This window comes from Stenotrophomonas sp. LM091, assembly GCF_001806305.1.
In the GTDB taxonomy this organism is placed as follows: domain Bacteria; phylum Pseudomonadota; class Gammaproteobacteria; order Xanthomonadales; family Xanthomonadaceae; genus Stenotrophomonas; species Stenotrophomonas bentonitica_A.
Genome location: NZ_CP017483.1, coordinates 2,834,528 through 3,733,552 on the forward strand (window position 1 = coordinate 2,834,528; position 899,025 = coordinate 3,733,552).

832 protein-coding genes, 29 tRNA genes, 2 other RNA genes, 15 pseudogenes and 1 riboswitch (2 of these 879 only partly in view) are annotated in these 899,025 nt (G+C 66.5%); of the genes and pseudogenes, 518 read left to right on the forward strand and 360 right to left on the reverse strand.

Annotated elements, in window-relative coordinates:
• Positions 1–789: the 5' portion of a penicillin-binding protein activator gene (locus BIZ42_RS12305; RefSeq protein ID WP_070427532.1), read on the reverse strand. The gene continues 933 nt to the left of window position 1, outside the view; the window shows 789 of its 1,722 coding nt (coding positions 1–789); it begins with the start codon at positions 787–789; its stop codon lies beyond the left edge, outside the window.
• 79 nt (positions 790–868) lie between these two features.
• On the opposite strand from BIZ42_RS12305, the gene rsmI reads away from it, so the two are divergent.
• The gene (gene rsmI, locus BIZ42_RS12310) at positions 869–1,690 is read left to right on the forward strand and encodes a 16S rRNA (cytidine(1402)-2'-O)-methyltransferase (protein WP_070426616.1); all 822 of its coding nucleotides are present in this window, start codon (positions 869–871) and stop codon (positions 1,688–1,690) included.
• Between the two features lie 276 nt (positions 1,691–1,966).
• Here rsmI and rnpB read toward each other — a convergent pair.
• Positions 1,967–2,317, reverse strand: an RNA gene (gene rnpB / locus BIZ42_RS12315) — RNase P RNA component class A.
• A 26-nt stretch (positions 2,318–2,343) separates the two neighbouring features.
• Entirely contained in the window at positions 2,344–3,120 is a 777-nt protein-coding gene (locus tag BIZ42_RS12320) for an NRDE family protein (RefSeq protein WP_070426617.1), read from the reverse strand.
• 324 nt (positions 3,121–3,444) lie between these two features.
• On the opposite strand from BIZ42_RS12320, the gene mraZ reads away from it, so the two are divergent.
• From mraZ to lpxC, 15 genes are all read left to right on the forward strand, one after another.
• Positions 3,445–3,891, forward strand: coding sequence for a division/cell wall cluster transcriptional repressor MraZ (mraZ, locus tag BIZ42_RS12325; RefSeq protein ID WP_019182494.1), 447 nt, complete (start codon positions 3,445–3,447; stop codon positions 3,889–3,891).
• Positions 3,892–3,905: 14 nt separating this feature from the next.
• On the forward strand, positions 3,906–4,874 hold the full coding sequence (rsmH, locus tag BIZ42_RS12330) for a 16S rRNA (cytosine(1402)-N(4))-methyltransferase RsmH (RefSeq protein WP_070426618.1): 969 nt from the start codon (positions 3,906–3,908) through the stop codon (positions 4,872–4,874).
• On the forward strand, positions 4,871–5,134 hold the full coding sequence (ftsL, locus tag BIZ42_RS12335) for a cell division protein FtsL (protein WP_019182492.1): 264 nt from the start codon (positions 4,871–4,873) through the stop codon (positions 5,132–5,134). Before rsmH ends, ftsL begins: the two co-directional genes overlap by 4 nt.
• Positions 5,131–6,975, forward strand: coding sequence for a penicillin-binding transpeptidase domain-containing protein (locus BIZ42_RS12340; protein ID WP_070426619.1), 1,845 nt, complete (start codon positions 5,131–5,133; stop codon positions 6,973–6,975). Before ftsL ends, BIZ42_RS12340 begins: the two co-directional genes overlap by 4 nt.
• Positions 6,972–8,474: a UDP-N-acetylmuramoyl-L-alanyl-D-glutamate--2,6-diaminopimelate ligase gene (locus BIZ42_RS12345; protein ID WP_070426620.1), complete on the forward strand. Its 1,503-nt coding sequence runs from the start codon at positions 6,972–6,974 to the stop codon at positions 8,472–8,474. Before BIZ42_RS12340 ends, BIZ42_RS12345 begins: the two co-directional genes overlap by 4 nt.
• A complete protein-coding gene (gene murF, locus BIZ42_RS12350; protein WP_070426621.1) occupies positions 8,471–9,865 on the forward strand; it encodes a UDP-N-acetylmuramoyl-tripeptide--D-alanyl-D-alanine ligase in 1,395 nt (464 codons plus the stop codon). The genes BIZ42_RS12345 and murF overlap by 4 nt, the downstream gene beginning before the upstream one ends.
• The gene (gene mraY / locus BIZ42_RS12355) at positions 9,855–10,940 is read left to right on the forward strand and encodes a phospho-N-acetylmuramoyl-pentapeptide-transferase (RefSeq protein ID WP_019182488.1); all 1,086 of its coding nucleotides are present in this window, start codon (positions 9,855–9,857) and stop codon (positions 10,938–10,940) included. The genes murF and mraY overlap by 11 nt, the downstream gene beginning before the upstream one ends.
• The gene (gene ftsW / locus BIZ42_RS12360) at positions 10,940–12,268 is read left to right on the forward strand and encodes a putative lipid II flippase FtsW (protein ID WP_070426622.1); all 1,329 of its coding nucleotides are present in this window, start codon (positions 10,940–10,942) and stop codon (positions 12,266–12,268) included. The genes mraY and ftsW overlap by 1 nt, the downstream gene beginning before the upstream one ends.
• A complete protein-coding gene (gene murG, locus BIZ42_RS12365; RefSeq protein WP_070426623.1) occupies positions 12,265–13,359 on the forward strand; it encodes an undecaprenyldiphospho-muramoylpentapeptide beta-N-acetylglucosaminyltransferase in 1,095 nt (364 codons plus the stop codon). Before ftsW ends, murG begins: the two co-directional genes overlap by 4 nt.
• Positions 13,360–13,396: 37 nt before the next feature.
• A complete protein-coding gene (murC, locus tag BIZ42_RS12370; protein WP_019182485.1) occupies positions 13,397–14,833 on the forward strand; it encodes a UDP-N-acetylmuramate--L-alanine ligase in 1,437 nt (478 codons plus the stop codon).
• Positions 14,830–15,813: a D-alanine--D-alanine ligase gene (locus tag BIZ42_RS12375; protein ID WP_019182484.1), complete on the forward strand. Its 984-nt coding sequence runs from the start codon at positions 14,830–14,832 to the stop codon at positions 15,811–15,813. The genes murC and BIZ42_RS12375 overlap by 4 nt, the downstream gene beginning before the upstream one ends.
• Positions 15,810–16,571, forward strand: coding sequence for a cell division protein FtsQ/DivIB (locus BIZ42_RS12380; protein WP_070426624.1), 762 nt, complete (start codon positions 15,810–15,812; stop codon positions 16,569–16,571). The genes BIZ42_RS12375 and BIZ42_RS12380 overlap by 4 nt, the downstream gene beginning before the upstream one ends.
• Positions 16,568–17,803 carry a cell division protein FtsA gene (gene ftsA / locus BIZ42_RS12385; protein ID WP_017355446.1) on the forward strand — a complete coding sequence of 412 codons (1,236 nt, stop codon included), beginning with the start codon at positions 16,568–16,570 and terminating at the stop codon, positions 17,801–17,803. The genes BIZ42_RS12380 and ftsA overlap by 4 nt, the downstream gene beginning before the upstream one ends.
• A gap of 280 nt (positions 17,804–18,083) precedes the next feature.
• Positions 18,084–19,316, forward strand: coding sequence for a cell division protein FtsZ (ftsZ, locus tag BIZ42_RS12390; protein ID WP_019182482.1), 1,233 nt, complete (start codon positions 18,084–18,086; stop codon positions 19,314–19,316).
• 216 nt (positions 19,317–19,532) lie between these two features.
• Positions 19,533–20,444: a UDP-3-O-acyl-N-acetylglucosamine deacetylase gene (gene lpxC / locus BIZ42_RS12395; protein WP_070426625.1), complete on the forward strand. Its 912-nt coding sequence runs from the start codon at positions 19,533–19,535 to the stop codon at positions 20,442–20,444.
• 295 nt (positions 20,445–20,739) lie between these two features.
• Here lpxC and BIZ42_RS19320 read toward each other — a convergent pair whose 3' ends face one another.
• The gene (locus BIZ42_RS19320) at positions 20,740–21,180 is read right to left on the reverse strand and encodes a DUF721 domain-containing protein (RefSeq protein ID WP_083279853.1); all 441 of its coding nucleotides are present in this window, start codon (positions 21,178–21,180) and stop codon (positions 20,740–20,742) included.
• A 12-nt stretch (positions 21,181–21,192) separates the two neighbouring features.
• On the opposite strand from BIZ42_RS19320, the gene BIZ42_RS12400 reads away from it, so the two are divergent.
• The 3 genes from BIZ42_RS12400 (at position 21,193) to BIZ42_RS12410 (ending at position 26,424) form a co-directional block, all read left to right on the forward strand.
• Positions 21,193–22,143: a M23 family metallopeptidase gene (locus BIZ42_RS12400; RefSeq protein ID WP_019182479.1), complete on the forward strand. Its 951-nt coding sequence runs from the start codon at positions 21,193–21,195 to the stop codon at positions 22,141–22,143.
• A gap of 168 nt (positions 22,144–22,311) precedes the next feature.
• Positions 22,312–25,044, forward strand: coding sequence for a preprotein translocase subunit SecA (gene secA / locus BIZ42_RS12405; RefSeq protein ID WP_019182478.1), 2,733 nt, complete (start codon positions 22,312–22,314; stop codon positions 25,042–25,044).
• 420 nt (positions 25,045–25,464) lie between these two features.
• On the forward strand, positions 25,465–26,424 hold the full coding sequence (locus BIZ42_RS12410) for a Nudix family hydrolase (RefSeq protein WP_070426626.1): 960 nt from the start codon (positions 25,465–25,467) through the stop codon (positions 26,422–26,424).
• Here BIZ42_RS12410 and BIZ42_RS12415 read toward each other — a convergent pair.
• Entirely contained in the window at positions 26,414–26,980 is a 567-nt protein-coding gene (locus BIZ42_RS12415; RefSeq protein ID WP_070426627.1) for a hypothetical protein, read from the reverse strand. The genes BIZ42_RS12410 and BIZ42_RS12415 overlap by 11 nt on opposite strands.
• A gap of 50 nt (positions 26,981–27,030) precedes the next feature.
• Entirely contained in the window at positions 27,031–27,858 is an 828-nt protein-coding gene (metF, locus tag BIZ42_RS12420) for a methylenetetrahydrofolate reductase [NAD(P)H] (RefSeq protein WP_019182475.1), read from the reverse strand.
• A gap of 124 nt (positions 27,859–27,982) precedes the next feature.
• Between metF and BIZ42_RS12425 the strand changes: the two genes are divergently transcribed.
• The 5 genes from BIZ42_RS12425 to BIZ42_RS12445 all read left to right on the forward strand — a co-directional run bounded on the left by BIZ42_RS12425 (position 27,983) and on the right by BIZ42_RS12445 (position 32,354).
• A complete protein-coding gene (locus BIZ42_RS12425; protein ID WP_070426628.1) occupies positions 27,983–28,873 on the forward strand; it encodes a TIGR01777 family oxidoreductase in 891 nt (296 codons plus the stop codon).
• 120 nt (positions 28,874–28,993) lie between these two features.
• Positions 28,994–29,914 carry an alpha/beta hydrolase gene (locus tag BIZ42_RS12430; RefSeq protein ID WP_070426629.1) on the forward strand — a complete coding sequence of 307 codons (921 nt, stop codon included), beginning with the start codon at positions 28,994–28,996 and terminating at the stop codon, positions 29,912–29,914.
• A 20-nt stretch (positions 29,915–29,934) separates the two neighbouring features.
• Positions 29,935–31,005 (forward strand): histidine kinase, encoded by a 1,071-nt coding sequence (locus BIZ42_RS12435; RefSeq protein ID WP_237393506.1) that lies wholly within the window; start codon positions 29,935–29,937, stop codon positions 31,003–31,005.
• The gene (locus BIZ42_RS12440; RefSeq protein WP_070426630.1) at positions 31,002–31,742 is read left to right on the forward strand and encodes a LytTR family DNA-binding domain-containing protein; all 741 of its coding nucleotides are present in this window, start codon (positions 31,002–31,004) and stop codon (positions 31,740–31,742) included. The genes BIZ42_RS12435 and BIZ42_RS12440 overlap by 4 nt, the downstream gene beginning before the upstream one ends.
• A 54-nt stretch (positions 31,743–31,796) precedes the next feature.
• On the forward strand, positions 31,797–32,354 hold the full coding sequence (locus BIZ42_RS12445) for a DUF3228 family protein (protein WP_070426631.1): 558 nt from the start codon (positions 31,797–31,799) through the stop codon (positions 32,352–32,354).
• Between the two features lie 171 nt (positions 32,355–32,525).
• On the opposite strand, the gene BIZ42_RS12450 is transcribed toward BIZ42_RS12445, so the two are convergent.
• Both BIZ42_RS12450 and ybaK read right to left on the reverse strand, forming a co-directional pair.
• A complete protein-coding gene (locus BIZ42_RS12450; RefSeq protein WP_070426632.1) occupies positions 32,526–33,041 on the reverse strand; it encodes a hypothetical protein in 516 nt (171 codons plus the stop codon).
• Positions 33,041–33,514, reverse strand: coding sequence for a Cys-tRNA(Pro) deacylase (gene ybaK, locus BIZ42_RS12455; protein WP_070426633.1), 474 nt, complete (start codon positions 33,512–33,514; stop codon positions 33,041–33,043). The genes BIZ42_RS12450 and ybaK overlap by 1 nt, the downstream gene beginning before the upstream one ends.
• 17 nt (positions 33,515–33,531) lie before the next feature.
• Between ybaK and BIZ42_RS12460 the strand changes: the two genes are divergently transcribed.
• The gene (locus BIZ42_RS12460; RefSeq protein ID WP_156785738.1) at positions 33,532–34,434 is read left to right on the forward strand and encodes a hypothetical protein; all 903 of its coding nucleotides are present in this window, start codon (positions 33,532–33,534) and stop codon (positions 34,432–34,434) included.
• A gap of 73 nt (positions 34,435–34,507) precedes the next feature.
• On the opposite strand, the gene ahcY is transcribed toward BIZ42_RS12460, so the two are convergent.
• Positions 34,508–35,953 carry an adenosylhomocysteinase gene (ahcY, locus tag BIZ42_RS12465; protein WP_046273657.1) on the reverse strand — a complete coding sequence of 482 codons (1,446 nt, stop codon included), beginning with the start codon at positions 35,951–35,953 and terminating at the stop codon, positions 34,508–34,510.
• A gap of 35 nt (positions 35,954–35,988) precedes the next feature.
• Positions 35,989–36,077: riboswitch (S-adenosyl-L-homocysteine riboswitch) on the reverse strand.
• Between the two features lie 126 nt (positions 36,078–36,203).
• Here ahcY and BIZ42_RS12470 point away from each other — a divergent pair.
• Both BIZ42_RS12470 and ppc read left to right on the forward strand, forming a co-directional pair.
• Entirely contained in the window at positions 36,204–38,738 is a 2,535-nt protein-coding gene (locus tag BIZ42_RS12470) for a prolyl oligopeptidase family serine peptidase (protein ID WP_070426635.1), read from the forward strand.
• 219 nt (positions 38,739–38,957) lie between these two features.
• Positions 38,958–41,669, forward strand: coding sequence for a phosphoenolpyruvate carboxylase (gene ppc, locus BIZ42_RS12475; RefSeq protein ID WP_070426636.1), 2,712 nt, complete (start codon positions 38,958–38,960; stop codon positions 41,667–41,669).
• A gap of 41 nt (positions 41,670–41,710) precedes the next feature.
• Here the strand turns inward: ppc and BIZ42_RS12480 are convergent, their stop codons facing one another.
• Together BIZ42_RS12480 and metK are read right to left on the reverse strand one after the other, a co-directional pair.
• Complete coding sequence (locus tag BIZ42_RS12480; RefSeq protein WP_026069660.1) at positions 41,711–42,229, reverse strand: acyl-CoA thioesterase; 519 nt, start codon at positions 42,227–42,229, stop codon at positions 41,711–41,713.
• A 213-nt stretch (positions 42,230–42,442) separates the two neighbouring features.
• Positions 42,443–43,654: a methionine adenosyltransferase gene (gene metK, locus BIZ42_RS12485; RefSeq protein WP_019182462.1), complete on the reverse strand. Its 1,212-nt coding sequence runs from the start codon at positions 43,652–43,654 to the stop codon at positions 42,443–42,445.
• A 358-nt stretch (positions 43,655–44,012) separates the two neighbouring features.
• Between metK and BIZ42_RS12490 the strand changes: the two genes are divergently transcribed.
• Genes BIZ42_RS12490 through BIZ42_RS12500 form a run of 3 tightly spaced genes read left to right on the forward strand, consistent with a single transcriptional unit; the run spans position 44,013 to position 46,417 of the window.
• Positions 44,013–44,855: a UDP-2,3-diacylglucosamine diphosphatase gene (locus BIZ42_RS12490; RefSeq protein ID WP_070426637.1), complete on the forward strand. Its 843-nt coding sequence runs from the start codon at positions 44,013–44,015 to the stop codon at positions 44,853–44,855.
• A gap of 48 nt (positions 44,856–44,903) precedes the next feature.
• Positions 44,904–45,980 (forward strand): metal-dependent hydrolase, encoded by a 1,077-nt coding sequence (locus BIZ42_RS12495; RefSeq protein WP_070426638.1) that lies wholly within the window; start codon positions 44,904–44,906, stop codon positions 45,978–45,980.
• Positions 45,977–46,417, forward strand: a complete 441-nt coding sequence (locus BIZ42_RS12500; RefSeq protein ID WP_083279855.1) for a hypothetical protein — start codon at positions 45,977–45,979, stop codon at positions 46,415–46,417. Before BIZ42_RS12495 ends, BIZ42_RS12500 begins: the two co-directional genes overlap by 4 nt.
• Before the next feature lie 13 nt (positions 46,418–46,430).
• On the opposite strand, the gene BIZ42_RS12505 is transcribed toward BIZ42_RS12500, so the two are convergent.
• The 6 genes from BIZ42_RS12505 to BIZ42_RS12530 form a co-directional block, all read right to left on the reverse strand.
• Positions 46,431–47,258, reverse strand: a complete 828-nt coding sequence (locus BIZ42_RS12505; RefSeq protein ID WP_046273661.1) for a methyltransferase domain-containing protein — start codon at positions 47,256–47,258, stop codon at positions 46,431–46,433.
• 10 nt (positions 47,259–47,268) lie between these two features.
• Positions 47,269–48,261: a tRNA dihydrouridine synthase DusB gene (gene dusB, locus BIZ42_RS12510; protein ID WP_070427536.1), complete on the reverse strand. Its 993-nt coding sequence runs from the start codon at positions 48,259–48,261 to the stop codon at positions 47,269–47,271.
• Between the two features lie 220 nt (positions 48,262–48,481).
• Positions 48,482–49,228: a SagB/ThcOx family dehydrogenase gene (locus tag BIZ42_RS12515; protein ID WP_070426639.1), complete on the reverse strand. Its 747-nt coding sequence runs from the start codon at positions 49,226–49,228 to the stop codon at positions 48,482–48,484.
• Positions 49,229–49,242: 14 nt separating this feature from the next.
• Positions 49,243–50,580: a YcaO-like family protein gene (locus BIZ42_RS12520; RefSeq protein WP_070426640.1), complete on the reverse strand. Its 1,338-nt coding sequence runs from the start codon at positions 50,578–50,580 to the stop codon at positions 49,243–49,245.
• Complete coding sequence (locus BIZ42_RS12525; RefSeq protein ID WP_070426641.1) at positions 50,577–51,155, reverse strand: hypothetical protein; 579 nt, start codon at positions 51,153–51,155, stop codon at positions 50,577–50,579. The genes BIZ42_RS12520 and BIZ42_RS12525 overlap by 4 nt, the downstream gene beginning before the upstream one ends.
• Positions 51,156–51,206: 51 nt before the next feature.
• The gene (locus BIZ42_RS12530; protein WP_070426642.1) at positions 51,207–52,064 is read right to left on the reverse strand and encodes a hypothetical protein; all 858 of its coding nucleotides are present in this window, start codon (positions 52,062–52,064) and stop codon (positions 51,207–51,209) included.
• 133 nt (positions 52,065–52,197) lie between these two features.
• On the opposite strand from BIZ42_RS12530, the gene BIZ42_RS12535 reads away from it, so the two are divergent.
• The gene (locus BIZ42_RS12535) at positions 52,198–52,782 is read left to right on the forward strand and encodes a phosphatase PAP2 family protein (RefSeq protein ID WP_070426643.1); all 585 of its coding nucleotides are present in this window, start codon (positions 52,198–52,200) and stop codon (positions 52,780–52,782) included.
• Between the two features lie 382 nt (positions 52,783–53,164).
• Here the strand turns inward: BIZ42_RS12535 and BIZ42_RS12540 are convergent, their stop codons facing one another.
• Positions 53,165–54,130, reverse strand: coding sequence for a ribokinase (locus tag BIZ42_RS12540; protein WP_019182451.1), 966 nt, complete (start codon positions 54,128–54,130; stop codon positions 53,165–53,167).
• 26 nt (positions 54,131–54,156) lie between these two features.
• Positions 54,157–55,455 (reverse strand): nucleoside transporter C-terminal domain-containing protein, encoded by a 1,299-nt coding sequence (locus tag BIZ42_RS12545; protein ID WP_019182450.1) that lies wholly within the window; start codon positions 55,453–55,455, stop codon positions 54,157–54,159.
• Between the two features lie 248 nt (positions 55,456–55,703).
• Here BIZ42_RS12545 and BIZ42_RS12550 point away from each other — a divergent pair, with 248 nt between their 5' ends.
• From BIZ42_RS12550 to BIZ42_RS12560, 3 genes are all read left to right on the forward strand, one after another.
• On the forward strand, positions 55,704–56,672 hold the full coding sequence (locus BIZ42_RS12550; RefSeq protein ID WP_019182449.1) for an aldo/keto reductase: 969 nt from the start codon (positions 55,704–55,706) through the stop codon (positions 56,670–56,672).
• Between the two features lie 269 nt (positions 56,673–56,941).
• Positions 56,942–57,139 (forward strand): hemin uptake protein HemP, encoded by a 198-nt coding sequence (locus tag BIZ42_RS12555; RefSeq protein WP_019182448.1) that lies wholly within the window; start codon positions 56,942–56,944, stop codon positions 57,137–57,139.
• 172 nt (positions 57,140–57,311) lie between these two features.
• Complete coding sequence (locus BIZ42_RS12560) at positions 57,312–57,902, forward strand: Hemin transport protein (protein ID WP_070426644.1); 591 nt, start codon at positions 57,312–57,314, stop codon at positions 57,900–57,902.
• A 92-nt stretch (positions 57,903–57,994) separates the two neighbouring features.
• Here the strand turns inward: BIZ42_RS12560 and BIZ42_RS12565 are convergent, their stop codons facing one another.
• The 3 genes from BIZ42_RS12565 to BIZ42_RS12575 form a co-directional block, all read right to left on the reverse strand.
• Positions 57,995–58,348, reverse strand: coding sequence for a DMT family protein (locus BIZ42_RS12565; protein ID WP_019182446.1), 354 nt, complete (start codon positions 58,346–58,348; stop codon positions 57,995–57,997).
• A 72-nt stretch (positions 58,349–58,420) separates the two neighbouring features.
• A complete protein-coding gene (locus BIZ42_RS12570) occupies positions 58,421–60,907 on the reverse strand; it encodes an FtsX-like permease family protein (RefSeq protein ID WP_070426645.1) in 2,487 nt (828 codons plus the stop codon).
• The gene (locus BIZ42_RS12575) at positions 60,904–61,506 is read right to left on the reverse strand and encodes an ATP-binding cassette domain-containing protein (protein WP_070426646.1); all 603 of its coding nucleotides are present in this window, start codon (positions 61,504–61,506) and stop codon (positions 60,904–60,906) included. The genes BIZ42_RS12570 and BIZ42_RS12575 overlap by 4 nt, the downstream gene beginning before the upstream one ends.
• 119 nt (positions 61,507–61,625) lie before the next feature.
• Here BIZ42_RS12575 and BIZ42_RS12580 point away from each other — a divergent pair, with 119 nt between their 5' ends.
• The 3 genes from BIZ42_RS12580 to BIZ42_RS12590 all read left to right on the forward strand — a co-directional run bounded on the left by BIZ42_RS12580 (position 61,626) and on the right by BIZ42_RS12590 (position 64,505).
• On the forward strand, positions 61,626–62,276 hold the full coding sequence (locus BIZ42_RS12580; protein WP_070426647.1) for an arylesterase: 651 nt from the start codon (positions 61,626–61,628) through the stop codon (positions 62,274–62,276).
• 77 nt (positions 62,277–62,353) lie between these two features.
• A complete protein-coding gene (locus BIZ42_RS12585; RefSeq protein ID WP_019182442.1) occupies positions 62,354–63,067 on the forward strand; it encodes a response regulator transcription factor in 714 nt (237 codons plus the stop codon).
• A gap of 166 nt (positions 63,068–63,233) precedes the next feature.
• Positions 63,234–64,505: a HAMP domain-containing sensor histidine kinase gene (locus tag BIZ42_RS12590; protein ID WP_070426648.1), complete on the forward strand. Its 1,272-nt coding sequence runs from the start codon at positions 63,234–63,236 to the stop codon at positions 64,503–64,505.
• A 31-nt stretch (positions 64,506–64,536) separates the two neighbouring features.
• On the opposite strand, the gene BIZ42_RS12595 is transcribed toward BIZ42_RS12590, so the two are convergent.
• On the reverse strand, positions 64,537–65,244 hold the full coding sequence (locus tag BIZ42_RS12595; RefSeq protein WP_070426649.1) for an SGNH/GDSL hydrolase family protein: 708 nt from the start codon (positions 65,242–65,244) through the stop codon (positions 64,537–64,539).
• A gap of 230 nt (positions 65,245–65,474) precedes the next feature.
• On the opposite strand from BIZ42_RS12595, the gene BIZ42_RS12600 reads away from it, so the two are divergent.
• The 8 genes and pseudogenes from BIZ42_RS12600 (at position 65,475) to BIZ42_RS12635 (ending at position 71,051) form a co-directional block, all read left to right on the forward strand.
• Positions 65,475–65,855 (forward strand): diacylglycerol kinase, encoded by a 381-nt coding sequence (locus tag BIZ42_RS12600; protein WP_019182439.1) that lies wholly within the window; start codon positions 65,475–65,477, stop codon positions 65,853–65,855.
• Between the two features lie 42 nt (positions 65,856–65,897).
• The gene (locus BIZ42_RS12605) at positions 65,898–66,647 is read left to right on the forward strand and encodes a TerC family protein (RefSeq protein ID WP_046273668.1); all 750 of its coding nucleotides are present in this window, start codon (positions 65,898–65,900) and stop codon (positions 66,645–66,647) included.
• 103 nt (positions 66,648–66,750) lie between these two features.
• Positions 66,751–67,398 carry a LemA family protein gene (locus BIZ42_RS12610; protein ID WP_070426650.1) on the forward strand — a complete coding sequence of 216 codons (648 nt, stop codon included), beginning with the start codon at positions 66,751–66,753 and terminating at the stop codon, positions 67,396–67,398.
• A 4-nt stretch (positions 67,399–67,402) separates the two neighbouring features.
• Positions 67,403–68,294: pseudogene (locus BIZ42_RS12615) on the forward strand (TPM domain-containing protein).
• Complete coding sequence (locus tag BIZ42_RS12620) at positions 68,294–68,782, forward strand: TPM domain-containing protein (RefSeq protein WP_070426651.1); 489 nt, start codon at positions 68,294–68,296, stop codon at positions 68,780–68,782. Before BIZ42_RS12615 ends, BIZ42_RS12620 begins: the two are co-directional and overlap by 1 nt.
• Positions 68,783–68,866: 84 nt before the next feature.
• Positions 68,867–69,757 (forward strand): prolipoprotein diacylglyceryl transferase, encoded by an 891-nt coding sequence (gene lgt, locus BIZ42_RS12625; RefSeq protein ID WP_070426652.1) that lies wholly within the window; start codon positions 68,867–68,869, stop codon positions 69,755–69,757.
• Positions 69,754–70,548, forward strand: a complete 795-nt coding sequence (locus BIZ42_RS12630; RefSeq protein ID WP_019182433.1) for a thymidylate synthase — start codon at positions 69,754–69,756, stop codon at positions 70,546–70,548. Before lgt ends, BIZ42_RS12630 begins: the two co-directional genes overlap by 4 nt.
• 11 nt (positions 70,549–70,559) lie before the next feature.
• A complete protein-coding gene (locus BIZ42_RS12635) occupies positions 70,560–71,051 on the forward strand; it encodes a dihydrofolate reductase (protein ID WP_070426653.1) in 492 nt (163 codons plus the stop codon).
• A gap of 43 nt (positions 71,052–71,094) precedes the next feature.
• On the opposite strand, the pseudogene BIZ42_RS12640 reads toward BIZ42_RS12635, so the two are convergent.
• The 9 genes and pseudogenes from BIZ42_RS12640 to BIZ42_RS12680 form a co-directional block, all read right to left on the reverse strand.
• Positions 71,095–72,119 (reverse strand): annotated as a pseudogene (locus tag BIZ42_RS12640) (symmetrical bis(5'-nucleosyl)-tetraphosphatase).
• Between the two features lie 13 nt (positions 72,120–72,132).
• Positions 72,133–72,516 carry a Co2+/Mg2+ efflux protein ApaG gene (apaG, locus tag BIZ42_RS12645; RefSeq protein ID WP_046272001.1) on the reverse strand — a complete coding sequence of 128 codons (384 nt, stop codon included), beginning with the start codon at positions 72,514–72,516 and terminating at the stop codon, positions 72,133–72,135.
• A gap of 120 nt (positions 72,517–72,636) precedes the next feature.
• Complete coding sequence (gene rsmA, locus BIZ42_RS12650) at positions 72,637–73,473, reverse strand: 16S rRNA (adenine(1518)-N(6)/adenine(1519)-N(6))-dimethyltransferase RsmA (RefSeq protein ID WP_019182429.1); 837 nt, start codon at positions 73,471–73,473, stop codon at positions 72,637–72,639.
• Complete coding sequence (pdxA, locus tag BIZ42_RS12655) at positions 73,470–74,450, reverse strand: 4-hydroxythreonine-4-phosphate dehydrogenase PdxA (RefSeq protein ID WP_070426654.1); 981 nt, start codon at positions 74,448–74,450, stop codon at positions 73,470–73,472. The genes rsmA and pdxA overlap by 4 nt, the downstream gene beginning before the upstream one ends.
• A gap of 3 nt (positions 74,451–74,453) precedes the next feature.
• On the reverse strand, positions 74,454–75,800 hold the full coding sequence (locus BIZ42_RS12660; RefSeq protein WP_019182427.1) for a peptidylprolyl isomerase: 1,347 nt from the start codon (positions 75,798–75,800) through the stop codon (positions 74,454–74,456).
• Positions 75,797–78,244, reverse strand: coding sequence for an LPS-assembly protein LptD (gene lptD, locus BIZ42_RS12665; RefSeq protein WP_070426655.1), 2,448 nt, complete (start codon positions 78,242–78,244; stop codon positions 75,797–75,799). Before lptD ends, BIZ42_RS12660 begins: the two co-directional genes overlap by 4 nt.
• A 116-nt stretch (positions 78,245–78,360) precedes the next feature.
• Positions 78,361–79,272 carry a histone deacetylase family protein gene (locus BIZ42_RS12670; protein WP_019182425.1) on the reverse strand — a complete coding sequence of 304 codons (912 nt, stop codon included), beginning with the start codon at positions 79,270–79,272 and terminating at the stop codon, positions 78,361–78,363.
• Between the two features lie 34 nt (positions 79,273–79,306).
• Positions 79,307–79,861, reverse strand: a complete 555-nt coding sequence (locus BIZ42_RS12675) for a cob(I)yrinic acid a,c-diamide adenosyltransferase (protein WP_070426656.1) — start codon at positions 79,859–79,861, stop codon at positions 79,307–79,309.
• 18 nt (positions 79,862–79,879) lie between these two features.
• Positions 79,880–80,464, reverse strand: coding sequence for a hypothetical protein (locus tag BIZ42_RS12680; RefSeq protein ID WP_070426657.1), 585 nt, complete (start codon positions 80,462–80,464; stop codon positions 79,880–79,882).
• A gap of 94 nt (positions 80,465–80,558) precedes the next feature.
• Between BIZ42_RS12680 and ubiH the strand changes: the two genes are divergently transcribed.
• Both ubiH and BIZ42_RS12690 read left to right on the forward strand, forming a co-directional pair.
• Entirely contained in the window at positions 80,559–81,764 is a 1,206-nt protein-coding gene (ubiH, locus tag BIZ42_RS12685; RefSeq protein ID WP_026069654.1) for a 2-octaprenyl-6-methoxyphenyl hydroxylase, read from the forward strand.
• Positions 81,761–82,936, forward strand: a complete 1,176-nt coding sequence (locus BIZ42_RS12690) for a UbiH/UbiF family hydroxylase (RefSeq protein ID WP_070426658.1) — start codon at positions 81,761–81,763, stop codon at positions 82,934–82,936. Before ubiH ends, BIZ42_RS12690 begins: the two co-directional genes overlap by 4 nt.
• A 9-nt stretch (positions 82,937–82,945) precedes the next feature.
• On the opposite strand, the gene BIZ42_RS12695 is transcribed toward BIZ42_RS12690, so the two are convergent.
• The 4 genes from BIZ42_RS12695 to BIZ42_RS12710 all read right to left on the reverse strand — a co-directional run bounded on the left by BIZ42_RS12695 (position 82,946) and on the right by BIZ42_RS12710 (position 87,036).
• A complete protein-coding gene (locus BIZ42_RS12695) occupies positions 82,946–83,341 on the reverse strand; it encodes a hypothetical protein (protein ID WP_070426659.1) in 396 nt (131 codons plus the stop codon).
• A 113-nt stretch (positions 83,342–83,454) separates the two neighbouring features.
• On the reverse strand, positions 83,455–84,501 hold the full coding sequence (rlmM, locus tag BIZ42_RS12700; protein WP_070426660.1) for a 23S rRNA (cytidine(2498)-2'-O)-methyltransferase RlmM: 1,047 nt from the start codon (positions 84,499–84,501) through the stop codon (positions 83,455–83,457).
• A gap of 24 nt (positions 84,502–84,525) precedes the next feature.
• Positions 84,526–85,086, reverse strand: a complete 561-nt coding sequence (locus BIZ42_RS12705; protein ID WP_019182418.1) for a nucleoside deaminase — start codon at positions 85,084–85,086, stop codon at positions 84,526–84,528.
• Positions 85,087–85,287: 201 nt separating this feature from the next.
• Complete coding sequence (locus BIZ42_RS12710; protein WP_070426661.1) at positions 85,288–87,036, reverse strand: glutamine--tRNA ligase/YqeY domain fusion protein; 1,749 nt, start codon at positions 87,034–87,036, stop codon at positions 85,288–85,290.
• 395 nt (positions 87,037–87,431) lie between these two features.
• Here BIZ42_RS12710 and BIZ42_RS12715 point away from each other — a divergent pair, with 395 nt between their 5' ends.
• Entirely contained in the window at positions 87,432–87,698 is a 267-nt protein-coding gene (locus tag BIZ42_RS12715) for a DUF2007 domain-containing protein (protein WP_019182416.1), read from the forward strand.
• Between the two features lie 30 nt (positions 87,699–87,728).
• Positions 87,729–88,382 carry a peptide-methionine (S)-S-oxide reductase MsrA gene (gene msrA / locus BIZ42_RS12720; protein WP_070427537.1) on the forward strand — a complete coding sequence of 218 codons (654 nt, stop codon included), beginning with the start codon at positions 87,729–87,731 and terminating at the stop codon, positions 88,380–88,382.
• A 253-nt stretch (positions 88,383–88,635) separates the two neighbouring features.
• On the opposite strand, the gene BIZ42_RS12725 is transcribed toward msrA, so the two are convergent.
• The 5 genes from BIZ42_RS12725 to ahpC form a co-directional block, all read right to left on the reverse strand.
• Positions 88,636–89,598, reverse strand: a complete 963-nt coding sequence (locus tag BIZ42_RS12725; RefSeq protein WP_070426662.1) for a transaldolase — start codon at positions 89,596–89,598, stop codon at positions 88,636–88,638.
• A gap of 53 nt (positions 89,599–89,651) precedes the next feature.
• Positions 89,652–90,059 carry a nucleoside diphosphate kinase regulator gene (gene rnk, locus BIZ42_RS12730; protein ID WP_019182413.1) on the reverse strand — a complete coding sequence of 136 codons (408 nt, stop codon included), beginning with the start codon at positions 90,057–90,059 and terminating at the stop codon, positions 89,652–89,654.
• A gap of 138 nt (positions 90,060–90,197) precedes the next feature.
• A complete protein-coding gene (gene oxyR, locus BIZ42_RS12735) occupies positions 90,198–91,154 on the reverse strand; it encodes a DNA-binding transcriptional regulator OxyR (RefSeq protein WP_019182412.1) in 957 nt (318 codons plus the stop codon).
• Positions 91,155–91,245: 91 nt separating this feature from the next.
• A complete protein-coding gene (gene ahpF, locus BIZ42_RS12740) occupies positions 91,246–92,838 on the reverse strand; it encodes an alkyl hydroperoxide reductase subunit F (RefSeq protein ID WP_070426663.1) in 1,593 nt (530 codons plus the stop codon).
• A 151-nt stretch (positions 92,839–92,989) separates the two neighbouring features.
• A complete protein-coding gene (gene ahpC / locus BIZ42_RS12745; protein ID WP_019182410.1) occupies positions 92,990–93,553 on the reverse strand; it encodes an alkyl hydroperoxide reductase subunit C in 564 nt (187 codons plus the stop codon).
• 426 nt (positions 93,554–93,979) lie between these two features.
• Between ahpC and prmC the strand changes: the two genes are divergently transcribed.
• The gene (gene prmC, locus BIZ42_RS12750; RefSeq protein WP_070426664.1) at positions 93,980–94,828 is read left to right on the forward strand and encodes a peptide chain release factor N(5)-glutamine methyltransferase; all 849 of its coding nucleotides are present in this window, start codon (positions 93,980–93,982) and stop codon (positions 94,826–94,828) included.
• Positions 94,829–94,930: 102 nt separating this feature from the next.
• Positions 94,931–95,875, forward strand: a complete 945-nt coding sequence (gene pip / locus BIZ42_RS12755; protein ID WP_070426665.1) for a prolyl aminopeptidase — start codon at positions 94,931–94,933, stop codon at positions 95,873–95,875.
• Between the two features lie 138 nt (positions 95,876–96,013).
• On the opposite strand, the gene BIZ42_RS12760 is transcribed toward pip, so the two are convergent.
• Positions 96,014–96,901 carry a LysR family transcriptional regulator gene (locus tag BIZ42_RS12760; RefSeq protein WP_070426666.1) on the reverse strand — a complete coding sequence of 296 codons (888 nt, stop codon included), beginning with the start codon at positions 96,899–96,901 and terminating at the stop codon, positions 96,014–96,016.
• 110 nt (positions 96,902–97,011) lie between these two features.
• On the opposite strand from BIZ42_RS12760, the gene BIZ42_RS12765 reads away from it, so the two are divergent.
• On the forward strand, positions 97,012–98,457 hold the full coding sequence (locus BIZ42_RS12765; protein ID WP_070426667.1) for an MFS transporter: 1,446 nt from the start codon (positions 97,012–97,014) through the stop codon (positions 98,455–98,457).
• 15 nt (positions 98,458–98,472) lie between these two features.
• On the opposite strand, the gene BIZ42_RS12770 is transcribed toward BIZ42_RS12765, so the two are convergent.
• Genes BIZ42_RS12770 through BIZ42_RS12785 form a run of 4 tightly spaced genes read right to left on the reverse strand, consistent with a single transcriptional unit; the run spans position 98,473 to position 101,365 of the window.
• Entirely contained in the window at positions 98,473–99,282 is an 810-nt protein-coding gene (locus tag BIZ42_RS12770) for an N-formylglutamate amidohydrolase (RefSeq protein WP_070426668.1), read from the reverse strand.
• Positions 99,275–99,826 carry an NUDIX hydrolase gene (locus BIZ42_RS12775; protein ID WP_019182404.1) on the reverse strand — a complete coding sequence of 184 codons (552 nt, stop codon included), beginning with the start codon at positions 99,824–99,826 and terminating at the stop codon, positions 99,275–99,277. Before BIZ42_RS12775 ends, BIZ42_RS12770 begins: the two co-directional genes overlap by 8 nt.
• Positions 99,823–100,788 (reverse strand): 5'-3' exonuclease H3TH domain-containing protein, encoded by a 966-nt coding sequence (locus BIZ42_RS12780; protein WP_237393507.1) that lies wholly within the window; start codon positions 100,786–100,788, stop codon positions 99,823–99,825. The genes BIZ42_RS12775 and BIZ42_RS12780 overlap by 4 nt, the downstream gene beginning before the upstream one ends.
• 1 nt (position 100,789) lies before the next feature.
• A complete protein-coding gene (locus BIZ42_RS12785) occupies positions 100,790–101,365 on the reverse strand; it encodes a nitroreductase (protein WP_070426669.1) in 576 nt (191 codons plus the stop codon).
• Between the two features lie 331 nt (positions 101,366–101,696).
• Between BIZ42_RS12785 and BIZ42_RS12790 the strand changes: the two genes are divergently transcribed.
• Positions 101,697–104,018 (forward strand): DUF1631 domain-containing protein, encoded by a 2,322-nt coding sequence (locus BIZ42_RS12790; protein ID WP_070426670.1) that lies wholly within the window; start codon positions 101,697–101,699, stop codon positions 104,016–104,018.
• 72 nt (positions 104,019–104,090) lie between these two features.
• Positions 104,091–105,173 carry an NAD(P) transhydrogenase subunit alpha gene (locus BIZ42_RS12795; RefSeq protein ID WP_070426671.1) on the forward strand — a complete coding sequence of 361 codons (1,083 nt, stop codon included), beginning with the start codon at positions 104,091–104,093 and terminating at the stop codon, positions 105,171–105,173.
• Positions 105,174–105,254: 81 nt separating this feature from the next.
• Here the strand turns inward: BIZ42_RS12795 and BIZ42_RS12800 are convergent, their stop codons facing one another.
• The 3 genes from BIZ42_RS12800 to BIZ42_RS12810 are packed head-to-tail and all read right to left on the reverse strand — an operon-like array spanning position 105,255 to position 106,590.
• A complete protein-coding gene (locus tag BIZ42_RS12800; RefSeq protein WP_152663641.1) occupies positions 105,255–105,680 on the reverse strand; it encodes a DUF3106 domain-containing protein in 426 nt (141 codons plus the stop codon).
• A gap of 2 nt (positions 105,681–105,682) precedes the next feature.
• A complete protein-coding gene (locus BIZ42_RS12805) occupies positions 105,683–105,994 on the reverse strand; it encodes a hypothetical protein (protein ID WP_070426672.1) in 312 nt (103 codons plus the stop codon).
• 20 nt (positions 105,995–106,014) lie between these two features.
• Positions 106,015–106,590 carry an RNA polymerase sigma factor gene (locus tag BIZ42_RS12810; RefSeq protein WP_070426673.1) on the reverse strand — a complete coding sequence of 192 codons (576 nt, stop codon included), beginning with the start codon at positions 106,588–106,590 and terminating at the stop codon, positions 106,015–106,017.
• A gap of 130 nt (positions 106,591–106,720) precedes the next feature.
• Here BIZ42_RS12810 and BIZ42_RS12815 point away from each other — a divergent pair, with 130 nt between their 5' ends.
• Together BIZ42_RS12815 and BIZ42_RS12820 are read left to right on the forward strand one after the other, a co-directional pair.
• A complete protein-coding gene (locus BIZ42_RS12815; protein ID WP_019182396.1) occupies positions 106,721–107,029 on the forward strand; it encodes an NAD(P) transhydrogenase subunit alpha in 309 nt (102 codons plus the stop codon).
• Positions 107,026–108,477, forward strand: a complete 1,452-nt coding sequence (locus tag BIZ42_RS12820; protein WP_070426674.1) for an NAD(P)(+) transhydrogenase (Re/Si-specific) subunit beta — start codon at positions 107,026–107,028, stop codon at positions 108,475–108,477. The genes BIZ42_RS12815 and BIZ42_RS12820 overlap by 4 nt, the downstream gene beginning before the upstream one ends.
• 147 nt (positions 108,478–108,624) lie before the next feature.
• Here BIZ42_RS12820 and BIZ42_RS12825 read toward each other — a convergent pair whose 3' ends face one another.
• The gene (locus BIZ42_RS12825; RefSeq protein WP_070426675.1) at positions 108,625–109,044 is read right to left on the reverse strand and encodes a hypothetical protein; all 420 of its coding nucleotides are present in this window, start codon (positions 109,042–109,044) and stop codon (positions 108,625–108,627) included.
• A 118-nt stretch (positions 109,045–109,162) separates the two neighbouring features.
• On the opposite strand from BIZ42_RS12825, the gene sufT reads away from it, so the two are divergent.
• The 3 genes from sufT to BIZ42_RS12840 all read left to right on the forward strand — a co-directional run bounded on the left by sufT (position 109,163) and on the right by BIZ42_RS12840 (position 113,191).
• A complete protein-coding gene (sufT, locus tag BIZ42_RS12830; protein ID WP_019182393.1) occupies positions 109,163–109,714 on the forward strand; it encodes a putative Fe-S cluster assembly protein SufT in 552 nt (183 codons plus the stop codon).
• Between the two features lie 57 nt (positions 109,715–109,771).
• Complete coding sequence (locus tag BIZ42_RS12835) at positions 109,772–110,869, forward strand: branched-chain amino acid aminotransferase (protein ID WP_019182392.1); 1,098 nt, start codon at positions 109,772–109,774, stop codon at positions 110,867–110,869.
• Between the two features lie 576 nt (positions 110,870–111,445).
• Positions 111,446–113,191 carry a S8 family peptidase gene (locus BIZ42_RS12840; protein WP_070426676.1) on the forward strand — a complete coding sequence of 582 codons (1,746 nt, stop codon included), beginning with the start codon at positions 111,446–111,448 and terminating at the stop codon, positions 113,189–113,191.
• A gap of 76 nt (positions 113,192–113,267) precedes the next feature.
• Here BIZ42_RS12840 and BIZ42_RS12845 read toward each other — a convergent pair whose 3' ends face one another.
• From BIZ42_RS12845 to wrbA, 3 genes are all read right to left on the reverse strand, one after another.
• Positions 113,268–113,753 (reverse strand): asparaginase domain-containing protein, encoded by a 486-nt coding sequence (locus BIZ42_RS12845; protein WP_026070231.1) that lies wholly within the window; start codon positions 113,751–113,753, stop codon positions 113,268–113,270.
• A gap of 103 nt (positions 113,754–113,856) precedes the next feature.
• Positions 113,857–114,204, reverse strand: coding sequence for a DUF2069 domain-containing protein (locus tag BIZ42_RS12850; protein ID WP_070426677.1), 348 nt, complete (start codon positions 114,202–114,204; stop codon positions 113,857–113,859).
• Complete coding sequence (gene wrbA, locus BIZ42_RS12855; protein WP_019186096.1) at positions 114,201–114,791, reverse strand: NAD(P)H:quinone oxidoreductase; 591 nt, start codon at positions 114,789–114,791, stop codon at positions 114,201–114,203. The genes BIZ42_RS12850 and wrbA overlap by 4 nt, the downstream gene beginning before the upstream one ends.
• 132 nt (positions 114,792–114,923) lie before the next feature.
• Here wrbA and BIZ42_RS12860 point away from each other — a divergent pair, with 132 nt between their 5' ends.
• Positions 114,924–116,198: a YihY family inner membrane protein gene (locus tag BIZ42_RS12860; RefSeq protein WP_046271981.1), complete on the forward strand. Its 1,275-nt coding sequence runs from the start codon at positions 114,924–114,926 to the stop codon at positions 116,196–116,198.
• Complete coding sequence (locus tag BIZ42_RS12865; RefSeq protein WP_019186098.1) at positions 116,195–116,758, forward strand: TlpA disulfide reductase family protein; 564 nt, start codon at positions 116,195–116,197, stop codon at positions 116,756–116,758. The genes BIZ42_RS12860 and BIZ42_RS12865 overlap by 4 nt, the downstream gene beginning before the upstream one ends.
• Positions 116,759–116,844: 86 nt before the next feature.
• Here BIZ42_RS12865 and ppk2 read toward each other — a convergent pair whose 3' ends face one another.
• Genes ppk2 through hemA form a run of 4 tightly spaced genes read right to left on the reverse strand, consistent with a single transcriptional unit; the run spans position 116,845 to position 121,771 of the window.
• Positions 116,845–117,624, reverse strand: coding sequence for a polyphosphate kinase 2 (ppk2, locus tag BIZ42_RS12870; RefSeq protein WP_070426678.1), 780 nt, complete (start codon positions 117,622–117,624; stop codon positions 116,845–116,847).
• A gap of 50 nt (positions 117,625–117,674) precedes the next feature.
• Entirely contained in the window at positions 117,675–119,384 is a 1,710-nt protein-coding gene (locus BIZ42_RS12875) for a tetratricopeptide repeat protein (protein ID WP_070426679.1), read from the reverse strand.
• Positions 119,385–119,409: 25 nt separating this feature from the next.
• A complete protein-coding gene (prfA, locus tag BIZ42_RS12880) occupies positions 119,410–120,495 on the reverse strand; it encodes a peptide chain release factor 1 (RefSeq protein WP_019186101.1) in 1,086 nt (361 codons plus the stop codon).
• Positions 120,473–121,771, reverse strand: a complete 1,299-nt coding sequence (gene hemA, locus BIZ42_RS12885) for a glutamyl-tRNA reductase (RefSeq protein WP_070426680.1) — start codon at positions 121,769–121,771, stop codon at positions 120,473–120,475. The genes prfA and hemA overlap by 23 nt, the downstream gene beginning before the upstream one ends.
• A 65-nt stretch (positions 121,772–121,836) precedes the next feature.
• On the opposite strand from hemA, the gene BIZ42_RS12890 reads away from it, so the two are divergent.
• The 8 genes from BIZ42_RS12890 (at position 121,837) to ychF (ending at position 128,754) form a co-directional block, all read left to right on the forward strand.
• Positions 121,837–123,525, forward strand: coding sequence for a tetratricopeptide repeat protein (locus BIZ42_RS12890; protein WP_172838050.1), 1,689 nt, complete (start codon positions 121,837–121,839; stop codon positions 123,523–123,525).
• A complete protein-coding gene (gene lolB / locus BIZ42_RS12895) occupies positions 123,522–124,181 on the forward strand; it encodes a lipoprotein insertase outer membrane protein LolB (RefSeq protein WP_070426682.1) in 660 nt (219 codons plus the stop codon). The genes BIZ42_RS12890 and lolB overlap by 4 nt, the downstream gene beginning before the upstream one ends.
• Entirely contained in the window at positions 124,178–125,047 is an 870-nt protein-coding gene (gene ispE / locus BIZ42_RS12900) for a 4-(cytidine 5'-diphospho)-2-C-methyl-D-erythritol kinase (RefSeq protein ID WP_070426683.1), read from the forward strand. Before lolB ends, ispE begins: the two co-directional genes overlap by 4 nt.
• A 9-nt stretch (positions 125,048–125,056) precedes the next feature.
• Positions 125,057–125,133, forward strand: a tRNA-Gln gene (locus BIZ42_RS12905).
• Between the two features lie 136 nt (positions 125,134–125,269).
• Positions 125,270–126,229 carry a ribose-phosphate diphosphokinase gene (locus BIZ42_RS12910; protein WP_026070235.1) on the forward strand — a complete coding sequence of 320 codons (960 nt, stop codon included), beginning with the start codon at positions 125,270–125,272 and terminating at the stop codon, positions 126,227–126,229.
• 106 nt (positions 126,230–126,335) lie between these two features.
• Positions 126,336–126,950 (forward strand): 50S ribosomal protein L25/general stress protein Ctc, encoded by a 615-nt coding sequence (locus tag BIZ42_RS12915; RefSeq protein WP_070426684.1) that lies wholly within the window; start codon positions 126,336–126,338, stop codon positions 126,948–126,950.
• An 80-nt stretch (positions 126,951–127,030) separates the two neighbouring features.
• Positions 127,031–127,609 carry an aminoacyl-tRNA hydrolase gene (gene pth / locus BIZ42_RS12920; RefSeq protein ID WP_019186108.1) on the forward strand — a complete coding sequence of 193 codons (579 nt, stop codon included), beginning with the start codon at positions 127,031–127,033 and terminating at the stop codon, positions 127,607–127,609.
• A 53-nt stretch (positions 127,610–127,662) separates the two neighbouring features.
• Positions 127,663–128,754, forward strand: a complete 1,092-nt coding sequence (gene ychF, locus BIZ42_RS12925; protein WP_019186109.1) for a redox-regulated ATPase YchF — start codon at positions 127,663–127,665, stop codon at positions 128,752–128,754.
• 489 nt (positions 128,755–129,243) lie between these two features.
• Here the strand turns inward: ychF and BIZ42_RS12930 are convergent, their stop codons facing one another.
• The gene (locus BIZ42_RS12930; protein WP_070426685.1) at positions 129,244–131,991 is read right to left on the reverse strand and encodes a TonB-dependent receptor; all 2,748 of its coding nucleotides are present in this window, start codon (positions 131,989–131,991) and stop codon (positions 129,244–129,246) included.
• A gap of 228 nt (positions 131,992–132,219) precedes the next feature.
• On the opposite strand from BIZ42_RS12930, the gene BIZ42_RS12935 reads away from it, so the two are divergent.
• From BIZ42_RS12935 to BIZ42_RS13165, 47 genes are all read left to right on the forward strand, one after another.
• A complete protein-coding gene (locus BIZ42_RS12935) occupies positions 132,220–133,176 on the forward strand; it encodes a cyanophycinase (RefSeq protein WP_237393599.1) in 957 nt (318 codons plus the stop codon).
• 109 nt (positions 133,177–133,285) lie between these two features.
• Complete coding sequence (locus tag BIZ42_RS12940; RefSeq protein WP_070426687.1) at positions 133,286–134,296, forward strand: isoaspartyl peptidase/L-asparaginase; 1,011 nt, start codon at positions 133,286–133,288, stop codon at positions 134,294–134,296.
• A 138-nt stretch (positions 134,297–134,434) separates the two neighbouring features.
• Positions 134,435–134,520 (forward strand) — tRNA-Tyr (locus BIZ42_RS12945).
• Between the two features lie 28 nt (positions 134,521–134,548).
• Positions 134,549–134,622 (forward strand) — tRNA-Gly (locus tag BIZ42_RS12950).
• Between the two features lie 47 nt (positions 134,623–134,669).
• Positions 134,670–134,745 (forward strand) — tRNA-Thr (locus BIZ42_RS12955).
• Between the two features lie 41 nt (positions 134,746–134,786).
• The gene (gene tuf, locus BIZ42_RS12960; protein WP_019186113.1) at positions 134,787–135,977 is read left to right on the forward strand and encodes an elongation factor Tu; all 1,191 of its coding nucleotides are present in this window, start codon (positions 134,787–134,789) and stop codon (positions 135,975–135,977) included.
• Positions 135,978–136,079: 102 nt separating this feature from the next.
• Positions 136,080–136,155, forward strand: a tRNA-Trp gene (locus BIZ42_RS12965).
• Between the two features lie 44 nt (positions 136,156–136,199).
• Positions 136,200–136,607 carry a preprotein translocase subunit SecE gene (gene secE, locus BIZ42_RS12970; RefSeq protein ID WP_019186114.1) on the forward strand — a complete coding sequence of 136 codons (408 nt, stop codon included), beginning with the start codon at positions 136,200–136,202 and terminating at the stop codon, positions 136,605–136,607.
• Between the two features lie 10 nt (positions 136,608–136,617).
• A complete protein-coding gene (nusG, locus tag BIZ42_RS12975; RefSeq protein WP_019186115.1) occupies positions 136,618–137,178 on the forward strand; it encodes a transcription termination/antitermination protein NusG in 561 nt (186 codons plus the stop codon).
• 243 nt (positions 137,179–137,421) lie between these two features.
• Positions 137,422–137,850, forward strand: coding sequence for a 50S ribosomal protein L11 (gene rplK, locus BIZ42_RS12980; RefSeq protein WP_019186116.1), 429 nt, complete (start codon positions 137,422–137,424; stop codon positions 137,848–137,850).
• A gap of 4 nt (positions 137,851–137,854) precedes the next feature.
• On the forward strand, positions 137,855–138,553 hold the full coding sequence (rplA, locus tag BIZ42_RS12985) for a 50S ribosomal protein L1 (protein ID WP_019186117.1): 699 nt from the start codon (positions 137,855–137,857) through the stop codon (positions 138,551–138,553).
• Between the two features lie 387 nt (positions 138,554–138,940).
• Complete coding sequence (gene rplJ / locus BIZ42_RS12990; protein ID WP_019186118.1) at positions 138,941–139,474, forward strand: 50S ribosomal protein L10; 534 nt, start codon at positions 138,941–138,943, stop codon at positions 139,472–139,474.
• 62 nt (positions 139,475–139,536) lie between these two features.
• Complete coding sequence (gene rplL, locus BIZ42_RS12995; RefSeq protein ID WP_019186119.1) at positions 139,537–139,905, forward strand: 50S ribosomal protein L7/L12; 369 nt, start codon at positions 139,537–139,539, stop codon at positions 139,903–139,905.
• Positions 139,906–140,201: 296 nt separating this feature from the next.
• Positions 140,202–144,356, forward strand: a complete 4,155-nt coding sequence (gene rpoB / locus BIZ42_RS13000; protein WP_019186120.1) for a DNA-directed RNA polymerase subunit beta — start codon at positions 140,202–140,204, stop codon at positions 144,354–144,356.
• An 89-nt stretch (positions 144,357–144,445) separates the two neighbouring features.
• Positions 144,446–148,693 (forward strand): DNA-directed RNA polymerase subunit beta', encoded by a 4,248-nt coding sequence (rpoC, locus tag BIZ42_RS13005; protein ID WP_070426688.1) that lies wholly within the window; start codon positions 144,446–144,448, stop codon positions 148,691–148,693.
• Positions 148,694–149,039: 346 nt separating this feature from the next.
• A complete protein-coding gene (rpsL, locus tag BIZ42_RS13010; protein ID WP_017356008.1) occupies positions 149,040–149,414 on the forward strand; it encodes a 30S ribosomal protein S12 in 375 nt (124 codons plus the stop codon).
• 12 nt (positions 149,415–149,426) lie between these two features.
• Positions 149,427–149,894 carry a 30S ribosomal protein S7 gene (gene rpsG / locus BIZ42_RS13015; RefSeq protein WP_019186122.1) on the forward strand — a complete coding sequence of 156 codons (468 nt, stop codon included), beginning with the start codon at positions 149,427–149,429 and terminating at the stop codon, positions 149,892–149,894.
• A gap of 136 nt (positions 149,895–150,030) precedes the next feature.
• Positions 150,031–152,172 (forward strand): elongation factor G, encoded by a 2,142-nt coding sequence (gene fusA / locus BIZ42_RS13020; protein ID WP_019186123.1) that lies wholly within the window; start codon positions 150,031–150,033, stop codon positions 152,170–152,172.
• 53 nt (positions 152,173–152,225) lie between these two features.
• Positions 152,226–153,416 carry an elongation factor Tu gene (gene tuf / locus BIZ42_RS13025; RefSeq protein WP_019186113.1) on the forward strand — a complete coding sequence of 397 codons (1,191 nt, stop codon included), beginning with the start codon at positions 152,226–152,228 and terminating at the stop codon, positions 153,414–153,416.
• 333 nt (positions 153,417–153,749) lie between these two features.
• Positions 153,750–154,061, forward strand: coding sequence for a 30S ribosomal protein S10 (rpsJ, locus tag BIZ42_RS13030; RefSeq protein ID WP_010341589.1), 312 nt, complete (start codon positions 153,750–153,752; stop codon positions 154,059–154,061).
• Positions 154,062–154,072: 11 nt separating this feature from the next.
• Positions 154,073–154,723 (forward strand): 50S ribosomal protein L3, encoded by a 651-nt coding sequence (gene rplC, locus BIZ42_RS13035; protein WP_019186145.1) that lies wholly within the window; start codon positions 154,073–154,075, stop codon positions 154,721–154,723.
• Positions 154,724–154,735: 12 nt separating this feature from the next.
• Positions 154,736–155,341 carry a 50S ribosomal protein L4 gene (gene rplD / locus BIZ42_RS13040; RefSeq protein ID WP_019186146.1) on the forward strand — a complete coding sequence of 202 codons (606 nt, stop codon included), beginning with the start codon at positions 154,736–154,738 and terminating at the stop codon, positions 155,339–155,341.
• Positions 155,338–155,637 carry a 50S ribosomal protein L23 gene (gene rplW, locus BIZ42_RS13045; protein WP_019186147.1) on the forward strand — a complete coding sequence of 100 codons (300 nt, stop codon included), beginning with the start codon at positions 155,338–155,340 and terminating at the stop codon, positions 155,635–155,637. Before rplD ends, rplW begins: the two co-directional genes overlap by 4 nt.
• A gap of 10 nt (positions 155,638–155,647) precedes the next feature.
• Entirely contained in the window at positions 155,648–156,475 is an 828-nt protein-coding gene (gene rplB, locus BIZ42_RS13050) for a 50S ribosomal protein L2 (RefSeq protein ID WP_017355408.1), read from the forward strand.
• Positions 156,476–156,481: 6 nt separating this feature from the next.
• Positions 156,482–156,751, forward strand: a complete 270-nt coding sequence (gene rpsS, locus BIZ42_RS13055) for a 30S ribosomal protein S19 (RefSeq protein ID WP_019186148.1) — start codon at positions 156,482–156,484, stop codon at positions 156,749–156,751.
• 12 nt (positions 156,752–156,763) lie between these two features.
• Positions 156,764–157,099 carry a 50S ribosomal protein L22 gene (gene rplV, locus BIZ42_RS13060; RefSeq protein WP_017355410.1) on the forward strand — a complete coding sequence of 112 codons (336 nt, stop codon included), beginning with the start codon at positions 156,764–156,766 and terminating at the stop codon, positions 157,097–157,099.
• A gap of 17 nt (positions 157,100–157,116) precedes the next feature.
• The gene (gene rpsC / locus BIZ42_RS13065) at positions 157,117–157,851 is read left to right on the forward strand and encodes a 30S ribosomal protein S3 (protein ID WP_019186149.1); all 735 of its coding nucleotides are present in this window, start codon (positions 157,117–157,119) and stop codon (positions 157,849–157,851) included.
• Positions 157,852–157,856: 5 nt separating this feature from the next.
• Positions 157,857–158,270: a 50S ribosomal protein L16 gene (gene rplP, locus BIZ42_RS13070; protein ID WP_019186150.1), complete on the forward strand. Its 414-nt coding sequence runs from the start codon at positions 157,857–157,859 to the stop codon at positions 158,268–158,270.
• On the forward strand, positions 158,270–158,455 hold the full coding sequence (rpmC, locus tag BIZ42_RS13075) for a 50S ribosomal protein L29 (RefSeq protein ID WP_019186151.1): 186 nt from the start codon (positions 158,270–158,272) through the stop codon (positions 158,453–158,455). Before rplP ends, rpmC begins: the two co-directional genes overlap by 1 nt.
• Positions 158,456–158,466: 11 nt before the next feature.
• The gene (gene rpsQ / locus BIZ42_RS13080) at positions 158,467–158,736 is read left to right on the forward strand and encodes a 30S ribosomal protein S17 (RefSeq protein ID WP_019186152.1); all 270 of its coding nucleotides are present in this window, start codon (positions 158,467–158,469) and stop codon (positions 158,734–158,736) included.
• Positions 158,737–158,749: 13 nt separating this feature from the next.
• A complete protein-coding gene (rplN, locus tag BIZ42_RS13085; RefSeq protein WP_019186153.1) occupies positions 158,750–159,118 on the forward strand; it encodes a 50S ribosomal protein L14 in 369 nt (122 codons plus the stop codon).
• 16 nt (positions 159,119–159,134) lie between these two features.
• Entirely contained in the window at positions 159,135–159,452 is a 318-nt protein-coding gene (gene rplX, locus BIZ42_RS13090; protein ID WP_017355416.1) for a 50S ribosomal protein L24, read from the forward strand.
• An 11-nt stretch (positions 159,453–159,463) separates the two neighbouring features.
• Positions 159,464–160,006 carry a 50S ribosomal protein L5 gene (rplE, locus tag BIZ42_RS13095; protein ID WP_019186154.1) on the forward strand — a complete coding sequence of 181 codons (543 nt, stop codon included), beginning with the start codon at positions 159,464–159,466 and terminating at the stop codon, positions 160,004–160,006.
• 18 nt (positions 160,007–160,024) lie between these two features.
• Complete coding sequence (gene rpsN, locus BIZ42_RS13100) at positions 160,025–160,330, forward strand: 30S ribosomal protein S14 (RefSeq protein ID WP_019186155.1); 306 nt, start codon at positions 160,025–160,027, stop codon at positions 160,328–160,330.
• Positions 160,331–160,593: 263 nt separating this feature from the next.
• Positions 160,594–160,992, forward strand: a complete 399-nt coding sequence (rpsH, locus tag BIZ42_RS13105) for a 30S ribosomal protein S8 (RefSeq protein ID WP_019186156.1) — start codon at positions 160,594–160,596, stop codon at positions 160,990–160,992.
• 18 nt (positions 160,993–161,010) lie between these two features.
• A complete protein-coding gene (gene rplF, locus BIZ42_RS13110; RefSeq protein WP_070426689.1) occupies positions 161,011–161,538 on the forward strand; it encodes a 50S ribosomal protein L6 in 528 nt (175 codons plus the stop codon).
• Positions 161,539–161,569: 31 nt separating this feature from the next.
• Positions 161,570–161,923, forward strand: coding sequence for a 50S ribosomal protein L18 (gene rplR, locus BIZ42_RS13115; protein ID WP_019186158.1), 354 nt, complete (start codon positions 161,570–161,572; stop codon positions 161,921–161,923).
• 158 nt (positions 161,924–162,081) lie between these two features.
• Positions 162,082–162,621, forward strand: coding sequence for a 30S ribosomal protein S5 (gene rpsE, locus BIZ42_RS13120; RefSeq protein WP_019186159.1), 540 nt, complete (start codon positions 162,082–162,084; stop codon positions 162,619–162,621).
• A complete protein-coding gene (gene rpmD, locus BIZ42_RS13125; RefSeq protein ID WP_019186160.1) occupies positions 162,614–162,805 on the forward strand; it encodes a 50S ribosomal protein L30 in 192 nt (63 codons plus the stop codon). The genes rpsE and rpmD overlap by 8 nt, the downstream gene beginning before the upstream one ends.
• 4 nt (positions 162,806–162,809) lie before the next feature.
• Positions 162,810–163,253 (forward strand): 50S ribosomal protein L15, encoded by a 444-nt coding sequence (rplO, locus tag BIZ42_RS13130; RefSeq protein WP_019186161.1) that lies wholly within the window; start codon positions 162,810–162,812, stop codon positions 163,251–163,253.
• A 3-nt stretch (positions 163,254–163,256) separates the two neighbouring features.
• The gene (gene secY, locus BIZ42_RS13135; RefSeq protein ID WP_019186162.1) at positions 163,257–164,612 is read left to right on the forward strand and encodes a preprotein translocase subunit SecY; all 1,356 of its coding nucleotides are present in this window, start codon (positions 163,257–163,259) and stop codon (positions 164,610–164,612) included.
• A gap of 345 nt (positions 164,613–164,957) precedes the next feature.
• Positions 164,958–165,314: a 30S ribosomal protein S13 gene (rpsM, locus tag BIZ42_RS13140; protein ID WP_019186163.1), complete on the forward strand. Its 357-nt coding sequence runs from the start codon at positions 164,958–164,960 to the stop codon at positions 165,312–165,314.
• 12 nt (positions 165,315–165,326) lie between these two features.
• Positions 165,327–165,716, forward strand: a complete 390-nt coding sequence (rpsK, locus tag BIZ42_RS13145) for a 30S ribosomal protein S11 (RefSeq protein ID WP_017355427.1) — start codon at positions 165,327–165,329, stop codon at positions 165,714–165,716.
• A 14-nt stretch (positions 165,717–165,730) separates the two neighbouring features.
• Positions 165,731–166,360 (forward strand): 30S ribosomal protein S4, encoded by a 630-nt coding sequence (rpsD, locus tag BIZ42_RS13150; protein WP_019186164.1) that lies wholly within the window; start codon positions 165,731–165,733, stop codon positions 166,358–166,360.
• Between the two features lie 54 nt (positions 166,361–166,414).
• On the forward strand, positions 166,415–167,413 hold the full coding sequence (gene rpoA, locus BIZ42_RS13155) for a DNA-directed RNA polymerase subunit alpha (protein ID WP_019186165.1): 999 nt from the start codon (positions 166,415–166,417) through the stop codon (positions 167,411–167,413).
• A 201-nt stretch (positions 167,414–167,614) separates the two neighbouring features.
• Positions 167,615–168,001: a 50S ribosomal protein L17 gene (gene rplQ / locus BIZ42_RS13160; protein WP_019186166.1), complete on the forward strand. Its 387-nt coding sequence runs from the start codon at positions 167,615–167,617 to the stop codon at positions 167,999–168,001.
• A gap of 411 nt (positions 168,002–168,412) precedes the next feature.
• Positions 168,413–168,922 (forward strand): disulfide bond formation protein B, encoded by a 510-nt coding sequence (locus tag BIZ42_RS13165; protein WP_070426690.1) that lies wholly within the window; start codon positions 168,413–168,415, stop codon positions 168,920–168,922.
• A 114-nt stretch (positions 168,923–169,036) separates the two neighbouring features.
• Here the strand turns inward: BIZ42_RS13165 and BIZ42_RS13170 are convergent, their stop codons facing one another.
• The gene (locus tag BIZ42_RS13170) at positions 169,037–171,163 is read right to left on the reverse strand and encodes a TonB-dependent receptor (RefSeq protein WP_070426691.1); all 2,127 of its coding nucleotides are present in this window, start codon (positions 171,161–171,163) and stop codon (positions 169,037–169,039) included.
• 263 nt (positions 171,164–171,426) lie between these two features.
• Between BIZ42_RS13170 and BIZ42_RS13175 the strand changes: the two are divergent.
• Together BIZ42_RS13175 and BIZ42_RS13180 are read left to right on the forward strand one after the other, a co-directional pair.
• Positions 171,427–172,767 (forward strand): annotated as a pseudogene (locus BIZ42_RS13175) (3-deoxy-7-phosphoheptulonate synthase class II); the annotation flags it as partial.
• A 110-nt stretch (positions 172,768–172,877) separates the two neighbouring features.
• On the forward strand, positions 172,878–174,017 hold the full coding sequence (locus tag BIZ42_RS13180; protein ID WP_046272405.1) for a mechanosensitive ion channel domain-containing protein: 1,140 nt from the start codon (positions 172,878–172,880) through the stop codon (positions 174,015–174,017).
• An 86-nt stretch (positions 174,018–174,103) separates the two neighbouring features.
• Here the strand turns inward: BIZ42_RS13180 and BIZ42_RS13185 are convergent, their stop codons facing one another.
• From BIZ42_RS13185 to typA, 3 genes are read right to left on the reverse strand one after another with little or no spacing between them, the layout of a single operon-like run.
• Positions 174,104–175,726: an amidase gene (locus BIZ42_RS13185; RefSeq protein WP_070426692.1), complete on the reverse strand. Its 1,623-nt coding sequence runs from the start codon at positions 175,724–175,726 to the stop codon at positions 174,104–174,106.
• A gap of 55 nt (positions 175,727–175,781) precedes the next feature.
• Positions 175,782–176,267: a DUF2127 domain-containing protein gene (locus tag BIZ42_RS13190; RefSeq protein WP_019186172.1), complete on the reverse strand. Its 486-nt coding sequence runs from the start codon at positions 176,265–176,267 to the stop codon at positions 175,782–175,784.
• Positions 176,268–176,279: 12 nt separating this feature from the next.
• Entirely contained in the window at positions 176,280–178,127 is a 1,848-nt protein-coding gene (gene typA, locus BIZ42_RS13195) for a translational GTPase TypA (protein WP_070426693.1), read from the reverse strand.
• 340 nt (positions 178,128–178,467) lie between these two features.
• Here typA and BIZ42_RS13200 point away from each other — a divergent pair, with 340 nt between their 5' ends.
• The 5 genes from BIZ42_RS13200 to BIZ42_RS13220 all read left to right on the forward strand — a co-directional run bounded on the left by BIZ42_RS13200 (position 178,468) and on the right by BIZ42_RS13220 (position 184,171).
• On the forward strand, positions 178,468–178,962 hold the full coding sequence (locus BIZ42_RS13200; protein WP_019186174.1) for a peptidylprolyl isomerase: 495 nt from the start codon (positions 178,468–178,470) through the stop codon (positions 178,960–178,962).
• Positions 178,963–179,025: 63 nt separating this feature from the next.
• A complete protein-coding gene (locus tag BIZ42_RS13205) occupies positions 179,026–180,012 on the forward strand; it encodes a malate dehydrogenase (protein ID WP_019186175.1) in 987 nt (328 codons plus the stop codon).
• 349 nt (positions 180,013–180,361) lie between these two features.
• Complete coding sequence (prpE, locus tag BIZ42_RS13210) at positions 180,362–182,239, forward strand: propionate--CoA ligase (protein ID WP_070426694.1); 1,878 nt, start codon at positions 180,362–180,364, stop codon at positions 182,237–182,239.
• Between the two features lie 303 nt (positions 182,240–182,542).
• Complete coding sequence (locus tag BIZ42_RS13215) at positions 182,543–183,037, forward strand: hypothetical protein (protein WP_070427538.1); 495 nt, start codon at positions 182,543–182,545, stop codon at positions 183,035–183,037.
• Positions 183,038–183,109: 72 nt separating this feature from the next.
• Positions 183,110–184,171 carry a suppressor of fused domain protein gene (locus BIZ42_RS13220; RefSeq protein WP_070426695.1) on the forward strand — a complete coding sequence of 354 codons (1,062 nt, stop codon included), beginning with the start codon at positions 183,110–183,112 and terminating at the stop codon, positions 184,169–184,171.
• Positions 184,172–184,251: 80 nt separating this feature from the next.
• On the opposite strand, the gene BIZ42_RS13225 is transcribed toward BIZ42_RS13220, so the two are convergent.
• The 5 genes from BIZ42_RS13225 to BIZ42_RS13245 all read right to left on the reverse strand — a co-directional run bounded on the left by BIZ42_RS13225 (position 184,252) and on the right by BIZ42_RS13245 (position 189,601).
• Positions 184,252–184,863 (reverse strand): glutathione S-transferase N-terminal domain-containing protein, encoded by a 612-nt coding sequence (locus BIZ42_RS13225; RefSeq protein ID WP_070426696.1) that lies wholly within the window; start codon positions 184,861–184,863, stop codon positions 184,252–184,254.
• A gap of 89 nt (positions 184,864–184,952) precedes the next feature.
• On the reverse strand, positions 184,953–185,411 hold the full coding sequence (locus BIZ42_RS13230) for a cell wall hydrolase (protein ID WP_019185842.1): 459 nt from the start codon (positions 185,409–185,411) through the stop codon (positions 184,953–184,955).
• Positions 185,412–185,726: 315 nt separating this feature from the next.
• On the reverse strand, positions 185,727–187,760 hold the full coding sequence (locus BIZ42_RS13235) for an NADPH-dependent 2,4-dienoyl-CoA reductase (RefSeq protein WP_070426697.1): 2,034 nt from the start codon (positions 187,758–187,760) through the stop codon (positions 185,727–185,729).
• Between the two features lie 105 nt (positions 187,761–187,865).
• Positions 187,866–188,477: a membrane protein gene (locus tag BIZ42_RS13240; protein WP_019185840.1), complete on the reverse strand. Its 612-nt coding sequence runs from the start codon at positions 188,475–188,477 to the stop codon at positions 187,866–187,868.
• Between the two features lie 98 nt (positions 188,478–188,575).
• Entirely contained in the window at positions 188,576–189,601 is a 1,026-nt protein-coding gene (locus tag BIZ42_RS13245; protein ID WP_070426698.1) for a zinc-binding alcohol dehydrogenase family protein, read from the reverse strand.
• A gap of 373 nt (positions 189,602–189,974) precedes the next feature.
• On the opposite strand from BIZ42_RS13245, the gene BIZ42_RS13250 reads away from it, so the two are divergent.
• From BIZ42_RS13250 to BIZ42_RS13265, 4 genes are all read left to right on the forward strand, one after another.
• Positions 189,975–191,066, forward strand: coding sequence for an OmpA family protein (locus tag BIZ42_RS13250; RefSeq protein WP_019185837.1), 1,092 nt, complete (start codon positions 189,975–189,977; stop codon positions 191,064–191,066).
• A gap of 191 nt (positions 191,067–191,257) precedes the next feature.
• Positions 191,258–191,767 carry a hypothetical protein gene (locus BIZ42_RS13255; protein ID WP_046272397.1) on the forward strand — a complete coding sequence of 170 codons (510 nt, stop codon included), beginning with the start codon at positions 191,258–191,260 and terminating at the stop codon, positions 191,765–191,767.
• A 19-nt stretch (positions 191,768–191,786) separates the two neighbouring features.
• A complete protein-coding gene (locus tag BIZ42_RS13260) occupies positions 191,787–192,638 on the forward strand; it encodes a pseudouridine synthase (RefSeq protein WP_070426699.1) in 852 nt (283 codons plus the stop codon).
• 91 nt (positions 192,639–192,729) lie between these two features.
• Positions 192,730–193,074 carry a hypothetical protein gene (locus BIZ42_RS13265; RefSeq protein WP_046272395.1) on the forward strand — a complete coding sequence of 115 codons (345 nt, stop codon included), beginning with the start codon at positions 192,730–192,732 and terminating at the stop codon, positions 193,072–193,074.
• 247 nt (positions 193,075–193,321) lie between these two features.
• Here BIZ42_RS13265 and kbl read toward each other — a convergent pair whose 3' ends face one another.
• Positions 193,322–194,533, reverse strand: coding sequence for a glycine C-acetyltransferase (kbl, locus tag BIZ42_RS13270; protein ID WP_070426700.1), 1,212 nt, complete (start codon positions 194,531–194,533; stop codon positions 193,322–193,324).
• Between the two features lie 193 nt (positions 194,534–194,726).
• Between kbl and BIZ42_RS13275 the strand changes: the two genes are divergently transcribed.
• On the forward strand, positions 194,727–195,428 hold the full coding sequence (locus tag BIZ42_RS13275) for a TorF family putative porin (RefSeq protein WP_070426701.1): 702 nt from the start codon (positions 194,727–194,729) through the stop codon (positions 195,426–195,428).
• A 187-nt stretch (positions 195,429–195,615) separates the two neighbouring features.
• Here the strand turns inward: BIZ42_RS13275 and tdh are convergent, their stop codons facing one another.
• The gene (gene tdh, locus BIZ42_RS13280; protein ID WP_026070190.1) at positions 195,616–196,638 is read right to left on the reverse strand and encodes an L-threonine 3-dehydrogenase; all 1,023 of its coding nucleotides are present in this window, start codon (positions 196,636–196,638) and stop codon (positions 195,616–195,618) included.
• A 257-nt stretch (positions 196,639–196,895) separates the two neighbouring features.
• On the opposite strand from tdh, the gene BIZ42_RS13285 reads away from it, so the two are divergent.
• From BIZ42_RS13285 to BIZ42_RS13315, 7 genes are all read left to right on the forward strand, one after another.
• The gene (locus tag BIZ42_RS13285) at positions 196,896–199,058 is read left to right on the forward strand and encodes a S46 family peptidase (protein ID WP_070426702.1); all 2,163 of its coding nucleotides are present in this window, start codon (positions 196,896–196,898) and stop codon (positions 199,056–199,058) included.
• A gap of 276 nt (positions 199,059–199,334) precedes the next feature.
• Complete coding sequence (locus BIZ42_RS13290) at positions 199,335–199,979, forward strand: histidine phosphatase family protein (protein ID WP_019185829.1); 645 nt, start codon at positions 199,335–199,337, stop codon at positions 199,977–199,979.
• Between the two features lie 51 nt (positions 199,980–200,030).
• Entirely contained in the window at positions 200,031–201,308 is a 1,278-nt protein-coding gene (gene folC / locus BIZ42_RS13295) for a bifunctional tetrahydrofolate synthase/dihydrofolate synthase (protein WP_070426703.1), read from the forward strand.
• A 98-nt stretch (positions 201,309–201,406) separates the two neighbouring features.
• Positions 201,407–202,435: an SPOR domain-containing protein gene (locus BIZ42_RS13300; protein WP_070426704.1), complete on the forward strand. Its 1,029-nt coding sequence runs from the start codon at positions 201,407–201,409 to the stop codon at positions 202,433–202,435.
• A gap of 58 nt (positions 202,436–202,493) precedes the next feature.
• Complete coding sequence (locus BIZ42_RS13305) at positions 202,494–203,225, forward strand: CvpA family protein (protein WP_070426705.1); 732 nt, start codon at positions 202,494–202,496, stop codon at positions 203,223–203,225.
• A gap of 30 nt (positions 203,226–203,255) precedes the next feature.
• Complete coding sequence (gene purF / locus BIZ42_RS13310; protein ID WP_019185825.1) at positions 203,256–204,722, forward strand: amidophosphoribosyltransferase; 1,467 nt, start codon at positions 203,256–203,258, stop codon at positions 204,720–204,722.
• A gap of 9 nt (positions 204,723–204,731) precedes the next feature.
• Positions 204,732–205,592 carry a ferritin-like domain-containing protein gene (locus tag BIZ42_RS13315; protein ID WP_070426706.1) on the forward strand — a complete coding sequence of 287 codons (861 nt, stop codon included), beginning with the start codon at positions 204,732–204,734 and terminating at the stop codon, positions 205,590–205,592.
• Here BIZ42_RS13315 and BIZ42_RS13320 read toward each other — a convergent pair.
• From BIZ42_RS13320 to BIZ42_RS13365, 10 genes are all read right to left on the reverse strand, one after another.
• Positions 205,565–207,013: a DUF2235 domain-containing protein gene (locus tag BIZ42_RS13320; protein ID WP_237393508.1), complete on the reverse strand. Its 1,449-nt coding sequence runs from the start codon at positions 207,011–207,013 to the stop codon at positions 205,565–205,567. The genes BIZ42_RS13315 and BIZ42_RS13320 overlap by 28 nt on opposite strands.
• A 126-nt stretch (positions 207,014–207,139) precedes the next feature.
• Positions 207,140–207,883 carry a UDP-2,3-diacylglucosamine diphosphatase gene (lpxH, locus tag BIZ42_RS13325; protein WP_019185822.1) on the reverse strand — a complete coding sequence of 248 codons (744 nt, stop codon included), beginning with the start codon at positions 207,881–207,883 and terminating at the stop codon, positions 207,140–207,142.
• 85 nt (positions 207,884–207,968) lie between these two features.
• Positions 207,969–208,502: a phosphatase PAP2 family protein gene (locus BIZ42_RS13330; protein ID WP_019185821.1), complete on the reverse strand. Its 534-nt coding sequence runs from the start codon at positions 208,500–208,502 to the stop codon at positions 207,969–207,971.
• Positions 208,483–209,622 (reverse strand): glycosyltransferase family 1 protein, encoded by a 1,140-nt coding sequence (locus BIZ42_RS13335; protein ID WP_070426708.1) that lies wholly within the window; start codon positions 209,620–209,622, stop codon positions 208,483–208,485. The genes BIZ42_RS13330 and BIZ42_RS13335 overlap by 20 nt, the downstream gene beginning before the upstream one ends.
• A 147-nt stretch (positions 209,623–209,769) precedes the next feature.
• Positions 209,770–212,679 (reverse strand): TonB-dependent receptor, encoded by a 2,910-nt coding sequence (locus BIZ42_RS13340; protein ID WP_070426709.1) that lies wholly within the window; start codon positions 212,677–212,679, stop codon positions 209,770–209,772.
• 230 nt (positions 212,680–212,909) lie between these two features.
• The gene (gene ppx / locus BIZ42_RS13345) at positions 212,910–214,436 is read right to left on the reverse strand and encodes an exopolyphosphatase (protein ID WP_019185818.1); all 1,527 of its coding nucleotides are present in this window, start codon (positions 214,434–214,436) and stop codon (positions 212,910–212,912) included.
• A gap of 122 nt (positions 214,437–214,558) precedes the next feature.
• Complete coding sequence (gene ppk1, locus BIZ42_RS13350; protein ID WP_046272386.1) at positions 214,559–216,640, reverse strand: polyphosphate kinase 1; 2,082 nt, start codon at positions 216,638–216,640, stop codon at positions 214,559–214,561.
• On the reverse strand, positions 216,637–217,977 hold the full coding sequence (gene phoR, locus BIZ42_RS13355; protein ID WP_019185816.1) for a phosphate regulon sensor histidine kinase PhoR: 1,341 nt from the start codon (positions 217,975–217,977) through the stop codon (positions 216,637–216,639). Before phoR ends, ppk1 begins: the two co-directional genes overlap by 4 nt.
• A 98-nt stretch (positions 217,978–218,075) precedes the next feature.
• Positions 218,076–218,765 (reverse strand): phosphate regulon transcriptional regulator PhoB, encoded by a 690-nt coding sequence (phoB, locus tag BIZ42_RS13360; RefSeq protein ID WP_019185815.1) that lies wholly within the window; start codon positions 218,763–218,765, stop codon positions 218,076–218,078.
• A 132-nt stretch (positions 218,766–218,897) separates the two neighbouring features.
• Complete coding sequence (locus BIZ42_RS13365) at positions 218,898–220,538, reverse strand: M48 family metalloprotease (protein ID WP_070426710.1); 1,641 nt, start codon at positions 220,536–220,538, stop codon at positions 218,898–218,900.
• 141 nt (positions 220,539–220,679) lie between these two features.
• On the opposite strand from BIZ42_RS13365, the gene grxC reads away from it, so the two are divergent.
• From grxC to BIZ42_RS13395, 6 genes are all read left to right on the forward strand, one after another.
• Entirely contained in the window at positions 220,680–220,979 is a 300-nt protein-coding gene (gene grxC / locus BIZ42_RS13370; RefSeq protein WP_019185813.1) for a glutaredoxin 3, read from the forward strand.
• Positions 220,976–221,368 carry a carboxymuconolactone decarboxylase family protein gene (locus tag BIZ42_RS13375; RefSeq protein ID WP_019185812.1) on the forward strand — a complete coding sequence of 131 codons (393 nt, stop codon included), beginning with the start codon at positions 220,976–220,978 and terminating at the stop codon, positions 221,366–221,368. The genes grxC and BIZ42_RS13375 overlap by 4 nt, the downstream gene beginning before the upstream one ends.
• Before the next feature lie 403 nt (positions 221,369–221,771).
• Entirely contained in the window at positions 221,772–222,779 is a 1,008-nt protein-coding gene (locus BIZ42_RS13380; RefSeq protein WP_019185811.1) for an isocitrate dehydrogenase, read from the forward strand.
• Between the two features lie 132 nt (positions 222,780–222,911).
• A complete protein-coding gene (locus tag BIZ42_RS13385; protein ID WP_156785740.1) occupies positions 222,912–223,340 on the forward strand; it encodes a hypothetical protein in 429 nt (142 codons plus the stop codon).
• 159 nt (positions 223,341–223,499) lie between these two features.
• The gene (locus tag BIZ42_RS13390; RefSeq protein WP_070426712.1) at positions 223,500–224,243 is read left to right on the forward strand and encodes a cysteine hydrolase; all 744 of its coding nucleotides are present in this window, start codon (positions 223,500–223,502) and stop codon (positions 224,241–224,243) included.
• 57 nt (positions 224,244–224,300) lie between these two features.
• Positions 224,301–225,209: a LysR family transcriptional regulator gene (locus BIZ42_RS13395; RefSeq protein ID WP_070426713.1), complete on the forward strand. Its 909-nt coding sequence runs from the start codon at positions 224,301–224,303 to the stop codon at positions 225,207–225,209.
• Between the two features lie 99 nt (positions 225,210–225,308).
• Here the strand turns inward: BIZ42_RS13395 and BIZ42_RS13400 are convergent, their stop codons facing one another.
• Positions 225,309–226,067: a Bax inhibitor-1/YccA family protein gene (locus BIZ42_RS13400; RefSeq protein ID WP_070426714.1), complete on the reverse strand. Its 759-nt coding sequence runs from the start codon at positions 226,065–226,067 to the stop codon at positions 225,309–225,311.
• A 178-nt stretch (positions 226,068–226,245) separates the two neighbouring features.
• Here BIZ42_RS13400 and BIZ42_RS13405 point away from each other — a divergent pair.
• The 17 genes from BIZ42_RS13405 to BIZ42_RS13485 all read left to right on the forward strand — a co-directional run bounded on the left by BIZ42_RS13405 (position 226,246) and on the right by BIZ42_RS13485 (position 237,052).
• Positions 226,246–226,322 (forward strand) — tRNA-Pro (locus tag BIZ42_RS13405).
• 45 nt (positions 226,323–226,367) lie between these two features.
• Positions 226,368–226,444, forward strand: a tRNA-Arg gene (locus BIZ42_RS13410).
• A gap of 35 nt (positions 226,445–226,479) precedes the next feature.
• Positions 226,480–226,556 (forward strand) — tRNA-His (locus BIZ42_RS13415).
• Positions 226,557–226,637: 81 nt separating this feature from the next.
• Positions 226,638–226,713 (forward strand) — tRNA-Lys (locus BIZ42_RS13420).
• A gap of 158 nt (positions 226,714–226,871) precedes the next feature.
• Positions 226,872–226,947: transfer RNA gene (locus BIZ42_RS13425), tRNA-Lys, on the forward strand.
• Between the two features lie 189 nt (positions 226,948–227,136).
• Positions 227,137–227,403, forward strand: coding sequence for a hypothetical protein (locus BIZ42_RS13430; RefSeq protein ID WP_156785741.1), 267 nt, complete (start codon positions 227,137–227,139; stop codon positions 227,401–227,403).
• Positions 227,404–227,509: 106 nt separating this feature from the next.
• Positions 227,510–227,594 (forward strand) — tRNA-Leu (locus tag BIZ42_RS13435).
• A gap of 234 nt (positions 227,595–227,828) precedes the next feature.
• Positions 227,829–229,121, forward strand: a complete 1,293-nt coding sequence (tig, locus tag BIZ42_RS13440; protein WP_019185805.1) for a trigger factor — start codon at positions 227,829–227,831, stop codon at positions 229,119–229,121.
• A 65-nt stretch (positions 229,122–229,186) separates the two neighbouring features.
• Positions 229,187–229,813, forward strand: a complete 627-nt coding sequence (gene clpP / locus BIZ42_RS13445) for an ATP-dependent Clp endopeptidase proteolytic subunit ClpP (protein ID WP_019185804.1) — start codon at positions 229,187–229,189, stop codon at positions 229,811–229,813.
• A 126-nt stretch (positions 229,814–229,939) separates the two neighbouring features.
• Positions 229,940–231,229, forward strand: coding sequence for an ATP-dependent Clp protease ATP-binding subunit ClpX (gene clpX, locus BIZ42_RS13450; protein WP_019185803.1), 1,290 nt, complete (start codon positions 229,940–229,942; stop codon positions 231,227–231,229).
• A gap of 142 nt (positions 231,230–231,371) precedes the next feature.
• A complete protein-coding gene (lon, locus tag BIZ42_RS13455) occupies positions 231,372–233,846 on the forward strand; it encodes an endopeptidase La (RefSeq protein ID WP_070426716.1) in 2,475 nt (824 codons plus the stop codon).
• A gap of 207 nt (positions 233,847–234,053) precedes the next feature.
• Complete coding sequence (locus BIZ42_RS13460; protein ID WP_019185801.1) at positions 234,054–234,326, forward strand: HU family DNA-binding protein; 273 nt, start codon at positions 234,054–234,056, stop codon at positions 234,324–234,326.
• 11 nt (positions 234,327–234,337) lie between these two features.
• Positions 234,338–234,412, forward strand: a tRNA-Val gene (locus BIZ42_RS13465).
• Between the two features lie 28 nt (positions 234,413–234,440).
• Positions 234,441–234,517 (forward strand) — tRNA-Asp (locus tag BIZ42_RS13470).
• 107 nt (positions 234,518–234,624) lie between these two features.
• Positions 234,625–234,701 (forward strand) — tRNA-Asp (locus BIZ42_RS13475).
• 90 nt (positions 234,702–234,791) lie between these two features.
• Positions 234,792–234,868 (forward strand) — tRNA-Asp (locus tag BIZ42_RS13480).
• Between the two features lie 210 nt (positions 234,869–235,078).
• Positions 235,079–237,052: a peptidyl-prolyl cis-trans isomerase gene (locus BIZ42_RS13485; protein ID WP_070426717.1), complete on the forward strand. Its 1,974-nt coding sequence runs from the start codon at positions 235,079–235,081 to the stop codon at positions 237,050–237,052.
• A 71-nt stretch (positions 237,053–237,123) separates the two neighbouring features.
• Here BIZ42_RS13485 and BIZ42_RS13490 read toward each other — a convergent pair whose 3' ends face one another.
• Both BIZ42_RS13490 and gloB read right to left on the reverse strand, forming a co-directional pair.
• Complete coding sequence (locus BIZ42_RS13490; RefSeq protein ID WP_070426718.1) at positions 237,124–238,338, reverse strand: lytic transglycosylase domain-containing protein; 1,215 nt, start codon at positions 238,336–238,338, stop codon at positions 237,124–237,126.
• A complete protein-coding gene (gene gloB, locus BIZ42_RS13495; protein WP_070426719.1) occupies positions 238,335–239,102 on the reverse strand; it encodes a hydroxyacylglutathione hydrolase in 768 nt (255 codons plus the stop codon). Before gloB ends, BIZ42_RS13490 begins: the two co-directional genes overlap by 4 nt.
• A gap of 11 nt (positions 239,103–239,113) precedes the next feature.
• Here gloB and BIZ42_RS13500 point away from each other — a divergent pair, with 11 nt between their 5' ends.
• From BIZ42_RS13500 to dnaQ, 3 genes are read left to right on the forward strand one after another with little or no spacing between them, the layout of a single operon-like run.
• The gene (locus tag BIZ42_RS13500; protein ID WP_070426720.1) at positions 239,114–239,758 is read left to right on the forward strand and encodes a methyltransferase domain-containing protein; all 645 of its coding nucleotides are present in this window, start codon (positions 239,114–239,116) and stop codon (positions 239,756–239,758) included.
• Between the two features lie 11 nt (positions 239,759–239,769).
• Positions 239,770–240,222, forward strand: a complete 453-nt coding sequence (gene rnhA, locus BIZ42_RS13505) for a ribonuclease HI (protein WP_019185795.1) — start codon at positions 239,770–239,772, stop codon at positions 240,220–240,222.
• A 4-nt stretch (positions 240,223–240,226) separates the two neighbouring features.
• The gene (gene dnaQ / locus BIZ42_RS13510; protein WP_070426721.1) at positions 240,227–240,958 is read left to right on the forward strand and encodes a DNA polymerase III subunit epsilon; all 732 of its coding nucleotides are present in this window, start codon (positions 240,227–240,229) and stop codon (positions 240,956–240,958) included.
• 48 nt (positions 240,959–241,006) lie between these two features.
• Here dnaQ and BIZ42_RS13515 read toward each other — a convergent pair whose 3' ends face one another.
• On the reverse strand, positions 241,007–241,711 hold the full coding sequence (locus BIZ42_RS13515) for a protein phosphatase 2C domain-containing protein (RefSeq protein ID WP_019185793.1): 705 nt from the start codon (positions 241,709–241,711) through the stop codon (positions 241,007–241,009).
• A 165-nt stretch (positions 241,712–241,876) separates the two neighbouring features.
• On the opposite strand from BIZ42_RS13515, the gene BIZ42_RS13520 reads away from it, so the two are divergent.
• The 17 genes from BIZ42_RS13520 to BIZ42_RS13600 all read left to right on the forward strand — a co-directional run bounded on the left by BIZ42_RS13520 (position 241,877) and on the right by BIZ42_RS13600 (position 265,926).
• Positions 241,877–241,967, forward strand: a tRNA-Ser gene (locus BIZ42_RS13520).
• Between the two features lie 388 nt (positions 241,968–242,355).
• Positions 242,356–243,270 carry a WYL domain-containing protein gene (locus BIZ42_RS13525; RefSeq protein WP_004146413.1) on the forward strand — a complete coding sequence of 305 codons (915 nt, stop codon included), beginning with the start codon at positions 242,356–242,358 and terminating at the stop codon, positions 243,268–243,270.
• 62 nt (positions 243,271–243,332) lie between these two features.
• Positions 243,333–243,833, forward strand: coding sequence for a BrxE family protein (locus tag BIZ42_RS13530; RefSeq protein ID WP_032968954.1), 501 nt, complete (start codon positions 243,333–243,335; stop codon positions 243,831–243,833).
• 2 nt (positions 243,834–243,835) lie between these two features.
• A complete protein-coding gene (locus tag BIZ42_RS13535) occupies positions 243,836–244,624 on the forward strand; it encodes a DUF1819 family protein (protein ID WP_049450114.1) in 789 nt (262 codons plus the stop codon).
• A complete protein-coding gene (locus BIZ42_RS13540) occupies positions 244,605–245,180 on the forward strand; it encodes a BREX protein BrxB domain-containing protein (RefSeq protein WP_049450111.1) in 576 nt (191 codons plus the stop codon). Before BIZ42_RS13535 ends, BIZ42_RS13540 begins: the two co-directional genes overlap by 20 nt.
• Before the next feature lie 28 nt (positions 245,181–245,208).
• Positions 245,209–248,838, forward strand: a complete 3,630-nt coding sequence (gene brxC, locus BIZ42_RS13545; RefSeq protein WP_070426722.1) for a BREX system P-loop protein BrxC — start codon at positions 245,209–245,211, stop codon at positions 248,836–248,838.
• A gap of 5 nt (positions 248,839–248,843) precedes the next feature.
• Positions 248,844–250,946: a DEAD/DEAH box helicase gene (locus tag BIZ42_RS13550; RefSeq protein WP_049450108.1), complete on the forward strand. Its 2,103-nt coding sequence runs from the start codon at positions 248,844–248,846 to the stop codon at positions 250,944–250,946.
• Positions 250,943–252,382, forward strand: a complete 1,440-nt coding sequence (locus BIZ42_RS13555) for a hypothetical protein (protein WP_070426724.1) — start codon at positions 250,943–250,945, stop codon at positions 252,380–252,382. Before BIZ42_RS13550 ends, BIZ42_RS13555 begins: the two co-directional genes overlap by 4 nt.
• A gap of 13 nt (positions 252,383–252,395) precedes the next feature.
• A complete protein-coding gene (locus tag BIZ42_RS13560; RefSeq protein WP_070426725.1) occupies positions 252,396–254,288 on the forward strand; it encodes a hypothetical protein in 1,893 nt (630 codons plus the stop codon).
• A 353-nt stretch (positions 254,289–254,641) separates the two neighbouring features.
• A complete protein-coding gene (locus tag BIZ42_RS13565; protein WP_197653666.1) occupies positions 254,642–256,216 on the forward strand; it encodes a type II restriction endonuclease subunit M in 1,575 nt (524 codons plus the stop codon).
• Positions 256,213–258,021 (forward strand): DUF262 domain-containing protein, encoded by a 1,809-nt coding sequence (locus tag BIZ42_RS13570; RefSeq protein WP_070426726.1) that lies wholly within the window; start codon positions 256,213–256,215, stop codon positions 258,019–258,021. Before BIZ42_RS13565 ends, BIZ42_RS13570 begins: the two co-directional genes overlap by 4 nt.
• Entirely contained in the window at positions 258,018–260,543 is a 2,526-nt protein-coding gene (locus BIZ42_RS13575; RefSeq protein ID WP_070426727.1) for a PglZ domain-containing protein, read from the forward strand. The genes BIZ42_RS13570 and BIZ42_RS13575 overlap by 4 nt, the downstream gene beginning before the upstream one ends.
• A 5-nt stretch (positions 260,544–260,548) precedes the next feature.
• Positions 260,549–262,657 carry a BREX system Lon protease-like protein BrxL gene (gene brxL, locus BIZ42_RS13580; protein ID WP_070426728.1) on the forward strand — a complete coding sequence of 703 codons (2,109 nt, stop codon included), beginning with the start codon at positions 260,549–260,551 and terminating at the stop codon, positions 262,655–262,657.
• 341 nt (positions 262,658–262,998) lie between these two features.
• Positions 262,999–263,955: a DUF932 domain-containing protein gene (locus BIZ42_RS13585; RefSeq protein ID WP_070426729.1), complete on the forward strand. Its 957-nt coding sequence runs from the start codon at positions 262,999–263,001 to the stop codon at positions 263,953–263,955.
• Entirely contained in the window at positions 263,955–264,464 is a 510-nt protein-coding gene (locus tag BIZ42_RS13590; protein ID WP_004146430.1) for a JAB domain-containing protein, read from the forward strand. The genes BIZ42_RS13585 and BIZ42_RS13590 overlap by 1 nt, the downstream gene beginning before the upstream one ends.
• A gap of 122 nt (positions 264,465–264,586) precedes the next feature.
• On the forward strand, positions 264,587–265,576 hold the full coding sequence (locus BIZ42_RS13595) for a lambda-exonuclease family protein (protein WP_049450097.1): 990 nt from the start codon (positions 264,587–264,589) through the stop codon (positions 265,574–265,576).
• On the forward strand, positions 265,570–265,926 hold the full coding sequence (locus tag BIZ42_RS13600; protein WP_237393509.1) for a hypothetical protein: 357 nt from the start codon (positions 265,570–265,572) through the stop codon (positions 265,924–265,926). The genes BIZ42_RS13595 and BIZ42_RS13600 overlap by 7 nt, the downstream gene beginning before the upstream one ends.
• Positions 265,927–266,038: 112 nt before the next feature.
• Here BIZ42_RS13600 and BIZ42_RS13605 read toward each other — a convergent pair.
• From BIZ42_RS13605 to BIZ42_RS13615, 3 genes and pseudogenes are all read right to left on the reverse strand, one after another.
• Positions 266,039–267,019: pseudogene (locus tag BIZ42_RS13605) on the reverse strand (DUF4158 domain-containing protein); the annotation flags it as partial.
• A 4-nt stretch (positions 267,020–267,023) separates the two neighbouring features.
• On the reverse strand, positions 267,024–267,608 hold the full coding sequence (locus tag BIZ42_RS13610) for a recombinase family protein (RefSeq protein ID WP_070427539.1): 585 nt from the start codon (positions 267,606–267,608) through the stop codon (positions 267,024–267,026).
• 258 nt (positions 267,609–267,866) lie between these two features.
• On the reverse strand, positions 267,867–269,378 hold the full coding sequence (locus tag BIZ42_RS13615) for an alginate export family protein (RefSeq protein WP_216636691.1): 1,512 nt from the start codon (positions 269,376–269,378) through the stop codon (positions 267,867–267,869).
• Between the two features lie 191 nt (positions 269,379–269,569).
• Between BIZ42_RS13615 and BIZ42_RS13620 the strand changes: the two genes are divergently transcribed.
• Entirely contained in the window at positions 269,570–269,905 is a 336-nt protein-coding gene (locus BIZ42_RS13620; RefSeq protein ID WP_335743727.1) for a LysR substrate-binding domain-containing protein, read from the forward strand.
• 52 nt (positions 269,906–269,957) lie between these two features.
• Here BIZ42_RS13620 and BIZ42_RS19335 read toward each other — a convergent pair.
• From BIZ42_RS19335 to BIZ42_RS13635, 4 genes and pseudogenes are all read right to left on the reverse strand, one after another.
• Positions 269,958–270,107 (reverse strand): annotated as a pseudogene (locus tag BIZ42_RS19335) (IS5/IS1182 family transposase); the annotation flags it as partial.
• A 198-nt stretch (positions 270,108–270,305) separates the two neighbouring features.
• Positions 270,306–271,055 (reverse strand): uracil-DNA glycosylase family protein, encoded by a 750-nt coding sequence (locus tag BIZ42_RS13625; protein ID WP_070426732.1) that lies wholly within the window; start codon positions 271,053–271,055, stop codon positions 270,306–270,308.
• Positions 271,056–271,127: 72 nt separating this feature from the next.
• Positions 271,128–271,430, reverse strand: a complete 303-nt coding sequence (locus BIZ42_RS13630) for a cytochrome P460 family protein (protein WP_003830782.1) — start codon at positions 271,428–271,430, stop codon at positions 271,128–271,130.
• 140 nt (positions 271,431–271,570) lie between these two features.
• Positions 271,571–272,104 carry a carboxymuconolactone decarboxylase family protein gene (locus tag BIZ42_RS13635; RefSeq protein WP_032437899.1) on the reverse strand — a complete coding sequence of 178 codons (534 nt, stop codon included), beginning with the start codon at positions 272,102–272,104 and terminating at the stop codon, positions 271,571–271,573.
• 117 nt (positions 272,105–272,221) lie between these two features.
• Here BIZ42_RS13635 and BIZ42_RS13640 point away from each other — a divergent pair, with 117 nt between their 5' ends.
• The 5 genes from BIZ42_RS13640 to BIZ42_RS13660 all read left to right on the forward strand — a co-directional run bounded on the left by BIZ42_RS13640 (position 272,222) and on the right by BIZ42_RS13660 (position 276,418).
• On the forward strand, positions 272,222–273,064 hold the full coding sequence (locus BIZ42_RS13640; RefSeq protein WP_003830784.1) for an AraC family transcriptional regulator: 843 nt from the start codon (positions 272,222–272,224) through the stop codon (positions 273,062–273,064).
• Positions 273,065–273,440: 376 nt separating this feature from the next.
• Positions 273,441–273,995 (forward strand): hypothetical protein, encoded by a 555-nt coding sequence (locus BIZ42_RS13645; protein ID WP_070426733.1) that lies wholly within the window; start codon positions 273,441–273,443, stop codon positions 273,993–273,995.
• Between the two features lie 319 nt (positions 273,996–274,314).
• The gene (locus BIZ42_RS19700) at positions 274,315–274,620 is read left to right on the forward strand and encodes an AlpA family phage regulatory protein (RefSeq protein WP_004146436.1); all 306 of its coding nucleotides are present in this window, start codon (positions 274,315–274,317) and stop codon (positions 274,618–274,620) included.
• Between the two features lie 2 nt (positions 274,621–274,622).
• Positions 274,623–274,964, forward strand: coding sequence for a hypothetical protein (locus tag BIZ42_RS13655; protein ID WP_156785744.1), 342 nt, complete (start codon positions 274,623–274,625; stop codon positions 274,962–274,964).
• Positions 274,961–276,418 (forward strand): YfjI family protein, encoded by a 1,458-nt coding sequence (locus tag BIZ42_RS13660; RefSeq protein ID WP_083279857.1) that lies wholly within the window; start codon positions 274,961–274,963, stop codon positions 276,416–276,418. The genes BIZ42_RS13655 and BIZ42_RS13660 overlap by 4 nt, the downstream gene beginning before the upstream one ends.
• 102 nt (positions 276,419–276,520) lie before the next feature.
• Here BIZ42_RS13660 and BIZ42_RS19345 read toward each other — a convergent pair whose 3' ends face one another.
• Positions 276,521–277,270: a MobA/MobL family protein gene (locus BIZ42_RS19345; RefSeq protein ID WP_083279858.1), complete on the reverse strand. Its 750-nt coding sequence runs from the start codon at positions 277,268–277,270 to the stop codon at positions 276,521–276,523.
• A gap of 255 nt (positions 277,271–277,525) precedes the next feature.
• The gene (locus BIZ42_RS19565) at positions 277,526–279,232 is read right to left on the reverse strand and encodes a DUF4113 domain-containing protein (protein ID WP_145983832.1); all 1,707 of its coding nucleotides are present in this window, start codon (positions 279,230–279,232) and stop codon (positions 277,526–277,528) included.
• 68 nt (positions 279,233–279,300) lie between these two features.
• Between BIZ42_RS19565 and BIZ42_RS13675 the strand changes: the two genes are divergently transcribed.
• Positions 279,301–281,523 (forward strand): AAA family ATPase, encoded by a 2,223-nt coding sequence (locus BIZ42_RS13675; RefSeq protein WP_070426737.1) that lies wholly within the window; start codon positions 279,301–279,303, stop codon positions 281,521–281,523.
• Between the two features lie 348 nt (positions 281,524–281,871).
• Here BIZ42_RS13675 and BIZ42_RS13680 read toward each other — a convergent pair whose 3' ends face one another.
• Positions 281,872–283,011, reverse strand: coding sequence for a hypothetical protein (locus tag BIZ42_RS13680; RefSeq protein ID WP_070426738.1), 1,140 nt, complete (start codon positions 283,009–283,011; stop codon positions 281,872–281,874).
• A gap of 8 nt (positions 283,012–283,019) precedes the next feature.
• Positions 283,020–284,255 (reverse strand): site-specific integrase, encoded by a 1,236-nt coding sequence (locus BIZ42_RS13685; protein WP_231914951.1) that lies wholly within the window; start codon positions 284,253–284,255, stop codon positions 283,020–283,022.
• An 832-nt stretch (positions 284,256–285,087) separates the two neighbouring features.
• Between BIZ42_RS13685 and BIZ42_RS13690 the strand changes: the two genes are divergently transcribed.
• Positions 285,088–285,495 (forward strand): DUF6165 family protein, encoded by a 408-nt coding sequence (locus tag BIZ42_RS13690; protein WP_019185792.1) that lies wholly within the window; start codon positions 285,088–285,090, stop codon positions 285,493–285,495.
• On the opposite strand, the gene BIZ42_RS13695 is transcribed toward BIZ42_RS13690, so the two are convergent.
• Positions 285,474–286,529, reverse strand: coding sequence for a glycosyltransferase family 9 protein (locus BIZ42_RS13695; protein ID WP_070426739.1), 1,056 nt, complete (start codon positions 286,527–286,529; stop codon positions 285,474–285,476). The two genes, BIZ42_RS13690 and BIZ42_RS13695, sit on opposite strands and share 22 nt — an antisense overlap.
• Before the next feature lie 21 nt (positions 286,530–286,550).
• Here BIZ42_RS13695 and BIZ42_RS13700 point away from each other — a divergent pair, with 21 nt between their 5' ends.
• The 3 genes from BIZ42_RS13700 to BIZ42_RS13710 are packed head-to-tail and all read left to right on the forward strand — an operon-like array spanning position 286,551 to position 288,438.
• Positions 286,551–287,300 (forward strand): 3-deoxy-D-manno-octulosonic acid kinase, encoded by a 750-nt coding sequence (locus BIZ42_RS13700; protein WP_019185790.1) that lies wholly within the window; start codon positions 286,551–286,553, stop codon positions 287,298–287,300.
• Positions 287,300–288,067: an MBL fold metallo-hydrolase gene (locus BIZ42_RS13705; protein WP_070426740.1), complete on the forward strand. Its 768-nt coding sequence runs from the start codon at positions 287,300–287,302 to the stop codon at positions 288,065–288,067. The genes BIZ42_RS13700 and BIZ42_RS13705 overlap by 1 nt, the downstream gene beginning before the upstream one ends.
• A gap of 2 nt (positions 288,068–288,069) precedes the next feature.
• Positions 288,070–288,438 carry a DUF4440 domain-containing protein gene (locus tag BIZ42_RS13710; RefSeq protein WP_070426741.1) on the forward strand — a complete coding sequence of 123 codons (369 nt, stop codon included), beginning with the start codon at positions 288,070–288,072 and terminating at the stop codon, positions 288,436–288,438.
• A 44-nt stretch (positions 288,439–288,482) separates the two neighbouring features.
• On the opposite strand, the gene ffs is transcribed toward BIZ42_RS13710, so the two are convergent.
• Positions 288,483–288,579: signal recognition particle sRNA small type (ffs, locus tag BIZ42_RS13715), an RNA gene on the reverse strand.
• A gap of 278 nt (positions 288,580–288,857) precedes the next feature.
• Between ffs and sugE the strand changes: the two genes are divergently transcribed.
• Positions 288,858–289,175, forward strand: a complete 318-nt coding sequence (gene sugE / locus BIZ42_RS13720) for a quaternary ammonium compound efflux SMR transporter SugE (protein ID WP_019185787.1) — start codon at positions 288,858–288,860, stop codon at positions 289,173–289,175.
• 90 nt (positions 289,176–289,265) lie between these two features.
• Here sugE and BIZ42_RS13725 read toward each other — a convergent pair whose 3' ends face one another.
• The gene (locus tag BIZ42_RS13725; RefSeq protein ID WP_070426742.1) at positions 289,266–289,718 is read right to left on the reverse strand and encodes a GNAT family N-acetyltransferase; all 453 of its coding nucleotides are present in this window, start codon (positions 289,716–289,718) and stop codon (positions 289,266–289,268) included.
• A 404-nt stretch (positions 289,719–290,122) separates the two neighbouring features.
• Positions 290,123–290,215: transfer RNA gene (locus BIZ42_RS13730), tRNA-Ser, on the reverse strand.
• A 137-nt stretch (positions 290,216–290,352) separates the two neighbouring features.
• Between BIZ42_RS13730 and dnaX the strand changes: the two genes are divergently transcribed.
• The 4 genes and pseudogenes from dnaX to BIZ42_RS13750 all read left to right on the forward strand — a co-directional run bounded on the left by dnaX (position 290,353) and on the right by BIZ42_RS13750 (position 293,840).
• On the forward strand, positions 290,353–292,377 hold the full coding sequence (gene dnaX, locus BIZ42_RS13735; protein ID WP_070426743.1) for a DNA polymerase III subunit gamma/tau: 2,025 nt from the start codon (positions 290,353–290,355) through the stop codon (positions 292,375–292,377).
• A gap of 6 nt (positions 292,378–292,383) precedes the next feature.
• Positions 292,384–292,703: pseudogene (locus BIZ42_RS13740) on the forward strand (YbaB/EbfC family nucleoid-associated protein).
• A gap of 96 nt (positions 292,704–292,799) precedes the next feature.
• Positions 292,800–293,399, forward strand: a complete 600-nt coding sequence (gene recR, locus BIZ42_RS13745; protein WP_019185336.1) for a recombination mediator RecR — start codon at positions 292,800–292,802, stop codon at positions 293,397–293,399.
• A gap of 81 nt (positions 293,400–293,480) precedes the next feature.
• Positions 293,481–293,840 (forward strand): histidine triad nucleotide-binding protein, encoded by a 360-nt coding sequence (locus BIZ42_RS13750; RefSeq protein WP_019185337.1) that lies wholly within the window; start codon positions 293,481–293,483, stop codon positions 293,838–293,840.
• A gap of 88 nt (positions 293,841–293,928) precedes the next feature.
• Here the strand turns inward: BIZ42_RS13750 and BIZ42_RS13755 are convergent, their stop codons facing one another.
• Genes BIZ42_RS13755 through BIZ42_RS13770 form a run of 4 tightly spaced genes read right to left on the reverse strand, consistent with a single transcriptional unit; the run spans position 293,929 to position 298,306 of the window.
• Entirely contained in the window at positions 293,929–294,453 is a 525-nt protein-coding gene (locus tag BIZ42_RS13755; RefSeq protein ID WP_019185338.1) for a Slp family lipoprotein, read from the reverse strand.
• Positions 294,450–296,402 (reverse strand): DUF3488 and transglutaminase-like domain-containing protein, encoded by a 1,953-nt coding sequence (locus tag BIZ42_RS13760; RefSeq protein ID WP_070426744.1) that lies wholly within the window; start codon positions 296,400–296,402, stop codon positions 294,450–294,452. The genes BIZ42_RS13755 and BIZ42_RS13760 overlap by 4 nt, the downstream gene beginning before the upstream one ends.
• Positions 296,395–297,351, reverse strand: coding sequence for a DUF58 domain-containing protein (locus BIZ42_RS13765; protein WP_070426745.1), 957 nt, complete (start codon positions 297,349–297,351; stop codon positions 296,395–296,397). The genes BIZ42_RS13760 and BIZ42_RS13765 overlap by 8 nt, the downstream gene beginning before the upstream one ends.
• Before the next feature lies 1 nt (position 297,352).
• Positions 297,353–298,306, reverse strand: coding sequence for a MoxR family ATPase (locus BIZ42_RS13770; protein WP_046273892.1), 954 nt, complete (start codon positions 298,304–298,306; stop codon positions 297,353–297,355).
• 40 nt (positions 298,307–298,346) lie between these two features.
• Between BIZ42_RS13770 and BIZ42_RS13775 the strand changes: the two genes are divergently transcribed.
• A complete protein-coding gene (locus BIZ42_RS13775; RefSeq protein WP_070426746.1) occupies positions 298,347–300,188 on the forward strand; it encodes a glycosyltransferase family 39 protein in 1,842 nt (613 codons plus the stop codon).
• 16 nt (positions 300,189–300,204) lie between these two features.
• Positions 300,205–301,914: a hypothetical protein gene (locus BIZ42_RS13780; protein ID WP_156785745.1), complete on the forward strand. Its 1,710-nt coding sequence runs from the start codon at positions 300,205–300,207 to the stop codon at positions 301,912–301,914.
• A gap of 3 nt (positions 301,915–301,917) precedes the next feature.
• On the opposite strand, the gene BIZ42_RS13785 is transcribed toward BIZ42_RS13780, so the two are convergent.
• A complete protein-coding gene (locus BIZ42_RS13785; protein WP_070426747.1) occupies positions 301,918–302,490 on the reverse strand; it encodes a Maf family nucleotide pyrophosphatase in 573 nt (190 codons plus the stop codon).
• A gap of 113 nt (positions 302,491–302,603) precedes the next feature.
• Between BIZ42_RS13785 and BIZ42_RS13790 the strand changes: the two genes are divergently transcribed.
• The 14 genes from BIZ42_RS13790 (at position 302,604) to BIZ42_RS13855 (ending at position 313,665) form a co-directional block, all read left to right on the forward strand.
• Entirely contained in the window at positions 302,604–303,113 is a 510-nt protein-coding gene (locus BIZ42_RS13790; RefSeq protein ID WP_019185345.1) for a YceD family protein, read from the forward strand.
• Between the two features lie 108 nt (positions 303,114–303,221).
• Positions 303,222–303,419 carry a 50S ribosomal protein L32 gene (gene rpmF / locus BIZ42_RS13795; RefSeq protein WP_017357626.1) on the forward strand — a complete coding sequence of 66 codons (198 nt, stop codon included), beginning with the start codon at positions 303,222–303,224 and terminating at the stop codon, positions 303,417–303,419.
• 88 nt (positions 303,420–303,507) lie between these two features.
• Complete coding sequence (locus BIZ42_RS13800) at positions 303,508–304,485, forward strand: beta-ketoacyl-ACP synthase III (protein ID WP_019185346.1); 978 nt, start codon at positions 303,508–303,510, stop codon at positions 304,483–304,485.
• Positions 304,486–304,560: 75 nt separating this feature from the next.
• Positions 304,561–305,343, forward strand: coding sequence for a serine/threonine protein kinase (locus BIZ42_RS13805; RefSeq protein ID WP_019185347.1), 783 nt, complete (start codon positions 304,561–304,563; stop codon positions 305,341–305,343).
• 81 nt (positions 305,344–305,424) lie between these two features.
• On the forward strand, positions 305,425–306,369 hold the full coding sequence (gene fabD, locus BIZ42_RS13810) for an ACP S-malonyltransferase (RefSeq protein ID WP_070427544.1): 945 nt from the start codon (positions 305,425–305,427) through the stop codon (positions 306,367–306,369).
• 74 nt (positions 306,370–306,443) lie between these two features.
• Positions 306,444–307,187, forward strand: a complete 744-nt coding sequence (fabG, locus tag BIZ42_RS13815) for a 3-oxoacyl-ACP reductase FabG (protein ID WP_070426748.1) — start codon at positions 306,444–306,446, stop codon at positions 307,185–307,187.
• 153 nt (positions 307,188–307,340) lie between these two features.
• Positions 307,341–307,580, forward strand: a complete 240-nt coding sequence (gene acpP, locus BIZ42_RS13820; protein WP_017357544.1) for an acyl carrier protein — start codon at positions 307,341–307,343, stop codon at positions 307,578–307,580.
• A gap of 136 nt (positions 307,581–307,716) precedes the next feature.
• Positions 307,717–308,979, forward strand: a complete 1,263-nt coding sequence (fabF, locus tag BIZ42_RS13825; protein WP_070426749.1) for a beta-ketoacyl-ACP synthase II — start codon at positions 307,717–307,719, stop codon at positions 308,977–308,979.
• Positions 308,980–309,074: 95 nt separating this feature from the next.
• Entirely contained in the window at positions 309,075–310,430 is a 1,356-nt protein-coding gene (locus BIZ42_RS13830) for an aminodeoxychorismate synthase component I (protein WP_070426750.1), read from the forward strand.
• Positions 310,431–310,496: 66 nt separating this feature from the next.
• Positions 310,497–311,558 carry an endolytic transglycosylase MltG gene (mltG, locus tag BIZ42_RS13835; RefSeq protein ID WP_070427545.1) on the forward strand — a complete coding sequence of 354 codons (1,062 nt, stop codon included), beginning with the start codon at positions 310,497–310,499 and terminating at the stop codon, positions 311,556–311,558.
• Entirely contained in the window at positions 311,555–312,223 is a 669-nt protein-coding gene (gene tmk / locus BIZ42_RS13840; RefSeq protein WP_070426751.1) for a dTMP kinase, read from the forward strand. Before mltG ends, tmk begins: the two co-directional genes overlap by 4 nt.
• Positions 312,216–313,175 carry a DNA polymerase III subunit delta' gene (locus BIZ42_RS13845; protein WP_070426752.1) on the forward strand — a complete coding sequence of 320 codons (960 nt, stop codon included), beginning with the start codon at positions 312,216–312,218 and terminating at the stop codon, positions 313,173–313,175. The genes tmk and BIZ42_RS13845 overlap by 8 nt, the downstream gene beginning before the upstream one ends.
• Positions 313,172–313,525: a PilZ domain-containing protein gene (locus BIZ42_RS13850; RefSeq protein ID WP_019185355.1), complete on the forward strand. Its 354-nt coding sequence runs from the start codon at positions 313,172–313,174 to the stop codon at positions 313,523–313,525. The genes BIZ42_RS13845 and BIZ42_RS13850 overlap by 4 nt, the downstream gene beginning before the upstream one ends.
• A 65-nt stretch (positions 313,526–313,590) precedes the next feature.
• A tRNA-Val gene (locus tag BIZ42_RS13855) sits at positions 313,591–313,665 on the forward strand.
• 120 nt (positions 313,666–313,785) lie between these two features.
• On the opposite strand, the gene BIZ42_RS13860 is transcribed toward BIZ42_RS13855, so the two are convergent.
• Positions 313,786–315,477: a hypothetical protein gene (locus BIZ42_RS13860; RefSeq protein ID WP_156785746.1), complete on the reverse strand. Its 1,692-nt coding sequence runs from the start codon at positions 315,475–315,477 to the stop codon at positions 313,786–313,788.
• A gap of 400 nt (positions 315,478–315,877) precedes the next feature.
• Between BIZ42_RS13860 and BIZ42_RS13865 the strand changes: the two genes are divergently transcribed.
• The 4 genes from BIZ42_RS13865 (at position 315,878) to BIZ42_RS13880 (ending at position 320,567) form a co-directional block, all read left to right on the forward strand.
• Positions 315,878–316,972 (forward strand): alpha/beta fold hydrolase, encoded by a 1,095-nt coding sequence (locus tag BIZ42_RS13865; RefSeq protein ID WP_083279859.1) that lies wholly within the window; start codon positions 315,878–315,880, stop codon positions 316,970–316,972.
• Between the two features lie 219 nt (positions 316,973–317,191).
• The gene (locus BIZ42_RS13870; protein WP_070426754.1) at positions 317,192–318,250 is read left to right on the forward strand and encodes an alpha/beta hydrolase; all 1,059 of its coding nucleotides are present in this window, start codon (positions 317,192–317,194) and stop codon (positions 318,248–318,250) included.
• Positions 318,247–319,401: a carboxymuconolactone decarboxylase family protein gene (locus BIZ42_RS19895; protein ID WP_070426755.1), complete on the forward strand. Its 1,155-nt coding sequence runs from the start codon at positions 318,247–318,249 to the stop codon at positions 319,399–319,401. The genes BIZ42_RS13870 and BIZ42_RS19895 overlap by 4 nt, the downstream gene beginning before the upstream one ends.
• A gap of 23 nt (positions 319,402–319,424) precedes the next feature.
• Positions 319,425–320,567, forward strand: a complete 1,143-nt coding sequence (locus BIZ42_RS13880; RefSeq protein ID WP_070427547.1) for an aldo/keto reductase — start codon at positions 319,425–319,427, stop codon at positions 320,565–320,567.
• Between the two features lie 3 nt (positions 320,568–320,570).
• On the opposite strand, the gene BIZ42_RS13885 is transcribed toward BIZ42_RS13880, so the two are convergent.
• Complete coding sequence (locus tag BIZ42_RS13885; RefSeq protein ID WP_070426756.1) at positions 320,571–321,464, reverse strand: LysR family transcriptional regulator; 894 nt, start codon at positions 321,462–321,464, stop codon at positions 320,571–320,573.
• A 74-nt stretch (positions 321,465–321,538) separates the two neighbouring features.
• Between BIZ42_RS13885 and BIZ42_RS13890 the strand changes: the two genes are divergently transcribed.
• Both BIZ42_RS13890 and BIZ42_RS13895 read left to right on the forward strand, forming a co-directional pair.
• Entirely contained in the window at positions 321,539–322,135 is a 597-nt protein-coding gene (locus tag BIZ42_RS13890; protein WP_070426757.1) for a flavodoxin, read from the forward strand.
• A gap of 10 nt (positions 322,136–322,145) precedes the next feature.
• Positions 322,146–323,138, forward strand: a complete 993-nt coding sequence (locus BIZ42_RS13895; protein WP_070426758.1) for an aldo/keto reductase — start codon at positions 322,146–322,148, stop codon at positions 323,136–323,138.
• Positions 323,139–323,158: 20 nt separating this feature from the next.
• Here BIZ42_RS13895 and BIZ42_RS13900 read toward each other — a convergent pair whose 3' ends face one another.
• Positions 323,159–323,860, reverse strand: a complete 702-nt coding sequence (locus BIZ42_RS13900; RefSeq protein WP_070426759.1) for a LytTR family DNA-binding domain-containing protein — start codon at positions 323,858–323,860, stop codon at positions 323,159–323,161.
• Positions 323,848–325,557 carry a sensor histidine kinase gene (locus BIZ42_RS13905; protein WP_070426760.1) on the reverse strand — a complete coding sequence of 570 codons (1,710 nt, stop codon included), beginning with the start codon at positions 325,555–325,557 and terminating at the stop codon, positions 323,848–323,850. Before BIZ42_RS13905 ends, BIZ42_RS13900 begins: the two co-directional genes overlap by 13 nt.
• Before the next feature lie 159 nt (positions 325,558–325,716).
• Between BIZ42_RS13905 and BIZ42_RS13910 the strand changes: the two genes are divergently transcribed.
• The 4 genes from BIZ42_RS13910 (at position 325,717) to BIZ42_RS13925 (ending at position 329,099) form a co-directional block, all read left to right on the forward strand.
• The gene (locus BIZ42_RS13910) at positions 325,717–327,234 is read left to right on the forward strand and encodes an alpha/beta fold hydrolase (RefSeq protein ID WP_237393510.1); all 1,518 of its coding nucleotides are present in this window, start codon (positions 325,717–325,719) and stop codon (positions 327,232–327,234) included.
• A 97-nt stretch (positions 327,235–327,331) separates the two neighbouring features.
• The gene (locus BIZ42_RS13915) at positions 327,332–327,628 is read left to right on the forward strand and encodes a hypothetical protein (protein ID WP_046274036.1); all 297 of its coding nucleotides are present in this window, start codon (positions 327,332–327,334) and stop codon (positions 327,626–327,628) included.
• Between the two features lie 122 nt (positions 327,629–327,750).
• Entirely contained in the window at positions 327,751–328,134 is a 384-nt protein-coding gene (locus BIZ42_RS13920; RefSeq protein ID WP_019185367.1) for a YbjQ family protein, read from the forward strand.
• Between the two features lie 86 nt (positions 328,135–328,220).
• Positions 328,221–329,099, forward strand: coding sequence for an SDR family NAD(P)-dependent oxidoreductase (locus BIZ42_RS13925; RefSeq protein WP_070427549.1), 879 nt, complete (start codon positions 328,221–328,223; stop codon positions 329,097–329,099).
• A 73-nt stretch (positions 329,100–329,172) separates the two neighbouring features.
• On the opposite strand, the gene BIZ42_RS13930 is transcribed toward BIZ42_RS13925, so the two are convergent.
• The 5 genes from BIZ42_RS13930 to BIZ42_RS13945 all read right to left on the reverse strand — a co-directional run bounded on the left by BIZ42_RS13930 (position 329,173) and on the right by BIZ42_RS13945 (position 333,572).
• Positions 329,173–329,985, reverse strand: coding sequence for a sugar phosphate isomerase/epimerase family protein (locus BIZ42_RS13930; RefSeq protein WP_070426761.1), 813 nt, complete (start codon positions 329,983–329,985; stop codon positions 329,173–329,175).
• A gap of 88 nt (positions 329,986–330,073) precedes the next feature.
• Positions 330,074–330,256 (reverse strand): hypothetical protein, encoded by a 183-nt coding sequence (locus BIZ42_RS19570; protein ID WP_152663795.1) that lies wholly within the window; start codon positions 330,254–330,256, stop codon positions 330,074–330,076.
• Complete coding sequence (locus BIZ42_RS13935) at positions 330,253–331,389, reverse strand: PepSY-associated TM helix domain-containing protein (protein WP_070426762.1); 1,137 nt, start codon at positions 331,387–331,389, stop codon at positions 330,253–330,255. Before BIZ42_RS13935 ends, BIZ42_RS19570 begins: the two co-directional genes overlap by 4 nt.
• Before the next feature lie 136 nt (positions 331,390–331,525).
• Positions 331,526–332,896, reverse strand: coding sequence for an ATP-binding protein (locus BIZ42_RS13940; protein WP_156785747.1), 1,371 nt, complete (start codon positions 332,894–332,896; stop codon positions 331,526–331,528).
• Positions 332,889–333,572, reverse strand: a complete 684-nt coding sequence (locus BIZ42_RS13945) for a response regulator transcription factor (protein WP_070426764.1) — start codon at positions 333,570–333,572, stop codon at positions 332,889–332,891. Before BIZ42_RS13945 ends, BIZ42_RS13940 begins: the two co-directional genes overlap by 8 nt.
• A 260-nt stretch (positions 333,573–333,832) precedes the next feature.
• Here BIZ42_RS13945 and BIZ42_RS13950 point away from each other — a divergent pair, with 260 nt between their 5' ends.
• The 3 genes from BIZ42_RS13950 to BIZ42_RS13960 all read left to right on the forward strand — a co-directional run bounded on the left by BIZ42_RS13950 (position 333,833) and on the right by BIZ42_RS13960 (position 338,406).
• On the forward strand, positions 333,833–334,954 hold the full coding sequence (locus BIZ42_RS13950) for an efflux RND transporter periplasmic adaptor subunit (RefSeq protein WP_237393601.1): 1,122 nt from the start codon (positions 333,833–333,835) through the stop codon (positions 334,952–334,954).
• A gap of 7 nt (positions 334,955–334,961) precedes the next feature.
• A complete protein-coding gene (locus tag BIZ42_RS13955; RefSeq protein WP_070426766.1) occupies positions 334,962–338,075 on the forward strand; it encodes an efflux RND transporter permease subunit in 3,114 nt (1,037 codons plus the stop codon).
• 112 nt (positions 338,076–338,187) lie between these two features.
• Positions 338,188–338,406 (forward strand): hypothetical protein, encoded by a 219-nt coding sequence (locus tag BIZ42_RS13960; protein WP_235319017.1) that lies wholly within the window; start codon positions 338,188–338,190, stop codon positions 338,404–338,406.
• On the opposite strand, the gene BIZ42_RS13965 is transcribed toward BIZ42_RS13960, so the two are convergent.
• Positions 338,403–338,786: a GFA family protein gene (locus BIZ42_RS13965; RefSeq protein WP_070426767.1), complete on the reverse strand. Its 384-nt coding sequence runs from the start codon at positions 338,784–338,786 to the stop codon at positions 338,403–338,405. The genes BIZ42_RS13960 and BIZ42_RS13965 overlap by 4 nt on opposite strands.
• Positions 338,787–339,023: 237 nt before the next feature.
• Here BIZ42_RS13965 and BIZ42_RS13970 point away from each other — a divergent pair, with 237 nt between their 5' ends.
• Positions 339,024–340,001, forward strand: a complete 978-nt coding sequence (locus BIZ42_RS13970) for a DUF4105 domain-containing protein (protein WP_019185378.1) — start codon at positions 339,024–339,026, stop codon at positions 339,999–340,001.
• Entirely contained in the window at positions 339,998–341,947 is a 1,950-nt protein-coding gene (locus tag BIZ42_RS13975; RefSeq protein WP_070426768.1) for an alpha/beta hydrolase, read from the forward strand. The genes BIZ42_RS13970 and BIZ42_RS13975 overlap by 4 nt, the downstream gene beginning before the upstream one ends.
• A gap of 21 nt (positions 341,948–341,968) precedes the next feature.
• Here the strand turns inward: BIZ42_RS13975 and BIZ42_RS13980 are convergent, their stop codons facing one another.
• Positions 341,969–343,342 carry an MFS transporter gene (locus BIZ42_RS13980; RefSeq protein ID WP_070426769.1) on the reverse strand — a complete coding sequence of 458 codons (1,374 nt, stop codon included), beginning with the start codon at positions 343,340–343,342 and terminating at the stop codon, positions 341,969–341,971.
• Positions 343,343–343,432: 90 nt separating this feature from the next.
• Between BIZ42_RS13980 and soxR the strand changes: the two genes are divergently transcribed.
• A complete protein-coding gene (soxR, locus tag BIZ42_RS13985; RefSeq protein ID WP_172838051.1) occupies positions 343,433–343,867 on the forward strand; it encodes a redox-sensitive transcriptional activator SoxR in 435 nt (144 codons plus the stop codon).
• Positions 343,868–343,931: 64 nt separating this feature from the next.
• Here soxR and BIZ42_RS13990 read toward each other — a convergent pair whose 3' ends face one another.
• The 3 genes from BIZ42_RS13990 to BIZ42_RS14000 all read right to left on the reverse strand — a co-directional run bounded on the left by BIZ42_RS13990 (position 343,932) and on the right by BIZ42_RS14000 (position 346,214).
• Positions 343,932–344,534: a short chain dehydrogenase gene (locus BIZ42_RS13990; protein WP_019185382.1), complete on the reverse strand. Its 603-nt coding sequence runs from the start codon at positions 344,532–344,534 to the stop codon at positions 343,932–343,934.
• A gap of 150 nt (positions 344,535–344,684) precedes the next feature.
• Complete coding sequence (gene proC, locus BIZ42_RS13995; protein WP_070426770.1) at positions 344,685–345,506, reverse strand: pyrroline-5-carboxylate reductase; 822 nt, start codon at positions 345,504–345,506, stop codon at positions 344,685–344,687.
• 27 nt (positions 345,507–345,533) lie between these two features.
• Positions 345,534–346,214: a YggS family pyridoxal phosphate-dependent enzyme gene (locus BIZ42_RS14000; RefSeq protein ID WP_070426771.1), complete on the reverse strand. Its 681-nt coding sequence runs from the start codon at positions 346,212–346,214 to the stop codon at positions 345,534–345,536.
• A 108-nt stretch (positions 346,215–346,322) separates the two neighbouring features.
• On the opposite strand from BIZ42_RS14000, the gene BIZ42_RS14005 reads away from it, so the two are divergent.
• The 4 genes and pseudogenes from BIZ42_RS14005 (at position 346,323) to BIZ42_RS14020 (ending at position 350,483) form a co-directional block, all read left to right on the forward strand.
• Positions 346,323–347,360 (forward strand): type IV pilus twitching motility protein PilT, encoded by a 1,038-nt coding sequence (locus BIZ42_RS14005; protein WP_019185385.1) that lies wholly within the window; start codon positions 346,323–346,325, stop codon positions 347,358–347,360.
• Positions 347,361–347,411: 51 nt separating this feature from the next.
• Positions 347,412–348,548 carry a PilT/PilU family type 4a pilus ATPase gene (locus BIZ42_RS14010; protein WP_019185386.1) on the forward strand — a complete coding sequence of 379 codons (1,137 nt, stop codon included), beginning with the start codon at positions 347,412–347,414 and terminating at the stop codon, positions 348,546–348,548.
• Between the two features lie 111 nt (positions 348,549–348,659).
• The gene (locus tag BIZ42_RS14015) at positions 348,660–349,223 is read left to right on the forward strand and encodes a hypothetical protein (RefSeq protein ID WP_070426772.1); all 564 of its coding nucleotides are present in this window, start codon (positions 348,660–348,662) and stop codon (positions 349,221–349,223) included.
• A 277-nt stretch (positions 349,224–349,500) separates the two neighbouring features.
• A pseudogene (locus BIZ42_RS14020) lies at positions 349,501–350,483 on the forward strand (aldo/keto reductase).
• A gap of 103 nt (positions 350,484–350,586) precedes the next feature.
• Here BIZ42_RS14020 and BIZ42_RS14025 read toward each other — a convergent pair.
• A complete protein-coding gene (locus BIZ42_RS14025; protein WP_070426773.1) occupies positions 350,587–351,408 on the reverse strand; it encodes an alpha/beta hydrolase in 822 nt (273 codons plus the stop codon).
• A 204-nt stretch (positions 351,409–351,612) separates the two neighbouring features.
• Here BIZ42_RS14025 and BIZ42_RS14030 point away from each other — a divergent pair.
• A pseudogene (locus BIZ42_RS14030) lies at positions 351,613–352,319 on the forward strand (YitT family protein).
• Between the two features lie 10 nt (positions 352,320–352,329).
• Here BIZ42_RS14030 and BIZ42_RS14035 read toward each other — a convergent pair.
• Both BIZ42_RS14035 and BIZ42_RS14040 read right to left on the reverse strand, forming a co-directional pair.
• Positions 352,330–352,581 carry a hypothetical protein gene (locus tag BIZ42_RS14035; protein WP_156785748.1) on the reverse strand — a complete coding sequence of 84 codons (252 nt, stop codon included), beginning with the start codon at positions 352,579–352,581 and terminating at the stop codon, positions 352,330–352,332.
• A gap of 171 nt (positions 352,582–352,752) precedes the next feature.
• The gene (locus BIZ42_RS14040; RefSeq protein ID WP_019185392.1) at positions 352,753–353,289 is read right to left on the reverse strand and encodes a DNA-3-methyladenine glycosylase I; all 537 of its coding nucleotides are present in this window, start codon (positions 353,287–353,289) and stop codon (positions 352,753–352,755) included.
• A 110-nt stretch (positions 353,290–353,399) separates the two neighbouring features.
• On the opposite strand from BIZ42_RS14040, the gene BIZ42_RS14045 reads away from it, so the two are divergent.
• The 3 genes from BIZ42_RS14045 to BIZ42_RS14055 are packed head-to-tail and all read left to right on the forward strand — an operon-like array spanning position 353,400 to position 355,423.
• Positions 353,400–353,966: a YqgE/AlgH family protein gene (locus BIZ42_RS14045; protein WP_019185393.1), complete on the forward strand. Its 567-nt coding sequence runs from the start codon at positions 353,400–353,402 to the stop codon at positions 353,964–353,966.
• The gene (ruvX, locus tag BIZ42_RS14050) at positions 353,959–354,456 is read left to right on the forward strand and encodes a Holliday junction resolvase RuvX (RefSeq protein ID WP_019185394.1); all 498 of its coding nucleotides are present in this window, start codon (positions 353,959–353,961) and stop codon (positions 354,454–354,456) included. The genes BIZ42_RS14045 and ruvX overlap by 8 nt, the downstream gene beginning before the upstream one ends.
• A gap of 16 nt (positions 354,457–354,472) precedes the next feature.
• The gene (locus BIZ42_RS14055; protein ID WP_019185395.1) at positions 354,473–355,423 is read left to right on the forward strand and encodes an aspartate carbamoyltransferase catalytic subunit; all 951 of its coding nucleotides are present in this window, start codon (positions 354,473–354,475) and stop codon (positions 355,421–355,423) included.
• Between the two features lie 25 nt (positions 355,424–355,448).
• On the opposite strand, the gene BIZ42_RS14060 is transcribed toward BIZ42_RS14055, so the two are convergent.
• The 16 genes from BIZ42_RS14060 to BIZ42_RS14135 form a co-directional block, all read right to left on the reverse strand.
• Complete coding sequence (locus BIZ42_RS14060; RefSeq protein ID WP_070426775.1) at positions 355,449–356,249, reverse strand: prolyl oligopeptidase family serine peptidase; 801 nt, start codon at positions 356,247–356,249, stop codon at positions 355,449–355,451.
• Positions 356,250–356,316: 67 nt separating this feature from the next.
• A complete protein-coding gene (locus BIZ42_RS14065; RefSeq protein WP_046274053.1) occupies positions 356,317–356,583 on the reverse strand; it encodes a hypothetical protein in 267 nt (88 codons plus the stop codon).
• A gap of 13 nt (positions 356,584–356,596) precedes the next feature.
• Entirely contained in the window at positions 356,597–357,958 is a 1,362-nt protein-coding gene (gene mgtE / locus BIZ42_RS14070; RefSeq protein ID WP_019185398.1) for a magnesium transporter, read from the reverse strand.
• Between the two features lie 174 nt (positions 357,959–358,132).
• A complete protein-coding gene (gene ptsP, locus BIZ42_RS14075) occupies positions 358,133–359,851 on the reverse strand; it encodes a phosphoenolpyruvate--protein phosphotransferase (RefSeq protein WP_070426776.1) in 1,719 nt (572 codons plus the stop codon).
• A 59-nt stretch (positions 359,852–359,910) separates the two neighbouring features.
• The gene (locus BIZ42_RS14080; RefSeq protein WP_019185400.1) at positions 359,911–360,180 is read right to left on the reverse strand and encodes an HPr family phosphocarrier protein; all 270 of its coding nucleotides are present in this window, start codon (positions 360,178–360,180) and stop codon (positions 359,911–359,913) included.
• On the reverse strand, positions 360,173–360,565 hold the full coding sequence (locus BIZ42_RS14085) for a PTS sugar transporter subunit IIA (RefSeq protein ID WP_019185401.1): 393 nt from the start codon (positions 360,563–360,565) through the stop codon (positions 360,173–360,175). The genes BIZ42_RS14080 and BIZ42_RS14085 overlap by 8 nt, the downstream gene beginning before the upstream one ends.
• 197 nt (positions 360,566–360,762) lie before the next feature.
• Positions 360,763–361,659 carry an RNase adapter RapZ gene (rapZ, locus tag BIZ42_RS14090; RefSeq protein WP_019185402.1) on the reverse strand — a complete coding sequence of 299 codons (897 nt, stop codon included), beginning with the start codon at positions 361,657–361,659 and terminating at the stop codon, positions 360,763–360,765.
• Positions 361,656–362,606 (reverse strand): HPr(Ser) kinase/phosphatase, encoded by a 951-nt coding sequence (gene hprK / locus BIZ42_RS14095; protein ID WP_070426777.1) that lies wholly within the window; start codon positions 362,604–362,606, stop codon positions 361,656–361,658. Before hprK ends, rapZ begins: the two co-directional genes overlap by 4 nt.
• A complete protein-coding gene (locus BIZ42_RS14100) occupies positions 362,603–363,055 on the reverse strand; it encodes a PTS sugar transporter subunit IIA (protein WP_019185404.1) in 453 nt (150 codons plus the stop codon). The genes hprK and BIZ42_RS14100 overlap by 4 nt, the downstream gene beginning before the upstream one ends.
• 21 nt (positions 363,056–363,076) lie before the next feature.
• Positions 363,077–363,403, reverse strand: coding sequence for a ribosome-associated translation inhibitor RaiA (gene raiA / locus BIZ42_RS14105; protein WP_046274055.1), 327 nt, complete (start codon positions 363,401–363,403; stop codon positions 363,077–363,079).
• 58 nt (positions 363,404–363,461) lie between these two features.
• Positions 363,462–364,901, reverse strand: a complete 1,440-nt coding sequence (locus tag BIZ42_RS14110; RefSeq protein ID WP_019185406.1) for an RNA polymerase factor sigma-54 — start codon at positions 364,899–364,901, stop codon at positions 363,462–363,464.
• Between the two features lie 42 nt (positions 364,902–364,943).
• Positions 364,944–365,663, reverse strand: coding sequence for an LPS export ABC transporter ATP-binding protein (lptB, locus tag BIZ42_RS14115; RefSeq protein ID WP_019185407.1), 720 nt, complete (start codon positions 365,661–365,663; stop codon positions 364,944–364,946).
• Positions 365,663–366,238, reverse strand: a complete 576-nt coding sequence (lptA, locus tag BIZ42_RS14120) for a lipopolysaccharide transport periplasmic protein LptA (protein WP_070426778.1) — start codon at positions 366,236–366,238, stop codon at positions 365,663–365,665. Before lptA ends, lptB begins: the two co-directional genes overlap by 1 nt.
• Entirely contained in the window at positions 366,216–366,782 is a 567-nt protein-coding gene (gene lptC / locus BIZ42_RS14125) for an LPS export ABC transporter periplasmic protein LptC (protein ID WP_019185409.1), read from the reverse strand. Before lptC ends, lptA begins: the two co-directional genes overlap by 23 nt.
• Entirely contained in the window at positions 366,779–367,327 is a 549-nt protein-coding gene (locus tag BIZ42_RS14130) for an HAD hydrolase family protein (RefSeq protein WP_070426779.1), read from the reverse strand. The genes lptC and BIZ42_RS14130 overlap by 4 nt, the downstream gene beginning before the upstream one ends.
• Positions 367,328–367,370: 43 nt before the next feature.
• Positions 367,371–368,372, reverse strand: a complete 1,002-nt coding sequence (locus BIZ42_RS14135) for a KpsF/GutQ family sugar-phosphate isomerase (RefSeq protein ID WP_070426780.1) — start codon at positions 368,370–368,372, stop codon at positions 367,371–367,373.
• Between the two features lie 53 nt (positions 368,373–368,425).
• Here BIZ42_RS14135 and BIZ42_RS14140 point away from each other — a divergent pair, with 53 nt between their 5' ends.
• The 3 genes from BIZ42_RS14140 to BIZ42_RS14150 all read left to right on the forward strand — a co-directional run bounded on the left by BIZ42_RS14140 (position 368,426) and on the right by BIZ42_RS14150 (position 370,343).
• A complete protein-coding gene (locus BIZ42_RS14140; RefSeq protein ID WP_019185412.1) occupies positions 368,426–368,659 on the forward strand; it encodes a BolA family protein in 234 nt (77 codons plus the stop codon).
• Positions 368,660–368,763: 104 nt separating this feature from the next.
• Positions 368,764–370,038 carry a UDP-N-acetylglucosamine 1-carboxyvinyltransferase gene (gene murA / locus BIZ42_RS14145; RefSeq protein ID WP_019185413.1) on the forward strand — a complete coding sequence of 425 codons (1,275 nt, stop codon included), beginning with the start codon at positions 368,764–368,766 and terminating at the stop codon, positions 370,036–370,038.
• The gene (locus tag BIZ42_RS14150) at positions 370,035–370,343 is read left to right on the forward strand and encodes a hypothetical protein (protein WP_019185414.1); all 309 of its coding nucleotides are present in this window, start codon (positions 370,035–370,037) and stop codon (positions 370,341–370,343) included. Before murA ends, BIZ42_RS14150 begins: the two co-directional genes overlap by 4 nt.
• 33 nt (positions 370,344–370,376) lie before the next feature.
• Here the strand turns inward: BIZ42_RS14150 and BIZ42_RS14155 are convergent, their stop codons facing one another.
• From BIZ42_RS14155 to purM, 5 genes are all read right to left on the reverse strand, one after another.
• The gene (locus BIZ42_RS14155; RefSeq protein ID WP_019185415.1) at positions 370,377–371,060 is read right to left on the reverse strand and encodes a DUF3108 domain-containing protein; all 684 of its coding nucleotides are present in this window, start codon (positions 371,058–371,060) and stop codon (positions 370,377–370,379) included.
• 2 nt (positions 371,061–371,062) lie between these two features.
• On the reverse strand, positions 371,063–371,806 hold the full coding sequence (locus tag BIZ42_RS14160) for a DUF3108 domain-containing protein (RefSeq protein WP_237393602.1): 744 nt from the start codon (positions 371,804–371,806) through the stop codon (positions 371,063–371,065).
• 100 nt (positions 371,807–371,906) lie between these two features.
• Positions 371,907–372,560 (reverse strand): phosphoribosylglycinamide formyltransferase, encoded by a 654-nt coding sequence (purN, locus tag BIZ42_RS14165; protein ID WP_019185417.1) that lies wholly within the window; start codon positions 372,558–372,560, stop codon positions 371,907–371,909.
• Positions 372,557–373,039 (reverse strand): hypothetical protein, encoded by a 483-nt coding sequence (locus tag BIZ42_RS14170; RefSeq protein WP_019185418.1) that lies wholly within the window; start codon positions 373,037–373,039, stop codon positions 372,557–372,559. Before BIZ42_RS14170 ends, purN begins: the two co-directional genes overlap by 4 nt.
• 8 nt (positions 373,040–373,047) lie before the next feature.
• Positions 373,048–374,073 carry a phosphoribosylformylglycinamidine cyclo-ligase gene (purM, locus tag BIZ42_RS14175; RefSeq protein WP_172838080.1) on the reverse strand — a complete coding sequence of 342 codons (1,026 nt, stop codon included), beginning with the start codon at positions 374,071–374,073 and terminating at the stop codon, positions 373,048–373,050.
• 138 nt (positions 374,074–374,211) lie between these two features.
• On the opposite strand from purM, the gene BIZ42_RS14180 reads away from it, so the two are divergent.
• Genes BIZ42_RS14180 through hda form a run of 3 tightly spaced genes read left to right on the forward strand, consistent with a single transcriptional unit; the run spans position 374,212 to position 377,212 of the window.
• Complete coding sequence (locus tag BIZ42_RS14180; protein ID WP_237393511.1) at positions 374,212–375,336, forward strand: DUF2066 domain-containing protein; 1,125 nt, start codon at positions 374,212–374,214, stop codon at positions 375,334–375,336.
• A complete protein-coding gene (locus BIZ42_RS14185; RefSeq protein ID WP_046274061.1) occupies positions 375,333–376,505 on the forward strand; it encodes an AI-2E family transporter in 1,173 nt (390 codons plus the stop codon). The genes BIZ42_RS14180 and BIZ42_RS14185 overlap by 4 nt, the downstream gene beginning before the upstream one ends.
• A complete protein-coding gene (hda, locus tag BIZ42_RS14190; protein WP_019185422.1) occupies positions 376,502–377,212 on the forward strand; it encodes a DnaA regulatory inactivator Hda in 711 nt (236 codons plus the stop codon). Before BIZ42_RS14185 ends, hda begins: the two co-directional genes overlap by 4 nt.
• A gap of 264 nt (positions 377,213–377,476) precedes the next feature.
• Here the strand turns inward: hda and murU are convergent, their stop codons facing one another.
• The 4 genes from murU to BIZ42_RS14210 are packed head-to-tail and all read right to left on the reverse strand — an operon-like array spanning position 377,477 to position 381,093.
• Entirely contained in the window at positions 377,477–378,190 is a 714-nt protein-coding gene (gene murU, locus BIZ42_RS14195) for an N-acetylmuramate alpha-1-phosphate uridylyltransferase MurU (RefSeq protein ID WP_070426783.1), read from the reverse strand.
• Positions 378,187–379,212: a phosphotransferase gene (locus BIZ42_RS14200; protein WP_070426784.1), complete on the reverse strand. Its 1,026-nt coding sequence runs from the start codon at positions 379,210–379,212 to the stop codon at positions 378,187–378,189. The genes murU and BIZ42_RS14200 overlap by 4 nt, the downstream gene beginning before the upstream one ends.
• A gap of 58 nt (positions 379,213–379,270) precedes the next feature.
• Complete coding sequence (locus tag BIZ42_RS14205) at positions 379,271–379,540, reverse strand: GlsB/YeaQ/YmgE family stress response membrane protein (protein ID WP_019185648.1); 270 nt, start codon at positions 379,538–379,540, stop codon at positions 379,271–379,273.
• A gap of 59 nt (positions 379,541–379,599) precedes the next feature.
• Positions 379,600–381,093, reverse strand: a complete 1,494-nt coding sequence (locus tag BIZ42_RS14210) for a M20 family metallopeptidase (RefSeq protein ID WP_070426785.1) — start codon at positions 381,091–381,093, stop codon at positions 379,600–379,602.
• Between the two features lie 253 nt (positions 381,094–381,346).
• Here BIZ42_RS14210 and BIZ42_RS14215 point away from each other — a divergent pair, with 253 nt between their 5' ends.
• The 4 genes from BIZ42_RS14215 to BIZ42_RS14230 all read left to right on the forward strand — a co-directional run bounded on the left by BIZ42_RS14215 (position 381,347) and on the right by BIZ42_RS14230 (position 384,461).
• A complete protein-coding gene (locus BIZ42_RS14215) occupies positions 381,347–381,622 on the forward strand; it encodes a ComEA family DNA-binding protein (protein WP_019185650.1) in 276 nt (91 codons plus the stop codon).
• A 394-nt stretch (positions 381,623–382,016) separates the two neighbouring features.
• Complete coding sequence (locus BIZ42_RS14220) at positions 382,017–383,078, forward strand: L,D-transpeptidase (protein ID WP_070426786.1); 1,062 nt, start codon at positions 382,017–382,019, stop codon at positions 383,076–383,078.
• A gap of 27 nt (positions 383,079–383,105) precedes the next feature.
• Positions 383,106–383,813: a murein L,D-transpeptidase catalytic domain family protein gene (locus tag BIZ42_RS14225; protein ID WP_070426787.1), complete on the forward strand. Its 708-nt coding sequence runs from the start codon at positions 383,106–383,108 to the stop codon at positions 383,811–383,813.
• A 36-nt stretch (positions 383,814–383,849) separates the two neighbouring features.
• Complete coding sequence (locus tag BIZ42_RS14230; protein WP_070426788.1) at positions 383,850–384,461, forward strand: HutD family protein; 612 nt, start codon at positions 383,850–383,852, stop codon at positions 384,459–384,461.
• Between the two features lie 17 nt (positions 384,462–384,478).
• Here the strand turns inward: BIZ42_RS14230 and BIZ42_RS14235 are convergent, their stop codons facing one another.
• The 19 genes from BIZ42_RS14235 to BIZ42_RS14325 form a co-directional block, all read right to left on the reverse strand.
• A complete protein-coding gene (locus BIZ42_RS14235) occupies positions 384,479–386,092 on the reverse strand; it encodes a sulfite reductase subunit alpha (RefSeq protein WP_070426789.1) in 1,614 nt (537 codons plus the stop codon).
• The gene (locus tag BIZ42_RS14240) at positions 386,089–387,069 is read right to left on the reverse strand and encodes an FAD:protein FMN transferase (protein WP_070426790.1); all 981 of its coding nucleotides are present in this window, start codon (positions 387,067–387,069) and stop codon (positions 386,089–386,091) included. The genes BIZ42_RS14235 and BIZ42_RS14240 overlap by 4 nt, the downstream gene beginning before the upstream one ends.
• Positions 387,070–387,189: 120 nt before the next feature.
• Positions 387,190–387,996 carry a DUF4198 domain-containing protein gene (locus BIZ42_RS14245; RefSeq protein ID WP_070426791.1) on the reverse strand — a complete coding sequence of 269 codons (807 nt, stop codon included), beginning with the start codon at positions 387,994–387,996 and terminating at the stop codon, positions 387,190–387,192.
• A 25-nt stretch (positions 387,997–388,021) separates the two neighbouring features.
• On the reverse strand, positions 388,022–388,540 hold the full coding sequence (locus BIZ42_RS14250) for a DUF2271 domain-containing protein (protein WP_070426792.1): 519 nt from the start codon (positions 388,538–388,540) through the stop codon (positions 388,022–388,024).
• A gap of 23 nt (positions 388,541–388,563) precedes the next feature.
• Entirely contained in the window at positions 388,564–389,202 is a 639-nt protein-coding gene (locus BIZ42_RS14255) for a PepSY-associated TM helix domain-containing protein (RefSeq protein ID WP_070426793.1), read from the reverse strand.
• A 150-nt stretch (positions 389,203–389,352) separates the two neighbouring features.
• A complete protein-coding gene (locus tag BIZ42_RS14260; RefSeq protein ID WP_070426794.1) occupies positions 389,353–391,776 on the reverse strand; it encodes a TonB-dependent receptor in 2,424 nt (807 codons plus the stop codon).
• Positions 391,777–391,916: 140 nt separating this feature from the next.
• Positions 391,917–392,351 (reverse strand): hypothetical protein, encoded by a 435-nt coding sequence (locus BIZ42_RS14265; RefSeq protein WP_237393513.1) that lies wholly within the window; start codon positions 392,349–392,351, stop codon positions 391,917–391,919.
• Between the two features lie 129 nt (positions 392,352–392,480).
• Positions 392,481–393,194, reverse strand: a complete 714-nt coding sequence (locus BIZ42_RS14270; protein WP_070426796.1) for a tetratricopeptide repeat protein — start codon at positions 393,192–393,194, stop codon at positions 392,481–392,483.
• A complete protein-coding gene (locus BIZ42_RS14275) occupies positions 393,187–393,876 on the reverse strand; it encodes a Fe2+-dependent dioxygenase (protein ID WP_070426797.1) in 690 nt (229 codons plus the stop codon). The genes BIZ42_RS14270 and BIZ42_RS14275 overlap by 8 nt, the downstream gene beginning before the upstream one ends.
• Positions 393,877–393,925: 49 nt before the next feature.
• Positions 393,926–396,208, reverse strand: a complete 2,283-nt coding sequence (locus BIZ42_RS14280; protein WP_070426798.1) for a TonB-dependent siderophore receptor — start codon at positions 396,206–396,208, stop codon at positions 393,926–393,928.
• A gap of 147 nt (positions 396,209–396,355) precedes the next feature.
• Positions 396,356–396,742, reverse strand: a complete 387-nt coding sequence (locus BIZ42_RS14285) for a hypothetical protein (RefSeq protein WP_083279861.1) — start codon at positions 396,740–396,742, stop codon at positions 396,356–396,358.
• Between the two features lie 89 nt (positions 396,743–396,831).
• Positions 396,832–397,164: a non-heme iron oxygenase ferredoxin subunit gene (locus BIZ42_RS14290; protein WP_019185665.1), complete on the reverse strand. Its 333-nt coding sequence runs from the start codon at positions 397,162–397,164 to the stop codon at positions 396,832–396,834.
• Positions 397,161–397,697: a GNAT family N-acetyltransferase gene (locus tag BIZ42_RS14295; RefSeq protein ID WP_019185666.1), complete on the reverse strand. Its 537-nt coding sequence runs from the start codon at positions 397,695–397,697 to the stop codon at positions 397,161–397,163. The genes BIZ42_RS14290 and BIZ42_RS14295 overlap by 4 nt, the downstream gene beginning before the upstream one ends.
• 107 nt (positions 397,698–397,804) lie before the next feature.
• On the reverse strand, positions 397,805–399,061 hold the full coding sequence (locus tag BIZ42_RS14300; RefSeq protein ID WP_070426799.1) for a cysteine desulfurase: 1,257 nt from the start codon (positions 399,059–399,061) through the stop codon (positions 397,805–397,807).
• Entirely contained in the window at positions 399,058–400,320 is a 1,263-nt protein-coding gene (gene sufD, locus BIZ42_RS14305; protein ID WP_070426800.1) for a Fe-S cluster assembly protein SufD, read from the reverse strand. Before sufD ends, BIZ42_RS14300 begins: the two co-directional genes overlap by 4 nt.
• Complete coding sequence (gene sufC, locus BIZ42_RS14310; RefSeq protein WP_019185669.1) at positions 400,320–401,084, reverse strand: Fe-S cluster assembly ATPase SufC; 765 nt, start codon at positions 401,082–401,084, stop codon at positions 400,320–400,322. The genes sufD and sufC overlap by 1 nt, the downstream gene beginning before the upstream one ends.
• Positions 401,085–401,129: 45 nt before the next feature.
• Positions 401,130–401,534, reverse strand: a complete 405-nt coding sequence (locus BIZ42_RS14315) for a lysozyme inhibitor LprI family protein (RefSeq protein WP_019185670.1) — start codon at positions 401,532–401,534, stop codon at positions 401,130–401,132.
• Positions 401,531–403,006, reverse strand: a complete 1,476-nt coding sequence (sufB, locus tag BIZ42_RS14320) for a Fe-S cluster assembly protein SufB (RefSeq protein WP_070426801.1) — start codon at positions 403,004–403,006, stop codon at positions 401,531–401,533. The genes BIZ42_RS14315 and sufB overlap by 4 nt, the downstream gene beginning before the upstream one ends.
• 13 nt (positions 403,007–403,019) lie before the next feature.
• Entirely contained in the window at positions 403,020–403,472 is a 453-nt protein-coding gene (locus tag BIZ42_RS14325) for an SUF system Fe-S cluster assembly regulator (RefSeq protein WP_026070170.1), read from the reverse strand.
• A gap of 172 nt (positions 403,473–403,644) precedes the next feature.
• Between BIZ42_RS14325 and BIZ42_RS14330 the strand changes: the two genes are divergently transcribed.
• Complete coding sequence (locus tag BIZ42_RS14330; protein ID WP_019185673.1) at positions 403,645–404,112, forward strand: SET domain-containing protein-lysine N-methyltransferase; 468 nt, start codon at positions 403,645–403,647, stop codon at positions 404,110–404,112.
• Positions 404,113–404,235: 123 nt separating this feature from the next.
• Entirely contained in the window at positions 404,236–404,778 is a 543-nt protein-coding gene (locus tag BIZ42_RS14335) for a type 1 glutamine amidotransferase domain-containing protein (protein ID WP_019185674.1), read from the forward strand.
• A 39-nt stretch (positions 404,779–404,817) separates the two neighbouring features.
• Here BIZ42_RS14335 and BIZ42_RS14340 read toward each other — a convergent pair whose 3' ends face one another.
• The 3 genes from BIZ42_RS14340 to BIZ42_RS14350 form a co-directional block, all read right to left on the reverse strand.
• The gene (locus BIZ42_RS14340) at positions 404,818–405,414 is read right to left on the reverse strand and encodes a DUF1439 domain-containing protein (RefSeq protein WP_019185675.1); all 597 of its coding nucleotides are present in this window, start codon (positions 405,412–405,414) and stop codon (positions 404,818–404,820) included.
• 80 nt (positions 405,415–405,494) lie between these two features.
• Positions 405,495–405,806, reverse strand: coding sequence for a DUF3861 family protein (locus BIZ42_RS14345; RefSeq protein WP_026070171.1), 312 nt, complete (start codon positions 405,804–405,806; stop codon positions 405,495–405,497).
• Positions 405,807–406,095: 289 nt separating this feature from the next.
• Positions 406,096–406,494 (reverse strand): HU family DNA-binding protein, encoded by a 399-nt coding sequence (locus BIZ42_RS14350; protein WP_019185677.1) that lies wholly within the window; start codon positions 406,492–406,494, stop codon positions 406,096–406,098.
• Positions 406,495–406,858: 364 nt separating this feature from the next.
• Here BIZ42_RS14350 and BIZ42_RS14355 point away from each other — a divergent pair, with 364 nt between their 5' ends.
• Positions 406,859–407,293, forward strand: a complete 435-nt coding sequence (locus tag BIZ42_RS14355; RefSeq protein ID WP_070426802.1) for an OsmC family protein — start codon at positions 406,859–406,861, stop codon at positions 407,291–407,293.
• Positions 407,294–407,376: 83 nt separating this feature from the next.
• Positions 407,377–409,050, forward strand: a complete 1,674-nt coding sequence (locus BIZ42_RS14360; RefSeq protein ID WP_237393514.1) for an amidohydrolase — start codon at positions 407,377–407,379, stop codon at positions 409,048–409,050.
• A 15-nt stretch (positions 409,051–409,065) separates the two neighbouring features.
• Here the strand turns inward: BIZ42_RS14360 and BIZ42_RS14365 are convergent, their stop codons facing one another.
• Positions 409,066–409,941 carry a PhzF family phenazine biosynthesis protein gene (locus BIZ42_RS14365; protein WP_070426804.1) on the reverse strand — a complete coding sequence of 292 codons (876 nt, stop codon included), beginning with the start codon at positions 409,939–409,941 and terminating at the stop codon, positions 409,066–409,068.
• A 205-nt stretch (positions 409,942–410,146) separates the two neighbouring features.
• On the opposite strand from BIZ42_RS14365, the gene BIZ42_RS14370 reads away from it, so the two are divergent.
• From BIZ42_RS14370 to murD, 3 genes are read left to right on the forward strand one after another with little or no spacing between them, the layout of a single operon-like run.
• Positions 410,147–412,750 (forward strand): bifunctional aspartate kinase/diaminopimelate decarboxylase, encoded by a 2,604-nt coding sequence (locus tag BIZ42_RS14370; protein WP_070426805.1) that lies wholly within the window; start codon positions 410,147–410,149, stop codon positions 412,748–412,750.
• 33 nt (positions 412,751–412,783) lie between these two features.
• Entirely contained in the window at positions 412,784–414,136 is a 1,353-nt protein-coding gene (gene murL, locus BIZ42_RS14375; RefSeq protein ID WP_070426806.1) for a UDP-N-acetyl-alpha-D-muramoyl-L-alanyl-L-glutamate epimerase, read from the forward strand.
• Positions 414,117–415,526, forward strand: coding sequence for a UDP-N-acetylmuramoyl-L-alanine--D-glutamate ligase (murD, locus tag BIZ42_RS14380; RefSeq protein WP_070426807.1), 1,410 nt, complete (start codon positions 414,117–414,119; stop codon positions 415,524–415,526). The genes murL and murD overlap by 20 nt, the downstream gene beginning before the upstream one ends.
• Before the next feature lie 48 nt (positions 415,527–415,574).
• Here the strand turns inward: murD and BIZ42_RS14385 are convergent, their stop codons facing one another.
• Positions 415,575–416,171: an SMI1/KNR4 family protein gene (locus BIZ42_RS14385; RefSeq protein WP_070426808.1), complete on the reverse strand. Its 597-nt coding sequence runs from the start codon at positions 416,169–416,171 to the stop codon at positions 415,575–415,577.
• A gap of 206 nt (positions 416,172–416,377) precedes the next feature.
• Between BIZ42_RS14385 and BIZ42_RS14390 the strand changes: the two genes are divergently transcribed.
• Complete coding sequence (locus BIZ42_RS14390; protein ID WP_070426809.1) at positions 416,378–417,178, forward strand: dienelactone hydrolase family protein; 801 nt, start codon at positions 416,378–416,380, stop codon at positions 417,176–417,178.
• A 180-nt stretch (positions 417,179–417,358) separates the two neighbouring features.
• Here BIZ42_RS14390 and BIZ42_RS14395 read toward each other — a convergent pair whose 3' ends face one another.
• Positions 417,359–418,357 carry a polyprenyl synthetase family protein gene (locus BIZ42_RS14395; RefSeq protein ID WP_070426810.1) on the reverse strand — a complete coding sequence of 333 codons (999 nt, stop codon included), beginning with the start codon at positions 418,355–418,357 and terminating at the stop codon, positions 417,359–417,361.
• 315 nt (positions 418,358–418,672) lie between these two features.
• Between BIZ42_RS14395 and BIZ42_RS14400 the strand changes: the two genes are divergently transcribed.
• Positions 418,673–420,286 (forward strand): alpha-glucosidase family protein, encoded by a 1,614-nt coding sequence (locus tag BIZ42_RS14400; protein ID WP_070426811.1) that lies wholly within the window; start codon positions 418,673–418,675, stop codon positions 420,284–420,286.
• A 235-nt stretch (positions 420,287–420,521) separates the two neighbouring features.
• Here BIZ42_RS14400 and BIZ42_RS19575 read toward each other — a convergent pair whose 3' ends face one another.
• The 3 genes from BIZ42_RS19575 to BIZ42_RS14410 form a co-directional block, all read right to left on the reverse strand.
• On the reverse strand, positions 420,522–420,749 hold the full coding sequence (locus BIZ42_RS19575; protein ID WP_156785749.1) for a hypothetical protein: 228 nt from the start codon (positions 420,747–420,749) through the stop codon (positions 420,522–420,524).
• 400 nt (positions 420,750–421,149) lie between these two features.
• A complete protein-coding gene (locus tag BIZ42_RS14405) occupies positions 421,150–423,909 on the reverse strand; it encodes a TonB-dependent receptor (protein ID WP_070426812.1) in 2,760 nt (919 codons plus the stop codon).
• A gap of 258 nt (positions 423,910–424,167) precedes the next feature.
• Positions 424,168–426,234 carry a glycoside hydrolase family 97 protein gene (locus BIZ42_RS14410; RefSeq protein ID WP_070426813.1) on the reverse strand — a complete coding sequence of 689 codons (2,067 nt, stop codon included), beginning with the start codon at positions 426,232–426,234 and terminating at the stop codon, positions 424,168–424,170.
• Between the two features lie 233 nt (positions 426,235–426,467).
• Here BIZ42_RS14410 and BIZ42_RS14415 point away from each other — a divergent pair, with 233 nt between their 5' ends.
• The 5 genes from BIZ42_RS14415 (at position 426,468) to BIZ42_RS14435 (ending at position 432,926) form a co-directional block, all read left to right on the forward strand.
• Positions 426,468–428,669, forward strand: coding sequence for a Six-hairpin glycosidase-like protein (locus BIZ42_RS14415; RefSeq protein ID WP_070426814.1), 2,202 nt, complete (start codon positions 426,468–426,470; stop codon positions 428,667–428,669).
• Positions 428,666–430,153 carry an MFS transporter gene (locus BIZ42_RS14420; protein ID WP_070426815.1) on the forward strand — a complete coding sequence of 496 codons (1,488 nt, stop codon included), beginning with the start codon at positions 428,666–428,668 and terminating at the stop codon, positions 430,151–430,153. Before BIZ42_RS14415 ends, BIZ42_RS14420 begins: the two co-directional genes overlap by 4 nt.
• Positions 430,153–431,874 (forward strand): alpha-amylase family glycosyl hydrolase, encoded by a 1,722-nt coding sequence (locus BIZ42_RS14425; RefSeq protein ID WP_070426816.1) that lies wholly within the window; start codon positions 430,153–430,155, stop codon positions 431,872–431,874. The genes BIZ42_RS14420 and BIZ42_RS14425 overlap by 1 nt, the downstream gene beginning before the upstream one ends.
• A 91-nt stretch (positions 431,875–431,965) precedes the next feature.
• A complete protein-coding gene (locus BIZ42_RS14430; protein WP_070426817.1) occupies positions 431,966–432,463 on the forward strand; it encodes a GNAT family N-acetyltransferase in 498 nt (165 codons plus the stop codon).
• Positions 432,464–432,533: 70 nt separating this feature from the next.
• On the forward strand, positions 432,534–432,926 hold the full coding sequence (locus tag BIZ42_RS14435; protein WP_070426818.1) for an SseB family protein: 393 nt from the start codon (positions 432,534–432,536) through the stop codon (positions 432,924–432,926).
• A 9-nt stretch (positions 432,927–432,935) separates the two neighbouring features.
• Here BIZ42_RS14435 and BIZ42_RS14440 read toward each other — a convergent pair.
• The 4 genes and pseudogenes from BIZ42_RS14440 to BIZ42_RS14455 all read right to left on the reverse strand — a co-directional run bounded on the left by BIZ42_RS14440 (position 432,936) and on the right by BIZ42_RS14455 (position 438,507).
• Positions 432,936–436,519: pseudogene (locus tag BIZ42_RS14440) on the reverse strand (M1 family aminopeptidase).
• Between the two features lie 13 nt (positions 436,520–436,532).
• Positions 436,533–437,426 carry an ABC transporter ATP-binding protein gene (locus BIZ42_RS14445; protein ID WP_070426819.1) on the reverse strand — a complete coding sequence of 298 codons (894 nt, stop codon included), beginning with the start codon at positions 437,424–437,426 and terminating at the stop codon, positions 436,533–436,535.
• A gap of 68 nt (positions 437,427–437,494) precedes the next feature.
• A complete protein-coding gene (locus BIZ42_RS14450; RefSeq protein WP_070426820.1) occupies positions 437,495–437,911 on the reverse strand; it encodes a hypothetical protein in 417 nt (138 codons plus the stop codon).
• The gene (locus BIZ42_RS14455) at positions 437,908–438,507 is read right to left on the reverse strand and encodes a sigma-70 family RNA polymerase sigma factor (protein ID WP_070426821.1); all 600 of its coding nucleotides are present in this window, start codon (positions 438,505–438,507) and stop codon (positions 437,908–437,910) included. Before BIZ42_RS14455 ends, BIZ42_RS14450 begins: the two co-directional genes overlap by 4 nt.
• Positions 438,508–438,620: 113 nt before the next feature.
• On the opposite strand from BIZ42_RS14455, the gene BIZ42_RS14460 reads away from it, so the two are divergent.
• The gene (locus tag BIZ42_RS14460) at positions 438,621–438,947 is read left to right on the forward strand and encodes a hypothetical protein (protein ID WP_019185699.1); all 327 of its coding nucleotides are present in this window, start codon (positions 438,621–438,623) and stop codon (positions 438,945–438,947) included.
• A gap of 140 nt (positions 438,948–439,087) precedes the next feature.
• Positions 439,088–440,584: a serine hydrolase domain-containing protein gene (locus BIZ42_RS14465; protein ID WP_070426822.1), complete on the forward strand. Its 1,497-nt coding sequence runs from the start codon at positions 439,088–439,090 to the stop codon at positions 440,582–440,584.
• A gap of 6 nt (positions 440,585–440,590) precedes the next feature.
• Here BIZ42_RS14465 and BIZ42_RS14470 read toward each other — a convergent pair whose 3' ends face one another.
• Positions 440,591–441,622 carry a LacI family DNA-binding transcriptional regulator gene (locus tag BIZ42_RS14470; RefSeq protein WP_019185701.1) on the reverse strand — a complete coding sequence of 344 codons (1,032 nt, stop codon included), beginning with the start codon at positions 441,620–441,622 and terminating at the stop codon, positions 440,591–440,593.
• Between the two features lie 313 nt (positions 441,623–441,935).
• On the opposite strand from BIZ42_RS14470, the gene BIZ42_RS14475 reads away from it, so the two are divergent.
• The 5 genes from BIZ42_RS14475 (at position 441,936) to BIZ42_RS14495 (ending at position 446,842) form a co-directional block, all read left to right on the forward strand.
• Positions 441,936–442,475, forward strand: a complete 540-nt coding sequence (locus BIZ42_RS14475; RefSeq protein WP_019185702.1) for a single-stranded DNA-binding protein — start codon at positions 441,936–441,938, stop codon at positions 442,473–442,475.
• Positions 442,476–442,894: 419 nt separating this feature from the next.
• Positions 442,895–443,797 carry a TIM barrel protein gene (locus BIZ42_RS14480; protein ID WP_172838081.1) on the forward strand — a complete coding sequence of 301 codons (903 nt, stop codon included), beginning with the start codon at positions 442,895–442,897 and terminating at the stop codon, positions 443,795–443,797.
• Between the two features lie 26 nt (positions 443,798–443,823).
• Positions 443,824–445,509 carry a GMC family oxidoreductase gene (locus BIZ42_RS14485; protein WP_070426823.1) on the forward strand — a complete coding sequence of 562 codons (1,686 nt, stop codon included), beginning with the start codon at positions 443,824–443,826 and terminating at the stop codon, positions 445,507–445,509.
• A complete protein-coding gene (locus BIZ42_RS14490; RefSeq protein ID WP_070426824.1) occupies positions 445,509–446,084 on the forward strand; it encodes a gluconate 2-dehydrogenase subunit 3 family protein in 576 nt (191 codons plus the stop codon). Before BIZ42_RS14485 ends, BIZ42_RS14490 begins: the two co-directional genes overlap by 1 nt.
• A complete protein-coding gene (locus BIZ42_RS14495; RefSeq protein ID WP_083279942.1) occupies positions 446,084–446,842 on the forward strand; it encodes a DUF1080 domain-containing protein in 759 nt (252 codons plus the stop codon). The genes BIZ42_RS14490 and BIZ42_RS14495 overlap by 1 nt, the downstream gene beginning before the upstream one ends.
• 30 nt (positions 446,843–446,872) lie before the next feature.
• Here BIZ42_RS14495 and BIZ42_RS14500 read toward each other — a convergent pair whose 3' ends face one another.
• The 5 genes from BIZ42_RS14500 to BIZ42_RS14520 are packed head-to-tail and all read right to left on the reverse strand — an operon-like array spanning position 446,873 to position 451,508.
• Positions 446,873–447,169, reverse strand: a complete 297-nt coding sequence (locus BIZ42_RS14500) for a cytochrome c (protein WP_070426826.1) — start codon at positions 447,167–447,169, stop codon at positions 446,873–446,875.
• A gap of 19 nt (positions 447,170–447,188) precedes the next feature.
• The gene (locus BIZ42_RS14505) at positions 447,189–448,055 is read right to left on the reverse strand and encodes a sugar phosphate isomerase/epimerase (RefSeq protein ID WP_070426827.1); all 867 of its coding nucleotides are present in this window, start codon (positions 448,053–448,055) and stop codon (positions 447,189–447,191) included.
• Between the two features lie 19 nt (positions 448,056–448,074).
• Positions 448,075–449,199 carry a Gfo/Idh/MocA family oxidoreductase gene (locus tag BIZ42_RS14510; RefSeq protein ID WP_070426828.1) on the reverse strand — a complete coding sequence of 375 codons (1,125 nt, stop codon included), beginning with the start codon at positions 449,197–449,199 and terminating at the stop codon, positions 448,075–448,077.
• A gap of 12 nt (positions 449,200–449,211) precedes the next feature.
• Entirely contained in the window at positions 449,212–450,429 is a 1,218-nt protein-coding gene (locus BIZ42_RS14515) for a nucleoside permease (RefSeq protein WP_070426829.1), read from the reverse strand.
• A 26-nt stretch (positions 450,430–450,455) separates the two neighbouring features.
• A complete protein-coding gene (locus BIZ42_RS14520) occupies positions 450,456–451,508 on the reverse strand; it encodes a sugar phosphate isomerase/epimerase family protein (RefSeq protein ID WP_070426830.1) in 1,053 nt (350 codons plus the stop codon).
• Between the two features lie 95 nt (positions 451,509–451,603).
• Here BIZ42_RS14520 and BIZ42_RS14525 point away from each other — a divergent pair, with 95 nt between their 5' ends.
• Positions 451,604–452,656 carry a LacI family DNA-binding transcriptional regulator gene (locus BIZ42_RS14525; RefSeq protein ID WP_070426831.1) on the forward strand — a complete coding sequence of 351 codons (1,053 nt, stop codon included), beginning with the start codon at positions 451,604–451,606 and terminating at the stop codon, positions 452,654–452,656.
• Entirely contained in the window at positions 452,644–453,669 is a 1,026-nt protein-coding gene (locus tag BIZ42_RS14530; protein ID WP_070426832.1) for an AI-2E family transporter, read from the forward strand. The genes BIZ42_RS14525 and BIZ42_RS14530 overlap by 13 nt, the downstream gene beginning before the upstream one ends.
• 13 nt (positions 453,670–453,682) lie before the next feature.
• Here the strand turns inward: BIZ42_RS14530 and BIZ42_RS14535 are convergent, their stop codons facing one another.
• Positions 453,683–455,728 (reverse strand): TonB-dependent receptor, encoded by a 2,046-nt coding sequence (locus BIZ42_RS14535; protein ID WP_070426833.1) that lies wholly within the window; start codon positions 455,726–455,728, stop codon positions 453,683–453,685.
• 216 nt (positions 455,729–455,944) lie between these two features.
• Here BIZ42_RS14535 and BIZ42_RS14540 point away from each other — a divergent pair, with 216 nt between their 5' ends.
• From BIZ42_RS14540 to BIZ42_RS14575, 8 genes are all read left to right on the forward strand, one after another.
• Positions 455,945–456,406 carry a DUF1801 domain-containing protein gene (locus tag BIZ42_RS14540; protein WP_070427552.1) on the forward strand — a complete coding sequence of 154 codons (462 nt, stop codon included), beginning with the start codon at positions 455,945–455,947 and terminating at the stop codon, positions 456,404–456,406.
• A gap of 87 nt (positions 456,407–456,493) precedes the next feature.
• Positions 456,494–457,618, forward strand: a complete 1,125-nt coding sequence (locus tag BIZ42_RS14545; RefSeq protein WP_070426834.1) for a metallophosphoesterase — start codon at positions 456,494–456,496, stop codon at positions 457,616–457,618.
• Positions 457,618–458,469: an alpha/beta hydrolase-fold protein gene (locus BIZ42_RS14550; RefSeq protein ID WP_237393515.1), complete on the forward strand. Its 852-nt coding sequence runs from the start codon at positions 457,618–457,620 to the stop codon at positions 458,467–458,469. Before BIZ42_RS14545 ends, BIZ42_RS14550 begins: the two co-directional genes overlap by 1 nt.
• 83 nt (positions 458,470–458,552) lie before the next feature.
• On the forward strand, positions 458,553–458,987 hold the full coding sequence (locus BIZ42_RS14555; protein ID WP_019186208.1) for a pyridoxamine 5'-phosphate oxidase family protein: 435 nt from the start codon (positions 458,553–458,555) through the stop codon (positions 458,985–458,987).
• Between the two features lie 3 nt (positions 458,988–458,990).
• A complete protein-coding gene (locus BIZ42_RS14560) occupies positions 458,991–459,746 on the forward strand; it encodes a DUF72 domain-containing protein (RefSeq protein ID WP_070426836.1) in 756 nt (251 codons plus the stop codon).
• Positions 459,739–460,575 (forward strand): DNA-formamidopyrimidine glycosylase family protein, encoded by an 837-nt coding sequence (locus BIZ42_RS14565; RefSeq protein WP_070426837.1) that lies wholly within the window; start codon positions 459,739–459,741, stop codon positions 460,573–460,575. Before BIZ42_RS14560 ends, BIZ42_RS14565 begins: the two co-directional genes overlap by 8 nt.
• 121 nt (positions 460,576–460,696) lie before the next feature.
• Entirely contained in the window at positions 460,697–461,374 is a 678-nt protein-coding gene (locus tag BIZ42_RS14570; RefSeq protein ID WP_070426838.1) for a methyltransferase domain-containing protein, read from the forward strand.
• Positions 461,375–461,589: 215 nt separating this feature from the next.
• Complete coding sequence (locus BIZ42_RS14575; protein WP_070426839.1) at positions 461,590–462,816, forward strand: MFS transporter; 1,227 nt, start codon at positions 461,590–461,592, stop codon at positions 462,814–462,816.
• Positions 462,817–462,962: 146 nt separating this feature from the next.
• Here the strand turns inward: BIZ42_RS14575 and BIZ42_RS14580 are convergent, their stop codons facing one another.
• The 4 genes from BIZ42_RS14580 to BIZ42_RS14595 all read right to left on the reverse strand — a co-directional run bounded on the left by BIZ42_RS14580 (position 462,963) and on the right by BIZ42_RS14595 (position 468,945).
• Positions 462,963–465,161, reverse strand: coding sequence for a TonB-dependent siderophore receptor (locus tag BIZ42_RS14580; protein ID WP_070426840.1), 2,199 nt, complete (start codon positions 465,159–465,161; stop codon positions 462,963–462,965).
• A 331-nt stretch (positions 465,162–465,492) separates the two neighbouring features.
• Positions 465,493–467,184, reverse strand: coding sequence for a malate dehydrogenase (quinone) (gene mqo / locus BIZ42_RS14585; protein ID WP_070426841.1), 1,692 nt, complete (start codon positions 467,182–467,184; stop codon positions 465,493–465,495).
• Positions 467,185–467,336: 152 nt separating this feature from the next.
• Positions 467,337–467,921, reverse strand: a complete 585-nt coding sequence (locus BIZ42_RS14590; RefSeq protein ID WP_070427553.1) for a hypothetical protein — start codon at positions 467,919–467,921, stop codon at positions 467,337–467,339.
• 118 nt (positions 467,922–468,039) lie between these two features.
• The gene (locus BIZ42_RS14595; RefSeq protein ID WP_046272993.1) at positions 468,040–468,945 is read right to left on the reverse strand and encodes a LysR family transcriptional regulator ArgP; all 906 of its coding nucleotides are present in this window, start codon (positions 468,943–468,945) and stop codon (positions 468,040–468,042) included.
• 134 nt (positions 468,946–469,079) lie between these two features.
• Here BIZ42_RS14595 and BIZ42_RS14600 point away from each other — a divergent pair, with 134 nt between their 5' ends.
• The 3 genes from BIZ42_RS14600 (at position 469,080) to BIZ42_RS14610 (ending at position 473,430) form a co-directional block, all read left to right on the forward strand.
• Positions 469,080–469,715: a LysE family transporter gene (locus BIZ42_RS14600; protein ID WP_019184554.1), complete on the forward strand. Its 636-nt coding sequence runs from the start codon at positions 469,080–469,082 to the stop codon at positions 469,713–469,715.
• A 150-nt stretch (positions 469,716–469,865) separates the two neighbouring features.
• Complete coding sequence (locus BIZ42_RS14605; protein WP_070426842.1) at positions 469,866–471,833, forward strand: S9 family peptidase; 1,968 nt, start codon at positions 469,866–469,868, stop codon at positions 471,831–471,833.
• A 154-nt stretch (positions 471,834–471,987) separates the two neighbouring features.
• Positions 471,988–473,430 carry a hypothetical protein gene (locus tag BIZ42_RS14610; RefSeq protein ID WP_156785751.1) on the forward strand — a complete coding sequence of 481 codons (1,443 nt, stop codon included), beginning with the start codon at positions 471,988–471,990 and terminating at the stop codon, positions 473,428–473,430.
• Between the two features lie 37 nt (positions 473,431–473,467).
• Here the strand turns inward: BIZ42_RS14610 and BIZ42_RS14615 are convergent, their stop codons facing one another.
• Positions 473,468–475,243: an oligopeptide:H+ symporter gene (locus BIZ42_RS14615; RefSeq protein ID WP_070426844.1), complete on the reverse strand. Its 1,776-nt coding sequence runs from the start codon at positions 475,241–475,243 to the stop codon at positions 473,468–473,470.
• Between the two features lie 105 nt (positions 475,244–475,348).
• Positions 475,349–476,500 (reverse strand): heparan-alpha-glucosaminide N-acetyltransferase domain-containing protein, encoded by a 1,152-nt coding sequence (locus BIZ42_RS14620; protein ID WP_070426845.1) that lies wholly within the window; start codon positions 476,498–476,500, stop codon positions 475,349–475,351.
• 223 nt (positions 476,501–476,723) lie between these two features.
• Between BIZ42_RS14620 and BIZ42_RS14625 the strand changes: the two genes are divergently transcribed.
• The 3 genes from BIZ42_RS14625 to BIZ42_RS14635 all read left to right on the forward strand — a co-directional run bounded on the left by BIZ42_RS14625 (position 476,724) and on the right by BIZ42_RS14635 (position 482,431).
• A complete protein-coding gene (locus BIZ42_RS14625) occupies positions 476,724–478,694 on the forward strand; it encodes an oligopeptide transporter, OPT family (RefSeq protein ID WP_019184547.1) in 1,971 nt (656 codons plus the stop codon).
• A 154-nt stretch (positions 478,695–478,848) separates the two neighbouring features.
• A complete protein-coding gene (locus tag BIZ42_RS14630; protein WP_019184546.1) occupies positions 478,849–480,912 on the forward strand; it encodes a S9 family peptidase in 2,064 nt (687 codons plus the stop codon).
• A 280-nt stretch (positions 480,913–481,192) separates the two neighbouring features.
• Positions 481,193–482,431 (forward strand): DUF819 family protein, encoded by a 1,239-nt coding sequence (locus tag BIZ42_RS14635; protein ID WP_172838052.1) that lies wholly within the window; start codon positions 481,193–481,195, stop codon positions 482,429–482,431.
• A gap of 204 nt (positions 482,432–482,635) precedes the next feature.
• Here the strand turns inward: BIZ42_RS14635 and BIZ42_RS14640 are convergent, their stop codons facing one another.
• From BIZ42_RS14640 to BIZ42_RS14660, 5 genes are read right to left on the reverse strand one after another with little or no spacing between them, the layout of a single operon-like run.
• Positions 482,636–483,121, reverse strand: coding sequence for a hypothetical protein (locus BIZ42_RS14640; protein ID WP_070426846.1), 486 nt, complete (start codon positions 483,119–483,121; stop codon positions 482,636–482,638).
• Positions 483,122–483,168: 47 nt separating this feature from the next.
• Complete coding sequence (gene minE, locus BIZ42_RS14645) at positions 483,169–483,429, reverse strand: cell division topological specificity factor MinE (RefSeq protein WP_017355894.1); 261 nt, start codon at positions 483,427–483,429, stop codon at positions 483,169–483,171.
• A gap of 2 nt (positions 483,430–483,431) precedes the next feature.
• Complete coding sequence (gene minD / locus BIZ42_RS14650) at positions 483,432–484,241, reverse strand: septum site-determining protein MinD (protein WP_019184543.1); 810 nt, start codon at positions 484,239–484,241, stop codon at positions 483,432–483,434.
• 35 nt (positions 484,242–484,276) lie between these two features.
• Complete coding sequence (gene minC / locus BIZ42_RS14655; protein WP_070426847.1) at positions 484,277–485,062, reverse strand: septum site-determining protein MinC; 786 nt, start codon at positions 485,060–485,062, stop codon at positions 484,277–484,279.
• A gap of 15 nt (positions 485,063–485,077) precedes the next feature.
• Positions 485,078–485,674 carry a GNAT family N-acetyltransferase gene (locus BIZ42_RS14660; RefSeq protein WP_019184541.1) on the reverse strand — a complete coding sequence of 199 codons (597 nt, stop codon included), beginning with the start codon at positions 485,672–485,674 and terminating at the stop codon, positions 485,078–485,080.
• 138 nt (positions 485,675–485,812) lie between these two features.
• On the opposite strand from BIZ42_RS14660, the gene BIZ42_RS14665 reads away from it, so the two are divergent.
• The 5 genes from BIZ42_RS14665 (at position 485,813) to BIZ42_RS14685 (ending at position 490,194) form a co-directional block, all read left to right on the forward strand.
• Complete coding sequence (locus BIZ42_RS14665) at positions 485,813–487,009, forward strand: sensor histidine kinase (RefSeq protein ID WP_019184540.1); 1,197 nt, start codon at positions 485,813–485,815, stop codon at positions 487,007–487,009.
• On the forward strand, positions 487,009–487,650 hold the full coding sequence (locus BIZ42_RS14670; RefSeq protein ID WP_019184539.1) for a response regulator transcription factor: 642 nt from the start codon (positions 487,009–487,011) through the stop codon (positions 487,648–487,650). The genes BIZ42_RS14665 and BIZ42_RS14670 overlap by 1 nt, the downstream gene beginning before the upstream one ends.
• 313 nt (positions 487,651–487,963) lie before the next feature.
• Entirely contained in the window at positions 487,964–489,043 is a 1,080-nt protein-coding gene (locus BIZ42_RS14675; RefSeq protein ID WP_019184538.1) for an SRPBCC family protein, read from the forward strand.
• Between the two features lie 103 nt (positions 489,044–489,146).
• A complete protein-coding gene (locus BIZ42_RS14680) occupies positions 489,147–489,518 on the forward strand; it encodes a DUF423 domain-containing protein (RefSeq protein ID WP_019184537.1) in 372 nt (123 codons plus the stop codon).
• Position 489,519: 1 nt separating this feature from the next.
• A complete protein-coding gene (locus BIZ42_RS14685) occupies positions 489,520–490,194 on the forward strand; it encodes a DNA-3-methyladenine glycosylase (RefSeq protein ID WP_070426848.1) in 675 nt (224 codons plus the stop codon).
• 31 nt (positions 490,195–490,225) lie between these two features.
• Here the strand turns inward: BIZ42_RS14685 and BIZ42_RS14690 are convergent, their stop codons facing one another.
• The 5 genes from BIZ42_RS14690 to BIZ42_RS14710 form a co-directional block, all read right to left on the reverse strand.
• Entirely contained in the window at positions 490,226–491,035 is an 810-nt protein-coding gene (locus BIZ42_RS14690; RefSeq protein WP_070426849.1) for a M15 family metallopeptidase, read from the reverse strand.
• Between the two features lie 9 nt (positions 491,036–491,044).
• A complete protein-coding gene (locus BIZ42_RS14695; RefSeq protein ID WP_070426850.1) occupies positions 491,045–491,587 on the reverse strand; it encodes a PH domain-containing protein in 543 nt (180 codons plus the stop codon).
• A gap of 1 nt (position 491,588) precedes the next feature.
• The gene (locus BIZ42_RS14700; RefSeq protein ID WP_070426851.1) at positions 491,589–491,777 is read right to left on the reverse strand and encodes a DUF4177 domain-containing protein; all 189 of its coding nucleotides are present in this window, start codon (positions 491,775–491,777) and stop codon (positions 491,589–491,591) included.
• A complete protein-coding gene (locus BIZ42_RS14705; RefSeq protein WP_046272204.1) occupies positions 491,774–491,953 on the reverse strand; it encodes a hypothetical protein in 180 nt (59 codons plus the stop codon). The genes BIZ42_RS14700 and BIZ42_RS14705 overlap by 4 nt, the downstream gene beginning before the upstream one ends.
• 87 nt (positions 491,954–492,040) lie before the next feature.
• The gene (locus BIZ42_RS14710) at positions 492,041–492,910 is read right to left on the reverse strand and encodes an SPFH domain-containing protein (protein ID WP_070426852.1); all 870 of its coding nucleotides are present in this window, start codon (positions 492,908–492,910) and stop codon (positions 492,041–492,043) included.
• Positions 492,911–493,041: 131 nt separating this feature from the next.
• Between BIZ42_RS14710 and purT the strand changes: the two genes are divergently transcribed.
• Entirely contained in the window at positions 493,042–494,229 is a 1,188-nt protein-coding gene (gene purT, locus BIZ42_RS14715; RefSeq protein WP_070426853.1) for a formate-dependent phosphoribosylglycinamide formyltransferase, read from the forward strand.
• Between the two features lie 149 nt (positions 494,230–494,378).
• Here purT and BIZ42_RS14720 read toward each other — a convergent pair whose 3' ends face one another.
• On the reverse strand, positions 494,379–495,584 hold the full coding sequence (locus BIZ42_RS14720) for an endonuclease/exonuclease/phosphatase family protein (RefSeq protein ID WP_070426854.1): 1,206 nt from the start codon (positions 495,582–495,584) through the stop codon (positions 494,379–494,381).
• Between the two features lie 37 nt (positions 495,585–495,621).
• The gene (locus BIZ42_RS14725; RefSeq protein WP_070426855.1) at positions 495,622–496,377 is read right to left on the reverse strand and encodes an arginyltransferase; all 756 of its coding nucleotides are present in this window, start codon (positions 496,375–496,377) and stop codon (positions 495,622–495,624) included.
• Positions 496,378–496,531: 154 nt separating this feature from the next.
• Between BIZ42_RS14725 and BIZ42_RS14730 the strand changes: the two genes are divergently transcribed.
• Positions 496,532–497,137: an EF-hand domain-containing protein gene (locus tag BIZ42_RS14730; protein ID WP_070426856.1), complete on the forward strand. Its 606-nt coding sequence runs from the start codon at positions 496,532–496,534 to the stop codon at positions 497,135–497,137.
• A gap of 57 nt (positions 497,138–497,194) precedes the next feature.
• On the opposite strand, the gene BIZ42_RS14735 is transcribed toward BIZ42_RS14730, so the two are convergent.
• The 4 genes from BIZ42_RS14735 to BIZ42_RS14750 form a co-directional block, all read right to left on the reverse strand.
• A complete protein-coding gene (locus BIZ42_RS14735; protein ID WP_070426857.1) occupies positions 497,195–498,403 on the reverse strand; it encodes an RNA polymerase sigma factor in 1,209 nt (402 codons plus the stop codon).
• A gap of 84 nt (positions 498,404–498,487) precedes the next feature.
• A complete protein-coding gene (locus BIZ42_RS14740; RefSeq protein ID WP_070426858.1) occupies positions 498,488–498,997 on the reverse strand; it encodes a DUF2007 domain-containing protein in 510 nt (169 codons plus the stop codon).
• 1 nt (position 498,998) lies between these two features.
• On the reverse strand, positions 498,999–499,907 hold the full coding sequence (tesB, locus tag BIZ42_RS14745; protein ID WP_026069994.1) for an acyl-CoA thioesterase II: 909 nt from the start codon (positions 499,905–499,907) through the stop codon (positions 498,999–499,001).
• 147 nt (positions 499,908–500,054) lie between these two features.
• Positions 500,055–500,834, reverse strand: a complete 780-nt coding sequence (locus BIZ42_RS14750; RefSeq protein ID WP_070426859.1) for an enoyl-CoA hydratase/isomerase family protein — start codon at positions 500,832–500,834, stop codon at positions 500,055–500,057.
• 34 nt (positions 500,835–500,868) lie between these two features.
• Here BIZ42_RS14750 and BIZ42_RS14755 point away from each other — a divergent pair, with 34 nt between their 5' ends.
• Positions 500,869–501,318, forward strand: coding sequence for a copper chaperone PCu(A)C (locus BIZ42_RS14755; protein WP_070426860.1), 450 nt, complete (start codon positions 500,869–500,871; stop codon positions 501,316–501,318).
• A gap of 97 nt (positions 501,319–501,415) precedes the next feature.
• Here BIZ42_RS14755 and BIZ42_RS14760 read toward each other — a convergent pair whose 3' ends face one another.
• Complete coding sequence (locus BIZ42_RS14760; protein WP_019184520.1) at positions 501,416–501,823, reverse strand: thioesterase family protein; 408 nt, start codon at positions 501,821–501,823, stop codon at positions 501,416–501,418.
• On the reverse strand, positions 501,823–504,828 hold the full coding sequence (gene uvrA / locus BIZ42_RS14765; protein WP_070426861.1) for an excinuclease ABC subunit UvrA: 3,006 nt from the start codon (positions 504,826–504,828) through the stop codon (positions 501,823–501,825). Before uvrA ends, BIZ42_RS14760 begins: the two co-directional genes overlap by 1 nt.
• Before the next feature lie 295 nt (positions 504,829–505,123).
• On the opposite strand from uvrA, the gene rplU reads away from it, so the two are divergent.
• The 3 genes from rplU (at position 505,124) to obgE (ending at position 506,964) form a co-directional block, all read left to right on the forward strand.
• Positions 505,124–505,441, forward strand: coding sequence for a 50S ribosomal protein L21 (gene rplU, locus BIZ42_RS14770; RefSeq protein WP_019184518.1), 318 nt, complete (start codon positions 505,124–505,126; stop codon positions 505,439–505,441).
• 15 nt (positions 505,442–505,456) lie between these two features.
• Complete coding sequence (gene rpmA / locus BIZ42_RS14775; protein ID WP_019184517.1) at positions 505,457–505,717, forward strand: 50S ribosomal protein L27; 261 nt, start codon at positions 505,457–505,459, stop codon at positions 505,715–505,717.
• A 194-nt stretch (positions 505,718–505,911) separates the two neighbouring features.
• Positions 505,912–506,964 (forward strand): GTPase ObgE, encoded by a 1,053-nt coding sequence (gene obgE / locus BIZ42_RS14780; protein WP_046272194.1) that lies wholly within the window; start codon positions 505,912–505,914, stop codon positions 506,962–506,964.
• A gap of 184 nt (positions 506,965–507,148) precedes the next feature.
• Here obgE and rpsT read toward each other — a convergent pair whose 3' ends face one another.
• Entirely contained in the window at positions 507,149–507,418 is a 270-nt protein-coding gene (gene rpsT, locus BIZ42_RS14785; protein ID WP_019184515.1) for a 30S ribosomal protein S20, read from the reverse strand.
• A gap of 116 nt (positions 507,419–507,534) precedes the next feature.
• Here rpsT and murJ point away from each other — a divergent pair, with 116 nt between their 5' ends.
• The 6 genes from murJ (at position 507,535) to BIZ42_RS14815 (ending at position 516,600) form a co-directional block, all read left to right on the forward strand.
• A complete protein-coding gene (murJ, locus tag BIZ42_RS14790; protein WP_070426862.1) occupies positions 507,535–509,139 on the forward strand; it encodes a murein biosynthesis integral membrane protein MurJ in 1,605 nt (534 codons plus the stop codon).
• 75 nt (positions 509,140–509,214) lie between these two features.
• Positions 509,215–510,162 carry a bifunctional riboflavin kinase/FAD synthetase gene (locus BIZ42_RS14795; RefSeq protein WP_019184513.1) on the forward strand — a complete coding sequence of 316 codons (948 nt, stop codon included), beginning with the start codon at positions 509,215–509,217 and terminating at the stop codon, positions 510,160–510,162.
• Positions 510,159–512,990: an isoleucine--tRNA ligase gene (gene ileS, locus BIZ42_RS14800; protein WP_070426863.1), complete on the forward strand. Its 2,832-nt coding sequence runs from the start codon at positions 510,159–510,161 to the stop codon at positions 512,988–512,990. The genes BIZ42_RS14795 and ileS overlap by 4 nt, the downstream gene beginning before the upstream one ends.
• Positions 512,990–513,496 carry a signal peptidase II gene (gene lspA, locus BIZ42_RS14805; protein WP_070426864.1) on the forward strand — a complete coding sequence of 169 codons (507 nt, stop codon included), beginning with the start codon at positions 512,990–512,992 and terminating at the stop codon, positions 513,494–513,496. The genes ileS and lspA overlap by 1 nt, the downstream gene beginning before the upstream one ends.
• Positions 513,497–513,549: 53 nt before the next feature.
• Entirely contained in the window at positions 513,550–514,500 is a 951-nt protein-coding gene (gene ispH, locus BIZ42_RS14810; RefSeq protein ID WP_070426865.1) for a 4-hydroxy-3-methylbut-2-enyl diphosphate reductase, read from the forward strand.
• A gap of 219 nt (positions 514,501–514,719) precedes the next feature.
• Entirely contained in the window at positions 514,720–516,600 is a 1,881-nt protein-coding gene (locus BIZ42_RS14815) for a M61 family metallopeptidase (protein ID WP_070426866.1), read from the forward strand.
• 24 nt (positions 516,601–516,624) lie between these two features.
• Here BIZ42_RS14815 and treA read toward each other — a convergent pair whose 3' ends face one another.
• A complete protein-coding gene (gene treA / locus BIZ42_RS14820; protein ID WP_070426867.1) occupies positions 516,625–518,253 on the reverse strand; it encodes an alpha,alpha-trehalase TreA in 1,629 nt (542 codons plus the stop codon).
• A gap of 162 nt (positions 518,254–518,415) precedes the next feature.
• Between treA and BIZ42_RS14825 the strand changes: the two genes are divergently transcribed.
• The 5 genes from BIZ42_RS14825 (at position 518,416) to BIZ42_RS14845 (ending at position 527,141) form a co-directional block, all read left to right on the forward strand.
• Positions 518,416–518,491: transfer RNA gene (locus BIZ42_RS14825), tRNA-Thr, on the forward strand.
• 263 nt (positions 518,492–518,754) lie between these two features.
• Entirely contained in the window at positions 518,755–519,150 is a 396-nt protein-coding gene (locus BIZ42_RS19790) for a hypothetical protein (RefSeq protein WP_216636692.1), read from the forward strand.
• A 1,046-nt stretch (positions 519,151–520,196) separates the two neighbouring features.
• Positions 520,197–522,803: a hypothetical protein gene (locus BIZ42_RS14835; protein WP_070426869.1), complete on the forward strand. Its 2,607-nt coding sequence runs from the start codon at positions 520,197–520,199 to the stop codon at positions 522,801–522,803.
• A gap of 209 nt (positions 522,804–523,012) precedes the next feature.
• Positions 523,013–526,573, forward strand: coding sequence for an Ig-like domain-containing protein (locus tag BIZ42_RS19350; RefSeq protein ID WP_172838053.1), 3,561 nt, complete (start codon positions 523,013–523,015; stop codon positions 526,571–526,573).
• The gene (locus tag BIZ42_RS14845; RefSeq protein WP_156785752.1) at positions 526,563–527,141 is read left to right on the forward strand and encodes a hypothetical protein; all 579 of its coding nucleotides are present in this window, start codon (positions 526,563–526,565) and stop codon (positions 527,139–527,141) included. Before BIZ42_RS19350 ends, BIZ42_RS14845 begins: the two co-directional genes overlap by 11 nt.
• Before the next feature lie 234 nt (positions 527,142–527,375).
• Here BIZ42_RS14845 and BIZ42_RS14850 read toward each other — a convergent pair whose 3' ends face one another.
• The 6 genes from BIZ42_RS14850 to BIZ42_RS14875 form a co-directional block, all read right to left on the reverse strand.
• Positions 527,376–530,456: an efflux RND transporter permease subunit gene (locus tag BIZ42_RS14850; RefSeq protein ID WP_070426872.1), complete on the reverse strand. Its 3,081-nt coding sequence runs from the start codon at positions 530,454–530,456 to the stop codon at positions 527,376–527,378.
• Positions 530,453–531,553, reverse strand: a complete 1,101-nt coding sequence (locus BIZ42_RS14855; RefSeq protein ID WP_019184506.1) for an efflux RND transporter periplasmic adaptor subunit — start codon at positions 531,551–531,553, stop codon at positions 530,453–530,455. The genes BIZ42_RS14850 and BIZ42_RS14855 overlap by 4 nt, the downstream gene beginning before the upstream one ends.
• 49 nt (positions 531,554–531,602) lie before the next feature.
• Positions 531,603–532,235 (reverse strand): TetR/AcrR family transcriptional regulator C-terminal domain-containing protein, encoded by a 633-nt coding sequence (locus BIZ42_RS14860; RefSeq protein ID WP_070426873.1) that lies wholly within the window; start codon positions 532,233–532,235, stop codon positions 531,603–531,605.
• 155 nt (positions 532,236–532,390) lie between these two features.
• The gene (locus BIZ42_RS14865; RefSeq protein ID WP_070426874.1) at positions 532,391–533,725 is read right to left on the reverse strand and encodes a sensor domain-containing diguanylate cyclase; all 1,335 of its coding nucleotides are present in this window, start codon (positions 533,723–533,725) and stop codon (positions 532,391–532,393) included.
• On the reverse strand, positions 533,722–534,528 hold the full coding sequence (locus tag BIZ42_RS14870) for an alpha/beta hydrolase (protein WP_083279867.1): 807 nt from the start codon (positions 534,526–534,528) through the stop codon (positions 533,722–533,724). The genes BIZ42_RS14865 and BIZ42_RS14870 overlap by 4 nt, the downstream gene beginning before the upstream one ends.
• Positions 534,529–534,563: 35 nt before the next feature.
• Positions 534,564–534,908 carry a hypothetical protein gene (locus tag BIZ42_RS14875; RefSeq protein ID WP_046272185.1) on the reverse strand — a complete coding sequence of 115 codons (345 nt, stop codon included), beginning with the start codon at positions 534,906–534,908 and terminating at the stop codon, positions 534,564–534,566.
• A gap of 69 nt (positions 534,909–534,977) precedes the next feature.
• Here BIZ42_RS14875 and BIZ42_RS14880 point away from each other — a divergent pair, with 69 nt between their 5' ends.
• The 5 genes from BIZ42_RS14880 (at position 534,978) to cyoD (ending at position 540,425) form a co-directional block, all read left to right on the forward strand.
• Positions 534,978–535,982: a 2-hydroxyacid dehydrogenase gene (locus BIZ42_RS14880; RefSeq protein WP_070426875.1), complete on the forward strand. Its 1,005-nt coding sequence runs from the start codon at positions 534,978–534,980 to the stop codon at positions 535,980–535,982.
• Positions 535,983–536,357: 375 nt separating this feature from the next.
• Complete coding sequence (gene cyoA, locus BIZ42_RS14885) at positions 536,358–537,431, forward strand: ubiquinol oxidase subunit II (RefSeq protein WP_019184500.1); 1,074 nt, start codon at positions 536,358–536,360, stop codon at positions 537,429–537,431.
• Between the two features lie 8 nt (positions 537,432–537,439).
• Positions 537,440–539,437 carry a cytochrome o ubiquinol oxidase subunit I gene (gene cyoB, locus BIZ42_RS14890; RefSeq protein ID WP_026069991.1) on the forward strand — a complete coding sequence of 666 codons (1,998 nt, stop codon included), beginning with the start codon at positions 537,440–537,442 and terminating at the stop codon, positions 539,435–539,437.
• Entirely contained in the window at positions 539,434–540,075 is a 642-nt protein-coding gene (gene cyoC, locus BIZ42_RS14895) for a cytochrome o ubiquinol oxidase subunit III (protein ID WP_070426876.1), read from the forward strand. The genes cyoB and cyoC overlap by 4 nt, the downstream gene beginning before the upstream one ends.
• Positions 540,075–540,425, forward strand: a complete 351-nt coding sequence (gene cyoD, locus BIZ42_RS14900; protein WP_019184497.1) for a cytochrome o ubiquinol oxidase subunit IV — start codon at positions 540,075–540,077, stop codon at positions 540,423–540,425. Before cyoC ends, cyoD begins: the two co-directional genes overlap by 1 nt.
• Before the next feature lie 276 nt (positions 540,426–540,701).
• On the opposite strand, the gene BIZ42_RS14905 is transcribed toward cyoD, so the two are convergent.
• Positions 540,702–542,765, reverse strand: a complete 2,064-nt coding sequence (locus BIZ42_RS14905; protein ID WP_070426877.1) for an EAL domain-containing protein — start codon at positions 542,763–542,765, stop codon at positions 540,702–540,704.
• Positions 542,766–542,914: 149 nt separating this feature from the next.
• Between BIZ42_RS14905 and radA the strand changes: the two genes are divergently transcribed.
• The 3 genes and pseudogenes from radA to BIZ42_RS14920 all read left to right on the forward strand — a co-directional run bounded on the left by radA (position 542,915) and on the right by BIZ42_RS14920 (position 548,630).
• Positions 542,915–544,294 (forward strand): DNA repair protein RadA, encoded by a 1,380-nt coding sequence (gene radA / locus BIZ42_RS14910; RefSeq protein WP_070426878.1) that lies wholly within the window; start codon positions 542,915–542,917, stop codon positions 544,292–544,294.
• A gap of 124 nt (positions 544,295–544,418) precedes the next feature.
• A pseudogene (locus BIZ42_RS14915) lies at positions 544,419–546,273 on the forward strand (ATP-binding protein).
• Positions 546,274–546,323: 50 nt separating this feature from the next.
• Positions 546,324–548,630 (forward strand): tetratricopeptide repeat protein, encoded by a 2,307-nt coding sequence (locus BIZ42_RS14920; RefSeq protein WP_070426879.1) that lies wholly within the window; start codon positions 546,324–546,326, stop codon positions 548,628–548,630.
• Positions 548,631–548,752: 122 nt separating this feature from the next.
• On the opposite strand, the gene ccsA is transcribed toward BIZ42_RS14920, so the two are convergent.
• On the reverse strand, positions 548,753–549,547 hold the full coding sequence (ccsA, locus tag BIZ42_RS14925; RefSeq protein WP_019184492.1) for a cytochrome c biogenesis protein CcsA: 795 nt from the start codon (positions 549,545–549,547) through the stop codon (positions 548,753–548,755).
• A gap of 131 nt (positions 549,548–549,678) precedes the next feature.
• Between ccsA and ffh the strand changes: the two genes are divergently transcribed.
• From ffh to BIZ42_RS14965, 8 genes are all read left to right on the forward strand, one after another.
• The gene (gene ffh / locus BIZ42_RS14930) at positions 549,679–551,058 is read left to right on the forward strand and encodes a signal recognition particle protein (protein ID WP_019184491.1); all 1,380 of its coding nucleotides are present in this window, start codon (positions 549,679–549,681) and stop codon (positions 551,056–551,058) included.
• Between the two features lie 76 nt (positions 551,059–551,134).
• Entirely contained in the window at positions 551,135–552,211 is a 1,077-nt protein-coding gene (locus BIZ42_RS14935) for a nitronate monooxygenase (RefSeq protein WP_070426880.1), read from the forward strand.
• Positions 552,208–552,996 (forward strand): aminotransferase class IV family protein, encoded by a 789-nt coding sequence (locus tag BIZ42_RS14940; RefSeq protein WP_070426881.1) that lies wholly within the window; start codon positions 552,208–552,210, stop codon positions 552,994–552,996. Before BIZ42_RS14935 ends, BIZ42_RS14940 begins: the two co-directional genes overlap by 4 nt.
• Positions 552,997–553,123: 127 nt before the next feature.
• On the forward strand, positions 553,124–553,384 hold the full coding sequence (gene rpsP / locus BIZ42_RS14945; protein WP_017356068.1) for a 30S ribosomal protein S16: 261 nt from the start codon (positions 553,124–553,126) through the stop codon (positions 553,382–553,384).
• A 43-nt stretch (positions 553,385–553,427) separates the two neighbouring features.
• Entirely contained in the window at positions 553,428–553,940 is a 513-nt protein-coding gene (rimM, locus tag BIZ42_RS14950; RefSeq protein ID WP_019184488.1) for a ribosome maturation factor RimM, read from the forward strand.
• Positions 553,941–553,945: 5 nt separating this feature from the next.
• A complete protein-coding gene (trmD, locus tag BIZ42_RS14955) occupies positions 553,946–554,704 on the forward strand; it encodes a tRNA (guanosine(37)-N1)-methyltransferase TrmD (RefSeq protein ID WP_019184487.1) in 759 nt (252 codons plus the stop codon).
• Positions 554,705–554,859: 155 nt separating this feature from the next.
• Positions 554,860–555,267, forward strand: coding sequence for a 50S ribosomal protein L19 (gene rplS, locus BIZ42_RS14960; RefSeq protein ID WP_019184486.1), 408 nt, complete (start codon positions 554,860–554,862; stop codon positions 555,265–555,267).
• 85 nt (positions 555,268–555,352) lie between these two features.
• Positions 555,353–555,730 (forward strand): DUF6404 family protein, encoded by a 378-nt coding sequence (locus tag BIZ42_RS14965; RefSeq protein WP_083279868.1) that lies wholly within the window; start codon positions 555,353–555,355, stop codon positions 555,728–555,730.
• On the opposite strand, the gene BIZ42_RS14970 is transcribed toward BIZ42_RS14965, so the two are convergent.
• Entirely contained in the window at positions 555,727–557,211 is a 1,485-nt protein-coding gene (locus tag BIZ42_RS14970) for an MATE family efflux transporter (protein WP_070426883.1), read from the reverse strand. The genes BIZ42_RS14965 and BIZ42_RS14970 overlap by 4 nt on opposite strands.
• A 109-nt stretch (positions 557,212–557,320) precedes the next feature.
• Between BIZ42_RS14970 and BIZ42_RS19995 the strand changes: the two genes are divergently transcribed.
• A complete protein-coding gene (locus tag BIZ42_RS19995; protein ID WP_083279869.1) occupies positions 557,321–557,617 on the forward strand; it encodes a hypothetical protein in 297 nt (98 codons plus the stop codon).
• Positions 557,610–558,014: a S4 domain-containing protein gene (locus BIZ42_RS14975; protein ID WP_070426884.1), complete on the forward strand. Its 405-nt coding sequence runs from the start codon at positions 557,610–557,612 to the stop codon at positions 558,012–558,014. The genes BIZ42_RS19995 and BIZ42_RS14975 overlap by 8 nt, the downstream gene beginning before the upstream one ends.
• Before the next feature lie 69 nt (positions 558,015–558,083).
• Here the strand turns inward: BIZ42_RS14975 and katG are convergent, their stop codons facing one another.
• The 3 genes from katG to mutS form a co-directional block, all read right to left on the reverse strand.
• Complete coding sequence (gene katG, locus BIZ42_RS14980; RefSeq protein ID WP_070426885.1) at positions 558,084–560,318, reverse strand: catalase/peroxidase HPI; 2,235 nt, start codon at positions 560,316–560,318, stop codon at positions 558,084–558,086.
• Between the two features lie 204 nt (positions 560,319–560,522).
• Positions 560,523–561,134 carry a DUF937 domain-containing protein gene (locus BIZ42_RS14985; protein WP_083279870.1) on the reverse strand — a complete coding sequence of 204 codons (612 nt, stop codon included), beginning with the start codon at positions 561,132–561,134 and terminating at the stop codon, positions 560,523–560,525.
• A gap of 157 nt (positions 561,135–561,291) precedes the next feature.
• Complete coding sequence (gene mutS, locus BIZ42_RS14990; RefSeq protein ID WP_070426887.1) at positions 561,292–563,847, reverse strand: DNA mismatch repair protein MutS; 2,556 nt, start codon at positions 563,845–563,847, stop codon at positions 561,292–561,294.
• Between the two features lie 523 nt (positions 563,848–564,370).
• Here mutS and BIZ42_RS14995 point away from each other — a divergent pair.
• Positions 564,371–564,658 carry a hypothetical protein gene (locus tag BIZ42_RS14995; RefSeq protein ID WP_070426888.1) on the forward strand — a complete coding sequence of 96 codons (288 nt, stop codon included), beginning with the start codon at positions 564,371–564,373 and terminating at the stop codon, positions 564,656–564,658.
• Between the two features lie 142 nt (positions 564,659–564,800).
• On the opposite strand, the gene BIZ42_RS15000 is transcribed toward BIZ42_RS14995, so the two are convergent.
• The gene (locus tag BIZ42_RS15000; protein WP_070426889.1) at positions 564,801–565,196 is read right to left on the reverse strand and encodes a barstar family protein; all 396 of its coding nucleotides are present in this window, start codon (positions 565,194–565,196) and stop codon (positions 564,801–564,803) included.
• 390 nt (positions 565,197–565,586) lie between these two features.
• On the opposite strand from BIZ42_RS15000, the gene BIZ42_RS15005 reads away from it, so the two are divergent.
• Complete coding sequence (locus tag BIZ42_RS15005; RefSeq protein WP_019184476.1) at positions 565,587–565,949, forward strand: glycine zipper 2TM domain-containing protein; 363 nt, start codon at positions 565,587–565,589, stop codon at positions 565,947–565,949.
• Between the two features lie 139 nt (positions 565,950–566,088).
• Here the strand turns inward: BIZ42_RS15005 and fabR are convergent, their stop codons facing one another.
• Positions 566,089–566,751 carry an HTH-type transcriptional repressor FabR gene (gene fabR, locus BIZ42_RS15010; protein ID WP_026069985.1) on the reverse strand — a complete coding sequence of 221 codons (663 nt, stop codon included), beginning with the start codon at positions 566,749–566,751 and terminating at the stop codon, positions 566,089–566,091.
• Between the two features lie 93 nt (positions 566,752–566,844).
• Between fabR and BIZ42_RS15015 the strand changes: the two genes are divergently transcribed.
• A complete protein-coding gene (locus BIZ42_RS15015; RefSeq protein WP_070426890.1) occupies positions 566,845–567,918 on the forward strand; it encodes a ferredoxin reductase in 1,074 nt (357 codons plus the stop codon).
• Positions 567,919–567,920: 2 nt separating this feature from the next.
• Positions 567,921–569,054: an acyl-CoA desaturase gene (locus tag BIZ42_RS15020; RefSeq protein ID WP_070426891.1), complete on the forward strand. Its 1,134-nt coding sequence runs from the start codon at positions 567,921–567,923 to the stop codon at positions 569,052–569,054.
• A gap of 6 nt (positions 569,055–569,060) precedes the next feature.
• Here BIZ42_RS15020 and BIZ42_RS15025 read toward each other — a convergent pair whose 3' ends face one another.
• From BIZ42_RS15025 to BIZ42_RS15035, 3 genes are all read right to left on the reverse strand, one after another.
• On the reverse strand, positions 569,061–571,235 hold the full coding sequence (locus BIZ42_RS15025) for a TonB-dependent receptor (protein WP_083279871.1): 2,175 nt from the start codon (positions 571,233–571,235) through the stop codon (positions 569,061–569,063).
• Positions 571,236–571,350: 115 nt separating this feature from the next.
• Positions 571,351–572,853, reverse strand: a complete 1,503-nt coding sequence (locus tag BIZ42_RS15030; protein ID WP_070426892.1) for a M23/M56 family metallopeptidase — start codon at positions 572,851–572,853, stop codon at positions 571,351–571,353.
• The gene (locus tag BIZ42_RS15035; RefSeq protein ID WP_070426893.1) at positions 572,850–573,236 is read right to left on the reverse strand and encodes a BlaI/MecI/CopY family transcriptional regulator; all 387 of its coding nucleotides are present in this window, start codon (positions 573,234–573,236) and stop codon (positions 572,850–572,852) included. The genes BIZ42_RS15030 and BIZ42_RS15035 overlap by 4 nt, the downstream gene beginning before the upstream one ends.
• Positions 573,237–573,458: 222 nt before the next feature.
• Between BIZ42_RS15035 and BIZ42_RS15040 the strand changes: the two genes are divergently transcribed.
• The 4 genes from BIZ42_RS15040 to BIZ42_RS15055 all read left to right on the forward strand — a co-directional run bounded on the left by BIZ42_RS15040 (position 573,459) and on the right by BIZ42_RS15055 (position 579,179).
• Positions 573,459–575,432 carry an oleate hydratase gene (locus BIZ42_RS15040; RefSeq protein WP_070426894.1) on the forward strand — a complete coding sequence of 658 codons (1,974 nt, stop codon included), beginning with the start codon at positions 573,459–573,461 and terminating at the stop codon, positions 575,430–575,432.
• Between the two features lie 112 nt (positions 575,433–575,544).
• Positions 575,545–576,147: an ECF-type sigma factor gene (locus BIZ42_RS15045; RefSeq protein ID WP_070426895.1), complete on the forward strand. Its 603-nt coding sequence runs from the start codon at positions 575,545–575,547 to the stop codon at positions 576,145–576,147.
• On the forward strand, positions 576,144–578,834 hold the full coding sequence (locus BIZ42_RS15050) for a serine/threonine-protein kinase (protein WP_070426896.1): 2,691 nt from the start codon (positions 576,144–576,146) through the stop codon (positions 578,832–578,834). Before BIZ42_RS15045 ends, BIZ42_RS15050 begins: the two co-directional genes overlap by 4 nt.
• Positions 578,835–578,903: 69 nt before the next feature.
• Positions 578,904–579,179, forward strand: coding sequence for a hypothetical protein (locus BIZ42_RS15055; protein WP_046272084.1), 276 nt, complete (start codon positions 578,904–578,906; stop codon positions 579,177–579,179).
• A 32-nt stretch (positions 579,180–579,211) separates the two neighbouring features.
• Here the strand turns inward: BIZ42_RS15055 and BIZ42_RS15060 are convergent, their stop codons facing one another.
• Both BIZ42_RS15060 and BIZ42_RS15065 read right to left on the reverse strand, forming a co-directional pair.
• Complete coding sequence (locus BIZ42_RS15060; RefSeq protein WP_070426897.1) at positions 579,212–580,345, reverse strand: metallophosphoesterase; 1,134 nt, start codon at positions 580,343–580,345, stop codon at positions 579,212–579,214.
• 128 nt (positions 580,346–580,473) lie between these two features.
• The gene (locus tag BIZ42_RS15065) at positions 580,474–581,898 is read right to left on the reverse strand and encodes a diguanylate cyclase (protein ID WP_046272082.1); all 1,425 of its coding nucleotides are present in this window, start codon (positions 581,896–581,898) and stop codon (positions 580,474–580,476) included.
• 143 nt (positions 581,899–582,041) lie between these two features.
• Between BIZ42_RS15065 and BIZ42_RS15070 the strand changes: the two genes are divergently transcribed.
• The 3 genes from BIZ42_RS15070 to BIZ42_RS15080 all read left to right on the forward strand — a co-directional run bounded on the left by BIZ42_RS15070 (position 582,042) and on the right by BIZ42_RS15080 (position 586,238).
• Complete coding sequence (locus BIZ42_RS15070) at positions 582,042–583,088, forward strand: cation diffusion facilitator family transporter (protein WP_070426898.1); 1,047 nt, start codon at positions 582,042–582,044, stop codon at positions 583,086–583,088.
• An 87-nt stretch (positions 583,089–583,175) separates the two neighbouring features.
• Positions 583,176–583,925 (forward strand): 2,3-diphosphoglycerate-dependent phosphoglycerate mutase, encoded by a 750-nt coding sequence (gene gpmA / locus BIZ42_RS15075; RefSeq protein WP_070426899.1) that lies wholly within the window; start codon positions 583,176–583,178, stop codon positions 583,923–583,925.
• A gap of 219 nt (positions 583,926–584,144) precedes the next feature.
• Positions 584,145–586,238: a M13 family metallopeptidase gene (locus tag BIZ42_RS15080; protein WP_046272079.1), complete on the forward strand. Its 2,094-nt coding sequence runs from the start codon at positions 584,145–584,147 to the stop codon at positions 586,236–586,238.
• 86 nt (positions 586,239–586,324) lie between these two features.
• Here the strand turns inward: BIZ42_RS15080 and BIZ42_RS15085 are convergent, their stop codons facing one another.
• The 4 genes from BIZ42_RS15085 to rlmJ form a co-directional block, all read right to left on the reverse strand.
• The gene (locus BIZ42_RS15085) at positions 586,325–586,921 is read right to left on the reverse strand and encodes an HD domain-containing phosphohydrolase (RefSeq protein ID WP_070426900.1); all 597 of its coding nucleotides are present in this window, start codon (positions 586,919–586,921) and stop codon (positions 586,325–586,327) included.
• Positions 586,922–587,027: 106 nt separating this feature from the next.
• Positions 587,028–590,495 carry a transcription-repair coupling factor gene (gene mfd / locus BIZ42_RS15090; protein WP_070426901.1) on the reverse strand — a complete coding sequence of 1,156 codons (3,468 nt, stop codon included), beginning with the start codon at positions 590,493–590,495 and terminating at the stop codon, positions 587,028–587,030.
• A gap of 292 nt (positions 590,496–590,787) precedes the next feature.
• Positions 590,788–591,333 carry a GNAT family N-acetyltransferase gene (locus BIZ42_RS15095; protein WP_019184458.1) on the reverse strand — a complete coding sequence of 182 codons (546 nt, stop codon included), beginning with the start codon at positions 591,331–591,333 and terminating at the stop codon, positions 590,788–590,790.
• A gap of 127 nt (positions 591,334–591,460) precedes the next feature.
• Positions 591,461–592,318 carry a 23S rRNA (adenine(2030)-N(6))-methyltransferase RlmJ gene (gene rlmJ / locus BIZ42_RS15100; RefSeq protein ID WP_019184457.1) on the reverse strand — a complete coding sequence of 286 codons (858 nt, stop codon included), beginning with the start codon at positions 592,316–592,318 and terminating at the stop codon, positions 591,461–591,463.
• 45 nt (positions 592,319–592,363) lie between these two features.
• Between rlmJ and creB the strand changes: the two genes are divergently transcribed.
• The 5 genes from creB (at position 592,364) to BIZ42_RS15125 (ending at position 598,050) form a co-directional block, all read left to right on the forward strand.
• Positions 592,364–593,053: a two-component system response regulator CreB gene (creB, locus tag BIZ42_RS15105; protein ID WP_070426902.1), complete on the forward strand. Its 690-nt coding sequence runs from the start codon at positions 592,364–592,366 to the stop codon at positions 593,051–593,053.
• A 2-nt stretch (positions 593,054–593,055) separates the two neighbouring features.
• Positions 593,056–594,513 (forward strand): two-component system sensor histidine kinase CreC, encoded by a 1,458-nt coding sequence (creC, locus tag BIZ42_RS15110; RefSeq protein WP_070426903.1) that lies wholly within the window; start codon positions 593,056–593,058, stop codon positions 594,511–594,513.
• Positions 594,514–594,602: 89 nt separating this feature from the next.
• Positions 594,603–595,922: a cell envelope integrity protein CreD gene (gene creD, locus BIZ42_RS15115; RefSeq protein WP_019184454.1), complete on the forward strand. Its 1,320-nt coding sequence runs from the start codon at positions 594,603–594,605 to the stop codon at positions 595,920–595,922.
• 9 nt (positions 595,923–595,931) lie between these two features.
• Positions 595,932–596,363 (forward strand): hypothetical protein, encoded by a 432-nt coding sequence (locus tag BIZ42_RS15120; RefSeq protein ID WP_070427557.1) that lies wholly within the window; start codon positions 595,932–595,934, stop codon positions 596,361–596,363.
• 100 nt (positions 596,364–596,463) lie between these two features.
• Positions 596,464–598,050, forward strand: coding sequence for a M20/M25/M40 family metallo-hydrolase (locus BIZ42_RS15125; protein WP_070427558.1), 1,587 nt, complete (start codon positions 596,464–596,466; stop codon positions 598,048–598,050).
• Between the two features lie 8 nt (positions 598,051–598,058).
• Here the strand turns inward: BIZ42_RS15125 and BIZ42_RS19585 are convergent, their stop codons facing one another.
• Positions 598,059–598,526 carry a hypothetical protein gene (locus BIZ42_RS19585; protein ID WP_156785755.1) on the reverse strand — a complete coding sequence of 156 codons (468 nt, stop codon included), beginning with the start codon at positions 598,524–598,526 and terminating at the stop codon, positions 598,059–598,061.
• Positions 598,527–598,896: 370 nt separating this feature from the next.
• Between BIZ42_RS19585 and gltX the strand changes: the two are divergent.
• Together gltX and BIZ42_RS15140 are read left to right on the forward strand one after the other, a co-directional pair.
• Positions 598,897–600,299 (forward strand): annotated as a pseudogene (gene gltX, locus BIZ42_RS15135) (glutamate--tRNA ligase).
• Between the two features lie 16 nt (positions 600,300–600,315).
• Entirely contained in the window at positions 600,316–600,801 is a 486-nt protein-coding gene (locus BIZ42_RS15140) for a Fur family transcriptional regulator (RefSeq protein WP_019184450.1), read from the forward strand.
• Between the two features lie 157 nt (positions 600,802–600,958).
• Here the strand turns inward: BIZ42_RS15140 and BIZ42_RS15145 are convergent, their stop codons facing one another.
• The 7 genes and pseudogenes from BIZ42_RS15145 to BIZ42_RS15175 all read right to left on the reverse strand — a co-directional run bounded on the left by BIZ42_RS15145 (position 600,959) and on the right by BIZ42_RS15175 (position 608,782).
• On the reverse strand, positions 600,959–602,143 hold the full coding sequence (locus BIZ42_RS15145) for an HlyD family secretion protein (protein ID WP_070426905.1): 1,185 nt from the start codon (positions 602,141–602,143) through the stop codon (positions 600,959–600,961).
• Between the two features lie 8 nt (positions 602,144–602,151).
• Complete coding sequence (locus BIZ42_RS15150; protein ID WP_070426906.1) at positions 602,152–603,837, reverse strand: MFS transporter; 1,686 nt, start codon at positions 603,835–603,837, stop codon at positions 602,152–602,154.
• Positions 603,834–604,400 carry a TetR/AcrR family transcriptional regulator gene (locus tag BIZ42_RS15155; RefSeq protein WP_070426907.1) on the reverse strand — a complete coding sequence of 189 codons (567 nt, stop codon included), beginning with the start codon at positions 604,398–604,400 and terminating at the stop codon, positions 603,834–603,836. The genes BIZ42_RS15150 and BIZ42_RS15155 overlap by 4 nt, the downstream gene beginning before the upstream one ends.
• Before the next feature lie 167 nt (positions 604,401–604,567).
• Positions 604,568–605,143, reverse strand: a complete 576-nt coding sequence (locus BIZ42_RS15160) for a DUF4303 domain-containing protein (RefSeq protein ID WP_216636693.1) — start codon at positions 605,141–605,143, stop codon at positions 604,568–604,570.
• Between the two features lie 173 nt (positions 605,144–605,316).
• Positions 605,317–605,969 (reverse strand): annotated as a pseudogene (locus BIZ42_RS19360) (TonB-dependent receptor); the annotation flags it as partial.
• A 5-nt stretch (positions 605,970–605,974) separates the two neighbouring features.
• Positions 605,975–606,412: a hypothetical protein gene (locus BIZ42_RS19590; protein ID WP_156785756.1), complete on the reverse strand. Its 438-nt coding sequence runs from the start codon at positions 606,410–606,412 to the stop codon at positions 605,975–605,977.
• Between the two features lie 168 nt (positions 606,413–606,580).
• Positions 606,581–608,782 carry a TonB-dependent receptor gene (locus BIZ42_RS15175; protein ID WP_070426909.1) on the reverse strand — a complete coding sequence of 734 codons (2,202 nt, stop codon included), beginning with the start codon at positions 608,780–608,782 and terminating at the stop codon, positions 606,581–606,583.
• 157 nt (positions 608,783–608,939) lie between these two features.
• Here BIZ42_RS15175 and BIZ42_RS15180 point away from each other — a divergent pair, with 157 nt between their 5' ends.
• Positions 608,940–609,353, forward strand: a complete 414-nt coding sequence (locus tag BIZ42_RS15180) for a MerC domain-containing protein (protein WP_019184444.1) — start codon at positions 608,940–608,942, stop codon at positions 609,351–609,353.
• Positions 609,354–609,471: 118 nt separating this feature from the next.
• Complete coding sequence (locus BIZ42_RS15185) at positions 609,472–609,654, forward strand: 30S ribosomal protein THX (protein WP_019184443.1); 183 nt, start codon at positions 609,472–609,474, stop codon at positions 609,652–609,654.
• A gap of 72 nt (positions 609,655–609,726) precedes the next feature.
• On the opposite strand, the gene BIZ42_RS15190 is transcribed toward BIZ42_RS15185, so the two are convergent.
• The 3 genes from BIZ42_RS15190 to BIZ42_RS15200 all read right to left on the reverse strand — a co-directional run bounded on the left by BIZ42_RS15190 (position 609,727) and on the right by BIZ42_RS15200 (position 613,020).
• On the reverse strand, positions 609,727–610,989 hold the full coding sequence (locus BIZ42_RS15190; RefSeq protein ID WP_070426910.1) for an ectonucleotide pyrophosphatase/phosphodiesterase: 1,263 nt from the start codon (positions 610,987–610,989) through the stop codon (positions 609,727–609,729).
• 76 nt (positions 610,990–611,065) lie between these two features.
• Positions 611,066–611,557: a methylated-DNA--[protein]-cysteine S-methyltransferase gene (locus BIZ42_RS15195; protein WP_070426911.1), complete on the reverse strand. Its 492-nt coding sequence runs from the start codon at positions 611,555–611,557 to the stop codon at positions 611,066–611,068.
• A complete protein-coding gene (locus BIZ42_RS15200) occupies positions 611,554–613,020 on the reverse strand; it encodes a DNA-3-methyladenine glycosylase 2 (protein ID WP_070426912.1) in 1,467 nt (488 codons plus the stop codon). The genes BIZ42_RS15195 and BIZ42_RS15200 overlap by 4 nt, the downstream gene beginning before the upstream one ends.
• 174 nt (positions 613,021–613,194) lie before the next feature.
• Here BIZ42_RS15200 and BIZ42_RS15205 point away from each other — a divergent pair.
• From BIZ42_RS15205 to ubiM, 4 genes and pseudogenes are all read left to right on the forward strand, one after another.
• A pseudogene (locus BIZ42_RS15205) lies at positions 613,195–614,226 on the forward strand (hypothetical protein); the annotation flags it as partial.
• Positions 614,227–614,399: 173 nt separating this feature from the next.
• Positions 614,400–614,927, forward strand: a complete 528-nt coding sequence (locus BIZ42_RS15210; protein ID WP_070426914.1) for a DUF4019 domain-containing protein — start codon at positions 614,400–614,402, stop codon at positions 614,925–614,927.
• An 18-nt stretch (positions 614,928–614,945) separates the two neighbouring features.
• Positions 614,946–615,335, forward strand: a complete 390-nt coding sequence (locus tag BIZ42_RS15215; RefSeq protein WP_019184437.1) for an MAPEG family protein — start codon at positions 614,946–614,948, stop codon at positions 615,333–615,335.
• Between the two features lie 89 nt (positions 615,336–615,424).
• Positions 615,425–616,597 (forward strand): 5-demethoxyubiquinol-8 5-hydroxylase UbiM, encoded by a 1,173-nt coding sequence (ubiM, locus tag BIZ42_RS15220; protein WP_070426915.1) that lies wholly within the window; start codon positions 615,425–615,427, stop codon positions 616,595–616,597.
• 23 nt (positions 616,598–616,620) lie between these two features.
• Here the strand turns inward: ubiM and BIZ42_RS15225 are convergent, their stop codons facing one another.
• Positions 616,621–616,851, reverse strand: a complete 231-nt coding sequence (locus tag BIZ42_RS15225; protein WP_070426916.1) for an RNA-binding S4 domain-containing protein — start codon at positions 616,849–616,851, stop codon at positions 616,621–616,623.
• 268 nt (positions 616,852–617,119) lie between these two features.
• Between BIZ42_RS15225 and BIZ42_RS15230 the strand changes: the two genes are divergently transcribed.
• The 5 genes from BIZ42_RS15230 (at position 617,120) to BIZ42_RS15250 (ending at position 625,322) form a co-directional block, all read left to right on the forward strand.
• Positions 617,120–619,063: a DEAD/DEAH box helicase gene (locus tag BIZ42_RS15230; RefSeq protein WP_070426917.1), complete on the forward strand. Its 1,944-nt coding sequence runs from the start codon at positions 617,120–617,122 to the stop codon at positions 619,061–619,063.
• 222 nt (positions 619,064–619,285) lie between these two features.
• A complete protein-coding gene (locus tag BIZ42_RS15235) occupies positions 619,286–621,667 on the forward strand; it encodes an EAL domain-containing protein (protein WP_237393517.1) in 2,382 nt (793 codons plus the stop codon).
• Between the two features lie 102 nt (positions 621,668–621,769).
• Entirely contained in the window at positions 621,770–623,404 is a 1,635-nt protein-coding gene (locus BIZ42_RS15240) for a diguanylate cyclase (protein ID WP_070426919.1), read from the forward strand.
• A gap of 56 nt (positions 623,405–623,460) precedes the next feature.
• The gene (locus BIZ42_RS15245) at positions 623,461–624,183 is read left to right on the forward strand and encodes a pseudouridine synthase (RefSeq protein ID WP_019184431.1); all 723 of its coding nucleotides are present in this window, start codon (positions 623,461–623,463) and stop codon (positions 624,181–624,183) included.
• A gap of 68 nt (positions 624,184–624,251) precedes the next feature.
• Positions 624,252–625,322, forward strand: a complete 1,071-nt coding sequence (locus BIZ42_RS15250) for a sensor domain-containing diguanylate cyclase (RefSeq protein WP_070426920.1) — start codon at positions 624,252–624,254, stop codon at positions 625,320–625,322.
• A gap of 48 nt (positions 625,323–625,370) precedes the next feature.
• Here BIZ42_RS15250 and BIZ42_RS15255 read toward each other — a convergent pair whose 3' ends face one another.
• Complete coding sequence (locus BIZ42_RS15255; RefSeq protein ID WP_019184429.1) at positions 625,371–626,318, reverse strand: DMT family transporter; 948 nt, start codon at positions 626,316–626,318, stop codon at positions 625,371–625,373.
• A gap of 77 nt (positions 626,319–626,395) precedes the next feature.
• On the opposite strand from BIZ42_RS15255, the gene BIZ42_RS15260 reads away from it, so the two are divergent.
• Positions 626,396–627,052 carry a Pr6Pr family membrane protein gene (locus BIZ42_RS15260; protein ID WP_070426921.1) on the forward strand — a complete coding sequence of 219 codons (657 nt, stop codon included), beginning with the start codon at positions 626,396–626,398 and terminating at the stop codon, positions 627,050–627,052.
• Positions 627,053–627,056: 4 nt separating this feature from the next.
• Here BIZ42_RS15260 and BIZ42_RS15265 read toward each other — a convergent pair whose 3' ends face one another.
• Complete coding sequence (locus BIZ42_RS15265; protein ID WP_070426922.1) at positions 627,057–627,875, reverse strand: DUF72 domain-containing protein; 819 nt, start codon at positions 627,873–627,875, stop codon at positions 627,057–627,059.
• The gene (locus BIZ42_RS15270) at positions 627,872–628,312 is read right to left on the reverse strand and encodes a VOC family protein (RefSeq protein WP_070426923.1); all 441 of its coding nucleotides are present in this window, start codon (positions 628,310–628,312) and stop codon (positions 627,872–627,874) included. The genes BIZ42_RS15265 and BIZ42_RS15270 overlap by 4 nt, the downstream gene beginning before the upstream one ends.
• 111 nt (positions 628,313–628,423) lie before the next feature.
• Here BIZ42_RS15270 and BIZ42_RS15275 point away from each other — a divergent pair, with 111 nt between their 5' ends.
• Positions 628,424–630,001, forward strand: coding sequence for a serine hydrolase (locus BIZ42_RS15275; RefSeq protein ID WP_070426924.1), 1,578 nt, complete (start codon positions 628,424–628,426; stop codon positions 629,999–630,001).
• Between the two features lie 89 nt (positions 630,002–630,090).
• On the forward strand, positions 630,091–631,923 hold the full coding sequence (gene smrA, locus BIZ42_RS15280) for a multidrug efflux ABC transporter SmrA (protein ID WP_070426925.1): 1,833 nt from the start codon (positions 630,091–630,093) through the stop codon (positions 631,921–631,923).
• A 128-nt stretch (positions 631,924–632,051) separates the two neighbouring features.
• Here smrA and BIZ42_RS15285 read toward each other — a convergent pair whose 3' ends face one another.
• Entirely contained in the window at positions 632,052–633,860 is a 1,809-nt protein-coding gene (locus tag BIZ42_RS15285; RefSeq protein WP_070426926.1) for a DUF885 domain-containing protein, read from the reverse strand.
• A 156-nt stretch (positions 633,861–634,016) separates the two neighbouring features.
• Here BIZ42_RS15285 and BIZ42_RS15290 point away from each other — a divergent pair, with 156 nt between their 5' ends.
• Positions 634,017–634,787 (forward strand): DUF4349 domain-containing protein, encoded by a 771-nt coding sequence (locus tag BIZ42_RS15290; protein ID WP_083279873.1) that lies wholly within the window; start codon positions 634,017–634,019, stop codon positions 634,785–634,787.
• 45 nt (positions 634,788–634,832) lie between these two features.
• Here the strand turns inward: BIZ42_RS15290 and BIZ42_RS15295 are convergent, their stop codons facing one another.
• Together BIZ42_RS15295 and BIZ42_RS15300 are read right to left on the reverse strand one after the other, a co-directional pair.
• Positions 634,833–635,126 (reverse strand): hypothetical protein, encoded by a 294-nt coding sequence (locus tag BIZ42_RS15295; RefSeq protein WP_019184421.1) that lies wholly within the window; start codon positions 635,124–635,126, stop codon positions 634,833–634,835.
• 87 nt (positions 635,127–635,213) lie between these two features.
• A complete protein-coding gene (locus BIZ42_RS15300) occupies positions 635,214–636,164 on the reverse strand; it encodes a LysR substrate-binding domain-containing protein (RefSeq protein ID WP_070427562.1) in 951 nt (316 codons plus the stop codon).
• A 159-nt stretch (positions 636,165–636,323) separates the two neighbouring features.
• Between BIZ42_RS15300 and BIZ42_RS15305 the strand changes: the two genes are divergently transcribed.
• On the forward strand, positions 636,324–637,202 hold the full coding sequence (locus BIZ42_RS15305; RefSeq protein ID WP_070426927.1) for a DMT family transporter: 879 nt from the start codon (positions 636,324–636,326) through the stop codon (positions 637,200–637,202).
• 79 nt (positions 637,203–637,281) lie between these two features.
• Here the strand turns inward: BIZ42_RS15305 and BIZ42_RS15310 are convergent, their stop codons facing one another.
• The gene (locus BIZ42_RS15310) at positions 637,282–638,184 is read right to left on the reverse strand and encodes a peptidylprolyl isomerase (RefSeq protein ID WP_070426928.1); all 903 of its coding nucleotides are present in this window, start codon (positions 638,182–638,184) and stop codon (positions 637,282–637,284) included.
• 111 nt (positions 638,185–638,295) lie between these two features.
• Between BIZ42_RS15310 and BIZ42_RS15315 the strand changes: the two genes are divergently transcribed.
• The 3 genes from BIZ42_RS15315 to BIZ42_RS15325 all read left to right on the forward strand — a co-directional run bounded on the left by BIZ42_RS15315 (position 638,296) and on the right by BIZ42_RS15325 (position 641,364).
• The gene (locus tag BIZ42_RS15315) at positions 638,296–639,792 is read left to right on the forward strand and encodes a HEAT repeat domain-containing protein (protein WP_070426929.1); all 1,497 of its coding nucleotides are present in this window, start codon (positions 638,296–638,298) and stop codon (positions 639,790–639,792) included.
• Between the two features lie 229 nt (positions 639,793–640,021).
• Positions 640,022–640,387 (forward strand): PadR family transcriptional regulator, encoded by a 366-nt coding sequence (locus BIZ42_RS15320; RefSeq protein ID WP_070426930.1) that lies wholly within the window; start codon positions 640,022–640,024, stop codon positions 640,385–640,387.
• Entirely contained in the window at positions 640,384–641,364 is a 981-nt protein-coding gene (locus tag BIZ42_RS15325) for a sensor domain-containing protein (RefSeq protein WP_070426931.1), read from the forward strand. Before BIZ42_RS15320 ends, BIZ42_RS15325 begins: the two co-directional genes overlap by 4 nt.
• A 116-nt stretch (positions 641,365–641,480) precedes the next feature.
• Here the strand turns inward: BIZ42_RS15325 and phaZ are convergent, their stop codons facing one another.
• Positions 641,481–642,836 carry a polyhydroxyalkanoate depolymerase gene (gene phaZ / locus BIZ42_RS15330; RefSeq protein ID WP_172838054.1) on the reverse strand — a complete coding sequence of 452 codons (1,356 nt, stop codon included), beginning with the start codon at positions 642,834–642,836 and terminating at the stop codon, positions 641,481–641,483.
• A gap of 57 nt (positions 642,837–642,893) precedes the next feature.
• Positions 642,894–643,490, reverse strand: coding sequence for a class I SAM-dependent methyltransferase (locus BIZ42_RS15335; RefSeq protein ID WP_070426933.1), 597 nt, complete (start codon positions 643,488–643,490; stop codon positions 642,894–642,896).
• 160 nt (positions 643,491–643,650) lie between these two features.
• Between BIZ42_RS15335 and BIZ42_RS15340 the strand changes: the two genes are divergently transcribed.
• Positions 643,651–644,106, forward strand: coding sequence for a CopD family protein (locus BIZ42_RS15340; RefSeq protein WP_019184413.1), 456 nt, complete (start codon positions 643,651–643,653; stop codon positions 644,104–644,106).
• Between the two features lie 222 nt (positions 644,107–644,328).
• On the opposite strand, the gene BIZ42_RS15345 is transcribed toward BIZ42_RS15340, so the two are convergent.
• From BIZ42_RS15345 to BIZ42_RS15460, 24 genes and pseudogenes are all read right to left on the reverse strand, one after another.
• Complete coding sequence (locus tag BIZ42_RS15345) at positions 644,329–645,288, reverse strand: acetyl-CoA carboxylase carboxyltransferase subunit alpha (RefSeq protein ID WP_019184412.1); 960 nt, start codon at positions 645,286–645,288, stop codon at positions 644,329–644,331.
• Between the two features lie 113 nt (positions 645,289–645,401).
• Positions 645,402–646,253 carry a hypothetical protein gene (locus tag BIZ42_RS15350; protein ID WP_237393604.1) on the reverse strand — a complete coding sequence of 284 codons (852 nt, stop codon included), beginning with the start codon at positions 646,251–646,253 and terminating at the stop codon, positions 645,402–645,404.
• A gap of 55 nt (positions 646,254–646,308) precedes the next feature.
• Entirely contained in the window at positions 646,309–649,890 is a 3,582-nt protein-coding gene (gene dnaE / locus BIZ42_RS15355; RefSeq protein ID WP_070426934.1) for a DNA polymerase III subunit alpha, read from the reverse strand.
• 203 nt (positions 649,891–650,093) lie between these two features.
• A pseudogene (locus BIZ42_RS15360) lies at positions 650,094–650,755 on the reverse strand (ribonuclease HII).
• Entirely contained in the window at positions 650,752–652,032 is a 1,281-nt protein-coding gene (gene lpxB / locus BIZ42_RS15365; RefSeq protein WP_070426935.1) for a lipid-A-disaccharide synthase, read from the reverse strand. Before lpxB ends, BIZ42_RS15360 begins: the two are co-directional and overlap by 4 nt.
• Complete coding sequence (lpxA, locus tag BIZ42_RS15370; RefSeq protein ID WP_046272049.1) at positions 652,029–652,820, reverse strand: acyl-ACP--UDP-N-acetylglucosamine O-acyltransferase; 792 nt, start codon at positions 652,818–652,820, stop codon at positions 652,029–652,031. The genes lpxB and lpxA overlap by 4 nt, the downstream gene beginning before the upstream one ends.
• A gap of 19 nt (positions 652,821–652,839) precedes the next feature.
• Positions 652,840–653,295 (reverse strand): 3-hydroxyacyl-ACP dehydratase FabZ, encoded by a 456-nt coding sequence (fabZ, locus tag BIZ42_RS15375; RefSeq protein ID WP_019184406.1) that lies wholly within the window; start codon positions 653,293–653,295, stop codon positions 652,840–652,842.
• Positions 653,292–654,314, reverse strand: coding sequence for a UDP-3-O-(3-hydroxymyristoyl)glucosamine N-acyltransferase (gene lpxD, locus BIZ42_RS15380; RefSeq protein ID WP_046272048.1), 1,023 nt, complete (start codon positions 654,312–654,314; stop codon positions 653,292–653,294). The genes fabZ and lpxD overlap by 4 nt, the downstream gene beginning before the upstream one ends.
• A gap of 512 nt (positions 654,315–654,826) precedes the next feature.
• Positions 654,827–657,193: an outer membrane protein assembly factor BamA gene (gene bamA, locus BIZ42_RS15385; protein WP_070426936.1), complete on the reverse strand. Its 2,367-nt coding sequence runs from the start codon at positions 657,191–657,193 to the stop codon at positions 654,827–654,829.
• A 73-nt stretch (positions 657,194–657,266) separates the two neighbouring features.
• Complete coding sequence (gene rseP, locus BIZ42_RS15390; protein WP_070427564.1) at positions 657,267–658,625, reverse strand: RIP metalloprotease RseP; 1,359 nt, start codon at positions 658,623–658,625, stop codon at positions 657,267–657,269.
• Positions 658,626–658,659: 34 nt separating this feature from the next.
• Complete coding sequence (locus tag BIZ42_RS15395; protein ID WP_070426937.1) at positions 658,660–659,850, reverse strand: 1-deoxy-D-xylulose-5-phosphate reductoisomerase; 1,191 nt, start codon at positions 659,848–659,850, stop codon at positions 658,660–658,662.
• 2 nt (positions 659,851–659,852) lie between these two features.
• On the reverse strand, positions 659,853–660,677 hold the full coding sequence (locus BIZ42_RS15400; protein WP_070426938.1) for a phosphatidate cytidylyltransferase: 825 nt from the start codon (positions 660,675–660,677) through the stop codon (positions 659,853–659,855).
• A complete protein-coding gene (gene uppS, locus BIZ42_RS15405) occupies positions 660,674–661,408 on the reverse strand; it encodes a polyprenyl diphosphate synthase (RefSeq protein WP_087947514.1) in 735 nt (244 codons plus the stop codon). Before uppS ends, BIZ42_RS15400 begins: the two co-directional genes overlap by 4 nt.
• 41 nt (positions 661,409–661,449) lie before the next feature.
• The gene (frr, locus tag BIZ42_RS15410; RefSeq protein ID WP_019184399.1) at positions 661,450–662,007 is read right to left on the reverse strand and encodes a ribosome recycling factor; all 558 of its coding nucleotides are present in this window, start codon (positions 662,005–662,007) and stop codon (positions 661,450–661,452) included.
• Positions 662,008–662,106: 99 nt separating this feature from the next.
• The gene (gene pyrH / locus BIZ42_RS15415) at positions 662,107–662,835 is read right to left on the reverse strand and encodes a UMP kinase (protein WP_019184398.1); all 729 of its coding nucleotides are present in this window, start codon (positions 662,833–662,835) and stop codon (positions 662,107–662,109) included.
• A gap of 133 nt (positions 662,836–662,968) precedes the next feature.
• Positions 662,969–664,468: a GGDEF domain-containing protein gene (locus BIZ42_RS15420; RefSeq protein WP_070426939.1), complete on the reverse strand. Its 1,500-nt coding sequence runs from the start codon at positions 664,466–664,468 to the stop codon at positions 662,969–662,971.
• A gap of 192 nt (positions 664,469–664,660) precedes the next feature.
• Positions 664,661–665,539 (reverse strand): translation elongation factor Ts, encoded by an 879-nt coding sequence (tsf, locus tag BIZ42_RS15425; protein WP_070426940.1) that lies wholly within the window; start codon positions 665,537–665,539, stop codon positions 664,661–664,663.
• Between the two features lie 126 nt (positions 665,540–665,665).
• Complete coding sequence (gene rpsB, locus BIZ42_RS15430) at positions 665,666–666,490, reverse strand: 30S ribosomal protein S2 (protein WP_019184395.1); 825 nt, start codon at positions 666,488–666,490, stop codon at positions 665,666–665,668.
• 214 nt (positions 666,491–666,704) lie between these two features.
• Entirely contained in the window at positions 666,705–667,415 is a 711-nt protein-coding gene (locus tag BIZ42_RS15435) for a fimbria/pilus periplasmic chaperone (protein WP_070426941.1), read from the reverse strand.
• The gene (locus tag BIZ42_RS15440; protein ID WP_070426942.1) at positions 667,415–667,693 is read right to left on the reverse strand and encodes a hypothetical protein; all 279 of its coding nucleotides are present in this window, start codon (positions 667,691–667,693) and stop codon (positions 667,415–667,417) included. Before BIZ42_RS15440 ends, BIZ42_RS15435 begins: the two co-directional genes overlap by 1 nt.
• Before the next feature lie 75 nt (positions 667,694–667,768).
• Positions 667,769–668,818, reverse strand: coding sequence for a spore coat U domain-containing protein (locus BIZ42_RS15445; RefSeq protein ID WP_070426943.1), 1,050 nt, complete (start codon positions 668,816–668,818; stop codon positions 667,769–667,771).
• Positions 668,815–671,163: a fimbria/pilus outer membrane usher protein gene (locus BIZ42_RS15450; RefSeq protein ID WP_070426944.1), complete on the reverse strand. Its 2,349-nt coding sequence runs from the start codon at positions 671,161–671,163 to the stop codon at positions 668,815–668,817. The genes BIZ42_RS15445 and BIZ42_RS15450 overlap by 4 nt, the downstream gene beginning before the upstream one ends.
• Positions 671,164–671,176: 13 nt before the next feature.
• Positions 671,177–671,923, reverse strand: coding sequence for a molecular chaperone (locus BIZ42_RS15455; protein ID WP_070426945.1), 747 nt, complete (start codon positions 671,921–671,923; stop codon positions 671,177–671,179).
• 8 nt (positions 671,924–671,931) lie between these two features.
• Positions 671,932–672,456, reverse strand: a complete 525-nt coding sequence (locus BIZ42_RS15460) for a spore coat U domain-containing protein (RefSeq protein ID WP_026069973.1) — start codon at positions 672,454–672,456, stop codon at positions 671,932–671,934.
• Between the two features lie 273 nt (positions 672,457–672,729).
• On the opposite strand from BIZ42_RS15460, the gene map reads away from it, so the two are divergent.
• The 6 genes from map to dapE are packed head-to-tail and all read left to right on the forward strand — an operon-like array spanning position 672,730 to position 679,623.
• Positions 672,730–673,503 carry a type I methionyl aminopeptidase gene (map, locus tag BIZ42_RS15465; RefSeq protein ID WP_026069972.1) on the forward strand — a complete coding sequence of 258 codons (774 nt, stop codon included), beginning with the start codon at positions 672,730–672,732 and terminating at the stop codon, positions 673,501–673,503.
• Positions 673,504–673,505: 2 nt separating this feature from the next.
• On the forward strand, positions 673,506–676,145 hold the full coding sequence (locus BIZ42_RS15470; protein WP_070426946.1) for a [protein-PII] uridylyltransferase: 2,640 nt from the start codon (positions 673,506–673,508) through the stop codon (positions 676,143–676,145).
• On the forward strand, positions 676,145–677,224 hold the full coding sequence (gene dapD / locus BIZ42_RS15475) for a 2,3,4,5-tetrahydropyridine-2,6-dicarboxylate N-succinyltransferase (protein ID WP_070426947.1): 1,080 nt from the start codon (positions 676,145–676,147) through the stop codon (positions 677,222–677,224). Before BIZ42_RS15470 ends, dapD begins: the two co-directional genes overlap by 1 nt.
• Positions 677,221–678,093, forward strand: a complete 873-nt coding sequence (locus BIZ42_RS15480; RefSeq protein ID WP_070427565.1) for a hypothetical protein — start codon at positions 677,221–677,223, stop codon at positions 678,091–678,093. Before dapD ends, BIZ42_RS15480 begins: the two co-directional genes overlap by 4 nt.
• A gap of 43 nt (positions 678,094–678,136) precedes the next feature.
• On the forward strand, positions 678,137–678,499 hold the full coding sequence (locus tag BIZ42_RS15485) for an arsenate reductase (RefSeq protein ID WP_019184384.1): 363 nt from the start codon (positions 678,137–678,139) through the stop codon (positions 678,497–678,499).
• The gene (gene dapE, locus BIZ42_RS15490; RefSeq protein WP_070426948.1) at positions 678,496–679,623 is read left to right on the forward strand and encodes a succinyl-diaminopimelate desuccinylase; all 1,128 of its coding nucleotides are present in this window, start codon (positions 678,496–678,498) and stop codon (positions 679,621–679,623) included. Before BIZ42_RS15485 ends, dapE begins: the two co-directional genes overlap by 4 nt.
• Before the next feature lie 200 nt (positions 679,624–679,823).
• On the opposite strand, the gene BIZ42_RS15495 is transcribed toward dapE, so the two are convergent.
• Complete coding sequence (locus tag BIZ42_RS15495; protein ID WP_070426949.1) at positions 679,824–680,507, reverse strand: pentapeptide repeat-containing protein; 684 nt, start codon at positions 680,505–680,507, stop codon at positions 679,824–679,826.
• A gap of 235 nt (positions 680,508–680,742) precedes the next feature.
• Positions 680,743–681,621: a tetratricopeptide repeat protein gene (locus BIZ42_RS15500; RefSeq protein ID WP_070426950.1), complete on the reverse strand. Its 879-nt coding sequence runs from the start codon at positions 681,619–681,621 to the stop codon at positions 680,743–680,745.
• A 368-nt stretch (positions 681,622–681,989) separates the two neighbouring features.
• Between BIZ42_RS15500 and asnB the strand changes: the two genes are divergently transcribed.
• Both asnB and BIZ42_RS15510 read left to right on the forward strand, forming a co-directional pair.
• Positions 681,990–683,681, forward strand: coding sequence for an asparagine synthase B (gene asnB, locus BIZ42_RS15505; protein ID WP_019184380.1), 1,692 nt, complete (start codon positions 681,990–681,992; stop codon positions 683,679–683,681).
• Positions 683,682–683,769: 88 nt separating this feature from the next.
• Entirely contained in the window at positions 683,770–685,149 is a 1,380-nt protein-coding gene (locus BIZ42_RS15510; protein ID WP_070426951.1) for a cation:proton antiporter, read from the forward strand.
• A 30-nt stretch (positions 685,150–685,179) separates the two neighbouring features.
• Here BIZ42_RS15510 and BIZ42_RS15515 read toward each other — a convergent pair whose 3' ends face one another.
• On the reverse strand, positions 685,180–687,528 hold the full coding sequence (locus tag BIZ42_RS15515; protein ID WP_070426952.1) for a penicillin acylase family protein: 2,349 nt from the start codon (positions 687,526–687,528) through the stop codon (positions 685,180–685,182).
• 153 nt (positions 687,529–687,681) lie between these two features.
• Here BIZ42_RS15515 and bfr point away from each other — a divergent pair, with 153 nt between their 5' ends.
• Positions 687,682–688,170: a bacterioferritin gene (gene bfr / locus BIZ42_RS15520; protein WP_019184377.1), complete on the forward strand. Its 489-nt coding sequence runs from the start codon at positions 687,682–687,684 to the stop codon at positions 688,168–688,170.
• A 341-nt stretch (positions 688,171–688,511) separates the two neighbouring features.
• Here bfr and parC read toward each other — a convergent pair whose 3' ends face one another.
• Both parC and BIZ42_RS15530 read right to left on the reverse strand, forming a co-directional pair.
• Positions 688,512–690,755, reverse strand: coding sequence for a DNA topoisomerase IV subunit A (gene parC, locus BIZ42_RS15525; RefSeq protein WP_070426953.1), 2,244 nt, complete (start codon positions 690,753–690,755; stop codon positions 688,512–688,514).
• A gap of 58 nt (positions 690,756–690,813) precedes the next feature.
• Positions 690,814–691,692: a helix-turn-helix transcriptional regulator gene (locus tag BIZ42_RS15530; RefSeq protein ID WP_070426954.1), complete on the reverse strand. Its 879-nt coding sequence runs from the start codon at positions 691,690–691,692 to the stop codon at positions 690,814–690,816.
• A 143-nt stretch (positions 691,693–691,835) separates the two neighbouring features.
• Between BIZ42_RS15530 and BIZ42_RS15535 the strand changes: the two genes are divergently transcribed.
• From BIZ42_RS15535 to BIZ42_RS15550, 4 genes are read left to right on the forward strand one after another with little or no spacing between them, the layout of a single operon-like run.
• On the forward strand, positions 691,836–692,279 hold the full coding sequence (locus tag BIZ42_RS15535; protein WP_019184373.1) for a MarR family transcriptional regulator: 444 nt from the start codon (positions 691,836–691,838) through the stop codon (positions 692,277–692,279).
• Positions 692,280–692,284: 5 nt separating this feature from the next.
• On the forward strand, positions 692,285–693,769 hold the full coding sequence (locus tag BIZ42_RS15540) for an efflux transporter outer membrane subunit (protein ID WP_070426955.1): 1,485 nt from the start codon (positions 692,285–692,287) through the stop codon (positions 693,767–693,769).
• Positions 693,770–693,780: 11 nt separating this feature from the next.
• Positions 693,781–694,962: a multidrug efflux MFS transporter periplasmic adaptor subunit EmrA gene (gene emrA / locus BIZ42_RS15545; protein WP_070426956.1), complete on the forward strand. Its 1,182-nt coding sequence runs from the start codon at positions 693,781–693,783 to the stop codon at positions 694,960–694,962.
• A gap of 7 nt (positions 694,963–694,969) precedes the next feature.
• Positions 694,970–696,541: a DHA2 family efflux MFS transporter permease subunit gene (locus BIZ42_RS15550; protein ID WP_019184370.1), complete on the forward strand. Its 1,572-nt coding sequence runs from the start codon at positions 694,970–694,972 to the stop codon at positions 696,539–696,541.
• A gap of 154 nt (positions 696,542–696,695) precedes the next feature.
• Here the strand turns inward: BIZ42_RS15550 and BIZ42_RS15555 are convergent.
• From BIZ42_RS15555 to BIZ42_RS15565, 3 genes are all read right to left on the reverse strand, one after another.
• Positions 696,696–696,782: transfer RNA gene (locus BIZ42_RS15555), tRNA-Leu, on the reverse strand.
• Positions 696,783–696,990: 208 nt separating this feature from the next.
• Positions 696,991–697,077, reverse strand: a tRNA-Leu gene (locus BIZ42_RS15560).
• Between the two features lie 175 nt (positions 697,078–697,252).
• A tRNA-Leu gene (locus BIZ42_RS15565) sits at positions 697,253–697,339 on the reverse strand.
• A gap of 128 nt (positions 697,340–697,467) precedes the next feature.
• Here BIZ42_RS15565 and rnr point away from each other — a divergent pair.
• The 3 genes from rnr (at position 697,468) to rlmB (ending at position 701,350) form a co-directional block, all read left to right on the forward strand.
• Complete coding sequence (rnr, locus tag BIZ42_RS15570; RefSeq protein ID WP_070426957.1) at positions 697,468–699,936, forward strand: ribonuclease R; 2,469 nt, start codon at positions 697,468–697,470, stop codon at positions 699,934–699,936.
• A 93-nt stretch (positions 699,937–700,029) separates the two neighbouring features.
• Positions 700,030–700,506 carry a GFA family protein gene (locus BIZ42_RS15575; RefSeq protein WP_070426958.1) on the forward strand — a complete coding sequence of 159 codons (477 nt, stop codon included), beginning with the start codon at positions 700,030–700,032 and terminating at the stop codon, positions 700,504–700,506.
• Between the two features lie 97 nt (positions 700,507–700,603).
• Positions 700,604–701,350 (forward strand): 23S rRNA (guanosine(2251)-2'-O)-methyltransferase RlmB, encoded by a 747-nt coding sequence (gene rlmB / locus BIZ42_RS15580; protein ID WP_070426959.1) that lies wholly within the window; start codon positions 700,604–700,606, stop codon positions 701,348–701,350.
• A gap of 164 nt (positions 701,351–701,514) precedes the next feature.
• On the opposite strand, the gene BIZ42_RS15585 is transcribed toward rlmB, so the two are convergent.
• From BIZ42_RS15585 to BIZ42_RS15595, 3 genes are read right to left on the reverse strand one after another with little or no spacing between them, the layout of a single operon-like run.
• On the reverse strand, positions 701,515–702,954 hold the full coding sequence (locus BIZ42_RS15585) for a TolC family protein (RefSeq protein WP_070426960.1): 1,440 nt from the start codon (positions 702,952–702,954) through the stop codon (positions 701,515–701,517).
• Positions 702,951–704,921, reverse strand: coding sequence for a MacB family efflux pump subunit (locus tag BIZ42_RS15590; protein ID WP_019185904.1), 1,971 nt, complete (start codon positions 704,919–704,921; stop codon positions 702,951–702,953). Before BIZ42_RS15590 ends, BIZ42_RS15585 begins: the two co-directional genes overlap by 4 nt.
• A complete protein-coding gene (locus BIZ42_RS15595; protein WP_070427566.1) occupies positions 704,918–706,186 on the reverse strand; it encodes an efflux RND transporter periplasmic adaptor subunit in 1,269 nt (422 codons plus the stop codon). The genes BIZ42_RS15590 and BIZ42_RS15595 overlap by 4 nt, the downstream gene beginning before the upstream one ends.
• 172 nt (positions 706,187–706,358) lie before the next feature.
• Between BIZ42_RS15595 and BIZ42_RS15600 the strand changes: the two genes are divergently transcribed.
• The 3 genes from BIZ42_RS15600 to BIZ42_RS15610 all read left to right on the forward strand — a co-directional run bounded on the left by BIZ42_RS15600 (position 706,359) and on the right by BIZ42_RS15610 (position 711,683).
• A complete protein-coding gene (locus BIZ42_RS15600) occupies positions 706,359–707,087 on the forward strand; it encodes a response regulator transcription factor (RefSeq protein WP_019185902.1) in 729 nt (242 codons plus the stop codon).
• Entirely contained in the window at positions 707,084–708,502 is a 1,419-nt protein-coding gene (locus BIZ42_RS15605) for an ATP-binding protein (RefSeq protein ID WP_070426961.1), read from the forward strand. Before BIZ42_RS15600 ends, BIZ42_RS15605 begins: the two co-directional genes overlap by 4 nt.
• Positions 708,503–708,710: 208 nt before the next feature.
• Positions 708,711–711,683, forward strand: coding sequence for a ligand-binding sensor domain-containing diguanylate cyclase (locus tag BIZ42_RS15610; RefSeq protein WP_070426962.1), 2,973 nt, complete (start codon positions 708,711–708,713; stop codon positions 711,681–711,683).
• A 6-nt stretch (positions 711,684–711,689) separates the two neighbouring features.
• Here BIZ42_RS15610 and rnt read toward each other — a convergent pair whose 3' ends face one another.
• The 10 genes from rnt to pstS (BIZ42_RS15660) form a co-directional block, all read right to left on the reverse strand.
• Positions 711,690–712,277, reverse strand: a complete 588-nt coding sequence (gene rnt / locus BIZ42_RS15615; protein ID WP_070427567.1) for a ribonuclease T — start codon at positions 712,275–712,277, stop codon at positions 711,690–711,692.
• A 112-nt stretch (positions 712,278–712,389) separates the two neighbouring features.
• The gene (locus BIZ42_RS15620; RefSeq protein WP_070427568.1) at positions 712,390–713,157 is read right to left on the reverse strand and encodes a putative DNA-binding domain-containing protein; all 768 of its coding nucleotides are present in this window, start codon (positions 713,155–713,157) and stop codon (positions 712,390–712,392) included.
• Complete coding sequence (locus BIZ42_RS15625) at positions 713,150–714,022, reverse strand: DUF692 domain-containing protein (protein WP_237393518.1); 873 nt, start codon at positions 714,020–714,022, stop codon at positions 713,150–713,152. Before BIZ42_RS15625 ends, BIZ42_RS15620 begins: the two co-directional genes overlap by 8 nt.
• Complete coding sequence (locus BIZ42_RS15630) at positions 714,009–714,383, reverse strand: hypothetical protein (protein WP_070426963.1); 375 nt, start codon at positions 714,381–714,383, stop codon at positions 714,009–714,011. Before BIZ42_RS15630 ends, BIZ42_RS15625 begins: the two co-directional genes overlap by 14 nt.
• A 218-nt stretch (positions 714,384–714,601) precedes the next feature.
• Complete coding sequence (phoU, locus tag BIZ42_RS15635; RefSeq protein WP_019185895.1) at positions 714,602–715,309, reverse strand: phosphate signaling complex protein PhoU; 708 nt, start codon at positions 715,307–715,309, stop codon at positions 714,602–714,604.
• Between the two features lie 65 nt (positions 715,310–715,374).
• Positions 715,375–716,205 (reverse strand): phosphate ABC transporter ATP-binding protein PstB, encoded by an 831-nt coding sequence (gene pstB, locus BIZ42_RS15640; RefSeq protein ID WP_019185894.1) that lies wholly within the window; start codon positions 716,203–716,205, stop codon positions 715,375–715,377.
• Positions 716,206–716,224: 19 nt separating this feature from the next.
• Positions 716,225–717,091, reverse strand: a complete 867-nt coding sequence (gene pstA / locus BIZ42_RS15645; protein ID WP_019185893.1) for a phosphate ABC transporter permease PstA — start codon at positions 717,089–717,091, stop codon at positions 716,225–716,227.
• Positions 717,091–718,059 (reverse strand): phosphate ABC transporter permease subunit PstC, encoded by a 969-nt coding sequence (gene pstC / locus BIZ42_RS15650; RefSeq protein ID WP_019185892.1) that lies wholly within the window; start codon positions 718,057–718,059, stop codon positions 717,091–717,093. The genes pstA and pstC overlap by 1 nt, the downstream gene beginning before the upstream one ends.
• Before the next feature lie 87 nt (positions 718,060–718,146).
• Positions 718,147–719,238 (reverse strand): phosphate ABC transporter substrate-binding protein PstS, encoded by a 1,092-nt coding sequence (gene pstS, locus BIZ42_RS15655; RefSeq protein WP_070426964.1) that lies wholly within the window; start codon positions 719,236–719,238, stop codon positions 718,147–718,149.
• Between the two features lie 302 nt (positions 719,239–719,540).
• Positions 719,541–720,560: a phosphate ABC transporter substrate-binding protein PstS gene (pstS, locus tag BIZ42_RS15660; protein WP_046272026.1), complete on the reverse strand. Its 1,020-nt coding sequence runs from the start codon at positions 720,558–720,560 to the stop codon at positions 719,541–719,543.
• 217 nt (positions 720,561–720,777) lie between these two features.
• Here pstS (BIZ42_RS15660) and BIZ42_RS19365 point away from each other — a divergent pair, with 217 nt between their 5' ends.
• The 4 genes from BIZ42_RS19365 to BIZ42_RS15675 all read left to right on the forward strand — a co-directional run bounded on the left by BIZ42_RS19365 (position 720,778) and on the right by BIZ42_RS15675 (position 722,935).
• Positions 720,778–720,918: a pantocin A family RiPP gene (locus BIZ42_RS19365; RefSeq protein WP_083279876.1), complete on the forward strand. Its 141-nt coding sequence runs from the start codon at positions 720,778–720,780 to the stop codon at positions 720,916–720,918.
• The gene (locus BIZ42_RS19595; protein WP_156785757.1) at positions 720,893–721,582 is read left to right on the forward strand and encodes a ThiF family adenylyltransferase; all 690 of its coding nucleotides are present in this window, start codon (positions 720,893–720,895) and stop codon (positions 721,580–721,582) included. The genes BIZ42_RS19365 and BIZ42_RS19595 overlap by 26 nt, the downstream gene beginning before the upstream one ends.
• Before the next feature lie 82 nt (positions 721,583–721,664).
• A complete protein-coding gene (locus BIZ42_RS15670) occupies positions 721,665–722,042 on the forward strand; it encodes a hypothetical protein (protein WP_156785758.1) in 378 nt (125 codons plus the stop codon).
• On the forward strand, positions 722,039–722,935 hold the full coding sequence (locus BIZ42_RS15675; RefSeq protein ID WP_070426967.1) for a DMT family transporter: 897 nt from the start codon (positions 722,039–722,041) through the stop codon (positions 722,933–722,935). Before BIZ42_RS15670 ends, BIZ42_RS15675 begins: the two co-directional genes overlap by 4 nt.
• A 108-nt stretch (positions 722,936–723,043) precedes the next feature.
• Here BIZ42_RS15675 and BIZ42_RS15680 read toward each other — a convergent pair whose 3' ends face one another.
• From BIZ42_RS15680 to BIZ42_RS15695, 4 genes are all read right to left on the reverse strand, one after another.
• Positions 723,044–724,255, reverse strand: a complete 1,212-nt coding sequence (locus BIZ42_RS15680; protein WP_070426968.1) for an OprO/OprP family phosphate-selective porin — start codon at positions 724,253–724,255, stop codon at positions 723,044–723,046.
• A 180-nt stretch (positions 724,256–724,435) separates the two neighbouring features.
• Entirely contained in the window at positions 724,436–725,110 is a 675-nt protein-coding gene (nth, locus tag BIZ42_RS15685) for an endonuclease III (RefSeq protein ID WP_070426969.1), read from the reverse strand.
• Positions 725,110–725,472, reverse strand: a complete 363-nt coding sequence (locus BIZ42_RS15690; RefSeq protein WP_046272024.1) for a hypothetical protein — start codon at positions 725,470–725,472, stop codon at positions 725,110–725,112. Before BIZ42_RS15690 ends, nth begins: the two co-directional genes overlap by 1 nt.
• Positions 725,473–725,475: 3 nt before the next feature.
• Complete coding sequence (locus tag BIZ42_RS15695) at positions 725,476–726,258, reverse strand: enoyl-CoA hydratase-related protein (RefSeq protein WP_046272023.1); 783 nt, start codon at positions 726,256–726,258, stop codon at positions 725,476–725,478.
• 167 nt (positions 726,259–726,425) lie between these two features.
• On the opposite strand from BIZ42_RS15695, the gene BIZ42_RS15700 reads away from it, so the two are divergent.
• The 3 genes from BIZ42_RS15700 (at position 726,426) to BIZ42_RS15710 (ending at position 728,905) form a co-directional block, all read left to right on the forward strand.
• Complete coding sequence (locus BIZ42_RS15700; protein WP_019185884.1) at positions 726,426–727,127, forward strand: FKBP-type peptidyl-prolyl cis-trans isomerase; 702 nt, start codon at positions 726,426–726,428, stop codon at positions 727,125–727,127.
• Positions 727,128–727,214: 87 nt separating this feature from the next.
• Positions 727,215–728,018 carry a CoA pyrophosphatase gene (locus BIZ42_RS15705; RefSeq protein WP_070426970.1) on the forward strand — a complete coding sequence of 268 codons (804 nt, stop codon included), beginning with the start codon at positions 727,215–727,217 and terminating at the stop codon, positions 728,016–728,018.
• On the forward strand, positions 728,015–728,905 hold the full coding sequence (locus BIZ42_RS15710; protein WP_070426971.1) for a sulfurtransferase: 891 nt from the start codon (positions 728,015–728,017) through the stop codon (positions 728,903–728,905). The genes BIZ42_RS15705 and BIZ42_RS15710 overlap by 4 nt, the downstream gene beginning before the upstream one ends.
• 67 nt (positions 728,906–728,972) lie before the next feature.
• Here the strand turns inward: BIZ42_RS15710 and BIZ42_RS15715 are convergent, their stop codons facing one another.
• Positions 728,973–729,542: an N-acetylmuramoyl-L-alanine amidase gene (locus tag BIZ42_RS15715; protein WP_070426972.1), complete on the reverse strand. Its 570-nt coding sequence runs from the start codon at positions 729,540–729,542 to the stop codon at positions 728,973–728,975.
• A gap of 57 nt (positions 729,543–729,599) precedes the next feature.
• Here BIZ42_RS15715 and BIZ42_RS15720 point away from each other — a divergent pair, with 57 nt between their 5' ends.
• The 3 genes from BIZ42_RS15720 to BIZ42_RS15730 all read left to right on the forward strand — a co-directional run bounded on the left by BIZ42_RS15720 (position 729,600) and on the right by BIZ42_RS15730 (position 732,932).
• The gene (locus BIZ42_RS15720) at positions 729,600–730,127 is read left to right on the forward strand and encodes a hypothetical protein (protein WP_070426973.1); all 528 of its coding nucleotides are present in this window, start codon (positions 729,600–729,602) and stop codon (positions 730,125–730,127) included.
• 108 nt (positions 730,128–730,235) lie between these two features.
• A complete protein-coding gene (gene rlmKL, locus BIZ42_RS15725) occupies positions 730,236–732,380 on the forward strand; it encodes a bifunctional 23S rRNA (guanine(2069)-N(7))-methyltransferase RlmK/23S rRNA (guanine(2445)-N(2))-methyltransferase RlmL (protein WP_070427569.1) in 2,145 nt (714 codons plus the stop codon).
• 15 nt (positions 732,381–732,395) lie between these two features.
• Entirely contained in the window at positions 732,396–732,932 is a 537-nt protein-coding gene (locus tag BIZ42_RS15730; RefSeq protein WP_070426974.1) for a GNAT family protein, read from the forward strand.
• 129 nt (positions 732,933–733,061) lie between these two features.
• Here BIZ42_RS15730 and BIZ42_RS19370 read toward each other — a convergent pair whose 3' ends face one another.
• The 5 genes from BIZ42_RS19370 to BIZ42_RS15755 form a co-directional block, all read right to left on the reverse strand.
• On the reverse strand, positions 733,062–733,511 hold the full coding sequence (locus BIZ42_RS19370; protein ID WP_237393519.1) for a hypothetical protein: 450 nt from the start codon (positions 733,509–733,511) through the stop codon (positions 733,062–733,064).
• A 39-nt stretch (positions 733,512–733,550) separates the two neighbouring features.
• The gene (locus BIZ42_RS15740) at positions 733,551–733,886 is read right to left on the reverse strand and encodes a DUF3325 domain-containing protein (RefSeq protein ID WP_070426976.1); all 336 of its coding nucleotides are present in this window, start codon (positions 733,884–733,886) and stop codon (positions 733,551–733,553) included.
• Complete coding sequence (locus tag BIZ42_RS15745) at positions 733,883–735,529, reverse strand: PepSY-associated TM helix domain-containing protein (protein WP_070426977.1); 1,647 nt, start codon at positions 735,527–735,529, stop codon at positions 733,883–733,885. Before BIZ42_RS15745 ends, BIZ42_RS15740 begins: the two co-directional genes overlap by 4 nt.
• The gene (locus BIZ42_RS15750; protein WP_237393520.1) at positions 735,526–735,885 is read right to left on the reverse strand and encodes a DUF3649 domain-containing protein; all 360 of its coding nucleotides are present in this window, start codon (positions 735,883–735,885) and stop codon (positions 735,526–735,528) included. Before BIZ42_RS15750 ends, BIZ42_RS15745 begins: the two co-directional genes overlap by 4 nt.
• Positions 735,886–735,968: 83 nt before the next feature.
• Positions 735,969–738,200: a TonB-dependent siderophore receptor gene (locus tag BIZ42_RS15755; protein ID WP_070426978.1), complete on the reverse strand. Its 2,232-nt coding sequence runs from the start codon at positions 738,198–738,200 to the stop codon at positions 735,969–735,971.
• A gap of 386 nt (positions 738,201–738,586) precedes the next feature.
• Here BIZ42_RS15755 and BIZ42_RS15760 point away from each other — a divergent pair, with 386 nt between their 5' ends.
• Positions 738,587–740,947 carry a TonB-dependent receptor gene (locus tag BIZ42_RS15760; RefSeq protein ID WP_083279878.1) on the forward strand — a complete coding sequence of 787 codons (2,361 nt, stop codon included), beginning with the start codon at positions 738,587–738,589 and terminating at the stop codon, positions 740,945–740,947.
• The gene (locus tag BIZ42_RS15765; protein ID WP_070426980.1) at positions 740,947–742,242 is read left to right on the forward strand and encodes an aminotransferase class V-fold PLP-dependent enzyme; all 1,296 of its coding nucleotides are present in this window, start codon (positions 740,947–740,949) and stop codon (positions 742,240–742,242) included. The genes BIZ42_RS15760 and BIZ42_RS15765 overlap by 1 nt, the downstream gene beginning before the upstream one ends.
• Before the next feature lie 63 nt (positions 742,243–742,305).
• Here BIZ42_RS15765 and BIZ42_RS15770 read toward each other — a convergent pair whose 3' ends face one another.
• From BIZ42_RS15770 to BIZ42_RS15780, 3 genes are all read right to left on the reverse strand, one after another.
• Positions 742,306–743,598, reverse strand: a complete 1,293-nt coding sequence (locus tag BIZ42_RS15770; RefSeq protein ID WP_070426981.1) for a DUF445 family protein — start codon at positions 743,596–743,598, stop codon at positions 742,306–742,308.
• Between the two features lie 160 nt (positions 743,599–743,758).
• Positions 743,759–744,634: a plasmid replication/partition related protein gene (locus BIZ42_RS15775; RefSeq protein WP_070426982.1), complete on the reverse strand. Its 876-nt coding sequence runs from the start codon at positions 744,632–744,634 to the stop codon at positions 743,759–743,761.
• Positions 744,635–744,713: 79 nt separating this feature from the next.
• Positions 744,714–746,066: an aspartate aminotransferase family protein gene (locus tag BIZ42_RS15780; RefSeq protein ID WP_070426983.1), complete on the reverse strand. Its 1,353-nt coding sequence runs from the start codon at positions 746,064–746,066 to the stop codon at positions 744,714–744,716.
• A gap of 114 nt (positions 746,067–746,180) precedes the next feature.
• On the opposite strand from BIZ42_RS15780, the gene BIZ42_RS15785 reads away from it, so the two are divergent.
• Positions 746,181–747,683: an aldehyde dehydrogenase gene (locus BIZ42_RS15785; protein ID WP_070426984.1), complete on the forward strand. Its 1,503-nt coding sequence runs from the start codon at positions 746,181–746,183 to the stop codon at positions 747,681–747,683.
• A gap of 6 nt (positions 747,684–747,689) precedes the next feature.
• Here the strand turns inward: BIZ42_RS15785 and BIZ42_RS15790 are convergent, their stop codons facing one another.
• Entirely contained in the window at positions 747,690–748,316 is a 627-nt protein-coding gene (locus BIZ42_RS15790; protein ID WP_070426985.1) for a hypothetical protein, read from the reverse strand.
• A 172-nt stretch (positions 748,317–748,488) separates the two neighbouring features.
• On the opposite strand from BIZ42_RS15790, the gene BIZ42_RS15795 reads away from it, so the two are divergent.
• Entirely contained in the window at positions 748,489–749,766 is a 1,278-nt protein-coding gene (locus BIZ42_RS15795; protein WP_070426986.1) for an MFS transporter, read from the forward strand.
• Here the strand turns inward: BIZ42_RS15795 and BIZ42_RS15800 are convergent, their stop codons facing one another.
• The 4 genes from BIZ42_RS15800 to BIZ42_RS15815 form a co-directional block, all read right to left on the reverse strand.
• A complete protein-coding gene (locus BIZ42_RS15800; RefSeq protein ID WP_019185865.1) occupies positions 749,767–750,228 on the reverse strand; it encodes a bacteriohemerythrin in 462 nt (153 codons plus the stop codon).
• Positions 750,229–750,298: 70 nt separating this feature from the next.
• Complete coding sequence (locus BIZ42_RS15805) at positions 750,299–751,645, reverse strand: diguanylate cyclase (protein ID WP_070426987.1); 1,347 nt, start codon at positions 751,643–751,645, stop codon at positions 750,299–750,301.
• A 131-nt stretch (positions 751,646–751,776) separates the two neighbouring features.
• Positions 751,777–753,354: an MASE1 domain-containing protein gene (locus tag BIZ42_RS15810; protein ID WP_070427571.1), complete on the reverse strand. Its 1,578-nt coding sequence runs from the start codon at positions 753,352–753,354 to the stop codon at positions 751,777–751,779.
• A 185-nt stretch (positions 753,355–753,539) separates the two neighbouring features.
• Positions 753,540–754,826 carry an FAD-binding oxidoreductase gene (locus tag BIZ42_RS15815; protein ID WP_070426988.1) on the reverse strand — a complete coding sequence of 429 codons (1,287 nt, stop codon included), beginning with the start codon at positions 754,824–754,826 and terminating at the stop codon, positions 753,540–753,542.
• 207 nt (positions 754,827–755,033) lie between these two features.
• Here BIZ42_RS15815 and BIZ42_RS19375 point away from each other — a divergent pair.
• The 7 genes and pseudogenes from BIZ42_RS19375 to BIZ42_RS15845 form a co-directional block, all read left to right on the forward strand.
• Positions 755,034–755,413 (forward strand): annotated as a pseudogene (locus BIZ42_RS19375) (gamma-glutamyl-gamma-aminobutyrate hydrolase family protein); the annotation flags it as partial.
• The gene (locus tag BIZ42_RS15820) at positions 755,410–756,804 is read left to right on the forward strand and encodes a glutamine synthetase family protein (RefSeq protein WP_019185860.1); all 1,395 of its coding nucleotides are present in this window, start codon (positions 755,410–755,412) and stop codon (positions 756,802–756,804) included. The pseudogene BIZ42_RS19375 and the gene BIZ42_RS15820, both read left to right, overlap by 4 nt.
• Before the next feature lie 133 nt (positions 756,805–756,937).
• The gene (locus tag BIZ42_RS15825) at positions 756,938–758,044 is read left to right on the forward strand and encodes a polyamine ABC transporter substrate-binding protein (protein WP_046272012.1); all 1,107 of its coding nucleotides are present in this window, start codon (positions 756,938–756,940) and stop codon (positions 758,042–758,044) included.
• A 163-nt stretch (positions 758,045–758,207) separates the two neighbouring features.
• The gene (gene potA / locus BIZ42_RS15830; RefSeq protein WP_070426989.1) at positions 758,208–759,341 is read left to right on the forward strand and encodes a polyamine ABC transporter ATP-binding protein; all 1,134 of its coding nucleotides are present in this window, start codon (positions 758,208–758,210) and stop codon (positions 759,339–759,341) included.
• Complete coding sequence (locus tag BIZ42_RS15835; RefSeq protein ID WP_070426990.1) at positions 759,338–760,249, forward strand: ABC transporter permease subunit; 912 nt, start codon at positions 759,338–759,340, stop codon at positions 760,247–760,249. Before potA ends, BIZ42_RS15835 begins: the two co-directional genes overlap by 4 nt.
• The gene (locus BIZ42_RS15840; RefSeq protein WP_070426991.1) at positions 760,246–761,091 is read left to right on the forward strand and encodes an ABC transporter permease subunit; all 846 of its coding nucleotides are present in this window, start codon (positions 760,246–760,248) and stop codon (positions 761,089–761,091) included. Before BIZ42_RS15835 ends, BIZ42_RS15840 begins: the two co-directional genes overlap by 4 nt.
• A gap of 116 nt (positions 761,092–761,207) precedes the next feature.
• Positions 761,208–762,572: an NAD-dependent succinate-semialdehyde dehydrogenase gene (locus tag BIZ42_RS15845; protein ID WP_046272011.1), complete on the forward strand. Its 1,365-nt coding sequence runs from the start codon at positions 761,208–761,210 to the stop codon at positions 762,570–762,572.
• Between the two features lie 185 nt (positions 762,573–762,757).
• Here BIZ42_RS15845 and BIZ42_RS15850 read toward each other — a convergent pair whose 3' ends face one another.
• The 8 genes from BIZ42_RS15850 to miaB form a co-directional block, all read right to left on the reverse strand.
• Positions 762,758–763,756: a magnesium and cobalt transport protein CorA gene (locus BIZ42_RS15850; protein ID WP_019185854.1), complete on the reverse strand. Its 999-nt coding sequence runs from the start codon at positions 763,754–763,756 to the stop codon at positions 762,758–762,760.
• 15 nt (positions 763,757–763,771) lie between these two features.
• Positions 763,772–765,028 carry a DUF4105 domain-containing protein gene (locus BIZ42_RS15855; protein WP_070426992.1) on the reverse strand — a complete coding sequence of 419 codons (1,257 nt, stop codon included), beginning with the start codon at positions 765,026–765,028 and terminating at the stop codon, positions 763,772–763,774.
• An 8-nt stretch (positions 765,029–765,036) separates the two neighbouring features.
• Positions 765,037–765,918, reverse strand: coding sequence for a transporter associated domain-containing protein (locus BIZ42_RS15860; RefSeq protein ID WP_046272009.1), 882 nt, complete (start codon positions 765,916–765,918; stop codon positions 765,037–765,039).
• 64 nt (positions 765,919–765,982) lie between these two features.
• Positions 765,983–766,576, reverse strand: coding sequence for a hypothetical protein (locus BIZ42_RS15865; protein WP_070426993.1), 594 nt, complete (start codon positions 766,574–766,576; stop codon positions 765,983–765,985).
• An 82-nt stretch (positions 766,577–766,658) separates the two neighbouring features.
• Positions 766,659–767,345, reverse strand: coding sequence for a hypothetical protein (locus tag BIZ42_RS15870; RefSeq protein WP_156785759.1), 687 nt, complete (start codon positions 767,343–767,345; stop codon positions 766,659–766,661).
• A gap of 55 nt (positions 767,346–767,400) precedes the next feature.
• Complete coding sequence (gene ybeY / locus BIZ42_RS15875) at positions 767,401–767,886, reverse strand: rRNA maturation RNase YbeY (RefSeq protein ID WP_019185849.1); 486 nt, start codon at positions 767,884–767,886, stop codon at positions 767,401–767,403.
• The gene (locus BIZ42_RS15880; protein ID WP_070426995.1) at positions 767,883–768,869 is read right to left on the reverse strand and encodes a PhoH family protein; all 987 of its coding nucleotides are present in this window, start codon (positions 768,867–768,869) and stop codon (positions 767,883–767,885) included. Before BIZ42_RS15880 ends, ybeY begins: the two co-directional genes overlap by 4 nt.
• A 228-nt stretch (positions 768,870–769,097) precedes the next feature.
• Positions 769,098–770,558, reverse strand: a complete 1,461-nt coding sequence (gene miaB, locus BIZ42_RS15885) for a tRNA (N6-isopentenyl adenosine(37)-C2)-methylthiotransferase MiaB (RefSeq protein ID WP_070426996.1) — start codon at positions 770,556–770,558, stop codon at positions 769,098–769,100.
• Positions 770,559–770,677: 119 nt separating this feature from the next.
• Here miaB and BIZ42_RS15890 point away from each other — a divergent pair, with 119 nt between their 5' ends.
• The 6 genes from BIZ42_RS15890 to BIZ42_RS15915 all read left to right on the forward strand — a co-directional run bounded on the left by BIZ42_RS15890 (position 770,678) and on the right by BIZ42_RS15915 (position 775,819).
• Positions 770,678–771,634 carry a lytic transglycosylase domain-containing protein gene (locus BIZ42_RS15890; protein WP_070426997.1) on the forward strand — a complete coding sequence of 319 codons (957 nt, stop codon included), beginning with the start codon at positions 770,678–770,680 and terminating at the stop codon, positions 771,632–771,634.
• Positions 771,635–771,805: 171 nt separating this feature from the next.
• Entirely contained in the window at positions 771,806–772,426 is a 621-nt protein-coding gene (petA, locus tag BIZ42_RS15895) for a ubiquinol-cytochrome c reductase iron-sulfur subunit (protein WP_070426998.1), read from the forward strand.
• Between the two features lie 2 nt (positions 772,427–772,428).
• Positions 772,429–773,688 (forward strand): cytochrome bc complex cytochrome b subunit, encoded by a 1,260-nt coding sequence (locus BIZ42_RS15900; RefSeq protein WP_019186260.1) that lies wholly within the window; start codon positions 772,429–772,431, stop codon positions 773,686–773,688.
• Complete coding sequence (locus BIZ42_RS15905; protein WP_019186261.1) at positions 773,681–774,427, forward strand: cytochrome c1; 747 nt, start codon at positions 773,681–773,683, stop codon at positions 774,425–774,427. The genes BIZ42_RS15900 and BIZ42_RS15905 overlap by 8 nt, the downstream gene beginning before the upstream one ends.
• A gap of 160 nt (positions 774,428–774,587) precedes the next feature.
• Positions 774,588–775,223: a glutathione S-transferase N-terminal domain-containing protein gene (locus BIZ42_RS15910; RefSeq protein WP_019186262.1), complete on the forward strand. Its 636-nt coding sequence runs from the start codon at positions 774,588–774,590 to the stop codon at positions 775,221–775,223.
• A gap of 152 nt (positions 775,224–775,375) precedes the next feature.
• Complete coding sequence (locus tag BIZ42_RS15915) at positions 775,376–775,819, forward strand: ClpXP protease specificity-enhancing factor (protein WP_019186263.1); 444 nt, start codon at positions 775,376–775,378, stop codon at positions 775,817–775,819.
• Positions 775,820–776,022: 203 nt separating this feature from the next.
• On the opposite strand, the gene BIZ42_RS15920 is transcribed toward BIZ42_RS15915, so the two are convergent.
• The 4 genes from BIZ42_RS15920 to BIZ42_RS15935 form a co-directional block, all read right to left on the reverse strand.
• Positions 776,023–776,379, reverse strand: a complete 357-nt coding sequence (locus BIZ42_RS15920) for a DUF3301 domain-containing protein (RefSeq protein ID WP_019186192.1) — start codon at positions 776,377–776,379, stop codon at positions 776,023–776,025.
• An 84-nt stretch (positions 776,380–776,463) separates the two neighbouring features.
• Positions 776,464–777,513, reverse strand: a complete 1,050-nt coding sequence (locus tag BIZ42_RS15925) for a DUF2272 domain-containing protein (protein WP_070426999.1) — start codon at positions 777,511–777,513, stop codon at positions 776,464–776,466.
• Between the two features lie 95 nt (positions 777,514–777,608).
• Positions 777,609–778,466, reverse strand: coding sequence for a carboxylating nicotinate-nucleotide diphosphorylase (gene nadC, locus BIZ42_RS15930; protein WP_070427000.1), 858 nt, complete (start codon positions 778,464–778,466; stop codon positions 777,609–777,611).
• Positions 778,463–778,732, reverse strand: coding sequence for a Trm112 family protein (locus BIZ42_RS15935; RefSeq protein ID WP_019186189.1), 270 nt, complete (start codon positions 778,730–778,732; stop codon positions 778,463–778,465). The genes nadC and BIZ42_RS15935 overlap by 4 nt, the downstream gene beginning before the upstream one ends.
• Positions 778,733–778,791: 59 nt before the next feature.
• Here BIZ42_RS15935 and purE point away from each other — a divergent pair, with 59 nt between their 5' ends.
• Positions 778,792–779,295, forward strand: coding sequence for a 5-(carboxyamino)imidazole ribonucleotide mutase (gene purE / locus BIZ42_RS15940; RefSeq protein WP_019186188.1), 504 nt, complete (start codon positions 778,792–778,794; stop codon positions 779,293–779,295).
• The gene (locus tag BIZ42_RS15945) at positions 779,292–780,440 is read left to right on the forward strand and encodes a 5-(carboxyamino)imidazole ribonucleotide synthase (RefSeq protein ID WP_070427001.1); all 1,149 of its coding nucleotides are present in this window, start codon (positions 779,292–779,294) and stop codon (positions 780,438–780,440) included. Before purE ends, BIZ42_RS15945 begins: the two co-directional genes overlap by 4 nt.
• Positions 780,441–780,569: 129 nt before the next feature.
• On the opposite strand, the gene BIZ42_RS15950 is transcribed toward BIZ42_RS15945, so the two are convergent.
• Entirely contained in the window at positions 780,570–781,151 is a 582-nt protein-coding gene (locus tag BIZ42_RS15950; protein ID WP_019186186.1) for a Fe-Mn family superoxide dismutase, read from the reverse strand.
• Between the two features lie 162 nt (positions 781,152–781,313).
• On the opposite strand from BIZ42_RS15950, the gene grxD reads away from it, so the two are divergent.
• From grxD to BIZ42_RS16005, 11 genes are all read left to right on the forward strand, one after another.
• Positions 781,314–781,634, forward strand: a complete 321-nt coding sequence (grxD, locus tag BIZ42_RS15955; protein WP_019186185.1) for a Grx4 family monothiol glutaredoxin — start codon at positions 781,314–781,316, stop codon at positions 781,632–781,634.
• Positions 781,631–782,371 carry an SDR family NAD(P)-dependent oxidoreductase gene (locus tag BIZ42_RS15960; RefSeq protein ID WP_070427002.1) on the forward strand — a complete coding sequence of 247 codons (741 nt, stop codon included), beginning with the start codon at positions 781,631–781,633 and terminating at the stop codon, positions 782,369–782,371. The genes grxD and BIZ42_RS15960 overlap by 4 nt, the downstream gene beginning before the upstream one ends.
• Before the next feature lie 405 nt (positions 782,372–782,776).
• Positions 782,777–785,959 carry a TonB-dependent receptor gene (locus BIZ42_RS15965; RefSeq protein WP_172838055.1) on the forward strand — a complete coding sequence of 1,061 codons (3,183 nt, stop codon included), beginning with the start codon at positions 782,777–782,779 and terminating at the stop codon, positions 785,957–785,959.
• 299 nt (positions 785,960–786,258) lie between these two features.
• Positions 786,259–787,647 (forward strand): nucleotide 5'-monophosphate nucleosidase PpnN, encoded by a 1,389-nt coding sequence (ppnN, locus tag BIZ42_RS15970; protein ID WP_026070247.1) that lies wholly within the window; start codon positions 786,259–786,261, stop codon positions 787,645–787,647.
• A 161-nt stretch (positions 787,648–787,808) separates the two neighbouring features.
• Entirely contained in the window at positions 787,809–788,324 is a 516-nt protein-coding gene (locus BIZ42_RS15975) for a GspH/FimT family pseudopilin (protein ID WP_070427572.1), read from the forward strand.
• Complete coding sequence (gene pilV / locus BIZ42_RS15980; RefSeq protein ID WP_070427004.1) at positions 788,321–788,803, forward strand: type IV pilus modification protein PilV; 483 nt, start codon at positions 788,321–788,323, stop codon at positions 788,801–788,803. Before BIZ42_RS15975 ends, pilV begins: the two co-directional genes overlap by 4 nt.
• Positions 788,800–789,969, forward strand: coding sequence for a PilW family protein (locus BIZ42_RS15985; RefSeq protein ID WP_070427005.1), 1,170 nt, complete (start codon positions 788,800–788,802; stop codon positions 789,967–789,969). Before pilV ends, BIZ42_RS15985 begins: the two co-directional genes overlap by 4 nt.
• A gap of 1 nt (position 789,970) precedes the next feature.
• On the forward strand, positions 789,971–790,489 hold the full coding sequence (locus BIZ42_RS15990; RefSeq protein WP_070427006.1) for a PilX N-terminal domain-containing pilus assembly protein: 519 nt from the start codon (positions 789,971–789,973) through the stop codon (positions 790,487–790,489).
• A 9-nt stretch (positions 790,490–790,498) separates the two neighbouring features.
• Complete coding sequence (locus tag BIZ42_RS15995) at positions 790,499–794,314, forward strand: PilC/PilY family type IV pilus protein (protein WP_070427007.1); 3,816 nt, start codon at positions 790,499–790,501, stop codon at positions 794,312–794,314.
• Positions 794,315–794,373: 59 nt separating this feature from the next.
• A complete protein-coding gene (locus BIZ42_RS16000; protein ID WP_070427008.1) occupies positions 794,374–794,766 on the forward strand; it encodes a type IV pilin protein in 393 nt (130 codons plus the stop codon).
• 68 nt (positions 794,767–794,834) lie between these two features.
• Positions 794,835–794,911, forward strand: a tRNA-Asn gene (locus BIZ42_RS16005).
• Between the two features lie 69 nt (positions 794,912–794,980).
• Here BIZ42_RS16005 and BIZ42_RS16010 read toward each other — a convergent pair.
• Positions 794,981–795,463: a GspH/FimT family pseudopilin gene (locus BIZ42_RS16010; protein WP_051010499.1), complete on the reverse strand. Its 483-nt coding sequence runs from the start codon at positions 795,461–795,463 to the stop codon at positions 794,981–794,983.
• 202 nt (positions 795,464–795,665) lie between these two features.
• On the opposite strand from BIZ42_RS16010, the gene uvrB reads away from it, so the two are divergent.
• Together uvrB and BIZ42_RS16020 are read left to right on the forward strand one after the other, a co-directional pair.
• Positions 795,666–797,696, forward strand: a complete 2,031-nt coding sequence (gene uvrB, locus BIZ42_RS16015) for an excinuclease ABC subunit UvrB (RefSeq protein WP_019183381.1) — start codon at positions 795,666–795,668, stop codon at positions 797,694–797,696.
• Positions 797,697–797,803: 107 nt separating this feature from the next.
• A tRNA-Val gene (locus BIZ42_RS16020) sits at positions 797,804–797,878 on the forward strand.
• Between the two features lie 84 nt (positions 797,879–797,962).
• On the opposite strand, the gene BIZ42_RS16025 is transcribed toward BIZ42_RS16020, so the two are convergent.
• The gene (locus BIZ42_RS16025; RefSeq protein WP_083279880.1) at positions 797,963–799,426 is read right to left on the reverse strand and encodes an MASE1 domain-containing protein; all 1,464 of its coding nucleotides are present in this window, start codon (positions 799,424–799,426) and stop codon (positions 797,963–797,965) included.
• 224 nt (positions 799,427–799,650) lie between these two features.
• On the opposite strand from BIZ42_RS16025, the gene BIZ42_RS16030 reads away from it, so the two are divergent.
• The 10 genes from BIZ42_RS16030 to BIZ42_RS16075 all read left to right on the forward strand — a co-directional run bounded on the left by BIZ42_RS16030 (position 799,651) and on the right by BIZ42_RS16075 (position 810,831).
• The gene (locus BIZ42_RS16030; protein ID WP_070427009.1) at positions 799,651–802,059 is read left to right on the forward strand and encodes a DNA internalization-related competence protein ComEC/Rec2; all 2,409 of its coding nucleotides are present in this window, start codon (positions 799,651–799,653) and stop codon (positions 802,057–802,059) included.
• A 3-nt stretch (positions 802,060–802,062) separates the two neighbouring features.
• A complete protein-coding gene (locus tag BIZ42_RS16035) occupies positions 802,063–802,737 on the forward strand; it encodes a MotA/TolQ/ExbB proton channel family protein (RefSeq protein ID WP_070427010.1) in 675 nt (224 codons plus the stop codon).
• Between the two features lie 3 nt (positions 802,738–802,740).
• Entirely contained in the window at positions 802,741–803,163 is a 423-nt protein-coding gene (locus BIZ42_RS16040) for a biopolymer transporter ExbD (RefSeq protein ID WP_019183376.1), read from the forward strand.
• Entirely contained in the window at positions 803,160–804,908 is a 1,749-nt protein-coding gene (gene msbA / locus BIZ42_RS16045; protein ID WP_070427011.1) for a lipid A export permease/ATP-binding protein MsbA, read from the forward strand. Before BIZ42_RS16040 ends, msbA begins: the two co-directional genes overlap by 4 nt.
• Positions 804,908–805,930: a tetraacyldisaccharide 4'-kinase gene (lpxK, locus tag BIZ42_RS16050; protein WP_070427012.1), complete on the forward strand. Its 1,023-nt coding sequence runs from the start codon at positions 804,908–804,910 to the stop codon at positions 805,928–805,930. The genes msbA and lpxK overlap by 1 nt, the downstream gene beginning before the upstream one ends.
• A gap of 66 nt (positions 805,931–805,996) precedes the next feature.
• Positions 805,997–806,770 carry a 3-deoxy-manno-octulosonate cytidylyltransferase gene (gene kdsB / locus BIZ42_RS16055; RefSeq protein ID WP_070427013.1) on the forward strand — a complete coding sequence of 258 codons (774 nt, stop codon included), beginning with the start codon at positions 805,997–805,999 and terminating at the stop codon, positions 806,768–806,770.
• 46 nt (positions 806,771–806,816) lie between these two features.
• A complete protein-coding gene (locus tag BIZ42_RS16060; protein ID WP_070427014.1) occupies positions 806,817–808,232 on the forward strand; it encodes a hypothetical protein in 1,416 nt (471 codons plus the stop codon).
• A complete protein-coding gene (uvrC, locus tag BIZ42_RS16065) occupies positions 808,229–810,076 on the forward strand; it encodes an excinuclease ABC subunit UvrC (RefSeq protein ID WP_070427015.1) in 1,848 nt (615 codons plus the stop codon). Before BIZ42_RS16060 ends, uvrC begins: the two co-directional genes overlap by 4 nt.
• 9 nt (positions 810,077–810,085) lie before the next feature.
• Positions 810,086–810,709 (forward strand): CDP-diacylglycerol--glycerol-3-phosphate 3-phosphatidyltransferase, encoded by a 624-nt coding sequence (gene pgsA, locus BIZ42_RS16070; protein WP_019183370.1) that lies wholly within the window; start codon positions 810,086–810,088, stop codon positions 810,707–810,709.
• A gap of 46 nt (positions 810,710–810,755) precedes the next feature.
• Positions 810,756–810,831, forward strand: a tRNA-Gly gene (locus tag BIZ42_RS16075).
• Positions 810,832–810,920: 89 nt separating this feature from the next.
• On the opposite strand, the gene BIZ42_RS16080 is transcribed toward BIZ42_RS16075, so the two are convergent.
• Positions 810,921–811,265 (reverse strand): hypothetical protein, encoded by a 345-nt coding sequence (locus BIZ42_RS16080; RefSeq protein WP_070427016.1) that lies wholly within the window; start codon positions 811,263–811,265, stop codon positions 810,921–810,923.
• A 207-nt stretch (positions 811,266–811,472) separates the two neighbouring features.
• Here BIZ42_RS16080 and BIZ42_RS16085 point away from each other — a divergent pair.
• From BIZ42_RS16085 to BIZ42_RS16100, 4 genes are all read left to right on the forward strand, one after another.
• A tRNA-Gly gene (locus BIZ42_RS16085) sits at positions 811,473–811,548 on the forward strand.
• 146 nt (positions 811,549–811,694) lie between these two features.
• A tRNA-Gly gene (locus BIZ42_RS16090) sits at positions 811,695–811,770 on the forward strand.
• Between the two features lie 77 nt (positions 811,771–811,847).
• Positions 811,848–811,921, forward strand: a tRNA-Cys gene (locus tag BIZ42_RS16095).
• Positions 811,922–812,074: 153 nt separating this feature from the next.
• Positions 812,075–812,290, forward strand: coding sequence for a hypothetical protein (locus tag BIZ42_RS16100; RefSeq protein WP_070427017.1), 216 nt, complete (start codon positions 812,075–812,077; stop codon positions 812,288–812,290).
• A 9-nt stretch (positions 812,291–812,299) separates the two neighbouring features.
• On the opposite strand, the gene BIZ42_RS16105 is transcribed toward BIZ42_RS16100, so the two are convergent.
• The 14 genes from BIZ42_RS16105 to BIZ42_RS16165 form a co-directional block, all read right to left on the reverse strand.
• Positions 812,300–813,325, reverse strand: coding sequence for a tyrosine-type recombinase/integrase (locus BIZ42_RS16105; protein WP_070427018.1), 1,026 nt, complete (start codon positions 813,323–813,325; stop codon positions 812,300–812,302).
• A gap of 1 nt (position 813,326) precedes the next feature.
• The gene (locus BIZ42_RS16110; protein WP_070427019.1) at positions 813,327–813,539 is read right to left on the reverse strand and encodes a DUF4224 domain-containing protein; all 213 of its coding nucleotides are present in this window, start codon (positions 813,537–813,539) and stop codon (positions 813,327–813,329) included.
• A complete protein-coding gene (locus BIZ42_RS16115; protein ID WP_070427020.1) occupies positions 813,529–813,828 on the reverse strand; it encodes a hypothetical protein in 300 nt (99 codons plus the stop codon). The genes BIZ42_RS16110 and BIZ42_RS16115 overlap by 11 nt, the downstream gene beginning before the upstream one ends.
• On the reverse strand, positions 813,825–814,010 hold the full coding sequence (locus BIZ42_RS16120; protein ID WP_070427021.1) for a hypothetical protein: 186 nt from the start codon (positions 814,008–814,010) through the stop codon (positions 813,825–813,827). The genes BIZ42_RS16115 and BIZ42_RS16120 overlap by 4 nt, the downstream gene beginning before the upstream one ends.
• The gene (locus BIZ42_RS16125; protein ID WP_070427022.1) at positions 814,010–816,019 is read right to left on the reverse strand and encodes a DNA cytosine methyltransferase; all 2,010 of its coding nucleotides are present in this window, start codon (positions 816,017–816,019) and stop codon (positions 814,010–814,012) included. Before BIZ42_RS16125 ends, BIZ42_RS16120 begins: the two co-directional genes overlap by 1 nt.
• Positions 816,020–816,456: 437 nt before the next feature.
• Positions 816,457–817,047: a hypothetical protein gene (locus BIZ42_RS16130; RefSeq protein ID WP_070427023.1), complete on the reverse strand. Its 591-nt coding sequence runs from the start codon at positions 817,045–817,047 to the stop codon at positions 816,457–816,459.
• Complete coding sequence (locus tag BIZ42_RS16135) at positions 817,044–817,760, reverse strand: hypothetical protein (RefSeq protein WP_156785761.1); 717 nt, start codon at positions 817,758–817,760, stop codon at positions 817,044–817,046. The genes BIZ42_RS16130 and BIZ42_RS16135 overlap by 4 nt, the downstream gene beginning before the upstream one ends.
• Positions 817,757–818,296: a hypothetical protein gene (locus tag BIZ42_RS16140; RefSeq protein WP_070427025.1), complete on the reverse strand. Its 540-nt coding sequence runs from the start codon at positions 818,294–818,296 to the stop codon at positions 817,757–817,759. Before BIZ42_RS16140 ends, BIZ42_RS16135 begins: the two co-directional genes overlap by 4 nt.
• A complete protein-coding gene (locus BIZ42_RS16145) occupies positions 818,289–818,471 on the reverse strand; it encodes a hypothetical protein (protein WP_070427026.1) in 183 nt (60 codons plus the stop codon). The genes BIZ42_RS16140 and BIZ42_RS16145 overlap by 8 nt, the downstream gene beginning before the upstream one ends.
• Positions 818,459–818,593 carry a hypothetical protein gene (locus BIZ42_RS19945; RefSeq protein WP_257785231.1) on the reverse strand — a complete coding sequence of 45 codons (135 nt, stop codon included), beginning with the start codon at positions 818,591–818,593 and terminating at the stop codon, positions 818,459–818,461. The genes BIZ42_RS16145 and BIZ42_RS19945 overlap by 13 nt, the downstream gene beginning before the upstream one ends.
• The gene (locus tag BIZ42_RS16150) at positions 818,590–818,826 is read right to left on the reverse strand and encodes a hypothetical protein (RefSeq protein WP_070427027.1); all 237 of its coding nucleotides are present in this window, start codon (positions 818,824–818,826) and stop codon (positions 818,590–818,592) included. The genes BIZ42_RS19945 and BIZ42_RS16150 overlap by 4 nt, the downstream gene beginning before the upstream one ends.
• Positions 818,823–819,062: a hypothetical protein gene (locus BIZ42_RS16155; protein ID WP_070427028.1), complete on the reverse strand. Its 240-nt coding sequence runs from the start codon at positions 819,060–819,062 to the stop codon at positions 818,823–818,825. The genes BIZ42_RS16150 and BIZ42_RS16155 overlap by 4 nt, the downstream gene beginning before the upstream one ends.
• A 196-nt stretch (positions 819,063–819,258) precedes the next feature.
• Positions 819,259–819,780, reverse strand: a complete 522-nt coding sequence (locus tag BIZ42_RS16160; protein WP_172838056.1) for a DUF4468 domain-containing protein — start codon at positions 819,778–819,780, stop codon at positions 819,259–819,261.
• A 12-nt stretch (positions 819,781–819,792) separates the two neighbouring features.
• A complete protein-coding gene (locus tag BIZ42_RS16165; protein ID WP_237393521.1) occupies positions 819,793–820,473 on the reverse strand; it encodes a helix-turn-helix transcriptional regulator in 681 nt (226 codons plus the stop codon).
• Between the two features lie 67 nt (positions 820,474–820,540).
• Between BIZ42_RS16165 and BIZ42_RS19600 the strand changes: the two genes are divergently transcribed.
• The 41 genes from BIZ42_RS19600 to BIZ42_RS19605 all read left to right on the forward strand — a co-directional run bounded on the left by BIZ42_RS19600 (position 820,541) and on the right by BIZ42_RS19605 (position 849,597).
• A complete protein-coding gene (locus BIZ42_RS19600) occupies positions 820,541–821,014 on the forward strand; it encodes a hypothetical protein (protein ID WP_156785762.1) in 474 nt (157 codons plus the stop codon).
• Positions 821,015–821,083: 69 nt separating this feature from the next.
• Entirely contained in the window at positions 821,084–821,665 is a 582-nt protein-coding gene (locus BIZ42_RS16175; protein WP_070427031.1) for a hypothetical protein, read from the forward strand.
• Positions 821,662–821,973, forward strand: coding sequence for a winged helix-turn-helix domain-containing protein (locus BIZ42_RS16180; protein ID WP_070427032.1), 312 nt, complete (start codon positions 821,662–821,664; stop codon positions 821,971–821,973). The genes BIZ42_RS16175 and BIZ42_RS16180 overlap by 4 nt, the downstream gene beginning before the upstream one ends.
• Positions 821,974–821,976: 3 nt before the next feature.
• Complete coding sequence (locus tag BIZ42_RS16185) at positions 821,977–822,864, forward strand: helix-turn-helix domain-containing protein (protein ID WP_070427033.1); 888 nt, start codon at positions 821,977–821,979, stop codon at positions 822,862–822,864.
• A complete protein-coding gene (locus tag BIZ42_RS16190; protein ID WP_070427034.1) occupies positions 822,854–823,507 on the forward strand; it encodes a hypothetical protein in 654 nt (217 codons plus the stop codon). Before BIZ42_RS16185 ends, BIZ42_RS16190 begins: the two co-directional genes overlap by 11 nt.
• Positions 823,507–823,755 (forward strand): hypothetical protein, encoded by a 249-nt coding sequence (locus BIZ42_RS16195; protein ID WP_070427035.1) that lies wholly within the window; start codon positions 823,507–823,509, stop codon positions 823,753–823,755. The genes BIZ42_RS16190 and BIZ42_RS16195 overlap by 1 nt, the downstream gene beginning before the upstream one ends.
• Positions 823,756–823,811: 56 nt before the next feature.
• Positions 823,812–824,654, forward strand: a complete 843-nt coding sequence (locus BIZ42_RS16200; RefSeq protein ID WP_216636694.1) for a DHHA1 domain-containing protein — start codon at positions 823,812–823,814, stop codon at positions 824,652–824,654.
• Positions 824,655–824,663: 9 nt separating this feature from the next.
• On the forward strand, positions 824,664–825,113 hold the full coding sequence (locus tag BIZ42_RS16205) for a hypothetical protein (RefSeq protein ID WP_070427037.1): 450 nt from the start codon (positions 824,664–824,666) through the stop codon (positions 825,111–825,113).
• Positions 825,110–825,343, forward strand: coding sequence for a hypothetical protein (locus BIZ42_RS16210; RefSeq protein ID WP_156785763.1), 234 nt, complete (start codon positions 825,110–825,112; stop codon positions 825,341–825,343). Before BIZ42_RS16205 ends, BIZ42_RS16210 begins: the two co-directional genes overlap by 4 nt.
• Entirely contained in the window at positions 825,343–825,711 is a 369-nt protein-coding gene (locus BIZ42_RS16215; protein ID WP_070427039.1) for a Ref family recombination enhancement nuclease, read from the forward strand. The genes BIZ42_RS16210 and BIZ42_RS16215 overlap by 1 nt, the downstream gene beginning before the upstream one ends.
• A complete protein-coding gene (locus BIZ42_RS16220) occupies positions 825,708–826,208 on the forward strand; it encodes a hypothetical protein (protein ID WP_070427040.1) in 501 nt (166 codons plus the stop codon). The genes BIZ42_RS16215 and BIZ42_RS16220 overlap by 4 nt, the downstream gene beginning before the upstream one ends.
• A complete protein-coding gene (locus BIZ42_RS16225) occupies positions 826,205–826,636 on the forward strand; it encodes an HD domain-containing protein (protein WP_070427041.1) in 432 nt (143 codons plus the stop codon). The genes BIZ42_RS16220 and BIZ42_RS16225 overlap by 4 nt, the downstream gene beginning before the upstream one ends.
• Positions 826,633–827,037, forward strand: a complete 405-nt coding sequence (locus BIZ42_RS16230; RefSeq protein WP_070427042.1) for a hypothetical protein — start codon at positions 826,633–826,635, stop codon at positions 827,035–827,037. The genes BIZ42_RS16225 and BIZ42_RS16230 overlap by 4 nt, the downstream gene beginning before the upstream one ends.
• Entirely contained in the window at positions 827,021–827,716 is a 696-nt protein-coding gene (locus BIZ42_RS16235) for a hypothetical protein (RefSeq protein ID WP_070427043.1), read from the forward strand. The genes BIZ42_RS16230 and BIZ42_RS16235 overlap by 17 nt, the downstream gene beginning before the upstream one ends.
• Positions 827,717–827,779: 63 nt before the next feature.
• Positions 827,780–828,325, forward strand: a complete 546-nt coding sequence (locus BIZ42_RS16240) for a YfbU family protein (protein ID WP_070427044.1) — start codon at positions 827,780–827,782, stop codon at positions 828,323–828,325.
• Positions 828,326–828,475: 150 nt separating this feature from the next.
• On the forward strand, positions 828,476–828,964 hold the full coding sequence (locus BIZ42_RS16245; RefSeq protein WP_070427045.1) for a glycoside hydrolase family 104 protein: 489 nt from the start codon (positions 828,476–828,478) through the stop codon (positions 828,962–828,964).
• The gene (locus BIZ42_RS16250) at positions 828,961–829,278 is read left to right on the forward strand and encodes a hypothetical protein (RefSeq protein WP_070427046.1); all 318 of its coding nucleotides are present in this window, start codon (positions 828,961–828,963) and stop codon (positions 829,276–829,278) included. The genes BIZ42_RS16245 and BIZ42_RS16250 overlap by 4 nt, the downstream gene beginning before the upstream one ends.
• A complete protein-coding gene (locus tag BIZ42_RS16255) occupies positions 829,278–829,748 on the forward strand; it encodes a lysis system i-spanin subunit Rz (protein WP_070427047.1) in 471 nt (156 codons plus the stop codon). The genes BIZ42_RS16250 and BIZ42_RS16255 overlap by 1 nt, the downstream gene beginning before the upstream one ends.
• Positions 829,745–829,969 carry a hypothetical protein gene (locus tag BIZ42_RS16260; protein ID WP_070427048.1) on the forward strand — a complete coding sequence of 75 codons (225 nt, stop codon included), beginning with the start codon at positions 829,745–829,747 and terminating at the stop codon, positions 829,967–829,969. The genes BIZ42_RS16255 and BIZ42_RS16260 overlap by 4 nt, the downstream gene beginning before the upstream one ends.
• Positions 829,969–830,130, forward strand: coding sequence for a hypothetical protein (locus tag BIZ42_RS19705; protein WP_172838057.1), 162 nt, complete (start codon positions 829,969–829,971; stop codon positions 830,128–830,130). The genes BIZ42_RS16260 and BIZ42_RS19705 overlap by 1 nt, the downstream gene beginning before the upstream one ends.
• Positions 830,130–830,486 (forward strand): HNH endonuclease, encoded by a 357-nt coding sequence (locus BIZ42_RS16265; protein WP_070427049.1) that lies wholly within the window; start codon positions 830,130–830,132, stop codon positions 830,484–830,486. The genes BIZ42_RS19705 and BIZ42_RS16265 overlap by 1 nt, the downstream gene beginning before the upstream one ends.
• A 161-nt stretch (positions 830,487–830,647) precedes the next feature.
• Positions 830,648–831,076, forward strand: coding sequence for a hypothetical protein (locus BIZ42_RS16270; RefSeq protein ID WP_070427050.1), 429 nt, complete (start codon positions 830,648–830,650; stop codon positions 831,074–831,076).
• Entirely contained in the window at positions 831,069–832,760 is a 1,692-nt protein-coding gene (locus tag BIZ42_RS16275; protein ID WP_083279881.1) for a terminase TerL endonuclease subunit, read from the forward strand. Before BIZ42_RS16270 ends, BIZ42_RS16275 begins: the two co-directional genes overlap by 8 nt.
• Positions 832,757–834,049, forward strand: a complete 1,293-nt coding sequence (locus tag BIZ42_RS16280) for a phage portal protein (protein ID WP_070427052.1) — start codon at positions 832,757–832,759, stop codon at positions 834,047–834,049. Before BIZ42_RS16275 ends, BIZ42_RS16280 begins: the two co-directional genes overlap by 4 nt.
• Positions 834,050–834,052: 3 nt before the next feature.
• A complete protein-coding gene (locus BIZ42_RS16285) occupies positions 834,053–834,919 on the forward strand; it encodes a head maturation protease, ClpP-related (protein ID WP_070427053.1) in 867 nt (288 codons plus the stop codon).
• A gap of 11 nt (positions 834,920–834,930) precedes the next feature.
• On the forward strand, positions 834,931–836,142 hold the full coding sequence (locus tag BIZ42_RS16290) for a phage major capsid protein (protein ID WP_070427054.1): 1,212 nt from the start codon (positions 834,931–834,933) through the stop codon (positions 836,140–836,142).
• 54 nt (positions 836,143–836,196) lie between these two features.
• Positions 836,197–836,556 carry a hypothetical protein gene (locus tag BIZ42_RS16295; RefSeq protein ID WP_070427055.1) on the forward strand — a complete coding sequence of 120 codons (360 nt, stop codon included), beginning with the start codon at positions 836,197–836,199 and terminating at the stop codon, positions 836,554–836,556.
• Between the two features lie 3 nt (positions 836,557–836,559).
• A complete protein-coding gene (locus tag BIZ42_RS16300; RefSeq protein ID WP_070427056.1) occupies positions 836,560–836,901 on the forward strand; it encodes a head-tail connector protein in 342 nt (113 codons plus the stop codon).
• A 62-nt stretch (positions 836,902–836,963) separates the two neighbouring features.
• Positions 836,964–837,167 carry a hypothetical protein gene (locus BIZ42_RS16305; RefSeq protein ID WP_070427057.1) on the forward strand — a complete coding sequence of 68 codons (204 nt, stop codon included), beginning with the start codon at positions 836,964–836,966 and terminating at the stop codon, positions 837,165–837,167.
• Positions 837,164–837,499 (forward strand): phage head closure protein, encoded by a 336-nt coding sequence (locus tag BIZ42_RS16310; RefSeq protein ID WP_216636695.1) that lies wholly within the window; start codon positions 837,164–837,166, stop codon positions 837,497–837,499. The genes BIZ42_RS16305 and BIZ42_RS16310 overlap by 4 nt, the downstream gene beginning before the upstream one ends.
• Entirely contained in the window at positions 837,492–838,028 is a 537-nt protein-coding gene (locus BIZ42_RS16315; RefSeq protein WP_070427058.1) for an HK97-gp10 family putative phage morphogenesis protein, read from the forward strand. The genes BIZ42_RS16310 and BIZ42_RS16315 overlap by 8 nt, the downstream gene beginning before the upstream one ends.
• Complete coding sequence (locus tag BIZ42_RS16320; protein WP_070427059.1) at positions 838,025–838,390, forward strand: DUF3168 domain-containing protein; 366 nt, start codon at positions 838,025–838,027, stop codon at positions 838,388–838,390. Before BIZ42_RS16315 ends, BIZ42_RS16320 begins: the two co-directional genes overlap by 4 nt.
• Positions 838,391–838,460: 70 nt before the next feature.
• The gene (locus BIZ42_RS16325) at positions 838,461–839,177 is read left to right on the forward strand and encodes a phage tail tube protein (RefSeq protein ID WP_070427060.1); all 717 of its coding nucleotides are present in this window, start codon (positions 838,461–838,463) and stop codon (positions 839,175–839,177) included.
• The gene (locus tag BIZ42_RS16330) at positions 839,174–839,593 is read left to right on the forward strand and encodes a phage tail assembly chaperone family protein, TAC (RefSeq protein WP_083279882.1); all 420 of its coding nucleotides are present in this window, start codon (positions 839,174–839,176) and stop codon (positions 839,591–839,593) included. The genes BIZ42_RS16325 and BIZ42_RS16330 overlap by 4 nt, the downstream gene beginning before the upstream one ends.
• A 29-nt stretch (positions 839,594–839,622) precedes the next feature.
• The gene (locus tag BIZ42_RS16335) at positions 839,623–839,889 is read left to right on the forward strand and encodes a phage tail protein (protein ID WP_070427061.1); all 267 of its coding nucleotides are present in this window, start codon (positions 839,623–839,625) and stop codon (positions 839,887–839,889) included.
• Positions 839,890–839,895: 6 nt separating this feature from the next.
• On the forward strand, positions 839,896–842,394 hold the full coding sequence (locus BIZ42_RS16340) for a phage tail length tape measure family protein (RefSeq protein ID WP_070427062.1): 2,499 nt from the start codon (positions 839,896–839,898) through the stop codon (positions 842,392–842,394).
• Positions 842,394–842,852: a hypothetical protein gene (locus BIZ42_RS19380; RefSeq protein WP_083279883.1), complete on the forward strand. Its 459-nt coding sequence runs from the start codon at positions 842,394–842,396 to the stop codon at positions 842,850–842,852. The genes BIZ42_RS16340 and BIZ42_RS19380 overlap by 1 nt, the downstream gene beginning before the upstream one ends.
• Entirely contained in the window at positions 842,849–843,331 is a 483-nt protein-coding gene (locus BIZ42_RS16345) for a DUF1833 family protein (protein ID WP_070427577.1), read from the forward strand. Before BIZ42_RS19380 ends, BIZ42_RS16345 begins: the two co-directional genes overlap by 4 nt.
• Entirely contained in the window at positions 843,328–843,705 is a 378-nt protein-coding gene (locus BIZ42_RS16350) for a hypothetical protein (protein ID WP_070427063.1), read from the forward strand. Before BIZ42_RS16345 ends, BIZ42_RS16350 begins: the two co-directional genes overlap by 4 nt.
• Positions 843,702–846,629 (forward strand): host specificity factor TipJ family phage tail protein, encoded by a 2,928-nt coding sequence (locus BIZ42_RS16355; RefSeq protein WP_156785764.1) that lies wholly within the window; start codon positions 843,702–843,704, stop codon positions 846,627–846,629. Before BIZ42_RS16350 ends, BIZ42_RS16355 begins: the two co-directional genes overlap by 4 nt.
• A 160-nt stretch (positions 846,630–846,789) precedes the next feature.
• A complete protein-coding gene (locus BIZ42_RS19605; RefSeq protein WP_156785765.1) occupies positions 846,790–849,597 on the forward strand; it encodes a hypothetical protein in 2,808 nt (935 codons plus the stop codon).
• Here the strand turns inward: BIZ42_RS19605 and BIZ42_RS16365 are convergent.
• Both BIZ42_RS16365 and BIZ42_RS16370 read right to left on the reverse strand, forming a co-directional pair.
• On the reverse strand, positions 849,581–850,717 hold the full coding sequence (locus tag BIZ42_RS16365; protein WP_070427065.1) for an acyltransferase: 1,137 nt from the start codon (positions 850,715–850,717) through the stop codon (positions 849,581–849,583). The two genes, BIZ42_RS19605 and BIZ42_RS16365, sit on opposite strands and share 17 nt — an antisense overlap.
• A gap of 66 nt (positions 850,718–850,783) precedes the next feature.
• Positions 850,784–851,449: an SOS response-associated peptidase gene (locus BIZ42_RS16370; RefSeq protein ID WP_070427066.1), complete on the reverse strand. Its 666-nt coding sequence runs from the start codon at positions 851,447–851,449 to the stop codon at positions 850,784–850,786.
• A 107-nt stretch (positions 851,450–851,556) separates the two neighbouring features.
• Here BIZ42_RS16370 and BIZ42_RS16375 point away from each other — a divergent pair, with 107 nt between their 5' ends.
• From BIZ42_RS16375 to BIZ42_RS16410, 7 genes are all read left to right on the forward strand, one after another.
• Positions 851,557–851,907, forward strand: coding sequence for a hypothetical protein (locus BIZ42_RS16375; protein WP_070427067.1), 351 nt, complete (start codon positions 851,557–851,559; stop codon positions 851,905–851,907).
• Between the two features lie 231 nt (positions 851,908–852,138).
• Positions 852,139–852,441 carry a hypothetical protein gene (locus BIZ42_RS16380; RefSeq protein WP_070427068.1) on the forward strand — a complete coding sequence of 101 codons (303 nt, stop codon included), beginning with the start codon at positions 852,139–852,141 and terminating at the stop codon, positions 852,439–852,441.
• Positions 852,442–853,059: 618 nt separating this feature from the next.
• Positions 853,060–853,764, forward strand: coding sequence for a hypothetical protein (locus tag BIZ42_RS16390; RefSeq protein ID WP_156785766.1), 705 nt, complete (start codon positions 853,060–853,062; stop codon positions 853,762–853,764).
• 394 nt (positions 853,765–854,158) lie between these two features.
• Entirely contained in the window at positions 854,159–855,658 is a 1,500-nt protein-coding gene (locus BIZ42_RS16395; protein ID WP_070427071.1) for an ATPase domain-containing protein, read from the forward strand.
• Positions 855,648–857,702 carry a PAS domain-containing sensor histidine kinase gene (locus BIZ42_RS16400; protein ID WP_070427072.1) on the forward strand — a complete coding sequence of 685 codons (2,055 nt, stop codon included), beginning with the start codon at positions 855,648–855,650 and terminating at the stop codon, positions 857,700–857,702. Before BIZ42_RS16395 ends, BIZ42_RS16400 begins: the two co-directional genes overlap by 11 nt.
• Before the next feature lie 151 nt (positions 857,703–857,853).
• The gene (locus BIZ42_RS16405; protein ID WP_070427073.1) at positions 857,854–858,315 is read left to right on the forward strand and encodes a BLUF domain-containing protein; all 462 of its coding nucleotides are present in this window, start codon (positions 857,854–857,856) and stop codon (positions 858,313–858,315) included.
• A gap of 280 nt (positions 858,316–858,595) precedes the next feature.
• Positions 858,596–858,844, forward strand: coding sequence for a hypothetical protein (locus BIZ42_RS16410; protein ID WP_019183363.1), 249 nt, complete (start codon positions 858,596–858,598; stop codon positions 858,842–858,844).
• A gap of 54 nt (positions 858,845–858,898) precedes the next feature.
• Here BIZ42_RS16410 and BIZ42_RS16415 read toward each other — a convergent pair whose 3' ends face one another.
• Positions 858,899–859,984 (reverse strand): 4Fe-4S dicluster domain-containing protein, encoded by a 1,086-nt coding sequence (locus BIZ42_RS16415; RefSeq protein ID WP_237393522.1) that lies wholly within the window; start codon positions 859,982–859,984, stop codon positions 858,899–858,901.
• Between the two features lie 2 nt (positions 859,985–859,986).
• A complete protein-coding gene (locus BIZ42_RS16420; protein WP_070427074.1) occupies positions 859,987–860,280 on the reverse strand; it encodes a hypothetical protein in 294 nt (97 codons plus the stop codon).
• A 188-nt stretch (positions 860,281–860,468) separates the two neighbouring features.
• Here BIZ42_RS16420 and BIZ42_RS16425 point away from each other — a divergent pair, with 188 nt between their 5' ends.
• The 8 genes from BIZ42_RS16425 to BIZ42_RS16460 all read left to right on the forward strand — a co-directional run bounded on the left by BIZ42_RS16425 (position 860,469) and on the right by BIZ42_RS16460 (position 868,038).
• A complete protein-coding gene (locus tag BIZ42_RS16425) occupies positions 860,469–860,906 on the forward strand; it encodes a group III truncated hemoglobin (RefSeq protein WP_037553174.1) in 438 nt (145 codons plus the stop codon).
• Between the two features lie 44 nt (positions 860,907–860,950).
• On the forward strand, positions 860,951–862,360 hold the full coding sequence (hemN, locus tag BIZ42_RS16430; RefSeq protein WP_070427075.1) for an oxygen-independent coproporphyrinogen III oxidase: 1,410 nt from the start codon (positions 860,951–860,953) through the stop codon (positions 862,358–862,360).
• Between the two features lie 66 nt (positions 862,361–862,426).
• A tRNA-Leu gene (locus BIZ42_RS16435) sits at positions 862,427–862,513 on the forward strand.
• Between the two features lie 184 nt (positions 862,514–862,697).
• Positions 862,698–863,753 carry a TraB/GumN family protein gene (locus tag BIZ42_RS16440; RefSeq protein WP_237393523.1) on the forward strand — a complete coding sequence of 352 codons (1,056 nt, stop codon included), beginning with the start codon at positions 862,698–862,700 and terminating at the stop codon, positions 863,751–863,753.
• 109 nt (positions 863,754–863,862) lie between these two features.
• Positions 863,863–864,318 (forward strand): BLUF domain-containing protein, encoded by a 456-nt coding sequence (locus BIZ42_RS16445; protein ID WP_070427077.1) that lies wholly within the window; start codon positions 863,863–863,865, stop codon positions 864,316–864,318.
• Positions 864,319–864,621: 303 nt separating this feature from the next.
• Positions 864,622–865,908, forward strand: coding sequence for a nucleotide sugar dehydrogenase (locus BIZ42_RS16450; protein ID WP_070427078.1), 1,287 nt, complete (start codon positions 864,622–864,624; stop codon positions 865,906–865,908).
• Between the two features lie 31 nt (positions 865,909–865,939).
• A complete protein-coding gene (locus tag BIZ42_RS16455) occupies positions 865,940–867,562 on the forward strand; it encodes an FMN-binding glutamate synthase family protein (RefSeq protein ID WP_019183355.1) in 1,623 nt (540 codons plus the stop codon).
• Positions 867,559–868,038 carry a GNAT family N-acetyltransferase gene (locus tag BIZ42_RS16460; protein WP_156785767.1) on the forward strand — a complete coding sequence of 160 codons (480 nt, stop codon included), beginning with the start codon at positions 867,559–867,561 and terminating at the stop codon, positions 868,036–868,038. Before BIZ42_RS16455 ends, BIZ42_RS16460 begins: the two co-directional genes overlap by 4 nt.
• Before the next feature lie 104 nt (positions 868,039–868,142).
• On the opposite strand, the gene BIZ42_RS16465 is transcribed toward BIZ42_RS16460, so the two are convergent.
• Positions 868,143–869,390 carry a TIGR03862 family flavoprotein gene (locus BIZ42_RS16465; protein WP_070427079.1) on the reverse strand — a complete coding sequence of 416 codons (1,248 nt, stop codon included), beginning with the start codon at positions 869,388–869,390 and terminating at the stop codon, positions 868,143–868,145.
• A gap of 10 nt (positions 869,391–869,400) precedes the next feature.
• Positions 869,401–869,841 (reverse strand): FKBP-type peptidyl-prolyl cis-trans isomerase, encoded by a 441-nt coding sequence (locus tag BIZ42_RS16470; protein WP_019183352.1) that lies wholly within the window; start codon positions 869,839–869,841, stop codon positions 869,401–869,403.
• A 67-nt stretch (positions 869,842–869,908) separates the two neighbouring features.
• On the opposite strand from BIZ42_RS16470, the gene BIZ42_RS16475 reads away from it, so the two are divergent.
• The 4 genes from BIZ42_RS16475 (at position 869,909) to BIZ42_RS16490 (ending at position 872,814) form a co-directional block, all read left to right on the forward strand.
• Complete coding sequence (locus BIZ42_RS16475; protein WP_019183351.1) at positions 869,909–870,274, forward strand: DUF6164 family protein; 366 nt, start codon at positions 869,909–869,911, stop codon at positions 870,272–870,274.
• A gap of 49 nt (positions 870,275–870,323) precedes the next feature.
• Complete coding sequence (locus tag BIZ42_RS16480; RefSeq protein WP_046273691.1) at positions 870,324–871,076, forward strand: sulfurtransferase; 753 nt, start codon at positions 870,324–870,326, stop codon at positions 871,074–871,076.
• Positions 871,077–871,214: 138 nt separating this feature from the next.
• A complete protein-coding gene (locus BIZ42_RS16485; RefSeq protein ID WP_070427080.1) occupies positions 871,215–872,207 on the forward strand; it encodes an LLM class flavin-dependent oxidoreductase in 993 nt (330 codons plus the stop codon).
• Positions 872,208–872,304: 97 nt separating this feature from the next.
• Positions 872,305–872,814 (forward strand): pyridoxamine 5'-phosphate oxidase family protein, encoded by a 510-nt coding sequence (locus BIZ42_RS16490; RefSeq protein WP_070427081.1) that lies wholly within the window; start codon positions 872,305–872,307, stop codon positions 872,812–872,814.
• 98 nt (positions 872,815–872,912) lie between these two features.
• On the opposite strand, the gene BIZ42_RS16495 is transcribed toward BIZ42_RS16490, so the two are convergent.
• Both BIZ42_RS16495 and BIZ42_RS16500 read right to left on the reverse strand, forming a co-directional pair.
• Positions 872,913–873,572, reverse strand: a complete 660-nt coding sequence (locus BIZ42_RS16495) for an exopolysaccharide biosynthesis protein (protein WP_019183347.1) — start codon at positions 873,570–873,572, stop codon at positions 872,913–872,915.
• Positions 873,556–874,866 (reverse strand): hemolysin family protein, encoded by a 1,311-nt coding sequence (locus BIZ42_RS16500; protein WP_026069803.1) that lies wholly within the window; start codon positions 874,864–874,866, stop codon positions 873,556–873,558. Before BIZ42_RS16500 ends, BIZ42_RS16495 begins: the two co-directional genes overlap by 17 nt.
• Before the next feature lie 281 nt (positions 874,867–875,147).
• Here BIZ42_RS16500 and BIZ42_RS16505 point away from each other — a divergent pair, with 281 nt between their 5' ends.
• Positions 875,148–875,774 (forward strand): DUF47 family protein, encoded by a 627-nt coding sequence (locus BIZ42_RS16505; RefSeq protein ID WP_019183345.1) that lies wholly within the window; start codon positions 875,148–875,150, stop codon positions 875,772–875,774.
• Between the two features lie 13 nt (positions 875,775–875,787).
• Positions 875,788–876,909 (forward strand): inorganic phosphate transporter, encoded by a 1,122-nt coding sequence (locus tag BIZ42_RS16510; protein ID WP_019183344.1) that lies wholly within the window; start codon positions 875,788–875,790, stop codon positions 876,907–876,909.
• A gap of 117 nt (positions 876,910–877,026) precedes the next feature.
• Here the strand turns inward: BIZ42_RS16510 and BIZ42_RS16515 are convergent, their stop codons facing one another.
• The gene (locus BIZ42_RS16515) at positions 877,027–877,599 is read right to left on the reverse strand and encodes a GNAT family protein (protein WP_237393524.1); all 573 of its coding nucleotides are present in this window, start codon (positions 877,597–877,599) and stop codon (positions 877,027–877,029) included.
• Positions 877,600–877,722: 123 nt separating this feature from the next.
• A complete protein-coding gene (gene parE, locus BIZ42_RS16520) occupies positions 877,723–879,612 on the reverse strand; it encodes a DNA topoisomerase IV subunit B (RefSeq protein ID WP_046273688.1) in 1,890 nt (629 codons plus the stop codon).
• 163 nt (positions 879,613–879,775) lie between these two features.
• Here parE and BIZ42_RS16525 point away from each other — a divergent pair, with 163 nt between their 5' ends.
• The 10 genes from BIZ42_RS16525 (at position 879,776) to truD (ending at position 887,391) form a co-directional block, all read left to right on the forward strand.
• The gene (locus BIZ42_RS16525) at positions 879,776–880,015 is read left to right on the forward strand and encodes a hypothetical protein (protein ID WP_070427082.1); all 240 of its coding nucleotides are present in this window, start codon (positions 879,776–879,778) and stop codon (positions 880,013–880,015) included.
• Between the two features lie 121 nt (positions 880,016–880,136).
• Complete coding sequence (locus tag BIZ42_RS16530) at positions 880,137–880,397, forward strand: hypothetical protein (RefSeq protein WP_156785768.1); 261 nt, start codon at positions 880,137–880,139, stop codon at positions 880,395–880,397.
• Positions 880,394–882,058 carry a CTP synthase gene (locus tag BIZ42_RS16535; protein ID WP_070427084.1) on the forward strand — a complete coding sequence of 555 codons (1,665 nt, stop codon included), beginning with the start codon at positions 880,394–880,396 and terminating at the stop codon, positions 882,056–882,058. Before BIZ42_RS16530 ends, BIZ42_RS16535 begins: the two co-directional genes overlap by 4 nt.
• Positions 882,059–882,163: 105 nt before the next feature.
• Entirely contained in the window at positions 882,164–882,994 is an 831-nt protein-coding gene (kdsA, locus tag BIZ42_RS16540) for a 3-deoxy-8-phosphooctulonate synthase (RefSeq protein ID WP_019183338.1), read from the forward strand.
• Entirely contained in the window at positions 882,991–883,407 is a 417-nt protein-coding gene (locus BIZ42_RS16545; RefSeq protein ID WP_026069801.1) for a hypothetical protein, read from the forward strand. Before kdsA ends, BIZ42_RS16545 begins: the two co-directional genes overlap by 4 nt.
• Before the next feature lie 69 nt (positions 883,408–883,476).
• Entirely contained in the window at positions 883,477–884,763 is a 1,287-nt protein-coding gene (gene eno, locus BIZ42_RS16550) for a phosphopyruvate hydratase (RefSeq protein WP_070427085.1), read from the forward strand.
• 4 nt (positions 884,764–884,767) lie between these two features.
• Positions 884,768–885,118, forward strand: a complete 351-nt coding sequence (gene ftsB, locus BIZ42_RS16555; RefSeq protein ID WP_019183335.1) for a cell division protein FtsB — start codon at positions 884,768–884,770, stop codon at positions 885,116–885,118.
• Positions 885,115–885,813: a 2-C-methyl-D-erythritol 4-phosphate cytidylyltransferase gene (ispD, locus tag BIZ42_RS16560; protein WP_026069800.1), complete on the forward strand. Its 699-nt coding sequence runs from the start codon at positions 885,115–885,117 to the stop codon at positions 885,811–885,813. The genes ftsB and ispD overlap by 4 nt, the downstream gene beginning before the upstream one ends.
• A gap of 37 nt (positions 885,814–885,850) precedes the next feature.
• Entirely contained in the window at positions 885,851–886,348 is a 498-nt protein-coding gene (gene ispF, locus BIZ42_RS16565; RefSeq protein WP_019183333.1) for a 2-C-methyl-D-erythritol 2,4-cyclodiphosphate synthase, read from the forward strand.
• On the forward strand, positions 886,345–887,391 hold the full coding sequence (gene truD, locus BIZ42_RS16570) for a tRNA pseudouridine(13) synthase TruD (RefSeq protein ID WP_070427086.1): 1,047 nt from the start codon (positions 886,345–886,347) through the stop codon (positions 887,389–887,391). The genes ispF and truD overlap by 4 nt, the downstream gene beginning before the upstream one ends.
• A gap of 138 nt (positions 887,392–887,529) precedes the next feature.
• On the opposite strand, the gene BIZ42_RS16575 is transcribed toward truD, so the two are convergent.
• Complete coding sequence (locus BIZ42_RS16575) at positions 887,530–888,069, reverse strand: Smr/MutS family protein (protein WP_070427087.1); 540 nt, start codon at positions 888,067–888,069, stop codon at positions 887,530–887,532.
• A gap of 186 nt (positions 888,070–888,255) precedes the next feature.
• Here BIZ42_RS16575 and surE point away from each other — a divergent pair, with 186 nt between their 5' ends.
• From surE to BIZ42_RS16595, 4 genes are read left to right on the forward strand one after another with little or no spacing between them, the layout of a single operon-like run.
• Positions 888,256–889,035 (forward strand): 5'/3'-nucleotidase SurE, encoded by a 780-nt coding sequence (gene surE, locus BIZ42_RS16580; RefSeq protein WP_019183330.1) that lies wholly within the window; start codon positions 888,256–888,258, stop codon positions 889,033–889,035.
• On the forward strand, positions 889,032–889,709 hold the full coding sequence (locus BIZ42_RS16585; RefSeq protein WP_070427088.1) for a protein-L-isoaspartate(D-aspartate) O-methyltransferase: 678 nt from the start codon (positions 889,032–889,034) through the stop codon (positions 889,707–889,709). Before surE ends, BIZ42_RS16585 begins: the two co-directional genes overlap by 4 nt.
• Positions 889,710–889,728: 19 nt before the next feature.
• On the forward strand, positions 889,729–890,343 hold the full coding sequence (locus BIZ42_RS16590) for a YqaA family protein (RefSeq protein ID WP_070427089.1): 615 nt from the start codon (positions 889,729–889,731) through the stop codon (positions 890,341–890,343).
• The gene (locus BIZ42_RS16595) at positions 890,340–891,119 is read left to right on the forward strand and encodes a peptidoglycan DD-metalloendopeptidase family protein (protein ID WP_070427090.1); all 780 of its coding nucleotides are present in this window, start codon (positions 890,340–890,342) and stop codon (positions 891,117–891,119) included. The genes BIZ42_RS16590 and BIZ42_RS16595 overlap by 4 nt, the downstream gene beginning before the upstream one ends.
• A 146-nt stretch (positions 891,120–891,265) precedes the next feature.
• Here the strand turns inward: BIZ42_RS16595 and BIZ42_RS16600 are convergent, their stop codons facing one another.
• Positions 891,266–891,640, reverse strand: a complete 375-nt coding sequence (locus BIZ42_RS16600; protein ID WP_019183326.1) for an MTH938/NDUFAF3 family protein — start codon at positions 891,638–891,640, stop codon at positions 891,266–891,268.
• Positions 891,641–891,653: 13 nt separating this feature from the next.
• Positions 891,654–891,959, reverse strand: a complete 306-nt coding sequence (gene yhbY, locus BIZ42_RS16605; RefSeq protein ID WP_019183325.1) for a ribosome assembly RNA-binding protein YhbY — start codon at positions 891,957–891,959, stop codon at positions 891,654–891,656.
• 65 nt (positions 891,960–892,024) lie between these two features.
• On the opposite strand from yhbY, the gene rlmE reads away from it, so the two are divergent.
• From rlmE to hflX, 8 genes are all read left to right on the forward strand, one after another.
• Positions 892,025–892,657 (forward strand): 23S rRNA (uridine(2552)-2'-O)-methyltransferase RlmE, encoded by a 633-nt coding sequence (gene rlmE / locus BIZ42_RS16610; protein ID WP_019183324.1) that lies wholly within the window; start codon positions 892,025–892,027, stop codon positions 892,655–892,657.
• Positions 892,658–892,710: 53 nt separating this feature from the next.
• Positions 892,711–894,651 carry an ATP-dependent zinc metalloprotease FtsH gene (ftsH, locus tag BIZ42_RS16615; protein WP_019183323.1) on the forward strand — a complete coding sequence of 647 codons (1,941 nt, stop codon included), beginning with the start codon at positions 892,711–892,713 and terminating at the stop codon, positions 894,649–894,651.
• Between the two features lie 141 nt (positions 894,652–894,792).
• A complete protein-coding gene (locus BIZ42_RS19710; RefSeq protein WP_172838058.1) occupies positions 894,793–894,936 on the forward strand; it encodes a hypothetical protein in 144 nt (47 codons plus the stop codon).
• A gap of 107 nt (positions 894,937–895,043) precedes the next feature.
• Positions 895,044–895,547, forward strand: coding sequence for a hypothetical protein (locus BIZ42_RS16620; RefSeq protein WP_156785769.1), 504 nt, complete (start codon positions 895,044–895,046; stop codon positions 895,545–895,547).
• 57 nt (positions 895,548–895,604) lie between these two features.
• Positions 895,605–896,504 (forward strand): dihydropteroate synthase, encoded by a 900-nt coding sequence (gene folP, locus BIZ42_RS16625; RefSeq protein WP_070427092.1) that lies wholly within the window; start codon positions 895,605–895,607, stop codon positions 896,502–896,504.
• On the forward strand, positions 896,504–897,457 hold the full coding sequence (gene miaA / locus BIZ42_RS16630) for a tRNA (adenosine(37)-N6)-dimethylallyltransferase MiaA (protein WP_070427581.1): 954 nt from the start codon (positions 896,504–896,506) through the stop codon (positions 897,455–897,457). Before folP ends, miaA begins: the two co-directional genes overlap by 1 nt.
• A 107-nt stretch (positions 897,458–897,564) precedes the next feature.
• The gene (gene hfq, locus BIZ42_RS16635) at positions 897,565–897,846 is read left to right on the forward strand and encodes an RNA chaperone Hfq (protein ID WP_070427093.1); all 282 of its coding nucleotides are present in this window, start codon (positions 897,565–897,567) and stop codon (positions 897,844–897,846) included.
• A gap of 26 nt (positions 897,847–897,872) precedes the next feature.
• Positions 897,873–899,025, forward strand: the 5' portion of a protein-coding gene (gene hflX / locus BIZ42_RS16640) for a ribosome rescue GTPase HflX (protein WP_070427094.1). The gene runs 158 nt beyond the window's last position; 1,153 of the gene's 1,311 nt are visible here — the first part of the coding sequence; its start codon is at positions 897,873–897,875; its stop codon lies beyond the right edge, outside the window.

An 899,025-nucleotide genomic window follows, 5' to 3' on the forward strand; every position in this document is an offset into this window, starting at 1 on the left:
CAGGCGGCCGCTGAGCGGCAGCAGCACGGCCATCTTCACCGGTGGGCGGTAGCCATCGCTCATCGCCGGCGGGCGCTTGCTGGTGTCGAACTGCGAGGCGCCTTCGCGATCGAAGGGACGCGGCAGCGGCAGGCCGCGGGCGATCAGCGCACGGCCGGCGAAGTTGTACAGCGGCTCATTGGCCGGCAGTGCGGCGGCGCGGGCGCGCAGGGTGGCATCGTCCAGCGTGCCGAGCAGGCCGGCGATGGCCTGCTGGTTGTCGCTGCGCGCCTTGCCGGTCAGTGCGGCGTGCGCACGGGCGCGCTCGAGTGCGGCACCGAGGTTGTCACCCGTGGCCTGCAGCGCGTTGGCGCGGGCCAGCTGCCAGCGCGTGCGCAGCGAGGGGGTGACCGCATCGGCCGAATCCTTCAGCGCGGCCAGCGCCTGTGCCGGCTGCTTGTCGGCCAGCGCCAGTTCGGCGGTGGTCAGCTGGTAGCGCTGCAGGCTGGCGCCGCTGAGCTGGCGCGCGGTGACCTGGGCCAGCAGCGTGCGGGCACGGGTGGCATCGCCGGCTTCGTGCCAGGCAAAGGCGGCATCGGCCAGGGCAGCGCTGCGGGCACTGCCGCGCAGGGTGTTGGCCAGCGCTTCAAGCTGGAGCGCCGCATCGCGCGGCTTGCCCTGCTCGATCAAGGCCAGGGCCTGGCTCTGGGCCGGCGATTCCGGCGCGCTGGTGAAGCTGGTCGTGGCGCAGCCGGCAAGCAGCATCAGCGACAACGAAAGGGCGGAGATCCTTACGACGGGCTTGTTCATGATCAGGTCCATTCGATGGGGGCAGCGGCCGTGGCCGGGGAACGGTACGATTCTACCCTTGACCACGGAAGAGCCGCTGATGAGTGCTGTCCCCACGCTGTATGTCGTTGCCACCCCGATCGGCAACCTCGCCGATCTGACCCCGCGGGCACAGGACGTGCTGCGTTCGGTGGCCGCGATCTGCGCCGAGGACACCCGCCGCAGCGGCCAGCTGCTGGCCCACTTCGGCATCCAGCAGCCACTGGTGGCGCTGCACGATCACAATGAGGAAGCGCTGTCGCAGCGGATCGTGGCGCGCCTGCTGGCCGGTGAGTCGCTGGCGCTGGTCAGCGACGCCGGCACCCCGCTGGTGAGCGATCCGGGCTACCGCCTGGTCCGCGCCGCGCGCGAAGCCGGAATCAAGGTCAGCCCGGTGCCCGGCGCCTGCGCGGCGATTGCTGCACTGAGCGTGGCCGGCCTGCCCAGCGACCGCTTCACCTTCGAAGGGTTCCTGCCGGCCAAGGCCTCCGGCCGCCGCGAGCGCCTCAACGCGCTGGCCGGTGAGACCCGCACCCTGGTGTTCTACGAATCCTCGCACCGGATCACCGAATCGCTGGCGGACATGATGGCTGCGTTCGGGCCCGAGCGGCCGGCGGTGCTGGCGCGCGAACTGACCAAACTGTTCGAGACCGTGCTGGACGGCGACCTGGCCTCGCTGCTGCAGCAGGTCGAGGCGGACGACAACCAGCGCAAGGGCGAGTTCGTGGTGATGGTGCAGGGCGCGGCCGACGATGAGGAGGCTCAGTTGGCCGCCGGCCGCCGCATGTACGCCAAGCTCAGCGAACACCTCCCGCCGTCCACCGCAGCCAAGCTCGCCGCCGAACTCACCGGTGCCCCCAGAAAAGCCCTGTACGGCGGTTGATCGGCCGGTCGCGCCACCCACGGGTGGCTGCACGCAGTGCCAAAGAAGGTAGCCACTCCACGGGTGGCTGCACGCGGTGCCAGAACGTGAGGCAGCCACCCATGGGGTGGCTACCGCGCGTGCAGATTGAATGCCGGCCCACGCAAACCGTCTGGATGCACAGCCCCCCTTAGTAAAGGGGGGCGCGGCGACAGCCGCGGGGAATTGGGCGCTGGTGGCCCGGGGCCCAAGGTCTGCGCTGCAAACCTTGGGCTTTTTTCGTCATGACGAAAAAAGCGGCGGAGCCGGCCGATAAGCCGGGTTTTGTCGTGGACAGTCATTCTTCTAGGCGCTGCGTCACCGCAGCGCTCGAGCAACCTACCCGGACCCGACGCGGGCCACGCCATTAGGTCCCTATTTGGTCTTGCTCCAGGTGGGGTTTGCCGTGCCGGTCTGTTACCAGACTCGCGGTGCGCTCTTACCGCACCATTTCACCCTTACCGGCTTCCCGAAGGAAACGTAGGCGGTATCTTTCTGTTGCACTTTCCGTCGGCTCGCGCCGCCCAGGCGTTACCTGGCACCTTGCCCTGTGGAGCCCGGACTTTCCTCGGCATCCGCAAGGGATGACGCGACTGTCTGGCCGACTCCGCCGCGCGCATTGTCCCACATTCACGTCACCTCGGCGCAGACAGCTGCGTGGTCGTCAGCCGGGTCTCGCCGATGCAGTCACCCTCCGCATCGAACCGGCGTTCGGCGATGAAGCCGTGGCCGTTGGCGTCCAGCGCGATGATCGTGCTGGCGCGGGTGCCGTACTCGGGGCTGCGGATGAAGGCGGAGGACAGCCAGCGCTCGCGCGCCAGGCCGATGCCGGTGTCGGGCAGGGCGCGGTCGTCGGCGCGGGTCTCATCGCGCAGGGCGTCCCACAGCGGGGTCAGGTCCTCGCTGGCGGCGTCCACCCACGCGCGCAGCGCTGCGTTCAATGTCACGGTTTTCGGCCACGGCGCGTCCAGCGGCCCGTTGGACACGCCATGGATGCCCGGGGCCAGCGGTTGGCGGTGCAGGGGATGGTTGCCCAGGAACTGGCAGCTGTCGCGGTCGGCCAGCACCAGGTTGAAGGGGGCGAATTCCACCGCGCGCGCGGCGAGCTGGTCGGCGAAGACGGCCGCCGGCGCATCGTCGCGCAGGTAGCCGGCCACCAGGGCGCCGCGCGAGGGGCCGGTCTGCCGGGCCAGCGGGTCGCGGACATTGGTCACCACCGCCATCCGCCCCTGCGCGCCGATCCCGGCCCAGGTCCCACCCGAGCGCAGGTCGCGGCCGGCGGCCACGGCTTCATCCGGCGGAGACCAGCGTGCCAGCGCGGCGGTGGGCCGCGCGTGGAATTCATCGCGGTTGCCGGCCATCACCAGCTGCCAGAGGGGGTGTGTTTTCCATGCGAGGGCGAGCAGACACATGCCTCACATTGTGCCGGTTCTGCGCAGCGGCGAGACGATGCCGACCGCGTCAGGACTGAATACGCGGCGATGTTTCACGCGGTCTCCACAGGCCTGAACTTCGGCGAAATCTCAAAAAATGAGACGAAACAGCAACTTGTGGATAAGCCTTGAACAAGTCTCTAAACATTGCTGCAAGCCCTTGATGTTCAAAGTGATTTCCCCTTCGCAAAGTTGTTGACAACCCGATCGGCACTGCTAAGGTGGGCATCAGAGGGGAAACCGGGTTTTTTGTGGTTTTTCGTGGTTCAATGTTTCACCAGGCGAAGGAAAGGTGAAAACGTCGTGTTTCAAGGCGAGACGGCCATCACTGTTGACGACAAAGGGCGCATGGCGGTTCCGACCGCGCATCGCGACCTTGTCGCGCGTGTGAGCAACAACCGTCTGGTCCTGACCTACAACCCGTTCGAGTCCGGCTGCCTCTGGCTGTACGCCGAACAGGAATGGGAACGCGTCCGTGATGACGTCATGTCCAAGCCCAACACACAGCGCGTCGTGCGCCTCCTGCAACAGAAGCTGGTCGGTTCGGCCGCGCATCTGGAGCTGGACGGCAACGGCCGCATCAGTATTCCCGCCAGCCACCGTGGTGCCGTTGGCATTGAAAAGAAGGCGGTGCTGCTCGGTATGGGCGACAAATTCGAATTGTGGAGCGAGCAGGCTCATCGCGCGTTGATCCAGCAGACGTTGTCTGACGAGGATCTCGGCGATGGGTTGCTCGACCTGAAGTTGTGAGCCGGGGTGCCCGGATGCGCGGAGCAGCGCAGACCGGTCACCTTCCGGTGTCGCAGTCGCCGGCAGGCCACCTGCCGGTCCTGTACACGCAGGTCCTGGATGGCCTGAAGGTGATCGAAAACGGAGTGTATCTCGATGGCACGTTCGGTCGTGGCGGTCACGCCCGCGGCGTGCTCGAGCAACTCGGTCCCGGAGGCCGGCTGCTGGTCATGGACAAGGATCCCGAGGCGATTGCGGTAGCCGAGCGTGATTTCGCGCCGGACCCGCGCGTCTCGATCTTCCGTGGCAGCTTCGCCGATCTGCTGCACTGGGAGGCCACCGCGCAGGGCCTGGATGGCGTGCTGTTCGACCTGGGCGTGTCCTCGCCCCAGCTGGATGTCGCCGAGCGTGGCTTCAGCTTCGGCAAGGATGGCCCGCTGGACATGCGCATGGACCCGGACAGCGGCGAAAGCGCGGCGCAGTGGCTCAACCGTGCCGAAGAGCGCGAGATCGCCGATATCCTGTGGACCTATGGCGAAGAGCGCCAGAGCCGGCGCATCGCCCGCGCGCTGGTGGCCCGCCGCGAGAAGCAGCCGTTCAGCCGCACCGCCGAACTGGCCGATGCCATCGCCGCCGTGATGCCGCGTGGCAAGGACAAGATCAACCCGGCCACGCGCAGCTTCCAGGCGATCCGCATCCACATCAACCGCGAACTGGCCGACCTCGAGGCCGGCCTGGATGCCGCCCTGGCGCGCCTCAAGCCCGGTGGCCGCCTGGCCGTGATCAGCTTCCATTCGCTGGAAGACCGCATCGTCAAGCAGTTCATGAACCGCCATGCCAAGGCCCCGCCGAGCAACCGCCGGTTGCCCGAGGCGCAGCCGTTCGTGCCGACCCTGGTGCTGCACGGCGGCGCCATCAAGGCCGACGATGACGAGCTGGCGGTCAATCCGCGCTCGCGCAGCGCCGTGCTGCGCGTCGCCGAGAAGTGCGAGGTGGCCGGATGAGCCGCCTGCTGTTGATCGTGCTGCTGGCCTGCACCGTCGCCTCGGCGATCGGCGTGGTGTTCATGCGCCATCGCCACCGCCAGACCTTCGTGGAGCTGTCCCGGGTCGAGCGGGCGCGCGATGAGATCAACATCGAGTTCGGTCGCCTGCAGCTCGAGCAGGCCACTCTGGCCGAGGCCACCCGGGTCGACCGCGTCGCCCGCGAGCGCCTGGGCATGAAGTTCCCCGAAGCGGCCGATGTCGTGGTGATCCGGCCATGAACAAGTCCGGGCGCAACCGTGCGCGCAACAGCTTCAACCTCCGCCAGCGCCTGAAGTGGGTGGGGCTGGCGCTCGGCTTGTGCTCGGTCTCGCTGGTCGGTCGCGCCGCCTACGTGCAGATCATCAACAGCGAGTTCTACCAGCGCCAGGGCGAAGCGCGTTACCTGCGCGAACTGCCGATCAACACCTCGCGCGGCATGATCACCGACCGCAATGGCGAACCGGTGGCGGTGTCCACCCCGGTCGCCTCTATCTGGGTCAACCCGCAGGAACTGCTGCGTTCGCCGGACCGCATCCCGGAGCTGGCCACCGCGCTGGGCATGCCGCTGGACGAGCTGACCTCCAAGCTCTCGCAGAAGGCGGACAAGGAATTCATGTACCTGCGCCGCCGGATCAATCCGGACGACGCGGAGAAGGTGGTCGCGCTGAAGATCCCGGGCGTGGCCTCGCAGCGCGAGTTCCGTCGCTTCTACCCGCAGGGTGAGGCGATGGCGCACGTGCTCGGCTTCACCAACATCGACGACCGCGGCCAGGAAGGACTGGAGCTGGCCTTCGACGAATGGCTGCGCGGCAAGGCCGGCGCCAAGCGGGTGATCCGCAACCGCAAGGGCGACACCGTCGAGAGCGATCTGCTGCGCGCCGCCGAGCCGGGCAAGGACCTCACCCTCAGCATCGACCGCCGCATCCAGTTCCTGGCCTTCAAGGAGCTGCGCAACGCGCTGATCGCCAACAAGGCGGCCGGCGGCTCGATGGTGATCATGGACGTGGCCACCGGTGAAGTGCTGGCCATGGTCAACCTGCCGACCTACAACCCCAACGCCGTTGGCGGCGCGGCACCGGACACCCGTCGCAACCGCGCGGTGACCGACCTGGTCGAGCCGGGTTCGACCATGAAGCCGCTGACCATCGCCTCGGCGCTGCAGTCCGGCGTGGTCACCAAGGACACCACGGTGGATACCAACCCGGGCTACATGGCCGTGGGCCGGTTCACCATCAAGGACGTGCCGCGCAACAACGGCGTGCTCAACGTCACCGGCGTGATCACCCGCAGCTCGAACATCGGCGCGGCCAAGATCGCGGCCAAGATGCCGGACCAGGTCTTCTACGACCACGTGCACAGCTTCGGCTACGGCGTGTCGCCGCACAGCGGCTTCCCCGGCGAATCGGCCGGCGTGCTGCCGCGTCCGGCGCGCTGGAGCGGCTCGTCCAAGACCACCATGTCCTACGGCTACGGCCTGAATGTCACCCCGCTGCAGATCGCCACGGCGTACTCGGCGCTGGGCAACGGCGGCAAGCTGATCGCGCCGACCTTCGTCAAGGGCCAGCGCAACGAAGGCAAGCAGATCATCGATGAGAGCATCGCCAAGGAAGTGGTGGCGATGATGGAAACCGTGGTCACCCAGGGCGGCGCCAAGCAGGCCGCGGTGCTGGGCTACCACGTGGCCGGCAAGACCGGTACGGCCCGAAAGGCCGGCCCGGGCGGGTACGAGCGCGGGCATTACAACGCGCTGTTCGCCGGTGTGGTGCCGGCCACCAACCCGCGCTTTGCCACGGTGATCGTCATCAACGACCCGCAGGCCGGCAAGTACTACGGCGGCCTGGTGTCCGCACCGGTGTTCCACAACGTGATGGAAGGCGCCCTGCGCCTGATGGACGTGCCGCCGGACGACATCGAGTCGTGGCTGGCCGCCCAGCAGTCCGGAAAGATGGGCCACTCGGCCTCGGTGCTGCCGATGCCGCCGCCGGAAACGGTGATCGCCCCCGACGCCGCCGCAGAATTCGATGCCGCGCTGCCCAGCGCGCACGCAACGGTGCCGCCCGCGCAGGGAGGCACCCAATGAGCCAGACGATGTTGCTTTCGCAGTTGCTTCCCGATGTGGCACTGAGCCACGATCCGACCCTCACCGGCCTGGTGCTGGACAGCCGCGCAGTGCGCCCGGGCAACGCCTTCGTGGCGATCGCCGGTTTCGGCGCGCACGGGCTGGGGTTTGTCGACCAGGCGCGCGCCAATGGCGCTGCAGCGATCCTGTTCGACCCGCCGGCCCCGGCCGAGCTGCCGGCGCCGGCCGATGCGATCGCCGTGCCGGGTCTGCGCAACCGCATGGGCGCGATGGCCGACCAGTTCCACGGCCATCCCTCGCGCGCGATGACGATGGTCGGGGTGACCGGCACCAACGGCAAGACGTCCACCGTGCAGCTGCTGGCCCAGGCCTGGCACCTGCTCGGCACCGCCAGTGGCAGCATCGGCACGCTGGGCGTGGGTCTGTACGGCAACGTCGTGCCGACCGGGTTCACCACGCCGCTGGTGCTGCAGATGCATGAGGTGCTGGCGCAGCTGCGCGATGCCGGCGCCCAGGCCGTGGCGATGGAAGTCAGCTCGCACGCGCTCGACCAGGGCCGCGTGGACGCCGTGCATTACGACGTGGCGGTGTTCACCAATCTCACCCGCGACCATCTCGACTATCACGGTGACATGGCGCAGTACGGTGCGGCCAAGGCCAGGCTGTTCCACCGCGATGGTCTGAAGGCTGCCGTGGTCAACCTCGATGACAGCTTCGGCAGCGAGCTGCTGCGCACCGTCGGCGCGAGCGTCCGCCCGATCGGCGTCAGCTCGCGCGGTGCCGCACAGGCCACCCTGCGCGCCGATTCGCTCACCCTGGATGGGCGCGGCATCGCCTTCGACCTGGTGGTCGACGGCCAGCGCCATCCGGTGCAGTCGCCGCTGCTCGGTCGTTTCAACGTGGACAACCTGCTGGCCGTAGCCGGTGCGCTGTATGCGCTGGACCACATCCCGGCCGCGATCGCCGCGCTGCTCTCGCAGCTGCAGCCGATTGCCGGCCGCATGAACCGCCTGGGCGGCGAGGGTGGGCTGCCCACCGTGGTGGTCGATTACGCCCACACCCCGGATGCGCTGGAACAGGCCTTGACCAGCGTGCAGGGCCATCTGGCCGGCCGCCTGGTCTGCGTGTTCGGCTGCGGCGGCGAGCGCGATACCGGCAAGCGCCCGCAGATGGCCGCCATCGCCGAACAGCATGCCGACGTGGTGATCGTCACCGACGACAATCCGCGCGGCGAAGACGGCGACGTGATCGTGGCCGACATCCTCAAGGGATTTGACGCACCCGCGGCGGTCACCGTGCAGCGCGACCGTGCCGCCGCGATCGCTGCTGCGATCGGCCAGGCCGGCGCGGGCGACATCGTGCTGATCGCCGGCAAGGGACATGAGCCCTACCAGGAGATCGACGGGGTCAAGCACGCCTTCGACGACACCGAGGTGGCCGGCCGAGTGCTGGCCGCGCGCGTAGACAACGCGGGCACGCTGCGCAGGGAGGCCCCATGAAGCGCACGCCGCTGTCGCTGATCGCCCATTGGGCCGGTGGCGAGATCCATGGCGAAGACACCGCCATCGATGCGATCAGCAATGACACCCGCACGCTTGCCCCGGGCAGCCTGTACGTGGCGCTGCGCGGCGAGCGTTTCGATGGTCATGAATTCGCAGCCGACGCCCTGGCGCGCGGTGCTTCGGCGATGCTGGTCGAGCGCCTGCTGGATGTGGCCCTGCCGCAGATCGTGGTTGCCGACAGCGAGCACGCCCTGGGCCGCATCGCCGCCGGCATGCAGCGCGACCGCGGCACCGAGGTGTTCGCGATCACCGGCAGCAACGGCAAGACCAGCGTCAAGAGCCTGCTGCTGGCGATCCTGGAGCAGGTGGCACGGGACGACCGCAAGGTGGTCTACGCCAACCCGGGCAACCGCAACAATGAGATCGGCCTGCCGCTGGCGGTCCTCGATGCGCCGGAAGATGCCGACTACGCCGTCTACGAGATGGGCGCCGGCAAGCCGGGCGATATCGCCTACCTCACCGAGATCGTGCGCCCGCACTACGCGCTGGTGAACAACATCGCGCCGGCGCATCTGGAGCGCATGGGCAGCCTGCAGGGCGTGGCCACCACCAAGGGTGCGATCTACGCGGCGCTGCCCTCCGATGGCGTGGCCGTGATCAATGCCGATGACGCCTTCGGGATCTGGTTCGAACAGCACATCGTCGGCCAGCCGCCGCGCTGCCGCGTGCTGCGCTATGGCCTGGACCACAGCGCCGATGTCACCGCACGTGCGATCCGTCCGGCCGCGCAGGGCAGCCAGTTCGTGCTGTCCACGCCGCAGGGCGATTCAGAGATCACGCTGGGCCTGCCGGGCCGGCACAACATCAGCAATGCCCTGGCCGCTGCCTCGCTGGCGTTGGCCGCAGGCCTTCCGGTGGCGCAGATCGCCGCCGGCCTGGCCCGCGCCGAGCCGGTCCCGGGCCGCCAGATCGCGCACCAGCTGCCCAACGGCGCGGTGCTGATCGATGACAGTTACAACGCCAACCCCGGCTCGTTGGCCGCGGCCATCGATGCCCTGGCAGGCGCGAAGGAAGAAGGCTGGCTGGTGCTCGGCGACATGCGCGAACTCGGCCCGGACGGCGAGGCGCTGCATGCGCAGGCCGGCCGCCGTGCGCGCGAGGCTGGCCTGGCGCGGCTGTACACGCTCGGTCCGCTGAGCGCCGCCGCCTCGACCGCCTTCGGTGAAGGCGGTCAGCATTTCCAGAGCCACCAGGCCCTGGCCGCCGCGCTCGCCACCGAACTGCATGCCGGCGTGCGCTGCCTGGTCAAGGGCTCGCGTGGCAGCGCCATGGACACGATCGTCAAAGCGCTGCTCGCGCAAGGAGAGGAAACCCCCAATGTTGCTTGAACTGGCCCGATGGCTGCAGCAGTTGGAGAGCCTGTTCGGGCTGTTCGGCTACCTGACCCTGCGCGGCATCCTCGCGGCGCTGACCGCCCTGTTCCTGTCGCTGTGGCTTGGCCCGGCGATGATCCGCAAGCTTGCCCAGTTCAAGGGCGGCCAGCCGATCCGCAAGGACGGGCCGCAGACCCATTTCTCCAAGGCCGGCACGCCGACCATGGGCGGTTCGCTGATCCTGCTGACGATCACGCTGTCGGTGCTGCTGTGGGCCGACCTGCGCAATCGCTACGTCTGGCTGGTGCTGGCGGTGATGCTGTGCTTCGGTGCGATTGGCTGGTACGACGACTGGATCAAGATCGTCCGCCGTGATCCCAACGGCCTGAAGTCGCGCTGGAAGTACCTGCTGCAGTCGATCTTCGGCCTCGCGGCGGGTCTGTTCCTGTTCTACACCGCCGATGTCCCGGCGGCGATGACGTTCTACATCCCGATGTTCAAGTCGATCGCGCTGCCGCTGGCCGGCATCAGCTTCGTGGCCATCGCCTACTTCTGGATCGTCGGCTTCTCCAACGCGGTCAACCTGACCGACGGCCTGGACGGGCTGGCGATCATGCCGACCGTGCTGGTGGCCTGCGCGCTGGGCGTGTTCGCCTACGCCTCGGGCAACGTGGTGTTCTCCAGCTACCTGCAGATCCCGCAGATCCCGGGCGCCGGTGAGCTGGTCATCATCTGCGCGGCGATCGCCGGCGCAGGGCTGGGCTTCCTCTGGTTCAACACCTATCCGGCCATGGTCTTCATGGGCGACATCGGCGCGCTGGCGCTGGGCGCGGTGCTGGGCACGATCGCGGTGATCACCCGCCAGGAACTGGTGCTGGTGGTGATGGGGGGCGTGTTCGTGATCGAGACGCTGTCGGTGATGATCCAGGTCGCCTCATTCAAGCTGACCGGCAAGCGCGTGTTCCGCATGGCGCCGATCCACCACCACTTCGAACTGAAGGGCTGGCCGGAGCCGCGCGTGATCGTGCGCTTCTGGATCATCTCGGTCGTGCTGGTCCTGATCGGCCTGGCCACGTTGAAGGTCCGCTGATGAACGACCTCTCGCGCCAGGCAACCCGCCTTGAAGCCATCGGAGGCCACTTCGACAAGTGGCTGCTGGGCGCGATCATCGCGCTCACCGGGCTGGGCGTGGTGATGGTCGCGTCGAGCTCGATCGCGCTGATGAGCAGCCCGTTCTACTACCTCAACCGCCACCTGATCTTCCTGGCGGTGGGTATCGGCCTGGCGATCATCGCCATGCGTACCGAGCTCAAGAGCATCGAGCAGTACAACCAGATCCTGCTGCTGGGCTGCTTCGCGCTGCTGGTGGTGGTGTTCATCCCGGGCCTGGGCAGCAGCGTCAACGGTGCCCGCCGCTGGATCAACCTGGGCATCTCCAAGTTCCAGACCGTCGAAGCGGTCAAGGTGCTCTACATCGTGTGGTTGTCCAGCTATCTGGTCCGCTTCCGCGATGAGGTCAATGCCACCTGGCCGGCGATGCTCAAGCCGCTCGGCGTGGCCGGCGCGCTGGTGGTGCTGCTGCTGCTGCAGCCGGACTTCGGTTCGTCCACGCTGCTGCTGGCCATCACCGCCGGCATGCTGGTGCTGGGCGGGGTCAACATGCCGCGCATGTCCATGCCGGTGATCATCGGCATGGTCGGCATGAGCGCGCTGGCGATCATCGAGCCGTACCGCATGCGCCGCATCACCTCCTTCCTGGACCCGTGGGCCGACCAGCAGGGCGACGGCTACCAGCTGTCCAACGCGCTGATGGCCGTGGGCCGCGGCGAGTGGACCGGCGTGGGCCTGGGCAACTCGGTGCAGAAGCTCTATTACCTGCCCGAAGCGCATACCGACTTCATCTTCTCGGTCACCGCCGAAGAGCTGGGCTTCCTCGGCACCTGCCTGATCATCGCGCTGTACGCACTGCTGGTTGGCCGCACCTTCTGGCTGGGCATGCGCTGCGTGGAAATGAAGCGCCACTTCTCCGGCTACATCGCCTTCGGCATCGGCCTGTGGATCAGCATGCAGAGCTTCGTCTCGATCGGGGTCAACCTGGGCATCCTGCCGACCAAGGGGCTGACCCTGCCGCTGATTTCCTCGGGCGGCTCGAGCGTGCTGATGACCTGCGTGGCGATGGGCCTGCTGCTGCGCGTCTCCTACGAACTGGATCGCGCCGAGCGCCGCCAGGCCGTGCGCATGGGTGCCGACCAGGAGGGTCCGCTGCCGGGGGATGCGCCCAGGGCGGAGAGCGCCAGTGCGGTCGCCGCCGCGATGCAGGACAGCGGCAACCGCGATGCCGCACCGCGCGACAGCTCCACCCGTGGCACCAGCCGCATGCAACAGCGCATCGAGCCGACGCTGGGGAGGATGGGATGAGCACGCCTCGCCTCGATCCGTCCCGTCGCCCGGTCATGATCATGGCCGGTGGTACCGGGGGGCACATCTTCCCCGGCCTGGCCGTGGCCAAGGTGCTGCGCGAGCGCGGCGTGCCGGTGACCTGGCTGGGTGCCGATGGCGCGATGGAAACGCGCCTGGTGCCGCAGCACGACATCCCCATCGACACGCTGGCCATCGGCGGCCTGCGCGGCAAGGGCAAGCTGGCCCTGCTCGGCGCGCCGTTCCGCCTGCTGCGCGCGGTCCGCGCGGCCGGCTTCCTGATCCGTGATCGCCGGCCGCGTGCCGTGATCGCGTTCGGTGGTTACGCCTCCGGCCCCGGCGCCATCGCCGCGCACCTGCACGGCCTGCCGCTGCTGGTGCACGAACAGAACCGCGCCCCGGGGTTGACCAACCGCGTGCTGTCGCGCGTCGCGCGCCGCGTGCTGGCCGGTTTCCCGGGCAGCTTCGCCAAGCGCGAGGAAGCGGTCGGCAACCCGGTGCGTGCCGAGATCGCCGCGATCACGCCGCCGGATCTGCGCCTGGCCAATCGCCAAGGCCCGTTGCGCCTGCTGGTGCTCGGTGGCAGCCAGGGCGCACGCGTGCTCAACAACGCGGTGCCCAAGGCGCTGGCTGCGCTGGGCGCCGGGATGCCGGTGCAGGTGCGCCACCAGAGCGGCGAGAAGCTGCATGCCGAAGCGCTGCAGGCCTATGCCGATGCCGGCGTGCAGGCAAGCGTGGAACCCTTCATCGCCGATATGGCCGAGGCGTTCGCCTGGGCCGATCTGGTCGTGTGCCGCTCCGGTGCCTCCACCCTGGCCGAGCTCTGCGCGGTCGGCGTGGGCAGTGTGCTGGTGCCGTTCGCGGCGGCCGTCGACGATCACCAGACCCGCAATGCGGAGTATCTGGTCGAGCGCGGCGCGGCCGTGTTGCTGAAGCAGGATGAAACGCTGGCGACGCAGTTGGAAGGCGTGCTGCGCGATCTGTCCGAAAATTCCGCCCGACGCATGCAGATGGCCAACGCCGCGCGTGCCCTGGCCAAGGTCGATGCCGCTGAGCGCATCGCCGACATCATTCTCGAGGAATCCAAATGAACACCGCTACGCGCGCCAGCCTGGCGCGAGGCCGCGCATGATCCGCCGCCTCCACGACACCAACGACCTGGTACGTGCGTTCCCGCGCGTGCACTTCGTCGGCATCGGCGGCACCGGCATGAGCGGCATCGCCGAAGTGATGCTGACGCTGGGCTATGAAGTGTCCGGTTCGGACAACGCCGACAACGCCGCGACCCGTCGCCTGGCCGGCCTGGGTGCGCGCGTGATGCGTGGCCATTCGGCTGCCAACGTGCTCGGCACCGACTGCGTGGTGGTCTCCAGCGCGATCCGCGATGACAACCCCGAGCTGATGGAAGCGCGCAGCCAGCGCATTCCGATCATGCCGCGCGCGGCGATGCTGGCCGAACTGATGCGCTTCCGCCGCGGCATCGCGGTGGCCGGCACGCACGGCAAGACCACCACCACCAGCCTGACGGCCGCGGTGCTGAGCGAAGGCGGGCTGGACCCGACCTTCGTGATCGGCGGCCAGCTGCTCGCTGCCGGTGCCAACGCCAAGCTCGGCAGTGGCCAGTGGCTGGTGGCCGAAGCCGATGAAAGCGATGGCAGCTTCCTGCGCCTGAACCCGCTGGTCTCGGTGATCACCAACATCGATTCGGACCACCTGGAAAACTACGGCAACGATTTCGCCCGGGTCCAGGCTGCGTTCGCCGAGTTCCTGCAGCGCCTGCCGTTCTACGGCCTGGCGGTGCTGTGCATCGATGATCCGGAAGTGGCTGCGCTGGCCGCGCAGACGCCGCGCCATGTCATGAGCTATGGCATGAGCAGCAACGCCGACGTGCGCGCCGAGGATGTGGTCCAGGACGGCCCGCGCATGCGCTTCACCCTGCGCCTGCCCGAAGGCAGCAGCCACCCGGTGACGCTGGCCCTGCCGGGCGCACACAACGTACTCAACGCCCTGGCCGCCGCGGCCGTGGGCTGGCAGCTGGGCGTGGCGCCGGAGGCGATCGCGCGCGCGCTGGAAAGCTTTGCGGGCATCGGCCGCCGCTTCAACGATCTGGGCATCGTCACCACGCACACCGGTGCCAAGGTGCGTGTGATCGATGATTACGGCCACCATCCGCGCGAACTGGCCGCCGTGTTCGCCGCCGCCCGCGGCGGCTGGCCGAGCCAGCGGCTGGTCGTGGCGTTCCAGCCACACCGTTACAGCCGCACCCGCGATCAGTTCGACGCCTTCGCGGCGGTCCTCTCCGAAGTGGACGCACTGGTGCTGAGCGAGGTCTATCCGGCCGGCGAGGCGCCGATTCCGGGGGCCGATTCGCGTTCGCTGGCGCGCGCCATCCGCGCGCGTGGCCGCAGCGAGCCGGTCGTGGTCGGCAACGCCGCCGAACTGGCGCACGTGCTGCCCGACGTCCTGCAGGACGGTGACCTGCTGCTGATGATGGGCGCAGGCGACATCGGCTACATCGCCCAGCAGATCGCCGGCGAAGGCTTCCAGGAGGCCCCGGCGGCATGAACGCGCTGACCTTCCCGCCACTGCGCCTCACCGATCCGGCCATGTTCGGCCGCGTTGCCGTGCTGCTCGGTGGCACCTCCAGCGAGCGCAACGTCTCGCTGGATTCGGGCCGCAACGTGATCGAAGCGCTGCGCGCGCGCGGCGTCGATGCGATCGCCGTCGATGGCATCCCGGCCCTGGCGCTGGCGCTGGTCGAGAAGCGTTTCGACCGCGTCTTCAACATCCTCCACGGCCACAACGGCGGTGGTGAGGACGGCATCGTGCAGGGCCTGATGGAGGCCTTCGGCGTGCCGTACACCGGCTCGGACGTGCTCGGCTCGGCGCTGAGCATGGACAAGATCCGCACCAAGCAGGTGTGGATCTCGCACGGCCTGCCGACCCCGCGCTTCATCGCGCTGGACCAGGCCTCCGATGTCCACGCCGCCGCAGCCGAGCTCGGCCTGCCGGTGGTGGTCAAGCCGGCCAACGAAGGCTCCAGCGTCGGCATCAGCCGCGTGGTGGAAGAGGCCGGCCTGGATGAGGCGGTTGCACTGGCAGTGCGCTATGACGGCCAGCTGCTGATGGAGCAGATGGTGGTCGGCGACGAGTTGACCGTGGCGATCCTGGGCGACCAGGCGCTGCCGTCGATCCGCATCGTGCCCAAGGGCCAGTGGTACGACTACAACGCCAAGTACATCGCCGAGGACACCCAGTACCTGTGCCCGGGGCTGGAAGGCGAGGACGAGATCGAGATCCGCCGCCTTGCACTGGCCGCGTTCCGCGCTGCCGGTTGCCGCGGCTGGGGCCGGGTGGACGTGATGCGTGACCGCAGCACGGGCCGCTTCTACCTGCTGGAAGTGAACACCGCGCCGGGCATGACCAGCCATTCGCTGGTGCCCAAGTCGGCCAGCCAGGCCGGGATCGGCTTTGAAGAGCTGGTCTGGCGCGTACTGGAACAGACCCTGCCGGGTCACGCAGCGCAGGAGAACCGCCACGCATGAACGCGGTGCTGCGCATCTTCGTCTGGTTGCTGGCCCTGTCGGTCGTGGCACTGCCCGTGGTGGCGGTGCTCAACGGCTGGGTCGGTGCCGAGCGGTGGCCGTTGGCCAAGCTGCGTGTGCACGGTGAGTTCAAGCGGGTGCCGGCCGAGCAGCTGCAGCAGGTGGTGCTGCCGTATGCGAAGTCCGGCTTCTTCGCGGTCAAGCTGCAGGATGCACAGGACGCCATCGAAACGCTGCCGTGGGTGGAAAGCGCGCAGGTCCGCAAGCAGTGGCCCGACGTGCTGGAAATCACCCTGGTCGAGCACAAGCCGTTCGCGCGCTGGGGCCATGACCGCCTGCTCTCCGAGCAGGGCAAGCTGTTCGCCACGCCCAAGAAACTGCAGGACCTGGAACTGCCCGACCTGGATGGTCCGGACAGCCAGACCGAAGAAGTGGTGGCGCTCTACAACGATGCGCGCGCGCTGTTCGCGCCGGCCGGGGTGGACGTCAAGCGGGTCACCATGAACGCACGCGGCAGCTGGTCGCTGGTGCTGAGCAACGGCACCGAAGTGGTCGTGGGCCGCGACGATGCCCGCTCGCGCCTGCAGCGCTTCGTGCGCGTGCTGCCGCAGCTGGCCAACCAGGCGGCGCCGATCGAGCGCGCCGACCTCCGATATACCAATGGTTTCACACTGAGCTGGGGTACCCCGGCTCCGGCGACGCCGGCCGCACCGGCCGCGCCGGCCAATGTGGCGCACAGGACGCAGGACAGGACATGAATCGCAAGGGTGACAAATCACTGATCGTCGGTCTGGACATCGGCACCTCCAAGGTGGTGGCGCTGGTCGGCGAGTATTCGCCGGGCAATCCGATCGAGGTCATCGGCATCGGCTCGCACGAATCGCGCGGTCTCAAGCGCGGCGTGGTGGTGGATATCGAATCGACCGTGCAGTCCATCCAGCGTGCGGTCGAAGAGGCCGAGCTGATGGCCGGCTGCGAGATCCGCTCGGTGTACGCCTCGATCTCCGGCAACCACGTGCAGTGCAAGAACTCGCCCGGCATCGTGCCGATCCGCGACGGCGAAGTGACCTGGGGCGACCTGGACCGCGTGCTCGACGCAGCCAAGGCGGTGGCGATCCCGGCCGATCAGAAGATCCTGCATGCGATCCCGCGTGAGTACGTGCTGGATGATTCGCAGGAAGGCATCCGCAATCCGGTCGGCATGACCGGCGTGCGCCTGGAAGTGCACGCCCACCTGGTGGTGTGCGCACAGTCGGCCGCCGCCAACATCTCCAAGTGCGTGCAGCGCTGCGGCCTGCAGGTCGATGACCTGGTGCTGTCCTCGCTGGCCTCCAGCGTGGCCGTGCTGACCGCCGACGAGCGCGAGCTGGGCGTGGTGCTGGTCGACATGGGCGCCGGTACCACCGACCTGGCCGTGTTCGTGCAGGGCGCGATCTGCCACACCGCCTCGCTGCCGATCGCCGGCGACCACGTCACCAACGACATCGCGCACATGCTGCGCACGCCGACCCCGGAAGCCGAGCAGATCAAGGTGCGCTACGCCTGCGCCCTGGCCCAGCTGGCCACCGCCGAGGAAAGCATCCAGGTGCCCAGCGTCGGCGATCGTCCGCCGCGCCGGATGCCGCGCCATGCACTCGCCCAGGCGGTGCAGGGCCGCTACGAAGAAATCTTCGAGATGGTGCAGGCCGAACTGCGCCGCTCCGGTTTCGAGGAACTGGTGCGCGCCGGCATGGTGCTCACCGGCGGCGCTTCGAAGATGGAAGGCGTGGTCGAACTGGCCGAGGAAATGCTGCAGATGCCGGTACGCGTGGGCATCCCGCAGCACGTCACCGGCCTGGGCGAAGTGGTGGGCAACCCGGTGCATGCCACCGGCGTGGGCCTGCTGCTGATGGGCAGCCAGATCGAACACCCGCGTCGCCCGTCGCTGCCGACCGGCCGCGCCGGCAGCATGTTCAAGAAGCTCAAAACCTGGTTCCGCGGCGAGTTCTGATCGCGGCCCGCAACACGCAGTACACATGCAATAAGCGATAAGCAGTTCCCGAAAAATCCACACACCGTCCACGCAACGCCGCAACACCCCGCATCACGACGTACACAGCAAGCGCATTACCCGGCCACCTGGCCGACCATTGAAGCAGGCAACACCGTCGCGGTTGGCTCTATCCAGCCCGGCATACCAACTACAACTCGCCGGCACGACGGTGGGGAGGACAGGAGAAGGATTCTCCGAAGCCCCCGTCCCGCGTAAACGGCAACACGAGGACACGGACATGGCGCATTTCGAACTGATTGAAAAGATGGCACCCAATGCGGTGATCAAGGTGATCGGCGTGGGCGGCGGCGGCGGTAACGCCGTGGCGCACATGGTCAGCACCAGTGTGGACGGCGTGGAATTCATCACCGCCAACACCGATTCGCAGGCCATCAAGAATTGCGGTGCCAAGCTGCAGCTGCAGCTGGGTACCAACGTCACCAAGGGCCTGGGCGCAGGCGCGAACCCGGAAGTCGGCCGCCAGGCCGCGCTGGAAGACCGTGAGCGCATCATGGACGCGCTGCAGGGTGCGGACATGGTGTTCATCACCGCCGGCATGGGCGGCGGCACCGGCACCGGTGCAGCCCCGGTCGTGGCGCAGCTGGCCAAGGAGATGGGCATCCTGACCGTCGCCGTGGTCACCAAGCCGTTCCCGTTCGAAGGCCGTCGCCGCATGCAGGTCGCGCTGAAGGGCATCGAAGAGCTGAGCCAGCATTGCGATTCGCTGATCACGATCCCGAACGAAAAGCTGATCACCGTGCTGGGCCGCAACGCCACCATGATCCAGGCCTTCCGTGCCGCCAACGACGTGCTGCAGGGCGCCGTGCAGGGCATCGCCGATCTGATCGTGCGTCCGGGCCTGATCAACGTCGACTTCGCCGACGTGCGCACCGTCATGTCCGAAATGGGCCTGGCGATGATGGGCACCGGCACCGCGCGTGGCGATGACCGCGCCCAGGCCGCGGCCGAAGCCGCCATCCAGAACCCGCTGCTGGACGATGTGAACCTGGCCGGTGCCAACGGCATCCTGGTCAACATCACCGCCGGCGCCGACTTCACGATGGCCGAGTTCGACGAGATCGGCCGCACCATCGATGGCTTCGCCTCCGAAGATGCCACCGTGGTCGTGGGTACCGTGCTGGACCCGGACATGCAGGACGAAGTCCGCGTGACCGTGGTCGCCACCGGCCTGAACCGTGCCGTCACCGCCAAGACCCAGCGTCCGGGCGAGCGCGCACCGATCAAGCTGGTCCGCAACGCCACCACCGGCCAGCCGGAGTTCGGCGAATTCGACAACGGCGGCGATGCGGTCTCCAAGGCCGTCGGCGGGATGGGCATGGGCATGGGCCTGCGTCGTCCCAGCGCCGACACCGTGGCACCGTCGGCTCCGAGCGCTTCGGGTCCGGCCGCCGCTGAGCTGCCCAACGATTACCTGGACATCCCGGCGTTCCTGCGCCGCCAGGCGGACTGAGTAACGCTGGCCGGGGCCTTGTCCTCCCCGGTAAGCACCTCCATGTCCCATGCTGCCGGGCCAGGATCGGCCCGGCAGTCTGACCGCCGTCGTGCATCGCGCACGTCCGGGCAGTGCTGTCGACGCACCACGGTTCACGGAAGGGACAGCGGTAGTGCGTGTTATTCTTGTTTGTCACAGCCGCGCTGACCGCGCGCTTTCTGGTCCTGCCCCCCGATGATCCCGCAACGCACCCTCAAGAACACGATCCGCGCCACCGGCGTCGGCCTTCACAGCGGTGACAAGGTCTACATGACCCTGCGCCCGGCCCCGGTCAACCATGGCATCGTGTTCCGCCGCGTCGATATGGACCCGGTGGTGGAAGTGCCCGCGCGTGCGGACCTGGTCACCGAAGTCACGCTGTGCACCGGCCTGACCTACCACGAGGCCAAGATCCAGACCGTCGAACACCTGATGTCGGCCCTGGCCGGCCTGGGTGTGGACAACATCATCGTGGAGCTGTCCTCGGCCGAGCTGCCGATCATGGACGGTTCCTCCGGCCCGTTCGTGTTCCTGCTGCAGTCGGCGGGCATCGCCGAACAGGACGCGCCGAAACGCTTCATCCGCATTCTCAAGACGGTGGAAGTCACCGATGGCGACAAGGTCGCCCGCTTCGAGCCGTACGAAGGCTACAAGCTCGGCTTCACCATCCAGTTCAACCACCCGATGATCCCGGCCAAGCAGTCGCGCGCGGAAATCGAGTTCTCGACCCTGGCCTACACCAAGGAAATCTCCCGCGCCCGGACCTTCGGCTTCATGCGGGATCTGGAATACATGCGCGAGCGCAACCTGGGCCTGGGCGGTTCGATGGACAACGCCATCGTGCTCGACGAGTTCCGCGTGCTCAACGACGACGGCCTGCGCTACGCCGACGAGTTCGTGCGCCACAAGATCCTCGACGCGATCGGCGATCTGTACCTGGCCGGTGGCCAGGTGCTCGGCGCTTACGAGGGCTTCAAGTCCGGCCATGCGCTCAACAACAAGCTGGTACGCGCCCTGCTGGCCGATGCCAGCGCGTGGGAGTGGGTCAGCTACGAGTCGCCTGCGGCCGAGGCCCCCGTCGTCTATGGTCTGCCGGCCTACGCCTGAGCCACGTTCTGGCCAACCCATTGATTTTATAGAAAATAGAACGGCGCCCAAGGCGCCGTTTCTGTTTCAGGGGGTCAGGACGGGCTCAACGCCGCGTGATCTTGACGTCAATGAACCGTAGGGGTGCACAGCGCACAGATTTGTGAACCTCATCAAGGTTTGTGCCGAATTTAACGTTAATTTAATAAAACACTAACGACTGGCGGCACCGACGCCGCTACAGTGCAGACCGGCTCCCAGCCAAAGTTCACGTGATCGTGACGCGGCCGGGAAGGGGCGGGATGCCCCGATGGCTTCACGACTTGGAAGAACCCACGTCGCGCAGACAAGCCAACGCGTCGCGTAGCCCTTTGTGCGTGGCGGCTGAAACAGCGTGGGGGCCATTCCTGTTGTCGATCGCTGGGGAGCGTGGGGGAGGGGCGGACGCTGTTTTGACGGTCACCTTGGTGACCTTCAGCCCGATGGACCGGGCCGCGTCGATCAACTGTGCTTCGGCAAGCCGGACCTTGGCGTGCCACACGGGAGATTCGACGAGAAAAACGAGGTGCTCGCCGTTTACATTCGCCAGCCGGCAACGGGTGGCCAGTGCAGGCGGCAAATGGGGGCGCAATTGACGGTCCAGCGCGTCGAGCCACAAGGCACGACGCAGCGGGTTACCGGCTTTGTCCGCCATGACCGCATCCAGCGCCGGCTTCGGCGTGGATGGGGAACGGGCACTGGATTTCGGCTCAGACATGAAAACTCACTGATGGCATTCAAAAAGATCGTAATCAAAACGCGTGAAGGACAGGCCAAGACGCCGCTGGCGCGTTTGCGTTTCTACTTCGAAGATTCCCCCCGTGCCCTGCTGGGCAGTGTGCTGGGGGTGGGCTGCCTGATCGGCTTCGGTGCCGGTATCGGTGGCAGCATGTTCAACGATTCCCGGCTCCACGCCAAGGTCGCACAGCAGGAACGCGAACTGGCGCAGGCCCAGAAGGACGCCCAGACCCAGGTCAACGCGCTGGCAGCGCGGATGGGCGAGCTGCAGGCGCAGGCCACCCGTCTCAACGCCCTGGGCGAACGACTCACCCAGATGGGCAAACTGGAAGACGGCGAATTCGACTTCAACGAGACCCCCGGCCTCGGTGAAGGCGAGCCCGGCCCGACCCAGGACATCCCGGTCAGCGCGGTCAACGCCGACTTACAGGTGCTGGAGCAGCGCTTTGCTGCTTCAGGCCGCCAGCTGTCGGTGATGGAATCGCTGATGTTCGACCACCAGCTCGAACAGAATGCCGTGCCCTCGCGCATGCCGATCCGCAACACCTACATCACCTCCAACTTCGGTACCCGCAGCGATCCGTTCGGTCGCGGTGCGGCCACCCACAAGGGCATGGATTTCCACGCCAAGGTCGGTGACCCGGTGATGTCGGTGGCCGATGGCGTGGTCAGCTTCGCCGGTGTGAAGGGCGGTTACGGCAACGTGGTCGATGTGGACCATGGCAACGGCTATGTGACCCGCTATGCGCACAATTCGCGCCTGGTGGTGAAGCCGGGCGATCTGGTCCGGGCCGGCCAGGAAGTGGCCAAGGCCGGTTCCACGGGCCGTTCCACCGGTGCCCACGTGCACTTCGAGGTCTGGGAACGCGGCCAGGTGGTCAATCCGCGCAAGTTCCTCGGTGATGGCGGCAACACCCCGGTCGGCCGCGTTTCGCGGGGCTGATCACGGTAACGAACTTGAACGGGGGTGCTTGAAACGCCGGACCCCCGTCCCAAGCTACAATGGGTGTTGCCATAGACAGGGCGCGGTGCGCCCTGTTTCGTTTGCGGCGTGCGCATCCCCCGGGGAGAGCGCCGCCGTTGGGGCGTCTCATTCCAACCGGTTCCTTCAATGATCAACAGCCTGCTTACCCGCGTCTTCGGCAGTCGTAATGAACGACAGCTGCGCCAGCTCAACCGCATCGTCGCCAAGGTCAATGCGTTGGAGCCGGAAATCGAAAAGCTCTCCGACGAGCAGCTCAAGGCCAAGACCCCGGAGTTCAAGCAGCGCATCGCTGACGGTGAAGCCCTGGACAAGGTGCTGCCCGAAGCGTTCGCGGTCTGCCGTGAAGCCAGCCGCCGCGTGCTCGGCATGCGCCATTACGACGTCCAGCTGATCGGCGGCATGGTCCTGCACCTGGGCAAGATCGCCGAAATGCGCACCGGTGAAGGCAAGACCCTGGTCGCCACGCTGCCGGTCTACCTCAATGCGCTGGAAGGCAAGGGCGTCCACGTGGTCACCGTGAACGACTACCTGGCCCGCCGTGACTCGGCGCAGATGGGCAAGCTCTACAACTGGCTGGGCCTGAGCGTGGGCGTGGTCTACCCGGGCATGCCGCACGGCGACAAGCGCGAGGCGTACGCCAGCGACATCACCTACGGCACCAACAACGAATTCGGCTTCGATTACCTGCGCGACAACATGGCGCTGTCCCGTGCGGACCGCTACCAGCGCGGCCTGCACTACGCCATCGTCGATGAAGTCGACTCCATCCTGATCGACGAAGCCCGTACCCCGCTGATCATCTCCGGCCCGGCCGATGACTCCCCGGAGCTGTACATCCGCGTCAACCGCGTCGTCCCGCACCTGATCAAGCAGGATGCCGAGGAAGGCGAGGGCGATTTCTGGGTGGACGAGAAGGGCAAGCAGGTCCATCTGTCCGAAGCGGGCATGGAGCATGCCGAGGCGCTGCTGGTCGAAGCCGGCATCCTCAATGCCGAGACCGAAGGCCTGTACGCCGCGCAGAACCTGACCGTGGTGCATCACCTCAATGCCGCCCTGCGCGCGCATGCCATCTACCAGCGCGACGTGGATTACATCGTGCGCGATGGCGAAGTGGTGATCGTCGATGAATTCACCGGCCGTACCCTGGCCGGCCGCCGCTGGTCCGATGGCCTGCACCAGGCGGTGGAAGCGAAGGAAGGCGTGCCGGTCCAGCGTGAGAACCAGACCCTGGCGAGCATCACCTTCCAGAACCTGTTCCGCATGTACAAGAAGCTGTCCGGCATGACCGGTACGGCCGATACGGAAGCCTACGAATTCCAGAGCATCTACAACCTGGAAGTGGTGGTGATCCCGACCAACCGCCCGACCATCCGCAAGGACGGTTCGGACCAGGTGTTCCTCAACCGCAACGGCAAGTTCAATGCCGTGCTGGCCGATATCCAGGCCTGCAACGAGCGCGGCCAGCCGGTGCTGGTGGGTACCACCTCGATCGAAACCTCGGAGATGCTGTCCGAGCACCTGACCAAGGCCGGTGTGCACCACGAAGTGCTCAACGCCAAGCAGCACGACCGCGAAGCGACCATCATCGCCAACGCCGGCATGCCGGGCGCGGTGACCATCGCCACCAACATGGCCGGCCGTGGTACCGATATCGTGCTCGGTGGTTCGCTGGAAGCGCAGCTGCATGAGCTGGGCGAAGACGCCACCGACGAGCAGCGCGCCCAGGTCAAGGCCGAGTGGCAGAAGCGCCACGACGCGGTCAAGGCGGCCGGTGGCCTGCACATCGTCGGTACCGAGCGCCACGAATCGCGCCGTATCGACAACCAGCTGCGTGGCCGTTCGGGCCGCCAGGGCGATCCGGGTTCGTCCCGTTTCTACCTGTCGCTGGAAGACAACCTGATGCGCATCTTTGCCTCGGACTGGGTCCAGAAGGCGATGCGCATGATGGGCATGAAGGAAGACGACGTCATCGAGGATCGTCTGGTCAGCCGCCAGATCGAGAAGGCGCAGCGCAAGGTCGAAGCGCACAACTTCGACATCCGCAAGAACCTGCTGGACTTCGACGACGTCAACAACGATCAGCGCAAGGTGATCTACAGCCAGCGCGACGAACTGCTGGATGCGGAGTCGGTGAAGGAGAACGTCGATGGCATCCGCGGCGACGTGATCTTCGATGTGGTGGCGCGCTTCGTGCCGCCGAACTCGATCGATGAGCAGTGGGACCTGCAGGGTCTGGAAGCGACGCTGGCCTCGGACTTCGGCATCGACATGTCGCTGACCGAGCTGGTCAAGGCTCACGAGGAACTGGACGCCGAAGGCATCGCCGAGAAGGTGCAGGCCAAGGTGGACGAGCACTTCGCCGCGAAGGAAGCCGGCGTGGGCGACGAGACCATGCGCGCGCTGGAAAAGCACGTGATGCTGACCGTGCTGGACCAGAGCTGGAAGGAGCACCTGGCGCGCATGGATTACCTGCGCCAGGGCATCTACCTGCGCGGTTACGCGCAGAAGCAGCCGAAGCAGGAGTACAAGAAGGAAGCCTTCGAGCTGTTCTCGGAAATGCTGGAGAACGTGAAGCGCGAAGTGGTGACGTTGCTGGCGCGCGTGCGCATCCGCAGCGAAGAGGAAGTGGCGGCACTGGAGCAGGCCGAGCGTCAGCAGGCCGAAGCACGCCTGCTGCAGTCGCAGTTCCAGCACCAGGATGCCGGCGGCTACGGTGCCGACGAAGAGGCCGCGCAGGTGGAGGCCGCCCAGAACGGCGTGCCGCAGGTCACCCGCGATGAGCCGAAGGTCGGCCGCAACGATCCGTGCCCGTGCGGCAGCGGCAAGAAGTACAAGCACTGCCATGGTCAGCTGAGCTGATTGGCTGATCCGCTGATCGGAAGTGCTGAAGAAGCCCCGCCTTGTGCGGGGCTTTTTTTTGGTTCTACTCACATCCGCGTGGCAGGCATGCAGCGCGGTCTGACCTGCTCCAGGGCGGCGGTGGCTGGGTCGCGCCCCGCGTATCGAGACTATTGGCGCCCAACAGCTAGGTCCGCTCTTCCGCACTCCTGCCGCGCGCGAGCGCCGTAGCGGCCGATAGGCCCCTGGGCAAAATCAAGGAGGAGGCTGCCGCCACCAGGCGGCGGCCGGGGGACATTTGCCGAGGGGCCTATTGGTCGCTGCGGGGCCCTTACGCTCGCCGCACCCCTGAGCGGAGACACCACGACGATCCACCCTGCGCCTCCACAACGACCCGCAGGGGCATTGCGTCACCGGGGCCGCTTTGGGCATCCTCCGGGTATGTCATCTCCCCTTCGTTCGATCCATGTCGTGGCCGGCGTCATCACCGATGCCCGCGGCCGCATCCTGCTCAACCGTCGTACCGAGAACCGCGACATGGCCGGCCTGTGGGAGTTCCCGGGCGGCAAGCGGGAGCCCGGCGAGACCTCCGAGCAGGCCCTGGTGCGGGAGCTGCGCGAGGAGCTGGGGATCGAGGCGGAGGTCGGTGAGTGGATCATGGACGTGCCGCAGATCTACCCGGACAAGCGGCTCCGCCTGGAGGTGCGCCGGATCAAGGGCTGGAAGGGCTCGCCGCGTGGGCGGGAAGGGCAGGCGATCACCTGGGTGGCCGCGGACAAACTGCACCGGTACTCGATGCCGCCGGCGGACCTGCCGGTGGTGGCGGCGTTGCGCCAGCCGGATCGGTATCTGATCACCCCGGAGCTGGAGGGCGAGGAGGACAGTGTCCACCAGGCATGGCTGGGGCGCCTGGCGCAGGCGCTGGAGAGTGGCGTGCGCCGGGTGCAGCTGCGCACGCCATCCAGTCCGGCGCGGGTGGCGCTGGCCGAGCGCGTGATCCAGCAGCATGGGCCGCGCACGCAGTGGCTGGTGAACCGGGATATCGACCTGGCCGGGCGGCTGGGCGTCGGGGTGCATCTGGGCAGTGAGCAGCTGCTGGCGCTGGGCGAGCGGCCGCTGCCGGCCGGTCAGCTGGTGGCGGCCTCCTGCCACGATCTGGCGCAGCTGCAGGCGGCGCAGCGGCTGGGCTGTGATTTTGCGGTGCTGGGACCGGTGCAGGCGACGGACAGCCATCCCGGCATAGCGCCGCTGGGCTGGGGCGCGTTCGAAGCGCTGCGCGAGCAGGTCTCGCTGCCGCTGTACGCGCTGGGCGGGATGACCCCTGGCGATATCGAGCAGGCGCGCCGCCACGGCGCGCAGGGCATCGCGGCGATCCGCTCGCTGTGGCCGGCTACAGCGTGATCCAGAAGCAGCCGTACTGACGCCGCAGGCCGAACACGGTCCGGGCCGGGGTGGCGGTGCTGCCCAGTGTCTGTTCGATGCGCAGGCCGATGGGGCGGGGGCGCGAAGGCGCCGATTCAGGACCTGCAGCGGCAAGCGCCGGGTCCACCACCACCGGCGCGCTTTCGGGGTAGACCGGGGCGATGTCGACCAGGGGGCGCTGCACCACCGATTCCAGCCGCCCGATGATGTGGTCCGCGGTGGCGTTGGAGACGTTGCTCCACAGGTAGATCGAGGACAACCGGTTCACGTCCTGCGCGCTGACCGCGTCGCGGATCTGGCCGGTCAGCTCGCTGAGTCGGCGCGCGCAGCCGGCGCGATAGATGCCGGTATTGCCCACGCTCGCGGTGCGCGGGGGCAAGCGCGACGTAGCACCCACTGCGTCGCAGCGGCGGTCGGTGAAGACGGTTTCGCCCTGCGCGTTGGTACAGCGGTTCACGCGCTGCGGCGCCTGCGCCAGGACGGGCGGCGAGGGCAGGCACAGCGCACACAGCAGGAGCCACACGAGCGGTTTCATCGCAGCAGCGTAGCGGCGCCGGCGTTATCTGCAAGCGATGCGCAACCGCCTCAGCTGCGCAGCAGTTTCAGCACCTGGGTGGTCGGCTTGGCCAGGTTGAGCGTGTAGAAGTGCAGGCCCGGGGCGCCGCCGGCGACCAGGCGTTCGCACAGGCTGGCCACCACCTCGGCACCGAACGCGCGGACCGATTCGGCATCGTCGCCATAGGCCTGCATGCGTTTGCCGATCCAGCGCGGGATTTCCGCACCGCACTGCTCGGAGAAGCGGCGCAGCTGGCTGAAATTGGAGATCGGCATGATGCCCGGCACGATCGGCACGGTCACGCCCAGCGCGCGCACGGCATCGACGAAGTGGAAGTAGGCGTCGGCGTTGAAGAAGTACTGGGTGATCGCCGCATCGGCGCCCGCGTCGATCTTGGTCTTGAAGTGCTTCAGGTCGAGCAGGGCGTCGCTGGCCTGCGGATGGGTCTCCGGATACGCGCCCACTTCAATGCGGAACGCATCGCCATGCTCGGCACGGATGAAACTGATCAGTTCGGAGGCATAGCGCAGATCGCCCGGATGGCCCATGCCGGAGGGCAGGTCACCGCGCAGGGCGACGATCCGCCGACAGCCGATCGCGCGGTAAAGCTTGAGCAGCTCGCGGATCTCCTCGCGGCTGCCACCGACGCAGGACAGGTGCGGGGCGGCTTCGAAACCATGGTGCTGCTTGAGGTGGCGCACGGTTTCGGAGGTATAGCTGAGGGTGGAGCCGCCGGCACCGAACGTACACGAGACGTACTCCGGCGCGAACGCCTTCAGCTTGGCCGCGGTCCGGTCCAGCTGGGCACGCTGGTCGTCGGTCTTGGGCGGGTAGAACTCGAAGCTGATGGCGGTCATGGGCGGGGCGCGTCGGCGGGTGTGGTTCAATCATATCTCTTCATCGCGATGAATGTGAAGTGCGTCGATGCGCCGTGCACGCCGCGCCGGGTACAGTGAGCGCTGATCTTCCGGAGCAATCGCCATGCAGATTCTCGTGACCGGTGGCACCGGCTTCATCGGCAGCCGCCTGTGCGCGCGCCTGCTGGCCGAGGGCCATGCCCCCATCGTGTTGACCCGCCGGCCCGGGCGGAACCCGCAGCCGGGGATCCGCAGCGTTGCCACGCTGGACGAGGTCGGCCCGGTCCAGGCGGTGGTCAACCTGGCCGGCGAGCCGCTGATGGACGGCCGTTGGAGCGATGCGCGCAAGCAGGCGCTGCGCGACTCCCGGATCGGCACCACCCAGGCGCTGCTCGCCTGGATCGCTGCGCTGCCCGAACGGCCTCGGGTGCTGGTGTCCGGTTCTGCGATCGGCTGGTACGGCCCGCGTGACAGCACACCCCTGGATGAAACCGCCTCGCCCGGGCATGACTTCGCGGCGATGCTGTGCCGGCAATGGGAAGCGGAGGCCCTGAAGGCGGAAGACCTCGGCGTGCGTACCTGCGTGCTGCGAACCGGCATCGTGCTCGACCGGGACGGCGGGGCCCTGCTGAAGATGCTGCCGCCGTTCCGGATGGGCGTGGGCGGCCCGATGGGCGACGGCCGGCAGTGGATGAGCTGGATCCACCGCGAGGACCTGGTCGGCATGATCCTGTGGCTGCTGGGCAACGGGCAGGCGCGCGGTGCTTACAACGGGACCGCGCCGGGTACCGTCACCAACCGCGTGTTCGCCACCACGCTGGGCGAGGCGCTGCATCGTCCTGCGCGGCTGACCACCCCGGCCTTCGCGCTCAAGGTGGCGTTCGGCGAGATGGCCGGGCTGCTGTTGACCGGGCAGAACGTGCAGCCGGTACACGCGCTGGCCGAAGGCTTCACGTTCCAGTACCCCTCGCTGCCGGGCGCCCTGCAGGCCATCGTGGGCGCGCCGGAGCACTGAGGCGGCATTTCCATCCCCGCCTGGCGACCGCTCATGGCCCGCTGCGGCCGCTGCTCATGTCATCGCCCCGGCCGTGCCTGCATGCGGCAGTCTGCAGGCTCACCCCAGCCGGAGCCTGCCATGTCGACCCGCCGCAACCGCCGCATCCACTCCCTTGCGCCATTGGCCGCACTCGCGCTCACCGCCTGGGCCACCTTGGTCAGCCCCGCCCACGCAGCGACCGAAGCGTTTCAGGATCTGCAGGTCGAGGTGATCGGCACCGGCCGGCCGGTGCTGATGATCCCCGGCCTCAACAGCGGCGCGCAGGTCTGGCGCGAGACCTGCGCCGCGCTGCAGCCGCAGGTGCAATGCCACCTGATCCAACTGCCCGGCTTCGCCGGTGCGCCCGCCGTGGCCAGCGATGATTTCCTCAGCGCCATGCGGGACCGCCTGCTGGCCTACAGCGCCGACCGCAAGCTCGATCATCCGGCGGTGATCGGCCACAGCCTCGGCGGCGTCCTGGCCCTGCAGATGGCGATCGCGGCGCCGCAGAAGATCGGCCCACTGGTGATCGTCGATGCCTTGCCCTACTTCGGCGCGGTGCAGAACCCGGCCGCGACACCGGCTACGCTCAAGCCGATGGCCGAGCAGATGCGGGCCGGCATGCTCGCCGCCGACGCCACCCGGTACGCGGCGCAGACCGATGCCGCGGTGGCCGGGATGGCGCATGCACCCGAACGTGTTGCCACGTTGAAGCAATGGGGACGCGACAGTGACCGCGCCACCACCGCCAACGCGATGTATTCGATGACCATGACCGACCTGCGCCAGCCGATCGCCGGCATCACCGCCCCGGTGATGGTGCTCGGTGCCTGGGCGGCCTACCAGCCGTTCGGTGCGACCGAAGCCAGCACGCGCCAGGTGTTCGCGACGCAGTACGCCGCGCTGCCCGGGGTGCGGATCGAGATGAGCCGCGCCGGCTACCACTTCCTGATGTGGGATGATCCGCGCTGGCTGCAGACGCAGATCCGGGACTTCCTCGATCTGCCTGCGGCGCCCTGATCGATAGCGGCATGGAGATGATGAGCACGACGCAGGCAGCACGCAGTTCCGGCTTCTGGTGGCGCAACAGCGCGGTCTGGCTGGTCTACCTTGGGGTGAGCCTGGTGCTCGGGTTTTCCTATGGAGGCCACTGGTCCGGCATCGTCCTGATCTCGCTGATGGTGTCGCTTTGCTTGTGGGTGGGCAGCGCGTTCATTCGCCGCTGGGCGCTTGGCCATGACTGGTTGCAGCGCGATCTGCTTGGGTTGACGTGGCGGCTGCTGCTCGCGGTGATGATCGTGGCAGCGGCTACCCAGGTGCTCACCGCCGCTGTGCTACTACCCGCTTTGGCCTGGGACTGGGTGCAGCTGCCGGGGCAACGTGCGAACTATCGCCCGGCCGCCGTCTTCGGCTACTGGTTCAATACCGCCATCGTCCTGAGCGTGTGGTGCGCACTGTGGACCGGCCGCCGCGCGCTGCAGCGGGCCCGGCACAGTGAGATGGCACAGCTACGCGCCGAAGCACAGCGGGCGACACTGGAGCATCAGGCACTGCGTGCGCGGCTCAATCCCCACTTCGTGTTCAACGCGCTCAACAACCTGCGTGCACTGATCAATGAAGACCCGGCGCGCGCACGCGACATGGTCACCCATCTGTCCAGCACGCTGCGCCACGCCCTGGTGCATACCGATGGCGATTGGGTCACCGTGGCCGAGGAGTGGCGCGTGGTGCAGGACTACCTGGCGGTGGAGGCGATCCACTACGAAGACCGCCTGCGGGTGCGCACCGATATCGACCCCGCCGCGCTGTCCGCACGGCTGCCGCCGATGGCCCTGCAGCTGCTGGTGGAGAACGCGATCAAACACGGCATCGCGGTCCACCCGGGCGGTGGCGAGCTGACGATCCGCGTGCAGCTCGATGGCGGCTGGCTGCGGGTGGAGGTGGACAATCCCGCCCCGCACGACGCCAGTAGCGCAGGCCACGGTATCGGGTTGACGTATCTGCGCACCCAGCTCGGCCTGGACGAGTCGCGTTCCGCATCCGGCCGCGGCACGTTCCTGCTGGAGCGTCAGGGTGAGCGCATGATGGCCCGATTGCAGGTGCGGCAATGAGCCCCTCCCTGCGCGTGCTGATCGTGGACGATGCGCGGCTGGCGCGCAGTGAACTGCGCACGCTGCTGGCGGCGATCCCGTGGGTGGACTGTGTCGGTGAGGCGGACGATGTACCCGCCGCGCGCGATGCGATCCTGCGTGAGCAGCCCGACCTGGTGCTGCTGGATGTACAGATGCCCTCGGGTGAGGGGTTCGATGTGCTGGATGGACTGGAGACCGTGCCGATGGTGGTGTTCGTCACCGCCTACGACCAGTACGCCGTGCGCGCCTTCGACACCAATGCGCTCGATTATCTGGTCAAGCCGGTGGAGGCCGACCGCCTTCGGGCGGCGCTGGAACGCGGCCGGGCGCGCCTCCCGGTGCCAGCCGCCCCCGTTGCGACGAACAGCGGCCGCGATTCGCTGGGCGCCGACGATCAGGTGTTCCTGCGCGATGGCGAGCGCTGCTGGTTCGTGGCACTGGGCGAGATCCGCAAGATCGTGGTCGACGGCAACCATGCCCGGCTCTGGTTCCGTGACCAGAACGCGGTGCTGGCACGCAGCCTCAGTACCCTGGAAGCACGACTGTCGCCGGCGATGTTCTTCCGCGCCAACCGCAACACCCTGGTCAACCTGCGCCGCGTGCGGGCGATCGAACCGTCGCTCGGCGATGGCTACGACCTGACCCTCGACGACGGCAGCCAGGTCGAGGTCTCGCGGCGCCAGGCGCGCGAGCTGCGTGAGCGGTTGGCGCTGTAGGGCACGCGCCGCACACGCTACCCTGTATGGGATCTCCACCGCCTGACTGTGCCCATGTCCATCGTCCTCACTGCATTCGCCCGTTCCCGCCTGTTCCCCCGCGTGCCGCGCGGCAACACCATCCAGGACTGCAGCGCCGAGCAGTTCGAACAGCACCTCAACACGCACGCGCCGTTCAAGGTGCTCGATGGCTACGCGCCGTTCTGCAAGCTGCATGTGTACGAAAACTGGACCTCCACGCGCTGCCTGACCGTGCCGATCACCGAGGCCAACCGTCACCAGCTGCGCAGTGGTTATGAAGCGCGCAACCGCGAGGAGCTGCCGGTGCTGGTGCGCTGGTTCGAAGGCGTGGAATCCCCGCGCGCGAACTACCTGGTGGTGATCCTGTACAGCGCCGAGCAGCTGGCCAAAGAGGGCTCACCCATCGATGCGGAGTGGGGCATCGTGGGCTGCATCTACACCGCCGAGCCGGAGGAAGTGCCGATGGCCCCGATCACCATGATGCGCAATGCGCTGGGCGTGGAAGAAGGCGGCTCGGGTGTGCCGCTGGATCGCGAGGCGTATCAGCGCGCGGTGACGTTCTGGGACCGCAACGCCAACTGGCGGCCCTGAGGCGCCCAGGCTCGCTGCACGCCTCCCCTGTAGAGCCACCCCATGGGTGGCTGCACGCGGACCGGGGCGAACGCAGCCACGCATGGCGTGGCTCTACAGGTCCATGAAGCGTCCGGCTGGATGCCCATGCGCCGAAGCATCGCGCCAGTACGATGTGCAGCGGCGATGCAATCACGCATGCGTTGGGGTTCCCTCCACGGTGGGACGCGTTGGTTTCCACTCCCACCACGGGTAGTGATACTCGCGGTCGGTGGCCAGCCAGTGCGTTGCGCAGTCCACGCAGGTGACGGCATGCGCCTCGCCCCAGCCGTCCTCGGCTTCCCCCACGGCATCGATGACCACATGCCCGCGCGTGGCTTCCCGACGCGGATCGAAGAACGGGTAGTGCGGGTAAAGCGCACACAGGCAGCCGGCCCGGTCCCGCCAGAAGCGCAGCCGGCGCAGGGCGAACTGCAGGTGATGGTTGTTGGCGAACAGGGCGCCACCCAGCGCGATGTCCGCGGTGGCGCGCTCGATCCGTTCGACCCACGGCGAAAGCGCGTCCAGTTCGGCCGGATCACGGAGCTGGGCGATGGCGCAGGCTGCGCTGTAGATGCGGTCAGGCTCGGATGACAGCAGCGCCTGCAGGTGCTGCGCGCCAGGGCCCTCGGTGGGGGCGATTGAGTCCCGGTTGAGAGGCCAGCGCATCAGCGTGCCTTGCCGATGGCGGCATAGCATCCGCCGGTGAGCCGCAGCAGATCGGCCGGTGCCAGCGCCACCTCCAGCCCACGCCTACCCGCACTGACATGCACAGTCGGCAAGGCCTGCGCGCTGGCATCAAGAAAGGTGCGGTGCTTTTTCTTCTGCGCCAGTGGGCTGATCCCGCCGACCAGGTAACCGGTCGCGCGCTGCGCCGCTTCGGCGTTGGCCATTCCGCATTTCCGGCAGCCGGCCGCGGCGGCGAGTGCCTTGAGGTCCAGGGTGCCGCTCACCGGCACGATCGCCACCAGCAGCTCATGTGTCTCGGTGGTTGCCAGCAAGGTCTTGAACACCTGGGCCGGATCCAGCCCGAGCTGCTGCACGGCCTCGCCACCGTAGGAGTCGGCGGCGGCGTCATGGTGATAGGACAGCACGCTGTGCGCGATGCCGGAGGTCTTCAGCAGGTTGATGGCGGGGGTCATGGCGGCATCGTAACCCGGTGCGTACCGGCTGCCTTGACCGAGACTACTGCGGTCGCTGCGATAATGGCGGCGTTCCCGTCTGGAAAGATCCCATGCGCCTCTCTGGCCAATTCAACGCGCTCAGCTTCGACAGTGATGTGGCGCGCGGACCGTATCCCCCTCAGGGGTTTGTATCGATCGCGGAAGGCGCGCTCGGCAACGGCGATTGTTTCGGGCTGTACTGGCCGTTGGGGCGTGAGGGAGATGCGCCCTTCGTCTGCGAGATGTTCCATGACGAGTGGCGTATGGAACTGCGCCATTCCTCGGTGCAGGTGTTTTCGCAGTGGCTGGAACTGAACGAAGGCGAGTATGGCGAGCTTGAGGTCGAAGATCCCGGTTCGCCAACCGGGCAGTTGGAGCAGGCGCGCGCGCAGGTGCTGGCGGGGCAGGTCGAGCAGGCGATTGAACTGCTGCGCGCAGCGTGCACCGCCTTCCCGGAGCTTCAGCAGGGCTGGGCGCTGCTGGCAAGCCAGTACATGCGGCAGGGGCAGCGCGATGCGGCGATCGATGCAGCACGTTCGGCCGTGATTGCCAACTGGGCGTTTGGCATTCCCGAGGCCGGCGTGCTGCGCGTTCTGCGCGCTGCCCCGGCCGGCACTGACCCGGTGATCGCGTTGGTACAGCGGATGGGCTTCGCCTTTGGCGGGGCCAAGACCAATCCGGATTACGCGCTGATGCAGGCCTGCATCGATGACTGCTGGGCGGCCGGTGACGCGCTGACCGCGCTGCGACTGTCGCAGAACCGCTGCTACGTGCTTGCGGGCGAAACGGTGTCTTTCCAGGAACGAGAAGGGTTCACGCTGTCGCGCTGGCAAGCCGAATTCGCCGCGCAGTGCAAGGCCGTCCTGAACGACGACCGCAGGTGTTTCGGCCAGGATTGAAGGGCCTTCCGCCACGAAAACGGGCGCCTTTCGGCGCCCGTCTGTGTTCAACGCAACTGGACCGGCAGGCCGATCAGTAGCGGTAATGCTCCGGCTTGAACGGACCATCCACCGGCACGCCGATGTAGTCGGCCTGTTCCTGGCTCAGGGTGGTCAGCTTCACGCCGATCTTTTCCAGGTGCAGACGCGCCACTTCCTCGTCCAGCTTCTTCGGCAGCAGGTACACCTTCTTCTCGTAGCTGTCCTTGTTCGCCCACAGGTCGATCTGTGCGAGCGTCTGGTTGGCGAACGAGTTGGACATCACGAAGCTCGGGTGGCCGGTGGCGCAGCCCAGGTTCACCAGGCGGCCTTCGGCCAGCAGGAAGATCGCGTTGCCGTTCGGGAAGACGTACTTGTCCACCTGCGGCTTGATGTTGATGTGCTGCACGCCCGGGAAGCCGACCAGCGCATCGACCTGGATCTCGTTGTCGAAGTGGCCGATGTTGCAGACGATGGCCTGGTCCTTCATCGCGCTCAGGTGCTCGATGCGGATGATGTCCTTGTTGCCGGTGGTGGTGACGTACAGGTCGGCACGGCCCAGGGTGGATTCGATGGTGTTGACTTCGAAGCCTTCCATCGCGGCCTGCAGGGCGCAGATCGGGTCGATCTCGGTGACCACCACGCGCGCGCCGTAGGCACGCAGCGAAGCGGCGCAGCCCTTGCCCACGTCACCGTAGCCGCAGACCACGGCGACCTTGCCGGCCAGCATCACGTCCATCGCGCGCTTGAGGCCATCGGCCAGCGACTCGCGGCAGCCGTACAGGTTGTCGAACTTGCTCTTGGTGACGGAGTCGTTGACGTTGATCGCCGGGATCAGCAGGGTGCCGGCCTGGGCCAGCTGGTACAGGCGATGCACGCCGGTGGTGGTCTCTTCGGAGACGCCCTTCCAGTCCTTGACCACGCGGCCCCAGTAACCCGGGCGCTCGGTGGCCACGCGCTTGAGCAGGTTCTTGATGACCTGCTCTTCATGCGAGGCGGCTTTTTCATTGACCCAGTTGCTGCCGTTCTCGAGCTCGTAGCCCTTGTGGATCAGCAGGGTCACGTCGCCGCCATCGTCCACCACCAGCTCCGGGCCGGTCAGGGTGCCGTCGGGCAGGGTGAAGGTCAGTGCATCCAGGGTGCAGTCCCAGTATTCCTCCAGCGACTCACCCTTCCAGGCGAACACCGGGGTGCCGGACTTGGCGATCGCAGCGGCAGCGTGGTCCTGGGTCGAGAAGATGTTGCACGAGGCCCAACGCACGTCGGCGCCGATGTCCTTCAGGGTCTCGATCAGCACCGCGGTCTGGATGGTCATGTGCAGCGAGCCGGTCACGCGCACGCCCTTCAGCGGCAGGGTGGCGGCGTGCTTGCGGCGGATCGACATAAGGCCCGGCATTTCATGCTCGGCGATGTCCAGCTCCTTGCGGCCCCAATCGGCCAGGGAGATATCGGCAATCTTGTAATCGCCTTCGGTGGAGAAGGTCTTGGCAACAGCGTTCATTCAAAGCTCCGGTGTAATGACGAGTCGGTACTCGTGTTCGCCGGGCGCCGTTGGAACCAATCCTGGCCACCGAGCCTGGCCGCCCCCGGAAAGGTCCGGAACGGTCGCAGCGCCCCTCGGTGGAGGGTCGCCCATTATATCGCGGCCCGCTGCGTTGGCATGAATCGGTCCCCGCCCCCAACCATCGGCAGGGGGGCGATCGGCGCCCGGCTGTTAAGGTCGGGGGTTTGTATCAGCATAGGGACGGAACATGACACGCAACCATGGTCGACGCGCACCGCAATGGCGCCATACCTTGATCCTCGGCCTGGCCCTGCTGGCGGTGCCGCCGTTGGCGCTGGCCGCCGCGCCGGCCGCGAAGACCTCCGCGCAGGCCGTGGCCGCCGCCAAGGGTGACCCGAGCGGCTATGAGCTGCCCTCGCCGGCGCTGCAGGCGGTGGTCGACGCGCCGCGTGCCCCGACCCTGAGCCTGTCCCCGCGCCGCGACCTGGCCGCGCTGCTGCAGACCCCGCCGCTGCCGTCGATCAACGACGTCGCCCAGCCCGAACTGAAGCTGGCCGGCCTGCGCATCAACCCGGCCACGCATTCGGCCAGCCGCTTCAGCTTCGCCGACAAGCTGTGGCTGATGAACGTGGCCGATGGCAAGGAGCGCCAGATCAGCGGGCTGCCGCAGCCGTTGTCGATCGCCACCTTTGCGTGGTCGCCGGACCAGAAGTACATCGCCTTCAACCAGGTGCATGCGGCCACCAACACCAATGAACTGTGGATCGTTGATGTGGACGCCGGTTCGGCACGGCGCCTGGTCGGCGATCTGAACACGGTGATGGGCGATGGCTACAGCTGGCAGCCCGACAGCCGGGGCCTGCTGGTGATGCAGCAGCTCAAGGGCCAGGGGCCGGCACCGTCCGCCGGCGGCATTCCGACCGGCCCGGCGATCCAGCAGACCGAGGCCGACGCCGGTGTGCGCACCATCCGCACCTACCAGGACATGCTCAAGAACGAGGCCGATGCCCGCCTCTTCGATTACTACGCCAGCGCGCAGCCGGCCAAGGTCGCGCTCAACGGCGTGACCACGCCGCTCTCCACGGGCGGGGTGTACTGGGACGTCACGCTCTCCCCGGATGGCCGTTACCTGCTCAGCGAACGGGTGGTGCGCCCGTATTCCTATCTGGTGCCGGCCAGCGCATTCGCGCGTCGCATCGAAGTGCTGTCCGCCGTGGACGGCAAGCTGGAGCACACCGTAGCCAACCTGCCGTTGAAGGAAGGCCTGCCGACCGGCAACGATGCGGTGGCCACCGGCGTGCGCCGGATCGACTGGCGCGCCGATGCCCCGGCGACCCTGGTCTGGGCCGAGGCGCAGGATGGTGGCGACCCGAACCGCGAGGCCAAGGTGCGCGATGCGGTGCTGATGCAGGCCGCCCCCTTCGACAAGCCGCCGGTGACCCTGGCGCAGCTGGGCAGCCGCTATGCCGGCATCCAGTGGGGCCGTGGGGATCTGGCGCTGCTCAACGAATCGTGGTGGAAGAACCGCGAGGTCAAGCAGTGGCGGATCGCGCCCGACCAGCCGGAGAAGGCAGCGGAACTGCTGTCCGCACGTTCCTCGCAGGACCGCTACAACGATCCCGGTCGCCCGGGCCTGGTGCGCGACGTCAACGGGCGCGCGCGCCTGCAGGTGAGTGCCGATGGCCGCAGCATCTTCCTCTACGGGCTGGGCGCTTCGCCGGAAGGCGATCGTCCGTTCGTGGACCGCTTCGATCTGGACAGCAAGCAGACCACGCGCCTGTTCCACTCGCAGGCCCCGTCCTATGCCGCGCCGGTGGCGCTGCTCGACCAGGAAGGCACCTCGCTGCTGCTGACCCGTGAATCGCCCGATGAGCCGGCCAACTTCTACGTGCAGTCGCTGGGTGATGCCACGGCTGCACCGAAGGCGCTGACCCACTTCCAGCACCCGCTGCCGCAGCTGCGTGGGGTGAGCAAGGAGCAGATCCGCTACAAGCGCAACGACGGCGTCGACCTGACCGCCACGCTGATGCTGCCGCCGGGTTACAACGCGAAGAAGGATGGTCCGTTGCCGCTGCTGATGTGGGCCTACCCGGGGGAGTTCAAGACCGCCGAAGCCGCCAGCCAGGTCACCGATTCGCCGTACCGCTTCAACGCGATCAGCTACTGGGGTCCGCAGGCGTTTCTGGCCAAGGGCTACGCGGTGCTGGTCAGCCCGTCGATGCCGATCATCGGTGAGGGCGACAAGGAGCCGAACGACACCTACCTGCCGCAGCTGATCGCCAATGCCGAGGCGGCCGTGAATGAAGTGGTGCGGCGTGGCGTGACCGACCGTGAGCACATTGCGATCGGTGGCCACTCCTACGGTGCGTTCATGACCGCCAACCTGCTCGCGCATACCCGCCTGTTCAAGGCCGGCATCGCGCGCAGCGGCGCCTACAACCGCACGCTGACCCCGTTCGGCTTCCAGGCCGAAGAGCGCAACTACTGGCAGGCGCAGGACGTCTACCAGAAGATGTCGCCGTTCAACTACGCCGACAAGATCAAGGACCCGATCCTCTTCATCCATGGCGTGGACGACAACAACTCCGGCACGTTCCCGATCCAGAGCGAGCGCATGTTCGCCGCGGTGAAGGGGCTGGGCGGGACGTCGCGGCTGGTGATGCTGCCCAATGAATCGCACGCTTACCGGGCACGCGAATCGATCATGACCATGCTGGCCGAGAGCGAGCGCTGGCTGGAGCAGACCGTTGGCGAGGGGAAGCCGGTGAAGAAGAAGCGCTGAAACAACCGGTGGGTACCGGCCGTTGGCCGGTGCCGGAAACGATCGCCACCTGCCGGCCGCTGGCCGGCTCCTCGCGATGCCCGCACTGGCACCTGTCAGATCTGCATGGAGCCGGCCAGCGGCCGGCACTACCAGATGTAACTATTTGCGCGACGCAGCAACGACGCGATTGTGGGTTAGGCTTGAGCGGATTCCGTTCCCGAGGCCAGTGCGTCGCAGATGAACGAGTACCGTAGCAGCATCGTTTTTGCCACTCCCGATATTCCCCTGCGCGACGATGTACGCCGACTCGGCGCACTGGTCGGCGACCTGCTCGCCGAGCAGGTCTCCACGCAGTTTTTCGATGATGTGGAACAGGTGCGTACACGCGCCATCGCCCGCCGCGAAAGCGACGCCCCGCTGTCCGATCTCAACGATGCGCTGACCGGCCTGCCACCGGCACGCGCCGAAGCGATGGTGCGTGCGTTCAGTACCTATTTCCAGGTGGTGAACATCGCCGAGCGGGTGCACCGCATCCGCCGCCGCCGCGACTACCAGCGCGCCGGCACCGCCACGCCGCAGCCCGATGGCCTGCAGGACGCACTGGTCAACCTCAAGGCACAGGGCGTCACCCTGGACGAGCTGGCCGAGTGGCTGCCGCGCATCGACATCGAGCCGGTGTTCACCGCGCACCCGACCGAGGCGGTCCGCCGCGCGCTGCTGGAGAAAGAGCAGTTGATGGTGGCCAGCCTGGTCGACAACCTCGACGGCCAGCGCACCCCGGGCGAAGCGGCCGCTGACGCCGCGCGTTTCCGCATGGCGCTGACCGCCTCGTGGCAGACCACCGATTCCTCGCCCGTGCGCCCGACCGTGGAAGACGAGCGCGAGCATGTCGGCTTCTATCTGGTGCAGGTGCTGTACCGGGTGATTCCGGTGCTGTACGAATCGCTGCAGCAGGCACTGCTGGATACCTATGGCCAGGAACTGCCGCTGCCGCGCCTGCTGCGTTTCGGCACGTGGGTAGGCGGCGACATGGATGGCAATCCGAACGTGGATGCCGGCACCATCCGCAACACCCTGGATGCGCAACGCCAGGCCGTGCTCGGCCGCTACCAGAAGGACCTGCTGCAGTTGGCCAGCCTGCTCAGCCAGTCCACCGAGCGCGTGGCGGTCAGTGATGAACTGCAGGCCCGCGTGGACCATTACAAGGCGTTGCTGCCCAAGGTCACCTCGCGCCCGCGTCATGCCGACATGCCCTATCGCCTGCTCAACGACCGCATGCGCGCGCGGGTACAGGCGACGATGGACGATGCGGAAGGCGCCTACGCGTCGCCGCAGGAGCTGACCGACGACATCGAGCTGATCCTGCGCAGCCTGCACGAGAACAAGGGCGACCATGCCGGCGGCTTCGCGGTGCGTCGCCTGCTGTGGCGGGTGCGCACCTTCGGCTTCCATCTGGCGCGCCTGGACGTGCGTCAGGAATCGAGCGTGCATGGTCGCGCGCTGGCCAGCGTGCTGGATGGGCAGGAGGCCTGGGACGCCGCCGATGCGGTCACCCGCGCGGCACGGCTGGCCCCGTTCGCCAGTGGCGAGCAGGCGCTGCCGGTGAGCAACGAAGAAGGCGGTGAGCGCCTGGACGCGGTGTTCGCGGCGCTGGCTGATGCCCATCACCGGCATGGGGCCGATGCACTGGGCAGCTACATCATCTCGATGGCGCATGACCGCAGCGATGTCCTCGCCGTGCTCGCCTTGGCACGTCGTGGCGGCCTGGTGGATGACGCCGGCGCGGTGCCGCTCGACATCGCCCCGCTGTTTGAAACCGTGGACGATCTCAAGCGCGGTACCGACACCCTGCGCGATCTGTTGGCCGATCCGGTCTACCGCACGCACCTGGCCTCGCGCGGCGATGTGCAGATGGTGATGCTCGGCTACTCGGACAGCGGCAAGGATGGGGGCATCGCGGCGTCGCGCTGGGGCCTTCAGCGCGCCCAGGTGGAGCTGTTGGAGGTCGCTGCCGAGAACGACATCCGCCTGACCTTCTTCCACGGCCGCGGCGGCTCGATCAGCCGCGGTGGCGGCAAGACCACGCACGCCGTGGATGCCTCGCCACGTGGCAGCATCGACGGCCGCCTGCGCGTGACCGAGCAGGGCGAAGTGATCCACCGCAAGTACGGCATCCGTGCGCTGGCGCTGCGCTCGCTGGAGCAGTCCACCGGTGCGGTGCTGCGCTCCAGCCTGCGCCCGCGTGCACCGGAACCGCGCGAGGAACAGTGGCGCCCGGTGATGGACCTGATCGCGCAGAAGAGTGCGGATGCCTACCGTGTCTTCGTCGGCCAGAAAGACTTCATGCAGTACTTCCGGCTGGCCGCGCCGATCGACGTGATCGAGCGGATGACCTTGGGCTCACGCCCCTCGCGCCGACTGGGTGAAGATGCCGCGTTGACCAACCTGCGCGCGATTCCGTGGGTGTTCGCCTGGAGCCAGGCGCGTGCCGTGATTCCGGGTTGGTATGGCGTGGGTAGCGGCCTGCAGGCGGCGATCGATGCCGGCCACGAGGACATCCTGAAAGAGATGGCGCGCGACTGGCCGTTCTTCAGCACCTTCCTGGATGACATCGCGATGGTGCTGTCCAAGGGCGACCTGACCATCGCCGAGCAGTTCTCGCAGCTGTCTGGTGCGTTGCATGGCCGTTTCTTCCCGCAGATTCAGCGTGAGCTGGAGCTCACCGCGCAGTGGATCCTTGTGCTGACCGGGCAGGATGCACTGCTCCAGCACGACCAGCGGCTGGCGCTGTCGATCCGCCTGCGCAATCCCTACATCGATCCGATCAGCGTGCTGCAGGTGGATCTGCTGCGCCGCTGGCGTGAAAGCGGTGGCGAAGACGATGACGTGCTGCGCGCGCTGGTGGCCTGCGTGAACGGTGTTTCGCAGGGCGTACAGAACACCGGGTAGGCCATGAAGGGGGAGTGCCGGCCGCTGGCCGGCAGCGCTTCTCAGACCCGCTCGACCAGATCACCTGGTGCAGGCGGATTGGATGCCAGCAGCTCGAGGTGGCGCTGCTCCATCTCCTCGCGCAGTTGGCGGCGGATCAACGCGGCGGCATGCCGGCGGCGTTCGTCGGCGGTCTCCAGCACGAGCGGCGGCACCGGGGTCGGCTTGCCCTCGTCATCCACCGCGACCATGGTGAAGAAGCAGCTGTTGGCGTGGCGCACGCTGCGCTTGAGGATGTCCTCGGCCACCACCTTGACGCCGATCTCCATCGAGGAGGTGCCGGTGTAGTTCACCGAGGCCAGGAAGGTGACCAGCTCGCCGACCGCGATCGGCTGCCGGAACATCACCTGGTCCACCGAAAGGGTGACCACGTAGCTGCCGGCATAGCGGCTGGCGCAGGCATAGGCAACCTGGTCGAGCAGGCGCAGCACCGCACCGCCGTGTACCTTGCCGGAGAAGTTGGCCATGTCCGGCGACATCAGCACCGTCATGGAGAGCTGGTTGGATTTGAATTCGGGCATGACTGGAGTGTAGCGCCGCTTGACCCATTGGTAGAGCCGACCGTTGGTCGGCTGGTCGCGCGCGGCGCGACGATGGGTCAAGGCGCCAAAACGACGACGGGCCGCTTTCGCGGCCCGCCGTTTGTTTCGCCGATCATTGCCGCGCTGCGCGCGGCCAGCCGACCAACGGTCGGCTCTACCCGTAAGAAAAGGGCCGCTTTCGCGGCCCATTTCTTACTTCAACTTCGCATCCGCGCGCAGGGCGGCGGCGCGATCGGTCTTCTCCCAGGAGAAGGCGGTTGCGTTGACCTGTTCGCCAGCACCGTTGGTGTAGCTGAACTCCTTCGCCTTGCGGCCGAAGTGGCCGTAGGCCGCGGTCTGCTGGTACATCGGGTGGATCAGGTCCAGCATCTGGATGATGCCGTACGGGCGCAGGTCGAAATGCTTGCGGATCAGCTTTTCGATCTTGTCATCGCTGATCTTGCCGGTGCCGAAGGTGGTGACCGAGATCGAGGTCGGCTCGGCCACGCCGATGGCGTAGGAGACCTGCACTTCGCAGCGGTCGGCCAGGCCGGCGGCCACGACATTCTTGGCGACGTAACGGGCAGCATAGGCAGCCGAACGGTCGACCTTGGACGGATCCTTGCCCGAGAACGCACCACCACCGTGACGGGCCCAGCCGCCGTAGGTGTCGACGATGATCTTGCGGCCGGTCAGGCCACAGTCGCCCACCGGGCCGCCGATCTCGAACTTGCCGGTCGGGTTGATGTGGAATTTGGTGCCCTTGTGCAGCCACTTGGCCGGCAGCACCGGCTTGATGATCTCTTCGCGGACGGCCTCGATGAGGTCCTTCTGCTTCACGCCCGGGGCGTGCTGGGTCGACAGCACCACCGCGTCGATGGCCGAGACGGCGCCGTTTTCATAGCGCAGGGTGACCTGGCTCTTGGCATCCGGGCGCAGCCAGGACAGCGGCGAGTTCTTCTTCTTGCGGATCTTGGCCTGCTGCTCGACCAGGCGGTGCGACAGGTGGATCGCGGCCGGCATGTAGCTGTCGGTCTCGTTGGTGGCATAGCCGAACATCAGGCCCTGGTCGCCAGCGCCCATTTCTTCGGGCTTCTTGCGGTCCACGCCCTGGGCGATGTGCGGCGACTGCTTGCCGATCAGGTTCAGCACGCCGCAGGTCGCGCCGTCGAAGCCGACGTCGGAGCTGTCGTAGCCGATGTCCAGGATCACCTTGCGGGTCAAGGCTTCCAGGTCGATCCAGGCGCTGGTGGTGATTTCACCGGCGACGATTGCCACGCCAGTCTTGACCATGGTTTCGCAGGCCACGCGCGCACGCTTGTCCTGGGTCAGGATCGCGTCCAGCACCGCATCGGAGATCTGGTCGGCAATCTTGTCCGGATGGCCTTCGGAGACCGATTCGGAGGTGAACAGGTAGCTGGACATCAGGCGTAATATCCTTTGATTCGGATGGAAAGATGGGCGCGAATGATACACGGCAAGTCGCGCGCTTGCATTGTGCGCCAGCGAGGGTTGCCCGTGGTTAAGCCTGCGTGCCCGTCGCAGGGCCCGGTGTGACGGGATTGGGGGCCAGCGTCACCGCCCAGTGTTCCACCAGCGTGACAAACGGCCGCCCGCAGCGGCACCTGCCCGAGAAGCATGCCAGCCGCACGCGCCTCACGAAGGGCGCGACGTGCATCCGAACCCCGCGAGCGTCATCGGCCCGTCGTCAAACCGCCATCGGGCTGTCGTCGCCGCAGGGCAGGCTTCGGCGCATCCGGCCGCCGGACCTGAGGAGCACGCCATGCACGACGTCGAGCAGCGCGACGCGCGGGAGGCCGACAAACGGCCCGTGACCACCCTGGCGCCCCATCGGCGGGCCGTCTTCCTTTCCGATGTCCACCTGGGCTCACGTCACTGCCACGCCGCCGAACTGGCCAGGTTCCTTGCCGGGCTGCGCTGCGAGCGCCTGTATCTGGTGGGCGACATCATCGACCTGTGGTGGATGGCGCACCGCCGGGCCAGTTGGCGGCCGGCCCACAGCGAGGTGATCCAGGCCCTGCACGCGCTGCAGCGGGCCGGCACCCGGATCATCTACATCCCGGGCAACCACGATGCTTCGCTGCGCAAGGTCTGCGGGCTGATGCTGCCGGCCATGCAGGTACGCCGCCGGGCGATCCACGTGACCGCCGATGGACGGCGGCTGCTGGTCGTGCATGGTGACGACTACGACGGCATCACTCATTTCGGTGGCCTGCAGGAGCGCTTCGGCGACTGGCTGTATTACCGCATCCTGACCGGCAACCACCTGCTCAACGCGGTCCGGCGGCGGCTGGGTCAGCGCTACTGGTCTCTCTCTGAATTCCTCAAGAAGCGCAGCGGCGCGGCCGAACGCTACATCGAACGCTTTGTCCAGGCCGGGCTCGAGGATGTGCGGCGGCGTGGGCTGGACGGGATCGTCTGCGGGCACATCCACCGCGCCACACTGGTGGAGCGCGACGGGCTGATCTATGCCAACGACGGCGACTGGGTCGAGAGCCTGACCGCGCTGGCCGAGGATCCGGACGGCAGCCTGCGGCTGCTCGATCACACCGGGCAGACCCTGGCGGCGCTGCCCGGCAACGCCGCACTGGCCAGAGCGGCCTGAGCAGAACGGCATCAACGCAGCGCCAGGCCCGGCTGCTAGCATCGGCCGATGGACTCCCTCACCCAGATCGTACTCGGTGGCGCGGTCGCCGCCGCCATCGCACCGGCCGGCCATCGCCGCGCCGCCCTGTTGGCCGGTGCCGCGCTCGGCACCCTGCCGGACCTGGACGCGCTGCTGCTGGCGTTCACCGCCGCCGATCCGGTGGCGCTGATGGTCGAGCACCGCAGCTACAGCCACTCGCTGCTGGTGCTGCCGTGGGTGGCCGCGCTGATCTGGTGGCTGTTCAAACGCTTTGGTCACGGCCGGGTGGCGCAGGCGCCGGGCCGCTGGTTCTGGGCGATCACGCTGGCGCTGATCACCCATCCGCTGCTGGATGCCTTCACCGTCTACGGTACCCAGCTGTGGTGGCCGTTCACGCCGCACCCGACGATGTGGGCCAGCGTTTTCATCATCGACCCGCTCTACACCGTGTGGCTGCTGATCGCCTGTGCAGTGGCGTGGTTCGCGCGGGCGCGGCCGTTGGCGCAGAAGGCGCTGGTGGCCGGCCTGGTGCTCAGCAGTGGCTACCTGGGCTGGTCGCTGCTGGCCAAGCACAGTGTCGACCGCGAGGCCGACCGCGCCCTGGCCGCGATGGGGCTGGGCGATGCGCCGCGCTTCTCGGTGGCGATGCCGTTCAACACGCTGCTCTGGCAGGTCGTCGCGATGACGCCCAACGGCTACGTGATCGGCGAGCGCTCGCTGATCGCCGACCGCGGCCCGATGACCTTTGAAGGCCATCCCTCCAACGTGCAGGCCCTGCGCCAGGCGGCCACGCTGCCGGCCGTGCAGCGCCTGAACTGGTTCAACCGCGGCTTCATGCGCGCACAGGTGGTCGATGGCGAGCTGCGGCTGAGCGATCTGCGCATGGGCCTGGAGCCGGACTACACCTTCACCTTCGCGGTGGCCCGGGCCGAGGGCGGGGGCTGGGCCGCGATCACGCCGCGGCAGCTGCGCCCGGCGTATGAAGGGGAGCAGGGCAGGGCGATGGTGAAGCGCCGGTTCTCGGCGATGTGGCAACGCATCTGGCATGCACCGGCGAGCACCGAGGTGATCGCACCCAAGGCAGGTTGGACGGAGGCACCGTGACCGAACGGTTTGAAATGGAGATCAATGGCACGCGCTACACCCGGCTGGCCGATGTACCGCCGGAGTACCGCGCACTGTTGCTGGATGTGACCCCGGGTCGCTCCGCCGAGCAGCCGGCGGTGCCATTGCGCGAGATCCTGCACAAGGCCAGGGCGCAGCCGGACCGCGCGCGTCAGCAGCAGGTGCTGCTGGAGGAACTGCACAAGGTCGACCCTGAGCGGGCGCGGCGCATGCAGAACAAGCTCACCGAGCGTAACCAGCGGCCGGCCACCGGCACGCTGGAAGTAGGCCACACGCCCACCGCGCGTCCGCGCGAAGGTGCCCGTCTCACCGCCGGCAGTGCGACGGTCGCCCCGGGTGATCGGGGCGGACTGGGCCTGTGGTTGCTGCTGGCCGCAGCGGTGGTGGTGACCGTGATCGCCTGGGTGACGCGCTAGCGCCGCCCCCCGGTCAATACACCGTCGCGCGCGCCTGCACGAAGGAGAAGAAGAACACCGCGTTGGGGTCGTTCTGGACCAGGCTGAACTCGCGGCGCATCCCGTCCACCGTCTCCTGGTCGACCAGGCCGGCTTCCAGCAGCGGATCGGCCGCCGACAACAGCAGTTGCTCCCAGAACGCGATCATCGTCTTGCGACGCGCCGGCTCGCGGTTGTCCAGGTGGATGGTCTTGATCTCGGTGTGCACGTCGCGGAAGCCGCCAGCCAACAGCAGGTTGCCGAGCTTGGCACCGACGAACGGATCGCCGCCGTGGTCGTACTGGAAATCGTTGAACGCCATCCAGTAGCGCCAGATGTGCGGCGAGTAAGGATCGAGCAGGAACGAGGCGTTCATCACTTCGGTGACATACACCGGCGAACCCGGGACCAGCACGCGTCGCACTTCGTTGAGCACCCGCGCCGGCGAAGGCACATGCTCCAGCACCCAGCACAGGAAGGCCGAATCGAACTCGCGCGCACCGAACGGCAGATTGCCGGCGTCGGCCTGCAGCAGGGTGTAGCGCTCGCGGCACCACGGGGTCTTGGCCAGGTTGGTGGCGGCAGTGGCCAGCTGCGCTTCGCTCAGGTCCACGCCGGTGACGTGCAGGTCCGGGAACCGCCGCAGCAGGATGTCCGTCTGTGCGCCCACGCCGCTGCCGACTTCCAGCAGGCGCGTTGCGCCGCCGTAGTCGATGCCGCTGAAGATGCTCGATTCGAACAGGCGCGACTGGGTGACCAGGCGATGCTGCTCGGTATCGGAAAAGCCGTGGAGATAGGTCGGTGCGGTGATCGGCGGGTTCATGACAGAAGGCTCAGGCAGCGGACGACAACGGCTCGCCGGCGGCGAGGGCGTCGAAATAGTCGGTGGTCAGGGCGACCTGGCTGGCGGCATCCTCGGCGCGGTTGACCACCGCACGGAAGGCGGCGTTCTCCGGCCGGTCCTTGGCGTACCAGCCCAGGTGTTTGCGCGCGATGCGCACCCCCTGCTGCTCGCCATAGAAATCGTGCAGCGCGTGCAGGTGGCCCAGCAGCAGATCGCGGACCTCGGTGACCGAGGGCGGCGCCAGCAGCTCGCCGGTGGCCAGGTAGTGCGCCACCTCGCGGAAGATCCAGGGCCGGCCCTGGGCGGCGCGCCCGATCATCACCGCGTCCACGCCCGTCTGCTTCAAGACCTGCGCCGCTTTCTGCGGTGAATCGATGTCGCCGTTGGCGACCACCGGAATGCGCAGCGCCGCCTTGATCGCGGCGATGGTGTCGTATTCGGCGGTGCCGGTGTAATGCTGGTCGCGGGTACGGCCATGCACGGCCAGCGCGGCGATGCCGCTGTCCTCGGCGATGCGGGCGATCAGCGGGCCATTGCGGTGATCGCAGTCCCAGCCGGTGCGGATCTTCAGCGTGACCGGCACGTCCACCGCGTTGACCACTGCGGTCAGGATGCGCGCGACCAGGTCTTCATCGCGCATCAGCGCCGAGCCGGCCCAGGCGTTGCAGACCTTCTTGGCCGGGCAGCCCATGTTGATGTCGATGATCTGCGCACCGTTGTCCACGTTGTAGCGTGCTGCCTCGGCCAGCTGCTGCGGCTCGGTCCCGGCGATCTGCACGCTGATCGGGTCCGGCTCGCCGGCATGGTCCATGCGGTGGAGCGACTTGCGGGTGTTCCAGAAGCGCGGGTCGGAGATGGTCATCTCCGAGGCGGCCAGGCCCGCGCCCAGCTGTTTGCACAGCAGGCGGAAGGGCTTGTCGGTGACACCGGCCATCGGTGCCAGCACCACGTTGGGCTGGATGTTGTACGGGCCAATCTGCATGTGCGCATTGTAGTGCCGGCCGCTGGCCGCCAACCACGCAGGTACCGCTACCTGTTCAGGCCGATCCGGAAGGGCCTGATGCGCTCCGGTCATGAGCATATGCTTGACGATTGGTTCCGCCGCCCCCAGCGGCGGCGGATGCTGGGTGGTTACCGATCGTGCCGACCGCTGGCCGGAAATCGCATGATCAGGCGGGGCCTGCCGCGATTCCGGCGATCGTTCAGGGCGCCGGACCACACGCATAGGCCAACACCGCCAGATGCCGCCGCGGGTCGAGCCCGAGCAGGGCCAAGAGGGCGGCGTCGTCGAACGAGCCGATCGCGCAGCCGGCGGCGTTCATCGACGCCACCTGCTGCCCCAGCGCCCCCAGCCAGACTCCAGCCTCGATCAACACGAAGCGGCCGCCGCGCTCGCCGTATTTGGCCAGCGTCCCGCCTGGCTCGGCGATCAGGAACAGCACGGCCGCCGGCCGCTCCGGCCAGTCCACGCCCAGCAGCCCGGACAGCGCCGGCCATGCGGGGCAGGGCGCCACCGGTACCAGCGCGTGCTCGAGCGGATCGTACCAATGGATGCCCGGCGCTGATGCGATCGCATCGTCGATGCCGTACAGCGCGGCATAGGCCTGGATCGGGTACTTGGCCCCACCGGATGGCAGACGCCGCGTGTCACTGTCGCCGGGCCGGGCCCGCAGCGGGGCCAGCACGCGCCCCAGTTCCTGCGCGCCCCACTGTGCATCACCGAAGCGGCGGCCACTGCGGCGCTGCGCGAGGGCATCGCCGGGGCGTACCGGGTCCGGCAAGGCGACGCCGGCTGCTGCATGCAATGGCCGTGGCGGCGACCAGGCGCGTGCGGCATCTTCGGCGATGCGCGCGCGCATCACGTCTGCGCGCGCGGGATTGAGCTCGCCGTTGTGCCAGAACAGATGGAACAGCGGGGCATCGTCCCAGGGGGAAGGCGGTGACGGCATGCGGTCCTCGGGGATCAGCCCAATGGATGCGGGAAGGGGTTGGGAAACGCGCCGCCGTGCGGCACGCCGGGATAGCGCCATGCCACGTCCCGGCAGCGGCCACCAAGGAACGGCGCACGTTCGTCGGCATGCAGACCGCTGAGCTGTGGCGACAACACCCGCATCACCCGCAGGCCCGCCGCGGCCACATCGGCGGTGGTCAACTCGCGGTAGTACAGCGCGATGCCGGCACGGCCCAGCCGGCGTCGCAGCTGATCGAGCTCGATGACCGCGCGCGGCGCGGCGGACGGGATCGCCGCGCCTGGTAGTGGCAGCTGCAAGGTACTGTCGCCCGCCTCCCGCAGCAGCGGCAGCTGCGACCACAGCTCCGGGCGCAGGGTGTAGAAGGCGGCATGCTCGTCGAAGCTGCGCAGCGCTGCGGGTTCACGAGGCAGCCGGGCGCTTTCGCGGCCACACAGATGCGCGGCAAAGGTCAGTGCCTGCTGCCATTCCAGCAGCGCCTTGTGCAGTGCCTCGCCCGGATCGGCGCGGCAGGCGATGCCGAGGACGTAGCGGGGGCGGCCTTCGAAGGGAATGCCACCGGCGACCGCGATGACCGGGTGCGGATTCCAGTGCTGGGTCAGGTCGAACGCCTGCAGTTCACCACCGCGCGCGTCCACATGGGCGTGCCATTGCGCCGGCAGCGCGATTCGCCGGCCGGCCACGCCATTGAGCCATGTCACTGCCAGCGCATCGCGCTCCAGCAGTTCCTGGGCCGCGCGCAACAGCGCCAGCCAGGCGCCATCGCGCCCATCCCGCCAGGCCGCCAGACCACTGGACGTCGATGGCAATCGCGCCTGGCCGCTGCGCGGCCCCAGTCCCACCAGCTCTTGCGGCACCCAGGCGACCCGGTTGTCGTCCAGCGCATGCACCGCTGCGAACAGGTCTTCGTCGCGTTCGGGCATCGGCCACGGGAAGTCCGGCATGGCGCGTTGGCTCGCCGAGAACAGCGCGAACGCCGATTCGTCCAGACGTTGTGTGGGCGTCAGCGCATCGCGACGACGCACTTCCAGGCCCGCCTGCGCCGCCGCCAGCCGCTCCAGCGCCTCGGCGACCGCGCCGTCGGCGGCCGCAGCGGCCTCCAGCGCAACCGCGCCCGAGACGCCCTGCCAGGGATTGGCCGGGTCCGCCGGCGTGGCGGCATTGTGTACGCGCCGTCCCTCGAACAAGGGGCCGGTTGCATCGCACGGGTCGGCTTCGATCGGTTGGGCTGGGCGCACCAGGCCACAGCGCGGACGCGCTGCGCCATGCAGCAGGTGCGACGACAGCGTGGGCATATCCGGCTCTGCCGCCTGCACGGCGGCGCGGCTCATTTCATCACGCCCAGCCAGAGCATCATCTCGAGCGCGCCTACGGCGAACAGGCCCAGCAGCAGCCCGATGGCGATGCCGATGCCGCGCCCGAGCGAACGCCCCGCGCGCTCGTAGACCAGGGCATAAATGCCGAGATACAGCCCGACGGCGACGAACAGCCCGAATATCGGGTTGGAGGTGCTGATGAAAATGCCGCCGCCGATCGCGGCCAGCGGCAAGGCGAACAGCCCCAGCAGTATCCGGCTGGTGCGGCTCAGGCCGGCTGCCGGCATCACCGGTGCCGGTGCCGCGGGATGATCCGGAGTGACGGCGCTGGGCGGTTCCTGCGGCAACGCAGGTGGCTGGCCGTGGCGTTCGGTGGGCGTATCGACGGTGACGGGGGGGATGTCTGCGGCGCTGCTGATGGCGGCGGGCGCGACGGGTTCCAGCTTGCCCAGCACCACTGCCGACAGTACCGAGGTGCCGAGCAGGGTGACGACACAGGAACTGCAGGTAGTCGATGTCGAGCCGCCACCTGCCGCGGCAAGGTCCTGGCGCGAGGCACTGGCATCGAACTGGGTCGGCAGGCGATACATGGGGTCACTCCGTTGACCGGGGCGGAAACGCCCGGCGCACGCCCCACATTATCACGGGCGCCCGATGTCCCAGGGCAGCGGCAGCAGTGCAGGCATCGACATCTCACCGCCCTGGCAGGCGGGGCACCATGGCAGCCGCAGCACCCGGTCGCGTTCCCCATGCAGGCGATGCAGGTCGAGCCAGACGCTGCGTTCGAGATAGCCGAGCAACAGGTGGGGCTGATCCAGCAACGGCGCGACCAGCGCCGCGATCCGTGCCGGTTGCGTTGCGACTTCCGGCAGCGCGGGCACCACCGCTTCGCCCCAGCGGCGCAGTACGCGGTTGCCCAGGCAATACACACAGGCAGTCTGGCCGGGCACCACATAGGGTCCAAGCGCGAGGGTGTGGTGATAGCTGAGGTCCAGCAGCAGATGCGGCTGTGCCGGCATATGTGACACGTAGCGGGCCAAGGCCTGTTCCCAGCCGAGCCCGTGGCGGACCAGCACGAGGAGGTCGGCATCGGCGGTGGCATCGACGCGCTGCAGATCCGCGCTGGCATGCTGGTCGAAGGCCTCGGCCAGCCCAGGCAGCGGTTCCCCGAGCCAAACCAGTGCATAGCGGCGCACAGGGCGCACCGCCTGCGACGGCACCAGTACGCCGAGACGCATCAACTGGCGGACCGCCGGGCCACAGTCGGCATCGTCCTGCACAAGCGCCAGTGTGTCGTCCTGCCAATGGCCGAGGATGCGTTCGATGACCGTCGGGGTATCGGCCTCGTCGACCACATACAATTCGTCGGCGCCACCGGACACCAGCAGCAGCGGGCGCTGCGCATGGGTCTGCGAAAACAGGGCCCAGGCCGGATTGCGCGTCCAGCGCGGTGTGTCCGCGTGCGTACCTGCGTGGTGCTGACTGCCTGCTGCTGCCACTGCGTACAGTCCCGGTATCCGCGAAAGCGCAAGGATAGCGGCAAACACGCTTGCCACGTTCTGCTACGGTGCGCGCGTGCCCACCCCGCCTCATGCCCGCGCTCCGCTCCCGCATCCGCCCTGGCGCGAGGCCATGCTGTGGATGCTGCTGCTCGGCGCGATGTTCATCCATGGCTACAGCTGGACCAATCAATGGGCTGCCAGCCAGGCCCATACCTACAGCCTGCACGGTCGCTGGGACGAGGCGATCCCGTTCTGGCCTTGGTCGATCTGGCCGTACCTGGCGCTGAACCTGCTGTACCCGCTGACGTTCTTCCTCTGCCCGACCCGATCCGCCCTGCGCCGCCATGCGATGGCCATCGCGCTGGTGCAGGCCGCCTGCATGCTCGCCTTCGTGTGTTGGCCGACCGGCAACGTGCGTGTTTTGCCGCAGCCGGATGGCGCGAGCGGACTGGTGTTCGCCCAGCTGCGCGCGTTCGAGGCGCCGTTCAACATGGCGCCATCGCTGCATGCCGCGGTACTGGTGGTGGTCTGGCAGGCATGGCGCCGCTGGCTGCTGGCCGATACGGCGGCGTTGCGCTGGCTGTGGCACGGCGCCTGTGGGCTGATCCTGGTCTCGACGCTCACCACCTGGCAACACGATCTGCTGGACGTGCTTGCCGGCCTCCTGGTGGGCGCGCTGGCGCTGTGGATCCCCGCGAGCTCAAGGGCCCCGTAGCGACCGGTAGGCCCCTCGGCAAATGTCCCCCGGCCGCCGCCTCACAGCGACGACCTCCTCCTTGATTTTGCCCAGGGGCCTACCGGCCGCTACGGCGCTCCGGCTCGCGGTAGGCAGAAGAGAAGCCGTGCTTTCCATGCAGCGCCAGTGGTCTGGACACGTGGGGCGCGATGCCCTTGTGGGCGAAATAAAGGAGGAGGGGGCGGCCGCAGGCCGACGCCGGGGGACATTCGCCGGCAAGGGCATCGCGCCCCAGCGCTCGACCTACTCCAGGCCTCGCCCGGAAAGGCTCAGAGGGCGCTTCTTGATTTCACGCAGATGGGAGCAGAACAAAAAAAGGCCAGCGCGAACGCTGGCCTTCCGATATCCACACCGGTGAGGCTTACTTGTTCTCGGCATCACCCGGAGTGAAGTGCGGCATCGCCGCAGCGGCGCCTTCCTTCTCGGTCGAACGACCGGCGAACTGGTTGGCGAACCGCACGTGACGGGCGAAGGCCGCCTCCGGGTCCTGCGCGATCGAGGCAACCAGCGCACCGTTGAACGCATCGCCGGCACCGGTGGTGTCCAGCACCTGCACCTGCTCGGCGCCCACGCGGTAATACGGCTGGGTATCGCCACGCAGGTTCTCTTCGGCGTGCGACACGAACACACCCACCGAACCCAGCGTCACCACCACCGTGCCGTTGCCGACCAGCTTGCGGCACAGCGCATGCAGGCTGGCGCCATCCAGCGCGGCGACATCGTTGGCATCCACGCGCTCGCCGACATGACGGCCGAGCAGGGCGGCGAACTCGGTCTCGTTCGGGGTCAGCACATCGGCCAGCTTGAGCAGGCCGATGCTGGAGGGCGCATCGGCAGGCGCGACGTTGAGCACGGTGGTGGCACCGGCCTCGCGTGCGATGGCCAGGGCCGCCTCGATCGTTTCCACCGGCGATTCCAGCTGCGCCAGCACCACCTTGGCACCGGCCAGCAGCGCGCGCTGCTGATCAACGAAACCCAGGCTCAACGCGGCGTTGGCGCCCGGGCCGATCACGATGGTGTTGCGGCCGCGGCTGTCGACATAGATGCCGCCGGTGCCGGTCGGCTCGCTGCTGGCCTCGGCGGTCAGCGCGAAACCGTCCTGCTCGGCCAGGCCGCGGGCCATCGCACCGCCGGCGTCATCGCCCAGCGCGCACAGGAACGTGGTCGGCGCGCCGGCACGGCGGGCGGCCACGGCCTGGTTGAAGCCCTTGCCGCCGGGACCGGTGCTGTAGCGGCCGGCAATGGTCGCACCCGGGGCCGGGAGCGACTCACAACGCCAGACATGATCCACATTGAAGGAACCGATTACGACGACACTGCTACTCATAAAGACTGTTTCTCAGGGAACGGATATCAGCTGAAATGCGTCAGCACGCCGGCGATGGTCGCCGTCATGAAGGTGGCAATGGTACCGCCCAGCACCGCACGCAGGCCGAACTTGGCCAGATCGTGGCGGCGCTCCGGTGCCAGACCACCAATACCACCGATCTGGATCGCGATGGAGCTGAAGTTGGCAAAACCGCACAGCGCGTAGGTGGCGATCAGGCGGCCCTCGTCGGAGAGCACCATGCCCGGCACCTGGCCGTTGACGATCTTGGACAGCTCCGAGTACGCCACGAACTCGTTGATCACGACCTTCTGGCCGATCAGCGAGCCGACCGTGGTGGCATCGGCCCACGGGGTACCGATCACCCAGGCGATCGGGGCCAGCAGGTAGCCGAACAGGGTGGACAGGTCGGTCGGGCGGCCGATGATCGCGGCCAGGCCGGTCACGTCACCCAGCCAGGTCAGCGGGGCGTTCAGCAGCGCGATCAGCGCGATGAAGGCCAGCAGCATCGCACCGATGTTCAGCGCCAGCTTCAGGCCGTCGCCGGCACCGGCCGCGGCGGCGTCGATGATGTTGCTGGAGGTCTTCTCCACTTCCATCTTGACCGTGCCGCGGGTCAGCGGGGTGCCGGTTTCGGGCACCAGCAGCTTGGCCACCACCAGGGTCGCCGGGGCGGCCATGATGCTCGCCGCCAGCAGGTGCTTGGCGTAGAAGGCCTGCTGGGCCGGGTCGCTGCCACCGAGCATGCCCACGTAGGCGGCCAGCACGCCGCCGGCGATGTGCGCCATGCCGCCGATCATCATCGTGATCAGCTCGGACTGGGTCATCTTGGCGATGTACGGGCGCACCGTCAGCGGTGCTTCGGTCTGGCCGATGAAGACGCTGGCGCAGACGCTGGTGGTTTCCGCACCGGACACGCGCATGATCTTGGTGATCGCCCAGGCCATCGCACGCACGATCGTCTGCATCACGTTGAGGTGGTACATGACCCCCATCAGCGCCGAGAAGAAGATGATGGTCGGCAACACCTGGAAGGCGAAGATGAAACCGAACTGCTCGGTGTTCATCAGGCTGCCGAAGATGAAGCCGGAGCCCTCGTTGACGAAGCTCAGGATCTTGACGAAGCCCTTGCCCAGCGCATCGAACACATCACGGCCACCCGGCACCAGCAGCACCACCGCCGCGAAGGCGATCTGCAGTGCGATACCGGTGACCACCAGGCGCCAGTCGACGGCCCGCTTGTTGTTCGAGAACAACCAGGCAATGCCGATCAGCACTGCCAACCCGAACAGGCCGAAGCCAATCCTGCCCAAACCTTCGACCATGAGACTTCCCTTGGGGCGCCGCGAAAAACGGGAAGCCTAGAGCAGCGGCAAGGGCGGGGCAAGGAAAAGCAGCGTCTGCGAGCCGATCGGTCGTGATCGGGCCTGTATCGACAAGGCATGGCCAGCGTGGCGTGTGGTGTGTCACGGGCCGTGAGATCGCCGCGGCCGGCCTGCGCGCGCTGCGCGCCACCCTCTACACTTACCGGCATCGATCCGGCCCGGTCGCGGGCCCGCAGCAGGAGAATCACATGCTCTATCGCCGTCTAGGCTCCACCGGCCTGAAGCTCTCGGCCCTGTCCTTCGGGGCCTGGGTGACCTTCGGCGACCAGATCGGCCGCGATGAGGCCCGCAAGCTGATCGCCACCGCCTGGGATGCCGGGGTCAACTTCTTCGACAACGCCGAGGGCTATGCCCGCGGCCGCGCCGAGCAGGTGATGGGGGATGTGATCGCCGACCTGCGCCTGCCCCGTGATGGCTTCTGTGTCTCCAGCAAGGTGTTCTTCGGGGCGGTCGACGACCCGCGCCCGACCCAGCAGGGCCTGTCGCGCAAACATGTGACCGACGCCTGCCACGCCGCGCTCAAGCGCCTGCGGGTGGACTATCTGGACCTGTACTACTGCCACCGCCCGGATCCGGACACCCCGATCGCCGAGACCGTGCAGGCCATGGATACCCTGATCCGCCAGGGCAAGGTGCTGTACTGGGGCACCTCGGAATGGTCGGCCGCGCAGATCCAGGAAGCGGTGGATATCGCCCGCGCACGCCACCTGCACGCCCCGTCGATGGAGCAGCCGCAGTACAACCTGCTGCACCGCGAGCGGGTCGAGCGCGAGTACGCGCCGCTGTATGCCGAGGCGGGGCTGGGCACCACGATCTGGTCGCCGCTGGCCTCGGGCCTGCTGACCGGCAAGTACAACGCCGGCGTCGACCCGCAGTCGCGGCTGGGCCAGGAACAGCTGGGCTGGTTGAAGGCGCAGGTGCTCGAGGACGGCAGCGACCGCCTGGAGCGGGTCCGCCGCTATACCGCGCTGGCCGCGCAGCTGGGGGTCTCCCCGGCGCAACTGGCGATCGCCTGGTGCCTGCGCAATCCCAACGTCTCCAGCGTGATCCTAGGCGCGAGCCGGGTCAGCCAGCTGGAAGAGAACCTGGGCGCACTGGCGCTGTTCGAGCAGCTCGATGAAAGCGTCTGGCAGCAGGTGGACGCGGTCTTTGGTTGATCGGCCGGTTGGGTGCAGGGCGCCGGCCAGCGGCCGGCGCTACCGATCCCGTGGCAGGGACATCGAGGTACCCGACTGGAGGAAGGTCGTGCCGGCCGCTGGCCGGCTCCGCAATCCCGTGTAGCGGCACGCGTCCCACTATGCGATTGACGAAACCTATTGATAGATGAAGTTCGATCATTAATGCCATCTATCAAATTGAGAATGGTTGTTGATTGTCAACTGAGAATCATTATCATTTGACTCGCCCCTCGCAACGAGTCCAGACGATGAACACTCAAGCTGCTGTACTGCTGCGCCCCGAAACGCTGACCCTCCGCGACCGTCCGGTCCGCGTGGTCCCGCCCGAAGAAGTGATCGACAGCGAAGCCCTGCTCAAGGGTCGCCGTGAAATCCTGATCCAGCACGGCGACCGCTTCTATCGCCTGCGCCATACCAGCAACGACAAGTTGATCCTGACCAAGTAACGGCGCTGCCTCCCCCGCGGGGAGGCACCGGTGACCGCGTGGCTACGCGATCCGTGCCTTCCCTGGGCAGGCCGTTATCCCAGCTCTCTCCCCCTCGACACTCCGCCGTCGGCTCCGGCCCGCGGCGTGGGTCGAGGGTCTCCCCCGCAACCGCCGATTGCAGGTAGATCCCATGAGCCGCGCCCTTTCCGTCGGCCGCCCACCGGGCCGCCATCCCATCGCCGGCCTGCCATCGGCCGCACAGCTGGCCTCACTGGGCACCGTGCTGTGCCTGTACCGCCCGGACAGCAGTGAACTGGGCGGTTGGAAGCACGCCGTGTCTGCCCACGCCTGCCAGGGCATGGACAGCGAAGGCATCCGCGAAAGCCTGTGCTTCGTCGATGCCCGCGGCCGCTGCTGCTGGCGGCTGTACCTGCTGCCTGACAGCGATTTCCTCGCCTGGGACCGCCTGGTTTCCGCCTTCCCCGCACGCCCCGAGCCGGTCAACGACGCCGGCGTCGCCGAGCGCCTGTGGCGGCGCCTGGCCGTGCGCCTGGGCAACGACGCCTGGCGCATGTGCGCACTGCGCCTGCAGGTCGGCGAAGGCCGCGAACTCGCCGCCAGCCTGGCCTCGTTGTCGGCCCTGGGGGCGACCACCGCACGCCGGATCGGGCACGTCGAAGGGGCCGAAGGCGAGCTCTGGGTCGACGACTGCTGCTGCGCCACCGCCGCTCGCCGCGGTGGACCGTGGGCAGCCGACGGCATGCCGGTGATCCAGCTGTAATCTGAAACAACGGACCAGCCCGGCGTCGATGCCGCGCCATCGCAGCCGTCACCGACGCGAAGCCGGTGGCGGCCCGAATGCGGGCGTCGCCCTCACTCCTTGAACATCAGGAACGCCGCTACCAGGATCAGCCCGAACGCGGCCCAGTGGTTCCACTTCAGCGGCTGATCCAGGTAGAACGCCGAGAAGGCCGCGAACACCACCAGGGTGATCACCTCCTGCATGCCCTTCAACTGCGGCGCCGAATACACCGCACTGCCCAGGCGGTTGCCCGGTACCTGCAGGCAGTACTCGAAAAACGCGATGCCCCAGCTGACCAGGATCACCGTCATCAACGGCGCACTCTTGTACTTCAGATGCCCGTACCAGGCGAAGGTCATGAAAATGTTGCTGCCCAGCAGCAGCAGTACGGGATACAGATAGGCAGTGAACGGGGTGCCGGGCATCCGGGCGATCTCAGGGGGCAGGGGCGTGCAGCATACCGAGGCACGCCCCGTGCCTGTGTCATCGCCGCGTGCTCATGCCTCCCGCAGGGCCAGCGCCGGCGGGGTATGCAGGATCCGCCGCGTGCCCCACCAGCCGGCCAGCATGCTCAACAGCACCCCCAGCCCACCGCCAAGCAGCAACGGCCCCCAGGGCGGGCTGAGCGTCAACTCGAACACCTGCCGCGCCACCACGCTGCCCAGCAGCGCCGCCGTGCCCACCGCCAGCAACGCCGACAACAGGCCCAGCGCCCCGAACTCGACCAGCACCGCGCCCCGCAGCTGGCGGCGCGTGGCCCCCAGCGTGCGCAGCACCGCACTGTCATAGCGGCGCTCGCCGGCCGTGGCCTGCAATGCCGCCAGCAGCACCAGTAGGCCGGCCAGCAGGCTGAAGCCCATGACCAGCTGCACCGCCTGCGTCACCCGGTTGATCACCTCGCGCACGCGCTCGAGGATGCCGTCGATGTCCAGCAGCGAAATGTTGGGGTACGCCCGGGTCAGCCCGGCCAGCGCCGGTGCCTGCGTGCGCGGCAGGTGGAAGGCGGTGATCAGGTTGTAGGGGGCATCGGCCACCGCACCTTCGTTGAGCAGCAGGAAGAAATTGACCCGGAACGAATCCCAGTCCGCCTTGCGGATGCTGGTGACCGTGAAGCTGCGCTCCTGATCGCCCATCTGCAGCGTGACCGTGTCGCCCAGCTTCATCCCGTAACGCTCAGCCCAGCCCTGTTCGATCGAGGCTTCCGCCGCGGTACTGCCGGCCTTCCAGAAGGTTCCGCCGAGCAGCGTGTTGGCCGGCGGGAAATCATGCCGCCACGAGAAGTTGACCGGGCGGTTGGCATCGTCGTCCTCGTTGCTGTTGTCCTCGCGCGCCTGCCGCTGCGGCGGACGCGCGTTGACCGCCAGCAGGCGACCGGTACTGAACGGCTCGATGCCCGGCGAGACCACGCCCAGCCCGGCCAGGGTCGAGAGCACCGCATCGCGCTGCTCCGGCTGGATGTTCATCAGGAAGTAGTTCGGCGTGTCGGTCGGCAGGCGGTCGCGCCACTGCGCCAACAACCCCGGGCCGATCACCGACAGCAGCAGCAGCGAACACAGCGACAGCGACAGGCCGACCAGCTGCATCACCGCCAGCCCGCGCCGCCGCGTCAGCGAGGCCAGGCCCAGTTTCCAGCGCCCGCGCAGGCGCGGTTGCACGCCACGCAGCAGCCACAGCAGCAGCGCACCGAGCGCACCGGCCAGTGCCGCCAGTGCGGCCAGCCCGCCCAGCACCCACGCAGCCAGTTTGACGTCGCCGGTGGCCTGCACCGTGAGCGCGACGGTGGCCGCCAGCGCGGCCGCATAGACCAGCATGGAACTCGGCGGCAACGCCGCGAAGCTGCGGTTGAGCACGCGCATCGGCGGCACGCTGCGCAGGCGCAGCAGCGGCGGCAGGCCGAAGCCGAGCAGCAGCACCAGGCCGATGCCGGCACCACCCAGCGCCGGCGTGGCCTGCGGCAGGGGCAGGCGGTTCGGAATCAATCCACCCAGCGCCTGCACCAGCCCGGCCTGCGCGGCCATGCCCAGGCCGATGCCGACCAGGCAGGCGGGTACGGCCAGCATGACCAGCTGCAGGGCCATCGCCGCGAGAATGTCGCGCTGGCGTGCGCCCAGACAGCGCAGGATCGCGACCTGGTCGATGCGACGCATCGCGAAGCGGTTGGCAGCCAGTGCCGTGGCGACACCGGCCAGCAGCACCGCCAGCAGGGCGGCCAGCGACAGGAAACGGCCGGCCAGATCGAATGCGCCGCGCACCCCGCGCTGGGTATCGTCGATGCCAACGATCCGGTAGCCCTTGGCCTGCGGCGTCAGCCACTCGCGGAAGGCGGCGATCTGCGCCGGCTCGCCGGCGAACATCATCCGGTACGACGCGCGGCTGCCCGGCCCGAGCAGGCCGGCACGGTCCACATCCATGCGATTAACCAGCAGCGGCGGCGACAGCTGCATCAGCTCACCGGAGGTATCCGGCTCGGCCTGCAGCACCCGCGTCACGGTCAACGTGCCTGCGCCGAATTCCAGGGCATCGCCCACCTGCAGGCCAAGCGCCTGCATCAGCCGCGGATCGGCATAGGCCTGGCCGGGCGGCGGCGTGCCCGCGGTCTCGCTGGCGGTGTCATGCAGGGTGCGGCTGACCCGCAGTTCGCCGCGCAGCGGATAGCCGTCGGCGACTGCCTTGATGTTGGCCATCTGGCTGTCATCGCCATGGAACAGCACGCTTGGGAAACTGACCATGCGCGTATGGGCCAGGCCGCGTTCGCGCGCTGCCTCGGCGAAGCTCTGCGGCACATCCTCGCGTCCGCTCAGGCCCAGATCACCGCCAAGCATTTCCGCCGCGCTGCTGGTCAGTGCCAGCGTCACCCGGTTGACCAGCGTGCCCACCGCGGTCATCACCGCCACGCCCAGCACCAGCGCGGCGAACACGGTCAGCAGATCCCCCGCCAGGAACTCGCGGCGCAGCGCACGCGCCGCGTGGCGCACGACGTTCATGCGCCCACGCCGGCAACGGTATCGGCCAGGCGGCCACCGTCGAGCTGGTAGATGCGCTCGCAGCGCTGGGCCAGGCGCAGGTCATGGGTGACCAGCACCAGGGTGGTATCACTGGTGGCATTGAGCGCGAACAGCAGGTCGCTGATCTGCTGCCCGGTGGCCTGGTCCAGGCTGCCGGTGGGCTCATCGGCGAACAGGATGCGCGGCCGTGCCACGAAGGCGCGGGCGAGTGCCACACGCTGCTGCTCGCCACCGGAAAGCTGGCGTGGGTAGTGACGCGCACGGTGGCCCAGGCCGACCTGCTCCAGCACCTGGCGTACCCGCGCGGCATCCTCGCGGCCAGCCAGTTCCAGCGGCAGCGCGATGTTCTCTTCGGCGGTCAGGGCCGGCAGCAGATGGAAACTCTGGAAGACGAAACCCACTTCGCGCGCGCGCAGCTGCGCGCGGGCTTCCTCATCGAGCGTGTTGAGATCGGCACCGGCCAGCGCGATGCTGCCGTGGCTCGGCAGGTCCAGCCCGGCGAGCAGGCCGAGCAGGGTGGTCTTGCCCGAACCTGAAGCGCCGACGATGGCCACGCTCTCGCCTTCATGGACGGTCATGTCAATGTTGTCCAGTATGTGGACTTCACCCTCCGGGCCACGTGCGGACTTGCCCACGTTGTGGGCGGCGATGGCGACGGGCGCGCTGCGGGGGACAGGCTGTCGATGAGGATTCTCCAATGAACCAAGCAAGTGGAAAGGGCCGTGCGGCCCCGATGGGCTGGCTGCTGGCATGGTTGCTGCTGATGCCGATGCTGGCCTGTGCCAAAGGTCCGGACACCCGTGCGGCGGTGCTGGTGGTCGGCGACAGCCTCAGTGCCGCCCACAATATCCCGGCCGCGTCGGGCTGGGTAAACCTGCTTCAGCAGCGGGTCAAACAACAGATCACGCCGCCGCCGGCGATCATCAATGCCAGCATCAGTGGCGAAACCACCGCCGGCGCGCTGACCCGCCTGCCGGGCCTGCTGGAGAAGCACCGCCCTTCGGTGGTGGTGATCGAGCTGGGTGGCAACGATGCGCTGCGCGGGCTCACTCCGGCCCAGCTGCGCGGCAACCTGGAAAAGATGATCGTGGCCAGCCAGAAGGCCGGCGCCAAGGTGCTGCTGCTGGGCATCGACGTGCCGCCCAACTACGGCCCGGCTTACCGCCAGCGCCTGCGCCAGACCTATGCGGAGCTGGCCCGGCAGTACGAGGTACCGCTGCTGCCGTTCCTGCTGGAAGGCGTGGCGCTGAAGCCCAACCTGATGCAGGCCGACGGGCTGCACCCCACCGCAGCTGCGCAGCCGCAGGTGCTGGACAACGTCTGGCCGCTGCTCAAACCCCTGCTTTGATCGGTGTGTGAGGAACTTCACGCCGCGTCCACTGGCGATGCGGCATGTTTCACAAAGCTGAAGAAAGAGGGAATCCCATGCGTCAGACAAAGGAGACCTCCGGCCTGGTGCTGGTGGTCGAAGACAACCGTAATATTTCCGAGATGATCGGCGAGTACCTGGAAGGGCGCGGCTTTGAAGTCGACTACGCCCAGGATGGGCTGGACGGTTATCGTCTGGCGGCCGAGAACAGCTACGACGTGGTCGTGCTGGACCTGATGCTTCCGCGTCTGGACGGCATCGAGGTCTGTCGCCGCCTGCGCAACGACGCCCGCAAGTCGACGCCGGTGCTGATGCTGACCGCGCGCGACACGCTGGACGACAAGCTCACCGGCCTGGGGTTCGGCGCCGATGACTACCTGACCAAGCCGTTCGCGATCCAGGAACTGGAAGCCCGCCTGCGCGCGCTGATCCGCCGCGAGCGTCGCCAGGTCGGCTCGGAAGTGCTCAAGGTCGCCGACCTCGTGCTCGATCCGGTCAGCATGCGCGCCACCCGTGCCGGGACCGAACTGCAGCTCTCGCCGATCGGCCTGCGCCTGCTGACGATCCTCATGCGCGAATCGCCGCGTGTGGTGACCCGCCAGGAAATCGAACGCGAGATCTGGGGCAATGGCCTGCCCGACTCGGATACCCTGCGCAGCCATCTGTACAACCTGCGCAAGATCATCGACAAGCCGTTCGACCGCCCGCTGCTGCACACGGTGCAAAGTGCCGGTTACCGCATTGCCGATATCGCCCAGCCGATGAGCTGACAGGGGATCGATCGCCGCTCGGCCACCTGCCGGTGAGCTGGGCGGCGATCCTCCGGCACCCTCTGGAGCATGACGGCCCGGCGCTTGCCGGGCCGTTGTCATGGTTTGCACGATGGAATCACGGCAAGCTTTCCTATAATCGCCGCGAACCGCCCTGGACCCCGTAATGCCGCACGGTCTGCCGCGCAAGATCCGCATCGTCTTCATCCTCCAAGCCGTGCTCGCCAGCCTGGGCATCCTGCTGGGCGCGTGGCTGGTGTCGTTGGTGATCAAGCACAGCCTGGTCAGCAGCGCGCTGCAGGAAGAGGCCAGCTATTACTGGCAATTGCACGAGGCCTCGCCGGTGCAGCCGCCGCCCAACACCCAGAACATCCGCGGGTATCTTCTCGAGACCGGGCAGTCGCCGCTGAGCCTGCCAGCCAACCTTCGCACGCTCCCTGCCGGCTTCCACGAGCTCAAGGACGACGACCAGCTGGTGCTGGTCGATGCGCGTCCGGAAGGCCGCCTGTACCTCGTGTTCCTGCGCTCGCGCGCGGAGATGCTGGCGTTCTGGTTCGGCGTGGTGCCGGTGCTGCTGACCCTGCTGGCCGTCTATGGCGCCTCCTGGATCACCTACCGCGCCTCCAAACGCCTGGTCTCGCCGGTCAACTGGCTGGCCAGGCGCGTGTCGCGCTGGGATCCCGGGCACCCGGAGGCGGCCGATCTGGCGCCGGCCAAACTGCCGGCCGACATGCAGGGCGAGACCCGCCAGCTGGCCGCCGCGCTGCACTCGTTGGCGACCAAGGTCACCGCGCACGTCGCGCGCGAACGCAACTTCACCCGCGATGCCAGCCACGAGCTGCGCACCCCGCTCACCGTGATCCGCGTGGCCAGCGACATGGCACTGGGCGACCAGGACATGACGCCACGCCTGCGCCGTGGCCTGCAGCGCATCCAGCGCGCCGGGCGTGACATGGAAGCGGTGATCGATGCCTTCCTGATCCTGGCCCGCGAGGCCGATGTCGAGCCGCAGGTCGAGCTGTTCGACGTCAATGAGATCGTCCGCTACGAGGTCGACAACGCCCGCGAACTGATCGCCGGGCGACCGGTCGAGATCCACCTGCACAGCCACGGCCCGGTGATGCTGCACGCCCCGCCGCGGGTACTGCAGGTGGTGGTCAGCAACCTGCTGCGCAACGCCTGCAGTTACACCGACGAAGGCCGGATCGATGTCGATGTCGAAGACGACCGGGTGGTCGTGCGCGATACCGGCATCGGTATGTCGCCCGAAGCGCTCAGCCGCGCGTTCGAGCCGTTCTACCGTGCCGAACCCAGCCGCCCGCAGGGCACCGGGCTGGGGCTGTCGATCGTGCGCCGGCTGTGCGACCGCTTCGGCTGGAAGATCGGCCTGAACAGTGCGCCCGGGCAGGGCACCCAGGCCACGATCCACTACCGTTGAGTCGGGGAGGCGTGGCGCCTCCCCGCCTGGTTCAGTCGCACTGCACCTTCGGCGCCAGCGCCTTGCGCCAGATCGCATAGCCTTCCGGGGTCATGTGCAGCATGTCCTCGCGGAACAGCGCGGCGCGTGGCTGGCCATCGGCACCGAGCATCGGCGTGTAGACATCGGTGTAGCCGGTGTTGGGCAGCGAGGCCAGGGCCTTCTGGATCAAGCCGTTGGCTTCCACCACCGCGGGCAGCAGGTTCGCGCGTGACGGGCTGGGCTTGATCGAGATGATCTCCACCGTCGTACTGGGCAGGTCGCGGTGCACGCGCTGCACGAAGGCCACCACGTCATCGCGGACCTGGGCCGGGCTGCGGCCGCTGTTGAGGTCGTTGTCGCCGGCGTAGAAGAACACCTTGCACGGCGCATACGGGATCACGATGCGGTCGGCATACCAGGTGCTGTCGCGCACTTCCGAGCCGCCGAAGCCGCGGTTGAACACCGGCTGGCCCGGGAAATCGGTGGCCAGGCTCTCCCACATCCGGATCGAGGAGCTGCCGATGAACTCGATGCCGCCGCGCGGCGGCGGGTTGGCCGCGTCCTGGGATGCGAACTGCGCCATGTCGCCGGCCCACGCCACGTTGGAGACCTGGGTCGGCACCTGCGGTGCGACAGGGGCGGGGGAGCGCGCCAGCGCGGGCAGGGCGGCCCCCAGGGCAAGAGCGAGCAGAAGGGGGCGGGCACGACGGTGCAGCATGGACGACTCCTGTGGTGGGCGCCTGGGGCGCCCGGACGGGTAGACGTTCATCATAGAAGTTGCGGCCCGGCCGCGCTTTACCACGGACGGGCGTTGGCCGCCTTCGACAATGCCCCGACCGGCTTATGGCAAAATGAGGGATTGCCTGCCCCATTCAGCGATGCCCATGACTGTCTGCCGTGTGCTGTTCCTGCCGTTCCGGCGTGCGTTGCCGACCGGGGTGCCTGCCCATGGCCGATGAAATCGGCCACCTGCCGCGCGGCCCCAAGCGCATCTTCAAGGCCGCGGTGTGGTCCTGGCAGGGGTTGCGTGCGGCCTGGCTGCACGAGTCCTCGTTCCGGCTGGAGGTCTACCTGCTGATCGTGCTCGCGCCGCTGGCACTCTGGCTCGGCCAGACCCCGGTGGAACGCGCGCTGATGATCGGCTCGGTGCTGCTGGTGCTGGCCATGGAACTGGCCAATTCGGCGATCGAGGCGGTGATCGAGCGCTACGGCGCGGAGTTCCACGAGCTCGCCGGTCGCGCCAAGGACATGGGCTCGGCCGCGGTCTTCGTGCTGATGATGAACGTACTGGTGTGCTGGGTCCTGATCCTGCTGCCGCAAATCTTCTGACGCGGTCCTGCCGCGTCATCCCCCCTGTAAGGATGGAAGTCCATGTTCCTTGAGTTGTTGTCCGACCCCAATGTCTGGTTGACCCTGTTCACGCTGAGCGCGCTGGAAATCGTGCTGGGCATCGACAACCTGGTCTTCATCTCGATCGCGGTGAGCAAGCTGCCCGAAGCGCGCCGCCCGTTCGCGCGCAAACTCGGCATCGCGGTGGCCTGCATCACCCGCATCCTGCTGCTGGTCTCGCTGGCCTACCTGGCCCACATGGAAGCCAACCTGTTCACCATCGCCGGCATGGGCATCTCCATCCGCGATCTGGTGCTGATCCTCGGTGGCCTGTTCCTGATCATCAAGGGCACCATGGAGATCCGCGAGCTGATCACCGGCGGCGAAGACGAAGACCCGACCACCACCAAGGCCTCGGCCGTGTTCGGCATGGTGATCGCGCAGATCGCCGTGATCGACATCGTGTTCTCGCTGGACTCGGTGATCACCGCCGTCGGCATCGCCGACCACATCCCGGTGATGGTCGCCGCGATCCTGCTGTCGGTGGCCGTCATGCTGCTGGCCGCCAACCCGCTGGGCCGCTTCATCGACGCCAACCCGACCGTGAAGATGCTGGCCCTGGCCTTCATCCTGCTGATCGGCGTGGTGCTGATCCTGGATGGCCTGGGCGTGCACGTGCCCAAGCCCTACATCTATGCCGCGATGGGCTTCTCGGTGCTGGTGGAATGGCTGAACCTGCTGATGCGCCGCCGCGCCGTGGCGCACAACGTGCCGGGTGCCGGGAACTGGTAAGGGGCGCGGCAGCCCCCTGACCCAGGGGGCGTGGCTGGTTACGCGGGCTTTACTGCAGACGTGGCATGCTCCGGATCCCGTTCATCGAGATCCGGAGCCGGCCATGCGATCGTTCTCCCGTTTGTTGTGCCTGGCCGTGCTGGCCTCCCTGTTGTCCGGTTGCGGCTACAACGCCATCCAGCAGAAGGATGAGCAGGTCAAGGCGGGCTGGGCCGAGGTGCTCAATCAGTACAAGCGCCGCGCCGATCTGATCCCCAACCTGGTGCAGACCGTGGAAGGCTATGCCAACCAGGAACGCCAGGTCCTGACCGATGTCACCAACGCCCGTGCACGCGTGGGGCAGGTCAACGTCAACGCCGACGATGCCGACTCCCTCAAGCAGTTCCAGCAGGCCCAGGGTGAGTTGAGCGGTGCGCTGTCACGCCTGCTGGTGGTCACCGAGAACTACCCGAACCTGAAGTCCGACCAGGGTTTCCGCGATCTGCAGGCGCAGCTGGAAGGCACCGAGAACCGGATCACCGTGGCGCGCGGCCGCTATATCCAGATGGTGCAGGACTACAACACCTACATCCGCCAGTTCCCGCAGGTGATCACCGCCAAGCTGTTCGGCTATGCGACCAAGCCGAACTTCACGGTGGAGAACGAAGCGCAGATCTCGCAGCCGCCGGCGGTCAAGTTCGGTTCGCAGCAACCGGCCCCCGCGCCGCAGCCGCAGCCGCAGGCCCCGCAGCATCCACAGCCGGCGAACTGAGCCCGTGACCATGCGCCTGCTGCGCTGCCTGTTGCTGCTCTGCCTGGCGCTGGCGCTGCCTGCCTGGGCGCAGACCCAGGCGGCGATCCCGGCGATGTCCTCTCCGGTGGTGGATACCACCGGCACATTGGATGCGGCGCAGATCCAGGCGCTGGAGGCGCAGGCGCTGGCGTTGCAGCAGCGCAAGGGCAGCCAGCTGCAGATCCTGATGGTGCCGAGCACCGCGCCGGAAACCATCGAGCAGTACACCCAGCGTGTGTTCGAGCAGTGGTCCATCGGCCGCAAGGGCGTGGACGACGGCGTGCTGCTGGTGGTGGCCAAGGATGACCGCCGGGTACGCATCGAGCCGGGCTACGGCCTGGAAGGCGCGATTCCGGATGCGATCGCCAACCGGGTGATCCAGGAATACCTGGCCCCGCGGTTCCGCAGCAACGACTACGCCGGTGGCCTCACCGATGCCAGCGCCGCGCTGGTCAAGCTGATCGACGGCGAGACCTTGCCCGCGCCGGTCAGCACGCATCGCGTCCAGGACGCCCCGGCGGGGGGCAACTGGACGATGGCGCTGGGCATCGGCCTGTTTGCCGGCCTGTTCCTGCGCGGCATGCTGGGCTGGCTGCCGCGACCGTTGCGCGCGCTGGCCAGCGGTGCCGGTGCCGGGGTGGCGGCGTTCCTGTTCACCTCGCTGGTGGTCGCCAGTGGCGCGGCCGCCGTGGTGGGCCTGCTGGTCGGCCTGACGTCGGCCGGTCGCGGCGGCGTGTTCGCGCGCAGTGGCGGCTGGGGTGGCGGTGGCTGGGGGGGGGGGCGGGTTCGGTGGCGGCGGTGGCTTCGGCGGCGGTGGCGGCTGGGGCGGTGGTGGTGGGCGTTCGGGAGGCGGTGGCGCCTCGGGAGGCTGGTGATGCGCTGGCTCCGGCACGTGTTTTCTCCTTCGGTGCGGCGCGCCTTCCCACCGGCACATCTGCAGGCGATCACCGATGCGATCAGCGCCGGCGAGCGGCGCCACGGTGGACAGGTGATGTTCGCGGTGGAAGCGGATCTGCCGCTGGCCGCGTTGTGGCAGGGCGTCACGCCCCAACAGCGCGCCGAACATGCCTTCGCCCAACTGCGCACCTGGGATACCGAACACAACAACGGTGTACTGATCTACCTGCTGCTGGCCGACCATGCCATTGAGCTGGTCGCTGACCGCGGCCTGCGCGGGCGCATCGGCGAGGCGCAGTGGCAGGCGATCTGCGCGCACATGCAGCAGCGGCTGCGTGAGGGGGCCCTGCAGGCGGGCGTGTTGCTGGCGATCGAAGAGGTGTCGGACCTGCTGGCCGGGCACTATCCGCCCCTTCCGGGGTCACAGGATGACGGCCTGCCGGACACGCCGCAGATCCTGGGCTGAAGCCTGGCAATCGCACGGTCGGGGCCGCCGCGAGGCCGCTCCCGGGCGGCGCTAGAATATCTGCATCCCTGCAAGGCGCCCTTCATGATCTATTTCCACGACATCGACCCCATCGCCATCTCGCTCGGGCCGATCAAGGTGCATTGGTACGGCATCATGTACCTGCTCGGCTTCACCGCTGCCTGGTGGCTGGGGCGCAAGCGGATCGCCGCCGGTCGCCTGCCCGGGGTCGATGCCAACGGCTTCTCCGATCTGCTGTTCTACGCGATGCTCGGCGTGGTTGTCGGTGGCCGCGTGGGCTACATGCTGTTCTACGCGACCGCCGAATTCCTGCACAACCCGCTGCTGTTGTTCAAAGTGTGGGACGGCGGCATGAGCTTCCATGGCGGCCTGCTCGGCGTGCTGTTCGCCTCGTGGTGGTGGTCGCGCAAGCACCGCCTGCACCTGTTCGACACCCTCGATTTCATGTCCCCGCTGGTGCCGCTGGGCCTGGGCTTCGGCCGCATCGGCAACTTCATCGGTGCCGAGTTGTGGGGCAAGTACACCGACGGCACCTGGGGCGTGGTGTTCCCGAGCGGCCTGCCCGCGCCGTTGAACGGGCTGGACCTGGCCACGCTCAAGGCCGAGTTCGCCACTGGCGCGCTCAACCAGTACGCGCGCCATCCCTCGCAGCTGTATGAAGCGCTGCTGGAAGGCCTGGTGATGTTCGTGGTGCTGTGGGCGGTCTCGGCCAAGCCGCGCCACCGCTACGTGATCGCCGGCCTGTTCGCGCTGATGTACGGCATCTTCCGCTTCGCAGTGGAGTTCGTGCGCATGCCCGACAACGGCGTCTACCTCGCCTTCGACTGGTTCACCCGTGGCCAGCTGCTCAGCCTGCCGCTGGTCGCCTTCGGCCTGGTCCTGCTGGCGCTGTCGCGTCGCGCGCCGGTGCTGCAGCCGGTGGTGCCGGTCGCCCCGGCAGGAGCCAAGGCATGAAGGCCTACCTGGCGCTGCTCGAGCACGTGCTGGAGCACGGCACGGAAAAATCCGACCGCACCGGCACCGGCACGCGCAGCGTGTTCGGCTGGCAGATGCGCTTCAACCTCAATGACGGCTTCCCGCTGGTCACCACCAAGAAACTGCACCTGCGCTCGATCATCCATGAGCTGCTGTGGTTCCTGAAGGGCGATACCAACATCGGGTACCTGAAGGACCACCAGGTGCGGATCTGGGACGAATGGGCCGATGCCAACGGCGACCTCGGCCCGATCTACGGCAAGCAGTGGCGCAGCTGGGGCACTGCCGATGGCGGGGCGATCGACCAGATGCAGTGGCTGGTGGACGAGATCAAGCGCAACCCCGATTCGCGCCGGCTGGTGGTCAGTGCCTGGAACGTGGGCGAGCTGTCGCAGATGGCGTTGATGCCGTGCCACAACCTGTTCCAGTTCTATGTGGTGGACGGCAAGCTCAGCTGCCAGCTCTACCAGCGCAGCGGCGACATCTTCCTGGGCGTGCCGTTCAACATCGCCAGCTACGCGCTGCTGACCCACATGGTGGCGCAGGCCACCGGGCTGGGCGTCGGCGATTTCGTGCACACCCTGGGCGATGCGCACCTGTACTCGAACCATGTCGAGCAGGCCCGCGAACAGCTCGCCCGCGAGCCGCGCGCGCTGCCGACGCTCTGGCTGAACCCCGAGGTGACCGATCTGTTCGGGTTCCAGTTCGAGGACATCCGCATCGACGGTTACGACCCGCACCCGGCGATCAAGGCTCCGGTGGCCGTGTGAGTGGCCCGCGCATGAAGCTCTCGCTGATCGCTGCGCTCGACACCGGGCACGGTATCGGTCGTGACAACGACCTGCCATGGAAGCTGCCGGACGATCTCAAGCGCTTCAAGGCGCTGACCGTCGGCAAGCCGATCCTGATGGGGCGCAGGACCGCGCAGTCGCTCGGTCGCGCCCTGCCGGGCCGCCTGAACCTGGTGCTGACCCGCAGTGGCCAGGTGCCGTTCGAGGGCATGCAGGCGGTGGCTTCGATCGAGCAGGCGCTGCAGGCTGCAGGCGATGCGGGGGCACAAGAGTTGTGCGTCATTGGTGGCGGCGAAATCTATCGCCTGGCCATGGACCAGGCCACCGATCTGCACCTGACCTGGGTGGACACCACCGTGCCGGCTGATACCCATTTCCCTGCCGTCGATCCAGCGCGGTGGGTGGAAGTGGCGCGCGAGCACCACGCGGCCGATGAGCGGCACGCATTCGCATTCGATTTCGTGGATTACCGCCGCGCCTGAGCCGGCGGTGAAGGCAGGCCGGTCGTGTTGACCGGCCTGCGGATCACTCCGCGTCGCTGGTGACGTCGCTGTGCTGCGGCTGCGGTTGTGTGCTTTGTGCGGGCTTGGTGCCGCCACCTTGGCGACCTTGGCCGCCCCGGCCACGGTCGCGCCCCTGGCCTTGGCCCTGCCGCGGCGGGCGCCCGTTCGGCGGCGTGCCTTCGGCGGCCGGCCGGCGTGCCGGCGGACGCGGCGCGGAGACCGGCTTGGGCACGTCGCGGCCCGGCACCTGCACCACGCGCAGCTCGTCGGTATCCAGCTGCAGTGCGGTGAGCTTGCCCCCCAGACCGCGCCGGTATCGATGGCGTGCACGCCCTGGGTGATGGTCAGGCCCAGGGCGGACCAGTGCCCGCAGACGATCTTCAGATCGCGCTCGGCGCGGCCCGGCACTTCGAACCAGGGATACAGCCCCTGTTCCTGCGTACCCGGCGTGCCCTTGTCCTCGATCCCGATCCGGCCACGCGGCGTGCAGTAGCGCATGCGGGTGAACAGATTGATGATCGCGCGGGAGCGGTCGTAACCGGCCAGGCCGGGCGACCAGCTCGGCTTGTCGCCGTACATGTTGCGGAACAGCTTGCGGTAGCCACTGCCATGCAGCTGCTGCTCGACCTCGCGGGCGTGCTTCTCGGCCAGCTGGGTGGTCCATTTCGGGGCCAGCCCGGCGTGGATCATCATCCAGCCCAGCTCACGGTCCACATGGGCCAGCTTCTGCATGCGCAGCCATTCCAGCAGTTCGTCGCGGTCCTCGGCCTGCACGATGCGCAGCAGGTCCGGGTTGACCTTGCGCTGCTCTTCCTCGGTGCGTGCACCGACCGCAAGCAGCGACAGGTCATGGTTGCCCAGCACGATCACGCTGCTCTCGCGCAGCGAATGGACCAGGCGCAGGGTTTCCAGCGACTGCCCACCGCGGTTGACCAGGTCACCGCAGAACCACAGCTTGTCGACCGCGGGGTCGAAGTTGATCTTTTCCAGCAACCGCTGGGTGACGTCGTAGCAGCCCTGCAGGTCGCCGATGGCCCAGACACTCATGCGTGCGCCTCCATCAGTGCAGTGTGCGCGGAACGGTCAGGACGAACGGCGCGATGGGGGCGGCGAACTCGGTGCCATCATCGGCCACCATGTCGTAGTGCCCCTGCATCGTGCCGTGCTCGGTCTCCAGCATGACACCGGAGGTGTAACGGAAGTCTTCACCGGGGCGCAGCCGCGGCTGCTCGCCGATCACCCCGTCGCCGTCGACCCGCTCGGTGCGGCCATTGGCATCGGTGATCCGCCAGTGGCGGGCCACCAGGCGTGCGGCGACGCGCCCCTGGTTGAGGATGCGGATCGTGTAGGCGAACGCGTAGCGCCCGTCCTCCGGCGTGGACTGGTCATCGAGGAAGCGGGGGGCGACCTCGACGGAGATCGCGTAATTTGCAGCGTCGTTCATGCAGGCAGTGTAGTAAAAGTTGTGCACGATGAGATGAGTGCTGCCCGGCTGGCAGCGCCCCGTCATGAAGGTCAGGCGGTTCCACGTGCGCGCGGCGCCCGGGGGCCGCGGGCGAGGCGCTCATCCCTGCGCGGCGTCGTCACCGTCGGTGTACGGCACGTTCGCCAGCGCGATGAACTGCGCCACGTCCAGCTGCTCGGCACGGGCATCGCTGCGCACCCCGGCTGCTTCGAACTGCTCGGGCGTGCATACGTTCTGCAGTGCATTGCGCAGCGTCTTGCGGCGCTGCCCGAAGGCGGCCTTGACCACGTGGGCAAATCGCTTGCGGTCCAGGATGCCGACCGTGGCCGGATCGCGCGGGACCAGCCGCACCACGGCCGAATCGACCTTCGGCGGCGGCCGGAACGCACCCGGCGGCACCACGAACAGCGAGGTCACCTTGCAGAACGCCTGCAGCATCACGCTCAGCCGGCCGTAGACCTTGCTGCCCGGATCGGCGGCCATGCGGTCGACCACTTCCTTCTGCAGCATGAAGTGCATGTCGGTGATCACCGCCGCGTGGTCCAGCGCATGGAACAGGATCGGCGAGGAGATGTTGTAGGGCAGGTTGCCGACCAGGCGGATCGGACTGCCGGCGGCCAGCTCGGTGAAATCCACCTGCAGCACGTCGCGGTGGATGATGGTCATCTCACCCAGCGGTTCGGCGGCGGCGGCCAGCGGCCCGACCAGGTCGCGATCGAACTCGATCACGGTCAGTTTCGGGTGGCGGCGCAGCAGTGGCAGGGTGATGGCGCCCTGGCCGGGGCCGATTTCGACCAGGCGGTCGCCGTCCTTCGGGTTGACCGCCAGGACGATCTTGTCGATGTAGCTGCGGTCGGCGAGGAAGTGCTGGCCGAGCTGCTTCTTGGCGGGGCCGGAGAAACCGGGCGCGCCGGAGGAGGAATACGAAGAAGTCATGGCACCAGTGTACGTTGGCGCGCCAGCCGGGCACACAGCGCGGTGGCAGCGAGGAGGCTGGAGGGGTCGGCGATGCCGCGGCCGGCCAGGTCCAGGGCGGTGCCGTGGTCGACCGCGACGCGCGGGTAGGGCAGGCCCAGGGTGATGTTGACGGCCTGCTCGAAGCCGCTGTACTTGAGCACCGGCAGGCCCTGGTCGTGGTACATGGCCAGCACCGTGTCGAAACCGGCCAGCTTGGCCGGCAGGAACGCGGTATCGGCCGGCAGCGGGCCGACCAGGTCCATGCCCCGGGCGCGCAGGCGCTCCAGCAGCGGGATGATCAGGTCCAGCTCTTCGCGGCCCAGATGGCCGTCTTCGCCGGCATGCGGGTTGAGCCCGAGCACGGCGATGCGCGGCGAGGGCAGGCCGAAATCGCGCTGCAGGGCGTCGTGCACGATCTGCAGGGTCAGGGCCAGGCTCTCGGCGGTGATCGCATCGGCGACCGAGCGCAGCGGCAGGTGGGTGGTCGCCAGGGCGACCCGCACGATCTGGTTGGCCAGCATCATCACCACCGGGGTGCGGGCCTGGTCGGCCAGCAGTTCGGTGGTGCCGCTGTAGGCGATGCCGCCTTCATTGATGACCGCCTTGTGCACCGGGCCGGTGACCACGCCCGCCAGCTCACCGGTCAGGCAGGCCTGGCCGGCCTGGCGCAGGGCGCCGATCACCGCGCCGGCATTGGCCGGGTCGGGAGTGCCGAAACGGGATGGCACCGCATTGGGCACCACCCGCAACGGCAGATCGCCCGGCTGGCGGGCGATCGCGTCTTCAGGCAGGAGCTGCAGCGGCAGCGACAGCGCCGCGGCGGCGGCGTGCAGGGTATCCGGGTCGGCGAAGGCCAGCAGCCGGCAATCGGCGCGCGGCTGCTGGATCAGGCGGAGGCAGAGCTCCGGGCCGATCCCCGCCGGCTCGCCCGGTACCAGCGCGAGCTGCGGGAGCATGGATCAGGACTGCGGCGGCGTGGTCGCCGCGGCACCCGGCGCATAGCCGCGCATGTCCACGTAGGCTTCGCCACGCAGTTCCTGCAGGAAGCGGTTGTACTCTTCCTCCAGCTTGCGGCGGCCGATCGTTTCACGGATCTGGGCACGCTGGTTGTCGGTGGTGGCATCGGTCTGGCGCGTGGCAACGCGCTGGACGATATGCCAGCCGGCATCGGTGCGGAACGGCTGGCTCACGCCGCCGTCGGCCACGCCTTCGACCTGCTTGCCGAAGTCCGGGCCGAATGCATCGACCGGGAACCAGCCCAGATCGCCGCCCTGGCCCTTGCTGTTGTTGTCTTCCGAGGATTCCTTGGCGACCGCGTCGAACTCGGCGCCACCGGCGATGCGGGCGCGCAGCGTGTCGATCTTGGCCTTGGCCGCGGCGTTGTCCTGCTGGTCGGTGATGCGGACCAGGATGTGACGGGCGTGGTACTCGGTGATGGTGTGACCGCCGGCGGCGGCCGCGCTGGCATCACGCACCTCCACCAGCTTCAGCAGCTGGAAGCCGCTGGGGCCACGCAGCGGACCGACCACGTCGCCGGTCTTCATTTCCTTCATCATCTGCGCGAAGGCATTGGGGATCTCATCCAGCGAACGCCAGCCCAGGTCGCCGCCTTCCAGCGCGTTCGGGCTGTCCGAATAACGGACCGCCGCGGCGTTGAAGTCGATCTCACCCTTGTCCAGCAGTGCCTTGACGCCATCGGCCTTCTTCTGGCCGGTGGTGATCTGCTCGGCGGTGGCACCTTCGGGCAGGCCGATCAGGATGTGGGCCAGGTGGTACTGGGTGCCCACGGTGGCCTGCTGCTTGAGCGCGCCATCCACTTCGCCTTCGCTGACGGTGATGCGGCTCTGCGCGAAGCTCTGGCGCAGGCGCTGGACGGTGATCTCGTCACGCACCGAATTGCGGAAATCGTTGAAATCCAGACCGTCGCTGGCCAGACGCTGGCGCAGGGCATCCAGGGTGGAGCCGTTCTGCTGGGCGATGGCGTTGATGGCCTGGTTCAGTTCCTGGTCGCTGACCTTGATGCCGCTGCTCTCGGCACGCGCCACCTGCAGCTTGACCAGGACCAGACGCTCCAGCACCTGGCGGCTGAGCACATCATCGGGCGGCAGCTGGTTTTCGCGACCGGCGTACTGCGCCTTGATGTTCTGGACGGCACGGTCCAGTTCGCTCTGCAGCACGACGTCCTCATCGACGATCGCCGCGATGCGGTCCAGCGGCTGACTCTGCTGGGCCAGCACCTGCAACGGGGCCGTCGCGGAGGAGACCGCCAGCAGGGAGGCGAGGAGTACGGGAAGGGTCTTGGTCATGGGATCTGATTCGGATCGTAGTCGTCGCGGGCTGCACCGGTGTTGCTGGGCGGCACCAGATAGAGGTCGTCTCGGTAGTAGCCGAGAATAGCACGGCGCAGGGTGCGGTCCGTGTTCTGGCCGATGGAGCTCAGGCCCTTGAGCACGAACTCGATCTGGAAGGAGTTGTTGAGTTCACCCTCGCGGTTGCGCACGTAGCGGCGGGCGATGGCGCGAACGGCCAGGCAGCAGCTGTCCCACTGCACACCGCCGATGATTTCCAGCGGGGCGCGGTCCTGGATGGAGTAGTAATAGCGGCCGACCAGGCTCCAGCGCTCATTGAGCGGGTACAGGAAGGACAGGTCGGCCTGCTCCAGCAGGGTCCGGTCGCGGCGGGTCGCCGTGGTCGAGGCCTGCGGATTCAAACGGCTGCGGTAGGTCAGATTGACGATGCCGTCGTTGGACATCAGGTAGCGCGCGCGCACGCTGGCCAGGTCCTCACGCTTGTACTTGGGGTCCCACTGGTAGGTGGCGCCCAGCGTCCAGCGGTCGTTGATCATGTAGTTCGTATCGGCGATCCAGGCCGACTTGCCCTGCTCGACCGGGGTTTCACTGCTGTTGAGCGTGACCCGTGAATCATCGAAATACAGGATCTGGCCGATGCTGCCGGAGAAGCGCTCCTTACCGGTGTCCTGGTCGATGAAACGGGTGCTCACCGCCATGGTCAGCTGGTTGGCATCGTTCTGCCGATCGGCGCCGGAATAGCGCGAATCGCGGAACAGCTGGCCCCAGCTGAAGGTGAAGTCACGCGTATCGAACACCGGCAGATCGCTCTGGTCGCGGTACGGCGTGCGCAGGTAGAACAGGCGCGGTTCCAGGGTATGCAGGAAGCGGGTATCGCCGATTTTGGTCTCGCGATCGAAGAACAGGCCGGCGTCGATGGTGCCGATCGGCAGGCTGCGGCTTGGCGAAGTATTGCCGCGTAGCTGGTCCGGGGTGGCCACCGCCAACTGTTCCGGGGTCAACTGGCTGCGGCGGATACTGTCGGCCAGACCGCGCTCCAGGTCGTACCCGGTGTAGCGGTAGGCCAGGGTCGGGGTGACGTACCAGGCCGCGCCACTGAAGGGCATGGACACATACGGCTTCACGTCCAGGCGCGAGCCGCCGTCCATGCTGCGTGACACGCCGGTGCGCTCGTACTCCTGGTCGGCGCCGAACTTCTCATGCACATCCAGGTGCGTGAAGTTGACGGCTTCGGCGTACACGCCGGTTTCCAGCCAGGGCAGCAGCGGCTTGTCCCAGTTGACGAACAGGCGCGGCTGGCGGGCGTAGGGCAGGGACGCTTCGGTCAGGGTGTAATCGGTGAGCTGCCAGTAATCGGCCATCAGGCCGCCGGTCCAGTTCTCGCCGGTGCCGTAGATGCCGATCTGGCTCTGCAGGTTGGAGGTGGTCACGCCGAGCAGCCGGTTGGAGAAATCCTCCAGATAGCGCTCATCGCTGACCCAGGCCAGGCTGGCACGGGCCTGCCAGTTGGCGTTGATGTTGTGATACCCGCTGAACTCCACGCGGCCGCGATCCTTGTCGCGCAGCTTGTCGTTGGGCAGGTAGGCGGTCAGCAGTTCGCCGCGGCCACCGTCGTAGAGGTAGCGGAATTCGTTGTCGAGCATGAAGCCGCGCTTGCTCATGTAGCGCGGCATCAGGGTGTCGTCGAAGTTCGGCGCCAGGTTCAGATAGATCGGCTGGGTGTAATCGAAGCCGTTGCGCCCGGACAGGCCAACCTGCGGATAGAGGAGGCCGGTCTGGCGGCGATCATCGATCGGGAACTTGAAGTAGGGCGCCCACAGCACCGGCACCTTGCCGATCCGCAGCACCGCGTTGCGTGCGGTGCCGAAACCGGCGTCGTTATCGACCTCGATCTGCGGTGCCGACAGCTTCCATACCGGCTGCGAGGGATCGCAGGTGGTGTAGGTGGAGCGGTGCATCTGGCCGACCGCACCCTGCAGGTCGATCGACTCGGCGCCACCATTGCCGCGGCGGGACACCAGCTGATACTGGATATCGCTGATCTTGTGGGTGTCGCTTTCCTGGTTGCCCTCGGCGCGACGGGCCTTCATCCGGATCGAGGAGTCCTGGTAACGGACATTGCCCTCGGCGATGTAGTTGCCGCTTTCGGTATCGAAGCTCAGGTTGTCGGTGCCCAGGAACTGGTCGCCGCGCTTGAGCGCGACATTGCCCTGGTAGTTGGGCACCACGGAGGTACCGGTCAGTTGGTCGCCTTCGATGTCCGTCGGCTGCTGGTCACGCGTCGCGGCCGCGGCTTTGTCGGCCTTGGGCGCGTCGTCGAACACGGGCAGCACGTCGGTCACCGGGCACAGGCCCCAGTTCACCGGCTTGTCGTCGGCCAGGGCCGGCAGGCAGATGGCGATACTGAGGGGGAGGGGCAGCAGGCGGAGGGCTCGGCGCACGCGGTATCGGATTCGGACGAAAACGGATCGTAGCTTGCCCCATCCCTTGCATAGGGGCAATGAAGGTCCGGCCCAGGCAGGGGGCCGGGTTCATTCGCCGGGCGGCCCCGCGCGGCTCAGCGCAGCTGGCCGACGTGGGCCACGCTGCACTCGGCCAGGGCCTGCAGGTCGTAACCGCCCTCGAGCATGGAGACGATCCGGCCGGCCCCGTGGCGCCGGGCCAGGCCGCGCAGCTCGGTGGTGATCCAGGCGAAATCCTCGGTTTCCAGCATCAGGTCGGCCTGCGGATCGCGCATGTGCGCATCGAAGCCGGCCGAGATCAGCAGCAGTTGCGGGCGGAAATCATCGATGGCCGGCAGCATCTCATCGGCCCAGGTGTTGCGGAAGCGGAAGCCGCCGCTGCCCGGCGGCAGCAGGATGTTCATCAGGTTGCCGGCCCCGCGGTCGCGGCGCAGGCCGGAGTTGGGGAACAGCCCGGCCTGGTGGGTGCTGTAGTAGGCCACGCCGGGATCGGCGATGAAGATGTCCTGGGTGCCGTTGCCGTGGTGCACGTCGAAATCGACGATGGCGATCCGCTCCAGCCCATAGCGGTCACGCGCATAGGCCGCGGCGATGGCGATGTTGTTGAACAGACAGAAGCCCATGGCGGTGCTGGCGCTGGCGTGGTGGCCGGGCGGGCGCACCGCGCAGAAGGCGACCGGGTCGTCGCCGAGCATCACCGCATCCACCGCGGCGACGCCGGCACCGGCTGCATGCAGGGCCGCGCTGGCCGAGCCGGGCGAGGTCATGGTGTCCATGTCGATCAGGCGCAACGGCTCGGTCTGCGGCTTGAGCACCAGGTCGATCAGTTCGCTGTCGTGGACCCGGGCCAGCTCGCCGAGCTTGGCGGGCGGTGCTTCGCGCCAGTCCAGCTGGTCCGGATAGGCCGCCTTCAGCGCATCGAGTACCCCCTGCAGGCGCGCCGGGCATTCGGGATGGCCGCGGCCGGGATCGTGTTGCAGACAGGCGGGGTGGGTGAAAACCAGCATGCGGGCAGGATATCCGGTGGGGCGGCGGGGCCGCTCAGGCGTGGCGGCGCTCGTGGCGCCAGAGCACCTCGCCGTGGCCGTCGGCACGGGCCAGTACGCGCGCGAGCACGAACAGCAGGTCCGACAGGCGGTTGAGGTAATGCAGCGCTTCCGGGCGGACCGTCTCCCGGCGCGCCAGGGTGACGGTCTCGCGCTCGGCGCGGCGCACGATGGTGCGGGCCAGGTGGCAGCGCGCGGCGGCTTCGCCACCGGCGGGCAGGATGAACTCCTTGAGGACCGGCAGATCGGCGTTGTAGTGATCCAGCTGCTGCTCCAGGGCCTGGATGTCGGCCGCGTGGATGGCGGCATGGCCGGGGATGCACAGCTCGCCGCCCAGATCGAACAGCTGATGCTGGATCACCGTCAGCAGGGTGCGCACATCGGCCGGCAGCGGCACCGCAAGCAGCACGCCCAGCGCCGAGTTGGCTTCATCGACGGTGCCGTAGGCGGCCACCCGGGCGTCGTCCTTGGCTACGCGGCTACCATCGCCCAGGCCGGTGCTGCCGTCGTCACCGGTGCGCGTATAGATGCGGGACAAGCGGTTGCCCACGGTCGCCTCCGGCCGCGGTCAGCGCAGCACGTCGCGGCGCGCCTGCAGCAGCTTGCCGACCTGTTCGGTCGCCAGCTGCAGGGCGGCGGCCAGACCGACGTAGACCGCGGCGGTACGCAGGTAGGGCAGGAACCAGTCGCCGTAGTTCTTCGCCCAGCCGCTGAAGGTGGGCGTGGCGACGTTGTCGCTGGTCCAGTAGAAACCGCCCTGGGCGAACAGGTGGCAGACCGCCACCGCCGCGACCAGCAGCAGCGCGCCCTTGCCCAGTGCGGCCCAGCTGGCGCCGTGATAGCCGGCGCGCAGGAGCATGCCGCCGCCCCACATGGCGAAATAGGCCGGCAGCAGCATCCAGTAGCCCGGTGACACGCAGTAGTGCTGCCAGAAGTCCAGGCCGCTGCGGCGGATGACGATCCAGTCCACCAGCACCGCCACCGCCATCAGCAGCGGAAACGCGCCGCGGGTCCACGCGCGCAGGTAGAAGCCGCCGATGAAGAACACCGCCCAGGACGCATCCGGAATCGCCGCGAAATGGTTGACCCGCGTGGCCGCCATCAGCAGCACGAGCACGGACAGGACGAAGGCGCGGTGGGCAGTGGAGGTCATGGCGGTGACGGGTGGGGGCAGGCATTCATTCTAGCGCCTGCTGCGGCACCCCGCCGCACGCCGCCCGAACGGGCGAACCCTTATCATGGCGGGCATGAGTGAACGACATGATGTAGTGATCGTAGGCGGCGGGCTGGTCGGTGCCAGCCTGGCCATCGCCCTGGACCGTGCCGGCCGTGATGTCGGCCTGGTCGAGGCTTCGCCGCTGGGCACGCTGCCGGCAGTGTTCGACCAGCGCAACCTCAGCTTCGCGGCCGCCACCGTCAACGCGCTGACCGCACTGGGCGTGATGCAGAAGCTGGCTACTGCGCCCGGCCCGATCACCCGCATCCATGTCAGCCGCGCAGGCGATTTCGGCCGGGTGCAGATGGCGGCCGCGCAGTACCAGCGCCCGTGGTTCGGCCAGGTCGTGGTCGCCCGCGATTTCGGCCAGGCGCTGGAGGCGCGGCTGGACACGCTGGCCCACCTGACCCGCTATCGCCCGGCCCGGTTCGTGCGCCTGGGCGCCACGGTGGACGGGTATCGCCAGGTCTTCATCGCCGATGACAGCGGTGAGCGCTGCCTGCTGGCGCGCCTGGTGGTCGGTGCCGACGGCACCCGCAGCGGCGTGCGCGAGGCGCTGGGGATCGAGGTGGACGAGCATGATTTCGAGCAGACCCTGTTCGTTTCGCGGGTGCGCGCCGCCCGGGCGCCGGACGGCACCGCGTACGAGCGCTTCACCGACACCGGCCCGACCGCGTTGCTGCCGCGTGGCGACCGCCACTTCGGTGCGGTGCACGGTGTTGCCCGCGACCAGGCCGAAGCGGTGATGGCGCTGGACGATGCCGCCTGGGTGAGCCGGCTGCAGGGGGCCATCGGCTGGCGTGCCGGCCGCCTGCTGGAGAGTGGGCCACGCAGCGCGTACCCCTTGATCCAGGTGCTGTCGCGCGCGCTGGTCGGTGAGCGCACGGTCCTGCTGGGCAATGCCGCGCAGACCATCCATCCGCTGGGCGCACAGGGCTTCAACCTGGGCCTGCGCGATGCGCTGACCCTGGCCGAACTCGTGGCCGACGCCGACGATGCCGGCAGCGATGCGCTGCTGCGCGAACACGTGGCACGGCGTCTTGAAGACCGCGAGCAGACCATCGCCTTCTCCGGTGGGCTGGCGCGCCTGACCAGCAACCCGGCGCCGCTGATGCGGCCGCTGCGGTCGCTCGGCCTGCTGGCGGCACAGGCGACGCCGATGCAGTCGATGCTGGTGGGTGGAGCGATGGGCTTCCGCGGTCAGGTGCCGGCGCTGTGCCGCGGAGCCGGCCTGTGAGCCGGCGCCCGCAGGACGTGGTGGTGGTCGGCGGCGGCGTGGTCGGTGCGGCCTGCGCCCTGGCCTTGGCCGAGGCCGGATTGACGGTGACGCTGGTCGAAGGCCGCGAGCCCGCCGCGTGGCAACCGCAGCAGCCGGACCTGCGCGTGTATGCGTTCGCGCCGGACAATGCGCAGCTGCTGGCCGCGCTCGGCGTGTGGCCGGCGGTGAGCACGGCGCGGGCGTGTGCCTACCGCCGGATGCGGGTCTGGGATGCGGCCGGTGGCGATGAACTGCGCTTCGATGCCGACACGCTCGGCCGTGAACAACTGGGCTGGATCGTGGAGAACGATCTGCTGGTGGACCGCCTGTGGGCGGCGCTGCCGGCGGCCGGCGTGCAGCTGTGCTGCCCGGCGCGGGTGGAAGCCCTGGAGCAGGACGCCAACGGAGTGCGCCTGCGCCTGGATGACGGCCGCAGGCTCGAGGCGTCGCTGGCGATTGCCGCCGACGGGGCCGAATCCACCCTGCGCCGGCTGGCCGGGCTGGAGGTCACGCGCCAGGAGTACGGCCAGCGTGGCGTGGTCGCCTACGTGGATACCGAAAAAGCCAACGAAGCCACAGCGTGGCAGCGCTTCCTGGTGACCGGCCCGCTGGCGGTGCTGCCGATCGGCACGCACCGCAGCTCGATCGTGTGGACCCTGCCCGACGCCGAGGCCGAGCGCGTGCTGGCGCTGGATGATGCGGCGTTCGGTCGCGAGCTGACCAACGCCTTTGCCGGCCGCCTGGGCGCGATGACGCTGGCCTCCAGGCGCGCGGCCTTCCCGCTGCGCCGACAGCTGGCGACCGGTTACGTGGCCGGCCGCGTGCTCGCGCTGGGGGATGCGGCCCACGTGGTGCATCCGCTGGCCGGGCAGGGCGTCAATCTCGGCCTGCGTGATGTGGCTGCGTTGCGGGCAATGGTGCTGGCCGCGCAGCAGCGCCGCCAGGACTGGATGTCACCGCACCGCCTGCAGCGCTGGGCGCGCGAGCGCCGCAGCGAGAACACCGTCGCTGCGTACAGCTTCGATGCGATCAATACGGTGTTCTCCAACGATGAAATGCACCTGACCCTGGCGCGCGGGCGCGCGCTGGGCTGCGCCGGCAAGCTGCCGCCGCTGGTGTCGATGTTCTGGAAGCGCGCCGCGGGGCTGTGACCCGCGCGCTCAGTCGATCAGCCAGCCGGCCAGATCGGCGCGGTCCAGCTTGCCGCGCCGCTTCACGTCCAGCGCGTTGAACTCATCGGCCAGGGTCGGGTTGGCCTGCGCTTCGGCGCGGCTGATGAAGCCGTCGCCGTCGACATCCAGCGCCGCGAACGCGATCCGGTACTGACCGACCACGCTCACCGGCTGCACCGAACGCACCGTTACCGCAGCTTCGCCGGCCGGCGCGGCCAGGGTGACCTGATGGGTCACCTCGCCCTGCGAGAGCGGCTGTGCGCGCACGCTCGCGGGGACCTCGCGCAGCGGTTCGCTGACCGCCGGTGACGGCGGGCGGACCTGGGCCAGGGCAAGCGTGGGCAGCAGCGTCAGCAGCAGGATGAGGTTTGATCGGCGTCGCATGGAATCTCCGTTCGTGACGTGGGGGCGCCGGGCGGCCGGCGCGTGCTTCGATCATTGCCGCGCGTTGCGCGGCCAGCCGGGCCTGGCCCGGCTCTACCGGCGGTGCGCGAGGGTCAGCGCAGCGGCGAGGCCAGCACCGTGATTTCTTCGCGGTCGTGGTACAGCTGCTTGGCGCGTAGATGCAGCGGCTTGCCGGCCTGTTCCTGGAACAGCTCCAGGCACATGCGGGTTTCATCCCAGCGCTTTTTCATCGGCAGCTTGAGGTTGAAGATCGCATGCTTGCACCAGCCCTCGCGGAACCAGGTGGCCATGCGTTCGGCCACGCGGCGGGGCTGTTCGACCATGTCGCAGACCATCCAGTCCAGCGGGGTCTCCGGCTGCCAATGGAAGCCATCGGCGCGCAGATGCTCAACCAGCCCGGTCTCCAACACGTGCTCGCGCAGCGGGCCGTTGTCCACGCTGATCACCTTCAGGTGCTGGCGGGTCAATACCCAGGTCCAGCCGCCCGGTGCAGCGCCCAGGTCGGCCGCGCGCATGCCCGGCTTGACCAGCAGTTCGCGCTCTTCGGGCGTCATCAGGGTGAGCAGGGCTTCATCGAGCTTCAGCGCCGAGCGCGAGGGCGCGTCGGGCAGCAGCTTCAGGCGTGGAATGCCCAGCGGCCAGGGCGCGCTGTCGCGGGTGTCGGCCACGCACACGAAGGCATGACGGCCATCCACGAACACGATGTGCAGGCGCGGCAGGCCGGTGTTCGGCTTGTCGGTCAGCAGGCCGGCCTTGCGCAGCGCCGGGCGCAGCGCATTGCCGAACGCGCGGGCCAGGCCGGCCAGCGGCTTGCCTTCGTCCGAGTCCGGATGTTCGACCCACATGTCGCCGAAGCGTTGCTGCCCCTGCAGGGCGGCGAGGATCGGGGTGATGCGGTCGGCAGCATCCAGCTGCGGCAGTTCGGCCAGCACCTGCAGCTTCTGCCGGGCGAAGATCAGCGAGCGCCAGGACAGGGCCTTGGACAGCGCCGCACCTTCGTCGGTGACGAACACCACGTAACCGTCATTGCGCTGGGTGCGCGCATAGCCGGCCACGTTGGCATAGGCCGCACGCTCGGACAGCTCGGCGGCCAGTTCCGGTTCAAACCCTTGGCGGCACAAACACAGCAGGCCGCTCATCGCATCGCGCCCGAAGCGCGGATATCAGTAATGGGCACCGTTGATCTCTCCGTACTGGCGCAGCACCGCGCGCGCGGCGTCGCGCTCGATGTCGCGCACGACCTCGATGCCACGCTTGTTGAGTTCGCCGATCCAGTCCGCCGGCAGCGGGCCTTCATCGAAGGGGGTCAGTTCTTCCACGTCCTGTGCGCTGGCACCGATCAGCAGCCGATCGATGCCGGCCCAGATGGTGGCGCCGTAGCACTGGCAGCATGGCTGCGAGGAGGTGGCCAGGGTGATCGGTGACAGCACATCGTTCAGGCGCGGGGTCTGCAGGCGCTGCTGCGCCAGCATGTAGGCCATGTTTTCGGCATGCGCCAGCGAGGTCGTATGCGGCACCACGCGGTTCACGCCGGCGGCGATCACGCGATGATCCGGCCCAAACACCACGGCGCCGAACGGGCCGCCGCTCTGTGCCTCGACATTCAGGCGCGACAGTTCAATCGCCAGCGCGACCTTGTCGGCGTCCTCGGGATAGACACGGCCCAGATCGATCTGGTCGTGGATCCAGGCGGGCAGGGTGAGATGGACTTGCGCGTACAGCATCGGGACATGAACCTCTTCAAAGATGGAGCAGCGGCAGTGTATCGGGCCGCGCCCGGGGATGCCGTGCCCGCGCTGAACGCGGCCACGCGCACGCCGGCGCGGGGCGCGCCGGTCGCAGGGAATCTGGAGCGCAGGCCCTGCCGATGCAGGGCCGCGCCGGGGTCACGCGGTGGCCGGTGCCTGGCACCGGCCGGGTGCAGCTTACGCCGACCAGGTATCGCGCAGGGTCACGCTGCGGTTGAACACCGGCTTGGCGGCGGTGTGGTCGCGGCGGTCGGCCACGAAGTAGCCGGTACGCTCGAACTGGAACGACTGTTCCGGCGCGGCGCTGGCCGCGGCCGGCTCGACATAGCCGGTGACGGTGCGGCGCGAGTCCGGATTGAGGTAATCGCGGTAGGTCTTGCCGTCGGTTTCGTCGTCCGGGTTCGGCACCGAGAACAGACGGTCGTACAGGCGGATCTCGGCCGGCACCGCATGCACGGCGCTGACCCAATGGATGGTGCCCTTGACCTTGCGGTTGGCGCCTTCCATGCCCGGGCGCGATTCCGGATCCAGCCAGCCGCGCAGTTCGGTGATGGTGCCGTCGGCGTCCTTGATCACCTCATCGCAGCGGATGATGCCGGCACCGCGCAGGCGCACTTCGCCACCCGGCACCAGGCGCTTCCATCCCTTGGGCGGAACCTCGGCGAAATCCTCGCGCTCGATCCACAGCTCGCGGGCGAACGGCACCTCGCGGGTACCGAAGGCCTCATCCTTGGGATGGTTGGAGAAGGTCAGGGTTTCTTCGTGGCCATCGGGCAGGTTGGTCAGCACCAGCTTGACCGGATCGACCACCGCCATGCGGCGCGCGGCGGCGCTGTCGAGGTCTTCGCGCAGCGCGCCTTCGAGCACGCTGAAATCGATCAGCGAATTCTGCTTGCTGATGCCCACGCGCTCGGCGAACAGGCGCATCGCCGCCGGGGTATAGCCACGGCGACGCAGGCCCTGCAGAGTCGGCATGCGCGGGTCTTCCCAGCCATCCACCAGCTGCTCGGTGACCAGCGCCATCAGCTTGCGCTTGCTCATCACCGTGTAGTTGATGTTCAAACGCGAGAACTCGATCTGGCGCGGCTTGGCCGCCTCACGCGGCAGGCCGCGATCGACCAGCGGCTGGGTCAGCGCGTCGTTGTGGGCGAAATCGACGTTGTCCACGCACCAGTCGTACAGCGGGCGGTGGTCTTCGAACTCCAGCGTGCACAGCGAGTGGGTGATGCCCTCGATGGAATCGCCCAGTGCATGCGCGAAGTCGTACATCGGGTAGATCGGCCATGCATTGCCGGTGTTCTGGTGTTCAACGTGCTTGATCCGGTACAGGGCCGGGTCGCGCAGGTTGATGTTGCCGCTGGCCATGTCGATCTTGGCCCGTACGGTGCGCGCACCATCCGGGAACTCGCCCGCGCGCATGCGGCCGAACAGGTCCAGGTTTTCCTCGACGCTGCGGTCGCGGAACGGCGACGGGCGACCCGGTTCGGTCAGGGTGCCGCGGTAGGCACGCACTTCCTCGGCCGAGAGGTCGCACACGTACGCCTTGCCGTCGCGGATCAGCTTTTCGGCGGCCAGGTAGTACGCATCGAAATAATCCGAGGCATGGCGCAGCTCGTTCCACTCAAAGCCCAGCCAGCGCACATCGTCCTGGATCGCGGCCACGTACTCCGGGTCTTCCTTGGCCGGATTGGTGTCGTCGAAACGCAGGTTGCACACGCCGTTGAACTCGCCGGCGATGCCGAAGTTCAGGCAGATCGACTTGGCGTGGCCGATGTGCAGGTAGCCGTTGGGCTCGGGCGGGAAGCGCGTCTTGATCGCGGCATGCTTGCCGCCGGCCAGGTCCTCACGGACGATCTGACGGATGAAATCCCGTTTTTCCTGGGTTTCCGGAAGGGCGTCGGTGGGGGCGGCGGTAGACTCGGACATGATGCGCGGTCGCAGTTAAAAGGTAGAAAGACCAACAGTTTAGCCTGTCGGGGGACGCGCCACCGCATTCGCGCTGTCGCCCCACGTTTTGCTGCGCAAACCGCGGGCCCCATCTCACCATCACCCAGACCCCGCGCCTTCGGCGCCGCCCCCTGACTCAGGGGGCTTCCCCGCCAGATGCAGTCGGTAGTGCCGGCCGCTGGCCGGCTCCCCATGACCCGCGAAACAAAAGGTAGTGCCGGCCGCTGGCCGGCGCTGCACATTGCCGGCGATATCGGGAGCCGACCAGCGGCCGGCACGACCGGATCCGGCTCCGCCTGGAAGATGACCGCCGTGGGTCGGCACACCTTCAGCCCCCGGGCGTATGCTGGCCCCATGCCCTCCGGAGCCCGCCCATGCACGTGATCTACCAGGCCGACAACCTGTTCGACGCCCATCTGGTCAAACACGCCCTGGAGGATGCGGGAATCCCCGCCTTCGTCTTCGGCGAATCGCTGCTGGGCGGCATGGGCGAACTCCCGTTGTTCGGCGTCCTGCGCGTGTGCGTCCCCGACCTGGCCCGTCCCGAAGCCGAAGACATCGTCGCCCAGCTGGACTTGGGCGCGGCCCCGGACGCCCCCATGTTCGATGGAGACGAAAGCGCCGGCCTGTTGCCGGCCTAGGAGAACGCCATGTTGGGTATTGGAAACGGTCTGTTGGGCATCGGTGCCTTCAAGCAGCGCCTGCCGCGCCCGGAAGAGGCGTTGCCGGGCCGGGAGCACCCGCTGCCACTGCTGCACAACCAGCATTACGTCAACAGCCACCCGCTGAAAGACAGCTTCACCGGCCTGGAGCGCATCCGCTTCGCCATGGGCTGCTTCTGGGGCGCTGAACGCAAATTCTGGACGATCCCCGGCGTCTACTCGACCTCGGTCGGCTACGCCGGCGGCGTCACCCCGAACCCCACCTACGAAGAAGTCTGCTCCGGCCTTACCGGGCACACCGAAATCGTCGAGGTCGTCTACGACCCGGCCATCGTCCCGCTCGAGCGCCTGCTCCAGGTCTTCTGGGAAAGTCACGATCCCACCCAGGGCATGCGCCAGGGCAACGATACCGGCACCCAGTACCGCTCCGCGCTCCACGCCACCACCCAGGCCCAGCTCGACGCCGCCCTGGCCAGCCGTGATGCCTACCAGCAGCGCCTGAACGACAGCGGCTACGGCGCGATCACCACCGATATCGTCTTCCCGGCGCCCGAGTACTACTACGCCGAGGATGACCACCAGCAGTACCTCGCCAAGAACCCCAACGGCTACTGCGGCATCGGTGGCACCGGCGTCAGTTGCCCGATCGGTGTGGGTGCCTGATACCCCAGAGCCGACCAATGGTCGGCTCTACCCGGTCCAATGGACGGCCTTGGGTTCACTGCTGTGCTGCCCACCCGGAAGCACCCGCCATGTGTCGACGGCGCGTCCAGCAATCACGCCCACATCGCGCCAACCCCGACGAAAGTGAGCGGTTGCGGTTGCGGTCGCAGTCGCAGTTGCAGTTGCCGCAAGCGCCAAAAACGAAAGGCCCCGCAGTGCGGGGCCTTTTGCATAGCGAGCCAACGGCCAGCGCTTACAGGCGCTCGCGGATCGTCTGGCGCAACGCCTCCAGATCCTTGGCGAACGCATCGATACCGCTTGCCAGCTTCTCCGTCGCCATCGGGTCGGCCGCCAGATCCGCCGCGAAGCGCGCCGCATCGATCGGTGTCACCTGCACCGACTCGGCCGCACCGGCTACCAGCTTGCGCGGCAGCTCGCCATGATCGGCGTCCAGCTTCTCCAGCAGGTCCGGCGAAATCGTCAGGCGATCGCAGCCGGCCAGCGCCTCGATCTGCGCCGTCGAACGGAAGGAGGCACCCATCACCACCGTCGGCGAACCACGGCGCTTGAACTCGGCATACACGCCGCGCACGAACACCACGCCCGGGTCTTCATCGATGCTTGCCGGCGCCTGCCCGTTGGCCACATACCAATCCAGGATGCGGCCCACGAACGGCGAAATCAGGAACGCACCGGCCTCACTGCAGGCCAGCGCCTGGGTGGGATTGAAGATCAACGTCAGGTTGCAGTCGATCCCTTCGGCCTGCAGCTGGCGCGCTGCCTCCACGCCTGCCCAGGTTGCTGCGATCTTGATCAGCACCTTGCTGCGCGGCACGCCGGCCGCCTCGTACATGGCGATGAACTGGCGCGCTTTGGCGACCGTCGCTGCGGTGTCGTGCGCCTGGTCGGCGTCGACCTCGGTCGAGACCCGGCCCGGCACCAGGGTGCTGAGCAGGGTGCCCACGCCCACGGTCAGGCGATCGGCCACCGCTTGGACAACCGCCTCGCGCTCGCCACCCTGCTCGCGGCCCCAGGCCAGCGCGCTCTCGATGAGCTCGGCGTACACCGGCAGGTCCAGCGCTTTCTTCACCAGGGTGGGATTGGTCGTGCAGTCGACCGGCTTCAAGCGCTTGATCGCCTCGTAATCGCCGGTATCGGCAACCACCACGGACAGATCACGCAGCTGGGAGAGTTTGGACAGCGAAACGGTGCTCATTGCAACTCCTGGGACGAAACGGTGGAACCTGCGCGACGACGCAGCAGGCGGGGTCAGGCGTGGGGCTGGTGGTGGACGGCGGTCACCCGCAGGCGCAGCTTGCGGCCGCCCGGTGCCACCCAATCCATGGTCTGGCCGATCGACAGGCCCAGCAGGGCGGTGCCCACCGGTGCGAGGATCGATACCTTGCCCTGTTCAACATCGGCCTCGCGCGGATAGACCAGCGTCAGAACGTGCTTTTCGTTCTGCAGCTCATCTTCGCACTCCACGCGCGAATGCATCATGACGGTGCCCTCGGGAACCTGGTCCGGCGCCACAACGGTCGCCCGGTTGAGTTCTTCGGCCAGGGCGATCCCGGCGGGGGTCTGGCTGACAGCGGGAGACTCGAGCATGGCGTCCAGGCGGTCCATGTCGTGGCTTGAAACAATGATGGAAGGGGGCAGTCCGCTGGAAGTGGACATGGTGTAGCTCCTTGCGTTTGTGGAAGACCCATGCAAAAAGGCGGCGCCTGCTGGCACCGCCTCGTCCTATTGTGCTGACAATCGTAGACGGATGCGACCCGTCCGGCGTATCGGCCCCGCCGGCCGGTTCAGCCAGGCTCAGCCAGCGCGTTGCAGCGGCGTGGCCGTGGCACCCGGAACGTCGGTGGACTCCAGCGCGAGCAGGCCCTGCGGCAGCCGTTTGAACTGCTGGGCCAGCTGTTCCAGGAACCCGGTCATCGCCGAACTGCGGCGCCAGGCCATCGCGATGCGGCGGCTGGGGCGGTCATCGCCGCTGAAGTCCAGCAGGCGGATGTTGTCCGAGCGCGGCACCGGGGGCTTGACCGACAGCGTCGGCAGCAGGGTGATGCCCACATCGGCAGCCACCATCTGCCGCAGCGTCTCCAGGCTGGTGGCGCGGAACTCCGATTTCTCGTTGGCGCCAAACAACCGGCAGACGGCCAGCGCCTGGTCGCGCAGGCAGTGCCCATCCTCGAGCAGCAGCAGCTTCTGCGACGACAGCTCCTGCACGTCCAGATGCTGGCGGCGGGCCAGCGGGTGCTGCTGGGAAACCGCCAGCAGGAAGGGCTCTTCGAACAGGAACTCGGCGTGCAGCTGGTCATCGTCCAGCGGCAGTGCCAGCAGGGCGGCATCGAGCTTGCCCTCGCGCAGCCGGGTCAGCAGCTCATCGCTCTTTTCCTCGACCAGCAGCAGTTCCAGCTGCGGGAAACGCTCGCGGATGTTGGGGATCACATGCGGCAGCAGATACGGGCCCAGCGTCGGGAAGATGCCGAGCCGGACGGTGCCGGCTTCGGGATCGCGGCTGCGCCGCGCGGCTTCCTTCATCTGCTCCACCTCGGCCACGATGGTGCGCGCGCGCGCGGCCGCTTCCACCCCGGCCGGGGTGAGCATGACCTTGCGCGGGGCACGTTCCACCAACGGCAACCCCAGCTCGTCCTCGAGCTTGCGGATCTGGGTGGACAGGGTGGGCTGGCTGACGAAGCAGGCGGCGGCCGCCTTGCCGAAATGGCGGTGGTCGGCCAGCGCCACCAGATACTTCAAATCACGTAGGTTCATTTCCTTGGACCTCTTGCGGCAATGGACCGGGTGATGGCGTGGCTACCCAGCAGACAGACAAGGTTCCCGGCGAACCGGGAACCGAAACGTTTCAGGCAGCTTCGGCGACAGCGCCGCTGCTCTTGGGAACGGAGGTGCGGATCAGGTGATCAAAGGCGCTCAGTGCCGCAGTGGAACCGGCGCCCATCGCGATGACGATCTGCTTGTACGGAACGGTCGTGCAATCGCCTGCGGCGAAGACACCCGGCACGCTGGTCTGGCCGCGGTCGTCGATCAGGATCTCGCCACGCGGTGACAGCGCCACCGTGTCCTTCAACCATTCGGTATTGGGCAGAAGACCGATCTGCACGAAGATGCCTTCCAGTTCCACCCGGTGCGAATCGCCACCGACGCGGTCCTGGTAGACCAGGCCCGTCACCTTCTGGCCATCGCCCAGCACTTCCTGGGTGAGGGCGCTGGTGATGATGGTGACGTTGCCCAGGCTGCGAAGCTTCTTCTGCAGTACTTCATCGGCGCGCAGTTTGTCATCAAATTCCAGAAGGGTCACATGCGTCACAAGGCCCGCCAGATCGATCGCTGCTTCCACGCCGGAGTTGCCGCCACCGATCACCGCCACGCGCTTGCCCTTGAACAACGGACCGTCGCAATGCGGGCAGTACGCCACGCCCTTGTTGCGGTACTGATCTTCGCCGGGCACGTTCATCTGGCGCCAGCGTGCACCGGTGGAAAGGATCACCGAACGCGATTTCAGCGATGCACCGTTTTCCAGTTTGATTTCGACCAGGCCATCATCGCCGGCGGGCACCAGGGCGGTGGCGCGCTGCAGGTTCATGATGTCCACCTCGTACTCGCGCACGTGCTGTTCCAGCGCGGCGGCCAGCTTCGGACCTTCGGTTTCCTTGACCGAGATGAAGTTCTCGATCGCCATGGTGTCCAGCACCTGGCCACCGAAGCGTTCGGCGGCCACGCCGGTGCGGATGCCCTTGCGTGCGGCGTAGATCGCTGCCGCTGCGCCGGCCGGACCACCCCCCACCACCAGCACGTCGAACGGTGCCTTGGTGCTGAGCTTTTCGGCATCGCGCTTGGCCGCGCCGGTATCGAGCTTGGCCACGATCTGTTCCAGCGTCATGCGGCCCTGGTCGAACACTTCGCCGTTGAGGTACACGGTCGGCACGGACATGATCTGGCGCGCTTCCACCTCGGCCGGGAACAGGCCGCCATCGATCGCCACGTGCTGGATGCGCGGATTCAGCACCGCCGCCAGGTTCAATGCCTGCACCACGTCCGGGCAGTTCTGGCAGGACAGCGAGAAGTAGGTTTCGAAGCGGTACTCGCCTTCCAGGTTGCGCACCTGCTCGATCAGCTCGGCCGTGGCCTTGGACGGGTGGCCGCCGACCTGCAGCAGGGCGAGCACCAGCGAGGTGAACTCATGGCCCATCGGCAGGCCCGCGAACGCCAGATGGATGTCCTGGCCGGGCGTGGTCAGCGCGAAGGAGGGCGTGCGCTCGCTGCTGTCGCGACGCACGTCCAGGCTGATCTGCGCCGACAGCGTGGTCAGCGTGTTCAGCAGCTCGAGCATCTCCTGCGACTTGGCGCCGTCATCCACGTGCGCCGTGATCTGGATCGGACGGGTGACACGTTCCAGATAGGTCTTCAGCTGGGACTGGAGGTTGGCATCCAACATCGAAAAACTCCTTGATTCAGGCAAGGGAACAGCGTCGACGAACCCCGCGGGTGCATCTGCGCGACATGGGGGTGAACCGAAACCGGCGCGTGGGGCACCGGCTTGGGTTCACCCCCATCCCCGGCGGGCGGGGATGGGGATGGGATACGGCTTAGATCTTGCCGACCAGGTCCAGCGACGGGGTCAGGGTCTTCTCGCCTTCCTTCCACTTGGCCGGGCAGACCTGGTTCGGGTTGGCGGCGGTGAACTGGGCAGCCTTCAGCTTGCGCAGGGTCTCGGAGACGTCACGGGCGATCTCGTTGGAGTGGATCTCCAGAGTCTTGATCACGCCTTCCGGGTTGATGATGAAGGTGCCGCGCAGGGCCAGGCCTTCTTCTTCGATGTGCACGCCGAAGGCGCGGGTCAGCTGGTGGGTCGGATCGCCGACCAGCGGGAACTGGGCCTTGCCGACGGCCGGCGAGGTTTCGTGCCACACCTTGTGCGAGAAGTGCGTGTCGGTGGTGACGATGTAGACCTCGGCGCCAGCCTTCTGGAACTCGGCGTAATGGTCGGCGGCGTCTTCAATCTCGGTCGGGCAGTTGAAGGTGAACGCGGCCGGCATGAAGATCAGCACGGACCAGTGACCCTTCAGGGTGCTGTCGGAGACCTTGATGAACTCGCCGTTCTGGTAGGCGTTGGCTTCGAACGGCTGGATCTGGGTGTTGATGAGCGACATCGTTGTTCCTCTTGGTGAAGGGGGGGTGAAGCGACCAACACAGGTTAGCGGCTCCGTTCCCATAAGGACAATCCATTGATTGCATCTATGCGATAGTTATAGGCTATCAAAAAGGTCTGATCCTGCGATGAATGTTGATGGCCATGGCCGTCAAAAGCGTTGCAGCGCAATGACCAGCGGGCGGTGGCGAATGATCGCTTCAATAGCTTCTGCATATGCGCCGCGGTGGGAACCTGAACGGTGCGGGGCGCCGCGGTGCCGGAACGCCCGGTTTTTCGACGGAACTCGATAGCGCCTACGAATCTATATATGTAGTGGCGATGCGTAGTTTCAATCGCGTTGCTGCCGCCGAAGGCCCTTGGCGCACGCCTGGCCGACCGCTGCCGGTGCACTACACTGCGCGCCCCGACGTTGCTCCGATCCGCCATGACTGCCGCCCCGCCAGACGTCCGCCAGCTGCTCGCCGATGCCGCCACCCGCCTGCCGGGTGTGGAAGGCCGGCATGAAGCCGAACTGCTGATGCTGCAGGTGCTGGAGCGTGAGCGCAGCTGGTTGTTCGCCCACGCCACCGATCCGGTCGCGCCCGCGCAGGTGGCCGCGTTCGAGGCCCTGCTCGCCAAGCGCCTGGCCGGCGAACCGGTGGCCTACCTGCTGGGCCGCCGCGGCTTCTGGACCCTGGACCTGGAGGTCAGCCCGGCCACCCTGATCCCGCGCCCGGAGACCGAACTGCTGGTCGAGCTGGCGCTGGCGCGGTTGCCCGCGGATACCCCGCTGCGGGTCGCGGATCTGGGCACCGGCAGCGGCGCGATCGCGCTGGCCCTGGCCAGCGAGCGGCCGTTGGCGCAGGTGATCGCGACCGACCTCAGTGAGGCGGCCCTGGCCGTGGCAGCGCGCAACGCGCAGCGCCACGCACTGGACAATGTCAGCTTCCGGCAGGGGGCGTGGTACGCGCCGCTGGCGGGCGAGCGCGTCGAGCTGATCGCCACCAACCCGCCGTACATCGCCAGCGACGACCCGCACCTGGCGCAGGGCGACCTGCGTTTCGAACCGGCCACCGCGCTGGCCTCCGGCCCCGATGGGCTGGACGACATCCGCCTGATCATCGACGGTGCGGCAGCGCACCTGCTTCCCGGCGGCTGGCTGCTGATCGAACACGGCTGGGACCAGGGCGAGGCGATCCGCGCGTTGTTGCAGCAGGCCGGTTTCCAGTCGGTCGGCACCGAGCGCGACCTGGAGCAGCGCGACCGGGTGAGCCTGGGCTGTCTGGCGGCCTGACCGCGTGCCGGCCCCGCGCCGACCCCGGGGCTAGAATGACCTGTCCACCGGGCCGCCGCGCAGCGTGATGCGGCGACTGTCATTCCACATGGAGTTCCTGTCATGCGTACGCTGTATCCCGCCATCACCCCTTACGACGTCGGCACCCTGAAGGTCGATGACCGCCACACGCTGTATTTCGAGCAGTGCGGCAATCCCGATGGCAAGCCGGTGGTGATGCTGCACGGTGGCCCGGGCGGCGGCTGCAGCGACAAGATGCGCCAGTTCCACGACCCGGCCAAGTACCGGATCATCCTGTTCGACCAGCGCGGTGCCGGCCGTTCCACGCCGCATGCGGACCTGGTCGACAACACCACCTGGGACCTGGTGGCCGACATCGAGACGCTGCGCGAGCACCTCAAGGTGGATCGCTGGCAGGTGTTCGGCGGCAGTTGGGGCTCGACCCTGGCACTGGCCTACGCGCAGACCCACCCGCAGCGCGTGACCGAACTGGTCCTGCGCGGCATCTTCATGCTGCGCCGCTGGGAGCTGGAATGGTTCTACCAGGAAGGCGCCAACCGCCTGTTCCCGGATGCGTGGGAGCACTACCTCGAGCCCATCCCGGCGGTGGAGCGCCACGACCTGATCTCGGCCTTCCATCGCCGCCTGACCAGCGATGACGAGGCCACCCGCCTGGCGGCGGCCAAGGCGTGGAGCGTGTGGGAAGGCGCAACCAGCTTCCTGCACGTGGACGACGACTTCGTGAACAGCCACCAGGACCCGCAGTTCGCGCTGGCCTTCGCCCGCATCGAGAACCACTACTTCGTCAACGGCGGTTTCTTCGAGGTGGAAGACCAGCTGCTGCGCGACGCGCACCGCATCGCCGATATTCCCGGCGTGATCGTGCACGGCCGCTACGACGTGGTCTGCCCGCTGCAGAGTGCGTGGGAACTGCACAAGGCGTGGCCGAAATCGACGCTCGAGATCAGCCCGGCCTCGGGTCATTCCGCGTTTGAAGCGGAGAATGTCGACGCACTGGTGCGTGCGACCGATCGCTTCGCGGGTTGATGGAGACGTGCCGACCAACGGTCGGCACCTGCCGGGTCACCCCCAGACGTCGCGCGGTGGATCACGACCGTTGGTCGTGATCGCCATCGCCCCGTGCACCATGCGGTAGATCACGACCGTTGGTCGTGATGCGGCGGGTTACCAATCACCACCCAACAACGCTTCGGCCAACACCTGCAGCTTCGGTGAGGCCTGCCGCGAGGGTGGATAGACCAGCGACAGGGCCCGGCTGCGGCCCTCGAACGGCTGCAGCACCCGCTGCAGCCGGCCGTCTGCGAGTGCATCGGCTACCGCGAAATCCATCACCTGCACGATGCCGATCCCGGCCAGGGCGCCCTCGACCAGCGGGTCGCCGCTGTCGAACACCATCCGCGCCGGCGGGGTGAACTCGCGCAGCTGGCCCTCGGCCTCGCGGAACTGCCAGTCCACCAGCCGCCCGCTGCGCAGATTGCGCACTGCCAGGCAGGCGTGATCGTGCAGCGCATCCACGGTGGCCGGTTCCCCGTGCTGCGCGAGGTAGGCGGGGGAGGCGACGGTGACCCAGTTCAACGGCCGCAGGGGGCGCGCCACCATGCGCACATCGCTGATCGGCCCGGTGCGCAATGCGGCGTCGAAGCCTTCCTCGACCAGATCGACCAGCCGGTCGTTGAGCACCAGCTCGAACTGCAGTTGCGGGTGTGCCGCCATCAACTGCCCGGCCAGCGGCACCAGCACCTTGCGCCCGAACATCGACGGCGCCGTCAGCTTCAGCACGCCCGACGGCGTGGAGGGGCGATCACCCAGCCGACGCTCGGCATCCTCCAGCCCACTCAGCAGCGGCGCGCAGTGCTCGACGAACTGGCGGCCATCCGGGGTCAGGCTGACGTTGCGGGTGTTGCGGTGAAGCAGGCGCACGCCAAGCGCGCTCTCCAGCCGTCCGATCGCGCGCGACAACCCGGATTGACTGATCCCCAGCTGACCGGCGGCGAGGGTGAAACTGCGCGCCTCCGCCACCTGCACCAGCATGCGCACGGCGTTGAGATCCATGACGTCCTCCGATTCATGCGGATATGCATGACAGATATCGAAGTATCCGGGTTTATTTATGAAGCGTCATCAATGAGACTGCCCACCTTCTTACGCAGTACCGAGTCGGCATGACCTCCCCCCTGTCTCCCGCTGGCGCGCCGGCGCCCGCATTTCCACGCCTCGCCCTGGCTTTGCTGGCGATGGCCCAGCTGATCATCGCGCTGGATTCCACGATCATCTTCGTCGCGCTGCACGAGATGGGCACGCAGCTGCAGATCAATGCCCAGCAGCTGCAGTGGATCGTCAGTGGCTATACGGTGGCCTTCGGCGGCTGCCTGCTGCTTGGCGGCCGCGCGGCCGATCTGCTGGGCCGACGCCGTATCTATCGGCTTGGCATGGCGCTGTTCGCGCTGGCCTCGCTGGTGGGTGGGTTCAGCAGCAGTGCGTGGCTGCTGATCGCCGCCCGCGCGGTGCAGGGCATCGGCGCGGCGCTGCTGTTCCCGGCCACGCTGGCGCTGATCAACACGATCTACGCCGAAGGCGCGCCGCGCAACCGCGCGCTGGCGATCTGGTCGATGGCCAGCGCCGGCGGCCTGGCCTTGGGCACCCTGCTCGGTGGCGTGCTCACCCAGAGCTTCGGGTGGGCCTCGGTACTGCTGGTGATCGTCCCGTTCGCCGGTGGCTGCGCGCTGCTGGGCGGCTGGTGGCTGCCGCGCGATCCCGCGCCGCTGGCGGGCCGCTCGTTCGATCTGGCCGGCTGTGTCACGGTGACCCTCGGCGGCAGCCTGCTGGTGACCACGCTGGTACAGGGCCCGGAGTGGGGCTGGCTGGCGCCGCGCACGCTGATCTGTCTGGTGGTATCGGCGGTGATGCTGGCCGCCTTCGTGCAGATCGAACGCCGCAGCCGCGACCCGCTGATGCAGTTCTCGCTGCTGCGCCTGCGCAGCCTGCGTGCGGCGATGCTGCTGACCATGCTGTTCATGAGCAGCTACGGCGTGCAGTACTACTTCCTGGCGCTGTATTACCAGGATGGCTACGGCTGGAGTGCGCTGCAGGCTGGCCTGGCGTTTCTGCCCCCCACCCTGGTGTGCACCTTCGGCATCCGCATCGCCGAGCGCATGCTCGCGCAGCGTTCGCCGCGCCAGGTGCTGGCGGTGGGCATGCTGGCCGGTGCGATCGGCATCGCCGCGGTCGCCGTTGCGTTGCCGTATGGCGCGACCTACTGGGCGCTGCTGCCGGGCATCGTGGTGCTCAGCCTCGGCCAGGGCATCACCTGGACCTCGATGTGGATCGTGGCCGGCCAAGGCGTGCCGGCCGCGCAGCAGGGCGTGGCCTCGGGCATGGCCGCCACCGCGCAGCAGATCGGCGGTGCGCTGGGCTTGGCGCTGCTGGTGATGGTGGCCAATGCCGGTCGTGGCAGCGCCGGTGCCAGCAGCGACGCGGCCCTGCAGGGCATGATCCACGCGCAGTACGGTGCGGCACTGTTCGCGTTGCTGGGCGTGGGCGTGGCGCTGTGGCTGCGGCCGCAGCAGGACCGTGCAGCGCCCACGCCGGTGTGCGCGGGCGAAGGCTGAATCGATCACCAAGCCTTACGCAGGCGGCAGTGCGTCCAGTTGCGGCTGCAGGGCGGTGAAGATCCGCGCCAGGCGCTGTGCCCACGCCTGCTGGCCAGCGGCATCGGCAATCAGGTCCTGGCGGATCTCCAGCTCCACGTGCACCAGCCCGCGGCCTTCGCCATGCACCGGCACGGCGTAGTCGCTGGTGCTGCTGACGGCGTAGGGCTGGTTGTCGCCCACCACCAGGTCGCCTTCATCGCGCAGCGCCTGCAGCAGGGGAAGCGCGAATCGCGTGTCGCGGTGGTACAGCACCCCGGCATGCCAAGGCCGCGCAGCGTCATTCATCACCGGGGTGAAGCTGTGCATCATCACCAGCACCGTCGGCCGGGCCTGCGCGTGGCGGGTATCGAGCTCGGCATCGATGCGCGCATGGTAGGGCGCGTGGATCGCGTCGATGCGCTGCTGTCGCTGCGCCGCTGTCAGGCGCTGATTGCCGGGAACGACGGTAAGGTCACTGACCGCCGGCATCAGCGTGGGCGAAGCCAACGGCCGGTTGCAGTCGATCACCAGCCGCGAATATGTCTGCGTGATCGCCCAGGCATCCAGCAGCCGTGCCAGTTCCACGGTGACCCCGGCGATGCCGATGTCCCAGCCGATGTGGCGGTCCAGCTCGGCCTGCGGCAGGCCGAGCTCGTCCAATGCGGCCGGCACCTGCTGACCGGCGTGGTCGGCGATCAGCACGAAGGACGAACGGCCCTGCGCCTGATGCACGGTGAACGGCGCCGGGTCGGCCGGCCCGAGCAGTGATGCGCCGGTCTGTGGATGGAACAGCGAATCAGCCACGCGGGGTCCCGTCCAGGTGGTGTTCGATCATCCACAGCCCGGCCCACAGCTTGGCATCCAGCTCGTAGCCCTGGCCCATCTTTTCGACCAGCCACGCCGCGGCGCGGGCGCGGGGAATCTCGTGCACGGTGATGTCTTCGCTGGCATCGCCGCCGCCTTCACCGACCTTGCGCAGGCCGGTGGCACGCACGAAGGCGATCTTCTCGCTGCTGGCACCGGAGGAGGTCGGGCCGATCATCAGCACTTCAGCGTGGTCGGCGGTCCAGCCGGTTTCTTCCTCCAGCTCGCGCACCGCCGAGACTTCGATGGATTCACCGGCATCGATGTCGCCGACCAGGCCGGCGGGCATTTCGATGGTCCTGGCCTGCAGCGGTATGCGGAACTGCTCGACGAACAGCACGGTATCTTCGGGGGTGACCGCAATGATGATCGCGGCCAGGCCACCGGCGTGGGTACGCTCGCTGTACTCCCACGTGCCGCGCACGACCATGCGCTGGTACTTGCCTTCAAAAACGACCTTGGGGGCTTGCGTATCGGGGCTCATGCGAACTCGCTGGCAACGGAAGAGGAATCGGACAGGCCGGCGGCGGCGAACAGGCGGCGCCGGGTCAACGGGCCGAAACGCAGCGCATCGCACAGGCCCTGCAGCATCTGTGCATCGGCCACGCCCCGGCTGAAATCGGCAGCGGCGCCCTCCAGCGGCGCATCCAGCGCGATGGTGGTCAGCTGACGCCACAGCAGCGCATGCTCGCGTTGTTCGCGCAGGCGTACGGCCATCTGCGCGGCACCGCGCAGGCGCAGGAACGGCACTTCATCCAGGCGCTCATACAGCACGTCCAGGCTGCCGAAGTGGGCCAGCAGCACGGCGGCGGACTTGGCACCCACGCCGGTCACGCCGGGGATGTTGTCGACCGCATCGCCGCACAGCGCCAGGTAGTCGGCGATCTGGTGCGCATGCACGCCGTGGCGCGCCTTGACCCCGGCCATGCCCCAGCGCTGGTTGCGTGCGTAGTCCCACTGTTCGTCATGCTCGAACAGCAGCTGCGAAAGATCCTTGTCGGCGGAGATGATCACCCCGCGCATGCCGGCGTCGCGGCGTGCGTGCAGGGCGCTGCCGATCAGGTCATCGGCCTCGTATTCGTGGTGGGCCAGCACCGCCAGGCCCAGCGCGGTGCACAGCGCCTTGCAGTGCGCGAACTGGCGGCGCAGCGCATCGGGGGCGGGATCGCGGTTGGCTTTGTAGGCAGCGTAGATCCGGTGGCGGAAACAGCTGTCCAACGCTTCATCGAAGGCGATGGCGATGTTGGCCGGGCGCTCGCGTTCGAGCAGGTCGAGCAGGAAGCGCGCGAAGCCGTGCACGGCATTGGTCGGCCAGCCCTGCTGGTCCTGGAATTCGTCGGGCATCGAGTGCCACGCGCGGAACACATACAGGCTGGCATCGACCAGATACAGCGGCGCACGCAGCGGCGGCGGGGGCATGCCCGGGCCGGCGGGAAGGGCGGACATCTCAGCCCTCCCAGTCCTGCAGCAGCGCGGCCGGGTCCGGACGCTCACGCTCGGGTACCTCGGTTTTCGGGGTGCCGATATGGATGAAGCCGGCGATCTGCTCGCCCTCGGCCAGGCCCAGGCGGGCATGCACGGCCGGGTCGAACGCCATCCACGCGGTCAGCCACTGCGCCCCGAAGCCCAGCGCCTGGGCGGCCTGCAGCAAGGCAAAGCAGACGCAGCCGGCGGTCATCAGCTGCTCTGCCTCGGGCACCTTGGGGCTCGGGCGCGGGCTGGCGATGACGGTGATGATCAGCGGGGCATGGGAGAAACGCTGGCGATCCTTGTCCAGCTGGGCCGGCGAGACCTGGGGGTCGCGCTGGACGGCGCGCTCGGCCAGGAACGCACCCAGACTGTGACGCGCATCGCCGGCGATCCGCAGGAAGCGGTAAGGCACCAGCTTGCCGTGGTCGGGCACCCGCACGGCCGAGGTCAGCATCCGCAGCAGGGTGGCCGGGTCGGGGCCGGGTTCACCCAGTTGCTTGGCGGGGACCGAACGGCGTGCATCCAGGGCGTGCAGGGCGGAGGGGACGGACATGGGTTCTCAATCAGACTTAACGATGCCCCGATTATAGTCGCGACCGTTTGTGACACGGCCTCGGACGATCTCGGTGCAATTTGCGACAAAACGTGATGAACATCACCTAATCAGCGGACTTCCTTCACGTGGCTGTACTCGCTTCCACGGCCTGCTGCGCTTACGATACAAAGCCTGCCGGGCCACCGGTGATGAGGTTTAAAGTGTCGACTGCTTCACTGTCTTTGATCGGTCGGCCGGCCTACCATCCGAGCGTGGGCGCATGGGGTGCGCCGGCGTTCGTTGTATCCATGTTGTACTCAGTGCCTGCGAGGGTGGGGAGCCTTTTCGCATGATCGCCACGCCCAATGTAGGGGGGCACCCGGGCCGTGACCCGGCGTTGTTGAAGATGGCCCGCGAGGCCGTGCTGCCAGGGCTGGTCGAGTCGTTCTCGACGGTGCTGGCGCGCTTTGACGATGTGTTGTTCGATCGTGCCGGTGACGCCGGCGCGTCGCAGTTGCTGTTCCTGGATGGCATGCGCGAGCTGCGCCGCCGCCGGGACGACATCGTGGCCGGCTTCAGCACCCACCTGGCCCAGGCCTGGGAAGCGCTGGAGCGGGGTGAACCGCTGTCGGCCGAGGCCACCCTGGCCGGGCAGGTCGAGGACGGGCTGAGCCTGGTGCCCGAGCATGTCCTGGAATCCCGGTTGGCGGTGCGCAACTTCGCCACCGTGCTGCTGCGTGACTTCAAGCCGGTGCTGTCGCGGCTGGACCGCCGCCTCGGCCTGATCGCCGGCGCGCTGGAGCTGCAGGCCGATACCAATCCGATCAGCCCCGAGCATCTGGGCGTTGCCATCCATGAGGCCTTCGCCGACTGTGAACTGGCCCCGGAAGTGCGCCTGGTGTTGATCAAGCTGTGCGAGCGCGATCTGCATCAGCCGATCGGCAAGCGTTACGAGTACCTGGATGAACAACTGGCCGCTGCGGGCGTGATGCCGCAGATGGCCGCGCGCCGGCCGGCGCCGCGTGCACCCTCGCCGCCGCCGCGCGACGAGCGCGATGCATTTGATGGGTTCCAAGCCGAGGCCGGCATGGGATCGGCGGGCGAAGAAAGCCAGGCACCGGCCTGGGCGCGTCGCTTCGCCGACCGCTGGGCCGAGAGCCGGGGCCGCCTCCAGGGCGGCGGACAGGCCGGGTACGAAGGGCCGGGCGAGGGCGGTGACAGCCTCGGCGGCAACCAGGGCATGCTGCTTGATGCCCTGCACGAACTGCTGCAGCAGACCCGCCATGTGCGCGAGGACGCCACCTCGGCGGCCAGCGTCGCGGTGGGCCAGCAGCGCCCGTTGAGCCAGCGCGAGATGATGTCGGTGCTGTCGCTGCTGCAGGCCACGCCGAGCGCGACCCTGCGTGCGGCGATCGGCGAAGACGGCGAATCGCTGGCGCAGCGCCTGAAAAGTGAAGTGCTGTCCGGTGCGACCCGGCTGGGGGTCGACCCCGCGCAGGCCCGGCTGGACCCGCAGGACGAGGACGCGATCGATCTGGTCGGCATGCTGTTCGATGTGATGCTCGACGAGCGCGACCTGGAGGGCCGCTCGCGCGAGCTGATCGGCCGGCTGGTGGTGCCCTTCGTCAAGGTCGCCATGCTCGATCGCCGCATGTTCGTGCAGAAGACCCACCCGGCGCGCAAGCTGCTCAACTCGCTGGCCGAAGCCTGCGAGGGCAATACCGGCGAGAGCCAGGCCGAGCGCGTGCTGATGGGCAAGGTCGAAGAAATCATCGAGCGGCTGGTGGCCGAGTTCAATGAGAACCTGGCGATCTTCCTGACCCTTGAAGAAGAATTCCGCGAGTTCCTGACCCAGCATCGTCGCCGGATCGAGATCGCCGAGCGCCGGGCCGCCGAGACCCAGCGCGGCCAGGAAAAGCTGGAGATGGCGCGCCAGCGCGCCACTACCGAACTGGACCGCCGTATTGGCGATACCACGTTGCCGCAGGCCATCGGCGAGTTCCTGCGCCAGCCCTGGCAGCACCACCTGACCCTGACCGTGCTGCGCGAAGGCGAAGACGGGGCGTCGGTCGGTGAGGCGCTGAGCCTGGCCGATGGCATGCTGGAGGAAGTGGCCGAGGCCCGCCGCCATATCGTCGGCAAGCCGTGGCTGCAGGCCTGGCATCCCGCGCTGCGCAAGGTGTTCGCCAGCGTGGGGGTGCACGCCGATGCAGCCACCAGTGCCATCGACGCGCTGCACGACACCCTGCAGGGCATCGCCGAATCGCGCCCGGAGCTTGAGCGCGCGCTGCCCGAACTGCCGCAGGTCGCGCTGCCCTCGCCACCGGCCCAGGAATCGCCATCGGTGGAGCTGGGCAGCAAGGTGGATGTCAGCGATTTCGACAATGCCGATGCCGACCGCTTCCGCGGCCTGGAGATCGGCAGCTGGCTGGATTTCGTCGACAAGGACGGCAAGGTCCAGGCCGGCAAGCTGTCCTGGGTGAGCCCTATTTCCCAGCGCCTGCTGTTCGTCAACCGGCGCGGGGTGCGTTTCTGCGTCGCCTCGCCGGAAGAACTTGCCGTGATGGTGCGCTTGGGTCGCCTGCGGGCGCATATCGACGATGGCGCCTTCGACAGTGCCATGCAGGGCGTGATCGATCGGCTGGATACCAGGAACGCCACCGTGCATTGAGCCCGGAGGGCCACCTTGGCCTGACGATCAGGTTACGATCAGCCCACAATCCGCTGATCGTCGGGGACAGGCATGGCTGTCGAGGTGTTGGTGGTAAAGGAGCACGCGCCGGGGGAACGGCGCGTGGCGATGACGCCGGAAACGGCGCGCAAGCTGATCGCGCTCGGCGCAGCCGTGTCATTCGAACCGGGTGCCGGATTGGCGGCCGGCTTCCCCGATGCGCTGTATCAGGAGGTGGGCGCGCAGCCCGCCGATGACACCCGCCTGGCCCAGGCCGACCTCGTGCTGTGCGTGCAGCCACCCGCCAATGACCGCCTTGCCCGGTTGAAACCGGGCGCCAGCCTGATCGGGATGCTGCATCCGCAGGCCGATGCCGAGCGCGCCGGGCTGATCCAGTCGCGCGGCCTGCAGGCGTTTCCGCTGGAGCGCTTGCCGCGTACCACGCGGGCCCAGTCCATGGACGTGCTCAGTTCGCAGGCCGGCATGGCGGGCTACAAAGCCACCCTCATCGCGGCGCAGCGCGCGCCGCGCTTCTTCCCGATGCTGACCACCGCTGCGGGCACGATCCGCCCCTCGAAGGTACTGGTGGTCGGCGCCGGCGTGGCCGGCCTGCAGGCCATCGCGACCGCCCGCCGTCTCGGCGCGCAGGTGGAAGGTTTCGATGTGCGTCCGGAAACCCGCGAGCAGATCGAATCGCTGGGCGGCAAATTCCTTGATCTGGGTGTGAGCGCGGTCGGCGAAGGTGGTTACGCGCGGCCGCTGACCGATGAGGAACGTGCCGAGCAGCAGCGCCGCCTGGGCGAGCACCTGCGCACGGTGGACGTGGTGATCTGTACCGCCGCCGTGCCCGGCCGGCCCGCGCCGAAAATCGTCAGCACCGCGATGTCGCGTGGCATGAAACCAGGCAGCGTGATCGTCGATCTGGCCGCGGAAACCGGCGGCAACTGCGAAGCCACCCAACCGGGCGAGGTGGTGGACCTGGACGGCGTGCTCATCGACGGCCCGCTCAACCTGGCCAGCCAGGGCGCGGTGCATGCCAGCGAGATGTACGCCCGCAACGTCTACAACTTCGTCGCGCTGTTCCTGAAAGACGGCGCCGTCACCTTCGACTGGGACGACGAACTGCTCGCGAAAACCCGCTGGGTCGCCGCCTGAAAAAACGGGGACGGGGATAGTTGATAACTACCCCCGTCCCCGTTGTTGGTCGTTGCTTCAGTGCTTCAGTGCTTCGGCGCTTCAGCGCTTGGACGGCGGCGCAGCAGGGGCGGGGTTGGCCTTCAGCCACGCCTTGCGTTCGTCCGGCGTCATCCGCGCCCAGCGGTCGCGCAGCTCCTGCCGTTGCGCCGGGCTCATGCTGCGCATCTGACCGAACAATGCGCGCGCCTGCTCGCGCTGCTCCGGCGTCATGTTCTCGAAACGGTGGCGGCCGCGGTGCGCCTGCGCGCGCTGCTCCGGGGTCATGGTCAGCCAGCGCTGGCCGTGCTGCAGCATGCGCTCGCGCTGCGGGGCAGGCGCGTCGTTCCAGCGGTCACGCACGGGCGCGATCAACGCCTCGCGCTGCTGCGGGCTGAGCGCGTCCCAGTCCGGCAGCGGGGCGGTCTGCGCCCAGCCCGCCGCACTCAAGGTCAGCCATACCAGCCCCAGGGACAGTCGCAGTTTCATCATCACTCCATTGCCAGGTCGGTGCCGCCCAGCCACAAATACAGATCGGGATTCTCGTCGAGGACATCGCTGCTGTCATCGGTGGCGCTCGCCATCACCGGTGCCGGCGGGGCGCTCGATTCGCCCAGGAGGAAACTGTAGCCCAAGGCGAGGGCGACCACCGCCGAACAGGCCGTCGCCATCCACCACGACGGCGCATGCCGCTTGGCCGGTGAGGCCGCATGGCGCGCGCTGCGCAGCCGCGCCAGCGTGGTCGGCGAGAGCGTATCCAGCGCCTGCGCATGCAGCTGCCGCAGGGCGGCATCGTCAGGCATCGAAGGGGGCAGGGGGCGGTTCACAGGGCGATCTCCAGAGACTGCTGCAGCGCCTGGCGGGCGCGCGAAAGATGGGTTTTGACCGCGCCTTCGCTGCAGCCCATGGCCTTGGCCGTGGTGGCGCCATCCAGGTCCTGCAGCACGCGCAGGGTGAAGGCCTCACGCTGGCGCGCGGGCAGCTCCCGCAGCGCCTGCACCAGCTGCGCGTACTGGTCGCGCTGCTCATGGGCCTGGGCCGGACCGGGGGCGCTGTCGGCCCAGTCGATATCGTGGTCGCTGCCGGCCTCGTCGCTGCTGCGCCAGAACTTCAGGCGGAAGCCACGGCGGCGCTGCAGGTCGACCACGCGGCGGCGCAGGATGCTCCAGAACAACGGCGCCCATTCGGCGGCGGGTTTGTCGCGATAGCCGAGCATCTTCAACATGCTGTCCTGCACCGCATCCAGCGCGTCCTCGCGCTGGCGCAGGCCCGCTTCGGCGAAGCGGAACGCGCGCGGGCCGATGCCGGCCAGGAAGGCGTCCAGCGACACCGGCAGCGCCACCTCGGGCGTGGCGGGCAGGTCGGCATCCGTCGACGGTAGGGGAGAGCTCACCAGCACAGGGTAGCGTTCCGGCAGGGGGATACCGTGAGAACGCCCCAGGGCGGGCGCGGTTGACCGGCCTGCCCGATTGGTTCAGCGCATGGTTATGATGCAGGGGACGGGATGACCGCCTGGGAGAGTGACTGCAATGAGCGACGGGTTCGTGGCGTTGTATATCTTCATGCTGGCCGCCATTGCCGGCCACGTGATCATTTCGCGGGTGCCGGTGATCCTGCATACCCCCCTGATGTCCGGGTCCAACTTCATCCACGGCATCGTGCTGATCGGCGCGATGGTGGTGCTGGGGCACGCGCAGACGCCGCTGGAGAAGATCATCGGGTTCATCGCGGTGGTCCTGGGCGCCGGCAACGCAGCCGGCGGCTACGTGGTGACCGAACGCATGCTGGACATGTTCAAGCCCAGCGCCAAGCGCGACGCCGGGGAGAAGGCGCCTTGAACGTGACCACCGCGCAGCTGCTGCAATGGCTGGTCCAGGTGAGCTACCTGGTCGCCGCGACCCTGTTCCTGCTTGGCCTGCAGCGCATGGCCTCGCCGATGACCGCGCGCAGCGGCATCCGCTGGGCCGGGCTGGGCATGCTGATCGCCACGGTAGCCACGTTCTTCCTGCCCGAGCTGCACAACATTCCGCTGATCCTGGCGGCGGTGGCGATCGGCACCGGCGTGGCCTGGTGGTCGGCCAAGCGCGTGGCGATCACCGACATGCCGCAGATGGTGGCCCTCTACAACGGCATGGGCGGCGGTTCGGCGGCAGCGATCGGTGCGGTCGAACTGCTGCGTTTCTCCTTCCTGGCCAACCGCGATACCACCCATTGGAGTGAACAGGCGCTGGCCGATCTGGCCGCGCGCCAGCCGTCGGCAACGGTGCTGGCGCTGGCCGTGATCGGCTCGGCGATCGGTGCGGTGTCGCTGTCCGGCTCGATCATCGCCTGGGCCAAGCTCGACGGGCGATTGGACCGCCGCGTCACCTTCCCGGGGCAGCAGGTGTTCAACCTGCTGGTCGCGCTGGCGATGGTGGTGCTGGGCATCTGGGCGGCGGTCACGCTGAGCCCGGTGGCGATCATCAGCTTCTTCGTGGTCGCACTCGCACTGGGCGTGCTGATGACGCTGCCGATCGGCGGCGCCGACATGCCGGTGGTGATCTCGCTGTACAACGCGTTTACCGGCCTGGCGGTGGCGTTCGAAGGGTATGTGCTCGGCAACGAGGCGCTGATCATCGCCGGCATGATGGTTGGCGCGGCGGGCATCCTGCTGACGCGGTTGATGGCCAAGGCGATGAACCGGCCGATCAGCGGCGTGCTGTTCTCCAATTTCGGGGGCGGCGGCGTGGCGCAGGAAATCAGCGGCGCGCAGAAGCCCATCGAGGCCAGCGATGTCGCCGCGATGCTGGCCTTCGCCGAGCGCGTGGTGATCGTGCCCGGCTACGGCATGGCCGTGGCCCAGGCCCAGCACAAGGTGTGGGAACTGGCGCAGCGCCTGATCGATCGCGGCATCAAGGTGAAGTTCGCGATCCACCCGGTGGCCGGGCGCATGCCGGGGCACATGAACGTGCTGCTGGCCGAAGCGGGCGTGCCGTACGACCTGATCGCCGACATGGACGACATCAACCCCGAGTTCCCGAACACCGACGTGGTGCTGGTGATCGGCGCCAACGACGTGGTCAACCCGGTCGCGCGCACGGATCCGGCCAGCCCGATCTACGGCATGCCGATCCTGGACGTGGTCAACGCCCGCAACGTGGTGGTGATCAAGCGCGGCAAGGGCACCGGCTTTGCCGGCATCGAGAATGCGCTGTTCTATGCCGACAACGCCCGGATGCTGTACGGCGATGGCGCCGGTGCGGCGAGCGCGCTGGTCAGCGAACTGAAGGCCCTCGACGGCGGGTAAACGTCATCGCATGCGCGCTGACGTCCCACGTTCTGCTGCGCAAAACGCGGCCCGGTCTCATCAGCACCCAGACCCCCGCGCCTTCGGCGCCGCCCCCTGACTCAGGGGGCTCTCTTTCAGCTGCATTCGGACAGCGTGCAGGGTGCCTTACTTGGCCACCCACCAACCCACGACCAGCGCCACGCCCAGCCACAGCCATTCCACCGCGCCGTTGGCCAGGCCGCTCAGGGTCCAGGCCAGATAGGGCCCCATGCGCAACGCTGATTCCCACGGGGTGAGCCCCATCGAGCCGCCCAGGTAGGCCGAGGCGATCCCCCAGTTGGCCGCCAGCGCCACCAGCACGGTGGCCAGCACGGTCAGCACCACCCGGGGGGCACCGGCGCGCAGGGTGCCCAGGCGCAGCATGAACGCGATCTCCAGCGCGGCTACAACCGCCATCCAGCTGGCCTGGCGGCCGGTGAGCAGGGCGATGAACAACCAGGCCAGCGTGGCCGTGACAACACCAAGCAGAAACAGCGGGGGCCAGAGCCAGTGGCGGCTCCGGACAGGCACGGACGTGGGCGACATGCAATCTTCCTGTAAGTCCCCACAGGATACCGGCTTGCGGGGTGACCGGCGCGTGGGCGGCCACTGGGCTAAAATGGTCGCCTTGCGGGAATTGGCCGCGACCCCCATATCGATCCACATGTATTCCCGTAGCAGTGAACCTGTCCACTTCGAACGCGACTGCGAGGCCGTCATGGTCCCGCAGGGCGAAACGGTCACGCTGCCCGCTGGCAGCTATGGCTATATCACCCAGGCCCTGGGTGGCAGCTATACCGTCTTTGTCGAAGGCAATCTGTTCCGCATCGCCGGCAAGGATGGCGACGCCATCGGCAAGGAAGCGCCCCCGGCGCTGGAACTGCCCGCCGATGCCTCCGACGAGGAGGTCGAAAAACTGGTGTGGCAGCAGCTGCGCACCTGCTTCGATCCGGAGATCCCCTTCAACATCGTCGATCTGGGGCTGGTCTATGAAGTGGACCTCAAGCACCTGGACGATGGCCAGCGCGAGGTCGACATCAAGATGACCCTCACTGCGCCCGGCTGCGGCATGGGCGAGATCCTCGTCGATGACGTGCGCAGCAAGCTGGAAATGATCCCGACGGTGGCCGAGGCCGACGTCGAGCTGGTGTTCGACCCGCCGTGGGGCCGTCACATGATGTCCGAGGCCGCCCGGCTCGAAACCGGCATGCTGTAACCGCCCATCGCCAGCCGGCGTCACGGCGTTCCCCGTAACCAGAACAGGAAATATCCGGTGTCCCAGTCTTCCGTGAGCTTCAACACCACCCGTTCCGCCCAGCCGCGCAGCAGCGAGGAGCGTGAGCGCATCCTGGCCGCCCCCGGTTTTGGTCTGCACTTCACCGACCACATGGTGGAAGTGCGCTGGGACAAGGACACCGGCTGGCACGATGCCGTGGTGCGCCCGTATGGCCCGCTGCAGCTGGACCCGGCCGCCGCGGTGCTGCATTACGGTCAGGAAATCTTCGAGGGCATCAAGGCCTACCGCCACGCCGACGGCTCGATCTGGACCTTCCGCCCGGAGGCCAACGGCCGCCGTCTGCAGCGTTCGGCCCAGCGCCTGGCGCTGCCGGAACTGCCGGTGGAGATCTTCGTCGAATCGCTCAAGCAGCTGATCGCCGTGGACGCGTCGTGGGTGCCCTCGGCCGACGAATCCAGCCTGTACTTCCGTCCCTTCATGATCGGCGATGAAGCCTTCCTCGGCGTGCGCGGCGCGCACAAGGCCGGCTACTACGTCATCGCCAGCCCGGCCGGCCCGTACTTCGCCAAGGGCGTGGCGCCGGTCGCGATCTGGCTGTCCACCGAGTACGCGCGCGCAGGCAAGGGCGGCACCGGCGCGGCCAAGTGCGGTGGCAACTACGCCGCCTCGCTGCTGCCGCAGCAGAAGGCGCAGGCACAGGGCTGCTCGCAGGTCCTGTTCCTGGACCCGGTCGAGGGCAAGTACCTGGAAGAACTGGGCGGCATGAACGTGTTCCTGGTCTACAAGGACGGCACCCTGGTGACCCCGGCGCTGTCGGGCAGCATCCTGGAAGGCATCACCCGTGAAAGCATCCTGCAGCTGGCCCGCGACCGCGGCATGAAGGTCGAAGAGCGCAAGGTCACCCTGGAGGAGTGGAAGGATGGCGTGACCTCCGGCGAGATCGTGGAAGCGTTCGCCTGCGGTACCGCTGCGGTGGTCACCCCGATCGGCCAGCTCAAGGGCGAAGGCTTCTCGGTGGGTGACATCAACGCCCCGGCCGGCGAAGTGACGATGTCGCTGCGCAAGGAACTGACCGACATCCAGTACGGCCGCCTGCCGGACCGTCACGGCTGGCTGGTCCGCCTGGACGCCTGAGTCCTCGGGGTCTGAGCGCAAGCATCGAAAACCCGCCTGGCGACAGGCGGGTTTTTTGTTGCCCGTTCGCCACCGCGCCGGTGGTGCTCCCCCCAAGACAGGCCGCGCAGCGTTCGACATCGGTAGTGCCGGCCGCTGGCCGGCTATGCAGCATTCCGCGGAGCCGGCCGGCGGCCGGCACTACGGGCTGGTCGGGGCCGGCCAGCGGCCGGCACTACTGTCCTGCGGTGGCAGTGGCGTAAGTGATTGATGCGCAAGTGTTGTCCCGGATTTGTCGGCCGCGACAGCCATTTCAGACAATCCGTGGCGCAATCGGCCCACCCGAAAGGCCGATTGCGCCTTCACTTTCACAAACCCTCGACCCGGAAAGTCTCAGATCCGACATTTCATGTCACTGAAGTGCAGCTGAAACATTGTTGATCGACCAGTCAGCCACTAGCGTCGCGATGGGCGGTTTGATTCAGGGGAACCGATCCACTCACCGGGCCGATCCGCGCCATCGATTGCAGCAGCGCCCGGATCGGACCTGGATTCTCAGCCGCGACGACGGCATTCACTGTCTGAAAGGGAAATCCGATGTCTCATGTCTCGCAACACCGTTTGCGTCAGCGTGCATTGGTTGTATTGGGCGCGTCCGTTCTGTCGACCCTGCTGCTGGCCACCCCGGCCTTCGCTGGCGATGTGCAGTTGAGCGGCCTGTCCTCGGCGCCGACCCATCAGCGCTTCATCGTGAAGTACAAGGATGGCAGCACCGAGGTCGCCACCCCGACTGCACTGGCCAGCTCGCTCAAGGCCGCCGCGGCGGCGGTACCGGCCGCCCAGGGCCGCGCGCTGGGGCTGCAGAAGCTGCGCCAGCTGGCGATCGGCCCGACCGTGGTCAAGGCCGACCGGCCGCTGGACCGTGCCGAAGCCGAGCTCCTGATGCGCCGCCTGGCCGCCGATCCGAGCGTGGAATACGTCGAGGTCGATCAGCTGATGCAGGCCACCCTGGTGCCCAATGACACCCGGTTCTCCGAACAGTGGGGCTTTGGCACCAGCAATGCCTCGATCAACGTACGCCCGGCCTGGGACAAGGCCACCGGCGCCGGCGTGGTGGTGGCGGTGATCGACACCGGCATCACCAACCACCCCGATCTGAACGCCAACCTCCTGCCCGGCTACGACTTCATCAGCGACGCGGCGATGGCACGCGACGGCGGTGGCCGCGACAACAACCCCAACGACGAAGGCGACTGGTACGCCGCCAACGAATGCGGCTCGGGCATTCCGGCCTCCAATTCGAGCTGGCACGGGACCCACGTGGCCGGCACCGTCGCGGCGGTGACCAACAACAGCACCGGCGTGGCGGGCACGGCCTTCAATGCCAAGGTCGTGCCGGTGCGCGTGCTCGGCAAGTGCGGCGGCTACACCTCCGACATCGCCGACGCCATCGTCTGGGCCTCCGGCGGCACCGTCAGCGGCGTCCCGGCCAACGCCAACCCGGCCGAAGTGATCAACATGTCCCTCGGTGGCGGTGGCAGCTGCTCCACCACCTACCAGACCGCGATCAACGGCGCCGTCTCGCGCGGCACCACGGTGGTCGTGGCGGCCGGCAACAGCAACACCAACGTCTCCTCCTCGGTACCGGCCAACTGCGCCAACGTCATCGCGGTGGCCGCGACCACCTCGGCCGGCGCCCGCGCCAGCTTCTCCAACTACGGAACCGGCATCGACATCTCCGCGCCGGGGCAGGGCATCCTCTCCACCCTCAACAGCGGCACCACGGTACCGGGCAGTGCGTCCTACGCCTCCTACAACGGCACCTCGATGGCGGCACCGCACGTGGCCGGCGTGGTCGCGCTGATCCAGTCCGTCGCGCCCACCGCGCTGAGCCCGGCCGCCATCGAAAGCCTGCTCAAGAGCACCGCACGGCCGTTGCCGGGCGCCTGCTCCGGCGGTTGCGGCGCGGGGATCGTGGACGCCGATGCGGCGGTGACCGCCGCGCTCAACGGCACCGGCCCGGGCCCGGGTACCGGCACCGTGCTGCAGAACAATGTGCCGGTCACGGGCCTGGGCGCTGCCAGCGGTGCCTCGCTGGCCTACACCGTGGCCGTGCCCTCGGGCAGCAGCCAGTTGAAGGTCACCATCGCCGGCGGCAGTGGCGATGCCGATCTGTATGTCCGCAACGGAAGCGCGCCGACCGATACCGTCTACACCTGCCGCCCGTACCTGAGCGGCAACAACGAAACCTGCACGATCAGCGCCCCCGCAGCCGGCACCTGGCATGTGCGGGTGAAGGCCTACTCGACCTTCTCCGGGGTCACCCTGACCGCGCAATACTGATCGCTTTCCCATCGCACCAACGCAGAACGCCCCGGCATGCCGGGGCGTTCGTTCGATCAACACGCTGCCCCAGGGATTACGCCGCTTCGAACCGGTTCGCGGCGACGTTCTTGCGCACCTGCTCCGGATTCCAGATCCGGCCGTTCATCGCGATGTACACACCGCTCGGCAGCGACTGCACCGCACCGATCGCGCAGCCGATGTTGAACTCCGCATCCGAACCGCGGAACCGTGCCGGGCTCAGCGCGCCGGTCATGACGATGGTCTTGTCGGTAATCGACTTCAGCACCTGGCCCGTCTGCACCATCGAGTCGGTGCCGTGGGTCACCAGCACATGCCGGGTCGGCTGCGCGGCGATCGTCGCCCGGATCAGCTCGCGGTCCTCGTCGGTGATGTGCAGCGAATCCTTGCGCAGGATCGGAATCACGTTGAAACGGAAGGTCACGCCCAGCTCGCGCAGGATCATCCCGATCTGCGGATCACCGATCTGATAGTCCGACTTGTCGTCGAAGTAGATCTTGTCGATCGTGCCACCGGTGGTGATGATCAGTAGTTCTTCCATTGCAAGCATCCTGGGTACCAGACAGAAGGGCACGGAACCGCCGCGCCGACCGGTAGATGATACGGCTGACGCCCGCCCGATGCAGGCTTGCGACGCCACACGGTCAGCCGGTTGTGGTCTTCCGCCCGAAGCGCCGCCGCAGCCCCGGCGTGCTCGCCACCCCGATCACCGCCAGCGCCAGCGCCAGCTCGAGCCACCCCCACAACGCGACCTCCGGGTGGCTCCAGGCGCTCATCACCCCGTGGCTGAACCAGAACAGCGCCAGCACCCCGGCCCAGAACATCGCCTTGCCCCGCCGCACCAGCACACCCAGCGCCAGCAGCAGCGGCGGCAGGGTGAAGACCAGCTGGGTGGCCAGCCAATGCTTGTCCTGCGCGAACCAGACCGCGAACAGCACCGCCAACGCCACCAGCAGCAGGGCCAGCACGATCTCCTGCGCCCGGGTGCTCACGCCAGCCGCCGTGCGATATCGGCCACCCGCCGCCCCAGCGCCCGCGCCAGGATGCTTTCATCCTCGCTCGGCACCGGGTTGTCGTCCGCCCCGGCCACATGGCTGGCGCCATACGGCGTGCCCCCGGTCGTGGTGTGGCTCAGTGCCGGCTCGGTGAAGGGGATGCCCACGATCAGGCAGCCGTGGTGCAGCAGCGGTACCTGCATCGACAGCAGGGTCGACTCCTGCCCACCGTGCAGCGAGGCCGTGGAGGTGAACACCCCGGCCGGCTTGCCGGCCAGGGTGCCGTTGACCCATTCCGCACCCAGCCCGTCCAGGAAGTGCTTCACCGGCGCGGCCATGTTGCCGAACCGGGTCGGGCTGCCCAGCAGCAGCCCCGTGCACTCGGCCAGATCGGCCACGCTCACATACGGCGCACCGTCTTCGGGCACCGGGGGCAGGGCCGTCTGTGTCACCGCGGCCACCGGCGGCACCGTGCGCAGCCGCGCGCTCATGCCCGGCACCTCGCCGATGCCGCGCGCAATCTGGCGGGCAAGCCGTGCCACTGAACCGCCACGGCTGTAATACAGCACCAGGATCTCCGCCATTTCGCTTTCATCTCGTTGCGTCCGATGCAGGCAGTATGGCAACGCAGCCCGCTCAGGGCGAGGTCCGTGGCGGGCCGGCCGCCGTGAGCAGGCGTGCATGCCGCACACCCGTCATCGGGTACCCTTGCGCCGATGGAACCTCTCGATACGATCAACCTGTGGATCGAACGCGTCCGGGACCGCGCGCGCACGATCAGCTTCGGCCGCTTCCTGTGGCGCCGTTTCCTTGATGACCGTCTGTTCCAGGCGGCCGCCTCGCTGGCCTACACCACGGTGTTCGCGCTGGTACCGCTGGCCATCGTGGTGTTCGGGGTGCTCTCCGCGTTCCCGGTGTTCGACCGCTGGAGCGACACCCTCAGCGACTACGTGTTCTCCAACTTCGTGCCCAACGCCGCGCGCGCCGCCGAAGGCTACCTGCGCCAGTTCTCGGCCAGCGCCGGGCAGCTCACTGCCGCCGGCTTCATCGCGCTGGTGGTGTCGCTGCTGATCACCCTCAACAGCGTGGAGGAAACCTTCAACCAGATCTGGCGGGTGAGTTCGACCCGACCGAAGCTGACCCGCTTCCTGGTCTACTGGACCGTGCTCACCCTCGGCGCCATGCTGGCGGCGGCGTCGCTGGCGGTCTCGGCGCGGGTGTTCGCGTTGCCGCTGTTCGGCACCAGCGAAGGCCGCTGGCTGGCCAACGTGTCACTGACCGTCGCCCCGATCCTGATCGAATTCCTCTGCATCATGCTGGTCTACCGCGTGGTGCCGCACCACACGGTCAAATGGCGGCATGCCATTCCCGGCGCGATCCTGGCCGCGATCATGCTCGAGCTGGTGAAGTGGGGCATGGGCGCCTACCTGGGCAGCTTCCAGTCCTACCAGAAGCTCTACGGCACGGTCGCCTTCGTGCCGATCCTGCTGCTGTGGATCTACCTGTGCTGGGTCTCGGTGCTGCTCGGCGCCTCGCTGGCCTCCTCGATCGCCGCGTTCCGCTACCAGCCGGCCGACCTGCGCCTGCCGGTGGGCTACGAGATCTACGGCCTGCTGCGGCTGATCGGCCGCTTCCACCAGGCGCGCGCCGATGGCCGCAGCCTGGATGACGACGAGATCCTGCGGCTGGAGCCGATGCTGACCGACTCGCTGCTGCAGACGCTGCTCTGCGATCTGGAAGCGATCCGCGTGGTCCGCCGCGACGAGCAGGGCGAGTGGCTGCTGGCGCGCGACCTGGACAAACTCACCCTGGCCGACCTGTACGAGACCACGCAGATGCGGATCCCGATCAAGGAAGCCTACCTGCCGTATCGCGACGACAGCCTGGGCACGGCCTCGGTGGCCGCACTGGACACGCTGCGCCTGCCGCTGCGCGAACTGCTCAAACGCCGCGTCAGCGATATCTATTCGACCCCCGGAGACAAACCATGACCGCCAAGCCCCTGCTGCTGGCCCTGGGCCTGCTGACGCTGGCCGCCTGCAACAAGCCCGCTGCACAGAGCGAGGCCACTGCGCCCGCCGCCCCGGCCCCGATCGATGAACCGGCTGTGCCGCCGACGGACGCGGTGCCAGCCACCGAGCGCAGGACCGTCGAACAGCCCACGCTCAAGGCCAAGGCGCTGGATGGCACCGACTACGATCTGGCCGCGCACCGTGGCAAGTGGGTGGTGGTGAACTTCTGGGCGACCTGGTGCGCGCCGTGCCGCAAGGAAATGCCCGAGCTCTCGGCGCTGCACGCGATGCGCAATGAGATTGAAGTGGTCGGGCTGGCCTTCGAGGACATCGAGCCGGCCGAGATGAAGGCCTTCCTGGAGAAGCGGCCGGTCACCTACCCGATCGTGATCGTGGACACCTACAACCCGCCGGAAGACTTCGCGATCCCGCGCGGCCTGCCGATGACCTACCTGATCGCGCCGGACGGCAAGGTCGCCAAGGAATTCCTCGGCCCGGTCACCGCGCATGACATCGAGGCGCGGATCAAGGAAGGCTGAGCCTGACGGGCGTGCCGGTGGATGGTCGGCACGCCTTTGCCCCGTTGCGCGCGGTTGACCCAAAAGCATCCACGCATGGCGTGGATCTACGTGGTGACGAAGGGTTCGATTGGCTTAAGCACCTCGAAGTGCTCCTTGTGCAGCTTGCCCTTCAACGGTGGCAGCGCCAGCACCGGTTCGTCCACGCGGGTATCGGGCAGGCGGTCGAGCAGGTTGCGGATCAGACCCAGCCGCCCGCGCTTCTGGTCATTGAAGTCCACCAGCGTCCACGGCGCATCGTCGTTGTGGGTGGCGCGCAGCATCGCTTCGCGGCTCTCGGTGTAGGCGCTGTACTTGCTGCGCGATTCCAGGTCCACCGGTGAGAGCTTCCAGCCCTTGAGCGGATCGAGGTGGCGTTCGGCGAAACGCTTTTCCTGCTGCGCCTGGTCCACGCTGAGCCAGTATTTGAACAGCACGATGCCGTCATCGATCAGCAGCTTTTCGAACACCGGCGCCTGCGCCAGGAAGCTGCGGTACTGCGCCTCGGTGCAATAGCCCATCACATGCTCGACCCCGGCACGGTTGTACCAGCTGCGGTCCATCAGCACGATCTCACCGGCCGCCGGCAGGTGCGAGACGTAGCGTTGGAAATACCATTGCGTGCTCTCGCGGTCGGTCGGCTTGGGCAGCGCGACCACCTTGCACTGGCGCGGATTGAGATGCTCGGCGATGGCCTGGATCGCGCCGCCCTTGCCGGCGGTGTCGCGGCCTTCGAACAGCACCAGCACGCGCTGCCCGGTGTGCTGCACCCAGCGCGCCATCGCCGCCAGTTCCAGTTGCATCGGTTCCAGCAGGGCCTGGTAGTCCTTGCGCTTGAGCTTGCCCATCAGCGTGCCTCGGTCATCCACAGGAGGCCCGAGCCTAGCGCAGCCGATGCTCAGGCGATGTGTGGGCCCTGCCAACCACGCTCACGTGCGAGCGCCTCGACCACCGCACTGAAATCGCGCGCGAAGCCGGCCATGTCGAACAGCCCGCTGTCCTCACGACGCTGGGCCAGCGTGGCGCGCGCGGCCTGCAGCGCGGCCGGGTCATTGCCCAGGCGCACTGCGGTGGCCACGAACGCGGCATCATCGGCGACGTTGAAATCGTGCATGCCCAGGTGATGATTCAGGCTGCCGGCCACGCGCGAGGCGAACGTCGTGCCGGGGCAGGTCAGTACCGGGCAGCCGGCCCACAGCGCATCCGATGCGGTGGTGTGGGCGTTGTAGGGATGGGTGTCCAGGAACAGGTCGGCGTGCTGATAGCGCGCCAGGTAGTGCGGGTGGGGCAGGCGCGGCATGAACACCAGCCGCGCCGGATCCAGCTGCGCCTGGCGTGCCGCGCTGCGCAGCCGCGCGTCGGCATTGCCCGGGCCGGAGAGCAGCCACAGCACGCTGCCCGGTATGCCCTGCAGCACCGCCAACAGCCGCTGCATGCTGCGCGGGTTGAGCTTGTAGCTGTTGTTGAAGCAGCACAGCACCATGCCCTGCGCCGGCAGGCCGCAGTCCTCGCGCGACGGTGCCGGTTCCAGCACGCGGGTGTTGTCCGAGGGCTGGAACGCGCGCGGCAGGCGCCGCACGTTCTCACTGAAGGCCGGCGCCAGCGCGTCGGGCAGCACGAAGGCATCGGCCAGCACATGATCGATCCACGGCGCGCCGGAGGTGCCCGGGTAGGCGAGCCAGTTGACCTGCACGGGCGCCGGCCGCATCGCCAGCACCTGCGGCGTTCCGCCACCGCCCCAGCCGCGCAGATCGAACAACACATCGATGCCCGCCTCGCGGATGCGTCGGGCGATGTGCTGATGCGGCTGCGCGCTGACATCGTGCAACGTGTTTGCCGCCTGCTGCAGGCGCTGGCGGATGGGGCTGCCGTCGTCCCCGGTGAGCGCGAACAGATGCAGCTCGAGCATGCTCTGCGCGCGCAGCTGTTCGAACAGCGCCACGGTCAACAGGCCGGTGGGATGTGCGCCGAAGCCGTTGGAAAGAAAGCCGACCCGCAACCTGCCCGCGTGGCGCACCCCGGAAGGCGGCAACCGCGCGATTCCCTCGGCCAGCGCCGCCGCACGCTGCCGCGCACAGGCAAGCTGCTCGGCGGCGCTGCTGTCTTCGCTGAGGAAGGCGAACGGCTCGACCACGGCCTGGCCCTGGGCGACGGCCTGGCGCACCCGCGCCGACAGCCGATCCAGGTCGCGCCAGTCGCACAGGCGGCGTTGCCAGTTGAGCAGCTGCGCGGTGATGTAGGGCTCGCTGGGCAGCAGACGGTGCGCATGGCGATACGCATCGGCGGCCGCTTCGGGCTGACCGGCGTCTTCCAGTGCGTGGCCAAGCCACAGCGTGATCCCGGGGTGCTGCGGCGCGCGATCGGCGGCCTGGCGCAGCAGGGTGGCCGCCTCATCATGGCGACCCTGCATCCAACGTGCGCGACCGAGCCGGGCCAGTGCCTCGGGATGGTCGCCGCGCAGCTGCAGCGCGCGCGCTGCAGCCTGCTCGCCGGCACGCACGTCGCCGGCCTCCAGCTCGGCGTCGGCCAGCATCACCCAGGCAATGAAATCCGTCGGTTGGCGCTGGACGGCCTGACGCAGCTGCAGACGCTGCGGATCGGCACTCATCGTGGCCGCTCCGCGGCGGGCATGCTCAGCTGCCTTCCGCGAGCCGGGCCAGCTCGTCGGCCTGGTGTTCGTGGGTCAGGCGGCTGACCAGTGCATCCAGATCGCCGGTCAGGATGTTGGGCAGGTCGTACAGGGTCAGCCCTTCCACGCGGTGGTCGGTGATCCGGCCCTGCGGGAAGCTGTAGGTCCGGATGCGCTGGCTGCGGTCGCCACTGCCGACCTGCAGCCGGCGGCTTTCGGCCTGGGCGGCGGCCTGCTTGCTGCGTTCGGTGTCCAGCAACTGCGCTTTCAGGCGCTTCATCGCCTTGTCGCGGTTGGCGTGCTGGCTGCGCTCGGTCTGGCACTCCACCACCACGCCGGTCGGCAGGTGGGTGATGCGGATCGCCGATTCGGTCTTGTTGACGTGCTGGCCGCCGGCGCCGGAGGAGCGGTAGGTGTCTACGCGCAGGTCGGCCGGGTTGATCACCACGTCCTCCACGTCGTCTGCCTCCGGGATGATCGCCACGGTCGCCGCGGAGGTATGGATGCGCCCCTGCGACTCGGTCGCCGGCACGCGCTGCACGCGGTGCGTGCCCGATTCGAACTTCAGCCGCGAGAATGCCCCCCGGCCGACCACGCGCGCCACGACTTCCTTGTAGCCGCCATGTTCGCCGGGGTTGTCCGATTCGATCTCGACCTTCCAGCCCTGGCGCTCGGCGTAGCGGGCGTACATGCGGAACAGATCGCCGGCGAAGATCGCCGCCTCGTCACCGCCGGTACCGGCGCGCACTTCCAGGAACAGGTTGCCGTCGTCGCGCGGATCGCGCGGGACCAGCAGCAGGGCCAGTTCCTCGTCCAGCTGCTGCAGGCGCTGCTGGGCGGCCGTGATTTCCTCGTCGGCCAGCTCGCGCAGGTCCGGGTCTTCGCGCATCGCTTCGGCGGCGGCGAGATCGGCCTTGGCACGGGCTTCGTCGGCCAGCGCGTTGGCGACCGGCTCCAGCTGCGAAAACTCGCGCGAGAGCGTGCGGAAGCGGTCGTTGTCGCCGACCACGGCCGGGTCGGACAACAGGCGTTCCAGTTCTTCGCGGCGCTCGGCCAGCGCTTCCAGCTTACGGCGCAGGGTCGGCGTCATCATTCCTCGCTACATCGGTACGCACGGCAGGGTGCTGGTAACCCGGCTTGGCCGGGAACAGGCGCTCGGCGGCGCGGGTGAGTTCAGTATCGCCGCTGAGCGCGGCCGCGCGCAGGGCGGCGGTCGGCGGGTGCAGCAGGCGGTTGGTCAGGCCGTGCGCGAGCAGTTCGAGCACTTCCTCGGGTGATTTGCCATGGGCCAGGTGCTGGCGGGCTTTCTCCAGCATCTCCACGCGGGTCGCTTCGCCGTAGGCGCGCAGCTGCCGCAGCGGGGCCTGGTGCACGCTGGCCTGCAGGGTTTCCACGAACCGGGCGACCTGCAGCTCGATGATCGCTTCGGCCTCGGCCGCGGCTTCCCGGCGGCTGCGGCGGTTGTCTTCGACCGCCCGCTCCAGATCGTCCACGGTGTACAGGAAGGCATCGGCCAGTTCACCCACGCCGGCCTCGATATCGCGCGGCACGGCCAGATCGAACAGCAGCATCGGCTTGTGCTTGCGCGTCTTCAACGCGGCAGCGACGTGCGCACGGGTGATCACCGGCTCGCGCGCGGCGGTGGCCGAGAACACCACGTCGGCCTCGCCCAGGTGGCGGTCCAGTTCGCTCAATGGCAGGGCGACGCCGCCATGCCGGCTGGCCAGCTCCTGCGCATGGGCGAGGGTACGGTTGGCGATCAGCAGCCGGCGCACGCGCCCTTCGCTGAGATGGCGTGCGGCCAGTTCGATGGTCTCGCCGGCGCCGACCAGCAGCACGGTGGAATCTTCCAGCCGTGCGAACGAGTTCTGCGCCAACCGCACCGCGGTGGAGGCCACCGAGACCGGGTTGGCACCGACGCGGGTATCGGTGCGGGCGCGCTTGGCCACCGAGAAGGTCTGCTGGAACAGCCGGTCCAGGCGCTGGCCGAGCAGGCCGTGGTCGCGGGCGAGCGCCCAGGCGTCCTTCACCTGGCCCAGGATCTGCGGCTCGCCCAGCACCATGGAATCCAGCCCGGTGGCCACCCGGAACAGGTGGCGCACCGCATCGGCGTCGGCGTGCTGGTAGAGATACCCATGCAAGGTGCCGGCGTGCGACTCCAGCCACTGCGCCAGTGCATCACCGGATTCGGCCACCGCATACAGCTCGGTGCGGTTGCAGGTGGAGAGCAGGACCGCCTCGGCCACCTGCGGGGTATCGCGCAGCGACGCCAATGCCTGGGGCAGGGCGTCGCCGCCAAAGGACGCGCGTTCGCGCAGTTCCACCGGCGCGGTCTGGTGATTCAGTCCGAGCACCCACAGGGTCATTGTTCAGTTGCTTGCGATAAGCTGCTGGCCATTCAAGTCGTCATTTTAAGGCTCAGATGCCCCCGATGCCCGCATTGATTCGCATCTCCAGCGTTCTGCTGCTGTCTTTGTTCACCGCCAACGCCCTGGCCGCCCCCCCGGCAGCCCCGGCCAAAGGCAAGGACAGCACGGCCGAGGCGGTCCCCCTGGCCCCGGTCATGGCGGGCGAATTCGCCCTGCAGGCAGGCAAACTGGGCGACGCCGCGCGCTGGTACCTGCAGGCGGCCGAGGCCAGTGAAGGCGATGCCGGCCTGGCCGAGCGCGCCTCCCGGATCGCCATGCTGGCCAACGATGACAAGCGCGCCGCCCGCGCGCTGGCCCTGTGGGAGCAGCGTGCGCCGCGCTCACTGGCCATGCGCAGCAGCACCGCCGCGCTGGACATGCGCCAGAACAAGGTGAAGGCGGCCCGCACCGAACTGCAGGCCCTGCTCAAGGATCCCGATCCCACCGCCTGGAAGTTCGCGATCGGCGCCCTGATCAGCGGCGGCAGCGATCCCAAGGTGCCGGCCCAGGTGCTGGGCGAGCTGGTCGATGCCAACGCGATCCCCGACCGCCTGGAGGTCTGGCAGGAATTCGGCCGGCTGGCGATGCGCATGGAGCAGCCCGAGCTGGCCCGGCGCATGGTCGACGAGGTGGTCAAGCGCTTCCCCGATGAACCACGCGTGGCCCTGCTGCATGCCAGCCAGCTCAACCAGGCCGGCAAGACCGATGAGGCCCTGGCCCTGCTGAAGGGCGTGGAGCCCAGGACCACCCAGGACCCGGAGCTGCGCAATGCGGTCGCGATCTCCTACGACCTGATGGGCCAGCCCGCCGCCGCTGAGCGCGTGCTGGCGGTCGGCCCGCAGGACGTGCAGACCTACGGCATGCGTGCGTCGCTGCTGGCCAAGCAGAAGGACGACCCGGGCCTGCTGGCCCTGTATACCGACATCTCCCGGCAGGCGACCAAGCCGGACCCGGCCCAGCGCCTGCTGCTGGGCAAGATCGCCGAGTACCTCAAGCGCTACGAGGAAGCGGTCAACTGGTACCACAGCGTGCCCGGTGGCCCGGAGCGCGATGAGTCGCGGCTGCGGGCGGCCAATGCGCAGAACGAACTGGGCCGCACCGACAAGGCGCTGGCCGAAGTGCACGCGATCCAGTCCGATGCCACCGTCGATGACGATGCCCGCCGCGATGCCTATCTGCTCGAGGCCGAGCTGCGCCAGCGCGGCAACGACGATGCCGGTGAACTGGACGCGCTGGCCCGTGGCCTGGCCGCGTATCCGGACGAGAACGCGCTGCTGTATGCCCGCGCCCTGGCCTGGGAGCGTCGCGACGACATCCCGCGCGCCGAGGCCGACCTGCGCAAGGTGCTGATCACCGATCCGGAGAACATCGCCGCGCTCAACGCGCTCGGCTATACCTTGGCCGACCGCACGCAGCGTTATCAGGAAGCCTTGGAACTGATTGACCGCGCGCGCGTGGCCGAGCCGGACAACGCCGCCATCGTCGACAGTTACGGCTGGGTGCTGTATCGCCTGGGCCGCAACGAAGAAGCACTGGTGCAGCTGCGCCGCGCCTGGACGCTGGCCAAGGATGCGGAGATCGCCGCGCATGTGGGCGAAGTGCTGTGGGTGTTGAACAAGAAGGACGAGGCGCGCCATTTCTTTGAAGAGGCGCGCAAGCTGGACCCGGACAACCGCGCCCTGCAGCGCGTGATCGAGAAATACGGCGTATGAATCTGCTGTCCCTGAAAGCCGCGTTTGCCGCGGCCGCGGCGTTGTCGCTCTCCGCCTGTGTATCGCTGGACGAGCGCAAGGCGCCCTCCGCCCCGACCGTGGTCACCACTGTTTCGCCCGCTGCGCAGCAGGCCGAGGCCGAGCGCGTCGCCGCCGTGCGCGCCTCGCCGGCCTGGTCGTTCCAGGGCCGGGTGGCGATCAGCAAGGGCAAGAACGGTGGCAACGGCCGCATCGACTGGCAGCAGCAGGCCCAGGGGTACGTGGTCGAACTCAGTGCCCCGGTCACCCGGCAGAGCTGGAAGCTGACCGGCGACAGCCAGCACCAGGGCGGGCGCCTGGAAGGTCTGGAGGGCGGCACGCGTGAAGGCGAAGACGCCCAGCAGGTTCTGCTGGAGGCCACCGGCTGGGATATCCCGGTCAACCAGCTGCCCGAGTGGGTGCGCGGCCTGGTGGCCGACGCCGCGCCGGCGGGGCTGATCGAGCGCGACGGCGAAGGTCGTCCGCGCCGTGTGCGGCAGCTCGGGTGGGAGATCCAGTATCTGGACTGGTACCCGGCCGACGCCGGTCGTCCGGTGCTGCCGCGGCGCATCGAAGCGGTCAATGGCGACGCCAAGGTCCGTCTGGTGGTCGACAGCTGGGTGCTGGCCAGCCCATGAGTACGTTGGATGCGCGCGAGGGTTGGTCGAACTGGCCAGCCCCGGCCAAGCTGAACCTGTTCCTGCACATCACCGGCCGCCGCCCGGACGGTTACCACGCGCTGCAGACCGTGTTCCGCCTGCTCGACTGGGGTGACCGGATCCGGCTGCGGGTCCGCGATGACGGCCGGATCCGCCGCGAAGGCACCTCGGTGTCGGGGGTGGCCGAAGCCGATGATCTCGCCGTGCGCGCGGGGCTGTTGTTGCAACGTGTCGCGAACGTCGCCCAAGGTGCTGATATCGGCATCGAAAAGCATGTGCCTGCCGGCGGTGGTTTCGGGGGAGGGTCGTCCGATGCCGCCACCGTCCTGGTCGCCTTGAACCGTCTCTGGAACGCCGGCCTGGACGTGGATGCGCTGGTCGCGCTGGGTCTCCAGCTGGGCGCGGACGTGCCGGTCTTCGTGCGCGGGCACAACGCCTGGGCCGAAGGCGTGGGCGAACTGCTCACCCCCATCGCGCTGCCGCCGGCCTGGTTCGTGCTGGTCCACCCGGGCGTTCACGTGCCGACTCCCGCACTTTTCGCATCACCGGATTTGACGCGGGATGCCCCAGTGGCGAAAATAGCGGACTTCGCTTCCGGGTCTTTGCTCGGGAATGCGTTCGAGCCGGTACTGCGCCGCCGCGAGCCTGCCGTAGAGGCAGCGCTTGCAGCGTTGAGCAGTATCGGCCGGGCACGACTCACCGGGTCGGGAAGCGGTTGTTTCGTCGAATTCGCCACGCGCGCTGCTGCAGAGCAGGGCCTGGCGCAATTGCCGAAGGAACTGCAGGCATGGGTGGCTGCGGGCATGGAGCGCTCGCCACTGCTTGATGTACTCGAGCGTTACTGATTTTGATGCAGGGGCGTCGCCAAGAGGCCCAAGGCACCAGGTTTTGATCCTGGCATTCGGAGGTTCGAATCCTCCCGCCCCTGCCACTAGCGGATATCTGCCGCGACTCCATGCGCATGTCTGCGCGGGCGCGGTGCATACGCCGCGGTGTTGTCACCGCAGACACCTCCGGGTGCCAGCGGCCCAGTTCTCCGCCAATCGCTCCCGCCCGAGACCGTCATGATGCAAGAACACCCCAACCTGCTGGTATTTTCCGGCAACGCCAACAAGCGCCTTGCGCAGAGCATCTGCAAGGAACTGGGGGTGCGGCCTGGCAAGGCGTTGGTGTCGCGCTTCTCCGATGGTGAAGTGCAGGTCGAGATCGAGGAAAACGTCCGCAAGCAGGACGTGTTCGTGATCCAGCCGACCTGCGCGCCCAGCGCAGAGAACCTGATGGAACTGCTGGTCCTGATCGATGCGCTCAAGCGCGCCTCGGTCAACAGTGTCACCGCCGTGGTGCCGTATTTCGGCTACTCGCGCCAGGATCGCCGCATGCGTTCCTCGCGCGTGCCGATCACCGCCAAGGTGGCGGCAAAGATGTTCAGCGCTGTCGGGGCTGACCGGGTACTGACGGTGGATCTGCATGCCGACCAGATCCAGGGCTTCTTCGACATGCCGGTGGACAATGTGTACGCCTCGCCGCTGCTGCTCGCCGATATCTGGCGCGCCTACGGCACGGAGAACCTGATCGTGGTGTCCCCGGACGTCGGTGGTGTGGTGCGTGCGCGCGCCGTCGCCAAGCGCCTGGATGATGCCGATCTGGCGATCATCGACAAGCGCCGGCCGCGCGCCAACGTCTCCACCGTGATGAACATCATCGGTGACGTCGAAGGCAAGACCTGTGTGATGGTCGATGACATCGTCGATACCGCCGGCACCCTGTGTGCGGCTGCCGCGGCGCTGAAGGCGCGTGGCGCCCTCAAGGTTGCCGCGTACTGCACCCACGCCGTGCTCTCGGGCCCGGCAGTGGACAACATCAACAACTCCCAGCTCGATGAGCTGGTGGTGACCGACACCATCCCGCTGCGTGAAGAGGCGCGGGTGTGCAGCAAGATCCGCCAGCTCAGCGTGGCGGAAATGCTGGCCGAGACGATGCGCCGCATCGCCTTCGGTGAGTCGGTCAGCTCGCTGTACGTGGATTGATTTTTTCCGCCCGCCGGCAACGGTGGGTGGTTTCCCGGGGGCATCTGGTCGCGGATGTCTCCTCACCGCTTCGCCGCAGGGCGATGCATCAACTGGTAGTAAAACAATGTCCAAGACTCATGAAATCAAGGTCACCGCTCGTGACGTGCAGGGCAAGGGTGCGAGCCGCCGCCTGCGTCACGCCGGCGTGATCCCGGCCGTCGTGTACGGCGGCGACGTCGCTCCGATCAACATCAACCTGGACCACAACCAGATCTGGCTGGCGCAGCAGAACGAGTGGTTCTACTCGTCCATCCTGGACCTGAACCTGGACGGCCAGGTCACCAAGGTGCTGCTGCGTGACATGCAGCGCCACCCGTTCAAGCAGCTGATCATCCACCTGGATTTCCTGCGCGTGAACGAGAACGAAGCACTGACCGCCAGCGTGCCGCTGCACTTCATCAATGAAGACACCTCGGCTGCCGGCAAGGCTGCCGACGTCGTGGTCACCCACGAACTGAAGGAAGTGACCATCACCTGCCTGCCGAAGGACCTGCCGGAATCGATCGACGTCGACCTGGCCGACCTGAAGGCCGGTGACGTGATCTACCTGTCGGACATCAAGCTGCCGAAGGGCGTCGAGATCCCGGCCCTGGCCCAGGGCAAGGACCATGACGACGCGATCGTCACCGCCAAGCTCGGCAAGGAAGAAGCTGCCGACGAAGCGCCGGCTGCAGAGTAAGTGATTGCGGCGCCTGTCCTTCGGGGCAGGCGCCGTTTCTGTATGTACCGGCACAGGGCGGGTACCGACGAAGAAGAGTGATGACAGGATTGCGATTGATCGTTGGCCTGGGCAACCCCGGACCCGAGCACGCCCAGACCCGGCACAATGCCGGGTTTCGTTTCATTGACGCCCTGGTGGAACAGGCCGGCGCGCGCTGGAGCGTGGACAGCAAGTTGTTCGGCGAGACCGCCAAGGTCGACATCGCCGGCCAGCCGGTGTGGCTGCTCAAGCCCGCCACCTTCATGAACCTCAGTGGCAAATCGGTCACCGCCGCGCAGCGCTTCTGGAAGATCGAACCGGAACAAACCCTGCTGGCGCACGACGAGCTGGACCTGCCGCCCGGCGTGGCGCGGCTCAAGTTCGATGGCGGCCACGGCGGCCAGAATGGCCTGCGCGACACCATCCGCCTGCTCGGCCATGGCAGATTCCATCGCCTGCGCATCGGCATCGGCCATCCCGGCCACAAGGACCGCGTGGTCCCGTGGGTACTGGGCCGTGCCGGCAAAGACGATGATGTGCTGATCGGTCGTGCCATCGAAGATGCGATCGACGTGCTGCCGCTGGCGGTATCCGGCGATTACAGTGAGGCGATGAAGCGCCTCCACACCCCGAAATAACCACGGTGTACCGACCAACGGTCGGTACCTACCACCCCCAGAGGTTGTCAAAGATGGGTATCAAATGCGGCATCGTCGGTCTGCCCAATGTCGGCAAATCGACCCTGTTCAATGCGCTGACCAAGGCGGGCATCGCGGCGGCCAACTTCCCGTTCTGCACGATCGAACCGAACGTCGGCATCGTGCCGGTGCCCGATCCCCGTCTGAACGAGCTGGCCGCGATCATCAACCCGCAGAAGGTCATCCCGACCGCAGTGGAGTTCGTGGACATCGCCGGCCTCGTCGCCGGCGCGGCCAGCGGTGAAGGCCTGGGCAACAAGTTCCTGGCCCACATCCGCGAAGTCGATGCGATCACCCATGTGGTGCGCTGCTTCGAGAACGCCGACGTCATCCACGTCAACAACAAGGTCGACCCGCTTTCGGACATCGACACCATCGATACCGAACTGGCCCTGGCCGATCTGGACAGCGTCGAGAAGGCACTGAACCGCGCCGAGCGCGCCGCCAAGGGCGGCGACAAGGATGCGGCCGCCCGCAAGCCGGTGCTGGCCAAGCTGCAGGCCGCACTGGCCGATGGCAAGGCAGGCCGCACCGCCGGCCTGGACGAGGAAGAGAAGGCGCTGGTCCGTGACCTGTTCCTGCTGACCCTCAAGCCGGTGATGTACATCGCCAACGTGCTGGAAGACGGCTTCGAGAACAACCCGCACCTGGATGCCGTGCGCGCCCGTGCCGCCGAAGAAGGTGCGCAGGTGGTGCCGGTGTCGGCGGCGATCGAAGAAGAGCTGTCGCAGCTGGATGACGAAGACCGCGATACCTTCCTGGCCGATCTCGGCCTGACCGAGCCGGGTCTGAACCGCGTGATCAATGCGGCCTACAGCCTGCTCGGCCTGCAGACCTACTTCACTGCCGGTGTGAAGGAAGTCCGCGCATGGACCGTACGCAAGGGCGCCACCGCCCCGCAGGCCGCTGCCGTGATCCACACCGACTTCGAGAAGGGCTTCATCCGCGCCGAAACCATCGCGTATGACGACTTCATCAAGTACAAGGGCGAAGCCGGTGCCAAGGAAGCCGGTCGCCTGCGCCTGGAAGGCAAAGAATACCGCGTCCAGGAAGGCGACATCCTGCACTTCCGCTTCAACGTCTGAGTCGCTCGCACGTTGATGCCCGCAACGCCCCGCCCCGCGCGGGGCGTTTGCGTTTCCGGCGCGCGTGATCCGCGCCTCTGGACGGGCTGGACAAAAAATGACCAGGCCTTGAAACGCTTGCCTGGTATGCCTCCGGCTCACTTGTCCACAACAAACTCCCACGCCTCTCCACGTACCGTGTGGAAAACCCCTGGGCGCTAGTGCCAGCCGCTGGCCGGCACCCCGTCAGACCCGCCCGCAAGCGATGTGGACAATTTCTGACCACCACTGAAAACCGTTGCAGTGCATCGCTCACCCGGGGTTGTCCACAGCAAACCCCCATCGCTTTCCACGGTGTGTGTGGAAAACCGCGATCCGCGGCTGGACAAAATATCGCCACGCTCTGAAGGCGTTGCGCGGCATGGCTCGCATGCACTTGTCCACACCAAACCCCCATGGGTTTCCACGGGGTGTGTGGAGAACACGAAGGGCGTCCCGCAGAAACCGGGCTTACAGCGCCGTACCACCAAACTTGTGCGTGTACTGCAGGTTGATCGTGCGGCCCACCGTGTCGAACCAGGAGACGTCGTAGTACGGATACGGCGTATAGGTCGCGTCCTTCGGCGGCGTCTTGTTGGCGATGTTGACCACCGACAGCGACAGGCGCGAATGATCATCGAAGCGGTACTGCAGCGACACGTTGTAACGGTACGTGGCGCCGATCCACGGGCTGTCGCCGCTGTCCGGATCGAAGCTCTGGTCGTAGCTGTCGTAAGTCGGCAGCCTGCCCAGGCGCGAGCCATACAGCGTGGCCGACCACGCCGCGTTCTCCCAGGTCACGCTCGCGCTGGTCTTGGTGCGCGGGATATCGAAACCGCTGTTGACCGCGAACTGGTCTTCGACCACATCGCCCTCGAACTGCTGGAAATCGTGCGTCTTCACCCAGGTGTGGTTGCCGCTGAAGATGAAGTCGCCGATCCCGGTGCCCAGGCGGTAGCGCAGGCCCACATCGATGCCGCGCGTGGTTTCGCGCGCGATGTTGATCGGGCTCACATGCACGCCGTAGAGGCGGCCATCGCTGGTGCGGGTGACCCGGCTGATCGCATCCACGCAGGTCGGCGATGCCGCATCGGCGCCGCCCAGGCGGCAGGCCGCCTCATCGCGCAGGATCGTGCTCACGTCCATGTCCTGCACCTGGTCGCGCATGTCGATGTCGAACCAGTCCACCGACAGGTCCAGCCCCAGTGCAGGCGACCACACAACGCCGGCACTCCACGAGGTGCTGGTTTCCGGATCCAGCCTGCGGTTGCCCTCGCGCGTGCGGATCAGGTTCTCTTCGTAGTCCGAGCAGTCATCGCCACCGTCCACCGCGCAGGTGTAATAGTCGTTGGCACTGGTTTCGTCGTTGCCCGGGCCGGCATACACGTAATGCAGGTCCGGCGCGCGGAAGGCGGTGCCGTAGGAGCCGCGCACCAGCAGGGTCTCGATCGGGCGCCATTCCAGGCCACCGCTCCAGGTCGCCTTGCCGATCGTGTTGCCCGAGTAGCGGTACTGGTCGAAGCGGCCGGCCACGCTGAGGTTGAACGTGTCGTGCAGCGGCAGGCGCAGCTCGGTCGCGGTCGCCCAGCGGTTGCGGCTGCCGTGGCCGTCCGAGTCCTTCCAGCTGTAGTAGTAGTACTGCGTCGCCAGCGGGTCCGGATTCAGCGCGTAGGACTGGTTGCCGAACTCGGCCGTCGCCGCGAAGCCGGCCTTGCCGCCCGGCAGCTCGAACAGCTCGCCGTTGGTCAGGGTCAGCGCGGCGGTATCGGTGCGCGACTTCGGCGTATAGGTGGTGCGCGCGGCGATCGAGTCGTACTCGCTGCGGCTCAGCGGCCGGTACAGGCGCGCCGGGTCGGCGTTGAACACCGGGAACACGTTGTCATCGTCATCGGTGTACTCGCCCAGCTGCTCGCCCAGGAACAGGGCATTGGCCCTGGCGGCGATGATCTGCGGCCAGCGGATGCGGGACTGGTACTGCGAGTGGCTCAACGAGGCCTCGTATTCCCAGTCCGCGCCGAGCGCGCCCTTGAAGCCAGTGGTCACGCTGAAGGTCTTCTGCGTGCTGCGCACCATGCCGTTGTTGAGCCCGCCCATTTCTTCCGGGGAGAACTGGCGCTGCCAGAACTCCACCTGGTCGGTGGCCTGGTTGTAGAAGTAGCCGTCCTCGTTGCCATCGGCAGCCATGCGGCCCCACTGGGTCACATCGCGCATCAGCGCCAGGTCGTGGTAGCCCATCTGCACATCGGCGAACCATTCGGCGCCATTGTCGAAGGCATAGCGCAGCGAGGCGTAGCCGTTGGCGCCGCGGCGCTTGCTGAGGATCGTGCCGTAGCCGATCGACCGGTCGCTGCCGCAGTAGAAGCCGTAGCGCGCACGCTCGGCGTACCGGGTGCTGCCGTTGTTCTGGCCGGCCAGCGCATCGCAGGTGGCCTGGCCCGGATCGAGGTAGTCGTCGTTGTAGTCGGTGCGCAGGTAGGCGCGGCGCGCGGCGCGGGCGCTCTCGGTGGGCGCGTCGAGGGTGGAATCCTGCTGGCTGCGCTCATACGCCCACAACGGCGTCTGCGACTGCAGTTCCAGGCTGTAGACCGCGCTGAAACGGCCCGCATCGAAACCGCTGGCGATGCTCATGTCGAAGGACTCACCGCCACCTTCGCTGGTGGTGCCCATGCGCATGTCCACCGTGGTGCCATCGACCTGCTTCTTCAGGATGAAGTTGACCACCCCGGCGATCGCGTCCGAGCCGTAGATCGCCGAGGCGCTGCCGGTCAGCACTTCGATGCGCTCGATCATCCCGATCGGGATGTTGGAGACATCGGTGAAGTTGCTGCGGCCCTGGAACGGCATCGGGAAATCGGCGATGCGGCGGCCGTTGACCAGCACCAGCGTGTGGTTGGGGCCGAGGCCGCGCAGGTCGACCTGCTGCGCGCCGGGCGAGAAATCAGCGCCGCTGGAGGACTGCTGGCTCTGGGTCTCACCGCCGTTCTGGGTCATCGACCGCAGCACGTCGGGCACGCTGGTGAAGCCGCTGGCCTGGATCTGCTCGGCGGTGATGACGGTCACGGGCGCCGGCCCTTCTACCTGCGCGCGTGGAATGCGCGAGCCGGTGACCTGCACCGTATCCAGTTGCTGCACCCCGGGGGCGGGCGTCTGGGCACCCGCGGTCGCGGCCACACCCATCAACGCCAGCTGGATCGACCACGCCATCGCCTGTTTACGCATGAGAATTCTCGAGAAGAAAGTGTCGGCCTCGAGGGAGGCCTGTCCCCCATTCACATTTCGCGAATGGACGGCGCGCATTTAACGCCTTTTTTACGGGGTTGACCACTGCCAGTTTCTCTGGCAAAGAGTGGAAGCGCTTACACCCTCGTTTCATTCAGGGAGGTCAACGTGCACAAGGGTTTCCGGCCGCTCCACGCCTTCCTGTCGCTGCTGCTGGCAGCGCTCTCGATGCCCGGCCACGCGCAGGGGGTGCGCAGCCTGCAGGAGCCGGGCTATCGCTATTACGAGATAGGTGCGGTGGGCGCGCCCCGGGCAGCCCGCACCGAGCCGGCGATGATGCTGATGGGCGGCGGCGAGTGGGTGCCCGCCGCCTTCCAATGGTGGCTGGGGCGCGCCGGCCATGGCCGGGTGGTGATCCTGCGCGCTTCCGGCGCCGATGAGTTGCAGAACCGCCTGTACCGGGACGTCGGCGGGGCGGTCTCGGTCCAGACCCTGGTGTTCAACAGCCGGCGTGCAGCCGATGATCCCGCGGTGCTGGGCGTGATCGCCGCCGCCGATGCGATCTTCATCGCCGGCGGCGACCAGTCGCGCTATATCCGTTTCTGGAAAGGCACGGCGGTGAACGAGGCACTCAACGCACATGTACGTGCTGGCCGGCCGATCGCCGGCACCAGCGCCGGGCTCGCCATACTGGGCGGCTACAGCTATGGCGCGCTGGATGGTGGCAGCGTCACCTCCCGTCGTGCCCTGCGCGACCCCATGGGCAGCGCGGTGACCCTGGACAGTGATTTCCTGGCCATGCCGTACCTGGCCAACGTGGTCACCGATACCCATTTCGGCAAGCGCGACCGGCTCGGGCGCCTGATCGTGTTCGTGGCCCGGGCGGCACAGCGCAGCGGGCAGCAGGACATGGTCGGCCTGGGCGTGGACGAGGACACCGCGCTGTGCGTGGAGGCGGACGGCACCGGCCAGGTGTTCAGTCGGGACGGCGGCTACGCCTGGCTGGTGATGCCGCAGCGCGCCGCCGATCGCCTGCGCGGCGGCAGCCCGCTGGAGTTCCGCGCCATTCCGGTGACCGGGGTGGGGGAGGGCAGCCGCCTGCATCTGGATGGCTTCCGGGTGGACGATGCCGCCTTCCGGATGACGGCCGATATCCGGGAAGGCCGCCTGCAGTTGCACCCGTAGATCCACGCACGCCAGGGGCTGTGCGGGCGCTGTCGCGTGGGGGTCACGCGCGCGGGTGATCCGTGGCGCATGCCATGATGCAGGCACCTCCGATCCGAGTGCGTTGCCCATGTCCCGTCCACGCGCATTGCTGCTGTCCCTGTGTCTGCTGAGCCCGTTTGTCCATGCCGCCGAACCGGTGCTGGTCATCCATGGCGGCGCCGGCGTGGAGCGCAGGGATCTCTCGCCGGCCGAGGAAAAGGCGGCGCGCGCGGCCCTGCAGCACGCCCTGGTGAAGGGGCATGCCGCCCTGGCCGCCGGGAAGCCGGCGCTGGAGGCCGTGACCGCGGCGATCACCGTGCTCGAGGACGACCCCACCTTCAATGCAGGCAGGGGCGCGGTGTTCACCCACGATGGCCGCAACGAACTGGATGCCTCGCTGATGGATGGCGCCACCCTCAAGGCCGGCGCGGTGGCCGGCGTGCAGCGCGTGCGCAACCCGATCCTGCTGGCCGAGGCCGTGATGCAGCATTCCCCGCACGTGATGATGGTCGGGCAGGGCGCCGAAGCCTTCGCCACGGGCCAGGGCATTACCCTGGTGGACCCGTCGTACTTCCGCACCGACAAGCGCTGGCAGCAGCTGCAGAAGGCCCTCAAGGAAGAAGCCAGCGGCCAGGCCCATGCGGATCTGGAAACGGCGCGCCACTTCGGCACGGTGGGTGCGGTCGCACTCGACAAGGACGGCAGGCTCGCTGCAGGAACCTCCACCGGGGGCATGACGAACAAGCGCTACGGGCGTGTCGGCGATTCGCCGATCATCGGTGCCGGCACCTATGCCGATGCCGGTTGTGCGGTATCGGGCACGGGCTGGGGCGAGTACTACATCCGCACCGCGGCCGCGCACGATATCTGCGCGCGCATGCGCTACCTCAAGCAGGGCCCGGAGGAGGCGGGACGCGCGGTGATCAACGAGCGCATTCCCGCGCTCGGGGGCGATGGCGGTGCGATCGTGCTCGCGGCCGACGGCCGCGTGGCGACACCGTTCAACACGCAGGGCATGTATCGCGGCTGGATCGGCGCCGATGGCGTGCCGCATGTGGCGATCTTCGCCAGCGAAACCCTGCCGTTACCGGGCCAATAGCCTGTCCCGGCAAGGCAATTCGAAATTCGTGTGAAAAAATTCAAAAAGGTTGTTGACAGAACCCCCGTTTATCCCCAAAATTCACGGCTCTTCCACCCCACACCGAAAACGCTTCGGCGCCACGGGACAGGGTGGTAAGGAGGGATACCCAAGCGGCCAACGGGGGCAGACTGTAAATCTGCTGGCTTACGCCTTCGGTGGTTCGAATCCACCTCCCTCCACCAGTTTCATGTTGTGGCAAGAGCTTCCGATGCGGGAGTAGTTCAATGGTAGAACCTCAGCCTTCCAAGCTGATGGTGCGGGTTCGATCCCCGTCTCCCGCTCCATTGAATGAATTTGAATATATTCAAATTCGTGCCATAATACAAAACTCGCTCACGTAGCTCAGTCGGTAGAGCACCTCCTTGGTAAGGAGGAGGTCGAAGGTTCGATTCCTTTCGTGAGCACCATCTAAGTGCTACCAATTCAGACGATTTCGAGATAAGCAGCCATGGCCAAGGGTAAGTTCGAGCGCACCAAGCCGCACGTCAATGTCGGCACCATCGGTCACGTTGACCACGGCAAGACCACGCTGACCGCCGCACTGACCAAGATCGGTGCCGAGCGCTTTGGCGGTGAGTTCAAGGACTACTCCGCGATCGACGCCGCGCCGGAAGAAAAGGCGCGTGGCATCACGATCTCGACCGCGCACGTCGAATACGAATCCACCGTTCGTCACTACGCCCACGTCGATTGCCCGGGCCATGCTGACTACGTCAAGAACATGATCACCGGTGCTGCCCAGATGGATGGCGCGATCCTGGTCTGCTCCGCTGCTGACGGCCCGATGCCGCAGACCCGCGAGCACATCCTGCTGTCGCGTCAGGTCGGCGTGCCGTACATCGTCGTCTTCCTGAACAAGGCAGACATGGTCGATGACGCCGAGCTGCTGGAACTGGTTGAAATGGAAGTCCGCGAGCTGCTGAGCAAGTACGACTTCCCGGGCGACGACACCCCGATCATCTCGGGTTCGGCCCGCCTGGCGCTGGAAGGCGACCAGAGCGAGATCGGCGTGCCGGCCGTGATCAAGCTGGTCGAAGCTCTCGACAGCTGGATCCCGACCCCGGAGCGTGACGTCGACAAGCCCTTCCTGATGCCGGTGGAAGACGTGTTCTCGATCTCGGGCCGCGGCACCGTGGTGACCGGTCGTATCGAGCGCGGCGTGATCAAGGTCGGCGAAGAAATCGAAATCGTCGGTATCCGTCCGGTCCAGAAGACCACCGTGACCGGCGTGGAAATGTTCCGCAAGCTGCTGGACCAGGGTCAGGCAGGTGACAACGCCGGTCTGCTGCTGCGCGGCACCAAGCGTGACGACGTCGAGCGTGGCCAGGTCCTGGCCAAGCCGGGTTCGATCAAGCCGCACACCAAGTTCGACGCCGAAGTCTACGTCCTGTCCAAGGATGAAGGCGGCCGCCACACCCCGTTCTTCAAGGGCTACCGTCCGCAGTTCTACTTCCGTACCACCGACATCACCGGCGCTTGCGAACTGCCGGAAGGTGTGGAAATGGTGATGCCGGGCGACAACGTGAAGATGGTTGTCACCCTGATCAACCCGGTGGCAATGGACGAAGGCCTGCGCTTCGCCATCCGTGAAGGCGGTCGTACCGTCGGCGCCGGCGTGGTCTCCAAGATCCTCGAGTAACAGCGTTATACCGGCGGTTGCATTGCGCTGCCGGTCTCGCGAGTGGCGGGCCGGGAACCTCGGTCCGCCTTCGCCGTCTTAGGGAAGGCAAGTTTTTTCAGTACGCCAGTAGCTCAATTGGCAGAGCAGCGGTCTCCAAAACCGCAGGTTGGGGGTTCGAGTCCCTCCTGGCGTGCCACTTCTCCCTTCCAGCGGCTATGCCGCCACAGCAGCCAGAGCCGGATGAACAGCAAGATCGAGCATTCCAAAGACAACGCCTCCACTGGAGGTGACATCGTCAAGTACGCCGCCGCAGCGATCCTCGTGCTGGCGGGTCTTTTTGCTTGGTATTGGTTCGGTGCTCCTGAGCACGCCTCACAGAGTGCATGGGCCGGTCCGCTTCGCGGTCTGGCCGTTGTCGTTGGCCTGGTGGCCGGCCTCGGCGTGTTCCTGCTGACCGGCAAGGGTCGCGACACGCGGGAATTCCTTTCCGAATCGCGTTTCGAACTGCGCAAGGTGGTCTGGCCGACGCGCCAGGAAGCCATTCGCATGACCTGGGTGGTGATCGTCGTGGTGATCATCCTCAGCCTGCTGCTGGGCGGATTTGACTTCGTGATTCAGAAATTGACCCAGTGGTTCCTGGGTCGATAAGGAGAAACCAGTGAAGCGTTGGTACGTCGTTCACGCCTATTCGGGCTTCGAAAAGTCGGTGGCGCAGGCTCTGCGCGATCGCATCGTGCGTGACGAGATGCAGGAGCGCTTCGGTGACGTCCTGGTCCCGACCGAGGAAGTGGTTGAAATGCGCGCCGGCCAGAAGCGCCGTTCCGAGCGCAAGTTCTTCCCGGGTTACGTGCTGGTCCAGATCGAGACCCACGAAGAAAACGGCATTCCGCGCATCGACAACGAAAGCTGGCACCTTGTGAAGGATACGTCCAAGGTGATGGGCTTCATCGGCGGCACCGCCGACCGTCCGTTGCCGATCCGTGACGAGGAAGCTGCCGCCATCCTGGACCGCGTTCAGGAAGGTGTCGAAAAGCCGCGTCCGAAGGTGCTGTTCGAGCCGGGCCAGATGGTCCGCGTCACCGAAGGCCCGTTCAACGATTTCAACGGCGTGGTCGAGGAAGTCAACTACGAGAAGAGCCGTCTGCGCGTCTCGGTGCTGATCTTCGGTCGTGCCACCCCGGTCGAGCTCGAGTTCGGCCAGGTCGAAAAGGCCGTCTGAGCCTGAGGGCAGTGGGTTCCGGGCGGCCGCCCGGAACCTGAACAGCCCGGTACCCTCTGCCATGCGGCAGGGGAAGAAAAAACCTGATATAGTGCGCGGCTTCCTGCCAGGAAGCTGGCAAAAAGCAAGGGCCGCCGCAAGGTGGCCTTCTGCGTGAATTCAAAACGCGATGCCGGGACGCGTGATTCCCGGTCCGATGGGGAGCCTGTTGTCGCAAGGCGCTAGCACCCGGAGAGCATACTCATGGCAAAGAAAGTTGTCGGTTATATCAAGCTGCAGGTGAAGGCCGGTCAGGCCAACCCCTCGCCGCCGGTCGGTCCTGCGCTGGGTCAGCGTGGCCTGAACATCATGGAATTCTGCAAGGCCTTCAATGCCGCCACGCAGAAGCTGGAGCCGGGTCTGCCGGTGCCGGTCATCATCACGGCCTACTCGGACCGTACCTTCACCTTCATCACCAAGAGCACCCCGGCTGCCGTGCTGCTCAAGAAGGCTGCAGGCATCTCGTCGGGCTCCAAGCGTCCGAACACCGAGAAGGTGGGCAAGGTGACCCGCAAGCAGCTCGAAGAGATCGCCAAGACCAAGGAAGCAGACCTGACGGCTGCCGATCTGGATGCCGCGGTGCGCACCATCGCCGGTTCTGCCCGTTCCATGGGCCTCGTGGTAGAGGGTTAAGAAGATGGCACAGACCAAGCGTGAGAAGGCCATCAAGGCCGCCGTCGTCCCGGGCAAGGCATATGCCTTCGAGGACGCCATCAAGATCCTGAAGACCGCTACCAAGGCCAAGTTCGTCGAGTCCTTCGACGTTGCTGTGCGCCTGGGCGTGGACGCCAAGAAGTCCGACCAGCAGGTGCGCGGTTCCACCGTGCTGCCGGCCGGTACCGGCAAGAGCGTGCGCGTTGCCGTCTTCGCTCCGGCCGGTGCCAAGGCTGACGAAGCCCTGGCCGCTGGCGCCGAAGCCGTTGGTATGGACGATCTGGCCGAGAAGATGCAGGCCGGCGATCTGAACTACGACGTCGTCATCGCGACCCCGGATGCCATGCGCGTCGTGGGTAAGCTGGGCACCGTGCTCGGCCCGCGCGGCCTGATGCCGAACCCGAAGGTCGGCACCGTCTCGGCCAACCCGGGCGAAGCCGTCAAGAATGCCAAGTCGGGTCAGGTGCGTTACCGCACCGACAAGGCCGGCATCATCCATTGCACCATCGGCAAGGCCGACTTCGCCGAAGACGCGCTGAAGTCGAACCTGCAGGCGCTGCTGATGGACCTGATCAAGGCCAAGCCGGCCACCTCGAAGGGCACCTACCTGCAGAAGGTTTCGGTCAGCTCGACGATGGGCCCGGGCGTCACTGTCGACCAGTCGTCGCTGTCGCTGAAGTAATCGTTTCAAGCGGGTGCCGGGCTCCGGTCCGGTACCCGCGATATTTGAAGGCAATCCGAGTGGGGTCCGCCCCGCGGAGATAGCCGTCAAAGACCGCAGGCGCGGTCAGTACATACCGGCGACGGGCAGGGATGCTCGCATTGGCAGGGAGTCGCCGCCGGCGCAGTACCGAACGCTTAATCGATTCCCCCGGGAATCACCCTGCGTAGATGGTGCCCTTCTGGAGTTTTTCTGGTTTACGCACGTCTGGGTTCTCCCAGGTTGGCCATCCAGGTCTAGAACGGCCCACCCTTGGAACATCACCTGATGTTCCCGGCGTCCAGGACGGATGCCGCCCAGGACCGCACACGGCAGGAGCCGTAAGCGGAGTTCAATTGGAGGAGTGCAATGGCTCTCAATCTGTCCCAGAAGCAAGAAGTAGTCGCCGAGCTGGCAGACGTCGCCGCCAAGGCTCACTCCTTGATCGCAGCCGAATACGCTGGCACCACGGTCTCCCAGATGACCGCGATGCGCAAGCAGGCACGCGAAACCGGCGTTTTCTTGAAAGTTGTCAAGAACACGCTGGCGGCACGTGCAGTGGAAGGTACCGAATACGAATGCGCCAAAGACGCACTCGTCGGTCCGCTGCTGTACGCGTTCTCGCTCGAGGAGCCCGGCGCAGCCGGTCGCCTGATCAAGGATTTTGCCAAGACCAACGACAAGCTGCAGGCAAAAGTCGTGGCCATCGGCGGGGAACTGTTCCCGGCCGGTCATGTCGACGTGCTGGCCTCGCTGCCGACCCGTGATCAGGCCCTGGCCATGCTGGCCCGCGTCCTGTCCGAGCCGGCTGCCATGTTCGCCCGCGCCGTCAAGGCCGTGGCCGACAAGCAGGATGGCGGTGAAACCGCTGACGCTGCCGAGCCGGTCGCCGAAACCGCCTGAGTCGACGTTTCCGTGGTTCCGAACGGAACCTCAACCCAGAAAATTATCCAAAGGTAATCAAAATGTCCCTTACCAACGAACAGATCGTCGACGCCATCGCCGAGAAGTCCCTGATGGAAGTGATGGAGCTGGTCAAGGCCATCGAAGAGAAGTTCGGCGTCTCCGCCGCTGCTCCGGTCGCCGCAGCTGCTGCTGCTGGCCCGGCTGCCGCTGTTGAAGAGCAGACCGAATTCGACGTCATCCTGAAGTCGGCCGGCGACAAGAAGGTCGAAGTCATCAAGGCTGTCCGCGCCATCACCGGCCTGGGCCTGAAGGAAGCGAAGGATCTGGCAGAAGCCGGCGGCATGATCAAGGAAGCCGCTTCGAAGGACGACGCTGCCAAGTTCAAGAAGGACCTGGAAGCTGCTGGCGCGACTGTCGAAGTCAAGTAAGCAGTTCCTTGCCTCGCCATCGAAACACGGCGATGCAGCCAAGGCTGGGGGCGTAAGCCCCCGGCCTTTGGTCGTTTCACGCAACACCCGAAGTACGAGCCCAACACGGGCTGCGGTCATCCCCCGTCACAGCGGCGCACAAGCGCGCGGGCAGGGGAGTGGATGCAGACGAGTTGGCAGTTGGAAGTAGCGGGAGAAGGCGTGCTGGTGCCGGCAATACCAGCGACTTCCAACTGACAATTTCAGTTTCCCCTCGGGTCGTGGACGCACGATCCGCACAGCCAAGGTGATACCTCATGACGTCTTATTCGTTCACCGAAAAGAAGCGTATCCGCAAGGATTTCGGCAAGCAGCGCTCGATCCTCGAAGTGCCGTTCCTGCTTGCCATCCAGGTCGATTCCTACCGTGAATTCCTGCAGGAAAACGTCGATCCGGCCAAGCGCACGGACCACGGCCTGCATGCGGCCCTGAAGTCGGTGTTCCCGATTTCCAGCTACAGCGGCAATGCCGCCCTGGAATACGTCGGCTACAAGCTCGGCGACCCGGTGTTCGACGAGCGCGAGTGCCGCCAGCGTGGCATGAGCTACGGCGCGCCGCTGCGCGTGACCGTGCGCCTGGTGATCTACGACCGCGAGTCGTCGACCAAGGCCATCAAGTACGTGAAGGAGCAGGAAGTCTATCTCGGCGAAATCCCGCTGATGACCGACAACGGCACCTTCATCGTGAACGGTACCGAGCGCGTGATCGTCTCGCAGCTGCACCGTTCGCCGGGCGTGTTCTTCGACCACGACCGTGGCAAGACCCACAGCTCGGGCAAGCTGCTGTACAGCGCCCGCATCATCCCGTACCGCGGCTCCTGGCTGGACTTCGAGTTCGACCCGAAGGACGCCCTGTTCACCCGTATCGATCGTCGCCGCAAGCTGCCGGTGTCGATCCTGCTGCGTGCGCTGGGTTACAGCAACGAAGAGATGCTGGCCGAGTTCTTCGAGATCAACACGTTCCACATCAACCCCGATGAAGGCGTGCAGCTGGAGCTGGTCTCCGAGCGCCTGCGTGGCGAGACCCTGAACTTCGACCTGGCCGACGGTGACAAGGTCATCGTGGAAGCGGGCAAGCGCATCACCGCGCGCCACGTCAAGCAGCTGGAAGCCTCGGGCATCGCTGCCCTGGCCGTGCCGGACGAGTACATGGTCGGCCGCATCCTGTCGCACGACGTGGTCGATGCGAACACCGGCGAACTGCTGGCCCAGGCCAACGACGAAATCACCGACGAGCAGCTGCAGGCCTTCCGCAAGGCCGGCGTGGATGCCGTGGGCACCCTGTGGGTGAACGATCTGGATCGTGGCCCGTACCTGTCCAACACCCTGCGAATCGATCCGACCAAGACCCAGCTCGAAGCCCTGGTCGAGATCTACCGCATGATGCGTCCGGGCGAGCCGCCGACCAAGGACGCCGCGCAGAACCTGTTCCACAACCTGTTCTTCACCTTCGAGCGCTACGACCTGTCCACGGTCGGCCGCATGAAGTTCAACCGTCGTGTCGGCCGCAAGGAAGTCACCGGCGAAGCCGTGCTGTACGACCGCAAGTACTTCGGTGAGCGCAACGACGAAGAGTCCAAGCGCCTGGTCGCCGAGCACGCCGACACCTCCGACATCCTGGACGTGATCAAGGTCCTGACCGAGATCCGCAACGGTCGCGGCGTGGTCGATGACATCGATCACCTGGGCAACCGTCGCGTGCGTTCGGTCGGTGAAATGGCCGAGAACGTGTTCCGCGTGGGCCTGGTCCGCGTCGAGCGCGCGGTCAAGGAACGCCTGTCGATGGCCGAATCCGAAGGCCTGACCCCGCAGGAACTGATCAATGCCAAGCCGGTCGCTGCGGCCATCAAGGAGTTCTTCGGCTCCTCGCAGCTGTCCCAGTTCATGGATCAGAACAACCCGCTGTCGGAAGTGACGCACAAGCGTCGCGTCTCGGCCCTGGGCCCGGGCGGCCTGACCCGCGAACGCGCCGGCTTCGAAGTGCGCGACGTGCACCCGACCCATTACGGCCGCGTCTGCACCATCGAAACGCCGGAAGGCCCGAACATCGGCCTGATCAACTCGCTGGCCGTGTACGCCCGCACCAACCAGTACGGCTTCCTCGAGACCCCGTACCGCAAGGTGGCCGACGGCAAGGTCTCCGACGAGATCGAATTCCTGTCGGCCATCGAAGAAAACGAGTACGTCATCGCCCAGGCCAACGCCCTGACCGATGCCAAGAGCATGCTCACCGAGCAGTTCGTGCCGTGCCGCTTCCAGGGTGAGTCGCTGCTCAAGCCGCCGGCGGAAGTCCACTTCATGGACGTCTCGCCGATGCAGACCGTGTCGATCGCTGCCGCGCTCGTCCCGTTCCTGGAGCACGATGACGCCAACCGCGCACTGATGGGCGCCAACATGCAGCGTCAGGCCGTGCCGACCCTGCGTGCCCAGAAGCCGCTGGTGGGTACCGGTATCGAACGCGCCGTGGCCCGTGACTCGGGTGTGACCGTGAACGCCCGTCGTGGTGGCGAGATCGTGCAGATCGACGCCGGCCGCATCGTGGTCAAGGTCAACGAAGTGGAGATCACCGACGCGACCGACGCCGGCGTGGATATCTACAACCTGATCAAGTACACCCGCTCCAACCAGAACACCTGCATCAACCAGCGTCCGCTGGTGGAAGTGGGCAACGTGGTGGCGCGTGGCGACGTGCTGGCTGACGGTCCGTCCACCGACATCGGCGAACTGGCCCTGGGCCAGAACATGCTGATCGCCTTCATGCCGTGGAACGGCTACAACTTCGAAGACTCCATCCTGCTTTCCGAGCGCGTGGTGGAAGAGGATCGCTACACCACGATCCACATCGAAGAGCTGACCTGCGTTGCGCGTGACACCAAGCTGGGGCCGGAGGAAATCTCCGCCGACATCCCGAACGTCTCCGAGCAGGCCCTGAACCGCCTGGACGAGAGCGGCGTGGTGTACATCGGTGCCGAAGTCCGCGCCGGCGACATCATGGTCGGCAAGGTCACCCCGAAGGGCGAAAGCCAGCTGACCCCGGAAGAGAAGCTGCTGCGCGCGATCTTCGGCGAGAAGGCCTCGGACGTGAAGGACAGCTCGCTGCGCGTGCCGCCGGGCATGGACGGCACCGTCATCGACGTGCAGGTCTTCACCCGCGATGGCATCGAGAAGGACAAGCGCGCCCGTCAGATCGAAGAGTCTGAAATCAAGCGCGTCAAGAAGGACTTCGACGACCAGTTCCGCATCCTGGAAGGCGCCATCTACGCCCGTCTGCGTTCGCAGATCGTGGGCAAGGTGGTCAACGGCGGTGCCAACCTGAAGAAGGGCGACACCGTTACCGACGCCTACCTGGACGGCCTGAAGAAGGCTGACTGGTTCGTGCTGCGCATGAAGGACGAGGACGCCTCCGAAGCCATCGAACGCGCCCAGAAGCAGATCCAGGCGCACGAGAAGGAATTCGAGCGTCGCTTCGCCGACAAGCGCGGCAAGATCACCGCGGGCGACGATCTGGCCCCGGGCGTGCTGAAGATGGTCAAGGTGTTCCTGGCCGTGAAGCGTCGCATCCAGCCGGGTGACAAGATGGCAGGCCGCCACGGCAACAAGGGTGTGGTCTCCAACGTGGTGCCGGTCGAAGACATGCCGTACATGGCCTCGGGCGAAACCGTGGACATCGTGCTGAACCCGCTGGGCGTGCCGTCGCGTATGAACATCGGCCAGATTCTGGAAGTGCATCTGGGCTGGGCCGCCAAGGGCCTGGGTCGCAAGATCCAGGGCATGCTGGAAGCCCAGGCCGCGATCAACGACCTGCGCAAGTTCCTGGACGACGTCTACAACCACGACAAGACCCAGCACGCCAACCACGTCGACCTGACCCAGTTCAGCGACGAGGAGCTGCTGCGCCTGGCCACCAACCTGACCGACGGCGTGCCGATGGCAACGCCGGTGTTCGACGGTGCGACGGAAGCCGAGATCAAGCACATGCTTGCCCTGGCCGACCTGCCGCTGAGCGGCCAGACCCAGCTGTATGACGGCCGCACCGGTGAGGCATTCGATCGCCACACCACCGTGGGCTACATGCACTACCTGAAGCTGAACCACCTGGTCGACGACAAGATGCACGCCCGTTCGACCGGCCCGTACTCGCTCGTCACCCAGCAGCCGCTGGGCGGCAAGGCGCAGTTCGGTGGCCAGCGCTTCGGTGAAATGGAAGTCTGGGCGCTGGAAGCCTACGGCGCGGCCTACACCCTGCAGGAAATGCTGACGGTGAAGTCCGATGACGTGCAGGGCCGCAACCAGATGTACAAGAACATCGTCGACGGTGAGCACGAGATGGTCGCGGGCATGCCGGAATCCTTCAACGTGCTCGTGAAGGAAATCCGCTCGCTGGCCATCAACATGGAACTGGACGGCAACTGATCGCGCAGGCGCGGCTGCCCCGGCAGCCGCGCCGCCACATCTGAACCGACAGCCCCATCGACAAGATTTCCTCCTTTCGGAGAAACACCATGAAAGACTTGCTCAACCTCTTCAACCAGCAGCGTCAGACGCTGGACTTCGACGCGATCAAGATCGCGCTGGCCTCGCCGGACCTGATCCGTTCGTGGTCCTTCGGCGAAGTGAAGAAGCCGGAAACCATCAACTACCGTACGTTCAAGCCGGAACGTGACGGCCTGTTCTGCGCCGCCATCTTCGGACCGGTCAAGGACTACGAGTGCCTGTGCGGCAAGTACAAGCGCATGAAGCACCGCGGCGTGGTCTGCGAAAAGTGCGGCACCGAAGTCACCCTGGCCAAGGTGCGCCGCGAGCGCATGGGTCACATCGACCTGGCCTCGCCGGTCGCGCACATCTGGTTCCTCAAGTCGCTGCCGTCGCGCATCGGCCTGATGCTGGACATGACCCTGCGTGACATCGAGCGCGTGCTGTACTTCGAAGCCTACGTGGTGACCGAGCCGGGCCTGACCGCCCTGGAACGCCGCCAGCTGCTGACCGAAGAACAGTACCTGCAGGCCCGCCAGGAACACGGCGACGACTTCGATGCCGCCATGGGCGCCGAGGCCGTGTACGAACTGCTGCGCACCATCGACCTGCAGTCGGAAATGACCCGCCTGCGCGAAGAAATCGCCAGCACCGGTTCGGAAACCAAGCTCAAGCGACTGACCAAGCGCATCAAGCTGGTCGAGGCCTTCCTCGAGTCGGGCAACCGCCCGGAGTGGATGGTCATGACCGTGCTGCCGGTGCTGCCGCCGGACCTGCGTCCGCTGGTGCCGCTGGACGGTGGCCGCTTCGCGACCTCCGATCTGAACGATCTGTACCGCCGCGTCATCAACCGCAACAACCGCCTGCGCCGCCTGCTCGAGCTGAACGCGCCGGACATCATCGTGCGCAATGAAAAGCGCATGCTGCAGGAATCGGTCGATGCGCTGCTGGACAACGGCCGTCGCGGCCGTGCCATCACCGGCACCAACAAGCGCCCGCTGAAGTCGCTGGCCGACATGATCAAGGGCAAGCAGGGCCGCTTCCGCCAGAACCTGCTGGGCAAGCGCGTGGACTACTCGGGCCGTTCGGTCATCGTGGTCGGTCCGTACCTGCGCCTGCACCAGTGCGGCCTGCCGAAGAAGATGGCACTTGAGCTGTTCAAGCCGTTCGTCTTCGCCAAGCTGCAGCGTCGTGGCCTGGCCACCACCATCAAGGCCGCCAAGAAGCTGGTCGAGCGCGAAGAAGCCGAAGTCTGGGACATCCTGGAAGAGGTCATCCGCGAGCATCCGGTGATGCTGAACCGTGCGCCGACCCTGCACCGTCTGGGCATCCAGGCCTTCGAGCCGGTCCTGATCGAAGGCAAGGCCATCCAGCTGCACCCGCTGGTCTGCACCGCGTTCAACGCCGACTTCGACGGTGACCAGATGGCCGTCCACGTGCCGCTCTCGCTGGAAGCCCAGCTGGAAGCGCGTGCGCTGATGATGTCCACCAACAACATCCTGTCGCCGGCCAACGGCGAGCCGATCATCGTGCCGTCGCAGGACGTCGTGCTGGGTCTGTACTACATGACCCGCTCGCTGGTGAACAAGAAGGGCGAGGGCATGGCCTTCGCCAACATCGCCGAAGTCAAGCGCGCCTACGACAACCGCGTGGTGGAACTGCACGCACGCGTCAAGGTCCGCATCACCGAAGTGGTGACCGACGAGGAAGGCAACAAGCAGAACAAGACCTCGATCGTGGACACCACGATCGGTCGCGCCCTGCTGGCTGAAATCCTGCCGGAAGGCCTGCCGTTCGCGCTGGCCAACACCGAGCTGACCAAGAAGAACATCAGCCGCCTGATCAACTCCAGCTACCGTCAGCTGGGCTTGAAGGACACGGTCGTGTTCGCCGATAAGCTGATGTACACCGGCTTCGCCTACGCAACCCGCGCGGGCGTGTCGATCGGCATCGACGACATGCTGATCCCGGACGAGAAGCGCGGCATCCTCACCGAGGCCGAAGCCGAAGTGCTGGAAATCCAGGAGCAGTACCAGTCGGGCCTGGTCACCGCCGGCGAGCGCTACAACAAGGTGGTCGACATCTGGTCGCGCACCAATGAACGCATCGCCAAGGCGATGATGGACACCATCGGTACCGAGAAGGTGGTCAATGCCGAAGGCGAGACCATCGACCAGAAGTCGATGAACTCGCTGTACATCATGGCCGACTCCGGTGCGCGTGGTTCGCAGGCGCAGATCCGTCAGCTGGCCGGTATGCGCGGCCTGATGGCGCGTCCGGATGGCTCGATCATCGAAACGCCCATCAAGGCGAACTTCCGTGAAGGCCTGAACGTGCAGGAGTACTTCAACTCCACCCACGGTGCCCGTAAGGGTCTGGCCGATACCGCGCTGAAGACGGCGAACTCGGGTTACCTGACCCGCCGTCTGGTCGACGTGGCGCAGGACGTGGTCATCACCGAAGTGGATTGCGGTACCACCGAAGGCCTGACCATGACCCCGATCGTGGAAGGCGGCGACGTCGTGGAGCCGTTGAAGGACCGCGTGCTGGGTCGTGTCGTGGCCGAGGACGTGTTCCTGCCGGGCAACGACGAAGATCCGATCGTGACCCGCAACACCCTGCTCGACGAGCAGTGGGTGGCCAAGCTGGAAGACGCCTCGGTGCAGTCGGTCAAGGTCCGTTCGACCATCAGCTGCGCCTCGCCGTTCGGCGTCTGCGCACACTGCTACGGTCGCGATCTGGCCCGTGGCCACATCGTCAACATCGGCGAAGCGGTCGGCGTCATCGCCGCGCAGTCGATCGGTGAGCCGGGTACCCAGCTGACCATGCGTACGTTCCACATCGGTGGTGCGGCGTCGCGAGCTGCTGCGGTCGACAACATCACCGTCAAGACCACCGGTTCGGTGAAGTTCAACAACCTGAAGTCGGTCGAGCACGCCAGCGGTTCGCTGGTGGCGGTCTCGCGTTCGGGTGAAATGTCGGTGCTCGATGCCCACGGCCGTGAGCGTGAGCGTTACAAGCTGCCGTACGGTGCGACCATCACGTCCAAGGACGGCGATGCGGTCAAGGCTGGCCAGACCGTGGCCAACTGGGACCCGCATAACCACCCGATCGTGTCGGAAGTGGCCGGTTTCATCCGCTTCATCGACTTCATCGACGGCGTCACCGTCATCGAGAAGACCGACGAACTGACCGGCCTGGCATCGCGTGAAATCACCGATCCGAAGCGTCGTGGTTCGCAGGCCAAGGATCTGCGCCCGATCGTCCGCATCGTGGACAAGAACGGCAACGACCTGACCATTCCGAACACGGATCTGCCGGCCCAGTACCTGCTGCCGCCGCGCTCGATCGTCAACCTGCAGGACGGCGCCGCCGTCGGCGTGGGTGACGTGGTCGCCAAGATCCCGCAGGAAGCGTCCAAAACCCGTGACATCACCGGTGGTCTGCCGCGCGTGGCCGATCTGTTCGAAGCGCGCAAGCCGAAGGATCCGGCGATCCTGGCCGAGCGTTCGGGCATCATCAGCTTCGGCAAGGACACCAAGGGCAAGCAGCGCCTGATCATCAAGGACACCGATGGTTCGGAACACGAAGAGCTGATCCCGAAGTACCGTCAGGTGATCGTCTTCGAAGGCGAGCACGTGACCAAGGGCGAAACCATCGTGGACGGCGAGCCGAGCCCGCAGGACATCCTGCGTCTGCTGGGTGTCGAACCGCTGGCGGCCTACCTGGTCAAGGAAATCCAGGACGTGTACCGCCTGCAGGGCGTGAAGATCAACGACAAGCACATCGAGGTGATCACCCGCCAGATGCTGCGCAAGGTCGAGATCACCGACCAGGGCACCAGCAAGTTCCTGAATGGCGAGCAGGCCGAGCGCCAGCGCGTCATCGAGGAAAATGCCCGCCTGGCCGCCCGCAACGAGCTGCCGGCCCGTTTCGATCCGGTCCTGCTGGGTATCACCAAGGCCTCGCTGGCGACCGAATCGTTCATCTCGGCGGCGTCGTTCCAGGAAACCACCCGCGTGCTGACCGAAGCGGCCGTTCGCGGCACCTCGGACAACCTGCGCGGCCTGAAGGAAAACGTCATCGTCGGCCGTCTGATCCCGGCCGGTACGGGCCTGGCTTACCACGCCAACCGTCGTCGCAACGCCTCCGGGCTGACCGACTCGGAAATGCAGACCCTGTCCGGCAGCGCGCCGGCCGTGGCTGAGGTGGCCCCGGTGGCCGCCGTGGCGGTGGAATCGACCGACGCCGACCAGGCGCCGGGCAGCGACGAGTAATACGCAGGCCCGGCTCCGGCCGGGCCCGCGGCAGGGCAGGGCGCCGACTCCGGTCGGTGGCCCTCCCGGCAAATCAGCAGGCAGCGGCCACTGGTCGTCCGCCTGCCGATGAGGTAGGATGCCCGCCGGTCTTTCAACGGACCGGCTTGACAACCTGAACGGGGGGCATGGAAAAGGCTCCCCTGTAACGGCCCGGGATCAGGGCTGGCTTGGCGCGTGCGCATTTGACTGCGTTTTCGCCGGGTTGCTACAATCGTCTGTCTCAGCAGGCCGGTCTTTCGCCTGCTCGCACATTTCCGCATTCATGGCCAGTCTTTTCATTGGCCTCTCTCAGAAGAACATACTGATGGCGACGATCAATCAGCTTGTCCGCAAGCCGCGGCAGGCAACCACTTATAAGAGTGCCTCCCCGGCCCTCGATAAGTGCCCCCAGCGCCGTGGCGTCTGCACGCGCGTGTACACCACCACTCCGAAGAAGCCGAACTCGGCGCTTCGCAAGGTTGCCAAGGTTCGCCTGACCAACCAGGAAGAAGTGATTAGCTACATCGGCGGCGAAGGCCACAACCTGCAGGAGCACTCCGTGGTCCTGATCCGTGGCGGTCGCGTCAAGGATCTGCCGGGTGTGCGTTACCACACCGTGCGTGGCTCGCTGGACGCCTCCGGCGTTGCCAAGCGTCGCCAGGGCCGTTCCAAGTACGGCGCCAAGCGTCCGAAGAGCTAAGGGAAAGTACACATGTCTCGTAAAGGTAATACGCCGCAGCGCTCTGTCCTGCCGGATCCGAAGCACGGAAGTGAAACCATCGCTCGTTTCATCAACATGGTGATGCTGAGCGGCAAGAAGTCGGTCGCTGAAAAGATCGTCTACGGTGCCATGGACGTGATCGGCGAAAAGAACCCGAATTCCGTCGAGCTGGTTCAGAAGGCTCTGGAAAACGTGGCTCCGTCGGTCGAAGTCAAGTCCCGCCGCGTCGGTGGTGCCACCTACCAGGTGCCGGTCGAAGTGCGTTCCTCGCGCAAGATGGCACTGGCGATGCGTTGGCTGATCGACTCGGCGCGCAAGCGTGGTGAGAACACCATGCCGAAGAAGCTGGCTGCCGAACTGCTGGACGCCTCGGAAAATCGTGGTGGCGCCATCAAGAAGCGCGAAGAAACCCACCGCATGGCCGAAGCCAACAAGGCCTTCGCGCACTACCGCTGGTGAGTTTGACGGCCTTGCAAAACAGGCACGGCAGCACCATCTAGGTGCTGCCCCGCGGCACCTGGGGTGCCGCGCCAATCCGAAGGCCGCCGAAAGGCGGCGTTCGGCCATCCGAATTCCAAGAAATTGAGAGGCTCCCGTGGCCCGCACCACTCCCATCGAGCGTTACCGCAATTTCGGCATCATGGCCCACATCGATGCCGGCAAGACCACCACGTCCGAGCGCATCCTGTTCTACACCGGCAAGAGCCACAAGATCGGTGAAGTGCACGACGGCGCTGCCACCATGGACTGGATGGAGCAGGAGCAGGAGCGTGGCATCACGATCCAGTCCGCTGCCACCACCGCGTTCTGGAAGGGCATGGACAAGTCCCTGCCGGAGCACCGCTTCAACATCATCGACACCCCCGGGCACGTCGACTTCACCATCGAAGTGGAGCGCTCGCTGCGCGTGCTCGACGGTGCCGTCTTCGTGCTGTGCGCCGTCGGTGGCGTGCAGCCGCAGTCGGAAACCGTGTGGCGCCAGGCCAACCGTTACAAGGTGCCGCGCATCGCGTTCGTCAACAAGATGGACCGCACCGGCGCGAACTTCACCAAGGTCGTTGGCCAGCTGAAGGCCAAGCTGGGTGCTGTCGCCGTCCCGATGCAGCTGCCGATCGGCGCCGAAGACAACTTCAAGGGCGTGGTCGACCTCATCAAGATGAAGGCCATCCATTGGGATGAAGCCTCGCAGGGCATGAAGTTCGAGTACCTGGAGATCCCGGCGGACATGCAGGCGGAGGCCGAAGAGGCCCGCACCTACATGATCGAAGCTGCGGCTGAAGCCAGCGAAGAGCTGATGGAAAAGTACCTGGGCGGCGAAGAGCTGACCGAGGCCGAAATCGTCGAAGCCCTGCGCGTGCGCACCCTGGCCACCGACATCGTGCCGATGTACTGCGGCTCGGCGTTCAAGAACAAGGGCGTGCAGGCCATGCTGGACGGCGTGGTGCAGCTGCTGCCGTCGCCGATCGACGTGCCGGACGTGACCGGTACCGACGTCGACGATGAAACCGTTGCGCTGAGCCGCAAGTCCGATGACAAGGCGCCGTTCTCGGCCCTGGCCTTCAAGATCATCACCGACCCGTTCGTCGGCGCGCTGACCTTCTTCCGTGTCTACTCGGGCACGCTGAACGCCGGCGACCAGCTGCTGAACTCGGTGAAGGGCAAGAAGGAGCGCATCGGCCGCATCCTGCAGATGCACTCCAACGATCGCGAAGAAATCAAGGAAGTGCTGGCCGGTGACATCGCCGCGGCGGTGGGTCTGAAGGACACCACCACCGGCGACACCCTGTGCTCGCAGGACCATCCGATCATCCTGGAGCGCATGGTGTTCCCGGAGCCGGTGATCTCGATGGCCGTCGAACCGAAGACCAAGTCCGACCAGGAAAAGATGGGTCTGGCCCTGGGCCGTCTGGCGCAGGAAGATCCGTCGTTCCGCGTCAAGACCGACGAAGAATCCGGCCAGACCATCATCTCGGGCATGGGCGAGCTGCACCTGGACATCATCGTTGACCGCATGAAGCGCGAGTTCAACGTTGAAGCCAACGTCGGCAAGCCGCAGGTGGCCTACCGCGAAACCATCCAGGCCGCGGACGTCAAGTCGGACTACAAGCACGCCAAGCAGTCCGGTGGTAAGGGTCAGTACGGTCACGTCGTGATCGAGCTGTCGCCGATCACCGCCGAAGATCGCGCCGACCCGAAGATCGGGCCGCTGATCAAGGACGACTTCCTGTTCATCAACGACATCACCGGTGGCGTGATTCCGAAGGAATTCATTCCGTCGATCGAAAAGGGTCTGCGCGAAACCATCACCAGCGGTCCGCTGGCGGGCTTCCCGGTCGTGGACGTCAAGGTCAAGCTGGTGTTCGGCTCGTACCACGACGTCGACTCCTCGGAAATGGCGTTCAAGCTGGCCGCCTCGATGGCCTTCAAGCAGGGCTTCTCCAAGGCCAAGCCGGTCCTGCTGGAGCCGATCATGAAGGTCGAGATCGTGACCCCGAGCGATTACCAGGGTGACGTGATGGGCGACGTGAGCCGTCGTCGCGGCATGCTGCAGGGTTCGAGCGTGACCGGTGACGGTTCGGCTGAAATCATCAATGCGATGATTCCGCTGGGTGAAATGTTCGGCTACGCGACCTCGCTGCGTTCGCAGACCCAGGGTCGTGCAACGTTCACGATGGAATTCGACCATTACGAGCCGGCTCCGTCGAACATCGCCGAAGCCGTGGTCAAGAAGTCCTGAGCATAAGCTCAGGACTCCACCTCATTCTTTTCTGATATCCAAGGTATACAACAATGGCAAAGGGTAAGTTCGAGCGCACCAAGCCGCACGTCAACGTCGGCACCATCGGTCACGTCGATCACGGCAAGACCACGCTGACCGCTGCACTGACCAAGATCGGTGCCGAGCGCTTCGGTGGCGAATTCAAGGATTACTCCGCGATCGACGCCGCGCCGGAAGAAAAGGCACGTGGCATCACGATCTCGACCGCGCACGTCGAATACGAATCCACCGTTCGTCACTACGCCCACGTCGATTGCCCGGGCCATGCTGACTACGTCAAGAACATGATCACCGGTGCTGCCCAGATGGACGGCGCGATCCTGGTCTGCTCCGCTGCTGACGGCCCGATGCCGCAGACCCGCGAGCACATCCTGCTGTCGCGTCAGGTCGGCGTGCCGTACATCGTCGTCTTCCTGAACAAGGCAGACATGGTCGATGACGCCGAGCTGCTGGAACTGGTCGAAATGGAAGTCCGCGAGCTGCTGAGCAAGTACGACTTCCCGGGCGACGACACCCCGATCATCTCGGGTTCGGCCCGCCTGGCGCTGGAAGGCGACCAGAGCGAGATCGGCGTGCCGGCCGTGATCAAGCTGGTCGAAGCTCTCGACAGCTGGATCCCGACCCCGGAGCGTGACGTCGACAAGCCCTTCCTGATGCCGGTGGAAGACGTGTTCTCGATCTCGGGCCGCGGCACCGTGGTGACCGGTCGTATCGAGCGCGGCGTGATCAAGGTCGGCGAAGAAATCGAAATCGTCGGTATCCGTCCGGTCCAGAAGACCACCGTGACCGGCGTGGAAATGTTCCGCAAGCTGCTGGACCAGGGTCAGGCAGGTGACAACGCCGGTCTGCTGCTGCGCGGCACCAAGCGTGACGACGTCGAGCGTGGCCAGGTCCTGGCCAAGCCGGGTTCGATCAAGCCGCACACCAAGTTCGACGCCGAAGTCTACGTCCTGTCCAAGGACGAAGGCGGCCGCCACACCCCGTTCTTCAAGGGCTACCGTCCGCAGTTCTACTTCCGTACCACCGACATCACCGGCGCTTGCGAACTGCCGGAAGGTGTGGAAATGGTGATGCCGGGCGACAACGTGAAGATGGTTGTCACCCTGATCAACCCGGTGGCCATGGACGAAGGCCTGCGCTTCGCCATCCGTGAAGGCGGTCGTACCGTCGGCGCCGGCGTGGTCTCCAAGATCCTCGAGTAATCTGCTAGAATCTGCGCCCCGATGTTGCCTGGGTAGGGCATCGGGGCGTAATTAAATGGGAAAAGAGGCGCAGGATGCTCCTCGTGTTCCCCAGACCAGGAAGGGTCGCGCCATTCAGGCTTTGTCAACAGTGACCCTGTTGACTGCCAACTTGTATGCGCGCTATACTTTTTGTCTGGGCAGATCGGGAAACCGGTCTGCCTCGATTTTTGAGGTCTACGGAAAGATCTTGTCGCCGCGCAGGAATGTGCGGCGTCTGCATTCAGGATATTCATGGGACAAGGCAACCCAGAGGCCTTGTCCGTCGCTCTTTTAACGAAGGAACCCACCGTCATGGCGGACCAAAAGATCCGGATTCGGCTGAAGGCGTTCGATCATCGTTTGATCGACCGTTCGGCCAGCGAGATCGTAGAAACGGCAAAGCGGACCGGCGCGCAAGTGCGTGGCCCGATCCCCCTGCCGACCAAGATCGAGCGTTACACCATTCTCGTCTCCCCGCACGTCGACAAAGACGCGCGTGACCAGTACGAGACCCGCACGCACAAGCGCGTGCTCGATATCGTTGACCCGAACGACAAGACCGTGGACGCGCTGATGAAGCTCGAACTGGCTGCCGGCGTCGACGTTCAGATCAAGCTGACCTGAGGACTACGACCATGACGAAGAAATATTCGTTGGGCTTCGTGGGCCGCAAGGCTGGCATGAGCCGCGTGTTCACCGAAGATGGCCAGGCCATCCCGGTAACCCTGATTGAAGCCACCCCGAACCGCATCGCGCAGATCAAGACCGTCGAAGCTGACGGCTACAGCGCCGTGCAGGTGACCGTCGGCGCGCGTCGCGCTGCCCTGGTCAACAAGCCGGAAGCCGGTCACTTCGCCAAGGCGAAGGTCGACGCGGGCCGTGGCCTGTGGGAATTCCGCGTTGAAGACGCGCAGCTCGGCGATTTCGCCGTCGGCGGCGAAGTCAAGGCGGACATCTTTGAAGTTGGCCAGAAGGTCGACGTCCAGGGTGTCACCAAGGGTAAGGGCTTCCAGGGCACCATCAAGCGCTACAACTTCCGTATGGGCGATGCAACCCACGGTAACTCGCTGTCGCATCGCGCGCCGGGTTCCTTGGGCCAGCGCCAGACCCCGGGTCGCGTTTTCCCGGGTAAGAAGATGTCCGGCCACATGGGTTCGGTGCAGCAGAGCACCCAGAACCTGGAAGTGGTGAAGGTCGATGTCGAGCGTGGTCTGATCGCGATCCGTGGTGCCGTTCCGGGCGCAGCGGGTGGTGACGTGATCGTTCGTCCGGCTAGCAAGGCATAAGGAGAGATGACGATGGAACTCGTTATCACGGGTAGCAACAACAAGGTCTCGGTCTCCGATGCCGTGTTCGGTCGCGATTTCAGCGAAGATCTGGTTCACCAGGTCGTCGTTGCTTACCGCAACGCCGGTCGCGCCGGCACCAAGGCACAGAAGACTCGCTCTGAAGTGGCTGGTACCACCAAGAAGTCGAAGAAGCAGAAGGGCGGCGGCGCGCGTCATGGCGCACTGACGGCTCCGATCTTCATCGGCGGCGGTGTCACCTTCGCGGCCAAGCCGCGCAGCTTCGAGCAGAAGGTCAACCGTAAGCAGTACCGTGCAGCCATGTGCGCGATCCTGTCCGAGCTGAACCGCCAGGGCCGTCTGACGATCGTGGAGTCCTTCGATGTCGAAGCGACCAACACCAAGTCGTTGATCGCCAAGCTGGCCGGCCTGGAAGTGGGCAAGCGTCCGCTGATCGTCACCGAAGATGCTTCCGAGCACCTGTACCTGTCGGCCCGCAACATTCCCTACGTGGAAGTGCGTGACGTGCAGGGCCTGGACCCGGTGTCGCTGGTCGGTGCCGACACGGTCGTCATCACCGCTGATGCGGTCAAGAAGGTCGAGGAGTGGCTGGCATGAGCAGCAACGAAAAAGTCTTCAGCGTGCTGCGCGCTCCGCGAGTCTCCGAAAAGACCGCGCGCCTGCAGGAACATTCCAACCAGTATGTCTTCGAAGTTTCGAACGAAGCCACCAAGGCCGATGTAAAGGCCGCGGTCGAGCAGCTGTTCGACGTCAAGGTCGAGTCGGTCAACGTGCTGAACGTGAAGGGCAAGAACAAGTCCTTCCGTAACCGCACCGGCCGCCGCGGCGATTGGCGCAAGGCGTACGTGCGTCTCGCCGATGGCCAGTCCATCGATGTAACGGCCAAGGCCTGAGGTCCATCCCATGCCATTGATGAAATTCAAACCCACTTCTCCCGGCCGCCGTTCGGCCGTGCGCGTGGTCACGCCCGATCTGCACAAGGGCGCGCCGCATGCCGCGCTGCTGGAGCCGCAGAGCAAGTCCGGTGGTCGTAACCACCACGGCCGCATCACCACCCGTCACGTGGGTGGTGGTCACAAGCAGCACTACCGTGTCATCGACTTCAAGCGCAACAAGGAAGGCATTCCGGCGCGCGTGGAACGCATCGAATACGATCCGAACCGCACCGCCCATATCGCCCTGCTGTGCTACGTCGACGGCGAACGCCGCTACATCATCGCACCGAAGGGCCTGAAGGCCGGTGACCAGGTGATCGCGGGTTCGGATGCGCCGATCAAGACCGGCAACACCCTGCCGCTGCGCAACATCCCGGTCGGTACCACTGTCCACGGCATCGAACTGAAGCCGGGCAAGGGTGCACAGATCGCGCGTGCCGCCGGCGCTGCCGTGCAGCTCGTCGCTCGTGAAGGCATCTACGCCACCCTGCGCCTGCGCTCGGGTGAAATGCGCAAGGTGCCGGTCGAGTGCCGCGCCACCATCGGTGAAGTCGGTAACGACGAACACAACCTGGAAAAGCTGGGCAAGGCTGGCGCCAAGCGCTGGCGTGGTGTCCGCCCGACCGTTCGTGGTGCTGCCATGAACCCGGTTGACCATCCGCACGGTGGTGGTGAGGCGAAGGCCGGCCAGGGCAACCCGCATCCGGTCACCCCGTGGGGTGTCCCGACCAAGGGTTACAAGACGCGCCATAACAAGCGCACCCAGCAATTCATCGTCCGCGATCGTAGGGGCTAATCGACCATGGCACGTTCACTCAAGAAGGGCCCGTTTGTCGATCACCACCTCATCAAGAAGGTGGAAGCCGCTGCGGGTAGCAAGAAGCCGATCAAGACCTGGTCGCGCCGTTCGATGATCCTGCCGGAAATGGTAGGCGTCACCATCGCCGTTCATAACGGTAAGAACCACGTTCCGGTGCTCGTCAACGAGAACATGGTCGGCCACAAGCTCGGCGAATTTGCCATCACCCGGACCTTCAAGGGTCACGGTGGTGACAAGAAGTCGGGCAAGTAAGGAGAGATGACAATGGAAGCGAAAGCCATCCTGCGCTCCGCGCGCATCTCTGCGCAGAAAGCCCGCCTGGTCGCTGACCAGGTGCGTGGCCTGCCGGCCGAGCGTGCGGTCAACCTGCTGAAGTTCTCGGACAAGAAGGCTGCCCACCTGATCAAGAAGGTGGTGGAGTCGGCTATTGCAAACGCCGAGAACAACCAGGGCGCCGACGTCGACGAGCTGAAGGTACAGACCATCATGGTAGATGAAGGTCCGACCCTGAAGCGTTTCATGGCGCGGGCGAAAGGCCGCGGCACCCGCATCCTCAAGCGCACCAGCCACATCACTGTGGTTGTGGGCGCCGGCAAGTAAGCGGAAAGGAAAACACCATGGGTCATAAAGTTCATCCGATTGGTATCCGCCTCGGCATTTCCAAGGACTGGAACTCCAAGTGGTACGCCAACAAGGCCGAGTTCGCTGGTTATCTGGCAGCCGACCTGAAGGTGCGGGACATGCTGCGCAAGAAGCTTGCGCAGGCCGGCATCAGCAAGATCCTGATCGAGCGTCCGGCAAAGACCGCTCGCGTGACGATCCACACCGCCCGTCCGGGCGTGGTGATCGGCAAGCGCGGTGAGGACATCGAGAAGCTGCGCAAGGAAGTGAGCGAAATGATGGGCGTCCCGGCGCACATCAACGTCACCGAAGTGCGTAAACCCGAGCTGGACGCACAGCTGGTTGCCGAGTCGATCGCGCAGCAGCTGGAGCGTCGCATCATGTTCCGCCGCGCGATGAAGCGCTCGGTCGGCAACGCGATGCGCCTCGGTGCCCTGGGCATCAAGGTCAACGTCGGTGGCCGCTTGAACGGCGCGGAAATCGCCCGTTCGGAGTGGTACCGCGAAGGCCGCGTGCCGCTGCATACGCTGCGTGCCGACATCGACTATGGCTTCGCTGAAGCCAAGACGACCTACGGCATCATCGGCATCAAGGTCTGGATCTACAAGGGCGAAGTCTTCGATTTCTCCCAGGTTGGCCAGGAAAAGCAGGACGACTCCCCGCGCAACGATCGTAACGATCGCGGCGACCGCGGTGACCGTCCGTCGCGCCCGGCTCGTGAAGCGAGGTAACGACAATGTTGCAACCCAAGCGAACCAAATACCGCAAGGTACACAAGGGCCGTAACGATGGTCTGAGCTGGAGCGGCAACGCCGTCAGCTTCGGCGAGTACGGCCTGAAGGCAACCGCTCATGGTCAGCTGACCGCGCGTCAGATCGAAGCGGCCCGCCGCTCGATCAGCCGCTACGTCAAGCGCGGCGGCAAGATGTGGATCCGAGTGTTCCCCGACAAGCCGATCACCAAGAAGCCCATCGAAGTCCGAATGGGTTCTGGTAAGGGCAACGTGGAGTACTGGGTAGCCCAGATCCAGCCCGGCCGCATGATCTATGAAATCGAAGGCGTCGCGGAAGACGTGGCACGTGAGGCGTTCCGCCTGGCTGCCGCCAAGCTCTCCGTGACCACCACTTTCGTGACCCGGACGGTGCTCTGATGGATATCAAACAACTTCGCGAAAAGTCGGCTGACGACCTGAAGAGCCACCTGATCGACCTGCGTAAGGAGCAGTTCTCGCTCCGTATGCAGCAGGTCACTGGCCAGCTGCCGAAGACCCACGAAACCCGCCGGGTTCGTCGCGAGATCGCTCGCGTCAAGACCCTGCTCGGCAGCACCAAGTAAGGATGGCCGCGATGAGCGATAACAACGACAGCAAGACGCTGCGCACGGTCGAAGGCCGTGTCGTCAGCAACAAGATGGACAAGACGGTCACCGTGTTGGTGGAGCGCCTGGTCAAGCACGCCCTGTACGGCAAGTACATCAAGCGTTCGACCAAGCTGCACGCACACGACGCCGACAACACCTGCAACGAAGGTGATGTCGTGCGCGTGGCCGAGATTGCTCCGATGTCCAAGACCAAGAACTGGCGCGTGGTGGAAGTCATCACGCGTGCGGCTGAATAAGGAGATCTGAATCATGATCCAGATGCAGAGCTACCTCGACGCCGCGGACAACTCCGGTGCCAAGGAACTGATGTGCATCAAGGTGCTGGGTGGTTCCAAGCGCCGTTATGCCCACATCGGCGACATCATCAAGGTCACCGTGAAGGACGCAATCCCGCGCGGCAAAGTCAAGAAGGGTGAAGTGTATGACGCCGTCGTGGTGCGTACCCGCAAGGGTGTGCGTCGCGCCGACGGCTCGCTGATCCGTTTCGACGGCAACGCCGCGGTCCTGCTCAACAACAAGCAAGAGCCGATCGGCACCCGCATCTTCGGACCGGTGACCCGTGAACTTCGTTCCGAGAAGTTCATGAAGATCGTCTCGCTCGCTCCCGAAGTTCTGTGAGCGCCAGGAGATAATCATGGCTAACCGTATCAAGAAGGGCGACCAGGTCGTCGTCAACACCGGCAAGGACAAGGGCAAGCAGGGCGAAGTCGTCCGCGTCGACGGCGATCGTGTGATCGTCGCCAACGTGAACATCGTCAAGCGCCACACCAAGCCGAACCCGCAGGCAGGCGTTGCCGGCGGCGTGGTCGAGCGTGAAGCGTCGATCCATATCTCCAACGTGAATGTGCTGAACCCGGCTTCGGGCAAGGGCGAGCGCGTTGGCTTCAAGGTGCTGGAGGATGGACGCAAACTGCGTGTGTTCCGCTCCAGCGGTGAGGCGCTCGACGCCTGAGGAATGAGCTGATGAATTCCCGTCTCGAAAAGTTTTACAAGGAAGAAGTGGTGCCGGCGCTGATGAAGCAGTTCGGCTACACCAATCCGATGCAGGTTCCGAAGCTGGTCAAGGTCACCCTGAACATGGGTGTCGGCGAAGCAGCCACGAACAAGAAGATCCTGGAAAATGCCGTCGCCGATATGGCCAAGGTCTCCGGTCAGAAGCCGATCGTGACCAAGTCCCGCGTCTCGGTGGCATCGTTCAAGATCCGCGATGGTTGGCCGATCGGCTGCAAGACCACGCTGCGTCGTGAAAAGATGTACGAGTTCATGGACCGTCTGATCAACATCTCGTTGCCGCGCGTGCGCGACTTCCGTGGTGTCTCGGGTCGTTCCTTCGACGGTCGCGGCAACTTCAACATGGGTGTGAAGGAACAGATCATCTTCCCGGAAATCGACTTCGACGCTGTCGACGCGATCCGCGGCATGGATATCGCCATCACCACCACCGCCAAGACCGATGCGGAAGCGAAGGCGCTGCTCGCAGCGTTCAAGTTCCCGTTCCGTAACTGATACGTCGAGGAATCCGAAATGGCAAAGACCTCCATGGTCAACCGCGACCTCAAGCGTGCGAAGCTGGCCGTCAAGTACGCCGGCAAGCGTGAAGAGCTGAAGAAGATCATCTCCAGCACGACCGCGTCGTACGACGAAAAGGCCGAGGCCGTCATCAAGCTGCAGAAGCTGCCGCGCGACTCGTCGCCGAGCCGTCACCGCAACCGTTGCGAGCTCTCGGGCCGCCCGCGTGGCGTGTACAGCAAGTTCGGCCTGGGCCGTAACAAGCTGCGTGAAGCCACCATGCGTGGCGACGTGCCGGGCCTGCGCAAGGCCAGCTGGTAAGGGATTCGTCCCTTCCACTGCCGCGCGCCTTCACGGCACGGGGCAGGGGAGAGGGGTCGGTTTTCCGGCCCTGATCCCGGATTAAGGGAGCCCGACGCAAGTCGGGCTCTTTTTGCCGTATACTCCCGCGTCTTGCTCCGTCACGGGGGCTGGCGTAGAGCGGGCCGTTGGTCCGCTGAACAGGCAACAAGGGCCCTGGCCCATCCCAGGTAGACACAAGATTTTCGCGAAAGCGGATATCGGTGCACTCAAAGGTATCGACTATGAGCATGACTGATCCCATCGCCGATCTGCTGGTACGCATCAAGAATGCGGCCGCGGTTGGCAAGCAGACGGTGAAAGCACCGTCGTCCAAGATCAAGGTGGCAATCGCAGAGGTGTTGAAGGCCGAAGGCTACATCACCGATCTGCGCGTGACCAAGATCGAGAACAACAAGGCCGAGCTTGAAATCGTCCTGAAGTATTTCGAAGGCAAGCCGGTCATCGAGACCCTGAAGCGCTTCTCGCGTTCGGGTCTGCGCCAGTACCGTGGCAAGTCCGAGCTGCCGAAGGTCCTCAACGGCCTGGGTATCTCCATCATCTCCACCTCCAAAGGCATCATGACTGATGCGCAGGCGCGCCAGTTGGGCGTCGGCGGCGAAGTCCTGTGCTTCGTGGCCTAAGGCGAGAAGGAAACAACTATGTCCCGCGTAGCCAAGAAGCCAGTCAACCTGCCCAAGGGCGTTGAACTGAACATCCAGCCGGAATCCGTCAGCGTGAAGGGCCCGAAGGGCACCCTGTCGCTTACCAAGGTTGCTGGCGTTGAAATCACTGTCGACAACGGCGTTGCCACCCTGGCCGCCAACGATGCCTCGCTGGTCGCCCTCACCGGCACCGTGCGCGCCATCCTGGCCAACATGGTCCACGGCGTGACCGAAGGCTTCGAGCGCAAGCTCGAGCTGGTCGGCGTCGGTTACCGTGCCGCCATGCAGGGCAAGGACCTGAACCTGTCGCTCGGGTTCTCGCATCCGGTCCTGTTCGTGGCGCCGGAAGGCATCACCATTTCGACCCCGACCCAGACCGAAGTGCTGGTCCAGGGCACCGACAAGCAGCGCGTTGGCGAAGTTGCCGCCAAGATCCGTGGCTTCCGTCCGCCGGAGCCCTACAAGGGCAAGGGTGTGAAGTACGCCGGCGAAGTCATCATTCGTAAGGAAGCCAAGAAGGCGTAACTCACGCCCTCAGCTTTCAAGGAAAAAGATCATGAACAAGAACATCGCTCGTCTGCGTCGTGCCAAGTCGACCCGTGCCCACATCCGTGTGCTCGGCGTGCCGCGTCTGTCGGTGCTGCGCACCGGCCAGCACCTGTACGCCCAGGTCTTCACCGCCGACGGCTCCAAGGTGCTGGCAGCTGCCAACACCACCCAGGCCGACGTCAAGGAAGGCCTGAAGAACGGCAAGAACAGCGACGCCGCCGCCAAGGTTGGCAAGCTGGTCGCCGAGCGCGCCAAGGCTGCGGGCATCGAGAAGGTCGCTTTCGACCGCTCGGGCTACCGCTACCACGGCCGCATCAAGGCACTGGCTGATGCAGCCCGCGAAGGCGGCCTGCAGTTCTAAGGGATAAGGAAGCGGGGCTGGTCCCCGCTTCCGCCTGCCTGCCGGCGCGGGTTGCGCCGGGCGACGTCCTTCTTCTGCAGGGGCGCTCGAATCACCGCTCCATCTCACAGCTATAAGCGGCCCTGAGCCGTACATACTCAATCAATCAAGGAATCAACATGGCAGAAGAACGTCAGCAGCGGGGTCGCGATCGCGATCGCCGCGAAGAGAAAGTCGACGACGGCATGATCGAAAAGCTGGTCGCGGTCAACCGCGTCAGCAAGACCGTCAAGGGCGGCCGCCAGTTCACCTTCACCGCACTGACCGTGGTCGGTGACGGCGCAGGCAAGGTCGGCTTCGGTTACGGCAAGGCGCGTGAAGTGCCGGTCGCGATCCAGAAGTCGATGGAACAGGCTCGCAAGAACCTGGCCACCGTCGATCTGAACAACGGCACCCTGTGGCACCCGGTGAAGTCCGGCCACGGCGCAGCCCGCGTGTTCATGATGCCGGCCTCCGAAGGTACCGGTGTGATTGCCGGTGGTGCCATGCGCGCCGTCCTGGAAGCCGTTGGCGTCAAGAACGTGCTGGCCAAGGCCGTCGGTTCGCGTAACCCGATCAACCTGGTCCGCGCCACGCTGAAGGGTCTGACCGAAATGCAGTCGCCGGTCCGCATCGCGGCCAAGCGCGGCAAGAAGGTGGAGGATCTCAACCATGGCTAATGAAACCGTCAAGACCGTCAAGGTCCGCCTGGTGGCTGGCCTGCGTGGCACCCAGTCGCGTCACCGCCTGTCGGTGCGTGCCCTGGGCCTGAACAAGCTCAACGATGTGCGTGAACTGAAGGACAGCCCGCAGGTTCGCGGCCTGATCAACAAGGTCCACTACCTCGTCAAGGTTGAGGAATAATCCAATGACCATGCATCTGAATGAATTGAGCCCGGCACCGGGCGCTCGTAAAGAGCGCACCCGCGTCGGTCGTGGTATCGGCTCCGGCCTGGGCAAGACCTGCGGCCGCGGCCACAAGGGTTCGTTCGCCCGTAAGGGTGGCGGCAAGATCAAGGCAGGCTTCGAAGGCGGCCAGACCCCCATGCAGCGTCGTCTGCCGAAGGTCGGTTTCCGTTCCAAGATCGCCAAGGACACCGCTGAAGTGCTGTCCTACCAGCTGGAACGCCTGGAAGCCGGCGAGATCGACTTTGCCGCGCTGCGCGCTGCCAAGCTGGTCCCGAGCACCGCCAAGCGTGCCAAGATCGTCATGAAGGGTGACCTGACCAAGGCCTTCACCCTGAAGGGCGTCGCTGCAACGGCCAGTGCCAAGGCCGCGATCGAAGCTGCCGGCGGCAGCGTACAGGAGTAAGACATGGCGCAAGCTGGCATTGGTAACCTCGGCGGCGGGCTCGGCAAGTTCACGGAACTCCGCCAGCGCCTGCTGTTCGTCATCGGGGCATTGATCGTCTATCGCATCGGCTGTTATGTGCCGGTGCCTGGCGTCAATCCCGATGCCATGCTTGCGCTCATGCAGGCGCAGGGCGGCGGCATCGTGGACATGTTCAACATGTTCTCGGGCGGCGCCCTGCACCGTTTCAGCATTTTCGCGCTGAACGTGATGCCGTACATCTCGGCATCCATCGTGATGCAGCTGGCGGTCCACATCTTCCCGGCATTGAAATCGATGCAGAAGGAAGGTGAATCGGGTCGTCGCAAGATCACCCAATATTCCCGCATCGGCGCCGTGTTGCTGGCGGTGGTGCAGGGCGGCAGCATTGCGCTGGCGCTGCAGAACCAGGTCTCCCCGGGCGGTGCCCCGGTCGTCTACGCACCGGGCATGGGCTTCGTGCTCACCGCCATCGTCGCGCTGACCGCCGGTACCATCTTCCTGATGTGGGTCGGTGAGCAGGTCACCGAGCGCGGCATCGGCAACGGTGTGTCGCTGATCATCTTCGCCGGCATCGTGGCCGGCCTGCCGGGCGCGGTCATCCACACCGTGGAAGCCTACCGCGACGGCAACATGAGCTTCATCGCCCTGCTGCTGATCGTGCTGGTGGTGCTGGCCTTCACCTACTTCGTGGTGTTCGTCGAGCGCGGCCAACGCCGCATCACGGTGAACTACGCACGTCGCCAGGGCGGCCGCAACGCGTACATGAACCAGACCTCGTTCCTGCCGCTGAAGCTGAACATGGCGGGCGTGATCCCGGCCATCTTCGCCTCGAGCATCCTGGCGTTCCCGACGACGCTGGCGATGTGGTCCGGCCAGGCCAGCTCGGCCACGTGGCTGCAGAAGGTCGCCAACGCCCTCGGGCCGGGCGAGCCGCTGCACATGATCGTGTTCGCTGCGCTGATCAGTGGCTTTGCGTTCTTCTACACCGCGCTGGTGTTCAACTCGCAGGAAACCGCCGACAACCTGAAGAAGTCGGGCGCGCTGATTCCGGGCATCCGTCCGGGCAAGGCCACCGCCGACTACGTGGATGCCGTGCTGACCCGCCTGACGGCTGCCGGTTCGCTGTACCTGGTGATTGTCTGCCTGCTGCCGGAAATCCTGCGCACCCAGCTGGGCGCCTCGTTCTACTTCGGCGGCACCTCGCTGCTGATCGTGGTGGTGGTGGTGATGGACTTCATCGCCCAGATCCAGGCGCACCTGATGTCGCACCAGTATGAGAGCCTGTTGAAGAAGGCCAACCTGAAGGGCGGCAACCGCGGCGGTTTTGCCCGCGGCTGATTGACCTGTTACACTAGTCTTCTTGTTGTGAAGGCCCTCCGGTTCCCGGACTGGCCTTCCAAATCGAAGGGCGGCCCCTGCAGCGGTTTCGGGTGGGGGTGTGATGTGGTGGTCCCGCGCGGGAGTAGCGCGGGCGGCGGCGAGGGCAACCTCTGCAGTCAACGACATCCGGCGCCGGAGCATGGGCACACTCCCCACGCCGGGTCCATGGAACCTCAAGGTTCCACGGGCTTCCCAGTAAACCGAGACCTTGATAGAATCGCTAGTTCACTTTTTTGATCCATCCTGCCGGATTGGCGCGCCCATGGTGCGCTGTCGGCCATCACTCAGCTGGAGAACCGCGTCATGGCGCGTATTGCAGGCGTCAACCTGCCAGCCCAGAAGCACGTCTGGGTCGGGTTGCAAAGCATTTACGGCATCGGCCGTACCCGTTCGAAGAAGGTCTGCGACGCCGCAGGCGTGACCTCGACCACCAAGATCCGCGATCTGTCGGAGCCGGAAATCGAGCGTCTGCGTCTCGAAGTCGGCAAGTACATCGTGGAAGGCGATCTGCGCCGTGAAATCGGTATCGCGATCAAGCGCCTGATGGACCTGGGCTGCTACCGCGGTCTGCGTCACCGTCGCGGTCTGCCGCTTCGTGGCCAGCGCACCCGTACCAACGCCCGCACCCGCAAGGGCCCGCGCAAGGCGATCAGGAAGTAAGGGACCTAAGAAATGGCTAAGCCCGTCGCTAAGACCAAGAAGAAGATCAAGCGCGTCGTCACTGACGGCGTCGCCCACGTCCATGCTTCTTTCAACAACACCATCGTGACCATCACCGACCGTCAGGGCAACGCTCTGTCGTGGGCGACCTCCGGTGGCGCTGGCTTCCGCGGTTCGCGTAAGTCCACCCCGTTCGCTGCCCAGGTGGCTGCCGAGAAGGCCGGCCGTGCCGCGCTCGACTACGGCGTCAAGTCCCTGGAAGTCCGCATCAAGGGCCCGGGTCCGGGTCGTGAGTCGGCCGTGCGCTCGCTGAACAACGTGGGCTACAAGATCACCAACATCATCGACGTGACGCCAATCCCGCACAACGGGTGCCGTCCGCCGAAGAAGCGTCGCGTCTAAAGGAGCGATAAGAAATGGCTCGTTATATCGGTCCTACCTGTAAGCTCGCCCGCCGCGAAGGCGCCGACCTTTCCCTCAAGAGCCCGGCCCGTGCGCTGGACTCCAAGTGCAAGCTGGAGCAGAAGCCCGGCCAGCACGGCGCCACTGCCCGTAAGGGCAAGCTGTCCGACTACGCTACCCAGCTGCGCGAAAAGCAGAAGGTCAAGCGTATCTACGGTCTGCTGGAGCGTCAGTTCCGCAACTACTACAAGAAGGCCTCGACCAAGAAGGGCAACACCGGCGAGAACCTGCTGCAGTTGCTGGAAACCCGTCTGGACAACGTCGTCTATCGCATGGGCTTCGCTGTGACCCGTCCGGCTGCCCGTCAGCTGGTCTCGCACCGCGGCGTCACCGTGAACGGCAAGTCGGTCAACCTGGCTTCGTACCAGGTCAAGGCTGGCGACGCCGTCGCTCTGTCCGAGAAGGCTGCCAAGCAGCTGCGCGTTCAGGAAGCCCTGACCGTGTCTGCCACGCATGACCTGCGTCCGTCGTGGGTTGAAGTTGATTCCGGCAAGTTCGCCGGCATCTTCAAGGCCGTGCCGGATCGTTCGGACCTGCCTGCGGATATCAACGAAGCGCTGATCGTCGAGTTGTATTCGAAGTAATTCACATTGGAGAACCTCCGGGTCACACCGGAGGTTCGCAGGAGAACCCGCAACATGACGGTTACCGCCAACCAGGTTCTGCGTCCTCGCGGTCCGCAGATCGAACGCCTTACCGATACCCGCGCCAAGGTCGTCATCGAACCCTTGGAGCGTGGTTACGGGCATACGCTGGGCAACGCCCTGCGTCGCGTGCTGCTGTCGTCCATCCCGGGCTTCGCCATCACGGAAGTCGAAATCGATGGCGTACTGCACGAGTACACCACGCTCGAAGGCTTGCAGGAGGACGTGCTGGAAGTCCTGCTCAACCTGAAGGACGTGGCCATCCGCATGCATACCGGTGACAACGCTACGTTGTCGCTGTCCAAGCAGGGTCCGGGTGTCGTGACCGCTGCTGATATCAAGCTGGACCACAACGTCGAAGTCCTCAACAACGACCATATCATTTGCCACCTGACCAAGGACACGGCAATCAATATGCGTCTGAAGATCGAGCGTGGTTTCGGCTACCAGCCGGCGGCCGCGCGTCGTCGTCCGGATGAAGAGACCCGTGCCATCGGCCGTCTGGTCCTGGACGCCTCGTTCTCGCCGGTCCGTCGCGTCGCCTATTCGGTGGAAGCGGCCCGCGTTGAACAGCGTACCGATCTGGACAAGCTGGTGCTGGACATCGAAACCAACGGCACGATCGATGCCGAGGAAGCCGTGCGCACTGCCGCCGACATCCTCAGCGATCAGCTGTCGGTCTTCGGTGACTTCACCCACCGCGACCGCGGTGCGGCCAAGCCGGCCAACAATGGCGTGGATCCGGTGCTGCTGCGCCCGATCGACGACCTGGAACTGACCGTGCGTTCGGCCAACTGCCTCAAGGCAGAGAGCATCTATTACATCGGCGATCTGATCCAGAAGACCGAAGTGGAGCTGCTCAAGACCCCGAACCTCGGCAAGAAGTCGCTGACCGAGATCAAGGAAGTCCTCGCACAGCGCGGCCTTTCGCTCGGCATGAAGCTGGAGAACTGGCCGCCGGCCGGTGTCGCCCAGCACGGCATGCTCGGCTGATCCAGCGCTACGCAAGATGCTTTACCCCGCACCTTCGGGTGCGGGGGCTTCACCGGCAACACCCCGCACCGACAGGTCGATAGCCTGCGGTGACGGCCAGCCAGGACGGCTGGCACCGGACCATCCGCAGTCCAAGCAGCAACGCCAGGATGGCGACAGCGATACCCAACCGATCCAACATTCACTTCAGGAATCACCGTCATGCGTCATATGAAGTCCGGTCGCAAGTTCAACCGCACCAGCGCCCATCGCGAAGCAATGTTCAAGAACATGGCCGCGTCGCTGTTCAAGCACGAGCTGATCAAGACCACCCTGCCCAAGGCCAAGGAACTGCGCCGCGTTGCCGAGCCGCTGATCACCCTGGCCAAGGTCGACTCCGTCGCCAACCGTCGTCTGGCGTTCGCTCGCCTGCGCGACAACGAAGCCGTCGGCAATCTGTTCACCACCCTGGGCCCGCGTTACGCGAACCGTCCGGGCGGTTACCTGCGTCTGCTGAAGTGCGGTTTCCGCGCTGGCGACAATGCGCCGATGGCCTATGTTGAGCTGGTCGATCGTCCGGCTGCTGTGGCTGAAGCCGTCGAAGAGTAATCTTCGAGCTGTACCTGTTATTCGGTGAAGAACCCGGCCTTGTGCCGGGTTTTTCCGTTTCTGCGGGGTTGATAAGGGCCAAGGCCACGGCCAAGGCCACGGCCAAGGCCAAGGCCACGGCCACGGCCACGGCCACGGCAAGAGCATGGCGCTGCGGGCGAGGGTGGGGCGTCGGCGCGGGTGGGTTGGCGGGACACGCCGTAAATCCGTCCATGGAGGCTCATGTCGCGCCATCCATGGCGCTCATGGTCCCGACAACCCACCCGCGCCAACGCCTGCACACATGGTCGGTGCGCATGGGGTAAAGCGGGGGCTGTGCGCGGCGTAGGTAGAGCCGGCCGTTGGGCGGCTGCGTGGCGGCTGGTCGCGGCCCTGTTAATCTTGGCGCCTGGACTTTCACGAGTGTTGGCAATGAATCCATTGCGTTGGAGTTTCCGCGCCCAGTTCCTGTTGGGGTTTCTGGTCTGCGCGGCACTGTTGGGGTATGCGATCTTCCTGCAGTTGAAGATGGGGCTGGAGCCGTGTCCGTTGTGCATTTTCCAGCGGATTGCGTTCGCGGCGCTGGGGCTGTTGTTCCTGATCGGGGCGCTGCATGGTCCGCGGGATCCGGCCGGGCGGAAGACGTATGGGGTGCTGGCCTTCATCGCGGCGGCGGTGGGTATCGGCATTGCCGGTCGCCACGTGTATGTGCAGCTGCTGCCGCAGGACATGGGCTCGAGCTGTGGGCCGCCGCTGAGTTTCCTCAGTGAGACGATGGGGCCGTTCGAGGTGTTCCGCACCGTGCTGACCGGTACCGGCAACTGCGGCAACATCGATTGGCAGTTCCTGGGCCTGACGATGCCGATGTGGAGCCTGGTGTGGTTCGCGGCCTTGGCGGTGTGGGCGCTGGTGACGGCGTTCCGGGCGCGTCGTCGCCACTGAGGCCGGTTTCACGTCAGCTACCCGACCTGGCGCGCGTCTGGCGGCCAGGCCGGGTGCTGCGATCAGGCAGGGATGCTCCTGAGCTGATCAGACGGCAGGGCTTCCTCGCTCAGGTCAGAAGTCCTGCTGCAGGCTGAGGTAGGCGCCGCGGCGGGGACCCCACTGCGGGGCGAAGACGCCGATGCCGCCGCCGTCGCGCAGTTGGTAGCTGCGATCCAGGGCGTTGACCAGCGCGAGCTGTGCGTGCAGCGGGTGGCCGCTATCGGCGTTGAAGTCGTGGCCGGCGCTGAGGTTGAGCTGCAGGTAGGCCGGGAGTTCGCCGCCGTTGGGGATGCCGTCGGCATCCGAGCGCAGGCCGCTTCCGAAGACGTAGTCGGCGCCAAGACGGTTGTGGCCGGCGAAGGCGTAGCTAATACCGCCGGACGAGGTCAGTTTCTGATCGTGGTCCAGATGGATCCAGTTGTTCTGGACGTAGGCCAGTGCCTCGGGATCGAGGTTGTACTGGCCGGTGATGACCTGCTTGCCCATGGCCTTGTTGTAGGCCGCGTTGACGTAGGCGCTGAGCGGGCCATTGCTGTAGTCGGCGCTGAATTCCAACCCGTGGATATGCCCGTAGCGATAGTTGAAGGTCGAGTAGATGTAGGCGGCGCCGAACTGGCCTTCGTCCTGCAGCCGGTCGACCTTGCGGTCATAGGCGTCCAGGCCCAGGGTGAGGTGATCGCCGATCTGCTGGGAGACGCCGATGTCGAAGTAATCGCTGCGCTCGGACAGCGGGATCGTGCTGCCGCCGGCCGGTTGCTGGTTGGTGGTGCCCTCATAGAGGGCGATGTCGCTGCTGGCCACCAGTTCGCTGGCCGGCGGGGTGAAGTAGCGCGAGTAGCCGGCGTGCACGGTGGTGCTGTCGCTGGCGTTCCAGACCACGCCCAGGCGCGGGCTGAGCTGGCCCTCGGTGCCACCGAAGGCCTTGTAGCGGTCGCCGCGCAGGCCGTAGTTGATCGTCCAGTCGTCGCCCAGGCGCCATTCGTCCTGCAGGTAGACAGCCGTGGTGGTGGCGTTGAAGGCGTTGGCGTCGAGGATGCGCAGCGGCGTCGTGCTGGCCTGCTGGCCGTCGGCATCGACCGGGAAGACCCAGGTGTCGCTGCCGGCGCGGGCGCGCTCGGCGTTGACGTACAGGCCATAGCGTAGCGTGTGGTTCTCACCCAGCGGCGTGGAGAAATCGGCCTGCACGCTGTTGGCGCGATTGCTGCGCTCCACCTGCGAGGCCACGCCGTTGAAGATGAGGTCGCCGGCGAGGTCCGGGTCGAAGGACAGGTCGCTGTAGCGCTGGCCGGCCGAGACCTGGTAGGCGGTGTCGCCCACTGTTCCCTGCAGCACCAGCATGCCGAAGCGGGTGGTCTCGCGCTGGTTTTCGTCCAGCGCGGCCGAGTCGGCGTTCACCGTATCCAGGTAGCCGAACTGCGGGCTCTGGCCGGGGTTGACCGGAATCTGGAAGCGGTTGTTGGAGAAGCCGGCGAACAGGCTCAGGCGGGTGGCGTCATTGACCAGGTAGGTCAGGTCGGCGAACGCCTTGCCCTGGTGGGTGTCATCGTGGTCCGGCCGGCGCGAGGCGGTGGGATTTTCCATGCCGACCTGGTCCTGGTCGTAGTTGCCGGTCAGGTACCAGCTCCAGCGGCCCTGGCTGCCCCACCACGAGGCGTTGGGGTTGACCTTGCCGTAGGAGCCGGCGGTGAGGCCGGCGCTGCCGCCATTGCCCAGCTCGGCACCGCTGCGGGTGGTGATGTCGACCACGGCGGCGGTGCGCTCGCCAAACTGTGCCGGCAGGGCGCCATCCATCAGGCGGAGGCTCTTGATCGCGCGGGCGTCCAGGGTCTGGCCGAAGCCGGAGATCGATTCGGGCAGCAGGACGCCGTTGAGGCGGTACTGGAGGTTGGCGTGGTCGCCGCGCACGTGCACGCCGCCGTACGAGTCCTGGACCACGCCCGGTGCCTGCAGCAGCACCTGGTTCAACGGGGTGGAGGCACCCAGCGGCAGGTTCTGGATGTCTTCGGCGGTGATCTGGTACTGGCTGCTGCCGATATCCGGCGACAGGGCGTTGCGCGCCTGGTCGAGCTGGGCGCTGACGGTGACGGCATCCAGATCGGTCACGGCGGGGGTGGTGTTGGCAGGGGCGGCGGCGAGGGCGGGCAGGCCGGTCAAGGCCAGGGAAACAGCAATACCGGTAGCAAGCAGGGAGGGCTTCATGAGGATGGCTTGGCTGGGCAAAGGGGGAGGGGGCCGGCCTGGCAAGTGTTACTCCGTAACAAATCATGCGCCTGTCCGCGGCCGCTGGACCATGCGCGATCTGGCCGATCGCCGCGCCCGTTGACCGGTGTTCAGCCACGCAGGCCGGCCCAGCCCTTTGCGGCGGCGGCGCGCTCTGCGACCATGACCGGCCCCACACCCCGGAAGTCCGTGATGAGCCTGTCCGCCCCCCCGTAGCCGATCCCGCCGCGACCGCCGTCGACGCTGCCTGGTCGCCGGAGAGCTGGCGTGGCAAGCCGGCGCTGCAGATGCCGACCTACCCGGACCCGCTGGCGCTGGATGCCTCGCTGCACGAGCTCAAGCGGCTGCCGCCGCTGGTGACCTCCTGGGAGATCCTGGCGCTCAAGCAGCAGCTGGCCGATGCCCAGGAAGGCAAGCGCTTCCTGCTGCAGGGCGGTGACTGCGCGGAGAACTTCAGCGACTGCGAATCCACCACCATCTCCAACCGGCTCAAGGTGCTGCTGCAGATGAGCCTGGTGCTGGTACACGGCATGCGCAAGCCGGTGATCCGGGTCGGGCGTTTCGCCGGGCAGTACGCCAAGCCGCGCTCGGCCGATACCGAAACCCGCGACGGCGTGACCCTGCCCAGCTACCGCGGCGACGTGATCAATGCGCCGGAATTCACCGAAGCTGCCCGTCTGCCGGACCCGCGCCGGATGCTGCAGGCGCATGCGCATTCGGCGATGACGATGAACTTCGTGCGGGCGCTGATCGATGGCGGCTTCGCCGATCTGCACCACCCCGAGTACTGGAACCTGGAGTGGGTGCGGCATTCGCCGCTGGCCACCGATTACCAGAAGATGGTGTCCTCGATCGGCGACGCGGTGCGCTTCATGGAAACGCTGTCCGGCACGCAGGTGTACAACCTCAACCGGATCGACTTCTACACCTCGCACGAAGCGCTGCTGCTGCCCTACGAGCAGGCGCTGACCCGGCAGGTGCCGCGCCAGCAGGGTTGGTTGAACCTGAGCACGCACTACCCGTGGATCGGCATGCGCACCGCGGCGCTGGATGGCGCGCACGTGGAATACCTGCGTGGCGTGCGCAATCCGATCGCGATCAAGGTCGGCCCGTCGGTGCAGCCGGACCAGCTGCTGCGCCTGATCGATGTGCTCAACCCCGATGACGAACCGGGCCGCCTGAGCTTCATCCACCGGATGGGCGCGGCTCAGATCGCGCAGAAGCTGCCGCCGCTGTTGAATGCGGTCAAGCGCGATGGCCGGCGCGTGCTGTGGGTGTGCGATGCGATGCATGGCAATACCGAGAGCACCAGCAATGGCTACAAGACGCGCCGTTTCGACAACGTGCGTGGCGAGGTCGAGATGTCCTTCGATCTGCATGCCGCGGCCGGCACGCGGTTGGGCGGCGTGCACCTGGAGCTGACCGGGGAGGACGTGACCGAATGCACCGGCGGCGCCCGCGAGCTGACCGAACGCGACCTGGAGCGTGCCTACCGCTCCTCCGTCGATCCGCGCCTGAACTACGAGCAGTCGCTGGAGATCGCGATGGCGATCGTGCGCAAGCAGGCGCATTACGCCGACTGACCCGGGGGCGTGTCCTCGACACGCACCTTACATTCGTCTGATACCCCGGTCATGGTGGTACCGGTATCCTGTGGACTTCCTTGCGAAGAACACAGGAGCGTGCAGTGACCGTGGACTGGCAGCAGGCAGCGCTGTATCTATGGCCGATCTCGATCGCACTGGTGATCGGGATCACGGGCTGGTGGTTGCTGATGGCGTTGACGCGGCGCTTGAAAAACCGCGATTACCGCCGCGCCCGCATCGCGCGCGTGATCAGCCGGCCGCTGGCGTTCGCGCTGCCGCTGCTGCTGCTGATTCCCGCGCTGGAAGCCACGCCGCTGCACGGGCGTTGGCTGGACCAGTCACTGCGCCTGCTGCATATCGGCCTGACCGGCTGCTTCATCTGGCTGCTGGTGCGCGCGGTCGCTGCCGGCGAGCAGGCGATCCTGCGCGACCACCCGATGGAGGTGGCCGACAATCTCGAAGCGCGTCGCATCCAGACCCAGACCCGCGTGCTGAGCCGCGTGCTGATGGGCGCGATCATCCTGGTCGGCGTCTCGCTGATCCTGCTGACCTTCCCGATGGTGCGCCAGATCGGCACCGCGCTGCTGGCCTCGGCCGGCATCATCGGCCTGGTCGCCGGTATCGCGGCCAAGCCGGTGTTCGGCAACCTGATCGCCGGCCTGCAGATCGCCTTGACCCAGCCGATCCGGCTGGACGATGTGGTGATCGTGGAAGGTGAGTGGGGCCGGGTGGAGGAGATCAACAGCAGCTACGTGGTGGTGCGGATCTGGGATGCGCGGCGGATGGTGGTGCCCCTGACGTGGTTCATCGAGCACCCGTTCCAGAACTGGACACGGCGCAGTGCGGACCTGCTCGGCACTGCCTTCCTGTGGCTGGATTACACCGCGCCGATCCCGGCGATCCGCGCTGAACTGGAGCGGATCTGCAAAGGCGAGGCACTGTGGGACGGCCAGGTCTGCGTAACCCAGGTGACCGAAACCAGCGAGCACACCCTGCAGGTGCGCCTGCTGGTGAGCGCGCGCAACTCCGGCGATGCATTCGATCTGCGCTGCATCGTGCGCGAGCGGATGCTCGATTTCCTGGCGCGCGAGCATCCGCAGGCGCTGCCGCGCACCCGTGCCGAGCTCAACCAGGAAGTGACGCCCACGCGCCGGCCGCGCTCGCAGCCGGCCGAGGATGTGCGTTCGCCCGGGGCCGAGGATGGTGAGCCGGCGATCCTGCCGGACCCCGGCGATGCATCCCGGTAGTGCCGGCCGCCGGCCGGCAAACGCATGGACCCTGTGCCGGGCGTACGTTATCGGGTAGGTACCGACCGTTGCTCGGTACACGCCCGTCAGGGCGCGACGCCGTTCGTCAGCAGACTGTCGGTCTGGAAGCGTGGTGGGCGGCGCGCCCGCGTGCGCTGCTCGTAGGCGTAGCCCAGTTCGATCAGGCGCGGTTCGCTCCACGCGGTGCCCATGAACAGCAGGCCCAGCGGCAGGCCATTCACGTGCGCCATCGGAACGGTCAGGCTCGGGTAGCCGGCCACGGCGGCAGCGCTGTAGCTCTCGCCCGGGAAGTCATCGCCACTGCCCGGCCGGATCGGCCAGGCCACGCCGGTGGTCGGGGCCACCAGCGCATCCAGTTTCTGCTCGCGCAGCACCGCATCGATGCCCTCGGGGCCGGCCAGGCGGCGTGCGTCACTGCGTGCGCGGATGTACGCCGGGGTGCCCGGCCCGCCCATGGTGGCGGCGGTTTCCATCAGGTCCTGGTCGAACAGCGCCAGCTCCTTGCCCGCGTGCTGCCGGTTCCAGGCGATCACGTCCTCCAGGCTGCGCACCGGGGCCTGGTAGGTGGTGAAGTAGCGCTGCAGCCCCGCCTTGAACTCGTGCATCAGCACGATGCGTTCGGCGTCCTGCCACTGGCCCTGGGTCGGCAGCTGCACCGGTACCACGGTGGCGCCGGCGTCGCGCAGCACGGCCACGGCATGCTGCAGGGCCGGGGCGATGCCTGGCTTCTGCATCAGGTCGCCATACAGCACGCCGACCCGCGCGCCGCGCAGGCCATCGGCGTTCAGGCGGGAGGTGTAGTCGTAGACCGCGCGCCCGGGCATGGTCGCGGTGGCCGGGTCGGCCTCGTCGCGGCCGGCCATGGCGGTCAGCAGGGCCGCCGCATCGGCGACGCTGCGCGCCATCGGGCCGGCGGTGTCCTGGCTGAAGGAGATAGGGAGGATGCCTTCGCGGCTGACCAGGCCGACGGTCGGTTTCAGCCCGACCACGCCGTTGACGGCGGCCGGGCAGACGATGCTGCCATCGGTTTCCGTGCCGATCGCCGCCACCGCCAGATTGGCCGACACCGCCACCGCACTGCCGCTGCTGGAGCCGCAGGGGCTGTGGCTGAGTCGATACGGGTTGCGGGTCTGTCCGCCACGCGCGCTCCAGCCAGAGACCGATTGGCTGGAGCGGAAGTTGGCCCATTCGCTCAGGTTGGTCTTGCCCAGGATCAGCGCGCCGGCCGCGCGCAGCCGCTTGACCAGGAACGCATCGTCGGGGCGGAAGCCTTCCAGTGCGAGCGAGCCGGCAGTGGTACTCATGGGGCTGGCGCCGATGTTGTCCTTGAGCAGCACCGGGATGCCGTGCAGCGGGCCGCGGAGCTGGCCCCGGCGGCGCTCGGCGTCCAGTTGGGCGGCCTCGCGCAGTGCGTCCGGATTGAGCTCGATGACCGCGCGCAGGCGCGGGCCGGCGCGGTCGAGGCGGGCGATGCGGTCCAGGTAGGCGCGGGCCAGGGTGACGCTGTCCAGCTCGCCGCTGGCCATGCGCGCCTGCAGATCGGCGATGTCGGCTTCGGCGTAGGCGAAGGGAATCGGCGCGCTGGTGGGCGGTGCCGCGGCAGGCGACTCACGGGCGTGCAGGGGCGCCGGGCCCGGGCTGCAGCCGGCCAGTGCGATGAGCATCAGTGATGTCAGTGTCAGGCGCATGCCTGTCCCCCCGAACCGGCCGACAGGCTAACCAGCACGGACGGCGCTTGGCAACTCAAGCCGCGTTGGCGGCCTTGCCATGGCGTTTGCGGATATCGCGGGCGAGCACGCCGACCACGATCAGATTGATCACCAGCACCGACCACGAGGCCCAGCCCGGGTGACGGAGAATGGCGTAGATATCGAACGGCAGGTAGATGCCGGCGGTGACGCAGCCCAGCCAGGAGGCCCAGGCTTTGGCGCGCCAGAGGCCCCAGGCCTCGAAAAGGTGCAGGACGCCATAGGCGACCATCGCAGCAGCCGCCAGATGCACGGCATCGGGGCTGATCATGTTGAGCAACGAGGGCAGGGTGCCGTGATCCGGGTCCAGGCTGAACCGGCGGATCAGGGCATTGACCGCATCGCGCAGGGGCTGCGGGCCGAGCATTTCCAGCCCGGTCGCAGCCAACAGCGCCAAGACCGCCTTGCTGGCTTCCAGCAAGGCGATCAGGTGAAGCCCCGGATGCTTGTGAGGATCCGGGTTGTAGGGCTTGTCGGTCACGACAGGGTCCTATCAGCCGCCGCGCGATGCCTTCTTGCGGTCGCTTTCGGTCAGGCCCTTCTTGCGCAGGCGGATTTCCTTCGGGGTGATCTCGACCAGCTCGTCGTCTTCGATGAAGTCCAGGGCCTGCTCCAGCGAGTACTTGATCGCCGGGGTCAGCTGGATCGCATCGTCCTTGCCCGAAGCGCGCATGTTGGTCAGCGGCTTGGTCTTGATGGCGTTGACGGTCAGGTCGTTGTCCTTGGAGTGGATGCCGACCAGCTGGCCTTCATACACGTTGTCGCCTTCAGCAGCGAACAGCTTGCCGCGTTCCTGCAGCGGCCCCAGGGAGTACGCCGGGGTGGCACCCGGAGCGTTGGCGATCATCACGCCGTTCTGGCGCTTGGCGATGGCGCCCTGTTCCTTCGGACCGTAATGGTCGAACACGTGGAACAGCAGGCCCGAACCCTGGGTCAGGGTCTTGAATTCGTTCTGGAAACCGATCAGGCCACGGGCCGGGATCTGGTATTCCAGGCGCACGCGGCCCTTGCCGTCCGGCTCCATGTTCTTCAGCTGGCCCTTGCGGGTGCCCAGCTTTTCCATCACGCCGCCCTGGTGCTGCTCTTCGATGTCCACCACCAGCTGCTCGATCGGCTCCATGGCCTGGCCGTCGATCTGCTTGATGATCACTTCCGGGCGCGACACGGCCAGCTCGTAGCCTTCACGACGCATGTTCTCGATCAGCACCGACAGGTGCAGTTCGCCACGGCCGGAGACCAGGAACTTGTCGGCGTCTTCCAGCTGTTCCACCTTCAGGGCCACGTTGTGGACCTGTTCGCGGTCCAGGCGGTCCTTGATCTGGCGGCTGGTCAGGAACTTGCCACCGGACAGGTCCTTGTTGCCGGCGAACGGCGAGTTGTTGACCTGGAAGGTCATCGAGATCGTCGGCTCATCGACGGTCAGTGCCGGCAGCGCTTCCGGGGTATCCGGGTGGCACAGGGTGTCGGAGATGGTCAGCTCCGGGATGCCCGAGATGGCGATGATGTCACCGGCCTCGGCGGTATCCTGCTCGATGCGCTCCAGGCCCAGGAAGCCCAGCACCTGCGCGACCTTGCCGTTGCGCTTCTTGCCTTCGCGATCGATGACCGCGACCTGCATGTTCTTCTTCAGGGTGCCGCGCTGCACGCGACCGATGCCGATCACGCCCACGAAGTTGTTGTAGTCCAGCTGGCTGATGCGCATCTGGAAGGGACCTTCCGGGTCCACTTCCGGCTTCGGCGCGTGCTGCATGATCGCTTCGTACAGCGGGGTCATGTCGCCGTCGCGCACGGTGTCTTCCAGGCCGGCGTAGCCGTTCAGGGCCGAGGCGTAGACGATCGGGAAGTCCAGCTGCTCATTGGTGGCGCCGAGCTTGTCGAACAGGTCGAAGACCTGGTCGATCACCCAATCCGGACGCGAGCCCGGACGGTCGACCTTGTTGACCACGACGATCGGCTTGAAGCCCATCGCGAAGGCCTTCTGGGTCACGAAGCGGGTCTGCGGCATCGGGCCGTCCATCGCATCGACGAGGATCAGCACGGTGTCGACCATCGACAGCACGCGCTCCACTTCGCCGCCGAAGTCGGCGTGTCCCGGGGTGTCGACGATGTTGATCCGGTTCTTGATGCCGGTCTTCTTGTCTTCCCAGGTGATGGCCGTGTTCTTGGCCAGGATGGTGATGCCGCGTTCCTTTTCCTGGTCATTGCTGTCCATCACGCGCTCGGCGAGCACGGTGCGCTCGGAGAGGGTGCCGGACTGCTTGAGCAGCTGGTCGACGAGGGTGGTCTTACCGTGGTCGACGTGGGCGACGATGGCGATGTTGCGAAGATTTTCGATAGACATGCGAAAGGGGGCCAGTCGGCGCCGGATTTGGAAAAAGAAGTCCAACATTATACGGCCAAGATGACCAATCGCGAAAAGTGCCTCGCAAGCCTTGCCGGACGGGCATTCAGGTAGCGCCGGCCGCTGGCCGGCGACCCCATGAACCCCGGCAGGTTTTGCCTGGCTGCTGGCCAACGGCCGGCACGGCCGCCGCCCCTGAGGCATTCAGCAAAGCGTATCCGTGCCGGCCCGGAGGTCCCTTGGCGCGTGGCGACGCGTTTGTCCAACAGGCGCCCGTTGGTCAGGGGGCGCGGTGTATCCTATGGGGCTAACGACAAACCCCCGTACCCCAAGGATTTGCATGTCCCTCATCGCCACTTTCGACACCACCCAGGGCCCGATCAAGGTCGAGCTGTTCGCCGACAAGGCCCCGCTGACGGTCGCCAACTTCGTGAACCTGGTCAAGCACGGCTTCTATGACGGCCTGATCTTCCACCGCGTCATCCCCGACTTCATGATCCAGGGCGGCTGCCCGCAGGGTCGTGGCACCGGCGGCCCGGGCTACAAGTTCGAAGATGAAAAGAATGGCGTGAAGCATCAGGTCGGTTCGCTGTCGATGGCCAATGCCGGCCCGAACACCAACGGCAGCCAGTTCTTCATCACCCACATCAAGACCGATTGGCTGGACGGCAAGCACACCGTGTTCGGCCAGGTCCTGGACGGCCAGGCCATCGTGGACTCGGTCAAGCAGGGCGATGTGATCCATTCGATCACCCTGGAAGGCGACACCGACGCCGTGCTGGCCGCCCAGGCCGAGCGCGTGGCGGAGTGGAACAAGCTGATCCCCAGCGCCTGATCCGATCCCGACGGCCCCCTGTGAAGGGGGCCGTTTTTACGATTCTTAGCAGAGGAAATCCCCATGAAAGCACCTGTTCGTGTTGCCGTGACCGGCGCCGCCGGCCAGATCGGCTACGCCCTGCTGTTCCGCATCGCCTCCGGCGACATGCTGGGCAAGGACCAGCCGGTCATCCTGCAGCTGCTCGAGCTGCCGGTCGACAAGGCCCAGGCCGCCCTGCGCGGCGTGATGATGGAACTGGAAGACTGCGCCTTCCCGCTGCTGGCCGGCATGGTCGGTACCGACGACGCCGAAGTGGCCTTCAAGGATGCCGATATCGCCCTGCTGGTCGGCGCGCGTCCGCGCGGCCCGGGCATGGAGCGCAAGGATCTGCTGCTGGAAAACGCGAAGATCTTCACCGCCCAGGGCGCAGCGCTGAACAAGGTCGCCAAGCGTGACGTCAAGGTGCTGGTGGTCGGCAACCCGGCCAACACCAATGCCTACATCGCCATGAAGTCGGCACCGGATCTGAACCCGCGCAACTTCACCGCCATGCTGCGCCTGGACCACAACCGCGCGCTGAGCCAGCTGTCGACCAAGCTCGGCAAGCCGGTCGGTGGCATGGAAAAGCTGATCGTGTGGGGCAACCACAGCCCGACCATGTACCCGGACTACCGTTTCGCCACCGCCGATGGTGCTTCCATCGCCGAGGCGATCAACGACCAGGAATGGAACGCATCGACCTTCATCCCGACCGTGGGCAAGCGCGGCGCGGCGATCATCGAAGCGCGTGGTTCGTCCTCGGCGGCCTCGGCCGCCAATGCCGCCGTCGACCACATCCGTGACTGGGTGCTGGGCAGCAACGGCAAGTGGGTCACCATGGGCGTGCCGTCCGACGGCTCCTACGGCATTCCGGAAGGCGTGATCTTCGGCTTCGCGGTCACCACCGAGAACGGCGAGTACACCCTGGTCAAGGATCTGCCGGTCGACGACTTCAGCCAGAAGTACATCGACAAGACCCTGGCCGAGCTGGAAGAAGAGCGCGCCGGCGTCGCCCACCTGCTGGGCTGATCGCACGCCGCGACAGGTGCTGGCCGTTGGTCGGTGCCTGAGGGAAGAAACGCCGGGCATTGCCCGGCGTTTTTTTTTGGTTCTTCGCCCATCGGCGGTGCAGGTAGAGGCGCGTGCTGAGTCTTTTTCCTGCGCGGCGGTCGGTGGGTCGGGCGCTGGGCCCCCATACCCTTTCCGGCGAATGTCCCCCGGCGTCGGCCTGCGGCCGCCCCCTCCTCCTTTATTTCGCCTACAAGGGTATGGGGGCCCAGCGCCCGACCCACCGATCGGCCCTACGACCAAGGTCGGACGGCTCGCGGTTCACCATCGGACTATGCTCGATCCCATGACTTTGTCTGGGAGGGCTGTCATGCGTTACGAAGATGTCTATCGACGTTCGGTCGATGAACCCGAGGCGTTCTGGGGCGAAGAGGCCCAGCGCATCTACTGGCACACGCCGCCGCAGCAGATCCTCGATTACAGCAACCCGCCGTTCCGGCGCTGGTTCGTGGGCGGGGAAACCAACCTCTGCTACAACGCGGTGGACCGCCATCTGGTCGATCGCCCCGACCAGCTCGCGCTGGTCGCGGTCTCCAGTGAAACCGGCGTCACCCGCGAGATCACCTACCGCGAGCTGCACCGCGAAGTAAATGCCTTCGCCGCCGTGCTGCTGCGGCTGGACGTGCAGCGCGGCGATCGCGTGGTGATCTACATGCCGAACATGGCCGAGGCGGTCTTCGCGATGCTGGCCTGCGCGCGCATCGGTGCCATCCACTCGGTGGTGTTCGGTGGTTTCGCCGCGCACAACCTGGCACTGCGCATCGACGACGCCGAACCCAAGCTGCTGATCGCCGCCGATGCCGGCAAGCGCGGTGGCAAAGTGATTCCCTACAAGGCGATGGTCGATGCCGCCTGCGCCGAAGCCGCTTCGCCGCCGCCGCACGTGCTGATCGTCTCGCGCGGGCTGGACCCGGCCGAGCCGAAGGTGCCCGGCCGCGACGTGGACTACGCCACGTTGCGCGCCGAGGTGGGCGACCAGGATGTGCCGGTGGTGTGGCTGGAATCCAGCGAGCCCAGCTATCTGCTGTATACCTCCGGCACCACGGGCAAGCCCAAGGGCGTGCAGCGCGACGTCGGCGGCTACGCGGTGGCAATGGCGCAGTCGATGGAGACCGTGTTCGATTGCAAACCCGGCCAGGTGATGTTCTCCACCTCGGATGTGGGCTGGGCGGTCGGGCACTCCTACAACGTGTACGGCCCGCTGATCGGCGGTTGCACCTCGCTGCTGTACGAAGGGCTGCCGACCAGTCCCGATCCGGGCATCTGGTGGGCGCTGTGCGAACAGTACGGCGTGCGCACGCTGTTCTCCTCGCCCACGGCGATCCGCGTGCTCAAGAAGCACGATGCCGACTTCATCCGCCGCCACGATCTGGCCTCGCTGAAGTACGTCTTCCTTGCCGGTGAACCGCTCGATGAACCCACCGCGCACTGGATCAACGACGCACTCGGCAAGCCGATCATCGACAACTACTGGCAGACCGAAACCGGCTGGCCCGCGTTGACCCTGCTGCCGGGCGTGGACATGAAGCCGGTCCGCTTCGGTTCGCCTGGTTTCCCGAATCTCGGCTACCGCATGAAGGTCATCGACGAGAACACCGGTGACACCGTCGCGCCGGGGCAGAAGGGCGTGCTGGTGATGATCCCGCCGCTGCCGCCGGGCTGCATGACCACCGTGTGGAAGGACGACGCGCGCTTCATCCAGAGCTACTTCAGCCACTTCAAGGAACTGCTCTACAGCTCGCTCGACTGGGCGATCCAGGACGAGGATGGCTACACCTTCATCCTTGGCCGCACCGACGACGTCATCAACGTGGCCGGCCATCGCCTGGGCACGCGTGAGATCGAAGAGTGCATCGCCGGGCATCCGCTGGTGGCCGAGGCTGCCGTGATCGGGGTCAAGGACGAACTCAAGGGCCAGGTACCGCTGGTGTTCGTCACCCTCAAGCAGGCCCTTCAAGGCGACGGCAGTGCCGTGGTGGCCGAGATGATGCAGCGGGTGAGCGGCACGCTGGGCGCGGTCGCACGGCCGGCGCACATCCATATCGTCAACGCGCTGCCCAAGACGCGCTCGGGCAAGCTGCTGCGGCGCTCGCTGCAGGCACTGGCCGAGGAACGTGACCCGGGCGATCTGTCGACCCTGGACGACCCGGCGGCCCTGGACGAGATCCGGCGCGCGCTGGGCAACTGACCGGCCGTCGTCCTGGCGTGCCCCACGCGTCCCCACGGCCCGCCTTCCCCCGAGGGCGGGCCTTCAACGCCTGCCGTGCCACCGCCCAGGACCATGCTGCAGCGCATTACCGGCAAGCGGAGCGCTCCGGTAAGCTGCGCAGGCGATCGTTGCAGGCCTCACCGGCCCGACGCCGCGCGCTGGGGACACGGCGCGCCACGCGCGGCCCGTGATGCGCATCGGCCTGGAAGATCGCAAGGGGCGCGTACGCATCGGCCAATGGCCGGTGCCACGTGCGGTGATGCACCACGTGAGGGGGAACACATGGCGTATATCCATGCCAAGACGGCCGCTGGCCGTCAGGAAATCGAGGACCGTGCACGGCGCCTGCCGCCGTCGCTGCGCTCCATTCTGCTGATGGTGGATGGTCAGCGCGATGACACCGCGCTGACCGCTCTGTTGCCCGGCCTGCGTGCACCGGAGGACGCGCTCGCGCAGTTGTCCGCGCAGGGCCTGATCGAGATCGTCGGCGGCAGTGTCGCGCCGGTCGTCGCTGCGGCCCTGACCGCCGGGCGCGAGCAGGATCCGGACCTGTACAAGCGACTGTACGACTGGATGAGCGAATCGGTGCGCAGGCATCTCGGTCTGAAGGGCTGTTTCATGCAGTTGAAAGTGGAGCGCTGTACCGATGCCGGCAGCCTCGAGAAGCTGTGGCCGGACATGGCCGCCGCGATCAGCAAGGCGAAAAGCCCGGCGTTGGCCAACCGTTGGCTCGACGAAACGCGCGCGCTGGTGCAGGCCGATCCCGTGGTCGCCTGAGCCGAGGCCTCCACGGCAGTCAGCCAGCGCGGTGTTTAGAATGCGCGCTGATTCTGTGGCTGGAGAGCGGTGATGGTGGACGAGATCGAGGACGACGGCGCGCCTGGCTGGGAGGCCATCGATGCCGCGTTGAAGGCGGTGTATCCCGTGCAGGCGCCACAGCATTACGGTCCCGTGCTGCGCTCGCTGCTGGGCGGTGAGGACCCGTTGGACGGCATCAGCGCGTACTGGAACGATGCGCCGCTGCCGCACTGGCACTTCGTCAGCTACGGCTTCTCCGAACTGTATGAAAAAGAGAGCGATGATCCGGCCACCAGTGGCTACGGGTTCGAGCTGAGCTTCCGGGTGGCCGCCGCAGCGGGCAGCGAACCACCCGCGTGGGCGATGAACTTCCTGCAGAACCTGGCGCGCTACGTGTTCGCCAACGGCAAGGTGTTCCAGCAGGGCCACTACCTCAACGCGGGCGGGCCGATCGCCGCCGATACCGATACGCTGCTGCGGCACGTCGCCTTCATGCGCGACCCGCAGCTGCCCCCGCGCGAGACGCCCAACGGTTCGCTGGAGTTCCTGCAGGTGATCGGGCTGACCGATGACGAGATGGAGGCGGTGAAGCGCTGGTCGACCACCGGCGTGCTCGAGACGCTGCTGCCCAGGATGCCGCTGTGGATCACCGATATCGCGCGTGGCTCGCTGCTGGGCGACCCGGCACTGGCTGCCGCCGTGGCAGAGGGGGCGGCACGCGAGGGCTCGCAGACGGCCTATCTGTTCCTGGAAAAGCTGGCCTGGTCGGTGCAGGGCGAGGGCGCTGGGCAGCAGTTGACCCTGACGCTGGGCGCGCGCCAGGTGGAATCGCTGCTCGCGCTGCTGCCAGCGCGGTTGCTGTTCGGGCAGCCGTTGACGCTGGTCGGCAATGACCGGCAGATCACGCTGTCGCCAGCGGCGGTCAATGCGCTGGTGATCGACGCCGATGCGCTGGACTGCCAGTTGGCCCCGGCCACGGTGCAGGCGCTGGTTGCCACGGTCATGCCACGCCGCGGGACCTATGCGATCCCGGGCTGGCCGGCGCTGCAGGTGGTGGTGGAGCCGAGCGAACTGCGCGATGCCGAGGGCACTGTGGTACGTACGATCGGGTAGAGCCACGCCATGCGTGGCTCCTTGTCCGGCCGGACGCGTCTGTTCTGGCCGGACCGGCTGCAGCCACCCATGGGGTGGCCCTACAGGAGGCCCTCGGCCTTCAGCACCGCCTGCACGCCGGTATCAGCCTCCATGCGCTGCTTGAAGGCGGCGAGGTTGTCCAGGCCGCTCAGGTCGATCTTCGCGCCCGCGGCCCAGCGCAGGGTGATGTAGAAGTAGGGGTCGGCGAAGCTGCGGAACCCGGCCAGCCAGGGGCGATCGGCCAGCTGCGCATCGGCGCGCTCGAACAGGCCACGCAGCCGCTTGCGGGCGGCGGCGCGGAGCGCGTCGTACTGGGTGTCGTCTTCGATGAAGGCGCCCGGCGCGAACAGCGGCTTGAACGCCGGGTGCAGGTCGGAGTTGACGAAGGACAGCCAGCGGGTGGCTTCGGCGCGCTGCTTGGGGCTGCCATCACCGGTCAGGCCGGCCTGCGGGTGGGTATCGGCGATATAGCCCATGATCGCTGCGTTCTGGGTCAGCACGAAATCGCCATCGACCACCACCGGGACCGAACCGGCCGGATTGAGGGCCAGGAACGGCGGTGCCTTCAGGGTGTCCTTGTCGAGCAGTTCCACCTCGAACGGCTGGCCGGTCCACTGCAGGGCGATGTGGTCGGCGGTGGAGCAGGCTCCGGGCTTGCTGTACAGCTTCATGGGAACTCCGTTGCGGATCGGTGGAAGGTGAGCCGCCCACTATTCCAGAGCTGGCCCTTCATCCTCAACGGTATGGCCGTAACAGATCGTTACGACGCGCGCGGCTTGAGTTTCTGCACGCGGTAGAAGGTGTGGTCGCCGATGGTGGCCACCTGGTAGGCGTTGCGCCAGCTCGGGTTGGCGATCGCCATGGCGGCGAAGTGGCTCGCGCCGGGCACGATCTCCTTGCGCTCACCGGCGGGCAGGGCCCAGTTGCGCTCGGCATCGAAGGCCACGGTCATCGCTTCCTGCCAGGCATCGGCGTTGCCGAGCTGGGTGCCGGGCGCGACGATGGTCGGGGCGAACTGCTTGCGCGCGGTCACCACCTGGCACATCGAGTCGCCCCAGAGGCCGCTGTCCAGCCGGCGCAGGGCCACTTCCGCGACGGCTTGCTGGCCGCGCAGGGTCTGGTCACGCGCTTCGAGGTAGACGGTCGTGCTCAGGCACAACGAATCGGCGGCAGGCTGCGGCAACAACTGTGACAGCCAGAGAATCCAGGCCAGTTTCATAAATCTCCTTGCTCCGTGTGGGCCGCACCTGGCTGTTCCATCCGATCGTGCGGACGGGGCGTGGGATACGACTTGGCGTCATGGGGAGGCGGCCATCGGGGCCGCCCGGGGGCGGACCCGAACAAGACGAGGGGTCCGCGCGCTCACTCGAACTGGGTGGTGAGCGGGAAAGTTGGCGCACGATAGGGGGGGATTTCCCAATACATCCTGAACCCGAAAGCTTGACATTCAGGTTGGGAGGTGGGGCTGAATCGGCGGTTCAGCCCCGTATTCAGGTCCGCTTGGACCGGCATCAGACCCTGATCCAATCCCGGCTCAGAGTGCAGCGGCGACCCGGCTGCCCTGATTGATCGCGCGCTTGGCATCGAGTTCGGCGGCGACATCGGCACCGCCGATCAACTGCGCGGTGATGCCGGCGGCCTGCAGCGCGGCGTGCAGATCACGGCGCGGTTCCTGCCCGGCGCAGACCACCACATGGCTCACCGGCAGCAGCTGTTCTTCGCCCTCCACGCGGATACGCAGGCCGCTGTCGTCCACGCCCAGGTACTCCACGCCGCCGAGCATGCTCACGCCCTTGGCCTTGAGCGTGGCCCGGTGGATCCAGCCGGTGGTCTTGCCCAGGCGGGCGCCGGGCTTGCCCGGGCTGCGCTGCAGCAGCCACACCTTGCGCGCGGGGGGCTCCGGCGCCGGCCTGGCCAGCGCGCCACGGCCCTCGAAGCTGGGGTCCACGCCCCATTCGGCCATCCAGCGTGCCGGGTCCAGCGCCGAGGAGGGGCCCTCGTGGACTAGGAACTCGCCGACATCGAAGCCGATCCCGCCGGCGCCGATGATCGCGACCTGCTCGCCCACCCGGACCCGGCCGAGCAGCACGTCCAGGTAGGTGACCACCTTGGGATGGTCGGCGCCGGGGAAATCGACCCGGCGCGGGGTGATGCCGGTGGCGATGACCACCTCGTCGAAGTTGGCCAGCGCGGCCACGTCGGCCACGGTGTCCAGCTTCACATCGACACCGGTCTCGTCCAGTTTGTGGCGGAAGTAGCGCAGCGTCTCGTGGAATTCTTCCTTGCCCGGGATGCGCTTGGCGACGTTGAACTGCCCGCCGATCTCGCTGCCGGCATCGAACAGCGTGACCGCGTGGCCGCGCTCGGCAGCCACGGTCGCGCAGGCCAGCCCGGCCGGGCCGGCACCGACCACGGCAATCCGGCGCGGCGCGGTGGTGGGGCGGTAGACCAGCTCGGTCTCGTGCACGGCGCGCGGGTTGACCAGGCAGCTGGCGGTCTTGTTCTCGAACACGTGGTCCAGGCAGGCCTGGTTGCAGGCGATGCAGGTGTTGATCGCCTCCGGCCGGCCGGCGCGCGACTTGTTGGCCCACTGCGGGTCGGCCAGCAGCGGCCGCGCCAGCGAAACCATGTCGGCACCGCCCGCGGCGAGGATGCGCTCGGCCACGTCGGGCATGTTGATGCGGTTGGTGGCGATCACCGGCACGCGCACATGCGGCTTGAGCTTGGCGGTGACCCCGGCAAAGGCGCCGCGCGGCACCGAGGTGGCGATGGTGGGGATGCGCGCCTCGTGCCAGCCGATGCCGGAGTTGATCAGGGTCGCGCCCACCGCCTCGATGGCCTGGGCCTGCTGCACGATCTCGGCCCAGTTGCTGCCGTCGGGCACCAGGTCCACCAGCGAGAGCCGGTAGATGATGATGAAGTCCGGCCCGCAGGCCTCGCGGATGCGGCGCACGATTTCCACCGCAAAGCGCATGCGCTGCGCCGCGTCGCCGCCCCAGCGGTCGTTGCGCTGGTTCGTGCGTGGCGCGATGAATTCGTTGATCAGATAGCCTTCCGAGCCCATCACCTCGACGCCGTCGTAGCCGGCCTCGCGGGCCAGCCGCGCGCTGCGCGCGTAATCGGCGATGTGCCGGTCCACGCCACGCGCGGACAGCGCCCGCGGGGTGAAGGGATTGATCGGGGCCTTGAGCCTGGAAGGCGCCACCGACAGGGGGTGGTAGGCGTAGCGGCCGGCATGCAGCAGCTGCAGGCAGATCCTGCTGCCGTTGTCGTGCACGGCCCGGGTGACCTGGCGATGCGGTCGCACCTCCCACGGCCAGGAGAGCTTGCCGCCGAACGGCTTGAGCCAGCCGACCACGTTGGGCGCGAAGCCGCCGGTGACGATCAAGCCGACGCCGCCGGCCGCCCGCTCGGCGAAATACGCCGCCAGGCGCGGGAAATCGCGCGCGCGGTCTTCCAGACCGGTGTGCATGGACCCCATCAGGACCCGGTTGCGCAGCTGGGTGAAACCCAGGTCGAGCGGGGCGAACAGATGCGGATAGGCGGCGGATTCAGCGGCTGGCGACATGTGGATACGCTTGCGTACGGAAGCCCGCAGGGTGCCGCGAAAGCCCCTGAAGAGCAAGCGCATGTGTCCTGCCACGTACCGACCGCCGGTCGGTGCGGAGGCCCGTTATGGAGTGACGGTTGCCGGGGCGGGCTTGCGGATGCCGAACAGCGGCAGGGTGATGCCGCACAGCGGGCCGATCAGCAGGGCGAAGGCGAGGGTACCGACACCGACATTGCCGCCCAGCCACCAGCCGATCAGCAGCACGGTGCCTTCGATCGCGCTGCGCACGATCCAGATCGGCCAGCCGGTGCGGGCGTGCAGGCCGGTCATCAGGCCATCGCGCGGGCCCGGGCCGAAGCGCGCGCCGATGTACAGGCCGGTGGCCAGCGCGACCAGCAGCAGGCCACACAGGAACATGGGGATCTGCCAGGCCAGGCCGTGCACCTCCGGCAGCAGCCACAGCCCGAACTGCGCGCTGGGGCCTATCAGCAGCACGTTGAGCACGGTGCCCAGGCCCGGCTTCTGCCGGATCGGCCACCACAGCAGCAGCACCAGCGCGCCGATCACATTGGTGGCCACGCCGAAGGAGAGCGGTGTCTGCAGCGCGATGCCCTGCGAAAGCACATCCCAGGGCGCCACGCCGATCGCGGCGCGGATCATCACCGCCGCGCCGAAGCCATACAGGAACAGACCAAGCAGGAGTTGCAGCAGGCGCAGGGGCAGGGAAGTGGGCATGGCGATGTCACCGGAAGGGCCACTGACTGTAGGCGGCGCCGGGCCGCGCCGACAGATACAGATGACCGCGAATGTGCGCTGACACGTTGCCGCGCCGGTTACGCCCAGCCCGACAGCACCAGCTTGCCGATCACCCCGCCGCCTTCCAGCCGCCGGTGCGCCTCGCGCAGGTTCGCCGCATTGATCGTACCCAGGTGCGTGTGCGCGGTGGTGCGCAGCTCACCGGCGTCGATCAGGCTGGCGGCGCGGCCCAGGATGCAGTGCTGCTCGATCATGTCGGCGGTCTGGAAGCGCGAGCGCGCGAACATGAATTCCCAATGGATGCCAATGCACTTGGCTTTGTAGGGATCGCCGATCCGCAGGGGTCCACGGGGTTCGACGATCAGCCCCACATGCCCCTGCGGGGCCAGCAGTTCGCCCAGCGCGTCCCAGTAGTGGTCGGTGTCGGCCAGGTTCAGCGCGACCTGCACCTGCGTGATGCCCAGCGCCTGCAGCTGCGCCGCCAATGGCTGGCGATGATCGATCACGTGGTCGGCGCCCATCTGCACGCACCACGCACGGCTCTGCTCGCGCGACGCGGTGGCGATCACGGTGAAGCCTGCATGGCGCGCGAGCTGGATCGCCACCGAACCGACGCCGCCGGCACCGCCGATGATCAACAGATGCTGGCCGCGATGGCGGCGATCTTCGAACTGCAGCGGCATGCGCTGGAACAGCAGCTCCCAGGCGGTCAGCGTGGTCAATGGCAACGCCGCGGCTTCGGCGAAATCCAGCGTGGTGGGTTTGCGCCCGACCAGGCGCTCATCCACCCACTGGTACTGCGCATTGCAACCGGGGCGGGTGACATCGCCTGCGTAATACACCTCATCGCCGGGCGCGAAAGCGCTGACTTCCGGGCCGACGGCTTCCACGACACCGGCCGCGTCGTAGCCCAGGATCCGCGGTGGGTTTTCGTGCTGCGCGCGCGGTGCGCGCTGTTTGGTATCCACGGGATTGACGGAAACAGCGTGTACCCGCACCAGCAGGTCGCGCCCCTCTGGCGCGCCGGGGGGCGCCACATTCACGTCCTGCAGCGCGGCGGGGTCTTCAATCGGCAGATACTGGGTCAATCCCACGGCTTTCATGTCGGCTCCGGAAACGGGGGAATCCTCCCCATCATACGGATCAGGCCGTCCCTGTTTTTGCGCTGAATCAAGGCGCCATCGCGATTTGAACCCTAACGTGAAAAATGTGTCGCGACGTCGCCTGAATTAGGCAAAACCCTTGTCATTGCTGGGTCTTGCGGAATTTCATCAACCTGTATAGGGTGCCACCAGCTGGACCCGGTAGAGGTCTGGCGGTCGTCTTCACATGTTACGTGACTGTTAACATCACCTTCACTCGCCTGAGCATAATGTTCGCGGCGGTGGCGTGCTGAATCGGCAGTCTGAAAACGACGCAGTAGTGCTGGCCCATGCCTCTACCGGTTTCATACCCCCGAAATAGGAGCTGTACTCAATGAACAAGAAGATCCTCACTGCCGCGCTGCTGGGCGGTCTGGCTTTCGCCCAGGCTGCATCGGCGCAGGATTTTGACGACCGCTGGTACCTGACCGGTTCGGCCGGCTTCAACTTCCAGGATAGCGACCGTCTGACCAACGACGCTCCGTTCGTTACCCTGGGCCTCGGTAAGTTCATCAGCCCCAACTGGTCGCTGGACGGCGAGCTGAACTACCAGAACCCGAACTTCGATGCCAACCAGGATCTGAACTGGAGCCAGTACGGCGCCTCGCTCGACCTGCGTCGCCACTTCATCCAGGAAGGCCGCGGCTGGAACCCGTACCTGCTGTTCGGCCTGGGCTACCAGAAGTCGGAAGAAGAGTACGCAGCGCTGAACACCAACGGTCCGCGTGAGCGCAAGGACGGCAACTTCGCCGCCAAGCTCGGCGTCGGTCTGCAGACCACCTTCGAAAAGCGCGTCGCCGTGCGTGCCGAAGTGGCCTACCGCGCTGACTTCGACGACCAGAGCGTTGCTGCTCCGAGCGAAGACTGGTTCGGCGACGTGCTGGCTTCGGTCGGCGTCGTGATCCCGCTGGGCCCGGCCCCGGTTGCTGCCGTGCCGGCTCCGGCTCCGGTTGCCCCGAGCTGCGCCGACCTGGATGACGACGGTGACGGCGTCAACAACTGCGACGACAAGTGCCCGAACTCGCAGCCTGGCCAGACCATCGGTCCGGACGGTTGCCCGGTCCCGGTGTCGATCGATCTGAAGGGCGTGAACTTCGACTTCGACAAGTCGAACCTGCGTCCGGACGCGGTTGCGATCCTGAGCGAAGCTTCGGAAATCCTGAAGCGTTACCCGGATCTGCGCGTTGAAGTGGCCGGTCACACCGATTCCAAGGGTACCGACGCTTACAACCAGAAGCTGTCCGAGCGTCGTGCCACCTCGGTGTACAACTACCTGACCCAGAACGGCGTTGACGCTTCGCGTCTGGTCGGTCCGATCGGTTACGGCGAGAGCCGCCCGATTGCGCCGAACACCAACCCGGATGGTTCGGATAACCCGGAAGGTCGCGCCAAGAACCGTCGTACCGAGCTGAACGTCCAGAACTAATCCTTCTGGCAGTACAGTCTCATCAGCAGGGCCCGGCATTGCCGGGCCCTGTTTTTTTTTGCCTCTGGTCGGCCAGAAACAGAGAAATCAACAATAAATCCAACAAGTTGCCGTATTCATTGAAGGTGGCGCTTGAAAGACGTTGTGGCGCTGTTAAACTCGCCGCGTCGACCCCTTCCTGGATGCATCCCATGCAGCGTTTTGCACTGGCCGCCGCGCTTGGCCTGGCCCTGGTTCCCACCGCCCACGCTGCCGTGGACTGTTCGGCACCTGTCAGCGCATCACCGCTGCCGCTGCCGGCCACCGCGATCGCACCGGTGGCCGAAGAGCTGTACATCCGCAACGTGCAGCTGGGCATGCCTGCCGGCGTGCTGACCTCCAACTTCGACCAGGAACAGTCGCTGGACCGCGTGCTGCAGCGCCTGCGCATCGACGGCTGCCAGAACATCGCCAAGGCGATCCCCAGCGCACCGGTGATCAACCCGAACGATCCGGCCGCCTACAAGCCGCAGACCGAGTTCGACAACACGCCGTGGCGCTTTGACATGAGCCAGAACGGCAAGCGCATGACCGCCGAAGAGTTCGACGCCTGGATGAAGGCGCGCGGTGTGCGCGTGGTCAAGGCGCGCCCGGTACCGGCTGCCGTCCCGGCCGCCGCCACCGAAGCCCCGGCTGAGACCAAGCCGGCGGACAAGAAGTAAGCCGCCTGAGCGGAGCACGATGACGACACGCCGGCCACCCGCCGCGAACGCGTCCCGACCACGCCGCCCCGAGCGGCGTGCGAGCCCCGCAACAGGCAGCCGCAGCACCGCCTCCAGCGCCACCCCGACCGCACCGCGCCATGGCCTGGCGCGGGTACTGTCCAAAGCCGGGCTGTGCTCGCGCACGGAAGCGGCGCGCTGGATCGCCGAGGGCCGGGTCACGGTCGATGGCCGTGTCATCAACAACCCCGAATTTCCGATCATCGACGGCCGCCACCAGGTGCGCGTGGATGGTCAGCCGCTGGACGCCCCCAAGCGCGTGTACCTGCTGTTGAACAAGCCGCGCGGCCTGGTCACCACCGCGCAGGACGAGCGCGGCCGCGACACCGTCTACCGCTGCTTCGACGATGCCGGGCTGCCGTGGATTGCGCCGGTCGGGCGCCTGGACAAGGCCAGCGAAGGCCTGCTGCTCTTCAGCAATGATCCGCAGTGGGCCGCGCGCCTGACCGATCCGGCCACCGGTCCGGACAAGACCTATCACGTCCAGATCGATGCCATCCCCGACGCCGCGCAGCTGCAGGCGTTGTGCGCCGGCATCGAGGACGAAGGCGAATGGCTGCGCGCGCGCCGCGCCACGCTGCTGCGCAGCGGAGACAAGACCGCCTGGCTGGAAATCGTGCTGGAGGAGGGCCGCAACCGGCATATCCGCCGGTTGCTGGCCGCCTTGGACATCACCGTGCTGCGCTTGGTACGCGTGGCGATCGGCCAGCTGCCGTTGGGCGAGCTGGGCAAAGGCGCCTGGCGCGAGCTCAGCCAACACGATCTGGATCTGCTTCATGCCGTGGCCGACAGCGCCGCGGCGACACCGTGACCTTGTGGCCTGCCGGCAGGTGGCAGGCCAGTCGACCCGGGCAATGGATGGCCTTCGAAGGGACGTTCCGTTCAACACCGGGAGTAAGACCATGCACGTCAGTACCCTCAACCGTTCCCTGTTCCGTGGCGCCTGCCTGCTGTTGCCGGCCGCGCTGCTGACCGCCTGCGGCGGCCACAAACAGATCGCCAAGCAGGATCCGCCGGTGACCGACAAGGTGGTGGAGATCAAGATTCCCGAGCTCGATGGCCGCGGCAGCTACCGCTTCCTGATGAGCGATGGCGACAAGCGCATGAGCGCCGACGAGTTCGATGCGTGGATGAAGGCCAACGGTATCCGTGTGGCCAAGGGCAACGGCCAGGATGGCCCGGTCGCGGCACCGGTGGTGGTGGCCAGCAAGGAAGAGGCCAAGGACCAGAAGAAAAAGAAGAAGTAACCCGCCGCGCGCGTCACCCCAACGGTAGAGCCGACCGTTGGTCGGCTGGGCACGCAAGGCGAGCCCCCGCATCCGATGTCCACACCCCCCAGCGGTAGAGCCGACCGTTGGTCGGCTGGAGCACGCAAAGCGTGCCCCCATGCCGGAGGTTCATGACCTGCGACGAGAGGCAGCCGACCAACGGTCGGCTCTACCTCCGCAATGCGCGGGTGCTACGGCCGTGCCGACCGGTGGTCGGCTGCGGCCCTCAGCCCTTGATCACGCCCAGCTCGACGCCGATGCGGGTGAACGCATCGATGGCGCGGTCCAGGTGCGCACGCGTGTGCGCGGCGCTGATCTGGGTGCGGATGCGGGCCTGGCCCTTGGGCACCACCGGGAAGAAGAAGCCGATCGCGTAAATGCCTTCTTCCAGCAGGCGCTCGGCAAACTTCTGCGCGAGCGGCGCGTCGTACAGCATCACCGGGCTGATCGGGTGCACGCCCGGCTTCACGTCGAAGCCGGCAGCCGTCATCTTCTCGCGGAAGTAGGCGGTGTTCTCGGCCAGCGTGCTGCGCAGGTCGTCGGCGGCGGCCAGCATTTCAAAGGCCTTGATGCCGGCGGCGACCACGTGCGGCGGCAGCGAGTTGGAGAACAGGTACGGGCGCGAGCGCTGGCGCAGCAGCTCGATCACTTCGGCGCTGGCGCAGGTGAAACCGCCCAGTGCGCCGCCCATGGCCTTGCCCAGGGTGCCGGTGATGATGTCGATCTTCTCCAGCACGCCCTTGACCTCGGCCGAGCCGCGGCCGGTCGCGCCGAGGAAGCCGGTGGCATGGCATTCGTCGATGTGCACCAGCGCGTTGTACTTCTTCGCCAGTGCGGTGATCTCATCCAGCGGGGCGATGAAGCCGTCCATCGAGAACACGCCGTCGGTGGTGATCAGCTTGGTCCTGCAGCCGGCCGCATCGGCGGCCTGCAGCTGGGCTTCCAGATCGGCCATGTCGCAGTTGGCGTAGCGGAAGCGCTTGGCCTTGCACAGGCGCACGCCGTCGATGATCGAGGCGTGGTTGAGCGAATCGGAAATGATCGCATCGTGCTCGCCCAGCAGCGGCTCGAACAGGCCCCCGTTGGCATCGAAGCAGGCCGCGTACAGGATGGTGTCCTGCTTGCCGAAGAACCCGGCGATCTGCTTTTCCAGCTGCTTGTGCAGGTCCTGGGTACCGCAGATGAAGCGCACCGAGGCCATGCCGAAGCCGTGGGTATCCAGCGCGTCCTTGGCCGCCTGGATCAGGTCCGGATGGTCGGCCAGGCCCAGGTAGTTGTTGGCGCAGAAGTTGAGCACGGTGCGGCCGTCGTCGAGGGTGATCTCGGCCGACTGCGGGCTGGTGATGATGCGTTCGGACTTGAACAGGCCCTGGGCGCGGATCGCCTCGAGTTCTTCAACGTAGTGCTGGGTCAGCGAGGCGGTGGTGGCGTCGGTCATGGCAGGCAGTCTTCGGCACGGGAAACCCGGGATTTTACCTGTCGCAGGCGGCCGCCGGGTTGCATGTCCGGTCGATCGCGCCGGGGCCGGCGGGGAACCGTTGCAGACGTGATTGTTGCATCGCAATATCAATCAGGTTAAAAAACTGTAAACCGCACCGTTCCGCCCACCCCCACGTCTGGAGAGACCCCGCATGAACCACGCCACGCGCTGTACCGCCGCCGTTGTGCTCTGCGCCGCCCTGCTTGCCCCGTTTGCCGCCAGTGCCCAGGACGAGGCCGCCTCTCCCTTCAGCTGGAACGTGACGGGCGTATCGGACTACGTGTTCCGCGGTGTCTCCCAGACCGATGAAGATCCGACGATCCAGGCCGGTTTCACCTATACCTCGCCGGTCGGCCTGTACGCCGGTGTCTGGGGCTCGGGCGTGGACTTTGGCGATGGCGGCCCGGACGCCGAGGTCGACTACCTGATCGGCTACGCCTTCGACGTGTCCGACACCGTCAACCTGGACCTGCTGCTGAACCGCTACACCTACCCGGGCTCCAGCGAACTGGCGTACAACGAGTTCATCACCAAGACCACCTTCGCCAAGCAGTACAGCCTGACCGTGACCTACACCAACGACGTGTTCAATTCGGGCACCGATGCGTGGTACTACGCCGTGGGTGGCGAGTGGGCGCTGCCGCAGGACTTCACGCTGAGCGCCAACGTCGGCCGCAGCACCTTCGAAGAAGGCATCTCCAAGGATTACACCGACTGGAACGTCGGCGTCAGCCGCCAGTTCGGCCTGTTCAATCTCGGCCTGGGCTACTACGGCACCGACGGCAACGGCCGCGACAACTCCGGCAAGCTGGCCGACAGCCGCGTGGTGTTCACGGTCGGCATCGGGCAGTAACCGGCGCCCGACACCGCCGACCACCTCGCGAACCAGAAAAGGCGCCCGGATGGGCGCCTTTTCTCTGTGGGTCTCACACCATAACCCCTGCTGGAGCGCCGCCCCCTTCCTGTTCAAGGGGGCGCGCCAACGGCGCGGGAATACGGTGGATTGGACCATTGATCATCTGTGCCGAAGGCGCAGGTGATCAATTCCAGCTCAACACCACCTTGCCGGCCTTGCCCTGTTCCATCAGGTCGAAGCCCTTCTGGAACTCATCGATCGGCAGCTGGTGGGTCATCACCTTGCCCAGCGGGAAGCCGGACAGCACCAGCTGGGTCATCTTGTACCAGGTCTCGTACATCTTGCGGCCGTAGATGCCCTGCACGGTCAGGCCCTTGAAGATGATCTTGTCCCAGTCGCAGCCCGCGCCCTTGGGCATGATGCCGAGCATGGCGATCTTGCCGCCGTGGTACATGCAGTCGAGCATGTCGTTGAACGCGCGCGGGTTGCCGCTCATTTCCAGGCCCACGTCGAAGCCCTCCATGTGCAGCTCCTTCATCACGTCCTTGAGCGAGGTGTTGGATACGTTGACCACGCGGGTGGCGCCCATGTCGGCGGCCAGCTTCAGGCGGAAATCGTTGACGTCGGTGACCACCACGTTGCGCGCGCCGATGTGCTTGCAGATGCCCGCGGCGATGATGCCGATCGGGCCGGCGCCGGTGATCAGCACGTCCTCGCCGATCACGTTGAACTCCAGCGCGCAGTGCGCGGCGTTGCCGTACGGATCGAAGAAGGCGGCCAGCTCGGACGGGATCTGGTCCGGGATCGGCCACAGGTTGCTGGCCGGCATCACCATGTATTCGGCGAAGGCGCCGTTGACGTTGACGCCGATGCCCACGGTGTTCGGGCACAGGTGCTGGCGGCCGCCGCGGCAGTTGCGGCAATGGCCGCAGACGATGTGGCCTTCGGCCGAGACGCGCTGGCCGATTTCATAACCGGTCACGCCCGGGCCGATCTCGGCGATGCGGCCGACGAACTCGTGGCCGATGGTCAGGCCCGGCTTGATCGTGCGCTGGCTCCACTCGTCCCACAGGTAGATGTGCAGGTCGGTGCCGCAGATGGCGGTCTTTTCCAGCTTGATCAGGACCTGGTTCGGGCCGGGGGTGGGGACCGGAACCTCTTCCAGCCAGATGCCCTTGGCGGCTTCGCGTTTGACCAGGGCCTTCATTGTTTGCTGCGCCATCGGGGTGGAACTCATCTGGGGGAAAACGCGGATTATAAAGGGCTGCGCGGAATTCCCATGTTGCGCTGCGGGTGCGCTGGCGGAACGAAAGGCGGGGGTGCATGGGCGTTTCGAACGGCGCCGCTGCGCTCGCCGGGCCATGCCCGGCGGACGGCGGCATGGCCCAGCCCATGACTTCCGGGGATCGGGCCGGGGCAGGGGGCTGGGCTACACTCGGCGGTTCTTTCACCAGGGGCTGCTCAATGCGCTCGAACCTGCTTGCCTTCTCCGTCGTCGCCAGCCTTGGGCTGGTCCAGGTCGCCCATGCCGCTGAAGGCATGTGGGTGCCGCAGCAGCTGCCGGAAATCGCCGGCCCGCTCAAGCAGGCCGGCCTGAAGCTGTCCCCGGAGCAGATCTCCAACCTGACCGGCGACCCGATGGGCGCGGTCGTGGCATTGGGCGGCTGCACCGCCAGCTTCGTCTCCCCGCAGGGCCTGGTGGTCACCAACCACCACTGCGCCTACGGTGCGATCCAGCTGAATTCGACGGCCGAGAAGAACCTGATCAAGGACGGCTTCAACGCCCCGACCCTGAAGGACGAACTGAGCGCCGGCCCGAACGCCCGCGTGTTCGTGCTGGACCAGATCACCGACGTCACCGACCAGGCCAAGGCCGCCATCGCCGCCGCCGGCAAGAACCCGCTGGCCCGCACCCGCGCGCTGGAGGCCTTCGACAAGGCCCAGACCGCCGCCTGTGAAGCCGATGCCGGCTTCCGCTGCCGCCTGTACAGCTTCTCCGGCGGCAACACCTACCGCCTGTTCCGCAATATGGAAATCAAGGACGTGCGCCTGGTCTACGCGCCCCCGGGCAGCGTCGGCAAGTTCGGCGGCGACATCGACAACTGGATGTGGCCGCGCCACACCGGCGATTTCTCGTTCTACCGCGCCTACGTGGGCAAGGACGGCAAGCCGGCCGCCTTCTCGGCCGACAACGTGCCTTACCAGCCCAAGCACTTCCTGAAGTTCGCCGACCAGCCGCTGGGCGCCGACGACTTCGTGATGGTGGCCGGCTACCCGGGGCGCACCAACCGCTACGCCCTGGCCGGCGAGTTCAATGAAACCGCCAGCTGGACCTACCCGACCATCGCGCGCCACTACAACGCGGTGCTGAAGATGATCGACGAGGCCGGCAAGGCCGACCCGGACGTCAAGGTGAAGTACGCCGCCACCGCGGCCAGCATGAACAACGTGGCCAAGAACTACGCGGGCCAGTTGGAAGGCTTCAAGCGCATCGACGCGGCCGGCCAGAAGCAGGCCGAAGAAGCCGCCGTGCTGGCCTGGCTGAAGAAGCGCGGTGCCGCCGGCAAGCCGGCCCTGGCCGCACATGCGCAGCTGATCCAGCACCTGGACACCAGCAAGGCCACGCGTGAGCGCGACCTGTTCGTCAGCCAGTTCAACAGCACCTCCGCAGTGGGCTCGGCGATCACCCTGTACCGCCTGTCGATTGAACGCAGCAAGGCCGATGCCGAGCGTGAGGTCGGCTACCAGGAACGTGACCTGCCCTCGATCGAAGGCGGCCTGAAGCAGATGGACCGCCGTTACGTGCCGCGCATGGACCAGCAGCTGCAGACCTACTGGCTGAGCCAGTACGTGGCCCTGCCGGCCGCGCAGCGCAGCAACGAGGTGCTCAACCAGTGGCTGGCCGGCAGCGACAAGGCCGCCGTGGATGGCCTGGTCGGCAAGCTCTCGGGCACCAAGCTGGGCAGCCTGGATGAGCGCCTGAAGTGGTTCAAGGCCGACCGCGCTGCCTTCGAAGCCAGCACCGACCCGGCGATCCAGTACGCGGTGGCGGTGATGCCGGCGCTGCTGCAGCAGGAAGAGCAGAAGAAGACCCGCGAAGGCGAGTCGCTGGTATCGCGCCCGCTGTACCTGCAGGCCGTGGCCGACTACAAGAAGAGCAAGGGCGAGTTCGTCTATCCGGACGCCAACCTGTCGCTGCGCATCACCTTCGGCAACGTCATGGGCTACGGCAAGGACGGCGTGAACTACACCCCGTTCACCACCCTGGAAGGCGTGGCGGCGAAGGAAACCGGCGAAGACCCGTTCGATTCGCCCAAGGCGCTGCTGGAAGCGGTCAAGGCCAAGCGCTATGGCGGGCTGGAAGACAAGCGCATCGGCTCGGTGCCGGTGAACTTCCTGTCCAACCTGGACATCACCGGTGGCAACTCCGGTTCGCCGGTGCTCGATGCCAACGGCAAGCTGGTCGGCCTGGCCTTCGACGGCAACTGGGAATCGGTGAGCTCGAACTGGGTGTTCGATCCGGTGATGACCCGCATGATTGCCGTGGACAGCCGTTACATGCAGTGGATCATGCAGGAAGTGGCGCCGGCGCCGCAGCTGCTGAAGGAACTGAACCTCAGCAAGTAAGCCGACACGTCGGTTTCGATGACCCCGCAGCGAAATCTGCGGGGTTTTTTTTATGTGCGACGTACAGTCAAGCCCGCGGCGCCTTGTTTTCCCCCGTGGGGGCGCGCCGGCCTGGGCCGGGCAAGGGAGGCCAGCAAGCCAGCATGCCCGCAAGCAACGAAGCGCAAAGCGCCGCACAGCTTCACCGCCGCGACCGGGTATGATCCCTGTTCGGTGTGGTTTCACAGGATGTGAACGAAACGCCGCAACCTCCTCCCCCAAGGACCCCTTGTCCGCATGCGCATCCTGCTTGCCCGTCACGGCGAAACGCCGTGGAATGCCGAAGGCCGCTACCAAGGCCAGATCGATATCCCGTTGTCGCCGATCGGCGAAGCCCAGGCCAAGGCCTTGGGGGAACGCCTCAACTCGGTCGACATCACCCGCGCCGTCGCCTCACCGCTCGTGCGTGCCCAGCTGACCGCCCAGCTCGCCCTCGGCGCCGAGCGTGCCCCGATGCTGCTGACCGAGCCGGACCTGCAGGAAATCGCCCACGGCGAATGGGAAGGCCTGCTGGCCAGCGAAATCCACGAGAAGGATCCCTCCCGCCTGCGCGCCTGGCGCGAAGAGCCGGATACCGTGCTGATGCCCGGCGGCGAATCGCTGCGCCTGGTGCTAGAGCGCAGCTGGCGCGGCCTGGCCCGTGCCGCCGAAGGCCTCGGCGAGCATGACACCCTGCTGGTGGTCGCCCACGACGCCGTCAACCGCGTGATCCTGTGCCGCATCCTCGGCCTGCCGATCTCGCGGCTGTGGACCTTCCGCCAGGCACCGACCACCCTCAACCTGCTCGAAGGGCCCGACCTGGACCAGCTGGAAGTGGTCCGCCTCAACGATTGTGCCCACCACACGCCGTTCTTCGGCGAAGCCAAGCACCGCGCGCTGTAACGCACTGCGTCCCATCCTGCCGTCCGCCCCAACGATTTCGATCCAACGACCATGACCTCCACCGCCCGCCCGCAGACCCTCTCCGACTGGCTCGGCTACATCGAGCAGCAGCACCCCGCCACCATCGACATGGGGCTGGACCGGGTGCGTACCGTGGCGCAGGCGATGGGGCTGGGCGCACCGGCCGAGCGCAGCATCGTGGTCGGGGGCACCAACGGCAAGGGCTCCACGGTTGCCTTCATCGAGGCGATCGCCCGTGCGGCCGGCTGGAAGGTCGGCGCGTACACCTCGCCGCACCTGCTGCGCTACAACGAGCGTGTGCGCATCGATGGGCAGGACGCCAGCGATGACGAACTGATGGCCGCCTTCAACGCCATCGAAGACGCGCGCGGCGATACCACGCTCACCTATTTCGAGTACGGCACCCTGGCCGCGCTGCATCTGTTCGCACAGGCCGGGCTGGATCTGGCCGTGCTTGAAGTCGGCCTCGGCGGGCGCCTGGATGCGGTGAACATCGTCGATGGCGACGTGGCGGTGATCACCACCGTGGACATCGATCACAGCGATTGGCTGGGCGAGGACCGCGAAGCGATCGGCACCGAGAAGGCCGGCATCATCCGGGGCTGGAAGCCGGTCATCCTGGGCGAAATCGATCCGCCCTCGAGCGTGCTCGCGCGTGCCTACCTGCTCGGGGCCAATGCCATCCGCGGCGGCAGCGACTTCTTCGCCGAGGCCATCGATGGCGAACGCTGGCGCTGGCGTGATGTCGGCTTCCGGCTTGAACTGCCGCACCCGGCCCTGCGTGGTCCGATCCAGCGCGCCAATGCCGCCACCGCGATTGCCGCGCTGCGTGCCCTGGATCGCCCGCTGCCGCGCACCGCCTTCATCGAGGGCGTGGCGGCCGCGCGCATCCGTGGCCGCCTGCAATCCTTCGATCGTGATGGTGTGGAGGTGCTGGTCGATGTCGGCCACAACCCGCAGGCTGCCCGTGAGCTGGCGGCGGCGCTGAAGGCCAGTCCCGTCACCGGCAGCACCATCGCCGTGTTCGCTGCCCTGCAGGACAAGGATGCTGCCGGTGTCGTGGATGCCTTGGCCGATCAGGTCCAGCAGTGGCATCTGGCCGGCCTGGAGGGCGCGCGTGCGCAGAGTGCCGCGGAACTGCAGGCACGCCTGGCGGGTACGGCTGCGGCCGCCGCAACGCCGCACGCGACCGTCGTGGAGGCCCTGCAGCATGCCGTGACGCAGGCCAACGCCGGCGACCGCGTGCTGGTGTTCGGCTCCTTCCATACCGCCGCACAGGCGCTGCAGACGCTCGACCCCGGCGCCTGAGGGCGCTTTGCGGTGCCGTTCAGCCGCATCAGCCGCCGCACACGCGCGCACCCGTATAATCGCCGTGGCATTCCGCCGCGCCGCCTGCCTGCCTTCACGTGGATACTCCTCTGAAACAGCGACTGATTGGTGCCATCGTCCTGGTGGCGTTGGCCGTGATTTTCCTGCCCATGCTGGTCAAGGGTCCCGCACCTGACAGTGGTGTCGCCAACGTGCCGATCAGCGCACCGGCCGCGCCATCGGATGGCCAGTTCGAAACCCGCGAGCTGCCGCTGGTCGCCCCCACCGGTGGCGCCACCGGCCTGCAGAGCGGGGCATCGACCACCCAGCCGCTGGCCGACAGCGCTGCCGTCGCCGCCGATCCGGCCCCGGCCGATACCTCGCCGGCCGTGGCCGCCGGCAACTACGCCGTGAGCTTTGGCGCCTACGCCAGCGAAGCCGATGCCGACCGCGTCATCGCCTCGCTGAAGAGTGCCCAGCTGGCGGGCTTCCGCGAGCCGGCCACCATCAACGGCCGCCAGGCCTGGCGCGTGCGTGTCGGCCCCTACGCCGATCGTGCGCTGGCCGAAGCGGGCCGCCTGCAGGCGGTGAAGGTGCGCAACGACGTCAAGGCCGAGGTGATCACCCTCGATGCGCGCGCCGACACCGCGGTTGCCGCGACCCCGGCCGCCACCGCACCGATTCCCTCGGCTGCACCGCCGGCCTCCAGCGCCGCCGCCGCGCCATCGGGCAACACGGTGAAAACCGAATCCCTGCCGGCCGAACCGGTCGCGGCCGCCAAGCCGGAACCGAAGCCGGCCGCGCCCAAGCCCGAACCCAAGCCGGCACCGGCACCCAAGCCCGAAGCTACCGCTGCGGCGCCTGCTGCCCCGGTGGCCCCGGCGGCCAGCAGCGTCGGCTTCGCCGTGCAGCTGGGTGCCTTTGGCCAGGCCACCGAAGCCAACGCGCTGCGCGACAAAGTCCGCGCCGCCGGCTTCAGCGCCTTCGTGGAGCAGGTCCGTACCGACAAGGGCACCCTCAACCGGGTCCGCGTCGGGCCGGTCGCCAACCGCGCCGATGCCGAGAACCTCAAGGCCCAGGTCGCCGCCAAGGTCGGCGTGGCCGGCATGGTCCGCCCGCATCCCTGATGCCTGACCTGCGCCGCCCCGCATCTGCTGGACGGCGCCTGCCGCGCGGCCTGACGGCATGATCGACATCGTCCTGCTGGTCCTGATCGGCGCCTCGGTCCTGCTGGGGCTGATGCGCGGCTTCGTCGGGATCGTGGTTGGCACGCTGTCCTGGCTGCTGGCCGGTTGGGCCGCATTCCTGTTCGGTAACGACGCGGCGCACGGGTGGGCCGCCCCCCTGGAACCGGGCACCGGCCACTATGTTGCCGGCTATCTGGGGGTCTTCCTGATCGTCATGATCGCGGTGGGCCTGATCGGCATGCTGATCAAGGCCGCCGTGAAGGTCACCTGCCTGACGGGCGCCGACCGCATGCTGGGCGGCGCGCTGGGCCTGGTCCGGGGCGCCTTCCTGGGCTGCGTGCTGCTGATGCTGGCCGCCTTCACACCGTTGCCGCAGGAGCCGGCCTGGCAGACCTCGCAGGTGCGTCCGCTGCTGCAGCCGGGCGTGCGCTGGATGCAGGCGCAGCTGCCCGAGATGGCGTTGCCGGAGGTGAATCTGCCGCAACTGCCGACGATGGATTTGGGCAAGCCGCTCGCGACAGGCGATAATGGCGTCCTTGGCGAGGTAGTGGCAGGGCGCGGATGGCCGCGTCCCGTTGACGAGGGGAGGGAGACGGCACCTGCCGACGCTGCGGCGCGCGGGCCGGCTTCCACACTGCCAGTCAATATCGAGCCGGCGCACCCGCGTCCGGACGACACCGCTCCGGCACGGAACGGTACCCCCGGCCAGGCACGGCCACCTTCACTGTAGATGGGCGCAGCCCAGCGGAGAACTCGCACCATGTGTGGCATCGTCGGAATCGTCGGCAACCAGAACGTCGCCGGGCAGTTGTATGACGGCCTGACCGTCCTCCAGCATCGTGGCCAGGACGCGGCCGGCATCGCCACCGCCGATGGCACCCGCCTGCGCGTGCAGAAGGCCAATGGCCTGGTGCGTGATGTGTTCGATGCCAAGCGGATGTCCACGCTGGAAGGCCGCGTCGGCATCGCGCACGTGCGCTATCCCACCGCCGGTTCGGAAGGCATGGACGAGGCGCAGCCGTTCTACGTGAACTCGCCGTACGGCATCGCACTGGCCCACAACGGCAACCTGATCAATACCGAAGCCCTGCGCCAGCAGGTGTTCGAGCAGGACCGCCGCAACGTCAACACCGATTCGGACAGCGAAGTGCTGCTGAACGTGTTCGCCTTCGAACTGGACGCGCAGCGCCAGCTGACCCCGGAAGCGGCGATCCGCGCCGTGGCCGCCGTGCACCGCCGGGTCAAGGGTGGCTATGCAGTAATCAGCGTGGTGCTGGGCCTGGGCCTGGTCGCCTTCCGCGATCCGCATGGCATCCGCCCGCTGGTACTGGGCAAGCGCGCCCACGCCGAAGGCGATGAATACATCGTGGCCTCCGAATCGGCCGCACTGGACGTGCTCGGCTTCCAGCGCGTGCGCGACGTGCGCCCGGGTGAAGCGCTGGTCATCACCGCGCGCGGCGAGCTGTTCTCCGAAGTCTGCGCCGAGCCGGTCGAGCACAGCCCGTGCATCTTCGAGTACGTGTACTTCGCGCGCCCGGATTCGATGATCGACAACGTGTCGGTGCACAAGGCGCGCATGCGCATGGGCATCAAGCTGGGCGAGAAGATCCTGCGCCTGCGCCCGGACCACGACATCGACACCATCATCCCGATCCCGGATACCTCGCGCGATGCCGCGCTGGAGATCTCCAACACCCTCGGGGTGAAGTACCGCGAAGGCTTCATCAAGAACCGCTACATCGGCCGCACCTTCATCATGCCGGGCCAGGGTGAGCGCGTGAAGTCGGTGCGCCGCAAGCTCAACCCGATCCACCTGGAGTTCCGCAACCGCGTGGTGCTGCTGGTGGATGACTCGATCGTGCGCGGCACCACCAGCCAGCAGATCGTGCAGATGGCGCGCGACGCCGGTGCCCGCAAGGTCTACCTGGCCAGCGCCGCGCCGCCGGTGCGCTACCCCAACATCTACGGCATCGACATGCCGGCGGCCGAAGAGCTGGTCGCGCACAATCGCAGCATCGAGGAAATCGAGAAGCACCTGGGCTGCGACTGGCTGATCTACCAGGACATCGAGGACATGGAAGCGGCGGTCAGCGAAGGCAATCCGGAGTTGAAGTCGTTCGATTCCTCATGCTTCAACGGCGTCTACCCGACCGGGATCGAGCCGGGCTACTTCGAGCGCATCCAGCAGCTGCGTTCAGACGATGCCAAGCACAAGCGTCGCGCCTGAGGGCAGGGCATGAATGAGGTGTTGGACAGCGCGGCCGGCGATCTGCTGCAGGCCGCGCAGCAGTGCCTGGCCGAGCCGGATCCGCTGCGCAAGGTCGCATTGACCCAGCACTACGCCGCGCAGTTCCGGGCCGGTCGCCTCAAGGCACCGGCCGATGCGCCGCCACCGGCGCCTATCCGGATGCCGGGGCGCCCGGCCAGGCCGACCCTGGTCCACCCGCGCGATCTGCCGCGGCGTGGCCTGGGCAGCGTGGAGGGGCGTGCCGCGTTCGTGCATGCCATCGCGCATATCGAACTCAATGCGATCGACCTGGCCTGGGATGCGGTGTACCGATTCCGCGGCCTGCCGACGTCGTTCCATGCCGACTGGGTCAGTGTGGCCGATGACGAATCGCGCCACTTCATGCTGCTGCACGATCGGCTGCAGGCCAATGGCTATGCGTACGGCGATTTCGACGCACACAACGGCCTGTGGGAAATGTGCGAGAAGACCGCGCACGACGGGCTGGCGCGCATGGCGCTGGTGCCGCGCGTGCTCGAAGCGCGCGGGCTGGATGTCACCCCGGGGATGATCGTGAAACTGCGTGCCGGGGGCGACCATGCCACCGCCGATGTGCTGGAGATCATCCTGCGCGAAGAAGTGGCGCACGTGGCCGCCGGCTCGCGTTGGTATCGGTGGTACTGCACGCGTGAGAACGTCGAGCCGCGCCCGCGTTTCATGGCGCTGCTGAAGGAATACGCCGGCGGCTTCCTCTATGGCCCGTTCAATCTCGAAGCGCGCCTGCTGGCTGGCTTTGATGAGGAAGAACTGGCCGAGCTGATCGAACAGACCGAGCTGCGCGGTCAGGTGTTGGCCAGCACCACGCGCTGACCGCTCGCGGTCGGCCGGTTGACGTAGAACAGGCCCGGCCCGGGTCGATACGGCAACTCCCGGGTGCCTTCATCGGCGGCGTAGAGCAGCGCGGTATCGCCCAATGCATCGAAGTTCCAATGTGCTGACTGCATCAGGTAGCGCTTGCGCAGCAGCAGCTCCTGCGCGGCGTCCAGCGGCTGGCCGGCCAGCAGTCGCGCTGCGATCGGTTGCAGCTCCATCGGCAACGCCAGCGCAGGCAGTTGGTCGGGCGAGGTCGTCCACGCCACGCCCGCCGCAGCGGCGCGCTGGTGCAGCAGCCGCAACGCGATGAACTGGTAGCGCGCATCGATCTCGCGGCGCAGGACGACCGCCGCGTACCCACGCAGGGTGAGTTGCGGCAGCACGCTGCGGCTGCCGGCGATGCGCTGCTGCTGCCACTGGTGCCAGACATCGACCCAGATCGCGCCATCGCCCAGGCCGAGCGTGCGCTGCCAGCGGCGGCAGGTTGCCTGCGCGGTGCGGTAGACCGTGCTCGCGCGCAGCAGTGCCAGCGGCGGCACCGCGCCTGGCGCCAGCCCGGTACCCCGCAGCAGCTGCCCCTGCGGGCGGCTCAGCAGTTTGGGCCCTTCGATACGCTGGTCGTAGCCGCCGCCAATGTTGGCGTGCACGCCCGGCAGGGCGATCTCTTCGTGCTCGGGTGCCACGCTGGTAAGCGCGAAATGTTCGCGGTGTTCATCGCGGGCGACCAGCTGCACCACCTTGTCCGCACAGCCGGGGCGCAGCGCGAGCGCCGGCATCTCATCGCGGTGCTGGCGGCCGATCGCCACCACGGTATCGAGCAGCCCCACGAAGCGTACCGGCCGCGCGGTGGCGGGGAATCCCGGCGCCAGCGCCCAGCCCGAGCGCACCAGCTGTTCGCGCAGCCACGCGGCACCGGCGGGCGCATTGAGCACGTTCACCACGTCGCGTGCACTGGCCGCGCCACGCGAATAACCGAACAGATCCACCCGCACGCTGCCCAGGGTATGACCGGGCTGCGCGCGGGCCAGCTGGCGCAGCGCCTCCGGCAGCAGCTGCTCCAGCGCGCGCCGTCGTTTGGCGCGTACGCCGGTGCGTCCGATGCCGAACGCCAGCCCCATCAGGTCGTCTTCCTCGCCGGTACGCGTGCCCACGCCTTCGATGTAGATCGACAGCGCGAGGGTGCTTCCGGCCGGCGGCAGCTGCCGATGGTCCGGGTACAAGGCGTGCAGCCGCGCGATGTTGGTCAGGCCGTTGCTGTAACTGCTGGTCAAGCGGCTCTGGTACGGCGAGGCATCATCGGCGACCACCGCAGGTGGGCGCGGCGCAGGCGTGGTGGCACCGGGCGGGCGCGAGGCGCGCTGCAGGTTGTCGGCGTTGTTGCGGGTGCCGTCGAAGAACAGGCCGATGTGCAGCGACACCGTCGGCGCCGTCGTCGGTTGGATAGCTGCCACCGCCATATCGTCCCTGTTCCCCGAGGATGCCCGGCTAAGGTAGCGCGGAAGCCCCGCGCCGGAACAGCACGGCAGGCAGGGCCGCTGCCGGCGTCAGCTCGCCAGCGAATCCAGGGTCCAGCCGTCCGGGGTGACGCGCAGCACCGAGCCCTGTTCGTACCAGTCGCCCAGCACGATGCGCGTGCAATCGCGGCCCCCGGCCTGCAGGGCATGGATGGCGGGGCGGTGGGTATGGCCGTGGATCATGGTGTCCACGCCGTAGCGGCCGAAGGTGGCGTCCACTTCCGCCGGCGCGACATCGGTGACGGTCTCGAACTGGGCACGGTCACCCTGTTTCATTTCCGACTGGCGCGCCTGGCTGGCATCGCGGGCCTTCTGCGCGAAGGCAATGCGCGCGGCCAGCGGCTGCGACAGGAACTGCGCCTGGAACACCGGGTCGCGGGTCTGTGCGCGGAACTGCTGGTAAGCGGTGTCGTCGGTGCACAGCAGGTCGCCATGCTGCAGCAGCACCGGGCGGCCGTACAGATCGATCACACTCGGGTCGGGCAGGATCGTGAATCCCGCGCGGCGCGCATAGTCCTCGCCGACCAGGAAATCGCGGTTGCCACGGATGAAGTACACCGGCACGCCGGCGTCGGCCACGGCATGCAGCGCGACCGCGACCGCATCGGCGGCCGGGGAGGGCGTGTCATCGCCGATCCAGGCTTCGAACAGATCGCCCAGGATGTACAGGGCATCGGCCTGCATCGCTTCATCGCGCAGGAACGCCAGGAACAGGTCGGTGATGGCTGGACGACTCGGGTCCAGGTGCAGATCGGAGATGAACAGCGTGGTCATGCCCGCATTGTAAAACGGGATCACGGGCGAGGCATCGCTGCAGGGTGAAGCGCCTGGCTGCGTCAACGCAGCACGGCCATGGCCGCTACAGCGGCAGCCACTGCAGGCTGGCCGCCGCCAGCAGGGCGGCAATCCCGGTCGCGGCCAGCACATCGCTGGGGTAATGCAGCCCCAGCACGACCCGCGACAGCCCGATCAGCATCGTAAAGGGCACCAGCACCGGGGCCAGCCACGGGTAATAGGCCAGTGCCACGATCGTGAAGGACACCGCGTGCAGGGTGTGCCCGGACGGGAAACTGAACTCGTCCAGCGGCGCCACCCAGGCGCGGATGCGCAGGTCGGCCGCGTAGGGCCGCGGGCGTCGCGTCCAGCGTTTGAGGCCTTTGTACAGCAGCAGGGCCATCAAGCCGGTGGCGGCCATGTGCAGCGAGGCACGCAGGCCGTCCAAGCCATCCAGCAGCACCAGCGCCCCCATCAGTGCGTACCAGAAGGCGCCATCGCCCAGGCGGCTGATCACCGCGAAGGCATGGCGGATCCGGCGGTGCCGGCAATAGTGGTTGGCGCGGCGGCACCAGCGCGTTTCGCGGCCACGCAGGGCGTCAAGCGGCGTGGTCGGCATGTGCCCTCCGGGCGTGGGCCAGTTCAGCGAGCAGCGCATCGAACTCGGCGACCACGTGCTGCGGATGCAGGCGCTTCATCGCCGTGGCGGCGTTACGGCCGAGCCGGTGGCGTAACGTATCGTCGCCGGCCAGCTGCACGGCGGCGGTCACAAACTCGCTGTCGTCATTCACGGCGATGCCGTTCTCATCGGTACGCAGGTATTCGCGGGCGGCGCCGTAGTCGAAGGCGACCGTGGCCAGTCCGCTGGCCATGGCTTCAAGGGTCACGTTGCCGAAGGTCTCGCTGCGGCTGGGGAACAGGAACAGATCGCCGCTGGCGAAATGCCGCGCCAGCGCATCGCCGCGCTGCACGCCGCAGAAGATGAAGTCCGGGTTGTCGTGGGCCAGCCTGGCGCGCGCTGGGCCATCGCCGACGAAGATGAAGCGCGCCTTCGGGCGTACCTGCTGCAGGCGGCGGAACGCTTTGACCGCCAGCCCGAGATTCTTCTCCGGGGCGATGCGGCCGACATGGATCGCCGCGAATCCGTTGCCGTCGATACCCCATTCCTCGCGCAGCGCCGGGTCGCGCCGCTCGGGTTCGAACTGGCTGCTGTCCACCGCGCGCGCCAGCAGACGGACGCGGTCGAAGCCCTGCTCGCCGAGGAACTGCTGCAGCTCCTGGGTCGGCACCAGCGTCGCATCGGCCTGGTTGTGGAAGCGGCGCATCCAGCGCAGCGCGGCGGCCTGCAGCCAGGCCACGCCGTAGTCGGGCAGGTATTCGTCAAAGCGGGTATGGAAGCCGGTCGCGACCGGAATGCCGAGGCGTCGCGCGGTGCGCAGTGCCGACCAGCCCAGTGGGCCTTCCGTGGCGATGTAGATCGCGTCCGGCCGCTGCTGCTGCCACTGGCGGCTCAAACGGGCGGGCGCGGGCAGGCCGAAGCGCAGGCCGGGGTAGCGGGGCAGGTTGGCGCCGGTGACCAGGACGGTGCCTTCGGCGTTGTCCACATCGGACGGTTGCCGGGGCCGGACCAGATCCACCTGGTGGCCGGCGGCACGCAGCCCCAGTTCCAGGCCCTGCACGGTCAGGGCGACGCCGTTGACTTCCGGGGGATAGGTTTCGGTGACGATGGCATAGCGCATGGCGGGCCTCCGGTATGCCACGCATGCTGGGGCCGGGCGATGTAGCCGACATGACCGCCGTATGACGCCGGCATGACGCGCACGCCGGCAGAAAAACACCACGGCCCCGAAGGGCCGTGGTGATCGAGCGAGGTTACCGGGCGGCGATCAGAAACGCTGCTGGTACTTCATGTACAGGAAGCGGCCGATGTCGTAACCGCCGTAGTACGAGAACGTCGAGTTCGGCTGGGTGTACATGATCGGGCCGTACTTCTCGAACACGTTGTTGGCACCGACCGAGACGGTGGCGTCCCACGGCAGGGAGTAGCGGAACTGCACGTCGTGGAAGGTGACCGAGCCGCGCTCGTTGTAGTCACGCGAGCCGGCATACCACGGGGCCTGCACGCCGGGGTCGGAGCACTCGTCCGGTCGGGCTCGTGCGTTGATGCAGCGTTCCTTGACGCCGGAGTAGTAGCGGGCGGTCCAGCTGGCGCCGAAGTTGCCCACGTCCCAGCCCAGGGTCAGGTTGGAGCGCACGCGGAAGCCGCTGCCGATGCCGTTTTTCGTTTCGGGCACCACATCAGCGTCGTTGGTGGTGCGCTCGAGGTAGGAACTGACATAGGTCGTCGTCCACCCGGTGCTCAACTTGCCATGGCGGGTATCCAGGTGGTGGCTCAGCTCCAGGTCGTAACCTTCGGTTTCCAGGAAACCGGAGTTGCGCCTGCCGTACGTCAACTGGTCCACGATGCCGGTGACCGGATCGCGGGTGAAGCCGCTGCAGCGCGAGGTGATGCCCTGCTCATAGCAGTCGCGCAGCATGTCGTTGGGGTGATCGTTGACGATGGTGTTGTCGATGCGGACCTTCCACCAGTCCAGCGCCACGTTGAGGTGGGGCACGAAGGACGGGCTCCAGACCAGGCCCAGCGTGCGGCTGGTCGAGGTTTCCGGCTGCAGGTCGGGGTTGGAGCCGTTGGTGAACGGCACCGGGGTCTGGTCGCTACTGCTGGTGATCGGCACGCCGCCCTGGCGCAGCTGGCGGTAGGCGTCGGCATTGGCGATGTCGGCGGCGCACCGGGCACGCACCTCGGCACTGCTGGCCGAGGCCCCGTAGACGGTGTCGCAGGGGTCACGGTAGCCGGTGGTGAAGGTTTCCGAACCGCCGCCATACAGATCGGAGATGGTCGGCGCGCGGAAGCCCTGCGCCCATGTGCCGCGCACCAGCAACTGCTCGATCGGCTTCCACTTGAAGCCGAACTTGCTGTTGAGGGTGGTGCCGAAGGTGCTGTAGTCCGAGTGGCGGGTGGCGGCGCTCAGGCTCAGCTCGCGCGCACCCGGCAGGTCGGCCAGGATCGGCACGCTCAGCTCCAGGTAGGCCTCATTGACCTTGTAGCCGCCCCCGGTCGGGCCGGCGGCCAGGTTGGTGGTGGCACCGCTCTGGGCCAGCGCATCGGGGATGAACTCACCGGCCTCCTTGCGCGTTTCCACGCCGAAGGCGAAGCCCAGATCACCGGCCGGCAGGGTCATCACCGTACCGGCGATGCTGGCGAACGCATTGCGGGTGGTGGTCTTGCCGCGCGTGATTTCCGGCGGGAACAGATGGTCGATCAGGGCCTGGTTGCCGCTCAGCCCATTGGGGTCGTTGCTGCCATACGGCGCCAGCGGGTTCCACGGCATGCAGCCCGCGATCGGTGCGCCCGGGACGCCACATTCCACCTTGCCGGTGGCCTCGTTGTAATACGACGGGCCGACCGCGTTCTTGACCCGTTCCTTGTGCAGATTGCCGGTCGACCGCTGCAGCAGTTCGCTGCGGTTGTACTGGTAGCCCACTTCCCAATCGAAGTAGCGCTCGCCCACCTCGAAGCTGCCTTCCAGCGCGGCCACGGCGCGCCAGGTGGTCAGCTCGCTGGTGCTGACCCGCGGAACCTCCCAGGCGCGGCGGTTCCAGGCGATGTCGGTGGGGGTGTCATAGCCGTGGTGGTTGCCGAACGGATTGAACCAGCTGTCGGCCGACATCCGCCCGATACCGGCGGTGGCGGACTGCAGCGGATAGCCGGCCACCTGGCGCGTGGAGGTGCGCTCGTTGTAGCCCAGCTGGGTGGTCAGGCGAATGTCATCGGTCAGGTCCAGGCGGCCATCGAGGAACAGCGAATCGCGCTTGAGCGGCGAGATCAGGTGCATCTGCTCCTGTGCGTTGCTGACATCACCGGTGAACGGGGTCAGATCGCTGAGATGGTAGTTGGCCGGGTTGGTCGGGTCGGCGCCGCGATCCAGCGAATAATTGCAGCCCGCCGCGGCGGTGCAGCCCGGGCCCCTCAGGCCAGTGATCTGGCCCCACTGGCTGAGGTGGGTCCAGTTGTCGCCGGGGTGGCGGGTGGTGTTCGGGAATTCGCTGAACCAGCGGTTGCGTGCCCAGACGCCCTTCTCTTCGGTGTGCTCGGCCGAGAAGGTCAGCGAGGCACGGTCGTTGGACCAGCCGGCCACCACATCGACACTGGTGCGCGCGCCATCACCTTGGCTGTACTGGCCCTGGTAGACGTTGGCGGTCACGCCGCTGACGTTGCTGCGGGTGATGATGTTGATCACGCCGGCCATCGCGTCCGAGCCATAGATCGCCGAGGCGCCATCCTTCAGCACCTCCATGCGTTCGATCGCCGAGACCGGCACGCTGGAGATGTCCTGGTAGCCGCCGGTATTGATGCCCAGACGCTTGCCGTTGATCAGCACCAGAGTGCGTTGTGCGCCCAGGTTGCGCATGTCGATGTAGGTGCCGCCGGCGTTTTCGCCGGCAGCGAGCACGTTGGAGCGGCTCAGCGCCGGGCTGCCGACCGCGGTCAGGTTCTGCAGGATGTCGGCAACTGAACTGAAGCCCTGCCGCTCGATGTCGGCGCGGCTGATCGCGAGCACCGGCTGGGCGGACTCGACATCGACCTGGCGGATGCGCGAGCCGGTGATCTCGATGCGGTCCAGGGTGGTCGGGGTAGCGTCCTGGGCGAGGACGGCGGTGGATGCCAGGCCAGCAGTGCCGGCGACCAGGGCCAGGCGGATCGCCTGCCCCAGCGGGGTAGTGGATGAAGACATGATCGACTCTCTCTCTAATCGGAACGACGTCCAAGAAGTCGGCGGACCCAAGTACCGCCTTCTTCAAAAATCCAGCCCAATGAAGGCCGGTGTTCCGAGAGTAGATCGATTCGTTAAGCGTTCATGAAGGACATGTGAGGTCGTTCTCACAAATACGTCATGGGCCGTGCGTTCTGCGAATTCGGTCCACGAATTGCTGCAGACGCACGTTTGGAAGCGGGTGGAAAGCGTCAGGCGACAAAGGGGCGGAACTGCACACCGAGCCCGGCCATGCCTTCGGTTTCCCCGATCAGGTCCGCGCGCAGCAGCGGACGCGCATCGATGTACGCCTGCGGCAGGATCAACGACAGGCGCGCGTCCTCGGCGGTCAGTTCCAGCTTCGGCATCGGCGTGTCTTCGTGCGCGCGGTTGAGCAGCACCGCCAGGCGCAGCAGGGCGGTCATGCGCCGTGCCGGTTGCAGCAGACGCTCGGGCAGCGCATCGAAGGCGGACTTGGAAATATTGCGGCGATGGCTGCGCACGAGCGCGGCGAGCAGCTGCTGTTCCTGCCGCGAGAAGCCGGCGATGTCCGAGTTCTCCAGCACGTAGCTTCCATGCACGTGGTAACCGCTGTGCGCGATCATCAGGCCAAGCTCGTGCAGGCGCGCGGACCAGCCGAGCATGCGCGCATCGTCCGGGTCCAGCTGCCAGCTTTCCTCGACCTGGGCCAGCAGGTTCATCGCGGTGTTCTCCACGCGATCGGCCTGGACGGTATCGATGCCGTAGCGCTGGGTCAGGGCTGCGACCGACTCGTCGCGCAGGTCGTTCTCGCTGGCGCGGCCGAGGATGTCGTACAGGATGCCTTCGCGCATCGCCGCCTTGCTCACCAGCAGCTTCTGCAGCCCCAGCGCCTGGAAGGCCGCCTCGAGCACCAGGATGCCGCCGGCGATGATCGGGCGGCGATCGGCGGACAGCCCCGGCAGATTGATGTCTTCGATGCGTTTGGCCTTGAGCAGCTCATCGCGCAGCTGCGGCAAGGCCTCGGCGGTGATCGCGCCCTTGCTGAGCTTCATGGTGGCGCAGATTTCGCTGATCGCCTTGTGCGTGCCCGACGAGCCCAGCGCTTCGTGCCAGCCGAGCGCGCGGTACTTGTTGGCGAACTGCTGGAACTCCGCGCCGATCTCGGTCAGTGCGTCCTTCCAGCGCTTCTTGCTCAGCTTGCCGCCGGGGAAGAAGCGCCGCGTGCTGGCGATGCAGCCGGCCTGCAGACTTTCGCGCTCCAGGGTCTGCATGCCCTGGCCGATGATGAACTCCGTGGAGCCGCCACCGATGTCGATCACCAGCCGGCGCTGGTCCGGCTTGGGCGGCTGCGCATGGGCCACGCCCAGGTAGATCAGGCGCGCCTCCTCGCGGCCGCTGACCACTTCGATGGCATGCCCGAGCGCGGTTTCGGCCGGCATCAGGAAGGCCTGCGGCGAGCGCAGCTGGCGGACCGTATTGGTGGCCAGGGCGCGGACCCGCACCGAGGGGATCGCGCGGATGCGCTGGCCGAACCGGGCCAGGCATTCCAGCGCGCGCTGGCGGGCTTCGGCGGACAGGCCGCCCTTGCCATCCAGGCCGTCGGCCATCCGCACGGTCTCGCGCAGGCGGTCGACCACCCGCAACTGCCCGAGGGTGTATCGCGCGATGACCATGTGGAAGCTGTTGGATCCCAGGTCGATGGCGGCGAGCAGGTCGCCATCCTGCAGAGCGGGCGGTGTCGTGGAGGTATGCGGCATTTGCGAATGTTAGCCGAACGGTGGGTCGCGAAGTCACCGCGCGCCCTTCACATGGGCAGGCTGCGACGACCGGTCGCATCGAAGGGGCAGGCAATGACCGCGTACCGACCAGCGGTCGGTACCTACAGACCCTGCAGCAGGGCCATCTGCGCCGCATGCGGCGGCTCGTCATGGCCCGGTGTGCACTTGATGTAGCTGCCGTCGGCCTGCAGCTCCCAGGCGTTGAGGTTGTCGTCGAGGTAGTTCTGCAGCACATCGCGGTAGACCTTGCGCGCCAGCTCCGGGTCCAGGATCGGGAAACAGGTCTCGACCCGGCGCAGCAGGTTGCGTTCCAGCCAGTCCGCGCTGGCGCAGAACAGCTCCGAGGCGCCGTCATTGCCAAACCAGTAGACCCGGCTGTGCTCCAGGAAACGGCCGACGATCGAGCGCACCCGGATGTTGTCCGAGACGCCCGGCACCCCGGGGCGCAGGGTGCAGGCGCCGCGCACGATCAGGTCGATCTGCACGCCGGCCTGCGAAGCGGCATACAGCGCGCGGATCATCTGCGGTTCGTTGAGGGCGTTCATCTTGGCGATGATCCGCCCGGGGCGCCCGCTGGCCGCCAGGCGCGTTTCGCGCTCGATCCGCTGCAGCAGGCCCGGGTGCAGGGTGAAGGGCGACTGCAGCAGGCGCTTGAGCTTCATCCGCGGGGCCAGCCCGGACAGCTGCTGGAACAGCAGGTGCACATCGTTGCCGATATCCGCATCGGCGGTGATCAGGCTCAGGTCGGTATACGCGCGTGCGGTGCCGCTGTGGTAGTTGCCGGTGCCCAGGTGGACATAGCGGCGCAGCTTGCGGCCTTCGCGGCGCACGATCAGCAGCATCTTGGCGTGGGTCTTGAACCCGACCACGCCGTAGACGACCTGCACGCCGGCTTCCTGCAGACGGTCGGCGAGGCCGAGGTTGGCCTCCTCATCGAAGCGCGCGCGCAGCTCGACCACCACGGTGACGTCCTTGCCGTTGCGGGCGGCCTGGATCAGCGCGTCCACGATCAGCGAGTCCTTGCCGGTGCGGTACAGGGTCTGCTTGATCGCCAGCACGTTGGGGTCGACGGCGGCCTGCTTGATCACATCCAGCACCGCGGTGAACGCATCGAAGGGATGGTGCAGCAGCACGTCCCGGCGCGCGACGATCTCGAAGATCCCGTCGCTGTCGCGCAGCGTGCGCGGGCTCAGGGCGGGGTACTTCAGTTCCGGCCGCTGGATCACGTCGTACAGCTGGATCACGCGGTTGAGGTTGACCGGGCCGTCGATACGGTAGACCGCGTTTTCGGTCAGCCCGAAGTTCTGCAGCAGGGTGCGCACGATGTCGCGCGGGCAGTCCTGCGCGATCTCCAGCCGGACCGCCGGGCGGTAGCCACGGTCGACCAGTTCATCGCGCAACGCCAGGGCGAGGTTCTCGACCTCTTCCTCGTCCACCACCAGCTCGGAATTACGGGTCACGCGGAACTGGTAGGCCCCCTGGACTTCCATGCCCGGGAACATCTCATCGACGAAGGTCGACAGCACCGAGGACAGGAACACGAAGGTCTGCGGGCCGCCGAGTTGCTCCGGCAGCTGGATGATGCGCGGCAGCGAGCGCGGTGCACGCACGATCGCCAGGTGCCCGGCGCGGCCAAACGCGTCGGTGCCCTTGAGCACCACCACGATGTTCAGCGATTTGTTGAGGATCTTCGGGAACGGGTGCGAGGGATCCAGGCCGAGCGGAGACAGCACCGGCATGATCTCGTTGCGGAAATACGCGCGCAGCCAGCGCTTCTGGCGGTGGTTCCAGGAGTGCCGGCCGAGCACGTCGATGCCCGCCTCGTGCAGCGCCGGGCGCAGCGTTTCGTTCCAGCAGCGGTACTGCTGGTCCACCAGCTGTGCGGCGCGGTCGTGGATCGCATTGAGGATCGCCTGCGGCGTCATGCCGTCCGGCGCCGGCGGCAGGCCGAACTCCTGCGCATGGCGCACGGCGGCGGCGCGGATCTCGAAGAATTCGTCCAGGTTGGTGCAGGAGATGCACATGAAGCGCAGGCGCTCCAGCAGCGGCACCTGCGGGTCCATGGCCTGGGCCAGCACGCGGAAATTGAAATCCAGCTGCGACAGTTCACGGTTGATGTACAGCGCCGGGTCGCGCAGCGGATCGCCGTCCACGGGTACGGCGACGGGAACAGGAGTACTCATGCGGAAAAGTCTTCGGCGGAAGGAAGGGAGGCGACCTCGGTGCGCGCACGCACCTGGTCGGCATCGAAATGGCAGGAGAACGTGCTGCCCTTGCCGACTTCGCTCTGGATGTCCAGGCGGGCATGGTGCAGCCCCAGGATGTGTTTGACGATCGACAGCCCCAGGCCGGTGCCGCCGCTCTCGCGCGAGCGGCTGCTGGACACCCGGTAGAAGCGTTCGGTCAGGCGCGGCAGATGGTTGGCCGGGATGCCGTAGCCGGTGTCACGCACCGACAGCACTACGCCATCTGCTTCGCGGGCGAATTCCACTTCCACGCGGCCACCGGCCGGCGTGTAGCGCACGGCATTGGTGACCAGGTTGGAGAACGCGCTGTGCAGTTCCTTGTTGGAGCCCTGCAGGTCCACCCCAGCCGTATCGATGATGCTGATCTGGTGGCGGCCCTGGCTGTGCGCTTCGGCTTCACGGCGCAGCGTGGCCAGCATCGGCGTCATCGCCACGGCCTCAGCTTCGGTGTGCTCCTGCGATTCCAGCCGCGACAGGGTGAGCAGGTCTTCGACCAGCTGCGCCATGCGCTGGGACTGCTTGCGCATTTCCTCCAGCATCGGGCCGGTGCCGGGGAAGTCCTCCGGGTCCATCATGTCCAGATAGCCGTGCACCACGGTCAGTGGCGTGCGCAGTTCATGCGAAACGTTGGCGACAAAATCGCGGCGGACCTGTTCCAGCCGAAGCAGCTTGCTGACGTCTCGCGCGATCAGCAGCCAGTAGTCCGGCGAGTAGGGAATCAGGCGCAGGTTGAGGCGGATCGCCGGATCGACCGGCGAGGGCACGTCCAGGATGGGTTCGGCATTGCGGCCACCGGCCAGCCAGTGGGCCAGCGGCATCGGCTGCAGGCGTTCGACCAGCGCCTCGCCGAGATCGCCTGGATGATGCAGGCCGAGCAGCGAGGTGGCCGCTTCGTTGAACCACTGCACGCGCTGGCTGTTGCGGTCCACCACCACCACGGCATCGGGCAGTGCCGCGGCGGCGGCGCGATAACTGCGCAGCATGTCGAGCAGGCGGCGCTTGCGTGTGCGCATTTCCCACTGATTGCGGTAGAGCAGGCGGTCCAGCTCGTTCCACACGCCGGTGCCGTCGCCCATGTCCCAGCGATGGCGCGCGGTGAGCCCACGCAGCACCCGGCGCAGACGCCAGTAATGCCAGGCCAGCGCGCCGATGGAGGCCAGCGCGATGCACATCCACACATGTCCCACTGCCAGGCCCAGCAAGCCGGCCGCGAGCAGCAGGGCGGCGAGGGTGGCCAGCGTTTTCAACCAGGCAGAACGGATGTGGCGCGGCATTGCGGTCTCGCAGAAGGTGCGGTCCTCGGACTCGATCCAAGGTTATAGCAGGAGTGGCCGGAACCAGGCATGCGCGCCAGGTTCCGGCCCGACGAGACTCAGGTCGAGGTCGAGAACCGGTAGCCGGCGCCGCGCACGGTCTGCACCATGTTCTCCGCGCCGAACGGCTCCAGCGTCTTGCGCAGGCGGCGGATGTGCACATCGATGGTGCGCTCCTCCACGTACACGCTGCCGCCCCACACGTGATCCAGCAGCTGGGCACGGGTGTACACGCGCTCAGGGTGGGTCATGAAGAAATGCAGCAGCCGGTATTCGGTCGGACCGATCGGCACCGGCTGGTCGCCGGCGAAGACGCGGTGCGCGGCGCCGTCGATGCGGATCGTGCCGACCGCCACGCTGCCGTCTTCGTCATCGTCGCGGGCACGGCGCATGACCGCACGGATGCGGGCCAGCAGTTCGCGCGCCGAGAACGGCTTGACCACGTAGTCGTCGACACCGGCCTCCAGGCCACCGACGCGGTCGTTCTCTTCCCCGCGCGCGGTCAGCATGATGATCGGCACCTCGCGGGTAAGGGCTTCTTTGCGCCAGCGCCGGGCCAGGTCCAGGCCGCTGGTGCCCGGAAGCATCCAGTCCAGCAGGATCAGGTCCGGAACGCGGTCGGCGATGGCGGTCTGCGCCTCGCGGGCGTCGCCGGCATGGATCGGGTCATAGTCGCCCTTGCGCAGGGCAAAGGCGACCATCTCGCGGATCGCGGGTTCGTCATCGACGATCAGGATGCGTTTCTGCACGTGCCCACCGTATTGCTCATCAGATCGGGATTGAGCCCAGTAGACTACGGTTTCATGACAGGTTTGTGACGAGGGGGCCGTTCCCGTCGTTGACCGCCATCCAGCCGTCATCCCGACCCCTTGAACGGCGCCTCAGCGGCGGTCCAGTTCCGGGTCGTCGATGCCTTGGCGGCGCATTTCCAGCACGGTCGGGGTGATGCTCTCGATCCGGGCATCGACCCGGGCCCGGCCCACGTAGTCCAGGTCCGGTTGCCGCTTCAGGGCCTGCAGCTGGATCAGGGCCTGCTCCGGCCGGCCGCTGAGGAAGGCCGCCTCGGCATAGGCCTCGCTGGCCCGGGTGGTATCCCCGGCCAATTCGCTGGCGCGGGCGAAGCGCTGCTGGAAGACCGGATCATTGCCGCTTTGCGACAGCATCGGGCGCAGCATCGCCTGCGCGCGCTGGCCGGCCTCGCGCCCGCCCTGTTCATTGAGGATGGTGGCGTAGGTCAACGCGACCGGGCGGCTGCCGGGGTGCTGGCGCATCAGGGTCTCGAAACGGGCGTTGGCCTGGGCCTGCTGGCCGCTGCGCGACTCCGCCTCGCCCAGCGCCAGTGCCACCCAGACGTTGTCCGGGTGGTCGCGCAGCAGCTCGGCCAGGTCGCGGCTGGCCTGCGCGGCGGCACTGTTGCGCAGCCGGCCCAGGGCCAGCCCGTAGCGCTGTGGTTCGGTCAGCCCGTTCTTCTGCGCGCGCTGCAGGCTCTCGTATTCGCGGATGACATCGCCCGGGGTGTCGGCGCTGAGCACCCGCAGCCGCTCGCGCGCCCATTCGAACTGACCGGTGCTGCCGCGGCTGAGCGAGTTGACCGAAATCTGCATCGAGGCCGGCAGCAACGGGTTGCTCCGCCGCACCAGCGGATCGGACAACGCCGGGTCGGACGGGTTCACCCGTTCCTGGCGGACGCCGCCGGGCACCTCGGTGGTCAGCAGCACCGTGTCTTTCTTCATCTGTTCGGCGCGGGCCTTGGCCTCGCTGATGCGGGTGGTGGTGACCGGGTGGGTCTGCAGGAAGTCCGGGACGCTGTAGCCCCCCTGGTTGCCACGCATCGAGGCGGACATGCGCTCGAAGAAGCCGGCCATGGCATCCACGTCATAGCCGCTGCGGGCCAGGGTGCGGATGCCCAGGCGGTCGGCCTCGGATTCGTTGGAGCGGGTGTAATTGATCTGGCGCTGCTGCATCAGCCCCATGCCCGAGGTGATCGCGGCCATGGTGGCGTCACCGGAGGAGTTGCCGCCGGCCTGCTGCGCGGCCACGATCGCGGCAAGCATGCCGAGCAGGATCGGGATCTGGTCGCGCTGTGCGCGCTCGACGCCGCGCAGCACGTGCTGCTGGGTGACGTGGGCGATTTCGTGGGACAGCACCGCGGCGACCTCGTCTTCGCGCTCGGCGGTCAGTACCAGGCCCGCATTGACCCCGATGTAGCCGCCCAGAGTCGCGAAGGCATTGATCTGCCGGTCCTTGAGCATGAAGAAGGTGTAGGACTGGCGTGGCTGGGCGCTGTTGGAGCCCAGCCGGGCACCCATGGTCTGCAGCCAGTCATCGACCAGCGGGTCATCGAGCAGGTACCCGTAGTTGCGCAGTTCGCGCAGCATCATCCCGCCGTACTCGGCCTGCCGTGCCGGGGTCAGCAGCTCGCCGGCCGAAGAACCGATGTCCGGCAGCTTGCTTTCCTGGGCCCCGGCCAGCGGTACGGCCAGGGCCAGGGTCAAGGCGGCAGAGAGCAGCAGAGGGCGCAAACGGAGCTCCTGGGGGAAGGCGGACGACAGCGTGACAGGGCCAGTGCAACCTGCAGTTAAACCACAGTGTTGCGACGGTGACGTGGAAAATCCAGCGGACCGCTACCATATACAGACCAACGTTCCGCTGTGGAGTTTCCCGTGAGCCAAGATGCTGTTTCCACCCCCGGTGGCGCTCCCGCCATCACCATCTACTCGACCGCGGTGTGCCCGTACTGCGTGGCCGCCAAGAACTTCCTGAAGAGCAAGGGCCGCGACTGGACCGAGGTCCGGATCGACCTGGACCCGGTCGAGCGCGAGAAGATGATGGCCAAGACCCGCCGCACCAGCGTGCCGCAGATCTTCGTCGGCGAGGTCCATGTGGGCGGCTACGACGACATGATGGCGCTGCACCGTGCTGGCAAGCTGGAGCCGTTGCTGGCCGGGCAGGACCCGGCATGAGCGCGGCCGACGACGGCAGCAAGGACCGCATCGCCGAATTCACCGAGTTCCGCCAGCGCATGAACCAGCGCATCCTGGGCGAACCCAACCAGGTCGTGCGCCGCTTCTTCGCGCTGGACACCCAGACCTACCAGGCCGGCGCGCTGGACGTGAAGACCAAGGAGCTGCTGGGCCTGGTCGCCTCGATGGTGCTGCGCTGCGATGACTGCATCAGCTACCACGTGGCCCAGTGCAAGGACGCCGGCGTGACCCGTGAGGAGTTCTTCGAGACCTTCTCGGTCGGCCTGGTGGTCGGCGGCTCGATCGTGATCCCGCACCTGCGCCGCGCGGTCGATTTCCTGGACCAGCTCGAAGGCGGCGCCGAAGCGCCGGCCGTTCACGAGCATTGAGGTCGGGGCCGACCCGGCCCCACCGAGGTAGAGCCGACCGTTGGTCGGCTTCGTTGGTCCCCAGCGCTCTCGGTGCTGCAACGGTCTCCCGTTCATGTTCTGGACTACGTTTCCACCGACCAACGGTCGGTGGCTACCCATCGTTCAGCCCACCCTGGTTGCCGGCCAGCGGCCGGCACTACCGATCGCGTGTCTGGAGCACGGCCCCTTCTGTTGAAGGCGGCGCGCCAACGGCGCGGGGAGAGGGGGAATGCGCGGGCAATGCTGCCTTGCCCGCCTAAGACCAATGGCCCATTTGGGGTCCATCGGGCGGGTAAGGCATAATTGCCGATGAAACTTCCCTTGCGCCCGCGCTTCGCGCACCTCACGGATGGCGCTCCCCCTCGGTTCGGAATACACATCAATGACGCAGAAAATCACGGTCATCCGCGGTGACGGCATCGGCCCGGAGATCATGGACGCTACCCTGTTCGTGCTCGGCAAGCTGGACACCGGCTTTGAATATGAAGACGCCGACGCGGGCCTGGTCGCGCTGGAGAAGCACGGCGATCTGATGCCGGCGGCCACGCTGGAGTCGATCGCACGCAACAAGATCGCGCTGAAGAGCCCGCTGACCACGCCGGTCGGTGGTGGCTTCACCTCGATCAACGTCAGCCTGCGCCGCCACTTCGACCTGTACGCCAACGTGCGTCCGGCGGTGTCCTTCCCGAACACCAAGTCGCGTTTCGGCGACGGCGTGGACCTGATCACCGTCCGTGAGAACACCGAAGGCGCGTACCTGGCCGAAGGCCAGGAAGTGTCGGCCGATGGCGAGACCGCCTTCTCCGGCACCCGCATCACCCGCAAGGGCTCCGAGCGCATCGTGCGCTACGCCTTCGAGCTGGCCCGCAGCACCGGCCGCAAGAAGGTCACCGCCGTGCACAAGGCCAACATCATCAAGTCGACCTCGGGCCTGTTCCTGGCCGTGGCGCGTGAAGTGGCCGCCAAGTACCCGGACATCGAGTTCCAGGAAATGATCGTCGACAACTGCTGCATGCAGCTGGTGATGCGTCCGGAACAGTTCGATGTGATCGTGACCACCAACCTGTTCGGCGACATCATCTCCGACCTGTGTGCCGGTCTGGTCGGCGGCCTGGGCCTGGCCCCGGGCGCCAACATCGGTGAGAACGCGGCGATCTTCGAAGCCGTGCACGGCACCGCGCCGGACATCGCCGGCCAGGGCAAGGCCAATCCGTGCGCGCTGCTGCTGGCCGCGGCACAGATGCTGGACCATGTCGGCCAGGTCGAAAACGCCGAGCGCCTGCGCAAGGCCATCGTGGCCACGCTGGAAGCCAAGGATTCGCTGACCGGCGACCTGGGTGGCACCGGCAACACCATGGGCTTCGCCCAGGCCATCGCCAGCCGCCTGTAAGCGGCCGGCGCTCTTGCTGGATGCTGTCCCAGGCGGTATCCAGGCAACGCTGCGCATTGTTGAAGACGGGCCGTCCTTGTACGGCCCGTCTGCGTTTTCACGTGTGGCTTTTCACCGACAGGGTTTTTGCAGATGCCTGATTCGGCTGTGGGGGTGGTGGCGGCTGTTGCCGTCTATTCGATCGGCGTAGGCATCTACTTTGTCTTCTGCTGGCCCTGGTCCCGTTCCCAGCGCGCGTTGCGTCGCCTGCGCAAGCACGGGGTCTGCATCCGCAACCTGCGGCACAGCGAAGCGCGCGCGCTGCAGTTGATCGAATGTCCGGCGGGGGCGCCGGTGTACCGGCTGGAGGGCGCCTGCGCGGAGTTCATCATCAGGGGCAAGAATGGGGCAGAGCATGTGCAGACCCTCGCAGGGGTGCCGGTGCAGTACCCGGCGGGCCTGGAACGTGCCGTGCGCGCTGGCAGCAACGCTGCCGAAGTGGTGCCCGGGCGAAAGGACGCGGTGATCGTGCGGCTCAATGGCGTCACGCTGGCGTCGTCGAGTCGAACCCTGCGCGGCTGATCGTTTACGGGCGCCCGAACGAAAAGCAGTCGCGCCTGGCGCGACTCCACACGATCGGTCTGTTCGAAATCTGCACAGATCGTGTGTCAATCCATGGCTGGTTCGTGCGCCATCCGACTCGCATCCTGTGCCCACTTTCCATCGCACAGGAGTCGTCCCATGAACCTCACGGCCTTCGGCCTGGCCAGCCTGATCGGCATGGCTGCCACCGCCCCGGTGGTTGCCACTGAACCGTCCCATCCCACCATCCGCCACATGGCGGGTGCCCCGGTGCCCGCCTCGCTCGACGCAGCGAAGACCGCGGTGCTGGTGATCGACTTCCAGAACGAATACTTCGATGCCGGTGCCGCGCCAGGTTTCGCCGGCGGCCGCATGGTCATTCCCGACGGCATCGCCGCACTGCGCCAGACCCGCCGCGTGGTCGACTTCGCCGATGCCCACGGCATCCGCGTCATCCACGTGCAGCATGTGTTGCCGGCGGGCGCGCCGCTGTTCGCGCAGGGGAGTGTCAACGTCGCCTTCCATCGCGACATGCAGCCGCGCAGTGGCGAAACCGTCATCCAGAAGGACAACGTCAGCGTGTTCGCCGGCGCCTCGGCTGCGGCGCTGGACACGGTGCTCAAGCAGGCCGGCATCGACACGTTGATCATCACCGGCCTGCAGACCCATGCCTGCGTCGTCGGGGCCGCCCGCGACGCGGCGGCCGCGCCGCGCGGCTACCGTGTCCTCGTGGCGTCCGATGCCAGCGCCAGTCGCGACCTCGACCTGGCCGACGGCACGCGCATCGGCCACCGCGCACTGCACGAGGCGTCCCTGGCGCAGATCGAGGATGCGTTCGGCGATGTCATGGCCACCGACGCGATCCTGGCCCTGCCGGTCCGCGAGGCGGGCGAGGGCGCTTGATAAGCTGGGCAGGCCCGCATCCGGCGGGTCCTGCCACTCGCCTGGAGCTGACTGCCGATGGATCACTTCGCCGCCCTGCGCGCGCTGCGCGCCATCGTCGAGGCCGGCAGCTTCAGTGCGGCCGCAGAGCGGCAGGGAACCACCCACTCCTCCCTGTCGCGGCAGCTGCGGCAGCTGGAAGAGCACCTGCAGGTCCGGTTGCTCGATCGCACCACCCGGCGGCTGTCGCTGACCGAGGCCGGGCGCGACTATTACCGCGATGCCGTAGCCCTGCTTGAGCGGCTGGAGCTGGCCGACGACCGCGCCCGCGCGGGCCAGGCAGCGCCGAGCGGGCGCCTGCGCATCAGCGTGCCGCAGGTGGTGGCCAGCCAGGAATTGCCGCAGTGGCTGCCGGGGTTCCTGGCCCGCTATCCGCAGGTAAGCCTGGATCTGTCGGCCAACGACCAGCTGGTGGACGTGGTCGGGGGTGGTTTCGACATGGCGCTTCGCATTGCCGCCAGCCTGCCCGACAGCCAATTGGTGGCCCGCGAGCTGGCGTGCTGCCCGCGCATCCTGGTGGCCGCGCCGGCTTACCTGGCCCGGCACGGCCTGCCGCGCCAGGTGGCGGACCTTCCGGCGCACACGCTGCTGGCGTTCCAGCCCGGCGCGGCCAGTACCGCTTGGCACCTGCAGGGCCCGCGGGGCGCGCAGGCCAGCGTGGAGGCCGGCCAACGGCTGCGCGTGGACGCCACGCCCGCCCTCTATGCCGCAGTGCGGGCCGGCATGGGTATCAGCCTGTTCACCGCGTTGACCGTGCAGGACGATCTGCGCGCCGGTCGCCTGATCCATGTGTTGCCCGGCTGGCATGCCGGGCAGCGCCGCTACTTCGCGCTGTATCCGCACGCACGTTCGCTGGCGCCAAAGGTGCGCGCGCTGGTGGAGCATCTGGCCGCGCATTACGCAGGGCAAGCCGGCGCGGCGGCCTAGTACCCTGCCAGGCGCTCCGGCCGGGGCTTGCCGGGGCGCCATGCGGGCGCATGAAAAAGGGCGCCCGAAGGCGCCCCTGATGCTTGCCTGGCCAGTGGCTCAGCGCTGCTGGATCTTGGAGAGCAGGCGCAGGAATTCCACGTACAACCACACCAGCGTGACCATCAGGCCGAACGCGCCGTACCACTCCATGTACTTCGGGGCGTGTGCGGCGGCACCGGTTTCGATGAAGTCGAAATCCAGCACCAGGTTCAGCGCGGCCACCGCCACCACGAACAGGCTGAAGGCGATGCCCAGCAGGCTGGCATCGTGGATCACCGGCACGTTGATGTTGAAGAAGCTCAGCACGAAGGAGGCCAGGTACACCAGCGCGATGCCACCGGTGGCGGCGAAGACGCCCATCTTGAACTTCTCGGTGACCTTGATCACGCCACTGCGGTACAGCATCAGCAGCGCGAACAGGGTGCCGAAGGTCAGCAGCACCGCCTGGAACACGATGCCTGGGAACTTCATGTTGAACACGGCCGAGATCGCACCGAGGAAGAAGCCTTCCACCAGGGCATACATCGGCGCAGTGACGGGCGACCATTCCTTCTTGAACACGGTGACGAGTGCCAGGATCAGCCCGCCCACCGCGCCGCCGATGGTGTACATCATCGCGCTGGAGGACACCTGCCCATAGGCATCGACCGATTGGCTCCACGCGAACGCGGCCGTCAGCACGGTGAGCAGCAACAGGATGCCGGTCTTGTTGACGGTGCCGTTGATGGTCATCGCCTGGTCGGGGCGGGCCACGACCGAGCCGCTGGCCAGGTCGAGGAAGGTCGACTCGGAAAGTGCGGGATTGCCGCTGCGCATTGCCAATCTCCTTGATGGGGTAGGGGGCTGGCCATCCGGCCACTGACCCGAGCATAGCCGAAGCGACCCTCGCCAATGGCGACAGGTGAATTGATGTGTGAAAACCGTTGACAGATGCCACGCCGATTCCCACAATAGGCGGCTCTTTCGGGGGGAACCCCGGAGGGAAACAAACCGCCGGGGTATAGCGCAGTCTGGTAGCGCGCCTGCTTTGGGAGCAGGATGTCGGGGGTTCGAATCCCTCTACCCCGACCAAGCCCGCTGCTCAAACCGGGATTGGAATGCGACAATCCGGATCGAGCGCCCGTAGCTCAACTGGATAGAGCACCGGCCTTCTAAGCCGGCGGTTACAGGTTCGATTCCTGTCGGGCGCGCCATTCGGTGCAAGCGGTAGGAAGCAAAGTTTTCAGTGGTGGCTGTAGCTCAGTTGGTTAGAGTTCCGGATTGTGATTCCGGTGGTCGGGGGTTCGAGTCCCCTCAGCCACCCCACTGATTCAAACTGGTTCATCGAAAGTGAACCAGGGTTGCAAAAGGCAGCACACACGCTACAATGTGCGCCTGAGTTTTTCAGGGCTGTTAGCTCAGTTGGTAGAGCAGTTGACTCTTAATCAATAGGTCCAAGGTTCGAATCCTTGACAGCCCACCAAGACAGAAGCCATCGGGTCCGCCCGGTGGCTTTTTTCTTGTTCGCGACACGTTGAACCGGTAGCGCATTGGCGGTCCACTGCCGCCATTGGCCATCCTTTCAAATAAAACGCTTGCGTCGCGCGCAGGAAACCCTGCATAATTCGCCTCCCGATTTTCGGGCTGTTAGCTCAGTTGGTAGAGCAGTTGACTCTTAATCAATAGGTCCAAGGTTCGAATCCTTGACAGCCCACCAAGACAGAAGCCGCCTGGTCCGCCAGGCGGCTTTTTTCTTTTCCGGGCCTGCATATCTGAAAGCCTCCTGAAACCGGGGTCGAACGCGACACGCATCGTTTCCAAGCTGCGCGACAGCGCACGGATCGCAACCGGCAATCAGGTTCCACTCGACCGACCGCGCTTAGGCGCCCATCGAGGTACTCCCATCATGACTCTCAGGATCCTTGCCGCCGTGGCGTTGACCGCCTGCGCGGCCACGGCCGCCACGGCTGCCGAAACGCCCGCCCACGCATCGTTCGACCCGGTCCTGGCCGGTTATGCCACGACCGTAATCCGCAACACTGTTCCCCCTGGCGGTTTCCAAACGGCCAAGCCACTGGCCCGTGCCTCCATGCAGGGCGCGCCCCAGCGCGAGGAACGCCAGGCGCTGGCGAAAGCGCCACTGCTTCCCGGCGTGGCGCTGCCGGCGCGATAGCCGCCGATCCGCGGGGTGGGGCACGCGCTTCACCCCGTTAAGCGACATGACGACCTTCCGCTTTCCGGCCCCGCCTGCAACAATGTGCGCCTGGGCTTTCAGGCTCGCGAAAGTGGCGGAATTGGTAGACGCCCTGGATTTAGGTTCCAGTGCCGCAAGGCGTGGGGGTTCGAGTCCCCCCTTTCGCACCAGTGCAGGGCGTTTTCGCCGGCACCATGACCATGGGCACGTCCCGGATCGGGGAGACGGCCACATGCTGGGCCCTTGGCGGCCCCCGGACGTTCTCGGCCCGCGCTGGCGGCGCTGGCGTTTATCGGCGAAACTACAGGGCTGCGGCGGGCATGCGCGTCCACGACCCCGCGTCCAAAACCCGTTTCATCCATCACATCGTGCCGGGGCCCATGCCGCCGGTGGCAGGAGTCAACATGCAAGCTTCGATCGAATCCACTGGCAATCTGGAACGCCGCCTGACCTTCTCGCTGCCGGAAGACCGCCTGCAGACGCATATCAGCGGCCGTCTGGGCGAAATCGCCCGTACCACGCGCATCAAGGGCTTCCGCCCGGGCAAGGTGCCGGCCAAGGTGATCGAGCAGCGTTTCGGCCAGCAGGTCCGCAGCGAAGCCGTCGATGGCCTGCTGCGTGAGACCTTCGATGCCGCCCTGCGCGAGCATGAGCTGCGCATCGCCGGCACCCCGCGCATCGACAAGGGCGAGGGTGAGCTGTCCTTCGTGGCCACCGTCGAGCTGGTGCCGGACTTCGGCGACGTGGATGTCAGCAAGCTGACCGTGGTCCGCCACACCGCTGAAATCAACGACGCCGACATCGACCAGATGATCACCAACCTGCGCGAACAGCGCCGCAGCTGGAGCCCGGTCACCCGTGGCGCCCAGGACGGCGATCTGGTCGCGCTGGAAACCTGGTCGCAGGCCGGCGATGAGCGCCTGCCGGCCGAAGGCACCGAAAAGGGCAGCGTGATCGTGGGCCAGGGCATGATGTTCGAGCAGATCGAGCAGGGCCTGGTCGGTCTGACCGCCGGTGAAGAAAAGACCCTGGATGTCGAGTTCCCGGCCGATTGGCGCGTCCCGGCACTGGCCGGCAAGCAGGTCAAGGTCACCGTCAAGGCGGTGGACGTGTCCGCGCCGGTGCTGCCGGAGGTGGATGCCGAGTTCATCAAGAGCTTCGGTGTGAAGGGCGGCGACGTGGAGCAGTTCCGCAAGGACATCCGCGCCAACCTGGAGCGCGAGCTCAAGGGCGCCCTGATGAACCGCCTGCGCCGCGAAGTCGGTGAGCAGCTGATCGCCGCCTACGCCTCGGTGGAAATGCCGCCGCGCCTGGTCGAGAACGAAGCCCGCGCCATGCTGGACCAGCAGCTCGAGCAGATCCGCCGCAGTGGCCGCAACCCGGGTGACGTCCCGGCCGACGCCCACGAAGGCTTCAAGGACGCCGCCGCCAAGCGCGTGCTGGTCGGCCTGCTGGTCGGTGAAGTGGCCCGCAAGAACGACCTGCGCCTGGATCCCAAGCGCCTGAATGAAACCATGCGCCTGATCGCCTCGACCTACGAAGAGCCGGAGCAGGTCATTGAGATGTACCGCAACGACCCCCAGCTGATGAGTGGGCTGCAGAATCGTGTGATGGAAGAGCAGGTGATCGACTGGATCGCCGAGCGCGCCCAGCACACCGAAGAGAAGCTGTCGTTCCAGGACGCGATCCGCCAGTAAGCGGTCGTGTTTTACGCCCCGCGCCCTGGCGCGGGGTCGTTCCCCCCAAAATAGGTGCCTCACTAATGGACAACCGAACCACAGCCCTGAACATGGTTCCGATGGTGGTCGAACAGACCAGCCGCGGCGAGCGCGCCTATGACATCTATTCGCGCCTGTTGAAGGAGCGCCTGATCTTCCTCGTGGGCCCGATCGACGACCACATGGCCAACGTGGTGGTGGCGCAGCTGCTGTTCCTGGAAGCGGACAACCCGGAAAAGGACATCAGCATCTACATCAACTCGCCCGGTGGCGTAGTCACCGCCGGCATGGCGATCTACGACACCATGCAGTACATCAAGCCGGACGTGAGCACCATCTGCGTCGGCCAGGCGGCCTCCATGGGCGCCCTGCTGCTGGCGTCCGGCGCGGCCGGCAAGCGTTACGCGCTGCCGAATTCGCGCGTGATGATCCACCAGCCGCTGGGCGGCTTCCAGGGCCAGGCCACGGACATCGACATTCATGCCCGTGAAATCCTGACCCTGCGTTCGCGCCTGAACGAAGTGCTGGCCAAGCACACCGGCCAGTCGCTGGAGACCATCGCCCGGGATACCGAGCGTGACAACTTCAAGAGCGCGGCCGATGCGGTGGCCTACGGCCTGGTCGACCAGGTCCTGGAGCGTCGTCCGGAAGAGTCGATCCAGCCGGCATAACGTAGTACCAGGCCGGGAAACCGGCCTGTTTCCACCGGGTCGGGCGGGACTGGCGTCCTCCTGACCCTGTGCTATTCTCGAATCGAACCCCCGTTCAGTCGGGTGGGGTAACTGGGTAAGCGAAGCATGAGCGAAGACCGCCAAGGTCGTTCCACGGACACCGGCAAGATCCTCTACTGCTCTTTCTGCGGAAAGAGCCAGCATGAGGTGCGCAAGCTGATTGCGGGTCCGAGCGTGTTCATCTGCGATGAATGCGTCGAGCTGTGCAACGACATCATCCGTGAGGAGCTGGAGGAGAAGGCGCAGTCGGCCCGCAGTTCGCTGCCCAAGCCGCGCGAGATCCTCGAGGTCCTGGACCAGTACGTGATCGGGCAGAACCGCGCCAAGCGGACCCTGGCCGTGGCCGTATACAACCACTACAAGCGCATCGAGAGCCGCCAGAAGAACGACGAGGTCGAACTGGCGAAGTCGAACATCCTGCTGGTCGGTCCGACCGGTTCGGGCAAGACGCTGCTGGCCGAAACCCTGGCCCGCCTGCTCAACGTGCCGTTCACCATGGCCGACGCCACCACGCTGACCGAAGCCGGTTACGTGGGCGAGGACGTGGAGAACATCATCCAGAAGCTGCTGCAGAAGTGCGACTACGACGTCGAAAAGGCACAGCAGGGCATCGTCTACATCGATGAAATCGACAAGATCTCGCGCAAGAGCGAGAACCCGTCGATCACCCGCGATGTGTCCGGCGAAGGCGTCCAGCAGGCCCTGCTGAAGCTGATCGAAGGCACCGTGGCCAGCGTGCCGCCGCAGGGCGGTCGCAAGCATCCGCAGCAGGAATTCCTGCAGGTGGACACCAAGAACATCCTGTTCATCTGTGGCGGTGCGTTTGCCGGCCTGGACAAGGTGATCCAGCAGCGTTCCAACGATTCGGGCGGCATCGGGTTCGGTGCCAAGGTGAAGAGTTCCGAGCGCAAGCAGGAAGTGGGCAAGATCCTGGCCGAAGTCGAGCCGGAAGATCTGATCAAGTTCGGCCTGATTCCGGAGTTCGTCGGCCGCCTGCCGGTCGTGGCGACCCTGGAAGAGCTGGACGAGGCCGCCCTGGTGCGCATCCTCACCGAGCCGAAGAACGCCATCACCAAGCAGTTCAAGAAGCTGTTCGAGATGGAGCACGTCGAGCTGGAGTTCCGTCCGGACGCGCTGGCCGCCATTGCCCGCAAGGCGCTCAAGCGCAAGACCGGTGCCCGCGGCCTGCGTACGATCGTCGAATCGGTCCTGCTGGACACCATGTATGACCTGCCCTCGGCAGAGAATGTCAGCAAGGTGGTGGTGGACGAATCGGTGATCGAACACAAGTCCGAACCGTACCTGATCTACCAGACGCCACCGGCGCCTGAACAGAAGGCGGCTGGCGCTGAATAATCAGTTCAAGTAATTGAATTGAAAGAAATTTTTCAGAACAGCTTGCATCTAGAAGCTGATGGCCCCATAACGAGGCCATCGGCTTTTTTTGTATCCGGGCGAGGCGCCCGGAGGCCATCCCCACTGTTCCACTGGAGCCCACATGGCCCGTTCCCCAACTGAGACTCTCGACCTGCCGGTACTGCCGCTGCGTGACGTGGTGGTGTTCCCGCACATGGTCATTCCGCTGTTCGTCGGCCGTGACAAGTCCATGCATGCGCTGGAGCAGGCGATGGAAGCGGACAAGCGCATCCTGCTGCTCGCGCAGAAGTCCGCCGAGACGGATGATCCGTCCGCCGCCGATCTGTACCAGGTCGGCACGCTCGCCCAGGTCCTGCAGCTGCTGAAGCTGCCCGACGGCACCATCAAGGTGCTGGTCGAAGGCCTGTCGCGCGTCAACGTCACCGACGTGACCGAGCGTGATGGCTCGCTGCACGGCGTGGGCATGGAAATCGAATCGGACGAATCGCGCGAGCCGCGCGAGATCGAGGCGATCGCCCGCTCGCTGATGTCGCTGTTCGAGCAGTACGTCAAAACCAATCGCAAGCTGCCGCCGGAGCTGCTGCAGACCCTGGCCGGCATCGACGAGCCGGCGCGCCTGGCCGATACCATCGCCGCGCATATCAGCGTGCGGCTGGCCGACAAGCAGCGCCTGCTGGAAACGCTGCAGATCGGCGACCGCCTGGAAATGCTGGTCGGCCTGGTCGATGGCGAGATCGACGTGCAGCAGATGGAAAAGCGCATCCGCGGCCGCGTGAAGTCGCAGATGGAAAAGAGCCAGCGCGAGTACTACCTCAACGAGCAGATGAAGGCCATCCAGAAAGAACTGGGTGACCTGGATGACGCGCCCGGCGAGATGGACGAGCTGGCGCGCAAGATCGCCGAGGCGGGCATGCCCAAGCCGGTGGAGACCAAGGCCAAGGCCGAGCTCAACAAGCTCAAGCAGATGTCGCCGATGTCCGCCGAAGCGGCGGTCGTGCGCAATTACCTGGAGTGGCTGCTGGGCGTGCCGTGGAAGAAGCGCACCAAGGTCCGCAAGGATCTCAAGGCCGCGCAGGACACGCTGGACGCCGATCACTTCGGGCTGGACAAGGTCAAGGACCGCATCCTGGAATACCTGGCGGTGCAGTCGCGCGTGAAGCAGATGAAGGGCCCGATCCTGTGCCTGGTCGGCCCGCCCGGCGTGGGCAAGACCTCGCTGGGCCAGTCCATCGCCAAGGCGACCAACCGCAAGTTCGTGCGCATGAGCCTGGGTGGCGTGCGCGACGAGGCCGAGATCCGTGGCCATCGCCGCACCTACGTCGGCTCGATGCCGGGCCGCATCGTGCAAAACCTCAACAAGGTGGGCAGCAAGAACGCGCTGTTCGTGCTCGATGAGATCGACAAGATGTCGATGGACTTTCGTGGCGATCCGTCCTCGGCGCTGCTGGAAGTGCTCGACCCGGAGCAGAACAACGCCTTCAACGATCACTACCTGGAAGTGGACCTGGACCTGTCCGAAGTGATGTTCGTGGCGACGTCCAACTCGCTCAACATTCCCGGCCCACTGCTGGACCGCATGGAAGTGATCCGCATCCCCGGCTACACCGAGGATGAGAAGCTCAACATCGCCATGCGCTACCTGGTGCCTAAGCAGATCAAGGCCAACGGCCTGAAGCCGGAAGAGCTGGAGATCGAGGCCGATGCGATCCAGGACATCGTGCGTTACTACACGCGCGAATCCGGCGTGCGCAACCTCGAGCGCGAAGTGGCCAAGATCTGCCGCAAGGTGGTCAAGGAAATCGCGCTTGCCGGTCCGGTAGCGCCCACCAAGGCGGCCAAGCCGGCCAAGGCCGGCAAGAAGCCCAGCGCGAAGAAGAAGGCGCTGGTGGTGGTCAACGGCAAGAACCTGGACAAGTACCTGGGGGTTCGCCGCGTCGATTTCGGGCGTGCCGAAGAGCAGAACGAAGTGGGCCTGGTCACCGGCCTGGCCTGGACCGAAGTGGGCGGCGATCTGCTGCAGATCGAATCCACCCTGGTGCCGGGCAAGGGCCAGCTGATCCTCACCGGCCAGCTGGGCAACGTGATGAAGGAATCCGCCTCGGCGGCCCTGTCGGTGGTGCGCTCGCGTGCCGAGCGGCTGGGCATCGACAACGAGTTCCTGCAGAAGCACGACGTGCACGTCCACGTGCCCGATGGCGCCACCCCCAAGGATGGCCCGAGTGCGGGTATCGCCATGGTCACCTCGCTGGTGTCCACGCTGACCAAGGTGCCGATCCGGGCCGAAGTGGCGATGACCGGCGAGATCACCCTGCGTGGCCGCGTCACCGCCATCGGCGGCCTCAAGGAGAAGCTGCTGGCGGCGCTGCGCGGCGGCATCACCACGGTCATCATTCCCGAGGAGAACCGCAAGGATCTGGCCGATATCCCCGCCAATGTCACCCGCGATCTGAAGATCGTGCCGGTGAAGTGGATCGAGGAAGTGCTCGACCTGGCCCTGGAGGCCCCGCTGACCGCACCGAAGCCCAAGAAAGATGGGCAACGTGTCACGGTACGCGGCAAGTCCAAGACAGCTTCCACAACGCGCGTCAAGCACTGACGCGTCCTGTGGAAATGCCCGAAACCCGCGTCGTTATTGGCTTTTCAGCTTGCGCGGGTAGGGGGGCACTGGTATAAAAGCACCACTCGCGAGTCAGCGTAAATCTGAATTCGGCGAACAGAGAACTTCACTGGCATCCGACGGCGTATCGTCATCGGGTGTCTCAATGTTGAATCCGCGGAATCCCCGCCAAAGGAGCTGTAGAGAATGAACAAGACCGAATTGATCGACGCCGTTGCTGAAGCTGCCGACCTGACCAAGGCCGAGTCCAGCCGCGCCGTTGATGCCGTCATCGCTTCCGTCACCAAGGCCCTGAAGGGCGGTGACGCGGTGACGCTGGTGGGCTTCGGCACGTTCCAGGTCCGCGACCGCGCTGCCCGTACCGGCCGCAACCCGAAGACCGGCGACACCATCAAGATCGCTGCGTCGAAGAATCCGTCGTTCAAGGCTGGCAAAGCCCTGAAGGATGCCGTAAACTAAGCGGCTTGCTGGGGTGCTTAGCTCAGCGGTAGAGCGTCTCCTTTACACGGAGAGGGTCGGGGGTTCGAAACCCTCAGCACCCACCAGGCACTGCCAGTAAAAGTTTTGAAATGTGGAGCGGTAGTTCAGCTGGTTAGAATGCTGGCCTGTCACGCCGGAGGTCGCGGGTTCAAGTCCCGTCCGCTCCGCCAGTTTCAAGAAGGCCCCTGAGCAATCGGGGGCCTTGTTTTCTCCGCCGACGCAGGTCGCGGTGAAGGCGGTAGAGCCGACCGTTGGTCGGCTGAAAAACTTAAAACATGGAGCGGTAGTTCAGCTGGTTAGAATGCTGGCCTGTCACGCCGGAGGTCGCGGGTTCAAGTCCCGTCCGCTCCGCCAGTTTTAAAAAAACCTCGAAAAAAGCAGCACTTCGGGGTGGGCAATCTGAATATCTTCGGATAGAATGAGCGCCTGCAAAGTTTCAAGTGCGGAGCGGTAGTTCAGCTGGTTAGAATGCTGGCCTGTCACGCCGGAGGTCGCGGGTTCAAGTCCCGTCCGCTCCGCCAATCTTTGAAGAGCCCTTGGTGAAAACCAAGGGCTTTTTTTTGTTTCCAATCCAGCAGATTGCTCGGCAGCGCGGCGCACACCGTTTGCCCGCCGCGATCGGTGGTGCGGCACCGGGCAGATCGCGCGCAGGGGCCGGCGCGGGCACTTTTGGAGCCTGCCGCGAAGCGGGTTACACTGCCGGGCTCGCCAATCAGGCCTTGATTTTTCCCATGCTGCAGAAACTTCGCGACAAGACCTCGGGCTGGATCGTTACCGTGATCCTGGGGCTGCTGATGATTCCGTTCCTGTTCGTGATCGACTCCAGCTACCTCGGTGGCGTCGGCTCGCAGAACGTGGCCAAAGTGGCCGCACCGCCGACCTGGTGGAAGTCCGCCCCGTCGTGGTGGCCGGTCTCGTTCCTGTGGCAGCACCATGAGATCAGCTCCAACGATTTCCGCGTGCGCTTCGAGCAGGCGCGCCAGCAGGCACGCCAGGAGCAGGGCGAGGACTTCGATCCGCGCCAGTTCGAAAGCACGGAGAGCAAGCTGGCCGTGCTCGATCAGATGATCGATGAGCAGGTCGTGCGCCTGGCCGGCGAACAGTCCGGCATCGTGATCGGCGATGCCGCCGTGCGCGAGTACATCGCCTCGATCCCGGCCTTCCTCGGTGCCGACGGCAAGTTCAACCAGGACAACTACCGCATCGCGCTGGCCAGCGGCAATCCGCCGCGCACGCCGACGCAGTTCGAAGCGCTGGTGCGCGAGAGCATCCAGCAGTCGATCATTCCGTCGGCCCTGCAGCGTTCCGGGTTCACCACCCAGAGCGAAGCCGAGCGCCTGATGAAGCTGCTCGGTGAAACGCGTGACGTCGAACTGGCCGCGCTGCCGGAAACCCCGGCCGACACCGCCGAAGTGACCGACGCACAGATCAAGCAGTGGTATGACAGCCACACCAAGGATTTCCGCCAGCCGGAAACCGTGTCGCTGGAATACGTCGAAATCAACGGCGCGAACCTGCCTGCGCCGGCGGCCGCCGACGAAGCCACGCTGCGCAAGCGCTATGACGATGAGAAGGCGCGCTTTGCCACGCCGGAACAGCGTCTGGCCTCGCATATCCTGATCACCGCCGATGGCAGCGATCCGGCCAAGCTCAAGGCGGCTGAAGAGAAGGCAACCCGCCTGGCTGCCGAAGCCAAGGCACCGGGTGCCGACTTCGCCGCACTGGCCAAGGCCAACTCCGAAGATCCCGGTTCCAAGGACACTGGTGGTGACCTGGGCTGGGTGGAACGCGGCGCGATGGTCAAGCCGTTCGAAGATGCCCTGTTCGCCATGAAGGCGGGCGAGGTGACCGGTCCGGTCAAGACCGACTTCGGTTTCCACGTGCTCAAGCTGCGCGAGACCAAGGGCGGCGAAGGCCGTTCCTTCGACGAGGTGCGTGACCAGCTGGCTGCCGAGCAGCTCAAGGCCGACACCGACCGCGTGTTCACCGAGCTGAGCGGCCGCCTGGTCGATCTGGTCTACAAGAACCCGACCTCGCTGGAAGGCCCGGCCAAGGACATGAGCCTGCCGGTGCAGACCATCGGTCCGTTCACCCGCACCACCGCCAGTGGCATCGCCGCCAACCCGGCCGTGCTGCGCGCGGCGTTCTCCGACATCCTGACCCAGGACGGCACGGTCAGCGACCCGATCGAGCTGGGTCCGAACCACAACGTGATGATCCGCGTGACCGAGCACAGCCCGGAACAGGCGCTGCCGCTGGACAAGGCCCGTGAGCAGGTCATCGCCGCGATCCATGCCGACCGCACCCGCCAGGCGTCGGAGAAGGCCGTGGATGCCGTGCTGGCCAAGCTGAAGGCCGGTCAGACCCTGCAGGCGCTGGCGACCAGCGAGAAGCTGCAGATCAGCCCGCTGCCGGGCCTGCCGCGCACCCAGCCGGTGCCGACCCCGGAGATCAACCGTGCCGTGTTCAGCGCGCCGCTGCCCGCCGAAGGCAAGCCGAGCTACGGCAAGGTCGCCGTGCAGGGCCGCTACGTGATCTACGCGGTGACCAAGGTCACCCCGGGCAACGTTGCTGAAGTGGACGCCGCCCAGCAGCAGCAGCTCAAGGAGCAGCTGAGCCAGATCGACGGCATGGCCGCCGCCAAGGCCTACGTGGAAGCGATGCGCAAGCACTTCAAGGTGCAGACCGAAGAAGCCAACCTCTAACCGGGGCGGCTTCTGCTGGACAACAAAAAGCCCGGCGATGCCGGGCTTTTTGCGTTGGGGGTGGGCGCTGCTCAGTCTTCGACGCGCAACACCGCTCCCGGCTTGAGCACACTGCTGCCACTGAGGCCATTGAGCGACAGCAGGGCCTTCAACGGCATCCCGTAACGGCGGGCGATGGTCCAGGGCGATTCGCCATCGCGCACGGTGTGGCGGCGGCTGCGCGGACGATCCGCGCTGGCCACCGTGCGGGTGGCGGCCGGCGCAGGCGCCGTACGGGCGGCCGGGCTATCCACTGGTGCGCTGGGAGCCACCGCAATGGCGGCCACGCTGGCGCTGGCATCCACCGGCGCATGCGCGGTCGGGGCCAGAACCGTCACCTGGCCGGCCGGGCGGCCCTTGCCGCTGGCCAGGGCCGGGTTGAGCCGGGCGATCCGGGCCGGATCCAGGTCGCGCTGCTGGGCCCACTGCTGGACGCTGGTGCCCGCCGGCAGGGTATGCCCCTTCAGCACGGGCACGGTGCGGTCCAGCGAGGCCATCACCGCTGGCTCGGTTTCTGCGTCTTCCAGCACGCAGGCCAGGGCGTGCAGCTTCTCGACATAGGCATAGGTGACCGGCGACAGGCCGGGCAACTCGGCCGGACGCGCGTTCTGCGCGTTCATGCCGGCCTTGCGCAGCGATTGCAGGACCCGGTACTCGCCGGCGTTGTAGGCCATGGTGGCCAGGCGCCAGTCGCCGCCGAACATGCCGTGCAGGGTCTTGAGGTAACGCACCGCGGCCTGGGTGGAATCCACCGCCGAGAGGCGGCCGTCGTAGCCCGGGGTCATCTGCACGCGGTGGTTCTTGGCGGTGGTGGCGATGAACTGCCACAGGCCGGCCGGGCCGCCGCCGTTGCGGGCGTTGGGCCGGTAGCCGCTTTCCACGAAGGGAATCAGCGCAAATTCGGTCGGCAGGTCGGATCTGCGCAGCTCTTCCACCACATAGCCGAACAGCACCAGGGCGTCATCGTCCTGGTTGGCCAGGCGCGAGGGGGCATGCGCGAACTGCTTCTGCCAGCGCGGGCTGGTCGCCTCGGCGTCGCAGGTGGGTTCAGCCAGGCCATCGCGGAAGCTGGCGAAGATGTCCTGCCCGTTGCGCACCGAGGCCGGCGGCAGCGCCGCAGCGGTCAGGGGGAGGGAGGACAGGCCGGCCACGTTCTGCGACATGCCGGCGGTCAACGACTGGGCGCCCGCGCTGCCGGCCACGGCGATCGCCAGGCCCAGCGCGAGCGGCAACAATCGCCGACTCATGTTCGGAATCCGTCTTTCCAGTGTCGCAGCCCTGCGACAACATCGACTTCATCGGTAACGGGACGCCCGAGATGGGCGCTGACGGCCGCCTGGATGGCGGGGGTACTGGTACGCAGGAACGGATTGCATTCCAGCTCGCTTGCCAGTGAAACCGGCAGCGTGGGCAGGTCATCGCGGCGCATGGCCAAGGCCTCCTCATGGCGCTGCGACAGCGCAGCGTTGGTGGGGTCTACATGCCGCGCGAAGACGGCATTGGACAGGGTGTACTCGTGGGCGCAACAGACCATCAGTTGCGCTGGCAGGGACGCCAGCTTCCGCAGGGATGCCAGAAGCTGGGGAGGCGTACCTTCGAACATGCGCCCACAGCCCAGGCTGAACAACGCATCGCCACTGAAAAGGTGTTCAGCGGTGTGAAACGCGATATGGCTCCGGGTGTGCCCGGGCACGGATACTACGTGGAACCCCAGCCCCAATGCCTGAACGCATTCACCTTCAGCGACCCGATGGGCGGCCACCTGGATGCGCGGTTCTTCTGGCGCGTAAACCTCCACCGCCGGAAAACGCGCCTGCAGTTCTGCCACGCCGCCGATGTGATCATCGTGGTGATGGGTCAGCAGAATGCTGTGCGGAACCCATCCCTGCTGCGCTGCGGCAGCCAGAACGGGGGCGGCCTGGCCGGGGTCGATGACCACGGCGCGGCCGTCGTCGGCGACCAGCGCCCAGATGTAATTGTCCGCAAACGCGGGTAGGGCGGTCAGTCGCATAGAATTGGACCATGCCCCCCGCGCCGAGCCCCCGTCAAGCGACAGTCGCATCCTGGTTTGATACTGAACCGGCACACGCCTTGTGCCGTCTGGAATCCGAGCGGTTGCGCAGCCTGCTCGCCGAGCGCCCGGTGAACCCCTGGCTGTGGGTGGCACCGACGCCCGGCTGGCTGGAGCGTGTCGAACTGCCCGGTCGCGGCCTGCGGCTGTTCCGCGACGGAGCGAGCTACGCCGGGGACGTGCACTGCGGGCTGCCGTTGCCGCTGCCGGACGAGAGCGTCAACGCGATCATCCTGCAGCACGTCACCGCGCGCGATGCCGAGCAGCTGATCGACGAGTGCGCGCGGGTGCTGATGCCGGGCGGCCGCCTGTGGTTGTCCACGCTCAACCCGTTCAGCCCGTACCGCCGGCAGTGGCGCCACCACGGGCTGGTGGTGCGCAGCCCGCAGCGGCTGCGCCATACCCTCACGCAGGCCGGTCTGAGCTGCGAAGACCTGCACTACCTCGGCCCGATGTGGCGCGACCGCTCGCCGGCCCGGCGCGACCTCGCTCCACTACGCGCGGCCTGCCTGTTCACCGCTGAAAAACGCACTCTGGCCCTGCCGGGACCGACGCCCGTGGCCCTGCCACGCTGGCACGGGACCGTGGCCACCTGATCTGGAATGGAATGAAGACGATAGAAATCCACACCGACGGTTCCTGCCTCGGCAATCCCGGCCCGGGCGGCTGGGCGGCGTTGCTGCGCTACAACGCGCACGAGCGTGAGCTGAGCGGTGGTGAAGCGCATACCACCAACAACCGCATGGAACTGATGGCGGCCATCTCGGGGCTGGAAGCGCTCACCGAGCCATGCAACATCGTGCTGTACACCGATTCGCAGTACGTACGCCAAGGCCTGACCGAGTGGATGCCCGGCTGGATCCGCAAGAACTGGAAAACCGCGGGCGGCTCGCCGGTCAAGAACCGCGAGCTGTGGGAGCGCCTGCACGCGGCCACGCTCAAGCACACCATCGACTGGCGCTGGGTCAAGGGGCATTCCGGCGATCCGGACAATGAGCGCGTGGACCAGCTGGCGCGCGACGCCGCGATCCGGATCCGTGCCGCCGGCCCGGTACACTGAGCCCATGCGTCAGATCATCCTTGATACCGAAACCACCGGCCTGGAGTGGCGGAAGGGCAACCGCATCGTCGAAATCGGCTGTGTGGAACTGCTCGAGCGCCGCCCCAGTGGCAACAACTACCACCAGTACCTCAAGCCGGACTGCGAGTTCGAGCAGGGCGCGCAGGAAGTCACCGGCCTGACCCTGGAATTCCTGGCCGACAAGCCGGACTTCGGCCAGGTCGTCGACGAGTTCCTGGCCTACATCGACGGCGCCGAGCTGATCATCCACAACGCGGCGTTCGATCTGGGCTTCCTGGACAACGAACTGTCGCTGCTTGGCGACCACTACGGCAAGATCACCGACCGCTGCACGGTGATCGATACGCTGAAGATGGCGCGTGAGCGCTTTCCCGGCCAGCGCAACTCGCTGGACGCGCTGTGCCGACGCCTGGGCGTGGACAACGCCCACCGCCAGCTGCACGGCGGCCTGCTCGATGCCCAGATCCTGGGCGATGTGTACATCGCGCTGACCTCGGGCCAGGAAGAAATCGGCTTCGGCGCGGCCGACGACCGCAAATCCGGCAGCGCCCGCGTGCAGACCTTCGACACCTCGCGCCTGCTGCCACGCCCGCGCGTGGTCGCCACCGCCTCGGAGCTGGAAGCACACGAAGCGCGCCTGGCCAAGCTGCGCAAGAAGGCCGGCCGCGCGATCTGGGATGGTGAGCCTGAAGCGGTGGAAGCGGTCAGCGCCTGATGGCCCGACCCCGGCGGTAGATCCCGACCGTTGGTCGGGATGCCTGCCTCAATGGCACCGCACCAGGATCACGGTGATGTTGTCCGAGCCGCCGCCATCCAGCGCGGCGGCGACCAGGGTATCCACGCATTCCTGCGCACTGGCATCGTCGAAGGCGAGGGTACGGGCAATGCCCTTGTCCTCGACCTCCTCGGTGAGCCCATCACTGCACAGCAGCAACTGCATGCCCGGGCGCAGCTCACCGGTGGTGGTCGCCACATTCAGGTGCGCCGGATCGGTCACGCCCAGCGCCTGGGTCACCACATTGCGGTGCGGGTGCGCACGCGCCTGTTCGGCGGTCAGATTGCCCTGCGCGACCAGTTCCTGGACCACGCTGTGATCCTGACTCAACTGGGCCAGCTTGCCGTCGCGCCACAGGTACGCGCGGCTGTCGCCCACCCACGCCACCTCGTAGCGATTGCCCTGGACCCGCGCGGCCACCACCGTCGTGCCCATCGGCAGGCTGTCATTGCGGCGGCGCGAGGTGCGGATGATTTCCTCATCGGCGATCCGGATCGCATGCGCCAGCGTCGCCCCGCGGCGGATCTCGCGCACGATGGTCTCGCGCGCCAGCGCACTGGCCACCTCGCCACAGGCGTGCCCGCCCATGCCATCGGCGACCAGCCACAGCGCCAGTTCGCCATCGCCGTAATACGTATCCTCATTGAGGTCACGGCGCAGGCCGGGGTGGGTCAGGTGTCCGAATTCGATCATGAAGGCGCGTGCCGGTAAGGATTGCGGGGGATAACGGCATGATCGCGGCCCGCCGGACATCCGGCAAGGCATCCATACAGAAGAAATTCACTTCTTTGCCCGCAATGACTTGTCGCCAGCGCGTCCTACCCGTATCATTCGCGTCCCGGTTCGCCGGGACCATCTGGAGAGGTGGCAGAGCGGTTGAATGTACCTGACTCGAAATCAGGCAGGCGTTTATAGCGCCTCGGGGGTTCGAATCCCCCCCTCTCCGCCAGATAATTGAACTAAGCCCTTGAGTTTCAAGGGCTTTTTTCATTTCTGGCTTAGCTAGTATGCCATCTGGTATGCCATGGGAAGCTGGCTGCTGCTGGACCATTCTGGACATCTTGGAGCCTATAAGCGGCGCGCATCGGCCTTGCTGGTCAAAGCGTTCGCATGCCAGTGCTTATGGCAGCTAATCTTGATACCTGTTGTGGCCTGATGGCCGCTAGTCGAGCTTATTCAGGTAGAGATGGGCTTCGAAGGAAGATGGTTATCAAAATGCAACCCTTGTGCGATCATCATGCTAGTGTCCGGGTAGTTGCTGATGGATAGCAGGCTTTCACCGATGGATCCACAAGGAATTGCTGACCCGGATGTGCGATCTTTCCGGGTGCACACGGATGATGAACGAACGCTTCACAGATTTGACCCAGCCACAGCGCGATCGTCTCGCGTTCGTGGAATTGCGCGTGCGCTTCATCGGGGAGATACGCCGTCAGGACTTGGTCACGCGGTTTGGCATCCAGTCCGCCGCCGCATCCAGGGACTTGGCGCTGTACAAGGAGTTGGCCTCGGGCAACATCGACTACGACTCCAAGGTCAAGTCCTACGTATTGGGGCCGGACTTCCAGCCCATCTTCGACTTCCCTCCGGAGCGGGTGCTGTCGTGGTTGACCCAGGGCTTTGGCGACGGTGAGCCTATGCGGCTCAAGGCATGGGTGATGAGCGAGAGCCCGTCACGGCTCGCGCATCCGGATCTGGACGTGCTAGCGAGCGTGACCCGGGCGATCCACCAGGAGTGTCCGCTCGGCATTGAGTACTGCTCCATCTCCAGTGGTCGCACCGAGCGGGAGATCGTCCCGTTCGCGTTGATCGACAACGGCTTGCGCTGGCTCGTCCGCGCCTTCGACCGCAAATCGCAGGAATTCCGGGATTTCGTCATTAACCGGATCAAGTGCCCCGTGGCGCTTAAGGCGCAGCTAGTGGCGCCCCACGAGATGAGTGATCAGGACATCCAGTGGACCAGGATCGTGGAACTGGAGTTGGTGCCGCACCCCAATCAACCCCGTCCCGAGATCGCGGAGATGGATTACGGCATGACTGGCGGCATGGTGAAGATGAAGCTTCGGGCAGCGACTGCCGGCTACATCCTGCGCAAGTGGAGCGTCGACTGCACCGCAGACCACAGCCTTCGTGGGCCGGAGTACAGACTATGGCTGAAGGACCACTTGGCCTTGTACGGCGTCAAGAACGCCGTGCTGGCACCAGGGTATGCACCCTTGGATGCGGCCCGAGCAGGAGCGGAATGTGACTGAACAATAGCTACCACTGCCGGCGCCGGTCGCGTCGGTAGAACAAACGAATGACGAGAATTGAGATGAAAGAATCCTACCTACCGACATTGCTGCAGATGAGGATGCTTGTCGGCTTCCTTGGCGAGCGTGCTCAGTACGCCTGGTGGCCAACGGCGTTCTATGAGGCATCAAACAAGCTCTTCCTGGAGCCGGTCTTCTCGAAAACGTCTCGCCTCGCTCAGTACCACGGTGTGCTGGAAGCAGCCAGACGATTGCACGACGAGCATTTGAGCGTGGGTAGCTACCACCTGTTCCGGTTGCCCGAAGAGGTCGAGCAAGACCTGCACGCGACCGTGCAAAGTAGCGTGGGAGAAGAACTCGCCAGCCAGGCGCCACAAAGCAAAGAGGCTGCGCTTGATGCGTTGAAGCGATTGGCTGCCACGGGCGGCACTTCCAGCGTGGGTCCAACGGCGGTCGGGGGCATCAAGGATCTCGATTCCACCGACACACTGAAGGCTATCGCTGCGGCCTATCTATCGGCGTTCACACAGAACGCCAAAACTTATCCGTATCTGGTGGGGTGATCGTGGCCGACAACACGCCCTACACGACTCAGTTGCAAGCAGGCCTTGGGCTCGTCAACGAAACCAAGACGCTGCTCGACCTGTGGTCGCCTGGCATGTCGGCGAACCAGTTGCATCAGGTCGCACTGGAATCGGGTCGATTCCCCACCGTTACCGCGCGCCGACTTCGCAACATCGTCGTCGAATGCTTCGCTCCACGCTATCTCGTGGCAGGTGGTGCACCAGCAGCACATCTCAAGCGGCTGTCCGCAACGATATCCACGGCTGACCTGACGCAGCTCATGCTCGTTTTTACGAGTCGGGCCAACCCGATCCTTGGCGACTTCGTGCGCCATGTTTACTGGGCTCGATACGCCGGTGGATACACACAGATCACCAATGAAGACGCGCGGACCTTTGTCGAGCGCGGCATTGATGACGGCAAGACCATCAAGCGCTGGTCGGAAACCACTGTACGGCGTGTCTCCGCCTATCTGACCGGATGCTGCGCCGACTACGGAATGCTCGAACGTGGACTGCGCTCAAGCCGTCGCATCCTGCCGTTCCGTATTTCGCCAGCCGTGGCCGCGTACTTGGCCTACGAACTGCATTTTTCCTGTGTCGGTGATAACGCCCTGCTGACTCACGAAGACTGGCAGTTATTTGGCTTGGCGCGCGAAGACGTGCTGGAAGAAATCAAACGACTCTCGCTGAAGGGTTTGCTCATCGTCCAGGCTGCTGGCGACGTGATCCGCATCAGCTGGAAACAACAAGACATGGAGGCGCTCTGCGATGTCCTCACTCAAGGCTGATTTCGACGAGTTGCGCGAGCGCATCCGGCACGGGCGCGAGCTTGGCCATGCGAGCTTCGAGCCGATTTATTACCTTGTCTTCCCACCAGAGCAGATCCTCGAGGTGAAGCGGCAAACGCCCGCTTGGGTGGCCAAGCTGCACCAGGAAGGCTGGGACGTGCACACGTTCTCCATCGCTGAACAGATCTGGGCCCTACTGAAAGACGACCCGTTCTGGTCGCTGTGCGTGATGGAGGACAAGTCAGCGCCCTTGGATTGGCCACGTACCAACAAGGCGCTGGCGGACATCCTGACGGCGGATAACGGCCTGCTGAAGCGGCTGGAGGATGCCCTGCAGCCGCTCGAAGCCCAGCAGAACGCGCTGCTGTTGGTAACGGATCTTGAGGCACTGCATCCGTTTATGCGCATCGGCGCCATCGAAAGCCAGCTCCAGGGCAAGTTTCACGTACCGACGATTTTTCTGTACCCCGGCGTGCGAACCGGCAAGACACGCCTGAAGTTTCTCGGCTTCTACCCGGAAGACGGCAATTACCGCTCCGTCCACGTCGGCGGCTGAACAGACAAAAGAACCCTGGGACAAACCTATGACCATTCGCTCACTCTTCGATCCAAGCAAGGACATCTACCGGACCATCGAAAAGGTCATCACCTATGGCGCCTCGCAAGAAGGCCGCCTCAAGGCTGAGATCTCTGAATACGTGGTCACCGAGAGTATTGAGGAGCAGTTCCGCAAGCTCCTCGATCGCATGCAGCTTGCGATGGAGTCCGGTGGCGAAAATGAGGTGGGCGTCTGGGTCTCTGGCTTCTACGGCTCCGGTAAGAGCTCGTTCACCAAGTATCTCGGCTTGGCGTTTGATGATCAGCGCACCATCGACGGCACGCCGTTCATCAACTACCTGCAAGACCGCCTGCACAAGCCACAGACCAAGGCGCTCCTCAGCACTGTAGCGAAGCGCTTCCCGGCTGCAGTGGTCATGCTGGACCTCGCCAGTGAAATGCTCGCCGGCGCCACGATGGAAGACGTCTCCACCGTCCTCTACTTCAAGGTACTGCAGTGGGCTGGCTACTCGCGCAACCTGAAGGTTGCCGCTTTTGAGCGCATGGTCGAGAAGGACGGCCGCACGCCCGAACTCCATGAGCGTATCGCCCAGGCGCTGCCAGGTGCCACCTGGGCTCGCGTGCAGAACAACCCACTGGCCATCGACGGCTTGATCCCGAAAATCGCCCATGAGATGTACCCGGCACTCTTCCCGGAGGCCAAGTCATTCTCGTCCAGCACCGAAGGCTTCTTCCAGTTCGAAGACCAGCGCGTGCAAGAGATGATCGACATCGTCCGCGAGAAGAGTGGTAAGCAGAACATCATCTTCATCGTCGACGAAGTCGGCCAGTACGTGGCCTCACGCGACAACCTGATCCTCAACCTTGATGGCCTGGCGAAGAACCTCAAGAGGCTGGGCGACGGCAAGGCCTGGATCATCTCTACCGCGCAGCAGACGCTGACGGAAGACGACCCGCGCGCCGCGCTGAACTCCGACAAGCTCTACAAGCTGAAAGACCGCTTCCCGATTCAGATCGACCTTGAATCGAGCGACATCAAAGAGATTTGCTACCGTCGTCTGCTCGGTAAATCGCCAGCGGGCGAGACCGAGCTTGGCAAGCTTTTCGATGCCCATGGTCAGGCGCTGCGACACAACACCAAGCTGCAGGACGCTAAGTACTACGACGCAGACTTCAGCAAAGAGAGTTTCACCAATCTCTACCCGTTCCTGCCGGCGCACTTCGACATCCTGCTGCACCTACTCGGCGCGCTCGCAAAGTCCACCGGCGGCATCGGTCTACGCTCTGCGATCAAGGTAATTCAGGATGTCCTGAAAGGTGAAGGCGGTTCCAAGGCCATGGCCGATCAGCCCGTGGGCTGGCTGGCCACCACGGTGACGCTGTACGACGAACTGGAAAAGGACATTCGCCGTGCCTTCACGTCCATCCACCAGGCGGTCGGCAAAGTGCAGATTCGCTTCCCGGATTCACAGCTACATCAGGACATCGCCAAGTCCGTCGCCGTGTTGCAGATCCTCGGCAACTTGCCAGTCTCGGTGCAGAACGTCGCCAGCCTGATGCATCCCTCCGTCACGGCACCTTCGCAGCTCGACACGGTCAAGAAAGCCGTCGAAGAGATGCTGAACGATGTGCATGTGCCGCTCGGCGAGAAAGATGGCAACCTCGTGTTCCTCAGCGAGAAGCTGCGGGATATCGAGCAGGAGCGAGGCGCGATTGCGTTGCGCACCGTGGATGTGAAGCGCATTTTCAACGATGCGCTGCGCGAGTCCTTCGATCCGCTGCCTCGCGTCAGCCTCCACGGCACGATGGCCGTCGCAACGGGCCTGAAGGTCCAGGCCGGCAGCGCCATCACCAGCCTGGCCGGTGATCAGAGCACCATCCAAACCGTTGTTGAGTTGGTGCCAGCCAGTGACTACGACACCGCCAAGAACCGGATGCTGGATGATTCCCGCAGCCGGGCGGGTCGAAACGTCATCGGGCTCTTGGCTCGCGCAAATTCCGAACTCGACGATCTGGCGAACGAAATCTATCGCTGTCAGCGCATTGCCGAGCTGCACCGCAACGAGCCCGACCAAGAGGTAAAGGACTACTGCACCGGCCAGCTCGACCGTGCTGCCAAGCTGGCGACCCAGCTCCAGAGCAAGATCAAACAAACTCTGCAAGCCGGCTCGTTTGTGTTCCGCGGCCAGGCCACGGCGGTGTCGGCACTGGATGCTGATTTGCTGGAGGCCGCCAAGAAGCTGCTCTCCGACGTTGCTGACCAGGTGTTCGACCGGTACGTAGAAGCCCCAGTACGTGCCGGAACCGACACCGCCGAGAAATTCCTGAAGGTCGCCAACCCCGCGGCCATCAGCAGCGCGCTGGACCCGCTCGGTTTGGTGCAAACCGTGGCCGGTCGTGCCTCGTTCAAAACCGACCATAAAGCGATGATCAGCATCCGCGACTACATCGACAAGCGCGGCACGGTCGATGGCAAGCGCCTGCTCGACGACTTCAGCAGCGCCCCGTTCGGCTGGTCGCCGGACACCACGCGCTACATCGTCGCGGCCATGCTTATGGCTGGAGAGATCAAGCTCAAGGTCTCGGGACGCGAAGTCACGGCCGCTGGGCAACAGGCCATCGATGCCCTGAAGACCAACAACTCCTTCAAGCAGATCGGCGTGGCCCTGCGCGACGAGCGCCCGTCCATCGAAACGCTCGGTCGGGCGGCAGAGCGGCTCACTGAACTGGTCGGTGACATGGTGATCCCGCTTGAGCAAGAGATCAGCAAGGCGGCGGCCAAGCACTTCACGCGCTTCCAGCACGATTACGGCTCCTTGGCTGAAAAGCTCAGCGGCCTTGGGCTGGCGGGTAGCGAACGCATCCGTACTTTGAACCAGGACATTGCCGATGTTCTGTTTACAGATGCGTCAGATGCTCCACAGCGTCTGGGTGCCGAAACCTCCGCCATTTACGACAATCTCAAGTGGGCGCTGGAAGTGAAGCGAGCGTTCGACAATGGGCTCGACGCTACCTTGCGTGACTTGCAAGCTCATCGTCGCGACATCGAAGCCTTGCCGGACACTGGCGTGCCAGGAGAGCTGCGCCGCGAACTTGCCGAAGACTTGGGAACCCTGTCAGAGCGCTTGGGCAAAGAAGACTTCTACAAACACACCACCGACTTCAATTCGCAGCTAACCCATCTGAAGGGCCGTTTGCGCGATGCGGTCATCACGCTCTCCGATCAGCAAAAGCTGCGTTTGAAGGAAGGGGTCGAGGATCTGCAGCGCATCACTGAGTGGGAAGAACTCACCCAGGAGGAGCGCGGCAACGCCGTGAACCGGTTGGATGGGCTTGCTCTGTCAGCCACCCAGGATCTGGCCGGACTTAAGAAACTGCTGGCTCGCGACTACGACATCAACAGCACCCTCGACGATCTTAAGCGGTCGATCCAGCGGCAGGGCCAGGAACGTCTGCGCCAGCGCATGGAGGAAGAACGCGTCAAAAACGGAGAAGAAGGTCCGGCCAAGCTGACAAAGTCGATCGCGATTCCCGTGACGATGACGTCGGCTGCGGACATTGATGCGCTGATCCAACAGCTACAGGAAATCAAGGCACAGCTTGGCCTTTATGTAGAGGCGGAAATCAACTTTGTGATGCATGGTCAGGGCGCGTGAGCTGCATGGAAATACAATTGACCGGAGAGCAGTCCGCCGCGCTGGATGCCATTAGAACCTTTCTTCTTGATGACACTCGAGATGCTTTTGTCCTGCGTGGCAGTGCAGGCACTGGTAAGACCACACTTGTTGCCCAACTGGTCAAAACTCTAGAGGAGATGAACCTTTCCTGCAGCCTCCTGGCACCGACAGGCCGGGCAGCCCGAATTCTGGGCAACAAGATCAAGCAAATCACTGGAAACTCTGGATACGAAGGGTCGACTATCCATCGGGCGATTTACATGCTTACCAATTTGGAGGTGAATGAAGGGGCCGAGACGGCTAACGACCCGGGGATGCGGATGATCTTCCCGTTGAAGGAGGAAGAACCGGTTGTTTCCTTGTTTGTGATCGACGAATCGTCAATGGTTGGAGATAAGGAGAATCACGGTGATTTCATGCAGTTCGGTTCAGGCCGATTGCTCCTGGATATCGTGACCTTTGCCCGAATGAACAGATCAGGTCGCACAAAGAATCACCTTACCAAGCTGCTTTTCGTCGGCGATCCTGCGCAGCTACCTCCGGTTGGAGAAAATGCGTCACCGGCCTTGTCAGATGCGTATCTGAGTGAGCAATTCAAGTTGAAGGTGGATTCGTTCGATTTGAAAAATGTCATGCGTCAGGCGCAGGGCAGTGCCATTCTCGACCGCGCGACGGAGTTGCGCGACGCGATGCTGGCCGAGCGGTTCAATAAATTTTCACTGCAGCCCAATGGACAGGATATTGAACAGGTAGATGCCCAAAGAGCCGTCGATCTGGTCGTTCAATGGTTGCAGACAAAAACTTCTAACGTCGCAGTCGTGCACTCTAACGCCAATGCGCTGGACTACAACCGTAACATCAGAGATCGTCGTTGGGGCGATGCCAGTCTGCCTATCCAGGTGGGCGAAACGCTGTTAATAAACAAAAACTCAACAACGCACGAACTCAGCAATGGCGATCTGGTCAAGGTCATAGAGGTGGGAGCAGACGCACAACGTGTGCCAGTAAATCTCAAGGGAGGCCACCATGTTGAGTTGTGGTTCCGCAATATCACCGTTGCTTTTCGTGATGCGGATGGCAGCGTCATCCAGACAAACTGCCTGGTACTAGAGAACTTGCTAGATTCGCCTAACCGTGAATTGACCCCGTTGGAGCAGCGGGCGCTTTTGGTAGATTTTCGAAAGCGCCACCCTGACCTGCATCCAAAGTCGGCTGAATTCCGGAAAGTTATCCGTGACGACCCGTACTTCAACGCGCTCCAGGTCAAGTACGGCTATGCCATGACCTGTCACAAGGCGCAGGGCGGGGAATGGAATACTGTCCTTGTTGACTTCGGGTCCGGCAGGGGCTCTCGCAATGCATCGTTCTTTCGTTGGGCTTATACGGCCATCACGCGAGCAGCCAAGAAACTGATCATCGTGAATCCCCCTGACTTCACACCCACCGGTGACATCGCCTGGACTGGCTCATCAGGCGCGTCTGAAAAACCTGAAAAGGCTGGACTTCAGGAGCTCATGACTGATCCAGACTGGCAGAGGCTTTCGTTCACACCCGCTATTGCCCCCTTGATGAAAACCCATCAGCAGTTACGCCTGGTGTGGGGGGCTCAAGGCATCGAAATTGAACAGTTGCAGCACTTGCAGTATTGCGAGCGCTACACCCTTTCGCGCAATGGCAAACGCGCCGTAGTTCAGTATTACTACAATGGCAAATTACAGGTCAGTCGCTCTGGATCTGTTCCTGGCGCCTTATCAGATAGTCAATTGGCGGAGGATGCGCTCACATCGCTTGGTGTGCTGGCTGCCAAATCCAGCACGGAGCAGCCAAGCCAGTTCATACAAGAGTTTCTGGATGGTCTGGATAAAGCTATTGCCGAATCGGGAATTCAACGTATCGGTCAAAAGTCGATGCCGTATCGGCTGCGATTGAGCTTTGCTGATGCTTGTCGCAAAGGTGAGATTGATTTCACTTACGACGGCGCCTTTACTTGGACGGCTGCTCAGGAAGTCGGCGGCCCAGGCAGTAGCCACGGCCTCTATGAGGAAGTACAGCGCTTGATGACGGCGCAAAAAGAGGAAAACCAGTGAGCTCCAGTGAAATCTTTGCACTTCGCAAGCAAAAACGGCATGCAGAAGCCCTGGATTTGGCCAGGTCGGAGTACCCCCAAAACAATGCTGACGTATGGTTTCTTCGAGCATACGCATGGGCGCTGTATGACCATGTAAAAGAAATCGTCGATCGTTACGAGACAAAGCAGCTATCTCCTGCGGCGTTATCTGGCCAACTGTCACCGGACATGCGCGAGTTCTCGCACATGGCTGACGCACTGCGTGGCGATAGTGCTTTTTCACAATTTCTTCGCCTTGCGGGGAAGGCATCCAAGGATTGGTCTGAATTTCTTCTTTTTGCCCGCTGGGTGGGAAACGAAAGTTTTTCAGAAGAGGACAAGAAGCCTTTCGTCAATGAGGCAGGAAAGACTGTAGATAGTTTGTATAAACGCTTCATACGTGCCGTCTGTCGTGAGACAGTGGCTAAGGCTGTCGATCCTCAGTCGGATCCGACGCTGAATGAGTGGGGTCTTGGCGTTTTGGAACAAGCGCTAAAGAATGAGCCAAACGACCAATGGCTCAACTACTACCAGAGCAAACTGCACCTGGCCAACGGCGAGCCAGACCTTGCGATCAAGCGATTGACGCCAGTGTTACGTCGACAGTCGCGCGCGGCTTGGCCATGGGCGCTACTAGGCGAGATCCTGGAAGTTGAGCACCCACAGGATGCGTTGACTTGTTATGCCCATGCAACCCAGCTGGCTCGGGAGGAGCAGGAAGTCGCAAGGGTTCGAATCCATTTGGCACAGCGCCTCGCGCTTGCGGGCCGTTTCAATGAGGCAGCACTACAGGCGAACCTGGCACTGCAGTACAGGGAAAAGCACGCCTATAAGGTGCCCCAGGAACTGCATCAACTGCTTACCAGTGACTGGTATCAAGACGCACTCGCCAATAACTCTCTACAGCCGCTGCCGAAAGCTGAGTCCAGTGCACGTGCATTGCTTCAACAACTGGACCGACAAAACCTTACCTACACTCGCGGTGTCATTGACCACATCAATGCAGAAAAGGGGCTCAGCTATATAGCGACCGGCGCCGCTACCGGCCTCGGGCTTTTGCATAAAAAGTTTCCCACAGTGGCAAGCTTGTTGCCAGGTACTGTAGTGGAGATTGGGCGTGCAGAGGTTGAAGGCCAAGCTCTGGATTGGCGAATATCAGAGGTTCAAACCATTCCTGGCCTGTTTGAAATTTTTAGCGGCACTTTGAATAGGCAGGAGGGAAAAACATTTGCATTCATCAGCACCAGCCGAGATGACGTCTTCGTCGCCCCAGAGATGGCAGAGACCTTTACTCCTGAGGTGCAATACGACGTCACCTGTCAGGCCATTCGGCGTACCAACAAGCAGGGTAAGACCGGCTGGCGTGCTGTGAAATTCATCGAGAAAAAAGAGCAGCAGCTCTCCGCTGACTTCTAAGAGACAGGCATACATGGCCTTCGACCAAACAACAAGAAACCGCCTCCAGCGCTTCGTCAACGATGCGCGCCGGGTGCTGGAAGAGGAATTCACCCGCCAGCTGCAGAACGACTATGGCATGGACCCGAACGCGGGCACCGTGGCGGAGCTAGCCAGCTTGCGCCATATCAACGACGCCCAGCGCGAATCCGCCCGCATCCTGCGCGACACCCTGGCCCACTACACCGCTAGTGGCGACATGAATGCTACCCAGGGGCTGGACCGCATCGTCCGCGAGCAAGCCTTTACCGTGCTCAACCGCCTGGCGGCGCTGCGCATGGCGGAGGCGCGTGGCCTACTGGTTGAGTCGGTCGGCAACGGCTTCCAGGCCAAGGGCTTTCAGCTCTACGCCCGGCTGGCTGGCATCGGCCTGGGCGAAACCGGCGATGCCTATCGCACCTACCTGTTCAGTGTGTTCGATGAGCTGAGCCAGGACTTGCCTGGATTATTCGACCGCTACTCACCGCAGGGTCGCCTGTTCCCGCGCGAAGCCGCGCTGCTGCAGGTGCTCAACCTGATCAACGATGCCGACATCGCCCCGCTATGGAGCGAGGACGAAACCATCGGCTGGATCTACCAGTACTTCAACTCCAAAGAAGAGCGCAAGGCGATGCGCGATGCGTCGCAGGCGCCGCGTAACAGCCGCGAGCTGGCGGTACGCAACCAGTTCTTCACGCCGCGCTACGTGGTCGAGTTCCTGGTGGACAACACCTTGGGTCGGCTGTGGTTCAACGCCACGGGAGGCGATACCGATCTGCGCGAGCATTGTCAGTACCTGCTGGTCAAGCCCGACGAAATGCGCCAGGCCGCTACCAAGCTGCGCGATCCGCGCACGCTGAAGCTGCTGGACCCGGCCTGCGGCTCCATGCACTTTGGTCTGTATGCATTTGACCTGTTCGCTGAGATCTATCGCGAGGCCTGGGCCTGGGAGCAGCAGCACGGCCCCGGCTCGCTGGATGTTTCGACCCAACCCCAGGCTGCACTCAAGCCAATGAGCCAGACCTACGAAGATGAGGCTGCATTTCTGCGAGATGTGCCGCGCCTGATCATCGAACACAACATCTATGGCGTGGATATCGACCCGCGTGCCGCGCAAATCGCTTCATTGGCGTTATGGCTGCGGGCACAGCGTGCTTGGCACGATGCCGGTGTCAAAGCCAAAGACCGCCCGCTGATCGGGCGGGGGCATGTGGTGGCCGCGATTGCACCGCCGGCAGAGCGTGAGTTGCGCCAGCAGTTCGTGACCAACCTCGATCAGCGCGACGCCGAGCTGTTCGAGAAGACCCTGCGACTGCTCAAGGGCCTGCCGGAGCTCGGAGTGCTGCTCCAGGTCGAGCGCGAGTTGCCGCATTTGATTCGGCAGGTCTATGTGGGCAAAGGCACCGGCCTGTTTGCTGTGCAGGAGCAGGAGAACTGGCAGCAAGCGGAGGAGCGACTACGCGAGGCGCTTACTGAGTTTGCCCAGGCGGCAAAGTCGACGTACCAAGGGCGCCTATTTGCGCAGGATGCGCTACAGGGCTTGCGGCTCATCGATCTGTGCCGAGAAGTGTTTGATGTGGTGGTGATGAATCCACCGTTTGGCGCGCTGGCTGCCAAGACCAAGGATCAACTCGCCAAAGCCTATCCGCGCAGCAAGAACGATTTGCTGGCCATTATGGTGGAGCGTGGCCTGGAACTGCTGCGCCCCGGCGGTCGCATCGGCGCCATCACCTCGCGCACTTGTTTCTTCCTCTCCAGTTTCCAGAAGTGGCGTGAGCAGGTGGCCTTGGGTATTGCCAAGCCAGTAGTCATGGCCGACCTGGGGCATGGCGTGATGGACGACGCGATGGTCGAAGCCGCCGCTTACGTATTGGAGAAAGCCGCGTGACGATCTTCTTGAGATTATTGGCAAGCTCTGAAAAGGAGCAAGAGTTGGCCTCAGTAGTCCGGGCAGTGAGAGCTGGCGGCCTAGATGCTAGGGTTTATGTCCGTGACACATCTGTATTCTCGATGGTTCCGAGTTCTCCATTTTCGTATTGGGAGGCTCAGTGTTTCCTAGAGGCATTCGGCCAAACCCCTCCTTTCGAGTCGAATGGTCGGAGAATATTCAAAGGGGCAGCCACTAGCGACAACTTCAGATTTGTCCGTACTTCGTGGGAGTGTAGTGCTGATCAGAGACTCTGGTTTCCCTACGCTAAAGGCGGTGGGTACTCTCCCGTTTACTCGGACGTCCCGCTTCTCGTGAATTGGGCCAATAACGCCGCTGAAATGGAAGCGGAAGTCCTCAAGAAATACCCATATTTGAACGGTGATGCGGACTGGGTTCTTCACCGAGAATCCTATTACTTACAGCCAGGCATTACTTGGCCGGCTCGAACAACAAGTCAACTCGGTATGCGGGCTATGCCTGCTGGTGCTGTTTTCGGTCATAAGGGACCGGCTGCATTCTTGGAAGAGCATAATGACGATGATCTGTTGAGTTTGCTTTCTGTCTGTATATCTGCCCCTTTCTTGCGATTGATAGGTTTGCAGCTTGCAGCGGGGGATGCGGCTGCACGTTCGTACGAAATCGGGACAGTCCAGCGGACGCCGATACCCGATATCTCAACGGATTCGAAGCACTTATTGGCTGTATTGGGGAGGGAGTATTGGCGCTTAAAGCGCACCCTGGACACCATCGAAGAGACGTCTCACGCGTTTGCGCTGCCCGGTGCACTGCGCGCTCGCCTGGGCGATTACGACCCACCAGCCATTGAAGCCGAGCTGGCTCGCATTCAGTCAGAGATCGACGCCATTGCCTTTGATCTCTATGGCTTTAGCGAAGCCGACCGCACTACCGTGCAGGGAAGCCACGTCGAAGCCAACCAGGGCGATGTAGAAGCCAGCAGAGACGAGGAGAGCGAGGACGATGACAGCGCTACGCCAATCGACCAAACGGCTGGCTTACTGAGCTGGGCCGTCGGCGTGGCCTTTGGCCGCTTCGACTGGCGCCTGGCTACGGGTGAGCGCGCTACGCCTGCTGAGCCAGAACCATTCGAACCACTACCGGCGAAAAGCCCCGGCATGCTCCCCGACGGTACCGCACCTTTTCATGCGTATGCGGGCATCCTGGTTGACGACCGAGGGCACCCGCATGACCTCGCGCGCTTGATTGAGGAAATTCTTGTTCGCGTCGAGGTGCCCGTACCGGAAGACGTGCGCCGTTGGCTGCAACGGGATTTTTTCGCCTTTCATCTACAGCGCTACTCCAAGAGTCGCCGCAAAGCGCCCATCTATTGGCCGCTGTCCACGACGTCCGGCAGTTACACCCTGTGGGTCTATTACCCCAGCCTTACCAGCCAGACGCTGTACACCGCCATCAATGACTTCGTTGAGCCCAAGCTCAAACAAGTCGGTGGCGACGTGACGGTGCTGCGCAATATGGGTTCTGCCCGCACTCGTGACGACGAGAAGCAGTTCGAGGCGCTGCAAGCCTTCGAGTTGGAACTGATCGAGCTGCGCGACACCCTGCTCAAGCTGGCGCCCACCTACAACCCCAACCACGACGACGGCGTGCAGATCAGCGCCGCACCGCTGTGGCCGCTGTTCCGGCACAAGCCATGGCAGAAGGTGCTCAAGGACACCTGGGCCAAGCTAGAGAAAGGCGACTACGACTGGGCGCACCTCGCCATGAACTACTGGCCCGATCGTGTTCGAGAGAAGTGCAAGACTGACAAGTCTCTGGCTATCGCGCATGGGCTGGAGGATCTCTACATCGAGCCCGAGGCCAAACCCAAGAAGGCGCGCGGCAAGAAGAAGGCCGGGGGTGATGAATGATTCAGGATGTCAAAGCGCTGCCGGTCAGCTTCTACTTCAGCCCCGATGGGACCACGTCGTTCTTCATTCCCAAGTACCAACGCGAGTATGTATGGGGCGGCAAGAACTGGGACGCGCTGTTCAACGACCTGGAGGAGTCGCCCAGTGGGCACTTTCTGGGCTCCATCATCTGCGTGAACACCCAGCAAGATGGCATGGCCGGCGGCCGACTTGAGCTGATCGACGGCCAGCAGCGGTTTACCACCATCAGCCTGTTGTTCTGTGCGTTCTACGACAAGCTGAATGCCATTCCGAATCCGGATCGCCGTCTGCTGGTGGAGCTGGACAACCTGGAAAGCCGCATCTTCGTCCGCACTTCTGGCCAGTGGCGTCTGGAGCCCAGCGAGCAAGCGCAGAACAAGACAGATTTCCAGAAGGTGCTGAGCGATCTGTTTCCCAAGCAGGTGAAAGCGCCGAAGGGCTTGAGCAATTTCGGAAACCGCCGCATTGCGCGCGCCTACCGCTACTTCTGTGAGCGACTGGAAGGGCTCAGCCAGGACAGCGCACTGGCCCTGCTGGAAAAGCTCAAAGCGGCCATGCTGGTCAAGATCGAGGTGCGTAGCCATTCCGACGCATTCATGTTGTTCGAGTCGATCAACAACCGGGGCATCCCGCTCTCGGCCATCGACATCATCAAGAACAACCTGCTGGCCGAGTTGGACAAGCGCCCGGACTACGGCATTGACCGAGCGTTTGACGAGTGGAAAGACCTGATCGACCAGTTGCCCGACCCGGCGGTGCAGGAGCGCTTTTTGCGTCAGCTGTACAACATGTTCAAGTACCTCAAGCGGGTCGAGGTCAAAGGCTGCACCCGCGCCACGCGCTCGAACCTGATCACCATCTACGACACCCTGCTGCGCAAGCGCCCGGTCTGGCTGTTCGGCGCGCTGCAAGCCAAGGGCAAAACCTACTCGGCACTGCTCAACCCCGCCGTGGCGCGTGCGGAATGGGGCGACGCTGCCGCAGCGGCCTTGCAAGACTTGCAGCGCCTGGGAGCCGCGCCGGCTTACGCATTTTTGCTGTGGGCCAGCCAGGTGGCGCAGAGCCAGAAATGGACTGAGGGTGATGCGGTGAGCCGTCTGGCCGCTTTGCTCACCAAGTGGTTCTTTTGGCGCAACCTCACCGATATGCCGCCCACTCGCGAACTCGACCCGATGTTCATGGAACTGGTCAGCCACTTGCTGACGCAGATTCGCGGTGGCGAGATCACGGCGCTGGACGGCTTCATCCAGCAGAGCAGTAATTGGTTGCTGGGACGGGCAGCCCCACAAGATGTTTGCGAGTCGCGCCTCAAGGGCGATGTGTACCTGGAGAATTACGACGCCACGCGGTTCATGCTCTGCAAGCTGGAAGAGACACACCAAACCCGTGAAAACAAACGCGACCTGTGGGTGCATGACGCCAATGATCGCCCCGTTTTTACCGTCGAACACATCCTGCCGAAGACCGAAAACTTGGGGCCGGGCTGGGTGACGATGCTCGAAGGGAACCAGAAAGGCACTGCGGCTGCCATTCGCGAGCGCTGTGCGCACCAGCTCGGCAACCTGACCCTGAGTGGCTACAACTCCAAGCTCGGCACGATGGAATTCTTGAAGAAGCGCGATCGCAAGAACGATCAGGGTGATTTCATTGGCTACCGCAACGGCTTGTACCTGAATGCCGACTTGGCCAGCCGAGATGATTGGAACGAGGCCGCCATTACGGCGCGAACAGACAAGATGCTCAAGGAGGTGATGTCCATCCTGAGCCTGCGGGAGAACAAATGACGATTGCAGAATTCATTCGAGAAAGCGTGCTGCGGCCGCGCCTTAAGCAAGCGGGTGCCTTGGTGGTGTATGACGCCGACAAGCGCTACCGCGAGCAGTGCTTCGACCTAGCAGCCGAGAAGGTTCGGGTCATCGATGCATCTGAAAGCAGCATCGAAAGTCGCGAGGCTGCGCTGCTGGCACTGCGCGAGGTGGGGCAACCCAAGGCGCCACTGGAAGGTGTGTTGATCTATGTGCCCACCAAGCGCCCAGAAACCGACGAGCAGAAGCAAGCTGATCCATTCGCCGTATACGCAGAATGCGGCGCGGTGTTCCCGCAAGATGATGGGGACGAGTATCTGAGCCTGTGCCTGCGTGCTAAGCCAGATTACGCGACAGAAATTCGAAGCCTATTTGTGCGCGAACCACGACCGCAGTATGCGGTGATTGACGCCATTGGCGGCGGTGTGAGTTGGCCCCAGTTGCGAGCCACATTGCGGGTGGAGTCGGGCCGCGAGATTCTGGCCGCACTGCTGGCCCCGAGTGCCAGTCAATCCGAGGCACTCAAGGGGCAGGAGGGCTGGGTGCAAGAGGCGCTTGATTTCCTCCGAGCCACTCTGGGCCTGAGCGTGAAAACGCGCGGCAAGACCTGGTCCGCCCTGGCGGATGAGCTGTGGCGCTACGTACTGTTCAGCGAGTTCGTGTTTGATTTGCCGGTGGCGTTGCCGGACACCTTGAAGGGGGTGCCGCACGCACCGATGGAAGCCAAACCCATCGTCGAGGATGTGTGCGACCGTCTGCGCAGCGACCCGAAGTCACGCGCGATATACATCGAGCGCGCCGAGACCACCGAGGCGGAGCTCAACCTGACCGATCTGTGCGGTGCGATTGAAGACCTGGGCGAGCGCGACACCTTCCCCTTCGAAGAGCGGACCTTCCTGCGCACTGCGATCAAGGGCATTGTCAGCGGTGACACCGATGCCACGCGCCGTGTGCTGACCCGCCACAAGAGTTCGGTATGGCTCGGCAAGGGCGAAAGCCAGGCCCAGTGGGAGCTGGTGCGGTCTGGCTTGAGCCTGGTTGAGGCCTGCGACGATTTTGAGCGCCAGCTACCGGATCACGCCCGCTCGCAAGCGGAGCTGATTGACTTCTACCTGGGCAGTCTGCGTGAAGCAGATCGCTTGCAGCGCGAGTTTGAGCAAGCCGCAGGCGACTTCCTCGACCAGCACGGCTTGATGCATGAAGTGATCAGCCAGGCTCGAGCGCGCTATCGGCGCCTGGCCGAAAAGGTCCAGGGCGTGTTCGTGAAGCACGTCGAGACTACGGGATGGCCGCCGACTGGGCGCCTGGCCAATGCCGATGCCTTTGATCGGCTGGTAGCTGATCGACTCAAGGAAAGCGGACGCAAAGTGGCCTACCTGATGGTGGACGCCCTGCGTTACGAGTTGGGCGTGGCCCTCGAAAAGCTGCTGGCGGAAGACGGTCCCGTCGAGTTGCAAGCGGCCTACGCACAGCTGCCGACCATCACCCTAGTGGGCATGGCGAGCTTGCTGCCGGGCGCTCGCACGGGTTTGACCCTGGCGCTGGAGAGCGACTCACTCCTGCCCAAGCTGGCGGGGGCGCCGGTGGGCAACGTCCCGCAGCGCATGAATGTGCTGGCCAAGCGGTATGGAGATCGCTTCGCGGAAATGCCGCTTAATGATTTTGTCCGTGGTAAGCCGAAGATCGCGGAGACCGTCGATCTGCTGGTGCTTCGCTCCACGGAAATCGACAGCCAACTGGAAAGCAACCCAGAGACAACGCTCGGGCTGATCCCTGGCACGCTGAAGCTGATCCGCGTGGCACTGCATAAGCTGCGTGGCATGGGCTTCAAAGAGGCGGTCATCGTCACCGACCACGGCTTCTTCCTGAACGCGCAAGCAGAAGCTGGCGATGTGTGCGTGAAACCGCAAGGCAAGTGGCCGGTGAATGCCCATGACCGCATGATGCTGGGCGACGGCACAGCGGATGGTCACAGCTTGGTTGTCAGTGCAGAGAAGGTCGGCATTCGCGGTGATTTCACCCAAGTGGCACTACCGCGCAGCATGGCGCCTTATCGCTCAGGGCACCTGTATTTCCACGGCGGAGCATCCCTGGCCGAGGCCGTTGTGCCGGTGTTGGTGGCCAGGTTGGATACCGCTGCTCATGCGGAACTGCGCAAGGTGGTGGTGGAGTTGAGCTACAAGAACGGCGCCAAACGAATAACTACGCGATTGCCGGTCATCGAAGTGATACTGGTGGCCGACGACATGTTCTCGCAAGACATGAGCGTGGAGATCTTGCTGGAAGCGCAAGACAGCAAGGGCAATGTGGTGGGAGAGCCGCGCCCAGGTGGCGATGTGAACCCCGCGACCAGAACTTTGACCCTGATGCCAGGCCAGCGCAAGCAGATTGCGCTGCGAATGGATGATGAGTTCAGAGGCAAGTTCTCGGTCAAAGCGCTGAACCCAACGACTCTGGCTGCCTACAGCAATCTGGCGCTTGAAACCGACTATACGGAATGAGCCCTATGGACGAACTCGACCAAAAACTAAACGCCACATTCGACGGCAAGGTGCTTCGCAAAGACCTGCTGCATCGAATCAAAAAAGGCACCAACGTCCCGACGTTCGTCCTGGAGTTCCTCCTTGCCAAGTATTGCGCCAGCAATGACCAGGCAGAGATGGATGCTGGCATGGAGGCCGTGCTGTCGTCACTGCAGGAGAACTACGTTAGGCCGGACGAGGCCAACGCCGCGCAGTCCAAGGTCGCCACCAAGGGCAAGCATCGCTTCATCGACAAGGTCCATGTCCGTTACGTCGAAAAAGAAAAGCGCCACTGGGCATCGCTGGAGAACTTCAACTCGCAACGCATCGCGATTGGTGAAAAATTCTACCGCGACAACGACAGGTTGCTGGAAGGTGGCATTTGGGCGGAGGTGACCCTGGCGCACAACGACATAGATGAAGACGACTATGCGTTTTCCATTGAGGATCTGCGGCCGATCCAGCTGACTCGTTTTGACTTCGACCGTTATGCAGAGGGGCGCGGGGCATTCACGCGTGATGAGTGGCTCGCGGCGGTGTTACGCTCTGTGGGACTGGAACCCAGCAAGCTCTCGAAGCGCGTGCAGATGCACTTCATCGCCAGGTTGGCTGCGCTGGTTGAGCCCAACTACAACTACATCGAGCTGGGACCACGCGGCACCGGCAAGTCCTATTTCTTCAGTGAATTCTCGCCCTACGCCACCTTGATCTCGGGCGGCCAAGCGACCAAGGCAACGCTGTTCTACAACAACGCGCGCCGCAAGGTGGGCTTGGTTGGCTTCTGGGACACGGTTGCCTTTGACGAGGTTGGCGGGATCAAAGTGCGCGATCCGGACACCATCCAGATCATGAAGGACTTCATGGCCAACGGGCGCTTTTCGCGCGGGGCTGAGGTTATTGCTGATGCCAGTTTGAGCTTCGTTGGCAACATCGACGTGTCCGTGCAGCAGGTGGTCAACTCTAACGAGCACGATCTTTTCCAGCCGTTGCCGCCAGAGCTCGACTTGGCCGTGATGGACCGTTTCGCCGCGTACATTCCAGGCTGGGAGATGCCGAAGAACAGCAGCGAGTTCCTGACCAGCAACTACGGCTTCATCACTGATTATTTGGCCGAGGCCTTCCACTACCAGTTCAAGCACACGAATCGGTATGAGGAAGTGAGCAAGCGCATTCGGCTCGGTAAATCAATCGAGGGGCGCGACGAGAAAGGTATCAAGAAGACCGTCTGTGCATTCTTGAAGGTGCTGCACCCCAACGGGCCGCCGACGGATGAGGAGTTCGAGGAATACGTGGCCTATGCCACGGAGTGCCGCCGCCGCGTCAAGGAGCAGATGAACAAGCGCAAACCGGATGACGAGTTTGCCCGGATCAATCTGTCTTACTTCAAGGCCAGCGGTGAGGAGGTGGTGGTCTTCTGCCCTGAGTCCAAAGATGCATCGGCAACACAGGAGCCAGCTCGCCGTCGCTTGAATCAGGCGGATGGGCAGCCGACTGAGGCAGTCGAAGTGCAACCCACTGCACAAGCGGCACCTGCTGCACTGGAGACTCCAGCGGGCCCGACCCCGGTATCACCGGCCCCGGCTTCGATTGCGGTTGGGCCGTCACCGATCGAGCTCAAGGAACAGCACTTCACCATCCTCTATGGCGACACCGGGTACAGCTATGAGTCGATCCTCGGCCCCTACCTCCAAGGCGCGAAGTCTGTCGTGATCGAAGATCCGTACATTCGTCTGCAACACCAGATTCAGAATTTCGTGCGCTTCTGCGAAACGGTGCTGAAGGCTGGAACCGTGAAGAAGATCAGCCTGATCACCGGCTACGACGATAAGACCCAGTTGGCCGACATCGCTGAGAAGCTCGATGAGTTGGAGCAGAGCCTGCTGGAATTGGATGTCGAGCTGGAAGTGAAGTTGAACCCGAACATGCACGACCGAGAGATTCGTATCGACAACGGCTGGGTGATCAAGATTGGCCGGGGGTTGGACTTCTTCCAAAAGCCCGGAGGGTGGTTCGAGGTAGGCGTAAATGATCTCAGTTTGCGTAAATGTCTTGAGACCAAGGTTGATATATTCAGGGTTGGAATAAATATTTGACCTGATTTTCCATAAAAGAAATTCAGTTTAATTTTATTAATATGATTGTAAAAAATCTCAAGCACATATCATTTTGATGAGGCTGGCGGCTGCTGGCTTCGCGTGTAGATGCTCCGCGATGATGCATCTGCTTTGGATATGGCTGTATGAAAGAAAGATCCGATTGTCTGTACTGTGTTTTGGTCGTCGCAGCATCCATCATCGCTGCGGTTGCTCGATGTGCTCTGTCTTCGGGCAGTGAAGACATCGACCCTTTTAATTGATACTGCATTGGCATACGCACAAGGCCCGGCATCGTCCGGGCCTTGTGCGTTTGTGCCGTAAGAAGCGAGGAAAATACGATGCATCTGGTTGAAACAATGGCCTATGCCGGTGCTAAGCCGTGGCACGGTCTGGGCAATAAGCTTGAACAGCAACAGCCCATTGAGGTCTGGAAGCGTCAGGCAGGCATGGATTGGCAGATCGAGGACTCCGAGGTCCGCTTCATCACGGGTAGCAATGCCATCGGTGCCATCCACTCCTTCCCGGAGCAGAAAGTGCTCTATCGCTCCGATACCAGGGAGCCGTTGGCAGTCGTCTCCAAGCGGTTCAAGGTGGTCCAGCCGGGAGAGATCCTGGAGTTCTACCGTAATCTGACGCAGCACAGTGGCTTTGAACTGGAGACGGCGGGTGTGCTCAAGGGTGGCAAGAAGTTCTGGGCCATGGCTCGTACGGGCCAGAGCACGTCGCTGAAGGGGCGTGACCGGGTGGATGGCTATCTTTTGCTTGCTACTGCCTGTGACGGCACGTTGGCCACCACGGCGCAGTTCACCTCGGTGCGGGTGGTGTGCAACAACACCTTACAGATCGCTCTGGGAGACAGCAGCGGAGCCATCAAGGTCCCGCACCGCAGTCAGTTCGACCCGGATGCTGTGAAGCGCCAGTTGGGGATCACCGTCTCGACCTGGGACAACTTCGTGTCTCGCATGAAAGCCATCTGTGACCGTCCAGTTGACCCCGATACGGTCGATGGTCTGTTGCGACGGGTGCTTACCTACCAAGGCCAGGGCACCACCGCTGAGGTCGTCAACGAGCAGGCGCTGGCCAGTGTCCGTGCCCTGTATGAGGGCGGCGGTCGAGGCGCGTTGTTGTCTTCCAGCCGTGCAACGGCCTGGGGCGTACTCAACAGCGTCACGGAGTACGTTGACCACCACCGACGAGCTCGTAGCGATGATCACCGCCGTGATGCGGCATGGTTCGGTGCTGGAGCTCAGCTCAAGCAGCGCGCGTGGGATGAAGTGATGAAGTTGGTGGCCTGATGGAAGCGCAGGCCTATCACATGACCACATTAGGGGCCGGATCCAATGAGGAGGAGAGCAGGATCCGGGTACGTGAGGACAGGACGATTGCGAGGGCGCTGCAGATCCTGCAGAAACGGGCATCGTTGCCAGGGGAGGTGCTGGGAGGAGCAACCCAGGGTGCATTGTTCTTCCGGCTACGTCTGGGAGGCGAAAACCGCGAGCATTTCGAGGTTGCCTTTCTCAACACGCAGTTCCAGCTCATCGCAGTTGAGCGGCTTTTCTCAGGGACGATTGATGCAGCCGAGGTCCATCCTCGGATCGTGGTTCAGAGGGCACTTGCCCACAATGCATCGGCGGTACTCATGGCTCACAACCATCCAAGCGGTAGCTTGCAGCCCTCTGCGTCAGATCGGGCAGTCACGGCGCGGCTGAAGGCTGCCTTGGACACCGTGGACGTGAGGCTGTTGGACCATTTCGTTGTCACCAGCCATGAGGTGGTCTCGATGGCCTCTCAAGGCATGGTCTGACAGAGCTGCAGCGATCAGTGCTGTCGCTTCGCCCATTCATCTTGCCCACATCGATAGCTTGAAATGAAAGACCTGACCAAGGCCGCCCATCAAGGCGGCCTTTTCTATTCCGGAGATTGCCAATGAGCAAGCACACCGCGTTGCGTTTGGTTGATACGCGTTCACTGGATCGCCAGCAGTGGCTGGAGGTCCGCAATGGCGGCATCGGTAGTTCGGATGCTGCCACCGCCGTCGGGTTGAACCCCTACAAGAGCCAGCTGGAGCTGTGGCAGGAGAAGACGGGCCGCAAGCCAATGGAAGAGATCCCCCCTGGACAAGAGGATCCCCGCTACTGGGGAACCCTGCTCGAACCCATGGTGGCCACGGCCTACCAGGAGCGCACGGGGAACCGGGTACGTCGGGTCAACGCCGTTCTGCAGCACCCGACCTTTCCGCACATGCTGGCCAACCTCGATCGAGAGGTAATTGGTTCCCCGGGGGTCCAAATCCTTGAGTGCAAGACAGCAGGGGAGTTCGGCTCTCGGTTGTGGAAAGACGGGGTTCCCGAGTACGTGCAGCTGCAGGTACAGCATCAGTTGGCAGTGACGGGGAAGCAGGCAGCAGATGTGGCAGTGCTGCTGTGTGGCCAGGCGCTGAGGATCCACCGCATTGAGCGAGACGAAGAGATCATCAGCCGCTTGGTGGTATTGGAGGTCCGGTTCTGGGAGCACGTCATCAATGACATCGAGCCACCAGCCGATGGCTCGGAGTCAGCGGCCAGGGCGTTGCGGAGCTTGTACCCAGGCAAGGACACCGTTGTCGATTTCAGTCAGGACCCGGAATTGGTCGAGACCTTCACCAACCTTGTCTCGTTCACTGAGGCAGTTGCAGAGCAGGAACAGCAGGTAGAACTGCTCAAGCAGACACTGCAGCAAGCCATGGGGGACGCTTCCATTGCCCGGTTCGGCTCACTGGGAGAAGTCATCTACCGCCGTAGTAAGGATGGCACGTCACTGGATACCAAGCGGCTCGCAGCCGAGCACCCGGAGATCGCTGCGGCCTACACGGCAGTCCGTCCGGGGTCGCGCCGATTCCGGATCAACACCACGATCAAAGAGGTCACATCATGCTGAAGGGACTGGCCATAACGCCGCCCGTGATTGGGCGTATTTCCATCGGCCGGGTAGTAGAGCGCAATGGCAAGCGGCTGCCCGAAAAGGACGACCAGTTCACCCTCACCAGCCAGGTACAGAACCGTGATGGCTGGGTGCTGCACCCGCTGGATGAAGAGCTGCGGAAGGCATCGGAGGGTAACAAGCTGCGATCCATCCCGGTGCGCCTGCTCTTCGACGATCCAACCCTGAACCTCCGGGCTGACTATTCGCTGTTCAATCGCGAGAACGGAAGACCGCTGTGTGTAGGCAATGGAGACACCTGCCGGTGTCGTTTTCAGAAGACGACCGCACCATCTGACTGGATGTAACGCCTGGTGTGCATACGGCTCCTGACAGCCCAATATCAGGAGTCGTCTGCACCAATCTCGACTATGCTCAATACTCGTGTGCACCAAAGCGAGGTTTGGGCATGACATCAGACACTCCACCGATGATGGTGCGCTTGTCGCGTTTCAACGCCGCCTCTTCCCGGCGTTCGGCGCGCCGGAACATCTGTCCGATCAGTCGTTCGAACATTACCACGGCATCGTCGGTCAGGGCCACCTGCGTTTCGATGACGGTGGCGATCAGAACAGCCCGACGACGGATCGGGTTCAGGACGGAAAGATGTTGCGCGGTAAGCCGGACGCCCTGCTGGTTGAGACGGCGCAGCCGCTCGGGATGGACCGGAGCCACGACTTCAGGGGCCAAGCCGATTGCGCGGAGTGCGGACAACCGCTCAAGAATCGCCGCGAAGGAACGGCGCCCAGGCCTGCCGGGCGGTTGGCGAATCCACGCAAGAGTGATGATCCGGCCTTCATCGTGCTGCAGCAACAGCGAATCCAGCAGGCCGCATTGTGCCGAGGTCAGATGGACCGTCAGCAAATCGCCCACTTTCCGCTCGGCGTCGAGCAGGGCCTTGCTCACCATACGTTCCAGGGATGTGATGCCGGGCACGATTATCCGCCGTCTCCGGAATTCCTCGATCAAGATCCGCGCCAGATCGATTCCGCCGGTCATGGTGAGGGCGATCGGCAGGAGCCAGGCCTGCAGTTCAGCCTGGATCGGACGGCTCAATTGGCGAAAACCGAATACCTCGCGCAGCGTGTCGAGTTGCTCGTACCGGGTGGGGCCGCGCGTGGCATAGTCCGCAAGTAGGTCCGGCGCGATGCCGAGCTGATCCCCGACGAACCTGAGAGGAGCATCGGGGATGAATTCGCCGGGCTTCAGCAGCCGGCCGGGATAGCGCAAGGCACAGAGCTGTAGCGCAAAACCGAGACGGTTGTGGGGACGCCTTCGGCTCGTGATGGCGCGCAGATCGTCGACACCGAGCGTCCAGTACCGCACCAGGTCGGCTTCGTTTTCGGGCAAGGCGAACAATTCGGCATGTTGCGCCTCGGTCAGGACAGAACGGCGGGGCATCTAGTTAGGCCTTGGCTGGCCCCGTCCAGCCAATCCGATCGAGCGTGCCGATGAGGGTCGATCGGGGCACCTTGAAGGACCGGCACACTGACGCTTTGCTTGCACCAGCATTGAGTGCGTCCGTGATCTGCTCGATCGTCTCCGCGTCGATGCTCGGCGGTCGACCGCCGCGTCTGCCCCGGCGCTTTGCCGCCGCCAGTCCCGCCATCACCCGCTCGCGCGTAAGCGCGCGTTCATATTGAGCAAGCGCGCCGAAAAGCGAAAACAACAATTCTCCGTGGGGCGTGGTTGTGTCCATCTGCTCCGTCAGCGATTGAAAAGCCACGCCCCGGACTTTCAGGTCGGTGATAATGGTCAGCAGGTTGGCCAAGGATCGCCCAAGGCGGTCGAGCTTCCAAACGATCAGGGTGTCGCCTTCCTTCAGGTATTCCAGACACGTCTTCAGGCCGGAGCGATCATCCCGGGCGCCCGATGCCTTATCGGAATAGAGATGGCGTTCATCGACGCCGGCGGCGAGCAGAGCATCGCGCTGGAGGTCGACCGACTGGCGGTCGTCGACCGATGAGACACGCATGTACCCGATGAGCATGTACGACAAACCCCTGGATCAATGTTGTCGCACAGTAGGTCAAAGCGACAGGGTTTGTCGCGCATAATCAGCCGCGATCATGGAGCTTCAATCCGTTTGCGTCGTCCCCTGTCGGGAAACATGCGGTTTCCGACATGGCAGCATTGCGCCCCAGTTGGTCGCTCCGGACCTAATCCAACCGCTCTAACATGACGAATGGACCACCGCAGTCTATGCCAGTCAGCGGCCGGAGGCGACAGATGGCGATCGGGAAACCCCTCAGAATCTCAAGCTGGTGTAGGCGCCGAAGTAGTTCCCGTATTTGCCGCCAACGCTTTCCAGCGACTTGCTCGGCATGAAATAGCTGTTGGCCACGCCGAATTGCAGGCGCTTGGTGGCCTGCCATGATATGTCGATTTCCATGGCGGTACCGATCCGCCGAGCGGAAGCGGACGCAAACGATGCACCGGCAGGCCCGACGTAAGCGCCGTCTGCAATGCGATGGCGCCAGTAAAGTTGGGCCCCGGTCACAATCGTCACCGATCGCGCCGGCTTCAGCGTAAGCGTTGGGTTGAGGTTCATCAAATTTGAGTAGTTGAACAAAACACCGGCATTGAGCATCTGATAACGAGGCGCAGGCGCGACAAAGGTACCCAGCGTGTCATTACCGGCGTTGCCGTCGCCGCTAAATACATTGGCTCTGAGCCCCAGGCGCGGCTGAAGGGCAACCTTGGGGAAGGTATAACCACCATCCATCATCATCGCCCATGCGCTGATGTCCTTGGTTCCAAAGCGACCGGACTGGTAGGTACCTTCCACGTCGAGATCCCAGGTCGCAGTGCGCTGCCACAGCCTCGCACCCCAGCTGCTACGGTTCTCGGAGGCCCTGCCCTGAGCGTTCAATGCAGTGTCACGCTTCACCTGGAACCAGTACCCGTCGACGCCAAAGCCAGCCACCACGTGCGGAGCGCTGACGTAAACGCCGTGGAATGACTGTGTGTGGTTAGGGGCATTGTTGAATTCGCCGTCCTTAATGTTTACGGGGCGAACGGCGAACGTGTCGACAGAGATCTTGCCGGGAAGGGCATAGGTCGCGCGCAGGCCCTGATAGAGCACACGCTGATTGACACCGTCCCGCAGCGTGACAAGCTTGCCGTTGCCAAGCGGCATTTCGAACCGACCAGGACGCAACGTCAACTTTCCAGCTTTGCCGAGCGGCACCGTCACATCGAGGAACGCCTGCTCGACGTCGAAGGGCCCCCGGTTCGGCGGAGTGACCAGGCTGGAACCGTACTCACGATTGTCGCCCAGTTCCACAAAGGCCCGGACGTGCGGCCCCATGTGCAGATCGGCCAGCAGTCGCAAGCGACGCTGCACCGGGTCATTGGCGTCATTCGCAGTGCGCCCGGCATTCTGATGATCCCAGGCGGTGTAGTATGCGCGCGCCTCACCGCCGAGGGAGAGGTATATGTCATCCGAGCCGATCGGGATGTGCTTGATCCTGTCGATCAATGGCGCATCCTTGCTGACGGGCTGCGACCAGTCCTCCGTCCAGCGGATCGCCTGGGGAAGGTTCGGCGTTCCCGTCTGCCCGCCGGGGACCGCCACGGCAGCGCGGGGCTGCGATCGTGGGGGGCGAACACCGGGTTGCGCCTGGCTGCCCATCGGGCCACCTGCGGACTCGTCCTCGGTGCTGGCCGGAGGCACCGATTGCGCCAGGGCGACAGTCGACCCGGTCATGATCGCTGCTCCCAGCAGACAGCCGCACACGATCGTCTTGGAACCTTTCAACACAGCCTTCTCCCAGACGACGCCCCTGTCTGCCGCAGTCCAGCAGCCCCACAAGCGAGGTCGTTCACATCATTTTGAAGTTCTGTCAATGCCGGGGTAAAATTGTGCAAGATTCCGGTGTAAGAGTGTACCAGTTGGATTGAACAAAAAGCCTCTTGTCGAGGCGGTGCTTTCACGTCGTCTCTCCGGCCGTGAGTACTCGCGTCGAACACGACGTGCGTACCGCGCTCTCCGCCATGCAGGTAGACCTAGATGTGTCCATTCGGTCGACATCGGTCGGGTTCATGCGCGAGTTGTTGCTAACGGGAAATTTCATCTCGGCGATGCCGAAGGTCCTTGTTGCGGGCGACCTGGAAAGAGGGCTGCTTCGCCTCATCCCGATACCGCTTCCGGCCCCGCCGCGCCGCGCGGGCATCATTTACCGCGAAGGTTTGAGCGACGCAGGCAAATTACTTGTAGCGGCCATCGGTCGCGAGGTTGAGCGACTGGCGGCTAGTGGGATCATTGATGCGTTTAACGAGGATTGAGCCGGTCGGCCGGCTGCACAACATAAATGCCTGATTCGGAAGGTCCTAAGGTGTAGCAATACCTCGCAGCTCTGCGGGTGAGCATGCGGATGGATGCGATGGTCGCCGATGCGTTTGATGGTGCAATAGTGGTTTCCCGGTCCTTCGCGATGCGGCGGCATAGGCCAAGCCATGCGAAGATACGTTCGACAGCCCATCGTCGAGAGTACCGAGCCTTTTGATACGTTCAGCATCCAGTTCTAGATCCCCACGTGCTGACGGTTCGCTTCGCTCAATGGCCAGATCGTCAAACTCTGGCGGGATTTTTGCTATTTGCCATGCGGCTCAGCATCACCATCACCCGGCCACCTTCCGCCTCCTCTTGGCTTACCTGACGGCGCTTGTGGTAGAACTTCGCGCATCAGGGGCAAACTTGTTCGTCGTCTTGCTCATCGTAGACCCTCACTCTCAGGAGTTGCGGCCTCGGGCAATCCCGGGGCGGTCCATACCGGTGTTCAGCGTGTTGTAGAACGACCGCAAAATCGTAGGCCACGCATTGGCCGTAGTGTACGAAAAACAGGTGTTTTTCGACACCTGACACCCTTACCGTATATCTGTGCCCGTTTAATGTGACGCCCCCTTGTTGGAACCAGGGGTTGCGCACCAGCCAGCGATTGTTGCGCGGGCTAGGGTGAGGCAGGGGGAACGCTTGCGGCCAGTGCTCGCGCCAGGCTTCGACCACCCGGGTGAGCGGCGTCTTGCCAGTACCGAGGTGGTAGTCCATGGCGTAGCTGCCCAGCACGATGACCAGCGACAGGCGCTCGAAACGCTGCATGAAGGCTTCGCGCCAGGCGGGGGCGCACTCCGGGCGTAGCGGCAGGTCACCGCTTTTGCCGGTGCCCGGATAACAGAAGCCCATGGGCAGAATGGCGATGCGGGTAGGGTCGTAGAAGGTGTCGCGGTCCACGCCCAGCCAGGCGCGCAGACGCGCGCCGCTGGCGTCGTCGAAGGGCACGCCTGAGGCATGGACCCGGGCCCCCGGTGCTTGGCCGGCGATGAGGATGGGCGCACTCGGGTGAAACTGGAAGACCGGCTGCACGCCGTGTGGCAGATGCGGTGCGCAGCGCGTGCAGGCGCGGACGTCGGTCAGAAAGGCGTCGAGTGTCGGCATGGCGCGCTTCGGAAAGGGTGGCTCGCGCAGGACGGAGGTGCCATCCTGCGCGAAGCGTAACCCGGCAGCAAGTCAGTGCTGGGTCAGTGTCGGATAGCCCTGGATGAATACGCGGTCGGTCTTGGCCGCCGGCACATGGCAGCCCATGCAGTCGGCTTCGTAGCTGACGGCGACATTCTTGGCGGGGGCGTCGGCCTTGAACAGCGCCCAGCCCCAGCCGTCGCCCCACAAGGGGTTGCTGGCGAAACGGCCTTTGGCGTCCTTGACCATCACGAACCACACGGCCGCATCGGAACCCCAGACCACAGGGTTGCCAGTGGTCATGGCGCTGGTTTCGAGCTTGCGGATCTCTTTCACCAGCGTGGCGCCGTCCAAGAACTTGCCGGTCTTGCGGTAGTGCTCGGCCGAGGCCTTTAGTCGCCGGCCGTGACGGCCAGTGGCAGGACGAGGGCGCTGGCGAGCAGAGCGCCGGTGAGTGCGATTTTCATCGTGTTCTCCTTATATGCCTATGGAGATCAGACGGCGACCACGGGGAAATCCACCGTGGGGTCGGCGATGTGGTTGGTGTAGTTGGTGAGCGTGTTCAGCGCGACGTTGGCGATCACTTCCAGTATCAGGCCGTCGTCGAGCCCCGCGCGGCGGTAGTTGGCCATGGCGTCGGCCGACACCACGCCGCGTTGCTCGACCAGCGCGCGGGCAAAGCCGGCGATTGCATCGTCAAGTGCGTTGGCCGCCTGGCCGGTGCGGGCCGCGGCGATGGCCTCTGCCGACAGTCCGGCACCTTTGCCGATCAGGGTGTGTGCGCTCAGGCAATACTGGCAGCGATTGGCTTGACCGGCAGCGAGCGCAACGATCTCGCGCTGGGAGGCATTCAGGCGGCCGGTGCCCAGCGTTTCGGACAAGCCGAGGTAGCCATTGAGCGCCGCCGGCGCGTGGGCCAGCGTGGCGAACAGGTTCGGCACCATGCCAAGCTTGGCTTTGACGGCCTTGAGTGTGGCAGCGGTAGCGGCGTCAGCGGTGTCGATGGTCAGGGGGGCGATTTGGGTCATGTCTATCTCCGTAGTGGGTGAGGTGCAAGAGCACGTGGGCATGATCGCCCTTTGTTTGGTACGATATGGCACGTAAAGTATCAAATACGTAACCTATCGTCTTATATGGAGAGTGGAATGGCGGATCGACTGGCCGGCTTGCTCCGGCACTACTCGCTTTCGGCGCGCGTTTTTCACAGCGGCGCCTTCTGTGGGCAGCATCATTACGCGGCGCCGCATGGCTATATCCATCTGGTGCGGCGCGGCCCGATTACGGCGCGTTCGCCCGTGCATGAAGATCTGCTGGTTACCGAGCCGAGCCTGCTGTTTTATCCGCGCGTGGCGTCGCATCGTTTTGTCGCCGCCCCCGGCGATACCGCTGAGCAGTTGTGTGCGGAGGTCGACCTGGGCGCTTCGACGGGCAATCCGTTGGCCATGGCCTTGCCGTCGATGCTGCTGATTCCGTTGGCGGACTTGCCCGGCCTCGGGCCGACGCTAGAGTTGCTGTTTGCCGAAGCCGAGCGCGACCAGTGCGGTCGGCAGGCCGCCATCGACCGCTTGTGCGAGTTGCTACTGATCCAGTTGCTGCGTTATCTGATGGATGGGCGGCTTGGCGCCACCGGACTGCTGGCGGGCCTGGCCGACCCGAAACTCGCGCGCGCCATAACCGCCATGCACGATGCGCCGCAGACCGCGTGGTCGCTCGAGGCGCTGGCGGCGAAGGCGGGCATGTCACGCGCGCGCTTCGCCGCCGCGTTCAAGGACGCGGTGGGCGTCACGCCGGGCGACTATCTGGCCGACTGGCGGATGAACGTCAGTTGCACCCTGCTCAAGCAGGGGCGGCCGGTGGCGGTGGTGGCCGACCGCGTCGGCTACGGCAGCCCGAACGCTCTGGCGCGCGCCTTCCGCGTGCGCATGGGCTGCGCCCCGCGCGACTGGCTGGCGCAGCAGCGCGGTGACGCGGCGCTCAGCGGTTCGTGAGTTTGAGTTCGATTCGCCGGTTCTTGGCGTAGGCGGCGCCGGTGTTGCGCTCGTCGAGCGGGTGAAATTCGCATCACGCCGGAACAACTGGCGGAACTCCAGGTGGCGATCCGTCAACGGCTGGTCAGTCTGTTCGTGCGGCGCGGCCGGCTGGACAAGGCTGAGTCAGTGGCGCAGGTAGCTGGATGACGCTGTCCCGCCCTGAGCCGACGCTCACAGGCGGGGATTTCCAGTGTCGTCATTGTCGGCTATTGGCCGGCAGCAGCCCGTCGTTGCCTGATGGATCCAACCCCTCCGCTGCTATAGTGCAGTCGGCTTCTGACGTTCAGTGCAGCCGTCTTCTGAAAACGACAGCCGGCGTGCTGGGCCTGAAGGCATGGAGACGTTGCCTTGTCCTGGTCCGGATGGGTGTCAGTTTGCCAGTGGGGGCTGCAAAGCCTATGCCCGCTTGAATGTGGTCATTGGGGACGGGGCGGGGGATGTGATGGGTAGCTTTGTTCTGCGCACCACCTCCTACAACACCATCCGCACACTGGCAGCACGGCTGCACTACCTCAGTGCAGTGTCGGGCGGAAGGCTGTCTTGTCTGCCGCTCGAGCTGAAGCTGCGGGGCAAGTCCACGACGATGAGCTACCGATCAGCGATCTACTACGTCGATCTGGTGGTTCGGAGCGGGCTGACGCTCGAACAGGCTGTCGCAGAGGCGGTTGAGCGACACGCAACAAGAGCTGCAGCGGGGATCGACCAAGCTGCACTGGATGAGGCGGCGAGACAGGGCTTCGCTAACGGGGCCTTCGAGGACCTGGACGAAGACGTGCCGGCCGTGGTCGAGGAGTTCTATCCATCAGGCCAGGGTGAAGTTGTGCAGGTATCAGCGAACGGAAGTCTCAAGGACAGACTGAAAGCGCAAGCGTCTCGGTTGGTGTCGTAGGAGAGCCGTACCGGTACGGATCTGTATCAGGTACGGACAAGAGGCAGTTCAGGTCCTGAGCGGACATCGGATGGAACGGACCGGTTTGTGGGCGCAAAGGACGAGACATGCCAGGGAGCGAAAGCTCCCTGGTATGTAAGTGTTTGATTTTTCTTTGATCTGGTCGGTTGTGCGCGTCCCTGGAAAAAACCTGGATTTTTTTTCCCTGTACCCCCAACAGCAGCATATCGACACTGATCACGTCGGAGGCCAATCACCTTCGATAGGAAACCGGCCGGATTCCTTCCTGAAACGTTCAACACAACGAAGGAATCAACAAATGAAGCACATGACGTCCAGTCTGCGCCAGGGCGTAGACAAAAGCATGACTTTGGCCGAAGAGAACAACAGTGCTGGGAAAGCAGGTTGGCCGGATAGTCCGACGCTGCGTCTGAAGGAGCTGATCAAGCTGCTCCGCGTCAGCAGGAGCAAGGCATACGAGCTGATGAAGACCGATCCGGACTTCCCGAAGGGCATTCCGCTCTATGACAGCGAACTGTCCCCGAAGTTCTACTGGACGCATGAGGCAATGGCATGGGTAGAAGGCCGTGCAGTGAAGTTCCGTCGTGCGAAGGAGGAGAAGTGATGATGGCTAATTTTGCAGTCCACTCTTCGCCGCTTGACGCGCTCACGCACGCTTTGAGTGAACAGTCGACCAAGGGGAAGGGCAAGCTGGAGCAGGACTTCAGGCAGGCCTATCCGATCCTGGAACAGCACATCGCAAAGAAGATGAGCAAGAAGATCTTGGTAGAGCAGTTCAATGCTGCGTACAAGCATGATCTGAACCTGATTCAGTTCCGCAAGCTGCTCAAGGAGGAGCGTTTTCGTCGCCATGCGGAGGGCGATGCTGCTCGGTGCCAGAGCTGTGGCCATCTGTTGGTTGAGGTTGAAGAACAGACCGCGGTTGGCTCGACAGAGGAGGATGCATGATGTCAACCAATTGGCAGCGTTATGCCCCCAAATATCCCCTGGAAACCTTTCACCATGTTGCTCGTGAGGCAGGCCTTGAGCTCCTTCGCAACGTTCAAGTTCCCGACGCCATGGTTGGCATGGGTCTTATCAATGCCATTTCGATGGCGTGCCAAGGTCTGATTGATGTCAAGTTGCCGACCGGACAGATCAAGCCTGTAACCCAGAACTTGATGCTTGTGGCTGAGTCTGGTGAGCGCAAGTCCACGGTGTTCGAGCTACTGCAGGCGCCTTTCCGCGATGCAGACACGAAGGAGATGGCTGCGTTCAAGCAGCAGACTGAGGCTTATGAGATCGACTATGGACTCTGGACGGCCAAGATGAAGGGGCTGAGGAGCGCGATCAGTAAAGCAGTTGCTGCTGGCAAGTCTGTCGAAGCACTCGAGGCACAGCTGAAGGAGTTTTCAGAAAAGAAACCTCTGCAGCCCCGCCTGCGTTGCTTCCTGAGGCAGGACATCACGGCCAAGGCCATCATGGAGGCCGTTCAGGGTGATGGTGAGTCCATCGCCATCACGACTGACGAAGGTCATATGCTGTTCAAGAGCGAGGCAATGGCGAATGTGGGCCTGCTCAATCGTCTCTGGGATTCGCCAGGAATGATGCCGTTGGATCGTGCGGAGAACGAGCATCTGATTGCGATGAATCCGCGCGTTTCTGTGAGCATCATGACCCAGTACGAACCGTTCAAGCAGTTCCTCAATAGGCGAGGCTCTGTTGCAAAGGGGAGTGGACACTGGGCACGCTATTTGGTTGCGTGGCCTCGCTCCATGATGGGCTACCGGCGAATCGAGGACGTAGAACCGGTGTGGGAGCATTTGCCGGCATTCCATGAGCGAATCGCGGAGCTGTTGTTCAAGTACAAGGAGCGGTCAGCCTCGGGCGCCATTGCTCGTGAAGTGGTGTCCTTCTCCATCGATGCCAGGGCACGCTGGGTAGAGTTGGCATCAGAAACTGAGTCTTTGCTGCGCGACGGGGAGTACTTGAGTGATATCAATGACTTCGCGGCAAAGATCATGGAGATCGTGGCACGACTCGCTGCATCGATGCAGTACTTCAGTGGAGAGGGAGGTGACATCACCCTCGATACGATCAATCGTGCCTTCGACATCGTTCGGTGGCATGTTGATGAGTACAAGCATCTGTTCTCACCAGCGTTCGTGGTATCGCAGGATCAGGTCGATGCTCAAGCTTTGGATCGGTATCTGTATGCCAAGTGGTGGAAAGGGATTTATTCGGATACGTACGTTCCCAAGAACCAGGTTTTGCGCTATGGACCTGTACGTGACCGAGCAAGGCTGAATGCAGCTATCTCGATTCTTGAAGGTCAGGGAGCAATTCAGGTCTGCAGTGGGTACCGGGACAAGAGGATGTATCTGCGCTTGATGAATCACTACTTTGACCGGAGGGCACTGTAAGTGGTCTTGATGCCAAGGGGGCCCCGGCGATATGCCGGGGCTTTTCTGCTGTGGTCAGTAGGTGCCATTGCGATTCTGCGACTTTGTCGCAGAATCGCTGGGTTAGGCACTTACCTCTCTCAGATTTTTAACTGATGAAGCTGCCTTCACGGCTTTACGACATTGTGCATACTGCGACTTCTCTGCATCTGCCATCTCCTTGACGAAGCGTTGGCCGAGGTGGCGCTCTGGGGGCCTGGCAATGCCTTGATCACGCAAGCTGCGGTGGTCTACGCGGGTTGAATAACCGTTTTCTTCAAGGAACTGATTCTGGGTGTCCGCTACAAGTTTTCGCTGTGCAGTCACCTGCTGCTTCAACTCCATTGGGCTCTTTCCGCCACTATCCTTGCGGCATCCGCCTGCGGAAGGATTCTTGGCGTTGTAGCGGGCGAAGGTCTGTTCAGGTGTACGGGGGATGCCATCAGGCAGTCTGTCCGAGCACATCAGATGGATGTGCGGGTTGGGATCCCCACCGAGTTTTCCTTCAGGTGCATGGAGCGCGTACTGGTAGGGTTTGATCCCTGCGAGATTCTTTGCAAGCCGGTCGGCAAGTTCGACCTGCTGTTCAGTACTGAGCTCACTCGGAAGAGTGATTTCGTGTTCTCGGTACACTGCTCCGTTGGCACGCTCATGCTTGTCAGCAACGCTCCAGAACCGTTTCGGATCATCTCCTGCCCATTCGGGCATGTTCCCATGTCCTGTTTGGATAAGGTCCTTCTTGTCACTATGAGATCCTTTACGATCGATATAGTTGGCGTGCCTGCGTGCGCTGCCTTTCTTTCCACTTTTGATGCTGTAATGGAAGCTTGCCATTGCTGTATCACCCTTTCTCTAAGGAGAATAAAAAAGCCGACAAGAGTGATTCTTGTCGGCTACCGGTAGATACTCATGATCGAAGAGTGTTGTGATTAGATAGAAAGGGTAAGTGCGCGTACCACACCCTGCCTGTAATCTATCGTCAGTTCTATTTGATTTCTATTTCCTTCGATGCCTTTCGTTCTTCGTGTTGCTGCTTCGAAGGACGTGAGTGAGTTTCTACATATGTATAAGGGTGATGCAAGTTAAAAATTACACTGAATGCGAAGTGGCTTGATCTTCGATGTATTGAATAAGGTCTTCGCAAAAAATGTTGATCTTTGTCTCGTATTCGTTGCCTGCTTCAAGATCGAAATGAGAGTGAGCTATGGTCATGTGCTTCAGATATGAGATCTGGAATCTCATAAATGCTTCCATGCGGTTGCTGCGCCCGAAAAGTAATGCGTAGGCGATGCAATATCGATGATAGAGGGTGAGCATCGCACCTTGCGGGATGTAATCCTCTTCATATAGCTCTTCGATGTCTCTTGATGTGTCCAGGTGACTCAGTAGGCGAGATACAGCTTTCTCGCTTGAGCTCTGCCCTTTCCAGTAGGGCGTGTACTTCGTTTTGATCTTCTTTTGTATCTTAATGGCTGAAAGGGCTGCAACGCAGTCGGCCATTGAAATGTTGACGACGTCATGATCTGTTCTGTGCCATTCGTGGAAGACATAGGCATGCAGAACCTTCTGCGTTTCGTCGGCTATGTTTGTGATCTCGCTGGATATCAACTCATAACCAGTGGCTTGGTGAACCAAGCGTGCCAGCTCATTTGCATTGGTTTGCAGGAAGGAGTGAATAGCTGCGAGAGATGTGACAGGTCGCAATAGGGCATCGCACTCCGTCGGTGAGGAGATGGCGTGAGCGAAGAGTGGCTCTATCTTGTATTTGCTCAACTCGTCGTTTTCTGATTCGACAACCTGCTGACACTCTCCAACGAAGTGCAGGAATGGGAGAGTCAGCAAATAGATGTATAGCCTTTCGTGTACGGGGGCGCCTTCTTTGCTGGGTAAGGCATTTGAGGGTTGATAGCTTTCTATTTGATGTGCGCCAAACATAAAGGCGCTTGCAATGGCTTCATCATTGCCGACGAAAGCCATGTAGATAGGTTCTATAAGCTCCTTTATGTGTCTGGCGTAGTATTCAAGGAGTTTCGATGGTGTGAGTCTGTTGATGTGGATGTGCTTAAGTATCTCCTCGTCGATCTCAAGCTCAAGCGTGGACATGAGATAGGAGGCTGCTTTTATGGTCTTTTCATTTCTTGGGGTGTTGCGTTCTGTCCAGTGCTCGAAAGTGGCCTTGATGGTTCCTGGTTTCGAGATTCTTTGGAGTAACTGAGTGTCGCTGGAGTCGTTCTTGAGGTAAAGGAGCTTGATTGTTTTTAGGGTGGAGATTGGAAGTGTGCAGTTCCCGGTAGGAATCTCTTGTCCCAATGTGGAGTTGATGAAGTCAATGACTCCATTAAGTTCCTTGCGGGTTATTGTTTTTCCTGAGGCATTGGAGTGTTCGGCTTCTTTGCCATTTTCTGTGCGCGCCATCTCGTAATTGAGCTCTTGCAAAAGCTCATTGATGGTTCCAGTCTCGGAACGATCTTTGTTGTGATCTTTATCGAAATCGAAGCGCGGTTTGTACTTTCCTGATTCGATGTTGCTTTCTTCCATCTTCAACCGCCATCCTTTTGGTTGTGTATAGTGTTTGATGTTTGCTATTTCAAAGATCTTTGTCAGCGTGCCTGCAGAAGGCTGCTCCACTTCCTTGTATAGCTTGGTGACAAATAATGCAATTTTGCTCGCCATTGGGCGTTGCCATGCACCATGGAGCCTCTCCCCCGGCCTTGCTCCACCAACCCGCCAGCCCGCGCTGTCTACTCCCACAGTGCCTCTGCCGAATTTCGTGTTGATCTGGTCCAGTACGGCCATGGCCCGTTCTGCGTTCTCAACGGACCTGATGCTCTGGTACAAAGAGAGTACATAGGGGGGAAGTGAGCATGATCCGAACAATCACAATCCATCGTCACAAGAGCTTTCATCCCACCAACGCGCATTCGGTCCAGATCCCGAACAAACCTGCGACTTACGTCTACGGTCTCAACGGAGCAGGAAAGTCTTCTATCGGTGAAGTGGTCGACGGGCTGGCACGCAACGATCCCGCCTTTGCGCACTGCAGGATCGAGACAACCGACAATGCGCGCTACCGATACTTGGTCTACAACCACCACTACGTTGAACGCCTGATCGGCCAGCCCATCCAGGGCATCTTCACTGTCGGCGAAGTCGACACTGTCCGCCAGCAACGTATCCAGGACATCGAGACCCGAAACGGCGAGTTGGACGTTCTGATCGCCGACGCCACCACAAGTGTCAAGGCAGCCGAAAGCAACCTTGCCATGGAGCTGGTGCGGGCCAAAGACGAGATCTGGAAGGCCCACGACTGGGGCAAGAAGACGGCACTGGCTTCCTTGCTTGAGGGCTACGGCCGGAACAAGGAAAAATTCTTCACCGACCTGCGCACACATGCCCTGCCCGAGAATGGGCAGCTGGACACGATCGAGCGACTTGAAAGGCGCTGGGCCGATGTCTCTGGCATCGAAAGTGAGCGTGCATTGGTGTCCCTGGATACCAGTGTGCTGAGTCGGATCGAGAATGACCCTATTTGGGGTGAGGTCGTGGAGGTGTCGACCTCGAGTCGCCTAGCACCATTCGTTGCCGAACTGGGCAACGCGGACTGGGTCGCGCGTGGACAGGCTTACACGCATAAGGATCGATGTCCGTTTTGCCAGCAGGGGTTGCCCCACGATTTCCGCGAAGAGTTGGCGAGACTCCTGGAAGGCGAGCGCAAGGCGAAGGTCGACAGGATCTCGCTGCTGGTTCAGAGCTACGCCGTCCAGCTCGACGCGTTAGAGCAGCGTACCCAGGCCATTTTGACCGACCCCGACGCAAGAGAGGCAGGGGTGGAGCTTGCCTGGACCCAAGCTCGGGGGGCATTCCACGACACACTGACGGCGTTGCGTCGGAAAGAAGCGCAGCCGGGGGAGGCGGTGTCCATCTCCCCTGTCAATGTAGACGCATTGGTCGAAGCATTGGCCAAGCTCAACGCTCTGATCGCTGACTTCAATGCGCGCATCCGGGATCGCAGGGGCGAGCGTGAGCGGATCAAGGCCATGTTTTTCCAGGTCATGCATGTCGAGCGTATGGACGCCTACGCGCACCATGATGCGTTACTCGGACCGCTGCAGCAAGCCGAAACACAGGCAAAGGCAGGCCTGCAAGCGAAGAGGCAGGAGCGAGATGGCCTCAACACCGAATTACGTGAGCTGCGCCGGCTTCAGAAAGGCGTTGATGCCTCAATCGATGCGATCAACGATCGACTCCGCAGCTTGGGGATCACGGCGTTTAGCATCGATCGGAAGGTAGACGAGGATCGCGTGTACTGCCTGGCGCGCCCAGGGGTAGCCAGCAGCGAGACCAAGTCATTGAGCGAGGGTGAGAAAACGCTGATCGCGTTTCTCTACTTCATGGAGTCGCTCAAGGGGTCGCAAGATGAAAACGAGAATGTGGATCCTCGCCGCACTATCGCCGTCATCGACGATCCGATCTCCAGCCTGTCCCAGAATTATGTGTATGACATCGCCACGATGATCCACCGCGAGCTGGCCAAGCCAGACGGACGGCCCCAGCTCGTGAAGCAGGTGATCGTCCTGACGCACAACCTGTACTTCTTCCATGAGCTGCTCCGTCAGCACAAGGTGAGTCTGCCCAAGGCGCACAACCACTGCGGATTGCTGCGCGTGGTCAAGAACGTGTATTCGGAAGTCGAAGCGCTGGATCCCACCAAGCTATTAAATGATTACGACGTGTGGTGGCAGATCCTCAGGGATGCCAAGGACGGGAAGATCCCGACCCAGATCGTGCCCAACGCCATGCGTAACATTCTGGAGCAATTCTTCACCTTCACCACCGGGTCTTCTGACTTCCCCGTGGCAGTCCAGCAATTGGCCGACGCAGATACATCCAGTAAGTACGCAGCGCTGGATCGTTTCGTCGATCGAGGTTCCCACCGAGATGCAATCAATGGTCCGCCAATTGACTGGACCGAATACGACGTGTCCTATCTATTGGGCAAGTTCCGCGCGATGTTCAATGCCATCGGCCAAGAGCCACACTACATCATGAAGATAGGTGAGGATGCCTTGGAGCCAGTACATGCCTGATGCACGACTAGCGACGCTTTCCGAGTACTTGGCGATAACGGAGCACAGCTTCACCCATGCTGAGCTTTGAGCCTGGTGAAGCTGGGCAGTCTCACCAGCGCAACTTCCACCTGTGAACTTTCAGGGCTTAATCGGAGCGCGTTAACGTTCAAGCTTTCCTTGCCCCGTGTGGGGGCTAACAAGGAGAGGAACATGGCAAAGGTTAACGGCGGATCGGCTGGGAAGGCAGGTGGTGGCTCGAAGGGCGGCTCGACTGCTGGCGGCGCTCGAGGCCCCGCTGGGTGGCCGTCGACCAAGCCTGGGATGCCGTCTGGCGGCAACCGCACCAACGCCCCTGCGAAGCGCTGATTACGGATCGATCAGCCAAGCTGGGGGCAGTGGGCCTGTCGACGGGGCCTGGGGTGGGTAGCGGTGTCTATGCCGCTCCCACCATCCCAGATATGCCTCCCGCCAGCCCGTGCGGTCCATGTGGCCCGCGGTGGTTGGGTGGTCTGGCAGGAGCAGGCTCAACAAGAGTGCGGCCACCAGGTAGGTTTCAAGCAGGTCCGCTTGGCCATCGAGATCAGACGCCTTCGCTTTGGGGGTCCAGAGTTGGGTGTGGACCAGTGTTCTGAATGACTTTCGAGTTAGCCGGGCCTTGCCACTTCTCAAGCCGCGAACGAACCGATTGCCCTCGCCAAGCCGTGTCCCTGATAGATCTGCCTGGGTGCCCATGTCCGCGATAGGGAGCGGGCGCTGAGGCCAGCTGCCCTCTCGCAAGTAGTGGCCGACGGCGCCGATGAAATCTACGAGGCGCGGGGTAGGGTCAGCCGGGGTATGGCGGTGCCGATTAGTAGGCCCAGGTGGTGCCAGCAGCACGGCAAATCTTGGGAGGCCTGCAAAGGCATCTGGTACCCCGGTCCGTCCAATCCAATGCCCAATTTCGTGATCTACGGCTGCCAAGAATGACAGCGCCATGTTGGCACGGCGGTTTAGGGCAAGATTGATGGCGGTGCGCTCCGGTTCGGTCAGTTCCAGCTTCAGCTCCAGCGAGGGATCTCTAATGTCTGCCACCGTCAGGGGGGTGCAGTAGGCTGGCCCCAGTTGGGACCGTGGCCCGATCTCGTCGAGAAAGCCGTATACGTCAGTGTCTGAAAGCTTACAAAGTCGTTTGTCTGACGCATCGAACATGGCGACCAGTTCTCTGGTTGCTGGGGACGTGTGCTCGTTGAGCAAACCTAGCCCATAGAGCATGATCGCCGAATGTCCTTGGGGGATATCCTCTTTGAATCCTCGAAATTCGGCGTCTGGGATGCCTCGTTTCTGGAGCATGCGCAGGAGTAGTGAATCCGAATGCGCTTCGACTTGCTCACGCTTGGCCATGAGAGCTGTATAGCCGCGGCCTCGTCGATAGTTCATGTGGCTCAGCCCCGTCGCGTATTCGAAGAACGCTGCGGGGGCCATGCCAACGAGTTTGTGAGCAACTTCGATGTGGAGTGCGAAGAGCATTGCCTATCTCATGCTGTTGCTGGAAGGACGAAATCAGCCCACGCCTGCATCATGGGGCGTCGCTGCTCCAGCAGATCCGTACGGTGATAGGCAGCTTCGACCTTGTTTTTGACAGTGTGGGCCAGCGCGCGTTCAGCAAGATCCCGGGCATAGCCTTCCTCGCTGCACCAGTCGCGAAAGCTTGACCGGAAGCCGTGCGCGGTGGCTATCCGCTTATCGCTATCGCTGTGGGCCTTCAAGCGGCGCAATAGTGCAGTTAGGGTCATGTCCGAGAGGACTGTTCGGGATTGGATCGATGGGAAGACCAGATGATCGTGCTTGCCTGCCTGTACCTGCAGCAAAGTGATGGCTTGCTCAGAGAGTGGGACTCGATGGGTCTGGCTGGCTTTCATGCGATCGGCAGGAATGATCCAGACTTTGTTGCGCAAATTGACCTCATCCCAAGTCATTCCCCTGACTTCGCCAGAGCGCGCGGCGGTCAAGATCAAAAACAGCAGCGCACGTTTGGTGACATCTAGCTCGTTTGTATCCACCAGTCTGGTTTTGACAAATGCGGGGATGTCGGTCCACGGCATGGCCGGTTGATGCTCTTGTCTGACCGTCTTGCTGGGTTGTACCGGCAACAGATGTGTGACTACATCCACGGGGTTGGCTTGGTTGAACCCGTGTGCCCAGCCCCAGGCCATCACGGCATGCAAACGCTGCTTTACCCTGGAAGCGGTCTCCGCTTTTTCCAGCCAGATCGGGCGCAAGACATCGGCCATATGACGAGGCTGAAGTTGATCCATCGGTAGGGAGCCGATCTTGGGGAAAACGTATTCGGTAAGTGTGTTGATCCACTGCTGCGCGTGCTTGGCGTTCTTCCAGCCTGGCTTCAGTTCGGCGTGTACCTGTTTTGCTGCCTCTTGGAAGGATGGCATCACCGGCGCGGCTACAGGTGTCTCCTTGATCTCCAGGGGGTCTTGCCCCAATGCAATCTCTTCGCGCATCTCGCGAGCCAGCTTGCCGGCAAGAGCGACGCCCACGTGCGGGTAGCTGCCTAGGCCGGCGTTGCGCCGCTTGCCAGTGACAGGGCTTACGTAGCGCAAGACCCACTTGCCTTGGCCCTTCTTTGTGCGTGAAGGAAGCAGACTCAGGCCAGTAACTCCGCCGTGTGGCAGTGCTGCGCTTCCGGGAGTGATGCTTCGAGCTTTGATGTCGGTTAGCAGTGCCATGCGTGCCTGGTATGCCATCTGGTATGCCATCTAGTATGCCATCTGGTATGCCATTTCGCGTTGGGTGATGATGGGTGTTGCTGGACAGTGCTGGATATGTTTCATGCAAGTCATTGAAAGTAAACGGCAAATATATGAACTTATCGATTCCCCTGGATTTCCTTGGACGGATCTATGGCAGTCCCCCTCTCCGCCAGATACATGAAAAAGGCCGCCCATTGGGCGGCCTTTTTCATGACCGAGATCGGGCGTTTTCCGACCGCTGCGAAATGACCGGCGCCCAATTGCGGGGGGATGAGAACCCCCGACGGGGGTTCGACGGATTCGCCAGGAGCGAATCCGGACAGACGAACGTCTGGCCCTGGAGCGCGCAAGCGCGGAAGGGCTGGGTGCATGGATGCACCCAGCAATCCCAATGAAGCGGCCACCCTGCTCCCGGAGCCCCAAGCGTCATCACCGACATACCCGGGCGCGTGGCGACGCGTTCATCGCCAACGGCGTCTCCAGCTCCGGGAGGCGCGGCCCTGGAGCGCGCAGCGCGGAAGGGCTGGGTGCATGGATGCACCCAGCAATCCCAATGAAGCGGCCACCCTGTCTCCGAAGCCACAGCGTCATCACCGACATACCCGGGCGCGTGGCGACGCGTTCATCGCCAACGGCGTCTCCAGCTCCGGGAGGCGCGGCCCTGGAGCGCGCAGCGCGGAAGGGCTGGGTGCATGGATGCACCCAGCAATCCCGGCAATGAAGCGGCCATCGCGCAGCCACGCATGGCGTGGCTGTACCCGGGGGCCCGCACCCCCACCCCACACCCCGCCAACGTGCGCTCCGCTAAACTGCCCACCTCACGTAACGGATCTCCCCCATGACCGCTGAAATCCTCGTCCCCGTGTCCTTCGGTGAACTGCTCGACAAGATCTCGATCCTGCAGATCAAGTCCGAGCGCATCAGCGACGAGGCCAAGCTGGCCAACATCCGCACCGAACTGAGCGCGCTGGAAAAGACCTGGATGGCGCACCCGGCCGGGGTCAAGGACATCGCGCGCCTGCGTGCCGAGCTCAAGGCGGTCAACGAGCGCCTGTGGGACATCGAAGACAACATCCGCCTGCAGGACAAGGCGCAGGCCTTCGACGACCATTTCGTCGAGCTGGCGCGCAGCGTCTACCAGCAGAACGATGAGCGCGCCCGCATCAAGAAGGACATCAACCTGGCGCTGGGCTCGCTCTACGTGGAAGAGAAGTCGTACAAGGATTACGCGCCGCGCGGCGCGTAATCGGCGACATACCGTTCGAAGGCGGCGATGCCGTCCTCGACGGTGATCAACTGCATCACGTCGTCGAACTCGACCTTCGCGCCCCACTTCAGTTCGCTGGCCGGCTTGCCCAGGAACTTGCGCGCGGCATCGTCGTAGCGGTCCACGCAGTAGCGGCGGTCGGAGTAGGGGCCACTGCGGTGAGGGTTGCTGGCTGCATGCAGGCCGAGCACTTTGGTGCCCATCGCGTTGGCGATATGCATCGGGCCCGAGTCGGGCGTCATCACCAGCGCGGCGCGCGCCAACAGCGCCGGCAGCTGCTTGAGCGTGTCCTTGCCGACCAGATCCAGCGCCGGCGTGGCCAGCTGGGCCTGGATCGCATCGGCCATGCCGCGCTCCAGGTCGCTGCGCCCACCGCACAGCACCACCCGCCAGCCACGTGAGGTGGCGTGGTTGGCCACGGCCGCATAGCGGTCGGCATACCAGTTGCGGCGCACATGGCTGGAGCAGGGCGAGATCATCAGCACCGGGCGGCCATCGTCGGTCCACTGGGCGTTGGCCCACTCGACGGCGGCAGGCGGCACGGCCAAGTCCCAGCTGACCTCGGTCTGCTTCAGGCCGAGCGGTTCGCAGAAGCTGCCGATCGCATCCAGCACATGGATGCCGGGCCGGTCGGGGATGCGTTCATTGATGAAAAGCCCGTGAAGATCCTTGGAGCGGGCCTTGTCATAGCCGATGCGGCGCTTGGCCGGCACGAAGGCGGACAGCACGTTGGCGCGGAAAGCCACCTGCATCTGCAGCAGCGCATCGAAGCGCCCGGCGGGAAGGCTGTCGCGCAGGGCGCGCATGCCGGCCAGGCCGGTCTTCTTGTCGTAGCTGTGGAAAGTCACGCCGGGCAGGCCATCGAGCAGCTTGTGGCCGGCCTTGTCGATGATCCAGTGCAGCGACGCCCCGGGATCGGCCTGCTGCAGGGTGCGTACCAGCGGCACCACATGGGTCACGTCCCCCAGCGCGGACAAACGCAAAAGACACAAGGAAGAGGACGTTGGTGCCATGGTGTTGTTAGACTCGAAGGAATGGTCGCATTCGACGCCACTGAAGCGCTGACGCCCTGCCGCGATGGACGCGGTATCGGTGCCATTCTGTTCGACCGCGAAGCCTTGCGGCAAGCCGAGATGAGCCTGTTCGCACCGGCCCACTGGGGCGAGCGGGCACGGCCGGTCGGCGATGGCGGCCGTGGTGGCGCCTGGTTCGTCGATGCCCCCTTCGGTCATGCCGTGCTGCGCCAGTACCTGCGTGGCGGCCTGGCGGCCAAGCTCAGCCGGGACCACTACATCTGGCGTGGGGCCAACCGCACCCGCAGTTTCGCCGAGTTCCGGCTGATGCGTGCCCTGCGCGCGCAGAAGCTGCCGGTGCCGCGACCGATCGCCGCGTTCTACATGCGCGAAGGCCTGCGCTACAAGGCGGCGATCCTGATGGAGCGCCTGGAGGGCGTGCGTTCGCTGGCCGACCGCGCGCTGGTCGCCGGGCGCGGCGCGCCCTGGGAAGAAACCGGCCGGCTGATCGCGCGGTTCCATCGCGTCGGGCTGGACCACGCCGATCTCAACGCCCACAACATTCTGTTCGACGCCAACGGCCACGGCTGGCTGATCGATTTCGATCGCGGCGTGCTGCGCATCCCGGCCACCCGCTGGCGCGAGCGCAATCTCAAGCGGCTGCTGCGCTCGCTGATCAAGCTGCGCGGTGAGCGCAGCCAGGATGACGTCGAGAAGGACTATGCACGGCTGCGCCGCGCCTACGATCTGGCCTGGAACCGGGGTTACTGATGGACTGGGCACTGCGTTTCATGGGGGTCGGCAATGCGTCGGCCGTGCAGCTCGGTTCGCCGATGGCGGTGATCGAACGCGATGGACGCCCGTGGCTGACCATCGATTGCGGCGGGGAAGGGCTCACTGCGTTCCAGGCGCACTACGGCCATGTGCCGCAGGCATTGTTCGTCACCCATGTGCACCTGGACCACGTCGCCGGTTTCGAACGCCTGTTCGTCGATGCGTATTTCTCGCCGCAGCGTCGTGGGCGAATTCGCGTGTACGTGCCGGCGACGGTCGTGCCGCTGCTGCACAAACGCGTGGCCGATTACCCGAACGTGCTGGCCGAGGGCGGTGCGAATTTCTGGGATGCGTTCCAGCTGATCGTGGTCGGCGATGCGTTCTGGCATGACGGCGTGCGCCTGGAAGTGTTTCCGGTCCGGCATCACTGGCCGGAAACCGCCTATGGCCTGCGCCTGAAGGGTGCGGTCACCTGGAGTGGCGATACCCGGCCGATTCCGGAAATGCTGGCGCGCTACGCCGACGACAACGAACTGATCGCCCACGATTGCGGCCTGCATGGCAACCCGTCGCACACCGGTGTGGATGACCTGGAGCGTGAATACACGGCCGGGTTGCAGGCGCGGATGATGCTCTACCACTACGCCAGCGAGGCTGACGGCGAGGCGCTGCGCCAGCGGGGTCACCGTGTGGCCGTGCCCGGCGAACGTGTGGCGCTGGCGTCTCCCACCGCCATGCACGTGCTGGCGCAGGATCCTCCCTGAGCATGGACGACGCGCTGGCCGCTCATCTGCAGGCGCTCGAACGCGCGTTGCACGAGCCTGCGGTCCGTGGCGATGTCGCGCAGCTGGCGGCGTTGTTGGATGACGACTTCAGTGAGATCGGCAGCTCGGGTGCGTGTTTCGATCGGGCTGCTGCACTGGCGGAGATTCCGCACGAGCGCGCGCAGGTCGAGATCGTGTCCACCGACTACCGGGTCGTGTTGTTGGCGCCCACCTTGGCACAGGTGCGCTATCGCAGCTGGTATGTGGTCGGAGGCGAGCGCCAGAGCGAGGTGTTGCGCAGTTCGCTGTGGCGGCTGCACGGCGAGGCATGGCGGGTGGTGTTCCATCAGGGCACGCCTGCGGTGCCTTGAGCGGCAGCGTGGTTGGGGAAAACCGTGCGCCCAAAAAGGTGGCGGCCCCGCCGGCTGACCTCGGCGCCCGCGTCGATCGATACCGTTGCTGCCTTCCGGCCCTGGCGGGATTTTCGACCTAGCGTCGCGAGGGGCCGACGGGGCCACCATAGAGACGTTCCGGCTGCAGGGCGATCGAGGATCAGCCGGCCGCAGGCGGAAGGTGCAACGCAGGAACAGGTCCGGCAGTGCAGTCGCGCATTCTAGCGCATGCACGGCCTGCAGTGCCAGACGCGGAGGCTGAATCCCGTGTAGCCCGGTGCCGCCGGAATCGGCCATCCGGCGAGTGGGTTGCTAAAATGCGTGGCACAGGAGGAACGGCCTCCCCCATTTCGGGAACCACTGACCAGGACGGCCTGGCCCCCATCAAGGAGGGCCGCATGGCCTGGATCTATCTGTTGGCAGCCGGTGTACTGGAAATCGTCTGGGCGTTCTCGATGAAGCAGTCCGAGGGGTTCAGCAGGCTCACCCCCTCGATCATCACCCTCGTCACCATGATTGCCAGCTTCTGGCTGCTGTCGCTGGCGATGCGCACGTTGCCGCTGGGCACCGCGTACACGATCTGGACCGGCATCGGCGCGGTCGGCGCGTTCGTGATCGGCATTACCTTCCTCGGCGAGCAGGTCAGCGCGATGCGGATTGCTGCAGCGGTGTTGATCGTGAGCGGGTTGGTGTTGATGAAGTTGAGCAGCAGCTGAGGCGTTCAAAACGCACGCTGCGCGCTCGGGCGTAGAGCCACGCCATGCGTGGCTGACGCAACCCTGACGCACTCCAATCACTGGCGCCGCTCAACGCGGCGCCAGTTCGAGCACCATCTCCACTGCATCCAGTCCGGGGCCGTGCCCATCGGGGGTGATGTGGGTGACGGCGAAGCCGAGTCCGGCGTAGAAGTCCTGCGTGTGCTGGCTGGTGCTGAGCGTGACGCGCTGGGCGCCTAGCGCTTTTGCGTGGGCGAGGCGTGCGTGGGAGAGCTGCTTGCCCAGGCCTTGGCGATGTTGGGCGTTATCGACCATGCCCCAGCAGAAGGCCGCCGTGTGCTCGTTGTCCAGGGCGAGGCCGCCGCAGGCGACGACGTGGCCGTTGTGTTCGATGACCAGATAGTCGTGGGCCCGGTCTGGGTGAAGTAGATAGTTGGCGAAGTCGTGGCGTTCGTGTGGGCCGAAGTAACGCGGCACGTTGGTGTCGAACAGTGCCAGGCAGGCGGGGGCGTCTGGTGGGGTGTAGGGGCGCAGGGTGGGCATGGGGGGACTTTGGCATGCTCCGCGTTGGGGTGGTCGGCTTCGGATGCAGGCTGGCCGCTTCATTGGGATTGCTGGGTGCATCCATGCACCCAGCCCTTCCGCTCTTGCGCGCTCCAGGGCCGCGCCTTCTGGAGTTGGATGCGCCATTGAGATGAACGCGTCGCCACGCGCCCGGGAATGTCGGTGAGGCGCTTGGGCTTCGATAGCAGGGTGGCCGCTTCATTGGGATTGCTGGGGGCATCCATGCACCCAGCCCTTCCGCGCTGGCGCGCTCCAGGGACAGCCATTCGGCTGTCCGGATTCGCTCCTGGCGAATCCGTCGAACCCGTTGGGGTTCTCGGCTCCCCATGCTTTCCGGAAGACAAATAAAAAGGCCGCCCCTGGGGGCGGCCTTTTTATTTGTCTGGCGGAGAGAGGGGGATTCGAACCCCCGAAGCGCGGTTTAGACGCTTACACACTTTCCAGGCGTGCTCCTTCAACCACTCGGACACCTCTCCGGACCTGCCGCACACAACCCGCTGCAGGGGCGCAGATTCTAGCGGGGGAATCGGAATCGCACAAGCGGTTCGTCACGGGGGGCAGGGGGGCTGGACAGGCGTGGCACAATGGTCGTCCCGATGAAGACGGTGGCCTGATGTCCTATCTCGTCCTTGCCCGCAAGTGGCGTCCGAAGCGTTTTGCCGAGCTGGTGGGCCAGGAACACGTGGTCCGTGCGCTCAGCAATGCGCTGGACAGCGGCCGGGTGCACCATGCGTTCCTGTTTACCGGCACCCGCGGGGTCGGCAAGACCACCATTGCCCGTATTTTCGCCAAGTCGCTGAACTGCGAGCAGGGCACCAGCGCCGATCCATGCGGCCAGTGCCCGGCCTGCCTGGATATCGACTCCGGCCGTTACATCGATCTGCTCGAGATCGATGCCGCGTCCAATACCGGTGTGGATGATGTCCGCGAGGTGATCGAGAACGCCCAGTACATGCCCTCCCGGGGCAAGTACAAGGTCTATCTGATCGACGAAGTGCACATGCTGTCCAAGGCGGCGTTCAATGCGCTGCTCAAGACGCTGGAAGAGCCGCCGGAGCACGTGAAGTTCCTGCTGGCCACCACCGATCCGCAGAAGCTGCCGGTGACGGTCCTTTCGCGCTGCCTGCAGTTCAACCTGAAGCGGTTGGACGAGGAACAGATCCAGGGCCAGATGACCAAGATCCTGGCCGCCGAGGAGATCGAGTCCGATCCGACTGCGATCGTGCAGCTGGCCAAGGCGGCCGATGGCAGCCTGCGTGACGGCCTGTCGCTGCTGGACCAGGCGATTGCCTATGCCGGCGGCGCGCTGCGCGAGGATGTGGTGCGCGCGATGCTGGGCACGGTCGACCGCACCCAGGTCGCCGCGATGCTGGATGCGCTGGCCGATGGCGATGGTCCGCGCCTGCTGCAGACCGTGGCCCTGCTGGCCGAGTTCTCGCCGGACTGGAGCGGGGTGCTCGACGCCCTGGCCGAAGCCCTGCACCGGATCCAGGTGCAGCAGCTGGTGCCGGGCGCCGCGACGGCGGGCGAGGGGATCGATGCCGAGGCCTTCGCCCAGCGCCTGCGCCCGGAAGTGGTGCAGCTCTGGTATCAGATGGCCCTGGGCGGTCGCCGTGACCTGCACCTGGCCCCAAGCCCGCGCGCGGGATTCGAGATGGCGGTGCTGCGCATGCTGGCGTTCCGCCCGGCATCGGCCGTCCCGCCCGTGCCCCGCGATCCGGGCACCGGTACCGAAGTGAACAGTGGCGGCCAGGCCAGTGGCCAGGGCGCCGGCATGGCCGCTGCGGCAGCGGCTTCGGCTCCGGCTCCGTCCGTGGCGCCTGCCAAGGCCAGCGCGCCCGTCGCTCAGGCAGCCCCGGTGGCGCCTGAGGCGCCCGTCGCCGCCCCGGTCGTCGCGCCCCCCGAGGCCGCAGCCCCGCCGCTGAAACAGGTTGCTCCCGCCCCGACAGCCGCCGAGCCGGTCCAACCGACCAAGCCGGCCAGGCCGAACGCGCCTGCCCCCGCTGCCGACGACGATCTGCCGCCGTGGCATCAGGAGAACGATGCGGCCGATCGCGACGAAGCGCTGGCTGCTGAAATGGCCACCCCGGATGCGGCCATGGTCGCTCCATGGGAAGCGCCGCCCGAGCGGACCGTGGCACCGGCTGCTCCCGCGCCTGTGCGGGAAGCCCCCGCCCCGGTGGCTCGCCCGGAGGGTATCGCCATCGCACCCTCAGTGGCCGACGCCGCGCCGTCAGGGGCGAGCGCTGAGCTGACCGCCGATGCCTGGCTGGAACTGGTCGCCGGCAGCCAGCTCAATGGCCCGTCCAAGCAGCTGGCGGCCCACTCGGCGTTCATCAGCTACCAGCACGGTGTCTTGAAACTGGCGATTTCGCCCGGATTTGAGTACTTGAGTTCGGACCGCTCGCAGGCGGCGCTGATCGCGGCATTGACTGGCCCCCTGGGGCAGGCTCCGCGTCTGGTGATCGATACCGGCGCGGCCGGTGCCGAGACCCTGCATCAGCGCGCTGACCGCCAGCGAGGCGAACGCCAAACGGCGGCGGAAGCCGCTTTCATGGCCGACCCGTCGGTGCAGTTGCTGATCCAGCAACACGGTGCCCGGGTCGTGGCCGATTCCATTCGTCCTTTTGAAGAGTAAAGAACCATGCGCGGCAATATCGCCCAACTGATGCAGCAGGCCCAGAAGATGCGGGAAAACCTGCAGAAGGCCCAGGAAGACCTCGCCAAGCTGGAAGTCACCGGCAGCGCCGGCGGCGGCATGGTCAGCGTGACCCTGACCGGCACCAAGGAATGCCGCAAGGTGCGCATCGATCCGTCGGTGCTCTCCGATGCGGAAATGACCGAAGACCTGGTGGCCGCAGCGTTCAACGATGCCTCCAACAAGATCGATGCCGAGTCGAAGAACCGCATGGGTTCGGCGACCGCTGGCATGCAGCTGCCCCGGGCATGAAGCTGCCGTTCTGAGCCACGTCTGCGCCGGGTCGAGGCCTGGCGACGGTGGTGACCGCGCCGCGAAGCCTCCGGGCTTCGCGCGCTTGTTTCTGAGATGAGCGATCCGCCATGAGCCTGCCCCTGCTCGAACAATTGATCGAGGCCTTCCGCGTGTTGCCGGGCGTGGGCCAGAAGACCGCCCAGCGCATGGCCTACCACGTGCTCGAACGTGAGCGCGAGGGCGGCCAGAAGCTGGCCGAGGTGCTGGCCAAGGCGATCGAGCGGATCGGGCATTGCGCGCAGTGCCGGGATTTCAGCGAGACCGAGGTCTGTGCGGTCTGCGCCAACGGCAGCCGCGAGCGCCAGCAGCTGTGTGCGGTGGAATCACCGGCCGATCGCCTGGCGATCGAGACGGCTACCGGCTACCGCGGCGTCTACTTCGTGCTGCAGGGGCGGCTGTCACCGCTGGACGGCATCGGTCCGCGCGAGCTGGGCCTGGATCAGCTGGAAGCCCGCCTGAAGCAAGGCGAAGTGACCGAGTTGATCATCGCCACCAGTGCCACCGTGGAAGGCGAAGCGACCGCGCATTATCTGGCCCAGATGGCGCGCAGCCACAAGGTCCGCCCGAGCCGGTTGGCGCAGGGCCTGCCGCTGGGCGGTGAGCTGGAATACGTGGATCGCGGCACGCTGTCGCACGCCTTCGGTACGCGTACCGAAGTGCAGGAATGATCCCGCGCAACCCGCGCCGGTGATCGAAACCGGGCGTGCATCCGCGCTACTCTCCAAGGCCCTGTTACACGAGGTGCCCTCATGAGCCACGACACCCTGTTCGGCAAGATCATCCGCCGCGAAATTCCCGCCACCATCGTCTACGAAGACGAGGAGGTGCTCGGCTTCAAGGACATCGCGCCGCAGGCGCCGGTGCACGTGTTGTTCATTCCCAAGCACGAAGCGATCCCGACCCTGGATGACGTGCGACCGGACCAGGCGCACCTGATCGGCAAGCTGGCGATGGCCGCCGCCGAGTACGCCCGCCGCGAAGGGTTCGCGCAGGACGGCTACCGTATCGTCATGAACTGCCGCGAGCACGCCGGGCAGACCGTGTTCCATATCCACCTGCACCTGCTGGCCGGCGCGCAGCTGGGTCACTTCGGCACGCCGAACGGCTGAGCGGGCCGGGGCAACAAAAAACGCCGCCCGAAGGCGGCGTTTTTTTCAGCGCGTCCGCATCAGCGACGGGGACGCGCCACCTCCGGGCTTACCACCAGCCCCAGCCGCGGTAGCCCCAGCCGGGACCCCAGCCCGGGCCCCACGGGCCGTACGGGTAGGCGGGCACCACGTCGACCTGGCGCTGTTCCGGCCACAGGTAGATCACATCGGCGTCCAGCTTCGGCAGGCGATAGTCGTACTCGCCGATACGGGTGTTCTCGTAGCCGCCGATCTTGCCGATGAAGGTCACGTCCCGGCCCGGTTCGAACACCGCCGGATCGTAGAAGCCGGCGCGGCACGCGATGAAGCGGCCGTCACTGGCGTCGGCCGAGGTGGTGCTCGGGCGGCCACTGCCGTTGAGCGGACGCGAAATCATCTGGAAGCAGGTCTGGCCCTGGCCCGGGTTGGTTTCGATGATGCGACCACCCCAACGCACCGGGGTGCCCACCTGCTGGGTGGGAACCGCGTCACGCGGGCTGACCATACTGAACTGCCCCTGCAGCGGCTTGGGCGCGGTGGCGCAGGCAGCCAATGCCAGAGAGGCAGCAAGGGGAAGCAGGATTTGAATCTTCATGGGGATGCTCCGGAGGTCGGGCGATGCCTGCGCAGGTCGCGCAATAATGAAGTGAGGTCGACGTCAGCGCCAGCGTAGCGCGCCTGGACGAAACGCGCGCTGAGCGACAACAACGCCGGATCGGGCCGTTGCCGGTCCACCCGGCGGGCCCACTCGCTGGCCGGTTCGGCGCTGGCGCGTTCCAGCCCATGGCGTGCATAGCGGCGTCCCAGCCGGTGCCAGGCCCGCAGCAGCGGGTCGCGTTCGCGTTCGCCCCGGGCCAGCAGCCACGCCATCCACCCTAGCGCGGCCAGCGCGAAGACAGTGAAAATTCCCACCAGTCGGGTCGGATCCAGGCGCTCGAAACCAAACGGTTCAAGAAGCCGTTGCTGGCGGTTGGCATCGAAGGACAGGATCAGGTCGTTCCAGCCCCGGCGCAGCCAGTCCCCCATCTGCCCGAACGGCAGCCAACGGCTGTTGAGCATCGCACCGGCGTCGCCCGCCGCCAGCCGGTCGTCGATCGTGTCGTAGATGCGTTCGGGGGCGACGGCCGCGGTCGGGTCGACACGCACCCAGCCGCGCCCGGGCAGCCAGACCTCGGCCCAGGCATGGGCATCCATCCGGCGCAGCACCCAGTAGTCACCATAGGGATTGTGGACGCCACCGGCGAAGCCGGTCACGACCCGCGCCGGGATGCCGGCGTTGCGCATCAACACAACGAACGATGAGCTGAAGTGCTGGCAGAAGCCGGCCTGCTGGTCGAACAGGAACTCGTCCACGCCATCTCGGCCCGGCTCGGGCGTGTCCAGGGTGTAGACGAAGCGCGCACGTACCCACTCGAGTGCGCGCTGCACGATCGCCGCATCGTTGCTGCCAGCCTCCTGCCGCCACTGCCGCGCCAGCACCGCCGTGCGCGGGTTCACGCCGTCGGGCAGCTGCAGCGCAAGGCGACGCTCGTAAGGCGTCAATGGGTCGGTGTAGGCCACGGCCGGGGCGGAACGCAGTCGCCAGCGGGTCAGGGCATTGAGTGCTGCGTGGCTGCGCAGGCTGTGGTTGGCATCCAGATCGCTGCCGGCAGGGGCCTGCAACGGCAGATCCAGCGCGACCAGCTGGCGGCGGTCGGTCGGCTCATAGTCGATCTGGTACTCCCACTGTGTGCTGGCGTGGGTCACCGCGGCGGGCGCGCGCTCGATCAGATGCCTGTCCTGTTCCCAGCGTTTGCCGTCGAACAGGCTGAGCACCGGGCCGCGCCAGTAGCGCTGCTGCGGTTCCGGAACCGCGCCAGAAAACTGCACGCGCAGCGCCGGGGTGTCATCGGCCATCAGATCCAGCCACTGCCCGGGCTCCATCGTGTCGGACAGGCCGGGCTTGCCGACCGCGCGATCGGGGATGCCCCACAGGGGTTCACTCAACCGCGGGAACAGCCAGAAACCGGCCAGCGCTAATGGCAGGCCGAGCATGACCAGCCGGCCGATTCCGCGCATCTGGCGTTTGAGCGGCGCCGGCGGTGCCTGGCCCTCCAGGTGCGCCAGCCGCTGCAACGCGAGCAATGCGACCAGGCCGGCCAGTACCGCCAATGTCATCGTCAGCGGCCCTTGGTCGAGCAGGAACGCCGCGAACGGGCCGAACAACCCGAAGCCGACCAGGCTGCGGGCATCGCGCAGGCTGCGCAGCTCGCTGGATTTCAACGCGAGCATCGCCGCCAGCAGCGCGCAGCCGGTATCGCGGCCCGGGCGCGGGCCCATCTGCCAGTAGATGGCGCCCAGCATGGCGAGCACCAGCAGCAGGCGCAGTGCCCCCGGCAGCAGGCGCTGCCGCGAAGCCAGGGCGGTCAGTAGTGCAACGCCGGCGATGACGGCCGCCAGCACGGTGGGCAGCTGCAGCAGCAGCGGCAACAGGCCCAGGGCCGCACTGGCCAGGGTCCAGTAGCGCGCACTGGGACTGAGCGGGGCGACGGCGCGGTCAGTCATGGGGCAACAGCGCCAACGCGCGCTGGCACAGATGGTGATGGGCACTGCCATTGCCGGGGCCGAGCACCGGCTGGCCGGGCAGCGTGAGGGTGTAGCGGCGCCCTTCGCGTTCGGCCAGGTCGACCCAGCGCGCCAGGCGCGCGATCCGCGCCTCGGTGCCCAGCGGGGCCAGGCGCCACCAGTCCAGCACGACCTCCACGCCGATCGGCTTTTCGTACTCGCGCACCAGCAGGGTGTCGCGCCGCGCAGAGTGCTTCCACGCGATGCTGCGCGTCGGGTCGCCGGGGCGATACGGACGCAGCTGATGCAGCTCGTCGCCGCTGGCATGCACACGGGTATGCAGCGGATCGCCGCCGCTCTCGGGCAATGCAGGGGCGTGCGCTTCCGGTGCGGCATAGACCAGCAAGGGTGTCTCCGGCCACACCCACGACCAGGCGCGTACCAGGCCCAGTGGCTGTGTGGTGGCGATGCGGATCCGGGAGAGGTCGAACCAGCCGCGCTGATGCGTGGGCAGGTCGAGATCCACTTCGATCTGGTCGCTGTCCACCAGGTGCCCGAACGCTGCCACGCCGTCGTGCTCCACGTGCAGGCCGCGACGTGCGCGGGTATCGGTGCGCGACAGGCTGATGCGCAGCCGCAGCGGCGCGCCTGCGGTGACCGGTTCGGCGGACACCGCATCCACCTGCAACGCGGACAACTGCAGGTGGGCGCTGATCGCACTGGCGATGCTGACCGTGGCCAGCAGCAGCGCCAACAACAGGGCAGGGTTGTTGTTGTAGTTCAATGCACCGAGCAGCATCGCCGAGAGCAGCGCGGCGACGAACAGACCGAAGCGCGTCGGCAGCACATAGATGCGGCGCCGGTCGAACCGGCTGGGCAGGTGCTCCGGTCGGCGCGGTCGCGCCAGATGCTGCAGGTGCTGCCAGCGGGCTCCCCAGCCGCGGCGCATCTCAGTCGACCTGCACGGTCTGGAGGATGGCGCGGGCCAATGCCGGCCCATTGCCGGCTTCTGCCTCCGGCACCAGCCGATGCCCGGCCACCGCAACGAACAGCGTCTGCACGTCTTCAGGCACGACATGTGCGCGGCCCAACAGCAGCGCATGCGCCTTGGCGGCGCGCAGCAATGCCAGGCCCGCGCGCGGTGACAGGCCTACGCGCACCCCGGCGTGCTGGCGGCTGCGGGCCAGCAGCGCCTGCACGTAGGTGATCAAGGCTTCACTGGCGTGCACCTGGCCGACCGCCTCGCGCAGCGTCCGCACCTCCACCTCGCTCAGCCGCGCGGTGGCCTGCGCGATCAGGTGGCGGCGATCAGTGCCGCGCAGCAGCTCGCGCTCGGATTCGGGATTGGGGTAGCCCAGCGCCAACCGCAGCAGGAAGCGGTCCAGCTGCGAGTCCGGCAACGGGAAGGTACCGGACAGGTCGACCGGGTTCTGGGTGGCGATGACGAAGAACGGATCCGGCAGCGGGTGGGTCACGCCATCCAGGGTCACCTGCTGCTCGGCCATCGCCTCCAGCAGCGCACTCTGGGTACGCGGCGGGGCGCGGTTGATCTCATCGGCAAGCAGCACATGGGTGAAGACCGGGCCGGGGTGGAACTGGAACTGACGGCTGCCGGCATCGTAAACAGAGACGCCGAGTACATCGGCAGGCAGCAGGTCGGAGGTGAACTGCACCCGCTGGAAGCCCAGCCCGAGGCTGGAGGCCATGGCGTGGGCAAGGGTGGTCTTGCCCAGGCCGGGCAGATCCTCGATCAGCAGATGGCCGCCGGAGAGCAGCGCCACGAAGGCCAGTCGTACCTCCTGGGCCTTGCCCAGGACCAGCCCGTTGACCTGATCCTGGGCGGCGCGGAGAGACTGTCGCAGTACATCGGTTAGCATGGCTGGCACGGGGGGCGAATGATCCATGTCCGTCTCGTATCGATGATTCCACTGATTCTATAGAGCAATGCAGGGCGAACAACGCGCACGCACCATATTCCTGTTGTTGTGGACGCTGGTCACCGCCGTCAAGCTGGTGGTGGCCGCACGTCTGCCCTTGTTCGTGGACGAAGCTTTTTACTGGCAGGAAGGCCAGCACCTGGCGGCGGCCTATTCGGACCTGCCCGGGCTGACCGCATGGCTGGCACGCCTGGGCGTGGAAGTGGGCGGCAACCATGTGCTCGCGCTGCGGCTGCCGTTCCTGGCGATCGGTGCGTGGCTGCCATGGCTGGTCTCGCGGATCGCCACGCGCTGGTTCGGCGCGGTGGCCGGTTGGCAGGCCGGCAGCCTGACCCTGCTGATGCCGCTGTCGGCCACGCTGGGCATGCTGGCCGTGCCGGATGTGCCGATGGCGCTGGCCGCGGTGCTGTGCCTGGACGCCGGTGCACGCCTGCTGCGCAACGTGGATGCGGCGGCGGCGGTGAAGCTGGCCGCAGGCCTGGCGATCGGCGCACTCAGCCATTACCGCTTCATCGGGGTGATCGTGGTCGGCTTCATCGCGCTGCTGGTGCTGCCGCAGGGCCGGCGCATGCTGCGCGATCCGCGCGTATGGGTGGCCCTGACGGTCGGTGTGGTGGCGTGGCTGCCGCTGCTGTCGTGGAATGCCGACAACCATGATGCCGGCCTGAAATTCCAGGTGGTCGAGCGCCACCCGTGGGCGTTCGAGTGGAGCGGGCTGTGGTTCCTGGTGATCCAGCCGATGCTGGTCACCCCGATCCTGTGCATCGCGATGTGGAAGGTGGCCCTGGCCGGTACCCGCTCCGGTGGAGGCGCACGCGCCCAGTGGCGGTATTTCGGTCTGATCGGCGCGGTATCGACCCTGTCCATCTTCGCCCTGGGCTTCTTCACCGATGTGGAGCGCATCAGTTTCCACTGGCCGTTGCCGGGCTATCTCGCACTGCTCATCGCGGTGCCGGTCGTGCTCAATGGCTGGCCGCGCTGGCTGCGCCGCACCGGCTGGTGGCTGGCCGGTGCCGGGTTGGCACTGGCCTTCGGCTATTACCTGATGGCGTCCGTGCCGAGCGTGCGCGAGCAGCTGGCCGGCTACAAGTATTACCCGCGCAACTTCGCCGGCTGGGAGCCCCTGGCAGGCGCCGTGCGCGAAGAATTGAAGGGCATGCCACCGGGCACGCGCGTGCTGGCCGGCAACTTCAAGGTCGGCGCGGAACTGGGCTTCCAGTTGCGTGATCCCTCGATCGAGGTGCTGCGCCATCCGTTGAACGACAAACACGGCCGCAGTGCGCAGCTGGGGCTGTGGGGGTTGCTGCACGATGGTCAGCGCGACACACCGATGCTGCTGGTGCTGTCCCCCAGCGACCAGCGCTATCGCGATCTGCTGGAGCGCTATCACGCGGTCTGCGACCAGGTGGGTCCGCTGCCGCCGCCGCGCGTGGTCAGCAACGATCATGGCTATCAGCGCTTCCTGCTGTTCAAGCTGCCTGCCGGGCGGGTGGACGGGCCCTGCGTCACCCCGGCGATGGCCTGGGTGGATGCGCCGCAGCCGGATGCCAAGGTGGGCGACACGCTGGATGTGCGCGGCTGGGCCTTCAAGGACGGTGCCGGCATCGAACGCGTCCAGCTGTTTGTCGATGGGAAGCCGGTCGGCGATGCGGTCTACGGGCGCGCCTACGACATCACCAGCGCCTGGAAGATCTCCACCGATCCGCAGCATCCCAACGTGGCCTTCGATGCCACGCTGAACACCGCTCACCTCGCGCCCGGTCGCCATTGGCTGGGCATGACGCTGTACGGCAAGGACGGCAGCGTGGAGCAGTGGCAGGAACAGGCCTTCACCGTCCCCGCGCGCTGAGTGCGCGTGTTTTTTCATGGATGACACCCTCATGCGCAATGCCTCGCCGGAAACGGCTTCCGTGCCGGTGTCCCGTCCGGTCTCCGCGCCGGTGCCGCCCGCGCTGACGCGCCTGCTGTGGCTGGCGGTGGCTGCGGTCGTCGCGGTGGGCGTGGCGGCGATGCTGTGGCTCGCGCCGCGGGTGCTGTACGCCGATCCGTGGCGCTTCACCCAGAAGCTGCTGGAGATGCCGTGGCCATCGAACGTGCTGGTCTCGGACAACGGCCACCGCGAAATCCTGCCGAACCTGGTGCGCCATGCCGAGCTGTCCTGGCTGCATGGCAACCAGTGGCTGCAGATCGGCACGGGCGTGCTGCTGGCCCTGGCCACGGTGTGGCTGCTGGCCCGGATCATCAAGGCCGATGCGCTGGCGCCGCCGGTACGCGCGGCCGCGACCCTGATCGGGGCGCTGTCGATCTTCTGGCTCGGCAGCCAGCGCGCGCTCACCCATGGCAACGAGTCGGTGCATGCGTATCTGATCACCGCGGCGCTGATGGCCGGGGTGGCTGTGCTGCTGCGTGGGGATCGCCGCGGTGCGGTGCTGGCGGCGCTGTGCGGTGTCGCGGCGACGTTCTCGTTCGGCAGCGGCGTAGCGGTGTTCGTCGGGCTGGCGGCGGTGCTGGTGGTGCGCCGTGCGCCGCTGTCGCACTGGGTGCCGTTGATGCTGGGGCTGTTGGTGGCGGTCGGCCTGCACCTGGGCATGGGCCGCACCGGCATGCCCTCGCAGATGGCGCTTGCGCCATTGGCGCAGCTGGACGTGCTGCTGCGCTGGCTGGCCTCGCCCTTCATCTACCTGGCCTGGCCTGCGCTGGATCCGGCGGCGGCACAGCAACTGCCGTTCGCGCCCGTGCGCAATGCGGTCCATTCGGTGGCGAGCGGGTACCAGTGGCTGTTCGGCCCGGTGATGACCTCGCGCTGGCCGCATCTGCTGGTGGGCGCGGTTGGGCTGGGCGGAGTGCTCGGAATGACCCGTTGCAGCTGGCAACGCGGGCGCAGCGCCGGCGCCGGGGAGTCGGTGGCGTTGGCGATGGCGTGGTTCGGGCTGGCCGTGGGCGGGCTGGTCGCGCTCAGCCGCTGGACCTATTTCGCCGATTACCCCACGCAGCTGGCCGCACCGCGGTATGTGCCGTGGTCGTGGCTGTTCTGGTGCGGCCTGCTGCTGTGGGCGACGGTCCGCGTGGGTCTGCGCCGCCCCCGGCCGGTGGTCTGGGGGGCGCTCCTGCTGGCCCTGGTGGCCGTGCCGAGCACCGCCTGGATGGCCTACCTCGGCGCCAGCATGCAGCGCGTGGCCAACATGACGGCCACCGCAGCCGCGGCGGGCGTGATCGATCCGGACCAGACCCATGGCGAGAGCGTACCTGGCGAAGTGCAGGCGGCACTGCCAAGCCTGCGCGCGCACGGGAGCGCGATGTTCGCCTGGCCGGAAACGCGCTATCTGCAGGGCGAACGCACGGCGGCCACCGCCTCGGCGGTGCCGCTCAGTGCGGTTTCGGTGGTCGCCGTGCGCAACCTGCTGGGCGGGCCCGCGTGGCGCGTGGAGTTCGCTGCCCGGAGCCCGGCGCCGCGGCTGGTCCTGCAGTGCGCGGGACGCCCGGTGGGCCTGGCGATGCCGCTGGCTGGGCACTGGGTCGGCTGGGCCACCGGGCCGCTGGATGCCGGCTGCCTGGAAGCGCTGCAGCTGCGTTGAGGCTCAGGGCAGGGTGTAGCCGGCCTGGCGCAGCAGCTGGCTCACCGCGATCAGCGGCAGGCCGATCAGAGCGGTCGGGTCGCGGTTCTCGATCGCCTCGAACAAGGTGATGCCCAGCCCCTCGCATTTGAAACTGCCGGCGCAGTCCAGCGGCTGCTCGGCGGCCACGTAGCGGACGATTTCGGCATGATCCAGCGTGCGGAAATGGACCCGGGTCCGGTCGCACGCGGCCAGGACCTCGCCGTCGCGCACCAGGCTCACCGCCGTGTGGAAGTCGACCACCTGGCCGGACATCGCCGCCAGCTGCGCCTGCGCACCCTCGACCGTGCCGGGCTTGCCCAGCGCGGCGCCGTTCAGTTCCGCCACCTGGTCCGAGCCGATCACCCACTGGCCCGGGTGCAGGCGGGCCACGGCCTCCGCCTTGGCCTGCGCCAACCGCACGGCCACGGCCCGTGGGGCCTCGCCGGGGGCGGGGGTCTCATCCACCTCGGGGCGGGCGGTCTGCAGGGGCAGGCCAAGCCGTTCCAGCAGTTCGCGGCGGTAGCGGGAGGTGGAGGCAAGCAGCAGTGGGGTCATGCGACAATACCGGGCACGGAAGGGCGGCAGTCTGGCCCTCGGGGCGGGGATCGGCAACCTGACTGCGCAGGCATTTGACAGCAGCCCGGGCGATCCTTAACATTCAGCGGCTTATGTCCGCAAACGTGCCCGAAATGCTGGATGCTTGGCGGATGGTCGCAGCGCGCAGGCGCTTCGATGGCCAGGTGGATCTAGCGAAATTGACCCGCCTGCAAGGCCTTGTTGCCGATACCGAAGGTCAGTGCACCTATGCACTGGAATTCGCGCACGACGACATCCTGCGGGTATCCTATGTTGAACTGTCCATCGACACCGCGCTGCCGCTGATCTGTCAGCGCAGCCTGCAGCGTTTCCTGTTGCCGGTTTCGATGGTGCAGCGGCTCGGTCTGATCCGCAGCGAAGAGGAAGAATCCTCGCTGCCGGAGGGGTGGGAGCCGTGGCTGGTGCCCGAAGACGGCATGCTGCGACCGCTGGAACTGGTCGAGGACGAACTCGTCCTGGCCGTGCCCGTCGTGCCGTTGTCTCCCGATGGCGAGGCAGTGGACAAGGACTGGGCACCGACCGAAGAAGAAATCAGCAAGGCCAATCCGTTCGCGGCGTTGGCGGCACTGAAAAAACAATAGCAGCCGGATTGTCGTCGGCGGCTGCGGCGAAAGCGAAAACTGTGCTGGGCGCTGGCGTCCTGCGCGACGATACGACGAAGCAAAACGAACCGAGTTTGGAGCAATCCCATGGCTGTGCAGAAATCCCGTGTCACCCCGTCCCGCCGCGGTATGCGCCGTGCGCATGACGCCCTGAGCGCCAAGCAGCTGTCCACCGATCCGACCACCGGTGAAGTGCACCTGCGTCACCACATCACCGCTGACGGTTTCTACCGCGGCAAGAAGGTGATCACGACCAAGTCAAACTCGGCCGTCGAAGAAGATTGATTTGTGAAGGCCGCTGCCCGGTCGGGCGGCGGCCTTTACCCCATTCTTCCCGATCACCACGTTTGGTGATCGTGCTACAGGACATGCAATGAGCAAGCGGATCTACTCGAGGATCGCGGGCACCGGTAGTTATTTGCCCGAAAAAGTGTTGACCAACCAGGATCTGGAGAAAATGGTCGACACCAGCGATGAGTGGATTCAATCGCGCACTGGTATCCGCGAACGGCACATTGCGGCCGAAGGCGAGACCACCAGCGACCTCGGCTACCACGCCGCGGTACGTGCGCTTGAAGCGGCCGGTATCGACGCTTCGCAGCTCGACATGATCGTGGTGGGTACCACCACGCCTGACCTGATTTTCCCGTCCACCGCTTGCCTGATCCAGGCCAAGCTCGGTGCGAGCGGTTGCCCCGCCTTCGACGTCAACGCCGCCTGTTCGGGCTTCGTGTTCGCGTTGAGCGTGGCCGACAAATTCATCCGTTCCGGTGATGCACGCCATGTGCTGGTCATCGGTGCGGAAACCCTGACCCGTATCGTCGACTGGACCGAGCGCACCACCTGCGTGCTGTTCGGCGATGGCGCGGGCGCCGTCGTGCTCAAGGCCGACGAAGACACCGGCATCCTCAGCACCCACCTGCATTCGGATGGCAGCAAGAAAGAACTGCTGTGGAACCCGGTGGGCGTCTCGGCCGGCTTCGGCGAGGGCGACAATGCCCGCGGCGCGATCCTGATGAAGGGCAACGACGTGTTCAAGTACGCCGTCAAGGCGCTGGACTCGGTCGTCGATGAAACCCTGGAAGCCAATGCGCTGACCAAGGCCGACCTGGATTGGCTGATCCCGCACCAGGCCAACCTGCGCATCATCGAAGCCACCGCCAAGCGCCTGGAGATGTCCATGGACCAGGTGGTGGTGACGGTCGACAAGCACGGCAATACGTCCTCTGCCTCCGTGCCGATGGCGCTGGACCACGCGGTCCGCTCCGGCCGTGTGGAGCGCGGCCAGCTGCTGCTGCTGGAAGCCTTCGGCGGCGGCTTCACGTGGGGTTCTGCTCTGCTGCGCTATTGATAGCCGCAGTTACGACAACGTGACGCTGTCGTTACGGCCCCATTACGGGGCCGTAAGCATTTCAGGAGAACTGTCATGGTTGAGCCCATCGTCATCGAAGGGCAGCGCGCCTGGCTGAAGCAGTACGGCGAAGGAAGCCGCGTGGTCGCGCTGGGGCTGCTGAACTTCATCGCCCGCCGCTTCCAGCTTGATGCCCTGCGCCCACCGCCGCACCGCGGCGGCGATGCCGCCCGCGAAACCGAAGCCCGGCGCCTGGCCGAACTGCAGGCCCAGGGCGTCAACGTCCCCAGCGTGATCGGCAGCGGCCACGCCGCCCTCGTGCTGGGCGACAACGGCTCCTCGTTCAACACCTGCCTGCGCGAAGCCGACGATGCCGGCCGCGACCGCCTGGTGTCCGCAGCGATGAACGCCATCGCCCAGGCTCACCGCAAGGGCGCTTATTTCGGCCAGCCACTGCCGCGCAACCTGACCTGGGACGGCAACGAGATCGGCTTCATCGATTTCGAAGAAGACCCCCTGGAAGTCATGGACCTCGCCCAGGCCCAGGCCCGCGACTGGCTGATGTTCGGCTACGGCGTGGCCAAGTACTACGAAGATCGGCCGCAGCAGCTGCAGAGCCTGATGGCGCAGGCCATGGACGGCGCCGAAGCGCCGGTCCTCGCCCATGCCCACGATGTCACCGGTCGCCTCCAGGGGCTGGCCCGTTACAGCATGAAAATGGGCCGCTCGGCCCGCGCGCTGGCCCACTCGATCCTGATCGTCCACGGCGCCACGACCCTGGGCGTGCTGATGCTGGCCGTGATCTGCATCGACTTCTTCAGCGACGGCGACCTCGACATCCTCCAGCTGTTCACCTGAGCCCACATACGCGGCAGTACAGACGAAGGGCGACGTTCCCCTTTATCATTCGCCGTTCGATTTTTGCAGGCGGATGATCGCGTGACCGATACCAATCTCGCATTCGTGTTCCCGGGCCAGGGCTCGCAGTCGCTGGGCATGCTGGCCGAACTGGCCGAGCTGCGCCCGCAGATCCGCGAGGCTTTCACCGAGGCCTCCGACGGCGCCGGTGTCGACCTCTGGGCCCTTTCCCAGGGCGGCCCGGAGGAGATGCTCAACCGCACCGAGTACACCCAGCCGGCCCTGCTGGCGGCCAGCATCGGCGTCTGGCGCGCCTGGAACGCCGTTGGCGGCGCCAAGCCGGCCGTCCTGGCCGGCCACAGCCTGGGCGAGTACACCGCCCTGGTCGCCGCCGGCGCCCTGTCGCTGCGTGACGGCGCCCATCTGGTGCGCCTGCGCGGCCAGTTGATGCAGGAAGCCGCCCCGACCGGCGTGGGGGCCATGGCCGCCGTCCTCGGCGCGGAAGACGCCCTCGTCGTGGAGGTCTGCGAACAGGCCGCCGGCAGCCAGGTGGTGGTCCCGGCCAACTACAACTCGCCCGGCCAGATCGTCATCGGTGGCGACGCCGCCGCCGTGGACCGCGCGCTGGCCCTGTTGGCCGAGAAGGGCGTCCGCAAGGCCGTCAAGCTCGCCGTCAGCGTGCCCTCGCACACCCCGCTGATGCGCGAAGCCGCCAACCGCCTGGCTGAAACCATGGCTGGCCTGGACTGGCGCGCCCCGGCCCTGCCGGTGGTGCAGAACGTCGATGCCCGCGTGCATGACGGCGTGGACGCCATCCGCCAGGCGCTGGTCCAGCAGCTGTACCTGCCTGTCCAGTGGACCGGCTGCGTGCAGGCGCTGGCCGCCCGCGGCGTCACCCGGGTGGCCGAATGTGGCCCGGGCAAGGTGCTGAGCGGATTGATCAAACGCATCGACAAATCGCTGGACGCGCGCACACTGTCCACGCCCGCCGATTTCGAGACGGCCCGCGAGACCTGGGCCGCCTGATGTCTTCCGATCGTGCCCGCGCTGGACTGGCCTCGCGCCAGACCGGCCAGGCCGATCCCGTTCGAGGAAATGAGATGAGCAAGCCCCTTCAGGGTGAAATCGCACTGGTCACCGGCGCCAGCCGGGGTATCGGTGCCGCGATCGCCGACGCACTGGCCGCGCAGGGCGCGACCGTCATCGGCACCGCCACCACCGACGCCGGTGCCGCCGCCATTGGTGAGCGCCTGGCTGCCGTGGGTGGCCACGGCCGCGCGCTGAACGTCACCGACGCTGCTGCGCTGGAGGCCGTGCTGGACGGTATCGCCAAGGAATTCGGCGCCATCAGCATCCTGGTCAACAACGCCGGCATCACCCGCGACAATCTGTTGCTGCGGATGAAGGAAGAAGACTGGCAGGCGATCCTGGACACCAACCTGACCAGCGTCTTCCGCACCTCCAAGGCCGTCATGCGCGGCATGATGAAGGCGCGCAAGGGCCGCATCATCAACATCGCCTCGGTGATCGGCGTGACCGGCAATGCCGGCCAGGCCAACTACGCCGCGGCCAAGGCCGGCATCATTGCCTTCTCCAAGTCGCTGGCCAAGGAAATCGGCTCGCGCGGGATCACGGTGAACGTGGTCGCGCCGGGCTTCATCGACACCGACATGACCAAGGCCCTGCCGGAAGAGCAGCGCACCGGCCTGGTCAAGTCGATCGCCCTGGAGCGGCTCGGCGAGCCGTCCGATATCGCCAACGCGGTGGCGTTCCTGGCCGGTCCTTCGGCCAGCTACATCACCGGCGAAACCCTCCATGTGAACGGCGGCATGTACATGCCGTAAGCATGTGGCGCAAGGAGTGCGCCGCAAGTGGTTGATCCGTTTGATGTTTTGCTGCAATGCAAGGTGTCGCTGGTTTCCACTACACTATCCCACGGTCATCCCTCACCGGATGGCGTCATTTTTGAACCACTACTCCATCTGGAGCGATATCCAATGAGCACCATCGAAGAACGCGTCAAGAAAATCGTCGTCGAACAGCTTGGCGTCAAGGAAGAGGAAGTCACCAACAGCGCATCGTTCGTCGATGACCTGGGCGCTGACTCGCTGGACACCGTTGAACTGGTGATGGCGCTGGAAGAAGAGTTCGAGTGCGAAATCCCGGACGAAGAAGCCGAAAAGATCAGCACCGTGCAGGCTGCGATCGACTACATCAACGCCCACGTCAAGGCTTGATGTCAGGCGGCTCGCGCGCGGCCGTGGCGATTGCTGCGACCGCGTGCGGCAAACCCATGGGGCCGCGCTTGCGGCCCTGTGCTTTTGAGCGTTATACCGCGTGATACCCGCAACACCCGGGTCAGGAGAATCTGCAATGAAGCGTCGCGTCGTCGTTACCGGCATGGGCATGGTCTCGCCATTGGGCAATGATATGGCCAGCAGTTGGAAGGGCATCACCGAAGGCCGTTCCGGCATCGGTCCGCTGACCAACGTTTCGCAGTCCTACCTGGACCGTTTCACCACCAAGATCGCAGGTGAGGTCAGGGACTTCGACATCACCGCCGACAACGAACAGTTCGGCAAATTCCGGGTCACTGGCAAGGATGCCAAGAAGATGGACCCGTTCATTCATTACGGCCTCGGTGCCGCCTTCATGGCCTTGAACGATTCCGGCCTGGAGATCACCGACGGCAACGCCGAGCGCGTCGGCGCCATCGTGGGCGCGGGCATCGGCGGCCTGCTGGGCATCGAAGAGCAGACCATCGATTTCCACGAGGGCAAGAAGATCTCGCCCTTCTACGTGCCCAAGACCATCATCAACATGCTCCCGGGCCAGCTGAGCATCATCACCGGCCTGAAGGGTCCGTCGTTCTCGGCGGTCTCCGCCTGCGCGACCTCCAACCACTCCATCGGCACCGCGATGCGCATGATCCAGTACGGCGATGCGGACGTGATGGTGGTCGGTGGTGCCGAGCGCGGCTCCTCGCCGACCGCCCTGGGCGGCTTCTGCGCGATGAAGGCGATGAGCACCCGCAACGATGCACCGGCGGAAGCCTCGCGCCCGTGGGACAAGGAACGCGACGGCTTCGTGCTGGGCGACGGCGCCGGCATCCTGATCCTGGAAGAGTACGAGCACGCCAAGGCACGTGGCGCGCGCATCTATGCCGAGCTGGCCGGTTTCGGCGCCAGCTCGGACGCGTACCACATGACCGCCCCGAGCGAGAACGGCGAAGGCGCGGCACGCTGCATGACCATGGCGCTGAAGGACGCCGGCGTGACCCCGGAGCAGGTCGGTTACCTCAATGCGCACGGCACCTCCACGCCGCTGGGCGACCTGGGCGAAACCATGGCCATGAAGACCGCCTTCGGTGACCACGCCTACAAGATGATGGTCAGCTCCACCAAGTCGATGACCGGCCACCTGCTCGGCGCGGCCGGCGGCGTGGAGGCGATCTTCTCGGTGCTGGCGCTGCGCGACAACATCATTCCGCCGACCATCAACCTGCATGAAGCGGGCGAGGGCTGCGACCTGGATTACGTGCCCAACACCGCACGCGAGGCCAAGGTCGATGTGGTGATGTCCAACGGCTTCGGCTTCGGCGGCACCAACGGCACGCTGGTGTTCAAGCGCGTCTGACCGCCCGTTCCGTGCACTCCCACCCGGGCCGCCATCATGGCGGCCTTGGTGTATCTGGCCCCCGCGCACGCTGCGCGCCCTTCCGGTGTCCTGTCATGTTCCAGACGCTTCCGCTGCCCGCCACCACCGACCTGCTGGCCCTGCAGCGCCTGGCCCCGCAGCGCTACCCGCTGCTGATGGAGTCCACCGCCTCGGGCACCGCGCAGGGGCGCTGGGACCTGCTGCTGATGGGCAGCGGCGAAGCGCTCGCGCTGCACGCCGACGGCGTGGTGCGTGATGCCGATGGCGTGGCGCAGGACGGCCGCTTCCTGGACGTGCTCGACGCGCACTGGGCCGCCCTGCGGTTGCCGCGCGAGGAGACGACACTGCCGTTCCGCGGTGGCTGGGCACTGATGCTGGATTACGAACTGGCCGGGCAGATCGAAGACGTGCTGGCCTTGCCGGCGCGCGCCGATGGCCTGCCGTCCGCGCTGGCGCTGCGCTGCCCGGCGGCGGTGCTGCACGACCGCGTGCTCGGCCAGTTCCATGCGGTGTGCGAGAGCGGCCAGGCCGCGCTGCTGCAGACCCTGCAGGACGACCTTGCCGCGGCCGCCGCGCTGGCCCCGTTGCCGACCTGGCAGCCCCCGGTCGTGATCGGCGAAGACGCGCCACAGCGCTTCACCGACGGCGTCGGCAAGGTGATCGATTACCTGCGCGCGGGTGACGTGTTCCAGGTGAACCTGTCCCGCCGCTGGAGCGCGCAGTTCACCGAGGCGCTCTCGCCGCAGGCGCTGTACGCGCAGCTGCGCGTGGCCAACCCGGCGCCGTTCGCCGGGCTGTTCATGGCGCAGGGCAGGGCGGTGGTCAGCTCCTCGCCCGAGCGGCTGGTCTCGGTGCATGGCGATGACGTGCAGACCCGCCCGATCGCCGGCACCCGCCCGCGTTTCGCTGGCGACGACGATGCCGCGCGGATCCAGGAACTGGTCGGCCATCCCAAGGAGCGCGCCGAGCACGTGATGCTGATCGACCTGGAGCGCAATGACCTCGGCCGCATCTGCGCACCGGGCAGCGTGGAGGTGGATGAACTGATGACCGTGGAGAGCTACGCCCACGTGCACCACATCGTCAGCAACGTGCGTGGCCGCCTGCGCGAGGACGTCAGCCCCGGCCAGGTGATTGCCGCGACCTTCCCCGGCGGCACCATCACCGGCTGCCCCAAGGTGCGCTGCATGCAGATCATCGCCGAGCTGGAGCAGACCGCGCGCGGCGCCTACACCGGCGCGTTCGGCTGGCTGAACCGCGATGGCGACCTGGACCTGAACATCCTGATCCGCACCGCCGAAGTGGCCGGCGATACCGCCAGCTTCCGCACCGGGGCCGGGATCGTGGTCGATTCGGTGGCCGACAAGGAACTGGACGAAACCCGCGCCAAGGCCCGTGGCCTGCTGCGGGCGCTGGGCAGCGATGCCTGAGCCGTTTGGCGGTGTGCAGTACCCGCGCGGTATGCTGCGCGGCGAAGAATTTGATTCGAGGTGACCATGGCGGGTGCGAAACGGGGATGTCTGGCCGTACTGGCCGTGTTGCTGGTGCTGGCCCTGCTGGTCGCGGCCGCAGGCGCATGGTTCTGGCATCGCCAGGGCGCGTTCGCCGATGCACCGGTCACCCCCAGTGCGGAGAGCGTGGTGATCGCCTCGGGGGACGGCTTCAGCACCGTGCTCGGCAAGCTGCGCCAGGCCGGCGTGGACGAAGGCAGCGACACCCAGTGGCAGCTGCTGGCGCGCCAGCTCGATGCCGCTGGCAAGCTCAAGGTGGGCGAATACGCGCTCGATCCGGCGCTGACCCCACGCGAGCTGCTGACCCGCATGCGCCAGGGCCGCGTCCTGCAGCACCGCGTCACCATCGTGGAAGGCTGGAACATCCGTCAGCTTCGCGCCGCGCTCAAGCGTGCCGATCCGCTGGTTCATACCACCGATGCGCTGGACGATGCCGCCCTCATGAAGGCGGTCGGCTTCCCCGGCGAACACCCGGAAGGCCGTTTCCTGCCCGAGACCTACGTCTACCAGCGCGGTGACAGCGACATCGACGTGCTCAAGCGCGCGCATGCCGCGATGGAAAAAGAACTCACCGCCGCGTGGGACAGCCGCGTGGACGATCTGCCGCTCAACTCGCCGTACGAGCTGCTGATCCTCGCCTCGATCATCGAGAAGGAAACCGCACTGCCCAGCGAGCGCCCGCAGATCGCCGGGGTGTTCATGCGCCGCCTGAAGATCGGCATGCGCCTGCAGACCGACCCCACCGTGATCTACGGCATCGGCAGCAGCTACGACGGCAACATCCGCAAGCGCGACCTCACCACCGATACGCCGTACAACACGTACACGCGCGCCGGCCTGACCCCGACCCCGATCGCCATGCCCGGGCGTGACGCGCTGCATGCCGCCGCGCAGCCGGCCAAGGGGGACGCGCTGTACTTCGTGGCCGTGGGCGATGGCAGTGGCGCGCACATCTTCTCGGCCAACTACACCGACCACAACGCCGCCGTTGCCCGCTACCTGCAGCAACTGCGCAGCAAACGCACCAACGAGGCCGCCCCCCAATGAGTCCCGCGCTGCACCGGCACCCGCATTTCGTCAGCCTGGAAGGGGGCGAGGGCGCCGGCAAGACCACCGCCATCAACGCGATCCGCGAGGCCCTTCACGCCCGTGGCCATGAGGTGGTGCTGACCCGCGAGCCCGGCGGCACCGCGCTGGCCGAGCGCATCCGCGCGCTGGTGCTCAAGCCGGACGCGGAGATCGCCGCCGAGCCGCTCTCGGCCGAAGCCGAGCTGCTGCTGGTGTTCGCCGCCCGCGCCCAGCACGTGCGCCAGGTGATCGCCCCGGCGCTGCAGCGCGGCGCCTATGTGCTGTGCGACCGCTTCACCGATTCCAGCTACGCCTACCAGGGCGGTGGCCGCGGCCTGGACCCGGCGTGGATCGCCGATCTGGAGCGCCGCGCCGTCGGGCTGCTGCCCGGCCTGACCCTGCTGCTGGATGTGGACGTAGCGGTCGGCCGTGCGCGCGCCAACGGCCGCGACCTGTGGCCGGACCGCATTGAAAGCGAGCACGATGATTTCTTCCAGCGGGTGCGCGCGGTGTTCCGCCAGCGTGCCAGCGAAGACCCCGCACGTTACCGCCTGATCGACGCCAGCCAGGACCAGGCCGGCGTCGCCAGCGCGGTGGTGGCGGCCGTGGCGGCATGGTTGGCACAGGAGCCGGAACGTGGCTGAACCCTTTTCCCCCTGGCAGCAGCGCGCCTATGACCAGACCGTGGCCGCGCTCGACGCCGGTCGCCTCGGCCATGGCCTGCTGTTCTGCGGCCCGGCCGGCCTGGGCAAGCTGGGCGTCGCGCTGCGGCTGGCCGAGCACGTGCTGGGGCAGGGCGAGCCTGCCGCGGCCAAGCGCAGCGCCCAGCTGCTGGCCGCGGGCACCCACCCGGACCTGCAGCGGATCTCGTTCATTCCCAACAAATCCGGCGACAAGCTGCGCACCGAAATCGTGATCGAGCAGATCCGCGAGGTCTCGCAGAAGCTCTCGCTGACCCCCCAGTACGGCGTGGCCCAGGTGGTGATCGTCGATCCTGCCGACGCCATCAACCGCGCCGCCTGCAACGCCCTGCTCAAAACCCTGGAAGAGCCGCAGCCCGGCCGCTACCTGTGGCTGATCAGCGCCGACCCCGCGCGCCTGCCGGCCACCATCCGCAGCCGCTGCCAGCGCCTGGAGTTCAAGCTGCCGCCGCGCGAGGAAGCGCTCGCCTGGCTGCAGACCCTGGGCCACAGCGAGGCCAGCGCCCGCGAAGCGCTGGACGCCGCCCGCGGCCATCCCGGCCTGGCCGACCAGTGGCTGCGCGAGGACGGCCTGGCCCTGCGCCGCCAGGTCGCCGCCGACCTGGAAGCCCTCGTCGCCGGGCGCGCCGGCGCGGTGGAACTGGCCCAGCGCTGGACCGCCGACGACAACGCCGCCCTGCGCCTGCGCCACGCCGCCGATCTCGCCCTGGCCCAGGCCACCGGCGGTGGCTTGACCGATCCCGATCGATTGCACAAGCTGGCCGCCTGGTTCGATGCGGCCAACCGCACCCGCGACCTGCTGCGCACCACGGTGCGCGCCGATCTTGCGGTGGTGGAGCTGCTGCTGGCCTGGGGAAAGGTCAACGAACGGCACGCCAAGGGGAATAGAGCATGAGCGCCACCAACGCCCGACAGGGCATCCTGTCCCTTGCCGTCAAGGACAAGGCCGCGCTGTACAGCGCCTACATGCCGTTCGTGAAGAACGGCGGCATCTTCGTGCCCACGCCCAAGCGCTACTTCCTGGGCGATGAGGTGTTCCTGCTGCTCACCCTGCCGGACTCCGGCGAGCGCCTGCCGGTGGCCGGCAAGGTGATCTGGGTGACCCCGGCCGGGGCCCAGGGCAACCGCGCGGCAGGCATCGGCGTACAGCTGGCCGACGGCGCCGAAGGGGAGACCGTCCGCCACCGGATCGAGACCCTGCTGGCCGGCATCCTGACCGCGGACAAGCCCACGCACACGATGTGAAGAAATTTCGGCGAAACCGTTGACGTCGAAATTTGCCGCCCTATAATGAGCGGCTCAGCAGCATCGGGCGGTTAGCTCAGCGGTAGAGCATTGCCTTCACACGGCAAGGGTCACAAGTTCGAACCTTGTACCGCCCACCATGATTCAGTCGAAAAAGCCTCCGGAAACGGGGGCTTTTTTGTTGGTTGTGCGCCCCACCTGCCGCTTATCGCGGAGCTGATCGTCAATGCGTTGGCTGCCAGCGCTCTCCGCTATGAGCGCTATTCCCCCGCACCATCGGCCAGGCTGTCCCAGATGCGCCCGTCACGTTGCGCTTCCGTGGTGACGTTGACCACCGCCTGTTCGCCCAGACGATCACGCAACTGCTGCAGATACAGGCTGCGAGGTGTCACCACCTGGCCCATCGACTGCACGATCCCCGCTGGCTCCTCCGGCGGGAATTTCCCGGGTGCAATAGCGCCCACCTGTCCCACGCTCCAGTTCATCGCGAAGGGCGGCGCCTGGACCACGTAGATGTCGTGCTCGGTGTTCCAGAACATCTGCTGTGCGCCTGCCCACCCGTGCCCCGTGCCGCTGTACCGGCGGTTCTGCGCTCGCAGCATGTATCCCTTGGTGTTGTCGTACAGCGTGCCGGTGGACCAGCGGTGATGGGGGCCGCTGTCGTTGCTGTCGCCCACGGCCAGGCAGTCCAGAAACACGTTGGGGCCGGGCACCCGTGCACCGATGACGAAGGTATGCCGGCCGCCCTGGTTGTAGCAGCGCTGGATCAGATTGAAGGCGGCGTTGCCCTCGTACAGGAACACATAGCGGCGGGCGCCCTGGGTCTCGCCATACCTCGGGTCGAGATAGGCGATGTCCTGCAGGGTATTGAACTGCGCGCCATTACGGGTCACGAAGCCATGCGATACATAACGCACGGTTACATCGCGAACCCATGAGTTGTAGGTTGCACCCAGGCGGAGTGCGGTAAAGGGGCCGGCATCGGCGGTGCCGTTGACCGTACCGGTCTCGGGGTCACCTTCAAGGCGGAGGTCTTCGATGCCAACCTGCGAGATGCGGATCGGATCCGTGCGATAGACGCTGCCGCCACCGAACCGGGCCTCGATGGCATCCATGACGGGGGCATCGAGAGTGATCGTGTCACGGTCTATCGCGGTGACGACGCGTTCGCTGTACATGGCGTAGTCGCTGGCCGTCCACCGGTATCGCGCGGTATCGATGCCCTCTGGGCCGACCCAGCGCGCGTTGGGTTCCCTCGCGATCGACACCGTATCGCCCACGCGATAGCCGGCTGCGGACGTTAACTTGATCCGCATCGCCCCCACCGGGACGTAGTCCATGTTGATTGCGGTACGGCGTGCGTCCAACGCTGCGCGGGGGACCGCGGATTCGCTGCTGCCCACGTCAAGAATTCTGCCCTGTCGCTCGCTGATTTCGGAGCGGATCACCGTGCCGTCTGCACCTCGCCCTTCACCGCGCAGCACTACGCCGCCTGCACGGATGGTCAGCGTCCTGCTCACCCTGTAGTGGCCGCGACGGAGCAGGACCGCGCCGCGCAGGCCCCGGCTGTCCGTGGCACGTAGGGAGACCGCATCGATCGCTGCCTGGATGCGGGGATAGTCATCCTCCGCGCTGGATGGCTCAAGGATCTCGATGACAGGAATGCTGGAGCGGATGGGCAGGCTGACGCCGCCTCCCTGGTACCCGGCGCGGGAGAAGTCCGGGACGATGTTGCGGGCCTGATCGCCACCGCGCTCGGTATACACGCCATAGCGAAGCAATCCATCGCTGCCCAGGCTTGCCAACGGGGCGTCTTTGGCACGGTTGATGGGGTGGATGAAGGCGCTGGTCTGAGAAACAGGCTCCGCCGCTGACAAGGTAGCGAACGGGCAGACTGGCAATGCCACGAGCGTCAGCGCTGCGACTCGGCGAAACGCCGGGAGGAAAGGCATGCGGGCGACGTCCTTCCAAGGAGGAGTGGCTTGCAATGTTAGCAACTGCTTCCAACGATGCAGTCCGTGCTGAAGAGTCAGGCTGGTCTGCTTATCCGGTCGATCGCGGACTTTCCGGACAATAGAAAGGCGCCAATCGCTGACAGTGTCCGTTTCTGGGCGGACGCCGAGATGCGCCTCCTTTGCCGCGCTGAGCAATCGCGAATGCCCGGCGCGCCCAGCTCGCTGCCCGCTTACGAGCTCGCCTTGTTGTATCGCTCGACGATGTGCACCTGCTGGCCACTGCCATGCCGTAGATGTGGAATATATACCCCCCATGCATGAGTGATATGCGCGTGCGCGCTTCTTCCAACATGGCCCCGACGGTAGATTCCCCTGACAATCTGTCACGGAGTGACCCATGCAGACACGCACCCGCCTTCGCACTCTGCTGCCCGGCTTTCCCTCCACACTGATCTGGATGGTGGTTTCACTCTGTTCCACGACCGCCATGGCCAACGAGCCACTGCAGATCGAGGCGCAGGGGAGTTTCCTCGCAGGTGGCATGGAAAAGACGGAACCTGGCACGTTCGATCCGTTGAAACCGTCCAATCCGGAGGGCCAGAGCTACCACGGTGATCACGTCTATGCCTTCTACCAGAAGCCGGTGAATGCGCGTCCGCTGTCGATCGTGATGTGGCACGGTGCGGGCCAGTCGTCCAAGAGTTGGGAAACGACGGCCGATGGGCGCGAGGGCTTCCAGAACCTGTTCCTGCGTCGTCGCTTCACTACCTACCTGATCGACCAGCCACGGCGAGGCAAAGCGGGCCGAAGCATGGTCGAGTCCACGCTGAAGCCTGTCGCAGACGATCAGATGTGGTTCAACCAGTTCCGAATCGGCCTCTGGCCGACGTACTTCGGCGGCAGTCAATTCCCGACAGGGGAGGCCACGCTGGACCAGTTTTTCCGTTCGGTCACGCCGAACACGGGGCCGTTCGACCTCGAGGTAGTCTCTGACGGAGTAGCTGCCGTGCTGCAGAAAACAGGGCCCGCGATCTTGTTTACCCATTCGCAGGCGGGCGGTCCTGGCTGGATGACGGCCATAAAAAGCTCCAACGTCCGCGCGATCGTCGCGTTCGAGCCTGGCAGCAGCTTCGTGTTCGCAAAGGACGATGCGCCGGCACCGATTCCCAGCGCGTTCGATACCGTCGCTCCCGCGCTGGTTTCGCCCGCGGAATTCAAGGCGCTGACCCGGATCCCGATTCTGGTGCTGTATGGCGACAACATCCCTGACAAGCCCGTTGACCTGCCGGCGCAGGACAGTTGGCGGGCGCGGTTGGAAATGGCCCGCGCCTGGCGCGACGCGGTCAATCGGCAGGGTGGGGACGTGACCTTGATCCATTTGCCGGACATAGGAATCCGTGGCAACAGCCACTTCCTGTTCTCGGACCTCAACAACGTTCAGATCGCCGATCTGGTGAGTGAGTTTCTGGCGAAGAAGAATCTGGATCATTGAGCCGGAATGCGTCGTGCAGTGATTGCGCCATCAAAGGCATGTGGCGCGCCGGTGCTGCGACGCTTGCCGATCCACAATTCATATCATCCATGCATGAGTGATATCCGGCTGATGCTCTGTTTCCAGGAGTGCACGGGCGTTAGGTTTATTCCTGAACCCCGCCAACGTCGACCCGCAACACGCGCCGTCAGGGGTAACGTACAAACCCGGAGCACTTGAATGAAGCACATCGTGCACGCCACGCTGTTGGCGATGTCTCTCGGCTTGGCAGCAGGCAATGCCTCCGCTGCCGACTACACACTCAACCCCTTCCAACTGGCCTACGAAGGTGCGATCACGCGCAATGTGCCCAGTGAGGTCAACATTCACTCGGTGTCCTATCCGCTGAATGGAATCGAGATCGCGGCAAACTTTTACACGCCCGCCAATTTTGATGCCTCGCGGAAGTACCCGACCATCGTGGTTGCCCACCCCAATGGCGGGGTCAAAGAGCAGGTGGCCGGCCTGTACGCGCAACGCCTGGCCCAGCAGGGCTACATCGCCATTGCCGCCGATGCGGCCTATCAGGGGGCAAGCGGCGGCCAGCCGCGCAGCGTGGACATGCCTTCCCACCGCATCGAGGACATCCACGGCATGGCGGACTTCATCAGTCGATTCCCCTGGGTGGACACCTCGCGCCTGGGCTTGCTCGGCATCTGTGGTGGCGGCGGCTACTCGCTGGCGGCCGCGCAGACCGACAAGCGCTTCAAGGCCGTAGCCACGATCAGCATGTTCAACTCTGGCCGAGTGCGCCGCAACGGTTATGCCGACTCGCAGCTGGACACCCTCCAGCAGCGCCTGCAGCAGGCTTCGCAGGCGCGCGCACAGCAGGCCGCCGGCGGCGAAGTGCTGTACTCCGGCGACGCCAACCTCAGCGACGAGCAGATCGCCAAGCTCCCCTTCGATCTGTATCGGCAGGGCTATGAGTATTACTGGAAGACGCATGCCCATCCCAATTCCACCTTCCGCTACACGACCAGCAGCCTGCTGGACCTGATGCGCTGGGACGCCACCAACCAGATCGAGCTGATCAACCAACCACTGCTGATGATTGCCGGCAGCAAGGCGGACAGTCTGTACATGACCCAGGATGCCTTCGCCAAAGCAACCGGCACCATCGACAAGCAGCTGGTGCTGCTGGAGGGGGCCACGCACATCGAGACCTACTGGGTGCCGAAGTACGTGGATGCTGCCGTCGCCTCGCTCACCACGTTCTACACCCGGACGCTTGCACCATGACCACGCCTCGTAAATCACCCGCGCAGACGGCGCTGCTGGGCGCTGCATTGAGCGTGGCGGCACCGTTCGCCGGCGCCGGCGAAATGCCCATCCAGCAGATCACCCGGTCGGGAACACAATCGTCCGTTGCCGGTCCAGCAGAGACCTTCGTTGGCAAACTGCGCGTGGATCCGCTGTTCCCAGCGGACAAGGACGTGCAGGTCTCATCCGCATACGTCAGCTTTGAGCCGGGCGCGCGTTCGGCCTGGCACACCCATCCCGCCGGGCAGCGATTGGTGGTTACCTCTGGCGTTGGGCTGACCCAGGAATGGGGCAAGCCGGCGCAGCAGATACACGCCGGGGATGTGGTGGTGTGTCCGGCCGGGGTCAAGCATTGGCACGGCGCCGCGCCGCACAGCGCGATGACCCATCTCGCGGTAACCGGTGTGGCAGAGGGAAAATCGGTGGCCTGGCTGGAGCAGGTGAGTGATGACCAGTACCGCCAAGCGTCAGCAGGCATCGAGGCGCCCGTTGCCGGCCCGCTTTCGCCGAGGCAGCAGGCTATCCCGCTGATTGCAGCCGCTGCGGCCAGCAGCGACATGCCGCAGCTCACTGCCGCGTTGCGCCGGGGACTGGATGCAGGCCTGACGCTGAGCGAGACAAAGGAAGTGCTCGTGCAGCTGTATGCCTATGCGGGGTTCCCGAAGAGCCTCAACGCCTTGGGCGAGCTGATGAACGTGGTGCGCGCACGTGAGGCGCAGGGCATCGCCACCGCGCCCGGTCAGTCGCCCACCGGGGAGATTCCCGTGGGCGACGCACTGCGCGCGGTGGGCACCGCCAATCAGACCCGGATCTCCGGCGCCCCGGTGGCCGGGCCAATCATGGACTTCGCCCCCATCATCAACCAGTACCTGCAGACGCACCTGTTCGGCGACATCTTCGAGCGCGACAACCTGGACTGGCAAAGCCGTGAACTGGCGACGGTGGGTGCACTGGCAGTGATGCCCGGCGTGGAGGCGCAGCTGCGCTCGCACATGGCGGCGAGCCAGCGCGTGGGTCTCAGCCGCGCACAGCTGCACCACCTGGCCCAGTTGCTGGCCCATAGCGGTTACGCGGCCGCATCCGCCCGTGCAGTGCAGGCGCTGGAACAGACCCCGCCGCCTTCGCGCTGACCATGCCGTTCATGGAGACCGCAATGAGCACACTGCCCAACAACCCGCAACGCCGCTCCATCCTGACGGGCGCGGCTGCGCTGGCGGCGCTGCCGCTGACAGGCGCGCTGGCTACGTCCACGGCCAACGCATCCCCCGCAGCTGCAGCGCGAAAAATGGACGGCCGCCGCATGCTGGGAACGCTGCAGGTCTCCAGCATCGGGCTGGGCGTGCAGAACATGAGCCGCACCTACCAGACCACCATCCCCTCGCGCATCGAGATGCACCGCATCATCCGTGCCGCGTTCGATCGCGGGATGACGTTCTACGACGCAGCCGAGGCCTATGGCCCGCATGAAGTGGAACGAATCCTTGGAGAAGGCGTTGCCTCTTTCCGCGACGAAGTAGTGATCGCCACCAAGTTCGGCTGGAACATCGACCTGGAAACCGGCGCGCGTGGCCCGGGCCTGATCAGCAGGCCCGCGCATATCAAGCGGGCGGTTGAGGGCATGCTCACGCGGCTGCGTACCGACCGCATCGACCTGCTGTACCAGCATCGCGTGGACCCGCAGGTGCCGATCGAGGACGTGGCCGGTGCGATCCACGACCTGATGACCGAGGGCAAGGTGCTGCATTGGGGCCTGTGCGAGATGGGCCTGAAGACGCTTCGCCGTGCGCACGCTGCGCTGCCGGTGACCGCTGTGCAGAGCGAGTACTCGATGCTCTGGCGAGGACCGGAACAGAAGGTGCTCGCTGCGTGCGCCGAGCTGGGCATCGGATTCGTGCCATGGAGCCCACTGGGCGTAGGCTTCCTGACCGGTGCGATCGACGCCAGGACACGCTTTGCCGAAGGTGACATTCGCGGCATCGAAACGCGCTTCACCCCGCAGAACATCGAACACAACCTGGCCTTGGTGCGCCTGCTCAGGGACTGGGCCGCGCGAAAGCAGGCCACGCCGGCACGGGTCGCATTGGCCTGGCTGATGGCACAGCAACCTTGGATTGTGCCGATTCCCGGTACCACGCAGATGGAACATCTGCTGGACAACCTGGGTGCAGGCGAGGTGATCTTCAGCGCAGGTGAGCTGCGGGAGCTCAACGCCGCAGTTGCCGCGGTGGCAGTGCAGGGCGAGCGCCTTCCGCCAGCGGTGCAGGCTTACAGCGACGTGGAGGCGCCTGTGCGCTAACGCTCACTCCCGGTAGCGCAATGCATCACGCAGCACGGTGAACGCCGGTGACGACTGCCTGCGACTGGGGTAGTACAGGTGGTAGCCGGGGAAGGAGGGGCACCAGTCCTGCAGAACATGGACCAGGGTGCCTGCCTGCACGTGGGCGCGCACCAGATCCTCGGGCATGTAGGCAAGCCCCAGTCCTTCCAGCGCGGCGCCCAGGCGCAGGGCGATGTTGTTGAACACCAGCTGGCCTTCCACCCGCACCTTCAGCTCCTGGTCCTTTTTTTCGAACTCCCACGCGAAAATGCCACCGTGGGTCGGCAGGCGGATGGTGATGCAGTTGTGCCGGGTAAGGTCGTGCGGCGATTTCGGTTTCGGGTGGCGCTGGAAATAGGCAGGCGATCCGACCACTGCCATGCGCAGGTCCGGCCCCACGCGCACGGCGATCATATCCTTGGCCACCTGCTCACCCATGCGGATACCGGCGTCGAAGCCCTCGGCCACGATGTCGGTCAGTCCGTAGTCGACGATCACCTCGATGTTCAGGTCGGGGTTGGCCGGCAGCAGCTTGCCCAGTACCGGCTGCATCACGGTGAGCGCGGCATGCTCACCCGCGGTGATGCGGAGGCGACCGGCGGGCTTGTCGCGGTAAGCGTTGAGCTGGGCCAACTCCGTGTCGATTTCCTCGAAGCGCGGTGAAATCACCCGCAGCAGCTGCTCTCCGGCCTCGGTGGGCGAAACGCTGCGCGTGGTCCGGGCAAGCAGGCGCACACCCAGGCGCTCTTCCAGCTGACGCATCGATCGGCTCAGGGCAGGCTGGGACATGCCCAGCTGGGCGGCAGCACGGGTAAAACTGCGCTCCCGCGCCACCAGGACGAACATGGCCAGCTGGTCGTAATTCTCTACGCTCATTGATGCGCACCGGATATAAGCGATATCCGATTATGCCTCTGCAAGAATGTGTTTGGGGGGCGTAGATTGGCGTCATGACAAAGCCAACCGCCAATCACGGTCGCCGGGCAGTCGTTGCCGCCCTGGCCTCGCTGCCGCTGGGATGCTCCGCCGCGGCGCCGCAGGAGGGCGCGGCCGCGGGTCGATCAAACGCGCGGACACTGGTTGCCTGGTTCTCGCGCTCGGGCAACACCCGGGTCGTTGCTGGCCTCATTCATCGCAGCATGCCCAGCGACCTGTTCGAGATACAGCCTGCCATGGACTACCCGGCGGACTATCTGGAAACGGTGGCAAAGGCGCGGCAGGAGCGCGACGGCGGGGTAGAACCGGCGCTGCGCGCCCGCATTGCCGGCATTGATCGCTATGACACCGTCTACCTGGGCTTTCCGATCTGGGGCGAGACCGCGCCGCCGATCATTCGTTCGCTGTTGTCGCGGCACGACATGAGGGGCAAGACAATCGTGCCGTTCATCACCCATGGCGGCTTCGGCGTGGGCAGCAGCCTGCGCGTCCTGGCCAGCCATGCACCCAACGCCCGCATCCTGGAGGCATTCGTGATGCAGGCCGACCAGGAACGCAACACCATGGAGAGCGTCAACGCCTGGTTGGCCACTCCGCACACGGCACGATGAGGATTCGACCATGAAGACCCGTACCCTTGGACAAGGCCTTGAAGTTTCCGCGCTCGGCTTGGGCTGCATGGGCATGAGCGCGGCGTATGGCCCGGCCGCAGACAAGCAGGACATGATTGCGCTGATCCGCGCGGCGGTGGAGCGTGGCATCACCCACTTCGACACCGCCGAAGCCTACGGCCCCTTTGCCAACGAAGAACTGGTGGGCGAGGCACTGGCGCCCGTTCGTGACCAGGTGGTGATCGCCACCAAGTTCGGCTTTGACATCGACCCGGTGACGGGTGCCCGCGGCACAGGTACCAACAGTCAGCCCGCACACATCCGCGCTGCCGTAGAGGCCAGTCTGAAGCGGCTTCGCACCGAGCGCATCGACCTTCTTTACCAGCATCGTGTTGACCCGGCGGTGCCGATCGAGGATGTTGCCGACACGGTGAAGGCGCTCATTGCAGAGGGCAAGGTTGCGCATTTCGGTTTGTCCGAAGCGGGTGTGCAGACAATCCGCAAGGCGCATGCGGTGCAGCCGCTGACGGCGGTGCAGAGCGAGTACTCGCTGTTCTGGCGTGAACCGGAGAAGGTGCTTCTTCCTTTGCTTGAAGAGCTGAGCATTGGCTTCGTACCCTTCAGCCCGCTGGGCGCAGGGTTTCTGACCGGGAAGATCGACGAGAACACGCAGTTCGATCCAGCGGATTTTCGTAATGCGGTGCCGCGGTTCTCCGCTGAAGCGCGTCGGGCCAACATGGTATTGGTCGCAGTGGTGAAGGCAGTGGCGGCAGAGAAGGGTGCCACGCCTGCTCAGGTGGCCCTGGCTTGGCTGCTGGCCCAGCGATCATGGATCGCGCCGATCCCCGGTACAACCAAGCTTCACCGGTTGGATGAGAATCAGGGTGCGGTGGATCTGATGCTGGATGCGGCCGACCTGGCGCGTATCGATGCGGACGTGGCCCGGATCACTATCAGCGGCGCGCGCTTGCCGGCAGCTGCTTTGAAGATGACCGGCAAGTGAGCGGGCTCGGTGGAAAGCGCTTAGATCGCCCCTAGCTCTCCACGCACTTCCTCAACGAACGCCCGCCCCACCGGCACCTCTGCCCCATCATTCAACACCAACCAGTAACGGCTGCCCGACGCAGCATGCAGCGTCCGCACATGCGTCAGATTGACCAGATACGACCGATGGCAACGCACAAAGTCCGGCGGTAGCACGGCAGTAAGGCTCGCCAGCGATTTGTCATGCAGCTCACTCCGCCCATCGCGCGTACGTACTTCGCTGTAGTCCCCATCAGCACGAATCCAAAGCACATTGGCGAGCTCCACCATCGCCGTCCCCTGCGCATGCCAGATGCCGAGGTAACGCGCCGCCCCGGACCGATACCGCCCAACATCCAGCAGCCGCTCCAGCGCCTGCCCCAGCCGCTCGCGTGAGAAGGGCTTCGGCACGAAGTCCAACACCCCATGCTCAAATGCCTGCAGCGCCCGCTCCCGATGTGCGGAGACCACCACGCAGTGGTATCGGCCAGCCACCACGCGCTTCAGCAGGTCGAAACCATCCTCCCCACCCAGATTCAGATCCAGCAGCAGGCCGTCATACACGCCGCGCTGCAGCCGGTCACCCGCGGCGTCCAGGTCGGCCACGGCATCGAATCGGGCGCGGCTGCCAGCCAGTTCGGTGCACAACCGCATCAGCCGCTGGCGGACCAGCAGTTCATCCTCGACGATCAGGATGCGCATGTCAGCTCCATGCGGCCGTACCAGTCATTGCCATCGGGACCTTGTTCAAAGCGCCAGCCATCCGGGCTGGTGGCGGCCAGGCTTGCCTCGATGTAGCGGGTGCCCGTGCCTTGCCCGCGATGCGGCGCGGTACCACGTGCGCTGCGCAGTTCCAGCATCCAACCGTTGCCGTCGCGCTGGATACGCAGGCGGAACGGATGCCCGGCACACGCCACCGCCCCCGCATGGGTAAGCGCATTCTCGACCTGCGCATGCAGCACGCCGGGAGGCAGCCAGAGGTCGCTGTGTTCGCCCTCGACCTCAAGACCGATGTGGCGATCCAGCGCCAGGCCGACGATGTCCAGGTGGTTGCGGCACAGCGCCAGCTCTTCTTCCAGCGGTACGCTGGGGCGGGTGCTGCTTTCACGCAGGCGGTCGAACTGCTCAGCCAACGATTCGACCAGGCGGCTGGCGCGCATCGGTGCCTGTTCGATCAGTTCCTGCAGGCCGGTGAGGGTGTTCATCAGCCAATGCGGGTGAATCCCTCGCTGCAGCAACTGCAGCGAGAGGCGAGTGCGCTCTTCCCGTAAAAGCGCGTTGTGATGGTCCAAGGCGCGCAGCTGGGCGGCGTGACGGATCAGCAGAAAGCCCATCAGCACGGCCAGGAACAGGAAGTAGGGACCATCCAGGAAGATGCCGCGGGCGAAGGGCACGGCCAGCGCGCCTGCCACGACCAATGTGAGGATCGGCCAGCGTTCGTCAGGCTCGCTATGGGCGCGCAGCAGCACGCAGGCGGAGGTCAGCAGGCTCAGCAGCAGCAGCGCGGCACCGCGGCCGTCGAAGCTGGGCACGAAGGCGGCCAGCGCCAGCAGGGTGGCGAGATAGGCGACGCGGGCGGGCTTCGGCACCGCGACGCCGAAACGACGCGCCAGGTAAGCCGGCAGCAGGATCGCAGCGGCGAGGTGCAGCACAAGCAGCATCAGCAGGCGTGGACCGTGCCACGGGTAGGCATACCCGACCAGCGGCCGCCATGCTTCGACCACGGGTAGCACAAGGCCGACCACACCCAGCGCCAGCAACAGGCGCGCACCGGGCACACGCGGCCGGCCGCGCTGTGCGGCGAGGAAGTACAGGCACGCCGCGCCGAGTGCACCGGTGGCGAGGGCGGCGATCAACCACGCTCCGATGCCGTGGCCGTAGATCGAGGCGGCCGGCCCGACCGCAACGAAGGCATCCGCACCGCGCGGCGTGAGCCACTGATGATGGCTGGAGGCGAGCAGCACCACCTCATCGGTGCCGCTGCGCGAGGAGGGCGGCAGCACACGGATGATGTCCACCTGTCCGGGCTGCTCTTCGTCTGCGCTGCGGCCGACGATGCCGTTTGCGGCCAACGGCTGGCCATTCCAGAAGGGCCGGCTGGCGGCGCGCACCGAGACGCGCAGTGCGCGGTCGGCCGCGTCCTGGTTTGCCGGCGCGGGCAGGCGCCAGCGCAGCCAGTAAGGACCGCGCCACTGCACCAGTTCGCGTTGGTTGGCCGGTTGCCAGGCCAGTGTCTTCGGCGGCGCGGTTGGCAGTGCGCCATCCGCCCCCAGCGTAGCGAGCGCCATCTCCTGGGCTTCGTAGTAGCGCACCCCCGGTGCGGGCGCGACCAACAGCAGCCACGCGGCGATTGCGATGAGCAGGACGGCGAGGGCGGCCAGGGTGCGTGGGATCTGCATGGGCCCATCGTATCGGTTGCATGGAGCTGCTGGACCCCCGTCTGGAGCTGTTCGGCGGACGGGCCGTCCTCGGCTGGTGTGGGGAAGGTGATGCTGGCGGCGTGGTGCATGCGCCGTCACTCGGCGCTCGATTCCCTTACCTCCCACCCGGAGTCCGTCATGTCCAACGTCCCGATGTCCCTGTTCCGTTCTCCTGCCCCCGGCCTGTGCCTTCGGGTCACGCGGTGGGCAGCGCTCTGCCTGACCCTGGTCGGTGCGTCACCCGTGCTGGCAGCCGATGCGCCGGCGCCGCTGGTGTTCACTCCCTATGCGTTCGAGACACAGAAGCACGGAACCATCGCGGCCGAGGCGGGCTACCTGGAAGTGCCGCGTCGGCATGCAGACCCCAACGGACCGCGCATGCGCCTGCGGGTAGTGCGCCTGCCGGCGACCGGCGGCGAGGGTCGCGCGGCACCGGTGGTGTACCTGGCCGGCGGCCCGGGTGGCTCGGGAATCGGGACCGGGCGCGGTCCGCGCTGGCCGGTATTCGATCAGGTCCGGCGCGAGACCGACGTGCTGCTGCTCGACCAGCGCGGGGCGGGCGAGTCCGAACCGCCGCCGCCGTGCCCGCACCAGCACACGTTCGACGATGCACAGCCGCTGCAGCACGACGCCGCGCTCGCCGCGCTGCGCGAGGTGGCCGCCCGCTGCGTGGCGTACTGGCGGGAGGCCGGCGTGGATCTGGGGGCCTACACCACCGCCGAGAGTGCCGCTGACCTGGAGGACCTGCGGCGGGCGTTGAAGGTGCCGAAGATCAGCCTGTGGGGCATGAGCTACGGCACCCATCTGGCGCTGGCCACGGTGCGCCTGCACGGTGCTGGTCTCGACCGGGTAGTGCTGATGGGCACGGAGGGGCCCGATGACACATTGAAGTTGCCGCTGTCGGCCGATGCGCTGCTGGCGGAGTTGAGCGGGCTGGCCAAGGAGGCGGGCTTCGATGACCTGACCGGCTCGGCCATGCGGGTGCTGGCAGCACTGCGTGAGCAGCCGCGCCAGGGGCGCAGTGTCATGCATGGCGGCAAGCCGGTGATGATCGGCGAGTACGACGCGCAGCTTGCGATCAGTGCCAGCCTGGGACGCCGCATGACGCAGCAGTGGCTGCCGCTGATCCTGCGCGATGCCGAAAATGGCGACTACGATCTGCTCGCGGCAATGGTGCTGCTGCTGCGCAGTGAGTACGGCAGCTACGGCGCGATGTCGCTGGCGATGGACGTGGCCTCAGGGCAGAGCCCGCAGCGCCGGGCCCTGGCCGAAGCGCAGGCCCGCGAGAGCCTGTTCGGCGATGCGCTGAACTTCCCGTTCCCGGCGCTCGGCGATGGCCTGGGGCTGGTCGATCTCGGCGACGCCTTCCGTGGGCCGCTGCGCAGCAACGTGCCGGTGCTGTTCATCAGTGGCACGTTGGATGGACGTACGCCGCCGGCCAACGCCGCAGCGCTGCGGCCGGGTTTCCGAGACAGCCGCACGCTGTTGGCACGCGGCGCCAGTCATGACAACGAGATGTGGCTGGGAAATCCGGCCATCGCCGCGGGCATCGCCGATTTCCTGGCCGGACGAGCGGTGGGTGATGCCGAGCTCGACGTAGGCGCACCGGTGTTCGCGCGGAGCAAGCGCGATCTGGTCGATCCGCGGGGTCGCTGAGGGCCGCCGGACGTACCGCGGTGTGCAGGCGCCTGGGACCGGCCGAGGTGTATGGTTTCGGCTGACCCTGGCGCTTGCGCCCACACAGGAGGACGCGATGACCGATTCAGCGGTGGCATCCGTGCACGGCACGCCCGACGATTACGGCGACACGCTGTACCGGGTGTATTTCGAAGTGGGCGAGTGGGAGGGCATCGCGCGCGATGCAATCACCACGTTCCTGGTCGAGCGCGCCAGCGACCACCCTGCCTTCGATTTCGACGCCTCGCTGCTGCACGCGCGTCCACACGGGTACGAAGTGGACCTGCCGATGCAGCTGATTCCCGAGGTGGTGCGGGCGCTGGCCGAGCAGAATGTGGCGGTATACCAGGTGGTCAGGCTCGGTGGCGTCTAGGGGGGCACTGGAAGGTCACCCGGCATCGCATCCGCGTTCTGCTTGGCGCTATCCTTCGGCCAGCTCCAGCCGCACCGTGCGCGCTGGCCGGATCGATACTCTCACCCTGGATAGAGGCAGCAATGGCGGATCCTTACAACAGCGGTGGCCGCGCAGGCCCCGCAACCCGGCTCGACGATGCGATGGTGACCACGGCGATGGAACTGCCCGGTTTCCGCGTGGTGCGCAGCCTGGGCGTGGTGCGTGGCATCACCGTGCGTTCGCGTTCAATCGTGGGCAATTTCCTCGGCGGGCTGCAGACCATCTTCGGCGGCAACATCACCATCTACACGCAGCTGTGCGAGCAGGCGCGCGAAGAGACCTATCGGGACATGTCCAATCATGCGCGGATGTTGGGCGCCAACGCGATCATCGCCATGCGCTATGACGCCACCGACGTGATGACCGGCCTGACCGAAGTGCTGTGCTACGGCACGGCGGTGATCGTCGAGCCCACGCACGTCTAGGCATCCTGCGTGCGATATGCCCTGAGTATCGCAGCAAGCTGTCATCGGTATTGGCATCCGCGCTGCGCAAGGCGGATGCTGTCTGCATGACGATCAACGACACACTTTCTTTTGCCGGGCAGGTTGCCCTGGTCACCGGTGCCGCTGGCGGACTGGGACTCGCTTACAGCCGCTTGCTGGCACAGCGCGGTGCACACGTGGTAATGCAGGATGTGGGCGCCGCCCTGGACGGCACCGGCACCGATCCGCGGCGGATCGATCAGGCGGTGGCGCGCCTGCATGCACAGAGCCTTTCTGTCGAGGCCAGCCACCATGGTATCGATACCCGCAGCGGGGCGGCAGCGCTGGTCGCCGATATCCTGCAGCGGCACGGCCGCCTGGATGCGATCGTGCACAACGCCGGCTGGGTCGAGTACCAGCGTATCGATGCGGTGGACGAGGATCGCTTCGATCACATGATGGCGGTTGCGGCCAAGACGCCGTTGTGGCTGGCGCAGGCCGCATGGCCGGCCATGCAGGCGCAGGGCCACGGCCGCATCGTGCTCACCACCTCCGACCGCGCGCTGTATCCGCAGTACGTGCAGCACGGGCTGGCGGCGTATGCGGCGGCGAAGTCGGCCGCGGTCGGGATCGTCAACGTACTGGCAGCCGAGGGCGCGGCGCATGGCATCGTGGTCAATGCGGTATCGCCGGTGGCCAAGACCCGCATGTGGGGCGTGGAGGGCGAACCGGATGAACTGCATCCAGAGGGCGTGGCGCCGGGTGTCGTGTTCCTGGCTTCACGTGCCTGCATCGAGGGCGGCTGGATCCTGCGGGCCAGCAACGGGCAGTTCCATGCGACCCGACTGACCGAGGCCGAGGGCGTGCGTTACCCGCGTGATCTGCGGGCAGTTTCCGCCCGCAGTGTCGAGGATGTCGCCGCGCAGTGGCAGGACATGGCAAGGCCGACCGTCGAGCCGCGCTGACGCCACGCACGTGGCTGCTTGAGCGCTTGGCGCGGCACCGTGGTGCCGTCGCATGAGGGCAGCCGGAAACACATCAGTGCGCCAGCACCGCCTCCAGCGCCGCCATGGCATCGCGCGCCACCTCATGGGGATCACGGGCCTTCAGCGCGTCGTTGAACACCTCCAGCCCGATCGGCCCGCTGTAACCCATCTCGGCCAGCGCATCGATCAGCGTCTCCAGCGGCCAGAGGCCGTCACCCGGCAGACAACGGTGATGCCGCGCCTGCGTGGTCACCTGCCCGGGCAACGGCTGAGCCAGTACATCCGACAGCTGCACCAGCGCGATGCGCTCCACCGGGATATCGCGCAGGTCATCGGCGGTGCGCCCGGCGGCGAACAGGTGGAAGGCATCGACCACGATGTCCAGGTTCGGCGCCCCGACCTGCTCGATCTGCTGCCACGCCGAGGGCAGGGTGGAGTGCAGGCGACTCCAGGCCATGCCTTCGTAGGCGATACGCAGGCCGTGCTCAGCGGCACGCAGGCACAGCCAGCGCAGGTCGTCGGCAACCCGCTCGGGCGCGTAGTCGGTTGCCGTGCAGGCAGGCACCAGCACAGTGCCTGCACCGACGTCGTTTGCCAGCGCGAGCAACGACATCGCCTCGGCACGCTTGCTCAGGCGAGTGGCGGCTGAAGCGCCATCAAAATCCAGCAGCACCTGCACGTCGGTGAGCTGCAGGCCGGTGTGCGCCAGGGCTGTACGCACGTCGGCGACGGATGAGGACGCCACATCCTCACGCCACAGTTCGACCTGCGCGAATCCTGACGCGGCGGCGGCCTCGAGTTTGTCGACCGTGTCGCCGCCAAGCAGGATCGTGTTGAGGAAGCGGGGGCCGGGCAATCGGTTCATCGGGACAACGCCTTTGCACGCAGTGGATCTCGCGCTCCATGCTATCGACCCGGGCATCGGCGTCCTGTGCAGATGTGCCCGCGTCGCGTCAGCGCGTGCGTTTCACCCACGCACGCACCACCAGCGCGATCAACGCGGTGAACACGAGCCAGGAGATGAGGTCCAACAGCCCGTCGCCGATCAGCGCGCTGACCAGGCCGACCACACTGGCCAGTGCAAGCCACGCCGGGGCGATGAAGGGGCTGCGCGGTGGTTTCACCGGTGCGCTCATGCGGCACCCCCATGCTGCGCGGCGCGCTCGATCTCGGTGACGCGTGCGTCGGTACTGCCACGCTTCACCCACAGATACAGGCCGCTGATCAGCACCGCGATGGTGAGCAGGTCCAGCAGGGCCCACAGCACCTTCAGCGGCAGCTTGCCGTAGTCGCCGAAGTGCAGCGGCTGGCTCAGCAGCAACACGCTCATGTAGGCCGGCAACTGCGGTTGCGCGGTGAGCTCGCCGGTCTTGGCATCGATCAGCACCGGGCGGTACAGGCGCTCGGTGAGGGCGGTGTTGCCCTGCATGAACACGCCATAGTGGTGGTCACCGCTGTAGCCGGTACCGGGGAAGCTGACGAAGGCCGGGCGCATGCCGGGCTCGGCGGCACGTGCGGTGTCCACGGCGGCCTGCAGCGAGGCCAGCGTGGCCGGCCGTGGCTGGCCAGCATAGCGGGCCGCGAACTCGCCGAGCTGCTCGCTCTGCCAGGCTTGCTCCAGCGGCTTGGCGATGGTGTTGATGGCGCCGGTGACGCCCACCACCAGTGCCCAGCCGAGGGTGACCACGCCCAGCACGTTGTGCAGGTCGAGCCAGGCCAGCCGGCGGTTGCGGCCGGTGCGCAGCGTGCCGAAGCGCTGCTTGCGCATGAACGGGGCATACAACACCAGGCCGGAGATGATCGCCACCGCGAACAGCAGCCCCATCGCGCCCATGAACAACATGCCGGGCAGGCCGAGGAACAGATCGGTGTGCAGGCGGTACAGGAAGTACATCACGCCTTCGTTGAACTGCGCGGCTGGCAGCACCTCGCCGGTGGTCGCGTGCAGCAGAGCGGTGTGCATCTGCGGTGGCGGGGTGTCCGGGCGTGCACCGGTGTTGACGTACACGGTGGGTGCATCCGGATCCCAGCCGACGAACAGCGGCACATCGCCGGGATACTGCGCCAGTGCGGTGCGCACCTGCGCGTCCAGATCACGCGGCGTGGCATCGGCCGCCGTGGTGGCCACCTCCGGCTCGCTGAGGTGGGCGATCTCCTCGCCGAACACCAGCGGCAGGCCGGTCAGGCACAGCAGCAACAGGAACAGGGTACAGACCAGGCTGGTCCACTTGTGGATCAGGAACCAGGCTTTGACGGTGGCACGTTGCATGAAGGCTCTCGGGCGATGGCTGGAGGCACGCGGTGCTGCGACCGGCGGGCAGGTCGCGATGGATTATCCGGATGCCGGTTGGGAATACAAAAGAGTCTCCCAACGGCCAGACCGGGCAGACGCGATGCGCCCTCGTTCAGCGAAGGCCCTCGGCCGCACAGCGGATGCTCAACCACGCCCCGCCCCCGGGGGCATCCCCGGCGCGGACCCTGAAGCCGTGCAGGCCGGCAATCGCGGCCACGATCGACAGCCCCAACCCGAACCCCTCGGTGGACTCGCCGCCACTGCCGCCGCGGAAGAAGCGCTTGTAGATCAGGGTGCGGTCCTGCGGCGGAATGCCCGGTCCGTTGTCGATCACATCGATCCGCGGTGTGCCGCGGTCGTCCACCGCGCGCAGCACGATCCGGCCCTGGGTGGGGGTGAAGTGCAGCGCGTTGGAGAGCAGGTTGGCCAATGCTTCGAACAGCAGCTCGCGGTCGCCCCACAACGTGCCCGCCTGCGGGTCGATCTCCAGCAGCAGCTGCTGGTCCTTCTCCTCGGCCAGTGGCAGGTAGAACGCATGCAGCTCCCGCAGCAGCTCGCCCGCATCCAGTTCGACGAAGGCGGAGCGGCGCTGGTGGCTTTCCAGTTCAGAAATGCGCAGCAGCGCCCCGAAGCGCGCCATCAGCCGGTCGGTTTCGTCCAGCGCCTTGTCCAGCTGCGCCGCGCGCGGGTCATCTTCCTCCAGCCCGACACGGGTGCGGTACAGATGCGCGCGCAGGCGGGTGAGCGGGGTGCGCAGATCGTGCGCGATGCTGTCGCACACGCCTTTGACTTCGGTCATCAGCTGCTCGATGCGTTCGAGCATGGCGTTGACGATGCTCGACAGGCGGTCGATCTCATCCGGGCGCCCGGACACCGGCAGGCGCTGGCCGAGATCGCCGGCGATGATCCGCTTGGTCGCGGCTTCTATCTCCTGGATCCGCTTCAGCGGGCGCCGGCGCAGGATGTGCCAGCCGGCCAGGCCGGGAATGTTGGTCAGCGAAACGCCCCACAGCAGCGCATCGAGGATGATGCTGTTGACCGCGGTGAGCTTGCCGCTCTGGCGCACGAACACCAGCAGCCGGCCATCCTGGGTTTCCACCCCGAGCGCGCGCCCGGGGGCATTGATCGGGCCGCTGCGCAATGACCAGCTATCCACTGCCTGGGCATGTCCATCCATGCGCAGGTCGCCGGGAATCGCCAGCAGCGGGCCGGCCAGCGGCTCCCCGGCGCGGCTGAAGATGCCATAGGCATACGCCCCGTGCAGGTCGTAGCGCAGGCTGTCGCGCAGCGCATCGTCCAGCGCCTGGCCGTTGAACTTCTCGAACAGGTGGGCGCGCTGCTGCAGGCCGGATTCGGCGAGGTCGTTGAGATAGTCCGAGACGCGCCAGTACATCACGCCCAGCAGCACGCTGGACCAGGCGACGAACAGCACGCAGTACAGCCCAAGCAGCCGGCTGCTGGAGGAACGCCATTGATCAGACATGGTCGTCCAGGACATACCCGGTGCCACGCACGGTACGGATCGGCTGGGCACGGCCTGGCTGGTCGATGCGCTTGCGCAGGCGGCCGATGTGGACATCGATCAGGTTGGTGCCGGGATCGAAGTGATAGCCCCACACCTCCTGGAACAACATGGTACGGGTGACCACCTGGCCGGCGTTGCGCACGAGGAACTCCAGCAGTTTGAACTCGGTGGGCAGCAGGGGGATCTCCTCGCCGGCCCGGCGCGCGGTGCGGGTCATCAGGTCCAGCTCCAGCTCGCCGGCGCGCAGCTGGTTGCCGGTCACGGCAGGCTGCCCGTGGCGGCGGATCAGCACCTCCACGCGGGCCGCCATTTCGTCCGAGGCAAAGGGTTTGGTCAGGTAGTCATCGCCGCCGGCGCGCAGGCCACGGACCCGCTCATCCACGTCGGAAAGGGCACTGATCATCAGTACCGGGGTGGTGATGCCCTGGCGGCGCAGGGCGGTGACCAGGGCCAGGCCATCGATGCCCGGCAGCATGCGGTCCAGGGTGATCACGGCGTAGTCCCCGCGGGCGGCCATCGCCAGGCCGTCCTCGCCGTTGCCCACCCGGTCCACCTCGAAGCCGTGGCTGCGCAGTTCCGTGGCGATTTCCTCGGCGGTGACGAGGTCGTCCTCGATAGTGAGTACGCGCGGCATGGGCCACTTTGACGATTGGGACGGGTGCATCGTCGCAACCCCCTGTGGGGACTGCAAATGAAAAATGTTTCATGCGGTTTTCGCCGGATCCTCGCCCCGGTTCTCCTATATTCGCCCCGAGCAGTGGCCCTGCCATCCGGGCCGCCTGCCCCGTTCTCGCCTGGAAGCCCGCCCCCCATGACCGACCCGCTCCCGTCCCCCCGGCTTCTGGCCCGTTGCCCGGCCCCTGGCGTCTGCCGCTGCTGGGGTTGGCGGCGGCGTTGGCGCTGGGCGCCTGCAGTAAGCAGACGCCCAAGGCGCCCGGCGCGGCGCCGGAGGTGACGGTGCTGAACCTGCAGGCCCAATCGCTGGCGCTGGCCCAGGAGCTTCCCGGTCGCACCGTGGCGTCGCAGGAATCGGAGGTGCGCCCGCAGGTTTCCGGGGTGTTGCAGGCCCGGTTGTTCGAGCAGGGCGAGAGGGTGAAGGCCGGGCAGCCGCTGTTCCAGATCGAACCGGCGCTGTACCAGGCCGCGGTGAACGAAGCGCAGGCCAACGTGCGCACCGCGCAGGCCACTGCGGTGGCGGCACGGCTGCGTGCCCAGCGCATGCAGCAGCTGGGCGCGGGCCAGCTGGCAGCGCAGCAGGATGTGGATGACGCGGTGGCCACCCACCAGCAGGCGGCGGCGGCGGTGCAGGCGGCGCAGGCAGTGCTCGATACCGCACGTACCAACCTGGGCTTCGCCCGGGTGACCGCGCCGATCAGCGGGCGGATCGGCCGCGCGCTGTTCACCCCGGGCGCGCTGGTGACCAATGGCCAGGCCGACCCGCTGGCGCGGATCCAGCAGGTGGACCCGATGAACGTGGATATCACCCAGTCCAGCAACGAATACCTGGCGCTGCGCCGGGCGATCGCCGACGGTGGTGTGGAGGCGACCCGCGCGCCGGTGCAGCTCAAGCTCTCCGATGGCACCGCCTACCCGCTGGCCGGCACGCTGGAATTCGCCGACATCGATGTCGATCAGGAAACCGGCAGCATCACCCTGCGTGCGCAGTTCCCGAATCCACAGGGACAGCTGCTGCCCGGCATGTACGTGCGCGCCCAGGTCGGGCAGGGCACGCGCCAGCAGGCCTTGCTGGTACCGCAGGCAGCAGTGGACCGCAGCCCGAAGGGCGAGGCGCTGGCGTGGGTGGTGGGGGCGGATGGCCGCGTGCATCAACGCACCTTCACCACGGCGCGCGCGGTGGGAGATCAGTGGCTGGTGCTCGAAGGCCTGCGTGCCGGTGAGCAGGTCGTACTCAGTGGCCGCCAGGGGCTGAGCGAAGGCGCCACGGTACGGATCAAGCCCGCCACCGCAGCCGCACCGGCCGCGGCGCCTGCCGCCGCGCCGGCCGGCGAAGGCTGAGCGGCCGATGCTGCCGCGCTTTTTCATCCACCGCCCGGTCTTCGCCTGGGTCCTGGCCATCTGCATCATGGCGCTGGGCACCATCGCGGTGACCCAGTTGCCGGTGGAGCAGTACCCGGACATCGCGCCACCGCAGGTCAACATCACCGCCAACTACACCGGCGCCTCGGCACAGACGGTGGAAGACAGCGTCACCCAGGTGATCGAGCAGCAGATCAAGGGCATCGACCACCTGCTGTATTTCTCCTCCACCAGCTCGTCCTCGGGCCAGGCGCGGATCACGGTCACCTTCGACCAGCGCGCCAACCCGGACATTGCCCAGGTGCAGGTGCAGAACAGCGTCAACCAGGCGATCAACCGGCTGCCGCAGGAAGTGCAGCAGCAGGGCGTGACCGTGGCCAAATCGCAGGGCGATTCGCTGATGGTGGTGTCGCTGTATGACACCCACCGGCGCATGGAACGGGTGGACGTCTCCGATTTCCTGGTCAGCAATGTGCAGGACCCGATCAGCCGCATCCCCGGCGTGGGCGAAATCAACGTGTTCGGCTCGCCCTATGCGATGCGCATCTGGCTGGACCCGCACAAGCTGCGCGCGTTCGATCTGATGCCCTCGGATGTGCGTGCCGCGATCCAGGCGCAGAACACCCAGGTCACCGCCGGTGAACTGGGCGCGTTGCCGACCGGGCCGGAGCAGGCGCTCAACGCGACCGTGACCGCACAGTCGCGGTTGCAGACCGCCGAGCAGTTCCGCGCGATCATCCTGCGCACCCTGCCCAGCGGCGCGGCCGTGCACCTGGGCGATGTGGCGCGGGTGGAGATCGGCGCGGAAAACTACCAGACCAGCAGCTTCCTCAATGGCTATCCCGCGGCCGGTTTCTCGGTGACGCTGGCCTCCGGCGCCAACGCGCTGGAAACCGCCGATGCGGTGCGCGCGGAGATCGAGCGCCTGCGTCCCAGCTTCCCGCCGGGCCTGGAAGTGGCCTACCCGCGCGACAGCACGCCCTTCGTGCGGGTCTCCATCGAAGGCGTCATCCACACCCTGATCGAAGCGATCGTGCTGGTCGTGGTGGTGATGTTCCTGTTCCTGCAGAACCTGCGCGCCACCCTGATCCCGGCGATTACCGTACCGGTGGTCCTGCTGGGCACGTTCGGCGTGCTGGCGGTGGCCGGGTTCACCATCAACACCTTGACCCTGTTCGCGATGGTGCTGGCGATCGGCCTGCTGGTGGACGATGCGATCGTGGTGGTGGAGAACGTCGAACGGATCATCCACGAGGAGCACCTGCCGCCGCGCGAGGCAACCGAGAAATCGATGGGCGAGATCACCGGTGCGCTGGTCGGCATCACCGTGGTGCTCGGCGCGGTGTTCCTGCCGATGGCCTTGTTCGGCGGTTCCACCGGCATCATCTATCGGCAGTTCTCGATCACGATCGCCTCGGCGATGGCGCTGTCGGCACTGGTCGCGCTGACGCTGACCCCGGCGCTGTGCGCGACCCTGCTCAAACCATCCAGCGCGCAGAAGCCGCCGGGCCGTTTCTTTGCCTGGTTCAACCGCGGCGTGGAGCGCAGCCAGAACGGGTATCGCGGCAAGCTGGGCGGGATCGTGGCGCATCCGCGGCGCTGGATGGCCTTCTATGTGCTGCTGGTGATCGGTGTGGTCGCGTTGTACGCGCGCATGCCGACCGGGTTCCTGCCGGTGGAAGACCAGGGCCAGGTGACGTTCCAGTTCTCCACGCCCGAAGGCACGCCGATGGCGCGCACCGAGGCGCTGGGCGAGCAGATCAGCCGGTATTTCATGGAGCATGAAAAAGACAGCCTGGACGTGGTGTTCGTAGTGGTCGGCCGCAACAACGCCGGCACCGGCCAGAACGCGGGGCAGGGGTTCATGGCGCTCAAGCCGTGGTCCGAGCGCGATGCCGAGCACAGCGCCGGGGCCATCATTGCCCGTGCCAACGCGCACTTCCGCAACCTGCCCGATGCGAAGGTCAACGTGCTGGCGCCACCGGCGGTGCGTGGGCTGGGGCAGTCCAGCGGGTTCGAGTTGTGGCTGCAGGACAACAGCGCGGCCGGGCGTCCGGCGCTGCAGGCGGCGCAGGAAAAGGTGGTGCAGGCCGCCAGCGATGACGACCGGCTCACCTCGGTGCGGTTGAATGGCCTTGGCGACAAGGCCGAGCTGCATCTGGACATCGACCAGGCGCAGGCCAGTGCGCTGGGCCTGGCCCAGGCGGACATCAATTCAACGCTGTCTTCGGCGTGGGGCGGCACCTACGTCAACGACTTCCTCGACCGCGGCCGGGTCAAGCGCGTGTACGTGCAGGGCGACCAGCCCTACCGCAGCGTGCCCGATGACATCGGCCAATGGTACGTACGCGGCAGCAACGGGCAGATGGCCTCGTTCGCCAGTTTCGCCAGCAGCCACTGGTCGCGCGGGCCGCAGCTGCAGCAGCGCTTCAACGGCCTGCCAGCGATGCAGATCCAGGGCAGTGCCGCCGAAGGGCGCAGCTCGGGCGAGGCGATGCAGACCATGCAGTCCCTGGTGGCCGATCAGCCCGGGTTCGCGTTGCAGTGGAGCGGGCTGTCCTACCAGGAACAGCTCTCCAGCAACCAGACGTTGTGGCTGTATGCGGCCTCCGTCGCCTTCATCTTCCTGTGCCTGGCCGCGCTCTACGAGAGCTGGACGGTGCCGGTGGCGGTGATGCTGGTGATTCCGCTGGGCGTGATCGGTACGGTGATCGCCACCACCGCGGCGGGCTTCGTCAACGACATCTACTTCCAGGTGGGACTGCTGACCACGATCGGTCTGTCGGCCAAGAACGCGATCCTGATCGTGGAATTCGCCGAGGCCGAGTACCGCGCGGGCAGTTCAGCGGTGGATGCGGCGCTGAAGGGCGCCCGCCTGCGCCTGCGGCCGATCGTGATGACCTCGCTGGCGTTCGTGGCCGGCGTGATCCCGCTGGCCCTGGCCACCGGCGCTGGCGCCGTGAGCCGGCGCGAGATCGGCGTCAGCGTGATCGGCGGGATGCTCTCCGGCACGCTGCTGGCGATCGTGCTGGTACCGCTGTTCTTCGTGCTGGTGCGGCGGCTGGGCAAGGCCCGCCCGGATCGGGCGGCAGAACACTGAACGGCGGGGCGCCACGGACCCCGGATTTCATCTTCTTGACCCATTCCGTTCACGGTCTCCATGCCGGCGGGCCATTAGCGTAGATCGTCCCCACACCGCTTGGAGACATGCCATGAATCCCCTGCAGACGGTCGCTCGGACCATGCGAAACGGGTTGGAAGAAGTGGCGGCCCTGCTGGTCGGCCAGCGCGCCGAGTCGCTGCGCCAGGACGATACCGCCGCGCCCGGGGTGGGCATCCCGATGCCGCGCCGGATGCCGCTCAAGCGCCCGCTGCTGCATGGGCGCAAGGGCATGGCCCCGTGGCAGAAGATCGGCCCGGGCCGTCGCTAAACGCGGTTGGCATCGGCGGGGTGGTTGACCCCGTCATTCACCGGCACCTGTCCGATATCGAACGGATTGACGCCATCCAGGCAGCCGACGTTGTAGCCATATTCATCCGGTGAGGAACGTCGCTGATGGTGCGTGTAGATGCCGCACACGCTGCAGAAGTGGTGGCGGGCGACGCGCGTGTTGAACTGATACAGCCGCAGTTCGTCATGGCCCTGCACGATCTCCAGATCCGCCAGTTTCACCGAGGCGACGATCGCGCCGCGGCGCCTGCACATCGAACAATCGCAGCGGCGGGGCGAGACCACGCCGTCCGGCAGGTGCAGGCGCAGCACGACCGCCCCGCAATGGCAGCGCAGCAGATGGTGGCGCTGGATGGGCACCCCCCGATGGTGGTCAGTCCCTGCATGGGTGGTGCGTCCCTGGTAGCCATGAGTGGCCCCAGTATGCGATCGCGCGGGGCGGCCATGCCAGGCCCTGACGGCGTCGGGGGTGAACGCCGGGTCGAAGCTGAACAGGCTCGACATGCGGCGAACACAGGGGTTATGGCTAACTAGCGCCCCGGACAGACGACGGATCGATGCGTGAAGAAGGCAGGACGATGGGGGCTGGCGCTGCTGATGCTGCTGGCAGCGCTGTGGATCACTGGTTTGCTGGCCTATCAGCTGCCGGGTCCGGGCTGGTTGCGGTATCTGCTGGTCGGCCTGTGGGCGGTGTTCGCCGTCACCGGTGCGGTTGGCGTCGCGCGCGCGCGCGCCGGGCGCTGGCCGGGCGTGCTGTACGGCGTGGCACTGGTTGCCTCGGGCATCTGGTGGCTGCTGCTCACCCCGCGCCAGGACCGGATCTGGGCCGACGATGTCGCCCAGCGCCTGAAGGTGGTCGAGGTGGATGGCCCACGTGTGGTGCTCGACAACGTCCGTGACTTCACCTGGCGCAGCGAGACCGACTACGACGCGCGCTGGGTGCGCCGCGAGTACAACCTGGACCAGCTGCGCTCGGCCGATCTGATCCTGTCCTACTGGATGGGGCCGGCCATCGCGCACACGCTGATCTCCTTCGGTTTCGACGATGGCCGCTACCTGGTGTTCTCGCTGGAGATCCGCAAGGAGCGCGGCGAGTCGTTCTCCGCGCTGGGCGGGTTCTTCCGCAAATTCGAGATGACCCTGGTCGCCTCGGAGGAAACCGACATCGTGCGCACGCGTACCAACGCGCGTGGCGAAGACGTCTATCTGTACCGCCTGCACGGCATGACCCAGGCGCAGCTCAAGGCCCTGTTCGTCTCCTACCTTGGCGAGGCGCGCAAGCTCGACGCCGCGCCGGCGTTCTACAACACGCTGACCAGCAACTGCACGACCATCGTGTACGAACTGGCCAAGCAGATCGCGCCGGGCCTGCCGATGGATTACCGGCTGCTGGCCTCGGGTTACTTCGCCGAGTACGCGCGCGATCTGGGCGTGCTCACGCCGGGCGTACCGTTCGAAACGCTGAAGGCACGTGGCCGGATTACCGACCGTGCGCGGGCGAGCCATGCAGACGATGATTTTTCACAGGTGATCCGCCGGGGCGTCCCGGGGACAGGGCAGGGAAGCGTTCCATGAGTTCCGCATTGAAGCTGTTGCCGCACCGCGCGTTGCCGATACTGGCCGTGGTGCTCTCGCTGCTGCTCTCCAGCGGCTGCGCGATGGTCACCATGAAACAGGTGGCCCCGACCGAGTACCTGGCCAACAAGCGCGGCGACGTGCTGACCTCAGGCAAGCTCAGTGCCGCTTCGCAGGAAACGCTGAGCGTGATCGGCATGGACGTGGCGCAGTGCGAAAAGGACGTGGCCACCTGCCAGAAGACGTTGGAAGACACCGATGTGCTGCCCGAAGAACAGCGGCTGTCCGCACAGTCCGAGCTGTGGGTGAAGACCGCGCTGGCGCTGACCCCCAAGCCCAAGGACCGCGAGAAGACGCCGATGTCCGATGCGGCGCTGGATGCATGGCTGGAAGCTGCGCGCTATGCCTACGCCTACCTGTTCTTCAGCGGCCGAACGCCGTCGGACCGCGCCTTCGAGGATCGCCAGACCCAGGTTCGCGATTACTACAACTACGCTGCCGAGCAGACTGCCTCGGTGGTGTTCAAGCGCAGCCGCGAGAGCGCGCTGGAAGGCGAGGACTACAACGCCGCGGTGGCCGGTGAGCGCTGGACGCTGACCTCCGATTTCGATGAGCTGCGCATGCAGAGCATCCCGACCCGGATGGTGTCCGCCTCGGCGGTGAGTTTCGCCGGCCTGCGCAGCACCTATCGCCGCGATGGCTTCGGCGCCGAGCTGGTGGTGATCATGGACCCGCCCAAGCTGGTGGCCCCGGCCGATGGCGAGAAAGCGGAGATTCCGCAGTACAGCGAGATGTCGGCGATCAACGCCACCGCCCTGCTGCGCTTCAAGGGCGACAACCTGCAGCAGGTGCTCGATACCACCCAGGTGCTGTTCGACGTGTACTCGCCCGAGTCCACCGAGAGCGTGGACCTGCACGGTGAGAAAGTGCCGCTTGCGGGCAACTTCACCGCGGCCTACGGCTTGTGGCTGGCCCAGTCCGGCTTCGCCACGCAGTCGCTGCGCACTCTGTTCGGCATGAGCGAGGGCATCGGTGCGCCGCACATGTACCTGATGCAGCCGTGGGACCCCAACCGCCGCATCATCTTCATGCTGCACGGCCTGGGCAGCAGCCCGGAAGCCTGGGTGAACGTGGCCAACGAGATCATGGGCGATCCCGAGCTGCGCCGTCATTTCCAGGTCTGGCAGGTCTATTACCCGACCAACGCGCCCATCGCGCTGAACCGCTACGAGATCAACCAGGCCTTCAACAACACCCTCAAGCACTTCGACCCGACCGGCAGCACACCGGCGGCCAAGGACATGGTGTTCATCGGCCACAGCATGGGTGGCGTGCTTGCGCGCCTGTTGGTGACCTCCTCCGGCGATGTGCTGTGGAACGACCTGCTGGCCAACTACGACCTCAAGGGCGAGCGCCTGAAGCGGGTGGAAGCCAAGCTCGGCCCCCTGCTGCATTTCACCGCCGAGCCGAACGTGGAGCGGGTGATCTTCATCGCGGCCCCGCACAAGGGCACCGACATCGCGGGCAATCGGCTGGGGCGCCTGATCGGCCGGCTGGTGCGCCTGCCGATCACGATCCTGGGCAAGTTCGAGGATGTGTTCCTGACCCTGCAGGAATCCGAATCGGCCAACAGCACGACCAAGCTGCAGATTCCCAACAGCATCGACAACCTCAAGGCCAGCGATCCGTTCGTGAAGGCCGCTGGCGCGCTGCCGATCACGCCGGGGCTGAAGTACCACTCGATCATCGCCCAGCGCAAACCGGAGGTGCCGTTGCAGCAGTCCGATGATGGCCTGGTGCCGTACTGGAGCGCGCACCTGGATGGCGCCGTGTCGGAGAAGGTCATCATCTCCGGGCATAGCGTGCAGGAGACCCCGCAGGCCGTGCTGGAGATCCGCCGCATCCTGCGCGAGGATCTCAAAGAGGTAGGCGACACGCATCCGTGAGGCTGCGTGGCATCTCCTGCTTCAAATGCGCCGCGCCACCACCACGCTGAGCATCGCCATCACCAGCATGATCGTGAAGGTGAGCAGGTAGCCCAGCGTCTCCCGGCCCTCCAGGAACAGCGCGAACAGCGAGCCGGAGACGGCCAACGTGGTCGCCACGCCGAGGGCCTCGCTGAGCTGCAGGGCGGAGGTGTTGGCGCCCTGCTGCGCCGGCGGGGAGAGTGACAGGGTCAGCACCGACAGGCTGGGATAGATCAGCCCCATGCCCAGCCCGGTCAGCACCCAGCCGGCCATGGCCGTCCACAGCGGAACGCCGGGCTGGATCGCCAGCGAGGTGGCCAGGATGCCCGTGCACATCAACAAGGCACCGGCCTGCAGCAGTTGCCGGCGCGACCAGCCACGCTGCTGGTGGCCCTGCAGCCATGAGCCGGAGAACCAGCCCAGCGCCCCCAGGCTCAGTGCCACGCCGGCCACGACTGGCTTCAACCCGCGCTCGCGCTGCAGCAGCAGCGGCAGGAACGCTTCGCAGCCGAAGAAGGCCGAGGCCGCGATCCCGCGCAGGGCGATCACGCTGGGCAGGCCGCGGCGCAGGCGCAGCGTGCCGGTCGGCAGCAGCTTCCAGCTGCACAGGGCGAGCAGGGCGAGGGCGGGCGCCAGCAGCGCCACGGCGAGCCATCCCTGCTGCTGGCCGCCGATGTACAGCGCCAGCGCGCCGAAGGCGGCCCCTACCGCCCAGGGCACCACGTTGCGGCTGCTGGTGCCGGTGGCGACCGTGCCCACCTGGCGCAGGGCCGGGCGCAGCAGCAGTGCTGCCGGGATGGCCAGCAGCGGCACGATCAGGAACACCCAGCGCCAGCCCAGGTGCTGCACGATCAGGCCGCTGATGCTGGGGCCGACCAGCGAGGGCACCACCCAGCCGGCCGAGAAGGCGGCGAACACGCGCGGCCGCATCGGTTCGGGGAACGAACGCCCGACCAGCACATACAGCGCTACGGAGATCGCGCCGGCCCCCAGGCCCTGCATCAGCCGCCCGAGCACCAGCACCGGCATGTGCTGGGCGAAGCCGGCCACCAGCAGGCCGGCAACGAAGCAGGCCAGGCCCAGCCACAGCGGCCGTGCCGGGCCACGCTGGTCGCTCCAGCGGCCGGACAGCGTCATCCCGATCACGCTGGTGGCCAGGGTGCCGCCGAACGCCAGCGCGTACAGGCGCAGACCGTCCAGGTCATGGGCAACGGTCGGCATCGCCGCGGCCACTGCCAGCGCTTCGAAGGCATGCAGCGAGACCAGCGCGACCATGCCGATGGTGGTCGCCCGGTAGGCCGGCGACAGGATCGAGGGGATCGGGGCATCCTCCACCGGAGCGGTGGCGGGCGGAGTGGAGGCGTCAGCGGACATGCGGATTCCAGACATCGGGGGGAGGGCCGGGGTTGCAGTGCACTCCGGCGGCGCGCAGGATGCCACCTGAACCAAGGTTGAGGTCAAGCAGTGATCGCGCAGGAACTGAGTGTAGGCGAAGTCGCCAAACGGAGCGGCGTGGCCGTCTCGGCGTTGCATTTCTACGAGCGCAAGGGCCTGATCCGCAGCCTGCGCACCGCCGGCAACCAGCGCCGCTTCGCGCGCGACGTGCTGCGCCGGCTGGCAGTGATCCGGGTCGCCCAGCGGGTCGGGATGCCGCTGGAGGCGGTGGCGACCGCTTTTGCCGCCCTGCCGGAGAACAAAACGCCGACCAAGGCCGAGTGGGCCAGGATGTCGGCGCTGTGGCGCAGTGAGCTGGACCAGCGCATCGAGCAGTTGCTGCTGCTGCGCGACCAGCTCACCGACTGCATCGGCTGCGGCTGCCTCTCGTTGAAGCGTTGCCGCCTGACCAATCCCGGCGACACGCTGGGCGATCAGGGCGACGGCCCGCGCCGCTGGGAGTAGAGCCGGCCAGCGGCCGGCGGGGCGCCGCTTGCCATCCGTAGTGCCGGCCGCTGGCCGGCTGCCCTCACCAGACGGTGAACACCTGCCCGCTCTGGATGCCTTCCACGCTGCGCTGGTAGGCCAGCGACGCGCGCTGCGCCGTCACCGGTTCAAAGCCCGGGAAGTAGGCGCCGTAGTCGTCCATCGATTCGGCCAGCACGTTCGGGCTGACTGCATTGATGCGCAGCCCACGCGGCAGCAGCTCGCAGGCTGCGGCGCGCACGAAACCTTCGAGCGCGGCGTTGGCTGCCGTGGCGTTGGCGCCGTCGCGGATCGGCTGGGCGCTGATGATGCCGCTGGTCAGGGTGATCGAGCCGCCGGTGTTGAGGTGATGCTGGGCGGCCAGGCTCAGCCGCACCTGGCCCAGCAGTTTGTCCTGCAGCCCCAGGTTGAAGTCGGCCGGCCGCATCTGCGCCAGCGGACCGAAGTGGACCTGGCCGGTGGTGGCGATCACCGCGTCGACCTTGCCCACCTTCTCGAACAGCGCCTGCACGCTGGCGTCGTCGGTGAGATCCACCTGCACGTCGCCGCCGTGGCGGCCGGCGCGGATCAGTTCGTGGTGCACGCCGAGCGTACTGGCAACCGCCTGGCCCAAGGTGCCGCTGGCACCGACAAGCAGGATCTTCATGTGCATGTCTCCCGTAAACGTAGGGGTAGAGCCACGCCACGCGTGGCTGCTTCTTGTTCCCGCATCGCGGGCCAGCCACCCACGGGGTGGCTCTACCCGGTCAGGGGGCGGCCAAGGTAACGCCACGCCATGCGTGGCGACGCTTGGTCCTCAGTCATTCGCCGCCGACAATGCCTTCCCGCGCGTGGTCGCCGCGTCGATCGCGCGCGCCACGATCGCCTCGAAGCCATCGCCTTGGAAACTTTCGATCGCCGCCTGGGTCGTGCCGTTCGGCGAGGTCACCCGGCGACGCAGTTCGGCCGGCGCTTCGCCGGATTCATCCAACATGCGCGAGGCACCGAGCAGGGTCTGCACCACCAGCGTGCGGGCCGCCTCGGCCGGCAGGCCTTGCGCGATCCCAGCCGCCTCCATCGCTTCGGCCAGCAGGAACACGTACGCCGGGCCGCTGCCGGAGACCGCGGTGACGGCATCCATGCGCGCTTCGTCGTCGATCCACACGGTGCGCCCTGCCGTGGCCAGCACGGTATCGGCCTGGGCGCGTTGCGCGGCGCTGACCGTGGCAGTGGCGAACAGGCCGGTGACACCGGCGCCGAGCAGGGCGGGCGTGTTGGGCATCGCACGGACCACGGCGTGGCCGCCGCCCATCCAACGGTCCAGCTGACTGCTGGTGATGCCAGCGGCGATGGAGACCACCAGCGGTTGCTTGCCGTGGGCGATGGCGGTGAGCGAGGCGCAGACATCGCGCAGCACCTGCGGCTTGACCGCCAGCACCCACACGGTGCCCTGTGCGGCAGCTTCGGTCGCGCTGGCGTAGGTCCTGACGCCGAATTCGGCCGTGAGCGCGTCACGCAGCTCGGTCACCGGCTCGGCGACATGGATGCTGGCCGGGGCCACGCCCTGGCGGACCAGGCCGGCGATCAGGCTGCGGGCCATGTTGCCGCCGCCGATGAAGGTGATGGGGGACGTACTCATGAACTCTCCTTGGAACGGGCGGGGCGCTCAGGCCGGTCGCGGGCGTGCACCGAACAGCGCGGTGCCGACGCGGACCAGGGTGGCGCCATGGGCGATGGCCTCAGGGTAATCGCTGCTCATGCCCATCGACAGCGTATCCACCTGCGGGTGCGCTGCCGCCAGCTTGGCAAACAACGTGGCCATGCGGGTGAAAGCGGCCTGCCGGCGTTCAGCGTCAGGCCACGGGGCCGGGATCGCCATCAGCCCGCGCAGGCGCAACTGCGGCGCGGCAGCGATGGCGGTGGCGAGGTCATCGATGTCCTCCGGCGCGCAGCCGTGCTTGCTGTCTTCGTCGTCGATGTTGACCTGGATCAGCACGTTCAGCGGCGGCTGGCCGGCCGGGCGATGCGCGGCCAATGCGGTGACCAGCTTGAGGCGGTCCACGCTCTGCACCCAGTCGAAATGGCGGGCGGCGAGCTCGGCCTTGTTCGACTGCAGGTGACCGATCAGGTGCCACTCCAGGCCCAGCGATGCCAGTGCCTCGATCTTGGCGACCGCCTCCTGCACGTAGTTCTCGCCGAAAGCGCGCTGGCCCTGCGCGGCCAGGACCTGCACGGCCTCGGCCGGCTGGGTCTTGGAGACCGCCAGCAGGACCGGATCTGGCCGCCCGGCGGCCGCGGCCGCGTTGTGCAGGTTCGTCAGGAGGGTGGGCAGAGGCTGGAGGGTCACGGCGGGTCCGGTGGATCAGGGGCTGGCGCGTATTGTGCCCATCTCGCTCTATACTGCCGCCCGGGGAAAGAACCTTCCAGTCGCAGCAGTCATGGGGAGTAGCAGCGCATGGATATCGCCGAACTGTTGGCGTTTTCCGTAAAGAACAAAGCGTCGGATCTTCATCTGTCGGCCGGCCTGCCGCCGATGATCCGCGTTGACGGCGATGTCCGTCGCATCAATATTCCGGCCCTGGACCACAAGCAGGTCCACGCGCTGGTGTACGACATCATGTCGGACAAGCAGCGTCGCGATTACGAAGAGTTCCTCGAGGTCGATTTCTCGTTCGAGATTCCCTCGCTGGCGCGCTTCCGTGTCAACGCCTTCAACCAGAACCGCGGTGCGGGTGCGGTGTTCCGTACCATTCCCTCCGAGGTGCTCACCCTGGAAGACCTGGCCTGCCCGCCGATCTTCCGCGAGCTGATCGATCAGCCGCAAGGGCTGATCCTGGTCACCGGCCCGACCGGTTCGGGCAAGTCGACCACGCTGGCGGCGATGATCGACCACATCAACAAGAACGAATACGGCCACATCCTTACCGTCGAGGACCCGATCGAATTCGTGCACACCTCGCAGAAGTGCCTGATCAACCAGCGCGAAGTGCATCGCGATACGCACGGCTTCAATGAAGCGCTGCGCTCGGCACTGCGTGAGGATCCGGACATCATCCTGGTCGGCGAACTGCGCGATCTGGAAACCATCCGCCTGGCGCTGACCGCCGCGGAAACGGGCCACCTGGTATTCGGCACGCTGCACACCAGCTCGGCCGCCAAGACCATCGACCGCATCATCGACGTGTTCCCCGCCGGCGAAAAGCCGATGGTGCGCTCGATGCTGTCCGAGTCGCTGCGCGCGGTGATCTCCCAGGCCCTGCTGAAGAAGGTCGGTGGTGGGCGTACGGCTGCGTGGGAAATCATGGTCGGCACGCCGGCCATCCGCAACCTGATCCGCGAAGACAAGGTCGCGCAGATGTACTCGGCGATCCAGACCGGCCAGCAGATGGGCATGATGACCCTGGACCAGCACCTGCAGGACCTGGTCAAGCGCAGCCTGATCACCCGCAACCAGGCACGCGAGTACGCCAAGGACAAGCGGATTTTCGAATAGTGGTAGTGCCGGCCGCTGGCCGGCTCCTGAAAACCTCCGGAGTACACCGCGATGAGCACCACCACCATCGACTTCACCTCGTTCCTCAAGCTGATGGCGCACCAGAAGGCCTCGGACCTGTTCATCACCGCGGGCATGCCGCCGGCGATCAAGGTCAACGGCAAGATCTCGCCGATCACCCAGACACCGTTGACGCCGCAGCAGAGCCGCGACCTGGTGTTGAACGTGATGACGCCGGCGCAGCGCGAAGAGTTCGAAAAGACCCACGAATGCAACTTCGCCATCGGCCTGTCCGGTGTCGGCCGCTTCCGCGTGAGCTGCTTCTACCAGCGCAACCAGGTCGGCATGGTGCTGCGCCGGATCGAAACGCGCATTCCCACCGTGGAAGAGCTGAGCCTGCCGCCGATCGTCAAGACGCTGGCGATGACCAAGCGCGGCATCATCCTGTTCGTCGGCGCGACCGGTACCGGTAAATCGACCTCGCTGGCGGCGATGATCGGCTACCGCAACCACAACTCGACCGGCCACATCATCACCATCGAAGACCCGATCGAATTCGTGCACAAGCACGAAGGCTGCATCATCACCCAGCGCGAAGTCGGCATCGATACCGACAGCTGGGAGGCGGCGCTGAAGAACACCCTGCGCCAGGCCCCGGACGTGATCATGATCGGCGAGGTGCGCACCCGCGAGGGCATGGACCACGCCATCGCTTTTGCTGAGACCGGCCACCTGGTGCTGTGCACCCTGCACGCCAACAACGCCAACCAGGCGATGGACCGCATCATCAACTTCTTCCCGGAAGACCGTCGCAACCAGCTGCTGATGGATCTCTCGCTGAACCTCAAGGGCGTGGTCGCCCAGCAGCTGATCCCCTCGCCGGATGGCAAGACGCGCAAGGTCGCGATGGAAATCATGCTGGGTACGCCGCTGGTGCAGGATTACATCCGCGACGGTGAGATCCACAAGCTCAAGGAAGTGATGAAGGACTCGGTCCAGCTGGGCATGCGCACCTTCGACCAGAGCCTGTTCGAGCTGTACCAGGCCGGCGAGATCAGCTACGAAGACGCCCTGCGCTACGCCGATTCGCAGAATGAAGTACGCCTGCGCATCAAGCTCTCGCAGGGCGGCGACGCACGCACGCTGTCGCAGGGGCTGGACGGGGTGGAGATCTCCGAGATCCGCTGAGCGGGGGCTGTAAAAGCCGGCGCGGCTCTGCGATAGTCTCGCCGTCGCGGGCCACCGCGATGCAGGGGGCGCCGGCACCTCGCCGGTATCAACGTATCAGGTGATGGGCATATGGACATGCACGATCCGTACCGCGCGCCGGCGGCGTCTTCCGCACTGCCGGCGGCGACTTTCGCCACCAACGGCGTCGCAACGTACTACGCACCACCTACGCTGAAGATCGCGGCGTTGTCGCTGGCCACGCTGGGTCTCTATCCGGTGTACTGGTTCTGGCGCAACTGGCGCGCGATCAAGCGCGAAACCGGTGGAGATCAGTGGCCGTGGGCGCGCGCGTGGTTCTCACCGCTCTGGTCGTTCCTGTGCTTCAGCGACCTGCGCGATGTGGCCGCCAATCGCCGCCGCACGCTGGCGATCGCACCGGGTCTGCTGGGCGTGGCCTACTTCCTGCTGTATGTGGCCAGCCGACTGCCCGATCCCATGTGGCTGGTCGCGCTGTTCACCTTCGTCCCGCTGTTGCCGGTCAACAGCCTCCTGCGGCGCTACCATCGCGACGAAGGCATGGACACGCGGGCGCTGGACCGCTTCGGGGTGTGGCACATCCTTGCGGTGGTCGTGGGCGGTCTCTTCCTGCTGCTCACGGTGGTTGCCACCCTGCGCGGCGATGGCGTTTCCTGAGGGCTGGATAATGGTGGCAGTGCGCAACTGATCCTGATCGACGACGAGCACGTGCAGCTGAAGACCTTGGATCCAACAGCTGCAGCAGCGCCGATGCATCACGATCAAGGCTGAAAAGATCACCTGCACGCTACCGGGATGATGCGTATCTGCCTCGTGCATGGATTGATTAGCCACGCTCATGACCGACAGCGCTCCACACCCTCCAATCTTGGCAGCCGGCAGGGCTATGGTGGCATTCCCCCATGACGCCGGTCCCACCGGCAGGAGTACCACCATGCAGACACGTGAACTGGGCCGCAGCGGCCTGCGGGTTTCGGCCCTCGGGCTCGGCTGCATGGGGCTGAGCTACGGCTATGGCCCGGCCACCGACCGTACCGAGGCGATCGCCTTGCTGCGCGCGGCGGTCGAGCAGGGGGTCACCTTCTTTGATACGGCCGAAGCCTATGGGCCGTTCCTCAACGAGGAACTGCTGGGCGAAGCGCTGGCGCCGTTCCGTGACCAGCTGGTGATCGCCACCAAGTTCGGCTTCAAGGATGGCCACGCCGACGCCGGCCTGGACAGCCGCCCCGAGCGCATCCGCGCGGTGGCCGAGGCCAGCCTGTCGCGTTTGAAGACCGACCGCATCGACCTGTTCTACCAGCACCGGGTCGATCCGAATGTGCCGATCGAGGACGTGGCCGGTACGGTCAAGGACCTGATCGCCGAGGGCAAGGTGAAGCACTTCGGGTTGTCCGAGGCCGGCGTCGATGCCATCCGCCGGGCGCACGCCGTGCAGCCGGTGGCGGCGCTGCAGAGCGAATACTCCCTGTGGTGGCGCGAGCCGGAACAGGCCGTGCTGCCGGTGCTGGAAGAACTGGGTATCGGCTTCGTGCCGTTCAGCCCGCTTGGCAAGGGCTTCCTGACCGGGGCGATCAACGTAGGCCGCAGTTCGCGGCCGATGACTTCCGCAACAGCGTGCCGCGGTTTGCGGCCGAAGCCCGCCAGGCCAATCAGGTGCTGGTGGACCGCATCAGCGCGATAGCCGCCGACAAGCGGGCCACGCCGGCCCAGATCGCCTTGGCCTGGCTGCTGGCGCGCAAACCGTGGATCGTGCCGATTCCCGGCACGACCAGGCTGCATCGCCTGACCGAGAATCTGGGCGCGGCTGCGGTGGTGCTGAGTGAGGCCGACCTGCAGCAGATAAGTGCGGCGCTGGACAGCATCGCCATCGTCGGGGATCGCTACAACGCCGAGCGGCAGAAGCTGGTCGCGCGCTGAGCGGGGCGCTGGGCGCACGACACCGGCCAACGCAGCCAGGATCGGCACGCGCGATACCGTCCCACACATTCGGGTAGGTGCCGACCGTTGGTCGGCACACAGCTCACCCGCGAATGAACGCCAACAGATCCGCGTTGATCACGTCCGCATGGGTGGTGCACATGCCATGTGGGTAGCCTTTGTAGACCTTCAGCGTGCCGTGCCTGAGCAGCTTGATGGCCAGCTCCGCCGAATCGGCGATCGGCACGATCTGGTCGTCGTCGCCGTGCATCACCAGCACCGGCACGTCGATCTTTTTCAGGTCGTCGGTGAAGTCGGTTTCCGAGAAGGCCTTGATGCAGTCGTAGTGCGCGTTGATCGCGCCCATCATCCCCTGCCGCCACCAGTTGTCGACGATGCCCTGTTGCGGCGGCGTGCCCTCGCGGTTGAACCCGTAGAACGGAATCGGCACGTCGCGGTAGAACGCCGCACGACCCGCGACCAGTGCCTGGCGGAAGCCGTCGAAGACCTCCTTCGGCGTGCCGCCGGGGTTGGCCTCGCTCTTGACCATGATCGGTGGCACCGCACCGATCAGCACCGCCTTGGCCACGCGCCCGGGCTTGGCCTGCGCGACGTAGTGCGCGACTTCGCCACCGCCGGTGGAATGCCCGATGTGGATCGCATCGCGCAGGTCCAGGTGATCGGCCAGCGCATTGACGTCGGCAGCGTAGGTGTCCATCTCATGCCCGCCGCTGGTCTGCGAGGAGCGGCCATGGCCGCGGCGGTCGTGCGCGATCACGCGATAGCCCTGCAGCAGGAAGAACTGCAGCTGGCTATCCCAGTCATCGGCGCTGAGCGGCCAGCCGTGATGGAACACAAGGGGCTGACCCTTGCCCCAGTCCTTGTAGAAGATCTCGGTGTTGTCGGCGGTGGTGACGTAGGGCATGGCACGGAACTCCTGAGGGAGGGGAGGGCACAGCGGGGTACCCGCACATGCTGCGGCTGGGGGGTGTTCAGTGGAGATGAACGGCGGATGTCGGTCCGGCGTCGGTGGCCCGGCACCTCCGCCGGCGGCGGCTGAATCAATTTCACCAGCAACTGTCACGCCGATCGTGTCTAATACCGCTCCCCACGCCACACCCCCACCCCCATGTCCCTTGAATCCCATGGCCCCGCGCCGTGCGACGACGCTGACGGCCACCTGGTCACCGCAGGCCCGCTGACCCCGCCCCCGACAGCGCCGGCACCGTGGCCGACGAGAAAGCCCTGCGCCATTCCGTGGCCGAGGACGTGCAGGGCATGATCCTGGCGACGCTGGTGGCGTCGCTGGGCCTGGCCATCTTCGCCAAGGGCGGGCTGATGATCGGCGGCATGGCCGGGCTGGCCTTCCTGGCCCACTACGCCTTCGGCTGGAACTTCGGCCTGGTGTTCGTGCTGGTCAACCTCCCTTTCTACTGGGTGGCCGTGCGGCGCATGGGCTGGGAATTCACCCTGAAGACCTTCGCGGCGGTAACCGCCTGCGGCGTGCTGACCGACCTGCTGCCGCGCTGGGCCGATTTCGCCCACATGAGCTCGCTGTATTCGGCGATCGTCGGCGGCGCCCTGGCCGGGCTGGGCATCCTGTTCTACATCCGCCACCGGGCCAGCCTGGGGGGCATCGGCATCCTGGCGGTGTACCTGCAGCGCACGCGGGGCTGGAGCGCCGGCAAGGTGCAGATGTCGTTCGACACGCTGCTGATGTGCGTGGCGTTCTCGGTACTGTCCCCCTCCAAGGTGATGTACTCGGCGATCGGTGCGGTGGTGCTCAGCCTGGTGCTGATGTTCAACCACCGCCCGGGCCGCTACATGGGCGTCTGACGCCGGTTACTCACCCTGCGGCGGCACCGGCACGACGGTCACGCCGGAGACCCAGCGGCGGCTGCGCAGGTCCAGCGTCGCCGCCGACGTGTGCGACGCCGTCACCATCGATGGTCAGGGCGGCCAACAGCTGGTCGATGTGCGTGAGCAGGCGCCGGTCCGCTGCGATCGCCGCGGCATCGGCATCCAGCGGTTCGCCATCGACATGCATCACCGGGTCGGCCAGCCAGTGCTCGCGGCCGTAGCGCACCTGCAACTGCACCGCCGGGCTGCGCTCGCGCGGGTCAACCGACAGCGGCCGGTTCAGCAGCAGGGTGTCGCCGTAGTAGTCGCCATCGCGTTAGGCGCTCCAGCACGGTGTCCAGGTCGCTTGCGGCCGCCAGCGGGGGCAGGCTCAGGGCAGCGAGCAGCACAGCCCGCACGACGGGGTGCGTCACGCCTGGCGCCAGGCCGGCTTGAGCGTGTCGATGCGCTTGAACACCGGACAGTCCGGGCTGTGCGCGCCGGGCAGGTAGCCCAGGCTCATCAGGAACTCGCCGGTGATCTCCCCGCCGGTGAAGCGGAACGTCTTCTTGAACAGCTTCACCCAGGCCGCCTTGTCCAGCGGATGGTGGGCATCCAGCCACCCGGCGAAGCTGCCGTGGCTGGCCCGCAGCTGCTGGATCACCTGGGCATTGTGGACGGCCGCGTGCACCTTGAGCCGGTTGCGGATGATCCGGGCATCGTTGAGCAGGCGCTCGATATCGCGCTCGCCATAGGCGGCCACGGTGTCCACGTCGAAGCCGTCATAAGCGGCGCGGAAGCCCTCGCGCTTCTTCAGGATGGTCTCCCAGCTCAGGCCGGCCTGGTTGATCTCCAGGATCAGGCGCTCGAACAGCTCGCGCTCTTCGCGCTGCGGGAAGCCGTACTCGTGGTCATGGTAGTGGCCGTGGACCGGATGGCCGGGGGCGATGAGGCAATAACCGGACACGTGCAGCTCCTTGCGATGGCGGATCAGGCGCGCGGGCCGGGGGCACGCGCGCAGGCCTGCATTATGTCAGCGCGAAAGCGCACATCACGGCCAGCGGCTAGAATGGGGCCATGTCTGAACTGTCCACTTCGCTTGCCCACCACCTGCTGGTCGCGCTGCCGTCGCTGACCGACCCCACCTTTGCCCGTACCGTGGCGCTGATCTGCCAGCACGACGAGAACGGCGCGATGGGCGTGCTGGTCAACCAGCCCTCCGAGTACACCCTCGGCGAGGTGCTGGCCCAGATGGAGATCACGACCACCAGTGACACCCTGCGTGGCCAGGTCGTGCTCAACGGCGGCCCGGTGCACCCGGAGCGTGGCTTCGTGATCCACGATGATGCGCGCAGCTGGGATTCCAGCCTGGCCGTGGGCGAGGGCGTCTTCCTCACCACCTCGCGCGACATCCTCGAAGCCATGGCGCGCGGCGAAGGCCCGCGCAATGCGCTGGTCACCCTGGGCTGTGCCGGCTGGAGCGAAGGCCAGCTGGAAACGGAAATCGCCGAAAACAGCTGGCTGGCCGTGCCGGCCGATGCCGAACTGCTGTTCAGCACGCCGCTGGACGAGCGCTGGCAGGGCGCGGCCGCGCGCATCGGCGTGGACCTGTTCCGCCTCACCGATTACAGCGGCCATGTCTGAGCCGGCCACGCCAGCGCCCGCCGCGGCCGCACCGCCGACGATCCGCCGTGATGGCACGGTGCTCGGTTTCGATGTCGGCTCGCGCCGGATCGGCGTGGCCATCGGCAGCTCGTTCGGCACCCATGCGCGTGCGATCGCGGTGGTCGATGTGCATGGCAACGGGCCGGACTGGACCGCCGTGGAGCGCCTGATCAAAGAGTGGCGGCCGGATGGCCTGGTGGTGGGCGATCCGCTCACCCTGGATGGCCAGGACCAGCCCAACCGCAAGCGCGCGCAGGGCTTTGCCCGCCAGCTGCGGGAACGTTTCAAACTGCCGGTGGTGCTGGTCGACGAGCGCTCCAGCTCGGTCGAGGCCGCGCGCCGGTTCGCGGTCGAGCGCGCCGAAGGCCGCAAACGCCGCCGCGACGCCGCCGCCCTGGATGCAGTGGCTGCGGCGGTGATCATCGAACGCTGGCTCTCCTGCCCGGATGACGCCACCCCCGTTTCCTGACCCTCAGACCCTGCCCATGACCGCCTCGCAACTCGATTCCGATGGACGCCTGCGCCACCTGCTGACCCTGGAAGGTCTGCCCCGCGAAACCCTGCTGCAGCTGCTCGACCGCGCCGGCCAGATCCGCGATGCGGCCGTCGGGCGGGTGGGCAACAAGCGCCACGTGCTCGGCGGCTCGGCGGTCTGCACGCTGTTCTTCGAACCCTCCACGCGCACCCGCAGCTCGTTCCAGCTGGCCGCGCAGCGGCTGGGCGCGGACGTGCTGAACTTCGATGCCTCCACCTCGTCCACCCGCAAGGGCGAGACCGCCTGCGACACGCTCAAGAACCTGGAAGCGATGGGCGTGCGCGGCTTCGTGGTGCGTCATCCCGATGATGGTGCGGTGGCGGCGCTGGCCGCCGCGGCGGGCGAGGGCACGGCCCTGGTCAACGCCGGTGACGGCCGCAGCTCGCACCCGACCCAGGGCCTGCTGGACATGCTGACCCTGCGCCAGGCCAAGGGCAGCGATTTCTCGAAGATGAAGGTCATCATCGTGGGTGACGTGAAGCACTCGCGCGTGGCCCGCACCGACCTGCACGCCCTGCGCACGCTGGGCGTCGGCGAGATCCGCGTATGCGGCCCGCAGTCGCTGCTGCCGGACGATGACACCCTGAAGGGCTGCATCGTCGGCGACGATTTCGACGCGATGCTGGAAGGCGCCGATGCGCTGATGATGCTGCGCCTGCAGCGCGAGCGCATGGAAGAAGGCCTGGTGCCCTCGCTGGAGCAGTATCACGCGCAGTACGGCCTGGATGCGACGCGCCTCAAGCGCGCCGGCACCGATGCCGCCGTGTTGCACCCGGGCCCGATCAACCGCGGCGTGGAGGTCACCGACGAGGTGGCCGATGGTCCGCAGTCGTGGGTGCTGCGCCAGGTCGCCAACGGCGTGGCCGTGCGCATGGCGGTGCTGGAAACGTTGTTGGGGTAAGCGGCCGGCACTACCGAAAATGCCATTACCGCTTCTGCGCGAACAGCCATTCCCACATCGCCGCATCGGCATAGGTGGCGTCCCAGGCGTTGTGGTTGCCGTCGGGGTACTCGGTGTAACGCACATCCTTCGCGCCGGCCTGCTGGAACGCGGCGTGCAGCTTGCGGTCGTCCTCCGGCGGCACCACGTCGTCCAGCGCGCCATGGAACATCCAGATCGGGACGTTGCGCAGGCGCTGGGCGATGGCCGCGTACGGATCGGCTTCGTGGGCGACGTCCTCCACGAACAGGGTGGGGCGCACTGCACGCGGCGCAAGCACCGCGCCGCAGACCGGCACGATGGCGGCGAAGCGGGTCGGTTCGGCCAGCGCGATGTTCCAGCTGCCGTAGCCGCCCATCGACATCCCGGTCAGGTACTGGCGCTGTGGATCCGCACCGAATTCGGCGATGGCGGCATCCAGTGCAGCCAGCGCGATGCGGTTGTTCTCGCCCGACCACTCCTGGTCATCCGGCGTCTGCGGCAACACCACCAGCGCGGGGAAGGTGGAGGCGTGCTGGCGCAGGTATGGCCCGAGCCCGGCCTGGGTCTGGCGGCGGCCGTCGCGGCCCCGTTCGCCGGAGCCGTGCAGGAACAGCACCACCGGCAGTTCGCCGCGTGAGGCCGCTGCGTTGCGCGGCACGAACACCTGGTAATACGCGGTCTGCCCGTCCACTTTGACCGCGCGGCCGACGAACTGGCCGCCGGAGGCGGCCGGCGTGCTCGCGCATCCGGCCACCGTCATCATCGCCACCGCCCACAGCAGCCAGCTTCCCCAACGTCGCGCCATTGTCGTGCCTTGTCTGAAATCGATTTCAGTCTAGGCCCGGTAGCGTGTCGGAGCATCTTGCAGTGCATCAGTCCGGGCGCGGCGCCGCGGCGAGGATGTCCAGCTGTTCGATGGCTTCAGGGTGGCCTTCGGCGGCTGCCGCCTGCACCTGGGCCAGGCTGGGGTGGACCACCAGCAGGATCGGGTTCTCGCACTGCGGGCAGTCGAACTGGGCTTCGTCTTCGTGCAGTTCCATCGGCATCTGCCGCGCGCTGCCCTGCCATTCGCAGGCAGCGCAGGTATACGTCGCGTCACGCCAACCGGGGACGAAATAATTGTCGAGGGTCACGGCCATGCGGGGTCCAGGGTCAGTGCAGCAGGATCAGGGTGGCCAGGCCGAGGAAGCTGAAGAAGCCCATGACGTCGGTGACGGCGGTGACCACCACGGTGCCGGCCACGGCCGGGTCGACGTTCATGCGCTTGAGCAGCAGCGGCAGCAGCACGCCGGCCAGGGCCGCGGCGCAGAAGTTGATGATCAGCGCCAGGGTGATCACCAGCGACAGCAGGAAGCTGTGGAACCAGAGGTAGGCGATGATGCCGACCACGGTGCCGATCAGGGTGCCGTTGATCAGCGCGACGCGCGATTCCTTCCACAGCAGGATGCGCGCATTGCTCTGGCCGACCTGGCCCAGGGCGATGCCGCGCACCATCAGGGTCAGCACCTGCACGGCCGCATTGCCGCCGACTCCGGCGACGATCGGCATCAGCACGGCCAGCGCCACCACCTTCTGCAGGGTCAGCTCGAACTGGCCGATCACGCTGGCTGCCAGGAACGCGGTGCACAGGTTGATGCCCAGCCAGACCACTCGGCCGCGCACGGCGCGCTTGATCGGCGAGAACAGATCTTCTTCTTCGTCCAGACCGGCGGCGCCCAGCGCCTGGTGCTCGGCCTGCGACCGGATGATGTCGACCACGTCATCGATGGTGATGCGGCCGAGCAGGATGTTGTTGTCGTCCACCACCGGGGCGGAGACCCAGTCATGATCGGAGAACTGGCGCGCGACTTCATCGGCGCTCTCGCCGACGTCGATCGCCGGCTGTTCGTCATCGATCAAGCGGTTGATCGGGGTGTTGTCCTCATGCGTCACCAGCGCGGCCAGCGAGAGGCGGCCCAGGTACTGATGGCGGCGGCTGACCACGAACAGGTGATCGGTGTGGTCGGGCAGTTCGCCACGCAGGCGCAGGTAGCGCAGCACCACGTCGACGTTGACGTCGGCGCGCACGGTCACCACGTCCGGGTTCATCAGGCGACCGGCGCTGTCCTCGGGATAGGACAGCACCTGCTCGAGCCGCTCACGGTTCTCGCGGTCCATAGACTTGAGGACTTCGTCGATGACCGTGTCCGGCAGATCCTCGACCAGGTCGGCAAGGTCATCGATGTCCAGGTCTTCGACCGCGGCGATGATTTCGTCCGGGTCCATGTCGGCCAGCAGGCTTTCGCGGACTTCCTCGCCGACGTGGACCAGCACCTCGCCATCGTCTTCCGGATCGACCAGGCCCCAGACAATCTCGCGCTTGCCCGGGGGCAGCGATTCGAGCAGGTTGCCGATTTCCGCCGGCGCCAGGGTATTGACCAACCGACGGACCGGCCCCAACCGCCCGCTGTCCAGTGCATCGGACAACAGCCGCAGCTGGCGCGCCGTCTTGTCGTGGCGTACGGCTTCGGCCATGCGCAGCTCCTGCGGAAAAAGAAAAAGGCCGCTATCCGGTGGAGGATGCGGCATGGGCGGTGGTCACCGCGTCATTATCGCGTGCTTGTGTGTCAATCGGGTAGCGCGCGACCGTTGGCCGTGCCGCACATGCGACGTCGCGCGGTCAAGCGCGTATCGACCAACGGTCGATACCTACCGATGCAGGCCGGCCTTTTCGATCCAGCGTTCGATGCCACGCCGGTCGCGCGCCTGCAGCAGCTTGGGCGCCATCGCCTGCAGCACGGACAGGTCGCTGTCGCGCACCGCGCGGCGCACTTCCAGCAGGGTGCCCGGGTGCAGGCTGAATTCCGTCAGCCCCAGCGCCAGCAGCAGACGCGTCATCAGCGGGTCGCCGGCGATCTCGCCGCACACCGCCACCGGGATGTTGTAGGCCTGGCCGGTGCGCAGGATATGCGCCAGCAGGCGCACCACCGCCGGGTGCAGCGGTGAATACAGCTCGCCGACCGCCTCGTTGTTGCGATCGGCGGCAAGCAGGTACTGGACCAGATCGTTGGTGCCGATCGAGAGGAAGTCGACCAGATCGATGAAGCTCTCCAGCGCGATCGCCGCTGCCGGGACTTCGATCATCGCGCCGAACGGAATGTGTTCGGCCACCTCGTGGCCTTCGGCGCGCAGCAGCTCGGCCTGCTTGGCCAGGCGCCGGCGCACGGCGAGGATCTCCTCGCGGGTGCTGACCATCGGGATCAGGATGCGCAGCTTGCCGTAGGCCGAGGCGCGCAGGATCGCGCGCAGCTGGGTGTCGGCCACCTTCGGCCGCGCCAGCGACAGGCGCACGCCGCGCAGGCCCAGCGCCGGGTTCTCTTCATTGCTCAGGGTCAGCCCGGTGCGGTCGGCCTTGTCCGCGCCCAGGTCCAGGGTGCGGATGGTGACCGGCCGTCCGCTCATGCCCAACGCGGCATCGCGGTAGGTCTCGAACTGCTCCTGCTCGTCAGGCAGCTCGTTGCGCTGCAGGAACAGGAATTCGGTGCGGTACAGGCCCAGCCCGTGCGCGCCCAGCGCATGGGCCTGGGTAACGTCTTCGCTGGATTCAGCGTTGGCCAGCAGCGCGATGTCGACGTTGTCGCGGGTGCGGCTGGGCTTGGCGCGCAGGCGCCCGAGTTCGCGCTGTTCGCGCGCATGCTCGCGCAGCCGCACGCGGTAATCGCGCAGGTCCGGTGCCTGCGGGTTGATGGTCACCGTGCCGTCGCTGCCATCCATGATCAGCACGTCGCCATCGGCGACCTTCTGCAGCACGTTCGGCACGTTGACGATCAACGGCAGGTGCAGGCTGCGCGCCAGGATCGCGCTGTGCGACAGCGCGCTGCCGCCGGCGGTGATGATGCCGACCACCCCGTGGGCCTGCAGCTGGGCCAGCTCGGACGGGGCGATGTTGTCGCAGATCAGGATTTCGCCGGCCATGCCTTTGACGTCCGGCGGGCGCTTCTGCAGGAAGGCATGGATGCGCCCGATCACATGGTCCAGATCGTCCATGCGGCTCTTCAGGTAGGCATCGTCCATGCCATCGAAGACCTTGGCCAGGCGGTCACGCTGCACGCGCAGCGCGTAGCCGGCGCTGTAGGGGCCACTGCGGATCAGCTCGTCCAGGCCGAACAGCAGTTCGGGGTCATCCAGCAGCAGCGCATGCAGGTCGAGGAACTCGCCGACTTCCTGGTTGAGCGCGCCATGCAGGCGCTGGCGCAGATCGTGCATTTCGCCGCGAGCCGCTTCCACGGCCACGTGCAGGCGCTCCAGTTCGGCCTCGACCTTGGCTGGCGGAATGCGCTGCTCGGCCACTTCCAGGGCGTGCGGCAAGCGCACCCGGGCGCGGCCCAGGGCGTTGCCGCGCGAGGCACCGTGGCCGGACAACAGCATCGCCCCGGACGCGGTCCGGGCCGGTGCGGAGGATCCCGGTCGCGGTTGCCCCCCCATGCTCAGTTGTCCTCGTCGAAACGCCGTTCGAACAGGGCCACCACCGCGTCCATCGCGGCGGCTTCATCCTCGCCGTCGATGCGCACGGTGACCGGGGTGCCCTGGCCGGCGGCCAGCAGCATGACGCCCATGATGCTCTTGGCGTTGATCTCACGGCCCTTGGCGGCCATGGTCACGTTGCAGCGGAAAGGCGCCAGCTCCTGCACCAGCTTGGCAGTGGCGCGGGCATGCAGGCCCAGGCGGTTGGAAACAGTGAGTTCACGTTCAAGCATCGTCGACAATCGCTCCATTGCGAGTGCCTGCCGCGGCTGTGGCAGGCAGTTGATCCAGTCCCTGTTCCGGATAATTCATCACCCGCATCAACATCGGCAGGCTCAGCGCCGAAACCCGGCGTGCCGGGGTGCCCAGACGAGCCAGTTGCCCGGCCAGATTGCTGGGGCTGGCGCCGTACAGGTCGGTCAGGATCAGCACGCCCTGGCCACTGTCCACCCGGCGCAAGGCGGCCGAGGCGAGCGGGAGCAGGACGTCCATATCTGCGTCGAACGGTACTTCGAAAGCTTCGGTCTTCAGCGGCAGGTGCCGCAGCAGACGGGTCGCCACGTCCAGCAGGGCCGTGCCGACACCGGGATGAGTTACGAGGAGAATGCCACAGGTCATTGCCGAACGTTAACAGGTCAACATGAATTGGCGATAGCACGCGTGAAAGACTGCTGTGTTCCGCGGTTCAGCGTGTCGATGACCTGTCCCGGGTCGGCGCAGGACAGGGCGATGGGGAGACGCCGCGTCGAGGGTCGGCCAGGCATGTCGCCACGCCCGGCCCCGGTACTTGCCGGCGGCCGCCGGCGATGCCGTTTTCAGTCAAGTTCGCGATGGAACGTGGCCACTTCCGGCCAGCCCTGGTCGCGGGCATGGCGGGCCATGCGCTCGGCCATGTAGACCGAGCGGTGCTTGCCGCCGGTGCAGCCGAAGGCGACCGTGACATAGCTGCGGGTGTCATTGCCCAGCCGTGGCAGCCAGGTGTCGAGGAAATCGACCAGCTGGCCGGCGTAGCGCTGTACGTCGGGCTGCTCGTCCAGGTGCTCGCGCACGCCGGCATCGCGGCCGGAGAGCGGGCGCAGCTCCGGGTCCCAATGCGGATTGGGCAGGACACGCACGTCGAACACGAAGTCGGCCTCGGCGGGGACGCCGCGCTTGTAGGCGAACGATTCAAACAGCAGCGACAGCTTGTTGCCGTGGGCGAGCGCGAATTCGGTGACCACCTTGCGGCGCAGCTGGTGCACGTTGAGGCTGCTGGTGTCGATCACCGCATCGGCGGCACGGCGCAGCGGCGCGGTGAGTTCACGCTCGCGGGCGATCGCTTCGGGCAGCGACAGCCCCAGCTGGCTCAGCGGATGGCGGCGCCGGGTGTCGGCGTAGCGCTTGAGCAGGGTCTCATCGGTGGCATCGAAAAACAGCAGCTGCGCATCCAGGCCGGCGGCCTTGGCGTCTTCGCGCCAGTGCGAGAGCTGGGTCAAATCGCTCTGCGCGCGCACGTCGATGCCGACTGCCAGCCGGCGCGGCGCTTCGCGGCCCGGATCACCCAGCAGGCTGCGCACGAAATCCGGCAGCAGGTCGATCGGCAGGTTGTCCGAGCAGTAGTAATCCAGGTCTTCGAAGGTCTTCAGCGCGACCGTCTTGCCGGAACCGGACAGGCCACTGACGATGATCAGGGTGGCGGCGGTCGGGGCGGAGGCGGGGGCGGGGGTGGTCATGGCGTGCGGCGTTCCAACATGTTGCTGTGGCGGGCGATGAACATCGCGGCCGGGTCGATGCCCTTGGTCCGCAGGATGTGCAGGCGCGTGGCGGCTTCGGTCAGCACGGCCAGGTTGCGGCCGGGCATCACCGGCAGGGTAATCAGCGGCACATCCAGGTCCAGCACGTGGCGGGTACCCGAGTCGCCGGTCAGGCGTTCATAGCCGTAAGGGGTGGGCTCGGTCATCGGCTTGGTCAGGTGGACGATCAGCCGAAGGTACTTGTTCTTCTTTACCGCCGTGTCACCGAACATCTCGCGCACGTTGAGCACGCCCAGGCCGCGCACTTCCAGCAGGTCCTGCAGCAGCTCCGGGCAGGTGCCGTCGAGCACGTCGGGGGCGATCTGGGTGAATTCGGGGGCATCGTCGGCCACCAGGCGGTGGCCGCGGCTGAGCAGTTCCAGCGCCAGCTCGCTCTTGCCCGAGCCCGCTTCGCCGGTGATCAGCACGCCGATGGAGTAGATCTCCATGAATACGCCATGCAGGATCACCCGCGGCGCCAGCGTGCGCGCCAGGTGGTAGGACAGGTGGTTGAGCAGTTCGTGCCCACGCTTGGGCGAGATCCACAGCGGGGTCTGCGATTCGTCCGCAGCCGCGCGCAGGTCTTCCGGGCAGGACTGGTTGCGGGTGATCACCAGCGCCAGCGGATGGGACTGCATGATCCGCTCGATCGTTTCCCAGCGCTGGCGCGAGTCCAGCGAATCCAGCCAGGACAGCTCCTCGGTGCCGAGGATCTGCACCTTGTTGGGGTAGATCGCGTTGAGGTACCCGGCCAGCGAGGGGCGGCGGGAGACCTTGTTGCCGGCCTCCAGCTCACGGCGCTCGCCCTGCTGGCCGGCGACCCAGCGCAGGCTCAGGCGGTCGTGCTGCTGTTCGAACAGTTCGCGCGCGGTGATGCTGGTATTCATGCGGCACTCGCCGGCGGGGGGAATTCGATAACCCGACGCAGCGCGTCGCCGTCGCGCGCTTCGCGCAGCGCCTGGCGGATGGCCGGCTCGGAGAACAGCTCGGCCAGCTCGGACAGCAGCATCAGGTGTTGATGGGTGTAGTGCGCGGGCACGGCAATCGCGAAGACCAGATCGACCGGCTCATCGCCGCCGAACTCCACCGGCGATTCCAGTCGCAGCAGCGCGCCGCGGGGGCGTTCAAGCAGCGGGGCACGGCCGTGCGGGATGGCGATGCCGTGGCCGATCGCGGTGCTGCCCAGCGTCTCGCGCTGGCACAGGTTCTGGTACAGCAGCTCGGCGTTGGCTTCGCGGCAGGCCAGCAGGCGGGCTGCGGCCATCAGCACGCTGTCGCGATCGGCGGCCGGCAGCACTTGCGTGCGGACGGCCGCCAGAAGATCAGTCAGAGGCATGTCGGGGTGGAAACGAGGGCATCAGCCCTCATTGTCGCCCACCGGCAGCGGTTGCGGTGCGTGCTGCTGCTTTTTCTCTTTGTGCTTGATGACCAGGCGGTCGAGCTTGTCGGCCAGGATGTCGATTGCCGCATACATGGTGGGGCCGCTGGCGTCCGCGTGCAGAGTCTGCCCGGGAACATTCACACTCGCATCGGCATGGTGCTCCGGCTTGCGGATCGACAGTTGCACGCGGACCTCGCAGTGCTGGTCGAAATGCTTCCTCAGCCGTTCCAGCTTGGTCTCCACGTACTCGTTCAGAGCCGGGGTGATCTCAAGGTGGTCCTTGCCAAACGTCTCGATGTGCATCGGGTTTCTCCTTTGTTCGGATGTGCCAATGAACCTTCCCGCCGGGCGCGGTGGAGCGTCAGACGATTCGTACCCTTTCGTGCGAGGCGGAAATGTTCATGGCTTCACGATACTTCGCCACGGTGCGTCGCGCCACCGGTATTCCCGAGGTTTTGAGCAGGTCAGCCAGCTTGGCGTCAGAAAGCGGCTTGCGCGGGTTCTCGTCATCGATCAGGCGGCGCAGCATGGCCTGGATGGCGGTGCTGGAGGCTTCGCCACCGCTGTCGGTGTCGATGCCGGAGGCGAAGAACGCGCGCAGCGGCAGCGTGCCGCGCGGGGTGCGCACGTACTTGCGGGCGATCGCCCGGGAAATGGTGGATTCGTGCAGGCCGAGCTCGCCGGCCACTTCCCGCAGGGTCAGCGGGCGCAGGGCCTGTTCGCCGAACTCCAGGAAGGCGGCCTGCTGGTCGAGCAGGCAGCGCATCACCCGCAGCAGGGTCTCGCCGCGGGCCTCCAGGCCCTTGAGCAGCCAGCGCGCCTCCTGCAGATGGGCGCGCATGTAACCGGCGTCGGCCTCCCCGCAGCGGCGGATCAACTGTTCGTAGCCGCGGTGGATGACCACCCGCGGCCCAGCGTGGCCGGCCAGGGCCGCGCGCCAGACGCCGTTCTGGCGCCAGACCACGCAGTCGGGCACCACGTAGCTGTCGTGGGAGAGCTCGCCGATCTGGGTGCCCGGGCGCGGGTCCAGCGAGCGCAGCAGCTGCACCGCCACCTCGACCTCGGCCAGCGGCTCGCGAAGCTCGTGGGCGATGCCGGCCACGCCGCTGCGCGGCAGGCGCTCCAGCGGCCCATCGGCGATGCGCCGGGCCAGGGCCAGGCCGGGGGTATCGGCGGGCAGTACCAGCAGCTGCAGGTCCAGGCACTCGCCCAGGCTGCGCGCACCCACCCCGACCGGGTCGAAGCGCTGTATCTGGTGCAGGACGGTCAGGATTTCGGCCTCGTCGGCCTGGATGGCCGGGCGCAGGGTCTCGGCGATGGCCGTGAGCGGCTCGCGCAGGTAGCCGTCCTCTTCGAAAGCGTCGATCAGGGCCGCGCCGATGCTGCGGTCGCGGACCGACAGGTGCGACAGGTGCAGCTGCCAGAGCAGGTGGTCGGCCAGCGATTCGGTCTCGGCCACGCGTTCGGCGGCACTGCCGTTGTCGTCATCGTCGAAGGAGCCGCCACTGCTGCCGCTGGTCCAGTCGCCTTCGCCGGGCGACCACTCGTCGCCGGCGGAGACCTGGTGCTCGCCATCGGCATGGGTATCGGCGGGGGCGGGCGGGGGACTGTCCTCGCCGGGGCTGGCCTCGAGCGCCGGTTCAGCGTTCTCGGCCCAGTCCAGCAGCGGGTTGGTTTCTACCGCCTCGTTGATTTCCAGCTCCAGCTCGGCGCTGGACATCTGCAACAGCTTGATCGCCTGACGCAGCTGCGGCGTCATGACCAGGTGTTGCCCCATCGATGTCTGCAGCCGTGCTTTCATGCCTGTGCCGAACGGAAGGAAGGCGTTGCGGCGGCCGCTGGATCAGAGCTTGAAGGTATCCCCAAGGTAGACGCGGCGGACGTCGGCGTTGGCCAGGATCTCGTCCGGCGCGCCCTGTGCCAGCACGCTGCCCTCGTTGAGGATATACGCGCGGTCGCAGATTCCCAAGGTTTCGCGGACATTGTGGTCGGTGATCAGCACCCCGATCCCGCGCTGCTTGAGATGGGTGACGATGCGCTGGATTTCACCGACCGAGATCGGGTCGACGCCGGCGAACGGCTCATCGAGCAGGATCAGGCGCGGTTTGGCCGCCAGCGCGCGGGCGATTTCACAGCGGCGGCGCTCACCGCCGGAGAGGCTGGCCCCGAGCTGGTCGGCCACGTGGTTGATCTGCAGTTCGTCCAGCAGGCTGGCCAGTTCCTTTTCGCGGCCGGCCTTGTCCAGGTCCTCGCGCAGTTCCAGCACCAGGCGCAGGTTGTCGGCCACGGTCAGCTTGCGGAACACCGAGGGTTCCTGCGGCAGGTAGCCCACGCCCTGCTTGGCGCGGGTGTACATCGGGTCGCTGGTGATGTCCTTGCCGTCCAGCACGATGCTGCCGGCATCGGTCTCGACCAGCCCCACGATCATGTAGAAGCAGGTGGTCTTGCCGGCACCGTTGGGGCCGAGCAGGCCGACCACTTCACCGGCCTCCAGGGTCAGCCCGAAATCCTTGACGACTTCACGCTGCTTGTAGCGCTTGCGCAGGCCTTTGGCGACGAGCATTACTTCTTGCTCCCGGCGGCGGGCGGGGTGGCGGGCTTGGCCGCGGGCGTGGCCGGCTTGGCCGCCGGGGCGGCCGGTGCGGCGCCCTTGTTCTTGGGCTGGATCACGGTGCGCACGCGGGTGCCGTCGCCACCGCTCTGCATGTTGCCGGTGCGCGTGTTGTAGGTCATTTTCTGGCCGCTGTTGGTGCCGCGCGGCGACTCGACCTTGTAGTTGCCGGTGAGGATGATCACTTCGCTGTTGACGTTGTAATCCATGTTGTCGGCCCAGGCCTTCATCTTGGAGCCGTCATCCATTTCCTGCTCCAGCGTGGCCTGCTTGCCGGTCAGCACGACGCGTTCGATATCGCCGTTCTTGCGGAACAGATCGGCGTTGGCCGCATGGATCACCAGGGTGCCCTGGGTGATCACCACGTTGCCGGTGAACGTGCACTTGCCCGCATCGTCGGTCAGGTTGCAGTCGTTGCTGTTGGATTCCAGGTTCATCGGCTGGTTGCGGTCGGACGACTTGGCCAGCGCCACGCCGGGCAGCAGCAGGGCGAGCAGCGCGAGCTTAGCGGGCAGCGTTCGGTTCATAGCGGGTCTTGACCTGTGAAAGGAGTTTGTACTGCCGGGTTTTCATGTCGGCTTCAAAGCCGACGCCTGTCTGTGACAGGCCCGGGCGGGTCATGGTGACCCGGGCATCGGTCCTGGCGCGGTTCTCGTTCGGGAACACGTCCAGATGATCGGTGCGGAAGGTGGTGGGCACAACGCCGGGGACCTTGGGGCTGTCGCCGCTGACGTTGCCGATGAGCTTGAGCTGGTCGCCCTTGGCGCTGACCCAGCCGCTGTCCCCGCGCATCTCCCAGTGATTGCCGTCCTGGTCGGGCAGCAGGAACACCGGGGTGGTCAGGGTCATGGTTTCATCGCTGCGCGCACGCTCCAGCAGCGGGGCGCGCAGGGTGGTGGATTCCTTGCCCTGTTCGTCCAGCGCCACGATCTGGAAATCGTGCAGCACGTAATCCTTGGTGGCATCCTCGCCCTCGGCCACGGGGGCCTTGTCGCGATGGTGCAGGGCCAGCCAGCCGGTCAGCAGTGCGGCGACCAGGAGCAGGCCGCCGATGGCGGTACGCACGTTCATGCGCCGAACCTCGCCAGCACGGCGTCCACATGGCCCTGTGCGGCCAGCAGGACATCGCACAGCTCACGCGCGGCACCCTGGCCACCGTCGCTGCGGGTCTGCCAGTGCACGCGTTCGGCGATCCACGGGTGGGCATTGGCCGGCGCGACCGCCAGGCCGACCGCGCACAGCGGGCCGAGATCGGGCAGGTCGTCGCCCATGAAGGCCACCTGGTCCAGGCCGATGCCGTGCTGCCCGCACAGCGCCTTGACGCTGGCCAGCTTGTCGCCGACTGCGATCTGGGTATCGATGCCCAGGTCCGCGCCGCGCTTGAGCGCGGATTGGCTGTTGCGCGCGGTGATCAGCACCGGGTGGATACCGTGGTGTTGCAGCAGTTTCAGGCCGAGTCCGTCCTGCACGTAGTACGCCTTGCTCTCGTTGCCGTCCTTGTCATAGTAAAGCCGACCGTCGGTGAGCGTGCCGTCCACGTCGAAGCACGCCAGCCGGATACGGCCGGCGACGGCGTGCAGGTGGGACGGGAAACCGGGCAACGGGGAGTAGGGCATCGTCTGGGGGCAGCTCAGCTGAATGGAGGAAGGCAACTGTGGTTTAAACCACCCGGGCCCGCAACAGGTCATGAATGTTGAGCGCGCCGACCAGATGGCCGTCGGCATCGACCACCATCAAACCGTTGATCTTGTGGGCTTCCATCAACTGCGCGGCCTCGGCCGCCAGCTGGTCGGCACCGATGGTGCGCGGGCCGCGGGTCATCACATCGGCGATCTTCGCGCTGCGCACGTCCAGGTCGGTATCCAGCGCACGGCGCAGGTCGCCGTCGGTGAACAGGCCGATCAGGTGGTTGTCCGCGTCCACTACGGCAGTCATGCCCAGGCGCTTGCGGCTCATCTCCACCAAGGCCTCGCTGAGGCTGGCGCCGATGTCCACGCGCGGCAGTTCATCCCCGCTGTGCATGACGTCGGTGATGTGCAGCAGCAGGCGGCGGCCGAGGCTGCCGGCCGGGTGCGAGCGGGCGAAATCATCGGCCGTGAAGCCACGCGCATCGAGCAGGGCCACGGCCAGTGCATCGCCCATGGCCAGCGAGGCGGTGGTACTGGAGGTCGGGGCCAGGGCCAGCGGGCAGGCCTCGGCCGGTACGCTGACATCCAGGTGAACGTCGGCGGCGCTGGCCAGGCTGGACTGCGGCCGGCCGGTCATCGCGATCAGGCGGTTGCCCTGGCGCTTGAGCACCGGCAGCAGCATCAGCAGTTCGTCGGACTCGCCCGAATAGGACAGCGCCAGCACCACATCGGCCTCGGTGATCATGCCCAGGTCGCCGTGACCGGCTTCACCGGGGTGCACATAGAAGGCCGGGGTGCCGGTCGAGGCCAGGGTAGCGGCGATCTTGCGGGCCACATGGCCAGACTTGCCCATGCCGGTGGCGACCACGCGGCCCTTGCCCTGCAGGACCAGTTGGCAGGCCTGGCTGAACGCCTCGCCCAGCCGCTCGGCGACCGCGCCCAGCGCATCGCGCTCGATCTCGAACACGCGGCGGCCGCTGGCGACCAGTGCCGCAGCGTCGGCCGGATGGGGGAGTTGGGGCGAGACAGCCATGCGAGCGCCACGTGGAAGAGTAGAATGAGCGCTCATTTTATTAGGAAAGCCCGTTGGACGCCGAGACCATCCGCAATCTGATCGAAACCGGCCTGCCTGGCGCCCGCGCGGACGTGCAGGGTGACGACGGCGTGCACTTCGAGGCCACCGTGGTCTGCGACGCCTTTGCCGGCAAAATGCCGCTGGCCCGCCACCGCATGGTCTACGCGACCCTGGGCGATCTGATGGGCGGGGCGATCCACGCGCTGGCGCTGAAGACGGTCACCCCGGCCGAAGCGGGCGGTTGATTCCGGGGTACCCCTCACGGTTATCGTTTCAGCCGACCCACGGTCGGCTACCCAGACCATTCAGCCGACCCACGGTCGGCTCTACCTCATTCCAAGTAGATTCCATGGCCAAGATCGTAGTGACCGGCGGCAAGCCGCTGCACGGTGAAGTGAACATTTCCGGCGCCAAGAACGCTGTCCTCCCCATCCTGTGCGCGACCCTGCTGGCCGATGCGCCGGTGGAGATCACCAACGTGCCGCACCTGCACGATGTGGTCACCACCGTGAAGCTGCTCGGCGAGCTGGGTGCCAAGGTCACCATCGACCAGGGCACCCTGTCGCGCGGCAGCGCGATCGTGGTCGACCCGCGCTCGGTGGACCAGCACGTGGCGCCGTATGAGCTGGTCAAGACCATGCGCGCCTCGATCCTGGTGCTCGGCCCGCTGCTGGCCCGCTTCGGCGCGGCCGAAGTGTCGCTGCCCGGCGGCTGCGCGATCGGCTCGCGTCCGGTCGACCAGCACATCAAGGGCCTGCAGGCCCTGGGTGCGGAAATCACCGTCGAGAACGGCTTCATCAAGGCCCAGGCCAAGCGTCTGAAGGGCGCCCACTTCACCTTCGACATGGTCAGCGTCACCGGTACCGAAAACGTGCTGATGGCCGCCGTGCTGGCCGAAGGCACCACCGTGCTGGACAACGCGGCGATGGAGCCGGAAGTCACCGACCTGGCGCACTGCCTGATCGCGCTCGGCGCGAAGATCGAAGGCCTGGGCACCGCCCGCCTGACCATCGAAGGCGTCGAGAAGCTCTCCGGTGGCCGTCATGAAGTGCTGCCCGACCGTATCGAAACCGGCACCTTCCTGGTCGCCGCGGCGATGACCGGCGGCAAGGTCACGGTCAACCGTGCCCGCCCGAACACCATGGACGCGGTGCTGGCCAAGCTGGTGGAGGCCGGTGCGCACATCGAGACCACCGAGGACAGCATCACCCTGGACATGGGCGGCAAGCGCCCGCGTGCGGTCAACCTGACCACCGCGCCGTATCCGGCGTTCCCGACCGACATGCAGGCGCAGTTCATGGCGCTCAACTGCGTGGCCGACGGCGTGGGCGTGATCAACGAAACGATCTTCGAAAACCGCTTCATGCACGTCAACGAACTGCTGCGCCTGGGCGCGGACATCCAGGTGGAAGGCCACACCGCGATCGTGCGGGGTGCCGAGCAGCTCAGCGGCGCGCCGGTGATGGCCACCGATCTGCGCGCCTCGGCCTCGCTGATCCTGGCCGGCCTGATGGCCGAGGGTGATACCACCATCGACCGCATCTACCACCTGGACCGCGGCTACGAGAACATCGAAGAGAAGCTGTCCTCGCTGGGCGCCACCATCCGGCGCGTCGCGGCATGATCCTGCGCGGCCGGTTCACCCGCCGCCGCAAGGCGCTGCTGGTCCTGGTGCTGATCGTGCTGGCATGGCTGGGCTACGCCTGGTATGCCGGCATCGCGATCACCCAGGGCATCCAGCAGGAAGACATGGACTGGAACGCCGACGGCACGGTCAGCCGTACCGAGGTGTTCCAGTCGTTCTATGCGGTCGGCGTGGACAAGAGTGTCGACGGCAACCGCCACTGCAGCACCTACTACTGGCGCGATACGCGGCAGCAGATCCGGGTGGACTGCAGGACGGTCTTCGGCGAGGCCAAGCCGGAATGAAAAAACGCCCGCGCAAGCGGGCGTTTTTCTGGGTCAGTTCATGCCTTTGATCGTCAGGTCCAGCGCATCCTTGCCGCTCTCACGCTGCAGCAGGCGCGCCGGCACCGGGAACTCCGGCACGATCCAGGCGATCAGTTCCTTGTTGCCGTCCACGCGCGAGACCTTCGTCGCGTCGTAGGACTTGCCGGCCACGGTGATCTTTTCCTTGCCGACCACCTTGTAGGACATCGGCTTGATCCGGCCTTCGTCGACCATGCGGTAGTTCAGCGGCTTGCCGGCGGCCAGATCCCGCGCGATCGCCAGGTTGATCAGCAGGGCGTCCATGTCGCCGGCCTTGAGCGCGACCGGGCCGCGACGGTCCGGCTTGACGTCGCCGGTCCAGGTCGCCTGGTTGCTGGTCCAGTTGTAGTTGGCGTCCACGTTGCGTTTCTTGACCAGCAGCACCGAGCGGTCGTTGCTGCTCAGCGGGCGCAGGCGGCCGTTGGCTTCCTCGAAGACGGTGTTCTGGCTGAGATCGGCCAGCTGGTTCTTGACGTTGAGGCTGTAGCGCCACTTGTTGGCGCCTTCGCTGGTGAGGGTCATGGTGCCATTGGCCTGCATGCCCATGTAGCTGGCCTGGTAATCGGCCTTGAACGGCTGCAGCGCCATGGCGGGCAGGCTCACGACAGCCAGGGCGCCAGCGGCGATCCAGGTCAGCGGACGGTTCAGTGTGGTCATGCTCAGACTCCTTGGTATTCGATCAGGCGCAGATCAATCCGATCTTCGCCATCTTCGCGTTGCAGGATGCGCACCGGCGTGGGAACACCGTTGGCGATCCAGAGGATGGTTTCATCGTTGCCGCCGTTGGTGCGGTACACCCGCAGCGCGTTGTAGGACAGGTCGCCCACCGGCACGTTCTCCGTGTCCGGCGCGGCCTGGTAGTCGTGCTGGCGGACGCGGCCCACGTCCACATAGCGGTAGTGCATCTGCCCGCCGGGGCGGGCGTCGCGCATGATCGCCAGATTCAGCAGCAGCGCGCTCTGGTCGCCGGGCTGCAGCGGGATCGGCTGGCGGCGTTCCTTCTTCAGATCGCCCAGCCACTGCGCGGTGCCGGCCTTCCAGTCATAGGTGCCGGTCACTTTCTTGCCCAGGAACAGGCCTTTGCGGACAGTGCTCTGGCTCAACGGCACGTAGGTGCCGTTGCGGTTCTCGAACACCGTGCTCTGCTCCAGGTTCAGGCCGAGCACGCTGGCAAAGCCGCTGCGGCCCACCACCTGCATGTCCACCCGCCACTGGTCGCCACCGGTGTGGGTGACGCGCATGGTCGCATCCCCGGCCTGCTTGCCCTTGTAGAGGGCCTGGTAGGTGGCGGTGAATGGCTGCAGCGGCGGCGCCTCCCAGTCCATTGCAGGCAGGGCGGGCAACGGGGGTGTCGCCGTCTCCTGCGCGTGGGCAAGGGCGGCGGTGCACAACAGGGAGGCCATCAGCAGCACGGGCTTGAACAAAGGCGTTCTCATGCGGGCCGGTCGGTGGGGGAAGGGGAAGAATGCCAGCGCCGGGATCAGCGGCGTGTGTGCGCGGCGCTTATCGGTTCAGCTGTCCGGCGCAATCTAGGCGCAGCGGGCTAAACAGGGGGTGACCGTCGAGCTGGAGCTGACCTGCCTGTTCAGTTACGCGGCCGCTGACCAGCAGCCCGAGGCTGGCGATGAGCAGCGGATGCTCCACGGCCAACACCCGCAGGGCCAGCGCTTCGGCGGTGTCACCGGCCTGGACCGGCACGCGGGCCTGTGCCAGCACGGTGCCGGCATCCAGTTCGGGCACCACGAAGTGCACGCTGGCGCCGTGCTCGGCATCACCGGCTTCCAACGCGCGCGCATGCGTGTGCAGCCCCTTGTACAGCGGCAGCAGCGAGGGATGGATGTTGACCAGGCGGCCATCGAACCGCGCCACGAAGGCCGGGCCGAGGATGCGCATGTAACCGGCGCAGACGATCCAGTCCGGGGCGAACGCGTCCAGCGCATCGGCCATCGCCGCATCGAAGGCGGCGCGGTCCGGGAAGTCCCTGGGCGAGCGCGCCCAGCGCTGGGCCGGGCCGACCTTGAGCAGGGCCGAGGCCTCGGGTTTGTCCGAGAGCACGGCCACGACCTGCGCATCCAGCCGCTGCGCGGCGATGGCGTCGAGGATGGCCTGCAGATTGCTGCCCCGGCCGGAGGCGAGTACGGCGATACGGCTGCTCATGCGGTTTCGAAGGCCGCCTTGACTGCCGGGCGCGACAGCACCACCAGGGTGAACACGCCCAGGGCGGTACCGAACGGCATGAAGATGCAGGCGATACCGGCCACCACCATGCACAGCAGGTAACGCCGGCGCTGCGCCAGGCAACGCCCGGCATAGGCCATGTACCCGGCCAGCACCAGCCCGGCAGCGCAGCCCAGCCCACCGATCAGCACGAACACCCACCCAAGCAGGCGCGGATCGAACGGCGGCGGCGCCTCGCCCGGCGCCAACGGCGGTGGTGCGGCGAAGATGACGGCCACGCCCATCAACAGATAGATCAGCGGGAACAGCGAGAACAGCGCGGTCAGGCCGGCCAGTACATAGTGGAAGACCGACAGCAGTTGCAGCTGCGAGGTATCAACCGCGGTGCCCGGCACGGCCGGCGCCGCTGCGGCGGGCAGCGACGGCGGTTGGGCAGCGGCCTCCAGGCGGGGCTCCATGACCGGGCTCAGCCGATCTTGACGCGTTCGGTGCCATCGGCGGGGGTCACGGCACCGATGGTCCAGTGGTCCAGCCCCTGCGCGGTGACGGCGGCAGCGACCGAGGCCACCTGGTCGGCGGCCACGATCAGCACGAAGCCGATGCCGCAGTTGAAGGTGCGCCACATCTCGCTGTCGGCCACGGCGCCTTCCTTCTGCAGCCACTGGAACACCGGCGGCAGGGTCCAGGCGTCGGCCTTGATGTCCAGGCCCAGGCCGTCGGGCACCACGCGGATGATGTTCTCGGTCAGGCCGCCACCGGTGATGTGGGCCATGCCGTGGATCGCCGCGCCGTGGGTCTTGAGCAGCGCCAGGATCGGCTTGACGTACAGGCGGGTCGGCGCCATCAGCGCATCGACCAGCTTGACCCCGCCGTCCAGCTCCAGATCGGCCGGCTGACCGGCGCGGTCATAGATGCGGCGCACCAGCGAGTAGCCGTTGGAATGCGGGCCGGAGGAGGCGATGCCGATCAGCACGTCGCCGGCGGCCACGCTGGCGCCGTCCTTCATTTCGCTCTTCTCGACGCCGGCGACGGTGAAGCCGGCCAGGTCGTACTCGCCCGGGGCATACATGTCGGGCATTTCAGCGGTCTCACCGCCGATCAGCGCGCAACCGGCCTCGGTGCAGCCGTTGGCGATGCCGCCCACGACCGCCGCAGCGGTGTCGATGTCCAGCTTGCCGGTGGCGAAATAATCCAGGAAGAACAGCGGCTCGGCACCCTGGACCAACACGTCGTTCACGCACATCGCGACCAGATCGATGCCGATCGTGTCGTGGCGGCCCAGCTGTTGTGCGAGCTTCAGCTTGGTGCCCACGCCGTCCGTGCCCGAGACCAGGACCGGCTCGCGGTACTTGTTGGAGAGGTCGAACAGGGCGCCGAAGCCACCCAGTCCGCCCATGACTTCCGGGCGGAAACTGCGCTTCACCAGCGGCTTGATGCGCTCGACCAGCTCATTGCCCGCGTCGATATCGACACCGGCGTCGCGGTAGGTCAGGGGAGAGGGATTGGACGGGGAATTGGTCACGGGCGTCGGCGCTGCGCTGGGGTGAAAGCGCGATTTTAACAGGCCACGTTGGCGCGCAGGCCCTATTCGGGCAACAATTCCCCCCGGATACGCTCAATGGAAGTCCTGATGCGCCGCAGCCTCTTTTTCATGATGTTCCTCGCGTTGTGCCTGCCGGTGGCCTCGATGGCCCAGAGCGGCCTGCGCACCGAAGGCGATGTGGCCAGTGCCAGTGGCGCTTACGAGGCCGAGGTCCCGGTCAACAGCCAGGCCGATTCGGACCGCAACGGTGCCCTGGCCAGGGCGCTGGGCAATGTGCTGGCCAAACTCTCGGGCGACCGCAGCGTGATGAGCCGCCCCGGCGTGATGCAGGCCCTGCGCAATGCCAAGGATTACGTGGCCAGCTATGACTACCGCCAGGACCAGAGCACCTCGGCCGGTGGCGCGCCGAGCTACCGCACCATCCTGGTGGCGCGCTTCCGCGAGGATGACGTCGATGGGCTGATCTCTGCCCTCGGGCTGCCGCTGTGGCCGCAGCCCCGCCCGAAGCCGGTGATCTGGCTGGCCATCGATGATGGCTCCGGCCCGCGCCTGGTGACCGTCCAGCAGGCCAATGCGGCCCGCCCGCTGCTCAACCGCGCCATCGAGCGCGGCTACAAGCTGGGCCTGCCCTCGGGCAGCGCCGCCGAGCAGGCACTGGTCGGCGCGATCTGGCGCCAGGACACGGCCGCCGTGGCGCGGGCCTCCGCGCGCTATGCCCCACCGATGCAGCTGATCGGCAAGCTCTACCGCGATGGCAGCGGCTGGGTGGCGGACTGGGTGTTCGTTGATGGCGGCAAAGAACTGAACAAGTGGACCACCAAGGACAGCGACGCCCGCCGTGCGATGGCCAGCGGTGCCGACGGCGCCGCGGATGCGCTGGTGCGCCGCTACGCCAAGGCCGGGGCCGCCACCGGTGCCGCCGGGACCTACACGATCGTGGTGCTGGGCCTGAACAGTGCCGAGGACTACATGCGCCTGGCTGCCGGCCTGCGCGAGACCGCGGTGGTGCGCAACGTCACCCCGGTGCGCGCCTCGGGCGACCGCCTGGAGCTGTCGCTGGAGCTGACCACCGGCCTGCCCGGCCTGAACCGCATGCTGGGCGACAACGGCGTGATCGCGCCGACCGCACCGCTGGCCCTGCCGGTGCCGATCGATGAAACCAACCCCTCGGCCCTGCCGCCGCCTGCCAGCAACGAGTACCGCCTGCGATGATCCTTACCCCCGAAGCGGAAATCGCGCAGTTCCTCAGGCGGTTGAAGTATGTGCTGGTGGCGCTTGCCGCCGGCTGGGTGATCTGGCTGCTCGGCCCGATCCTGACCCCCTTCGTGCTGGCCCTGGCGCTGGCCTGGCTGGGCGACCCGCTGGTTGACCGGATCGAGGCCACCGGCCGCTCGCGCAACACCGGCGTGGTGCTGGTGTTCGTCGCGATGATCCTGCTGATCACCGCCGCGCTGCTGATCCTGGTGCCGATGATCGAGCGCCAGGTCGCCACGCTGGTGGCGGCGATTCCGCAGGCACAGCAATGGCTGATGGAAAAAGGCATCCCGTGGTTCGAGCAGAAGACCGGGCTGGAGGTCATGCAGTGGATGGACCCGGACCGGCTGATCGAATGGGTGCGCAGCCACTGGCAGCAGGCCGGCGGCTTCGCCAAGACCTTCTTCGGTTACGTGCAGCGGTCGGGCTTCACGATGGTCACCTGGGTGGTCAACATCCTGCTGCTGCCGATCCTGGCGTTCTACTTCCTGCGCGACTGGGACAAGCTGGTCGAGCGCGTGGCCTCGATGATTCCGCGCAACCACGTCGGCACCATCACCAACCTGGCGCGTGAATCGGACGAGGTGCTGGGGGCGTTCATCCGCGGCCAGTTCCTGGTGATGATCGCGCTGGGCGTGGTGTACGCCGCCGGCCTGTCGCTGGTCGGCCTGAAGCTGGGCCTGTTGATCGGGCTGGTGGCCGGCCTGATCAGCTTCATTCCCTACCTGGGCGCGACCACCGGCATCGTGATGGCCGTGGTGGCCGCGCTGGTGCAGGCGCAGGGCTTCGATCTGAAACTGCTGATCCTGGTCGGCGTGGTGTTCACCGTGGGCCAGCTGCTGGAAAGCTACGTGCTGACCCCGCGCATCGTCGGCGACAAGATCGGCCTGCACCCGGTGGCGGTGATCTTCGCGGTGATGGCCGGTGGGCAGCTGTTCGGCTTCCTGGGCATGCTGCTGGCGCTGCCGGTGGCGGCGGTCAGCAACGTGCTGCTGCGCTATGCGCACCAGCGCTATCGCCAGAGTGATCTGTATGCCGGTGAGAAGTCGGCGATCGTGCTCGATGCCTACGTCGACAAGCCCGAGATCGTGATCGTAGGCACCCCGAAGGGGCCGGACGCGCAGTGAGTGTCGTGCCGCAGTTGCCGCTTGCCCTGCGCTACCCGCAGGACGAGCGGCTGGAGACCTTCATCGGCGCGCCGGATGGCGCACTGGCGCAGCTGCGCGCCATCGCCGTGGGCGCGGCGCACGACTGGGTCTACCTCGAAGGCGCGCCGGGCACCGGCAAGACCCACCAGGCGCTGGCGATGTGTTCGCTGGCCGAACAGGCCGGCCGCCAGCCGACGTACCTGCCGCTGAAGGCGGTGGTCGGACGCACCCGCGCCGCGCTGGAATCGCTGGAGGGGCGCGACCTGGTCGCGCTGGACGGGCTCGACGCCGTAGCCGGGCAGCGCGAAGATGAAGTGGCGTTGTTTGATTTCCACAACCGTGCGCGCGCCGCGGGGATCACCCTGCTGTACACCGCGCAGCACGCCCCGGACCAGCTGGGGCTGGTGCTGCCGGACCTGCGCTCACGCCTGCAGCAGTGCGTGCGCGTGGTGCTGCAGCCGCTGGACGACGAAGGCCGTGCGGCGGTTTTGCGCGAACGCGCGGCGCGACGTGGCCTGGCCATCGACGAGGCCGCCATCGAATGGTTGCTGACCCGTACCGGCCGCGAGCTGGGCAGCCTGGTCAGCCTGCTGGACTGGCTGGACCGCGAATCGCTGGCGGCGCAGCGCCGCATCACCGTACCCTTCCTGCGCCAGGTCCTGGAAGACGGCCCACACCTGTTGTAGAGCCGACCGTTGGTCGGCTGCTCAGGAGACGGCCCCACCGTGTAGAGCCGACCGTTGGTCGGCTGCTCAGGAGAGGGCCCCACCGTGTAGAGCCGACCGTTGGTCGGCTGCTCAGATGGGCTCGGTCGGAGAGCAGCCGACCAACGGTCGGCTCTACCATCGGGCGGAGAGCAGCCGACCAACGGTCGGCTCTACCATCGGGCGGAGAGCAGCCGACCAACGGTCGGCTCTACCACCGGGTCGCCCAAAGGGGGGCGCGGTGTTTTACCCGTGCGGGGATTGCAACTGGGCGTCCAGCTGCGCCAGACGCTCCGGCGTGCCTACGTCGGTCCATCGGCCGCGATGGTGCTGGCCGGTCACACGGCCCTGCGCCATCGCGTGGCGCAGGAGGGGGACGAGGCTGAACTGCGGCGGTGTCGCGCCGGCCCCGGTGGTGTCGCCGATCACCGCCCGCCAGCCGTCGAGGATCGCCGGGCGGTACACGCCGATACCGGCATAGGTGAGCCGCGCGCTGTCGCCGTCATCGCTGACGCGACCATCGGCGTGCAGGATGAAATCACCGCGCGGGTGCTGCGCGGGATTGTCGACCAGCACCAGATGCGCATCGCCGGCAGGCGTGCGCGGCAACGTGGCGACCTCCATATCCGTCCACACATCGCCGTTGATCACCAGGAACGGTGCCTCGCCGAGAATCGGCAGGGCATTGAGGATGCCGCCACCGGTTTCCAGCGGCACGGCGCCCTCATCGATGAAGTGCAGGCGCAGCCCCCAGCGCGCACCGTCGCCCAGCGCGGGTGCGAACTGGTCACCCAGCCAGGCGGTGTTGATCACCACCTCATCGATGCCGGCGGCAGCGAGCCGTTCCAGGTGCCACACGATCAGCGGCTTGCCCCCGGCCACCAGCAGTGGCTTGGGCGTGTGCAGGGTCAGCGGGCGCATGCGCTCGCCCTTGCCGGCCGAGAAGATCATGGCCTTCATGGGCGCGCCTGCACCGGTTCGGCGATGCGGGCCAGGGCCGGTTTGATGCGCAGCTCGAACAGGTCGTGCAGTGGGGCCAGCTCGGGATGGCGCGGCAGCACTTCATCCAGATAGCGGATGAAACGGGGTGCATCCTCGAAGTAGTGACCCTTGCCGTCGCGGTCGCGCAGGCGCACGAACAGGCCGAGAATCTTCAGGTGGCGCTGCACGCCCATCCAGTCGGCGTCGCGCAGGAACTGCGGCCACGGCCGCACCGGCAGGCCGGCGGCCAGGGCGAGCGCGTGATAGCGCGCCAACCACGCGTCGACGCGTTCGATCGGCCAGCTCAGGAACGCATCCTTGAACAGGCTGACCGGGTCGTAGGCGATCGGCCCGCGCACCAGATCCTGGAAATCCAGCACGGCCGGCCCGCCGTCGATCGGCATCAGGTTGCGCGGCATGAAATCGCGGTGGGTCAGCACCTGCGGCTGCTGCAGGGCGTTGTCCATCAGCAGGCGGTGCATGCGCTGCAGGTGCTCGATCTCGCCGCAGTCCAGTTCCAGGCCGAGGTGACGTTGCAGGAACCATTCGTCGAACAGCCCGGCATCACGCTGCAGCAGCGCCTCGCCGAAGCTGCCCATGCCCTCGGGCACCGGGATGGACTGCAGCCGGATCAGTTGCGCGAAGGCGGCATCGAACCAGGCATCGGCGTTGTCGGTGTCGATATGGCGGGCCAGCGTCGGGCCGCCCAGGTCTTCCAGCAGCAGGAAGCCGTTGTCTTCATCGCGCGCCAGTACCTGCGGCACGCGCACGCCGTTGGGCTCGAGCAGGTCGTGCATGCGCAGCCACGGGCGCACATCCTCCAGCCCGGGCGGGGAATCCATCACGATGTGGCTGCCGCGCGCGCTGGTGGCGCGCCAGTAGCTGCGGAAACCGGCATCGACCGACGCACGGTCAAGCGCGGTGGCCGGGTCGCCGAGGGCGGCGCAGGTCCACTGCCGGCGGTGTTCGGCGCGCAGCGGATCGGAAGCGGGATCGTTCATGGACGGGTACGTCGAAGCGGCGCCGGACGGCGCGCGGGAAGAAAGAAGAGGGCGATGCTCAGCGCTTGCTGCTGAACAGCCGCAGCACGGCCAGGACCGCGACCGCACCCAGGATCGCGCCGATGAAACCGGCCGGCTCGCCGCGGGCATACCAGCCCATGTACTGGCCGAACCAGCCGGCCAGCAGCGCGCCGACGATGCCGAGCACGATGGTCAGCAGGCAGCCCATGCGGTTGTTGCCCGGCATGAAGAAACGCCCGAGCAGACCGACGACGAAGCCGACCAGGATGATGTAGAGCCAGCTGGTGCTGCCAAACAGTCCGTTCATGCCAAATGCGTCAGTAGAGGTGGACGCAGCCTAGCAAGGCCGGGCTGCGTCCGCCAACGTCAGCAGCAGCCGTGGCCGCCGTGACGGGTACCGCTGTCGGCGGCGACCGGCGAACCGCTGGTCTCGCCACGCAGGCTGGCCGCGTAATGCTCGCTGATCACCTTGGACACGCACGAGGTCACGCGCTTGCCCATCGGGATGTGCAGGAACTCGTTCGGGCCGTGTGCGTTGGAGTGCGGGCCGAGCACGCCGGTGATCATGAACTGCGCGCCCGGGAACTTCTCGCCGAGCATGCCCATGAACGGGATCGAGCCGCCTTCGCCCATGTACATCGCCGGCTTGCTGAAGAAGGTCTGGCTGGCATCGTCGATCGCCTGGGTCAGCCACGGCGCCATGGCCGGGGCGTTCCAGCCGCTGGAGGCCTTCTCCAGGTCCAGCTTCACTTCGGCGCCGTTCGGCGGATCGCGCAGCAGCGCTTCCTTGAGCAGCTCGCCGCAGGCCTTGCCGTCGGCGGTCGGGGGCAGGCGCAGCGACAGCTTCACCGCGGTATGCGGGCGCAGCACGTTGCCGGCCGAGGCGAGCGGCGGCAGGCCGTCCACACCGGTGACCGACAGCGCCGGGCGCCAGGTGCGGTTGAGCACCAGTTCGGCCAGGTCATCGTTCATCGGGCGCAGGCCGTCGACCATCGGGAATTTCTCGAAGATGGCGGTGTCCACCACTTCAGCGGCGCGCTTGGCCTGTTCCTGGCGCTCGGCCGGGATCTCGACATTCATGCCGTCGATCAGGATGCGGCCGGTGTTCTCGTCCTCGATGCGCGAGATCAGCTGGCGCAGCAGGCGGAAGCTGGACGGGATTACGCCGGAGGCATCGCCGGAATGCACGCCTTCGTTGAGCACCTTGACCGAGAAGTTGCCGCCGGTCAGGCCACGCAGCGAGGTGGTGCACCACAGCTGGTCGTAGTTGGCGCAGCCCGAATCCAGGCACACCACCAGCGACGGCTTGCCGATGCGCTCGGCCAGGTGATCAACGTAGGCGGGCAGGTCGTAGCTGCCGGATTCTTCGCAGGCTTCGATCAGGATCACGCAGCGCGCGTGCGGCAGGCCCTGTTCCTGCAGCGCCAGCACGGCGGCCAGCGAACCGAACATCGCGTAGCCGTCATCGGCGCCGCCGCGGCCGTACAGTTTGTCGCCGCGCAGGACCGGGATCCACGGGCCCAGGTCATCGTCCCAGCCGGTCATTTCCGGCTGCTTGTCCAGATGGCCGTACAGCAGGATGGTGTCGTCGCCGGTCTCGGCGCCGGAGGCCGGAATTTCCAGCAGCAGCAGCGGGGTGCGGCCTTCCAGGCGCACGACCTCGACGGTCAGGCCGGGCAGATTCTGGGCCTTGGCCCAGGTTTCCATCAGGGTGACGGCCTGTTCCATGTAGCCGTTGGCGACCCAATCGGCGTCGAACATCGGCGATTTGTTGGGGATACGGATGTAATCGACCAATTGCGGGACGATCTCGTTGTCCCACTTTTCACTGACGAATTGGCCGAGCTTGGCGCTGTCCATCTGAACTCCGGAGTGCTTTTGACAAGTTCGTCCATTCTACGCCTGCGCTGGGGTAGGTATTTCCCTACATCACGTCGGGTGTTAGGCCTGCTGTGTGAAGGCGCCGTGGACGATAGGCTGTGTGTATGTGGCGAGGGACGCTGGAACCTTCGACAGGATTGCCGGCAGGGGCCGGTTCCGAGCCACAAGGAGCTACACAGTGGGACCTTGGTTTTCGTGCAGGGCGCTGGTGCTGGGACTGCTGTTGAGCGGAATGGCCTTCGCGGCCGATCGGATCAACATCAATACGGCGGATGCGTCGACGCTGCAGCAGGGATTGGCGAACGTGGGCCCGATGAAGGCCGAAGCGATCGTCGCGTACCGGCGACAACACGGCCCCTTCGAACACGTCGAGGATCTGGCGCGGGTGAAGGGGATAGGGACAGCTACCGTCGAACGGAATCGACAACGGATGACCACCGGGGCCAGGCAGGCGCCGGTCCAGGCACCGCCCAGGAGGGCAGCGCCGGCCACCGTACCAAGGCGCTGAACAACAGGACACGTCGGGACGGGCAGGATGCCGGTCACTGGCTGCCACGGCAGGATGCCGCGGTGGCACCGACCGCTGCAGGGAGGCGGCACGCACGGAGGCGGCGCGGACCCACCAGGACGGTGGCATCCAGACCCCGGGAAGGGCTGAGATGGCGGAAGCATATACGGCCGAGTGCATGGAGCATGGCCGGCACCCAGACTGCGCAGGACGCACAGGGGGAAGGCGGGATGCCGACAAGGATGTATCGATTGCCCGGTCTGCACACGGAGGTGTGGCCGGGCAATTACTGTTTGGGGCGAACGAAATACGACGCGTGGCCGCCCGTGGTTTTCGCGAACGCATGGCGGCACTTCGTGTAGCGTGGCGGCATCTCTTCGAATGGATGCACGACATGGCAGTACGCAGCACGCTGTTGAGTCTGGCGCTCGGGACGCTGTTGGCGACCGGGATGCTTCCCGCCACCGCCGCCAACACTGCGCCGACGGCCAACAAGACGACCGAGGCCCCGCGTGGCCCGACCGATCTCAAGCCCGGCGAGTTCCTCTGGCATCCGGAGATCTCCCCGTCCGGCCCGATCGTGCTGGTGGTCAGCCTCGATGAGCAGCGTGCCTACGTGTACCGCAACGGCATCGCGATCGGCATGAGCACGATCAGCTCGGGCAAAGCCGGGCACGAAACCCCGACCGGTGTGTTCACGATCCTGCAGAAGGACAAGGACCACAAATCCAACCTCTACAACAGCGCGCCGATGCCGTACATGCAGCGCCTGACCTGGGACGGCATCGCGCTGCACGGCGGCAGCCTGCCCGGGCATCCGGCCTCGCACGGCTGCGTGCGGTTGCCGCAGGCGTTCGCGCAGAAGCTGTTCGGCGAGACCCATCGCGGCGATACCGTGGTGGTGGCCGATGCCAAGAGCGCGCCGATGACGCTGGCCTATCCGGCCGTGCTGGCCCCGGTCAGCAGCACCGGCAAGCCGCTGGTGGAGAGCACCGACGCACCCGCGCACTACTGGAACGATGCGGCCGCACCGGCCGGCCAGGTCGGCATCCTCGTCAGCCTGCACGACCAGCGCCTGTACGTGCTGCGCGATGGCGTGCTGATCGGCGAGTCGCGGCTGGAAGCCAAGGCGCTGCCGGCCTTCGAGGGGACCACCCTGTTCGTGATGGGCCAGGGCTACCAGGACAACCCCAGCCCGCTGGACCCGCACCGCCCGCTGCACCGCTGGACCGCGTATCCGCTGCTGGGCCAGACCGCCGCCAATGCGACGCCGGACCTGCTCGCCACGCCGAGCCTGCCGATGGCGCTGCCGCCGGAATTCGCCGAACAGCTGTACAGCGTGCTGGTGCCAGGCACCACGCTGCTGGTGACCAGCCTGCCGGCGGTACGCCCGGTGGCCGATGAACAGAACCTGCAGCCTGTCTTGGAATCCGACGCCGGTGGGTCCACTTTGTAAGGGTTGCCTCCGCCTGGTGAGCTGCCCATGCCCGTTGTGAAATTGCTGCCTGCTGCGTTCTGTGGCCTGATCGCGTCCGCCACGGCGGGCGCGGCCAGCCCTGCGCCGGCGCCGACCGGCAGCCCGGTGCAGATGGCCGAGATGCTGGCCAAGGCCGCCCCTGCGGCGGACAAGCACGTCCTGCAGCTGGCGGCGCGCGCGATGCGCTGTGCGTTGCGCCGGCCGGAGCTCGGCGTCGACCCGGGCAAGTTGAGCGTGATCGATTACTCGCGGCCGTCGACCGAACCGCGCATGTGGATTTTCGATCTGACCCGCCAGCGGCTGCTGTTCGAGGAGTGGGTTGCGCATGGGCGCAACAGCGGTGACAACCGCACCCAGCATTTCTCCAACAAGGACGGCAGCTTCATGTCCAGCCTCGGCGCGTTCACGGCCAAGGAAACCTATATGGGCGGCAACGGCTATTCGCTGCGGCTGGAAGGGCTGGAACCCGGCTTCAACGACCATGCCCGCGACCGCGCGATCGTCATCCACGGCGCGCCGTACGTGAACCCGGCGATCGCACGGCTGCAGGGTCGCCTGGGCCGCAGCCTGGGCTGCCCGGCGGTGCGGTTGTCGGTGGCGCGGCCGCTGATCGACAGCCTGCGCGGCGGCACGATGGTGTTCGCGTACTACCCGGACAAGGACTGGCTGGCGCGTTCGCGGCTGCTGGAACCCGATTGCGGCGGCATGTCCTGACAGGACTGCCCACCTCGGCTCAGGCACACTAGGGCCATGTCCACCGATACCGTCCTGAGCGCGGCCAGCCGCGTCATTCCCGCTTTCGAGTACCGCCGCGAACGCTGGCGCAATGGCCTGGGCTGGACCCGCGAAATCCTGCGCGTGCCCGACACCGACGATTGGCAGGTGCGCCTGTCGATCGCCGAGATCGAGCAGGACGCCGCGTTCTCGGCGTTTCCGGGCATCGAGCGCGAACTGGTGCTGCTGCGTGGCGAGGGCCTGCGCTTGCGTTTCGACGATGGCGCGCTGCACACGCTGATGCCGCCGCACGACCGGCTGCGGTTTGCCGGCGAAGCGCAGGTGATCGGCGAACTGGTGGACGGGGTGACCCACGATTTCAATCTGATGTGGCGGCGCGATGCGGTCCAGGCCGAGCTGCTGCATCGGCCATTGGTCGGCAGCATGTTCTTTTTCACCGAACCCGAGGCGGCCTGGGCGATCCATCTGCTTGCCGGCCAGGCCGAATTTGAAGGGGAGCCGTTGTTGGCACCGCTGGCCGCCGGTGATACCGCGTGGTTGGCGGCCGGCGAGCGCCGCCGCTTCGCGTTGCACGGCGGCGGGGAGTTGTTGGCTATCCGCGTGAGTGCGGGTGGCAGCAAGACCTGATCGGCCGTAGGTAACCCTCAGTACACGTCGCGCCGGTAGCGCCCGGCCACGATCAGCGCTTCTTTGCCGTCGCGGCCCAGCGCCTGCTCGATCACCGCATCCACCGCCGGCGCCATGCCCTGCAGGCTGCCGCAGACCAGGATCGTGGCACCGTCGTGCACCCACTGCTGCAGCGTGTGGATCTGCGCCTGCAGCCGGTCCTGCACGTAGTGATGCTCACCACCGTCGCGACTGAACACTGTATCCAGACGTGCGATCCAGCCGTCGCGCTGCCAGGCGCGCAGGTCGTCGCCGAAGAAGAAATCGTGCGCGGCCGTACGCTCGCCGAACAGCAGCCAGTTGCGGCGCGCGCCGGCGCTGATCCGCTCGCGCAGGTGCGCGCGCAGGCCGGCGATGCCGGTGCCGTTGCCGATCAGGATCAGCGGCGTTGCCGCCGCCACACCATGGAAGTTCGGGTTGCTGCGGAAGCGCAGATCGATGCGCCCGTCGAGCGCAGCGTGATCGCACAGCCAGCCACTGCCCAGGCCCGGCGTGCCATCGGGCCGCAGCTGGCGGCGCAGCAGCAGCTGCACCTGGCCTTCGGCGGGCAGGGTGGCGATGGAGTATTCCCGGTGCGGCAGGGGACGCAACGCGGCGACCACGGCATCTGGGTCGGCAAGCGCCGCCATCTCCTCTGCACCGGGCAGATGCGCGCGCGAAAGATGCGCACGCAGCGTCTGCCCATCGATGAACGTGTCGCCCGCCCAGGGCGTCTTGCGCAGCCAGGCTTCGACGTCCGCCGGTGCATGCTGCGGCCCGATCTCGACCACGTCGCCGGCCTGCCAGACCGGCAGGGTGCCATCGGCAGGCACCAGGGTGATCCGGTAGGTCGGTGCGCCCGGGCTGCCCGGATTTTCCAGATGCCGCGCCTGCAGTTGCCAGGGCAGATACTCGGCCGGCGTCCAGTCCGGCAGCTCGGTGGCCTCGCCGCCAAGCTGGCCGAGCAGCTGCTGCCAGTGGCGCAGCGCACCGGGATCGGCATTGTCCACTTCAACCGTATCGAACAGCGGGTGCGCACCACGCTGGCGCAGCCACGCGTCGAGCTGGTGGCCGAAGGCGCAGAAATGGCCATAGCTGCGATCGCCCAGGGCCAGCACGCCGTACTGCAGGTGGGGCAGTGCGGGCGCCTGCGGCATCACCTTGCGCAGGAAGGGCAGGGCATGATCCGGTGCATCGCCCTCGCCGGTGGTGCTGACCACGAACAGCACCTGCGCGCTGCGCTGCAGAAGCTCGGCCGTCACCGCATGCAGCGCACGGATGCGCACTGGCAGCCCGGCAGCGCGCAATGCCTCTGCGCTGCGGTCGCACAGCTGCTGTGCGAAGCCGGTCTGGCTGGCCCAGACCAGCAGGATCGGTGCGGGCCCGTTGTCGGCCACGCGCGCCTGGCGGGGTCGTCCACGCCACCAGATGAGGGTGCAGAACGCGGCATAGAGCACCAGGCTCCCCGCTGCCCAGCGCCAATGCGCGGCCAACGGTGCGGCTGGCCACCAGGCGTCGCCCAGATGCAGGCGCAGCAGCGCCCAGGCAATGACGCCCAGCAGCACCATCACCATCAGGTTGCCCAGCCACGCACGCGAGGGGCGCAGGCTCATGCCGCGCCCACGCGGTCGTCGGCAAGCAACTGCTCGAATGCAGGACTCATGGATTCCTCGCTACCGTGCGCGCCACGGCCGACAAAGCGTGCGGCCAGCGCATGGGTGCGCGCAAATGCCATGCCCTCGTCCCTGCCCATCACTGTCAGCGCCGTGGCCCAGGCGTCGGCCTGCATGGCGCTGTCGGCAACCACGGTGACGGCCGCCGCAGCGCGCGTGACCGGCGCACCGATGCGCGGATCCAGCGTGTGGCTGAACTGCTCGCCGCCCTGCTCGAAGTGGTGCCAGCGATCACCGGAGGTGGCGACCGCGCGGTCCGTCAGTGCCAGCACGCGCGGCGGATAGGTGGCCTGCGCGTCTTCCTCCGGTGCCGATTCCACCAGCACGCGCCACGGCTGGCCATCGGGCTTGTGACCAAACCCGTGCAGCTCGCCGCCAACCTCCACCAATGCGGCGTGTACCCCGTTCTGGCGCAGCCACGCACTGACCTGATCGACCCCAAAGCCCTTGGCGATCGCCGACAGATCCAGTGCCAGTCCGCCGGGTTGCAGCAGGCGACCGGGCTGCCACTGCAGGCGTTCCCAGCCACAGCGCGCGCGCGTTGCCGCCAGCGTGTCGGCATCGGGAATCCGCCGGGCCTGCGCCTGCGCCCCGAACCCCCACAGCGCCACCAGCGGGCCTACGGTGGGATCGAAGGCGCCGCCGCTGCGCTGCGCGATCTCCAGCGCACACTGCATCACCGTATCGAACAACGGCGGCAGCACCTGCCATTCACCGGCGGAGGCACGGTTGAAGCGCGCGATATCGCTGTCGGCTTCCCACGTGCTCATCTGCGCCACGATGGCATCGAGCTGCGCCTGGATGCCGGCATGCAACGGGTGCAGGTCGCGGGTGCGCGCCACGGCCAGTTTTACCTGCCAGGTGGTGCCCATGGTGTGGCCACCGAGGTGGGCGATGTCGAAATCCGGGTTGGTCATGGGGGTGGGCAGGTCGGGCCTTGGTAAGCCCGATGGCCGGAATGCGTCGGGTGAAAAGCCCCCGTCAGGTCGGCGGGGGCGGGTGGGGAGGACGGCGCGCGCACAGCACGCCGGATGCCGTTACTCCGGCAGCACTTCCAGCGTGGCCACGTAGCTCAGGCGACGCTTCTTGGCTTCCTTGATCGAGGTCTTGCTGTCCTCGGTGCCGGTTTCCAGCCAGTACATGCCCGCTTCCGGCCAGGTGACGGCGAACTCGCCCTTGGCATCGGTGCTGACCTTGATCTCCTCCTGCGCGTTGCGGTACCGGGTGCCGCCGCGCGTGATCTCGAATTCAAGGCCGGCGGTCGGCTTGCCATCGACCAGCACGCGGAAACTTGCGGCCTCACCGGCGACCAGATCGTTCGGATGGGCGAGCGCGATCATCTCGATGCCCTGGTTGGTCGGCTTCAGCGCGGTGTCGTTCGGGCTACCGTTGGTGACGAAGGTTTCCACGCGACCGACCGACTGCGAGACCTGCAGGTTCCTCGCGTTTTTCGGGACTTCGGTGGCGAAGGTGGCCGGGGTGCCGCGCCAGCGCTTGGGCTTGCCGTCTTCTTCCCAGCTGGCCGACAGGCCGTTGTTGATCGTGGCCAGGCGGTAGGTGCCCTGCTGAATCAGCTCGACATCGAACACACTGCGGAACTTGCCGGTCGCCGCGTTCTGCGGCTGCACGGTGCTGCCGTCGGGCGCGGTGATGACCAGGTTGTCCAGGCGCAGCGGCACATGGTTGAAGTAGAACAGGTCGTTGGAGACCGCCGCATCGACGGTGATCCACGGGTTGGTACCCGCGGTCACGGTCTGCGAAGGCTGCAGCCAGGCTTTGTGGGCCAGGGCGGAGAACGGAAGTGCGGCGGCCATGGCGGCGGCGAGGACGAGCGTGCGCTTCATCGAAAAACTCCAGGTGGATGGGGGGTCAGGGCTTGGCGGTCAGGGTGACCAGGCCGAGTTCGGTCGCACCCTGCGCCTTGCCCGACTGTGCGGAGGTGACCGGCCAGGTGAAGGGGATCTTGAGCAGTTCGCGGCCGCCGACTTCGCGCACCGCTTCCACCACGAGGGTGTAGTTGCCCGGTGCCAGCGCCTTGAGCGCGGGCTGCTTGTCGTTGAACGAGAGCGCGTGCTTGCCGACCGGACGCGTCGGGCCGGTCACGCCGTCCACCGGCACCTCCAGCGTGCGGCCGCTCTTGCGCCACCACTGGCGCAGGTCGGGCAACCACTTGGTGCCATGGCCTTCGGCGTTGCCGGTCTGCTGGTACCAGACCGAAAGGTTGGCGGCGACCTTCTGGTCGGCGCCTTCCAGCCACACGGCCACATACGGGCGGTGATACTCGGCCACGTTGAGCTTGGGCACCTCGACGTTGATGTCCAGGGTGGTGGCATAGGCCGGCGAGGTGGCCAGCAGGCCGCTCAGGGCGATGGTCAGGGTGACGCGCATGGTGCGGCTCCGGAAGGGGACGGTCAGTGGATGAGGATCAGGGCGATCAGCAGCGGGATCAGCAGGCCCAGGCCGACCAGCGGCCAGGTCATGCGGCGCTGGCGGGCATGCAGGTGCAGCAGGAACAGGCCGGTGATGCAGAACACCAGGCAGGCCACGGCGAAGATATCCAGGAACCAGCCCCAGGCAGGCCCGGCATTGCGCCCTTTGTGCAGATCGTTGAAATAGGAGACCCAGCCGCGGGCGGTGGATTCGTACTCCACCTCGCCCGTTTCACGGTCGATGCTCAGCCATGCGTCCGCGCCTGGGCTGGGCATGGAGAGATAGATTTCGCCATCGGACCATTCGGCCGGGCGACGCCCGATCGAGATGCCGAGCTGTGCATCCAGCCAGCGGCTGGCCACGCGGGGGATCGGTGCCTTGCCATCGGTGCGGTTGCCCAGCTTGCCGAGCAGGTCGGCAGGCAGTTCCAGCTGGCGGCTGACCACCTCCGGCGTGGCTTCGATCCGGGAGGCGTGGTTCAAGGTGATGCCGGTCGCGGCGAACAGCAGCATGCCGATCAGGCACACCGCCGAGCTGATCCAGTGCCACTGGTGCAGCGTGCGCAGCCAGAAGCCGCGGCGTTGTTGTTGCACGCTGGAAGAGGGAGCGCTGGTGGCCACGGTCGGAAGAGAGAGTACTGAGGGGCGAATTACACCATTGATGAGAATGATTCGCAATTTGTAGACAAAGAAGGCAGCGGTCCCTTGCCGGACCGCTGCCCGAGGTCAAGACCGGGCGCGGCGTCACTACGGACGCCGCGCCGGTGTGCCTCAGAACTTGGCGTTCAACGAGATCCAGTAACTGCGCCGCTGGTCCTTGGTGGAATAGTCATCCACGCAGTCGTATTCGCTGTCGCTGATCAGCACGCAGGACTGCGACACGAAGTCCTTGTCGAACAGGTTGTTGACCCGCGCGTTGACGGTCAGCCAGTTGTTGATGTCCCAGCTGCCGCCGAGGTGGAAGATCGTGTAGTCCTCGTAATAGCGGGTCTGCGAGCTGCTGACGCCGCCGACATTGCTGACCAGCGTGTCGCGGTAGCGGTCGTAGCGGCCTTCGCCGATCAGCGACAGGCTCACCGCCTCGCTGATCTGCCAGTTCAGGCTGGCATTGGCCATGTGCCTGGCCGGGTTGCCGGTGATCGGCAGGCCCTTGCCGGTGCCGCTGGTCTGCTCGCTCTTGGTCCAGGTGTAGTTGCCGCGCAACTGCAGGTTGTCCAGCAGATCTACCTGGGCCGCCGCTTCGACGCCGCGGGTTTCGGCCTTGTCGATGTTCACGCTCTGCCCGAAGGTGCTGTAGCCCAGCTCGGCCCAGCCCGGGCCGATGTCCACGCAATAGCTGCCATCGTTGGGGGCCACTTCGCAGTTGGCGAAGGTGCCGCCGCTGGCGATCTTGTCATCGAACTTGTTGAGGAAGCCGGTGACGTTGAAGCCCCAGCGATCGCCTTCGTAGTACGCGGCGATTTCGTAGTTGGTGCTGGTCTCCGGCTTCAGGTTGGGCGAGCCGACCAGCGGGGTCACGCCCTGGCCACCGAAGCCGACGATGCCGGGGAACAACTGGTCCGGGCGGGGTGTCTTGTAGCCGGTGCTGACGCCGCCCTTGAGGGTCCAGGCATCGTTGGCGTTCCACACCAGGTAAGCGCGCGGGCTGACGTGGCTGCCGAAGATGTTGTGGTCGTCATAGCGCACGCCGACGGTCGCGGTCAGGCTGTCGGTCAGCGACCAGTTGTCCTCGGCGAACAGCGCCCACATGCGGTGCTGCTGCTTCACGTTGTCTTTGTAGCCGGCGCCATCCATGCCGAACACGCCGTCGACCATGTCGGTGTCGTTGTACTGGCCGCCCACGGTCAGCTTGTGCGCACCGAAGGTGAGGTCGAGCATCGTGTCCAGCACGTTGCCCTTCAGCTCCATGGTGCGCAGCGGGCGTGGCAGGAAGGCCTGCAGGCGCGCCATCTCGGCCGGGTTGAGCGCGCCCAGTCCGTTGCGTGCACCGGCCGCGCAGTTGGCGGCGGCGCCGGTGCGGCGGCAGACATCATTCCACAGCGTCTGCAGATCGGCGCGTTCGTCCAGCGTCAGCGGCAGCGAGCGGCCGAGGTTGTTGCTGGTGATGTGGGTCAGGGTGGTCTGCCAGGTACCGAATTCATAACGGCCCTGATGGGTCAGCGCCAGCTGGTCGCGCTCGTAACGCTGGTAGGCGGTGTAGCCCACGCGCGGCTGCACCACGCGGCGGGTGACGTTGCCGGGGCCGTTCGGGTTGGGGATCGTGGCATTGCCCACGCGCCACAGGCTGGCCAGGCTGTCCAGGGTGCCGGTCTGGCCTTCACTGTTGTCGTACTTCTGGCGCGACACGTCGTAATCCAGCCACAGCTCGTGGTCGTCATTGACGATGAAGTTCAGGCGCATGCCCGCGTTCCAGTTCGTGTTGGCCACCGCCTTGCCACCGGCACCGAAGCCAATGCTGCGCGACCACATCGTGCCGTCCGGCAGCGGCAGGTCATCCCATTCCGGGTTGGAGGCCTTGGCGTCGTAATAGCTGCCGCGCACTGACATGCCCAGACGGTCCTTGACCAGCGGGCCGCTGAGGTAGACATCGGTGCTGCGCGCGTCACCGAACTGGTCGTCCTGCTGCACCGTAAAGCCCTGGGTGACCGCGCCATGCCACTCGGTCTGGTTGCGACGGGTGATGATGTTGATCACCCCGCCCATGGCATCGGAGCCATACAGCGTGGACATCGGGCCGCGCACCACTTCAATGCGTTCGATCGCATCCAGCGGCGGCATGTACGAGAACTGGCCACCGCCGAAGTTGTTCGGGTACAGGTTGCCGGCGTTGCTCTGGCGGCGACCGTCGATCAGCACCAGGGTGTAGTCCGAGGGCATGCCGCGCATGGAGATGGTGGCGCGGCCGTTCTTGTCGGTCGGTTCCATGCCCACGTCGATGCCTTCCACGTCGCGCAGCGCATCCACCAGGCTGGTGTAGGGGCGCTTGCTCAACTCTTCGCGGCTGATCACGCTGATGCTGGCCGGGGCATCGGCGATCTTCTGTTCGAAGCCGGCGGCGGTGACCACTACCTTGTCCAGCGTGGTCGGAGCGGCGGCGTCGCCGTGGGCGAAGGCCGGGGCGCTCAGCGCACCGAGCAGGGCGAGGGACAGGGTGCAGCGGGACAGGGACGTGCGACGACGATGGCGCTGGGCCATGGGGGCAACCTCGGAAAGGAGAAAACGGACGCGACGTGGCAGGCCGCAGGGCGGCAGCACGCGCAGGAATCAGGAACGCCCGGGGCGGGCGGAACGCGCAGGACCGGAGGCGGGCACGGTGGCGCCGCCGAAGGTCGGCATCAGCCCTGCGGTGGGGCTTGGCCGCGCTGGACGCGCAGGCCGGGTGCGGCAGGCAGCGGCGTGGCCGGTGCCGAGTCAATGGCCGGTACGACCCGCGGCGGCTGTGCCACCAGTGTGGCCATCAGCGAATCCAGCGATTCCACCACCGGCGGCAATGCGGGCGGCAGCGGTGGCGCCGGGGCAGGGCGCACGCTGGCCACTCGGCGTGGCTTGGCGGGGGCTTCTTCCTGTGCGGTCTCACCACCGCCGGCCGGGTGCTCGCCCATTGGCATCTGCAGGACCATCACGGTGCTGCCCGGGGCGGCCCGTTCCAGCACGGGCAGGCCGGCCAGCAGCAGCGACAGCAGGCCAAGCCACGCCAGCACGCTCGACAACGCCTGCTGCCGCCCGCGCATGGCGGGAGCAAAGCTGCGGTGGCGGTGTGGATGGCGCAAGGCGGGCCCCTGTGAACGGCCAGTCGATCAGCCGACCAGCAACGCGGCGGGATTGTAGGTGAGATTCGTTAGCGGACGCAAATGAGAATGATTAATGATTTCGGTCCCTGCGCGCCCCGAACGCAGGAATCAGCTGGCCAGTGCCCGGATCGCGGGATGCGGAGAGGCCGCCAAGCTGGGGCGCACGTGAGCCAGAAACGACGCGCTCCCGTGCGCAAGCGCGCGCCGTAGCCAGTCCGCCGCACCGTCGATATCACCGGCGGCGAGCAACAGGGAGGCATGGCTGGCCTGCCCGCGGAAGTCACCGGCCTCGGCCGAACGCCGATACCAGGCCGGTGCCGCACCCGGATCGGCCGGCACACCGATGCCGTCTTCCAGACAGCGGCCGACCAGGTTCATCGATTTGGCATGGCCCAGCCGTGCCGCGCGCAGGTACAGCGCGAATGCGGCGGCGTCATCGCGCGGCACGCCGCGGCCGGTGCCGAGCAGGTTGGCCAGGTTGTACAGGCCCCAGTCCAACTCGGCATCCGCTGCCTTGCGGTACCAGACCGCGGCCAGTGCCAGGTTGATCGGCGTCCCGGTGCCGAGTTCGTGGCAGCGGCCGAGCATGTTCATGGCGAGGGGTAGACCACCGTTGGCGGCGCGCTCGAACCAGAGCACGGCCGCCGCCGCATCGGGCGCGATCCCGCGCCCTTCCATCCGGGCCTGCCCGAGCAGGAACTGCGCCTGTGGGTCGCCGCGCTGCGCGGTCGCTTCCAGCGCGGCGAGCGCGGCGGCCGGATCGTGCTGCAACTGGTCGGCCAGTGCTGCCACGTCGAACGCGGGCGGGGCCGGCTCAGACATCGGCCCACTGCCGCAGCAGGTTGTGATACACGCCGGTGAGATTCACCAGCGCAGGGTGTTCGGGGTGGTCATGGGTGAGGCGGCGGATCGAGACATCCAGGTCCCACATCAGGCGCCGCTGGCCGTCATCACGCAGCATGCTCTGGATCCAGAAGAACGAGGCCAGTCGCGTGCCGGCGGTGACGGGGGTGACCTGGTGCAGGCTGGTGCCCGGGTACAGCACCATGTGGCCCGCCGGCAGTTTCACCCGCTGGTTGCCGTAGGTGTCTTCGATCACCAGCTCGCCACCCTCGTACTCATCCGGGTCGCTCAGGAACAACGTGGCCGACAGGTCGGTGCGCACCGGCTGCGGCTGGCCGGGGGCGGTGTAGTCGTAGCGCACGGCGTTGTCCACATGGAACCCGAAGGTCTGCCCCGGCTGATAGCAGTTGAACAGCGGCGGGAAAATGCGACGCGGCAGCGCCGCCGAGAAGAACGTGCTGTTGCGGCCGAGTGCATCGAGGATGGCCGAGCCGACCGCACGCGCGGCCGGATCGGACTCGGGCAACTGCAGGTTGTGCTTGGCCTGCGCGGACTGGTAACCCGCGGTCAGGCGGCCGTCGGTCCAGCCGGCCGTGGCCAGCTGCTGGCGGGCCTGGGTGACCTGCTCGGCGGTGAGGACGTCGAGAATGTGCAGCAGCATGGTGGGCTCCAGCCCCTCCCGCACGAGCGCGCGGGAGGGGGCGTATCGCTTAGAACTTGAAATTGAAGGCCAACGTGGCCGAGCGGCCCGGCGCGATGGCGGCGTAATGCGAAGCGTACGCCTTGGTGAAGTAGGTTTTGTTGGTCAGGTTCTGCACGTTCAACTGCAGGCTGTAGCGCTCGCTGAAGGCATAGCCGGCCATCGCATCCCAACGGGTGTAGGACGGCACCCACTTGGTGTTGTTGACGTTGCCGTAGACCTTGTCCACGTAGTTGGCACCGGCGCCCAGGCTCAGGCCCGGCACGAACGACGGCGCCCACGTGGTCCACAGGCTGGCGCTGTGCTTGGCGGTGTTGGGGAACGCGTTGCCGTTGAACGGCGATGGCACGTAGACCCCGTTCACCAGCGCAAAGCCGTTGTCCTCGACCACGGCATCCAGGTAGGTGTAACCACCGAAGACCTGCCACCCCTCCATGATCGTGCCGCTGAAGCCGAGTTCGGCGCCCTTGACCTTCTTGGTGCCGGCGTTCTGCGTGGTGCCCGCATCGCTGGTCACGCGCGCGTTGCTCATCTCGGTCTGGAAGATCGCACCGGTCAGCGACAGGCGGGCATCGAACAGGTCCCACTTGGTGCCCAGCTCGATGTTGCGGCTGCGCTGCGGCTTGAGATCCTGGATGGTCGCGCTGATGCCGTCGGCGCCATCACCGCCGTCCACGCCGACCGGGGTGGAGGAGGTACCCCAGGAGACGTAGATGCTGCCGTTCTCCATCGGCTTGAACACCAGGCCGGCCTGGCCGTTCCAGAACGAGGTGTCGTTGCGCAGATGCTGCACGTTCGCCGCGGCCGTCGGGTTGAACTGATGGGTGTTGTAGTCGTCGAAGCGCGCGCCCAGGTTCAGCATCCACTGCTCGCTGAAGCTGATCGTGTCGAACACGTAGGCCGACTTGGTGCGCGTGGTCTGGCGCACGTCGCGGGCCGGGTCGCTGCGGGTGACCGTGTGCGTGGCCGACCACGGATCGTGCGGGTTCGGGTTGGTGAGGTCGGTGCAGTTGTAGCCGGTGGCCGCGCCGGTGGTCGGGCAGCTCTGGTTGCCGGTCAGCGGGTTGTTGGTGCCTGCGGTGGTCTGGCCATTGGGGCGGCGCACATCGGCGATCGCGTAGGTGCCACGCACGGTCTTTTCGCTGCTGTATTCCACGCCGGCGTTGAAACTGTGGCGCAGCGGACCAGTCTCCAGTTCACCCGTCACACTGGTCTGGTTGACGAAGCTGTCGGTCTGCGTGGCGCGCGCGTTGGTGCGGCGCCAGACGGTGCCGAACAGGTTCGGATTGCCCTTGCTGTCGTCCGGCTGGGTCCACAGGTAATCGTTGCTGGTGTCCCCGTAGCGGGTGATGTTGCGCAGGACGATGCCGCCGAAATCATGCGACAGGTTCAAGGTGGTGATGTCCGCCTTGGTCTTCTGGAAATCGCGGTCGACCAGGCCGTAGAACGCGTCGCGGTTGGTCACGATCGGGCTGCCGTCGCCATTGAGCGCCAGGTTGGGGCCGCTGGTGAACGGGTTGTTGTACGGGAAGCCGCCGGCATCGGGCAGGTCGTCGGTTTCCATGTGGTAGTGGCTGATCACCGCCTGGGTCGGGCCGTTCAGACCGAACGCCAGCGACGGCGCGATACCCCAGCGGCTGCTGTTCACTTCATCGCGCCCGGCCACGTCGGCCTCGTGCTTCATGATGTTCACGCGGGCGGCGATGCCGTCGCCGATCACCTGGTTGGCATCGAGCGTGCCGCGGTAGTAGCTGTCCGTGCCGGCGGCCAGGGTGCCGGCCACGAAGTTCTCCAGCTTGGGCGTCTTGCTGACCAGGCTGATGGTGCCGCCGGCTGAACCGCGGCCGGAGTAGGCCGAGCTCGGGCCTTTGACCACGTCGATCTGCTCGATGGCGAACACTTCACGGGTCTGGCTGCCGGCGTCGCGGATGCCATCGACGTAGATGTCCGAGGCCGAATCGAAGCCGCGGATGAAGGGACGGTCACCGGTCGGGTTGCCGCCTTCGCCGGCGCCGAAGGTGATGCCCGGCACGGTGCGCAGTGCATCGAGCAAGGTGGTGGCGGCGGTCTGTTCGATCACCTGCTGGGAGATCACGCTGACCGACTTGGGCGTATCCAGCAGCGGCGCGGTGAATTTGGACGATTGCGCACGCACGCGCTCGCCGTGGACGTCGACGCCATCCAGTTCGGTGGCGCGCTGCGGATCGGCAGCGTCGGCCTCGGCATGGGCGATGGCGGGGGCGGCGATGGCCAGCAGCAGGGCGGACGACAACGGAGTCGGGCGGACGGTCATGGTGATTCCTGGCAGGACGGACGAAGGCCGGACAGCGTGTGGCGGTCACGGCGGAGCGGAGGCAGGTGGGGAAAACGGGCAGACGGCCCACGGCGGCGCGATGGCGCGGGCGTGGGCGGGCAGCGACGCGCAGCGTCGCCGCCGGAATCAGGCGTGGGGCGGGGCGTGGCCGGGGTTGAGCCGCAGCGAAGGTTCCAGCCGCTGCCAGCGCAGCGCGTCGGACGGCCACAGCGGGACGACCGCGACCCAGGGCGTGCGGCGCAGCTGGGTCAGTACCGCCGGCGGGCTGGGCTCGGGGTCGGCACCGGTCTCCGCCGCCAGGGTCGGCTCGGCAGGAAGCTCCGGTGCAGGCGTGGACGGCGCCGATGCCTGGCGCGCGCTGTCGGCGCCCAGCAGGCCCGCGGTGTGCGCCGCCGCCGGCGCCGGCCCGGCGTTACCGGCGCCGCCGGCCGTCAGCCAGCCGCAGGCCAGCAGCACCACGCAGAACGTGGCCCACAGGGCGGCGAGACCAAGGGCGGAGCGGTTGGCGGACACGGCTTACCGGGCAGAAGCGGCCGGGTGGCCGCAATGCCTATGGTAATAGGAACAATTCGCGTTTTCAAAACGCCCGCGTTCAGGCCGGCTCAGTCGCGGTCGTCGCGGGCCCAGACGGCGTCGTGTTCCCGCTTGACCGGGAACTTCGCTACCGGCGAATAGGCCGGCGCGCAGAGGGCAGCGCCGTCACGCACGTCGAAACGGGCCCCGTGCAGGACGCACTCGATGCTGCCCTCGCCGGTATCGAAGGTGCCCGAGGACAGTTCGAACTCATCGTGGGTGCACTGGTCTTCGAGTGCGTACAGTTCCCCGTCCAGGTTGAACACCACGATCGGCGTCCCGGTCACTTCGTCGAAGGTGCTCTTCATCTCGCCGGGGAGCAGCTCGGCGCTGGCGCAGACGAAGGTCCAGGTCTCGCTCATGCCGGCACCGCCAGCGGTTTTTCCAGGATCTCGAAGCGCAGATCGTCGCGCTTGGGAATGCCGAAACGCTCATCCCCATACGGGAAGGGCTTCTTGATGCCGGTGCGCTGGTAGCCGCGGCGCTCGTAGAAGGCGATCAGCTCGTCGCGGACGTCGATCACCGTCATCTGCATGACCGGCACGCCCCACTCGCGCGCCGCGTGGGCCTCGGCGGCGAGCATCAGCTGCTTGCCGATGCCGCCGCCCTGCTGGGACGGGTCGACCGAGAACATGCCGAAGTAGCCCTTGCCGTGGTCATCGGCCACGTGCGCGCAGGCCAGCAGCTGGCCATCGCGCTCGGCCAGCAGGATGGTCGAGCGTGGCTTGGCGAGGTCGGCCTGCAGGCCGTCGGCATCGATGCGGGCGCCGTCCAGCAGGTCGGCCTCGGTGGTCCAGCCGGCCCGGCTGGCATCGCCACGGTAGGCGGAGGTGACCAGGGCGATCAGGGCGGGGATGTCGGCGGCAGTGGCCGCGCGGAAGGTCAGGGTGCTCATGCCGCCATTTTAGGCCCGCAGGGGGCGCTACGGAAATGTGCGGGGCGCGCCATGAAAAACGCCGTGGCAGGCCACGGCGTTCGAGTGGGGCGCAGTCTGGCGCGGGCTCAGCCCAGCAGCCTGCGCACCTTGTTGAGCGCCACGATGAAGCGCTCGATTTCCTCATGCGTGTTGTAGAACGCCAGCGAGGCACGGCAGGTGGCGGCGACGCCGTAGTACTGCAGCAGCGGGTGCGCGCAGTGCTGGCCCGAGCGGACCGCGACGCCTTCCAGGTCGAGCAGGGTGGCCAGATCGTGCGAGTGCGCGCCGTCCACCAGGAAGGAGACCACCGCCGCCTTGTCCGGCGTGGTGCCGAAGATGCGCAGGCCGTCGATCCTGTTCAGCTCTTCGGTGAAGTGCGCCAGCAGTTCGCTTTCGCGGGCTTCCACGTGCTCCAGGCCCAGCGACTCGAGGTAATCCACCGCCACGCCCAGGCCGATGAAGCCGGCGATGTTCGGGGTGCCGGCTTCGAACTTGTGCGGGGCGTCGTTGAACACGGTGCCTTCGAAGCTCACTTCCTTGATCATCTCGCCCCCGCCGAGGAACGGCGGCATGGCATCAAGGTGTTCGCGCCTGGCCCACAGGGCGCCGGTGCCGGTCGGGCCGCACATCTTGTGGCCGGTGATGGCGTAGAAGTCGCAGCCGATCGCGGGGATGTCGACCTTGCGGTGCGGCACGGCCTGCGAGCCGTCCACCACGGTGATGATGCCGCGCTTGCGGGCCTCGCGGCAGATTTCGCGGACCGGGTTGACCGTGCCCAGCACGTTGGAGACATGGGCGACGGCGAGCAGCTTGACCTCGGGGGTCATCGCCGCGCGCAGCGCGTCCAGGTCCAATGCGCCCTCCGGGGTGATCTCGGCCACGCGGATCGTCGCGCCCGTGCGCTGGGCGACCAGCTGCCACGGCACGATGTTGGCATGGTGCTCCATGCGCGAGACGAGGATGACATCACCGGCCTTGAGCCGCGGCAACGCCCACGAATACGCGACCAGATTGATCGCGAAGGTGGTGCCACTGCACAGCACCAGCTCGCTGGCACGGACGTTGAGAAAACGCGCCAGCTTGCTGCGTGCGCCCTCGTAGGCATCGGTGGCCTCGGTGCCGAGCGCATGCACCGCGCGGCTGACGTTGGCGTTGTAGCGGCGGTAGAACTCGTCCACCGCGCCGATCACCTGCACCGGCTTCTGGCCGGTGTTGGCGTTGTCGAAGTACACCAGCGGCTTGCCGTGCACTTCGCGCATCAACAGCGGGAAGTCCAGGCGCACGCGATCCCAGTCGGGCGCGGTGCCGGTATCGGCGGCCGGGCGCGGCGTGGACAGGTTCATGCCACGCCCGCCACGGCCAGCGCACGGCTGAGCTGGGCGGTGAGCTGCTCGGTCAGGCGTGCGTCGAGGACGTTCAACGGTTCATGGCAGAACGCGGCGCTCAGCAGTTGCTGCGCGCGATCGGCCGGCAAGCCGCGCGAGCGCAGGTAGAACAGCGCGTTGGCGTCGAGCTGGCCAACCGTGGCGCCATGTGCCGCCTTTACTTCGTCGGCATCGATCACCAGCGTGGGCTGGGTATCGATCTCGGCATCGGCCGACAGCAGCAGGTTCTTGTTGGAGAGGTTGGCGTCGGTGCCATCGGCGCCTTCGCGGATGTGGATGCCGCCGTGGAAGACCACGCGGCTGCGGTTGGCGGCGACGCCACGCCAGACCATTTCCGAGGCGGTATCGCGCGCGATGTGCTCGATGCCCAGGCGCGTATCGACATGGCGGCGGCCATTGCCGAGCAGCACACCGTTGGCGGTCAGCTGGGCGTTGTCGCCTTCCAGGCGGACGTTGAGCTCATGGCGGCTCAGCGCCCCACCCAGCTCCAGGTCCACGCGGCGGTACTGCGCGTTGCGGGCCAGCATGGCGTCGGTGCGCAGCAGCGAGGTGGCGCGGGTGGCATCGGCCTGCACGCGGGCGTGCGAGAGCACGGCATCCTGCGCGAGGTGGACGTGCACCAGGGTGTTGTCCAGGTGCGCGGCATCACCGACATGCAGGTGATGCTCGACCACGCCCAGCGCGGCACCGCTGCGCAGTTCGATCAGGTGGCGATGGTGCCAGGACAGATCGGTCTCGCCGGCCACGCTGATGAAGACCAGCTGCAGCGGCGCCTCGACCTGCACGCCTTCTCCCACGCGCAGCAGCACGCCTTCATCGGCGAGTGCAGCGTTGAGACGGGCGAATACTTCCTCGCTGCGCTCGAAGCGACGGCCAAGGAAACGGCCGGCTTCATCGCCGGCGGCCAGCGCCGAGGACAGCGTGGCCAGCTGCACACCGGCCGGCACCGCCGCGACATCGCTGAGCGCGCCAGACGGGCGGCCATTGACGAACACCAGCCGCGGCGACGGGATGTCGGCCAGCAGGGCGGCATCGACCACGGCCGGGGCGAGCGGGGCGGGCTGGAAGCTGCGACGCTCCAGCTGGCGCAGCGACGTGTATTTCCAGGCTTCGGTACGCGGGCCGGGCAGACCGGCCTGCAGCGCGGCATCCAGCTCGGCGCGACGTGCATCGCTGCCGCAGAAGCCGCTGGCGAGGGAATCGAGCAGGGCGCTCATCAGACCGCTGCCTCCGGCACCACGCGGTCCTTCAGGAAGTGGTAGCCGTGGGCTTCCAGTTCCAGGGCCAGTTCCGGGCCGCCGCTCTGCACGATCCTGCCATCGGCCAGCACGTGCACCACGTCCGGCTTGATGTAATCGAGCAGGCGCTGGTAATGGGTGATCACGATGAAGGAACGGTCCGGCGAACGCAGCGCGTTGACGCCGTCGGCCACGCTCTTGAGCGCATCGATGTCCAGGCCGGAGTCGGTTTCATCCAGGATCGCCAGCTTCGGCTCGAGCACGGCCAGCTGGAAGATCTCGTTGCGCTTCTTCTCGCCACCGGAGAAGCCTTCGTTGACGCCGCGGTGCAGCAGTTCGTCCTTCAGGTGCAGCACGGCCAGCTTCTGGCGCACCAGCTTGAGGAACTGCATCGAATCCAGTTCTTCCTCGCCGCGCGCCTTGCGCTGGGCGTTGAGCGCGGCGCGCAGGAAGTAGGTGTTGTTCACGCCCGGGATTTCCACCGGGTACTGGAAAGCAAGGAACAGGCCGGCGGCCGCGCGTTCTTCCGGCGCCAGCTCGAGCAGGTCACGGCCTTCGAACTGCACGCTGCCTTCGCTCACGTCATAGCCGTCGCGGCCGGCCAGGACATTGCCCAGGGTGGACTTGCCGGCGCCGTTGGGGCCCATGATGGCGTGCACCTGGCCGGGCTTCACGTCGAGCGAGAGGCCCTTGAGAATCTCTTTTTCGCCGATGCGTGCGTGGAGGTTGTCGATCTTCAACATGTCGATAATCGTCTTGTCAGATAAGGGAACTGGAGGCAGCGCGACTCAGAGGTCGTATTCGCTGCGCTCGAGGAATTCTTTGCGCAGGTAATCGGTGCGGGTTTGAGTCAATGCAGTCTTGGCCCCGGAATAGAGCATCGGGTACATCGAGCCGTACAGCATGCGCGGGTCTTCATCCTTGCCAACCGGGTACTGCGCTTCCAGATCGGCATCGCGCAGCTGCACCCACAGGCGCTGGGCGGCTTTGAGGTTGGCCAGCGCCACCGGTGCATCGGCCAGCTTGCCCACTACCTGCCGATACACCGCGTTCAACGCGGCGTCGGCTTCTTCGAACCCTTCGTTGGCGCACTCATTCATCTGCATCTGCGTGCTCAGGTCATCGCAGGCCGATTCGGCAGACGCCGGCGCCGCAGCCCCAAGCAGCAGGGCCAAGGTCAGCACGCTCTTCATCCGACCGAGCCTTCCAGGCTGACTTCCAGCAGCTTCTTGGCTTCCACCGCGAACTCCATCGGCAGCTCGCGGAAGACCTGCTTGCAGAAGCCGTCGACGATCATCGAGACCGCGTTTTCCTGGTCGATGCCGCGGGCGCGGCAATAGAACAGCTGGTCGTCGGAGATCTTGGAGGTGGTCGCTTCGTGCTCGACCGTCGCGCTGGGATTCTTCACCTCGATATAGGGGAAGGTGTGCGCGCCGGACTTCTTGCCGATCAGCAGCGAATCGCACTGGGTGTAGTTGCGCGCACCCTCGGCGCCACGGTCCATCTTCACCAGGCCGCGGTAGGTGTTCTGGCCGTGGCCGGCGCTGATGCCCTTGCTGACGATCTTGCTCTTGGTGCGCTTGCCGATGTGGATCATCTTGGTGCCGGTGTCGGCCTGCTGGCGATGGTGGGTCAGCGCGACGGAGTGGAACTCGCCGACCGAATCATCGCCAAGCAGCACGCACGACGGGTACTTCCAGGTGATCGCCGAGCCGGTCTCGACCTGGGTCCAGGTGACCTTGCTGCGCGCACCACGGCACTCGGCACGCTTGGTGACGAAGTTGTAGATGCCGCCCACGCCGTTCTCGTCACCCGGGTACCAGTTCTGCACCGTGGAGTACTTGATCTCGGCATCTTCCAGCGCGACCAGCTCGACCACTGCGGCGTGCAGCTGGTTCTCATCGCGCATCGGCGCGGTGCAGCCTTCCAGGTAGGACACGTACGCCTTGTCTTCGCAGATGATCAGCGTGCGCTCGAACTGGCCGGTGTGGCCGGCGTTGATGCGGAAGTAGGTGCTCAGCTCCATCGGGCAACGCACGCCCTTGGGGATGAACACGAAGCTGCCATCGGAGAACACCGCCGAGTTGAGTGCGGCGAAGTAGTTGTCGCCGACCGGCACCACGGTGCCCAGGTACTGTTTGACCAGCGCCGGGTGCTCCTTGATCGCTTCGGACATGGAGCAGAAGATCACGCCCTTCTCGGCCAGTTCCTTGCGGAACGTGGTGCCGACGGAGACCGAATCGAACACCGCATCCACGGCCACGCCGGCCAGCTTGGCGCGCTCATGCAGCGGCACGCCGAGCTTGTCGTAGGTATCCAGCAGTTCCTTGGGCACGTCGTCCAGCGAGGCGTACTTCGGGCCCTTCGGCGCGGAGTAGTAGCTCAGCGCCTGCAGGTCGATCTGTGCGATCTGCAGCTTGGCCCAGTCCGGCATCGGCATGGTCAGGAAGTGGCGGTAGGCGTCCAGGCGCCACTGCGTCATCCACTCCGGCTCGTCCTTCTTGGCCGACAGGGCACGGATGGTGTCCTCGTCCAGGCCGGGCGGCAACGAGTCCGATTCGATGTCCGTGATGAAGCCGGCCGAATACTTGCGGCCGAGCTGCTCATGGATCTCGCGGTTGGGGGTATCGCCGGTGGCGACGGTATCGAGGGTATCGGTGGCCATGGGGGCTGCCTGATCAGGAGACGACATCCGCCGCGATCGCGCGGCGGTGGGCGTCAACAAGGGGAAGAGGGGGCAGGATCTGCGCCAGGGTGACCGCGCGCAGCGCTTCGGACACCACGTCGTTGATCATCCGCCAGCTGCTGCGGGCGCCGCACTGCAGCTCGCGGCCGCACTGGCTGTGGTCGTGGGCGCATTCGGTCAGGCCCAGCGGCCCTTCCATGGCTTCCACGATCTCGAACAGCGTGATCTGGTCCGCCGCGCGGGTCAGCCGATAGCCGCCGCGCACGCCGCGCAGGCCTTCCACCAGCCCGGCCTGGGCCAGAGGCTTGAGCAGCTTGCTGACGGTCGGCGGTTCCAGACGGGCGAACTCGGCCAGTTCGGTCGCACTGAGCACCTCGCCCGGGCGGGCGGCGAGTACGGTCAGCACGACGGTGGCGTAATCGGTAAGCTTGGTGACGCGGAGCATGGTGGGGGCAGAACCATAAAGCGGACTGAAATTGTACGCTTTTCTCCGCCGGCATCCAACCCGCCCGTTCAGGCGCCCGCAGGGCGGCCTTTGAGGCGTATTGAACCGCATCGCTTTGGCAATCACAAAGATTAAGCGAGAATCGGGGCTTCCCACCGCAACGGTCAGCCAGATGCCCAAGAAGATCCAGGCCCGCAAGTCCACCATCCATGGCAATGGCGTGTTCGCGCTGGCGCCGATCAAGAAAGGTGAGCGGGTCATCCAGTACAAGGGTCTGCTGCGCAGCCACGCCGACGTGGATGCCGACGACACCGGGGATGTGGAGAGTGGTCATACCTTCCTGTTCACCCTCAATGACGACTACGTCATCGATGCGAACTACAAGGGCAATGACGCGCGCTGGCTCAACCACAGCTGCGAGCCCAACTGCGAAGCGGTGATCGAGGAAGCCGAGGGCGACAACCGCCGCGAGGACAAGGTCTTCATCGAGGCGATCAAGGACATCCAGCCGGGCGACGAGCTGACCTACAACTACGGCATCACCCTGGCCGAGCGTCACACCGCGCGCCTGAAGAAGATCTGGGAATGCCGCTGCGGCTCTAAAAAGTGCACCGGCACCATGCTCCAGCCCAAGCGCTGACCCCGCCGGCGGTCATCGGCCACGTGCGCCGGTGACTGCGCCGACACGCTGTGCACATCCTGGTCACTGTCGCCCAATGCGTGCCTGGCCACACTGAAGGCTCCTACTTACTGGAGCCGCTCAATGGCACATGCACTCAACGGCAAGCACATCGCGATCCTCGCCACCGATGGTTTCGAACAGTCCGAGCTGCAGGAACCCAAGCGACTGCTGGAGTCCTGGGGCGCCTCGGTGAAGGTGATCGCCCCGGGTGACGCCAGCCAGATCCGCGGCTGGAAAGACAAGGACTGGGGCGAGAACGTGAAGGTCGATGCCCCCCTGAAGGGCGCCAAGGCCGACGACTACGACGCGCTGGTCCTCCCCGGCGGCGTGATCAATCCCGACAAGCTGCGCATTGATACCGACGCGGTGGCCCTGATCAAGGCCTTCGGCGCCGCGGGCAAGCCGGTTGCTGCGATCTGCCACGGGCCGTGGCTGCTGGTCGAGTCCGGCCTGGCCAAGGGCCGCAAGGTGACCTCGTGGCCGTCGCTGAAAACCGACCTGGGCAATGCCGGCGCCGAGTGGACCGATGCCGAGGTGGTGGTGGATGGTGGCCTGATCACCAGCCGCAAGCCGGGTGACATCCCGGCGTTCGCCGATGCCGTGGCCAAGGCGCTGGCCGCTTGATGGATGCAGGCACCGACCGTGGGTCGGTGCCATTTCCGGTTACTTGCTCAGCAAGCCTGCCGGCACCAACGCACCGAGGTCCTGGTTGAAGGTGACCACCAGCTTGCCGTTCTCTACCTGCGCCGACTGCACCTGCAGCGTGCCCAGCACCGCCGCGACCGTCGGGTCGATCTTGTAGATCGGCTCGCGCCGGGCGTAATCGACCAGCCAGGCGTTGAGCAGGCCACGCGTGCGCGAATCGAGCTTGCCGCCATTGTTGGCCGGCGTGAAGTCATCGACCGTCGGCTCCTGCAGGTGGAAGCCCTGGGTCTGCGCGTCATAACGCAGGCCACTGCTCAGCTTGACCTTGCCCAGCGGGGCCGGGTTGCCGCCGGCAGTGGCCATGGCGATGTCGAAACCCAGATCCAGGCGGTTGCCTTGCGGCAGGGTGAGCTGGGGATGGCTCATGGTCATCGCGATCAGGCCGCCCAGCGCGTCCTGCGTGCGCGGGAAACTGCCATCGAGGTACTGCTGCACATCGGTGGCGCCCACCGACAACTGACGGCCGGAAATGCTGGGCGCGGCCTGCGCGCCGATGGCGGCGGCCAGCAGCACGGTGCAGGCGGCGAGGCGGGACAACAGCGGGCGAACGTTCATGACGGCAGGCCGTGCGGGAATGAGACGCCAACAATAACGCGCGCGGCTGAATCCAGCTTTGACGGGTGCGGGTGGTGGGCTCAGGGCGCGCCCTGGATCGATTCCAGCGCGGCCAGCACCTCGTCCAGCTGCGGCTGCAGCACGGTCAGCGGGTGGCTGGGTTCATCGGCGTGGCGCTGGGCGAGATCGCGCAGCAGCTGGGTGGCGACGATCGCCGCGGCCCGTTCGTCTCCGCTGAGGCCGGTGTTGCGCCGTGCGATTTCCAGCAGGCGCATCCAGTCCTGCTGCGCGCGATGCTCCAGCTCGATGGTGCAGCGCCCGCTGCACTGCAGGCCGTCCTTTTCGATCGGGGTGACGGTGATGCGGTAACGCTGGGAAGAAGAGCTGGCCATGGCTGCCTGCGCGCGGTGGGGGACAAGGCCACCATAGGCTGCGATCCGCACCGCGACGACAGGCGCGGTCGCACGCAGTGTTCCACCCTGTGCGTTCCGGCCGGTCCTGCCATCGCGTGGATCACGGCAGGACAGGCATCTGCGCGGGAAGGGCGCGCCGTTGATAGCTTTGGAAACGCTGTGTTTCGCCAGCGCCGGACCCACCCGCCGCCTCGATGGGATGGCAGAACCTCCAAAAAAAACGGGACGGCGTGAGCCGTCCCGTCGGGTGCTGCAGGAAGCGCGCAGATCAGAGCGCGGCGTCCTTGAGCTTCTTGAGCGGACGCACCTTCAGCTTGGTCGACGCCGGCTTGGCGGCAAACCACTGCTCTTCCTTCGTGAACGGGTTGATGCCCTTGCGCTTCGGCTTGGCCGGCACGCTGACGGTGGAGATCTTCAGCAGGCCCGGCAGGGTGAAGCTGCCAGCGCCCTTCTTGTGCACCGAAGCGGCGACGGCGCCTTCCAGCGAGGCGAGCACGGCGCGCACGTCCTTGGCGACAACGCCGGACGCTTCAACGATGTGTGCAACCAGACCAGACTTGCTCAGCACTTCCTTGATCGGCTTGGGAGCGGCCGGCTTCGCGGCTGCCTTCGTAGCGACTTTCTTTACTGCCTTCTTCGGGGCAGCCTTCTTAGCGGTCTTTGCCATGGTTTCCTGTTCCGTGAACGGTTGGTTGTTTGGTCGCGCCGAACCCCGTCGGCAAGCGAAATGTAGGGCAACTATGGGGCGCCGCCAATAGGCAGACGCATAAAAATTCGTGATTTCCACGCCCTTCGTTACCGCAGTGCATCAGGTCATAGCCAAAAAACAGGGTCCGCCCTCGCGGCGGGTGCCATCGGTCATGGACCGTCGCACCCCGACTGTCGCACGAAAACCACTTGAAAACAGCATCCATCCTGATCGCCGATTCAGCTGGGGGCGACACCCGGCGGCAGGCTGACGGCGGCCAGACACGGTGCTAACGCGGACCGGTCTAGGCTGGCCTGGCCATTCATCCCGCAGGAGATCAACGATGGGTATTTCGCGTCATGCCACCGCGCATTGGGAAGGTGACCTCAAGACAGGCAAGGGACAATTGAGCACGCCCCAGAGCGGCTTGATGGACAAAACCCGCTATGCCTTCAGCAGCCGCTTTGGCGATGAGAAGGGCACCAACCCGGAAGAACTGATCGCCGCCGCACACGCCGGCTGCTTCACCATGGCGCTGTCGGCCAAGCTCACCGAAGCCGGTTTCGTGCCGACCTCGCTGGATACCGAAGCCAAGGTCGACCTCTCGATGGAAGGTGGCCCGCAGCTGTCGCAGATCACGTTGAAGGTGAAGGCCGTGGTGCCGAACATCGAGGCCACCCAGTTCCGTGCCATCGCCGATGACGCCAAGCAGAACTGCCCGGTCTCCAAGGCGCTCAGTGCGGTGCCGATCACGCTGGAAGCCGAACTGGCCAGTTGATCGGCGCGCGATTGGTGCACAGCAGATTGTGATGGGAAAGCGGCGGCCGCATAGTCGCCGCTTTCCTTTTGTGGGGTGTCTGCATGCGTCCGACTGCTCTCGCTGCCCTGATGGCCTGCCTGCTGGCCGGCACCGCGCAGGCCGATGTCCGCCTGTTGACCGCCGCCACCATCCACACCGGCGATCCGGACGCGCCGACCGCCACCGCGCTGGCATGGGAGACCGAGACCGGGCGCGTGCTCGCCGTCGGTGACCGGCAGGCGATGCTCGAGCTGTATCCACTGGCGGCGCTGACCGACGTCGGCCAGGCGACCGTGATTCCGGGCCTGATCGACGCGCACGCGCACCTGATGTTCCTCGGCGGCACCCTGATGCAGGCCGACCTGACGGGCGCGACCAGCACTGCCGACATCGTCGCGCGCCTGCAGCGCTTTGCAGCGGAGAACCCCGAGGGCTGGCTGCTGGGCAGCGGCTGGGACCAGAACCGCTGGGCGGGCAGACAGTTTCCGACCGTGGCCGATCTCGACGCTGCATTCCCGGACCGCCCGGTCTGGTTGGGCCGCATCGACGGCCACGCCGGCTGGGGCAACAGCGCGGCACTGCGCGCGGTCGCCCAGCGCCCCGGGCAACGCACGCTGAAGGGCAACTGGCAGCCTGCAGGCGGGCGCATCGTGCGCGATGCCAAGGGCCAGCCGAGCGGGGTGTTCATCGATGAAGCGATGACCCTGGTGCAGGCGGCGATACCGTCCCCGGGCGAGGCCGCACGCGAGCAGATGCTGACCCGCGCGCTCGACAAAGCAGTCAGCCAGGGCCTGACCGGCGTGCACGACATGGGCGTATCGCGCGCCGATCTGGCCCTGATGCGCCGCTTCGCCGACGCCGGCAGGTTGCCGCTGCGCATCGATGCCTATGCCGATGGCAACAGCGACGCATTGGCCGATCTGTGCGCGAACGGGGCCTACCAGCACGCCGGCGGCCGGCTGGAAATGCGCGGGGTCAAGCTGTTCATGGATGGCGCGCTGGGCAGCCGCGGTGCGGCGCTGTTGGCCGATTACAGCGATGACCCGCACAACCGCGGCTTGCTGGTCACCTCACCTGAGGACTTCGAGACCGCCGTGCGCAACGCCGATGCCTGCCATGTACAGGTCGCCACGCATGCGATCGGCGACCGCGGCAACCGGATCGCGCTGGATACCTATGCACGGGTGCTCGGCGAGCGCCGCAGCGGCGACCATCGCTGGCGCATCGAACATGCGCAGGTGGTCGCGCTGGAGGACATTCCGCGTTTCGCCCAGCTCGGCGTGATCGCCTCGATGCAGCCTACCCACGCCACCTCGGACATGGGCTGGGCGCAGGATCGGGTCGGGCCCGAGCGCATCCTCGGTGCCTATGCCTGGCGGCGGATGCTGGCCTCCGGTGCCCGGCTCGCGCTGGGCTCGGACTTCCCGGTCGAGCAGGTCGACCCGCGGCTGGGCCTGCATGCGGCGGTCACCCGCCAGGACCGTGCCGGCCGACCGCCCGGCGGCTGGCAGCCTGATCAGCGGCTGACCGCAGCCGAAGCGCTGCGCGGGTTCACCGCCGATGCGGCCTGGGCGGGTCATGACGACAGCCAGGTCGGGCGGTTGCAGCCGGGCCTGCGCGCGGACTTCGTGGTGCTTGATCGCGACCCGCTCAGCGTGCCGCCCGCCGGGCTGGCCGACCTGCAGGTGCGCTCGACCTGGGTCGATGGCGCACCGGTGTATGACGCGGCGCGCTGAGTCGCCGCCGCAGGATCACCAGTCCAGCGTGCCGCGGATGACGGTCTGCACCTGGCCGCCGGACCAGACATCGCCGTGGTCATCGATGCGCAGGGTCAGGCGCGCGTCGTGGCCGACTTCGCGGCCCTGGCTGACCACGTAGCCGTGCGCGGTGCCGGGCAGGGCATCGCGGCTGTCCAGCCAGGCAGCGAGCACGGCATTGGCCGCACCGGAGGCAGCGTCTTCAAAGCGACGGCCATTGCCGACGAAGGCGCGTACCGCGAGATCCCAGGCCTGGCCCTGGCTGCGCGCATAGGCGAACACGCCCATGGTGTCGGTCGCTTCGGCCAGGGTGGCAACGGCATCCCAGTCCGGGGTGAGTGCGCGCAGGGCCGCTTCGTCTGCCAGTTCAACCACCCACCAGCTGCGGCCACCGGCCATGCGCGCCGGCGGCAGGCTGCCCAAGGGCCAACCGGCCAGCGCGGCCTGCATGCGCGGATCGTTGGCGGTCGTCACTTCGGCCACCGCTGCACGCGGCGTGCGGATCGCAATGGTGCGGGTAGCGCCGCTGCCGTCCACGCGCAGGGGCAACGCCCCGGCGATGCCGTCCTGGACCAGCACGCCCTCGACCGGCGCGGCCACGCCCAGTTCCAGCACGGCATGGGCGGTGCCCACGCTGGGGTGGCCGGCGAACGGGACTTCCTTCTGCGGGCTGAACATGCGGATGCCGTAGCTGGCACCCGGGGCCTGCGGCGGGAACACGAAGGTGGTTTCCGGCAGCCGCGTCCAGCGGGCAATGGCCTGCATCGCCGCCGCGTCCAGCCCCTGTGCATCGAGCACGACGGCCAGCGGGTTGCCGGCGCCGGGGTAGGGCGAGAACACATCCAGCTGCAGGAAACGACGGGAGGTCATGGCAGATCGCTCAACGAAAAACGGGCGGGCAGCTTACCAATCGGGGCTGCGTTCCGGGCCGTGACCGGCGCCCCGCGCACCGGCGACCGGCCAAATCCGCCCGGCCTGGGCCGCCCGGGCCCTGCAACGGCCAGGCTTGGCATAGAATCGGGGGTTCGGCCCGGCGTGCCGGGCGATTCCCCTCACTACCCAAACCTCCACCTCCATGTCAGCTTCCCCCCTTGTCGATCGCTGGATCGTACTGAAGTTCGGCGGCACCTCCGTGTCGCGTCGTCACCGCTGGGACACCATCGGCAAACTGGCGAAAAAACGGGCGGAAGAAACGGGCTCGCGCGTGCTGGTGGTGGTGTCGGCGCTGTCCGGGGTGACCAATGAACTCACCGCGATCGCCGATGGCGCCGCCGACAGCCGCGACCGCGTCGCGGCGCTGGTCGCGCGCCACCGCGCGTTCCTGACCGAGCTGGAGCTGGATGCCACCGCGCTGGACGTCCGTCTGGATGCGCTGGCCGGGCTGCTCGATGATCCCCGTGCCGCCGGGCGGCCGCTGGAATGGCAGGCCGAGGTGCTGGGCCAGGGCGAACTGCTGTCCTCGACCGTTGGTGCGGCCTATCTGCGCGCCAGCGGTCTGGATTTCGGCTGGATGGACGCGCGCGAGTGGCTCGATGCGCTGCCGCCGCAGCCCAGCCAGAGCGAGTGGTCGCAGCGCCTGTCGGTGAACTGCCAGTGGCGTGCCGAGGCCGATTGGGCCACGCGTTTCCGCGCCCAGCCGACCCGCATGCTGATCACCCAGGGCTTCATCTCCCGCCACGCCGATGGCGGCACCGCCATCCTCGGCCGTGGCGGTTCGGATACCTCGGCGGCGTACTTCGGTGCGCTGCTCGGTGCCAGCCGCGTGGAGATCTGGACCGACGTGCCGGGCATGTTCAGTGCCAACCCGAAGGACGTGCCGGACGCGCGCCTGCTGACCCGCCTGGACTATTACGAGGCGCAGGAAATCGCGACGACCGGCGCCAAGGTGCTGCACCCGCGTTCGATCAAGCCGTGCCGCGACGCCGGGGTGCCGATGGCGATCCTGGATACCGAGCGCCCCGAGCTGCCGGGCACCAGCATCGACGGCAATGCCGCAGCGGTGCCGGGCGTGAAGGCGATCAGCCGCCGCAACGGGATCGTGCTGGTCTCGATGGAAGGCATCGGCATGTGGCAGCAGGTCGGCTTCCTGGCCGACGTGTTCGGGCTGTTCAAGAAGCATGGCCTGTCCGTTGACCTGATCGGTTCGGCCGAGACCAACGTGACCGTTTCGCTGGATCCCTCCGAGAACCTGGTCAGCACCGACGTGCTGGCCGCGCTGTCGGCCGACCTCTCGCAGATCTGCAAGGTCAAGATCATCGTGCCGTGCGCGGCGATCACCCTGGTCGGCCGCGGCATGCGCTCGCTGCTGCACAAGCTCTCGGACGTGTGGGCCACCTTCGGCCGCGAACGCGTGCACATGATTTCGCAGTCGTCCAACGACTTGAACCTGACCTTCGTGATCGACGAGGCGGATGCGGACGGCCTGCTGCCGATCCTGCACGCCGAGCTGATCGACAGCGGCGCGATGCCGGTGGAAGAGGGCGAAGTCTTCGGCCCGCGCTGGCGCGAGATCGCCGGCACCATCCGCCCGCGCGAAACCGCCTGGTGGCGGGGCCAGCGCGAGCACCTGCTGACGCTCGCCCAGGCCGGTACGCCGCGTTACGTGTACAACCTGCCGACGGTGCGGGCGCGTGCGCGCGCGCTGAACGCGATCAAGGCGATCGACCAGCGTTACTACGCGATCAAGGCCAACTCGCACCCGGCCATCCTGGAAGTGCTGGAGCAGGAAGGCTTCGGCCTGGAGTGCGTCTCGCACGGCGAGCTCAAGCACGTGTTCAACACGCTGCCGACGCTGTCGCCCAAGCGCGTGCTGTTCACCCCGAGCTTTGCGCCGCACGCCGAATACGATGCCGCGTTCGCGCTGGGCGTCACCGTCACCCTGGACAACGTGGAAGCGCTGCAGCGCTGGCCGGAACTGTTCAGCAACCGCGAGCTGTGGCTGCGCGTGGACCTGGGCCGTGGCGAAGGCCACCATGCCAAGGTCCGCACCGGTGGCAAGGACTCCAAGTTCGGCCTGCCGATCGCGCGCGTGGATGAGTTCGTGCGCATCGCCGGCGAGCTGGGCACCCGCGTGGTCGGCCTGCATGCCCACCTGGGCAGCGGCGTGGAAACCGCGCAGCACTGGCGCCTGATGTGCGATGAGTTGGCCGGGTTCGCCCGCCGCATCGGCAGCGTCGAGACCATCGATATCGGCGGTGGCCTGCCGATCCCGTACAGCGCCGACGACGAGCCCTTCGATCTGGACGCGTGGGCCGCCGGCCTGGCCGAAGTGAAGGCCGTGCACCCGGCGTTCCGGCTGGCGATCGAGCCGGGCCGCTATCTGGTGGCCGAGTCCGGCGTGCTGCTGGCCCGGGCCACCCAGGTGGTGGAGAAGGACGGCATCCGCCGCGTCGGTCTGGATGCGGGCATGAATACGCTGATGCGCCCGGCCCTGTACGACGCCTGGCATGACATCGAGAACCTCAGCCGCCTCAGCGGCTACTCCGAAGCGATGTTCGATGTGGTCGGGCCGATCTGCGAATCCAGCGATGTGTTCGGCAAGCGTCGCCGCCTGCCGGCCTCGACCGCGCCGGACGATGTGATGCTGATCGCCGACGCCGGCGCGTATGGCTACGTCATGGCCAACACTTACAACCAGCGCGAGCTGCCGCGCGAGGACGTCATCGATGATGGCCCGTGACCGCTGCCTGCCGCCTTTCAAACCGGATACACCATGACTGCTTTTGATAAACACCAGGTTGCCGTTTTCCGCTTCGTCCGCTGCGCGTTCGCCGCGGACACCGGCGTGGCGCAGCTGGTCTACGCCTTCGATGACGGCCCGGAACTGATCGAGACGGTCACCATCCCCGGTGCGCCGTTCGTGCTCGAGGGCGACCGCGCCGAAGCGGTGCAGCGCGCCCTGCGCCTGCTGCACCTGATCGCCGGTGTGAGCTATTACAAGGCGGGCGTTCCCGAGCAGGTGCGCATCGACAGCTACGCCATCGATGCGGCCACCGCCGCGCTGGTCGAGACGGTGTACCTCAACGGCCTGGGCGAGTTCGCCTACCGCAATGGCCTGAACCTGCGTGGCCGGTTCCGCCTGCCGGTGGAGGGCGAGGCCTTCGCCGCGCCGGCACTGGGCCTGCGCGAACACGCGCTGGTCGCCATCGGCGGCGGCAAGGATTCACTGGTCAGCATCGAAGCGCTGCGCCACCTGGGCATCGCCGAGACCGTCACCTGGATCGGTGGCTCGCAGCTGATCCGCGCCTGCGCCGAGCGCACCGGCCTGCCGATCCTCAACATCGGCCGCACGCTGGCCCCGGAGCTGTTCGAGCTCAATCGCCAGGGCGCCTGGAACGGGCATATCCCGGTCACCGCGGTGAACTCGGCGATCATGGTGCTGGCCGCGCTGCTGCAGGGCGTGGACCAGGTGGTGTTCTCCAACGAACGCTCGGCCAGCTATGGCAGCCAGATTCCCGGCACCGGCGAGGTCAACCACCAGTGGTCGAAGGGCTGGGCGTTCGAGCAGGCCTTCGGCGAGCACCTGGAGCGGCACGTCGCGGCGGACCTGCACTATTACTCGCTGCTGCGCCCGCTGTCGGAGCTGGCGGTGGCGCGTCAGTTCGCCAAGAGCGATTTCTACGACGCGCATTTCTCCAGCTGCAACCGCAACTTCCACATCCTGGGCGAGCGCCCGGTGAACCGCTGGTGCGGTGTCTGCCCGAAGTGTCACTTCGTGTTCCTGGCGCTGGCTCCGTTCATGCCGAAGATGCGCCTGGTCGGGATCTTCGGCCGCAATCTGCTCGACGATATCGAGCAGGCCCCCGGCTTCGATGCGCTGCTGGAATTCCAGGACCACAAGCCGTTCGAGTGCGTCGGCGAAGGCCGCGAATCGCGTGCGGCGATGGCGACCCTGGCCGCGCGCCCGGAGTGGAATGAAGACGCGCTGGTGAAGCGTTTCGTCCACGAGATCCGCCCGCAGCTGGAGGCCACCGAACTGCAGATCGAACCGCTGCTGGTACTGGAAGGCGAACACCGCATTCCGCCGGCGATCTGGGAGCGCCTGCGTGCGAATTTCGCAGCTTGAGGGCAAGCGCGTTGCCCTGTGGGGATGGGGACGCGAGGGGCGCGCTGCGTTCGGCGTCCTGCAACAGCGGCTGCCATCGCTGCCGCTGACCCTGTTCTGCCCGGAGACCGAGGCCGCCGCAGCGCGCGAGGAAACCGGCGCTGCGCTGACGGTGCGATCGGCGGTCACCGGCGAGGCGCTCGCGGCGTTCGACGTGGTGATCAAATCACCGGGCATCAGCCCGTATGGCGAGGCGGCACTGCACGCCGGGGCGCAGGGCACGCAGTTCATCGGCGGTACCTCGCTGTGGTTCGCCGAGCAGGCCGCCGCCGACGGCATCGTGCACGACACCGTGTGCGTGACCGGCACCAAGGGCAAGAGCACCACCACCGCGCTGCTGGCGCACCTGCTGCGTGCCTCCGGCGCGCGCACCGGGCTGATCGGCAACATCGGCCTGCCGCTGCTGGAAGTGCTGGCGCCGCAGCCCGCGCCGCAGTACTGGGCGGTGGAACTCTCCAGCTACCAGACCGGCGAGGTCGCGCGCAGTGGCGCGCACCCACAGGTCGCCATCGTGCTGAACCTGTTCCCCGAACACCTGGACTGGCACGGCAGCGAAGCGCGCTACATCGAAGACAAGCTGCAGCTGGTCACCGGGGCCGCGCCGCGGATCGCGGTGCTCAACGCAGCCGATCCGCACCTGGCCGGGCTGTCGCTGCCCCGCAGCGAGATCATCTGGTTCAACCAGCCGCTGGGTTGGCACATGCGCGGCGATGTCGTGCATCGCGGTGAGCAGCCGGTGTTCGATACCTCGCATACCCCGCTGCCCGGCCGTCACAACCGCGGCAACCTGTGTGCGGTGCTGGCGGCGATCGAAGCGCTGGGCCTGGACGCAGTGGCGCTCGCGCCGAGGGTGCAGGACTTCCGCCCGCTGCCCAACCGCCTGCAGACGATCGGGACGCGCGAGGGGATCACCTACGTCAACGATTCGATCAGCACCACGCCGCACGCGAGCCTGGCGGCGCTGGAATGTTTCGCCGGGCACCGCATCGCGCTGCTGGTGGGCGGGCATGATCGGGGTCTGGACTGGCACGACTTCGTCGCGCACATGGCGCACGACGTACCGCCGGTGGAGATCGTCACGATGGGCGCCAACGGCCCGCGCATCCACGCACTGCTGCAGCCGCTGGCCGATGCCGGCCGTTTCGGTCTGCATGCGGCCGCCGATCTGCCCGAGGCCATGCAGCTGGCGCAGGCCGCGCTCGGCGGGCAGGGCGGGGTGGTGCTGTTGTCGCCGGGCGCGCCCAGCTATGGCGTGTACCGCGACTACGTCGCCCGTGGCCGCCACTTCGCCGAACTGGCCGGCTTCGATCCCGATGCGATCACGGCGATCCCGGGCATCGGGATCGCCTGATAGGTCGCTGTAGAGCCGACCGTTGGTCGGCTGCCTGGGATCCTGCGATCAGGCGTCTTCTTCATCGATGAACGCGTAGTCCCCATCGATAAGCTGCTGCAGGTATGCGTCGAAGCTCGGCGCGATCACCCGGTAGCTGTCCGGGTCGTGCAGGTAGCGCACCACCTGGCCGACGGTGCCGCCCGGCGCGGGATCGAAATCCAGGTACAGCACCGAAGTGCCACCGTTGTTCATGCAGTGCGAGAAGCACAGGCGCTTGCCCATCGGCAGGTCGGCATCGATGCCGTCGCCGAGAATCTCCGGGTCTTCCTCCAGCCATTCCTCGTAGATCGAGCGGATGCTGTCATCCCACTGCGCGCTGTCCTCGAAGACCTGGTCCACCGAACGCAGGTAGTAGGGGTAATGCCCCTCTTCGACGTCCGAGCCCAGCATCAGCACCACCACCTCGCCGCCCGGGTAGGCGCGGAAATGCGTGCCATCCACCCGCGCCAGCAACGCGACCAGGCTCTCGGGCACCCGCGGCCAGCGCTCACGCAGGCGCTGCAGATCGGCCGTGCTGGCGCCCTCGACCCACGCCCACATCCTCGCATCGTCGTCGGGCAGGCGCGGCACCAGGCCGGAGAGGAAGCGGTCGACAAGGCTCATGGGGTATTCCGTACACGGGGCCGGCCAGCCTGCCATAACAGGGACGGAGGGAGTTAATCCAACAACAGGGACGGCGGTGATCAATCCAGATGAGGTCGGGCGTGGCCGGCCTGCCGGATCACGGGGGGCCGTCGACCCGGCGCTTCTACACGGTGCCGTCAACCGGCCGTCATACACTCGGGGCTCTTTCTGTCGGGAGCAGACGCATGAACAGGCAATGGCGGTGGGGTGCGGCGGTGCTGTTGGGCATGACGGCGTTGCCCGCGCTGGCGGCAATGCAGGCCAAGCCGGTGGAGTGGACCCAGGATGGCACCACGTTCAGTGGGGTGCTGGTCTACGACGACAGTGACAATGACAAGCGCCCCGGCCTGGTGATGGTGCCGAACTGGAAGGGCGTGAACGACTCGGCCATCGCCAAGGCCAAGCAGCTGGCCGGCGATGACTACGTGGTGCTGGTGGCTGATGTGTACGGCAAGGGCGTGCGACCGACGACCGACGCCGAGGCCGGTCCGGTGGCGACCAAGCTGCGCAACGACCGCCCCGTGCTGCGCGCCCGTGCGCTCAAGGCGATCGAGGTGCTCAAGGCCCAGGCCGGCAAGGCGCCGCTGGATGCCAGCCGGATCGGCGCGGTCGGGTTCTGCTTCGGCGGGACCACGGTGCTGGAGATGGCGCGCGCCGGCGCACCGCTGGCTGGGGTGGTCAGCCTGCACGGTGGCCTGGGCTCACCGCTGCCGGCCAAGGCCGGCGGGACGCATCCCTCCGTGCTGGTGCTCAATGGCGCCGACGACAAGAGCGTGAGCAAGGACGACATCGCCAGCTTCGAGCAGGAAATGAACGCGGCGAAGGTCGACTGGGAGTTCACCAACTACAGCGGCGCGGTGCACTGCTTCGCCGAAGCCGATGCCAACAGCCCGCCGGGATGCCTGTACAACGAGCGCGCGGCCAAGCGTGCCTGGAAGGCACTGGATGAATTCTTCGAGGAGCGGTTCGAGACCAGAGCCCGGTGAGGAGCAGTTCGAGACCACCCCCCGGTAGAGCCGAGCGTTGGTCGGCTGCACCGCGCATGGCGTGGTGCGTTCATCGGTGATCGTGGTGCGGGGAGGACGAGCAGCCGACCAACGGTCGGCTCTACCGGTGAGGGATTCACATTGAGCGCGGGCGCGGGCCATCAGCCGTTACGCCCTCGGTCAATGCGAACGCTGCACCGCGTAACGGGCCAGCCCGCGCAGGGCGGCCACGGCATCGTTGTCGGCCAGGCCGTCGAGCGCACGCTCGGCGGCGTCGGCATACTCCTCGGCGCGCGCGCGGCTGTAGTCCAGCCCGCCGGTGGCGTGGATGGCCGCCAGCACTTCCGGCATCGCCTCGGCGTCACCGTTCTGCACGATCTCGCGCAGGCGCTCGCGGGTGGTCGCATCCGAATGCGCCATCGCGTGGATCAACGGGAGGGTGGCCTTGCCCTCGGCGAGGTCGTCGCCCAGGTTCTTGCCCAGCTCATCGGCGTTGGCCGAGTAGTCCAGCACATCGTCGGCAATCTGGAAGGCGTAGCCCAGGTGCATGCCGTAGTCGTACAGCGCCTGCTGGGTGGCCTCATCGACACCACTGGCCAGCGCGCCCAGACGGGTGCCGGCGGCGAACAGCACCGCGGTCTTGCGCTCGATCACACGCAGGTAGGCGGCCTCGTCGGTATCCGGGTTATGCACGTGCAGCAGCTGCAGCACCTCCCCCTCGGCGATCCGGTTGGTGGTGTCGGCCAGGATCCGCATGACCGGCATGCGGTCCAGTTCGACCATCAGCTGGAAGCTGCGCGAGTACAGGAAATCGCCGACCAGCACGCTCGGGGCGTTGCCCCACAGCGCATTGGCGGTGCTGCGGCCACGCCGCAGGCTGGATTCGTCCACCACGTCGTCGTGCAGCAGGGTGGAGGTATGGATGAACTCGATGATCGCGGCCAGCTGGTGGTGTTCCGGACCGGCCTGGCCGACCGCGCGGCCAGCCAGCATCACCAGCATCGGGCGCAGGCGCTTGCCGCCGGCCGAGATGATGTGGTCGGCGATCTGGTTGATCAGCACGACATCCGAGGACAGTCGGCGACGAATCAGCGCATCGACGGCGTCCATGTCGGGCGCAGCGAGCGACTGGATCTGGGGCAGGCCCAGCGCGGGGCGGGTGTCTTCGGTGATGGTCATGCGGTCTGACTTTCAGGCTTGGCCGGAATTATAGGCGGTGCCGTCGTATTCCGCCTGCGAAGACGCGCCTGTGGCCCGGCCAAGGTGCGCGGCAGACGCGGGGCGGGGGCCGGACCCTGCCTATCCTGGGCGCCGCCACCGATGCGCCATGCCCGGTTGGCTGCCGCCCGGCCGGGCGCCGGCAATGCGCCGCACACCGCCATCTGGCGTGAATACGTATGCATCCGACCCCACCGCTGGAGGCGCCCCGCTAAGCTTGTCGGGTTCGTTTCTGGCCCCCTCGCGGGTGCCGTGGAAGCCCGAAGGGGGGCCTCAATGTCGCAGTCTCCATGGTGGCGCGGTGCCGTCATCTATCAGATCTACCCGCGCAGTTTCCTGGATGCCAATGGCGATGGCGTGGGCGACCTGCCCGGCATCATCGAACGCCTGGACTACGTGGCCGCGCTGGGCGTCGACGCGATCTGGGTCTCGCCGTTCTTCAAATCGCCCATGGCCGACTTCGGCTATGACATCGCCGACCACCGCGATGTCGATCCGATGTTCGGCACGCTGGCCGACTTCGACCAGCTGCTGGCCAAGGCGCATGCGCTGGGCCTGAAGGTGATGATCGACCAGGTGTTCAGCCATACCTCGATCGAGCATGCCTGGTTCCAGGAGAGCCGCCAGGACCGCACCAATTCCAAGGCGGACTGGTACGTATGGGCCGACCCGCGCGAGGACGGCACCCCGCCCAACAACTGGATGTCGATCTTCGGCGGCGTGGCCTGGCAGTGGGAGCCGCGCCGCGAGCAGTACTTCCTGCACAACTTCCTGGCCGACCAGCCCGACCTGAACTTCCACAACCCGGCGGTGCAGCAGGCCACGCTGGATTACGTGCGGTTCTGGCTGGATCGCGGCGTGGACGGCTTCCGCCTGGATTCGATCAACTTCTGCTTCCACGATGCACAGCTGCGCGACAACCCGGCCAAGCCGCTGGAGAAGCGCCTGGGCCGTGGCTTCAGCGCGGACAACCCGTACGCCTACCAGTACCACTACTACAACAACACCCAGCCGGAGAACATCGGTTTCATCGAGCGGCTGCGCGTGCTGCTGGACGAGTACCCCGGCTCGGTCAGCCTGGGCGAGATCTCCGCGGAAGATTCGCTGGCCACCACGGCCGAGTACACCGCGCCGGGCCGGCTGCACATGGGCTACAGCTTCGAGCTGCTGGTGAAGGATTTCAGCGCCGGTTACATCCGCGATACGGTGTCGCGGCTGGAAGCGACGATGACCGAAGGCTGGCCGTGCTGGGCGATCTCCAACCACGATGTGGAGCGCGCGGTGACGCGCTGGGGCGGCCATCCGGCCCAACCGCGGTTGGCGCGGATGCTGGTGGCGATGCTGTGTTCGCTGCGGGGTTCGATCTGCCTGTACCAGGGCGAGGAGCTAGGGCTGGGCGAAGCGGATGTGCCGTTCGAGGCGCTGCAGGATCCGTATGGCATCACCTTCTGGCCGAACTTCAAGGGCCGCGATGGCTGCCGCACGCCGATGCCGTGGCTCGATGCGCCGAAGGCGGGGTTCACGACCGGTGAGCCGTGGTTGCCGATTCCCGCCGAGCATCAGGCCGCCTCGGTAGCGACGCAGGAACATGATCCGCATTCGGTGTTGAATGCGTTCCGTCAGTTCCTGGCGTGGCGGCGCACGATGCCGACGCTGTTGGTGGGCGATATCCGTTTTCTTGCGTGCGCCGAGCCGGTGTTGATGTTCGAGCGGGTGCACGGGGAGGAGACGCTGCTGTTGGCGTTCAATCTGTCGGCGGATCCGGTGCGGGTGTCGCTGCCGGTGGGAGACTGGCAGGTGGTGCAGGTGCCGGGTCCGGACGCGGGCGAGGTTGTTGGGAGTGAGCTGGTGTTGCCGGCGCAGTCGATGTATTGCGCGCGACGCGGCTGATCAGGTTTTCCGGTGGTATTGAGAGGGCGGGGCCAGGTGCCTCGCCCTTTTTTTGTCTTGCGTTTGTGCGTTGAGTACAGCCACAGCCACAGCCACAGCGCTCAGGGCTGCGGTCGTGCTGGTTTGGGCGGGCAGGGGTGGGTCAGCGGGACCCGCTGCAAGTACGTCCATGTAAGCTCGTATGCCGCCATCCATGGCGGCATACGGTCCCGCCAACCCACCCCTGCCCACCCTTTCACAGTGTGTCGGTGTGCAAGGGAAAGGCGATGCCGGGCAGGCACGACATCGCACCGGCGAGGCTGATGTTGACCGGAATTCGAAAGGCTTGAGCTGACGCGCTGGTCTCAGGCGTTGAAGCAGTTGAAACAGTTGAAACAGTTGAAACAGTTGAAGCATTCACAACGGTCGTATCGGCCAGTGCGGTCGAGATGATCGGTGTGATCGGAACGGTCCAGGCGGTCACGGCAATCGGGGCGTTCGACGTAGTCGGCACGGTCAAAAGTGTCGAGGCGGCCGAACTGCTCGAGCTGGTCCTAACCGCAGATACCTCGTTCGATCTCCCTTTGCTCTGCTCTGGTTTGCGTTGCAGTGCACTGCACTGCACTCCCACGGCCACCAACCAACTGTCGAAGGGCGGGGGTGTGTGGGTTGGCGGGACCGTTGTGCCGCATGGATGCGGCTCACGAGCCCCCATGGATGGGTTTACGGCGCGTCCCGCGAACCCACACACCCCCGACCAGGCCACGGACAGTCGGCACTGACGCTTTTGAGAGGGCAGAGGGAAACCAACAAAAAACCCGCTGCAAAGGCAGCGGGTTCTTCAAACGCTTGATGCTGGCACTACGTCGCTGAAGCAAGCTCAATCAGAACTTGTAGTTCACGCCCAGCATGTAGGTGCGGCCCCACTCCACGTACTCCAGCGGGCGATCCTTGGTGCCGGCATAGGTCCGATACGGCTCGTTGGTCAGGTTGCTTCCCTGCAGCAGCAGCGTCAGCCCATGCAGGCTGCTGCTGTCGGCGAAGGTGTAGCTGACCTGCGCATCCGTCACGTTCTCGCCGACCACGTATCGCAGGGTGCGGTTGCCGTTGAAATTGCCGATCTCGCCGATGAAGTCCGAGCGACGGCGCTGGCTCACGCGTGCCTCGAACCCACTGCGCTCGTAGTACGCGGTGAAGTTGTACACGCGCTCGGACAGGCCCGGCAGGCTGATCGGATCGCTGCCCACGCTGGAGGCGCTTTCCGGGTCCAGGATCTTGATGTCGCTGTCGTTGAACGTCGCACTGGCCTGCACGCCGAAGCCGCGCAGGCTCTCGGTCAGCATCTCCAGCGGGAACGAGGCGGTAAGCTCCAGGCCCTTCAGCTTGCCACCCTGGCCGTTCTGCGGGGCCGAGAAGGTGCCGGTCGGCAGCACCGGCACGATCATGCCCGGCTGCGGTACGTAGCTGGCCAGCAGGTCGCTGAAGTCGTAGTCATCGCGCGACTGCGTATAGACGTAGGACTTCAGGTCCTTGAAGAACACCGCGGCGGCCACGTAGGCCTTCTCGCCGAAGTACTTTTCGTACGAGAGGTCGATGGCGTTGGCGCGCCATGGATCCAGCAGCGGGTTGCCACCGCTGCCGCCGGGCTTGCCGGTGGCGGTGTCCACGCCGAACTCCAGGCCGGCACGCATCTGGTCCACGCGCGGGCGTGCCACCTGCTTGGCCACGGCGAAGCGCAGCGTCTGCTGGTGCGGGAACATGAAGGCCAGGTTCAAGCTGGGCAGCCAATCGGTATAGGTCTTGCCGTCATCGATCGGCAGGATGTTCTGGCCGTCCGGACGTGAGCGGTCGAAGTAGTTGGACTGCGAGCTCTGGTCGGTTCGCACCATCTGTACGCCGATGTTGCCGCGCAGGCCCACCTCGCCCAGGTCGGTATTGATGTTGGCGCGGATCCACGCGGTGCTGGTCTTTTCCTGCACCGTCCAGGCCTTGGGAATCAGATAGTCCAGGTTGGTGACCGGGTTGAAGACCATGTAGCGGTCCACCGCGGCCGGGACGTTCCAGGCGGGGATGTAGCCGATACCGGCGAAGCCCAGATTGACCGGTGCGTACTGCAGGTCACTGGCGATGTTGGCATCGCCCTGGTCGCCCAGCAGGATGTTGCCCTCGGCCTGGGTCTTGTCCTTGCGGCGGTCGGCGTAGTTCACGCCCACGTCCACATCGGAGAACCACGGCAGCGAATCGGGCATCGCAAAGGTGGCCTGCAGGCGGGCGCCCTTCAGGCGGTCTTCGACCATCGGCACCTTGCCGTAGCCGGAGCCGTAGATGGTGTTGGTCAGGAACAGCGCGTCCGGGTTGGAATAGTCCAGGCCCGGGCTGATCTGTGAGAAACCATCCGGTTTGACCACCACGCCGACCGAATCCAGCTGCGGCATCGGCGTGAGCTGCAGGTTGTTTTCCAGATTCAGTTCGTTGCGCGTGGCCTTGGAGTAGTTCACATCGGCGACAACCTTGACCCGCTCGAAGTTGAACTCGTTGTTCCAGCCGAACGCGTCGATCTTGTCCTTGCGCTTGTTGTACATGCCGCGCACCAGCGGGTACACGCCGGTCGCCACGCCACCGGCGAAGGTACCGTCGGCGTTGATCTGCGGGTTGGTGATCAGCAGGCCCGGGGTATAGCCGCCGTTGTAGTTGCTGAGGTTGACCTCGAACTGGTTGGCAGTGTCGATCTGCTCGGCTTCGGTGTGGAAGGCATCCAGCGTGCTGGTCCACACGTTCGACGGACGGAACTGCACGGTGGCCATCACGCCGTCGCGCTCGTTGTTGCCGGTGCGGCGCAGGGCCTTGATGCCATCGGAGAACACGGTGCCCGGCGCCAGGCCGGGCCTGTTGCCCTGGTCGGTCTGCTCGGTGGTCCATGGCTCGTACAGGCCGACCTGGTTTTCCTGGATGGGCATGTCGCTGTGCGCGTAGCCGATCGAGATGCCCAGGGTGTTGTCCAGGAACTGGTCGATGTAGCTGGCGCTGAAACGATTGCCGTACGGGTCGACGTTGGCGGCCTTGCCCAGCGAGCTCCTCTGGTAGCGGCCGCTGATGGCGATCACGCGCTCGGCGAAGCTCAACGGACGCACGGTCTGCATGTCGATGGTGCCCGACAGGCCCTGGCCGACCAGGGCGGCGTCCGGGGTCTTGTAGACAGTCACGCCGTTGACCAGTTCCGAGGGGTACTGGTCGAACTCGACGCTGCGGTTGTCGCCGGTGCTGACCACTTCGCGGCCGTTGAGCAGGGTGGTGGCGAAATCCGGCGACAGGCCGCGCACGCTGATGACCTGGGCGCGGCCGGCCACGCGCTGGGCGGCCAGGCCGGGCAGGCGGCCCAGCGATTCGGCGATGCTCACGTCAGGCAATTTGCCGATGTCCTCGGCCGAGATCGCTTCGACCACCGAGGTGGCGTCCTGCTTGATCGCGATCGCGTTCTCGATGCCACGGCGGATGCCGGTGACCTGGACGGTGTCCAGGTTGGTTGCCGTATTTCCGGTCGGTGGGGTGGTGGTACTGGATTCGGCGGTCTGCGCCGACGCCATCAACGGCGTCAGGGCGACGGCCAGCGCGAGACTCAGCGCGCTGCGCTTGCGGTTCAACATTTTCCCCTCCCAGGCAATGTTGCCAATCGATTTTGTGGTTGCCCGGAGGACCCGGGAGCGTCACGGCGCGGTGGCCGTTGACTGCGTGGCTATGGTAGGCAGCGCGCCTGCCGCGGGAATCACCCTGCATACGTATTCAATGACGTTTGCCGTGTTGGAAGCGATTACAGGTGCGTTGGCGCATGCGCGCCACCGCGCCACCGCGCCACGGTTTGCCGTGCAAACGTCATGGGCCTGCGTCGAGACCTCTGATCAGGTCTACAGCGGGGTAAAGCGGATCGCCTGGCCGCCGCCCGGCGCAAGCACCAGCGTCAGCGCGTCGGCGCTGGTGACCTCGCGGGTCTCGCGCACGAAAGCGAAGGGGTTGCTGCGGAAATCGGCGCCGTCCCCATCGCGATAGATTTCCGCCCGGTAACGTACGCCCGGCTCCAGGAAGCCCAGCGGGATGGGCAGCACGCGGCCATGTTCGTCGGTGATGCTGCCCAGGAACCAGTCGCGGCTGTGGCGGTCCCTGCGCACGATGGTCACGAAGTCGCCCACCTCGCCGTTGAGCACGCGGGTGTCCTCCCAGTCCACCGCCACATCTTCGATGAAGCGGAAGGCCTCACGGTGCTGCTCATAGTGCTCGGGCAGGTCGGCGGCCATCTGGATCGGGCTGTAGATCGTCACGTACAGGGCGAGCTGGCGCGCCAGCGTGCTGGGGATCGCCTGGCCGCCACGGCCCTTCAGGCTGAGGATGCCGGGGGTGTAATCCATCGGCCCGGACAGCATCCGGGTGAACACCAGGTTGACCTCGTGCTCAGGCGGATTCGGCGGCTGTCCCCAGGCGTTGTACTCCATCCCACGTGCACCTTCGCGGGTGATCCAGTTCGGGTAGGTGCGGCGCAGGCCGGTGTCCTTGATCGGCTCGTGCGGGTTCACCGCGATATGCCGTCTGGCCGCCTCCTGCACCACCTTGAGGTGATGGCGGGCCATGAACTGGCCATCGTGCCACTCGCGCCACAGTGGCCCACCCGCCGGGTTGCGCCGATCCACCTGGCCGTCATCGCACACATAGCCGCTCTTGAACGAGTCCACGCCCAGCCGCGCGTAGAGATCCAGCGCCGCGCCGAGCTGATCCTCGTAGTGTTCGATGGCGCAGCCGGTTTCATGGTGGCCGATCAGGTGTACGCCCTTCGTCGCGCCGTAGGTCGACAGCGCCTCGATGTCGAAGTCCGCAGTGGGCCGGGTGAAATCGAACGCGTAGCCGTTGCCGACCCAGTCGCCGTTCCAGCCAGGGTTCCAGCCTTCCACCAGCACGCTGCGGAAGCCATGCCGGGCAGCGAAGTCGATCACGCGTTGGGTCTTGGCCGTGGTGGCAGCATGTCGCGGGCCGGTGGCCCAGCTTTCCTTGTCCAGATGCATCGACCACCACACACCCAGGTACTTGGAGGGCTTCACCCAGCTCACGTCACCCAGCACATTGGGTTCGTTGAGGTTGAGGATCAGGCTGGATTCGACCAGCCCGCCGGCGGTGTCGCTGATCTGCAGCGTGCGCCACGGCGTATCGAAGGGCAGGCTGCGCCGCACTTTCCAGCCTTCGGCCGAGGGTGACAGCTGCGCCCGCAGGCGCTGGCCTTCGGTGCGGCGCAGCCACATGCCGGCGTAGTCCACCAGGGCCGCTTCATGGATGGAGACATGCAGTCCATCGCGGCTGCGCAGCGTCATCGGCGTGTGCGCAAGCGGCACCTGGTCCAGCGGCGTACGCTGGTAAAGATATTCGTAGTGGATCGGCTCGCCGGCCGGAATCCACCAGGCGGTGGCGGTCGGTGCGATCGCGAACTCGGTCAGCTCATCATCGATGATCGCCTCGCGCATCCCCGGCTGCTGCGGGAAGCGATAGCGAAAGCCCAGGCCGTCGTCGTAGACCCGGAACACCACATCGATGCGCCGCTTGGTGCCGCTGCGCTCGACCAGCTGCACCACCACTTCGTTGAAGTGGTTGCGGGTCAGCCGGCGCTCGCCCCAGGGCTGCTCCCAGGTCTCATCGACGCTGCGCGACTGCTGGCCGACCACGGCAAGGTCGCGGTCCAGGCGGCCATCGCGCAGTTGGAAGCCGAGCTTGGAGTTGTCCACCACCGTTTCGCCGAAACGGTCCACCCGGTAGCTGGGGTTGCCACCATCCAGTTGCAGCGACACGCGCAGTACCTTGCCGGGCGACTCGACACTGGCGACAGTGACCGGCTGGGCGAAGGCGGTGGCGCTGAATGCGCAGAGGATCCAGCCCAGCAGGGGCAGGCGACGACGTGCGAAATGCCCGTTTGTTGGATGCGACAGTGACGGCATTTCCCCTCCCAAGGCGGCCGAAAACACCCCCGGACTATAGCGAGGCGGTCACGATTGCCGACCGCCCTGGCCATGAATACGTATGCAGCTCGATGCAGGCTGCGGCGTGCCGTCTACCATGGGCCCAAGGCACCCTGGGAGGGGGCCGCGAGCGCATCGCCGCGAGGCGGTGCGGACCTACAACGCGAGCAAAGGGGAGGGAGGCAACAGGCGCGAGCCGGTTCGCCACTTCGATGCTGAAGATGATCTGCCTGACCGTTGCCCTCGGGGCAGCGATGGGGTCCACCGCACGTGCGGCCGACCTGGACTTCGATGGCCGCCATGCGCGTGCCGAGACCGCCGTTGAAGGTGGCTACCGTCTGCACGCACCGCAGGGCGAGGTGCGCGTCAACGCGCAGCCGATGCGCAGCGAAACCGGCAGTGTGCTGTTCGATGCGCTGTTCGGGCTGGCCCAGCAGGAGATGGATGCCGACCGCGTGGAGGCGATCCGCGACCCGGCCTTCAATCACGGCCGCCCGGTTCCCTGCGCATGCTTCCAGACCGGCGAGCGCTGGCCCTATGTGTGGACCCGCGATGTGAGCTTCGCCGCGGATCTGGCGCTGTCGCGTCTGGATCCGGTACGCACGCGCCAGTCGCTGCAGTTCAAGCTGTCCACCGCACGCGATGGGCATACGCCAGGCCTGTTCGTCGCCCAGGACACCGGCTCCGGTGGCAGCTGGCCGATCAGCAGCGACCGCGTGGTGTGGTTCCTGGCCGCACGCGGGCTGCTGGATGACGCGGCCTTTGCCGACCAGGTCTGGCAGGCACTGCAGGCCACCCTGGCGCAGGATCGTGCAGCGGTGTTCGATGCACGGATCGGCCTGTATCGCGGCGAGACTTCGTTCCTGGATTGGCGTGAGCAGACCTACCCGGATTGGACCCGCGAAGACGTGCGCTTCATCGGCGAGTCCTTCGCGCTGTCCACCAACGTGCTCCACTACCAGGCCCTGCGGCTGGCCGGGCAGCTGGCACGCCAGCACGGCGATGCGCGGGCTGCCACGTACGGTCAATGGGCCGACGCGCTGGCCCGCCAGATCGACGCGCGCTTCTGGCGCGAGGATGCCGGGCAGTACATGAGCTACATCGGTGAAGCCGCGCACCCGGTGCCGTATGCCAAGTACGACCTGCTCGCGCTCTCGCTGGGCGTGCTGGCCGATGTGTTTCCGGCCGATCGCGCGCGGCGTGCCCTGTCGAACTACCCGGCCGTGGCCGGTGGCAGTCCGGTCGTCTGGCCGCAGGAAGCCCAACAGCCGATTTACCACAACCGCGGCATCTGGCCCTTCGTCAGCGCGTACTCGCTGCGCGCGGCGCGCCGGCTGGACGATGCCCCGCGCATCGCCATGGAGATCGAGTCGCTGATGCGCGGCACTGCGCTGGCCGGTTCCAACATGGAGAACTACGAGATGCGCACGCTGGCGGTGCATGTCGATGAAGGTGCCCTCAGCGGCCCGGTGGTCAATTCGCCACGCCAGCTGTGGTCGGTGGCCGGCTATCTCTCGATGGTGCTGGAAGGTGTGTTCGGCGTGGAGGACGACGGTCGTATCGCGCCGAAGCTGCCGGCATCGCTGGTGCCGACGCTGTTCGGTGCGCAGGACCGCATCCGCCTGGACGATGGCGAACAGCGTTACGTGCTGGTGCGACCGAAGCAGCTTGCCGGCGAGCTGTTGGTGGCGGGTGATATCCAGCGCGACGGCACGACCACCACGGTGCAGCTGGTGCCGTTGCATGCCACGGGCGCGACGCCATCACCGGCCATCCTGCGTCCCTCGGCGGTGTTCGCCCCGGCCACCCCCGCCGCCCCGGTGCCGCGTGAAACGAAGGCTGGCTGGCAGATCACGGTGCCTGCCGGGCACGTGCTGTGGCGCGACGGCCAGCAAGTAGTGACCGTGCAGGGTGTCGCCACGCTGGTCAAGGACGGTGCCAGCCACTGCCTGAGCCTGACCCGCCGTGCAGGCGCGCTGGAATCGCTGCACAGCCCGATGACCTGCATCGGCCCGCAGCAGGTGCTGGCCGGCGACACGCAGTGGGAGTGGACCGCACCGACCGCCGGCCGCTGGCGTGCACGCCTGCGATACAACAACCCCAACGGCCCGATCAACACCGGTGTGACCGCGGCGGTGAAGACGCTGGTGCTGCAGTGTGCGGGCCAGCCCGAGCAGCGCCGCCCCATCGTGATGCCGCACAGCGTGGGCGAACAGGATTCAACAGCCGTAGAGTTCGAGACGCCGGCAGGGGCCTGCCGCCTCTCGCTGGAGGAGGGCTTCAACATGAGCGCGCTGACCCACTTCGCGCAGTACAACGGCGGCAAGGGCGGCAGCGCGGGCGTGCTCAACCAGGCGCGCGTATCCGCACTGACCCTGATGCCGGTGGCGGCCTCGACGGAGCCGCGCCGATGAGCCGTTCGCCCAAGCCGACGCTGTCGTTCTGGCAGATCTGGAACATGTGCTTCGGCTTCCTCGGCATCCAGTTCGGCTTCGCGCTGCAGAACGCGAATGCCAGCCGCATCTTCGAGACGCTCGGCGCCCCGATGGATGCGGTGCCCGGGCTGTGGATCGCCGCGCCACTGACCGGCCTGCTGGTGCAGCCGGTGATCGGCTACCTGTCGGACCGCACCTGGACGCGCTGGGGTCGCCGTCGCCCGTTTTTCATGATCGGTGCGGTACTGACCACGCTCGCCCTGCTGGTGATGCCGAATTCGCCGACGCTGTGGATTGCGGCCGGCACGCTCTGGGTGCTGGATGCTTCGATCAACGTATCGATGGAGCCGTTCCGCGCGTTCGTCGGCGATCAGCTGGCCCCGCGGCAGCGGCCGACCGGCTTTGCGATGCAGAGCTTCTTCATCGGCATCGGCGCCATCGTCGCCAGCTTCCTGCCTTTCATCCTGGCCCACTTCGGCGTGGCCAATACGGCCGCAGCGGGGCAGGTGCCCGATACCGTGCGCTACGCGTTCTACTTCGGCGCGGCGGTGTTGCTGGCGGCGATCACCTGGACGGTGGTCAGCACCCGGGAGTACTCGCCTGCCGAACTGGCCCGCTTCGACGATGCCGAGCCGGCCGCCGTGCACCACAGTGCGCGCGTGGCCGTACCGCCACCCTGGGCGCAGATCGGTGGCTGGGTGGCGGCCGGTCTCGTGCTTGCCGCCGCCATCGCGTCGCAGCAGGGTGACCGCATGCTGTATGTGCTCGCCGGCCTTTGCGTCGCCTATGGCGTGCTGCTCGGTGTGGCGCGCTGCGTGCCCGGCGCGAACATGCTGGCCACCATCGTCGACGACCTGCGTGCGATGCCACGCACCATGCGTCGCCTGGCGTGGGTGCAGTTCTTCTCGTGGTTCGCGCTGTTCGCGATGTGGATATACACCACGGCCGCCGTCGCCGGTACGCACTTCGGCTCGACCGATACCGCCTCGGCCGCCTACAACGAAGGTGCCAACTGGGTTGGCGTGCTGTTCGGTGCCTACAACGGCTTCGCCGCACTGGCGGCCTTGCTGATCCCGTTGATGGTGCGCGCACTGGGCCTGCGCTGGAGTCACCTGGTCAACCTGTGGCTGGGCGGCCTGGGGCTGATCTCGATGCTGTTCATCCGAGATCCGCACTGGCTGCTGCTGTCCATGGTCGGCGTCGGCTTCGCCTGGGCCTCGATCCTGTCGCTGCCGTATGCGCTGCTGTCCGACAGCGTGCCGGCGGCCAAGATGGGGATCTACATGGGCCTGTTCAATTTCTTCATCGTGATCCCGCAGCTGGTCGCGGCCAGTGCGCTCGGCTTCCTGCTGCGCACGTGGCTGGGCGGTGACCCGATGCACGTGCTCGCACTTGGGGGCGGTAGCCTGCTGCTGGCCGGCCTGTGCGTGCTGTATGTGCCATCCCAACAGGAGCGTGTCTGATGTCCCGGTATTCGTCGTTGTCGCTGGCCCTTTCATTCGTGCTGTCCGCCAGTCCCGCCCTGGCCGTCGAGCGCCCGGACTATGTCGGCACGCGTGAGCCGTTCGCCAGCCAGGCGGTCTACTTCGTGGTCACCGACCGCTTCGTCAATGGCGACCCGTCCAACGATCACCGCGACCAGGGCGGTGCACACCCCACCTTCGACATCCCGGTGCCGTGCCCGGACAAGGTGGACGGCAACATCGGCTATCTGGGCGGTGACTTCAAGGGGGTGCTCGACAACGCCGCGTACATCCGCAATCTGGGCTTCGGCGCGGTGTGGATCACCCCGATCATCGACAACCCGGACCAGGCCTTCACCGGCAGCAAGCCGATCAGCTGCACCAGCACGCTGACCGACCGCGGCAAGACCGGCTACCACGGCTACTGGGGCGTCAACTTCTACACGCTCGACGAACATCTGCCGAGCAAGGACCTGGACTTCGCCGATTTCACCCGTGGCCTGCACGCGGCCGATCTGAAGGTGGTGCTGGATATCGTGGGCAACCATGGCTCGCCCGCGTGGACGATGCCGGTGGCGCAGCTGCAGTTCGGGCAGATCTTCGACAAGGACGGCCGGCTGATCGCCGACCATCAGAACCTCCCGCCGCAGCAGCTGGACCCGGTCCACAACCCGTTGCACGCGTTCTACAACAACATCGGCCCGGTGGACGGGAAGAGCGGCTCGATCTTCGATGGCAACCTGGCCGAACTCTCCGATTTCAACGAGCACAATCCGGCGGTGATGGACTACCTGGTGGGCGCGTACCTGCAGTGGACCGCGCAGGGCGTGGATGCGTTGCGCATCGACACCATCGGCTGGCTGCCACACCCGTGGTGGCATGCCTTCGTCAACCGCATCCGCGCGGAGCATCCGGGCATGTTCATGTTCGGCGAAGCGTTCGACTACGACGCCAGCAAGATCGCCGAGCACACCTGGCCGGCCAATGCGAACGTCTCCGTGCTGGACTTCCCGCTGCGTGGCGCACTGTCGTCCGTGTTCGGCAAAGAACAGAAGGGCTTTGAGACGCTGGCCGAACCGCTGCACCTGCTCCATGGGCCATATGCGAATCCGTACGAGCTGATGAGCTTCTACGACAACCACGACATGGCGCGCTTGGACGCAACCGATGCCGGGTTCATCGACGCCCACAACTGGCTGTTCACCGCGCGTGGCATCCCGGTGATCTACTACGGCTCGGAAACCGGCTTCATGCGCAGCCGCGCCGAGCATGCCGGCAACCGTGCCTACTTCGGCCAGAAGCGCGTCGATGAGGCGCCGAAGAGCCCGATCTACGCGCCGCTGCAACGCATCGCCAAACTGCGTGAGGCCACCCCCGCCCTGCAGCGCGGGCTGCAGGTCAACGAGCGCCTGCACGGCGATGAAGCGGTGTTCTTCCGCGTGCTGCAGCAGGGCGATACCGCCCAGACCGCGCTGGTCCTGCTCAACAAGGGTGACACCGCCCGCACCCTTGAGGTCCGCCGCTATCTACAGGCCGGTACCTGGCGCGACGCACTGGGCGGTGCCAGCCAGACGGTGAAGGGGTCGCTGACTGCCGAGGTACCCGCACACGGCGTGCGCGTGTTCGTGCTGGATGCACCGGTCGACCAGACGGCGCTGCAGCAGCAGTTGAAGGCAGCGGTCGACGACCAGCGTGCGCGCACGAAGCGCCTGGCGAAGTAGCCGGGCGATGCCCAGTCTGCCGTTTGCGGTGGGCCGGGCCTTACAATCGGGCTCGCGACCGCGCAGTGCGGTCTTCCCGAGTAAGGTGTCCATGTCACGCCTGTCCCTGCGCCACGCAACGTCCGGCGACGCCGAGCGCCTGTTCCATCTGATGCAGTTCTACTACTTCGAGGCCTCGGCCTGGAGCGGGGAAGAGGTACGTCCCGACGGCCTGTTCGACTGTGACCGGCGCGACGTCGAGGCCTCGCTGCGCGATGACCCGCAGTGGGCACGGCTGCTGTTCGTCGACGAAGCACTCGCCGGCTTCGTGCTGGTGGACCGGGTGGAACGGGACGGGCACCACTATCCCGAACTGGCCGACCTCTTCGTGCTCCCCAAGTACCGGCGGCAAGGCCTGGCCGCTTATGTGGTCAGCACACTGCTGCGCCCCGGCGAGGGGCAATGGCTGCTCGCAGTGTTCCGCGGCGATCTGGCGGCGCATGCCTACTGGCTGCGGGCCCTGCCGCGGCTCGGTCTCCCGCATGTCGCGCTGGCCGAGGAAGACCCGACGTTCCACCTCTACCTCGTCGGCGATCCGGCCAGCCCGTAGTGCCGGCCGCTGGCCGGCTCCCGGCACCCCCGGCGGTACACTAGCGGCCCCACCCCTACCCCCGCATTCCATGAACGACGCTGCCCCCCAGACCCCGATCGAAACGCTGCTCAAGACGGCAATGGACGGCCAGCTGCCGATCGGCCTGTTCATGAAGGCCTTCGTGGCGTCCGAGGTGGTGCTGCTCACCGGCAGCCTGGTGACCCCGGACGGCAGCGGTTTCGACCCGCTGCTGTTCGACAAGCAGGGCGTGCTGCACGTGTCCGTGTTCACCGATATGAGCCGGGTCGGTTTCCACAGCCAGCAGGCCCCGCACACCCTCCGCATGCTGATGCTGGACGTGCTCAAGCGCGTTCCCGGCGGCTACGGCGTGGTGATCAATCCCGGCACGCCGCTGGGATTTGAGATCTCGCCATCGGGCGTCGGCGAAATCCTGAAGGACTTCGCCAACGGCCCACGCTGACGCTGCGTTCTACTGCAGCGTCACCTTGCGCCGGTTGTCCGAGGAGACCCGATCGATCAGCTTGTTGTAGGGATCGAAGCCCGCTTCATCCGGCTTGCCGTCCACCGTCACGGTGATCGACGGGTTGGCCTCGGAGACGTGGTGGCGCTGCAGGTACAGCACCTTCTGGTCGCGCTCCTTGCCCGACGCAGCGTTGGCGAACACGCCGAGCTCGATCCAGTCGTCCATGGCGCCAGCGGTCTCCTTGCCGTCACCGTCGGCATAGCGCTTTTCGGCATGCAGCTTCAGCGTGACGTCGTACTTGCCGTCCGCCCGCTTGCGCGCGGTCGCGGCCAGCACGCGGTTGTCGTAGAAGCTGATCTTCTCGAACAGATCGGTCACCAGTTGCTGGCGGTCGGCCGGCGTCTCCGCCCGGATGTAGCCCAGCAGTTCGGTCGAGGTGGTGTAGGGCGGTTGCTGGAAGCCCTTGTCCTGCAGGAAACGCTTGAGCGCACGGTTGAGTGCGGCCTCGCCGATCTCTTCGCGCAGGCGGTAGAACGCCAGTGAGCCCTTTTCGTAGTGGATGTACTGCTGGTTCTCCACCCGTGCCAGCGGCAGCTCCTCGATGCCCTCGCTGCCACGCCCGGACAGGTAACCATCCAGTTCCGTCTTCAGGAACTGGCGCATCTGCTGCCGCCCGTACTCCTTCTCCATCACCATCAGCGCCGAGTACTGGGAAAGCGATTCGGACAACATCGTCGCGCCCTGCACGTTGGCACCGATCACCTGGTGCGCCCACCACTGGTGCGCGACCTCGTGGGCGGTCACGTAGAACACGTAGTCCACCTTGTCACGATTGCGCAGGTCGGCGATGAAGCCGATCGATTCAGAGTAGGGGATGGTGTTGGCGAACGACTGGGCGAAACGCGCGTAGCCCGGGAACTCGATGATGCGCACCTGCCGGTGCTGGTACGGCGTGAAGTTGGCCTCGTAATACGCCAGCGACTTCTGAACCGCCTCGATCATGCGGTCCACGTTGTAGCCGTGCCGCGCATCGTAGTACACCTCGATCGGGATGCCCTTGTATGCCGCGCGCTTCACTTCCCAACGCGCCGAGAGGTAGGCATAGAAGTTGAGCATCGGCCGGTCCATGGCGTAGCTGAAGCAGCGCCGCCCGTTGACGGTCGCTTCGTGCTGCAGGTAGCCCGGCGCCAGCGCGATCTGGTCCGGTGCGGTGCAGATCGTGCTGCGGAAGGCCAGCCAGTCGGCATCGTCGGTCACGTAGTTGTTCGCGCGGGCGGCCTGGTCCTCCAGCCTAGGCATGCGGCTCGGCTCGCCGAGGCCGCGCTTGCGGCGTTCGTTGCGGTCGGTGATCTGCACGCCCTGGTTGTACCCGAACGAGGGCAGCAGCCGGCTGTTGAAGAAACTGCCGTTCTCCACCAGGTCGGTGGGCGCCTGATCGGAGGTGATGCCGGTCGGATGCTGGTTGACGCGGAAGTGGATGCGGCGTTCCTCCCCTGGCTGCAGCGGGGCGGTCAGCTGGTAGATGCGATAGCCCAGCTCGGCGTCATGCATCGCCAGCGTCTGGCCGCCCAGGTCGACCGCGGTCAGCTGCTTGTCGTCGTTCATCGCCACGTGCAGCTGCGCGATGGGGGTGGTGTGGGTGTTGCGCACCGTCCAGTACGCATCGATCACCACCGACTGGGTTTCCGGGTGCAGGTCGATCCGGTTGTCCACCGCGACGATGCGCGGTTGCGGCAGGTCGCGGTAGCGCGACAGTTCACGCTCGTAGCGGGCCTGCAGGTCCACTGCTGGTCCGGTGAGAGGAATTCGTTGCGGATGTTGGTGCTCCAGTACAGCCAGCCGCCCAGCCCGATGAAGGCCAGCGTTGCGACGGCGGCGCCCAGCCCGGCCGGGCCGCGCAGGCGACGGCCCGCCAGCACCAGGCGCTGGCGCAGGCTGGTGCCGACACCACGGACCCAGAACGCCGAGGCGACACACAGCAGCGCCAGCAGGAACAGCGCCCAGTAGCCCTGGAAAGCCAGTTGCCCCGGCAGGAAATGGCCGTAGCCGTTCATGTTCGAGTACGGCGCGATCGGCCAGCTGCCGAAGTTGTACAGGTTCTGGGTGTAGTCGAGCATGCCCAGCACCGCCTGGCCGATCATCACCACGATCAGCAGCGCGTAGCCGATGAACTTGTTGTTGGTCAGTACCTGCAGCACCAGCGCCAGGCCGCCCATCAACAGGTAGACGACCGAGTCCAGTGCCAGGGTCTTGAGATACACCAGTGGCTCGATCTGCGTGTAGCCCTTGCTCAGCTGTACCGCGATCGCGGCCAGCGCACCGATCGCCTGGAAGCAGGCGATCACCGCCACCAGCGTGGCGAACTTGGCCAGCAGCGGGACCCAGTTGGGGACGGGCATCGCATCGGTGACTTCATTGATCCGGGCCGCGCGCTCTTTCCAGACCAGTTCGCCGGCGAAGAACAGCACGATGATGATCAGCAGCCAGCTGTAGGCGCCCTGCAGGGCGGTCAGCATCTCCGAGGTGACCGGCCAGATCGGCGTGCCGTACAGGGTCTGGCGGAACAGCGCGCCGGGCAGGAAGTTGCACAGCCCCAGTATCAGCAGCACCAGGAACGGCACGCTGCGCAGCACGCCGCTGGTGTCGAAGCGGACCTGGTGCAGGAATTGCCTCCACGCGGTGCCGGCGCCGTGGCCCGGCACCACGCGGGGCACTACGACCTGGCTCGGCCGCTGTGCGGGCGCGGTCGTCACGAGGGCGCTCTTGCGTCCCCAGCGACGTCCGGCGCTGCCGCTGCGTTCGGTGCGGAACAAGGCGAACGTGGCGGCGTACAGTACGGCCGCCACGCCCAGCCACAGCGCGCGGTTGGCCAGCAGCTGACCGGCCACGGCGGGCAGGCCGCTGTTGCGCTCGGCCACCGACCAGTAGCGGATGGTCCGTGACAGCGCGCGCAGGCCGAGCGGCTCGCTCAACACGGCCACCCAGGTGTTGTCGATGTCGCTGAGCAGGGCGGCGCTGACGCCGTACAGCACGAAGTAACCGATCACGCCGATGTAGACCCACAGGATCGAGCGCGTGGTGGCCGCGAGCAACGCCAGCAGCGCCGTGGTGAAGACCAGGTTCGGGATCACGATCACCCCGAAGGCCCACACATAGCTGTACAGCGAGACCGGGCCCATGCGGGCCGGATCCACCCAGGGCATGAACGGCCCCAGCGCCAGGCCCAGGGCGATGATCACGTAGACCAGCAGCCCGCTGACCAGGGCCGCACCGATGCGCCCGGCCAGATAGTCGCGGCGTTTGATCGGGCTGGCGAAGATCAGCTCGGCGGTGCCCAGATCGAAGTCGCGCAGCAACGCGTTGCTGACGAACAGCGTGGAGACCAGTATGCCCAGCAGGGTAAACATGCCCAGCACCGTGGCGATCACGATGGGTGCATTGCTGTGCACGTTGCCGGTGCCACCGCCGATCTGTATCGCGTCGGTGGACGCGGCACCGAAGGCCATCAGCGCGAACAGGCCCGCCAGCAGCCACAGCAGCGGGGAACGGAGCTGCTCGCGCAGCTCGAAGCGGAAGAAGGCAGCGATCATCGGCGGGCTCCGGTCAGGCGGCCCGCGACTGCAGGCGCAGTCGCTGGAAATAGACGTCTTCCAGATCGGGAGCAACGGCGGCGAAGCCGTCGCCGGGGTCGGTCGCGCTGTGCACGTGGATCACCGGCCTGCCACCGACCAGGCGGGTGGACAGCACCACATGGTTGGCTTCGTAGGCGGGCAGTTCGGCAACGTCCACCTGCTTGCGCCAGACCTGGTGCTGCAGCGCGTCGATCGCATCGCTGGGCTTGCCGGTCAGCAGCACCTGCCCCTTGTTCATGATGGCCATGCTCGGGCACAGGTCGGTGACATCCTCGACGATGTGCGTGGACAGGATCACCGCCACGTTCTCGCCGATCGCGGCAAGCAGGTTGAGGAAGCGGTTGCGCTCTTCCGGGTCGAGCCCGGCGGTAGGTTCATCGACGATCACCAGGCGTGGGTCGCCGAGCAGCGCCTGGGCGATGCCGAAGCGCTGGCGCATGCCGCCGGAGTACGTGCCCAGCTTGCGCTTGCGCGCTCCCCACAGATTGACCTGCTGCAGCAGCGCGTCCACCACTTCGCGGCGCTGGGCCTTGTGGGTGAGGCCCTTGAGCACTGCGAAATGCTCAAGCAGATCCAGTGCGCTGACCTTCGGGTACACGCCGAAGTCCTGCGGCAGATACCCCAGCCGCCGGCGCACCGCATCCTTGTCACGCAGCACATCAATGCTCGCCTCGCCCGGAATCGACAACGTGGCGGTGCCGCTGTCCGCTTCCTGCAGCGTGGCCAGGGTGCGCATCAGCGAGGACTTGCCGGCGCCGTTCGGGCCGAGCAGCCCGAACATGCCGCGGGGAATATCGAGGGTGACACCGGCAAGGGCGTGGACCCCATTGGCGTACGTCTTGGACAGCGCGCGGATCTCAAGCATGCGGACAGCTTCCCCTGGGCGATGGATCGGTTATCCGCCCTATTCAGATAGCCTGCATCCGCCGTAAGTCATGGGTGCTTCCGGCCGGACGCCCGCCAACGGGCCGCCAGCCACGACAGCGCCACGCAGGCTGCGCCAGCCAGCAGCCACCCGGTCGCCGCGCTGCCCGCGGCGTGCTCGATCGCGCGCCACCATGCCGGGCCGAACAGCGAAACCAACGCCAGCACCGCGACCGCCAGCACCCCCAGCAGGGCCCGGGAGACCCAGCGTTCGATCCCGGCGTCATGCCGGGCGATGTGCGCGGCGACATCGCGGGCGAAGCGCATCGGCGGCCCGCTCTGCGGCGCAGAGGCGATCGCCTGGGCAATACGCAGGTAATCGGGGGCGTCCGGTCCGGCGCGTTGGCCGCTCAGCGCCGCGCGCAGCCCGCGTTCCTGGGCGTGCCATTCGTCGGGGTCGATCCGGGAATCGTCTGTGCTGCTCATGCGGGCACTCCAATGCGGGATTCGAGCAGTTCGCGCAGCCGCTTGCGGCTGCGGAACAGGTGGCTCTTGATGGTGCCTTCGGCCAGGTCGGTGAGGGTGGCGATCTCGGCGATGGAGATCTCTTCCAGATGATAGAGCGTGAGCAGGGTGCGCTGCAGGGGCGGCAGGGCGTCGATCGCCGCATGCAGGTGCGCGTTGATGTCCTGCTCGCTGGTACGTGCTTCCAGATCGATGCCATCGCCGATCTGTTCGATCAATGCGGTGCCGTCCTCGCCCATGGTGTTCTCCACCAGCGGGATGCGTCGCCGTTCCAGGTGCCGCTTGGCAATCGAATAGGCAACCTGCGCGACCCACGATTTCAGTGCGCTCTCGCCGCGGTATTGATGCAACGTCTGATGGATGCGCAGGAAGGCTTCCTGACACAGCTCGCGGGTGTCGTCGGGGTGGCGGACCATGCGATCGACCACGCGCCAGCAAAGGCCTTGATACTCCCGCACCAGCTGCTCGAACGCCCCGGGCTGGCGCGACAGAATGGCGTCGACCAGTTTCCGGTCGGCATCGAGACAGTCGGCAGGAGGGGGCGGCGACGTGCGCATGTTCCATAGAGATACGTCGAGTGCCTCTCCGGTTGCAACCGTGTTCCGTGCAACCGATCCCGCCGTGGCCGTATCTCAGTGGACAAGCCCCTCCTCAACGGAACGAACGCACCATGGATTACAACCTGATTCTGCCCGTCGTCCTGATCCTCGGCATCGTGTATGCCATCAAGAGCGTGGTCGATGGCCACACGCGCCGCCGTATCGTCGAAGCCCGCGGCTCGGAAGAGCTGGTGCGTTCGCTGCTGGCCGGCGATACCACCAAGCGCCGGCTGGCCGCGCTGCATTGGGGCTGCGTGATGTTGACCCTGGCCCTGGCCTTCGGGCTGGTCGATCTGCTCGGCATCGACCGGGTCACGCCGGGTGCGATCGCGCTGCTGCTCGGGGCGACCGGTCTGGGCAACGTGGTGTACTTCGTGCTGGATCGCCGCTTGAAGTAAGCCAGCGTACGGCCCCCCGACCGATCGCCCGCCGGTTGTCCGCCGCGGCCTGACCGTCGGTATCCGGCGCAGGCCGCGGATGCGGCCGCCCACCCCAGCCGGCAGGTCCGCTGTCGGCTGCTCTGCAACAGGACCCTCGAATGAAACGCATCCTGGCACTCTGTGCCGGCCTTGCCGTGGCCGTGCTGTCTCCGGTCGGCGCCGCCACGCCGCTCGATTTCGCCCCGCTGTCCGCCCTCATCGAACAGACCAAGGCCGCGACCGGCTTGCCGTCCGGTACCGCCGTCGTGGTGGTGAAGGACGGCAAAGTGATCCATGAGGGCTACTACGGTTTGGCGGACATTGCCGCCGGTACGCCGGTCACGGCCGACACCGTCTTCTACATCGCCTCGGCGACCAAGCCGTTCTTCGCGCTGAACGCCCTGCAGAGGGAGGCCGCCGGTGAGCTCGACATGGCGATGTCGCTCCAGCAGATGTTTCCGCAGATGCGCCTGGAAGGTATCGATGCCGAGGCGGTCATCGTGCGTGATCTGCTCACCCATACCGCAGGCGTGGACAACCCCGCCTTGGTCTGGGCCACTGCTTTCAGCGGCGTGCATGACGCTGCCTCGCGGCTGGCGCTGGTGGGCGCGACCCGGCGCGACCCGGACGCGCCCCACGGCACCTTCGGCTACACCAATCTCGGCTACAACCTGCTGAGTATCTGGATGGACCAGCACGACGCGCTGCCGTGGCAGGACCAGTTGCAGCGCGCGGTGTTCGATCCGCTGGGCATGCGCCATACCAGCACCCGGATCAGCCGTGCCCAAACGGCGGGCTGGCCCCTGGCCAAGCCGTACTCACTGGGCAGCGCGCAACCGACCACGGCCCTGTATCTGCGCAAAGCGGACGGGACGATGCAGGCGGCCGGTGGCATGGTCGCCAGCGCACCGGACCTGGCCCGGTTCCTGATTGCGCAGTTCCCGTGCGCGGGCACCCCGGCCTTCGCACCGCAGGTGATCAGCCGTTCGCAGCAGCGGCAGGTCGCGCTGAGCGCGCGCTATCTGGACTTTGCGCGCGATGGTTATGCCTGGGGCTGGTACACCGGGCAGTACAAAGGCCACCGGCTGCTGCACCACTTCGGCGGATTCGCCGGCTTCCACGCGCACCTGTCCTTCATGCCTGATCAGAACATCGCACTGGTGGTGCTCAACAACGAGGACCTGCTGGGCGCACCGCTGACCAATCTCATCGCCGATCACGTGTATGGCGTGCTGCTCCATGAGCAGGGGATCGCAGCGAGCTCCGCCGCCCGCTTCCTGGCCCTGCAGGCAACGGCGGCCCAGGCGCAGCGGAACATGGCGCGTCAGCGCCAGGCGATCCAGGCACGCCCGTGGCTGCGAACGTTGCCGCGCGATGGCTACGTGGGCAGATACGTGCACCCGCTGCTCGGCGAGATGAACGTCGAAGCGGCCGGTGACCAGGCACTGCGGCTGCGTTGGGGGCAGCTGGACGCGGTGGCCACCGCGGGCGAACACCTTGACCAGGTCCGGGTCGAGTTCGTCCCCAACAGCGGCAACTGGCTGACCTTCCACGTGGCCGATGGCCAGGCGCGGTCCCTCAGCTTCGAGAGCCTGAGCTTCCAGCGGGTGCCCTGAACGGACTCAGCGGCGCAGCGAGGATTCCCGCAGCACCTGCTTCACCGCGATGCTCTGGCCTTCCACCGGCTGGCCGTCGATCAGCGCCAACAGCTTTTCCACCAGCAGGTGCCCGGCCTGCTTGGTGTCCTGCTGCACCGTGGACAGCGGCGGGGACACCGAGGCGGCCAGCGGGATGTCATCGAAGCCGGTGACCGCCACGTCCTCCGGCACGCGCAGGCCATGCTCGCGCAGGGCGCGCATCGCACCGATCGCGATCAGGTCGCTGGCCGCGCACAGCCCATCGATACGCTCACCGCGCGCCAGCAGCGCCTGGCAGGCATCGAAGCCGGACTGCTCGGTGGTGATCGCATCGTGCTGCAGCGAGGGCTCGGCGGTGAGGCCTCGCGCCCGCATTGCTTCGACGTGGCCGCGATAGCGCTGCTCGAACTCGGGATAGTGGCTGGAGGCATGGCCGACGAACGCGATCCGGCGGCAGCCCTGGTCGAGCAGGTGGGCGGTGATGTCGAAACCGCCCTGGAAGTTGTCGCTGCCGATCGAGACACCGGGCTGGTCGGGCAGGGAAGCGCCCCAGCGCACGAAGTGGGTGCCTTGCTCGACCAGCCGCTGCAGCCGCTCGCGCGACTCGTGGTAATCGCCATAGCCGAGCAGGATGATGCCGTCGGCCTTGTTGCTGTCCTCGTAATCGGCCTGCCAGTCGGTGGACAGCTGCTGGAAGGAGACCAGCAGGTCATAACCGCGCAGCGCGCAGGCCCGCGTGATCGAGCCGAGCATCGCGTGGAAGAAGGGGTTGATCAGCGAATCGTCATTGGTCGGGTCCTCGAAGAACAGCAGGGCCAGTGTGCCGGCATTGCGCAGGCGCAGGCTGGAGGCGTTCTTGTCGACCTTGTAGTTCAGCTCCCGGGCGATGGCCAGGATCCGCTGCCGGGTTTCGGCGTTGACCATCGGGCTGCCGCGCAGCGCCCGCGACACCGTGGGCTGGGAGACGCCGGCCAGGTGGGCGATATCGAGGGAGGTGGCTTTACCGCGGATGGTCATTTCAGCAGGCGGGGAGACGGTGAAGCGACATCATGCCATGCACCGTGATGGCGGGGCCGGGAGGTCCCTCGGGCTGGCGGCCAGCGGCCTGCGGCGCAGGGACTGAACCGCCGTCACCGTTGCGGCATATGGCTCGAGCAGGTTTCCGGTCGTTCCCGGCCGGAATTCCGACAGGGTCGGGGACGGCGGCGATGATAAGATGGTGCAATCTGGATCCCCCCCAATTCTCCCAAGGGCGGCCCGGCAGATCTGCACCCCGCCCGGGGCTGTGATATGACTGCGGCCTGCCCTCGGACAACGGAAGAGCAACCCTATGGCGCGCGGCATCAATAAAGTCATCCTGGTCGGCAACCTCGGCAACGACCCGGACGTGAAGTACACCCAGGGCGGTATGGCGATCACCCGCATCAGCCTGGCCACCACCAGCGTCCGCAAGGACAAGGATGGCAACCAGCAGGAGCGTACCGAATGGCACCGCGTGGTGTTCTTCGGCAAGCTCGGCGAGATCGCTGGTGAGTACCTGCGCAAGGGCAGCTCGGTCTACGTCGAAGGCAGCCTGCGTTACGACAAGTACACCGGTCAGGATGGCGTGGAGAAGTATTCCACCGACATCATCGCCGATGAAATGCAGATGCTCGGCGGCCGTGAAGGCGGTGGTGGCGGTGGCGGTGGCGGCGAACGTCCGCAGCGCCAGCAGGCCCCGCGCCAGGAGTACGGCGGTGGCGGCGGCGGCGGTGGTGGTCAGCGTGGCGGTGGTGGTGGTGGCTACGGCCAGCAGCGCCCGCAGCAGCAGGCTCCGCAGCAGTCGGCGCCGCCGATGGACGACTTCGCTGATGACGATATTCCGTTCTGATTTCTGATTTTTACGGATGCAAACAGAAACCCCGGTAAGCCGCTGTGCTTGCTGGGGTTTTTCTTTCGTGCACGGGGAAGCTCTGCTTCCTGCCGGTTTGACGCCTGTCTTCTGCCCGTAGCCATGGCACGATGGGTCACAACTCAAGGGAGAAGCTGCGCCAGGCGACGACTTGCCGGCGATAAGCGGATCCCGCTGCGCGGCGGCACTGTCCCCCCGCAGCCCCGTGAACGCGATTGCGTGGCATGCCGCTCTCCCTTCGCACGCACAAGGCGACAGGCATCACGCGCGTTGTGCCCTGCAGCATGCATTTTCGTGCACCGCGTCTTGCAAAAAAACGATCTCCTCCTCTATGGTGCAATCGATTGCATTGCAGCGGATCGTCAGCGTTTGACACCGGTTGGGAGGCCGGAAGACGGATGTCCATCCATTCGATCAGGGCGGCATCGGGGCCGGCCGGGGGTCTCACGCGGCGCGATGCGCTGCGCATGGCGGCCGCTGCGAGCCTTGCCTTGGGCGCTGCGGCCGTGCTGCCTGCATCCGCCGGCACCGCGCCACTCAAGGGCAACCTGAAGCATTCCGTCGCCCGCTGGACCTTCCCGCAGCAATCGGTGGCCCAGCTTTGCACGACGGTGAAGGACATCGGGTTCGCCGCCATCGATCTGGTCGGCCCGGAAGACTGGCCCACGCTGAAGGCCCATGGCGTCTACAGCTCGATGTGCAACGGCGCGGAGCTGGGCCTCACCAAGGGCTTTGCCGGCCGTGCGTTCCACGACCAGCTGGTGGAGCGCTACACGCGGCACATCGATCTGGTCGCCGATGCCGGCTATCGCAATCTCATCTGCTTTTCCGGCAACCGCAACGGCATGGACCCGCAGGAGGGCATGGCCAATGCCGAGGCCGGCCTCAAGCGCATCCTCGGGCATGCCGAGAAGCGTGGCGTGGTGCTGGTGATGGAGCTGCTGAACTCCAGGGTCGATCATCGCGACTACCTGTGCGACCACTCTGCCTGGGGCGTGGAACTGTGCCAGCGGCTCGGCTCGGACAACTTCGGCCTGCTGTACGACATCTATCACATGCAGATCATGGAGGGCGACATCATCGCCACCATCGGCAGGCATCACGCCTGTTTCAAGCATTACCACACCGCGGGCGTGCCGGGCCGGCACGAGATCGGGGACCAGCAGGAACTCAATTACCCCGCCATCTGTCGCGCGATCCGCGACACCGGTTTCGATGGGTATCTGGCGCAGGAATTCATGCCTGCGGCACCGGATCCCGTCGGTTCGCTGCGCGAGGCCATCCGCCTCTGCGACGTCTGAAACGATATCCACCAGGTGAGAGATCCATGGCAGACAATCATTACGACGCCATCGTTGTTGGCTCGGGAATCAGTGGCGGTTGGGCGGCGAAGGAATTGACCGAGAAAGGCCTCAAGGTCCTGATGCTGGAACGCGGACGCAACATCGAGCACGTCAAGGACTACGTCAACGCGATCAAGGAGCCGTGGGACTTCCCGCATCGCAACCGGCCTACACAGGCGATGAAGGCCGCCTTCCCCGTGCTGATGCGCGACTACGCGCTGGCCGAGAACCTGCAGGGCATGTGGGCCGACGAACAGGAATCGCCGTACATCGAGACCAAACGGTTCGACTGGTTTCGCGGCTACCATGTCGGCGGGCGTTCGCTGATGTGGGGCCGACAGAGCTATCGCTTCTCCGACCTGGATTTTGAGGCGAACCTCAAGGACGGCATCGCCACCGACTGGCCGATCCGCTACGCCGACATCGCGCCGTGGTACGACCATGTGGAGAAATTCGCCGGCATCGCCGGTACGCGCGAAGGGCTGGACGTGCTGCCGGACGGCGAGTTCCTGCCGCCGATCCCGTTGAACATCGTCGAAAAGGACGTGGCCGCCCGGATCCGGAAGGCCTTCGGCGGCACCCGGCACATGATCCACTCTCGCACGGCGAACATCACCAAGCCGATGCCCGAGCAGGGCCGCGTCAACTGCCAGTACCGCAACAAGTGCATCCTCGGCTGTCCCTTCGGTGCCTATTTCTCCACCCAGGCGGCGACGCTGCCGGCGGCGATGAAGACCGGCAACCTGACCCTGCGACCGTTCTCCATCGTCAAGGAGGTGCTCTACGACAAGGACCGCAAGCGTGCGCGCGGTGTGGAGGTCATCGATGCGGAGACCGGCCAGACCTACCACTACACGGCCAAGGTCATCTTCCTCAACGCCTCCTCCTTCAACTCGACCTGGCTGCTGATGAACTCGGCCACCGATGTGTGGGAGGGGGGGCTGGGCGCTTCGTCCGGTGAGCTGGGGCACAACGTGATGGACCATCACTTCGGCGCAGGGGCCTCCGGTCGGGTCGAGGGTTTTGAGGACAAGTACTACTTCGGCCGTCGTCCCTGCGGCTTCTACATTCCCCGCTTCCGCAACGTGGCCGCTGACAGGCGCGGCTACCTGCGCGGCTTCGGCTACCAGGGCGGTGCCAGCCGCACGGGGTGGTCGCGCGAGATCGCCGAGCTGAATATCGGTGCCGACCTGAAGGAGGCGCTGACCGTGCCCGGTGACTGGCGCATCGGCATGACCGGCTTCGGCGAAATGCTGCCGCACCACGACAACACGATCCGTCTGGACCGGGACCGCAAGGACAAGTGGGGACTGCCGGTGCTGGCGATGGACGTCGCCATGCGCGCCAACGAACTGGCCATGCGCAAGGACATGGCGGCCGACGCCGCCGAGATGCTGGAGGCCGCCGGCGTCAAGGACGTGGAGATGCACGACAACGACTACGCCCCGGGCAAGGGCATCCATGAGATGGGGACCGCGCGCATGGGCCGTGACCGCAGGACATCGGTTCTGAACCAGCACAACCAGGTCTGGGATGCGCCCAACGTCTATGTGACCGACGGTGCCTGCATGACCTCCAGCGCGTGCGTGAATCCATCACTGACCTACATGGCACTGACCGCGCGGGCTGCCGACCATGCCGTGCGCGAACTGAAAGCGGGGAACCTGTGATGGACCGCCGCGAACTGCTGAAAATGATCGTCGCCGCCACCGGTGCGGCGATGGTCGGTCTGCCTGCGCTCGGTCAGGCACAGGCGCCTGCCGCAGGGGCGAAGACGCGCTTCTCCGATGCGGATGTTGGCACGCTGGACGAGATTGCCGAGACCATCCTGCCACGGACGAAAACGCCGGGGGCGAAGGACGCGGGCGCCGGCGCGTTCATGGCGACGTTCGTCAGCGACTGCTACACCGCCCGGCAGCAGGCGACGTTCCGTGCCGGCCTGGCCGATATCGACAAACGCGCCGGCGGCCGCTTCGTTTCACTTGCGCCGCAGGCGCGCACCGAACTGCTGCGCGCGCTGGATGCAGAGGCCAGGAAACACGCAGTGGAGGTGACCGAAACCGGCACCGCCGAGGCAGGAGAACCGATGCCGCACTACTTCACGATGTTCAAGCAGCTCACCATCTTCGGTTTCTTCACCTCCAAGGTCGGCGCGACCGAAGTACTGAAGTACGTCGCAGTGCCGGGTCGCTATGACGGCGATCTTGCCTATGTGCCCGGCACGCCCGCATGGGGGACCAGCTGATGGATCACGCCATGAAGATCACGCCGCTATTGATCGCCGCCGGCGTGTTCGTCGCTGCACCGGCGTTCGCGCAGGCCAACACCGATCCCGCGCGCGACCCGGCGAAGACCGAGGTGTGGACCCCCGTGCCTGCAACCGTGGCCACGCCGCCGGGCAAGGCGCCGTCCGACGCCATCGTGCTCTTCGACGGCAAGGATGCCTCCGCCTGGGAGGCGGAGCAGGGCGGGCGCGTGCCCTGGACCGTCGCCGATGGCGCGCTCACGGTGGTTCCGGGCAGTAAGGGCATCCGCACCCGGCAGTACTTCTGCGACGTCCAACTGCATGTCGAGTGGCGTACACCCGTCGAAACCAAGGGGTTCGACGGACAGAGCCGGGGCAACAGTGGCATCTTCCTGCAGGAACGCTACGAGCTGCAGGTGCTGGACAGCTACAACAACCCAACCTATGCCAACGGCCAGGCAGGCTCCATCTACAAGCAGGCCATGCCGCTGGTGAATGCTTCGCGTGCACCGGGGCAGTGGCAGGCCTACGACATCCTCTGGAAGGCACCGCGCTTCTCACCGGGCGGTGGGCTTGTGTCGCCTGCGCGCATCACCGTCCTGCACAACGGCGTGCTGGTGCAGGACGAGGCCGTGCTGGCGGGCAGGACCGAGTACATCGGTGCGCCTTCGTACGCACCTCACGGGTGCGCGCCGATCTACCTGCAGGAACATGATTCCAAGGTCAGCTACCGCAATATCTGGGTGCGCGAGCTGTAGCGGCACACGGCCAGCGTGATCGCCGGCCGCTTACTTCGCCAGGTAGCTGGCGATGTCATCTATTTCCTGCTGCGACAGCTGGGGGAAGGGCGGCATCAGCCCGCCGCCCTTGCTGATCTTTTCCTTGATCTGCGCGGGTGCCATGCGCTTGCCGATATCGGTGAGCGCCGGGAATGCGCCGGGCATGCCGGCACGATCGGCACCGTGGCAGGCCGTGCAGTTGGCGGTGTAGAGCTTCGCACCGGCGGCCGGGTCATCCTTGCACCATGCGGCTGTCGCAACGCTCATGCTGCCCAGGGCCACGGCCATTGCCAGGATCGTCTTCATGTGGGGCCTCCTTCAGGCGTCAGTGCTGCGCACGGGCGGACGCGTTGGCGGGCAGGTGTTCACGCAGGTAGTCCGCGCCGGTCTGGATGACCTGGGCCGGGTCGCGTGGCTGGTCGTGCTCGAGGATGTACCAGTGCACGCCGGCCGCTGCGGCGGCTGGCAGGATCGCGCGCCAGTCCAGCACACCCTGGCCGACGGCAGCGAAGCCGCCCTCGTCTTCGGCCTGGCCGTTGGGTGCATTGTCCTTGGCGTGTACCGCAAAGAGGCGGCCGCGGAATTTGCCGAGCATCACCGCCGGGTCCAGTCCTGCATGCGCGACCCAGGCCAGGTCCAGTTCCGTCTGCAGGTCCGGCCCGGCCGCTGCGAACAGGAGTTCCAGGCCGGTCCGGCCAGTGAAGTCGACCAGTTCGAAGTCATGGTTGTGGTAGGCCAGGCGCATGCCCTTGGCCCGTACCTGCTTGGCGATCGCGCCCAGTTCCTTGCCCAGCGCTGTCCAGCCTGCGGCATCGGTCGGCCGATCCTTCGCGTCCAGGTAAGGCACCACCAGGGTGGTGTTGCCGATCGACCGGTTGAAGGCCACCATGCCGTCCAGGTCCTTGCGCAGCTCGGCCAGTGGCACGTGCGAGGAAATCGCCCTGATCGAATACCGGTCCAGCAACTGCTTGAGTTCGCTGGCGCTGACGCCCTGCGTGCCCACCGTTTCCACCGCATCCACGCCAGCGTCATGGACGATCTTCAACTGCTGGTCGAGCGGGCCGGCGTTGCGCAGTGTGTACATCTGCACGGCGATGGGCTTGTGCGGGCTGGCGGCTTCGTTTGCGAAGACGGGCAGGGCAGCGAGCAGCAGCACGGCGAGGGTGGCGGTTCTGCGAACGGACGTGTTCATCAAGGGATACTCCCGGGATTCAACCGATGGTGGTCCAGGCGCGCGTCCTGGCCGAGGTGATGACGCGGTCGACGATCAGCGCCGAGCGCACACCGTCTTCAAAGGTGGGCAGGCCATCCGGTCGCTCGCCTTCGATGGCGCGGTAGGTGTCGGCGACAAATGCTTCGAAGCAGTGGCCGTAGCCCTGTGCGTGCCCGGCCGGCAACACCGACAGCCGGCGCTGTTCGGGACTACCGGCGCCTGGCCCACGCACGAAGACTTCCTCGCGCTGGTCGGGCTGGCCGATCCACAGCCGCTCGGCGTCTTCCTGATTGAAGGCCACGCTGGCCCTGGCACCATCGATCTCGAACCAGAGGCGGTTGTGGCGTCCGGCCGATACCTGGCTGACCGTCAACGATGCCAGCGTACCGGCGCTGGTGCGGAACATCGCCGCCGCCACGTCCTCGCTGGTGACCGCCTGCATCGCGCCACCGGCTGCCGCGGTGGTGAAGCTCTGCCCGGTGTCGGTGCTGCGTTCGGCGATCACCGTATCGAATGCCGCGCTGACCTCGGTGAAGCGCTCGCCGCTGACCCATTCCACCAGGTCGCACCAGTGCGAGCCGATGTCGGCGAACACGCGCGAGGCGCCGCCCAGTGCCGGGTCCACGCGCCAGTTGTTGCTGGCCGGGTCCAGCAGCCAGTCCTGCAGGTAGCTGCCGTGGATCAGGTGCAACGGCCCGAGTTCGCCGTGGGCGATGCGTGCGCGCGCCTCGCGGACCACCGGGTGGTAGCGGTAGACGAAGGGCACCGTGGCGACCAGCGCGTTGGCGGCAGCCAACGCCGCCAGCGCCCGGGCGTCTTCCAGCGTCGTGGCCAGCGGCTTCTCGCAGACCACGTGCTTGCCCGCTTCCAGCGCGGCCTGTGCCATGGGACGGTGCAGATGGTTGGGCGTGCACACGTGCACGACCTGTACCTGTGGATCGGCGACCACCTCCTCGATGTCCCGATAGGCACGCGGGACATTCCATGCCTGCGCTATGTCGCGTGCGCGTTGCGGAGACGAGGCGGCCACGCCGCGGATCTCGGCACCGGCCATCAGCGCCGCGCGACGATGCACCGCGCCGATCATGCCGGTGCCGATGATGGCGATTCCAAGCGTTGGCATAAGGTGCGGTCCTCAGGGCGTGGAAGGTGCGGCCGCAACCACCGGCCGGTCGCGGAACAGCAACAGGAAGGCGATCAGCACGACCACCGCGACGCCTGCCGGGAACAGCCAGATCTGTTGCCAATCCGGACCGGCTGCAGTGGTGAAGTGCTCCACCACCGCGCCGGACAGGAACGTACCGATCAGCATGCCCACGCCATACGTGGCCAGCGTGATGAATCCCTGCGCGCTGCTGCGCGCGGCCGGGCCGGCATGCGCATCGGTGTAGATCTGGCCGGTGACGAAGAAGAAGTCGTAGCAGATGCCGTGCAGCACGATGCCGATCACCAGCAGGGAGAAGCCGCTGCCTGCATCGCCGAAGGCGAACATCGCATAGCGCACGACCCACGCCGCCATGCCCACCGCCAGCATCGTCTTCACCCCCAGCCGCACGAACAGGAACGGCATGGCCAGCATCAGCAGGACTTCGGAGACCTGTCCCAGCGACTGCAGGCCCGCCGCGCCGCGCACGCCCAGGTCATTGAGATACGGGTTGGTGAAGTTGTAGTAGAACGCCAGCGGGATGCAGATGGCGATGGAGGCCAGGAAGAACACCAGGTAGGAGCGCGACTTCAGCAGCCGCAGCGAATCCAGCCCCAGGACCTGTCCCAGCCCGGCATCGCGCTGCTGTGCCAGCGGCGGGGTGTGCGGCAGGGTGAACGCATACAGGCCCAGCGCCAACGAGGCCATCGCTGCCATCTGGAACGTCAGCTCCAGCCGGTGTGCCTGCTCCCAGCCCAGCCAGCCGATCAGTACACCCGCCACGATCCAGCCGACGCTGCCAGCCACCCGCACCAGTGGGAACTGTTTCTCAGGCGATTGCATGTGCCGCATCGCCACGCTGTTGGCCAATGCCAGCGTCGGCATGAACAGCAGCATGTAGCCCATGACGCAGGCGGAGAACATGCTGAAGCTGGTTGCGGTGGACGCCAGCCACATCAGCACCGCGCCGGCCAGGTGCAGCACCGCGAGGATGCGCTGCGCCGCGAAGTAGCGGTCCGCGATCAGGCCAACCAGGAAGGGCGCGACGATGGCACCGATGGACTGGCTGAGGAAGGCCGTCGCCACCTGGCTGGCGCTGGCCTGCAGCGGGCCCTGCACCAGGTAGGTTCCCAGGGTGACGAACCACGCTCCCCAGATGAAGAACTGCAGAAACATCATCGCGCCCAAGCGCGACATGGTGTGCGTCATGGCTTGCCCTCCCAGGCAGTGATGGCTCAGATCCCCAGCATGCGGCGCAGTGATTCCGGATCGGTGCCGCTGTCGGCGAAGTCGTCGAAGGCACGCCCGGTCACGTGGATGATGTGGTTGCGGATGAAGGCGGCCCCCTCGCGCGCGCCATCTTCGGGGTGCTTCAGGCAGCACTCCCATTCCAGCACCGCCCAGCCGGGGAAGTCGTACTGCGCGAATTTCGAGAAGATCGCCTTGAAGTCGATCTGCCCATCGCCGAGCGAGCGGAACCGGCCCGGGCGATCGATCCAGTCCTGGTAGCCGCCATACACGCCACTGCTGGCACTGGGGTGATATTCCGCGTCCTTGACGTGGAAGATGCCGATGCGATCGTGGTAACGGTCGATGAAGCCGAGGTAGTCCATCTGCTGCAGCAGCAGGTGGCTGGGGTCGTACAGGATTTTCGCGCGGGGATGGTGGTCCACCACGTCGAGGAAGCGCTCGAAGGTCGCGCCGTCATGCAGATCCTCGCCCGGGTGGATTTCGAAGCACAGGTCCACGCCGCAGGCGTCGAATGCATCCAGGATGGGGCGCCAGCGGCGGCCGAGTTCGGCGAAGGCTTCCTCCACCAGACCGGGTGGGCGCTGCGGCCAGGGATAGAAGTAAGGCCAGGCCAGTGCGCCGGAGAACGTGGCATGCGCGGTCAGCCCCAGGCGCTGGCTGGCCTTGGCGGCCAGCAGCAGCTGCTCCACCGCCCAGGCCTGGCGGGCGGCCGGATCGCCACGCTTGTCCGGCGGCGCGAATCCGTCGAACAGGCTGTCATAGGCGGGATGGACGGCGACCAGCTGCCCCTGCAGGTGGGTGGACAGCTCGGTGATCTGCAGGCCATGCCCATCCAGCATGCCGATGACATCGTCGCAGTACGCCTGGCTGCGCGCAGCTTCGGCCAGATCGAACAGCCCGGGCGCGCTGGTCGGCACTTGTACGCCAGAATAGGCCAGCCCCGCGGCCCATCCGGCCAGGGTGTCCAGCCGATCGAAGGGAGGTGTGTCGCCGATGAACTGCGCCAGGAACAGCGCTGGACCCTTGAGCGTTTTCAAGAGGATTCGCCCTCGATGCAATCGATTGCATTATCCTAGCAGGGGCATTCGAAAGTCCTGTTGTGCACTGCACAGCGGAAGGAAGAGGTAGCGCCATGGCCACCATCTACGACATTGCAAAGCACGTCGGCGTCTCGGCCGGCACGGTGTCGCGGGCGCTGTCCCGGCCGGACAAAGTGCTGCCGGCTACACGCGCGCGCATCGAGCAGGCCGCTGCAGCGCTGGGCTACGTGCCCAACACGGTGGCCCGGACACTCAAGACCCAGCGCAGCGGCAAGATCCTCGTCACCGTGCCGGATATCGCCAACCCGTTCTTTGCGCAGATCCTGCAGGGCGCGGAGGACGCGGCGCAGGCGGTTGGCTACGCTGTCCTGCTGGGCGATACCCAGAACCTGCCCGAGCGCGAAGAGCGCTACGCGCAGATGCTCCGGCGCAACGAGGCCGACGGCCTGATCGTGCTGGGGCACCGCCTGCCGCCGACGGCGCGCGACATCGTCCAGCAGCGGGGCGCCGCCGCGCCGGTGGTCAACGGATGCGAATTCGACCCCGCGCTGGGCATTCCCAGCGTCCACATCGACAACGCGGCTGCCGCGCGCGCGGTTATGGAGCACCTGTACGGGCTGGGGCACGAGCGGATCGCCGTGGTGGGCGGGCCGCCGGACAATCCCCTGCATCAGCAACGGCTGGAGGGGGTCCGGGCCGCCGGCAAGGCGCGTGGCCGCCTGCGTCAGTTGAGCGTGGTGCCGGGCGACTTCACCGTCGAATCCGGACATGCGGCCGGGATGTCGCTGTTGGCGCGCGCGCCCGTGCCGACGGCGGTGTTCTGTTTCAGCGACCAGATGGCGCTGGGCATATTGGCGGCCTGCCGGGATCTGGGCATCCGGGTACCGGGTGATCTGTCCGTCGTCGGCTTCGACGATCTGGCATCGTCGCGTTACCTCACGCCGCCGCTGACGACCATCCGGCAACCGATGCGGGAGATCGGTGCCCGTGCAGTCAACCTGCTGCTTGCGATCATCGAACGTGTCGATGTGCCGCTTCAGCAGACGCTGGATTTCAGTTTGATGGTGCGAGGGTCGACGGCGCCACCCACACCACATCCACTACCATGGGCCACCCGTCAGGATGCCCCCGCATGTCCATTGTGATTCCCACGCTGCCCAAGCCACCCACCGCCCGCATCGCGGCCTGGCTGCTGATGCTGCTGGGCATGTGGCTGACCTTGAAGCTGGGCCTGGTGGTGACCCTGCTCTCAGGCCTGCTGGTGTTCCACCTGACCCACCTGCTGGCCTCCACCGTCGAGGGCAGGCTGCCGCCCGGACGTGCGCGCGCCTATTCGGTGATCGTGCTGTCGGCGCTGATCATCGGCGCGCTGACCCTGGCCGCGATCGGCATCGCCTCGTTCTTCCGCAATGAAACCGGGGGCCCGGATGCGCTGCTGATGCGCCTGATGGACATCCTCAACACCTCCCGCCACCAGGTGCCGGACCTGTTGCAGCCGTACATCCCGGAAGATCTGCAGGCCTTGCGCACGGCCATGAACGACTGGGCCGCCACCCACCGCCAGCAGCTCGGCATCGCCGGCACCTCGGCCGTGCAGATCAGCGTGCGGATCCTGATCGGCATGGTGCTGGGTGCGATGATCGCGCTGTACGACGAGCTGCCGCTGCCGAAGCTGGGGCCGCTGGCGCGCGAGCTGATCGGCCGCACCAGTCGCCTGGCCACGGCCTTTCGGCAGGTGGTGTTCGCGCAGGTGAAGATCTCCCTGCTCAACACCCTGTTCACCGCCATCTTCCTGCTCGGGGTGCTGCCGCTGTTCGGGGTGCATGTGCCGCTGTCCAAGACACTGGTGCTGATCACCTTCCTGGCCGGCCTGCTGCCGGTAGTGGGCAACATCATCTCCAACACGGTCATCACCATCGTCGCGCTGTCGGTCTCGTTCTACGTGGCCGTGGTCGCGCTGCTGTACCTGGTGGTCATCCACAAGCTGGAGTACTTCCTCAACGCACGCATCGTCGGTGGCGAGATCCAGGCACGCGCCTGGGAACTGCTGCTGGCGATGCTGGTGATGGAAGCGGCGTTCGGTCTGCCAGGGCTGGTCGCCGCGCCGGTGTTCTATGCCTACATCAAGCGCGAACTGCTGGACCAGCGCTGGATCTGAGGGCCGGGCCGCGCTAGAGCTTCAGGTTCAACGAGACATACGCCGAGCGCCCGGGGGCCGGTGAGAACATCGGCTGATCGTCGCCGCCCCAGAAGAAGTTGTCATACCACGCATACGCGTAGTCGCGGCCGGTCAGATTCTTCACCTGCACGTCCACGCTCAGCCGCTCGGAAAGCTGATACGACGCGCTGGCATCGAGCACCGCGAAGGCGCCGAACCTGCCCTGCGTGTTGCGCTCTTCAATGTAGTAGTCGCCCTGCATCCGGCCCTGCAGGCCGAAGGTCCAGCGCTCGTTGCCGCGGTAGTCCACGCCGATGTTGCTGATGTAGCGCGGCGTGGCGATCACCTCGTTGCCGGCCAGGGCGGTGCCATCGGTGGTGAACGCGCGCACCACCTTGGCCTGCTGGATCGCATGCGAGCCCCACAGCGTCCAGTGGTCGCCCAGGCGCGAGGTGAACTGCAGGTCGACCCCTTCGCGACGGGTCTGGCCCAGGCCGACCGAGGTGCCGGTGGCCGGCATGTTCGCGACTTCATCCGTCGCGTCCTGGCGCCACACCGCGATGCGCGCGTCGGTGCCGACGGCCGGGGTGAACTTGATGCCCAGCTCCTTGCCGGTGTTGATCGAGGGCCGGAAAGTCTCCTGGCCGGCGGTGAGGTAAGCCGGTGCGGTGGAACCGGTCAGTACCTGGAAGGTCCTGCCCCAGTTGGCATAGATGTTGAGTACCGGAGTGATTGCGTAGACCACGCTCAGCTTGGGCTGCCCGATGGTGCCGTAGCGTTGCAGCGGCGCGGTGATGCCACCGGGCAGGTGGGTGCTGCCGGAGAAGCGGTCCACACGGTAGGCCGGCACGATCTTCAGCGCGGAGGTGGGCTGATACACGGCCTGCGCATAGGCACCGAGGTTGTCCAGGGTGTAGCGGTCGTCGTTCTGGATCCGCGCCGGGGTGGAGAAGTCGGTCGGGATGGCGTGGCTGTAGCGCAGCCGGCGGTACGTATTGTCCTGATGCTCGGCGTTGAATCCACCCTCGACCGTCAGCGCAGGCGTGGCGGCCCAGGTCAGCGTGCTGAGCAGGCCGGTCTGTTTCTCATCCCACTGACGACGCTGGCGCGGCGCGTTGCCGGGCACGTACGCGGTGAAGGTCACCTGCCGGTCGTCCTCGTAACGGTTGTAGTACAGCTTGTTGCTGACATGCACGGCATCGCTGAGCTGCAGATCCAGATGGGTGCTGAGATGGCGCATGTCGCGGTCGTCGACGTCGTTGGCATTCTTGAGCGCGGATCCGCGACGATCGGCTGCCAACTCTGCGGCGGTCATGAAGCCGGGCTCGTCGGCTTCGTGGTGGTACACGCGCGCGATCAGACCGAGATTGAACAGGTCATCGTCGCCGCTGTAGAACCACTTGCCGCCCAGCGAGTATTTCTTCGATCGGTCATGATCGCGGTAGCCGTCGGATGCCTGCGACGCCAGAAAATAGTTCTGGGCGACACCGTTGGCGTCGCGACCGATCGCCACCTGCGCTTCGCGGGTGTTGTAGCTGCCATAGGTGAGCCGCGCATCGGTATAGCTGCCGCCCTGGCGGGTGCCGAGGTTGATGTTGCCCCCGATGTTGTGCAGGCCATAGCGCGGGTCGTTGGTACCGCGCACGACTTCGATGTAGTCGATGTCCAGCGGGAACACCATGTCGACGAAGCGCTGGTTGCCACTGTTGACGTTGCTGGGAATGCCATCGATCAGGATCTTGATCCCGTTGAGGTAGCCCTCGCCATTGAATGCACGGAAGGTCGCCTTGCCGGACTCTGCGCCCTGGCGGGTTTCGGTCAGCTGCATGCCCGGCATCTGGCCGAGCAGCTCCCAGCTGTTGGACACGTTCTTCTCATGGACCTGGTCGCCGCCCATCACATCCACCGAGGTCAGCACCCGGTGGGCGGCCAGGGGACGGTTCGCGCCTTCCCGCACGTGCACGCTGCCGAGGGTGATCGCAGCATCGGCGGATTGGGCGCGCGCTTCGCCGGCGCACAGGGCCGCCAGTACGGCGGACACCATTGCCTTGGTTCTCATCTCTTCGTGCCTCAGGAGCAGGTAGGACAGGGCGTGGACCAGCAGACACCGGACGTCTGCTGTTCTGACCTGAAAAAGAAATAATATAACATTGCAACCAAGCGTCGTTCCATCCCGTAGGCCGCTCGCGCGCCTGTGGCTTGAAGCCCCTTTCGATCGGGTCTATAACGCGCACGAAGGGCGCCGGCCGGGCCGCCCATGGTGATCGGTGTCCCCATGATCCAGCCCAATGCCCGTTCAACGCCGCGCGCCGCAACGGCCAGCGAGCCGTCCGCGTCGCAACAGATCGATGCCCGCATCCAGTCGTTGGAGGATTGGCGCGGCGAGGCGCTGTCCCGGATCCGCGCCTTGATCCACCAGGTCGATCCGGACGTGGTGGAGACATGGAAGTGGCGGGGTGTTCCAGTGTGGGAGCACCACGGCATCCTGTGCACCGGGGAGACCTACAAGGCGGCCGTGAAGTTGACCTTCGCCAAGGGCGCCTCGCTTCCCGATCCCAACGGGCTGTTCAATGCGAGTCTGGAAGGCAACACCCGCCGCGCCATCGATCTGCACGAAGGCGATACGATCAACGCCACCGCGTTCAAGGCGTTGATCCGCGCGGCGATGGCGCTGAACCGGGCGGCCAGAATCGCTGCTCCGGCGCCACGCCGGAAGGCCCCCCGGCGCTCAGCCTGAATCGTCACGACCTCCTGCACTGGAACCGGCGGGCCGAATCGGGAACGATGGGGGGCTGACTCCCCATCGATATTCCAGGATGTGCCTGTGCTGAGTGTGATCGGCTGTTTGCTTGCGTTGTATCTGGTGTGGCGCCTGATCTGGCCATTGCGGCTGCCGCGCCCGGTCCGGATCGCGCTGGGCCTGTTGGTGGTGGCCCTGGCGCTGCACCACCGGATCGTGGCGCAGTTTGCCGGGACCATGGCGTCGCCGGAAATTCCCACGGCGATGATCGCCGTGCTCGCCACCGGCTTCACCACGCTGCTGCTGAGCGCGGTATTCGTGCTGCTGCTGGACGCGCTGCTGCTGATCGCGTGGCTGGTCCGCGCGCGGCGCGTGCTGCCGATGCTGCGTGCGACATGGCTGCGTCCGGCGGCCGGCGCACTGGCGCTGCTGCTGTCTGCCTACGGCATCTGGCAGGGCATGGCCGTGCCCAAGCCGCGTCAGATCGAGGTCGCCATCGACGGCCTGCCGGCCGCGTTCGACGGTTATCGCGTGCTGCAGGTCACCGATATCCACGCCAGCCGCCTGCTCACCGGTGCCTGGGTGGAGAAGGTGGTCGCCGAAAGCAATGCGCTCCATCCGGATCTGGTGGTGATCACCGGCGATCTGATCGACGGCAGCGTCAGCGCCCGTGCCAACGACTTCGCGCCCCTGGCCAGGCTGCACGCGCCGGATGGCGTCATCGCGATCACCGGCAACCACGAGTACTACGCGCAGTACGCCGAATGGATGCAGGCCTTCCGCGGGCAGGGCATGCAGGTGCTGGAGAACACCCATACCCGGGTGCAGCGCGACGGGGCGACGTTGACCATCGCCGGCGTGACCGATCCAGTGGCGGCACGCTATGGCCTGCCCATGCCGGACCTCGGCGCTGCCCTGGCCGGGGCGGACCCGCAGGCGCCGGTGATCCTGCTTGACCACCGTCCGGTCGAAGCCCGCGCCAACGCCGCGCACGGCGTGGCCCTGCAGCTGTCCGGGCACACGCATGGCGGGCATATTCTGGGTATGGACCAGCTGGTCAAGCGCGCCAACGGTGGCTATGTCTCCGGGCGCTACCAGGTGGACGCGATGACGCTATACGTCAGCAACGGTGCCGGGCTGTGGCCGGGCTTCGCCGCGCGGATCGGCGTGCCCTCGGAGATCACCCTGATCACGCTGCGGGCGCGCTGATGGCGTCCGGATGTGCGATGCCCGGGGTGGTGTTGCCGGACACCGAAGCCTGGACCGTCCGCGACCCGGTGGGCCGGGACTACCCGATCTGGGTGTCCCTGCCGGCCGGGTATGCGCGGGACACGCACCTGCGCTACCCGGTGCTGTATGTCACCGACGCGCTGTACAGCTTCCCGCTCGCGCGCAGCGTGCGCAACATGGTGGGGCAGGGCGGTGCGCACCTGTCGCCCTTCATCCTGGTCGGGCTGCCGCCGCAGCAGGGGCTGAGCTCGCAGCAGAGCCGCTCGCGTGACTACACCCCGACCCAACCCAGCCGCAGCCCGGGCGACGATTACACCGATGGCATCACCTACGGCGGCGCTGCGCACTACCGCGATTTCCTGGCCGACCATGTGCTGCCACAGGTCGAGGCGCGCTACCGCACCGACCCGGCGCAGCGTGCGTTTGCCGGCCATTCCTACGGTGGGCTGTTCGGTGCGTACGTGCTGCTGACCCGCCCGGCGATGTTCCAGCGTTACATCCTTTCCAGCCCATCGCTCTGGTTCGACCAGCACGTGATCAACCGGATCGAGGCGGAGTACGCCGACGCCCATGCCGATCTGAACGCGCGCGTGCTGCTGTCTATCGGCGCACACGAAACCCCGGCGTCGGACGCACCGTTTGCTGCGCGCAACGACATGGTCGCGCATACACGAGCGTTTGCCGAGTGTCTGCGCGGCCGTGGTTATCCAGGCCTCTGGCTCGAGACACGCGTGGTTGCCGATGAGGATCACCTGACGGTCTACCCGGCGATGCTCACCCGCGCGCTGCTGGCCCTGTTCCCCAGCCGGAGCACCGCCCTGGCCGTGTGAAATTTTCGCCAGTGGGCGTGCACGCCTCGGTCACCGCGCAGCGCGGAGGCTGGACGCACACGCCACGCCCACCCGGAGAGCCCATGACCACGCTGACCCTGCCCGAACTGGCCAAGAAGATGGCCGGCATCGATTTCGCCATGCTGCAGACCCATACCGCCAGCGGCGAGATCGCCGGCCGGCCGATGAGCAACAACGGTGACGTGGACTACGACGGCGACAGTTATTTCTTCGCCTTCGACAGTGCCGACATGGTGGGCGAGATCGAACGCGACCCGAAGGTCGCGCTGTCCTTCACCGGCAGCAAGTCACTGCTGGGAAAGCCCCCGCTGTTCGTGGCCGTGGAAGGCCATGCCACCCTGAGCCGCGACCGCGCGACCCTGCAGGCACATTGGGTTCCGGACCTGGAACGCTGGTTCGAACAGGGCGTGGATACCCCGGGCATCGTGCTGATCCAGGTCAAGGCGACCCGTATCCACTACTGGTCCGGCGAAGACGACGGTGAGATCCGGCTGTAAGCGATGCCGGCCGCCCCCGTCAGGATCGGATGCGCAGGCTGGTCCATTCCCGGCAGATACGCGGCGTTGACCGGTGAGGGCGAGAGCATGCTGGCGCGCTATGCGACGCGGTTTTCGGCGGTGGAGATCAACTCCTCGTTCTACCGGCCACACCAGCAGCGTACCTATGAACGCTGGGCGGCGAGCGTGCCGGCTGGCTTTCGCTTTTCGGTGAAGCTGCCCAAGGCGGTGTCGCATGACGCCGCGCTGCGCGGTTGCGGCCCGGCGCTGGATCGGTTCCTTGAAGAGACCGCCGGCCTGGGCCGCAGGCTGGGCGGATTGCTGCTGCAGCTGCCGCCCAGCCATGCATTCGATGCACGGGTGGCGGCGGGTTTCTTTGGCCTGCTGCGCCGTCGCACGGATACGCCAGTGGTCTGCGAACCGCGGCATGCCAGCTGGTTCACGCCACAGGCCGAGGCGTTGCTGGGGCGGCACTCGGTAGCGCGCGTCGCGGCCGATCCTGCGCGGGTTGCCGGGGCGGCCCGCCCCGGGGGTGACGCCGCGTGGCGCTACTGGCGTTGGCATGGCGCGCCGCGGATGTATTACAGCGAGTACGACGAGGCGGCGCTCCAGTCCCTGGCGCGTGATGTCGCGGCGCACGCCGGCAGCACGCGCTGGGTGATCTTCGACAATACCGCCCATGGGTTCGCCATCGCCAACGCGGCACGGCTGCAGGACATCCTTGGCGGCGCATCCCACCCGGGGGCCGCCCATGCCTGAAGGTCCTTCCATCGTCATCCTGCGCGAGGCGGCGGCGAAGTTCCGTGGCAAGACCGTGCGCCTGGCGACCGGCAACAGCTCACTCGACCTGACCCGCATGGAAGGCCGTCGCGTGGTCGCCCTGCGCAGCTGGGGCAAGCATTTCCTGATCGAGTTCCGAGGCTTCAGCCTGCGCGTGCACATGCTGATGTTCGGCAGCTACCGCATCGATGAGCGCAAGCCTTCCCCGCCGCGGGTATCGCTGCAGTTCGACAACGGCGAGCTCAACATCTATGCCTCGTCGGTGAAGTACATCGAAGGCGCGCTGGAGGACACCTACGACTGGCGCGGCGACGTGATGGACCCCTCGTGGGATCCCAGGCTGGCGCGCAGGAAACTGAAGGAACACCTGGACACCTTGATCTGCGACGCGCTGCTGGACCAGGACATCTTTGCCGGCGTGGGCAACATCATCAAGAACGAGGTGCTGTTCCGCACGCGCGTGCATCCTGAATCCACGGTCGGCGCGCTGCCATCGCGCAAGCTGGGCGAGGTCATCAAACAGGCGCGGCAGTACAGCTTCGATTTCCTGGACTGGAAGCGGCAGTTCGTCCTGCGCCAGCACTGGTTGGTGCATACCAAGCGCACCTGCCCCCACTGCGGTGGCCCACTCAGCAAGACCTACCCGGGGACGACCCGGAGGCGGACGTTCTTCTGCCCTGTATGCCAGCTGCGCTACGGTACGGCGCCGGCCGTACGCAAGGCCGCAGGCAAGGCAGTCCGCAAGGTCGCAAAGGCCACCCCTGGAAAGGCCCCAAGGCGTTCAGCCAGCGCCACCCACATGGCGTAGGATGGGTTGTCACACGCACGTACGCGCGTCCTGCGCGATCGACGTCCGATCGCCCTCGCTCCTTCCTCCGAGTCCTTCATGCCGCCCCGGGATGAAGACTCCCGTGTCCCACGGAGCGCTCATGCCGGGCTATACCACCCGCATCCTCACCATTCCGGTCGGCGGTCACGACTTCCGTATCCGTGCGCTCAGCGATCTGCAGCAGTTCTCCGATCCTACCGGCCGCGCCGCGCGTGCCGGCATCCACTCCTCGCTGTGGAGCCTGTTCGGCCAGATCTGGCCGGCCGGCCGCGCGCTGGCCGATACCATGAGCCACTTCGACGTGGCCGGTAAGCGCATCCTGGAACTGGGCTGCGGGCTGGGCCTGTCCAGCCTGGTGCTGGCACATCGGGGCGCGGATGTCGTCGCGACGGATCACCATCCGTTGGCCGAATCCTTCCTGGCCTACAACGCAGGGCTCAACAACCTGCCGGCGGTGACCTACCGCGACCTGCCCTGGGAAGTTCCGGATGGCTCGCTGGGCCGCTTCGACCTGATCATCGGCAGTGACATCCTTTACGAACGCGGCCACGCCCACCAGATCGCCGCGATGATGCTGCGGCATGCCAAGCCCGATGCCGAACTGCTGATCACCGATCCCGGGCGCGGCAACGTCGGCGCGTTTTCGCGCGGCATGGCCCTGCAGGGCTTCGATGTGACCGAGGAACTGGGCCTGTTCGAGGATGAGGGCGATGCGCCAGGCCATGGGCGGCTGCTGAGTTATCGGCGCGGCGCCGTCCGCCCGGCGGCCCTCGCCTGAGCGCGGGCCGGGCGCGTTGCGGCGACGGCGTTCCTCCGTGACACGGCGTGCAGATCCGCTGGCGTAGGCTGTCGCCGTCCAGATGCGGCCCAGGCGGCCGGGAGAGCTCCGATGCGATGTCGTCCCCTGTCCAGCCGCGATGGCCTGCCTGTCAGCAGGACGCACGCTTGAGTACGGCCAGCGCCGCGCCGGATGCGCGACCTCAGACCCGCTCGATGATCATCGCTGGGCTGTCCACCGTGGTGGAGTGGTACGACTTCACGCTCTATCTGTATCTGGCCACGGTGTTGTCGCGGGTGTTCTTCGGCGGCGGCGAGAACGCGCTGCTGGCCACGCTGGCCGGGTTCGCGGTGTCGTATCTGATGCGTCCCCTGGGCGCGCTGGTGTTCGGCCATCTCGGCGATCGCTTCGGCCGACGCTACATGCTGCTGGCCTCGATGCTGCTGATGACGCTGGCCATGCTTGCTACCGCGCTGCTGCCCACCTTCGAGAGCATCGGCGCCACCGCCGGTGTGCTGTTGTTGCTGTTGCGCTGCCTGATGGCTTTTTCGGTCGGCGGCGAATACACCGGCGTGGTGGCGTACCTGCTGGAAACCGCGCCCCTGCGGCGGCGCGGCCTGGTCACCTCGCTGGCGTCGGCCGCGAGCGAGGTGGGGGCCCTGTTGGCAGTGGCGCTGTCGGCGCTGACGGTGGCGCTGCTGAGCACGGCCCAGCTGGATGGCTGGGGCTGGCGCATTCCCTTCTTTGTCGGCGCGGCGCTGGCCGGCGCGATCCTGCTGGCGCGCTCGACCATGCATGAGTCGCCCGAGTTCGAGCGGCAGCAGGCCGAAGGCACCGTGCCGGAGTCGCCGATCCGCGACACCTGGCGGCACCACAAGGCCGCGATCGCCCGCACCTTCGCGATCTCCGCACTGGGTTCGATCACCTATTACGTCGGCATTACCTATGTGCCCGCATTCCTCGGTTCGGTGGGGCAGGTGAGTGAATCCGAAGCGCTGTGGCTCTCCACGATCGCGGCGGTGGCGGTGATCGTGGTGACGCCGCTGGCCGGCGCGTTGTCGGACCGGGTCGGTCGCCGGCCGGTGTTGATCGCGTTGGCCGCCCTGTCGGCGTTGCTGCCGTTGACGATGTTCTCGGTGATGGCCGGTGGCAGCCCGCTGGCGATCGGGCTGGCCGCGGTGGTGTTGGCGTGCCTGGCCGGTGGCGTGAGTGCGGTGGCGGCACCGGCGACGGCCGAGCAGTTTCCCGGCGAGGGGCGGCTCAGCGGGCTGGCATTGGGCGTCACCATGGCGACGGCCTTCTTTGGTGGCGCCACGCCGTTGCTGGCCGAAGTGCTGGTGCGCCACACCGGATGGTCATCGGCCCCAGGCGCGATGATCGCCGGGGTCGCCGTGCTGGTGCTGCCGGTGATGTGGACGCTGCGCGAGACGCGGCCCCGGTAGCACCGGCCGCTGGCCGGCTCCACGCAATCTCGGGTCTTCGAGGAGCCGGCCAGCGGCCGGCACTACCTGTGTACGGTGCGTCGCCACCAAAAAAACGGGCCGCCCGAAGGCGACCCGTTCGTTCAACACAGCGATGTCGTCAGGCCTCAGTATTTCCAGCGCAGGCTCAACGCGACGAAACGCGGCTCGCCATAGTTGTTGTAATCCAGGTTGGCCCAGTAGGTCTTGTCCAGCGCGTTGCGCACGCTCAGGGTCGCCGTCCAGCTGTCGCTGAGGCGGTAGTTGGCGTTGAACTGCACCAGTGCGTACGCCGGCTGGTTCACCGTCACCGTGCCGCCGAGCGGATAAGGCACGTTGTAGCCCTGCACCTTGCTCTGCCACTGCACGCCCGCACCCACGCTCAGGCGTTCGAGCGCGCCGCGCAGCCGCACCTGGGTGTTGAGCTGCAGCAGGTCCTCGGCCGGGTTGGCGTACAGCAGATCAGTGGCGGCTCGGGTCACCTTGACGTGGGTGAAGCCGGCATTGACCGTCCAGCCCGGCAGGATTTCGCCGTTCACGTCCAGTTCCCAGCCGCGTGCCTTGGTCCCGTTGATGCCGATGTAGGCCGAGCTGCCATCGCTGAGCGAGCGCTCCGGCACGCTCGTGTCCAGCACCGCGTAGTTGTCCTGCTTGGCCTCGAACACAGCCGCATTGGCGGTCAGGCGACCGTCGAACCACTGCGACTTGATGCCCGCTTCCAGGTTCGAGCCCTCCACCGGCGCCAGCAGGTTTTCGTTGCGGTCCTTGAAGTTCTGCGGGTTGAAGATCTCGGTGTAGCTGGCATACGCCGCGACCTGCGGGGTGATGTCGTAGACCAGGCCCACATAGGGCGTTACTTCATCCGTCACCTTGTAGGCGCCGCTGGTGCCGGTGTAGGCCCCGGTCGTGCCGTAGGCGCGGGTCAGCGTCTCCCAGCGGCTCAGCCGCGCGCCGGCGATCAGTGCCAGCGGGTCGGCCAGGCGCAGGCGGGTGGCCACGTAGAAACCGCTCTGCGTGGTCTTGGCGACCCGGCGTGCACCGGTACGCGAATAGGTCACTTCGGAGATGTCGCCATCCCAGGTGCGGATGTCCGGGATGTAGTAGCAGCGCTCGGTGCCGCACCGCGCCCAGTCGGTCGGGTAGCGCAGGGCGATGGTGTTGGTGGTGCCTTCCAGGTCCGCCCACTGGCCGCCCACGGTCAGGTCGTGTTCGCGGCCGAACAGCGAGAACGTGCCGCTCAGGTAGGCATCGACGTTGCGCCGGGTGTCTTCCGAATCACCGGCGGCAGTGCGCAGGAAGATGCCCGCGCCGGTGGCCGGATCGGGGTAGCCGCTGCCGTAGACGCGCACGTTCTGCACGTTGCCCCGGGTGTAGGCGGTGTTGATCTTCAGCAGCCAGTTCTCGCCGAAACGCTGCTCCAGGTTGGCGAACGCCGTGCTCGTCTCGCGCTGCCAGTAGCTCCACTTCGGGGCGACGTTGGTCGAGCGCGGCAGGTGCGCGAAGTCGCCCTGGCTGTTGAAGAACGGCACGGTGCCCCAGGTCGAGCCGACCGGGTTGTTGTCCTGGGTCTGGTAGCCGACGGTCACGGTGGTGCTGTCGGTCAGGTCACCTTCCAGCACGGCCATGCCGGCCATCTTGTTCTCGTGGTAGCGGTCGTAATACAGATCGCGGTCGGTGTAGGCGGCGACCACTCGGCTGCGGAAACGGCCATCGGCGGTCAGCGGCGCGGTCACGTCGGCCTCCATGCGCTGGTAGTCCCAGCTGCCGGCGCTCACTGCGAAGGAGGCATCGAATTCCTTGCCCGGGCGCTTGCGCAGCAGGTTGACCGTCGCCGATGGCACGCCGGCGCCGCTCAGCAGGCCGTTGGCACCGCGGATCACTTCGACGCGATCGTAGAAGGCGGTGTCGTACTCCTGGTTGGTCGAGCCGCTGTAGGTGGGGATGCCATCGACCTGGAAATCAGTGATGGGAAAGCCGCGGGCGTAATAGAGCGGACGCTGGGTGTCGTAGAAGGAGACGCTCACGCCGGTGACGTTGCGCATCACGTCGTTGATGCTGAACAGCGATTCGTCCTGCAGGCGCTGGAGCCCGATCGAGGTCGCCGACTGCGGGGTTTCCTGCAGGCTGATCGGCAGGCGGGTGGTGCTGGATGGCATCGCGCGCGCACCGACCACGCTGACCTTGTCCAGGGTCTTCGCATCGGCAGTGCTGCTGGCGTCCGCCAGCGCATCGGCGAAGGCCTGCGGGGCGGTCAGCGAAAGGGCGGAAAGCAGAGCCAGGGCCAGCGGGGCACGGCGGGAGCGGAACGGGTGGGCGCGGAGCGACATGGGGGTCTCTGGACGGGAAGTAGGGAAGAAAGGCAACAGGCAGGCAACGCCGGCGCGCAGGCGCCAGGCACGGTAGGTCCATCCTGGGAAAGCAGGTTGCCGGGCAGCTGCGGGGAGACGGCAGTCCGTTGAGACCGTCCAGTACCCGTAGCGACAACCCTGCGATGCGCAAATGTAAATCGTTCTCAGTCGCTTTACAATTCTTGAACAATCGGGCGCGTCCGCGTAAACGTCCGGGCCGCAACGTCACCGGACCTGAAACGCAACCGGCCACCGCAAGGGTGGCCGGAGGGAAAACCGTGGCCAGGCCCGCAGGCCCGCCGGGGCAGGCTTACAGCGCCTGCAGTTCTTCGTTGGCGTTGCGCTTGGCCTCGGCCGGCTGGGTGCCCGGCGGCGGGGTCAGCATCACGGCCGGGCTGGTCTCGCCCGGCACGTCCAGATACGGCAGCTTCAGCGTATCGCTGGTCAGGCGGCGGATCTCGTTGGTCAACGCCGGGCTGTCGTTGAGCTTGCGCCCATACGAGGGCACGATCTCCTTCAGGCGCGCTTCCCAGCCGGCGGCCATCTGCTCGGGGAAGGCCTTCTTGAGCAGGTCCAGCATGATCGGCGGCGACGTTGATGCACCCGGCGAAGCGCCGAGCAGGGCGGCCAGGGTGTGGTCCTGGTCGGTCACGATCTCGGTGCCGAACTGCAGGATCGAGCCCTTTTCCGGGTCCTTCTTGATGATCTGCACGCGCTGGCCGGCGGTGACCAGCGTCCAGTCCTCGCGCTTGGCGTTGGGGTAGTACTTGACCAGCTCGGCCTGGCGGTCGTCATCGTTCAGGCGTGCCTGACCCATCAGGTACTTCACCAGGTCCAGGTTCTCCAGGCCCACGCCCATCATCCCGGCCACGTTGTTGTGGTTCACCGAGGAATACAGGTCGAACCACGAGCCGTGCTTGAGGAACTTGGTGCTGTACAGCGCGAACGGCCCGAACAGCACGACCGGCTTGCCATCCAGCTTGCGTGCGTCCAGATGCGGGACCGACATCGGCGGCGAACCGGTTTCGGCCATGCCGTAGGCCTTGACCGAATGGCGGCCGGCCACCTGCGGCGACTGGAAGGCCAGGAACTGGCCACCGACCGGGAAGCCGGCGTAGTTCTTCGATTCCGGGATGCCCGACAGCTGCAGCAGCTTGAGCGCCGCGCCGCCGGCACCGATGAACACGAAGCGCGACTTGACGGTGGATTCGTTGTCGGACTTCAGGTCCTTGACGGTCACGTTCCAGCTCTTGTCGTCGTTCTGGCGCAGGGCACGCACTTCATGGTTGAGGTGCAGGCTGAAGTTCGGGCTGCGCTGCAGGCCAGCGGTCAGCTGGCGGGTGATCACGCCGAAGTTGACGTCGGTACCCAGCGGCATCCAGGTCGCGGCGACCTTCTGCTTCGGGTCGCGGCCTTCCATCAGCAGCGGGGCCCACTGCTTGATCTGCGCGGCGTCCTCGGAATACTGCATGCCATAGAACAGCGGGTTCTTGACCAGTGCCTGCTGGCGCTTGTGCAGGTAGGCGATGTTCTCATCGCCCCAGACGAAGCTCATGTGCGGGGTCGGGTTGATGAAATCGCTGGGCTGGCTCAGGCGCCCTTCGCGCACCTGGTGGGACCAGAACTGGCGTGAGATCTCGAACTGCTCGGCGATGCCGACCGCGCGCTTGGTCTCGATGCTGCCGTCGGGCAGTTCCGGGGTGTAGTTCAGTTCGGCGAACGCGGAGTGGCCGGTGCCGGCGTTGTTCCAGCCGTCCGAACTTTCCAGGGCAACCCCGTCCAGGCGCTCATAGACCTGGATGTTCCAGTCCGGTTGCAGCTCCTGCAGGAACGTGGCGAGCGTGATGCTCATGATGCCGCCGCCGACCAGGACGACGTCGACCGGCTTGTCGTTGCCGGCGGCCGGGACCGAGCGCTGATGCAGCGGCCAGTACAGGAACAGGGCCGCTGCCAACAGCAACAGCACGAGCAGGCCGAGGACGACCTTCGCTAGTTTTTTCATGGGGATCTCAGGTAGGGAGACATGGGAAGGATGCCGCCGCTGCCGGGAACGCCCGTGAAGACGGGCGTCACAGCGGTACCTTGATCGCAATTTTAGCCCGTTCTGGTACGGATTTGGTGCAACGCAGCATCCGGTGGCTGTGCCGGACCGGCTCAGTCACTGGCGAGAGTGAAGTACTCCAGGAGGAAATAGCTGGCTTGATAGGCTAGTGCTATCAGAGCCAATACCAGATGCGCACGCCGCTGGCGCAGGGCGAAGCCCAGCCCGGCGATCCCCAGCATCACCACGGTATGCACCCAGTAAGCGTCTCCCAGCATCTGCCAGCGGCTGTGGCCCTTGATGGCGGTATCCACCAGATCCAGCAGCGTGACCAGCGCCAACATCCCGAAGAAGCCGCCGCGCCGCTGCAGCAGGTAGTTCTCATAGCTGCCGAACTCGCGCACGTCGTCCGGAAACAGCAGCACGCAGAGCAGGTACCACGACGCGCAGTAGGCGATCACGAACAGATACAGCTCGAAGGTCCACTGGCGGACCTCGCCCAGCCGGAACTCCCACCACCAGAAGGTCACCACCGAAATCAGCGCCCAGACCACCCAGCACAGGTGGATCAGCGAGCAGCCGCGTCGTCTGGGGTGCTCGATGATGCCCGCCAGCCCGCGCAGCAGGGTGGTGATGCTCAGGCCGAGGATGATGCTGAGCACCACGCGGATGTGCAGGTAGACCGGATCGGTGTCCATCGACGTGCCCGCGGCTGGGATGCGGCGATGCTGCATCGGGGCGGGTCATCGGATCGTGTAGGACGGCGTGCGGCCCCGGTACGACAGCCGACCAGCGGTCGGCGCTACCGGTCCGGGGTTATCGCTTCTTGCGCACCAGCGTCGCCGAGGCCGCCAGCACCGCCCGGGTCAGCAGCGCCATCGTCTGTACATCGCCCTTCCAGTGCTGCCAGTACAGCGGCACGTCTTCCCACGCGCGCTGCTTCATGTGCACCAGGCGCCCGGCATCCAGGTGGCGTTTGACCAGCGGCAGCGGGTTCATGGTCCAGCCCAGCCCGCCCAGGTTCGCCTGCACGAACGCGCGGGTGGAGGGAATCCACCAGGTCGGTGCGGTCAGCGGCAGGTCGTTGCCCGCCAGGCGCCGGGCGAAGCGGGCCTGCATGTCGTCCTTGCGGTTGAACACCAGCACCGGCGCCTGGGCCAGCGACTGCGCATTGACCCCCTTGGCGAAGTACTGCTCATGGAAGGCCGGGGTGCAGGTGGCAGCGTAGCGGATGCTGCCCAGCGCGTGGATCTGGCAGCCCTGCACCGGCTCGTCCAGGGTGGTCACCGCGCCCAGCACGGCCCCCTGGCGCAGCAGGGCCACGGTGTGGTCCTGGTCTTCCGAGCGCAGGTCCAGGGTGGTGCCGGTCTGCCGCGCGAACTGCAGGGCGGCCTCGGGGAACCAGGTCTCCAGGCTGTCATGGTTCACCGCCACGGGGATGCTGGCGTGCGGCAGGTCCTCATCGGCGATGCCCATGCGGTGCAGCGCATCGTGCTCGAGCAAGGCGGTCTGTTCGGCCAGCTGCACCAGCACCTGGCCCTCGGTGGTGGCGACCGCCGGGGAGGAGCGTTTGACCAGCAGGCGGCCGACCCGGTCCTCCAGCGCCTTGACCCGCTGGGAGACGGCCGAGGCGGTGACATTGAGCGACTGCGCGGCCCGTTCGAAGCTGCCTTCGCGGATCACCGCCGCCAGGGCACGGAGCTGGGCATGGTCGATGCGCATGATCTTAAGTTCCGCTAAAGATGGTTAAGTAAGTTTAGCTCTACTTTTTCATGTTGCGGCGCGACAATATGCGCCATCCGGTGCTGTACGCCTTGGCGAGGCACCGCCCCCCAGCACGACACAGGTGGTATCCCATGTTTTCGATCATTTCCGGCGGCGCCGGGCTGAGCGCGTGGCTCAGTGGTGCCGCAACCGGCATCGGCCTGTTTGCGGTGGTCGGCGCGCAGAGCGCGTTCATCCTGCGCCAGGGCATCCTGCGCAAGCACATCATTCCGGTGGTGGCGACGTGTGCCGCCATCGATGGCATCTTCATCTTCGCCAGCGTGGCCGGCCTGCGCACGCTGACCCAGGCGCTGCCGTGGCTCACCACCGTGGTGCTGTGGGGCGGCGTCGCCTTCCTGGCCTGGTACGCCTGGCAGTCGGCGCGGCGCGCGCTGGCCGGCGGTGGCGGCATGCACGTGGACGAGGGCGACAGCACCTCGCGCCGCGCGGTGCTGATCTCGGCGGTCGGTTTCTCGCTGATCAATCCGCATTTCTGGCTGGACATGATGGTGATCGGCGGTATCGCCGAGAACTTCGGCAATGCGCGCATGGCCTTCGCCGCCGGCGTGTTCACCGCCAGCTGCCTGTGGCTGACCGCCCAGGGCCTGGGGGCACGCCTGCTGGCGCCACTGTTCACCAAGCCCAAGACCTGGCGCATCCTCGACGGCACCATCGCGGTGATCCTGTCGATCCTGGCGCTCAGCCTCGCGTTCCGCGGCATGCATTGAACTCTCTCCTCGATGCAGGTCCTGGAAATGGCACCGTTCGCGGTGCCATTTTTTTTTTGCACCAACAGGAACATCCCTCTGGTTGGCGGCTCGATCTTCCGCCTAGAATCGCGATCCCGGACATGAGGTCCGATGCAGCAGGGGGAAAGGATGAAGCACGTACAAAGGTTGGGATTGCTGGTATTGCTGGCCATTACGGGCCAGGCCGGCGCGGTGGATCTGGAGCGCTACCTGCGCCGGGATGCCTTCACCGATATCAAGATTTCGCCGAACGGCGACTATTACGCGGCCACCGTGCCGATGGAAGATCGCACCGCCCTGGCGATTCTGCGCAGGAACGGGGGCGAGGTGGTGGGCTCGTTCGTGCCGCCCAGGAACAATCACGCCAATCATTTCGACTGGGTCAGCGCAGAACGTGTGCTGATCGGCCTGGCCGAGAAGCAGGGCTCGCTGGACCAGCCGCGCATGACTGGCGAGCTGTATGCCATGAACGCCAACGGCGGGCGCGGCGAGCTGCTGGTCGGCTACCGCGCGCAGGACAACGGCCCGGGTACCCGCATCCAGCAGAAAAAAGTGGAGGCCGTGGCCGCGTTCCTCGCCGATGACCTGCCCGCGGACGAGCGCAACGTGCTGGTCACGATCTGGCCATTCAACGATGACCCGTTCACCCGTGCCGACCGGATGGATGTCACCACCGGCCGTCGCCAGACCGTGGCGCGCTCGCCCGTACGCCGCGCCGATTTCGTCACCGACAACCAGGGCCAGGTGCGTTTCGCCCATGGCGCGGGAACCGACAACGTCAACAAGCTGTACTACCGGGAAGGGTCGGGCACGACCTGGAAGCTCGTCAACGATGAAGCCCTGAACGGGCGGATCGAAACGGCGATCGGGTTCTCCGAAGACGGTCGGCTGGCGTATTTCAACACCGAGATGCCGCAGGGCCCCGACGCCATCGTGTCCTGGGATCCGGTGACCGAAGAGCGCAGGCTCGTGCTGCGTGATCCCGTGGTGGACGTGCACAAATACATCTACCGGCCCGGCACCTCGATCCCGGTGGGCGCGCTGTACCTGGGTGACACGCCACGCACCCGCTTCTTCGACGAACAGGGCCCCGATGCGCGGTTGTATCGCAGCCTGGAAGCGGCGTTCGGGGGCGATGCGGTCTTCGTCACGTCCAGTACCCGCGACGGCCGGCAGCTGATGGTGGAGGCGTGGTCCGGGCGCAACCCGGGCGATTTCTACATCTTCGACAACGTGGCCAAGAAAGCGGACCACGTCATCAGCCGCAGCAACTGGATCGACCCGGCCGCCACCGCAGAGGTACGCCCGGTGGCCCTGAAGGCACGTGACGGGCTGCCGCTGCACGGCTACCTGACCGTGCCCGCCAAGGCCGCTGCCAAGTCGCTTCCGATGGTGGTGATACCGCACGGCGGGCCTTACGGTCCGTTCGATACCGGCGGGTACGACGCGGAAAGCCAGATGCTTGCCGATGCCGGGTACGCTGTCCTGCAGGTCAACTTCCGCGGCTCGGGCAATTACGGGCGCGCCCATCGGTCCGCGGGTGCCCGCCAGTGGGGCGGCACCATGCAGGACGATCTGACCGATGCAACCCGCTGGGCGATCCGGGAGGGCATTGCCGACGCCTCGCGGATCTGCATCTATGGCGCCAGCTATGGCGGTTATGCGGCGATGATGGGGGCGGCGAAGGAGCCAGGGCTGTACCGGTGCGCCGCCGGCTATGTAGGTGTCTACGACCTGCCGATCATGTTCACCAGTGGCGATATCCAGCGCCGCGGCTCGGGCGAGACCTACCTCAAGGAATGGATTGGCGAGCGCGCCCAGTTGGCGGCGGTATCGCCGGTCAACCTGGCCGACCGCATCAAGGTGCCGGTGTTCCTTGCCGCCGGTGGCGAAGACGAGCGCGCCCCGATCCAGCACACCAGGCGGATGGAGGCGGCGCTGAGAAAGGCCGGCGTGCCCGTGGAGGCGTTGTACTACCCGACCGAAGGCCACGGTTTCTACACCGATCCGCACCGCCGCGAGTACTACACCAAGCTGCTGGCGTTCCTGTCCAACAGCCTGGGCGGAGAGACGGCCTCGGCGTCCGCGCAGCCTTGATCGCTTCATTCGGCGAAAGAACAACGACGGCACCTTGAGGTGCCGTCGTTGTTTGTGAAGGGATTGCTGGGCGCGACAGAATGCAAGTTGTTGCATGGTCCCCGGCGCGACCCCGGGGGATGCTGGCGAGCTCTCCCCTTCTGTGTTTCCCAGCATGTGGCGCAACCTCTCCTCGCCGTCCCGCCTGCGGTCTTTCCTGTGCCTTTCAGCGCCTTTGCTGCTTGTGCTGTTCTCCAGTCCCTCCCGTGCGGCAGACATCGATGACGGTCTGCAATTGACGGTGGAGCAGGCGCTCAAGATCGCAGCGCTCAGCGGCGAGGTGGACGAGTGGTCGATCCGGTTGCACAAATTGATGCGGGGAGGAGAGCCTACGGCGCCATTGAGCGAGCCCGACACCGCGGTACTTCATGACACCGTCCAGTTGCTGACAATGGGCAAGCTGGTGACCGAAAATGTTGTCGCAGTGGCGTACGGCAACCGGCTTGAGGGCACAGGGGCAGGTCGTCTACTGGCGGCATCGCAAGCATGGGGATTTGCCGGCGACGGCGCTCGTTGCCTGGCACAGGACGTCCGGCGCGAGCCGGTTGATGGCGCACCTCCCGCCGCCGCACCCACCGATAGGGTGGGCTATCGCGTCCAGTACGTTTGCATCGCACCACATATGCACAAAAGCCGTGCGCTGACACAGCTGATGACGGCTGTCGTGCAGGGACAGGCCGCACCGTCGGTAGATGCACTGGAGCAGTCGATGTTGGCCGGCGAGCGCCGCGACGAGGCCCGGCCCCGGTCGATGAACGGCAGCCTCCATTTGTCCAGCGATGCACACGGCCGTAACTGGACGAGCAGCGGTGCCATTGTGAGCGAACAACTGCTGGCGGAAACAAAGGTGCCGCCCACTGTGTGGGTGCCGGCGCCGGTGTCGCAGGCTGAATCGGTGCACATGGCGGTGCAGGAACTGATGCAGCGCATGCAGGTTGCGGGGGAAGTGTCGGCGGACCTGCAGGATGCGATCGCCGCGCACCTCCTGCTGCGCTTTCCGGAAGTGTTGTGGGATGCCGTGCGCGAGGACGTCACCGGGTTCGCGCGCGCAGCTGTCCGCCGCGCAGCGACGGCGGAATGCCGGGTGCAGGAGGTGCAGCAGGGGGAGGACAGGTATGAAGCACGCACCGTTCGCCTGGCGCAGGCAGCCTTGACATGCACGTTGCCCGCGCTGGAGTGGACCCTTGCACCTCTGGACGGCCATGATCGTGATGCGACCGCCTTGGCGGCACGCTATCGCCAGTTCCTTCAGCGCGCGACGGAAACGATCGCCACGTCACCTGCACATGCGGCCGCAACCGCAGTGGATTTTCAGGAGGTGTCCGGACCGAATGGCGACGCATGGCACGCCGAGTCAGGTGCTGTGCCCAAGCTGCTGCTGGAGGGCATCCTGCCCGCACCGTTGGTGAAAGAACTCGGCGGCCTGGCCCTGAACGCAGATGCGCTCCATCCGGATATGCGTTTCGAGCATCTTGACGGGCGCAATCTGGACGAGTCTCGACGCGTGCTTGTGCGCCGCTTCCTGCAGGAACTGCGCGCGGCCAGACAGGTGGAATGACGTGACACTGGCGGGGCGCTGATTGCCCGGGGTTTCCCTACTTCACCCCGTGCATCATTCGCTTCAGCAGCGGCGAACAGATCAGTGCGAGTGCCGCGCACCCCAGGCCGATCCACATCAGCAGCCAGAACAGGTGTTCGTAGCTGGCGGCGGCGCTGGCGATGTTCATGGTTTCGCCTTCCGGCACCTCGATCGCGGCGAGCTTGCCGAACAGCGCGGCCAGCGTTTCCGAAAACGCGGTGGCCAGGAACCAGGTGCCCATCATCAGGCTGACCACCCGCGGCGCGGCCAGCTGAGTAACGGCGGACAGACCGACCGGTGACAGGCACATTTCGCCGATCTCCAGGATCAGGTAGGCCAGTACCAGCCACCACACGCTGGCCATCTGCCCGGTCGCGCCCACTTGCTGCGCCGCCAGTGCCAGCGGCACGAACGACAGTGCGGCGAAGATCAGCCCGATCGAGGATTTGACCGGCTTGGACGGGTCCATGCGGCGACGGTCCAGCCACGCCCACAGCATGGCGAACAGCGGCGCGAGCACCACCAGGAACAGGCCGCCCAGGTAAGTCAGCGAGCCGGCGGTCTGCGGAATCACCAGGCAGTCGCGGATCAGCATGACCAGCATCGCCGCGACGATCACGATGAACAATGTGCGTGGCGCGGACGAGCCCGGGCGGCGCTCGGACAGACGCGCGGCCACCACGAAGCCCAGCGGCGCCAGCAGCAGCGAGGCGATCGACCACGGCAGCGGGGTGCCACCCTGGATCACCAGCGACGGCACCAGGTCCTTGGTGAGCAGGCGGTCGGTGAAGGTCACCCAGGAGCCATAGGTCTGCTCGTACAGGGTGAAGAACACCAGCGCCATGAAGATCAGCGCCATCAGCGCGATCATCTGCTGGCGCTGCACCGGCGTGCAGCGGGTGCCGGTGAACCAGGCGAACCAGACCAGCACGCCAGCGAGCACCACGATCATCAGCATCAGCGCCAGGCTGAGTTCACCACCGAGCGCGAACGCACCATTGGCGGCGGCCCACATCAGCGCCGCGACCGGAATCACGCCCAGCACGGCCACGGCATAGATCAGCCATTCGCGGCGGATGCCGAGCACGCGTTGGCGCAGCGCGGGCAGATCGGACGGTTCGGCGTGGCCCTGCAGATACTTCTGGCCCCACAGGAACATGGCCAGTCCGATCACCATGCCGATGCCGGCCGCACCGAAGCCGTACTTCCAGCCATAGGCTTCGCCGAGGAAGCCGCACACCAGCGAGGCGAACAGCGCGCCGAGGTTGATGCCGGCGTAGAACAACGAAAAGCCCGAGTCGCGGCGCGGATCGTTTTCCGGGTACAGCTTGCCGACGATGGTGGAGATGTTCGGCTTGAGGAAGCCCACGCCCATGATGATCAGGGCCAGCGAGAGGTAGGTGATGCCCAGCGCGGCATCATCGCGGACCACCGCGCCATCGACGCGGACCGCTGCGTGACCTTCGAAAGCCATGCCCAGGTGGCCGAGCACCAGCAGCACGCCGCCGAACACCACCGCCTTGCGCATGCCCAGCCAGCGGTCGGCGAGCAGGCCGCCGAAGACCGGGATGCAGTAGACCAGGCCGCCATAGGCACCGAGCAGATCCAGGCCGGCCTTGTCGCCGAACAGGTGGTATTTGGTGAGGTAGAGCAGCAGCAGCGCCTTCATCCCGTAGAACGAGAACCGCTCCCACATCTCGGTGAAGAAGCAGATGTAGACGCCCTTGGGATGGCCAAGGAAGTCGTCGGTCGCGGTGGAGGTCGAGGCGGCGGGCAGGACGGCTGCGGTCATCGAGGGCTGGGGCAGGGCGGACAAGGGGGCGAGTATAGGCCCGGGGCGAAGGGTCAGCCGTGCCGTGTCTGGCCGCTCCGCCGTCGTGCTGCCGGCCATGCGCGCTTACAGATAGCGAAGCCAGGCCAGATCCCGCCGCCGCGCCTTGAACCGCGCGAATGCCCGTGTCGGCCAATACAGCGCCACTGCCAGCACCGCGGTGATCACCCACAGGCTCGCCACGTGATCGACCGCGAAGTACCCGCCATGGGTCTGGCCCCAGCGGGCTTCGGCCAGCACGTACAGCAGCTTCAGCACATACAGGTGCAGCAGGTAGAAGAACATCGGCGCCGCGCCGATGTCGGCCAATGGCGCCAGCGCCCGGGCCACGCGCGGCTGTTCGTACAGGCGCAGCAACAGCAGGCCGATGCCCAGGGTCAGCAGCAGGAACAGCAGCGAGGGCGGGTACTTGGTCACGTTGAAAAAGCTCATCAGCGTATTGCCCAACGTGGCCAAGGACTGCCACGGGCTGTCGCCGTAAACGTTGATCGCCCGCAGCAGCACGAAGGCGAGCAGCGCACCGGCACCGGCCATCCACAGGCGGCGCTGGCGCAGGAGGGCATCGCCGCCGCGTGCGAACCACGGGCCGATCACCCAGCCCAGTGCAATCACGCCGATCCACGGCAGCACCGGATACGAGGTCCGCAGGCGCAGCCCGTCGGTCACCGTGATCCAGTCGCGCTGGTGCAGCACTTTCCACAACACGGCCAGCGCCCCGTCACCCTGCACGCGGATGCCATCGAGCAGGTTGTGCCCGGCGATCACGGCCAGCGCCAGCACCGCCAGCGCGCCGCGCGGGAGCCAGAGCAGCCCGGCCAGCGCGATCATGCTGATCCCGATTGCCCAGATCACCTGCAGGTAGACGACGCTCGGTGGGAACTGCAGCGTCCAGGCGAAATTGACCACCAGCAGTTCCAGCACCACCAGGAACAGGCCGCGCTTGAGCAGGAAGGCCGAGGCGGCCCGGCGCCCATCCGGTTTGCCGCTGGCGTACAGCCAGGCCGACAGGCCGGTCAGCAGCACGAACACCGGGGCACACAGATGCGCCAACAGCCGGCTGACGAACAGGGCCGGCTCCACCTGGTCCACCACCATCGGGTCGGCCACCTGGGCATGCAGGTAGAAGGTTTCGCGCACGTGGTCGAGCAGCATCAGCACGATCACGGTGCCGCGCAGCTGGTCGATGGAGGTCAGGCGGGAGGTGGGGGAATGCGTCACAGCGGCGCCGGTTACTCGGTGCGATAGGATATAACATAACTAAAGTGGACGGGCCCGGCCTGGGACGTTGCCGAGTCCGGGGTGTGGCCACTCCGGTGGCACGCGCAGGTCAACAGGCGCCTCGATCGGGCGGTGAAGCGTTGCCGGCCAGCGGCCGGCACTACTGGACTTGCCCGTACATGAACGCTAGCGTGGCAGGGATTTTTTGCCAGCAGGGGCTTCCATGAACAACGACGCTGCGCCACGCCAGCTCACTTTCCGTGCGGTGGTGCTTGCCATCGTGCTGGCGGTGATTCTGTCGGCCGCCAACGCCTACCTGGGTCTGTTCGCAGGCCTGACCATCGCCACCGCCATTCCCGCCGCGGTCATTTCCATGGGGGTGCTGCGCCTGCTCGGCGGTGGCACGATCCTGGAAAACAACATCGTCCAGACCGGTGCTTCGGCCGGTTCGTCGATCGCCGCCGGTGTGATCTTCACCATCCCCGCGCTGGTGATCATGGGGTACTGGCCGGACTTCAAGTACTGGTGGGTGCTGGGCATCGCCGGTCTGGGTGGCCTGCTGGGCGTGCTGTTCTCGGTGCCGCTGCGGCGTTCGATGATCGTGGAAGATCCGCTTCCGTTCCCGGAAGGCAAGGCCGCCGCCGAAGTGCTCAAGGCCGGTGAAAACCCGGGCCCGGGCCTGAAGATCCTGGCCGTGTCGGCGGTGATCGGCGCCTTCGTGAAGCTGGCCGCCGAAAGCGGCCTGCGCCTGATCCCGGATGCCTGGGCCACCTCGGCCTACGTCGGTACCTCGAAGATCACCGCCTTCATCGGCACCAACCTGTCCCCGGCGCTGCTGGGCGTGGGCTACATCGTCGGCCTGAATGTCGGCATCGTGGTGGTGTCCGGCTCGATCCTGACCTGGCATATCGCCATTCCGCTGTACCAGGCGTTCTTCATGAACACCGATCCGGCGCTGGCGGCCTCGATCGCCACGGCCAGTTCGACGGAAGCGGCCTTCGCCATCTGGGGCGCGAAGATGCGTTACCTGGGCGTGGGCGCGATGCTGATCGGCGGCGTCTGGACCCTGATCTCGCTGCGCAAGTCGCTGCTCAACGGCGTCAAGAGTGGCTTTGCCGCGGCCCGCAAGAGCGGTGGCCCGGCGCTGGCGCACACCGAACGCGACCTGCCGATGAAGTGGATGCTGGTGGCCCTGGTGGTGTTCACCCTGCCGCTGCTGGCGCTGTACCAGGCCATCGTGGGCCAGTGGCACGTGTCGATCCCGATGACCCTGATCATGATCGTGGCCGGCTTCCTGTTCGTCTCGGTCTCGGCCTACCTGGCCGGCCTGATCGGCTCGTCCAACAACCCGGTCTCGGGCATCACCATCTCCACCATCCTGTTCGCCTCGGCGGTACTGGTGCTGCTGCTCGGCAAGGATGGCCTGACCCCGGTCGGCATTGGCGGTGCGCCGCTGGGCGCGGTGGCCGCGATCATGATCGGCGCGGTGGTGTGCTGCGCGGCCGCGGTCGGCGGTGACAACCTGCAGGATCTCAAGGCCGGCTACATCGTCGGCGCCACCCCGTGGAAGCAGCAGCTGATGCTGGGTATCGGCGCGTTCTCGTGCGCGCTGATCATGGCCCCGGTGCTGAACCTGCTGGCCACCGCCTACGGCATCGGCGTGAAGTCCGAGCTGCATCCCAACGCGCTGGCGGCGCCGCAGGCCAACCTCATGGCCTCGGTGGCCAAGGGCCTGTTTGGCGGCGAGCTGCCGTGGACCTTCATCGGTATCGGTGCGGTGGTCGGTGCGGCGATCATCGCCTTCGACAGCTGGCTGAAGTCGCGCAATGCCCGCTTCCGCGTGCCGGTGCTGGCCGCGGCGATCGGCATCTACCTGCCGCTGGAACTGATGGTCCCGATCTTCCTGGGTGGCCTGATCGCCTACCTGGTGGAGCGCTTCCACAAGATCCGTGGCGATGATGAAGAAGGCCGTGACCGCGTGCACAAGCCGGGCGTGCTGTTCGCCGCCGGCCTGATCACCGGTGAAGCCCTGATGGGCATCGCCATCGCCATCCCGATCGTGGTCAGCAGCCGCGCCGATGTGCTGGCGCTGCCGTTCCACCTGCCGGGCGCGCAGTGGATCGGCCTGGCCGTGCTGTTCCTGGTCGGTTGGCTGATCTACCGCACCGGCAAGCGCGCGGTGGGTTCGGTCTAAGCAACAACGACTCCGATCCGGGTCATGACACACCCCGCTGCGGCGGGGTGTGTCGTTTCTGCGTTCAGCCAATGCGCCGGCATGACCGATGGCCTTTGCATGTGCGGCCCTTGCGGCCCTAACATCGGCGTTTTGCCGTTCCGCGGAGACCCCGATGAAACTTCGTTACGCCCTGCTGCCGTTGTGCCTGCTGACCGCGATGCCCTCGCTGGCGGCCACGCGTGGCCTGGATGTGCGCGACATGATCGCGCTGGATCGGGTCTCCAGCCCGCTGCTCACCGCCGATGGCGGCAACGTCATCTTCGCCAAGCGCGTGGTCGGCACCGACAGCAAGGCCAGCACCGGCCTGTACATCCGCAACCTGCGCACGCGCGACCTGGCCCCGCCCAAGCCGCTGACCCCGGCCGGCTGGAACGTCAATTCCGCCGCGCTGTCGGCCGATGGCCAGACCGTGTATTTCCTGAGCGCCAGGAACGGCAGCCAGCAGCTCTACGCGCAGCCGGCCACCGGCGGCACGCCGCGCCAGCTGACCGATTTCCCGGTCGATGTGGACAGCTTCCACGTCTCCCCGCAGGGCGACCGCGTGGCCTTCAGCAGCGGCGTGTTCCAGGACTGCGGTTCGGACCTGGCCTGCACCAGCAAGAAGCTGGACGCGCACAAGGCGCGCAAGAACACCGGCGAGGTGTTCGACAACCTGTTCGTGCGCCATTGGGACACCTGGGCCGACGGCCGCCGCAACACGCTGTTCGTGGCGCCGCTGCCGGCCGCCAAGGCCGCGGCGGTGAAGGGCGCCTCGGCGATCAGCGCAACGCTGGCCGGCGATGCACCGTCCAAGCCGTTCGGTGGCAATGACGACTTCACCTGGTCGCCGGATGGCAAGAGCGTGGTCGCCGCGATCCGCGTGGCCGGCAAGCAGGAGCCGTGGTCGACCAACTTCGACCTGTACCGCCTGGATGCCGAGGGCAAGCAGGCGCCGGTCAACCTGACCGCGTCCAACCCGGCCTGGGATGCCGGCCCGGTGTTCAGTGCCGACGGCAAGACCCTGTACTACCGTGCCATGAAGCGCCCGGGCTTCGAAGCGGACCGCTTCGGCCTGATGGCGATGGACGTGGCGACCGGCAAGACCCGCGAGATCGCCCCCAAGTGGGATCGTTCGGCCGGCGAGATCGTGCTGTCCGGTGACGGCAGCCTGATCTACACCAGCGCCGACGACATGGGCGAGCACCGCCTGTTCGCCGTGGACATCGCCACCGGCAAGGCCGAAGTGGTGGTGGACGGCGGCAGCATCGGCTCGCCGGTGATCGCCGGCACTACCCTGGCGTATACGAAGAACAGCCTGAAGAGCGGCGACCAGATCGTCGTGGCCGCCTTCGACGGCGCCAACCCGCGCGAGATCACCCCGAGCGCCGGCGAGATGCTGCCCGATGTCGCCTTCGGCGATTACGAGCAGTTCCAGTTCAAGGGCTGGAACAACGAGACCGTGCACGGTTACGTGGTCAAGCCGTACAACTACCAGGAAGGCAAGCGCTACCCGGTCGCGTTCCTGATCCACGGCGGCCCGCAGGGCAGCTTCGGCAATGGGTGGAGCTATCGCTGGAACCCGCAGACCTACGCCGGCCAGGGCTACGCAGTGGTCATGATCGACTTCCACGGCTCCACCGGTTACGGCCAGGCCTTCACCGACGCGATCAGCCAGCACTGGGGCGACCGCCCGCTGGAAGATCTGCAGAAGGGCTGGGCCGCGGCACAGAAGCAGTACCCGTTCCTCAACGGCGACAAGGCATGCGCGCTGGGCGCGAGCTACGGCGGCTTCATGGTCAACTGGATCGCCGGCAACTGGAACGAGCCGTGGAAGTGCCTGGTCAACCATGACGGCGTGTTCGATCAGCGCATGATGGGCTACGCCACCGAAGAACTGTGGTTCACCGAGTGGGAGCAGGGCGGCACGCCGTATGAGAAGGCCGCCAACTACGAGAAGTTCAACCCGGTCAACCACGTCTCGGACTGGAAGAAGCCGATCCTGATCGTGCACGGCCAGCTCGACTACCGCATTCCGGTGGAGCAGGGCCTGGCGGCGTTCACCGCCGCGCAGCGCCAGGGCATCGAGTCCAAGTTCCTGTATTTCCCGGACGAGAACCACTGGGTGCTCAAGCCGCAGAACAGCGTGCAGTGGCATGACACCGTCAACGGCTGGCTGAAGCAGCACATCGGCGAGTAACCCGGTTCGAAGCGCCGCCCCCAGGGGCGGCGCTTGTTCATGGCACCGGGTCTCGTTGGCCGTGGTGTCACCGGCGATCGGTGGTGTTGTAACCGACCATTGTCGGCGGTGTGACCGGCTATTGCCGGCGTTGTAACCGACCATCGTCGGTGGCGTAACCGGTAGAGCCGACCGTTGGTCGGCTGCTCTTTTACGGCAGCCGACCAACGGTCGGCTCTACCCGTGATTGTTTCCCGAAACGTGCCGAATCGCACGCCCATCGTCCAGGCACTCCACACCCGTGAAAGCACCCGCCCTGATCCAGAACGACATCGTCGTCTTCGGCCTGATCGCCGCCACCCTCGGCGCCGTGTTCTGGACTGCCTCGCGCGAGCAGGGGCCGTGGAAGCGTTTCTACACCTACGTGCCAGCCCTGTTGCTGTGCTACCTGATTCCCGGGGTGTACAACACCGTCGGCCTGATCGATGGCCAGAACACCCATCTCTACAACCCGGTCGCCCGCGACATCCTGCTGCCCGCCGCGCTGGTACTGCTCACCCTGGCCGTGGATATCAAGGGCATCCTGCGGCTGGGACCGAAACTGATCGTGATGTACCTGGGCGCCTCGCTGAGCATCATGGTCGGCGCGGTGGTCGCGTTCCAGCTGATGAAGTGGCTGCACCCGGCAACCGTGGCCGGCGATACCTGGGCCGGCATGGCCGCGCTGGCCGGCAGCTGGATCGGCGGCGGTGCCAACATGCTGGCGATGCGCGAAGTGTTCGATGTCAACGCGACCACCTTCGGGCAGTTCGCGGTGGTCGATGTGGGTGTCGGTTACGTGTGGATGGCGGTGCTGATCTTCATGGCCGGGCGTTCGGCGAAGATCGATGCGCGCAGTGGGGCCGATACCTCGGGCATCGATGCGCTCAAGCTGCGCATCCAGGCCTTCCAGGCGCAGCACGAGCGCGTGGCCAGCCTGACCGACCTGATGCTGATCGTCGCCGTTGCCTTCGGCGTGGTGGGGCTGTCGCATGCGATCGCCGGTCCGGTCTCGGCGTGGTTCAAGGGCCATGTCGCCTGGGCCTCGCAGTTCAGCCTGGACGCGCCCTTCGTATGGGTGGTGGTGATCTCCACCACCTGCGGCCTGGCGCTGAGCTTCACCCGTGCGCGCAACCTGGAAGGCGCCGGTGCCTCCAAGCTGGGTTCGCTGCTGCTTTACTTCCTGATCGCCTGCATCGGCATGCAGATGGATCTGCTGGCGTTGCTGGACCGCCCTTGGCTGTTCCTGCTTGGCCTGATCTGGATCGCGGTGCACATCGTGCTGCTGTGGGCGCTGGCGCGCGCGCTGAAGGTGCCGTTCTTCTACTTTGCGATCGGCTCGCAATCCAACATCGGCGGGCCGGCCTCGGCGCCCGTGGTCGCGGCGGCGTTCCACCCCTCGTTGGCACCGGTCGGCGTGCTGCTGGGCACGATGGGCTACGCGACGGGCACGTACCTGGCCTATATCGTGGGCATCACCCTGCGCGCGATGGCAGGGTAGAGCCGACCGTTGGTCGGCTGCTGTAACGTCGCGTCACAGCGCACGACAGCCGACCAACGGTCGGCTCTACGGCAGAAGCAACCTGCGCTAAATCAACCAGGCAAGTGCATCTTCACCGTCCTGTTCGCACCGCGCCGAGTGAACCCCCAGGCGCCGATGTGATTGGCGCGTCGCCACGCGCCCGGCGTTACCGCACATGCGGATTTACGCAGGAAGAAGGCCGCGTTCGAGTAACCACGCTCTGGCATCTTCCGCATCCTGCTCGAACCACGCCTTCGTAGACCCCAACCGATACGTATACCCCCACGCATCCATGTCGGCCATCAGGCGCGCGCTGCCTACCCCCGGCAGTTGCCCGGCCAGCACGATCTGCAGGTAGCAGGTGGCGTCTTCTTCGGGTACCGAATCGGTGGCATCGGTGTGCACCAGCGCACGCCGCTCCGGCGGCAGCACGATCAGGTGGCAGGCTTCGTGCAGCATCGAGTGCACGGGCGTGTCATCGCGGACATAGACGTCGCTGCCGATGATGCCGGCTTCGGGTTCGCCCCAATAGCTGCCCGGAATCGGCGCGCCATCGGCCACACGATGCAGGCGCAGATCGTGGGCGGCGAGCAGGGCGTGGGCGTCGTCGAAACGGATATCGCCGAGGCGGGTGACCTGCGGTTCGGCGGTGGGGGCAGCGTCGTTCATGGGTCACCGCTCAACCGCCCCTTCCGAGGCGGAAGGGGCGATGTCGATCAGGGCTGCTGCGGGCCTTCCGGCAAGGCGACGGAAATATCGAGCACATCGTGCTCGCCGTCCTTGACCAGGTCGACCTTGACCGCATCAGCGTCGATGTTGACGTACTTCTTGATCACTTCCAGCAGCTCGCGCTGCAGCAGGGGCAGGTAATCCGGGCCGCCGCGGTGGCTGCGTTCCTGCGCGATGATGATCTGCAGGCGGTTCTTGGCCGTTTCGGCAGTGGTCTTCTTTCGGTTCAGGAAATCGAACAGTCCCATGCTTACCCTCCGAACAGCTTGCTGAAGAAGCCTTTCTTCTCCACGGTGGTGAAGCGCATCGGACGCTCTTCGCCAAGGATGCGGCCAACCGCATCTTCGTATGCCTGGCCCGCCGCCGATTCGGGGTCCAGAATGACCGGTTCACCCTTGTTGGACGCATTGAGCACGTCGCCCGACTCGGGCACCACGCCAATGGCCTTCAGGCCCAGCACTTCTTCGACGTCGGTGATGCTGAGCATCTCCCCGCTTTCCACCCGCACCGGGCTGTAGCGCGTGAGCAGCAGGAAGGCCGGCACGTTCTTGCCGGATTCGGCCTTGTGGGTCTTCGAGTCGAGCAGGCCGATGATGCGGTCCGAGTCGCGCACCGAAGACACTTCCGGGTTCACCACCACGACCGCACGGTCGGCGTAGTACATCGCCAGGAACGCGCCCTTCTCGATGCCGGCCGGGGAGTCGCAGATGATGTATTCGAAGCCGTCGGCGACCAGGTCGTCGAGCACCTTGCGCACGCCTTCCTGGGTCAGCGCGTCCTTGTCGCGGGTCTGCGAGGCAGCCAGCACGTACAGGTTGTCGAAGCGCTTGTCCTTGATCAGGGCCTGCTTGAGGGTCGCTTCGCCGTGCACGACATTGACGAAGTCGTACACCACGCGGCGCTCGCAGCCCATGATCAGGTCGAGGTTGCGCAGGCCGACGTCGAAGTCGATCACGGCCACCTTCTTGCCACGACGTGCCAGCCCGCAGGCCAGGCTGGCGCTGCTGGTGGTCTTGCCGACGCCGCCCTTGCCGGAGGTGACTACGATGATTTCAGCCAAAGGATTTCTCCTGATTCTTCTGTTTGGGGGCTGCGTCAGTCCAGCGCAGCGATCTTGATCTGGTCCTGTTCCAGCCACACCTGCACGGCCTTGCCGCGCAGGGAGTCCGGAACATCGTCCAGTACCTTGTAATGGCCGGCGATGGCGACCAGTTCAGCGTGGAATTCACGGCAGAAAATACGCGCCGTGGTGTTGCCCTGGGCACCTGCCAGGGCACGGCCCCGCAGCGTACCGTAGATGTGGATGCTGCCGTCGGCGATCACTTCGGCGCCGGCGCCGACGGTGGCCATGACGGTCAGGTCGCAGTTCTCCGCGTACAGCTGCTGGCCCGAGCGGACATTGACGGTCTGCATGCGGCCCGGCTTGGGTGCGCCACCGGTGGCCACGGCATTCGGGGCAGGCGCCGCGGGTACGGCGGCAGCGGCACGCGGACGGCGCGGCGGCTCGGCCACCGGCGCACGGGCAGGCGCGGGGGCCGGCTCGGCTTCGGCACGCTCGTACTGGGCGCGGAACTTGGCCAGCAGCGGCAGGCCGAGCTGCTGGGAGAGCAGGTCGGTTTCGGTGGTGCCATAGGCCAGCGCGACCGGCAGCACGCCGGCCCTGCGCAGGCCATCCAGCAGTGCCTTGGCGGTGGCCACGTCCGGTATTTTGCTGAGTCCGCCGAAATCCAGGATCACTGCGGCACGCCCGAACAGCTTCGGCGCACGCGCGACACGTTCCTGCATTTCCCGGGTAAGGCGTTCGACATCGAGGGTGCGGATGCGCAGATTGGCGATGCCGACCTGGCCGATCTTCAGTTCACCGGCCTGTTCAAAATCCATGTTCGCTGCCACCGATCAGGTCCCCGTCTGCTGCTGCGCGCGCAGCGGCTCGCGGCGATGGCCCACCCAGGGCACATCCGGCAGCTGGTCGCCGTAGGTGTCGTGCACCCACTGGTAACTGCACAGGTCCTTGAGCAGCATGCTGGCACGCACATCCACGTGGGCCATGTTGTTCTGCCCGACTTCGCGGAAGCCGAAGCTGCCGTGGAAGAGCAGGGCGGCATCGGCGCCGTGGTCCAGGAAGACTTCGCAGGTGAGCTGGGGATAGCGCAGCTCGGCGTAGCTCTGGGCGTCGGCATAGAACGCACGGCCGACACCACCGCCGCGACGGCGGCTGGCGACCACGATGCGGTCGATGTAGAAGAATTTGGTATCCAGCTGCTGCTTGAACCAGGCGAAGTTGCTGCTGTCGTGCTGGCTGTCGCTGCCGAAGCCGATCAGGAAACCGGCCAGGTTGCCGTCGCGCTCGGCGACGCGGAAATACTCAGCGCTTTCATAGAACAGACGCAGGCGGGCGGCATCCAACGGCAGGATGGCCAGGCCGGCATTGTTGTTCAGGGCCAGGACGGAATCGAGCTCGTGCTCGCGCACGTCGCGGATGACAATCGACATTGTGACTCCGTGGGGTAACGCGGTTGGCCCATCGAGGGGCCCTCGGTCCGATTATTGCATGGGTGGCTTCCCCCCGCGAGCCGACAGGCATGACTTCTGTGGGAGTGCAGGGGAACAGGTTCAGCCTACTATGCGTCCATGTTGGGATACCTCAGCCACACCCGAGTACTGCGACTGGCCGGCCTGTTCACCTGGGTCATGGTCGGACTTCCTCTGGTTTACTCGCAGTACGAAGCGCTGTTGCGCCGCGGCGGTGGCGTCGATGCGTGGGCGCTGTGGCTGTTCGCCGCGTACCTGGCCTTCGGTGCCGGCTACTTCTGGCTGACCCGCGGGCTGCGCAACGGCGGCCACTCGCGCTGGTACGACCGGGTCATGCTGGTGCTGCTCACTGCCTCGGCGCTGGGCGTGAGCTACCTGAGCGGTTCGGGCCTGGGCAGCATCCTGATGATGGTCGCTGCCGGGGTCATTCCCTGGATGCTGCCGGTGCGCGGCGGGGTGATCTGGCTGTTGTTGAGCCAGCTGGCGGTCCTGCCGGTCTACTACCTGATCCTGAATTTCTCGCTGTTCGAGGCGGTGATGCAGTCGCTGCTGTATGGCGGCTTCTCCATGTTCATCTTCGTGACCAGCCTGGTGGCCCGGCAGCAGACCGATGCCCGCGAGGAACAGCGCCGGCTCAATACCGAGCTGCGCGCGACCCGCGTGCTGCTGGCCGAAAGCGCCCGGGTCAATGAACGCACCCGCATCTCCCGCGAGCTGCACGACCTGCTGGGCCACCACCTCACCGCCCTCAGCCTCAACCTGGAGGTGGCCGGCCACATCACCGAGGGCCAGGCCCAGGAGCATGTGCACCAGGCCCACACCCTGGCCAAGCTGCTGCTGACCGACGTGCGCGAGGCGGTGAGCCAGCTGCGCGACAGCGGCGCGATCGACCTGGCCGCGGCCCTGCGCCCGCTGACCGAGCAGGTCCCCTCGCTGGACATCCACCTGGATATCGACGAGCCGCTGAGCGTGGAAGACCCCGAGCGGGCCCACGTACTGCTGCGCTGCACCCAGGAAATCATCACCAATGCGGTGCGCCACGCCGGCGCGCGCAACCTGTGGATCAAGGTCCGGCGCGAGCCACCGGGCATCGTGGTGCTGGAAGCGCATGATGACGGGGTGGGGGCCGACGGCATCGTGGTCGGCAACGGGTTGCGCGGGATGCGCGAGCGCCTGCAACAATGCGGTGGTGAGCTGCAGATCGAAACCCGCCGGGGCCAGGGCTTCCGCCTTCGTGCCTCGGTACCCGGCGTGCCAGTATTGATGCTGAGCGCTGTCATTGAAGGAGTGCGTTGATGATTCGCGTCTGCCTGGTCGACGACCAAACCCTGGTGCGGCAGGGGATCCGCTCGCTGCTGGCGCTCGATGACGGCATCGAGGTGGTCGCCGAGGCCGCCGATGGCCGCCAGGCAGTCGAGGTGGTCCCGCAGGTCCGCCCGGACGTGGTCCTGATGGACATGCGCATGCCGGTGATGTCCGGCCTGGAGGCGCTGCAGATGCTGTCGCGGCTGAACCAGCTGCCGCCGACCATCATCCTGACCACCTTCGATGACGACCAGCTGGTGCTGGCCGGGCTCAAGGCCGGCGCCAAGGGCTATCTGCTCAAGGATGTGACCCTGGACCAGCTGGTGGGGGCGATCCGGACCGTGGCCGATGGCGGCTCGCTGGTCCAGCCGGCGGTCACCCAGCGGCTGCTGTCCGGGCTGGAGCACATGCGCAACGAGTTCGTGAGCCTGGACCGGCCCGACCCGCTGACCGACCGCGAGACCGAGATCCTGCGGCTGATGGCCAGCGGCTTCTCCAACAAGGAGATCGCCAATTCATTGGGTGTGGCCGAGGGCACCATCAAGAACCACGTGTCCAACATCCTCTCCAAGCTGGGCGTGCGCGACCGCACCCGGGCCGTGCTCAAGGCCTTCGAACTGCAGCTGGTCTGAGCCGGGCGGACCGGCGGAGGCCATCGTGCAGCCGCCGGTCCCGACGTATTTGCCGAATTTCGTGAAACCCTTGCGGCGCAAGCGATGCGGGGGTGTTTTCGGGCCTGACGGCCGAATCCGGCAAAGAAATATTGTCCATCCGCTACGTGCTGACACGCGCGATGCGTTATCTTTCCGCTCCTTGTCTATGCAAAACCGCTGCCGACATGGAAACCGGTGTGCCAACCCTGATCAACAACACCGGCGAAGCCTGCTAGGATTGGCGCTTCGCTTCAATCAACCCGGCCGTGGGATCGGCCCCGGAGACTCCTGAATGACCCGTATTATCGAGTTCCTGATCGCCTTGGGGATCGTGGCTGGCCTGTTCGTCATCATTGGCGTATGTCTGCCGGGCGAGCGCCATATTTCCGAAAGCATCGAGACCAACCGCAAGATGACGATCGTGTTCGACACGGTCAACAGCCTGCGCCGCTTCAAGGACTGGAACCCGCTCTTGCTGCGCGATCCCGCCGTTGAACTGAAGCACTCCGGCCCCGCTGCCGGCGTCGGCGCACGCCTGGACTACACCTCCAAGGAAGGTTCCTTGGGCCAGGGTAGCTGGGTGATCACCGAGTCCGAGCAGAACAAGCACGTTGCCATCGCCATCGAGGACGAGAGCAAGGGCCACGACAAGGTGACCAACTTCACCCTCGAGCCGACCGGCAAGGGTGGCCGCAACGTCAAGATCACGCAGGACTACAACGTCAAGTACGGTTTCAACCTGTTCGGTCGTTACGCTGGCCTGTACGTCAGCCGTCACGCCGGCGACGACCTGAAGCTGGGTCTGTCGCGCATGGCCAACATGCTGGCCACCGTGCCGAACGTGGACTACCGCACCGCCGAAGCCCCGCTGACCGATCTGGCCATCGTGGACGTCCCGGCCGAGGACCTGCTGGTCGTCACCGCCGGCAACGTGGACCGCGGCCAGGAGACCATCACCAAGTCCATCAAGGACAACCAGGAGTGGATCAAGCGCGTCATGGAGGCCAACAACCTCGAAGCCGCCGGTCCGTTCCGCATCATCACCACCGATTTCGGCGCCGAGAAGTACGCCTTCGACGTGGCCCAGCCGGTCAAGAAGAAGGGTGCTGAAGGCGCGACTGCCGAAGCCCTGACGGTGAAGATCGACGGTGGTGCCCCGGTCAAGTACGTGCATGTCGCTCCGCACCGTTCGGCCCACGCGGCCTACACCGGCCACATGGCTGGCCTGGACATCGCCCGCAACGCCCTGCGTGCGTGGTCGGTGACCGGCGGCAACGAAGTGATCGATCGTCCGTACGAGTCCTGGAAGGACGGCGTGGACAAGTCGTTCACTCCGGAAGGCACGTACGACATCTACTGGGCCGTCAAGTAAACCGACGGTTGCCGTGATGTAACGCACGACCTGAAACGCGCCGCTTCCTGCGGCGCGTTTTTTTTTGGCTCCGCCAGCGGGGCACTGTCTGAAGGACGCAAGCATGCTCAACCTGGAACGACGCACGCGCAAACCCTCCCTGCTGGCCGGCCTGGGCGGCCTGCTGGCGGCCACCGCGGTCGGGCTGTCGGCCTATGCTTCGCACGGCATCGCCGACCCGCTGGCGCAGTCGCACGTGACCACGGCGGCGCTGTACGCGTTCGGGCACGGCGTGGCGCTGGCGGTGCTGGGCCCCACGCAGCAGAACACGCTGGGCCGCCTGGCGCTGTATGTCCTGCTGATCGGCACGCTGCTGTTCTCCGGCAGCCTGGTGGCTGGCGCGCTGTGGAAGCTCAGCACCCAGCTGGCGCCGGTCGGTGGCACCGCGCTGATGGTGGGCTGGCTGGCCTACGGCCTGAATGCGCTGAGGCGCTGACATGCCCCGGTACCGCCGCGGCTTCGATGTTGATGAAGCGCATGACTGGTTGAGTCGGCGCGACCGGCGGCTGGGCACCTGGATGAAGCGGCTCGGCCCCATCCAGGCGCAGCCCGGCTGGGCGAAGACCTTCGACCCGGTCGATGCGCTCGCGCGCGCGATCCTGTTCCAGCAGCTCAGCGGAAAGGCGGCCTCGACCATCGTCGGGCGCGTGGAGACCGCCATCGGCAGTCCCCGTCTGCACGCCGATACGCTGTCGCGCATCGACGATGCGGGCCTGCGGGTGTGCGGGGTATCGGGCAACAAGACACTGGCGCTGCGCGACCTTGCGCGGCGCGAGGCGGCCGGCGAGATTCCCGACCTGCGCCGGATGTCGGTGATGGACCACGACGCCATCATCGATGCGCTGGTGCCGATCCGCGGCATCGGCCGCTGGACGGTGGAGATGATGCTGATGTTCCGGCTCGGCCGCCCGGACATCCTGCCGGTGGACGACCTGGGAGTCCGCAAGGGCGCCCAGCGCGTGGACAAGGCCGAGCGGATGCCCAGCCCGAAAGAGCTGCTCGCCCGCGGCGAGAAATGGGGGCCGTTCCGGACCTACGCCAGCCTGTACCTGTGGCGGATCGCCGATTTCACGGTGGATCCGAAGGCGACGACCGATCGGTCGCAGGGGTGAGGCTACGCGGCCGGCGGCTTCGGCGCCCCGGTCAGGGTGTGGCGGCGCGCCAGCACCAGTGCCACGGTTCGTAGACGATCCCGTGCGGGTTGTCGCGCGGGTAGCTCAGCTGGAACCCGAAGCGCCCGGCATGCTCGCCCAGCCACGCGAACGCGGCAGTCGACTCGAACGATTCTTCCGCCGGCGGTTCGCCCGGGGTGCCGATATCCAACGCGTAGCCGCTGTGGTGTTCGCTGTACCCGGGCGCGGCGTTGACCGTGAGGATGTCCTCCACGCTCAGCCCACGGCCGCGCTTGCGCGCGAAAATGCCGAGCTGGTAATCGTGGCTGCGGTAACCGGAGATCGCATCCAGTGCGATGCCATCGGCGGACGCCTGCTGGCGCAGGCGTTGCCAGCCCCGGGCGGCCTCACGGCGCAGCCAGAGGGGGCGACGGTAGCGGTCGAACCCGGCCAGGTGCAGCTGCGCCGGTTCGGCCTCCAGTGCCAGTCCGGTCGCGGCCTCGTAGGCATCGGCATCAATCCCGAGGGTTTCGAGGCGATGCTGCAGTCCACTCAGGGGCAGCACCGCATCGGGCGCGCCGCCACGGCGGTGCTCCAGCAGCTGGCGGTCCAACGCATCCAGCGCCTCCTCGATGCCCGGCTCGCGCATCAGGCGCGGCACCAGCGGCAGCACGCCGTGGGCGGTAGCGACGGCGAGGTAGCGCCCATCGCGCTTGCGCCGCAGTACCCACTGGGCGCGGGCCAGGGCGCGCGCGTCGGCAGAGCCGCGTGCACGCAGCAGGCCGCCGGGCCACAGTTCGATCTCGGCGGTGTTGATCAGCAGGGCGGGAGATCGGCGCATGCGGTCAGCTTAGTGCGCGCGCGGCGGTCCGGCCAGCGCCTGCAGCGCATCGAGCAGTGCCCGTGGGCGCTCCGGGCTGACCAGCACGGCGCTGCCATCGCGCAGCGGCAGGTGCAGCACACGGCTGCTGTCGGTGATCAGGCAGAACGCCTTGCTGCGGTCGGCCATCCGGTAATGACCGGACTGGAACCCGGGCATGCCGTAGCCGTTGGTCTTGATCGTGGGCTTGTAGCGGCCATGCTCGGCGAAATCGACGATGCGCGCCTCATCCAGGCGCATGGCGCTCACCGGCACGCGCTTGCGGTAGAAGGTCGACTGCACCTCCAGCGTGTCCTGGTGCAGCACGATGCTGCGCCGGGTGTACGCCCAGGTCAGCGCCGCGGCCAGCACCGCCAGGAACGGCAGGGTGATGAACAGTTCGGTGTGCGAGCGCTCCGGTGCATCCAGCGCGGTGCCCACCATCACGCCAGCGACCAGCAGCAGCGGAATCCACAACCACAGCAACCGCCAGGCCGGCGATGGGGCGACGTCGAAGCGGTGAAGTGCACTCACCTCATGCCTCCTTCTTGAAGAGCAGCACCGTCGTTGTGAACGGAGGTGCCGACACCAGGCTGATCGCGTTGACCAGCTCCCAGCCCAGTTGGCCCTGCCTGGTCAGTTCCTGCTGGATCTGCTCGGCGTTGACGATTCCCATCAGATTTGGCTTCACTTCAATGGTCAGGTAGTTCCAGCGCTTGCTCATGACTTGCTCTCCTTGTCGGTGGTAGGTCTGGGAAGGCGTCCGGCCTTGCGCAGCGCATCGCGCAGCACGTATTCGATCTGCGCGTTGAGGCTGCGCAGCTCGTCGTCGGCCCAGCGCTGCGCCGCCGCCAGGACGTCGGCATTGATACGCAGCGGGTACGCTTTCTTTTCGGTCATGCGGGGTCCTTTATCCACACCCCGTGCCGTCCCCTCGGCGCCGGGCTGCGTTGGTAAGTGCCGACCCTGGGTCGGCACGTGGGTGCATCAATACAGCGAACCGGCGTTGACCACCGGCTGGGTGCCACGGTCCGAACACAGCACGGTCAGCAGGTTGCTCACCATGTGCGCCTTGCGCTCTTCATCGAGCTGCACCACGCCGTTCTTCTGCAGTTCGGCCAGGGCCATCTCAACCATGCCGACCGCACCGGCCACGATCCGCGTGCGCGCAGCAATGACCGCGTTGGCCTGCTGGCGCTGCAGCATCGCCTGGGCGATTTCCGGCGCGTAGGCGAGGTGGCTGATGCGCGCATCGATCACCTGCACCCCGGCATCAGCCAGGCGCTCGGCCAGTTCGTCCTTGAGGTGCTGGGAGATCTCGGCGGCATGGCTGCGCAGCGACAACTGGCCCTCCTCGTGCTGGTCATACGGGTAGCTGGTGGCCATCGCACGCAGCGCCGATTCGGACTGGATGTGCACGAAGCTTTCGTAGTCGTCCACGTTGTAGACGGCCTCGGAGGCGTCCACCACCTGCCACACGATCACCGCGGCAATCTCGATCGGGCTGCCGTCCAGCTCGTTGACCTTCAGCTTGCCGCTTTCGAAGTTGCGCACGCGCTGGCTCACCTTGACCTTGGTGAAGAACGGGTTGTTCCAGCGCAGGCCGTTCTCCTTCACGGTGCCGACGTACTTGCCGAACAGGCTGACCACCACCGCCTGGTTGGGCTGCACGGTATACAGCCCGACCAGGCTGACCAGGGCGGTGGTGGCCAGCAGCAGGCCTGCCACGATCAGCGCCGGGTTGCGGTTGCCACGCTCCACGCCGGCCACGAACAGCCAGGCCGCCAGCCCGGTCAGGGCCAGGACCAGCAGCAGGAAGGGCAGGCCGGACAGCGAGCGGATCGACTTCTCTTTCATGGCAGGGCGTCCTTGGGTAGTTGATAGGACGATATCAAATTGATATCAGTCCGCAAGTGCCGGGCCAGCCGGCCATGGGGCGGCCGCAGCGGCTAGAATGCCCTCCCGTCTCTGTTGCCCGGAACACCGCCATGTCCACGCTCGGTACGCCGCTGTCTCCTTCCGCCACCCGTGTGCTGCTGCTGGGATCCGGTGAACTTGGCAAGGAGGTCGCCATCGAACTGCAGCGGCTGGGGGTGGAGGTGATCGCCGCCGACCGTTATGCCGATGCCCCGGCGATGCAGGTGGCGCACCGCTCGTACGTGATCGACATGCTCGACGCGATGGCGCTGCGCGCGCTGATCGCGCAGGAGAAGCCGCACCTGGTGGTGCCGGAGATCGAGGCGATCCACACCGAGACGCTGGTCCAGCTGGAACAGGAGCAGGGCCTGCGGGTCGTGCCAACCGCGCGTGCCGCGCGCCTGACCATGGACCGCGAGGGCATCCGCCGTCTGGCCGCCGAGACGCTGGGCCTGCCGACCTCGCCGTACCGCTTCGTGGATACCGAAGCCGAGTACCGTGCCGCCGTGGCGGCGATCGGGCTGCCGTGCGTGGTCAAGCCGGTGATGTCCTCCTCGGGCAAGGGCCAGAGCACGCTGCGCAGCGAGGCGGACATCGCCCCGGCCTGGGAGTACGCGCAGACCGGCGGCCGTGCCGGGGCCGGGCGCTGCATCGTGGAAGGGTTCATCGACTTCGAGTACGAGATCACGCTGCTGACCGTGCGCCATGCCGGTGGCACGTCGTTCTGTGCCCCGATCGGCCATTGGCAGAAGGACGGGGATTACCGCGAGAGCTGGCAGCCGCAGCCGATGTCGCCGCGTGCGCTGGCACGGGCGGAGGAGATCTCGCAGGCGATCACCGATGAGCTGGGCGGCTGGGGTCTGTTCGGGGTCGAGTTGTTCGTGAAGGGCGACGAGGTGTGGTTCAGCGAGGTGTCGCCGCGTCCGCATGACACCGGTCTGGTGACGTTGGCTTCGCAGGAGCTCAGTGAGTTCGCGCTGCATGCGCGCGCGATCCTGGGGCTGCCGATTCCGGTGATCCGCCAGAGCGGTCCGTCGGCCTCGTGCGCGCTGTTGGCACACGGCGAGGGTGTCCCGTTCTTCAGCAACGTGGCCGCGGCGCTGGTGCATCCGGATTCGGCACTGCGTCTGTTCGGCAAGCCGAGCGTGCATGGGCATCGCCGGGTCGGGGTGACGCTGGCGCGTGGCGGGGACATCGATGAGGCGCGGAAGATCGCGCGTGAGGCGGCTGAGGCGATCGGGATCGAGTTGCGGTCGTGAGGCAGGGCGCCTTGGGTGCTGCCGGTGTGAGGTGATCGGTCTGCCCGATCACCTCCTCGTGGAAGGTCGGTTGCGCGGTTCGAACAGCGGAGCAAACGAAAAACGGCGAGCCTTGGCTCGCCGTTTTTTTGTTAAGAGCGACGCGGGCCTTACTTCAGGTCGACCCACACGAGGTGGTGGTCGCTGCCGTCGGCGATTTTTGCTTCCGGGCTGTCATTGGACGGCCAGAACACGCCGCTGCCGAGGTAGCTGAAGCCGACCGAGGGCAGGACGTAATCCAGGCGCATGGTGCCGGAATTGGGGCCGAAGTCGCCGGTGGCGTGGAAGGGGGCGCCCTTGCGGACGATGCCTTTTTCGGCGTAGGCCAGGCTGGTCTGCTCTGCGCCGACGCTGCGTGGGGTGGGGTAGCGCAGGACACGCGGGTTTTCGATCAGTTCGACGATGGCTTCGTGGCGGCCGTCGCCGTCGATCGGGTCGTTGTTGAGGTCGCCGAGGATGACGAAGCGCGCATCCTGCGGAAGGCCGCCACAGTGGCCACGGTCATCGCACAGCCAGGACGTGTCGCGGTCCTTGAGGTAGTCCTGCCACAGGCGCAGTTCGTCGTGGTTGCGGGCGGCGTTGCGCTTTTCCGGGCCGTCGAAGACCGGCGGGGTGGGGTGCGAGACCAGGGCGTGCACGGTGCCGTTCGGGGTGTTCACCGGCACGTCCCAATGCGACTTGGAGGACAGGCGCAGCTGCGACCAGACGTGGTCGTTGTAGAAGGATTTACCGGTGCGCGGATCGATCGGGCGCAGCGCGCCGGGCATGGTGCTCCACTTCAGCAGCTGGAAGCTGCGGACCTTGGCCTCGTCGATCGGGTAGCGCGACAGCACCAGCATGCCGTACTGGCCCGGGTGCAGGCCGTAGCCCCAGGCATCGTTGCCACGGGCGCGGCCTTCGCCGCCGATCTCGCCGTTGTTGTCCAGGTCCAGGCCGCTCTGCACGCCGGTGTTGACCGGGGCGAGGTAGCGGTAAGCGTAGTGCAGCGGCTCGCCGCCGCCGGGCTGGGCGGTTTCCAGGTAGCGCTGCTGGAACAGGTCGGCGGCGCGGTGGGCATCGTCGTAGTCGAACTCGTTGAGCAGCACCAGATCCGGACGGACCTGCTGCAGGACGGCGGCGATCTTGCGCGCGTGTTCGCTGTCGCCTTCGAGCTCGGCGATCAGGCCGCCGGTCTCGTCGCTGTACAGGGAGGTGTTGTAGGTGGCGATCCGCAGCGGTGCGGAAGCAGTCTCCGGCATGGCGGCGGTCTTGGCAGGGGTCTGTGCGCAGGCGCCGCAGAGCAGGGCCAGGGCAAGGATCAGGGGATGGGCTTTCATCCGCCTATTTTGCACCCGGCACGGTGTCAGTGTTGCGTCAGCGGCCGTCCCGTTCGTCATCGAAGGCGTGCCAGCGGCGCCCATCGTAGGCCTCCAGCGGGCGGAACCGTCGCTTGTAGTCCATTTTGCGGTGGTCGCGGATCCAGTAACCCAGGTACAGGTGCGGCAGCTGCTCGCGCTGGGCCCAGGCGATCTGCTGCAGGATCGCGAAGGTGCCCAGGCCGCGATGGGCCTGGTCAGGGTCGAAGAAGGTATAGACCGCCGAGAGCCCCTGCGGGGTCACATCGGTCACGGCGACCGCGAGCAGGGGGCCGCGGTGGCCGTCCGCGGCCGGGCCGCGGATCTCGATGAAGCGGCCCTGCGACCAGCGCCCGATCAGGAACTGGTCGAACTCGTGCGGGCCGTGCTCGTCCATGCCGCCCTGCGCGTGGCGGTGGGTGAGGTAGCGGTGGTACAGCGCGAACTGCTCGTCGGTCTGCTCGGCCGCGACGATGCGCACTTCCAGGTCCGCACTGCGGGCCAGGCAGCGGCGCTGGCTGCGGTCCGGCGCGAAGCGGGCCACGGGGATGCGCACGGCCACGCAGGCGTGGCAGTCGGCGCAGTGCGGGCGGTAGACCAGATCGCCGGAGCGGCGGAAGCCCCAGCCCAGCGCCATCGGGTACAGCGTGCCCAGCCGCGGATCGTTGGGATCGAGCACCAGATCGCGTGCGGCCCGTTCCGGCCAGTAGCCACAGGGGTGGTCGCCGGTCTGGAACAGTCGCAGCTCGTCGTCGCGGTCGCCGTGTATTGCCATGCCCACAGCATAGCCCCGTGCCGTCGCAGCCGGCGCGACTGTCTGCCAAATGAACGTGGCCGGCCGGGCCGTCAACGCTGCTGGCGCCCACGCGTTGTTACCGGTGTGGGTGCCATGCACCACACGCAGAATCCCTTACGAACCGGAGTTACCCATGCGCAACCGCAAATCCCTCCTGCTGCTGGCCCTGCTGCTGTCCACCGGTGCTGCCGGCCTGGCGGTCGCCGCCGATACCCCCGTCGCCGGCGACAAGCCTGCCCGCGCCAAGCTGGATACCAATGGCGATGGCTTCATCGACCGCGCCGAAGCGGCGAAGGCCCCGCGCCTGGCCGCGCAGTTCGACACCCTGGACACCAACAAGGACGGCAAGCTCTCCCGCGAGGAACTGCCGCGCGGGCACGGCAAGCGCCACGGGCGTGGCCCGGGTGGCCATGGCGACTGGATGGCCAAGCTGGACACCAACAAGGATGGCCGCATCAGCCGTGAGGAAGCCAAGGCCGATCCGCGCCTGGCCGCGCGCTTCGATGAGATGGACGTCAACAAGGATGGCTACCTGGACAAGGCCGACCGCGAGCTGCGCATGAAGCAGCATCGTGACGCCTGGTTCGCCGCGGCCGACACCAACAAGGACGGCCAGCTGAGCAAGGCCGAGTTCGATGCAGCCAAGGGCCCGTTCGCTGGCCCGCGTGGCGATCATCGCGATGGCAAGCACCGCGACGGCAAGCCGCCGATGGCGCCGAAGGCACCGGCGGCGAAGTAAGCATCCCGCTGGAGCTGCAGGACGAAAGCGCCGGTCATCGACCGGCGCTTTTCTGTGTCAGATCCGGCCGTTCCTGTACATCGCCCAGACGATGGTGCCGACCACGAACAGGTTCATCACCCACAGCGCCTTGCGGCCGTACAGCGACTCGTATTTCCAGTTCGGGCCGGTGCGTCCATGGCGCGCCGCATCGCGCGCGATCATCGGGGCCATGATCCGCTGCAGCGGAACGAGACACTGATAGTTGATCAGGCCAAGCCCGATCGCCAACGCCACCACGGGCCAGTACCAGGCCAGCGGCAGGAAGCTCAGGGCGAAGACGGCGACGCACGTCAGCATGGCAGTGAACGTGCTGTAGTGCACGAACCCGCGGATGGCGGCTCGCTCACTCTCGTTCTCGGCGTAGGAGAGCAGGTAACGGCCCCCCAGGTAGCTGCCCAGTACGCCCCCGACCACGCTGCTGGCGATCGCGCCCCAGGCGAAATCCGGCGGCAGCACGTGGCTCTGGCTGGCCGCCGCACTCAGTGAACCCAGGGCGGCACCGCCGGAAACACTGGCACCGCCCAGCCCGAGCTTGCTGGTACCCAGCCCGGTGCCGAGCAGGATCGCGGCACTGGCCGTACCGGGCGCGGCGACCAGCACCATCGAGACCACCGTCGTGGCGAACGCGGCACTCGGCGCGCTGCTGCGCGCGAACTCGCTGAAGCGGCGCATCATCTCGTCGCGCACGGTGGCGCGAGCGCGCGAGAGGCGCTTGCGCACGGCGGCATCGCTGAGGCCGAGCAGATCGGCGACCTGCTGCGAGCTCTGGCCTTCGCGGTAATACAGCAGCAGGGTCTCGCGGCTGTCTTCGGGCAGCGCCGAGATGATCTCTTCGGCCGCCAGTTCCTCTTCCACCCGCTGCAGGTGCTCCGGGGCGCTCGGGCTGGGGTCGGCGGCCATGTTGATGGCGATTTCGGCGGCTTCGCCGGAGAGCGGACGGCCGCGGTTGGCGCGCAGCCAGTCGCGGGCCAGGTTGCGGGTGATCTGGCGCAGCCATGGCAGGAAGCTGGCATGGCTGTGCAACTGGTTGAGCTGCTGCCAGGCCTTGATGAAGGCCTCCTGCGCGATGTCCTCACTGGCGTGCACGTCGCGGGTGATCGCCAGCGCGATCGCGGTGACCGTGTTCTGGCAGGCCAGCACGATGCGGCCGTAGGACTGCTGGCAGCCACCGGCGGCGGCGGGCAGCTCGCGTTCGAGCGTGGTGGTCAGCGGATGCGGCGTCATGGTGTCCTCCCCCGGGGATGGTCCCATCATGACGCGTGCCGGGCCCGGATGTGACCGGGTCGTGCCAGCGGCCGGCACGACCTGTTATTCGGTGGGCTGGATCCGGACCCGCACTTCCTCTTCTTCCGGCGGCGTGGCGGCCGGTGCGGTTGGCGTCGAGGCCGGCTGGGTCACCGGTACCGGGGCGGGCGCCACGACCGGTGCGCCGCGGTGGCGCATGACCACCACCATCGCCACGGCAGCGATCACCAGCAGCAGGCCGATGCGGATGCGCCAGGCCCAGTTGCGCGGGGCGTCGGCCTGGGCGACCTCGTCGCGGAACGCGAACTGCGCGGTCGGGTGGTCGCGGCGGGTGGTTTCCAGCAGGCGCGCATCGCGCAGGATCTCGCGGGCGCGCGGCTGGTCGTCGGCATGCACCACCCACAGGGTCGGGTGGGTAGTGGCCTTTTCCTTGTCCAGATAGCTGAACTGGCTGCCGCGCTTGCTGTGGTACGAGCGCCCGTTGGTGATGCGCACTTCGATGCCGGCGTCGCGCAGCAGCTGGGCCACGCCTTCGACGGTTTCCACGCGCTGGCTGTTGAAGATCTGTCTCATGTCAGTCCTTGGCCGGTACGGCGGCGGCCGCAGCACTGTCCTCGACCACCCGGATCAGGCCTTCCTGTGCGGTGCTGGCGACCAGGATGCCGTTGCGGGTGAAGAACTGGCCACGCGCCAGTCCGCGCGAATCCTGCGCGCTGGGGCTGTCGAGCGAGTACAGCAGCCAATCGTCGGCGCGGAACGGGCGGTGGAACCAGATCGCGTGGTCCAGCGAGGCCATCTGCACGTGCGGCTGGTAGTAGCTGATGCCGTGCGGGAAGGTCGCGGTGCCGAGCAGATGGAAATCCGAGGCGTAGGCGAGCAGCGCCTGGTGCAGCTCAGGGGCATCGCCAACGGTCTCGTTCAGGCGCAGCCACACCTGGTGGTACGGCGGACGCTTGGGCGGATTGAGTTCATCGCGCGGGTACACGTGGCGGAACTCGAACGGGCCGCCCCGCGAGAGCCAGCGCTGCACCTTGATCGGCAGGCGATCCAGGACCGCCTGCGGCAGCGGCTGGTTCGGCTCGATGTCTTCGGGCTGCGGCACTTCCGGCATCTTGTGCTGGTGCTCGGCGCCGGTCTCGGCCTGCTGGAACGAGGCCGCGCAGAAGAAGATCACCTTGCCGTGCTGGATTGCGGTGACCCGGCGCACGGAGAAGCTGCCGCCATCGCGGGTGCGGTCCACGTCATAGACGATGGGATGGTCGATGTTGCCCGCGCGCAGGAAGTAGGCGTGCAGCGAGTGCACGTGGCGGCCGTTCTCGACGGTCTTCTGGGCGGCCGACAGCGCCTGGCCCAGCACCTGGCCGCCAAAGACGTACTTGGTGCCGATATCGCGGCTCTGGCCGCGGAACAGATTGTCTTCCAGGCGTTCGAGCGAGAGCAGGTCGATCAGCTCGGAAACGACGGGTTCGTGCGTGGCGGACAAGGGAAGCAACCTGGGGTGGGCGAACGCAAATTATAGGGTAGTGCCGGCCCATGGCCGGCAACCACGCACCACTTCGATCATTCATTGCCTGGTTGCCGGCCAGCGGCCGGCACTACCGGTGTGCGCGGGTGCGTCAGCCGTGGCGGGTCATCCCTTGCCCAGCCGGGCCACCAGCCCCTGCAGCGCCTGCTGGGCGTCCGGGGCGTACCAGGCCTCGACGAAGCGGTCGAGCTGGATCAGATCGGCGTGCAGGGCCTCGTGCAGGTCGGCGCGGGCGATGGTGCGGGTCAGCAGCATCGGCTGCCGCGGCAGCTTGAGCAGGGCCTGCAGCCAGACCACGGCGCGGGCGACGACCAGGTCGGCATCGACCACCTCATCAACCAGCCCGATCTCCAGCGCACGCTCGGCCGGCACCATCTCGCCGCCGACCAGCAGGGTAGTGGCCCGGTGATGCCCGACGACGCGGCGCATCAGGCGCTGGATCCCTTCCGGCGCAACCAGCCCGACCTGGACCTCGTTCAGGCCGATCACGGTGGGATGGGCGGCATCGGGGCTGCGCGCGATGATCCGGTAGTCGCAGCACAGGGCGAGCACGCAGCCACCGGCCGGGGCGTGCCCGGTCAGGGCGGCCACTACCGGTACGCGGCATTCGGCCAGCGTGCGCACTGCGCCGAAGAAGGCCTGCCAGCTGTCCAGCAGCTTGTGCTTGTCCTCGCCGTGGCTGAGCAGGTGCGGCACGTCCATGCCAGCGCTGAAGATGCGCTCGCTGCCCGAGAGCACGATGCCGTGCACGTCATCGGCCATGGCCTGGTTGATCGCCTGGATCAGGTGCCGGCACAGCTCGGTGTCCAACGCATTGACCGGGGGACGCGCCAGCCGCAGTTCGCGGATGGGGCCATGGTTGATCACCTCGATGAGCGTCGTCATGCTGCAGTCTCGTTGCGGACAGGGAACGAAGCCGATGATAACCAAACCATTCGTGTGCGTATTGTTGGGGGTGTGTGCGTTCGCAGCATCGGCGGTGGCCATGGCGGCGGAGCCCGCCTGCGTGTCGCTGCGCGATGGTTGGCTTCGCCTGCCTCCGGGCGCGATGCCGATGGCGGCCGGCTACGGCCAGATCCGCAATGACTGTCGCGCCCCGGTGGTGGTGGTCGCTGCCGGCAGCAAAGCGTTCGGCGATGTGTCGCTGCACGAAACCACGCTGGTGGACGGGGTCAGCCGCATGCGCGCGGTGGAGCGCCTGCCCATCGCGGCGGGCGCGACGGTCGAGCTGAAACCCGGTGGCCTGCACCTGATGTTGATGCAGCCGGAGGTGGCGCTGAAAGCGGGGGCGCAGCTGCCGTTGCGGCTGAGCCTGGAAGACGGGCGCAAGGTGGATGGAACGTTGCAGGTGCGCAGCGCGCTACCGTAAACCTTCATGGGGCGTCGAAGGGTAGTGCCGGCCGATGGCCGGCACTACCTTTCAGTTCGGCGCGGCGGAACCTGTCAGCTTGACGCGGCGGAACCCTTCAGCTCGATGCCGTACGGATCGCCTCGGGCAACGGCGCGCTCTTGCCGGTCTGCGTGTCCATCCAGACCACCACCACGTTGCCGTCCGAATACAGCGTGCTGTCGTTCTTCTCGTCCACGATGCGGTGGCCGATGGTCACGCTGCTGTTGCCGAGGCGCTCGACGAACAGCTCCACCACGATGTCGTTGGGCCACACGATCGGCAGGCGGTAGTTGACGTTGGTCGCCGCCACTACCGGTGCGATGCGGTCGGTCATCGAAACGCCCTCCACCCCCAGCATCCAGCGCACGCGCGCTTCTTCCAGGTAGGAGATGTACTTGGCATTGTTGACGTGGCCCATGCTGTCCATGTCGCGCCAGCGGACGCTGATCGGTACGCGGGCGAGGATCTTGTGTTCGCTGCTCATTACTTCTTCTTCGCCTTCGTGGTCTTGGCAGGGCTGGTTTTGCTGGGGGTTGCCGCACGCGTGGCGGCAACCGCCTTCTTGGCCACCTTGGCCGGCTTTTCCGGCTTGGCCTTGCGCGGCGGGCGGGCGTCGGGCTTGTTGGCCACGGCGGCCGGCTGTTCCGGGCGCGCGCTGGTGGAAGGCAGCATCTTGGCCAGGAACTGGCCGGTGTACGAGGTCGGGCACGCCGCCACGTCTTCGGGCGTACCGGTGACCAGGATGGTGCCGCCGCGATGGCCGCCTTCCGGACCCAGATCGACGATCCAGTCGGCGGTCTTGATCACATCCAGGTTGTGCTCGATCACCACCACCGTGTTGCCTTCGTCGCGCAGCTTGTGCAGCACGCCGAGCAGCGCCTCGATATCGTGGAAGTGCAGGCCGGTGGTCGGCTCATCCAGGATGTACAGCGTGCGCCCGGTATCGCGGCGCGACAGTTCCTTGGAGAGCTTCACGCGCTGCGCTTCACCACCGGACAACGTCGTCGCGCTCTGGCCCAGCTTGATGTAGCTCAGGCCCACGTCGACCAGTGTTTCCAGCTTGCGCGCGATGCTCGGCACCGGTTCGAACAGCTTCAGCGCATCTTCGACGGTCATCTGCAGCACGTCGTTGATGTTGTAGCCCTTGTAGAGGATCTCCAGCGTTTCGCGGTTGTAGCGCTTGCCATGGCAGACATCGCAGGGCACGTACACGTCCGGCAGGAAGTGCATTTCCACCTTGATCAGGCCATCGCCCTGGCACGCTTCGCAGCGGCCGCCGCGCACGTTGAAGCTGAAACGCCCCGGCGAATAGCCGCGCGCACGCGCTTCGGGCACCTGCGCGTACAGCTCGCGCAGCGGCGTGAACAGACCGGTGTAGGTGGCCGGGTTCGAGCGCGGGGTGCGGCCGATCGGCGACTGGTCGATGTCCACCACCTTGTCGAACAGATCCAGCCCGTCCACTTCCTTGTAGGGGGCGATCGGGTGCGATGAGCCGTTGATCTCGTTGGCCGCCAGCGAGAACAGGGTGTCGTTGATCAGGGTCGACTTGCCCGAGCCGGACACGCCGGTGATGCAGGTCAGCAGGCCCGACGGAATATCCAGGTCCACGCCCTTGAGGTTGTTGCCGCTGGCACCGCGCAGGTGCAGCGTCATCTTCGGGTTCGGCTTGTGCCGGCGCGCCGGGATCTCGATGGCGCGCTTGCCCGACAGGTACTGGCCGGTCAGCGAACGCGGTGCATCCAGGATGTCCTGCAGGGTGCCCTGGCCGACGATCTCGCCGCCATGCACGCCCGCGCCCGGACCGATATCCAGCACGTAGTCGGCCAGGCGGATCGCGTCTTCGTCATGCTCGACCACGATCACCGTATTGCCCAGGTCGCGCAGGCGGGTGAGGGTGCCGAGCAGGCGTTCGTTGTCGCGCTGGTGCAGGCCGATGGACGGCTCATCCAGCACGTACATGACGCCGACCAGGCCGGCACCGATCTGCGAGGCCAGGCGGATGCGCTGGGCTTCGCCACCGGAGAGGGTGTCGGCCTTGCGCTCCAGGGTGAGGTAATCCAGCCCGACATCGACCAGGAAGCCGAGGCGTTCACCGATCTCCTTGACGATCTTGCCGGCGATCTCGCCGCGCCAGCCGGGCAGGGTCATGCCGCTGAAGAACTTCAGCGCGTCGTCGATCGGCATCACCACCAGTTCGGGCAGCGCACGGTCGGCCACGAACACGTTGCGCGCAGCCTTGTTCAGGCGCTGGCCGTTGCACTCCGGGCAGTTGCGTTCGCTGATGTACTTGGCCAGCTCTTCGCGCACCGCGGCCGATTCGGTTTCTTTGTAGCGGCGCTCGAGGTTGGGAATGATGCCCTCGAAGCGATGCTTGCGCTGGGTGCGGCCACCGGCTTCGGTGAAGTAGGTGAAGGTGATGGTTTCATCGCCGCTGCCGTACAGCACGGCCTGGCGCACATCCGCGGGCAGGCTCTGCCAGGGGGCGTCGGTGTCGAACTTGTAGTGCTTGGCCAGCGAGGCGATCAGCTGGAAGTAGTACGCATTGCGGCGGTCCCAGCCGCGCACGGCACCGGCCGAGAGCGACAGCTCCGGGTGCACCACCACGCGCGAGGGATCGAAGAACTCGGCCATGCCCAAGCCATCGCAGCCCGGGCAGGCGCCGACCGGCGAGTTGAACGAGAACAGGCGCGGTTCCAGCTCCGGCAGCGAGTAATCGCAGACCGGGCAGCTGTACTTGGACGAGAACAGATGCGCAGGCGCATCCTCCACATCCAGCGACTGCACCGAGACCATGCCGTCGCCCAGCTTCAGCGCGGTTTCAAAGCTCTCGGCCAGGCGCTGCTTGATGTCCTCGCGCGGGCGGAAGCGGTCGATCACCGCTTCGATGGTGTGCTTCTGGCGCAGCGCCAGCGGCGGCACCGCATCGATTTCATGCAGCTGGCCATCCACGCGCACGCGCACATACCCCTGCGCGCGCAGCTGGTCGAAGACCTGGGCGTGCTCGCCCTTGCGCTCGCGGATCACCGGGGCCAGCAGCATGTAGCGCTGCTCGGCATCCAGGGTCAGCACGTGGTCGACCATCTGGCTGACCGTCTGCGCCTCCAGCGGGTAGCCGTGGTCCGGGCAGCGCGGGCTGCCGACGCGGGCGTACAGCAGGCGCAGGTAGTCGTAGATCTCGGTGATCGTGCCGACGGTCGAGCGCGGGTTGTGCGAGGTCGACTTCTGCTCGATCGAGATCGCCGGGGACAGGCCCTCGATGTGGTCCAGGTCCGGCTTTTCCATCACGCTGAGGAACTGGCGGGCATAGGCCGACAGCGACTCCACGTAACGACGCTGGCCTTCGGCGTAAATGGTGTCGAACGCCAACGACGACTTGCCCGAGCCGGACAGGCCGGTGATGACAATGAGCTTGTCGCGGGGCAGGTCGAGATCGATGTTCTTGAGATTGTGCGTCCGCGCGCCGCGGATGCGGATGAAATCCATCGCCATGGGGGATCCGTTGTGGGGCTTCGGCTCAGGGAGCCGGCAAGCGGGTGGGGCAATCGGAAACGGCAATCGGTCAGCCTACCGAGCTTGGGATTTGGGGGCAATCGCGGACTTTGCCACCCCCATGTCTCATTCCCTGAGACCCCGCCAGCCGGTTTCCTGAACCGTATTCAGCCAAATCCGGGTCAGAGCAGGGGGTGGGTTGACCCGAAGTGGTTGAAGTCATTAAAATTCCGCTTCTGTCCGCCCTCGATGGCGGCAGTCCATAGACCACAATAACTACAGAGGAAGTCTGGTCATGTACGCAGTACTGGTAACCGGCGGTAAGCAATACCGCGTGGCGCAGGGCGAAACGCTCCGCGTTGAAAAGCTCGAAGTCGAAGTCGGCAACGAGATCAAGTTCGACAACATCCTGATGCTGGGCGACAGCGATGGCATCAAGCTGGGCGACGCGCTGAGCGGCGCTTCGGTCACCGCCAAGGTCGTGTCCCAGGGTCGTGCCGACAAGGTCCGGATCATCAAGTTCCGTCGCCGTAAGCACCACATGAAGCGCCAGGGTCACCGTCAGTACTACACCGAAATCGAGATCACCGGCATTGCCGGTGGCAGCAAGTAATAAGGAGAAGCAGTCATGGCACATAAGAAGGGCGTAGGCTCATCGCGCAACGGTCGCGACTCCAACCCGAAATACCTCGGCGTCAAGATCTTCGGTGGCCAGGCCATCGACGCCGGCAACATCATCGTGCGTCAGCGCGGCACCCAGTTCCACCCGGGTACCGGCGTTGGCCTCGGCCGTGACCACACCCTGTTCGCGCTCGTCGACGGCAAGGTGGAGTTCTCGGTCAAGGGCCCGAAGAAGCGTCGTACCGTCAGCGTCGTCGCCGAAGCCTGATCTTCAGCGGTACGCAGGCGCCCACGCCACGGCGTGGGGTCGCTGACGAAAGCCCCGCTTCGGCGGGGTTTTTCGTTGGTATCGAATATCGGGCGGGACATTTCCCGCCGCCGGCCCTGGATCGTACCGGGGCCGTTAGACTCTGCGGTGGGGTGCACCTCGCGCCCGCCGCCTCCAGATTGGCATCCAGAATCATGAAACTTGTAGACGAAGCAGAAATCCAGGTGATCGCCGGCAATGGCGGCAACGGCTGCATCGGTTTCCGTCGCGAGAAGTTCATTCCGCTGGGCGGGCCGGACGGTGGCGACGGCGGTAATGGCGGCAGCGTGTGGATCCGCGCCGACGAGAACCTCAACACCCTGGTCGACTTCCGCCATGACCGCATCTTCAAGGCGCAGCGCGGCGAGAACGGCATGGGCCGCCAGGCCTATGGCAAGGGCGGCGAAGACCTGGTCATCACCGTGCCGGTCGGCACCGTGATCATGAACGTCAGCACCGATGAAGTGATCGGCGACCTGACCGGTCACGGCGACCGCCTGCTGGTTGCCAAGGGCGGCCGTGGTGGCCTGGGCAACATGCACTTCAAGAGCTCCACCAACCGCTCGCCGCGCCAGGCGCTGCCGGGCGAAGAGGGTGAAGAGCGCCTGCTCAAGCTCGAGCTGAAGCTGCTGGCCGACGTGGGCCTGCTGGGCTTCCCGAACGCCGGCAAGAGCACGCTGATCCGCGCCGTGTCCGCTGCGACGCCGAAGGTTGCGGATTACCCGTTCACCACGCTGTACCCCAATCTGGGCGTCGTGCGCGTGGAGAACTACCGCAGCTTCGTGATCGCCGATATTCCCGGCCTGATCGAAGGCGCGGCCGATGGTGCCGGCCTGGGCGCGCAGTTCCTGCGCCACCTGCAGCGCACCCGCCTGCTGCTGCACCTCGTGGACATCTCCCCGATGGAAGGTGGCGTGGAAGGTGTCTCGCCGATCGAGCAGGTCCGGGCGATCGAGCGCGAGCTGGAAAAGCACGACCCGGAGCTGCTGAACAAGCCGCGCTGGCTGGTGCTGAACAAGGCCGACCTGATGTTCGAGGACGAGGCCAAGGCCGCCGCCGAGAAGATCATCGCCGAGCTGGGCTGGACCCAGCCGTGGTACCTGGTCTCGGCCCTGGGCCGTGAAGGCACCTGGCCGATCATGAACAACATCATGGCCTTCTTCGATCGCCAGAAGGAAGACGAGGCGCAAGCGCGCGATGCGTACTGAGCGCACCCGCGCGCCCCTGAGAAACCCGGCTCCGGCCGGGTTTTTCTGTGGTGCCGCCGTCGCCGCCAGCCGGGCTGGACGTCGCAGATCGCAGGCAACAAAAAACCCGGCCGGGGCCGGGCTTTTCTCTGCGGCTGGATCGAAGCCACGCGTGGCGTGGCTCTACGACACCCGCAGCGCCGTATCAGGCGGCCTTGATGGCCTTGATGCGCGCGGTCAGGCGGCTCTTGTGGCGAGCAGCCTTGTTCTTGTGGATCAGACCACGCGAGCTGAAACGGTCGAGGATCGGCTGGGCAACAGCGAAGGCTGCCTCGGCGCCGGCGGCGTCATTGGCATCCAGAGCCTTGATCACCTTCTTGACAGCGGTGCGCAGCATCGAACGCTGAGCCGTATTGCGCGCGTTGCGCACGACGGTCTGCTTGGCGCGCTTCTTGGCGGACTTGATATTGGCCACAGTGGTGGTTTCCTGAAAAATCGGTGTAATGGGAACAGCAAGCTGGAAAGTATGATGGCTCGAAAAATGTACGTCAAGTCAATTGTCAAGAGGGAACACGGGTGAGTTCACCAAGGATGTTGCGGGGCCTGCTGTCTTTCAGCAGCATGACCATGATTTCGCGGGTGTTGGGGCTGGTTCGCGACCTGGTCATCACCACCACGTTCGGCACCAATGCGGTGACCGACGCCTTCTGGGTCGCCTTCCGGGTGCCCAATTTCCTGCGCCGCCTGTTCGCCGAGGGCTCGTTCGCCACCGCGTTCGTTCCGGTGTTCACGGAGGTGAAGGAAACCCGCTCCCACGCCGAACTACGCGAGCTGATGTCGCGGGTGGCCGGCACCCTGGGCGGGGTCCTGCTGCTGGTCACCGCGCTGGCGCTGATCTTCGCGCCCCAGCTGGCGACCCTGTTCTCCAGCGGGGTGGATACCGACCCGGCCAAGCATGGCCTGCTGGTGGACCTGTTCCGGCTGACCTTCCCGTTCCTGCTGTTCGTCTCGCTGACCGCCCTGGCGGGCGGGGCGCTCAACAGTTTCCAGAAGTTCGCGATGCCGGCGCTGACCCCGGTCATCCTCAACCTGTGCATGATCGCCGGTGCGCTGTGGCTGGCCCCGCGGCTGGGCGGTACGCCGGAGAAGCAGATCCTGGCGCTGGGCTGGGCGGTGCTGGCGGCCGGGCTGCTGCAGCTGCTGTTCCAGCTGCCCTCGCTGAAGGGCATCAACCTGCTGACCCTGCCGCGCTGGGGCTGGCGGCATCCGGGCGTGCGCAAGGTGCTGACCCTGATGGTGCCGACCCTGTTCGGTTCTTCGATCGCGCAGATCAACCTGCTGCTCGATACCGTGATCGCCGCCAAGCTGACCGACGGCTCGCAGTCCTGGCTGTCGCTGGCTGATCGCTTCCTGGAGCTGCCGCTGGGCGTGTTCGGGGTGGCGCTGGGCACGGTGATCCTGCCGGCGCTGGCCCGCCACCATGTCAGCACCGACAAGGCCGGCTTCTCCAGCGCGCTGGACTGGGGCCTGCGCACGACCCTGCTGATCGCCGTTCCGGCCATGCTGGGCCTGCTGCTGCTGGCCGAGCCGCTGATCGCCACGGTCTTCCAGTACGGGCGTTTCACCGCCTTCGATACCCGGATGACCGCGCTGTCGGTGTACGGCCTGAGCTTCGCGCTGCCGGCGTTCGCGCTGCTCAAGGTGGTCCTGCCGGCCTTCTACGCCCGCCAGGACACCCGTACCCCGGTCCGCGCCGGCGTGGCCGCGCTGGTGGCCAACATGGTGTTCAACTTCATTCTGCTGGCCGTGCTGTACCAGGTGATGGTGCCCGACGCGCTCAAGGCGCAGGGCGTGTGGGTCGCGCTGGGCAAGCAGCCGGGCCTGCACCTGGCGCTGGGCATTGCCAGCGCGCTGTCCAGTTATCTGAACCTGGGCCTGCTCTGGTACTGGCTGGGCAAGACCGACGTGTATCAGCCCAAGCCGGGTTGGGGCGGCTATGTCACCAAGCTGGGGCTGGCCTGCGTGGCCATGGTGGCGGTGCTGCTGGCCCTGCGTTACGGGATGGCGGACTTCACCGGCATGGACAAATGGCACCGGATCGGCCACCTCGCGCTGCTGGTCGGCGGCGGTGGCCTGACCTATCTGGTGGCCCTGATCGCGCTGGGCTTCCGCCCGCGCCACCTGCGGGAGCATTGATCCGGGGGCAGCCCGGCTATACTTCATGGCTATCTCTTGCAAAGCATCGGCCCTGGTGGGCCGCATTCCACGTAGATGAGCAGGCTGTTTAGAAGCGTCGAAGGCGGGCAGTTGTTCCCGCACGGAAGCGTGGTCTGCATCGGCGCATTCGACGGCCTGCACCTGGGTCATCGTGCGTTGGTGCGCCACGCCGTTTCGCGCGCGCGCGCATTGGGCGTGGCCGCCGTGGCAGTGGCCTTCGAGCCGCTGCCGCGCGAGTACTTCGCCCAGGGCGAGCCGCCGCCGCGGTTGACCCTGGCCCGCGACAAGGTCGCGATGCTGCGCGAGCTCGGCGTGGACGCGATCGGCCTGCTGCGGTTCGACGCGCGCATGGCCGCGATGCAGGCCGAGGATTTCGTCGAGCAGCTGCTGGTGCACCGGCTGAGCGCGCGCGAGGTGTGGATCGGGCCGGAGTTCTGCTTCGGCAACCGCCGCCGCGGCGATCTGGCCCTGCTGCAGGCGATGGGCCGCGAGCGTGGCTTCAGTGCCGACGAGATCGAGCCGGTGGATCTGCACGGTGAGCGCATCTCCAGCACCCGCATCCGCCAGTTGCTGCGCGCCGGTGATTTCAGCCACGCCGGCGATCTGCTGGGCAGGCCGTATACGATTGGGGGCAGGGTAGTGCGCGGCCGCCAGTTGGGCCGTACGCTGGGGTTCCCGACCGCCAACCTGCGCTTCCCGAAGACGCCGGCGCTGTCGGGGATCTATGCCACCTGGGTCCACGGCGTGTTCGACCAGCCGTGGCCCTCGGTCTCCAGCTTCGGGACGCGTCCCACCGTGGATGGCGTGGAGCCGCTGCTGGAGGCGCACCTGTTTGATTTCCAGGGTGACCTGTACGGTCGCCACATCGATGTCGAATTCGTCGCCAAGTTGCGCGACGAAGAAAAGTTCCACGATCTGGCCGCGTTGACCGACCAGATGCACCGTGACGCCGAACAGGCCCGTCACATCCTTTCCGAACACAGATTGCGAGCCACTGCGTGAGCCAGGACTACAAAGCCACCCTTCATCTGCCGGCAACCGAATTCCCGATGCGCGGCGACCTGCCCAAGCGCGAGCCGGGCATTCTGTCGCGCTGGGAGGACGAGGGCCTTTACGCCCGCCTGCGCGACAACGCGCAGGGCCGCCCGCTGTTCGTGCTGCACGACGGCCCGCCCTACGCCAACGGCCAGATCCACCTGGGCCACGCGGTCAACAAGATCCTCAAGGACATCATCGTCAAGTCGCGCTACCTGGCCGGCTTCGATGCGCCCTACGTGCCGGGCTGGGATTGCCACGGCCTGCCGATCGAGATCGCGGTCGAGAAGAAGTGGGGCAAGGTCGGCGTCAAGCTTGATGCGGTCGCGTTCCGCCAGAAGTGCCGCGAGTTCGCCGAAGAGCAGATCGAACTCCAGCGCCGCGACTTCAAGCGCCTGGGCGTGATCGGCGATTGGGACAACCCGTACAAGACGCTGAGCTTCGATTTCGAAGCCGATGAGATCCGCGCGCTCTCCAAGGTGTTCGCCAACGGTCACATCGTGCGCGGCGCCAAGCCGGTGCACTGGTGCTTCGACTGTGGCTCGGCGCTGGCCGAGGCGGAAATCGAATACCAGGACAAGACCTCGCCGGCGATCGACGTGGCCTACGTGTCGCGTGATTCGCAGCAGCTGGCCGCGCGCTTCGGCGCGACCCTGCCGGTCGATGTCGAGGTTGCGGTGCCGATCTGGACCACCACCCCGTGGACGCTGCCGGCCTCGCTGGCGGTGTCGCTCGGTGCGGAGATCGAGTACGTGCTGGCCGAAGGCCCGGCCCTCCACGGCAAGCGCCGTTGGCTGGTGCTGGCCGCCGCGCTGGCCGAGCGTTCGCTGCAGCGCTATGGCGTGGACGGCCTGGTCGTGCACGGTCGTGCCACCGGCGCCGCGCTGGAAAACCTGCTGCTGGCCCATCCGTTCTACCCGCAGCGCGACATCCCGCTGCTCAACGGCGAGCACGTCTCCGACGAAGACGGTACCGGCGCGGTGCATACCGCCCCCGGCCACGGCCAGGAAGACTTCGTGGTCAGCCAGCAGTACGGGCTGATGGAGAAGTACAACGCCGGCCAGATCAATCCGGTCGACGGCCGCGGCGTGTACCTGTCCTCGACCCCGCCGGCCGGCGATGTCGAGCTGGCCGGCGTGCACCTGTGGAAGGCGCAGCCGCTGATCGTCGATGTGCTGCGCGCGTCCGGTGCGCTGCTGGCGTATGTCGAGATCGTGCACAGCTACCCGCACTGCTGGCGCCACAAGACCCCGGTCGTGTTCCGTGCCACCCCGCAGTGGTTCATCTCGATGGACAAGGCCAACCTGCGCAGCGATGCGATGGCCGCGATCGACAACGTCGGCTGGTTCCCGAGCTGGGGCAAGGCGCGCATCGGCTCGATGGTCGATGGCCGTCCGGACTGGTGCATCAGCCGCCAGCGCACCTGGGGTGTGCCGATCGCGCTGTTCACCCATCGCGAAACCGGTGAGCCGCACCCGCGTACCGTCGAGCTGATGCAGCAGGTCGCCGACCGCGTGCAGGCCGAGGGCATCGACGTGTGGTACTCCCTGGACAGCGCCGAGCTGCTGGGCGATGAAGCGCCGCACTACGAGAAGGTCACCGACATCCTCGATGTCTGGTTCGACTCGGGCGTGACCCATGAAGGCGTGCTGCTGGCGCGTGGCTTCGGCAAGCCGGCCGATCTGTACCTGGAAGGCTCGGACCAGCACCGCGGCTGGTTCCAGTCCTCGCTGCTGACCGGCGTGGCCATCGACAAGCAGGCCCCGTACAAGCAGTGCCTCACCCACGGCTTCACCGTGGATGAGAAGGGCCGCAAGATGTCCAAGTCACTGGGCAACGGCATCGAGCCGCAGGACATCATGAAGACCCTGGGCGCGGACATCCTGCGCCTGTGGATCGCCTCGGCCGATTACAGCAACGAAATGTCGCTGTCGCAGGAAATCCTCAAGCGCAACGCGGATGCCTACCGGCGCCTGCGCAATACCGCGCGCTTCCTGCTCGGCAACCTGGACGGCTTCGACCCGGCCCAGCATCGGGTGGCCCCGGCCGACATGGTCGCGCTGGACCGCTGGATCGTGCATCGCGCCTTCGAGGTGCAGGAGAAGATCAAGGCGGCGTACACCGGCTACAACATGGCCGAGATCGTGCAGCTGCTGCTGAACTTCTGCAGCGTGGATCTGGGCTCGGTGTATCTGGATGTCACCAAGGACCGCCTGTACACCATGCCGGTGGACTCGCGCGGCCGCCGCTCGGCGCAGACCGCGATGTACCACATCGCCGAAGCGTTCACGCGCTGGATCGCGCCGATCCTGAGCTTCACCGCCGATGAGCTGTGGGGGTACCTGCCGGGCGAGCGCAAGGAGAACGTGCTGTTCGCCACGTGGTACGAGGGCCTGGCTCCGTTGCCGGCCGATGCACCGCTCAGCGCGGCCGATTTCGACCAGCTGCTGGCCCTGCGCGAGCAGGTCGCCAAGGTGCTTGAGCCGATGCGCGCCAATGGTGCGATCGGTGCGGCGCTGGAAGCGGAGATCACCGTCGCCGCCAACGAAGAAACCGCCGCGCGCTGGCAGCCGCTGGCCGAAGAGCTGCGCTTCCTGCTGATCAGCGGTGACGTGCAGGTACGCCCGGCGACCACCGATGAGGTGTTCGTCAGCGCCCAGCCGACCGGCAAGCAGAAGTGCGTGCGCTGCTGGCATTACCGCGCCGATGTGGGCTCGGTCGCTGCGCATCCGGAACTGTGTGGCCGCTGCGTGACCAACATCGACGGGGCCGGCGAAGACCGGCGGTGGTTCTGATGGCCGCCGCCCGTCCGCGTCCGAACGCGCTGATCTGGCTGCTGCTCTCGGCGGCGATCATCATCGCCGACCAGTGGAGCAAGGCCTGGGTGCTGTCCAGCCTGCCCGAGTACGAGCCGGTGGTGGTCATCGAGGGCTTCTGGAACTGGTTCCGCACCTATAACACCGGTGCGGCATTCAGCTTCCTGAGCGATGCCGGTGGCTGGCAGCTGTGGTTCTTCACCGCACTGGCAGTAGGCATCAGCGGCCTGATGGCCTACTGGATGTGGGGCACCGCTCGCGGCGCCTGGCGCAGCGCCGTGCCTTACGCGCTGGTGATCGGCGGGGCGATCGGCAACGTGATCGACCGCCTCATGCACGGTCACGTGGTCGATTTCATCCAGTGGCATATCGGGGACCATTACTGGCCCTCGTTCAATATCGCTGATTCGGCGATCGTGGTCGGCGCGGTGGGTATCGCCCTGTTCGGCCTGTTCGACGGCAAGGCTGCCAAAAAAGCGGGATAATTCCCTCCTGTATCCGTAACAACCCGGCTCACGCCGGCCGGAGTATCTGACCGATGGATGTGTTGCTCGCCAATCCGCGTGGTTTCTGTGCCGGTGTCGATCGTGCGATCGAGATCGTCAAGCGCGCGATCGAGACCCTGGGTGCGCCGATCTACGTGCGCCACGAGGTCGTGCACAACCGGTTCGTGGTCGATGACCTCAAGGCCCGCGGCGCGATCTTCGTCGAGGAGCTCGACGAAGTGCCGGACGACAACACGGTGATCTTCAGTGCCCACGGCGTTTCCCAGGCCGTGCGCCAGGAAGCCGACCGACGTGGCCTGAAGGTGTTCGACGCGACCTGCCCGCTGGTCACCAAGGTGCACCTGGAAGTGGCCCGCCACTGTCGCGCCGGCCGCGACGTGGTGCTGATCGGCCACGCCGGGCACCCGGAAGTGGAAGGCACGATGGGGCAGTGGAGCCGCGAGCGCGGCACCGGCCAGATCTACCTGGTGGAAGATGTGGAGGACGTCGCCACGCTGGTCATCGACCAGCCGGAGAACTTCGCCTACACCACCCAGACCACGCTCTCGGTGGATGACACCCGCGGCATCATCGAAGCCCTGCGCACCCGCTTCCCGGCGATGCAGGGCCCGAAGAACGACGACATCTGCTACGCCACGCAGAACCGTCAGGACGCCGTGCGCGACCTGGCCAAGCGTTGCGATCTGGTGCTGGTGGTCGGCTCGCCGAACAGCTCCAACTCCAACCGCCTGAGTGAACTGGCGCGCCGTGATGGCGTGGAGTCCTATCTGATCGACGGTGCCGACGAGATCGATCCGGCGTGGGTCGCCGGCAAGAAGCACATCGGCCTGACCGCCGGTGCCTCGGCCCCGCAGGTGCTGGTGGATGGCGTGATCGCGCGGCTGAAGGAACTCGGTGCCACCGGCGTCGGCGAACTGGACGGTGAGCCGGAATCGATGGTGTTCGCGCTGCCGAAGGAACTGCGGCTGCGACTGGTCGACTGACCAGGCATCGCGACGCCACGCATGCCGTGGCGCTGCCCCGGTAGTGCCGGCCGCTGGCCGGCAGCGCACCCCGGTTGGCCCTGATCCCATCCGGCAGACAGAACATCACCGCGCGCCGCTGTGCCAATCATGGCCGCAACGCGACGCATGACCTTTGGCCATGGGGCAGGGCAGTGACGCAGGGCTAGGATCGAGGCTTCCCCCGCTGGAGCCTGCCTGATGAAGATGCGTGCCATTGCCCTGTCCGTGTTGCTGGCCGTGTCCGCCACCGGCGTGCAGGCGCAGACACCGCCGCCGCAGGACGTGGCCTTCCCCGGCCTGCTGCGCATCGACGTGGACGCACGTGACATCGGCCGACGGATCTTCAAGGTCAAGGCCACGGTGCCGGCCAGACCCGGCCCACTGACCCTGCTGTACCCGCAGTGGCTGCCCGGGGCACATTCACCGAGTGGCCCGATCGACAAGCTCGCCGGCCTGGTCGTCACCGCCAACGGCAAGCCACTGCAGTGGACGCGTGATCAGTACGACGTCTATGCCTTCACCGTGGAGGTGCCGCAGGGCGCCAGCGAAGTGGTGGCCGAGTTCAAGTTCCTCTCTTCGCAGGGCAACCAGGGCCGCGTGGTGATGACCCCGGACATGCTCAATCTGCAGTGGAATGCCAATTCGCTGTATCCGGCCGGGGTGATCACCCGCAACATCCAGGCGCAGGCCACCGTCACTCTGCCGCCGGGCTGGTCATATGCCACCGCGCTGGATACCGAGCGCCGCGAGGGTGACACGGTGGTGTTCAAGCCGATCAGCTACGACCACCTGGTCGACTCGCCGCTGTTCGCCGGGCGCCACTTCCAGCGCTTCGACCTGGACCCCGGCGCGAAGGTGCCGGTGCACCTGAACGTCTTTGCCGATGAGGCCAGATCGCTGGCGGCCAAGCCCGAGCAGATCCAGGCGCACCGCGCGCTCGTGCAGCAGATGTACAAGCTCTACGGCGCACGCCACTTCGACCGCTACGAGTTCCTGCTGGCGCTGACCGACAAGCTCGGTGGCATCGGCCTGGAGCACCAGCGCTCCAGCGAGAACAGCGGTGACACGGGTTACTTCACCGAGTGGGACAAGACCTGGCTGGGCCGCGATCTGCTGCCGCACGAGTTCAACCACTCCTGGAACGGCAAGTACCGTCGTGGCGCCGATCTGACCACCGCCAACTTCAACGTGCCCATGGGCGACAGCCTGCTGTGGTTGTATGAAGGCCAGACCCAGTTCTGGGGTCAGGTGCTGGCCGCGCGTTCCGGGCTGTGGAGCCAGCAGCAGACCCGTGACGTGCTGGCCAATGTGGCGGGCACCTACGATCGTGGTCGCCCGGGCCTGGCCTGGCGCAACCTGCAGGACACCACCAACGACCCGACCATCGCCCAGCGCCGCGCATTGGCCTTCCGCAACTACCAGATGAGCGAGGACTACTACTCCGGAGGCCAGATGGTCTGGCTGGAGGTGGAGGGCAAGCTGCGCGCGCTGACGGGTAACAAGCGCGGGCTGGACGACTTCGCCAAGGCGTTCTTCGGCATGAACGACGGCGACTGGAATGTAAATCCCTACACCTTCGACGAGGTGGTGAGCACGCTCAACGGCGTGGCGCCGTTCGACTGGGCCAGCTTCCTGCGCGAGCGCCTGGACGGGCATGGTCCGCTCACCGGGGGCCTGGAAGCGGCTGGCTGGAAACTGGTGTACACCGATACACCGAACGAGGCGTTCAAGGCACAGGAAACCCGCGGCAAGAACAGCAACCTGCTCTACTCCATCGGAATGTCGGTCAGCGAATCCGGCTACATCGGCGATGTGCTGTGGGACAGCCCGGCCTTCAATGCCGGCCTGACCCCCGGCATGAGCGTGGTCGCGCTCAATGGCCGCGTGTTCAAGGCCGAGCAGTTGAAGGAGGCGATCACCGCGGCCAGGACCGACAAGGCACCGCTGACGCTGCTGGTGAAAAACGTCGATCGCATCGACACGGTGACGCTGGATTACCACGACGGGCTGAAGTACCCGGCGCTGGAGCGCATCGCCGGCAAGCCGGATCGGTTGGCGGAATTGTGGAAGGCGCGCTGATCCCGCGCCGCGGCGGCCGCTGGATCAGTCCGCGGCCTCCACATCCTGCGCGCTGTCGCAGACGCGCTTCGGCGCACACAGCCGATCCAGCAGCGCCAACGTGACCCCGTTGCTCCAGCCGAACCCATCCTGCAGCGGGTATTCGCCGCCACCGCCGCCCGTGGCCGAGCCGTCGACCGCATACTTCTCCACCAGCTTGCCCTCGCGCTCATACACGACCTGCACGGTGTGCAGGAAGCGCACGCCGATCCGGCGGGCGAGGGTGTCCTGCCCATGGCGCTGCAGCCCGTCCACGGCGACCCACTGCAGCGGCGCCCAGCCGTTGGGGGCATCCCATTGCTGGCCGGTTGCCACGGTGGTGGTCAGCAGGCCGCCGTCGCGCAGCAACTGTGTCTCCACCGCCTGGGCGGTACGGCGCGCCTGCGCGCGATCCGCCACGTCCAGCCACAAGGGGAACAGCGCCGCCGCGGTCAGGGCAGGGCGGGTCTGCCCCCGCTCCAGATCGCGGTCGACGTACCAGCCCTGGTCGTCATCCCAGAGCAGCGCGTTGATGGCGTGCCGGCGTGCCTTCGCCTGACGGGTGAAGGCGCGTGCCGCCGTGCGGTCACCGGCCGCCTTGCTGGCGCGGGCCAGCGTGGTTTCCAGATGGAACAGCAGGCTGTTCAGATCCACCGGCACGATCGCCGTCGTGTGGATGCTCGCCAATGCCGACGGCTCGGCGAGCCAGCGTGAGCTGAAATCCCAGCCCGATTCCGCACCGGCGCGCAGGTCGCGATACACCTGCGAAGGGGCGCGCTGCGGCGCCAGGGCGGCGGTGGCCAGATCATCCATCCAGGACTCGGTGCGCGGCACCGCGCGGCCGTCCCAATAGCGGTTGAGCAGTTGCCCGTCCGCCAGCCGCACGACGCGTTCGCGTGCCTCGCCCGCTGCCAGCGTTTCCGCGCCGCGCATCCAGAACGCATGCTCGATGCGCAGCTGCGGCAGGTAACGGCGGTAGGCATCATCGCCTTCGTGGGTGGCGAGTAGATCCACCATCAGGCTGAAGAAGGGCGGCTGCGAGCGGCTGAGGTAGTAGCTGCGGTTGCCGTTGGGGATATGGCCGTAGCTGTCGAGCTGGAACGCGAAGTTGTCCACCATGTCGCGCACCTGCTGCCAGCGACCACTGGAGGCCAGCCCGAGCAGGGTGAAATAGCTGTCCCAGTAGTACACCTCGCGGAAGCGCCCGCCGGGCACAACGTAGGGCTTGGGCAGCGGCAGCAGCGAGCCGTTCGGATCCACCGTGTCGGTGGTGCGGGTCAGCACGGGCCACAGCCCCTCGATGTGCGCGCGCAGCGTCTCGCCGGCAGGTGGCACATACGGCGGGGCGTCGCCCGGCACGGTGAAGTGCTCGGAGACGAACCCGGCGAGGTCGAACCCGGGTTGCGTCCTGGCGCGCTGCCACTGGGTCAGGACGGTCGCCGCCGGCTGGCGGGGTACCGCATCGGCGAAGGTCTTCTGGTCCTTGAACAGGTGCGCGCCCTGGACCTGCTGGAACAGGGGTTGCCACTGCTGGTCCGGTGTCTGCGGCGTCGGTGTCGTGTCGCGTGCCAGCGCAGTGGCACTCAGCAGAAGGGACGAGAGCAGCAGGCCGGCCAGGCGGGGACAGGGGCGCATGGGATGCCTCCGGAAGTGGGGGATTCACTGTAGAGGCTGGTGCGTCAAGGGCTGGTGCGGCAGGAGCAGGTCTTGCCGGGCCATTGGGCGCGCGGGCCGTTCCACGGTGAGCGCTTCCCTGATTGACCAAAGTGGCCCAGACCCCCTAGAATTCACGACCTCGCCGGAATAGCTCAGTTGGTAGAGCGGCGCATTCGTAATGCGTAGGTCGTAGGTTCGATTCCTATTTCCGGCACCAGTTTCAGCAAAAGCCCCGGCCCTGGTCGGGGCTTTTTGTTTGTGGCGATACGGCCGTTGGTAGCGCCGGCCGCTGGCCGGCCATCCAGTAGTGCCAGCCCATGGCTGGCACCCCAGAATTTCCGAGCCGCGCGACCTACGCGCCCCAGCGGCTTCCCAGACGCTTAGGTCCTGGCACCGTTCCTGACCTGGAAACTGCAGCCGCCCAGTCCTGTGCTATGAATCCCCGGCCTTGTTGATCCGGTGGCGGCGTATGAACAGCCCGTGGGGCAGTTCATTCGATATCGTTATGCCAACGGGAATCCTTACAATTTCAAGGATCCGGACGGGAGGCAGAGCCTGCCGCGTTCGGTCTATGAGACGGATTGGACCAAGCCTGAAACGAGGCAGGCATTCCGCGATGCTGCCTCGATGGTTGCAGATTTCACCCCCATCGTTGGCGACGCGAAAGGTGCCATTGAGGCAGTCCGCAACGTGGTCGCGGCTACCACCGGTCTCGTTCCGATCATTGGAGATGCCGGAAAATCGGTCCTTAAGCACGGGGACGAGGCCGCACAACTGGGTAAGAAGTTGGCAAGCGAGCAGCAGATGGCTGAGTTGGCGGGTGGGGGGCACAGTGACGTACGGTCCGACTACGAAGCAGCCACTGCGACAGAGTGAGCGTCTTGCTGCCCAGCACGGAGGTGAAGCCGTCAGATATCAGAAAGTCTGCAGTTCGTCCTATAAAGCTGCAGATGGCGGGCATGTGGAAACGCATGCGTTCCGCAATTCTGAGACTGGTCATGGCATCGAGCCAAAAACTGTGATCAATCCATAGGTGAGTGTCGTAAGAAAGTACGGGCGTTGAGAATCGGCATGGATGTGTCGCCTTCGTTCGGTACAGATCGGCGGAGGGAATTCCCGATCAACGTTGGGCATGAGTACCTTGTGTGCACGGTTGCCTGCATCTTCAAGAAGGGTGAATACCATGGCTTGACTCTCTACGGAGTCGAAGATGAGTTCGGACGATTGATTCCTGTCCGTTCAGGGTTGTTCGAAATCACCGTTCCCAGAGCTTCACGCTTTTGGGTGGTCACCAGTGAAAGGATCGTTCTATATGCGGCCACGTGAGTTTGTATGCAACGTGTATCTTGCAGACGACATCCATGAGGATCTCCCTGGAGCACGAGCGACGCTTCAGGAGATCAAGGCTCGCCTTGAGGCCGAAAGCTTCGAATAGTTGATGCAGGTCCGGACTTCCTCATTGCGTAGTCGTAGGTTCGATTCCTATTTCCGGCACCGGATACAGCAGAAAGTCCCGGCCTTGGTCGGGGCTTTTTGTTTGGGCATTGACTCGGGTGGGGGTAGGGCAGGCCCGGGCTCCGCAGAATTATCGGATTAATCTGATTCACATTCAGGCCGGAGCCTGCTATCAAGGGGGCGGGTGCGAAGGGGAATTCGTACCGGCTCCAACGACTGCACTGTCGTCTTTGGTCAAATGTCAGGGACGGGTGAAGGTGTGTCCGGAATCGAGGTTCCAGATCGCCAACGGACGGAGGATTCTTCAATCATTGCGCGCCTCCCGCTCTTGGGGGCATACGTAGGGAGGGGGAAACATGCAGGAAAGACGGGTGCCTGGGACTGCCAGCACGTACAACTCTCGTAAAAGAGGTGCCTTAAAGGCGCGTGTCCGCAGCTGGATCCTCCTTGTCTCAGCTACCTGTGGCATGACCGCCTTTCACGCACAAGGGCAGGAGGTTCCCAGTTATGCCGAGTCGATCAAGGTTGGAAGTACGGTTGCCCCTCTTGACCAGAATGCCTTCGGCGAGCGCTTGGACAAATACAAGGGGGACCTGTCCTTTCATCAGACCGATCTGGTTCTAAAAGGCACCGGGCCGGATATCGTCATTGGCAGAACCTATGAGCTGGGACGCTATCGAAAAGGCGATGGCCCCCTGGGTTTTGCGGACTGGTCGCCGTCCATACCCCACATGCTCACAAGGGGAAGCGCGGAAAAGCCCTGGCGTGTGGTCCAGCAGGACGCGTTGAAGCGCTGCACTTTCTTCTCTGCAAGTGGGCCGGTCATTCCCATCCCTGTGAGGGAATGGTGGGAAGGATACGAACTCGTGGACGAGCTGGGGCGAGTGCAGATGCCGATGCGCCGGGATCCCAACAATCCGGTGGCGCCCTCAAACAATCCGGCAGGCCATCCCGTTGTGACCCAGTCGGGCTGGCAGGCGAGTTGCCTGTCGCAGACATCAAATGGGCAGGAGGGTGAGGGTTTCAGCTTCTTGTCTCCAGCGGGTAACCGCTATCGGTTGGATCGTCTCCTGGTCTCCCGCCGATCGCAGGTCTACATCCTCGAGAGAGATCCGGCGCCGCCTGTACGCGCACGCGTAAGCACGCTCGCCATGGTTGCCAGTCGAATCGAAGATCGCTTCGGGAATTTTGTCGACTACAACTATGACGGCGACAGACTGATCTCGATAAGCGGCAGCGATGGACGTCTGGTCACGTTCGAATGGAAGGACGATGTCATAACTGCGATGAATGCCAATGGTCGTGTGTGGACCTACAGCTATGCCATCGAGGGGACATCTACCATCTCCCAGTTCAAGACCCTGAAATCGGTGACCCAGCCGGATGGAAGCCGTTACAGCTTCGATCTGGGCTCGTTCTACTCCCTGGTTGCGCCGCCGCCACCCACGGAATGCGCACCCCCTGATACTTCGGCCATCAATCGGCCCGTACAGGCATCGATGGCCGGACCCTCGGGCCTGTCCGCGACGTATCTGCTGAATGTTGCCCGTCGTGGGCGGTCCAACGTCCCCTACGAATGTGTTCCCGCAAGCGCGATGAGCGAAGAGCACGTGGTGACCCCTTCCGCCTATGACGTGTATGCGCTGAGTTCAAGAAGGTATTCCGGTCCGGGTGTGAACCAGACGTGGCAATACGCCTATGGAGCTCCCAATCCCAGCTGGACTCATCAGTGCGCTGGGGGCTGTATCCGAACTGTGCAGACGACCGAAACGCTGCCGGGCGGCCGCTGGGTGCGCAGCACCTTCAGTAACGAATGGGGAGCGTACGAGGGCAAGCTGGTGGCGGTCGAGGACGGAGGCGCTGGGGCCACGCTTCCCACCAGAACGACTCGGTACCATTACGCTCCGTCCAGCGGAAATGCTTATCCTGCGGTGCTCGGCGCTGTGCCTGCCAGCTCCCCGTGGGCGTCAAATTTCGCTCCGCTGAGCAGCCTTACGCCGGTTCACCAGGTAGACATCGAACTGGATGGTGATTGGTACCGTTCCACTTTCGGGGGCTACAACGTGTTTGCGCAGCCCTCGTTCCGGTCCGATCTGGATTCCACAGGCGGAGGGCGCACTCTGGATTTCGCGCCCGTGAACAACGTGCAGCACTGGGTGCTGGATCTGCCGGGAAGAACATCTCTGGCTGGGAGCGCGGTTGCTTCCGAGCAGGTGACCTACGACGACAAGGCCCGTCCCGTATCGGTAAGCATCTTTGGCCGCATCGACCGCACCGCCGAGTATTGGCCCGACGGAAATCTGCGCAGAGTCGTGGACGGCAGGGGCAATGCGACACTCCTTTCGGAGTGGTACCGGGGAGCGCCGCGCCAAACCGTCTTCGCCGACGGTACCTCCCAGCGTGCCGACGTCGATGCTAATGGCTGGATCACCTCTGTGGTCGATGAGGCCAGCAACAAGACATGCTACGCATTTGATCGCATGGGCCGGATAAGTGGCATCACTTTTCCGGCCGCCACGGCAGGGCTTTGCGACGGCAGCATCAGCAATCCGGTGGCAGTGGTATTCGGACCGGTTGGTAGCGCGGAGCATGGACTTGCTGCAGGGCATTGGCGAAGGACGGAGACACGAGGCAATGCAGTCAACGAACAGTTCTTCGATGCCTTGTGGCAGCCGGTTCTTTCTACCCGGCGCGACAATGGGCGTGCGGACTCTGTTGCCTGGATTCGGCGCAGTTATGACGAAGCGGGAAGAACTACGTTCGAGTCCTATCCCACGCGAACGCCGGACGGCACGACGTCAGGTGTATGGACCGAATTTGACGCGGTGGGACGCGTGAGTTCGACATCCCAGGACAGTGAACTTGGACTGCTGACCACAGTCACGACCTACCAGGCCGGCAACTCGGCGCTGACACGGCTCCCTGATGGGCAGGTCACAGCCTATCGATTCGACGGTTACGGTGCTCCGGTGAAAGAGCTTCCTGCCGTCATTGATCGTCCCGAATCCGCCAGGACGTCCATCCAGCGCGACGCGTGGGGCAAGCCCTTGAGCATTGAAAGGAGCCAGCGATGAGCCCTACTGGACCGATTCGGCAATCGTGCTTCGTCTGGCGCCGGGGGCTGCGTGCTGCGGTACTCGTGGTATCGCTTTTGTTGTGCGTATCAGCATTCGCCGCCCCGCCACGATGTGAGGATGGGAGCCGGCCACATCCAACGAAAGGTTGCCCAGAAGACTACGAGCCGCTACCAGGGGCCCGCCCCCGACAGTCGGAATATGCCTCGATGTCGGTGCCCACGCAGATGGTGGTCGGGCAGCTTTATGCAGTCAGTGTCACTTACAAGAACATTGGCAAGGACACATGGACGAATGAACAAAATTTCAGGCTGGGCTCCTGGTATCCCCCTGACAATCTGACCTGGGGTACTTCCCGGGCCAACCTGCCGGGGCCCGTCGCACCCAACGAGACGGTGACTATCCCCTTTGCCGTGCGGGCCCCTACACAGCCCGGTCAGCACAGGTTCCAGTGGCGGATGGTGCAGGATGGGGTGGAGTGGTTCGGCGGTGAAACGCCCGCGCCGAGGGTCAACGTCGTTGCGTCCAACGTTACGGGCTACATCGACGGAATCTCTGGAGCCCACCTGGTGGGATGGGCCTGCTCGACGGGAATCGAAACTCCGATTGACGTCCATCTCTATGTGGGGGGCGCTGCTGGGCAAGGGGTTGGTGTCTCCTCGACCCGAGCAGATCTGCCTGCCGGTGCCGGTGTAGCGTCTGCTTGCGGGACGCAGGGTGATGCACACGGTTTCCGCATTCCCATTGATGGCGGGCTGATCGCAGCGCATCAGGGGAAGCCGATCCATGTGCACGGCATTTCGCCCGTTGGAGCAGCCAACTACGCGATAGTGCAGTCAGGCGTATTCGTGGTGCCGGCCAATCAGCAGCCCGTCGTAGCGCTGGTATCTCCGGCGCATGGCGCCGTGTACTCAGAAGGCACGGTCATTCGTCTCTCTGCAACGGCCAGCGATGCGGACGACGGCGTTGCATCGGTGAGCTTCGTCGTGGACGGCGCCACGATCGGCGTGACGTCCCCGCCCAATCACTTCGTTGACTGGGTGGCATCACCGGGCAGCCATACGGTGCAGGCATCTGTACGCGATACGCGTGGAGCCGTGGCGTTGAGCGACTCCAGGACCGTACATGCATCAAAGGTCTCAGGTGCAATCACGGGTCTGCGGGACGGTAATATCGTCGGCTGGGCCTGCTCGACGCATGTGCCTGGGCCGATCAAAGTGCGTGTGTTCATTGGAGGGCCTGAGGGCGCAGGACTGTCTGCTGGAGAGTATCTCGCCGACCGGGCAAGTCCGGCTGAAAGGGCGGCCCAGTGCGCAACAGGGAGCGCGCATGACTTCCTGATCACTCCTTCGGCTGAGGTGCTGCAGGCTGGCTTGGGAAAGGCCATTCACGCTTATGGTGTTTCCGCGCTGACCGGACAGCCGGTTGCGCTCAACGGCTCGGGGCATCACGCACTTTCAGCGAACCAAGCGCCAGTCGTCCGCATTACCGCCCCGCAAGCGACGACTGCGCTGACCTCCCCTGCGACCACGCTCTTCAGTGCCTCGGCGAGCGACGCCGACGGCGTTGTCAGTGATGTCAGGCTTTACCGGGACGGAGTGCTTGTCGCGGAATTGTCCTCGGCTCCCTATCAGGTGCAGCTGACTGGGCTGGGCGAAGGGCCGCACACGCTGCGCGCCGTTGCCCGCGACTCCAGTGGAGCATCGGGTAGCGACGAGATCACGATCAGCGTGAGCGCGCCGCAGTCACCCGCCAGTGCGGTCCGCCGATACGTGTATGACGCCCAGCAGCGACTATGCAAGGTGATCGAGCCGGAAACCGGTGCGACCGTGATGGAGTATGACGGAGCTGGCAATCTGACCTGGTCTGCTGCGGGCATCGCACTGCCGGATGCCGGGCGCTGTGATCGCGAATCGGCCTGGTCTTCTGGACGTCGGGTCGATCGCGTCTACGATGCGCGAAATCGCCTTGTGGAACTGCGCTTTCCCGACGGCAGGGGCAATCAGCGCTGGGAGTACACGCCGGACGGGCTTCCCTTGAAGGTGATCACCAGCAACGATGGGCAGAACGCCGCGGTCGTCAACAGCTATCGATACTCACCAAGCCGGCAGCTCATATGGGAAGAGTCGACCCTCGATGGCGGCAGCCCGCTTTCAATAGGCTATGGCCACGATAGAAATGGGAACCTGTTCAGCGAGACGCGACCAGGAGGGCTGATACTGAGCTATGAGCCCGACGCCCTCGGCCAGCCCAGACGAATCTCTGACAGTGCTGGAGCGCTCTATGCCGAGAACATCGCCTGGCATCCCAATGGCGCGCTCGCTGGCATGCGCTATGGCAATGGCATCGAGCATCAGGGCGTGCTCAATGCGCGGATGCTTCCGTCGCAATTAAAGGATGGCACTGCCAGCGAGCTTCTGTATCAGTACGGCGCCAATGGTGATGTTTCGGCAATCATCGATCGGCAGCAGGGAACTGCGCATGACATCCGCATGGGTTACGACGGCCAGGGCAGGCTGACGCTTGCGCAGTCGACTTCCTTCGGGGGCGATGGCGCATTCCGCTACACATATGACGTGCAGGACAATCTACTGAGCGTGCAGCTGGGTGGCGTGCGCAGCCAGCAGTTCTGGTACGACGGGCGCAACCAGCTGACCAATGTCCGCGATGATGCTGGCGCGACGGTGACCGGATTGGCCTGGGATGTTCAAGGCAATCTCTTGCTGCGCAACGGACGCAAGTACGACTTCGACTTTGGCAACAGGCTGCGCGAAGTGCAGGAAGCGGAGCGCTATGCCTACGATGCCTATGGGCGGCGTGCCGTGGCGTACGATGACCAGGGGCAAGGCCTGCGCGCGTTATATTCGTTGGCCGGGAAGGTGGTGCATGAAGATCGGCGAGGGAAGGGCGCCTCGGAGTACATCTATGTAGGTGGTCGACTGCTGGCCACCCGCGGCCCGACAGGGGTTACCTGGACGCATGTGGATGCGCTGGGCAGCCCGGTCGCTGTCACGGATGGCACAGGCAGTGTTGTCGAGCGCCGCCGGTTTGAACCGTACGGTGCCGAGCTGGGCGGGCAGGTCAAGGATGGGCCGGGCTACACCGGGCATGTGAGCGATTCGGCCACAGGGCTGAGTTACATGCAGCAGAGGTACATGGATCCGCAGTTGGGTGTGTTCCTGTCTGTGGATCCGGTGACGGCGTATGAGCAGCCTGTTGGGCAGTTCAATCGGTATCGGTATGCGAACGGGAATCCGTACAAGTTCACGGATCCGGATGGGCGCTCTGGAAAGCCGATCCTTCCGTTCATGGATCGGGTCGAAGTTAGATCGGAGCTCTCCGCGGGGGCCATCAAGGTGGAACGTATGCCTCAGTCGGACATGGGGCCGACAGTGGCTCAAGGGACAGTAGTTTTGCTGCCGCAACGCTCAATGCAGGGTGAGCCAGCCAGTGTCGGGACGGCTGTATTGGATAGCTTGCTGAACTTCAGTCAGTCAGAAGGTAAGTCTGTGGAAGTGACAAGCGGTCAAAGAACCGTGCAGCAGAACTCAGACGTTGGAGGAGCTCAGAAGAGTCAGCACCTGCAGAATAATGCGGCTGATATAAGAATATCGGGTTACACAAAAACGCAGACTGCCGACGCAGCGCATGCATCCGGGAACTTCAATCGAGTGAACGAGTATCCTGATAACCGGGGTGTACATGTGGATCTAAAGTCGGGCGGTAATCAAGGGCGGTTCAATAACTGGAAGCCTCAGCGTGAAAAATAACTTTCTAGTTTTGCTGGCTATCGTTCTTTCAGGTTGCGGCGCAAGCGGGTCACAAGAGTCAGCGGGAAGCAGGGCGCCGCGTACAGAAGAGTCCTCGACGCAACCTTCTGATTGGATGGTGGATCCAGTCAGTGGATCTTTTGGACTGCTTCACGTCGGGATGTCCAAGGAGAGAATTATTTCGCTCGATCTTCCCCTCAAGTGGGGGGAAGACCAGCAGGAGGGGCTGACGTATGAAGTAGTAACCGTGAGTGCGCCGGGCGACATCGCGATTGAATGCGTCCTCAGTGACGATATTGTGTATAGGTGTTCGAGTGAGTCGAAAAGGCTGCGTGATCCAGCGGGGGAGGGGGTTGGTTCATCTCTCCGTGAGCTGAAGCGTGCCCACCCGCAGGGGCGCCTTCTAGTTAGCTATGAGAATGGTAAGAATGCGAATTTCGTCTTGGGTGGGCGAATGATGTTCGCGATGGATGTTCGTTTGATCAAGGAGGAGTGTTTCGAGTTGGAGCAATGCGTTTTCGACGAGGATGCTCTCCGCGTCGTACGTATTGTAATAACGGATGTCTGACGCAGGCACAGACGAGTCCTTGTGGATCCCGCATGACGGGTGCTTCGCAAATGAGTGGCTGGATCAACGCCCCTTCGCGAGCCTGAGGACGTGCGCGACGCAGTGCACTGGTGGATGATCGATTACAACGAGACCCGTCCATGTGACTCCCATTGCGGCGTGAGCCCCGTCGAGTACTGTGCCGCTCACGTCAGAAGCTCTACTTTAGACATGTCTGCTTGACCGGGGGGGAGCTTACGACTCCGCACCACTCCCCGCCGGATGCGACGACCGCCGCCGGAACTTCCGCGACAGCCAATCCCCCGCATCATCCACCACGGTGAAGGCCGCCGGAATCACGATCAGGCTCAACAGCGTGGAGGTGATCAGGCCACCGATCACGGCGATCGCCATCGGTGCACGGAAGCTGGAATCGCCGGCAAAGCCCAGCGCGATCGGCATCATGCCTGCGCCCATCGCCAGCGTGGTCATGATGATCGGCTGTGCACGTTTGCGGCAGGCATCGATCAGTGCGTCGTGCTGGCTCATGCCGTGTTCGTCTTCGGCCATCACCGCGTAGTCCACCAGCAGGATGGAGTTCTTGGTGGCGATGCCGATCAGCATCAGCAGCCCGATCAGCGCCGGTAGCGAGAGCATGTTCTGGGTGATCAGCAGCGCGCCGAACGCGCCACCGGCACACAGCGGCACCGCGGCGAGGATGGTGATCGGCATCAGCGCATGGTTGAACAGCAGCAACAGCACCATGTAGATGCAGATCAACCCGGCCGCCATGGCCAGCATGAAACCGATGAACAGCTCGACGAACACTTCCGCATCGCCGGTGTTGAGGAAGGTGACGCCCGGCGGCAACTGCTTGACGCCCGGCAGGGCCTGCACTTCGGTCATCACATCGCCCAGTGGGCGGCCGTTGAGTTCGGCGGTGAGGGTCACGTTGCGCTGGCGCTGGTAGCGTGAGATCTGCGAAGGGCCACTGCCTTGCTGGATGTCAGCCACGGCCGCCAGCGGGACCGGGCCATTGCGGCCGGGCACGCGCAGCTGGCTGATCAGGCCCGGGTTGGCGAGCGTGGCTTCGGCGAAGCCGACCCGGATCGGCACCTGGCGGTCGGGCAGGTTGAGCTTGGCCAGGCGCTGTTCGTAATCGCCCGCCGTGGCGATGCGGGCGGCCTCGGCGATATCGGCCGTCGCCACGCCCAGGTCGGCAGCGCGGGCGGGGTTCGGCACGATCTGGAGTTCCGGGCGCAGCAGCGAGGCCGTGGAGGTGACGCTGCCCAGGCCCTGGATACCGCGCAGGTCGCGCTCCAGCGCAGTGGCGGCATCCTGCAGGCGCTGCGGGTCGTCACCGGAGAGCACCAGCTGCAGCAGGTTGCCGGGCTCGGAGCTGACATAGCTGACCCGCACGCCGGGCAGGTCGGCCAGGCGCTCGCGGGCCTCACGCTCCAGCACGCGCTGGTCGCGGTCCCGTCCGTCGGCGTTGCCCCAATCAAGGACCAGGGTGGCCTTGCGCGGTTCGCCGATGCCGGTCGCGCCGGGGTCGCCCAGGTCCAGCACGCTGCCGACGGCGGTGTAGACCTGCTTGAGCTCGGGCATGTCCTTGAGCAGGCCGCGCGCATGCTCGGCGACCGCCACGGTCTCCTGCAGGCGGGTGCCCGGCGGCAGTTCGAGGTTGAGGTTGCTGCGGCCCAGATCGGACTGTGGAATGAAGGTGGCCGGGATGAAGGGCACCAGCGCCAGCGAGGCCACGAACAGGCCGGTGGCGATCCACAGGGTGCGGCCACGATGGCGCAGTGCGGCGTCCACCCAGCCCAGGTACCACGTCATCAGCTTGGATTCCGGCTTCTCCTCGCCATGTGGCTTGAGCAGGTAGGCGGCCATCATCGGGGTGAGCAGGCGGGCCACCAGCAGCGAGAACAGCACGGCGGTGGCGGCGGTCCAGCCGAATTCGCGGAAGAACTTGCCCGCGATGCCCGGCATGAAGGCGACCGGCACGAACACGGCAGCCAGGGTCAGCGAGGTGGCGATCACCGCGTTGCCGATTTCACCCGCGGCCTCGCGCGCAGCTTCGAGCGGCGGCTTGCCCATGCGCAGGTGGCGCACGATGTTCTCGATCTCCACGATCGCATCGTCCACCAGGATGCCGACCACGACGGAGAGCGCCAGCAGCGTGATGATGTTGAGGGTGAACCCGAAGAAGTACATCACCGCGAACGTCGGGATGATCGACAGCGGCAGCGCCAGCGCCGACACCCAGGTCGCGCGCCAGTCGCGCAGGAACAGCCACACCACCAGCAGGGCCAGCAGCGCGCCTTCCCAGAGCATGGTCATCGAGGAATCGTAGGAGCGGTGGGTCTCGTCGATCGCCGTGGTCACCAGGCGGAAGTCGATGCCGGGATGCTCGGCCTTGATCTTGTCCAGCGCGTCATGCACGCCGGCTTCCACCTTGACCTCGCTGGAGCCGCGCGTACGCGACATCGAGAAGGCCACCACGCCCTTGCCATCCAGCAGGGCGGCCTCGGTGGGGTCAGCGGCGCCGTCGGTCACCGTGGCCAGCGTGGAGAGCCGCACCGCGCGCCCGTCCGGCAGCGCAATGGAGTAGTCACGCAACGCCTGCGCGTCACCGACAGTACCCAGCGTGCGGATGGTCTGCTGCGCGCCTTCAACCTCGGTCTTGCCGCCGGCCCGCTCGACCTGGATGCGGGCCAATTGTTGGGAGACGTCGCCGGCGGTGATGCCCATCGCGATCAGCGCATTGGGATCCAGATCCACCCGGACCTGGCGCTGCACGCCGCCCACGCGGGTGACGCGCGCGACACCGGGCACGCCGTACATCGCACGCGAGATATCACGGTCGACGAACCAACTGGCCTCATCGGTGGTCATGTGCGGGGCGACCAGCGCATAGGTCATCAGCGAACCGCCGATATCGACCTTGGAGATCACCGGCTCCTGGATGTCCTGCGGCAGATCGGTGCGGATGCGGGTGACCGCGTCGCGGGTGTCGTCCAGCGCGGTGGCCAGATCGGCTTCCAGCTGGAACTCGATGGTGGTGGTGCTGACGCCTTCGCTGACCGAAGACATCACGCGCTTGACGTTGTTGACCGTCGCCACCGAGTCCTCGACCTTGCGGGTCACCTCGGCCTCCAGCTGGCTGGGCGAGGCGCCGGGCTGGGTGACGGTGACGGTGGTCATCGGGAAGGCGATGTCCGGGAAGCGCGCCACCGGCAACTGATGGAAACCCCACAGGCCGGCCACGCACAGCACGAAGAAGATCAGCAGCGCAGGCAACGGGCGTTTGATCGCCCAGGCGGAGATGTTCATCGTGCGGCGGCCTTGGTCGCAGCGACCACACGCACGCGGTCGCCCTCACCGAGGAAGCCGGCGCCATCCACCACGACCTGGTCACCGGCCTTCAGGCCTTCAAGGATCGCAGTGCGGCCCTGCACGGCCTGGCCGGTGCTGACGCGGTGGCGGGTGGCCTGCTGCTTGTCGTTCACGGTGAACACATAGTTGTGGCCGTCGCGCTGCACGATCGCCGCGGTCGGGATGGTCAGCACCGGGCCGTCGCCGGTGACGATGCGGCCATCCACGTAGATGCCCTGCTTGAGCGGGCCGGGGGCTGGCAGGTCGGCATAGATCGTGCCGGTGCGGGTCTGTCCATCGACACCCGGGGTGACCGCGCGGATGCGGCCACTGACCACCTGGCCCGCATACGGCAGCTCAACCGTGTTGCCAACGGCGACATCGGCCAGCTGGTTTTCCGGCAGCTCCGCACGCCACTCCAGGCGGCCATCGCGGATCAGGCGCAGCAGCTCGGTACCGGCGGAGACCACCTGGCCCGGCTGCACCAGGCGCTTGGAAATCAGGCCGTCGGCGGGTGCGCGCAGGTCGGCGAAGTCGCGGCGCAGCTTGGCCGCGTCGCGCGCGGCACGTGCGGTGGAGGTCTGCGCTTCGGCATTGATGCGTGAGGCGCGCAGCTCATCCAGGCTGCTTTCGCTGATCAGTTGCTGGGCGGCCAGCTTGGCGCTGCGCTCGTAGTTCATGCGGGCCAGTTCCTGCGAGGCCTGCGCCTGTCGCAACGAGGCATCGGCCTGCGCCAGCTCGCTGTCCAGGGTGCGGTGGTCCACCTGCAGCAGCACCTGACCCTGCTTGACCCATTGCCCCACGTCCACCAGCAACGCGGTCACGCGCTGGCCACTGATCTCCACGCCCAGCTGCATTTCTTCATAGGCGGTTACCGGCCCGGAGACCAGCACCGTGCGGGCCATGGTCTGCTGCTGCGCAGGCGCCAGCGAGACCGGCAGCGCGGAGCTGGCGGCCGTGGCGTCGGCCGAGGCCTTGTCGTCCTTGCCGCCGCAGGCGGACAGCAGCGCGACAGCCAGGATCAGGGAGAAACTGCGGAGGTAGGGTGCGCGCATCGAGGGGCTTTCCGGTCGGAACAGCGGGAAAAAGAAAGGCATCGGGATATCAGGATTCGCGGGACAGGCGGAGTTCGATGCCATCGAGCATCAGGCCCAGCCCCTGCTCGAAGCGGGCGTCGAAATCGACCTCGCTCCATGCATCACGGGCCTGCCAGCAATGGGGGAAGCGCGCCTCGGCCAGCGCCATGAAGGCCTCACCCAGCGCTTCCATGCTGCCGTCGCCGGGCCAGGACTGCTCCTCGATCACGAAGCCCATCGTGTAGTACACCAGGTCCATCGCCGCGGTCGCGGCAAAGCGTGCCGGCGCGCCGGCGCCCATCAGCGCGGCGATGCTGGCCTCACCTACCCGCAGCACGTTCTCGGTGGCCAGGAAGGTGCCCGCATACACCCGCGCACCATCGCGGCGCGCTTTGAACGCCAGGCGGAACTCACGCCCGATCTGCAGCAGCGTCTGCCGCCATGGCTGTCCGTCGGGAATCAAGCGAGCCACGTCGCAGATCATGGCGTCGGCCATGGCGTCGATCAGCGCCTGTTTGCTCTTGAAGTGCCAGTACAACGACGGCGCCCGGATGCCCAGCGAGCAGGCCACTTTGCGCAGGGTAATGCCCTCCAGGCCGGCCTCGTCGAGGATCCGGAAGGCCGCCTTGACGATGTCTTCCCGCGCGATGGGTTGGCGCACTGTGCTCTGGCCTAACGTTGTTAGGGGGCGAATCTAACAGTGTTAGGTTGGCGCCGACAAGTGCCCGTGCACAGACCCCCAATGGGCCCGCGGGACGTGGCTGATGGGTTAAGGCGCGCCCAGGGGGGCGGGGGGCCCAGAGGCGCCCGGTTGGCTCAGAGGTCGATCAGGTCAGGCTGCAGGACCGCCATCCGGACCCGGTTACGCCCGCTGGTCTTGGCGTCATACAGCGCCTCATCCGCCCGGGCGATCAGCGCCTCCAGCAGCCGCTGGTCGCCACCGGGCAACGCCTCGCCGATCGCGCCCCCGACGCTGACGGAGACGGCAACGCGCTCGCTGCCCACGAGGATCGGCTCAGCGGCCACCGCACTGCGCAGTCGCTCGGCGGCGGCGGGAATCTCATCGACGGCGGACGCCGCCAGCAGGGCGATGAACTCTTCGCCGCCGAAGCGGGCGAACAGATCGCGCTCCCGCAGGGCGTCGCGGCAGCGCTTGGCGACTACTTTGAGGACTTCATCGCCGACCGGATGGCCGTAGGTATCGTTGATCTTCTTGAAGTGGTCCACGTCCACCATCAGCACCGCCACCGCGCGGCCGTTGGCTTCGCGGGCGGCGATGATCTGGGCCGAGCATTCTTCGAAATGGCGTCGATTGGGGACGCCGGTCAACGGATCCGAGGACGCCAGGCGGCGCAGCTCGGCGGCCATCAGCAGGTCCGCGGTGACATCGGTGAACAGCCAGATGCGCCCGTGTGCGCCGTTGCCGCGTACCGGATGGGTGTCCACTTCGAAGGTGCGTTCGCCCAGGGTCCAGTTCTGCTTGGCGGCGAACTGATCGTTGTTCATCTGGGCGCTGTAGGCCAGTTCCAGCTCGGCGTGGTTGTCGCAGCGTTGGCGCAGGGCGCGCATCGGGCCGGCCAGATCCGCCGCCCGGTGATTGCCTGCCGTGCAGCCCAGCAGCTCCGCGGCGTGCTCGTTGACCGCCGCGCCGACGCCATCGCCGTCGATCAGCACGATGCCCGCCGGCACGCTTTCAAACAGATCCAGGAACTGATTGCGGACGATCGTGCCGCGCGCGGCTTCGCGCCGTGCGGACAGCAGCCGGGCCACGCTCGTGGCCAGCAGTGGCACCTGTGCCGTCAAGGTTGCCGGGGCAGGGACGCTTCGCCAGAGCAGCAGCAGGCCACTCAGCGGCGCGCCGTGGGAGGGGGCCGGAACGAACAGCAGGCGGGCGGGGCGGCCTTCCAGGGCATGGATGATCGCCGTCGGCAGCCGGAAGTCCGCTGCGTCCATGGCCTCGCCGCTCCAGCGCGCCTCGAGGATGCCGCTGCGCGCCAGGTTGAAGCTCGACGAGGGCAGGGCCGGGGCCGAGACAGCCCAGGTCGCCCTCCCGCCGGCGTCCACCTCCACTGCCATCACCAGGTCGGCGTGGGAGGCGAGACGGGCGAACTGGCACAGCGCGGCAAGCGCTTCACTGTCGGAGGTCGTCACCGCGTGGGGCCTGCCAAACGCTGTTCGAGAATGCGCATGACGTCATCGGGTGCCGTCATGTGCGGGAGGTGACCGGAAGCATCGATCACATCCAGGGTGGCGCCATCGATCGCGTTGGCCAGCCACTGGCCGACGGCGACCGGTACCGCCACGTCGTGCGCGGTCTGGATCAGGTGGACCGGCGTGGAAACCCGCGCAGCCAGGCTGCGCAGATCTGAGGTGAAGATCGTGCGCGAGGTATTGAGCGCGATGTCCGGGCGCATCTGGAACAGGGTGTTGGAGAAATCGGCAACGACCGCGCTGTCTTCCACGCCGACGACCATCGGGGCGAAGCCGGCGATCCAGGCCTGGTAGTTGGCGCGCATGCTCTCGAACAGTTGCTCCAGGTCCTGCGGTTTGAAACCGCCGGTGTAGCCGTCATCGTCGAGATAACGCGGCGACGCACCGATGATGACCAGCCGCTCGAACAGCTCCGGCCGTGCCACCGCAGCGGCCGCGCCGATCATCCCGCTCATCGAATGGCCGACGTAGGTGCAGTTGTGCACGTCGAGCTCATCCAGGATGTCGAGCAGATCGTCGGCGTAGCCGAACAGCGAACCATGGCGTTCGAAATCGTAAGTCTGCGCACCTTGCGGGCCACAGCCGGCAAGATCGAAGGAGATCACGTCATAGCGCGCTTCAAACCACGGGCGCAATGCATTCCATGCGGTCTGATCGGTACCAAAGCCGTGTGACAGGATCGCGACCACCTTGCCCTCACCACTACGGCGCCCGTTGAACCGCTCGAAACTTTCCACGCACATCCACCCATGGCGTCTTGCAAGGGCCGAATACTAGGTCACGGGCGCGCGTGGGTCCAACGCGTGGCCATGGCGAATACCAGCTGCCGCAGATAGCCGCCGATGAAACTGGCGATGGCACCGGCGAGGGTACCCAGCAGCAAACGCAGGGTGATGCGCGCGATACGACGGGCATGCAGCCGCACCCATGGCAGCAGTGCCATCGCCTGCGCACCCATGAGCAGCACCAGGACATCCAGCCCCAGCGCATCCACCACGGGCAGCAAGGGCGCCAGCAATGGATTGCAGGCCATCACGATCACGGCCGCGCACGTGAGCACGAACAGGCCGCGCCGGGCCATCGGCGTGGCGGTCCAGCGGAGAAGGCGGGCAGTCAGGGACACGGCAGGCTCCAGGCAGTTGGCCGGAGTGTACTGCGGTATCGTGATGCTCGAACTCCCGGGGATCGCCTCATGAAGATCGCAGTGTTCAGCGCCCGCCCGTACGACCAGCAGTTTCTCGATGAGGCCAAGCAACGCCGCGGGGCAGGGACGTCCCTCGAGTTCCTGTATTTCGATGCCGCGCTGGAGGTACATACCGCGGCACTGGCGCAGGACTGCGAGGCGGTCTGTGTGTTCGTGAACGACCGGTTGGACGCCCCGGTACTGCAGGCGCTGCATGCACAGGGGGTGCGCGCGATCCTGCTGCGCTGTGCGGGCTTCAACAATGTCGACCTGGCCGCGGCGGAGCAGTTGGGCCTGTTCGTGGCACGCGTGCCGGCTTACTCCCCCGAAGCCGTGGCGGAGCATGCCCTGGCCATGGTGATGACGCTCAACCGGCAGACCCACCGCGCCTACAACCGGGTGCGCGAGGGCAACTTCATGCTCGATGGGTTGCTCGGCCGCACCCTGCACGGCAAGACCGTGGGCATCGTCGGCACCGGCCAGATCGGCCTGGCCACCGCCCGCATCTTCAAGGGCATGGGCTGTGCCGTGCTGGGCCACGATCCGTATCCATCGCCCGGGTTCGCCGCCGTTGGCGCATCGGTCGCGCTGGAGGACCTGCTGGCCCGATCAGACATCGTCTCGCTGCACTGCCCGCTGACGCCGGACACCCATCACCTGATCGATGACGCCTCACTGGCCGCAATGAAGCCCGGGGCGATGCTGGTCAATACCTCGCGCGGCGGGCTGGTGGATACCCATGCGGTGATCCGCGCGCTGAAATCGCGCCGCCTCGGCCACCTGGCCATCGATGTCTACGAGCAGGAGAGTGGGCTGTTCTTCCAGGACCGGTCCGGCGAGATCATCGACGATGACGCGTTCCAGCGCCTGATGACCTTCCCCAACGTGCTCGTGACGGGGCACCAGGGCTTCTTCACGGTCGAGGCGCTGCAGGAGATTTCCGACATCACGCTGCGCAACCTGGCGGACTTCGCCAGTGGGGCGGCGTGCGCGAATCGGGTGCGGGCGGCCTGAACGGCGCCGCGGGTGACGTGGGGCGTCGGTGCGTGTACCGTGGCCGCCCGCCGGCCGTTGCGCAGCACGCGCCGGGACACTGCAACCGGGGCCGCGCTGGCCAGCTCCGGAACTGACCCGTTCATGTCTATACAAGGGCCGGAATGTTGCCGAATCGGGTCATTGCCCGGCACTGCGACAACGTGTCGCAGCCCAAAACAGGCCTTTCCTGCGCTGGATCATTGTCAATGCCTTTCTTAAATGATGCGTGACGGCCTAAAATTGGAAGGCTGACATGATCGTCCTCCGTGCCTGTCCCCTTGGACCGGCACCACCGGCTTTGGCTGGGACGGAGGCGGGCTTGAACTGGCATTCCCTACGCAATTGGATCGACCGATGATTCCGTTGAAACCCCTTGGACGCTTCCTGCGTCCGGGCCTGCTGTTTGCGTTGTCCGTGTTCCTGACGGGCTGCAACTCGGCCATCCTCAACCCCAAGGGCCAGATCGGCCACGACGAGAAGACCCTGCTCATCACGGCGACCGTGCTGATGCTGCTGGTTGTCGTGCCGGTCATCATCATGACCCTCACCTTCGCGTGGAAGTACCGTGCGACCAATACCAAGGCCCGTTATGAGCCGAAGTGGTCGCACTCCACGGCCATCGAAGTGGTGGTCTGGTCGATCCCGTGCATGATCGTGCTGGTGCTGGCCGTGCTGACCTGGCGTTCCTCGCACGCGCTGGATCCGTACCGTCCGCTGGACTCGGACAAGAAGCCGGTGGTGATCGAAGCCATCTCGCTGGACTGGAAGTGGCTCTTCATCTATCCCGAAGAGAACATCGCCACCGTCAACGAGATCACCTTCCCGGTCGATACCCCGCTGAACTTCAAGATCACGTCCGATTCGGTGATGAATGCGTTCTTCATCCCGCACCTGGGCAGCATGATCTACTCGATGACGGCCATGGAGACCAAGCTCCACCTGATCGCCAACGAGACCGGTGAGTTCCCGGGCATGTCCTCGCACTACAGCGGCGCGGGCTTCAGCAAGATGCATTTCTCCGCGCACTCGGTGACCGAGGCGGAGTACCAGCAGTGGCTGACCAAGGTGCGTGCCCAAAGCGCGACCCTGGACAAGACCGCCTTCGCTGCGCTGGTTGCCGAGAAGAACCACGACTGGCACCCGGTGACCTATTACGGCACCACCGAGGCCGGCCTGTTCGACTGGGTCATCGCCAAGCACATGGGCGACAACCAGCACTACGGCATGAAGCACGACCACAAGGCCATGAAGCATGACGGCGCCGAGGGCGAAAGCCATGAAGGCCACGACATGCAGGCCATGAGCGGAGCCCACGACGAAGCGAAGCTGCCGGTCCATGCCGACCAGCCCGCTGCCGCGGACGCCGCACACACTGCAGACGAGCACGCCGCAGCCGGTCACGCCGGTCACGACGGCTCGGGAGAATGACCATGAATCTGTTGGGTAAACTGACCTTTGCCGACATCCCGCACGACCCGATCATCATCACCACGCTGATCGGCGCGGGGATCGGTGGCCTGCTCGTGCTGGCCCTGATCACCAAGTTCAAGCTGTGGGGCTATCTCTGGAAAGAGTGGTTCACCTCGGTAGACCACAAGAAGATCGGCGTGATGTACCTCATCGTCGCCTTCGTCATGCTGCTGCGCGGCTTCGCCGACGCGATCATGATGCGCGTCCAGCAGGCCATGGCCGCTGGCGGCAACGAGGGCGTCCTGCCTCCCCATCACTACGACCAGATCTTCACCGCCCACGGCGTGATCATGATCTTCTTCGTGGCGATGCCGCTGATCACCGGCCTGATGAACGTTGTCGTGCCGCTGCAGATCGGCGCACGCGACGTGGCCTTCCCGTTCGTCAACTCGCTCAGCTTCTGGCTGTTCGTGGCGGGCGCGGGCCTGGTGATGATCTCGCTGGGTGTTGGTGAGTTCGCGCAGACCGGCTGGCTGGCCTTCCCGCCGTTGTCAGGCAAGGAATACAGTCCAGGGGTAGGTGTCGATTACTACATCTGGGGCCTGCAGGTAGCAGGCCTGGGTACCACACTGAGCGGCATCAACTTCTTCATTACCATCCTGAAGATGCGTACCCCCGGCATGAAGCTGATGCAGATGCCGGTGTTCACCTGGACCGCGCTGGTCACCAACGTGCTGATCATCGCCGCCTTCCCGGTGCTGACCATCACCCTGGTGCTGCTGACCCTGGACCGTTACCTGGGCACGCACTTCTTCACCAACGATGGTGGCGGCAACGCCATGCTGTACATCAACCTGATCTGGATCTGGGGTCACCCGGAAGTCTATATCCTGGTCCTGCCGGCCTTCGGCGTGTTCTCCGAGGTCATCGCCACGTTCTCGCGCAAGGCGCTGTTCGGCTACAAGGGCATGGTCTACGCCACCGCCTGCATCGGCGTGCTGTCGTTCATCGTGTGGCTGCACCACTTCTTCACCATGGGCTCGGGTGCCAACGTCAATGCCTTCTTCGGCATCACGACGATGATCATCTCGATCCCGACCGGCGTGAAGATCTTCAACTGGCTGTTCACCATGTTCCGCGGTCGCGTGCAGTTCACGACCCCGGTGCTGTGGACGATCGGCTTCATGGTCACCTTCACCATCGGCGGCATGACCGGCGTGATGCTGGCGATCCCGGCCATCGATTTCGTGCTGCACAACAGCCTGTTCCTGATCGCCCACTTCCACAACGTCATCATCGGCGGCGTGGTGTTCGGCATGTTCGCCGGCATCACCTACTGGTGGCCGAAGATGTTCGGCTTCCGCCTCAATGAAACCTGGGGCAAGCGCGCGTTCTGGTGCTGGTTCATCGGCTTCTATGTCGCGTTCATGCCGCTGTACATCCTGGGCTTCATGGGCATGACCCGCCGCATGCAGAGCTACCCGAACATGGAATACCAGCCGCTGCTGATCATCGCCATGTGCGGTGCCTTCATCATCGGTGCCGGCATCCTGTGCCAGATCATCCAGATCGCCGTGTCGATCCGCGACCGCAAGAAGACCGCCGACCTGACCGGCGATCCGTGGGACGCCCGTACGCTGGAGTGGGAAACCTCTTCGCCGCCGTCGTTCTACAACTTCGGCTCGCTGCCGCGCGTCACCGAACTGGACGAGTTCTGGGAGCGCAAGCAGCGTGGTGAGGCGTGGGAACGCCCGGCCAAGTACACCGACATCCACATGCCGCGCAACACCGGCACCGGTGTGGTGATCGGCGCCTTCAGCCTGGTGTTCGGCTTTGCGATGATCTGGCACATCTGGTGGCTGGCCATCGTGGGTCTGGTCGGCATGATCGGCACCTTCATCTGGCGCACCTTCGACAAGGACGTGGATTACTACGTGCCGGCCGCGGAAGTGGAGCGGATCGAAAATGAGCACCGTCGCCACCTCGTGGCGCAGGGCCTGGTGAAATCGGAGCTGAAGGCATGAGCACCACTATCCCCAACACCATGAACCATGGGCACGCCGCGCACGCGGCGGCCCACGGCCATGACGACCACGAGCACCACGACACCGGCGGCAATACCGTCTTCGGTTTCTGGGTGTACCTGATGAGCGATTGCCTCATCTTCGCCACCCTGTTTGCGACCTACATCGTGCTGTCCGGCGGCACCGACGGTGGCCCCGGCCCGAAGGACCTGTTCGAACTGTCCTTCGTCGCCTGGGAAACCACGCTGCTGCTGGTCTCCTCGCTGACCTTCGGCCTGGGCATGATCGCCATGCACAAGCAGAAGGTGGGCCAGATGTATGCATGGCTGGCCCTGACCTGGCTGCTGGGCTTTGGCTTCATGTGCATGGAAGTGTGGGAGTTCAACCACCTGATCCATCAGGGCTATGGTCCGGACCACAGTGCGTTCCTGTCGGCGTTCTTCGCGCTGGTCGGTACCCACGGTCTGCACGTGACCGCGGGTCTGCTGTGGCTGCTGATCATGTTCATCCAGATCAAGCAGAACGGCCTGACCCAGACCAACAAGACCCGCATGGCGTGCCTGAGCCTGTTCTGGCACTTCCTGGATCTGATCTGGATCGGCGTGTTCTCCGTCGTCTATCTGAATGGAGCGCTGTAATGGCCGCACATGACAATCACGCACACGATCATGGCCACGGTGCCGCCGGCGAAAGCCACGGCAGCGTCAAGTCCTACCTGATCGGCTTCCTGCTGGCCGCGGTGCTGACCATCATCCCGTTCTGGGCGGTCATGCATGGCGACCTGCCGCGCTTCACCACCGGCGTCATCATCGTCGTTGCGGCGGTGCTGCAGATCCTGGTGCACCTGGTGTTCTTCCTGCACCTGGACCGCTCCTCGGAACAGCGCTGGAACGTCAGCGCGGCGGCCTTCACCGTCGTGGTGATCGGCATCATCGTCGCCGGTTCGCTGTGGGTCATGCACAACATGAACGTGCACATGATGCACTGACGTCTTCGCGACGTTGCCACACACGGAAAGGCCGCCCTCGGGCGGCCTTTCTGTTTGGCGCGCATGGCGACGCAGCGAACGTTGTTCAGTGGGGTGGCCGTTCCACACGCGGCCGATGGGGAGGGTCGAGCGCTGGGCCACGCTGCGCTTGCCGGCGAATGTCCCCCGGCGGCGGCCTGCGGCCGCCACCTCCTCCTTTATTTCGCCCACAAGCGCAGCGCGGCCCAGCGTGTCCAGACTACTGGCGCCCTACGGCAACGGGCTGCTCTCCGCGCGTTACGCCACTTTCGCCAGCCGCATGAACTCGGCGGCGTCGACCGGCCGCCCGAGGTGATACCCCTGCAGCTGGTCGCAGCCCATGTCGCTCAGGTACTGGCGTTGCCCGGCCGTTTCCACGCCCTCGGCGACGATCTGCAGCTGCAGGGACCGGCCCAATGCGATGATCGAGGAAACGATCGCCGCGTCTTCGGCGTTGTCTTCCAGGTCGTGCACGAAGGCGCGGTCGATCTTCAGCTCGGTGGCCGGCATGCGCTTGAGATACAGCAGGCTGGAGTAGCCGGTGCCGAAGTCGTCGATGGAGATGTTCACGCCCATCGCGGTCAGCCCGTGCAGGATCAGCAGGCTGGCTTCCACATCGCGCATCGCGGTGGTCTCGGTGACCTCCAGGGTCAGCCGCTTCGGGTCCAGCCCGTGTTTGTCCAGCGTGCGGCGCACGGTCTCCAGCAGCGTGCTCGACCCGAACTGCAGCGGTGAGAGGTTCACCGCCATGGTCCAGTCGGGGTGGCCGGCGTCGTGCCAGTGGCGCAGCTGCGCGCAGGCCTGGTCCAGCACCCAGTCACCGATGGAGAGGATCAGGCCGCTGCGTTCGGCGATCGGAATGAACGCGTCCGGTGACAACAGGCCCAGCTCGGGATGTTGCCAGCGCACCAGCGCCTCGGCCCCGATCGGCGATGTCCCGCTGGCCTGGAACTTGGGCTGGTAATGCAGTACCAGCTCGCTGCGGCTGACCGCCTTGCGCAGTTCCTGCAGCAGTTTCAGCTGGCGGTTCGCGCTCACGTTGAGCGACTGGGTGAAGAAGGTATAGCCGTTCCGGCCCGAATCCTTGGTGTGGTACATCGCGGCATCGGCGTGGGCCATCAGGTCGCGTTCGGTGGTGGCGTCGGCCGGGTACAGCGCGATGCCCAGGCTGGCACTGACCTGCAGTTCCAAGGCATCGATCTCGAACGGCTCGGCCACGCTGGCGATGATCCGTTCGGCGACCACGGCCGCATCTTCCGGATCCTCCACCTGGAACACGATGACGAACTCATCGCCCCCCAGTCGCGCGAAGGTGTCCTGTGCACGCAGCAGCGCGGTGATCCGCTTGCTGACCTGGATCAGCAGTTGGTCACCAAGCTGGTGACCGTAGGCATCGTTGATTGCCTTGAAGCCGTCCAGGTCGCAGAACATCACCGCGAAGCTGAACTGCCGGCGCTGCGCCTTCTCGATCGCCTGCTCGATGCGGTCCTGCAGCAGCATCCGGTTGGGCAGCTGGGTCAGCGGATCATGCAGGGCGGCCTGCATCAGCTTCTCGTTGGCCTGGGCCAGCGAATCGGCGAGCAGGCCGGTGCGGGTGCGCATCTGGCGGTCGAACACCGATGCGATCAGTGCGATCCCCAGGGTCGCCAGCGTCGTGACGATCACTAGCACCGCCAGCCACTTGGTCTCGATGCCCTCGCCATACGCCGCGCCACACATCGCGCCCTCGGGGAAGTGGGCCGCGGCCATGCCGGTGTAGTGCATGCCAACGATCGCCAGGCCCATCACCAGCGAGGCCAGCCCGCGCAGCACGAACGGGCGGCGCTGTTCCAGGCGCAGGCGGAAGGCGATCCACAGCGCCGCACCGGCCGCGCCGATGGCGATCAGGACCGAGGCGGCAAACCACAGCGGGTCGTAGTCGATGCCCGGCTGCATCTCCAGCGCGGCCATGCCCAGGTAATGCATGGCTGCGATCCCCAGGCCCATCAGCACCGCGCCGGCGCACAACCTCGACCACGGCAGCTCCGCGCGTGAGACCAGCCACAGCGCATAGGCCGAAGCCCCGACCGAGACGGCCAGCGAATACAGGGTAATGGCCAGGTCGTAGCCGACCGGGATCGGCAGGTGGAAGGCGAGCATGCCGATGAAGTGCATCGACCAGATGCCCAGCCCCATCGCACCGGCACCACCGGCCAGCCACCAGCGTGCCACCCGGCCGCGGGTGGTGGCCAGGCGGCCGGCCATGTCCAGCGCGGTGTACGAGGCGAGGATGGCAACCAGCAGCGAGAACACGACAAGACTCTGGCTGTAGGTGCCGGTCATGGAAAAGCCTGGAAAAATGGAAAGGAGGGGCAGTGGCCCGCCGGAGTATCGGCCTCGTGGCCGGAAACTTGAGCCCGCCCGCCCGGCGTCTCGGTTGCTGCGACGCGGCTCGGCTATCCTGCCTGACAATTGATGATGTGGAAGTAGACATGGCCAAGCGACTCACCGCTTACGTCTGCAGCGAATGCGGCGCCGAATACAGCAAGTGGCAGGGCCAGTGCACCGAGTGCGGCGTCTGGAACACGCTGAGCGAGATCACGCTGGAAAGCGCCACGCCCACCAAGGCGTCGCCGGCGTCGCGGCGTTCCGGCTGGGCCGGCAAGGTCGATGCGCCGAAGATCATGGCGCTCAAGGACGTGCAGCAGACCGAACACCTGCGGGTGAGCACGGGCATCGGTGAGTTCGACCGCGTGCTCGGCGGTGGCCTGGTCGAAGGTGCGGTGGTGCTGGTCGGTGGCGATCCGGGTATCGGCAAGTCCACCCTGCTGTTGCAGGCCGTGGCGAAGATGGCCGCGTCGCTGCCGGTGCTGTACATCACCGGTGAGGAATCGCTGTCGCAGGTGGCCGGCCGTGCAGTGCGTCTGGACCTGCCGCTGGATAACGTCAACGCGCTGGCCGAAACCCAGGTGGAGGCGATCCTCCAGCATGCCAGCGTGGCCAAGCCGCGGCTGATCGTGGCCGACTCGGTACAGACGCTGTGGACCGAATCGCTCACCGCCGCGCCCGGCTCGGTCAGCCAGGTGCGCGAGAGCGCCGCACGGCTGGTGCGCTTCGCCAAGGAAACCGGCACCGCCGTGTTCCTGGTCGGTCACGTGACCAAGGAAGGCGGCATCGCCGGCCCGCGCGTGCTCGAGCATATGGTCGATGCGGTGCTGTACTTCGAAGGCGAGAGCGGCAGCCGGTTCCGCCTGCTGCGCGCCTTCAAGAACCGCTTCGGCGCGGTCAACGAACTGGGCGTGTTCGCCATGGGCGAGAAGGGCCTGAAAGAGGTCTCCAATCCCTCGGCGATCTTCCTCTCCGGCGGCAGCACCCAGCAGCCGGGCAGCTGCGTGATGGTCACCCGCGAGGGCACGCGCCCGCTGCTGGTGGAAGTGCAGGCACTGGTGGACGCCTCGCCGCTGTCCAACCCACGCCGCGTCGCGGTGGGTCTGGAGCAGAACCGCCTGGCCATGCTGCTGGCGGTGCTGCACCGTCATGGCGGCGTGCTCGTGGGCGACCAGGACGTGTTCGTCAACGTGGTGGGCGGCATCCGCGTGCAGGAGACTGCGGCCGATCTGCCCGTGCTGCTGGCGGTGCTGTCTTCGTTGCAGGACCGGCCATTGGCAGAGAAGACGATCGCCTTCGGCGAGGTGGGACTGTCCGGCGAGATCCGCCCGGTGCCCAACGGTGAGGATCGCCTGCGCGAGGCAGCTACGCATGGCTTCAAGCGCGCCATCGTGCCCAAGGCGAACGCGCCGAAGACCGGCAGCGTGAAGGGGATGGAAGTGATCGCGGTGGAGCGGCTGTCCGAGGCGATCGACGCGCTGTAAGCGGGGCCGGGCCGGCGCGGGATGCCGCGGGAAAGTGCGTCTGCGCTCAGCCGGCCTGTGCTAGTTTTCCCGGCTCGACGAAGGCGCCCTCCGGCGCTTTCCGTGGCAAGGAGTAACCGATTACATGCAGGACCCGATGTTCAGCGCCCCCGCCGCCGAAATCCGCCGCGCCGGGGTCGATCTCAATGGATTGATGACGGTGCTGGGCAAGCACCTGTATTCCACCCCGATGGTGGCGCTGCGCGAACTGGTGCAGAACGCGCACGATTCGATCATCCGTCGCCGTATCGAGCAGCCCGGCAGCCCGGGTCTGTCGCGCATCGACGTGCAGGTGGATGCCGCCGCCGGCGTACTGCGCATCACCGATACCGGTGCCGGCCTGACCCGGCAGGAAATCCACGATTACCTGGCCACGGTGGGGTGGGTTACACCCGGGGCTGCGCCAGGATGGCGAGGACAATGACGGCCTGATCGGCATGTTCGGCCTGGGGTTCCTGTCGGCCTTTGTATTGGCGCGCCGCGTCAGCGTGCGCACTACTTCCTACCAGGCACCGGAACTGGGCCACCTGTACGTGTCCAGCAACGCCGAGCAGTACACCGTCAGCGACGTGCCGGCGCGCGCGATCGGCACCGAGGTCGAGCTGGAGCTGCATCCGGACTTCCTGCCGCTGGCCAACGAAGCGCGCCTGCACGAGGTGCTGGGCCGCTACTGCGCGCTGCTGTCCGAGCCGATCTTCATCGGTGCGGCGACCGCCGCGATCAATCCCGAACCGCCGCCGTGGCGCGGGCAGGGCGACGTCGCGCTGCATCCGGTGCAGGCGCGCCGCCAGGCGCTGCAGTTCGCGGCCCGTTTCGAACACGATTTCGAGCCCATCGTGACGATGCCGCTGCAGTCAGATGGCAGCAGCGACGCCCTCGGCATGCTCTGGGTGCAGGACGGTGCCACCTATGGCACCAGCGACAACCGCAACCTGTCGGTGTTCGTGCGCGGCATGCTGCTGGACGACGATGCACGCGACCTGCTGCCGCCGTGGGCCGGTTTCATCGGCGGGGTGATCGAATCGTCGAAGCTGACCCCGACCGCCAGCCGCGAGGACCTGCAGCGCGATGACCACTATCGCGCCGTGCAGCACGCCCTGCTGGAAGCGCTGATCGATGGCCTCGCCGATGTCGCGCGGCAGCAGCCGGAAGCCTGGCGCCGCGTGCTCAGCCGCCACAACGAGGCCCTGCTGGGCGCGGCGCTGTGCGATGAGCGCCTGTTCGACCTGCTGATGGAACACGTGCGCGTGCCGACCTCGCAGGGTGACCTGCCGGCCAGCGCGCTGCCGGCCCGCGGCGCAGTGCATGTGATCCTCGACAACGGTGGTGGCTTCGAGGAAATGCTGTTCCGCGCGATGGGCGTGCCGGTCGCGCATGGTCATCGCTATGCAGTAGTGCCGTTCCTGCGGCGCTGGGCCCAGGCCAAGGGCCTGCGCCTGGTCGAACTGGGTACCGAGCAGGGCAACCGCGCCCTGTTCCGCACCGACGACAGCCTTGACGATACGCAGTTGGCCTGGCTGCGCGAGCACCTGGGCGATGGCGAGCAGCTGCTGCCGGCGCGGTTCAGCCCCGAGGCACTCCCGGTGGTGGTGGTCCCCGACCGCGAAGCCGAACTGAAGCAGCGCCTGGAAGACGACGAGAACGACAAGCGCGTATCGATGGCCGCATTGCGACTGGCCCGCCAGTTCACCGCGCGCATCGAGGCACGTGCGCCGTCGCGGCTGTACCTCAACCTGGACAATCCAGCGGTGCAGGCGTTGCTGCAGGCCCAGCGCGAGGGCCACCCGCAGGCCGGGGCGGCCGCGCGCCTGCTGCGCTCACTGAAGATCATCGTGTCCGCGCAGGGCCGGCCGTTGCAGCGGAGCACCGCGACGCCAGGCCCCGATCTCAACGGTGCATTTACCGATATTGCCGGTGCCCTGCAGCAGATGCTGCGCTGAGTACCGCCCCTCTCTCATCAAGCCTTCGCTAGACAGGAGCCTCAACCCCCATGGATATCTGGAACTGGGTCGAAAAACTGCAGGAAGACCTGCGCCAGGCAGGCCAGGCACAGAACGCCCACCTGCTGACCCGCCTTGCCGATGACGTCAGTGAACTGCAGGTCGACCGCGTCGATGCACTGCTGCCTGAAGCGCGCGCGCTGGGCAAGGCATTGGACAACCCCTGGGTCGACGTCTATGTCGGCCACTGGGCCCTGCGCAACCGCGTCGGCAACCGCATGGAAGGTGAAAGCGCGCTGGGCGAGTCGGTGGCGCTGTTCGAGCGCGCACACCGCGCCGATACCCTGGACTGCCCGCAGTCGATCTGCGTCACCCAGGATCTTGCCGCCTGCTATGGCAACATCGATGGTCCGGGCTGGGTGCCCGAACGCATCGAGGTCTGCGACGAGACGCTGGGCCGCATCGACCCGAGCTGGGCCTGCTTCCAGTGCCTGAGCTGCGAGAAGGCCGACGCGCTGCTGGACGACGGCCGCGGCCAGGACGCGCTGGAGTACCTGCAGGTGCAGGCGGCGGCGATCCAGGCGCGCGGCAAGGAAGTGTTCGACAGCTTCCCTGAAATGCAGATCAAGATCCTGCTGGCCAGCGGCCGTGCGCAGGAGGCGCTGGCGCTGATCGAGACGCGCGAAGCCGAGGTGGCCGCTGCGGGCGAATACGAACCTGCCAACTGCACGGTGCCGCGCCGGCTGTCCAAGGCCTGGGCACTGGCCCAGCTGGGGCGCGATGAAGAGGCGCTGCAGCAGCTGGTGCCCTGGAGCGAGCTGACGCCGAATCACTGGCGGCTGTGGGCCAATACCGCTTCGACGCTGTGCAGCCGTGATGGTGCACGCAATACCTGGGATCTGGGGACGCGCTTCAACACGATCATCGAGCACTTCGCCGCTGTCGGCGCGCATCGCCTGGTGATCGAGATCGCCGCGTTGAGCCTTGAACTGGCCCTGCAGCGTGGTGCGCGCTGGGTGGCGCAGCGCCAGCTTGGACTGGCCCGTACCCACCTGGCGCAGCTGCGGCAGGATCGTGGCGCTGCCGCGCTGGTGAGTGGATTGGCGGCGCGGATCGAGGCGCTGCCGGAGATGGCACCCTTGCCGGTGCCGGCCGATGAACTGCTGGCGTGGCTGCAGGCCCAAGGCGAACAGCACCAGTCGCGCGATCCCGAGCGTGAAGCGCAGTGGCTGCTGCAGGCGCACGCCGAGCGGCCGGACGACGGCGCACTGGCCGAAGTTGCCGCCTCGGCGTTGCATGCCTGTGGCGCGAAGATCGAAGCGCAGGCGCTGCTGTGGGACTTCGTGCGCGCCCACGCGCAGGAAGACGGCGCGGCAGCCTATACGCTGATGCGTTGGCTGGCCGAGCAGGGCGATGATGACGGCCTGCGCAGGCTGGCCGCGACCTACCGCGACAGCGTTCCGGTGTTCGCGCACTGGTGCGAGGTGCAGCGTGCCCGGCGCGCGTCCGACTGGCCGGCGCTGGAACAGGCCGCGCAGGCGTTGCTGGCCTTGTCGCCAGGCTCGAACGGCGCACGCGGGACGCTTGCCAGGATGTACATGGAGACCGGCCGCTTCAGCGACGCGCAGGCCTGCTATGCGCAGCTGGTGGAGACGCTGGATGAGCCCAACGCCGCGCACTGGGACCACATGAGTGCGGCCAGCGCGGCGCGCGACTGGGAGGCGGTGCGCCGCTCGGCGGCGGCGATCGGCATGGAACTGTCCAGTCAGCAGGGCGTGGTCGAAGAGTCCTGGGGCTGGGTGATCATCCGCAGCGAAGAAGGCGGCGAGCCGATGGAGTACTACGGCCGCCGCACCGGACCGGTGACCGCGCGCATCGTCGAGAACGCACCGGCCAACCGCGCGCAGCAGGTGGGGGACTGGGTGGTGTTTGACGCCGGCCTGGTACACCCCGCGCCGGAGGACGAAGCGGAGCGCGAGCACTTCATTCCGACCTATGCGCAGGTGCATGTGCTGGAGCGGGGCGGTTTCGCACGCAGCTGGCTGGTCGACGGCGCGCACCCGGGCGAGGAGGCGTGGAACGCTCTGGTAGCAGCGGCAGAGGCACAGGGCTGGAAGGTGTGGGCGCACAGCCGGCCGGACTACACGGTGACCGATCCGGATGAGGAAGGCGGGACGCTGCCGGGCCTGCTGTTCACTATCGCCCAGCCACAGGATCACGCGCCGCTGGCACTGCATCGCTTCCTGCAGCAGGTGACGGCGCAGTGGGCGCACCCGCACTGCTGGCTGCGCCTGGCCGAGGCCTGCGACCAGGACCGTCAGCCGCATCTGGACGCGATCGAACGGTACGGGTTGTGATCAACGGATAGCGGATTGGTGCCCGCCAGCGGCCCGCCGGCCAACAGTCGGCAGCTCCCCTTGGGAGGTTCGGGCAGGTGCTGCGAGGTTCGGGCAGGTGCCGACCGTTGGTCGGCACACCTCTATCGCGTGCGGCCGAACACCAATTCGATCACGAACTGGCTGCCGAAGAACGCCAGCAGCAGCAGCGCCATCGCGGTCAGGGTCCAGTGCACCGCCTTCGCGCCGCGCCAGCCGTAGCGGCGGCGGCCGATCAGCAGGGTGCCGAATACGATCCAGGACAGGATGCTGAGCACAGTCTTGTGGACCAGCTTCTGTGCCAGCAGGTCATCGACGAACAGCACGCCGGTCACCAGGGTGAGCGTCAACAGTGCAAAGCCGACCGCGATCACGCGGAACAGCAGGGCTTCAAGATCCGCCAGCGGGGGCAGGGCGCGCAGCCACGGCCGGAAATCGCGGCGGCGCAGGGCGCGTTCCTGCAGCCACAGCATGATGGCCAGCAGGGCGGCCACGCTCAGGGTGGCGTAGGCAAGCAGCGCCATCCACGCGTGGGTGGCCAGCTGCCAGCCCAGCGGCCTGCTCGGCTCGTGGCCGTAGGCGTGATAGATCCACAACACCGCGGCGGCCATCGGGAACACCAGCACGCCAAGTGCTGCCATGCGCCCGCGCGCGGCGACCAGCGAGGTCAGCCACGCCATGCCCAGGCCGACCAGCGACAGGGCCGCGAAAAAGTGCATGTCCGGGCCGCCGCTGGTGCGCATCGCCACCAGCACGTGATAGCCGCCGTGCAGCAGCATCGCCGGGAGCGCCGGCCACAGCCAGGCCGGGGAGGTCACCGCATCATCGCGGACAACCGCGCGCACCAGCAGGCCGGTGGCGGTCAGGTACAGCAGGGTCGCGATGAGAACGATTGTCATCGTGTCAGTTTCGCATACCCCCGGGGTGCTGGCGATGCCCGGCGGGCGGCAGCTTGCGGTCGGTCCGGGAGCCGGGGCGGAACCGTTATACTGGCGGTCTCATTGTCTTTTGTTCTGAACAGGTCGCTTCCATGTTCGAGTCCCTGACCCAGCGCCTCTCCGGCACCATCGAGCGGCTGCGCGGCCGCGGTCGCCTGACCGAGGAAAACATCCGCGAGGCCACCCGCGAAGTCCGCATCGCGCTGCTCGAGGCCGATGTCGCGCTGCCCGTGGTGCAGGCGCTGGTCGAGCGCATCAAGGTGCGCGCGGTCGGCCAGGAAGTGCTCAAGTCGCTGACCCCGGGCCAGGCGCTGATCAAGGTCGTGCGTGACGAGCTGACCGCGGTCATGGGCTCGGCCGCCTCGGACCTGAACCTCAACGTGCCGGCCCCGGCGATCATCCTGATGGCCGGCCTGCAGGGTGCGGGCAAGACCACCACCGTGGGCAAGCTGGCCAAGCACCTGAAGGAAAAGCGCAAGAAGAAGGTGATGGTGGTCTCGGCCGACGTCTACCGTCCGGCTGCGATCGAGCAGCTCAAGACCCTGGCCGACCAGGTCGGCGTGCTGTTCTTCCCGTCCACCGCCGACCAGAAGCCGGAAGCCATCGTCCGCGCTGCGATCGATGACGCGCGCAAGTCGTTCGTGGATGTGCTGATCGTCGATACCGCCGGTCGCCTGGCCATCGACGAAGCGATGATGGCCGAGATCAAGGCGCTGCACGCCGCGGTCAACCCGGCCGAAACGCTGTTCGTGGTCGACGCCATGACCGGCCAGGATGCCGCCAATACCGCCAAGGCCTTCGGCGATGCGCTGCCGCTGACCGGCGTGGTGCTGACCAAGACCGACGGTGACGCCCGCGGTGGTGCCGCGCTGAGCGTGCGCTACATCACCGGCAAGCCGATCAAGTTCGTCGGTGTGAGCGAAAAGCCCGACGGCCTGGATGTGTTCCACCCGGACCGTATCGCCAGCCGCATCCTGGACATGGGCGACGTGCTGTCGCTGGTGGAGCAGGTCGAGCAGCAGGTCGACAAGGACAAGGCCCAGAAGCTGGCCGAGAAGGTCGCCAAGGGCAAGAAGTTCGATCTGAACGACATGCGTGACCAGCTCGAGCAGATGCAGAACATGGGCGGCATCGGCGGCCTGATGGACAAGCTGCCGGGCCTGGGCCAGATTCCCGAGCACCTCAAGCAGCAGGTCAGCCAGGGCAAGGAAGTGCCGCGCATGATCGCGATCATCAACTCGATGACCAAGAAAGAGCGCCGCAACCCGGGCCTGCTCAACGGCTCGCGTCGCGCCCGCATCGCGCGTGGTTCCGGCCTGACCCCGGCCGACGTCAACAAGCTCATGAAGCAGTTCCAGCAGATGGAAAAGATGATGAGCAAGATGGCCGGCGGCGGCATGAAGGGCATGATGCGCAGCATGAAGGGGATGATGGGCGCCATGGGCGGTCGCGGCGGCATGCCGTTCCGCTGAGTCCTGCGCGCATGCATTCCGGGCGGGGGCGGTGCGGCGTATGCTGGCACCGTCTCCTTCCCCAGGTGCGCCGCGCGTGAATGGTTCCCCGCTTCTCGAACGCGCCGACAGCTTCTGTCGGCGTTTTGCATTGCAGGCCCCGATACTGCTGGCGCCGATGGCCGGCGCCTGCCCGGTGCCGCTGTCGGCCGCGCTGGCCAACGCCGGCAGCATGGGCGCGATGGGCGCGGTGTTGTCCCAGCCGCAGGACATCGTGGCGTGGATGACCGATTTCCGCGCGCAGTCCGCAGGGCCGGCGCAGGTCAATGTCTGGATTCCTGATCCGTTGCCCAGGCGCGATGCCGATGCGGAAGCCGCGACGCGTCGCTTCCTGGCGCAGTGGGGGCCGGAGGTGCCGGCCAGTGCGGCCGATGCAGGACCGGCCGATTTCGATGCACAGTTCGAGGCCCTGATCGAGGCGCGCCCGGCAGTGGCCTCGACCATCATGGGCGTGTTCTCCGCGGCACAGGTGCAGCGCCTCAAAGACGTGGGCATTGCCTGGATCGCCTGTGCCACGACCTTGGCCGAAGCGCGTGCCGCACAGGCTGCCGGCGCCGACGCGGTGGTTGCGCAGGGGTTTGAAGCCGGCGGGCATCGGGGCGCGTTCGATCCGGATGCGGCCGAGCGCCAGCTGGTCGGGTTGTTCGCGCTGCTGCCGCGGCTGGCCGATCATCTGGATATTCCGGTGATCGCGGCCGGTGGCATCGCCGATGGGCGCGGCATCGCCGCGGCGCTGACGCTGGGCGCGAGTGCAGTGCAGGTGGGCACCGCGTTCCTGCGTACCCCCGAGTGTCATTTGAATCCGGCGTGGTCGCAGGCATTGGCCGAGGCCGAACCCGAAGATACCTGGCCGACCCGCGCCTTCAGTGGTCGCCTCGGCCGTGGCCTGGCGACCGCGTATGTACGTGCCGCCGCGTCTGCCGATGCGCCGCCGCCGCGCCCGTATCCGCTGCAGCGTGGCCTGACCGCACCGATGCGCACGCAGGCGGGCCGCGACAGCAACCTCGATGCGATGCAGGCCTGGGCCGGGCAATCCGCGTGGATGGCGCCGGCACGCCCCGCCGCCGAGGTGTTGCAGCAGATGTGGTCCGACGCCAAGGCGTTGCTGGGATGACGCCGTACTGCAATGGCCGGCCGGCCACGGTCGATGATCTTGCCGGGGCGCTGACCAACTACGGCCATTTCACCTCGTTGCAGGTGCGCGGCGGTGCGGTGCAGGGCCTGGACCTGCATCTGCAGCGCCTGCAGGAGGGCACGGCCGAGCTGTTCGGCACCGCACTGGATCCGCAGCAGGTGCGGGCCTGGATGCACGGCGCGCTGCAGGCCGAGGGCGTGGTCGATGCGTCGCTGCGGGTGACTGTGTTCTCGCGCCAGTTCGATTTCCGGCGGCCGCTGCAACCGGTGGCCGTCGATGTGCTGGTCGCCGTGGCGCCGCCGGTCGATCTACCGGCGATATCACGGCGGCTGCGGACGGTGCGCTATCAGCGCGAGCTGCCGCACGTGAAGCATGTCGGGACGTTCGCGCTGTTCCAGCATCGTCGCGAGGCACTGCAGGCTGGCGTGGACGACGCGCTGTTCGTTGGCGACGACGGGCATATCAGCGAAGGCACCACCTGGAACATCGCCTTCGCCAGCGGTGGCACGCTGGTCTGGCCGCAGGCCCCCGCGCTGCGCGGCACCCACGAACGCCTGCTGCAGGCAGGGTGGGGAAGCGATCAGCAGGTGCGGCCGGTCGCGCTGGGGGACCTGGCCGGGTTCGACGCCGCCATCGCCTGCAATGCCGCCGGCATCTGGCCGATCGCGAGGGTCGATGGCGTCGCACTGGGGAACTCGGAAGCCCTGTGCGCCAACGCCCGGCGGGTGCTCGCCGGGACACCCTGGCAGCCCTTGTCGTCGTGAACGCGCCGATCAATGAGCCCTGTTCAGCTTTCCTGGCCTTCCCAGGCTTGGAATGGCGGGAGGCCGCCGCTATAATCGCCGGCTTACCGCGCCATCCTGGCGACTGGGCAATTGAGGAAACAACACCATGGTCAAGATTCGACTGACCCGCGGCGGCGCCAAGAAGCGTCCGTTCTACCACATCATCGTGACCGACTCGCGCAGCGCCCGTGATGGCCGCAACATCGAGCGCGTCGGTTACTACAACCCGGTTGCCCAGGGTGCCGAGTCCCGCATCGTGCTGGACCTGCCGCTGGTCGACAAGTGGGTCGCCAACGGCGCCCAGATGACCGACAAGGTCCGCAACCTGTACAAGGAAGCGACCAAGGCCCAGGCCTCCGCGGCCTGATCCTGAAGGGCCGCGCCTGCCGCGGCCCATTCGGTCTATTCAGATGAAAGATACCGAGCGCCGGATCCTGCTGGGCAGGATTGTCGGCGCTTTTGGTGTGCGAGGCGAGATCAAGCTCGAGTCCTGGACCGAGCCGCGTACCGCCATTTTCCACTATCAGCCCTGGATCCTGCGGACCCCCGCCGGCCAGGAGAGCACGCTCACCGGTGCGCGCGGACGTCAGTCCGGCAAGCATCTGGTCGCCGTGTTTCCCGGCATCACCGACCGCGACGTGGTCGAGGCGATGTACGGGACCGAAGTCTATGTCGCGCGCAGCGCACTGCCGCCGCCGAAGCCCGATGAATATTACTGGGTGGATCTGGAGGGCCTGCAGGTGCGTACCGTCGATGGCGTCGAACTTGGGCGGGCATCCCACCTGTTCTCGACCGGCTCCAACGATGTGCTCGTGGTGCAGGGTGACCGTGAGCGGATGATTCCGTTCGTGCAGCCCGAATTCGTGGTCTCGGTGGATTTCGAGGCCAACCTGATCGTGGTCGACTGGGATCCGGAGTTCTAGGCCGGATGCGTATCGACGTCGTCACGTTGTTCCCCGAGTTCATGGCGCAGTCGGCCGCGCTGGGCGTGGTCGGCCGTGCTGCTGAGCGCGGTCTGCTGGACCTGCACGGCTGGAATCCGCGTGACTATGCCGAAGGCAACTACCGCCGGGTGGACGACCGTCCGTTCGGGGGTGGCCCGGGCATGGTCATGCTGATCGAGCCGCTGCGGGCCTGCCTGGCTGCGGCCAAGGCGGCGGACCCGGCGCCTGCGCCGGTGATCTACCTCAGCCCGCAGGGCAGGCCGCTGACCCAGGCCAAGGTCCGGGAACTGGCGGCATTGCCGCGCATGATCCTGCTCTGCGGCCGCTATGAAGGCATCGACGAGCGCTTCCTCGAGGCCGAGGTCACCGAGGAGATCTCGCTGGGCGACTACGTCCTGTCCGGCGGTGAGCTGGGCGCGGCGGTGATCGTCGATGCGGTGACCCGCCTGCAGGACGGGGCCCTCGGCGATGCCGAATCGGCCGCCCAGGACAGTTTCGAAGGCCCGCAGGGGCTGCTGGACTGCCCGCACTACAGTCATCCCGCGCAGCATGAATGGGGCACTGTCCCGGACGTGCTGCGCTCGGGCAACCATGCCGCCATCGCCCGCTGGCGACGGCAGCAGTCGCTGCTGCGTACCGCGCTGCGGCGGCCGGATCTGCTCGATGAAAGCCAGTTGCCCAAGGCCGACCGCCTCCTGCTGGAGCAGGCACGGCAGGCCCTTGCCAAGGATCCAACCCCCTAGCGCGGGGGCGGGATCTTGTTTACAATTCGGGATTGCCATCGGCCTTTTGGGCGCGGTGGCAGGAATCCCTACAAAAAAACGTGCAGCACAGTCCGGTGACTGCATGAGCCCACGTTGTCGAACGACACGACCACCCGAACACTATCGGTGCACCCATGAGCAAGCTGAACAAATCCATCCTCTCGGACTTCGAATCCGCCCAGATCACCCGCGAGCTGCCGAAGTTCAGCCAGGGTGACACCGTCGTCGTCAACGTGAAGGTGAAGGAAGGCAACCGTGAGCGCGTGCAGGCTTACGAAGGCGTCGTCATCGGCACCAAGAACGCCGGCCTGAACTCCGCGTTCACCGTCCGCAAGATCTCGCACGGCTACGGCGTCGAGCGCGTCTTCCAGACCCACAGCGCCATCATCGACTCGGTCGAAGTGAAGCGTCGTGGCAAGGTCCGCGCCGGCAAGCTGTACTACCTGCGTGGCCTGGAAGGCAAGGCTGCCCGCATCAAGGAAGATCTGGCTGCTGCTGCGCAGGCCAAGGCCGCGCGCCTGGCTGCCAAGGCTGCCCAGTAATTCCCGGCCGGCAACTTCGGTTGTCGCCTCAAACGGCCACCTTCGGGTGGCCGTTTGCGTTTGTGGCCTCGTGATGGAGAAGCACATGGACCGTTATCCCGCCGACGTACGTCTTGCCCTGCAGGCCATGGCCGACGCCAGGGTGCCCGCCGGCATGCGCGCACCGCCGATGCATCGACTGCTGTGGCGCATGGGGCTGCGCGTGCCGCCCCCGCTGCTAGCCAGCTTCAGTAGCAACCTGTTCGTGATGGGCGGACTGTTCGGGGTGCTGTGGGGCGTGCTGTGGCGCCTGTTGATGGGGCTGGTGCTTGACCTTGGTTCGCTCACGCTGGGCATCACCGTGGGCAGCGCTGTCATGGCCGGGCTGTTGTTCGGCCTGCTGATGGCGCTGCTCATGCGCTACCAGCGCCGGCGCTACAGGCTGCCGGCCTGGAAGACCCTGCTGCAGGGTCGCGTGGCCTAATCCGGCCGTGCGCTGCCCGCCGCGGCGGGCTGCAGCGTGGTGGGATTCGGGTCCGCCACGGGTGACGGCGGCGACGCCGGGATCTCGGCCGGGGCTGCCAGCTCTTGATGATGGCTGGGCAGCATGCGGGCCTTGCGCCAGCCGCCCCAGCGGTAATACGCCAGCGACATCAGCATCGCGCAGAACGAGCTGACCGGGAAACTCCACCACACCGCGTCGGCGCCCCAGCGGTCCTGCAGCAGCTCGGCGAACGGCACGCGGATGCCCCACAGCGAAGCGGCCAGGATCAGCAGCGGCGGGATCACCGCGCCGGTGGAGCGCACCACGCCGGAGATCACGAAGTTCACGCCGAAGAACAGGAACGACCACACCGCGATGTGGTTGAGGTGGCGGGCCACTTCCAGCGCCTGGCTGCCCTCGGGAAGGAACAGGGCGAGCGTGTAACGATCAAGCAGGATCAGCGGCAGGATCAGCACGCCGGTCAGCAGGAAGTTGTAGAGCACACCGCTGCGGGCGGTGCCACGGACGCGGTCCCATCGCTGCGCGCCGACGTTCTGTGCCGCCATGGTCGAGCACGCCGCGCCGATCGCCATCGCCGGCATCTGCACATAGGTCCACAGCTGCAGCGAGGCACCATACGCGGCCGCGGTATCGGTGCCGTAGCCGTTGACCATGGTCATCATCAGGATCATCGACAGCGAGATCAGCACCATCTGCAGGCCCATCGGCACGCCCTTGACCACCAGGGCGCGCAGGATCTCCCCATCGATCTTGAACAGCGCCATGTCCTTGCGCCCCAGCCAGAGCACATGGCGCTTGTTGCGCATGTACCAGAGCAGGCCGAGCAGCGAGAGGGTCTGCGCGATCAGCGTGGCCCACGCCGCGCCGGCGATGCCCAGCTGCGGGAACGGGCCGATGCCGAAGATCAGCAGCGGGTTGAAGCCGATGTCCAGCAGCACCGAGAGCAGCAGGAAGCGGAACGGCGTGCGTGAATCGCCCACGCCGCGCAGCGCCGAGCTCAGGAAGGCGAAGGCATACAGCGTGGGCATCGCCAGGAAGATGATGCGCAGGTAGGCCTCGGCCAGCGGCAGGGACTCGGCCGGTGTACCCATCGCCGCCAGCAGCGGGTGTGAGAGCCACCAGCCGGCAATCGCGATCACCACCGACAGGCCGATGAAGAAGGTCGCGCTGGTGCCCATGACGCGGCGCGCCTGCGGCAGGTCACGCGCGCCCATCGACTGGCCGATCAGGATCGAGGCGGCCATGCCGATCCCGAACACCGAGCCGATCAGGAAGAACATGATGTTGTTGGCGTTCGCGGTGGCGGTGAGCGCCGCTTCGCCGAGGAAGCGGCCGACCCAGATCGCGTTCACCGAGCCGTTCAGCGACTGGGCGATGTTGCCGGCCAGGATCGGCAGGGCGAACAGGAACAGATTGCGCCCGATCGGGCCGGTGGTCAGGTCAAGCGGCGCTTTGGCCATGTGCGCTGGAGATCATGCTCAGAGAGCGGCACACTAGCACCAAGCCCATCAAGGGGATATCGCGATGCGCACTTCCGCGTCTCAACGCACGTCAGCCGCTCCCCCGGCAGTGCCGGCCGTTGGCCGGCTGCCGATCCTCCCGGCTGACCGGTTCATCCCCGCTGCGCTGGCCCTCTTGATTGGCGCCTCGCTGGCCGCATGTTCGAGTACGGACGACCGCCTGCGCGATGCACAGGTAAGGCCCATGGACCGACCGGAATGCCAGGTCGGCAGCCAGCGCCGTGATCTGGATGCCGGAGTGCCGGCGCTGATCGGTGGCACGGGGTGCCGCGGTAATCCGGACGCGACGCAACCGCTGAATCGACAACCGGCCAACGCCGTGGAGCTGGGTAGAACGCATGACTGAAGCAACACCGGTAGCCGCCGTGCGGCTGGACGTGTGGCTGTGGGCCGCACGGTTTTTCCGGACCCGCAGCCTGGCCAAACAGGCGGTGGAAACCGGCAAGGTGGACGTGGCGGGGCAGCGTCCGAAATCCTCGCGCGCGGTGCGCGTGGGCGAAGCCCTGCAGATCAGCCGGGGCGATGAAGTGTTCGAGATCGAGGTCCGTGGCCTGAGCGACATGCGCGGCCCGGCACCGGTGGCGCAGCAGTTGTATGTCGAAAGTGACGCGTCGCTGGCTCGCCGCGCGGAGGTGCGCCTGCAGCGTGCGGCGGCGAAGAACGGTTACCTGCCGCCGGAGCACAAGCCGGACAAGCGTGCGCGTCGATTGATCCGTGCGCTGGGCGATCTGGACGCGCTGTGAGGGGCGCCCTGCAGAAATGAAAAGACCGGGCCAGTGGGCCCGGTCTTCGTGTGTGCCAGCGACGGGGGATCAGCGCAGGTCGTAGCGGTCCAGCTCCATCACCCGCGCCCAGGCAGCGACGAAGTCGCGAACGAACTTCTTCTCGCCGTCCGCGCTGGCATAGACCTCGGCCAGTGCACGCAACACCGAGTTCGAGCCGAACACCAGGTCCACGCGGCTGCCGCTCCAGCGCTGCGCGCCGGTGCTGCGGTCGCGGCCGCTGTAGCTATCGCCGTTGGCCACCCACTGCGTGCGCATGTCGAGCAGGTTGACGAAGAAGTCGTTGCTCAACGTGCCGACGCGATCGGTGAACACGCCGTCCTGGCTGCCGCCGACGTTGGTGCCGATCACGCGCAGGCCACCGACCAGTGCGGTCATTTCCGGGGCGGTCAGCGTGAGCAGCTGTGCGCGGTCGATCAGCAGCGCCTCGGCAGGCACGGTGTAACGGCCCTTGACGTAGTTACGGAACCCATCGGCGTACGGTTCCAGCACCGCGAACGAGTCCACATCGGTCTGCGCCTGGCTGGCATCGGTGCGGCCCGGGTTGAACGGCACGCTGACCTCATGGCCACCGGCCTTGGCCGCCTGCTCGACGCCGACATTGCCGGCCAGCACGATCAGATCGGCCAGCGACACCTGCGCACCGCCATCGCCCTTGAAGCCGCTCTGGACCTTCTCCAGCGCGGCCAGCACCTTGCCCAGCTGCTGCGGCTGGTTGACCGCCCAGTCCTTCTGCGGGGCCAGGCGCACGCGCGCACCATTGGCGCCGCCGCGCTTGTCCGAGCCGCGGAAGGTCGACGCCGACGCCCACGCGGTGGAGACCAGCTCTCCGACGCTGAGCCCGGCCGCAGCAATCTGCTGTTTCAGCGAGGCGATGTCCTGCGCGCTGATCGTGGCCTGGGGGGCTGCCGGCACCGGATCCTGCCAGACGAATTCTTCGGCCGGAATCTCAGGGCCGAGATAGCGTGCGCGCGGGCCCATGTCGCGATGGGTCAACTTGAACCACGCACGGGCGAAGGCATCGGCGAAAGCCTGCGGCTCGGCCAGGAAGCGACGCGAGATCTTCTCGTACGCCGGATCGACGCGCAGCGACAGATCGGTGGTGAGCATGGTCGGGCGATGCTTCTTCGACGGATCGTGCGCATCGGGAATGATCGCCTCGCTGTCCTTGGCTACCCACTGGTGCGCACCGGCCGGGCTCTTGGTCAGCTCCCACTCGTGGCCGAACAGGATCTCGAAGAAGTCATGGCTCCACTGCGCCGGTGTGCGCGTCCAGGTCACTTCCAGGCCACTGGTAATGGTGTCGCCGCCCTTGCCGGTGCCAAACCGGTTGGCCCAGCCCAGGCCCTGGCTTTCCAGCCCGGCCGCTTCCGGTTCGACGTCGACATTGTCGGCCGGGCCGGCGCCGTGGGTCTTGCCGAAGCTGTGCCCACCGGCGATCAGGGCGACGGTTTCCTCGTCGTCCATGGCCATGCGGCCGAAGGTATCGCGGATGTCGAATGCTGCCTTGAGCGGATCGGGGTTGCCGTCCGGGCCTTCCGGATTGACGTAGATCAGGCCCATCTGCACGGCGGCCAGCGGGTTCTCGAGATCGCGCGAGTGGATGTCGCCGTCCGCGTCGTCATCGGAGACCAGCACGCCGTGGTCTTCCTGCACGCCTTCAGAGCCGTGCGCATACCGCACGTCGCCGCCCAGCCAAGTGGTTTCACGGCCCCAGTACACGTCCTGGTCCGGTTCCCAGGTATCGGGGCGGCCGCCGGCGAAGCCCAGCGTCTTGAAGCCCATCGATTCCAGCGCGACGTTGCCGGTCAGCACCAGCAGGTCGGCCCAGGAGATCGCCTGGCCATACTTCTGCTTGATCGGCCACAGCAGGCGGCGGGCCTTGTCCAGGCTGACATTGTCCGGCCAGCTGTTGAGCGGTGCGAAGCGCTGCTGGCCGCGGCCGGCGCCACCCCGGCCATCGCCGATGCGGTAGGTGCCGGCGCTGTGCCAGGCCATGCGCACGAACAGGCCGCCGTAATGGCCGAAGTCGGCTGGCCACCAGTCCTGCGAGTCGGTCATCAAAGCCTTGAGGTCGGCCTTGAGCGCGGCGTAATCCAGGCCCTTGAAGGCCTTGGCGTAATCGAAGGTGTCATCCAGCGGATGCGAGCGGCTCGAGTGCTGGTTGAGCAGATCCACCCGCAGTTGCTTGGGCCACCAGTCCCGGTTGGTGGTGGCATCGCCCACGAGGGCGTGGTTGAACGGACACTTGGCTTCGCTTTTCATGGGTATCTACCTGTGGACTGGCGAACGTGGAGACCACCGGCGCGGGGGAGGCGATGGCGACGTCGGGTAACGTGGCACCTGCACGTGCGGCGCGTGGGGCGGCGCGATGTGAAGGCATACGTCCACGTTAGGCACTGCCGTTCATTCAGTAAATTCGAATGAATCAACCGATGTGATAGGCGCAGGCTATTTCGCGTCTCGCCCTCAGCGCTTGCCGAACAGCCCGCCACCGAGCTTGAGCAGATCGCCGACGCCCAGCTGGCCGTCGCCGTCCTGGTCCAGCACGGAGGTCAGCAGGCCACCGGTGTTGGCGCTCTGCGCCTCCTGGCCGAGGGCCTGGCTGAGCTGACCCGGGCTGGCGTTGCCGCCGCTGGCGAAGCGCTGGGCCAGATAGGACATGACGATGGGGGCGAGGATGGCGAGCAGCTGGCTGGTCTTGCTGCTGTCCAGCCCGGTGGCCTGGCTCAGGCCTTGGGTGGCGCGGTCGGTATTGCCACCGAAGACGTGGCCAAGGATGCCGGCGCCGTTGGTCGCATTGCCGCCGCCACCGCCGAGCACGCTGCCGAGCAGCCCGCCCAGATCGAAGCCGCCGCCGCTGGCCGGCGCGTGGTCGCGCTGCAGGGCGCCGAGCAGGGCCTGCGCGCCCTGGGGTTCCTGGGCATTGCGGCCCATTGCGCCCAGCAACAGCGGCAGCGCCGCCCCGATGGCGCCACTGGCCTGGTTCTGATCGATGCCCAACTGCTGGGATACCTGCTGCAGGCCTTGGCCCTGCTGCAGTTGCTGGAACAGGGACGCGGCAAGCGATTCGGTATTCACGGCGGACTCCAGGGCAGGGATGGGGACCGCCCGAGCATAGCGCCGCGTTCACTACGGGAATGCGAAGAATTCACGCGGGCCCGCGCGCGCACCCGACCAACGGTCGGGTGCTACCGGCTCTGCGGGGAGCCGGCCAGCGGCCGGCACTACCGGATCGTTAGAGCAGTGTCTTCAACCGGTACAGCGCTTCCAGTGCCTGCTTCGGGGTCAGCTCGTCCGGATCGATCGCGGCCAGCGCGTCCTGGGCAGCGGTGTTGGGCGCGTTGAACAGCCCGAACTGCTGCGGTGCATCCAGCGCCTGCGCGGCGACCACGGCGGACTGTGTCTCATGGCTGCGCTGCTCCAGCTCGGCCAAGCGACGTCGCGCCTGGGCGACGGTCGATTTCGGCAGGCCAGCCAGCGCGGCCACCTGCAGGCCGAAGCTGCGGTTGGCCGGGCCATCCTTCACGGCGTGCATGAACACCAGCGCGTCGCCGTGCTCCACCGCATCCAGGTGCACGTTGGCGATGCCGCTGGCGCCGCCTTGGTGCTGTTCGTCGGCCAGCGCGGTCAGTTCGAAATAGTGCGTGGCGAACAGCGTGTAGCAGCGGTTCTGGTAAGCCAGATGGCGTGCGACCGCATCAGCCAGCGCCAGGCCGTCGTACGTGGACGTGCCGCGGCCGATCTCGTCCATCAGCACCAGCGACTGTGCGCTGGCGTGGTGCAGGATGTAGCTGGTCTCGGCCATCTCGACCATGAAGGTCGATTGCCCGCGGGCCAGATCGTCGCCGGCGCCAATACGGGTCAGGATGCGGTCGATCGGGCCGATCACCGCGCGGCTGGCCGGCACGAAGCTGCCGATGTGGGCCAGCAGCACGATCAGTGCGTTCTGGCGCATGTAGGTGGATTTACCGCCCATGTTCGGGCCGGTGATCACCAGCATGCGGCGGTCCGGATGCAGGTCCAGGTCGTTCGGTTCAAACGGCTGTTCCCGCACCGCCTCGACCACCGGGTGACGCCCACGCTCGATCTTCAGGCAGGGCGCGGTCTCCAGTTCCGGGCGCGCCCAGTCCAGCGCCTGCGCACGCTCGGCGAAACCGGCCAGCACGTCCAGTTCGCTCAATGCCGCCGCGCACTGCTTGAGCGGCTCCAGCCCGCTGGCGAGGATGTCCAGCAACTGCTCGTACAGGAACTTCTCGCGGCTCAGCGAGCGCTCGCGCGCGGACAGCACCTTGTCCTCGAAGGACTTCAGTTCCTCGGTGATGTAACGCTCGGCATTGGTCAGCGTCTGGCGGCGCGTGTAATGCACCGGTGCCTTCTCCGACTGGCCCTTGCTGATTTCGATGTAATAGCCGTGCACGCGGTTGTAGCCGACCTTGAGCGTGGCGATGCCGCTGCTGATGCGCTCGCGCTGTTCCAGGTCGATCAGGAACTGGTCCGCATGCGTGGAGAGGCGGCGCAGCTCATCGAGCTCGGCGTCGTACCCTTCGGCGATGACGCCGCCATCGCTGAGCTTCAGCGGCGGGGTCGGGGCGATCGCGCTGGCCAGCAGGTGCGCGCATTCGTCATGCGAGCCCAGCGCATCGTGCAGGGCGATCAGGCGCGGCGAATCCAGCGGGGCGAGCACCGCGCGCACGTCCGGCAGCAGGCCCAGGCCATCACGCAACGTGGAGAAATCGCGCGGGCGCGCCGAGCGCAGGGCCACCCGGGTAAGAATGCGTTCCAGATCGCCCAGGGCGCGGAAGGCATCGCGTACGTCGCTGTCGGCACCGCGGTCGATCAGCGTGGCGACCGCATCGTGGCGATGCACCAGCACCTCGCGCAGGCGCAGCGGGCGATGCAGCCAGCGCCGCAGCAGGCGACCGCCCATCGGCGTCACGGTGGTGTCGAGCACACCGAGCAGGGTGTTGCGGGTATCGCCATCCACGCGCGTGTCCAGTTCCAGATGGCGGCGCGTGGCCGCGTTCATGGCGATGGCTTCGCTCGCGGTTTCGGTGGCGATCGCAGTCAGGTGCGGCAGGCGCTGTTTCTGGGTTTCTTCGACATAGCCGAGCAGGGCACCGGCGGCAGCGGTGGCGCGCGGCTTGTCGTCGATGCCGAACCCGGTCAGGTCGTGCAGCTTGAAGAAATTCAGCAGCTGGCGGCGGCCGCTGTCGGCATCGAACAACCAGGGCGCACGGCGCCGGATGCCGCTGCGGTACTGCAGGAAGGCCGGCCAGTTTTCTTCATCGGGCACCAGCAGCTCGGCCGGTTCCAATCGCGCGAGCTCGGCTTCCAGCGCATCGTCCGAATCGACTTCGTTGACCAGGAACCGACCGCCGGCCAGATCGGCCCAAGCCAGGCCGTAGCCGTGCTTGCCGCGCGACAGCGCCATCAGCAGCGTATCGCGGCGCTCGTCCAGCAGCGCTTCGTCGGTCACGGTGCCGGGGGTGACGATGCGCACCACCTTGCGTTCCACCAGGCCCTTGGCCAGCGCCGGGTCGCCGATCTGCTCGCAGATCGCCACCGACTCGCCCAGGGCGACCAGACGCGCCAGATAGCCTTCGTAGGCATGCACCGGGACGCCGGCCATCGGGATCGGCGCGCCGCCGGAGCTGCCGCGCTGGGTCAGGGTGATGTCCAGCAGCCGCGCCGCCTTGCGGGCGTCGTCGTAGAACAGCTCATAGAAGTCGCCCATCCGGAAGAAGAGCAGCAGGTCCGGGTAATCGGACTTGGCGGCGAAGAACTGCTTCATCAGCGGGGTGTGTTCGGGCGAGGCCTTGGTGCTGCTGTTCTTTTGTTTTGAATCAGTGGCTTGCAATGGAGTGCGTCTCGGTCGGTGAACGCGGGTTGCCGTCGAAGGCGGCAAATAACGGGATTTTTGTTGCGATGGTGCTGCGACGGCTCGTCGGGAGCCAAAGATCGTGTTGCGACGCCAATCGGGACGCGGACGATGATGCCAAAAAATGGTGCGACGGGCCGCGCCACACGGCGCGAGGTCACCAAGTTTAGTCTGACCCGCCAGCAGGTGATGGAGCTTTCGGTACGTCGTATCCCTGTCCATGGGGCGCAGCCAAGCGCGCCAGGGTCGTGGAAGGTGCGGTGGACAAGGGAGGCAAGGATTATGGCGTGCTGATCGGGAGCCAAGGCGCCGCGTGAGGGCGGGCTGGTGGGCAGTGTTCAAGGGAGAAGGGGCCCGCGCCCAATCATTTCTCCCATCCGTGTCAATACGCTATCGTCTGAGCGCCGCCACGACGTCGGCTCGCCAAGGAATGCTCATGCGCTGGACTTCGTTTGCTTTTGCCTCCCTGCTCGCCGTGGCCGGCTCCGCTTCTGCCGCGCAAGGAGAGGTTTGCCTCGCCACCGAACAAGTCACACCGGCCGGGGTCATGACCCCCTTCAGTGACAGCACCGTCTTCCAATGCAAGTCGGTTGGCCAAGTGACCGTTCCGCAGCTGTATGCGAAAGGGTGGAAGGTTGTGTCGGTGTTCCCGCAGAGCACCATGGATCCAGCCAAGCCCGGAATGGTCACCGTACTCTGGACCATGGTCGTCGAAAAAGACTGATCTGCCGGTGCCGGCAGCTTGGCGTGTGCCGGGGGCGCCGTAAGGGATTTCGGTCCCAGTATCCGGACCCATGACCCTCACGTCCGACTGGCGAGCAGGGCTACAACTACCCGTCGGCTCGATGGGGGCATCGCGCAGCCGGTCAGTCCGTGCGCAGCTGCAAGGTGGGATGGGCGGCGAATACCTCCATGATGATGTCGAAATAGGTCTGGCCGACGCCGCGTTCCAGCGCGTCCAGCTGGGTGGCGATTCCTGCGGCATTGAACATGCCGGGGCGCGCCTGTTTTTCCTGCAGCCAGGCACGGGTGGCCGCCACCCCGAGCGCGGCGCGGCTGTGGGCGATGTGCGTCCAGTGCACGGTGGCGGATGCGTGCCCGGCCAGTGCGCCATAACCGCCGTAGAGCAGGTCATCCAACGCATCCAGGCTGGGGCCGAGTTCCCAGTCCTCGTTGGCCATGAACACGCGGTTGACCTCGGCGTAGAAGCCGGCGATGTCGTCGATGGCGCTTCCGTCCAGCACCAGGGTGGGTCCGGTCATGCCCGGGTCCGCGCGTGCAGGGGCTGCGTGCCCCGGGTGATGGTTGTCGAGCGCAGGGCGGTGTCATGCATCGGCAGCAGTCCTCATGATGCGTTGGGTGGGTGATCGTCCGGGACGCGACATCGTCGGTCACCCTGGCGGGGTCCAGTGATCGATTGTGTGCGCAGCAGGGTGAGGCACGGCGCTTTGCCATCCAATGAATGCCCGGGTATCCACTTCGGCGTCCCGTTCGATGCGTTAGACGACCTGCACACGGCAGCAAGCTCCGTCAGGTGGATGGCTGCGGCCTGAACGCCCCCACGGGCCTTGACGCAGTGTCGACGCGAATTCACCCTCGCTTGCCGCGGGCAGGCAGACACTCGGCTCATGTTCCATAAACAGGGATCGACCATGAAGACGAGCATCCGCGTGTTGTGCCTGGGCAGTTTGCTGGCGGTGTCGGCAGTGGCTGGCGCACAGACCTACGGCCCCAAGGACGAAGGACGCCGCTTCAACGACGGCAGTAAGGTCGTCTGTCACAACGTCGAGGTCCAGCGTAATTCCAAGGATCCCAATCGCATCACCGGTACGGCGACCGGCGCGGTGGTCGGTGGTCTGCTTGGCAACCAGGTGGGCGGCGGCAACGGCAAGAAGCTGGCCACCGTTGCCGGTGCCGTGGCAGGCGGCGCGGCCGGGCGCCAGATCCAGGGCAACCAGCAGTCCAAGAACGGTGACCGCGTGGTCGAGCGTCGCTGTGAGCGTCAGTACCGTTGATCGATCGCTGTCGCGGCAGCCTTGGCTGTCGCGCCCGTGGTGATGAAATCAGATGGCGGCCTCCGGGCCGCCATTTTCATGGGCCGTGATACGGCGCAGCGCTGAATGCCTGGGTTCGCACGGCCGTTCAAGGGCGTGATCACCGCAGCGGCGGACTGCCTGCCAATGTGCGCGCGCCGGTGATGATCATCCGCAGCATCTGGGTCAGCTGCTCGATCAGTTCCGGATCTTTCTCCGGCGGCAGGTCGACCGCCGTCGCGCCCATCGCAAACACCAGCCGGGTGATCGCCTTGGAGGCCAGCGCCGGTTCGTGCAGGCGCGCGCCGTCGGCGGCGGCCAGGCGGATCAGATCCACCCGCAACTCGTCTTCGAAGTAGTTCAGTTCGCGGTCGACCGCGTGTTTGAACGCATCCGAACCCGCGGTGCCCTCGCGCAGCAGCACGTGCAGCAGCCGATCATCGGCGCGCAGCTGTTCCATGAAGGTCTCCACCGAGAGGCGGATCACGCTGCGGTCGGAGGAGGCTGCCCGCTGGCGGGCCTCGCCGATGATCGTGCGCAGCGAGCGCCCGGCCAGGTCGATCAGGGCCACGGTCAACTCGTCCATGTCGCGGAACTGGCGGTAGAACGAGTTCGGGGCGATCCCGGCTTCACGCGCGACCTCGCGCAGGCTCAGCGTGGAGACGCTGCGGTGCGGCCCGATCAGGGCCAACGCGGCGGCCAGCAGATCCTCGCGCGAGATCGAGGCTTTGCGCGCGGGATGGGCGTCGTCGGAGGCGGGCAGGGGCAGGTCAGGGGAGGTCATCAGGGGCAGCGCGGTCAAGTCCCTGAATCATAGCCCGTCCCGGCAATATACAACTGTATACACAGTCGTATGCTCGGCCGTATAGTGCACAGCATGAGCACCGTCCCGCGCATTGCCGTCCGCCGTCACGCCGCCAGCCCCCGTCGCTGGGTCTCCGAGGAGCTGTTCGACTTCTGGGGAACCCGCCTGCATCCGCTGTGGACCTTGCGCCGCCCGTTGGCCCGGCTGGTGTCGCGCACGGCCGAGAGCGCGGATGCGGTGACCCTGGTGCTCACGCCCAACCGCCATTTCCGCGGCCTGCTGCCGGGCCAGCACGTGACCCTCGGCGTGGAGGTCGACGGGCGCCGCCTGTCGCGCAGCTACAGCCCGACCGTGTTGGCCGATGGGCGGCTGGCCATTACCGTCAAGGCGATTGCCGGCGGCGCGGTCAGCCAGCATCTGGCCGGTGCCGCGGCGATCGGTGAGGTGTTCGAACTCGGCCAGGCGTTTGGTGAGATGACCTTGCCGACGCCTTCCAGCGAACGCCTGCTGCTGTTGGCCGCTGGCAGCGGCATCACCCCGATGCGCGCGCTGCTGCGCCAGCTTGATGGTGCCGGCATGCCCGGCCAGGTGGACCTGGTGTACTGGGCACGCCGCCGCGAGGAACTGTGTTTTGCCGATGAGCTGGCCGCCCTCGCGGCACGCCATCCCTCGTTCACGCTGCACATTGCGTTGACCCGCGATCCGGCGTCGCCCGCTTCGCGTGTCGATGCGTTCGCGTTCGAGGCACTGGGCGATCTGAGCAGCGCCCGTGCGCTGGTATGCGGCCCCGGCGGCTTCGTCGATGCAGCGCAGGCGCGCCTGCAGGGCCAGGTCGCCTCGCTGCAGTCCGAAGCGTTTACCCCGCCGGTCCTGCCCGAGGCCGAGAGCGGCACGGTGCAGGTCGAGCTGCGCCGCAGCGGGCGCACGCTCTCCTTGCCGCGCGGCACCTCGCTGCTGCAGGCGCTGGAAGCCGAAGGGCTGCGCCCGGCCAGTGGCTGCCGGATGGGCATCTGCAATACCTGCGTCTGCGGCAAGGTGTCCGGCGTCACCCGCCACACCCTCACCGGTGAACACGCGGCCGAACCGGCCACGCAAGTGAAGCTGTGCGTGAACAGCGCCAGCACCGACCTGATCCTGGAGCTGTGACCATGTCTTCCGTGCACAACCGCGCGCTGTCCCCGGCCGAACTGCAGGCCTTCGGCGATGAACTCGATGCCCTGCGGGCGCGCCATCTGGCCACGCTGGGTGCGCGCGATGCGCGCTATATCCGCCGCGTCGTGGCGGCGGTGCGCTGGACCGGCGTGGCGGGCCGCGCGCTGCTGTTCCTGGGGGCGTTCGTACACAGCGTGCTGATTCCGGCATGGATCGCCGGCGTGGTGATGCTGGCACTGTCCAAGATCCTGGAAAACATGGAGCTGGCGCACAACGTCATCCATGGCCAGTACGACTGGATGGGCGATCCGCAGCTGCAGGGCAGCACCTATGAGTGGGACATCGTCGGCACCGCCGACAACTGGCGCAAGACCCACAACTTCCGCCACCACACCTACACCAACGTGCGCGGGCTGGACGACGATATCGGCTACGGCCTGCTGCGGATCTTCCCCGAGCAGCGCTGGCGCCCGTTCTACCTGATGCAGCCGGTGGTGGCGGTCGTGTTCGCGCTGCTGTTCGAATGGGGCATCGCGATACAGGACCTGCGCCTGGGTCGCGTGTTCGCCGGCAAGATGACGCTGCGTCAGCTGGGCGCGCAGTTCCGGCCAGTCGGCCGCAAGATGGGCAAGCAGATGTTCAAGGACTACCTGCTGTTCCCGGCGCTGGCCGGCCCGTTCTTCCTGCCGGTGCTGCTGGGCAACGTGGTGGCCAACCTGATCCGCAACGTGTGGACCTACGTGATCATCTTCTGCGGCCACTTCACCGCCGACGCGGAGACCTTCCCGAAGGAATGCGTGCGCGATGAAAGCCGCGGCCACTGGTACCTGCGCCAGCTGCGCGGCTCGTCCAACCTGACCGGCGGCAAGCTGATGAATGTCATGTCGGGCAACCTCAGCCACCAGATCGAGCACCACTTCTACCCGGACATCCCGGCCAACCGCTATGCCGCGATCGCCGTGGACGTGAAGGACATCTGCGCGCGCTACGGCCAGCACTACAACACCGGTTCGCTGCCGCGGCAGTTCGGCCAGGTGATGTGGCGGATCGTGCGCCATGCCTTCCCGAGCAAGCCCGGCCGCGCACGGGCACTGCCGACGGTGGGTGAGGCCAGCCGACAGCCCGGCTGAGCCGGGCTAGAGCGGCACTTCCAGCTGAAGGCGCAGCAGTGGCGATGCCCTGCGCTGGCGCCGCAGCTGCTCGGTACCGTCTTCGCTGACCCGCTCCTGCCCGGTGTGCAGCGCCCGGTGCAGCGCGTTGTTGAGGCTCAGCCGCAGCTTGCTGCCTGCGCGCAGCGACCACAGCGAGTACAGGTCCATCTCGCGCCCGTACGCACTGATCTCGAACTGGCCGGGGCTGACCTGCACCGTGCCGCCGGTGCGGTAGGTGTAACTGCCGCCGACCGTCCAGCCGGTGCGGATCTCGTAGTCCGCGCCCAGGGTGCCGCTGAAGCGCACCTGCTCATCAAGCCGGTTGTCCGGACCGCGCACATCATCCACGCGCGAATCGTTGGCGGTCGCATTGAAACGCACCGCCACGGCCGGCGCGCCTGCGATCAACTGCGGCAGACGGAATGCCGTATCCATCTCCAGCCCCCAGGTCATCGCAGTGCCGCCGTTGACCGGCGTGGCCACCCAGCGACCGTCCTGCAGATGTGTTTCGGTGCGGATCACCTCACTGATCCGGCGCGCATAACCGCCGATGCTGAGCTGCGCGCCGTCCTTGCCGTAGGTTTCGTAGGAGAGGTCCACGCCGGTCGCCAGTTCGGGCCGCAGCGCCGGGTTGCCGCGTTCGTCGGGGTTGAGCGGGCGGTTGTTGGTCGAGGTGTACGGGCGCGGGATCAGCGAGGCCAGCGTAGGCGATCGATAGGTGCGGGTCAGCGCGACGCGCAGCTGGTCGCCCCGGGTGCCGGGCATTTTCCAGAGTGACTGCAACACCGGTGAGAGCACCTGGTCACGGCGCTGGATGCCGCTGAAGCTGCTGCCGTCACTGCGGGTATCGATCTGTTCCCAGCGTGCGCCGGCATAGAGGGACCAGCGCTCGCTCAGCGAGATGTCATCCTGCACGTACAGCGCCAGGCGACGGATGCGCGCGTCGAAAGCCAGGTCGCTGATCGCCACCACGCCGCCCTCGTGGACAGGCAACAGCTGCTGCACGCGTGCTTCATCGCGGCGATCCTCGCTGCCCTCCCAGCCGAGCTGCAGCGCATGCCGCCCGCGGGCGGGCAGCGTGTACTTGCCACTGCTGTTCAGATCGCCCACGGTCAACCGCGCGTCGGTGTGGTCCTCCAGGTTCTGTCGCCCGTCCGCCGCCTGGCCCTGTTCCCGATAGGTGTAGCGCTCGCGGTTGCCGCCCAGGCGCAGTTTGGTGGTGAACGTGCCGCCCCGTTCGAATGTCCGCGTCCACGTCATGCTGCCATTGGCCTGCGCCACGTCGATGCGCGTGCGTTGTTGATAGCGGGTGGTCTGCAGTGGGGCGCCGAGCGTGGTGGCCCAGTCGATGTCGGTGATGCGGTTGAACCGGCTCGCATCGGCGAAGCCCTGCAGCGCGAAGGTATCCCCGTTCTCCAGCGTCGCTTCAAGGCTGGGGGCCAGTGAAAGCACATCGCGGTTTCCGCTGGCGCGCAGGGAGGTGTCACGCAGGGTGGTCGGTATTCCCTGCCGATTCCATGCACGCTCGGTACCGGTTTCCTCGACCAGGAACTCGCGGCGCGATGCGGTTGCCGTGATCGCGCTGCTGCGGTGGTCGGCGCGCCGGTTGCGCTGCCAGCTGACCGAGGGCGTGTTCCGGCCGTTGCTGTTGCCCCAGGCCACCGACAGCTGCCCGCTGTCCTTTCGCGCGCCTGCGGCCAGCACGATGTTGATCGAGCCGGCGATCGCTTCGGCGCGCTGGTCGGCGGTGGGTGCGCGGATGATCTCCACGCGCTCGACCATCTCCGGCGTGAGCGAGTCCAGGTCGAACCCGGCGGGCGCTTTCTGGCCGTTGAGCAGGATCTGGGTATAGCCAGCACCCAACCCCCGCAGTGACAGCGTGCCGCTGCGGCCGGGCGCACCCGTGCCGACGGTAATGCCGGGCAGGCGTTTGAGCGCATCCACCAGGCCGATGTCGCCGTACTGGCGCAGCGCTTCAGCGCCGACCACGATCCGGGTGGCGGTGTCCTCGCGGCGTGCGTCGTACACGGTGCCCTGCACCTGCACGGTCTCCAGCTCGGTGGGTGGCGGCGCCTGCGGTGCGGGCAGTGACTGTGCAGCGCTGGAGAACGCGGCACACAGCGGGGTCAGGGCAAGTACGGTGCGGAACGTCGGTGACATGGGGCGGTCCGTGCAGGAGGGCAGGGGCATTTCGCGGGGCAACACGCGCCCCTCCTGTGGCCAGGAAAACGAAATGCAGCGGAGGGGCGGATGTGTGGGGGGAGCGGTCAGCCGGTCATGGCAGATGCGCCTGCGGGTCGACGCGCTCGCCGTTGCGGAGCATTTCCAGGTGCAGGTGCGGACCGGTCACGCGTCCGGTGCTGCCGACGCGGGCGATCTGCTCGCCGGCCTGCACCTGCTGCCCGACCACGACATCGGTGCCCTGCAGGTGCGCATACAGCGTCTGCCAGCCTTGGCCGTGATCGATCACCACCACCGTGCCGTACTGGGGACCGTCCGGGTAGGCAGTCGTGGCCGCGACGACGCGCCCGTCGGCGGGGGCCAGCACGGGCGTGCCGGAGCGTGCACCGAAATCGGTTCCGCGGTGCGGCCGCTGCCGGATGCTGCCGGTGTCGCCGAAGTGACCGGTGACCCGCGGTGTCGCCAGCGGCGCCTGGAAACGTATTTCGCTGGAGCGCTGGCGCACCGGTGGCAATGGCAGGGGCAGCACGGCATGCGTCATCGAGGCCGCAGGCGGCGCATTGCCGGCGTCAGGATCCGGCAGCGGCCGCGCCGTACTCGCCTGCATCACCATCAGCAGACTCCCGACCAGCAGCGCGCTGCCCAGCAGCATCACACGCCGTGATCGTGCCAGCGGCCGCGCGGCATCGCCATGCAGCATGTGGCGGATGCGGATTTCATGGCCGGCCAGATCGCGGTGGGTCAGTGCCTGGGCAGGCGTGCGGGCGGCGGCAGACAGGCGCAGCGTGCGCACATAGGCGGTGGCGAACTCGCGCCCGCCCTGGGCATCTTCGGCGAGTGCCCGCGCATCGCAGCGCAGTTCTGCCGCCAGCTGCACGCGTGCGGTGAGGCGGGGCAGGAACGGGTTGAACCACAGCAGGGCGTTGATCACCGCCATCAAACCCGCGCGCTGCGGATCGCGGCGCACCAGGTGCGCTGCTTCATGGCCGAGGATCAGGCTCAACGCACGGTCCTCCAGGTGTGCGAGGGCCGACCGGGGCAGCACGATCATCGGTCGTGGCCAGCGCACAGCGAACGGGCTCACCGGCATTGCGCTGAGGCGACAGACAACGCCGGCCGACATCAGCCGCTGCGCGCAGGCACGGCTGCGAGGTCCCGGCCAGTCTGCGGGCGTGATCGCGGTCGTGGCGCGGCACAGCCGGGCCGTGGCCCGCATGCCGTAGGCCACGCGCAGCAAGGCGATGCCCAGGCCGGCGAAATACAGCGCCGCCAGCAGCATGGCGGTGGAAGGACGCATCCAAGGGGAGGTCGCCGCAACGCCGCCGGCGCTGCCGGCGTCTCCCAGGTCCAACGCAACCGGCAGCGGCATCGTCAGCACGGGCGGCAGCGCGACAAGCGGTGCGGGCACCCACAGCGCCACCAGCGTCGACAGCAGCACGGGCATCACCGCCAGCAACCACAGCCCCAGCCAGTAGCCATAGGCCGCGTGGGACAGGCCCAGGTGGCGGTGGAGGCGTTGGCCGGCAACCCAGGCCAGCCCGCCAGCGGCGAGGGCGCACACGGCCTGCACCGCCCAGAATCCCAGCGTCAGGCTCATGCCTGGTCGTCCTTGGCAGGTGCACGCAGCAGCGCGTCGAGCTGCCGCAGCTCCTGTTCGCTGAGCAGGCGGCTGTCGGCGAACGCCTGGGCCGGCAACGCGCCATCGATTTCCAGCACCCGGCGCGCGAAGTCGGTGCTGAGGGCGGCCAGCGTGGCGACCTTGCCGACCCGGGCGCGGTACATGTTCAACCCGTGCTCGACGGTTTCTTCGACCAGTCCCTTGTCGACCATCCGTTCCAGCGTCTTGCGCGTGGAGGAATAGGACCAGTCGAGCGCGGCCACGGCGCCGTTGTGCACTTCGCGCGCGCTGCAGGCGCCCTGGCGCCACAGTGCCTTGAGCAGTTCGAGCTCGGCGTTGGAGGGGGTTGGCAGCGCGGACATGGGAATCCCGGTTTGGCGGAGTGTCGCAAGTGTGCGACATCTGTCGCATCGAATGCAACCGCAAGGAGATTGATGCGGATCAATGCCGTCACAGGTGGGGTGCGTACCATCGCGGTGTGCAGCGCGGTGCCGGGAGGGGGCCGCGAGCGGTAGGGAAGCCGTGCTGCCGGGCGCCGGGTCATCCGGTGCCTCCCGTGGGTCCATCGAATAAGGAGTGGAGATATGGCTGCCGAGGAAAAGAACGTGCGCCGCGCGACGGTGATCGACAAGGAGCCCGACGCAACGGGTGGTTACTGGTCCAACCGGCCGGAGAACACGCTGCCGCCGCCGGACATGATGGGCGCCTACATGCGCAACCGCCCGGTGGCACCGGAGGGGGTGGCGACACGCAAGGCGTGGATCATCGGCACCGGCATCGCCGGCCTGGCCGCCGCGTTCTACCTCATCCGCGATGGCGGCATGCCCGCAGGCAACATCACCCTGATCGACAGCCTGGACATCGAAGGCGGCTCGCTCGATGGCGCCGGCGACCCCGGGCAGGGTTATCTCGTTCGCGGCGGGCGCGAAATGAACTGGAACTACGACAACTTCTGGGATCTGTTCCAGGATGTGCCCGCGCTGGAGCTGCCCGCCGGCTACAGCGTGCTCGACGAGTACCGGGCGGTGAACGACAACGACCCGAACTACTCCAAGGCCCGGCTGATGCACCAGCAGGGGGAGATCCAGGACTTCTCCACGTTCGGGCTGAGCAAGCCGCAGCAGTGGGAACTGGTCAAGCTCATGCTCAAGCGCAAGGAAGACCTCGACGATGTGACCATCGAGGACTACTTCAGCGACGGCTTCCTGCAGAGCAATTTCTGGTTCTTCTGGCGCTCGATGTTCGCCTTCGAGAACTGGCAGAGTCTGCTGGAGATGAAGCTCTACATGCACCGGTTCCTGGATGCCATCGACGGATTGAACGACATGTCCGCGCTGGTGTTCCCGAAGTACAACCAGTACGAAAGCTTCGTCAAACCGCTGGTGAAGATGCTGCGCGAGCAGGGTGTGCAGGTCACCTTCGGCACCCGGGTGTATGACCTGGACATGCGCGTGGAGGGGGAGACGCGTACCGTCACCGGCCTGCGCTGCCGCGTGGAGGGCAACGACACCCTGTTGCCGGTTGCGCAGGGCGATCTGGTGTTCGCGCTGACCGGCTCGATGACCGAGGGCACCGCCTACGGCGACATGGACACGGTGCCGGTGCTGAAGCGCCCCCGCGAAACACCCGGGCAGGACAGTGACTGGGCGCTGTGGCACAACCTCGCCGCGCAGTCGCCGATCTTCGGCAAGCCGGCGAAATTCCATGGCGATATCGACCGCTCGATGTGGGAGTCGGCCACGCTGACCTGCCGGCCCTCGCCGCTGGTGGACAAGATCAAGGCGCTCTCGGTCAACGACCCATACTCGGGCAGGACCGTGACCGGTGGGGTGATCACCTTCACCGACTCCAACTGGGTGCTGAGCTTCACCGTGAACCGGCAGCCGCACTTCGTCGATCAGCCCAAGGACGTGCTGGTGGTGTGGGTGTACGCGCTGCTGATGGACCAGAACGGCAACCACGTGGCCAAGCCGATGCCGGCCTGTACCGGCCGCGAGATCCTGGCCGAGCTGTGCTACCACCTGGGCATCGTCGACCAGCTTGACGAGATCGCTGCCAACACCAAGGTGCGCACCTCGCTGATGCCGTACATCACCGCGCAGTTCATGCCGCGCGCTGCCGGCGATCGCCCACACGTCGTGCCCAGGGGCTGCACCAACCTGGGCCTGCTCGGCCAGTTCGTGGAGACCCGCAACGATGTGGTGTTCACCATGGAAAGCTCGGTGCGTACCGCGCGCGTGGCGGTGTATACGCTGCTGGACCTGCCCAAGCAGGTGCCGGACCTGAGTCCGACCCAGTACGACATCCGCAACCTGGTCAAGGCCGCGCGTGCGCTCAACAACAACGAGCCCTTCCCCGGTGAGCGGCTGCTCCGGCGCGTGCTGGACAAGACCTACTTCGCGCACATCCTGCCGCCGCTGCCGGACACCGAACGCAGCCGTAGCGGTTTCGTCGAAGAGGAAATGTCCTGGCTGGTCGGCAAGGGCAGCAGCGCGCTGAAGGATCTCTCCACGCGGCTGGAAACGCTGCGCGAGACTCTGTCCAAGCGCGGGAAGTAGGCCGGTTCCGGTGCCGCGGTGACCGGGGATCACCGCGGCCCCCTCTGCATGCGGAGGGGGATCGGCGATACTGCAGGCTGATCGCCTGCTGTGATGCACGGACCCGCCCCACATGCCTTTTGATGCGACACCGCCTGCGGCCGAACGCCAGGATGTCACCCGCCTGCTGCGCCGCTGGAGCGAGCAGCAGGACATCGCCGCCCGCGATCAGCTGCTTGCACTGCTGTATACGCAGCTGCGTGGCATGGCCGTGGCGCGCCTGGGCACGCCCCAGGATGGCCTGCTGCAGCCGACGGTGCTGGTGCACGAAGCGCTGATGCGGATGATCGATGGCGAGGTCGGTTACCGCGACCGTGTCCACTTCCTTTCCCTGGCGGCCCTGAAGATGCGCAGCGTCCTGGTCGACCACGCGCGCGCGATGGCCGCCTCCAAACGCGGCGGTGGCGTGGTCAACCTGACCCTGTCCCATGTCGATCGGGAAGCCAGCACGGACCATGACGCCTTGGAGGTGTTGGCGCTCAATCGCGCGCTGGAAGCACTCGCACGACTGGATGAACGTGCCGCCCGTACGGTGGAATGGATGTATTTCGGCGGGATGGGCCGCGAAGAGATCGCCCTGGCGCTGGATGTCTCGGTACCCACGGTCGATCGCGACCTGCGGTTCGCCAAGGCGTGGTTGAACCGCCACCTGGCCGGACCGGCCACGCGCGCATGAGTGAGGCCGGTCACTGGCAGTGCGTGCGCGGGCTGTTCGACGCGGTCTGTGACCTGCCCGAGGCGCGTTGGCGTCCGGCCCTGCATGAGCTCTGTGACGACCCGGCCACGATCGACGAAACCCTGCAGCTGCTGCGTGCGCAGACGGCAGACCTGGGCGGTATCGAGCAGGCGCTGGCGGCGGTGATGGCCGCGATGGACGATCCGGCCGCACTGGTCGGGCAGCGGCTGGGGCCGTGGCGGTTGAGCCGCCTGCTCGCCGTCGGCGGGATGGGCGTGGTGTTCCTGGCCGAGCGCGCCGATGCGCTGTACCGGCGCGAAGTGGCGATCAAGTTGATGCGCCGGGCCTACGATCCGCTGTTGGCCACCCGGCTGGCCAGTGAAAGCCAGATCCTGGCCGATCTGCAGCATCCGCATATCGCCCGGCTCTACGACGTTGGCGTGGCCGAGGGCGGGCAGCCTTTTCTGGTGATGGAATACGTACCGGGCGAGCCGCTGGACCGGGCCTGCGGCTCGCTGGACCTGGCCGCCCGCCTGCGGCTGTTCGTGCAGATCTGCCGCGCGGTGCAGGCCGCGCATTCGCAATCGGTGGTGCACTGCGACCTCAAGCCCGGCAATGTGCTGGTGCGGGCCGACGGCCAGCCGGTGTTGCTGGATTTCGGCATCGCGCATCTGCTGGGTGACGCCGAAGATACCGCGCCATTCCTTACTCCGGCCTATGCCAGCCCCGAGCGGCTGGCGGGGCGCCCGGCCAGCGTGGTGGGCGATGTCTACAGTCTTGGCGTGATGCTGGAGCAGCTGCTGCAGCCCACACCGCCACCGGTGCGCAGGGTGCCTGCTGACCTGCTGGCGGTGGCCACCAAGGCCCGTGCCACGGATCCGGCCGAACGTTATGCCTCCGCCGAAGCGCTGGCCGAGGATGTTGAACGGCATCTGGCCCATCGGCCGGTGCGTGCGCGGCGGCCAGGCCGCTGGCATCGCGCGCGCCTGCTGCTGCGGCGGCAATGGCGCGCCAGTGTGATCGTCGCGCTGGTGGCGGTGATGGTGCTGGCCTTCGTGCTGCGGCTGAGCGAGGCGCGCCACCAGGCCGAACAGAATGCGGCCGCCGCGGCAGGCATCGCCGATGTGCTGGTGGCCGCGTTCGACGCAGCCGATCCGGGCCTGCGCAACGGCACGCCGATGACCGCGCGCGAGGTTCTCGATCTGGGTGCACGCCGGCTCGCGCATGACCGAACCGTGTCGCCTGCGCTGCGCGCACGCATGCAGGCCGCGCTGGGGCGCGCCTACCAGAATCTTGGTCAACCCCTCGATGCGCAGACCCTGCTGCGCGACAGTGTCGATGGCCTGGTGCGCACCGGCGCCGCGCCGCACGAGATCGCCGACGCGCGCGCCAGCCTGGCTGTGCAGCTGCTCAGCGCGGGGCAGGAAAAGGAGGCGCTGGCCAGTGCCGGGCACGCACTGGCGGTGCTGGAGCAGGACGATGATCCGGTGGTACGACTGAAGGCCTTGAACGCCCGCGGCCAGGCCCAGGCGCGGCTGGAGCAGCCGGCTGCCGCAGAGCAGTCCTTCCGCGCCGCGCTGGCGTTGAGCCGGGGCGGCAACCGTGCACCGCTGCAGCGTGGCGCCCTGGCTACGATGGCCAACCTGGGCGATCTGTACCGCAGCCAGGGCGAGCTGGACAAGGCCGAAGCAATCCTGCGCCAGGCCATGGCCGAGGCATCCCGCGAACAGGGTGTGCAGGGGGCGGAGTACCAGCGGGTCCTCCGCGCGCTGTCCTCGACCCTGCTCAACCAGGGTCGTATCGATGAAGCGCTGGCACTGGCCGAGCGCGGCTTCGCGCTGACCCGGCAGATGTTCGGCGCAGGCAGCAGCTACACCGCCTCGGCCGAAGCCGCGCTGGCGGGCCAGTACCTGGACCTGGGCCGTTACCAGGCCGCTGATCAGCACTTCCGCAACAGCCTGCAGACCAGCGCCGCCGTCGATGGCGTGGACAGCCGTGCCTACGCGGTCAAGCAGTACGCGCATGGGCTGATGGAGGAAGCGCGCGGCGACTATGCGCGGGCCGAGCAGAACTACCGCGCCGCGCTGGCGCGCTATCGGGCGCTGCTCGGGCCCGGGCACGCCGACACACTCGACGTGGAGATGGTGCTGGCCCGGTTGCTGTTGCGCACCGATCGCACGGCCGAGGCGCAGGCACCGCTGCAGCAGGTGGCCGCCCTGTGGCGACGCGAGCTGCCGCCCGAGTCGCCCCAGCTGCTGGTACTGCGCCTGGTCGAGATCGAATGGCTGACCCGTGCCGGGCAACTGGCCGAGGCCGCCCGTGCCCTTGCCGCATTCGGCCAGGACCATCCCGGCCTGCCACCGTGGCTGCAACTGCGCCTGCAGATGCAGCAGGCGCTGCTGGCCCAGCGCCGTGGCGATCCTGCCGCGGTACCGCTGTCGGCGCAACTCGTCGAGACGTTCACCGGCTTCTACGGCGCCGATTCCACGGCCACCGCCAAATGGCGCATCCCGCTGGCCGAGGCCATGTACGCCAACGGCGATGCCGCCGGGGCCCGCGCCCAGATCGCCCGGGCCCGGCCGCACCTGCAGGAACTGGCGCCGACGTCGGAGTTCCTCGGCCGCATCACCGTGCTGGAACAGCGCCTCGATGGCGGCCATGCGCGGGAGCTGGCCGGGACGCGATAGGTTTGTGATGGTTTTCACGGTTTATCGATCAGGAGGCCGATTCCGGGCCTCGTTGATCGAAGGGAAGCCATGTCAGACCATCTCCATCCCGATGCCAGCCGCACTGCCGCGCCTCCGCCGGCAGCCCCGGCCGACGCCATGGACCTCCATGACGCCGAGCTGGACATCACGCAGGCACGCGGCCCGTTCCGTGCGTTCCGCAAGGCCTATGGCAAAGCGCGCGACTGGCATTGTTCGCGGGGGCGCGCCGCGGTGGTCGCGCTTCGCTTCGCCCTGACCGGCGACAGCGGCCGCTTCCGCAGCCACGGTGGCTGGATGGTCTCGCGCATCTACAAGCCGCGCTGACGCGGACGGGCTGACCGGCAGGCAACGCCCGGTCAGTCGCTCTCGCCCATCCTGCCTTCGGCCAGCGGCACCCGCGAGCCATCGAGCAGGCCGCGGCTCAGCGTACCGTTCTCGATGAACAGCAGTTCGCCGTTCTCACCGTTCTTGATGCTGCTGTCGATGGCGATGATGCGGTCGCCGTGGAAGCTGCTGACATGCGGCATCGAGGTGTGGCCGACCACGATGCGGGTGAGATCGAGCTGTTTGAGCAGGGCCTCGACCTGGGCGGTGTCCATGCGGCCATCGAAGTAGCCGCGGTACCAGATCGGGCTGGTCTTGCCATCAAACAGGCGAGCGGTGTCCGGTGCAGCCTTGACCTGCTCCTTCGGCAGACCGACCGCCGCCTGGTAGCCGGCATTGGTGGCCTCCATGTTGCGCACCAGGTCCAGGTTCTCCGGGGCGATGCCGCCGTGCAGGAACAGGGTATCGCCGATGCGCAGCAGCACCGGGCGGGTACGCAGCCACTGGCCGATGGTTGAATCCGGCCCATACAGCGCGGGATAGGAACGGCCCAGCAGCTGCGCGCTCTTGAGGTACTTCGGATTGACATAGCGCAGGTCGTTGTAGAGCACCATCGTCTCGTGGTTGCCGAGCACGAAGTGCACCGCACCGCCGGCCGCTGCGGCCTGCTGCTGCAGGCTGTACAGCAGCCAGAACGCCTCGGTGACCTGCGGGCCGCGATCGAAGACATCCCCGGCCACCACCAGCGTGGCATCACCCAGCGACCAGCGGTCGTCGTTGTCGATCACGTGATGGGCCCGCAGCAGTTTCACCAGCAGGCCGTACTGGCCATGGATGTCCGACAGCGCGACGATCCGCGGCGTGGCCGGGAAGCGCGCGACCTCCGCCGTGCGTGGTGGCAGCACGCTCAGCGGGTGCGGATAGCCGCATTCGGGCGCGACCATCGTGGCCTGTTCGCCCGCCGGCAGCTCGCGGCGGATCACATGGTCCTTGCACACCCAGGCTGCCTCCAGCCCCGTGGCGGTACGGAACACATAGGGACCATCGGCATCGACGTGCTCGGCTGGCGCCGCCACCTCGCGTGCGGTGGCCAGCATCGGTGTGATCAGCAGCGCCGACTGGAGCAGCAGCAGAGCAGGGCGGGTCAGGGCGCGGCGGATCGACATCGGGAGGTTCCTGTAGCGGACGGCAGTACCGCGATGCTACGCCGCACCGGGCACGCCAGACATGCGCCATTGGTCAGCCACTGTTGCCGCAACAGGCGGATGAGGGGGCGGCATCCGCCCCGGCGGGATCACCCGCGCTGCAGGGCCTGCCGGCCCGGGGCGTCGGGCAGTGCGTCGGTGGCCAGTACCACCTGGTCACGGCCCCGCTTCTTGGCCTGGTACATCGCTGCATCGGCGCGTGCCATCAGCCGCTCGTAATCGGGGTGGCCATCGTGTGCGGCCACGCCGATGCTGGTGGTCAACGACAAGCTGTGGCCGTTGGCCAGCTGCACCGGGCTCTGCGCGATGTGCTTGCGCAGGTTCTCGGCGATCACCTCGGCCTGCGCGGCAGTCGCGGCGACCAGCACCACCACGAACTCCTCCCCGCCATAACGGAACAGGTAGTCGCTGCCGCGGGTGAGCTGGCCGAGCAGGGCGGCCACGTGCTGCAGGGCGCGGTCGCCCCCATCGTGTCCGTGCGCGTCGTTGATCGCCTTGAAGTGATCCAGATCCAGCAGCAACACCGAGAACGGTGTCTGCGTGGAGTTGGCCAGTTCGATCTCCCGGCGCAGCACGGTTGGCAGGAAGCGGCGGTTGAGCAGGTTGGTCAGTGCATCGCTGCCGGCATCGAGCTCACCGATCCGTTCGAACAACATGCCCATCAGCGTGCGGATCTGCGCCAGCCGCTCGCGGATCCCCTGCAATGCGCCGAAGCGCGCCGCGAAATCAGCATGCGCCAAGGCTTCCTGCAGCTGTGTATCGACCGCGGCCACCAGCGCGCCGACCTGGCCGGTTTCGCTGCTTTCGCCGAAGCTGGGAATGCCCTTGTGGGTAAACCACAGGCCGAACTCGGACTGGGCCAGCCCGGTGAGCTCGGCCTCGGCATTCTGGCTGGCCATCGCATAGAGCAGGGCGTTTTCCCAATCCAGCAGCAGGGCACGCTGCCGTTCGCGCTCGGTGCTGACGTTCTGCACCAGCGAGAACAGGCGGTAAGCCGCATCCGTCCGCGAGGAACGCTCGCGTGCGTGCGTATACGCCAGCGTCATGCCTTCCAGCGCGATGTCCATCGAGGCGCTGAGGCAGTGGATCGCCGCGAAGGCGGTCGCACTTTCGTCGGCCTGCGCGATGATGCGGTCGAACAGGCGATGCTTGAGTACACGCGCACCGCGGGCCACCAGATCCACCGGAATGCCCACGCGGGCATGCACGTCACCGATCACGCGCTGGGCGGCGACCAGCGCGTTGATGCTGTCCGGGGTAGCGGTGAGAATCTGCTGCAGCCAGCGCTGCATCGCCGGTTTCAGGCGCAGCCGCACCTGGTCGTGCGAGAGGAAGCGGCTGGCGCGCGGGTCTTCGAGCAGCACGTCGTAGAAATGGTGGGCCAGCCCGGGCGGGCTCTCCGCCGACAGGCCAGCCAGCAGTGTCGCCGCCGCCGCCGGCGTCCGCGCCAGCGTATCGGCCCAGGCCAGCGCCAGCGGTTGGCTGGCCTCATCAAGATTTGGAACGTTATGCACGATTGTCTTCCCGCCACACAGGCCGTCGAGAGGTAGCGGCCGGGCGCTGCTGTTATTGAATTGCAAACTGAACGCTGCGGTAAGTGTAATAGTCTCCGCGCGAGGCGCTGCTTAACCTGCCGGCATTGTCCAGGAGAGCTTTCATGGGTCACGACCACGACCATCTGCCCAGCGAGATCCGCCACGAGAAGCCGCTGTGGTGGGCGCTGGGCCTGACCACCACCTTCCTGCTGGTGGAGGTGGCCGGCGCGTTCTGGACCAACAGCCTGGCCCTGCTGTCCGATGCCGCGCACATGGCCACCGACACCCTTGCGCTGATGATCGCGCTGGTCGCGGTCCGGCTCAGCCGACGCCCGCCCGATGCCAAGCGCACCTATGGCTATGCGCGGCTGGAGGCCATCGGCGCGATGATCAACGGCGGCATGCTGTTCGTGGTCGCTGGCTACATTCTCTGGGAGGCGGTGCAGCGTTTCCGCGCGCCGCAGGAGATCGCCTCCACCGGCATGCTGGTGATCGCGGTATTCGGGCTGGTCATCAACCTGATTTCGATGCGCCTGCTGCGTGCTGGCAGCGGCGAGAGCCTCAACGTCAAGGGGGCCTACCTGGAAGTCTGGGCGGACATGCTGGGCTCGGTCGCAGTGATTCTCGGCGCGCTGCTCATCCGCTGGACCGGCTGGAAACCGATCGATCCGATCCTGGCCGTGCTGATCGGCCTGTGGGTGCTGCCGCGCACCTGGGTGTTGATGCGCGAGGCGATCAACGTGCTGCTCGAAGGCGTGCCCAAGGGCATGGATGTCGCTGAGGTGCGCAGCACCCTGTGTACGCACGATGGGGTGGTGGATGTGCACGACCTGCACGTCTGGGCGCTGGCCTCCAGTACCCCGGCACTGACCGCGCACGTGGTGATGGGGGCCGGTGTGGATGCGGACCGTCTGCGCCGCGAGCTGGGCACCCGGTTGCACGAGCAGCACGGCATCGACCACGTGACCCTGCAGATCGAGACGGACCACTGCGGCGACCCCTGCAGCGTCGGCACCCCGCGTGACCCGCATGCCGATGACCATGCCGGGCATGACCACGCCACGCACGATCATGCCGGCCATGCACACGGCAGCCACGCACACGGCGGCAACGACAGCCGGCGCGCCGCACCGGACGCGCAGGGCCACCACGGGCATCCGCATCCCTGAGCCCCACGGGCGGCCCGGCGGCGGACGGGCACGGCAGGGTTGCCGCTACAATGCGGGTCTGCCTTGCCATCTGTCGGAGATACTGCAGTGACCCGGAAACTCGTACTATTGCGCCACGGCCAGAGCCAGTGGAACCTGGACAACCGCTTCACCGGCTGGGTGGACGTGGAACTGACTGAACAGGGCCGCCGCGAGGCTGCCGCCGCCGGCCGCCTGATGCGTGAAGAAGGCCTGCAGTTCGATGTCGCGCACACCTCGGTGCTCAAGCGCGCCATCCACACCCTGCAGGGCGCCCTGGCCGAGCTGGACCAGGACTGGCTGCCGGTCAGCAAGAGCTGGCGCTTGAACGAGCGCCATTACGGCGGCCTGCAGGGCCTGGACAAGGCCGAGACCGCGGCCAAGCACGGCGAGGACCAGGTCAAGATCTGGCGCCGTTCCTATGACATCCCGCCGCCGGCGATGGACATCGAAGACCCGGGTCACCCGATCCATGACCGTCGTTATGCCGGCCTGGACCGCAACGCGCTGCCCGGCACCGAATCGCTGGCCACCACGCTGGACCGCGTGCTGCCGTACTGGTTCGATTCCATCGCCCCGCAGCTGAAGGATGGCAAGACCGTACTGGTCACCGCCCACGGCAATTCGCTGCGCGCGCTGTACAAGTACCTCAACAACGTCTCGCAGGAAGCCATCCTGGAGCTCAACATCCCGACCGGCATCCCGCTGCTGTTCGAACTCAACGACGACCTGACCGTGCAGTCGTTCCGCTACCTGGGCGACCCGGAAGCGGCGCGCAAGGCCGCTGAGGCCGTGGCGAACCAGGGCAAGGCGAAATAACAACGAAAGGCCGGCGCAAGCCGGCCTTTCTTTACCCCCGCGGGCAGGGCCACCCCATGGGGGGGCTGCACCCGACGCCGGCGTCCTGCAGCCACCCATGGGGTGGCTACCGCTGCGCGATGGTGTGACCTTTGGCCGGTCCGTCCCGGCCCCTCCCGCGCTACGCTGCCCGATTGCCCGTGATCCGGGCGATGCATCCATCTGTAGCCGGAGAGTCGAATGAAGTTTTCCAAGCTGGTCCCGCTGGGCCTGACCGCCGCCATCGCCGTGTCGCTGGCGTCCTGTGGCAAGACCGATACCGCGCCTGCCGCCACTGCCGATGCCAAGCCGGCATTCGATCAGTCGCAGATCAAGACCGCGCTGATCTCGCTCAACAATGCCGATCTGGACACCGCCATCGCCGCCTGTACCGACCTCAACGGGTTCGTGAACAGCAAGTGGCTCAAGGCCAACCCGGTCCCGAACGACCAGACCACCTGGGGCAGCTTCGAAATCCTGCGCGAGCGCTCGCTGGAAGTGCAGCACGCGCTGGTCCAGCAGGCTGCCGCCAGCCAGGCCAAGGCCGGCACGGTGGAAGCCAAGATCGGTGACATCTGGAAGACCGGTTCGGACGAAGCCAAGATCGAGGCCGCCGGCATCACCCCGTTGCAGCCGCAGCTGGACAAGATCGCCGCGCTGAACGACACCGCCGCCATCACCCAGTACCTGCGCGACAGCCAGGCGGTGGGCCAGGGCGTGCTGTTCTCGCTGTTCGCCAACGCCGATTACAAGGACTCGGCCAACGTCATCGCCTATGTCGGCCAGGGCGGCCTCGGCCTGCCGGAGAAGGGCTATTACTTCGACGATTCGCAGGCCAAGATCCGCGATGCGTACGTTGCCTACATCGCCCAGGTGCTGACCCTGTCCGGCGTCGATGCCGAGCAGGCCAAGACCCAGGCCAAGGCCGTGATGGACTTCGAGACGCGCCTGGCCAAGGCCTCGATGTCGCGCATCGAAATGCGTGACCCGGCCAAGCGCTACAACCCGGTCAGCGCCGCGGACGCGGACAAGCTGACCCCGAACTTCAGCTGGACCGCGCTGTTCGACACCCTGAAGGTGCCGGCCGCGCAGAAGTTCTCGATGGCCCAGCCGGGCTTCTTCGGTGAAGTGGACAAGATGCTGGCCGACGTGCCGGCGGCCACCTGGCAGGCGTACCTGCGCTTCCACACCATCGATGACGCTGCGCCGTACCTGAGCAGCGCCTTCGAAAAGGCCAACTTCGATTTCTACAGCACCACCCTGCGTGGCCAGAAGGAAATGCAGCCGCGCTGGAAGCGCGTGCTGGAGTCGGTCAATGGCGCCATCGGCGAAGGCCTGGGCCAGATGTATGTCGACGCCGTGTTCCCGGCCGACTCCAAGGTGCAGATGCAGCACCTGGTGGAGAACCTCTCGGTGGCGCTGAAGGCGCGCCTGGAGAAGCTGGAGTGGATGAGCGAAGACACCCGCAAGAAGGCGCTGGAGAAGTGGGCCAGCTTCACCCCGAAGATCGGCTACCCGGACAAGTGGCGTGACTGGTCGGGCCTGGAAACCAACGGCGACAGCTACCTGGGCAACATGCAGGCCGCGCGCACGTTCAACTACCGCTACATGCTCAACAAGATCGGCAAGCCGGTGGACAAGACCGAGTGGGGCATGACCCCGCAGACCGTCAACGCCTACTACAACGCCACCAAGAACGAGATCGTGTTCCCGGCGGCGATCCTGCAGGCGCCGTTCTTCGACGCCAAGGCCGATCCGGCGCTGAACTACGGCGGCATCGGTGCGGTCATCGGCCACGAGATGATGCACGGCTACGACGATTCGGGCAGCCAGTTCGCCGCCAACGGCAACTTCGACAACTGGTGGACCGACAGCGACCGTGCCGCCTTCACCCAGCGCACCGACCAGTTGGTCGCGCAGTTCGACGGCTATGAGTCGCTGCCGGGCGTGAACGTGAAGGGCAAGCTGACCCTGGGCGAGAACATCGGCGACCTGGGTGGCCTGACCGTGGCGTACGACGCGCTGCAGATGGCGCTGAAGGAAGATCCCAAGGCCAACGTCGAGGTCGACGGCTATTCGCAGGACCAGCGCTTCTTCATGAACTGGGCCACCGTGTGGCGCCGCAACTTCAATGAAGGCGAACTGCGCGTGCGCCTGAACACCGATCCGCACGCCCCGGCCAACTTCCGTGCCAACGGTGCGCCGTCGAACATGCCGGCGTACGCGCAGGCGTTCGAGTGCAAGGCCGGCGATGCGATGGTGCGGGCCGACGACAAGCGCGTTGTGATCTGGTGATCGCACGCGGTTGAGTGAGACATGAAAAACCCGGCGAAAGCCGGGTTTTTCTTTTCCCGCACGCTCGCGCCAAACCCAGGCGGAGACTACGTAGTGGCGGCCATCATCCGGGTGAACAGGCCGAACACTTCCGGGTCGATCAGACCGCCCTGCTGGTCGGCAAGAATGCCCATCGCCTTGGCATGCGGCATCGGCCCGCGATACGGGCGGGCGCTGGTCATCGCGTCGTAGCCATCGACGATGGTCAGCACGCGTGCACCCAGCGGGATCGCGCTGCCTTTGAGCCCATCCGGATACCCGCCGCCGTCGAAGGCCTCGTGGTGTGCGCGGATCAGCCGCGCCACCTCGGCCGCGTCGCTGCGCCCGGTCGCGGCGAAGATGCGTTCACCGCGCTCGGGGTGGGTGCGCATGATCGCGCGCTGTTCGTCATCCAGCCGGGCCGGGTGCAGCAGCACATTGTCCGGAATGCCGATCTTGCCGATGTCGTGGAAGCGCGCAGCCAGGGCCAGGTGTGCGCGCTGCGCGTCATCCAGATCGCACAGGCGGCCGAGCTGCTCGCCGAGCAGGCCGACGCGGTCGCAATGGAATCGGGTGTACTGGTCGCGCATCTGCAGTGACATCGACAGGGCATCGATGGAACACGCCTGCGGATGGACAGCGTCGAACCGGGGGGAGTCGAACATGGGGGCGTCCGGTGGTGGGCGGCCGGAAGACCGCCATCCTGGCAGGACGGCATGCCGCCCGTGCCGGTGGAAAGATACCGCCTGGCGACCGGCGCCAGGCGTGAAATCAGCGCGGGGACAGGGTCAGCAGCAATGCCTTGGCGGCACTGAAGCGGTCTTCAGGCAGCGGCAACGGGTGCTTGATGCGCAGCTTGTCCGGCCCATCCATCGTATACAGCTTGGGCTGCTTCTGGATCAGCTGGATCACCGCCATCGGGTCGATCTCCGGCTTGGGATTGAACACGATGCGGCCACCGTTCTCGCCCAGTTCCAGCTTGCGGATACCCAGCACGTTGGCCTGCAGCTTGAGTTCGGCGATGGCGAAAAGGTGCTTGGCCGGGTCCGGCAGCAGGCCGAAGCGGTCGATCATCTCCACCTGCAGTTCGCGCAGCTCACCGTTGTCGCGCGCGCTGCTGATGCGCTTGTACAGGGTCAGTCGGGTGTGCACGTCGGGCAGGTAGTCGTCCGGGATCAACGCCGGCACATGCAGTTCGACCTCGGCACCGCGCGCTTCTTCGCCCGCATCCAGGTCCGGCAGTTTGCCCAGGCGGATGCTGCGCACCGCCCGTTCGAGCAGTTCGGTGTACAGGCTGAAACCGACCTCGGCCATCTGCCCGCTCTGGTCTTCGCCGAGCAGTTCGCCCGCACCGCGGATCTCAAGATCGTGGGTGGCCAGGGTAAAGCCGGCGCCAAGTTCGTCCATCGAGGCGATCGCCTCCAGGCGCTTTTCGGCATCGGGCGTCATCGCGCGCTTGTCCGGCACCACCAGGTAGGCGTAGGCACGGTGGTGCGAACGCCCGACACGGCCGCGCAGCTGGTGCAGCTGGGCCAGGCCGAAGCGGTCGGCGCGGTTGATGATGATGGTGTTGGCGTTGGGGATGTCGATGCCCGATTCGATGATCGTGGTCGACAGCAGCACGTTGAAGCGCTGCTTCTGGAAGTCGAGCATCACCCGCTCCAGCTCGCGCTCGGGCATCTGCCCGTGCGCGATGCCGATGCGGGCCTCGGGCACCAGCTCGGCCAGCTCGCGCTGCATGCGGCCGATGCTCTCCACGTCGTTGTGCAGGAAGTACAGCTGGCCACCACGGGCCAGCTCGCGCTGGAACGCCTCGCGCAGCAGCGCGTTGTCCCAGGCGGTGATGAAGGTCTTGACCGCCAGGCGGTTCGGCGGCGGCGTGGCGATGATGGACAGATCGCGCAGCCCGGCCATGGCCATGTTGAGCGTGCGCGGGATCGGCGTGGCGGTCAGCGTGAGCAGGTGCACGTTGGCGCGCATCGCTTTGAGCGCTTCCTTCTGGCGCACACCGAAGCGCTGCTCTTCATCGACGATGACCAGGCCCAGATCCTTGAACTTCACGTCCGGCTGCAGCAGCCGGTGCGTACCGACGATCACATCGATGGTGCCGGCCGCGACCTTCTCCAGTTCGGCCTTGATCTCCTTGGTGGATTTGAAGCGCGACAGCACCTCCACCTTGAGCGGCCAATCGGCGAAACGATCGCGGAAGTTGCGGTAATGCTGTTCGGCCAGCAGCGTGGTCGGCACCAGCACGGCCACCTGCTTGCCTGCACTGGCCGCGGCGAACGCGGCGCGTACGGCGACTTCGGTCTTGCCGAAGCCGACGTCGCCGCAGACCACGCGGTCCATCGGCTGGCTGCTGGCCAGATCGCGCAGCGTCGCGTCGATCGCGGCGAGCTGGTCGGGCGTCTCCTCGAACGGGAACCCGGCCGCGAACGGCTCGTACATCGCGCGGTCCACGTGCAGCGCCAGGCCGGCACGGGCACGGCGACGTGCCTGGATTTCCAGCAGTTCGGCGGCGACGTCGCGGACCTTTTCGGCCGCCTTGCGCTTGGCCTTGGTCCACTGCTCGCCACCGAGCGAATGCAGCGGAGCGGTTTCCGGCGAGGCACCGGAATAGCGGCTGATCAGGTGCAGCTGGGCGACCGGCACGTACAGGCGGTCGCCCTTGGCGTATTCGATTTCCAGGAACTCGCCGGGCATGCCGCCGGCATCGAGCACGATCAGGCCGCGGTAACGGCCGACACCGTGGTCTTCATGCACGATCGGCGAGCCTTCGCTCAGCTCGCCGAGGTCGCGGATGATCGCCTCGGGCTCGCGCCCGGCGCGGCGGCTGCGGCGCTGCTGGCCGGCCCGTTCCGGGAACAGCTGGCGCTCGGTGAGCACCGCGATCGGCGGGTTCTCCAGCGCGAAGCCGTCTTCAAGCGGCGCCACGGTGATGCCGAAGCGCACGCTGTCATCGGCCAGGAAGCCGGGCAGGTCGGCGACCACCGGCGGCTTCAGCTCCGCGGCGAGCAGTACTTCCAGCAGCGCCTCGCGGCGGCCGGCGGAATCGGCGGCGATCAGCACCCGGCCCGGGTAATGCCCGATGAAGGATTTGAGCGCTTCTCCGGCCGGCGCATCACGCGCGGCGACCGGCAGCGGAGGCAGCGGCTGGTCGCCCAGCGGCTGCGCATCGGCGATGCGGTCGTGATCCGGCGGCCAGACCTCCACCCGGGCCAGCCCGTTGAGCGTGGCGCGCAGTTGTTCCGGGCTGGCGTACAGCTCTTCCGGGGCCAGCAGCGGGCGCTCCACATCATGGCGGCGCTGTTCGTAGCGGTTCTGGGTCTGCGCCCAGAAAGCGGCAGCGGCCTCGAACACGTTGGGCGCGAGCACCGGCAGCACGTTGGGCTGCAGGTAATCGAGCAGGGTCGCGGTCTGGTCGAAGAACAGCGGCAGGTAATACTCGATGCCGGCAGGTGCGATGCCGGCCTTGAGATCCTGGTACAGCGCGCTGCGGCGGGTGTCCACGTCGAAGCGTTCGCGCAGCGTAGCAAGCACCCGCGAGACGCTGAGATCGTCCAGCGGCACTTCGCGGCCGGGCAGCATGTGCACGGCCTCGACCTTGTCCAGCGAACGCTGCGATTCCGGATCGAAGGCGCGGATCGAATCGATGTCTTCGTCCAGCAGTTCCACCCGCAGCGGCGCATCGGCACCCATCGGATAGACATCCAGCAGGCCGCCACGCACGGCGAAATCACCCGGGTCCATCACCTGCGGCACGTTGCGGTAGCCGGCCGATTCCAGACGGCGCTTTTCCGCATCCAGATCCAGCCGCTGCCCAACCGTCAGGTCGAAGCTGCCGCCGATGACGTACTTGAGCGGGGCCAACTGCTGCAGCAGCGTCTGCACAGGCACCACGACGATGCCGCGCTTGAGCGCGGGCAGGGCGTGCAGCGCCGCCAGGCGCTGGGAAATGATGTCCGGGTGCGGGCTGAAGGCGTCGTAGGGCAGGGTTTCCCAGTCCGGGAAGGCCACGATCGGCACATCGCCAGCACTGCCCAGCAGGGTGTGCAGGTCGGCTTCGATCTGGTTCGCGCCATGGTTGTCGCGCGCGACCACCAGCAACGGCCCGTCGTGCGACTGTGCCGCGCGGGCGATGTACCACGCCAGCGCTGTCGCCGAAGCGGGAGCGCGCCACCAGGCGCGGAGCTGTCCAGGACGTGGCAGCGGCGGAGCGGGATAGGAGGTGCGTGACATGAACCGTCGATTTTAGCAGACCGCAACGTGGCGGCCGCGTCATCCAGCGGCGGCAAGCGCAGGGACGATCCGTTGCCGGCCGTGCTGATAGTGCCGGCCGTGCCGGTCGTGCCGGTCGTGCTGGTAGTACCGGTAGTACCGGTAGTACCGGTAGTACCGGTCGTGCCGGTAGTGCGGTAGTGCCGGCCGCTGGCCGGCTCCAGGCGATGCATGATGTCCGCGAGCCGGCCAGCGGCCGGCTCTACCGATCAGGATCAGGAGCAGGATCAGGGCGCGGACACGCGCCCCCGTTTCAGCTGTCCAGTTCCAGCACCATGCGCACCAGGCCCGGGGTGCCGTTCGGGTGGGGGATCGGCTGGAAGCCCAGCGAGGCGGCCAGCTGCTTCATCGGCTCGTTCTCTTCGGCGACATCGCCGTACAGGCGATCCAGGTACTTGCCGCGCGCCCATTTGACCAGTTTGCGCATCAGCTGGCGGCCCAGGCCCTGGCCGACCAGGAAGCGGCTGACCAGGATCGCGTACTCGGCTTCGCGGGTGCCGGGAATGATCGAGGCGCGCGCAACCGCACCCACCACGGCTTCACCGGCGGGCAGGGACTCGGCCGCGACCAGGGTGATTTCGCTCTTGGGATTCGGATGGGTCAGGCGCTGCGTCGTTTCCGGCGACAGTTCGGTCACCGACTGCAGGAAACGGTCGCGGATCTCTTCGGGACCGAACAGACTGAACGCGGCATGCAGCGGCGGGCCGTCTTCGGGCCGGATGGGGCGGATCAGCAGCTCGTGGCCACTGGGTGCCTTGAAAATCTCGTGCCAGGGCGGCATGCGGTTACGGGTAGCCATACCGGTGATTCCTTGGTGGTCTTCGGATTCTCGCATCCCGGGGGCAGCGTTCCGTGAACGGATCACTCACGCCGTGTCGGCCGGGAGGCGCCGGCCAGGCCGGGGTGCCGGCCTGGGATTCAGGGGGTCATTCGGCCTGCTTGAGCCACTGCAGGCGGGTCGAGGCGCCTGCCTCGCCCAGGTGCTGCTTGAGCGCCGGCATCGCCGGGGCCAGCACCTGGTCGAACTGCCACGGCGGGTTGAGCAGCAGCATGCCGCTGCCGTTGAGCCGCAGCGGGGAGTCGTCCGGGCGGATCAGCAGCTCGGCGGTCAGCACCGATTTCACCGGCAGGGCGCAGGCCTTGCGCAGGAAATGCAGGATCGTCCGGCGCTGCTTGATCGGGAACCAGATCGCGAAGCTGGCCTGCGGCCAGCGCCCCAGGATCTCGGTCACCGAGGCCAGGATGGCCTGGTACTCGGCGTCCTGCCCTTCGTAAGGCGGGTCGATCAGGACCAGCCCGCGGCCGATCTTCACACCGTTGGCCTTGGGCGGCAGCAGTTTCTTGTTCTGGGCATAGCCATCGGCGTGGTACACGCCGACCCGGCTGTCATGGGCGAACAGTGCCTTCAGCGCCGCGGCCTCCGCATCCTGCACTTCGCAGACGGCCATGCGGTCCTGCTCGCGCAGGGTCTGGGCGGTCAACAGGGGCGAGCCGGGATAGCTGATCATCGCCCCGACCGGGTTGTCGGCCTGGACTGCCTTGAGGTAGCGCTCGACCACGGCCGGCAGCTGGGGCTGGGCCATCAGGCGCATCACGCCGTCTTCGGCCTCCAGCGTCTTGCGGCTTTCCTCGCTGGCCAGCAGGTAGCGGCCAGCGCCGCCGTGGGTGTCCAGCACGAAGAACGGGCTGTCCTTGCGCTTGAAGGTGTCGAGCAGGGCAAGCTGCACGATGTGCTTGAGCACATCGGCATGGTTGCCGGCATGGAAGGCGTGGCGGTAATTCATCGGCGCAGTGTACGGGGCGGCGGGCCCAGCGGCTATGCTGCGCGCATGAGCCACCCCCTGCACAACGTCCTGGTGGTCGAGGACGAAACCGCCATCGCCGACACCGTCCTGTATGCGCTGCGCAGCGAAGGCTACGGCGCCGAGCACTGCCTGCTCGGCGGGCAGGCGCTGGCCCGCCTGCGCCAGCACGCCTTCGACGTGGTGGTGCTGGATGTCGGCCTGCCGGACATGAGTGGCTTCGAGGTCTGCCGCACCCTGCGTACCTTCAGCGAGGTGCCGGTGATCTTCCTGACCGCCCGCAACGACGAGTTCGATCGCGTGCTCGGCCTGGAACTGGGTGCGGATGACTACATGGCCAAGCCCTTCTCGCCACGTGAGCTGGTGGCACGGGTGCGCGCGCGCCTGCGCCGTGCCGTGGCCCCCGCCGAGACGTCGGGCTGGCAGCAGCACGGCCGCTTTGCGATCGACCGCGAGGGCAGCCGGATCCGGTTCGGCGACCAGCCGCTGGACCTGACCCGCTACGAATACGCGCTGATGGCCGCCCTGCTGCAGCGACCCGGCGCGATCCTCAGCCGCGCCCAGTTGATGGACCGTGGCTGGGACAGCGACGCCGACAGTGCCGACCGGACCGTCGATACCCACGTCAAGACCCTGCGCGCCAAGCTGCGTGCCGCCGGTGCCGAGACCGACCCGATCCGCACCCACCGTGGCCTGGGCTACGCACTGGAGGTGTAGGCATGCGGCTGGGCCTGAAACTGTTCCTGGGCTTCTTCCTGATCGTGGGCATCGCCGCGTTCTTCGTGATGCGCATCTTCGTCAACGAAGTGAAGCCGGGCGTGCGCCAGGCGATGGAGTCGACCCTGGTCGATGCGGCCAACGTGCTGGCGGAAATGGCGGCGGCCGATCTCAAGGCCGGGCACATCCGCGACGGCCGCTTCGTCGCCGACCTGGCGCGTGCGCAGCGACGCGACCCCAAGGCGATGGTATGGCGCTTTCCCAAGCGCACGCTGGATTACCAGGTCACCATCACCGATGCCAAGGGCATCGTGGTGTATGACTCGACCGGCCGCGATGTCGGCCGCGACAACTCGCGCTGGAACGATGTCTATCGCACCCTGCGCGGCGAGTACGGTGCGCGGTCCAGCCCGGAAACCCCCGGCGACGATACCCACTCGGTGATGCACGTGGCCGCGCCGATCTTCGATCCCGCCGATGGCCGCCGCTTGATCGGCGTCCTCAGCCTGGCCCAGCCAAACCGCAGCATCGATCCCTTCATCGCGGCCAGCCAGCGCGCCATCATGAAGCGTGGTGCATGGTTGATCGGCTTGTCAGCGCTGATCGGCCTGCTGATGACGGCGTGGCTGATGCACGGGGTGAACCGGCTCAACCGCTATGCCAAGGCCGTCAGCGCCGGGGAACCGGTCCCGCCGCCGAAGCCGCGCCGCGATGAGATCGGCGATCTGGGCCAGGCCCTGGAAACCATGCGCCGCAAGCTGGAGGGCAAGGCCTACGTCGAGCAGTACGTGCAGTCGCTGACGCATGAGATGAAGAGCCCGCTGGCGGCCATCCGCGGCGCGGCCGAGCTGCTGCAGGAGCCGCTGCCGGATGCCGACCGCGCGCATTTCGCCCGCAGCATCGAAAGCCAGGCGCAGCGCCTCACCGAAACCATCGACAAGCTGCTGGCGCTGGCCGAGGTGGAGCAGTACGGCTGGCTGCAGAAGCGTGAGCGCCTTGCGTTGGCGCCCTTGCTGCAGGCCGCGGCCGATGCGGTGGCGGTGCGTGCGCAGGCGGCCGGCGTAGCGATCCGGGTGGAAGCCGGGGCCGAAAGCATCCAGGGCGATGGCTATCTGCTGCGCCAGGCACTGAACAATCTGCTGGAGAACGCGGTGGCCTTCTCACCGGCCGGCACGGTCATCACGGTTGGCGCCCATGCAGAAGACGATGGCCTCGCCCTGACCGTGGCCGACCACGGCAGTGGCGTGCCCGACTATGCGCTCGACCGCGTGTTCGAGCGCTTCTATTCGCTGGCGCGCCCGGGCACCGGCCAGCGCAGCTCCGGCCTCGGGCTGTCCTTCGTGCAGGAAGTGGCGCGCCTGCACGGCGGGCGCATCAGCCTGCGCAACCGCGAGCAGGGCGGCGCGCAGGCGGTGCTGTGGCTGCCGTCGCGGCTGCCCTCGGTACCGCCGCGGCGCTGACCGCGCCACTTCACACAGACTTCAACGTCGGCACAAACCCCGCACACCGGCGCGCGGGAAGCTGGCCCCCTCCCAACCGAGGACGGGTCATGAAATCCCTGAAGATGCTGTTGCGGTTCGCCATCGTGGGCGGACTGATCCTGTTGCTGCTGATTCCGCTGAGCCTGATCAAGGGCGTGATCCGCGAGCGCGAGGCCTACCGCGACGAGGCTTACCAGCGCGTGGCGCAGAGCCGTGCCGGCGCGCAGATCCTGACCGGCCCGATCCGGGTGGTGCCGTGGACCGAAACCCGCGAGGTCGAGGTGGTGGATGCGGCAGGCACCAAGAAGAAGGAGAAACAGGTCGAGCAGGGGCAGTGGCTGCAGATGCCGGCCACGCTCAAGGTGGACGGCGTGATGCAGCCGGACGAGCGCCGCGTCGGCCTGTTCCGCGTGCCGGTCTACAGCTGGAAGGCGACGATCAGCGCCGAGTTCGCCGATGACGACTATCCCGTGAAGGCCGGCCGCGTGTATGGCGCCCCGTTCCTGACCGTGGGCATCGCCGACGTGCGCGGTCTGGTCGGCTCGCCGAACCTGCGTGTGGATGGCTCGGCCTTGGCGCTGCTGCCCGACGCTGGCGGCGTCAGTGGCATCGGCACTGGCCTGCACGTCGGCCTGCCGGGCCTGGAGGATGAGCGCGGTGGCGTGCTCAAGGGCAGCAAGGTCGAGCTGGAGCTGGTGCTGGATGGCACGCGCTCGCTGTCGGTGGTGCCGGTGGGCGATGACAGCCGCATCGCGCTGCGCTCGCCGTGGCCGCATCCGCTCTTCGGTGGCAGCTTCCTGCCCAACGAGCGCAAGGTGGATGCACAGGGCTTCGATGCACAGTGGGCGGTGTCCTCGCTGGCGTCGCGCGCCCAGCACCAGCTGCGCAACCGCCCGGACATCGATGCCGAGGCCGTAAGCGTGGAGCTGGTCAATCCGGTCGACGTGTATACCCAGGCTGATCGTGCCAGCAAGTACGGCATCCTCTTCATCCTGCTCACCTTCGTCGGCTTCATCCTGTTCGAGCTGATCAAGCAGCTGCGCATCCACCCGCTGCAGTACCTGATGGTGGGCCTGGCGCTGGCGATCTTCTTCCTGCTGCTGCTCAGCCTCTCCGAGCACATCGCGTTCTGGCAGGCCTACGCGCTCTCGGCTCTGGCATGCATCGGCATCCAGACCGTGTATCTGTCCGGCGTACTGAAGAGCTGGCAACGCGGCCTGGGGTTTGCGGTGATGCTCAGCGCCCTGTACGGCGCGCTGTATGGCCTGCTGATCTCGGAGAACAACGCGCTGCTGATGGGCTCGCTGCTGTTGTTCGGCGTGCTGGCCGCGGTGATGTGGGTGACCCGCCGGGTGGATTGGTACGAACTCGGCGCACGCCTGAGCTGAGCAACGATGATGAGCCTGCATCGCTGTCTGCACGAACGTGTGCGCCGGGCGCTCCCCGCCCGGCTGGAGGTGGCCTCGCTCCTGGAGGGGGAGGCTTCGGGCTGGCCCTCACCGTTGATGGCGCTGCCCGGCGTGCAGGGAGCGCCGGGGCTGGTGCGCTTCGGCCTGGCGCCGGCCACCTGCGCGGCCATCGCCGCATACGGGCTTGGCTTCCTGGAACAGGCACGGCAGGCGCGTGGGCGCCTGCCGATCCCGCACTGGTGTGGCGCGTACCGGCCGTGGCGCGAAGGCGCGCAGGCCCTGCGCGAGATCGGCATCCGCGGGCTGCCGGATGACTGGCCGTTGCATGCGCCGGTCTACGCCAGCGCCTCGGTGGACCGCAGCCGCTGGCTGCTGGTGCTGCCCACCCGCAGCCAGCTCTGGTACGGCTGGATGGAATGACCATGACTCTTGGCCCGGGGGCACCGGGCCGGTGCTCGATAGACTCGGGGATTGTTCGTGGTCTGGCCGAGAGGCGGGGGTAATCGTGTTCAAGTGGGGCATGTTGAGCGTGGCATTGGCACTGAGCGGCGTCGCCGGTGCACAGACGAAGGAAACGGTGGACCTGGACATGGTCAGCCGCATCCGCCAGGAAGCCTTCCACCGGTCGCAGGTGATGGCGACCTTCAGCCATCTGACCGAGCAGATCGGTCCGCGCCTGACCAATTCCCCGGCCATGGGCGAGGCCAATACCTGGACCCGCAGCAAGTTCAACGAGTGGGGCCTGGTCAATGTGCATGACGAGGCCTTCGATGCATTCGGCCGCGGCTGGGAGTTCAGCAACGCCAGCGTGGAACTGCTGAGCCCGCGCGTGGCGCCGCTGTATGCGCTGCCGAAGGCCTGGACCCCGGGCACCAACGGCCCCGTGGAAGGCGAGGTGATCAAGGTCGAGATCAAGAAGCTGGCCGACCTGGATCAGTACAAGGGCAAGCTCGCCGGCAAGATCCTGCTGCTCAACGATGCACGCGATTACGAGCGGGCCACCACGTCCGATTCGCACCGCCACGACGACGCCGGCCTGGCCGAGCTGCAGGTCTTCGCGGTGCCCAAGGACGTCGCCGATGCCAAGGCCGACCGTGCCAAGAAGGCCAAGGAATACCTTGAAAAGCAGGAGCTGACCCGCGCCACCAATGCGTTCTTCGCCGAGCAGGGCGTGCTGGCCACGATCAGCATCAGCGGCTGGGACAACGGCATCATCCGTGTCGGTGGCGGCGGCTCGCGCAAGGCCGGTGAACCGGTCGGTGTGCCCGAGCTGGCGATGATGGCCGAGCACTACAACCAGCTGGTGCGCGCGGTGGACCAGAAGCAGGCGGTCAAGCTGCGGGTGAATGTCGAGGCCCGCTTTACCGACGAGCAGGACAAGCCCGGCTACAACACGCTGGCCGAAATCCGCGGCAGCGGCAAGGCGGACGAGATCGTCATGTTGGGCGCGCACATGGATTCCTGGCACACCGGCACCGGCGCAGCCGACAATGCCGCCGGCGTGGCGGTGATGATGGAAGCCATGCGCATCCTCAAGGCGGTGGGTGCCAAGCCCAAGCGCACCATCCGCGTGGCGCTGTGGAGTGGCGAGGAGCAGGGCCTGATCGGCTCGCAGGATTACGTGTCCAGGCACTTCGCGCGCTACCCCGAACCGACCGACCCGGCGCAGCTCAAGCTGCCGGCCTCGATGCGTGAGCCGACCGGTGCCCTGCAGCGCCAGCGCGATTACGACAAGTTCTCGGCGTACTTCAACATGGACAACGGCTCGGGCCGCTTCCGCGGCATCTACGCGCAGGAGAACCTGGCCGCGGTGCCGATCTTCGAAGCGTGGCTGGCCCCGTTCCATGACGTGGGCGCGACTACCGTGGCGACCCGCAACACCGGCAGCACCGACCACATCGCATTCGACCGCGTGGGCCTGCCCGGATTCCAGTTCATCCAGGACCGGCTGGACTACTTCACCAACGTCCACCACAGCAACCTGGATACCTGGGACCACGCCGAGCCGGAAGACCTGAAGCAGGCCGCCGCCATCGTGGCTTCGTTCGTCTACAACGCGGCGATGCGCGATGAAAAGCTGCCGCGCAAGCCGTTGCTGACCCCCTGAGGCACGGTCTACCGGGCCGTCGACGGCCCGGTGCGGGGCGTGGGATCGAGCGAGAAGGCGAGGCGGTAGCCTGTGGGCCCGCCTTCTGCGGCCAGAATGCTGCGCACCATCGCCTCGTTGACCGGCAACTGACGGCCTACCGCATCACGGGGGGCGCCAAACAGCACGGACGGATTCTCCAGCGTGCCGGTGATCTCGCCGAGACAATGGGAAATGCCGCAGTGAAGGCGGCTCAGCCGCGGCGCGTCCGGGCCGGTGCCCAGCCGTTGCTGCAAGGCATGCTGATAGCTGCTGCGAACGTCCTGCGCGTCCCTATCGGTGGCGTAGGCGCGGTCCAGTGCCGCCATGGCCTGGTCGAAGCGCGGGCCGTCAATAAGCAACTGCCGCAGCTCATCCGAAGCCAAGCCATCAGCCAGGCCGAGCGCCCGTTCCGTGTCGCCGGCTGCCGTCGAGGCGTTGACGGCTGGCGTCTGCATGCCAGCGAGCGTCCCCGAAGGGGCCGTGCCGGGTGGCCGCGTGGACGCGCTGGACCCGACGTCCGCCGGTACCGCTTGCTGGGCGGGTGGGGTCGTGGCCACTGAGGCAGCCACCGCGCCATCGGTGCCCGGTGCAGAACACGCGCCCAGCGCAGCGAGCAGGATCAGGGCGGTGACAGCGCGTGTGGCGGTGTGGTGCAGGGAAGGCGGCTCAAGGCGGGAGATTGTCACGGTCGATTGATGAAAAGCGGGCAACCCCGCCATCAGAGCATGTCCACGCCCAGTAGGCAGTAGGGATTATCCGATTTAGGCAGGGTCCGGCCCGGACAGGTAAAATTGCCGGGATTCCGTTTCCCGCCCTGAGCCCCCCATGACCTGCCGCACCCGTTTTGCCCCCAGTCCCACCGGCTACCTGCACATCGGTGGCGCCCGCACTGCGCTGTACTGCTGGCTGGAGGCCCGTCACCGTGGCGGCGAATTCGTGCTGCGCATCGAAGACACTGACCGCGAGCGCAGCACCCAGGGCGCGATCGACGCGATCCTGGAGGCGATGGAATGGCTGGGCCTGGGCTACGACGAAGGCCCGATCTACCAGACCCAGCGCGTGGCCCGTTACCAGGAAGTGGCCGAGCAGCTGGTCGCGCAGGGCAAGGCGTATTACGCCTACGAGACCAGGGAAGAACTGGACGCGATGCGCGAGGCCGCCATGGCCAAGCAGGAAAAGCCGCGTTACAACGGCGCCGCGCGCGATCTGGGCCTGCCGTACAAGGACGACCCGAACCGCGTGATCCGCTTCAAGAATCCGCTGGAGGGCACGGTGGTGTTCGACGACCTGATCAAGGGCCGTATCGAGATCGCCAACAGCGAACTGGACGACATGGTGATCTTCCGTCCGGACGGGTTCCCCACCTACAACTTCGCGGTGGTGGTGGATGATTGGGACATGCGCATCAGCGAAGTCATCCGCGGCGACGACCACATCAACAACACCCCCGCCAGATCAATCTGTACGAGGGCATTGGTGCGCCCGTGCCGAAGTTCGGCCATATGCCGATGATCCTGGACGAGCAGGGCGCCAAGCTGTCCAAGCGCACCGGTGCGGCCGATGTAATGCAGTACAAGGACGCCGGCTACCTGCCCGACGCGCTGCTGAGCTATCTGGCCCGGCTGGGCTGGTCGCACGGTGACCAGGAGCTGTTCAGCCGCCAGGAGCTGATCGATCTGTTCGACGTGACCAACTGCAATTCCAAGGCCGCGCGCCTGGACATGGCCAAGCTGGGCTGGGTCAACCAGCACTTCCTGAAGACCGAAACGCCGGAGAGCATTGCCCCGCACCTGGTCTACCAGCTGAACAAGCTGGGCCTGGACCTGAACGCTGGTCCCGCGCCGGCGGATGTGGTGGTGGCGCTGCGCGACCGCGTGCAGACGCTGAAGGAAATGGCCGAGAAGGCGGTGGTCTGGTATCAGCCGCTGACCGAGTACGACGAAGCGGCGGTGGCCAAGCACTTCAAGCCGGGTGCGGAACTGGCGCTGGGCAAGGCCCGCGAGCTGTTGGGCGCGGCCGGCGAGTGGACGGTGGAGAGCGTTTCGGCGGCACTGCACGACGTCGCCACGGCGCTGGAGATCGGCATGGGCAAGGTGGCCCAGCCGCTGCGCGTGGCCATCACCGGCACCCAGGTCAGCCCCGACATTTCGCAGACGGTGTTCCTGGCCGGGCGTGAAGAGGCCTTGAAACGCATCGAGGTCGCACTCACTAAAGTACCGACGGCCTGACCACAGGAGACCGCGCATGTCCGCCAAGACCGCTTGTACCGCTCCGCACCATCACGTTCACGACGCCTCCGACTTCGTGAAGGTGGTCGAACGCGTGTGCTCGGAACGCGGGCTGCGGCTGACGCCGATCCGCGCGAACGTGCTGCGCCTGATCGCCGAGGCCGGGAAACCGGTCAAGGCGTATGAGTTGCTGGAGTGGGTGCGCAATGGCAAGGGCGTCGGTGCCGACGCCCCGCCGACGGTGTACCGCGCGCTGGATTTCCTGATGGCCAATGGCTTCGTGCACAAGCTGGAATCGGTGAATGCCTTCGTGGCCTGCCACCATCCGAGCAGTGCCCAGCATTCGGTGCCGTTCCTGATCTGCAACAGCTGCCACAGCGCGGTGGAGCTGGAGGACAAGGAAATCGTCAGTCAGCTGGAAAAGCGGGCCAAGGAGCTCGGGTTCCAGCCGCAGGCGCAGACGCTGGAAGTGCATGGCCTGTGCGCGCGGTGTGCGGGGTAAGGCAGGTACCGACCGCAGGGTGCTGCATCCGCCGGTAGGTACCGACCGTTGGTCGGTACGCTGTTGATGTTGAAACGCCGCGCATCTGCGCGGCGTTTTCGTTTCTGCACGAGAGCGGATGTAACGCAGCCTGGGGCGAGGAAAGGCTGCAAGCACATCACCGCTTCGCACCGGCCGGCTCATGCACTTCCGCGGCGGTATCCACCTTGACGATCACCGACATGCCCGGGCGCAGGCGCGGGGCCAGCGGTTGGTCGGGGTCGATGGCGATGCGGATCGGCAGGCGCTGGACCACCTTGGTGAAGTTGCCGCTGGCGTTGTCCGGACGCAGGACGCTGAACTCCGAGCCCGTCGCCGGGGCGATCTGTTCGATGTGGCCATGCAGTTTCTGACCGTCGAAGGCATCCACGGAGAAGGTGGCCGGTTGCCCGATGCGCATCTTCCAGGTCTGGCCTTCCTTGAAGTTGGCCACCACCCACAGGGCGTCGGGGACCAGGAACAGCAGCTGCGAGCCGGCCGTGACGTACTGGCCCAGGCGCACCGAGGCCTCGCTGACCTGGCCGTCGCGCGGCGCCTGGATCACGGTGTTGGCGAGGTCGATCTTCGCCAGCTCCAGCTGGGCCTGGGCGGTTTCGACGCGGGCTTCCAGGCCTTTGCGGGCAACCTGGGTGGAGGTCAGGGTTTCTTCGGCGATGCGGATCTGCGCCTGCGACTGCAGCACGCTGGCCTGCGCGGACTGGGTGGTGGTGCGGAACTTGTCGCGGTCGTTGAGGGCGACCAGCTGCTGGGCGGCAAGCTCTTCGTAGCGCTTGAGTTCGGTGCGCGAGCGCGAGAGCTCGGCCTGGCCGGCGGAAAGGTTGGCCTGCGCCGCCTGGATCTGCGCGCGGTTCTGCGCCTGCGACTGATCGGAGTTGGCCAGTGCTGCCTTGGCGCTGTCCAGATCGGCTTCGGCCTGGACGACTTTCTCGCGGTAGATGCGGTCGTCGATGCGCAGCAGCGGTTCGCCTTGTTTGACGTGCTGGAAGTCCTTCACCAGCACCTCGGTGACGTAGCCGCTGACCTGTGGTGCCAGCACGGTGATCTGGCCGCGCACATAGGCGTTGTCGGTGGTCACCCGCGAGGTTTCGAACGGCCACAGCGACCACGCGCGCAGGATCAGTGCGATGCCGATCAGCGCGATCACGATCATGATGATGACACTCCGCAGGCTCGGCTTGAGGTACTTGGGCACGCCGGAGGGCGCGGCCGCCGGTGGCGGCGCGGGAGCGGGCGCGGCGTCGGTCGGTGGCGGCGGATTGACGTTTTCCGGGGCGTTATCGTCGTGCGGAGGTTGGGTCGACATGGGCGGGCTCATCGGGGCGCGACGCTGCCAGGCGTCGGCGCGGAAAGGGGAGGTGTCGGCGCGTGGCGTTTGCGCCATTGCTTGAGCACGGCGGTGCGGACCGCCAGCAGCAGCAACCAGCCCAGGAAGACCAGCGCGACGCGGCCGCTGAGCGCGAACACGTCATTGAACGCGCGCACGTTGGCTTCGCGGCGGGTGATCTGGGCCAGCTGCGCGGTGCCCTGGGCGCTGCGCTGGACCGGATCGGTGATCAGCCTGGCGTACATCTGCTGTTGCTGTTTCAGGCGTTGGGCGACCACGCTGTCGGCCGGATCCAGCTGGCTCACCAGCGCGCCGGAGTACACCTGCTCGCGGTGCAGTTGATAGGTGCCCAGCACGGCCGAGCCAGCCAGACCACCCAAGGTCTGGGTGATGGAGAGCGTGACCAGGAAGGTGATCATGTGGTCCACGCCCTGCTTCAACGCTTGGGTGATCCCGAGCATGATCAGCGGCCCCATGAACATGCCGGCACCGACCGAGGCCAGAAACTGACTGGCGAAGAAGTCGTGCGGGCGATCCAGGCTGGTACGGCTCTGGTCGAGCAGGGCCGCGCTGCCGAGCAGCAGGATGGCCATCAACAACTGCGGAATCAGCCGCTTCGGCCCGAAGGTCAGCGAGCTGGCCGCGATGCCGGTGATGACGCCGGCCAGGATCACCGCGAACAACGGCCGCATCTGGTCCGGCCCCATCCCCAGCGTACGCATCAGGCCGACCACGCCGTACGACTGTTCGGTGGTCAGGAAGCGGATCAGGAAGGCGCCGATGATGAAATGGATCACCGGCAGGCTGGCCAGCCACCGCGTCTGCAGCAACGGGTTGCGGCGGTAGTGCTCGATGATGAAGGCGGTGGTGGCCAGTGCGATGGAGGCGACCAGCGCCCAGCCCAGCCATGGCGTATCCAGCCACCAGCGGGTGTAGCCTTGCGCGAGCACCACCACGAGCAAGCCGACCGCGGGGGCAAGCAGGGCAAAGGTGAGGAAGTCCAGCGGCTCGAAGGCCTTGATCTGTGCACCGGGCGGCAGCTTGAGCACCACCACGGCAGCGAACGCACACAGCGCCAGACCGGCTTCGAACAGATACAGGTTGTGCCACTGGCCGGTGTCGACAAGACCGGGCGAGACCAGCCAGGCGATCGGCACCGCGAGCTGCGAGATACCCACGCCGATCACCAGCAGGTTGCCGGTGTATTTGCGTGGCAGCGACTGCAGCATGTACAGCGTGCCGAGCGTGGTGCAGGCCGCACCGGCAAAGCCGCTGGCCGCGCGCATCAGCACGGTGGTTTCAAACGTGCCCACGAACAGATGCAGCACCGCCAGTGCGGCATACAGGCCCAGACCGATCTCGGCGAACAGGCGGATGCCGTACTGCTGGCGGAACTTGAAGGCGAGCAGATTGGCGGTGACGTTGACCATCGCATAGGCGGCCACCAGCCAGCTGCCCTGCGCCGGGGTCAGCCCGAGCTGGCCCTGCAGGAACGGCAGGTTGGCGCTGACCAGCGCATTGCCCAGGCCACCGGTGATGCCGACCAGCAAGGCGACCAGCGCATAGGCGAGGCGGCGGTGCGGGGGATGCCACGGCATCGAAGCCGAGCCCGGGAGGGTCGGTTTTTCGTGCTCCTCCCAGTCCGGAACCGGCTTGAGGTACTGCGGCATCATCCCTCCCCGTCGGCAGGCCCCCGCAATCCGCCACGCAGCAATTGCAGGGCGCGCGTGGCCAGCCGGGCGCGTTCGTCACGCGTCTTGCCACGCAGCGCGGCTCCCAGCATGCCTGAGATGAGTGAAATGTCCGTCGTTTCCAGGTCCGGGCGGCACAGGCCGGCGGCGACCGCGCGGGCGATCGGTTCGCGCAGCAGTTCGTAGATGGTCTCGCGCGCGGTCCGGATCGGGATCTGATCTGGATCCACCGCGCGCCAGTAGTCCGACAGCGCGGGCGACTGGACGATTCGGTTGGCCATGCCTTCGAGCACCTCGAACAGCGCGTCGTCGCGATCGCCCAGGCTCTGTACCTGGCGCGCGATGCGGTTGACGGTGCGCTGGAGCAGCGCCTCGACCAGTGCGGTGCGGTCGGGGAAGTTGCGGTACAGCGTGGCCCGGCCGACCTGGGCGCGTTCGACCACCAGGTCCAGCGGTGCGTTCACGCCATGCTGGCCGAACACGGCATCGGCAGCGTCGAGGATCTGGGCGCGGCGGGCCGCCGCATCGGCACGTTGGGTGGTCATGGCTTCATTTTCGGACACAAATGTCCGGATGGCGAGAGACAGATGGCGACGGGATTGTCCGCTTGTTGTCGTACGTACATCTTTGTGACTGATGCGTGAATTTCTGCAGCCGTCGCGAAACGGTAGGTTCAGGCTATGTGCGAATGAACCACCTCGAGAGCTGTTACTTATTCCGTCAAGGGTTCGGCTGCCTCCAGGAGCCAAGAAACGAGCGCAGCTGAAGGGTTCAAGCGCATCGCCCGGCGGGTGTTGCCCGCATCTGGTGGCACAACCTCGACGTTGACCAGCACTTTCTCGCGCGCTGCGCCAGTTCCAAAGAGCCCCTCTGCATTCACTGCGTGTAGGGCGCCTTCCATCGCGCCAAGGCGAAGTTCATGCTCGTGGTCCCATTCTGCTTCCGATATGGCGCTCATGTCTGGGCGTCTCGCAAAAAGCGCGCGGACGGGCTCAAATGCATCCCTGCCGACATCGAAGTAGGGCGCATCCGCGTAACTCCATTTGAGGTCGAGCACGTTCTCAGACGAGATCGCAGCAACCGCAGCTCTTTGCAGCGCCTCGACCGACCAGGCACACAGGATGGGGGCAAGCCCTTCCCCTGTGGTGATGAGCACGACGTAGTAGAAATGCTCCCCCGTTGATTGCAGCTCGGCGACTGCTGCCCGGACAGCTGGGATCAAGGCATCGCGCAGCAGGGCTTGCGATGTAGCTGTCGGTGGTATGACTTGCATGGTCTTGATCTGCAAAGCGAATAGCGGTGGCGCGCAGTGTGCCCCACATACAAAACGGGGGCCAGTTGGCCCCCGGGACAGAACGACAGGAAACGTGGCTAGGAAGTTGGTCCTCGCGCTGCGCGAGCGGCATGGGGTTAGGGGACAGCGCCTTTCCTGCGGAAAGGATCCGCCCCCGGTGCGCCTCATCAGAAGTACGCGCGGATGCCGAACGCGACGCCGCGGCCCGGCAGCGGCGAATAGTCGCGCAGCAGGGAGGTATGCGGGCGGACCTCGCGGTTGGTCAGGTTGCTGCCATCCAGGAAGACTTCGTAGCTGTTGCTGCCGGTACGGTCCCAACGGTAGGCGACGTGCGCGTCGACCAGGGTGTAGCCGTTGCTCGGTTCCTCGTTCTGGGCCACGTCCTTCTGGCTGCTGTAACGCACGGCACCGACCGAGGCACGCCAGCCATCCCTGGACCAGCGCAGGTCGGCGCCGACACGGCCCGGGGCGATCCGCGGGAGGTAACCGGTGTTGGCCAGGTCCACGGTGTAGTTGTGGTTGTGGTCACCGTGCGGGACGGCGATGTCGACGCTGCGGCTGCCGCTGCCATCCAGTTCGGCTTTCACGTAATCGTCGAACACGCGCAGGTCCCAGTCGCCGCCGTTGCCTTCGAAGAGGTGGAACAGGGCTTCGGCTTCGGCCCCCTTGAAGGTGGCGTCCTGCTGGGTCCACAGGCGGACCGGCAGCGATTCGACCACGCCGGTGTCGGCCAGGTGGATGAAGTCCGTGAATTTGGTCTGGTAGTCGCAGAGAAGTCCAGGCGCTCGCTGTGGAGGCGGATGCCAAGTTCCACGCGCTGGGCGCTTATCCTGTCTTCTTTCTGCTCTTGATAAAATCGATGAACTCCTTCTTATGGCCCTCAAAGACGCGACGGCCGTACTTCCGATACTGAGGCTCGAACAGGGCGAAGGCCGCATCCAGGTTTCCCGATTCGAACTCGATGGTGGCGGCAAGCTCATCCATGTACTCGGTCGAGGCTTCGCCTTCTCCATAAGTGTTTCTGGCCATCGCTGCCCACTCCTTGGCCTTCTCAAACTGGGCGGTGTCGCTATAGAAGACCGCAATGCCATACGATGACATCTGCCCGTAGTCATACGCAGATTTCGGCTCAGGGATCATTCCCCAGCCTTCAAGGAAATGATGCTCCGCCTCAGCAATATCTCCCGTCAGCCACGCGGTTCTCCCGCGCTTGGCTATGGCAAGGAAGCGCTCTTCCAGATCCGCGCCGAGGCTCAGAGCCATGTGGATGTCTCCTACAGTTGAACATTGAATCGCATTCTGGATAAGTCTAGCTGAGGCGCCGATGGGGATCTGGTGGAGGCGCACCACTCCTTTGAAGTTCGTGCCATTTGCGACAAAAGGAGGGGCCATTCGGCCCCCCTTTAGCGATACAGAAATCCCGCAAGTCGATCAGAAGTACGCGCGGATGCCGAAGGCGACGCCGCGGCCCGGCAGGGGGGAGTAGTCGCGCAGCAGCGAGGTGTGCGGGCGCACTTCCTGGTTGGTCAGGTTGCTGCCGTCCAGGAAGATCTCGTAACTATTGCTGTCGTTGCGGTCCCAGCGGTAGGCCAGGTGTGCGTCCACCAGCGTGTAGCCCTTGCTCGGATCCTCGTTCTGCGCCACATCCTTCTGGCTGCTGTAACGCACCGCGCCCACCGATGCCCGCCAGCCGTCACGCGACCAGCGCAGGTCCGCGCCGACCCGGCCCGGCGCGATCCGCGGCAGGTAACCGGTGTTGGCCAACTCCACGCTGTAATTGTGGTTGTGGTCGCCGTGCGGCACGGCGATGTCCACGTTGCGGCTGCCACTGCCGTCCAGCTCCGCCTTCACATAGTCGCCGAACACCCGCAGATCCCAGTCGCCTGCGTTGCCCTCGAACAGATGGAACAGCGCTTCGGCTTCGGCACCCTTGAAGGTGGCGTCCTGCTGGGTCCACAGGCGGACCGGCAGCGATTCGACCACGCCGGTGTCGGCCAGGTAGATGAAGTCCTTGAACCTGGTCTGGTAGATCGAGGCGGAGAAGTCGACGCGGTCGCTGTGGGTGTGGATGCCCAGCTCGACGCGCTGGCCGCGCTCGGTCTTCAGGTTGGCATCGCCGATTTCCAGCGAACGGGTGGCGATGTGCGCACCTGCGGCGTACAGCTCTTCGTTGGTCGGGGCGCGCTCGGAACTGTCGATGCCGAAGCGCAGGTCGACGGCATCGTTGAGCGTCCAGATGCCGGCCGCGGAGAGGTTGGTGGCGTCGAACCTGCGGGCGCGGTAATCACCGGTCGGGTCCAGCTTGACCTGGTCGTGGCGGCCGCCCAGTTCCAGCTTGAACGGGCCGAACTGCTTTTCCTGCAGGACGAACAGGCCGATGTTCTTCGTGCCGGTATCCGGAACGAACGCCTCTTCACCCTTGGCGCCGAAATCACTGTTGCCGAACTGCAGTCCGAACGCGCCATCCCAGCCGCCGATCTGCTCCTGCACGGCTTCCAGGCGGCCTTCGATGCCCCGGTTGGTGAAGCGGGTGGCCGGGGTGCCGGCCTCCAGCTCCACGTGTTCGTAATCGGTATAGGCCACGCGTGCGTTGATGTTCTTCAGGAACGAGACCGGGTTGTAAATGCCGGCCTTGGTCTCGAAGCGGTTCTGCACCATGTCGATGCGGACGTCATGCTCGTCACCTTCTTCCTCGTCGCCATGGTCGTGATCATGATCGTGGTCATGACCGTGGTCGTCCTCGGCATGCACGTGCGCGCCGTTGGGAATGCCGTAGTTGGTGCGGTAGGTGCTGGCCGAGACGCCGAAGTAGCCGTCATCGCCCAGCCACGTGGCACCGACGCCGCCGGCGCGGGTGCGGACCGAGCTGTTGTCCAGGCGGCCGCGGCGCGGCTCGTCCGAATCGCCTTCCTCGTGGTCGTGGCCGCTGTGGTCTTCCAGGCCATCGATCACGGCATAGCCGGGAATCCGGTAGTCATCGCCATTGCGGACCAGGCCATCGACATGCAGCACGACGTTGCCACTGACACCATCCAGCCGGAACATCCCGCTGCGCTCGTCGTTGACCGAGTTGCCACGCAGTTCGGCGCGGCCGCTGAGCGGACGGTCCGGCAATTCGCGGGCGATGCGGCCATCGACCACGTTCACCGCACCACCGATTGCGCCGCTGCCGAACAGCAGGGTGGCCGGGCCTTTGAGCACTTCGATCTGATCGGCCAGGAACGGTTCGATGCTGGTGGCATGGTCGGCGCTGACGGTGGAGGCATCCATGTTGCCCATGCCATTGGACAGCACCGCCACGCGCGGGCCTTCCTGGCCGCGGATGATCGGGCGGCCGACACCGGGACCGAAGAAGGTGCTCTGCACGCCGGGCAGCTTGGCCACGGTGTCGCCAAGGGTGCCGGCCTTCTGCTCGTCCAGGCGCTCACCGGCCAGCACGTCGACCGGGCGGGCCAGCGATTCGGCATCGCCCTGCAGCGGCGAGGCGGTGACCTTCACGGTGGACAGTTCGGTCAGGTGACGGTCGCGGTGGCTGCTGGCGTCATCGGCGGCGAGCGCCAGCGAAGGCAGCATCGCCGCGGCAAGGGCCAGGGAGAGGGCATGGGGTTTGAGCAGGAGGGAGCTGGAGCGCATAGGGCAAGGGCCTTCGGTCAATTGTTACAATATATCAATGGTGGGGCGCGCGAATCCCGTCATGGGACGGGTAAAGGGCAAGTCAGGGGGAGGCAGGGTGCGCGTCGGGATTGATGTTATATTATTCCATAACGCTTCGCCGACCCTGCTGGAAGTCATGCCCCTGTTCGCTCGAGTTCGCCATCTGCTGGATCGTTTCGGTGCCACCGGCTCGCTGTTGTGTGCCGTGCACTGCGCTGTGCTTCCGGTGCTGCTGGCCGCTGCGCCATCGCTGGGCCTGTCCGTGTGGATGAGCGACGGGGTGGAGCTTGCCCTGGTCAGCTTCGTGACCCTGTTGGGCCTGTTCAGCCTGGTCTGGGGCTGGCGCCGTCATGGCGCATTGCGCGCGCTGGGCTTCCTGATTCCAGGCCTGAGCGCTCTCTGGGCGGGGCTGTTGTACGACCCGCTGCACCACTCGGCGGTGCCGCATGCGGTGGTGATGACCCTGGGCGGCGTGCTGGTCGGTGTGGCCCATCTGGTAAATCTGCGGCTGAACCACGGCCACGTCCACGACGCCAGCTGTGCTCATTGAGAGCGCGCATGGTAGGCTTTCCGATCGTGCGCGGGGGCGCCTGAGAGGGCGGCCCCGCCGAACCCGTGTCAGTACGGGGTAATCAGATTTCGCAGCATTCAGACTAAGGAGTTACGACATGGGTAAGGGTGACCGCAAGACCGCCAAGGGCAAGCGCTTCAATGCCAGCTACGGCAATTCGCGTTCGCACGTCGTGAGCAAGGCGGCCGTGGGCGCAGCTGCGCCGGTTGCCAAGAAGACCGTGACGAAGGCGCCGGCCAAGAAGGCCGTTGCCAAGAAAGCGGTGGCCAAGGCCGGCTGATCCAGCCAGGCGGGTCCATGAAAAACGCGGCGCTTGCGCCGCGTTTTTTTTTGCCTGCGCGCCGGAATCGCCTCAGCGCAGGGCGGGCAGCAGGCGCTCGGGATCGCCATCGTTGGGGGCGGCCGGGACACCCAGCAGACGCGTCAGCAGCGGATAGACATCCACGTTGTCGAACCCGGGCAGGGTCTTGCCCTGCTGGAACGACGGACCACGGGCGATGAACACCGCGCGCATCGAGGGCAGGGCATTGTCGTAACCGTGCGAACCGCGGTTGCCGGGTTTGCGCGTGGCGATGCGCTCGCGGGTCAACGCATCCCAGCCTTCGTGCATCTGGCACAGGATCGGCGGAATGCGCGGATGGCTGCCGTACGCCCAGCGCGGCGGCAGGGCGTCGCGACGCCAGCAGTCGTAGTGTGCGTGCGCACCGAGCAGGATGTTCTCGGCCTGGCGTTGCTTGCCCGGCAACGGCGCAAAGCCGACCGACTGGCCCACCGATACGTCCTTGGCGATGGACGGGTCGACCATGTCTTCGGTGGCGATGACCTGGCCTTCGGGCACGCTGGCCATGCCGTGGTCGGAGACGACGATCAGATTGGTGCTGTCGGCCAGGCCGCGTGCCTGCAGCCCGTCCAGCAGGCGGCCCATGGCGGTGTCGACCTCACCGATGGCGGCGGCGTACTCGGGCGACTCCGGGCCGTGGCCGTGGCCGGCGTGATCGACCTGTTCCATGTACAGCGTGACCAGGCGCGGGGCCTGCGGGTCGGTCTGGCCGAGCCAGCTCAACACCTGATCGACACGGTCGGGCAGGCGCATCGTGCTGTCGTACTCCCGCCATTGACTGGGGCGCACGCCCTGGATGGCGGCTTCGCTGCCCGGCCACGACAGCGTCGCGGTCCGCACGCCGGCCTTCTCCGCGCCGACCCAGATCGGCTCGCCGCCCCACCAGCGCGCATCGGTGACGGCCTCGCGCAGGTTCAGGCGGAAACTGCCCAGCTCCGCTTCTTCCATGCTGTTGTGGATGATGCCGTGGTGGTCCGGGCGCAGCCCGGTGACGATCGTGTAGTGGTTGGGGAAGGTCAGTGCCGGATACGACGGCGTCATCCATCGTGCGCGCACGCCGCTGTCGATGATCCGCGACAGGTTGGGGCTGAGGCCACGGTCGAGCATGTCCGCACGCAGCCCGTCGATGGAGACCAGCAGCAGTTTGGGCGCGGTGGCCGACGGTGCCGGGACGGCGGTCGCCGCGGCGGCGCGGGGCGGGGCGGCAGGTGGGGTCGCGCAGGCGGCCAGCGAAAGTGCGGCGGCGAGCGCCAGAGAAAGGCGGACGGAAATCATCGCACCATGATAGTGCGCGGCGGTGACGCGCCAAAGACAACCGTTGGCACGTTCGCCCTCAAAACGCCGTGACCGGCTACGCGAACAGTGCGTCCCGCCGGGCTTCCAACTGCAGCAGGGCCGCCTTGGTGGCCAGCCCGCCGCCGAATCCGGTGAGTGCCCCGCTGCTGCCGATCACGCGGTGGCAGGGCAGCACGATCGGCAGCGGATTGCGGCCATTTGCGGCACCGACTGCGCGGCTGGCGCTGGGGTGATCGATGTGACGCGCCAGTTCGACGTAGCTCCAGGTCTGGCCGAAGGGAATATCGGCCAGCGCTTTCCACACGCGCAGCTGGAACGGCGTTCCGTGCGGGGCGAGTGGCAGATCGAAGCGCATGCGTTCGCCGCGCAGGTACTCCAGCAGCTGCCCGCGTGCGCCGCGCAGTGCGTGTGCGTCGCGCTGCCAGTGCTCGCGGCCTTTGGCGTCGTAGCGGTTGTTCTCGAACAGGATGTGGTGGATGCCCTGGCTGTCGCCGGCCACGGTGAGGGCGCCGATCGGGCTGTCGAAGGTGTCGTAGAGCAGGGTCATGAGGGAACTCCCGGAGCAGGGGTGGCCAGGTGCCACAGGTGCAGAACGGCGTAGGCGCGCCAGGGGCGCCACGGTTGCGAACGTGCCTCGGTAGCGCGCTCGCTCAAGCGCGTGCCATCGCCGAGCACCTGTTGCAGGACCAGATCGCCGGCGGGGAACGCATCGGGCAGGGCCAAGGCGCGCAGCGCGATGTAGTGCGCGGTCCATGGGCCGATCCCGGGCAGGGCGACGCAGCGTTCGACGAAGCCGGCCAACGACTGGCCGGCGCCAAAATCGAGCCGGCCCTCGACCACCGCCTGGGCCACACCGCGCACGGTGGCGGCCCGGGTACGCGGCAGGCCGATCGTTTCCAGCGGCGCCTGGGCCAGCACCGCGGGCGAGGGGAACTGGCGGTCCAGTCCTGCCGGCATGCCTTCCAGGGTGGCCCCGAAGCGGTCCACCACGCGGCGTGCCAGCGTCGCGGCGGCGGCCACGCTGACCTGTTGGCCGAGCACGGCGCGCACGGCCACTTCAAAGCCATCCCAACCGCCGGGCACGCGCAGCCCCGGGCGCTGCGCGATGCCCGCAGCGAGCAGCGGCTCCTGCATCAGCGTGGCGTGCACCCTGAGCAGATCCGCGTCCAGATCGAAGATGCGCCGCACGCGCCGGACGATGCCCGGAATAGCGCGCGGATCGACCTGGCCCAGCCGCAGCAGCAGTTCGGGGCGCCGTGGATCGGCGGTCACGCTCAGCAGTGAGGGACGCTCGGGCGGCCCGATCACGCGCTGGTAGCTGTCCGTGCCGATCTGCTCGATGCCGGGAATCGCGCGGCGGCGCAGGAAACCGAGCATCGCGGTGAAATCGAACGGCGGCCGATAGCCCAGGCGCAGCGTGAGCGCGCCATCGGTCAGCGCGCCACGCTGGCGGCGGATCGCGGTCGGGGGCATGCCGCAGCCATCCAGGAAGGCCGCGTTGAAACGGCGCAGGCTGTTGTAGCCCGAGGCCATCGCGACATCGGTCACGGGGAGCGCGGTCTCGGTCAGCAATTGCTTGGCCAGCAGCAGCCGCCGCGTGGCGTGGATCTGCGCTGGCGCGGCGCCGAGGCGGGCGACGAACAGGCGCTGCAGCTGGCGGGCACTCAGGCCGACGTGCGCGGCCAGATCGGCGACCGGTTGATCCTGCAGATAACCCTCATGGATCAACGCCAACGCGCGCTGCAGGGTTTCATTGTCCAGCGCGTCCTGGGCCTCGGGCGCCAACTCGGGACGGCAGCGCAGGCAGGGGCGGTAACCGGCTGCCGCTGCGGCGGCCGCGGTCGGGTAGTAGGTGACATTGGAAGGCTTCGGCGCCGGTGCCGGGCAGACCGGACGGCAGTAGATGCCGGTACTGCGCACGGCGGTGAAGAACACCCCGTCAAAGCGCGCGTCGCGGGCCAGGCGGGCACGTTCGCAGGCGGTGTGGTCCAGGGGCAGGGCGGTCTCCATGGGGGCCAGTCTATGCCCGCCGCCCGGGCCTGGCTCGCCATTTTCGGACAGCAATGCCATGCCGGGGTCGCCCGGTTCAGGGCAGGTTGCCGCGATGCGCCGGACGCGCACTAGACTGTGCGTGCGCGCTCATTTTGCCGCGCATTCCCCCCTTGCAAGGATTCCGGGTTGTCCATGTTGCTCAAGTCGTGGTGGTTGCCGTTGTTGTACCTGGGCCTGGCCGGTTGCAGCCAGCTGGAGAACCCGGGCAATGTCACCGCCGCCGACAAGGCCGTGCGGGCGCAGACGGCCGATGGCGATCACATGGTGTCCATCAATGCAGCCGATGCGCCGCCCCCGCCGCCACCCGCGCCCAAGCGGGGCGATCTGAGCTGGCCGCAGGCCGCGTTGGAAAACGGCAAGGCGTGGATCAGCTGCGATACCGACTACGCCGGGGAGGCCGGCGATGGCGCCCCGTTGGAGGCGCTGGACCGGGCCAGCATCGAGGCCGCGCTGCAGCCCTGCGCCGAGCGCGGCCTGCTGCGCGTGCGCTATGTGGGCAAGATCAATCCGGGCTTCTCCGAGCTGGTCGCCCGGCTGGCGGTGGTCGCCGATGCGCAGCGGATTTCGCGGCGCATCCTGGATTTGGATTCCAGTGGTGGCCAGGTCGAAGCCGCCATCGTGGCCGGCGACCGCATCGGTGAATCCAACTGGACGATCTGGGTGCGCGAAGGCTCGGTCTGCCACAGTGCCTGCGTGTTCGTGCTCGCGGCTGGCGACAACCGACTGGTCTCGGGCAAGGTCGGCATCCATCGCATGATGCGGATCAGTTCCAAGGCGACCTCGCGTGCTGAACTCAACCGCGAACTCCACGAGGTCTATGACAACGTGAAGGATTACCTGCAGCGCAACGGCGTGGCGGTGGGCGTGGCCGACTTGATGATGACCGTGCCCAACCGCAGCCTGCGCCTGTTGACCGCCGAGGAGCTGCGTCAGTTCGGGCTGGACGGCACCAACGCCGTGCAGGACGACCTGGAGCGGATCAAGCAGATGCGCAAATGCGGCGATGCGTTCGTGCGCCGCAAGGATGCCTTCCTGGTCGCCTTCGATCAGGAGTGCAAGCGCGAGGGCAGCGAGCTGGAGGCCGTCAACAGCTGCGGGCAGGCGCTGAAGCAGCGCTTCGGTTTCCCCGACGAGACGTGTCCGGACGAGAGTCCGCTGTCGGAAATCGATGTCTCCACCCTGCTGCCGACCACCGTGGCCCCGGACCAGCCGGAGACCGCCGAGCGGACCCTCGGCGACGCCCGTCCGGCATCGGCCGAGGCCGCCGAACGCAACTGACGGAGGACTCACGTCCTTCCCGTAGACTGGGCCCGTTCCTTCCAGCCAACGGTGTCCTGATGCGTGTTCCGCTGCTGCTGTTGTCCGCTCTGCTGCCTTTCGCCACGCTGGCCCAGACGCCGCCGGCCACCCCTGCACCCGCGCCGGCGCGCCCCGCGCCTGCGGCCACGCCCGCAGCGCGTCCGGCACTGAGCCCGGCGCAGCAGGCGCAGGTGCAGAAGCAGGATGCGGAAATGACCGCCGCCGCGTTGCAGGTGGCCAAGCTGGTCGATGCCAACCGCGCCGGCGAGGCGTGGAAAGGCGCTTCGGCCGTGGCGAAGAAGTCGGTGACCGAGCAGGCGTTCGTCAGCCAGCTCACCGCTGATCGCCAACGTCTTGGCGCGCTGGCCTCGCGCGGCCAACCGGTGGTGACCCGGGTCAAGTACGCCGCCGGGGCAACCGTTCCCGAAGGGCTCTACATCAACGTCAGTTTCCCCACGCGCTTTGCCAACAGTGCCCAGCCGGTGCGCGAACTGGTCTCCTTCCGGTTCGACGAAGACCGCATCTGGCGCCTGGCCGGTTACAGCGTGCGTGCCGCCACCCCCTGATTGCCGGAGCCTGCGCAGATGAGTATCGAGATCCAGATGCTGGTGTGGTCGATGGTGCTCGGCCTGGTGCACGTGTTCGCGCCCTCCACGCTGATCACCCGCGAGCGCGGCATCGGCTGGAACGCCTCCGCGCGCGATCAGCCGATGCCACCGCCGGGCCCGCTGGCCGGCCGCCTGCAGCGCGCGCAGAGCAACTTCATGGAAACCTTCCCGTTCTTTGCGGCCGCGGTGCTGGCGGTGGTACTGACCCAGCGCCAGGATGGGATGACCGCCGTGGCGGTGCAGCTGTATTTCTGGGCGCGCCTGATCTACCTGCCGCTGTACGCCGCCGGCGTGCCTTATGTGCGCAGCCTGGTGTGGCTGGTCTCGCTGCTGGGCATCGTGATGCTGCTGTGGGCGTTGCTGTGAACGGGTGCTGGCGCGGCTGATCCAGATCAAGGACGCCACTGGGGGTGCGGCGCTAAGCTGCACCTCACACGTAACGGCAGGATGGGATCATGCAGTCTGTGGATGTGGTGGTGGTGGGTGCCGGCCCGACCGGGCTGTGCTTCGCGCGCGCGCTGGCCGATACCGGCCTGAGCGTGACGCTGATCGAACAGCAGCCGCGCGCGGCGCTGGCCGATCCGGCCTTCGATGGCCGCGAGATCGCGCTGACCCACGCCTCGCGCCAGATCCTGGAATCGTTGGGCCTGTGGGAGCGGCTGGACCCGGCCGAGATTTCCCCGCTGCGCGATGCCAAGGTGATGGACGGCGGCTCGCCGTTCGCGCTGACCTTCGCTGCGCACGAGCGTACCGGCGATGACCTGGGCTGGCTGGTGCCCAATCATCTGATCCGCCGCGCCGCGTGGCAGAGCGTGCAGGCCCAGGCCGGGCTGGACATCGTGGACCAGGCCAGCGTGACGGCCGTCGCCCCCGACCCCACCCGCAGCACGCTCACCCTGGCCGATGGCCGCCAGTTGGCCGCGCGCCTGGTGGTCGCCGCGGACAGCCGCTTCTCCGCGACCCGGCGCCTGCTGGGGATCGGGGCGCAGATGCGCGACTTCGGCAAATCGATGCTGGTGTGCCGGATGCAGATCGAGGTGCCGCACCGGCACACGGCCTGGGAGTGGTTCGGCTATGGCCGCACGATGGCGCTGCTGCCGCTCAACGGCGACCAGGCCTCGGCGGTGATCACCCTGCCGCCGCGCCAGATCGCAGGCCTGATCGCCCAGGACGAAGGCGACTTCGGCCGCAGCATCAGCGCGTTCTTCGAGCATCGACTGGGCGCGATGCGGCCGCTGGCCAGGCCGGTCGCGTATCCGCTGGTGGGCGTTTACGCGCACGCGTTCGCTGGCGACCGCTGCGCGTTGATCGGCGATGCCGCGGTCGGCATGCATCCGGTGACGGCCCATGGCTTCAATCTGGGCCTGCAGAGCCAGCATCGGCTGGCCGGGATCGTGCGCAGGGCGGCGGGGCAGGGGCGCGACATCGCCGCGCCGTCCGGGCTGGCCGCGTACGAGCGCGGCCACCGGTTGGCCTCGCGGCCGCTCTACGAGGCGACCAATGCGATCGCCTCGCTGTATACCGATGACCGCCTGCCGGCGCGGCTTCTGCGCCGGGCCGGGCTGCGGCTGGCGCACGGCGTGGCCCCGTTTCGCCAGTTGATCGCCGCCCACCTCACCGGCAGGTGACGACCGTTGGTCGTCACACAGGGTCAGGGCGCGTCGCTGTCGGCGATCACGTGGATGACGGTGTCGGCGAACTGCACCTGCTGGCCCGCGCGGATCTTGCAGGCCTTGCGCAGCTCCACTTCACCATCCACCAGAACCTGGCCGTCGCCGATCACGGTCTTGGCTTCGCCCCCGCTGGTGACCAGGTCGGCCAGCTTGAGCAGCTGCTTGAGCTCGACGTAGTCGCGGTCCAGTTCAAATTCGAGGGTCGGCATGAAAACGGGTATCCTGGGAAGGGGCGCGGGCGTTGGGCCCGGCCGGGAGAGGGCGCGTATTGTGCGCCAGCACGCGGCAGAACGGCATCCACGTGGCAATCTGTACACGTTGTTCAGGAACGATGCGGTATCATCGCCCCCTGAGTGAGTGAATTCTCCTCCGACCGAGCAGCGCCAGGGCACGCGATAAGAAAGGGCGCCCAAAGCGCGGACCATCCCCCTTTTTTATCTCACTGCCGCGTAAAACGGCGGTGTTTCGGAGTTCCCCATGTCCCAAGATTCCACCACGCCGCTGCGGTTTGCAGACCTCGGCCTGTCCGACGCCGTCATGCAGGCGGTCGCCACCGTCGGCTATGAAACCCCCTCGCCGATCCAGGCCGCCACCATTCCCGCCATGCTGGAAGGGCGCGACGTGCTGGGCCAGGCCCAGACCGGTACCGGCAAGACCGCCGCGTTCGCGCTGCCGGTGCTGTCCAACCTCGATTTCAACCAGACCAAGCCGCAGGTGCTGGTGCTGGCACCGACCCGCGAACTGGCCATCCAGGTCGCCGAGGCGTTCCAGACCTATTCCTCCGGCATTCCGGGCTTCCGCGTGCTGCCGGTGTACGGCGGCCAGCCGTATGGCCAGCAGCTGCAGGCCCTGCGCCGTGGCGTGCACGTCATCGTCGGTACCCCGGGCCGTGTGATCGATCACCTCGAGCGCGGCACCCTGGACCTGTCCGAGCTGAAGACGCTGGTGCTGGACGAAGCCGATGAAATGCTGCGCATGGGCTTCATCGACGACGTCGAAGCGGTGCTGAAGAAGCTGCCGGAGACCCGCCAGGTCGCCCTGTTCTCGGCCACCATGCCGTCGCAGATCCGCCGCATCGCGCAGACCTACCTGAAGAACCCGGCTGAAGTCACCATCGTCAGCAAGACGACGACCTCGGCCAACATCCGCCAGCGCTACTGGTGGGTGAGCGGCATGCACAAGCTGGACGCGCTGACCCGCATCCTGGAAGTGGAACCCTTCGACGCGATGATCATCTTCTCGCGTACCAAGGCGGCCACCGAAGAGCTGGCCGAGAAGCTGCAGGCACGTGGCCTGGCTGCGGCCGCCATCAACGGCGACATGCAGCAGGCCCAGCGCGAACGCACCATCGGCATGCTCAAGGAAGGCAAGCTGGACATCCTGGTGGCCACCGACGTGGCCGCCCGTGGCCTGGACGTGGAGCGCATCAGCCACGTGCTGAACTACGACATCCCGTACGACACCGAAAGCTATGTGCACCGCATCGGCCGTACCGGTCGTGCCGGCCGCACCGGTGACGCGATCCTGTTCGCCACCCCGCGCGAAAAGGGCATGCTGCGTGCGATCGAGCGCGCCACCCGCCAGCCGATCGAAGAAATGCAGCTGCCGAGCGTGGACGCGGTCAACGATACCCGCATCACCAAGTTCATGAGCCGCATCAGCGATGCCCTGGATGCCGGTGGTACCGAGTTCTACCGCGACCTGCTGCAGAAGCTGGAAGGCGAGAAGAACGTGCCGGCGATCGACATCGCCGCCGCACTGGCCAAGCTGCTGCAGGGCGATTCGCCGTTCCTGCTGACCCCGCCGGTGCGTGGTGCCCGTGAAGAGCGCGCGCCGCACCAGCGCAACGAGCGCAGCAACGACCGTGGCGAGCGCCCGGCCCGTTTCGAACCGCGCTTCGAGCGTGGCCCGCGTCGTGAAGACGACCGCGGCCCGCGCCCGCCGCGTCCGGAAGGCGACTTCGGCAGCAGCGAGGGCGGCTTCGAGCGTGCCCCGCGCCGTGACATCGCCCCGCGCGGTGCCGCCGAGCCGGGCATGGAAACCTTCCGCATCGAAGTGGGCCACGTGCACGGCGTGAAGCCGGGCAACATCGTCGGCGCGATCGCCAACGAAGCCGGTCTGGAAAGCCGCTTCATCGGCCGCATCGACATCCACGACGACTTCTCGGTGCTGGACCTGCCGGCCGAAATGCCGCAGGACCTGCTGACCCACCTGAAGAAGGTGTGGGTCTCGGGCCAGCAGCTTCAGATGCGCAAGGTCGAGCCGGGTGAAGACCTGACCCCGTCCCCGCGTCCGGCGTTCAAGCCGAAGTTCGGCCAGGGCAAGCCGCGTGGTCCGGGTGGCCCGCGCAGCGGCCCCGGCGGCAACGACCGTCCGCCGCGCCGTGATGGCTTCAAGCCGCGCGGTCCGCGCAACTTCTGATCCCCCTCGGGTGATCGACGCGACGCCAGCCTCCGGGCTGGCGTCGTCGTTTCCGGCCCCCGCGTCCCTGGGCGCCGGTTTCGCGCCGTCTCAACAACACTGGCCCTAGCCTGCGGGTTGGACCATGCTCCAATGGAATGAGTTTCCACATCCGCAGCCCCGGGGGGATCGGCGATGTATGGAGGTCGCAGGGAGAGTGGCGGCACCGCGATACCGTATTCCATGCGGGGCCTGACCCTGCGCTTCGTGCTGTTGACCGGCATGGCCATCGGCCTGGTCGGCATTTCCGCCCTGATCCAGGAGCTGCAGGCGGCCTCCACCGCATGGATCATGGGCCAGAGCCACTGGTCGCGCGGCCAGCAGCAGGCCACCCACGCGCTGTCGCGGTACATCACCTCGGCCGATCCAGCCGATCTTGCGCTGACCCGGCAGGCGCTGCGGGTGCCGCTGGGCGACCTGACCGCCCGCCGTGCACTGGAACAGGCCGCCCCGGACATCGCTGCCGCACGCCGGGGCTTCATCGAAGGCGGCAACGCCCGCGGCGACATCAACCGGTTGATCCTGTCGTATCGCTACCTGCGCGATCAGCCGTATTTCCGCGACGCAGTGCGCCTGTGGCGCGACACCGACGACGATCTGCTGCAGCTGGTGGCCATCACCGACCGGGTCCAGGCCGGACATGCGGCCGGCAGCCTGACCCCGGCGGTACAGCAGGCACTGCTGCGCCGGGTGCAGGCGCTGGACGTGGACATGCAGAACCAGGCGCGGGCGTTCTCCAGCGCGTTGCTGCATACCGCGGCGATGGTGCGCATGACCACCTTCATCGTCGGGGGGCTGTCGGTGCTGGCGATCACGCTGATCGCGGTGCTGCTCGCGCGGCGCGTGCGCAACGACCTGACCGAGCAGGAAAGCCGGTTCCGCGCGGCGTTCTACCAGGCCACGGTCGGCATGCTCAAGCTGGACGAGGAGGGCGGCATCATGGAGGCCAACCAGGCCATGGCCGATATCCTCGACCATCGCCGTGAGGCGCTGCTCAGCCTGTCGCTGGCCGATCTGCTGGTGGAGGGGGAGCTGGTCCTGGACGAGCGCGGGCGGATCGACTGGCCACGCCAGCTGCGCCCGGGCGAGCTGCGCTTCCTGCGCGCCGATGGCAGCCTGATGTGGGGGCGCTGGAGCGGGACGGTGGTGCATACCCGGGGGCGCGCGCCGGCGGTGTTCGCGCTGGTGGAGGATGTCTCGCAGAACCATGCGCTGGCGCGGGAGGTGGAACACCACGCCAGTCATGACCCGCTGACCGGGCTGATCAACCGCCGCGAGATCGAGCGGCTGCTCGATCAGGCGCTGGTGGCGGTACGCGCCGAGGGCGGGATCCACTCGCTGTGCTACATCGATCTGGATTACTTCAAGCTGGTCAACGACGGGCTCGGCCATGCCGCGGGCGACCAGCTGCTGCGCAGTTTCGCCGATTACCTGGTCGGCGCCGTGCGCGATGGCGACTGGGTGGGCCGCCTGGGCGGGGACGAGTTTGCCCTGTTCCTGGCCAACGCCGGCCAGGACGAGGCCAAGCAGGTGCTGCAACGGGTGATCCGCACGCTGGGCCAGGTCAGCCTGCATCACGGCGACGGCGCCCCCCGGGTGAGCTGCAGCGTCGGCGTGGTGGAAGTGACTGCCGAGGCACCGGATGTGAACTGGCTGATGAGCGCGGCCGACAGCGCCTGCTATGCCGCCAAGGAGGCCGGTCGCAACCGTGTGCATTGCTACAACGAAAGCCGCATGGCGCTGGACGAACGTCGGCGCGAAGCCGAGCGCTTGGCCAATGTCTCCAGCGCGATGGCCGAGAACCGCATGCTGCTGTATGCCCAGCGCATCGAGCGGGTCGGCGATCCGGAGTTCCTGCACTACGAAGTGCTGGTGCGCATGCGCAGCCCGGAGGGTGCCCTGCAGGGGCCGGCCGAGTTCATGGGCGCGGTGGAACGTTACGGCATGGGCATGGCGCTGGACCGGCACGTGTTGTCGCTGTTGTTCCGGCACCTGCAGGTGTGCCCGAGCCACGTGCAGCAGCTGGGCCTGTGCAACGTCAACGTGTCGGCGCAGTCGATCGCCGAGCCCAGCTTCCTGGCCTTCGTCACCGATCTGCTGGAACGCAACCGCGGCCTGGCCCGCAAGCTCTGCTTTGAAATCACCGAAACCGCCGCGGTCAGCAACCTGGCCCAGGCGCGTGCCTTCATCGACGCGGTCAAGGCGCGTGGCTGCCGCATGGCGCTGGATGATTTCGGCTCCGGGTTGTCCTCGTTCGGCTATCTGCGCCAGTTGCCGGCAGACATGCTCAAGATCGATGGCGTGTTCGTGCGCGACATGAACGTGGATCCGGTCAACCGCGCCGCCGTGCGCGCGATCACCGAGGTGGGCCGCGAGCTGCACATGATGGTCGTTGCCGAGTGGGTCGAATCGGCGGTGGTGGCCGACCAGCTGGCGCAGATGGGCGTGGAGGGTTTGCAGGGGTATGCGATCGAGCGCCCGATCCCGCTGGAGCGGATGACCCAGCTGGCGATACGGCCGGTGCGCGCGGGCCTGTCCTCCGACGCCTGGCGGGGCATGCCATGATGCGATAATCGCCGCCGACGGTTCCGGACACGGTGTGCGCGGACGAACACGGGCGGGCAGGACGCAGGTGTGAGCAACGGGGGCGGTTATTCAATCGGGTGGATGGCGTTCGCGCTGGTGCTGCTGTGGCTGTTGCCCTGGAGCCTGCAGGCGGCGCCGCGCGTGGGGCAGGACTTCCTGTTGCTGGGCGGGGCCACCGATGAGGTGACGCCGCAGCGCGCCTGCGCGCCGGATGTACTGGCACGCCACCAGGAAGTGCTCTCGATCCCGGCGCCCGCCGCCGGCTGGTCGGGCAAGCCACAGGCCGTGGACGTATTCGGGGTCCTCACCGGCGAGGTCCGCATCAGCCATGGCGACCGCGAGATCTGCGGCAGCATGCACGACGCCCGCACGCGCGATTCGCGCTTCCGGGCCGGGGTCGGGTTGGTGGTGGTGCCCAAGGCCGGCGATCACGAGCCGATCGTGGTGTCCTGGACCCGGCCGCTGAAGCCGCGCTGGGTACCGACCATCCAGCTTGGCGCGCCCAGTCCGGTGCAGCAGAACGACACCGCCCGGCTGCTGGTGCGCGCAGCCTGTATCGCCGTGGCGATCGCCCTGGCGCTGTCTGCGCTGATGGGCTGGGCCACCACCCGCGACCGGTCTTTCCTGGTGTATGTCGGCGCCTGCGTTGTGTTCGTGCTCTGGCAGGCGGTGCTTGGCGGGCTGAGCGGCTATCCCGAGCCGTGGTTGCCGGTGCACGACCGCGCCTCCTGGTGGCTGATCGCACTCACCGCGTTCAGCCAGGCCTTGCTGCTGCCGATCCTGTGGCGCCTCACCGGCGGTGACCGGCGCTGGCCGCGCTCGCGTCCGGCCCAGCACCTCGTGCTGTGGGGCCTGATCGCGCTCGGGCTGAGCGTGCCGCTCTGGGGGCTGGACGGGCTGAGCGCCGGGGCGGCAGCGCTGGAAGGCAGCTTCCTGGTCGTCTGCACGCTGTGTCTCGGTGCGGGCCTGTGGGGGCTGTGGCGGGGCGATGCGCATGCACTGCCGGGGCTGGCCGCGCTGGCCCCTTGGTGGATCATGATCGGGGCCGACGCGCTGGACGCGCGCTGGCTGGTGGCCTATCGGATCGAAGCGCTGCAGTTGTCGGCCACCTGGTTCTTGATGATGGCCGCCTACGCCCTGAATCTCCGGCTGGGCAGGCTGCGCCGCCAGCGCGATGAAATGCGCCAGCTGGCCGACACCGACGTGCTCACCGGCCTGCCCAACCGTCGCGCCGGCCTGCGCCTGCTCGCGCAATACCTGGAACGGGCGCGCCAGCAGCCGCATGCGCTGGCGATCGGCTTCCTGGACATCGATCTGTTCAAGGACATCAACGACCAGTTCGGGCATGAGGTGGGCGACCAGGTGCTGGTCGCGGTGGCGCGCGCGCTGCGCGGCTCGGTGCGCAACCATGACGATGTGATCCGGATGGGCGGTGAGGAATTCCTGGTGCTGCTGCCCGGTGCCGGCCATGCCGCAGCCGTGGCCCGGCTGGAGACGGTCCGTCAGCAGGTGGCGGCGGTGACCCAGACGCTGGGCATCCCGGGCCTGACCGTCTCGGCCAGCATCGGCCTGGCGGTACTCCAGCCGGGCAGCGACGATCTGGCCGGGTTGCTGCGCCGGGCCGACCACGCCATGTACTGCGCCAAGCGCAACGGCCGCAACCAGATCCACGATGGCGAACGCACCACGACCGCCGGCGATCCATTGCCGGCCTGAACCACCGGCACGCGGAAAAACGCAGCGGCGGCCACCTTTTGCCCGATAATGGGCCGATGACAACCCGACTCAACAAGCATATCGCCGATACCGGCTTCTGTTCCCGCCGCGAAGCCGACCGCCTGATCGGCGAGCGCCGCGTCACCGTCAACGGCCATCCGGCCGGTACCGGTGCGGTGGTGGGCGAACAGGACGTGGTGCTGGTCGACGGCCAGCCGCTGCGCGCCCGTGAAGCAAAGAAGGCCGGTGGCCGCAAGCACGTCTACATCGCGCTGAACAAGCCGGTGGGGATCACCTGCACCACCGAAAGCTCGGTCAAGGGCAACATCGTGGAGTTCGTCGGCCACGAGCAGCGCATCTTCCCGATCGGCCGCCTGGACAAGGATTCCGAAGGCCTGATCCTGCTCACCAGCAACGGCAACATCGTCAACCAGATCCTGCGCGCCGAGAACGGCCACCAGAAGGAATACATGGTCGCGGTCAACAAGGCCGTCACCGATGAGTTCCTGCGTGGCATGGCCCGCGGCGTGCGCATCCGTGACGAAGTCACGCTGCCGTGCCGGACCAGCAAGCTGGCCAAGTTCGGGTTCCGGATCACCCTGCAGCAGGGCCTGAACCGCCAGATCCGCTTGATGGCGGCTGCGTTCGGCTTCCGGGTCACCCAGCTGCGCCGCGTGCGCATCGACAACATCAAGCTCGGTGCGCTCAAGCCGGGCCAGTGGCGCAACCTCACCGACGCCGAGCTCAAGGGGCTGCTGCCCAAGCAGCTGGACTGGTGATGCTGTGCGTCACGTGATGGCGCGATACTCGGGCTAGACTGCGCGGGCACACGCTACTGCCTGCCACGATGATCAAGCCGTCCAAGCCGGACAACGAAGCGCAGCGCCTGCTGGCGCTGCAGCGCTACCAGATCCTGGATTCCCCCCGCGAGCGGTCGTTCGACGATCTGGTCACGATCGCCACGGCGTTGTGCGGCACGCGCATGGGCGCGGTCACCCTGGTCGACCAGGACCGCCAGTGGTTCAAAGCGCGCCAGCTGCTGGAGGGCGCCGAAACCAGTCGCGACATCTCCTTCTGCGGCCACGCCATCCTGCAGCCGGACCAGGTGATGGTGGTCGAGGATGCGCGCAACGATCCGCGCTTCTTCGACAACCCGGTGGTGGTCGATGACCCGCACGTCCGCTTCTACGCCGGTGCGCCGCTGCTGAGCAGCGAGGGGCTGCCACTTGGCACTCTGTGCGTGTTCGATGCGGCGCCCCGGCAGCTCAGCCCGGGCCAGCGCGATGCCTTGTCCGCGTTGTCCCGGCAGGTCTCGCTGGTGATGGAGCTGCGCCGCTACGCGCACGAGATACAGCAGCACATGACCGACCGCGCCTGGTACGAGCAGCGCCTGGCCGAGTACAACGAACTGCTGGAACAGCAGAACGCCGACCTGGCCGAACAGAGCCGCACCGACCCGCTCACCGGCCTGCCGAACCGCCGTGCGATGAGCACTGCGCTGGAAGCGGCGGTGGTGGACGCCGACGGCCAGCCACGCGCCACGGCCGTCGCCCTGCTGGACATCGATCACTTCAAGACCGTCAACGATCTTTACGGCCATGCCACCGGCGATCACGTGCTGGCCGAACTGGCCCGGCTGCTGCGTGCGCATTTCGCCGGGCACGGCCTGGCCGCGCGGTACGGTGGCGAAGAATTCGTGGTGCTGATGCCCGATACGCCGCTGGCTACCGCTGAGCTGCAGTGTGATTTCCTGCGCATGGCGGTGGCCGACCTGCCACTGGGCCTGCCGTTGACGATCAGCATCGGGGTGGCCGCGCACCGCCACGGCGATGCGATCGAGCAGACCCTCGCACGGGCCGACGCGGCGTTGTACCGGGCCAAGGGCGAGGGCCGCAACCGGGTCCTGCGCGCCGACTGAAGCGCACGGCCTATCCCTGGCGTGCCGGGTGTTGGCCGGTACGCGCGCTCAATCGGCGATGTTGCGCGCTTCCGAGGTTGCCAGGATTTCCGGGTGCTGCACCTTCCGGCGGCGGTTGAGCAGCGGGTGCAGGAACACCGCCCCGACGATGATCGCCACGCCGGCATAGAACAGCGGCGTCAGCTCACGCTGCTCGCTGAGCAGCACCATCGCCAGCAGGATGGCGTAGACCGGTTCCAGATTGGTCACCAGCTGGGAGGTGTAGGCGCTGATGTGGCGCAGCGCGACCAGGGCCAGCGCAAACGGCAGCAGCGTGCAGAGACCGGCCAGGGCCAACAGCAGCAGGCCATCGTGCAGGTCCGGGATCACCCACAGGTCGCTGGCCAGCGCCGGCAGCAGGAAGGGCAGCACCGGCGCCAGCAGGGTCAGGGTGAGCGTGCCCGCGCCGAGTTCCAGCGCGGTCACGGTGAGCGGGTCGGCATGGCTGACCAGGCGCTTGTTGAGCGAGCCGAAGACGGCCACCAGCAATGCCGACAGTGCGCCGATCAGCACGCCCAGGCGCATGCCATCGGGAACGCCCCCCACCACCAGTGCGACGCCGGGCAGCACCAGGATGCCGAAGGCCAGCTCGCGGAACTGGAAGGGTCGCTTGGCCACCCACGGTTCGATCACCGCCGTGAACACCGGCGCCAGCGCGATGCAGGTCGCGGCCACCGAGGCATTGGCCAGTTTCACCGCGCCATAGAAGGTGAGCCAATGCAGCGCGACCAGCGCACCGACGCCGCAGTACCCGGCGACCAATCGCGGCGAGAGTTGCCGCAGCCCGCGCCACACCCGTGGCACCAGCGCCAGCATGGCCACCACCAGCAGCATGCGCCACCACACCAGGGGCAGGGCGGGCAGGGTGATCAGCTTGCCGAGGATGGCGGTGACGCCCCACAGCAGCACACAGAAATGGATTTGCAGCAGGGCTCTGCGGGTATCGGTCATCGGCATCGGCGTATTGTGCGACAAGCCGCGACGTGGCGGACGCCTTCCACGTGATCTTTTCCAGGCCGTGGCATCCTGCGCCCATGACACCTCTGCACAGCGATTCCCTTGCCCCCACAACGCCACCCGCGCTGCGCGCGTGGGCCGGCCTCACCGCCGTGGTCGCAGTGGCCTCGCTGCTGCTGCAGTACCACCTGCTGCTGCGCATCCCCGGCCAGGGTGCAGCGGAGGCGACGCTGCGCTACCTGGGCTACTTCACCATCCTCAGCAACATCGGGGTGGCCGTGGTCTGCGTTGCCCTGGCCTGCGGCCGTCGCACTGGCCTGGCCGCGCCGGTCCCGCGCGTGGCAGTGGCGCTGTTCATCGGCATCACCGGGTTGATCTACGTGATCATCCTGCGTCCGCTGTGGCACCCGCAGGGCGCGCAATGGTGGGCCGATGCCGGCCTGCATTACGCGGTGCCCGTGATGTATCTGCTGGGCTGGCTGGCCGGGCCGCACGGCCGGCTGCCTCGGCGCGGGCTGGCCGGCGTTCTGGCGATTCCGATCGTTTACCTGGGCTGGGCGCTGCTGGTCGGGCGGCTCAGCGGGCAGTACCCGTACCCCTTCCTGGACCTGGGCGCGCTGGGCATCGGCTTGGTCGCGCGCAATGTGCTGGCCGTGGCGGTGGTGTTCATTGTGGCCGGTGCCCTGCTGTGGTGGCTGGATGCGGCGCTCGCGGCGCGCCGCCGGCAGCGGTGAACGGTCAGCCGCCGCCGAGCTGCCGCAGCTGGTCGCGCAGGGCCATCGCCGCGCCGGGATTGCGCTGCTTGGCGGCGCCAATGAACAGCACATACACCTCGCGCGGCGACTGCGCGGGCACGTCGGCGGCGAGGTGGGGCAGGTCTGCATTGTCCTCGCCGCGCGCCCAGCGCATCGCACGCAGGCACCACTGCTCCATCGCCCGCGCTGGATAGCCGGCACGCAGGTTGGCGCGTGAGCGCATCAGCCGCGCATAGATGAAGTCCGCGGTCGGGTCGGCGAAGCTGGGGTAATCGTCCGCGCCGCTGAACACCAGCGCGGCGCCGTGGGCCCGGGCAGCAGCCAGCAGGTCCGGTGTCCAGGCAGCCGGGTTGCGCACCTCCAGCGCGTGCTGCAGGCGCTCGCCGCCAACCTTGCGCGGAAGCATGCCCAGGAACGCATCGAACTCGGCCGCGGCGGCCGGATGGTTCTCACCGAACTGCCAGATCAGCGGCCCCAGCCGGTCCTCCAGCGCGCTGATGCCCTCGATGAAGCGCTCGGCACGTTCGCCGACGGTGGTCAGGTCATGGGTCTGGGTGATCGTGCGCGGCGCCTTGGCCGAGAAGCGGAAACCCTCGGGCGTCTGCTCGCGCCACTGTGCATAGATGGCCGGCTTCTGCGCGCGGTAGAAGGTGCTGTTGATTTCAATGCAGCCGAGCTGCTCGCTGGCATAGGCCAGCTCTTCGCGCTGCGGCATCCCGGCCGGATAGAAGGTGCCACCACGCCACGCCGGGAAGACCCAGCCGCCGATACCGGTGCGGATGATGCCGGGCGGTGCGCTCATGCGCCGCCCGCGTGGCCGGCCCACGGGTCGTAGCTGCCGAACCACCACAGGTAGCCCTCCGGATCGCGGCAGGCATAGCCACGGCCGCCATAGGGCTGGTCGGCGATGTCGATCACGATCCGGGCGCCGGCGGCAACCGCGCGCGCATGATGCGCATCCAGATCGGCCACGATCACGCAGGCCGTCTGGGTCTGGCGGCCGCCGACCTCATCGGGGTGCACGTTGTAGCGGCCCCATTCGCTGGCGTTGTCGACCGAGCCGAGCATGATCATGCCGTGGCCATACACCAGCTGGGCGTGGTGGACGATATCGCCCTCGCCGTACAACGTCTGTTGCTGGAACCCGAACGCGCGCTGCAGCCAGGCAATGGCGGCGTGTGCATCGCGATAGCGCAGGCAGGGAATGATCGTAGCGGTGGTCTGCGCGGGCGCGGTCATGGCGGGCCTCCTTCTGGCACAGGCGAGCCTGATCCGGCCCGCGTTACCATCGTGCGAAACCGGGGCATCGGCATCTTCGACGCCCCCGCCACACGCAACCGGAGACACTGCTTGAACACATCCTGGATCGGAGGCGCCGTGCTGCTCGCATGCGCACCCTTGGCATCGGCCGCCGTGCCGGCCGAACTGCAGCGGCTGGACGCCACCATCGAACGGGCCCGCGCCGAGTTCGACATCCCCGGCGTCGCCGTGGCGGTGGTCAAGGACGGCAAGGTCGTGATGGAACGCGGTTACGGTGTGCGCGAGCTGGGCAAGCCGGCGCCGGTCCAGGCCGACACGCTGTTCGCGATTGCCTCCAACACCAAGGCGTTCACCGCGACCTCGCTGAACCTGCTGGCCGAGCAGGGCAAGCTGAAGATGGACGATCGCGTGATCGATCATCTGCCGGGCTTCCGCATGTCCGATCCGTATGTGACCGGTGAAATGCGGATCCGCGATCTGCTCTCGCATCGCAGTGGCTTGAGCCTGGGCGCGGGCGACCTGCTGTTCTGGCCGACCACCTCCTACAGCAACAAAGAGGTGGTGCAGCGTCTGGGCAAGGTGCCGCTCAAGGCCGGGTTCCGTGATCGCTACGCCTACGACAACATTCTCTACGCGGTCGCCCAGCAGGTGATCGAACAGGTGTCCGGGCAGACCTATGCGGACTTTCTGCAGCAGCACATCTTCACCCCGGTGGGGATGCGCGGCACGCGTTACAACGCCGATCACCTCCAGCCCGGCGACAACGCCGCGGTCGGTCATGCCAAGTACGATTTCAGCCAGCTGCGCACCGTCGCACCGCTGACCTGGTCCAACAATGCCGGCGCCGGCGGCATCTATTCCAGCGTGCATGACATGGCGCGCTGGATGAACGTGCAATTGGCCCAGGGCACGCTGGAGAACGGCCAGCCGCTGTTCACCGCCAAGACCCAGCAGGCGATGTGGCAGATGATCACCCCGCAGGTCGTGCCCGAGCCGAGCGTGCCGCAGCTTGCGGCGGCACGGCCGAATTTCGCCGGTTATGGCGAGGGCTGGAGCCTGAGTGATTACCGTGGCCAGAAGCTGGTCTGGCACACCGGCGGCTGGCCGGGCATGGTCTCGCGCGTGACCCTGGTGCCGGAGCACAAGCTCGGCATCGTGGTGCTGACCAATCAGGAAGTGGGTGCCGCCTTCAACGCAATCACCATGGAAGCGCTGGATGCCTACCTGCAGGCGCCGGCCACCGACTGGGTCGCCGCCTATGCGGCCGCCGTGGCCAAGTCGCAGGAGAAGGCGGACGAGGGCTGGGCCAGGCACCAGGCGGCGCGCGATGCGAAGTCCACGCCGTCGCTGCCGCTGGCACGCTACGCGGGCGGTTACCGCGACGCGTGGTACGGCGACGTATTCGTTGAACAGCAGGGCGGCAAACTGCGCCTGCGCTTCGGCAGGACCGCGCAGTTGATCGGCACGCTGGAACATTGGCAGCACGACACCTTCCTGGTGCGCTGGGACGACCGTTCGCTCAATGCCGATGCCTTCGTGAATTTCAGCCTGGATCCGGACGGCAAGGTCCGCGAAGTGCGCATGCAGGCGGTGTCGTCGCTGACCGATTTCAGCTTCGATTTCCAGGACCTGCTGCTGACCCCGATCGCGCCGGACACCAAGGGCTGAACCCAGTCGCCGGCGTGTGATGGAGGTGAGAGTAAAAGGGCAGGCCGCGGTGGGATAATCGCGGCCTGTTTTGTTTTCGGTGCACTGCGATGTTCCGCTGGTTCGAATCGCTGATTCCGGTTTTCCCGCCGATCGATGGGCGCATGCCGCCGCGCAAGGTGGTGCCGTTCTACATCCACTATCTGCGTCCGGTGTGGCCGGTGCTGCTGGCCACGTTGATCGCCGGGCTGCTGCTGGCGCTGGTGGAAGTGGCGATGTTCGATTTCCTGGGCCGCATCGTCGACATGGTCGCCGAGCAGCCCGGCAGCGACTTCTTCGCCCGGCATGCCAACACGCTGATGTGGATGGCCGGCATCACCCTGATTGCGCGGCCGCTGCTGGTCTCGCTGCACAGCCTGCTGGTCAACCAGGCGATCGTGCCGGGGTTGAGCAACCGCTCGCGCTGGCTGATGCACAACTACGTGGTGCGGCAGAGCCTGAGCTTCTTCCAGAATGATTTCGCCGGCAGCATGGCCAACCGGGTCATGCAGACCGGTACCTCGCTGCGCGAATCGGCCGTGCAGATGGTCGATTCGCTCTGGTACATCATCGTCTACACCGGCACCGCGCTGTACCTGTTCGCGCAGGCCGACTGGCGGCTGATGATTCCGCTGGGGCTGTGGATGGCCGGCTATGCGGTGATCATGTGGTACTTCGTGCCGCGGGCCAAAGAGCGCGCGTGGATCGCCTCGGAGGCGCGCTCCAAGGCGATGGGCCGCATCGTGGATGGCTACACCAACGTGCCCACGCTGAAGCTGTTCGCCCATGGCGGCCGCGAGCAGGCCTACGTGGCCGAGGCGATCGACGAACTGGCGGTCAAGCACCGCGGCCAGACCCGGGTCACCACCGGGCTGGAAGTCACCATCGCCATCGTCAACGGCTTCCTCATCGTGGGCACCTGCGGCCTGGCGCTGTGGCTGTGGAACGGCGGGCACATCACGGTCGGCGCGATCACCCTGGCCACCGGCCTGGTGATCCGCATCCACAACATGTCCGGCTGGATCATGTGGACGATCAACGGCATCTTCGAGGATATCGGCACGGTGCAGGACGGCATCACCACCATCTCCCAGCCGCTCACCGTGCAGGACCGCGCCGATGCCGTGCCGCTGGTGGTCAGCCAGGGCGCCGTGCATTTCGATCACATCCACTTCCACTACGGCAAAAGCGGTGGCGTGATCGCCGGGCTGGACCTGCAGGTGAAGCCCGGTGAAAAGATCGGTCTGGTCGGCCCCTCCGGTGCCGGCAAGTCGACCCTGGTCAACGTGCTGCTGCGGCTGTACGACCTGGAGAGCGGGCAGATCCGCATCGACGGCCAGGACATCGCCGGCGTGACCCAGGAAAGCCTGCGCCGGCAGATCGGCGTGGTCACCCAGGACACCTCGCTGCTGCACCGCTCGATCCGCGACAACCTGCTTTACGGCCGCCCGGACGCCACCGAGGAACAGCTGCATGCCGCGGTGGCCAAGGCACGGGCGTCGGCCTTCATCGACACCCTGCGTGATGGCGAAGGACGGCAGGGTTACGATGCGCACGTCGGCGAGCGCGGGGTGAAGCTGTCCGGTGGCCAGCGCCAGCGCATCGCGATCGCGCGGGTGCTGCTCAAGGACGCGCCGATTCTTGTGCTGGACGAGGCGACCTCGGCGCTGGATTCGGAAGTGGAAGCGGCGATCCAGGACAACCTGGACGAACTGATGACCGGCAAGACAGTGATCGCGATCGCGCACCGGTTGTCCACGATCGCGCGCATGGACCGGCTGGTGGTGATGGACCAGGGCCGCATCGTGGAGACCGGCACGCACACCGAACTGATCGCGGCGGGCGGCTTGTATGCCCGCCTGTGGGCGCGGCAGACCGGTGGATTCGTGGCCGCCGACGCGTAACCCTCGATTCACCCACGTCGCACTCGCCCCACGTGCCTGTTACCTGCATCCACGGGCGCTGTGCAGATAAAGAAACGGCCCGGGTCACCCCGGGCCGTTTGCCTGTCTGACGAGGAACCAGGCAGTACTTATTCGATCGGCTGGTCCAGCATCAGCTGGCGCGCGAAACGCACCGGCGGCGCGCCATAGGACAGCATCTGGTCGTGGTAGGCCTTCAGGTTGAACTTGGCCCCCTGCTTGTCCTGCACGGCCTTGCGCGTGTCGAAGTGCTCCTGCGCACCCACGAAGTAGGTCGGCAGCTGCGCGGAGGTCAGCTGCGCACGCACCCACTTGCCCGAGGCTTCGCTTTCCTGCTGGAAGGCGTCGTGGGTCATCAGGTGCATCGCCTGCTCGCGCGTCCAGTTGTCCACGTGCACGCCCTGGTCCAGGATCGCGTTGGAGATGGTGCGCAGGTAGAACTTCAGCTGCACCAGGTGGAACAGCGGATCGTTGTCCAGGTAACCCTGCTCCTGCATCATCCGCTCGGTGTAGACCGCCCAGCCTTCGGCAAACAGGCCCGAACGCAGCACCGCGCGCAGCGTGGAGGGGAACTTGCCCGAGTGCCAGCCTTCCAGGTAGTGGCCCGGGGTGCCCTCGTGGATGCTCAGCAGGTGGATCATGCGGCTGTTGTATTCGCGCAGGAACGAATCGACCTGTTTGTCGGTCCAGTCGTCGGGAATCGGCGAGACCGCGTAGAAGGTCTTCAAGTTCTTGTCGAGCGGGCCCGGCGAATCGCAGTAGGCCACGGCCACGCCGCGCTGGAATTCCGGCATCAGGATGATGTCCACCGGTGAATCCGGCAGCGTCATCAGGTCATGCTTGCGCACGAATTCGGTGGACTGTTCCAGCGCGGCCTTGGCGTCGTCGACGACCTTGTCGCGGGCCGGCTTGTCGGCATAGGCCAGCTCCAGCGCGGCTTCGATCGCCGCCTGCTGCTGCTCGTCACTCGGGTTGGCCGGCAGCGCCGGGGCGCCCGGCTTGTCCTTGAGCACGGTCTGCGCGATGCCGTACATGTCCTGGCGCACGCGCTTGAGTTCGGCACGCGCGCGCTCGCCGATCTCGGCACGCGACAGCGAGGAGTTCAGCGCGAACTTGAGCTTCTGGTCATACAGGTCCGCGCCGATGCGGAAGTCGCCCTTGGCATTCGGCACCAGGGTCTTGTCCAGCCAGGTCTGCTGCTCCTCGACGGCCTTCTTCAGGCCCTCGATCGCCGCCTGCAGGCGCTTCTGGTCCTCGGCGGGGAGTTCGCCGATGTGCGGGGTGATGAAGGTATCGACGATGCTCAGGATGCCGCGGTTCTGCTTGGCCACGGTTTCGGCATGGATCTTCGGCACGCGGGCCGGGTCCAGGTTCTCACGGGCCTGGGCGAAGATCTGCGGCAGCTTCTCCATGCGCGCGGTGGCCGACTTCAGGCGCTCGGGCAGCGGCGCGAACTCACGCGCCATCAGGCCGTACAGCGCGCTGCCGGCCATGCCGTTGTACATCTGCGGGTCCCATTTCGGCGACTGCAGCACTTCGGCGGTCCACACTTCGGACTGCAGCTGGTTGCGCAGGATCGCCGCGTCCACCTGGTTCTCGCGCGAGAGCTTGCTCACGTCGATCCTGTCCAGGTCGGCGAGCAGGGCCTTGTACGCGGTCAGCACTTTCTGCTGGCCGGCGGCGCTCAGGTCATCGATCTCGCTGTCATAGCGGTGGTCGCCGATCTGCGTGGCGCTGATCGGGGACAGCTGCATCCATGTGTCCAGGGCGCGCTTGGACAGATCGGCGAAGGCCGTATCGACCGCGGCATCGCCGGCGGGGGCAGCCGCTTCGGTGCCGGTGGCGGGCGCAGGGGAGTCGGCCTGCTGGCAGCCACCAAGGGCGGCGATCAGGGCGAGGGCAAGCAGATGCTGGCGCATCGGTGTTCCTGTACTGGGGACAATCCCCGAGCATAGGGCCGATGGCCCCCGTTGTCCCCGTGCCATTGGATTACCATGCGCCGTGAAGATCACCGCATTGACTGGAGCTGCACTGTGACTGGATGGACACGACGGGCCCGCGCCGGGCTGGCAGGGATGCTGTTGTTGGGCCTGGTGGCCTGTGGCCGCGGCGGACAGGATTACGCGGCCGATGCGGCCGCCGGGGCGGTCGCCTCGCCGGAGGGTGCGTTCCTGGCCTATGAACATGACCTCCGCATCCAGCTCGATGCCAAGCGCATCAGCGAGCGGGTCAAGGCCGTGTCCGAGGCGTGCCAGAGCAACCGGTTCGGCGACTGCGCCGTGCTGCAGGTGGGCGAAGAGGGCGGTGAGACCCGCTCCGGCTCGATCCGCGTGCGCATCGCGCCCAAGGGTGTCGAGCCGATCATCGCCCTGGCCGGTGAAGGCGGCGATGTGGCCTCGCGCAATACCCATGCCGAAGATCTTGCCCAGCAGGTGGCCGATACCGCGCTGACCCAGGCGCGGCTGCAGAAGGAGCATGCCCAGTTGCAGGCGTACCAGCAGCGCAGCGACATGAAGGTTGCCGATCTGTTGGCGGTCTCACAGCGCATGGCCGAGATTGAAGCGGGGCTGGAGCAGGCCAACAAGGACGCCGCGCAGCAGCGTCGCCGGATCGATACCCAACTGGTTACGATGCGCTTCGAAGGCCCGGCCGGGCAGCGCAGCCGCAGCGAGATCGGCAAGGCGGTCAGTGAGTTCGGCTCGATCGTCACCACCAGCATCGCGTTCGTGATCCGCGCGGTTGCCGCGCTGCTGCCGGTTGGCGTGGTGGCCTGGGCAGTCGGTGCCGTGGTCGTGGCGCTGTGGCGTCGCCGCAAGCGACGCAAGGCTGCGGCGGCCGCACGCTGAGCCTGCCTGTCGTGCCGCGCGTGACAGCGCGGCACGACGGTCGAGTCAGCCTTCGTCCTGCTCGTATTCCACGAAGACGTCCAGCTCCAGCGCCAGTTCCTGCACGGCGTCGCGCACGCGCTGGGCGCCGAGCGCATTGCCGACTTCCACTTCCAGTTCGTGGGTGCCCGGGCCGATGTCATCGGACAGGCCGGCCGAGCTGGAATCGTCGTCGTCCATGTGCGGCATCAGGTCGTCGGTTTCTTCGACGTGTTCGATCCCCTCGATGCTCTGCAGCAGGTCGGTGATGGCACGTGCATCGTCTTCGGTGCCGGTGATTCGCAGTCGCAACAGGGCCATGGGGTGAGCCTCGGGGAAAGGGACTCCAGCCTAGCCAGCGGTCGGAAAAGGTCGGGTGAGGATGCGCGCTGGGCCGTGGTGTCCGGTTCAGTCGCGCCTCGGGTCGGCGGGTGGCAGGCCCAACAGTTCGTCAGGCAGGGCCGGCAGCGGGGTGCGCTCATCCAGCGCTTCGCGCTTGAGCCAATCCATGAAGGCCTGCGCGGTCGGGCTGAGCGCTCGGTGGTCGGCGTGCACCACGTAGTACGCGTAGCGTGCCTTGAGCGCAGGGCCAGGCAGGCGCACCAGTTCGTAACGCTGCAGATAGGGTTGCGCGATGTGCTTGCGCGCCAGCACCGCGCCGATGCCGTACACCGCCGCGCGCATCGCATCGGTGCTGTCGCTGAAGGTGTGCAGCGAGGGCAGGTCCAGGCCGCGGACACCGGCAGCGCGGAACCAGTCGCGCCAGCCTTGCGGGGACATGTCGCTGAGCAGGGGCAGCGCGGCGATCTGCGCGGCGTCGCGCAGTGCCGAAACCCCCGCCAATGCCGGCGAGGCGACCGGGCAGAGTTCGTCGTCCATCAGGTGGTGCGCGGTCATGCCCGGCCACTGGCCCAGGCCGTAACGGATGCCCAGCTCCGGGCCGCTCTCGTCGAAGCGCACCAGCTCCGTGCTGGTCTGCAGCTCGATGCGCATGCGTGGATGCTGTCGGGTGAAGCGCGGCAACCGCGGGATCAGCCAGCAGTACGACAGCGAGCGGATGGTGGTGACCCGCAGCGGCACGATGTCCGCCTGCGGGTGGAGGTTGCCGGCCACGGCATTGAGATCGCTCAGCGCGGCGGCCGCCGCATCGGCCAATTGGCGTCCCTCGGCGGTCAGCCGCACGCCGCGCGCGTGGCGCTGGAACAGGACCGTGCCCAGCAGCTCTTCCAGCCGGCGCACATGGTGGCTGACCGCGCTGGCGGTCAGGTGCAGCTCCTGGGCGGCATGGGCGAAATTCTGATGGCGTGCAGCCACCGCGAACACCCCCAGCGCGGGCAGCAGGGCAGGGCGAAGGATCATGGTCGAGACCCAAATCATATTTGTGGCTTGCACGGATACTACGCGCTTGTGGGCGCGCGATGGCAGGCGGATGCTGTCGCCCTTCCTCTCCGGATCCACGCGCATGTTGCCGTCCTTTACCGCTACCCCAGCGTGTCAGCGTCCTTGCGGAGACCCGGCGTGAGCGGGACGCCGCTCGCCGCGGGCAGCGTGGATCGTGATTGGCGCACGCCGCTGGAGTTGACCGTGCTCGGCGCGATCTGGGGCTGCTCGTTCCTGTTCATGCGCGTGGCCGTGCCCGCCTTCGGGCCCTACGCGCTGGTGGAGGTACGGCTGCTGCTTGGCGCCTTGGTGCTGCTGCCGTTCCTGTGGCAGGCGCGGGCGCAGTTCCCGGCGCGGCGCTGGTTGTGGTTGGCGCCCATCGGGGTGATCAACTCGGCCATTCCGTTCGTGCTGTTCGCCTGGGCCGCACAACGCGCCCCGGCCGCGATCGGGGCGATCTGCAACGCGATGACGGTGCTGTTTGCCGCCCTGATCGCCTTCCTGTTCTTCGGCGAAAAGATCGGCGTGCGCCGCGCGATCGCCCTGCTGGTCGGCTTTGCCGGCGTGGTCGTGCTGGCCACGGCCAAGGTCGCCGGGCTGAGCATCGGCGCAGCGGTGGTCGCCGGTGCGCTGGCCGCGTTGCTGTACGGGCTGGGCGTCAACCTGGTGAAGCGCCACATGACCGGCCTGCCGCCGGCCGCCTCTGCCGGTGCCACGCTGGGCTGCGCGGCGATCCTGCTGCTGCCGATGGCGCTGACCCACTGGCCGGCCGCACCGATCCCGATGCTGTCCTGGGCCTGCGCGATCGCGCTGGGCGTGGTCTGCACCGGTCTGGCGTTCCTGATGTTCTACCGCCTGATCGCCCGCATCGGCCCGGCCCGCGCTTCGACCGTGACCTACCTGGTGCCGATGTTCGGCGCCCTGTTCGCCTGGCTGTTCCTGGGCGAACCGGTGACCGGCGCGATGGTCATCGCGGGCGTGTTGATTCTTGGGAGCGTGGCGGTGTCGCAGCGATAGGCCGTCGGGGCCGCGTGCAGCCACCCATGGGGTGGCTCCACCGAGGCATCCGGACGCTGACGCGTCGGTTATCTCATCCTCAGCGCACCGGCACCGGGATGTTGCACAGGTCGATGTGGCCGGCCGGGCGCTTGTAGAAATCGTCGACGCGGTTGCGGCGCGCTTCGGTCGCCTCGGCGAAGGTCCTGGAGTCGGTGCGCAGCACCTGCAGTCTGGGTCGCTGCGCAGCCGGGACATCGCTGGCGCGCTGGATCGACTGGATCGCGGTGCGCTGCGCCGGGTCGGTGTAGAAGCCCATCGGTGCCGGTCCACGCGGCAGCGCGCTGAGCAGCTCCATGCCCTGCAGCACGCGGCCGACCAGGGTGATGTTGCGGTCCAGCTGGCGCGGTGACTGCCCGGTCACGACGTACAGCTCGGCACCGATGCTGCTGTCTTCCTCGTTGTTGCGACCAGCGCCCAGCGCGCCATAGCAATGCGCCAGCCAGGTCTTGCCGTCCTTGCGGTCCTGTCCCACCGGGAAGCCATCGACAAAGCCGGTCTGGTCGGCCCAGCCGTCACGGTCGGGAAGGAGGCTGACCGTGAGCCCCTTGCTGTCGCGCTGGAACTCGGCCGGGAGCTTGCGTTTGGCGCTGCCGAGCGGCTTTGCCTTGGCGGCATCATCAGCGTCGGCATCGCCGAACTGCACCACGAAGTTGTCCTGCGCGCGGTAGATGCTTTCGCCATCCCAGAAGTGCTCGTGGGCCATCGTCTGGATGTTGGCCACGTGCTGCGGCGCGAATGCCGGGGCCAGCTCGATGATGACCCGGCCAGTGGGCAGGTTCATGTACAGCAGGTTGGCCGGGTCCGGTGTGCGCCAGTCGCTGTCCGGCGAGGCGTCCAGAATCTGCTGCGGGCTGCGGTAGGGCGTGGCCGCACTGGCCAGGGGGGGCAGCAGGCAGGCCAGGGCGAGGGCGGTCAGGGCAAGGCGGCAATGCTGTGGCATGGGATCCCCGGAACATGAACGAGGTCCTGATTCTGCGCGAGAGTGCGCGCCTGCGCCACGGTGGCGTGCTGGCCCGATCGATGCGTATGCGGCAAGATGGTCATCCTCCCCATGAAAGCGCGCGATGTGATGTCGCACCTGGAAGCGCCTGAAGCCGCACTGCGCGTGATGATCGACCCGATCCTGAAGGGGGTCGTCGAAGAAGCTGTAGACCGCGTGTGCTGGCTGCAGGCGTTGCCGCCACGGGGCCTGTTCGATCTTGATGAGCGTCGACGCAGTTGGTGGGCCCCCAACGATGATGGACTGCTCGCTTGCCTGCAGGCTTGTCCGGATGCGCCGGTTGAAGTACAGGCGGTGGCACTGTTCCTGGCGGGCTCCGATGGCAATGGTCACACGCGCGAGGCTGCGCTCCGGAAGATGCGTTCGGTGCCCGGCCATCTGACCCTGTCCTGTGCCTTGCTCCGCTGCAATGACTGGGTGGACGAGGTGCGTTTCGTAGCACAGGAGGTGGTGATGACTCTCCTCGGGAAGTGCTCGGTGCAGCACGTGCTGGCGGCCTGGCCGATTGCAGTCCGCTTGCGGGATGCGCAGCGCGTGCAGCGGGACTGGCTTGAGGGAACCCTGTTCGCCTGGCTGTCATCGCCCTCTGCTCAGGTCGTACTGGAAGGACTCTTGGGCCATACCGATGCACGAACCCGGCTGGCGGCCTACGCCATCGCTCTGGAGATCCATCCGGACCAGGCGAAACTGCGCGCACGCGCGCTACTGGACAGTGATCCACATGTTTCGCATCTGGCGCTTGACCACCTTCTGAAACACGGCGAGCCCGCACAGGTGGAAGCGCAATGCGTCCTCGCATTGTCCGCCCCCTCGAGCAGGGTGCGTGGCGCGGCACTGCGCGCGCTGGTCGAACGCGAAGTGCCTGGCCTCGATGCGTACATCGACGCTGCTGTGTTCGACGGTTCGCGCAGCGTGCGCAGGTTGGCGGCGTGGTTGCTTCAACAGCGTCAGGCTACCCCTGCAATCCAATTGTGGCGCGACGAGCTCAAGCACCGTACTCGCGGGCGCTGGCGCGAGGCACTGGAGGCTCTTGGCGATCATGCCGAGGCTGGCGATGTGCATGAATTGCGCACCCTGCTGCCCCAAGTATCGGCGCGTCATCAACGCAACTGTCTGCGCGGCTGGCTACGGGCCGATGGCGGCGCCAGTCTCGCGTTCTTGCGTGTGGCGCTGGAAGCGCCAGGACGGACGGTGAACCAGCTGTTGGCGGGCGCGACAGCACTGTGGGCAATCGAGCTGGATCCGGCGCGGCTCCTGGCGTTCTGTCACGACGGTCCTTCGCCCGTGGCGCAGTCTGGCCTGCTCGGACAGTTGCCGATGCTGCCCTTGTGGCAGCACCTCGATCTGCTGCTGGACGCAGTACCGCAGCGCCCCGAGGAGCGTGCCTGGCACCTGCAACTGGTGGAAAACTGGCTTCGGGTGAGCCGGCGCTACTCGCCACTGGGGGCCGCTCGTCGGCAGGCGTTGGTCAGCCGCCTTGAAGAGGGCAGCCACGCCCTGGCGGATCCGGCCGCCGCGCAGGTGCTCGCTGCAATACGCCAGGCTTGAAACCCGCTCGCTGTTGCTGACGAAGGCAGCGCTGAACTCCCAGAGCAACAGCGAGGTGGGCGAGGGCAGACAGGAGAGGGATTCGCTTTCCAGAGATGCAAGCCGGTTGGCGGAGAGCTGTGCCGGGCAGGCAGGTGGCCGACGGACTCCCAACCGGCACGGTGACTAACGACACATCCGCTATAGCGAACTTCGGACTAGTGTGGACTCCACGCTAGCGGAGACCGCCATGAGCGACCACGAGATCCATCTCAAGAAGTTCCAGAAAGAGCTCAGCTCCGGCACGGTCTCCCTGGCCTTGCTGGCGGTGCTGGCCAGGGCGGGCGAGCCGCTGTACGGCTACCTGATCGCCAAGGAGCTGGAGCGGGTCGGCGAGGGGGTGCTGAGCGGCAAGCAGAGCGCGCTGTACCCGGTGCTGCGCAACCTGGAAGGGGCCGGGTTGCTGGAAAGCCATGTTGAACCGTCGGTGGCCGGTCCGCCGCGTCGCTATTACCGCATCAATGACACGGGGCGCGAAGTGCTCAGGCACTGGACCGCCGCGTGGCGTGCCACCCGTGATTCCGTCGATTCCGTCCTGGAAGGGGTAACCGAATGAACATCGAATCCGTGGCCGGTCGGGCCTTGCCGACCACCATTCCCGCGTATCTGGCGCAGCTGCGTGCGGCACTGCACGACGCCGATCCGGCGATGGTGCAGGACGCGCTCTACGACGCCGAGGAATACCTGCGCTCGGAACTGGCCGCGCAGCCGGGCCGCAGCGAGGCCGAGGTGATCGCCGATGTCGCCGGCAGCTACGGCGCGCCGGAAGAGGTGGCCGAGATCTACCGCGAAACCGAGATCACGGTGAACCGCGCGCTGCGCACGCCGAGCGCCGGCGCGGCACCGCTGCGCCAGGCCGCGCCCAGCGGCCCCGGCATGGGCGCCGTGCCGCCCCCGCATGCCCCGCCCAGGCCGCGCTCTGCGCTGGCCAGCTTCTTCGGTGTCGCACTGGAGGCCCGCACCTACGGCGCGCTGTTCTACATGCTGCTGTCGCTGGCCACCGGCACGTTCTTCTTCACCTGGGTGGTGACCGGGCTGTCGCTGTCGCTGGGCCTGATGGTGCTGATCATCGGCATCCCGGTGGCGGTGTTGTTCTTCGGTTCGGTGCGCGGGCTGTCACTGCTGGAAGGGCGGCTGGTGGAAGCGCTGCTGGGCGAGCGCATGCCGCGCCGGCCGACGTACTCCGACCGCAGCCGCACTTGGCTGCAGCGCATCGGCGACATGTTCACCGACGGGCGGACCTGGCTGACCCTGCTGTACTTCGTGCTGATGCTGCCGCTGGGCATCGTCTACTTCACGATCGCCACCACGCTGCTGTCGACCTCGATCGGCTTCATCTGGGCGCCGGTGGCGGCGCTGTTCTCCAGCGACTACGTGGGCATCCACATCGACGGCATCCAGATGCTGCCGGTCTGGGTCACGCCCCTGCTGGCCGTAGTCGGCGTGCTGCTGCTGTTCGCCACGCTGCACCTGGCCCGCGGCATCGGCCGCCTGCACGGGATGATGGCCAAGCATCTGCTGGTGCGGTTGTAAACGGGACACGAGGATGGCGAGGGTGACGACCAACGGTCGCCACCTACCGGCGCTGCAGAACCCGAGGATCCGGTAGTGCCGGCCAGCGGCCGGCACTACCGCATATTGCGTTGGCGTCAGCCGGCTTTACGCCGCAGCGGCGTGACGTTGCTCGCGATCTTCGCGGCCTTCTTCGGCTTGCTGGCCACGGTCTGCGCATGGGCGGCGAAGAAATCACGCACCTTCGGGTAGACGGTTTCGCGCCAGCGGCGGCCGCTGAAAATGCCGTAATGGCCGGCGCCTTCCACGATGAAATGCTCGCGGTGCGCAGCCGGAATGCCGGTGCACAGTTCCTGCGCCGCTTCGGTCTGGCCAAGGCCGGCGATATCGTCCAGCTCGCCTTCGATGCTCAGCAGCGCGGTGCCGGTGATCGCGCTGGGATCCACGCGTTCCCCCTGCACGTACCACTCGCCGCGCGGCAGCAGGAACTCCTGGAAGACCACGCGGATGGTGTCGAGGTAATACTTGGCCGGCATGTCGAGCACAGCGTTGTACTCGTCGTAGAAACGCCGGTGCGCGTCGGCATCTTCCATGTCGCCCTTGACCAGGTCGGCATAGAAATCCCAGTGCGAACTGAAATGGCGGCTCGGGTTCATCGACAGGAAACCGGCATGCTGCAGGAAGCCGGGATACACGCGGCGGCCTGCACCCGGGAAGGTGGCCGGCACGGTGTGGATGACGTTGTTTTCGAACCACGACATCGGGTTCTGCGTGGCCAGGTTGTTGACCGCGGTCGGGCTGCAGCGCGCATCGATCGGGCCGCCCATCATCACCAGCGAACGCGGCGTGGCTTCACCACGGCTGGCCATCAGCGAGACGGCGGCGAGCACCGGCACGGTCGGCTGGCAGACGCTGACCACGTGCAGCTTCTCCGCGCCGAGGTGGCGGATGAATTCCTGCACATAGGCGATGTAATCCTCCAGCCCGAACTCGCCTTCGCTGCCGGGCACCATGCGCGCATCGACCCAGTCGGTCACGTACACGCGGTGGTCGCGCAGCAGGGTGCGCACGGTATCGCGCAACAGCGTGGCGTGGTGGCCGGACAACGGCGCCACCACCAGCACGAACGGCTGGTTGAGCATGGTGTGCAGCTGGTCGGCTTCGTTGCTGTGGCGCTTGAAGCGCAGCAGCTTGCAGAACGGCTTGCTGACCTCTTCGTGGACGACGATCGGCACGCGCTCGCCCTCGACATCGATCTCGTTGATGCCCCATTCGGGCTTCTCGTAATCCTTGCCGATGCGGTGGAACAGCTCGTTCACAGCGGCCAGGCGATCCGCGCCGGGCATCTGCGACCACCAATGACCTTGATTGGCGAAGAACTTCGCGTTGGCCTGGGCCTGGTGCACCCACGGGGCGAGCAGGTTGCGGGTCAACTCATGCAGCTGATATAGCATGACGTCCGATATGTATGGTCTTATGTTGCCGCGCAGCATAGCGCACCCGTCGCGCGGGCGCGTTAATGCGGGGGCTGTCTCAATTGTTATCGAGACTCAAGGCGCGCCGCGTTCCAGTGCCGCCGCCTGTCCGGACAGTGCGGGCGACAACCAGCAATGCGAGCCCAACGCGGTGAATCCGACCCGCTTGAGCTGGCTGCGGTACCAGCGCGCCGGACGTGCCTGGAAGCCTTCATGGTCGCCATCGAAGTCATCCTCGGCGGTGAACGCCTCCAGGAACGCGACGCCGGCGGTGAGTTCGGCGAAGCCTTCCAAGGCCGGGCGCAGTTCGCGGCTGGGCACGTAGTGCATCACATCCGAACAGATCAGCAGATCGACCGGTGCGCACGGGCGCAGCCAGGCGAAATCGCCGACCCTGGCCGGGTGCAGGTTGCGGCTGCGGCCGTAGCGGCAAACCGCGTAATCGCTGCTGTCGAACCCCAGGTACTGCACGCGCGGGCGCAGCTTGAGCAGCGGCGCACGCCAGGCGCCTTCGCCGCAGCCGATATCGAGCACGCTGCGGATCGGGCGTTCCAGGTAGTACTCGGCACTGGCCACGGCGAGTGCCACCTTGCGCGCCAGGCGCGCGGCGCCACCGGTCTGGTCAGGCTGGTACCAGCGCTGGAAGTAGGCGGCGTCGTAGGTTTTGTCCATGAAGATCTGCACGTGGGCGAAAGCGGCGCCTATCGTACGGTGTGGCGCGCGCGGATGCGCAGCCGGGGTGCGGCGAAGGGTCGCGTCGGCCACCCGTGGGGCGGCGCAACCGGGCATGCGAGAATGGCGGCCAACCTACGCCAGCCGCGGGAGCAAGCGCATGCAGTCCTATTACTGGGTCAAGACCTTCCACCTGCTGTTCGTGGTGGCATGGATGGCGGCGGTGTTCTATCTGCCCCGGATCCTGGTCAACCTCAGCGAGACCGCCGGCCAGCTGCCGGTGACCGAGCGGCTGCAGCTGATGGGCCTGCGCCTGTACAGGTTCGGCCACATGATGTTCGGCCTTGCGCTGATCCTGGGCGTGGTGCTGTGGCTGGGCTATCGCGTGATTCCGGACTTCCCGACCATGGTCGCCCCCGGTGCGGCAGGCTGGCTGCATGCCAAGCTCGGCCTGGTGGTGCTGCTGCTGGTGTACTACTCGTGGACCGGCCGGCTGTTGAAAGGCGCGGTGAAGGGCAGGGTGCTGCCGTCCTCGCGCGCGCTGCGCTGGTTCAACGAGCTGCCGCTGGTGCTGTTCATCGGCGTGGTGTGGCTGGTGATCGCCAAGCCGTTCTAAGCGATCCGCAGCGGTGGTGCCGGCCGCAGGCCAACTGCCTCGGACCCGCGTGCGAAACCGGGTAGTGCCGGCCGCTGGCCGGCTCACGGGGATGCCGGGGATGCCGGATAACGGAGGCGCCGGCCAGCGGCCGGCACGACCGCCGAGCCAGCCCGTCGGCGTGCAGCACAAAAAAAGCCGGGCGCTCGCGCGTCCGGCTTTTTCGTTTCCGCCGCAGCCCGGTCAGGCTACTTCGTAGGTTCCGTAGCTGCGCAGGCGCTCGTAACGCTTCTGCAGCAGCTCATCGACCGGCAGCTTCTCCAGCACGTCCAGCTCGTTGAGCAGCACGGCCTTCAGGCGTTTGGCCATCTGGTTCGGGTTGCGGTGGGCGCCGCCGGTGGGCTCACGCACGACCTTGTCCACCAGGCCCAGGCTCTTCAGGCGCGGGGCGGTCAGGCCGAGCTGTTCGGCGGCATCCTTGGCCTTGGCCGGGTCCTTCCACAGGATCGAGGCGCAGCCTTCCGGGCTGATGGTCGAATAGACGCTGTATTCCAGCATCACGGTGCGGTCGCCCACGCCCAGCGCCAGTGCGCCACCGGAGCCGCCTTCACCGATGACGGTGCAGACCACCGGCACCTTCAGTTCGGCCATTTCCATCAGGTTGCGTGCGATCGCTTCGGACTGGCCGCGCGATTCGGCGTCGATGCCCGGCCAGGCACCGGCGGTGTCGATCAGGGTCAGCACCGGCAGGCCGAAGCGTTCGGCCATCTTCATCAGGCGCAGCGCCTTGCGGTAGCCCTCCGGCTTGGGCATGCCGAAGTTGCGCTTGATCTTTTCCTTGGTGTCGCGGCCCTTCTGATGGCCGATCAGCATCACCGAGCGGCCACCGATACGGGCCAGGCCGCCGATGATCGCCTTGTCGTCGGCGAAGGCGCGATCGCCGGCCAGTTCCTGGAACTCATCGCAGATGATGCGGATGTAGTCCTCGGTGTACGGGCGGGACGGATGCCGGGCCAGCTGCAGGACCTGCCAGGAGGTCAGGTTGCGGAAGATCTGCGCGGTGCGCACCCGCAGCTTGTCCTGCAGGGCATTGACCTCGGCCTCGACATTGACCGCAGGTCCGGCGCTGGCGCTGCGCAGTTCCTGGATCTTCGCCTCCAGATCAGCGATGGGTTGCTCGAAGTCGAGGTAGTTCGGATTCATCGGAAACCGTCGTGAAGAAAAGAGGGAAAGTGTAGCCGAATGCGCCGAAAAGCCCCGTACGCCGTCGTCTGGAAACCGACGGTAGCGCAGCGGGGCCAAGGGCGCCAGTCAGGTCAGGGCACGACCAGCGCCGCGCTGCCCATCAGCCTGCTGCGGGTCTGCACGAAGGTGTTGTAGCCCTCGTTGGCCTCCTTGGGCAGGCCCGAGCCAAGCGTGGCGGTCGCGGCGGTGAAGGCCATCTGCGCCTGGAAGGCCTCCTGCTGGAGCTGCAGCTGCGCATCGGCGGTGGTGGCATGCAGGTAGCGGGTGTACAGCTCGCGCAGCGGGCCGGCATGGGCCTCGAAGGCCGGGTCCAGCGCAGGCAGGGCGGTCGGAGCGGCTTCCAGCGTGTAGGTGGGCGCCACATAGCCCTTGGGCTGGTGGCGCGCATAGACGCCGGGGTCGCCCAGGTTGTCTTGGACATAGTCGATGAAGGCCGGGGCCGTGAAGATCTTGGCGTTGATCCGGCCGCCGCTGGCGTCCACGTGCATCACGGTCTGCTCTTCGGGGAACGGCTCGTGGACGCCGAAGGTCCACGTCTTGTCGATGAACAGCGCGTGGGTACTCTGGTACGGCCCCTCGAAGTTGACGCCGCCCAGCTCGATCTGGTTGTTCAGGTCGCCGAAGTTCTTCAGCTTGTCTTCGCCGGTGACGTAGATCTCGTTGGCGATCACGTACTCGGCCAGGGTCGGGTTGATCAGGCCACCCTTGCCCTTGGCGTAGACGATGAAGCGCACGTCGCCGAGGCGTTCGGTCTGCAGATGATGTTCACCGGGCTTGAGCTTGACCGGGCGCGAGGCGTGCGCGGCGATCGGCAGTTCGTTGCCATCGATGCGCAGGGTCAGCGGGGTATCGCCCGGGTTGTCGATCTCGAACGTCTGGGCGGGGCTGGAACAGCCGGTGAGGGCAGCGGCTGCGATCAGCAGCCCGGTAAAACGCTTGATCAAAACAAAACACCTGTGTTGCAACAGAAAAAAAGAATCAGTTCGCCCAGGGCGGGCTGTAGCGCACTTTCACCGTGCGTACCGCAGGGTCGGCACGCAGCGCATCGACCAGCTGGCTGTCCACGCGCACGGCGATCTCACCGGCCACATCGAGCATGCCGGCCACCGGGCCCTGCGCCGAGCCGAGCAGCAGGTCCAGGCGCAGCGGCGTGCGGCCCGGGCGGTGGCGGTCGAGCAGGGCGTTGATGCGGTTCCACACGGCGCCGTCCTGGCGCAGGTCCAGCCGCAGCGACAGGCGCGTGGCGTAGTTGGCGCAGATGTCTTCGTAATCCCAGACCTGGCGGATGCGCAGCGCGTAGCCACCGTTGAACTCGTCTTCGCGCAGGCCGCCCTTGACCACCAGGATGCGGTCCTTGGTCATCAGGTGGCCGAACTCGGCCAGGCCATCGGTGAAGGCGCTGCACTCCACGCGGCCCTTGCCGTCTTCGAGCTGCATGAAGATCTGGCTCTCGCCCTTGCGGCGCACCCCGACCACCAGGCCGGCGAGGATCACCGGGGTTTCCTGGCGCCAGGCACGCTTCTCGCCATCCTTGCTCGGGCGTGCCGGCGGGATCAGCTTCTCGAGCATGCCCAGGTCGGTGCCGACCAGATCCTTGACGTCATCGGCGTAGGGATCGAACGGGTGGCCGCTGAGGTAGAAACCCAGCGTTTCGCGTTCGCCTTCCAGCAGCTGGCCCAGCGCCCACTCTTTGGCCTCGGGCAGTTCCAGCTGCATCGCGGTGGTGACCGGATCGGGCGCCCCGAACAACGAGTTCTGGCCGGAGGCCTTCTCGCGTGCCATCTGGTCGGTGGCCTTGAGCACTTCGGGCAGCTGCAGCATCAGCGAAGCGCGGTTCTTGCCGAGCCCGTCCATCGCACCGCAGTTGATCATCGCTTCGAGCGTGCGGCGGTTGAGCTTGCCGGATTCGGCGCGCATGCAGAAATCCAGCAGCGATGCATAGCGGCCGCCACGCTGGCGTTCCTCCACGATCGCTTCGCAGGCACCTTGGCCGACGCCCTTGATCGCGCCCAGGCCATACACGATGGTGTCGGCGCTGGAGGCTTCGAACATGTAGGCCGATTCGTTCACGCGCGGCGGCAGCACGGTCAGGCCGAGGTTGCGCACTTCGGCGAGGAAGCCGACCACCTTGTCGGTGTTGTCCATGTCCGAGGACAGCGTCGCGGCCATGAACTCGGCCGGGTAATGGCGCTTGAGCCAGGCGGTCTGGTAGCTGACCAGCGCGTAGGCGGCGGCGTGCGACTTGTTGAAGCCGTAGCCGGCGAACTTCTCCATCAGGTCGAAGATCGCGTCGGCCTTGGCTTCGACGACGCCGTCCTTGGCCGCACCTTCGCGGAAGATCTCGCGGTGCTTGGCCATTTCGGCCGGCACCTTCTTGCCCATCGCGCGGCGCAGCAGGTCGGCGCCGCCGAGCGAGTAACCGCCCACGATCTGCGCCATCTGCATCACCTGCTCCTGGTACACCATGATGCCGTAGGTGTCTTTCAGGATCGCTTCGGTGCGCGGATCGGGGTAGATGATCTCTTCCTGCCCGTGCTTACGCGCGTTGAAGGAGGGAATCAGGTCCATCGGGCCGGGGCGGTACAGCGACACCAGCGCGATGAGGTCTTCGAAGCGGTCGGGGCGCGCGTCCTTCAGCAGGCGGCGCATGCCCGAGGATTCGAACTGGAATACCGCGCCGGTGTTGCCGTTGGCGAAGATGTCCTTGTAGGTCGGGACGTCATCCAGCGGCAGCGCGGTGATGTCCACCGGCGGAATGCCGGCGCGTTCGTGGCGCTTGTTGATCGCCTTGACCGCCCAGTCGATGATGGTCAGCGTGCGCAGGCCGAGGAAGTCGAACTTCACCAGGCCGATTTCTTCGACGTCGTTCTTGTCGAACTGGGTGACCGGGTTGCGGCCACGGCCGCCTTCGTCATGTTCGGCGAACAGCGGGCAGAATTCGGCCAGCGGCTCGGGCGCGATCACCACGCCGCCGGCGTGCTTGCCGGCGTTGCGGGTGAGGTCTTCGAGCTGGCGTGCCAGGTCGATCAGGTCGCGGACATCATCTTCGTTATGGTAGCGCTGGATCAGCTCCGGCGAGGCCATTTCCGAATCCTTGCCTTCGCCCATCGCATCCTTGAGCGAGATGCCCAGGATGTTCGGGATCAGCTTGGAAACGCCGTCGACCAGGCCGTACGGGAAGCCGAGCACGCGGCCGGAGTCGCGCACCACGGCCTTGGCCGCCATGGTGCCGTAGGTGATGATCTGGCTGACCCGGTCACGCCCGTATTTACGCGCGACGTAGTCGATGACCTCGTCGCGGCGGTCCATGCAGAAGTCGATGTCGAAGTCGGGCATCGACACGCGTTCGGGGTTGAGGAAGCGCTCGAACAGCAGGTTGTACGGGATCGGATCCAGATCGGTGATCTGCAGCGCCCAGGCGACCAGCGAGCCGGCACCGGAACCGCGGCCCGGGCCGATCGGAATGCCCTGGTTCTTTCCCCACTGGATGAAGTCGGCCACGATCAGGAAGTAGCCGGGGAAGCCCATCTTGATGATGGTGGCCAGTTCGAACTCGAGGCGCTCGAAATAATCGGCGCGGGTCTTGCCCGGCGCCAGCGGATTCTTTTCGAGGCGCGCTTCCAGGCCCTTGCGCGATTCGCTGCAGATCCAGCTGTCGAGGGTTTCGTCCTCGGGCACCGGGTAGTTGGGCAGGAAGTAGGTGCCCAGGCGCATTTCGATGTTGCAGCGCTCGGCCAGCGCAAGCGTGTTGTCGATCGCGTCGGGGATGTCGGCAAACAGCGCGCACATGTCCTCGGCGGACTTGAGGTACTGCTGGTCGCTGTAGTCGCGCGGGCGCTTGGGGTCGTCCAGCACGCGGCCGGAGGAGATGCACACGCGGGCTTCGTGGGCGTTGAAGTCTTCCGGCTGCAGGAAGCGCACATCGTTGCTGGCGATCACCGGCAGGCCGCGCTGGCCGGCGGCCTGCAGGGCGAACTGGTTGAAGGCTTCTTCGCCGTCGCGGCCGGTACGGGTCAGCTCCAGGTGCAGGCCATCGCCGAACACGCGCTGCCAGTCGGCCAGTTGCTGCTCGGCCAGGTCATGGCGGCCATCGCCGGCCAGGCGACCGGCAAGGCTGTCGCGGCCGGCCAGTGCAAACAGGTTGTGGCAGCCGGCTTTGAGCCACTCCGGGTGCACAGCGACGCCGCCTTCGGGGCGGTGGCCTTCCATCCAGGCGCGGGTGAGCAGCCTGGAGAGGCTGAGGTAGCCTTCGCGGTCGCGGCAGAGCAGGGTCATGCGCCAGGGCGTCATGCCTTCTTCGGCGATCATGATGTCCGCGCCGGCGATGGGCTTGATGCCCACGGTTTCGGCGGCTTTGTAGAACTTGACCAGCGCGAACAGGTTGTTGAGATCCGTCACTGCCAGTGCAGGCAGCTTCAGTTCGACCGCGCGGCTGAGCAGGTTGGCCTGCTTGGCTTTTTTCGGGTCAGCCTGATCCGGCTTCGCCGGGACACGGATGGTCGAATCCGCCAGCGAAAATTCGGTGTGGACGTGGAGATGTACGAAACGGGAAGTGGACATGCCGAACCAATGTGATGCCCGGTCAGGGTAGCGGTGGTGGTGGACGCTAACAAGGCTTGACAGGGGTGTTGCGGGGGCGCGGGCGGGCGCTGGGGTTCAGGTTTGCCGGGGCATCCGACGCCACCGCTGGCCGATGCACAGTGGCGGGCAACCTCCGTATGTCCAGCGCTGTGGTGCCGGGTGCCGTCCGGCCATGGCAGCGCTCAGGCGGGGAGGCTGCTGAGCGCAGGTTCCAGGCACGCGCGCACGGGGGCGAAGCTGCGCCGGTGCTGGGGCAGGGGCCGTGGTTGCGCAGGGCGGCGAGGTGGGCGGGGGTGCCGTAGCCCTTGTGCTGGTCGAAGCCGTATTCGGGATGGGCGTCGTGCAAGCGCTGCATGAAGCGGTCGCGGCTGACTTTGGCCAGGATCGAGGCGGCCATGATGGCGCGGTCCAGGGCATCGCCGCCGATCAAGGCCTGGGCCGGGCAGGGCAGGCCCTTGGGGACGACGTTGCCGTCGATGCGGGCGAACTGGGCGACGTGGGCGACGCCTTCGACGGCGCGGCGCATGCCGAGCATCGTGGCCTGGTAGATGTTGAGCGTGTCGATTTCGCTGACGTCCACCATCACCACGTGCCAGGCCAGGGCGCGGTCCAAGATCTTGTCGTAGAGCTGGTCGCGGCGGGCAGCGGTGAGCTGCTTGGAGTCGTCCAGGCCGTTCAGGCGTGGGCGGTCGGGGCAGAACACGACGGCGGCGACGGCGACCGGGCCGGCCAGGGGGCCGCGGCCGGCTTCATCCACGCCGGCCACGTAGCGCGGGGCCACGGTGGCAAGGGCGGCGCCGTCGAACAGGGCCAGCGAGGCGGCAGCGGCGTGGCGACGGCTCATGCGGCGCGACCGCCGTTGGGACCGCGTTCAAGCAGGTCGGTCACCGCGTCGGCGGCGCGTGCGGAGGCATCGCGGCGCAGTTGCAGGTGCAGGCGTTCGTAGGTGTCGTGCAGGTCGATCACGCGCTGGGGGTGGTCGAACCACTGCAGGATCGCGGCGGCCAGTTTGTCCGGCGTGCAGTCGTGCTGCATCAGTTCCGGGGCAAGGTCCTTGCCGGCCAGGATGTTGGGCAGGGCGAAGCGGTCGACCTTGAGCAGGCCCAGCGCTTTGACGATGCGGTAGGTGAGTTCGGCCACGCGGTAGCCGACCACCATCGGGCGCTTGACCAGCATCGTCTCCAGGGTGGCGGTACCGGACGCGAGCACGACCACGTCGGCGGCGATCATCGCGGTGCGCGCGTTGCCGTCGAGCAGGTGCGAATGGGCGACCGGCAGGGCCGAGGCGGAGAGCTGTTCGCTGATCAGCTGGCGGCAGGCGGCGTTGGCCGCCGGTACCACCACGTGCAGGCCCGGAATGCGTTCGGAGACCTGCCAGGCGGCTTCGAAGAACGGCTCGCCGAGCTTGCCGATCTCGCCCAGGCGGCTGCCCGGCAGGACCGCCAGCACCTTGGCATTGGAGGGCAGGCCGAGCTCGGCACGCGCCTGTTCGCGATCATTGTGCAGCGGGATGTCATCGGCCATCGGGTGGCCCACGAAGCGGGCGTCGATGCCGTGCTTGGCGTAGATCGGCGGTTCCATCGGGAACAGGCACAGCACCAGGTCGGCGCTGGCCCCGATCTTCTCGGCACGCTTCTCACGCCAGGCCCAGACGGAAGGGCTGACGTAATGAACGGTGCGGATGCCGCGGTCCTTCAGCCAGCGCTCGACGCCGAGGTTGAAGTCCGGTGCGTCGATGCCGATGAACACGTCCGGCTGCCACTCCAGCGCACGCGCGCGGAACTCGCGGCGCAGTTTGAGCAGACGCGGCAGGTGGCGCAGGATTTCGGTCAGCCCCATCACCGCCAGTTCGCTGGCATCGAACCAGGTCTGGCAGCCGGCGCTGCGCATGGCATCGCCGCCGATGCCGGCGAACTCGGCGTTCGGGAAGCGCAGGCGCAGCTCGCGGACCAGGCCGGCACCGAGCAGGTCGCCGGAGGCTTCGCCGGCCACCAGGGCGATCCGCACCGGGCGGTCGGAGGCGCGCACGGCCAGCGTCTGTTCGACGCTGGTCGCCAGCGCAGCGAGCGGAACGATCTCGGCGGTCGTGATGCCCGGGGTGTGCCCGCCTGGACCCGTCATCGCAGCAGGGGCCGCTCGGCGCTTTCGATGAAGTCCAGCAGGTCCTTCACATCGGCGCTGTGGCTGGCCTGTTCGGCCAGCTGCACCTTGGCTTCGGCCAGCGGCAGGCCGGCCACGTACAGCGTGCGGTAGGCGCGCTTGATGCTGGCGATGCGTTCGGCGTCGAAGCCACGGCGCTTGAGGCCTTCGCTGTTGATGCCGCGCGGGCGGCCCAGGCTGTCGCTGCCGACCATGGTGAAGGGCGGCACGTCGCCGTTGGTCAGCGCACCCATGCCGAGGAAGGCGTGGGCGCCGATGCGGCAGAACTGGTGGGCACCGGCGAAGCCGCTGATGATCACGTAGTCGCCCACGGTGACGTGGCCGGCCAGCGTGGTGTTGTTGGAGAACACGCAGTGGTTGCCTACGTGGCAGTCATGCGCCACGTGCGTATAGGCCAGCATCCAGTTGTCGTTGCCGACCGTGGTGATGCCGCCGCCACCGGCGGTGCCACGGTTGATGGTGACGAATTCGCGGATGACGTTGTCATCGCCGATCACCAGTTCGGTGCGCTCGCCTTTGTACTTCTTGTCCTGCGGCTCGCCACCGATCGCGGCATGGCCGATGAAGCGGTTGTTGCGGCCGATCCGGGTCGGGCCATGGATCGAGCAGTGCGGACCGATCTCGGTACCGGCACCGATCTCCACGTCCGCGCCGATCAGGCAGAACGCACCCACGCGCACATCCGCAGCCAGCGTCGCCGACGGGTCGATGACCGCGGTGGGGTGGATGAGAGGGGCGTTGTCACTCATTGCAGTTCTCCTGCCAGGATCATTCGCGGGTGCCGGCGCACAGCACTTCGGCGCAGGCGACGATCTCGCCATCGACCTTGGCCACGCAGTCGTACACCGCCATGTTGCGGATCACGCGCTTGATCTCCACGTGCATTTCCAGCACATCGCCGGGCACGACCTGCTTGCTGAAACGGGCCTTGTCCACCTTGACCATGTAGAACAGCTTGGACTGCGCATCGCGGCCCAGGGTGAGCTGGGTGAGCACGCCGCCGGCCTGGGCCATGGCTTCGATGATCAGCACGCCGGGCATGATCGGCTGGCCCGGGAAGTGGCCCTGGAAGAACGGCTCGTTGATGCTGACGTTCTTGGTGGCGACGATCTTCCGGTTCTCGAAATCGAGCGAGATCACCTTGTCCACCAGCAGGAACGGATAGCGGTGCGGGATCAACTGCTGGATCTGGTTGATGTCCGGCAGATTCTGGTTGTTGCTCATTCCTTCTCCTTGCTCACAGACAGGATGCGCCGGGCGAGCGCATCGAGCTGCTTGAAGCGCGCGGCATTCTTGCGCCACGTGCGGTTGTCGGTCAGTGGGGTGCCGGAGGAGTACTCGCCCGGCTCATGAATGGAGTTGCGCACCACCGATTTGCCGGTGATGACGACCTTGTCGCAGATTTCGAGGTGACCGACGACGCCGACGGCGCCGCCCAGCAGGCAGTAACGGCCGATCTTGGCGCTGCCGGCGATGCCGGTGCAGCCGGCGATGGCCGAGTGGGCGCCGATCTGGACGTTGTGGGCGATCTGGACGAGGTTGTCCAGGCGCACGTCGTTTTCCAGCACGGTGTCTTCCAGTGCTCCGCGGTCGACGCAGGTGTTGGCGCCGATCTCGCAGTCGTCGCCGATGCGTACGCCACCCAGCTGGGGCACCTTGATCCAGTGGCCGGCATCCATGGCCAGGCCGAAGCCGTCGGCACCGAGCACGGCGCCGGGATGGATGCGCACGCGCTTGCCGAGCTTCACGCGGGTGACCAGGGTCACGCGGGCGATCAGTTCGCAGCCGGTCTCCAGGGTGCAGTCTTCGCCGATGACGCTGCCGGGGCCGACGATGCAGTTCTCACCGACCACGCTGCGGGCACCGATGGTGACGAACGGGCCGATGTGGGCGCTGGCGGCGACCTGGGCGTCCGGATCGATACAGGCGCTGGGGTGGATGCCCGGCGCGCGCGGCGGTGCGATGTCGAACAGCGCGGCGATCTTGGCGAAGGTGGTGTACGGGTCCTTGGCGACCAGGGCGGCGCCGGGCGCGGCCTCGGCATCCTCGGCACGCAGCACGACGATGGCGGCCTGGCTATCGGCCAGCTGCGCGCGGTAGCGCGGGTTGGCCAGGAAGGTGAGCTGGCCGGGGCCGGCATGGGCGAGCGTAGCCACGCCATGGATGGCAGTGCTGCCATCACCATGGACCTGCAGGCCAAACTGCTCGGCGAGTTGCTGGGCGGTATAGGTAGGAGTGTTCACCGGGGGAGTTTACCGTGTGATGCCGAAACGGTCATGCGGGGCGGGGGTTCCGGGGTGTGTTGGGCGGTTTGTTGCGGCCCGGCGCATCCGGGGCGATCGCGCGGCGCCGTGGCGGGCAGCCACCACGGACCCCGATGGTTCAACCCGCGCGCGGCACGGTAGTGCCGGCCGCTGGCCGTCTCTCGTTCATCCCGGACGTTCGTGCCGACCAACGGTCGGCACCTACCCAGAGCGGCATCGAGCGATCGGCACCTACCCAGAGCGGCATCGAACGATCAATCCCAACCCAAAGCGGCGCCGACCCATGATTGGTTCGAACCCCAATCGGCACGGCGCCATGATCGCTCCCAGCGCCAAAACGAAAACGCCGGGCAAAGCCCGGCGAATGCGTACCGCGTCTGGTGGAGAGGCACCCTTCTGTCAAGGGGGCCGCGCCGACGGCGCGGGGGATAGGAGGAATCGTTGGGCCCCAAGGTTTGCTGCGCAAACCTTGGGCAATTTGCGTCAGGCGGTCAGAACTGACCGCCGAACGTGAATTGCAGACGCTCCACCTCGTCGCCGTCTTCCTTCTTGAGCGGGAAGGCGTAGCTGATCGAGATCGGGCCGACCGGGGCGCGCCACAGCAGGGCCACACCGGTGGAAACGCGCAGTTCGTTGGCCTTGAAGTTGTCCACGCCGTTGTAGACGTTGCCGAAGTCCACGAAGGCCGAGATGCGGGCCGAGGGGCTGTCGAACAGGCGCGGGAAGTAGGCTTCGACCGAACCGACGGTCTTCAGCGAGCCACCCAGCGGCTGGCCGCGGTTGTAGCTCAGGGTCGGTTCCGAACGCGGGCCGAGGGTGTTGTCCTCGAAGCCGCGCACCGAGTTGGTACCACCGGCGTAGAAGTTCTCGTAGAACGGCAGGCCCGAGGCGGTCACCACGCGGGTGCTGCCATCCGGGTTGGTGATCACGCGGGTGGTGTCATTGCCGTAGCTGTCGCCGTAGCCGACTTCGGCGCGGGTGTTGATGACCAGCTGCGGGATGATCGGCCAGTACTTGGAGAACTGGTAGTTCAGCTTGTAGTACTCAACGGTCGAGCCCGGCAGCGTGGTTTCCAGGCCCACGCGCTGGTAGGTACCGCGGGTCGGCATGAAGTAGTCGTTGCGGGTATCGCGCGCCCAGCCCAGCTCGGTGCGCCAGGAATGGAACGTGCGCTGGCCGATGGCGTCGATGTAATCGATGATCGCCTGCGGGGTCGAGCCCTGGTAGGTGGTGATCTGGTTGCTGTCGATGCCCACCATCAGCGAGACGGTGTCGTTCTCGGTGATCGGCACGCCGAACACCACCTGCGCGGCACCGTTGGTGCTGTTGTACTGCGCGGTGTTGAAGTCGGAGTAATCCAGTTCGCGCCAGGACAGGTTGTAGCCCAGCGAGACGCCGTCATCGGTGAAGTACGGGTTGGTGTAGCTGAAGCCGTAGCGCTGCAGGTAGCTGCTGCGCGAGGCTTCGACCGACACGCGGTTGCCGCCGCCGAGGAAGTTGTTCTGCGACAGCTGCACCGAGGTGGTCATGCCGTAGGACTGCGAATAGCCCAGGCCGAACACGAAGCTGCCCGAGGTGGTTTCCTTGACGTTGTAGACCACGTCGACCTGGTCGTTGCTGCCGGTGACCGGCGGCGTTTCCACGTCCACCGATTCGAAATAGCCCAGGCGCTGCAGGCGGATCTTGGAGCGGTCGATCGCAGCCTGGGAGTACCAGCTGTTCTCGAACTGGCGCATTTCACGACGCAGCACTTCGTCGGAGGTGCGGGTGTTGCCCTTGAAGGTGATGCGGCGCACCGACACGCGCGGGCCGGGAACGACCTGCATGTTGATGGCCACCGTGCGGTCGGCACGGTTGCTGGTCGGGATCGGGTTCACCTTGGCGAACGCGTAGCCGATGTTGGACAGAGAATTGGTGATCTGGTCCGAGCTGAATTCCAGCAGCGCACGCGAGAACGTGTCGCCGGACTTCTGGATCACCATGCGCTCGACATCTTCCTGCGGCAGGATGGTGTCGCCGGTGACCTTGATCTCGGAGATCTTGTACTGCTCACCCTCGGTCACGCCGGCGGTGATGAACATGTCGCGCTTGTCCGGGCTGATCGAGACCTGGGTGGAATCGATGCTGAAATCCACGTAGCCGCGGTCCAGGTACCAGCCGTTGAGCTTTTCCAGGTCGCCGGACAGCTTTTCCTTGGAGTACTGGTCATCGCGGCGGTACCACGAGGCCCAGTTGTGCTCCTTGGATTCCCAGGTTTCCAGGATGTCCTTGGCCGGGAACTTCTCGGTGCCGACCAGATTGACGTGCTGGATCTTGGCGGCCTTGCCTTCCTTGATCGCGATGGCGATGTCCACGCGGTTGCGGTCCAGCGGGCTCACCGTCGGGGTGATGTCCACGTTGTACTTGCCACGGTCGTTGTACTGGCGGCGCAGTTCCTGGGTCACGCGGTCCAGGCTGAGGCGGTCGAAGGTGCCGCCCTCGGTCAGGCCGATGTCGCTCAGGCCCTTGAGCAGCTGGTCGCTCTTGATGTCCTTGTTGCCGGTGACGGTCAACTTGTTGATCGCCGGGCGTTCCTTGACCGTGACCACGAGGATGTCGCCCTGGCGGTTGAGCTGGACGTCTTCGAAGAAGCCGGTCTTGTACAGCGCACGGATGGTTTCACCGACCTTGTTGTCGGTGATGGTGTCGCCACGTTCCACCGGCAGGTAGGTGAACACGGTACCGGAGGTGATGCGCTGCAGACCATCCACGCGGATGTCGCTGACGGTGAAGGGCTCGGCTGCCTGCGCCAGGGCGGGCGCGCCGAAACCGGCAACGAGTGCGAGGGCCAGCAGGCGGCGATTGGGGAGTCGCGTCATGTCACGTCCGGTTGGAGTCGATTTCAACATTGCGGGATGCCGGCGCATAAGACGACGACAAAAGGAAAAAAGTTCATCGCGGGACCAGGCCGAGGATGTCGTTGTAGAACGCCAATCCCATCAGCCCCGCCAGCAGCGCCAGGCCCACATACTGCCCGGCAGCCATGGCGCGCTCGCTCAGCGGGCTGCCCTTGACCAACTCGATAAGGTAATACAGCAGGTGCCCGCCGTCCAAGATGGGGATGGGCAACAGGTTGATGATGCACAGGCTCAGCGACAGCAGGGCCAGGAAATACAGGAACCAGTCCAGGCCACGTTTGGCCGAGACATTGGCGACCCGGGCAATGGTGACCGGGCCGGAGATGTTCTGCAGCGAGGCATTGCCGGTGACGATGCGGCGCATCATTCCCAGCGAATCCCCCGCCATCCGGGCGGTTTCACGCAGGGCGACCGGCACTGCCGCAAACGGCCCGAACTTGAGCTCAGCGTCGTATGCCAGGGCATGGGTCTCGGGGAAACCGATCCCGATCTGCCAGGTCGGCTGGCCGCGGCCGTCCACGCCCTGGCGGGGGGTGATCTCCAGCGCCAGCCGCTCGCCGCCGCGCAGGACGTCGATCATGCCGGGCCCACCGCGCTGGCCGAGCGCGGCAATCTGCGCCGGGACCTGGTCGGCACCTTCGATGCGCTGGCCGTCCACGGCCACGATCAGGTCGCCGGGCAGCAGCACGCCCTGGGCAGCCGCATCGGGCAGGACCTTGTCCACCAGCGCCGGCTGCAGCCAGAACTGCCAGCTCAGCCCGGTCAACTGGGGAACGCGGCGCTCATCGAAGCCGGCCGGTAGCTGGGACAGGGGCAGGGTGCGGGTGCGTACCTGGTCCAGGCCATCGAGGACCTCGACCTGGGCATCGTGACGATCCATCGCCGCGGTGGTCAGCGCCATGCTGGCCTCGCCGGCGGTGGCCACGCTGCGGCCATCGACCTTGACCACACGGTCCCCGGCCTGCAGCCCCGCGGTCTGGGCCATGCCGGTGGTGCGGCCGATGGTGGCCGAGTAATCCTGTTTGCCGATCACGAACATCGCCCACAGCAGGGCGATGCACAGGATCAGGTTGGCGGCCGGACCGGCGGCGACCACCGCGATCCGCTGCCACACCGTCTTGTGGTTGAAGGCCTGGCCGCGCTCGGCGGGATGTACTTCGACCTCGCGCTCGTCCAGCATCTTCACGTAGCCACCCAGTGGAATGGCGGCGATCGCGAATTCGGTGCCCGCGCGGTTGCGGCGCGACCACAGCGGCTTGCCGAAACCGACAGAAAAGCGCAGCACCTTGATCCCGCAGCGGCGGGCGACCCAGTAGTGACCGAACTCGTGGAACGTCACCAGCAGGCCAAGGCTGACGATCATCCACCAGACGGATCCGATGAAATCACCCATGGTGATCAGCACTGTAAGGGGGCGTGTGGGGCATTCAGGCGTGGTCGATGGCGGCTTGGGTGATCTGGCGGGCGCGCTGATCGGCGGTCAGCAGGCCCTCCAGTGTATCGGCGGACTCGCTGGACAGTGTTGACAGAGCGTTAGCGACCAGCGCTGGAATGGCAAGGAAAGCTGCCCGCCCCTGAAGAAACGCTGAAACCGCGACTTCGTTGGCGGCATTGAGGATCGCCGGGGCGGTCCCGCCGGCGGCCATGGCCTGCCAGGCGAGCTTCAGGCAGGGGAATGCCTCGGTGTCCGGGGCTTCGAAATCCAGCCGGCCCTGGGTCAGCAGGTCCAGCCCGCCGACCCCGGATTCAATGCGCTGCGGCCAGCCCAGGCCGACAGCCAGGGTGGTGCGCATGTCCGGCAGGCCCATCTGGGCCAGGGTCGAGCCGTCGACGAACTCGACCAGCGAATGCACCAGGCTCTGCGGGTGGACCAGGACGTCAATACGCTCGCCCGGCACGCCGAACAGGTGGTGGGCTTCGATGACTTCCAGCCCTTTGTTCATCAACGTCGCCGAATCGACCGAGATCTTCGGGCCCATCGACCACTTCGGGTGCGCCACGGCCTGGGCTGGGGTGACCTGGGCCAGCTGTTCGCGGGTACGGCCACGGAACGGGCCCCCGGAGGCGGTCAGGATGATCCGGCGCACGCCGGCACCGTCCAGGCTGGCATCGCGCGAACGCAGGCACTGGAAGATCGCGCTGTGCTCGCTGTCGATCGGGATGATCTCGGCCCCGGCGGCAGCGGCCTGGCGCATCAGCAGCTCGCCGGCCAGCACCAGCGATTCCTTGTTGGCCAGCAGGATCCGCTTGCCGGCCGCGGCGGCGGCCAGGGTCGAGGACAGTCCGGCCGCGCCGACGATCGCCGCGACCAGCGTGTCGCAGACATCGCTGGCGGCCAGCTGGTCCAGCGCCCCGGCGCCGGCATGGGCCTGGGTGGCCAGGCCGGCGTCACGCAGGCCGGCACGCAGGGCGGCGTACAGCGATTCATCGGCGATCACGGCATGGGCCGGGCGATGCACGGCGCACAGGGCAACCAGCGCATCGACCTGGCGGCCAGCGGCGAGCACGGTGACCTGGTAGCGGTCCGGATGGCGTGCGATCACGTCCAGCGCGGATGCGCCGATCGAACCGGTGGCGCCGAACACGGCGACCTGGCGGGGGGCGGAAGCGCTGGCCATGGTTAGAACCCGAAGATTTCCTTGCCGAGTGCGAACACCGGCAGGGCGGCGAGGACGCCGTCGATACGATCGAGCACGCCGCCATGGCCCGGGATGATGTGGCCCGAGTCCTTGGCACCGGCGTGGCGCTTGATCAGGCTTTCGTACAGGTCGCCCAGCACCGAGGCGAACACGGTCACCACGGCGGTGATGACCAGGCCGATCAGGTGGCCGCTGTCGATCCCGGCCAGCCAGCCGAAGCCCAGGGCCACGATCAGGCCGGCGACCATGCCGCCGCCGAGACCTTCCCAGGTCTTGTTGGGGCTGATCCGCGGGGCGAGCTTGGTGCGGCCGAAGGTGCGGCCGGCGAAATAGGCGCCCGAATCGGCGGCCCAGACCACGGCCAGCGCGGTCAGCAGCCACAGGTGGCCGCTCTCGCCACTGGCATGGATCAGCACCAGCGATGCCCAGGCGGGCACGATCGCCAGGGTGCCAGCGAGCAGCTTGAGGGCACGCGCCGGGCTGCTGGGGCTGGCGCCGAAGTTGAAGAAGCGCAGCCACAGCAGGGCCAGCAACCACCACCCGATGCCGACCAGCGCGGCGATCTGGTACAGCACCAGCGAGCCGGCATCGGCCCACACGATCAGCACCATCAGCACCAGGTTCAGCACCAGCAGGATGGTGCGGGCCAGGGTGTCTTCCACGTCGGCCAGCTTCAGCCATTCCCACAGGCCGATCAGGAACACCGCGGCAGCGGCAGCGGCCAGCCACTGGGTCGGCAGCATCAGGATGGCGAGGATGGCGACCGGCGCCATGATCAGCGCGGCGATGACTCGGGTCTTGGTCATGGGGAAGAGGTCTCGGTGGCCAAGGCGGCGATCTGGGCGCTGGTCAGGCCGAAACGGCGTTCACGCGAAGCATAGGCGTCGATCGCCTGCTGCAGGACGGCGGCGTCGAACTCGGGCCACAGTACGTCGGTGAACCACAGTTCGGTGTAAGCCAGCTGCCAGAGCAGGAAATTGCTGATGCGGGTGTCGCCACCGGTGCGGATGAACAGGTCCGGCGGCGGCAGGTCTGCCAGGGCCACGCGGCTGCTGAGCATCGCTTCGTCGATCTGCTCGGGCAGCAGGCGGCCAGCCGCGACCTCGGCGGCCAGTTCGCGAGCGGCGCGGGCGATGTCCTGGCGGCCACCATAGCTGGCGGCGATGCTCAGGGTCATCGCACGGTTGTCGGCGGTGCGTTGTTCGGCCAGCTGCATGCGGCTGACCAGCCCGGCGCCGAAGCGCTCGCGCTCGCCGATGAAACGCACGCGCACGCCACGGCGATGCAGCTCGTCCACTTCGCGGTCGAGCGCATTGAGGAACAGCTTCATCAACGCATCGACCTCATCGGTCGGCCGGCCCCAGTTTTCACTGGAGAAGGCGAACAGGGTCAATGCGGCGATGCCGTTGTCGAGGCAGAAATCGATGGTGCGGTTGACCGCGCGCGCGCCGGCACGATGGCCGATCACGCGCGGGCGACGACGCTTCTGTGCCCAACGCCCGTTGCCATCCATGATGATGGCGACGTGGCGCGGCATGGGCGCGGCAGTGCCGCTGGTCGGGGCCTGGGACATGGGGCTCAGACCGCCATCAGTTCCTTTTCTTTCTCGGCGACCACACTGTCGACGTCCTTGATGGACTTGTCGGTCAGCTTCTGGATGTCATCTTCGCCGCGCTTCTTGTCGTCTTCGCTGATCGCCTTGTCCTTGAGCAGGTTGGCGATCGCCTTGTTGGCGTCCTGGCGGATGTTGCGGATGGCGATCTTGGCGCCTTCGCCTTCCTTCTGGACCTGCTTGCCCAGCTCCTTGCGGCGCTCTTCGGTCGGCGGCGGCAGGTTCAGGCGGATGACGGTGCCGGCCACGTTCGGGGTCAGGCCCAGATCGGAGGCGTAGATCGCCTTCTCGACGTCCTTGATCATGCCCTTGTCGAACAGCGTGATGACCAGCGAGTGGCCCTCGGAAACGCTGATCGAGGCGACCTGGTTCAGGGGGGTGTCGGTGCCGTAGGCCTTGACGGTGATGCGGTCCAGCAGGGCCGGGGAAGCACGGCCGGTGCGGATGGAGGTGAGGGTGTGCTTCAGAGCATCGATGCTCTTTGCCATGCGCGTCTGCGCGTCCTGCTTGATTTCGTTGAGCATCGCCCGAATCCTGGATGTAACTGGGAATCGGGCGATTATAGGCGAATACCGACCCTTTCCGGGCCGTTCAGGGCGCCCGGCGTGGGGCGCCGCTCAGGCTCAGGCGTTGTCGCGGCCCTGGACCAGGGTACCGATGTTGTCGCCGTGCAGGATCTTGAGCAGCTCGCCCGGCTGGCCCATGTCGAACACGCGCAGCGGCAGGTCGCTGTCGCGGGCCAGCGCGAAGGCGGCGGTATCCATCACTTCCAGGCCCCGGCGGATCACTTCGTCGTAGGTCAGGCTGTCGAAACGGACCGCGTCGCTGTACTTGTTCGGGTCCTTGTCGTACACGCCGTCGACCTTGGTGGCCTTCAGCAGCAGGTCCGCGCCGATCTCGATCGCGCGCAGGGCGGCGCCGGAATCAGTGGTGAAGAACGGGCTGCCGACGCCGGCGGCGAAGATCACCAGGCGGCCCTTTTCCAGGTGGCGGATGGCACGGCGGCGGATGTAATCCTCGCAGACGTCGTTGATCTTGATCGCGCTCATCACGCGGGCCTTGGCGCCCAGCTTTTCCAGGGCGTCCTGCATGGCCAGCGCGTTGATCACGGTGGCGAGCATGCCCATCTGGTCGCCGGTGACCCGGTCCATGCCGCCTGCGGCCAGGCCGGCGCCGCGGAAGATGTTGCCGCCGCCGATCACCAGGGCCACTTCGGCGCCGGCCGCCTGGGCTTCCATCACCTCACGGGCGAGGCGGTGGATCACCTTGGGGTCGATGCCGTAGTCCTCGTCTCCCATCAGCGCCTCCCCGGAAACTTTCAACAGGATGCGGCGATAGGCGAGCTTTGACATGGCGATCTCTGGGTGCGTGGAAAACGCCCGGATTCTACTGGAAGCCGGGCCATCGGGCAGCATAAATTTGCTGCGGTGCGGCGCATGGGGGCGCTGTGGGGGCCGTGATGACGGCCCCGCGCGGGGGTAACGCTCAGGCCGGTGCGGTGCTGGGCGAGCGCGCGATGACCCGGTTGCGGCCCAGGTTCTTGGAGCGGTACAGCACGTCGTCGGCGGCCTTGAGCAGATCCTGGACATCGGCGAAACGCTCATAGCCCCCCTGGGTCGCCACGCCTGCCGAGAAGGTCACGAACAGCGGGCCGCTGGCGACTTCGGCCATCGGCGTGTTGACGATGCTGGCCAAGACCCGGCGCACCACTTCCAGGGCGACCGGCTCGGTGGTGTTGGGCAGCAGCGCGATGAATTCCTCGCCGCCGAAGCGGGCCACCGTGTCGCTGTTGCGCAGCTGCTCCTGCAGCTTGGTGGCGAACATGCGCAGCACCTGGTCACCCATCAGGTGGCCATGGGCGTCGTTGATCTTCTTGAAGTCGTCCAGGTCGATGAAGGCGACCGAAAGCGGCCAGCCATGCCGGGTGGCGCGCAGGAATTCCTGCTCGAGCACGGCTTCCAGCTGGCGGCGGTTGAGCACGCCGGTGAGGGCGTCACGGTGCGCCTGCTCGGCCAGCCGGTTGGCGCGCGCTTCGAATTCATCCGCCCGCTTGCGGGCCAGGGCGGCATCCTGCATCTCGCGCAGGTTGCGCAGGGTGGCCAGCTCCTGGGCATGGTCGATCAGCTGCTGCACGCGCGAGGGCGAGAACAGCGGGGTCTCGAACAGGGTGCTGATGTCCGGCAGCGATTCACCGATGCGGCCCAGAACCTGGTCGAACTGGGCGCTGTCCAGGCCGAGCGTGTCATGTACCTGCTGCAGGGCGTGCTCGCGCGCGGCATCGGCATCGGTGCCGAGCCAGATATCGGCCACCGCGCCGGACAGGGCGACGCAGTTCTGGAAATTGTCATCGCCGGTGGCGGGCGATTCGCTGTGCGCGATGCTGTCCACCAGGTAGCGCGGCAGGCCCCATTCCTCGGCGACCCACGCGCCGACGTCGGCGTGGCTGCACTGCAGGTGTTCGCGCTCTAGGGCGACCAGCGCGTCGTTGTCGGTGGCCTGGCGCAGCAGCGGCAGGTAGGTGTCCGGTTGCGCCTGGGCCAGGGCCAGCACGCCGATATCCTGCAGCAGGCCGGCCAGCATCAGCTCTTCGGCTTTGCGCAGGCCGCGCGCCTGCCCCAGCAGGCTGGCGGCCAGGGCGCTGAGGATGCTGCGGCGCCACGCGCGCTCGCGCAGGTCCTGGCCGTCACCGGCGGCGGTCAGGTTCTGGGTCACGGTGAAGCCGAGGGCCAGGCTGACCGTGGCATTCAGGCCGAGCATCGTCAGCGCCTGGCCGAGATTCTCGATCCGGCGGCGGCTGGCATACAGCGGCGAATTGGCGATGCGCAGCATGCGGGCACTCAACGCCATGTCGATGGCGATGATGTCGGCGGCGGTGGTGATGTCCGCTTCCGGATCCTGCGCCAGTTCGATGATGCGCAGGGCAATACCGGGCGGGGAGGGCAGGTTGCGGCAGAGCGCCAGGGCGGCTGTCAGCTCGGGAGGCATGGCGGGGTTGTCAGTATGTTGGGGCAAGAATACCTGAGGTGCATCACAGTTTCGTCCTTGATTTCTTGCGTTGACGCGGCAGATCGGTTTGGGAGTATTGCCCTGATCCGGCACACAAAGCAAAGCCAGTGGACAAAAAAAAGAAGCCGCGGAGTCCGCGGCTTCTTTCGTAACACATTCGAGCAGTGAAGATCAGGCCAGGCCGGCCTGCTTCATCACTTCGGCGGCGTAGTCTTCCACCACCTTCTCGATGCCTTCGCCGACCGCCAGACGCTGGAAGCCGACCACGTCGGCACCGGCGGCCTTGAGGACCTGCTCGACCGACTGGTTGGTGTCCAGCACGTACGGCTGGCCGTACAGGGTCACTTCGTTGACGATCTTGGCGATCTTGCCGCTGATGATCTTTTCCAGGATATCGGCCGGCTTGGACTTGTCCTTGTCGGACATCTTGGCCAGTTCGATTTCCTTTTCCTTGGCAACGAACTCGGTCGGCACATCGGCGGCCTTGTTGTGCGGCGGGTTCATGGCAGCCACGTGCATGGCCAGGCCACGGGCCAGCTCTTCGTTGCCACCGGCCAGCTCGACCAGCACGCCGATGCGGCCGCCGTGCACGTAGGCAGCGACGTTGTTGGTCGATTCCAGGCGCACGATGCGACGCACGTCGACCTTCTCGCCAACCTTGGCGATGACGGCGGCGCGGGCTTCTTCGATCGTCTCGCCGGACGGCAGCTTGGCGGCCTTCAGGGTGTCGATGTCGGCAGCGCCCGAGCTCAGTGCGGTGGCAGCAACAGCCTTGGTGAAGTCCAGGAAGTTGCTGTCCTTGGCGACGAAGTCGGTTTCCGAGTTGACTTCGACCAGCACGGCCTTGCCGCCGTCCTGGGCCGCCACGATGATGCCTTCGGCAGCCACGCGGTCAGCCTTCTTGTCGGCCTTGGCCAGGCCGGACTTGCGCAGCCATTCGGCCGAGGCGTCGATGTCGCCGCCGTTTTCGACGAGTGCCTTCTTGCACTCCATCATGCCGGCGCCAGTGCGCTCGCGCAGTTCCTTGACCAGGGAAGCAGTGATTTCCACGGGATTTCCTCACGAAAGAAAGGGGTTGGGCCGGCATGGTGGCCGGCCCGTATGACAGTGTCCTGTCGTCGCGCCATCGGCAGCGGACAGGAGCGGTGGGCGCGCTGCGCCCACCGCGGGCCTGGATCAGGCCTGGGCTTCGCCAGCAGCCGGCGCGTCGGCGGCCGGAGCAGCAGCCTTCTTGGCCGGAGCGCGGCGGGCCGGCTTGGCTTCTTCGCCAGCAGCGGCTTCGCTGAACTCTTCTTCACGCACGGTGGCGGCGTGCGGCGCAGCAGCCTTGCCTTCCAGCACGGCGTCGGCAGCGGCGCGGGCGTACAGCTGCACGGCACGGATGGCGTCGTCGTTGCCCGGGATCGCGTAGTCGACCAGTTCCGGGTTGTAGTTGGTATCGACCACAGCGATCACCGGGATGCCGAGCTTCTTGGCTTCCTTGATGGCGATGTCTTCGTGGCCGATATCGATGACGAAGATCGCGTCCGGCAGACGGTTCATGTCCTTGATGCCGCCCAGCGAGGCTTCCAGCTTGTCGCGCTCGCGACGCAGGCCCAGCACTTCGTGCTTGACCAGCTTGTCGAAGCTGCCGTCGGTCTCACCGGCTTCCAGTTCCTTCAGGCGGGCAACCGACTGCTTCACGGTACGGAAGTTGGTCAGGGTGCCGCCCAGCCAACGCTGGTTCATGAACGGCATGCCGCAACGCTCGGCTTCTTCACGGATCGACTCGCGGGCGCTGCGCTTGGTGCCCAGGAACAGGATGGTGCCGCGCTTCTGCGCAACGCTGGAAATGAAGTTCATCGCGTCATTGAAGAGCGGAACGGTCTTTTCCAGGTTGATGATGTGGATCTTGCCGCGGGCGCCGAAGATGTACTGGCCCATCTTGGGGTTCCAGTAACGGGTCTGGTGGCCGAAATGGACGCCGGCTTCCAGCATCTGACGCATGGTGACCTGGGGCATTGCAGTAACTCCTGATAGGGAACCGGCCGCCACGGGTAATAGTTGGGCGGTCCGCCGCAAGGCGGGTGGTTCCGGGGTTTGGCTTCCCTGTCGCTTCCGTGACCGAACTCCTTGCGGAGCACCCCGGCACGGATATGGGCGGCAGGTGTGGATTCACCGGTGACGTCCGGTGTTGACGTGTTCCCTGCTTCGATGAGGCAGGAGATCCGGTCGATTATAGCCCGGCCCCGGCCCGCGCCGCAATCTCGGCGGGCGGGGCGGCCAGGATTGCTTCGGCGGCATGGTCCAGGCGGGCAAGGAAACGGCCGTTGGCATAGCCGTCAGGGCGGGCCGGCAGGGCCCAGCTGCGGGTACTGTGCGGCAGGACGTACCCGGCCAGTCCATCGATCAGGGGCTGGCGTCGGCCGCGCGCATCCACATACACCAGATCGGCAAGGTGGGCATGGGCCGCGCCTTCATTATAGAGGCGCAACACCGGCGCGGCGGGGCTGCCGGCCGCCGCCACGCGCAGGCGCGAGCCGGTGGCAGGGATGCTGGGTTCGAGGAACACCGGCAGGGAATAGCGCGCGGCGCCGGCGGCGGCCTCCGGCCCGGGGCTGAGCACCAGCCGGTATCCCTGTTCAACGGCCGCCGGCGCCGTCCCCAGCCGGACCACGCGCACGCGCTGGCCGCCGCCCGGGGCGATGGCCAGATGGGTCGGGCTCACGGCCACGTCGTCGGCGGGGAGCAGGCGTTCCTGGTCGCCCGCCTGCTCCCATCGGTACAGCCGGGCCTGGCCGCGCCAGGCGGTGCTTCCGGGGTTGCCCAGCCACAGTTCGGCCTGTGCCGCATCGGCCGGCACCGAGACACGGACCGGACGGATTTCCAGTGCCTGCGCGGGCAGGGCGGTCACGGCGATCAGCAGGGCAACCGGCAGCCATTGCATCAGTAGGTCACGGTGACAGGCGCGGTGCGACCGGTATCCGCGATGGCCGGACTCAATGCGGCCACCTGCGCGGGCACCGGATGCAGCGCGTCGCCTCGCTGGCGCGCGGGCCGGCAGGTGGGCAGCGCCTCCGCCCCGGGGCTGCGGCAATCGGCAACGATCCTTACCGCCACCTGCAGCGTGGCCGCGCTGCCTGCGCCGGGCCGCGCGGCGGCCGGCACGGCGGCGTACACGGCCAGCAGCCAGGCGAGGACGAAGGAAGGGGGGCGCGCGGGCATCGTGCATCGCACTGCGGAGGGATGCGAGCGTTAGCGGCCGCGACGGCCACGGCTTGAGGGCCTGGCCGGCGCTGTTCAGTAGGTGATCGTGACCGTGATGACGTCGCTGTAGCTGCCCTGGGCGGGCACCGCGCCGACGCTCGGCGGGGCACGCCCATACACGGTGAGGGTCTGCGCGGCGCCAGTGCCGGTGCCGGCCAGGGTGTCGGTGTTGAGCGTGTTGCCCCAGCGCTGGGAGCGCCCAGCGTTCCGGTACAGCTCGTAGGGGATGTAGTAGACGCTGCCGTCCAGTGCAGTGAAGCGCATGCGGCGCACGTTGCCCGATGCGTTCTGCCCGTTGTTCAGGCCGACGCTGTAGGCGGTGCGGTTGATGCAGGTCAGGCCGATCGTCGAGGTGCGGTCAAGGTTGGCGGTGATCGCCCCCGCGTTGCTGCCGAAATCCATGTCGGTCGTGACGTAGGTACTGCACTGGGGCAGGACGTTGGCGCTGACCGTGAACGGGAAGGCGCCATCGGCTGTTTTGTGGCCGCTGACCCCGCTGGTGCTGGTGCACAGCGCCGGCGGCTGGGCGATGCCGATGATGCTCTCGTTGTAGGCGTACTCCAGGCTGACGTTGGCGGCGGTGAAGCTGCTGGCAAAGGCGCCGGCCGACAGCACCTGCGCGGCGGGCACCTGCCCGTAGAGCGTGACCGATTGGGCGCCGCTGCCGCCGGTGATCAATGGCACCCCGTAACTGAGGGTCACGATGGCTGCCGGCGGCGAACCGCCCGGCACCGCGCCCCACACCGTGGTGCGGCCACCGTTGGTATAGAGCTGGAATGCCATCGGATCGGCGGTGGTGTTGCTCATGCTGCGGCTCGGCAGCAGCGTGCTGCCGGTGCTGCCGGTGCCGATCTTCAGGCAGGCGCGCACGCTGGCGCTGCCCAGCACGCTCAGCGCGGTGGTGTTGCAGGTGATGGTGAAGCTGGTCATGGCATCGGTCGCGCTGGCCGCGCCATTGGTGATGGTGCCGAACGCCAATGCGCCTGGCGCCGTGGCCGTGCAGGTCGTATCCGCGCGTGCCCGGGGTGCCCAGCACAGGGCCATCAGCATCAGCACGATCATGAGCGTACGCGCGCCGGTCATGGTGGGGAGGTCGGCACGCAGCGCAGCGGCCCGACGCGGGGTACGCCGGGGGAGGTGGCGGTGACGGGCGGGTCCAGGCGTACGCTGCAGTGCCCTTCGGGCAACTCGACCTGCAACTGGGCCGGCAGCACGACATCTTCCAGATAGGTCTCCCCGTCGTAGCCCACCGAGGCAGTGCCGCCAGCGGGCAGGCGCACGCTGCTGCCGACCGGCAGCGGGGCCCCGGCGTCATCGTGCAGGATCACGCGCATGGCCCGGGTGCGGCGCAGGCCGAAGTCGACGCCCAGCCCGGCGCTCTGTCGCGGCGTCACCCAGGTGTCCACCCGGTCGGCGCGCATGTCCGCCGGCAGGTCCAGCGTATCGATGGAGATCCGGTTGCGCTGCCACGACAGCAGCGGGGTCACCAGCAGCAGGCCGTTCCTGTCGGTACTGCCGATCAGCCGGTTTTCCAGCCGCACCGGGATGCCCGGGTAGCCGTCGGTGGAGACCACGGCGAAGGCGTCGGGCACCTCGCGCGCGGCGAATACATGTCCGCCCATCCACACCACGCTGCCACTGGCGCTGGCGTAGCCGTAGTCAAGATCGCCCTGGCGCGCGTAGCCCATCGAGTAGCGCCCGACCCGGTTGAGCCAGCCGAGTTCGGCCAGGCCACCGCCGCCATCGTCGCCGCCGCGCGCCTGCACCCGCCACCCGTAGCCGCCCTGGCTGCCATCGCCGGGCACGGGCTGGGACAGATCGGCGACATAGGTCATCCGTTCGCCGTTGCGTTGTGCCGACAGGCTGCTCTGGCGGTTGCGTCCCAGCGCAGCGGAGACCGACAGATAGGCACTGCGGTCATCGCTGTCGGCCAGGTTCTGGTTGAACGAGAGATAGGCCGACCAGCGATCGCCGAAGCTGCGCGACCAGAACACGCTGGCGTAGCGGTTGTCGTCGCCGTCGGGGTAACGCAGCCGGAGGTAGCTGGCGCTGAGCGAGCCGGCGCGTTGCAGGTTGATGCCCAGGGTGGCCTGCTCGCTGATGTCCGGGGGCAGGGTGTCCTGCAGCGCGCCCAGGTCGCGGTAGTGGCCGTGGGTTCGCCGGGTCAGCAGGTTGACGTTGAACCGGCGGTTGTTCCAGCTGTAGCCCAGCGCGTATTGCCCTCCCTGGAAAGCGTCATGGCGGCTGCGTGCGTAGGCGGCGTTGACCACGCCGGCGCCGCCCAGCAGCCACCAGCCGCCAGCGCCGCCATTGACCACGCCGCCGCCCCCTTCCACGTGCGCTTCGGCCGTGAAGCGATCGCTGGCGCCGTAGCGCCAGGTGGCGCTGCCGATCACGGGCGTTTCATAGGCGAACGAACGGATGCCGTAGTCCTTCCGCATCCTGCCCACGCCGGCCGACCAGTCGGACAGGCCCTTGGCGAGCAGTTGCTGCGTGCCATAGAAGGCGAAGTCCAGGGTCTGCATCCGGCCGAACGCATCGGTGATCACGACCTGGGCATTGCCGGTTCCGTTGATGCCCGGCTGGGCGGCCAGTTGGAACGGCCCGACCGGGACCTCGCCGTTGTACTGGCGCAGGCCATCCACATACAGCTCCACGTTGGACGGAACCACCGCTTCCCCCAGGAACGTGGGGGTGGGGCTCAGCACACGATAGGGCTGGAGGCCATAGTTGCGGCCGATCTGCACACCGCCCATGCGCACCGGCCGGCTCCAGTCGACGAAGCCGCTGTAGAAATCGCCCACCGTCAGCGACACGGCCGCGTCCGGGAAGTCCAGGCGCCACGCCGTATCCAGCCGCACGCTTTCGCCCCGCCACCGACGATCGGCCGGATCCTGCCAGGTGCGCTGCAATGCACTGGTTTCCAGTACGCCGTGGCCCACCCCGAACAGGCGCAGTTCGGTAGTCAGGGCCAGGTTGCCGCCGCCCTCGTTGTGGCTGCCGTAAAGGTCGTAGTTGACCAGCATGCCAAGCGAGGACGCTGCAGGCGGCGCGGTATCGGCTGCACGCTCCAGCCGCGTGGTAGGCAACGACAGCTGTTCCAGCGGGACGTCCAGCGCCAGCGTCTGCAGCGCTGCGTCGTAGCGCACGGCAACCCCGCTGAGCTGGTCCAGCGCGACCTGCTCCTCGCCCCGTGCGGAAAACCCGAGCTGGCGCAGCGTCGCGCCCGAGGCCATCAGCCTGCCCTGCAGCTCGGTGAACGGCAGCAGGCCACGCGGTGCCTGGTTGAGGGTCACATCCAGGTACAGCGTCTGTGCGGCCGTCAACGGCGTCGGCGGCGGCAACAGGGTGTCGGCCGATGCGTCGATGCCCGCGTCGGCGTCCGCTGCCATCGCGGCGCACGGGGCCAGCGTCGCGGTAAGCAGCATCCGCAGGCAGGCCTCAGCGAGCCGGCGGCGCGGCGGGCAGTGGCGTCTGGGCCGACTCGCCATTGATCTTTGCCGAGACTGTGGCGCCCGCCAGGCGGACGGCCGGGACATCCAGTGGCCAGCGCATGGTCTGTCCACCGAGTACGTAACCGAGCAGGCCGGGATGGATGATCTGCGGTCGGTCGACGGGCCCGAGGCCGATGTCGGCCAGCTGCGCGTAACTGTTGCCGCTGTTGTGCACCTCCAGGGCCGGGCGCCCGTCATCCAGGCGTGTCAGGCGTACCTGCAGCGCGTGTCCGAGCGGGCCCTCCGCACCGGGCTGGACAAACACCGGCATCGAATAGCGCAACACGAACTGCATCCCGCTGCGACGCGGATCCACCGTGGGCAGTTCATCGACGATCACCCGGTAAGCGCGCTGCGATGAGGGTGCCTCAGCGTCGCTGCGCACCACGCGGATCAGCTGCTGCTGGCCGGCCGCCAACGACTGCATCGGCGGACTCACCAGCAGGTCGGTGGTGGGCAGGAGCTGGTCCTGGCCGGTGTCCTGGCGCCACTCGAAGACCCGCACCTGCACCTGCACCGGCGTCGTACCGCTGTTGGTCAGCCAGAGCGCATCGGCGTTCTGCCGTGGCGTCAGCTGCAATGAGGTGGGGGCGACCTGCAGGCTTGCGGCGGTGGCGCTCCCCATCAGCAGCCACAGCCAGCCCAGCACCGCGCACCCGAACCGCCCAGGGCGACGCCCTGCGGAAATCGGCATGGCGGACCTCAATAGGTGATGGTGGCGGTGATCGTGTCCTGATAGTTACCCGCAGCGGCGTTGTTGACGCTGGGGTTGGCGATCTGGCCGTAGACATTCAATGTCTGCGCCAGGCCAGTGCCGATGCCGGCCGTCGTATTGGTGCCGGTGGTCGCGCCCCACACATTGGTATGGGCGGCATCGCGATAGAGCTGGTAGCCGACGAAATTGTTCGCCGTCACGCTCGCATCGGTGTTCTTCATCCGGCGGGTGGTCACGTCATTGGCGGTTCCCGCGTTCGCACCGGCATTGAGGGCGACGGTGTACGGGGTCAATGCCGAGCACTGGGCGGTGATCGTGCCCTGGGCGTTGGACGGGGTGGTGGCCGTGGAGAGGGCCGAGCCGAAATCCACATCGGTGGCGGCCGCTGCGGTGATCGTGCAGGCCTTGGTGATGATGATCTTGACGTTGAAGGTCGTGGTATCGGCCGCCAGGGCGGGCGCAGCGAGGCTGGCAATGGCCAGGCTCAACAGGGCAGGACGGAGAAATCGCATGGGCATGCTCCTTGGACGCGGGTCCTTGCTGAACAACACGATGCTGCCGAACGGGTGGGGCGATGGAACGGTGTTGACCCGGTTATAGGTTTCGTCTTGTTGGGAGACCGTGAGATTTGACAGATTCAATGGCCGTTTTCGGCACAATCCCGCGTTCTGGGACGTGCATCGCAGTCATTCATGGACCTGACCGGCCCGGCCGCCCAAACCGCGGCTGTCAGCGTTCTACCCCATCCCGTTCAGATTGGCCCCGGATCGGCGATAATGGGCGCCATGAGCGTGAATCTGAAAACCCCCGAGGAAATCGAACTGATGCGCATCGCCGGCCGTCTGGCCAGCGAGGTGCTCGACATCGTCACCCCCCACGTCAAGCCGGGCGTGACGACCGAAGAGCTGGACCGCATCTGCCACGACCACATCATCAACGTGCAGAAAGCCACGCCGGCCAATGTCGGCTACCGCGGCTTCCCCAAGACGGTCTGCACGTCGGTCAACAACGTGATCTGCCACGGCATTCCCAGTGAAGCCAAGGTCCTCAAGGACGGCGACATCGTCAACATCGATGTCACCGTGATCAAGGATGGCTGGCACGGCGATACCAGCCGCATGTACTACGTGGGCACGCCGTCGGTCATGGCCAAGCGCCTGGTCGATGCGACCTACGAAGCCATGTGGCGCGGCATCCGCGCGGTCAAGCCGGGCGCGACGCTGGGCGATATCGGCCACGCGATCCAGAGCTATGCCGAATCCGAGCGTTTCAGCGTGGTGCGCGAGTACTGCGGCCATGGTATCGGCAAGGTCTACCACGACGAGCCGCAGGTGGTGCATTACGGTCGTCCGGGCCAGGGCCTGGTGCTGCAGCCGGGCATGACCTTCACCATCGAGCCGATGATCAACGAGGGCACCCGCTACAACAAGGTGCTGCCCGACGGCTGGACCGTGGTCACCAAGGACCGCAAGTTGTCGGCGCAGTGGGAGCACATGGTCGCGGTCACCGAGACCGGCGTCGACGTGCTGACCCTCTCGCCCGGCGAATCGCAGGTCTGAGCATGCTGCCGGCGAGCCCGATGCTGGACGCGCCGGCCGAATCCGTCGCCGACCCGGACTGGGCGGCGCTGGCGCGCCAGTCGCTGCAACAGACCGACGCACGGCTGTACCGCCGTTTCGACCAGGGCGACAACATCGAGCGCCTGCTCGCGTTGCGCGCCCGCGCGGCCGACCACCTGATCCGGTTGGCGTGGCATCGCTGCCTGCCGGCCGGGTCTGGACTGGCCTTGTTTGCCGTCGGTGGGTATGGGCGCGGTGAGTTGTTCCCGCGCTCGGATATCGACGTGTTGGTGCTGGGTACGCCGGAACAGCAGCGGCGGCACGAATCCGGGCTGGCGCGCTTTTTCGCGCTGCTGTGGGATTGCGGCCTGCCCGTGAGTCACGCGGTGCGTTCGCCGGCCGAGTGCACCCAGGCCAGCGCCGACCAGACCGTGCTGACCGCACTGATCGAATCGCGCCCGGTGGTTGCCGACGACAGCGCGCGCGCGGCCTTGAAGGCCGCGGTGAACGTGGACGGCCTGTGGCCGCCGCGCGAGTTTTTCCTCGCCAAGCGTGAAGAGCTGCTCGCCCGCCATCAGCGCTTTGGTGATACCGCCGACAACCTGGAACCGGACATCAAGGACGGCCCCGGCGGCCTGCGCGATCTCAATACCCTGGGCTGGATGGCGTTGCGTGCCTTCGGCGTGCGCGACCTGGAAGCACTGGTCGGCCTGGGCCACCTCGGCCCGGATGAAGCGGCCGCGCTCAAGCGCGAACGCTGCGCCCTGGCCCGGCTGCGCTTCGGTCTGCATCTGGTCGCCAACCGGCCCGAAGAGCGCCTGCGTTTCGATTACCAGAAGACACTGGCCGCCCGCCTGGGTTTCGAAGACGACATCGAAAGCCTGGCCGTGGAAAAAATGATGCAGGGCTTCTACCGCAGCGCCACCGTGGTGCGGCGGATCAGCGACCGCCTGCTGCAGCGCTTCGAGGAACAGTTCGATGGCGAGGCGGTGCCCGAGCCGGTCAGCGTGGGGTTCTCGCTGCGCCGTGGCTACCTGGCGGCCAACGATCCGGCTTGGCCCGAGGGCGACATCGAACAGGTGTTCGCGCTGTTCTCCAGCTGGGCCTACAACCCGGATGTGCGCGGCCTGCACTCGCTGACCGCCCGCGCGCTGGCCGAAGCGCTGCCGGACCTGGCCGCGTATACCGACGCCAGTCCGGCCGCACGCGAGCAGTTCCTGGCCCTGCTGCGCAGCCCGCGCGCGGTCGACACGCTGGCGCGGATGGCGCGCCTTGGCGTGCTCGGCCAGTGGATCCCCGCCTTCGCGCAGGTCTCCGGGCGCATGCAGTTCGATCTGTTCCACGTCTACACCGTGGACCAGCACACCCTGATGGTGCTGCGGAACATCGGCCTGTTCGCCAGCAGCCGCGCCGACGAGCGTTTCTCGATCGCGCATGAAGTCTGGCCGCGCCTGCGCAAACCGGAGCTGCTGCTGCTGGCCGGCCTGTTCCATGACATCGCCAAGGGCCGCGGCGGCGATCACTCCGAACTCGGTGCGGTGGATGCGCGCGAATTCTGCCAGGCGCTGGCGCTGAGCAGTTCCGATACGGAGCTGGTGGCCTGGCTGGTCGAGCAGCACCTGCGCATGTCGGTCACCGCGCAGAAGCAGGACATCTCCGATCCGGACGTGATCCACCGCTTCGCCACCCTGGTGGCCAGCCGCGACCGGCTCGATTACCTGTATCTGCTGACCTGCGCCGACATTGCCGGGACCAGCCCCAAGCTGTGGAATGCTTGGAAAGACCGCTTGCTGGCCGACCTGTATTTCGCGGCGCGGCGCGCGCTGCGCGACGGGCTGGAGAACCAGATGCCGGCCGCCGAGCGTGTTGCCGAAGCGCGCGAATCGGTGCGCCAGCTGGTGCGCGAGCGCGGCTACGACGACGCGACGATCGAGCGTCAGTTCACCGTGATGCCCGATGAGAGCTTCATCCGGCTGCGGCCCGAGCAGCTTGCCTGGCAGGCCGCCGCGCTGGTGCCGGTCAAGCAGGGCCAGACCCTGGTCAAGGTGCGCCGGATCACCCCGGACGACCACGCGCTGGAGGTGTTCGTACACTCGCCGGATCGCGATGGCCTGTTTGCCGCGATCGTGATGACGCTGGACCGCAAGGGCTACGGCATCCACCGCGCGCGTGTGCTGGACGGTCCGGTGGACACCATCTTCGATACGTTCGAAGTGACCCCGGCCGACAGCTTCGCCGATGGCGACGCGCTGCGCCTGGAGGCCGGCCTGCGTGAAGCGCTGTCCGGCGACCTGACCCGGCTGCGTCCGTCGCGGCGGGTCATTCCGCGCCAGCTGCGGCACTTCCGTTTCGCCCCGCGCATCGAGTTCCGCGATGTCACCGATGGCGAGACGACCAGCACCCGTTTCAGCCTGGTCGCGCCCGACCGCCCCGGCCTGCTGGCCGACGTGGCGTTCGTGCTGCGCAACCAGCGGCTGCGCGTGCATGATGCGCGCATCGCCACCTTCGGCGAACGCGCCGAAGACATGTTCGTGATCAGCGATGAGCATGATCACGCCCTCACCGAATCCGCCAGACAGCAGCTGCAAGACGCCATGCTCGCCTGCCTGGACCCTGATCGAAAAGCCGGAGACCCCCACTGATGGCCACCAAGCCTGCCAAGAAGACCGCCGCGAAGACCCCGGCGGCCAAGCCCCCTGCTGCCGCACCCGCGGTGAAGAAGACCACCGCCGCGGCAAAGAAGGCGGCGCCGGCAGTCAAGAAGGCCGCCGCGAAAAAGGCGCCGGCACGCAAGGTCGCCGCCACTTCGGCCGAGAGCGCGGCCAAGCGCAGCGCCAGCCGTGATGCCACCATTGCGCGCAAGTCGCTGCGCAAGCCGGCCACGCCGGGCGTGGAAGAACTCAAGTTCGGCATCGAAAGCGCCTTCGAGCGCCGCGCGACGCTGACCCTGCACGAGATCGAAGGCTCCACCAAGCCGCTGGTCGGCCGCGTCATCGACGGCCTGGAAACCGGCGAATTCCGCGTCGCCGAGCCCGATGGCCACGGTGGCTGGAAGGTCAACGAATGGTTGAAGAAGGCGGTGCTGCTGTACTTCCGCGTCAACGACATGGCCGTGGTCGACGCGCGTCCGGCGCCGTTCTGGGACAAGGTCGAATCGCGCTTTGCCGGCTTCGATGAAGCCAAATTCCGCCGCGCCGGCGTGCGCGTGGTGCCCGGCGCGATCGCGCGCCGCGGCAGCTACTTCGGCAAGGACGTGGTGCTGATGCCGAGCTTCACCAACATCGGCGCCTACGTGGGCGAGGGCACCATGGTCGACACCTGGGCCACGGTGGGTTCGTGCGCGCAGATCGGCAAGCACTGCCATCTGTCCGGCGGCGCCGGCATCGGCGGCGTGCTCGAGCCGCTGCAGGCCAGCCCGACCATCATCGAAGACCATTGCTTCATCGGTGCGCGTTCGGAAGTGGTGGAAGGCTTCGTGGTCGGCCACCACAGCGTGATCGGCATGGGCGTGTTCCTCGGCCAGAGCACCCGCGTCTACAACCGCGCCACCGGCGAAATCAGCTACGGCTCGGTGCCGCCGTACAGCGTGGTGGTGTCCGGCCAGCTGCCGTCCAAGGACGGCTCGCACTCGCTGTACTGCGCGGTGATCGTCAAGCAGGTCGATGCCAAGACCCGCAGCAAGACCAGCGTCAACGAGCTGCTGCGCGGCCTGGCCGACTGAGCACGCCGCAGCCCGCGCTGGCGCAGGCGGCGCGCTACCGGCACCCGTTCGCGGGGTGGCCGGGACGCGCGCTGCAGGGCCTGCTCGGCTGCTCGCACCTGACCGCCGCCCGGCGCGCGCTGACCCGCGTGCTGCCGGTACCGGCCTTGATCAGTGATGTGCGTGAGGTGGTGTACCTGAGCTGGTGGGTGGACGTGCGTCATGCACCGCCGCCCCCGCCGGGCCATCGCCTGTTCGTGCATGACGGGCGTACGCCCTATACGATCCTGACCTACCGTCACGGCCATTTCGGTCCGGCGCTGGCGGGGCCGTTGCGTCGCATTTTCCCTTCCCCTCTGCAGAGCAACTGGCGCTGGTATGTGGTGCCGGATCACGCGACCGGCATGTCAACCACGCCGCTTGTCGTCTTTGATCGCAATGTGATCGACAGCGTGATGCACGCGGCCGGTGCACGCCTGTGGAGCGACGCCATGCAACCGCATCTGGCCGGGCGTTTCGAGCATGCCGTGGATGCCGATGGCGGGCACACCGTGATCGAGCCGGGGCAGGGCAGCGCGCCCGCACTACAGGCGCAGGTGCGCCCGGCAACGGCCTTGGTGGCGGCGTGGGCGGCCGGGGCGTTCACCGATGCAGCGCAGGCCATGGCGTTCCTGGTCTGCCAGGAGGCCGCGTTCGCGGTCGCCGCGGATGGTCGGCTGGCCCTGACCCATATCGATCTGCCGATTGCCCTTTCGGACGTGCAGCCCCTGCAACTGGAGGGCCCGGTGTCCTGCCCGCACCTTGCCGCCATGGGCGTCGATCTGGCCGAGGCGTTCTGTTTCCGGGTGCCGCAGGTACCGTTCCGGGTCGTGTCCGAACGCCTGTTGTGACATCCTCACGACGTCCTTCCTGATCGATGCTGCACGCCGCGCCATGACCACCATTCTGTACGGATTGAAGAACTGCGACACCTGCAAGAAGGCCACCAAGTGGCTGGACCGATTCCAGGTGCCGTACACCTTCGTCGACTACCGCGACCACCCGCCGACGCCGGAGACCCTGATCGACTGGGCCGGTCAGGCCGGTGGCTTTCCTGCGCTGATCAATAGATCCTCCACCACGTGGCGGCAACTGCCGGAGAACCGCAAAGCGGCGGACTCCGAGGCCGAATGGAAGCTGCTGCTGCGCGAGTACCCGCAGCTGATCAAGCGCCCGGTGGTGGTTAGCGCCGATGGCGTGATGACCCAGGGTTTCTCGGACAACGGCTTCAAGCAGCGGTTCGGAGTGGGCGCGTGAACGACGTCGTTGCCTTGACCTGCGACCTGATCGCGCGCGCGTCGGTCACCCCCGAGGATGCCGGCTGCCAGGCACTGCTGGCTGGCCGTCTCGAGCGAGCGGGCTTCCACTGCGAACACCTGCGCCTGGGCGAGGTCGACAACCTGTGGGCCACACACGGGCAGGGCGCGCCGGTGCTGGTGCTGCTCGGGCATACCGATGTGGTGCCGACCGGCCCGGTCTCGGCCTGGACCAGCGATCCGTTCGATCCGCAGATCCGTGATGGCGTGCTGTACGGACGTGGCGCGGCCGATATGAAAGGCAGTGTGGCCGCCTTCGTGGTGGCCGCCGAGCAGTTCGTCGCCGCCCATCCGGACCATTCCGGCACCTTGGCCGTGCTGCTGACCAGTGACGAGGAAGGCGATGCCATCGACGGTGTGCGTCGCGTCGCCGATGTTTTCCGCGAGCGTGGCCAGACCATCGACTGGTGCATCACCGGTGAGCCCTCCTCCACGGCCGTGCTCGGCGATCTGTTGCGCGTCGGTCGGCGCGGCAGCCTCTCGGCAACGCTGACGGTGAAGGGCGTGCAGGGCCATGTCGCGTATCCCGACAAGGCGCGCAATCCGATCCATCTTGCCGCCGCCGCGCTCGCCGAACTGACCGCACGGCACTGGGATGACGGTTTCGAGAGCTTCCCGCCGACCAGTCTGCAGGTCTCCAACATCCATGCCGGGACCGGTGCCAACAACGTGATTCCCGGCGAGCTGCAGGTGCTGTTCAACCTGCGCTACAACCCGCACTGGAATGCGCCGGCGCTGGAGCAGGAGATCGCCGCGCTGCTGGACCGCCATGCGCTCGAGTACACGCTCAAGTGGCATCGCAGTGGCGAACCGTTCTACACCCCGGAAGGCACGCTGCGCCGCGTCGCGCGTGACGTGCTCGGCGAGTTTGCCGGGGCGCCGCCGGAAGAGAGCACCGGCGGTGGCACCTCCGATGCGCGCTTCATCGCGCCACTGGGTGCGCAGTGCATCGAAGTGGGGCCGGTCAATGCGAGCATCCACCAGGTCGACGAGAACGTGCGCGTCGCGGATCTGGAGGCGCTGCCGGCGTTGTACCAGCGCTTGATCGAGCGCCTGTTGGCCTGAGTCCCTGGGGCAGCGCTGCTGTCGGACCATCACGGTAGTGCCGGCCGCTGGCCGGCTCTCGCGAATGTCAGACGTGAAGGAGAGCCGGCCAGCGGCCGGCACTACCGGGTGTACGTGCTGCGCCGACCATCAGCCGGCCCCTACCGCGTCACTGACGAACGACCGCGCCATGTAGGAACCGATCGTTGGTCGGTTCGCCCTTACGCCACGATCAACCCGAACGACGCCAACGCGGCCGCCGCCTGGCGCTGCGAAATCACCGCCTTCTTGAACAGCTTGGCGTCCATCACGTTGAGCCCGCTGATGTCGGTGCCACGCAGGTCGGCACCTTCGAAGCGCGTCAACCGCGTCTGTGCATTGCGCAGGCTGCCGCCGTTGAACACCGCATCGCGGAAATCGCAGCCGGACAGCTCGGCCTCGGAAAAATCCATGCCCTCCAACTGCGCCTTGCGGAATGACATCCCGCGCAGGTCAGCGCTGACCAGCAGGCACTCGCGGAACTCCAGCGCCCAGCCGGTCACTTCCTGCAGATGCGCGCCGGTCAGCTTGCAGTCCTGGAACCGCACCGAGGACAGCGTCGCGCGTCGCCAATGACTGTTGTTGAGATCGCAGTGCGAGAAGCGTGCGTCGCTGAGCAGCGCCGAGCTGAAATCGCACTGGCTGCCGCGGCACTTCGTCCACTGGGTTTCTTCCAGCGAGGCGGCCAGCCAGGAGGCACCGGTGACCGAGCACTGGTGGAACTGGAACCCATCCATGTCCAGCCGCGAGAAGTCGCCGTGATCGAACGTGCAGTTCTCGAAGGCGGCCGCGCGCGGATGCGCGGCAATGATGGCCTGCATGCGCTCGCGGGTGAGGATTTCATCGCGGAAGGTGGCGGAGTTCATGCGGTCATTCTGGAGGATGGGGGGCGCAGGCGGCAGTCTTGAAGGCAGCGGCGGAGTGTGTACAGCGTCACCGGCGCGCATACGTGGTCCCCTCCGACGTAGAGCCGACCGTTGGTCGGCTGCCGTTGGCGCCGACACGTGGGGCGACACGTGCAGCCGACCAACGGTCGGCTCTACCCGGTTGGGGGGATACGTGCAGCCGACCAACGGTCGGCTCTACCGGGTGGTTATCCTGTCAGTCGAAGGTCCAGAACGGGGCTTTGATCCGGTCGCGCCAATACGTCTCCCCGGCCAGGTAGAACTTCTGCGCAGACGCCTTCGCGAACCAGCCGGCGGCTGCGTCCAGATCGCGCGTTACGCCGGCGCGGCCACGGCCCAGCAGCAGGCCGCTGAAATACTGCCCGTACACATTGCCCTGGTCGGCGGCCAGCCGGTACCAGCGCAGCGCTTCCACGCCATCGCGCGGCAGGCCCATGCCGAGTTCGTACATGGCGCCCAGATCCACCTGGGCGTCGGCTTCGCCGCGCTGCGCACGTCGCTGGATCTCGGCGACCAGCGGATGCACGGTGCCATCCGGCTGCGCTGCGATCGCCTGTGGCAGTCGCGAGGATTCGGACGGCATGTGATGGTAGATCGTTGCGCGCAGGTCCCAGCGCAGCGCGCTGGCCGCGTCACCGCGGTCGCGATGGAACTTGGCCAGCATCAGCATCGCCATCGGATTGCCGTGCTCCGCAGCGGCGCGATACCAGCGCTCTGCCTTGCGCGGTGAGGCGCGCAGGGCAGTGCCCTGGCGGATGTTCGGGCCGGTGCCATGCAGCAGCTCACCGTGGGTCCAGATCCTGCCCAGGGCCTCTTCGGCCTGCGGGTTGTGGAAGGTCCACGGGGTGACGGCTGCCGCACGCTCGTACCAGCCCACGGCACGCGGGTCGTTGAAGGTTTCAAAGGTCCTGGCTGCCTCCCAGGCACTGTCGAAGCTGCCATCGGCCGCCTTGGCCTCGACCGACTGCACGATGCTGGCAGGCGTCCGTGCAGGAGTGCTGCTGCAGGCAATCAGGGAAAGGGCCAGGGCGATGCCGCCCAGGCGTGTAGCGATGCGTCCAATGCGAGGGATCATGCCAGCCGGATGGTGCAGAAGGACCGTGATTATCGCGCGGCCCCGAAGCGCCGGGTTGTCCGCGGCGGCCGGTTTGGTTGCCATCGCAACAGTTGCGCCGCCGTCAAAACCCGGTTACGGTCGGTCCATGTCCTCGTTCCCGGCCACCGCTGTCAGCAATACCAACCGCAATAATCTGCGCGCGAATAATCGTGCGCGGCCGATGCGGGACTGCGACCAGGGCTAGTACAAGCAACACGCCCGGACCCCAGAAAACCCGCATCGACCGATGCGGGTTTTTTTGTGGCCCGGGTTTACCCCTTCCGGGCCTGGGTGGCCGGTCGAATGCCTGCAATACGTGTATTCCCCCATCATCAGGAGCTGTTCCCATGTGTTCGATCTTCGGTATTTTCGGCCTGCAGGCCGGCGACGACCTCACCGCATTGCGCCGCCATGCGCTGGACCTCTCGCAGCGCCAGCGCCATCGCGGCCCGGACTGGAGCGGGGTGTACGTCGATGACGGCGCCATCCTGGTCCACGAGCGCCTGGCCATCGTGGACCCGGCTGGCGGTTCGCAGCCGCTGCTCTCTGAAGACGGCGGCCTGGCGCTGGCGGTCAACGGCGAGATCTACAACCACCGCGAACTGAAGGCCGAGCTGGCCCAGCCCTATGCGTTCCAGACCGGCTCGGACTGCGAGGTGATCAACGCCCTGTACCGCGAAGACAGCCCGGCCTCGTTCCTGAACCGCCTCAACGGCATCTTCGCCTTCGCCTTGTGGGACCGGGCCGCACAGCGCGTGCTGATCGCCCGTGATCCGATCGGCGTGGTGCCGCTGTACTGGGGCCACGACAAGGATGGCCGGCTGGTGGTGGCCTCCGAACTGAAGTCGCTGGTGGACATCTGCGCCGATGCGGCGCAGTTCCCGCCGGGCCACTGGTACGACAGCGCCACCGACACCCTGACCCGTTACTACGAGCGCCCGTGGCGCGACTACGACGCGGTCGAAGGCGTCGAGGCCGACCGGGTCGAGCTGCGCGAGGCCTTCGAGCGCGCGGTACACCGCCAGCTGATGACCGATGTGCCCTATGGCGTGCTGCTCTCCGGCGGCCTGGATTCGTCGCTGGTGGCCGCGGTGGCCGCACGCTATGCCCGCCACCGCGTTGAGGATGGCGACCAGAGCGAAGCGTGGTGGCCGCGCCTGCATTCCTTCGCGATCGGCCTGAAGGGCTCACCCGACCTGGCCGCCGCGGCGATCGCGGCCGAAGCACTGGGCACCGTGCATCACGGCTTCGAGTACACCTTCGAAGAAGGCCTGGACGCACTGCCGGAAGTGATCCGCCACGTGGAAACCTATGACGTCACCACGATCCGCGCCTCCACCCCGATGTTCCTGCTGGCGCGGCGGATCAAGGCGATGGGAGTGAAGATGGTGCTGTCCGGCGAGGGCAGCGACGAGATCTTCGGTGGCTATCTGTACTTCCACAAAGCCCCCAACGCGCGTGAGTTCCATGAAGAACTGGTGCGCAAGCTGGATGCGCTCAACAACTACGACTGCCTGCGCGCCAACAAGTCGATGATGGCCTGGGGCGTGGAGCCGCGCGTGCCGTTCCTGGACCGCGAGTTCCTCGATGTGGCCATGCGCATCGATGCCAGGCACAAGATGGTCGGGCAGGGCCCCGCCGGTGCACGCCGGATCGAGAAGGCGGTGCTGCGCGAGGCCTTCGAAGGTTACCTGCCGGACTCGATCCTGTGGCGCCAGAAGGAACAGTTCAGCGATGGTGTCGGCTACGGCTGGATCGACGGACTCAAGGCGCATGCCGAAGCCCAGGTCAGTGACCGGGTGATGGCCGCGGCGGACAAGCGCTTCGTGCACAACCCGCCGCAGACCAAGGAAGCCTACTTCTACCGCCACGTGTTCGAGCAGTACTTCCCGACCCAGGCGGCGGCGGAAACGGTGCCGGGTGGCAAGTCGATCGCATGCTCCTCGCCGGCGGCCATTGCCTGGGATGCCAGCTTCGCGGCGATGGCCGATCCCTCCGGACGCGCCATCGCCGGCGTGCACGAGCAGGCGCTGGCCTGATCGAGGTGCCACGCCGCGGCGTCGATCGCGGTGGTGTGGCAGCGCGTGCAGCCCGTAGAATCGTCCCTTCAATCGATGGGGATCGATCATGGACTCTGACACCACCGGCATGCGCCGCAGCGGGCTGGCCTGGCGTTATCTGGGCTGGGTGGCGCTGCCCCTGTTGATCGGCCTGGGCCTGGCACGGTTTGCCGGTCCGGCCGTCTCGGCACGGGTGGCCCGTGCCGAGGCGTCGCTGGGCGCCGACTGGGCCGCGCACCTGCATGCGCCGCTCGGTCTGTTCCTGCTGCAGCTGCTGGTCCTGCTGCTGGTGGCCAAGGGTGCGGGGTGGCTGTTCCGCCGGCTGGGTCAACCCGGGGTGATCGGGGAAATGGCGGCCGGTCTGATGATGGGGCCGCTGGTGCTTGGAGCCGTGCTGCCCCAGGTGCATGGCGTGTTGTTCCCGGCCGCCTCCCTCGGCTCGCTCGGCCTGCTCAGCCAGCTTGGCGTGCTGATGTTCCTGCTGGTGGCGGGGGCGGAACTGGATCTGGGCGGATTGCGAGGGCGGCGTCGTTTCGCGTTCGTGGTCAGCCACGCCGGCATCGCCGTGCCCTTCGTGCTCGGCGTGCTGCTGGCGATCTGGCTGTATGGCGCGCACGCACCGCCCGGCGTGGGCTTCACCGGTTTCGCGCTGTTCGTCGGTATTTCATTGAGCATCACGGCCTTCCCGGTGCTGCTGCGCATCCTTGCCGACCGCGGCATGACCGGCACACCGCTGGGCCAGACCGCCATCGCCTGCGCCGCGCTCGGTGATGCCACCGCATGGTGCCTGCTGGCGCTGATCGTGGCCGCCGCGCAGTCGCAGGGCTGGGTGCCGGCCACGATCAACCTGGTCTGCGTGGTCGCCTTCGTCGCACTGATGCTGGGGGTGGTGCGGCCGTGGTTCTCGCGCCTGGTGATCGCACCGGGCCAGGAAGGACGCTGGCTGCTGATCATGTTGCTGATGGCGCTGGGCTGCGCGCTGGTCACCGAGATGCTGGGCATCCATGCGCTGTTCGGCGCGTTCGCGGCCGGCGTCGCGGTGTCCGGCAACGCGACGCTGCGGCACACCGTGGCCGAGCGCGTGGAGCCATTCGCCGTCACGCTGCTGCTGCCGTTGTTCTTCGCCATGACCGGCCTGCGCATGCGCGCCGACGCCCTGCAGGCCAGCGACCTGCTGCTGTGCCTGATCGTGATCGTGGTCGCCACGCTGGGCAAGCTGATCGGCACCTGGAGCGCAGCGCGCAGTGCCGGCATGGACAACCATGACGCGTGGAGACTGGGGGCGCTGATGAACACCCGTGGCCTGATGGAGCTGATCGTGCTCAACCTGGGCTACGAACTGGGCTTCCTGGGCGACCGCCTGTTCGCCGTGCTGGTGATCATGGCGCTGGTGACCACCGCCATGACCGGGCCGTTGTTGAACCTGATCGAGCGTTGCCGGCGCTGAGGCGGGCGGCATGCGGTGCCATCTCGCGTGTCACTCCTGCGCCGGCACCAGCCTGAGGGTATGCACCGTCGTGCCGGGGAGGAACGGCGTCGGCCTGCCGTTGACCCAGTCCTCGTGTCCCGCGCCCCAGAACGGTGACAGCGGGTGACCGCTCTGCCCACCGGGCATGTGGATCCATCCCTCGGCCTCGTGCCCGGGTGACACCACCATGCGCTGCGAGGCGCCAAACGCGGGGCCCTGCACGCGGGGCATGTCGCGGTCGCCGGGCAGGCGGTCGGCCGGCATGCACAGCCACGACCGGGCAAAGGCGGGCAGGGCGCGACTGACCGGGTGACAGATCGCGGCGGTATTGCGTTCGCCCCAGGTACGCGCGTCCAGCGGGCCTTGACTGCCCAGGTCTGCTTCCAGCGCCTTGGCGGTATCGACCAGCAGTGCATCCCAACTGGAATAGGGGGGCGGCAGCAGATGCGCGGGACGTTCGCTCACCAGCGGCCACAACACGCCCTCGAACTGCCCCAGTCGTGGCTCCAGATAGTCCTCCCCGAGCTGTGCTTTCGCCGGGGCGAGCAGGCCTTCGCCAACACGGTCGATCAGCATGCCGCGGAAACCCCGGGTAATCCGGTAGCTGACCGAATCCACGGACGCATGGCCGTCCCATCGCCGGGTCGCCACCTCAAGCCGCTGGAGGGCAGGGTCGTCGCTGGCGGTGACGACCTCGCGCAGCAGACGCCACCAGCGCGTGAGCAACAGGGCGCGATCGTCGAGCTGGATCGCCAGCAGGTCTGCCTCGGTGAAGCGCTCTTTCGCCAGCAGGCCATCGCGGATCTGCCGACCGCGTGCGCCCAGGTCGTAGCCACCGTTCCCGGCAATGGCCAGGGCGTCCCCATCGAGCACGCGGCCGTTGGCGGTCCACAGCCGATGCGTGGGGGGATCGATCAATGCGGGCGCGCCATCGCTGCGGATTGGCCACGGCGCACAGCGTGCAGGCGCGGTGGTGGTGTTGCCGTTCGGCGGGCAGTCCGCAGCGCGGTCAGGGCGTGTGCCGATCAAGCGCCAAGCGATGCGACCGCTGCGGTCGGCGAGCACCAGGTTCTGCGCGGGAATGCCGCTGCGGTCGGCCACCTCGAACGCCTCGTCAAGCGTCGCCGCGCGCGCCATCTCGGCGAAGTCCAGGCGCACCGCACCGGGGAGTTGTGCCGTCCAGCGCAGTGCCTCGCCACTGCCGTCCTGCCGCGTGTGCAGCACCGGCCCCCAGGCGGTCTCGCGCACGCGCAACGTCACCGGTGCCTGGCCGGCGACGCGGATACGCTCCTCATGCGTGGTGATGCCCGCCGCATTGGCGGGTACGCTGCGGAAATCGGCCGTGTCGATGTAACTGTTGGTGAAGCCCCAGGCCACGTGCCCGTTGCTGCCCACCACGATGGCCGGCAGGCCGGGCAGCGAGAAGCCACTGACATCGACGCGGCCGTCGGGAGCCTGTGCATCGGGATAGCGCAGCCGTACCCGGAACCAGAGATTGGGCGCGCGCAGTCCCAGGTGCATATCATCGGCGACGATAGCGCGACCGTCCGCGGTCAGTGCACCGGCCACGGCGAAGTTGTTGCTGCCCAGCACGTCGGGATCCAGATGACCTGCCGTGACGGCACCGGTGGTCCGCGCCGGATCGGCCCGCCGGAGATCGAGAGCGGCGGCCTCCGGTAACCGGGCGTTGCCGCGCGCTTCGCCAAACAGCGGCGCATCCCATTCGCTGCCATCGTGGCTGAGCAGGGCATACAGCGCCGGTGGCACCACCGCACGGATCCGCGCCATCGCCAGTTCGTTCTGATTGGTGGGGTCCTGCAGGTCGGCATACATCGCCAGCCCGGTCAGCACGCTGTCTTCGGCACGCCACGGTGCCGGCGCCTGGCGCAGCAGCAGATACGGCCAAGGACGTACCCGAAGCTCGGCGACGCCCTGGTTGATACCCTCCACATAGGCCTGCAGGGCGCCGGCACTGCTGCCCGTGGCAACCTCCAGGTGGGCCCTGGTGCGCGCCCGCAGCCGGTGCACACGCATGCGCTTGTCCATCTCGATCGCCGCCGGGCCGAACAGCTCGGCCAGCTCGCCAGCGGCGGTACGGCGCATCAGGTCCATCTCGAAATAGCGCTCCTGCGCATGCACCAGACCCAGCGCCCGCATCGCGTCGGCCTGGCTTGCCGCGTCGATGGTGACCACGCCCAAGGCATCCCGGGTGATGCTCACCGGCGCCTGCAGCCCGGCCATGGCCTGCTCGCCGCCCAGGGCGGGGAGACTGCCGCGCAGCAGCCACCACACCGCGCACACCGCCGCCAGGGCCAGGATCAGCACGCCCCAGAGCAACCGCTTCAGCCAGTGCCGCATCCTGCGCATCCCCGTGTAGGTAGGGCTTGATTGTAGGGGAGGCGTGAACGTCCTGTGCACGGCTACCGAAGCGCAACTGCAAGTGATTCCGATTAGACCACCGGATTTTCAGATAGGGCACCATGCGCGCATTGATTCATCAGGAGCACCCCCATGAAAGGCAACCCGGACGTCATCGCCTGCTTGAAGGAACTGCTGCGCGGCGAGCTGGCCGCGCGCGACCAGTACTTCATCCACTCGCGCCGCTACGAAGACCAGGGCCTGTTCGCGCTCTATGAGCGCCTCAACCACGAGATGGAAGAAGAGACCCAGCACGCCGATGCGCTGCTGCGTCGCATCCTCTTCCTCGGCGGCGATCCGGACATGCGCCCGCATGTGTTCGAGCCCGGCGTGACCGTGGAAGAGATGCTGCAGAAGGACCTGGATACCGAATACAGCGTCCGCGACAACCTGGCCGCCGGCATGAAGCTGTGCGAACAGCACCAGGACTATGTCAGCCGCGACATGCTGCTGGTGCAGTTGAAGGACACCGAAGAAGACCATGCCTGGTGGCTGGAGCAGCAGCTGGGCCTGATCAAGCGCATCGGGCTGGCGCTGTACCAGACCAGCAAGATGGATGCGAAGGGCACGGCCGCACACTGACGCGCATACGCGCATCAGCCCCACGATGTGCCGCGCACATCGCGGGCCCCGGCGTATCACCTTCCACATCCCCGCGCCTGTCGGCGCGCCCCCTTGGACTCCAAGGGGGCTGTTTCTCCAGACGGTGTCCTGGACGCGTGACGATCCACCGACCCGTCATCGGGTTCTGCTCGCCAGCCAGCTTTCGCCAGCACGCTGCAGAAGCCCTCGTCCGCCAGCCAGCATCCGCCAGCCAGCCGACGTTGCACCAAGCAGAAAGGCCGGGGAAACCCGGCCTTTTCTGTGGGCAAAAAAACGGCCGGGTTTCCCCGGCCGTTCCGATTCACGTCGACGCTGGAACCTTACTCCACCGCCAGCCCTTCCACCTTCTGCCAGCCACGCGGCAGCAGATGGCCACGGGTGGCGCGGGTGCCCAGGTAGGTGTCCAGATCCTTGAACGACAGGTTCATCGTGCGCTGGCCGCTGCGGACCAGCAGCGTGTTGCCCGGCGCCACCGAGACCACCGCGACCACGCGCTCGGTGGCGAGCTTGGCCTTGGGGATGTCGATGATCTTGTTGCCCTTGCCCTTGTCCAGTTCCGGCAGGTCGCTGGCGGCGATGGCCAGCAGGTTGCCCGAGCTGGTCACCGCTACGATGCGGTCGGTTTCCGGGTTGGCGACCACGGCCGGGGTCAGCACCTTGGAGCCGGAGGTCAGGTTGAGCATCGCCTTGCCGGCCTTGTTGCGGCCGGTGAGGTTCTCGAAGCGGGTCACGAAGCCATAGCCGTGCGTGGAAGCCAGCACGAAGCGGGTGTTGTTCTCGCCACTGGCCAGGGTCATGAAGGCGCTGCCCGGGGCCGGCGAGAAGCGACCGGTCAGCGGCTCGCCATTGCCGCGTGCCGAGGGCAGGGTGTGGATCAGGGTCGAATACGCGCGGCCCTCGCTGTCCAGGAACGCCACCTGCTGCGTGCTGCGGGCCCGCACCGAGCCCAGCAGCGCATCGCCATCGCGGTAGGACAGGGTCGATGGGTCCATGTCGTGGCCCTTGGCCGCACGGATCCAGCCCTTCTCCGACAGCACCACCGTCATCGGCTCGCTCGGCACCAGCTCGGTTTCGTCGATGGCCTGCGCTGCGCCACGCTGCACCAGCGGCGAGCGACGGTCATCGCCGAACTTCTTCGCGTCCGCCACCAGCTCATCGCGGATCAGCTTCTTCAGCTTGGCCTTGCTGTCCAGGATGGCCAGGATCTTGTCGCGTTCCTTGGCCAGCTCCTCCTGCTCGCCACGGATCTTCATCTCTTCCAGGCGCGCCAGCTGCTTCAGCTTGGTCTCCAGGATGTACTCGGTCTGCTCCTCGCTCAGCCCGAAGCGTGCGATCAGCGCCGGCTTGGGCTCATCCTCGGTGCGGATGATGTGGATCACTTCATCTAGGTTGAGGAAGGCCACCAGCAGGCCTTCCAACATGTGCAGGCGGCGCTCGACCTTCTGCAGGCGGTGGTTGAGGCGGCGGGTCACGGTGGTGCCACGGAACTGCAGCCACTCACTGAGCAGGGTCTTGAGGTTCTTGACCTGCGGGCGGCCATCCAGGCCGATCACGTTGAGGTTGACCCGGTAGCTGCGCTCCAGGTCGGTGGTGGCGAACAGGTGGCCCATCAGCTGTTCGGCGTCCACGCGGTTGGAGCGCGGCACCAGCACCACGCGCACCGGGTTGGCGTGGTCGGACTCATCGCGGATGTCCTCCAGCCACGGCAGCTTCTTGGCGCGCATCTGCGCGGCGATCTGCTCGATCACCTTCGAAGGCGACACCTGGAACGGCAGCGCGTTGACCACGATGTTGCCGTTCTCCTTCAGGAAGGTGGAACGCGCGCGCACGCTGCCGTAGCCGGTTTCGTACATGGTGCGCAGATCGGCGATCGGGGTGATGATCTCGGCGAAGCTCGGGTAATCCGGGCCCTTCACGTGCTCGCACAGCTCGGCGACCGTCGCATCCGGGTCGTCGAGCAGGTGCAGCAGCGCGCTGACGATCTCGTTGAGGTTGTGCGGCGGCACGTCGGTGGCCATGCCCACGGCGATGCCGGTGGTGCCGTTGAGCAGCAGGTGCGGCAGGCGCGCCGGCATCCAGGTCGGCTCTTCCAGCGTGCCGTCGAAGTTCGGGGTCCAGTCGGTGGTGCCCTGGTTGATCTCGCCCAGCAGCACTTCGGCGATCGGGGTCAGCTTGGACTCGGTATAGCGCATCGCCGCGAACGACTTGGGATCGTCGGTCGAACCAAAGTTGCCCTGGCCTTCGATCAGCGGGTAGCGGTACGAGAACGGCTGGGCCATCAGCACCAGCGCCTCGTAGCACGCGCTGTCGCCGTGCGGATGGTATTTACCGATCACGTCACCGACGGTACGCGCGGACTTCTTCGGCTTGGAGGCGGCATTCAGGCCCAGCTCGCTCATCGCATAGATGATGCGGCGCTGCACCGGCTTGAGACCGTCGCCGAGGAACGGCAATGCGCGGTCGAGCACCACGTACATCGAATAGTCCAGGTACGCCCGTTCGGCGTACTCGCGCAGGGGCAGCTGTTCAAAGCCGTGGAACGCGGGGCGGGCAAGATCGGTCATGCGGGATTGTTACCTGTGGCAAGGGACGGCGACGGCTGTCGCCCTCGCAGGCGGACGATTATCCGGATGCGGCCGGGGATGCCAAGCCGCGTGATGGGTTCAGGGGGTGTCCACTGCGTGCCAGATAGCGCCCGGGCGGGCTGCCGAAGTGGCGGCGGAACACGGTGACGAAGGCGCTGGGGCTGCTGAACCCCAGTTCGTGCGCGATATCGGACACGCTCCGGCCATCGGACAGGCGACGCAGGCCCTCGGCCAGCCTGGCCTGCTGACGCCACTGCGCGAAGCTGAGCGTGGTTTCATCGCGGAAGTGCCGGGTCAGTGTACGCGGCGAGAGGCCGGCCCACTGCGCCCATTGGTCGAGGCTGCGGCCATCGGCCGGGTTGGCGATCAGCTGCGAGGCGATGCGCAGCAGGCGGCGGTCCTGCGGCATCGGCAGGTGCATGCGCTGGCGCGGGGCATTGCGGATCTCGTCCAGCAGCACCTCGATCATGTGCTGCTGGCGCAGGCTGGGCTCGGCCGCCGGTACCCATTCGGTGACGCGCAGCGCGAGCGCCTGCAGCAGATCGGAGATGGCCACCACGCACGGCGCGTCGGGCAGGTCATGGGCCATCGCGGCGCTGACGATCACCCCCCAGCCGCGCAAGGGCCCGCAGATATCCACCGTGTGCGGCTCGCCCGGCGGCATCCAGCCGGCGCAGCCGGGCGGCAGCGACCAGGTGCCATGCCGGGTGCGGACGGTGAGCAGCCCGGCTTCCACGCAGATCAGCTGCGCACGCCGGTGCTGGTGCCAGTCGATCTCCCGGTCCAGCCCGCGGGCGCTTTCGATCCGGAAGCCGAGCACCCCCAGCCCGTCATCCCGCTCGAACCAGTCCAGCACCTGGTTGCGGATCATCTGGGTGGCGGCCGTCTCCCGCTCTGGCCTGAAAGTGTTATCCATTGTCCAGATTGTAATACCCGGCCAGTCCGAACCGCCATTAAGGTAGCCGCCTGCCCATTGTTCTGATTGCTGCAACACAGCATTTGGTTCCAAATTAAATATTTCTATTGAGAAATATATTTTTTGGAAGAGAATGCTCACCCATGATCTGCCCTGATGCCCATCCCCCCAGCTTCGGACTCCTGCTGCGCCAAGTGCGCGATGGACTGGTCCGTCAGCTAGACACGTCGATGGCCGAGGAAAACCTCGGCATTGGCTTCACCCACTACCTCGGCCTGAAGGTGCTCGCGGCGCGTGCCCCGTGTACCGCCAACGAGTTGGCCCAGGCCCTGGACCAGGTACCCAGCGCGGTCACCCGCCTGCTGGACAAGCTGGAAGCCCTGGACTGCGTGCGGCGCGAACCGCATGCCCAGGACCGGCGGGCACTGCAGATCGTGCTGACCGAGCCGGGTCGCCAGTTGTGGGCCCGCCTCAAACAGCGGGGCGACCAGACCATCGACGACGCCATGCGTGACCTGTCTTCGGACGAACGCGCACAGCTGCTTTCCCTCATGACCCGTGTACGCGACTCACTGGTAACGCCATGACTTCCATGTTTGAACGCTCTCATTCACTGCGCCCGCTGCGGCCGGTGCTGGTCTCCGCGCTGGCGCTTGCGCTGGCCGCGTGTGCCAGCAGCCGCGGCCTGGAGCCGCAGGGCCGCCTGCTCGACGCCGACAGCCTGCAGACCCAGCGCACCCTGGCCGCCAACGGCCTGAGCCAGCCCGGCTGGCCGGCCACCGACTGGTGGCGCGCGCTGGGCGACCCCCAGCTCGATGCGCTGATCGCCGAAGGCCTGCAGCGCAATCCTGGCCTGGAGGCGGCCGATGCGCGCCTGCGCCAGGCGCGTGCCCAGATCGGCACCGCGCGTGCCGCACGCCTGCCCAGCCTCTCTGCTTCCGGGGGCTACACCGGTGTGCGCCTGCCCGAATCGATGGTTGGCGATGAACTGGGTGGCAGCTATGGCGGCAGTGGCCAGGCCTACTTGAGCTTCAGCTACGGCATCGACCTGTGGGGCGGCAAGCGCGCCGCCTGGGAAGCGGCCGTGGACAGCGGCCATGCCGCCGAAGTGGACGCCCAGGCCGCGCGCCTGAACCTCTCTGCCGCCATCGCCGAGGCGTACGCGCAGTTGGGCTACGCGTGGAAGCTGCATGACGTGGCCAGCGAAGAACTGGCACGTTCGCAGAAGACCCTGGAGCTGACCCGCCAGCGTCGTGCTGCCGGCATCGACAGCGACCTGCAGACCCGCCAGGCCGAAGCGCGCATTCCAGCCGCGCAGCAGCAGCAGCAGGCTGCACAGCAGCAGATCGACGAGGCGCGCACCGCGCTCGCCGCGCTGGTCGGGCAGGGCCCGGACCGCGGGCTGCAGATCCAGCGCCCGCAGGTGTTGAACCCGCTGGCGCTGCAGCTGCCCGGCGTGCTGCCCAGCGAACTGCTGGGCCGCCGCCCGGACATCGTCGCCGCGCGCTGGCGCGTGGAAGCGGCCAACCGCCAGATCCATGCGGCCAAGGCCGAGTTCTATCCCAGCCTCAACCTGACCGCCCTTGGCGGTGTGGTCTCCAGTGAAGTGGACCAGCTGCTCAAGAGCGGCTCGACGTTCGCCTTCCTCGGCCCGGCGCTGAGCCTGCCGATCTTCGACGGTGGCCGCCTGCGCGCCAACCTGGGCAAGACCGACGCGCAGTACGACCTGGCCGTGGCCGACTACAACCAGTCGGTGGTCAACGCGCTGCGCGACGTCGCCGACCAGGTCAACGCGGTGCATTCGCTGGCCGACCAGGCCAGCGCCCAGGCCCAGGCTGTCAGCACCGCACGCGCCGCCCATGACCTGGCCGAGCAGCGCTACCGCGCCGGCATCGGCAGCTACCTGGACGTGCTCAGTGTCGAAGAGCAGCTGCTGGTCTCCCAGCAGCGGCTGGCCGACCTGCAGTCGCGCCAGATCCTTGTTTCGGTCCGCCTGAGCCAGGCGTTGGGCGGTGGTTTCACCCCGACCAGCGATGCCGCCACGGTCGCCGCCACCCCCGAATCCTCGCATTCCTGAGAGTCATCCCCATGAGTCAGACCTCCGCTCCTGCTGCCGAGAAGGCAGCTCCCTCCCGTCGCGGCAAGCTGCTGCGCGGCCTGCTGGTCATCGTGGTGCTGCTGTTGGCCGCGTTGGCCCTGTGGTACTTCATGTTCGGCCGCTGGTTCGAAGAAACCGACGATGCCTACGTGCAGGGCAACCAGGTCCAGATCACCCCGCTGATCAGCGGTACCGTGGTCGGGATCAACGCCGATGACGGCATGCGGGTCGAGCGCGGCCAGCTGCTGGTCCAGCTGGACCCGGCCGATACCGAAGTCGCCCTGCAGCAGGCCGAAGCCAACCTCGCCAAGACGGTCCGCCAGGTGCGCGGTCTGTACCGCAGCGTGGAAGGTGCGCAGGCCGAATTGAATGCACGCCAGGTGACCCTGAAGCGCGTGCGCGAAGACTTCAACCGCCGTAAGGATCTGGCCAGCACCGGCGCGATCTCCAACGAAGAACTGGCGCATGCCCGCACCGAACTGGCCGCTGCCGAAGCGGCCGTGGCCGGCTCGCGCGAAACCTTCGAGCGCAGCAATGCGCTGGTGGATGACACCGTGATCGCGACCCAGCCGGACGTGCAGGCCGCCGCCGCGCAGCTGCGCCAGGCGTACCTCAACAATGCCCGCGCCGGTATCGTCGCACCGGTCACTGGTTACGTGGCGCGTCGTTCGGTGCAGGTCGGCCAGCGCGTGCAGCCGGGCACTGCCCTGATGGCCGTGGTGCCGACCGAGCAGATGTGGGTGGAAGCGAACTTCAAGGAAACCCAGCTGCGTCACATGCGCCTGGGCCAGGAAGTGGAACTGCGTTCGGACCTGTACGGCGGCGACGTGACCTACAAGGGCCGCATCGACAGCCTGGGCCTGGGCACCGGCTCGGCGTTCTCGCTGCTGCCGGCGCAGAATGCCAGCGGCAACTGGATCAAGATCGTGCAGCGCGTGCCGGTGCGTATCGCCATCGACGCCAAGCAGCTGGCCGAGCATCCGCTGCGCATCGGCCTGTCGATCAAGGCCGAAGTGAGCCTGCGTGACCAGAAGGGCACCGTGCTGCCGACCGAAACCGCCAAGGGCCAGCTGTTCGATACCGACGTCTACGCCAAGCAACTGCACAGCGCCGACGACGTGATCCACCAGATCATCCAGAGCAACCTGCCGCAGCAGGCCAAGGCGAGCTGAGGCCACCATGTCCGCACAAGCTCCCGCCGCGCCGGGCGCCCCCGCGGCGCCAGGCATGGCCTTCCGGCCGGCCAACGTCGCCCTGTGTACCGCAGGGCTGGCGATGGCCTCGTTCATGCAGGTCCTGGACACCACCATCGCCAACGTCTCGTTGCCGACCATCGCCGGTAATCTCGGTGCCAGTTCGCAGCAGGCCACCTGGGTCATCACCTCGTTCGCGGTCAGCACCGCGATCGCGCTGCCGCTGACCGGTTACCTCAGCCGCCGTTTCGGCGAGACCAAGCTGTTCGTATGGGCCACGCTGGCCTTCACCCTGGCCTCGCTGCTGTGCGGCCTGGCCCAGAGCATGGGCATGCTGGTGGTGTCGCGTGCGATCCAGGGCTTCGTCGCCGGCCCGATGTACCCGATCACGCAGAGCCTTCTGGTTTCGCTGTACCCGCGTGAGAAACGCGGGCAGGCACTGGCGCTGCTGGCGATGATCACCGTGGTCGCGCCGATCGCCGGCCCGATCCTCGGGGGCTGGATCACCGACAACTACAGTTGGGAATGGATCTTCCTGATCAACGTGCCGCTGGGCATCTTCGCCGCGCTGGTGGTGGGCAACCAGCTCAAGGGACGCCCGGAGCACGTTGAAAAGCCGAAGATGGATTATGTCGGCCTGATCACCCTGGTGATCGGCGTGGGCGCGCTGCAGCTGGTGCTCGATCTGGGCAACGACGAAGACTGGTTCAGTTCGACCAAGATCATCGTGCTGGCCTGTGTGTCGGTGGTGGCATTGGCGGTGTTCCTGATCTGGGAACTGACCGACAAGGACCCGATCGTCGACCTGCGCCTGTTCCGGCATCGCAACTTCCGCGCCGGTACGCTGGCGATGGTGGTGGCGTATGCGGCGTTCTTCAGCGTGGCGCTGCTGATTCCGCAGTGGCTGCAGCGTGACATGGGCTACACCGCGATCTGGGCCGGTCTGGCGACCGCACCGATCGGCGTGCTGCCGGTGATCATGACGCCGTTCGTGGGCAAGTACGCCTCGCGCTTCGACATGCGCATGCTGGCCACGATCGCCTTCATCTTCCTGTCCTTCACCAGCTTCCTGCGCTCGGGGTTCAACCTGCAGGTGGACTTCGGCCACGTGGCCGGCATCCAGCTGATCATGGGTATCGGTGTGGCGCTGTTCTTCATGCCGGTACTGCAGATCCTGCTGTCGGATCTGGACGGTCGCGAGATCGCCGCGGGCTCCGGCCTGGCCACCTTCCTGCGCACGCTGGGCGGCAGCTTCGCCGCCTCGCTGACCACGTGGTTGTGGGCACGCCGTACCCAGGAACACCACGCGCATCTGACCGAACACATCTCCGGCTACACCCCGGGCATGCAGGACCAGGTGACCGCGATGGGGCAGGGCGACCTGCAGCATGGCGCGGCCGCGCTCAACAACATGATCAACCACCAGGCGTCGCAGATGGGCTTCAACGACATCTTCTTCCTGCTGGGCTGGATCTTCCTGGCCATCATCGCCTTCCTGTGGCTGGCCAAGCCGCCGTTCGGCGCAGGTGCGGGTGCTGCCTCGGCCGGTGGGCATTGAGGTGTTCGCGGTAAGCTGAAACGAAGAAACCCCGCTGAAAGGCGGGGTTTTTTTGTGGTTCCTGACCAGCGTGGAATGTGTTCCGTGCGGTTCCGGGCGCGGCGGCCAGAAACGAAAAAACCCGCTTGCGCGGGTTTGATCATTTTCCGAGTCATGGTGCCCAGGAGAGGACTCGAACCTCCACGAAGTTGCCCCCGCTAGCACCTGAAGCTAGTGCGTCTACCAATTCCGCCACCTGGGCGACTCAGGAGGAGAATTCTGCGGGAGAAGCGTGATTGTGTCAACAGGATCGGGTGGAAATTTTTTCGTGCCAGATCGTTCGTCGCGTCATCGCACGTTCGATGCGGCGACCATCGGGCGTCGCGCGTCGGCGCAGGTCAGGGCCGCGCATCGCCGACGCCCGGAAACGAAAAAACCCGCTTGCGCGGGTTTGATCATTTTCTGAGTCATGGTGCCCAGGAGAGGACTCGAACCTCCACGGAGTTGCCCCCGCTAGCACCTGAAGCTAGTGCGTCTACCAATTCCGCCACCTGGGCGACTCAGGAGGAGAATTCTGCGGGAGATCCGGAATTGTGTCAACAGGATTTCGCAGGAAATTTCATTTGCCACGCATTGCAGCGTCATCGCGGTCCATCCCGCGCGAATCGTGCGTGGCGCGGACGCCAGAAACGAAAAAACCCGCTTGCGCGGGTTTGATCATTTTCCGAGTCATGGTGCCCAGGAGAGGACTCGAACCTCCACGGAGTTGCCCCCGCTAGCACCTGAAGCTAGTGCGTCTACCAATTCCGCCACCTGGGCGACTCAGGGGGCGAATTCTGGGCATGTCCGTCAGGCTTGTCAACGGTTTTGTGAAATTTCTTCACAATCCTGCACAGGCAGTGCCGCTGACCGGTTCTGCACACCCGCAGCGGTTACTATTGAGGTCAATGAAACCAAAGAAACCGACCCAGGGCGCGAAAGCCCCCAAGTCCCCGGCGCCCAAGAAGGCAGCCGGTCCGTCGGGCAAGCCCCGCGCTGCCGCCAAGAAGGCCGGCAAGCTGCCACCCTGGATGCCCGAATCCCTGAACACTCCTGAGCCGCCGCGTGGCAACAAGCGGGGCCCCAAGCCCGCGCACGCCGGGCCCATCCCGACCCGCCGCCGCCCGCATCCCATCCCGCTGGACGGTGAAGTGCAGCTGGATCCCTTCGCCGCCCGCGAGGCCGAGCGCTATGCGCAGCCGATCGCCAGCCGCGAGGCGATCCTGCAGCTGCTCGACCGCTGCGATGGCCCGCAGACCGCCGAAGAGATCGCCATCCATCTCGGCCTGACCGAGCCGGACCGCGCCGATGCCCTGGGCAAGCGCCTGGGCGCGATGTGCCGTGACGGCCAGCTGGTGCAGAACCGCCGTGGCGGTTTCGCGCCGCTGCAGGCGGTCAACCTGATCACCGGCGTGGTGATCGCCAACCCGGAAGGGTTCGGCTTCCTGCGCCCGGTCGAAGGTGGCGACGATCTGTTCCTGCCGCCGTTTGAAATGCGCAAGGTGCTGCATGGCGACCGCGTGCTGGTCAACGTGACCGGCATCGATCGCCGTGGCCGCCGCGAGGCGAGCATTTCGCGTGTGCTCGAGCGCGGCATGAGCCGCCTGATCGGCCGCTTCAGCGTCGAATTCGGCATCAACTACGTGGTGCCCGACGACAAGCGCGTGCAGCGCAACGTACAGATCCCGCCCGACCAGACCGGCGATGCCCGGGATGGCCAGCTGGTGGTCTGTGAACTGACCCAGGCGCCGGATACCCGCCGCCCGCCGATCGGCCGCATCATCGCGGTGCTCGGCGACAAGCTGACCGCGTCGCTGGTGGTGGAAACCGCCATCCACGGCCATGAACTGCCGTTCGAGTTCCCGGCGGAAGTGCTGGCTGAAGCCACTGCAGTGCCGATGGTGGTCACCCCGGAACAGATCGGCCATCGTGAAGACCTGCGCAACACGCCGCTGGTCACCATCGATGGCGAGGATGCCAAGGACTTCGACGACGCCGTTTATTGCGAACCGAATGCCGAAGGCTTCCGCCTGGTCGTGGCGATCGCCGATGTTTCCAACTACGTGCGTCCTGGTACGCCGCTGGATGATGAAGCGCAGAAGCGCGCGACCTCGGTCTACTTCCCGGGCTTCGTGGTGCCGATGCTGCCGGAGACGCTGTCCAACGGCATCTGCTCGCTGATGCCCAAGGTCGACCGCATGTGCTTCGTCTGCGATATGCAGGTGAACCGCGAGGGCGAGGTCATCCACTCGCGGTTCTACGAAGCGGTGATGAACTCGCACGCGCGCCTGACCTACAACCAGGTCTGGGAAGCGGTGGGCGAGAACGACCCGGCCGCGCGCAAGGCGATCGGTCCGCTGATGCCGCAGGTGGATCGCCTGTACCAGCTGTATCACGTGCTGGCCAAGGCCCGTACCCGCCGCGGTGCGATCGAGTTTGAAACCTCCGAAGTGCGCTTCGTGCTGGACAACACCGGCGAAGTCACCCAGGCCGGGATGATGGTGCGCAACGATGCGCACAAGCTCATCGAAGAATGCATGATCGCCGCCAACGTGCAGGCTGCGCGCTACCTGCTGGCCAAGCACGTGCCGGCGCCGTTCCGTGACCATGAGCGCCCGCCGGAATCCAAGTACGCCGACCTGCTCGAGTTCCTGAAGGAATTCAAGCTGAGCCTGCCGCCGTGGTCGAAGGTGCAGCCGGCCGATTTCACCAAGCTGCTCAAGAAGGTGCGCGATCGCCCGGACGCGGCACTGCTGGAATCGGTGCTGCTGCGCAGCCAGAGCCTGGCGGTGTATTCGCCGGACAACTTGGGCCACTTCGGCCTGGCGCTGGACGCGTACGCACACTTCACCTCGCCGATCCGCCGCTACCCCGATCTGCTGGTGCACCGTGCGATCAAGCACGCGCTCAGCGGGGCCGCACCGGAGAAGTTCACCTACTCGCCGCGCGAGATGGCGGCGCTGGCGCTGCAGTGCTCCGAGCGTGCGCGTCGTGCCGATGAAGCCGAGCGCGAAGTGGACGAGCGTTACCGCGCCGCGTGGATGGAAAAGCACGTCGGTGGCCAGTTCGATGGCGTGATCAGTGGCGTGACCAGCTTCGGCCTGTTCGTGGAACTGGACGAATCCAAGGTCAACGGCCTGGTCCACGTGACCCAGCTGCCGCACGACTATTACCAGTTCGACGCGGTGCGCAAGACGCTCAACGGCGAGCGCCGCGGCAAGATCTACCGTCTGGGCGACCGGGTGCGGATCCTGGTGCTCAAGGCCAGCATGGAAGAGCGCAAGATCGACTTCCGCCTGGTCGAAGAGAAGGACGATTCGCTGCCCGAGCTGCCGCCGCGCGGCCAGCCGGCCAAGCGCCAGAAACAGAAGTATTGATCCACGCGTACCGGCCCACGGCCGGTACGCGGACCGTCCACCCGCCCCCGCGGGTGGCATGGTGTTTCCCACGGGCCCCGTCGGAGCGATCCCATGCCGTCCCTCCCCGAATACAGCGGCGGCTGCCAGTGCGGCGCGATCCGCTTCCATGTGGTCGGTGAGCTGACCCACAGCTCGATCTGCCATTGCCGGATGTGCCAGAAGGCGTTCGGCGCGTACTACGCCCCCCTGGTGTCGGTGCGTGGCAGCGAATTCCGCTGGACCCGCGGCGAGCCCCGGCGTTTCCAGTCCTCCAACATGGTCCAGCGCGGCTTCTGCGCCGACTGTGGCACCCCGTTGACCTACGAAGCCCCGGATGGGGTGGCAATCGCGGCGGGCGCCTTCGACGAGCCGGCCCGCCTGCCGCCGACGATCCAGTACGGGATCGAAGCCAAGCTGCCCTTCGTGGATGGCCTGGGCTCGCTTAGCGCGTTGCGCAGCGAGGAGGATGCCGAGGCCGGCGACTTCCTGCTGCATATCGTTTCCCACCAGCACCCCGACCACGACACCAGCGACTGGCCAGCCCGCTGAAGGCAGGCCGTGAACGCCCCCCGTGAACGCCCGGCAGGGCAGGGTGGGCCTTGATGCTCTACCATTACCAACCCCTTTACCGGTCCCGCCCCCCGCAATGAGCAAGCAAAGCCAGTGGATCGTCGGCGTCAACGCCGTCGCCTCTTCGATCGAGAATGATGCCGACAACGTCCGCGAGGTCCTCATCGAGGCCGGTGCGAAGAATCCGCGTCTGACCGAGATCGAGGAAAATGCACGCCGCAAGGGCATCGACGTGCGCAAGGTGAACACCCAGGCGCTGGACGGTGTGGGCGGTTCGGTGCGTCACCAGGGCGTGGCGGCGCGCTACCAGGCCGCGCGGACCTGGGGCGAGAACGAACTGGAAGGGCTGGTCGAAGCGGCCGAGGGCAAGGCCCTGCTGCTGATCCTTGATGAAGTGCAGGATCCGCACAATCTCGGCGCCTGCCTGCGCAGCGCAGCGGCCGCCGGTGCCACGGCGGTGATCATTCCCAAGGACAAGTCGGCCTCGGTCAACGCGACCGTGCGCAAGACCTCGGCCGGTGCAGCCGACCGTATTCCGGTCGTGCAGGTGACCAACCTCTCGCGCTGCCTGAAGGACCTGCAGAAGCTGGGCGTGTGGATCTACGGCCTGGCCGGTGAAGCCACCGAGTCGCTGTACGCGATCGACCTCAAGGGCAACGTGGCGCTGGTGCTGGGCGGCGAAGCCGACGGCCTGCGCCGCCTGACCCGTGAAAACTGCGATGGCCTGGTCAAGATTCCGATGCCGGGCGATATCGAGAGCCTGAACGTCTCCGTCGCCACCGGCGTGAGCCTGTTCGAGGCCGTCCGCCAGCGCGGCCTGTAATTCCCGCGCGCGGGGGTAGAGCCGACCGTTGGTCGGCTGCTCTACGCGGGCGGACGGCAGCCGACCAACGGTCGGCTCTACGTGGGTAGGTCGGCAGCCGACCAGCGGTCGGCTCTACGTGGGTAGGTCGGCAGCCGACCAACAGTCGGCTCTACCCCCCGCCGTCAGCCTGCGCTGCCGCCCAATGCCTTGAACAACGTCACATCGTTGATCAACTGGCGCTGCCTCACCGATGCCAGCGACAGCTCCGCATCACGCCGGGTCTGCTGCGCTTCCAGCCAGGTGCGCAGGTCGGTGGCGCCGACCCGGTAGCGCACTTCATACATCCGCTCGATCTCGACCGCTTCGTCGTAGGACGCCTGCGAGGCCGCCACCTGGGTGGCGAACTGCGTGCGCGCCGACAAGGCGTTGTCCACCTCCGACAGCGCGGTGTACAGCGTGCGGCGGAAGCCGTTGGCCGCGATCTGATAATCCGTGCCGGCCAGCCGGGTGTTCAACTGCGCCTGGCGCACGTTGAGGAACGGCAGCGACAGCCCGGCGCCGAGCGTGGCGACCGGATTCTTCAGCACGTCCGACAGCGAGGTAGCGCCCGTACCCACGCTGCCGGTAAGGCTCAGCGCCGGGTAGTACTGGGTCGCGGTCACCTTGATGGTCTTCAGGCTGTTGCGCAGCCGCAGCTCGGCCGCGCGCAGGTCGGGCCGGCGGCCGAGCAGATCGGCCGGCAGGCCTTCGGCGATCACCGGGCTGGCCACGCGCTGCAGCTGTTGCGGCTCGTCGGCCACGGCCAGCGGCTGCCCATCCAGCAGTACGGTCAGTGCATTGCGCGCGGCAACGCGTTGCTGCACCAGCGCACTCTGCGCGGCACGCTGTGCCTCCAGGCTCTGGGCGGCCTGGCGCACGTCCAGCCGCGAGACCGCACCGGCATCGAAGCGGGCCTGGACCAGTTCGCGGGTGCGCTGCAGGCGCTCCAGGTTGGCCTGCCCTGCGTTGATCGACTGGTTGAGGAAGGCCAGCGTCCAGTACTGCGTGGCCACGTCGCTGATCACCAGCAGGGCGGTGTTCTGCAGGTCCTCCTGGCTGGCCTGGGCTTCCCACTGGGCGATGTCGCGCTGGGTGCGCAGGCGCCCCCACAGGTCGATTTCCCACCCCAGTGACACGCCGGCCGAGCTGCCGCGGTTCCAGTCCGCGCTCTGGTCGATCGGGCGGTTGCCGCTGCTGCTGACACTGCCCGAGGGCTGCGGCCACAGTGCGTTGTCGGCCAGCCCGGCCTGCAGGCGCGCGCGCTGCACTGCCAGCCCGGCCGAGACGAGGTCGGTGTTGGCGGCCAGGGCGCGGTCGATCACACGGTCCAGGCCGGGGTCACCGAACTGGGTCCACCAGGCATCGGTGCGGACATCGGCCGATGTGGCGTGCGGCTGTTCGCTCACGGGCTCGGTGGGGGTGTTCAGGGTGGCATCGCCGCGGCCATAGGTGGCCGGTACTGCCGGCGCGTCGACCTGGTAGCGACCGGTGCTGACGCAGGCCGACAGGGCCAGTGCGGTCACGCAGGCCAGGGCCAGTGGACGCAGCGAAGCGGGGTGCAGCAGAGCAGGAGAAATCTTCATTCGCGCGCCAGCGCCTCCACGGGATCAAGTTGGGCGGCATTGCGGGCCGGCAGGAAACCAAACGCCACGCCGATCAGGCTGGAGCAGGCAAAGGCGGCCACGATGGACGCGGTCGAGAACAGCATCTGGAAGTCCGGCGCGAACTTGCCGAACAGCCAGCCGACCACCAGCGACAGGCCGACGCCGAGCAGGCCGCCGAGCAGGCACACCAGCACCGCCTCGATCAGGAACTGCTGGCGGATGTCGCTCTGCCGCGCGCCGACGGCCATGCGCACGCCGATTTCGCGGGTCCGTTCGGTCACCGAGACCAGCATGATGTTCATCACGCCGATGCCGCCGACCAGCAGCGCGATGGCGGCAATGGCACTGATCAGCAGCGTCATCGTGCGGGTCGTCTGTTCGATGGTCTGGCGGATCTCGGCGCTGTTGCTGAGGAAGAAGTCCTCGGTGCCGTGGCGCATGATCAGCAGCTTGGAAATCGCGGCCTGCGCGGCATCCATCGGGGTGGCATCGTCCACGCGCACGGTGATGCTGGACACATGGCTCTGGCCCAGCATCCGCGACATCACCGTGGTGTACGGCACCCACACGCTCAGGCTGGTGCTGCCGCCGAAACCGAAGCTCTGCCGCTGCGCCACGCCGACCACGCGCACCGGCACGTTGCCGAGCAGGATCACCTGGCCCACCGGGTCCTCGCCATTGGGGAAGAACTGGGTGCGGGTGTTTTCGTCGATGATCGCCACCTGGGCCAGGCTGCGCACCGCATCGGTATCGAAGAAGCTGCCGGCGACCAGGGTCACGCCCTTGACCCGGAAGAACTGCTCGCCCACGCCGTTGACCTGCGCGGTGGCCGACTGGTTGCGGTAGCGCGCGGTCACCGAGGAGGAGACGCTCGGCGTGGCACTGTCGATATAGCTCTGCCGGCCCAGTGCATCGGCGTCGCTGGCCTTGAGGGTCTGTACGCGGGCCGAGCGCATGTCGCCGAACCCGCGCCCGGGATACACATCGATCGTATTGGTGCCCAGTGCGCTGATGTTCTGCAGGATCTGCTGCTGGGAGCCATTGCCCATCGCCACCACCGAGACCACCGAAGCGATGCCGATGATGATGCCGAGCATGGTCAGGAAGGTGCGCAGGCGGTGGGCGTTCATCGCCAGCAGGGCCATGCGGAACGCTTCGGTGAAGCGGTCGCGCGCGGCCCGCCAGCTGTGGCCCTTGCCGGCGGCCACGGTGGGCTGGCGCTGCGCGCGGTAGCGCGGTGCATTCGGATTGGTGCGGTCGGCAATGATCTCGCCGTCGCGGATTTCGATGATGCGCTGGGCGTGTTCGGCCACGCTCATGTCGTGGGTCACGATGATGATGGTGTGGCCTTCGGCATGCAGCTCGCCGAGGATGCCCATCACTTCCTCGCCGGATCGGGTGTCCAGCGCGCCGGTCGGTTCATCGGCCAGGATAACCTCGCCACCGTTCATCAGCGCCCGTGCGATCGACACGCGCTGCTGCTGGCCACCAGACAACTGGCCGGGCTTGTGGTTCATGCGGTCGCCCAGGCCGAGCCGCTGCAGCAGCTGTTCGGCGCGTGCGGTGCGCACCGGGCCGGGGCTGCCGGCGTACACGGCCGGCACGGCGACATTGCCGCGCGCATCCAGATCGCCGAGCAGGTGGTAGCGCTGGAAGATGAAACCGAAATGTTCGCGGCGCAGTTCGGCCAGCTCGTCCGGCTCCATGCGGCCGGTCTCGCGGCCGGCGACCTGGTAACTGCCACGGGTCGGCCGATCCAGGCAGCCGAGGATGTTCATCAGCGTGGACTTGCCCGAACCGGACTGGCCAACGATGGCCACCATCTCGCCGGCGGCGATGTCCAGGTTGACGTCGCGCAGCACTGCGATGGTCTCATCGCCCGCCGGAAACTCGCGGCGCAGGTCGCGCAGCCGCAGCAGCGGCGTGCCCGTCGAGGCGCTGCTCATCGGCGCGGCCCGCCCATGCCGGGGCCGCCGATCCGCACCGTGCTGCCGCCGCGGTTGCCGCCACCGGTGCCCTGCAGGCCGCCGCCTTCGCCGACGATCACCTTGTCGCCCTCGGCCAGCCCGGACAGCACCTCGGCATTGGCGCCGTTGTTGATGCCGATCTTGACCTTGCGCGGCGCCGGCATGCCATCGGCATCGGCCACGCGCACCATGTACTGCCCGTCGCGGGTCTTGGGGCCGAGTGCAACGGCCGGGATGATCAGCACGTCCTTGGCCTGCTTGAGCATCACCGAGACCTGCGCGGTCATGTCGATGCGCAGCGTGCCGTCGGGATTTTCCACGTCGAACAGCGCGTTGTAGTACACCGCCGTGCTGGAGCTGGAACTGGACGAGCTGGAGCTGCTCGAGCTGTCGTTGGCGATCGAGGCCGGCGCCGGATTGATCTGGCGCAGCGTGGCGTGGAACTTGCGGTCCGGCTCACCCAGCGTGGTGAAGTACACCGGCATGCCGGCCTTGATCTTGACCACGTCCGCTTCGGAAACTTCGGCATTCACCGTGACCAGGTCCAGGCGGGCCAGCATCACGATCGTCGGCGCGGTCTGGTTGGCGTTGACGGTGCGGCCTTCTTCGGCGACCACGGCGACCACGGTGCCGTCCATCGGCGCGGTGATGCGGGTGTAGGCCAGGTTGGCGCGGGCGGTGCCCAGTTCGGTTTCGCGGCCCTTGATCTGTGCATCGAAGGACTGGATCTGGGCGCGCGCGGTCCTGAGCTGGGCATCGGCCGCATCGAACTCGGCGCGCGAAGTGGCCTCGGCGGCGAGCATCTGCTGCTGGCGGGCGAACTCCAGCTCGGCTTCGCGCAGGCTGGCCTGCTGCACCGCGCGCTGCGCCTTGACCTGGTCCAGCGAGGCCTGGGCATTGAGCACCTGGTTCTGCTGGGTGGTGGCGTCGATCTCGGCGATCAGGTCGCCTTCCTTGACCGTATCGCCGAGCTGGACCTTCAATGATTTGATCTGGCCGGAGGCCTGCGCGCCGACACTGACCAGCTTGTAGGCGTCGATCACGCCGGTGGCTTCCACGGTCTGTTCGATGTCGCCGCGGCTGACCGGTGACGTGGCCAGGGTGGGGGCGGCCGGCTTGCGCAGCATCCATGCCACAATCGCGGCGATCAGGATGACGACCACGAGCAACAGCAGCAGACGGGCACGGCGGGTTCTGGGCAAACGGGGCTTCACGATGATCGTCAACTCGGCAGGCCGGTGCATCGGCGTTGTCAGCATTGTGAAGATCGTTCACCGCCGGCTCAATGCTCGCCGTGTACCAAGATGTATCCCTGCGGTGCACAGCACATTTCGTTATGTATCTGCATGACCCTTTGAAACAGACGTACGCAAACCAGGAGATGCGGTTCAGCTCCCGACAGGGGATGATCACCGCATGGAGACTGCCAACAGCATGCATAGACTGCTGATCGTCGATGACGACAACGATATCCGCCAGCTGCTCGCCGAGCAGCTCGGCCGCGCCGGTTACCTGGTGAGCACTGCCGGCGATGGCCACGGCATGCGCCAGCTGCTGGAGCGCGAGCACGTGGACCTGATCGTACTCGACCTCAACCTGCCGCGCGAAGACGGCCTGACCCTGTGCCGGGATCTGCGTGCGCGTTCGAGCACGCCGGTGATCATGTTGACCGCGCGCAGCGAGCCGATCGACCGCGTGCTGGGCCTGGAGATGGGCGCCGACGATTACCTGGCCAAGCCGTTCGAGCCGCGCGAACTGCTTGCCCGCATCCGCAACGTGCTGCGTCGCACCGAGGCGCTGCCGGCCAACCTGGAGCCGCTGGCGATCCGCCGCGCGCGCTTCTCCAGCTGGATCTTCGATCTGGAACATCGCCACCTGGTCGATCCCGACGGGCGGGTGGTGGTGCTGTCCGGCGCCGAGTTCCGCCTGCTGCGGGTCTTCGTGGGGCATGCCAACAAGGTGCTGTCCCGCGAGCAGCTGGTCTCGCTGAGCAGCGGCCGCAACTACGAGTCGCAGGACCGTGCGATCGACCTGCAGGTCAGCCGCCTGCGCAACAAGCTGGCCGATGACGGGGGCAGCGATGGCCTGATCAAGACCGTGCGCAACGAAGGCTATGTGCTTGCGGCGGCGGTCACCCTGGAATGACACGCCTGCGCCGTTTCTTTTCCTCGATGGTGGGACGATTGTTCGTCATCCTGCTGCTGGGCATGAGCGTGGCCGCGATCGGCGCGACCATGCTGGCCAGCACCAAGCGCCAGCAGGAATTCGAACGGCAGAACCTCAACCGCATCGCTGATCGCCTGCAGGGCTTCGTCAACCTGCTCGACGGCGATCCGGAACTGCGCGAGCGCCTGCTCACCAGTGGCGGGCCAAGCGTGCACCAGCTGCCCGAGGGCGCCCGCATCGGCCGGCCCGACGCGGCGTTGATGGAGATCCTCGATGACCGGCCCGGGCCGGTGGCGAGCAGCCAGGTCGCCTTCACCTCGTTCCGCTCCTGCCTGCCCCGGCTGCCGGAACTGCTGCCGCCGCCGCCGCGCGACAAGGAAAAGATGCGGCATCCGCCGCGTGAGCGTGACCCGTCTTTCATTCCGCCCAAGTGCCGTGTGGTGACCCTGCAGCTGAGCGATGGCACGCCGCTGCGGCTGGCGCTGGATTCCCCGGCGGTTGCGCATAACGGCGTGCTTGCCGTGGACCCGCTGTTCCTGACCCTGCTGGTGGTGGCGATCGCGATCCTTGCCTACATCGTGGCGCGGATGGCCAGTGCACCGCTGCAGCGCTTGGCTGATGCCGCCGCGGCGCTGGGCGATGACCTGCAGGGCGCGCCGATGCCGGTCACCGGCCCGTTCGAGGTCCGCCGCGCCGCGGAGGCGTTCAACGCCATGCAGAAGCGCCTGCAGCGCCACCTCGGTGAACGCACCCAGATGCTGGCGGCGATCACCCATGACCTGCAGACCCCGGTGACCCGCCTGCGCCTGCGGCTGGAGAACGTCACCGACGAGACCCTGCGTGAGCGCCTGATCGGCGACCTGGGCGCGATGCAGGCACTGATCCGCGAAGGCCTGGAGCTGGCCCGCAGCGCCGAGAGCGCCGAACAGCGGGCCGCGCTGGACCTGGATTCGCTGCTGGAAAGCATCGTGGAAGATGCCGCCGAGGCCGGTGGGGATGTGCGCTTCGAGCAGCCGAGCGGGGCGGTGCTGATGCTGCGGCCGCTGGCGATGCATCGCCTGTTCTCCAACCTGGTCGACAACGCGGTGATGTATGGCCAGTCCGCCCGGGTGCGGGTGAAGCAGGTCGGGCAGGACGTCGAGGTCCGCATCCGGGACAGCGGCCCGGGCCTGGCCGAGGACGAACTGGAAGCCGTGTTCGACCCGTTCGTGCGGTTGGAAACCTCGCGTTCGCGCCAGACTGGCGGGGCCGGGTTGGGGCTGACCATCGCCCGCGCACTGGCCGAGAAGGATGGGGCAAGCCTGCACCTGCGCAACCATCCGCAGGGCGGGCTGGAGGCCATCGTGCGCTGGAGCTCGCCGGCGCGGGCCCCGGCCGGATCCCGCGGCGGCTGACGCCGGCTCCCCCAAAACGAAAGGATTTGCCTACTATGGGCATCTCTTTCCAGCGTCTCCCCCATGAGAGCGTACGACTCTGCCAGCCCCCACGCTGGTGCACGGCCGTTCCCCCCATGCGCACGGCGCCTGCCCAAGGCTGATCCATACGGATGAGCGATCGGGGGGCAGGCACCGGTGGCGGCCGGCACAACTGAAGTTTCCGGGCATGCCGACCCTGCAGGCGGCTGCGCTGTGGCTGATGCTGCTGTGCGCTGTCCCGTGGCCGCTCTCGGCCCAGGATGGCCCGCCGCCGCTGCGTGACTATGCGATCGATGTCTGGACCTCGCGCAACGGGCTGCCGCACAACTCGCTGCGCGACATCGCCCAGACCCCGGAAGGGCATCTGTGGTTCGCCACCTGGGAAGGCCTGGTCCGCTACAACGGGCTGGATTTCACGGTATTCGACCGCAGCACCACGCCGGGCCTGCGCGACAACGGCGTCGGCGCGCTGCTGGTGGACCGCAGTGGCGGGCTGTGGATCAGTGATTCGCGCGGCAATGTGACCCGGCGCGGCGCGGACGGCCGTTGGCAGGTCTGGGAGCATCGCCCCGATACCCCGCAGGTGCTGATCCAGGCGATGCAGATGGACAGCCATGGGCGGCTGTGGCTGCTGTACGAAGGCAAGGGCATCGGCAGCCTGGGCCCGGACGGCACGTTCGACTATCAGACGCCGCCGGCCGACGTGCCGATGGCGATGAGTTTCACCAAGCTGGTGGTGGATGCGCAGGACCGGGTCTGGGTCGGCACGCTGGACGGCCTGGTCGTGCGCGACACCGATGGCGTGCAGCGCCGCGCGCCGGACAGCTGGGGACTGGGGCGCGGCCTGGTATGGCCGTACCGCGCGCCCGATGGGGTGATGTGGGTGGTGGCCGGTGAGCGCATCTACCGCATGCAGGATGGCGCGCCGCTGCTGCAGCACCGCCTGCCGGGGGTGACCCACATCACTGCGATGCTGCAGGACCGCCACGGCGACCTGTGGCTGGGCACCGAGAACCAGGGCCTGCTGCGCTTGTCGCGGCACGGGCTGGAGCGGTTGCCGACCGGGCTGTCGCTGCCCGGGGGGCGCGTGGTCAGCCTGCGCGAAGACGCCGAGGGCAGCATCTGGGTGGGCGCCAATGGCGGCCTGTACCGCTTGCGCGAAACCTTGTTCAGCAGCTTCACCGAGCGCGACGGGCTCAGCGGCGACTACGTGCGCACGGTGTTCGAGGATCGCCTGCGCCAGCTCTGGATCGGCAGCGCCAGCGGCCTGGACCGGCGCGACGCGCAGGGGCGCTTCAGCCCGGTGCCGCTGCGCAACAACGTTGGCAAGAGCCCCTCGGTGCTGAGCCTGGCGCAGGATCGTGAGGGCAGGTTGTGGGTGGGCACGTTCGGCGACGGCATCTTCCAGATCAACGAACAGGGCCAGCGCCTGCACGTCTACGGCAACGCCCAAGGGCTGCCAGGCGGCAACATCCGCGCGATCAGCATCGACCGCGACGGGGTGGTCTGGGCCGGGACCCAGAAAGGCGTGATCCGCATCGAGGCCGGCCAGGTCGGGCAGCCGGCGATTCCCGGCATGCCGACCGGGCTGATCACCGCGCTGGCGCACGATGCTGAGGGCGGGCTGTGGATCGGCACCATCGAGGGCATCCGGGTGCTGCGCGGCGACCGGGTGCAGGCCATAGACCTGCAGCGCCTGGGCGGCGGGCGCAGCGTGTTCGGCTTCCAGCAGATCGGCGATGCGATGTGGATCAGCACCGACCGCGGCCTGTACCGCTACCAGCAAGGCACGCTGGCGCGGGTCGGCCTGGAGCAGGGCATGCCGGTGGATACGGTGTTCCAGCTGGTGCCCGACCGGGTCGGCAATGTCTGGATCAGCAGCAACCGCGGTGTGCTGCGCACCGACATGGCGATGCTCAATGCCGTCGCTGACGGGCGCGCCGCGCGGGTGGAGGTCGAGCATTACAACGAGATCGACGGCATGGCCAATTCACAGGCCAACGGCAGCTCCGGGCCATCGGCGATCCTGCGTCAGGACGGCACGTTCTGGGTGGTGACCGCTGGTGGCCTGAGCACGGTCGACCCGCTGCGGCTGCAGCGCTTCCGCGAGCGCCTGGCGCCGCCGGCGGTGATCGAGAGCGTGCAGGTCGATGGGGCGCCGCTGCATTGGCAGGGCAGCGACCATAATTCGATTCCCGGCGGGCGCCGCTTGAGCGTGAGTTACGTCGGGCTGAGCTATCTGCTTTCCGAGCGTATCCGCTACCGCACCCGCCTGGATGGCCTGGACAAAGGCTGGATCGAGCGCGGCCAGCAACGCAGCGTGGAGTTCATCGGCCTGCCGCCGGGCGACTACACGCTGCACGTGTCCGCTGCGCATCCGGGCGGTGCCTGGAGCGACAGTGAAGCGGTGTGGGAATTCACGGTGGAACCGTTCCTGTGGCAACGCCGCAGTGTGCAGCTGGTCGCCGCGCTGATGTTGCTGGCCGGGCTGATCGCGTTGTACCGGTATCTGATCAACCGTTACAAGGCCAGCAATGTACGGCTCGCACGGATGGTGAAGGAAGCGACGCTGGATCTGCAGACGCAGACGGTGAACCTGCAGGCGCTGAATCTGGAAAAGACCGAACTGGCTGACCGGCTGGCAGTGCAGGCCGAGGCCTTCGAGCGGCAGGCCCGCGAAGACGCCTTGACCGGGCTGCCGAACCGGCGCGCGTTCGATGAAGCGCTGGCGCGTGATTTCGCGCGCTCGCAGCGCAGCCACCACCCTCTGTGCCTGGTGGTGCTGGACATCGACCACTTCAAGGAAGTGAACGACCGGCACAGCCATTCGGTGGGCGATGTGGTGCTGGTGGAAGTGGCACGGCTGCTGGCCTCGGCCTGCCGTGATTCGGACATGCCGGCGCGTACCGGCGGCGAAGAATTCGCGCTGCTGCTCAATGACACCCGCCTGGACGAAGCCGCCCAGGTCTGCGCGCGCCTGCGCGGGTTGTTCCATGACCACCCCGACTGGGCAGGCATCCCGGGGCTGACGGTGACCTTCAGCGCCGGCCTGGTCGAACTGGATGCCGCCGACCGCACGCCGATGCTGCTCTACCAGCGCGCCGACCGCGCGCTGTACCGGGCCAAGAGCGAAGGGCGCGACAGAACCGCTATCGGTTGATGCCGCTCAGGGGCGCGGCCAGCTGTTGGCGACCTTGCAGAACAGCTTGGCGGTCTGCTCGGTGTCATACACCGCGCTGTGCGCCTCATCGGCATCCCAGCCCAGCCCGGCTGCGGTGGCCGCGCGAGCCAGCACGGTCTGGCCATAGGCGATGCCGCCGAGGGTGACGGTGTCGAACACGCTGAAGGGGTGGAACGGGTTGCGCTTGTGGCCGGTCCGGTTGACCGCCGCATTGACGAAGCCCAGGTCGAAGTGGGCGTTGTGCCCGACCAGGATCGCGCGCTGGCAGCCGTACTTCTTCATCGCCACCCGGATCGGGGCGAAGATGTGGTCCAGCGCGTCGCGCTCGACCTTGGCCAGCCGGAAGGGGTGGTCCAGGATGATGCCGGTGATCTCCAGCGACTTGGGATCGATCTCCAGGCCTTCGGCGGGCACCACATGGGCGCTGGCGGTCTGGCCGGGATAGAGCAGGCCGGTCTCGTCCATCTCGATCGGCACCGCGGCGATCTCCAGCAGGGCGTGGCGACCCGAGTCGAATCCACCGGTTTCCACGTCCACCGCCACCGGCAGGAAGCCGCGGAAGCGGGTCGCCATCAAGCGCTGGGCGGCAGCGGGCAGTGCGTCGGCAGCAGCCGGCGCGTCGGAGCGGGGGAGGTCGTCAGTCATCGCCCCAGTTTAGCAGAGCGACCTGTATGCCCCCCCGCGCTCAGGCGCTGCGGCGGCCAGCGTCGGGGGCCGGTCCGATCACCCCGCTGTCGTGACATTGCCGCAGCAGGGCGGCGCCTGGCAGCAGCAGGGCATCGGCAGCCATGCCGTGTGCCTGCGCAAGCTGCTGCAGATACGTGGTGCCGGTGCTGCCGGGATGCTGACCGATCAGCTCCAGCAGCTGCGCGGCCATCGGGCTGACCGCGGCGAAGCGGACCTGCCCATCCGGGTCGCGGCGGACCAGCAACGCGGTCGGCTCGGGGTCGGGCCGCGTCGGCGCGTCATCGGTGCCGAGCCGGTGCACGGGCCAGCGATAGCGCAGCGGCCAGGCCAGCGGTGAGCGCTGCAGCGCCGCGCGCATCGGGTCCAGGCCGGGCGCGGGCGGCAGCGGGGACGCGTCCAACTGGTAGAGAGCCGTTTCCACCCACTCGTAGTGCGCCAGTTCGGCCAGCGCCGGATGCGGCAGCGTGGCCTGGCCCTGCAACCACTGCACGAACTCGGCGGCCAGTTCGGTGAACAACGGGGTCTGCGCACGGTGTACTGCGAGATACCGCCGGACCAGGGCGGCCCACGCTGCCTCGCCGAGCAGGCGCACGCAGACCGGGAAACCGTTGCCCAGCAGCCCGAGCACGTTGTTGAACACCAGCCGCTCATGGATGCCCAGCCGGCGCGCGTCCAGACCCGGCGGGGCAGGGACCTGGGCCGGGTCGCGCAGGTGCGCGGTGAGGGCTCGCTGCTGTGCGTGCAGGCGCGCCGGGGCGTCAGTCATGCCGGCCTCCGGCATGAGCGGCCATCCGCTGGCGGATGGTCTGCAGCTCGCCACGCAGCTCGGCATACGGGGGGAAGTTGAAGTCGCGTTCCAGCAGGGTCGGGCGGGGCCCGATGCGCGCGTAGGTGCGGCCGAGCAGCGCCCAGACCGGATCGATCACCGCGCTGCCGTGGGTATCGATCTTCAGGTCAGGAGCCTCATCGAGGTGACCGGCCACATGCAGGCAGACGATGCGCGCAGCCGGCAGCCCGGCGATGAAGGCATCAGCGTCGTAGCCGTGGTTGCAGGCGTTGACGTAGACGTTGTTGACGTCCAGCAGCAGGTCGCAATCGGCCTCGGCGAGCACCGCCGTGGTGAAGGCCAGTTCGTCCATGGCCGGCTCCGGGGCGAGGTAATAGGACACGTTCTCCACCGCGATGCGCCGGCCCAGCAGGTCCTGCACCCGGGCGATACGCGCTGCGGTGTGACGCACTGCTTCCTCGGTGAAGGGAATCGGCAGCAGGTCGTAGAGGTGGCCGTCATCGCTGCAGTAGCTCAGGTGTTCGCTGTACAGCGGCACCTTGTGCCGCTCCAGGAAGCGTCCCACCTGGTCGAGCAGGGAGGTATCCAGTGGCGCGGTGCTGCCCAGCGAAAGCGACAGCCCATGGCAGGTGAGCGGGTAACGCGTTGCCAGTTCGGCCAGTGCATCTCCGGCCGGCCCACCGACGCCGATCCAGTTTTCCGGCGCGCATTCGAGGAAGTCGAGATCTCCCGCGGGCGCATCGCGCAGATCCTGCAGCAGGGCGCGGCGCAGGCCAAGTCCGGTCGCCGCCGCAGGCAGCGGCAACCAGTCCAGCCCAGTGGCGGGAGCGTCAGTGCCTGGCACCGCACTTGCCTTCGCCGCACTTGCCTTCCGCCGCCTTGCCGTCGCCGGCGGTCGTTGCCTTGCCGCCAGCGGCCTTGCCCTTGTTGGCACCGCACTTGCCTTCCCCGCACTTGCCTTCGGCGGTCTTGGCACCGGCGGTCGCGGGCTTGTCGCCCGCCGTGCTGCCGGCCTTGTCGCCGTGCGCACCACATTTTCCTTCGCCACACTTGCCTTCGGCCGCCTTGGTCGCCGCTTGGCCGGCCACCAGGTAGCCCTGGGCCAGGTCGGTCATGCTCAACGCGGACGCCGAGGCGGCCACGCCCAGGCCGGCGGCCAGCGCAGCCGCTGCCAACAGGGACTGCGAGCGGGTGGGTGTGCTCATCGGGTGGATCTCCTTGCAAGGGGCCGGGGCCCGGGATGGCGGCGTGGGGGCAGCAGGTGCGGCCATGCTCGACCAGCCCGGCTCATCGAATCCTCACACAGGATTCAACGTTTCGTGAAGTGCAGCGCCTCATTCCCGGAGCGCCCGGACGCTCTGGCCACAAAAAAACCGCCACCCGAAGGCAGCGGCTTTTTGCTTTGCTTTTTTGAAGCGCTCGCTCAGACGTGATCGGTACTGCTGGTCTCGTCGCGCTTCTCGCGCGGTGGCAGGGCCTGCTCGCCATGCACCAGGAACCACACGTTCTCGGCGATGTTGGTGGCATGGTCGCCCACGCGCTCCAGGTTCTTGGCCATGAACAGCAGGTGGGTGCAGGGTGTGATGTTGCGCGGGTCCTCCATCATGTACGTCAGCAGCTCGCGGAACAGCGCGGTGTACTGCGCGTCCAGGCGGGCATCGTCGTCGCGCAGTTCCAGCGCCGCGGCGGCGTCGTTGTCACGGTAGGCTTCGATCGCGCGGCGCACCTGCTGGGCGGCCAGCCGGCCCAGCGCCCGCAGGCCCTGGATCTGCGGCAGCGGCGGCACCTTGCTCAGGGCGATCGAGCGCTTGGCCACGTTGGCGGCGTAATCGCCGATGCGTTCGATGTCGGCCGGAATGCGCAGGCCGGCCAGGATCTCGCGCAGGTCGCGCGCCATCGGCCCGCGCAGCGCCAGGCGCATGACGTCGTGGCTGATGTGCTGCTCGAGCGCGTCGATCGCTTCATCGTTGGCGATGATGCGCTGGGCCGCGTTCTCATCGCGCTTCTCGATGACGTCCATGGACGCCTCCAGCTGGGCGACGGCCATCTCGCCCATGCGCACGATCTCGGCCACCAGGCGCTGCTGTTCTTCGTCGTAGCTCTTGACGATGTGGTCGTTGGGAAGATTCATGGTCTGCAATCCGGGTAGCGCCAGGCCATGCCTGGCTGGGACAGTTGGTGAGGGAACAGCACCGATCAACCGAAACGACCGGTGATGTAATCCTCGGTCTGCTGCTTGTTGGGCTGCGAGAAGATCACTTCGGTGCGGTCGTGTTCGATCAGGTCGCCCAGGTACATGAAGGCGGTGTAGTCGGATACGCGCGCGGCCTGCTGCATGTTGTGGGTCACGATGACGATCGTGTAGTCGTGCTTGAGCTCTTCCACCAGCTGCTCGATGCGGCTGGTGGAAATCGGGTCCAGCGCCGAGGTCGGCTCGTCGAGCAGCAGCACGTCCGGGCGCAGGGCCACGGCGCGGGCGATGCACAGGCGCTGCTGCTGTCCACCGGACAGGCCCAGCGCGCTCTGGTTGAGCTTGTCCTTCACCTCGTCCCACAGCGCGCCCTGGCGCAGGGCCTGCTCGACGCGGTCGGTCATCTCGGATTTGGAGAGCTTCTCGTGGTGGCGGATGCCGTAGGCCACGTTCTCGAAGATGGTCATCGGGAACGGCACCGGCTTCTGGAACACCATGCCGACCTTGCTGCGCAGGCGGTTCATCGGGTACTTCGGCGAGAGGATGTTCTCGCCATCCAGCAGCACTTCACCACGCGCTTCCAGCTTGGGGTACAGCGCGTAGATGCGGTTGAAGATGCGCAGCAGGGTGGACTTGCCGCAACCGGAGGGACCGATCAGCGCGGTGACGCGCTTCTCCGGAATCTCCAGGTCGATGCCCTTCAGCGCATGGAACTTGTCGTAGTAGAAATCCAGACCGCGCGCGGCCAGCTTGATCGGCGCCGGGGTCTGCAGGTTTTCATGCGAGGCCGGGACCACGATGCGCTGCATCGGCACGGCGTTGGAGAGATCGTTCATGGCGATGTCCGTGGAAAGGTCAGTCATGGGAGATACGGTTGCGCAGCAGGATGCCGCGCGCGGAAAGGCTGACCAGCAGCACGAACACGGTCAGCACCAGCGCGCCGGCCCAGGCCAGCACCTGCCAGGATTCATACGGGCTGCCGGCGAACTGGTTCATCACCACCGGCACCGAGGCCATCGGCTGGAACACGTTGCTGTTCCAGTACTGGTTGCCGAAGGCGGTGAACAGCAGCGGCGCGGTTTCACCGGAGATGCGGGCCAGCGCCAGCAGGATGCCGGTCACGATGCCGGCGGCGGCGCTGCGGTACAGCACCTGCACGGTCACCTTCCACTGCGGGATGCCCAGCGACAGCGCTGCTTCGCGCATCTGCGACGGCACCAGGCGCAGCATTTCATCGGTGGTACGCACCACCACCGGCAGCACGATGAAGGCCAGCGAGAGCGCGCCGGCGAAGGCCGAGAACTGGCCACCGGTCTGCATCACATACAGGGTATAGACGAACAGGCCCAGCACGATCGACGGCGCCGAGAGCAGGATGTCGTTGACGAAACGGACCACCGTGCCGGCCTTGCGGAAGTTACCGTACTCGGCCAGCCAGGTGCCCGCGAGCACGCCCAGCGGGGTGCCTATCGCGATCGCCAGGCCGCACATCACGGCACTGCCGAAGAACGCATTGGCCAGGCCGCCTTCCTGCATCGGCGGCGGTGTCATCTTGGTGAACAGGTCCAGGTTGATCCCGGCCAGGCCCTTGGAGGCCAGCGTCCACAGGATCCAGCCGAGGAAGAACAGGCCGAACAGCGCGGTCAGGCAGGACATCAGCAGCGCGACCACGTTGACGATGCGGCGGCGCAGGTAAAGCGGTTGGGCGTTGGCGGTGGACATCAGTTGCCCTCCTTGCGGGCCAGGCGCATCAGCATCAGGCGGGCGATCGCCAGCACCACGAAGGTCACGATGAACAGCACGAAGCCGAGCAGCAGCAGCGCCGAGCGGTAGGTTTCAGTGGCTTCGCCGAAATCGTTGGCGATCAGCGCGGCAATCGTGGTGCCCGGTTCCAGCAGCGACGGCGATAGGCGCACGCTGTTGCCGATCACGAAGGCCACCGCCATGGTTTCACCGAGCGCGCGGCCCAGGCCCAGGAAGATGCCGCCGATCACCGCCGAGCGGGTGTAGGGCAGCACGATGTCCCAGCTCACTTCCCACTTGGTGGAGCCCAGCGCGTAGGCCGATTCCTTCAGGCGGGTCGGCACGGTGAGGAACACTTCGCGCATCACCGAGGAGATGAAGGGGATCACCATGATCGCCAGCACGAAGCCGGCGGTGAGCACGCCGATGCCCAGCGGCGGGCCTTGGAACAGCGGGCCGATGATCGGCATCGTGCCCAGGTGGTCGTTGAGGAACGGGGTGACGTATTCGGTCATCACCGGCACCAGCACGAACAGGCCCCACATGCCGTAGATGATCGAGGGGATACCGGCCAGCAGTTCGATGGCGGTACCGACCGGGCCACGCAGCCAGCGCGGGGCGACCTCGGTCAGGAAGAAGGCGATACCAAAGCTCACCGGGACGGCGATGACCATCGCGATCAGGGCAGTGACGAGGGTGCCGTAGATCGGTGCGAGCGCACCGAATTTGTTCTCGACCGGATTCCATTCGGACGAGTAGAAGAAGCTCAGGCCCTGCTCCTGCAGGGCATGGCGGCCGCCCCACAGCATGGAGAGCGCGGCGCAGGCCAGGGCGACCAGCACCAGGATGACGGTGGCGATCAGTACCCAGCGGAACAGTGTGTCGTTGCGGGCATCACGCAGGTCGCGGAGGGACGGTGCGGGAACAGGCTGGGCGATGGCATTCATGGCTGAGGCGGGGGCCCGAGTGGTGGTTCGGCAGGGTGGTGCGGCGAGGAAAGCGGGCCTGCGCTGTGCACAGGCCCGCTGTCTGGCTTACTTGAACTCGCTGGTCCAGTACGCCTCGATCTGGGTGACCAGCTCGGCCGGCAGCGGCACGTAGTGCAGTTCGTTGGCCTGGGCCTGGCCCTTCTCGAAGGCCCACTTGAAGAACGCCAGGGTGTCCTTGCTGCGCTGGGCATCCTTGGGCTGCTTGTGCATCAGCATGAAGTTGGTGGCGGTGATCGGCCATGCCTGGTCGCCCGGGGCATTGGTGATGACCAGGTTGAAGTCCTTGGCGCTGGCCCAGTCGGCGCTGGCGGCGGCCGCGGCGAAGGTTTCCGCGCTCGGCTGCACCCAGTTGCCGGCGGCGTTCTGCATCGACGCGTACGGCATGCCGTTCTGCAGCGCGTAGGCCAGTTCGACGTAGCCGATCGAGCCCTTGATCTGCTTCACGTACGAGGCCACGCCTTCATTGCCCTTGCCACCCACGCCGTCCGGCCACTGCACCGAGGTGCCTTCGCCGACCTTGCTCTTCCAGTCCGGGCTGACCTTGGAGAGGTAGTTGGAGAAGTTGAAGGTGGTGCCCGAGCCATCCGAACGGTGGACCAGGGTGATCTTGCCGTCGGGCAGCTTGACGCCCGGGTTGGCGGCGACAATGGCCGGGTCGTTCCAGGTCTTGACCTTGCCCAGGAAGATATCGGCCAGCAGGGCGCCGCTCAGGCGCAGCTTGCCGGCTTCCAGGCCGTCGATGTTCACCACCGGGACCACGCCACCGATGGCCGACGGGAACTGGCCGAGGCCTGCCTGGGCCAGCTCTTCGCTGCTCAGCGGCTTGTCGGAAGAACCGAAATCAACGGTGCCGGCCTTGATCTGGGCGATGCCGCCACCCGAACCGATCGACTGATAGTTGATCTTGGCGCCGGTGGCGGCGTTGTAGTCGGCCGACCACTTGGACACCAGCGGGAAAATGAAGGAGGCACCGGCGCCGGAGATCTCGGCGGTCAGGCGGTCGCCGGCGGCCGGAGCGGCAGCGGGCGCATTGGTGGCCGGCGCGGCGGCCTGGCCTTCAGCGCCCGGCTTGCAGGCGGAAAGACCCAGCGCGATGGCCAGGGAAAGGGCGGCAATGCTGGCCGTGTGCAGTTTCATGCGTCACTCCATAGCGGGATAAGGGCCGGTCTTTCCGGCGACGCGACTATGAAATGATGTTTTTGTTACAGCTTGATGACGCCGTGACCTGGCGCACGCAAAGCCTTGTCCCACAAGGGCCGCCCTGTCGGGGGCAGGCAACAAAAAGGCGCGGAACCTTGCGGCCCGCGCCCGATGGCGCCGGAAGGGGGAGAGAGGTCCCTCCGGCGCCATTGCACTGTCCAGTAGTTGCGTCGGGGGCGACGCGTACCGACCAACGGTCGGCGCCTACCGGTAGGTCACCACCGTTGGTGGTGGCTTGCTCAATACTTCAGGTTCTGCGACCAGTAGGTCTCGATCTGCTTGACCAGGGTGTCCGGCAGCGGAACGTAGTCGAGCTGCTTGGCCTGCGCATCCCCGCTCTTGTAGATCCAGCGGAAGAACTCCTGGGTGGCCTTGGCGTTGGCAACGTTCTTGGGCTGCTTGCGGACCAGGATGAAGTTGGTGGCGGTGATCGGCCACGCATCGGCGCCCGGGGCGTTGGTCATGACCAGGTAGAAATCCTTCGAACTGGCCCAGTCGGCGCTGGCGGCAGCGGCGGCGAAGGAGGTGTCGCTCGGCAGCACGATCTTGCCCGAGGCGTTCTTCATCGCGGCATAGGACATCTTGTTCTGCAGCGCGTAGGACAGTTCGACGTAGCCGATGCCGCCCTTGATCTGCTTCACATAGGCGGCAACACCTTCGTTGCCCTTGCCACCGATGCCGACCGGCCACTGGACCGAGGTGCCTTCACCGACCTTGGTCTTCCACTCCGGGTTGACCTTGGAGAGGTAGTTGACGAAGTTGAAGGTGGTGCCCGAACCGTCCGAGCGGTGCACGACGGTGATCTTGCCGTCCGGCAGCTTGACGCCCGGGTTCAGCGCGGCGATCGCCGGGTCGTTCCAGGTCTTGATCTTGCCCAGGAAGATGTTGCCCAGGGTCGGGCCGTCGAGCTTCAGCGCGCCCGGGGCGATGCCGGCCACGTTGATCACCGGGACCACGCCGCCGATCACCGACGGGAACTGGGCCAGGCCGGCCGCCGCCAGTTCTTCCGGCTTCAGCGGGGCATCGGAGGAGCCGAAATCAACGGTCGCGGCCTTGATCTGGGCGATACCACCACCGGAACCGATGGACTGGTAGTTGACCTTCTTGCCGGTCGCGGTGCTGTAGTCGGCCGACCACTTGGACATGACCGGGTAGATGAACGAGGCGCCCGCGCCGGTCACATCGGCGGCGTTGGCGGCGAACACGGACGACGCGGCGAGGACGGCAACAGCGGCGCGCGATTTGAAGGCGTGGATCACGGGGTGGCTCCTGGGATGGATGAAGGTGCGGGGTGTCCCGCCCGGTGCTCATTCCATAACGGTTCGATGACAGCGCAGCGTCTGTCATATGACTGGATTGTGACATGTGTCACGGGGCGCTCCCGCCGGGCCGCGGACGCTTCCCGTATACCCCTGGCGAGCGTTCAGATCCTTGACCGACAGCGCTAAAAGTTGTGGCAAGGAGGCGTAGTTTCATATGGCGCCAATGGTGGCGCATGACGAAGCAGAGGGGTTGAACATCTCCAATCTTGTATTTGTGGATCTGGAAGAACGCATCTCAGCGATCAGTGAAGAAGGCGCGATGTACCGTGATGGCGAGCGTATTGATCTTGCGTGAGGGCCAAAGGGAGGCGGGCGTAAGCCCACCTCCTTCAAAGCTAAGTGAGGTATGCGATGCGTTACACCACAAGTCGCTGTTGAAGCGATCTCATCATGTAATCGTCTCGGATGACGGAGATATATGCATCGGAGAAATCCCGCGGAGAGCAAAGATTCTTCGCCAGCCGCCGGAATGGGCAAGCGGCGTGCTCTCGTTGCTGGACGGGCAGCACACGTTGCCACGAATCATCAAGACTGCTTCAGCGCAGGGTCTGAAGGTAGACGGTACCGGGATAGAAAACTTCATTGAGGCACTGGCTGGATTTGGTCTGCTGGAGGAGGGAGGAAGAGTCTCCAGTTCGCTCAGCGTGGAGGAGATGGAGCGATACGACCGGCAAATCCTTCAGTTTTCCCTCATTGACGAGGAACGGGTTGCGCACGGATCCATTTATCAAGAGCGCTTGAAGAGCGCGCGCGTCCTTGTGCTGGGGATGGGCGGGTGGGGCACGTGGTGTTGTCTGAATCTCGCAAGGTTGGGAGTTGGCTCGCTACGCATCGTCGATGGCGACGACGTGGAGGTGTCGAATCTGAACCGGCAGGTTCTGTACGAGTCTTCCCACGTTGGTCGAAAGAAGGTGGCTGCGGCCGCCGATAGTTTGGCGCGGCACAATCCAAACGGATGATTTGAGGGCAGGCAGGTTTTCATTCTCCTTCGAGAGGCTGAACGATACGCCTGCTAATGCCACAATTCTCGAACTTCAATGTATGAAAGGCTTGTTGAATTCGCCGGCGATGTCGGAGCTGCTCCTGCATGTCACTGCCCGTAAGCCGAGCAGGATCGTGCAGTGCTATGTCAGTCGATTCAGGAAAGGGCACTTTATCTACACCCACCGCGACCCGGGGCAGAGCTTTGGCGTCGCAGTGAATTTGACACGTCGCTGGGACCCCAATCACGGTGGGCTCACTGTCATCCTGGACGAAGGTGGGAGCGCGGTAAGAGCGTGCCTGGTGCCGGTTGCGTTCCAGACGCTGGTGTTTGATACCAGTGAGCGCTCTACGCCGCACTTTGTCTCAATGGTGTCAGCGACCCCACCATGCGCCCGCATGGCAGCGATTGCCCGCTACGACGCCACTGTTGAATGAAAGGCGCACCAATCGACCGCCGTAGCCTGGGCGCTGCCCTGATCGTCATCGTCATCTGGAGCACCAGCTTCTCGTTCGCCAAGGAAGCCATCCATCACCTTGGTCCTTGGTTGTTCCGGTGCTACAGCATGGCGATCGCGGTGTTGCCGCTGCTGCCATTCGTGCGCCGCAGCCTGGTCGATCTGTGGATCCTGCCACCGCGGGAGCGTCGGTACCTGTTGTGGGCGGTAACGTTGACCGGCAGCGTGGTAGCGTCGCTCAACATGCTCGCGCTGGCATACTTTCCCGCCTCCAGCGTGTTGGCGATGATGTATACGATGCCTGCGTTTGCCAGCCTGATCCAAGCCGGCACCCGCCGGTCGTGGTCCTGGCTGACACTGGCGGCGCCCGCCGCTGCCCTTGCCGGTGTAGGGGTCTACAGCGGAGATGCCAGTTTGGGCGCAGGGGCCGTGCTGGTGCTGTGCAATGCGGTGCTGTGGGCGGTGGGCACGACGTTGTCGGGCAGGGTTGGCACGGCCCTGCAGCCTTTTACGGCGGTCACCGTGCAGATGCTGATTGCCTTCATGACCAGCCTGCCAATGGTACTGGTCGCGGTCGTTGCGTTCGATCAACCCTTGCGGATGCCGTCGCAGTTCGACGTGGTGGGTATCCTGTATGCGGGGCTGCTTAATGGAGCGCTGGTGTTCTGGCTGTGGTACTACGCTATCCGCGGGCTCGGGGCGTTGCGTGCCTCCTGGTTTACCTTGTTCGTACCAGTTCTGGGCGCAGCTTTCGCTGCTGCGTTCTTTTCCGAGCGCTTGGGCGGGCGTGAGCTGCTTGGCATTGGCCTGATCAGCCTCAGCATGCTGATCCAGCGTGGTGTATCACGCCGACAGGCCGCAACGACGCCGTAAGCGCCGTCGGCGGCTTCCCAACAACCCTTGCGGGTCGGGCGCTGGGGCCGGGCACAAAAAAAGGCGCAGCCGAAGCTGCGCCTTTGTGTCACACGCGTACCGCAGGGCTCACCAGAAGAACTGCAGGCGCGCTTCGAGGATGTTCGGATCGTCGTTGACGAACGTACGGGCGGTGGAGCTGTACTTCTTGCTGTCCACCATCACGTAGTTCAGCGCGAACTTGGTGTTGGAGCGCCAGTAGTAGTTCACGCCCACGGTCCAGATGTCCATCTTGCCGCCGAGCACGCCATCGACGATCGGCGGGCGGCCGGCCACCGGATTCGCGTTCAGGTTGCCGTCGTTCAGATCCATGTGGTCGTAACGCGCACCCAGCTGCCACATGCCGCGGCCCGGTTCGTCCGGCAGGCCGGTGGTCGGGGTGCCGCCCTTGTAGCCCCAGGTCTCGCCGCTGATGTTCCACAGGCCGCTGACGTAGTAGCCGTCGCTGCTGTAGTTGTCGTGCGAGTAACGCTTGGCCTTGCTGGTGTAGTACTCGGCCTGGGCCTTGAACGGGCCACCGATGTACATCGCTTCGGCACCGATCGTGCTGACGCGGTCGGTATCGACCAGGTTGCCGCTGTCGACCAGGCGCGCGGTGGCCAGGTCGGCGTTCGGACGGGCGCGCACGCGCAGGGTGTCGGCGTCGGTGTCGTAGTCCACATAGCTCAGGCCGAAGTGCAGGACCTGGCCCTTCTCGTTGATCGGGGCCCAGGTACCACGCGCGCCGTAGCCGCTGCCGTGGGCCAGGTTGCGGGTCAGCTCGCGGCCGAAGGCGCTGGCGGTGACGGACCAGTTGTTGTCACCGATGCTGTAGGCGCCACCGAGGCGGCGGGCCACGGCGTAGGTGTTGGTGACCGCGGCCTTGGAGATGAAGTCGTTGTTCTTGGTGCTGGAGAGTTCTTCCAGGCTGTTGGGCTGCTTGAACTGGCCGAACTGCACGAAGTGGTTGGCGTTGCCGGCCAGCTTGTACTTCAGGTTGGTGTCCAGGAACTTGTCGGCCTTGGCGTCGTAGCCCACCACCCATTCCACGTTGCCCGGGCCCTTGCCCTTGAGCACCAGCTCGGCGCGGCGCAGCTCGAATTCGCTGTTCTTGCCGTTGCCGGCATCACCGCCGTTGAGGTCGGTCACATCGTTGTCGAACCAGTTGCCGTCGGCCTGGACCAGGCCCTCGAACGTGATTTCCGAACCGCCGATCACATCGATGGCCACTTCAGCGTGAGCGGCCGGAACGAACAGCGCAGCCGCCACGGCCGCAGTAAGAAGTTGGCGATGCAGTTTCATGGAAGGAGCCTTGCAGGCAGGTGGGAAGATGCTGCGCAGGCTAATTAGTGAAGATTGCGTAAATGTGACAGTTTCAGACAAACCGTCATCACCCGCATCCCAAGCGGTGTCAGGGGCTGCTATTGATGCCCGGCGCAGATGACCGCCGGGTTGCGCCCATATGGCAGTCGCGTGCCCCGTTCAGGCGGCGGTTTTTTCCTTGAATCGGCACAGGTCGCGGATCACGCATTGCGGGCAGTCCGGCTTGCGTGCCTTGCACACATAGCGGCCGTGCAGGATCAGCCAGTGGTGCGCATCGAGCAGGAACTCGGCGGGGATCACCTTGACCAGCAGATCCTCCACCGCGCGCACATCCTTGCCCGGTGCCAGGCCGGTGCGGTTGGACACGCGGAAGATGTGGGTGTCCACCGCCATCACCGGCTCGCCGAAGGCGGTGTTGAGCACCACGTTGGCGGTCTTGCGACCGACACCGGGCAGCGCTTCGAGTGCGGCGCGATCACGCGGCACCTCGCCGCCGTGCTGGCTGACCAGCATCGCGCAGGCGGCGATCACGTTCTTGGCTTTCGCGTTGTACAGGCCGATCGTGGCGATGTACTTCTTCAGGCCGTCCTCACCGAGCGCCAGGATCGCCTGCGGCGTGCTGGCGACCGGAAACAGCTTGCGCGTGGCTTTGTTGACGCCCACGTCGGTGGCCTGCGCGGACAGCGTCACCGCCACCAGCAGTTCGAACGGGGTGCTGTACTCCAGTTCGGTCTTTGGGTGCGGGTTGAGTTCGCGCAGGCGCGTGAACATTTCGATCACGTCGGCCCTGGGCATGCGTGCGGTGCGTGCGGCGGTTTTCTTCATCGTTGCCATCAGGACGTGCGGCCAGCGGCCTTGGCCTTGGCGCGCGCGAGGATCGCGGCGGCGGCAGAGGGCAGGGCGGGCTTCTGGATCTCGGGAGTGGGGGGCGGTGCACGGCGCGCATCGCGTTCGGCGGCACGGCGCGCGAGCCGCTGCTGGCGCTGACGGTAGCGTTCGCGTGCGGCCCAGGCCCGTTGCAGCTGCTGCTGCGCCTGCTGCAGGCGCTGCGGCAGGTCGGGATGACCGGGCAGCAGCTGTGCGTCGCCCGGGTGTGGAACGTAGTCCATCAGCCCGGCGTCCAGCGCGGCGTCCCAGTGATCATCGAGCACGAGCGCCAGCAACTGCGCCGGCGAAACGGTAGGGGGAGGCGACATGGCTCAGCGGTTCTGGAATACCGGTGGGCGGCGCGCCAGGAATGCGTTGGTCCCTTCGCGCATGTCCTCGGTGGCGAACATCAGGCCGAATTGCGCGCTCTCGTACTCCAGGCCCTCGCCCAGCGGGCACTCACCGCCGATGTGGATCGCATCCAGGATGCCGCGCAGTGCCAGCGGCGCGGCCGAGGCCAACTGCGACGCGATGGTCTGGACCCGCGCATCGAGCTCCGCGGCGGGGACGACCTCGTTGACGATGCCCAGTTGCGCGGCACGGGCCGCAGTGATCGGGGTGCCCAGCAGGCACAGCTCCAGCGCGGCAGCGCGGCCGCACAGGCGCAGCAGCCGCTGGCTGCCGCCGAAACCGGGAATCAGGCCCAGGTTGACCTCCGGCTGGCCGACCTTGGCGGTCTCCGCCGCCACCCGCAGGTGGCAGGCCATGGCCAGTTCCAGGCCGCCGCCCAGCGCAAATCCGTTGATCTTGCCGATCACCGGCTTGGGCATGCGCTCGATGCGGCGCATCAGCCCTTGGCCGAGCAGGGAGAAATCACGACCCTGAACCGCGCTCAGGCCGTTCATTTCGGCGATGTCGGCACCGGCGACGAACGCCTTGGGACCGGCGCCGGTCAGCACCACCACCCGCACCGCAGGGTCGGCAGCGGCCTCGGCGAAGGCCGTATCCAGGGCTTCCAGCGTCGCCCGGTTGAGGGCGTTGAGTTTGTCCGGGCGGTTGACCGTCACAGTGCGTACGGCACCATCGTCCATAATCGCGATAAGGGCGTCGGCCACGGCAGGACTCCTGAAAACGTTAAAAAAAAGTGATGTTGAACTCTTGAAACGAAGTCAGGTCAGAGCCTGCGTCGTTAGTGGCGGTTCAACGTTGCGGCGGCTATCCTAACCCGTCGCCTCAGGGCGGCCCAACGCGTCCTGAGTTACCACCCCTGGAGAAAAGTTTGATGAAGTTGCGTTCTATCGCGGTCGCCGTCGCGGCCCTGGCCCTGACGGGCAATGCCTTCGCCCAGGACACCTCGTCCGAAAAGGGCAAGCTGAGCTATTACTTCGGTTACGACTACGGCAACAACCTGGCTGAGCTCACCGCACGCGGCGAGCAGCTGGACATCAACTCGGTGGTGAAGGGCCTGCAGGATGCCTACGCCAAGAAGCAGCCGTCGATCACGGCCGAGCAGTTGAAGCCCGCCGTCGAAGCCTTCCAGAAGCGTGAGCAGGGTCGTGCGCAGGCCGCCAAGGCCGAGTACGACAAGGCTGCCGCCGAGAACAAGACCAAGAGCACCCAGTTCCTGGCCGCCAACAAGGCCAAGGCCGGCGTGCAGTCGCTTCCGAGCGGCGTGCAGTACCGCGTGATCGAAGCCGGCAAGGGTGCCAAGCCGACCCAGGCCAGCACCGTGCAGCTGGAAGTGGCCGGTCCGTATCCGTTCGGCACCCGTCCGGCCGAAGCGCGTCCGGCCCAGCAGATCCCGGGCATCAAGGTCAGCGAAGTTGAAATGAAGGCCATGCGTGAAGCCCTGCTGCAGATGCCGGCTGGCTCCAAGTGGGAAGTGACGCTGCCGCCGGATCAGGCCTATGGTGCCGATCCGCGCACGCCGTTCCCGCCGAACGTCGCGGTGCAGTTCGAAATCAAGCTCGTCAGCGTCAAGTAATTTTCGCAACATCAAGAACGCGCCGGTGGAAACACCGGCGCGTTTTTTGTTTCCGTGCAATCGCGGTACTGTTGACCGGTGCAATCGATGGAAGAATCCCCGCATGCCGTGCCCACTCCCTGCATCGGAATCTGCGCGCTGGATCGCGCCGGTGTCTGCACGGGCTGCCTGCGCACCGTGGATGAAATCACCCGCTGGCGAACCATGAGCCGACCCGAACAGCATCACGTCATGCAGCACACGCTGCCCCTGCGCGAACAACTGCGGCAATCGCTGCGCGGTTCGCTGGCCGAACACGAGCGCCTGCTGCGCGCGCTGCATCCGCTGGACCGGCCGCCGTCCGGCGACGGCTGGAACCGCAGCGAACTGATCGATCTGTTACCGCCCGGCCCGCCCGTTGAAGCGGCCGTGCTGGCCGGCATCATTCCGCGCGAGGGCGGCGCGCAGGTGCTGCTGACCCGGCGCACCGACACGCTGCGCCATCACGGGGGCCAGGTCGGTTTTCCCGGTGGCCGCATGGAGCCGGAGGACCGCGATGCCGTCGCCGCCGCGATCCGCGAGAGTGACGAGGAAATCGCACTCAAGCACGATCAGGTGCAGGTGCTTGGGTATCTGGATCCGTTCGTGACGATTACCGGCTACCGGGTCATGCCGGTGGTGGCCGTGATCGATCCTGCCTTCGTGGCCGTGCCCGAACCGGGCGAGGTCGCGGAAGTGTTCGAAGTGCCGCTGTCCTACCTGATGGATCCGGCCAACCTGCACCACGTGGAGATCGACCACCGCGGTCGCATCCGCCACGTGCTCGAATACGGCTGGCCCGGGCAGCGGATCTGGGGTGCGACCGCCGCCATTCTCTACAACCTGCGTCGCCGCCTGGAGCAGACCGCATGACCACGCCATTGATCGATGTCACCGCCCTCGCACAGGCGTTGGACGACGGCGCCACGCGCCTTATGGATGCACGTGCGACGGCCAGTGCCGCCCCCACGCTTCGGGTAGTGGATGCGCGGTTCTCCTTGGCCGATCCGCAGTCCGGTGCGGCGTTGTATGCACAGGGCCATCTGCCCGGCGCGCTGTACGCCGATCTCAACCGGGACCTGTCCGATCCTGGCCGCACCGGCCATGGCCGTCATCCGCTGCCGGACAGCGATGCGTTCGCCGCGCGCCTGGGCGCGTGGGGCATCGGGCCGGAAACCGAGGTCGTGGTCTATGACGCCGGCGACGGCAGCATGGCGGCCGCGCGGTTGTGGTGGCTGCTGCGGCTGATCGGGCATGCACAGGTACGCGTTCTCGATGGCGGATTTGCGGCATGGCAGGCCGCCGGTCTGCCGGTCACCGCAGCGCTGCCGCAGGTGACGCCGTTGCCGCCGTACCCGGGGCAGTTCGACCGCCGCCAGATCGCCTCGGTGGAAGAGGTGCAGGCGCGTCTCAAGCACGCGCCGGGCTGGCTGATCGATGCGCGGGCGGGCGAGCGTTTCCGGGGCGAAGTGGAGCCCTTGGATCCGGTCGCCGGCCACGTGCCCGGCGCGGTGAATCGTCCGTTCGCGTTGAACGTGCATGAGGGACGGCTGCGCCCTGCGGAGGATCTGCGCGCCGCGCTGCAGCCGCTGATCGGCACGCACGCACCGGACGAGGTCGTGCTGATGTGCGGCTCCGGCGTCACCGCCTGCCACCTGCTGCTGGCGATGGACGCCGCGGGCCTGGAAGGTGCGCGGATCTATGCGGATTCGTGGAGTGGCTGGGTCAGCGACCCGTCGCGTCCCGTCGCCACCGGCTGATCACGGGCCACGATGACGGCCACGGCCAATGGCGCGGTAGGTGCCGACCGTTGGTCGGCACACCCTCTCAGCCACGCAGTTCCTGCAGCGGCACCGCCGCCAGCACGCGTGGCCACGGGAACATCGGACCCGGATCGCGCTTGCGCGGCACCCGCCGTTCCGGATCGTCGCTGGCCACTTCCTCGCGCGTATCCAGCCACTCATGCCCGGCGATATGGGCCAACGCGGGCAGCGTCCCGCACAGGTGTTGCAGCAGGTCGATCAGCGCCGCGATCTGCGCATCCGGGTAGGGCTCGTCCATCGCCTGGTGGCGGGAATCCCACCAATGTGGGTAGCGCCCGGTGTTGACCAGTTCGATCCCGATCGAGCGCGGGTTATAGCCACTGACCTGATGCGCGACGCGGTCCAATGACACGTACTGGACGATGCGCCCATCGCGGTCGATGTAATAGTGGCCACTGTTGCCGGTGCCGCTGTCATACAGCACGCGTTCGCCGTACTCGCGTGCCATCGCCAGGTCCGGCAGTTCGGTGCAGTGGATGACCACCAGATCGATCTCATCGTGCGTGCGGGGCAGCAGCCTGTCCTGGTAGGGTAGGGGCTGTGCATCGATGGCGGGCGGGGCGCGGTCGGGCATGCGGCGATGCTAGCATTCGGGCATGAACGCTCCTATCGATTCCCGCGCGGTGTGCGCATGAGCCGCGGCCACTGCATCCTCTCCCATGGCTTTGAAAGCGGCCCGGACGCCATCAAGGTGACCGCCCTGGCCGACGTCGCCGAGCGCCTGGGCTGGACCCACGAGCGCCCGGACTACACCGATCTGGACGCCCAGCGCGAGGTCAGCAGCCTGGGCGATGTGCGCGCCCGCCTGCAGCGCCTGGTCACCCTGGCCACCGCCCGTGTCGTGCAGGGCCCGGTGGTGCTGGCCGGCTCCAGCCTGGGTTCGTACATTTCGGCCATCGCCTCGCTGCAGGTGCCGGTCCAGGGCCTGTTCCTGATGGTGCCGCCCACCCGGATGGGGCCGATGCCGGCGCTGGATGCCGCCCGCGTGCCGACCAGCGTGGTCCACGCCTGGCACGACGAGCTGATCCCGCCGGCGGAGGTGATCGCCTGGGCCCAGGCCCGCTCGGCCCGCCTGCTGATGGTGGACGACGGCCACCGCCTGACCGATCACGTCGAGGCCTCGAGCCGGGCCTTCGAGGAACTGCTGGCCACGCTGTAACCGGGCGTTCCAGCCCGCCTCACGTACAATGGCCCCCCGGACACCCGTGCCCGGCTGCTTGCCGTGCCCGTGGGCACCCCCTCTCCGCTGACCTGCGATACCGATTCCGTGAAATTCTTTGTTTCCTGCGCCAAGGGCCTGGAGTATCTGCTCGCCGACGAACTGTTGGCGCTCGGCCTGGACAAGGCCACCGCCACCATTTCCGGCGTCAACGCCGAGGGCGAGCTGGCGCAGGCGCAGCGCGTGGTGCTGTGGTCGCGCCTGGCCAGCCGGGTGCTGTGGCCGCTGACCGAGTTCGACTGCCCCGACGAAGGCTCGCTCTACCAGGGCGTGTCGGCGATGGCGTGGGAGCAGCACATCAGCCCCGAGCTGACCCTGTCGGTGGACGCGCATGTGTCCGGCACCGAGATCACCCATGCGCGCTTCGCCGCGCAGCGGGTCAAGGACGGTGTGGTCGACAGCCTGCGGTCGCAGGGCCTGGAGCGGCCGTCGGTCAACACCGACTTCCCGGACGTGCGCATCAACCTGTCGCTGCGCAAGGGCCGGGCCACGATCTCGATCGACCTGGGCGGTGGCCCGATGCACCGCCGCGGCTGGCGCATGGCGCAGAACGATGCGCCGCTGAAAGAAAACCTGGCCGCCGCGGTGCTGCTGCGCGCCAACTGGCCGAAGATCCACAGCGAAGGCGGTGGCCTGCTCGACCCGATGTGCGGCAGCGGCACGCTGCTGATCGAAGGCGCGTTGATGGCCGCCGACGTGGCCCCGGGCCTGCAGCGCCACGGCAGCATTCCGCCGAGCCGCTGGCTGGGCTTCGACCGCGACGCCTGGAACAGCCTGATGGAAGAAGCGCGCGCCCGCGAAACCGCCGGCCGCAGCGCACTCAAGCAGGTGATCCACGGCAGCGACGTGGATCCGCACGCCATCCATGCGGCCAAGCAGAACGCCGAAACGGCCGGTGTGGGCCATGCCATCTGGTTCGGCGTGCGCGACATCACCGATGTGCAGGTTCCGCCGCAGGAGACCGGCTGCGTGGTCTGCAACCCGCCCTATGACGAGCGCCTGGCCGCCGACGCGGTGCTGTACCGCCAACTCGGCGACGCGCTCAAGCGCGCGGTGCCGCAGTGGCGCGCCAGCCTGTTGTGCGGCAGCGCCGACCTGGCCTTCGCCACCGGCCTGCGCGCCAACAAGAAGTACCAGCTGTTCAACGGCGCCATCGAGTGCGCGCTGATCGTCTGCGACCCGATCGCGGTACCGCAGCGCGAGAACACCGGCCAGCCGCGCGAGCTCAGCGAAGGCGCGCAGATGGTGGCCAACCGCCTGCGCAAGAACATCAAGAAGTTCAAGACGTGGCGGACGCGCGAGAGCATCACCTGCTACCGCGTTTACGATGCCGATCTGCCCGAGTACGCGGCCGCCATCGATGTCTATGAAGAAGACGGTGGTGCCCGCCGGACCTTCCTGCATGTGCAGGAATACGCGGCCCCGGCGACCATTCCGGATGTGGATGTGCGTCGCCGCCGCAACGAGCTGCTCTCGGCCGCGCGCGAGGTCTTCCAGGTGCCGGCCGAGCAGGTCGCGCTGAAGTCACGCGAGCGTGGCAAGGGCGGCAGCAAGTACGGTCGTTTCGAGCAGCGCGGCGAGTTCGTGCTGGTGCGCGAGAACGATGCGCTGCTGCGCGTGAACCTGTTCGATTATCTGGACACCGGCCTGTTCCTGGACCACCGTCCACTGCGCTGGCACATGGCGCAGGAAGCCCAGGGCAAGCGCTTCCTCAACCTGTTCTGCTACACCGGTGTCGCCTCGGTGCAGGCCGCCGTGGCCGGTGCCGCGACCACCACCAGCGTGGATCTGTCCGGTACGTACCTGCAGTGGTGCGCCGACAATCTCGCGTTGAACGGCAAGGGCGGCAGCCAGCACCAGCTGATCCAGGCCGATGCGCTGGCGTGGCTGGAAGCCGAACGTCACCGCTTCGACGTGATCTTCTGCGATCCGCCGACGTTCTCCAACTCCGCCCGCGCCGATGACTTTGATATCCAGCGCGAACACGTGCGCCTGCTGCGCGCGGCCGTGGCGCGCTTGAGCCCGGAAGGCGTGCTGTATTTCTCCAACAACTTCCGCCGCTTCAAGCTGGACGATGAAGCGATCAAGGAATTCGCGGAGTGCAAGGAGATTTCGCCCGAGACCATCGGGGCGGACTTCGAGCGCAACCCGCGCATCCACCGCGCGTGGGAACTGCGCCGCTACGGCGCCTGACGGGAACGGGCCGACATGGACGACAGTCAGCTCCACGCCGACGGGCTGCTGCTGCGACCGTTCGAGGATGCCGACGCCGCTGCGTTCGCAGCGGCGGTGCGTGAGTCGGCCGAGGGCATGCGGCGCTGGATGCCGTGGAGCTCGGTCGACTACCGCGTCGAGCAGGCGCTGCAATGGTTCCAGGCCTGCCGGGACGGCTGGGCGGCAGGGACGGCCTGCGAATACGGAATCTTCGACCAGGACACGGCCGCTTTCGTCGGCGGCGCGGGATTGAACAAGATCCAGCACGATCCCCGTTTCTGCAACCTGGGCTACTGGGTGCGGCAGTCGTGCCGTGGCCAGGGCGTGGCGCCCCGCGTCGTGCAGGCGCTGGCGGCCCAGGCGTTCGGGCCGCTGGGCCTGCATCGGGTGGAGATCGTCGTTGCGGTAGACAATCTCGCCAGCGAACGGGTGGCGGAGAAGGCCGGCGCGTCTCGCGAGGGCGTGGCACGCAACCGACTGGTCATCGACGGCCGTCCCGCCGACGCGCACATGTTTTCACTCGTTCCCTGACAAGCGATCGCGATGCGGCGACGCCCGTGAGGGTGCGGCGGGTGCGCCGCAGGGATCGATCTGAAGGTAGAGCCACGCCATGCGTGGCTGGGTCCCAGCGATGCGTTCTCACCTCCCGCAAGCACCGCGTTACACCACCAGCAATTGCCCTGGTGCATGACCCACCGGCCAATGTCCGCGCTCGTACCAGTCAATCACGCGCTGCCAGTGGGGCGGCAGGCCGAGGTGACGTTCGAGGATCCAGTGGCGATAGCCGTACATCGCAGCATTGCGTGCGACGATATGGAAGTCGTGTGGCGCTACCCGCAGGCTGTCGTGTGCATGGGCGGACAGGGCGCGCATCAAGGCGCGATTGAGCTGTCGGCGTGGTTGCAGCAGCTCGACGGGCGTCGCCTGCGGACCATGAAATGGATCCACGTCTTCCAGCGAAGATGGCATCCAGTCGAAGGCACCGTCCTCGATGACTTCTATCGCCTCGGCCAAGGACAATGCGACGCAAACACCCTCTGTTAACGGTATCGGCTGGCCCATGCGCGAGAAATAGGACGTATCCGCGATCCTTTGCAAGTGTCCTGCCATCTCCATCCTTTGATGCTAGCACAGCCGATATGCGCTCCCTCAGCGCGCGACCACCGCCACCACCAGTCCCACCAGCGGCAACACCCACGCCAACGGGGCGATCCAGCGTGGCCGGAACGGGTACAGGCCGAAGGCGATCAGCATGCCGCTGACCGTCATCGCACCCAGCCACAGCACCGGACCGGCGGCCCAGCCGTGGTCCCATACGCACAGCGCGAACGACAGCGTCAGCAGCGCCCAGCCCAGCCAACGCCACAGCCGCATGCGTGCCGGGCTGGCCGGCGCCTTGCCGTGCAGGTCCAGCTGGTGCTTGTCCATGGCCAGCGACAGCGCGGTAAAGGCCGAGAAGCTCACGGTGAGGGCCAGCAGCATCATGCGTTGGCCTCCACGTTCGCGCTCTCCTGCGCCTTGGCTGCTGCCACCGCAGCGGCCTGCCGCTTCTTCTTCTCCGCCGCGCTCAGCGCCGGCTGCCAACGCTGCATGCGCAGCGCGCAGTAGGCCAGCACCGCACCGAAGGCCAGCATCATCAGGTCGAACCCGGCCAGCACCCAGTCGCCGGTGCGCAGGGTCACGCCCAGGTGTGCGTGGGTGGTGAGGGCATTGATCACCGGGATCAACAGGAACATCGCCGCGCCCAGATAGAGCTGCCATGCCCACATCAGCCGCTTGGGCCAGATGAAGGCCGCCAGCAGGGCCGCAGCCCAGGCGTAGAAGAACACGTTCACTTCGGTATCGGCGCGCTCGGCCATCTGCACCGGCAGCAGCCGGTTGCCCCAGAAGTAGGCGGCGAAGGCGATCGGCAGGCCGGCGACCGCGCCGATGTTGAGTGCGTCCACCAGGCGCAGGCCGAAGCCGATCTTTCCGCTCTTGGCATGCTTGGGCCGTTCCTTGACCGCCCACAGCACCACGCCGCTGGCCACCATCAGGCAGCCGATCAGGCCGGACACGAAGAACAACGCACGCAGTCCCCAGTCGGCAAAGCGGGCCAGGTGCAGGCCGTACATCACCCCGCGGGTCTGGGTGGCGCCACCGGACAGCGGGCTGGCCTCGATCAGCGCGCCGCTCACCGCGTCATAGCGCAACGACGGCGTATCCACCGACAGCCGCTTGCCATCACGCTGGTACACATCGATCACCGCATTGGCCCCACCCGGGTGGTACAGGGTGAAGCCGCTCACCTGGGCGCCCTTCCACTCGGCGCGCGCGGCATCCAGCAACTGCTGGATGGGCAGTGCGGTGGCCGTGCCTTCGGTCGGTGTGTCGATATCGGCCAGACGCGCGAAGGCCTCGCTGAAGAACGCTTCCTCATCCTTGGGATAGGCCACGCTCACGCCCCACGGCAGGTACATGAACATCAACGTGACGATGCCGGTGTAGGTGATCATCGCGTGGTACGGCAGCGCCATCACCGCGCTGACGTTGTGGAAATCCAGCCACGACCGCAGGCCCTTTTCCGGGCGGAAGGTGAAGAAGTCCTTGAAGATCTTCTTGTGCGTGATCACGCCGGTGATGATCGCCACCAGCATGAACATCGCACAGAAGCCGACCAGGTAGCGGGCCCAGTAAACGGGGATGTAGTGCAGGTCGAAATGCAGGCGGTAGAAGAAGTCACCGCCGCGGGTTTCGCGCGCGGCGATCTCTTCGCCGGTGTTCGGATCGACGGTGGCATCGCCGAAGCGGCCTCCGCCGCGCCGGCGGCGCTCGCCTTCCACCGGCGGCTTGACCATCGATTCGGGGTTGCGCCAGAACATGCGCATCGCCGGGTTGCGCGGGTCGGGCAGGGTGACATTCCAGCTCTCGGCCTGCGGCGCCTTGTGCTGCAGGAAGGTGAGAGCACGCTCGGCGGCCACATCGGCACTCACGCTGCTGCGCGGCAGCTCCGGGCGCATCCAGCGGCTGATTTCCTCGCGGTAATAGCTGGCCGTGCCGGCCATGAAAATCAGCAGCAGCAGCCAGCCGACCAGCAGGCCGGTCCAGGTGTGCAGCCAGGCCATCGACTGGCGGAATCCGTTCTTCATGCGGCCCCCTGCAGCAGGCGGGTGCCGAGCCAGAACAGCGCCGTCGGGATCAGGATGCCGACCCACGCGCGCAGCGCGGTACGGGTAGCGAACGCCCACAGTGCCGCGCAGGCGCACAGCACGATCGCCACCAGCATGCCGGTCAGCACCGCTTGCCCGCGCGCGATCGGCAGCGCGACCGCAAAGAACATCGAGCAGGTCGCGGCCAGCGCGTAGCCGCCGAAGATCGCGGCGAGCGAACGTGACAGGACACCCAGCCAGGGGCGGGCGAAGAAGGAACCAAGACGGTTGAACCTGGCGCTGGCGTGCGGCGTGCTGTCCACGGAAACCTGCTGATCGATCGGGGAAACGGGCATCACCGGCCGCAGCCGGTGATGAATGATAGTGGCCATCCCTGGCCGTGTTCACTGCGCGTCGCAGTGGTCCCTTGGAGCCGGTGTCAGAGCTTCCAGCGCAGGTTCAACATCACGTTGCGCGGTTCGCCCCAGTACACGCCGTTGTAGAAACCGACGTTGCTGTAGTACTTCTTGTCGAGCAGGTTGTTGACGTTGAGCTGCGCGGAGAAATTGTCATTGAAGCGGTAGCCGGCGAACACATTCACCAGGTAGAACGCATCCTGGGTGATGAACGCCGATTCGGTGCGGCCACTGGTCGCGTAATCGGCACGCGGCTTGGTGCTGGCGCGGTAGATACGACTCTGCCAGGTCACGCCGCCCCCCAGCGAGAGGCGGTTCCACTCACCACTCGGGCGCCAGCTGGTGTTGAGCCGGAAGGTGTCCACCGGGTTGGTGGTGTTCTGCGCCACGCCCGCCTGGTTGCGGATGGTGGTGTGCGCGAAACCGGCCGAGACGTTCCAGTTCTCGGTCAGGCTGCCCTGGGCTTCCAGTTCCCAGCCCTTGACCTTGTTGCCCTTGCCGGTGGAACGGTAGGCGCTGCTGCCATCGGGCAGCGAGGCGGCCGGTACCGAATCATCGAGCTCGGCGACATTGTCCTTCTCGCCCTTGAACACCGCGGCGGAGGTGTTCAGGCGGCCACCGAAGAATTCACCCTTCAGGCCGGCCTCCCACATGTCCCCGACCACCGGCTCCAGGTAATCGTTGTTCCTGTCGCGGTAGTCCTGCGGCTGGAAGATGTCGGTGTAGCTGGCGTAGGCACTGAACTGCCTGCTGAAATCGTAGACCAGGCCGACGTACGGGGTCAGCGAATCGTCCGGCTTGTAGCCGCCGCGGGTGGTACCGGTGCGGTTGCCGGCCGCATCGTTGGTATAGCGCCAGCTGCGGGTCTCCCAGCTGCCATAGCGCGCGCCGAGCACGGCCAGCAACGGATCGGCCAGCTGCAGGCGGGCGGCCACGTAGGCGGCCTTCTGCGTCAGCTCGTTCTCCGAGGCCAGCCAGTCATGCCGGGTGAGCGGCAACGGGGCAACGTCGCCGGTCCAGGTGCGCCAGTCCGGTACCACGTCGTAGCCCGGCGGCTGCACGAACTCCGAGGCAGGCGATTCGCCCTTGCGAACGGACTGGCCGACGCCGAACACCAGTTCATGCTCGCGGCCGAACAGCTGGAACGGGCCGCTGGCGTTGAGGTCGAACACGTTCATTTCGCTGCGTTCGGCGAAATGCGAAAGGTAGGCGCGCACACCGGTACCATCCGGCGCGGGATAGCCCTGCGCGCCGTACCAGACGTCGCCATCGGTGTTGCGCTTGGCCTGGGTCGCGCTGGCCTTGAGCGACCAGCCGTTGCCGAGCTGCTGCTCCAGGCGCATGAAGGTGGTCTTTTCCACGATCGGCCAGCTGCTCCAGCTTGCCGACAGGTTGGTCGAGCGCGGCAGGTTGGCCGGCTTTCCGTCCGGGCCCCAGTACGGCACCACGCCCCAGGTCACGCCCTTGGTTTCCGGCGACTGGTAGTCATAGCCGACTTCGAACAGGGTGCTGTCGGTCAGGTCGGCCTGGACGATGCCGTAAAACACGTCCTTGTCGAGACGGTACACATCGCGGAAGGAATCGCTCTGCTGCTTGGCGGCGACAAAACGCGCACGCACGCGGCCGTCCAGCGCGACCGGGCCGCCGATGTCCGCTTCCAGGCGCTGGTTGCCCCAGCGGCCCAGGGTCAGGCCGGCGCTCATCGCCATCTCCTGGGTCGGGCGCTTGCGAACCATGTTGATGGTGCCCGACGGATCACCGGCACCGGTGGTGAGGCCGGTCGCGCCGCGGACCACTTCGATGCGCTCGTAGATCGCGCTGTCGGTGTTGGTCTTGAGCGAGCCACCAAACGTGTTGAGCATCCCGTCGATCTGGAAATTGGTGATGCTGTAGCCACGCGAGATGTAGTTGATGCGCTCCGAATCGGTGACCGATACATGCACGCCGGTGACCTGGCCCATCACGTCGGACAGCGCGTACAGGCCCATGTCGTCCAGGCGCTGGCGGGTCAGCACGGTGACCGACTGCGGGGTGTGGCGCAGCGACAGGTTCAACTTGGTGGCGGTGCTGGCCTGCTTGACCGTGTAGGAATTGGGAATCTCGCCGTCGGCGGTCACCTTGATCGTGTCCAGCGTGGTCGCATCATTCGGCCCGGCCTCGGCGAAGGCGGGCAGTGCAGGCCCGGCGAGGGCAGCAACCAGCGCGATGGCCAACAACGATGGCCGGGACAACGGTGACGCGGACGAACGGGACATGGCAACACTTCCAGTGTGAGAAAACGGCAGCACGCACAGCGACGCTGCCAGAGGCGGCAGGGCAGGCAGGGCAGCGGATCAGGGGGTGTACACGGGGCGTTGCGCGGGGAGGGCGTGATGCTTCCGGGCGCCGGTTGGCTAGGCGTACAGCCGATCAGTGAATGATAGTCATTATCATTTCGTTAGACAAGCGTCATGGCGGTGTCGAGAGCGGGGAAAGCCGTGCGCTGGCGTATGTGTGGCGGGCTGCAAGAACGTCGCCTGCGTGTCATTGCCGGGCAATATCGCGTCAACAGACTGTGAGGATGTCGTGACACGCCGTTACGGCATCCCCCATCTGTTCGTCCGCGGAGTCGTCAGTGAATCGTTGTGTGCTTGCTGTAGCGGTGTTGTCCGTCCTTACCTTTGCCACGGCCGCCGATGCGCGTGCCGAGGCCGCCCCGGCAGGGACTGCCGCGGCCCCCGCCACCCTGGACACGATGATCGTCACCGGCACGCGCGGCAGCAACCGCACTCAGTTCGACACGCTGGCCCCGGTGGACGTGTTCTCGCAGGAAGAGATCCAGGCGATCGAGTCGTCCGACCTCAACGACGTGCTGGCCCAGCTGGTGCCTTCCTTCGTGGTCCAGCGCATGCCGATGAACGATGGCCTGGTGTTCGTGCGGCCGGCCACGCTGCGGGGTCTCTCGCCGGACCAGACCCTGGTGCTGGTCAACGGCCGCCGCTTCCACCGTTCGGCGCTGCTGGGCGCACGCGGCGCGCAGGGGCCGGACCTGGCGCAGATTCCAGTGCATGCGATCCAGCGCATCGAAGTGCTGCGTGATGGCGCGTCGGCGCAGTACGGCTCGGACGCCATCGCCGGGGTGATCAACATCATCCTGGATGACCGCGTCGGCGGGGAACTGTCGCTGGGCCTGTCCGAATACAGCGAAGGCGATGGGACCGGTCGCAAGATCGGCGGCCGGCACGGCTTCGCGCTGGGTGACAAGGGCAGCCTGTCGCTGTTCGCCGACTGGGACAAATCCGACGCGACCTCGCGCAGCCGCCAGCGCGCCGATGCGATCGCCTTCCAGAACGCCCACCCGGATCTGGTCGTGCCCGATCCGGTGCAGCGCTGGGGCCAGCCGGACCTGGAAAACCGCCATTTCGGCTTCAACCTCAACCTCGCCTTGAACGACAGCGTCGACCTCTACGGTTTCGGTCTGTACGGCCACAGCGAAGGCGTCAGTGATTTCAACTGGCGCAATCCCGATGGCACCGCCTCGGTCTATAACCGCAGCCGTGTGTTCCCCGGCTGGGACGCGCGCAGCCTGTACCCGACCGGCTTCAGCCCGAAGTACGGCAACGAGCAGGACGACCTGCAGGGCGTGCTCGGTCTGCGCGGTTACTGGGGCGAGCGCTGGCGCTGGGATGTGAGCGGCTCCTACGGGCGCAACCGCATCGACTACACGCTGGGCCATTCGATCAATGCCTCGCTCGGCCCGGACAGCCCCACCTCGTTCTACCTCGGCCGCCTCTCGCAGGAGGAGAAGAACCTCAACGCCGATATCGTCTATTCGCTGCCGGTCAGCGCGCTGGCCGCACCGATCAACATCGCCTTCGGCGCGGAGACGCGCGAGGAAACCTACGGGGTGGATGCCGGTGATCCGGCGTCGTATGCGATCGGCCCGGGGGCGGTCACCGGCCTGGCCGGTGGCGCCAACGGTGCGCCGGGTTTCAGTGCGGCCAATGCCGGGCGCTGGAGCCAGCGCAGCCGCGCGGCCTACATCGATGTCGAAGCGCCGTTGACCGCACGCTGGACGGTCGGCGCAGCCACCCGCTACGAGCACTTCTCGGCCTTCGGTGAGAGCGTGGACGGCAAGCTCTCCAGCCGCTTCGAGTTCACCCCGGACCTGGCCGTGCGCGGTTCGGTCTCCACCGGCTTCCGCGCGCCCACGCCGGGCCAGCTGTACACGCAGAGCACCCAGCAGGGACTGGATACCGTGACCTTGCAGGTGTTCACCACCGGTCGCCTGTCGCCCAGCGATCCGCTGGCGATCCAGCTCGGCGCCCAACCGCTCAAGCCGGAGCAATCGCGCACCGCCTCACTCGGGCTGACCTGGAAGAACGACCTGGGCTTCTCCGGCTCGGTGGACCTGTACGACATCAAGGTCACCGACCGTTTCAGCCAGTCGGCCTCGTTCGCGGTGCCCGCCGGCGTGCCCAATCCGCTGGCGTATACCTCGGTGAGTTTCTACACCAACGATTTCGACACCACCACCCGCGGTGTCGATGTAGTGGCCAGCCACACCACCGCACTCGGGGCGGGCCGGCTGAGCACGACGCTGGGCTACAACTACAACCAGACCCAGGTGGACAGCGGTGCCACCGGCGTGGCCACCAATGAAAGCCAGCGCCGCATTTTCGAAGAGCGCCTGCCGCGGCAGAAGGCCACGCTCAGCAGCACGTATGCGTGGGGCCGCTTCAGCGTGCTCGGCAAGCTGCGATACTACGGGGCATGGACGGACTCTTCGGGCAATGCCACCGGCGACATCTTCCAGCGCTTCGGAGCGATGAGCTTCGTCGATCTGGCCGTGAGCTGGAATGTCACCGAGCAGCAAACGCTGCGGATCGGCGCGGACAACCTGTTCAACCGCTACCCGGACGAGGCCAGCTTCCAGGCCAGCCGTGGCTTGATCTACTCGCGGAACGCGCCGTATGACACCGACGGCCGCAACCTCTACGCCGAATACCGGATCCGCTACTGATGGACCGGCAACGACGTGCTCTGCTGCGTGGCGCACTGGCCCTGCCAGTCGCTGCGGCACTCTCCGGTGCGAACGCCATGGACGCTGAGCCGCTGGCGCTGCCGGCAGTGGGCGCGCGCACGCCGGCCGAGCTGGCCGCCGACGAAACCTGGTGGGCCCAGGTGCGCGCGCTGTACGACCTCACCGACGAGGTCGTGATGCTGGACAACGGCTACTGGGGCGCGATGGCGCGCCCGGTGCTGCAGGCCTACCAGCAGGCCACCGCCACGGTGAATGCCGGCAACGCCTGGTTCGGGCGCTTGGCGTTTCCACCGCTGTTTGAGCAGGCCCGCGTGCGTCTGGGGCAGGTGCTGGGCGTGGAGACCGACGAAATCGTGCTCACCCGGGGCGCCACTGAAGCGATGCAGGTGCTGATCGGCAGCTACCGCGGGCTGTCGCCGGGTGATGCGGTGATGTATGCCGATACCGACTACGACAGCATGATCAGCGCGATGCAGTGGCTGCAGGCGCGGCGCGGTGTGCAGCCGGTGGCGATCACGCTGCCTGAGCCATTCGACCATGACAGCATCGTGGAGACGTACCGCCGCGCGCTGGCCGCCAACCCGCGCGTGCGCCTGCTCCTGCTGACCCACGTCAACCACCGCAACGGCATGCTGCTGCCGGTGGCCGAGATCGCCGCGCTGGCCAGGGCGGCGGGCGTGGAGGTGGTGCTCGATGCGGCGCACGGCATCGGCCAGGTGGATACGCCGCTACGCGCGCTGGGCGTGGATTTCATCGGGATCAACCTGCACAAGTGGATCGGCGCGCCGGTCGGCGTCGGCGCGGTGTATGTCCGCCGCGGGCGGCTGCGCGATCTGGATCCGTACATGGGCGAGCAGGACCACGACGACATCCGTACCCGTGTGCACACCGGAACGGTCAACTTCGCCGCCTACATGGCGTTGCCGGTCGCGCTGGATCTGCACGAGCGCATCGGCGTGGCCAACAAGCGGGCGCGGCTGCTCCGCCTGCGCAATCAGTGGATGGACGCGTTGCGCGGCGACGAACGCCTCCAGCTGCTGGGCTCGGACGACCCGCGCCTGTCCAGTGCGATCACCTCGTTCCGGCTGCGCGGGCAGACCACGATGCGCGACAACACGGCCACCTCGCAGCGGATGGTGAAGCAGTCCGGCGTGTTCGTGGTGCCGCGCGAAGGGCTGGCTTCGGGCGCCTGCCTGCGGGTCACGCCGGGCATCTTCAGCACGCCGGCGCAGATGGACGCACTGGTGGCGGCGGTACTCGCGGCCGCTGGCTGAGGCACCCGGCGACGCTGGCGGTGACCTCGCCAGCGTCCGTCGGCAGGCCCGACGCGGGTCGGGTTACCAGTGGAACCACACCGTCAGCGCGTGCAGGATCACGCCGATCAGCCCCCCCACCAGGGTGCCGTTGAAGCGGATGAACTGCAGGTCGCGGCCCACGCTCAGTTCCAGCTGCTCGACCAGATGGCGTTCGTCCCAGCTTTTGACGGTCTGTGCGATGTGCTCGGTCACGCCGCTGCGCAGCCGCGTGGTCAGGCGCTCGGCACCGTCCATCAGGTGCTGGTTCAGCGCTTCGCGCAGTGACGGGTCGGCCTGCAGCGCCTCGCCTACGGAGGCCAGGCTGCGGCGCAGATGGCCGGCCAGTGCGGAATCCTCGCTGGCCAGGTCGGCGCGCAGGCTGGCATGGATGCGCGCCCACAGGCCCTGCACGTACTCCTGCACGGCCGGGTGGTCGATCACCTGCTGCTTGAGCTGTTCCACCTTCTCGGCCAGGGCCGGGTCTTCGCGCAGCCGCTGGATGTAGTCGCTCAGCCAGGTCTCGTAATCGCGACGCAGCGGATGCTCGGGCTGGGCCAGGATCTGCTGCAGTTCCTCCAGCACCGCATGCGCCAGGCGCTCGGCGAGGGTGTCACCGATCTCGTCGATCGGCTTGACCCAGTTGACGGTGCTGGCCAGCTTGGGCCACTCGCGCTGGATGTAGCCCACGATCAATGTGGACGCGCGGTCTTTGACCTTCTCGTTGCCCAGCCATTCGCTGATCCGGGTCAGGCCTTCGTCCAGCACGCGCTGGTGGCGGTTGTCGGCGGTGAGCAGGCCGAGCAGTTCTCCCGCGGTGGCGGCCGCGTTCCATTGCCGCAGCTGCTGGATCACAAAGCCCTGGATGCTCCGCCGCACGGCCGCCTCATCAAGGAAGTCCAGCGCCTGCAGCGCCCAGCCGCGCGCCATGTCGGCCAGCATGCGGGCCCGCGCCGGCTCGGCCAGCCAGCTGCCCAGGCGGCTGGCCGGATCGAACACCTGCAGCCGGGCCAGCAGGGCCTGCGGTTCCAGGAACTGGTCGCGCACGAACAGCGCCAGGCTGTCGGCGATCCGGTCCTTGCTGCGCGGGATGATGGCGGTATGCGGGATGGGCAGGCCGAGCGGGCGCCGGAACAGTGCCACCACCGCGAACCAGTCGGCCAGCGCGCCGACCGCGGCAGCCTCGCAGAACGCCGAGACCCAGGCCCAGATGCCGCGTTCGCCGTGCCAGTGGCTGACCGCGAAGCCGGCCAGCATCGCCACCAGCATGGCCAGGGCGATCAGTTTGAGCCGACGCAGCTGGGCGCGGCGCGGGTCGGGAGGGGAGGTGGGCGTCATGGCTGCAGTTTAACGACCCCGGCATGAGCAACAGGTAGTGCCGGCCGCTGGCCGGCAACCAGATGCCCCGCGCAGAAGCCACGGTAGTGCCGGCCGCTGGCCGGCAACCAGGCCCCCATCCGGAAGCCGTTGGCGTTGCCGGCCAGCGGCCGGCACTACCTCAGATGTCCGCCACCTGCTTGCGCAGCGCGGCCAGCTGCTGGCGCAGGGTGTCGTTTTCCAGGGTCAGCGCGATGATGCGCTGGCGCAGCTCGGCAGGGCCTTCGCCCAGTGCGTTGAGCGCATCGGCGATCTCGGCGGCGCGGCTGGGGTCGACCTCGGCGTCGCCGTCGGCACTGTGCAGCACCTCCTGGACCGGCTTGCGCGGCTTGCGCTTGGACTCGCGCACGCGCTTGGCGGCCTGCTTGAGCTCGTCCTTGCCGGCGGCGGCCGCGGCGCGTTGTTCGTCTTCGGGCAGGTCGGCCACGGCGGCCGCGGCGCTGATCGAGATCACCCCGGTCTTGACCGCTTCCACCAGCTCCGGTGCGGCCTGCTTGTGGATGCGCTCGATCATCGTCACCTGGCTGCTGCTCAGGCGCGCTTCGCGGGCCATGTCGGCGCGGCTGACCTTCGGCGCGGCCGCCCACGGCGGGCTGTCCTCGTCACCAGCATCGGCCGGGCCGCTGATCTCGCCATCGCTTTCCTTCTGCAGCTGGGCCTGATCGGCGCGGTGGCGCTCGGCCAGGATGTCGCGCTTGCGCAGCGCCAGCACGCCACGCTGGAAATCGGAGACGCTGCGGCGCCCCAGGTGCTGCTCGATCATCCACAGGTGGACGTCATCCATCGACTGGAAGCGGGTGTTCTGGATCGTCTGGAACGGCAGGCCGTGCTTCTGGCAGATGCCGTAGCGGTTGTGGCCATCGACCAGTACCTCGCCCCACAGCACCAGCGCGTCGCGGCAGCCCTCGGCGAGGATGCTGCGCTCCAGGGCGTCGTGCTCGTCCGGGGTCAGCGGGTCGATGTAGGCCTTGAGTTCTTCTTTGACGACAATGTCCATGCAATCCGGTACGCGAGCGAAACGTGACCGACCATTGTAAGGATCGCGGCGGTCGCCGTCGTCGCCGGTGGATTCAGCCTCAGCCGGTGGCGCGGATCATCTCGCCCAGTACGTCAACGATCCGGTCGATGTGGCTGCGCTCCAGGATCAGCGGGGGCGACAGGGCGATCACATCGCCAGTGCAGCGCACCAGCAACTGGCCATCGCGGAAGCAGCGCTCGAATACTTCATAGCCGCGCGCGCCGGGGGCGTCCTTGCGCGGCATCAGCTCGACTGCGCCGATCAGCCCGACGTTGCGGATGTCCACCACATGCGGCAGCCCTCGCAGGCTGTGCAGTCGCTCCTGCCAGTAATCACCCAGTTCCAGGGCGCGCTTGAACAGATGCTCCTCGGCATAGGTATCCAGCGCGGCCAGCGCAGCCGCACACGCCAGCGGGTGACCGGAATAGGTATAGCCGTGGAAAAATTCGATGGCGGCCGCCGGGCCCTGCATGAAGGCGCCGTGGATCGCATCGCTGGCCAGCACCGCGCCCATCGGCACCGCGCCGTTGGTCAGGCCCTTGGCCAGGGTCAGCAGGTCCGGGGTGACCCCGAAGCGTTGGGCGGCGAAGGCGTGGCCGACCCGGCCGAAACCGGTGATCACCTCGTCGAACACCAGCAGAATGCCGTGCTGGTCGCAGATCTCGCGCAGGCGCTGCAGATAGCCCGGCGCGGGCAGGATCACCCCGGCCGAACCGGCGATCGGCTCGACGAACACCGCGGCGATGGTGGAGGCATCGTGCAGCGCGATCAGGCGCTCCAGATCCTCGGCCAGTTCGGCCCCGTGGCGGGGCAGGCCAGGGCTGAAGGCATTGCGCTCCAGATCGAGCGTATGGCGCAGGAAATCGCTGCCGGGCAACAACGGCCCGAACGTCTTGCGGTTGTTGGGCAGGCCACCGATCGACATGCCGCCGAAGCCGACGCCGTGATACGCCTTCTCCCGCCCGATGAAGCGGGTGCGGTGACCCTCGCCGCGCAGGCGATGGTAGGCCAGCGCGATCTTCATCGCGGTATCCACCGCCTCGGAGCCGGAGTTGGTGAAGAACACATGGTTCAAGCTGGCCGGTGCCAGTGCGGCCAGCCGCTGCGCCAGCACGAACGGCAACGGCGAGCCCATCTGGAACGGTGGCGCGAAATCCAGCGTGGCGGCCTGCTGCTGGATCGCCTGGACGATCCGCGGCCGCGCATGCCCCGCGTTGCAGCACCACAGGCCGGCCGCGCCATCCAGGATCGGGCGGTCGTCGACGTCGTGGTAGTACATGCCCTCGGCGCGTACCAGCAGGCGCGGCGCAGCCTTGAACTGGCGGTTGGCGGTGAATGGCATCCAGTATGCGTCCAGCTCTGCTGGCGCTTGTCCGGCCAGGGTGGACAACGACAACTCGGGACGAGGCATGGGGCACTCCGCAGGGTCGCGACGGTCACGACTTTATCGCACCCGCATCACGTCACTCCGTGATGGCCGCGGGTATAAGCGCGTTACCCGACTCACTGAACGAGGACCACGCCGATGAACGCCGCACGCACCCGTGAGGACTGGCAGCGCCAGGCCGATGCACTGACCTTCCAGGGCCAGGCCTTCATCGATGGGCGCTACGTGGACGCAGCCAGTGGCGCGCGCTATGACTGCATCAGCCCGATCGATGGCCGCGTGCTGGTGCAGGTAGCCGACGCCGATACGACAGACGTTGACCGTGCGGTCGCCGCGGCGCGTCGCAGTTTCGATGCGGGCGACTGGTCGCGGGCGGCACCCTCGCACCGCAAGCGGGTGCTGCTGCGGCTGGCCGATCTGGTCGAGCAGCACGCCGATGCGCTCGCGTTGCTGGAAACCCTGGACATGGGCAAGCCGGTCCGCGACGCACGCGAAGGCGATCTGGCCGGTGTCGTGCGGTGCCTGCGCTGGACCGCCGAGGCGGTGGACAAGGTATACGGCGAAGTCGCCCCTACAGCGCTCGACACGCTGGGCCTGATCACCCGCGAGCCGGTCGGCGTTGTCGCGGTGATCGTGCCGTGGAATTTCCCGCTGCTGATGGCGTCGTGGAAAATCGCCCCGGCGCTGGCGGCAGGCAATTCCGTGGTCCTCAAACCCTCTGAACGCTCGCCGTTGAGCGCGATCCGCCTGGCCGCACTGGTGGCCGAGGCCGGTGTGCCCGATGGCGTGTTCAACGTACTGCCTGGCCACGGCGAGCGCACCGGTGAGCCGCTGGCGCTGCACATGGACGTGGATGCGCTGGCCTTCACCGGTTCCACCGCGGTGGGCCGCCGGTTGCTGCAATGCGCGGGCAGATCGAATCTCAAGCGCACCTGGCTGGAGTGCGGTGGCAAGAGCCCGAACCTGGTGTTCGCCGATGCGCCCGATCTGGACAAGGCCGCCCAGGCCGCCGCCACGGCGATCTTCTACAACCAGGGCGAGGTGTGCACCGCCGGCTCGCGCCTGCTGGTCCAGCGCTCGATCAAGGATGCCTTCGTGGCCCGGGTCCTGGCGCATGGGCGCCACATGCAGCCACAGCACCCGTTCGAGCCGGAGGCGGCGATGGGCGCGCTGGTCGACGACGCGCACGCCGGCCGCGTGCTGGACTACGTGGCCCGCGGCGAGGCCGAGGGCGCGCGCCTGCTGCTGGGTGGCAAACGCTTGGAGGTGGTGCCGGGTGGCAGCTATGTCGAGCCGACCGTCTTCGATGAGGTCGATCCGCAGCACACGATCGCCCGCGAGGAAATCTTCGGGCCGGTCCTCTCGGTGCTCACCTTCGATCACGAGGCGGACGCGCTGCGCATGGCCAATGATTCGATCTACGGGCTGGCCGCTGGCGTATGGACGCGCGACCTGGGCCGCGCGCACCGGGTGGCACGCGGCCTGCGTGCCGGCAGCGTCTGGGTCAACCAGTGGGATGGCGGCGACATGACCGCCCCGTTCGGTGGCTACAAGCAGTCCGGCATCGGCCGCGACAAATCCCTGCACGCCTTCGACAAGTACACCGAACTCAAGGCGACCTGGATCCACCTGGGCGGCTGACCTCGCTCAGCAGTCCTGGCTGTGGCGGACCAGCGACTCGCGCAGCAGGTCGCGATCCCGTTCATCCACGGCGTTGCGCAGGTAGTCGATCTGCTGCCGCGTCAGGCGGCACTGGTCCACCGTGTAGCCGGGGGGCCAGGCACCGATCAGCTGGAAAATGCCCTGCACGATCTGCTCCGGCGACATTCCGGCGTTCATCCGGAAGCGCTCGCGCCGCGGTTGGAAGGCCGCGTGCACCTCACGGGCGCCCAGCACGCGCGGGGCCAGTGAGGCTGCTTCGATGCCGCTGCCGGTCAGCGACGAAGGCACGCTCAGATCAAGCGGGGCGGTCACTTCCGGCACAGCCGGCGCGGCGGCGGCTGCGGCGACCGGCACGACCACGGCCGGCGCAGGCAGGCGCTGCGATGCGGCGGCCTGCCGTGTGCGGGGCGTCGTGGCACTGGGCGGTGGCGAAACCGGTACCGGCAACGGGCGAGGCAGCCAGTACACCTGCAGGCGCTCATCCGCGAAGGCATCACCCGGGCCGGGTGAACGCAGCAGCACGCCCAGCATCAGCCCGTGTACGGCCATCACCACCGCGATGGCGGTGGGCCGGGTCCAGCGCGAGCGGGCACGCTTCCTTGAGCCTGACATCCGGAACCTTCCTGGCGGGGGACCGCGGTCAGACCCGGTGAGCGGGTGGAAGTTCCTGACCGGCACGCAGCCTGTGGACCCGGTCACTGGCTGACAGTCTCGTCTGCAACCATCGCGGCAGGCGTGGGAAGGCCGTGGCAGAATCCGGCAGCTGCCCTTTTCTGCGTACCCGATGTCCACACCTGCTGTCGCACCCGTCGTGAACTCCCCCCGCCGCATCCTGCTGGCGAGCCTGATCGGCACCACCATCGAGTTCTTCGATTTCTACATCTACGCCACCGCGGCGGTGCTGGTGTTTCCGCACCTGTTCTTCCCCGAGAGCAGCGATGGCGCGGCGATGCTGCAGTCGCTGGCGACCTTCGCCGTAGCCTTCATCGCGCGGCCGGTCGGCTCGGCGGTGTTCGGTCACTACGGCGACCGCATCGGGCGCAAGGCCACGCTGGTGGCGGCATTGCTGACGATGGGGGTTTCCACGGTGGCCATCGGCCTGCTGCCCACGCATGCCAGCATCGGCCTGGTCGCGCCGGCACTGCTGGCGCTGTGCCGTTTCGGGCAGGGCCTGGGGCTGGGGGGAGAGTGGGGTGGTGCGGTGCTGCTGGCCACCGAGAATGCACCGCCCGGCAAGCGCGCCTGGTACGGCATGTTCCCGCAGCTGGGTGCTCCGCTGGGCTTCCTGCTCTCGGCCGGTATCTTCCTGCTGCTCGGCCGCGCGATGAGCGAGGCTGATTTCCTGCAATGGGGGTGGCGCGTGCCCTTCCTGGCCAGTTCGCTGCTGGTCGGCATCGGCCTGTGGGTGCGCTTGAACATCCACGAGACCCCGCAGTTCCAGGCCACGCTGGACCGCAACGAGCGGGTAAGGCTGCCGATGTGGAGCGTGCTGCGCGACCACCCGTTGACGCTGGTGCTGGGCACGCTGGGAGCGTTCGCCACCTTCGTGCTGTTCTACCTGATGACGGTGTTCACCCTCGGCCATGGCACCACCGTGCTGGGGTACTCGCGCGAGCAGTTCCTGCTGCTGCAGATGGTCGGCATCCTGTTCTTCGCGGCGGGCATTCCCATTTCCGCGCTGTACGGCGACCGTTGGGGCACACGCCGCACGATGATCGTGGCCAGCGGCCTGATCCTCGCCTTCGGCGTGGCGTTCGCGCCGCTGTTCCAGGCCGGCAGCCCGTGGCTGGTGCTGGGGTTCCTGGCGCTGGGCCTGTTCCTGATGGGCCTGACCTACGGCCCGTGCGGCACCTTCCTGGCCGAGATCTATCCGGTGCAGGTGCGCTACACCGGCGCCTCGCTTTCGTTCAACCTGGCCGGCATTCTCGGTGCGGCCCCGGCGCCGTACGTGGCCACCTGGCTGGCCGAACGCTATGGCCTGGTCGCAGTGGGCTATTACCTGTGCGTCACCGCATTGATCACCATCGTCGCCCTGCTGGCGATGGGCCGGCGCGGGCGCTGATCAGCGGAAGAAGCGCTTGAGCGTGCGGCCCAGCCAACTGCCCTGCTGGTGCTCGCGCGCGAACTGGTTGAGATGCTGCTTGACCTGCGGTGCGTAGGCCTTGTCGTCGCCCCGGATATGATTGAACAGCCAGCGCGAGAGCATCGTGCGCAGCTCTTCGGTGATGTCCTCACCGGCCTGGAAACGCAGCCGGTACTCGCCCACGCGCTTGCCGAAGATCTCATGCACGCGCTTGTGCGCCGAACAGAACGGATAGCCGGCTTCCTCCATCAGCTCTTCTTCGAAGGCGAAATGGGACATCGTGTAATCCACCAGCTCGTCGATCACCTCGGCCACGGCCAGCCGCTCCAGGCTCTTCTGGGCGACATGCAGGTGGTTGAGCATCTCCACGATGCGCATGTGCTGGTGATCGATGACATCGATACCGATGTTCAGATCATCCTGCCAGACCAGAAGTGCCATGGTGCGTTCCCCGTGCTGTTCAACTGGGGGCGACTCTAGGCAGTCGCGGCCGGGGCCGCGTTGATCTCGATCAAGGCACCAGGGCAGGCTCGCGCTGGCGTGGGCCGGTGGCCACGGTGGCGCAGTGGACCCGGTTGCGGCCGGCGGCCTTGGCCAGGTACAGCTGGCGGTCGGCTTCGGAAATCAGCCGGTGCAGCGAGTCGCGCTGCGGACGCAGGCAGCACAGCCCAATGCTCACCGTCATGCGCAGCGTGGTGTGGCCCAGGTCGACCTCCAGCGCGGCGATGGCCTGGCGCAGTTCGTCGAAGTAGTGCATGGCCTGCTCTTCATCCATCCCGGGCACCAGCAGGCAGAACTCCTCGCCACCGAAGCGCGCGATCAGGTCTTCCTGGCGCGCGTGCTGGGCGACCGCCGCGGCCACCGCGCGCAGCGCGTCATCGCCGGCCTCATGGCCGTGGGTATCGTTGATGTGCTTGAAGTGGTCGATGTCGATCATCGCCACCGCCACCTGCTCGCCATCCAGATGCAACTGCGGCAGCTGGCGCTGGCTCTGTTCCAGGAAGCAGCGGCGATTGGGCAGGCCGGTCAGGAAATCGCGGGTGGCCAGGTCCTGCAGGGTGCCGATCAGCTCCAGCTGGTCCACGTTCTGCGAGACGCGGCAGAAGAACTCCTCGCGCGAGAAGGGCTTGCGCAGGAAATCGTTGGCGCCGTTCTTGAGGAAGCGCGGGATCAGCGACGGGTCGGTATTGCCGGAGATCCCGATCACCGCCAGCTTGTCGCGTGAGCGCATCGTGCGCAGGCGGCGGGTGAACTCCACCCCCTCCATGCCCGGCATTTCCTGGTCGACCACGGCCAGCCGGATCGCCGGGTGCGCTTCGATCGCCTTCAGCCCTTCGGCACCGTCGGCCGCCTCGTAGACATCATGCCCGTACATGCGCAGCAGCGAGGCGGCGTACATCCGTGCCGACATCGAATCATCCACCACCACTGCGGCGATCCGCCGGTTGCGTTCCAGCCGCTGTACCAGCCACACCAGGTAATCGATGCTGCCCGGCGTGTTCTTCAGCACGTAATCGATGATCTGCTGCTGCAGCACCCGTTTGCGCAGGTCTTCGTCGTAGACGCCGCTGACCACCACCGTGGGCAATCCACGTGAGAGGAAGTAGTCCACCACGGTATCGCGGTCACCATCGGCCAGCACCAGGCCGGTCAGGACCAGGAACCAGCCCTGTTCCTCATCCAGCAACCGCCCGGCCTCGGCCAGGCTGGTCGCGACCGACACCGGCAGCTCCAGCCGCTGCTCGATCGCCTCGCGCAGCATGCTGGTGAACGTGCGCGAGTTTTCCACCAGCAGGATCCGCTGGGGCAGGGCATCACCGGGGTCGCTGAGGACAGCGCCCTGCAACAGTGCCGGCATGAGGCGTACGCTCGGTTCCGAGTGGGTCGGGACTGGTAGCGGCGGTTTCACGCGTAACTTTAGGGGTGGTCGACGCGTTCCGTCCGTGCTCGCCGAAGGCCTGGACATTCCGTCGCCCGATCAGGCAGGCGCTATGCGCACCCCGTGCGCAGCAGCGTTTCACTCCGTTGCAGGACGGGGAGGGCGGTCTCCCTCAGCAGAATCCTGATGCGATTGTGGCGGCAATGCACTCTCCCGCCATGGGCAAGCACGCGTGCCGTCAGCTGCTCACGCGCCAGGTCCGTCGTTGCCCAGGAGAGCGCGCGGCCTCTGTCCAGCAGCGCCACCACCATGACGATTCCGCGCTGCTCCCGCACGCGGCCGCAACGTGTCTGGATACTGAGCTGCCCGGTTTCCTGCCCCAGCAGAAGAGACACAGCATCACTCAACGTCCGATAGGCCGCCAATTGCAGTTCCACACTCAAATGACAGGGATTGCCGGCGAGGCGTGGACGGGTTACGCGATGCGTTTCTTCCCAGGCCTGGCGAAGACCGCCAGTCTGCATGGTCAGATAAAGGCCGAGCTGCTCAAGCGAGGTTGGATAGAGGAGGCTGGTCTGTTCGCGGAACTGTCGTGCGTGCTTCGCCGATGCACGTAGCAGGTCAGTGGCGGTATCGTGGTGACCGTGCGACTGAAGCCATGTCATCACCTGGCTGAGTGAAGCATCGATTCCATCGCCGATTTCCCTCAGATGAAGCGCGCGCTCTTTGAGGTGCATTTCCGTGGAGATCTGAGACGTTCTGGCTAGCGCCCGGGCCGCTTCTTCGGCCAGCGCGCGGGCCCTGTACTGCTGGCGGTAATAGCTGATGCTCGAGCCCAGCGCCAGGAGCGCGATGCTGAGCACTGCCATGCTCTGCTGCGTGGCGAAGGTCTCTGCGTCGAAGGATTCGGGATGGCCGGAACTGGGCGTCGTCATGTGGATGATCAGGTTCAGCAGCGGAACGCCGATGGCGGCGCCGCGCCATCCATGCATGCACGTGAGCGCAATCGCAGGCAGGGCCATCAACAGCAGCACGCTGGCCTTGGCACCAGCGGTTTCCGGTGCCATCACGGTGGCCGACAGTCCGAGCAGAAGGGTCAGCCCGATGGCGGCCAGGGTGGGCACCGTGAAGCGCCTCGACCACTCTGGTTCACTCCGCCGACGTGTCCAGAGCAACGCAGGCAACGCGACGGTCAAGATGGCAATGAAATCGCCCAGAAACATGCGGGCTGCGCCGCTCAACGGCGGAATGGAGGGGGGTACCGGCCATAGCAGGTGCGATGCTGTGATATTGATCGTGGTGGCTGCAGCGGCGGAAGCGATCGCGACGGACACCAGCCAGATGTCGGTAGTACCTGCCATCATCCTGCGGTGTAGACGAACGATCATCGCCACGGCGGGCATGAGGAACGCCGAACCAAGGACGACCCATAGCCAGCCATACTTACCGATCATCGGAACGCGCATCTGCGCAAAGTAGGCGTACTCCCCAAGGAGGAGGTAAGGCCACAGTCGCGGTGGGCAGATCAGCAGTGCGGCAACGCGCACGCCGGCCGGCAGGTAAAACTGGTCGAGGGATATTTTCCGAGCGCCCCAGCAGGCCACGGCGTACACCACCGCAAGGATCCATCCGGCCGGTTGGATACGCAGATTCAGATGAAGACCTTCGTTCGACCACTGCAGTCCCACGACCCCCTCCCATCTCGCCGGTGGAAAATCCCAGGGCGAGTGCCGAATCCGCACAAGCATCCGTTCCATGCTGACGGTATCGACAGAAGGCCGGTCGTGCAATTGCGGGATCGCGGCCGGGTCTCAGGCACCGGGTCGCGCCGGTTCAGTTTCTGTAACACGCAGGATGCCGGCCCCTTGAACCCTCACCACAACGCATCGCGCAGCTTGTACCAGGACATCGCCGCCACCAGCAGCGGCGTCCGCAGCATGCGCCCGCCGGGGAACGGGCGGTGCGGGATACGCTCGAACACGTCCAGCCGCTCCGCCTGCCCGGCAATCGCCTCGGCCAGCACTTGGCCTGCCAGGCCCGCAGCGGCAACACCGTGGCCGGAAAAGCCCTGCGCGAAATAGACATTCGGGGTCAGCCGGCCCCAGTGCGGGGCACGGTTGCGGGTGATGTCGACATAACCGCCCCACACGTACTCCAGCTCCACGTCGGCCAGCTGCGGGAACACCGCGCGCATTCGCCGGGTCATCACCCCACGCAGGCCGGGCGGGGGCAGGGCGGAGTAGCTGGCCTGGCCACCGAACAGCAGGCGGTGGTCGCGGCTCAGTCGGAAATAGTCCAGCGCCCAGCTGACATCGGCCACGGCCATGTCGTTGCGGATCAATGATTGCGCCCGCGCCTGCCCGAGGACCGCGCTGGCGCCGATGTAGGTGCCGACCGGCATGATCCGCGATTCCAGCTCGGGCGCGATGCCCTCCAGCCAGGCGTTGCCGGCGATCACCACGTGATCGGCGCTGACCGTGCCGTGCGCGGTACGCAGTTGCGGCCGGGCCCCCCGGATCAATTGCAGTACCGGCGACTGCTCGTGGATCACCGCCCCGGCTGCCTCGGCGGCACGGGCCAGGCCCTGTGCGTAGGCCAGCGGATGCAGGTGGCCGCTGTGAGGATCGAACATGGCCCCGCGATAGCGCGGACTGTCCAGTTGCCCGCGCAGCTGGGCGCGGTCCCACCACTCCAGGGGATAGTCGTAGCGCTGGGCCAGATCGATCAGCCCGGCGCGCAGCATGCGCTCCTGGCGGGGCTTGATCGGCACGCTGGCGTGGCCGTCGCGCCAGTCGCAGTCGATCTGGTGGCGGGCGATGCGGTCGCGCAGCAGGCGCATGCCGTCGCGCGAGAACTCGAACAGCGCCCGCGCATCTTCGGCGCCGACCAGATGCTCGAGCGTGTCCACCTCGCAGCCGTAGCCGACGATGGCCTGGCCGCCGTTGCGCCCTGAGGCCCCCCAGCCGACCCGGTGGGCCTCCAGCAGCATGACGCGATACCCGCGTTCGGCGAGGGTGAGCGCGGCGGAGAGGCCGGTGTAACCGGCGCCGAGCACGCAGACGTCGGCGTTCAGGTCGCCGGCCAGTGGCTCACGCAGCGGGACGTCTGCCACGCTGTCGGCGTACCAGCTGGGTGCGTGCGCCTCGCCGGCGGTGGTCATGCCGGGCTCCGGCGGGCGATGGACAGGTCAGGAATCATGGACAAAGGATGCCAGCAACCGAGGCGTGTAACAGCGGGCAGTCTGTCGCAGCGTCTGCCCCCGGCGTGTGAGGGGGGCGCGCGCCGACGAGGCGGCGCTGAGTTGCGCGGGCTCTGCGCGCAGGGGTAACGTGGCTGCAGGTCATCCGAGCATGACGCATGGTCTCGCCTGCATCCGCGCGTGCACGAGGTGCCGGGCCTGGGCGATCATCGCGAAGACCCGCAGGCGGCGGTCGAGGTCCAGTATGGTCCTGCACATGCGGTGCAGCTGTCCGAAGGCGGTTGGCTGGCCGGCTGGGCCGGGGCGCCCACGGCAACGGTCAATTCCGTGCACGGGCAGGCATCGACCGGTTGGCCGACGGGCTGCGGGTCGAGGCCATCGCCGCGGATGGGCTGATCGAAGCGGCGCGCAGTACCGCGCACCGGTTCGTGCTCGGGGTGCGGTGGCATCCTGAGTGGCGGGTGGCCGACAATCGGTTCTATCACAGCATTTTTCACGCTTTCGGCGATGCTTGTCGCCGCAACTCTCTTACAGCAGACCGGTCATGACCACCCGAACGCGTTCGCGCAAAGCCGCCCCCAAGCCTGTTCCGCAGGAGAGCACGCTGCTGCGCTGGCTCAAGGACCGGCGCATCACCGAGGTGGAGTGCCTGGTGCCGGACATCACCGGCAACGCGCGCGGCAAGATCATTCCGGCCGACAAGTTCTCGCACGATTACGGCACGCGCCTGCCGGAGGGCATCTTCGCCACCACCGTCACCGGCGAATTCCCGGACGACTACTACGAGCTGACCTCGCCCTCGGACTCGGACATGATCCTGCGCCCGGATGCCGACACCGTCCGCATGGTGCCATGGGCGACCGATCCCACCGCGCAGGTCATCCACGACTGTTTCACCAAGACCGGCGAGCCGCATGAGCTGGCCCCACGCAACGTGCTGCGCCGGGTGCTCAACGCCTATGCCGAGCTCGGCCTGCGCCCGGTGGTGGCCCCGGAGCTGGAGTTCTTCCTGGTCCAGAAGAACACCGACCCGGATTTCCCACTCTTGCCGCCGGCCGGCCGTTCCGGTCGCCCGGAGACGGCGCGCCAGTCGTACTCGATCGACGCGGTCAACGAGTTCGATCCGATCCTCGATCTGATGTACGACTACTGTGACGCGATGAAGCTGGACGTGGACACGCTCATCCACGAATCCGGCGCCGCGCAGCTGGAGGTCAACTTCACCCACGCCAATGCGATGGACCTGGCCGACCAGGTGTTCCTGTTCAAGCGCACCATGCGCGAGTCGGCGATGCGCCACGGTATCTATGCCACCTTCCTGGCCAAGCCGATGGAGAACGAGCCGGGCAGTGCGATGCACATCCACCAGAGCCTGCTGCGGATCAGCGATGGCAGCAATGTGTTCAGCGGTGAGCACGGCGGTGAGGATTTCAGTCCGCTGTTCGGCCATTACCTGGCCGGCCTGCAGAAGTACGTGCCGGCGGCGATGGCGTTCTTCGCGCCGAACGTGAACTCCTACCGCCGGCTGATGTTCGGCGAGGTCTCCCCGAGCAACGTGCACTGGGGCTTCGACAACCGCACCTGCGGGCTGCGGGTGCCGCTGGATACGCCGGAGAACATGCGGGTGGAAAGCCGGTTCGCCGGCTCCGATGCCAACCCCTATCTGGCGATCGCCGCGACCCTGGCCGCCGGGCTGCTGGGCATCCGCGAGCAGGGCTCGCCCACCGCCCCGATCAGCGGCAGCGCCAAGGAGCTGGGCTACGACCTGCCACGCTCGCTGGGCGAGGCGCTGGACGGGCTGGAAGGCTGCCCGGCGCTGCGCGAGATGCTCGGCGAGCGCTTCTGCCGCGCCTATGTGTCGGTCAAGCGCAAGGAATACGAGACCTTCTTCCGGGTCATCAGCTCCTGGGAGCGCGAGTTCCTGCTGCTCAACGTCTGACCCCACGCACCACATCCGGCATGGCCGTGAGGGCCGTGTGCTGGGAAAATGGGGGCATGCCCGGTAGGCTGGCACCCGTTGCGCCGGTCCGGCCGGTTCCCCCCAAACTCGCACCTGACCTGTGGAGAGTCCGATGAAGCTGCGAATCCTCACCCTCGGCATTGCCGTATCCGTGCTGACCGCCTGTGGCGGCGGTGACAAGCAGGACGACGCCAAGGTGCTGAACGTCTACAACTACAGCGACTACATCGCGGAAGACACCATCCCGAACTTCGAGAAGGCCACCGGCACCAAGGTGACCTATGACGTGTTCGACAGCGATGAGATGGTCGAAACCAAGCTGCTGGCCGGCAACAGCGGCTACGACGTGGTCGTGCCGACGCTGAATTTCTTCGGCCGCCAGATCAAGGCCGGCGTGTTCCTGCCGCTGGACAAGAGCAAGATCCCGAACCTGGCCAATCTCGACCCGAGTGTGATGAAGCGCATCGCGCAGCAGGACCCGGGCAACGAATACGGCGTGCCGTACATGATCGGCACCACCGGCATCGGCTACAACGTGGAACTGCTCAAGCAGCGCTTCGGCGGCAGCACCGAGATCGCCAACAGCTGGGACCTGATCTTCAAGCCCGAAAACATCGCCAAGATGAAGGACTGCGGGATCACGATCCTGGATACGCCGTCGGACATGATCCCCATCGCGCTGCATTACCTGGGCGAGGATCCGCACAGCCAGGACCCGGCCACGCTGGAGAAGGCCGCCGCGCTGCTCAAGACCATCCGCCCGTACGTGCAGAACTTCCACTCCTCGCAGTACGTGGGCTCGCTGGCCAACGGCGGTACCTGCCTGGTGGTGGGCTGGTCAGGTGACATCATCCAGGCCCGCGACCGCGCGGCCGAGGCCTCCAACGGCGTGACCGTGGCCTACTCGATCCCGCGCGAAGGCGCCCCGCAGTGGTTCGACATGCTGGCCATCCCCAAGGATGCCAAGCACCCGGAGGCCGCCTACGCCTTCATCAACTACCTGCTCGAGCCCAAGGTCGCCGCGGCCAACACCAACTTCATCCATTACGCCAACCCGGTGACCACGGCCACGCCGCTGGTGGACGAGGCGATCCGCACCGATCCGACCATCTACCCGCCGGCCGATGTGGCGGCCAAGATGTTCACCTACTCGATCAACACGCCGGAGGTGGACAAGCTCTACACCCGGCTGTGGACCGAGGTGAAAACCGGGCGCTGAGTGCCCCCTGCGACGCTGGCCCCGCGCCGGCGTCGTCGTTTCGGGGGCCGCGTGCGTCCGGGGCCGGCAACGCGGGCCGCCCCGCCGGGTAGCACATGACGCGGCCACCACCGGTAAAATGGGATGCTCCCCCCGTCCTGCCGCCGCTCCTGGAGCCGCCCCCATGCCATTTGAAGCCAAGCCGGAAGGCGCGGTCCTCCCGGTCCTGGAACCGGGTTACCTGTCCATCCGCGCGCTGCGCAAGGAGTTCGACGGCTTCGTCGCGCTCGACGACGTCACCCTGGACGTGCGCAAGGGCGAGATCTTCGCGCTGCTGGGTGGCTCGGGCAGCGGCAAATCGACGCTGCTGCGCTGCCTGGGCGGCTTCGAGACCCCCACCCAGGGCACCATCGACCTGGACGGCCAGCGCATCAACGCGCTGCCGCCGTACCAGCGCCCGATCAACATGATGTTCCAGTCCTATGCGCTGTTCCCGCACATGACGGTAGAGCAGAACATCGCCTTCGGCCTGAAGCAGGACGGCATGGCCCGCGATGCGATCAATCGCCGTGTCGGCGAGATGCTGGAGCTGGTGCAGCTGGGCAAGCTGGCCAAGCGCAAGCCGCATCAGCTCTCCGGTGGCCAGCAGCAGCGCGTGGCGCTGGCGCGGTCACTGGCCAAGGGCCCGAAGCTGCTGTTGCTGGATGAACCGATGGGCGCGCTGGACAAGAAGCTGCGCTCGCAGATGCAGCTGGAGCTGGTCAACATCATCGAGACCACCGGGGTGACCTGCGTGATGGTCACCCACGATCAGGAAGAGGCCATGACCATGGCCACCCGGATCGCGGTGATGGATGCCGGCTGGATCCAGCAGGTCGGCAAGCCGGATGAAATCTACGAACAGCCGGCCAACCGGTTCGTGGCCGAGTTCATCGGTTCGGTGAACCTGTTCGATGGGGTGCTCGATGAGGACCTGCCCGAATACGTCACGGTGCGCACGCCGCTGTTCCCTGCGCCGATCTACGTTGCCCACGGCATCACCGGCTACGAAGGCCAGCCGGTAGCCTTCGCGCTGCGCCCGGAGAAGGTGATGATCGGCAAGGACGAACCGGCCGGCGACACCAACAAGGCGCAGGGCGTGATCGAAGAGATCGCCTACTTCGGCAGCCACTCGGTGTTCCATGTGCGCCTGCCGAGCGGGGCCAAGGTGCTGTCCAACTTCGCCAACTCGCAGCGCTGGGCCAGCGATGGCCTGACCTGGGGCGACACCGTCTGGGTGCACTGGCGCGACAACGACGGCGTGGTGCTGACCTCATGACCGCAACCGGCTGGAAGCGCTGGCTCCCGGGCACGCGCGCCGGCGTGATCGCCGCGCCGTACCTGTGGCTGCTGCTGTTCTTCGCGGTGCCGTTCGTGATCATCCTGATGATCTCCTTCGCGCGCACCCAGGTCGGCTCGCCGCCGTACACCTGGCTGCTGGAGTACGTGGACGGCGCCTTCTCGCTCAAGCTCAACCTGGGCAGCTATGCGGCCCTGGTCAAGGACAACCAGTACCTGCTGGCCTACCTGAGCTCGATCAAGATCGCGGTCATCTCGACCCTGCTCACGCTGTTGATCGGCTACCCGATGGCGTATGTGATCTCGCGGATGAGCCCGGCCGCGCGCAACGTGGCGATGATGCTGGTGGTGCTGCCCTCGTGGACCTCGTTCCTGATCCGCGTGTATGCCTGGATCGGCATCCTGGACCGCAACGGCCTGCTCAACCAGCTGCTGCTCAAGCTGGGCCTGATCGATGCACCGCTGCAGATCCTGTACACCCCGACCGCAGCCTACATCGGCATCGTGTACTGCTACCTGCCGTTCATGGTGCTGCCGCTGTACGCCAACCTGGTCAAGCTGGACAACCGCCTGCTCGAGGCCGCCTACGACCTCGGCGCCAAGCCGTGGCAGGCCTTCATGCGCATCACGCTGCCGCTCTCGCGCACCGGCATCATCGCCGGCTGCATGCTGGTGATGATCCCGGCCGTGGGTGAATTCGTGATTCCGGAAATGCTGGGCGGGCCGGACACGCTGATGATCGGTCGCGTGCTGTGGGGCGAGTTCTTCAACAACCGCGACTGGCCGACGGCCTCGGCGGTGGCGATCGTGATGCTGGCCCTGCTGCTGGTGCCGATCCTGCTGTTCAACCGCATGCAGCAGCGCGAGCTGGAAGGAAAGCTGGCATGAGCATGGTGCGCGGCAACCGCTGGTTGGGCTGGAGCCTGCTCGGGCTGGGCTTCGCCTTCCTGTACCTGCCGATCCTGTTGTTGATGGTGTATTCCTTCAACGCCTCCAAGCTGGCCACGGTGTGGTCGGGCTTCTCCACGCGCTGGTACGGTGAGCTGTTCAACAACCGCCAGATCCTGGACGCGCTGTGGATCAGCCTGAAGGTCGCATTCTGGACGGCCTGCGCGGCCACCGTGCTCGGCACGATGGCGGCGATGGTGATGACCCGCATGCGCCGCTTCCCGGGCAAGACCCTGTTCGGGGCGTTGATCACCGCACCGCTGGTGATGCCCGAAGTGATCCTGGGCTTCTCGCTGATGACCCTGCTGGTGGCGATGGGCGGCATCCCCGGCTTTCCCAGCCGCGGCGTGACCAGCATCTGGATCGCGCACGTCACCTTCACCCTGTCCTTCGTGACCGTGGTGGTGTCTTCGCGGCTGCAGGAGCTGGACCGCTCGCTGGAGGAGGCCGCCATGGATCTCGGCGCGAGCCGGCTCAAGGTGTTCTTCCAGATCACCCTGCCGATCATCGCCCCGGCGCTGGTGGCCGGCTGGCTGCTGGCGTTCACGCTCTCCCTTGATGACGTGGTGATCGCCAGCTTCGTGGCCGGGCCGAACTCCACGACCTTGCCGATGAAGGTGTTCTCCTCGGTGCGGATGGGCATCAAGCCCGAGATCAACGCGCTGGCCACCTTGATGGTGTTGGCGGTGTCGATCGCGGCCGTGGTGGGCTGGTACATCACCGCCCGGGCCGAGAAGCGCCGCCAGCGTGACATGCAGATGGCACTGCAGGACCCCAGCTGAACGGTGCCGGGGCAGGGCGCTGCTGCGACGCTGTGTCGCGGCGTTCACCCTGATCCGGCAACATCCGGCTCACGAGGCCGGGCGCACAATGCGGGTCTGACTTTCGGAGACCCGTGATGACCGCTGACATCATCAATCCCGCGACCGGCCAGGTCACGTATCGCCATGAACTGCTCACCGCCAAGGAGGTCGAGCAGCGCCTGGCGGCAGCTGCCGGGGCGTTCCCGGCATGGGCGGCGCGTTCGCTGCAGGAGCGCGGGGCGATCCTGCGCGCGATTGCCGCCCAGCTGCGCCAACGCAAGGGCGACATCCAGCACGCGATGACCACCGAGATGGGCAAGCTCAAGGTGGAGGCGCTGGGTGAGATCGAGAAATGCGCCGAGGCCTGCGAGTTCTACGCCGACCATGCGGCTGACTACCTCAAGCCGCAGCTGATCGATACCGAAGCTCAGCGCAGCTACGTGCGCTATGAGCCGATCGGCTGCGTGTTCGCAGTGATGCCCTGGAACTTCCCGATCTGGCAGGTGTTCCGCTTCCTCGCGCCGGCGTTCATGGCCGGCAACGTGGCCCTGCTCAAGCACGCCAGCAACGTGCCGCAGTGCGCCGACCTGATCCTGGCGGTGTGCCGCGACGGCGGCCTGCCCGAAGGCGTGTTCGATGTGCTGCACATCGACAACGACCAGGCCGCCGAAGTGCTGCGCGACAAGCGGGTCAAAGCGGTAACGCTGACCGGCAGCGAGCGCGCCGGGCGCTCCATCGCGGCCAACGCCGGCGACCAGCTCAAGAAGTGCGTGATGGAACTGGGCGGCAGCGATGCCTTCGTGGTGCTGGACGATGCTGATCTCGAAAAGACGGTGGCTGCAGCAGTGAAGTCACGCTTCGACAACAGCGGGCAGACCTGCATCGCGGCCAAGCGGTTCATCGTGGTCGATGCGATCGCCGATGCGTTCGTGGAGAAGTTCGTCGCCGCTGCAGGCAAGCGCGTCTACGGGGATCCGCAGGACGAGAACACCACGCTGGCCCCGATGGCACGCGCGGACCTGCGCGACGAACTGCACAAGCAGGTGCAGGACAGCATCGCCAAGGGCGCCAAGCTGCTGCTGGGCGGCGAACCAGTGGCCGGTTCGCATGCCGGTTATCCGGCAACGATCCTGGACAACGTCACCCCCGGCATGCCGGCCTACGACGAAGAACTGTTCGGCCCGGCCGCGGCGATCCTGCGGGTCAGCGATGACGCCGAAGCACTGCGCGTGGCCAATGACACCACCTTCGGCCTGGGCGGCAGCGTGTGGACCACCGATGCGGCCCGTGGCGAAGCCATCGCCCAGCAGCTGGAATGTGGTGCCGCCTTCGTCAACGCCATCGTCAAGAGCGACGTGCGGCTGCCCTTCGGCGGCAGCAAACGTTCCGGCTTCGGCCGCGAACTCGCCGAGCATGGCATCCATGAGTTCATGAACATCAAGACCGTTTACGTCGCCTGACGCCATGAACCCGGTAGTGCCGGCCGCTGGCCGGCTCACGCCCATGCCCCGGACGGCTGCGAACACCAGATGAGGGTCATGCCACCGGAGGAGCCGGCCAGCGGCCGGCACTACCCACCGTCGTGGCCAGTCGTCGCCCGCCGTAGCGAGCAACGGTCACCACCGTAGCGACCAACGGTCGCTTCCTACAGCCAGCGCGCGCGCTTGAACAGCCGGTACAGGCCCACGCACACCGCGCCCACGCCGATGATCATCGCCGGGTAGGCCCATGGCTTGTCGAGCTCGGGCATGTGCGTGAAGTTCATGCCGTACCAACTGGTGATCAGGGTCGGGGCGGCCAGCAGCGCCGCCCACGCACCCAGGCGCTTGACCGTCTCGCCCTGGGCCAGGGTGACCAGCGAGAGGTTCACGCTCAGCGCGGTGCCCAGCATTTCGCGCAGGGTGTCGATCACATCGCTGATCCGTACCGCGTGGTCGTGCACGTCGCGCAGGTACAGCTTCACTTCGTCCGGCACCAGGTCACCCTGGTAGCGCTTGATCTGCGAGAGCATGTCCTGCAGCGGCGCCACGGCCATGCGCATCTTGTTGAGCTCGCGCTTGAGCTCGTACAGGCGCACCACGGTGTGGCGTTTGTAGTTGTCGGAGAAGATGTCCTTCTCCAGCAGTTCCAGCGTGTCACGGTAGCGCTGGGTGATCGGCAGGTAGTTGTCGACCACGAAATCCAGCACCGCGTACAGGCAGTACGAGGGCCCCATGGTGCGCAGCAGCTCCGGCTCGCGCTCCACGCGGGCGCGCGGGGCGGCATAGGAGAGCGACGCGCCGTGGCGCACCGTGACCAGGAAGCGCGGGCCGAGGAAGGCGTGCGTTTCGCCGTAGCGGATCCGCTCGTCCACCATCTGCGCGGTGGTCACCACCACGAACAGCGAATTGCCGTAGGCCTCGACCTTGGGCCGCTGGTGCGCGTTGCGGGCGTCTTCGATGGCCAGCGAATGCAGGCCGAATTCTTCCTGCAGTTTCAGCAGCACGCTGTCATCGGGCTCGTACAGGCCGACCCAGACGAAGCCGTTGTCGCTGGCGATCACATCGCTGATCGCATCCAGGCTGATGTCGTGGCGCTTGCCTTGGTCATCGTAGTGAACGCAGTTGATGACGCAGGCGGGGTTATCGGGTGTGACGGTATCCATGGCGGGCATCGTGCGTCAGCGGCCTGTGACGGGCAGGTCACGGCGGCCCAGTGCCCATGCCAGCGCCACGTGGATCGGCAGCAGCAACACGATCCACTGCAGGTTGTACTGCGCCTGCAGGGTCAGCCAGTGCAGCACCAGCCCCAGCAGGGACAGCCCGGCCACCGCCCACAGCACGATCCGGAACCACGCGCGCGGCACGCGGCCGCGCAGCAGGGTGACCGCGGCGGGGACAAGCAGCAGGCACAGCGGTGAAAGCTGCAGCAGGTTGCGGTTGGCCCAGGCGGCCTGGTGCGCGCTGAAGCCCCACAGGTAGGTCAGCAGTGCGCCGCCAATACCGCAGAACAGCCAGAACGGCAGCGCGAGGCCACCCAGCAGACGACGCCGGCGCCGCAGTGCGACCAGGCCTGCGGCAGCGATCAGGCCGCACAGCAGCCACGGCCACCAGCGGCGGGGAGACTCGCTCGGTTCCGGCGCGATCCGGTGCGGCAGCAGTTCCTGCTCGGCCTGCACCAGCGGGCGCCCTTCGCTGTTGCGGACCTGGCGCAACGCATCGGCCAGGCGCATCGGGACGAACGCTTCCTGCCAGCGCGACAGCGGCTGGTCGGCAAACGGGCCCAGGCCGATATCGAAGCCCAGCCACATCCACGGCGAGGGCGAGGCCAGGCGCACCGATTCACTGCGGTAGGTGTTGCCGCGCGAGCGCCCCGACAGCTGCGAATGCAGCCCGCCACCGAGGGCACCATCGATCGCATCGCGGACCATGGTGGCGCAGTTGGCGGTGTAGTAATCGTAGTGGTAACGCGCGTTTTCCGGCTTGGCGCGCTCGGCCAGCGATTCGGCCAGGGTGCGCGCCTGCACGGGCGTCAGGTCCAGCCACTGCACGCTCGCGCCGCGGCCGCTCTCCTGGTAGTAGGAAAGATCCTGCCCGAGCGGCAGCGCGACCAGGTAGTACATCATGTCGCCGCGCACGAAGTTGCCGATGAAATCGGACTCGCTCGGGTCGAAGTAACCGAAGTTGTAGGAGGTCGCTTCGCCAGTGACCGGATCGACCACCACCAGCGCGTCATGCCCGAAGCGTTCGAAGAAGATCTCGCCCGGCTGCATGGTGACCACGCCGATGCGCGGCGCCTCGCCGGCAGGTGCCGCGGTGGCGGGAGCGGGCGCGGCATCCTGCGCGGCCAGCGCCCCGAAGGGCAGGCTGGCCATCGCAAGCAGCGACAACACGAACAACAGGCGGCACAGCGACCACCGATTCAAAGGGGGCCGCATGGCGTGGGTCAATCCTCGTTGTGGGTGTCGGGCGGCAGCACGGTCACGTGGAACGCCTGCACGCGGCGGGCATCGGCACGCGCCACCCGGAACACGAAGCGATCCAGGGTGAGCTCATCGCCGGTTTCGGGCAGGTGCCCGATCGCCTCGGTGACCAGGCCACCGATGGTGTCGTAGTCATCGTCGGGGAAGGTGGCACCGAAGCGCTCGTTGAAATCCTCGATCGCGGTCAACGCGTCGACCACGTACTGGCCATCGGCCTGGATCGCGATCTGCGAGGTGTGGTCCTCGGCCTCGTCATGCTCGTCGTCGATCTCGCCGACGATCTGCTCGAGCACGTCCTCGATGGTGACCAGTCCGGCGACCCCGCCGTACTCGTCCACCACGATGGCCATGTGGTTGCGCGAGAGCCGGAACTCCTTCAGCAGCACGTTGAGCTTCTTGGCCTCGGGGATCAGCACCGCCGGGCGCAGCAGCTCACGGATGTTGGCCGGCCCGTTGTCGGCGACCACGCCGCGCAGCAGGTCCTTGGCCAGCAGGATGCCGAGGATGTCGTCCTTGTTGTCGCCGTGCACCGGGAAGCGCGAATGGCCGGATTCGACCACCTGCTTCATCAGTTCAAGGAAGGGGGCTTCGACCGGCAGGGAGACCATCTGCGAGCGCGAGATCATCACGTCGCCGACGGTGAGCTCGGCCACCGAAATGGCGCCTTCCATCATCCGCAGCGTGTCCGCGGCGATCAGGCCGTCTTCGTGCGCGGTGTGCAGTACCGCCACCAGCTCGTCGCGGGTGTGGGGTTCGCCGGAGAAGGCAGAGGTCAGGCGTTCGAGCCAGCTGCGCTTCTTTTCATTGTGCTCCTGCGCGGAGCTACTACTGTCGTCTTCAGACATCTCTGGAAAAAAGGCACCCGGCAGGCCGGGCGTTGGATTTAGTCTATCAGGATGCGAGGGCCTGTCAGCGCCTCGCCGCCGCCGGGTTCACGCCCGGCGAGGGGGCCGCGGTGGGGCTGGCCGGCGGTGTTTCCTCCTCCGGCGGCAGGTCCAGGCTGTAGGTGCAGCCTGCCAGGGTCTTGCCCGGGTGGGAGTTGACCGTGGACAGGCTCAGGATCACCGATTCGATCAGGGCCTCGCCGGTCCGCGGGTCGGTGACGTCGCGGCTGACCAGCTCGCGCCCGGCCATGAATTTCTGGGGGGTGTCCACGCCGTCTTCCAGGGCCAGGCGCTTGGCCAGCGGGCGCGGGTCGGGCAAGTCCAGGATGGCCATGATGCTGGCCCCGGCGACGGCGATGTACTCGGCGCGCTCGCCGAACACCGTGATCGGCGCGGCCAGGCGGAATTCGGTCATGAACTGGTTGGTCTGCGGCAGCGGCTGCAGGCCGTTGGCGACTGCCTTGAGCGGGTCGGCCACGACCGGGGCGACCGCCTCGTAGTCGCTCACGCGCTGGCGGCATTCGATCAGGGCGGGCAGGTCCAGCGGTGGCGCTTCGGCGAAGGCCGGGGCGGAAAGCACGGCCAGCAGGGCCAGGCAGGCAGATCGCAACGGGGTCATCGGAACAGGTCCATCAACAAAGGCGTGCAGCGCACGGACGCGGCGTCGATCATAGCGGGGGGCGGCCCGCCATGGCAGGCCGTCAGCGACGGCGCAGCAGCCAGCGCACGGTGGCGGTGAAGGTGACCACCGCGATCCCCGCCGCACACAGTAGCAGCACCACCGCACCCAGGTGGATCAGCGCGGGGGCGCCGGCGGTGGAGGCGACCAGTCCGCGCCCGAACACCAGTGCGAAGGCGGCGGCCAGCACGAACAGCAGGGCGACCTGCACCGGCCGGGCACGGAAGGTCGCCGATTGGGCTGGTCGGGCACCATCGCGCCGCGACCAGGCATACAGCGTCCGCCACCCCAGGGGAGCGGCCAGCGCGGCCGCCAGGCCTGACCAGGCCACCACGCTGAAGCCGGTGGCGGTGAGCGTTGCCCCGCCCGGGCCGGCCAGCAGATGGGGCAGGATCAGGCCCGCGAACAGGCACGTGAGGGTGCCACCGATGAACAAGGCCGCTGACAGCGCCGCCAGCCGGCGGGCCCAGCTCGCGGACAGCGGCGCGCGCCGCTTCCGGGCCGCCCACCAGCTGCGTGACGGCGCCAATGACAGCAGGGCGATCACCGCCGACAGCGCCAGCATGCCCATCCGGATGGCGCCGGGATCACGCCCCGCTGGGGCCAGCGCGGTCAGGCCTGGCGCGCCCAGGGCGGAATACACCCCCGCCAGCAGGGACAGGGCGAGCAGTGCAGGGCCCAGCGCGGAGCGTCGATCAGGCATCGGCATGGCGGCATACATCCTTGTACGGCGAAGACATCAGCAAGCGCAGCGCAGGGGGGACTCAGCGCTCGCCGGCATACGGATCGGCGATGCCGAGTTCGGCCAGGATGTCGCGCTCGAGCTGTTCCATGGCATCGGCTTCCTTCTCGTCCTCATGGTCCCAGCCGAGCAGGTGCAGCACGCCGTGCACGGTCAGGTGCGCGTAATGGGCGTTGAGCGCCTTGCCCTGTTCGTCGGCCTCGCGGGCAACCACCGGGGCGCAGATCACCAGGTCGCCCAGCAGCGGGAATTTCACGCCCTTGGGCAGGCCCTCCGGCAATTCAGCGGGGAAGCTGAGCACGTTGGTCGCGTAATCCTTGCCGCGGTAATGCCGGTTCAGGGACTGGCCTTCCTTGGCATCGACCAGGCGGATGGCCAGGTCGGCCTCGCGGATGCGGCCTTTCAGGGCCGCGGCCACCCATTTGCGGAAGCTCACCGCCGAGGGCAGGCCCGCGCGGGGCAGTGCGTAGTTGATGGCGACGTCCAGGCGTACGGGGCCACGGGTCATGGGTTCGCTCCGGGTTGGACCTGTTGCAGATCGCGGCGATCGTAAGCGCTGACGATGCGCGCCACCAGCGGATGACGGACCACGTCGCGCGCTTCGAAGAAGGTGAAGCTCACGCCCTCGACATCGCGCAGGACCTCGATGGCATCGCGCAGGCCGGATTTCACGTGCTTGGGCAGATCGGTCTGGGTGAGATCGCCGGTGACCACCGCAGTGGAGCCGAAGCCCAGGCGGGTCAGGAACATCTTCATCTGTTCGACCGTGGTGTTCTGCGCTTCATCCAGGATCACGTACGCATCGTTGAGGGTGCGCCCGCGCATGTAGGCCAGCGGCGCGATCTCGATGACGTTCTTCTCCAGCAGTTTGATCACTTTTTCCACGCCGAGCATTTCATACAGCGCGTCGTATAGCGGGCGCAGGTACGGGTCCACCTTCTGGCTCAGGTCGCCGGGCAGGAAGCCGAGCTTTTCGCCGGCCTCCACCGCCGGGCGGACCAGGATCAGGCGCTGCACGCGCGCTTCGTTGAGCGCTTCCACCGCACTGGCCACGGCCAGGAAGGTCTTGCCGGTACCGGCCGGGCCGATGCCGAAGTTGATGTCATGGGTGGTGATCTGGTGCAGGTAGCGGGCCTGGTTGGCGCCCCGGCCGCGCACGGTGCCGCGCTTGACCTTGATCGCCACCTCCTGGGCCTCGTAGGCGCGTTCTGCCACCTGCTCCACGTTGGCCTGGTTCAGGCGCAGGTGGATGGCGTGGCTGTCGAACACCACGTCGCCGGCTTCGGCGTACAGCGCTTCGATCAGGGCCTGCGCATCGGCGACGACGGCCTTGGGGCCGGTCACGCGGAACACGTGGCCACGGTTGGCGATTTCCACGCCGAGTTTGAGTTCCACCTGGCGGAGATGTTCGTCGAACGGGCCGGCCATGTTGGCCAGGCGCTCGTTGTCTTCCGGGGTGAGGGTGAAGTCGCGTTGTGCGAGTGCGGTCATTGCGTCCGGCGGCCGCCGGTCCAGCCGACCGGGCCGCAAGCTGGGAAAGGGAGAACAGGGTAGCGCGGGTGTCGGGCCGCCGCTACTTTTCCACATCGCCTGTGCAGTGCCGGTGCAGCAAGCTGTGGATAGCTGCGCGCAGCCCTAGTGCGGCAACGGGTCTGATGGCGTGATCAAAAAAGCGTCACGCCGGGCGCGCGCCGTGGTCCGGCGCGCGCGATGCCTTGCTCAGTCCGCTGTCACCATCCGCGCGCGCAGCGAATTGCTGTACGCCTCGGTGATCACCACATCGACGAACTGGCCGACCAGGCGCGGGTGCCCCGGGAAATTCACCGAGCGCATGTTCTCGCTCTTGCCGGTCAGCTCGTTCGGGTTGCGCTTGGAGGGGCCTTCCACCAGCACGGTCTGCACGGTGCCGACCATCTTTTCGGAGATGGCCGCGGCCTGCTCGTTGATCCGGGCCTGCAGGCGCGACAGGCGCGCGTGCTTTTCCGCATCCGTGGTGGTGTCTTCCAGATCGGCAGCCGGCGTGCCCGGGCGGCGCGAATAGATGAAGGAGAAACTCTGGTCGAAGCCCACGTCTTCGATCAGCTTCATGGTCTTTTCGAACTCGGCATCGGTCTCGCCGGGGAAGCCGACGATGAAGTCCGAGCTGATCGAGATGTCCGGGCGCACCGCGCGCAGCTTGCGGATCTTGGACTTGAATTCCAGCGCGGTATAGCCGCGCTTCATCGCCGAGAGCACGCGGTCGCTGCCGGCCTGCACCGGCAGGTGCAGGAAGTTGGCCAGCTGCGGCACATCGCGGTAGGCATCGATCAGCGAGTCGCTGAACTCCAGCGGGTGCGAGGTGGTGAAGAGGATCCGGCCGACCCCGTCGATCTCGGCGATGGTGCGGATCAGCAGCCCGAGGTCGGCGAACTCGCCGTCGCCATACGGGCCACGGTAGGCGTTGACGTTCTGGCCGAGCAGGTTGATTTCCAGCACGCCCTGCGCGGCCAGCTGCGCCACTTCCACCACCACGTCCTCGAACGGGCGGCTGACCTCGGTTCCGCGGGTGTAGGGCACCACGCAGAACGAGCAGTACTTCGAGCAGCCTTCCATGATCGACACGAATGCGGAGGCCCCCTCGGCACGCGGCTCGGGCAGGGCGTCGAACTTCTCGATCTCCGGGAAGCTGATGTCCACCTGCGACCGGCCCGATTCCCGGCGCTGGCGGATCAGCTCCGGCAGGCGGTGCAGGGTCTGCGGGCCGAACACCAGGTCCACGTGCGGGGCACGCTTGATGATCGCTTCGCCTTCCTGCGAGGCCACGCAGCCGCCGACGCCGATGATCACGCCACGGCCGTTGTTCTTCAGCGCCTTCCAGTAACCGAGCTGGCTGAACACCTTTTCCTGGGCCTTCTCGCGGATGGAGCAGGTGTTCATCAACAACACGTCGGCCTCGGCCGGGTCGTCGGTGAGTTCCAGCCCTTCGGCGGCGAGCACGTCGGCCATCTTGGTCGAGTCGTACTCGTTCATCTGGCAACCGTGGGTCTTGATGTACAGCTTGCCGCGCACCGGACCGTTCACCTGCGGCTTGGTGCCGGGCAGGGGGAGCAGGTCGGGGCGGGGGGCGGAGCTGGGCGGAGCGGAGGCAGGCAAGGCAGAACCGGCCGAAGTCGGCGCGGTCGAAGCTGGCGTCCCGGTCATGGCGCTTATTCCAGTCGGGTGGGCGGGCAGGCAGCCGGTTGGCTGCGGTGAGCAGGCCATTGTAGCCGGGTCGGGCGCCCCCCTTGGCAATCCCCGGGGAATTGGGGACACTCCCGCTCATGAAGGGGATGTTGGGGATCGCTGCGCTGGCCTTGGCTGCGCTGACCGCTATGCCGGCCAGTGCGGGCACCCTGTACAAGTGTGTTGGCAGCGACGGCATTCCCAGCTATGTGAGCAAGCGCGTGGCCGGGGCCAGCTGCAGTGTGATCAGCAGCTACCGGCCCGACCGCGGCGCGGCGCCTCGCCGGGCCCTGGCAGCGCCGCCCGCGCCGGCCCCGGCGGCCCCGATCGCCAGCGCGGCGCCAGCGCCGGCCCGGGCCGATACCGCCACCGCGGCGACCGCGATCAACCCGGCCCCGGCACCGTCCCCTGTCCCGGCCACGGTGCTGACCGCGCCCTCCGCCCCGGCGGCGGCTGGCAACAAGGCTGGAAAGGTCCGCAGTGGCCAGCTGTACGCCTATATGAAAGACGGCGTGCGCCATTACACCAGCGCACGCCCGAGTGGGGTCGCCAGCCTTGGCCAGGTCCGCACCATCCACTACAGCTTCATCGAGCGCTGCTACGCCTGTGGCGCCAACCCGGCGGTCAACTTCGGCTCGGTACGGCTCAACACCACGGCCTACCAGAGCGAGATCGCCGCCGCGGCCCGCGAGTTCGGGGTGGAAGAGGCGGTGGTCCGCGCGATCATCCATGCCGAATCGGCCTACAACCCGACCGCGCTCAGCCGGGCCGGCGCGCAGGGGCTGATGCAGCTGATGCCGCCGACCGCGCGCCGCTTCGGGGTCAGCGATTCCTTCGATGCCTCGCAGAACATCCGCGGCGGCGTGCAGTACCTGTCCTGGCTGCTCAAGCGCTTCAACGGCGATCTCACCCTGGCCGCGGCGGGCTACAACGCCGGCGAGGGCGCGGTCGATCGCCATGGTGGCGTGCCGCCTTACAGCGAGACCCAGTATTACGTGAAGCGGGTGGCCCTGTTGGCCGACCGCTACCGCGGCGCCGTGGCCAGCCATCAATGACCCATGGCGCCGGTGGTGCCTGATGCCGTACTGTCGGGGTAATGTCGTTCCGTAGTACCGCGTTGTGTGGCCGACTTCGGTTCAGCTACACTCGCGGCTGATTCAATGTGGACTGGCCCCCACCGGTCTGCTGGCAGCCTCAAGCTACCTAAATCAATATCGGAGTGCCGGATGGCCAACGATGGGGTAAACGATCCAGTCAATACTGGACGTCGGCGGTTTCTCTCAGCAACCACTGCGGTGGTCGGAGCGGTCGGCGTCGGATTTGCAGCGGTACCGTTCATCAAGTCCTGGAATCCCAGCGCCCGCGCCAAACTGGCCGGTGCCCCGGTGATTGCCGACATCAGTGCGCTCCAGGAAGGCCAGCGTCTGGTCATGGAGTGGCGTGGACAGCCGATCTGGATCGTCAAGCGCTCCAAGGCCATCCTCGACGCGCTGCACGGGCTGGACGGCCGCCTCAAGGATCCCGGATCGGGCGAGAAAGAACAGCAGCCCGAGTACGTGCTCAAGCAGAATCCCGAATTCCGCTCGATCAAGGCCGAGGTCTCGGTGCTGGTCGGGCTTTGCACCCATCTGGGCTGTTCGCCGGAAATGGTCGCCGAGATCCGCCCCGAGCCCTACGACCCCCAGTGGAAGGGAGGCTACTTCTGCCCCTGCCACAAGTCGCGCTTCGACATGTCCGGTCGCGTGTTCAAGGATGTTCCGGCACCGATCAACCTGCTGGTGCCGCCGCACCATTACCAGGACGACAACACCATCATCATCGGCGTTGATCCGCAGGGGGCGGCTTGATCATGGCCAATATCCTTTCCCGCACCGCCACCGGCGTCGCCGACTGGGTCAACGCACGCGCGCCGGGCCTGATGCCGGTCTACCGCAAGCACGTCACCGAGTACTACGCGCCGAAGAACTTCAACATCTGGTACTACTTCGGCTCGCTCGCGCTGCTGATCCTGGTCAACCAGATCGTCACCGGCATCTTCCTGACGATGCACTACAAGACGAACGCGGCCGAAGCGTTCGCCTCCATCGAATACATCATGCGGGACGTGGAGTGGGGCTGGCTGATCCGCTACATGCACTCCACCGGTGCCTCGCTGTTCTTCATCGTGGTCTACCTGCACATGTTCCGCGGGCTGCTCTACGGCAGTTACCAGAAGCCGCGCGAGCTGGTCTGGATCCTCGGCATGCTGATCTACCTGGTGCTGATGGCCGAAGCCTTCATGGGCTACGTGCTGCCATGGGGCCAGATGTCGTTCTGGGGCGCGAAGGTGATCATCTCGCTGTTCGGCGCGATCCCGGTGATCGGCACCGGCCTGACCGAATGGATCATGGGCGACTACCTGCCCAGCGACGCCACCCTCAACCGCTTCTTCGCCTTGCACGTGATCGCCCTGCCGCTGGTGCTGTTGCTGCTGGTGGTGCTGCACCTGGGCGCGCTGCACGAGGTGGGCTCCAACAACCCGGACGGCGTGGAGATCAAGAAGGGACCGAAGGGCAACCGCTGGTCGGCCATCGCGCCTACCGACGGCATTCCCTTCCACCCGTACTACACGCTCAAGGATGCGGTCGGCGCCGGCTTCCTGCTGATCATCGCCGCCTTCATCATCTTCTTCGCGCCGGCCTTCGGCGGCCTGTTCCTGGAGCACGACAACTTCACCGAGGCCAACCGCCTGGTGACACCCGAGCACATCAAGCCGGTCTGGTACTACACCCCGTACTACGCGATGTTGCGCGTGGTGCCCAACAAACTCGGCGGCGTGATCGTGATGTTCTCGGCGATCGCCATCCTGTTCCTGGTGCCGTGGCTGGATCGCGCGCGGGTGAAGTCCTACCGCTACCGCGGCCTGCTCTCGCGCGGTCTGCTGGGCATGTTCGCGGTGTGCTTCGTGTGGCTGGGCGTGATCGGCTCCGGCCCCGGTACGGATGCGCACGAGACCTACATCGGGCGCGTGCTGACCTTCCTGTACTTTGCCTTCTTCATCACCATGCCGCTATGGACCAAGCTGGACAGGACCAAGCCGGTACCGGACCGGGTGACCACGCATGACTGACCACTGGATTGTCCGGCTGGCCTGCGCAGCGGCCCTGATGCTCGGTGTTGCGGTGGCCGATGCCGCCGAGGGCGCCAAGACCCTGCAGGCCGGCAACGACCTCAGCGATCGTGCGTCGCTGCAGCGTGGCGCACAGCTCTACATGAACTACTGCTCGGGCTGCCACGCGCTCAAATACCTGCGGTACTCGCGCATGGCCGCCGATCTCGGGCTGAGCGAAGAAGAGGTCATGAACAACCTCAACTTCACCGGTACGCCGGTCGGTGAGCCGATCCCGGTGACGATGCCCAAGGCGCAGGCGGAAAAGTGGTTCGGCAAGATGCCGCCGGACCTGAGCCTGATCTCGCGGGTGCGGGGCAGTGACTGGGTCTACACCTACCTCAAGTCGTTCTACCTCGATCCCACGCGTCCGCTGGGGTGGAACAACACCGTGTTCCCGAATGCCTCCATGCCCAACCCGCTGTGGGAAATGCAGGGGCTCCAGCACGCCGTGCACGGCAAGCCGGAGAATCCCGGCGAAGACCCGCCGGTGGTCGGCCTGAAGATCGAACAGCCCGGCAACATCGATGCTGGCCAATACGACCAGGCGGTGCGCGACATCACCAATTTCCTGGAGTATGCCGGTGAGCCGGCCGCCCTGAAGCGGCAGAAGCTGGGGGTATGGGTGATCCTGTTCCTGGCACTGCTGACCTTCCTGGCCTATCTGCTCAAGAAGGAATACTGGAAGGACGTCCACTGAGCGGTCCGGCGCCTTCCCGTGGCGATCGTTCCCCACGTGGGACGATCGACCTATTGGCTTTTGTGATGTGCGGTTGCACACTCGGGTACTGTGACGACCGTCAGCAATGGGCTGGCGGCGCCGATACGACCGGCGGTTACCGGACGTTGGAGAGCCTTTGATGGCGGCGAGCGTACGCATGCGGAATACCCTGACGCTGTTTTCCTCGAACGACGATGTCCTGTGCCATCGCGTACGGCTGGTACTGGCGGCCAAGGGCGTCACTTATGACTCCGTGCCGGTCGACCCGCAGAACCCGCCCGAAGATCTCATCGATCTCAATCCGTATCACTCCGTGCCCACCCTGGTGGAACGCGAGCTGGTGCTGTACGCGGCCTCGGTGGTCAGCGAGTACCTGGACGAGCGCTATCCGCACCCGCCGCTGATGCCGGTCGATCCGCTCTCGCGGGCCCGCATCCGCCTGGCGATGCTGCGCATCGAACACGACTGGGTGCCGCAGGTGCAGGCCATCCAGCTGGGCAACAAGACCCAGGCCGAGGCCGGGCGCAAACGGCTCAAGGAACTGCTGACCAGCGCGGTGCCGCTGTTCAAGGCCAGCAAGTTTTTCCTCAATCCGGAAATGAGCCTGGCCGACTGCGCGATGGCGCCGATCATCTGGCGGCTGCAGGCGCTGGACGTGCCGTTGCCGAAGGATGGCAAATCGATCGAAGACTACGGCAACCGCATTTTCCGGCACCCGGGCTTCATCCGCAGCCTGACCGATCAGGAAAAGAAGCTGCGCGATCTGCCGGTCTGATCGGCAGTGGCGAGTGCCGCGTGCGGCACGGCTGTACTGAACGAAATCGCGGTGCCGGTACGCGCCATGGCTGACCTGCGGGTGGGCGGGCGCGTACACTTGCATCAGGCAATCCGGATCAAGAGCAGCCGAGCACGGCTCGGCTCTACCACATGACAGAAGACACTTTTCGCATGACCAGCCACCGCCCGTACCTGTTGCGGGCCCTGGTGGAATGGATCAATGACAACGACCTGACGCCGCACATCCTGGTCGACGCCGGCATGCCCGGCGTGCAGGTTCCGCAGAGCGCGGTCAAGGACGGTCGCGTCGTGCTGAACATCGCCGAGCGCGCCGTGGTACGCCTGCATATCGACAATGAGAGCGTGAGCTTCTCGGCCCGTTTCTCCGGCACCAGTTACCCGGTGCAGGTGCCGATCTCGGCCGTGCTGGCGGTGTATGCCCGCGAGACCGGGCAGGGCATGGCGCTGCCCGATGACATCCCTGGCCATGAGCCGGGCCCGGACGACGAGCTGCCGCCGGACGATTCACCGACCCCGCCGGACGACGCACCGCCCAAGCCCAGCGGTCGCCCGCATCTGCGGGTGGTCAAATAAGACACACGATGGCCGCCGCAAGGCGGCCATTTTCATGGGTAGAGCCGACCGTTGGTCGGCTGCCCTCCGCAGCCATCGGCGGCAACGACCCGGTAGAGCCGACCGTTGGTCGGCTGCTCTCCACGCCCATCGAAGGCAACGGCCAACGCCAGCCGACCAACGGTCGGCCAACCGCAGCCGACCAACGGTCGGCTCTACCGGGGTCAGACGTCTTCGGCGTCGCGGGTATCGATGTCGCGCCGGATCTCGCTGATCCGCGCCGCCGACGGCCCCACGAAGGTGATCAGCTGATCGCCGCGCAGCACCATGCGCCCGCTGTGGCGGTCCACGCCATCGTGCGAGTATTCGAACTTGAAGGTGCGCTCCCAGCCCAGCCAGCCATTGTCCTTGCGGCATACGCGCAGGCCGGTGGCATGCACGCTCTGGTCCAGCCACTGCACGTCGGCTGCGCGGCAGGCGTTGCGCCCGAGCACGCCGGCGCGTTCGGCGGCGGCACGCGAGGAGTTCCAGAAGGCGTAGGCGAACGCGCCGGCAATCATCAACAGGATCAAACTGGGCATCGGTGACTCGGCGCGGTCAGGGAGGTCGGTGACTCCAAGATGGCGACGAACGCGGCGCGGATCAAGCCATGCGCCTGATCATGATCAGGGTGTGCGGGGTGGCGGGACCGGCGGGCGGGGCGGCACCACGGTGGGGGCCCGCATCGGTGCCTGGGAAGCCGGCGATGCCATCGGCGGTGCCGTGGCACCAGTACCGGCAGCGGGCGGGGTCACCGGGTCCGGGGTGACCGTCGGCATCGGCGCGGGCGCGGTGGCCACCAGTTTCAGCAGGGCGGCCCAATCCTGGCGATTGAAGCTGCACTCCTCTTCGCGGCCGGGCGTGCAACCCAGGTCCATGCCGTCGCTCGCCGTGGCTTTGGCCGGCGGCAGCTCGATCCGGCCACTGCGGTCCAGCGAGAGCTTGCGCATCGCCACGGTGTTCATGACGTTGCCGCCGATCAGATACAGCGTGCGGTCACCGCCCATGTTGGCCGCGATGACCACTTCGCAGTGCGATTTCCAGTGCGTGACCGAGCCGTTGGACAGCGACTGGACCAGGCCGCTGTAGCTCAGCGTTTCGCGCCGGTCGCGGAGGTAGCACAGCAGGTCGCCCGGTGCAGGCTTCTCCTGCGCGGGATCGGCCATGCGGTACGGGCCGCTGTTCTGGAAGGCGGCCCGGATATAGTCGATGTGTCGGGGCGAACGGGTGAAGCCGGGTACCGAGGCGCGGGTCATGACCCATGAGATGAAGGCCGCCGACCATGGGTTGTCGATCAGGAAAGCACGGCAATCGGTATCGGTATAGCGCGTACCCGGCGGGGCCATGCAGCTCGATGCGCCGGGCTGGCTCCCCATCGGCGACAACGTGCCGCTCTGCCGCCAGTACCCGACCACGCGCTGCCAGGCGACCAGGCCGTTGTCGGCCAGGTGGACGTCCTCGGCTTCAGTGACGCTCAGGCTGGCCGCGCGTCCATCGCGGTCGATGAAGGGCCGATACCAGAGGCGATGTTCAGTGCAGGCAGTCCGGACGATGTTGATCGCCACCGGGCTGAGCCCGAAGCGCGGCGGCACATCGCAGACCTCGGCTGCGGATGCCTGGCGCGGCAGCAGCGCGAGCAGGGGAGACAGGCAGGCGAGAAGCGGCAGGCAGCGCATGCGTGCATTCCAGATGGGGGCAGACGCAGCCTCGCAGACCGCATCTGCCCATACCGTGAAAGCGGGAAGGCATCGCCCGTGGATCGGCACGCGCTTCAGCCGGGGGGCGGGCCCAGTTTCAACGACAGGTCGATCGCCTGCACGTGCTTGGTCAACCCGCCGATGGAGATGCAGTCCACGCCGTCTTCGGCGATCGCGCGCAGCCCGTCCAGGCCGACGCTGCCGGAGACTTCCAGCGGAATCCGCCCGGCCGCGATGCGCACGGCCTCGCGCCGGGTGGCGGCATCGAAGTCATCGATCAGGATGCGGGTGCAGCCCACCTCCAGCGCCTCGCGCAGCTGGTCCAGGTCTTCAACCTCGACCACCAGCGGCAACGCCGGCCACTGCACGCGCGCTGCCTGCACCGCCGCGGTCAGCGAGCCGGCCGCGCGGATGTGGTTTTCCTTGAGCATGACCGTGTCGAACAGGCCCAGGCGGTGGTTGTCACCGCCGCCACAGCGCACCGCGTACTTCTGCGCGACGCGCAGGCCCGGCAGCGTCTTGCGGGTGTCCAGGATCCGCGCGCCGGTGCCGGCCACCGCCGCGACGTACTGCGCGGTGGTGGTCGCCGTGCCCGACAGGGTCTGCAGGAAATTCAGCGAGGTGCGTTCGGCGCTCACCAGGCTGCGGTTGCGGCCCTGCAGGAGGGCCAGCACGGTGCCGGCGGCGACACGGTCGCCCTCGGCCACGCGCCAGTCGATCCGCACCTGCGGATCCAGCGCCCTGTGGGTCGCATCGAACCAGGGGCGGCCGGCGATCACCGCGTCCTGCTTGCACAGCAGGTAGGCAGTATCGGGGCGGTCCGGAAGCAGGGCGGCGGTGACATCACCGCTGCCGATGTCCTCGGCCAGTGCACGGGCCACATCGGCGGCCACCAGGGCGGCCTCGGGGGCCGGCACGGGGAGGTGGCTCATTTTTCCGGGAAATCGGCGATCTGGGCGGTGGCAATGGCCTCTTCGGCCAGCAGCACCGGGATGCCATCGTCCACGCGGAACACCTGCTTGCGGTCGCGGGTCAGCAGGGCCTCGCGCAGCGTCTGCGCCTGCGGGCTGCCATCGGCCTTGAGCACGGCGCCGCTGCCGATCGCGCGGTTGAGCGCGTCCAGGCCGGTGGCATCGAGCAGGGACAGGGGCTGGCGCGTATCGGGCGAGCACAGGAGGTCGAGCAGCTTGCGATCCATGGATTCTTCGTCTTGCGTGGAAGACGGCTAGAATACGTCTTTAAGGCAGGTGACGGCCAATGACCCTCAACCAAACCGCGCCGCTCGTCGGCATCGTCATGGGTTCCCGCTCGGATTGGGAAACCATGCAGCACGCCGCCCAGAAGCTGGATTCGCTGGGTGTTCCCTATGAAGTGAAAGTGGTCTCGGCGCACCGCACGCCGGACGTGCTGTTCACCTACGCCGAGCAGGCGGGCCAGCGTGGCCTGCGCGCGATCATCGCCGGTGCCGGCGGGGCCGCGCACCTGCCGGGCATGATCGCCGCCAAGACCGCCGTGCCGGTGCTGGGCGTGCCGGTGCAGTCCAAGGCCCTGAACGGCATGGATTCGCTGCTCTCGATCGTGCAGATGCCGGCCGGCATCCCGGTCGCCACCTTCGCCATCGGCAACGCCGGCGCCTCCAACGCGGCGCTGTTCGCCGCGGCGATGCTGGCCTCGGACCAGCCGGCGATCGGCGAGGCGCTGGAGGCCTTCCGCGCCCGCCAGACCGAAGACGTCATGGCCCACGACGACCCGCGTCAATGAGCGTCAGGACCGTTGGCATTCTGGGCGGCGGTCAGCTCGCCCGCATGATGGTCCTGGCCGGTGCGCCGATGGGGCTGCGCTTCGAGCTGTTCGATCCGGCCGCCGATGCCTGTGGCGGCCAGGTCGCGCCACTGCAGGTGGCCGCGTTCGAGGATGAGGCGGCCCTGGCCGCGTTCGCCGCCCGCGTGGACGTGGTGACCTTCGATTTCGAGAACGTGCCGGCGCGCAGCGCCAAGTTCCTGGCCGAGCGCGTACCGGTGCATCCCCATCCGGATGCGCTGGCGGTGGCCCAGGACCGGCTCAGCGAGAAGACCCTGTTCCAGTCGCTGGGCATCCCGCTGCCAGCCTTCGCCGATATCCGCAGCCGTGACGAACTGGCCGCCAAGGTCGCCGAGTTCGGCATGCCCTGCATCGTCAAGACCCGCCGCCTGGGCTATGACGGCAAGGGCCAGTTCCGGATCCGCAGCGCCGCCGATATCGACGCGGCCTGGGACACCCTCGGCAGCCAGGTCGACAAGACCGGGTTGATCCTGGAGGGTTTCGTCGCCTTCGATCGCGAGGTCAGCGTGGTGGCGGTACGGGCGCAGGACGGCGAGTTCCGCGCCTGGCCGATCACCGGCAACTGGCACGTCAATGGCGTGCTCTCGGCCAGCCTGGCCCCGGCGCAGCTGTCAGCGGCGCAGCACGAGGCGGCCATCGGCTACGCACGCACCCTGGCCGAGCGGCTGGACTATGTCGGCGTGTTCGCGCTGGAGCTGTTCTGCCGTGGCGATGAGCTGCTGGCCAACGAGATGGCCCCGCGCGTGCACAACTCCGGCCACTGGACCATCGAAGGCAGCGAGACCTCGCAGTTCGAAAACCACCTGCGCGCCGTGCTGGGCCTGCCGCTGGGCGATACGCGCATGCTGGGTCATGCCTGCATGCTCAACTGGATCGGGCAGATGCCGGAGGCCAACGCCGTGCTCGCGCAGGCCAGCGGCCATTGGCACGATTACGGCAAGCAGGCCCGGGACGGGCGCAAGGTTGGCCATGCCACGCTGCGTGATGACGATGCGGCGGTGCTGGCCGATGCATTGGAACGTGTCGGTGGGCAGCTTGATCGCGGCGAGCAGGTCGCGCCGGTGATCGAGATCCTGCGCGGTTAGAGGTCTGATAGTGCCGGCCGCTGGCCGGCTCCTGCGGTGCAAGGTACAAGGGGAGCCGGCCAGCGGCCGGCACTACCTGCCAGGGCGCATGACCGGGACGCACGACCAACGGCCGTGCGCTGCCGGGCATCAGTCGCGCAGCTGCGCGGTAACGAAGTCCCAGTTCACCAGTTTCCAGAACGCCTCCAGATAGCGCGCGCGCTCATTCTGGTAGTCGGTGTAATACGCGTGCTCCCACACATCGCAGGCCAGCAGCGGGGTGCTCTCGCCGGTCAGCGGCGTGCCCGCATTGCGCGTCACCTGGATCGCCAGCGCGCCGTTGGGATGCTGTACCAGCCACACCCAGCCTGAGCCGAACAGGCTCAACGCCGCCCGGTCGAACGCCTCGCGCAGCCGTTTGGCATCGCCGAAATGACGGGTCACCAGTTCGCCCAGCCGACCCTGCGGCTCGCCACCGGCGCGCGGGTGCAGGCAGTGGAAATAGAACTGGTGGTTCCAGGCCTGGGCTGCGGCATCGAACAGGCTGCCCTGGCTCTGGCGGACGATGTCCTCCAGTGGCAGCTCGGCCAGTTCCGTGCCTTCGATACGTGCGTTGACCGTGTCCAGATAGCCGCGCAGGTGCCGCCCGTGATGCAGGTCCAGCGTCTGCGCCGACAGGTGGGGTTGCAGGGCGGTGCGGTCGTAGGGGAGGCGAGGCAGTTCGAGGGGCATGGGCACGACAGATTGGGAAGGGAAAGCGCCGCGCGATCGCGGATCGGCATCAGTGTGGCCGATGGCAGGGTGCCCACCACGCGAAGGTAGGGCATACAATGGCGGCCAGGGAAGTCTATCCGACCGGTGAGGCCGGGTTGTCCCATTGGAGGGAGAGTCGTTGTGGCGGTGATGCAGCAGATCCAGTCCGAAGTCGAACGTTACCCCCTCGTGTTGTTCATGAAGGGCACTCCGCAATATCCCATGTGCGGCTTTTCCAGCCGTGCCATCCAGGCATTGATGGCCGCCGGCGCGATCGCGCTGCGCACGGTCAACGTGCTGGAAGAACCCGAGATCCGCGCCAACCTGCCGCGCTTCTCCAACCTGCCGACCTTCCCGCAGCTGTTCATCCACGGCGAGCTGATCGGTGGCTGCGACATCGTGCTGGAGCTGTTCGAATCCGGCGAGCTCAAGCGGATCGTCGAAGAGGCCTCCCAGCCGTGAGCGCGGTCCCGTCCGTGGTGGTCGGGACCGGATCGCTCGCCGATCGCGTCATTCTCATCGCCGGGGCCGGGGGAGGCTTTGGCAGCGCCGCAGCCGTGGCCTGCGCGCAGGCCGGGGCAACCGTGGTCCTGCTGGGGCGCAAACCGCGCCGCCTGGACCGGGTCTATGCCGCCGTCGAGGCAGCCGGTCCCGAGCCGCTGCTGTATCCGCTGGATCTGGAAGGGGCTACCCCCGACGATTACGCGACCCTGGCCGAACGCCTGCAATCCGAACTTGGCCACCTGGATGGGGTGCTCTACTGTGCGGCCGATTTCGCCGGGCTGACCCCGTTCGAGCTGGCTGACCCGGCCGCCTTCGCCCGCGCCGTGCACGTGAACCTGACCGCGCCGGCCTGGCTGGCCCAGGGCTGCCTGCCGCTGCTGCGCCAGAGCGACGATGCCGCGCTGGTGTTCACCGTGGACGATCCGGCACGGGTGGGGCAGGCCTATTGGGGGGGCTACGGCGCCGCCCAGCACGGCCTGCGTGGGCTGATCGCCTCGCTGCATGACGAACTCGGCCGCAGCCCGGTCCGGGTCAGTGGCCTGCAGCCGGGCCCGATGCGCACGGCCCTGCGCGCCCGTGCATTCTCGCTGGATGAGGACCGCACCGCCCGTGACCCGGCCGAGTGTGCCGCCGCCGCGGTCCTGCTGTTGTCCGCTGCCGGCGCGGCGTATCGCGGCCTGATTCTCGACGCCTGAGCGCGGCAAAGGCGTCACCGCTGGCGCGAACGTGCCCCGGGCCTCCTCAACGTGCCCAGAGCCTCCTGAATGTGTCCCGGGCCTACTAGGTAGTGCCGGCCGCTGGCCGGCTCCCCAGCCAACCCGCAGAACGCCAACCAGACACCGGTGAGGCCCTCGGTAGCCCGCATTCAGCCGGTCACAATCAAATGTGAAGATGGCGTCATGATCCCGTTGTGATGGCGTGTGTTTTGTCGCCAAACCGTCACAATCCGAGGCTATCGTGTTAATCTAGTGTTAACCGTTGCGGCTGAAACCAGCTCGCGGCTAGGGAACCCAGATAAAAGTCCAGTCAGCCGCCAGCAAGGCTGCTTGGGCGCGTTTTTTTCTCCGCCATCGCCAATCTCGCATCGAGGCTACTCCCCAATGACCCACTCCCGTTGTCTCCGGATGTCCAAGCTCACGCTTGGTCTCGTGGCTGCACTTGCCGCCGCTCCCGCCTTCGCCCAGAGCACCTCTTCCGGTGTGGGCGGTCAGGTCACGTCAGCTGCAGGCGCGCCTGTCGTCGGTGCAGAAGTCACCATCACGCACACCGAGTCGGGCACCGTCAGCCGCGCCACGACCGATGCATCGGGTCGTTACAACGCGCGCGGCCTGCGCGTGGGTGGTCCGTACACCATCACCATCAACAAGCCGGGTGAAGGCACCAAGACGGAAGAGGGTGTGTACCTCGGCGTCAACCAGATCGGTACCGTCAATGCGGCACTGACCGGCGACCTCGCTGCAACGAACCTCGATGCCGTGCAGGTCACCGCCGTGGCCGCAGGCTCGGAAGTGTTCAGCGCCACCAAGATGGGCTCGGGCACGTCGATCAGCCAGGAAACGATCGAAGCCATGCCGTCCGTCGGCGGCAACATCCAGGACATGATGCGCCTGGACCCGCGCGTCGCTTTCGTTGACCGTGCTTCGGGCAGCATCAGCGCCGGCGGCCAGAACCCGCGCTACAACGCCGTCCGTATCGATGGCGTGTCCGCCAGCGACACCTTTGGCCTGGAAGGCAACAGCTTCCCGACCCGTCGCCAGCCGGTTTCGATGGAAGCCATCGAAGCCATCAACGTCGACCTGTCCAGCTACGACATCACCATCACCGGCGCCACCGGCGCTGTGGTTGATGCCGTGACCAAGTCGGGTACCAATGAGTTCCACGGCTCGGTCTACGGCTACATGCGTGACGGCAGCTGGTTCGGTGACAACCCGGGTGGCGGCAAGTTCAACGGTTTCGAAGACGAGAAGACCTACGGCTTCACGCTGGGTGGCCCGCTGGTGAAGGACAAGCTGTTCTTCTTCGCCAACTATGAGAAGTTCGAGCAGTCCGCCCCGGGCGCCGACATCGCCGGCAGCGCCATCGGCGCCGGCACCATCACCGATGCCCAGATCGCGCAGGCCCAGCAGATCTTCCAGGAGCGCTATGGCGTGTCGGCGGGCAGCTACGACGCCGCTTCGGACACCAACCTCGAAGAGTACGCGCTGAAGCTGGACTGGAACATCACCGACAATCAGCGTGCGAGCTTCCGCTACAGCAAGCTGGAGCAGGACAAGCTGCGCATCAACGGCTACGGCCAGACCACCGGTGCCTCGATCAGCTCGTACTGGTACCAGCACGACAAGAAGATCGAGTCCTACGTCGGCCAGCTGTTCAGCGACTGGAGCGACAACTTCTCGACCGAAATCAAGGCCAGCTACCGCGATTACTCGGCCATCCGTAATCCGTCGGCTCCGGGTACTCCGGCGATCCTGATCGGTTTCGGCGGTCTGAACTCGAACCGTGAGTCGGTCGCCAACCCGACCCTGTACCTGGGTACCGAAGCCAACACCCAGTACAACGAGCTGTACACCAAGACCTGGAACTACTTCGCCTCCGGCACGCTCACCCTGGGCGACCATGACGTGAAGTTCGGTGCGGATTACAGCAAGAACGAAATCTACAACCTGTACGCACCGAACATTGACGGTTACCTGGTCTACAACGGCATCGAAGGCTTCCGTAACAACACGCCGGTGGTCAGCACCTGGCGCAACCCGGTGGACGGTGGCGTGGAGAGCCTTGCGGCCGACTACGACTACACCACCCTGGGCCTGTTCGTGCAGGACACGTGGTACGTCAACAACAACCTGACCCTGACCCTGGGCGTGCGTGCGGACAAGTACGACACCAACAAGGACACGGCCTACAACCAGCGCGCCAGCGAGTTCTTCGGTTACGACAACCGTTCGATCGGCGACAACGGCTTCCTGGTGCAGCCGCGCGTGGGCTTCAACTACACCTTCGACAGCGATCGCCCGACGCAGCTGCGCGGTGGCGTTGGCCTCTTCCGTGGTGAAGCGCCGCAGGTGTGGCTGGGCAACATCTACGCCAACAACGGCGTGAACTTCACCCAGGGCACCGATTACCCGTACAACAACCGCAACCGTCCGGCACAGCAGGTCGTGAACTTCGTCTCCGACGATTTCCGCACCCCGTCCGTGTACAAGGCCAATCTGGCGTTCGATCACGAACTGCCGTGGAACGGTCTGGTCGCATCGGCCGAGCTGCTGGTGACCAAGGTCAAGGATGGTCTGTACTTCAAGCGCCTGGAACTGATGCAGCCGAGCTACACCGGCGGTCCGGACGGTCGCAACTTCTACTGGGGCAACATTGCCAACGCCTCGACCTCCAAGTCGACCACCCCGAGCTGGGTGAGCGATGCCGTGCTGCTGGACAACACCGACAAGGGCCGCACCGCGCAGTTCACCGTGTCCCTGGCCAAGCCGTTCAGCCCGGACAGTGACTGGGCCTGGAACCTGGGCTACACCTATACCGATGCGAAGGAAGTTGCCAGCAACACCTCCTCGGTGGCGACCTCGAACTGGAACAACAACTACATCTTCCAGGCCAACGAGAACGCGCTTGCGCGCTCGCGTTACGAGATCCGCAACCGCATCTCGGGTTCGGTGAACTGGAAGCATGCGTTCTTCGGTGACTACGAGACCCAGGTCGGCATGTTCTATGAAGGCCGTACCGGTCGTCCGTACAGCTTCGTGTACTCCAACGACATGAACGGCGACGGCCGCACCTACAACGACCTGTTCTATGTGCCGAAGGGTCGTGGCGACGTGCTGTTCACCGGCGGTGCCGCCATGGAAGAAGCCTTCTTCGCATGGATGGAGAACAATGCACAGCTGAACCGTTACGCCGGCCAGGTGACCCCGCAGAACTCGGCTCGCGCCGGTTGGGTCAACACCTTTGACGTGCGTATCACCCAGCAGTTGCCGGGCTTCATGAAGGGCCACAAGTCCGAAATCTGGCTCGATATCCAGAACGTGGGCAACCTGCTCAACAAGAAGTGGGGTCGCATCGACGACTTCGGCTTCTATGCTGACCAGGGCATCGCCAACTTCCGCGGCATCGACCCGACCACTGGCAAGTACCTGTACGAGTTCCGTGCAGAGCGCCAGGGCAACACGAGCGCCACCGTGACCGACAGCGCCTTCGCCAACGCGGACGCCGACGGTTTCAACACCGGTGTGTCGCAGTGGTCGCTGCAGCTGGGCTTCCGCTACAAGTTCTGATGCGTCGGACCTAGTGGATGATTGAAAAGCGGCCGGGGTAACCCGGTCGCTTTTTTTTTGTCTGTCAGGACGGGGGCGGCTGGAGCGCCCCGGTCTCCATCGGCCGCCCCACTGAGTGTTGTGCTGGGTAGTGCATGCCTGTATATTCAGTTGGTTGCGCGGAAATCAGTGCAATTGCGGCGGCCCAGTGCCCCTGTCGCGGTCAGGACACATCCAAACGGTCGGGTTTCCCGGCCGTTTTGCTTTTTAAGGGGGCAGCGGTACAGTCGGTAACCTTGAGGAAAGCGAACAAGATGGACATGACGATCAACGAAAAGCCGGCGCGTACGCTGCCGGTGCAGGACGCGCGGATCTACCCGCGCGGTGGGCTGGATGTGTTGTCGCGCGCTGAAGTGGCACGTCTGCGCGACGCCTCCGGCGGCGGCATGCACGAGCTGCTGCGCCGTTGCGCGCTGGCCGTGCTGACCAGCGGCAGCGCCTCGGACGATCCGCGCGCGGCGCGCGATCTGTATCCCGATTTCGATATCCAGGTGGCGCAGCAGGACCGCGGCGTGCGCATCGATCTGGTCAACGCCCCGGCGATGGCCTTCGTCGATGGCGAGATCATCCGCGGCGTGGCCGAGCTGCTGTTCGCCGTGGTCCGCGACCTGGCCTACATGGCCATCGAGATGGGCCCGGCCTACGCGGCCGAGCTGGAATCGTCCGAGGGCATCACCAACGCGGTGTTCGGGCTGCTGCGCAATGCGCGCATCCTCAACCCCGGCGACCCGAACCTGGTCGTCTGCTGGGGCGGTCATTCCATTGGCCGCGATGAGTATCTGTACACCAAGCAGGTCGGCTACGAGCTGGGCCTGCGCGGGCTGGATATCTGCACCGGCTGCGGTCCGGGCGCGATGAAGGGCCCGATGAAGGGCGCCACCATCGCCCATGCCAAGCAGCGCAAGACCACCACGCGCTACATCGGCCTGACCGAGCCGGGCATCATCGCCGCCGAGTCGCCGAACCCGATCGTGAACCATCTGGTGATCATGCCGGACATCGAGAAGCGTCTGGAAGCGTTCGTGCGCATCGGCCACGGCATCATCGTGTTCGCCGGTGGCGTCGGCACCGCCGAGGAGATCCTGTACCTGCTGGGCATCCTGCTGCGCGAAGAGAACAAGGACCTGCCGTTCCCGCTGATCCTGACCGGCCCGACCGTGGCCGCACCGTACTTCGAGCAGATCGACCGCTTCATCCGCCTCACCCTGGGTGAAGAGGCCGCCAGCCGCTACGAGATCATCATCGGCGACCCGGTCAACGTCGCCCGCAAGATGGCCCAGGGTATCAAGCGCGTGCGCGAGCACCGCCTGGCGCAGAAGGATTCGTTCTTCTTCAACTGGTCCATCGAGATTCCGTGGGAGTACCAGCAGCCGTTCGTGCCGACCCACGAGGCGATGGCGTCGCTGGACCTGCACCACGGCCGTCCGCCACATGCCCTGGCGGCCGACCTGCGCCGCGCGTTCTCCGGCATCGTGGCCGGCAACGTGAAGGAAGACGGCATGCGCCGCATCGAGCAGTTCGGCCCGTTCGAAATCCACGGCGATGCGGACATGATGCAGGCCCTGGATGAACTGCTGCGCGCCTTCGTCGAGCAGCGCCGGATGAAGATCTCCGGCGAGTACCAACCCTGCTACAAGGTCATGGCCTGAGGGCCTGACCTGGCCGGCGGCGGGCAGGGGCCGCTGCCGGTTCTCGATCTGCGTCAACCCATTGACGCCTGTCGCCTCCGGGCGACCGTTCGTCCTGCCGCCGCTTGCTGATCGGCGGCGGGGCGTTCATCTTCTGTGTCATCAACGCTGGGGAGCGTTTCATGTCTTTGCGCCGGTCCAACGGCTTCACACTGATTGAGCTCATGGTGACCATGGCGGTGCTTGCCGTGCTGGTCGCGGTGGGGTTCCCGAATTTCCTGAGCGTGATCCGTTCCAACCGGGTGGTCGCGGCCAACAATGAAGCGCTGGGCCTGCTGTCGCTCGCGCGCAGCGAGGCGATCCGCAACAACAAGGGCGGCGGTGTCTGTGGCAGCGCCACCGGCACCAGCTGCGACGGGGACTGGAACAGCGGCATCCTCGCCTTCGCCGACCCCGACGGCAGCGGTACCCTGGAAACCGGCGAAACGGTCCTGCGCTACAGCCAGGGCCACCCCAGGCTGGTGGTGGACGGGCCGGACAACGTGGCCATCAGTTTCGACGGGCGAGGTCGCCGCCAGGCGCCTGCCGACCAGACGCTGTCCCTGCGGCCGGACGAATGCAGCGGCCAACCGATGCAGCGCACCGTGACCATCAATTCCTCCGGCCAGGCACGCAGTGCCCAGGGAGCGTGCCAATGAAGCGCAAGCATCCTCGCCGCCTGCGCGCAGCGCCGGGTGGCTTCACGTTGATCGAGGTGCTGGTTGCCATTGTCGTGCTTGCTTTCGGCCTGCTCGGCTTCGCGCTGCTGCAGACCATGAGTGTGCGCTTCACCCAGAGCGCCAACTACCGCACCCAGGCGACCAACCTGGCGTACGACCTGATCGATCAGATGCGCGCCAATCGCTATCAGGCGGCCTGGTACAGCACGGCATCGTTCTCGCCCGGGACGGTGGCTGTTGCCGGGGCCTGCGGCCGCCCGACCGGCAATGCGGTCACCATCCAGCAGAACGTCGCGCGGTGGCAGTGCCAGGTGGCCAAGGCATTGGGCGAGACCGCCAGTGCCAACGTGGCCTACGAAGATGGCAGCGTCACCGTCCAGATCGCTTGGGGTGACCAGCGCTGGGACAAGGACAAACCCGATGAAAAGACCACCTTCACCGTGACATCGCAGCTATGAGCCCTTTCCCGAATACACGGCGCAGGCAGTCGGGTCTGTCGCTGATCGAGCTGATGGTCGCGGTGGTGATCGGCACCGTGCTGATGCTGGGCGTCATCCAGGTCTTCATCGCCTCGCGCACCGCCTCGAGGTTGGCTGAAGGCGTGGCACGCACCCAGGAAAACGCCCGGTTTGCGATCGATTTCCTCGAGCGCGACATCCGCATGGCCGGCCATTACGGCTGCGTCAACGATCAGGCGCATTTCATCAAGGACGAGGGCGACCCGCGCCATCATTTCACCGCTGCGTCCGGGGCCGGCAGTCCGCTGGATTTTTCGGTGGCGGTGCAGGGCTATGAAGCGGGGGGTACCGCGCCGGGCGATACCCTGACCCTGGGCGAGGCCTGGAGTGACGCAGGCAACCTGCCGTCCGAGATCGTCGGGCTGAATCCACTGGGGGGCAGCGATGTGCTGGTACTGCGCTTCCTGGCCGGTGAAGGCGTTCCGGTCACGGCCATCACCGCGGACAGCGGCGGCAGTGAATTGACGGTGGACACCGAGCGCGCCGCCCGGTTGAGCCAGGGCACGCCCGCTGCGCCGACCATGTTCGGTATCGCCGATTGTGCCCACGTCGACATTTTCCCGGGAAGCGTCGCCGGGGGCACCGTCACGGCGACCAACGCGGACCTGTCCAGGTACGCGCCGCCCAATGGGCAGACGCTGGTCTACCGCGCCGAGTCCATCGTGTACTACATCGGGGCCGGCGCGTCCGGCGAGCCAGCGTTGCGCCGTGCCCGCGCCAATGCGGCCGGCGCGTACCCGGCCGAGCTCAATGAGGAGCTGGTGGAAGGCATCGAAAACCTGCAGGTTCTGTTCGGCCTGGATTCGACCCCGGACATCAGTGTCGATGCCTCGCCCATCGGCAACATCACCGTGCAGGCAACCGCCAGTGGCGTCTCCACGGGCACCGATGCGGCCGCGGCCGGGCAGTGGCGACGCGTGGGCCTGGTGCAGGTCGGCGTGCTGGCGCGCAGCCCGCAGCCGGCCGATGCGCTGCAGGCCCAGCAGAAGGTGGCTCGCCAGGGCGCACTGGGCGTGGAGTTCGCGCCGTCCGATACCCGTGATACCCGCTACCGGGCCAGCTATGAAGTATCGGTGGCCTTGCGCAATCGACTCTATGGGAACTGACATGCACGCCTCCGTCCGCCCCGTCGTTCGTTCTCCGGCCCCACAACGCCAGCGTGGCGCCGTGCTGTATGTGGCGCTGGTGATGTTGATCCTGCTGGCGCTGATCGGTATCGCGGGCATGCAGGTCGCCGGCATGCAGGAGAAGATGTCGGCCAACTATCGTGCGAGCAATCTGTCCTTCCAGAACACCGAAGCGACCGTGCGCACTGCCGAGCATCTGGTGGAGAAAATCGCCAATCGTCAGGAGCTGCCCGATGGCAGCCTGATCGTCGCCGGCGACATCGATGCCGGCTGCGATGCTGCCTTCGACCCCTCAGAGTGGGGCAGCGAGCAGAGTTCCGATGCGGTTCCAGCGGTAACGGTCAGGCAGATCGATACCTGCGTGCCCTTCGGCACCGGCGTGGGCCTGGGCGGGCCGCGCGATACCCCCATTCCGATCTATCAGATCACCGGCTATGCCGCCGATGATGAAGAACATCCCACCTCTTCGACCGTGATCGACACGGTTTTCAAGCTCTGAGGACGCGCCATGGTATCGCGCAGGACCACACTCATTTCCGCGTCGGTACTGGCCGTTCTGGTCGGCGGCGGGGTGCTGACCTATCAGCTGATCGCCGCGCAGGGGCAGGGGACGCTGTCCCAGGTGCCGTTGAACAACCAGGTGCAGGCGCAGCCGGCCTTCATCATGACGGTCGACAACTCCGGCTCGATGACCTTCCAGACCCAGTTCCCCGGGGCGGATGGCCAGGCCTGCTGGAATACGTCGGCCAAGAGTTTCTTCAGCAGCACCAAGACGCTCAGTACTACGGGTACCTGCGCCTTCTATTACGTGCTGCCGGGCACGCGCATTTCCGGCGCGTATTACGGCATTGCACCGTTCGACAAGTTCGGCTTCGCACGCTCCCCGACCTACAACCCGGCCTTCTACAACCCCACGATCAAGTATGAGCCGTGGATGCGCTATGACACCAACCAGGAAAAGGTGGTCGATTACGCTCAGGCAGCCACGTCCAAGACCCTGATAGATCCACGTCTGGCGGCGAACGCGGCCAACACGGTGGATCTGACCGCGGCCACCACCGGTGTGTTCAACATGGTCGATGGAATGGTGGTGCCCCAGGGCACTGTCTTCGCGGCGAACGGGAAGGACGGAACGCCCTACGCGGCGAACAAGGACTACACGTGGAAGACCACCGATTTCTACGTGGCGGGCAGGAATCAAACCCAGCCAACCCGGTACGACGCGACCTTCACCTACGTTCCAGCGACGTTCTTTCTTCCGTTCACGGGGAAGAGTGATCCGGTTCCGGAGTTGGCCGGGAGCCCTGGCGCCTACACGGCGGTAGCGCGCACGGAGGCCGCCAATGCCTGTGGCACGGGTTGCACGATGTGGAAGTACACGATCAAGAGCACCGACGGCGTTGCGTTGCAGAACTTCGCCAACTGGTTCTCCTACTACGGCAACCGCAACCGCTCCATGATCGCCGGCATGACCCGATCCATGGCGACGGTGGACAACCTGCGCGTGGGCTATTTCAAGATCAACGACAACGCCGACTACGACATGAGCGACAAGGGTGCGGCGTTGCCCATCCGCGATCTGGGTACCAAGGACGACAAGCGTGCGTTGTACGCTGACATGATCGCGTTGAACGCCTCGGGCAGTACACCCAATCGCCAGGCGGTGAAGGCGGCCGCCACCCAGTTCACCCGGACCGATGATCAGGCGCCGGTGCAGCTTGCTTGCCAGAAAAACGCCGTCATGCTGTTCACCGATGGCTACAGCAACCTTGATGGCCCGGAGGTCGCCAATGCCAATGGCGACGGCAACATGGGCATCCCGTTCAAGGATAGCCACGACAATACGATGGCTGATATCGCCGCTTCGTACTACATCAACAAGGATGGCAAATCCCCACTGCGTCCGGAACTCGCGCCCGGGCTGGTGCCGGTGCCGGAGGCCTGCAATACGGCCAACCCGGATCCGCGCCTGGATTGCCAGAAGAACCTGCACGTCAATTTCTACGGCATCACCCTGGGCGGACGCGGCAAGCTGTTCAATCCCGATATCGTCCAGGACCCGTATACCAACGCCTCCATCTACAATAACTGGCCAAAGCGCGAGAACGGTGCGATCAGCACCATCGATGACATCTGGCATGCCGCCGTCAACACGCGTGGCGAGTTCATCAACGCGCGTACCCCGGCCGACATCACCCAGGCCATGCGCCGCGTGCTGTCGTCGGTGACGGCCGGTGCATCTTCCTCGGGCAGCTACGCGCAGTCGGGCGCGCGCATCGGCACCGGCTCGATGGCGGTGGCGCCGTACTACGAGATCGCCAACGAATCGACCGACTGGTTCAGCCGCCTCACCGCGAGCCAGATCACCGTGGACCAGGCCACGCGCAAAGCGGTGTACACCACCGCGTGGGAAGCCAGCGCCAAGATGCCGCAGCCGACCGCGCGCAAGGTGTTCTTCGGTACGAACACCGACGTGCTTCCTTTCAGCAGCAACAGTGTCACGCTGGAATCGTTGTGTGACCTGTCCCCGTCGTTGTACCCGGGCATGGCCCGGTGTTCGGCTGGTGAGCTGACCGATCTCGGCGCGACGCGCGCAAACGCGGTCAGCTACCTGCTGGGCGAAAGGAGTCTGGAAACGCGGCGAGGGGGGCGCTTCCGCGACCGCACCACGGTGCTTGGCGACATCATCAATTCGTCGCCGGTCATCAGTGCCCCCATCGATGACTACGGTTATCGCGGGCTGGATCAAGGCCTGGGCGCGAGCTACGCCACCTACCTGGAGACCAAACGCAGTGGGCGTTACATGGTCTATGTCGGCGCCAACGACGGCATGCTGCATGCCTTTGATGGCGGCATGGGTGTAAGCGGTACGATGGATAGTAGCGGCGGCGCGGAAACGTTCGCCTACATTCCCGCCACCTCCATGGGGCACATGGGCAACCTGCTGTTCCCGCTCGATCCGAACAATCAGGCCTTCCAGAAGTTTTCTCATCGCTACTATGTCGATGGTCCGGTCGCCGTGTCCGATGCGCGTATCGGCACCAGCTGGGGCACCGTACTGGTCGGCAGTACCGGCGCGGGCGGCCGCGGCGTGTTCGCACTGGATGTGACCAAGCCGGGCAGCTTCGGCACCGGCAGCCGCCTGTGGGAAATCAACGACCTCAGCGGCTCTGAAGGCGTGAAGGCCAATATCGGCCATGTGCTGGGCAAGCCGGTCATCGTTCCGTTCAAGGACGCGAGCGGAACCGTGACCTGGAAGGCCATCTTCGGCAATGGTTATGGCAGTGCCAGTGGCAAGGTGGTGCTGTTCATGGTGGACATCGGCACCGGCTCCCCCAACATCACGATGATCGAAGCGTCCGAGACGGCAGGAAGCCCGCCGGCTGGCAAGAATGGCCTGGGCAACATCCTGGTGGTCGACCGTTGGACCGGCAGCGGCCGCAATGCGCGCGGCCGTGACGGTTATGCCGATACGGTGTACGCGGCCGACCAGAAGGGCGCGGTATGGAAGTTCGATCTGCGCGATACCAGTGCGAGGGTTTCCACGCCGCTGTTCACCACGCAGACCAGCACCAGGAATGGTTTGACCTACCGTCAGCCGATCACCGGCGGCATCAACGCCACCAATGGTGACCGCGGTGGTGTGATGCTGTTCTTCGGCACGGGCAGTTTCGTCTTCAACGAAGATGTCCGTGACGAATCGATCCAGTCCCTGTACGCGGTCCTGGATGCCTCCGACGAAACGCCTTCCCTGACGATGACCGCGGCCGATCTGCGTCCGTATACCGTCTCTGCCTCGGGTGATGTGCGGACGATGACGCCGGGCACGATCCCCGCCGATTCGCGCGGCTGGCATGTCGACCTGCCGGCGGGCGAGCGCTTCCTCGCGTATCCCGCGCTGGCGTCCGGTGTGGTCTTCATGCCCACCTATGTGCCCAATCCAACCACCAAGAGCTGTGCGTCGGATGGCTCCAACTGGCTGTTCGGGCTGAGTGCGCAGTCCGGTGCGCCGGCATTGTCGAAAATGCGCGCCGGGTCGCCGACCGGCACCAAGTTCGGCGCTGGCACGGCCGCGGTTCCGCTGTCGACCGGCGGCAACGCCCCGGTGAAGGATGTCGGGGTGCAGGTACTGCCGCGCCAGCAGCCACCCGGCAAGATTTCCGGCGACAGCTCAGGCGGCGGTGGACCGGGTTCACCTGGCGGAACGCCACCCCCGGTGGACCCGCCCGCCGAGCCCTGCCAGATGCTGGTCACCGCGGCAGGCGGCGTCCCCATGTACGTGCCGTATCCCTGTGGACGCCAGTCCTGGAGGCAGTTGCAATGAGTCGTTCGTTTCCCACCCTGGCCCGCGCCGGACGCGTGCCGGCTGTCCCCGCCCGCGCGATGGGGGGATTCACGCTGATCGAGTTGATGTTGGTGGTGATCGTCATGGCGATTCTGGCCGGTATCGCATACCCCAGTTACGTCGAGCAGACGCGCAAGTCCAAGCGCGGGCAGGTCAAGGCCGACCTGGTCGAGTACGCGCAGCTGGCCGAGCGGTTCCACACCACGCAGAACACCTATGAAGGGTTCACGCTGCCCGGCGGTGGGGACTCGGTCAGCTCGCCGCGCGAAGGGGGCACGGCCGCCTACAGTGTCGGGTTCGTCGGCACCCAGTCCACGTTCACGCTGACCGCGACCGCACAGGGAAACCAGGCCAAGGACAAGTGTGGCGACCTCGGCATCAACCAGGCCAACGTCAAGACCAGTGGGGGCACGCTCTCCGAATGCTGGTGACGTGACGGGCGGCGGCATGCACAAGGGTGTTGCCCTCCGCGCGAGTGCCCCGTACAATGCGCCTCCCCGCCCGAATAGCTCAGCCGGTTAGAGCACTTGACTGTTAATCAGGGGGTCGTTGGTTCGAGTCCAACTTCGGGCGCCAGATTCTGCAGAAGCCGCGAGCAATCGCGGCTTTTGTCGTTTTCGTGCCGGCATTTCCGGCGGTCCTGCATCAGCAGGGCGCGCGGTCGCGCAGTCGCTCCGAGCGGGCGCGCCCGGCATTGTTGACAACCACCTTGCTGTGTCTTTGTCCTCGGGTGCAGATGGTGACCGTCAGGTTGACGCCCATGCTGCTGCCATCCGGACGAAACCGCAGGCGAGGGCGCCCGGCAGAGGCCGGAGCCCGCAGGGTCAGGCCGGTCTGCCCCGGGTAGTACTGGAGGATGTCTGCCTCGGCCGGTTGTGGCTGGCGACGGGGATCGCGATACGTCAGCCACCCCGTGCTCCATTCCGACGCGCAGCGCCGGCCATCGTCGCTGGGGCAGATGGTGACGATCTCGCGCCGTGTCACCGCGGCCATGCGAGCGCCGGCGAATGCCGAGTTCAGTTGCAGCCGCAGGGCATCGGCGCGCAGGCTGGAGACGGTCTCGGCCAGGTTGGGTGCCGCCACGGCGACCACCAGCGCGAGGATCGCCAGGGTGGCCATCAGCTCCATCAGGGTGAGGCCAGCGCTTCGGTCACGCGGGCTGGGCCGGAGGCGCATGGGGCAGGTCATCCGTCAGCGGGGAGCCCTGAGCTTGCCCGCCGGTGCCGACGCTGAATATCAGCCTGACCAGGCCCCAGGCATCGGTGGATTCCTCAACAAGCCGTCACCAACCCGGCCGTTATACTGAAGGCTTCCCGGCAGTGGCGGCACCATGAGCGATCGTTTCCAACTTGTATCCCCGTATTCGCCGGCGGGCGACCAACCGGCGGCCATTGAGAAACTGACTGCCAACTTCGAGGCGGGCATCGCCAAGCAGACCCTGCTCGGCGTCACCGGGTCCGGCAAGACCTACACGATCGCCAACGTGATCCAGCAGGTGCAGAAGCCGACCCTGGTGATGGCGCCGAACAAGACCCTGGCGGCGCAGCTGTACGGCGAGTTCAAATCGTTCTTCCCGCACAACGCGGTGGAGTACTTCGTCAGCTATTACGATTACTACCAGCCCGAGGCCTATGTGCCGTCGTCGGATACCTTCATCGAGAAGGACAGTTCGATCAACGAGCACATCGAGCAGATGCGGTTGGCGGCGACCAAAACGCTGCTGTCGCGCCCGGATGCGATCGTGGTGGCGACCGTCTCGGCGATCTACGGCCTCGGCGCGCCCGAGGACTATCTGTCGATGCGCCTGATCCTCTCCACCGGCGAGCGGATCGACCAGCGCGACCTGATCAAGCACCTGACCCAGCTGCAGTACACGCGCAACGAGTTCGAGCTGCATCGCGGCACGTTCCGCGTGCGTGGCGAAGTGGTGGACGTGTTCCCGGCCGAATCGGACAGCGAAGCGGTGCGCATCGAGCTGTTCGAAGGCGAGGTCGAGCAGATCAGCATGTTCGATCCGCTCACCGGTGAAAGCCTGCGCAAGATGATGCGCTACACGATCTACCCCAAGACCCACTACGCCACCACGCGCGAGCGCGTGCTGTCGGCCGTGGATACGATCAAGGCGGAACTGAAGGTGCGCCTGGAGCAGCTGTACGAGCAGAACAAGCTGGTGGAAGCGCAGCGCCTGGCGCAGCGCACCCAGTTCGATCTGGAAATGATGGCCGAGGTGGGTTACTGCAACGGCATCGAGAACTACTCCCGGCATCTCACCGGCAAGAACGCCGGCGATCCGCCGCCGACGCTGTTCGACTACCTGCCGCCGGATGCATTGCTGGTGATCGACGAATCGCACGTCACCATTCCGCAGATCGGCGCGATGTTCAAAGGCGACCGGTCGCGCAAGGAAACGCTGGTCGAGTTTGGCTTCCGCCTGCCGTCGGCGCTGGACAACCGCCCGCTGCGTTTTGAAGAGTGGGAAGAGCGCTGCCCTCGCAGCATCTATGTTTCGGCCACGCCGGGTCCGTATGAGCTGCGCGAGACCGAAGGCGAGATCACCGAACTGGTGGTGCGCCCGACCGGCCTGATCGATCCGGTGGTCGAGATCCGCCCGGTCGGCACCCAGGTCGATGACCTGATGAGCGAGGTCAACGAGCGCATCAAGCTCGGCGACCGTGTGCTGGTCACCACGTTGACCAAGCGCATGGCCGAGAACCTCACCGAATACCTGACCGAACACGGCATCCGCGTGCGTTACCTGCACTCGGATATCGATACCGTCGAGCGCGTGGAGATCATCCGCGATCTGCGCCTGGGCAAGTTCGACGTGCTGGTCGGCATCAACCTGTTGCGCGAAGGCCTGGACATGCCCGAGGTCTCGCTGGTGGCGATCCTGGATGCGGACAAGGAGGGCTTCCTGCGCTCCACCGGCTCGCTGATCCAGACCATCGGCCGCGCCGCACGCAACCTGCGCGGCAAGGCGATCCTGTACGCGGACAAGATGACCCGTTCGATGCAGGCTGCGATCGACGAGACCGACCGCCGCCGTTCCAAGCAGGTCGAGTACAACGAGCTGCATGGCATCGTGCCCAAGTCGGTCCTGCGCCCGATCACCGATGTGCTCGAAGGTGCGCGTTCGGAAGCGGCCGAGAAGGAGGCGCGCGGCAAAGGGAAGGGCAAGGGCAAAGGCGGTCGCGTGGCCGAAGAGGCGACCGATTACCGCACCATGGACCCGGCCCAGATCGCCAAGCGCCTGCAGGCGCTGGAGCAGCAGATGTACCAGCACGCACGTGATCTGGAGTTCGAAGATGCGGCCCGGGTACGCGACCAGATCCGCCAGTTGAAGGAGGCCAGTCTGGGCTGAACAACACATCGTGAAATATCTTCACAAAAGTGTTGCGCTTTCCAGGGGGCATCCGTAATATACGCGGCCTGCACCGACGCATTCGCAGCGGGGCAGGGAAGCAAAACGGGCGGTTAGCTCAGCGGTAGAGCACTACCTTGACATGGTAGGGGTCACAGGTTCGAACCCTGTACCGCCCACCACTTCAGTACCTGGGAAACCACGGGAACAGGTGGAACAAGACGAAGCCGGCCAATGGGCCGGCTTTTTCGTTTTCTGGCGCCCAGTCAGAAGAAGCTCACGTTGCTGCGTGGAAGCGCAGGTGTTCTTGGCGCGCTGGCGTGTCGCTCTGCCTGGCAGCCACGAGTCTCCCTCAACACCAGGCGGATCCGGTTGCCTCGGCACTGCACGTTGCCCTGATAGGCCAGCGCGCGGGCACCGAGCGCCTGCCTGGCGAGCTCCACAGTACCGGGTGCCAGCGTCCGGTGGGGATCCAGAAGCCCGGCGATCACCACGATGCCCTGCTGTCCTCCACGTTGAATCGTGCGTGCGCGAAGACGTAGAGATCCTTTTTCTGCCGTCAGCAGGACCGCGACGACGTCTGCCATGCTCCGGAACGCTGCCAACTGCAGATCAAGGCTCAGATCACAGGGGTCGCCCATCAAATGCGCGGGCAGGACGCGATCCGTCTGTGCCCAGGCATCGGCGATCGCGCCGGCCCGGAGAGCTACGTACAGGCCCGCGGATTCTATTTCGACGGGGTAAACCAAGTTCGCCTGCACCCGTAACGCGCCCGATTGTGCGGCATGCAAGCGCTGGAGCTCCAAGGCCAAGCCTTCCTGGCCCTTTGCCGTGAGCGTATTTGCGATTTTCTGCAGGGACCGGTCGATGTCATCGCCGACATTCCGCAGGTACCAAGCACGCTCGCGCCTGTCCTGTTCGCCGGCGACAAGCGTGGTCCTGGTCATGGCGATGGCGCGGCGCCCCAGCCACTCGTTCTGTCTGAAACGATGATAGTAGTGCGAGGTGGTCGCGCCGAGCAGGAGCAGTACAGTTCCAGTTGCTGCAAGAATCTGCTGTGCGGTGAATGCGGCGGGGTCATGGGAGCCTGGCAGGCCAGTGCTATCCATGCGAAGCAGGACCATCAAGTTGACGCCGATCACTACCAGAGAAACTACAGCTGCCAGTGTCCAGCCTCGCATTGATTCGGCAGCCATGCGCCTGCGTCGCCACATGACGACCAAGGGGGCGATCAACAGAATGCCTAGATAGTCCCCCACGGCATATCGCGCAGCGCCTTCCCAGGAGACGGCCACGTGCTGCGTGGGCATGAGTAGATACGCAAGGCCCTGATTCAGGGCGGTGACCACGATTGCCGCGAGCAGTGCGACCGATAGCAGCCACGTGTCATTGCTCGACGCCATCCAGCGTCGATGCGTGTGCACGATCCCTGCGACGGCGGGCATGAGGCTGGCCGAAGCGACCACGGCCCAGGCAAGGCCATACTGCGGGATCAGCGGGTACCGCGCTAGGGCGAAGAAGGCGTACTCGCCCGCAATCAGGTAGACCCAGTAGCGCGGTGGGCAAAGCAGCAGGGCGGCAACGCGCAGGCCCGCAGGAAGATAGAGCTGGTCGACCGAAACATTGCGAGCTGCCCAGAAGGCAACGGCATAGCTCAGCGCCAGCAGCACGCCACCAGGATGAAGGCGTACGTGCAGATGGATGTCGCGGCTCAACCAGTCGAACGCCACGGTCGCCTCCTGTCGGGGGGCTGGATACCAGTCACCAGCACTGCTCGGACACTATCGGCGAATACAGGCTGCTGCAATGGCAGGTCACGCCTCCCGCACATGGCCAGGCCAAGGCTCTTCCCTGTCCCGTGAGTCTCCAAGTTTCCGACAGACGGGCAGGTCCGGCGCCGATGGGCACACGCTGTGGGAACAAGCACAGTATGGTTTTCAGTGGGGCGTTGCGCATGTCGCGGGTGCTCGACAGTGCCGATCACGCCACCGATGACGCCTTCCCGATCTTCGGCAAAGCGTGTGTCGTTTCGCTGTTGGCAGGCATCTGCGCGATCATCTTCTCGCCCCGGCTGCTGCCGATGGAATGGGGCGTTGCTGCGGCGGCGGTCGGTCTTCTGCTCTGGATCCTGCCCTCCCGCCTGCGCCTCCTCGGCGCGGCCCTCTTCGGTCTCGGCTGGGCGGCCTTCCACGGCCACGCCGGGCTTGCCCAGCAGCTGACACCCGGCAGCGCCGCCGTCGACCACGTGCTGCACGGGCGGGTGGTCAGCCTCCCCGACCACGGCCCCGGGGGAACCCGCTTCCGCTTCCGGGTTGACGAAGATCCGGCGATGCCCACCAGACTCCGCGGTCGCGATCTGGCGCTGGGCTGGTACGACGGATTCCGTGGCGCCGCCGATGATCGCCGGCGCACGCTGCGGGCAGGCGAGCGCTGGTCGCTCAGCGTGCGGGTCCGGCCGCCGCGTGGCCTGGTGAACCCGGGCGGGTTCGACGCCGAGGGCTATGCATTGCGGCAGCGGGTGGCGGGCAGTGGGTACGTGCGCGAGCCCGCCCGGGCGCATCCACTGGGCGAGCCGGCCGGCTTGCCGGCATGGCGCGAGCGGATGGCCGACGCGATCGCCCGCGCGGTCCAGGACGACGGCCGCCGCTTCGTCCAGGCGCTGGCACTGGGCGATACCCGTGGCCTTGGCCAGGCCGATTGGGACGACCTGCGTGCGCTGGGGGTGACCCACCTGGTAGCGATTTCGGGTTTCCATGTCGGCGTCGTGGCTGGCGTGGCCGCACTGCTGGCAGGCGGGCTGTGGCGGTGCCTGCCGATGATGGGCCTTTACCTACCGCGCCCGATGGGCGCCGCAGCCGCGGCGGTCGCAGGTGCGGCGCTGTACGCAGCAGCGGCCGGTTTCGCGCTGCCGACGGTGCGCACCGTGCTGATGATCGCGGTGGTGGCAACGGCGCGTTGCAGCCGGCGACGGGCGACGGTCGCCCAGTCGCTGTCGCTGGCGGCGCTGGCGATGCTGTTGTTCGATCCGCTTGCGGTTCTGGCCCCCGGCTTCTGGCTGAGCTTTGCCGGCGTGCTGTGGCTGATCTGGTGCCTGCCGGGGCGCGAGCAGGGCTGGCTGCGCGGATTCCTGAGTGCCCAGGGCGTGGCCACCGTGGCGTTGCTGCCGCTGACCGTGGCGCTGTTCGGGCAGGCTTCGCGCGCCGGTCCGCTGGTGAACCTGATGGCGATTCCGTGGTGGACCATGGTGGTGGTGCCGCTGGCACTGCTCGGTACCGCGCTTGAGGCGCTGATCGAGGGGGCGGGGCGCTGGCCCTGGCAGCTGGCGGCATGGTGCTTCGACGCGAGCTGGTGGCTGTTCGGGTATGCCGCGCGCAGCGAGCTGTCGCTGTGGTGGCTGCCACAGGCCAACCGCTGGGCGTTGCTGGCGGCGGTGTCCGGCGTGTTCTGGCTGTTGTTGCCGCGCGGCAGTGGCGGGCGGGTGGCGGCGCTGCTGTTGTGCCTGCCGTTGCTATGGCCGGCGCGTCACGGGCCTGGCGAGGGCGAGGTGGAGCTGCTGGTGATGGATGTGGGGCAAGGCCTGGCGGTGGTCGTGCGCACGCGCCGCCACACGCTGCTGTACGACACCGGCCCCGGGACCGACGATGGCTTCGATGCCGGTGAGCGGATCGTGGTGCCCACGCTGCGTGCGCTGGGCCAGGGGCGGCTGGACCGGATCATGATCAGCCACGACCACCGCGACCACACCGGTGGCCTGCGCGGGGTGCGCCGCAGCTTCCCCGATGCGGTCGTGCAGGCACCGCAGGGCGCCCTGCGTGGCCGCGCATCGGCCTGCCATGCCGGACAATCCTGGGCGTGGGACGGGGTCACGTTCCGGGTGCTGCATCCCCTTCCCGGCGAAGCCCGGTCGATCAACGACAGCAGTTGCGTGCTGCGGCTGGAAACCGCCCGGGGGGCGATCCTGCTGGCCGGCGACATCGAAAAAGGCAGCGAAGCGCGGCTGCTCCAGCAGGCAGGTGCGCTGCTGGCGGCCGAAGCCGTGGTGGTGCCGCACCATGGCAGTGCCAGCTCGTCCACCCCGGCCTGGGTGGATGCCGTCGCGCCGCGCCTGGCGATCGTCTCGGCTGGCCATCGCAATCGCTTCGGCCACCCGCGCGCCGAGGTGGTGTCGCGCTGGCAGGCGGTGGGGGCGGAGGTGCTCAACACGGCCGAGAGCGGCGCGGTGCGGATCTGGCTCGGGCGTGAAGGCCTGCAGGTGCGTGAACAACGGGTTTTCGAGCGGCGTTGGTGGGATGCCGCGGAGCGGAGCCGGTCGGCTGCTATCCTATCGGCGATCAAACAGGCGGCCGCTGGGCCGGAGGATTGAAACGTGTGGGAACTGGTCAAGGCCGGTGGCTGGCCGATGCTGCCGCTGCTGCTGTTGGGCGTACTGGCTTTGGCAATTGTCCTGGAGCGTTTCTGGACCCTGCGCCGCAATGAAGTCCTGCCCCCGGGGCTGGGGCAGGAAGTGCGCAACTGGGCCGCACGCGGCAAGCTCGACCCGAGCCACATCCAGTCGCTGCGCGGCAACTCGCCGCTGGGCGCGCTGCTTGCCACCGCGCTGGAAGCACGCAATCGCCCGCGCGACCAGATCCGCGAGCGCATTGAAGACGCCGGCCGGCACCTGGTTCACCGCATGGAGCGGTTCCTGAATGCCCTGGGCACGATTGCCTCCGCCGGCCCGCTGCTGGGCCTGCTCGGCACGGTGGTCGGCATGATCCAGATGTTCATGGGCATCCTCGACCACGGCGTGGGCGATGTGAACCAGCTGGCCGGCGGTATCGGCAAGGCACTGGTGTGCACCGCCACCGGCATGATCGTGGCGATCCCCGCGCTGATGTTCCATCGCTACTTCAAGGGCCGCATCGCCGGCTACGTGATCGAGATGGAGCAGGAAGCTTCGGCCCTGCTGGACGCGCTGGATGGCCGCCCGGGCGTGATGAACACGGCCCCGCGTGCCGCTGGTGCCCCCGCCGGCGCCACACCGGTCACGGTCAAGGGCTGACGGATGCGTATCCGCAATGACCGGATCCAGGACGAACCGCATATCGATCTGGTCCCGCTGATCGATGTGATCCTCGTCCTGATCATCTTCTTCGTGGTCACCACCACCTTCGACGCGCGCTCGACGCTGCAGTTGCAGTTGCCGACCGCCAGCCAGCAGGACACCACCGAGCCGCCGCGCTCGCTGAGCGTGCTGGTCAATGCCGAGGGGCGTTACTTCATCAACGATCAGGAAGTGCTGCGCACCGACGTCGAGTCGGTCAAGCAGACGATTGCCGCCGTCGCCGGCAGCGATCGGGAACAGACCGTGCTGTTGCGCGCCGACGCGCGTACGCCTTATCAGGCCGTGGTCACGGCCCAGGATGCCCTGGGCCAGCTGGGCTTCCGCCGCATCGCCATCGCTACCGCGCCGGAGGTGCGTCCATGAGCAAGAAACATTCTTCCGTCTGGCCGATCTACAAGCGGCTGCTCGGGTACACCGGGGCGTACTGGGTGTTCATGGTCGCGGCCGTGATCGCGATGGTGGTCGAGGCGCTGGCCGGCTACAGCTTCACCAAGCTGATGGAGCCGCTGGTCAACCGGGGGTTCGTCAACCCGGAGCCGCGCATGGCGGTGATCCTGCCGCTGACCATCCTCGGGTTGTTCATGATGCGCAGCCTGGCCACCCTGGTCAGCGACTACGCGCTGGCCCGCACCGGGCGCAGCGTGGTGCGCGACCTGCGTGAGCAGGTGCTGGAGAAGTACCTGCACCTGCCGTCCTCGCACTTCGATGCCGAGGCCACGCCGGTGATGGTCAGCCGCCTGAACTTCGATACCGAACAGGTCACCCAGGCCAGTGCCGATGCGCTCAAGACCCTGGTGGCCGATACCCTCACCATCATCGCCATGCTGGTGGTGATGCTGCAGATGAGCGTCAAGGTCACCATGGCGATGCTGGTGGTGGTGCCGCTGATCGGCGTGATCGTCTCGATCGTCGGCAAGCGTTACCGCCGGATCAGCCGGGGCATCCAGGACGGCATGGGCGGCATGGCGCAGACCGCCGAACAGTCGTTGGCCGCGCAGCAGGAAGTGAAGGTGCATGGCACCCAGGCGCACGAGATTTCGCGCTATTCCCGGCTGGCCAACCGCATGCTCGGCCTGAACATGAAGGTCGAAACCACGCGCGCACTGGCCTCCAGCACGGTGCAGTTCCTGGCGGCATTGGCGCTGGCGGTGATCGTGTGGGTGTCCACCCGCGAGGCGCTGGCCGGCAAGCTCAATGCAGGCCAGTTCATGGGCCTGATGACCTCGATGATGGCGATCATTCCCTCGCTGCGTCGCCTGACCAGCGTGCAGACCTCGATCTCGCGTGGTGTCGCTGCGGCCGAGCGCCTGTTCGGGATTCTGGACATGCCGGTCGAGCGCGACGAAGGCCTCCAGCGCATCGGCCGCGCGCGCGGCGAGCTCGCGTTCGAGCACGTGATGCTGCGCTATCGCGAGGACACCGGCATCGCGCTGGACGACATCAGCTTCGTGGCCAAGCCGGGCACGGTGACGGCGATCGTCGGCCGCTCCGGCAGCGGCAAGACCAGCCTCATCCGCCTGGTGCCGCGCTTCTACGAGCCCAGCGGCGGCCGCATCACGCTCGATGGCGTGGCCCTGGACGACTACCCGCTGGCCGACCTGCGTCGCCAGGTGGCGATGGTCGGGCAGAAGGTCATGCTGTTCGATGACACCGTGGGCGCCAACATCGCCTACGGCATGGATGCCACCGAAGACCAGATCCGCGCGGCGGCCGAAGCTGCCAATGCGTGGGAGTTCATCGCCCGCATGCCGCAGCAGCTGCAGACGCCGGTTGGTGAGAATGGCGCGTTGCTCTCCGGTGGCCAGCGCCAGCGCTTGGCGATCGCCCGCGCGATCCTGCGCGACGCGCCGATTCTGATCCTGGATGAAGCCACCGCGGCGCTCGACAACGAATCCGAACGCCTGGTGCAGGACGCCCTGCAGCGCCTGATGCCCGAGCGGACCACGCTGGTGATCGCGCACCGCCTGTCCACCATCGAACATGCTGATCAGGTGCTGGTGATGGACCACGGCCGCATCGTTGAACGTGGCACGCACAACGAACTGCTGGCGCTGGGTGGCCTGTACGAGCACCTGCACAGGATGCAGTTCCGCGAAAGGCAGCCTTGATGGCAGGCAAGGGCACGCAGACGCCGTCGTACTGGTATGACGGCAGCACCATTCCGTTCCTGGCGCGTTTGGCGTCACCGCTGTATGGCGCGGCGATCGCGCTGCGGCGGATGGCCTATCGCCGCCGTTGGCTGAAACGGCATTCGCTGCCGGTGCCGGTGGTGGTGGTCGGCAACGTCACCGCCGGCGGCACCGGCAAGACCCCGCTGACGATTGCCCTGGTCAACCGCCTGCGCGACGCGGGCTGGAAGCCGGGGGTCGCCAGCCGTGGCTATGGCCGCCAGGAGGCGGGCACGCCGCGCTGGGTGCTGGCCAGTACCGATACCTCGGTCGGCGGCGACGAGCCGGTGCTGATCGCCTGGAAAACCGGCGTGCCGGTGCGGGTCGATGCGGACCGCGTCGCGGCGGGCAAGGCGCTGGTCGAGGCGGGCTGCGACATCATCGTCTGCGATGACGGCCTGCAGCATTACCGGCTGGCGCGCGACATCGAAATCGAAGTGGTCGATGCCCAGCGCCGCTACGGTAACGGTCGCCTGATTCCCGCCGGTCCGCTGCGCGAGCCGGCCAGCCGTGCGCGCGACTGCGATTTCCGCGTGGTCAACATGGGCCAGGCCAGTGACGGCACCGAAGCGCAGACCGCCTGCGGCTTCGGCGAATGGCCGATGCAGCTTCGCATCGACAGTGCGCAGCCGCTGCAGGGCGGCCGTGCGCGGCGCCTCTCCCATTTCCAGGGGCAGCGGGTGCATGCCGTGGCTGGCATCGCCAACCCGCAGCGCTTCTTCGACATGCTGCGCGCACACCGCATTGGCGTGGTGCCGCATGCCTTCGCCGATCACCATGCCTACCAGCCTGCGGACCTGCGTTTCGGGAGCGAGTTGCCGGTGCTGATGACCGAGAAGGATGCGGTCAAGTGCAAGGCCTTCGCGACCGAGTGGCACTTCGCGGTGCCGCTGTCGGCGGAGTTGCCGGCCGCGTTCTGGATCAGCCTGCTGGATCGCGTCGAGAAGCTCGGCAAGCGTTGACGCCTCCGGTGCCGCTTGCGGCACACTGAGGCCCTGATTGCCTTCCTTTCGTACAGGTCATCCCCCATGAGCGCTTCCGTCGAGTTCGTCGTCGCCATTCCCGCCCGTTACGCCGCCTCGCGGCTGCCGGGCAAGCCACTGCGCCTGCTGGGCGGCGAACCGCTGGTGCTGCGCGTGGCGCAACGCGCGCTGCTCGCCGGCGCTCGCGAAGTGTGGGTGGCCACGGATGACCAGCGCATCGCCGATGCGTTGCAGGGCCTGGCCGAGGTGCGTGTGGCGATGACCTCCACCGATCATGCTTCCGGCACCGATCGCCTGGCCGAGTGCGCTGCGCAGGCGGGCTGGTCGGACGACACCCTGGTGGTGAACCTGCAGGGCGATGAGCCGTTCGCCCCGGCCGAGGGCATCCGTGCCGTGGCCGAAGCGCTGGTCTACAGCGGTGCGGAGATGTCCACGCTGGCCACCCCGGTGGAAGACGCCGAAACGCTGTTCGACCCGAACGTGGTCAAGGTGGTGCGCAAGCAGAATCTGGACGCGCTGTACTTCAGCCGCGCGCCGATTCCGTGGCACCGCGACGCCTTCTCGCGCTCGCGCGACACGCTCGCCGGCCCACACTGGCTGCGCCACATCGGCATCTACGGCTACCGCGCCGGCTTCCTGCGCCGGTTCGCCGCGCTGCCGCCGGGCACGCTGGAGCAGCTGGAATCGCTCGAGCAGCTGCGCGTGCTCGAAGCAGGGCACCGCATCAGCGTGGCCCTGACCCCGGCCGAGTTCCCGCCCGGCATCGACACCCCGGACGATCTGGCGCGCGCCGAGGCCTGGTGGGCCGCCCACCCGTGACCGTGGCACGACGGCTGCATGACGCGTCCTCCGGCATAATCGGGGCATGAACGTCCAGCCCGTCCAGGATCTGCCCGAATTCGCCACCTGGCTCAACGCCACGCCCACCACGCTGGGCGAGCTGCAGGGGCGGCCCGTGGTGCTCGCCTTCGTCAACGCAGCCTCGGTGTGGTGCGCGCAGCGGCTGGCCGAGCTGGCCCAGTGGCAATCGCGCAACCCCGGCAAGGTGCAGCTGCTGGTGCTGCAGGTGCCGCGTTTCGATGGTGAGCGCGATCCTGCCCAGTCCCTGAAACTGCTGCGCCGCCAAGGGCTGAACGCCCCGGCCCTGCTGGATGCGGACTGGGATGGCTGGCGTCGGTTCGGCGTGGCCGCATGGCCGACCCTGGTGCTGCTCGATGCGCAGGGACGCGAGCGTGAGCGGCTGATCGGTCTCGGCGGGGAGCTGGAGCGTTCGCTGACGGCGCTGTGCGAGGGCAGTTCGCGCCCATCCGATGAAGACCTGCACGGCGCACGCGAGCTGAGCCCCGAGCCCCGCCTGCCGCTGCGCTTCCCGACCGGGCTGGCGGTGACCACCGAGCGCCTGTACATCGCCGACACCGGCCACCACCGCGTGCTCGAGTGCAGCCATGGTGGCCGTGTGCTGCGCCAGTTCGGCATGGGCACCGCCGATTTCATGGATGGCGACCAGGCCCAGGCGGCATTCCATCATCCCCAGGGCCTCGCGCTGGAGCGCGAATGGCTGTACGTGGCCGATACCGGCAATCACGCACTGCGCCGGATCCATCTGCTCTCCGGGCAGGTCGACACGCTGTGCGGCACCGGCCGCCCAGGCGAGCCGGTCGAAGGGCCGATCGCCGAGCCGCGCCGTACCGCACTGAACCACCCGCAGGGGCTGGCGGTCGCTGACAACCAGGTCCACATCGCCATGGCCGGCGACAACCGGATCTGGAGCTACCACCTCGGCCAGCGCAGCCTGCAGTGGCGCGCCGGCAGTGGCGCCATCGACGAACGCGACGGCAGTGGTCATATGGCCGCCTTCGCGCAGCCGTGCTCGGTCGCCGCGGTCCAGCAGGTGCTGTACGTCTGCGACGCGCTGGGCTCGTCGATCCGCGCCATGCAACTGCGTGGCGATCTGGTCCAGACACTGGTCGGGCAGGGGCTGTGGAGCTTCGGCGACCAGGACGGGCCGCGCGCCTCGGCACTGCTGCAGTACCCGCAGGCGATCGCGCTGAGTCCGGATGCGCCGCTGTTGTGGATCGCCGATGCCGGCAATGGCCGCCTGCGCACCCTGCGCCTGGGCGGTGGTGAGCTGAGCACGCTGGAGCTGCCGCGGCGCCTGCATGGTCCGGCCGGCCTGGCGCTGGGCGGTGGTGCGGTCTGGATCGCCGAGACCGATGCCCATGCCGTGCTGCGGTTCGACCCCGTCAGTGGTGTCCTGAGCGACGTGCCGATCAACGAATGACTGTTTCTTCCGCCCCCGCCTTCGATGGCAAGGCATTTGCGGCCCACCTGAGCACCGCACCCGGCGTGTACCGCATGTACGCCGCTGACGACACGCTGCTGTACGTCGGCAAGGCGCGCGCGCTGCGCAACCGCGTGGGCAGCTATTTCAACGGCACGCCCAAGACCACCCGGATCATGTCGATGCTGTCGCAGGTCGCGCGCATGGACGTGACCGTGACCCGCTCGGAGGCCGAGGCGCTGCTGCTGGAAAACCAGCTGATCAAGTCGCTCTCGCCGCGCTACAACGTCTCCCTGCGCGACGACAAGACTTACCCGCACGTGCTGCTGACCCGCGAGCAATGGCCGCGGATCGCGTTGCACCGCGGCCCGCGTGCGGTGCCGGGGCGTTACTTCGGTCCGTACCCGGGCGTCACCGCCGTGCGCGAAACGCTCAACCTGATGCACAAGCTGTTCAAGCTGCGCAGCTGCGAAGACAGCGTGTTCCGCAACCGCTCGCGGCCCTGCCTGCAGTACCAGATCGGTCGCTGCAGCGCGCCCTGCGTGGATCTGGTGGCGCCGGAGGATTACGCCGAATCGGTGCGCCGCGCCTCGATGTTCCTGGAGGGCAAGAGTGACCAGCTCGCCCGTGAGCTTGGCACCCAGATGCAGACCGCCAGCGAAGCGCTGGAGTTCGAGCAGGCCGCGCGCCTGCGCGATCTGATCGCCTCGCTGCGCAGCATGCAGACCCGCCAGTACGTGGATGGCCGCGCGGCGGACTTGGACGTGCTCGCCTGCGCAACCCAGGGCGCCAGTGCCTGCGTGCTGCTGCTGGCCTTCCGTGACGGCCGCAACATGGGCACGCGCCCGTTCTTCCCGCGCACCAATGGCGAAGAAAGCGCCGATGAAGTGCTGGGTGCATTCGTCTCGCAGTACTACGCCGAGCACGCCCCGCCGCGCGAGATCCTGCTCGACCGCGAAATTCCCGACGCGAGCCTGATCGAGTCGGCGCTCAGTGCCTCGGCCGAGCACAAGGTGCAGTTGCGATGGAACGTGCGCGGCGAGCGCGCCGGCTATGTGGAGCTCGCCGCACGCAACGCGCAGATCACCCTGGTCACCGAGCTGGGCAGCCGCAACGCGCAGCACGCCCGTAGCGAGGACCTGCGGCAGATGCTGGGCCTTGCCGAACAGGTCAAGCGCGTGGAGTGCTTCGATATCAGCCACACCATGGGCGAGGCCACCGTGGCCTCGTGCGTGGTGTTCGATGCGGCCGGTCCGGTGCGCAACCAGTACCGCCGCTTCAACATCAGTGGCATCGAGCCCGGCGATGACTACGCGGCCATGCACCAGGCGATCGAACGGCGCTTCCGCCGCGCGGTCGAGGAAGACGGCGTGCTGCCGGACCTGCTGCTGATCGATGGCGGTGCCGGCCAGTTGGCCCAGGCGCAATCGGCGCTGGCCGACCTGGGCGTGGAAGGGGTGATGCTGGTCGGTGTGGCCAAGGGCGTGGAGCGCAGGGCAGGGCATGAAGCCCTGGTGCTGCCGGATGGTCGCGAGCTGCGCCCGGGCGCTGCCTCGCCCGCCCTGCAGTTCATCCAGCAGGTGCGTGACGAGGCCCACCGCTTCGCCATCACCGGCCACCGCGGGCGCCGCCAGAAGGCCCGGATGACCAGCAAGCTCGAAGATATTCCCGGCATCGGACCGCGCCGGCGGGCCAGCCTGCTCAAGCATTTCGGCGGCCTGGTCGGCCTGAAAGCCGCCGGCGAAGCGGAAATCGCGAAAGTGGACGGCATCAATGACGCCCTCGCTGCGCGTATCTACGCTAACCTTCATGGACTGCCTACGCCCGATGCGGCGGGCGAGTAGAGAGACGCAATGAAGTTGACCCTCCCCACCTGGCTGACCCTGCTGCGGATCGTGATGATCCCCGTCCTGGTGCTGGTGTTCTATCTCCCCTACAAGTGGACCAATTTCGCTTCCGCGGCGATCTTCGGCCTGGCCGCGCTCACCGACTGGCTCGACGGCTGGATTGCCCGCCGTTACGACCTGCAGTCCGCGTTCGGCGCCTTCCTCGACCCGGTCGCGGACAAGCTGATGGTGGCCGTGGCACTGTTCCTGATCGTGCAGGGCCATCCCACTGCGTGGATGGCGGTGTGGGCGGCGGTGATCGTCGGCCGCGAGATCGCCGTATCGGCACTGCGCGAATGGATGGCCGAAATCGGCCAGCGTGCGAAGGTGCGCGTGGCGGTGATCGGCAAGGTGAAAACCACCGCGCAGATGATCGCGCTGCTGTGCCTGCTGTACTCGGTGGCGCCGCACACCCCGATGCAGGACATCTGGATGGGTACCCAGGTCTTCCATATCGGTGACTGGACCCTGGCCATCGCCTCGATTCTCACGCTGTGGTCGGGCCTGCAGTACCTGCACGCGGCATGGCCGAGCCTGCGCGAGGACGAGCGCCTTGCGCGTGAGAACGCCAAAGCGAAAAAAAATGCATGAGGGCTGTTGACAGCCCCTCGTTTGGCTGTAGAATTTCGCCTCCCAAGCGGGAATAGCTCAGTTGGTAGAGCGCAACCTTGCCAAGGTTGAGGTCGCGAGTTCGAGTCTCGTTTCCCGCTCCAGATACTGTTTCCATCGCGATCCGTCGCGAAGGGAAATGCCGAAAAAAGCGACCTTCCGGGTCGCTTTTTTCGTATGCGCGTGTCTGCGGTCAGTGGCGCGTTCCGATCCGGACGTTGCACCACGTTCGGATGTTCTCGCGGTCGAACCGCGGGCAGCTGTTCTTGATGGGCAGGTACACGTAGAGCGCCTGCGCCGTGTGCACGAAGTGGTAATAGTTCATGCGGTCCTTGCCGTACAGCCAATAGTTCGATGAGCCCGGGTTGATGACGTAGGGCTCGAACGAGAGGATCGATGATTCGGCCGGGATCACGTTGCTGCTGTCGGTCAGCATCATCCAGGCGTTGGAGAAGCCGTGGGTGGTCGCGCCGACGATGGCGAGCGCGCCGATCAGGGCGGCGATGGCGAGGCTGGCAATGCGGAGAGGGCGTGGCATGGGGTGATGGTTGGGAATGACCGGGGGAGGGGCAGGCGAGGCCGGCACGCGCGCCGGGGCGGCCCGGTGCAACGCACGGAAATGCAGCAAAAAGGATGTTGACGACGTGAAGGAATTCCGACAGAATAGCGCTCCTTCGACGCAGGTCGAGGGGCCGACAGCCTCCAGCACCCCAGGGTGCGGTGCCGTCGGGGCAAGCGAAAGTCTGCGGGAATAGCTCAGTTGGTAGAGCGCAACCTTGCCAAGGTTGAGGTCGCGAGTTCGAGTCTCGTTTCCCGCTCCAGATTTCGACAGGGCCCCCTCGGGGCCTTGTTTTTCTCCGCGGTGGCACGCGGGCATCCGGTCCGGAAGCATTGGCCGGGATGTGAAAAAAAGTGTGAAAAAGCTGGTGTGTTTCGAGTGGTTTCGGTAACATGCACGCTTGATTTTGCGGGAATAGCTCAGTTGGTAGAGCGCAACCTTGCCAAGGTTGAGGTCGCGAGTTCGAGTCTCGTTTCCCGCTCCAAATCCTGACCAGGCCCCGTTCTCGGGGTCTTGTTCTATCGGGGCATGCAACACGCCTCCGATGATCGTAGGGTCACCGGCCTGGTGGCAGAGTGGTCATGCAGCGGACTGCAAATCCGCGTACGCCGGTTCAATTCCGACCCAGGCCTCCATTAAGAATCAAACACTTAGCCCGCCGAAAGCGGGCTTTTTGTTTTCCGCAAATGCGAAGCTTTTCCGCAATTTGTTCAGATCGCACCAAGCAATTAACATTCCCCCTACATGGCGGCTGTCGTCATGTAGGAGTCTTTAACAGGGGAACAAGGATGAGTATTTCGATTGGTGGCATTGATATCGCGACCGCGATCGTGAATATCGACATGGAGCTGATCCGTACGCAGAAGCTTCTTGAGTGGATTGTGAACAACAACGTCGGGCTTCGCGGTCCGGACCAGGCCGCCATGGTGGCTATCGAGCAGCAGGCCGCTGCGGTTGTGAAAGCTAAGTATCCGGAGGCTGGGTTGGAGTGGAATCCGGGCTGACCTAGTGGCCTATCGGGTGGGCGTCACTTTGGCGCCCCTCCGATTTCGCGTGTAATGCTCGGTCATGACGACCGACGAGTGCCCCATCTGCTTCTGCGCGGCGCGCACGTCACCGGACGTGTCGGCCTTGTCGGTGGCGGCCTTCGCCCTAAGGTCGCGGAACTGCAGGCCGACCACGCCAGCCAACTCGCACGCTTTCGCCCACTTCCTGGACATCGCGTTTACGCCGATCGTCCGCCCATTCTCATTTACGATCAGGCGAGTGCTGTGCACCTTGTACGCAGACTTCCTTGCCCGGATACGCCGCAGCAGTTCTTCCAGCTCGCCGGCCACAGAGATCCGCAGCTTGGCGCGCGTCTTCGCCTGCTGCACGTTGAGAACCCCATCCCGTACATCCATCTCCGAAAGCGACAGCACGTCTGACGGCCTCTGGCCTGTCAGGTAGGCCAGGTCCATGGCATCACGCAGGCATACGTCCGCTGCCTGCCAGATCGCCGCGAACTGGTCATCTTCGACGTACGCATCGCGCCCGGTCTCCTTGAAACCCTTGATGCCCGCACACGGGTTTGGCAGCGCCGTGTAGCCCTTGTCACGCGCGAAGTTCCATATGTGCGAAAGCAGCGCCTTCTCGCGGTTGGCACGCACATAGGCGGTGCCGGCCTTCGTCCGCCAAGTCATGTACTGGCGAACGTCGACGGGCTGGATGCCTTCGAGCGGCGCCGGCGGGTCGTCGAAGAACTCCTTGAGCTTGGCGATTTCCTTTTGGTTGTCCGCCAGGGTGCGCGACGCCTTCCGGACTGCGACCTCAGCCATGTACCGGTCGGCGACCATGGCAAAGGTCAGCACCGCTGCCTTGGGCAGATTGGTCTCGTGCTCGAGCTCGGCCCAGCGCTTGATGGCCAGGCCGTAATCGGTCCCCAGCGAGGTCTCGCGCCGCGGCTTTCCGCCGTGATCATAGAAGTAATACGCGACCTTGCCGCGCTGGCGCACACGGAACCGGGGGATGGCCCCCGGCTTGGTGGGTTTCCTTCCCATTTCAGGCCGCCTTGTTCGACTTCCAAGAGCCGGCACCGGCCGGCGTCGCGCGCTCAGTCTGCTCCAGGCTGGCCCTTATCACCACGGGCCAGCCGTGGGCGTCCAAATAATGCCGGATGCCGTTGCGCTGAAGAAAGGTGACTTGTCGTGCCTTCTGAGGAGTGCGGCACAGCTGGCGGACCTCTTCACGCGACAGGCAGATATCAACTGCCATTTGCCAGCCTCCCTTCGCCCGGGATCGCCAGGCGCATCTGGATAACGTTGTCCGCTGGCGCCGCGATCGCGGGGAGCACCTTTCGCGCGCTGCGGGCGGGGCGGTTGATGCGGCGCCATTCGGAGAGGGCTGCATCCGGCTCTGCGTGCTTGCTGGTCATCCGGCATTTGCACTCGACGAAGTGGCCGCCGCCGGCGGCCAGGCAGCGCAGGTCGTGGATGTGGCGCGCGCTGTGGCCGGCGGCGCAGGCCGGCAGCGGCTCGGGGTGGCTGATGTGTCGCTGTGTCATGCGAACAGCTCCGGTTGGATGGGAAGTGCCGGCGGCGCCGGGCGGGGAAGGGCAGCAGCGCGGCGGCGGGCGGACTGGGCCATGCGGAACATGCACCAGAAGCCGTGGCCCACCAGCCGCCGGGCGCGCGCTTCGTCGATCAGCACGCGCGCTGTGTGCTTGGCCTGGGTGATCAGATCCATCAGGCCGCCTCCGCCAGCGGCATTGCCACCGGGTCAAGGTTGGCCTCGGCCAGGGCGCGCAGCGGCGGCGGGCTGACGCTGTTGCCGACCATGCGTACGGCCGCGCTGGTGGTCAGCGGCGTGCCGTTGGCAGTGCGATCGATGATGTAGCCCGCCGGGAAGCCCTGCGCGCGGTAGAGCTCGTGCGGCTTCAGCATGCGAAGGCCGATATCCACGATGACGTACGGCGTGCCCTTGATCACCACCGTGACCAGCGCCAGCCGGTCTTTCGTGGTGATGGTGTCGGCGGGGTCGGCCAGGCTGGGCACGTTGGAGCCGGTGCCGTAGTACTTGATCAGGAAGGCGGCGACCCGCAGCGCGCCTTCCTGGTGCTCGGGCGAAAGCTCTGCCAGCTCTGCCTCGGCGACGGCATGGCCCCCGTTTCCGCTGGCGGTGATCGTGCCCACCGGATCGCGTGCATCCTTGCTGCCAGAGCCCCAGCGCTGGACACCTCCCGGGCGTCCTTCGCCGTGTGCGGCTTGCACCATGAAGGCCGTTGACAGCGCATGGTGTTCTGCCTGAGCGGCTACCGTAGCCAGCGGCGTGCGAGCATCGGCGCCGACCATGTTCCTCCGCAGTGTGACCAGCGAGGCAGCAGCTACGCCCAAGGCGTGCGCTGCGCCTGCCGGACGCGCAGCACCAGCACCTGAGGTGATCGTCGGCACAGGTTCGGTGGCAGGTGTTCCGATGCTGTCGCCCCGGAACTTGACCAGGTGCGGCGCCACCAGCGCGGTGTCCGCCTTCGCGGTCATCGTGTACAGAGGGTCAGCGCCCGAGCGTGGTTCCGACTGGCCGGCGCGGCCGCCGACGCCAGCAAGGATCGGCGTGACGACCGAGAAGTGGCCGCCCTTCACCCCGGCGCAGACGGTACGCAGTGGCTCGTCGGCTCGCATGCTGCCCAGCGAATGGCTGCTGTTCGCGTGCTCGGCAATGAACGGGGCAAGCTCGGGCATGGCCAGCATCAGCTCGCCGCGATGGGCAGCGGTGATGGTGCGCAGTGGCTCGTGCACGCCATGGACGCGGTCGGCACCCTGGTGGGTCACCGGCACAATGAACGGGTCCGCAGAGTCGATGACGTGGCGCCTGGTGCCCTTGGCGATGCGGCGCATGGTGGCGTCGGCCAGCGGCCGCTTGCGCCCAAAGATGGACGGGCAAGGGATGCTGAAGTCCAGACAGTCGGCGGCGGATACGCGCGGCTTCTGGCCCGGCGCGGTGCCGTGGCTTGCCGCCGGCCACACGATCGGCTCGCCGTCGCGGCGGCCGAGCAGGAACAAGCGTTCCCGGCTGGTGCCGGCGCCGTAGTCGCTCGCCACCAGCTTTCTCCACTCGACCACGTAGCCCAGCGCACGCAGCGAGGCGACGAACTGCTGCCAAGTGCGGCCGGTGCGGCTCTTGTCCGGCACCAGTTGCTGATGCTCTACCGGCACGCGCTCGCCTCGCGCTGCGACGGTGCCGTCCATCTTCAGGACGCGACCGGTGGTCTTGCAGCGCTTGGCGATCAGCGGGCCCCAGGTCAGGATCTGCCACACGTTCTCCATCGAGAAGATGCGTGGGGCCGTATTGGTGCCGTTGACCAAGTCGGCGCGCAGCAGCATGCCGATCCACTTCAGGACCACCCACGACAGAGCACGTGTCTTCCGGCTGCGCGGCTGGCCGCCCTTGGCCTGGCTGAAGTGCGTGCAGTCCGGCGAGGCATGGAACCATCCGATCGCGCGGCCGGCCACGTCAACGCGAGGGTCCGCATGCCAGATGTCCTCGCGGTGGTGGCTGGTCAGCGGGTGGTTCGCCGCGTGCATGCCGATCGCCAGCGCGTCGTGGTTGTAGGCCAGCGCAGGGTCCTGGCCCAGTGCCTGCTTCAGTGCCTCGCTGGCGCCCCCGCCACCGGCGAACAGATCGACCACGATCTCACCGGCGCGCAGGCGCGAGCGCTGCGGCAGCGGGAAATTGAACGAGCGGGAACCATCAGCCATGGGAGCAGTCCTTGTGTTCGGTATCGGGGCGCAGCCTGGTGCGCAGGTCACGCGGCGGCTTGACGGTGGCCAGGGTGGTAGGGTGATCACAAGCCTGCAGTGTCTGTGACGGACTTTTCCTACACTGGCTAGTGAATAGGCAACTCGAAGGCGTGGCGGCACAGTCGTGGACGCCGACGTCAATCAGGGAGGAACTGCCAGATGTACGAGCTCGTTGGTCCATATCTTGTTCACTGGAGTGCGACTGGCGAGCAGCGTTGTGCTGCGGGCCAATGGACTGGGCATTGGGCGATTTACCATGCTCATCAGTGCAATTTCGACCGTTCGGTTGCCCGGGGAAGCACGGACATTTGTCCGTATCCTGGCGAGGCGCTGAGTCTTGCGAAAAACGAAGCACTGAAAGTGGTGGAGTCGCTCCCTGAGGATGAGTAACTAACTCAGCCATTGCCCACCCCCGGCGCTGCATCGCGCTGGCCGTCGATCAAGCCGCGCAGCTCAGCCGCGCACTGGTAGTAGGGGCCGCTGAAAGCGTCGCCAATCTCGTCATCGCCGTAGCTCTCGAACTTCTCCGCGAGCGCGCGCAACTGCCCCAGGTCGATGCCCTGCGCGGGCGGGGCGATCCATCGCTCATCCTCGCCTTCGGTCCACGTCCACCCGGCTGCCACCAGCACCGCTGCCGCAGCGTTGGCCTTCCGGGCATCGTCCGCCTGATCGAGGGCAGTCTTGATGGAGCGTCGAGCCGGGAAAGCCGGGTGATCGGCGGCGCACTCCATCCACCGCGCAGCAGGATCAATGCCCAGGTGCGCCCATAGCGACGACAACGTGGCCGACGGCTTCCGACCACCGTTCGGGTAGATGCAAACGTCCGCGCTGCTGCCGCTGCGGTGTTTTCGGACGTGGTGCACCTCGCGTATCCACCGCTTGTTGCCGTCAACGCTGCTGGTGACGATGAAGGTCGCGTCTCCAACTGTCAGGCGGTGTTTGCGGTCACGCTGCGGCGGGTAGTCGGGGTAGTCAATCGTGCTCACTGGCCCCCTTCCTTGGCGGCGCGCGCGGCGAGATAGTCACCCAGCACAGTGCCAGCCTGATCGGTTGCCAGGACATGCCCGGATCGTGCGGGGACGCCCACGCTGTTGTCGCCGCAGTCGTATGCACCCTGGAAGCGAAGCAGCGGCTTCTCGTGCCATTCCTCTGGAACAAGATCATCCAGAGCGCCCTCGCCGAGGCTGGTGCTCAGCTCGCGGATTTCGCTGAACTCATGCAGGCGGCCGGTGTCCCAGGCCAGACCTGCGCAGGTCTCACAGATGACCTTGGCATCCGTGCGGTCGCAGTTGGTGCACGGCTGCGCCTCCGGCTGGCGGGCGGCGAGGGCGAGACGGCCACGTTCAATGCAGCGCCACACACTCGTGCGTGCTTCTCCGCCGACGATGCTATGCAGCGTCTCCAGGTACGGCATGGCTGATTCAAGTGCCGCCCGCGCATCCCCCTGCACCTCGCCAACCTGCTGCTTGCCAGTTGCGGCGAGGTGCTGGGCCAACGCGCAGGCGAAGTCGGCAGCCAAGCGCGTGGCGATGTAATTGGTGAAGTCATGCCGGCGGACCTCAGTGGCGAAGAACTCGGCGATGTAGCGGCGGGCGGCCTCACTGGTACTGAGGTCATAACGCGCCACAGGTGTTGCGTTATCCGGGCAGTTGAGGGCTTCGCGCGCCACAGATGGCGCGTTGTGCTTGTCAGTCGTCATGTCTGGCTTCCCTTCTCGTGATCGTTGATGCGGTCGATGAGGTACGTGGCTTCCTTTCGCCATTTGTCGCGGTCGAAAGGGTTGAGGTACTTGGCGAGGTAGTGGAGCTGTTCGAGCGGCTGGATCAGCCAGGTGATGCGGAAGGGCAGAGATGAGCGGTGGTCGCGGAGCGGGGCATGCGGCCGGCAGTCCGGTCCTGCGAGCCATTCGGCTTCGTCGCAGTCCAGGCATCGGCCGTCACCGTTGCTTCCGAGCGGCCATCGGTGCTCCTGCCTTCCGACCGGCGGGTGCAGGTAGAGCGCGCGGATGATCAGATTCCGGCGCCGCGGGTTGGCCACGTCCTCGGGCTCGGCCTCTTCCCAGGGCTCCCTGCTGCCGCGGCGACGGCACTCGTACCGGACCGGCTTCTGCGAGCCGTACAGCTGCTCCATGAAGACCTTTGCCCAGGCAGCGGCAGCCTCGGCGGGCACTGGCTCGCCGGCGGCGCCAGCGCGGCGCATGGCGCGCACGGTGGAGGCCACGGTCGGATCAGCCATCGCGGCCGCGCCTCCACGCCTCGGGCACCTGGGTGGCGCAGAGCAGGGCGCCCATGAGCAGGTAGACGCCGGTTTCTTCGATGCCCGCCCAAGCCATGGCGAAGGCGATCGCCAGGAGCAGGGCGCCCAGCAGCACCAGCCCGCCGGCGCGCCAGTGGCGAATCAGCCCGCGCATCGGATCTGCTCCATCAGCGCGGCGAAGTGCTCTTCATGGCGGCGCTGCAGCCACGAGGCCGCCATGATTGCGCCGGCGGCGAAGCCGACGATCAGGCCGAAGGCGAAGTCGATCCCGCTCATGCGGCACCCGGGGTATGGTTGCGTGCGCCGTGCGCCAGGTCGCGGGTCATGTCGGCGACGGCGCGGGCAGCGCTCTTGTGGCCGTCCAGCACCTCGCGGCGGGCGAGTGCGGCAGCGCGGGCGATGTGGTGAGGGCGGTAACCCATTCGGCGTGCCGCGATCGCCACGGCCAGGCCGGCGCCGTTGGCGCGCTGAGCGGTGTTGGTGGGGAACTGGAGGATGACGGCGCTCATGCCTGCGCCTCGACCAGGTCGGCGTTGCCGAGCTGCAGGGGGCCGATGCGCATACCGGTGCGGATGTGGTTGGCGCGCAGCTCGAGCGCGGCGCTGGAGCCCTTCATGGCGAGCTCGGCCCATTCGACGGGCGAGAGGTTGATCTCGACGGTGCCGAAGGAGATGGCGACGGTATCGGTGGCGTGCACGGCTTTGACCGTGACGGGACCGGAAGCGGTGAAGGCAGCGAAAGCCATGGAGGACTCCGAGCCCCGGCCCGGATGGGCTGTTACTGGGGCGACCCTTGTAGACTACGGAATGCCGTATGTATCTGTCAACGGAATGCCGTAGGTAGGGCCACAGATTACTGAACACAGTTATCTTCGGGCACAAAAAAGCCCCGCTTTCGGCGAGGCTCTTTGGCCGTGGGACAGCTTCCCCGGTGGCGTGTGCCTACCAGTTGTCGCTGGCGGCTCGCGTAGTAAGCGATGTGCGGATCTCGTCGCCGAACATCATCAGCTTCGGCTTGATCTTGTCCATGTCCTTGGCGCTGCGGACCGGGCCGTCAAACTCAAGCTGGCGAATCCCGGCATTGATCTTCGCGGGCCAGTGCAGCCTGATGTTGCTGAAGGTCAGCCGGAAACGCTCGTCCTTCGCCTCAAGGCGCATGGTGAAGGGCACCGTCCAATCGGGCTTGCCCAAGCATTCCCAGGCGCTCGCGCAGGGATAGTTGATGTTGCCGTTGCCGATGATCGTCCCATCGGCCTGGCTCTCGTACTCGATCACGGCCTTCGCCGACTTGAAGTTCTCGGCGATCCACTGACGTCCGGCCGTGTAGATAGCAGCCTTGTCGTGGCCGGGCGCGTCGTAGACCTGCACCAGGGTGCGCTGTTCCTCTGTCAGGTCGGCAGCGAGCGCGGAAATGGGTAGCGCGGCTGCCAGCAGCAGCGTTCCCATTCGTACCAGCATCTTCATCAACATCCCCTATCAAAAACGCCTGAAGCCAGCGTGGACGAGCGCGCGGCCCTGTATGGAGAGCTCATCGGGCTCGCACCGCCACTCCTTGAAGTCCGGATTCGCGCTGACCACATACATGCCATCCACGCGCTTCTGCAGCATCTTGATCTGCGTCTCGCCGTCGTAGCTGATCAGGTAGTAGTCGTCGCCATCGAAGTAATCCACGGCGGTGTCGATCCACACGATATCGCCGTCCTCGATCTTCGGTCTCATGGACGGTCCACGCCCTGTAATGATCTGGATCTGCCCTGGCCGGGGGAGGAAGCCCAGCTTCCGCCGCACCTCCCACTCAGCAACCTCCATCACTTGCATCACCTCAGGGAAATCCTGATTCACCACTCCTGCCCCCATTCCGGCTGCCCCTTCGAGCAGATTGAAGCGAACGTAGCCGGGGCGGGTCTCAGTCGCAGCGACGGGGGGGAAATCTGTTGCCGATGCTTCCTTGGTGCCACGTCCCGTTTCAAGCCAATCGGCTTGCACGCCAAGACGTCGCGCGATTTTGTAGAGAGCGCTGCTCGACTTCGACAGACCGAGTTCGAGGTTGGAGAGGGTGGTCGGGGCAATACCGGCGTACTTGGCCAGTTCGTTGCGCGAGATGTCCTGCGCTTCGCGCTCAGCGCGGATGCGGCTGCCGATAGTTTCCATGTTCATATTTGAACGGAACTCCGTAACGGAATGCCGTTGACGTGACCCTACGGAATCCCGTAGGCTCTCCGACATGGACAAATCTTGGGCAGAAGTAATTTCGGACCTGCAGGTCAAAGGCATGACGTACGCCTTGATCGGCGAGGCAGTCGGCTGCGCGGCGTCAACCATTGGTGATCTCGCCAGCGGTCGGTCCCAGTCCCCGCGCGCTGCCTCGGCTTTCGCGCTGCTGAGGTTGCACTCGGACCGAGTGGGTCCGGCGCTTGCCCCGGCACCGACTCCTGCGGGCGAGATCAATGCACTGGTCGACAGCCGCATGAGCAAGCGCGCGCTGCGGGCCAAGTTCGGTTTCAAGACCGACGCGCATCTGGCGAAGCTGCTGAAGCTGCCGGTTGAGCAGGTGGAGGCCTGGCCGGAAGAGCAGAGCGTCCCGGCGCTGCCGCAGGTGATGAGACTGCTGGGCGTGCAGGAGACGCCGCCGGCCGCCCAAGCCGCGCCGGACGACCCGGACGCTGGCCGGATCGACCTCGAAGTGCACGCCGCCTGATTGGCCTGCGTTCGTCCCTGAATTGAATTCTTCCATGGCCCCAGTGTGGCGCCGAGCTGAGACCCCGTCATGAAGCACGCGACCCATTTTCTGCCGAAGCGCCAGACCGTGATCTACGCCTTCACCGAGCAGATGCTGCGCGACACCGGCAGCAATCGCCGATCGTTCGCCATGGCAGTGGCCGACATGTACCTGAATCGGTTGGCCGAAGACGACCGCGAAGTTCCGTTCCGTATCACGCGCGGCGGTGACTGCGATTCCGACAAGAAGCACAACGGCCAAATCTTGGGCCGCTACCTCGATGGGGTGGTCAAAACCCTGCCTGCCAATCTGGAGGACGCTTGGGTTCTCAGCCTTCCAGAGCCGTACCGCTCGAGTTGCGAGCGTGAGCTGGGCCGTCGTCGCGGTGTTCTGCCGATCCGCCTTGATGCCATCGAGGAATCGTGTGACACGGCAGGCGTTGGGCAGTTGATGACGGACTTCGGTGAGCTGGTGGCCGCACTCAGTCCTGCTGTTGCGGATGGCGTGATCGACGAGAAGGACCGGCCGTACGCACGTCGGATCATCAATGGCACCGACGACATGTTGATCAGCTTGGTGACCTTCCGAAAGACGCTGTTGAAGGTCATCGGCCTGGAGCAGTTGGCATGAACCATCCTGCACGCGCCACCGATATCAGTACCAGCCACGAGGCGGCCCAGCATGTGGTTGCCAGCGGCGCTCAGGCAGCCCAGCAGGACCGGGCCGCGCGCGCTGTGCTGGCTCACCCGGGACTGACGAGCATGGAGCTGGCCAAGGCCACCGGCCACGACCGTTACATGCTCGCTCGCCGCCTGCCGGAGCTGCTGGAAGACGGCCGTGCATGGCGTGGCCCGAAGAAGCCGTGCGCCGTCAGCGGCCGCAGCGCATGCACCTGGTGGCCAGTGGCCCCCGGCGACAACTACACCCTGGCGGTCTGAACCATGTCTACGATCATCATGAGCCAGTGCTGGCCGCTGCAGAGCCTGAGCGTCACGCAGAAGGCTGTCCTCATCTCCCTGGCCGATCAGGCCAACGACGACGGCGTGTGCTGGCCGGCCATCGGCACGATCGCCAAGCGCTGCTGCATGTCCGAGCGCGCAGTGCGCACCGCCATGGATCATCTCGAAGCGGTCGGCCTGCTGAGCCGTGAGCGGCGCTTTAACAGCAGCAACGTGTATTCGGTGACGCCGAGCAAGTTCGACGTGTCGGCGGCTGGCACGAAGGCGAAGCGCAAGGCCAAGAAATCGGGGGCTGCACCGGGCGCAGGGGGTGCAGCAGATGCAGGGGGTGCGCCCGATGCACCCGGGGCTGCGCCCGATGCAGGGGGTCCGGCACGGGGCGCAGGTCTGGAGGTGCGCCCCGTGCCGCCTAACCGTCATATAACCCCCATTGAACCGTCAGAAGAACCGTCAGTTCCGGCGCTGGCCGCGCCGCTGTCCAAGGCGGCCCTTGAGGCGCAGATGCAGGAAGCCTGCAAGCAGACGTGGGCTGCCTACCGCACGGCCTACCGTCTGCGGCACGGCGTGGATCCGGTGCGCAACGCCAAGGTCAACACCAACGTACGGGACCTGGTGAAGCGGCTGGGCCGGGAAGAGGCGCCGCAGGTGGCCGGCTGGTTCCTGGGCGTCAACGAGCAGTACGCCGTGAAGCGGATGCATGACCTGGGCGTGCTGCTGGCCGGGGCCGAGGCATACCGGACCCAGTGGGCCACTGGCCGGCAGGTCACGACTACCAGCGCCCAGCACACGGACCAGACCCAGTCGAATCTGAGCGCCGCCGACGAAGCCAAGGCGCTTTTGCGCAAGGGGAGGGCGGGCAATGCTGGCTGATCACGAACAGGACCGGCTCGTCGAGCTGCTGGTGGTAACGGCTGAGGTGATTGGCGACCAGCTGCGTCCCACCACCGCTGCTTACATGGTCGGGGACCTGTCCTGCTACCCGCTGGCGCAGCTGGAGCGCGCGCTGGGGGCCTGCCGCCGGGAGCTGAAGGGCCGCTTGTCGCTCGCGGCAGTGCTGGAGCGCATCGACGACGGCCACCCGGCACCGAACGAAGCATGGGCGGTGGCCATCCAGGCAGCGGACGAACGCAACACCGTTGTCTGGACCACGCTCACCCAGCAGGCATGGAACACGGCGCTGCCGCTGGTCCAGGCGGGCGACAAGATCGCTGCACGCCAGGCCTTCTTGGAGACGTACACGCGGCTGGTGAAGGAGGCGCGCGCTGCACGCCTGCCGGCCAGCTACGCCCCGTCGCTTGGCTTCGACCTCACCAGCCGCAATGCGGCGCTCACGGATGCCGTGAGCAAAGGGCTGCTGGCGCACGACCAGGTGAGCGACCACCTTCAGCTGACCGCGGCGACACCGGCCTTCAACCCGGTGGCTCTGTTGGCTGGGAAGGTCGAGCCCTCCCCGGGCGCCAACGCGAATATCCGCGCGCGCTTGGAGGAACTGGCACGGGAGCTGGCCGCCTGATGCGCTCGGACAACAACCAGCTCGACATCTTCGAACACGACCCGCGCGTGGCCGGGAAGAAGCTGGCCAGGCTCTATCGCGAGTCGGCCGACGAAGCGCTGAAGCAATACCAGTTCAGTGCCTCGGTGAGGCAGGACCGGCACGACCACTACATCTCGGAGGCGGAACGGCTTGAAGCCATCGCCCGCAACGCACAACGCGCGGCCCGCCGCCGCACCCGCAAATCCAAAGGAGCAACAGCCCGATGAAACCACTGGTCATCTACCACGCCAACTGCGCAGACGGGTTCACCGCGGCGTGGGCCGTGCGCCAAGCGATGGACGCGGACTTCCACCCGGCCGCGTATGGAGATGCGCCGCCGGATGTGGCCGACCGGGACGTGATCCTGGTGGACTTCTGTTATCCCCGGCTCGTGCTGTGGGATATGCAGCAGGTGGCAAATTCCATTCTTGTGCTCGACCACCACAAGAGCGCAGAGGCAGATCTGCAGCCCGAGCATATGCACATCGTGCGGATCGATCAGTCCGCCCACAACTTCAACTGGGACAAGGTGCTGGAGTACGCCAGGGTAGATAAAGGCTGGATCCCGCGCACGGTGATCTACGCGCTTTTCGATCAGAACCGCAGCGGCGCTGGGATCGCGTGGGACTTCTTCCATCCTGGCAAGGGCCGGCCTTCGTTCTTGGACCACGTGGAAGACCGCGACCTGTGGCGGTTCGCGCTGCAGCACACGCGTGAGATCTGCGCTTCCGTGCACAGCCATCCGTACACCTTCGAAGCCTGGGACGCCCTGGCGGCGGAGCCGACGTTCTCGCTCTACCAGCAGGGCTTGGTGCTGGAGCGGGCGCGGGCGAAGGACATCGCCGAGCAGCTCGCGCAGTGCCGCCGGGAACTGGTGATCGGCAACTACCGCGTGCCGGTCGCGGGCATGCCCCGCAGCCTGGTCAGTGACGCCGCTGGGCAGATGGCGAAGGGCAGTGCCTTCGCTGCCTGTTACCAGGACCAGCCCGCCGGCCGGAAGTTCGACCTGCGCTCTACCCCGGACGGCGTGGACGTGAGCGAGGTCGCCAAGCTGTATGGCGGTGGCGGCCATGCGCGCGCTGCAGGGTTCACGGTCCCGCGCGACCACGAACTGGCTCGGGCCTGAGGGGTTTCCATGATTCAGCGCCACCAGCTGTTCCGACACGAACCGCATAACGAGATCTATGGCGACTGCCAGCGCACGGTCGTGGCCTGCCTGTTGGACATCGAGCCGCACCGGGTGCCGCATTTCGTTCAGAACCACTACACGCGCCCGGGTTACGACTGGCAGGCCGCGATGGAGGATTTTCTGAACCAGCACGGCTACACCTTCACGGACGTCCAGCTCAATGGCGAGGCCACGCTGGAGGACGTCCTGCAGACGCGCACGTTCTTCCCCGATCACTATTACATCCTGGCGGGTAAGAGTCCGCGCGGGACCAACCATGTCGTGATCGGCTTGGGCACTCGTATCGCCTGGGACCCGCATCCCGATGGTGGTGGGCTGATCGGCCCCTTGGACTACGGCGTGTGGGAGATGACCTTCATCCAGCCGCTTGCGATGAAGCTGGCGAGGGCGGCGTGATGGACTTCACCGCCTTCAGCACCCGCAGCAAGTACGCCCAGATCAACGCCGGGTACTCGGCCCGCTTGAACGGTGAAGGGCTGAGCACCAACCCGCACATGGTGTGGATGGACACCCAGGACGAGCTTGAGTCGCGCAAGGTGCAGCCGCTGGGCGAGAAGGCTCTGGCCTGGCAGCACGGCTGGCGTTCGGCCGACCGTGACGAGAAACGCCGGGGAGGCGCGCGCTGATGTGGTCGAAGGCGCCGCCGCCCACCGCCGCCGAGGGCGCCCGGATCGAGGCGGCCAAGGTCGGCCCCTGCATGGCATGCCTGTCGCTGATCGCCCAGGGGCTGATGGCCCCCGGCCAGGCGGTCTACGGCTGCGACTACAACCACGCCAAGAGCGGGAACAGGCGCCGCGGCCATGCGTTCGGCTACGCCCTGTGCGTGTGGCACCACCGCCGTCACCCGATGCAGGGGAAGACCTTCGGCGAGATGCGCGAGATCTACGGTCCGAGCCTGATGGATGGCTCGCGGACCTTCCACGAGACCTACGGGACCGACGACGAGCTGATCGAGCAGCAGACGGTGGTCAACCAACTGAGGGAAGCAGCATGAAAACCGACGTCACACCCGCGACCGTCCGCGATTGGTTCTCCGAGCAGCCGGCCGGAAAGCTGTTCACTATGCCCACCATCAGCGCGATTTTCGGCGTGGCGCCAGGTGATGAGCGTCGCAGGCTGGCCGAGGCAGTTCGCTGCGGCTACCTGTGTGGCTTCCTAGAGCGCACCGAGACCGCCAGCGGCAGGGCGTATCGGGTGAGTGGGAAGGGCATGCGCCGGCCGACGCTGGAAGAGGGCGACCGGGCGCGCCGCAAGGCGGAAGCGCGCCTGGCCCGGGACGACCGAAAGCGCCGCGCCCGTGGTGCCCCGGTGTCGCCTAACAAATCCAGCCGGGTCCGTGCCGCGCGGGTGAGCCTGCGGGCGGCCAACATGCCGGTGCCAGCGACAGCGGTCCAGCATTCGGTGTGCGAGACGGTTGAGCAGTTCCTGGCGCGGGGCGGCCGGGTGCAGCGCCTGACGGCGCACTGGGAGCAGATGGAGCAGGCGGCATGAGCGACTGTCCCTTCGTCAACGAGGCTCGCTGGCTCGCGCAGGAAGCGCACGCTGGTCAGGTGGACAAGGCTGGCCGGCCATATATCGAGCATGTGGCTCGGGTAGCAGCAGCGGTCGCCGGCGATGACGCCGCCGAAACGGTGGCTTGGCTCCACGACGTACTGGAAGACCAGCCGGCCTTCTCGGCCAACGTCCTGCTGTTCCCGCAGGGCGTGGTGGAGGCTGTGTTCGATCTGACGCGCGGCGTGAACAAGAGCCCGGCGTTCTACTACTGGAACATTCGGCAGAACTCCCTCGCGCTGAAGGTGAAGCTTGCCGATATCGCTGACAACAGTGACGAGGCACGCTTGGCGCTGCTGGATCCGGCGACGGCCGATCGGCTCCGCACGAAGTATGCAAAGGCGCGCGCTGCACTGGGGGCCGCATGATCGAGCTGGTGCTGCCCTGGCCTAGCAAGGACCTGTCCCCGAACTCGCGGGTCAACTGGCGCCGCCGGGCGGAAGCCACGAGGTTCGCGCGTCAGATGGCCGTGGTGCTGGCCTTCGAGGCCGGGTGGCGTGGGGCGTGGCTGCCGGCGGGGCGCCTGCATCTGTGGCTGGACTTCTACCAGGCGCCGGGAAAGAAGCTGCCGGACGACGACAACATGCTCGGCCGCTGCAAGGCGTACCGGGACGGGATCGCCCAGGTGCTGGGCATCGACGACAAGCGGTTCAAGAGCCCCCCGGACGTGAAGACCGAGCGCCGCCCGGGCGGGCAGGTAGTGGTGCGCATCACCGGTGCGGGACAAACCAACGATCAACTGGGGAATGAAGATGGCAAACGTCCGTGAGCTGATGGCCCGTCTGGGTCCGTCCACCGTCAAGTTCGACACCGGCCGCGGCGGGACGCCCGACCTCACCAACCAGGACATTGCGGCTGCGCTGGGCATGGTGCCTGCCGGGCTGGGCCGGGAGCTGCTGGAGGCTTGCTGGTGGCCGGACGGCGCGGCCCTGCGCCGGCACAAGCTGCGGGACGCGGTGATCGCCCTGGTGACCCCCGAGCTGCGCCGGCAGCAGCGCCGACTGGCTGACGCGCGCACGGAGCTGGGGCTGGCCGAGGTGTGCATGGGCTGGGCGGGTGCGGTGACGGCCGAGCAGCGGGCCGAGCGCGACCGGGCGGCGCACCGGCTGGGCCAGATCAAGGCGCAATGCTGGCCGATCAGCACGCTGGAGTCGCTGCCGAGCCTGGCCGGCGCCGTGATCAATGAGATCGCCACCAGACCGCATTGCCATTCCTGCGAGGGCCGCGGGGAAACGACGGCCGGCGATCTTCGGGTGGTCTGCAAGTTGTGCAGCGGGTCAGGCCTGGGCGGCGTCAGCGACCGCCGCCGCGCCGCCGCCATCGGGCGAGACGAGTCCACGTATCGTGCGAAGTGGCGAGGCGTCTACGAGTGGCTGTTGCAGCAGATGATCGAGTCGGAGCAGGATGCATGCTGGGCACTGTCCGACGCATTGAGCCGGGCTGCCTGATCGACCACTCGCGGTAGACTTCTGGAAAGCGGGCTGTATTGGCCGGCTATTCACGGAGGAAGTATGCAGTTCACTGACGAGCAGCGACTCATCGTAATCATGCTGGCTGAAATCCAGAAAACCCTCGGGGTGAAGAGCGAGTTCAATGCCGATTTCATCAAGGCCGCCTCGTCCGACGACAATGAATTTGCCATTGCGTTTGAGTACCAGGGAATATTTACCGCTGGCAACGAACCCGCAGATTTCCACTTCGTTCTCGACGTGTTGGAGATGTGGTCCGTGTTGGAGGAGGCGGTGGAGTCGCTGGACGAATACGGACAGTCTGTCCTTCAGGCAGCAATTGGACACCGTGCTACCCCGCTAAAATTCGATGGCTTCGACGGAAACCAAGAGTTTGGGTTGCTGAATCATGCGCGGCTGCTCATCAAGGTGATGAGGCGGTTCGATGAGTTCCGAGCCAGAGATCTCAACTCGCACACCAAACGGCGGGATCGGTACGCGTCGATGCTTCAGGAATTCAACGAGATACAAGGCGAGATTGACGGGCAGCGGGAGATGAACCCTGGAGAGATTGGCCGCGTCCTCGGTGTCAAATACGTGCGGGAGTGACACTCCCGCACTTTTGGGGTTAGATTCACTACCATCGCGCACGACCTCAGCCCCGGCCAACAACCGGGGCTTTTTCTTTGCCCGCTTCCCAGACCGGATCAACCCTTGCGCCCAGCCGGCGGTGGGCGGGCGCCCTGACAGAGAAAGCCCATGGCTCGCATCACTCCCCAACAAGCAGGCGGCGTGAACGTCGTGGCGTTCCTGGACATGCTGGCCTGGTCCGAGGGCACCGACAACGGCAAGCAGCCCACCAAGGATCACGGCTATGACGTGATCGTGGGTGGCAGGCTGTTCACCGGCTATGCCGACCACCCTCGCGAACTGGTGCCGCTGCCCAGGCTGGGCATCAAGTCCACGGCGGCCGGTCGCTACCAGCTGCTGTCGCGGTACTACGACGCGTACCGCCGTCTGCTGGGGCTGCCGGACTTTTCTCCGATCAGCCAGGATCTGATCGCTATTCAGCAGATCAGGGAGCGGCGGGCGCTGGACCTGATCAAGGCCGGCCACGTGGTCAAGGCGATCGGCTTCGTACGCAATATCTGGGCGAGCCTGCCAGGCGCCGGGTACGGGCAGCACGAGCGGAAGCTGGATGACCTGCTGGCGGCCTACCGCAAAGCTGGTGGCGTGGTCGTGTCATGACCGAGGAAACCGTCCCGTGGTGGATGGCCGGCGGTCTCGCCGCGTTCTGGGTGGCAAGGGAAACTTGGGGGGCGCTGCTCTCCCGCCGCAAAGAGCGGACCGAGACGGATGCCAACGTCGACCTGTTGAACGGCTTGGTGCAGCGCGTGAAGTCGCTGGAGGAATCCCAGGCGGCGACCACGCTGCAGCTGGCCGAGGAAATCAAGTTGCGCATGACGGCACAGGAAGAGGCCCACCGACTGAGGTTGCGGGTCATGTCGCTGGAGTCGGCCATGCGCCAGGTCGGCGCGGTGATCCCGCCGGAGATGCCGTAATGATCCGTCTTTATGCCTTGCTTGCCGCTGCGGCGATCGCCTTGTCCTTCTGGGCGGGCTGGTCTTGGCGCGGCGACCGCGCCGAGGGCGCAGAAGCCCGACAGCAGTCAGGCGCCAGCGCCGCCGTGGTGGAGCAAGTCAACAAGGCCCGCGTAACCGAGCACACCCAGGCCGAAACCATGGCCACCATCGGAGCGAAGCATGAAGAAGACCGCGCTGCGGCCGAGACCGTCCCTGCTGCTGTTGTCGCTGAGCTGCGTGCTGGCACTGTCCGGTTGCGCCACGACCTCGCTACCTGCCACACCGGTCGCCTGTCCGAAGCCGCCGCCGGCGCCGCCCAACGTGATGCGCCTGCCGACCTCGGAGTCACGGTTGCGGGCCCTGCTATTGGAATCGGTCGAGATGCCGACGACCAGCTCAGGGCCTGTCAGGCAGTCATCGCCGCAGACCGTGCCGAGGTGAGGCCGTGAGCCTTCTCGGCCTGCGGCGTTCTGGCCATATCCACACCGTCGACGACGGCCGTGGTCGTCGCCGTGTTCTGCTGGATGGCCAGGTTGTGGAGAAGGTGGTGTATGCCGACACCCGCAAGGGAGTGGTCCGCCACTACGACACGCCTGTCCGGGTCCACAAGCACCGAAAGCGCGCCATCCAGCGCACCAAGCACGGCAAGGTCGAGGTGGAGTTCCTCTGATGGGCACGCGCAGCATTCGCATCGTCGTGTCAGTCGCGTGGTGGTGGCGCTGGTATGTGGCAAGCGTTGCCCTCGCGAGCTATCTGACCAACCTGCCTCCGGACATGGACAAGGTTGAGCACTGGGCGCGCCGTGCCATCACGCTCAGGGAAGGCCGCTGATGCCCGCCCGACCGCCCAAGCACCGGCCGCACAAGGCCGATGCCGTGGCGCACGTACCGGCCGAGGCCATTCGCCTCACCACCGCGCAGCGCGGCTACGGCGGTCGATGGCAGAAGGCCCGCGAGACGTTTCTCAAGCGTGATCCGCTCTGTGCTGAGTGTCGGCGAAACGGGCGCGTGACCCTCGCTCGCATCGTCGACCACGTGATACCGCATCGAGGCGACCAGGATCTGTTCTGGGATACCTCGAACTGGCAGCCCCTCTGCAAGCGCTGCCACGACGTGAAGACGGCAGGCGAGGACGGCGGCTTCGGCAACCGGCCTCGCGGGGCACGGCCGACCAGCGAACGAACCTGAACGAAAATCCGCGCCCACGCCGCCGGGGAAGTCCGGAGGGGGAGGGGCGGGTCGAAAGTTCAGGTCGTCCGCGCTCCTGACCGTGCGCCCAGCTGTTTATTTGCACCGTCAGTTGAGAAAAACCATTTTTTCGCGGTCAATCGGCCGCCCTCGGAACGAACATGGCGAACCCCCGCAAACCGACATCGCTGAAAGTGGTGGCCGGCACGGATCGCCCTGACCGCGCGCCGCCGGCGCCGGCCGCCGAGCTGCCGCTGGTGTCCGACGTGCCGCCTGCTCCGGACTGGCTGCCGAACGCCCACGCCATCAAGGAATGGGACAGGCTGGCACCGATCCTGCACGCGAACAAGCTGTTGACCGAGGCCGGCCTATCCGCGTTCGGCCAGCTGTGCGCGTTGCACGGCAATACCGTGCAGCTCTATGCCGCCGGCCTGGCCCCGGTCGCGTCGATGGTGTCGCAGCTGCGCGGCCTGATGAATGACTTCGGGCTGACGCCAGTTGCCCAGGGCAAGGTCCGGCCGTCTGGCGATGTCGAGAAGACCGGGAACGCCTTCGCCAACAACGGTGCGAAGCGGAAGACCCGTGCGTGATTACGTTGGTATCGCCACGGCGTATGCCGAAGAGGCGGTAGCCGACAAGAAGGGCAAGAAGTTCGGCAAGTGGATTCGGCTGGCGGGCAAGCGCTTCTTGGCGGACCTCAAGCGCGCCAAGCGGAAGCGGCCCCCGTTCCTGTTCGACGAGTGGCATGCATGCGACCCGTGCGACTTCATCGAGAAGTTGCCGCACGTTGAAGGGAAGTGGGCGCGGCCGGAGATAGAGCTGCACCGCTCCCACGTGTTTTTTGTGGTGCAGCTGTTCGGGTTCCGCAACCTCGACGGCAGCCGGCGTTTCACGTCGGCGCTGTTCGCGGTGGCCCGCAAGAACGCCAAGTCGACGTTGGCCGCGGCGATCCTGCTCTACTGCCAGTGCTGCGAAGAGGAAGAGGGAGCCCAGATCATCTCGGCGGCCACTACCGGCAGCCAGGCCCGGATCATCTTCAACGTCGCCAAGCGGATGACGGAGAAGACGCCCGACCTGCAGGAGGCGTTCGGGCTTGCGTGCTGGGCCAACGCGATCAGTCGCGTGGAGACTGGGGCAACCTTCAAGCCCATCAACTCCAAGGCCAGCACGCAGGACGGCCTGAACCCGTCGCATGTTGGCCTGGACGAGATCCACGCTCACAAGTCGGCGGACCTGTTGAACGTTCTGACGTCAGCGGCGGGCGCACGCAGCAACCCGCTGTGGCTTTACACCACGACCGAGGGGTATACGAACCCGGGGCCGTGGGGGGAAATCAGGCAGTTCGCGAAACAGGTGCTGCAGGGCATCCTGGGCGATTCGGCCGATCACTTCCTGGTGGTGTTCTTCGCCGTCGACGATGACGACGACGAGTTCGACGAATCGGCTTGGCCCAAGGCCAACCCGCTGATGGATGCCAACCCGCACCTGTTGAAGGCAATCCGCAAGGAGGCCGTCGAGGCGCGGCAGATGCCCTCGAAGCTGGCCGAGTTCAAGATCAAACGACTCAATCGGCCGGCGTCCTCCGCCACCGGCTGGGTGGATCTCACTAAGTGGCAGAAGTGCGGCGGTACGGTAGATCTGGACTGGCTCGAGGGGCAGCCATGCTGGGCGGGGCTCGACCTTGCGGCGAATCTTGATCTCACTTCTTGGCGATTGGTGTGGAAGGTCGACGAGGTCTATTACACCTGGGGTCGCCGCTTTGTGCCGGAGGAGGCTGTGCGCGCGCGTACTGAGCGCGGGGTCGTGCCATACGCGGGCTGGGTTGCAGCCGGGTTAATCGAAGTGACCGAAGGTGAAGTTACCGACTATCAGGCGGTTGAGAGGCGGATGCGCGAAGACATCGCCAGGTTCAACCCCGAGGTGATCGGCTTCGATAAATGGAACGCCCAAGAGATCACGCAGCGGCTGCTGGCGGAAGGGCATCCACTGATCGAATTCGGCCAGACAACGAAGAACTATCACCCGGCAATGCAAGAGCTGGAGCGGGCCTACATCAGCAAAAAGATTCAACACGGGAACGATCCGGTCCTGAACTGGTGTGCTTCCAACCTCATTGCTGTGAAAGATGGAAACCTGAATATGAAGCCTGACAAGAAGCGGTCGCCGGACAAGATCGACGACATGTCGACCTTGCTCATGGCGATCGCCCTGAGCATGCCGAACGGTGATCAGGAAGACGCTGGTGACTTCATTTCCAGCCCGGTGATCGGATGAAGACCAAGGCAACCAAACCAGGGCGTCTCCGTGCAGCGGCGCTTAAATGGCTTGGCGTGCCCGTGCACCTGACGGATGGCGACTTCTGGTCCGAGTTCTTCGGGTCCAATTCGGCCGCTGGCGTTCCGGTTAACCACCAGACGGTGTTGAAACTATCTGCGGTTTGGTCGTGCGTCCGCCTCATCTCGGAGACCATCTCCACGCTGCCGCTCTCGATGTACGAGAAGACCAGCGGGGGGAAGCGGGTAGCGAGCCATCATCCGCTGCAGTTCATCCTCCACGACCAACCCAATGCGGACACCACCGCCGCGGTCCACTGGGAGGCGAGCGTGGCGGCGATGCTCCTGCGCGGGAACGCTCGCTGCGAAAAGCTGATGATCGGCGGCAAGGTGATCGGACTGCAGTTCCTGCACCCGGACCGACTGACCTCTTTCCGCCGAGACGGCGTCAAGGTATGGCGATACACCGACGAGAACGGCACCCAGCGCGAGATTTCCAACGATAGAGTCTGGAGCATCCCCGGCTTCTCTCTCGACGGAAAGGAAGGTGTCTCCGTCATCGGCTACGGTGCGGAGGTGTTCGGCGCGGCGATCGGTGCCGACATGGCTGCCAGCTCGACATTCTCGAAGGGGTTGATGCCAACCACGGCAATCACCTACCCGAGCACTCTGAAGGCCGGTCAGCGCGATGAGGCGCGTGAGACGTTGGAGACGCTGAGCGGCGCGGTCAATGCCGGCCGCCCTGTCATCCTCGAGGCCGGGTCAGAAATCAAGACTATCGGCATCAACCCGTCTGACGCGCAGCTGCTCGAGTCACGGGCATTCTCGGTTGAGGAAATCTGCCGGTGGTTCCGCGTACCGCCCTTCATGGTCGGTCACAGCGAGAAGTCCACCAGCTGGGGCACCGGGATCGAGCAGCAGATGATCGGCTTCCTCACTTTCACCCTGGGGCCGTGGCTTCGCCGAATCGAGCAGGCGATCAGCAAGGACCTTTTGACCCCGGCGGAACGGCTGAGGTACTACCCGAAGTTTGCGGTGGAGGGGCTGCTCCGTGCCGATAGCGCCGGCCGCGCTTCCTTCTACGCCGCGATGGTCAACAACGGCATCCTGACGCGTGACGAAGTCCGCGAGCTGGAAGACCGGGAGCCGATGGGCGGTAACGCAGCTGTACTCACGGTCCAGACGGCGTTGGCGCCACTGGACAAGCTTGGCCAGGCCGAAGACGGCAATGCAGCCCGTGCGTCCCTACGCGCCTTCCTCGGCGTGCCTGACGCCACCAGCAAGGAATAAGAGATGACCATCCGTGCAACCCCGGGCGTCCCCAGCGGACGGCCGCAGATGGACGTGCGTAGCTATATCGCGCCGGCTGCTTTCGATCGCTGGGACTCCAGCATCCGTGCCGCTGCCGAGAACGAAGAGGACCGAACGATCGGCATCTACGACGTCATCGGAGAAGACTGGTGGACCGGTGGTGGTTTCACTGCCAAACGCATGTCAGCCGCTCTGCGATCGCTCGGTAAAGGACCGGTGACGGTGGCCATCAACTCGCCCGGTGGCGACATGTTCGAAGGCCTGGCGATGTACTCGATGCTGAGAGAGCACCCCGGCGAGGTGACCGTGAAGGTCATGGGAATCGCCGCCTCTGCCGCTTCGATCATCGCAATGGCCGGGGATCAGGTCCAGGTGGCGCGCGCCGGTTTCCTGATGATCCACAACTGCTGGCTGCTTGCTGCGGGCAACCGACACGAGCTGCGCGAGATCGCCGACCAGCTGGAGCCTTTCGACCAGGCCATGGCCGACGTCTATGCGGCCCGGACCGGTGAGGACGTCAAGGCGATGCAGAAGCTGATGGATCGCGAGTCCTACATCGGCGGCAGTGCCGCTGTATCGCAGGGCTTCGCCGATTCCCTTCTCGACTCCGACGAAATCAGCAAGACCGACGACGGCAAGAACGCGTCAGCCGTTCGCCGTATGGAGGCAGCGCTCCGGGCATCGGGGATGCCCAAGTCCGAGGCAATGCGTCTTATCAGCCAATTCAAGTCCAGCGCGGGTGATCCCGCTGGCAGCGGTGAGGGCGAGCCCACCGAACACGGCCAGCGTGACGCTGCCGGCTTCACGACCACCGCGGCGCTGGCCGCGAACCTCACCAACATCCTGTAAGGAGAGCCTCAATGGCCCAGATCGACGACGACATCAAGAACATCAACGCCAGCCTTGGGCAGGTGAATGAACAGCTGAAGAAGCACGCGGAGCAGGCCAAGGCTGACATCAGCGCGCATGCACAGCTGTCCGAAGAAACCAAGGGCAAGGTCGACCAGCTGTTGGTCGCCCAGGGCGAGCTGCAGGCCAACCTGCAGGCAGCCCAGCAGGTGATCGCCAAGCTCGAGCAGGGCGGCGGGGTGCCCGCCAAGGCCCGCACCATCGGCGAAGTCGTGGCGACCTCCGACGTGTGCAAGAACTTCAACCCCGGCATGCAGGGCAGTTTCACGGTCAAGGCCGCGATCACCCGCGAGGACGCATCGGCGGGCAGCCTTATCGAGCCGCACCGTATCCCGGGAATCGTGGCTACCCCGAACCAGCGCCTGTTCCTTCGCGATCTGCTCACCTGGGGCACGACCACGTCGGATAGCCTGGAGTACGTGCGGGAAACGGGATTCACCAACAATGCCGAAGTCGTGGCCGAGAATCCGACCAACCCGAAGCCTGAGTCTGACTTGGCCTTCGAGCTGGACTCGGCGAAGGTCGCCACCATTGCCCACTGGATTCGCGCCTCCAAGCAGGTCCTGCGCGACGCCGGCATGCTGCAGGCCTACATCAACGGCCGCCTGATGTACGGCCTGAAGCTGAAGGAAGAAGCCCAGCTGTTGAAGGGCTCGGGCGTTGGACTGAATATCAACGGCCTGTACACCCAGGCGACGACCTACGCGAACCCAGGTGTGGTGGTGCAGAACGAGACCGCCATCGATCGTCTGCGCATTGCCATGCTGCAAGTCACCCTGGCCGAGTACGAGGCCGACGGCATCGTGCTGAACCCGATCGACTGGACCACCATCGAGCTGTCGAAGACCACCGAGAACGCCTACCTCTTCGCCACGCCGCGTGGCCTCGCCGTTCCCGGCCTGTGGGCACGTCCGGTCGTGGCCACCAAGGCCATGGATCTGGGCGACTTCCTGACCGGTGCCTTCAAGATGGGCGCCCAGGGCTGGGACCGCGAGCAGGCGAACATCACCGTCTCCAACCAGGACCGCGACAACTTCGTCAAGAACATGGTCACCATCCTCTGCGAAGAGGACGTGGGCCTGACTGTCTTCCGCCCGGAGGCCTTCGTGAAGGGCGGCTTCGACGGCCTGCCGGTCACCGATGGTGCGGGCGCCGGCGGCTGATCCCCTGAAGCGCCCGGTAGCCCCGGGCGCTTCCCCTGACGAAGGAACCGAAAAATGGCCAAGGTCATTGCACTCACCTCGTTCGAACACCACGGAAGCCGCAGCCGCGGCGCGCAGTTCGACGTATCCGCCCAGCACGCAGACTTGCTGGCCAAGCGCGGCCTCGTGAAGCTGGCTGGGCAGGCCGCCCCGGCCGGCGTAGGCCCCGTGGCGCCGACCGGCGAGACCAACGATGGCGCTCAGCTGGTCCGCCAGAAGGCTGCCGACGCGATCGCGGCGATTGCAGCAGTTACCGACCTCGCACGGCTTGACGCAGCGTTGAAGGCGGAAACAGCCAAGGGCGACAAAGCTCGTGCCACGGTGGTTGAAGCGATTGAAACCGCCATCAAGGCCGCAGCGCAGGCCCAGGCCTGAGCCATGCGCCTGGTGACCATTGAAGAGGCCCGGCAGCACTGCCGGGTCGATAGCGACGACGACCAGATGCTGACCCTGTACGGCGGCGCCGCTGAAGACGCCGCCCAGGACTTCCTGAATCGCCGGGTCTACGAAGATGAGGATGCGCTAGCCGCCGCGGTGCTTGACGGAACCGCAGGCTGCGATCCGATCGTCGTCAATGACGCGATCCGGGCAGCGGTGCTGCTCACCCTCGGGCACCTGTACGCAAACCGCGAAAACGTTGTCACCGGCACCATCGTGTCGGAGATGAAGGAAGGCACCCGCAGCTTGCTCTGGCCCTACCGGGTCGGGCTGGGGGTTTGACGTGGCCTGCCAGGGTTGCGAGCGGCGCCGTGCCTGGCTGTTGAAATGGATGGGGATTGCCGATGAACGAGCAAAACGAGCTGTCGGAAGCGCTGAAAGAATCGGCAGCAGCCCAACTGGCGCAAGCCGAGGCGATGATGGTTCTCGCCCAGGCGTTGGCGGAGAACGCGGAGGCGACCAACCGGCTGATGGATTACGTCTGCCAGAGTGAGGACGTCGAGGCTGATCCGGAGGCGGGCACCTACATGAGCGGGAAGCCGCGGTGATCGCCGCCGGCCGCCTCCGCCACCGGGTGCTGATACAGAACCCCGTGGAGAGCCAGGATCCCGGATCCGGCGCACCCATCACGACGTGGGCCGATTTGGCTACGGTGTTCGCCGAAGTGGTTCCGGCGTCCGTCCGCGAGTTCGTGGCCGCCCAAGCTATCGACAGCGAGGTGACCGCGCGCATCACCATCCGGCACCGTGCTGGCGTCACCGACAAGAGCCGCATCATCCACAGGGGGCAGGTCTACAACGTCCACGGCGTGCTGGCCGATCCGGTCAGCGGGCTGGAATACATGACGCTGCCATGCAGCGAGGGCGTCAACGATGGCTGACAACATCCGTTTCGACGTCAGCGGCCTTGACGGCGTGAAGGCGAAGATGGCCCAGCTGAAGAACGAAGCCAACGCCAAGGGCGGTCGCGCCGCGCTGCGGAAGGCGACCGCCGTCCTGCGCGCTCAGGCACAGAGCAATGCCCGACGCCTGGACGACCATGAGACCGGCGAGGCGATCTGGAAGAACATCGATCTGCGCTGGGACGGCCGAGCGTTCAAGCGCGACGGGCAGCTTGCGTTCCGGCTGGGTGTGCTCGGCGGCGCCAGGCAGTACGGCAGAACCCGCGAGAATCGCCGTAAGCGCCGCACGGGACAGACGTATGCCACGGATGGCAGCTCCAGCAATCCCGGTGGCGACACCTGGTACTGGCGCCACGTGGAGCTGGGCACGGCCAAGGTGGCCGCCCGCCCATTCCTGCGGCCGGTGGCCGAGCAGGCCGGACAGAAGGCGGTAGATACCTTCGCGCTCGAGTTCAACCGCGCGCTCGACCGCGCACTTGCCAAGCAGGCAAAGGCGGCAAAGAAATGATCGCCCCAATTTTCCAGGCCTGCATCGCCAACGCCGCGGTGCTGGCTCTGTTCGGCAGCAACCCGACACGGGTCTATCCGTTCGGACTGGTAGAGAAGCCGCCGGCGCGGCCCTACGTCGTCTGGCAGACCATCGGCGGAGAACCGGCTCAGTACCTGGGCGACCGCCCTGACGTGGACGGGTACTCGCTGCAGATCGACGTCTACAGCGACGACCCGGTCTCGCTGCTGCCGGCGGCGCGGGCTATCCGCGACGCGATCGAGGGACAGGCCTACGTGACCCGCTGGGGTGACCAGGTGAAAGACCCCGAAACCAAGCTGTACCGCTACTCGTTTGACGTGGACTGGCTCGTGCCGCGCTGAAGACGTTCGTCCGTTTCACCCACCCACACCCCGCACTGCGGGGTTTTTTTATGCCCGCAGGGAGACATTCATGAGCATGCTGACGCAAGGCACCCAGCTGTACGGCCTGATCAATGGCCAGATCCGCGAGATCGAGTGCATCACCAACTTCAACCCCGGCGCGAACCCGGCGGACCAGATCGAAGACACCTGCCTGTCCGAGACCAAGGCACGGTCCTACAAGAAGGGGCTGCGCACGCCTGGGCAGGCTTCGGTCACGATCAACGCAGACCCGCGCAACGAGAGCCACTACCTGATGTGGCAGCTCGGTGAGGACGATTCCGACGAGAAGATCCAGTGGGCTATCGGCTGGTCTGATGGCGTGGACATCGTCCCCACGCTGGCGCCGGGCGGCTCCATCAGCGGCGTCAACGTCACCAGCGGCGGCACTGGCTATACCAGCGCGCCGACCGTGACCCTGACGGGCGGCGGCGGCAGCGGCGCCACGGCAACCGCCATCGTCGACAGCGGCTCGGTGATCGGGGTCTCCATCACCAATCCGGGCACCGGCTACACGAGTGTGCCGACGGTGGCCTTCAATGGCGGTGCCGGCACCGGTGCGGCGGCAACGGCCCAGCGCAACAGCGAGCCGGAGATGGTGCTGCCCGAGGGTAGGACCTGGTACACGTTCCTCGGCTACGTCGCCGACTTCCCCTTCGACTTCCAGGCCAACGCTGTGGTTTCCACCGCTGCGAGCCTGCAGCGCTCTGGCGCCGGCGTCTGGGTCCGTAAGGTGGTGACCCCGTGACCGCAGCGAAGCCCCAGGGCCGGAAGAGGGCGGCGCCGCCGGCGTCCGTCCCGAAGAGCAAGGCGGTATCCCTTTCGATCGCTGGCCTGCTGCAGGCCGGTGCCTTCACTGGCCGCCCGGTCGAGAAGGAGATCAGCTGGCGCCAGGGCGAGCAAGAGTTCACCGCCACGGTGTTCGTGCGGCCGCTGGGCTTCCAGTCCGCCATCTCCGACGTGCTCGCCGCAGGCGGGCGGCAGGACAGCGTGGCCGGCCGTATCGCGGCCTCCATCTGCGATGAGCAGGGAAAGCCCGTCTTCACCGTAGGTGACATCACCGGTGCGTCGGATGCGGACCGCGGCGCGCTGGACGGCGCCCTGACCCTGGCGCTGCTGAGCGCCATCGGCGAGGTGAACTCGCTGGGAAAAGCTACGAGCTAACACCGGAAGACGAGTTCTGGTGCGAGCTGGTGCTTAACGGCATCGGCGGCGAAACCATTGCTGTGGCGAAGGAACGCCTCAGCGCTCGCGAGGTGAGGCTCTGGGCTGCATACCGGGAACGCCACGGAGGCCTGAACCCGATGATGCGCGCCGACTGGAACGCTGGCCTGCTGGCCAGCCTGTTCGCCAACAGCAAGCGCAAGCCGTCAGCCCCGGCATTCCAAGTAACTGACTTCCTTCGATACCAGAAAGCGGAGCCGATCGGCCTTGAAGAGGCGATGGCGAGCTGGGGATAACTGCACATGTCACGACGTTCTCTCGGCACGCTGACCATCGACGTCATTGCCGAGATCGGCGGCTTTGCGTCCGGCCTGGACAAGTCCGAACGCCAGACGCAGAAATGGCGCAAGAACATCGAGAAAGAAGCGAAGATGGCGGGCGTTGCACTCGGTGCCGCCATCGCCGGCGCGGTGGTGCTGATCGCCCGAAACTCAGTGGCTGCGGAACGGGAGATCGCCCAGCTCGACGCGATCATTCGTTCCACCGGCGGTGCCGCGGGATACACACGGCAGCAGCTGTTGGATATGGCCGACACCTTGTCCGCCAAGTCCACCTTCAGCGGTGGCGAGATCGTGGAAGCCCAGACCCGTCTGCTTTCGTACTCGGGCATCTTGGGGACCAACATCCCCCGCGCCATGCAGGCCATCATCGATCAGTCGGCACGCCTGGGCATCAGCGTTAGCCAGTCGGCCGAGACGATCGGTCGCGCGCTGGAATCGCCGAGCAAGGCCGCGGCAGCGCTCGCGCAGCAGGGCTTCGGCGCGGCTTTCACCAAGGAAGTGCGCGGCACCATCGACGAGCTGGTGAAAGCCGGCAAAGAGGGTGAAGCCCAGATAATGATTCTGGAGATACTGGAGGAATCGTACGGCGGCGCGGCCCAGGCTGCTCGGGATACCTTCGGTGGCGCGTTGTCCGCGCTGATGAACACCATCAACGACCTGACCACTGGCGGCGATGGAAGCCTCGCTGGTGCTACGGAGGCTGTGAACACGCTGATTGCCACGTTGAATGATCCCCAGGTGCGCGAGGGCTTCAACAACGTCATCTCTGGTGCCATTGAGGCAATCGGGGTGCTGGCAAAGTTCACGGCCTCATTCGCCGGCGCCACGGGATTCGTCGCAGAGGAGCTGTCTGCGCGGCTCAACGGGCCCGATGCGTTCGATACGGTCCGCGTAGAGGACCGCATCAAGCGGCTGAATGACACGGTGGACGCGGTCAAGAAGGCTCGCAGCACGCTGGGGCTATCGATGCTGAATGCCAAAGAGCTGATCCCGTCCGACCTACTGAGCACGCCCGATACGGTGATCAAGCGGCTGCAGGGTGAGATCGCACAGGAACAGGCGAACCTCGCATTGGCCCAGGACATGGCCGCCCAGGCAGCACGGGCACAGAAGGCGACGGATCCGGTGCCGGCGACCGGCGTTACTGGCGATGGCGCAGGTCGGGCCGCTGCCGCTGCTGCCGCGGCCGATGCCGAGAATGCGAAGAAGCGGGCAGCCGCGCAGAAGCAACTGATGCGTGCCTACGAAGCATCAGGTCTCCAGTACCAGCGCCAGATAGCGCTGTTCGACACCAGCGCGGACAGGTCCGAGAAAGCCACGGAGCTGCAGCAGCTTAATTTCGAGCTCGCTACTGGTTCTCTACGGGGTCTCAATGCCCAGCAACAGGAGACCCTGAGGGGCTGGGCGATGGAGATCGACCGGCTCAACGGTGTGAAAGACGCCAATGAGAAGGCCGCCAAGGCGACGGAAGAATTCGCCAAGCTGCGCAAGGAGCTGAACCGAGAGGACAGCCTGGGCGTCGACCTGGCGCGCGAGCGGCTAAAGGTGATCCAAGCGGCGGCCGCAGCCGGCGCAGCGAATGATTCGGATTACGCGGCTACGGCTCGACGCGCGCTGGACCAGGTGGGTGGAACGGGTGCAGACGGCTTCGCTGGGCCTGATGCGCTGTATGGCGGCGCGGCCGGAGAGTTCACCAAGATCGACAAGGCGATGGAGCAGGAGAACGCGAGGTATGAGGCACAGCTGGAAGCGCTGAATGAGTACCGCCAGTCGCGCGCGGATCTCGAAAGCGAATGGGATGCTCAGGAAGAGCAGATGAGGGCCGAGCACCAGAAACGTCTGCAATCCTTGGAAGACTCCCGCTGGCAGGTCACGCTGACCGCTGCACAGCAGGGCCTCGGCAGCGTCACAGACATCATGCGCAACAGCTTCGGCGAGCAGTCTGCGCTGTACAAGGTCGCCTTCGTGGCGCAGAAGGCGGCCGCGATCGCGCAGGCAACCTTGGCGATCCAGGCAGGCATGGCCGAGGCGGCGAAGAATCCGTGGCCAGCCAATCTGGCCGCGATCGCATCCGTCGCTGCGGCGACGGCCGGGATCATCTCCAGCATCTCCGCGGTCGGCATGGCGCACGACGGCATCGACAGCGTTCCCGAGACGGGCACCTGGTTGCTGCAGAAGGGCGAGCGTGTCACTACCGCGGCCACTAGCGCGAAGCTGGATGCCACCTTGGAGCGGGTGGCTCGCGATAGCAGTACTGGTGGCGGTGGCGGGGATACCAACGAGATCAACATCAGCGTCAACGGATCACTCAGTGAGCGAGAGCGCCTGATGATGGAGGAGGCTGTCAAAAGAGCAGTAACTATGGCGCGGAAGGACCGCGTTGCTGATACCACCTCGGGCACGGGCCCGCAGTCCCGAGCGATGCGCTCGAACTGGAACGTCAGAAGGAAGGTCGGGTAATGGCATTGATTATTCAGCCGCAGTGGCTGCCCGAACCGCTGCGCGAGGGGTACGGACTTCGGCATGTATCGCCCTTACAGCGATCAAAATTTGTGAGTGGAAGGTCTATGTCTCGCCGGCGCTATACGAGCACGCCGACAGAAATAGAGGTGCGCTGGCTCCTCGACGCCCCTAGGGCCGCATTGTTTGAGAAATGGTTTCAAAAGGTCTTAAGCGACGGCGTGGGTTGGTTCGCATGCCGATTGCGCACGCCGCTTGGAATGGACTACTACAAGAGCCGCTTCTTAGATATCTATGACGGCCCTGTGCTGACCTCTGGGAATGAATGGTTAATCACTGCAAGCCTTGAAATGTACCAACGAGCACTCTTGGAAGATGGGTGGCTTGAATCTCCCGATGGGTATTTGCAGGCCTCCCTCATTGATAGGGCGGCCAATCGTGAATGGCCCAAGGCATGAGCATTCTTGAAAGGCTGTACGCATCCGGTGGTTCTGAAGTCGAGCACGAAACTCTTGCGATCACCGTGGGCAGCAAGACCCACTACCTCACCAAGGGCTGGGAGGACATCACCGCGGTTCTGGAGACAGGGCAGACGGTGACCTTCAAGGCTTGCGGCATGGATGTGGCCAAGCCCACGCGAAACGCTGACGGGGTCCAAGACCTCCAGTTCGCGCTTACCAACGTGGACGGGGTGGTGAGCACCGAGATACGGGCGGCGCTGGCAGCCCGGCTCGAAATGACCGTCACCCTACGGATCTACCTGAGCAACGACCTGCTGGCGCCGGCCAAGAAGCCGTTGTCGATGGTGATCAAGGGCGGGCAGTGGACCGCAACCGAGGTCCAGGTGACTGCCGGCTTCATGAACATCCTCGACACGGCCTGGCCGCGCGACCGCTTCAACCTCACCAAGCACCCGGGGCTGCGCTACATCACATGAAAATCGATCTGGAAAAGTACCTGGACGTGGTCTGGGTCAGCGGCGGCCGCCAGTTCCCGGAGCTGGATTGCTATGGGGTCGTCAACGAGGTGCGTCGTGACCTTGGCCTCGCGCCATGGGACGAGTACCCGGGCGCGACGCGCGCTGACCTGGCTGACCTGGCGAACGAGGCTGCGCGGCAGCACGCCGGCAGCGACCTCGTGGAAGGCGCCGTCGCGTTCTGCTACCAGGGCAGCGTGGTGACCCACGTGGCGGTGCTGGTGGAGGTCGAGGGCCGCATGTGCGCGCTGGAGTGCAACGACGGCCGCAACGTCACCGTGCTGCCGGTCGCCCGCTTCGAGTGCCGTTTCAACCGGGTGGAGTACTACGCGTGATCCAGATTTTCCCATCACGCATGCCGGGCGAGCCGCTGGAGACCCATCGCCACGGCAGGACTACGATCGATGGGTGGCTGCGCTCCAACGTGCCGAGCTACGCAAGCGAGGGGCCGCACCCGATCGAGGTCGAGGTGTGCGGCGCTGCAGTGCCGGCGGACGCGTGGGCTTCCACCTGGATCGAAGCCGATACCGACGCGAGGATCTACCCGATCCCCTACTACGAAGGCGCCGCCGCGGTCGTCTACTGGGTCGTGGTGGCCGTCATGGCTGCCTATGCGATCTACATGGTCGCCACCATGCCCTCGGGCAGCCGGTACGGGCAGGGCGACACGCTCAGCCTGGATACCGCCCGGGCGAACTCCGCGCGCCTTGGCAGCCCCGTACGTGAGGTTCTGGGGCGATGCCGGGTCTGGGCGGACTATCTGGTGCAGCCGGTTTCGCGCTTCGTCGGCGGCAAGACCTACCGCACGCAGATGTTCGTGTGCGTGGGCAAAGGGAGACATGTGATCCCGTTCGGCTCCGCGCGGCTGGGCAACACCCCGATCAGTTCCTTCGGCAGCGACGTGGAGATGGCCATCTACCCGCCGGGCGCCGACGTGGGCGGCGACGTGCGCTCGGAGAACTGGGTCAACTCCACCGAGGTCGGCGCCACCGCCTCGGGCACTGCCGGCTTGGACCTGAGCGACACGGCGGACGTGGCCACCAGCCTCAATGCCGATTCGGTGACCGTGTCGGGCAACGTGCTGACGCTGAACAACGCGACGGTCACCGATGCGAACGGCAAGGAGCGGCCGGCCACGTCGGTGCCGGCGTCCTGGACCGTCGGCGCTGTGCTGACGCTGAAGGTGGCGGCGACCTTTACCGCGACCACCAGCGGCCTCTATTCCGTCATCGCCGGTAGCGCGGTAGCCGAGCTGGCGCCGTATGTCGGTATGCCGGTGCTGCTGACCTACAACGGCGCCGACTATGGTCTGTTCGTGGCGAGCTATGCGCCTGGCACGCCGGCCGTGCCCGGTGTCGGCGGCAGCCCAGCGCGGCTCACTGGCTCGGCGCCGGCCACCGGTTTCGACTTCAGCGGCACGCCGGTCACCTTCGGCATAGGCTGGCGCGGAACCAGCTACAGCGTGGCGCTGGTGGCCAACTACATCACCTTGGGCGTGCTGCTCACCGCGATCAACGATCAGCTGGTGGACAGCGGCCTGGTGGCGACGCAGTCGGGCGCGGTGGTCACCATCGCCGAGGCGGCCAGCCCGTATGCCGGCGGAAGCATCTCCTTCAGCGGACTGCCGGCGGCGGTGTTCGGCCCCAGCCCGGCGGCCACGGCGGGTGTGGCCACCACCGGTGGCACCCCGGCGACGCTGCCACGCGTCACCCTGGCGTACGACGGCCCGGGCGGCACTGCCTTCGGTGGCCTGCCGCCGGGCAGCGTCTCGCTGGCGATGTCGCGCGGCCAGAGCGAGTACCGCATCACTGCTGTTTCCGGCCTCACCCTGGTGGTCCAGCGACTGACCGAGGGCGGCGTCGTCGATACCAGCTGGCCGGGCTGGACCTCGCGGACCGCGACCGACTATCGGGCGACGGGTCTGCAGGAGAGCGAAGAATGGCTTGGCCCGTTCCTGGTATGCCCCAACGGAGAGACCACCGACGCCTTCGAGTACGACTTCAACTTCCCGGGCGGCCTGATCTGGTACACGGACAAGGGCAACAAGCGCACCTTCACCGTGACCGTGCGGGTGGCGTGGCGTGTCTACGGGTCGGGCGACCCTTGGTCAGTGCGTACCCACAGCTACACCGCCACCTCCGAGGATTCGCTGGGCTTCACCGAGCGCATCACGCTGGGCACGCCTGGACAGATCGAAGTGCGCGTGCGACGGGTGACCGAGCGCGGCGGCAACTCGGCGCGCGATGCCTGCTTCTGGCAAGGCCTGCGCGCGCGACTGCCGCAGCGGCCCACGCGCTACGACGACCTGACGACCATCGGCCTGACGGTGACCACCGGCACCAAGCTGGCGGCGCAGACAGACCGCCGGTTCAACGTCGAGGCGACCCGGCTGTATGACGACGGCACCGCCCGCAGCATCAGCGGGGCGATGACCCACGTGATGCGCTCGCTGGGTCTGCCGGCCGACCAGATCGACACCGATACGCTGACCCACCTGGAGAACACCTACTGGACGCCGCGCGGGGAGTTCTTCGACTTCAGCGCGGAGAAGTCGGGCACCAGCGCCCTCGACCTGCTGCAGATGGCTGCCCAGGCGGGCATGGGGTACTTCCTGCTGATCGACTCCATGTGCTCGGCCGGCCGCGAGGGAATCAAGGCCTGGCGCGGTGGCATCTCACCGCAACGGCAGCTGGAGCCGTTGACCACGGCGTTCACCTCACCGGGGCCGGATGACTTCGACGGCGTGGACGTGACCTACATCGACGAGGTGACGTGGGCGGCCGAGACGGTGGAATGCCGGCTTCCGGGCGGCGACACCCCGTGGAAGGTGGAGACCTTCGAGCTGCAGGGCGTGGGCACGCGCGATCGCGCCTACCGGATCGGCATGCGGCGTCTCATGAAGCACCAGGGCCAGCGGCTTACCTACACGACCAAGACCGAGATGATGGGCCTGGTCTACCAGTACGGCGACCGCGTGAAGCTGTTCGACGATATCCCAGGATCCAGCACCACCAGCGCCATGATCGAATCGGCGCGCCTGGACGGCACCCGGGTGCTGATCGAGGTGGGCGAGTATCTGGACTGGACCTTGGCGGCACCGCGGTGCCTGATTCGGTTCCAGGACGGGACGCTCTCCAGCGTGATCGTGCCCACCCGGGTCGACGACCACCGCCTCACCATCGCCGCCTCGGCGCTGCCGGGCGAGCACGCCTTCAACACCTGGATCATGGACGACCCGACCATCGATCCCCCGAGCTGATCTTCTGCGACAGCACGCGCGCTGGATATGACGCCGTGCTGGCCGAACTCACGCCAGGCGAAGACGGCTCCGTCGAGCTGGCCGCCCTGCAGTACGACCCCGCCTTCTACCAATACGACGACGCGAACGCGCCGTAAGAGCCAAACCGGAGCACCAAAAGATGACGACTTTCCACACCGGCAATCCGGTTCCTTCAAACTCGATCAAAGATCTCTTCGACAACGCGGAGAATCTAGATTTCGCGGTGAACGACCAGTTGCGCGAAGAGTGGCTAGATCGGCTCGGCCGTCGCCGCGTTACGCTTCTGGGGGTTGAGAGGGCCTTTCAGCGAGTCGTGGATCGCACGGAAGGCACTGCCGCGACGGCAGTTGCGGGAATCAGGGCTGAGGCGGCGCAGGTCGTCGGTGCTGCGCGCGTAGAAGCATCCGGGTTGCTCGCAGAAATATCGGCTGAGCTGGAGTCTGCACGGCTTCAGTCAGAGGCCATCCTCGCCGCAATGGGGTATCTCGTTCCCGTCGCGTACGTGGAAGGGCTACTAGTAGATTCAGCACGGATGACGGTGGAGCATGAGGGAGCAGTCTATGCGCCGCTGCCATCGTCATTGCCGTTCACAGCGGAGCAGGATTTCGATACAAGCAAATGGCGGTTGATACAAGGCGTTGCTGCTTCCGATGTCACCTCGATCGTCACGGACAGTGGCCTGGTCCTGAACATCATGCCCTCGGCAAGTGGTGATGCAGTGACGGATACCCGTCGACTTCAAGCCGCGCTGGGTCGAGGCGGGATTGTCTACTACGGAAATCCGGGAACATATTTGTGGAATGAGGTCAGCGTGGTGAACAGCCACACTGGCCTCATTGCGTTGCCTGGTGTCACGTTCAAACAAGATCCGTCTAGCCGAAGTCCGTTTCTAATCAATCGCGGTTACTCGGCAGCCAGGAAGACGGTTGCATCAATGGTCGTTGCGCCGAGCTACGTCGATCCTGACAAAAGTCACAGTGGCATCAACTCCTATGTATCTGTGAGTTGCACGGCCCATGGCTATCGTCGTGGCGACTTTGTCGCCCTGACGGGTGCACAGGAATTCGGATATGACGGCGTGATGAGGGTAAGTTCCGTTGTCAATGCCAACACGTTCGTGGTGGAGACCAATGTTCCTGTTGTTGATTCGGTCGCTACGCCTAGTCTGTGGGCGGGGTCGCTGAGCGTGTCTGCTGCCGACACGAACATCCTGATCGACGTCCAAGGTGAGCTTGACTACAACTATCAGAACTTAACCAGCCCGATCCCGCCTGGACCTCTTCGTCTATACACGATGGGCGTAGTGATATATGGAGCAGTCAATTCAAGCGTGTCGATCAGGCGATGCCGGAATGTCGCAAAATATGGCGTGCTCGCGGCTAATGTGCGCAACTTGGACGTGCCAAGAATAAACTTTGACACGCACAGTGATGGTCTCCATTTGCAGCCCCCATATGCGGGCGTCCGTATTGGCACGCTTTCCGGCACAACCGGAGACGATCTTCTTTCATTGACCGGTGGGGACTTTTCGTCTTATGAGATATCGCGGGGCCATGGCTACGATTTGAAGATCGATCATTTGATGCCTCAGAACGCTCTCACCGCGTTGAAGATCACAGGGAATGCGCCGTACAAGTTCTGGGATGTGGAGATCGGGACCATCTCCGGATCCACAATCTTGCAAGTTCTTTCGTTAATTCGAGACCAGAACCTGACACATACGGATATCGGTCGTCTTCGCGTTGGCTCGATTCGGGTCAAGGCTCAGACTACTGAGGAATTTCGGATGACGATGGACTCGATCGAGGACTTCTCGATCGGTGATCTTTGCCTGATGGGCGCGCCTCCAGGCCGCAGTGTCATGCCTATGGGGCGTGCGACAAGCTACGCGAGTCGTATTGGCAAGCTGGTGATCGAGAGGCTGTCTTTCGCCGAGGCAGGCGAAGGGCGAACGGTGATCAACGTTGGCTACAATACCGAGATTGGATCTGTTTCCGTGGGTCTGCACGGAATTTCATATGTTGGGACCTCACCACTGACGGTCCTCAACATCGAAGGCGGTCAGCCGGACGGGTCGCCATCGGGCTCGGTCGACACCGCCACAATCCGGGGAAAGGTGCAGGCGGCAACAGCCAATGGGCGGCTTGTAAGGCAAGCCGGCAGGCTGGGGACACTTTTCGTATCCGAACTTGACTACCGGAGAGGGGAGAACGTCCTTCACCAGGTCGAGGGATGTTCGGGGTTGCCTGGGACGAATGAGACGAGGATGTTCGTGGATTGCCTGCATCTATGGGAGACCCAGCTGCTTGCACGAGCGACGGGCAAGCTCCGGGTCTGCTTTGGTTCGAACTATCTGCAGACGCCACAGCCACCATTGAACGCAGCCGTGTCGGGCGCAGAACTGGTTGTGGAAGGATGTGCAAAAGGGTCGTTCTCTCGTGCAACCACAAAATCAGCCGGCGCGGCAGTCTACGTAGATGACCCGCGCATCCGGGTTGACGTTGTGAATCACGTCACTCCTCGAAAGGGCGACTCAGCTAGAAATATCAACTCCGGGTTCGAGTACGGCGAATGCCAGGTTCGTTACAACGGAACCAGATGGGTGAGGGATGAAGCGAACGATGGCGTACAGGTCCCAAGCAACGCCGGCGCCACTTCTTACAATCCAGACTGGAGCCAGGGCAGGACGTTCAGAATTCCGAGCCTGACGCAAGGCGTCACGTTCTATGGACCCAATGAAGCGTCACGCCTCATCCCTGGCGATCGCGTAGTGTTCGTCATAACTCAGGACGGTGTTGGCGGTCGCACGTTGCAGTGGACCGCCGACTATTACAAGTTCGCGGTTCCGTTCTCCTTGGCGGGAAACCTACCAGGCCGAACCACAACGATAGAATTCGTCTACGACGGCCAGTACCTCATATCAGGCGGCACTAACGTCTGGGTGTAGTTCGCGGAAGCGACGTGGTCGCCGATGCGGCGGCCTCACTCGATTGTTCGCGCGTCGTGGCCGATGGACGCCGCATGATAAACGCCCTTACTGGATCCACGAAGGCGAACTTTGTCACGTACGCGGCCGCCACCACGATAACGAAGGTCATCAGAACGGCAACGTTCATTGCGTATCCGCTGAGGTGCAGCATCCGCTTTGCGGCCAGAGTTAGCAGGGCAATGAAGGCAAGGTGATGCAGTAGGTAGATTTCCATAGTTAAGCTACCTAGGGGGGCAAGCTTGATTGCAAATCGCGTGACCTCACTCCGAAGATCAGAGGCGCATGCGAACAGAACTACGCTATAGATCGAAAGCAGGATCAGAAGATCAGGAGCGCGCAGGTAGATCAAACTGGCGGTCAGGCCTAGCGAAAGGTAAAGAAGTATGTGGCTGAAGCGAATGGTGCGGATCCTATCGCGGTAAAGCCAGAGACTCAGCCCGAAGAGGAACGAAGGAAAGGCCCGAAGGGCGCCATTTGGCGCCATCCACTCATGCCAAGGGCGAGATGTGAAATCGCTTGCCCATGTGAGCAACAGGAATGATGCGACCGAGCCAATCGGGATGAGCCATTGCTTTCGCTTTGCAATGAGGACGAACGCCGGGAAAAGCAGGTACATGACCGCCTCTGCGCTCAACGACCACGATGGCCCGTTGAAACTAAGATGACCACATAGTCCCCAGGCCTGACCGAGCACAAGGTTGGCTGGGATGCACCTTGGATCGTAGTTCTCTGGATGATCTGTCTGTCCAGCACCTATGACTCCGACTGCAAATGCCACCAGGAACGTGGCGAAATGGAGTGGATAGATGTAGGCGAACCGGCCTCGCCAGAACTGTCTGACCTGCTGACCCGTTGATGCTCGGTCTAGATAGCTAAAGCCGATGACGAAGCCCGAGACCGCGAAGAATAGGTCCACCAGCAGTCGCAGTGGATCCAAAATTGCGCTGTCGAATGAGGGCCCTAGCTCAAAGTAATGGGCGGCATGGAAGACCATTACGCCAGACGCGGCGAGGAATCGCAGCGCATCAAGGTTCAGTAGGGCGGCTGACTTCGTCGTCAGTTTCGGGAAAATTGACATCCAGTGTCTAAGTGATGGCTCGCAACGGCGGCCATGATGCCACATGGAGGTCAGCGAGTTAACGAACTAGGCCGTTCCCTCAATGAGGCTCGGTCTATTGTTTCGTGGACTGTTCACTGCGCGCGTGACCCGATAGGCCTCCATCGCCGGTGGCTCGCTGGCCAGCAGCATCGCCATCGCGTCGTCGGGCTCGGCGGCCAGCCACTCATCGGCTTGGCCGGCCGTCAGCCAGACCGGCATACGGTCGTGGATATCGGCCGACACGCCGCTGCTGTCACCGGTGATCACGGTGAAGGTGCCCAGGTTGTCCGGGTCGAGCAGGGGGCTGGTGTCTTCCCACAGGCCGGCCGCCAGCAGCGGCCAGGCCGCGTGGATAAACCACGGATCCTTCTTGCCGTCCTCAGCGTTGACCGACCACTCGTAGTACCCGGCCATAGGGATCAGGCATCTTCGCTTCTTGAACGCCGACCTGAAGGCCGGCTTGGTGGCCACCGTCTCGATGCGGGCGTTGATCGTGGAGCCCTGCAGCTTCTTGGCCTTGGCCCAGAAGGGGAGCAGGCCCCAGGAAAGCCGGGTGACCTGCAGGCCGGTGCCGCGATCGAGGATCACTGAGGCGCGCTGCGTCGGCGCCAGGTTGTAGCTCTCCGGGATCGACAGCAGGTCGCCGACCAGCTGGGGGAAGCCCAGGGTGTCAGCGTTTCGGATTGGGGTCTGGACGAATCGGCCGCACATGGCCGAACGATACTCCCGGCTGGTGCGCACGACCTTCGCGCGGCCTTGACCTGCCACAGACTGATGGCTGGGTCTGGTATGTTCTCGCCGGACAGAGGATCAATCGAATGGCTGAGCGAGTCATCAAGTACCCGAACGACGGGGAAGTCAAGGTTAAATGGAGCGGCTTCCAGATGGGCATGGTTGTAGTGCCTACTGCGGCGATCTGGTCGATGTTCTTCCTCTGGCCAAGTGCCGCCGAGCCGCACCTTTTGAAGACGGTGCTCTCCATTTCTGGGCTGAACGTGGACATCGTCGGTGTAGTGGTTGCCTCGCTCAAGGCTCCATATTTCGGCGCCTTCTCGGATGGCGGCGAACTTGAGTTCAAGCGGGAGGCCGCTGACAGGAAAGCATTTCAGACTGGTATGGTGTTGGTAGGCATAGGATTCTTCCTCCAAGCGATTTCAGTTCTGCTCTGAGATCACACGCCGGATCCACTGACCATGGGTTGAGATGGATCCCTGTGTCCGAGACAGAAAACCCTGATACCCCCGATCCGGTCTCTTCGCGCAATCTGTCTCTGCCGGATCCGGGAGCCGCAGGCAGCTCAGCCCGGGTGCTGGGGCGCCTGAGTAGCGTCCCGCCGGCACCTTTGCACGGCCCTGACGCGCCGTCGCGGAATCTGAGACCCCGGTCCGTATCCTGCGCGCATGCTTCCTCCCGACTTCCGATGGCGCTCGGTCGCCAGCCGCGCCGATCAGCTTCCCGATGCCATCTACTGCGGCATGACGGAGGTGTTGCGCCTGTCGCAGCGCGTGGACGATAGGGTCTGGTGGGTCGAGGTGGACCGTCATCTTGACGACCAGCACCGCGGCCGCAGGATCTGCACCAGCTACGAGCAGGGTGTGATCGGGTCTGAGTTGTGGGCGGTCAGGCATCAGCAGCGGCTTCGCTTGGAGATCGATCAGCGCGAAGTGGCCCGCGCTGCGCAGCGCAAGAACCGGACCTGGTAGGCAGTCAGCCTGCGTTGCCTCCGTATCGGCGCGTGCGACCGCCGGCGGCGACAGTGGCTGCATGGATCAGAAGAGCATCGGCAAGGCGCGCTGGGCACGCGCGAGGGCGGCTTCGCTATGGCAGCAGGCCGACGACCTGGACAGGAACCACAGTGGCGACTGGCGGGCGAGGGCGACACGCCGGCGCGGCGCTGACCGCCTCCGGGCCGAGGCCGCGCGGTTCGACGGAATCGCAGCGCGGTTGGCAACAGAAGGTGTGGAGCACGCTGCATGACGACGTCGGCGATCTATGAAGCCGACCTCCACAACCAAGCTGGGCGTAATATGAACGCGGGCCTGAACCGTTCATTATTCTTTTTTACACACAACATGTTGTGCCAGAGGAGCCAAAGGTGATGATGCGACACAACATGTTGGGGAAATTCTGTGGATAACTCGAAGTTACCCCTAAGTAGGTAGGCCTAACTTGACCTACCGGAGCCCTAAGAATTCTTCCTATAATTTGTGAACGTCCACAGGGGGACGCCAAGGAAGAGCATGACGACAAACGTTCTGGATAGACGTTTTCGTAAGGTGACGAGCGACTCAAGGTGGTCCGTCTCCTTCGAAGATCAAGGAGTGAAGTACATCTGGTTTGCGGATGATACGGGATTCGACAAAATCGCCGAACGGCCGCACGCGGTGATGATTTGTGCCGGTGATGCAAAGTTGATCGAAGAGTGGAAGACGTGGTTTAGCTCTCCTGTTCCTTCCAACGAGCTCCCGCCAACTGACCGTAGTGAACTGGATGGCAGCTTCCACGAGATCTACATCACGATCATCCAGAAGCCGTCGTTCACCGTGCTTTTCTACAGCGGCGACTATGATCATCACGGCGACGTACCTACATTTGAAGGTGCAGACGCTAGTTTCACCGGAAGTGGTGGAGGCTTTGCAAAGGCTTGCTACGCAGCAAACGGTTGCAGCCTGAAGTGCGTTGAGAGCGCAGGTCAACACGATCCTGCGACGGGCGGTGAAGTGAAGTTCGTTGATTTCGAGAGCGGATCATCGAACCTCAATACGGTGTCGACAACTATTCAGTCGATCCGCGACAAGCTGAGTACAGAGGGAACGGTTATGAATATGACAACGAAAGCCACTGAGCAGATTTCGAACCTTCATAGGACGGAACTGGCCAAGGCACTCGCTGCCGACAAGGTCAGTATTGCAGCGCCGACTGGCCGGCCACCGCGTACTTGGACTGTCCAGGAAAAGCTTAAGGTTTCCGAAGTCATGCGGCAAATCGTGGAGTCCGAGCAAGCGTCGGCGCCGCGAGCTGTTTGACGCAGCAGTAGTAGCAAAAAGCCCCGTCCGATGACGGGGTTTTTTTTGCCTTGACGAAGCGCGCACTTTGCGCGCGTTCTAGCACTGAGATGTTGATAAGCATTTCCGCAATCGCAACCTGCCCATTGTGCGACAAGGCCTTCAGATACCAGAACCTGTCGGGATTGCGGAACGACTATCCAGCTTGAACCCTTGGTGGCTATGTGTATGCGTCAGGACTGCAAATCCGCGTACGCCGGTTCAATTCCGACCCAGGCCTCCAAATAGAAAGTAGCCCAGAGCCCGCGCATGCGGGCTTTGTGCGTTGTGGGCCTCCATTCAGTTTCGCAGGCGAGAGCCGACAGGGCCTACACAACCCGCTTCGTATGCTGCGCCCGTCCATATTGGCAGCCTTATGCAGACACAAAAAGCACGCGTAGCGACGGGTATCGAAGGCCTCGACAGCATCCTGGGCGGGGGCTTCCCGCAGGGGCGGCTGTATCTGCTCGAGGGTCCGCCCGGCTCAGGCAAGACCACGCTGTCCCTGCAGTTCCTGCTGCACGGGTTGAGCAAGGGGGAGCGCTGCCTGTACATCACGCTCTCCGAGACGGCTGACGAACTCCGGGAAGTCGCCAATGCCCACGGCTGGTCGCTGGACGGGCTGGACCTGTTCGAGCTGGCCTCGGCCGAGGAAGCACTGGGCGATGGCCGCATGCAGTCGGTCCTGCACTCCTGGGAGGTCGAGCTGGATGAGACGGTCAAGCTGATCCTGGGCGAGGTGGAGCGCATCAAGCCGCACCGGGTGGTGTTTGACTCGCTCTCCGAGCTGCGATTGCTCTCGCAGGATCCGCTGCGCTATCGCCGGCAGATTCTGTCGCTCAAGCAGTTCTTCGCGCCGAAGAGCGCAACCGTTGTGCTGGTCGATGACATGACCGCCTCCGGCGAGGAGCGTGATGGCCAGCTGCACAGCCTGTGTCATGGCGTCGTATCGCTGGAACGACTGACGCTGGATTTCGGTCCGGCCCGGCGGCGAATGCATGTGCAGAAACTGCGCGGGGTGAACTTCACTGCCGGCTACCACGACATGACCATCCGCGAGGGCGGTCTGGAGGTGTTCCCGCGACTGATCGCCTCGGACCATCACGCCAAATTCAACGGTACCCCGATCAGCAGCGGGGTGGGCGAGATCGACAGCCTGCTCGGTGGTGGACCGCTGCGGGGCACCAGCACGTTGCTGACCGGCCCGGCCGGCAGCGGCAAGACCAACGTGGCGCTGCAGTATGTGTGGGCCGCGTGCGAGCGCGGTGAGCATTGCTGCATCTTCGAATTCGATGAGCGCATCGGCACCTTGCTGGCCCGCGCGGAGTCATTGGACATCGATCTCAGCAAACATCTGGAGACGGGGCTGCTGGAGATCCAGCAGGTGGACCCGGCCGAGATCTCGCCGGGCGAGTTCGCCTGGAACATGCAGCGTGCGGTGGAAGAACGTCAGTGCCGCCTGCTGGTGATCGACAGCCTCAACGGCTACGTCACGGCGATGCCGCAGGAAAAGCAGCTGATGCTCCAGCTGCACGAGATGCTCTCCTATCTCAACCAGCGGGGCGTGGCGACCATCCTGATCAATCCGCAGCATGGCCTGGTCGGCACCATGTCCACGGGCAATCTCAACGTGTCCTACATCGCCGACTCGGTCGTACTGTTCCGCTTCTTCGAGTCGCAGGGGCGGATCCGCAAAGCGATCTCGGTGATCAAGAACCGCGGCGGTGCACACGAGAACACGATCCGCGAGCTGAACATCGACGGCAAGGGCATTTCGCTCAGTGCGCCCCTCAACGAGTTCAAGGGGATCCTGACCGGCACACCGGAATTCGTGGGCAATACGGCGCATCTGCTCGGCCACACCCGTGCAGACTGACGCCACGTCCGGCGTGGTGCACATCGTTGCACCGTTCGGGCGTGATGCGCCGAGCATCGCTGCCGTGCTCAACGCCGCCGGGTTGCGGACCACGATCCAGGAGAGCCTGGCGCGGTTGGCCGACGCGCTCGATGACGAGGTGGGCGCGGTGGTGGTCACCGAGGAGGCCGTGGCGAAAGGCACGGCTGCCCTGCTCGAGCCCCTGGCCCGGCAACCGTCCTGGTCGGATATTCCCTTCATCCTGCTGCGGTCCCCGCGCTCGCAGAAGCGGCCATTGGCCGACGCCGGCCTGCAGCTGGCGATCAACATCATCGAACTGGACCGGCCACTGGGCAGCAGCTCGCTGCTGAGTTCGGTGCGCAGTGCGCTGCGTGCGCGCGACAAGCAGTTCCTGGTGCGTGACCAGATGCGGGCGCTGGCCGATGGGCGTGCCGCGCTGGAGCGCAGCGAAGCCGAGCTGCGCCTGGTGGCCGACGCGATGCCGGTGCTGATCGCCTTCATCGACCGTGACCTGAATTACCGCTTCGCCAACAAGGCGTATGAAGCCTGGTTCGAGCGGCCGGTTTCGGACGTGATCGGCAGGCGCGTGCCCGACGTGTTCGGGCAGGAAGTGTGGACCAGTCGCCGGCCGTTGATCGAACGTGCGCTGGCCGGCGAGCACATCGTATTCGAGGCGAACTGGCCGTTCAGCGATGGCCGGCGGCGCGACAGTGAGATCCGCTACTCGCCACGCGTTGATGCGGATGGCACGCCGGACGGGTTCCATGTGTTCGTCACCGACATCACCGCCTCCAAACTGGCCCTGGAGACCAGCCAGCAGCACGCGCTGGACCTGGAGGCGATGGTGGCCGAGCGCACCGCCGAACTGGAACACCAGATGGCCGCGCGCGAAGCCAGCGAAGCCGCACTGCGCCAGTCGCAGAAGATGGATGCGATCGGCCAGCTCACCGGCGGCATCGCGCATGACTTCAACAACATGCTGACCGGCATCCTGTCCTCGCTGGACATCATGCGCATGCGCGTGGAGATGGGGCGCATGGAAGGGTTGGAACGGTTCCTGGATGCCGCCACCGCCTCCAGCCAGCGTGCGGCCGCGTTGACCCAGCGCCTGCTGGCGTTCTCGCGCCGGCAATCGCTGGATTCGAAAACCGTCGAACTCAACGCACTGGTGGGGTCGGTCCAGCACCTGCTGCGCAGCACCCTGGGGGAAACGATCCGCATCCAGATGGTGACCAGCGATACCCCGCTGCGCGCGAACCTGGACAGCAACCAGTTTGAAAGCGCGCTGCTCAACCTGGCGATCAATGCACGCGATGCCATGCCCGATGGTGGAGAGTTGCGGCTGCGCACCTCGCATGTGCATGTCGCCGAGGCGGAGGTGCCGACCATCCCGGCCGGCGAGTACGCCGTGGTGGCCGTGTCCGATACCGGCACCGGCATGCCGCCGGAGGTGGTCGAACGGATCTTCGAGCCGTTCTTCACCACCAAGCCGATCGGCAAGGGCACCGGGCTGGGCATGTCGATGATCTACGGCTTCATGCAGCAGTCCGGGGGCCACATCACCGTGGACTCCACGCCGGGGCAGGGCACGACGGTGTCGTTGTTCATGCCGGTGGTGCACGACCCGGCCGAGGATGAGGACACGCCGAACGCACAGGCGGTATCGCTTGGCGCCGGGCAGTCGATCCTGGTGGTGGAGGACGACGAGCAGGTGCGGATGCTGGTGACGGTGGTGCTTGAGGATCTCGGGTATACCGCCGAGGTGGTCGGCGACGCCGATGGCGCCATTCCCATCCTCGGCTCGTCGAAGAAGATCGACCTGCTGATCACCGATGTCGGGCTGCCCGGTCTCAATGGACGGCAACTGGCGGAAATCGCGCGGCAGACCCGGCCATCCCTGCCGGTGCTGTTCATGACCGGCTACGCGGAGAAGGCGCAGGAACGCTCGGCGTTCCTCGACAACGGCATGGCGATGATCGCCAAGCCGTTCCTGCTCGATGCGTTCAGTGAGGCAGTACGTAGTTCGATCGCCACGCGGCAGTGAGTGCGCGCGGCTGCCTGCGGCGGCCTGGGTGACGAAAGCACCGCGCGATCGAAACTTTCGTTTGCGGCGGCATCTGAATGCTTCAGCCAGCGGCTTTATTTAGATACCTGAAAGTGCCAGCATAGTGCTTTGAGAATGTCGGAGTTTACCCATGCCCTTATGCGCGATCGCGTATGTCAGCGACGTTGCGGGCCCGCTGGCTGCGGCGCATCTTGACGCCCTTGTCGAGGATGCCATCCGCTTCAACAGCCTGGCGGGGGTGACCGGCGTACTGCTGTGCGACGGCAGTCGTTTCCTGCAGTACTTCGAAGGTCCCGATGACGGGGTGTCGGCGGTGCATGAGCGGGTATTGCAGGCGCGGAGCCATCGCGCCATCCACAAGCTCGGCCACGCGCGCGTACCGCAGCGCTTTTTCCCGTACTGGAGCATGCGCTGGCTGGGCGTGGAGCCTGCCTTGATCGAGATGCTCTCGGCAGGTGACTGGGAGGCCTTCGCAGACCGTATCGCCGGCGGCGCGCCGGTGGGCAGCGGAATGGAGCGGCTGCTGCAGTTCGTCGCCCCGCACCTGCCCGGGCAGGCCGCGTCGCAGCCGGTGCGCTCGGCAGCGGAATGAGATGACCCCTGTAGGGTTTACCCGCAGGGGCTGATACCAGGGGGAGCCGGCCAGAGGCGGAGTACCCGCCGCCGCGCTGACATGCTGCTGTCAATATGCGCCCTGCATGATGCAGATACGGGCGCAGGCGCGAGATGAACCATTCATCGGGGGCGTCGCCTTTGGCCGTGTGGTAATTGACTTAATGCAAAGGAAGTGCAAATTTTAAGTGAACCCGAAGTGAATCCGCCCCTGAGGGGGTTTTGTCGTCCCTGAAGCAAGCAAGTCCCACGGAGGTCGTATGGAATACGGCGAACATGACTTGGCTGACGGAGTGCGAACCGAGCTGGAAGCCAGCTACGTGAAACATGGCTGCGGCCCGGAATTCTGGTCCACCTACCAACGCGTGCTGGAGCGACTGGTCCCACCGGCGCAGGGCACCGCGCGAACCCGTGTCACCAATGAGCTGGCGTTGATCATCGAACAGTTGGGGATCGTGCGGCGCGCCCAGTTGGTGCCCCCACGCAGTGCGCGACCGCGCGCTCGCTGAAACCGGGTCGGGGGACCGGGAATCGGGACGGGGACAACTGCCAGCGCGGCGCCACTACAGGTAATGGAGACCGATGCCCAGCAGGGCCAGCAGCGTGCTCGCCGCGGCAAGCGTGCGCGGGCGGATCCAGCGTGGCGGGCGTTGCTGCATGGCTGACGGGCTGGCACGGCGGATCAGACCGGTCGGGAACTGCCACGCACGCATGCGCGCATCGCAGGCGTCCTGGCAGTCGCCACAGCCGATGCAATCGGCATGTGGCCCGGCGCGCACGTCCAGCGCCATCGGGCAGACGGTGACGCAGTCCCCGCAATCCAGGCAATCGCCGAGCCGATCGGCGCTGAAGTGCGGCATGGGGCCGGCGATGTCCTCATGCGCGGCGCGGAACGCGTAATCGCTGGCGCTGGTGGGGTCGAGCAGTCCGCGGCCGCGGGCCTGCACGCCACCCAGCCCTGCCACGCGCGGGCCACGCGGTTCACCGCGGCGCGCGTGATAGTGCATGCGCGGCGTGTCGCTGTCGCAGAACACGCCGTGGACGCGCGCATATGGGCACAACTCGCGACAGACATGTTCACGCAGGAAGCCCGCATTGCCCCAGGTGGCGGCGGCATAGAACAGGATCCAGAACGTTTCCCAGCCGCTCCAGGCCGGCGGCCACGGCGTACCGACCAGACCGTGGATCGGGCTGAAAAAGCCCACGAAGGTGATGCCGGTCCACGCGGCCACCAGCAGCCACAGCAGGTGCTTGGCCGCGCGGGCCGGTGCGGCCGGCAGGCAGTGCGCGGCGGCCTGTTCGATCCAGCGGAACAACCGGCTCCACAAGGTCTGCGGGCAGGCATGGCCGCACCAGACCCGGCCAGCCAGGTTGGTCAGCAGCACCAGAGTGGTGGCCATTACGGCGGCCAGCCCCAGCAGGATGCCCACGTCCTGCGGCCAGAGGGTCCAGCCGAACAGATCGAAACGGCGCGCGGTCAGTTCGAACAAAACTGCCTGGCGGCCCTCCCAGCGCAGCCACGGCAGGGCATAGAAGCCGGCCAGCAGCAGCGCCGACAGCAGCGGCCGCCAGCGCAGTGGCGCGCGGCGAACGGTGGGCGGCGGTGCCGGTGGGGGATCGACAAGATGCAGGGTGAGGCGGTCTGTCATGGTCACCCCAGCGGCAGATCGTCGTCGTCGCCGGGCATCGGCCGCAGCAGGTACCAGGTGATCGTGCTGGCGGCGGCGGTGATCGCCCAGAACATGAAGAACCCCAGTGTGTAGCCCAGTTCGCGGCTGATCTCGTGTTGCGGGAAGGTGATGTCGCGCAGGCGCAGCGGGTCGACGAACGCGAAGAAGACCACGCTGGCCAGGCCGGCTGCGACGAAACTGGGCCACAGGATGGCGCCCCATTGCTGGATCAGCCGTCGGCGGCTGCCGTCGGGCGGGTCGTGCAGGTCGTTCATTGCGGCCACGGTCAGGAGGAGGGGGCAGGGCACGGCTATACTTCGCGCCGACCGGGGGCCGGGATCGCGGGTGCGCGCTTCCTGTCGAGCTCCCAGACTAGAAGGCTTCGCGACGGCCTTCATTGATTCTGATCAAGGCAGCGGCACGCGCTGCCGCCGATGCTGGGCGTTGCCGCCCGAGGATGTTCATGGCCGATCCCACCGACAACGCGCTGCCTCTCCCTGCGCCGGACCTGTGCAGCGAAGAGGAGGTCACCCGGCTGGTGCATGACTTCTATGCGCGCGTCCGCGAGGAGCCGCGGCTGGGGCCGGTCTTCGCGGCACGGATTCACGACTGGGATGCGCACCTGGCTCAGCTGGTCGATTTCTGGTCGGCGATGCTGCGCGGCACGCGCCGCTTCAAAGGCGCGCCGATGCCCAAGCACATGGCCATGGATGAGCTCGACCGCGATCTGTTCGACCGCTGGCTGGCCCTGTTCCGGCAGACCACCGCCGAATGTGGCAATCCGCCGATGCAGCGGCTGGCCGATGACGTTGCCGGGCGGATCGCCGATACGTTCTGGCGTCGCTTCCAGATGCTGCGATGGCCCAGCCTGCCGCTGGTCGGCCGCCAGGGCCTGAATTGATCTGACGCAATGCGTGCGTGCCCGCGCGCGTGCACGCTGGCGGCATGGATACTTTCTCGCCTGCCGCCGCCGGGCTTGCCTGGCACTTCGACCCCGAGCTGCTGCGCCGCCACGACCGGCCCGGGCCGCGCTACACCTCCTATCCGACCGCGCCGCACTTCCATGACGGGTATGGCGAGCTGGCCCTGCGCGAGGCCATCGCCGGCAGCAACCGGCTCGGCCGGCCGCTGTCGCTGTATGTGCACGTGCCTTACTGCAGCAGCCCATGCTTCTACTGCGGCTGCAACCGTGTCATCACCCGCGACCACAGCAAGGGCATCAGCTACGTCGCCCGCGTGCTGAGCGAGGCGGACCTGATGGCGCCGCAGTTCGATCCGGCCCGCGAAGTGATCCAGCTGCACCTCGGTGGCGGCACGCCGAACTTCCTCGCGCCAGCGCAGATGCGCGAGCTGCTCGAGGGGCTGCGCGAGCGCTTCAATTTCAGCACGGCGGCCGCACGCGATTTCTCCATCGAACTGGACCCGCGCTTCGTCACCCGCGCCGACATCGCCGGCTTTGCCGCGCTGGGCTTCAACCGCGCCAGCCTGGGCGTGCAGGATTTCGATCCGGACGTTCAGAGGGCGATCAACCGCGAGCAGGGCGTGGAGGCCACCCTGGACATCCTGCGCGCGTGCCGCGAGTACGGGCTGCGCTCGGTCAATGTCGACCTGATCTATGGCCTGCCGAAGCAGACGCTGGCCGGCTTCGCGCAGACACTGGAAACAGTATTGCGTGAGCGCCCAGATCGCCTGGCGGTTTACGGCTATGCCCACCTGCCGCACCTGTTCCGCGCGCAGCGCCAGATCGCCGATGCGGATCTGCCCGGTCCCGACCAGAAGCTCGCCCTGCTCGGCCTGGCGGTGCAACGGCTTTCCGAGGCGGGCTATCAATACATCGGCATGGACCACTTCGCATTGCCGGAGGAGGATCTGTCGCGGGCACAACGCGCGGGCCAGCTGCACCGCAACTTCATGGGCTACACCACGCATGCCGATACCGATCTGGTCGGCCTGGGCGCCAGCGCGATCAGCCACATCGGCGACACCTACAGCCAGAACCCGCGCGAGCTGCCGGCCTGGGAGGCGGCCGTCGATGCAGGGCGCCTGCCGGTCTGGCGTGGCCTGCAGCTGGACGAGGACGACGTACTGCGCGCCGAGCTGATCGGCCAGCTGATGTGCCAGGGTGAAGTGGATGGCGCCGCGCTGGCAGCACGGCATGGCGTGGACTTCGAGGCGTATTTCGCCGACGGGCTGCGCGCGCTGGCCACGCTGCAGGCCGACGGCCTGGCCGACTACGCGCAGGGCGTTGTGCGCGCCAGCGAACGCGGGCGCCCGCTGCTGCGGCTGCTGGCGATGTGCTTCGACCGTTATCTGGCGCAGCCGGACCAGCCGGTGCGGTATTCCAGGGCAATCTGAGTGCCGTCGCCCCGGCGTGCGTGCATTCCAAAACCGGGCGCGATCAGGCACCCTATGCGCGCCGTTGCCCGGGTGGCGAAACTGGTAGACGCATCGGACTTAAAATCCGCCGGGGGCGACCCCATGCCGGTTCGATTCCGGCCCCGGGCACCAAGGCTTCCCCTTGGCGTGGGTTCTGATCGCGCTGCGATCGACGCACGCCGGTGATGATTCCACGCGAGGGCAGCCAACCGGCTGCCCTTGTTCGTTGCAGCCGGCGTTCCGGTGCAACGCAAACTTTACGCAGCCGGCCGCGCGCCGCCGTACGCTGCGCAGCAACTCACTTCGGAAAGGTCACATGGCCAACGCAGGACGTGCAGGGAACGCACTGGTGTGGGGCATGGCGGTGCTGCTCGGCGGCGCGGTCCATGCCAATGCCCAGGTCCATGCGCCGGCGCCGGAACCGGTACCGGTACCGGCGCCAGCGGCGGGCGAGGTGATCGACCTTGCCCCGGTGCTGGTCTCCGGCGTGCAGCCGGGGCCGGGCATGTGGCAGGTCCGCAACAGCCAGGGGCACACACTGTGGATTCTCGGCACCGTCTCGCCGCTACCGGCCAAGCTGGACTGGCGCGCCGACGAGGTGCAGGCGGTGATCGCCAGTGCCCAGGAGGTGCTCGGCTCGCCCGGCTGGAGACTGGATGCCGATGTGGGGTTCTTCCGCCGCCTGACCCTGGCGCCTGCGGCGATGAAGGCGGCGCGCGATCCGGACGGACGCACGCTGCGCGAGGTCCTGCCGCCCGATCTCTATGCACGCTGGGCGCTGCTCAAGCAGCGTCACATCGGGCGCGACAATGGCATCGAGAAAGACCGCCCGCTGGTGGCGGCGACGCAGTTGTACGCCGCCGCCCTCAAGGATGTGGGGCTGGGCCGATCCTCGCCGGTCTCCAGGATCATCGAGAAGGCCAGCAAGACACACGGCCTCAAGCCGGTGTCGACCCAGGTCACGATCAAGATCGCCGACCCCCGGCAGGCGTTGAAGGAAGTGCGTGGGACGGCCCTGCAGGACGTGGAATGCTTCCGTCGCACGCTGGAGGTGATCGAGCACGGGCTGCCGCTGCTGGCCGAGCGGGCCAATGCCTGGGCCGTGGGTGATATCCAGGCGCTGCAGCGCCTTGCAGTGAAAGGGCAGTACGTGGCCTGCGTGGATGCGGTGGCCAACAGTGACTTCGGGCGCCGCCGCGGCCTGACCGACGTCGATGCCCAGGCTCACCGCAAATGGATCTCCATGGCCAGCGACGCGCTGGCACGCAACGCGGTGACCTTCGCGACGGTGCCGGTGACCTCGCTGGTCACGCCCGGCGGCTACATCGATCAGCTGCGCGAGCGTGGATTCGAGGTGCAGATCCCGGAATGAGGCGTGCGCCGACGCGCTTTTCCGGAACGGGATGGCAGACACAGTCGATGTCTACCCAGTGCGAATACTTCATGGCATAGTCAGCTTCAGTTCATTCCGGAAATCCTTCATGCCGCTGCATGCGGTCGCTTATGTCAGCGACGCTGTCGATGGAATCGAAACGTCTGATATCGATCAGATCCTGCGCGCGGCATCGGGATTCAATAAAGTGGCCGGCGTCACCGGCGTGCTGATGTTCGACGGGCGTCGGTTCCTGCAGTATTTCGAAGGCCCGGAGGATGGCGTGGATTCGGTATTCCAGCGGGTGTTCAACGCGCGCATCCATACCAATCTGCGCGAGCTTGCGCGCGGGTCGGTCGGTGCCCGCCACTTCCCCCGCTGGACGATGGCCTCCGCAGCAGTGGAGCCCGAAGCACTGGCGCGCATCATCGATGCGCCCTGGCACGGATTTCTGGCCGTCCTGCCCGCAGTGGGCGACGCGCCCACGGGGTTTGGCTGTCTGCTTGCGGCGTGGACCGGTGTCTCCGGCGAGTTGGAACCGGCTGCGGTGACGCTGGGTTCGTAACGCAGAACAACGCTGGCCGTAACACAATGATCACGGTTGCCCGCCTATCCTCTTCCTACCAGCTGTGACCAGTCTTGCGGGGTTTGCCCTTGGAGGCTGTCTGAAAGGGTAGTAACCGCAGCTGGACCATTATTCCTTTGGCCGTCGTCCGTACTCTCCGCGGGCGGCGGCTTTGTTCTTTGTGGGGCAGGGGCAGGCGCGTTAGGCTTGCATGACCTGTATCCCGGCTCCGTATCGCATGACGTATCCCCTGATGACGCCCCGCCTGCTGGCCGGCCCGGTTCCGCGATGCGGAGCCGAGCGATGACCCAGGCCATTTCCGCCGCGGCCGCGCCGCGCATCGGCGTCATCGGGCTCGGCTATGTCGGGCTGCCGTTGACGGTGACCTTCGGCCGGCAGCAGGCCACGGTGGGCTACGACATCGATAGCGCGCGGGTCGCCGAGCTGCAGCGTGGCCTGGACCACACGCTGGAACTGGAGGCCGACGAGCTCGCTGCCGCTGTGCATGCGCATTACAGCGCCGATCCCGCCGATCTGGCCGCCTGCAATGTGTACATCGTGACCGTGCCGACCCCGATCGATGCACATGAGCAGCCCGATCTGGGGCCGCTGCGCAGCGCCAGTACCTTGATTGCCGGCCTGCTCAAGCGCGGCGACATCGTGATCTATGAATCCACGGTCTATCCCGGTACCACCGAGGAAGTCTGCGTCCCCCTGCTCGAGGAAGGGTCGGGGCTGCGCTTCAACGAGGATTTCTATTGCGGTTACAGCCCGGAGCGGATCAACCCGGGCGACCGCGAGCGGCGGCTGCCGGACATCCGCAAGATCACCTCCGGCTCGACGCCCGAGGTCGCCGCGGTGGTCGATGCCCTGTACAAGAGCATCATCACCGCAGGCACGTGGCCGGCACCGTCGATCCGCGTGGCCGAAGCCGCCAAGGTGATCGAGAACATCCAGCGCGACGTCAACATCGCCCTGGTCAACGAGCTGGCGCTGATCTTCGATCGGCTCGGCATCGATACCCAGGATGTGCTGGACGCGGCCGGCAGCAAGTGGAACTTCCTGCCGTTCCGGCCCGGCCTGGTCGGCGGCCACTGCATCGGCGTGGATCCGTACTACCTGCTGCACAAATCCGAGAGCGTGGGCTATCACCCCGATCTGATCCACACCGCGCGCCAGGTCAACAACCGGGTCGGCGAGCACGTCGCACAACGCGTGCTGGCGCTGCTGGCATCGCGCCGCATCGATGTCGCCCAGGCCCGGGTGCTGGTGCTGGGCGTGACCTTCAAGGAGAACTGCCCGGACCTGCGCAACAGCCGCGCGCTGGAACTGGCGCAGCGCCTGCAGGCCAGTGGGGCCCGGGTGGACGTGCAGGACCCGTGGGTCGGTCCGGCGGCGCTGGCTGATGCCGGCGTGCGTTGGGTCGAAGCCCCGGATGCGGGCGGGTATGACGCGGTCGTGCTCGCCGTGGCGCACGATCGTTTCCGTGCCCTGGATGCGGCGCAGGTGCGCGCGCTGTTGGCACCGGGCGGCGTGGTGTACGACGTCAAATCCGTATGGCCCCGGGAAGTGGTGGACGGCCGCCTGTAGACTCGTTGGCAGCTATCGATTGAGGAAAGCCATGCACCGCTATCTCGCGTATCTGCTCGCCATCCTGCTGTTCCCGGTCTGCCTGTGGTTGGCCACGATCTGGCCCGCCTGGTACTGGGGCGTGGGGGTGACGGCCCTGCTGGTGGTGCTGGGCACGTGGGACATGCTGCAGAAGCGCAGCACGCTGCGGCGCAACTACCCGGTGATGGCGCACTTCCGCTACGGGCTGGAATCGATCGGGCCGGAGATCCGCCAGTACTTCGTGCAGAGCGATCTGGAAGACGTGCCGTTCTCGCGCCAGCAGCGTGCCCTGATCTACCAGCGCTCCAAGAATGAAATGGACGTGGTGCCATTCGGTACGCTGCGCAGCACGTATGCGGTGGATTACGAATGGATCAACCACTCGCTGGCGCCGACCGAGATCGGCCACCACGATTTCCGCATCCAGATCGGGCCCAACTGTGCCAAGCCGTACTCGGCCAGCGTGTTCAACATCTCTGCGATGAGCTTCGGCTCGTTGTCGGCCAACGCGATCCGCGCACTGAACGAAGGCGCGCGCCGCGGCAGCTTCTACCACGACACCGGCGAAGGGTCGATTTCTCCCTATCACCGCGAAATGGGCGGTGACCTGGTCTGGGAAATCGGCTCGGGCTACTTCGGTTGTCGTGATGAGGCCGGCGGCTTCAGTGAAGAGAAGTTCGTCGCCAACGCGAACCATGATCAGGTCAAGATGATCGAGATCAAGCTCTCGCAGGGCGCCAAGCCTGGTCACGGCGGCGTCTTGCCGGCGGCCAAGGTCAGCGAAGAGATCTCGATCACCCGTGGCGTGCCGATGGGCGTGGATTGCGTGTCGCCCTCCAGGCACAGCGCGTTCAATACCCCGGTCGAGCTGCTGCAGTTCGTCGCGCGGCTGCGCGAGTTGTCCGGCGGCAAGCCGGTCGGCTTCAAGCTGGCCATCGGCCACCCGTGGGAGTGGTTCGGCATTGCCAAGGCGATGCAGGAAACCGGACTGCTGCCGGACTTCATCGTCGTTGACGGCGCCGAGGGCGGGACCGGCGCCGCACCGGCCGAGTTCATCGATCATGTTGGCGTGCCGATGCACGAAGCCCTGCTGCTGGTACACAACACCCTGGTCGGGCTGGACCTGCGCGACCGCATCCGCGTGGGTGCGGCCGGCAAGGTGACCAGCGCGTTCGAGATCGCGCGCACCATCGCGCTGGGCGCGGACTGGTGCAACGCCGGCCGTGGTTTCATGTTCGCGCTGGGCTGCATCCAGTCGTTGAGCTGCCACAGCGACAAGTGCCCGACCGGCATCGCCACCCAGAACCCCAATCGCTGGCGCCACCTGGATGCGGCCGACAAGGCCACGCGCGTGCACAGCTACCACGAGAACACGCTGCGCGCGTTGCGCGACCTGCTGTGCGCGGCCGGCCTCAACGATCCCTCCGAGCTGGGGCCGGAGCACATCCTGCGCCGGGTCTCGCCGGTGGAAATCCGTTCGCTGGCCTCGTTGTATCGCTATCTTGCGCCCGGTGAACTGCTGCGCAAGGTGCCGGACCACGCGGTCTTCCACGATTACTGGGCCGATGCGCGCAGCGACTCGTTCCAGCCACCAGCGCGCATCCAGGCGCTGCGCGCGAGCAAATCGCGATGACGGGCGATCGTGCAGTGCGCTTGCGGGTCGGCCGCGCCGACGAGGCGGACCGGCTGTGGGTACTGCGCACGCGCTGCGTCCGCGAGGTGTGCAGTACGGCGTATCCGCCGGAGGTAATTGCCCCATGGTCGGCCTCGCCGCCGCCGCAACACTACCGCGCGCTGCTCGCCGCCGGTGGCGGTGTGATTGCCGAAGACGCCGAGGGTGCGCTGCTGGGCTATGGCGTGATCGATCTGGCCGGCAACGAGATCGATGCGTTGTTCGTCGATCCCGACTGCGGCGGCCGTGGCATCGGCCTGACCTTGATGCAGGCGATGGAGGCGTTGGCCGACCCTGCGCGGCCGCTGGTGCTCTCGGCCTCGCTCAATGCGGTGCCGTTCTACCAGCGGTGTGGTTTTGAGGCGCTGCGCGAGGAGAGCTACCCGCACCCCAGCGGCGTCGCACTCGCGTCGGTGCGGATGCAGCGCACGCGTTGATGCCGGCCAGTGGCCGGCACTACCCGGATGCCGCGCTGAGCCGCGCCGAGCGCCTGTCAGGGCACGTCACTGGTAGTGCCGGCCGCTGGCCGGCACCTCACGATCTATCCCTGCGCCAGCCAGGCCACCACGCCACGCCCGGCGCGCAGCCCGCTGGCGTAGCACGCCGTCAGAAGGTAGCCGCCGGTCGGTGCTTCCCAGTCCAGCATCTCGCCCGCACAGAACGTGCCCGGCCGTGCGCGCAGCATCAACTGCGCATCCAATGCCTCCAGGCGCACGCCACCGGCGGTGCTGATGACTTCATCGATCGGACGCGGTCGTTCCAGGGCCAGTGGCAGCCGCTTGAGCGCGTGCGCGATCTGCGCCAGCGGCAGCTGCCCGGCCTCGCGGCCCAGCACCTCGAACAGCAGGGCCGACTTCACCCCGCCCAGCCCGAGCTGGCGACGCAGGACCTCGCCGAAACTGCGGCCCTGGCGCGGCTTGCCCAGCTTCTCCAGCACCTGCGCTTCGGTCTGGCCCGGCAGCAGATCCAGCTGCAGTTCCACCTGGCCGTCGCGGGCCAGGCTGTCGCGCAGATCGGCCGACAGCGCGTAGATCAGGCTGCCTTCGATGCCGGTCGCCGTGATCACGCACTCGCCCTGCAGTGAGCGCGGTTCGCCCTTCAGGTCGGTCCAGTGCGCCACCACCGGCTTGAGCGGGGCGCCGGCCTGGCGTTCGCTGAAGTAGGGCGTCCAACCGATGTCGAAGCCACAGTTGGCTGGCTGCAGCGGGGCGATGTCGATGCCGGTGGCGACCATCGGCGCCACCCACGCGCCATCCGAGCCCAGTTCCGGCCAGCTGCCGCCGCCGAGCGCGAACACTACCGCGTCGGCCGTCACCGTCGTTTCGCCATCGGGCGTCTGGAAGCGCAGCGCGCCCGCGTCATCCCAGCCGGTCCAGCGATGCTGCACGTGGAAGCGCACGCCCTGTTCCTTCAGCCGGCGCACCCAGCCGCGCAGCAGCGGCGCGGCCTTGCGGTCCACCGGGAACACACGGCCGGAACTGCCCACGTAGGTCTCCACGCCGAAGTCCAACGCCCAGGCGCGCAGCGCCTCGGCATTGAAATCGGCCAGCCACCCGCCCACCGCCTCCGCGCGCTCGCGGTAGCGCGAAACGAACACGTCAGGCGCGTCGGAGTGGGTCAGGTTGAGGCCGCCTTTGCCGGCGATCAGGAACTTGCGACCGGGCGAGCCCTTGGCCTCGTACAGATCGACGGCGTGGCCGGCAGCGCGCACGGTTTCAGCCGCCATCAGGCCGGCGGGGCCGCCGCCGATGATCGCGACCCGGCGTGGGGTGGTCAGGGCAGTGCTCATGCAGGCAGGATCAACGCGGCTTGACGTCGAGCAGCTCGACATCGAACACCAGCGAGGAGTTCGGCGCGATCGGGCCGGCGCGACGGGCGCCATAGCCGTACTCGGCCGGAATCATCAGCGTGCGCTTGCCGCCCACCTTCATGCCGGCGAAGCCTTCGTCCCAGCCCTTGATGACCTGGCCCTGGCCCAGGTCGAAGCTGAAGGGCTCGCCACGGTCCACCGAGCTGTCGAACTTGTCACCGTGCTTGTCGGCGGTGCGCTCGTCGTAGATCCACCCGGTGTAGTGCACCGTGACCTTGCTGCCCGGCGTGGCCTCGGCGCCGGTGCCCGGCTGGGTGTCGATCTTCTCGAACTGCGCGATGCTGCCACCGGGCGGCGGGCCGGGCGGGGTGCAGGCGGCCAGCAGCGACAGCATCAGGGGGGCGAGCAGGTAACGCGGCAGACGGCGCATGGGCGGGCTCCGGATCCAAAAAACGGGGACGCAAGGGTAGCGCATCGCCGGGCGCTATCATGGGCGCATGTCGAAACTGCTGCTCAACCTGCGCAATGTCGCGGACGATGAAATCCAGGATGTCACCGCCCTGCTGGACAAGGCGGGCATTGCCCATTACCGCACCGAGCCCAGCCCGTGGGGCATCTCCTTCGGCGGCATCTGGGTGCGCGACAACGAGGATCACCCGCGGGCCAAGGCCTTGATGGCCGACTACCAGCAGGCGCGCGGTGAGCGCGTGCGCGGCGAGCGTGAGGCCGCGCTGCGCGAGGGCACGGCCGAGACCTTCGGCAGCCTGATCCGGCGCCGCCCGGTGTTCGTGGTCACGGTGCTGGTCGGGATGGCCGTCGCCGCCGCCCTGGTGCTGCTGCCGTTCGTGCTGCTGCGCGGCTGATTCCGGCGCGGCTCAGGCGTCGCGGCCGCCCAGCGGCTAAAATAACGGGATGATCGCCAATACCGCCGCCTACCACTTCACCCCCGTCGCCGACCCGGACGCGCTGTGCGCGACCCTGCTGGAGCGGGCCACCGCCGCGCAGCTGCGCGGCACGATCCTGGTAGCGGGCGAGGGCATCAACCTGTTCCTGGCCGGGGCAGAGCAGGCAATCGATGGCTTCTACACCGCCCTGCGGGCCGATGCCCGGTTTGCCGGGCTGCGGGTAAAGACCAGCTACAGCCACATGCAGCCCTTTGCCCGGCTCAAGGCCAAGGTCAAGCCGGAGATCATCAGCTTCCGCATCGACGACGGCCAGCCGCTGGCCTACCCGCGCGCCCCGTCGATCGACCCGGCCACGGTGCAGCGCTGGCTGCGCCAGGGGCATGACGACGCCGGCAAGCCGGTGGTGATGCTGGACACCCGCAACACCCAGGAGATCGAGTACGGCACCTTCCAGGACGCGCTGGTGCTGCCGATCACCAAGTTCACCGATCTGCCCGATGCGCTGGCCCCGCACCGTGAGGCGCTCAAGGACAGCACCGTGGTCAGCTTCTGCACCGGCGGCATCCGCTGCGAGAAGGCGGCCCTGTGGATGCGCAATGACGGCATGGACAACGTGCTTCAGCTGGACGGCGGCATCCTGGGCTATTTCGAGGCCGTGGGCGGCGAGGGCTATGACGGCCGCTGCTTCGTCTTCGACGAGCGCGTGGCGCTGGACGCGGCCCTGCAGCCGCTCGTGGACCAGGACGCCGACGCCGCCTGAGCCGCCTTCACGGCGTTGATTGTCCTGAATCGTCGCGAGACGGAAATCAGCGTCTTGCCACCCGTGCCTTGTGGGTGGTGGCAAACCGCGCGGACAGCCCCATCTCAGTGAGATATCTCCTGGTTGGAACGAGCATTCATGATGCAGCTGTCGATTCTTGATCTGGCGCCGGTCTGCGAAGGCAGCGACACCACGCAGGCCTTCGCCAACATGCTGGACCTGGCCCAGCACGCCGAAGGCTGGGGTTTCCACCGCTATTGGCTGGCCGAGCACCACAACATGCCCGGCATCGCCAGCGCCGCCACTGCCGTGCTGATCGGCCATGTGGCCGGGGGCACCAAGCGCATCCGTGTCGGTGCCGGCGGCATCATGCTGCCCAACCACTCGCCGCTGCAGGTGGCCGAGCAGTTCGGCACGCTGGCTTCGCTGTACCCGGACCGCATCGATCTGGGCCTGGGCCGCGCGCCGGGCACCGACCAGCCGACCGCCCGCGCACTGCGCCGCTACTTCGACAGCGCCGACCAGTTCCCGCAGGACGTGCGCGAGCTGCTGCATTACTTCGAACCGGCCCAGAAGAGCCAGGCCGTGCGCGCCGTGCCCGGCGCCGGCATTCCGGTGCCGGTGTGGCTGCTGGGCTCGAGCCTGTTCAGTGCGCGCCTGTCGGCGGCGATGGGCCTGCCGTTCGCCTTCGCCTCGCACTTCGCCCCCGACGCGATGGATGAAGCCTTGGCGGTCTACCGCCGCGAATTCCGTGCCTCGCAGTATCTGCAGGCGCCGTATGCGGTGCTGGGCCTGAACGTGGTGGCCAGCGATTCGGAAGCTGACGCCAAGCGGCTGTTCACTACCCAGCAGCAGAGTTTCGTCAATCTGCGCCGTGGCCTGCCGGGCCTGATTCCGCCGCCGATCGACGACATCGAAGCGTTCTGGCAGCCGCACGAAAAGGCCGGCGTGCAGAACGCGCTGGCCTGCGCAGTGGTCGGTGACGTGAAGCAGGTGCAGGAAGGGCTGGCCGCGTTCGTGGCGCGGCACAAGCCTGACGAAGTGCTGGTCACCGCCAACATCTACGACCATGCCGCGCGCAAGCGCTCGTTCGGCCTGGCGATGCAGGCATGGCGCGCACTGCAGGCGTAATCCACACGGCGCATGCGAAGAAGGTGTGACCGCGCGGTTCACGTCGCCGTAGCCGCCGATCGGCTGTGATGGTGGCTCCCCTTGCAGGAGCCACCCCATGGCCGAACACGATCGTCAGCAGCACATCAAACAACTGGCCGAACTGATCCGCGGCGTCGATATCGCGATGTTCACCACGGTCGGTGCGGACGGACGCTTGTTCAGTCGTCCGCTGGGCACGCAGGAAGTCGAGTTCGATGGCGACCTGTGGTTCGCCACCGGCGCCGACAGCCCGAAGATCGCGGAAATCACCGCCAACCCGCGCGTCAACGTGGCCTACGCCTCACCCTCGGGCAATACCTATGTCTCGGTCTCGGGCATCGCCCGTGTCGTGAACGATCGGGCCAAGATCGACGAACTCTGGTCGCCGGCGATGAAGATCTTCTTCCCGGGCGGCAAGGACGACCCGAACCTGCGCCTGGTCCACGTCAGCGCCGAATCGGCCGAATACTGGGATGGCCCGGGTGGCCTGCTCGGCAAGGCCCTGTATTTCGTGCTGTCGGCCGTGACCGATGACCCGGGCGCGATGTCCGACACCGGCACGGTGGATCTCAAGCCCGGCGCGTAACCGGGCTCACAGGGCCGGCCCTGCGCCGGCCATTGTGGTGCTGAAGCCGGCCGCGGGGTCGGCTTTTTTCATGGCGCGTCGCGTGAAGGGGGGCGGCCTCAGCCGAACCAGCGTTGGAACAGGTCCACCGTGTAGCCCACCAGGTGGCCCGAACTGAAGCCGAAGAACAGCACGGCAGCCACCGCCCCGACCCAGTTGACCAGCATCAGCACGCCGTCGCGTTCCAGCAGCGCCAGCGCGAACAGCAGCAACTGGAAGCCGAACAGATAGTTGGTGAGCGGGATCGGCAGCGACAACAGCACGCCGATCAGGATCAGCAGCAGGCCGCTGAATGCATGGGCGGGCAGCGGCACCAGCAGTCCGGCCATCCGCGGTTTTAGCAGGCGGTCCAAGCGCCGCAGTGGGCCGTCGATGCGCTCCAGGAAGCGATGCATGGTGCCGCGCTTGGGCCCACGGTTGCGGATGAAGCCCGGCAGCCACGGCCGGCGCATGCCGCACAGCATCTGCGCACCGATCAGGACCACCAGCGGCCCACTGACCGCGCCGCCGATCCCGGGAATCGGAATGAAGGCCGGCAGGATCGCCACGAACAGGAACACACCGAACGCGCTCTGCTGCAGATCCTGCAGGATCTGGCCCAGCAGCAGCCGTTCCTCCGGGTCACCGTGGTCGAACATCGCCAGGAGGGTACGGATACCCTCGTTGCGGTACTGCGGCCGCGTCGGATCCGGCGGCGTCGGCTCAGCCGGTGATGTCATCGGTTTCGTCTTCGCTCAGGGTGCGCAGCAGCAGCTTGTCGACACGTGCACCGTCGAGATCGACGATCTCGATGCGCCAGCCGGCCCAATCGAAGTACTCGCCCGCATGCGGGATGCGGCCGAAATAATGGATGCACATGCCGGCCAGCGTGTAGTAATCGCCATCGTCGGCATCGGGCAGCTCAGCGTTGCCCATCAGTTCGCGCAGGTCCTCGATCGACAGCGAGCCATCGACCAGGAACGAGCCGTCCTCACGGGTCACGACCAGTGCGTCCTCGTCCACGTTCTCCACCGACTGCAGGCGGCCGACCACCGCGCCCATCAGGTCGCTGATGGTGACCAGGCCCTGGATCTCGCCGTACTCGTCCACCACCAGTGCCATCGACTGCTGCTCCTCGCGGAAGATCTCCAGCAGCTTCATCGCGTGGGTGGACTCGGAGACGTACAGCGGCTCGCGCAGGTTCTGGAACAGCGAATGGTCATCGCGCACCAGGCGCGTCACCAGGCTTTTGACTTCCAGCACCCCGACGATGTCCTGGTCGTTGTCGCGGAACACCGGGTAACGGGAGAACTCGTTCTCGCGCATGGTGGCGATGTTCTTCTCCGGCGCGGCCTGCGTATCCAGCCAGGCGATCCGGTTGCGCGGGGTCATCAGGCTGTCGGCGGTGCGGTCGCCCAGGCGCATGACGCGGTTCATCATGTCGCGCTCGTGGGCGTCGATCACGCCGGCTTCGTGGCTCTCGGCCACCAGCATGCGGATCTCTTCTTCGGTGACCGAGGCGGCCTCATCCTTGCCCAGGCCGAGCACGCGCAGCACCAGCCGGGTGCTGTGCGAGAGCAGCCACACGAACGGGAAAGCGATCCGGGACAGCCAGCCCATCGGCCAGGCGACCAGCCCGGCGATGTCTTCCGAACGGGTGATGGCCAGTCGTTTGGGGACCAGTTCACCGAAGATCAGCGTCAGGAAGGTGATCAGGGCAACCGCCAGCGCCTTGCCCACTTCACTGGAGTAGGCGAAGGCCGGGACGATGCCGTGCAGCCACTCGGCGATGGCCAGGCCGATCGCCTCACCGCCGAACACACCGGTCAGGATGCCGATCAGGGTGATGCCGATCTGGACCGTGGACAGGAAGCTCTCGGGCTTTTCAGACAGTTCAAGCGCGCGCTCGGCGCGTTTGCTGGTGGCGGCCATCTGCTTGAGGCGGCTCTTGCGCGAAGTCATGACCGACATTTCGGACATGGCGAAGAAGCCGTTGAGCAGGATCAGGGCAAGGACGATAAGCAGTTCAAACACGGGCTTCATCCCCGGTTGGTGGCAGGGAGGGCGTGTTCAAGCGATGTCGGCTACCGGAGGGCGCGTAAGCGCGGCGGTGCGGCGGGGGTAAGGGTCGTCGTCCATAGAGTGCACCCGAAGGTGCCCGCGCATCTTAACAAAAGGCCGGGGCAGGGATGCAATCAGGGTCGTTCAGGCAGGGCCGTGGGAGCGTGAAGATGACAGGGAGTACCCGGATTGGACATCAAACCGTCATAATTCCGCCCGGTGCCGTCCTTCCTCGACGGCGAATAGGTTTCTCAATGTTCTCTCTGCAGACCATTTTTGGCTCCGGCAAACAGTTCTACACCCTGCTGGACGAGGCTGCCCAGGCCGCCCAGGACAGCGCCAAGGCGCTGCACGCGATGCTGCGCGAAGCGGACCGCCAGCCGGCGCTGGACGCCTTCAAGCTGGCCCGCCTGCGCGAGCGCGCCGCCTCGGACAAGATCAGCCAGGCGCTGGTCGACAGCTTCATGACCCCGATCGAGCGCGAAGACATCGAAGCGCTGGGCTCGGCGCTGTACAAGATTCCCAAGCAGATCGAGAAGTTCGCCGATCGCTATTCGCTGGCCACCCAGCACCTGGAACACATCGATTTCGCGCCCCGCGCGGCGATGCTGGAGCAGGCCGCCAGCGTGGTGGTGGAGATGGTGGGCGACCTGCGCCACATGAACCTGGACCGGATGACCGCGCTCAACGAGAAGCTGCGCTCGCTGGAGAACGAAGCCGACCGCCTGATGCTCGAGCTGTACCGCGACATCTATTCCGGCCGCCTGGACAGCCTGCAGATGTTCCTGCTCAAGGAGTTCTTCGAGATCCTGGAGAAGGCCATCGATCGTTGCCGCGAGGCCGGCGTGGTCGCCTACCAGATCGTCTTGAAGAACAGCTGACGGACGCCACAGCATGCTGACCCTTGTCCTGGTGGTGATCCTGGCCGCGCTCGTTTTCGAGTTCATCAACGGCTTCCACGATACCGCCAACTCCATCGCCACCGTGGTGGCGACCAAAGTGCTCTCGCCCGGCTGGGCGGTGATGCTCGCCGCGTTCATGAACTTGATCGGCGCGCTGACGGGCACCGCCGTCGCGCTGACCATCGCCTCGGGCCTGCTCAACACCAACGTGGTCGATGTGACCCCGCAGGTGATCCTGTGCGCGCTGCTGGGCGGCATCATCTGGAACCTGATCACGTGGTGGAAGGGACTGCCGTCCTCGTCCTCGCACGCCCTGATCGGCGGCCTGTGCGGCGCCGGCCTGGCCGCGGCCCATAACAACTGGGACGCGCTGATCTGGTCCGAGCGCATCGGCACCTGGGCCCAGAACAAGGGCCTGCTGTGGAAGGTGTTCCTGCCGATGATCACCTCGCCGATCGCCGGCTTCCTGCTCGGCATCGCGGTGATGCTGCTGCTGTGGGCGATCATCGCGGGCATGGCCAAGGTCGGCGGGTTCATCGGCCGGCTGGCGCGCCCGCGCATCGTCAATGCGTTCTTCGGCAAGGCCCAGATCGCCTCGGCGGCCTACATGGGCTTCGCCCACGGCCACAACGATGCGCAGAAGACCATGGGCATCATCGCCATGACGCTGATCGGTGCCGAAGCCACCGGTGCCCTGAACGACCTGCCGTCCTGGCTGGCCTTCATGCACCCGGACGCGAGCGCCGGCGACGGCATCGCCATGTGGATCGTGCTGACCTGCGCCGTGGTGATGGCCGCCGGTACCGCCTCGGGCGGCTGGAAGATCATCAAGACCCTGGGCCACAAGATGGTCAAGCTGCACCCGATCCACGGCTTCGCCGCGGAAACCAGCTCGGCCACCATCCTGACCCTGGCCGCGCACTTCGGTATGCCGGTCTCGACCACCCACAGCATCTCCACCGCGATCATGGGCGTGGGCTTCGCCAAGAACCCGCGTTCGCTGCGCTTCGGCGTGATCGAGCGCATCGTGTGGGCGTGGATCCTGACGATCCCGGCCGCCGGCGGTTGTGCGTACCTGATCCTGCGCCTGTTCGAACTGTTCGGCTGGGCCTGACCGGTCCGCACGGTTGAACATCGAAAAGCCCGCCGCAAGGCGGGCTTTTTCGTGGAAGGGAGCGTGCCGGACGGGGCGGGGCGAGGCCGGTACACGCAGGATGGCGCCGCGCCCGTTCTAACGCGGCGCCGGGTCGGCCCGATCCTGCCACTGGCGTGCCAGCAGGCCGTAGACGGCTGAATCGGAGACCTCGCCGGCAACCCGCCAGCGCTCCCGCAGCAATCCTTCGCGTTGGAACCCGATCCGCTCCAGCACCTTCGCCGAAGGGACGTTGCGCGGATCGATCTCCGCTTCCAGCCGACGCATGCGCAGTTCATCAAGCAGGTAGGCCGTGAACCGTGACAGCGCCTCGTGCATGTAGCCCTTGCCCTGTGCCGACGGCGCCAGGTGATACCCGATCTCCGCGCGCCTGGACGTCTCGTCGATCGCGAACACGACCACGATGCCCAGCAGCGGTCCGTCCACGTGCTCACGGATCGCCAGTTTCAGTTGCGTGCCTGCCTCCAGCGCGGCGAGATCGTCGAGGATCTGTACGTAGGCCTGCTTGAGGTCGGTCCACGCCGGATGGTTCCAGTAGCGCATGCCCGCACGGTCGGACTGGATCGAGAACAAGGCCTGCGCGTCCGTGGCGCGGATCGGTGTCAGCACCAGGCGCGTGGTTTCCAGCATCAGGGTCGGGTCGAACGGCATGCGGGTTCCTGCCAAGGCGGTGACGCCACGGTAATCCTTCCCGCTGCATGCATCCATGCCTGGTGGCACAGGCAAGAAAAAACCCGCCGGAAGGCGGGTTCTTTCAGTACCACACGAGGCGGATCAGACCTCCAGCGAAGCCAGGTCGCCCTTCTTTTCCAGCCAGCCCTTGCGGTCGCTGGCGCGCTTCTTGGCCAGCAGCATGTCCATCAGCGAATGGGTCTGCTCGCCATCATCGATGGTCAGCTGCACCAGGCGACGGGTATCGGGATGGATGGTGGACTCGCGCAGCTGCTGCGGGTTCATTTCACCCAGGCCCTTGAAACGGGTCACGCTGACCTGGCCCTTGATCTTCTCGCGTTCGATCTTGTCCAGCATCGTGCGCTTCTCTTCCTCGTCCAGGGCGTAGAACACCTGCTTGCCCACGTCGACACGGAACAGCGGCGGCATCGCCACGAACACGTGGCCGGCATCGACCAGTGCCGGGAAGTGCTTGAGGAACAACGCGGTCAGCAGGGTCGCGATGTGCAGGCCGTCCGAGTCGGCGTCGGCCAGGATGACGACCTTGCCGTAGCGCAGCCCGGCGATGTCTTCCTTGCCCGGGTCGCAGCCGATCGCGATGGCCAGGTTGTGCACTTCCTCGGAGGCCAGCACGCTGCCCGAGGATACTTCCCAGGTGTTGAGGATCTTGCCGCGCAGCGGCAGGATCGCCTGGAAGTCCTTGTCACGCGCCTGCTTGGCGCTGCCGCCGGCGGAGTCGCCTTCGACCAGGAACAGCTCGGTGCGCGACAGGTCCTGGCTGATGCAGTCGGCCAGCTTGCCGGGCAGGGCAGGCCCCTGGGTGACCTTCTTGCGGGTCACCAGCTTTTCGGTCTTCAGGCGCGCACTGGCGCGCTCGATGGCCAGCTGGGCGATCTGCTCGCCCAATGCGACGTTCTGGTTCAGCAGCAGGCTGAAGGCATCGTGCGCGGCGCCTTCAACGAAGCCGGCGGCCTGGCGCGAGGACAGGCGTTCCTTGGTCTGGCCGCTGAACTGCGGGTCGGTCATCTTCAGCGACAGCACGAACGACACGCGGTCCCAGACGTCTTCCGGGGCCAGCTTGACGCCACGCGGCAGCAGGTTGCGGAAGTCGCAGAACTCGCGCAGCGCCTCGGTCAGGCCGGTGCGCAGGCCGTTGGCGTGGGTGCCGTGCTGGGCGGTCGGGATCAGGTTGACGTAGCTTTCCTGGACCAGCTCGCCTTCGGGGATCCAGGCCAGGGCCCAGTCCACCACCTCGTTTTCTTTCTTCAGGTGGCCCACGAACAGGTCGGCCGGCAGCATCTCGCGCTCGCCGAGCTCGGCCTTGAGGTAATCGCTCAGGCCGTCTTCGTAGTACCAGGTGTCCTGCTCGCCAGTGGCTTCGTCGTGGAGCTTCACGGTCAGGCCCGGGCACAGCACGGCCTTGGCACGCAGCAGGTGGCGCAGCGCGCGCAGGTTGTACTTGGGCGTGTCGAAGTACTTCGGGTCGGCCCAGAAGCGCACGCGGGTACCGGTGTTCTTCTTGCCGACGCTGCCGACCACTTCCAGCGGGGTGGCGCGGTCGCCGTTGCGGAAGGTGATGCGGTGTTCGCTGCCGTCGCGCTTGATATGCACTTCGACCAGGGTGGACAACGCGTTGACCACGCTCACGCCAACGCCATGCAGGCCGCCGGAGAAGGTGTAGTTCTTGTTGTTGAACTTGCCGCCCGCGTGCAGGCGGGTCAGGATCAGTTCGACGCCGGGGATCTTCTCCTCGGGGTGGATGTCCACGGGCATGCCGCGGCCGTCATCGCTGACCTCGCAGCTGCCGTCCTTGAACAGCGTGACTTCGACCGTGTGGGCATGCCCGGCCAGGGCTTCGTCGACGGCATTGTCGATGACTTCCTGCGCCAGATGGTTCGGGCGCGCGGTGTCGGTGTACATGCCGGGGCGGCGCTTGACCGGGTCCAGGCCGGACAGGACTTCAATATCGGCGGCGTTATAGCGGGCGTTCATCTGTCTTCATAAAGCGCAATGCGACGGCGAAGTTTGCGGTCTGGACGGGTTTTTTGCACGCCACACGTTCAGGGGGCGGCCGACCGGGGCGCGATAGACTGTGCTGGATGGGAAACCGGAGCCTCCGGCGTCCCATTCCATGCCATACCGCGAGGAGCACCCCATGAAGAAGTTGCTGACCATCGTTGCCATCGCCGCCGCCGTGGTGGCCGTGCCCATGGCACTGGCGCAGAACGCCGGACAGGGCCAGCCCACGCCGCAGCAGGGCGAACAGGCCGACAGGGCGCAGGCCGAGGCGGACGCCAAGGCCAAGCGCCGCGCGGCCGCCACGGCCGAAATGAAGGCCAGGGGCGAGCAGGCCCCGCAGAAGGAGGAAGAGGAAGAAGCGCGGAAGAAGCGCTGATTCCTGTTGTCTGATTACCGACGCCCCGGCCTGGCCGGGGCGTTTTTTATGTGAAGACCGGCATCCGCCCCTTGGGCTGGAGGCCGTCAATCTGTAAACTATGGCTTTCCGGGAGTAGTGCGTGTCATCCATCAGCGAATGGACTGGCCTGGTCGTGCGCGATCGCCAGCAGGGTAGGCAGGAGGTGACGGTCCAGACAGCGGCCGGCACGGCTGACCCGACGTCGCTGACCCACTCCCGCACCGTATCCCCCCTGATCCCGTTCCTGGCGCGTGAAGATGCCGCCGCCAGCCGGATCGTCCCGATTTCCCCCTTTACGTCGTCCGTCGCCCCGCGCGCCGGCGCCGTTTCCCCCTTCCTGACAGGACACCCCCAGCCATGACTCCCTTGATCTTCGTAACCGGCGGCGTAGTGTCCTCGCTCGGCAAAGGCATTGCCGCCGCGTCGCTTGCCGCCATCCTCGAGGCCCGCGGCCTGCGGGTGACGATGATGAAGCTCGATCCGTACATCAACGTCGACCCGGGCACCATGAGCCCGTTCCAGCACGGTGAGGTCTACGTCACCGATGACGGCGCCGAGACCGATCTTGACCTGGGCCATTACGAGCGCTTCGTGCGCACCCGCCTGAGCCGCAAGAACTCGGTCACCACCGGCCGCATCTACGAGAACGTGATCCGCAAGGAGCGCCGCGGCGACTACCTGGGCGCCACCGTGCAGGTCATTCCGCACATCACCGATGAGATCCGCCGCTGCATGGACGAGGCCACCGAAGGCTTCGACGTGGCGCTGGTGGAGATCGGCGGTACGGTGGGCGACATCGAGTCGCTGCCGTTCCTGGAGGCGATCCGCCAGGTGCGCACCGAGCGCGGCCCGGAGAAGGCGCTGTTCATGCACCTGACCCTGGTGCCGTACATCGCCGCCGCCGGCGAGCTGAAGACCAAGCCGACCCAGCACTCGGTCAAGGAGCTGCGCTCGATCGGCATCCAGCCGGACGTGCTGCTGTGCCGTTCCGAGCAGGTCGTGCCGGATTCGGAGCGCCGGAAGATCGCCCAGTTCACCAACGTCTCCGAGCGCGCCGTGATCAGCGTGCCGGACGTGGACGTGCTGTACCGCATTCCGATGGGCCTGCACGCGCAGGGCCTGGATGACATCGTCATCAACCAGCTCAAGCTCGGCGACAAGGCCGGCCCGGCTGACCTGCACGAGTGGGAAGCGGCGGTGGACGCCACCCTGCACCCGCTGGACGAGGTCACCATCGCGGTGGTCGGCAAGTACGTCGACCACCAGGACGCCTACAAGTCGGTCGGCGAAGCGCTCAAGCACGGCGGCCTGCGCCAGCGCACCAAGGTCAACCTGAAGTGGCTCGAAGCGCAGGAGCTGGAAGACAGCGACCTGGCCGCGCTGAAGGATGTCGACGGCATCCTGGTGCCGGGCGGCTTCGGCGACCGTGGTTTCGAAGGCAAGGTGCTGAGCTCGCAGTTCGCCCGTGAGCAGCAGGTGCCGTACTTCGGCATCTGCTACGGCATGCAGGCCGCAGTGGTCGATTTCGCCCGCCACGTGGCCGGCCTGGAAGGTGCCAACAGCACCGAGAACGATCGCCAGTCGCCGAACCCGGTGATCGGCCTGATCACCGAATGGCGCACCGCCACCGGCGATGTCGAGAAGCGTGACGACAAGAGCGACCTGGGCGGCACCATGCGCCTGGGCCTGCAGGAGCAGCGCCTGAAGCCGGGCACGCTGGCCCGCGAGCTGTACGGCAAGGACGTGGTCGCCGAGCGTCACCGCCACCGTTACGAGTTCAACAACCGTTACCGCACCCAGCTGGAAGATGCCGGCCTGGTGATCGCGGGCAAATCGATGGATGACACCCTGGTGGAAGTCATCGAGTTGCCGCGCGACCAGCACCCGTGGTTCCTGGCCTGCCAGGCGCACCCGGAGTTCCTGTCGACCCCGCGCGACGGCCACCCGCTGTTCATCGGCTTCATCCGTGCCGCGCGCGAGCGCAAGGCCGGTGGCAAGCTGGCCCAGGACGCAGCTGCCTGATCGGCACGCCGCACTTGCAGTGGGGGCCGCGTGCCCCCATTGCAGAGCGCTAATCACCCACGGCGGCTGGCCTGGCCAGTGTTCGCCGGACAACAAGGAAACGCCATGAAACTGTGTGGATTCGACGTCGGGCTGGACCAGCCCCTGTTCCTGATCGCCGGCCCGTGTGTGATCGAGTCGATGCAGCTGCAGCTGGACGTGGCTGGCAAGTTGAAGGAAATCACCGATCGCCTCGGCATCAACTTCATCTTCAAGTCGAGCTTCGACAAAGCCAACCGCACCTCGGGTACCGCCTTCCGCGGCCCGGGCATGGAAGAGGGCCTGAAGGTCCTGGCTGAGGTGAAGAAGCAGATCGGCGTGCCGGTGCTGACCGACGTGCACGAATACACCCCGATGGACGAAGTGGCCTCGGTGGTGGACGTGCTGCAGACGCCGGCGTTCCTGGTGCGTCAGACCGATTTCATCACCAAGGTGTGTGCGGCCGGCAAGCCGGTCAACATCAAGAAGGGTCAGTTCCTGTCGCCGTGGGACATGAAGCCTGTCGTGGAGAAGGCCAAGGCCACCGGCAACCAGGACATCATGGTCTGCGAGCGCGGCGCCAGCTTCGGCTACAACAACCTGGTCAGCGACATGCGTTCGCTGTCGGTGATGCGCGATACCGGTTGCCCGGTCGTGTTCGATGCCACCCATTCGGTACAGCTGCCGGGCGGGCAGGGCAACAGCTCCGGTGGCCAGCGCGAGTTCGTGCCGGTGCTGGCGCGTGCGGCGGTCGCTGTGGGCGTCTCGGGCCTGTTCGCCGAGACCCATCCGGATCCGTCCAAGGCGTTGTCCGATGGCCCCAACGCGTGGCCGCTGGATCGCATGGAAGAACTGCTTGAAACCCTGATGGAACTCGACGCGGTCACCAAGAAGCACGGGTTCTCGCGCTTCGCATGATGGCCGACGTGCCGGCGTCACCCGCGGTGCGCCGCGGCTGGCGCGGTTGGGCCTGGGGCTGGATCGCGCTGGGTGCGGCGATGACCGCCTGGGGCGGTGTGTTCGTGCTGGTGCTGCTGGTATTCGCCAGCGTCGGCTCGCCGGGCGATGGCGACAACGCGCTGCGCTCGGTGCGCCCGCTGCTGCTGGTGACGCTGTCGCTGACCGGGACCGTCGCGCTGGTCTGTGTCACTGCCAGCGTGCTCGCATTCCGGCTGCGCCGGCAGGCGGCTGGCGGCGGTGGCGCACTGCTCCTGCTGGCCCTGTTGATGCTGGTGTTGTTGATCCCATCGCTGGTCTCGCGCCAGGCCACCGTGGCCGGGGTGCTGCCGTCGGCCACGCCGATTTGGCAAGTGACGGGTGTGCAGGGATAATCACGCGGCATGTTTTTTTCGGCGCTGCATTGGCTGCGCCTCCCCTCTCTGACTGGTAACCGGCCCGCTATGACCACGATCCGCAGCATCCACGCCCGTGAAATCCTCGACAGCCGTGGCAACCCCACGCTGGAAGCCGAAGTCATCCTCGAGGACGGCTCGTTCGGTCGTGCCGCCGTGCCCTCGGGCGCCTCGACCGGCACCAAGGAAGCCGTGGAACTGCGTGACGGCGACAAGACCCGTTACCTGGGCAAGGGCGTGCGCAACGCCGTGTCCAACGTCAACACCACGATCGCCACGGCACTGAAGGGCTTCGACGCCGCCGACCAGGAAGGCCTGGACCGCCGCCTGATCGATCTGGACGGCACCGAGAACAAGGGCCGCCTGGGCGCGAACGCGCTGCTGGGGGTTTCGCTGGCCAATGCGCATGCCGTGGCCACCTCGAAGAAGCAGGCGCTGTGGCAGCACCTGGCCAATGGCCGCGACGTGACCCTGCCGGTCCCGATGATGAACATCATCAACGGCGGCGCACATGCCGACAACAACGTCGACTTCCAGGAGTTCATGGTGCTGCCGGTCGGCTTCACCTCGTTCTCCGAGTCGCTGCGTGCCGGCACCGAGATCTTCCATTCGCTCAAGTCGGTGCTCAAGGGCCATGGCCTGAGCACGGCGGTGGGCGATGAAGGCGGCTTCGCGCCGGACTTCCGCAGCAACGTCGAAGCGCTGGACACCATCCTTGAAGCGATCGGCAAGGCCGGCTACACCGCCGGTGAAGACGTGCTGCTGGGCCTGGACGTGGCCTCCAGCGAGTTCTACGAGAACGGCAAGTACAACCTGGTGGGCGAGAACAAGCGCCTGACCTCCGAGCAGTTCGTCGACTTCCTGGCCGACTGGGCCGCGCAGTACCCGATCATCACCATCGAAGACGGCCTGGCCGAGAACGACTGGGCCGGCTGGAAGCTGCTGACCGACCGCATCGGCAACAAGGTACAGCTGGTCGGTGACGATCTGTTCGTCACCAACCCGAAGATCTTCAAGGAAGGCATCGAGTCCGGCACCGCCAACGCGATCCTGATCAAGGTCAACCAGATCGGCACCCTGACCGAGACCCTGGAAGCGATCGCCATGGCGCACGCGGCCAACTACGCCTCGATCGTCTCGCACCGTTCGGGCGAAACCGAAGACACCACCATCGCCGACATCGCCGTGGCCACCACCGCCACCCAGATCAAGACCGGCTCGCTGTGCCGCAGCGATCGCGTGGCCAAGTACAACCAGCTGCTGCGGATCGAGGAAGCCCTCGGTGCCGGCGCGCGTTACGCTGGTCGTGACGCGTTCGTGTCGCTGAAGCGCTGATCGCATGCGCAACTGGCGCTGGCTGCTGCTGGTGCTCGCGCTGCTGCTCGCGTGGCTGCAGTACCGCTTCTGGTTTGGACCGGGCAACTCGGGCGAGGTGATGATGCTCGAAGCCCAGGTCGAGAACCAGAAGCGGGACAACGCCGGCCTGCAGCAGCGCAATGACGCGCTGGCTGCCGAGGTCAAGGACCTCAAGGAAGGCGAGGCGGCCATCGAAGAACGCGCACGCAGCGAGCTGGGCATGATCAAGCCCGGCGAGAAGTTCTACCGCGTGGTCGAAGACGCGCCGGTGCCGCCGCCGCGTGCACCGACGGCCGTTCCCGATCCGGACGCGCCGCACCAGGACGTGCCCTGATGGCCGGCATCTGGGCGGTGGTGCCCGCCGCTGGACGTGGCACCCGCTTCGGCGGGCCCACGCCCAAGCAGTATCTGCTGGCCGGCGACCGCGTGTTGCTGGCCCATACCCTCCAGGCGCTGCTCTCGCACCCGGTCGTGGCCGGGGTGATGGTGGTGGTCGCCGAGGATGACGCCGACTGGCCGGGCTGGCAGTCGCTGGCGGACAAACCCATCCTGACCTGCATCGGCGGGGCGACCCGTGCCGGCTCGGTACTGGCCGGCCTGCATGCCTTGCCCGATGACGTGCGGGCCGATGATTTCGTGCTGGTCCACGATGCCGCCCGCCCCAACCTGGCCGCTGCCGATCTGGGCCGCCTGCTGGAAGTGGGGCGTGCCGACCCGGTCGGCGCGATCCTGGCCGCCCCCGTGCGCGACACCCTCAAGCGTGCCGGCGACGACGGCGGCATCGATGCCACCGAGCCGCGTGAGCGCCTGTGGCGCGCGCTGACCCCGCAGCTGTTCCGCCGCCACCAGCTGGCGCGCGCGCTGCAGGAGGCGGCCGATGCCGGCGTAGAGGTCACCGACGAGGCCATGGCCATGGAGCGCCAGGGGCTGCGCCCGCTGCTGGTGGAAGGCAGCGAAGACAACTTCAAGGTCACCACCCCGGCTGATCTGTCCCGTTTTGAATTCGTGTTGTCGCGTCGCGAACCCTGACGTCCGCACGCGCCACACCCAACCGCAGGTTCTTGCAATGACCACGCCACAGTTCCCTCCCTTCCGCATCGGACAGGGCTACGACGTCCATGCCTTCGGCGAGGGCGACCACATCATGCTCGGTGGCATCCGGGTCGAACACAGCTGTGGCGTGCTCGCGCACAGCGATGGCGATGTGATCCTGCACGCCCTGTGTGATGCGATGCTCGGCGCGCTGGCGCTGGGTGACATCGGCGTGCATTTCCCGCCGACGGACATGCGCTGGAAGGGCGCGGACAGCGCGCACCTGCTTGCGCATTGCAACGGCCTGCTGCGCGAACGCGGCTGGCAGGTCGGCAACACCGACATCACCGTGATCTGCGAGCGGCCGAAGGTCGGCCCGCACGCCTTGGCCATGCGTGAGCGCATCGCCACCGTGCTGGGCATCGCGCTGGACTGCGTGAGCGTCAAGGCGACCACGTCGGAAAAACTGGGCTTCACCGGCCGCAGCGAGGGCATCGCCGCCCAGGCCAGCGTACTGCTGGTGGCGCTGTGATCCCGTTGCCGCTGGCGTTCGGCGCGCCGTTGCTCACCGCGAAGATCCGCACCACGCCCGAGGATTTCCAGGTCGACGAACTGCCGGCATTCGAGCCGAGCGGCGAGGGCGAGCACCTGCTGCTGACGATCCGCAAGCGTGGCGCGAACACCGTGCACGTCGCCAAGGTGCTGGCCAAATGGGCTGGGCTGCCGGACATGGCGGTCAGCTACGCCGGCATGAAAGACCGCCATGCGGTCACCACGCAGCGCTTCAGCGTGCACCTGCCCAAGCGCGTGGCGCCCGATCCGGCGCTGCTGGCTTCCGATGAGATCGAGGTGGTCGAGTCGACCTGGCACAACCGCAAGCTGCAGCGCGGTGCGTTGGCCGGCAACCGCTTCAAGCTGGTCCTGCGCGATGTGCAGGGGGATGCTGCGGCCATCGAAGAGCGACTTTCCCATATCGCCTCGCGCGGCCTGCCGAACTGGTTCGGTGAGCAGCGTTTCGGTCGCGATGGCGGCAATGTGCCGGCGGCGCTGGCGATGTTCGGTGGCCGCCGCATGCGTCCGGACCAGCGCTCGCTGCTGCTCTCGGCCGCCCGTTCGGCGCTGTTCAACCAGGTGTTGGCGGCGCGCGTGGAGCAGGGCAACTGGGACGCGCCGCTGGACGGCGAAGTCTGGATGCTCGATGGCAGCCGCAGCGTGTTCGGCCCGGAGCCGTGGACGGATCTGCTGGCCGATCGTCTCGGCCGCTTCGACATTCATCCCAGCGGCCCGTTGTGGGGCGAGGGCGAACTGCGCAGCACCGGTGCCGCTGCCGAGCTGGAGCTGGGCGCGGTTGCCGATGCGCAATCGCTCGCACTGCGCGCCGGCCTGGAAAGCGCCCGCCTGAAGCAGGAGCGCCGCGCGCTGCGCCTGCGCCCGGCGATGCTGCAGCACCAGTGGCTGGCTCCCGAGGTGCTGGAACTGAGCTTCGCGCTGCCGCCCGGCTGCTACGCCACCGCGGTGCTGCATGAGCTGGGGCCGGTAGAAGACGCAAGCCAGTCCGACACCCAGGCCGCGTAGAGCCGACCGTTGGTCGGCTGCCGTCCGTCCCGGCGCCGCAAATTACGTAGAGCCGACCGTTGGTCGGCTGCCTAGCTCAGCCGACCAACGGTCGGCTCTACCCCGTGCGCGTGCGGCGGGGGAATTCCAGGGCCGGCGTTACCGGTTGCTCAGCAGCACCAGCACTGCGCCGGTGCCGCCCTGGCCGGCGGGCGCGGAATGAAACGCGAGCACGTCGTTGCGCAGGCGCAGCAGACGATCCACCAGATTCTTCAGCACCGGTGCGCCGCCATCGGATTGCAGTCCCTTGCCGTGGATGATGCGCACGCAGCCGTACTCATGGGCATGCGCTTCCACCAGGAACTGGCGCACCAGTGTCTCGGCCTGGGCCACCGTCGCGCCATGCAGGTCCAGTTCGTCCTGCACGGAGTACTGCCCGCGCTTGAGCCGCTGGAACATCCGCGGCGGCAGATTCTCGCGCCGGTAGCTGGCGGTATCGCCGGCCTCCAGTGGGCTGCTGTCGCGCAGCAGCCGGGCGAATTCCCCGCGGGCCTCCTGTTCATCCTGTTCGGCCATGCGCGCACGCGGCTTGGGCCGCGGCGTGGCCGGCGGCGGGGTGACCACCTTGCGCAGCGGCTTGACCTCGCCGATGGCGGCCCGGAACAGGGCCGCGGGATCTTCGTCTTCAGAATGTGACATGCGTACAGCCTAATGGGCGGGAGGGGCGATGCCTACCGTTATCGGGGTAGGACGATCTGTCCGCTTGCGGCACAATAGCTGACGCACTTGCGCGGTCGTCGCGCTCCGGAAGGGGCAGGGCCACCGCCGCCAACAGTGGGAAGTGATGGAATCGAAGTCTTGAAAAATCAAGCGGTTAAATCGCAGATGCGGATTCTGGTCAGCAACGACGACGGTGTCGATGCGCCGGGCATCAAGATGCTCGCCACGGTATTGCGTGACGCAGGTCATGAAGTGACCGTGGTCGCCCCCGATCGCGATCGCTCAGGCGCCAGCAATTCGCTGACCCTGGACCTGCCGATCCGCATGAAGCGCATCGACCACTACACCTGCTCGGTGGCCGGCACGCCGACCGACTGCGTGCATCTGGCCCTCACCGGCATGCTCGAGTATGAGCCGGATATCGTCGTCTCGGGCATCAACAACGCCGCCAACCTCGGCGACGACGTGATCTATTCCGGCACCGTCTCGGCGGCGATGGAAGGGCGCTTCCTGGGTCTGCCCGCCGTGGCGATGTCGCTGGTCACGCACAACCACGAGCCACGCAACTTCGAAACGGCCGCTCGCGCTGCGGTGGAGATCGTCACCCGGCTCAAGGCCGATCCGCTGCCCGCCGACACCATCCTCAACGTCAACGTGCCGGACCTGCCGTGGAGCGAAGTGCGCGGCTTCGAAGTGACCCGCCTGGGCAACCGTCACCGCGCCGAAGGCTGCATTGCCCAGCGCGACCCGCGCGGCAACCAGGTGTACTGGATCGGCCCGGCCGGGCGCGAACAGGACTCCGGCCCCGGCACGGATTTCCACGCGGTGCGCAACGGCTATATCTCGATCACCCCGATCCAGGTCGACCTCACCCGCTACCAGGCGCTGGAGAAGGTGGCCAGCTGGGTCGGCGGGCTGACCGCCGCGCTGGATCGGCCGGCATGAGCCCACGCCTGCGCCTGCAGCCCGAAGCGGTCGGCATCGGCATGACCTCCCAGCGCGTCCGCGACCGCCTTGTCGACCGCCTGCGCGATGCCGGCATCGCCGACGAAGCCACCCTCAATGCCATCCGCGTGGTGCCGCGCCATCTGTTCATCGATGAAGCACTGGCCTCGCGTGCCTACGAAGACACCGCCCTGCCGATCGGCCACGGCCAGACCATTTCGCAACCCTGGGTGGTTGCGCGCATGACCGAAGCGGTGCTGCAGTCGGCGCCGACGAAGGTGCTGGAAGTCGGCACCGGCTCGGGTTACCAGGCCGCCGTGCTGGGGGCGATCGGGCTGGAGGTCTACACGGTCGAGCGCATCGGCGATCTGCTGCGCCAGGCGCGCAAGCGCTTCCGAGCGCTGGGCATGAACATCCGCAGCAAGCATGACGACGGGCGCGTCGGCTGGGCCGAACACGGCCCTTACGATGCAATCGTGGTGACGGCGGCCGCACCGGCGCTGGTCGATGCGCTGGTCGAGCAGCTGGCCGTGGGTGGGCGCCTGGTGGCGCCGGTGGGCGGCCCGGGCGCGCAGTCGCTGATCCAGTTGACCCGTCGCGATGACGGCAGTGTCGAACAGCAGGTACTGGCACCGGTCACGTTCGTACCGCTGCTGTCTGGCATGCTGGACTGATTCCAAGGAGCGTTGCGTCATGAAGATTTTTGGTCCGCTGTACGAGCGGGCAATGAAGTGGGCCGCGCACGAGCGCGCCCCGACCTATCTGACGGTGTTGAGCTTCATCGAAGCGATCATCTTCCCGGTGATGCCCGAGGTGATGCTGGCGCCGATGTGCGTGGCCCAGCCCAAGCGCGGCTGGTGGTTCGCCACGCTCAGCCTGGCCGGCTCGATGGTCGGTGCGCTGGTCGGCTATGCGCTGGGCCACTTCGCCTTTGAAGCGCTCAAGCCGGTATTCGCCGCGCTGGGCATGCTGGGCAGCATCGAGGGCGGTATCGCCATCGTGCAGGCCAAGATGGCCGAGTCGCCGTGGGCAGTGTTCACCTTCCTGGTGCTGGGCGGCTTCATGCCGATCCCGATGAAGGTCTTCACATGGGCATCGGGTATCGTCGGCGTGCCGTTGCCGCAGTATTTCCTGAGCATGTTGATCGGCCGTGGCAAGCGCGTGTACGTGCTGGCGGCGGTCATTCGTATTGGCGGGCCGCGCGCGGAAGCTGCGCTGCGCCGTTGGATTGAACCGCTGGGCTGGATCGCGACCGCGCTGGTGGTCGTGCTGGTCGCCTGGCTTGTATGGAGGTCGAAGTTCGCATGAGTGCTGATCGTTTGAGCAAGGGAGTGCGCAGCGGCGCGCTGCTGTTGGTGGTGTCGGCGCTGAGCGCCTGCGGCACTGCCACCGTGGTGCGGCCCTCGGGCTCGGGCGGCGGCGTGGCCCACAGCACGCCGCAGACCTCTGTGGCCAAGCCCGGCCAGACTGCGGTCGTCCGTCGTGGCGACACGCTGTATGCACTGGCCCGCATCCACAACATCACCCCGCGTGATCTGGCTGCCTGGAACGGGCTGGCCGAGCCGTACACGATCTATCCCGGCCAGTCGCTGCGCCTGTACCCGGGCGGCAGTGGCAGCCCCGGCCGCGCCCCGACCACCGTGGTCACCGCGCCGCGTCCGGGCAGCACCGCGCCGGCGGCCACCCCGGCCCCGACCACCGCCATCAAGAGCAACATCAGCTGGCGCTGGCCGGCCGATGGCGCGATCGTTGGCCGCTTCGTCGCCGGCGAGGCGACCAAGCAGGGCGTGGACATCGCCGGCACCAGCGGCCAGCCGGTCCGTGCGACCGCCGCCGGCGTGGTGGTGTACTCCGGTGCCGGCCTGGTCGGTTTCGGCGAGCTGATCATCATCAAGCACAGCGACCAGTGGCTGTCGGCGTATGGCCACAACCGCAAGCGCCTGGTCAGCGAAGGGCAGAGCGTGAAGGCCGGCGAGCAGATCGCCGAAATGGGCCGCACCGGCGCTGCGCGCGACATGCTGCACTTCGAGATCCGCTACAACGGCAAGCCGGTCGATCCGCTGCTGTACCTGCCGCCGCGGTAATCAATGCAGCCGACCAACGGTCGGCTCTACCCCGCACAGCTCGTAACCGGGTGGTAGAGGACGCCATGCGTCGCTGTCGAGGACCGGGACGCAGGCACAAAAAAGGCCGCCCCAGGGGCGGCCTTTTCTGAACGGAAATTCCGGTCTCACCCCTTCAGGATGAACGCCGCCGCCACCTTGCGACCCTCGCTGGCGAGGATGTTGAAGGTCCGTGCGGCCGCCGGGTTGTTCATCACTTCCAGGCCGATCCCCCGGGTCAGGCACGCGGCCATGACCGCAGCGGGCGGGAACACCTGGGTATCGCCGGTGCCCAGCACCACCAGTGCGGGGTTCAGCGCCAGCACCGGCGCCAGGTCTTCCGGGGTCAGGCGGGCGATATCGGCCACCGGCCAGGCTTCGATCAGCGTGTCCGGGGCCAGGATGAAACTGGCGGCCAGGGTCCGGTCATTCACCTTCGCGCTGCGGCCATCGGCGGCACGCAGGGCGTAGGCGTAATCGGGGATTTCGTGGCTCAGCTGCATGGGCGTTCCGGGATCAGCCGCGCGGCAGGACGATCTGGCGCTGTTCCTTGCTCGGGCGGTACAGCACGGCCACGTGGCCGATGCGCTGCACCAGCGCGCTTTCACTGGCACTGACCAGCTCGGCGATGAGGGCGTCGCGGGCCTCGCGGTCTTCGGCGGCGACCTTGACCTTGATCAGCTCGTGGCGTTCCAGCACCTCTTCCAGTTCAGCCAGGAAGGCCGGTGTCACCCCCTTGCCGCCGATCTGGAGCAGGGCTTTCAGATCATGCGCGTGGCCGCGGAGGAAACGGGTTTGGGAAGACGTCAGGGCGATAGCCATTCAGGAACAAGCGGTTAACTGGGGCGATCAGGGTATCATGACCTCCCCATCGGACCCGCATCTCAATGGCAACCCGCAGCAAAAGCAGTCAACGTTGGTTGAAAGAGCACTTCGCCGACCCCTTCGTGAAGAAGGCCCAGGCCGAGGGCATGCGCTCGCGCGCGGCCTACAAACTGGAGGAGCTGCTGGAGCGGGATCGGCTGCTGAAGCCGCACATGGTCGTGGTCGACCTGGGTGCCGCCCCGGGCGGCTGGTCCCAGCAGGTCCGCCGTCAGATCGGCGACACCGGGCGGGTCCTGGCGCTGGACATCCTGGAGATGCCGCCGCTGGCCGGCGTGGAGTTCCTTCACGGTGACTTCAGGGAACAGGCCGTCCTATCGGAGTTCGAAGCCATGCTGGGGGATCAGCCGGTAGACCTTGTGCTCTCGGATATGGCCCCCAATAAGAGTGGAATGGACGCGGTGGACCAACCGCGGATGATGCACCTGGCGGAGTTGGCGTTGGAGTTTGCCGACAACCATCTCAAGCCCGGTGGCGCGTTCCTGATCAAGCTGTTCCAGGGCGTGGGCTTTGACGACTACGTGCGCGAAATGCGCCGCCGGTACGACAAAGTGGTGATCCGCAAGCCTGAAGCGTCCCGTAAGCGCTCGCCCGAGGTGTACGCCTTGGGGCAGGGAAAACGCGCGCAGATCAAGTAAGCTCAACCATACGAATCGCGTCAGGAATTAGAGGAACACCGGAGCCAATGAGGATGAACGACTTGACCAAGAACCTCCTGCTATGGGTGGTCGTCGCCGTCGTGCTGATGGTGGTCTTCCAGAGCTTCTCGCCGAAGAGCAGCGGAGCCGGCGCGCAGGGTGCGACGTATTCGCAGTTCCTCGACCAGGTGGACAGCGGCAACATCCAGAAAGTAGTGCTGGGCGAAATGCGCGGCGGTGCCAATGATGTGACCTACACCACCCGCAGCGGCCAGACCAGCACCATCACCGCGCCCTACGATCGTGACCTGATCAACGTGCTGCGCGGCAAGAAGGTGGAATTCGAGCAGGCGCCGCCCTCCAGCGGCATCTCGCTGGGCGCGATCCTGATGAACTTCCTCCCGGTGATCCTGATCATCGGCTTCTGGATCTTCATCATGCGCCAGATGCAGGGCGGTGGCGGCGGGGCCAAGGGCGCGATGTCCTTCGGCAAGTCGCGCGCCAAGCTGCAGGGCGAAGACCAGATCAAGGTCACCTTCGCCGATGTCGCCGGCTGCGACGAGGCCAAGGAAGAGGTCGGCGAACTGGTCGACTTCCTGCGTGACCCGACCAAGTTCACCAAGCTGGGCGGCAAGATTCCGCGCGGCGTGCTGATGGTCGGCCCGCCGGGTACCGGCAAGACCCTGCTGGCCCGCGCCATTGCGGGTGAGGCCAAGGTCCCGTTCTTCTCGATCTCCGGTTCGGATTTCGTGGAAATGTTCGTCGGCGTCGGCGCCAGCCGCGTGCGCGACATGTTCGAGCAGGCCAAGAAGCAGGCCCCGTGCATCATCTTCATCGATGAAATCGACGCCGTCGGTCGTCACCGTGGTGCCGGCCTTGGCGGCGGTCACGACGAGCGCGAGCAGACCCTGAACCAGCTGCTGGTCGAAATGGACGGTTTCGAGGGAGGCGAGGGCGTGATCGTCATCGCCGCCACCAACCGTCCGGACGTGCTGGATCCGGCGCTGCTGCGCCCGGGCCGTTTCGACCGCCAGGTCGTGGTCGGCCTGCCGGACGTCAAGGGCCGCGAGCAGATCCTGAAGGTGCACATGCGCAAGCTGCCGCTGGCCGACGATGTCGAGCCGATGGTGATCGCGCGCGGTACCCCGGGCTTCTCCGGTGCGGACCTGGCCAACCTGGCCAACGAAGCAGCGCTGTTTGCCGCACGTGGCGGTGAGAAGGAAGTCCGCATGGACCACTTCGACCGTGCCCGCGACAAGATCCTGATGGGTGCCGAGCGCCGTTCGATGGCGATGAGCGAAGAAGAAAAGACGCTCACCGCGTATCACGAAGCCGGCCATGCCATCGTCGGCCGCCTGGTGCCCGAGCACGATCCGGTCTACAAGGTCACCATCATTCCGCGCGGCCGCGCGCTGGGTGTGACGATGTACCTGCCGGAAGGCGACAAGTACTCGATGAACCGCGTGGCGATCGAATCGCAGCTGTGCTCGCTGTACGGCGGCCGTGTGGCCGAGGAGCTGATCTTCGGCACCGACAAGGTCACCACCGGTGCCTCCAACGATATCGAGCGCGCCACCAAGATGGCCCGCAACATGGTCACCAAGTGGGGCCTGTCCGACGAGCTCGGCCCGATCGCCTACGGTGAAGAGGACGATGAAGTGTTCCTCGGCCGTTCGGTGACGCAGCACAAGAGCGTGTCTGACGACACCGCGCGCCGCATCGACGAAGTGGTTCGCAGCATCCTGGACAAGGCCTACGCCCGTACCACCGAGCTGCTGACCGCCAACCTCGACAAGCTGCACACGATGTCCCAGCTGCTGCTGCAGTACGAGACCATCGATGCGCCGCAGATCAACGCCGTGATGGAAGGGCGCGATCCGCCGCCGCCGGCGGGCTGGGGCAAGTCGGCCAGCAACAAGGATGGCGGCAACAACGACAAGGGCGGCGATGCCCGTCCGGTCGCCCCGATCGCCGGCCCTGCCGAACAGATCTGAGTGTTGCCCACGTAAGTGGCGAAGGCCGGGGAAACCCGGCCTTCGCCGTTTCCGGCAGGTCATAATGAGGGCCTGTTTTCGTTCCCGTTCTGGAGCCGCCATGTCCGCCCCCCGCCGCAGCCGATCTCGCACACCACTGAAATGGTGATCGCCACGATCATTGGCGTGGCCATCGGCCTGACCCGCGACAACTTCCTGCTCGGCGCCGGCATCGGCATCGCCGTCGGTGTGCTGATGAGCATCGCCAAGACCGTCTACGTGGAGCGCAAGCGCCGCCAGCGCTGAGGGCTTGCGCGCGCGGGCGGCAGTGGGCAGGATGCGCTTGCCCGCGCCGCATGCCGCGGCCGGGCATGGCCGGGGGATCGGCCGACACACTTTCCAGGGGGACGTTCATGCGTCATTCGATGCGCGCAGCCGCTGCTGCGCTGTTGTGCTGTGCCACGCCGGTCATGGCCGCCGAGATCCACGTGCAGGATCCGGTGCCGTTCAACGAGTCGGCGATCATCGCCGAGAACATCAAGGCCGAGTGCCGGATGGGCGCACAGCTGGCGACCGCGCTGGGCAAGAATGCCCCGGCGCATGGCAATACCATCGTCTTCGGCAGTGACCCGGTGAACACCGGCAGCGGACACGCGTTGAAGCTGGAGCTTGTGGAGGCGCAGAGTGCCGGCAATGCGTTCACCGGCCACTTCAAGTCGGCGGCCGTGCGCGGCGTGCTGTTCGAGAACGGCCAGCAGGTGGCCACGGTCACCGCACGCCGCGTGTCGCGCGGTGGCGCGTTTGCCGGCTTCAAGGGTTCGTGCGATGTGCTTGAGCGCACGGTCAATGCGATCGGCAGCGATCTGGCGATCTGGCTGGCCAAGCCGGTCGATGGGGCCCGCCTCGGCGACCTCTGACGGCCGGTCCGGTGCGCCAGCGTAAACTACGCGCTGGCGTACTTCGTGGATCTGCCCATGTTCGACATTTCTCCCCAGCTCGATTGCGGCGGCCGCTTGCTGCGGCTGGATCGCCCGCGGGTCATGGGCATCGTCAATGTCACCCCGGATTCGTTCTCCGACGGCGGTGAGCACGACAGCGTCGAGGCCGCGGTCGCGCACGGCCTGCAGCTGGTGGCCGAAGGTGCGGACCTGCTCGACATCGGCGGCGAGTCGACGCGGCCTGGCAGTGCGCCGGTGCCGCTGGACGAAGAACTGCGCCGGGTCATCCCGGTGATCGAGCGCCTGGCGCGCGAGACGTCCGTGCCGATCAGCATCGACACGTTCAAACCCGAGGTGATGCGTGCCGCCGTCGCCGCCGGTGCCGGCCTGATCAATGACATCCATGCGCTGCGCCAGCCGGGTGCGCTGGAGGCTGCCGCCGAGCTCGGCGTGCCGGTGGTGTTGATGCACATGCAGGGCGAGCCGGGCAGCATGCAGGACACCCCGCACTACGACGATGTCGTCGCCGAGGTGCATCGTTTCCTGACCGAGCGCATGTTCCAGGCCGAGATGGCCGGCGTCGTCAAGAAGCACCTGATCATCGATCTGGGCTTCGGCTTCGGCAAGACCACCGAACACAACATGATCCTGCTGGCGCGCTCGGACCGTTTCCTTGAACTCGGTGTCCCGATGCTGGCGGGTCTGTCGCGCAAGCGCAGCATCGGTGAGCTGACCGGTCGTGAACAGCCGCGTGACCGCGTGTCCGGTTCGGTCGCCGCGCACCTGATCGCCGCCCAGCGCGGCGCAATGCTGCTGCGCGTGCACGATGTCGCGGCCACGGTCGATGCCCTGAAGGTGTGGGCGGCGGTGGATGCCGTGCCGATGCCGCGGGTCTCGGCCGCACCGGCGATGCCGCGCTGGCCGGACGAGGACTGATGGCCGTCGACCAACGCCCGCTTGCGATCGCGGTGATGGGGCCGACCGCGTCGGGCAAGACCGCCACCGCGATCGCGCTGGCCCAGCAGTTGGACGGTGAGATCGTCAGCGTCGATTCGGCCCTGGTCTACCGCGGCCTGGATATCGGTTCGGCCAAACCCGACGCCGCCGAGCGCGCCCAGGCCCCGCATCATCTGCTCGATGTGCGCGACCCGTGGCAGACCTATTCGGCGGCAGAGTTCGCCGGCGACGCCGCCCGGGCCGTGCGCGACATCATTGCGCGCGGCCGCATGCCGATTCTGGCCGGTGGCACCGGGCTGTACTTTCGTGCCCTGCTGCAGGGCCTGTCGCCGATGCCTGAAGCCGATCCGGCGGTGCGCGCGCAGATCGCCGCCGAGGCGGCCGGGCAGGGCTGGGCGGCGATGCACGCCCAGCTCGCCGGCATCGATCCGGCAGCGGCGAAGCGCATTCACGCGACCGATCCACAGCGCATCCAGCGGGCGCTGGAAGTCCATCGGCTGACCGGCACCCCGATCAGCGAATGGCAGAAGCTGCCTGGTGTGGACCGGCTGCCGGTGCGGGCGCTCAAGCTGGTGTTGGCGCCCCGCGAGCGCAAGGTGCTGCACCAGCGCATCGAAACCCGGTTCGATGCGATGCTGGATCACGGTTTCCTGGATGAAGTCCGCGCGCTGCGCGCCCTGCCGGCCATGGCCGGGGTGGCCGCGCCGCTGGATCTGCCGGCCGTACGCGCGGTCGGGTACCGGCAGGCATGGGAATACCTGGGCGGGCAGGGGACGGCCGCCGAGTTCCGTGAGCGGGGTATCCAGGCCACCCGGCAGCTGGCCAAGCGGCAGCTGACCTGGTTGCGCGGGGAGCTTGATGCGCGCTGGTTCGATCCCCATTTAGAGAAGGCTTCCCTGGCGGATGCGGTGTCGACCTTCGTCGCACGCTGAGTCCACGCCGCCACCCACCCGCCCCGTGTACCATCAAGGGTTCCGGCGGGCGGCGGGGGCCGTGGCAACTGCCGGAAGACCATAAAAACAATAATCAGGAGTGTGCAATGTCCAAGGGGCAATCGCTGCAGGATCCGTTTCTGAATGCACTTCGGCGCGAACGTGTGCCGGTGTCGGTGTATCTGGTCAATGGCATCAAGCTGCAGGGGACGATTGAATCGTTCGACCAGTTCGTGGTGCTGCTGCGTAACACGGTGAGCCAGATGGTGTACAAGCACGCCATTTCGACCGTGGTACCGGCGCGCAACGTGAAGGTCGGGCCCGGTGGTGGCTATGTGCAGTCCAACGATGGCGCCGAAGGCGTCCAAGGTGATGAAGACGTTGAGTGACAGTGTGAAAAATTCTGGAGAACTGCGTGTTTGACCGTTCCAAGCGAGGCGAACACGCACTCCTGATCCAGCCGCATGCCGGCCGGCTCGAAGATGACGTGCTTGAAGAGTTCACCGATCTGGCCCGCTCCGCCGGGGCCAGCATCGCGGCCACGTTGACCGCGCGCATCGATCGGCCCAATCCGTCGATCCTGATCGGCAGCGGCAAGCTGGACGAGGTCAAGGCCGCGGCCGAGGCCACCGGCGCTGACCTGATCCTGGTCAACCACGCCCTGTCGCCGGGGCAGGAGCGCAACCTGGAGCGGTTCCTGGAGCGGCGCGTGATCGACCGCACCGGGCTGATCCTGGATATCTTCGCCCAGCGTGCGCGCAGCCATGAAGGCAAGCTGCAGGTGGAACTGGCGCAGTTGCGCCACATGTCCACGCGGCTGGTCCGCGGCTGGACCCATCTGGAGCGCCAGCGCGGTGGTTCCATCGGCCTGCGTGGCCCGGGTGAAACCCAGCTGGAAACCGATCGCCGCCTGCTGCAGAAGCGGGTGGAGCAGCTGCAGAAGAAACTGGAAAAGGTGGAAGTGCAGCGCACCCAGATGCGCCGTGCCCGCCTGCGCAGCGAACTGCCGCGCGTCGCCCTGGTGGGTTACACCAACGCCGGCAAGTCGACACTGTTCAACGCATTGACCGGCGCCGAGGCCTACGCGGCGGACCAGCTGTTCGCGACGCTGGACCCGACGGTGCGCCGCATCGCACTGCCCGGTGGCAGCGTCGTGCTTGCCGATACCGTCGGTTTCGTCCGCGACCTGCCGCATGACCTGGTGGCTGCGTTCCGCTCGACCTTGTCTGAAGCCCGCGAAGCGGACTTCCTGCTGCACCTGGTCGATGCCGCCGATCCGCACCGTGAGGAGCGCATCGCGCAGGTCGATGAGGTGCTGACCGCCATCGGCGCGGGCGATCTGCCGCAGCTGCTGGTGTTCAACAAGATCGACCGCATCGACGGGGCCGAGGTGCGCCACGATGGCCAGGACGGCATCCCCGACAGCGCCCGTCGCGAACGGGTCTGGATTTCCGCCCGCGACAACGTGGGCCTGCCGCTGCTGCAGTCCGTGCTGGGCAAGCGCCTGGGCCTGCAGCACGTCAGTGGCGAGCTGCGGCTGCCGCCGAGTGCCGGTCGCCTGCGGTCGC

Coding starts and splice junctions, on each gene's coding strand:
- BIZ42_RS12910 (WP_026070235.1), top strand. CDS start 125,270: ATGCAAGAACACCCCAACCTGCTGGTATTTTCCGGCAACGCCAACAAG.
- BIZ42_RS15400 (WP_070426938.1), bottom strand. CDS start 660,677: ATGACCAAGACCCGAGTCATCGCCGCGCTGATCATGGCGCCGGTCGCC.
- BIZ42_RS16060 (WP_070427014.1), top strand. CDS start 806,817: ATGAACGTCCAGCCCGTCCAGGATCTGCCCGAATTCGCCACCTGGCTC.
- raiA (WP_046274055.1), bottom strand. CDS start 363,403: ATGCACATCGAGACGTTTGGCAAGGACCACCTTGAGATCACCCCGGCT.
- rpoC (WP_070426688.1), top strand. CDS start 144,446: ATGAAAGACTTGCTCAACCTCTTCAACCAGCAGCGTCAGACGCTGGAC.
- prmC (WP_070426664.1), top strand. CDS start 93,980: ATGACTGCCGCCCCGCCAGACGTCCGCCAGCTGCTCGCCGATGCCGCC.
- BIZ42_RS14560 (WP_070426836.1), top strand. CDS start 458,991: ATGCCGGCCGCCCCCGTCAGGATCGGATGCGCAGGCTGGTCCATTCCC.
- BIZ42_RS12375 (WP_019182484.1), top strand. CDS start 14,830: ATGAACGCGCTGACCTTCCCGCCACTGCGCCTCACCGATCCGGCCATG.
- mraY (WP_019182488.1), top strand. CDS start 9,855: ATGTTGCTTGAACTGGCCCGATGGCTGCAGCAGTTGGAGAGCCTGTTC.
- BIZ42_RS14280 (WP_070426798.1), bottom strand. CDS start 396,208: ATGACCGTCCGCCCGACTCCGTTGTCGTCCGCCCTGCTGCTGGCCATC.
- rpsL (WP_017356008.1), top strand. CDS start 149,040: ATGGCGACGATCAATCAGCTTGTCCGCAAGCCGCGGCAGGCAACCACT.
- BIZ42_RS16590 (WP_070427089.1), top strand. CDS start 889,729: ATGAAGATTTTTGGTCCGCTGTACGAGCGGGCAATGAAGTGGGCCGCG.
- BIZ42_RS14135 (WP_070426780.1), bottom strand. CDS start 368,372: ATGGCTGTCTCGCCCCAACTCCCCCATCCGGCCGACGCTGCGGCACTG.
- BIZ42_RS13750 (WP_019185337.1), top strand. CDS start 293,481: ATGAGCCACGACACCCTGTTCGGCAAGATCATCCGCCGCGAAATTCCC.
- dnaQ (WP_070426721.1), top strand. CDS start 240,227: ATGCGTCAGATCATCCTTGATACCGAAACCACCGGCCTGGAGTGGCGG.
- BIZ42_RS14010 (WP_019185386.1), top strand. CDS start 347,412: ATGAGCACCACCACCATCGACTTCACCTCGTTCCTCAAGCTGATGGCG.
- BIZ42_RS14435 (WP_070426818.1), top strand. CDS start 432,534: ATGAACGACGCTGCCCCCCAGACCCCGATCGAAACGCTGCTCAAGACG.
- BIZ42_RS15050 (WP_070426896.1), top strand. CDS start 576,144: ATGAGTGAGGCCGGTCACTGGCAGTGCGTGCGCGGGCTGTTCGACGCG.
- miaB (WP_070426996.1), bottom strand. CDS start 770,558: ATGACCGGGACGCCAGCTTCGACCGCGCCGACTTCGGCCGGTTCTGCC.
- BIZ42_RS13395 (WP_070426713.1), top strand. CDS start 224,301: ATGGATCACTTCGCCGCCCTGCGCGCGCTGCGCGCCATCGTCGAGGCC.
- BIZ42_RS16250 (WP_070427046.1), top strand. CDS start 828,961: ATGACCGAGGAAACCGTCCCGTGGTGGATGGCCGGCGGTCTCGCCGCG.
- minE (WP_017355894.1), bottom strand. CDS start 483,429: ATGGGACTGTTCGATTTCCTGAACCGAAAGAAGACCACTGCCGAAACG.
- BIZ42_RS14880 (WP_070426875.1), top strand. CDS start 534,978: ATGAAGATCGCAGTGTTCAGCGCCCGCCCGTACGACCAGCAGTTTCTC.
- BIZ42_RS15445 (WP_070426943.1), bottom strand. CDS start 668,818: ATGACCGGCGCGCGTACGCTCATGATCGTGCTGATGCTGATGGCCCTG.
- BIZ42_RS13675 (WP_070426737.1), top strand. CDS start 279,301: ATGATCCGAACAATCACAATCCATCGTCACAAGAGCTTTCATCCCACC.
- BIZ42_RS13970 (WP_019185378.1), top strand. CDS start 339,024: ATGCTGCTGGCAGCGCTGTGGATCACTGGTTTGCTGGCCTATCAGCTG.
- kdsA (WP_019183338.1), top strand. CDS start 882,164: ATGAAACTGTGTGGATTCGACGTCGGGCTGGACCAGCCCCTGTTCCTG.
- BIZ42_RS14150 (WP_019185414.1), top strand. CDS start 370,035: ATGATCCTGCGCGGCCGGTTCACCCGCCGCCGCAAGGCGCTGCTGGTC.
- BIZ42_RS16420 (WP_070427074.1), bottom strand. CDS start 860,280: ATGAACGACCTGCACGACCCGCCCGACGGCAGCCGCCGACGGCTGATC.
- rpsP (WP_017356068.1), top strand. CDS start 553,124: ATGGTCAAGATTCGACTGACCCGCGGCGGCGCCAAGAAGCGTCCGTTC.
- BIZ42_RS12940 (WP_070426687.1), top strand. CDS start 133,286: ATGTCCCGTCCACGCGCATTGCTGCTGTCCCTGTGTCTGCTGAGCCCG.
- oxyR (WP_019182412.1), bottom strand. CDS start 91,154: ATGAACCTACGTGATTTGAAGTATCTGGTGGCGCTGGCCGACCACCGC.
- BIZ42_RS15510 (WP_070426951.1), top strand. CDS start 683,770: ATGGACTCTGACACCACCGGCATGCGCCGCAGCGGGCTGGCCTGGCGT.
- BIZ42_RS15145 (WP_070426905.1), bottom strand. CDS start 602,143: ATGTCGACCCAACCTCCGCACGACGATAACGCCCCGGAAAACGTCAAT.
- BIZ42_RS13185 (WP_070426692.1), bottom strand. CDS start 175,726: ATGCGCCTGACACTGACATCACTGATGCTCATCGCACTGGCCGGCTGC.
- BIZ42_RS15025 (WP_083279871.1), bottom strand. CDS start 571,235: ATGTCACCGACGTTCCGCACCGTACTTGCCCTGACCCCGCTGTGTGCC.
- BIZ42_RS15225 (WP_070426916.1), bottom strand. CDS start 616,851: ATGCCGACCCTCGAATTTGAACTGGACCGCGACTACGTCGAGCTCAAG.
- BIZ42_RS14600 (WP_019184554.1), top strand. CDS start 469,080: ATGTTTTCGATCATTTCCGGCGGCGCCGGGCTGAGCGCGTGGCTCAGT.
- BIZ42_RS13390 (WP_070426712.1), top strand. CDS start 223,500: ATGAACCTCACGGCCTTCGGCCTGGCCAGCCTGATCGGCATGGCTGCC.
- BIZ42_RS14690 (WP_070426849.1), bottom strand. CDS start 491,035: ATGCGCCGATCTCCCGCCCTGCTGATCAACACCGCCGAGATCGAACTG.
- BIZ42_RS14005 (WP_019185385.1), top strand. CDS start 346,323: ATGGATATCGCCGAACTGTTGGCGTTTTCCGTAAAGAACAAAGCGTCG.
- BIZ42_RS15020 (WP_070426891.1), top strand. CDS start 567,921: ATGTCTTCCGTGCACAACCGCGCGCTGTCCCCGGCCGAACTGCAGGCC.
- BIZ42_RS12495 (WP_070426638.1), top strand. CDS start 44,904: ATGGACTCCCTCACCCAGATCGTACTCGGTGGCGCGGTCGCCGCCGCC.
- BIZ42_RS15485 (WP_019184384.1), top strand. CDS start 678,137: ATGACCACCATTCTGTACGGATTGAAGAACTGCGACACCTGCAAGAAG.
- BIZ42_RS14660 (WP_019184541.1), bottom strand. CDS start 485,674: ATGTCGATTGTCATCCGCGACGTGCGCGAGCACGAGCTCGATTCCGTC.
- BIZ42_RS16370 (WP_070427066.1), bottom strand. CDS start 851,449: ATGTGCGGCCGATTCGTCCAGACCCCAATCCGAAACGCTGACACCCTG.
- BIZ42_RS14665 (WP_019184540.1), top strand. CDS start 485,813: ATGTTGGGATACCTCAGCCACACCCGAGTACTGCGACTGGCCGGCCTG.
- BIZ42_RS16380 (WP_070427068.1), top strand. CDS start 852,139: ATGCTTCCTCCCGACTTCCGATGGCGCTCGGTCGCCAGCCGCGCCGAT.
- purT (WP_070426853.1), top strand. CDS start 493,042: ATGTCCACGCTCGGTACGCCGCTGTCTCCTTCCGCCACCCGTGTGCTG.
- BIZ42_RS16285 (WP_070427053.1), top strand. CDS start 834,053: ATGACCATCCGTGCAACCCCGGGCGTCCCCAGCGGACGGCCGCAGATG.
- BIZ42_RS16140 (WP_070427025.1), bottom strand. CDS start 818,296: ATGGCTGATCCGACCGTGGCCTCCACCGTGCGCGCCATGCGCCGCGCT.
- ispE (WP_070426683.1), top strand. CDS start 124,178: ATGAGTACGTTGGATGCGCGCGAGGGTTGGTCGAACTGGCCAGCCCCG.
- BIZ42_RS16240 (WP_070427044.1), top strand. CDS start 827,780: ATGCAGTTCACTGACGAGCAGCGACTCATCGTAATCATGCTGGCTGAA.
- BIZ42_RS12450 (WP_070426632.1), bottom strand. CDS start 33,041: ATGCGCTGGCCTCTCAACCGGGACTCAATCGCCCCCACCGAGGGCCCT.
- BIZ42_RS14250 (WP_070426792.1), bottom strand. CDS start 388,540: ATGCGCGTCACCCTGACCATCGCCCTGAGCGGCCTGCTGGCCACCTCG.
- BIZ42_RS16425 (WP_037553174.1), top strand. CDS start 860,469: ATGGCCGATCCCACCGACAACGCGCTGCCTCTCCCTGCGCCGGACCTG.
- BIZ42_RS13170 (WP_070426691.1), bottom strand. CDS start 171,163: ATGAAGCCCTCCCTGCTTGCTACCGGTATTGCTGTTTCCCTGGCCTTG.
- BIZ42_RS15180 (WP_019184444.1), top strand. CDS start 608,940: ATGCCCCTGTTCGCTCGAGTTCGCCATCTGCTGGATCGTTTCGGTGCC.
- BIZ42_RS13860 (WP_156785746.1), bottom strand. CDS start 315,477: ATGCCTTTCCTCCCGGCGTTTCGCCGAGTCGCAGCGCTGACGCTCGTG.
- BIZ42_RS15605 (WP_070426961.1), top strand. CDS start 707,084: ATGACACGCCTGCGCCGTTTCTTTTCCTCGATGGTGGGACGATTGTTC.
- BIZ42_RS13235 (WP_070426697.1), bottom strand. CDS start 187,760: ATGTCGCCAGCCGCTGAATCCGCCGCCTATCCGCATCTGTTCGCCCCG.
- uppS (WP_087947514.1), bottom strand. CDS start 661,408: ATGCCGCGCCACGTCGCCATCATCATGGATGGCAACGGGCGTTGGGCA.
- ppk2 (WP_070426678.1), bottom strand. CDS start 117,624: ATGGGCAAGCTCAAGCGCAAGGACTACCAGGCCCTGCTGGAACCGATG.
- BIZ42_RS16110 (WP_070427019.1), bottom strand. CDS start 813,539: ATGGCAGTTGATATCTGCCTGTCGCGTGAAGAGGTCCGCCAGCTGTGC.
- BIZ42_RS14045 (WP_019185393.1), top strand. CDS start 353,400: ATGTCTGAACTGTCCACTTCGCTTGCCCACCACCTGCTGGTCGCGCTG.
- BIZ42_RS13265 (WP_046272395.1), top strand. CDS start 192,730: ATGCACGTCAGTACCCTCAACCGTTCCCTGTTCCGTGGCGCCTGCCTG.
- BIZ42_RS14700 (WP_070426851.1), bottom strand. CDS start 491,777: ATGAGCAAGCGCTGGAACTACCTGACCATTGAAGTGAAGCCAAATCTG.
- emrA (WP_070426956.1), top strand. CDS start 693,781: ATGAGTCAGACCTCCGCTCCTGCTGCCGAGAAGGCAGCTCCCTCCCGT.
- BIZ42_RS13215 (WP_070427538.1), top strand. CDS start 182,543: ATGGCGTATATCCATGCCAAGACGGCCGCTGGCCGTCAGGAAATCGAG.
- BIZ42_RS16305 (WP_070427057.1), top strand. CDS start 836,964: ATGAACGAGCAAAACGAGCTGTCGGAAGCGCTGAAAGAATCGGCAGCA.
- BIZ42_RS13910 (WP_237393510.1), top strand. CDS start 325,717: ATGTCCAACGTCCCGATGTCCCTGTTCCGTTCTCCTGCCCCCGGCCTG.
- pth (WP_019186108.1), top strand. CDS start 127,031: ATGACAGGATTGCGATTGATCGTTGGCCTGGGCAACCCCGGACCCGAG.
- BIZ42_RS15125 (WP_070427558.1), top strand. CDS start 596,464: ATGTTGAGCGTGGCATTGGCACTGAGCGGCGTCGCCGGTGCACAGACG.
- BIZ42_RS13700 (WP_019185790.1), top strand. CDS start 286,551: ATGGTCGCATTCGACGCCACTGAAGCGCTGACGCCCTGCCGCGATGGA.
- BIZ42_RS12860 (WP_046271981.1), top strand. CDS start 114,924: ATGGAACCTCTCGATACGATCAACCTGTGGATCGAACGCGTCCGGGAC.
- BIZ42_RS14470 (WP_019185701.1), bottom strand. CDS start 441,622: ATGACCATCCGCGGTAAAGCCACCTCCCTCGATATCGCCCACCTGGCC.
- BIZ42_RS13285 (WP_070426702.1), top strand. CDS start 196,896: ATGCGCTCGAACCTGCTTGCCTTCTCCGTCGTCGCCAGCCTTGGGCTG.
- BIZ42_RS15515 (WP_070426952.1), bottom strand. CDS start 687,528: ATGCGGCACTGGCTGAAGCGGTTGCTCTGGGGCGTGCTGATCCTGGCC.
- secE (WP_019186114.1), top strand. CDS start 136,200: ATGAACAGCAAGATCGAGCATTCCAAAGACAACGCCTCCACTGGAGGT.
- kdsB (WP_070427013.1), top strand. CDS start 805,997: ATGAGCGCTTCCGTCGAGTTCGTCGTCGCCATTCCCGCCCGTTACGCC.
- bamA (WP_070426936.1), bottom strand. CDS start 657,193: ATGACGCGACTCCCCAATCGCCGCCTGCTGGCCCTCGCACTCGTTGCC.
- BIZ42_RS16415 (WP_237393522.1), bottom strand. CDS start 859,984: ATGACAGACCGCCTCACCCTGCATCTTGTCGATCCCCCACCGGCACCG.
- BIZ42_RS16160 (WP_172838056.1), bottom strand. CDS start 819,780: ATGAAGATGCTGGTACGAATGGGAACGCTGCTGCTGGCAGCCGCGCTA.
- BIZ42_RS19600 (WP_156785762.1), top strand. CDS start 820,541: ATGGACAAATCTTGGGCAGAAGTAATTTCGGACCTGCAGGTCAAAGGC.
- rpmD (WP_019186160.1), top strand. CDS start 162,614: ATGGCTAATGAAACCGTCAAGACCGTCAAGGTCCGCCTGGTGGCTGGC.
- BIZ42_RS12415 (WP_070426627.1), bottom strand. CDS start 26,980: ATGAAACCGCTCGTGTGGCTCCTGCTGTGTGCGCTGTGCCTGCCCTCG.
- BIZ42_RS12400 (WP_019182479.1), top strand. CDS start 21,193: ATGGCATTCAAAAAGATCGTAATCAAAACGCGTGAAGGACAGGCCAAG.
- BIZ42_RS12865 (WP_019186098.1), top strand. CDS start 116,195: ATGACCGCCAAGCCCCTGCTGCTGGCCCTGGGCCTGCTGACGCTGGCC.
- BIZ42_RS16245 (WP_070427045.1), top strand. CDS start 828,476: ATGGCTCGCATCACTCCCCAACAAGCAGGCGGCGTGAACGTCGTGGCG.
- BIZ42_RS14590 (WP_070427553.1), bottom strand. CDS start 467,921: ATGGACACCGATCCGGTCTACCTGCACATCCGCGTGGTGCTCAGCATC.
- nadC (WP_070427000.1), bottom strand. CDS start 778,466: ATGAGCCACCTCCCCGTGCCGGCCCCCGAGGCCGCCCTGGTGGCCGCC.
- pip (WP_070426665.1), top strand. CDS start 94,931: ATGCGTACGCTGTATCCCGCCATCACCCCTTACGACGTCGGCACCCTG.
- secA (WP_019182478.1), top strand. CDS start 22,312: ATGATCAACAGCCTGCTTACCCGCGTCTTCGGCAGTCGTAATGAACGA.
- BIZ42_RS15755 (WP_070426978.1), bottom strand. CDS start 738,200: ATGTCCCGTTCGTCCGCGTCACCGTTGTCCCGGCCATCGTTGTTGGCC.
- murU (WP_070426783.1), bottom strand. CDS start 378,190: ATGAAGGCCATGATCTTCTCGGCCGGCAAGGGCGAGCGCATGCGCCCG.
- BIZ42_RS14385 (WP_070426808.1), bottom strand. CDS start 416,171: ATGAGCCTTGTCGACCGCTTCCTCTCCGGCCTGGTGCCGCGCCTGCCC.
- hemN (WP_070427075.1), top strand. CDS start 860,951: ATGGATACTTTCTCGCCTGCCGCCGCCGGGCTTGCCTGGCACTTCGAC.
- BIZ42_RS14870 (WP_083279867.1), bottom strand. CDS start 534,528: ATGTGCGTGGAAAGTTTCGAGCGGTTCAACGGGCGCCGTAGTGGTGAG.
- BIZ42_RS12435 (WP_237393506.1), top strand. CDS start 29,935: ATGAGCACGACGCAGGCAGCACGCAGTTCCGGCTTCTGGTGGCGCAAC.
- BIZ42_RS15945 (WP_070427001.1), top strand. CDS start 779,292: ATGAGCGTCAGGACCGTTGGCATTCTGGGCGGCGGTCAGCTCGCCCGC.
- pstC (WP_019185892.1), bottom strand. CDS start 718,059: ATGAATGCCATCGCCCAGCCTGTTCCCGCACCGTCCCTCCGCGACCTG.
- tdh (WP_026070190.1), bottom strand. CDS start 196,638: ATGAAGGCCCTGGTCAAACGCGAAGCCGCCAAGGGCATCTGGCTGGAA.
- clpX (WP_019185803.1), top strand. CDS start 229,940: ATGAGCGAAGACCGCCAAGGTCGTTCCACGGACACCGGCAAGATCCTC.
- BIZ42_RS15340 (WP_019184413.1), top strand. CDS start 643,651: ATGCAGTCCTATTACTGGGTCAAGACCTTCCACCTGCTGTTCGTGGTG.
- BIZ42_RS14995 (WP_070426888.1), top strand. CDS start 564,371: ATGCGCTGGACTTCGTTTGCTTTTGCCTCCCTGCTCGCCGTGGCCGGC.
- BIZ42_RS19595 (WP_156785757.1), top strand. CDS start 720,893: ATGGCGAGCGTATTGATCTTGCGTGAGGGCCAAAGGGAGGCGGGCGTA.
- rplO (WP_019186161.1), top strand. CDS start 162,810: ATGACCATGCATCTGAATGAATTGAGCCCGGCACCGGGCGCTCGTAAA.
- BIZ42_RS13330 (WP_019185821.1), bottom strand. CDS start 208,502: ATGCCGACCACGCCGCTTGACGCCCTGCGTGGCCGCGAAACGCGCTGG.
- BIZ42_RS13850 (WP_019185355.1), top strand. CDS start 313,172: ATGAGCGCCACCAACGCCCGACAGGGCATCCTGTCCCTTGCCGTCAAG.
- BIZ42_RS13830 (WP_070426750.1), top strand. CDS start 309,075: ATGTTCCAGACGCTTCCGCTGCCCGCCACCACCGACCTGCTGGCCCTG.
- BIZ42_RS13705 (WP_070426740.1), top strand. CDS start 287,300: ATGGACTGGGCACTGCGTTTCATGGGGGTCGGCAATGCGTCGGCCGTG.
- BIZ42_RS15920 (WP_019186192.1), bottom strand. CDS start 776,379: ATGCCCAGTTTGATCCTGTTGATGATTGCCGGCGCGTTCGCCTACGCC.
- BIZ42_RS15700 (WP_019185884.1), top strand. CDS start 726,426: ATGAAGTTGCGTTCTATCGCGGTCGCCGTCGCGGCCCTGGCCCTGACG.
- BIZ42_RS15950 (WP_019186186.1), bottom strand. CDS start 781,151: ATGCCCCTCGAACTGCCTCGCCTCCCCTACGACCGCACCGCCCTGCAA.
- BIZ42_RS13335 (WP_070426708.1), bottom strand. CDS start 209,622: ATGCGCTATGCCATCGTCACCGAAACCTATCCCCCGGAAGTCAACGGC.
- murG (WP_070426623.1), top strand. CDS start 12,265: ATGAGCACGCCTCGCCTCGATCCGTCCCGTCGCCCGGTCATGATCATG.
- BIZ42_RS12680 (WP_070426657.1), bottom strand. CDS start 80,464: ATGACCTCCACTGCCCACCGCGCCTTCGTCCTGTCCGTGCTCGTGCTG.
- BIZ42_RS15670 (WP_156785758.1), top strand. CDS start 721,665: ATGAAAGGCTTGTTGAATTCGCCGGCGATGTCGGAGCTGCTCCTGCAT.
- BIZ42_RS15190 (WP_070426910.1), bottom strand. CDS start 610,989: ATGATTTCCGTCCGCCTTTCTCTGGCGCTCGCCGCCGCACTTTCGCTG.
- obgE (WP_046272194.1), top strand. CDS start 505,912: ATGAAACTTGTAGACGAAGCAGAAATCCAGGTGATCGCCGGCAATGGC.
- BIZ42_RS16255 (WP_070427047.1), top strand. CDS start 829,278: ATGATCCGTCTTTATGCCTTGCTTGCCGCTGCGGCGATCGCCTTGTCC.
- BIZ42_RS14555 (WP_019186208.1), top strand. CDS start 458,553: ATGACCACGCTGACCCTGCCCGAACTGGCCAAGAAGATGGCCGGCATC.
- BIZ42_RS14705 (WP_046272204.1), bottom strand. CDS start 491,953: ATGACCGAAAAGAAAGCGTACCCGCTGCGTATCAATGCCGACGTCCTG.
- BIZ42_RS15610 (WP_070426962.1), top strand. CDS start 708,711: ATGCCGACCCTGCAGGCGGCTGCGCTGTGGCTGATGCTGCTGTGCGCT.
- BIZ42_RS13540 (WP_049450111.1), top strand. CDS start 244,605: ATGTCCTCACTCAAGGCTGATTTCGACGAGTTGCGCGAGCGCATCCGG.
- miaA (WP_070427581.1), top strand. CDS start 896,504: ATGGCCGTCGACCAACGCCCGCTTGCGATCGCGGTGATGGGGCCGACC.
- BIZ42_RS14460 (WP_019185699.1), top strand. CDS start 438,621: ATGGATTACAACCTGATTCTGCCCGTCGTCCTGATCCTCGGCATCGTG.
- BIZ42_RS13660 (WP_083279857.1), top strand. CDS start 274,961: ATGATGTCAACCAATTGGCAGCGTTATGCCCCCAAATATCCCCTGGAA.
- BIZ42_RS15690 (WP_046272024.1), bottom strand. CDS start 725,472: ATGTCGCCTCCCCCTACCGTTTCGCCGGCGCAGTTGCTGGCGCTCGTG.
- lptB (WP_019185407.1), bottom strand. CDS start 365,663: ATGCTCGTCGCCAAAGGCCTGCGCAAGCGCTACAAGCAGCGTGAAGTC.
- BIZ42_RS16585 (WP_070427088.1), top strand. CDS start 889,032: ATGAGCCCACGCCTGCGCCTGCAGCCCGAAGCGGTCGGCATCGGCATG.
- BIZ42_RS12605 (WP_046273668.1), top strand. CDS start 65,898: ATGTTCCTTGAGTTGTTGTCCGACCCCAATGTCTGGTTGACCCTGTTC.
- BIZ42_RS14155 (WP_019185415.1), bottom strand. CDS start 371,060: ATGACCACACTGAACCGTCCGCTGACCTGGATCGCCGCTGGCGCCCTG.
- BIZ42_RS12620 (WP_070426651.1), top strand. CDS start 68,294: ATGCGCTGGCTCCGGCACGTGTTTTCTCCTTCGGTGCGGCGCGCCTTC.
- ftsA (WP_017355446.1), top strand. CDS start 16,568: ATGAATCGCAAGGGTGACAAATCACTGATCGTCGGTCTGGACATCGGC.
- BIZ42_RS15745 (WP_070426977.1), bottom strand. CDS start 735,529: ATGAAGAACGGATTCCGCCAGTCGATGGCCTGGCTGCACACCTGGACC.
- BIZ42_RS12545 (WP_019182450.1), bottom strand. CDS start 55,455: ATGGTCGAAGGTTTGGGCAGGATTGGCTTCGGCCTGTTCGGGTTGGCA.
- BIZ42_RS13870 (WP_070426754.1), top strand. CDS start 317,192: ATGAAGCACATCGTGCACGCCACGCTGTTGGCGATGTCTCTCGGCTTG.
- murF (WP_070426621.1), top strand. CDS start 8,471: ATGAAGCGCACGCCGCTGTCGCTGATCGCCCATTGGGCCGGTGGCGAG.
- tuf (WP_019186113.1), top strand. CDS start 152,226: ATGGCAAAGGGTAAGTTCGAGCGCACCAAGCCGCACGTCAACGTCGGC.
- BIZ42_RS19565 (WP_145983832.1), bottom strand. CDS start 279,232: ATGGCCGTACTGGACCAGATCAACACGAAATTCGGCAGAGGCACTGTG.
- BIZ42_RS12595 (WP_070426649.1), bottom strand. CDS start 65,244: ATGCTGCACCGTCGTGCCCGCCCCCTTCTGCTCGCTCTTGCCCTGGGG.
- BIZ42_RS13940 (WP_156785747.1), bottom strand. CDS start 332,896: ATGTCTGATCAATGGCGTTCCTCCAGCAGCCGGCTGCTTGGGCTGTAC.
- potA (WP_070426989.1), top strand. CDS start 758,208: ATGCCATTTGAAGCCAAGCCGGAAGGCGCGGTCCTCCCGGTCCTGGAA.
- dusB (WP_070427536.1), bottom strand. CDS start 48,261: ATGCAGATTGGCCCGTACAACATCCAGCCCAACGTGGTGCTGGCACCG.
- ppk1 (WP_046272386.1), bottom strand. CDS start 216,640: ATGAGTACTCCTGTTCCCGTCGCCGTACCCGTGGACGGCGATCCGCTG.
- BIZ42_RS12695 (WP_070426659.1), bottom strand. CDS start 83,341: ATGCGACGCCGATCAAACCTCATCCTGCTGCTGACGCTGCTGCCCACG.
- BIZ42_RS15035 (WP_070426893.1), bottom strand. CDS start 573,236: ATGTCCGCGCTGCCAACCCCCTCCAACGCCGAGCTCGAACTGCTCAAG.
- ftsL (WP_019182492.1), top strand. CDS start 4,871: ATGAGCCGCCTGCTGTTGATCGTGCTGCTGGCCTGCACCGTCGCCTCG.
- BIZ42_RS15185 (WP_019184443.1), top strand. CDS start 609,472: ATGGGTAAGGGTGACCGCAAGACCGCCAAGGGCAAGCGCTTCAATGCC.
- BIZ42_RS15995 (WP_070427007.1), top strand. CDS start 790,499: ATGGTATCGCGCAGGACCACACTCATTTCCGCGTCGGTACTGGCCGTT.
- BIZ42_RS15270 (WP_070426923.1), bottom strand. CDS start 628,312: ATGACCGCGCCCGCGCAGACCACCGCTACGATCATTCCCTGCCTGCGC.
- BIZ42_RS13945 (WP_070426764.1), bottom strand. CDS start 333,572: ATGCCGCGCGTACTCACTATCGAGGACGACCTCGTCACCGCCGAGGAA.
- murA (WP_019185413.1), top strand. CDS start 368,764: ATGGCCAAGATCGTAGTGACCGGCGGCAAGCCGCTGCACGGTGAAGTG.
- BIZ42_RS12875 (WP_070426679.1), bottom strand. CDS start 119,384: ATGAGTGCCGATCCGCAGCGTCTGCAGCTGCGTCAGGCCGTCCAGCGC.
- BIZ42_RS16510 (WP_019183344.1), top strand. CDS start 875,788: ATGCTGACCCTTGTCCTGGTGGTGATCCTGGCCGCGCTCGTTTTCGAG.
- BIZ42_RS19320 (WP_083279853.1), bottom strand. CDS start 21,180: ATGTCTGAGCCGAAATCCAGTGCCCGTTCCCCATCCACGCCGAAGCCG.
- BIZ42_RS13900 (WP_070426759.1), bottom strand. CDS start 323,860: ATGCGCATCCTGATCGTCGAGGATGAACTGCTGGTCCGCCAGCGGCTG.
- BIZ42_RS14675 (WP_019184538.1), top strand. CDS start 487,964: ATGACCCGTATTATCGAGTTCCTGATCGCCTTGGGGATCGTGGCTGGC.
- prpE (WP_070426694.1), top strand. CDS start 180,362: ATGCGTTACGAAGATGTCTATCGACGTTCGGTCGATGAACCCGAGGCG.
- BIZ42_RS19585 (WP_156785755.1), bottom strand. CDS start 598,526: ATGCAGACGCCAGCCGTCAACGCCTCGACGGCAGCCGGCGACACGGAA.
- BIZ42_RS12590 (WP_070426648.1), top strand. CDS start 63,234: ATGCCGCACGGTCTGCCGCGCAAGATCCGCATCGTCTTCATCCTCCAA.
- BIZ42_RS15240 (WP_070426919.1), top strand. CDS start 621,770: ATGGCGTTCGCGCTGGTGCTGCTGTGGCTGTTGCCCTGGAGCCTGCAG.
- BIZ42_RS12380 (WP_070426624.1), top strand. CDS start 15,810: ATGAACGCGGTGCTGCGCATCTTCGTCTGGTTGCTGGCCCTGTCGGTC.
- BIZ42_RS13885 (WP_070426756.1), bottom strand. CDS start 321,464: ATGAGCGTAGAGAATTACGACCAGCTGGCCATGTTCGTCCTGGTGGCG.
- BIZ42_RS15925 (WP_070426999.1), bottom strand. CDS start 777,513: ATGCGCTGCCTGCCGCTTCTCGCCTGCCTGTCTCCCCTGCTCGCGCTG.
- BIZ42_RS12795 (WP_070426671.1), top strand. CDS start 104,091: ATGGCTGTCGAGGTGTTGGTGGTAAAGGAGCACGCGCCGGGGGAACGG.
- BIZ42_RS12520 (WP_070426640.1), bottom strand. CDS start 50,580: ATGAGCCGCGCCGCCGTGCAGGCGGCAGAGCCGGATATGCCCACGCTG.
- BIZ42_RS13375 (WP_019185812.1), top strand. CDS start 220,976: ATGAGCGCGGCCGACGACGGCAGCAAGGACCGCATCGCCGAATTCACC.
- BIZ42_RS14200 (WP_070426784.1), bottom strand. CDS start 379,212: ATGAACGATCCCGCTTCCGATCCGCTGCGCGCCGAACACCGCCGGCAG.
- BIZ42_RS13980 (WP_070426769.1), bottom strand. CDS start 343,342: ATGTCCGCTGACGCCTCCACTCCGCCCGCCACCGCTCCGGTGGAGGAT.
- lpxB (WP_070426935.1), bottom strand. CDS start 652,032: ATGACGGGTCCAGGCGGGCACACCCCGGGCATCACGACCGCCGAGATC.
- BIZ42_RS16040 (WP_019183376.1), top strand. CDS start 802,741: ATGCGTATCCGCAATGACCGGATCCAGGACGAACCGCATATCGATCTG.
- BIZ42_RS15765 (WP_070426980.1), top strand. CDS start 740,947: ATGGACCGGCAACGACGTGCTCTGCTGCGTGGCGCACTGGCCCTGCCA.
- rnk (WP_019182413.1), bottom strand. CDS start 90,059: ATGTCCACTTCCAGCGGACTGCCCCCTTCCATCATTGTTTCAAGCCAC.
- phaZ (WP_172838054.1), bottom strand. CDS start 642,836: ATGCTGCGCGGCAACATAAGACCATACATATCGGACGTCATGCTATAT.
- BIZ42_RS19570 (WP_152663795.1), bottom strand. CDS start 330,256: ATGAGCGCACCGGTGAAACCACCGCGCAGCCCCTTCATCGCCCCGGCG.
- BIZ42_RS13385 (WP_156785740.1), top strand. CDS start 222,912: ATGCCTGATTCGGCTGTGGGGGTGGTGGCGGCTGTTGCCGTCTATTCG.
- BIZ42_RS15435 (WP_070426941.1), bottom strand. CDS start 667,415: ATGCAATGGCTGCCGGTTGCCCTGCTGATCGCCGTGACCGCCCTGCCC.
- BIZ42_RS16575 (WP_070427087.1), bottom strand. CDS start 888,069: ATGTCACATTCTGAAGACGAAGATCCCGCGGCCCTGTTCCGGGCCGCC.
- treA (WP_070426867.1), bottom strand. CDS start 518,253: ATGCGCCCCTGTCCCCGCCTGGCCGGCCTGCTGCTCTCGTCCCTTCTG.
- BIZ42_RS14420 (WP_070426815.1), top strand. CDS start 428,666: ATGAGCCGTTCGCCCAAGCCGACGCTGTCGTTCTGGCAGATCTGGAAC.
- BIZ42_RS14490 (WP_070426824.1), top strand. CDS start 445,509: ATGGACCGCCGCGAACTGCTGAAAATGATCGTCGCCGCCACCGGTGCG.
- BIZ42_RS15910 (WP_019186262.1), top strand. CDS start 774,588: ATGGCGGCGAGCGTACGCATGCGGAATACCCTGACGCTGTTTTCCTCG.
- BIZ42_RS15985 (WP_070427005.1), top strand. CDS start 788,800: ATGAGCCCTTTCCCGAATACACGGCGCAGGCAGTCGGGTCTGTCGCTG.
- rlmM (WP_070426660.1), bottom strand. CDS start 84,501: ATGAGCGGCCTGCTGTGTTTGTGCCGCCAAGGGTTTGAACCGGAACTG.
- BIZ42_RS14245 (WP_070426791.1), bottom strand. CDS start 387,996: ATGAAGCGCACGCTCGTCCTCGCCGCCGCCATGGCCGCCGCACTTCCG.
- BIZ42_RS12760 (WP_070426666.1), bottom strand. CDS start 96,901: ATGGATCTCAACGCCGTGCGCATGCTGGTGCAGGTGGCGGAGGCGCGC.
- murL (WP_070426806.1), top strand. CDS start 412,784: ATGACTGCTTTTGATAAACACCAGGTTGCCGTTTTCCGCTTCGTCCGC.
- BIZ42_RS16265 (WP_070427049.1), top strand. CDS start 830,130: ATGCCCGCCCGACCGCCCAAGCACCGGCCGCACAAGGCCGATGCCGTG.
- petA (WP_070426998.1), top strand. CDS start 771,806: ATGGCCAACGATGGGGTAAACGATCCAGTCAATACTGGACGTCGGCGG.
- BIZ42_RS16230 (WP_070427042.1), top strand. CDS start 826,633: ATGATCGAGCTGGTGCTGCCCTGGCCTAGCAAGGACCTGTCCCCGAAC.
- BIZ42_RS15590 (WP_019185904.1), bottom strand. CDS start 704,921: ATGAGCAGCGCCTCGACGGGCACGCCGCTGCTGCGGCTGCGCGACCTG.
- BIZ42_RS12525 (WP_070426641.1), bottom strand. CDS start 51,155: ATGTATCGCCTGCCGACCCAGTTCGATGCCAGTGCCTCGCGCCAGGAC.
- fabZ (WP_019184406.1), bottom strand. CDS start 653,295: ATGAGCAACAACCAGAATCTGCCGGACATCAACCAGATCCAGCAGTTG.
- BIZ42_RS13920 (WP_019185367.1), top strand. CDS start 327,751: ATGGCGGATCCTTACAACAGCGGTGGCCGCGCAGGCCCCGCAACCCGG.
- BIZ42_RS14920 (WP_070426879.1), top strand. CDS start 546,324: ATGGATATCTGGAACTGGGTCGAAAAACTGCAGGAAGACCTGCGCCAG.
- BIZ42_RS15855 (WP_070426992.1), bottom strand. CDS start 765,028: ATGCGGCCCCCTTTGAATCGGTGGTCGCTGTGCCGCCTGTTGTTCGTG.
- phoU (WP_019185895.1), bottom strand. CDS start 715,309: ATGAATCTTCCCAACGACCACATCGTCAAGAGCTACGACGAAGAACAG.
- BIZ42_RS15740 (WP_070426976.1), bottom strand. CDS start 733,886: ATGATGCTGCTGGCCCTCACCGTGAGCTTCTCGGCCTTTACCGCGCTG.
- BIZ42_RS12710 (WP_070426661.1), bottom strand. CDS start 87,036: ATGTCCGAGTCTACCGCCGCCCCCACCGACGCCCTTCCGGAAACCCAG.
- folC (WP_070426703.1), top strand. CDS start 200,031: ATGACCTCCACCGCCCGCCCGCAGACCCTCTCCGACTGGCTCGGCTAC.
- BIZ42_RS16120 (WP_070427021.1), bottom strand. CDS start 814,010: ATGGATCTGATCACCCAGGCCAAGCACACAGCGCGCGTGCTGATCGAC.
- BIZ42_RS15215 (WP_019184437.1), top strand. CDS start 614,946: ATGAGTATCGAGATCCAGATGCTGGTGTGGTCGATGGTGCTCGGCCTG.
- BIZ42_RS14185 (WP_046274061.1), top strand. CDS start 375,333: ATGATCCTTACCCCCGAAGCGGAAATCGCGCAGTTCCTCAGGCGGTTG.
- BIZ42_RS19705 (WP_172838057.1), top strand. CDS start 829,969: ATGGGCACGCGCAGCATTCGCATCGTCGTGTCAGTCGCGTGGTGGTGG.
- BIZ42_RS13685 (WP_231914951.1), bottom strand. CDS start 284,255: ATGGCATACCAGATGGCATACCAGGCACGCATGGCACTGCTAACCGAC.
- BIZ42_RS14475 (WP_019185702.1), top strand. CDS start 441,936: ATGGCGCGCGGCATCAATAAAGTCATCCTGGTCGGCAACCTCGGCAAC.
- BIZ42_RS13610 (WP_070427539.1), bottom strand. CDS start 267,608: ATGCTCATCGGGTACATGCGTGTCTCATCGGTCGACGACCGCCAGTCG.
- rplL (WP_019186119.1), top strand. CDS start 139,537: ATGTCCCTTACCAACGAACAGATCGTCGACGCCATCGCCGAGAAGTCC.
- BIZ42_RS13205 (WP_019186175.1), top strand. CDS start 179,026: ATGAAAGCACCTGTTCGTGTTGCCGTGACCGGCGCCGCCGGCCAGATC.
- rpsQ (WP_019186152.1), top strand. CDS start 158,467: ATGAGCGATAACAACGACAGCAAGACGCTGCGCACGGTCGAAGGCCGT.
- BIZ42_RS16280 (WP_070427052.1), top strand. CDS start 832,757: ATGAAGACCAAGGCAACCAAACCAGGGCGTCTCCGTGCAGCGGCGCTT.
- BIZ42_RS13655 (WP_156785744.1), top strand. CDS start 274,623: ATGGCTAATTTTGCAGTCCACTCTTCGCCGCTTGACGCGCTCACGCAC.
- BIZ42_RS13570 (WP_070426726.1), top strand. CDS start 256,213: ATGATTCAGGATGTCAAAGCGCTGCCGGTCAGCTTCTACTTCAGCCCC.
- BIZ42_RS14230 (WP_070426788.1), top strand. CDS start 383,850: ATGTCCACCGATACCGTCCTGAGCGCGGCCAGCCGCGTCATTCCCGCT.
- purF (WP_019185825.1), top strand. CDS start 203,256: ATGTGTGGCATCGTCGGAATCGTCGGCAACCAGAACGTCGCCGGGCAG.
- BIZ42_RS13765 (WP_070426745.1), bottom strand. CDS start 297,351: ATGCGCCGCGGCTGGGGAGCCCGCTGGCAGCACCTGCAGCATCTGGCG.
- BIZ42_RS13430 (WP_156785741.1), top strand. CDS start 227,137: ATGACTCTCAGGATCCTTGCCGCCGTGGCGTTGACCGCCTGCGCGGCC.
- BIZ42_RS14450 (WP_070426820.1), bottom strand. CDS start 437,911: ATGAGCAGCACAGACGATTCCCGGATCGACCCCGACGAATGGCACGCC.
- BIZ42_RS14515 (WP_070426829.1), bottom strand. CDS start 450,429: ATGACGCACACCATGTCGCGCTTGGGCGCGATGATGTTTCTGCAGTTC.
- BIZ42_RS13400 (WP_070426714.1), bottom strand. CDS start 226,067: ATGCGCAGCGGCAATCCCGCACTTTCCGAGTCGACCTTCCTCGACCTG.
- BIZ42_RS15395 (WP_070426937.1), bottom strand. CDS start 659,850: ATGGCCAGCGCTTCCGCCCCCCGCCAGGTCGCCGTGTTCGGCGCCACC.
- BIZ42_RS19380 (WP_083279883.1), top strand. CDS start 842,394: ATGGCATTGATTATTCAGCCGCAGTGGCTGCCCGAACCGCTGCGCGAG.
- rplB (WP_017355408.1), top strand. CDS start 155,648: ATGCCATTGATGAAATTCAAACCCACTTCTCCCGGCCGCCGTTCGGCC.
- BIZ42_RS16340 (WP_070427062.1), top strand. CDS start 839,896: ATGTCACGACGTTCTCTCGGCACGCTGACCATCGACGTCATTGCCGAG.
- lpxH (WP_019185822.1), bottom strand. CDS start 207,883: ATGACCACGCTGTTCATCTCCGATCTGCACCTGGACCCGAGTCGTCCA.
- BIZ42_RS15890 (WP_070426997.1), top strand. CDS start 770,678: ATGAAGGGGATGTTGGGGATCGCTGCGCTGGCCTTGGCTGCGCTGACC.
- BIZ42_RS16325 (WP_070427060.1), top strand. CDS start 838,461: ATGAGCATGCTGACGCAAGGCACCCAGCTGTACGGCCTGATCAATGGC.
- sufD (WP_070426800.1), bottom strand. CDS start 400,320: ATGAGCGCCCTGCTCGATTCCCTCGCCAGCGGCTTCTGCGGCAGCGAT.
- BIZ42_RS14510 (WP_070426828.1), bottom strand. CDS start 449,199: ATGCCAACGCTTGGAATCGCCATCATCGGCACCGGCATGATCGGCGCG.
- BIZ42_RS13785 (WP_070426747.1), bottom strand. CDS start 302,490: ATGACCCCACTGCTGCTTGCCTCCACCTCCCGCTACCGCCGCGAACTG.
- BIZ42_RS13770 (WP_046273892.1), bottom strand. CDS start 298,306: ATGGATCATTCGCCCCCCGTGCCAGCCATGCTAACCGATGTACTGCGA.
- BIZ42_RS15120 (WP_070427557.1), top strand. CDS start 595,932: ATGAGCCTGCATCGCTGTCTGCACGAACGTGTGCGCCGGGCGCTCCCC.
- BIZ42_RS14850 (WP_070426872.1), bottom strand. CDS start 530,456: ATGAACATCTCCGCCTGGGCGATCAAACGCCCGTTGCCTGCGCTGCTG.
- BIZ42_RS15255 (WP_019184429.1), bottom strand. CDS start 626,318: ATGCCGATGACCGATACCCGCAGAGCCCTGCTGCAAATCCATTTCTGT.
- BIZ42_RS12705 (WP_019182418.1), bottom strand. CDS start 85,086: ATGCTGTACGCGCAAGTCCATCTCACCCTGCCCGCCTGGATCCACGAC.
- BIZ42_RS16205 (WP_070427037.1), top strand. CDS start 824,664: ATGATTCAGCGCCACCAGCTGTTCCGACACGAACCGCATAACGAGATC.
- BIZ42_RS19590 (WP_156785756.1), bottom strand. CDS start 606,412: ATGGCTCTGAGCCTCGGCGCGGATCTGGAAGAGCGCTTCCTTGCCATA.
- BIZ42_RS19350 (WP_172838053.1), top strand. CDS start 523,013: ATGTCGGTGCCCACGCAGATGGTGGTCGGGCAGCTTTATGCAGTCAGT.
- lpxA (WP_046272049.1), bottom strand. CDS start 652,820: ATGAGTGACAACGCCCCTCTCATCCACCCCACCGCGGTCATCGACCCG.
- BIZ42_RS14725 (WP_070426855.1), bottom strand. CDS start 496,377: ATGGCAATACACGGCGACCGCGACGACGAGCTGCGACTGTTCCAGACC.
- BIZ42_RS16145 (WP_070427026.1), bottom strand. CDS start 818,471: ATGCGCGGGCTGATTCGCCACTGGCGCGCCGGCGGGCTGGTGCTGCTG.
- BIZ42_RS19945 (WP_257785231.1), bottom strand. CDS start 818,593: ATGAGCGGGATCGACTTCGCCTTCGGCCTGATCGTCGGCTTCGCCGCC.
- ftsW (WP_070426622.1), top strand. CDS start 10,940: ATGAACGACCTCTCGCGCCAGGCAACCCGCCTTGAAGCCATCGGAGGC.
- BIZ42_RS13990 (WP_019185382.1), bottom strand. CDS start 344,534: ATGAAGATCCTGCTTGTCGGTGCCAGCGGCACCTTGGGCCAGGCGGTT.
- BIZ42_RS16030 (WP_070427009.1), top strand. CDS start 799,651: ATGTCGCGGGTGCTCGACAGTGCCGATCACGCCACCGATGACGCCTTC.
- BIZ42_RS13775 (WP_070426746.1), top strand. CDS start 298,347: ATGCAGGGCGAACAACGCGCACGCACCATATTCCTGTTGTTGTGGACG.
- rpsS (WP_019186148.1), top strand. CDS start 156,482: ATGGCACGTTCACTCAAGAAGGGCCCGTTTGTCGATCACCACCTCATC.
- BIZ42_RS13590 (WP_004146430.1), top strand. CDS start 263,955: ATGGAAGCGCAGGCCTATCACATGACCACATTAGGGGCCGGATCCAAT.
- BIZ42_RS15290 (WP_083279873.1), top strand. CDS start 634,017: ATGCTGTTGTTGGGCCTGGTGGCCTGTGGCCGCGGCGGACAGGATTAC.
- parC (WP_070426953.1), bottom strand. CDS start 690,755: ATGACCGATCTTGCCCGCCCCGCGTTCCACGGCTTTGAACAGCTGCCC.
- BIZ42_RS16225 (WP_070427041.1), top strand. CDS start 826,205: ATGAGCGACTGTCCCTTCGTCAACGAGGCTCGCTGGCTCGCGCAGGAA.
- mutS (WP_070426887.1), bottom strand. CDS start 563,847: ATGAAGCAGTTCTTCGCCGCCAAGTCCGATTACCCGGACCTGCTGCTC.
- trmD (WP_019184487.1), top strand. CDS start 553,946: ATGCGTATCGACGTCGTCACGTTGTTCCCCGAGTTCATGGCGCAGTCG.
- BIZ42_RS13255 (WP_046272397.1), top strand. CDS start 191,258: ATGCAGCGTTTTGCACTGGCCGCCGCGCTTGGCCTGGCCCTGGTTCCC.
- BIZ42_RS16000 (WP_070427008.1), top strand. CDS start 794,374: ATGGGGGGATTCACGCTGATCGAGTTGATGTTGGTGGTGATCGTCATG.
- BIZ42_RS14855 (WP_019184506.1), bottom strand. CDS start 531,553: ATGCGCGCACCCTACCTCCGCAGTTTCTCCCTGATCCTGGCTGTCGCG.
- BIZ42_RS19710 (WP_172838058.1), top strand. CDS start 894,793: ATGGTGATCGCCACGATCATTGGCGTGGCCATCGGCCTGACCCGCGAC.
- BIZ42_RS14410 (WP_070426813.1), bottom strand. CDS start 426,234: ATGCCGTCACTGTCGCATCCAACAAACGGGCATTTCGCACGTCGTCGC.
- rplF (WP_070426689.1), top strand. CDS start 161,011: ATGTCCCGCGTAGCCAAGAAGCCAGTCAACCTGCCCAAGGGCGTTGAA.
- rpmA (WP_019184517.1), top strand. CDS start 505,457: ATGGCACATAAGAAGGGCGTAGGCTCATCGCGCAACGGTCGCGACTCC.
- rseP (WP_070427564.1), bottom strand. CDS start 658,625: ATGGGTGATTTCATCGGATCCGTCTGGTGGATGATCGTCAGCCTTGGC.
- BIZ42_RS14595 (WP_046272993.1), bottom strand. CDS start 468,945: ATGCGCATCGACCATGCCCAGCTCCGTGCCCTGGCGGCGGTGATCCGC.
- BIZ42_RS12800 (WP_152663641.1), bottom strand. CDS start 105,680: ATGAAACTGCGACTGTCCCTGGGGCTGGTATGGCTGACCTTGAGTGCG.
- BIZ42_RS13560 (WP_070426725.1), top strand. CDS start 252,396: ATGGCCTTCGACCAAACAACAAGAAACCGCCTCCAGCGCTTCGTCAAC.
- BIZ42_RS12430 (WP_070426629.1), top strand. CDS start 28,994: ATGTCGACCCGCCGCAACCGCCGCATCCACTCCCTTGCGCCATTGGCC.
- rplP (WP_019186150.1), top strand. CDS start 157,857: ATGTTGCAACCCAAGCGAACCAAATACCGCAAGGTACACAAGGGCCGT.
- BIZ42_RS12515 (WP_070426639.1), bottom strand. CDS start 49,228: ATGCCGTCACCGCCTTCCCCCTGGGACGATGCCCCGCTGTTCCATCTG.
- BIZ42_RS15990 (WP_070427006.1), top strand. CDS start 789,971: ATGCACGCCTCCGTCCGCCCCGTCGTTCGTTCTCCGGCCCCACAACGC.
- BIZ42_RS12345 (WP_070426620.1), top strand. CDS start 6,972: ATGAGCCAGACGATGTTGCTTTCGCAGTTGCTTCCCGATGTGGCACTG.
- BIZ42_RS12670 (WP_019182425.1), bottom strand. CDS start 79,272: ATGCTGGTTTTCACCCACCCCGCCTGTCTGCAACACGATCCCGGCCGC.
- BIZ42_RS13340 (WP_070426709.1), bottom strand. CDS start 212,679: ATGTCTTCATCCACTACCCCGCTGGGGCAGGCGATCCGCCTGGCCCTG.
- rapZ (WP_019185402.1), bottom strand. CDS start 361,659: ATGACCACCCCCGCCCCCGCCTCCGCCCCGACCGCCGCCACCCTGATC.
- BIZ42_RS16235 (WP_070427043.1), top strand. CDS start 827,021: ATGGCAAACGTCCGTGAGCTGATGGCCCGTCTGGGTCCGTCCACCGTC.
- BIZ42_RS14570 (WP_070426838.1), top strand. CDS start 460,697: ATGCCGGGCTATACCACCCGCATCCTCACCATTCCGGTCGGCGGTCAC.
- ffh (WP_019184491.1), top strand. CDS start 549,679: ATGTTCGAGTCCCTGACCCAGCGCCTCTCCGGCACCATCGAGCGGCTG.
- ahpF (WP_070426663.1), bottom strand. CDS start 92,838: ATGTTGGATGCCAACCTCCAGTCCCAGCTGAAGACCTATCTGGAACGT.
- eno (WP_070427085.1), top strand. CDS start 883,477: ATGACCACGATCCGCAGCATCCACGCCCGTGAAATCCTCGACAGCCGT.
- BIZ42_RS16465 (WP_070427079.1), bottom strand. CDS start 869,390: ATGAGCACTGCCCTGACCACCCCACGCCGGGTCGCGATCATCGGCGGC.
- BIZ42_RS13460 (WP_019185801.1), top strand. CDS start 234,054: ATGAACAAGACCGAATTGATCGACGCCGTTGCTGAAGCTGCCGACCTG.
- smrA (WP_070426925.1), top strand. CDS start 630,091: ATGTTCCGCTGGTTCGAATCGCTGATTCCGGTTTTCCCGCCGATCGAT.
- rnt (WP_070427567.1), bottom strand. CDS start 712,277: ATGGCGACCCGCTTCCGCGGCTTCCTGCCGGTGGCGGTGGACGTGGAA.
- BIZ42_RS15345 (WP_019184412.1), bottom strand. CDS start 645,288: ATGAATCCGAACTACCTCGACTTCGAGCAACCCATCGCTGATCTGGAG.
- BIZ42_RS13895 (WP_070426758.1), top strand. CDS start 322,146: ATGAAGACCCGTACCCTTGGACAAGGCCTTGAAGTTTCCGCGCTCGGC.
- BIZ42_RS14565 (WP_070426837.1), top strand. CDS start 459,739: ATGCCTGAAGGTCCTTCCATCGTCATCCTGCGCGAGGCGGCGGCGAAG.
- rsmI (WP_070426616.1), top strand. CDS start 869: ATGAGTGCTGTCCCCACGCTGTATGTCGTTGCCACCCCGATCGGCAAC.
- BIZ42_RS14710 (WP_070426852.1), bottom strand. CDS start 492,910: ATGAAAGAGAAGTCGATCCGCTCGCTGTCCGGCCTGCCCTTCCTGCTG.
- BIZ42_RS14370 (WP_070426805.1), top strand. CDS start 410,147: ATGTCAGCTTCCCCCCTTGTCGATCGCTGGATCGTACTGAAGTTCGGC.
- BIZ42_RS13245 (WP_070426698.1), bottom strand. CDS start 189,601: ATGAAAGCCGTGGGATTGACCCAGTATCTGCCGATTGAAGACCCCGCC.
- ispF (WP_019183333.1), top strand. CDS start 885,851: ATGACCACGCCACAGTTCCCTCCCTTCCGCATCGGACAGGGCTACGAC.
- BIZ42_RS15860 (WP_046272009.1), bottom strand. CDS start 765,918: ATGTCTGAAGACGACAGTAGTAGCTCCGCGCAGGAGCACAATGAAAAG.
- rnhA (WP_019185795.1), top strand. CDS start 239,770: ATGAAGACGATAGAAATCCACACCGACGGTTCCTGCCTCGGCAATCCC.
- BIZ42_RS14100 (WP_019185404.1), bottom strand. CDS start 363,055: ATGCCTCTGACTGATCTTCTGGCGGCCGTCCGCACGCAAGTGCTGCCG.
- sufC (WP_019185669.1), bottom strand. CDS start 401,084: ATGTTGAAGATCGACAACCTCCACGCACGCATCGGCGAAAAAGAGATT.
- BIZ42_RS13800 (WP_019185346.1), top strand. CDS start 303,508: ATGAGCAAGCGGATCTACTCGAGGATCGCGGGCACCGGTAGTTATTTG.
- BIZ42_RS15850 (WP_019185854.1), bottom strand. CDS start 763,756: ATGGATACCGTCACACCCGATAACCCCGCCTGCGTCATCAACTGCGTT.
- secY (WP_019186162.1), top strand. CDS start 163,257: ATGGCGCAAGCTGGCATTGGTAACCTCGGCGGCGGGCTCGGCAAGTTC.
- BIZ42_RS14225 (WP_070426787.1), top strand. CDS start 383,106: ATGCCCGTTGTGAAATTGCTGCCTGCTGCGTTCTGTGGCCTGATCGCG.
- BIZ42_RS15965 (WP_172838055.1), top strand. CDS start 782,777: ATGACCCACTCCCGTTGTCTCCGGATGTCCAAGCTCACGCTTGGTCTC.
- BIZ42_RS14625 (WP_019184547.1), top strand. CDS start 476,724: ATGAACAACGACGCTGCGCCACGCCAGCTCACTTTCCGTGCGGTGGTG.
- BIZ42_RS13275 (WP_070426701.1), top strand. CDS start 194,727: ATGAACCACGCCACGCGCTGTACCGCCGCCGTTGTGCTCTGCGCCGCC.
- BIZ42_RS15540 (WP_070426955.1), top strand. CDS start 692,285: ATGTTTGAACGCTCTCATTCACTGCGCCCGCTGCGGCCGGTGCTGGTC.
- BIZ42_RS15080 (WP_046272079.1), top strand. CDS start 584,145: ATGAAGTTTTCCAAGCTGGTCCCGCTGGGCCTGACCGCCGCCATCGCC.
- BIZ42_RS15710 (WP_070426971.1), top strand. CDS start 728,015: ATGACCACGCCATTGATCGATGTCACCGCCCTCGCACAGGCGTTGGAC.
- BIZ42_RS14260 (WP_070426794.1), bottom strand. CDS start 391,776: ATGGCCCAGCGCCATCGTCGTCGCACGTCCCTGTCCCGCTGCACCCTG.
- rpsG (WP_019186122.1), top strand. CDS start 149,427: ATGTCTCGTAAAGGTAATACGCCGCAGCGCTCTGTCCTGCCGGATCCG.
- BIZ42_RS12660 (WP_019182427.1), bottom strand. CDS start 75,800: ATGACCAAGACCCTTCCCGTACTCCTCGCCTCCCTGCTGGCGGTCTCC.
- uvrC (WP_070427015.1), top strand. CDS start 808,229: ATGACTGTTTCTTCCGCCCCCGCCTTCGATGGCAAGGCATTTGCGGCC.
- BIZ42_RS14575 (WP_070426839.1), top strand. CDS start 461,590: ATGATCATCGCTGGGCTGTCCACCGTGGTGGAGTGGTACGACTTCACG.
- BIZ42_RS16215 (WP_070427039.1), top strand. CDS start 825,343: ATGTGGTCGAAGGCGCCGCCGCCCACCGCCGCCGAGGGCGCCCGGATC.
- rpsC (WP_019186149.1), top strand. CDS start 157,117: ATGGGTCATAAAGTTCATCCGATTGGTATCCGCCTCGGCATTTCCAAG.
- BIZ42_RS15715 (WP_070426972.1), bottom strand. CDS start 729,542: ATGCCCGACCGCGCCCCGCCCGCCATCGATGCACAGCCCCTACCCTAC.
- ppnN (WP_026070247.1), top strand. CDS start 786,259: ATGACGATCAACGAAAAGCCGGCGCGTACGCTGCCGGTGCAGGACGCG.
- BIZ42_RS15095 (WP_019184458.1), bottom strand. CDS start 591,333: ATGGCTACCCGTAACCGCATGCCGCCCTGGCACGAGATTTTCAAGGCA.
- BIZ42_RS15915 (WP_019186263.1), top strand. CDS start 775,376: ATGACAGAAGACACTTTTCGCATGACCAGCCACCGCCCGTACCTGTTG.
- BIZ42_RS14110 (WP_019185406.1), bottom strand. CDS start 364,901: ATGAAAGCACGGCTGCAGACATCGATGGGGCAACACCTGGTCATGACG.
- BIZ42_RS12630 (WP_019182433.1), top strand. CDS start 69,754: ATGAAGGCCTACCTGGCGCTGCTCGAGCACGTGCTGGAGCACGGCACG.
- BIZ42_RS13710 (WP_070426741.1), top strand. CDS start 288,070: ATGGACGACGCGCTGGCCGCTCATCTGCAGGCGCTCGAACGCGCGTTG.
- BIZ42_RS16505 (WP_019183345.1), top strand. CDS start 875,148: ATGTTCTCTCTGCAGACCATTTTTGGCTCCGGCAAACAGTTCTACACC.
- BIZ42_RS13220 (WP_070426695.1), top strand. CDS start 183,110: ATGGTGGACGAGATCGAGGACGACGGCGCGCCTGGCTGGGAGGCCATC.
- BIZ42_RS14730 (WP_070426856.1), top strand. CDS start 496,532: ATGCGCAACCGCAAATCCCTCCTGCTGCTGGCCCTGCTGCTGTCCACC.
- BIZ42_RS15865 (WP_070426993.1), bottom strand. CDS start 766,576: ATGACCCCGTTGCGATCTGCCTGCCTGGCCCTGCTGGCCGTGCTTTCC.
- purN (WP_019185417.1), bottom strand. CDS start 372,560: ATGAGCAGCCGTATCGCCGTACTCGCCTCCGGCCGGGGCAGCAATCTG.
- BIZ42_RS16395 (WP_070427071.1), top strand. CDS start 854,159: ATGCAGACACAAAAAGCACGCGTAGCGACGGGTATCGAAGGCCTCGAC.
- BIZ42_RS14080 (WP_019185400.1), bottom strand. CDS start 360,180: ATGCTTGAACGTGAACTCACTGTTTCCAACCGCCTGGGCCTGCATGCC.
- BIZ42_RS12570 (WP_070426645.1), bottom strand. CDS start 60,907: ATGAACGTCGTGCGCCACGCGGCGCGTGCGCTGCGCCGCGAGTTCCTG.
- rlmJ (WP_019184457.1), bottom strand. CDS start 592,318: ATGAATTACCGCCACGCCTTCCATGCCGGCAACCATGCCGATGTGCTC.
- BIZ42_RS14630 (WP_019184546.1), top strand. CDS start 478,849: ATGAAACTTCGTTACGCCCTGCTGCCGTTGTGCCTGCTGACCGCGATG.
- rplD (WP_019186146.1), top strand. CDS start 154,736: ATGGAACTCGTTATCACGGGTAGCAACAACAAGGTCTCGGTCTCCGAT.
- BIZ42_RS15620 (WP_070427568.1), bottom strand. CDS start 713,157: ATGACTGACGCCCCGGCGCGCCTGCACGCACAGCAGCGAGCCCTCACC.
- BIZ42_RS15195 (WP_070426911.1), bottom strand. CDS start 611,557: ATGACCCTGCTCTACGACACCTTCGACAGCCCGATCGGCGCCCTCACC.
- mltG (WP_070427545.1), top strand. CDS start 310,497: ATGGCGGGTGCGAAACGGGGATGTCTGGCCGTACTGGCCGTGTTGCTG.
- rpsH (WP_019186156.1), top strand. CDS start 160,594: ATGAGCATGACTGATCCCATCGCCGATCTGCTGGTACGCATCAAGAAT.
- BIZ42_RS12805 (WP_070426672.1), bottom strand. CDS start 105,994: ATGCCTGACGATGCCGCCCTGCGGCAGCTGCATGCGCAGGCGCTGGAT.
- creC (WP_070426903.1), top strand. CDS start 593,056: ATGCGGCTGGGCCTGAAACTGTTCCTGGGCTTCTTCCTGATCGTGGGC.
- BIZ42_RS12535 (WP_070426643.1), top strand. CDS start 52,198: ATGCTGTGGATGCTGCTGCTCGGCGCGATGTTCATCCATGGCTACAGC.
- BIZ42_RS13260 (WP_070426699.1), top strand. CDS start 191,787: ATGACGACACGCCGGCCACCCGCCGCGAACGCGTCCCGACCACGCCGC.
- BIZ42_RS15935 (WP_019186189.1), bottom strand. CDS start 778,732: ATGGATCGCAAGCTGCTCGACCTCCTGTGCTCGCCCGATACGCGCCAG.
- BIZ42_RS15705 (WP_070426970.1), top strand. CDS start 727,215: ATGGAAGAATCCCCGCATGCCGTGCCCACTCCCTGCATCGGAATCTGC.
- BIZ42_RS12470 (WP_070426635.1), top strand. CDS start 36,204: ATGACACGCAACCATGGTCGACGCGCACCGCAATGGCGCCATACCTTG.
- BIZ42_RS14205 (WP_019185648.1), bottom strand. CDS start 379,540: ATGAACGGACTGTTTGGCAGCACCAGCTGGCTCTACATCATCCTGGTC.
- BIZ42_RS13725 (WP_070426742.1), bottom strand. CDS start 289,718: ATGCCCACCCTGCGCCCCTACACCCCACCAGACGCCCCCGCCTGCCTG.
- nth (WP_070426969.1), bottom strand. CDS start 725,110: ATGGCAACGATGAAGAAAACCGCCGCACGCACCGCACGCATGCCCAGG.
- BIZ42_RS16190 (WP_070427034.1), top strand. CDS start 822,854: ATGCTGGCTGATCACGAACAGGACCGGCTCGTCGAGCTGCTGGTGGTA.
- BIZ42_RS12600 (WP_019182439.1), top strand. CDS start 65,475: ATGGCCGATGAAATCGGCCACCTGCCGCGCGGCCCCAAGCGCATCTTC.
- BIZ42_RS16270 (WP_070427050.1), top strand. CDS start 830,648: ATGGCGAACCCCCGCAAACCGACATCGCTGAAAGTGGTGGCCGGCACG.
- BIZ42_RS12580 (WP_070426647.1), top strand. CDS start 61,626: ATGAACCAAGCAAGTGGAAAGGGCCGTGCGGCCCCGATGGGCTGGCTG.
- BIZ42_RS13595 (WP_049450097.1), top strand. CDS start 264,587: ATGAGCAAGCACACCGCGTTGCGTTTGGTTGATACGCGTTCACTGGAT.
- BIZ42_RS14365 (WP_070426804.1), bottom strand. CDS start 409,941: ATGACCTCCCGTCGTTTCCTGCAGCTGGATGTGTTCTCGCCCTACCCC.
- BIZ42_RS16495 (WP_019183347.1), bottom strand. CDS start 873,572: ATGACATCACCGGCTGAGCCGACGCCGCCGGATCCGACGCGGCCGCAG.
- BIZ42_RS14015 (WP_070426772.1), top strand. CDS start 348,660: ATGGACATGCACGATCCGTACCGCGCGCCGGCGGCGTCTTCCGCACTG.
- BIZ42_RS12540 (WP_019182451.1), bottom strand. CDS start 54,130: ATGAGTAGCAGTGTCGTCGTAATCGGTTCCTTCAATGTGGATCATGTC.
- BIZ42_RS16010 (WP_051010499.1), bottom strand. CDS start 795,463: ATGGAGCTGATGGCCACCCTGGCGATCCTCGCGCTGGTGGTCGCCGTG.
- BIZ42_RS15750 (WP_237393520.1), bottom strand. CDS start 735,885: ATGCCCGTTTCCCCGATCGATCAGCAGGTTTCCGTGGACAGCACGCCG.
- BIZ42_RS13680 (WP_070426738.1), bottom strand. CDS start 283,011: ATGCTCTTCGCACTCCACATCGAAGTTGCTCACAAACTCGTTGGCATG.
- ftsZ (WP_019182482.1), top strand. CDS start 18,084: ATGGCGCATTTCGAACTGATTGAAAAGATGGCACCCAATGCGGTGATC.
- ftsH (WP_019183323.1), top strand. CDS start 892,711: ATGAACGACTTGACCAAGAACCTCCTGCTATGGGTGGTCGTCGCCGTC.
- BIZ42_RS15845 (WP_046272011.1), top strand. CDS start 761,208: ATGACCGCTGACATCATCAATCCCGCGACCGGCCAGGTCACGTATCGC.
- BIZ42_RS14390 (WP_070426809.1), top strand. CDS start 416,378: ATGAACAGGCAATGGCGGTGGGGTGCGGCGGTGCTGTTGGGCATGACG.
- folP (WP_070427092.1), top strand. CDS start 895,605: ATGTTCGACATTTCTCCCCAGCTCGATTGCGGCGGCCGCTTGCTGCGG.
- BIZ42_RS12550 (WP_019182449.1), top strand. CDS start 55,704: ATGCTCTATCGCCGTCTAGGCTCCACCGGCCTGAAGCTCTCGGCCCTG.
- BIZ42_RS16290 (WP_070427054.1), top strand. CDS start 834,931: ATGGCCCAGATCGACGACGACATCAAGAACATCAACGCCAGCCTTGGG.
- BIZ42_RS14405 (WP_070426812.1), bottom strand. CDS start 423,909: ATGTTGAACCGCAAGCGCAGCGCGCTGAGTCTCGCGCTGGCCGTCGCC.
- BIZ42_RS15630 (WP_070426963.1), bottom strand. CDS start 714,383: ATGAGCACACCCACCCGCTCGCAGTCCCTGTTGGCAGCGGCTGCGCTG.
- rlmB (WP_070426959.1), top strand. CDS start 700,604: ATGAGCAAGCAAAGCCAGTGGATCGTCGGCGTCAACGCCGTCGCCTCT.
- BIZ42_RS12765 (WP_070426667.1), top strand. CDS start 97,012: ATGACCTCCCCCCTGTCTCCCGCTGGCGCGCCGGCGCCCGCATTTCCA.
- BIZ42_RS14340 (WP_019185675.1), bottom strand. CDS start 405,414: ATGAACGTTCGCCCGCTGTTGTCCCGCCTCGCCGCCTGCACCGTGCTG.
- BIZ42_RS13165 (WP_070426690.1), top strand. CDS start 168,413: ATGAATCCATTGCGTTGGAGTTTCCGCGCCCAGTTCCTGTTGGGGTTT.
- BIZ42_RS12725 (WP_070426662.1), bottom strand. CDS start 89,598: ATGAGCACCGTTTCGCTGTCCAAACTCTCCCAGCTGCGTGATCTGTCC.
- typA (WP_070426693.1), bottom strand. CDS start 178,127: ATGTCTATCGAAAATCTTCGCAACATCGCCATCGTCGCCCACGTCGAC.
- rpsK (WP_017355427.1), top strand. CDS start 165,327: ATGGCTAAGCCCGTCGCTAAGACCAAGAAGAAGATCAAGCGCGTCGTC.
- BIZ42_RS14060 (WP_070426775.1), bottom strand. CDS start 356,249: ATGGCGCGACGTTGGGGAAGCTGGCTGCTGTGGGCGGTGGCGATGATG.
- pilV (WP_070427004.1), top strand. CDS start 788,321: ATGAAGCGCAAGCATCCTCGCCGCCTGCGCGCAGCGCCGGGTGGCTTC.
- BIZ42_RS14275 (WP_070426797.1), bottom strand. CDS start 393,876: ATGCTGCTGCACATTCTCGACGTCCTCACCGCCGAGCAGGTCACCCAG.
- lspA (WP_070426864.1), top strand. CDS start 512,990: ATGGCCGCCGCCCGTCCGCGTCCGAACGCGCTGATCTGGCTGCTGCTC.
- BIZ42_RS16195 (WP_070427035.1), top strand. CDS start 823,507: ATGCGCTCGGACAACAACCAGCTCGACATCTTCGAACACGACCCGCGC.
- BIZ42_RS14300 (WP_070426799.1), bottom strand. CDS start 399,061: ATGAACCTGTCCACGCCGCGCCCGGCCGCCGATACCGGCACCGCGCCC.
- BIZ42_RS15085 (WP_070426900.1), bottom strand. CDS start 586,921: ATGTTCGACTCCCCCCGGTTCGACGCTGTCCATCCGCAGGCGTGTTCC.
- pstS (WP_070426964.1), bottom strand. CDS start 719,238: ATGAAACTGCACACGGCCAGCATTGCCGCCCTTTCCCTGGCCATCGCG.
- BIZ42_RS16105 (WP_070427018.1), bottom strand. CDS start 813,325: ATGGGAAGGAAACCCACCAAGCCGGGGGCCATCCCCCGGTTCCGTGTG.
- BIZ42_RS15780 (WP_070426983.1), bottom strand. CDS start 746,066: ATGCCTCGTCCCGAGTTGTCGTTGTCCACCCTGGCCGGACAAGCGCCA.
- rpsD (WP_019186164.1), top strand. CDS start 165,731: ATGGCTCGTTATATCGGTCCTACCTGTAAGCTCGCCCGCCGCGAAGGC.
- radA (WP_070426878.1), top strand. CDS start 542,915: ATGGCCAAGCGACTCACCGCTTACGTCTGCAGCGAATGCGGCGCCGAA.
- BIZ42_RS13635 (WP_032437899.1), bottom strand. CDS start 272,104: ATGACCCAAATCGCCCCCCTGACCATCGACACCGCTGACGCCGCTACC.
- pstB (WP_019185894.1), bottom strand. CDS start 716,205: ATGAACGATCTCTCCAACGCCGTGCCGATGCAGCGCATCGTGGTCCCG.
- BIZ42_RS13515 (WP_019185793.1), bottom strand. CDS start 241,711: ATGATCGAATTCGGACACCTGACCCACCCCGGCCTGCGCCGTGACCTC.
- BIZ42_RS16180 (WP_070427032.1), top strand. CDS start 821,662: ATGAACCATCCTGCACGCGCCACCGATATCAGTACCAGCCACGAGGCG.
- BIZ42_RS12585 (WP_019182442.1), top strand. CDS start 62,354: ATGCGTCAGACAAAGGAGACCTCCGGCCTGGTGCTGGTGGTCGAAGAC.
- BIZ42_RS14965 (WP_083279868.1), top strand. CDS start 555,353: ATGGACCGTTATCCCGCCGACGTACGTCTTGCCCTGCAGGCCATGGCC.
- BIZ42_RS15245 (WP_019184431.1), top strand. CDS start 623,461: ATGACAACCCGACTCAACAAGCATATCGCCGATACCGGCTTCTGTTCC.
- ppx (WP_019185818.1), bottom strand. CDS start 214,436: ATGCCGCATACCTCCACGACACCGCCCGCTCTGCAGGATGGCGACCTG.
- BIZ42_RS16365 (WP_070427065.1), bottom strand. CDS start 850,717: ATGTCAATTTTCCCGAAACTGACGACGAAGTCAGCCGCCCTACTGAAC.
- BIZ42_RS12340 (WP_070426619.1), top strand. CDS start 5,131: ATGAACAAGTCCGGGCGCAACCGTGCGCGCAACAGCTTCAACCTCCGC.
- rpoA (WP_019186165.1), top strand. CDS start 166,415: ATGACGGTTACCGCCAACCAGGTTCTGCGTCCTCGCGGTCCGCAGATC.
- ybeY (WP_019185849.1), bottom strand. CDS start 767,886: ATGACCCGTGGCCCCGTACGCCTGGACGTCGCCATCAACTACGCACTG.
- ruvX (WP_019185394.1), top strand. CDS start 353,959: ATGTCTGAGCCGGCCACGCCAGCGCCCGCCGCGGCCGCACCGCCGACG.
- BIZ42_RS14760 (WP_019184520.1), bottom strand. CDS start 501,823: ATGAGCAGCGAACACAAGATCCTCGCCCGCGTACCGATCAGCGTCCGC.
- ispH (WP_070426865.1), top strand. CDS start 513,550: ATGGATGTGTTGCTCGCCAATCCGCGTGGTTTCTGTGCCGGTGTCGAT.
- BIZ42_RS16115 (WP_070427020.1), bottom strand. CDS start 813,828: ATGACACAGCGACACATCAGCCACCCCGAGCCGCTGCCGGCCTGCGCC.
- map (WP_026069972.1), top strand. CDS start 672,730: ATGAGCGTGAATCTGAAAACCCCCGAGGAAATCGAACTGATGCGCATC.
- pgsA (WP_019183370.1), top strand. CDS start 810,086: ATGAAGTTGACCCTCCCCACCTGGCTGACCCTGCTGCGGATCGTGATG.
- ahpC (WP_019182410.1), bottom strand. CDS start 93,553: ATGTCGCTCATCAACACCCAGATCCAGCCGTTCGAAGCCAACGCCTAC.
- BIZ42_RS16460 (WP_156785767.1), top strand. CDS start 867,559: ATGACGGGCGATCGTGCAGTGCGCTTGCGGGTCGGCCGCGCCGACGAG.
- mfd (WP_070426901.1), bottom strand. CDS start 590,495: ATGTCACGCACCTCCTATCCCGCTCCGCCGCTGCCACGTCCTGGACAG.
- BIZ42_RS13240 (WP_019185840.1), bottom strand. CDS start 188,477: ATGCCCACTTCCCTGCCCCTGCGCCTGCTGCAACTCCTGCTTGGTCTG.
- BIZ42_RS14735 (WP_070426857.1), bottom strand. CDS start 498,403: ATGACGCCGCATCCGCTGACCACCACGCTCGAACGCGAGCTGCCCGCC.
- BIZ42_RS12935 (WP_237393599.1), top strand. CDS start 132,220: ATGCCCGGCCACGCGCAGGGGGTGCGCAGCCTGCAGGAGCCGGGCTAT.
- BIZ42_RS15800 (WP_019185865.1), bottom strand. CDS start 750,228: ATGGCACTTCTGGTCTGGCAGGATGATCTGAACATCGGTATCGATGTC.
- rnr (WP_070426957.1), top strand. CDS start 697,468: ATGAAACCAAAGAAACCGACCCAGGGCGCGAAAGCCCCCAAGTCCCCG.
- BIZ42_RS16320 (WP_070427059.1), top strand. CDS start 838,025: ATGATCGCCCCAATTTTCCAGGCCTGCATCGCCAACGCCGCGGTGCTG.
- rpmF (WP_017357626.1), top strand. CDS start 303,222: ATGGCTGTGCAGAAATCCCGTGTCACCCCGTCCCGCCGCGGTATGCGC.
- BIZ42_RS14465 (WP_070426822.1), top strand. CDS start 439,088: ATGAAACGCATCCTGGCACTCTGTGCCGGCCTTGCCGTGGCCGTGCTG.
- BIZ42_RS13930 (WP_070426761.1), bottom strand. CDS start 329,985: ATGAACCGATTGCCCGGCCCCCGCTTCCTCAACACGATCCTGCTTGGC.
- rpsE (WP_019186159.1), top strand. CDS start 162,082: ATGGCAGAAGAACGTCAGCAGCGGGGTCGCGATCGCGATCGCCGCGAA.
- BIZ42_RS16410 (WP_019183363.1), top strand. CDS start 858,596: ATGGAATACGGCGAACATGACTTGGCTGACGGAGTGCGAACCGAGCTG.
- BIZ42_RS12785 (WP_070426669.1), bottom strand. CDS start 101,365: ATGTCCGTCCCCTCCGCCCTGCACGCCCTGGATGCACGCCGTTCGGTC.
- BIZ42_RS16315 (WP_070427058.1), top strand. CDS start 837,492: ATGGCTGACAACATCCGTTTCGACGTCAGCGGCCTTGACGGCGTGAAG.
- dnaX (WP_070426743.1), top strand. CDS start 290,353: ATGTCCTATCTCGTCCTTGCCCGCAAGTGGCGTCCGAAGCGTTTTGCC.
- lgt (WP_070426652.1), top strand. CDS start 68,867: ATGATCTATTTCCACGACATCGACCCCATCGCCATCTCGCTCGGGCCG.
- BIZ42_RS14445 (WP_070426819.1), bottom strand. CDS start 437,426: ATGCTTGAGATCCGCGCGCTGTCCAAGACGTACGCCAATGGGGTCCAC.
- katG (WP_070426885.1), bottom strand. CDS start 560,318: ATGAAAAGCGAAGCCAAGTGTCCGTTCAACCACGCCCTCGTGGGCGAT.
- murJ (WP_070426862.1), top strand. CDS start 507,535: ATGTTGCGGGGCCTGCTGTCTTTCAGCAGCATGACCATGATTTCGCGG.
- BIZ42_RS13315 (WP_070426706.1), top strand. CDS start 204,732: ATGAATGAGGTGTTGGACAGCGCGGCCGGCGATCTGCTGCAGGCCGCG.
- BIZ42_RS14720 (WP_070426854.1), bottom strand. CDS start 495,584: ATGAAAGCCCATCCCCTGATCCTTGCCCTGGCCCTGCTCTGCGGCGCC.
- BIZ42_RS12780 (WP_237393507.1), bottom strand. CDS start 100,788: ATGTCCGCCCTTCCCGCCGGCCCGGGCATGCCCCCGCCGCCGCTGCGT.
- BIZ42_RS15795 (WP_070426986.1), top strand. CDS start 748,489: ATGTCCACACCTGCTGTCGCACCCGTCGTGAACTCCCCCCGCCGCATC.
- BIZ42_RS16350 (WP_070427063.1), top strand. CDS start 843,328: ATGAAAATCGATCTGGAAAAGTACCTGGACGTGGTCTGGGTCAGCGGC.
- BIZ42_RS15300 (WP_070427562.1), bottom strand. CDS start 636,164: ATGATCCTTCGCCCTGCCCTGCTGCCCGCGCTGGGGGTGTTCGCGGTG.
- BIZ42_RS16165 (WP_237393521.1), bottom strand. CDS start 820,473: ATGAACATGGAAACTATCGGCAGCCGCATCCGCGCTGAGCGCGAAGCG.
- BIZ42_RS14505 (WP_070426827.1), bottom strand. CDS start 448,055: ATGAACACGTCCGTTCGCAGAACCGCCACCCTCGCCGTGCTGCTGCTC.
- BIZ42_RS13305 (WP_070426705.1), top strand. CDS start 202,494: ATGATCGACATCGTCCTGCTGGTCCTGATCGGCGCCTCGGTCCTGCTG.
- rplW (WP_019186147.1), top strand. CDS start 155,338: ATGAGCAGCAACGAAAAAGTCTTCAGCGTGCTGCGCGCTCCGCGAGTC.
- BIZ42_RS14295 (WP_019185666.1), bottom strand. CDS start 397,697: ATGAGCACCCTGACCTTCCGCGCGGCCACTGCCGCCGACATCCCCGCC.
- BIZ42_RS15495 (WP_070426949.1), bottom strand. CDS start 680,507: ATGAACTCCGCCACCTTCCGCGATGAAATCCTCACCCGCGAGCGCATG.
- BIZ42_RS19370 (WP_237393519.1), bottom strand. CDS start 733,511: ATGGCAGGACACTTGCAAAGGATCGCGGATACGTCCTATTTCTCGCGC.
- BIZ42_RS15060 (WP_070426897.1), bottom strand. CDS start 580,345: ATGTCGATCCGCCGCGCCCTGACCCGCCCTGCTCTGCTGCTGCTCCAG.
- yhbY (WP_019183325.1), bottom strand. CDS start 891,959: ATGGCTATCGCCCTGACGTCTTCCCAAACCCGTTTCCTCCGCGGCCAC.
- BIZ42_RS16470 (WP_019183352.1), bottom strand. CDS start 869,841: ATGCGCCGTCTGCCGCGTTACCTGCTCGCCCCCCTGATGCTGTCGCTG.
- cyoA (WP_019184500.1), top strand. CDS start 536,358: ATGATTCCGTTGAAACCCCTTGGACGCTTCCTGCGTCCGGGCCTGCTG.
- BIZ42_RS16600 (WP_019183326.1), bottom strand. CDS start 891,640: ATGCAGCTGAGCCACGAAATCCCCGATTACGCCTACGCCCTGCGTGCC.
- BIZ42_RS14215 (WP_019185650.1), top strand. CDS start 381,347: ATGGCCTTCGCGGCCGATCGGATCAACATCAATACGGCGGATGCGTCG.
- BIZ42_RS16185 (WP_070427033.1), top strand. CDS start 821,977: ATGTCTACGATCATCATGAGCCAGTGCTGGCCGCTGCAGAGCCTGAGC.
- BIZ42_RS15320 (WP_070426930.1), top strand. CDS start 640,022: ATGAGCGACCACGAGATCCATCTCAAGAAGTTCCAGAAAGAGCTCAGC.
- ubiM (WP_070426915.1), top strand. CDS start 615,425: ATGCAGTCTGTGGATGTGGTGGTGGTGGGTGCCGGCCCGACCGGGCTG.
- lolB (WP_070426682.1), top strand. CDS start 123,522: ATGAATCTGCTGTCCCTGAAAGCCGCGTTTGCCGCGGCCGCGGCGTTG.
- fabF (WP_070426749.1), top strand. CDS start 307,717: ATGAAGCGTCGCGTCGTCGTTACCGGCATGGGCATGGTCTCGCCATTG.
- BIZ42_RS14530 (WP_070426832.1), top strand. CDS start 452,644: ATGTCCATTGTGATTCCCACGCTGCCCAAGCCACCCACCGCCCGCATC.
- BIZ42_RS12575 (WP_070426646.1), bottom strand. CDS start 61,506: ATGACCGTCCATGAAGGCGAGAGCGTGGCCATCGTCGGCGCTTCAGGT.
- BIZ42_RS15880 (WP_070426995.1), bottom strand. CDS start 768,869: ATGACCGCACTCGCACAACGCGACTTCACCCTCACCCCGGAAGACAAC.
- BIZ42_RS12775 (WP_019182404.1), bottom strand. CDS start 99,826: ATGAGCCCCGATACGCAAGCCCCCAAGGTCGTTTTTGAAGGCAAGTAC.
- BIZ42_RS15140 (WP_019184450.1), top strand. CDS start 600,316: ATGTCCGCCAAGACCGCTTGTACCGCTCCGCACCATCACGTTCACGAC.
- rplA (WP_019186117.1), top strand. CDS start 137,855: ATGGCACAGACCAAGCGTGAGAAGGCCATCAAGGCCGCCGTCGTCCCG.
- BIZ42_RS14325 (WP_026070170.1), bottom strand. CDS start 403,472: ATGCTCCGCGTCACCAAGCTTACCGATTACGCCACCGTCGTGCTGACC.
- BIZ42_RS14975 (WP_070426884.1), top strand. CDS start 557,610: ATGACTGAAGCAACACCGGTAGCCGCCGTGCGGCTGGACGTGTGGCTG.
- BIZ42_RS16490 (WP_070427081.1), top strand. CDS start 872,305: ATGGCCGAACACGATCGTCAGCAGCACATCAAACAACTGGCCGAACTG.
- BIZ42_RS14755 (WP_070426860.1), top strand. CDS start 500,869: ATGATAACCAAACCATTCGTGTGCGTATTGTTGGGGGTGTGTGCGTTC.
- BIZ42_RS15265 (WP_070426922.1), bottom strand. CDS start 627,875: ATGAGCGCACCGCCCGGCATCATCCGCACCGGTATCGGCGGCTGGGTC.
- BIZ42_RS14360 (WP_237393514.1), top strand. CDS start 407,377: ATGCGTCCGACTGCTCTCGCTGCCCTGATGGCCTGCCTGCTGGCCGGC.
- BIZ42_RS12815 (WP_019182396.1), top strand. CDS start 106,721: ATGAGCGACGGGTTCGTGGCGTTGTATATCTTCATGCTGGCCGCCATT.
- BIZ42_RS16440 (WP_237393523.1), top strand. CDS start 862,698: ATGGCCAACGCAGGACGTGCAGGGAACGCACTGGTGTGGGGCATGGCG.
- BIZ42_RS15055 (WP_046272084.1), top strand. CDS start 578,904: ATGTCAGACCATCTCCATCCCGATGCCAGCCGCACTGCCGCGCCTCCG.
- BIZ42_RS14615 (WP_070426844.1), bottom strand. CDS start 475,243: ATGACCGCAGCCGTCCTGCCCGCCGCCTCGACCTCCACCGCGACCGAC.
- BIZ42_RS15840 (WP_070426991.1), top strand. CDS start 760,246: ATGAGCATGGTGCGCGGCAACCGCTGGTTGGGCTGGAGCCTGCTCGGG.
- BIZ42_RS13805 (WP_019185347.1), top strand. CDS start 304,561: ATGGTTGAGCCCATCGTCATCGAAGGGCAGCGCGCCTGGCTGAAGCAG.
- BIZ42_RS16150 (WP_070427027.1), bottom strand. CDS start 818,826: ATGAGCGCCGTCATCCTCCAGTTCCCCACCAACACCGCTCAGCGCGCC.
- ppc (WP_070426636.1), top strand. CDS start 38,958: ATGAACGAGTACCGTAGCAGCATCGTTTTTGCCACTCCCGATATTCCC.
- kbl (WP_070426700.1), bottom strand. CDS start 194,533: ATGACCGACGCCACCACCGCCTCGCTGACCCAGCACTACGTTGAAGAA.
- BIZ42_RS15420 (WP_070426939.1), bottom strand. CDS start 664,468: ATGCCTCCCGAGCTGACAGCCGCCCTGGCGCTCTGCCGCAACCTGCCC.
- gloB (WP_070426719.1), bottom strand. CDS start 239,102: ATGCGACTGACCGCCCTACCCGCGTTTGCGGACAATTACATCTGGGCG.
- BIZ42_RS14350 (WP_019185677.1), bottom strand. CDS start 406,494: ATGGCAAAGACCGCTAAGAAGGCTGCCCCGAAGAAGGCAGTAAAGAAA.
- BIZ42_RS14160 (WP_237393602.1), bottom strand. CDS start 371,806: ATGGCCTCCCTGTTGTGCACCGCCGCCCTTGCCCACGCGCAGGAGACG.
- rplS (WP_019184486.1), top strand. CDS start 554,860: ATGAGCAAGCTGAACAAATCCATCCTCTCGGACTTCGAATCCGCCCAG.
- BIZ42_RS12715 (WP_019182416.1), top strand. CDS start 87,432: ATGCACGTGATCTACCAGGCCGACAACCTGTTCGACGCCCATCTGGTC.
- cyoC (WP_070426876.1), top strand. CDS start 539,434: ATGAGCACCACTATCCCCAACACCATGAACCATGGGCACGCCGCGCAC.
- tuf (WP_019186113.1), top strand. CDS start 134,787: ATGGCCAAGGGTAAGTTCGAGCGCACCAAGCCGCACGTCAATGTCGGC.
- BIZ42_RS16080 (WP_070427016.1), bottom strand. CDS start 811,265: ATGCCACGCCCTCTCCGCATTGCCAGCCTCGCCATCGCCGCCCTGATC.
- BIZ42_RS15870 (WP_156785759.1), bottom strand. CDS start 767,345: ATGCCGATGCCTGATCGACGCTCCGCGCTGGGCCCTGCACTGCTCGCC.
- BIZ42_RS15150 (WP_070426906.1), bottom strand. CDS start 603,837: ATGATGCCGCAGTACCTCAAGCCGGTTCCGGACTGGGAGGAGCACGAA.
- frr (WP_019184399.1), bottom strand. CDS start 662,007: ATGCTCAACGAAATCAAGCAGGACGCGCAGACGCGCATGGCAAAGAGC.
- BIZ42_RS15235 (WP_237393517.1), top strand. CDS start 619,286: ATGCGGGGCCTGACCCTGCGCTTCGTGCTGTTGACCGGCATGGCCATC.
- BIZ42_RS13780 (WP_156785745.1), top strand. CDS start 300,205: ATGGATGACACCCTCATGCGCAATGCCTCGCCGGAAACGGCTTCCGTG.
- BIZ42_RS14355 (WP_070426802.1), top strand. CDS start 406,859: ATGGGTATTTCGCGTCATGCCACCGCGCATTGGGAAGGTGACCTCAAG.
- uvrB (WP_019183381.1), top strand. CDS start 795,666: ATGAGCGATCGTTTCCAACTTGTATCCCCGTATTCGCCGGCGGGCGAC.
- lon (WP_070426716.1), top strand. CDS start 231,372: ATGGCCCGTTCCCCAACTGAGACTCTCGACCTGCCGGTACTGCCGCTG.
- BIZ42_RS15210 (WP_070426914.1), top strand. CDS start 614,400: ATGCGTGTTCCGCTGCTGCTGTTGTCCGCTCTGCTGCCTTTCGCCACG.
- BIZ42_RS13600 (WP_237393509.1), top strand. CDS start 265,570: ATGCTGAAGGGACTGGCCATAACGCCGCCCGTGATTGGGCGTATTTCC.
- BIZ42_RS15310 (WP_070426928.1), bottom strand. CDS start 638,184: ATGCCACAGCATTGCCGCCTTGCCCTGACCGCCCTCGCCCTGGCCTGC.
- BIZ42_RS16450 (WP_070427078.1), top strand. CDS start 864,622: ATGACCCAGGCCATTTCCGCCGCGGCCGCGCCGCGCATCGGCGTCATC.
- proC (WP_070426770.1), bottom strand. CDS start 345,506: ATGAGTACGTCCCCCATCACCTTCATCGGCGGCGGCAACATGGCCCGC.
- BIZ42_RS15295 (WP_019184421.1), bottom strand. CDS start 635,126: ATGGCCCTGTTGCGACTGCGAATCACCGGCACCGAAGACGATGCACGT.
- BIZ42_RS13645 (WP_070426733.1), top strand. CDS start 273,441: ATGGAGACGTTGCCTTGTCCTGGTCCGGATGGGTGTCAGTTTGCCAGT.
- rpoB (WP_019186120.1), top strand. CDS start 140,202: ATGACGTCTTATTCGTTCACCGAAAAGAAGCGTATCCGCAAGGATTTC.
- BIZ42_RS16445 (WP_070427077.1), top strand. CDS start 863,863: ATGCCGCTGCATGCGGTCGCTTATGTCAGCGACGCTGTCGATGGAATC.
- rsmH (WP_070426618.1), top strand. CDS start 3,906: ATGCGCGGAGCAGCGCAGACCGGTCACCTTCCGGTGTCGCAGTCGCCG.
- BIZ42_RS14680 (WP_019184537.1), top strand. CDS start 489,147: ATGCTCAACCTGGAACGACGCACGCGCAAACCCTCCCTGCTGGCCGGC.
- BIZ42_RS16485 (WP_070427080.1), top strand. CDS start 871,215: ATGATGCAGCTGTCGATTCTTGATCTGGCGCCGGTCTGCGAAGGCAGC.
- BIZ42_RS15805 (WP_070426987.1), bottom strand. CDS start 751,645: ATGCCGGCACTGTTGCAGGGCGCTGTCCTCAGCGACCCCGGTGATGCC.
- BIZ42_RS14270 (WP_070426796.1), bottom strand. CDS start 393,194: ATGTCTGAGCCGGCCCCGCCCGCGTTCGACGTGGCAGCACTGGCCGAC.
- BIZ42_RS15775 (WP_070426982.1), bottom strand. CDS start 744,634: ATGGACATTGTCGTCAAAGAAGAACTCAAGGCCTACATCGACCCGCTG.
- rplE (WP_019186154.1), top strand. CDS start 159,464: ATGAATTCCCGTCTCGAAAAGTTTTACAAGGAAGAAGTGGTGCCGGCG.
- BIZ42_RS14455 (WP_070426821.1), bottom strand. CDS start 438,507: ATGCGCACGTCGCCGCCCCCTCCTGCCGACTGTCTCGATGCCGACCGG.
- BIZ42_RS15440 (WP_070426942.1), bottom strand. CDS start 667,693: ATGCCCGCGCGCCCCCCTTCCTTCGTCCTCGCCTGGCTGCTGGCCGTG.
- BIZ42_RS15790 (WP_070426985.1), bottom strand. CDS start 748,316: ATGTCAGGCTCAAGGAAGCGTGCCCGCTCGCGCTGGACCCGGCCCACC.
- BIZ42_RS13485 (WP_070426717.1), top strand. CDS start 235,079: ATGCTGCAGAAACTTCGCGACAAGACCTCGGGCTGGATCGTTACCGTG.
- minC (WP_070426847.1), bottom strand. CDS start 485,062: ATGGATTTTGAACAGGCCGGTGAACTGAAGATCGGCCAGGTCGGCATC.
- dnaE (WP_070426934.1), bottom strand. CDS start 649,890: ATGTCCACTTCCCGTTTCGTACATCTCCACGTCCACACCGAATTTTCG.
- BIZ42_RS15535 (WP_019184373.1), top strand. CDS start 691,836: ATGATCTGCCCTGATGCCCATCCCCCCAGCTTCGGACTCCTGCTGCGC.
- BIZ42_RS13935 (WP_070426762.1), bottom strand. CDS start 331,389: ATGCAACGTGCCACCGTCAAAGCCTGGTTCCTGATCCACAAGTGGACC.
- BIZ42_RS15585 (WP_070426960.1), bottom strand. CDS start 702,954: ATGAAGATTTCTCCTGCTCTGCTGCACCCCGCTTCGCTGCGTCCACTG.
- BIZ42_RS15250 (WP_070426920.1), top strand. CDS start 624,252: ATGATCAAGCCGTCCAAGCCGGACAACGAAGCGCAGCGCCTGCTGGCG.
- rpsN (WP_019186155.1), top strand. CDS start 160,025: ATGGCAAAGACCTCCATGGTCAACCGCGACCTCAAGCGTGCGAAGCTG.
- BIZ42_RS14240 (WP_070426790.1), bottom strand. CDS start 387,069: ATGACCAACCCGGATTTCGACATCGCCCACCTCGGTGGCCACACCATG.
- clpP (WP_019185804.1), top strand. CDS start 229,187: ATGGACAACCGAACCACAGCCCTGAACATGGTTCCGATGGTGGTCGAA.
- ftsB (WP_019183335.1), top strand. CDS start 884,768: ATGCGCAACTGGCGCTGGCTGCTGCTGGTGCTCGCGCTGCTGCTCGCG.
- BIZ42_RS15000 (WP_070426889.1), bottom strand. CDS start 565,196: ATGACCGGACCCACCCTGGTGCTGGACGGAAGCGCCATCGACGACATC.
- BIZ42_RS14395 (WP_070426810.1), bottom strand. CDS start 418,357: ATGACCATCACCGAAGACACCCGCCCCGCGCTGGGCCTGCCCCAGATC.
- bfr (WP_019184377.1), top strand. CDS start 687,682: ATGAAAGGCAACCCGGACGTCATCGCCTGCTTGAAGGAACTGCTGCGC.
- BIZ42_RS15455 (WP_070426945.1), bottom strand. CDS start 671,923: ATGCCGATTTCCGCAGGGCGTCGCCCTGGGCGGTTCGGGTGCGCGGTG.
- tmk (WP_070426751.1), top strand. CDS start 311,555: ATGAGTCCCGCGCTGCACCGGCACCCGCATTTCGTCAGCCTGGAAGGG.
- rlmE (WP_019183324.1), top strand. CDS start 892,025: ATGGCAACCCGCAGCAAAAGCAGTCAACGTTGGTTGAAAGAGCACTTC.
- BIZ42_RS15905 (WP_019186261.1), top strand. CDS start 773,681: ATGACTGACCACTGGATTGTCCGGCTGGCCTGCGCAGCGGCCCTGATG.
- BIZ42_RS13755 (WP_019185338.1), bottom strand. CDS start 294,453: ATGAAGATTCAAATCCTGCTTCCCCTTGCTGCCTCTCTGGCATTGGCT.
- BIZ42_RS13690 (WP_019185792.1), top strand. CDS start 285,088: ATGACCGCTGAAATCCTCGTCCCCGTGTCCTTCGGTGAACTGCTCGAC.
- pyrH (WP_019184398.1), bottom strand. CDS start 662,835: ATGTCAAAGCTCGCCTATCGCCGCATCCTGTTGAAAGTTTCCGGGGAG.
- ubiH (WP_026069654.1), top strand. CDS start 80,559: ATGAGTGAACGACATGATGTAGTGATCGTAGGCGGCGGGCTGGTCGGT.
- BIZ42_RS12480 (WP_026069660.1), bottom strand. CDS start 42,229: ATGCCCGAATTCAAATCCAACCAGCTCTCCATGACGGTGCTGATGTCG.
- BIZ42_RS14290 (WP_019185665.1), bottom strand. CDS start 397,164: ATGAGCGAGACCTGGACCTTCGTCTGCGCCAGCGCCGAGCTGCTCCCC.
- BIZ42_RS12445 (WP_070426631.1), top strand. CDS start 31,797: ATGTCCATCGTCCTCACTGCATTCGCCCGTTCCCGCCTGTTCCCCCGC.
- BIZ42_RS14065 (WP_046274053.1), bottom strand. CDS start 356,583: ATGGCCGTGACCCTCGACAATTATTTCGTCCCCGGTTGGCGTGACGCG.
- BIZ42_RS14525 (WP_070426831.1), top strand. CDS start 451,604: ATGGCCACCATCTACGACATTGCAAAGCACGTCGGCGTCTCGGCCGGC.
- sugE (WP_019185787.1), top strand. CDS start 288,858: ATGGCCTGGATCTATCTGTTGGCAGCCGGTGTACTGGAAATCGTCTGG.
- dapD (WP_070426947.1), top strand. CDS start 676,145: ATGGCCACCAAGCCTGCCAAGAAGACCGCCGCGAAGACCCCGGCGGCC.
- BIZ42_RS14795 (WP_019184513.1), top strand. CDS start 509,215: ATGAGCAGGCTGTTTAGAAGCGTCGAAGGCGGGCAGTTGTTCCCGCAC.
- creB (WP_070426902.1), top strand. CDS start 592,364: ATGAGCCACCCCCTGCACAACGTCCTGGTGGTCGAGGACGAAACCGCC.
- BIZ42_RS14210 (WP_070426785.1), bottom strand. CDS start 381,093: ATGGACAGCGCCAAGCTCGGCCAATTCGTCAGTGAAAAGTGGGACAAC.
- BIZ42_RS16455 (WP_019183355.1), top strand. CDS start 865,940: ATGCACCGCTATCTCGCGTATCTGCTCGCCATCCTGCTGTTCCCGGTC.
- mqo (WP_070426841.1), bottom strand. CDS start 467,184: ATGAAAAAACTAGCGAAGGTCGTCCTCGGCCTGCTCGTGCTGTTGCTG.
- BIZ42_RS15500 (WP_070426950.1), bottom strand. CDS start 681,621: ATGATCCCTCGCATTGGACGCATCGCTACACGCCTGGGCGGCATCGCC.
- BIZ42_RS14480 (WP_172838081.1), top strand. CDS start 442,895: ATGTCCATCCATTCGATCAGGGCGGCATCGGGGCCGGCCGGGGGTCTC.
- BIZ42_RS12635 (WP_070426653.1), top strand. CDS start 70,560: ATGAAGCTCTCGCTGATCGCTGCGCTCGACACCGGGCACGGTATCGGT.
- BIZ42_RS14345 (WP_026070171.1), bottom strand. CDS start 405,806: ATGGCCAGCTCTTCTTCCCAGCGTTACCGCATCACCGTCACCCCGATC.
- murC (WP_019182485.1), top strand. CDS start 13,397: ATGATCCGCCGCCTCCACGACACCAACGACCTGGTACGTGCGTTCCCG.
- BIZ42_RS14540 (WP_070427552.1), top strand. CDS start 455,945: ATGATCCAGCCCAATGCCCGTTCAACGCCGCGCGCCGCAACGGCCAGC.
- cyoD (WP_019184497.1), top strand. CDS start 540,075: ATGGCCGCACATGACAATCACGCACACGATCATGGCCACGGTGCCGCC.
- BIZ42_RS15680 (WP_070426968.1), bottom strand. CDS start 724,255: ATGAAACTGCATCGCCAACTTCTTACTGCGGCCGTGGCGGCTGCGCTG.
- BIZ42_RS14400 (WP_070426811.1), top strand. CDS start 418,673: ATGTCGCAGTCTCCATGGTGGCGCGGTGCCGTCATCTATCAGATCTAC.
- BIZ42_RS13695 (WP_070426739.1), bottom strand. CDS start 286,529: ATGGCACCAACGTCCTCTTCCTTGTGTCTTTTGCGTTTGTCCGCGCTG.
- BIZ42_RS12490 (WP_070426637.1), top strand. CDS start 44,013: ATGCACGACGTCGAGCAGCGCGACGCGCGGGAGGCCGACAAACGGCCC.
- BIZ42_RS16175 (WP_070427031.1), top strand. CDS start 821,084: ATGAAGCACGCGACCCATTTTCTGCCGAAGCGCCAGACCGTGATCTAC.
- rplX (WP_017355416.1), top strand. CDS start 159,135: ATGGCTAACCGTATCAAGAAGGGCGACCAGGTCGTCGTCAACACCGGC.
- BIZ42_RS13230 (WP_019185842.1), bottom strand. CDS start 185,411: ATGAAACTGGCCTGGATTCTCTGGCTGTCACAGTTGTTGCCGCAGCCT.
- BIZ42_RS16595 (WP_070427090.1), top strand. CDS start 890,340: ATGAGTGCTGATCGTTTGAGCAAGGGAGTGCGCAGCGGCGCGCTGCTG.
- asnB (WP_019184380.1), top strand. CDS start 681,990: ATGTGTTCGATCTTCGGTATTTTCGGCCTGCAGGCCGGCGACGACCTC.
- ybaK (WP_070426633.1), bottom strand. CDS start 33,514: ATGACCCCCGCCATCAACCTGCTGAAGACCTCCGGCATCGCGCACAGC.
- ychF (WP_019186109.1), top strand. CDS start 127,663: ATGGGTATCAAATGCGGCATCGTCGGTCTGCCCAATGTCGGCAAATCG.
- BIZ42_RS15030 (WP_070426892.1), bottom strand. CDS start 572,853: ATGAGCCTGACGCTGGGATTCTGGGCGGTGCAGGCCGTGTGCGCCCTC.
- lpxC (WP_070426625.1), top strand. CDS start 19,533: ATGATCCCGCAACGCACCCTCAAGAACACGATCCGCGCCACCGGCGTC.
- BIZ42_RS12610 (WP_070426650.1), top strand. CDS start 66,751: ATGCGATCGTTCTCCCGTTTGTTGTGCCTGGCCGTGCTGGCCTCCCTG.
- lptA (WP_070426778.1), bottom strand. CDS start 366,238: ATGAACCGAACGCTGCCCGCTAAGCTCGCGCTGCTCGCCCTGCTGCTG.
- BIZ42_RS14535 (WP_070426833.1), bottom strand. CDS start 455,728: ATGAGAACCAAGGCAATGGTGTCCGCCGTACTGGCGGCCCTGTGCGCC.
- BIZ42_RS12320 (WP_070426617.1), bottom strand. CDS start 3,120: ATGTGTCTGCTCGCCCTCGCATGGAAAACACACCCCCTCTGGCAGCTG.
- BIZ42_RS16620 (WP_156785769.1), top strand. CDS start 895,044: ATGCGTCATTCGATGCGCGCAGCCGCTGCTGCGCTGTTGTGCTGTGCC.
- BIZ42_RS16100 (WP_070427017.1), top strand. CDS start 812,075: ATGAGTATTTCGATTGGTGGCATTGATATCGCGACCGCGATCGTGAAT.
- BIZ42_RS16480 (WP_046273691.1), top strand. CDS start 870,324: ATGATCGCCAATACCGCCGCCTACCACTTCACCCCCGTCGCCGACCCG.
- BIZ42_RS13625 (WP_070426732.1), bottom strand. CDS start 271,055: ATGCCGACACTCGACGCCTTTCTGACCGACGTCCGCGCCTGCACGCGC.
- BIZ42_RS15825 (WP_046272012.1), top strand. CDS start 756,938: ATGAAGCTGCGAATCCTCACCCTCGGCATTGCCGTATCCGTGCTGACC.
- BIZ42_RS14315 (WP_019185670.1), bottom strand. CDS start 401,534: ATGAAGAGCGTGCTGACCTTGGCCCTGCTGCTTGGGGCTGCGGCGCCG.
- BIZ42_RS13925 (WP_070427549.1), top strand. CDS start 328,221: ATGACGATCAACGACACACTTTCTTTTGCCGGGCAGGTTGCCCTGGTC.
- pdxA (WP_070426654.1), bottom strand. CDS start 74,450: ATGCTCCCGCAGCTCGCGCTGGTACCGGGCGAGCCGGCGGGGATCGGC.
- BIZ42_RS15460 (WP_026069973.1), bottom strand. CDS start 672,456: ATGCGATTTCTCCGTCCTGCCCTGTTGAGCCTGGCCATTGCCAGCCTC.
- BIZ42_RS12555 (WP_019182448.1), top strand. CDS start 56,942: ATGAACACTCAAGCTGCTGTACTGCTGCGCCCCGAAACGCTGACCCTC.
- BIZ42_RS15070 (WP_070426898.1), top strand. CDS start 582,042: ATGGGTCACGACCACGACCATCTGCCCAGCGAGATCCGCCACGAGAAG.
- recR (WP_019185336.1), top strand. CDS start 292,800: ATGAGCCTGCCCCTGCTCGAACAATTGATCGAGGCCTTCCGCGTGTTG.
- BIZ42_RS14750 (WP_070426859.1), bottom strand. CDS start 500,834: ATGACGACGCTCATCGAGGTGATCAACCATGGCCCCATCCGCGAACTG.
- rplR (WP_019186158.1), top strand. CDS start 161,570: ATGAACAAGAACATCGCTCGTCTGCGTCGTGCCAAGTCGACCCGTGCC.
- BIZ42_RS16375 (WP_070427067.1), top strand. CDS start 851,557: ATGGCTGAGCGAGTCATCAAGTACCCGAACGACGGGGAAGTCAAGGTT.
- BIZ42_RS14815 (WP_070426866.1), top strand. CDS start 514,720: ATGAAGATGCGTGCCATTGCCCTGTCCGTGTTGCTGGCCGTGTCCGCC.
- BIZ42_RS14835 (WP_070426869.1), top strand. CDS start 520,197: ATGACCGCCTTTCACGCACAAGGGCAGGAGGTTCCCAGTTATGCCGAG.
- BIZ42_RS15730 (WP_070426974.1), top strand. CDS start 732,396: ATGGACGACAGTCAGCTCCACGCCGACGGGCTGCTGCTGCGACCGTTC.
- hfq (WP_070427093.1), top strand. CDS start 897,565: ATGTCCAAGGGGCAATCGCTGCAGGATCCGTTTCTGAATGCACTTCGG.
- BIZ42_RS16515 (WP_237393524.1), bottom strand. CDS start 877,599: ATGCCGTTCGACCCGACCCTGATGCTGGAAACCACGCGCCTGGTGCTG.
- BIZ42_RS16405 (WP_070427073.1), top strand. CDS start 857,854: ATGCCCTTATGCGCGATCGCGTATGTCAGCGACGTTGCGGGCCCGCTG.
- prfA (WP_019186101.1), bottom strand. CDS start 120,495: ATGACGCCGACCCTGCGCCGTAAGCTGGAAGCGCTGGCCGAGCGCCGC.
- BIZ42_RS16475 (WP_019183351.1), top strand. CDS start 869,909: ATGTCGAAACTGCTGCTCAACCTGCGCAATGTCGCGGACGATGAAATC.
- BIZ42_RS15600 (WP_019185902.1), top strand. CDS start 706,359: ATGGAGACTGCCAACAGCATGCATAGACTGCTGATCGTCGATGACGAC.
- apaG (WP_046272001.1), bottom strand. CDS start 72,516: ATGAACGACGCTGCAAATTACGCGATCTCCGTCGAGGTCGCCCCCCGC.
- BIZ42_RS15575 (WP_070426958.1), top strand. CDS start 700,030: ATGCCGTCCCTCCCCGAATACAGCGGCGGCTGCCAGTGCGGCGCGATC.
- phoR (WP_019185816.1), bottom strand. CDS start 217,977: ATGCCGCGCCACATCCGTTCTGCCTGGTTGAAAACGCTGGCCACCCTC.
- BIZ42_RS13500 (WP_070426720.1), top strand. CDS start 239,114: ATGCCCCCCGCGCCGAGCCCCCGTCAAGCGACAGTCGCATCCTGGTTT.
- BIZ42_RS15285 (WP_070426926.1), bottom strand. CDS start 633,860: ATGCGCCAGCATCTGCTTGCCCTCGCCCTGATCGCCGCCCTTGGTGGC.
- BIZ42_RS16345 (WP_070427577.1), top strand. CDS start 842,849: ATGAGCATTCTTGAAAGGCTGTACGCATCCGGTGGTTCTGAAGTCGAG.
- BIZ42_RS14610 (WP_156785751.1), top strand. CDS start 471,988: ATGTGGCGCAACCTCTCCTCGCCGTCCCGCCTGCGGTCTTTCCTGTGC.
- BIZ42_RS14130 (WP_070426779.1), bottom strand. CDS start 367,327: ATGCCCTACTCCCCGTTGCCCGGTTTCCCGTCCCACCTGCACGCCGTC.
- BIZ42_RS14485 (WP_070426823.1), top strand. CDS start 443,824: ATGGCAGACAATCATTACGACGCCATCGTTGTTGGCTCGGGAATCAGT.
- BIZ42_RS14235 (WP_070426789.1), bottom strand. CDS start 386,092: ATGAGCCTGCGCCCCTCGCGTGCGTGGCTGGGCAACCTGATGGTGATG.
- ccsA (WP_019184492.1), bottom strand. CDS start 549,547: ATGACAATCGTTCTCATCGCGACCCTGCTGTACCTGACCGCCACCGGC.
- BIZ42_RS14170 (WP_019185418.1), bottom strand. CDS start 373,039: ATGGAGCCCCGCCTGGAGGCCGCTGCCCAACCGCCGTCGCTGCCCGCC.
- brxL (WP_070426728.1), top strand. CDS start 260,549: ATGGACGAACTCGACCAAAAACTAAACGCCACATTCGACGGCAAGGTG.
- BIZ42_RS15975 (WP_070427572.1), top strand. CDS start 787,809: ATGTCTTTGCGCCGGTCCAACGGCTTCACACTGATTGAGCTCATGGTG.
- BIZ42_RS15450 (WP_070426944.1), bottom strand. CDS start 671,163: ATGCTGCTTACCGCGACGCTGGCCCCGTGCGCCGCGATGGCAGCGGAC.
- BIZ42_RS14605 (WP_070426842.1), top strand. CDS start 469,866: ATGAAGCACGTACAAAGGTTGGGATTGCTGGTATTGCTGGCCATTACG.
- BIZ42_RS12845 (WP_026070231.1), bottom strand. CDS start 113,753: ATGGAAGAACTACTGATCATCACCACCGGTGGCACGATCGACAAGATC.
- BIZ42_RS15040 (WP_070426894.1), top strand. CDS start 573,459: ATGGCTGCCGAGGAAAAGAACGTGCGCCGCGCGACGGTGATCGACAAG.
- BIZ42_RS13890 (WP_070426757.1), top strand. CDS start 321,539: ATGACAAAGCCAACCGCCAATCACGGTCGCCGGGCAGTCGTTGCCGCC.
- BIZ42_RS15900 (WP_019186260.1), top strand. CDS start 772,429: ATGGCCAATATCCTTTCCCGCACCGCCACCGGCGTCGCCGACTGGGTC.
- BIZ42_RS12560 (WP_070426644.1), top strand. CDS start 57,312: ATGAGCCGCGCCCTTTCCGTCGGCCGCCCACCGGGCCGCCATCCCATC.
- BIZ42_RS14550 (WP_237393515.1), top strand. CDS start 457,618: ATGGCGTCCGGATGTGCGATGCCCGGGGTGGTGTTGCCGGACACCGAA.
- BIZ42_RS14640 (WP_070426846.1), bottom strand. CDS start 483,121: ATGAACGACGCTGCCCCCACCGCCGAACCGCAGGTCACCCGCCTCGGC.
- BIZ42_RS15470 (WP_070426946.1), top strand. CDS start 673,506: ATGCTGCCGGCGAGCCCGATGCTGGACGCGCCGGCCGAATCCGTCGCC.
- BIZ42_RS13490 (WP_070426718.1), bottom strand. CDS start 238,338: ATGAGTCGGCGATTGTTGCCGCTCGCGCTGGGCCTGGCGATCGCCGTG.
- BIZ42_RS13975 (WP_070426768.1), top strand. CDS start 339,998: ATGAGTTCCGCATTGAAGCTGTTGCCGCACCGCGCGTTGCCGATACTG.
- rplV (WP_017355410.1), top strand. CDS start 156,764: ATGGAAGCGAAAGCCATCCTGCGCTCCGCGCGCATCTCTGCGCAGAAA.
- BIZ42_RS14335 (WP_019185674.1), top strand. CDS start 404,236: ATGGCACATGCACTCAACGGCAAGCACATCGCGATCCTCGCCACCGAT.
- ptsP (WP_070426776.1), bottom strand. CDS start 359,851: ATGCTGTTGTCCGGCCACGGTGCCTCGCGCGGCAACGCCCTGGGCCGC.
- BIZ42_RS16135 (WP_156785761.1), bottom strand. CDS start 817,760: ATGACGACTGACAAGCACAACGCGCCATCTGTGGCGCGCGAAGCCCTC.
- BIZ42_RS16300 (WP_070427056.1), top strand. CDS start 836,560: ATGCGCCTGGTGACCATTGAAGAGGCCCGGCAGCACTGCCGGGTCGAT.
- BIZ42_RS14425 (WP_070426816.1), top strand. CDS start 430,153: ATGTCCCGGTATTCGTCGTTGTCGCTGGCCCTTTCATTCGTGCTGTCC.
- lpxK (WP_070427012.1), top strand. CDS start 804,908: ATGGCAGGCAAGGGCACGCAGACGCCGTCGTACTGGTATGACGGCAGC.
- BIZ42_RS12505 (WP_046273661.1), bottom strand. CDS start 47,258: ATGAACCCGCCGATCACCGCACCGACCTATCTCCACGGCTTTTCCGAT.
- BIZ42_RS14580 (WP_070426840.1), bottom strand. CDS start 465,161: ATGTCGCTCCGCGCCCACCCGTTCCGCTCCCGCCGTGCCCCGCTGGCC.
- BIZ42_RS13760 (WP_070426744.1), bottom strand. CDS start 296,402: ATGACTGACCGCGCCGTCGCCCCGCTCAGTCCCAGTGCGCGCTACTGG.
- sufT (WP_019182393.1), top strand. CDS start 109,163: ATGTATTCCCGTAGCAGTGAACCTGTCCACTTCGAACGCGACTGCGAG.
- creD (WP_019184454.1), top strand. CDS start 594,603: ATGAAATCCCTGAAGATGCTGTTGCGGTTCGCCATCGTGGGCGGACTG.
- BIZ42_RS13905 (WP_070426760.1), bottom strand. CDS start 325,557: ATGCAGATCCCACGCACCCTGGCCGCCCTCGCCGTCCTGCTCATCGCA.
- BIZ42_RS15820 (WP_019185860.1), top strand. CDS start 755,410: ATGACCACCCGAACGCGTTCGCGCAAAGCCGCCCCCAAGCCTGTTCCG.
- metK (WP_019182462.1), bottom strand. CDS start 43,654: ATGTCCAGCTACCTGTTCACCTCCGAATCGGTCTCCGAAGGCCATCCG.
- BIZ42_RS15335 (WP_070426933.1), bottom strand. CDS start 643,490: ATGGACAAAACCTACGACGCCGCCTACTTCCAGCGCTGGTACCAGCCT.
- BIZ42_RS14940 (WP_070426881.1), top strand. CDS start 552,208: ATGACGCCGTACTGCAATGGCCGGCCGGCCACGGTCGATGATCTTGCC.
- rpsM (WP_019186163.1), top strand. CDS start 164,958: ATGGCGCGTATTGCAGGCGTCAACCTGCCAGCCCAGAAGCACGTCTGG.
- BIZ42_RS12790 (WP_070426670.1), top strand. CDS start 101,697: ATGATCGCCACGCCCAATGTAGGGGGGCACCCGGGCCGTGACCCGGCG.
- BIZ42_RS13200 (WP_019186174.1), top strand. CDS start 178,468: ATGTCCCTCATCGCCACTTTCGACACCACCCAGGGCCCGATCAAGGTC.
- BIZ42_RS15045 (WP_070426895.1), top strand. CDS start 575,545: ATGCCTTTTGATGCGACACCGCCTGCGGCCGAACGCCAGGATGTCACC.
- BIZ42_RS15815 (WP_070426988.1), bottom strand. CDS start 754,826: ATGACCACCGCCGGCGAGGCGCACGCACCCAGCTGGTACGCCGACAGC.
- fabG (WP_070426748.1), top strand. CDS start 306,444: ATGAGCAAGCCCCTTCAGGGTGAAATCGCACTGGTCACCGGCGCCAGC.
- sufB (WP_070426801.1), bottom strand. CDS start 403,006: ATGGCCACCGATACCCTCGATACCGTCGCCACCGGCGATACCCCCAAC.
- BIZ42_RS14495 (WP_083279942.1), top strand. CDS start 446,084: ATGGATCACGCCATGAAGATCACGCCGCTATTGATCGCCGCCGGCGTG.
- BIZ42_RS14740 (WP_070426858.1), bottom strand. CDS start 498,997: ATGAGACAGATCTTCAACAGCCAGCGCGTGGAAACCGTCGAAGGCGTG.
- BIZ42_RS13290 (WP_019185829.1), top strand. CDS start 199,335: ATGCGCATCCTGCTTGCCCGTCACGGCGAAACGCCGTGGAATGCCGAA.
- BIZ42_RS13530 (WP_032968954.1), top strand. CDS start 243,333: ATGAAAGAATCCTACCTACCGACATTGCTGCAGATGAGGATGCTTGTC.
- BIZ42_RS12840 (WP_070426676.1), top strand. CDS start 111,446: ATGTCTCATGTCTCGCAACACCGTTTGCGTCAGCGTGCATTGGTTGTA.
- BIZ42_RS12915 (WP_070426684.1), top strand. CDS start 126,336: ATGTCCAAGACTCATGAAATCAAGGTCACCGCTCGTGACGTGCAGGGC.
- brxC (WP_070426722.1), top strand. CDS start 245,209: ATGACCATTCGCTCACTCTTCGATCCAAGCAAGGACATCTACCGGACC.
- BIZ42_RS14220 (WP_070426786.1), top strand. CDS start 382,017: ATGGCAGTACGCAGCACGCTGTTGAGTCTGGCGCTCGGGACGCTGTTG.
- purE (WP_019186188.1), top strand. CDS start 778,792: ATGACCCTCAACCAAACCGCGCCGCTCGTCGGCATCGTCATGGGTTCC.
- BIZ42_RS14415 (WP_070426814.1), top strand. CDS start 426,468: ATGCTGAAGATGATCTGCCTGACCGTTGCCCTCGGGGCAGCGATGGGG.
- BIZ42_RS12410 (WP_070426626.1), top strand. CDS start 25,465: ATGTCATCTCCCCTTCGTTCGATCCATGTCGTGGCCGGCGTCATCACC.
- rplJ (WP_019186118.1), top strand. CDS start 138,941: ATGGCTCTCAATCTGTCCCAGAAGCAAGAAGTAGTCGCCGAGCTGGCA.
- BIZ42_RS15720 (WP_070426973.1), top strand. CDS start 729,600: ATGAGCCGCGGCCACTGCATCCTCTCCCATGGCTTTGAAAGCGGCCCG.
- BIZ42_RS13525 (WP_004146413.1), top strand. CDS start 242,356: ATGATGAACGAACGCTTCACAGATTTGACCCAGCCACAGCGCGATCGT.
- BIZ42_RS14180 (WP_237393511.1), top strand. CDS start 374,212: ATGCGCCGCAGCCTCTTTTTCATGATGTTCCTCGCGTTGTGCCTGCCG.
- BIZ42_RS19605 (WP_156785765.1), top strand. CDS start 846,790: ATGACGACTTTCCACACCGGCAATCCGGTTCCTTCAAACTCGATCAAA.
- BIZ42_RS15005 (WP_019184476.1), top strand. CDS start 565,587: ATGAAGACGAGCATCCGCGTGTTGTGCCTGGGCAGTTTGCTGGCGGTG.
- rplQ (WP_019186166.1), top strand. CDS start 167,615: ATGCGTCATATGAAGTCCGGTCGCAAGTTCAACCGCACCAGCGCCCAT.
- msbA (WP_070427011.1), top strand. CDS start 803,160: ATGAGCAAGAAACATTCTTCCGTCTGGCCGATCTACAAGCGGCTGCTC.
- BIZ42_RS16545 (WP_026069801.1), top strand. CDS start 882,991: ATGATGGCCGACGTGCCGGCGTCACCCGCGGTGCGCCGCGGCTGGCGC.
- BIZ42_RS14500 (WP_070426826.1), bottom strand. CDS start 447,169: ATGAAGACGATCCTGGCAATGGCCGTGGCCCTGGGCAGCATGAGCGTT.
- BIZ42_RS15155 (WP_070426907.1), bottom strand. CDS start 604,400: ATGACCACCCAACGTGCCGATGCGGCGGCCCGCCGCGCCCAGATCCTC.
- BIZ42_RS15260 (WP_070426921.1), top strand. CDS start 626,396: ATGACACCTCTGCACAGCGATTCCCTTGCCCCCACAACGCCACCCGCG.
- BIZ42_RS19700 (WP_004146436.1), top strand. CDS start 274,315: ATGAAGCACATGACGTCCAGTCTGCGCCAGGGCGTAGACAAAAGCATG.
- BIZ42_RS12565 (WP_019182446.1), bottom strand. CDS start 58,348: ATGCCCGGCACCCCGTTCACTGCCTATCTGTATCCCGTACTGCTGCTG.
- BIZ42_RS14025 (WP_070426773.1), bottom strand. CDS start 351,408: ATGCCCTACGTCACCACCGCCGACAACACCGAGATCTTCTACAAGGAC.
- BIZ42_RS14330 (WP_019185673.1), top strand. CDS start 403,645: ATGCCCAAGAAGATCCAGGCCCGCAAGTCCACCATCCATGGCAATGGC.
- uvrA (WP_070426861.1), bottom strand. CDS start 504,828: ATGGCGATGGATTTCATCCGCATCCGCGGCGCGCGGACGCACAATCTC.
- BIZ42_RS14670 (WP_019184539.1), top strand. CDS start 487,009: ATGATTCGCGTCTGCCTGGTCGACGACCAAACCCTGGTGCGGCAGGGG.
- ahcY (WP_046273657.1), bottom strand. CDS start 35,953: ATGAACGCTGTTGCCAAGACCTTCTCCACCGAAGGCGATTACAAGATT.
- fabR (WP_026069985.1), bottom strand. CDS start 566,751: ATGACCTCCCCTGACCTGCCCCTGCCCGCCTCCGACGACGCCCATCCC.
- rplC (WP_019186145.1), top strand. CDS start 154,073: ATGACGAAGAAATATTCGTTGGGCTTCGTGGGCCGCAAGGCTGGCATG.
- BIZ42_RS15315 (WP_070426929.1), top strand. CDS start 638,296: ATGAAAGCGCGCGATGTGATGTCGCACCTGGAAGCGCCTGAAGCCGCA.
- BIZ42_RS14970 (WP_070426883.1), bottom strand. CDS start 557,211: ATGGCCAAAGCGCCGCTTGACCTGACCACCGGCCCGATCGGGCGCAAT.
- BIZ42_RS15230 (WP_070426917.1), top strand. CDS start 617,120: ATGTCCCAAGATTCCACCACGCCGCTGCGGTTTGCAGACCTCGGCCTG.
- BIZ42_RS15785 (WP_070426984.1), top strand. CDS start 746,181: ATGAACGCCGCACGCACCCGTGAGGACTGGCAGCGCCAGGCCGATGCA.
- BIZ42_RS15550 (WP_019184370.1), top strand. CDS start 694,970: ATGTCCGCACAAGCTCCCGCCGCGCCGGGCGCCCCCGCGGCGCCAGGC.
- BIZ42_RS12825 (WP_070426675.1), bottom strand. CDS start 109,044: ATGTCGCCCACGTCCGTGCCTGTCCGGAGCCGCCACTGGCTCTGGCCC.
- BIZ42_RS12425 (WP_070426628.1), top strand. CDS start 27,983: ATGCAGATTCTCGTGACCGGTGGCACCGGCTTCATCGGCAGCCGCCTG.
- tig (WP_019185805.1), top strand. CDS start 227,829: ATGCAAGCTTCGATCGAATCCACTGGCAATCTGGAACGCCGCCTGACC.
- lptC (WP_019185409.1), bottom strand. CDS start 366,782: ATGAACGTGCGTACCGCCATCGGCGGCCTGCTCCTGGTCGCCGCACTG.
- BIZ42_RS12440 (WP_070426630.1), top strand. CDS start 31,002: ATGAGCCCCTCCCTGCGCGTGCTGATCGTGGACGATGCGCGGCTGGCG.
- BIZ42_RS16220 (WP_070427040.1), top strand. CDS start 825,708: ATGAAAACCGACGTCACACCCGCGACCGTCCGCGATTGGTTCTCCGAG.
- BIZ42_RS13550 (WP_049450108.1), top strand. CDS start 248,844: ATGGAAATACAATTGACCGGAGAGCAGTCCGCCGCGCTGGATGCCATT.
- rplN (WP_019186153.1), top strand. CDS start 158,750: ATGATCCAGATGCAGAGCTACCTCGACGCCGCGGACAACTCCGGTGCC.
- BIZ42_RS13955 (WP_070426766.1), top strand. CDS start 334,962: ATGCTGCCGCGCTTTTTCATCCACCGCCCGGTCTTCGCCTGGGTCCTG.
- BIZ42_RS13865 (WP_083279859.1), top strand. CDS start 315,878: ATGCAGACACGCACCCGCCTTCGCACTCTGCTGCCCGGCTTTCCCTCC.
- BIZ42_RS19365 (WP_083279876.1), top strand. CDS start 720,778: ATGGCGCCAATGGTGGCGCATGACGAAGCAGAGGGGTTGAACATCTCC.
- BIZ42_RS13960 (WP_235319017.1), top strand. CDS start 338,188: ATGAATCCCCTGCAGACGGTCGCTCGGACCATGCGAAACGGGTTGGAA.
- BIZ42_RS14685 (WP_070426848.1), top strand. CDS start 489,520: ATGCCCCGGTACCGCCGCGGCTTCGATGTTGATGAAGCGCATGACTGG.
- BIZ42_RS15175 (WP_070426909.1), bottom strand. CDS start 608,782: ATGCGCTCCAGCTCCCTCCTGCTCAAACCCCATGCCCTCTCCCTGGCC.
- BIZ42_RS12890 (WP_172838050.1), top strand. CDS start 121,837: ATGCCCGCATTGATTCGCATCTCCAGCGTTCTGCTGCTGTCTTTGTTC.
- BIZ42_RS15200 (WP_070426912.1), bottom strand. CDS start 613,020: ATGGAGACCGCCCTGCCCCTGGACCACACCGCCTGCGAACGTGCCCGC.
- BIZ42_RS13585 (WP_070426729.1), top strand. CDS start 262,999: ATGCATCTGGTTGAAACAATGGCCTATGCCGGTGCTAAGCCGTGGCAC.
- BIZ42_RS13575 (WP_070426727.1), top strand. CDS start 258,018: ATGACGATTGCAGAATTCATTCGAGAAAGCGTGCTGCGGCCGCGCCTT.
- BIZ42_RS15595 (WP_070427566.1), bottom strand. CDS start 706,186: ATGCACCGGCCTGCCGAGTTGACGATCATCGTGAAGCCCCGTTTGCCC.
- BIZ42_RS16295 (WP_070427055.1), top strand. CDS start 836,197: ATGGCCAAGGTCATTGCACTCACCTCGTTCGAACACCACGGAAGCCGC.
- BIZ42_RS14055 (WP_019185395.1), top strand. CDS start 354,473: ATGACCGCCTCGCAACTCGATTCCGATGGACGCCTGCGCCACCTGCTG.
- BIZ42_RS15770 (WP_070426981.1), bottom strand. CDS start 743,598: ATGACGCCCACCTCCCCTCCCGACCCGCGCCGCGCCCAGCTGCGTCGG.
- BIZ42_RS15530 (WP_070426954.1), bottom strand. CDS start 691,692: ATGGATAACACTTTCAGGCCAGAGCGGGAGACGGCCGCCACCCAGATG.
- BIZ42_RS15835 (WP_070426990.1), top strand. CDS start 759,338: ATGACCGCAACCGGCTGGAAGCGCTGGCTCCCGGGCACGCGCGCCGGC.
- rplK (WP_019186116.1), top strand. CDS start 137,422: ATGGCAAAGAAAGTTGTCGGTTATATCAAGCTGCAGGTGAAGGCCGGT.
- BIZ42_RS13915 (WP_046274036.1), top strand. CDS start 327,332: ATGACCGATTCAGCGGTGGCATCCGTGCACGGCACGCCCGACGATTAC.
- metF (WP_019182475.1), bottom strand. CDS start 27,858: ATGACCGCCATCAGCTTCGAGTTCTACCCGCCCAAGACCGACGACCAG.
- mgtE (WP_019185398.1), bottom strand. CDS start 357,958: ATGGCCGAAGCCGTACGCCACGACAAGACGGCGCGCCAGCTGCGGCTG.
- rsmA (WP_019182429.1), bottom strand. CDS start 73,473: ATGACTTCTTCGTATTCCTCCTCCGGCGCGCCCGGTTTCTCCGGCCCC.
- BIZ42_RS13790 (WP_019185345.1), top strand. CDS start 302,604: ATGTCCGCAAACGTGCCCGAAATGCTGGATGCTTGGCGGATGGTCGCA.
- acpP (WP_017357544.1), top strand. CDS start 307,341: ATGAGCACCATCGAAGAACGCGTCAAGAAAATCGTCGTCGAACAGCTT.
- BIZ42_RS13250 (WP_019185837.1), top strand. CDS start 189,975: ATGAACAAGAAGATCCTCACTGCCGCGCTGCTGGGCGGTCTGGCTTTC.
- BIZ42_RS15015 (WP_070426890.1), top strand. CDS start 566,845: ATGAGCACCGTCCCGCGCATTGCCGTCCGCCGTCACGCCGCCAGCCCC.
- parE (WP_046273688.1), bottom strand. CDS start 879,612: ATGAACGCCCGCTATAACGCCGCCGATATTGAAGTCCTGTCCGGCCTG.
- BIZ42_RS16125 (WP_070427022.1), bottom strand. CDS start 816,019: ATGGCTGATGGTTCCCGCTCGTTCAATTTCCCGCTGCCGCAGCGCTCG.
- rpmC (WP_019186151.1), top strand. CDS start 158,270: ATGGATATCAAACAACTTCGCGAAAAGTCGGCTGACGACCTGAAGAGC.
- hemA (WP_070426680.1), bottom strand. CDS start 121,771: ATGACCCTGTGGGTGCTCGGACTGAATCACCAGACCGCGCCGGTGGAA.
- BIZ42_RS13225 (WP_070426696.1), bottom strand. CDS start 184,863: ATGAAGCTGTACAGCAAGCCCGGAGCCTGCTCCACCGCCGACCACATC.
- BIZ42_RS19345 (WP_083279858.1), bottom strand. CDS start 277,270: ATGGCAAGCTTCCATTACAGCATCAAAAGTGGAAAGAAAGGCAGCGCA.
- BIZ42_RS15325 (WP_070426931.1), top strand. CDS start 640,384: ATGAACATCGAATCCGTGGCCGGTCGGGCCTTGCCGACCACCATTCCC.
- rimM (WP_019184488.1), top strand. CDS start 553,428: ATGAAAGATACCGAGCGCCGGATCCTGCTGGGCAGGATTGTCGGCGCT.
- BIZ42_RS15675 (WP_070426967.1), top strand. CDS start 722,039: ATGAAAGGCGCACCAATCGACCGCCGTAGCCTGGGCGCTGCCCTGATC.
- BIZ42_RS16535 (WP_070427084.1), top strand. CDS start 880,394: ATGACTCCCTTGATCTTCGTAACCGGCGGCGTAGTGTCCTCGCTCGGC.
- rpsJ (WP_010341589.1), top strand. CDS start 153,750: ATGGCGGACCAAAAGATCCGGATTCGGCTGAAGGCGTTCGATCATCGT.
- hprK (WP_070426777.1), bottom strand. CDS start 362,606: ATGAATACCAGCATCACCGCGCGCGAACTGTTCGAACAGCAGCACGAC.
- BIZ42_RS19895 (WP_070426755.1), top strand. CDS start 318,247: ATGACCACGCCTCGTAAATCACCCGCGCAGACGGCGCTGCTGGGCGCT.
- BIZ42_RS14430 (WP_070426817.1), top strand. CDS start 431,966: ATGTCACGCCTGTCCCTGCGCCACGCAACGTCCGGCGACGCCGAGCGC.
- rplU (WP_019184518.1), top strand. CDS start 505,124: ATGTACGCAGTACTGGTAACCGGCGGTAAGCAATACCGCGTGGCGCAG.
- BIZ42_RS16155 (WP_070427028.1), bottom strand. CDS start 819,062: ATGGCTTTCGCTGCCTTCACCGCTTCCGGTCCCGTCACGGTCAAAGCC.
- BIZ42_RS13640 (WP_003830784.1), top strand. CDS start 272,222: ATGGCGGATCGACTGGCCGGCTTGCTCCGGCACTACTCGCTTTCGGCG.
- pstA (WP_019185893.1), bottom strand. CDS start 717,091: ATGTCCACCGCCAACGCCCAACCGCTTTACCTGCGCCGCCGCATCGTC.
- BIZ42_RS14085 (WP_019185401.1), bottom strand. CDS start 360,565: ATGACCTGTGGCATTCTCCTCGTAACTCATCCCGGTGTCGGCACGGCC.
- BIZ42_RS13380 (WP_019185811.1), top strand. CDS start 221,772: ATGACGCAGAAAATCACGGTCATCCGCGGTGACGGCATCGGCCCGGAG.
- surE (WP_019183330.1), top strand. CDS start 888,256: ATGCGGATTCTGGTCAGCAACGACGACGGTGTCGATGCGCCGGGCATC.
- BIZ42_RS16525 (WP_070427082.1), top strand. CDS start 879,776: ATGAAGAAGTTGCTGACCATCGTTGCCATCGCCGCCGCCGTGGTGGCC.
- rpsB (WP_019184395.1), bottom strand. CDS start 666,490: ATGCCCCAGGTCACCATGCGTCAGATGCTGGAAGCCGGCGTCCATTTC.
- BIZ42_RS12930 (WP_070426685.1), bottom strand. CDS start 131,991: ATGCGTAAACAGGCGATGGCGTGGTCGATCCAGCTGGCGTTGATGGGT.
- BIZ42_RS14905 (WP_070426877.1), bottom strand. CDS start 542,765: ATGACCGGCACCTACAGCCAGAGTCTTGTCGTGTTCTCGCTGCTGGTT.
- BIZ42_RS13880 (WP_070427547.1), top strand. CDS start 319,425: ATGAGCACACTGCCCAACAACCCGCAACGCCGCTCCATCCTGACGGGC.
- wrbA (WP_019186096.1), bottom strand. CDS start 114,791: ATGGCGGAGATCCTGGTGCTGTATTACAGCCGTGGCGGTTCAGTGGCA.